Source organism: Glutamicibacter nicotianae, from assembly GCF_002797775.1.
Taxonomy (GTDB): Bacteria; Actinomycetota; Actinomycetes; order Actinomycetales; family Micrococcaceae; genus Glutamicibacter; species Glutamicibacter nicotianae.
The window spans coordinates 575666-1498411 of record NZ_PGEY01000001.1 but is presented as its reverse complement, the minus strand read 5'-3'; the positions used below and the strand labels follow the sequence as shown (position 1 = coordinate 1498411).

828 protein-coding genes, 27 tRNA genes, 3 rRNA genes, 2 other RNA genes, 7 pseudogenes and 1 riboswitch (2 of these 868 only partly in view) are annotated in these 922746 nt (G+C 61.6%); of the genes and pseudogenes, 398 read left to right on the top strand and 469 right to left on the bottom strand.

Annotated features, from left to right (window positions below; translation table 11 throughout):
- Positions 1–839 carry the 5' portion of an argininosuccinate synthase gene (argG, locus tag ATK23_RS06900; RefSeq protein WP_038991851.1) on the bottom strand. It extends 589 nt beyond the left edge of the window, so the window shows 839 of its 1428 coding nt (coding positions 1–839); it begins with the start codon at positions 837–839; the stop codon falls past the left edge of the window.
- A gap of 135 nt (positions 840–974) precedes the next feature.
- Between argG and ATK23_RS06895 the strand changes: the two genes are divergently transcribed.
- A complete protein-coding gene (locus tag ATK23_RS06895) occupies positions 975–1949 on the top strand; it encodes an aldo/keto reductase (RefSeq protein ID WP_066144457.1) in 975 nt (324 codons plus the stop codon).
- A 73-nt stretch (positions 1950–2022) separates the two neighbouring features.
- Here the strand turns inward: ATK23_RS06895 and ATK23_RS06890 are convergent, their stop codons facing one another.
- On the bottom strand, positions 2023–2496 hold the full coding sequence (locus ATK23_RS06890) for a Rieske (2Fe-2S) protein (RefSeq protein ID WP_038991849.1): 474 nt from the start codon (positions 2494–2496) through the stop codon (positions 2023–2025).
- Positions 2497–3494: 998 nt separating this feature from the next.
- Here ATK23_RS06890 and ATK23_RS06885 point away from each other — a divergent pair.
- Both ATK23_RS06885 and ATK23_RS16525 read left to right on the top strand, forming a co-directional pair.
- A complete protein-coding gene (locus ATK23_RS06885) occupies positions 3495–5186 on the top strand; it encodes a sodium:solute symporter family protein (protein ID WP_066144462.1) in 1692 nt (563 codons plus the stop codon).
- The gene (locus tag ATK23_RS16525; RefSeq protein WP_038991847.1) at positions 5186–5317 is read left to right on the top strand and encodes a putative transporter small subunit; all 132 of its coding nucleotides are present in this window, start codon (positions 5186–5188) and stop codon (positions 5315–5317) included. Before ATK23_RS06885 ends, ATK23_RS16525 begins: the two co-directional genes overlap by 1 nt.
- Positions 5318–5502: 185 nt before the next feature.
- Here the strand turns inward: ATK23_RS16525 and ATK23_RS06880 are convergent, their stop codons facing one another.
- The 8 genes from ATK23_RS06880 to msrB form a co-directional block, all read right to left on the bottom strand.
- Positions 5503–7626 carry a 3-hydroxyacyl-CoA dehydrogenase NAD-binding domain-containing protein gene (locus ATK23_RS06880; protein WP_066144467.1) on the bottom strand — a complete coding sequence of 708 codons (2124 nt, stop codon included), beginning with the start codon at positions 7624–7626 and terminating at the stop codon, positions 5503–5505.
- A gap of 10 nt (positions 7627–7636) precedes the next feature.
- Positions 7637–8887: a thiolase family protein gene (locus tag ATK23_RS06875; protein ID WP_174520625.1), complete on the bottom strand. Its 1251-nt coding sequence runs from the start codon at positions 8885–8887 to the stop codon at positions 7637–7639.
- A 159-nt stretch (positions 8888–9046) separates the two neighbouring features.
- Positions 9047–10297: a ribonuclease D gene (locus tag ATK23_RS06870; RefSeq protein ID WP_066144470.1), complete on the bottom strand. Its 1251-nt coding sequence runs from the start codon at positions 10295–10297 to the stop codon at positions 9047–9049.
- Between the two features lie 46 nt (positions 10298–10343).
- Positions 10344–10982 carry a DUF3000 domain-containing protein gene (locus ATK23_RS06865; protein WP_066144472.1) on the bottom strand — a complete coding sequence of 213 codons (639 nt, stop codon included), beginning with the start codon at positions 10980–10982 and terminating at the stop codon, positions 10344–10346.
- A 61-nt stretch (positions 10983–11043) separates the two neighbouring features.
- On the bottom strand, positions 11044–12105 hold the full coding sequence (locus ATK23_RS06860; protein ID WP_066144475.1) for a threonine aldolase family protein: 1062 nt from the start codon (positions 12103–12105) through the stop codon (positions 11044–11046).
- 81 nt (positions 12106–12186) lie between these two features.
- Positions 12187–12891 (bottom strand): SDR family NAD(P)-dependent oxidoreductase, encoded by a 705-nt coding sequence (locus ATK23_RS06855; protein WP_233125264.1) that lies wholly within the window; start codon positions 12889–12891, stop codon positions 12187–12189.
- Between the two features lie 22 nt (positions 12892–12913).
- Positions 12914–14299 carry a DUF6421 family protein gene (locus tag ATK23_RS06850; protein ID WP_066144527.1) on the bottom strand — a complete coding sequence of 462 codons (1386 nt, stop codon included), beginning with the start codon at positions 14297–14299 and terminating at the stop codon, positions 12914–12916.
- 150 nt (positions 14300–14449) lie between these two features.
- Positions 14450–14893: a peptide-methionine (R)-S-oxide reductase MsrB gene (msrB, locus tag ATK23_RS06845; RefSeq protein ID WP_066144478.1), complete on the bottom strand. Its 444-nt coding sequence runs from the start codon at positions 14891–14893 to the stop codon at positions 14450–14452.
- A 62-nt stretch (positions 14894–14955) separates the two neighbouring features.
- On the opposite strand from msrB, the gene ATK23_RS06840 reads away from it, so the two are divergent.
- On the top strand, positions 14956–16179 hold the full coding sequence (locus ATK23_RS06840) for an alpha/beta hydrolase family protein (protein ID WP_066144481.1): 1224 nt from the start codon (positions 14956–14958) through the stop codon (positions 16177–16179).
- Positions 16180–16270: 91 nt separating this feature from the next.
- Here ATK23_RS06840 and ybaK read toward each other — a convergent pair whose 3' ends face one another.
- From ybaK to ATK23_RS06825, 3 genes are read right to left on the bottom strand one after another with little or no spacing between them, the layout of a single operon-like run.
- Complete coding sequence (gene ybaK / locus ATK23_RS06835; protein WP_066144484.1) at positions 16271–16774, bottom strand: Cys-tRNA(Pro) deacylase; 504 nt, start codon at positions 16772–16774, stop codon at positions 16271–16273.
- A 58-nt stretch (positions 16775–16832) separates the two neighbouring features.
- Positions 16833–17273 carry a SufE family protein gene (locus ATK23_RS06830; RefSeq protein ID WP_066144487.1) on the bottom strand — a complete coding sequence of 147 codons (441 nt, stop codon included), beginning with the start codon at positions 17271–17273 and terminating at the stop codon, positions 16833–16835.
- The gene (locus ATK23_RS06825; protein ID WP_038991828.1) at positions 17270–18184 is read right to left on the bottom strand and encodes a sulfurtransferase; all 915 of its coding nucleotides are present in this window, start codon (positions 18182–18184) and stop codon (positions 17270–17272) included. Before ATK23_RS06825 ends, ATK23_RS06830 begins: the two co-directional genes overlap by 4 nt.
- A gap of 215 nt (positions 18185–18399) precedes the next feature.
- On the opposite strand from ATK23_RS06825, the gene zapE (ATK23_RS06820) reads away from it, so the two are divergent.
- Entirely contained in the window at positions 18400–19440 is a 1041-nt protein-coding gene (gene zapE, locus ATK23_RS06820; protein ID WP_038991827.1) for a cell division protein ZapE, read from the top strand.
- Positions 19441–19464: 24 nt separating this feature from the next.
- On the opposite strand, the gene ATK23_RS06815 is transcribed toward zapE (ATK23_RS06820), so the two are convergent.
- From ATK23_RS06815 to ATK23_RS06775, 9 genes are all read right to left on the bottom strand, one after another.
- Complete coding sequence (locus ATK23_RS06815; protein WP_066144490.1) at positions 19465–20652, bottom strand: benzoate/H(+) symporter BenE family transporter; 1188 nt, start codon at positions 20650–20652, stop codon at positions 19465–19467.
- Between the two features lie 157 nt (positions 20653–20809).
- On the bottom strand, positions 20810–21019 hold the full coding sequence (locus ATK23_RS06810) for an antitoxin (protein WP_066144493.1): 210 nt from the start codon (positions 21017–21019) through the stop codon (positions 20810–20812).
- 241 nt (positions 21020–21260) lie between these two features.
- Positions 21261–21333, bottom strand: a tRNA-Gly gene (locus tag ATK23_RS06805).
- A 14-nt stretch (positions 21334–21347) separates the two neighbouring features.
- Positions 21348–21423 (bottom strand) — tRNA-Gly (locus ATK23_RS06800).
- Between the two features lie 45 nt (positions 21424–21468).
- Positions 21469–21540 (bottom strand) — tRNA-Val (locus ATK23_RS06795).
- 54 nt (positions 21541–21594) lie between these two features.
- Positions 21595–21667 (bottom strand) — tRNA-Gly (locus tag ATK23_RS06790).
- 45 nt (positions 21668–21712) lie between these two features.
- Positions 21713–21784, bottom strand: a tRNA-Val gene (locus ATK23_RS06785).
- Between the two features lie 26 nt (positions 21785–21810).
- Positions 21811–21881, bottom strand: a tRNA-Cys gene (locus ATK23_RS06780).
- A 54-nt stretch (positions 21882–21935) separates the two neighbouring features.
- Positions 21936–22008 (bottom strand) — tRNA-Gly (locus ATK23_RS06775).
- Between the two features lie 192 nt (positions 22009–22200).
- On the opposite strand from ATK23_RS06775, the gene ATK23_RS06770 reads away from it, so the two are divergent.
- The 13 genes from ATK23_RS06770 (at position 22201) to hisF (ending at position 33448) form a co-directional block, all read left to right on the top strand.
- The gene (locus ATK23_RS06770; protein ID WP_066138888.1) at positions 22201–23043 is read left to right on the top strand and encodes a PD-(D/E)XK nuclease family protein; all 843 of its coding nucleotides are present in this window, start codon (positions 22201–22203) and stop codon (positions 23041–23043) included.
- Between the two features lie 93 nt (positions 23044–23136).
- Positions 23137–23700 carry a peptide deformylase gene (gene def / locus ATK23_RS06765; RefSeq protein ID WP_066138885.1) on the top strand — a complete coding sequence of 188 codons (564 nt, stop codon included), beginning with the start codon at positions 23137–23139 and terminating at the stop codon, positions 23698–23700.
- Between the two features lie 3 nt (positions 23701–23703).
- Positions 23704–24636 carry a methionyl-tRNA formyltransferase gene (gene fmt / locus ATK23_RS06760; protein WP_066138882.1) on the top strand — a complete coding sequence of 311 codons (933 nt, stop codon included), beginning with the start codon at positions 23704–23706 and terminating at the stop codon, positions 24634–24636.
- Positions 24633–26156: an RsmB/NOP family class I SAM-dependent RNA methyltransferase gene (locus tag ATK23_RS06755; RefSeq protein WP_066138879.1), complete on the top strand. Its 1524-nt coding sequence runs from the start codon at positions 24633–24635 to the stop codon at positions 26154–26156. Before fmt ends, ATK23_RS06755 begins: the two co-directional genes overlap by 4 nt.
- A gap of 28 nt (positions 26157–26184) precedes the next feature.
- Entirely contained in the window at positions 26185–26847 is a 663-nt protein-coding gene (gene rpe, locus ATK23_RS06750) for a ribulose-phosphate 3-epimerase (protein WP_066138876.1), read from the top strand.
- A 41-nt stretch (positions 26848–26888) separates the two neighbouring features.
- Positions 26889–27026: riboswitch (FMN riboswitch) on the top strand.
- 115 nt (positions 27027–27141) lie between these two features.
- Positions 27142–27843, top strand: coding sequence for a nicotinamide riboside transporter PnuC (gene pnuC, locus ATK23_RS06745; protein ID WP_038991902.1), 702 nt, complete (start codon positions 27142–27144; stop codon positions 27841–27843).
- Positions 27844–27856: 13 nt separating this feature from the next.
- Positions 27857–28897 (top strand): bifunctional diaminohydroxyphosphoribosylaminopyrimidine deaminase/5-amino-6-(5-phosphoribosylamino)uracil reductase RibD, encoded by a 1041-nt coding sequence (gene ribD / locus ATK23_RS06740; protein WP_066138873.1) that lies wholly within the window; start codon positions 27857–27859, stop codon positions 28895–28897.
- A 34-nt stretch (positions 28898–28931) separates the two neighbouring features.
- Positions 28932–29555 (top strand): riboflavin synthase, encoded by a 624-nt coding sequence (locus ATK23_RS06735; protein WP_038991814.1) that lies wholly within the window; start codon positions 28932–28934, stop codon positions 29553–29555.
- Positions 29555–30802, top strand: a complete 1248-nt coding sequence (locus ATK23_RS06730) for a bifunctional 3,4-dihydroxy-2-butanone-4-phosphate synthase/GTP cyclohydrolase II (RefSeq protein WP_066138870.1) — start codon at positions 29555–29557, stop codon at positions 30800–30802. Before ATK23_RS06735 ends, ATK23_RS06730 begins: the two co-directional genes overlap by 1 nt.
- 35 nt (positions 30803–30837) lie before the next feature.
- Positions 30838–31329 carry a 6,7-dimethyl-8-ribityllumazine synthase gene (ribH, locus tag ATK23_RS06725; RefSeq protein ID WP_066138867.1) on the top strand — a complete coding sequence of 164 codons (492 nt, stop codon included), beginning with the start codon at positions 30838–30840 and terminating at the stop codon, positions 31327–31329.
- Positions 31330–31401: 72 nt separating this feature from the next.
- Positions 31402–31665, top strand: a complete 264-nt coding sequence (locus tag ATK23_RS06720; protein ID WP_038991810.1) for a phosphoribosyl-ATP diphosphatase — start codon at positions 31402–31404, stop codon at positions 31663–31665.
- Between the two features lie 142 nt (positions 31666–31807).
- The gene (hisG, locus tag ATK23_RS06715; protein ID WP_038991809.1) at positions 31808–32656 is read left to right on the top strand and encodes an ATP phosphoribosyltransferase; all 849 of its coding nucleotides are present in this window, start codon (positions 31808–31810) and stop codon (positions 32654–32656) included.
- 21 nt (positions 32657–32677) lie between these two features.
- Positions 32678–33448, top strand: a complete 771-nt coding sequence (gene hisF, locus ATK23_RS06710; RefSeq protein WP_066138864.1) for an imidazole glycerol phosphate synthase subunit HisF — start codon at positions 32678–32680, stop codon at positions 33446–33448.
- A 53-nt stretch (positions 33449–33501) separates the two neighbouring features.
- Here hisF and ATK23_RS16285 read toward each other — a convergent pair whose 3' ends face one another.
- The 4 genes from ATK23_RS16285 to ATK23_RS06700 form a co-directional block, all read right to left on the bottom strand.
- Positions 33502–34371, bottom strand: coding sequence for a hypothetical protein (locus tag ATK23_RS16285; RefSeq protein ID WP_157801639.1), 870 nt, complete (start codon positions 34369–34371; stop codon positions 33502–33504).
- Positions 34372–34400: 29 nt separating this feature from the next.
- Complete coding sequence (locus ATK23_RS16280; RefSeq protein WP_157066331.1) at positions 34401–35036, bottom strand: DUF6318 family protein; 636 nt, start codon at positions 35034–35036, stop codon at positions 34401–34403.
- 243 nt (positions 35037–35279) lie between these two features.
- Positions 35280–35915, bottom strand: coding sequence for a hypothetical protein (locus tag ATK23_RS16275; protein ID WP_157066330.1), 636 nt, complete (start codon positions 35913–35915; stop codon positions 35280–35282).
- Positions 35916–36018: 103 nt separating this feature from the next.
- Positions 36019–36660, bottom strand: coding sequence for a TIGR03085 family metal-binding protein (locus tag ATK23_RS06700; protein WP_038991805.1), 642 nt, complete (start codon positions 36658–36660; stop codon positions 36019–36021).
- Positions 36661–36794: 134 nt separating this feature from the next.
- On the opposite strand from ATK23_RS06700, the gene hisI reads away from it, so the two are divergent.
- From hisI to pyk, 12 genes are all read left to right on the top strand, one after another.
- A complete protein-coding gene (hisI, locus tag ATK23_RS06695; protein ID WP_038991804.1) occupies positions 36795–37196 on the top strand; it encodes a phosphoribosyl-AMP cyclohydrolase in 402 nt (133 codons plus the stop codon).
- A 103-nt stretch (positions 37197–37299) separates the two neighbouring features.
- Entirely contained in the window at positions 37300–38871 is a 1572-nt protein-coding gene (locus ATK23_RS06690) for an anthranilate synthase component I (RefSeq protein ID WP_066138856.1), read from the top strand.
- Complete coding sequence (locus tag ATK23_RS06685; RefSeq protein ID WP_066138853.1) at positions 38868–39458, top strand: Trp biosynthesis-associated membrane protein; 591 nt, start codon at positions 38868–38870, stop codon at positions 39456–39458. Before ATK23_RS06690 ends, ATK23_RS06685 begins: the two co-directional genes overlap by 4 nt.
- A 157-nt stretch (positions 39459–39615) precedes the next feature.
- Positions 39616–39864 (top strand): HGxxPAAW family protein, encoded by a 249-nt coding sequence (locus tag ATK23_RS06680; protein WP_066138850.1) that lies wholly within the window; start codon positions 39616–39618, stop codon positions 39862–39864.
- Between the two features lies 1 nt (position 39865).
- Entirely contained in the window at positions 39866–40690 is an 825-nt protein-coding gene (gene trpC / locus ATK23_RS06675; protein WP_066138847.1) for an indole-3-glycerol phosphate synthase TrpC, read from the top strand.
- A gap of 110 nt (positions 40691–40800) precedes the next feature.
- Positions 40801–42132, top strand: a complete 1332-nt coding sequence (gene trpB / locus ATK23_RS06670) for a tryptophan synthase subunit beta (protein WP_066138844.1) — start codon at positions 40801–40803, stop codon at positions 42130–42132.
- Complete coding sequence (gene trpA / locus ATK23_RS06665; RefSeq protein WP_066138840.1) at positions 42133–42915, top strand: tryptophan synthase subunit alpha; 783 nt, start codon at positions 42133–42135, stop codon at positions 42913–42915. It abuts the gene before it with no gap.
- The gene (gene lgt, locus ATK23_RS06660) at positions 42915–43949 is read left to right on the top strand and encodes a prolipoprotein diacylglyceryl transferase (protein ID WP_066138837.1); all 1035 of its coding nucleotides are present in this window, start codon (positions 42915–42917) and stop codon (positions 43947–43949) included. Before trpA ends, lgt begins: the two co-directional genes overlap by 1 nt.
- Positions 43950–44070: 121 nt before the next feature.
- Positions 44071–44283, top strand: coding sequence for a hypothetical protein (locus ATK23_RS16270; protein WP_157066329.1), 213 nt, complete (start codon positions 44071–44073; stop codon positions 44281–44283).
- A gap of 236 nt (positions 44284–44519) precedes the next feature.
- The gene (gltB, locus tag ATK23_RS06655) at positions 44520–49139 is read left to right on the top strand and encodes a glutamate synthase large subunit (protein WP_407645294.1); all 4620 of its coding nucleotides are present in this window, start codon (positions 44520–44522) and stop codon (positions 49137–49139) included.
- Positions 49132–50601 (top strand): glutamate synthase subunit beta, encoded by a 1470-nt coding sequence (locus ATK23_RS06650; RefSeq protein WP_038991797.1) that lies wholly within the window; start codon positions 49132–49134, stop codon positions 50599–50601. Before gltB ends, ATK23_RS06650 begins: the two co-directional genes overlap by 8 nt.
- Positions 50602–50687: 86 nt before the next feature.
- A complete protein-coding gene (pyk, locus tag ATK23_RS06645; protein ID WP_066138834.1) occupies positions 50688–52199 on the top strand; it encodes a pyruvate kinase in 1512 nt (503 codons plus the stop codon).
- Between the two features lie 186 nt (positions 52200–52385).
- Here the strand turns inward: pyk and ATK23_RS06640 are convergent.
- Positions 52386–52470 (bottom strand) — tRNA-Leu (locus ATK23_RS06640).
- A gap of 189 nt (positions 52471–52659) precedes the next feature.
- Between ATK23_RS06640 and ATK23_RS06635 the strand changes: the two genes are divergently transcribed.
- The 4 genes from ATK23_RS06635 to ATK23_RS06620 all read left to right on the top strand — a co-directional run bounded on the left by ATK23_RS06635 (position 52660) and on the right by ATK23_RS06620 (position 55685).
- Positions 52660–53277, top strand: a complete 618-nt coding sequence (locus ATK23_RS06635; RefSeq protein ID WP_066138831.1) for an ANTAR domain-containing response regulator — start codon at positions 52660–52662, stop codon at positions 53275–53277.
- Between the two features lie 290 nt (positions 53278–53567).
- Entirely contained in the window at positions 53568–54800 is a 1233-nt protein-coding gene (locus tag ATK23_RS06630; RefSeq protein ID WP_066138827.1) for an inorganic phosphate transporter, read from the top strand.
- Positions 54797–55045: a hypothetical protein gene (locus ATK23_RS06625; RefSeq protein ID WP_066138824.1), complete on the top strand. Its 249-nt coding sequence runs from the start codon at positions 54797–54799 to the stop codon at positions 55043–55045. Before ATK23_RS06630 ends, ATK23_RS06625 begins: the two co-directional genes overlap by 4 nt.
- A 94-nt stretch (positions 55046–55139) precedes the next feature.
- The gene (locus tag ATK23_RS06620) at positions 55140–55685 is read left to right on the top strand and encodes a dihydrofolate reductase family protein (protein WP_066138821.1); all 546 of its coding nucleotides are present in this window, start codon (positions 55140–55142) and stop codon (positions 55683–55685) included.
- Positions 55686–55764: 79 nt separating this feature from the next.
- On the opposite strand, the gene ATK23_RS06615 is transcribed toward ATK23_RS06620, so the two are convergent.
- On the bottom strand, positions 55765–56247 hold the full coding sequence (locus tag ATK23_RS06615) for a hotdog fold thioesterase (RefSeq protein ID WP_038991894.1): 483 nt from the start codon (positions 56245–56247) through the stop codon (positions 55765–55767).
- A gap of 85 nt (positions 56248–56332) precedes the next feature.
- Here ATK23_RS06615 and polA point away from each other — a divergent pair, with 85 nt between their 5' ends.
- From polA to ATK23_RS06590, 5 genes are all read left to right on the top strand, one after another.
- Positions 56333–58945 (top strand): DNA polymerase I, encoded by a 2613-nt coding sequence (gene polA / locus ATK23_RS06610; RefSeq protein ID WP_066138818.1) that lies wholly within the window; start codon positions 56333–56335, stop codon positions 58943–58945.
- A 68-nt stretch (positions 58946–59013) separates the two neighbouring features.
- Positions 59014–59922 carry a polysaccharide deacetylase family protein gene (locus ATK23_RS06605; RefSeq protein WP_245858321.1) on the top strand — a complete coding sequence of 303 codons (909 nt, stop codon included), beginning with the start codon at positions 59014–59016 and terminating at the stop codon, positions 59920–59922.
- A gap of 70 nt (positions 59923–59992) precedes the next feature.
- Positions 59993–61306 (top strand): GNAT family N-acetyltransferase, encoded by a 1314-nt coding sequence (locus tag ATK23_RS06600; RefSeq protein WP_066138815.1) that lies wholly within the window; start codon positions 59993–59995, stop codon positions 61304–61306.
- 216 nt (positions 61307–61522) lie between these two features.
- Positions 61523–62998 carry a 30S ribosomal protein S1 gene (gene rpsA, locus ATK23_RS06595; protein ID WP_038990737.1) on the top strand — a complete coding sequence of 492 codons (1476 nt, stop codon included), beginning with the start codon at positions 61523–61525 and terminating at the stop codon, positions 62996–62998.
- A gap of 257 nt (positions 62999–63255) precedes the next feature.
- Positions 63256–64566 (top strand): hypothetical protein, encoded by a 1311-nt coding sequence (locus tag ATK23_RS06590; protein WP_066138812.1) that lies wholly within the window; start codon positions 63256–63258, stop codon positions 64564–64566.
- A 28-nt stretch (positions 64567–64594) separates the two neighbouring features.
- On the opposite strand, the gene ATK23_RS06585 is transcribed toward ATK23_RS06590, so the two are convergent.
- From ATK23_RS06585 to ATK23_RS06570, 4 genes are all read right to left on the bottom strand, one after another.
- A complete protein-coding gene (locus ATK23_RS06585) occupies positions 64595–65146 on the bottom strand; it encodes an HNH endonuclease signature motif containing protein (protein WP_157066327.1) in 552 nt (183 codons plus the stop codon).
- Positions 65147–65292: 146 nt separating this feature from the next.
- Complete coding sequence (locus tag ATK23_RS06580; RefSeq protein WP_066138806.1) at positions 65293–66294, bottom strand: hypothetical protein; 1002 nt, start codon at positions 66292–66294, stop codon at positions 65293–65295.
- A 61-nt stretch (positions 66295–66355) separates the two neighbouring features.
- On the bottom strand, positions 66356–67537 hold the full coding sequence (locus tag ATK23_RS06575; RefSeq protein ID WP_245858319.1) for a class I SAM-dependent methyltransferase: 1182 nt from the start codon (positions 67535–67537) through the stop codon (positions 66356–66358).
- The gene (locus ATK23_RS06570) at positions 67534–68208 is read right to left on the bottom strand and encodes an IMPACT family protein (RefSeq protein ID WP_066138804.1); all 675 of its coding nucleotides are present in this window, start codon (positions 68206–68208) and stop codon (positions 67534–67536) included. Before ATK23_RS06570 ends, ATK23_RS06575 begins: the two co-directional genes overlap by 4 nt.
- 25 nt (positions 68209–68233) lie before the next feature.
- Between ATK23_RS06570 and coaE the strand changes: the two genes are divergently transcribed.
- The 5 genes from coaE (at position 68234) to ATK23_RS06545 (ending at position 73097) form a co-directional block, all read left to right on the top strand.
- A complete protein-coding gene (coaE, locus tag ATK23_RS06565; protein ID WP_083515455.1) occupies positions 68234–68830 on the top strand; it encodes a dephospho-CoA kinase in 597 nt (198 codons plus the stop codon).
- A 2-nt stretch (positions 68831–68832) separates the two neighbouring features.
- Positions 68833–69081 (top strand): hypothetical protein, encoded by a 249-nt coding sequence (locus ATK23_RS06560; RefSeq protein WP_066138801.1) that lies wholly within the window; start codon positions 68833–68835, stop codon positions 69079–69081.
- Positions 69082–69153: 72 nt separating this feature from the next.
- Positions 69154–71241, top strand: coding sequence for an excinuclease ABC subunit UvrB (gene uvrB / locus ATK23_RS06555; protein ID WP_038990744.1), 2088 nt, complete (start codon positions 69154–69156; stop codon positions 71239–71241).
- A gap of 246 nt (positions 71242–71487) precedes the next feature.
- Positions 71488–72519: a TerC/Alx family metal homeostasis membrane protein gene (locus tag ATK23_RS06550; RefSeq protein WP_245858317.1), complete on the top strand. Its 1032-nt coding sequence runs from the start codon at positions 71488–71490 to the stop codon at positions 72517–72519.
- A gap of 110 nt (positions 72520–72629) precedes the next feature.
- Positions 72630–73097 carry a MarR family winged helix-turn-helix transcriptional regulator gene (locus ATK23_RS06545; RefSeq protein WP_066138799.1) on the top strand — a complete coding sequence of 156 codons (468 nt, stop codon included), beginning with the start codon at positions 72630–72632 and terminating at the stop codon, positions 73095–73097.
- A gap of 80 nt (positions 73098–73177) precedes the next feature.
- Here the strand turns inward: ATK23_RS06545 and ATK23_RS06540 are convergent, their stop codons facing one another.
- Positions 73178–74464 (bottom strand): alpha/beta fold hydrolase, encoded by a 1287-nt coding sequence (locus tag ATK23_RS06540; protein ID WP_066138796.1) that lies wholly within the window; start codon positions 74462–74464, stop codon positions 73178–73180.
- The gene (locus tag ATK23_RS06535) at positions 74464–74952 is read right to left on the bottom strand and encodes a GNAT family N-acetyltransferase (RefSeq protein WP_066138793.1); all 489 of its coding nucleotides are present in this window, start codon (positions 74950–74952) and stop codon (positions 74464–74466) included. The genes ATK23_RS06540 and ATK23_RS06535 overlap by 1 nt, the downstream gene beginning before the upstream one ends.
- Positions 74953–75014: 62 nt before the next feature.
- Here ATK23_RS06535 and ATK23_RS06530 point away from each other — a divergent pair, with 62 nt between their 5' ends.
- Positions 75015–75767: a metal-dependent hydrolase gene (locus ATK23_RS06530; protein WP_066138789.1), complete on the top strand. Its 753-nt coding sequence runs from the start codon at positions 75015–75017 to the stop codon at positions 75765–75767.
- A 51-nt stretch (positions 75768–75818) separates the two neighbouring features.
- Positions 75819–76769 (top strand): phosphotransferase, encoded by a 951-nt coding sequence (locus ATK23_RS06525; protein ID WP_083515454.1) that lies wholly within the window; start codon positions 75819–75821, stop codon positions 76767–76769.
- A gap of 15 nt (positions 76770–76784) precedes the next feature.
- Here the strand turns inward: ATK23_RS06525 and ATK23_RS06520 are convergent, their stop codons facing one another.
- The 3 genes from ATK23_RS06520 to ATK23_RS06510 all read right to left on the bottom strand — a co-directional run bounded on the left by ATK23_RS06520 (position 76785) and on the right by ATK23_RS06510 (position 80032).
- Positions 76785–76970, bottom strand: a complete 186-nt coding sequence (locus ATK23_RS06520; RefSeq protein WP_157066326.1) for a hypothetical protein — start codon at positions 76968–76970, stop codon at positions 76785–76787.
- Positions 76971–77042: 72 nt separating this feature from the next.
- Positions 77043–77498: an NUDIX domain-containing protein gene (locus ATK23_RS06515; RefSeq protein WP_066138780.1), complete on the bottom strand. Its 456-nt coding sequence runs from the start codon at positions 77496–77498 to the stop codon at positions 77043–77045.
- On the bottom strand, positions 77498–80032 hold the full coding sequence (locus ATK23_RS06510) for a DEAD/DEAH box helicase (protein WP_066138777.1): 2535 nt from the start codon (positions 80030–80032) through the stop codon (positions 77498–77500). Before ATK23_RS06510 ends, ATK23_RS06515 begins: the two co-directional genes overlap by 1 nt.
- Before the next feature lie 77 nt (positions 80033–80109).
- Between ATK23_RS06510 and ATK23_RS06505 the strand changes: the two genes are divergently transcribed.
- Positions 80110–80901, top strand: coding sequence for a methyltransferase domain-containing protein (locus ATK23_RS06505; protein ID WP_066138775.1), 792 nt, complete (start codon positions 80110–80112; stop codon positions 80899–80901).
- Positions 80902–80973: 72 nt separating this feature from the next.
- A pseudogene (locus ATK23_RS06500) lies at positions 80974–81438 on the top strand (GNAT family N-acetyltransferase); the annotation flags it as partial.
- A 38-nt stretch (positions 81439–81476) separates the two neighbouring features.
- Here ATK23_RS06500 and ATK23_RS06495 read toward each other — a convergent pair.
- Entirely contained in the window at positions 81477–82136 is a 660-nt protein-coding gene (locus ATK23_RS06495) for an MBL fold metallo-hydrolase (protein ID WP_066138769.1), read from the bottom strand.
- 79 nt (positions 82137–82215) lie between these two features.
- Between ATK23_RS06495 and ATK23_RS06490 the strand changes: the two genes are divergently transcribed.
- From ATK23_RS06490 to secG, 13 genes are all read left to right on the top strand, one after another.
- Positions 82216–82593 carry a GntR family transcriptional regulator gene (locus ATK23_RS06490; protein ID WP_038990756.1) on the top strand — a complete coding sequence of 126 codons (378 nt, stop codon included), beginning with the start codon at positions 82216–82218 and terminating at the stop codon, positions 82591–82593.
- A 145-nt stretch (positions 82594–82738) separates the two neighbouring features.
- On the top strand, positions 82739–85609 hold the full coding sequence (gene uvrA / locus ATK23_RS06485; protein WP_066138766.1) for an excinuclease ABC subunit UvrA: 2871 nt from the start codon (positions 82739–82741) through the stop codon (positions 85607–85609).
- 86 nt (positions 85610–85695) lie between these two features.
- Entirely contained in the window at positions 85696–86400 is a 705-nt protein-coding gene (locus ATK23_RS06480; RefSeq protein WP_245858315.1) for an HAD hydrolase-like protein, read from the top strand.
- Entirely contained in the window at positions 86401–87072 is a 672-nt protein-coding gene (locus ATK23_RS06475) for a lysophospholipid acyltransferase family protein (RefSeq protein ID WP_038990762.1), read from the top strand. It begins immediately after the preceding gene.
- 3 nt (positions 87073–87075) lie between these two features.
- The gene (uvrC, locus tag ATK23_RS06470; RefSeq protein ID WP_066138759.1) at positions 87076–89019 is read left to right on the top strand and encodes an excinuclease ABC subunit UvrC; all 1944 of its coding nucleotides are present in this window, start codon (positions 87076–87078) and stop codon (positions 89017–89019) included.
- A gap of 9 nt (positions 89020–89028) precedes the next feature.
- On the top strand, positions 89029–89922 hold the full coding sequence (gene rapZ, locus ATK23_RS06465) for an RNase adapter RapZ (protein ID WP_038990765.1): 894 nt from the start codon (positions 89029–89031) through the stop codon (positions 89920–89922).
- A gap of 5 nt (positions 89923–89927) precedes the next feature.
- Positions 89928–90953 (top strand): gluconeogenesis factor YvcK family protein, encoded by a 1026-nt coding sequence (locus tag ATK23_RS06460; RefSeq protein WP_066138755.1) that lies wholly within the window; start codon positions 89928–89930, stop codon positions 90951–90953.
- Positions 90954–90980: 27 nt separating this feature from the next.
- A complete protein-coding gene (gene whiA, locus ATK23_RS06455; RefSeq protein ID WP_038990767.1) occupies positions 90981–91961 on the top strand; it encodes a DNA-binding protein WhiA in 981 nt (326 codons plus the stop codon).
- Between the two features lie 61 nt (positions 91962–92022).
- Positions 92023–92652 carry a superoxide dismutase gene (locus ATK23_RS06450; protein WP_038990769.1) on the top strand — a complete coding sequence of 210 codons (630 nt, stop codon included), beginning with the start codon at positions 92023–92025 and terminating at the stop codon, positions 92650–92652.
- A gap of 183 nt (positions 92653–92835) precedes the next feature.
- A complete protein-coding gene (gene gap / locus ATK23_RS06445; RefSeq protein ID WP_038990771.1) occupies positions 92836–93843 on the top strand; it encodes a type I glyceraldehyde-3-phosphate dehydrogenase in 1008 nt (335 codons plus the stop codon).
- A gap of 16 nt (positions 93844–93859) precedes the next feature.
- Complete coding sequence (locus tag ATK23_RS06440) at positions 93860–95089, top strand: phosphoglycerate kinase (RefSeq protein ID WP_066138753.1); 1230 nt, start codon at positions 93860–93862, stop codon at positions 95087–95089.
- 2 nt (positions 95090–95091) lie between these two features.
- Complete coding sequence (tpiA, locus tag ATK23_RS06435) at positions 95092–95907, top strand: triose-phosphate isomerase (protein WP_066138750.1); 816 nt, start codon at positions 95092–95094, stop codon at positions 95905–95907.
- Between the two features lie 22 nt (positions 95908–95929).
- The gene (secG, locus tag ATK23_RS06430) at positions 95930–96181 is read left to right on the top strand and encodes a preprotein translocase subunit SecG (RefSeq protein WP_038990774.1); all 252 of its coding nucleotides are present in this window, start codon (positions 95930–95932) and stop codon (positions 96179–96181) included.
- 67 nt (positions 96182–96248) lie between these two features.
- On the opposite strand, the gene ATK23_RS06425 is transcribed toward secG, so the two are convergent.
- From ATK23_RS06425 to tkt, 9 genes are all read right to left on the bottom strand, one after another.
- The gene (locus tag ATK23_RS06425; RefSeq protein ID WP_052253671.1) at positions 96249–96944 is read right to left on the bottom strand and encodes a potassium channel family protein; all 696 of its coding nucleotides are present in this window, start codon (positions 96942–96944) and stop codon (positions 96249–96251) included.
- Positions 96937–98298 carry a TrkH family potassium uptake protein gene (locus ATK23_RS06420; protein WP_066138747.1) on the bottom strand — a complete coding sequence of 454 codons (1362 nt, stop codon included), beginning with the start codon at positions 98296–98298 and terminating at the stop codon, positions 96937–96939. Before ATK23_RS06420 ends, ATK23_RS06425 begins: the two co-directional genes overlap by 8 nt.
- A 193-nt stretch (positions 98299–98491) precedes the next feature.
- A complete protein-coding gene (locus ATK23_RS06415) occupies positions 98492–99472 on the bottom strand; it encodes an NAD(P)/FAD-dependent oxidoreductase (protein ID WP_066138744.1) in 981 nt (326 codons plus the stop codon).
- A gap of 93 nt (positions 99473–99565) precedes the next feature.
- A complete protein-coding gene (pgl, locus tag ATK23_RS06410; protein WP_066138741.1) occupies positions 99566–100306 on the bottom strand; it encodes a 6-phosphogluconolactonase in 741 nt (246 codons plus the stop codon).
- Positions 100296–101237 (bottom strand): glucose-6-phosphate dehydrogenase assembly protein OpcA, encoded by a 942-nt coding sequence (locus ATK23_RS06405; RefSeq protein ID WP_038990778.1) that lies wholly within the window; start codon positions 101235–101237, stop codon positions 100296–100298. Before ATK23_RS06405 ends, pgl begins: the two co-directional genes overlap by 11 nt.
- Positions 101234–102754 (bottom strand): glucose-6-phosphate dehydrogenase, encoded by a 1521-nt coding sequence (gene zwf / locus ATK23_RS06400; RefSeq protein WP_038990780.1) that lies wholly within the window; start codon positions 102752–102754, stop codon positions 101234–101236. Before zwf ends, ATK23_RS06405 begins: the two co-directional genes overlap by 4 nt.
- Positions 102755–102761: 7 nt before the next feature.
- Entirely contained in the window at positions 102762–104336 is a 1575-nt protein-coding gene (locus ATK23_RS06395; RefSeq protein WP_066138738.1) for a phosphoglucose isomerase-related protein, read from the bottom strand.
- On the bottom strand, positions 104337–105440 hold the full coding sequence (gene tal / locus ATK23_RS06390) for a transaldolase (protein WP_066138735.1): 1104 nt from the start codon (positions 105438–105440) through the stop codon (positions 104337–104339). It abuts the gene before it with no gap.
- 18 nt (positions 105441–105458) lie between these two features.
- Positions 105459–107573, bottom strand: a complete 2115-nt coding sequence (tkt, locus tag ATK23_RS06385) for a transketolase (RefSeq protein WP_038990783.1) — start codon at positions 107571–107573, stop codon at positions 105459–105461.
- 803 nt (positions 107574–108376) lie between these two features.
- Between tkt and ATK23_RS06380 the strand changes: the two genes are divergently transcribed.
- Positions 108377–109324 carry a heme o synthase gene (locus ATK23_RS06380; RefSeq protein ID WP_052253674.1) on the top strand — a complete coding sequence of 316 codons (948 nt, stop codon included), beginning with the start codon at positions 108377–108379 and terminating at the stop codon, positions 109322–109324.
- Positions 109325–110134: 810 nt separating this feature from the next.
- Here the strand turns inward: ATK23_RS06380 and ATK23_RS06375 are convergent.
- The 3 genes from ATK23_RS06375 to ATK23_RS06365 all read right to left on the bottom strand — a co-directional run bounded on the left by ATK23_RS06375 (position 110135) and on the right by ATK23_RS06365 (position 112818).
- Complete coding sequence (locus ATK23_RS06375) at positions 110135–111010, bottom strand: COX15/CtaA family protein (protein WP_245858313.1); 876 nt, start codon at positions 111008–111010, stop codon at positions 110135–110137.
- Positions 111011–111103: 93 nt separating this feature from the next.
- A complete protein-coding gene (locus ATK23_RS06370; protein WP_066138729.1) occupies positions 111104–111868 on the bottom strand; it encodes an ABC transporter permease in 765 nt (254 codons plus the stop codon).
- The gene (locus ATK23_RS06365) at positions 111865–112818 is read right to left on the bottom strand and encodes an ABC transporter ATP-binding protein (protein ID WP_038990785.1); all 954 of its coding nucleotides are present in this window, start codon (positions 112816–112818) and stop codon (positions 111865–111867) included. Before ATK23_RS06365 ends, ATK23_RS06370 begins: the two co-directional genes overlap by 4 nt.
- Positions 112819–113008: 190 nt before the next feature.
- Between ATK23_RS06365 and ATK23_RS06360 the strand changes: the two genes are divergently transcribed.
- The 6 genes from ATK23_RS06360 to ATK23_RS06335 all read left to right on the top strand — a co-directional run bounded on the left by ATK23_RS06360 (position 113009) and on the right by ATK23_RS06335 (position 118237).
- Positions 113009–113794 carry a helix-turn-helix transcriptional regulator gene (locus tag ATK23_RS06360; protein ID WP_038990786.1) on the top strand — a complete coding sequence of 262 codons (786 nt, stop codon included), beginning with the start codon at positions 113009–113011 and terminating at the stop codon, positions 113792–113794.
- The gene (gene sufB, locus ATK23_RS06355) at positions 113791–115251 is read left to right on the top strand and encodes a Fe-S cluster assembly protein SufB (protein WP_038990787.1); all 1461 of its coding nucleotides are present in this window, start codon (positions 113791–113793) and stop codon (positions 115249–115251) included. Before ATK23_RS06360 ends, sufB begins: the two co-directional genes overlap by 4 nt.
- 2 nt (positions 115252–115253) lie before the next feature.
- Positions 115254–116534, top strand: a complete 1281-nt coding sequence (sufD, locus tag ATK23_RS06350; RefSeq protein ID WP_083515452.1) for a Fe-S cluster assembly protein SufD — start codon at positions 115254–115256, stop codon at positions 116532–116534.
- 61 nt (positions 116535–116595) lie between these two features.
- Positions 116596–117354 (top strand): Fe-S cluster assembly ATPase SufC, encoded by a 759-nt coding sequence (gene sufC, locus ATK23_RS06345; protein ID WP_038990788.1) that lies wholly within the window; start codon positions 116596–116598, stop codon positions 117352–117354.
- 10 nt (positions 117355–117364) lie between these two features.
- Positions 117365–117709, top strand: coding sequence for a metal-sulfur cluster assembly factor (locus ATK23_RS06340; RefSeq protein WP_038990789.1), 345 nt, complete (start codon positions 117365–117367; stop codon positions 117707–117709).
- Positions 117710–117892: 183 nt separating this feature from the next.
- Positions 117893–118237 (top strand): metal-sulfur cluster assembly factor, encoded by a 345-nt coding sequence (locus tag ATK23_RS06335; RefSeq protein ID WP_066138726.1) that lies wholly within the window; start codon positions 117893–117895, stop codon positions 118235–118237.
- A gap of 1 nt (position 118238) precedes the next feature.
- Here ATK23_RS06335 and ATK23_RS06330 read toward each other — a convergent pair whose 3' ends face one another.
- The 7 genes and pseudogenes from ATK23_RS06330 to ATK23_RS06295 all read right to left on the bottom strand — a co-directional run bounded on the left by ATK23_RS06330 (position 118239) and on the right by ATK23_RS06295 (position 123646).
- Positions 118239–118544, bottom strand: coding sequence for a beta-ketoacyl-[acyl-carrier-protein] synthase family protein (locus tag ATK23_RS06330; protein WP_066138723.1), 306 nt, complete (start codon positions 118542–118544; stop codon positions 118239–118241).
- 18 nt (positions 118545–118562) lie between these two features.
- Positions 118563–119420, bottom strand: a pseudogene (locus ATK23_RS06325) (thiolase family protein).
- A 182-nt stretch (positions 119421–119602) separates the two neighbouring features.
- On the bottom strand, positions 119603–120859 hold the full coding sequence (locus ATK23_RS06315) for a class I adenylate-forming enzyme family protein (protein WP_083515449.1): 1257 nt from the start codon (positions 120857–120859) through the stop codon (positions 119603–119605).
- 4 nt (positions 120860–120863) lie between these two features.
- Positions 120864–121445, bottom strand: a complete 582-nt coding sequence (locus ATK23_RS06310) for a biotin transporter BioY (protein ID WP_066138715.1) — start codon at positions 121443–121445, stop codon at positions 120864–120866.
- Positions 121446–121488: 43 nt separating this feature from the next.
- Positions 121489–122094, bottom strand: a complete 606-nt coding sequence (locus ATK23_RS06305; RefSeq protein ID WP_038990793.1) for an energy-coupling factor transporter transmembrane component T family protein — start codon at positions 122092–122094, stop codon at positions 121489–121491.
- Complete coding sequence (locus ATK23_RS06300) at positions 122091–122780, bottom strand: energy-coupling factor ABC transporter ATP-binding protein (protein WP_066138712.1); 690 nt, start codon at positions 122778–122780, stop codon at positions 122091–122093. The genes ATK23_RS06305 and ATK23_RS06300 overlap by 4 nt, the downstream gene beginning before the upstream one ends.
- Positions 122781–122929: 149 nt before the next feature.
- Entirely contained in the window at positions 122930–123646 is a 717-nt protein-coding gene (locus ATK23_RS06295) for a LysE family translocator (protein WP_066138709.1), read from the bottom strand.
- 156 nt (positions 123647–123802) lie between these two features.
- Between ATK23_RS06295 and ATK23_RS06290 the strand changes: the two genes are divergently transcribed.
- Complete coding sequence (locus ATK23_RS06290; protein ID WP_066138706.1) at positions 123803–124249, top strand: Lrp/AsnC family transcriptional regulator; 447 nt, start codon at positions 123803–123805, stop codon at positions 124247–124249.
- On the opposite strand, the gene ATK23_RS06285 is transcribed toward ATK23_RS06290, so the two are convergent.
- A complete protein-coding gene (locus tag ATK23_RS06285) occupies positions 124246–125463 on the bottom strand; it encodes an MFS transporter (protein WP_066138702.1) in 1218 nt (405 codons plus the stop codon). The two genes, ATK23_RS06290 and ATK23_RS06285, sit on opposite strands and share 4 nt — an antisense overlap.
- Positions 125464–125751: 288 nt before the next feature.
- Between ATK23_RS06285 and ATK23_RS06280 the strand changes: the two genes are divergently transcribed.
- On the top strand, positions 125752–127434 hold the full coding sequence (locus ATK23_RS06280; RefSeq protein WP_066138699.1) for an FAD-binding dehydrogenase: 1683 nt from the start codon (positions 125752–125754) through the stop codon (positions 127432–127434).
- 105 nt (positions 127435–127539) lie between these two features.
- Here ATK23_RS06280 and ATK23_RS06275 read toward each other — a convergent pair.
- Positions 127540–127613: transfer RNA gene (locus tag ATK23_RS06275), tRNA-Arg, on the bottom strand.
- Between the two features lie 102 nt (positions 127614–127715).
- Here ATK23_RS06275 and ATK23_RS06270 point away from each other — a divergent pair.
- From ATK23_RS06270 to ettA, 3 genes are all read left to right on the top strand, one after another.
- The gene (locus ATK23_RS06270) at positions 127716–128615 is read left to right on the top strand and encodes a CPBP family intramembrane glutamic endopeptidase (protein WP_157066325.1); all 900 of its coding nucleotides are present in this window, start codon (positions 127716–127718) and stop codon (positions 128613–128615) included.
- Between the two features lie 90 nt (positions 128616–128705).
- A complete protein-coding gene (locus ATK23_RS06265) occupies positions 128706–129155 on the top strand; it encodes a single-stranded DNA-binding protein (protein WP_066138692.1) in 450 nt (149 codons plus the stop codon).
- Positions 129156–129268: 113 nt separating this feature from the next.
- The gene (gene ettA / locus ATK23_RS06260; RefSeq protein WP_038990800.1) at positions 129269–130951 is read left to right on the top strand and encodes an energy-dependent translational throttle protein EttA; all 1683 of its coding nucleotides are present in this window, start codon (positions 129269–129271) and stop codon (positions 130949–130951) included.
- A 68-nt stretch (positions 130952–131019) separates the two neighbouring features.
- Here ettA and ATK23_RS06255 read toward each other — a convergent pair whose 3' ends face one another.
- Positions 131020–131526: a flavin reductase family protein gene (locus ATK23_RS06255; RefSeq protein WP_157801638.1), complete on the bottom strand. Its 507-nt coding sequence runs from the start codon at positions 131524–131526 to the stop codon at positions 131020–131022.
- A 133-nt stretch (positions 131527–131659) separates the two neighbouring features.
- On the opposite strand from ATK23_RS06255, the gene soxR (ATK23_RS06250) reads away from it, so the two are divergent.
- Both soxR (ATK23_RS06250) and ATK23_RS06245 read left to right on the top strand, forming a co-directional pair.
- Entirely contained in the window at positions 131660–132166 is a 507-nt protein-coding gene (gene soxR, locus ATK23_RS06250; RefSeq protein WP_083515446.1) for a redox-sensitive transcriptional activator SoxR, read from the top strand.
- 111 nt (positions 132167–132277) lie between these two features.
- Entirely contained in the window at positions 132278–134014 is a 1737-nt protein-coding gene (locus ATK23_RS06245) for an MOSC domain-containing protein (protein ID WP_066138687.1), read from the top strand.
- 31 nt (positions 134015–134045) lie between these two features.
- Here ATK23_RS06245 and ATK23_RS06240 read toward each other — a convergent pair whose 3' ends face one another.
- Positions 134046–134939: an acyl-CoA thioesterase gene (locus ATK23_RS06240; RefSeq protein ID WP_038990804.1), complete on the bottom strand. Its 894-nt coding sequence runs from the start codon at positions 134937–134939 to the stop codon at positions 134046–134048.
- Between the two features lie 174 nt (positions 134940–135113).
- Between ATK23_RS06240 and ATK23_RS06235 the strand changes: the two genes are divergently transcribed.
- Positions 135114–135773 carry a DUF8185 domain-containing protein gene (locus ATK23_RS06235; RefSeq protein WP_066138684.1) on the top strand — a complete coding sequence of 220 codons (660 nt, stop codon included), beginning with the start codon at positions 135114–135116 and terminating at the stop codon, positions 135771–135773.
- A 56-nt stretch (positions 135774–135829) separates the two neighbouring features.
- On the opposite strand, the gene ATK23_RS06230 is transcribed toward ATK23_RS06235, so the two are convergent.
- From ATK23_RS06230 to pepN (ATK23_RS06220), 3 genes are all read right to left on the bottom strand, one after another.
- Positions 135830–136348, bottom strand: a complete 519-nt coding sequence (locus ATK23_RS06230) for a globin (RefSeq protein WP_052253678.1) — start codon at positions 136346–136348, stop codon at positions 135830–135832.
- Between the two features lie 12 nt (positions 136349–136360).
- Positions 136361–136837 (bottom strand): OsmC family protein, encoded by a 477-nt coding sequence (locus ATK23_RS06225; RefSeq protein ID WP_066138682.1) that lies wholly within the window; start codon positions 136835–136837, stop codon positions 136361–136363.
- Positions 136838–136915: 78 nt separating this feature from the next.
- A complete protein-coding gene (gene pepN, locus ATK23_RS06220) occupies positions 136916–139471 on the bottom strand; it encodes an aminopeptidase N (RefSeq protein ID WP_066138680.1) in 2556 nt (851 codons plus the stop codon).
- A gap of 289 nt (positions 139472–139760) precedes the next feature.
- Between pepN (ATK23_RS06220) and ATK23_RS06215 the strand changes: the two genes are divergently transcribed.
- From ATK23_RS06215 to ATK23_RS06155, 12 genes are all read left to right on the top strand, one after another.
- Complete coding sequence (locus ATK23_RS06215; RefSeq protein WP_038990807.1) at positions 139761–140234, top strand: ribose-5-phosphate isomerase; 474 nt, start codon at positions 139761–139763, stop codon at positions 140232–140234.
- Positions 140235–140236: 2 nt separating this feature from the next.
- Positions 140237–141205 (top strand): Fpg/Nei family DNA glycosylase, encoded by a 969-nt coding sequence (locus tag ATK23_RS06210; RefSeq protein WP_066138677.1) that lies wholly within the window; start codon positions 140237–140239, stop codon positions 141203–141205.
- Positions 141206–141391: 186 nt separating this feature from the next.
- Positions 141392–141462: transfer RNA gene (locus ATK23_RS06205), tRNA-Gly, on the top strand.
- A 661-nt stretch (positions 141463–142123) separates the two neighbouring features.
- Positions 142124–142198, top strand: a tRNA-Pro gene (locus tag ATK23_RS06195).
- 142 nt (positions 142199–142340) lie between these two features.
- A tRNA-Pro gene (locus ATK23_RS06190) sits at positions 142341–142415 on the top strand.
- Between the two features lie 156 nt (positions 142416–142571).
- Positions 142572–142646, top strand: a tRNA-Pro gene (locus tag ATK23_RS06185).
- A gap of 87 nt (positions 142647–142733) precedes the next feature.
- The gene (gene tig, locus ATK23_RS06180) at positions 142734–144065 is read left to right on the top strand and encodes a trigger factor (protein ID WP_038990810.1); all 1332 of its coding nucleotides are present in this window, start codon (positions 142734–142736) and stop codon (positions 144063–144065) included.
- 223 nt (positions 144066–144288) lie between these two features.
- Entirely contained in the window at positions 144289–144912 is a 624-nt protein-coding gene (locus ATK23_RS06175) for an ATP-dependent Clp protease proteolytic subunit (protein WP_255209556.1), read from the top strand.
- A 47-nt stretch (positions 144913–144959) separates the two neighbouring features.
- Positions 144960–145619 (top strand): ATP-dependent Clp protease proteolytic subunit, encoded by a 660-nt coding sequence (locus ATK23_RS06170; protein ID WP_038990812.1) that lies wholly within the window; start codon positions 144960–144962, stop codon positions 145617–145619.
- Between the two features lie 169 nt (positions 145620–145788).
- Positions 145789–147081 (top strand): ATP-dependent Clp protease ATP-binding subunit ClpX, encoded by a 1293-nt coding sequence (clpX, locus tag ATK23_RS06165; protein ID WP_066138672.1) that lies wholly within the window; start codon positions 145789–145791, stop codon positions 147079–147081.
- A 42-nt stretch (positions 147082–147123) separates the two neighbouring features.
- Positions 147124–147732 (top strand): mycothiol-dependent nitroreductase Rv2466c family protein, encoded by a 609-nt coding sequence (locus ATK23_RS06160; protein WP_066138669.1) that lies wholly within the window; start codon positions 147124–147126, stop codon positions 147730–147732.
- Positions 147733–148658: 926 nt separating this feature from the next.
- Positions 148659–149666: a trypsin-like serine peptidase gene (locus tag ATK23_RS06155; RefSeq protein ID WP_066138667.1), complete on the top strand. Its 1008-nt coding sequence runs from the start codon at positions 148659–148661 to the stop codon at positions 149664–149666.
- Between the two features lie 318 nt (positions 149667–149984).
- Here the strand turns inward: ATK23_RS06155 and valS are convergent, their stop codons facing one another.
- Positions 149985–152603: a valine--tRNA ligase gene (valS, locus tag ATK23_RS06150; protein WP_066138650.1), complete on the bottom strand. Its 2619-nt coding sequence runs from the start codon at positions 152601–152603 to the stop codon at positions 149985–149987.
- Positions 152604–152717: 114 nt separating this feature from the next.
- On the opposite strand from valS, the gene ATK23_RS06145 reads away from it, so the two are divergent.
- The 12 genes and pseudogenes from ATK23_RS06145 (at position 152718) to ATK23_RS06090 (ending at position 164392) form a co-directional block, all read left to right on the top strand.
- Positions 152718–153179, top strand: a complete 462-nt coding sequence (locus ATK23_RS06145) for a methyltransferase family protein (protein WP_066138647.1) — start codon at positions 152718–152720, stop codon at positions 153177–153179.
- A 58-nt stretch (positions 153180–153237) separates the two neighbouring features.
- Positions 153238–154002: an SDR family oxidoreductase gene (locus ATK23_RS06140; RefSeq protein WP_066138645.1), complete on the top strand. Its 765-nt coding sequence runs from the start codon at positions 153238–153240 to the stop codon at positions 154000–154002.
- A gap of 30 nt (positions 154003–154032) precedes the next feature.
- Entirely contained in the window at positions 154033–154773 is a 741-nt protein-coding gene (locus ATK23_RS06135; protein WP_066138642.1) for a sirohydrochlorin chelatase, read from the top strand.
- Positions 154774–154840: 67 nt separating this feature from the next.
- Positions 154841–156541, top strand: a complete 1701-nt coding sequence (locus ATK23_RS06130) for a nitrite/sulfite reductase (RefSeq protein ID WP_066139017.1) — start codon at positions 154841–154843, stop codon at positions 156539–156541.
- Positions 156538–157260, top strand: a complete 723-nt coding sequence (locus ATK23_RS06125) for a phosphoadenylyl-sulfate reductase (protein ID WP_066138639.1) — start codon at positions 156538–156540, stop codon at positions 157258–157260. The genes ATK23_RS06130 and ATK23_RS06125 overlap by 4 nt, the downstream gene beginning before the upstream one ends.
- Positions 157261–157271: 11 nt before the next feature.
- Positions 157272–158195, top strand: a complete 924-nt coding sequence (gene cysD / locus ATK23_RS06120; RefSeq protein ID WP_066138637.1) for a sulfate adenylyltransferase subunit CysD — start codon at positions 157272–157274, stop codon at positions 158193–158195.
- 1 nt (position 158196) lies between these two features.
- Positions 158197–159492 (top strand): sulfate adenylyltransferase subunit CysN, encoded by a 1296-nt coding sequence (locus tag ATK23_RS06115; protein ID WP_066138635.1) that lies wholly within the window; start codon positions 158197–158199, stop codon positions 159490–159492.
- The gene (locus ATK23_RS06110; protein ID WP_066138634.1) at positions 159479–160576 is read left to right on the top strand and encodes an ABC transporter substrate-binding protein; all 1098 of its coding nucleotides are present in this window, start codon (positions 159479–159481) and stop codon (positions 160574–160576) included. The genes ATK23_RS06115 and ATK23_RS06110 overlap by 14 nt, the downstream gene beginning before the upstream one ends.
- A complete protein-coding gene (locus tag ATK23_RS06105; protein ID WP_038990827.1) occupies positions 160576–161319 on the top strand; it encodes an ABC transporter ATP-binding protein in 744 nt (247 codons plus the stop codon). The genes ATK23_RS06110 and ATK23_RS06105 overlap by 1 nt, the downstream gene beginning before the upstream one ends.
- On the top strand, positions 161291–162148 hold the full coding sequence (locus ATK23_RS06100; protein ID WP_066138630.1) for an ABC transporter permease: 858 nt from the start codon (positions 161291–161293) through the stop codon (positions 162146–162148). Before ATK23_RS06105 ends, ATK23_RS06100 begins: the two co-directional genes overlap by 29 nt.
- A 1-nt stretch (position 162149) precedes the next feature.
- Positions 162150–162920, top strand: a pseudogene (gene cobA, locus ATK23_RS06095) (uroporphyrinogen-III C-methyltransferase); the annotation flags it as partial.
- Between the two features lie 17 nt (positions 162921–162937).
- On the top strand, positions 162938–164392 hold the full coding sequence (locus ATK23_RS06090) for an FAD-dependent oxidoreductase (RefSeq protein ID WP_066138624.1): 1455 nt from the start codon (positions 162938–162940) through the stop codon (positions 164390–164392).
- A 231-nt stretch (positions 164393–164623) separates the two neighbouring features.
- Here ATK23_RS06090 and ATK23_RS06085 read toward each other — a convergent pair whose 3' ends face one another.
- The 5 genes from ATK23_RS06085 to helR all read right to left on the bottom strand — a co-directional run bounded on the left by ATK23_RS06085 (position 164624) and on the right by helR (position 171335).
- Positions 164624–165076 carry a DUF2871 domain-containing protein gene (locus tag ATK23_RS06085; protein WP_066138621.1) on the bottom strand — a complete coding sequence of 151 codons (453 nt, stop codon included), beginning with the start codon at positions 165074–165076 and terminating at the stop codon, positions 164624–164626.
- Complete coding sequence (locus tag ATK23_RS06080; protein WP_066138618.1) at positions 165069–167171, bottom strand: MMPL family transporter; 2103 nt, start codon at positions 167169–167171, stop codon at positions 165069–165071. Before ATK23_RS06080 ends, ATK23_RS06085 begins: the two co-directional genes overlap by 8 nt.
- Before the next feature lie 111 nt (positions 167172–167282).
- Complete coding sequence (locus ATK23_RS06075; protein WP_208644161.1) at positions 167283–167903, bottom strand: response regulator; 621 nt, start codon at positions 167901–167903, stop codon at positions 167283–167285.
- Positions 167897–169144, bottom strand: a complete 1248-nt coding sequence (locus ATK23_RS06070) for a sensor histidine kinase (RefSeq protein WP_066138613.1) — start codon at positions 169142–169144, stop codon at positions 167897–167899. Before ATK23_RS06070 ends, ATK23_RS06075 begins: the two co-directional genes overlap by 7 nt.
- A gap of 31 nt (positions 169145–169175) precedes the next feature.
- Positions 169176–171335: an RNA polymerase recycling motor ATPase HelR gene (gene helR / locus ATK23_RS06065; protein WP_066138610.1), complete on the bottom strand. Its 2160-nt coding sequence runs from the start codon at positions 171333–171335 to the stop codon at positions 169176–169178.
- A 449-nt stretch (positions 171336–171784) separates the two neighbouring features.
- Between helR and ileS the strand changes: the two genes are divergently transcribed.
- The 4 genes from ileS to ndk are packed head-to-tail and all read left to right on the top strand — an operon-like array spanning position 171785 to position 177285.
- Positions 171785–175045, top strand: a complete 3261-nt coding sequence (gene ileS, locus ATK23_RS06060; RefSeq protein WP_066138608.1) for an isoleucine--tRNA ligase — start codon at positions 171785–171787, stop codon at positions 175043–175045.
- 56 nt (positions 175046–175101) lie between these two features.
- On the top strand, positions 175102–176397 hold the full coding sequence (locus tag ATK23_RS06055; protein ID WP_407645322.1) for a bifunctional folylpolyglutamate synthase/dihydrofolate synthase: 1296 nt from the start codon (positions 175102–175104) through the stop codon (positions 176395–176397).
- Positions 176397–176828 carry a DUF4233 domain-containing protein gene (locus tag ATK23_RS06050; RefSeq protein WP_038990837.1) on the top strand — a complete coding sequence of 144 codons (432 nt, stop codon included), beginning with the start codon at positions 176397–176399 and terminating at the stop codon, positions 176826–176828. The genes ATK23_RS06055 and ATK23_RS06050 overlap by 1 nt, the downstream gene beginning before the upstream one ends.
- 40 nt (positions 176829–176868) lie before the next feature.
- The gene (gene ndk, locus ATK23_RS06045) at positions 176869–177285 is read left to right on the top strand and encodes a nucleoside-diphosphate kinase (protein WP_038990838.1); all 417 of its coding nucleotides are present in this window, start codon (positions 176869–176871) and stop codon (positions 177283–177285) included.
- 63 nt (positions 177286–177348) lie between these two features.
- Here the strand turns inward: ndk and ATK23_RS06040 are convergent, their stop codons facing one another.
- The 4 genes from ATK23_RS06040 to ATK23_RS06025 all read right to left on the bottom strand — a co-directional run bounded on the left by ATK23_RS06040 (position 177349) and on the right by ATK23_RS06025 (position 180935).
- Entirely contained in the window at positions 177349–177540 is a 192-nt protein-coding gene (locus ATK23_RS06040; RefSeq protein ID WP_066138602.1) for a hypothetical protein, read from the bottom strand.
- Positions 177541–177894: 354 nt separating this feature from the next.
- On the bottom strand, positions 177895–179196 hold the full coding sequence (locus ATK23_RS06035) for an AI-2E family transporter (RefSeq protein ID WP_038990842.1): 1302 nt from the start codon (positions 179194–179196) through the stop codon (positions 177895–177897).
- Between the two features lie 254 nt (positions 179197–179450).
- On the bottom strand, positions 179451–180038 hold the full coding sequence (locus ATK23_RS06030; protein WP_083515443.1) for a GNAT family N-acetyltransferase: 588 nt from the start codon (positions 180036–180038) through the stop codon (positions 179451–179453).
- A gap of 273 nt (positions 180039–180311) precedes the next feature.
- A complete protein-coding gene (locus ATK23_RS06025; protein ID WP_066138596.1) occupies positions 180312–180935 on the bottom strand; it encodes a vitamin K epoxide reductase family protein in 624 nt (207 codons plus the stop codon).
- A gap of 606 nt (positions 180936–181541) precedes the next feature.
- Here ATK23_RS06025 and ATK23_RS06020 point away from each other — a divergent pair.
- The 16 genes from ATK23_RS06020 to ATK23_RS05945 all read left to right on the top strand — a co-directional run bounded on the left by ATK23_RS06020 (position 181542) and on the right by ATK23_RS05945 (position 197833).
- The gene (locus ATK23_RS06020; RefSeq protein ID WP_066138593.1) at positions 181542–184358 is read left to right on the top strand and encodes an Rne/Rng family ribonuclease; all 2817 of its coding nucleotides are present in this window, start codon (positions 181542–181544) and stop codon (positions 184356–184358) included.
- 227 nt (positions 184359–184585) lie between these two features.
- Positions 184586–184894 carry a 50S ribosomal protein L21 gene (gene rplU / locus ATK23_RS06015; protein ID WP_022875304.1) on the top strand — a complete coding sequence of 103 codons (309 nt, stop codon included), beginning with the start codon at positions 184586–184588 and terminating at the stop codon, positions 184892–184894.
- Between the two features lie 49 nt (positions 184895–184943).
- Positions 184944–185198, top strand: coding sequence for a 50S ribosomal protein L27 (gene rpmA, locus ATK23_RS06010; RefSeq protein ID WP_013349162.1), 255 nt, complete (start codon positions 184944–184946; stop codon positions 185196–185198).
- Between the two features lie 124 nt (positions 185199–185322).
- Positions 185323–186912, top strand: coding sequence for a GTPase ObgE (obgE, locus tag ATK23_RS06005; RefSeq protein ID WP_066138591.1), 1590 nt, complete (start codon positions 185323–185325; stop codon positions 186910–186912).
- Positions 186913–186915: 3 nt separating this feature from the next.
- Complete coding sequence (gene proB, locus ATK23_RS06000) at positions 186916–188073, top strand: glutamate 5-kinase (protein ID WP_066138588.1); 1158 nt, start codon at positions 186916–186918, stop codon at positions 188071–188073.
- A gap of 16 nt (positions 188074–188089) precedes the next feature.
- Positions 188090–189376, top strand: a complete 1287-nt coding sequence (locus ATK23_RS05995; RefSeq protein WP_100339247.1) for a glutamate-5-semialdehyde dehydrogenase — start codon at positions 188090–188092, stop codon at positions 189374–189376.
- A gap of 118 nt (positions 189377–189494) precedes the next feature.
- Positions 189495–189707: a hypothetical protein gene (locus ATK23_RS05990; protein WP_038990848.1), complete on the top strand. Its 213-nt coding sequence runs from the start codon at positions 189495–189497 to the stop codon at positions 189705–189707.
- Positions 189708–189709: 2 nt separating this feature from the next.
- Complete coding sequence (gene nadD, locus ATK23_RS05985) at positions 189710–190315, top strand: nicotinate-nucleotide adenylyltransferase (protein ID WP_083515442.1); 606 nt, start codon at positions 189710–189712, stop codon at positions 190313–190315.
- An 82-nt stretch (positions 190316–190397) separates the two neighbouring features.
- Entirely contained in the window at positions 190398–191804 is a 1407-nt protein-coding gene (locus tag ATK23_RS16265) for an RING finger protein (protein WP_157066324.1), read from the top strand.
- Between the two features lie 57 nt (positions 191805–191861).
- Positions 191862–192239: a ribosome silencing factor gene (gene rsfS / locus ATK23_RS05975; RefSeq protein ID WP_066138576.1), complete on the top strand. Its 378-nt coding sequence runs from the start codon at positions 191862–191864 to the stop codon at positions 192237–192239.
- Between the two features lie 75 nt (positions 192240–192314).
- Positions 192315–192387 (top strand) — tRNA-Ala (locus ATK23_RS05970).
- Positions 192388–192496: 109 nt separating this feature from the next.
- Positions 192497–194227 (top strand): HNH endonuclease signature motif containing protein, encoded by a 1731-nt coding sequence (locus tag ATK23_RS05965; RefSeq protein ID WP_066138573.1) that lies wholly within the window; start codon positions 192497–192499, stop codon positions 194225–194227.
- A gap of 109 nt (positions 194228–194336) precedes the next feature.
- The gene (locus ATK23_RS05960; protein ID WP_066138570.1) at positions 194337–195296 is read left to right on the top strand and encodes an IS481 family transposase; all 960 of its coding nucleotides are present in this window, start codon (positions 194337–194339) and stop codon (positions 195294–195296) included.
- A 116-nt stretch (positions 195297–195412) separates the two neighbouring features.
- Positions 195413–196504 (top strand): magnesium and cobalt transport protein CorA, encoded by a 1092-nt coding sequence (locus tag ATK23_RS05955; RefSeq protein WP_066138567.1) that lies wholly within the window; start codon positions 195413–195415, stop codon positions 196502–196504.
- A gap of 22 nt (positions 196505–196526) precedes the next feature.
- Complete coding sequence (locus tag ATK23_RS05950) at positions 196527–197168, top strand: GyrI-like domain-containing protein (RefSeq protein ID WP_066138564.1); 642 nt, start codon at positions 196527–196529, stop codon at positions 197166–197168.
- On the top strand, positions 197159–197833 hold the full coding sequence (locus ATK23_RS05945) for a DNA alkylation repair protein (RefSeq protein WP_066138561.1): 675 nt from the start codon (positions 197159–197161) through the stop codon (positions 197831–197833). Before ATK23_RS05950 ends, ATK23_RS05945 begins: the two co-directional genes overlap by 10 nt.
- Before the next feature lie 37 nt (positions 197834–197870).
- Here the strand turns inward: ATK23_RS05945 and ATK23_RS05940 are convergent, their stop codons facing one another.
- From ATK23_RS05940 to ATK23_RS05930, 3 genes are all read right to left on the bottom strand, one after another.
- Positions 197871–199247 (bottom strand): amino acid permease, encoded by a 1377-nt coding sequence (locus ATK23_RS05940; RefSeq protein ID WP_066138557.1) that lies wholly within the window; start codon positions 199245–199247, stop codon positions 197871–197873.
- A complete protein-coding gene (gene hisC, locus ATK23_RS05935) occupies positions 199244–200308 on the bottom strand; it encodes a histidinol-phosphate transaminase (RefSeq protein WP_066138554.1) in 1065 nt (354 codons plus the stop codon). Before hisC ends, ATK23_RS05940 begins: the two co-directional genes overlap by 4 nt.
- Positions 200309–200514: 206 nt before the next feature.
- Positions 200515–201051 carry an Lrp/AsnC family transcriptional regulator gene (locus ATK23_RS05930; RefSeq protein WP_245858309.1) on the bottom strand — a complete coding sequence of 179 codons (537 nt, stop codon included), beginning with the start codon at positions 201049–201051 and terminating at the stop codon, positions 200515–200517.
- A gap of 108 nt (positions 201052–201159) precedes the next feature.
- Between ATK23_RS05930 and ATK23_RS05925 the strand changes: the two genes are divergently transcribed.
- From ATK23_RS05925 to ATK23_RS05910, 4 genes are all read left to right on the top strand, one after another.
- Positions 201160–202008, top strand: coding sequence for an SDR family NAD(P)-dependent oxidoreductase (locus tag ATK23_RS05925; protein ID WP_066138548.1), 849 nt, complete (start codon positions 201160–201162; stop codon positions 202006–202008).
- Positions 202009–202083: 75 nt separating this feature from the next.
- Complete coding sequence (locus ATK23_RS05920; protein WP_066138546.1) at positions 202084–202959, top strand: VOC family protein; 876 nt, start codon at positions 202084–202086, stop codon at positions 202957–202959.
- Between the two features lie 9 nt (positions 202960–202968).
- A complete protein-coding gene (locus ATK23_RS05915; RefSeq protein WP_066138544.1) occupies positions 202969–203967 on the top strand; it encodes an epimerase in 999 nt (332 codons plus the stop codon).
- A gap of 9 nt (positions 203968–203976) precedes the next feature.
- Entirely contained in the window at positions 203977–204603 is a 627-nt protein-coding gene (locus ATK23_RS05910) for a pentapeptide repeat-containing protein (RefSeq protein WP_066138541.1), read from the top strand.
- Here ATK23_RS05910 and ATK23_RS05905 read toward each other — a convergent pair.
- Positions 204587–205507: a LysR family transcriptional regulator gene (locus ATK23_RS05905; RefSeq protein WP_066138537.1), complete on the bottom strand. Its 921-nt coding sequence runs from the start codon at positions 205505–205507 to the stop codon at positions 204587–204589. The two genes, ATK23_RS05910 and ATK23_RS05905, sit on opposite strands and share 17 nt — an antisense overlap.
- Positions 205508–205585: 78 nt before the next feature.
- Here ATK23_RS05905 and ATK23_RS05900 point away from each other — a divergent pair, with 78 nt between their 5' ends.
- Positions 205586–207313 carry an L-aspartate oxidase gene (locus ATK23_RS05900; RefSeq protein ID WP_066138536.1) on the top strand — a complete coding sequence of 576 codons (1728 nt, stop codon included), beginning with the start codon at positions 205586–205588 and terminating at the stop codon, positions 207311–207313.
- Positions 207314–207430: 117 nt separating this feature from the next.
- Complete coding sequence (locus tag ATK23_RS05895; RefSeq protein ID WP_066138535.1) at positions 207431–208063, top strand: AmiS/UreI family transporter; 633 nt, start codon at positions 207431–207433, stop codon at positions 208061–208063.
- Here the strand turns inward: ATK23_RS05895 and ATK23_RS05890 are convergent.
- The gene (locus tag ATK23_RS05890) at positions 208060–209742 is read right to left on the bottom strand and encodes an ABC-F family ATP-binding cassette domain-containing protein (protein ID WP_066138534.1); all 1683 of its coding nucleotides are present in this window, start codon (positions 209740–209742) and stop codon (positions 208060–208062) included. The two genes, ATK23_RS05895 and ATK23_RS05890, sit on opposite strands and share 4 nt — an antisense overlap.
- 70 nt (positions 209743–209812) lie before the next feature.
- On the opposite strand from ATK23_RS05890, the gene ATK23_RS05885 reads away from it, so the two are divergent.
- Together ATK23_RS05885 and ATK23_RS05880 are read left to right on the top strand one after the other, a co-directional pair.
- Positions 209813–210715 carry a hypothetical protein gene (locus tag ATK23_RS05885; protein ID WP_066138533.1) on the top strand — a complete coding sequence of 301 codons (903 nt, stop codon included), beginning with the start codon at positions 209813–209815 and terminating at the stop codon, positions 210713–210715.
- A 151-nt stretch (positions 210716–210866) separates the two neighbouring features.
- Positions 210867–213419, top strand: a complete 2553-nt coding sequence (locus ATK23_RS05880; RefSeq protein ID WP_066138532.1) for an esterase-like activity of phytase family protein — start codon at positions 210867–210869, stop codon at positions 213417–213419.
- A gap of 67 nt (positions 213420–213486) precedes the next feature.
- Here ATK23_RS05880 and ATK23_RS05875 read toward each other — a convergent pair whose 3' ends face one another.
- A complete protein-coding gene (locus ATK23_RS05875) occupies positions 213487–213834 on the bottom strand; it encodes a hypothetical protein (RefSeq protein WP_066138531.1) in 348 nt (115 codons plus the stop codon).
- 116 nt (positions 213835–213950) lie between these two features.
- Positions 213951–214733: a TspO-related membrane protein gene (locus ATK23_RS05870; protein WP_157066323.1), complete on the bottom strand. Its 783-nt coding sequence runs from the start codon at positions 214731–214733 to the stop codon at positions 213951–213953.
- Between the two features lie 59 nt (positions 214734–214792).
- On the opposite strand from ATK23_RS05870, the gene ATK23_RS05865 reads away from it, so the two are divergent.
- Positions 214793–215854: a PLP-dependent cysteine synthase family protein gene (locus ATK23_RS05865; RefSeq protein ID WP_066138529.1), complete on the top strand. Its 1062-nt coding sequence runs from the start codon at positions 214793–214795 to the stop codon at positions 215852–215854.
- Here the strand turns inward: ATK23_RS05865 and ATK23_RS05860 are convergent.
- Positions 215851–216207, bottom strand: a complete 357-nt coding sequence (locus ATK23_RS05860) for a cupin domain-containing protein (RefSeq protein ID WP_038991241.1) — start codon at positions 216205–216207, stop codon at positions 215851–215853. The two genes, ATK23_RS05865 and ATK23_RS05860, sit on opposite strands and share 4 nt — an antisense overlap.
- 119 nt (positions 216208–216326) lie before the next feature.
- Here ATK23_RS05860 and ATK23_RS05855 point away from each other — a divergent pair, with 119 nt between their 5' ends.
- The 9 genes from ATK23_RS05855 to ATK23_RS05815 all read left to right on the top strand — a co-directional run bounded on the left by ATK23_RS05855 (position 216327) and on the right by ATK23_RS05815 (position 227051).
- Positions 216327–217088: a YggS family pyridoxal phosphate-dependent enzyme gene (locus tag ATK23_RS05855; protein WP_066138528.1), complete on the top strand. Its 762-nt coding sequence runs from the start codon at positions 216327–216329 to the stop codon at positions 217086–217088.
- 160 nt (positions 217089–217248) lie between these two features.
- Positions 217249–218973, top strand: coding sequence for a ubiquinone-dependent pyruvate dehydrogenase (gene poxB, locus ATK23_RS05850; RefSeq protein WP_066138527.1), 1725 nt, complete (start codon positions 217249–217251; stop codon positions 218971–218973).
- Positions 218974–219047: 74 nt separating this feature from the next.
- Positions 219048–219785: a YggS family pyridoxal phosphate-dependent enzyme gene (locus tag ATK23_RS05845; RefSeq protein WP_066138526.1), complete on the top strand. Its 738-nt coding sequence runs from the start codon at positions 219048–219050 to the stop codon at positions 219783–219785.
- A 512-nt stretch (positions 219786–220297) separates the two neighbouring features.
- Positions 220298–220528 (top strand): glutaredoxin-like protein NrdH, encoded by a 231-nt coding sequence (gene nrdH / locus ATK23_RS05840; RefSeq protein WP_013349130.1) that lies wholly within the window; start codon positions 220298–220300, stop codon positions 220526–220528.
- Between the two features lie 43 nt (positions 220529–220571).
- Positions 220572–221057 (top strand): class Ib ribonucleoside-diphosphate reductase assembly flavoprotein NrdI, encoded by a 486-nt coding sequence (gene nrdI, locus ATK23_RS05835; RefSeq protein ID WP_038991233.1) that lies wholly within the window; start codon positions 220572–220574, stop codon positions 221055–221057.
- The gene (nrdE, locus tag ATK23_RS05830; RefSeq protein WP_038991232.1) at positions 221054–223192 is read left to right on the top strand and encodes a class 1b ribonucleoside-diphosphate reductase subunit alpha; all 2139 of its coding nucleotides are present in this window, start codon (positions 221054–221056) and stop codon (positions 223190–223192) included. Before nrdI ends, nrdE begins: the two co-directional genes overlap by 4 nt.
- 214 nt (positions 223193–223406) lie before the next feature.
- Positions 223407–224381 carry a class 1b ribonucleoside-diphosphate reductase subunit beta gene (nrdF, locus tag ATK23_RS05825; protein WP_038991231.1) on the top strand — a complete coding sequence of 325 codons (975 nt, stop codon included), beginning with the start codon at positions 223407–223409 and terminating at the stop codon, positions 224379–224381.
- Positions 224382–224513: 132 nt separating this feature from the next.
- The gene (locus ATK23_RS05820) at positions 224514–225785 is read left to right on the top strand and encodes an MFS transporter (protein ID WP_066138525.1); all 1272 of its coding nucleotides are present in this window, start codon (positions 224514–224516) and stop codon (positions 225783–225785) included.
- Between the two features lie 51 nt (positions 225786–225836).
- Positions 225837–227051 carry an FAD-dependent oxidoreductase gene (locus ATK23_RS05815; RefSeq protein ID WP_066138524.1) on the top strand — a complete coding sequence of 405 codons (1215 nt, stop codon included), beginning with the start codon at positions 225837–225839 and terminating at the stop codon, positions 227049–227051.
- A 68-nt stretch (positions 227052–227119) separates the two neighbouring features.
- On the opposite strand, the gene ATK23_RS05810 is transcribed toward ATK23_RS05815, so the two are convergent.
- The gene (locus ATK23_RS05810) at positions 227120–227323 is read right to left on the bottom strand and encodes a cold-shock protein (RefSeq protein WP_013349123.1); all 204 of its coding nucleotides are present in this window, start codon (positions 227321–227323) and stop codon (positions 227120–227122) included.
- Positions 227324–228001: 678 nt separating this feature from the next.
- A complete protein-coding gene (locus ATK23_RS05805; protein WP_066138523.1) occupies positions 228002–228937 on the bottom strand; it encodes an NAD(P)/FAD-dependent oxidoreductase in 936 nt (311 codons plus the stop codon).
- Between the two features lie 75 nt (positions 228938–229012).
- On the opposite strand from ATK23_RS05805, the gene ATK23_RS05800 reads away from it, so the two are divergent.
- Positions 229013–229588, top strand: coding sequence for a helix-turn-helix domain-containing protein (locus ATK23_RS05800; RefSeq protein WP_066138522.1), 576 nt, complete (start codon positions 229013–229015; stop codon positions 229586–229588).
- A 72-nt stretch (positions 229589–229660) separates the two neighbouring features.
- Entirely contained in the window at positions 229661–230479 is an 819-nt protein-coding gene (locus tag ATK23_RS05795; RefSeq protein WP_038991223.1) for a thioesterase family protein, read from the top strand.
- On the opposite strand, the gene ATK23_RS05790 is transcribed toward ATK23_RS05795, so the two are convergent.
- On the bottom strand, positions 230476–231090 hold the full coding sequence (locus tag ATK23_RS05790; protein WP_066139013.1) for a uridine kinase family protein: 615 nt from the start codon (positions 231088–231090) through the stop codon (positions 230476–230478). The genes ATK23_RS05795 and ATK23_RS05790 overlap by 4 nt on opposite strands.
- 95 nt (positions 231091–231185) lie before the next feature.
- Here ATK23_RS05790 and ATK23_RS05785 point away from each other — a divergent pair, with 95 nt between their 5' ends.
- Positions 231186–231923, top strand: a complete 738-nt coding sequence (locus ATK23_RS05785) for a lipoate--protein ligase family protein (RefSeq protein WP_066138521.1) — start codon at positions 231186–231188, stop codon at positions 231921–231923.
- 62 nt (positions 231924–231985) lie between these two features.
- On the opposite strand, the gene ATK23_RS05780 is transcribed toward ATK23_RS05785, so the two are convergent.
- Positions 231986–232264, bottom strand: coding sequence for a mycoredoxin (locus ATK23_RS05780; RefSeq protein ID WP_038991221.1), 279 nt, complete (start codon positions 232262–232264; stop codon positions 231986–231988).
- Positions 232265–232390: 126 nt separating this feature from the next.
- Here ATK23_RS05780 and ATK23_RS05775 point away from each other — a divergent pair, with 126 nt between their 5' ends.
- Complete coding sequence (locus tag ATK23_RS05775; RefSeq protein WP_066138520.1) at positions 232391–233119, top strand: SOS response-associated peptidase; 729 nt, start codon at positions 232391–232393, stop codon at positions 233117–233119.
- Here ATK23_RS05775 and ATK23_RS05770 read toward each other — a convergent pair.
- The 3 genes from ATK23_RS05770 to ATK23_RS05760 form a co-directional block, all read right to left on the bottom strand.
- Positions 233116–233640, bottom strand: a complete 525-nt coding sequence (locus ATK23_RS05770) for a hypothetical protein (protein ID WP_066138519.1) — start codon at positions 233638–233640, stop codon at positions 233116–233118. The genes ATK23_RS05775 and ATK23_RS05770 overlap by 4 nt on opposite strands.
- A 100-nt stretch (positions 233641–233740) precedes the next feature.
- Entirely contained in the window at positions 233741–234370 is a 630-nt protein-coding gene (locus tag ATK23_RS05765) for an MBL fold metallo-hydrolase (RefSeq protein ID WP_038991218.1), read from the bottom strand.
- The gene (locus ATK23_RS05760) at positions 234370–235455 is read right to left on the bottom strand and encodes an S-(hydroxymethyl)mycothiol dehydrogenase (protein WP_038991217.1); all 1086 of its coding nucleotides are present in this window, start codon (positions 235453–235455) and stop codon (positions 234370–234372) included. Before ATK23_RS05760 ends, ATK23_RS05765 begins: the two co-directional genes overlap by 1 nt.
- Before the next feature lie 588 nt (positions 235456–236043).
- Here ATK23_RS05760 and ATK23_RS05755 point away from each other — a divergent pair.
- The 3 genes from ATK23_RS05755 (at position 236044) to ATK23_RS05745 (ending at position 240536) form a co-directional block, all read left to right on the top strand.
- The gene (locus tag ATK23_RS05755; RefSeq protein WP_245858489.1) at positions 236044–236352 is read left to right on the top strand and encodes a DUF6504 family protein; all 309 of its coding nucleotides are present in this window, start codon (positions 236044–236046) and stop codon (positions 236350–236352) included.
- A 36-nt stretch (positions 236353–236388) separates the two neighbouring features.
- On the top strand, positions 236389–239844 hold the full coding sequence (locus ATK23_RS05750) for a DNA polymerase III subunit alpha (RefSeq protein ID WP_066138517.1): 3456 nt from the start codon (positions 236389–236391) through the stop codon (positions 239842–239844).
- 83 nt (positions 239845–239927) lie between these two features.
- Positions 239928–240536 (top strand): nucleotidyltransferase family protein, encoded by a 609-nt coding sequence (locus tag ATK23_RS05745; RefSeq protein WP_066138516.1) that lies wholly within the window; start codon positions 239928–239930, stop codon positions 240534–240536.
- Positions 240537–240541: 5 nt separating this feature from the next.
- Here ATK23_RS05745 and ATK23_RS05740 read toward each other — a convergent pair whose 3' ends face one another.
- Together ATK23_RS05740 and ATK23_RS05735 are read right to left on the bottom strand one after the other, a co-directional pair.
- Positions 240542–240982: a VOC family protein gene (locus ATK23_RS05740; RefSeq protein ID WP_066138515.1), complete on the bottom strand. Its 441-nt coding sequence runs from the start codon at positions 240980–240982 to the stop codon at positions 240542–240544.
- A gap of 125 nt (positions 240983–241107) precedes the next feature.
- Complete coding sequence (locus tag ATK23_RS05735; protein WP_066138514.1) at positions 241108–242685, bottom strand: MFS transporter; 1578 nt, start codon at positions 242683–242685, stop codon at positions 241108–241110.
- A gap of 79 nt (positions 242686–242764) precedes the next feature.
- Here ATK23_RS05735 and ATK23_RS05730 point away from each other — a divergent pair, with 79 nt between their 5' ends.
- The 7 genes from ATK23_RS05730 (at position 242765) to ATK23_RS05700 (ending at position 249451) form a co-directional block, all read left to right on the top strand.
- Positions 242765–243400 (top strand): winged helix-turn-helix domain-containing protein, encoded by a 636-nt coding sequence (locus tag ATK23_RS05730; protein ID WP_066138513.1) that lies wholly within the window; start codon positions 242765–242767, stop codon positions 243398–243400.
- A 120-nt stretch (positions 243401–243520) separates the two neighbouring features.
- Positions 243521–245536 (top strand): threonine--tRNA ligase, encoded by a 2016-nt coding sequence (thrS, locus tag ATK23_RS05725; protein WP_066138512.1) that lies wholly within the window; start codon positions 243521–243523, stop codon positions 245534–245536.
- Positions 245537–245559: 23 nt separating this feature from the next.
- Positions 245560–246126: an HIT family protein gene (locus tag ATK23_RS05720; RefSeq protein ID WP_066138511.1), complete on the top strand. Its 567-nt coding sequence runs from the start codon at positions 245560–245562 to the stop codon at positions 246124–246126.
- Between the two features lie 190 nt (positions 246127–246316).
- Positions 246317–246616: an efflux permease Rv1217c-related protein gene (locus tag ATK23_RS05715; RefSeq protein ID WP_157066322.1), complete on the top strand. Its 300-nt coding sequence runs from the start codon at positions 246317–246319 to the stop codon at positions 246614–246616.
- Positions 246617–246947: 331 nt separating this feature from the next.
- Positions 246948–247850 carry a pyridoxal 5'-phosphate synthase lyase subunit PdxS gene (pdxS, locus tag ATK23_RS05710; RefSeq protein ID WP_066138509.1) on the top strand — a complete coding sequence of 301 codons (903 nt, stop codon included), beginning with the start codon at positions 246948–246950 and terminating at the stop codon, positions 247848–247850.
- A gap of 182 nt (positions 247851–248032) precedes the next feature.
- Positions 248033–248863 carry a class II glutamine amidotransferase gene (locus ATK23_RS05705; RefSeq protein ID WP_066138508.1) on the top strand — a complete coding sequence of 277 codons (831 nt, stop codon included), beginning with the start codon at positions 248033–248035 and terminating at the stop codon, positions 248861–248863.
- 27 nt (positions 248864–248890) lie between these two features.
- Positions 248891–249451: a dihydrofolate reductase family protein gene (locus tag ATK23_RS05700; RefSeq protein ID WP_066138507.1), complete on the top strand. Its 561-nt coding sequence runs from the start codon at positions 248891–248893 to the stop codon at positions 249449–249451.
- A gap of 73 nt (positions 249452–249524) precedes the next feature.
- On the opposite strand, the gene ATK23_RS05695 is transcribed toward ATK23_RS05700, so the two are convergent.
- Complete coding sequence (locus ATK23_RS05695; protein WP_038991188.1) at positions 249525–250292, bottom strand: GNAT family N-acetyltransferase; 768 nt, start codon at positions 250290–250292, stop codon at positions 249525–249527.
- Positions 250292–252304 carry a M3 family metallopeptidase gene (locus ATK23_RS05690; protein WP_066138506.1) on the bottom strand — a complete coding sequence of 671 codons (2013 nt, stop codon included), beginning with the start codon at positions 252302–252304 and terminating at the stop codon, positions 250292–250294. The genes ATK23_RS05695 and ATK23_RS05690 overlap by 1 nt, the downstream gene beginning before the upstream one ends.
- A 124-nt stretch (positions 252305–252428) precedes the next feature.
- Here ATK23_RS05690 and ATK23_RS05685 point away from each other — a divergent pair, with 124 nt between their 5' ends.
- Positions 252429–253586: a CapA family protein gene (locus ATK23_RS05685; protein WP_245858306.1), complete on the top strand. Its 1158-nt coding sequence runs from the start codon at positions 252429–252431 to the stop codon at positions 253584–253586.
- Positions 253587–253591: 5 nt separating this feature from the next.
- On the opposite strand, the gene ATK23_RS05680 is transcribed toward ATK23_RS05685, so the two are convergent.
- The 3 genes and pseudogenes from ATK23_RS05680 to ATK23_RS16710 all read right to left on the bottom strand — a co-directional run.
- The gene (locus ATK23_RS05680; protein WP_157066321.1) at positions 253592–254227 is read right to left on the bottom strand and encodes a DUF6226 family protein; all 636 of its coding nucleotides are present in this window, start codon (positions 254225–254227) and stop codon (positions 253592–253594) included.
- Positions 254228–254269: 42 nt separating this feature from the next.
- Positions 254270–254746, bottom strand: coding sequence for an aldo/keto reductase (locus ATK23_RS16715; protein WP_322787519.1), 477 nt, complete (start codon positions 254744–254746; stop codon positions 254270–254272).
- A 95-nt stretch (positions 254747–254841) separates the two neighbouring features.
- Positions 254842–255057, bottom strand: a pseudogene (locus ATK23_RS16710) (aldo/keto reductase); the annotation flags it as partial.
- A 203-nt stretch (positions 255058–255260) separates the two neighbouring features.
- On the opposite strand from ATK23_RS16710, the gene pdxT reads away from it, so the two are divergent.
- The 9 genes from pdxT to ATK23_RS05630 all read left to right on the top strand — a co-directional run bounded on the left by pdxT (position 255261) and on the right by ATK23_RS05630 (position 264906).
- Entirely contained in the window at positions 255261–255872 is a 612-nt protein-coding gene (pdxT, locus tag ATK23_RS05670) for a pyridoxal 5'-phosphate synthase glutaminase subunit PdxT (RefSeq protein WP_083515440.1), read from the top strand.
- A 3-nt stretch (positions 255873–255875) separates the two neighbouring features.
- Complete coding sequence (locus ATK23_RS05665) at positions 255876–256634, top strand: YebC/PmpR family DNA-binding transcriptional regulator (RefSeq protein WP_066138502.1); 759 nt, start codon at positions 255876–255878, stop codon at positions 256632–256634.
- Between the two features lie 3 nt (positions 256635–256637).
- On the top strand, positions 256638–257237 hold the full coding sequence (ruvC, locus tag ATK23_RS05660) for a crossover junction endodeoxyribonuclease RuvC (RefSeq protein ID WP_066138501.1): 600 nt from the start codon (positions 256638–256640) through the stop codon (positions 257235–257237).
- A gap of 107 nt (positions 257238–257344) precedes the next feature.
- A complete protein-coding gene (gene ruvA / locus ATK23_RS05655; protein WP_066138500.1) occupies positions 257345–257962 on the top strand; it encodes a Holliday junction branch migration protein RuvA in 618 nt (205 codons plus the stop codon).
- A gap of 26 nt (positions 257963–257988) precedes the next feature.
- On the top strand, positions 257989–259038 hold the full coding sequence (gene ruvB, locus ATK23_RS05650; protein ID WP_066138499.1) for a Holliday junction branch migration DNA helicase RuvB: 1050 nt from the start codon (positions 257989–257991) through the stop codon (positions 259036–259038).
- A gap of 187 nt (positions 259039–259225) precedes the next feature.
- On the top strand, positions 259226–259636 hold the full coding sequence (gene yajC, locus ATK23_RS05645) for a preprotein translocase subunit YajC (RefSeq protein ID WP_066138498.1): 411 nt from the start codon (positions 259226–259228) through the stop codon (positions 259634–259636).
- A 60-nt stretch (positions 259637–259696) separates the two neighbouring features.
- Entirely contained in the window at positions 259697–261439 is a 1743-nt protein-coding gene (gene secD, locus ATK23_RS05640) for a protein translocase subunit SecD (protein ID WP_066138497.1), read from the top strand.
- A complete protein-coding gene (secF, locus tag ATK23_RS05635) occupies positions 261432–262400 on the top strand; it encodes a protein translocase subunit SecF (RefSeq protein WP_066138496.1) in 969 nt (322 codons plus the stop codon). The genes secD and secF overlap by 8 nt, the downstream gene beginning before the upstream one ends.
- Before the next feature lie 238 nt (positions 262401–262638).
- A complete protein-coding gene (locus ATK23_RS05630; RefSeq protein ID WP_066138495.1) occupies positions 262639–264906 on the top strand; it encodes a RelA/SpoT family protein in 2268 nt (755 codons plus the stop codon).
- Positions 264907–264928: 22 nt separating this feature from the next.
- Here the strand turns inward: ATK23_RS05630 and ATK23_RS05625 are convergent, their stop codons facing one another.
- Positions 264929–265552, bottom strand: a complete 624-nt coding sequence (locus tag ATK23_RS05625; RefSeq protein WP_157066320.1) for a hypothetical protein — start codon at positions 265550–265552, stop codon at positions 264929–264931.
- Positions 265553–265612: 60 nt separating this feature from the next.
- Entirely contained in the window at positions 265613–266971 is a 1359-nt protein-coding gene (locus ATK23_RS05620) for a DUF349 domain-containing protein (protein ID WP_066138493.1), read from the bottom strand.
- 143 nt (positions 266972–267114) lie between these two features.
- Here ATK23_RS05620 and hisS point away from each other — a divergent pair, with 143 nt between their 5' ends.
- The 5 genes from hisS (at position 267115) to ATK23_RS05595 (ending at position 272777) form a co-directional block, all read left to right on the top strand.
- Positions 267115–268437: a histidine--tRNA ligase gene (gene hisS / locus ATK23_RS05615; RefSeq protein ID WP_038991164.1), complete on the top strand. Its 1323-nt coding sequence runs from the start codon at positions 267115–267117 to the stop codon at positions 268435–268437.
- Between the two features lie 89 nt (positions 268438–268526).
- Entirely contained in the window at positions 268527–270329 is a 1803-nt protein-coding gene (aspS, locus tag ATK23_RS05610) for an aspartate--tRNA ligase (RefSeq protein ID WP_066138492.1), read from the top strand.
- A 115-nt stretch (positions 270330–270444) separates the two neighbouring features.
- Positions 270445–270960, top strand: a complete 516-nt coding sequence (locus tag ATK23_RS05605) for a hypothetical protein (RefSeq protein WP_066138491.1) — start codon at positions 270445–270447, stop codon at positions 270958–270960.
- A gap of 301 nt (positions 270961–271261) precedes the next feature.
- Positions 271262–272401, top strand: a complete 1140-nt coding sequence (locus ATK23_RS05600; protein WP_066138490.1) for a hypothetical protein — start codon at positions 271262–271264, stop codon at positions 272399–272401.
- Positions 272402–272495: 94 nt separating this feature from the next.
- The gene (locus tag ATK23_RS05595; protein ID WP_245858305.1) at positions 272496–272777 is read left to right on the top strand and encodes a PadR family transcriptional regulator; all 282 of its coding nucleotides are present in this window, start codon (positions 272496–272498) and stop codon (positions 272775–272777) included.
- 18 nt (positions 272778–272795) lie between these two features.
- On the opposite strand, the gene dtd is transcribed toward ATK23_RS05595, so the two are convergent.
- Positions 272796–273233, bottom strand: coding sequence for a D-aminoacyl-tRNA deacylase (gene dtd, locus ATK23_RS05590; RefSeq protein ID WP_066138488.1), 438 nt, complete (start codon positions 273231–273233; stop codon positions 272796–272798).
- Between the two features lie 89 nt (positions 273234–273322).
- Here dtd and ATK23_RS05585 point away from each other — a divergent pair, with 89 nt between their 5' ends.
- The 28 genes from ATK23_RS05585 (at position 273323) to ATK23_RS05450 (ending at position 301859) form a co-directional block, all read left to right on the top strand.
- Entirely contained in the window at positions 273323–274729 is a 1407-nt protein-coding gene (locus ATK23_RS05585; protein ID WP_083515439.1) for a replication-associated recombination protein A, read from the top strand.
- 187 nt (positions 274730–274916) lie between these two features.
- Positions 274917–275540 (top strand): 30S ribosomal protein S4, encoded by a 624-nt coding sequence (gene rpsD, locus ATK23_RS05580; RefSeq protein WP_038991153.1) that lies wholly within the window; start codon positions 274917–274919, stop codon positions 275538–275540.
- Between the two features lie 125 nt (positions 275541–275665).
- Positions 275666–276037, top strand: coding sequence for a DUF948 domain-containing protein (locus ATK23_RS05575; RefSeq protein ID WP_038991152.1), 372 nt, complete (start codon positions 275666–275668; stop codon positions 276035–276037).
- Between the two features lie 80 nt (positions 276038–276117).
- Positions 276118–276327, top strand: coding sequence for a hypothetical protein (locus tag ATK23_RS05570; protein WP_066138487.1), 210 nt, complete (start codon positions 276118–276120; stop codon positions 276325–276327).
- A gap of 19 nt (positions 276328–276346) precedes the next feature.
- Entirely contained in the window at positions 276347–279037 is a 2691-nt protein-coding gene (gene alaS / locus ATK23_RS05565) for an alanine--tRNA ligase (RefSeq protein ID WP_066138486.1), read from the top strand.
- Positions 279030–279503 carry a Holliday junction resolvase RuvX gene (gene ruvX, locus ATK23_RS05560; RefSeq protein WP_066138484.1) on the top strand — a complete coding sequence of 158 codons (474 nt, stop codon included), beginning with the start codon at positions 279030–279032 and terminating at the stop codon, positions 279501–279503. The genes alaS and ruvX overlap by 8 nt, the downstream gene beginning before the upstream one ends.
- Before the next feature lie 45 nt (positions 279504–279548).
- The gene (gene mltG, locus ATK23_RS05555) at positions 279549–280970 is read left to right on the top strand and encodes an endolytic transglycosylase MltG (RefSeq protein WP_066138483.1); all 1422 of its coding nucleotides are present in this window, start codon (positions 279549–279551) and stop codon (positions 280968–280970) included.
- A gap of 74 nt (positions 280971–281044) precedes the next feature.
- Complete coding sequence (locus tag ATK23_RS05550; protein ID WP_066138481.1) at positions 281045–281884, top strand: shikimate dehydrogenase family protein; 840 nt, start codon at positions 281045–281047, stop codon at positions 281882–281884.
- A 29-nt stretch (positions 281885–281913) separates the two neighbouring features.
- Entirely contained in the window at positions 281914–283113 is a 1200-nt protein-coding gene (aroC, locus tag ATK23_RS05545) for a chorismate synthase (protein ID WP_038991142.1), read from the top strand.
- Positions 283114–283126: 13 nt separating this feature from the next.
- Entirely contained in the window at positions 283127–283615 is a 489-nt protein-coding gene (locus tag ATK23_RS05540; protein WP_066138479.1) for a shikimate kinase, read from the top strand.
- A gap of 80 nt (positions 283616–283695) precedes the next feature.
- Complete coding sequence (gene aroB, locus ATK23_RS05535) at positions 283696–284787, top strand: 3-dehydroquinate synthase (RefSeq protein WP_066138477.1); 1092 nt, start codon at positions 283696–283698, stop codon at positions 284785–284787.
- Positions 284788–284791: 4 nt separating this feature from the next.
- A complete protein-coding gene (locus ATK23_RS05530) occupies positions 284792–285322 on the top strand; it encodes a tetratricopeptide repeat protein (protein WP_038991136.1) in 531 nt (176 codons plus the stop codon).
- Between the two features lie 110 nt (positions 285323–285432).
- On the top strand, positions 285433–285993 hold the full coding sequence (gene efp, locus ATK23_RS05525) for an elongation factor P (RefSeq protein ID WP_038991131.1): 561 nt from the start codon (positions 285433–285435) through the stop codon (positions 285991–285993).
- Entirely contained in the window at positions 285993–286403 is a 411-nt protein-coding gene (gene nusB, locus ATK23_RS05520) for a transcription antitermination factor NusB (protein WP_038991129.1), read from the top strand. Before efp ends, nusB begins: the two co-directional genes overlap by 1 nt.
- A gap of 110 nt (positions 286404–286513) precedes the next feature.
- Positions 286514–287071, top strand: coding sequence for a mycothiol transferase (locus tag ATK23_RS05515; RefSeq protein ID WP_066138476.1), 558 nt, complete (start codon positions 286514–286516; stop codon positions 287069–287071).
- A gap of 267 nt (positions 287072–287338) precedes the next feature.
- Entirely contained in the window at positions 287339–287908 is a 570-nt protein-coding gene (gene pyrR, locus ATK23_RS05510) for a bifunctional pyr operon transcriptional regulator/uracil phosphoribosyltransferase PyrR (protein ID WP_100339317.1), read from the top strand.
- Complete coding sequence (locus ATK23_RS05505) at positions 287905–288867, top strand: aspartate carbamoyltransferase catalytic subunit (RefSeq protein WP_066138474.1); 963 nt, start codon at positions 287905–287907, stop codon at positions 288865–288867. The genes pyrR and ATK23_RS05505 overlap by 4 nt, the downstream gene beginning before the upstream one ends.
- Positions 288868–288878: 11 nt before the next feature.
- Positions 288879–290183 (top strand): dihydroorotase, encoded by a 1305-nt coding sequence (locus tag ATK23_RS05500; protein ID WP_100339246.1) that lies wholly within the window; start codon positions 288879–288881, stop codon positions 290181–290183.
- A complete protein-coding gene (locus ATK23_RS05495) occupies positions 290176–290682 on the top strand; it encodes a PH-like domain-containing protein (RefSeq protein ID WP_066138472.1) in 507 nt (168 codons plus the stop codon). Before ATK23_RS05500 ends, ATK23_RS05495 begins: the two co-directional genes overlap by 8 nt.
- Positions 290683–291852 (top strand): glutamine-hydrolyzing carbamoyl-phosphate synthase small subunit, encoded by a 1170-nt coding sequence (carA, locus tag ATK23_RS05490; protein ID WP_066138470.1) that lies wholly within the window; start codon positions 290683–290685, stop codon positions 291850–291852.
- Complete coding sequence (gene carB, locus ATK23_RS05485; RefSeq protein ID WP_066138466.1) at positions 291852–295130, top strand: carbamoyl-phosphate synthase large subunit; 3279 nt, start codon at positions 291852–291854, stop codon at positions 295128–295130. The genes carA and carB overlap by 1 nt, the downstream gene beginning before the upstream one ends.
- Positions 295123–295965, top strand: a complete 843-nt coding sequence (gene pyrF, locus ATK23_RS05480; protein WP_066138464.1) for an orotidine-5'-phosphate decarboxylase — start codon at positions 295123–295125, stop codon at positions 295963–295965. Before carB ends, pyrF begins: the two co-directional genes overlap by 8 nt.
- Before the next feature lie 147 nt (positions 295966–296112).
- A complete protein-coding gene (mihF, locus tag ATK23_RS05475) occupies positions 296113–296448 on the top strand; it encodes an integration host factor, actinobacterial type (RefSeq protein ID WP_013349055.1) in 336 nt (111 codons plus the stop codon).
- Positions 296449–296451: 3 nt separating this feature from the next.
- On the top strand, positions 296452–297018 hold the full coding sequence (gene gmk / locus ATK23_RS05470; RefSeq protein WP_066138462.1) for a guanylate kinase: 567 nt from the start codon (positions 296452–296454) through the stop codon (positions 297016–297018).
- An 8-nt stretch (positions 297019–297026) separates the two neighbouring features.
- Positions 297027–297287 carry a DNA-directed RNA polymerase subunit omega gene (rpoZ, locus tag ATK23_RS05465; protein WP_038991115.1) on the top strand — a complete coding sequence of 87 codons (261 nt, stop codon included), beginning with the start codon at positions 297027–297029 and terminating at the stop codon, positions 297285–297287.
- 96 nt (positions 297288–297383) lie between these two features.
- Positions 297384–298610 (top strand): bifunctional phosphopantothenoylcysteine decarboxylase/phosphopantothenate--cysteine ligase CoaBC, encoded by a 1227-nt coding sequence (gene coaBC, locus ATK23_RS05460; RefSeq protein ID WP_066138456.1) that lies wholly within the window; start codon positions 297384–297386, stop codon positions 298608–298610.
- Between the two features lie 76 nt (positions 298611–298686).
- Positions 298687–299892: a methionine adenosyltransferase gene (metK, locus tag ATK23_RS05455; protein ID WP_066138451.1), complete on the top strand. Its 1206-nt coding sequence runs from the start codon at positions 298687–298689 to the stop codon at positions 299890–299892.
- Between the two features lie 5 nt (positions 299893–299897).
- On the top strand, positions 299898–301859 hold the full coding sequence (locus tag ATK23_RS05450; protein WP_066138449.1) for a primosomal protein N' family DNA-binding protein: 1962 nt from the start codon (positions 299898–299900) through the stop codon (positions 301857–301859).
- Positions 301860–301874: 15 nt separating this feature from the next.
- On the opposite strand, the gene ATK23_RS05445 is transcribed toward ATK23_RS05450, so the two are convergent.
- Together ATK23_RS05445 and ATK23_RS05440 are read right to left on the bottom strand one after the other, a co-directional pair.
- Positions 301875–302750: an alpha/beta fold hydrolase gene (locus tag ATK23_RS05445; RefSeq protein WP_066138446.1), complete on the bottom strand. Its 876-nt coding sequence runs from the start codon at positions 302748–302750 to the stop codon at positions 301875–301877.
- Positions 302751–302760: 10 nt separating this feature from the next.
- Positions 302761–303768 carry a sugar-binding transcriptional regulator gene (locus ATK23_RS05440; RefSeq protein WP_066138442.1) on the bottom strand — a complete coding sequence of 336 codons (1008 nt, stop codon included), beginning with the start codon at positions 303766–303768 and terminating at the stop codon, positions 302761–302763.
- A gap of 106 nt (positions 303769–303874) precedes the next feature.
- On the opposite strand from ATK23_RS05440, the gene ATK23_RS05435 reads away from it, so the two are divergent.
- From ATK23_RS05435 to glpK, 3 genes are read left to right on the top strand one after another with little or no spacing between them, the layout of a single operon-like run.
- Positions 303875–305554: a glycerol-3-phosphate dehydrogenase/oxidase gene (locus ATK23_RS05435; RefSeq protein WP_083515438.1), complete on the top strand. Its 1680-nt coding sequence runs from the start codon at positions 303875–303877 to the stop codon at positions 305552–305554.
- Between the two features lie 59 nt (positions 305555–305613).
- Positions 305614–306342: an MIP/aquaporin family protein gene (locus tag ATK23_RS05430; protein WP_066138437.1), complete on the top strand. Its 729-nt coding sequence runs from the start codon at positions 305614–305616 to the stop codon at positions 306340–306342.
- 17 nt (positions 306343–306359) lie between these two features.
- The gene (gene glpK / locus ATK23_RS05425) at positions 306360–307880 is read left to right on the top strand and encodes a glycerol kinase GlpK (RefSeq protein ID WP_066138434.1); all 1521 of its coding nucleotides are present in this window, start codon (positions 306360–306362) and stop codon (positions 307878–307880) included.
- Between the two features lie 113 nt (positions 307881–307993).
- Here glpK and ATK23_RS05420 read toward each other — a convergent pair whose 3' ends face one another.
- Positions 307994–309868, bottom strand: a complete 1875-nt coding sequence (locus ATK23_RS05420; RefSeq protein WP_066138432.1) for an HNH endonuclease — start codon at positions 309866–309868, stop codon at positions 307994–307996.
- Positions 309869–310155: 287 nt separating this feature from the next.
- Here ATK23_RS05420 and leuS point away from each other — a divergent pair, with 287 nt between their 5' ends.
- The 5 genes from leuS to holA are packed head-to-tail and all read left to right on the top strand — an operon-like array spanning position 310156 to position 317547.
- Complete coding sequence (gene leuS / locus ATK23_RS05415; protein ID WP_066138429.1) at positions 310156–312645, top strand: leucine--tRNA ligase; 2490 nt, start codon at positions 310156–310158, stop codon at positions 312643–312645.
- Between the two features lie 9 nt (positions 312646–312654).
- Complete coding sequence (locus tag ATK23_RS05410; protein WP_066138426.1) at positions 312655–313593, top strand: DegV family protein; 939 nt, start codon at positions 312655–312657, stop codon at positions 313591–313593.
- Between the two features lie 15 nt (positions 313594–313608).
- Positions 313609–314256, top strand: a complete 648-nt coding sequence (locus ATK23_RS05405; protein ID WP_083515437.1) for a ComEA family DNA-binding protein — start codon at positions 313609–313611, stop codon at positions 314254–314256.
- A complete protein-coding gene (locus tag ATK23_RS05400; protein ID WP_066138423.1) occupies positions 314253–316520 on the top strand; it encodes a ComEC/Rec2 family competence protein in 2268 nt (755 codons plus the stop codon). Before ATK23_RS05405 ends, ATK23_RS05400 begins: the two co-directional genes overlap by 4 nt.
- A gap of 34 nt (positions 316521–316554) precedes the next feature.
- Complete coding sequence (holA, locus tag ATK23_RS05395; RefSeq protein WP_066138420.1) at positions 316555–317547, top strand: DNA polymerase III subunit delta; 993 nt, start codon at positions 316555–316557, stop codon at positions 317545–317547.
- Positions 317548–317724: 177 nt separating this feature from the next.
- Here holA and rpsT read toward each other — a convergent pair whose 3' ends face one another.
- The 4 genes from rpsT to ATK23_RS05375 form a co-directional block, all read right to left on the bottom strand.
- The gene (gene rpsT / locus ATK23_RS05390) at positions 317725–317985 is read right to left on the bottom strand and encodes a 30S ribosomal protein S20 (RefSeq protein WP_038991103.1); all 261 of its coding nucleotides are present in this window, start codon (positions 317983–317985) and stop codon (positions 317725–317727) included.
- A gap of 263 nt (positions 317986–318248) precedes the next feature.
- A complete protein-coding gene (locus ATK23_RS05385) occupies positions 318249–319484 on the bottom strand; it encodes an acyl-CoA dehydrogenase family protein (RefSeq protein WP_066138417.1) in 1236 nt (411 codons plus the stop codon).
- A gap of 105 nt (positions 319485–319589) precedes the next feature.
- Positions 319590–320540 (bottom strand): AraC-like ligand-binding domain-containing protein, encoded by a 951-nt coding sequence (locus ATK23_RS05380; RefSeq protein ID WP_066138412.1) that lies wholly within the window; start codon positions 320538–320540, stop codon positions 319590–319592.
- Positions 320541–320727: 187 nt separating this feature from the next.
- A complete protein-coding gene (locus ATK23_RS05375; protein ID WP_038991101.1) occupies positions 320728–321261 on the bottom strand; it encodes a type II toxin-antitoxin system PemK/MazF family toxin in 534 nt (177 codons plus the stop codon).
- A 112-nt stretch (positions 321262–321373) separates the two neighbouring features.
- Here ATK23_RS05375 and lepA point away from each other — a divergent pair, with 112 nt between their 5' ends.
- Both lepA and hemW read left to right on the top strand, forming a co-directional pair.
- Positions 321374–323221: a translation elongation factor 4 gene (gene lepA / locus ATK23_RS05370; RefSeq protein ID WP_038991100.1), complete on the top strand. Its 1848-nt coding sequence runs from the start codon at positions 321374–321376 to the stop codon at positions 323219–323221.
- Positions 323222–324451, top strand: a complete 1230-nt coding sequence (gene hemW, locus ATK23_RS05365) for a radical SAM family heme chaperone HemW (RefSeq protein ID WP_066138409.1) — start codon at positions 323222–323224, stop codon at positions 324449–324451.
- A gap of 16 nt (positions 324452–324467) precedes the next feature.
- On the opposite strand, the gene ATK23_RS05360 is transcribed toward hemW, so the two are convergent.
- The gene (locus ATK23_RS05360; RefSeq protein ID WP_066138406.1) at positions 324468–324869 is read right to left on the bottom strand and encodes a DUF4870 domain-containing protein; all 402 of its coding nucleotides are present in this window, start codon (positions 324867–324869) and stop codon (positions 324468–324470) included.
- A gap of 91 nt (positions 324870–324960) precedes the next feature.
- On the bottom strand, positions 324961–325830 hold the full coding sequence (locus ATK23_RS05355) for a DUF3097 domain-containing protein (RefSeq protein WP_066138403.1): 870 nt from the start codon (positions 325828–325830) through the stop codon (positions 324961–324963).
- Positions 325831–325957: 127 nt separating this feature from the next.
- On the opposite strand from ATK23_RS05355, the gene hrcA reads away from it, so the two are divergent.
- The 3 genes from hrcA to ATK23_RS05340 all read left to right on the top strand — a co-directional run bounded on the left by hrcA (position 325958) and on the right by ATK23_RS05340 (position 328939).
- Positions 325958–326971 carry a heat-inducible transcriptional repressor HrcA gene (gene hrcA / locus ATK23_RS05350; RefSeq protein WP_038991095.1) on the top strand — a complete coding sequence of 338 codons (1014 nt, stop codon included), beginning with the start codon at positions 325958–325960 and terminating at the stop codon, positions 326969–326971.
- 66 nt (positions 326972–327037) lie between these two features.
- The gene (gene dnaJ, locus ATK23_RS05345; RefSeq protein WP_066138400.1) at positions 327038–328162 is read left to right on the top strand and encodes a molecular chaperone DnaJ; all 1125 of its coding nucleotides are present in this window, start codon (positions 327038–327040) and stop codon (positions 328160–328162) included.
- A gap of 3 nt (positions 328163–328165) precedes the next feature.
- A complete protein-coding gene (locus tag ATK23_RS05340) occupies positions 328166–328939 on the top strand; it encodes a 16S rRNA (uracil(1498)-N(3))-methyltransferase (protein WP_066138397.1) in 774 nt (257 codons plus the stop codon).
- 353 nt (positions 328940–329292) lie between these two features.
- Here the strand turns inward: ATK23_RS05340 and ATK23_RS05335 are convergent, their stop codons facing one another.
- Positions 329293–330204, bottom strand: coding sequence for a GerMN domain-containing protein (locus ATK23_RS05335; RefSeq protein WP_157066318.1), 912 nt, complete (start codon positions 330202–330204; stop codon positions 329293–329295).
- A 310-nt stretch (positions 330205–330514) separates the two neighbouring features.
- On the opposite strand from ATK23_RS05335, the gene ATK23_RS05330 reads away from it, so the two are divergent.
- The 4 genes from ATK23_RS05330 to era are packed head-to-tail and all read left to right on the top strand — an operon-like array spanning position 330515 to position 334259.
- A complete protein-coding gene (locus ATK23_RS05330) occupies positions 330515–331543 on the top strand; it encodes a PhoH family protein (RefSeq protein ID WP_066138391.1) in 1029 nt (342 codons plus the stop codon).
- Positions 331540–332013, top strand: a complete 474-nt coding sequence (gene ybeY / locus ATK23_RS05325; RefSeq protein WP_066138388.1) for an rRNA maturation RNase YbeY — start codon at positions 331540–331542, stop codon at positions 332011–332013. Before ATK23_RS05330 ends, ybeY begins: the two co-directional genes overlap by 4 nt.
- Positions 332014–332017: 4 nt before the next feature.
- Positions 332018–333304 carry a hemolysin family protein gene (locus ATK23_RS05320; RefSeq protein WP_174520596.1) on the top strand — a complete coding sequence of 429 codons (1287 nt, stop codon included), beginning with the start codon at positions 332018–332020 and terminating at the stop codon, positions 333302–333304.
- Positions 333297–334259, top strand: coding sequence for a GTPase Era (era, locus tag ATK23_RS05315; protein ID WP_066138385.1), 963 nt, complete (start codon positions 333297–333299; stop codon positions 334257–334259). The genes ATK23_RS05320 and era overlap by 8 nt, the downstream gene beginning before the upstream one ends.
- Before the next feature lie 84 nt (positions 334260–334343).
- Here the strand turns inward: era and ATK23_RS05310 are convergent, their stop codons facing one another.
- The gene (locus ATK23_RS05310) at positions 334344–335516 is read right to left on the bottom strand and encodes an FAD-dependent monooxygenase (RefSeq protein WP_066138382.1); all 1173 of its coding nucleotides are present in this window, start codon (positions 335514–335516) and stop codon (positions 334344–334346) included.
- 298 nt (positions 335517–335814) lie between these two features.
- Here ATK23_RS05310 and leuA point away from each other — a divergent pair, with 298 nt between their 5' ends.
- The 3 genes from leuA to ATK23_RS05295 all read left to right on the top strand — a co-directional run bounded on the left by leuA (position 335815) and on the right by ATK23_RS05295 (position 339357).
- Positions 335815–337557, top strand: coding sequence for a 2-isopropylmalate synthase (gene leuA, locus ATK23_RS05305; RefSeq protein ID WP_066138379.1), 1743 nt, complete (start codon positions 335815–335817; stop codon positions 337555–337557).
- 247 nt (positions 337558–337804) lie between these two features.
- Complete coding sequence (recO, locus tag ATK23_RS05300; protein ID WP_066138376.1) at positions 337805–338554, top strand: DNA repair protein RecO; 750 nt, start codon at positions 337805–337807, stop codon at positions 338552–338554.
- Positions 338551–339357 (top strand): isoprenyl transferase, encoded by an 807-nt coding sequence (locus ATK23_RS05295; RefSeq protein ID WP_066138373.1) that lies wholly within the window; start codon positions 338551–338553, stop codon positions 339355–339357. Before recO ends, ATK23_RS05295 begins: the two co-directional genes overlap by 4 nt.
- 5 nt (positions 339358–339362) lie before the next feature.
- Here ATK23_RS05295 and ATK23_RS05290 read toward each other — a convergent pair whose 3' ends face one another.
- Entirely contained in the window at positions 339363–340355 is a 993-nt protein-coding gene (locus tag ATK23_RS05290) for an alpha/beta hydrolase (RefSeq protein WP_245858485.1), read from the bottom strand.
- A 105-nt stretch (positions 340356–340460) separates the two neighbouring features.
- On the opposite strand from ATK23_RS05290, the gene ATK23_RS05285 reads away from it, so the two are divergent.
- Entirely contained in the window at positions 340461–341525 is a 1065-nt protein-coding gene (locus tag ATK23_RS05285; protein WP_066138367.1) for a quinone-dependent dihydroorotate dehydrogenase, read from the top strand.
- Positions 341526–341918: 393 nt separating this feature from the next.
- Here the strand turns inward: ATK23_RS05285 and ATK23_RS05280 are convergent, their stop codons facing one another.
- Entirely contained in the window at positions 341919–342512 is a 594-nt protein-coding gene (locus tag ATK23_RS05280; protein WP_038991084.1) for a DUF3043 domain-containing protein, read from the bottom strand.
- 69 nt (positions 342513–342581) lie between these two features.
- Here ATK23_RS05280 and ATK23_RS05275 point away from each other — a divergent pair, with 69 nt between their 5' ends.
- From ATK23_RS05275 to ATK23_RS05250, 6 genes are all read left to right on the top strand, one after another.
- Positions 342582–343991, top strand: a complete 1410-nt coding sequence (locus tag ATK23_RS05275) for a M20/M25/M40 family metallo-hydrolase (RefSeq protein ID WP_066138364.1) — start codon at positions 342582–342584, stop codon at positions 343989–343991.
- A gap of 133 nt (positions 343992–344124) precedes the next feature.
- Positions 344125–344499, top strand: coding sequence for a HesB/IscA family protein (locus tag ATK23_RS05270; protein WP_038991082.1), 375 nt, complete (start codon positions 344125–344127; stop codon positions 344497–344499).
- 214 nt (positions 344500–344713) lie between these two features.
- On the top strand, positions 344714–345595 hold the full coding sequence (gene ctaC, locus ATK23_RS05265) for an aa3-type cytochrome oxidase subunit II (RefSeq protein ID WP_066138361.1): 882 nt from the start codon (positions 344714–344716) through the stop codon (positions 345593–345595).
- A 2-nt stretch (positions 345596–345597) separates the two neighbouring features.
- Positions 345598–347316: an aa3-type cytochrome oxidase subunit I gene (ctaD, locus tag ATK23_RS05260; protein ID WP_066138358.1), complete on the top strand. Its 1719-nt coding sequence runs from the start codon at positions 345598–345600 to the stop codon at positions 347314–347316.
- Positions 347317–347318: 2 nt separating this feature from the next.
- Positions 347319–347720 (top strand): cytochrome c oxidase subunit 4, encoded by a 402-nt coding sequence (locus ATK23_RS05255; RefSeq protein ID WP_038991079.1) that lies wholly within the window; start codon positions 347319–347321, stop codon positions 347718–347720.
- A gap of 113 nt (positions 347721–347833) precedes the next feature.
- Complete coding sequence (locus tag ATK23_RS05250) at positions 347834–348616, top strand: GntR family transcriptional regulator (RefSeq protein ID WP_066138354.1); 783 nt, start codon at positions 347834–347836, stop codon at positions 348614–348616.
- A 744-nt stretch (positions 348617–349360) separates the two neighbouring features.
- On the opposite strand, the gene qcrB is transcribed toward ATK23_RS05250, so the two are convergent.
- The 4 genes from qcrB to ctaE all read right to left on the bottom strand — a co-directional run bounded on the left by qcrB (position 349361) and on the right by ctaE (position 353660).
- The gene (gene qcrB, locus ATK23_RS05245; RefSeq protein WP_066138351.1) at positions 349361–351028 is read right to left on the bottom strand and encodes a cytochrome bc1 complex cytochrome b subunit; all 1668 of its coding nucleotides are present in this window, start codon (positions 351026–351028) and stop codon (positions 349361–349363) included.
- 2 nt (positions 351029–351030) lie between these two features.
- Entirely contained in the window at positions 351031–352080 is a 1050-nt protein-coding gene (gene qcrA / locus ATK23_RS05240; protein WP_066138349.1) for a cytochrome bc1 complex Rieske iron-sulfur subunit, read from the bottom strand.
- Positions 352081–352150: 70 nt separating this feature from the next.
- Positions 352151–352945, bottom strand: coding sequence for a cytochrome bc1 complex diheme cytochrome c subunit (qcrC, locus tag ATK23_RS05235; protein ID WP_066138346.1), 795 nt, complete (start codon positions 352943–352945; stop codon positions 352151–352153).
- A gap of 76 nt (positions 352946–353021) precedes the next feature.
- Entirely contained in the window at positions 353022–353660 is a 639-nt protein-coding gene (ctaE, locus tag ATK23_RS05230; RefSeq protein WP_038991074.1) for an aa3-type cytochrome oxidase subunit III, read from the bottom strand.
- A gap of 287 nt (positions 353661–353947) precedes the next feature.
- Between ctaE and trpD the strand changes: the two genes are divergently transcribed.
- The gene (gene trpD, locus ATK23_RS05225; protein ID WP_066138343.1) at positions 353948–355015 is read left to right on the top strand and encodes an anthranilate phosphoribosyltransferase; all 1068 of its coding nucleotides are present in this window, start codon (positions 353948–353950) and stop codon (positions 355013–355015) included.
- 84 nt (positions 355016–355099) lie between these two features.
- Here the strand turns inward: trpD and ATK23_RS05220 are convergent, their stop codons facing one another.
- The gene (locus ATK23_RS05220; RefSeq protein WP_066138340.1) at positions 355100–355381 is read right to left on the bottom strand and encodes an Lrp/AsnC family transcriptional regulator; all 282 of its coding nucleotides are present in this window, start codon (positions 355379–355381) and stop codon (positions 355100–355102) included.
- A gap of 164 nt (positions 355382–355545) precedes the next feature.
- Between ATK23_RS05220 and ATK23_RS05215 the strand changes: the two genes are divergently transcribed.
- Together ATK23_RS05215 and ATK23_RS16520 are read left to right on the top strand one after the other, a co-directional pair.
- On the top strand, positions 355546–356142 hold the full coding sequence (locus ATK23_RS05215) for a sigma factor-like helix-turn-helix DNA-binding protein (RefSeq protein WP_066138338.1): 597 nt from the start codon (positions 355546–355548) through the stop codon (positions 356140–356142).
- Complete coding sequence (locus ATK23_RS16520; RefSeq protein ID WP_066138335.1) at positions 356143–356685, top strand: hypothetical protein; 543 nt, start codon at positions 356143–356145, stop codon at positions 356683–356685.
- Here the strand turns inward: ATK23_RS16520 and ATK23_RS05205 are convergent.
- Entirely contained in the window at positions 356674–357048 is a 375-nt protein-coding gene (locus ATK23_RS05205) for a DUF3054 domain-containing protein (RefSeq protein ID WP_066138332.1), read from the bottom strand. The genes ATK23_RS16520 and ATK23_RS05205 overlap by 12 nt on opposite strands.
- A gap of 149 nt (positions 357049–357197) precedes the next feature.
- On the opposite strand from ATK23_RS05205, the gene ATK23_RS05200 reads away from it, so the two are divergent.
- On the top strand, positions 357198–358178 hold the full coding sequence (locus ATK23_RS05200; protein WP_066138329.1) for an arsenic resistance protein: 981 nt from the start codon (positions 357198–357200) through the stop codon (positions 358176–358178).
- Between the two features lie 334 nt (positions 358179–358512).
- Here the strand turns inward: ATK23_RS05200 and ATK23_RS16775 are convergent, their stop codons facing one another.
- Positions 358513–359007 (bottom strand): SRPBCC domain-containing protein, encoded by a 495-nt coding sequence (locus tag ATK23_RS16775; RefSeq protein ID WP_083515435.1) that lies wholly within the window; start codon positions 359005–359007, stop codon positions 358513–358515.
- A gap of 171 nt (positions 359008–359178) precedes the next feature.
- Positions 359179–359541, bottom strand: coding sequence for an ArsR/SmtB family transcription factor (locus tag ATK23_RS05190; RefSeq protein WP_157801637.1), 363 nt, complete (start codon positions 359539–359541; stop codon positions 359179–359181).
- Between the two features lie 319 nt (positions 359542–359860).
- On the opposite strand from ATK23_RS05190, the gene zapE (ATK23_RS05185) reads away from it, so the two are divergent.
- The 7 genes from zapE (ATK23_RS05185) to ATK23_RS05155 all read left to right on the top strand — a co-directional run bounded on the left by zapE (ATK23_RS05185) (position 359861) and on the right by ATK23_RS05155 (position 364505).
- Positions 359861–360727 carry an AFG1/ZapE family ATPase gene (zapE, locus tag ATK23_RS05185; protein ID WP_157801636.1) on the top strand — a complete coding sequence of 289 codons (867 nt, stop codon included), beginning with the start codon at positions 359861–359863 and terminating at the stop codon, positions 360725–360727.
- Positions 360720–360911 (top strand): AFG1/ZapE family ATPase, encoded by a 192-nt coding sequence (zapE, locus tag ATK23_RS05180; protein WP_066138315.1) that lies wholly within the window; start codon positions 360720–360722, stop codon positions 360909–360911. The genes zapE (ATK23_RS05185) and zapE (ATK23_RS05180) overlap by 8 nt, the downstream gene beginning before the upstream one ends.
- Positions 360908–361549, top strand: coding sequence for a peptide deformylase (gene def, locus ATK23_RS05175; protein ID WP_066138312.1), 642 nt, complete (start codon positions 360908–360910; stop codon positions 361547–361549). The genes zapE (ATK23_RS05180) and def (ATK23_RS05175) overlap by 4 nt, the downstream gene beginning before the upstream one ends.
- The gene (locus ATK23_RS05170) at positions 361549–362400 is read left to right on the top strand and encodes a putative RNA methyltransferase (protein ID WP_066138309.1); all 852 of its coding nucleotides are present in this window, start codon (positions 361549–361551) and stop codon (positions 362398–362400) included. Before def (ATK23_RS05175) ends, ATK23_RS05170 begins: the two co-directional genes overlap by 1 nt.
- Before the next feature lie 104 nt (positions 362401–362504).
- Entirely contained in the window at positions 362505–362981 is a 477-nt protein-coding gene (locus tag ATK23_RS05165) for an NfeD family protein (RefSeq protein WP_066138999.1), read from the top strand.
- Positions 362982–363034: 53 nt separating this feature from the next.
- Positions 363035–363973, top strand: coding sequence for an SPFH domain-containing protein (locus ATK23_RS05160; protein WP_066138307.1), 939 nt, complete (start codon positions 363035–363037; stop codon positions 363971–363973).
- Positions 363974–364157: 184 nt separating this feature from the next.
- Positions 364158–364505: an RNA polymerase-binding protein RbpA gene (locus ATK23_RS05155; RefSeq protein WP_038991059.1), complete on the top strand. Its 348-nt coding sequence runs from the start codon at positions 364158–364160 to the stop codon at positions 364503–364505.
- A 255-nt stretch (positions 364506–364760) separates the two neighbouring features.
- On the opposite strand, the gene ATK23_RS05150 is transcribed toward ATK23_RS05155, so the two are convergent.
- From ATK23_RS05150 to ATK23_RS05075, 16 genes are all read right to left on the bottom strand, one after another.
- A complete protein-coding gene (locus ATK23_RS05150) occupies positions 364761–365489 on the bottom strand; it encodes a polyprenol monophosphomannose synthase (RefSeq protein WP_038991057.1) in 729 nt (242 codons plus the stop codon).
- 410 nt (positions 365490–365899) lie between these two features.
- Positions 365900–367504: an amidohydrolase gene (locus ATK23_RS05145; RefSeq protein ID WP_066138305.1), complete on the bottom strand. Its 1605-nt coding sequence runs from the start codon at positions 367502–367504 to the stop codon at positions 365900–365902.
- 55 nt (positions 367505–367559) lie between these two features.
- The gene (locus ATK23_RS05140; RefSeq protein WP_066138302.1) at positions 367560–370358 is read right to left on the bottom strand and encodes a DEAD/DEAH box helicase; all 2799 of its coding nucleotides are present in this window, start codon (positions 370356–370358) and stop codon (positions 367560–367562) included.
- Positions 370359–370386: 28 nt separating this feature from the next.
- On the bottom strand, positions 370387–371253 hold the full coding sequence (gene tatC, locus ATK23_RS05135; RefSeq protein WP_038991052.1) for a twin-arginine translocase subunit TatC: 867 nt from the start codon (positions 371251–371253) through the stop codon (positions 370387–370389).
- A 9-nt stretch (positions 371254–371262) separates the two neighbouring features.
- Positions 371263–371478: a Sec-independent protein translocase subunit TatA gene (gene tatA, locus ATK23_RS05130; RefSeq protein WP_022875116.1), complete on the bottom strand. Its 216-nt coding sequence runs from the start codon at positions 371476–371478 to the stop codon at positions 371263–371265.
- A gap of 31 nt (positions 371479–371509) precedes the next feature.
- Positions 371510–371824 carry a hypothetical protein gene (locus ATK23_RS16260; RefSeq protein WP_143181014.1) on the bottom strand — a complete coding sequence of 105 codons (315 nt, stop codon included), beginning with the start codon at positions 371822–371824 and terminating at the stop codon, positions 371510–371512.
- Positions 371825–371869: 45 nt separating this feature from the next.
- Positions 371870–373876 carry a helix-turn-helix transcriptional regulator gene (locus ATK23_RS05120; protein ID WP_066138297.1) on the bottom strand — a complete coding sequence of 669 codons (2007 nt, stop codon included), beginning with the start codon at positions 373874–373876 and terminating at the stop codon, positions 371870–371872.
- Between the two features lie 93 nt (positions 373877–373969).
- Positions 373970–374365: an FKBP-type peptidyl-prolyl cis-trans isomerase gene (locus tag ATK23_RS05115; RefSeq protein WP_066138294.1), complete on the bottom strand. Its 396-nt coding sequence runs from the start codon at positions 374363–374365 to the stop codon at positions 373970–373972.
- Between the two features lie 16 nt (positions 374366–374381).
- Positions 374382–375317: an FKBP-type peptidyl-prolyl cis-trans isomerase gene (locus ATK23_RS05110; protein ID WP_157801635.1), complete on the bottom strand. Its 936-nt coding sequence runs from the start codon at positions 375315–375317 to the stop codon at positions 374382–374384.
- Positions 375318–375438: 121 nt separating this feature from the next.
- Positions 375439–376812, bottom strand: a complete 1374-nt coding sequence (gene pafA / locus ATK23_RS05105) for a Pup--protein ligase (RefSeq protein WP_066138288.1) — start codon at positions 376810–376812, stop codon at positions 375439–375441.
- Positions 376813–376890: 78 nt separating this feature from the next.
- On the bottom strand, positions 376891–377076 hold the full coding sequence (locus ATK23_RS05100) for a ubiquitin-like protein Pup (protein WP_066138284.1): 186 nt from the start codon (positions 377074–377076) through the stop codon (positions 376891–376893).
- A 67-nt stretch (positions 377077–377143) separates the two neighbouring features.
- On the bottom strand, positions 377144–378760 hold the full coding sequence (gene dop / locus ATK23_RS05095) for a depupylase/deamidase Dop (RefSeq protein WP_066138278.1): 1617 nt from the start codon (positions 378758–378760) through the stop codon (positions 377144–377146).
- On the bottom strand, positions 378757–380466 hold the full coding sequence (gene arc / locus ATK23_RS05090; protein WP_407645321.1) for a proteasome ATPase: 1710 nt from the start codon (positions 380464–380466) through the stop codon (positions 378757–378759). Before arc ends, dop begins: the two co-directional genes overlap by 4 nt.
- A gap of 148 nt (positions 380467–380614) precedes the next feature.
- Positions 380615–381676 carry a tRNA (adenine-N1)-methyltransferase gene (locus tag ATK23_RS05085; RefSeq protein WP_100339245.1) on the bottom strand — a complete coding sequence of 354 codons (1062 nt, stop codon included), beginning with the start codon at positions 381674–381676 and terminating at the stop codon, positions 380615–380617.
- A 42-nt stretch (positions 381677–381718) separates the two neighbouring features.
- On the bottom strand, positions 381719–382846 hold the full coding sequence (locus ATK23_RS05080) for a site-2 protease family protein (RefSeq protein WP_083515432.1): 1128 nt from the start codon (positions 382844–382846) through the stop codon (positions 381719–381721).
- On the bottom strand, positions 382843–383556 hold the full coding sequence (locus ATK23_RS05075) for an HAD family hydrolase (protein ID WP_066138272.1): 714 nt from the start codon (positions 383554–383556) through the stop codon (positions 382843–382845). The genes ATK23_RS05080 and ATK23_RS05075 overlap by 4 nt, the downstream gene beginning before the upstream one ends.
- Positions 383557–383639: 83 nt before the next feature.
- Here ATK23_RS05075 and ATK23_RS05070 point away from each other — a divergent pair, with 83 nt between their 5' ends.
- Positions 383640–384548 carry a proteasome assembly chaperone family protein gene (locus ATK23_RS05070; protein WP_066138269.1) on the top strand — a complete coding sequence of 303 codons (909 nt, stop codon included), beginning with the start codon at positions 383640–383642 and terminating at the stop codon, positions 384546–384548.
- A gap of 32 nt (positions 384549–384580) precedes the next feature.
- Here the strand turns inward: ATK23_RS05070 and mshC are convergent, their stop codons facing one another.
- From mshC to ATK23_RS05055, 3 genes are all read right to left on the bottom strand, one after another.
- Positions 384581–385843, bottom strand: coding sequence for a cysteine--1-D-myo-inosityl 2-amino-2-deoxy-alpha-D-glucopyranoside ligase (gene mshC / locus ATK23_RS05065; RefSeq protein WP_066138266.1), 1263 nt, complete (start codon positions 385841–385843; stop codon positions 384581–384583).
- A gap of 127 nt (positions 385844–385970) precedes the next feature.
- Positions 385971–386795 (bottom strand): undecaprenyl-diphosphate phosphatase, encoded by an 825-nt coding sequence (locus tag ATK23_RS05060; RefSeq protein ID WP_066138263.1) that lies wholly within the window; start codon positions 386793–386795, stop codon positions 385971–385973.
- A 78-nt stretch (positions 386796–386873) separates the two neighbouring features.
- Positions 386874–387083 carry a hypothetical protein gene (locus tag ATK23_RS05055; RefSeq protein ID WP_038991037.1) on the bottom strand — a complete coding sequence of 70 codons (210 nt, stop codon included), beginning with the start codon at positions 387081–387083 and terminating at the stop codon, positions 386874–386876.
- A 44-nt stretch (positions 387084–387127) separates the two neighbouring features.
- Here ATK23_RS05055 and ATK23_RS05050 point away from each other — a divergent pair, with 44 nt between their 5' ends.
- Positions 387128–387361 carry a DUF5703 family protein gene (locus ATK23_RS05050; RefSeq protein ID WP_066138260.1) on the top strand — a complete coding sequence of 78 codons (234 nt, stop codon included), beginning with the start codon at positions 387128–387130 and terminating at the stop codon, positions 387359–387361.
- Positions 387362–387394: 33 nt separating this feature from the next.
- Here the strand turns inward: ATK23_RS05050 and ATK23_RS05045 are convergent, their stop codons facing one another.
- From ATK23_RS05045 to ATK23_RS05025, 5 genes are all read right to left on the bottom strand, one after another.
- The gene (locus ATK23_RS05045) at positions 387395–388534 is read right to left on the bottom strand and encodes an acyl-CoA dehydrogenase family protein (protein WP_066138257.1); all 1140 of its coding nucleotides are present in this window, start codon (positions 388532–388534) and stop codon (positions 387395–387397) included.
- A gap of 47 nt (positions 388535–388581) precedes the next feature.
- Positions 388582–389898, bottom strand: coding sequence for a M20/M25/M40 family metallo-hydrolase (locus ATK23_RS05040; protein WP_066138254.1), 1317 nt, complete (start codon positions 389896–389898; stop codon positions 388582–388584).
- Positions 389899–389982: 84 nt separating this feature from the next.
- Positions 389983–390957, bottom strand: a complete 975-nt coding sequence (locus tag ATK23_RS05035) for a TAXI family TRAP transporter solute-binding subunit (RefSeq protein WP_066138251.1) — start codon at positions 390955–390957, stop codon at positions 389983–389985.
- Positions 390947–392383, bottom strand: a complete 1437-nt coding sequence (locus ATK23_RS05030) for a sensor histidine kinase (RefSeq protein ID WP_066138247.1) — start codon at positions 392381–392383, stop codon at positions 390947–390949. Before ATK23_RS05030 ends, ATK23_RS05035 begins: the two co-directional genes overlap by 11 nt.
- Entirely contained in the window at positions 392380–393048 is a 669-nt protein-coding gene (locus ATK23_RS05025; protein WP_066138990.1) for a response regulator transcription factor, read from the bottom strand. Before ATK23_RS05025 ends, ATK23_RS05030 begins: the two co-directional genes overlap by 4 nt.
- A gap of 242 nt (positions 393049–393290) precedes the next feature.
- Here ATK23_RS05025 and ATK23_RS05020 point away from each other — a divergent pair, with 242 nt between their 5' ends.
- The 3 genes from ATK23_RS05020 to ATK23_RS05010 all read left to right on the top strand — a co-directional run bounded on the left by ATK23_RS05020 (position 393291) and on the right by ATK23_RS05010 (position 396918).
- On the top strand, positions 393291–394571 hold the full coding sequence (locus tag ATK23_RS05020; RefSeq protein ID WP_066138986.1) for an Nramp family divalent metal transporter: 1281 nt from the start codon (positions 393291–393293) through the stop codon (positions 394569–394571).
- Positions 394572–394651: 80 nt separating this feature from the next.
- The gene (locus tag ATK23_RS05015; protein WP_066138244.1) at positions 394652–395293 is read left to right on the top strand and encodes an NADPH-dependent F420 reductase; all 642 of its coding nucleotides are present in this window, start codon (positions 394652–394654) and stop codon (positions 395291–395293) included.
- Positions 395294–395403: 110 nt separating this feature from the next.
- Positions 395404–396918, top strand: coding sequence for an FAD-dependent oxidoreductase (locus tag ATK23_RS05010; RefSeq protein ID WP_066138241.1), 1515 nt, complete (start codon positions 395404–395406; stop codon positions 396916–396918).
- Positions 396919–396996: 78 nt separating this feature from the next.
- Here the strand turns inward: ATK23_RS05010 and ATK23_RS05005 are convergent.
- Positions 396997–397081, bottom strand: a tRNA-Leu gene (locus tag ATK23_RS05005).
- Positions 397082–397591: 510 nt separating this feature from the next.
- Between ATK23_RS05005 and ATK23_RS05000 the strand changes: the two genes are divergently transcribed.
- From ATK23_RS05000 to ATK23_RS04990, 3 genes are all read left to right on the top strand, one after another.
- A complete protein-coding gene (locus ATK23_RS05000) occupies positions 397592–398113 on the top strand; it encodes a DUF2127 domain-containing protein (RefSeq protein ID WP_083515431.1) in 522 nt (173 codons plus the stop codon).
- Between the two features lie 114 nt (positions 398114–398227).
- A complete protein-coding gene (locus ATK23_RS04995) occupies positions 398228–399208 on the top strand; it encodes an alpha/beta fold hydrolase (RefSeq protein ID WP_066138235.1) in 981 nt (326 codons plus the stop codon).
- Between the two features lie 64 nt (positions 399209–399272).
- Entirely contained in the window at positions 399273–400466 is a 1194-nt protein-coding gene (locus ATK23_RS04990) for a glycosyltransferase (protein WP_100339244.1), read from the top strand.
- A gap of 74 nt (positions 400467–400540) precedes the next feature.
- Here the strand turns inward: ATK23_RS04990 and ATK23_RS04985 are convergent, their stop codons facing one another.
- The 3 genes from ATK23_RS04985 to ATK23_RS04975 are packed head-to-tail and all read right to left on the bottom strand — an operon-like array spanning position 400541 to position 404029.
- Entirely contained in the window at positions 400541–401395 is an 855-nt protein-coding gene (locus tag ATK23_RS04985) for a MaoC family dehydratase (RefSeq protein WP_066138229.1), read from the bottom strand.
- A gap of 1 nt (position 401396) precedes the next feature.
- The gene (locus ATK23_RS04980; protein WP_066138226.1) at positions 401397–402734 is read right to left on the bottom strand and encodes a 3-oxoacyl-ACP reductase; all 1338 of its coding nucleotides are present in this window, start codon (positions 402732–402734) and stop codon (positions 401397–401399) included.
- Positions 402734–404029: an acetyl-CoA C-acetyltransferase gene (locus ATK23_RS04975; RefSeq protein ID WP_066138223.1), complete on the bottom strand. Its 1296-nt coding sequence runs from the start codon at positions 404027–404029 to the stop codon at positions 402734–402736. The genes ATK23_RS04980 and ATK23_RS04975 overlap by 1 nt, the downstream gene beginning before the upstream one ends.
- 75 nt (positions 404030–404104) lie before the next feature.
- Between ATK23_RS04975 and ATK23_RS04970 the strand changes: the two genes are divergently transcribed.
- A complete protein-coding gene (locus ATK23_RS04970; protein WP_066138220.1) occupies positions 404105–404764 on the top strand; it encodes a TetR/AcrR family transcriptional regulator in 660 nt (219 codons plus the stop codon).
- A 50-nt stretch (positions 404765–404814) separates the two neighbouring features.
- Positions 404815–406830, top strand: a complete 2016-nt coding sequence (locus ATK23_RS04965) for an acyl-CoA dehydrogenase family protein (protein WP_066138217.1) — start codon at positions 404815–404817, stop codon at positions 406828–406830.
- 93 nt (positions 406831–406923) lie between these two features.
- Here the strand turns inward: ATK23_RS04965 and ATK23_RS04960 are convergent, their stop codons facing one another.
- Positions 406924–407412: a VOC family protein gene (locus ATK23_RS04960; RefSeq protein ID WP_321171482.1), complete on the bottom strand. Its 489-nt coding sequence runs from the start codon at positions 407410–407412 to the stop codon at positions 406924–406926.
- 47 nt (positions 407413–407459) lie between these two features.
- Between ATK23_RS04960 and ATK23_RS04955 the strand changes: the two genes are divergently transcribed.
- On the top strand, positions 407460–408029 hold the full coding sequence (locus ATK23_RS04955) for a GNAT family N-acetyltransferase (protein ID WP_066138214.1): 570 nt from the start codon (positions 407460–407462) through the stop codon (positions 408027–408029).
- On the opposite strand, the gene ATK23_RS04950 is transcribed toward ATK23_RS04955, so the two are convergent.
- Both ATK23_RS04950 and ATK23_RS04945 read right to left on the bottom strand, forming a co-directional pair.
- Positions 408026–408961, bottom strand: coding sequence for a dihydrodipicolinate synthase family protein (locus ATK23_RS04950; protein WP_066138984.1), 936 nt, complete (start codon positions 408959–408961; stop codon positions 408026–408028). The two genes, ATK23_RS04955 and ATK23_RS04950, sit on opposite strands and share 4 nt — an antisense overlap.
- Positions 408962–409625: 664 nt before the next feature.
- Positions 409626–410186, bottom strand: a complete 561-nt coding sequence (locus tag ATK23_RS04945; protein ID WP_066138212.1) for a hypothetical protein — start codon at positions 410184–410186, stop codon at positions 409626–409628.
- 130 nt (positions 410187–410316) lie between these two features.
- Here ATK23_RS04945 and pepN (ATK23_RS04940) point away from each other — a divergent pair, with 130 nt between their 5' ends.
- Positions 410317–412962, top strand: a complete 2646-nt coding sequence (gene pepN / locus ATK23_RS04940) for an aminopeptidase N (RefSeq protein ID WP_083515464.1) — start codon at positions 410317–410319, stop codon at positions 412960–412962.
- 137 nt (positions 412963–413099) lie between these two features.
- On the opposite strand, the gene ATK23_RS04935 is transcribed toward pepN (ATK23_RS04940), so the two are convergent.
- Positions 413100–414155: a lipoate-protein ligase LplAB gene (locus ATK23_RS04935; RefSeq protein ID WP_066138206.1), complete on the bottom strand. Its 1056-nt coding sequence runs from the start codon at positions 414153–414155 to the stop codon at positions 413100–413102.
- Positions 414156–414325: 170 nt separating this feature from the next.
- Here ATK23_RS04935 and ATK23_RS04930 point away from each other — a divergent pair, with 170 nt between their 5' ends.
- Positions 414326–415924, top strand: a complete 1599-nt coding sequence (locus tag ATK23_RS04930; protein WP_066138203.1) for an HNH endonuclease — start codon at positions 414326–414328, stop codon at positions 415922–415924.
- 431 nt (positions 415925–416355) lie between these two features.
- Here the strand turns inward: ATK23_RS04930 and ATK23_RS04925 are convergent, their stop codons facing one another.
- The 4 genes from ATK23_RS04925 to ATK23_RS04910 form a co-directional block, all read right to left on the bottom strand.
- Positions 416356–416613, bottom strand: a complete 258-nt coding sequence (locus tag ATK23_RS04925; protein WP_038991006.1) for a type B 50S ribosomal protein L31 — start codon at positions 416611–416613, stop codon at positions 416356–416358.
- Between the two features lie 146 nt (positions 416614–416759).
- The gene (locus ATK23_RS04920) at positions 416760–417593 is read right to left on the bottom strand and encodes a TrmH family RNA methyltransferase (RefSeq protein ID WP_083515429.1); all 834 of its coding nucleotides are present in this window, start codon (positions 417591–417593) and stop codon (positions 416760–416762) included.
- A 4-nt stretch (positions 417594–417597) separates the two neighbouring features.
- Complete coding sequence (locus ATK23_RS04915; protein WP_066138978.1) at positions 417598–418392, bottom strand: sulfite exporter TauE/SafE family protein; 795 nt, start codon at positions 418390–418392, stop codon at positions 417598–417600.
- 31 nt (positions 418393–418423) lie between these two features.
- Positions 418424–419209, bottom strand: a complete 786-nt coding sequence (locus ATK23_RS04910) for an ABC transporter ATP-binding protein (RefSeq protein ID WP_066138200.1) — start codon at positions 419207–419209, stop codon at positions 418424–418426.
- A 189-nt stretch (positions 419210–419398) separates the two neighbouring features.
- Between ATK23_RS04910 and serB the strand changes: the two genes are divergently transcribed.
- Entirely contained in the window at positions 419399–420319 is a 921-nt protein-coding gene (gene serB, locus ATK23_RS04905; protein ID WP_066138197.1) for a phosphoserine phosphatase SerB, read from the top strand.
- 224 nt (positions 420320–420543) lie between these two features.
- A complete protein-coding gene (locus ATK23_RS04900) occupies positions 420544–422229 on the top strand; it encodes a VanW family protein (protein ID WP_245858303.1) in 1686 nt (561 codons plus the stop codon).
- 158 nt (positions 422230–422387) lie between these two features.
- On the opposite strand, the gene ATK23_RS04895 is transcribed toward ATK23_RS04900, so the two are convergent.
- Positions 422388–423137 (bottom strand): SDR family oxidoreductase, encoded by a 750-nt coding sequence (locus ATK23_RS04895; protein ID WP_066138191.1) that lies wholly within the window; start codon positions 423135–423137, stop codon positions 422388–422390.
- A gap of 34 nt (positions 423138–423171) precedes the next feature.
- On the bottom strand, positions 423172–423930 hold the full coding sequence (gene fabG, locus ATK23_RS04890; RefSeq protein WP_174520595.1) for a beta-ketoacyl-ACP reductase: 759 nt from the start codon (positions 423928–423930) through the stop codon (positions 423172–423174).
- A 179-nt stretch (positions 423931–424109) separates the two neighbouring features.
- Here fabG and ATK23_RS04885 point away from each other — a divergent pair, with 179 nt between their 5' ends.
- The 3 genes from ATK23_RS04885 to ATK23_RS04875 are packed head-to-tail and all read left to right on the top strand — an operon-like array spanning position 424110 to position 425680.
- Positions 424110–424526: a DUF3099 domain-containing protein gene (locus ATK23_RS04885; protein ID WP_157801634.1), complete on the top strand. Its 417-nt coding sequence runs from the start codon at positions 424110–424112 to the stop codon at positions 424524–424526.
- Positions 424526–424771 (top strand): hypothetical protein, encoded by a 246-nt coding sequence (locus tag ATK23_RS04880; RefSeq protein WP_038990998.1) that lies wholly within the window; start codon positions 424526–424528, stop codon positions 424769–424771. Before ATK23_RS04885 ends, ATK23_RS04880 begins: the two co-directional genes overlap by 1 nt.
- Positions 424772–425680 (top strand): SURF1 family cytochrome oxidase biogenesis protein, encoded by a 909-nt coding sequence (locus ATK23_RS04875; RefSeq protein WP_066138189.1) that lies wholly within the window; start codon positions 424772–424774, stop codon positions 425678–425680.
- A 75-nt stretch (positions 425681–425755) separates the two neighbouring features.
- On the opposite strand, the gene ATK23_RS04870 is transcribed toward ATK23_RS04875, so the two are convergent.
- The 7 genes from ATK23_RS04870 to mptB (ATK23_RS04840) form a co-directional block, all read right to left on the bottom strand.
- Entirely contained in the window at positions 425756–426202 is a 447-nt protein-coding gene (locus ATK23_RS04870; protein ID WP_157066315.1) for a hypothetical protein, read from the bottom strand.
- A gap of 69 nt (positions 426203–426271) precedes the next feature.
- Positions 426272–427873, bottom strand: a complete 1602-nt coding sequence (locus ATK23_RS04865; protein WP_038990995.1) for an ABC-F family ATP-binding cassette domain-containing protein — start codon at positions 427871–427873, stop codon at positions 426272–426274.
- 150 nt (positions 427874–428023) lie between these two features.
- Positions 428024–429127, bottom strand: coding sequence for a GTP pyrophosphokinase (locus tag ATK23_RS04860; protein WP_066138183.1), 1104 nt, complete (start codon positions 429125–429127; stop codon positions 428024–428026).
- Between the two features lie 82 nt (positions 429128–429209).
- Positions 429210–429980: a DUF2637 domain-containing protein gene (locus ATK23_RS04855; RefSeq protein ID WP_052253742.1), complete on the bottom strand. Its 771-nt coding sequence runs from the start codon at positions 429978–429980 to the stop codon at positions 429210–429212.
- A 131-nt stretch (positions 429981–430111) separates the two neighbouring features.
- The gene (locus ATK23_RS04850; protein WP_066138180.1) at positions 430112–431206 is read right to left on the bottom strand and encodes a VanZ family protein; all 1095 of its coding nucleotides are present in this window, start codon (positions 431204–431206) and stop codon (positions 430112–430114) included.
- A 66-nt stretch (positions 431207–431272) separates the two neighbouring features.
- Positions 431273–432748, bottom strand: coding sequence for a polyprenol phosphomannose-dependent alpha 1,6 mannosyltransferase MptB (mptB, locus tag ATK23_RS04845; RefSeq protein WP_157066314.1), 1476 nt, complete (start codon positions 432746–432748; stop codon positions 431273–431275).
- A 5-nt stretch (positions 432749–432753) separates the two neighbouring features.
- Positions 432754–434205: a polyprenol phosphomannose-dependent alpha 1,6 mannosyltransferase MptB gene (mptB, locus tag ATK23_RS04840; RefSeq protein WP_245858302.1), complete on the bottom strand. Its 1452-nt coding sequence runs from the start codon at positions 434203–434205 to the stop codon at positions 432754–432756.
- Between the two features lie 287 nt (positions 434206–434492).
- On the opposite strand from mptB (ATK23_RS04840), the gene orn reads away from it, so the two are divergent.
- Together orn and ATK23_RS04830 are read left to right on the top strand one after the other, a co-directional pair.
- Positions 434493–435104 (top strand): oligoribonuclease, encoded by a 612-nt coding sequence (gene orn / locus ATK23_RS04835; RefSeq protein ID WP_083515425.1) that lies wholly within the window; start codon positions 434493–434495, stop codon positions 435102–435104.
- Positions 435105–435263: 159 nt separating this feature from the next.
- Positions 435264–435339 (top strand) — tRNA-His (locus tag ATK23_RS04830).
- Between the two features lie 83 nt (positions 435340–435422).
- Here the strand turns inward: ATK23_RS04830 and ATK23_RS04825 are convergent.
- On the bottom strand, positions 435423–435986 hold the full coding sequence (locus tag ATK23_RS04825; protein ID WP_066138174.1) for a DapH/DapD/GlmU-related protein: 564 nt from the start codon (positions 435984–435986) through the stop codon (positions 435423–435425).
- Positions 435987–436317: 331 nt separating this feature from the next.
- Between ATK23_RS04825 and ATK23_RS04820 the strand changes: the two genes are divergently transcribed.
- From ATK23_RS04820 to def (ATK23_RS04810), 3 genes are all read left to right on the top strand, one after another.
- Positions 436318–436393, top strand: a tRNA-His gene (locus ATK23_RS04820).
- A 683-nt stretch (positions 436394–437076) separates the two neighbouring features.
- Positions 437077–438225, top strand: coding sequence for an acyl-CoA dehydrogenase family protein (locus ATK23_RS04815; protein WP_066138171.1), 1149 nt, complete (start codon positions 437077–437079; stop codon positions 438223–438225).
- 24 nt (positions 438226–438249) lie between these two features.
- Positions 438250–438822, top strand: a complete 573-nt coding sequence (gene def / locus ATK23_RS04810; protein ID WP_066138168.1) for a peptide deformylase — start codon at positions 438250–438252, stop codon at positions 438820–438822.
- 26 nt (positions 438823–438848) lie between these two features.
- Here the strand turns inward: def (ATK23_RS04810) and ATK23_RS04805 are convergent, their stop codons facing one another.
- The 4 genes from ATK23_RS04805 to rnpB all read right to left on the bottom strand — a co-directional run bounded on the left by ATK23_RS04805 (position 438849) and on the right by rnpB (position 442856).
- On the bottom strand, positions 438849–439895 hold the full coding sequence (locus tag ATK23_RS04805) for a winged helix DNA-binding domain-containing protein (RefSeq protein WP_083515424.1): 1047 nt from the start codon (positions 439893–439895) through the stop codon (positions 438849–438851).
- A gap of 143 nt (positions 439896–440038) precedes the next feature.
- Entirely contained in the window at positions 440039–440431 is a 393-nt protein-coding gene (locus ATK23_RS04800; protein WP_157066313.1) for a hypothetical protein, read from the bottom strand.
- A gap of 377 nt (positions 440432–440808) precedes the next feature.
- The gene (locus ATK23_RS04795; protein WP_066138157.1) at positions 440809–442266 is read right to left on the bottom strand and encodes a glyceraldehyde-3-phosphate dehydrogenase; all 1458 of its coding nucleotides are present in this window, start codon (positions 442264–442266) and stop codon (positions 440809–440811) included.
- Positions 442267–442500: 234 nt separating this feature from the next.
- Positions 442501–442856, bottom strand: an RNA gene (gene rnpB, locus ATK23_RS04790) — RNase P RNA component class A.
- Between the two features lie 133 nt (positions 442857–442989).
- Between rnpB and ATK23_RS04785 the strand changes: the two genes are divergently transcribed.
- The gene (locus tag ATK23_RS04785) at positions 442990–443778 is read left to right on the top strand and encodes a YaaA family protein (RefSeq protein WP_066138972.1); all 789 of its coding nucleotides are present in this window, start codon (positions 442990–442992) and stop codon (positions 443776–443778) included.
- A 64-nt stretch (positions 443779–443842) separates the two neighbouring features.
- Here the strand turns inward: ATK23_RS04785 and ATK23_RS04780 are convergent, their stop codons facing one another.
- Positions 443843–444226, bottom strand: a complete 384-nt coding sequence (locus tag ATK23_RS04780; RefSeq protein ID WP_066138153.1) for a VOC family protein — start codon at positions 444224–444226, stop codon at positions 443843–443845.
- Between the two features lie 12 nt (positions 444227–444238).
- Entirely contained in the window at positions 444239–445192 is a 954-nt protein-coding gene (locus ATK23_RS04775) for a Nif3-like dinuclear metal center hexameric protein (RefSeq protein WP_066138150.1), read from the bottom strand.
- 132 nt (positions 445193–445324) lie between these two features.
- Between ATK23_RS04775 and msrA the strand changes: the two genes are divergently transcribed.
- The 3 genes from msrA (at position 445325) to epsC (ending at position 447643) form a co-directional block, all read left to right on the top strand.
- Positions 445325–445852, top strand: coding sequence for a peptide-methionine (S)-S-oxide reductase MsrA (gene msrA / locus ATK23_RS04770; RefSeq protein ID WP_066138147.1), 528 nt, complete (start codon positions 445325–445327; stop codon positions 445850–445852).
- Positions 445853–445980: 128 nt separating this feature from the next.
- Positions 445981–446916 (top strand): cysteine synthase A, encoded by a 936-nt coding sequence (gene cysK, locus ATK23_RS04765; RefSeq protein WP_038990964.1) that lies wholly within the window; start codon positions 445981–445983, stop codon positions 446914–446916.
- Positions 446917–447058: 142 nt separating this feature from the next.
- A complete protein-coding gene (epsC, locus tag ATK23_RS04760; protein WP_038990962.1) occupies positions 447059–447643 on the top strand; it encodes a serine O-acetyltransferase EpsC in 585 nt (194 codons plus the stop codon).
- Positions 447644–447820: 177 nt separating this feature from the next.
- Here epsC and ATK23_RS04755 read toward each other — a convergent pair whose 3' ends face one another.
- Positions 447821–449101, bottom strand: a complete 1281-nt coding sequence (locus tag ATK23_RS04755; RefSeq protein WP_066138144.1) for a dicarboxylate/amino acid:cation symporter — start codon at positions 449099–449101, stop codon at positions 447821–447823.
- 296 nt (positions 449102–449397) lie between these two features.
- A complete protein-coding gene (locus ATK23_RS04750) occupies positions 449398–449952 on the bottom strand; it encodes a hypothetical protein (RefSeq protein ID WP_066138141.1) in 555 nt (184 codons plus the stop codon).
- Between the two features lie 130 nt (positions 449953–450082).
- Between ATK23_RS04750 and ATK23_RS04745 the strand changes: the two genes are divergently transcribed.
- Together ATK23_RS04745 and ATK23_RS04740 are read left to right on the top strand one after the other, a co-directional pair.
- Positions 450083–452344 (top strand): ATP-binding cassette domain-containing protein, encoded by a 2262-nt coding sequence (locus ATK23_RS04745; protein ID WP_066138138.1) that lies wholly within the window; start codon positions 450083–450085, stop codon positions 452342–452344.
- Positions 452345–452349: 5 nt separating this feature from the next.
- On the top strand, positions 452350–452847 hold the full coding sequence (locus ATK23_RS04740) for a GNAT family N-acetyltransferase (protein WP_066138135.1): 498 nt from the start codon (positions 452350–452352) through the stop codon (positions 452845–452847).
- Here the strand turns inward: ATK23_RS04740 and ATK23_RS04735 are convergent, their stop codons facing one another.
- Genes ATK23_RS04735 through ATK23_RS04725 form a run of 3 tightly spaced genes read right to left on the bottom strand, consistent with a single transcriptional unit; the run spans position 452848 to position 454888 of the window.
- On the bottom strand, positions 452848–453381 hold the full coding sequence (locus ATK23_RS04735; protein WP_066138133.1) for a hypothetical protein: 534 nt from the start codon (positions 453379–453381) through the stop codon (positions 452848–452850). It lies immediately after the preceding gene.
- A gap of 52 nt (positions 453382–453433) precedes the next feature.
- Complete coding sequence (locus tag ATK23_RS04730; RefSeq protein ID WP_066138130.1) at positions 453434–454444, bottom strand: NADP-dependent oxidoreductase; 1011 nt, start codon at positions 454442–454444, stop codon at positions 453434–453436.
- Between the two features lie 51 nt (positions 454445–454495).
- Complete coding sequence (locus ATK23_RS04725) at positions 454496–454888, bottom strand: DUF1304 domain-containing protein (RefSeq protein WP_066138969.1); 393 nt, start codon at positions 454886–454888, stop codon at positions 454496–454498.
- 92 nt (positions 454889–454980) lie between these two features.
- On the opposite strand from ATK23_RS04725, the gene ATK23_RS04720 reads away from it, so the two are divergent.
- The gene (locus ATK23_RS04720; protein WP_066138966.1) at positions 454981–455559 is read left to right on the top strand and encodes a TetR/AcrR family transcriptional regulator; all 579 of its coding nucleotides are present in this window, start codon (positions 454981–454983) and stop codon (positions 455557–455559) included.
- 96 nt (positions 455560–455655) lie between these two features.
- A complete protein-coding gene (locus tag ATK23_RS04715) occupies positions 455656–456174 on the top strand; it encodes a maleylpyruvate isomerase (RefSeq protein ID WP_066138127.1) in 519 nt (172 codons plus the stop codon).
- A gap of 153 nt (positions 456175–456327) precedes the next feature.
- Here the strand turns inward: ATK23_RS04715 and gndA are convergent, their stop codons facing one another.
- Positions 456328–457767, bottom strand: a complete 1440-nt coding sequence (gene gndA / locus ATK23_RS04710) for an NADP-dependent phosphogluconate dehydrogenase (protein ID WP_066138124.1) — start codon at positions 457765–457767, stop codon at positions 456328–456330.
- Between the two features lie 209 nt (positions 457768–457976).
- Between gndA and ATK23_RS04705 the strand changes: the two genes are divergently transcribed.
- Positions 457977–458711, top strand: coding sequence for a FadR/GntR family transcriptional regulator (locus ATK23_RS04705; RefSeq protein WP_038990947.1), 735 nt, complete (start codon positions 457977–457979; stop codon positions 458709–458711).
- Between the two features lie 90 nt (positions 458712–458801).
- Here ATK23_RS04705 and ATK23_RS04700 read toward each other — a convergent pair whose 3' ends face one another.
- Both ATK23_RS04700 and ATK23_RS04695 read right to left on the bottom strand, forming a co-directional pair.
- Positions 458802–460217, bottom strand: coding sequence for a GntP family permease (locus tag ATK23_RS04700; protein WP_066138121.1), 1416 nt, complete (start codon positions 460215–460217; stop codon positions 458802–458804).
- A 52-nt stretch (positions 460218–460269) separates the two neighbouring features.
- The gene (locus tag ATK23_RS04695; protein ID WP_066138118.1) at positions 460270–460803 is read right to left on the bottom strand and encodes a gluconokinase; all 534 of its coding nucleotides are present in this window, start codon (positions 460801–460803) and stop codon (positions 460270–460272) included.
- Positions 460804–461123: 320 nt separating this feature from the next.
- Between ATK23_RS04695 and ATK23_RS04690 the strand changes: the two genes are divergently transcribed.
- Entirely contained in the window at positions 461124–461384 is a 261-nt protein-coding gene (locus ATK23_RS04690) for a GlsB/YeaQ/YmgE family stress response membrane protein (protein WP_066138115.1), read from the top strand.
- A 92-nt stretch (positions 461385–461476) separates the two neighbouring features.
- Here the strand turns inward: ATK23_RS04690 and ATK23_RS04685 are convergent, their stop codons facing one another.
- Positions 461477–462409, bottom strand: a complete 933-nt coding sequence (locus ATK23_RS04685; protein ID WP_066138112.1) for a zeta toxin family protein — start codon at positions 462407–462409, stop codon at positions 461477–461479.
- A 111-nt stretch (positions 462410–462520) separates the two neighbouring features.
- Here ATK23_RS04685 and trhA point away from each other — a divergent pair, with 111 nt between their 5' ends.
- Positions 462521–463210, top strand: coding sequence for a PAQR family membrane homeostasis protein TrhA (trhA, locus tag ATK23_RS04680; RefSeq protein WP_174520593.1), 690 nt, complete (start codon positions 462521–462523; stop codon positions 463208–463210).
- 85 nt (positions 463211–463295) lie between these two features.
- Here trhA and ATK23_RS04675 read toward each other — a convergent pair whose 3' ends face one another.
- From ATK23_RS04675 to ATK23_RS04660, 4 genes are all read right to left on the bottom strand, one after another.
- Complete coding sequence (locus ATK23_RS04675) at positions 463296–464570, bottom strand: MFS transporter (protein ID WP_038991536.1); 1275 nt, start codon at positions 464568–464570, stop codon at positions 463296–463298.
- Positions 464567–465736 (bottom strand): acetylornithine deacetylase, encoded by a 1170-nt coding sequence (gene argE, locus ATK23_RS04670; protein ID WP_066138109.1) that lies wholly within the window; start codon positions 465734–465736, stop codon positions 464567–464569. Before argE ends, ATK23_RS04675 begins: the two co-directional genes overlap by 4 nt.
- 406 nt (positions 465737–466142) lie before the next feature.
- On the bottom strand, positions 466143–466751 hold the full coding sequence (locus ATK23_RS04665) for a class I SAM-dependent methyltransferase (protein ID WP_066138106.1): 609 nt from the start codon (positions 466749–466751) through the stop codon (positions 466143–466145).
- A 110-nt stretch (positions 466752–466861) separates the two neighbouring features.
- Positions 466862–466937 (bottom strand) — tRNA-Val (locus ATK23_RS04660).
- Positions 466938–467001: 64 nt separating this feature from the next.
- On the opposite strand from ATK23_RS04660, the gene ATK23_RS16255 reads away from it, so the two are divergent.
- The 3 genes from ATK23_RS16255 to ATK23_RS16245 all read left to right on the top strand — a co-directional run bounded on the left by ATK23_RS16255 (position 467002) and on the right by ATK23_RS16245 (position 468906).
- Positions 467002–467436: a hypothetical protein gene (locus ATK23_RS16255; RefSeq protein WP_157066312.1), complete on the top strand. Its 435-nt coding sequence runs from the start codon at positions 467002–467004 to the stop codon at positions 467434–467436.
- A gap of 602 nt (positions 467437–468038) precedes the next feature.
- Positions 468039–468557, top strand: a complete 519-nt coding sequence (locus ATK23_RS16250; protein ID WP_157066311.1) for a hypothetical protein — start codon at positions 468039–468041, stop codon at positions 468555–468557.
- Between the two features lie 193 nt (positions 468558–468750).
- The gene (locus tag ATK23_RS16245) at positions 468751–468906 is read left to right on the top strand and encodes a hypothetical protein (RefSeq protein WP_157066310.1); all 156 of its coding nucleotides are present in this window, start codon (positions 468751–468753) and stop codon (positions 468904–468906) included.
- A gap of 480 nt (positions 468907–469386) precedes the next feature.
- On the opposite strand, the gene ATK23_RS04645 is transcribed toward ATK23_RS16245, so the two are convergent.
- The 3 genes from ATK23_RS04645 to ATK23_RS04635 all read right to left on the bottom strand — a co-directional run bounded on the left by ATK23_RS04645 (position 469387) and on the right by ATK23_RS04635 (position 470446).
- Positions 469387–469462 (bottom strand) — tRNA-Val (locus tag ATK23_RS04645).
- A 115-nt stretch (positions 469463–469577) separates the two neighbouring features.
- Complete coding sequence (locus ATK23_RS04640; protein WP_066138097.1) at positions 469578–470030, bottom strand: redoxin domain-containing protein; 453 nt, start codon at positions 470028–470030, stop codon at positions 469578–469580.
- On the bottom strand, positions 470030–470446 hold the full coding sequence (locus ATK23_RS04635) for a DUF3052 domain-containing protein (protein ID WP_038991524.1): 417 nt from the start codon (positions 470444–470446) through the stop codon (positions 470030–470032). Before ATK23_RS04635 ends, ATK23_RS04640 begins: the two co-directional genes overlap by 1 nt.
- Positions 470447–470808: 362 nt before the next feature.
- On the opposite strand from ATK23_RS04635, the gene aceE reads away from it, so the two are divergent.
- From aceE to ATK23_RS04605, 6 genes are all read left to right on the top strand, one after another.
- Positions 470809–473553 carry a pyruvate dehydrogenase (acetyl-transferring), homodimeric type gene (gene aceE, locus ATK23_RS04630; RefSeq protein WP_066138094.1) on the top strand — a complete coding sequence of 915 codons (2745 nt, stop codon included), beginning with the start codon at positions 470809–470811 and terminating at the stop codon, positions 473551–473553.
- 154 nt (positions 473554–473707) lie between these two features.
- Positions 473708–474919 carry a PucR family transcriptional regulator gene (locus tag ATK23_RS04625; RefSeq protein ID WP_083515423.1) on the top strand — a complete coding sequence of 404 codons (1212 nt, stop codon included), beginning with the start codon at positions 473708–473710 and terminating at the stop codon, positions 474917–474919.
- A gap of 176 nt (positions 474920–475095) precedes the next feature.
- Positions 475096–476019 (top strand): ACP S-malonyltransferase, encoded by a 924-nt coding sequence (locus tag ATK23_RS04620; protein ID WP_038991518.1) that lies wholly within the window; start codon positions 475096–475098, stop codon positions 476017–476019.
- A gap of 219 nt (positions 476020–476238) precedes the next feature.
- Positions 476239–476484, top strand: a complete 246-nt coding sequence (locus ATK23_RS04615) for an acyl carrier protein (RefSeq protein WP_038991515.1) — start codon at positions 476239–476241, stop codon at positions 476482–476484.
- A 120-nt stretch (positions 476485–476604) separates the two neighbouring features.
- Positions 476605–477852: a beta-ketoacyl-ACP synthase II gene (gene fabF, locus ATK23_RS04610; protein ID WP_066138960.1), complete on the top strand. Its 1248-nt coding sequence runs from the start codon at positions 476605–476607 to the stop codon at positions 477850–477852.
- Positions 477853–478046: 194 nt separating this feature from the next.
- Positions 478047–478622, top strand: coding sequence for a dihydrofolate reductase family protein (locus ATK23_RS04605; RefSeq protein WP_066138087.1), 576 nt, complete (start codon positions 478047–478049; stop codon positions 478620–478622).
- A 6-nt stretch (positions 478623–478628) separates the two neighbouring features.
- On the opposite strand, the gene ATK23_RS04600 is transcribed toward ATK23_RS04605, so the two are convergent.
- From ATK23_RS04600 to rpsP, 17 genes are all read right to left on the bottom strand, one after another.
- Entirely contained in the window at positions 478629–479015 is a 387-nt protein-coding gene (locus ATK23_RS04600) for a VOC family protein (RefSeq protein WP_066138084.1), read from the bottom strand.
- A gap of 299 nt (positions 479016–479314) precedes the next feature.
- Positions 479315–479818 (bottom strand): DUF3145 domain-containing protein, encoded by a 504-nt coding sequence (locus tag ATK23_RS04595; protein ID WP_066138082.1) that lies wholly within the window; start codon positions 479816–479818, stop codon positions 479315–479317.
- 141 nt (positions 479819–479959) lie between these two features.
- The gene (locus ATK23_RS04590) at positions 479960–480955 is read right to left on the bottom strand and encodes a tyrosine recombinase XerC (protein WP_066138080.1); all 996 of its coding nucleotides are present in this window, start codon (positions 480953–480955) and stop codon (positions 479960–479962) included.
- A gap of 33 nt (positions 480956–480988) precedes the next feature.
- Positions 480989–482233, bottom strand: a complete 1245-nt coding sequence (gene dprA / locus ATK23_RS04585) for a DNA-processing protein DprA (protein WP_083515421.1) — start codon at positions 482231–482233, stop codon at positions 480989–480991.
- An 8-nt stretch (positions 482234–482241) separates the two neighbouring features.
- Positions 482242–483798 carry a YifB family Mg chelatase-like AAA ATPase gene (locus ATK23_RS04580; protein ID WP_038991503.1) on the bottom strand — a complete coding sequence of 519 codons (1557 nt, stop codon included), beginning with the start codon at positions 483796–483798 and terminating at the stop codon, positions 482242–482244.
- The gene (locus ATK23_RS04575) at positions 483795–484157 is read right to left on the bottom strand and encodes a YraN family protein (RefSeq protein WP_073706324.1); all 363 of its coding nucleotides are present in this window, start codon (positions 484155–484157) and stop codon (positions 483795–483797) included. The genes ATK23_RS04580 and ATK23_RS04575 overlap by 4 nt, the downstream gene beginning before the upstream one ends.
- 161 nt (positions 484158–484318) lie before the next feature.
- The gene (locus ATK23_RS04570) at positions 484319–484639 is read right to left on the bottom strand and encodes a DUF2469 domain-containing protein (protein WP_038991500.1); all 321 of its coding nucleotides are present in this window, start codon (positions 484637–484639) and stop codon (positions 484319–484321) included.
- The gene (locus tag ATK23_RS04565) at positions 484639–485364 is read right to left on the bottom strand and encodes a ribonuclease HII (protein ID WP_066138071.1); all 726 of its coding nucleotides are present in this window, start codon (positions 485362–485364) and stop codon (positions 484639–484641) included. The genes ATK23_RS04570 and ATK23_RS04565 overlap by 1 nt, the downstream gene beginning before the upstream one ends.
- 11 nt (positions 485365–485375) lie before the next feature.
- Positions 485376–486080: a signal peptidase I gene (gene lepB / locus ATK23_RS04560; RefSeq protein WP_245858301.1), complete on the bottom strand. Its 705-nt coding sequence runs from the start codon at positions 486078–486080 to the stop codon at positions 485376–485378.
- A 164-nt stretch (positions 486081–486244) separates the two neighbouring features.
- The gene (locus ATK23_RS04555; protein WP_157066309.1) at positions 486245–486658 is read right to left on the bottom strand and encodes a hypothetical protein; all 414 of its coding nucleotides are present in this window, start codon (positions 486656–486658) and stop codon (positions 486245–486247) included.
- 347 nt (positions 486659–487005) lie between these two features.
- A complete protein-coding gene (locus tag ATK23_RS04550; RefSeq protein WP_066138066.1) occupies positions 487006–489165 on the bottom strand; it encodes an LPXTG cell wall anchor domain-containing protein in 2160 nt (719 codons plus the stop codon).
- 424 nt (positions 489166–489589) lie between these two features.
- Positions 489590–490237: a signal peptidase I gene (lepB, locus tag ATK23_RS04545; RefSeq protein ID WP_066138063.1), complete on the bottom strand. Its 648-nt coding sequence runs from the start codon at positions 490235–490237 to the stop codon at positions 489590–489592.
- 13 nt (positions 490238–490250) lie between these two features.
- A complete protein-coding gene (rplS, locus tag ATK23_RS04540) occupies positions 490251–490610 on the bottom strand; it encodes a 50S ribosomal protein L19 (RefSeq protein ID WP_066138060.1) in 360 nt (119 codons plus the stop codon).
- Positions 490611–490859: 249 nt separating this feature from the next.
- A complete protein-coding gene (gene trmD, locus ATK23_RS04535; RefSeq protein ID WP_066138058.1) occupies positions 490860–491684 on the bottom strand; it encodes a tRNA (guanosine(37)-N1)-methyltransferase TrmD in 825 nt (274 codons plus the stop codon).
- Positions 491685–491687: 3 nt separating this feature from the next.
- On the bottom strand, positions 491688–492230 hold the full coding sequence (rimM, locus tag ATK23_RS04530; protein ID WP_083515420.1) for a ribosome maturation factor RimM: 543 nt from the start codon (positions 492228–492230) through the stop codon (positions 491688–491690).
- A gap of 154 nt (positions 492231–492384) precedes the next feature.
- Entirely contained in the window at positions 492385–492627 is a 243-nt protein-coding gene (locus tag ATK23_RS04525; protein WP_038991490.1) for an RNA-binding protein, read from the bottom strand.
- A gap of 2 nt (positions 492628–492629) precedes the next feature.
- Positions 492630–493040, bottom strand: coding sequence for a 30S ribosomal protein S16 (rpsP, locus tag ATK23_RS04520; RefSeq protein WP_038991489.1), 411 nt, complete (start codon positions 493038–493040; stop codon positions 492630–492632).
- Between the two features lie 250 nt (positions 493041–493290).
- Here rpsP and ATK23_RS04515 point away from each other — a divergent pair, with 250 nt between their 5' ends.
- Positions 493291–493920 (top strand): LysE family translocator, encoded by a 630-nt coding sequence (locus tag ATK23_RS04515; protein WP_066138052.1) that lies wholly within the window; start codon positions 493291–493293, stop codon positions 493918–493920.
- 47 nt (positions 493921–493967) lie between these two features.
- On the opposite strand, the gene ATK23_RS04510 is transcribed toward ATK23_RS04515, so the two are convergent.
- The 3 genes from ATK23_RS04510 to ATK23_RS04500 form a co-directional block, all read right to left on the bottom strand.
- On the bottom strand, positions 493968–495704 hold the full coding sequence (locus ATK23_RS04510) for an HNH endonuclease signature motif containing protein (RefSeq protein WP_066138049.1): 1737 nt from the start codon (positions 495702–495704) through the stop codon (positions 493968–493970).
- 64 nt (positions 495705–495768) lie between these two features.
- Positions 495769–496824 carry a FecCD family ABC transporter permease gene (locus tag ATK23_RS04505; RefSeq protein ID WP_083515419.1) on the bottom strand — a complete coding sequence of 352 codons (1056 nt, stop codon included), beginning with the start codon at positions 496822–496824 and terminating at the stop codon, positions 495769–495771.
- Positions 496821–497939 (bottom strand): FecCD family ABC transporter permease, encoded by a 1119-nt coding sequence (locus ATK23_RS04500; RefSeq protein WP_245858300.1) that lies wholly within the window; start codon positions 497937–497939, stop codon positions 496821–496823. The genes ATK23_RS04505 and ATK23_RS04500 overlap by 4 nt, the downstream gene beginning before the upstream one ends.
- Positions 497940–498020: 81 nt before the next feature.
- Between ATK23_RS04500 and ATK23_RS04495 the strand changes: the two genes are divergently transcribed.
- Positions 498021–499028: an ABC transporter substrate-binding protein gene (locus tag ATK23_RS04495; RefSeq protein WP_066138046.1), complete on the top strand. Its 1008-nt coding sequence runs from the start codon at positions 498021–498023 to the stop codon at positions 499026–499028.
- Positions 499029–499138: 110 nt separating this feature from the next.
- Here ATK23_RS04495 and ATK23_RS16670 read toward each other — a convergent pair whose 3' ends face one another.
- Complete coding sequence (locus tag ATK23_RS16670; RefSeq protein ID WP_255209554.1) at positions 499139–499267, bottom strand: hypothetical protein; 129 nt, start codon at positions 499265–499267, stop codon at positions 499139–499141.
- A gap of 363 nt (positions 499268–499630) precedes the next feature.
- Between ATK23_RS16670 and ATK23_RS04490 the strand changes: the two genes are divergently transcribed.
- Both ATK23_RS04490 and ATK23_RS04485 read left to right on the top strand, forming a co-directional pair.
- Positions 499631–501436, top strand: coding sequence for a glycosyltransferase (locus ATK23_RS04490; RefSeq protein WP_066138042.1), 1806 nt, complete (start codon positions 499631–499633; stop codon positions 501434–501436).
- 67 nt (positions 501437–501503) lie between these two features.
- Positions 501504–502295, top strand: a complete 792-nt coding sequence (locus ATK23_RS04485) for a CatB-related O-acetyltransferase (protein WP_066138039.1) — start codon at positions 501504–501506, stop codon at positions 502293–502295.
- Between the two features lie 74 nt (positions 502296–502369).
- Here the strand turns inward: ATK23_RS04485 and ATK23_RS04480 are convergent, their stop codons facing one another.
- Positions 502370–503239, bottom strand: a complete 870-nt coding sequence (locus ATK23_RS04480; protein ID WP_066138036.1) for a VOC family protein — start codon at positions 503237–503239, stop codon at positions 502370–502372.
- Positions 503240–503366: 127 nt separating this feature from the next.
- Positions 503367–504227 (bottom strand): carbohydrate kinase family protein, encoded by an 861-nt coding sequence (locus ATK23_RS04475; protein ID WP_066138033.1) that lies wholly within the window; start codon positions 504225–504227, stop codon positions 503367–503369.
- A gap of 148 nt (positions 504228–504375) precedes the next feature.
- On the opposite strand from ATK23_RS04475, the gene ATK23_RS04470 reads away from it, so the two are divergent.
- The 4 genes from ATK23_RS04470 (at position 504376) to ATK23_RS04455 (ending at position 510013) form a co-directional block, all read left to right on the top strand.
- Positions 504376–506082, top strand: a complete 1707-nt coding sequence (locus tag ATK23_RS04470) for an AMP-binding protein (protein WP_066138028.1) — start codon at positions 504376–504378, stop codon at positions 506080–506082.
- Between the two features lie 283 nt (positions 506083–506365).
- On the top strand, positions 506366–507787 hold the full coding sequence (locus tag ATK23_RS04465) for a GntP family permease (RefSeq protein ID WP_066138025.1): 1422 nt from the start codon (positions 506366–506368) through the stop codon (positions 507785–507787).
- 25 nt (positions 507788–507812) lie between these two features.
- Positions 507813–509054, top strand: coding sequence for a CaiB/BaiF CoA transferase family protein (locus ATK23_RS04460; protein WP_066138022.1), 1242 nt, complete (start codon positions 507813–507815; stop codon positions 509052–509054).
- Entirely contained in the window at positions 509051–510013 is a 963-nt protein-coding gene (locus ATK23_RS04455; protein WP_066138019.1) for a hydroxymethylglutaryl-CoA lyase-like TIM-barrel protein, read from the top strand. The genes ATK23_RS04460 and ATK23_RS04455 overlap by 4 nt, the downstream gene beginning before the upstream one ends.
- Positions 510014–510056: 43 nt before the next feature.
- On the opposite strand, the gene ATK23_RS04450 is transcribed toward ATK23_RS04455, so the two are convergent.
- From ATK23_RS04450 to ATK23_RS16240, 3 genes are all read right to left on the bottom strand, one after another.
- Positions 510057–510860: an IclR family transcriptional regulator gene (locus tag ATK23_RS04450; RefSeq protein WP_038991476.1), complete on the bottom strand. Its 804-nt coding sequence runs from the start codon at positions 510858–510860 to the stop codon at positions 510057–510059.
- Between the two features lie 150 nt (positions 510861–511010).
- A complete protein-coding gene (locus tag ATK23_RS04445) occupies positions 511011–511523 on the bottom strand; it encodes a hypothetical protein (protein ID WP_066138016.1) in 513 nt (170 codons plus the stop codon).
- A gap of 84 nt (positions 511524–511607) precedes the next feature.
- Entirely contained in the window at positions 511608–511784 is a 177-nt protein-coding gene (locus ATK23_RS16240) for a hypothetical protein (protein WP_157066308.1), read from the bottom strand.
- A gap of 854 nt (positions 511785–512638) precedes the next feature.
- On the opposite strand from ATK23_RS16240, the gene ATK23_RS04435 reads away from it, so the two are divergent.
- Positions 512639–514351 (top strand): AMP-binding protein, encoded by a 1713-nt coding sequence (locus tag ATK23_RS04435; RefSeq protein ID WP_066138013.1) that lies wholly within the window; start codon positions 512639–512641, stop codon positions 514349–514351.
- Positions 514352–514428: 77 nt separating this feature from the next.
- On the opposite strand, the gene ATK23_RS04430 is transcribed toward ATK23_RS04435, so the two are convergent.
- The 3 genes from ATK23_RS04430 to ATK23_RS04420 form a co-directional block, all read right to left on the bottom strand.
- A complete protein-coding gene (locus ATK23_RS04430) occupies positions 514429–515622 on the bottom strand; it encodes a hypothetical protein (protein ID WP_066138011.1) in 1194 nt (397 codons plus the stop codon).
- Positions 515623–515763: 141 nt separating this feature from the next.
- On the bottom strand, positions 515764–517326 hold the full coding sequence (ffh, locus tag ATK23_RS04425; RefSeq protein ID WP_066138008.1) for a signal recognition particle protein: 1563 nt from the start codon (positions 517324–517326) through the stop codon (positions 515764–515766).
- 193 nt (positions 517327–517519) lie between these two features.
- Positions 517520–519364 (bottom strand): M23 family metallopeptidase, encoded by a 1845-nt coding sequence (locus ATK23_RS04420; RefSeq protein ID WP_211286063.1) that lies wholly within the window; start codon positions 519362–519364, stop codon positions 517520–517522.
- A 576-nt stretch (positions 519365–519940) separates the two neighbouring features.
- Between ATK23_RS04420 and ATK23_RS04415 the strand changes: the two genes are divergently transcribed.
- The 7 genes from ATK23_RS04415 (at position 519941) to ATK23_RS04385 (ending at position 525144) form a co-directional block, all read left to right on the top strand.
- Complete coding sequence (locus ATK23_RS04415) at positions 519941–520666, top strand: esterase/lipase family protein (RefSeq protein WP_245858299.1); 726 nt, start codon at positions 519941–519943, stop codon at positions 520664–520666.
- A 141-nt stretch (positions 520667–520807) separates the two neighbouring features.
- Entirely contained in the window at positions 520808–521023 is a 216-nt protein-coding gene (locus ATK23_RS04410; RefSeq protein ID WP_066138004.1) for a DUF6480 family protein, read from the top strand.
- A complete protein-coding gene (locus ATK23_RS04405) occupies positions 521013–521648 on the top strand; it encodes a cyclodeaminase/cyclohydrolase family protein (RefSeq protein WP_083515417.1) in 636 nt (211 codons plus the stop codon). The genes ATK23_RS04410 and ATK23_RS04405 overlap by 11 nt, the downstream gene beginning before the upstream one ends.
- Before the next feature lie 54 nt (positions 521649–521702).
- A complete protein-coding gene (locus ATK23_RS04400) occupies positions 521703–522317 on the top strand; it encodes a flavodoxin family protein (RefSeq protein WP_100339315.1) in 615 nt (204 codons plus the stop codon).
- A 121-nt stretch (positions 522318–522438) separates the two neighbouring features.
- Positions 522439–522969 carry a hypothetical protein gene (locus tag ATK23_RS04395; RefSeq protein WP_066137993.1) on the top strand — a complete coding sequence of 177 codons (531 nt, stop codon included), beginning with the start codon at positions 522439–522441 and terminating at the stop codon, positions 522967–522969.
- Entirely contained in the window at positions 522966–524504 is a 1539-nt protein-coding gene (locus tag ATK23_RS04390) for a phytoene desaturase family protein (RefSeq protein ID WP_083515416.1), read from the top strand. The genes ATK23_RS04395 and ATK23_RS04390 overlap by 4 nt, the downstream gene beginning before the upstream one ends.
- A 313-nt stretch (positions 524505–524817) precedes the next feature.
- Complete coding sequence (locus ATK23_RS04385; RefSeq protein ID WP_245858298.1) at positions 524818–525144, top strand: hypothetical protein; 327 nt, start codon at positions 524818–524820, stop codon at positions 525142–525144.
- 100 nt (positions 525145–525244) lie between these two features.
- On the opposite strand, the gene ATK23_RS04380 is transcribed toward ATK23_RS04385, so the two are convergent.
- From ATK23_RS04380 to ATK23_RS04370, 3 genes are read right to left on the bottom strand one after another with little or no spacing between them, the layout of a single operon-like run.
- A complete protein-coding gene (locus tag ATK23_RS04380) occupies positions 525245–525979 on the bottom strand; it encodes a glycosyltransferase family 2 protein (protein WP_066137980.1) in 735 nt (244 codons plus the stop codon).
- Entirely contained in the window at positions 525972–527342 is a 1371-nt protein-coding gene (locus tag ATK23_RS04375) for a PIG-L family deacetylase (protein ID WP_066137977.1), read from the bottom strand. The genes ATK23_RS04380 and ATK23_RS04375 overlap by 8 nt, the downstream gene beginning before the upstream one ends.
- Complete coding sequence (locus ATK23_RS04370) at positions 527336–528397, bottom strand: acyl-CoA dehydrogenase family protein (RefSeq protein WP_066137974.1); 1062 nt, start codon at positions 528395–528397, stop codon at positions 527336–527338. The genes ATK23_RS04375 and ATK23_RS04370 overlap by 7 nt, the downstream gene beginning before the upstream one ends.
- A gap of 381 nt (positions 528398–528778) precedes the next feature.
- Here ATK23_RS04370 and ATK23_RS04365 point away from each other — a divergent pair, with 381 nt between their 5' ends.
- Positions 528779–528970, top strand: coding sequence for a CsbD family protein (locus ATK23_RS04365; protein WP_038991459.1), 192 nt, complete (start codon positions 528779–528781; stop codon positions 528968–528970).
- Between the two features lie 128 nt (positions 528971–529098).
- Here the strand turns inward: ATK23_RS04365 and ATK23_RS04360 are convergent, their stop codons facing one another.
- The 5 genes from ATK23_RS04360 to ATK23_RS04340 all read right to left on the bottom strand — a co-directional run bounded on the left by ATK23_RS04360 (position 529099) and on the right by ATK23_RS04340 (position 535386).
- A complete protein-coding gene (locus ATK23_RS04360; RefSeq protein ID WP_066137972.1) occupies positions 529099–529575 on the bottom strand; it encodes a pyridoxamine 5'-phosphate oxidase family protein in 477 nt (158 codons plus the stop codon).
- A gap of 102 nt (positions 529576–529677) precedes the next feature.
- A complete protein-coding gene (locus ATK23_RS04355; protein WP_066137969.1) occupies positions 529678–530808 on the bottom strand; it encodes a YihY/virulence factor BrkB family protein in 1131 nt (376 codons plus the stop codon).
- A 101-nt stretch (positions 530809–530909) separates the two neighbouring features.
- Positions 530910–533012, bottom strand: a complete 2103-nt coding sequence (locus ATK23_RS04350) for a catalase (RefSeq protein WP_066137966.1) — start codon at positions 533010–533012, stop codon at positions 530910–530912.
- Between the two features lie 232 nt (positions 533013–533244).
- The gene (locus ATK23_RS04345; protein ID WP_038991574.1) at positions 533245–534465 is read right to left on the bottom strand and encodes an ammonium transporter; all 1221 of its coding nucleotides are present in this window, start codon (positions 534463–534465) and stop codon (positions 533245–533247) included.
- Between the two features lie 261 nt (positions 534466–534726).
- Entirely contained in the window at positions 534727–535386 is a 660-nt protein-coding gene (locus ATK23_RS04340; RefSeq protein ID WP_066137961.1) for a hypothetical protein, read from the bottom strand.
- 109 nt (positions 535387–535495) lie between these two features.
- Between ATK23_RS04340 and ATK23_RS04335 the strand changes: the two genes are divergently transcribed.
- Positions 535496–536164, top strand: coding sequence for a DNA-3-methyladenine glycosylase (locus tag ATK23_RS04335; RefSeq protein WP_066137958.1), 669 nt, complete (start codon positions 535496–535498; stop codon positions 536162–536164).
- A gap of 71 nt (positions 536165–536235) precedes the next feature.
- On the opposite strand, the gene ATK23_RS04330 is transcribed toward ATK23_RS04335, so the two are convergent.
- Together ATK23_RS04330 and ftsY are read right to left on the bottom strand one after the other, a co-directional pair.
- Positions 536236–538422, bottom strand: a complete 2187-nt coding sequence (locus ATK23_RS04330; RefSeq protein ID WP_157801631.1) for an acyltransferase family protein — start codon at positions 538420–538422, stop codon at positions 536236–536238.
- A 672-nt stretch (positions 538423–539094) separates the two neighbouring features.
- Complete coding sequence (gene ftsY, locus ATK23_RS04325; RefSeq protein ID WP_066137952.1) at positions 539095–540276, bottom strand: signal recognition particle-docking protein FtsY; 1182 nt, start codon at positions 540274–540276, stop codon at positions 539095–539097.
- 175 nt (positions 540277–540451) lie between these two features.
- Between ftsY and ATK23_RS04320 the strand changes: the two genes are divergently transcribed.
- Both ATK23_RS04320 and ATK23_RS04315 read left to right on the top strand, forming a co-directional pair.
- Positions 540452–541687 carry an MFS transporter gene (locus ATK23_RS04320; RefSeq protein ID WP_066137950.1) on the top strand — a complete coding sequence of 412 codons (1236 nt, stop codon included), beginning with the start codon at positions 540452–540454 and terminating at the stop codon, positions 541685–541687.
- A gap of 383 nt (positions 541688–542070) precedes the next feature.
- Complete coding sequence (locus ATK23_RS04315; protein ID WP_066137945.1) at positions 542071–544032, top strand: cell wall-binding repeat-containing protein; 1962 nt, start codon at positions 542071–542073, stop codon at positions 544030–544032.
- Between the two features lie 270 nt (positions 544033–544302).
- Here ATK23_RS04315 and smc read toward each other — a convergent pair whose 3' ends face one another.
- A complete protein-coding gene (smc, locus tag ATK23_RS04310; protein WP_066137943.1) occupies positions 544303–547875 on the bottom strand; it encodes a chromosome segregation protein SMC in 3573 nt (1190 codons plus the stop codon).
- Positions 547876–548024: 149 nt separating this feature from the next.
- On the opposite strand from smc, the gene ATK23_RS04305 reads away from it, so the two are divergent.
- Positions 548025–548840, top strand: coding sequence for a serine hydrolase domain-containing protein (locus ATK23_RS04305; protein WP_066137939.1), 816 nt, complete (start codon positions 548025–548027; stop codon positions 548838–548840).
- A gap of 26 nt (positions 548841–548866) precedes the next feature.
- On the opposite strand, the gene mutM is transcribed toward ATK23_RS04305, so the two are convergent.
- The 4 genes from mutM to ATK23_RS04285 are packed head-to-tail and all read right to left on the bottom strand — an operon-like array spanning position 548867 to position 551278.
- On the bottom strand, positions 548867–549796 hold the full coding sequence (gene mutM, locus ATK23_RS04300; RefSeq protein ID WP_066137935.1) for a bifunctional DNA-formamidopyrimidine glycosylase/DNA-(apurinic or apyrimidinic site) lyase: 930 nt from the start codon (positions 549794–549796) through the stop codon (positions 548867–548869).
- Between the two features lie 10 nt (positions 549797–549806).
- The gene (gene rnc, locus ATK23_RS04295; RefSeq protein WP_083515411.1) at positions 549807–550505 is read right to left on the bottom strand and encodes a ribonuclease III; all 699 of its coding nucleotides are present in this window, start codon (positions 550503–550505) and stop codon (positions 549807–549809) included.
- A 3-nt stretch (positions 550506–550508) separates the two neighbouring features.
- The gene (gene rpmF, locus ATK23_RS04290) at positions 550509–550712 is read right to left on the bottom strand and encodes a 50S ribosomal protein L32 (protein ID WP_013348816.1); all 204 of its coding nucleotides are present in this window, start codon (positions 550710–550712) and stop codon (positions 550509–550511) included.
- Positions 550713–550714: 2 nt separating this feature from the next.
- Positions 550715–551278, bottom strand: coding sequence for a YceD family protein (locus tag ATK23_RS04285; RefSeq protein ID WP_066138948.1), 564 nt, complete (start codon positions 551276–551278; stop codon positions 550715–550717).
- Positions 551279–551661: 383 nt separating this feature from the next.
- On the opposite strand from ATK23_RS04285, the gene ATK23_RS04280 reads away from it, so the two are divergent.
- The gene (locus ATK23_RS04280; protein WP_052253775.1) at positions 551662–552897 is read left to right on the top strand and encodes a CDP-glycerol glycerophosphotransferase family protein; all 1236 of its coding nucleotides are present in this window, start codon (positions 551662–551664) and stop codon (positions 552895–552897) included.
- 82 nt (positions 552898–552979) lie between these two features.
- Here ATK23_RS04280 and ATK23_RS04275 read toward each other — a convergent pair whose 3' ends face one another.
- From ATK23_RS04275 to coaD, 12 genes are all read right to left on the bottom strand, one after another.
- Positions 552980–556615 carry a CDP-glycerol glycerophosphotransferase family protein gene (locus ATK23_RS04275; RefSeq protein ID WP_157066307.1) on the bottom strand — a complete coding sequence of 1212 codons (3636 nt, stop codon included), beginning with the start codon at positions 556613–556615 and terminating at the stop codon, positions 552980–552982.
- 376 nt (positions 556616–556991) lie between these two features.
- Positions 556992–558167, bottom strand: coding sequence for a CDP-glycerol glycerophosphotransferase family protein (locus ATK23_RS04270; protein WP_407645320.1), 1176 nt, complete (start codon positions 558165–558167; stop codon positions 556992–556994).
- Between the two features lie 144 nt (positions 558168–558311).
- A complete protein-coding gene (locus ATK23_RS04265) occupies positions 558312–558773 on the bottom strand; it encodes an FAD synthase family protein (RefSeq protein ID WP_066137925.1) in 462 nt (153 codons plus the stop codon).
- A 156-nt stretch (positions 558774–558929) separates the two neighbouring features.
- Entirely contained in the window at positions 558930–560300 is a 1371-nt protein-coding gene (locus ATK23_RS04260; RefSeq protein WP_157066306.1) for a stealth family protein, read from the bottom strand.
- A 217-nt stretch (positions 560301–560517) separates the two neighbouring features.
- Positions 560518–561408, bottom strand: a complete 891-nt coding sequence (locus ATK23_RS04255; protein WP_083515407.1) for a glycosyltransferase family 2 protein — start codon at positions 561406–561408, stop codon at positions 560518–560520.
- Positions 561409–561446: 38 nt separating this feature from the next.
- Positions 561447–562268 carry a CDP-alcohol phosphatidyltransferase family protein gene (locus tag ATK23_RS04250; RefSeq protein ID WP_066137920.1) on the bottom strand — a complete coding sequence of 274 codons (822 nt, stop codon included), beginning with the start codon at positions 562266–562268 and terminating at the stop codon, positions 561447–561449.
- Positions 562265–563302 (bottom strand): glycosyltransferase family 2 protein, encoded by a 1038-nt coding sequence (locus ATK23_RS04245; RefSeq protein WP_066137917.1) that lies wholly within the window; start codon positions 563300–563302, stop codon positions 562265–562267. Before ATK23_RS04245 ends, ATK23_RS04250 begins: the two co-directional genes overlap by 4 nt.
- A gap of 7 nt (positions 563303–563309) precedes the next feature.
- On the bottom strand, positions 563310–564167 hold the full coding sequence (locus ATK23_RS04240) for an ABC transporter ATP-binding protein (protein ID WP_083515462.1): 858 nt from the start codon (positions 564165–564167) through the stop codon (positions 563310–563312).
- Positions 564168–564177: 10 nt separating this feature from the next.
- Positions 564178–565026 (bottom strand): ABC transporter permease, encoded by an 849-nt coding sequence (locus ATK23_RS04235; RefSeq protein ID WP_066137914.1) that lies wholly within the window; start codon positions 565024–565026, stop codon positions 564178–564180.
- A 136-nt stretch (positions 565027–565162) separates the two neighbouring features.
- On the bottom strand, positions 565163–566128 hold the full coding sequence (locus tag ATK23_RS04230) for an LCP family protein (RefSeq protein WP_245858297.1): 966 nt from the start codon (positions 566126–566128) through the stop codon (positions 565163–565165).
- A gap of 218 nt (positions 566129–566346) precedes the next feature.
- On the bottom strand, positions 566347–567249 hold the full coding sequence (gene galU / locus ATK23_RS04225) for a UTP--glucose-1-phosphate uridylyltransferase GalU (RefSeq protein WP_038991437.1): 903 nt from the start codon (positions 567247–567249) through the stop codon (positions 566347–566349).
- Positions 567250–567305: 56 nt separating this feature from the next.
- Complete coding sequence (gene coaD / locus ATK23_RS04220; protein ID WP_038991436.1) at positions 567306–567776, bottom strand: pantetheine-phosphate adenylyltransferase; 471 nt, start codon at positions 567774–567776, stop codon at positions 567306–567308.
- Positions 567777–567888: 112 nt separating this feature from the next.
- On the opposite strand from coaD, the gene ATK23_RS04215 reads away from it, so the two are divergent.
- Together ATK23_RS04215 and ATK23_RS04210 are read left to right on the top strand one after the other, a co-directional pair.
- Positions 567889–569100: an aminotransferase class I/II-fold pyridoxal phosphate-dependent enzyme gene (locus ATK23_RS04215; RefSeq protein WP_066137908.1), complete on the top strand. Its 1212-nt coding sequence runs from the start codon at positions 567889–567891 to the stop codon at positions 569098–569100.
- On the top strand, positions 569097–569879 hold the full coding sequence (locus tag ATK23_RS04210) for a spermidine synthase (RefSeq protein ID WP_066137904.1): 783 nt from the start codon (positions 569097–569099) through the stop codon (positions 569877–569879). Before ATK23_RS04215 ends, ATK23_RS04210 begins: the two co-directional genes overlap by 4 nt.
- On the opposite strand, the gene rsmD is transcribed toward ATK23_RS04210, so the two are convergent.
- From rsmD to ATK23_RS04190, 4 genes are read right to left on the bottom strand one after another with little or no spacing between them, the layout of a single operon-like run.
- Positions 569856–570440 carry a 16S rRNA (guanine(966)-N(2))-methyltransferase RsmD gene (gene rsmD / locus ATK23_RS04205; protein WP_066137901.1) on the bottom strand — a complete coding sequence of 195 codons (585 nt, stop codon included), beginning with the start codon at positions 570438–570440 and terminating at the stop codon, positions 569856–569858. The two genes, ATK23_RS04210 and rsmD, sit on opposite strands and share 24 nt — an antisense overlap.
- Positions 570441–570459: 19 nt before the next feature.
- On the bottom strand, positions 570460–572646 hold the full coding sequence (locus tag ATK23_RS04200) for an ATP-dependent DNA helicase RecG (RefSeq protein WP_066137900.1): 2187 nt from the start codon (positions 572644–572646) through the stop codon (positions 570460–570462).
- Entirely contained in the window at positions 572639–573607 is a 969-nt protein-coding gene (locus ATK23_RS04195; protein ID WP_052253772.1) for a DAK2 domain-containing protein, read from the bottom strand. Before ATK23_RS04195 ends, ATK23_RS04200 begins: the two co-directional genes overlap by 8 nt.
- A 23-nt stretch (positions 573608–573630) precedes the next feature.
- The gene (locus ATK23_RS04190) at positions 573631–574686 is read right to left on the bottom strand and encodes an LCP family protein (protein ID WP_066137896.1); all 1056 of its coding nucleotides are present in this window, start codon (positions 574684–574686) and stop codon (positions 573631–573633) included.
- 114 nt (positions 574687–574800) lie between these two features.
- Here ATK23_RS04190 and ATK23_RS04185 point away from each other — a divergent pair, with 114 nt between their 5' ends.
- Entirely contained in the window at positions 574801–575277 is a 477-nt protein-coding gene (locus tag ATK23_RS04185; RefSeq protein WP_066137894.1) for a DUF3515 domain-containing protein, read from the top strand.
- 74 nt (positions 575278–575351) lie between these two features.
- On the opposite strand, the gene ATK23_RS04180 is transcribed toward ATK23_RS04185, so the two are convergent.
- From ATK23_RS04180 to leuC, 6 genes are all read right to left on the bottom strand, one after another.
- Positions 575352–576464 (bottom strand): D-alanine--D-alanine ligase family protein, encoded by a 1113-nt coding sequence (locus ATK23_RS04180; protein ID WP_066137893.1) that lies wholly within the window; start codon positions 576462–576464, stop codon positions 575352–575354.
- A complete protein-coding gene (locus ATK23_RS04175) occupies positions 576464–577465 on the bottom strand; it encodes an NAD(P)H-dependent glycerol-3-phosphate dehydrogenase (RefSeq protein ID WP_066137890.1) in 1002 nt (333 codons plus the stop codon). Before ATK23_RS04175 ends, ATK23_RS04180 begins: the two co-directional genes overlap by 1 nt.
- 66 nt (positions 577466–577531) lie before the next feature.
- Complete coding sequence (locus ATK23_RS04170; RefSeq protein ID WP_233125279.1) at positions 577532–578215, bottom strand: lysophospholipid acyltransferase family protein; 684 nt, start codon at positions 578213–578215, stop codon at positions 577532–577534.
- A 95-nt stretch (positions 578216–578310) separates the two neighbouring features.
- Complete coding sequence (gene murA, locus ATK23_RS04165; RefSeq protein WP_066137888.1) at positions 578311–579630, bottom strand: UDP-N-acetylglucosamine 1-carboxyvinyltransferase; 1320 nt, start codon at positions 579628–579630, stop codon at positions 578311–578313.
- Between the two features lie 255 nt (positions 579631–579885).
- Positions 579886–580491, bottom strand: coding sequence for a 3-isopropylmalate dehydratase small subunit (gene leuD, locus ATK23_RS04160; RefSeq protein WP_066137887.1), 606 nt, complete (start codon positions 580489–580491; stop codon positions 579886–579888).
- Between the two features lie 14 nt (positions 580492–580505).
- Positions 580506–581945, bottom strand: coding sequence for a 3-isopropylmalate dehydratase large subunit (gene leuC / locus ATK23_RS04155; protein WP_066138945.1), 1440 nt, complete (start codon positions 581943–581945; stop codon positions 580506–580508).
- A gap of 122 nt (positions 581946–582067) precedes the next feature.
- On the opposite strand from leuC, the gene ATK23_RS04150 reads away from it, so the two are divergent.
- Positions 582068–582793: an IclR family transcriptional regulator gene (locus ATK23_RS04150; RefSeq protein ID WP_038991426.1), complete on the top strand. Its 726-nt coding sequence runs from the start codon at positions 582068–582070 to the stop codon at positions 582791–582793.
- A gap of 27 nt (positions 582794–582820) precedes the next feature.
- On the opposite strand, the gene thiL is transcribed toward ATK23_RS04150, so the two are convergent.
- The 10 genes from thiL to ATK23_RS04100 form a co-directional block, all read right to left on the bottom strand.
- Entirely contained in the window at positions 582821–583837 is a 1017-nt protein-coding gene (gene thiL, locus ATK23_RS04145; RefSeq protein WP_066137884.1) for a thiamine-phosphate kinase, read from the bottom strand.
- Between the two features lie 6 nt (positions 583838–583843).
- Positions 583844–585418 carry a GTPase gene (locus ATK23_RS04140; RefSeq protein WP_255209558.1) on the bottom strand — a complete coding sequence of 525 codons (1575 nt, stop codon included), beginning with the start codon at positions 585416–585418 and terminating at the stop codon, positions 583844–583846.
- Positions 585419–585486: 68 nt separating this feature from the next.
- Complete coding sequence (locus tag ATK23_RS04135) at positions 585487–587253, bottom strand: GTPase family protein (RefSeq protein ID WP_066137879.1); 1767 nt, start codon at positions 587251–587253, stop codon at positions 585487–585489.
- Between the two features lie 99 nt (positions 587254–587352).
- Positions 587353–587428, bottom strand: a tRNA-Glu gene (locus ATK23_RS04130).
- Between the two features lie 48 nt (positions 587429–587476).
- Positions 587477–587548 (bottom strand) — tRNA-Gln (locus ATK23_RS04125).
- Between the two features lie 138 nt (positions 587549–587686).
- A complete protein-coding gene (locus tag ATK23_RS04120; protein ID WP_066137876.1) occupies positions 587687–588415 on the bottom strand; it encodes an HAD family hydrolase in 729 nt (242 codons plus the stop codon).
- 30 nt (positions 588416–588445) lie between these two features.
- Positions 588446–589951, bottom strand: a complete 1506-nt coding sequence (gene gltX, locus ATK23_RS04115) for a glutamate--tRNA ligase (protein WP_066137874.1) — start codon at positions 589949–589951, stop codon at positions 588446–588448.
- A gap of 160 nt (positions 589952–590111) precedes the next feature.
- Complete coding sequence (locus ATK23_RS04110) at positions 590112–590876, bottom strand: fumarylacetoacetate hydrolase family protein (RefSeq protein WP_066137873.1); 765 nt, start codon at positions 590874–590876, stop codon at positions 590112–590114.
- Between the two features lie 94 nt (positions 590877–590970).
- Positions 590971–592065, bottom strand: a complete 1095-nt coding sequence (locus ATK23_RS04105) for a branched-chain amino acid aminotransferase (protein WP_066137871.1) — start codon at positions 592063–592065, stop codon at positions 590971–590973.
- A gap of 114 nt (positions 592066–592179) precedes the next feature.
- Entirely contained in the window at positions 592180–593238 is a 1059-nt protein-coding gene (locus tag ATK23_RS04100) for a 3-isopropylmalate dehydrogenase (protein ID WP_066137870.1), read from the bottom strand.
- A 126-nt stretch (positions 593239–593364) separates the two neighbouring features.
- Here ATK23_RS04100 and ATK23_RS04095 point away from each other — a divergent pair, with 126 nt between their 5' ends.
- The gene (locus ATK23_RS04095) at positions 593365–594657 is read left to right on the top strand and encodes a sensor histidine kinase (RefSeq protein ID WP_456071321.1); all 1293 of its coding nucleotides are present in this window, start codon (positions 593365–593367) and stop codon (positions 594655–594657) included.
- Positions 594658–594664: 7 nt separating this feature from the next.
- Entirely contained in the window at positions 594665–595357 is a 693-nt protein-coding gene (locus tag ATK23_RS04090) for a response regulator (RefSeq protein WP_066137866.1), read from the top strand.
- A 75-nt stretch (positions 595358–595432) separates the two neighbouring features.
- On the opposite strand, the gene metG is transcribed toward ATK23_RS04090, so the two are convergent.
- The 3 genes from metG to ATK23_RS04075 all read right to left on the bottom strand — a co-directional run bounded on the left by metG (position 595433) and on the right by ATK23_RS04075 (position 599411).
- On the bottom strand, positions 595433–596983 hold the full coding sequence (gene metG / locus ATK23_RS04085) for a methionine--tRNA ligase (RefSeq protein ID WP_066137864.1): 1551 nt from the start codon (positions 596981–596983) through the stop codon (positions 595433–595435).
- Positions 596984–597040: 57 nt separating this feature from the next.
- Entirely contained in the window at positions 597041–598048 is a 1008-nt protein-coding gene (locus ATK23_RS04080; RefSeq protein ID WP_066137862.1) for an NYN domain-containing protein, read from the bottom strand.
- 292 nt (positions 598049–598340) lie between these two features.
- Complete coding sequence (locus tag ATK23_RS04075) at positions 598341–599411, bottom strand: IS110 family RNA-guided transposase (RefSeq protein ID WP_066137860.1); 1071 nt, start codon at positions 599409–599411, stop codon at positions 598341–598343.
- Positions 599412–599785: 374 nt separating this feature from the next.
- On the opposite strand from ATK23_RS04075, the gene ATK23_RS04070 reads away from it, so the two are divergent.
- From ATK23_RS04070 to ATK23_RS04065, 3 genes are all read left to right on the top strand, one after another.
- Positions 599786–601257, top strand: a protein-coding gene (locus tag ATK23_RS04070) for an IS3 family transposase (RefSeq protein ID WP_100339242.1) whose coding sequence is annotated in 2 segments (ribosomal slippage) — positions 599786–600173 and positions 600173–601257 — 1473 coding nt in all. Because the reading frame shifts where the segments join, the coding sequence is not laid out codon by codon here.
- Positions 601258–601461: 204 nt separating this feature from the next.
- Positions 601462–603096 (top strand): hypothetical protein, encoded by a 1635-nt coding sequence (locus tag ATK23_RS16235; protein WP_157066305.1) that lies wholly within the window; start codon positions 601462–601464, stop codon positions 603094–603096.
- A gap of 4 nt (positions 603097–603100) precedes the next feature.
- Positions 603101–605779: a bifunctional glycosyltransferase/CDP-glycerol:glycerophosphate glycerophosphotransferase gene (locus ATK23_RS04065; RefSeq protein ID WP_066137852.1), complete on the top strand. Its 2679-nt coding sequence runs from the start codon at positions 603101–603103 to the stop codon at positions 605777–605779.
- A 223-nt stretch (positions 605780–606002) separates the two neighbouring features.
- Here the strand turns inward: ATK23_RS04065 and ATK23_RS04060 are convergent, their stop codons facing one another.
- From ATK23_RS04060 to ATK23_RS04000, 13 genes are all read right to left on the bottom strand, one after another.
- The gene (locus ATK23_RS04060) at positions 606003–606245 is read right to left on the bottom strand and encodes an ATP-binding protein (RefSeq protein ID WP_066137850.1); all 243 of its coding nucleotides are present in this window, start codon (positions 606243–606245) and stop codon (positions 606003–606005) included.
- 35 nt (positions 606246–606280) lie between these two features.
- Entirely contained in the window at positions 606281–607558 is a 1278-nt protein-coding gene (locus ATK23_RS04055) for an ISL3 family transposase (RefSeq protein ID WP_066137847.1), read from the bottom strand.
- A 71-nt stretch (positions 607559–607629) separates the two neighbouring features.
- On the bottom strand, positions 607630–608289 hold the full coding sequence (locus tag ATK23_RS04050; protein ID WP_066137844.1) for a transposase: 660 nt from the start codon (positions 608287–608289) through the stop codon (positions 607630–607632).
- A gap of 328 nt (positions 608290–608617) precedes the next feature.
- Positions 608618–611008 (bottom strand): accessory Sec system protein Asp2, encoded by a 2391-nt coding sequence (locus ATK23_RS04045; protein ID WP_083515405.1) that lies wholly within the window; start codon positions 611006–611008, stop codon positions 608618–608620.
- 186 nt (positions 611009–611194) lie between these two features.
- Positions 611195–612790 carry a phosphoglycerate dehydrogenase gene (serA, locus tag ATK23_RS04040; protein WP_066137838.1) on the bottom strand — a complete coding sequence of 532 codons (1596 nt, stop codon included), beginning with the start codon at positions 612788–612790 and terminating at the stop codon, positions 611195–611197.
- Between the two features lie 460 nt (positions 612791–613250).
- Complete coding sequence (gene wecB / locus ATK23_RS04035) at positions 613251–614450, bottom strand: non-hydrolyzing UDP-N-acetylglucosamine 2-epimerase (RefSeq protein ID WP_066137834.1); 1200 nt, start codon at positions 614448–614450, stop codon at positions 613251–613253.
- On the bottom strand, positions 614443–615726 hold the full coding sequence (gene wecC, locus ATK23_RS04030) for a UDP-N-acetyl-D-mannosamine dehydrogenase (protein WP_066137832.1): 1284 nt from the start codon (positions 615724–615726) through the stop codon (positions 614443–614445). The genes wecB and wecC overlap by 8 nt, the downstream gene beginning before the upstream one ends.
- 151 nt (positions 615727–615877) lie before the next feature.
- Positions 615878–617629, bottom strand: a complete 1752-nt coding sequence (locus tag ATK23_RS04025) for a glycosyltransferase family 4 protein (protein WP_083515404.1) — start codon at positions 617627–617629, stop codon at positions 615878–615880.
- On the bottom strand, positions 617626–618807 hold the full coding sequence (locus tag ATK23_RS04020) for a glycosyltransferase family 4 protein (RefSeq protein WP_066137828.1): 1182 nt from the start codon (positions 618805–618807) through the stop codon (positions 617626–617628). The genes ATK23_RS04025 and ATK23_RS04020 overlap by 4 nt, the downstream gene beginning before the upstream one ends.
- Positions 618794–620701, bottom strand: coding sequence for a glycosyltransferase family protein (locus ATK23_RS04015; RefSeq protein WP_066137826.1), 1908 nt, complete (start codon positions 620699–620701; stop codon positions 618794–618796). Before ATK23_RS04015 ends, ATK23_RS04020 begins: the two co-directional genes overlap by 14 nt.
- A gap of 6 nt (positions 620702–620707) precedes the next feature.
- Complete coding sequence (locus ATK23_RS04010; RefSeq protein ID WP_066137823.1) at positions 620708–623392, bottom strand: glycosyltransferase; 2685 nt, start codon at positions 623390–623392, stop codon at positions 620708–620710.
- A gap of 3 nt (positions 623393–623395) precedes the next feature.
- Positions 623396–623752 carry a hypothetical protein gene (locus ATK23_RS04005; protein ID WP_066137820.1) on the bottom strand — a complete coding sequence of 119 codons (357 nt, stop codon included), beginning with the start codon at positions 623750–623752 and terminating at the stop codon, positions 623396–623398.
- A 55-nt stretch (positions 623753–623807) separates the two neighbouring features.
- Entirely contained in the window at positions 623808–626696 is a 2889-nt protein-coding gene (locus ATK23_RS04000) for a heparinase II/III domain-containing protein (protein ID WP_083515402.1), read from the bottom strand.
- Between the two features lie 804 nt (positions 626697–627500).
- On the opposite strand from ATK23_RS04000, the pseudogene ATK23_RS03995 reads away from it, so the two are divergent.
- Positions 627501–627677 (top strand): annotated as a pseudogene (locus ATK23_RS03995) (FAD-dependent oxidoreductase); the annotation flags it as partial.
- Here ATK23_RS03995 and ATK23_RS03990 read toward each other — a convergent pair.
- Both ATK23_RS03990 and ATK23_RS16230 read right to left on the bottom strand, forming a co-directional pair.
- Positions 627665–628414 (bottom strand): class I SAM-dependent methyltransferase, encoded by a 750-nt coding sequence (locus ATK23_RS03990; RefSeq protein WP_322787522.1) that lies wholly within the window; start codon positions 628412–628414, stop codon positions 627665–627667. The pseudogene ATK23_RS03995 and the gene ATK23_RS03990 sit on opposite strands and share 13 nt — an antisense overlap.
- Before the next feature lie 370 nt (positions 628415–628784).
- A complete protein-coding gene (locus ATK23_RS16230; RefSeq protein WP_157066304.1) occupies positions 628785–629528 on the bottom strand; it encodes a hypothetical protein in 744 nt (247 codons plus the stop codon).
- Here ATK23_RS16230 and ATK23_RS03985 point away from each other — a divergent pair.
- The 3 genes from ATK23_RS03985 to ATK23_RS03975 all read left to right on the top strand — a co-directional run bounded on the left by ATK23_RS03985 (position 629521) and on the right by ATK23_RS03975 (position 634411).
- Entirely contained in the window at positions 629521–631896 is a 2376-nt protein-coding gene (locus tag ATK23_RS03985; protein WP_211286061.1) for a SpaA isopeptide-forming pilin-related protein, read from the top strand. The two genes, ATK23_RS16230 and ATK23_RS03985, sit on opposite strands and share 8 nt — an antisense overlap.
- A gap of 68 nt (positions 631897–631964) precedes the next feature.
- A complete protein-coding gene (locus tag ATK23_RS03980) occupies positions 631965–633374 on the top strand; it encodes a SpaH/EbpB family LPXTG-anchored major pilin (protein WP_066137811.1) in 1410 nt (469 codons plus the stop codon).
- A 125-nt stretch (positions 633375–633499) separates the two neighbouring features.
- Positions 633500–634411, top strand: a complete 912-nt coding sequence (locus ATK23_RS03975) for a class C sortase (protein ID WP_083515401.1) — start codon at positions 633500–633502, stop codon at positions 634409–634411.
- 30 nt (positions 634412–634441) lie between these two features.
- On the opposite strand, the gene ATK23_RS03970 is transcribed toward ATK23_RS03975, so the two are convergent.
- Complete coding sequence (locus tag ATK23_RS03970) at positions 634442–635146, bottom strand: class I SAM-dependent methyltransferase (protein ID WP_083515400.1); 705 nt, start codon at positions 635144–635146, stop codon at positions 634442–634444.
- Between the two features lie 259 nt (positions 635147–635405).
- Between ATK23_RS03970 and ATK23_RS03965 the strand changes: the two genes are divergently transcribed.
- Positions 635406–636014, top strand: coding sequence for a sunset domain-containing protein (locus tag ATK23_RS03965; RefSeq protein ID WP_066137806.1), 609 nt, complete (start codon positions 635406–635408; stop codon positions 636012–636014).
- Between the two features lie 252 nt (positions 636015–636266).
- Here the strand turns inward: ATK23_RS03965 and ilvC are convergent, their stop codons facing one another.
- The 3 genes from ilvC to ATK23_RS03950 form a co-directional block, all read right to left on the bottom strand.
- On the bottom strand, positions 636267–637298 hold the full coding sequence (gene ilvC, locus ATK23_RS03960) for a ketol-acid reductoisomerase (RefSeq protein ID WP_038991389.1): 1032 nt from the start codon (positions 637296–637298) through the stop codon (positions 636267–636269).
- Positions 637299–637418: 120 nt separating this feature from the next.
- Entirely contained in the window at positions 637419–637937 is a 519-nt protein-coding gene (gene ilvN, locus ATK23_RS03955) for an acetolactate synthase small subunit (protein ID WP_038991387.1), read from the bottom strand.
- A 3-nt stretch (positions 637938–637940) separates the two neighbouring features.
- Positions 637941–639824 (bottom strand): acetolactate synthase large subunit, encoded by a 1884-nt coding sequence (locus ATK23_RS03950; protein ID WP_066137803.1) that lies wholly within the window; start codon positions 639822–639824, stop codon positions 637941–637943.
- Positions 639825–640440: 616 nt separating this feature from the next.
- On the opposite strand from ATK23_RS03950, the gene ATK23_RS03945 reads away from it, so the two are divergent.
- Positions 640441–640902 carry a hypothetical protein gene (locus ATK23_RS03945; RefSeq protein ID WP_066137800.1) on the top strand — a complete coding sequence of 154 codons (462 nt, stop codon included), beginning with the start codon at positions 640441–640443 and terminating at the stop codon, positions 640900–640902.
- A gap of 79 nt (positions 640903–640981) precedes the next feature.
- Here the strand turns inward: ATK23_RS03945 and ATK23_RS03940 are convergent, their stop codons facing one another.
- From ATK23_RS03940 to ATK23_RS03900, 9 genes are all read right to left on the bottom strand, one after another.
- Positions 640982–641506 (bottom strand): hypothetical protein, encoded by a 525-nt coding sequence (locus ATK23_RS03940; protein ID WP_066137797.1) that lies wholly within the window; start codon positions 641504–641506, stop codon positions 640982–640984.
- Positions 641507–641586: 80 nt separating this feature from the next.
- Positions 641587–642111: an isopentenyl-diphosphate Delta-isomerase gene (idi, locus tag ATK23_RS03935; protein WP_066137795.1), complete on the bottom strand. Its 525-nt coding sequence runs from the start codon at positions 642109–642111 to the stop codon at positions 641587–641589.
- A 30-nt stretch (positions 642112–642141) separates the two neighbouring features.
- A complete protein-coding gene (locus ATK23_RS03930) occupies positions 642142–643002 on the bottom strand; it encodes a prenyltransferase (RefSeq protein ID WP_066137789.1) in 861 nt (286 codons plus the stop codon).
- Positions 642999–643313 (bottom strand): lycopene cyclase domain-containing protein, encoded by a 315-nt coding sequence (locus ATK23_RS03925; RefSeq protein WP_066137783.1) that lies wholly within the window; start codon positions 643311–643313, stop codon positions 642999–643001. Before ATK23_RS03925 ends, ATK23_RS03930 begins: the two co-directional genes overlap by 4 nt.
- On the bottom strand, positions 643303–643632 hold the full coding sequence (locus ATK23_RS03920; RefSeq protein WP_066137780.1) for a lycopene cyclase domain-containing protein: 330 nt from the start codon (positions 643630–643632) through the stop codon (positions 643303–643305). Before ATK23_RS03920 ends, ATK23_RS03925 begins: the two co-directional genes overlap by 11 nt.
- A complete protein-coding gene (gene crtI / locus ATK23_RS03915) occupies positions 643629–645221 on the bottom strand; it encodes a phytoene desaturase family protein (RefSeq protein ID WP_066137777.1) in 1593 nt (530 codons plus the stop codon). Before crtI ends, ATK23_RS03920 begins: the two co-directional genes overlap by 4 nt.
- On the bottom strand, positions 645218–646162 hold the full coding sequence (locus ATK23_RS03910) for a phytoene/squalene synthase family protein (protein ID WP_066138937.1): 945 nt from the start codon (positions 646160–646162) through the stop codon (positions 645218–645220). Before ATK23_RS03910 ends, crtI begins: the two co-directional genes overlap by 4 nt.
- A 5-nt stretch (positions 646163–646167) precedes the next feature.
- On the bottom strand, positions 646168–647301 hold the full coding sequence (locus ATK23_RS03905) for a polyprenyl synthetase family protein (protein WP_083515398.1): 1134 nt from the start codon (positions 647299–647301) through the stop codon (positions 646168–646170).
- The gene (locus tag ATK23_RS03900; protein ID WP_083515397.1) at positions 647298–647843 is read right to left on the bottom strand and encodes a MarR family winged helix-turn-helix transcriptional regulator; all 546 of its coding nucleotides are present in this window, start codon (positions 647841–647843) and stop codon (positions 647298–647300) included. Before ATK23_RS03900 ends, ATK23_RS03905 begins: the two co-directional genes overlap by 4 nt.
- Before the next feature lie 68 nt (positions 647844–647911).
- Between ATK23_RS03900 and ATK23_RS03895 the strand changes: the two genes are divergently transcribed.
- Together ATK23_RS03895 and ATK23_RS03890 are read left to right on the top strand one after the other, a co-directional pair.
- Complete coding sequence (locus ATK23_RS03895) at positions 647912–648742, top strand: TspO-related membrane protein (RefSeq protein ID WP_066137770.1); 831 nt, start codon at positions 647912–647914, stop codon at positions 648740–648742.
- The gene (locus ATK23_RS03890) at positions 648739–650202 is read left to right on the top strand and encodes an SDR family oxidoreductase (protein ID WP_066137765.1); all 1464 of its coding nucleotides are present in this window, start codon (positions 648739–648741) and stop codon (positions 650200–650202) included. The genes ATK23_RS03895 and ATK23_RS03890 overlap by 4 nt, the downstream gene beginning before the upstream one ends.
- A 21-nt stretch (positions 650203–650223) precedes the next feature.
- Here the strand turns inward: ATK23_RS03890 and ATK23_RS03885 are convergent, their stop codons facing one another.
- The 6 genes from ATK23_RS03885 to ATK23_RS03860 all read right to left on the bottom strand — a co-directional run bounded on the left by ATK23_RS03885 (position 650224) and on the right by ATK23_RS03860 (position 652331).
- Entirely contained in the window at positions 650224–650784 is a 561-nt protein-coding gene (locus tag ATK23_RS03885; RefSeq protein WP_066137761.1) for a MarR family winged helix-turn-helix transcriptional regulator, read from the bottom strand.
- A 112-nt stretch (positions 650785–650896) separates the two neighbouring features.
- Positions 650897–650981, bottom strand: a tRNA-Leu gene (locus ATK23_RS03880).
- 92 nt (positions 650982–651073) lie between these two features.
- Positions 651074–651565 (bottom strand): thioredoxin-dependent thiol peroxidase, encoded by a 492-nt coding sequence (gene bcp, locus ATK23_RS03875; RefSeq protein WP_038991372.1) that lies wholly within the window; start codon positions 651563–651565, stop codon positions 651074–651076.
- A gap of 66 nt (positions 651566–651631) precedes the next feature.
- Positions 651632–651704 (bottom strand) — tRNA-Lys (locus ATK23_RS03870).
- A gap of 432 nt (positions 651705–652136) precedes the next feature.
- Positions 652137–652209: transfer RNA gene (locus ATK23_RS03865), tRNA-Lys, on the bottom strand.
- Positions 652210–652258: 49 nt separating this feature from the next.
- Positions 652259–652331, bottom strand: a tRNA-Lys gene (locus ATK23_RS03860).
- Between the two features lie 173 nt (positions 652332–652504).
- On the opposite strand from ATK23_RS03860, the gene ATK23_RS03855 reads away from it, so the two are divergent.
- From ATK23_RS03855 to ATK23_RS03845, 3 genes are all read left to right on the top strand, one after another.
- Complete coding sequence (locus tag ATK23_RS03855; RefSeq protein WP_066137759.1) at positions 652505–653437, top strand: 2-hydroxyacid dehydrogenase; 933 nt, start codon at positions 652505–652507, stop codon at positions 653435–653437.
- A 150-nt stretch (positions 653438–653587) separates the two neighbouring features.
- Entirely contained in the window at positions 653588–655432 is a 1845-nt protein-coding gene (locus ATK23_RS03850; RefSeq protein ID WP_157801628.1) for an ABC transporter substrate-binding protein, read from the top strand.
- A 77-nt stretch (positions 655433–655509) separates the two neighbouring features.
- Positions 655510–656997 (top strand): malate:quinone oxidoreductase, encoded by a 1488-nt coding sequence (locus tag ATK23_RS03845; RefSeq protein WP_084083742.1) that lies wholly within the window; start codon positions 655510–655512, stop codon positions 656995–656997.
- 77 nt (positions 656998–657074) lie between these two features.
- Here ATK23_RS03845 and ATK23_RS03840 read toward each other — a convergent pair whose 3' ends face one another.
- The gene (locus ATK23_RS03840; RefSeq protein WP_211286060.1) at positions 657075–657557 is read right to left on the bottom strand and encodes an OsmC family protein; all 483 of its coding nucleotides are present in this window, start codon (positions 657555–657557) and stop codon (positions 657075–657077) included.
- A gap of 408 nt (positions 657558–657965) precedes the next feature.
- Between ATK23_RS03840 and ATK23_RS03835 the strand changes: the two genes are divergently transcribed.
- Positions 657966–661328 carry an efflux RND transporter permease subunit gene (locus ATK23_RS03835; RefSeq protein WP_066137753.1) on the top strand — a complete coding sequence of 1121 codons (3363 nt, stop codon included), beginning with the start codon at positions 657966–657968 and terminating at the stop codon, positions 661326–661328.
- Positions 661329–661415: 87 nt separating this feature from the next.
- On the opposite strand, the gene ATK23_RS03830 is transcribed toward ATK23_RS03835, so the two are convergent.
- The 3 genes from ATK23_RS03830 to ATK23_RS03820 all read right to left on the bottom strand — a co-directional run bounded on the left by ATK23_RS03830 (position 661416) and on the right by ATK23_RS03820 (position 663215).
- Positions 661416–661982 carry a CueP family metal-binding protein gene (locus tag ATK23_RS03830; RefSeq protein WP_066137751.1) on the bottom strand — a complete coding sequence of 189 codons (567 nt, stop codon included), beginning with the start codon at positions 661980–661982 and terminating at the stop codon, positions 661416–661418.
- A 102-nt stretch (positions 661983–662084) separates the two neighbouring features.
- Positions 662085–662687, bottom strand: coding sequence for a DUF305 domain-containing protein (locus ATK23_RS03825; protein WP_066137750.1), 603 nt, complete (start codon positions 662685–662687; stop codon positions 662085–662087).
- Between the two features lie 93 nt (positions 662688–662780).
- Positions 662781–663215, bottom strand: coding sequence for a DUF6153 family protein (locus ATK23_RS03820; RefSeq protein ID WP_066137749.1), 435 nt, complete (start codon positions 663213–663215; stop codon positions 662781–662783).
- A 144-nt stretch (positions 663216–663359) separates the two neighbouring features.
- On the opposite strand from ATK23_RS03820, the gene ATK23_RS03815 reads away from it, so the two are divergent.
- Together ATK23_RS03815 and ATK23_RS03810 are read left to right on the top strand one after the other, a co-directional pair.
- Positions 663360–663812, top strand: a complete 453-nt coding sequence (locus ATK23_RS03815) for a MarR family winged helix-turn-helix transcriptional regulator (RefSeq protein WP_245858293.1) — start codon at positions 663360–663362, stop codon at positions 663810–663812.
- A 34-nt stretch (positions 663813–663846) separates the two neighbouring features.
- On the top strand, positions 663847–664269 hold the full coding sequence (locus ATK23_RS03810; RefSeq protein WP_066137747.1) for an organic hydroperoxide resistance protein: 423 nt from the start codon (positions 663847–663849) through the stop codon (positions 664267–664269).
- A 538-nt stretch (positions 664270–664807) separates the two neighbouring features.
- Here ATK23_RS03810 and ATK23_RS03800 read toward each other — a convergent pair.
- Positions 664808–665548 (bottom strand): ABC transporter permease, encoded by a 741-nt coding sequence (locus ATK23_RS03800; RefSeq protein WP_066137744.1) that lies wholly within the window; start codon positions 665546–665548, stop codon positions 664808–664810.
- A 50-nt stretch (positions 665549–665598) separates the two neighbouring features.
- Positions 665599–666492: an ABC transporter ATP-binding protein gene (locus ATK23_RS03795; RefSeq protein WP_066137742.1), complete on the bottom strand. Its 894-nt coding sequence runs from the start codon at positions 666490–666492 to the stop codon at positions 665599–665601.
- 138 nt (positions 666493–666630) lie between these two features.
- On the opposite strand from ATK23_RS03795, the gene ATK23_RS03790 reads away from it, so the two are divergent.
- Both ATK23_RS03790 and ATK23_RS03785 read left to right on the top strand, forming a co-directional pair.
- Entirely contained in the window at positions 666631–667980 is a 1350-nt protein-coding gene (locus ATK23_RS03790) for a sensor histidine kinase (RefSeq protein ID WP_066137740.1), read from the top strand.
- A gap of 13 nt (positions 667981–667993) precedes the next feature.
- Positions 667994–668671: a response regulator gene (locus ATK23_RS03785; protein WP_066137738.1), complete on the top strand. Its 678-nt coding sequence runs from the start codon at positions 667994–667996 to the stop codon at positions 668669–668671.
- Here the strand turns inward: ATK23_RS03785 and soxR (ATK23_RS03780) are convergent.
- Positions 668652–669158: a redox-sensitive transcriptional activator SoxR gene (gene soxR, locus ATK23_RS03780; RefSeq protein WP_217994568.1), complete on the bottom strand. Its 507-nt coding sequence runs from the start codon at positions 669156–669158 to the stop codon at positions 668652–668654. The two genes, ATK23_RS03785 and soxR (ATK23_RS03780), sit on opposite strands and share 20 nt — an antisense overlap.
- An 87-nt stretch (positions 669159–669245) precedes the next feature.
- On the opposite strand from soxR (ATK23_RS03780), the gene ATK23_RS03775 reads away from it, so the two are divergent.
- From ATK23_RS03775 to ATK23_RS03755, 5 genes are all read left to right on the top strand, one after another.
- Entirely contained in the window at positions 669246–669479 is a 234-nt protein-coding gene (locus ATK23_RS03775; protein WP_038991358.1) for a hypothetical protein, read from the top strand.
- A gap of 166 nt (positions 669480–669645) precedes the next feature.
- A complete protein-coding gene (locus ATK23_RS03770; RefSeq protein WP_066137735.1) occupies positions 669646–670779 on the top strand; it encodes an LLM class flavin-dependent oxidoreductase in 1134 nt (377 codons plus the stop codon).
- A complete protein-coding gene (locus ATK23_RS03765; RefSeq protein WP_066137733.1) occupies positions 670763–671221 on the top strand; it encodes a MarR family winged helix-turn-helix transcriptional regulator in 459 nt (152 codons plus the stop codon). The genes ATK23_RS03770 and ATK23_RS03765 overlap by 17 nt, the downstream gene beginning before the upstream one ends.
- A gap of 124 nt (positions 671222–671345) precedes the next feature.
- The gene (locus ATK23_RS16515) at positions 671346–672029 is read left to right on the top strand and encodes a hypothetical protein (RefSeq protein WP_211286059.1); all 684 of its coding nucleotides are present in this window, start codon (positions 671346–671348) and stop codon (positions 672027–672029) included.
- 109 nt (positions 672030–672138) lie between these two features.
- On the top strand, positions 672139–672732 hold the full coding sequence (locus ATK23_RS03755; RefSeq protein ID WP_066137731.1) for a dihydrofolate reductase family protein: 594 nt from the start codon (positions 672139–672141) through the stop codon (positions 672730–672732).
- A 12-nt stretch (positions 672733–672744) separates the two neighbouring features.
- On the opposite strand, the gene ATK23_RS03750 is transcribed toward ATK23_RS03755, so the two are convergent.
- Together ATK23_RS03750 and ATK23_RS16225 are read right to left on the bottom strand one after the other, a co-directional pair.
- Positions 672745–673221 carry an SRPBCC domain-containing protein gene (locus tag ATK23_RS03750; RefSeq protein ID WP_066137729.1) on the bottom strand — a complete coding sequence of 159 codons (477 nt, stop codon included), beginning with the start codon at positions 673219–673221 and terminating at the stop codon, positions 672745–672747.
- Positions 673222–673290: 69 nt separating this feature from the next.
- Positions 673291–673800 carry a GNAT family N-acetyltransferase gene (locus tag ATK23_RS16225; RefSeq protein WP_066137727.1) on the bottom strand — a complete coding sequence of 170 codons (510 nt, stop codon included), beginning with the start codon at positions 673798–673800 and terminating at the stop codon, positions 673291–673293.
- Between the two features lie 452 nt (positions 673801–674252).
- Here ATK23_RS16225 and ATK23_RS03740 point away from each other — a divergent pair, with 452 nt between their 5' ends.
- Complete coding sequence (locus tag ATK23_RS03740) at positions 674253–675680, top strand: D-alanyl-D-alanine carboxypeptidase family protein (RefSeq protein ID WP_157066301.1); 1428 nt, start codon at positions 674253–674255, stop codon at positions 675678–675680.
- Positions 675681–675762: 82 nt separating this feature from the next.
- Here ATK23_RS03740 and ATK23_RS03735 read toward each other — a convergent pair whose 3' ends face one another.
- The 5 genes from ATK23_RS03735 to ATK23_RS03715 are packed head-to-tail and all read right to left on the bottom strand — an operon-like array spanning position 675763 to position 681466.
- The gene (locus ATK23_RS03735; protein WP_066137726.1) at positions 675763–676905 is read right to left on the bottom strand and encodes a cysteine desulfurase family protein; all 1143 of its coding nucleotides are present in this window, start codon (positions 676903–676905) and stop codon (positions 675763–675765) included.
- Positions 676902–677768, bottom strand: a complete 867-nt coding sequence (gene nadC, locus ATK23_RS03730) for a carboxylating nicotinate-nucleotide diphosphorylase (protein ID WP_066137724.1) — start codon at positions 677766–677768, stop codon at positions 676902–676904. Before nadC ends, ATK23_RS03735 begins: the two co-directional genes overlap by 4 nt.
- Positions 677765–679408, bottom strand: coding sequence for an L-aspartate oxidase (gene nadB / locus ATK23_RS03725; RefSeq protein WP_066137722.1), 1644 nt, complete (start codon positions 679406–679408; stop codon positions 677765–677767). Before nadB ends, nadC begins: the two co-directional genes overlap by 4 nt.
- Positions 679405–680688, bottom strand: a complete 1284-nt coding sequence (gene nadA / locus ATK23_RS03720) for a quinolinate synthase NadA (protein ID WP_066137720.1) — start codon at positions 680686–680688, stop codon at positions 679405–679407. Before nadA ends, nadB begins: the two co-directional genes overlap by 4 nt.
- A 52-nt stretch (positions 680689–680740) precedes the next feature.
- Positions 680741–681466, bottom strand: a complete 726-nt coding sequence (locus ATK23_RS03715) for an NUDIX hydrolase (protein WP_038991344.1) — start codon at positions 681464–681466, stop codon at positions 680741–680743.
- Between the two features lie 176 nt (positions 681467–681642).
- On the opposite strand from ATK23_RS03715, the gene ATK23_RS03710 reads away from it, so the two are divergent.
- A complete protein-coding gene (locus ATK23_RS03710; protein ID WP_245858291.1) occupies positions 681643–682332 on the top strand; it encodes an alpha/beta fold hydrolase in 690 nt (229 codons plus the stop codon).
- 101 nt (positions 682333–682433) lie between these two features.
- Here ATK23_RS03710 and ATK23_RS03705 read toward each other — a convergent pair whose 3' ends face one another.
- The gene (locus ATK23_RS03705; RefSeq protein WP_066138919.1) at positions 682434–683213 is read right to left on the bottom strand and encodes a helix-turn-helix transcriptional regulator; all 780 of its coding nucleotides are present in this window, start codon (positions 683211–683213) and stop codon (positions 682434–682436) included.
- A gap of 85 nt (positions 683214–683298) precedes the next feature.
- On the opposite strand from ATK23_RS03705, the gene ilvD reads away from it, so the two are divergent.
- A complete protein-coding gene (gene ilvD, locus ATK23_RS03700) occupies positions 683299–685218 on the top strand; it encodes a dihydroxy-acid dehydratase (RefSeq protein ID WP_066137718.1) in 1920 nt (639 codons plus the stop codon).
- 141 nt (positions 685219–685359) lie between these two features.
- Here the strand turns inward: ilvD and ATK23_RS16220 are convergent, their stop codons facing one another.
- Positions 685360–692880: a prealbumin-like fold domain-containing protein gene (locus ATK23_RS16220; protein ID WP_157066300.1), complete on the bottom strand. Its 7521-nt coding sequence runs from the start codon at positions 692878–692880 to the stop codon at positions 685360–685362.
- Here ATK23_RS16220 and ATK23_RS16215 point away from each other — a divergent pair.
- The 8 genes from ATK23_RS16215 (at position 692870) to hpaD (ending at position 702397) form a co-directional block, all read left to right on the top strand.
- The gene (locus ATK23_RS16215; protein ID WP_157066299.1) at positions 692870–693325 is read left to right on the top strand and encodes a hypothetical protein; all 456 of its coding nucleotides are present in this window, start codon (positions 692870–692872) and stop codon (positions 693323–693325) included. The two genes, ATK23_RS16220 and ATK23_RS16215, sit on opposite strands and share 11 nt — an antisense overlap.
- Positions 693326–694101: 776 nt before the next feature.
- The gene (locus ATK23_RS03685) at positions 694102–695181 is read left to right on the top strand and encodes an efflux RND transporter periplasmic adaptor subunit (RefSeq protein ID WP_066137714.1); all 1080 of its coding nucleotides are present in this window, start codon (positions 694102–694104) and stop codon (positions 695179–695181) included.
- Positions 695171–695878 carry an ABC transporter ATP-binding protein gene (locus ATK23_RS03680; protein ID WP_066137712.1) on the top strand — a complete coding sequence of 236 codons (708 nt, stop codon included), beginning with the start codon at positions 695171–695173 and terminating at the stop codon, positions 695876–695878. Before ATK23_RS03685 ends, ATK23_RS03680 begins: the two co-directional genes overlap by 11 nt.
- Positions 695875–697110, top strand: coding sequence for an ABC transporter permease (locus ATK23_RS03675; RefSeq protein ID WP_066137710.1), 1236 nt, complete (start codon positions 695875–695877; stop codon positions 697108–697110). Before ATK23_RS03680 ends, ATK23_RS03675 begins: the two co-directional genes overlap by 4 nt.
- Before the next feature lie 387 nt (positions 697111–697497).
- Positions 697498–699000 carry a fumarylacetoacetate hydrolase family protein gene (locus ATK23_RS03670; protein ID WP_066137708.1) on the top strand — a complete coding sequence of 501 codons (1503 nt, stop codon included), beginning with the start codon at positions 697498–697500 and terminating at the stop codon, positions 698998–699000.
- Complete coding sequence (locus ATK23_RS03665; protein WP_066137706.1) at positions 699000–699659, top strand: GntR family transcriptional regulator; 660 nt, start codon at positions 699000–699002, stop codon at positions 699657–699659. Before ATK23_RS03670 ends, ATK23_RS03665 begins: the two co-directional genes overlap by 1 nt.
- A gap of 80 nt (positions 699660–699739) precedes the next feature.
- Entirely contained in the window at positions 699740–701236 is a 1497-nt protein-coding gene (gene hpaE, locus ATK23_RS03660; RefSeq protein ID WP_038991335.1) for a 5-carboxymethyl-2-hydroxymuconate semialdehyde dehydrogenase, read from the top strand.
- A gap of 63 nt (positions 701237–701299) precedes the next feature.
- Positions 701300–702397, top strand: coding sequence for a 3,4-dihydroxyphenylacetate 2,3-dioxygenase (hpaD, locus tag ATK23_RS03655; RefSeq protein WP_066138916.1), 1098 nt, complete (start codon positions 701300–701302; stop codon positions 702395–702397).
- A 133-nt stretch (positions 702398–702530) separates the two neighbouring features.
- Here hpaD and ATK23_RS03650 read toward each other — a convergent pair whose 3' ends face one another.
- Both ATK23_RS03650 and ATK23_RS03645 read right to left on the bottom strand, forming a co-directional pair.
- A complete protein-coding gene (locus ATK23_RS03650; RefSeq protein WP_066137704.1) occupies positions 702531–703526 on the bottom strand; it encodes a permease prefix domain 1-containing protein in 996 nt (331 codons plus the stop codon).
- 1 nt (position 703527) lies between these two features.
- The gene (locus ATK23_RS03645) at positions 703528–703857 is read right to left on the bottom strand and encodes a PadR family transcriptional regulator (RefSeq protein WP_066137702.1); all 330 of its coding nucleotides are present in this window, start codon (positions 703855–703857) and stop codon (positions 703528–703530) included.
- 163 nt (positions 703858–704020) lie between these two features.
- On the opposite strand from ATK23_RS03645, the gene ATK23_RS03640 reads away from it, so the two are divergent.
- A complete protein-coding gene (locus ATK23_RS03640) occupies positions 704021–704485 on the top strand; it encodes an HD domain-containing protein (RefSeq protein WP_066137700.1) in 465 nt (154 codons plus the stop codon).
- A gap of 169 nt (positions 704486–704654) precedes the next feature.
- Positions 704655–705317, top strand: a complete 663-nt coding sequence (locus tag ATK23_RS03635; protein WP_083515391.1) for a phosphoribosyltransferase — start codon at positions 704655–704657, stop codon at positions 705315–705317.
- 139 nt (positions 705318–705456) lie between these two features.
- On the opposite strand, the gene ATK23_RS03630 is transcribed toward ATK23_RS03635, so the two are convergent.
- Positions 705457–706680: an MFS transporter gene (locus tag ATK23_RS03630; RefSeq protein WP_066137696.1), complete on the bottom strand. Its 1224-nt coding sequence runs from the start codon at positions 706678–706680 to the stop codon at positions 705457–705459.
- Between the two features lie 26 nt (positions 706681–706706).
- Complete coding sequence (locus ATK23_RS03625; RefSeq protein WP_066137694.1) at positions 706707–707072, bottom strand: ArsR/SmtB family transcription factor; 366 nt, start codon at positions 707070–707072, stop codon at positions 706707–706709.
- Positions 707073–707155: 83 nt separating this feature from the next.
- Here ATK23_RS03625 and ATK23_RS03620 point away from each other — a divergent pair, with 83 nt between their 5' ends.
- Both ATK23_RS03620 and ATK23_RS03615 read left to right on the top strand, forming a co-directional pair.
- Complete coding sequence (locus ATK23_RS03620) at positions 707156–708796, top strand: ABC-F family ATP-binding cassette domain-containing protein (protein ID WP_066137692.1); 1641 nt, start codon at positions 707156–707158, stop codon at positions 708794–708796.
- Positions 708797–708923: 127 nt separating this feature from the next.
- Positions 708924–710024 carry a fatty acid desaturase family protein gene (locus ATK23_RS03615; protein WP_066137690.1) on the top strand — a complete coding sequence of 367 codons (1101 nt, stop codon included), beginning with the start codon at positions 708924–708926 and terminating at the stop codon, positions 710022–710024.
- 21 nt (positions 710025–710045) lie between these two features.
- On the opposite strand, the gene ATK23_RS03610 is transcribed toward ATK23_RS03615, so the two are convergent.
- The 7 genes from ATK23_RS03610 to ATK23_RS03580 all read right to left on the bottom strand — a co-directional run bounded on the left by ATK23_RS03610 (position 710046) and on the right by ATK23_RS03580 (position 717962).
- Positions 710046–710462 carry an META domain-containing protein gene (locus ATK23_RS03610; protein WP_083515390.1) on the bottom strand — a complete coding sequence of 139 codons (417 nt, stop codon included), beginning with the start codon at positions 710460–710462 and terminating at the stop codon, positions 710046–710048.
- A 43-nt stretch (positions 710463–710505) separates the two neighbouring features.
- Entirely contained in the window at positions 710506–712062 is a 1557-nt protein-coding gene (locus ATK23_RS03605) for an MFS transporter (RefSeq protein WP_066137687.1), read from the bottom strand.
- A 97-nt stretch (positions 712063–712159) separates the two neighbouring features.
- A complete protein-coding gene (locus ATK23_RS03600; RefSeq protein ID WP_083515389.1) occupies positions 712160–712915 on the bottom strand; it encodes a TetR/AcrR family transcriptional regulator in 756 nt (251 codons plus the stop codon).
- Positions 712916–712977: 62 nt separating this feature from the next.
- Entirely contained in the window at positions 712978–713967 is a 990-nt protein-coding gene (locus tag ATK23_RS03595) for a DUF1700 domain-containing protein (RefSeq protein ID WP_066137681.1), read from the bottom strand.
- A gap of 101 nt (positions 713968–714068) precedes the next feature.
- Positions 714069–714983, bottom strand: coding sequence for a sugar ABC transporter permease (locus ATK23_RS03590; RefSeq protein ID WP_066137679.1), 915 nt, complete (start codon positions 714981–714983; stop codon positions 714069–714071).
- Positions 714983–716578, bottom strand: a complete 1596-nt coding sequence (locus tag ATK23_RS03585) for an ABC transporter permease subunit (protein ID WP_100339239.1) — start codon at positions 716576–716578, stop codon at positions 714983–714985. The genes ATK23_RS03590 and ATK23_RS03585 overlap by 1 nt, the downstream gene beginning before the upstream one ends.
- 115 nt (positions 716579–716693) lie before the next feature.
- Positions 716694–717962 carry a sugar ABC transporter substrate-binding protein gene (locus tag ATK23_RS03580; RefSeq protein ID WP_066137677.1) on the bottom strand — a complete coding sequence of 423 codons (1269 nt, stop codon included), beginning with the start codon at positions 717960–717962 and terminating at the stop codon, positions 716694–716696.
- A 266-nt stretch (positions 717963–718228) separates the two neighbouring features.
- Here ATK23_RS03580 and ATK23_RS03575 point away from each other — a divergent pair, with 266 nt between their 5' ends.
- Positions 718229–719917: a glycoside hydrolase family 13 protein gene (locus ATK23_RS03575; protein WP_066137675.1), complete on the top strand. Its 1689-nt coding sequence runs from the start codon at positions 718229–718231 to the stop codon at positions 719915–719917.
- Positions 719918–720031: 114 nt separating this feature from the next.
- Positions 720032–721036 carry a LacI family DNA-binding transcriptional regulator gene (locus tag ATK23_RS03570; protein ID WP_038992119.1) on the top strand — a complete coding sequence of 335 codons (1005 nt, stop codon included), beginning with the start codon at positions 720032–720034 and terminating at the stop codon, positions 721034–721036.
- A gap of 137 nt (positions 721037–721173) precedes the next feature.
- Here ATK23_RS03570 and ATK23_RS03565 read toward each other — a convergent pair whose 3' ends face one another.
- Complete coding sequence (locus tag ATK23_RS03565; RefSeq protein WP_066137673.1) at positions 721174–722514, bottom strand: MFS transporter; 1341 nt, start codon at positions 722512–722514, stop codon at positions 721174–721176.
- 268 nt (positions 722515–722782) lie between these two features.
- On the opposite strand from ATK23_RS03565, the gene ATK23_RS03560 reads away from it, so the two are divergent.
- The gene (locus tag ATK23_RS03560) at positions 722783–723478 is read left to right on the top strand and encodes an IclR family transcriptional regulator (RefSeq protein WP_066137671.1); all 696 of its coding nucleotides are present in this window, start codon (positions 722783–722785) and stop codon (positions 723476–723478) included.
- Positions 723479–723592: 114 nt separating this feature from the next.
- On the opposite strand, the gene ATK23_RS03555 is transcribed toward ATK23_RS03560, so the two are convergent.
- The 3 genes from ATK23_RS03555 to ATK23_RS03545 all read right to left on the bottom strand — a co-directional run bounded on the left by ATK23_RS03555 (position 723593) and on the right by ATK23_RS03545 (position 729229).
- Positions 723593–724819: an MFS transporter gene (locus ATK23_RS03555; protein ID WP_255209557.1), complete on the bottom strand. Its 1227-nt coding sequence runs from the start codon at positions 724817–724819 to the stop codon at positions 723593–723595.
- A 160-nt stretch (positions 724820–724979) separates the two neighbouring features.
- Positions 724980–728066 (bottom strand): AAA family ATPase, encoded by a 3087-nt coding sequence (locus ATK23_RS03550; RefSeq protein WP_066137669.1) that lies wholly within the window; start codon positions 728064–728066, stop codon positions 724980–724982.
- The gene (locus tag ATK23_RS03545) at positions 728063–729229 is read right to left on the bottom strand and encodes an exonuclease SbcCD subunit D (protein ID WP_066137667.1); all 1167 of its coding nucleotides are present in this window, start codon (positions 729227–729229) and stop codon (positions 728063–728065) included. Before ATK23_RS03545 ends, ATK23_RS03550 begins: the two co-directional genes overlap by 4 nt.
- A 52-nt stretch (positions 729230–729281) precedes the next feature.
- On the opposite strand from ATK23_RS03545, the gene ATK23_RS03540 reads away from it, so the two are divergent.
- Complete coding sequence (locus ATK23_RS03540; RefSeq protein ID WP_157066298.1) at positions 729282–730220, top strand: hypothetical protein; 939 nt, start codon at positions 729282–729284, stop codon at positions 730218–730220.
- 86 nt (positions 730221–730306) lie between these two features.
- Here the strand turns inward: ATK23_RS03540 and ATK23_RS03535 are convergent, their stop codons facing one another.
- From ATK23_RS03535 to ATK23_RS16210, 6 genes are all read right to left on the bottom strand, one after another.
- Complete coding sequence (locus ATK23_RS03535; RefSeq protein ID WP_066138907.1) at positions 730307–731308, bottom strand: 3'-5' exonuclease; 1002 nt, start codon at positions 731306–731308, stop codon at positions 730307–730309.
- A 218-nt stretch (positions 731309–731526) separates the two neighbouring features.
- The gene (locus ATK23_RS03530) at positions 731527–732024 is read right to left on the bottom strand and encodes an SRPBCC domain-containing protein (protein ID WP_066137663.1); all 498 of its coding nucleotides are present in this window, start codon (positions 732022–732024) and stop codon (positions 731527–731529) included.
- Positions 732025–732182: 158 nt separating this feature from the next.
- Entirely contained in the window at positions 732183–732851 is a 669-nt protein-coding gene (locus ATK23_RS03525) for a hypothetical protein (RefSeq protein ID WP_066138904.1), read from the bottom strand.
- Between the two features lie 23 nt (positions 732852–732874).
- Positions 732875–733792, bottom strand: coding sequence for an ABC transporter ATP-binding protein (locus tag ATK23_RS03520; RefSeq protein WP_066137661.1), 918 nt, complete (start codon positions 733790–733792; stop codon positions 732875–732877).
- 29 nt (positions 733793–733821) lie between these two features.
- Entirely contained in the window at positions 733822–734181 is a 360-nt protein-coding gene (locus ATK23_RS03515; RefSeq protein ID WP_038992147.1) for a GntR family transcriptional regulator, read from the bottom strand.
- Between the two features lie 149 nt (positions 734182–734330).
- Positions 734331–734771 (bottom strand): hypothetical protein, encoded by a 441-nt coding sequence (locus tag ATK23_RS16210; RefSeq protein WP_157066297.1) that lies wholly within the window; start codon positions 734769–734771, stop codon positions 734331–734333.
- Between the two features lie 27 nt (positions 734772–734798).
- Here ATK23_RS16210 and ATK23_RS03510 point away from each other — a divergent pair, with 27 nt between their 5' ends.
- A complete protein-coding gene (locus ATK23_RS03510; protein ID WP_157066296.1) occupies positions 734799–735692 on the top strand; it encodes a hypothetical protein in 894 nt (297 codons plus the stop codon).
- A 63-nt stretch (positions 735693–735755) separates the two neighbouring features.
- Here the strand turns inward: ATK23_RS03510 and rdgB are convergent, their stop codons facing one another.
- The 3 genes from rdgB to ATK23_RS03495 all read right to left on the bottom strand — a co-directional run bounded on the left by rdgB (position 735756) and on the right by ATK23_RS03495 (position 737865).
- Positions 735756–736388, bottom strand: coding sequence for an RdgB/HAM1 family non-canonical purine NTP pyrophosphatase (rdgB, locus tag ATK23_RS03505; RefSeq protein ID WP_066137657.1), 633 nt, complete (start codon positions 736386–736388; stop codon positions 735756–735758).
- On the bottom strand, positions 736385–737119 hold the full coding sequence (rph, locus tag ATK23_RS03500; protein WP_038992098.1) for a ribonuclease PH: 735 nt from the start codon (positions 737117–737119) through the stop codon (positions 736385–736387). Before rph ends, rdgB begins: the two co-directional genes overlap by 4 nt.
- Positions 737120–737208: 89 nt before the next feature.
- Complete coding sequence (locus ATK23_RS03495; protein ID WP_066137655.1) at positions 737209–737865, bottom strand: helix-turn-helix transcriptional regulator; 657 nt, start codon at positions 737863–737865, stop codon at positions 737209–737211.
- An 88-nt stretch (positions 737866–737953) separates the two neighbouring features.
- Here ATK23_RS03495 and ATK23_RS03490 point away from each other — a divergent pair, with 88 nt between their 5' ends.
- Positions 737954–738418, top strand: a complete 465-nt coding sequence (locus ATK23_RS03490) for a hypothetical protein (RefSeq protein WP_066137653.1) — start codon at positions 737954–737956, stop codon at positions 738416–738418.
- Between the two features lie 235 nt (positions 738419–738653).
- Here the strand turns inward: ATK23_RS03490 and ATK23_RS03485 are convergent.
- The 4 genes and pseudogenes from ATK23_RS03485 to clpS form a co-directional block, all read right to left on the bottom strand.
- A pseudogene (locus ATK23_RS03485) lies at positions 738654–739448 on the bottom strand (MBL fold metallo-hydrolase); the annotation flags it as partial.
- Positions 739445–740368, bottom strand: coding sequence for a glutamate racemase (murI, locus tag ATK23_RS03480; protein ID WP_038992079.1), 924 nt, complete (start codon positions 740366–740368; stop codon positions 739445–739447). The gene murI and the pseudogene ATK23_RS03485, both read right to left, overlap by 4 nt.
- A 4-nt stretch (positions 740369–740372) precedes the next feature.
- A complete protein-coding gene (locus ATK23_RS03475; protein WP_066137650.1) occupies positions 740373–740951 on the bottom strand; it encodes a DUF2017 domain-containing protein in 579 nt (192 codons plus the stop codon).
- 2 nt (positions 740952–740953) lie between these two features.
- Positions 740954–741238 carry an ATP-dependent Clp protease adapter ClpS gene (gene clpS / locus ATK23_RS03470; RefSeq protein ID WP_038992076.1) on the bottom strand — a complete coding sequence of 95 codons (285 nt, stop codon included), beginning with the start codon at positions 741236–741238 and terminating at the stop codon, positions 740954–740956.
- A 142-nt stretch (positions 741239–741380) separates the two neighbouring features.
- Here clpS and ATK23_RS03465 point away from each other — a divergent pair, with 142 nt between their 5' ends.
- Both ATK23_RS03465 and ATK23_RS03460 read left to right on the top strand, forming a co-directional pair.
- Positions 741381–742679, top strand: coding sequence for a nicotinate phosphoribosyltransferase (locus tag ATK23_RS03465; RefSeq protein ID WP_038992074.1), 1299 nt, complete (start codon positions 741381–741383; stop codon positions 742677–742679).
- Positions 742680–742782: 103 nt separating this feature from the next.
- A complete protein-coding gene (locus ATK23_RS03460; protein WP_066137648.1) occupies positions 742783–743376 on the top strand; it encodes an isochorismatase family protein in 594 nt (197 codons plus the stop codon).
- A 77-nt stretch (positions 743377–743453) separates the two neighbouring features.
- Here ATK23_RS03460 and ATK23_RS03455 read toward each other — a convergent pair whose 3' ends face one another.
- The 6 genes from ATK23_RS03455 to ATK23_RS03430 form a co-directional block, all read right to left on the bottom strand.
- Entirely contained in the window at positions 743454–745220 is a 1767-nt protein-coding gene (locus ATK23_RS03455) for a DEAD/DEAH box helicase (RefSeq protein WP_066137646.1), read from the bottom strand.
- Positions 745221–745275: 55 nt separating this feature from the next.
- Positions 745276–745527, bottom strand: a complete 252-nt coding sequence (locus ATK23_RS03450; RefSeq protein WP_038990501.1) for a DUF3039 domain-containing protein — start codon at positions 745525–745527, stop codon at positions 745276–745278.
- A gap of 296 nt (positions 745528–745823) precedes the next feature.
- Positions 745824–747389, bottom strand: coding sequence for a hypothetical protein (locus ATK23_RS03445; RefSeq protein WP_066137643.1), 1566 nt, complete (start codon positions 747387–747389; stop codon positions 745824–745826).
- Positions 747371–748129 carry an ABC transporter ATP-binding protein gene (locus tag ATK23_RS03440; protein ID WP_038990503.1) on the bottom strand — a complete coding sequence of 253 codons (759 nt, stop codon included), beginning with the start codon at positions 748127–748129 and terminating at the stop codon, positions 747371–747373. The genes ATK23_RS03445 and ATK23_RS03440 overlap by 19 nt, the downstream gene beginning before the upstream one ends.
- A gap of 137 nt (positions 748130–748266) precedes the next feature.
- Positions 748267–749178 carry a co-chaperone YbbN gene (locus tag ATK23_RS03435; RefSeq protein WP_066137640.1) on the bottom strand — a complete coding sequence of 304 codons (912 nt, stop codon included), beginning with the start codon at positions 749176–749178 and terminating at the stop codon, positions 748267–748269.
- Between the two features lie 5 nt (positions 749179–749183).
- The gene (locus ATK23_RS03430; RefSeq protein ID WP_066137639.1) at positions 749184–750890 is read right to left on the bottom strand and encodes a hypothetical protein; all 1707 of its coding nucleotides are present in this window, start codon (positions 750888–750890) and stop codon (positions 749184–749186) included.
- 161 nt (positions 750891–751051) lie between these two features.
- On the opposite strand from ATK23_RS03430, the gene ATK23_RS03425 reads away from it, so the two are divergent.
- Positions 751052–752422, top strand: coding sequence for an AI-2E family transporter (locus ATK23_RS03425; protein ID WP_066137637.1), 1371 nt, complete (start codon positions 751052–751054; stop codon positions 752420–752422).
- Positions 752423–752445: 23 nt separating this feature from the next.
- On the opposite strand, the gene ATK23_RS03420 is transcribed toward ATK23_RS03425, so the two are convergent.
- Positions 752446–752817 carry an Rv1322 family protein gene (locus ATK23_RS03420; RefSeq protein ID WP_066137635.1) on the bottom strand — a complete coding sequence of 124 codons (372 nt, stop codon included), beginning with the start codon at positions 752815–752817 and terminating at the stop codon, positions 752446–752448.
- A gap of 59 nt (positions 752818–752876) precedes the next feature.
- On the opposite strand from ATK23_RS03420, the gene nucS reads away from it, so the two are divergent.
- The 3 genes from nucS (at position 752877) to nagA (ending at position 755733) form a co-directional block, all read left to right on the top strand.
- On the top strand, positions 752877–753572 hold the full coding sequence (gene nucS / locus ATK23_RS03415; RefSeq protein ID WP_038990509.1) for an endonuclease NucS: 696 nt from the start codon (positions 752877–752879) through the stop codon (positions 753570–753572).
- Positions 753573–753715: 143 nt separating this feature from the next.
- A complete protein-coding gene (locus ATK23_RS03410) occupies positions 753716–754438 on the top strand; it encodes a DUF4126 domain-containing protein (RefSeq protein WP_066137633.1) in 723 nt (240 codons plus the stop codon).
- A gap of 86 nt (positions 754439–754524) precedes the next feature.
- A complete protein-coding gene (gene nagA / locus ATK23_RS03405) occupies positions 754525–755733 on the top strand; it encodes an N-acetylglucosamine-6-phosphate deacetylase (RefSeq protein WP_066137631.1) in 1209 nt (402 codons plus the stop codon).
- A 58-nt stretch (positions 755734–755791) separates the two neighbouring features.
- Here nagA and ATK23_RS03400 read toward each other — a convergent pair whose 3' ends face one another.
- The 20 genes from ATK23_RS03400 to argS form a co-directional block, all read right to left on the bottom strand.
- Entirely contained in the window at positions 755792–756220 is a 429-nt protein-coding gene (locus ATK23_RS03400) for a DUF2550 domain-containing protein (protein ID WP_066137627.1), read from the bottom strand.
- Between the two features lie 8 nt (positions 756221–756228).
- Positions 756229–756498 carry a F0F1 ATP synthase subunit epsilon gene (locus tag ATK23_RS03395; protein WP_038990466.1) on the bottom strand — a complete coding sequence of 90 codons (270 nt, stop codon included), beginning with the start codon at positions 756496–756498 and terminating at the stop codon, positions 756229–756231.
- 2 nt (positions 756499–756500) lie between these two features.
- Positions 756501–757946 (bottom strand): F0F1 ATP synthase subunit beta, encoded by a 1446-nt coding sequence (gene atpD / locus ATK23_RS03390; protein WP_066137625.1) that lies wholly within the window; start codon positions 757944–757946, stop codon positions 756501–756503.
- A gap of 35 nt (positions 757947–757981) precedes the next feature.
- The gene (locus ATK23_RS03385) at positions 757982–758875 is read right to left on the bottom strand and encodes a F0F1 ATP synthase subunit gamma (protein ID WP_066137623.1); all 894 of its coding nucleotides are present in this window, start codon (positions 758873–758875) and stop codon (positions 757982–757984) included.
- A 76-nt stretch (positions 758876–758951) separates the two neighbouring features.
- On the bottom strand, positions 758952–760589 hold the full coding sequence (atpA, locus tag ATK23_RS03380; RefSeq protein ID WP_038990460.1) for a F0F1 ATP synthase subunit alpha: 1638 nt from the start codon (positions 760587–760589) through the stop codon (positions 758952–758954).
- A 126-nt stretch (positions 760590–760715) separates the two neighbouring features.
- Entirely contained in the window at positions 760716–761528 is an 813-nt protein-coding gene (locus ATK23_RS03375; RefSeq protein WP_066137621.1) for a F0F1 ATP synthase subunit delta, read from the bottom strand.
- A complete protein-coding gene (locus ATK23_RS03370) occupies positions 761528–762082 on the bottom strand; it encodes a F0F1 ATP synthase subunit B (RefSeq protein ID WP_038990457.1) in 555 nt (184 codons plus the stop codon). The genes ATK23_RS03375 and ATK23_RS03370 overlap by 1 nt, the downstream gene beginning before the upstream one ends.
- 80 nt (positions 762083–762162) lie before the next feature.
- Positions 762163–762375, bottom strand: coding sequence for an ATP synthase subunit C-like protein (locus tag ATK23_RS03365; RefSeq protein WP_038990456.1), 213 nt, complete (start codon positions 762373–762375; stop codon positions 762163–762165).
- 106 nt (positions 762376–762481) lie between these two features.
- Positions 762482–763273: a F0F1 ATP synthase subunit A gene (gene atpB / locus ATK23_RS03360; protein WP_083515384.1), complete on the bottom strand. Its 792-nt coding sequence runs from the start codon at positions 763271–763273 to the stop codon at positions 762482–762484.
- 284 nt (positions 763274–763557) lie between these two features.
- Positions 763558–763992, bottom strand: coding sequence for a hypothetical protein (locus ATK23_RS03355; RefSeq protein WP_052253623.1), 435 nt, complete (start codon positions 763990–763992; stop codon positions 763558–763560).
- 170 nt (positions 763993–764162) lie between these two features.
- The gene (locus ATK23_RS03350) at positions 764163–765284 is read right to left on the bottom strand and encodes an MraY family glycosyltransferase (RefSeq protein WP_066137620.1); all 1122 of its coding nucleotides are present in this window, start codon (positions 765282–765284) and stop codon (positions 764163–764165) included.
- Positions 765281–765964, bottom strand: coding sequence for an L-threonylcarbamoyladenylate synthase (locus tag ATK23_RS03345; protein WP_038990453.1), 684 nt, complete (start codon positions 765962–765964; stop codon positions 765281–765283). The genes ATK23_RS03350 and ATK23_RS03345 overlap by 4 nt, the downstream gene beginning before the upstream one ends.
- A 35-nt stretch (positions 765965–765999) precedes the next feature.
- Entirely contained in the window at positions 766000–766857 is an 858-nt protein-coding gene (prmC, locus tag ATK23_RS03340) for a peptide chain release factor N(5)-glutamine methyltransferase (RefSeq protein ID WP_066137619.1), read from the bottom strand.
- A 7-nt stretch (positions 766858–766864) separates the two neighbouring features.
- Complete coding sequence (prfA, locus tag ATK23_RS03335) at positions 766865–767938, bottom strand: peptide chain release factor 1 (RefSeq protein ID WP_038990452.1); 1074 nt, start codon at positions 767936–767938, stop codon at positions 766865–766867.
- Between the two features lie 187 nt (positions 767939–768125).
- Positions 768126–770324, bottom strand: coding sequence for a transcription termination factor Rho (gene rho, locus ATK23_RS03330; protein ID WP_066137617.1), 2199 nt, complete (start codon positions 770322–770324; stop codon positions 768126–768128).
- Positions 770325–770658: 334 nt separating this feature from the next.
- The gene (gene thrB, locus ATK23_RS03325) at positions 770659–771591 is read right to left on the bottom strand and encodes a homoserine kinase (RefSeq protein ID WP_066137616.1); all 933 of its coding nucleotides are present in this window, start codon (positions 771589–771591) and stop codon (positions 770659–770661) included.
- A 130-nt stretch (positions 771592–771721) separates the two neighbouring features.
- Positions 771722–772822, bottom strand: a complete 1101-nt coding sequence (gene thrC, locus ATK23_RS03320) for a threonine synthase (RefSeq protein WP_038990449.1) — start codon at positions 772820–772822, stop codon at positions 771722–771724.
- 1 nt (position 772823) lies between these two features.
- Positions 772824–774110 carry a homoserine dehydrogenase gene (locus ATK23_RS03315; RefSeq protein WP_066137615.1) on the bottom strand — a complete coding sequence of 429 codons (1287 nt, stop codon included), beginning with the start codon at positions 774108–774110 and terminating at the stop codon, positions 772824–772826.
- On the bottom strand, positions 774111–775532 hold the full coding sequence (lysA, locus tag ATK23_RS03310) for a diaminopimelate decarboxylase (RefSeq protein WP_066137614.1): 1422 nt from the start codon (positions 775530–775532) through the stop codon (positions 774111–774113).
- 6 nt (positions 775533–775538) lie between these two features.
- Positions 775539–777182, bottom strand: a complete 1644-nt coding sequence (gene argS, locus ATK23_RS03305; RefSeq protein ID WP_066137612.1) for an arginine--tRNA ligase — start codon at positions 777180–777182, stop codon at positions 775539–775541.
- A 166-nt stretch (positions 777183–777348) separates the two neighbouring features.
- On the opposite strand from argS, the gene ATK23_RS03300 reads away from it, so the two are divergent.
- Together ATK23_RS03300 and ATK23_RS03295 are read left to right on the top strand one after the other, a co-directional pair.
- Positions 777349–777424: transfer RNA gene (locus ATK23_RS03300), tRNA-Arg, on the top strand.
- Between the two features lie 429 nt (positions 777425–777853).
- Positions 777854–778333, top strand: coding sequence for a hypothetical protein (locus tag ATK23_RS03295; RefSeq protein ID WP_066137610.1), 480 nt, complete (start codon positions 777854–777856; stop codon positions 778331–778333).
- A gap of 243 nt (positions 778334–778576) precedes the next feature.
- On the opposite strand, the gene ATK23_RS03290 is transcribed toward ATK23_RS03295, so the two are convergent.
- From ATK23_RS03290 to ATK23_RS03280, 3 genes are all read right to left on the bottom strand, one after another.
- Positions 778577–779368 (bottom strand): ABC transporter ATP-binding protein, encoded by a 792-nt coding sequence (locus ATK23_RS03290; protein WP_066137609.1) that lies wholly within the window; start codon positions 779366–779368, stop codon positions 778577–778579.
- Positions 779361–780281 carry an ABC transporter permease gene (locus tag ATK23_RS03285; RefSeq protein ID WP_038990442.1) on the bottom strand — a complete coding sequence of 307 codons (921 nt, stop codon included), beginning with the start codon at positions 780279–780281 and terminating at the stop codon, positions 779361–779363. Before ATK23_RS03285 ends, ATK23_RS03290 begins: the two co-directional genes overlap by 8 nt.
- 101 nt (positions 780282–780382) lie before the next feature.
- Positions 780383–781378 carry an ABC transporter substrate-binding protein gene (locus ATK23_RS03280; RefSeq protein ID WP_066137608.1) on the bottom strand — a complete coding sequence of 332 codons (996 nt, stop codon included), beginning with the start codon at positions 781376–781378 and terminating at the stop codon, positions 780383–780385.
- 409 nt (positions 781379–781787) lie between these two features.
- On the opposite strand from ATK23_RS03280, the gene hrpA reads away from it, so the two are divergent.
- The gene (gene hrpA, locus ATK23_RS03275; RefSeq protein ID WP_066137606.1) at positions 781788–785768 is read left to right on the top strand and encodes an ATP-dependent RNA helicase HrpA; all 3981 of its coding nucleotides are present in this window, start codon (positions 781788–781790) and stop codon (positions 785766–785768) included.
- Here hrpA and ATK23_RS03270 read toward each other — a convergent pair.
- Together ATK23_RS03270 and ATK23_RS03265 are read right to left on the bottom strand one after the other, a co-directional pair.
- On the bottom strand, positions 785763–786086 hold the full coding sequence (locus tag ATK23_RS03270; RefSeq protein ID WP_066137605.1) for a branched-chain amino acid transport AzlD family protein: 324 nt from the start codon (positions 786084–786086) through the stop codon (positions 785763–785765). The two genes, hrpA and ATK23_RS03270, sit on opposite strands and share 6 nt — an antisense overlap.
- Entirely contained in the window at positions 786076–786870 is a 795-nt protein-coding gene (locus tag ATK23_RS03265; protein ID WP_217994567.1) for an AzlC family ABC transporter permease, read from the bottom strand. The genes ATK23_RS03270 and ATK23_RS03265 overlap by 11 nt, the downstream gene beginning before the upstream one ends.
- 81 nt (positions 786871–786951) lie before the next feature.
- Here ATK23_RS03265 and ATK23_RS03260 point away from each other — a divergent pair, with 81 nt between their 5' ends.
- The gene (locus tag ATK23_RS03260) at positions 786952–787386 is read left to right on the top strand and encodes an Lrp/AsnC family transcriptional regulator (RefSeq protein ID WP_066137602.1); all 435 of its coding nucleotides are present in this window, start codon (positions 786952–786954) and stop codon (positions 787384–787386) included.
- A 24-nt stretch (positions 787387–787410) separates the two neighbouring features.
- Here ATK23_RS03260 and ATK23_RS03255 read toward each other — a convergent pair whose 3' ends face one another.
- Genes ATK23_RS03255 through ATK23_RS03245 form a run of 3 tightly spaced genes read right to left on the bottom strand, consistent with a single transcriptional unit; the run spans position 787411 to position 789406 of the window.
- Positions 787411–787839, bottom strand: a complete 429-nt coding sequence (locus tag ATK23_RS03255; protein WP_066137601.1) for an HIT family protein — start codon at positions 787837–787839, stop codon at positions 787411–787413.
- A 29-nt stretch (positions 787840–787868) separates the two neighbouring features.
- A complete protein-coding gene (locus ATK23_RS03250; protein ID WP_066137599.1) occupies positions 787869–788705 on the bottom strand; it encodes a sulfurtransferase in 837 nt (278 codons plus the stop codon).
- Positions 788702–789406, bottom strand: coding sequence for an MBL fold metallo-hydrolase (locus ATK23_RS03245; protein WP_083515383.1), 705 nt, complete (start codon positions 789404–789406; stop codon positions 788702–788704). Before ATK23_RS03245 ends, ATK23_RS03250 begins: the two co-directional genes overlap by 4 nt.
- Positions 789407–789558: 152 nt before the next feature.
- On the opposite strand from ATK23_RS03245, the gene ATK23_RS03240 reads away from it, so the two are divergent.
- Both ATK23_RS03240 and ATK23_RS03235 read left to right on the top strand, forming a co-directional pair.
- Entirely contained in the window at positions 789559–789984 is a 426-nt protein-coding gene (locus ATK23_RS03240; RefSeq protein WP_066137597.1) for a Fur family transcriptional regulator, read from the top strand.
- An 80-nt stretch (positions 789985–790064) separates the two neighbouring features.
- Complete coding sequence (locus tag ATK23_RS03235; protein ID WP_066137595.1) at positions 790065–791525, top strand: HNH endonuclease; 1461 nt, start codon at positions 790065–790067, stop codon at positions 791523–791525.
- 27 nt (positions 791526–791552) lie between these two features.
- Here ATK23_RS03235 and ATK23_RS03230 read toward each other — a convergent pair whose 3' ends face one another.
- The 5 genes from ATK23_RS03230 to ATK23_RS03210 all read right to left on the bottom strand — a co-directional run bounded on the left by ATK23_RS03230 (position 791553) and on the right by ATK23_RS03210 (position 796476).
- On the bottom strand, positions 791553–792182 hold the full coding sequence (locus tag ATK23_RS03230; RefSeq protein WP_066137592.1) for a maleylpyruvate isomerase family mycothiol-dependent enzyme: 630 nt from the start codon (positions 792180–792182) through the stop codon (positions 791553–791555).
- A 75-nt stretch (positions 792183–792257) separates the two neighbouring features.
- On the bottom strand, positions 792258–793115 hold the full coding sequence (locus tag ATK23_RS03225; protein ID WP_038990428.1) for a metal ABC transporter permease: 858 nt from the start codon (positions 793113–793115) through the stop codon (positions 792258–792260).
- 9 nt (positions 793116–793124) lie between these two features.
- The gene (locus ATK23_RS03220; protein ID WP_066137590.1) at positions 793125–793958 is read right to left on the bottom strand and encodes a metal ABC transporter ATP-binding protein; all 834 of its coding nucleotides are present in this window, start codon (positions 793956–793958) and stop codon (positions 793125–793127) included.
- 129 nt (positions 793959–794087) lie between these two features.
- Positions 794088–795161 carry a hemolysin family protein gene (locus ATK23_RS03215; RefSeq protein WP_066137588.1) on the bottom strand — a complete coding sequence of 358 codons (1074 nt, stop codon included), beginning with the start codon at positions 795159–795161 and terminating at the stop codon, positions 794088–794090.
- Entirely contained in the window at positions 795154–796476 is a 1323-nt protein-coding gene (locus tag ATK23_RS03210; protein WP_066137586.1) for a hemolysin family protein, read from the bottom strand. The genes ATK23_RS03215 and ATK23_RS03210 overlap by 8 nt, the downstream gene beginning before the upstream one ends.
- 429 nt (positions 796477–796905) lie before the next feature.
- Here ATK23_RS03210 and ATK23_RS03205 point away from each other — a divergent pair, with 429 nt between their 5' ends.
- From ATK23_RS03205 to ATK23_RS16770, 3 genes are all read left to right on the top strand, one after another.
- Positions 796906–800661 (top strand): multifunctional oxoglutarate decarboxylase/oxoglutarate dehydrogenase thiamine pyrophosphate-binding subunit/dihydrolipoyllysine-residue succinyltransferase subunit, encoded by a 3756-nt coding sequence (locus ATK23_RS03205; protein ID WP_066137584.1) that lies wholly within the window; start codon positions 796906–796908, stop codon positions 800659–800661.
- A 211-nt stretch (positions 800662–800872) separates the two neighbouring features.
- Positions 800873–801478 (top strand): GDSL-type esterase/lipase family protein, encoded by a 606-nt coding sequence (locus ATK23_RS03200; RefSeq protein ID WP_038990422.1) that lies wholly within the window; start codon positions 800873–800875, stop codon positions 801476–801478.
- 98 nt (positions 801479–801576) lie between these two features.
- Positions 801577–801651: a 50S ribosomal protein bL37 gene (locus tag ATK23_RS16770; RefSeq protein WP_369299107.1), complete on the top strand. Its 75-nt coding sequence runs from the start codon at positions 801577–801579 to the stop codon at positions 801649–801651.
- Between the two features lie 86 nt (positions 801652–801737).
- On the opposite strand, the gene rsrA is transcribed toward ATK23_RS16770, so the two are convergent.
- Positions 801738–801998, bottom strand: a complete 261-nt coding sequence (gene rsrA / locus ATK23_RS03195; protein WP_038990421.1) for a mycothiol system anti-sigma-R factor — start codon at positions 801996–801998, stop codon at positions 801738–801740.
- 1 nt (position 801999) lies between these two features.
- On the bottom strand, positions 802000–802788 hold the full coding sequence (locus ATK23_RS03190) for a sigma-70 family RNA polymerase sigma factor (protein ID WP_066137582.1): 789 nt from the start codon (positions 802786–802788) through the stop codon (positions 802000–802002).
- A gap of 224 nt (positions 802789–803012) precedes the next feature.
- Between ATK23_RS03190 and aroA the strand changes: the two genes are divergently transcribed.
- From aroA to crcB, 7 genes are read left to right on the top strand one after another with little or no spacing between them, the layout of a single operon-like run.
- Positions 803013–804266 carry a 3-phosphoshikimate 1-carboxyvinyltransferase gene (gene aroA / locus ATK23_RS03185; RefSeq protein ID WP_066137580.1) on the top strand — a complete coding sequence of 418 codons (1254 nt, stop codon included), beginning with the start codon at positions 803013–803015 and terminating at the stop codon, positions 804264–804266.
- Positions 804266–805357 carry a ribosome small subunit-dependent GTPase A gene (gene rsgA / locus ATK23_RS03180; protein ID WP_407645290.1) on the top strand — a complete coding sequence of 364 codons (1092 nt, stop codon included), beginning with the start codon at positions 804266–804268 and terminating at the stop codon, positions 805355–805357. Before aroA ends, rsgA begins: the two co-directional genes overlap by 1 nt.
- 7 nt (positions 805358–805364) lie before the next feature.
- Positions 805365–806177: an inositol monophosphatase family protein gene (locus tag ATK23_RS03175; RefSeq protein ID WP_407645319.1), complete on the top strand. Its 813-nt coding sequence runs from the start codon at positions 805365–805367 to the stop codon at positions 806175–806177.
- Between the two features lie 14 nt (positions 806178–806191).
- Entirely contained in the window at positions 806192–806821 is a 630-nt protein-coding gene (locus ATK23_RS03170) for a metal-dependent transcriptional regulator (protein WP_066137577.1), read from the top strand.
- A 50-nt stretch (positions 806822–806871) separates the two neighbouring features.
- Positions 806872–807366 (top strand): universal stress protein, encoded by a 495-nt coding sequence (locus ATK23_RS03165; RefSeq protein WP_066137575.1) that lies wholly within the window; start codon positions 806872–806874, stop codon positions 807364–807366.
- Positions 807363–807824 carry a fluoride efflux transporter FluC gene (locus ATK23_RS03160; protein ID WP_066137573.1) on the top strand — a complete coding sequence of 154 codons (462 nt, stop codon included), beginning with the start codon at positions 807363–807365 and terminating at the stop codon, positions 807822–807824. Before ATK23_RS03165 ends, ATK23_RS03160 begins: the two co-directional genes overlap by 4 nt.
- On the top strand, positions 807824–808204 hold the full coding sequence (crcB, locus tag ATK23_RS03155; RefSeq protein ID WP_066137570.1) for a fluoride efflux transporter CrcB: 381 nt from the start codon (positions 807824–807826) through the stop codon (positions 808202–808204). The genes ATK23_RS03160 and crcB overlap by 1 nt, the downstream gene beginning before the upstream one ends.
- Positions 808205–808251: 47 nt before the next feature.
- Here the strand turns inward: crcB and ATK23_RS03150 are convergent, their stop codons facing one another.
- The 14 genes from ATK23_RS03150 to ATK23_RS03085 all read right to left on the bottom strand — a co-directional run bounded on the left by ATK23_RS03150 (position 808252) and on the right by ATK23_RS03085 (position 819219).
- Complete coding sequence (locus tag ATK23_RS03150; RefSeq protein WP_066137568.1) at positions 808252–808725, bottom strand: DUF2568 domain-containing protein; 474 nt, start codon at positions 808723–808725, stop codon at positions 808252–808254.
- Between the two features lie 173 nt (positions 808726–808898).
- Positions 808899–809267: a transfer-messenger RNA gene (ssrA, locus tag ATK23_RS03145) on the bottom strand.
- A 113-nt stretch (positions 809268–809380) separates the two neighbouring features.
- Positions 809381–809860 carry an SsrA-binding protein SmpB gene (gene smpB / locus ATK23_RS03140; protein WP_066137566.1) on the bottom strand — a complete coding sequence of 160 codons (480 nt, stop codon included), beginning with the start codon at positions 809858–809860 and terminating at the stop codon, positions 809381–809383.
- A gap of 54 nt (positions 809861–809914) precedes the next feature.
- Entirely contained in the window at positions 809915–811324 is a 1410-nt protein-coding gene (locus ATK23_RS03135; RefSeq protein ID WP_245858289.1) for a M23 family metallopeptidase, read from the bottom strand.
- A 107-nt stretch (positions 811325–811431) separates the two neighbouring features.
- Entirely contained in the window at positions 811432–812346 is a 915-nt protein-coding gene (gene ftsX, locus ATK23_RS03130; protein WP_066137562.1) for a permease-like cell division protein FtsX, read from the bottom strand.
- Positions 812343–813140, bottom strand: coding sequence for a cell division ATP-binding protein FtsE (gene ftsE / locus ATK23_RS03125; protein ID WP_038990409.1), 798 nt, complete (start codon positions 813138–813140; stop codon positions 812343–812345). Before ftsE ends, ftsX begins: the two co-directional genes overlap by 4 nt.
- 280 nt (positions 813141–813420) lie before the next feature.
- A complete protein-coding gene (gene prfB / locus ATK23_RS03120; RefSeq protein WP_038990407.1) occupies positions 813421–814536 on the bottom strand; it encodes a peptide chain release factor 2 in 1116 nt (371 codons plus the stop codon).
- 60 nt (positions 814537–814596) lie between these two features.
- Positions 814597–814998: a hypothetical protein gene (locus ATK23_RS03115; protein ID WP_157066295.1), complete on the bottom strand. Its 402-nt coding sequence runs from the start codon at positions 814996–814998 to the stop codon at positions 814597–814599.
- A gap of 46 nt (positions 814999–815044) precedes the next feature.
- Positions 815045–815491 (bottom strand): hypothetical protein, encoded by a 447-nt coding sequence (locus ATK23_RS03110; RefSeq protein WP_083515380.1) that lies wholly within the window; start codon positions 815489–815491, stop codon positions 815045–815047.
- Positions 815484–815903 (bottom strand): TadE family protein, encoded by a 420-nt coding sequence (locus ATK23_RS03105; protein WP_066137557.1) that lies wholly within the window; start codon positions 815901–815903, stop codon positions 815484–815486. The genes ATK23_RS03110 and ATK23_RS03105 overlap by 8 nt, the downstream gene beginning before the upstream one ends.
- Before the next feature lie 6 nt (positions 815904–815909).
- Positions 815910–816143, bottom strand: a complete 234-nt coding sequence (locus ATK23_RS03100; RefSeq protein WP_371858970.1) for a hypothetical protein — start codon at positions 816141–816143, stop codon at positions 815910–815912.
- A gap of 63 nt (positions 816144–816206) precedes the next feature.
- Entirely contained in the window at positions 816207–817148 is a 942-nt protein-coding gene (locus ATK23_RS03095; RefSeq protein WP_066137554.1) for a type II secretion system F family protein, read from the bottom strand.
- Positions 817145–817996, bottom strand: a complete 852-nt coding sequence (locus ATK23_RS03090) for a type II secretion system F family protein (RefSeq protein ID WP_100339237.1) — start codon at positions 817994–817996, stop codon at positions 817145–817147. The genes ATK23_RS03095 and ATK23_RS03090 overlap by 4 nt, the downstream gene beginning before the upstream one ends.
- A 2-nt stretch (positions 817997–817998) precedes the next feature.
- Positions 817999–819219, bottom strand: coding sequence for a TadA family conjugal transfer-associated ATPase (locus ATK23_RS03085; protein WP_038990359.1), 1221 nt, complete (start codon positions 819217–819219; stop codon positions 817999–818001).
- 96 nt (positions 819220–819315) lie between these two features.
- Here ATK23_RS03085 and ATK23_RS03080 point away from each other — a divergent pair, with 96 nt between their 5' ends.
- The 3 genes from ATK23_RS03080 (at position 819316) to ATK23_RS03070 (ending at position 826584) form a co-directional block, all read left to right on the top strand.
- Positions 819316–823302: an FHA domain-containing protein gene (locus tag ATK23_RS03080; RefSeq protein ID WP_083515379.1), complete on the top strand. Its 3987-nt coding sequence runs from the start codon at positions 819316–819318 to the stop codon at positions 823300–823302.
- Between the two features lie 614 nt (positions 823303–823916).
- The gene (locus ATK23_RS03075; protein WP_013348560.1) at positions 823917–824165 is read left to right on the top strand and encodes a WhiB family transcriptional regulator; all 249 of its coding nucleotides are present in this window, start codon (positions 823917–823919) and stop codon (positions 824163–824165) included.
- A 202-nt stretch (positions 824166–824367) separates the two neighbouring features.
- Positions 824368–826584, top strand: coding sequence for a Stk1 family PASTA domain-containing Ser/Thr kinase (locus ATK23_RS03070; RefSeq protein ID WP_066137550.1), 2217 nt, complete (start codon positions 824368–824370; stop codon positions 826582–826584).
- Between the two features lie 72 nt (positions 826585–826656).
- Here the strand turns inward: ATK23_RS03070 and ATK23_RS03065 are convergent, their stop codons facing one another.
- Both ATK23_RS03065 and ATK23_RS03060 read right to left on the bottom strand, forming a co-directional pair.
- The gene (locus tag ATK23_RS03065; protein WP_038990356.1) at positions 826657–828060 is read right to left on the bottom strand and encodes a class II 3-deoxy-7-phosphoheptulonate synthase; all 1404 of its coding nucleotides are present in this window, start codon (positions 828058–828060) and stop codon (positions 826657–826659) included.
- A gap of 71 nt (positions 828061–828131) precedes the next feature.
- The gene (locus ATK23_RS03060) at positions 828132–828803 is read right to left on the bottom strand and encodes a lysophospholipid acyltransferase family protein (protein ID WP_066137548.1); all 672 of its coding nucleotides are present in this window, start codon (positions 828801–828803) and stop codon (positions 828132–828134) included.
- A gap of 133 nt (positions 828804–828936) precedes the next feature.
- Between ATK23_RS03060 and ATK23_RS03055 the strand changes: the two genes are divergently transcribed.
- From ATK23_RS03055 to ATK23_RS03045, 3 genes are all read left to right on the top strand, one after another.
- Positions 828937–829713, top strand: a complete 777-nt coding sequence (locus ATK23_RS03055; RefSeq protein ID WP_066137546.1) for an alpha/beta hydrolase — start codon at positions 828937–828939, stop codon at positions 829711–829713.
- The gene (locus tag ATK23_RS03050) at positions 829710–830144 is read left to right on the top strand and encodes a hypothetical protein (RefSeq protein WP_052253602.1); all 435 of its coding nucleotides are present in this window, start codon (positions 829710–829712) and stop codon (positions 830142–830144) included. The genes ATK23_RS03055 and ATK23_RS03050 overlap by 4 nt, the downstream gene beginning before the upstream one ends.
- Positions 830145–830257: 113 nt before the next feature.
- Complete coding sequence (locus ATK23_RS03045) at positions 830258–832069, top strand: AMP-dependent synthetase/ligase (RefSeq protein ID WP_066137544.1); 1812 nt, start codon at positions 830258–830260, stop codon at positions 832067–832069.
- On the opposite strand, the gene ATK23_RS03040 is transcribed toward ATK23_RS03045, so the two are convergent.
- Together ATK23_RS03040 and ATK23_RS03035 are read right to left on the bottom strand one after the other, a co-directional pair.
- On the bottom strand, positions 832042–832584 hold the full coding sequence (locus ATK23_RS03040) for a hypothetical protein (protein ID WP_066137542.1): 543 nt from the start codon (positions 832582–832584) through the stop codon (positions 832042–832044). The genes ATK23_RS03045 and ATK23_RS03040 overlap by 28 nt on opposite strands.
- 100 nt (positions 832585–832684) lie before the next feature.
- Positions 832685–836137, bottom strand: coding sequence for a pyruvate carboxylase (locus ATK23_RS03035; RefSeq protein WP_066137540.1), 3453 nt, complete (start codon positions 836135–836137; stop codon positions 832685–832687).
- Positions 836138–836488: 351 nt separating this feature from the next.
- On the opposite strand from ATK23_RS03035, the gene ATK23_RS03030 reads away from it, so the two are divergent.
- Positions 836489–837304, top strand: a complete 816-nt coding sequence (locus ATK23_RS03030) for a ParA family protein (protein ID WP_066138895.1) — start codon at positions 836489–836491, stop codon at positions 837302–837304.
- A 105-nt stretch (positions 837305–837409) separates the two neighbouring features.
- Here the strand turns inward: ATK23_RS03030 and ATK23_RS03025 are convergent, their stop codons facing one another.
- The 4 genes from ATK23_RS03025 to ATK23_RS03010 all read right to left on the bottom strand — a co-directional run bounded on the left by ATK23_RS03025 (position 837410) and on the right by ATK23_RS03010 (position 840051).
- A complete protein-coding gene (locus ATK23_RS03025; RefSeq protein WP_066137538.1) occupies positions 837410–838003 on the bottom strand; it encodes a MerR family transcriptional regulator in 594 nt (197 codons plus the stop codon).
- Between the two features lie 242 nt (positions 838004–838245).
- Positions 838246–838728 (bottom strand): bifunctional nuclease family protein, encoded by a 483-nt coding sequence (locus ATK23_RS03020; protein WP_038990348.1) that lies wholly within the window; start codon positions 838726–838728, stop codon positions 838246–838248.
- Positions 838729–838768: 40 nt separating this feature from the next.
- Positions 838769–839524 carry a transcriptional regulator FtsR gene (gene ftsR, locus ATK23_RS03015; protein WP_236641107.1) on the bottom strand — a complete coding sequence of 252 codons (756 nt, stop codon included), beginning with the start codon at positions 839522–839524 and terminating at the stop codon, positions 838769–838771.
- 74 nt (positions 839525–839598) lie between these two features.
- Positions 839599–840051, bottom strand: coding sequence for an FHA domain-containing protein (locus ATK23_RS03010; RefSeq protein WP_038990347.1), 453 nt, complete (start codon positions 840049–840051; stop codon positions 839599–839601).
- A 266-nt stretch (positions 840052–840317) separates the two neighbouring features.
- Between ATK23_RS03010 and ATK23_RS03005 the strand changes: the two genes are divergently transcribed.
- The gene (locus ATK23_RS03005; RefSeq protein WP_066137536.1) at positions 840318–840680 is read left to right on the top strand and encodes a DUF488 domain-containing protein; all 363 of its coding nucleotides are present in this window, start codon (positions 840318–840320) and stop codon (positions 840678–840680) included.
- A 245-nt stretch (positions 840681–840925) separates the two neighbouring features.
- Here ATK23_RS03005 and ATK23_RS03000 read toward each other — a convergent pair whose 3' ends face one another.
- The 11 genes from ATK23_RS03000 to ATK23_RS02950 form a co-directional block, all read right to left on the bottom strand.
- Positions 840926–842815, bottom strand: a complete 1890-nt coding sequence (locus ATK23_RS03000) for an FAD-binding monooxygenase (protein ID WP_066137534.1) — start codon at positions 842813–842815, stop codon at positions 840926–840928.
- A gap of 425 nt (positions 842816–843240) precedes the next feature.
- Positions 843241–844947: a ribosomal protection-like ABC-F family protein gene (abc-f, locus tag ATK23_RS02995; protein ID WP_083515377.1), complete on the bottom strand. Its 1707-nt coding sequence runs from the start codon at positions 844945–844947 to the stop codon at positions 843241–843243.
- Positions 844948–845152: 205 nt separating this feature from the next.
- Positions 845153–845995: a PhzF family protein gene (locus ATK23_RS02990; protein WP_066137532.1), complete on the bottom strand. Its 843-nt coding sequence runs from the start codon at positions 845993–845995 to the stop codon at positions 845153–845155.
- 99 nt (positions 845996–846094) lie between these two features.
- Positions 846095–846171: transfer RNA gene (locus ATK23_RS02985), tRNA-Pro, on the bottom strand.
- Positions 846172–846272: 101 nt separating this feature from the next.
- Positions 846273–847805: a ribosome biogenesis GTPase Der gene (der, locus tag ATK23_RS02980; RefSeq protein ID WP_066137531.1), complete on the bottom strand. Its 1533-nt coding sequence runs from the start codon at positions 847803–847805 to the stop codon at positions 846273–846275.
- A gap of 65 nt (positions 847806–847870) precedes the next feature.
- Positions 847871–848581, bottom strand: a complete 711-nt coding sequence (cmk, locus tag ATK23_RS02975; RefSeq protein ID WP_407645318.1) for a (d)CMP kinase — start codon at positions 848579–848581, stop codon at positions 847871–847873.
- On the bottom strand, positions 848548–849648 hold the full coding sequence (locus tag ATK23_RS02970; RefSeq protein WP_066137527.1) for a prephenate dehydrogenase: 1101 nt from the start codon (positions 849646–849648) through the stop codon (positions 848548–848550). Before ATK23_RS02970 ends, cmk begins: the two co-directional genes overlap by 34 nt.
- 3 nt (positions 849649–849651) lie before the next feature.
- Positions 849652–850758, bottom strand: coding sequence for a pseudouridine synthase (locus ATK23_RS02965; protein WP_066137525.1), 1107 nt, complete (start codon positions 850756–850758; stop codon positions 849652–849654).
- 102 nt (positions 850759–850860) lie between these two features.
- Complete coding sequence (gene scpB, locus ATK23_RS02960; RefSeq protein ID WP_038990339.1) at positions 850861–851451, bottom strand: SMC-Scp complex subunit ScpB; 591 nt, start codon at positions 851449–851451, stop codon at positions 850861–850863.
- Positions 851444–852346 (bottom strand): segregation and condensation protein A, encoded by a 903-nt coding sequence (locus ATK23_RS02955; protein WP_066137523.1) that lies wholly within the window; start codon positions 852344–852346, stop codon positions 851444–851446. Before ATK23_RS02955 ends, scpB begins: the two co-directional genes overlap by 8 nt.
- Positions 852346–853242 carry a ParA family protein gene (locus ATK23_RS02950; protein WP_038990337.1) on the bottom strand — a complete coding sequence of 299 codons (897 nt, stop codon included), beginning with the start codon at positions 853240–853242 and terminating at the stop codon, positions 852346–852348. Before ATK23_RS02950 ends, ATK23_RS02955 begins: the two co-directional genes overlap by 1 nt.
- A gap of 186 nt (positions 853243–853428) precedes the next feature.
- Here ATK23_RS02950 and ATK23_RS02945 point away from each other — a divergent pair, with 186 nt between their 5' ends.
- Both ATK23_RS02945 and ATK23_RS02940 read left to right on the top strand, forming a co-directional pair.
- Complete coding sequence (locus ATK23_RS02945; RefSeq protein ID WP_066137521.1) at positions 853429–853809, top strand: hypothetical protein; 381 nt, start codon at positions 853429–853431, stop codon at positions 853807–853809.
- A gap of 118 nt (positions 853810–853927) precedes the next feature.
- The gene (locus tag ATK23_RS02940) at positions 853928–854278 is read left to right on the top strand and encodes a VOC family protein (RefSeq protein WP_066137520.1); all 351 of its coding nucleotides are present in this window, start codon (positions 853928–853930) and stop codon (positions 854276–854278) included.
- On the opposite strand, the gene ATK23_RS02935 is transcribed toward ATK23_RS02940, so the two are convergent.
- On the bottom strand, positions 854218–854739 hold the full coding sequence (locus tag ATK23_RS02935; protein WP_174520592.1) for a cytidine/deoxycytidylate deaminase family protein: 522 nt from the start codon (positions 854737–854739) through the stop codon (positions 854218–854220). The genes ATK23_RS02940 and ATK23_RS02935 overlap by 61 nt on opposite strands.
- Positions 854740–854867: 128 nt before the next feature.
- On the bottom strand, positions 854868–856166 hold the full coding sequence (locus ATK23_RS02930) for a cation:dicarboxylate symporter family transporter (RefSeq protein WP_066137518.1): 1299 nt from the start codon (positions 856164–856166) through the stop codon (positions 854868–854870).
- A 177-nt stretch (positions 856167–856343) separates the two neighbouring features.
- On the opposite strand from ATK23_RS02930, the gene ATK23_RS02925 reads away from it, so the two are divergent.
- Positions 856344–858041, top strand: a complete 1698-nt coding sequence (locus ATK23_RS02925) for a sensor histidine kinase (RefSeq protein ID WP_066137516.1) — start codon at positions 856344–856346, stop codon at positions 858039–858041.
- A 15-nt stretch (positions 858042–858056) separates the two neighbouring features.
- On the top strand, positions 858057–858806 hold the full coding sequence (locus ATK23_RS02920) for a response regulator (RefSeq protein ID WP_066137515.1): 750 nt from the start codon (positions 858057–858059) through the stop codon (positions 858804–858806).
- Positions 858807–858818: 12 nt separating this feature from the next.
- Here the strand turns inward: ATK23_RS02920 and ATK23_RS02915 are convergent, their stop codons facing one another.
- Entirely contained in the window at positions 858819–860735 is a 1917-nt protein-coding gene (locus ATK23_RS02915) for an AMP-binding protein (RefSeq protein WP_066137513.1), read from the bottom strand.
- 187 nt (positions 860736–860922) lie between these two features.
- Between ATK23_RS02915 and ATK23_RS02910 the strand changes: the two genes are divergently transcribed.
- The 6 genes from ATK23_RS02910 to ATK23_RS02885 all read left to right on the top strand — a co-directional run bounded on the left by ATK23_RS02910 (position 860923) and on the right by ATK23_RS02885 (position 866136).
- Entirely contained in the window at positions 860923–861576 is a 654-nt protein-coding gene (locus ATK23_RS02910; protein WP_066137511.1) for a GntR family transcriptional regulator, read from the top strand.
- Positions 861573–863090, top strand: coding sequence for an MmgE/PrpD family protein (locus ATK23_RS02905; protein ID WP_066137509.1), 1518 nt, complete (start codon positions 861573–861575; stop codon positions 863088–863090). The genes ATK23_RS02910 and ATK23_RS02905 overlap by 4 nt, the downstream gene beginning before the upstream one ends.
- A gap of 1 nt (position 863091) precedes the next feature.
- Entirely contained in the window at positions 863092–864021 is a 930-nt protein-coding gene (gene prpB / locus ATK23_RS02900) for a methylisocitrate lyase (RefSeq protein ID WP_038990328.1), read from the top strand.
- A gap of 95 nt (positions 864022–864116) precedes the next feature.
- A complete protein-coding gene (locus ATK23_RS02895) occupies positions 864117–865256 on the top strand; it encodes a bifunctional 2-methylcitrate synthase/citrate synthase (RefSeq protein WP_066137507.1) in 1140 nt (379 codons plus the stop codon).
- A 152-nt stretch (positions 865257–865408) separates the two neighbouring features.
- Entirely contained in the window at positions 865409–865906 is a 498-nt protein-coding gene (locus ATK23_RS02890; protein WP_066137506.1) for a DUF2975 domain-containing protein, read from the top strand.
- Positions 865906–866136 carry a helix-turn-helix domain-containing protein gene (locus tag ATK23_RS02885; protein WP_066137503.1) on the top strand — a complete coding sequence of 77 codons (231 nt, stop codon included), beginning with the start codon at positions 865906–865908 and terminating at the stop codon, positions 866134–866136. Before ATK23_RS02890 ends, ATK23_RS02885 begins: the two co-directional genes overlap by 1 nt.
- Here ATK23_RS02885 and ATK23_RS02880 read toward each other — a convergent pair.
- The 19 genes and pseudogenes from ATK23_RS02880 to argH form a co-directional block, all read right to left on the bottom strand.
- Entirely contained in the window at positions 866133–866636 is a 504-nt protein-coding gene (locus ATK23_RS02880) for an 8-oxo-dGTP diphosphatase (RefSeq protein WP_100339236.1), read from the bottom strand. The two genes, ATK23_RS02885 and ATK23_RS02880, sit on opposite strands and share 4 nt — an antisense overlap.
- Positions 866636–867559 carry a site-specific tyrosine recombinase XerD gene (xerD, locus tag ATK23_RS02875; RefSeq protein WP_066137497.1) on the bottom strand — a complete coding sequence of 308 codons (924 nt, stop codon included), beginning with the start codon at positions 867557–867559 and terminating at the stop codon, positions 866636–866638. Before xerD ends, ATK23_RS02880 begins: the two co-directional genes overlap by 1 nt.
- Entirely contained in the window at positions 867556–868200 is a 645-nt protein-coding gene (locus ATK23_RS02870) for an NUDIX domain-containing protein (protein WP_083515376.1), read from the bottom strand. The genes xerD and ATK23_RS02870 overlap by 4 nt, the downstream gene beginning before the upstream one ends.
- Before the next feature lie 116 nt (positions 868201–868316).
- The gene (locus ATK23_RS02865) at positions 868317–869996 is read right to left on the bottom strand and encodes a CTP synthase (RefSeq protein WP_038990321.1); all 1680 of its coding nucleotides are present in this window, start codon (positions 869994–869996) and stop codon (positions 868317–868319) included.
- Between the two features lie 107 nt (positions 869997–870103).
- Positions 870104–871858 (bottom strand): DNA repair protein RecN, encoded by a 1755-nt coding sequence (gene recN, locus ATK23_RS02860; RefSeq protein ID WP_038990320.1) that lies wholly within the window; start codon positions 871856–871858, stop codon positions 870104–870106.
- A gap of 117 nt (positions 871859–871975) precedes the next feature.
- Positions 871976–873001, bottom strand: coding sequence for an NAD kinase (locus tag ATK23_RS02855; RefSeq protein ID WP_052253599.1), 1026 nt, complete (start codon positions 872999–873001; stop codon positions 871976–871978).
- Between the two features lie 74 nt (positions 873002–873075).
- The gene (locus tag ATK23_RS02850; RefSeq protein ID WP_066137492.1) at positions 873076–873864 is read right to left on the bottom strand and encodes a TlyA family RNA methyltransferase; all 789 of its coding nucleotides are present in this window, start codon (positions 873862–873864) and stop codon (positions 873076–873078) included.
- Entirely contained in the window at positions 873861–874034 is a 174-nt protein-coding gene (locus tag ATK23_RS16205; RefSeq protein ID WP_157066294.1) for a hypothetical protein, read from the bottom strand. Before ATK23_RS16205 ends, ATK23_RS02850 begins: the two co-directional genes overlap by 4 nt.
- 2 nt (positions 874035–874036) lie before the next feature.
- On the bottom strand, positions 874037–875044 hold the full coding sequence (locus tag ATK23_RS02845; protein ID WP_038990318.1) for an HAD-IIA family hydrolase: 1008 nt from the start codon (positions 875042–875044) through the stop codon (positions 874037–874039).
- A gap of 48 nt (positions 875045–875092) precedes the next feature.
- Entirely contained in the window at positions 875093–875857 is a 765-nt protein-coding gene (locus ATK23_RS02840; RefSeq protein ID WP_100339235.1) for a tetratricopeptide repeat protein, read from the bottom strand.
- Positions 875858–876022: 165 nt separating this feature from the next.
- Positions 876023–877030: pseudogene (locus tag ATK23_RS16830) on the bottom strand (hypothetical protein); the annotation flags it as partial.
- A 370-nt stretch (positions 877031–877400) separates the two neighbouring features.
- Positions 877401–877517: ribosomal RNA gene (rrf, locus tag ATK23_RS02830) — 5S ribosomal RNA — on the bottom strand.
- Positions 877518–877680: 163 nt separating this feature from the next.
- Positions 877681–880814, bottom strand: a 23S ribosomal RNA gene (locus tag ATK23_RS02825).
- 596 nt (positions 880815–881410) lie between these two features.
- Positions 881411–882936, bottom strand: a 16S ribosomal RNA gene (locus tag ATK23_RS02820).
- The 16S, 23S and 5S rRNA genes sit together here, the layout of an rRNA operon.
- Before the next feature lie 522 nt (positions 882937–883458).
- Complete coding sequence (gene tyrS / locus ATK23_RS02815) at positions 883459–884778, bottom strand: tyrosine--tRNA ligase (protein WP_066140254.1); 1320 nt, start codon at positions 884776–884778, stop codon at positions 883459–883461.
- A gap of 185 nt (positions 884779–884963) precedes the next feature.
- A complete protein-coding gene (locus tag ATK23_RS02810) occupies positions 884964–887246 on the bottom strand; it encodes a HelD family protein (protein ID WP_083515467.1) in 2283 nt (760 codons plus the stop codon).
- A 217-nt stretch (positions 887247–887463) separates the two neighbouring features.
- Positions 887464–888012 (bottom strand): adenine phosphoribosyltransferase, encoded by a 549-nt coding sequence (locus ATK23_RS02805; protein WP_100339233.1) that lies wholly within the window; start codon positions 888010–888012, stop codon positions 887464–887466.
- Between the two features lie 107 nt (positions 888013–888119).
- The gene (locus ATK23_RS02800) at positions 888120–888860 is read right to left on the bottom strand and encodes a maleylpyruvate isomerase family mycothiol-dependent enzyme (protein WP_066139037.1); all 741 of its coding nucleotides are present in this window, start codon (positions 888858–888860) and stop codon (positions 888120–888122) included.
- 119 nt (positions 888861–888979) lie between these two features.
- Positions 888980–890395: an argininosuccinate lyase gene (gene argH / locus ATK23_RS02795; protein ID WP_066139039.1), complete on the bottom strand. Its 1416-nt coding sequence runs from the start codon at positions 890393–890395 to the stop codon at positions 888980–888982.
- Between the two features lie 251 nt (positions 890396–890646).
- On the opposite strand from argH, the gene ATK23_RS02790 reads away from it, so the two are divergent.
- Positions 890647–891198: a macro domain-containing protein gene (locus ATK23_RS02790; protein ID WP_066139043.1), complete on the top strand. Its 552-nt coding sequence runs from the start codon at positions 890647–890649 to the stop codon at positions 891196–891198.
- Between the two features lie 80 nt (positions 891199–891278).
- Here ATK23_RS02790 and ATK23_RS02785 read toward each other — a convergent pair whose 3' ends face one another.
- The 7 genes from ATK23_RS02785 to argC all read right to left on the bottom strand — a co-directional run bounded on the left by ATK23_RS02785 (position 891279) and on the right by argC (position 899321).
- Positions 891279–893228 carry an HNH endonuclease signature motif containing protein gene (locus ATK23_RS02785; RefSeq protein WP_066139046.1) on the bottom strand — a complete coding sequence of 650 codons (1950 nt, stop codon included), beginning with the start codon at positions 893226–893228 and terminating at the stop codon, positions 891279–891281.
- A gap of 86 nt (positions 893229–893314) precedes the next feature.
- Positions 893315–893818: an arginine repressor gene (locus tag ATK23_RS02775; protein WP_038993670.1), complete on the bottom strand. Its 504-nt coding sequence runs from the start codon at positions 893816–893818 to the stop codon at positions 893315–893317.
- Position 893819: 1 nt separating this feature from the next.
- Positions 893820–894779 carry an ornithine carbamoyltransferase gene (argF, locus tag ATK23_RS02770; protein ID WP_066139048.1) on the bottom strand — a complete coding sequence of 320 codons (960 nt, stop codon included), beginning with the start codon at positions 894777–894779 and terminating at the stop codon, positions 893820–893822.
- Between the two features lie 52 nt (positions 894780–894831).
- Entirely contained in the window at positions 894832–896097 is a 1266-nt protein-coding gene (locus tag ATK23_RS02765; protein ID WP_066139051.1) for an acetylornithine transaminase, read from the bottom strand.
- Positions 896094–897056, bottom strand: a complete 963-nt coding sequence (argB, locus tag ATK23_RS02760) for an acetylglutamate kinase (protein ID WP_066139054.1) — start codon at positions 897054–897056, stop codon at positions 896094–896096. The genes ATK23_RS02765 and argB overlap by 4 nt, the downstream gene beginning before the upstream one ends.
- 22 nt (positions 897057–897078) lie before the next feature.
- Positions 897079–898293: a bifunctional glutamate N-acetyltransferase/amino-acid acetyltransferase ArgJ gene (gene argJ / locus ATK23_RS02755; protein WP_066139057.1), complete on the bottom strand. Its 1215-nt coding sequence runs from the start codon at positions 898291–898293 to the stop codon at positions 897079–897081.
- Positions 898290–899321 carry an N-acetyl-gamma-glutamyl-phosphate reductase gene (gene argC / locus ATK23_RS02750; protein ID WP_066139060.1) on the bottom strand — a complete coding sequence of 344 codons (1032 nt, stop codon included), beginning with the start codon at positions 899319–899321 and terminating at the stop codon, positions 898290–898292. The genes argJ and argC overlap by 4 nt, the downstream gene beginning before the upstream one ends.
- Positions 899322–899528: 207 nt before the next feature.
- Here argC and ATK23_RS02745 point away from each other — a divergent pair, with 207 nt between their 5' ends.
- Together ATK23_RS02745 and ATK23_RS02740 are read left to right on the top strand one after the other, a co-directional pair.
- A complete protein-coding gene (locus ATK23_RS02745; protein WP_066139063.1) occupies positions 899529–900497 on the top strand; it encodes a quinone oxidoreductase family protein in 969 nt (322 codons plus the stop codon).
- Positions 900498–900513: 16 nt separating this feature from the next.
- Entirely contained in the window at positions 900514–901437 is a 924-nt protein-coding gene (locus tag ATK23_RS02740) for an amidohydrolase family protein (protein ID WP_066139066.1), read from the top strand.
- Between the two features lie 15 nt (positions 901438–901452).
- On the opposite strand, the gene ATK23_RS02735 is transcribed toward ATK23_RS02740, so the two are convergent.
- Positions 901453–902394, bottom strand: a complete 942-nt coding sequence (locus ATK23_RS02735) for a 4'-phosphopantetheinyl transferase family protein (protein ID WP_066139068.1) — start codon at positions 902392–902394, stop codon at positions 901453–901455.
- Positions 902394–903908 (bottom strand): DUF5129 domain-containing protein, encoded by a 1515-nt coding sequence (locus ATK23_RS02730; RefSeq protein WP_066139071.1) that lies wholly within the window; start codon positions 903906–903908, stop codon positions 902394–902396. The genes ATK23_RS02735 and ATK23_RS02730 overlap by 1 nt, the downstream gene beginning before the upstream one ends.
- Positions 903909–904202: 294 nt before the next feature.
- On the opposite strand from ATK23_RS02730, the gene ATK23_RS02725 reads away from it, so the two are divergent.
- Positions 904203–904724, top strand: coding sequence for a phosphoribosyltransferase (locus ATK23_RS02725; protein ID WP_066139074.1), 522 nt, complete (start codon positions 904203–904205; stop codon positions 904722–904724).
- A gap of 60 nt (positions 904725–904784) precedes the next feature.
- On the opposite strand, the gene ATK23_RS02720 is transcribed toward ATK23_RS02725, so the two are convergent.
- Positions 904785–905258 carry a GNAT family N-acetyltransferase gene (locus tag ATK23_RS02720; protein ID WP_066139078.1) on the bottom strand — a complete coding sequence of 158 codons (474 nt, stop codon included), beginning with the start codon at positions 905256–905258 and terminating at the stop codon, positions 904785–904787.
- Positions 905259–905376: 118 nt separating this feature from the next.
- On the opposite strand from ATK23_RS02720, the gene ATK23_RS16200 reads away from it, so the two are divergent.
- Positions 905377–905616 (top strand): hypothetical protein, encoded by a 240-nt coding sequence (locus ATK23_RS16200; RefSeq protein WP_157066334.1) that lies wholly within the window; start codon positions 905377–905379, stop codon positions 905614–905616.
- A 676-nt stretch (positions 905617–906292) separates the two neighbouring features.
- Here ATK23_RS16200 and ATK23_RS02710 read toward each other — a convergent pair.
- On the bottom strand, positions 906293–906994 hold the full coding sequence (locus ATK23_RS02710; RefSeq protein WP_066139083.1) for a hypothetical protein: 702 nt from the start codon (positions 906992–906994) through the stop codon (positions 906293–906295).
- A gap of 451 nt (positions 906995–907445) precedes the next feature.
- Here ATK23_RS02710 and ATK23_RS16195 point away from each other — a divergent pair, with 451 nt between their 5' ends.
- Both ATK23_RS16195 and ATK23_RS02695 read left to right on the top strand, forming a co-directional pair.
- On the top strand, positions 907446–908039 hold the full coding sequence (locus ATK23_RS16195; RefSeq protein WP_157066335.1) for a tetratricopeptide repeat protein: 594 nt from the start codon (positions 907446–907448) through the stop codon (positions 908037–908039).
- A 74-nt stretch (positions 908040–908113) separates the two neighbouring features.
- Complete coding sequence (locus tag ATK23_RS02695; protein ID WP_083515470.1) at positions 908114–908596, top strand: GNAT family N-acetyltransferase; 483 nt, start codon at positions 908114–908116, stop codon at positions 908594–908596.
- Here the strand turns inward: ATK23_RS02695 and ATK23_RS02690 are convergent.
- From ATK23_RS02690 to infC, 9 genes are all read right to left on the bottom strand, one after another.
- A complete protein-coding gene (locus ATK23_RS02690; protein WP_038993684.1) occupies positions 908593–908802 on the bottom strand; it encodes a hypothetical protein in 210 nt (69 codons plus the stop codon). The two genes, ATK23_RS02695 and ATK23_RS02690, sit on opposite strands and share 4 nt — an antisense overlap.
- A gap of 155 nt (positions 908803–908957) precedes the next feature.
- Positions 908958–911501: a phenylalanine--tRNA ligase subunit beta gene (gene pheT, locus ATK23_RS02685; RefSeq protein WP_066139101.1), complete on the bottom strand. Its 2544-nt coding sequence runs from the start codon at positions 911499–911501 to the stop codon at positions 908958–908960.
- A 3-nt stretch (positions 911502–911504) separates the two neighbouring features.
- Positions 911505–912584 (bottom strand): phenylalanine--tRNA ligase subunit alpha, encoded by a 1080-nt coding sequence (gene pheS, locus ATK23_RS02680; RefSeq protein WP_066139104.1) that lies wholly within the window; start codon positions 912582–912584, stop codon positions 911505–911507.
- Between the two features lie 142 nt (positions 912585–912726).
- The gene (locus ATK23_RS02675) at positions 912727–913368 is read right to left on the bottom strand and encodes an LppM family (lipo)protein (RefSeq protein ID WP_157066336.1); all 642 of its coding nucleotides are present in this window, start codon (positions 913366–913368) and stop codon (positions 912727–912729) included.
- A gap of 74 nt (positions 913369–913442) precedes the next feature.
- On the bottom strand, positions 913443–913883 hold the full coding sequence (locus ATK23_RS02670) for a (deoxy)nucleoside triphosphate pyrophosphohydrolase (RefSeq protein ID WP_066139108.1): 441 nt from the start codon (positions 913881–913883) through the stop codon (positions 913443–913445).
- A 25-nt stretch (positions 913884–913908) separates the two neighbouring features.
- Positions 913909–914787, bottom strand: a complete 879-nt coding sequence (locus ATK23_RS02665; RefSeq protein ID WP_066139111.1) for a TrmH family RNA methyltransferase — start codon at positions 914785–914787, stop codon at positions 913909–913911.
- A 111-nt stretch (positions 914788–914898) separates the two neighbouring features.
- A complete protein-coding gene (gene rplT / locus ATK23_RS02660; protein WP_066139113.1) occupies positions 914899–915546 on the bottom strand; it encodes a 50S ribosomal protein L20, sunset domain variant in 648 nt (215 codons plus the stop codon).
- Between the two features lie 104 nt (positions 915547–915650).
- Positions 915651–915845, bottom strand: a complete 195-nt coding sequence (gene rpmI / locus ATK23_RS02655) for a 50S ribosomal protein L35 (RefSeq protein ID WP_013348480.1) — start codon at positions 915843–915845, stop codon at positions 915651–915653.
- 165 nt (positions 915846–916010) lie between these two features.
- Complete coding sequence (gene infC / locus ATK23_RS02650) at positions 916011–916661, bottom strand: translation initiation factor IF-3 (RefSeq protein WP_038993694.1); 651 nt, start codon at positions 916659–916661, stop codon at positions 916011–916013.
- Positions 916662–916990: 329 nt separating this feature from the next.
- Between infC and ATK23_RS02645 the strand changes: the two genes are divergently transcribed.
- Together ATK23_RS02645 and ATK23_RS02640 are read left to right on the top strand one after the other, a co-directional pair.
- Entirely contained in the window at positions 916991–917356 is a 366-nt protein-coding gene (locus ATK23_RS02645) for a DUF1844 domain-containing protein (protein WP_038993696.1), read from the top strand.
- Between the two features lie 96 nt (positions 917357–917452).
- Positions 917453–918004 carry a GNAT family N-acetyltransferase gene (locus ATK23_RS02640; protein ID WP_066139116.1) on the top strand — a complete coding sequence of 184 codons (552 nt, stop codon included), beginning with the start codon at positions 917453–917455 and terminating at the stop codon, positions 918002–918004.
- On the opposite strand, the gene ATK23_RS02635 is transcribed toward ATK23_RS02640, so the two are convergent.
- The 7 genes from ATK23_RS02635 to ATK23_RS02610 form a co-directional block, all read right to left on the bottom strand.
- The gene (locus ATK23_RS02635; RefSeq protein WP_066139119.1) at positions 918001–919338 is read right to left on the bottom strand and encodes an MFS transporter; all 1338 of its coding nucleotides are present in this window, start codon (positions 919336–919338) and stop codon (positions 918001–918003) included. The two genes, ATK23_RS02640 and ATK23_RS02635, sit on opposite strands and share 4 nt — an antisense overlap.
- Positions 919339–919379: 41 nt before the next feature.
- A complete protein-coding gene (locus ATK23_RS02630; RefSeq protein WP_066139121.1) occupies positions 919380–920261 on the bottom strand; it encodes an SseB family protein in 882 nt (293 codons plus the stop codon).
- 220 nt (positions 920262–920481) lie between these two features.
- On the bottom strand, positions 920482–921219 hold the full coding sequence (priA, locus tag ATK23_RS02625; protein WP_038993701.1) for a bifunctional 1-(5-phosphoribosyl)-5-((5-phosphoribosylamino)methylideneamino)imidazole-4-carboxamide isomerase/phosphoribosylanthranilate isomerase PriA: 738 nt from the start codon (positions 921217–921219) through the stop codon (positions 920482–920484).
- A gap of 29 nt (positions 921220–921248) precedes the next feature.
- Positions 921249–921398 (bottom strand): CG2302 family histidine operon protein, encoded by a 150-nt coding sequence (locus ATK23_RS16450; protein ID WP_162989234.1) that lies wholly within the window; start codon positions 921396–921398, stop codon positions 921249–921251.
- 2 nt (positions 921399–921400) lie between these two features.
- The gene (hisH, locus tag ATK23_RS02620; protein WP_038993703.1) at positions 921401–922036 is read right to left on the bottom strand and encodes an imidazole glycerol phosphate synthase subunit HisH; all 636 of its coding nucleotides are present in this window, start codon (positions 922034–922036) and stop codon (positions 921401–921403) included.
- Positions 922037–922657, bottom strand: coding sequence for an imidazoleglycerol-phosphate dehydratase HisB (gene hisB, locus ATK23_RS02615; RefSeq protein WP_066139125.1), 621 nt, complete (start codon positions 922655–922657; stop codon positions 922037–922039). It lies immediately after the preceding gene.
- A 22-nt stretch (positions 922658–922679) separates the two neighbouring features.
- A protein-coding gene (locus ATK23_RS02610; protein ID WP_038992594.1) for a histidinol-phosphate transaminase crosses the window boundary here: on the bottom strand, positions 922680–922746 show its 3' end. Its footprint extends 1040 nt past the window's final position; the window shows 67 of its 1107 coding nt (coding positions 1041–1107); the start codon falls outside the window, past its right edge; the stop codon is at positions 922680–922682.

The following is a 922746-nucleotide window of genomic DNA, read 5'->3' as shown; positions in this document are numbered from 1 at the left end:
TCGATCTGGTCGCTCATGCCCAAGCCATGGCGCCCACCGATGATGTTTGCCTCGTTGACCAGGGCCACCGGATCGGTGAATTCCTTGCCATTGATGGCCACCGGGCGGCCGGCGACGAAGGAAATCGAAACGTCTTCGGTCTTGATCTCGACGTTTTCGTCCCAGTACTTCACGCCCATGATCGGCTCAACGGATTCGATGGAGCTGTCGAGCAGTTCCAGGGTCTTCGCCTCATGTGTCGCGCCCCAGATATTGGCGTCGGTCGAGTAGGCCTTTTCAGCCGAGTCGCGGTATGGGAAACCGTGTTCCTGCAGCCATTCGGACATTTCCTGGCGGCCGCCGAGTTCTGCAACGAAGTTCGGATCCAGCCATGGCTTGTAGATGCGCAGCTTCGGGTTGGCCATCAAACCGTAGCGGTAGAAGCGCTCGATGTCGTTGCCCTTGTAGGTCGAACCGTCGCCCCAGACGTCCACGCCATCTTCGCGCATGGCGCGAACCAGCAGGGTGCCGGTGACGGCGCGGCCCAGCGGGGTGGTGTTGAAGTACGTCTTGCCGCCGGTGCGGATGTGGAAAGCGCCGCAGGCGAGTGCTGCGAAGCCTTCTTCAACCAAGGCAGGCTTGCAATCAACCAGGCGGGAGTTCTCTGCACCGTACTCCAGCGCACGGCCGGGTACTGCATCGATATCTGGCTCGTCGTACTGGCCGAGGTCGCCAGTGTAGGTGTAAGGAATGGCGCCCTTGTCGCGCATCCAGGCTACTGCGACCGAGGTGTCGAGGCCACCGGAGAACGCGATACCGACGCGCTCGCCTACAGGGAGATTGGTAAGAACTTTAGACATGTCTCCATCCTAATGGATAAATATGCAATGCAGTGAATTGTGCCGTGAAATGTTGAGCACATGTACCTACCAGATAGCCTAGGGGTATAACGTCGCTCAGTGAAGCGGATGAGCAAACCAACAGATGAGGTGTCCATGGAATTCCGTCAGCTAGGCCGCAGCGGCCTGAGCGTTTCCGTCGTCGGGCTAGGCTGCAACAACCTTGGCCGCGCAGGTACTGCAACGGAATCCCAGGAAGGAACCGACGCAGTGATCAAGGCGGCCCTCGATGCGGGCATCACGCTCTTCGACGTCGCGGACATCTATGGCAAGGAACCGGGGCTTTCCGAAATCCGCCTCGGCAGGGCGCTGGGTCCTGCACGCAAGGACATCGTGCTGGCCACCAAGTTCGGCATGGATATGCAGGGCGTGAACGGACCAGACTTCAACGCACGAGGCTCGCGCCGCTATATTGTCAGAGCGGTCGAAGCGTCGCTCAAGCGACTGGGAACTGACTACATCGACCTGTACCAATTCCATACGCCGGATGCGAAGACCCCTATTGAGGAAACTTTGCGGGCCCTGGATGATCTGGTGTCTAGTGGCAAGGTTCGCTATATCGGCCATTCGAATCGCTCCGGCTGGCAAATTGCCCAGGCGGAGTACGTCGCCCGTGAGTTGGGAACCGAACGCTTCATTTCGGCGCAGAACCACTACAACCTGATTGACCGCCGCGCGGAACTCGAAGTGCTGCCGGCTGCTCGTGAATTCGACCTGGGTGTTTTGCCTTATTTCCCGCTCGCGAACGGGCTGCTGACCGGCAAGTACTCCAAGGGGCACGCCCCGGAGGGCACCCGCCTGACGCATGCGCGCCAGCACCTGGTGGAAACCAGCGACTTCGAGCAGCTGGACCGGTTCAATGCCTTCGCTGCCGAACGGGATCTGACGCCGGTCGAATTGGCGTTCTCGTGGCTGGCCGGGCAGTCGCCTGTGGCCTCGGTGATTGCGGGCGCTACTCGTCCCGGGCAGATACGCGCCAACGCCGCTGCCGTGCGCTGGGTTCCGACGGAGACCGAGCGGGCCCAGATGGACGAGCTCTTCCCGGCTCCGGAAAAGGTTGCCTTGTTCTAGCGGCATCTGGGCCAAGCGCGAAGGGCTGAACCCTGTGGGGTTCAGCCCTTCGCGCTTGATTAGAGCTGGGAAACTACTCTGCGGCGGTGACGTAGGCGATGATGTCGTCGCCTTGAATTGCCGCAGCGTATCGTGGCAAGGCAGCGATAGCTGGACCATCGGTTACGGTTCCGTCAGCGGGTGCAAATCGTGAGCCGTGGCAGGCGCAGTAGAAATCTTCTTTGCTGGATTTAGGGGTTACCGCGCAACCCTGATGGGTGCAAACGTTCGAGTACGCCAATACGGTCTTCTCATCCTTGCGGAAAAGCAGAATGCCGACATCCTTTCCGGACGGATCCTTGGCCGGTGCCAAGGCGCGTGATCCAACGGGCAGATCCTTCGTCTTCATGAGCGCCTGTCCTTCGCCGGTTGGTTCCGGGATCGGCAATGCCTCGGGGGTGTCTGCTTCAGAATGTCCATCACCGCAGGCGGTCAGAAGAGCGGCGGAGCCAAGTGCTGCCGAAGCGCACATGAACGTGCGGCGGGCTGGTCGGGCAATGTCAGTCATGATCCCATTCTGGCAGAGATCTCTGTGCTGGCGCTAAGTGCCGAACGCCCGTGCTTGGTGATCGCCGCGTTCGTGGAATGCAACCGGCAAAGGCGCTGTTCATTTGCCGTTCACCAACCCGGCTATCGAACCTTATGCATATTTATGCATCGGCGTCGAATTCACAGCGTGGGCCGTTGGGGGCCGGTCTCGTTGGATGCGGCTTGAGCCCTGGGTTCTGCCCATGGTTAGTAATCTAGGTGGGGTTTTACCTGCGCGTGGAGCTTCGTCGCAATGCCGACTTGCAGTTGGGCTGGAAGTGGCCAAATCTAGATATTTTCCTGCTGAGATTTTCCTGTTTTCGTGCGCGCCGTTACGCGCGAATGAACGCCGTCTGGTAATTGATGCAGGAGATGGATTGATTTGAATGGCTTGGTTCGCGCTTGGCGGGCTGGTCGGCTGGCTCACTGCCTGGCGGCTGATAGTTCGGATATCTTTGCATTCATGCTAATATTTGGATAGCTAGTTGAAGCTAACATTTTCGGAGAGTGCTTTAACTGTTCACCTGTCAGGCATATTGACGCCGACCGAGATACTCCGCGCGGTGATCGCGTGTTGAGTTCCAGGTAGCAGTCCTCCGATGGAAAACAGGCGGTATTCGCCAATGCGAATGCCACGCCTGTTACTGACCCGAAGCGCCGTTACGCGCAAGGCTGGATAGCCGCAAGCGAGATGCAGGCGAGCCAGGGGTCTGGATTCACGTTGTGAAGCCAAAACACCAGGTTCTGGAGTGAATCCAGAAGGTGGTGTTCCCCGTTACCAGGGATGAACGATACGAATGAGAAACGAACGAAACTTGAGTGTAGGGAAGTGATTCATGGGCCCAGGGGCTTGTGCGCGTCAGCTGAAATTTACCCCTTGCGATGACATCTCGCGGGAAGACGTGCAGGACAAGTCGCCGGTTGAGCAAATAGCTCCCGGCGCGGATCTCATCACTGTCTAAAAGAGGGAGGTGGCGCGTGGATAACGAAATCGTGCAATTCAGCGCCCTAACTGTTGTCTTGCTTTTGGTGCTCTTCTACGGAGGAACCTTTTTAATTTCCACCCGGATCGGGAAAAAGAAGGAAAACGCCGACGATTACATGACGGCGGGAAATAAAATCGGATTCGGCATTTCTGCTGCGAGTATGACCGCGACGTGGATTTGGGCTTCGTCGATGTATGCCTCGGCCACGTCCGGCTACACCTACGGAATCTCCGGCCCCATCCACTACGGTCTCTGGGGTGCGTTGATGATTCTGTTCATCTACCCATTCGGCAAGCGGATCCGCAAGGTCGCGCCACGCGCGCACACCCTCGCCGAGGTCATGCACGCACGCCACGGCCGCTCCAGCCAGCTGATGCTAGCCGGATCCAATATTGTCGGTTCGGTCATCTCCCTGATGTCCAACTTCATTGCCGGCGGCGTATTGATCTCGATGCTCTCGCCCTTCAACTTCATCCAGGGCGTGCTGGCCGTCGCCGGTGGCGTTCTGCTCTACACCCTGTGGTCCGGGTTCCGTGCTTCGGTGCTGACCGACTTTCTCCAGGTCGTTGCGATGCTCGGCGCCGTGGCGATTATCGTGCCAGTCATCTTCTTTGCCGCAGGCTTTCCGGCCGCGTTCGAAACCGGCGCAAGCAACCTGACCCCGCAGCAGTCCAACTTCTTCTCTTCCGAAGCATTCCTGGGCCAGGGCGCACCGTATATTGCCGCGGTACTGGCCTACGCAATCGGCAACCAGACCATTGCCCAGCGTCTGTTCGCAGTGCGCGAGGACCTGATCAAGCCGACGTTCATCACCGCAACCGTCGGATACGGCGCGATGGTCATCGGCGTGGGCATGCTCGGTGTGCTGGCACTGTACCTCGGATTCGAGCCATCCGGTGGCGACATGAACAACCTCATTCCTGAGATGGCAGCCAGCTACCTGCCCGGTGTTCTGCTGGCGCTGTTCTTCATCATGATTATTGGTGCGCTGTCGTCCACAGCCGACTCTGACTTGGCGGCGCTGTCTTCGATCATGATGGCTGACGTATACGGGCAGAACGTCGCCGGCAAGGACAAGGCTGATCCGAAGAAGATGCTGCTCATTGGGCGTGCGACCATGGTCGTCGCCACGGCCCTGGCAGTCGCTTTCGCGAGCATGCAGCTGAATATTCTGGACCTGCTGGTCTTCGTTGGTGCCCTTTGGGGCGCACTGGTATTCCCGGTTTTGGCCAGCTTCTACTGGAAGAAGGTCACGAACAAGGCCTTCACCGTCTCGGTACTGGTTGCCCTGGCGATCTTCATCCCGGTTCGCTTCGAACTGATCCCAATCAACGGCATCACCGGATTCCTGATCGAGTTGCTCGCGGTGATTGGCATCGGCGTGGTCCTGGCATTGATGAGTTTCGGCTTCTTCGGCCTGCGCGTCGCCAAGATTGTCGGAGTCGTGGCAATCCTGGTCAGCGCTCCGTTCGCCTTCGGTTTCCTCCGCGATTACACCACCTTGAGCGCGTCGCTGGTGGCCTATTCGGTCAGTACCATCGTCTGCTACCTCATGTCCTTCAGATCCAAGATGGAATTCGACTTCGATGTGATCGCGATACGCACCGGCGACTTCGACGTAGTTGAGGCGCAAGCCGAAACCGCAGAAGCCGGACGCGACGCACAGAGCCTGGGAGGCAAATAATGACGGCGTTTTTCTTGAGCCTGTATGTGCTGGTATGGCCAGCGATCGTAGCAGGAGTGCTGTTCTTCATCAGCAGGGGTTTCATCCAGGAATGGCTGGAAGCCCGTCGCAACGGCGAGGACATCATCTAGCTGCTAGCAGGCGCAGCTCCTCAGAACGCGCGAACCCCGTACAGCGGATCCAGCTGTACGGGGTTCGCCCATGTTCAAGGCAGCAAGGAGCCGAGACCAGCTTCCCGATGGGGAAGAGTCTCAGCTCCTTGCCTGGTTCCAGCGCCCAGGGAAAAGCGATGCAACCAAAAACGGCCGGTTGGGTACTAGCCGTTGAACTTCTTGCCGTTGACGCGTTCGGAGGCGCCAACCTGGTCAAGATACGGGGTTATGCCGCCCAGGTGCATCGGCCAGCCGGCACCGGTGATCATGCACAGGTCAACGTCGGCGGCTTCGGCAACGACGCCTTCATCCAGCAGAAGTCCGATTTCTTCGGCCAGCGCGTCCTGGACACGGGCCAGGATCTGTTCTCCGGTCGAGGGATGATCGCCGAAGGACATCAGCTTTTCAGCTTCAGGGTTGAGCACCTGGTTGCCTGCCTCGTCCTTGACCCAGAGGGTTGTGATCTTTGCATCTATCAGCTTCTGCAGATTCTCCGAGATGGTGAAGCGATCGCCGAAAGCGGCGTTCAGCGACTCGTTGACGTGCTGCGCGACCGGCAGGCCCACCATTGCCAACAGGGTCAGCGGGGTCATCGGCAGGCCCATTGGGGCCAGTGCCGAGTCAGCTGTCTTCGCGTCGGTGCCCTCATCGAAAGCTGCCTGGACTTCGCTCATCAGGCGAAGCAGTACGCGGTTGACCACGAACGCGGCGGAATCCTTGGTTTTCACCGCGGTCTTCTTCAGCTTCTTGCCCAGCACGAACGCGGTGGACAGCGCGGAATCGCTGGTCCATTCGGTAGCGGCGATTTCCAGCAGCGGCATCACCGCGACCGGGTTGAAGAAGTGGAAGCCGACCAGGCGTTCTGGGTGCTCAAGGTCGCGGCCCATCTCGGCGACCGAGAGCGAGGAAGTGTTGGTGGCCAGGATGCACTCGGGGGAGACCACGGCTTCAACCTCTGCGAAAACCTGCTTCTTCACGCTCAGTTCTTCGAAGACTGCCTCGATGACGAAATCGGCATCGGCGAATGCCTCCTTGGTGACCGAGCCGGTAACCAGGGCCTTGGTGCGGTTCACCGCATCCTGGCTCATCCGGCCCTTGGCGTGCAGCTTGTCGATCTCGCCGTGGATGTAGGCCAGTCCCTTGTCCACCCGCGATTGATCCAGATCGGTGATCACCACCGGCACGTTCAGCCGGCGGACGAACAGCAGGGCCAGCTGGCTGGCCATCAGGCCGGCGCCGACGACGCCCACCTTGGTGACCGGGCGGGCGAGCTTGGGATCCGGTGCGCCAGCCGGACGCTTTCCGCGCTTCTGGACCAGGTCCAGGAAGGCGTACACGGTGTTCTGGAACTGCGGGGTGCGCATCAGCCCGGTCAATGCCTCGACCTCAAGGGCGGCCGACTCCTGCTGCGAGATGGCCAGGCCCCGGCGGAAGACCTCCAGCACCTTGTACGGCGCGGGGGCCGCGCCGGAAAGCTTTGCGTCGACGAACTTCTCGGCGGCATCGGCCGCCTCAAGCCAGCGGCGGGCAACTTCGGGATCGCTGGGGTCAACGGCGTTGGGGCGCTTGACCTCGGTGGTTCCGGAGATGACGCCGTCAGCGAAGGCAATTGAATGCTCGATGAAGTCGGCCGATTCGAATAGGGCATCGGCAACGCCCATCTTCGCGGCGGCCGGACCGGAGAGCGTACGGTTGTTGTTCAGCGGGTTCTCGATCATGACCTTCAGCGCGTTCTCCGGACCGACCAGGCGTGGCAGGCGGTAGACGCCGGCCCAACCCGGGATCAGGCCGAGGAAGCCTTCCGGCAAGCCCAGTGCGCCGGCGGTGGTGCTGACCGTGCGGTAGTTACAGGCCAGTGCGATTTCCAGGCCGCCGCCGAGCGCCAGGCCGTTGATGAAGGCGAAGGTGGGGACGCCCAAATCGGCAAGCAGCTCATAGGTGTAATGGCCCAGCGAAGCCATGGCCGTGGCCTGGCTTGGTTCGCTCAGGCGGGTGACGGCCGACAGGTCGGCGCCGGCGATCAGGAAGAATGGCTTGCCGGTGATCGCCAGTGCGTGGATCTCGCCGTTCTTCGCGCGTTCTGCCTGGACTTCAAGCGCAGCGCGCAATTCCAGCAGGCCGTTGGGCCCGAGCGTAGTCGGCTTCTTGTGGTCCAGCCCGTTGTCCAGGGTCAGCAGCGCCATGGTCTTGCCGCTGGGCAGTGCCACATCCTTCACGTAGGAGTGGGTGACGGTCTCGTCGTGCATCAGCTGCGCGACAGCCTGGAAATCTTTGCTCAATGCAGTCATTGTCTCTTCCTTATGCCTTGCTGCCGAAGTCCGAGTGGTTTGGATTTTCCCAGATCACTGTGCCGCCCATGCCCAGGCCGATGCACATCGTGGTGATGCCGTAGCGCACCGAGTGGTCCTCGGAGAACTGGCGGGCCAGCTGGGACATCAGGCGCACGCCGGAGGAGGCCAGCGGGTGGCCCACCGCGATGGCCCCGCCGTAGCGGTTCACCCGCTCATCGTCTTGGTCGATTCCGTAGTAGTCGAGGAAGGAGAGCACCTGGACGGCGAAGGCCTCGTTGATTTCGAACAGGCCGATGTCGTTGATGTCCAGGCCGGCCTTGGCCAGGGCTTTTTCGGTGGACGGAACCGGTCCGTAGCCCATCACATCCGGTTCCACGCCGGAGAAGGCGAAGGAGACCATGCGCATCTTCGGTTCCAAGCCCAGTTCGCGCACTGCGGCGCCACTGGCCAGCAGGGCGGCGGTGGCGCCGTCGTTCAGGCCGGCTGCGTTGCCTGCGGTCACGCGTCCGTGGGCGCGGAATGGGGTGCGCAATTCGGCCAGCGATTCCATGGTGGTTCCCGGCCGCGGAGGTTCGTCAACCGTGTTCACGGCCCAGCCTTCGCCCGGGCGCTTGGCGGCCACGGGGATCAGGTCTGCCTGGATCTGCTGGTTCTCGTAGGCCTTGGCCAGCTTTGCCTGGGATGCGACGGCGTAGCGGTCGGCGCGTTCCTTGGTGATCGCCGGGAAGCGGTCGTGCAGGTTCTCTGCGGTATTGCCCATGTTCAATGCCTGAGGGTCGACGATGCGCTCGGAGAGAAAACGCGGGTTCGGGTCGGCTCCGGCGCCCATGGGGTGGTTGCCCATGTGCTCCACGCCGCCGGCGACGACAACGTCGTAGGCGCCGAAGGCGATGCCGCCTGCGGTCGCGGTCACCGCTGTCATGGCCCCGGCACACATGCGGTCGATGGCGAAGCCGGGCACGGACTGGGGGATGCCGGAGAGCAGGCCGACGGTGCGGCCCAAGGTCAGGCCCTGGTCGCCGGTCTGCGTGGTTGCGGCGATGGAGATTTCGTCGATTTTCTCGGCGGGTACTTCAGGGTTGCGTTCCAGCAGGCCGCGTACCGCCTTGACGGCAAGGTCATCGGCGCGGGTACCGTGGTAGATTCCCTTGTCGCCGGCTTTGCCGAACGGGGTGCGTACCCCGTCGATGAAGACGACATCGCGGTCGTCGAGCGATGGGTGCGCGCTGTTGCGCACGGTCGAAGCGTTGGCAGTCACCGTCGGGCTCCTTGCGTTGGTTCATGCTGCCCGTGGAGTACAGGGCAGTGGCCAGCATCACTGTGACCTGAACCATACGTTACTCAGGAGTAACTTGAAGTGCAAGTTGCCGATCCCCGCGAATCGGTGAACCTTCGGCGAATTACTCTGCGGATCCGCTCAGGCCTGCTTCAATGCCGCGGCCAGCTTGTCCGAAAGCAGTTCACGCTGCCATTGGCGGGCACCGAGGTTTTCCAGCATGTCCGCCACACTGGCTTCGCTGATCCGCGCCGGTGCATTCCAGCACACCTCGCGCAGGTACTTGGGAGTCACCAGATTCTCGCCGGGAATGTTCCACTGCTCGCTCACGTCATTGACCACTTGCTTGGCAGCTTCCAAGCGGTTCGCGGCATCAGGGTTCTTCTCGGCCCAGGAGCGGGGGTGCGGCAGACCGTTTTTGGGTGCCCGCAGATCGGGCAGGTCGCGGGTGCTGTTGCCGCGCTGGATGGCATCGACCCAGCGCGCGGCATCGCGCTTGGCATTGCGTGTGTGGAACCCCGGAATCTGCAAGAGCGCCGGAACGCTGGTGGCGCGCTGCTCCACAGCTGCCATGATGGCGCGATCCGGGATCAGCCGGCCTGGGGCCACGTCGCGGCTCTGGGCCAGGGATTCGCGCGAGATCCACAGTTCGCGGGCTACCGCGAGGTTGCGGCGGCTCTTGAGCTTATGGATGCCGGATAATTTCCGCCACGGCGTTTCTGCCGGGACAGGGTCGGGCAACGTGCGCTCATGCTCGAATTCCTGTCGGGCGAACTCCAGCTTGCCCTGCTCTTCGAGCACCTGGGCGATGGCCTGGCGCAGCTCTTCGAGGACTTCCACATCCAGCGCGGCGTAATTAAGCCACGATTCGGGTAGCGGGCGGGTGGACCAGTCGACGGCCGAATGCTCCTTGGCCAACTGCAGCCCGAGCAATTCGCCGACCATCGTGCCCAGGGAAACTCTGGGGAATCCTGCGAGGCGGCCAGCCATCTCGGTGTCGAACAGCGAGGTCGGTGACATGCCCAATTCATGCAGGCAGGGCAAATCCTGGGTGGCGGCATGCAGGATCCAGGGCTGCTGGTTGACGAACTCGCGCAGCGGCGCCAAGTCATCCAAGGTCTCCGGATCGATCAGCCATGTTCCTGAGCCGTCTCGGCGGATCTGCAGCAGGAAGGCGCGCTGGCCATAGCGGAACCCGCTGGCTCTTTCGGTATCCACGGCCAAGTCGCCGGTGCCCGCTTCCAAGGCACGTACTGCACGGCGCAACGCTGGTGCGGTGTCGATGACTTCGGGGATCCCGTCGCGCGGTGCGGCCAGCGGTGTCAGAACCGGCGCGGCAGCCTCTGCGGCGGGAGTGGATGATGCGGGAGCGGAAGAGTCAGAATTCGGCATGATGCTTCCATTCTAGGACTAATCGGCGCCACCGCAGCGATGATCGCTAGCTCAGGCGGCGGTGGGGCAGTTGCTGCACACCTTCGGGCAAGGGCGGCAGTCCGGCAAAAGTGCAGACCATATCTGCCCACGCGCTCAGGTGCGCGCCTAGATGATCCGAGTCCGGCGACCATGAAGCGCGCAGCTCGATATCGATGTGGTCTTGTTCCCCGGCTAGGTTGCCGAAGGACTCGGAAATCACGCGGGTCGCGGTGCCGCCTGCTGAATGGTAGGCGGCGTCGCGCTCGCGCAGAGCTTCTTCGAGCCACGACCACGCGACCGAAGCCAGCATGGAATCCTGGCCCATTTCATGATCCAGCCGGGCGCGAATATAGGTGACGATGCGGAACTGGCCATTCCATAGCTCTTGGCCCGCCGGGTCGAAAAGGAGAATGAAGCGACCGGTGGCAAGCTGCTCGGCTGGTTGCAGGAACGGGGTGCGGCCGATTTCCTGGCTCTGGGGTCCGTGTCCGGGGGCAACCACATCCATCACATCGCCGCTGAGCGCCAGCGCGAAAGGAGCCAGCCTGCCGGGGGCCGGGATTTCGGTGAATTTCAGTTCCTTGCGCACCTTGGCATGCGACAACTCGTCAAGGGCCTTGGCAAAGGCCTTCGGAATGGCGGAAGCAGGGCGATCATTGGTCACAATTTGAGTCTAAGCGTGCCGTACCCGCGCATGGGTACGGCACGCCGACCGGGACTGCATGCTATGCGGCGGCGTAGGCGCCCATCAGCTCGCGCAGCTTCGCGATGAACGCGGCAACATCTACCTCGGTGGTGTCGAAAGAGCACATCCAGCGCACCTGGCCGGCCGCGCGGTCCCAGTCGTAGAAGCGGAAGTGCTCGCGCAGCTGATCGCTGACTTCGGTAGGCAGCTGGGCGAAGACGCCGTTGGCCTGGGTGGGGTAGACCAGCTGGACGCCATCAATTTCCTCGACTGCCTGCGAGAGCTTGGCGGCCATGGCATTGGAATGGCTCGCCAATTCGCGCCACAGATCGGTGCCGTAGAGCTCGATCAGCTGGGCGGAGATGAAACGCATTTTGGAACCCAGCTGCATGTTCATCTTGCGCAGGTACTTCAGATCCTTGGCCAGCTCGCTGCGCAGGGTCAGGATGCCCTCGCCGAGCAGGATGCCGTTCTTGGTGCCTCCGAGCGAGACGATATCCACGCCGGCATCCGTGGTCAGCGCGCGCAGCGGAACGCCCAGGGATGCCGCGGCGTTGGACAGGCGCGAGCCATCCAGATGCACCTTCATGCCCAGCTTGTGCGCGTGGTCGGTGATGGCCTTGATCTCCTCGGGCGTGTACAGCGTGCCCAGCTCGGTGGCCTGGGTGATCGACACGGCCAGCGGCTGCGCGCGGTGCTCGTCGCCCCAGCCCCATGCTTCTTGGTCGATCAGCTCCGGGGTGAGCTTGCCGTCCGGGGTATCCACCTGCAGCAGCTTGAAGCCGCCGATGCGCTCGGGCGCACCGTTCTCGTCCACATTGATATGCGCCGACGATGCGCAAATGACCGCGCCCCAGCGCGGCAGCAATGACTGCAGCGCGATGACGTTGGCACCGGTGCCATTGAACACCGGGAAGATCTGGGCTTCGGGGCCAAAAGTATTGCGGGCGACGTTGCCCAGTTCCTCGGTGTACTGGTCTTCGCCGTAGGAAATCTGGTGGCCGCCATTGGCGCGGGCAATGGCATCCATGATCCGCGGGTGCACGCCCGAGTAGTTATCCGAAGCGAATCCGCGAACCGAAGCGTCGTGGGTAAAAGTCATGCTGAGGTGGTCCTTAGTGGTTCAAGGGGTGAAGTGGTGTGCGATGCCAGGTCGCGCCTGGGTGCGTGTCCTGGCCAATCATCAGGCCTTGGGCAAGGCGATGCGGGCGCCATTGAACTCGCCGGCATCCTGCTCCAGCAGGTCCACGGCTGCCTGGGCGAGGAATTGCACCGGGGTATGCCCGGAAGGGGCTTCCTCAGGTGACTTGTCGCTCAATGCCTTGACGACCCAACTCACTGCGGCGGCGTTTTCGGCCTGCTTGGCGAACAGGCGGGCGATCGCATTGACCCAATGCTCCGCGGCGGCCTTGATGGCTCCGTAGTTGGCATTGGACGGGGTCGGGTTCAGCACCGCTTCGGCGCTCACGATGGCCAAGCGTCCTGCGGGGGAAGAGACCAGATCATCGACGAACGCGCGGGAAGTGTTGCGCAGGGTGGTCAGCACGCTGTGGTGCAGGAACTCCCAGTCCTCGTCACTTTGCCCGGTGATGGATTTGCCGCCGCGCCAGCCGCCAACCAGATGGATCAGCGCATCGATGCTGCCGTGCTCTTCATGGACCTGCAGCGCCAGTTGCTTGACGGCGGCGAAGTCGCCCAGATCGCATTCATAGCGTGCATGGACGAACGGCAGGCGCTCATCGAGCCGGTCTTGGTTGCTTCCTACCGCAAGCACCCGCGCTCCGGCATCAACCAGCGCGGTGGCGCTGGCAATGCCGGAGGCGGAAGTAGCGCCGGCAAGGAGCACTAATTTGGATGTCTCGTTCAAGGAGATGCTTTCTCTGCTCACATTTTCCAGCCTAGAGGAAAGGCTAGATTTTCGTTGCCCCGGTCATGCCCTTGGTCGATTCGATGACGGAGGCCATCTTCTTGTTCAGTGCTTCATAGAACATCGACAGCGGGAATTCGTCGTCCATGACCTGGTCCGTGATTTCGCGCAGCGGTGCGGTCAGCGGCAGGGCCTCGGGGCCCTTGGCCCAGACCGAAGCGGGGTTCGGGGTGACGGTGGCGGAAACCAGTTCGTAGGCTGCAAGCCAGTGAGCCAGCTTCGGGCGGTCGATGGACTTCCAGTACAGTTCGTCGATCGCATCCCCCAAGGCTGCAACCACTTCGGGCACCTGATCCCAGTCAATGCTCAGCTTGGTGTCGGTCCAGTGCAGCACATGGTGCTGGTGCATCCAGGCGAACAGCAGCTGGCCGCCGAGGCCGTCGTAGTTGCGCACGCGCGAGCCGGTGATGGCGAAGCGGAAGATGCGGTCGAAGATCACCGCGTACTGCACGAGCTTGGCCATCTTGGCGCTTTTCTCATCCGAATCCGGATTCGCGGCGATCTTCATGCATTCGCGGAACGCGGTCAAATCGCAACGCAATTCCTCCAGAGAGTACAGGAAGAAGGGCATGCGCTGCTTGATCATGAACGGATCGAACGGCAGGTCGCCACGCATGTGGGTGCGGTCGTGGATCAGGTCCCACATGATGAAGGTTTCTTCGGTCAGGTGCTGGTCCTTGAGCAGCTCTGCTGCGTCCGCAGGCAACTCGAGGTTGGTGATGCGGCTGGCTTCCTGAAGGACCTTGCGGAAGCGCACTGCTTCACGATCCTGGAAGATTGCGCCCCAGGTGAATGACGGGGTCTCGCGGATCGCTACGGACTCCGGGAAGAGCACGGCGGAATTGGTGTTGTAGCCTTCGGTGAAGTCGATGAAGCGCAGCGGCACGAACAGCGCGTTGGTGTAGTCCTTGGCTTCCAGGTCGGCGATGAACTCGGGCCACATCACCTGCACCAGTACAGCTTCGAGGTGGCGGTTGGTCGAGCCGTTCTGCGTGTACATCGGGAAAAGCACCAGGTGCAGCAGCCCATCGATGCGCTGGGTCTGCGGCTGGAACTGCATCAGCGAATCGAGGAAGTCGGGCACGCCGAAGCCGGCATCGGCCCACTGGCGCAGATCCGCGACCAGCTGCTCGAGGTATTCGGCATCGTGCTCGAAGTGCGGGCGCAGGGACTGCACCGACTCGATGATGGAATCAACGAGTTCGACGGCCTTCGGTGCGAAAGCGCTATCGGCCAAGGAACCGTCCTGAGCCTGCAGTCCCTGGAACTCGGTGGCGGCAGACTTCAGCTTCAGCCAAGCTTGCGAGTTTGCGATCTGCAGTACTTCTGCGTCGGTGGCCGGTACTGGCTTGGAGGAAATCTGAGTCATTTCATACACCTTCTTTTTCATGTTTGGGGAAGCGTTCAAGTGCTTACCTTGAACGCTACGCCCAAACAACAGAAAAGGTGATGCTAAGACCTTAGTGAATAAGCAACTCTTGCTCTAAATGTGATCCACGCCTTGCCACCGTCAAGGGCATTAGCCCTGGGCCGGGCGCAGGGTCAGGCTCAAGGAGTTCATGCAGTAACGCAAATCAGTCGGGGTCTTGAATCCTTCGCCCTCGAAAACGTGGCCCATGTGCGAATCGCAATTGGCGCAGCGCACCTCAACTCGCTTCATGCCCAGGGACTCATCGCTGATGTAGCGCACCCGGTCCTCGGCCAAAGGCGCGAAGAAGGAGGGCCAGCCGCAGCCGGCATCGAATTTCGTGGTGCTCGCGAACAGTTCCGAACCGCAGGCCCGGCAGGAATACACGCCCTCGGTCGTGGTATCCCAGTACTCGCCGGTGAAGGGGCGCTCGGTCCCGGCTTGGCGCAGTACATGGAATTCCTCGGGAGAGAGGATCTTCTGCCACTGCACATCGCTGCGCGCGGCCGCCTCGTCTGGTGACGTTGCTGATTGGTTTACCGATTCATCGCTCATGCAATATAAAACGCTTGAGCAGGCTGGATGATTCCCGGGCCTGCTCATGGAAAGATGAAAACATGGCTCGGAACATCGTAGATACCTTGCAACCCCGCAGCGCAGTGCCTGCAACCCTGATTGGGGTGGGACTGGGACTGGGCGCCGGTTCCTTGGTCGCCGCCAGCGTCTCAGCGCTCGCCGGATACTTCGCCCGACGCGTAGTGACCCCGGAAGAACGCCGCACCGGCAACAGCATCATTCGTGAAGTCGTTACCGATGCCGAGGGCAAGCTCTGGCTCCATTTCACCAAGGACTCCGATACCAGCGAACCCGGGCCCTGCAGTTTCCTGACAGAATTCGATTCCTGCGCCCTGCGGCTTTCCGCGCCGGAACCGGTACCGGGCAAGCCCCGGCTGGTGGCGCGCAAGATCGAGAAAGTCTACCACGGCACCCTCCAAGGGGTGCGCCGCGGCAACCTGTCCGGTGCCATCCACGAGCATCCCTCCGATCTGGGCTTCGATGCCGAAGATGTCGTGGTGCCGTTGGAAGGGGGAGACGGGCCGGCCTGGCTGGTGCGCGGCTCCGCCAACGAGGACATCTGGGTAATTGGCGTGCACGGCCGCGGTGCCCGGCGCAATGAGACCATCCGTGCGCTGCCTGCCTTGGGCGAACTCGGGGTCACCACGTTGCTGATGAGCTACCGCAATGACGGCTTGGCTCCCGGCGCGCCGGATGGACGCTATGGTCTGGGTGATACCGAATGGCATGACGTGGAAGCGGGCATCCAATTCGCACTGGATAACGGAGCGAAGCGGATCATCCTGATGGGCTGGTCCATGGGCGGCGCCATCAGCCTGCAAACCGCCGATCGAAGCGAGCTCGCCCGCCATATCGATTCACTCATTCTGGTTGGCCCGGTCATCAATTGGGTCGATGTGCTTTCGCATCAGGCTCGGGCCAACAAGATCCCGCAATCCGTGGGCCTGTTCGGCCAGTGGCTGCTGTCCAACAAGGCGGGACGCTGGGTGACCGGACAAGCGGCGCCAGTCAATTTGCGCCGGCTGAATTGGGTGGAGCGTGCGGATGAATTGAAGCTGCCAACGCTGATCATGCACAGCCGTGATGACGAATTCGTGCCCAACGGCCCGAGCCTGAAGCTGGCGGCGCTGCGACCGGACCTGGTCACGCTCAAGACATTTTCCAAAGCCGGGCACACCCGGGAACCGAATGTGGATCCGCAGGGTTTCGCGCAAGCGATTACCGGTTTCCTGGGCAAGCGCATGGCATTGCTCGAAATCATTTAGCCGCAGATAGCCAAGGGCCCTGTCCGCGAGATGCGGACGATCAAAGGATCGCCGGCTCGCAGGCAGGGCCCTTGGCTTGGCTAGCAAAACATCAGCTGGTGGCGATCGGCGCCCAAATGGCACCGGTCGCCTTCGCTGCATCCTGCGGAGCGATCTCCAGGCTGAAACCGCGACGACCTCCGGAAATGAAGATCGTCTCGAACTGCTGGGCGCTGGAATCAATGACGGTATCGGTTTTCTGGCGCTGCCCGAACGGGGAAATCCCGCCCAGGACATAGCCGCTGCGCCGCTGCGCGGCAGCCTTGTCGGCCATCTGGGCTTTCTTTGTGCCCAACGCGATGCCGATCGCCTTCAGATCCAGCTTCGAATCCACGGGAACCACCGCCACGGCCAGGTCCTGGGTGGCGTTGGCTCCGGTGGAAACCATCAGGGTCTTGAAGACCCGGTCGCCGCTGGCTCCCAATTGCTCGGCCGCTTCGGCGCCGTAGCTTTCGGCCGAGTCGCTATGCGTGTAGCTGTGCGCCACATAGCTGATACCTGCGGCGTCCAGCGCGGCGGTCGCCGGGGTGGACGCGGCCTGCTTCTTCTTGCCCACGTGCCTGGGGATCCTTCTCTGTTGCTATTTGGTGCTGCGCGGCGCTTGGGATTCGCCCCTAGGCAGCCAGCTGCTCTGAAATCTGGCGCTTGATGCGGCCGAGCATGGCCGTCATGCCGCGCATGCGCAACGGCGACAGCGCACGGGTCAGACCCAGCTGCTGGGGCATGTCATCCGGGACTGCGAGAATCTCTGCTGCTTTGGCGCCATCCAAGCCCGCAGCCAGCACCGAAGCGAAGCCGCGGGTGGTGGGAGCTTCCGGTGGAGCGGAGAAGAACAGGCCTACCGGGTTATCGGTTTCGGCCGAGACCTCCACGACGAGGAACAGCGGGGACTGGCACTCGACGACCTGCTCGAAAAGCTCGGGATGATCAGCAAGGCGTGCCGGCAGCTCGGGCAGCTCGCGCGAATACTCCAGCAGCAGCTCCAAGCGGTCCGCCTCGGGAACCTCGGAGAATTCCTCGACGATCTCGTTCAATGCCTCGGGCAGCTGGCTCATGCGCGGGCTCCACGCTGTGCAGGCACTTCGCCGGCAGCTTCGCCGCGGACGATTGGCACACCCACCGCGTTGCCCCACTCCGTCCAGGAGCCGTCGTAGTTGCGCACGGTTTCGAAGCCGAGCAGGTGCTTGAGCACGAACCAGGTGTGGCTGGAGCGTTCGCCGATGCGGCAGTAGGCCACAACGTCATCGCCCGGCTTCAGGCCGGCGCCATCAAGGTAGATGGCTTCCAATTCCTCGCGCGAGCGGAAGGTGCCGTCCTCGGCCGCCGCCTTGGCCCAGGGCACCGATGCGGCGGTGGGGATATGCCCGCCGCGCAGGGCGCCCTCTTCCGGGTAATTCGGCATGTGGGTGCGTTCGCCGGTGTATTCCTCGGGCGAACGCACGTCGATCAGCGGGTTGCCCAGGTGGTTCAGGACCTCCGGGAGGAACGCACGGATTTCCGAGTCGACACGCTCGATCACCGGGTATTCGGTGGCGGTGACGGCGGGCTTCTCGGTGCTCAGCTCGCGGCCTTCAGCGATCCACTTGTCGCGGCCGCCATCCATCAGGCGCACGTCTTCGTGGCCGAACAGGGTGAAGACCCACAGCGCGTAGGCTGCCCACCAGTTCGACTTGTCGCCGTAGATGACCACGGTCGAATCGCGGGTGATGCCCTTGGCGGCCATCAGCTTCGCGAATCCCTCGCCGTCGACGTAGTCGCGGGTGACCTCGTCGTTCAGCTCGGTGTGCCAGTCGATCTTCAGCGCACCTGGCACGTGGCCGGTGGAATACAGCAAGATGTCTTCATCCGATTCCAGTACTACGAGATTCTCGGCTCCGAGGTTGTCAGCCACCCATTGGGTGGAAACCAGGCGTTCAGGGTGAGCGTACGCTGCATACTTCTCGTTGGACTCGACGGGCAACGACATTCCTAATCACGATCCTTGCGGGTGTCAGTTTTTGCCACGCTGGACATAGCGGGCAACGGGCGTTGCTTCTAGCCTAGTCCCCATCTATGGCGAACACAGTGTGGGCTACGACATTTTCGGCAATGTATCGCCGCGTTCAAGGTAAACTGGCCGATGGGCAAGCCACGGCTTCCCGACCATTTCCTGAGCAATCAACTGAAGGACTCCCACAGCCAATGGCGACGATCACCCACCTGAGCGAGACCAAGCCGAATCTTTCAATCGAAGAACTGCTGGCCGGTTTCCACCCGTCCTACCGCTTTGGTGAAGTATCCTTCAATACCTATCGCCCGGATCCCAACCAGCCGTCGCAGGCCGAAGCGGTCACCAAGCTGAAGGCCTTCGCCGAGTCCGTGGGCAAGAACAACTCCGGTTCGTTCCTCTCCAAGCTGTTCGGGAAGAAGAAGGAAACCAAGAACGGCATCTACCTCGATGGCGGCTTCGGCGTGGGCAAGACCCACCTGCTCGCTTCGCTGTGGCATGCGGCTCCCGGCCGCAAGGCCTTCGGCACCTTCGTCGAGTACACCAACCTGGTCGGTGCGCTGTCCTTCCGCCAGACCGTTGAAGTGCTGAGCCAATACTCGCTGGTCTGCATCGATGAGTTCGAGCTGGACGATCCCGGAGACACCGTGCTGATGTCCCGCCTCATGCGCGAGCTGTCCGACGCCGGCGTGAAGCTGGCTGCCACCTCCAACACCCTGCCCGGCGCACTGGGCGAGGGCCGCTTCGCGGCAGTGGACTTCCAGCGCGAGATCAAGACCCTGTCCGAGCAGTTCGACGTGCACCGCGTCGAAGGCGAGGACTTCCGCCACCGAGGCCTGCCCGATGCCCCCGAGCCGCTGGAAGATGCGGAGATCGAAGCCTTCGCCCAGGACCGCTACCCGGACAAGACCCTGGCCGTTGACAACTTCGATGATCTGGTGGCCCACCTCTCGAAGGTGCACCCGTCGCGCTACCGCCAGCTGGTGGCCGAAACCGATGTGCTGGTCCTGCACAACGTGGATACCATCACCGACCAGGCCATCGCCCTGCGCTTCGTGGTTCTTGCCGACCGCCTGTACGACAAGGACGTGCCGATCGTGGCCTCGGGCAAGCCGTTCAGCGAGCTGTTCACCCCGGAAATGATGTCCGGCGGCTACCAGAAGAAGTACTTCCGTGCCGTTTCCCGGCTGACTGCCTTGGCCCGCGAGGGCCAGGTCGGGGAACCAGCCATCTAGGCTGGAAAAGCTGCTTTTGCCACTTCATCGTCGAGCGTTGCGCTCGACGATGAAGTGCGTTAAAAGCCCTGCGACCAAGGCCCAGAAAGCTCCGCCGATCCCGAAGAGCGTGAGATTTCCGGCGGCGACCAGCACGGTGGCCAGTGCACTTAGCCGCCACGCGCTCTCGGCCATCGCCCCGAGCAGGGCATTGGCGAGCGTGGCCAGCAAAGCCAAGCCGGCCGCCGCCTGGAACAGTCCCTCGGGCGAGGCGCTGGCCACAGAGACGATCAGTGCGCTCAAGGCCCCGAAGACCAGGTAGAACACGCCTGAACTCGCCGCGGCCCGCCAACGCAGCCGGGGATCTGCCCCGGCTTGCTCCCCGGCAGCCAGAGCCGCGGTGATGGCCGCCAGGTTGATTGCATGTCCGCCGAAGACCGCCCCGCCTGCCGAGCCCACGCCGGTCACCAGCATGGTGGATCGCCAAGGGGCCGTATACCCGAAGGAGCTGAGCACAGCCACTCCCGGGATGTTCTGCGACGCCATGGTCACCACGAACAGCGGAACGCTGATGCTGGCAATCGCCTGCCAGGAGAATTCGGGGCTGACCCACTGCAGCTGCGGCAACACCTCGATCGAATCCCACGCCTCGGTGCGGCCAATGTGCCAAAGGCCGAAACCCACTGCGGCCAGCATGCTCAGCGCGACGGCAAATTTTGGAAGAATCCGAAGCCCGATGAAGAACACCAGCAAAATTCCCAGCGCGGGAAACGGGATGCTGGCCACTGCAGTAAAGGGCTTCAGGCATAGCGGGATCAGGACTCCTGCAAGCATGCCTTGGGCAATCGGCACCGGAATCCGGGTGAGCAGCCGGTGCAAAGACGGCACCAACCCGGCCGACATGATGAGTATTCCGCCAACGATGAATGCCCCCACCGCCTGGTTGAACCCGAACTCCCCGGGCGCCAGTGCGGCGAGCATGGCTGCCCCGGGAGTGGACCAGGCGATGCTGATCGGCAGGCGATGGCGCCAGGACAGAGCAATGGTGCTCAATCCTACGGTGAGGGATAGGACGAGCAAACCCGAGGCAGCTTGTTCGCGCGAGGCGCCGACCTGGAACAAACCGGCCAGAACGACTGCGAAGGATGCGACGAACCCCACCATCGTGGTAATCAATCCTGCAAGGACCGATTGGGAAAGGGCATTTCCAGTCGTGGGAGTTTGACGAGCCATACTCTTTTTCTACAGGGTGGCACCGGCCGGTCGAAAACCAGAGTGCATTAATTCCACGATATGACACTAAAGCGAAGGATAAAGCAAAGAAGGTACCGACCTCAGTCGGTACCTTCCATGGATGCTCGGGCAAGCCGAGGGGAGTACTGCGAGGAGATTAGCCCTCGTTGTTCTCGCTTTCGCCTCCACCAAGGCCGTTCAGGTAGTCGTTAGCGCCGTCCTGGACGCCGTCTACCTGCTCTGCGAACTTGCCGCCGGTCTTATCATCGATAAAATCGCCAGCCTGCTCGATACCCTGGGATACCTGCTCTGGGTTCTCTTTAGCGAATTCCTCTGCCTTGCCACGCAGATCATCAAATCCTGCCATGCTGCACCTCCATTCGTCTATGGGAACCCCTTCAGCTCCACAACTACTAACCACCCTAGATGCTCTTGCCAATGCGTGGAAGCATAAAACGAAAATTTCCCCCAGCTATCTAGATGTTTTGCTGGTGTCTGTCAGGCAGTGCACAGGTTTGCCGCTCACGCGGCATGCTGATGGTGGTGGCTGGAAAGGATGGGTAAAGCAAAGATGGGAATCACGAAAAGTGATTCCCATCTTTATCTTGAGCGGTCAACGAGGTTCGAACTCGCGACCTCAACCTTGGCAAGGTTGCGCTCTACCAGCTGAGCTATGACCGCATGTATTCAATTATTGGAGCGGTCAACGAGGTTCGAACTCGCGACCTCAACCTTGGCAAGGTTGCGCTCTACCAGCTGAGCTATGACCGCATATATTCAATTATTAGATCCATGGTCTGGTGAACCATGAGTCCGTGCGCGATACTGGGATCGAACCAGTGACCTCTTCCGTGTCAGGGAAGCGCGCTACCGCTGCGCCAATCGCGCCGAAGATCCACAATGAATCTCGACAGAATCCAAATTCAGAATTTGAATTCACAGAGCGGTCAACGAGGTTCGAACTCGCGACCTCAACCTTGGCAAGGTTGCGCTCTACCAGCTGAGCTATGACCGCATATATTCAATTATTAGATCCATGGTCTGGTGAACCATGAGTCCGTGCGCGATACTGGGATCGAACCAGTGACCTCTTCCGTGTCAGGGAAGCGCGCTACCGCTGCGCCAATCGCGCTAAAAAGATCAGCAATCTTCATTGCGAGGTGGGGACGGGATTCGAACCCGCGTATACGGCTTTGCAGGCCGCTGCCTCGCCTCTCGGCCACCCCACCATACTGACCGGAGTCAGAATGACTAGTTTTACCTAGTCGGTGAATCTTTTTGCGAGCGGACAACGAGGTTCGAACTCGCGACCTCAACCTTGGCAAGGTTGCGCTCTACCAGCTGAGCTATGTCCGCAAAATGTGTTGTTTACTGAACGTTTCCGTTCGCTCCAACGAGTAAAAACTCTATACGAGTTTTCGCATCCCCACAAATCGAAACGCTGAGATCTGGTTCACACGCCCGAAAATCCGCGGAACTACGCGGAAAATTCATTTTTCCGGTACGACTAGGAGCGAAGCAGGTCGAGCGCGTGCCATGATCGTGTGCATGACGTCACCAAAACTGGCTATTCAAACAGACCTGGGCCGCATGTACTGCCGACAAGTCGGAGGCGAAGCGATTGTCCCATCCATAACCACAGTCATCTCCATGGACAAGCTGGACCTGTCAGGTTGGGCCGGGTACATGGCGGCCAAGGCACTCTCGGACGATCATCGACTGGTGCACGCAGTGGGTGACCGTGGCCAGTTGCGTTCCCTGATACGCGATGCCGCCGGTGCTGCCGAGGCCTATCGGGACTCCGCCGCGGCCCGCGGTGATCGAGTGCATAACTACGCTGAGCAGCGAGCACTGCGGGCGCTGGATCTGGAACATGATTTGGAAGCAGCCCAAGCCGCGCTCGAAGCGAACAACGAGTTGGGGTTCGCGCGCCACTTTGACCAATGGTGGGATGACTACAATGTCCAGCCCATTGCCGCAGAGGTGACGGTATGGAATCACAGTGTCGGCTACGCGGGCACCATTGACCTGGTCGCAAAGATCGGCGGCCGAACCTCCCTCGTGGACTACAAGACCAAAAACACCGATCGGGACGGCTTCGTCAAGCGCCCCGATGACAAAGTCATCATGCAGCTGGCGGCCGCTTGCAAGGCAGAAGAGCAAGTCGTGGATGCCGAGCGCGGCGCATGGAAAGAGTGGGGATACGGCACCGACACGATGCTGCTCGCTGTGGCCCTTGGCGAGACCGGTTCGCGGACCTTCATGGCACCGCCGCCGGCATTGCCCGACTACTGGTCGAAGTTCTATGCTTTGCGGCGGAACTGGGAAGCTGCATTCAAGATTGCCCAGTCGCGTGCTTCACTGGTCGAAATCACGCCGCCAGCTCAGTAAAGCCCTCCCTTCACCGCGTAGACTGGAACGGTTAGCTTTCGGCATTGCGAAACCTAATACCAATATCCACGGCAGGGAAGGTACCAGCGGATTATGGCGATTTTGGGAATTCGGATCATCGGAGACCCCGTTCTACGCACACCAGCGCAGGAGGTGACCGACTTTGGCCCGGAGCTCCAGAAGCTCGTCGAAGACATGGACCAGACGATGGAAAACGTCACAGGTGCAGGCCTCGCCGCGCCTCAAGTTGGCGTGTCCCTGCGCGTCTTCACCTACCAAATTGGCGAAGAACGCGGACATATCGTGAACCCGGTGCTGGAGCTCAGCGACGATTACCAGGACGACCAGGTAGAAGGCTGCCTGTCCATCCCGGGCATTGCAGCGCCAGTTCGACGCCGGCGCCACGTCAAGGCGACCGGCTTCGACAAGTTCGGCAATCCGGTGGAAATCGAAGGTTCCGACATGCTCGCCCGCTGCTTCCAGCACGAAACTGATCACCTGGACGGCATTCTGTTCCTGGACCGGCTGGAACCAGAAGAAAAGAAAGCGGCGTGGCGCACCTTGCGGGCCAACAACTACTCGCAGACCGCCAACGCCACGGTGAAAAAACGATCAGGGGCCCTCGGCTCCAGCTTTGGCGCAGGATTGGGGTTCTAGCTCATGCGTATTTTGTTCGCCGGCACGCCACAGGTCGCTGTCACCTCCCTGGACTACCTGCACGAAGCCGGCTTTGAAATTGCCGCAGTGCTCACCCGTCCCGATGCTCCGTTGGGTCGAAAACGCATATTGACCCCCTCGCCGGTCGCTGCCCGAGCCGAAGAACTTGGCTTGCCGATCATCAAGGCCGCCAAGATCACCGAAGAAACAACGGCTGAACTTGCAGCGTTGGACCTTGAAGCCGCGGCCATCGTCGCCTACGGGGGACTAGTGCCAGAAGCGGCCTTGGCCGTCCCAACCCATGGTTGGATCAACCTGCACTTCTCGCTGTTGCCGCACTGGCGGGGCGCAGCTCCGGTGCAGCATTCCATTATCAACGGCGACGACATCACCGGCGCAGTCACCTTCCAGCTGGAAACCGGCCTTGATACCGGACCAGTCTTCGGGCAAGTCACCGAGAGCATCGGTGAGCTGGACACCGCAGGCATCATGCTCGAACGTCTCAGCCGTTCCGGGTCGACGCTGCTGGTGCAGACCCTGCAGGCATTGGCTTCAGGCCAGGCCGTTGCCGTTCCCCAGGCCGGATCGCACACCTACGCACCGAAGATTACCGACGTGGATGCGGAACTGGACTTCACCCGGACCGCCACCGAAATCCGCCGGCGCGCCCACGGAACCACTCCTGCCCCTGGTGCCTGGGTCAAGGTCGAGGACAAGCGTTTCAAGTTCGGCCCGCTGCGTGAGCACCGTGAGATCACCGACCTTGCACCGGGCGAAGTGCGCATCGAACCGGGAAAGCAGCCGAAGGTTTACATCGGCACCGCCACCTGGGCCCTGCAACCCACCGAAATCCAGCCTCCGGGCAAGAAAATGATGAACGCCAGCGACTGGGCACGAGGAGTGCTCACCCAGGGAACGGAAGTGAGCTTCGCATGAGCGGGCAGGAACCTCGCGGTGGACACCGCGATAACGTACGCCGCAACGAGCAGGGACGTACCCGCAACCGCGGCCAGTCCGGCCCGCGCAAGTATTCAGCAGCCGCACCCGGGCAGCGCAAGCGCGCGGCCGATCCGGCACGCCTGGTAGCTTTCAAGACCCTGCGCGAAGTATCCAGTGCGGATGCCTACGCCAACCTGGTGCTGCCGAAGATGATCCGCGAATACCAGCTCGACCGCCGCGACGCGGGCTTCGCCACCGAACTGGCCTACGGGGCCCTGCGCGGCCAGGGCTTCTACGACGCGATCCTGGCCACCTTGGTCGACCGCCCGCTGGCCGAGCTGGATCCGGCGATCCTCGATGCGCTGCGCCTGGGCGCCCACCAGCTGCTGGCCATGCGCGTGCCCAAGCACGCAGCGTTGGATGAAACCGTGTCGCTGGCTCGTGCGCAAATTGGCGCCGGCCCATCCGGCCTGATCAACGCGGTGCTGCGCCGCGTGTCCGCCCAGGAAGCCGCTGCATGGACTGAACAGCTGGGCAACTCCGCCGCATCGGATTCCGAGCGCCTGGCCATCGAGCACTCGCACCCGGACTGGATTGTCCGCGCCCTGCGTGGCGCACTGATCGCCCATGGCCGCGACGCGAGTGAACTTGAAGCCCTGCTGGAAGCGGACAACCTGGCCCCGGTGGTGAACCTCGTAGCCTTGCCCGGCCTGGGCGATCTGTCCGGAGCGCTGGAATCCGGCGCAGAGCGAGGCACTCTGCTCGCGGATTCTGCCACCTACAAGCACGGCGACGTCTCACGTGTGCCTGGTGTCAAGGAAGGCACCGTGCGCGTCCAAGACGCCGGCAGCCAGGTCATGGCCCGCGCCTTGGCGGCTATCGAATTGCCCGCAGCCGGCGAAGACCGCTACTGGCTGGATCTGTGCGCAGGTCCAGGCGGCAAGGCGGCACTGCTCGCGGCGATCGCCGTGCAGCGCGACGCCCGCTTGACCGCCAATGAGCCGGCCCCGCACCGTGCCCGGCTGGTCGAGAACTCCTTGGATGCTGTGCCGCATGACTACTGGATGGTCACCGGCGAAGACGGACGCATCTTTGGCGGCGAGGATTATGCGGGGGACTACGACCGCGTCATGGTCGACGCGCCATGTTCCGGACTGGGTGCACTGCGCCGCCGCCCGGAATCACGCTGGCGAAAGGCACCACGGGACATCCCTGAGCTGACCAAATTGCAAGGCGAGCTGCTCGACGCCGCCTTCAACGCGGTACGCGTCGGAGGAGTCATCGGCTTCGTCACCTGTTCGCCGCACCAGGCGGAAACCCGCCTGGTTGTGGAAGACTTCTTGAAGCGCCACGAAAATGCTGCTCTGCTTGATACCAGCGCCGCCGTTTCCGCGGTGATGCATCAGGACGCCCCACCGGCAGGACACGCGCTGGCCGAGGGGAGCACCGTGCAATTGTGGCCCCATGTGCATGGCACCGATGCCATGTTCATGGCTATCCTGACCAAAAAAGCCTAGCCAAGCCCGAGTATTCCGAGGAGCATCCATGCCTAACGCGCGGATCAACCCGTCGATCCTGTCCGCAGATTTCGCGAACCTTGCCAGCGAGCTGGAACGCATCCACACCGCAGACGCGGTTCACGTGGATGTCATGGACAACCATTTCGTGCCCAACCTGACCCTCGGATTGCCGGTGGTTGATGCGCTGCGCAAGGTCAGCAAGCTGCCCATCGACGTGCACCTGATGATCGAGAACGCGGATCGCTGGGCCCCGGAATACGCGCAGCTCGGCGTGGACTCGGTAACTTTCCATGCCGAGGCATCGGCAGCCCCGATCCGCTTGGCCCGCGAACTGAGGTCGGCCGGCGCCAAGGCTTCCATGGCCCTGCGCCCGGCAACGCCGATCGAACCCTACCTGGATATGCTCGGCGAGCTGGACATGGTTCTGCTGATGACCGTGGAACCAGGTTTCGGCGGGCAGAAGTTCCTGGATCTGGTCCTTCCGAAGATCAAGCGCGCCCGCGCAGCCATTGACGGCAGCGGCAAGCCCATTGCCCTGCAGGTCGACGGCGGCATTTCGCGCGACACGATCTTGCGTGCCGCCGAAGCCGGAGCGGATGTCTTCGTTGCCGGTTCCGCGGTGTACTCGGCAGAAGAGCCATCGGTGGAAATCGACGTATTACGCAATCTTGCGCTGGGTGGTCACTAGGACCACGCAAAGTGTGCCAGAATGTTTTCAGTAAACACGAATACGTGCTCCGGGGTCGGTGAAAGTCCGAACCGGCGGTCATAGTCCGCGACCCGCAACCAAAGCCACAAGCTGAGGGAACGGTTGAACTGGTGGAATTCCAGTACCGACAGTTAAAGTCTGGATGGGAGAAGCACGAATTTGATATGCCTTTTGGTACTGCCGGTAGCCCTCACAGGGGCTATCTTCTAAAGCAGAGCCACAGGCCCATCAAATGCACACCCCCGGAGCCGCCGCTTCGAGAAGGGTGGAATGATGGATTTCCTGCGGTGGCTCATTGAAGCTTTCAACTCACAAATTGCGATCGGCTCGTCGGCACTGCTGGTGCGCGAAGTCGTAGGCAATATTTTCGGCCTGGCCAGCGCCGTGGGCGGCATGCGCCGCAAAGTCTGGGCCTGGCCCATTGGCATAGTCGGCAACCTCCTGCTGCTGACGGTCTTCCTGGGCAGCATTTTCGATACCGGCTACACAGCCAATCTCTGGGGCCAAGCAGGCCGCCAAATCATGTTCATTGCCGTATCGGTCTTCGGCTGGTACCGCTGGAAGCAGGCCAAGGACGGCACCGGCAGCGCGGTGACCCCGCAATGGGCGTCCGGCAAGACCCGACTGGGCCTGATTGCCGTGCTGATCCTCGGCACCGTCGCACTGACCCCGATCTTCCGCATGCTCGGATCCTATGAGCCGGTCTGGGCGGATGCCTGGACCTTCGTAGGCTCGTTGCTCGCAACCTACGGCATGGCCAAGGGCTGGGTGGAATTCTGGCTGATCTGGGTTGCCGTCGACGCAGTGGGCGTGCCCCTGCTGTTCTCCGCCGGATACTACGCCAGCGCCTTCATGTACCTGTTCTACGGCGCATTCACCCTGGTCGGCTTCTTCGTCTGGGCCAATTCCAAGCGCGGTGCCAAACCCCAGATCGAAACCGAAATGCTCGATCCGACTATTTCGCGCAAACGCTGAAAGGAATAGCACCATGATCACGACCCAGCAGCTCGACGCGGCATTGCGCACTGCGCTGGAAACCGCCGGTCGGGGCCACCGCGGAGCCAACCCGCTGGTCGGCGCCTGCGTTTTGGATGCAGAGGGAAATATCATTGCCACCGGTTTCCATATCGGTGCCGGGCACCCGCACGCCGAGATCGACGCACTGCGCCGACTGGGCAAGATGCCTGCGGCCAAGGCCCGCGAGCTGACGATGGTAGTAACCCTCGAACCATGCAACCACACCGGCCGAACCGGTCCCTGCGCCCAGGCCATTGTGGAAGCCGGCATTGGCCACGTGTACTACGCTGTCCCCGACAACACCGCCGCCAGCGGAGGCGCCGACTACCTGCGCAGCCACGGAACCCAGGCCACCCAGCTGGCTGATTCCTCCGCCGCGAAGCAGCTGAACCACCGCTGGTTCATCGCCAAGGATGAGGGCCGGCCGTTCATCACTGTCAAGATCGCGCAGTCGCTCGACGGCCGGATCAACGCACCGGACGGGACGAGCCAGTGGATCACGTCCACGGCGTCGCGCAATCACGCGCACGCCCTGCGCTCGCGAGTCGATGGCATCCTCGTCGGCACCAGCACCGCGATCATCGACAACCCGCGGTTGACCGCCCGAACCCCCGATGGCCAGTTGCATGAGCACCAGCCCTTCCGGCTGGTCATGGGCGAGCGGGATCTGCCGGCTGATCTGGCGCTCGCCCAGGGTGATGACTGGGCGCAGGTCCGCAGCCACGACGTGCACGAGGTTATCGCCCGGGCCAATGAGCTGGGCCTGGCCCATTTGCTGGTTGAAGGCGGCGCCACGGTCGCCTCGGCCTTCATCGCAGCCGATCTGGCCGACGAGATCTACTGCTACCAGGCGCCGCTGCTGATCGGCGCAGGCAGCTCATCGGTCAGCATGCCGAACACCGCCACGCTTGCCGATGCGCGGCGCTTCCGGCTGGATTCGGCCAGCAACGAGTCTTTGGCCAGGCTGGGCGATGACATTGCCCTGCATCTGGAACCGCTGCCCCGCGACTGATCGCCGGCAACCCCAAAATTTTCAAGGAGTAAACATGTTCACCGGAATTGTCACCGGCCAAGGCGTCATCGAAGGCATCGAGACCTTCACCGGCAAGGACCTGGCAGTATTGACCCTGCGCGCCCCGGGCCACACCGACAACCTGGGCCTGGGCGGCTCACTGGCCGTCAACGGGGTCTGCCTGACCGCCACCGAGATGGACGGGGAAAAGCTCAGCGTCGACGTCATGGGCGAAACCCTGCGCCGCACCACCATCGGCGCCCTGAAAACCGGCGACCAGGTCAACCTGGAACGCTGCACCCCAGCCGGCGGCCGGCTCGACGGACACGTGGTGCAGGGCCACGTGGACACCGTCGGCACGGTGCTGGCCCGCGAAGACCACGGCCAGTGGACCACCTTCCGCATCGGCATCGACGACGCGTACGCGCCGCTGACCGCTGAAAAGGGCTCCATTGCGCTGGACGGCATCTCGCTGACCATCACCGCGGTCTCCCCGGCGGCCGATGCAGGCAACCACTGGGTCGAGGTCGGCATCATCCCGATCACCCTCGCCGAAACCACCATGGGCACCCGACAAGTCGGCGACAAGATCAATATCGAGGTCGACGTGCTCGCTAAGTACGTGGCACGCCTGAATGAATTCGGAGGCCAGCAGTAATGGCTACGTCAACGCTTGATTCCATCCCAACCGCGCTGGCGGCCCTTGCCGCGGGTCGTGCAGTTGTCGTTGTCGACGACGAAGACCGCGAGAACGAAGGCGACATCATCTTCGCCGCCCAGCACGCCACGGCCGAACTGATGGCCTTCACCATCCGCTACACCTCGGGGGTGATCTGCGTGCCGCTCGGCGCCCAACGTGCCGACGCGCTGCGCCTGGCACCGATGGTCGGCATCAACCAGGACGCCAAGGGAACCGCCTTCACCGTCACCTGCGATGCCGCCGAAGGCATCACCACCGGAATTTCAGCCGCCGATCGTGCGCTGACCAGCCGCCTGCTGGCCGACCCGGACACCCAGCCGTCCCAGCTCTCCCGACCGGGCCACATCTTCCCGCTGCGCGCCGCAGCCGGGGGAGTGCTCGAACGCCGGGGCCACACCGAAGCAGCAGTGGATCTGTGCCAGGCCGCCGGGCTGGAACCGGTGGGCGTGATCGGCGAGATCACCAAGGACGACGGCGAAATGATGCGCCTGGATGACCTGCGGGTCTTCGCCGCCGAACACGACCTGCCACTGATCTCCATTGACGACCTGGCCCGCTGGCGCCGGGTCAATGACGAGATCGAGCTGACCGACCCGATCAAGCTGCCTACCGCCTTCGGGGACTTCACCGCCAGAGCAGCCACCGCAGAGAACCACGAGCACATCGTGCTCAGCCATGAAGGTCCCAATGGCGGCGCGCCGGGCAACCTGGTGCGCATCCATTCGGAATGCCTCACCGGGGACATCTTCGGCTCCTACCGCTGCGACTGCGGCGAACAGCTTCATGCATCGCTGGAAGCCATCGCCCGCGAAGGCGGCCACATCATCTACATCCGCGGGCATGAAGGCCGCGGCATCGGGCTGGCCAACAAGCTGCGCGCCTACGCGTTGCAGGAAGACGGCATGGACACCCTGGACGCCAACTTGCATCTGGGATTCCCGGCCGACGCCCGCGAATACTTCGCCGTCGCCGCAATTCTCAAGGCCATGGGCCTGGACGAGATCCGCTTGCTGAGCAACAATCCGGACAAGCAGCAACAACTGAACGACGCGGGAATCAAGGTGGCCGAGCTGGTCGGCCTGCAGATCGCGCCGCGCGAGCAGAACTCCGCCTACCTGCGGACCAAGCAGATTCGCTTCGGCCACCATCTGGACCTGCCCGATACCGACGATGACCAGCAATCCGACGCCTACCACGGCGCCTGAACACGACGAATCCAGAAGAACCAAGGAGCATCAAGATGAGCAAGCATGGCGCACCAACCGACGTCAGCGAACAGCTGGCCGCCCTGGCCAGTGACGAGAAGTTCTCCCAGCTCAAGGTGGCCATCGTCGCCGCCAGCTGGCACGAAGTGATCATGAACGGACTGATTGACGGTGCCCAGCGCGCCGCCAAGGACGCCGGCCTGGAATCCAGCACCACCCTGATTCGGGTACCGGGCACTTTCGAGCTGCCGGTCGCGGCTTCCACCCTCGCCGGAGACTACGACGCAGTCATCGCACTGGGTGTGGTCATCCGCGGCGGAACCCCGCACTTCGACTATGTCTGCATGGCAGCGACCAACGGCTTAACCAATGTGAGTGTGGACACCAAAACCCCTATCGGTTTCGGCGTGCTCACCTGCGATAACGAAGAGCAGGCCCTAGACCGCGCTGGCTTGGAAAACTCCAGCGAAGACAAGGGGTATGAAGCCTACTCGGCTGCCGTGATGACGGTCGCCGCACTGCCTTAGCCGCGGGGTAGCCCTGTCACAAAGGGGCACCAGAATACGGCCCCGGTCAAGAAAACAGCTAGGATTAGTTCCGTGAAAACTTTTGACGAGCTCTTCAGCGAACTATCGCTCAAGGCACAATCCCGCCCGGAAGGCTCACGTACCGTCACCGAACTCGACTCTGGTGTCCACGGCATCGGCAAGAAGATCGTCGAGGAAGCCGCCGAAGTTTGGATGGCTGCGGAGTACGAAACCGATGAGGCCGCGGCGGAGGAAATCTCCCAGTTGCTGTACCACCTGCAGGTTCTCATGATCGCCAAGGGCATGACCTTGGCCGACGTTTACAAGCATCTATAGCCGTCGCGCGACTGCGGCCTGATCCATTGCCGATCAGGCCGCAGTCAACGCACGGCGGCAGAAACAACGGCCAACGAATTAATCCTTGGCGCTTGTTTATGGCTAATCGCCGCAGCGCCATTCATGACGAAACGAGTCAAAAATGCTCCGCGTAGCCCTACCCAACAAGGGTGCCTTGTCCGAAATCGCTTCCACCATGTTCAAGGAAGCCGGCTACCTCCAGCGCCGCGATTCCCGCGAACTGGTCCTGGTCGACGAGGACAACCAAGTCGAATTCTTCTATCTGCGTCCCCGCGATATCGCTGTCTATGTCGGCCGCGGAATCCTGGACGTAGGCATCACCGGTCGCGACCTGTACCTCGATGCAGATGTGGACGACGCTGTCGAAGAGCAGCTCTCGCTGGGCATCGGAAAGTCGACCTTCCGCTTCGCTGCCCCGGTTGGCGCGTTCAACGATGCCCAGCAGCTCAATGGCAAGCGCATTGCCACCAGCTACGACGTGCTGCTGCGCCACTACCTCGAGAAGTCGGGCATCGAAGCTTCGATCGTCCGTCTTGATGGCGCCATCGAGTCCTCTGTCCGACTTGGCGTAGCCGATGCAATTGCCGACGTCGTGGAAACTGGCAACACCATCAAGGCCGCCGGCATGGAGATCTTCGGCGATCCGCTGCTGAACTCCGAAGCGGTCATGATTGGCCGTGTCGGGCACAAGCCATCCGGCCTGGATGTGCTGATCCGCCGCCTCAACGGGGTGCTTGTCGCCCGCCAGTACGTCATGCTCGACTACGACGTACGCCGCGAACTGGCTGACAAGGCCTGTGCACTGACACCAGGCCTGGAATCGCCAACTGTGTCGGACCTTGCCAACTCCGAGTGGGTCGCCGTGCGCGCCATGGTCAAGAAATCGCAGACCAATAACATCATGGACGAGCTGTATGACGTTGGCGCACGCGCCATCTTGGTCAGCCAGATTCACGCCTGCCGGATCTAAGTAGACAAGGAAATTCCGCTGATGAGCGTTGCAATTCGTGTTATTCCTTGCCTCGATGTCGATGCCGGCCGTGTCGTCAAGGGCGTCAACTTCGCGGGTCTTCGCGATGCTGGCGATCCAGTTGAACTTGCCCGCCGCTACAATGACGCAGGTGCCGACGAACTGACTTTCCTGGATGTCACCGCATCCAGTTCGGACCGTGAAACCACCTACGAAGTGGTCCGTCACACCGCAGAAGAAGTCTTCATCCCGCTGACCGTGGGCGGTGGCGTCCGCACTGCTGAAGACGTGGATCGCCTACTGCGCAACGGTGCCGACAAAGCCTCGATCAATACCGCGGCGGTGAACCGTCCCGAGGTCATCAACGAGATCACCCAGCGCTTCGGCTCCCAGGTGCTCGTGCTGTCCCTGGACGCGCGCCGCACCGATGATCCGTCGATCGCATCGGGCTACGAGGTCACTACCCATGGCGGTCGTACGGGCACCGGCATGTGCGCCGTAGCCTGGGCGAAGGAAGCTGCCGAACGAGGCGTGGGGGAGATCCTGCTGAACTCGATCGACGCTGACGGCACCAAGGACGGCTTCGACCTGGAAATGATCCGTGCGGTTCGCGCCGAGGTCTCGGTTCCGCTGATCGCATCGGGTGGCGCGGGAAAGCCTGAGGACTTCCCTCCAGCGATTGAAGCGGGTGCCGACGCAGTCTTGGCAGCCTCGATTTTCCACTTCGGTCCAAAGGACATGATCGCCAAGGTCAAACAGTCCATCCGCGAAGCTGGCTACCCAGTTCGCTAGGATCCAAGCCTGAGGCCCAGCACCACAAGGTGCTGGGCCTCAGCTGTACTCGGCTACTCGTTGGCGATGAGCTCCTTCTCGGTGCGCCAAACGTCGATTTCAATCGGTGTGCTTGCGACGGCGGCTTGACCGGGTATGGCCTGCCATGGGCCCCCATCAACGCTGAATTCTCCCCGGTAGAGGGTGGTAACCTCGACTTTGAACTTGCCAGTCTCGCTATAAGAATGACTCGTAGGGGTTTCATCTCTCAAAGTATGGTTCGGTGCAGGTTCGCCAGGAAAATTAAGATTTCGAGTGGTCTCGTCACCATAGTTCCAATTCCATTGAATCGGAATCGCCTTTATTCGTATTTTTGATCCTGAGAGGCTAGAGGAGAAAGATTGAAATTCCTCGGTAGCCATGAAATGCGTATTGCCGTTCTTCAAGGAAAATTTAGTTGGATTGCTAATAATCTTCGAAGGAATTATGGGATATTCTTTGAATTTGTTTATATCAATTATGATTTCCTGGGTGATTGTTTCTTTAGGTAATGCAATTTTCGGTGGTTCACCAGGGCAGTAACGATACTGACGAACTACACGTCCTTGAGCGTCGAGAACCTGCCGGTAAATCGGTGCCGATCCGTCTGGGCAGGTTCCTTCTTCAGGTATACTCCTACAGAATCGAGCGTTTGAGGTGTTTGGGTCACAACTCTCGTAATCTCGGATAGAGAACTTCTCTTTGGGTGAAGCGTCCCGGGGTCGTTGTTTTTTGGGTTGTGGATTCTGCGGCTTCACCTTGTAGTTGAAGTTTTCCTTGTTGTCATGATCTTCGTGAATTGATTCCGGAAGCATTCGAATGCCGTGATCTTCCTTGTTGGCAGGGTCGATAGGAGCCTGCATGCCCAAAACAGCCGGAATGCTGACGCAGAATGCAATGAGCATTGTCAGTTTATTTGAAGATTGCAGCTTCATTATTCGGCACCGATTATTCTGTATACTTTCCAGCCATGGTCAAATTCCAGGCCCACGGCTACAGTAGTTGGCTCTAACTTGTCCATTTTGGAATCTGGTTCGTTTGGGACGAGATAAATTTCGGCTTTGTCAGCGGTATATTCAACTGTTACCACCGCTAGGTTCTCCCCGGATATATAGGAATCGAGAATTTGTGGGTGGTGTTTTCCGCCAACATGCCATTTCCCTAGTTTCTTAGCTTCTGTAGCTTCATCGATAATTGAAACACCGCACACTATGCATTCTTTTGTGGTGACCTTTTTTATAGGACCTGCATTATTAGTCTCAATGGCATAGTTCACGAGATCAAAATAGAATTTGGAGAACGAAGCCGCACCGTCTTCGCTGTATTCTTTTGCCAGTGCTGGCAGTTTTGGGACGGGAACATTTTCTGCGGGCCCCTCGGGCGACGCAGGCCTGTACGTATTGTTTTTCGAGGGTGATGGATTCTTTGTCGTCGAATCCGGAGCTGGTGACATCTTGCTTACTGCGGACGGCGAGTTTCCCTGTCCTTCGGCACTCCCTGTACTGCAGCCTGACAGTGCGAGTGCAACTGCTGCAACCGACGCGACAACTGCAATTTTCCGCGTGTCCATTCGAACTCTCCATGATCATCGGGAATGCGAGGTTTTGCGCCATCCTATGCCCGTGTTTCAAGAAAGTGGAGAGTTTTCGACGAATCTGTGGAAAACTTCCCACAGCCTATTTCAGATTCTCTGTGAACATCCACCGCTATTGATACTGCTGATACGTGCAGAGATGAACATCCTGGCCATCCGCTGCCGGCATTGGCGTCAGCGTAGAACTGAGCAGTGTAACTGGTTCGAATGAATCCAGGCTCAAGTGTCGCGCTGCGTCGCCGAAGGTGGATCATCAAGCGAGACATCAGCGACCTTCCACCCGGTGTCGGTATACTCAAGTCCTATGGTGATCTCACCCAGATTCTTTTCCTCGAACGAATTGACTTCCTGATCTGGAAGCAGCAGATAGCCTTCGGACAAGGTGAGTTCTCCCATCAGGTAGGCCTTGTCGCTGTCGACCCGGACAATGTAGTTCACGTGCAGGAAATGGTAGCCCCCGATCTGGATGTCTTCTGGCCCCGTTCTCAAGTCATCTTGCTCTTGGAACCTCTTCCAGCATCGCTCTGCTTCGCATGTGCCGGTAACAATTGGCGCGAAGTCGGCGGGGGTGCGATAAATGATTTCTTCATCGAGCAATTGGAAGAAGCGCCTTGCGGCTTCTCGCGCCCCATAATCCGTTTTTTCATGCAAGATGCTTGCCGAATCTGAAGGGTTCGGTTCGCTGGGTGGCGTCGTCTCCACTGTATTGGGATTAGCCGGCGATGCAGCCGAAGATGCGGGTTCGTCCGGTGCAATGGACATGAACAACGCCGATATCAAGGCGATCAGGACGAAAGCGGGGACTGCAGAGATAGCAGCACTAGAGTAACGGCGAACAATTTTCTGGGTATTCATGTTCAAGCTCCGAAGCCGTTGGGTATCGATTGCTCGAAATCCTAGGCTGGTGCGAAGCGAACATGGACGGCCCACCCACGAATGTGGAAAACCGGGGGGAGTGCTACAGCCCCGGCTTGAATCCCTTGACGATTTCCAATGCGGTTTCGCCGCCCTCGAACAAGACGAGGCTCTGATCGATGCGGCCGAACGAATACATCATCAGCTCGGTGACCGGTCCGGTAATGGACACAGCGTTCGGCGCCTTCTTGGCAACATGGCGCTGGCCATCGGGACGCGTGAGAATAATGCCGATGGGCGCGTGGCGGAACAGCAGCCGGGACATGCGGGTCAGCGACTGCCAAAGCAGTTCTGTGTACTCCTTGTCCAGCACCCGCGGAGCCCATTGGCCGCGGGCCCGGCGAACATCCTCGGTATGGATGAAGAATTCCGAGAGGTTCGCCGACTGGTTGACCTTGTCGATGGCGAACGGCGAGAACGCGGGCGGGCCCGAGCGGAAGCTGCGGACCAATTTCGCGTAGCCTTCCGGGGTCTGCGCCGCGACCACCATCTGGTTCAGTTTCGCTTCAAGCTTCTTGGAAAGCGGCTTGAAGAACGTGCCGGCGGAAAGCAGCGAGCTTTCGCGCAACACGAGGTGCGCGGCGAGATGGCGGGTTTGCCAACCGTCGCAAAGGGTGTCGGCGGTAGGTCCTGCCGCAAGCAGGGTCTCGGCCAACGCAAGTCTGGAAGCCTGAACTAAGTGCATCACTTCTGAAACTAGCACGCTCCAACTGACTAATTGTGCAAGGCGAGAGAGGTGTCGCCCAGTCGGCATGGCGCGTCGACGAGCGGTACGTCACAGGTCTCAGGATTCCGCGGAAAACCAGTATGCTAATGGGGATGCCTACTTCTAACGACGGCTCGATTCCGAGCCCTGAATCCCACAGCCTCGACCCGGAGATCGCCTCTCGCCTCAAGCGCGATGCCAATGGCCTGTTTGCCGCCATCGCGCAGCAGTACGATTCCGGGAAGGTCTTGATGCTCGGCTGGATGGACGATGAAGCGCTGCACCGCACGCTGACCACCGGCCGGGTCACCTTCTATTCGCGTTCCCGCCAGGAGTACTGGCGCAAGGGCGACACCTCCGGCCACTACCAGTTCGTGAAGTCCGTGGCCCTGGACTGCGACGGCGACGCGCTGCTCGTCCAGGTCGACCAGGTGGGCGCCGCTTGCCACACCGGCACCGAATCCTGCTTCACCGATCGCGAATTGCCGGCCGTGGTGGGCCACCGTCCCGAGTAGGACTGCCGACGCACCGGCACCAGCAGCAGGCGGGCGCCGCGAATTCCGCACCCAGCTGAGCGTTGCAGCACCGGCTCGAAGAACACGTAGAAGAAGAACATTGATGAAAACCCTTGGCAAGATTTCCCCGTCCCGCGAGTCCTTCCGCGCCATGGCCGCGAACCGCCGCGTCATCCCGGTCACCATCACCGTGCTGGCCGACTCGCTCACGCCGATCGGCCTGTATCGCACGCTGGCACAGGGGCGGCCCGGCACCTTCCTGATGGAGTCGGCGGCCCCGGGCGGCGTCTGGAGCCGCTACTCGTTCATCGGGGTGAACTCGCCGGCCACGCTGAGCACCCGCGGGGGAGAAGCCTACTGGCAGGGCAACGCTCCAGCGGGCCTGTCCACCGGCGGGGCCGGCGTGGAGGTGCTGCGCGATACCGTGCGTGCGCTGAAAACCGAACCGGTTCCCGGCATGCCTCCGCTGACCGGCGGCATGGTCGGCTTCATCGGCTGGGAATGCGTGCGCCATTGGGAGAAGCTGCCGAACCCTCCGGCGGACGACCTGAACCTGCCCGAGCTGAGCATGAACCTGGTCGCCGACATGGCGGCCCATGATGCGGCCGAAGGCACGGTCACGCTGATCGCCAACGCCATCAACTTCAATGGCAGCGACGAGAACGTCGATGCGGCCTACGACGGCGCCGTCGCCCGCCTGCAGGCGATGCTCGACCAGCTCGCGGTGCCGGTGGATTCGGCCGCGGCGGTGCTCACCGGCACCGATGTGCCGCGCGAAACCCTGATGGACGCAGTCACCCATTCCTGGGACGAGAACGAATACCTGGCGGCGCTGGCCAAGTCCAAGACCGCGATCGTGGACGGAGAGGTCTTCCAGATCGTCGTTTCGCGCCGCTTCGAGCTGGAAACCCAGGCCGAAGCGCTGGATGTCTACCGGGTGCTGCGCGCAACCAATCCGAGCCCGTACATGTACCTGTTCAACTTCGTCAACGAGGACGGCGAACGCTTCGAGATCGTCGGCTCCTCGCCAGAAGCGCTGGTCACGGTGAACGACTCGCACGTGGTCACGCACCCGATCGCTGGCTCCCGGCCGCGCGGGGCCAACTACGAGGACGACCAGCTGCATGAGAAGTCGCTGGTCAACGACGAGAAGGAACGCGCCGAGCACCTGATGCTCGTGGACCTCTCGCGCAACGACCTCTCGCGGGTGTGCAAGGCCGGCACCGTGGAAGTCACCCAGTTCATGGAGGTTGAGCGCTTCAGCCACATCATGCACCTGGTCTCCAATGTGGTCGGCAAGACCCGCGACGACGTGGACGCCTACGACGTGCTCGCCGCGACCTTCCCGGCCGGCACGCTCTCCGGAGCGCCGAAGCCCCGCGCCCTGCAGCTGCTCGACGAGTACGAGCCGTACCGCCGCGGCATCTATGGCGGCGTGGTCGGCTACCTGGACTTCGCCGGCGACATGGACATGGCCATCGCCATCCGCTCCGCCCTGCTCAAGGGGGATCGCGCCTACGTCCAGGCCGGCGGCGGCATCGTGAACGACTCGAAGTTCGCCGACGAGGCACTGGAAACCGTGAACAAGGCGGCCGCCCCGCTGCGCGCCGTCTGGGCCGCGCAGTCCATGCGTGCCGCCCACACCATCAACACCGAATCAGGTGAAGCGAAGTGAAGAAATTGACCAGCGCCCGCAGCCTTGCACTTTTCGGCCTGGCCGGCGCACTGATCGGCCTCTGGTCGGCCACCCGGACCTGGATCACCGTTGATGTGGCCTCCAGCTCCGTGCAGATCCCGCAGATTGTCGTTGACGGGGCGACCGCGGCCGCCTCGGTCACCGCGGTCTGCGTGGTGGTGCTGGCCGGTTCGCTGGCGCTGCTGATCGCCGGGAAGATCGCCCGCTACATCATCGCGGCGATCTGCCTGCTCGCCGGCGCCACGGTGATCACCGCCGGCATTGGCGCGCTGCGCGACCCGCAGGCCGTGGCCTCCACCGCCGTGGCCGAAGCCACCGGCCTGGCCCAGAACGCCGGCGAGTACGCGCTCACCGCGTGGCCGGCGGTAGCGGTGATTGCCGGCGTGCTGATCGTGCTGCAGGCGGTGCTGGTGCTGGTCTTTGCCGGACGCTGGCCCGCGAAGGCCAGCAAGTACGACCGGCAAGCGGCCAAGGCCAGCGTGGAGCCCAAGGACCAGTCCTCGCGCAATATCGCCAGCTGGGAGCAGCTCTCGCAGGGCGAAGACCCGACCGCTGGCGGGAAATAGCCCAGGGCCGAGCGTGATTCGCACCACCGGCGCGCAACGAAGGCCCCTGGAATAGGAGGTTCTCGCGCGCAGGTGGCAGAATGGAACCTGAAGACCAACGTCCTTCGGCAGCAACGCCCTGCCGGGGCGCAGCATACAACATGAGGAGACATCGAACATGTCGCAGAACACCGAGATCGATCCGGTTTACACCGAAGAGATTGGCCACGGCAACTCCATCGCAGCGTGGGCCTGCGTGCTGACCATGATTGTAGGTGCAATCGTGGCAGGCATCGCCTTCGCCTACCTCGCCTGGTCCATCGTCTGGGTCGGTTGCGGCATCGTCGTAGTCGGCCTGTTGCTGGGCTGGATCCTGAAGGCAGCCGGATTCGGCGTCGGTGGCGCTCGCAGTGGAGCATCGCACTAAATTGACTGTTCTTGATGACATCATCGCGGGCGTCCGGGAAGACCTGGGCGCCCGTCGCGCAATCACCAGCCTGGAAGCGATCAAGCAGGCAGCGGCGGCAGCCGCCCCTGCACGTGATGCGTTCGCCGCGCTGGGCGGCCACACCGATCAGGCCGCCCGCGACACCACGCTGCGTGTAATCTCCGAGGTAAAGCGCAAGTCCCCGTCCAAGGGCGCGCTGGCCGACATCCCGGAGCCCGCCGTCCTGGCCGCCGAGTACGAAGCCGGTGGCGCCTCGGTGATTTCCGTGCTGACCGAAGCGCGACGCTTCGGCGGTTCGCTCCAGGATCTCGATGCGGTGCGCGCCGCCGTGCAGATCCCGGTGCTGCGCAAGGATTTCACGGTCGACGAGTACCAGATCTATGAAGCCCGCGCGCACGGCGCTGACCTCGTGTTGCTCATTGTTGCGGCGCTGAATGATGAATTGCTGGCATCTTTCCTAGAATTGACTCACCAGCTGGGAATGAACGCCCTGGTGGAAACCCACACCGAGGAAGAGATCGCCCGCGCCATCAAGGCCGGGGCGAAGATCATCGGCGTGAATGTGCGCAACCTGAAGACGCTGGACGTCGATCCGGCCACCTTCGGCAAGCTCGCACCGCTGCTGCCGTCCGAGGCGGTGATCGTCGCCGAATCCGGTGTGGAATCCACCGAGCAGGTTGCCCAGTACGGTGCGGCCGGCGCCGACGCGATCCTCGTGGGCGAGGCGCTGGTGAAGCACGCCGATCCGCGCGCTTCGGTCGCCGCGTTCATCCAGGCCGGCACCGACGCCAAGCCGCAGCGCTAGCCGCGCACGGCAGCGTCGGACCCAGAATTGCATTTCGTGCCCCGCAGGAGCTTCCGGCGGGGCACGAGACTTACCACGAATCAAGCTTCGTACGAGAAAAGAGGGAATCGATGAGCACTCCGGAGAACTCCGAGCACAGCCAGTCGATCGATGCACAGTCGCTGAGGCACGCAAGCGGCCCGTACTTCGGAGCGTATGGCGGACGATGGATGCCCGAGTCCCTCATGGCCGCCATGGACGAGCTGAACGAGACCTTCGAGGCGGCCAAGAACGACCCCGAGTTCATCGCGCAGGTCAAGGACCTGAACAAGAACTACTCCGGACGCCCCTCGCTGCTTACCGAAGCCAAGCGCTTCTCCGAGCAGTACTGCGGAGGGGTGCGGATCTTCCTCAAGCGCGAGGACCTGAACCACACCGGCAGCCACAAGATCAACAACGTGCTCGGCCAGGCGCTGCTGGCCAAGCGCATGGGCAAGACCCGCATCATCGCGGAGACCGGCGCCGGCCAGCACGGCGTCGCCTCGGCCACCGCCGCGGCCCTGATGGGCCTGGAGTGCGTGGTCTACATGGGCGCCGAGGACACCCGCCGCCAGGCGCTGAACGTGGCGCGCATGCGCCTGCTCGGCGCCACCGTGATCCCGGTGACCGTCGGCTCCCAGACGCTGAAGGACGCGATCAACGAGGCGCTGCGCGACTGGGTCGCCAACGTCGAGACCACCCACTACCTGCTGGGCACCGCCGCCGGCGGGGCGCCGTTCCCGGCGATGGTCCGCTACTTCCACGAGGTCATCGGCGACGAGGCGCGCGAGCAGATCCTGGCCCAGACCGGGCGCCTGCCCGACGCCGTGACCGCATGCATCGGCGGCGGCTCCAATGCGATCGGCATCTTCCACGGTTTCCTCGACGACCCGTCGGTCGAGATCTACGGCTTCGAAGCCGGCGGCGACGGCGTGGACACCGACCGCCACGCCGCGACCATCACCCTGGGCCGCCCGGGCGTGCTGCACGGCGCGAAGAGCTACCTGATGCAGGACGAGGACGGGCAGACCGTCGAGTCGCACTCGATCTCCGCCGGCCTGGACTACCCGGGTGTCGGCCCGGAGCACGCCTACCTGGCCGACATCGGCCGCGTCACCTACGAGCCGGTCACCGACACCGAGGCGATGGACGCGTTCAAGGCGCTGTGCCGCACCGAGGGCATCCTGCCGGCGATCGAGTCCGCGCACGCGCTGGCCGGCACCATCCGGTTGGCCGCCCGCAAGATCGCCGAGGGCGCTGTGCCGCAGGAGACGATCATCATCGCGAACCTCTCCGGCCGCGGGGACAAGGACGTGGGCACCGCCGCCGCCTGGTTCAACATGATCGACGAAAAGGACGCCGAGGCCGAAATCAGCGCGGCCAACGCGCAGAACTCCGGCTCGCAGAACTCCGAGGAGAAGTAGATGACCCGCGTGACCAGCGCCCAGAAGATCGCCGCAGCCCGCGCCAAGGGCCGTCCGGCCCTCATCGGCTACCTGCCTGCCGGCTACCCGGACGTCGCCACCAGCATCGAGGCCGCCGTGGCGCTGGCCGAGAACGGCGTGGATGTCATCGAGATCGGCATCCCGTACTCCGACCCGGTCATGGACGGCCAGGTCATCCAGGAAGCCACCGTGCAGGCGCTGGCGAACGGCTTCAAGGTCCCGCAGATCTTCGAGATCGTGCGCGGGATCACCGAACGCACCGACGCGGCCGTGATGGTCATGACCTACTGGAACCCGGTGCTGCGCCTGGGCGTGGACGAATTCGCCCGGCGCTTCGCCGAGGCCGGCGGGGCCGGGCTGATCACCCCTGACCTGGTGCCCGATGAGGCCGCCGAGTGGATGGAAGCCAGCGAGAAGCACGGCCTGGAGCGCGTGTTCCTCATCGCGCCGTCCTCGACCGAAGCCCGCGTGCAGCGCACGGTCGACGCCTCTTCCGGGTTCGTCTACTGCGTGTCGCTGATGGGCGTCACCGGCGCCCGTTCCGAGGTGTCCTCCGCCGCGCAGGCAGTGGTCGACGCCGCCCACAACGCCGGCGCCGAGAACGCCTGCGTGGGCCTGGGCGTCTCGCGCCGAGAGCATGTGGAAGAAATCGGCGCCTACGCGGACGGCGTGATCGTCGGCACCGCGCTGGTCGCCGCTTTGCGCGACGGGGGAGTGCCGGCAGTCGGCGCTCTGGCCGCCGAGCTGAGCGGACGCGCCTGATGGCTTTCGCCACGCAGCTGGCCCTGGCCCTGCCGGCTTCGATCCCGTCTCCGCCGCCGGAGTTCTCGAAGATCTCGCTGGGCCCGCTGACCATCCACGCCTACGCGCTGTGCATCCTCGCGGGCATCCTGATCGCGCTGTGGCTGACCAACAAGCGGCTTTCCGCCCGCGGCGGCAACTCGGACATGCTCTGGGACATCGCGATCTGGACGATCCCCTTCGGCATCGTCGGCGGACGCCTTTACCATGTGCTGATCACCGACCCGATGTACTACTTCGGGCTCGGCGGGCAGAGTGCGCATCTGGCTGAGATCCCGCAGATCTGGCTCGGCGGGCTGGGCATCATGGGCGCGGTGTCGCTCGGCGCGCTGGGAGCCTGGATCGGCTGCCGGAGGGCCGGCATCCGGCTTTCTGCATTCGTCGACGCCGCCGTGCCCGGCCTGCTGCTGGCGCAGGCGGCCGGACGCTGGGGCAACTGGTTCAACCAGGAGCTCTTCGGTGCGCCGACCGACCTGCCGTGGGGCCTGGAGATCGACCCGGACAGCTACAACTTCCCAGCCGGGCTGCCCGCGGACACGCTTTTCCACCCGACCTTCCTGTACGAGTCGCTGTGGAACGTGCTCGGCGCCTTCGTGCTGATCGCGCTGGATCGAAAGTTCAAGCTGCGCCGTGGTGCGCTGTTCTGCTGCTACATGATCTGGTACGGGGTCGGCCGCACCTTCACCGAATCGCTGCGCCTGGATGCGGCCGAGGTCATCGCCATCGGGCCGCTGGCCCTGCGCGTGCACCAGTGGCTGGCGATCGGCATGGTCATCGCCGGCATCCTCGCGCTGATCCTGGTCCTCGGCAAGCTGCGCGGCCAGCAGGCCGATGCGTTCTACCTGCCAGGAACGGCGCCCGCGCCGGCCCCAGCAGAAGGCGACAAGCCAGCTGAAGGCACCGGTGCCCAGGACACGTCCGAATCGGGAACCATGTCCGAATCGGAAACCGCGTCCGAAAAGGGAACCGGCGCTGATCCGCAGAACGAGAAGTAGCGGCAGCGAATCCATAGCCCAATTGCGGTGGCCGGCAAGCATTCATGCTAGCCGGCCACCGCTGGTTTAACCCGTCCCGCGGCCTCCGGGATTGGCTTCCATGACGAGCCAGGGACCCAATATGGCGAAGAAGCACGAAAAATTTGGCGGGATGCCGACGCGTGTGCGCAACATGCTTGAAACATTGGGCGGCTTTCAAAATCGGCTGGCGAAAACGGTTTTCCAGCGTTTTCCACCAAAAAACCTGCTTTTTCCGCGGGAACTGGGACAAAAGTTTTTAACATTGCGGAAACAGAAGCACGCGCATGGGAGAAACAAAACCTGCGTAACGTGAGATCCACGCACCGAACTGGTTGATCGACCCCTGGAACGGCCTGCCGGTGCAGCACCACAACGAGGTGGGAAATGTTCGTCCCCGAAACCTCGATGCGCAAGCAGACCCCGCTTAGCACTGTCGAAAAGTTTCAGCTAGATGAAACATCCAGGCGGCCGGAAGCCCTTGCGAAGAATTAGCCCTTTACCGGGGGCTGCCGCGCGCCTATCCTGCATGAACCACAGAAAGGCACGCTCATGAGCATGACCGGAGTCCAGATGAACGCCTCGCCAGGTTTTGGCGAGGAAGTCCCCTCGCCCTACACCCGTTTCTCCGCGCTGCCCGGCGCGCAGGGGCTGTACGATCCGGCGGCCGAGAAGGACGCCTGCGGCCTGGCGATGATTGCGTCCCTGAAGAACGAAGCCAGCCATGGCATTGTCGCCCATGCGCTGACCGCCCTGCGCCGTCTGGAGCACCGAGGCGCCATCGGCGCCGACGAGGGCACCGGCGACGGCGCCGGCATCCTGCTGCACCTGCCCGACGCGTTCCTGCGCAGCGTCACCGCATTCGATCTTCCCGCTGCCGGCTCCTACGCCGTGGGCATGGGCTTCCTCCCGGCCGACTCCGGCGAACGTGCCTTCGCCCAAGAAGAGCTGGAAACCATGGCCGCCGAGGAGAACCTCGCGGTGCTCGGCTGGCGCGAGGTGCCGGTCAGCGCCGACGTGCTCGGCGCCTCTGCCCGCAAGGTGATGCCCTGGATCACCCAATTCTTCATCGCCGCGCCTGCCGGCGCCCCGGCCGCCACCAGCCGCGAGCTGGACGCCGCCGCCTGGCGCATCCGCCGCCGCGCGCACAACAAGATGGGCGTGTACTTCGCCTCGTTCTCATCGCAGTCCATCGTCTACAAGGGCATGGTCTCCACCGCGCAGCTTGAGCCCTTCTACCCGGACCTGTCCGATAGCCGCTTCGCCAGCCGCTGCGCGATCGTGCACTCGCGTTTCTCCACCAACACCTTCCCGTCCTGGCCGCTGGCCCAGCCGTTCCGCACCATCGCGCACAACGGCGAGATCAACACGGTCAAGGGCAACCGCAACTGGATGCGCGCCCGCCAGTCCACCCTCGCCTCGCCGCTGCTCGGCGAGGTGCCCGAGGAACTGTTCCCGATCTGCACCGCCGGCGCCTCGGACTCGGCCTCCTTCGACGAGGTTGCCGAAATGCTCATGCTCTCGGGGCGCAACGTCGCCGAGACGATCATGATGATGATCCCGCAGCCGTGGGAAAACGACGACCAGATGGACGCGGATTTGCGCGCCTTCTACCAGTACCAGTCCATGCTCATCGAGCCGTGGGACGGCCCGGCAGCTGTCTGCTTCACCGACGGCCAGATGGCCGGCGCCGTGCTTGACCGCAACGGCCTGCGCCCGGCCCGCTGGTGGGTCACCGACGACGGCCTGGTGGTGCTTGCCAGCGAGGTCGGCGTGATCGACACCGACGAAGAGCACATTGTGGCCAAGGGCCGTGTCGCCCCGGGCAAGATGTTCGCGGTGGACCTGGCCGGCCAGCGCATCGTCGAAGATGCCGAGATCAAGGCTGAAGTGGCCGCCTCCAAGCCATGGCGCGACTGGGTGGCGCAGAACCTGAAGACCCTGGACGACTTCCCGGACCTGGAGCATGTGCGCCACAATTCGGCTTCCGTGGCCCTGCGCCAGCTGACCTTCGGCTACACCACCGAGGAGCTGCGCGTGCTGCTGGCCCCGATGGCCGCCGCCGGCGCCGAGCCGCTGGCCGCCATGGGCACCGACACCCCGATCGCCGCCCTCTCGCAGCGCCCGCGGCTGCTGTTCGACTACTTCACCCAGTCCTTCGCCCAGGTCACCAACCCGCCGCTGGATGCGATCCGCGAAGAGCTGGTCACCTCCATGGGCACCGCGATCGGCCCGGACGGGAACCTGCTGTCCCTGGACCGCGTTGAGCAGACCCAGATCGCGCTGGACTACCCGGTGCTGACCAACGACCAGCTGGCCAAGATCGCGAACCTGCGCGACGAATCCGGCGCCAAGTACACGCTGAAGGTGCGCGGGCTGTACCGCCCGGCCGGCGGCGAATCCGAGCTGCGCGCCCGGCTGCAGGAAATCTGCGAGAAGGTCTCCGCCGCGGTGAACCGCGGGGTGCGCTACATCGTGCTCTCGGACCGCGACTCCTCGGCCGCCTGGGCGCCGATCCCGTCCCTGCTGCTGACTTCCGCGGTGCACCACCATCTGCTCAAGAGCTCGAACCGCACCCGCGTCTCGCTGATCATCGAGTCCGGCGACGCCCGCGAAGTGCACCACATCGCGCTGCTCATCGGCTACGGCGCCAGCGCGATCAACCCCTACCTCGCCCTGGAATCGGTCGAGCAGATGGCCGAGAACGGCGAGCTGCCCGGCGTCGACGGAAGCCAAGCCAGCGCCAACCTGATCAAGGCGCTGGGCAAGGGCGTGCTGAAGATCATGTCCAAGATGGGCATCTCCACGGTCTCCAGCTACTGCGGCGCGCAGACTTTCGAAGCCGTCGGCCTGTCCCAGCGCGTGGTCGACCAGTACTTCACCGGCACCGCCACGAAGCTCTCGGGCATCGAGCTGGACGTGGTGGCCGCCGAAGCCGCCGCCCGCCATGCGCGCGCCTACCCGGAGATCGACGGCGGCGCCCAGCCGCTGGAATTGGAGACCGGGGGAGAGTACCAGTGGCGCCGCGAAGGCCCGCCGCACCTGTTCAACCCGGAAACCGTCTTCCGCCTGCAGCATTCCACCCGAACCCGCCGCTACGACGTGTTCAAGGAGTACACGAAGGCGGTGGACGACCAGGCCGCGCAGCTGAAGACCCTGCGCGGGCTGCTGAAGTTCAAGACCGAGGGCATCACCCCGATCAGCATCGACGAGGTCGAGCCGGTCTCCTCGATCGTCAAGCGGTTCTCCACCGGCGCGATGAGCTACGGCTCGATCTCCGCCGAGGCGCATGAGACCCTGGCCATCGCGATGAACCGGCTGGGCGCCAAGTCCAACACCGGCGAGGGCGGCGAGGACCCCGAGCGCCTGCTCGACCCCGAGCGGCGCAGTGCCATCAAGCAGATCGCTTCGGGGCGCTTCGGCGTGACCAGCCTGTACCTGACCAATGCGGATGACATCCAGATCAAGATGGCGCAGGGCGCCAAGCCCGGCGAGGGCGGCCAGCTGATGAGCCAGAAGCTCTACCCGTGGATCGCCAAGACCCGGCACTCCACCCCGGGCGTCGGGCTGATCTCCCCGCCGCCGCACCACGACATCTACTCGATCGAGGACCTGGCCCAGCTGATCCACGACGCGAAGTGCGCCAACCCGTCGGCCCGCGTGCACGTGAAGCTGGTCTCCGAGTCCGGCATCGGCACCGTCGCGGCCGGCGTGGCCAAGGCCAAGGCGGACGTGGTGCTGGTCTCCGGGCACGATGGCGGCACCGGCGCCTCGCCGATGAACTCGCTGAAGCATGCCGGCACCCCGTGGGAGATCGGCCTGGCCGAAGCGCAGCAGACGCTGATCCTCAACGGGCTGCGCGACCGCGTCACCGTGCAGGTCGACGGCCAGCTGAAGACCGGCCGCGACGTGCTGATCGGTGCGCTGCTCGGGGCCGAGGAGTTCGGCTTCGCCACCGCCCCGCTGGTGGTTTCCGGCTGCATCATGATGCGCGTGTGCCACCTGGACACCTGCCCGGTGGGGGTGGCCACGCAGAACCCCACGCTGCGCGAACGCTTCACCGGAAAGGCCGAATTCGTGGTGAACTTCTTCGAGTTCATCGCCCAGGAGGTGCGCGAACTGCTCGCCGCGCTGGGGGCCCGCACCCTGGACGAGGTGATCGGCAAGGTCGAGCTCCTGGACACCGATGCCGACCAGATCACCGCCCACGACAAGGTGGCAGGGCTGGCCCTGGATGCGATCACACATGTCCCTGACGTCGAGCTGGCCGCGCGCCGCCGGCGCATCGGCCAGGACCACGGGCTGGACACGCACCTGGACCAGCAGCTGCTCGCCGCCGCCGCGCCGGCGCTGGCAGACCGCCTGCCGGTGAGCATCGACGCGAAGATCGTGAATACCGACCGCTCCACGGGCACGCTGCTGGGCCACCACGTGACCAAGACCTTCGGGGTGCAGACCCTGGAGCAGGACACCATCAAGGTGAACCTTTCCGGCCGCGCCGGCCAGTCCCTGGGCGCGTTCCTTCCCGAAGGGATCACGCTGAAGCTCTCCGGCGACGCGAACGACTACGTGGGCAAGGGCCTGTCCGGCGGCCGGATCGCGATCCACCCGCCGCACACCACCCTGTCCAAGCCCGAAGAGCAGGTCATCGCCGGCAACGTGGTCGGCTACGGCGCCACCAGCGGCCAGCTGTTCATCAACGGCATGGTCGGCGAACGCTTCGCGGTGCGCAACTCCGGGGCGAGCATCGTCACCGAGGGCATCGGCGAGCACGGCTGCGAGTACATGACCGGGGGACAGGTGCTGATCCTGGGAGCCACCGGCCGGAACTTCGGCGCCGGATTCTCCGGCGGCACCGCCTGGGTGCTGGACTTCGATCCGGCCAAGCTGAACCCGCTGGCCGCCGAGCATGGCGACCTGCTGGTCGCCCCGGTCAGCGACGCGGAAGCCGAACGCATCCGCGAGCTGCTCACCGAGCACATCGCGTTGACCGCGTCCCCGCTGGCCTCCCGCCTGCTGCTGGACTGGGAGAACACCCGCGGCCGGCTGACCAGCATCACCCCGCGCGACTTCGCCGCCGTGCAGCGGTTGCGCAGCGATGCGGTGGCCAGCGGGCAGAACCCGGACTCGCCGCAGGTATGGAACAAGATTTTGGAGGTGACCCGTGGCTGATCCACGCGGATTCCTGAAGGTGGCCGAACGCGTCACCCAGCCCAAGCGCCCGGTCCCGGTGCGGCTGATGGACTACAAGGAGGTGCTGGAGCGCCAAAAAGCCGGCACCCTGAAGGAGCAGGCCGGCCGTTGCATGGACTGCGGCGTGCCGTTCTGCCACAACGGCTGCCCGCTGGGCAACCTGATCCCGGAGTTCAACGACCTGACCTACAAGGGCCGGATGGACGACGCGGCAGCACGGCTGCTTTCCACCAACAACTTCCCTGAGCTGACCGGCAAGCTGTGCCCGGCCCCCTGCGAGGCCTCCTGCGTGCTGGGGATCAACCAGCCCGCGGTGACCATCAAGCAGGTCGAGGCGGAGCTCGCCGGGCACCTGATGGATGCCGGCGGCTTCGAGCCGCAGCCGCCAGCCAGGCACACCGAGCACCGCGTGGCGATCGTCGGCTCGGGGCCGGCCGGCCTGGCCGCCGCCCAGCAACTCACCCGCGCAGGGCACACCGTGGCGGTGTACGAGCGCGACGAGGCCATCGGCGGCCTGCTGCGCTTCGGCATCCCGGATTTCAAGCTGGAAAAGCAGGTCATCGACCGCCGCCTGGAGCAGATGGAAGCGGAAGGCACGATCTTCCGCACCGGCATCGAGATCGGCAAGGACATCAGTTGGAAGCAGCTGCGCCGCGACTACGACGCGGTCATCGTGGCCACCGGCGCGACCGTGCCGCGCGAGCTGCCGGTGCCGGGCAACCAGCTCGATGGCGTGCACCACGCCATGGAGTTCCTCACCGATAACAACCGCGTGGTGGCGGGGCTGAAGCAGGAGCGCTCGATCGATGCCAAGGGCAAGCACGTGATCGTCCTCGGTGGCGGCGACACCGGTTCGGACTGCATCGGCACTGCCCTGCGCCAAGGCGCCGCCAGCGTCACCACGCTGGCCATCGGCAAGCAGCCGGGCACCGAACGCCGCGAGGACCAGCCGTGGCCGATGATGCCGGTGCTGTTCGAGGTGCAGACCTCCCATGAGGAAGGAGGCGAGCGGACCTACCTGGCCTCGACCGTCAACTTCATCTCCGGCGAGGGAACTGAGCAAAACAAGGTGATCGGTGTTACAGTTGCAGAGACAGAATTTGTTGCTGGCAAGCGCCTCCCGAAGCCTGGAACCGAACGCGTAATCAAAGCGGATCTGGTCCTGCTTGCCCTCGGGTTCACCGGTCCGGAAGTTTCCGGATTGGACGAACAGGTCAGTATCGAATTCGACAACCGGGGCAACGTCGCCCGAGATGGCTACTACATGACGAACACCGAGTCAGTATTCGTCGCCGGAGACGCCGGTCGGGGACAGTCGCTGATCGTGTGGGCTATCGCCGAAGGACGCGCTTGCGCGGCCGCGGTCGACAAGTTCCTCACGGGTTCGACTACCCTCCCTGCACCGGTTGCTCCAACCGATAGGGCCATCAGCATCATTTGAGTGACATAGGCTTGAATGCGGCGCACCCGGAAACCGGGTGGGCCGCATTTTGCCTATGTGAACATGAAAGGCATTTGGCTGACGGAATGAGACGCGCAAAGATTGTGGCAACCTGGGGCCCGGCCCTGGCAAGTTATGAAAACACTGTAGCGGTACTGAAGGCGGGCGTGGACGTCGCCCGCTTGAACATGAGCCATGGAGACCACTCCATGCACGCGCAATCCCTGGCGAATGTGCGCAATGCGGCCGCAGAGGTAGGCCGTGCTGTCGGCATCTTCGCCGACCTGCAGGGTCCGAAGATCCGCCTCGGCCGCTTCAAGGACAACGCCAAGTACATCCTCGAGGCCGGTGAGGAATTCACCATCACCATCGAGGACATCGAAGGCACCAGGAACCTGTGCTCGACCACCTTCAAGGGACTTCCCAGCGATGTGCAGCCAGGGGACTTCCTGCTGATCAACGACGGCAAGGTCAAACTCAAGGCGCTGGCTGTTGACGAGACCTCGGTGCGTTCGGAGGTCGTCGTCGGCGGCGAAGTGTCCAACAACAAGGGTATCAACCTGCCTGGCGTGGCCGTGAATGTGCCTGCGCTGAGCGAAAAGGATGAGGACGACCTGCGCTGGGCCATCCGTGCCGGCATCGACATGGTCGCGCTGTCCTTCGTGCGCAACGCCGAGGACATCGAGCGTGTGCACGAGATCATGGACGAAGAAGGCCGCCGTGTGCCGGTCATCGCCAAGATCGAGAAGCCGCAGGCCGTGGCGGCACTGGAAGAAATCGTCAACGCCTTCGACGCGATCATGGTCGCCCGAGGCGACTTGGGCGTCGAGTTGCCATTGGAGGAAGTTCCACTGGTGCAGAAGCGTGCGGTCGAGCTGGCTCGCCGCTGGGCGAAGCCGGTCATCGTCGCCACCCAGGTGCTTGAATCGATGATCGAATCGCCAACCCCGACCCGTGCCGAGGCTTCGGACTGCGCCAACGCGGTGCTCGACGGTGCCGACGCGGTCATGCTCTCGGGAGAGACCTCCGTAGGCGAGTACCCGGTGGAAACGGTAGAGACCATGTCGCGGATCATCTCTTCGACCGAAGAGCACGGACTGGATCGCATTCCACGCCTGGGCTCCAAGCCGAAGACCCGCGGCGGTGCGATCACCCGCGCCGCAGTGGAAATCGCCGATCAGCTCGATGCGAAGTACATCGTGGCCTTCACCCAGTCCGGCGACTCGGCGCGGCGCCTGTCGCGGCTGCGCCCGAAGAAGCCGGTGCTGGCCTTCACCCCGCTGCAGCAGACCTACAACATCATGACCCTGATGTGGGGTGTGCAGGCACGCCTGGTCGCCTATGCGGACCATACCGACAAGATGACCGCCCAGGTAGACGAGGCGCTGCTCTCCGAAGGACTGGCCGAGGTCAACGACCTGGTCTGCATCGCAGCTGGTTCCCCTCCGGGGCAGGCCGGCTCGACCAACTCGCTGCGCGTGCACAAGATCGGCGACCTGGCAGATGCCGGCCAGCTGGTCGATGGCAAGCCGATGCCTGCACGCGAGAAGGTTGGTCCGTGGGCTCCGGAGAACGTATCGGTTCCGAAGAACCTGTAGCCGCGGCTTCCCGCTAGACGAAGCATTTCGATCCGTCCTGTCCCAGAAGCTGGGGCAGGGCGGACTCTGCTTGGGTCGGCGAATGCGGGTTGTGAACTCGAGCACAGCCAATCGACAACCCATCGGCCGGGGGGCGCGAAAAAGGCCGTTGGACCGGAAATATTTCCGGGCCAACGGCCTTGAAGCTGGTGCCCAAGGTGGGACTCGAACCCACACATCTTTCGATACCGCATTTTGAGTGCGGCGCGTCTACCGATTCCGCCACTTGGGCTGGCACTTTGACTACTTTACTAGAGGTTTTCCAGATTTCCTAATCAGGATCCTCGCGTCTTCGCCTGAACAAGAGTACATGCCAGTAGTCTTAGAAGTGAAACCGAGGCAACGTGGCTTCGCTGAACCTAAACCACCTAGATGCCGCCCGCGCAGCGGGCAGGAATTCTGACCATGGAGGAAGGCGCCAATGAGCGAACTACCTGAAATCACCCGCATCCCATCCGAGGTGCAAACCACTCCGCGTCGCGTGGTCGTTGCCGAGGACGAGACCCTGATCCGCCTGGACATCGTCGAAATCCTCCGCTCCGAGGGCTACGACGTCGTCGCCGAAGCCGACAACGGCCAGGCGGCTCTGGAAAAGGCCCGCGAGCTGAAGCCCGACCTGGTGCTCATGGACGTGAAGATGCCGGTCATGGACGGCATTACCGCCGCCGAAGCCATCGTCAAGGAACGCATCGCCCCGGTGGTCCTGCTGACCGCCTTCAGCCAGAAGGAACTGGTGGAGCGCGCCCGCGAAGCCGGGGCCATGGCCTACGTGGTCAAGCCGTTCACCCCTGCAGACCTCACCCCGGCAATCGAAATCGCGATTTCCCGCAATGACGAACTGCGCGCGCTGGAAGAAGAAGTCAGCAACCTGGCCGAGCAGTTCGAAACCCGCAAGCTGGTGGACCGCGCCAAGTCGCTGCTCATCACCAAGATGGGCCTGACCGAGCCGGAAGCGTTCCGCTGGATCCAGAAAACCTCCATGGATCGCCGCTTGAGCATGCGCCAGGTCGCCGAGACGGTCGTCGACCAGGTCAAGTAGGCACCGCCAGCCACCAGAGTGTGCGCCAAGCCACGTATGGTTTGGCGCACATTTTTTATGCCCTCGACCGGCTGGAACGGCGCTCGACTGGGCGTTCACCGTTCCGCAACCTTTTGTTTACCCTTTTTTCCGCTGAATGGGGTTGCAATCCTGGATTGACGTACTGCGTGGTAGGCCTAAGATGGAAATTGCGCCGAGAACGAAGACCCGCACGCCATTACCCTCCGCAGGACCCTTCTTCATGGCCCGTTCACTTTTCCTTGCCGTTCGACCCCTCAGGCTGGTATTCAATGGATTTGACGCTTATCGTCGTCCTGGTCATTGCCTTGGCGTTGTTTTTCGACTTCACCAATGGTTTCCATGACACGGCCAATGCGATGGCCACTCCAATCGCAACCGGAGCAATTTCCCCTAAGAAGGCTGTTGCCCTCGCCGCAATTCTGAACCTCGTCGGCGCTTTCCTCTCCACCGAGGTAGCGAAGACCATTTCAGGCGGCATCATCAACGAAGACCCGACCACGGGCGTAGCGATCGGCCCGGCGATGATCTTCGCGGGCCTGATGGGTGCCGTGATCTGGAACCTGTTCACCTGGCTGCTGGGCCTGCCATCGAGCTCTTCCCACGCACTGTTCGGCGGCCTCGTTGGCGCCGCGATCGTCGGTGCGGGGTTCGCATCGGTGAACTACAGCGTGCTGCTGTCCAAGGTGCTGCTCCCGGCCATCTGCGCGCCGCTGATCGCGGGCATCTCCGCATACCTGTGCACCAAGCTGGCGTACGCCATCACCAAGCGTGAAAACGGAGCCTCGCCGAAGCGTGGTGGTTTCCGCTACGGCCAGATCTTCTCCTCCTCGCTGGTCGCGCTGTCGCACGGCACCAACGATGCGCAGAAGACCATGGGCATCATAACCCTGACCCTGGTGGCTTCGGGCCTGCAGGATTCCGACTCCGGAGTGCAGTTCTGGGTGGTCGCCACTTGTGCGTTCGCCATCGCACTGGGCACCTACACCGGCGGCTGGCGCATCATCGCCACCATGGGATCCGGCCTGACCGACGTGAAGCCTGCGCAGGGCTTCGCCGCCGAGATGTCCACCGCTTCGGCGATCCTGACCTCCTCGCACCTGGGCTTCGCGCTGTCGACCACCCAGGTGGCTTCCGGCTCGGTGATCGGTTCGGGCATGGGCCGCAAGGGCGGCGAAGTCCGCTGGGGCACAGCCGGCCGTATTGCCTTGGGCTGGCTGTTCACCCTGCCTGCTGCTGGTATCGTCGGCGGCATCGCAGCCGCCATCACCCACTTGGGCAACGTCGGCATCGTGATCGTCGCTGTCGCTGGTACCGGTGCGATGCTCGCCATCTGGTTCATCTCTCGCAAGCAGCCGCACGACCACGAGTCGAACATCTCCGACATCGACAACTCGGGCGCAGCGGTGAACATCCTGTCCAAGAAGGAACGCCGCGCCAAGGCGAAGGCGGAGGCGAAGCAGGCCAAGGCCGCCGCCGTGCAGAAGGAAGCTGATAAATCATGATCGACTGGACAGCATTCCTGGTCGTTGCCGTTGTCACGTGGATCGCCGCGTTGGCGATTGTGGCCGCGTACTCCTTCGGTGTCCGCCTGCTTGCCGTTGCCAAGGATGGCGGCCGTGGCCAGAGCGTGAGCAAGGCCGGCGCCTACGCCTGCTTCGTGGTGTGCGGACTGATCGTCGCCTTGGGCGTCGTGCTGATCGTGCCGCAGCTGAGCGAGGCCATCCTGGGCATCTCCTCGAGCCACTAGGAGCCGCGCTGGGTGCCGGGCGGACCCGACACGAATCCGCGGTCCACTGCCAACTTGATATCGCCTTCGATGGAGGCACCCCTAGACTGGAGCCATGACTAGCTTCAAGTACTACGTGGGTGCCTCCATCGATGGTTTTATTGCCGATCGCAACGGCAGCGTCCAATGGTTCGTTCCCTATGCCTCGCAGCCGGGAGTGAAAAAGCATTTCGACGAGTTCTTCGAGACCGTCGGCGCCGTAGTGATCGGCGGCAAGACCTACGAGAACATCGTCCGCGACGCCACAGAGGGATCAGTGCCGTGGGTGTTCGGCGACAAGCCGGTATGGGTCTTCACCCACCATGAACTGCCGACACTGCCCGGAGCGGACCTGACCTTCATCCGCGGCGAGGTGGGCTTCTGGAGCCAGGACATCGCCCAAAGCGCTGGGGCTGGCGACGTGTGGGTGGTCGGCGGAGCCGACCTGGCCGGTGCCTTCGTCGAGGCCGATGCGCTCGATGAGCTGCTGCTGGTCACCGTTCCGGAAGTGCTCGGCGGCGGGGCGAATCTCTTCGGCCGCGCGATCAGCACGCAGCTCTCCTCCCTGGAGGTCACCGACCTGGGAGCGGACATCGTCCTCTCGCGCTACGCGATCGGCTAGGCGGCGCCGGAGCCCGGCCGAAAACGCGGCGGAGCTCCAGGAATGCACGGCTTGCCCGGAGCGCCGCTTGCACGGATTGCTAGTCGACGGGCAGCAGCATGTTGGTGATGCGGGCGGTGGCTACCCGCTGGCCCTGCTCATCGCTGATCACGATCTCATGGCAGGTGCTGCTGCGGCCCAAATGCACCGGCGTGCATACCCCGGTGACAACCCCCGAACGGCCGGCCTTGTGGTGGGTGATGTTCAAATCAACGCCGACCGGGTTAGCACGGCCCGCACCATGCAGCGCGGCCGCCATCGAACCGAGGGTTTCGGCCAGCGCTGCAGACGCGCCGCCATGCAGTATCCCATAGACCTGGGTATTGCCCGCCACCGGCATCGTGGCCGCCACGCGCTGGGTTTCGAACTCGGTGAAGACGATGTCCAATTTCTCCACCAGCTCGCCCACGCCATTTTGCCGCAGGTGGGGCCACATGGTTTCGGGGATGCCATGGCGCGATAGCTGCGCGGCAAACGGATGTGCCGAAGATTGCGTGGTTTGAGAAGTGAAATTGTCGCTCATGGCAACTAGGCTTTCAGGTGTGAGCGAAACAACCAAACCGACTGCTTCGTCGGACAAGAGACTGCTGATCATCGACGGACACTCCATGGCATTCCGCGCGTTCTATGCGCTGCCTGCAGAGAACTTCGCAACAAGCACCGGCCAGCACACCAATGCAGTGCACGGGTTCGTGTCGATGCTGCTGACGATGATCCGCCAGCAAAAGCCCAGCCACGTTGCGGTGGCCTTCGACTTGGACACCCCGACGTTCCGCTCGCTGGAGTACACCGAGTACAAGGGCGGACGCAATAAGACCCCCGAAGAGTTCTACGGGCAGATCGACCTGATCAAAGAGGTCATGAAGGCGATGAACATCCCTTCGATCACCTTGGAAAGCTTCGAGGCCGACGACATCCTGGCCACGCTGGCCACCCAGGGCGAAGAAGCCGGGTTCAACGTGCTGGTGGTTTCCGGCGACCGCGACGCGTTCCAGCTGATCACCGACAAGACTCTGGTGCTGTACCCGAAAAAGGGCATCAGCGATATCCCGCCGATGGATGCCGCCGCGGTGGAAGCCAAGTACTTCGTGCGCCCTGAGCGCTACTCGGATTTGGCCGCGCTAGTGGGCGAAACCGCCGACAACCTGCCAGGCGTGCCGGGCGTGGGACCGAAGACCGCCGCGAAATGGATCAACCTCTACGGGGACCTCGCCGGGATCCTGGAGAACATCGAGAACATCAAGGGCAAGGTCGGCGACTCCCTGCGCGAGCATGTGGACAATGTGACCCGCAACCGCCGGTTGAACCAGCTCAAGCACGACCTGGAACTGCCGGTCACGCTCGATGAGATGGAACTCGAAGCCCCGAACCGCGAAGAGATCGAGAACCTGTTCGACGCGCTGGAATTCAACACCCTGCGCAAGCGGCTGTTCGACCTGTTCGCGGCCCAGGAAGAGGAAGCGGCGCCAGAGGTTGCCGAATTCTCCCGGGTGCTCGACGCCGATGCCGACGCGCTGCGCGGATTCATCGAGGCCGGGAAGGGCGCGGCCATCGCGATCCAGCCCGCCGTGGCTGGCGGCGAAGCCGTGGGCCTGGCCCTGTTCCGCGGCGCCGAAGCGCTCTGGCTGGAACTGGCGAACCTCGATCAGGCCACCGAGGCCGTGCTGGCGCAGTTCCTCGCCGATGAGAACGCCCCGAAGCTCTTCCACGACGCCAAGGCCGCCATGCACCTGCTCATCGAAAGAGGGCTGGAGATCGCCGGCATCAGGGACGACACCCTGATCAGCGCCTACCTGATCCAGCCCGATCGCCGCAGCCATGACCTGGTTGACGTGGTGCAATACCACCTGAAGTACACGGTGCCGGTACACCAGGCCAAGAAGGGTGAACTGGATCTGGGCCTGGCCTCCGAGCTGGCCGAACCGGCCCTGGCCCAGGCGCAGGCCATCCACGACCTCTCCGCCTACCTGGCCTCCAAGCTGGCGGAGAAGCACGCAGACAAGCTGGCCGCCGAGATGGAGCTGCCGCTGATTCCGGTGCTCTTCGAGATGGAACGCGCCGGCGTCGCGGTGGACGTGGACAGGCTCAACGAGCTGCGCGCCCACTTCACCGAACAGGTGGACCAGGCGACCAATGACGCGTTTACCGCGATCGGCCACGAGGTCAACCTCTCCAGCCCGAAGCAGCTGCAGGTGGTCCTGTTCGAGGAACTGGATTTGCCGCGCACCAAGAAAATCAAGACCGGTTTCACCACAGATGCCGAGTCGCTGCAGGATCTGCTGGTCAGGACCGGGCACCCGTTCCTGGTCGCGCTGATGGCCTACCGCGATGCGATCAAGCTGCGCCAGACCGTCGACGGCCTGCTCAAGGCCACCCACGACGATGGCCGGATCCACACCACCTATGCGCAGACCGTGGCCGCGACCGGGCGCCTGTCCAGCCTGAACCCGAACCTGCAGAACATTCCCGTGCGTTCGGAAGAAGGCCGGCGCATCCGCGACGTGTTCGTGGTCGGCGGGGGCTACCAGAGCCTGCTGACCGTGGACTACTCGCAGATCGAAATGCGCATCATGGCCCACCTCTCCGAGGATGCAGGGCTGATCGAGGCCTACCAGAACGGCGAAGACCTGCACCGCTACGTCGGTTCGCGCGTGTTCAACGTCGAGCCGGAAGACGTCACCAGCGAGATGCGCTCCAAGGTGAAGGCGATGAGCTACGGCCTGGCCTACGGGCTGAGCAGCTTCGGGCTCTCAAAGCAGCTGAAAATCGGCGTGGACGAGGCCCGCAAGCTCATGAAGGACTACTTCGACCGCTTTGGCGCCGTGCGCACCTACCTGCGCTCGGTGGTCGACCAGGCCCGCAAGGACGGCTACACCGAAACCATCTTCGGCCGCCGGCGCTACCTGCCGGAGCTGAACAGCTCCGATCGCCGGCTGCGCGATATTGCCGAGCGTGCCGCGCTGAACGCCCCGATCCAGGGATCGGCCGCCGACCTGGTCAAGGTGGCCATGCTGCGCATCGCCGAAGGCCTGGAAGACGGCGGGTACCAGTCCCGGATGCTTTTGCAGGTGCATGACGAACTCATCCTGGAGATCGCCGAGGGCGAGCTGGAACCGGTGCAGGAGCTGGTGACCCGCGAAATGGGACAGGCAGCAGACCTGCTGGTGCCGCTGGATGTCCAGCCGGGCATCGGCCGGACCTGGCACGACGCCGCGCACTAGCGCGCTGCAACCAGCAGGGCAGGGGCACCGCGTCGTGCTCCTGCCCTTTGGCATGACCCAAAGGCTTGATGAAAGAGGCGGACGTGGAGCAGTACTCGCGGCGTTGGGCGCTGAAAACCGGCAGCCTGGGGCTCGGCGCGTTGGCCGCCGGGCTGATCTCCGGTTGCAGCGCAGTTGCCCCCGAACAGCGGTCCGCGGCCCCGGCAGCCTCGGCAACCCCACCGCCTTCCGCCGCGGCTTCGTCCCAGCCAGCGTCCGTCTTTTCTGCGGCATACCCGAGCCGGAACCAGGTGATCGAAAAGTTCAAGGAGGTTCCGGCCGGGCAGTTCGGGCTGGATATCCCGGGCATCGAGCTGGGCTTGCCTAAGGGCAGCGAATTCGCGGCGTTGACCTTCGATGCCTGCGGGGGACCAAACGGCTCCGGCGCGGACGAAACCCTGCTGGATGCCTTGCGCGAGTTGCAGGTGCCGGCAACCTTGTTCGTGAACCGGCGCTGGGCTCGGGCCAATGCGCGGCTGCTGGCCGAACTGGCCAGCGACGAGCTGTTCGAGATCGCCAACCACGGTACCAGCCATGCCCCGCTGGCCACCGGGGGCCAGAGCGCCTACGGCATCATGGGTACTGGATCGATCGCCCAGGCCTACGACGAAGTGATGGGCAACCAGCTGTACCTGACGAAGCGGTTCGGCATCACCGCGCAATTCTTCCGCTCCGGCACCGCCCACATGGACGAAGCCGGCGCGGCGCTCTGCCGCGAACTGGGCGTGCTGCCGATGAACTTCACAGTCAACCTGGACGCCGGGGCGAGCTTCGACGCGACGACCGTCGCCGCGCAGGTTAGCCAGCTGCGCGCCGGGGATGTCGGCATCGGGCACTTCAACCAGCCAGCTTCGGGCACGGCTAAGGGCCTGGCGCTTGGGCTGGTCCAGGCGCTGGATTCAGGCCTGCGATTCGCCAAGCTCTCCGATGCCTGGTGAGGCCTTCCCCTTGCAACAGGCCAGCAGGGGCATAGACTGTGACCAGCCGACTTCCACGCCAAGGAGCACGATGAGACCAGAGCCCCAGCCGCAGCTGGAAACCCGGACCTTCCAGGCCGATGCGCGAAGCGGGGAACTCGACGAAGCGATCAAGCTGTTCCATCGGGCCACGGGGATCGGCTTCTACGAGCAGCTGCCGGAAGAGCCCAACTGGAAGAACTACCTGGACCTGACCTACGCGCAGAAAATGCGCTTCTGCCTCGTGTTCGACCCGCACGCCGAACCGCACTCGCGCCATGCAACCGAACCGGTGCACACCTACGGGGCATTTCCCGGGCTGCTCAATGCCGGAGGCGGCGAACCGGTACCGGCGCACAAGATCACTTCGGTCACCGTGGCCCCGAGCTATCGGCGGCGCGGCGTGCTGGGCAGGCAGATTACTGCCGATCTGGCCTATGCCCAGCAGGAAGGATTCCCGCTGGCCGCGTTGACCGCATCGGAAGCGACGATCTATGGGCGGTACGGTTTCGAACCGGCCACCTTCCAATGCCGTTTCACGCTCAAATGCGCCGGCGGGTTGAAGCTGCGAGTCCAGCTGCCGGGCAAGGTGGTGGACGCCGATCCTGCCCGCCTCGAAGCTGACTACTCCGCGCTGGCCGTCCGCGCGTTCGAGCGGACCTTCGGCTCCGTGGACAGCACCGAGTACGACAATGGCTACGCCCTGGGCCGCTGGGACAACTGGGAGACCTTGGACAAGCCGAAGAACCTGCGCTTTGCCGCCTACTACGACGATGCCGGCCAGCTCGGCGGGTTCGCCACCTACAAGTTCGGCGGCTGGGACGAACCAAAGGCGAAGCTCGTGGTGCACAAGCTGATCGCCACCAGCGATGCCGCCCGGATCAAGCTCTTCGAATATCTGGGCAACCATGATCTGGTGGAGGAAGTGCATGGCCAAGGTCCGGTGGCCGATCCGCTGCGCCAGGTGCTGGACAACGTGCGGGACTACCACGTGCGTTCCATCGACGATTCGCTATGGCTGCGCGTGCTGGATGTTGCCGCCGCTTTCCAGGTTCGCGGTTACCAGCATGATGCCCGGTTGCTGTTGCGCGTGAACGACCGGATGGATTTGATTTCCGGGACCTACCTCTTCGACGTGGCCGATGCCCGCGCCACGGTGACCCGAATCGACGAAGGGCAGTCCGATCCCGACCTGCCGCTGGTCGCGCTCTCTGAAAGGGAGGTGGCTGGCCTCTATCTCGGGACAGTGCAACTTGATCAATTGCTGGATTCCGGCCGTGCAGAACTGGTCGGCGGGGCAGGCGCAGGGAACTGGCGGCGCGCGTTCAGCGTGGCGCGCGAGGGATTCACGCCACACGGTTTTTAGCGGGATGGGGGCGAAAACCGGATATTATGACGAAGTTCACAAAATGCTGACGTGGATGTTAGCGGTTACGCTTTGACCCGCGGTGTGGTAGGCGCGTAGACTTGAACAGCGTGCCATGGCTTTGCCGTGTCCGCAATCAAGTTTTACCCCCTTCGAAATTCCGGGACTTCCGGGGTTTCGACTGATCAAATCTATCCACATCGGAGTCCCTACTACATGACCATCACCTCGAACGAGAACAACAGCGCACCAGTCGTCGCAATCAACGACATTGGATCTGCTGAGGACTTCTTGGCCGCAGTCGACGCCACCATCAAGTACTTCAACGATGGTGACCTCGTCGAAGGCACCGTCGTCAAGGTTGACCACGACGAAGTTCTGCTCGACATCGGTTACAAGACCGAAGGTGTCATCCCTTCCCGCGAGCTTTCCATCAAGCACGACGTCGACCCAGGTGAAGTTGTCACCGTTGGCGACAGCGTCGAAGCCTTGGTCCTGACCAAGGAAGACAAGGAAGGCCGCCTGATCCTGTCCAAGAAGCGTGCACAGTACGAGCGCGCTTGGGGCGACATTGAAAAGATCAAGGAAGAGGACGGCGTCGTTACCGGTACCGTTATCGAGGTTGTCAAGGGTGGCCTCATCCTGGACATCGGCCTGCGTGGCTTCCTGCCAGCATCGCTCGTCGAGATGCGCCGTGTGCGCGACCTGGCTCCATACATCGGCCAGGAAATCGAAGCCAAGATCATCGAGCTGGACAAGAACCGCAACAACGTTGTGCTCTCCCGCCGTGCATGGCTCGAGCAGACCCAGTCCGAGGTCCGCTCGACCTTCCTCAACAAGCTGGAAAAGGGCCAGGTTCGTCCGGGCGTTGTTTCCTCCATCGTCAACTTCGGTGCCTTCGTGGACCTGGGCGGCGTAGACGGCCTGGTACACGTTTCCGAGCTGTCCTGGAAGCACATCGACCACCCATCCGAGGTTGTCGAGGTTGGCCAGGAAGTCACCGTCGAGGTTCTGGAAGTCGATCTGGACCGCGAGCGCGTTTCCCTGTCGCTGAAGGCTACCCAGGAAGATCCATGGCAGACCTTCGCCCGCACCCACGCACTGGGTCAGGTTGTACCGGGCAAGGTTACCAAGCTGGTTCCATTCGGTGCGTTCGTACGCGTCGAAGACGGCATCGAAGGCCTGGTTCACATCTCCGAGCTGGCAGTTCGCCACGTTGAACTGGCCGAGCAGGTTGTCTCCGTGGGCGACGAGCTGTTCGTCAAGGTCATCGACATCGACCTGGAGCGCCGCCGCATCTCGCTGTCGCTCAAGCAGGCTAACGAAGGTGTTGACCCAGAGGGCACCGAGTTCGACCCAGCACTCTACGGCATGGCTGCAGAGTACGACGAGGCCGGCAACTACAAGTACCCAGAGGGCTTCGACCCAGAGTCGAACGAATGGCTCGAGGGCTTCGACGCTCAGCGCGCTGCATGGGAAGCACAGTACGCTGCTGCCCAGGAGCGTTGGGAAGCACACAAGAAGCAGGTTGCTGCCGCAATCGCCGCCGATGCAGAAGCAGAGCCTGCTGCTGCCGGTGGTTCCGAGCCAGCTCCAGCTTCGTACTCCTCGGAGGCACCAGCCACCGATGCAGGCACCCTGGCTTCGGACGAAGCACTGGCTGCACTGCGCGAGAAGCTGACCGGCAACTAATTCCGGCTTCTGCCACGTGCAGAAATCGTGGTTAGCTTTAGCTGATCTACGAAGGTCCAACCCTGCAAGGGTTGGACCTTCGTTCGTTAACCCGTGGATATGTGCGGTTTATCGCTGCGGCAAGTCTTCTTCGTAATTATTTATGCTGACGGTGGCCGGCCAGAAATAGCTCCCGAGGAGCACTGAAATTAATACCTGCTGACGCTAGACTAAAAGTGTACCGATCAAGTGGATTCGCAAACGACAGGTATAAGCACATGGCAACGGCAAGGAATTCGCAGGCAGGCTACGCGGCAGGTACCGTTGCCGGGCGTCAGATCCCGATGCGCCAGGTCAGCCCCGAAGAATGGGCGTCCGTTCCACGCACCATTCCCAATTTCTGGGTGGCGGCAGCCACCTGGCTTCCACTGGTTGCTTTAGTGATCCTCGTCCGTCAAGATCTTCTGCATTCGCCGTACCTCGACCAGGGTTTCTGGCATATCGCGTCCTTTTCGATGATCGCTACCGTCCTCGCCATGATCTTCGGCGGCGGCCGGCAAGCACCGTGGATGGGATTGGGTGTAGCAGCTGGAGTTTATTTGCTGCTGGCCCCTGCCGGGGATCTGCAACGGATGCTGATGCTGTCGATGGCCTATTTCCTTCTGCTCTCCCTGACCGTAGGCATCCTCGATGCCCGGCTCAGACGCCAGCTGAAATCCTGGAAACGTGAAGCAACAGGCGGCATCGAACTGGCCGCGGGTCAGGAACGCGATTTCGGAATCACCAAGCAAATGTCGCCCACGGTCTGGAAACTGGCGTTGGGCGCCCTGGCTTATCCGATTCTCCGGCTGGGCTGGGAACTGATCAGCACAGAAGTGCATTCGTTGCATGACTTGGATGAAGGATACCGGCTTGACGTGTTGGCCGCGGGAATCCTGTTGGGCATCAGCTTGCTGATCAGCGTATTGCGCTGGATGCACCTGCAAGCAATGGGCCTTTTCGCACTCGAAGTGCCAGCGGATCACCGGATCGGCCCAACCTCTTTACGGGCCTGCGGAAACGCGATCCTCATCGACACGGATGAAACCGCGAACTGCCTGTGCCGGAACGACGACAAGAACGGATCCAAGAAGAAATTCGAAGATCCGCGATTCATTTTCTGTTCCGAGGTTTGCCCCGAGCACGGGGTGCATGCGGTCAATCAGCTCTCCCACGAGGAGTTCCTGGGCATTGCGGCCCAGCCCTGGGTCTACGGGGAGAACCTGAATGGGAAACTGCTTGAAGGAACCGGCCAGCGTTTGGTCATCGCGGGATTAAGCGGATGGGGTTCGCGCCCGATTGCCGTGCGGGCATCCTGGCTCTATGGGGGAGGGAAACAGGCGAGCGCCTACTACTCTCCGGAATCCGCACGCGAACCGCTGAACCGCAGCAAACGAAGCCTGGCGGTTAGGACGCCGAATGGCGACTCAGTTCTTGGCGATGACTTCGACAATAACAAGCGGGCCGAGATCGACCGGATCGACCTGCATCCCATAGGTATCAACGCCCATGCAGTGCGCGTGCACGGTGGGCGCCCATTCTTGATCTAACCTGGTATGGATGCCGTAGGGCCGCGAGCTAGACGGCCGCTGCCATGTGGTAGTTGTTGCGTACCGGTTGCTGGGCAGGATCGATGAAGCTGGGCAGGATGACCTTGGGCACCCCGCCATCGGGAATGACCTTGATCAGTCCGGCATGCACGTCATGATGATGCGTGTCGCAGAGCATCGCGCTCCAATAGACCGCGGTGACACCGCCCTCGGACCAGAACCAGATGTGGTGGATGTTGCAGCGCTCGGGATCCATGGTGCACCCGGGCACAATGCAGCCGCGATCGCGCACGGCGATACCCAGCCGCATGTATCCCGGATGCTTGCGTTGGCTGCGGCCGATATCCAGCAGCTCGCCCTTGCCGCCGAGCACCATCGGGATGATGCGTGCCCTGGCGAGGGTCTGGCCCAGGTCGGTAGCGTTGAGCTTGAATCCATGCTGAGTGATGCCGTGGCTTCGTGCCCGGCCTTCCAGCTCATCCAAGGTCAGCATTACCACGATTTTCGGCGTGATGGCGGGGACCTTGACGGAGCCGTCAGCAAGATCTTCGGTGCCCTGCCCGGATTCTCCGTTCTGCACTGCGTGGAGCAGCTCCTGCAAGCGTTTCGAATTGATCTCCAGCAAATTCATCAGGCCGTTGAGGCGGTGTGCCGCGGGAGAAAGTGGCTCAGGGCCAGGTTCTTCGCTGGCCGCGGCTTCTTCATCGGTGACGAAGTCCGGATGGGTTACACTGCCTGGCTGGTAGAAAGTGCCGTCTCCAGTGTCTTGCCTGGATCGTCTTTCAGCGGATCGGTGAAAGCTTGGCGCGCGGCCTGGCCCGGTGCAGAGCGTGGATTGTCGATTTGCGAGATGCCCGACTCGAAGAGCTCCGCACGGGTGGGGCGCAGGGCGAGATCGTAATGAACCAGCCCGTCGCGTTCACCTCGCCGGAACACCCCTTCCAGCGCTTCGGGTCGCTTCTTGCCGAGTCGTTCCTTCTGGGCCTTGAGGAAGTTGCCGACCAAGCGGCGGCGGGTGCCCGGATCAGGCTCATCCAAGTGCTCATCGACGACGGATTCAAGCAGCTCGCCGTCTTCGCTGAGCGCCGAGGCAGTGGCCGGTGCGGCGAATTCGTCCAAAGTGGGTTCCAGCGCGGCCAGGCGCCGGGCCGCGCTGAGCACTTCGGCTCGCGGCTGGTGCGGGTCATTGAAACGCTCGGCCAACAGCGGGAACTGTGCAGGGTGCCTCTGGTGCTGGTAGTCGTATTGCGCGTAGATGTGATGCGCGGCATGGACGCGGCGTTTCGCTTCGAAATGCTCGGTACGCAGCCAGGAAGCCAACAGCGTCGCGGGGCCGGGGGAGCCGGGCCGCGCTCCGGTGCGCGTGGCGGGAATGCTGAAATCGCTGCGGTTCTCGCGGGCAGCGGCCGGCTCTTCCGGGGTGAGGGTGTGGGCGGCGGTGTCCTCGATGAGGTGGGCCGCGTAGATCTGCAGGCGCTGTCCCTGGTGGGTTGCTGCCTCGGCGGCGGTGGCCAAGGCCAGGGCATAGCGCGGGTCGTGCAGGTAGTGCGGCACGGAGCCGGCGGACGGAACATCGGAGGGCTGGGTGGACGAAGTGTCCGGGAGCAGGGTCTGCTGCAGGCGGGGGAGGAACGCGGCCAAGGCCAGTGCGTCGTCGACGCTGAGGGCCGGCGTGTCCTCGATTGCTTGTGCCAGCCCGGCGAGGGCTTGGCTGATTGTTCCGCTCATGGACCCAGCATGCGGCTGGTCGCGCGCGGCGTGCCGGGGCGGGACGCGGGCTGTGGAAAAGCTAGTGCGCGCGGGTGGATGCGGTGACGGTGAAGGTCTTGTCGCGGGCCAGCTGCCTGGTGGGGCCGACCCGGCGAACCAGTTCGCTGCGGTAGCGCAGGTGCGAGTTGAACACGCACAGCAAGGTGCCGCCGGGGGCGAGCACGCGGGCGGCGTCGTCGATCAGCTTGAACGCGATGTCGGCAGTGACGGTGTTGCCGATGTGGAAGGGCGGGTTCAGCGTGATGAGTGTGGCGCTGGCATCGGGCAGGCGGCTCAGGGCATCATCCTGCACGGCGGTGATGCGGCCGGCCAGCTGGTTGCGCTGCGCGGCGGCCAGCGTGGAGGCGACGGCGGAAGCCGAATGGTCCGAGGCGTCCACGCGCAGCTGCGGATTGCGCAGGGCGGCGAAGATGCCGATCGAGCCGTTGCCGCAGGCCAAATCGACGAGCGTGCTGTGTTCGGACAGATCCGGCAGGTTTTCCAACAGCAGCCGGGTGCCCGGGTCCAGCCGCGCGTTGCCGAAGGTCCCGGCACCGGCATGCAGGGTGAAGCTGGTGCCGCGCACCTGGTGGGTGGCGGTGGCCGGGAAGCTGCTGGCGGGCTGCTCGGCGCGCGGGCTGCTGGCGGTGAGCACCCGGGACTTCTGCCGGGCGTGCGAGACGTCCACGCGCTCGAAATGCGCCGCGAGCACCTCGTTCATGGAACGGCTCATGTGCTTGATCCGGCCGCCGGCGAACAGCCGTGCACCGGGGGCGGCCACGGCGGCCACCGCGGCGGCCTGCTCGCCAAGCACGTCCAATCCGCGGGGCAGGGCCAGCAGGACGACGCTGGCCTGTGCAGCGACCTGCTGGAGCGGGAAGAAGTCGAGGCGCTCGGCCGTTTCGGGCATCAGCCGGGCCAGGTTGGCCTCGATGGCGCGACGGGCGGTGAGCGAATCGGTGTGCACGCGCACGCTCGTGCTGCCAAGCGCCAGCGAGCCCAGTGCCAGCGCGCCGTAGTGGTCGCCGATCACCGTGATGGATGCCGGCCAGGAGCCGGTTCCGGACGCGGCGGCGCAGGAGTCAAGGATGAGCCGGTCCGAGGCATCGGCGGCGAAGAGGTTCGGCGCTTCGACATCGGGCCAGCGGCGCAGCGCGGGAAGCAGGACCTGCAGCGCGCTGGCGCCCTCGTCGGCGTCGTGGGAATCAGCGGCAGTGTTCAAATCAGGTCAACCCATTGCGTGTTGGCGGCGGCCAGTTCTCCGGCGCCGGAAGTGAGCGTGGCGATATGGGTGCGCAGCTGGTCGGCGGCTTCCGGGGTGTCCGGGATGCCGACCTGCACGATCGCGGCATCGGCATGCCAGGCGGTCGGCTCGATTTGGTAGCCGGCGGCGCGCAGTTCGTTCTCGTAGCGGGCCGCGTCGGCGTGGGAGGCGGCGAAGGTGTGGATCCGCATGCGCTGGCGCAGGTGCAGCTGCGCCTGGTCCAGTGCGGAGGACACCGCCTCGGAGTAGGCGCGGACCAGCCCGCCGGCGCCGAGCTTGATCCCGCCGAAGTAGCGGACCACCACGGCCAGCACGTCCGAGAGCACGCTGCCGTCGGCGATTTCGCGCTTGGCCAGGGCGTCGAGCATCGGAATGCCGGCGGTTCCCGAGGGCTCGCCGTCGTCGTTGGAGCGCTGCGCCATCCGATCGGGGCCCAGGATGAACGCGCTGCAGTGGTGGCGGGCATCGAAGTGGCTCTTGCGCAGTGCGGCAATATGCTCGCGGGCGGCCGCCTCGGTCTCGACCCGGTAGAGGTAGGTGATGAAGCGCGAACGCTTGATTTCCAGCTCGTGCACGCAATCGCTGGTCAAAGTCGTGTACCGGGTCGCGGCCGAGTCGTTGGTGTTCATCCCCCTTAGTTTATAGGGTGGAAGCATGAAGCATGTGGGACTGACCGGGGGAGTGGCCTCCGGAAAATCGGCGGTCGCGGCCAAACTGGCATCATTGGGCGCCGTCGTCATCGATGCCGACGCATTAGCCCGCCAGGTCGTGGAACCCGGCACGCCCGGGCTGGCTGCGATCAAGGACACCTTCGGCGAGGGGATTCTGCTGCCCGATGGGTCGTTGGACCGGCCCGCCTTAGGCGCGATCGTATTCTCCGATGCGGCGCAGCGGGCCAAGCTCAACGAGATCGTGCACCCGCTGGTGCGCGAGCAGGCAGAGGCCCTGCGCGAGGCCGCGGCACCCGGTGCGCTGGTGGTGGAGGACATCCCGCTGCTGGTCGAGTCCGGGCAGGCGGACCGCTTCGATGCCGTGATCGTCGTCCAGGCCCCGCATGATGAACGCATCCGCCGCATGGTCCAGGACCGCGGCTGGAGCCGCGACGACGCCGAAGCCCGGATGGCCGCCCAGGCCACGGACGAGCAGCGGGCGGCAGTGGCCGACTACCTGCTGGATAATTCCGGCAGCCTGGAAGAACTCGAGGCCCAGGTCGCCTCCCTCTACCGCCAATTGGCCCCAGCACAGGAGTAGCAATGTACAAGATCTGCAAGTGGACCACCCTGCTCGCCTTTGCCGCAGCACTGGTGCTGTGGCTGGGATTCGGCGGCCGCGAGGAATTCGTCGCCAGCGAATCCGGACCGTATTCGCCGGTGGTCTACATTTCCGGCTGGCTGGGCCTGATCGGCCTGGCCGCCGCGACCGTCATGACCGTCGGCTTCTTCGGCAGCAGCATCCAGCGCACCGTCAAGCGCAATGCGATCCGTTACGGGATGCGCAAGTAGCACCCGGGCATTAAGCTGAAAGCTGGCTCGGGCGAGCGGCCATCGGCAGGTGCAAGTGGATATGCTGGAAGCATGAGTCTTGCACAGCCCATCAAGCGCGTGGTCGCCCCCTTCGAAGTCATCAGCGAGTACGAGCCTGCCGGCGACCAGCCGCAGGCCATCAAGGAGCTGACCGAGCGGATCAACGCCGGCGAGAAGGACATCGTGCTGCTCGGCGCCACCGGCACCGGCAAGTCCGCGACCACCGCCTGGCTGGTCGAGCAGGTGCAGCGCCCCACCCTGGTGCTGGTGCAGAACAAGACCCTGGCCGCCCAGTTGGCCAACGAATTCCGCGAGCTGCTGCCGAACAATGCGGTGGAGTACTTCGTCTCCTACTACGACTACTACCAGCCCGAGGCCTACGTCCCGCAAACCGATACCTTCATCGAGAAGGACTCCTCGATCAACGAGGAGGTCGAACGGCTGCGCCACTCGGCCACCAACTCGCTGCTCACCCGCCGTGACACGATCGTCGTCGCCACCGTCTCCTGCATCTATGGCCTGGGCACCCCCGAGGAATACGTGGCCGGAATGGTCACCGTGCGCCAGGGCGAGGAACTGGACCGCGACGCGATGCTGCGCCAGTTCGTCGCCATGCAGTACACCCGCAACGACATGGACTTCCACCGCGGCACCTTCCGGGTGCGCGGCGACACCGTGGAGATCATCCCGATGTACGAGGAGCAGGCGGTGCGCATCGAGTTCTTCGGCGACGAGGTGGAGGCCATCTACACGCTGCACCCGGTCACCGGCGAGGTAATCCGCGAGGAAACCGAGATGTACATCTTCCCAGCCAGCCACTACGTGGCCGGCGCCGAGCGGATGGGCAAGGCCATCAAGTCCATCGAGGACGAGCTGGCGGTGCGGCTGAAGGAGCTGGAGTCGCAGAACAAGCTGGTCGAGGCCCAGCGGCTGCGCATGCGCACCACCTATGACCTGGAAATGATGGAGCAGATGGGATTCTGCAACGGCATCGAGAACTACTCGCGGCATATTGACGGCCGAGAGGCAGGTTCCGCACCGCACTGCCTGCTGGACTACTTCCCGGACGACTTCCTGCTGGTCATCGACGAGTCGCATGTGACCGTACCGCAGATCGGCGCCATGTACGAGGGCGACATGTCGCGCAAACGCACCCTGGTGGAGCACGGCTTCCGCCTGCCATCTGCGATGGACAACCGCCCGCTGAAGTGGGACGAGTTCCTGGAGCGCATCGGGCAGACGGTGTACCTCTCGGCCACCCCGGGCAAGTACGAGCTGGGCAAGTCCGACGGCTTTGTCGAGCAGATCATCCGCCCGACCGGCCTAGTCGACCCGGAGATCATCGTCAAGCCGACCAAGGGGCAGATCGACGACCTGCTCGACGAGATCCGCACCCGGGTGGACCGCGACGAGCGCGTGCTGGTCACCACACTGACCAAGCGCATGGCCGAGGATCTGACCGATTACCTGACCGAGCACCAGGTCCGGGTGCAGTACTTGCACTCGGACGTGGACACCATCCGTCGCGTGGAGCTGCTGCGCGAGCTGCGCATGGGCTCCTTCGACGTGCTGGTCGGCATCAACCTGCTGCGCGAGGGCCTGGACTTGCCCGAGGTGTCGCTGGTGGCGATCCTGGATGCCGACAAGCAGGGCTTCTTGCGCTCGGCCACTTCGCTGATCCAGACCATCGGCCGTGCCGCGCGCAACGTGTCCGGCCAGGTCATCATGTATGCGGACAAGATCACCGATGCGATGGACCAGGCAATCGAGGAGACCAACCGCCGCCGGGCGATCCAGGAAGCGCACAACAAGGAGCACGGGATCGACCCGATGCCGCTGCGCAAGAAGATCGCCGACATCACCGACCAGCTGGCGCGCGAAGATGCCGATACCCAGGAGCTGCTGAACAACAACCGCTTGGCGAAGAATGCCAAGCGCAGCAAGGCCTCCCCGGCGGTGCGCAAGGATGGACTGGCCGCGGCTCCGGCCGAGGACCTGCTGGGCCAGATCGAGGAAATGACCGAGCAGATGCACGCAGCGGCCGCCGAACTGCAGTTCGAGCTCGCTGCCCGCATTCGCGACGAAGTGTCCGAGCTGAAGAAGGAACTGCGCCAGATGCAGGCCGCCGGCCACGCGTAACCAGGGTGCTGTTCAGCGCAGTGTGGCGACATCCACTGACCCTGTGCGGTTCCTGTGCGCTACACTTGATCACTGGACGTAGGGGAGTATCCCAATGCTGTGAACGTCAACACGCGGACCAATGATGTTCCGCCGGGCGCAGCAGCCGACCAGCACTACGGGTGCCACGAGATTTCGGGCACCGTGCAGGCGGCGGAGAGACTTGCGGCGATTTTGACATACCCTCCAACGAAAGGTCGCTCGTCCGTGGGCACTTCTGGAATTAGCCTTCAATTCGAGATCATCGCACTGGTAGTCCTGTGCGTGATCTTGGCCGCTGACTTACTGTACGTAACGAAGCGTCCGCACATTCCTTCCATGAAGGAAGCTGGCATCTTCGTCAGCATCTACATCGGCTTGGCTATCGCCTTCGGCGGCTTGATCTGGTGGCAGGCCGGCCCGCAGCTCGGCCAGGAATTCTACGCCGGCTGGATCACCGAGTACGCGTTGTCGGTGGACAACCTGTTCGTCTTCATCATCATCATGGCCCGCTTCTCGGTACCGCGAAAGTACCAGCAGGAAGTGCTGATGTTCGGCATCATCATCGCGCTGATCCTGCGCGCGATCTTCATCGTGCTCGGTGCCGCAATCATCGAGCAGTGGTCGTGGGTCTTCTACATCTTCGGCGCCTTCCTGCTGTGGACCGCATGGAACCAGCTCAAGGACGAGGACGAGGACGAGGAAAGCGGCCTGGTCAGCAAGCTGACCAGCAAGCTGCCGATCTCCAAGGACTTCGATGGCGCCAAGCTGCGCACCGTGGTCGACGGCAAGAAGCTGTTCACCCCGATGGTGCTGGTCTTCGTGACCATCGGCATGACCGACCTGCTGTTCGCCTTCGACTCGATTCCGGCGATCTTCGGCCTGACCAAGTCCGCGTTCATCGTCTTCACCGCGAACATCTTCGCGCTGATGGGCCTGCGCCAGCTGTACTTCCTGCTCGGCGGGCTGATGAACCGCCTGGTCTTCCTGAAGCACGCACTGAGCTTCATCCTGGCCTTCATCGGCGTGAAGCTGGTCTTCCACGCCCTGCACGAGAACCAGGTTCCGTTCATCAACGGCGGCGAACCGCTTCACTACGCGTGGCTGGACATCTCAGTTGGCCTCTCGCTGCTGGTGATCCTCGGCGCGATCGTCATCGCCACCGTGCTCTCGCTGTGGAGCCCGTGGGGCAAGCGCGCAGCCGCGAACGCCGAGGCCACCGCAGTGGCCGACGCCGCTGAGCACGCGAAGCACGACTAACCCCGTGTAGCGCGAATAACAGCCCGCCGGGACCGGTTCATTTGAACTGGTCCCGGCGGGTTTTGCGTACCCGGATAGTGTGCCTATGCAGTTCTGCTAAGGTGATTCCCATGAGCGATCCATCAACAGAAGCCAGCGATATTGCCACCGGCGTGGCACTCGCCTCGGGCACCATGTCGCGGCTGCTTGGACGCGCGGCAGGGCAGGGCCGATCGGTCACCGCGTGGCGGGTGCTTTCCACCTTGGACCGCTTGGGTCCGCAACGCGTGGGAGACCTTGCTGTTGAGCAGCGTGTTGCGCAGCCGACCATGACCGGCCTGGTCATCCGCATGGAGAATGACGGGTTGGTGCAGCGCCAGCCGGACCCGAAGGACGGCCGTGCCAGCCTGGTCAGCCTGACTGGCGAGGGCAAGGAAGCGATCGTAGCCTACCGGCAGCGCGCGATCGCTTCGCTGGCAGGCGGCATCGATTCCTTCAGCGCCGAGGAGCGGCAGGTTATGGCGCAGGCGGTGCCGCTGCTGCAACGGCTCAATGGCCAGGTCGCCGCGCAGCTGGACACCCACGGACAGCAGGCTTAATCGGCAACGCGCTTGAATCCTCGGCGGGATTCAAGCGCGTTGCCTGATTGCCATCTCAGCTGACGGATCGGCTCCCTTGTCTAGTCTTCGTTGGACGCGGCCTGGGGATCCTCGCCGTTGGCCATGGCCAGCAGGCGGCGGAAGATCGCCGGGCCGTCATCGCCGATGCCGTCATGGTGGTAGTCCTCGGTCACCCACACCTGCAATCCTGCCACCTGCGAGGCCGTGCGCAGCGATAGCTCACGGTCCACATAGACATCGTCGTGGTAGACCGCCGCGGCCACCGGCACCTTGTTTTTGGCCAGCACGTCCAGGTCGTATAACGGGCCGAAGCCCTCGTGCTCGGCCAGGATGCGGGCCACATCCTCCAAGGGGCGCAAGGCCGGATCCTCGGAGAAATGCCAGCCGTAGATCATCTCGCCGGTCAGCAACGGGGTCGCCGCGTGGTGTGTGAAATCCGGGAACTCCGGCAAGACCTGTTCCGCGGCGAAATTGGTCGCCTCGCCTTGCGCGTAGATGGTTTCGTGCATCAGCGCATAGAGCGGGTTCGATGCGAACGAGGACTGCGCGTTCAGCGCTTCGAGGAAGGCGTCCGAGAGGCGTTCGCCGCCCGGGGTATCGCTGAAGGCCTCCTCGAAGATGTGGTGCAGCAGGTGCACCCGGGTGTTGCCGCCCAGGTACATGCCCAGCATCTGCACCAGCGGGACGGTGACGCGCTGGCCGTTGGGCAGGCGCTCATCGTCATTGGCGCGCACATGCTCGTAGATCCTGTGCAGCGTCTCATAGTCCTCGGGATACCAGGAGAAGTACTCGCGGTTGCGTTCGGCCATGCGCTGGTAGGTGGCACGGTAGACGGTCTTCGCATCGGCATCCAGCGGGGCCAGCCCGCCGGTGACCAGGCAGCGGGTGAGCGACTGCGGGAAGAGCGAGAGATAGGTCAGGGTGCAGAACCCGCCGTAGCTTTGGCCCAGGGTGCTCCATTGCGCGATGCCCAGGTGCTCGCGCAGCGCCTCGGCATCGCGCACGATCGAATCGGCCCGGAAATGCGTCAGGTAGCGTGCCTGGGCCGCCGAGTCCCCGCGCAACGGAAGGGTCTTGCGGTTGGCCGGGGTGGACAGCCCGGTGCCGCGCTGGTCCAGCAGCAGCACGCGGAAGTGCTTGGTGGCTTCGGCCAGCCACCCGGAGAGGGAACCGGGGCGCGGGGACTTGCCGCCTGGCCCGCCCTGCAGGAACAGCAGCCAGGGCTTTGATGAGTCGGTGCTGATCTCGCGGGCGAAGATCGAGATCTTCTCGCCCTGCGGGTCTGCATGGTCCAGCGGGACCACGATGCGATGGTCGGTGACGTCCATGCCGCGGTAATGCCGCATTAGTTTGCTCCTCGGGTGCCAAGTGCGTGCAGTGCTTCGCCGTCCAGGCGGCGTGTGGTCCAGCCGTCCATGGAACCGGCGCCGATCGCGTCGTAGAACTTGATCGCCGGTTCATTCCAATCCAGCACCGACCATTCCAGGCGCTTGTAGCCGCGCTGGACGCAGATCTGCGCCAGGGTGCGCAGCAACGCGGTTCCGGTGCCCGAACCGCGTCGCGCTTCGCGCACGTAGAGGTCTTCCAGGTGGATGCCGTGCTGGCCTTCCCAGGTGGAGTAGGTCAGGAACCACAGGGCCATGCCCTTCAGCTCGCCGGATTCATCCTCGGCCACGTGGGCGAAAACCTGGGGATTGGGGCCGAAGAGGTGCTCTTGCAGATCAGCTACGGTGTTGTGCACCGCATCTGGTTCCTTTTCGTAGTCGGCCAATTCCTGGATCATCTCCAAGATCTGCGGGCAGTCGCCCGGAACAGCTTCACGCACAATACTCATGTGTTCCAGCTTACCTCCGTCGCACCGCTAAATCGTCGGTGACCAGACCTAAGGTTGAATGCATGATGGGTGGACACCACGCGGTGAGCGGCGCAGCCGCATGGTTGGCAATAACGACTCCGGTCACCGTGGGATCGGTGAACCTGGGGCTGGGCACCTTCCAAATGGACCGCTGGGAAACCCTGGCCGGAGCGATCGTGTGCGCAGGTGCCGCCCTGCTGCCCGACGCCGATCACCATTCGGCCACGATCGCCCGTTCACTGCCGCCAATTTCCAGCATCTTCACCCGGATTATCGGTTCTGCTTCCGGCGGGCACCGCAATGGCACCCATTCGCTGATCGGTATCGCCTTCTTCATCTTCCTGGCCTGGCTGGCCAACGGCTGGGATGTGCGAACCGCGGCCCTGGGGACGGTTTATCCGGCGGCGGCGCTGTTCGCGATCCTGCTGATCTCCTTCGCGGTGAAGACCATGAAGTTCATGCCGCCGCTCTTGTGCTGGATTATCGCCCTGGCCGCCGGCACCTTCGTGGGGATGAACACTCCGGCGGAGAACCAGTGGTTCCTGCTGGCGGTGGCCATCGGCGTGATCGCGCACGTGGTGGGGGACATGCTGACCATCGGAGGCTGCAATCTGCTGTGGCCGATCAAGATCGGCTCCCCGCGCTGGTTCCGCCGGATGCCGGTCATCGGCGGTTGCTGGAAGTCCAACGGCCGGGTGGCGCTGCCGATCCTGGCCGAGACCGGCTCCACCTCCGAATGGCTGCTGGCCACGGGACTGACCACCTATGTGGGCATCGCGCTGATCGTCGCCTAGCTGCCCGCAGGCACGCCAGAACATTTTTGGGAGATGGCCTAAGGCCATGGCATGATCCAAACCATGGTGATCCACTACACCCAGCGCATCAGCTGGCCAGATCTTCCTGCCGAACTGCGCGAACTGATTGAATCGCACCTGGGATCGCAAGTCATCACGGCGCATAGCCAATACGGCGGGTTCTCTGCGGGCAGCGCCGACCGGCTGCTCACCGCCGCAGGGCAGAAGGTGTTCGCCAAAGCTGTCAGCCACGGGCTGAATGGCCCGGGCGCCGCCCTGCATGCGCGAGAGGCGGAGATCGCAGCGATGCTCCCGGCTTCGATGCCGGTTCCGAAATTCCTGGGACGGATTCGCTGGGATGACTGGGAGGCGTTGATTTTCGACCAAGCGCCAGGGGTTAACCCGCAGCTTCCCTGGGGTGCCGACGAGCGTATCCGGGTGCTGGACACGCTCGCGCAGCTGGCGGATCAGCAGCCAGCTGGAATCACCAACTTGCTTCCTGCCCTCGAAGTAGATCTGCGCGAGGACGCCAGCGGTTTTGCTCGGATCATGGCTGATGAATGGATTCCTGCAGACCCTTGGTTGGCGCAAAACCTGGAAGCACTCCATGAACTGGCCATCGAAGGAATTGGGGCGCTGGCCGGAAACCAGCTGGTGCACACTGATCTGCGCTCGGACAACATCTTGCTGGGCGAAGATGGGGGCGTGCTTCTGGTCGACTGGCCGTGGGCTTCGCGTGGAGCCGCGTGGTATGACGCGTTGACGGTGCTGGTTGAGGCCAGGATTTTCGATCCGGCACTGGATGCGGACGCCATTGCATCATCCCACCGGATTTTCGCCTCGGCGAGCTCCAATGCTCTGACTGGAGTGCTGGCTGGTTTGGCTGCCTACTATGTTGATGCCGCGCGCAGGCCAGAAGTTCCGGGGCTGCCCACCCTGCGCAGCTATCACGCCAAGCAGGCAACGGCCTGCGTAGCCTGGCTCAAAGCCCGATTGGGGTAATGCTAAGACCTGTTGCTAGCCGGGCATCTCGGCGTTCTCCCCGCGGTAGATCAGGGCAAGGCCGAGGAATATCAGGCCGAATTGGAGAACGGTCGCGACCCATGCGCCGGAAGCAAAGAGTTCCGACCATCCGCTGAGCAGCCCTATCAGGACCAGCAGCAATATGCCTGCTCCAAGCAGGCGCAGCTTGAATCCATTCATGGCCACACCCTACGACAATGCCCGCAACATTGCTACCGGTTTCCGGCAGGATGTTGCGGGCATTGTGTGCGACTAGTCCAGACGTTGGGGCTGGGGCGTTTCCGTGCCGAATCCCATGGAAAGGATCGGCGGCAGGTCGGAATCCAGCCTGGAAAGTACCAGATCTTCCTGTTCAACGAGGTTATCCGGAAGGGCATCCAGCGGGAACCAACGCAGCTGCGCGGCTCGCTCCGGCTCCATAAGTCTCGGTACACCATCCCACTGGCTGGTGCGGAAGAAGAAATCCACGTAGCTGCCAGCTTGCTGGTTACGATGCACCGTGCACAACGGCTGAAGCTGTGCCGGATCGATGTGGATTCCCAGCTCTTCGCCGGCTTCACGCACGGCGGCGGCATGGGCAGCTTCGCCGGGCTCAACATGCCCGGCGGCCGCAGTGCTCCAGTACCCGTCCATGTAGCCGGTTCCTTGGCGCAGCTGCAGCAAAACCTCATCGCGGTGTTGCAAGATGACGTAGCTGATCGCCCGCATCAGTTGTCCAGACGGCCCACGGAGGTCACCTGGACCACCGGTTCGCCTACCTCGTCCGAGTCATCCAGCGAGATGGTGGCGGTGATGCCCCAGTCGTGGTGCTCAGATGGGTCAGCGAAGATCTGGCGCACCTCCCAGGTGCGGTTAGGCAGTTCCTTGACGATGAACAGCTTGGAGCTGCGCCCGGCGGGGCCGTCGTCGATGTCGTCGTGCTCATCGAAGTAGCCATCCATCGCATCGGCCCAGGCATCCGCGTCGAATCCGTTGTGCTCATCGAGTTCGCCCAGCGCCTTGTCTTGCTCGTCAGCGAAGAGCTTCACGCGGCGGAACATCTCGTTGCGGACCATCACGCGGAAGGCCCGGACATTGCTGGTCAGCTTTTCCGGTGCCGGAGGCGGTGCGGTTTCGGTTTCCTCGTGCAGCTCGCCGCGGGAGAGCTCTTCCCACTCGTCGAGCAGCGAGGAGTCGATCTGGCGGATCATCTCGCCCAGCCACTCGATCAGGTCTTCGAGATCCTCGCGCAGAGCATCCTGCGGGACGGTCTGGCGCAGGGCCTTGTACGCGTCGGTGAGGTAGCGCAGCAGCACGCCCTCCGAGCGGGCCAGCTGGTAGTACTGGACGAAATCGGAGAAGCCCATGGCGCGTTCGTACATGTCGCGGACGATCGACTTGGGTGCCAGCTCGAAATCGGCCAGCCACGGCGCGCCGGAGCGGTACTGCTCGAACGCGTTCTCCAGCTTCTCGGCCAGCGGCATCGGGTAGGTGACCTCATCCAGCGCGTTCATGCGGTCGTTGTAGTCCATTCCTTCGGCCTTCATCGCGGCAATGGCCTCGCCGCGGGCCTTCTTCTCCTGGCCGGAGAGCACCTGGCGCGGCTTTTCCAAGGTCGCCTCGATCACCGAAACGACATCCAGCGCGTAGCTGGCGGAATCCGGGTCCAGCAGGTCCAGGGCGGCTAGCGCGAAGGGCGAGAGCGGCTGGTTCAGCGCGAAGTTCTGCTGCAGGTGCACGGTCAGCTCATACCAGTTCCCGTATTCGTCGGGCTGCTCCCGGCGCACCACCACCTCGGTGGCGATCAGTTCTCGCAGGATGCCGATGGCGCGCTTCTTGAGCTTGCGCTGCGCGGCCGGGGTCTCGTGGTTTTCGCTGAGCAGGCGCACAGCGGCCTCGAACGCGTTGTCTTCGCGTTCGAGCAAGTTCAGCAGCATCGAGTGCGAGACCTGGAAGGAGGACTTCAGCGTTTCGGGGGCGGCCTCGACGATCTTCTCGAAAGTCTTCTCGCCCCAGGTCACGAAGTTCTGCGGCGGCTTCTTCTTCGGGATCTGCTTGAGCTTGGACGAGCCCTCGCCATGCTTCTTCAGGGCCTTTTCCATGGCCTTGTGGTTCTCGATCGCATGCTCCGGGGCCTGCACCAGCACGGTGCCTGCAGTATCGAACCCGGCGCGTCCGGCGCGGCCGGCAATCTGGTGGAATTCGCGGGCATTGACGATGCGGGTGCGGGTGCCGTCGAATTTGGACAGGGCGGTGATCACCACGGTGCGGATCGGCACGTTGATGCCCACGCCCAGGGTATCGGTGCCGCAGATGACCTTGAGCAGGCCTGCCTGGGCCAGTTGTTCGACCAGACGGCGGTACTTGGGCAGCATGCCGGCGTGGTGGATGCCAATGCCGTGGCGGACCAGGCGGTTCAGCGTCTTGCCGAATCCTGCGGCGAAGCGGAAGCCGCCGATCATCTCGGAGATCTTTTCCTTCTCCTCGCGCGTGGCCACATTCACGCTCATCAGCCCGGTCGCGCGGTCGATGGCATCGAGCTGGGAAAAGTGCACGATGTAGATCGGGACCTGCTTGGTCTTGATCAGTTCCTCCACGGCTTCCTGCACCGGGTCCATGGAGTAGTAGAAGTGCAATGGGATCGGACGCTCGGTGTGCGCGACCGTGACCGTGGTCTTGCCGGTGCGTTCTTCGAGTTCCTTCTCGAAACGGGTGACGTCGCCCAGGGTTGCGCTCATCAGCAGGAACTGCGCCTGCGGCAGCTCGATCAGCGGAACCTGCCAGGCCCAGCCACGCTGCGGATCGGCGTAGAAGTGGAATTCGTCCATGATCACGCAGCCCACGTCGGCCTTGGAGCCTTCGCGCAGGGCGATGTTGGCCAGGATCTCGGCGGTGCAGCAGATGATCGGGGCGTCGGCGTTCACCGAGGAGTCGCCGGTGACCATGCCGACGTTCTCCGCGCCGAAGATCTTGCACAAGTCGAAGAACTTCTCGGAGACCAGGGCCTTGATCGGCGCAGTGTAGAAGCTGATCTGGTCTCGGGCCATGGCATAGAAGTGCGCAGCGATGGCAACCATGGACTTCCCCGACCCGGTGGGGGTGGCCAGGATGACATTGTTGCCGCCGGCCAGCGCCATCGACGCTTCGTCCTGTGCGGGGTAGAGGCTGATGCCGCGCGTCGCCACCCACTGGCCGAAAGCCTCGTAGATTTCGTCGTCGGATACGTTCTTGGTGTCTGCTGGCAGATAATCGGTGAGCAACATGATGTACCTAGCCTATCGGTTGAGAACTACGACTGGGGGCTGTATGTTGCCTGCGCCTCGGGTTTAGGCTCAGGAACATGAAATGGGATCCGACGAAATACACTGAATTCTCCGACTACCGCGGCCGCCCATACAAGGATTTGCTGGGACAGCTGGCAGGGGTCGAGGCGTCGAAGATCATCGATCTGGGCTGCGGCCCGGGAAATATGACCCGGCTGCTGGCCCGGCGCTGGCCGCAGGCGCAGGTCACCGGCCTGGATTCCTCGCCCGAGATGATCGCGCGGGCTTCGCAAAGCGAGCACGAGGAGAATCTGGGCTTCGCACTGGCCGACGCCACGCAGTGGATCCCTGACGCCGATACGGACCTGCTGTTCTCCAACGCCATGCTGCAGTGGCTTCCTGGGCATCGCGAGTTGCTGGCAGGATGGCTGGTCAACCTAAGGCCCGGTGCGAACGTGGCTATCCAGGTCCCGGGCAATTTCGGTTCACCTTCGCATGCGGTAATGCGCGCAGTGGCCGACAGCCCGAAGTGGTCCGGAAAGCTGGCAGGGGTGCTGCGCCACGACGACGTGGTCGGCGAGCCGGATGAATACCAGCGGATCTTCCTGGACGCGGGGTTCCAGGCTAATGTCTGGGAGACCACGTACCACCAGCTGCTCGCAGGCGAGGACCCGATCCTGAACTGGGTTCGCGGTACCGCGTTGCTGCCCGTTCGGCACGCGCTGGGACAGGAAGACTACCTGGAGTTCGAGAACGACTACCGTGCCGAAGTCTCCGTGCACTACCCGTCGTTCGCTTCGCAGGATGGAACCATCTTGACGAACTTCCCGTTCCGCCGGATCTTCATGGTCGGCCACAAGCTCGGCTGACACCGCTCATCCGGGACGCTGCGGGGCTGCAGGCTCTGGCGTCCGCGGAGCCAAACGCAGCATACTTTCTGTATGCACGCGTACGATGCCTTGCTTGCGGGACCGGAGCACAGCCTGAACCTGGCCCGCTTGCAAGCGGACTTCAATCGGGAATTCTATTCGCGATGCCCACCGGTTGCGGTGGTTGCACGGCGCTTGGAGGCCATGCTGGCAGGAGACCAGTGTTTCGCCATCGTCGCGGGGAACGGACACGGCTAGGTCGGGCATGCGCTGGTCACGCTGCGACCCACAATCTATTTCGACGGGCCGCTGGCCGTGCTCGACGAACTCTACGTCCAACCCGCATTGCGTGGCCGGGGCATCGGCTCGGCCCTCATCGACCGCCTGCTGCAGGAACTGGCGCTGCGCGGAAGCCTGGAACTGCATATCAACGTGGACGAGGACGACACCGCAACTCGGCGCTTCTACGAACGCCACGGGTTCGCCAACAACTTTCCGGGAAGCGACTGGCGGATGCTGTTGTACTACCAGGAGCTGCCGCCGACTAGATATCCGGCGGCAGCTGCTGCAGGCTCCTACCAGCCGCGCTCCAGCCACTCGGGCAGCGAGGGGCGTTCGGCGCCCAGCGTGGTGCCATCACCATGGCCCGGAAGGATCACCGTCTCATCCGGGAACCGGTCGAAGATGCGGGAGGTGACATCGGCATAGAGCGACGCGAAACGCTCTGGATCCTTCCATGTGTTCCCTATGCCTCCGGGGAAAAGACTGTCCCCAGTGAGGATGATGTGCTGTCCGGAAGAATCCGCGAGCGCGAATGCAATGGAGCCAGGGGTGTGGCCACGCAGGTGGATTGCTTCGAGCGTGACCTCGCCCAACTGGATTTGATCGCCATGGGAGAGCGGGTGCGCTACCTGCACTCCGGATTCCTCCAGGATGCCGGCGACATCATCGGCCCCCGCATAGGTTGGGACCGGGTAGGCGGCCACTGCGTCGGACAGGGCGCGCACGTGGTCCCAGTGCTGATGGGTCGTGGCGATCGTGGTGACCTGCACTTCGCCCTTCGGCGTGTCGGCCGCAGCCGCTGCCAGCAAGTCCTGGATGGCCTGGAAGTCATCCGCGGCGTCGATCAATATTTGCTGTCCGCTGGCCTTGTCGGTCACGACGTAAACGTTGTTGGACATGTCCGAAACCGAAATCCAGCGAACACTGAAGTCATCTAGCTGTAGTTCATTCATTCCTCCAGACTACGGTGAAACCGGTCCGTCACACGATAGGCTCGAGAGACATGAAGCACACGACGAAACGGAACATCGCATGACTGAGTTGCCTTTCCTGCGCGTGGACACGGAGTCTACGGTGGCCCCGTACCAGCAAGTCCGCGAGCAAATCCTGACGGCAGTGGCCGAGGGCAAGCTTGCTCCGGGCACCAAGCTTCCCTCGGTGCGCGCGCTCGCCGGCACCCTCGGTTTGGCGGTCAATACCGTGGCCAAGGTGTACAAGGAGCTCGAACTCCAGGGTGCGGTCGTCACCCGCGGACGCCACGGCACGGTCATCCAGGCCGCCGAGGACCGGGCCGAGCAGGAAGTCAGCGATGCCGCCGCAGACCTGGCGCGGATCGCGCAGCAATGGTCCGTGGACGAGGAAACCGCGGTGAAGTACCTCAGGGCAGCTTTCAGCTCGCTGCCCCAATAACGCGACGGCGTCGACCAGTTCGGGCGGCGTGCGCGACACCGGGCAGCCGCGCTCGCCGAGCGCAGGAACAGCAGTACGGAAAATTAACTGTGAGTTGCATCCATTCGCACATGTATTCGAAGCAGTTTTCGATTAGTATTGCGTCGTGGCTATTACTGCAGAGAGCAAGAGAACAGATCTGACTCGCCTGGTCGTCAAGGGGGCCCGCGAGCACAACCTGAAGAACGTGGACATTGATCTGCCGCGTGACGCGATGATCGTCTTCACCGGCCTGTCCGGTTCGGGCAAGTCCTCCTTGGCCTTCGACACCATCTTCGCCGAAGGCCAGCGCCGCTACGTCGAATCGCTCTCAGCCTACGCCCGCATGTTCCTCGGCCAGGTGGACAAGCCGGATGTGGATTTCATCGAGGGCCTGTCGCCAGCGGTGTCCATCGACCAGAAGTCGACCAGCCGCAACCCGCGCTCCACCGTGGGCACGATTACCGAAGTGTACGACTACATGCGCCTGCTCTGGGCGCGTGTGGGCCGTCCGCATTGCCCGATCTGCCACGAACCGATCTCCAAGCAGACTCCGCAGCAGATCGTCGACCAGCTGATGGAGCTTCCGGAGAAGACCCGTTTCCAGATCCTCGCACCGGTCGTGCGCTCGCGCAAGGGCGAATTCGTCGACCTGTTCGCCGAGCTTTCCTCCAAGGGCTTCGCCCGTGCCCGGGTGGACGGTGAAACCATCCAGCTGAACGATCCGCCAAAGCTGGCCAAGCAGGTCAAGCACACCATCGAGGTGGTGGTGGACCGCCTGGCCATCAAGGAAGACGCCCGCCAGCGCCTGACCGACTCCATCGAAACCGCCCTGGGCATTGCCGAAGGCCGCGTGCTGGCCGACTTCGTCGACCTGGACGCGGATGACCCGAAGCGCATGCGCGCGTTCTCGGAGAACTTGGCCTGCCCCAATGAGCACCCGCTGGCCATCGACGAGATCGAACCTCGCACCTTCTCCTTCAATAACCCGTTCGGTGCCTGCTCGGCCTGCTCCGGCATCGGAACCAAGCTGGAAGTCGACGAGCACCTGATCGTACCGGACACCGAGGTCACCCTGGCCGAGGGCGCGATCGCCCCATGGTCGCTGGGCAAGGCCACCACCGAATACTGGAACCGGCTGATCGAGGGCCTGGGCAATGAGCTCGGCTTCACCATGGACACCCGCTGGCAGGACCTGCCGGCCGCCGCCCGCGAAGCGATCCTCAACGGCAAGGACCACAAGGTGGTCGTGCAGTACAAGAACCGCTTCGGCCGCGAACGCAAGTACTCCACCGGCTTCGAGGGCGTCATCTCCTATGTGCACCGCAAGCACCAGGAGACCGAATCCGACCACGCCCGCGACCGCTACGAGCAGTACATGCGCCAGATCCCGTGCCCTACCTGCGGCGGCGCGCGCCTGAACCCGGCATCGCTCTCGGTCTTGGTGGGCGGACGTTCCATTGCCGAGGTCTCCGCCATGGACCTGCGCAGCGCCGCGGAATTCCTCTCGTCGATCGAGCTCAGCGAACGCGAGGCGCAAATCGCCGCGCAGGTGCTCAAGGAAATCGACGCACGCATGAAGTTCCTGCTGGACGTCGGGCTGGAATACCTGACCCTGGAACGCGCCGCCGGCACCCTATCAGGCGGCGAGGCGCAGCGCATCCGCCTGGCCACCCAGATCGGCTCCGGCCTGGTGGGCGTGCTCTACGTGCTCGACGAGCCGTCCATCGGCCTGCACCAGCGCGACAACCGCCGGCTGATCGACACCCTGCTGCACCTGCGCTCGCTGGGCAACACCCTGATCGTGGTGGAGCATGACGAGGACACCATCGCCGAAGCCGACTGGATCGTGGATATCGGCCCGGGCGCCGGCGAGCACGGCGGCGAAGTGGTGCATTCCGGTTCCCTGGAAGACCTGAAGCAGAACACGAAGTCGCTGACCGGCGACTACCTTTCGGGCCGCAAGCAGATCGACATCCCAGCCAAGCGCCGCAAGGTCGACAAGGACCGCAAGCTCAAGGTGGTCGGAGCCAGCGAGAACAACCTGCAGAACATCTCGGTCGAATTCCCCCTGGGCGTGCTGACCGCGGTGACCGGCGTGTCCGGATCGGGCAAGTCCACCCTGGTCAACGACATCCTCTACAAGGTGCTGGCCAATAAGCTCAATGGTGCCAAGCAGGTGCCGGGGCGGCACACCCGCGTACAGGGCCTGGAGCACCTGGACAAGGTGGTCCACGTGGACCAGTCGCCGATCGGCCGCACCCCGCGATCGAATCCTGCCACCTACACGGGCGTTTTCGACCACATCCGCAAGCTGTTCGCGGAGACCAATGAGGCGAAGCTGCGCGGATACCAGCCGGGCCGCTTCTCCTTCAACGTCAAGGGCGGGCGCTGCGAGTCCTGCTCGGGCGATGGCACGCTGAAGATCGAGATGAACTTCCTGCCCGACGTGTACGTGCCGTGCGAGGTTTGCCATGGCGCCCGCTACAACCGCGAGACCCTGCAGGTGCTGTACAAGGGCAAGAACATTGCCGACGTGCTGGAAATGCCGATTGCCGAAGGCGCCGAATTCTTCAGCGCGTTCACCCCGATCGCCCGCCACCTGCGCACGCTCGTAGACGTGGGCCTGGGCTATGTGCGCCTCGGGCAGCCGGCCACCACGCTCTCGGGCGGCGAAGCCCAGCGCGTGAAGCTCGCTGCCGAGCTGCAAAAGCGGTCCAATGGCCGCTCGATCTACGTCCTGGATGAGCCGACCACCGGCCTGCACTTCGAAGATATCCGCAAGCTGCTCAAGGTGCTGCAGGGGCTGGTCGACAAGGGCAATACCGTGCTGACCATCGAGCACAACCTGGATGTGATCAAGTCGGCGGACTGGGTGATCGACTTGGGTCCGGAAGGCGGTTCGGGCGGTGGCACGATTTTGGCCACTGGCACCCCGGAGAAGGTGGCCAAGGTGGCCGATTCGCACACCGGAAAGTTCCTCGCCGAGATCCTGTAATGCCTCGCGGAGAATGTTCGACATATGCAATTTCAGTTATGGATTGCTAACCCGCGTCCGCTTCATGGGAAGATGGCTAGGTGAATATGTCGGTAACAAGTGTGCTCTTTGATCTGGATGGGACCCTCGTGGACCCTGCCGGTGCCATAACTTCGGGTATCCGTCACGCGGTGACCTCCCATGGTTTGGCCGATCCGGGCGAAGCCCGGGTCGAGGCGCTGGTGGGCCCGCCCCTGCAAATCGGCTTGCGTACGCTCGACGGGGTGACCGACGAGAACATCGGCTCCATCATTGCCGCCTACCGCGCCCGGTATGCGGATACGGGCATGGCCGAATCGGTGATCTACCCGGGCATCGTGGCGCTCCTGGACGCGTTGCGATCGGCCGGGATCCACGTCGCGGTGACCACTGCCAAGCCGATCAACATCGCGCGCCAGCTCATCGCCCGAAAAGGGCTGGATGCGCATCTCGACGCGATTCACGGCAATGCGGACGAACACGGGAGCATGGGTTCGAGCAAGACGCACATCGTCGCCGAGGCTTTGGAAAACGGCCAGCTGGACCCGGAGCGCAGCGTCGTGGTGGGGGACCGGCACTACGATTGGGATGCCGCCCGCGAGAATTCGGTGGCATCCATCGGTGTCGCCTGGGGCTTTGCCCAGGGCGATGAACTGCAGCAGGCGGACGCCATAGCCGTGACCGCCCGGGATCTGGCCGTGCTGCTGCTCGGCGCGGAACGGGCAAACACCATTAACTTCGACGAAGACTTCATGCAGGAAGGTGCAAAGTAGATGAGCATCTACACCATGACCCGTTCGTCGATTCGGGGCATCATCCACGGCGTCTGCCGTGCGGAAGTGACCGGGCTGGAGAACGTCCCGAAGGAAGGTGGCTTCATTGTCGCCTCCAACCACCTGTCTTTTTTCGACTCCCTGATCATCCAGGCGCTGACCCCGCGCGACGTGGCGTTTTTCGCGAAGGCTGAATACTTCACCACTCCTGGCCTGAAGGGCAAGATGATGAAGACCTTCTTCGAATCCGTGGGATCCATCCCGGTGCAGCGTGGCGAGCAGGCGGCCTCCGTTGCGGCGCTCGACTCGCTGGTGGAAATCATCGAGGGCGGCTCCGGCATCGGAATCTACCCGGAAGGCACCCGTTCGCGCGACGGCAAGCTTTACCGGGGACGCACCGGCGTGGGCTGGCTGGCGCTGACCACCGGTGTGCCAGTGGTCCCGGTCGGGCTGATCGGCACGGAGAAGCTGCAGCCTGCTGGCTCCAAGGGCTTCAAGCCCGCCAAATTCCAGATCCACTATGGCGAGCCGCTGTACTTCGACCAGCTGGGACGCAAGCACCCGTTGCCGCAGCGCCGCCAGGCCACAGACCGGATCGTGGATGCGATCGCCGAACTGTCCGGCCAGGAACGCGTCGATTCCTACAACCAGCTGCCGCCGGACGCGAAATAGGCCATGGCTGATCCGGCAAGCTACCGTCCGAAGACCTCGGACATACCCACGAAACCGGGCGTGTACCGTTTCCGCGACGAACACGGCCGGGTCATCTACGTCGGCAAAGCCAAGGTCCTGCGCAACCGCTTGACCTCCTACTTCGCCAACCCAGATCGGCTCACGCCCAAAACCCGGGCGATGGTCTTCACTGCCGGGTCCGTGGAATGGACTGTGGTGGGGTCCGAGCTGGAAGCGCTGCAGCTGGAGTATTCCTGGATCAAGGAATACAACCCCCGGTTCAATATCGTTTTCCGCGACGACAAGACCTACCCGTACTTGGCAGTCACGCTCAATGAGAAGTACCCGCGCGCCCTGGTGATGCGCGGTGACAAACGCAAGGGCGTGAAGTATTTCGGCCCGTTCTATCCGGCGAAGGCCATCCGCGAAACCCTCGATACGCTGCTGCGGGTCTTTCCCGTGCGCAGCTGCGCACCCGGCGTGTTCAAGCGTGCCGAAGCCTCGGGCCGTCCGTGCCTCTTGGGCTACATCGACAAGTGCTCAGCCCCCTGCGTCGGACGGATCAGCGAGGAAGACCATCGCCAACTGGCCGATGACCTCTGCACCTTCATGGGCGGCGAGGCGACCAAGTTCACCAAGGCGCTGACCGTGAAGATGCAGGAAGCCGTCGCGGAGCTCGAATACGAGAAGGCCGCCCGCTATCGCGATGACATCGCTGCCTTGAACCGGGTCTTCGAACGCAACGCAGTGGTCCTTGACGACCGGACCGAAGCCGATATCTTCGGCATCCATGGCGATGAGCTGGAGGCCGCCGTGCAGGTCTTCCATGTCCGCGACGGCCGCATCCGCTCGCAGCGCGGCTGGGTCGTTGAAAAGGTCGCAGATACCACCGACGCAGAATTCGTCGAGCAGCTGCTCACCCAGATTTACGCCGATCACGCAGACCGGATTCCCAAGGAAATCCTGGTTCCGGCACTGCCCGAAGACATCGAGGATGTCACCACCTGGCTTACCGAGCTGCGCGGATCCAAGGTCTCCCTGCGCGTCGCCCAGCGCGGCGACAAGGCGGCTTTGGCAGCCACCGTTGTGGAGAACGCGGAACAAGCGCTGCGTCTGCACAAATCGAAGCGCGCAGGCGATATCACCACGCGATCGCTGGCCATGCAGGAACTGCAGGATGCCCTGGGAGCAGAGCAGGCGCTGCTGCGCATCGAATGCTATGATGCGTCGCATACCCAGGGAACCAACGTGGTCGCTTCCATGGTGGTCTTCGAGGACGGTCTTCCGAAGAAGAGCGAGTACCGCAAGTTCTCCATCACCGGCGAGGCCGCACGCGACGATACCGCCAGCATGTACGACGTGATCTACCGCCGCTTCAGCCGCTACCTGAAGGAGAAGGTCGACCCGACGAGTTTCGCCACCGGGGAAGTGGATGAAGCCACCGGCGAGCAGGAAAAGAAGAAATTCTCCTACCCGCCTTCCCTGGTGATCGTCGATGGCGGCCCGCCGCAGGTGGCCGCCGCGCAAAAGGCCATGGACGATCTGGGAATCGATGATATTCCCGTCGTCGGTCTGGCCAAGCGCCTGGAGGAACTGTGGCTGCCGGATGATCCGTTCCCGGTGATCCTGCCGCGAGCTTCCGCCTCGCTGTATCTGGTCCAGCGGCTTCGTGACGAGGCCCACCGTTTCGCGATCACCTTCCATCGGGCCAAGCGGGCCAAATCGATGATCGCTTCCGATCTGGATGCGATCCCGGGCCTGGGCAAGGCCAAGCAGGCCGCCCTGCGCAAGCACTTCGGATCGATGAAGAAGATCCGGGCCGCAAGCGTCGCCGAACTGATGGAAGTGCCCGGCGTCGGTGAAAAACTTGCTACTTCCATCAAAGAGTCCCTAGAAGACGCTTCATTAACCGGTGTGAATATGACTACCGGCGAAATTGTCGACTAGCCTTGTGATATGACCGCTGAGTATGAAGCTGTAAAACCCCCTGAGTCCGAACTCGTGATCGTGACAGGCATGTCAGGTGCCGGTCGCACCACCGTCGCGCATGCTCTGGAAGACCAGGGCTGGTACGTGGTGGAGAACCTTCCACCGGCCATGCTCGGACCCCTGACCGAGATGATGAGCCGCTCGCAGGGTTCTATCCCGAAGATGGCTGTCGTGATGGACGTGCGCTCCAAGGAAATGTTCCCGGAGATCCGCGACGCGTTGGCGAACCTGACGGCCAGCGGAGTGAAATTCCGGCTGGTCTACCTGGACGCCAGCGACGAGGTGCTGATTCGCCGCTTCGAGCAGGGACGCCGGCCGCACCCGCTGCAGGACGACGGCCGCATCGTCGACGGCATCAAGCGCGAACGCGGAATCACCGACCAATTGCGCGAAGCCGCCGAAATCATCCTGGACTCCACGACCATGTCGGTGCACGACCTGGCGCGTGCAGTCAATGAGCTGTTCAGCGAATCCGGGCCGATCATCCTGCGCATCAACGTCATGAGCTTCGGCTTCAAGTACGGCTTGCCGGCAGACGCCAACTACGTGGCAGACGTCCGCTTCATTCCCAACCCCCACTGGGTTCCTGAACTGCGCCCGCAGACGGGCAAGGACAAGGAAGTCTCGGACTATGTCCTCAGCCAAGAAGGCACCAGCGAGTTCATCACGAACTACCTGAAGGCGCTTGAACCAGTCTTCGAGGGCTACCGCCGCGAGAATAAGCATTACGCGACCATCGCCGTGGGCTGCACCGGCGGCAAGCACCGCTCGGTGGCAACCACCATCGAGCTGGGCCGGCGGCTAGCACAGTTCCCGAACGTACGGGTGAACATCAGCCACCGAGATCTGGGGCGTGAGTAGGAGCAATGGCCTTTGCCACAGGTCCGATCCCGATCCAGGGACTGACGCGAAGCGATGATTACCGCAACCCATCGGTGGTTGCCTTGGGCGGGGGACATGGCTTGTCCTCCTCGCTTTCTGCCCTGCGTCGCCTGACTACCGACCTCACCGCCATCGTTACGGTGGCCGATGACGGCGGCAGCTCCGGGCGCCTTCGGGGCTCGTTCGATGTGCTGCCCCCGGGCGACTTGCGCATGGCCTTGGCTGCGCTGTGTGATGACAACGACTGGGGTCGGACCTGGCGCGATGTCATGCAGTACCGCTTCGAATCGACCGAAAACATCGAAGAGCCCTTGAACGGCCATGCCGTTGGCAACCTGCTGATCCTTGCCCTCTGGGAGTTGCTCGACAACCCGGTAGCTGGGCTGCGCTGGGCCGGAGCGCTGCTCGGTGCCCGCGGCCAGGTCCTGCCGATGAGCACCGTTCCGCTGTCCATCCATGGCGAGGTACTCGAATCGGACCCGGTGAACGACACCTTGGTGCGCCGCCGCATCGATGGGCAGGCCAAGCTGGCCCGCGCCGGATCTGGCGGTCTGGTCACCAATGTCTATCTGGAGCCATCCGATGCGCCGGCCTGCTCCGAAGCGCTGGAATCCATCGATCTGGCGGACTGGGTGATTCTTGGTCCCGGATCCTGGTACACCTCGGTGCTGCCGCATCTGCTGCTGCCAGATATGCGCCAGGCGCTGACATCGACAACAGCCAAGAAGCTGCTGACCATGAATCTGGCCTTCGACACCGCCGAGACCGCCGGGATGGATGCCGCCGCGCACTTGGAGGTGCTGGTCCGCTACGCACCCGAGATCAAGTTCGATGCGATTATTGCCGACGAATCCAAGATTCGTAACAAAGAGCGATTTGAGCTGGCAGCGCAAAAACTCGGCGCGCGGGTCTTTTTTAGTACAGTAGGAGTATCTGACGGTCGTGCCGTGCACGACCCGTTGCGACTAGCGGCGGCCTATCATGAGGTGTTTACCGCGATCGGATCTTAGGAAGATCCAAGTAAGGGAGTTTGATTCATGGCATTGACGGCTTCCGTCAAAGACGAGCTGTCGCGGGTAGAGATTCGCAAGCCGTCGGTTCGCAAGGCCGAGGTTTCGACCATGCTGCGCTTCAGCGGCGGACTGCATATTGTCTCCGGGCGAATTGTCATCGAAGCAGAAGTGGATCTGGCAGCGACCGCCCGGCGGTTGAAGATCGCTATTGGCGAGCTGTACGGGCACGATGCCGAGATCGTAATGGTTTCCGGTTCTGGCATCCGCAAGGGGAGCCGCTACATCGTGCGCGTGTCCAAGGATGGAGAAGTGCTGGCCCGCCAGACTGGCCTGCTTGATCAGCGCGGCCGGCCGGTACGCGGCCTGCCCTCGGTCATCGTCAACGGTTCCACCGCCGACGCCGAAGCGGTATGGCGAGGCGCATTCCTGTCCCATGGTTCGCTGACCGAACCAGGACGCAGTTCCGCATTGGAAATTACCTGCCCTGGACCGGAAGCAGCATTGGCCCTGGTCGGTGCGGCTCGCCGCCTGGGTCTAACGGTCAAGGCCCGCGAGGTGCGCGGCGTTGACCGTGTAGTGATCCGTGATGGCGATGCCATCGCCCAGCTGCTCACCCGCATGGGCGCCCACGATGCGCTGATGGTTTGGGAAGAACGCCGCATGCGCAAGGAAGTGCGCGCCACCGCCAACCGCTTGGCGAACTTCGACGACGCCAACCTGCGGCGCAGTGCCCAGGCGGCGGTCGCTGCCGGGGCGCGCGTCGAGCGTGCGTTGGGAATCTTGGGCGACGAGGTTCCAGAGCACCTGCGCTATGCGGGGCTGCTGCGCCTGGAGCACAAGCAAGCCTCCTTGGATGAGCTCGGCCGGATGGCCGAACCGCCAATGACCAAGGACGCCATCGCTGGCCGAATTCGCCGCCTCTTGGCTATGGCGGATAAAAAGGCGAGCGATCTGGGAATACCCGGTACGGAGTCCAGCGTTCCAGGAGAAGAACTGGAACACTAAAAATGTCCCCGCGGGAGCCCTCCCGTGGAGATTCAACCAATTGAGAAGATTGAGGAGAATCATGGCTGTTTATTCACTGCCAGAACTGCAGTACGACTACGCTGCACTGGAGCCGAACATCTCGGCTCGCATCATGGAACTGCACCACTCCAAGCACCACGCAACCTACGTTGCAGGCGCAAACTCGGCACTGGAGCAGTTGGCTGAAGCTCGCGAAAAGGGCGAATTCGGCAACATCCCGAAGCTGTCCAAGGACTTGGCTTTCCACCTGGGCGGCCACACCAACCACTCGATCTTCTGGAACAACCTGTCCCCAGAAGGCGGCGACAAGCCTGAGGGCGAGCTGGCAGCTGCCATTGATGACTTCTTCGGTTCGTTCGACGCATTCCGCGGCCACTTCACTGCTGCTGCCATGAGCCTGCAGGGCTCGGGCTGGGCAGTCCTGGCCTACGACGCACTAGGCGGCCAGCTGGTCATCGAGCAGCTGTACGATCAGCAGGGCAACATCCCAGTGGCAACCACCCCGCTGCTGATGCTGGACATGTGGGAGCACGCATTCTACCTGGACTACGTCAACGTCAAGGCAGACTACGTCAAGGCCTTCTGGAACATCGTGAACTGGGCAGATGTCCAGGCGCGTTTCGAAGCCGCACGCAACGGTGCAGCATCGCTGATCGTACCGGGCAAGTAATACTTATCTGGTAAGTTAGCTCACATTCTCCGCTGATATAGCGTAGTATGTTTCTAGTGTGTTGCGGATCCCAGCTCCGGCTGGGATCCGCAAGCACGGCACAACGGAGTGTCCTCTTAAAGAAGGCCACCTCCGCTAGTGCGCGGTCGTGGCATCGTCATCCCATTTAGAGGAGATAGTCACGTGACAACTCGTGTTGGAATCAATGGTTTCGGTCGCATCGGACGCAACTTCCTGCGTGCAGTACTGGCCCATAAGGCAGACATTGAAATCGTCGCCGTCAATGACCTTGGTTCAATCGATTCGCTTGCTCACCTGGTGAAGTTCGATTCCGTGCTCGGCCCAGTGGGCGAGCCGGTATCCGTAGACGGCGATACCATCGTCGTGGGAGAACGCCGCATCAAGGTTCTGTCCGAGCGCGAGCCAGCCAACCTGCCCTGGGGCGAATTGAAGGTTGATGTCGTAATTGAGTCGACCGGATTCTTCACCAACGCAGAAGACGCCAAGAAGCACGTAGCTGCTGGCGCGAAGAAGGTCATCATCTCGGCTCCAGCCAAGAATGAAGACATCACCATCGTGATGGGCGTCAACCAGGACAAGTACGATCCTGCAAACCACGCCATCATCTCGAACGCATCCTGCACCACCAACTGCCTGGCTCCAGTGGCCAAGGTGCTGAACGACGAATTCGGCATTGTTGACGGCCTGATGACCACCATCCACGCCTACACCGCCGATCAGCGCCTGCAGGACGCGCCGCACAGCGATCCGCGCCGTGCCCGCGCCGCAGCGCTGAACGTCATCCCTACCTCCACCGGTGCCGCCAAGGCCATCGGCGTGGTGCTCCCAGAACTGAAGGGCAAGCTGCACGGTTACGCTATGCGCGTACCAGTTCCCACCGGCTCGGCCACCGACCTGACCGTGAACCTGGCCCGCACCGCAACTGTGGAAGAAATCAACGCGGCCTTCGAGAAGGCTGCCGCCGAAGGCGCATTGAGCGAATACCTTGAGTACTCAACCGATCCGCTGGTTTCCTCGGACATCGTGACCAATTCCCACTCGGCAATTTTCGACTCCGGCCTGACCACCGTAATGGGCAACAGTGTCAAGGTCGTCGCGTGGTACGACAACGAGTGGGGTTACTCATCTCGGCTCGTCGATCTCGTTGAATTCGTGGGATCCAGCCTCTAGTCGATAACCTAGAGACATGTCTTCTCACACCATTGACGAATTGATCGCTGACAACGGCGTCCGCGGACGGTACGTTCTGGTCCGCAGTGACCTGAACGTGCCGCTCGACGGTGCAACTGTGACCGATGATGGCCGCGTCCGCGCGTCGCTGCCAGTCATCAGCAAGCTGGCCGAGGCCGGCGCAAAGGTCATCGTGATGGCCCACCTGGGACGCCCCAAGGGCCAGGTCGATGCCAAGTACTCCATCGCTCCAGCAGCGAACCGCCTGAACGAACTGGCTGACTTCGACGTAATTGTCGCCGAAGACGTGGTGGGCGACTCTGCCCGCCAGGCTGCGGCAAACCTCGAAGAAGGCTCGGTTCTGGTTCTGGAGAACGTCCGCTTCGATGCCCGTGAAACGTCCAAGGACGATGCGCAACGCGCAGAGTTCGCCAAGGAGCTGGCTGCGCTGACCGGCGAGAACGGCGCCTACGTGAACGACGCTTTCGGCGCCGTGCACCGCAAGCACGCTTCGGTCTACGACATTGCCAGCCTGCTGCCGAGCTACCAGGGCGACCTGGTGGCTACCGAGGTCAAGGTCCTCAAGACCCTGACCGAGGCGCCGAAGCGCCCCTACGTGGTGGTGCTTGGCGGGTCCAAGGTCTCGGACAAGCTCGCTGTCATCGACAACCTGCTGGGCAAGGCTGATCAGCTGCTGATCGGCGGTGGCATGGCGTTCACCTTCCTCAAGGCGCAGGGCCACGCCATTGGCGGCTCGCTGCTTGAAGAAGACCAGATCGCCACCTGCCAGGAGTACCTGAAGCGGGCCGAGAAGCTCGGCTGCGACATCATCGTGCCTAGCGATGTCGTTGTGGCAAGCAAGTTCGGTGCCGATGCTGAGCATGAGGTGCTGGCGGCAGACAAGATCGAGGAAGCCAGCTTCGGCTCCAACGGCCTTGGTCTGGACATCGGTCCGAAGTCCGCTGAACTGTTCGCAAGCTACATCACCAGCGCCAACACCGTGTTCTGGAACGGCCCAATGGGCGTCTTCGAGATTCCTGCTTTCGCTGAAGGTACCCGTACCGTCGCGCAGGCTCTGGCGGACTCGGAAGCGTTCAGCGTAGTAGGCGGTGGCGATTCGGCCGCGGCTGTCCGCGCGCTGGGTTTCTCGGAGGATGACTTCGGCCATATCTCCACCGGTGGCGGTGCTTCGCTGGAGTACCTCGAAGGCAAGACCCTGCCGGGTGTTGCCGCATTGGAAGGCTAAGAATGACCATTTCGCAGAACGGCGCTTTTGTACGCCAGCCGCTGATTGCCGGCAACTGGAAGATGAACATGGACCACGTACAGGGGATCACCCTGGTGCAGAAGCTGGCGTGGACCCTGAAGGACCACGAACACGATTACGATCGTGCCGAGGTCGCTGTGTTCCCTCCGTTCACCGACATCCGCGGCGTGCAGACACTGACCCTGGGCGACAAGCTGGACATCGTCTACGGTGCCCAGGATCTGTCGGCGCAGGATTCAGGCGCGTACACCGGTGAAATCTCGGGCCAGTTCCTCAAGAAGCTCGGTTGCACCTACGTTTTGGTAGGCCACTCCGAGCGTCGCGAGTACCACAACGAGACCAACCAAGTGATCGCCGCCAAGCTGGCTGCCGCGTACCGCCACGAGCTGACCCCGATGCTCTGCGTCGGCGAAGGCCTGGAAGTGCGCAAGGCCGGCGAGCACGTGGCTTTCACCTTGGAACAGTTGGCGCAGTCGCTGGAAGGCGTTACCGCTGAGCAGGCCGCAAACCTGGTCATCGCCTACGAGCCGGTGTGGGCCATCGGTACCGGTGAAGTTGCGGGACCGGCCGACGCGCAGGAAATGTGCGCCGCGATTCGCGGTGCGCTGGCCGAGCGCTTCGGAGCGGAGATTGCCGAGAAGACGCAACTGCTCTATGGCGGTAGTGTTAAGGCAGCAAATGCCGCATCGATCATGCGCGAACGCGATGTCGATGGCGTGTTGGTTGGCGGTGCCAGCCTGGATGCCGAGGAATTTGCTAATATTGTCAGGTTCGAGCATCATCTCGTCACCGACTGAATCTAGCTAAGGAACCGTCGACTTGGATATTATCAAGATCATTCTGCAGGTATTGCTGGGCATCACAAGCGTCCTGCTCACCCTTTTGATCCTTTTGCACAAGGGGCGTGGTGGCGGTATGTCCGACATGTTCGGCGGCGGCATGACCAGCTCCATGGGATCTTCAGGTGTTGCCGAGCGCAACCTGAACCGGATCACCATCGTTCTCGGTCTGATCTGGGGTGCCGTGATCATCGGCCTTGCCCTGGTGCTTCGATTCAGCGTCGAAGCCTAGGCGGCACCCTTCCGCAGCAGCCAAGAGGCGCCTTCCACATCACGTGGAGGGCGCCTCTTGCGCGTCATCAGGCCAGTTGCCCGAATTTCTCCGTATCGGCAATCGAGCCGAGCACGAGAATCTTGTCTCCGGTGCTAAGGACGGTGTTGCCGTCCGTGTTCTGCCATTCCCCGGCAGCATTGGTCGTGGCCGCGATGGTCACCCGGTACTTGTTGCGCACCGCCGCATCGCTGAGCTTCACCCCATGCAACGTGGCTGGCGCGCTCATTTTGACCATGGCATAGCCTGGATCGACCTCCAGGTAGTCCATCATGGATCCGCGCACCAGGTGGGCAACACGCTTGCCCATGTCCTTCTCCGGGTAGACGATGTGATGGACCCCCAGCTGCTCCAGGATCAGTCCATGCCGATCATCTTGCGCCTTGGCCCAGATCTGCGGGATCCCCATGCTGACCAAGAGCGAGCAGCACAGGATGGATGACTGCAGGTGGCTGCCCACGGCCACCACCACACGATCGAATTCGTGGATCGATAGCTGTTCCAGGACTTCGCGGCTTGATGCGTCGGCACGGACCACCTGGGTCAATTCGCCATTCAGCGACTGGACGTTGTTCTCGTGCACGTCGATGCCCAGAACTTGGGTGCCCGACTTCATCAGTTCCAGGGCAAGGGATTCTCCGAAGCGCCCGAGCCCGATCACCGCCACGGAGTGAGCTTTGGGCAGTCCCTTGGCATCATTGCGAAAATTCAGTAGCTTAGCCAATTGAAGGCCTTTCCTTGGGGAGTTCATAGAGCGCTTTTCGATCGCGCAGGGCAAGCGCGGAACCCAGCGAGAGGACACCGACGCGGCCGAGGTACATCAACGCGATGAGAATGCCTTTGGCGGGATCCGGCAAGTCCGGGGTAATGCCCGTGGACAGCCCGACGGTGCCGAAGGCCGAGGTGGCTTCGAAGAGACAGCGGTCCAGGGAATAGTTGGTGAGCAGCAGCAGGCCCATCGTGCCGGCGAACACCGCCGCGACGCCCAGCAGCGCCACCGTGATGGCTTGGCGGTGCACCGAGCGGGAGAGCCGCTTGCCCAGGACGTTGACTGCGGTCTCGCCGCGCAGCTCGGTCAAGATGATGAACAGCAGGATCGCGGCCGTGGTGATCTTGATGCCGCCGGCGGTGCCGGCCGGTCCGCCGCCGATGAACATCAGCACATCCATGCCCAGCCATGAGGCTGGATGCATCGCGCCGATGTCGATGGAGTTGAAGCCTGCGGTGCGCGTTTGCACAGATTGGAAGAATCCGGCCAGGATCCGCTGCGCAGGTTCGAGCTCGCCGAGAGTCTTCGGATTGGTCCATTCCATAGCGGTGATGAAGATGGTGCCGCCAACCAGCAGCAATGCGGTCATCAGAAGAACCAGACGGGTGTTCATGCTCCATTTCAGCGTGTTCCGCCAGTGCTGCCTCAGCTGGACCAGGACCGGGAAGCCCAGGCCGCCAAGGATGATGGCGAGGCTGATAGGGATGCAGAGCCACGGGTCAGCGACGAAGTCCATCAGGTTATTCGAATACAGGGCGAAGCCCGCGTTATTAAAGGCCGAGACTGCATGGAATGCGCCATGCCAGATCGCACCGGCTGGATCGTCGCCGTAGGCCAGCCCGAAGCGGATGGCTAAGATGGCCGCCACGACGGATTCGATGGCCAGCGACAGCTTGATGATCATCAATGCGGCGGTGCGCACATCTTCGCCCGATACCGCGGAGCTTTCGCGTTGGGTGGATAGCCGGGTGAGGTAGCCAATGCGGCCGATGACCAGCATGCTCAGCAGCGAGGCAATCAGCATCAGGCCCAGGCCGCCGGCCTGGATCAGGATGAGGATGACGAGCTTGCCGAAGAGGGTGTAGTGGGTTGCGGTGTCCAAGACAGTCAGGCCGGTCACGCACACCGCTGACGTGGCAGTGAAGATCCCGTCGACCAAGGATGTGAAGACGCCTTGGGTATTGGCTGCCGGGGAGGACAGGAGCAATCCGCCAACGAGAATCGCACCGGCGAAGGCAAATGCTACTGCGCGTGCCGGTTTGGCCAGCACGCTGTGCTGCGCGGCCGGCCGGGGCGCGGGAAAATTCATGGAGATCGCAATCGTAGGAATAACGTCTCGCGAAACCGTGGGACGAGGAGTACGAAGGAAATACTACCCCCGGAAAAACGGGTGTCAATGGTGATTCCCGTCACCGATGGCGGTGCCGGCCAGGCCGCCACGGGAGAGCTTGAACCGGCGGCCGCGCAGTATCTGCGCGGCTGCCGGCAAGCCGAGGGCATCGCTAGCTGCCGAGCAGTTCCACGACGCGCTGCGCGGTGCCCCAGGACAGGGTCACGCCGGCGCCTCCATGGCCGTAGGCGGCAATGACGGGCACCGCATGCCCCTCGATGCGCTCCAGGCGGATCGTCTCGCGTGCCGGGCGCAGCCCCACCTTGTGCTCCAGGATCTCGCAGCCTTCCAGTTCCGGGACGAGGCCGATCGCACGGCTGAGCATCTCGGTGGCGGTCTGCGGGTCGGCTTCGAGGTTGAAATCGTGGTCCACGTCGGTACCGCCAACGATGATGTCATCGCGGCGCGGAATGATGTAGCTGACGCCTTGCGGATGCTCGTCATAGCAGAGCCAGTCGGACAGTCCTGCGGTGTTGGCCAGGCGGATCACCTGGCCGCGGATGGGGTAGACGCTCTGGTCGTCCCCGGTGAGCTCGCCGCCGCGCAGGCCGGCTGCCAGCACGACGGTGTCGGCATCGTCCTTCAGCTCGTCGAAGGAGCGGACCGTGCGCCAGATGAACTGCACGCCCAAGGCCGCGGTCTGTGCTTGCAGCCAGGACAGGTAGGTGGGCATGGTGATCACCGGCACCGTGGCATGCATTCCGGCGGCCGCAATCGGCGGGATGGCTTCTGCCGGGGCTTCGGCGGCGTTGGTGACGATCTTCGCCCAGGAGCGGTCTTCGTCCGCCGAGCCCTCCAAGTTCAGCCCGTAACGCAGATCGATGCCGGTTTCCGCGATGCCCGACAGCTGCTCGAAGCGTGCCAGGGAACGGGCGAGCAGCAGGTCGGCAGCTTCGGAGTTCTCCGAGTGGTAGGGGAACCAGATGGCGGCGGCCACCGCGGACACCGTCTGCTGCGGCTGCTGGTCGGCGATCGCGGTGACCTGGTGGCCGGCGGCGGCCAGCTCGTGGGCGGTGGACAGGCCGATGACCCCGGCACCGATCACGGTGACCTTGCGGGGCTGCGCTGCTTCGGGCAACGGTGCGGAAAGCATGGAATCCTCTCGGGCAGGTGGTGCTGGAAAAGCGAAGTCCGGTGCCGCGAGCCCGCCATTGGCAGGATCGCGGCACCGGCGATGAGGTGTTGGCTAGAGCAAGGTGGCCGCGGCGCGGTCGATGATCCAGCGGGTAGCTTCAGTGCCGTGCACGGCCGAAGCAGGGACGGCAACCTCGTTGACCTCGTGCTGCGCGGCGGCCAGTGCCGGGGCCTTCTCGGCGCCGGCCACGAGCAGCCATACCTCCTTGGCGGTGTTGATCGTGCCCATGGTGAGCGTGACGCGGTCCGCCGGCGGCTTGGGGGAGTCGTGGACTGCGATGACTCCTGGCTCATCCGACCGGGTGTGGTTGGGGAAGAGCGAGGCGACATGCGAGTCCGGGCCCATGCCGAGCATCAGCACATCGAAGGCCGGATTCAGCGCGCCTTCTTCGGCTTCCTCGGCCAGCTGGCGGGCGTAGGCTGCGGCGGCCTGCTCTGCTGTCCCGTACTGGTCGCTGGCGCCCATCGCGTGCACGGTGGCGCGGTCCAGCCCCAGGTCGTCGAGCGCGTCGAACAGGGCGGCCGCTTGGCGCACATTGCGGTCAGCCGAATCGGAGGCGACGAAACGCTCGTCGCCCCACCAGAAGTGCACCTGCGACCAATTGACCGAGGTCTTGGCGGGGTTGGCCGCGACGGCTTCCAAGGCGGCGATGCCCAGCGAACCGCCGGTGACCACCACATGGGCGACACCGCGGGCCGCCAGCGCATCGGCGATCGTGGTGATCAGCCGGGCGGCGATGGCGTGGGCGGTAGCCTGTGCATCCTCGTGGATGAGAATCTGCCTAGCGATCACTGGATCTGATGCTCCTCAGGTTGGTCAGGGCCAGGCCCTTCGTGATGACCTCGCCGAAGACGTCGTCGGCGTCCAGGCGGCGCATCTCCTCGGCCAGGCATTCTGCCACCGAACGCCGCGGCAGCGAGATGCGCTGCGGCGCGCTGCCGGGCAGGTACAGGTGGGCAACCGCGCCGGAGGGGCGCGAGAGCTCCACGTCGCCGGCTTCGCGGGCGAGCCGGACGCTGGAGAGCCCGCCGTTGGACTTGTCCGCGGCGATGGTCACCGGGACGTCCAGGCACAGGGTCAGCCAGGCCGCCAGCAGGGTGGTGGACGGCGAATTGTCCGAGCCCTTCACGGTGATGGCGGTCAGCCCGTCGGTGCCGATCAAGTCGATGATGCTCGCCAGCTGGGCACGCCACAGGGTCAGCCGGGTCCAAGCCAGGTCGGTGTCTCCGGCCCGGTAGGTGGCAATGCGGCTGAACAGCGCGGCGGTCGGGTCTTCGGTCTCCGCCGAATCCGTGATGCGGCGGTGCGCCAGCCTGCCTAGCGCGGTGCCGGCTGGATCCTGCGGCACCCCATGCGGCCACCAGGCCACGATTGGTGCATCGGGCAGCAGCAGCGCGGAGATCAGCGCCTCGTCGGCCACGACATCCGGGCCGTAGGTGCGCATCACGATCACTTCGGAGGCGCCGGCGTCCCCGCCCACGCGGATCTGCACGTCCAGGCGGTTGGCCTCGGACTTGTTGCCGCGCACCACCACGATGATCCGGCAGGGGTGCTCGCGGCTGGCCAGGTTGGCCGCCTCGATCGCGTTCTCGGCGAAGCCCTCGCGGGTGATGACCACCAGGGTCAGCACGCGGGACAGCGCCACCACGCCGTGGGTGCGGCGCGAGGAGATCAGCTTCTTGGCCACCTTGGAGGTGGTGGTGTTGGGAAGATCGATCATCATGGTCGTCGCCACGTCCTTCCATCCTTGGCCATCAGCTCGTCGCTGCTTTCAGGTCCCCAGGAGCCCGGAGCGTAGGGATCCGGCTGGGTGGGCAGCGAGGCCCAGTACTCCTCGAAAGGATCCAGGATGCGCCAGGACTGCTCGACTTCCTCGTGACGCGGGAACAACGGCGGTTCGCCGAGCAGCACGTCGAGGATCAGCCGTTCATAGGCTTCGGGGGAGGACTCGGTGAAGGCGTTGCCGTAGCCGAAGTCCATGGTCACGTCGCGGATCTCCATCTGGGTGCCGGGCACCTTGGAGGAGAAGCGGATGGTCGCGCCCTCATCGGGCTGCACGCGGATCACGAAGGCGTTCTGGCCGAACTCGTCGTCCTCATGGTCGGTGAACAACAGGTTCGGGGCCTTCTTGAACACCACCGCGATCTCGGTGACGCGCCGGCCCAGGCGCTTGCCGGCACGCAGGTAGAACGGTACGCCGGACCAGCGGCGGGTGTTGATCTCCAGCTTGACCGCGGCATAGGTCTCGGTCTTGGACTTCGGGTTGAAGCCCTCCTCGTCGAGGAAGCCGACGACCTCTTCGGCGCCCTGCCAGCCGGAGGTGTACTGGCCGCGGGCGCTGGCCGCCCCCAGGTCCTCGGGCAGCTTCACCGCGGTGAGCACCTTTTCCTTCTCGCTGCGCAGGTGGTCGGCGTCGAAGGAGATGGGCTCCTCCATGGCAGTCAGCGCCAGCAGCTGGAGCAGGTGGTTCTGGATGACGTCGCGGGCGGCGCCCACACCGTCGTAGTAGCTGGCCCGGCCGCCGATGCCGATGTCCTCGGCCATGGTGATCTGCACGTGGTCCACGTACTTGTTGTTCCACAGCGGCTCGAACATCTGGTTGCCGAAGCGCAGCGCCAGCAGGTTCTGCACCGTTTCCTTGCCCAGGTAGTGGTCGATGCGGAACACCGCATCCGGCGGGAACACCGACTCGACGATGGAGTTCAGCTCGCGCGCGCTGGCCAGGTCGTGGCCGAAGGGCTTCTCGATGACCACGCGTTCCCAGCCGGGGTTCTTGTCCTGGGCCAGCTTGTGCTCCGAGAGCTTCTGGCAGACGACCTCGAACCAGCTTGGCGGGATCGAGAGGTAGAAGGCGTGGTTGCGGCCGGTGGAGCGCGATTCGGCCAGCTCGTCCAGGGTGGCGGCAAGCTGCTCGTACGCGCCGTCATCGTCGAAGGCGCCGGAGATGAATCGCATGCCGGCCGCCAGCTGGGCGAAGACAGTTTCGTTGAAGGGGGTGCGGGCGCTGGCCAGGATCCATTCGCGGGCCTGGTCGGCGAAGTCCTGCGCCGTCCAGTCGCGGCGGCCGAAGCCGACGATCGCGAAGTTCGGGGGCAGCAGGCCGCGGTTGGCCAGGTCGTAGACCGCTGGCATGAGCTTCTTGCGGGCAAGGTCGCCGGTGATTCCGAAGAACACCAGCGCGCCCGGACCGGCAATGCGGTTAAGCCGCCGGTCGCGGGCGTCGCGTAGTGGATTGCTCATTCGTGCCTTACTTCGCTGCCTCTAGCAGGGCGGCGATTCCCGCCGCGCGGTCCGTGAGGTTCACGCGCAGCACCGGACGGTTGTGCTCGGCGTCGGCCAGCACCGCGCCGTCGCCGATCGCCTGGGCGGTGATCAGCCCGCCGAAGGTGTACGGACGGCCAGGGATCTCAAGGTCTTCCTGGTGATCCGCGGTGACCTGCAGGAACACGCCCTGTGCCGGGCCGCCCTTGTGGTACTGGCCGGTGGAGTGCAAGAAGCGCGGGCCCCATCCGAAGGTGACCGGACGGCCGGTCTTCTCAGCCAGAGCATCGCGCAGCGCTTCGAGCTGCTGGTCGGCGGTGCGATCCAGGTAGGCCTGGATGGCGAGGTAGCCATTGTCCGGCAGCTGCGCGGTGAGCGCATCCAGGGCTGCTTCCAGGTTCGCGGCCTCGGTGCCGTAGAGCTCGACCGGGCCGTCCACGGCATCCGGTGCGCTCTGCGCCGGCGCTTCGAGCATGGAACGCGCGGCCACCTTCGCGGCCTCGACATCCGGCTGGTCGAACGGGCTGATGCCCAGCAGGTAGCCGGCCACGGCGGTGGCGTACTCGAAGATCATGAACGCGGTGCCCAGCGGCGCGCTGAAGTGCACCGCGGTGGAGTCCTCGTCGATTTCCTCCGGCAGCTGCTCGTAGATGAACAGCGGCAGCACATCCTGCGCAGGGTTCTGCAGCTCGGGCGCATCCACATGCGCGGCAACCGGCAGCACGCCCTTGCCGTCCTTGCCGGTGGATTCGGCGATCAGCTGCTCGGCCCAGTCGCCGAAGCCCGGCAGGGCATCGCCCACGCAGGCGATGAGCAGCTTGTCGCGGCCGGCGGTGGCCATGGCCGCCCCCAGATGCAGCGCGAGGTTGTCCTCGTCGTCCATCGCCAGCACGTCGTTGATCAGTCCTGATTCTTCCACCAGCGCTTCGATGTCGGCGCCGGCCAGGCCCGAGGGCACCAGGCCGAAGGCGGTCAGCGCCGAGTAGCGGCCGCCCACATTCGGGTCGGCGTTGAAGACCGCGCGCACCCCTTCCGGGTTGTCCATCGGCGAACCCGGGTCGGTCACCAGCACCAGGCGGGTGGCCGGGTCGATGCCGGCCGCCTCGAAGGCTGCGGTGAACGCACGGCGCTGCGAATCGGTCTCCACCGTGGAGCCGGACTTGGAGGCGACCACCACGACGGTGTGCTCCAGATCGGTTTCCACGATGCCCTTGACCATCGACGGATCGGTGGTGTCGCAGATGACCAGGTCCACCTCGTCGTGCGCGGTGATGACCTCAGGGGCCAGCGAGGATCCGCCCATGCCGCACAGCACGATGCGGGTCAGTCCCTCCTCCTGCAGCTCGTCGCGCAGATCCAGGATCTGCGGGATCAGCTTGCCGGCCGCCTCGAAGGGGTTGACCCAGCCCAGGCGGATGGAGGATTCGGCCTCGGCCGCCGGACCCCAGATGGTGGGATCCTGCGCGGCAATGCGGCTGCCGATTTTCGCGTCGATCAGCTGCGGCAGCAGCGCATCGACGGAGGCCAGAGCCTGTCCGGAAGTTACCAGGCCAAGTTCCATCTATTTGGCTCCCTTCAGGGCGACAGCCATGTCTTCGAGCAGCTCGTTCCAAGCGACGTCGAACTTCTGCACGCCCTCGACCTCAAGCAGGTTCACGACCTCGTTGTAGTCGATGCCCAGGGTGGCGAGCTTGTCCAGCACGCGGTTGGCGGCATCGTAGCCGCCGGCGATTGCGTTGCCGCGGATCTCGGCTTCGGCCGCGGTGGCGTCCAGGGTCTTCTCCGGCATGGTGTTCACCGTCTGCGGGGCGACCAGTTCGGTCACGTACAGGGTCGATGGGTAGGCAGGATCCTTCACGCCGGTCGAAGCCCACAGCGGACGCTGGACGTTGGCGCCGGCGGCGCTAAGCACCTCGTAGCGGGCCGAAGCGAAGGACTCCTCGAAGACCTGGTAGGCCAGGCGGGCGTTGGCCACGCCGGCCTGCCCGCGCACTGCCGCTGCCGCGTCGGTGCCGATGGCATCCAGGCGCTTGTCGATCTCGGTATCCACGCGGGAGACGAAGAAGGACGCGACCGAGTGGATCTTGGACAGGTCCAGACCGGCGGCATGGGCCTTCTCCAGACCCAGCAGGTAGGCGTTGATGACCTCGCGGTAGCGTTCCAGCGAGAAGATCAGGGTCACGTTCACCGAAATGCCGGCGGCAATGGTTTCGGTGATGGCTTCCAGGCCTTCGATGGTGGCAGGGATCTTGATCAGCACGTTTTCGCGGTTCACGCGCTCGTACAAGGCCTTCGCCTGGGCGATGGTCGGTGCGGTCTCGTGCGCCAGGCGGGGGTCCACCTCGATGGACACGCGGCCGTCGAAGCCGTTGGAGGACTCGTAGATGCCCTTGAACAGGTCGCAGGCCGCTGCCACGTCGTCGCTGGTGATTTCCGTGATCGCGTCCTCGACGGAGCGGTGCTTCTGCTCGGCGATCGCCTCGCCGTACACCTCTGCCTTGGACAGCGACGCGGCGAAGATTGCCGGGTTGGTGGTGACGCCGACGACGTTCTTCTCTTCGATCAGCTTGGCCAGGGAGCCGCTGGTCAGGCGCTCGCGCGAAAGGTCGTCCAGCCAGATGGAGACGCCGGCGTCGGACAGGGCCTGAGTATTCGGGTTGTTCATGATATGTACTTCAGTTCCTTAATTGGCAGCGTTGTTGATGGAGGTTTCAGCGGCAGCAATCACTGCCTCGGTGGTGATGCCGAATTCCGAGTACAGCTTCTTGTAGTCGGCGGACGCGCCGAAGTGGTCCAGCGAGATGATTTCGCCGTGCGCGCCAACCAGTTCGCGCCAGCCCTGGGCCACCCCGGCCTCCACCGAAACGCGGGCGGTGATTGCTGCCGGAAGGACCTCTTCGCGGTAGGCGGCATCCTGCTTGGCGAACCATTCCAGCGACGGCAGCGAGACGACGCGCGCCGCGATGTCCTTGGCCGCCAGCGCTTCGCGGGCCTCGACGGCGAGCTCGACCTCGGAGCCGGTGGCCAGCAGGATGACATCCGGCGTGGTCTCGGCGCCGTCGCGCACGGCCTCGGCCAGGATGTAGCCGCCCTTCAGCGTGCCTTCGGCGCCGCGGAAGCCGGTGGCCGAACGGTCGTAGATCGGCAGGTTCTGGCGCGAGAGCACGATGCCCGATGGGGTGGTGGACAGTTCCAGCATTCCGCGCCAGGCGTAGGCGACCTCGTTGGCATCCGCCGGGCGGACAACGTCGAAGTTCGGGATGATGCGCAGCGAGGCGAGCTGCTCCACCGGCTGGTGGGTCGGGCCGTCTTCGCCCAGGCCGATGGAGTCGTGGGTCCAGACGAAGATCGACGGGACGCCCATCAGCGCGGCCAGGCGGATGGCCGGACGCTGGTAGTCGGAGAAGATCAGGAAGGTGCCGGAGAACGCGCGGGTCGGGCTGGAGAGCACGATGCCGTTGACGATCGACGCGGCGGCGTGCTCGCGGATGCCGAAGTGCAGCACACGGCCGTACGGGCTGGCCGACCAGGAATCGGTGGAGCGGCGCTCGGGAGCGAAGGACTTCGCGGTCTCGATGGTGGTGTTGTTCGAACCGGCCAGGTCGGCGGAGCCGCCCCAGAGTTCTGGCAGCTCATCGGCGATCGCGTTGATGACCTTGCCCGACGCTGCGCGGGTGGCCATGGTGGAACCAGGCTCGAAGGTAGGAAGCTTCTCGGTCCAGCCTTCTGGCAGCTCGCCAGCCTGCAGGCGTTCCAGCAGGGCGGCCTCTTCCGGGTTTGCAGATTTCCAGGCGTTGAAGGTCTCGTTCCACGAGGCGTGCAGCTGTGCTCCGCGGGTTGCGACTTCGCGGGCGTGGGCCAGCACGTCATCCTCGATCTGGAAGTTCTTCTCCGGGTCGAAGCCCAGCACCTTCTTCAGACCGGCAACTTCCTCGGCACCCAGCTTCGAGCCGTGGATGCCGCCGGTGTTCTGCTTGGTTGGCGATGGCCAGCCGATGATGGTGCGCAGCGAGATGATTGACGGGCGCGAGGTCTCGGCCTTGGCGGCGCGGATGGCGGCGTCCAGTGCGGCCATGTCCTCGACGTATTCGCCGGTGGCGGTCCAGTCAACGCGCTGGGTGTGCCAGCCGTAGGACTCGTAGCGGCCCAGCACGTCCTCGGTAAAGGCGATGTCGGTGTCGTTCTCGATGGAGATCTTGTTGTCATCGTAGATCACCACAAGGTTGCCCAGTTCCTGGTGGCCGGCCAGCGAGGAAGCTTCGGAGGTGACGCCTTCCTGCAGGTCGCCATCGGAAGCGATGACGTAGACAGTATGGTCGAAGGGGCTGGTTCCGGCTTCGGCGGCTGGATCCAGCAGGCCGCGCATGCGGCGCTGGGCGTAGGCGAAGCCAACGGCGGAGGCCAGGCCCTGGCCCAGTGGGCCGGTGGTGATCTCGACGCCGGCGGTGTGGCCGTACTCAGGGTGGCCAGGGGTCTTCGCGCCCCAGGTACGCAGCGCTTCGATGTCTTGCATTTCCAAGCCGTAGCCGGAGAGGAACAGCTGCAGGTACAGGGTCAGCGAGGTGTGGCCTGGGGAAAGCACGAAACGGTCGCGGCCGATCCAGTTCGGATCCTTCGGATCGTGGCGCAGGTGCTTCTGGAAAATCAAGTAGGCGGCAGGAGCCAAGCTCATTGCGGTACCGGGGTGGCCATTGCCAACCTTTTCGACGGCGTCGGCTGCCAGGACACGGGTGGTGTCGATGGCCTTACGGTCCAACTCGGTCAGTGAGAATTCTTCAACTAAGGATTCAGTCGCCACAGCGGCGTTCCTTCCATTCAGGCTTGGACGGGAGATGCCTCCCGCTGACACGCAATACGCCGTCGCCTCCCCATGCCTCCGATATTGCTTAAGTTAGAGGAATGCAGGTCGCGACGGCGCAATCTGAGTCAACTCTATCGCGAAACGGCGCCTTCGGGCGCTGGATTTAGCAAGATGACACATAATTATTCGGTGTGCGCAGGGGTGCGACGCGATGTGACCTTTCATGCCTTGGCCTGAGCCAAGCGTTCAGTCATTCTGCGCAATGGTGCACAGGTCGTTGCAGGTGTGTCCCGGATGGCTGTGTACCAGGAGTTGCTGACGCGTTGCCCTGGGGAGGTGTACAAAAAATGAATCTTGTTTCCAGGTTGCTTACCGCTTGTGGAATTTGTCCTGGCGCTGCGGGTGCCAAGAATATCTGACGTCTACTAAAGGCCGAGGTCCTGTGGCCGCTGCCTCGGAGGGCTGCCGCCTGTGCAAGTGGCCGGTGCGTGAACGGGCGGGGCTCTTGGCCCCCGCCTGCTGAACTGGAGGTAATCGCAGTTTTGAGTGAAGGACCGGCCCGGATAGCCGATTAGAACGCCGGAGATCGATCTGAGCACCCATCGGGTGCGGCGCTTGGTACGTAGCCGGTTTGGGCATTGCAACTATTTAAATTGAGCCACATCACCCTTTTTGAATGTGATCCTCTCCGTGGGGAGTTTCAATCAATTTCTATCCAGCGTAGAATGAATGTGTCTGTCTTGTACCCGTGAAGAACTGAGTGCGTTTAATTGAAGACTCAAAGTGTCGCCGCGGCATCAGTGCCACGCGCATCGCGTCAGCCTGATGAAACTGCCGGCGACTTTCTGAAGCGCAAGGCCAATGCGTATGTGGCGTTGACGAAGCCTCGCGTTATCGAGTTGCTGCTAGTGAGCACCCTTCCGACCATGATCTTTGCCGAGCGGGGCTTTCCTTCCGTCTGGCTGATGATTTCCACCCTCGTTGGTGGAGCTATGGCCGCAGGCGCATCCGGAGCATTCAACTGCTATATCGATCGCGATATGGACAAGTTGATGAAGCGTACCAAGGGGCGCCCTTTGGTGACTGGTGACCTGACCCCGAAGGAAGCCTTGGTCTTCTCTTGGGCCCTGGCAATCGCTTCCTTGGTGATTCTCTGGGTTGGCACGAATCCGCTGACGACCGCGTTGGGCCTGGCGGCCATTCTGCTCTACGTGGTGTTCTACACTTTGATCCTCAAGCGCCGGACGGCTCAGAATATTGTGTGGGGTGGCATCGCCGGCTGCATGCCTGTACTGATTGCTTGGGCTGCAGTGACCAACACAATTGAGTGGCCAGCGATCATCCTGTTCCTGGTGATCTTCCTCTGGACACCGCCGCATTACTGGCCGCTGTCCATGAAGTACGCGGATGACTACAACGCGGCTTCGGTGCCAATGCTTGGCGCGATCGCCAACGCCCGCCGCGTTTCGGTGCAGGTCGTGCTTTATGCCTGGGCCACCGTCGTTTGCTCGATGCTGTTGGTTCCATTGGGTGGCGCCGGCATCGTGTATACCGCAATCGCGGGCGGCGCAGGTTTGTGGTTCGTCTACGAGTCTCACGTGCTTTACCGCGAGGCGCAGAACGACCACAAGCCGGCTGAGATCAACCGCAAGGCCATGAAGGTCTTCCACATCTCCATCACCTACTTGTCGATCGTGTTCTTGGCATTGGCCATTGATCCGTTCGTGGGCAGCCCGCTGTTCGGCTGAGTTCAACTCCGCAACGAAGCTTCACAAGCGCCTTGCTTGGAACCCAAATTCGTTTGGATTCCAAGCAAGGCGCTTTTCTTTAGCTTATGCACGCCGGTCTCTAGAGCATTGGATGCATCTGGGCCATTCATTCAACCGGAGCAGAAACTGGGTCCTTTGATAATTCTGGCTTAGGCAACGCAACTCCCGGTTGTGCCTGTCCAGCACCAAAGAAGTCATTACCCTCCATTCACTGGCGGGCTGCCGACCTCCATGCGCTCGGTTCCAAAACGGACAGTGATGAATGCGGCACGGAACTTGCTGCAACCTTTGATCTCCTGGAAGGTAACTCCGTTGCGGGAGCTCGTATTCTCTGTTTGCGGCGATGATCAACAGCGGATTGCTGGATACCCGTCGCTCGATGAACTCACCGCCAGAGGCACGTGATTTCTCTGAAGTCCATCAAGCTATCAGGCGAGAAATGTGGCAACGTCATGGTAGCGGCATAGGTTATCGAAGACGGCGAGGCTTTGGCAGCAGAGCGCTGTTAAAAGAAGGACGGGAGCGGCAAGTCGAGGATGGCGTGCCGTTGCCGGTTTGATGAAGCGAGAATGCAGTTGCAAGCTGATTCGAATTGCCAGGGGCACTAGCTTGCTTTCGATGGCGGAGATCTTGGGTGCGGGTCGTTTGCTGAGCGGCGCTGCCTACCTATAAGACTCACTGGATTGCTGCGGTCGTAGACCTCGGAACAACAAGAAGATAGTTAAAGCGATTCGGGGGTTGCCGTGCACTTTGAGTGCAGGGCAACCCCCGAAACGTTTACGCAGAATGCTATGAAGCGATGACCCTGTATCCCGGAAGGATAGCGGCCCAGTCCCAGACGTTTGCAGAAGCTGAGAGCAACAAGCTGGCGCCGAGCATGTGAGAGAGAACCAGGGCAACCGGCAGGCCATTGAAGTGCTGGATGTATCCGATCGCTGCCTGAATCGCGATAGCGGCCACGAGCCACCAAATGGCGTTGCGAAGCTGGCTGTTTCCACCCTGCTTGTAAGCCAGGATGAGAACAACAACGGTGGCGGCGACCAGCAAGTACACCGGAGCCGTGTGCAGCCGGGTCACGAACAGTGGATCGAACAGGTGACGAGGAGCATCGGCATCACCAGCGTGCGGTCCGGTGCCTGTTACGACAGTTCCGAACGCGACAGCGAGCAGCGAGAAGACCCATGCGGCAAATGAAATCTGGCCGATGGACTTGGTGCTCCGCGGAATCTCCCGGCTTTTCAGTTCCTTGGTCGTACGGTTGACCTGGAACGTGGCCATGATGACCAGAGCCCCGGAAATCAGGAAATGCACCGACACAACCCAGGCATTCAGGCCAGTCCATACGGTGATGGCGCCGACAAGGGCCTGAAGTGCGATGCCGGCGAGCAAGCCGACGGCCAGTTTGTACAAGGTACGGTGTGTCGGGCGCATCTTCCAGATGGAGACCAGGAAAGCAACGGCGATAACCAGCAGGACGAAGGTCAGCAGGCGGTTGCCGAACTCGATGATGCCGTGGATGCCCATTTCCGGAACAGGAGTCATCGAGCCGGGGACGCAGTTGGGCCAATGTGAGCAACCGAGTCCCGACTCGGTAAGCCTTACGGCCCCTCCGGTGACGATAATGCCAATCTGCGAGATCAAGGATGCGATCGCCAGACCATGCACGAGGCGGTTTACCTTCGTGGGCAACTTATCGGCCCAGCTCTGTTTGGCTTGGACTGAAGTCAAGGAAATCTCCCTCTTGGAATTGAGTGGTGGTTAGCTCCATTTGAACAGCTTGATGGCTGCAAAGGAGCCGGCTGCTGCCCAGAGGATCAAGAAGATCAGTCCAGCGATGCTGAACTGGCCATGGATGAGGGCATCGCGCATGGCATCGCCCAGCGCTGCCGAAGGCAGTGCATTCAGCGTCGGCTGTGCCCAATTTGGGGCCATACTCAAGGGATACAGGACACCGCCGGCGCCGGCCAGCAGGATCCAGGCAAGGTTGGTGATGGCCAACGTCGCTTCAGGGCGAACGGTGCCAGCAATGAGCAGGCCCAGCGCGGTAAACGCCGCTGCACCCAAGAGCAGGAAGAGGATACCCGGGAGGATTCCCCAGGGGTTCGGATGCCAATCCAGGAACAGCAGCGCGACTGAGCAGATCAAGACGACCTGGATCAACAAGACGGACAGCACTGCAATGACTTTGCCGAAAATCAGTCCGGTTTTCCCCAATGGGGTCGTTGAGAACATGGTCAGCACGCCGTAGCGGCGGTCAAAACCTGTCCCGATTCCCTGTCCGGTGAAAGCCGTTGAAATGACGCACAGGGCGAGCACGCCGGGTACAGCTGCATCAATGCTTCGGTCGGCCACGTCATTGACGAGATCGGTGAGGGTAAGCACGAACAGCGCAATGAGCGGCATGACAACAGCGAGAATGAGTTGCTCGCCATTGCTGAGCATCTGGATGGATTCGTATCTGCCTTGGTTCAGGATTCTGCGCAGTGGCGAGGCAGCATTGGAGCGCGTGAGTGCTTGGCTCATGCTTTTTCCTCCTTGATCGCGATTTCGAGGAAAACATCTTCGAGGCTTCGAGACTGGAGATTAAGCTCGATTGGCAAGATGCTTTCCTTCAGCCACCACTGCGTGAGCCAGTTCAAGTGTTCGGGGGAGTTGACCCCGTCGAGTCGGTACTGGCCGGAGGCGGTTTCTTCCAGACGCAATCCTGCCGGCGGTTCAGGCAGCCGCAGGCCAGCTGGGGCCGAGAAAGAGACCGGGCGGGTGTCCTGGTCTTCGGCAGCGCGGGCAGTCAGCTCGGCAACGGTGCCCTGCGCCACGGTGCAGCCCTTGTCGATAATGTAGACATAGTCGCTGAGGCGTTGTGCGTCGTCCATGAGATGGGTCGTCAAGATGATGGCCTTGCCAGCATCGCGAAGTTCGGCAATGAGGTCGAAAACCACCTGGCGCGACTGCGGGTCCAATCCGGCGCTTGGCTCATCGAGGAAAAGCACTTCCGGATCTCCGGCCAACGCGACTGCCAATGCGACGCGCTGTTTTTGGCCGCCGGATAGACGCCGGATCGTGCGGGTGCCGAATGACTCGAGATCAAGGCGTGTGATTAACGCATCAATGTCAATGGGCTTCTGATAGAGGGATGCGACATGCCGCAAGAGCGGAATCGGGCGCATTGACGGAGGCAAACCGCCATCCTGGAGCATGACTCCGACGCGGGAGCGCAATTCGGGGTTGTCGCCAAAGGGATTCTGGCCCAGGAGTTCGACTGTGCCGCCTTCGGGCTGAAGCAGCCCCTGGGCACAGGCCAGAGTCGTGGACTTGCCGGCTCCGTTAGCTCCTAAAAGCGTGGTGACCTGACCGGGAAAAGCTTTTAGGGACACCGACTCCAGGACTCGCAGCATGCGATTGTCCAAGGCGGGGACTGGACCTAAATCTTTGGCCAGCTCGTTGATGACGAGGCTGGGGGATACAGAAGACACTAGAACATTCTACGACATGTCGAACTGGCTGAGTTGAGTGGTTGGTCACCAAGCCTCGAGTTCCGCTTAAGGGGGCGAGACAATGGAAGTGCAAGAGGTTTGAGGCAGGCAACGCCCTAGTCGGGCTAGCTTGCCCTTAGTAAGTCCTTCCTTACTAGACCTAGAGTAAAAATTTACGCATGATTGTGTTGTGTATTCATCAAATTCAGAATCAGCTAGTGGCTCCGCTGCCGCGACGGTTGGCGCAGTTGGGGATACCGAGGAGCGCACGCGTGACCGCGTCCTATACGCAGTATTAGAGGACGGACCGGTCAGTGCCGCCGAGCTTGGAAACAAGCTGGGCTTCACGCCAGCTGCGGTCCGCCGCCACCTGGACGCGCTCTCGAAATCGGGACTCGTCGAGGTAAAACTGGTAGCCAACCAGAAGACCGGTGCTGGACGCCCGTCTCGCCGCTACGTGCTTTCGCACCGCGGCCAGACGAAGCTGGGCAACGACTACTTGGAGATCGCTTCCGATGCATTGAAGATGCTCGGGGATGCGGCTGGCGAGGACGCGATTCGCAAGTTTGCGCGTAATCGATTCGCATCCATGGAGGAGCGGTACGCCAAAGCACTGGTCGGCGTCGAAGGTTTGGAAGCACGAGCCGAAGTGCTGGGCAACCTGCTCAGTGCCGATGGATTCGTCGGATACACCCGAAAAGTGGATACCAAAGTGGCATCTGCTCTGATGCATAGCGTGCAGCTATGCCAGGGGCACTGCCCGATACAAGACTTGGCACGAGAGTTTCCGGTGTTTTGCGACATGGAAACTGAAATGTTCGCCCGCTTGCTGGGCGTCGACGTTCGACGACTGTCGACACTGGCCGGCGGAGGACACGTGTGCACGACCCACATCCCTGTGGGGCGTGAAAAGGCGCCAATGCGCGCCGAGAAGAGAACTCGAATTCAGTTCACGAAGCAGGAGAGGCCGCGATGACGGATCAGATTGCACAGGAGTCTGCCGACCCGGGTGTAATTTCCGAGATTCTGGAGAAGAACCCCGAACTCCACGGAATCGGCAATTACGAGTACGGCTGGTCAGATAAGAACGACGCGGGTGCAAATGCGCGCCGTGGCGTTGACAAGGACGTAGTGGCGAATATTTCTGCCCTGAAGTCCGAGCCAGAATGGATGCTGGAGCGTCGCCAGAAGGCGCTGAAGTACTTCGATCGCAAGCCAATGCCTACCTGGGGTCCAGACCTCTCGGGTATTGATTTCGACAACATCAAGTACTTCGTGCGTTCCACCGAGAAGCAGGCAACCTCGTGGGAAGATCTTCCAGAAGACATCAAGAACACCTACGACAAACTCGGCATCCCCGAGGCTGAAAAGCAGCGCCTGGTTTCCGGTGTTGCCGCCCAGTACGAGTCCGAGGTCGTCTACCACCAGCTGCGTGAGGACCTTGAAGCACAGGGCGTCATCTTCCTTGACACCGATACCGGTCTGAAGGAACACCCGGAGATCTTCCAGGAGTACTTCGGCTCGGTCATTCCAGCAGGCGACAACAAGTTCGCTTCGCTGAACACCGCCGTATGGTCCGGCGGCTCTTTCGTGTACGTCCCGAAGGGCGTCCACGTGGAAATCCCGCTGCAGGCTTACTTCCGTATCAACACGGAAAACATGGGCCAGTTCGAACGTACCCTGATCATCGCTGATGAGGGGTCGTACGTGCACTACATCGAGGGTTGCACCGCGCCGATCTACCAGTCGGACTCGCTGCACTCGGCTGTTGTGGAAATCATCGTGAAGAAGAACGCCCGCGTTCGCTACACGACGATCCAGAACTGGTCCAACAACGTGTACAACCTGGTGACCAAGCGTGCTATCTGTGAAGAAGGCGCCACCATGGAATGGGTCGATGGCAACATCGGCTCAAAGGTCACCATGAAGTACCCGGCTGTCTACCTGGTGGGCGAGCACGCCAAGGGCGAGACCCTGTCCATCGCCTTCGCCGGCGAAGGCCAGCACCAGGACACCGGATCCAAGATGGTCCACATTGCACCGAACACCTCCTCGGCAATTGTTGCCAAGTCGGTAGCCCGCAATGGCGGCCGTTCGGCCTACCGCGGCCTGGTACAGGTCCAGGAAGGCGCCAAGGGCACCAAGAACTCGGTGGTCTGCGACGCATTGCTGGTTGACCAGATCTCGCGTTCGGATACCTACCCATACATCGACGTCCGCGAGGACGACGTGACCATGGGCCACGAGGCAACGGTTTCCCGCGTGTCCGAGGAACAGCTGTTCTACCTGCAGTCCCGCGGCCTGGCCGAGGACGAGGCCATGGCAATGATCGTGCGCGGCTTCGTCGAGCCAATTGCACGCGAGCTGCCGATGGAGTACGCGCTGGAACTGAACCGCCTTATTGAACTTCAGATGGAAGGATCGGTCGGCTAAGAATGTCGGAGACCACCACCCATATCCCAGAAGAGAAGGCGCGCATCGGCGCACCATCGATTCCTGGTTTCACCGAAGAGGGCGAAGACCTTTCGCCGATCAACGACAACGGCGGCTCGCCGCTGGCTGGCGCCTCCACCAAGGCGCACAGCCATGGCGGCGGCGTTGGCGTTCCGGATTCGTCGCGTGCTGGTCGACTGACCAGCACCAACGTTGATGATTTCGCCAAGCTGACCGGCCGTGAAGAGGACTGGCGCTTCACCCCGCTCAAGCGCCTCAAGGGCCTGCATACCGATGAGCTCACCGGCGCAGCTCCGAAGATCGAGCTGACCGGCAACGACATCGCCAAGCTGTCGGTTGTTGCGGCTGACGATGCCCTGAACGGCGTTGCGCACACCCCGGATGACCGCGTATCGGCGAACGCCTGGAAGTACGCTTCCGAGACCCACGTGGTTACCATCCCGAAAAATGCCGAGGGTGCCAAGGCAACTCTGCGCATCACAGGCGAGTCGCTGGCAGCGGCAGCCCAGCACGTGATCGTTGTCGCCGAGGAGAACTCCGAAGCTACCGTCGTGCTGGATCACGTAGGTTCGGCAGTGCTGGCCCAGAATGTCGAGTTCGACGTCCAGGCCAACGCGCGCCTGACCGTGATCTCGCTGCAGGCTTGGGAAGATGACGCAGTCCACGCGTCCTCGCAGCAGGCACTGGTTGCAGCTGGCGCTTCCTTCAAGCACATCGCCGTGTCCTTCGGTGGCGACCTGGTTCGTGTGAACCCATCGGCCCGCTTCACCGGCGAACGCGCCGAGATCGAGCTGTACGGCCTGTACTTCGCTGATGCCGGCCAGCACCTGGAGCACCGCCTGTTCGTTGACCACGCTGTGGCCAACTGCAAGTCGAACGTGTTGTACAAGGGTGCATTGCAGGGCAAGGACGCGCACACCGTCTGGGTTGGCGATGTGCTGATCCAGAAGGCTGCTGTGGGCACCGACTCCTACGAAGCAAACCGCAACCTGGTTCTGACCGATGGCGCCCGCGCCGACTCGGTTCCAAACCTGGAAATCGAAACCGGCTTGATCGATGGCGCTGGCCACGCATCGACCACCGGCCGCTTCGACGACGAGCACCTCTTCTACCTGATGGCTCGCGGTATCGATGAAAAGACCGCTCGCCGCCTGGTAGTGCGCGGATTCCTGAACGAAATTGTTCAGCAGATTGGCGATGAGGCTCTGCAGGAGCGTCTGACCGAAACCATCGAAGAAGAATTGGCTGCAACTAGCAACTAGCTAGTGCCTGCTTCACCAGCTTTTTAGCCTTAGCGCTTTTTAGAAAGAAACGGAACGACGTATGTCTACTCTGGAAATCAAGGACCTGCACGTCTCGATTGACACCGAGCAGGGCGAGAAGGAAATTCTCAAGGGTGTAACCCTGACCATCAAGACCGGCGAAACCCACGCAATCATGGGCCCCAACGGCTCGGGCAAGTCGACCCTGGCATCGACCATCGCTGGCCACCCGCGCTACAACGTCACCTCCGGCTCCATCACCCTCGACGGTGAAGATGTCCTGGAGATGAGCGTTGACGAGCGTGCAAAGGCTGGACTGTTCCTGGCTATGCAGTACCCGGTAGAGGTGCCAGGCGTAACCATGACCAACTTCCTGCGTACCGCAAAAACCGCAATCGACGGCGAAGCTCCTAAGCTGCGTACCTGGACCAAGGACGTCAAGGAAGCGATGACCAAGCTGAAGATCGATGCCGACTTCGCGCAGCGCAACGTGAACGAAGGCTTCTCCGGTGGTGAGAAGAAGCGTGTCGAAATCCTGCAGCTGGAACTGTTCAAGCCTAAGTTCGCAGTGCTGGACGAGACCGACTCAGGCCTGGATGTCGACGCTCTGAAGGTTGTCTCCGAGGGCGTCAACCGCGCGCAGGCCGAGAACGAGATGGGCACCCTGCTGATCACGCACTACACCCGCATTCTGCGCTACATCAAGCCAGAGTTCGTGCACGTGTTCGTTGACGGCAAGGTAGCCGAAGAGGGCGGCCCAGAGCTGGCTGACCGTCTGGAAGAAGAAGGCTACGACCGTTACCTGAACGTCAAGGCCTAAGGGTACAGTCATGAGCGAATCGACCGAACAGAGCACGGGAGCCGCTACGACTCCTCTGGAAGACGTTGAGGAAGCGCTCAAGGACGTCATTGACCCGGAATTGGGTGTCAACATTGTCGACCTGGGCTTGCTATATGGCCTGAAGTACGCTGATGACGGTGTGCTTTTGCTGGACCTCACGTTGACCACTGCCGCCTGCCCGCTCACCGATATCATCGAAGAGCAGGTTGCCAAGGCGCTGGAGAGCGTTGTAGACGACCATCGTCTGAACTGGGTCTGGATGCCGCCTTGGGGTCCAGAACGAATCACCGATGACGGTCGCGATCAGATGCGAGCCCTGGGCTTCAACATCTAATCACGCCTGAAGAGAACAGAACCGCGTATCACCGAAAGGGTCCGCGGTTTTGTTCGTTAATGCTGAGCCTCTGCTGTATTCGCCCTGAGCATCCTGCTGAAAGGGTCGAAAAATCAGAAAAACGTGCGTAAAGTTGCGTTTCATTAAATTAGGCATACCTCTAGGAGGATTGAGATGTCCAGCATGACTGGAACAGCACCAGATGCGAGTGCCCACGCAGCTCGTCCGCTAGGAGAAATCGAAGAGGCGCTCAAAGACGTAATTGACCCCGAGCTGGGAGTCAATATCGTTGATTTGGGCCTGCTCTACGGGTTGCGTTTTAGCGACGACTCCGTTCTGGACATTGACCTGACATTGACAACTCCTGCGTGCCCGCTGACCGAGATTCTTGAAGCGCAGATCGATGAAGCACTGAAAGATCTCGTCGAGAATCACATTATTACTTGGGTTTGGACGCCGCCGTGGGGTCCGGAGCGCATCACCGATGATGGTCGGGATCAAATGAGAGCGCTAGGGTTCAATATCTAACTTAACAGTCATTCAAATCCAGATGAAGGGTTGACTCGAATGCAAGGGCGCTTCCGGTACCACCGGCAGCAGCCATGAGGGCTATGGCTTGCTGGCCATCCACTTGGGCCTGCTGCGACTGCCAAAACAAGCGTGTAGTCAGAATTGCACCGCTGGCACCGTATGGATGGCCCAATGCCAAGGCTCCGCCATTGAGATTCACGTTTTGCTCTGGAATTCCTAATTCATCGAGGCATGCGAGCGCCTGAACGGCAAAAGCTTCATTGAACTCAATGAGGGGAGTGCCGGATGCGGTGGCAGACGGCAAGAGACTGATCAGCTTTCGTTAAGCCGGCACTGCCGCCATTCCAAGAATCTCGGGATCGCAGGCACCGTGCGCTAAGGCCAGATATCGCAGTGCAAAGTTCGCTTTCAGCGCCCGGCGCATTTGTCCGCTGACCAAGATCACCGCGGCCGCCCCGTCATTGATCGGGCAGGAGTTTCCCGCCGTGACCGTGCCACCGGGTACGAAGGCGGGCTTGAGTGCTGCGAGCTTTCGGAGTGTCAGCCCGGACCTGGGGCAGGCGTCAGACGCGATTCGTCCGCTACTCGTGCCGATGGAAACGAGCTCATCCGCGAAGAGTCCGGCAGATTGAGCGCGCAGGGCACGTCGATGGCTGCGCAAAGCGAACTCGTCTTGACGTTCCTGGGTAATCGCCTTGGACTGGGCAATGGCTTCCGCGGCAACGCCCATGTCGGGATCTGGATCGGGAGCCGGGGTGAATCGCGCACGCGAGTATAGCCTTGGCGGATCGACAACGGATGATTGCTTTTCGACGCGCCACGGAGCCGTGCTCACGGACTCCACTCCGCCTGCCACAACAACATGGGCTTCACCGCAGCGGATCATTCGGGCACCGGCTGCAATGGCGTCCAATCCACTAGCTCATTGGGCGTCAATGCTCGTCGCGCCGACAGTGTTCGGCAGTACCGATGCCAACGCAGACACGCGGGCAATATTTCCTCCCGGACCAGCCGCGTTTCCTGCAAACACATGGTCGACTTGAGCAGGAGAAATTCCGGTTCGTTCCAATAGCGTATTGATCACCTGCGCAAGCAGATGATCAGCACCAACCCGGGAGAATTCTTTGCCTGCCCTGACGATCGGGGTACGTGCCGCGTCAATGATGTATGCCTTGTTCATCTGAGCCAGTCGCTCCGTTCGATGTCCAAGCCCTGGTCATTCAACGCCGCGGTATTCAATTTGCCGCTGAAGGTTTCCGGCCACGATCTCAGGTACGTAATCCGGTGAGGGATCTTGTATCGCGACAAATGTTGCCCGAGGCCGGAGACAAGCGTGGACCGACTGCGTGGTGGCGAAACGGTTTACGCCACCATTTGGGGTTCAGGACCCGATTCATCTAGTCGTACGATGGCGTTGGGCAGTCCGACGGATTCCAGTGCTGCGCTGACTTCACCGGGGTGGATATTGTTGCCGTTGAGATTCATCATCTCGTCGTTGCGGCGAGCGAGCACGACGCGGGCTGAACCCGACGCCAGCATCGCACGATCTCCGATGCCGATCGACTTGCCGCATCGGGAAACGGACGCTTCCGAGCTGGCATCGTAGCCTTTGGCATTGAACGGGCTATCGATATAGAGCAGGCCGAAACCGGTAGCAGAATCTTTGCCATGGATGTGTGCCCGAACTCCTGGAAACAACTGGCCTTCGAAATATGGTGATGCGGGCTGGTCGGGTTTGCGTTCGCGATAGGCGATGAGGCTGTGTTCGCTGCTTCCGAAGTATTCAACGCAACGTGCCATAGGGGCGATCTCATGAAGCAATTGCACTGTTTCCTGGTGCAGCGCCTCGCCGCCACTGACAACTACTAGCAGGTTGGACAGCGTGGTCGGTTCGGCCAGCTCAAGCACCATCCTGAGAATTGTCGGGACACTGACGATGCGGGTGCAACTGGACTGAGAGAGCAACGACCTCACGCCGTTCAGATCCCATTTTCCGGTAGCCAAGAATGTGCCGCCAGAATGAACGGATTCGACCATCGCGTACAGTCCCAGGCCATGGGATATTGGACTCGGGCAGAGCGTGGCCTGATCGAGCGAAGCGCCCAGGATTCGGGAACCAGCACTCAAGGATTCTTCCCAGGAGCCAACCGTCCGGACTACCGGTTTGGGCCGCGATGAGCTTCCCGAAGTGCATATGACTAGCAAGTCTCGGGAACCGGATAAGTTTGCCGCGGACGCGACGTAGTCGTCGTCCGCCGGCGACTCTGGAAATGCCGTGAGCCTTGATACCCCGGGCAATGTCGTCAAATTGGGAGATTCAATCATGTACTTGCAGTGAAGGCTCGCTGCCATCGTGCTTGCCAAATTCTCGGGCCAAGCGGGGTCAATGACAACCAACGTTTTGCCACTGGCCGCAATGGCGTAGAAGGCGAAGGCCATTTCTATTGGGTCGCTGGTACGCGCACCAATGCGAGTGCTCTGCAATGAATCCAGCTGCCGGGCGATAGCGCTGCTTCTCCTCTTTAGCTGCCCGTAGGTCGGCTGTCTTCCAGGAGTCAGCACGGCAAGGCGGTCCGGTTGTTGGTCGGCCCACCTCGCCAGCGACTGCCACAGTTCCACGGAACTAGCCCATCAACCCGCGGTAGCTGCGATGCACGGTCAATGCCACCAATGTCGTCACGACAGCCTTGAAGACGTCCCCTGGCAGGAAGCCGAGCGAGCCCAGCATCGAAGTTCCCAGACCAAGCCCGGTAGTAGCCGCGGTCCACGGAACTCCGAACAAGTAGATGACAAGGACGCCCCCGAGGAGCACCGAGATCAGTCCGGACACGAATCGGACACCCTTATTTTCATTGCGCAGGACCCAGTATTTGAAGAGTGCTCCGATAACGAGGGAGCCGAAAATCCAGCCAACGAGGTAACCTCCGGTCGGCCCGAAGAGGACGCCGAGCCCTCCGCGTCCACCAGATAACAGGGGCAATCCTGCCAATGACAGGACAACCACCACAAGTGAGGCCAATGCTCCGCGCCACGGCCCAAGCAACGCACCGGCCAGCATGACACCGAGAGTTTGCAGGGTAATCGGCACAGGGATGATTCCCAGCGTTATGGGCGGGAGGAGCCCCATAGCGGCGATCATTGCGGCAAAGACCGCTACATAGACAGTGTTGCGCGTCTGCGATGTTGAGTCGGTTTTCGTTGGCATAAGAATTCCTTGTCAGTGCGAGTGAGGTTGAAGGACAAATGGACTAGCGTCGGTATGGAGCTGAATCGTAGCCGCGGGCGTCGAGCGCCTCAGCTGTTTCGTCTGCGATTTTTAGTGACCTGATCACTAGCGGAACGCTCACGGCCAACGGGTTGTTGCCCAGGCCACGAGCATGCTGTGCCTCGCGAACTTCCAGATATACCTTTTTCAGTTCCGGAATGAAGCGAATAGTCATGGATAAACCCAAGGCGATTTGCGCAGGATTCGCCCCGATGAAACGTAGGGGAGATGCAACCTGCTGGAACAGTTCCAGCATGGCGTCGAAGCTTGTGGTCAGGCTGACAGAATACGCAAACAAGCACATGGTCAGGAGCCGCAGAACCGAAACTATGGCATTGCCCCAATCGGTTTGCAATCCCAGGAGAACAAACACCACGCTGAGGATCATGGCCAACGACATCAATGGCATGCGCAGTTGCTTGAACCCAACCTTTGCCGACAACAGCAGGACAATGCTCAGTATGAATGACAGCAACAAGAGTTGCCACGAGTCAATCAAATAAAGGCTGATGCTCAGTACCAATAGGGCTCCGAATTTCCATCCGGGTTTTATGCGAGCTAGGTACGAAGAATTTTTGGAAGCGATCATGCGTGGCTCCATTGGCGGTAATTCGCGATCGCTTCATCAGGTCGACCATCGAATGCGATTCGGCCATCGGTGACAACGAGGACTCTGTCGAAATCCTCGAGGATTTCCAAATCGTGCGTCACCACTATCGCGCGTTGCTCCAATTTCGCGATCTCACGTTGGAAGGCAAGGCGGTTGCGCAGATCCAGCATCGTGGTGGGTTCATCGAACACAATGGTTCGAGGCTGCATGGCCAAGACGGAAGCGAGCGCAACCATTTGCTGCTCACCGCCCGAAAGCGTGTGGCTTTCACGGTCCGCAAGATGAGAGATGTTCAGCTCTGCCAGAGTCTCGTGTACACGCTTCTGCCTTTCGGCTTTTGAAAGCTGTAGATTCTTCAGGCCGAATGCGATGTCCTCTGAAACCAGAGGCATGATGATTTGATTTGCCGGATTCTGAAAGACGAAACCCACATCGCGACGTATTTGCTTTGCATGCTTTTGCGTATCCCGGTCGCCAACGTACACGGCTCCTTGCGTGGGCAGTACAAGTCCATTGATGAGCCGCGACAGCGTACTCTTTCCAGCGCCGTTTGCCCCGATAATTCCGATGCGTTGCTCGTTGAGCGTAAGGCTGACATCTTTGAGCACGTCGCGCTCTTCAAAGCTGACCGTGACGTTTTCGAATCGTATTGGCGGTAGTTCCACGAATGCTCCAGCGCGAGGATCATAGCTTGAACATCTGATTCGTTGAATGGGCAGTAGTTCATGCTTGCGTTATCGATGACCGGAGTGCCATCGATAACGAGCATACTTGATCACCGTTCAATTGTCTTGATCAGTGTTCAATATATTTCCTATGCGACGAAGAATTGCTCGTAGATCAGGCCTGCGGAAAGGAGGATCATGATGATTCCGGAACACAGTGTTACCACGCGGGCCGCCATCGGCCGTGAGCGGAGCAGTGCGCTCGCGGCCAATGCGACGAGGAAGTAGACGGGGATTGAAACCGAGAAATGCGTCAGTCCAAGCAGGCCTGTTTGCAAGGACAGCGGAAGCGGCTGGGACGAATCCAAGTACTGGGGTATGAGGGCCACATACAGTAATAGGGCCTTGGGATTGGTGCCACTGGTGAGCAGGCCTTTAATGAATTGGCTGCGAGGTGACCGTTGTTCAACTTTATCGAGCAGGCCCACAGACCCCTTGGGCGGTTGAGGCAAGGATTGAGAAGAATTTCCGGTCAGCGCTTCAGGTTCTGGGAGTGAAGCCGCATCAGGATTAAAGAATCTCGCGGTCTTGCAGGAACGCAGAGTCGCGACTCCCAGCCACAGCAAATAGAGCGATCCGGCCGCGGTCAGCCACAAGAGAATGGATGGGGAACTCGCTACCAAGGCAGCAATTCCACACACCAAGAGGGCTGTATGAACCAAGTAACCTGCGAGTAATCCCCATACGGCTGGGCGAAAGCCCGCTTTACCAAGTGCCGAGGAAATGATGTATGCCCAGTCTGCGCCGGGCGTGCAGGCCAAGGTAACTGATACCAGGAGGAATCCGGCGAACTGTGCGAGGTCCAATGCTTCTCCAAAAATCCATATTTCAGTGATGTGGCAACCTTAGGCAAAAATTTGTGAAATGTGCTTGCTGAATTTCTGGGGATATCCGTCCGGAAAGCAAGAAAAATAGTACCTGAATGAGTTCTGCGCAAATTATTTGTGCTGTAATCTGAATTCATGGATGATTTAGATCGAGCGATTTTGGCCGAACTGCAGAACGACGGGCGCATGAGCGCGACTGCCGTAGCGGCGAAAGTCGGACTATCTGTGGCTCCCTGCCATCGACGGATCAGAGAACTTGAACGCAAGGGAGTGATCAGCGGATACCAGGCGGTAATTGACCCCGAGCTCATAGGTCTGGGGTTCGAAGCTCTGGTTTTCGTCACCTTGAAAGACCGAGCGCAGCTGAAGCACTTTGAATCAGCCGTAGAGCGTGAGGAGCTAATAGTTGATGCTCAACGCCTTTTCGGCGAACCAGATTTCTTGTTGCGTGTCTTCGCCACTGACCTGCCGCATTACCAGCGGGTATACGACGAGGTGCTTGTGGAGTTGCCTGGGGTGGAAAAGCTGACAAGCACCATCGTCATGCGGAATATCAAGGAGCGAGCCATGCTGCCGGTTTAGGAGTTCTTGTCCGCCGGCTTGCCAATGCGAGTTACCGCAGGCGTCAACAGCAGAGAAGTAATGAGCACAATCGCGCAGATCCATAGTGCCTGAGGCAGCTTCAGCGTATCGACGACGAAGCCGATAAAAGGCGGCCCACCTAGCATCGCGCCATAGCCAAAGGCGCTCACGATGCTCACAGCCTTGGGTCCAAGCCGTTCACCGCGGGAAGCGGCAATGCTCATTCCAAGGGGGAATCCCAGTGAACTGCCCAAGCCCCACATCATTGAGCCGAGGCCCACGAGGTACGGGTTTGTTCCGGTGATGAACAGGGCAACACCGAGCAGGCCGATAAGTCCCAAGATCAGGAGAGTGTTCTTCGTACCGAGCCGGTCCACTAGTCGACCACCGACAAAGCGTCCCAGCGTCATTGCGGCGACGAATAGGGTGAACATGAGCGCACCGATTCCATGTTCGAAGCCGTGTCCGTCAACTGAAGTTACGGCGATCCAATCATTGGCCGCACCTTCTGTGAAGCTCAATCCGGCAACCATTACACCCAGTAATAGCAATAGCCAGTTCTTCCTGGTGGCCTGCGCCGGACCTTGGCGGGCATCTTGGTTGCTAGGAACGAAGTTCTCGTTTTCCCAGCAGGTGACGCCCCTATGGGCAATGTAGGCGAGAATGGCAATGAGTACTGAAACTAGGGAAAAGTGCCAGACGCTAGGAATGTGCATCGAGATGGTCGCAGTTGCCAGACCGGCACCTAGTAGTGTTCCCAAGCTGAAGAAGCCGTGAAGGGAAGGCATGATGCTACGCCCCACTCGTCGCTCTACCTGCGCTCCGCTGACATTCATCATGATGTCCAGGCAGCCAAAGGTGATCCCGTATAAGAAGAGTGCAATGTAGGCAAGCGAGGCATTCGCCGTTATGGAGATAGCTATGCCGAGCATGACTAGGCATGCTGCGAGTCCAATGGGTAGGCAGCACAATAATCGTCGCGTCGGCACAAATTTGCTGATAGTTGGAATGAGAGAGATGCCGAGCAGCGTGCCGACGGTGCTGCAGATCAAGAACGACCCAAGGCTTAGGCCAGAGAAGTCGAAAACGGTATCGATGATCGATAGGCGGCCCGCCCAAGTCGCAAAAGATAATCCTGCAAGAAGGAATATTAGGTTGATGCTGGTACGTTCCGTGATTCGCTGTCGCGCGAGGTGGGCGACCAGTTGGACCATCAGAGACTATCCCTTTCGATATCTACAATTACTAGAGTTTATCTCAAAATAGCGGGATAAGTTACTGTTCAGTCCGGATTCCGTTTGATTATGCGCCGTTGCACCGCTGGTGGTCATGAGATTCACAGAATCGAGGGCCAGCACAGGGCAAAGGAATTGGTTCTCGGGAAGCAATCTGCGCCAGGTGCATGGGGACGGAGCGTATAGCCATGGTGACTTTGCTCATCAGCAAGTAGGCTCTAGGTAAATAATCGTTCACTACATACCATCCGAGGTGGCAATAATCCGATGGGGTCAGAATTTGGCAGTGTACTGATAATCGGTGCGGGGCTGGCTGGATTGGTGGTTGCAGCCGAAGCACTTGATGCCGGTCTAAAAGTCCGGATCCTAGATCAGGAAAACTCGGCGAATCTTGGCGGCCAGGCCTACTGGTCTTTCGGTGGATTGTTTTTGGTTGACACCCCGGAACAACGTCGTTTAGGTGTCCGCGATTCATTTGATCTTGCGTGGTCGGATTGGCAACATAGCGCTCAATTCGACCGCCTGGGAAATGAGGATGTGTGGGCGCATCGGTGGGCGAAAGCTTATGTCGAGTTCGCGGCCACTGAAAAGCGATCTTGGATCAAGCGAAAAGGTATTGATCTGACACCAGTAGTGGGCTGGGCTGAGCGCGGCGGCGGTCGTGCCGAGGGCCATGGGAATTCGGTACCGCGATTTCACATCGCATGGGGAACCGGGACTGGCGTATCAGAACCATTCGCCGACAGGATCCGCGAAGGACTGCGCATGGGGCAAGTTCAATTGCTCAATCGCCATCGAGTCACCGAGCTGGTGACTACTGGCCGCTCGGTCACCGGTGTTCGTGGCGAGGTCCTGTCGCCAGATGACGCTCCGCGGGGACAGGGTGCCACTAGAACCGTCCTGGGCCAATTCGAATTTTCGGCTGAGGCAGTGGTCGTTGCGACTGGTGGAATTGGTGGGAACCACGACCTGGTGCGAAAATTCTGGCCGACTAGGCTTGGCGATGCACCAGAACACATGATCACCGGGGTTCCGGAATACGTTGATGGAAGCGGCATCGAGCTAGCGCAGGCATCTGGTGCACGTTGGGTCAATCGGGATCGAATGTGGCATTACACCGAGGGAATTCAGAATTGGAACTCGATTTGGCCGTCACACGGAATACGAATCCTGCCTGGTCCCAGTTCCATGTGGTTCGACGCAGAGGGAAACCGGCTCAAAGCGCCATGTCTTCCGGGGCATGACACCCTGGGCACGCTGAAGTATCTTCGAACGGATCCAATTGCGCGAAAGTACGACTACTCATGGTTCGTGCTGAACCAGCGAATAGTTGAGAAAGAATTCGCTCTGTCCGGCTCGGAACAGAATCCGGACCTGACTAATCGGGACAAGGCCGGGGTTGTGAAAGACCGGATCTTCGGCAAAGGGGCGCCGGCGCCGGTTCGAGACTTCTTGGACAAAGGCGCTGACTTCGTTTCGGCTACTACCGTGGAAGAACTTGGTACGAAGATGAATTCCATAGCGCCAGAAGCATTTGTTGAGCCGGAGCGTCTCCGCCAGCATTTGCTTGTCCGGGATTCACAAATTGAGAACCCATTCAGCAAGGATCAGCAAATTCAGTCGATCCGCAATGCGCGCAAGTACATTGGCGACCGTCTCACCCGGGCGGTAGCTCCTCACAGGATTCTTGATCCTGCTGCCGGGCCGTTAATTGCAGTGAAGTTGCATATTCTGACTCGAAAATCCCTAGGGGGATTGCAGACGGACCTTTCCGGAAGGGTTCTCAAGGAAGATGGAAGCATTTTTGACGGACTCTATGCAGCCGGTGAAGCCTCTGGGTTCGGTGGGGGTGGGATGCATGGATATAACGCGCTCGAGGGCACTTTTTTGGGAGGGTGTTTGTTCAGTGGACGTCAAGTAGGTCGAGCACTGGTAGGAGCGCTGCAATAAGGAATGGAAACTGTGGTCAAACTATGGTCAAAAACCTGTTTCCGAGTAAACAAAAAGAAACCGCAGTTCACTTGTTTGACCAAATGAACGGCGGTTTCTTGTCCGTGCCCCCGGCGCGACTCGAACGCGCGACCTAGAGATTAGAAGGCTCTTGCTCTATCCAGCTGAGCTACGGAGGCAGAACCGAAAATAGTTTAGCTCATTGTTCCCCAAAAATACGACTTGAGGCCGTTGGGCTGGTGAGATGTACGCGCATCATCATCTGATCTGGGGTAGTTAAGTTGCCGAAATTGAGAATCGGTGGCATTTTGAGCATCGTTTGCTTCTGTGTACTCAGCATGGCGCTGGCCTGGGCGGTTGCACTTCCACTTTGGCGAGGAGATGGCATTAACGATGCCAGGTTGCCGGGCATCGCCACGGCCATGATGTTTACCCCGACAGTAGCTGCTCTAATGATCGCAATTGCAGAGCGACGGGTGAAGAGCTTCCCCGCGGATGTCGGGCTGTGGCCTATCAAGCGACCTGGAAAGTTCCTAATTGCTCTGGTGCTGTCTTACATGATTCCGCTAGCTCTCATTCTCCAGGCGCCGCTCGTCGGAACGTGGCTAGGCGTATTCCCCGGGGATCTGGAGAGCTTTACAGTTCTGCACTTCGTTTCCGGCGAGGGCGGACCAGCCAAGTACCTCCTAGGGCAAGCCGGGGTGATAGTTATCGCCAGTCTCTTCAACACGCTGTTCACCTTAGGCGAGGAGATCGGGTGGCGTGGTTGGCTTTGGGTTCGGTTGCAATCGTACGGACAGCTCCCTGCCATCTTGATATCCGGCGCTATCTGGGGCGCTTGGCATGCGCCACTGGTTCTGTTGGGGTACAACTATCCGATGGCGACGGGGCCATGGGGTGTCCTGGCCATGTGCGGCATGTGCATCGTATTTGGTGCATTCCTTGGTTGGTTGCGAACTTACAGCGATTCCGTGTGGCCAACGGCCTTAGCACACGGCGCATTGAATGCGAGCGCCGGACTCGTCTCGCTATTCATGGTGCTGGGAGTACCACTGGATGCAACAAAGGGCTCTATTTTAGGGTGGTCCGGCTGGATACTCCCAGGTCTGGTCATAGCAGTAATGATTCCGTTCGGGGCTTTCAAGCAGCAAAGAACAAAGAACTTATCCCCACTCCGCTGATTCCAATACCATCGTCACTTTTAGTGGGCCACCATCAGATTCAATGGCAGAAAAAGTTTCTGGCATTCGGGTCAAGAAGGAGACAGGTTCATGAGTGACCTTGTGACAATCCGAGGCATTGTTGGAACGGAGCCTCAACTCAGCATTACGCCGAAGGGCGTTTCAATCCTGAAATTCCGCGTAGCTACACATGAGCGTAAACGCGACCTTGAAACCGGGCAGTGGGCTGATGGGCCGACCAATTGGTATGCCGTCTCGGCCTTCCGCACGCTGGGGGAGAACTCCATGGAATCGTTGGCGCAAGGCGACCACGTTATGATTTTTGGAAAACTGCAGATCCGGGACTTTGAACGCGCCGATGGAACTCGCGGAATCAGCGCAGACATCGAAGCGTATTCAATTGGTCACGATCTTCGTTTCGGGACCAGTTCATTCAGCCGAGTGCGGGCAGACACTGGCGAAATCGATCGAGTTCAGCATCCATCACGCTCGGCGGACACCGAAGGAAGCTGGCAAAACGATGATGGGGAAGCGGCCTAAACAAGCACGCTTTGGTGGTGTTCGATGGTTTCGTGTGAATCCGGGCACCACCAACTCAAAATAGTGGTGTGTGGATTCGGAAATGACCACGCTAACCGACTAGCCTTAAAGGTATGGCGGAATTCATTTACACGATGACCAAGGCCCGCAAGGCCGTTGGTGACAAAGTCATCCTTGACAATGTCAGCATGTCGTTCTTCCCCGGTGCCAAAATTGGTGTCGTGGGCCCAAACGGCGCTGGTAAGTCAACGATCCTGAAGATCATGGCGGGACTCGATACCCCGTCGAACGGTGAAGCACGTCTTTCACCCGGCTACTCGGTAGGCATCCTCCTGCAGGAACCACCACTAAATGAAGAAAAGACCGTTCTGGGCAACGTCCAGGAAGGCGTCGGAGAAATCTACGAAAAGATCACCCGATTCAACGAGATCTCTGAAGAGATGGCTCAGGAAGGCGCCGATTTCGACGCGCTCCTGGAAGAGATGGGGAAGCTGCAGGAAGCGATCGACGCAGCCGACGCATGGGACATCGACAACCAGCTAGAGCAGGCAATGGACGCCCTGCGCTGCCCACCGGGCGACGAGAAAGTCACCCATCTCTCCGGTGGTGAACGTCGACGCGTAGCATTGTGCAAGCTTCTGCTGCAGAAGCCGGATCTGCTGCTGCTCGATGAGCCCACTAACCACTTGGATGCCGAGTCCGTCCTGTGGCTGGAACAGCACCTGGCATCGTACCCAGGTGCCGTATTGGCCGTAACCCACGACCGCTACTTCCTGGACCATGTCGCCGAATGGATCTGTGAAGTTGATCGTGGTCGCCTGCACCCGTACGAGGGCAACTACTCCACTTACCTGGAGAAGAAGCGCGAACGCATGGAAGTACAGGGAAAGAAGGACCAGAAGCTTGCTAAGCGCCTGGCAGAAGAGCTTGAATGGGTTCGTTCGAATGCCAAGGGCCGTCAGACCAAGTCCAAGGCCCGTTTGGCACGATACGAAGAAATGGCAGCGGAGGCCGAGCGCACCCGCAAGCTGGACTTCGAGGAAATTCAGATCCCACCAGGCCCGCGTCTTGGCCAGGTAGTCATCGAGGCCGAGAACTTGAAGAAGGGCTTCGGCGATCGTGTGCTGATCGATGGCCTGTCGTTCTCTCTTCCTCGTAACGGCATCGTTGGTGTCATCGGTCCTAACGGTGTTGGCAAGTCGACTCTCTTCAAGACCATTGTTGGACTTGAAGAGCTTGACGGCGGAACGCTCAAGATCGGCGACACCGTCAAGATCTCCTACGTCGACCAGAACCGCGAGAATATTGACCCTGAGAAGTCGTTGTGGGAAGTAGTCTCGGATGGTCTTGACTACATCAACGTCGGACAGGTTGAGATGCCGTCGCGTGCCTACGTTTCGGCCTTCGGCTTTAAGGGTCCAGACCAGCAGAAGAAGGCAGGTGTGCTCTCCGGCGGTGAGCGCAACCGACTCAACCTGGCCTTGACCCTTAAGCAGGGCGGCAATCTGTTGCTGCTCGATGAGCCTACTAACGACTTGGATGTCGAAACTCTTTCGTCGTTGGAAAACGCATTGCTCGAGTTCCCGGGCTGCGCTGTCGTGGTCTCGCACGATCGTTGGTTCCTGGACCGAGTCGCGACCCACATCCTGGCCTACGAGGGCACTGAGGAAGATCCGGCGAACTGGTACTGGTTCGAGGGCAACTTTGACTCCTACGAGAGCAACAAGGTTGAACGACTGGGCGCCGATGCGGCCAAGCCGCACCGCGTCACCCATCGCCGCCTGACCCGTGATTAATAGCAGGTCATAAAATTAGCCGCCACGAATGTGGCGGCTAATTTTATGCCCTGTGTGGCCCGCATCTGTTAATTCGATGCGGAAGCAGCACGCAATTCGGAGAGCTTCAGATACTCTCGATCCTGGTAAACCAAGTGTTGCTGCAGCCGTTGACCGTGGAGGACTTCGTGGACTTCAGCCGCGATCAGTCGGGAACCTCCAATGCTGATCGAAGAATGAATGCTGGCCCGAAAGGCAACCGGTGCTTCAATAAAATGCGGTTCACCGGTCGGGAGGATCCGGAAGTTTTGATCACGCGTGAATCGCGGGGCACCGGGCTGGGCAAAGTTGCCAGCCAACTCTTGCTGGTCTTCTCCAAGTAAGTGGATGACGAAGCTTTGTGCAGCAAGTACGGCGCCGGCGGCTCCTGATTCTTTGGCCAGCGAAAACGAAACGGCAACTGGATCGATTGACAGCGACGCCAGAGAAGAGATCGTTAAGCCGTAATTTGCCTGGTCGATGGTTGCTGTTATTAGTGCTACTCCAGCCGGGTGGTGACGGAAGGCTGTGCGGAAGTCACTAGATAATTCGCTCACTGAGTACCTCCTTTGCCTGAAGTTAGAGTGCCAACCCCAGTAACTGATGCAAAAGCCCGAGCCTTTGCCAACAACTTTGAATACCTCTACCCTAAGACCTCAAGTAAACCTGAGGTCAAGAAAGGGGCAGGTGATGCTTCACACAGCGGAACATGGCGATTGTGCAAATGAATATCCCGGGCAAGAGCTGCTCAGTATCGGTCAAGTCAGTGACCGCACTGGCGTGGCCAGGTCCGCTCTGCACTACTACGAAGAAATTGGCCTGATCGCGGCTACACGAACGGCTGGAAATCAGCGACGCTTTCCTCGCCACCTGTTGCGGCGGATCTCTTTGATCACTGTGGGCAGCAAATTAGGTATTCCACTCGGCGACATAAAACGTGCCTTGGCGCCAGTGCCTATGGGGAAAATCCCTACAGAAAACGATTGGTTGCGGGCAACTGAAGAGTGGAAGAAAGTTCTCGAAGCGCGGCGACGTGCTATTGAGGAACTAGAAGATCGGCTTATGGGGTGCATCGGATGCGGCTGCCTATCGATGCAGGCCTGCAGCCTGCTGAATCCGGCAGACCAATTAGCGCATGAGGGCGCGGGAGCGCGGCGATTGGAAACTCCTGGAGCTGTTGCGAACGAATCGGAATAGCAGCAGGCCAGGCCCTGAAGCTGGCTCGAAATTTCCATGAATGCGGGGTTGACTTCGATGCGACCCGTTCCGAATTCTCGCAATGAACCCAGATCTAGCTAGAATTCCACCATGAGGATTGCTCAAATATTCCGTTTCCCTATTAAGGGGTTGCCGGGCGAAAAAATTGACTCGGCGGCCGTGAGAAAAGGAAGCGGTCTGGAAGGCGACCGTCGCGTTGCCTTTGGCAATGGCACCATCATGCATCGCGAAGACCAGTGGGAGAGCTGCCTTAGCTTCACGATCCTAAAGAACAACAAGAGCTTGCAAAAGTGGCGGGTTCATTCTCGGCCTCCGCTGATCACCATGACAGCCCCTGCTTCGACCGGTGCGGTGCCTCTCAGCTTTGACGTGAATAACCAAGCTGACATGGATGCCGCTCGTGCGTACCTGTCGAAATACTTGCCACCGCAGGGACCTATTCCGCGGAAATTAGTGTCGGCCCCGCAAGGAATGTTCGATTCCCGTCTGTCTGGCATTTCGATCATTAACCCGAATACGGTTGCGGAACTTTCGAGAGTATCAGGTGTGCACATGGATCCGCGCCGGTACCGGGGGAACCTGTTGATTGAGGGGGTGCCGGCCTATGCCGAGTACGGGCTAATTGGAAAAGTGCTGCGCATAGGTGATGTCCGTATTGCTATCACCAAGTCGATCGCTCGTTGCTCAGCGACATCTGTAAATCCGGTGTCGACCGAAGTGGATACGAATGGACCACGTTTGCTGGCGACTTACTTTGGCCATATCCACTGTGGCATTTATGGAACTGTCTTGGAACCAGGCGTCTTGGAGGCTGGCGCTGAGATTCAAATAGAAGACGATCCATCCGGAGCTGAAGAACTCGTGCCATCCAAGGTTTCGCCACGGTTCATGACCGTATTGCGGAATCAGGAGTTGGGTGCCGGAGTGGTCGAACTCCTGCTTGAGGATCCCTTCGGATGGATTGACAGGCACTATGAAGCCGGGATGCACTTGAGGGTTCACCTGCCGGACCCTCTGTGGAGAAATTACACCATTACATCCGTGGTTGGCTCGAGGATTGGTATCGATGTACGTGTCCAGGGCGAAGCCTCAAGCAAAATCGCACAATTGAATGAGGGCGAGCAAGTTCTTGTTTCGGGGCCCTACGGGGTCTTGACCTCGGCCAAGGTCCTGGGAGCCTGCACCGCGATTGTCAGCGCAGGTATTGGCATTACCCCTGCCTTGGGGTTGCTCGGCGATGAGGCCGCGGCCAATGACAGCCGCAAGTTGCGGATCATTCATGTTGAACGTGGAAGAGCCAGCGCTCTGTACTCCCGTTTGGAGCAGATGGCTTCTGAACTGAAATCGTCAATCTGCCTGAACCGAATCGACACAACTGAGGGCAGGCCCGGGCCTGCTGAGATAGCGCAGTATCTACAGGGTTGTGACAGCGTAGTGGTGTGCGGACCGGAAAAATTCACCAGTATGGTTTTTGAGGCATGCGAACGAGCGGGAATTCCGGCTTTGCAGATTCACCGTGAAGTCTTCGCCTCGCCCACTACTGATCTGGACAGGCTATTCGAGGACTATCCATCCGCGGAGGTCACTTGTCGTGACAGCCGAAGGTCATTTACTTGGAGTGCCAAAGACGGCGTATTGCTCGAAGCACTCGAAGATCAAGGCGTTGAACCTGCAAGCCTTTGCCGTTCGGGTTCTTGCGGCGAGTGCGCTGTGAAGCTTCTGAGGGGCAGAGTCTCGTACCCGTTAGAGCCAAGCGCCCGCGTGGAACAGGACCAGATCCTCACCTGCATGGCTGTGCCAGCGGGCGACATTGAATTAGGAGCATGAACTGCACGGGCGCTGCGCTTCAGATAAGTAACTAGTGTCCGTCCGAGAACTCGGGCAGGCGAATCATGCCTTCTTGGGCGACGGTAGCGACCAGCTCGCCGGCTTTGTTGTAGAACTTTCCAGTTCCAAGCCCACGGGCTGAAGACGCCGATGGAGAATGAAGTACGTAGAGCAGCCATTCATCAACACGGAAATCTCGATGCCACCACATCGCGTGGTCGAGGCTAGCGATGCTCAACCCGCGATGAACCCACGGCACACCATGGGCTCTCAGGGCGGGCTCAAGCAACATGTAGTCGCTGGCATACGCCAAAGCTGCGCGGTGAAGCGACAAGTCATCTGGCATTGCCGACGTAGTGCGGAGCCAGACCGCGCTATCGGCGATCTTGCTCGAATTGCCAGGTAGATAAATCGGTTCGGAAACATGACGTACGTCGAAGGGCCGTTCGAATGCCCATTCCTTGGCTACCGGATGGTCAAAGTGGCCCACGAGATCCGCTGTCGTCGGAAGCGACTCCGGCTCTGGGACATCGATGGGCATCGGATCATGATGCTCCAAGCCGATGGCAGGCTCTTGGAACGAGGTGATCATCGACAAGATCGGTTCGCCGTTTTGGTAAGCGTGCACTCTGCGAGCGGAGAATGAGCGGCCATCGCGCAAGCGCTGTACGCCGAAGGTAATGGTCTGGTTCGGGTCTCCCGGGCGCAAGAAGTATCCGTGCAGGGAATGGATGGCACGTGTCGGCTCGATGGTGCGCGTGGCAGCGATTATGGACTGGGCTAGAACCTGTCCTCCGAAAACGCGGGGTCGATTCTGAGCAGGGGTATGACCGATGAAGATATCCTCATCTGTGCGCGCCTGGTCTTCTCCATCCAGGTTCAATAGATCCAGCAGGATCTGGGTGGTGCCTAAGTCTTCGGTCACTGTGCGGGCTCCTCGTCATGCGCTAATGGAACTGAACCAGGGTCAATGTTACTTGAAAGTAACATTTTCTCATGGAAATTCGGTCTCATAGGAAAACTATACGTATCCTCGGTCGATATCACGCCATGAGCAAACTCGCCGCACATCGCTGTGGCTACGTGAGATTATGAATGTATGGCGAGTGATGCAGTGAATTTCGACGACAGCAATTCAGTAAGCGACTTAGCGAACTTTATTAGCCGCGCGAAAACGATTGAGGATGGCGCGGCCCAATTCGTCGCCCGAAAGACGGCTTTAGCAGTCTATGTACCGATTCTTGTCCCTGCTGATCTAGGGCAGGGTGGTTACACCATTCTCGGGATGCGCGTGCATCGCCTGGCCCAGCCTGCGGAAGTCAATGCCAGTTACTCTCTGGCTTCCATTCAAGATCGCCTTGCCCGCATGGGGGAGACGTCCGTTGAATTCTCCCTCCCGCCGGTTGAAGAGAATCCAAAATGGGCCGGGATCTCAGTTCCCGTTTCCGGTTGGGAAGACGCTGGGGCCGTAGCGAACGACACATTGTCGTCCTCAGCTCAAAGCGGCATCGACGCCGTGGCCCAGGCGTTGCCCGAAAACCCTGGGTTGCCGGTGCTAGTGCAGGTGCGCCAGCGAATCTGGTCGACACAGGTGCCAGACGTGGGAATGGAAATTCCGATGGGCGCTGCATTTGCCATGCATGCGCTGGGATTCTTGATTCCTGGCGGACAGTGCCGAGTACTTCGCAACGGCAGCTGGACTCGACTGAGCAACGAACGAGGGCACGTCCTGGCGCGCAAGGCTTCACTGCTCGTCTAAGCCGAATTAGAGAAATGGGCTAGAATTCGCCGTTTGGCGGTTCTAGTCCATATTTTCTAGAGCAGGCTCTGGTGTCCGTCCGGAGTGTTCAGCAGCGAGTGGGCTGCGCGCTCAAAATAATCGCGCAAAGTATCTGCTTGCAGCATCGGCAGCTCGAGTTGGTCGATAGCCTTATTCATGTGGCCCAGCCACACGTCACGATAGTGGCTGTTCACTGGGTAGTTGGCATGGCGCATGCGCAGTCGCGGGTGACCACGATGCTCGGAGAAAGTCGTTGGACCGCCCCAGTATTGTTCCAGGAACAGCTGGAGTCGAACCTGTGCAGCATGAAGTTCCTTTTCCGGATACATCCGCCGGAAGTCTGCATCTTCGGCAACTGAACTATAGAAATTCTTCGTTAACTGCGCGAATACCTCACGGCCGCCGACTTCTGCATAAAAGGTTCCCGGGAAGTCGGCAACATCAATCGGTGCCTCTGCGGCATCCAAGAACTCTTGGCTGGAGCGGCCTAGAACCAACGGATTGCTGAAGGGATCCTTCTTGCGGTCGGAGGCCGTGGGCTGGTTTTCAGTCATTCGTAAATTTCCTCAGGAGGCGCTAGGGGCAACCGGCTCGTGGAGAACCGGGAAGTTGACAGAGCGGGCGATGAAGCAAACCTTGTTTGCTTGGGCGTGGAGCGAATCTGCAAGCTCGCGCTGGGATTCATCGGCAAGATGGACTGTGGGCCGCAGCATGACCTGGGTGAACTCACCGCTGTTATCTCGGTTAAGGCGCAAAGATCCATAGGCATCATCCGTGTAAGCGGTCACATTCACGCCATGGGTGACTGCTACATGGAGGTACGAGAGCATGTGGCATTGGCTCAGGGCAGCTAGCAAAAGCTGTTCTGGATTCCAGCGATCGCGATCCCCGTGGAAGGTTGGATCCGCGGTGCCTGGCAATTCTGGCAACCCCGATGCACGCAATACATGGTCGCGACCGTAGCTTCGGTAGCTTTCGGTTCCGGTTCCACGATTGCCGGTCCATTCGAGGCCCACCCGGTATTCATGTTGCGAGAGGTCCATGAATCCATTCTCCCACTTTTAACCACAAGGTGGTGGCGACTTCCGCATTGAGCGGAAGAAGCCACCACCTGAACGACCCTAGATTCCTGGAACCAACGCATCGGCCTTGCGTGCGGCTAGCGCGCGGACGACGTCGGCACGCGACTCCACCAGCAATCGGCGCATCGCGGCGTGCTTGGAGCCCAAGGACCCCAGGAATTCATCCGTCTGCTTCAAGGTTTCCTCCGAAACGTTGGAGCTAGGGTAGAAGCCCAGCAGGATCTGCTTGGCCATCTCGTGGGAGTAGGATTCCCAGGCATTGACGAGCAACCCGAAGTACTCCTCTGCGTAGCCGGCGATCAGCGTGTTGTCGTGCACGTTGTTGAAACCGGTAATAATTGCGCTTTGCTGATCGTTGGACAGGGTGGCTGCGGTTGCAGCCGCGAATGCCTCTGCTTTCGATTCAGCAGTGGGTCGGGAAGCCCGCGCTGTGTACCACGACGCCTTGCCCTTGGCGGTATCGTCGTTGGCCAGAACGGCGTCGAGATCGGCATCGCTCATGTAGCCGCCAGCACTCAGCGCTATGGCCAAGGACCAACGCAAATCGGTGTCCACTACGAGGCCTGCCAAGCTTGCCGAGCCGTCGAACAGGCTTTTGACCTCGTCCAGCTGCGCGGTGGTGCGCGAGCGGTGGGCAAAGGCCTTTACGAACTGCAGCTGTGCGTCCGAACCGGCTTCAGCCTCGGAGGCCAGTTGCCACAGACGGTCTGCAGCCTGAACCGAAAGCTCTTCGCTGTGTTCGGGCGCGACGTAGAGGTCCAGTGAGGTGTTCAGCTGGCGCAGCAGCACCATGATCACGGTGGAATCTACTTCGTGGCCAATGTTGTTTAGCAGCAATTGGACGTATGTGCTCGCAGGTGCTTCGGCATCTCGCACAGAATCCCAGGCCGCAGACCAGACCAAGGTCCGGGGTAGCGACTCTTCGAAGTCCTTCAGATGCTCGGTGGCAGTAGCCAAGGAAACTTCATCCAAGCGAATCTTGGCATACGTCAGGTCATCGTCGTTGAGCAGGACCAAATCTGGACGTTGCCGGCCTACAAGCGCTGGAACTTCGGTGAGTTCGCCATCGATATCAAGTTCCTCGCGGTGCACTCGCTGCAGCACCCCAGCCTCGTCCAGCGAGTAGAAGCCTACGGCTAGACGATGCTGGCGCAGGGTCGGATGCTCCGCCACTGCGGACTGGCGGATGGCGAAGGAAGTGATGACGCCGTCTTCATCGATAGCCATCTCCGCCTTGAGCGTGTTCACTCCAGCAGTTTCCAGCCATTGAGCGCCCCAACCGCTCAGATCGCGGCCGCTGGCTGCTTCCAATTCCTTGAGCAAGTCTGGCAGCTCGGTGTTTGACCAGGCGTGCTTGGAGAAGTACTCGCGCACGCCTGACATGAATTCTTCCTGGCCCACGAAAGCTACCAGCTGTCGCAGAACGCTAGCGCCCTTGGCGTAGGTGATGCCGTCGAAGTTGACCTCGACGTCTTCCAGATCATTGATCGGGGCGACGATTGGGTGGGTGGATGGCAGCTGGTCCTGGCGGTAGGCCCAGTTCTTCTCCAAGGTGTTGAAGGTGGTCCAGGCACTGGTGAACTCGGTGTTCTGCGCTGCGGCCAGCGTGGACATGAATTCGGCGAATGATTCGTTCAGCCACAGATCGTTCCACCACTTCATGGTGACCAGGTCGCCGAACCACATGTGGGCCAGTTCGTGCAGGATGGTGATGGCGCGGCGTTCCACCATGGCGCCGGTGGGCCGGGACCGGAAAACGTATTCTTCGAGGAAGGTCACTGCTCCCGCGTTCTCCATGGCGCCGGCGTTGAACTCCGGCACGAAAAGCTGGTCGTACTTCTCAAACGGGTACGGAGTGCCGAAGTTCTTCTCATAGAATTCGAAGCCCTGTCGGGTGATGGCCACGATGTTCTCGACGTCCAGGTATTGCATCATTGATGCGCGGGCGAAGACGCCGAGCTCAATGGTGCGTCCGCTGGAGGAAACCAGGGAATCGCGGGCCACTTGGTAGGGGCCAGCAATCAGGGCGGTGATGTAGCAGGAGATGCGCTGGGTCGGCGCAAAGTCCCAGGTAGCGGAATCGCCGTTTTCGATTGGCTCGGGAGTAGGTGCGTTGGAGACTACCTTCCAGTATTTTGGGGCGGTTACCGAGAACTGGAAAGTGGCTTTCAAATCGGGTTGTTCGAAGACGGCGAACATGCGCCGGCAGTCCGCAACCTCGAACTGGGTATACAGGTATACTTCCTGGTCCACTGGGTCAACGAATCGATGCAGGCCCTCGCCGGTGTTCATGTACAGCGCGTCTGCGTCAATCACCAGCAGGTTTTCTGCGGCGAGATTCGGCAATTGAATGCGGATGCCATCGGAATGCTCGACAGGGTCCAGCTCTACTCCGTTGAGATTGATCGAGCGTACCGAATCGGTGACTGCATCAATGAAAGTCGACGCGCCGGCAGTAGCGGTGAAGCGAACAATAGTTTTTGAAGAAAAGACGCGCTCACCCTGAGTGAGATCCAGGCTTACCTCGTAGCTGTCAACGTTGAGCAGATTCGCGCGTTCGCTGGCCTCCGCGCGAGTGAGGTTCATTCCTGGCATGGGTTCTCCAATTCTTGGTGATGGTTATCCATCAGCGGAAGTTGTGAAACGAATATTGAATATCTGTCCATTGTGTCACCTGCGACGGGGCATTGCGCAAGTCATTGGGCCGAACAATTTACTCAATTTTCCAATAACTCCCATAAATTGCGTGCTTTGGGACGAGCGCAAGACTTATTGGGTTAATACTCCAGGGTGTGAGGCTGCGAAGTAGCGAGAGTGTGTGCTGCGGTCGCTATCCTAGATAGGACAGTAAAAGACCCCTCCCAAGTAAATGAGGCAATAGATTATGCGCGTGCATATCGCCACTGACCATGCAGGACTCGAGCTCAGCGATTACCTGGTGAAGCACCTGACGGCCAAGGGCTACGAAATGGTCAACCATGGGCCGAAGTCTTACGACCCAGAGGATGACTACCCGGCGTTCTGCATCAACGCTGCCTTAGCGGTCGTCGAAGATCAGCGTGCCGGCGTGGACGCGCTGGGCATCGTTTTGGGTGGATCGGGAAATGGCGAACAGATTGCGGCTAACAAGGTCGAGGGTATCCGTGCTGCACTGGCATGGAACTTGGACACCGCCAAGCTCGCCCGTGAACACAACAATGCAAATGTCATCGCTGTAGGCGGGCGCCAGCACTCGGTGGAAGAAGCAGCAGAACTTATCGAGGCCTTCCTTGCGGAGCCATTCAGCGAAGCTGAACGCCATGTACGCCGCATCAGCAAGATCGCTGCATACGAGACTACCGGCGAGGTCATCGAGTAGTCGTGCCGGAAGGACATTCCCTTCACCGCCTTGCCCGCCAATTCGACGATGTCTTTGGCGGGCAAACGGTTCTCGTCTCGTCCCCGCAAGGCCGTTTCAGTTCTGATGCGGAACGAATCGATGGCCACCAGCTAGAGCACGCCTTTGCCAAAGGCAAGCAACTATTCTGCCGTTTTTCCAACGATTTGTATCTTCGCGTGCATTTGGGACTCTATGGCGCCTTCAGTTTCGGCGGCGATCAGCACTTTACTGGTGCCTCGTCGATCGGTGCGCCACGGAAGATTGGCGAAAGCGAAACAGGCACCACTTCCGACGCTGAATCGTACAACGGGCCGCCTGCGCCGGTTGGCGCAGTACGGGTACGAATCGTTTCCGAGCATGGTTGGGCGGATTTGCGTGGGCCGACGGCGTGCGAGGTGTTGGATCATGACCGGGTTCAAGCGCACCTGAATAAGCTGGGGCCGGATCCATTGATTGGTTCTGCGGTTCGGTTTAGAGCTGCCAAGGGCCAAGCGGACATCGCGGACTCCGAAACATTGCTTGAAGCAGGGCACAAAGAATTTCGTGCCAATCTGTTGAAGACGAAGACTCCCATCGGCGTCGCGCTAATGAATCAGTCCGTCATCTCCGGCGTTGGGAACATTTACCGTGCCGAAGCATTATTCCGGAATCGTATTTCTCCGGCGCTGCCAGCGAATGAGCTAAGTGCTCAGAAAACCAGGAAACTTTGGTGGGACATCGTCTCCGTCATGGAAGACGGTGTTCGCGATGGCAAGATCATTACTACCTTGCCCGAGGACCGGGACCCTCAGGGCGTGATTTGGCCGGACAACGCGTATTACGTTTACCAACGGCAAGGCATGCAGTGCCGTAAATGCTCGGCCCGGATTTCCCTGGCTGAAGTCGCGGCTCGGAAGTTGTATTGGTGCCCACGCTGTCAGAAGAGGCCTCGTCAACGACACTCGACTTAGTCGGTAAGTGCCACGATGAGACGGATGGAATTCTTTTCGTTCCGACTTATCGGCGTGTTTTGCCGGCCAGTCCTTCGTACGGGTGCTAGGGGAGAGGGCCCAAGTGAGACGTGGAATCCTCGATTTGCAAAGCAAGAGTTTTATGGTCTAGACTGAATCTTGTTCGAAGCGCAGGTGCTTCGAAATGGGGATGTAGCTTAATGGTAAAGCCTTAGTCTTCCAAACTAATGACGCGGGTTCGATTCCCGTCATCCCCTCCGTTTGAAAAGGTTCCGCTGTGCGGGACCTTTTCGTATACCCGGCAGAAAATCAGTTCTTCCAAACTTTTTATTCTGAGGTACTGGCCGCTTCAAACGGGCTGCCCTTATCCGAGCGACATCTCCAAATGATCGGCCCTGGATGTTGCTTCGCGGTTTTCTGGCGAGCTCATCCATCGAGTGCTTGAAATACGCTTTCGATTGCTTGAACATTTTGCCGGATTTCCAGATTGTGAACCGGGAATCACCAACGTGCCTCGGTGCACGGCAGTTGCCCATGGTTACTGCCGGCTTTTTTGAAGGCGCAGCGTTCGTACACAAATCCTTGGAATATCGATTTAGCTATGCTTACGGCTCTGGCGGTGGGTTCCTTGGAAGGATCTCGGCGTCCGTTAACCCAGGAACGAGGATTCCGAAGGTTGAGAATACACTTGTAATTCAACTCACGAATATGCGATTTCTGGAACGAATCAGGCAGGTGAAACGAGAAAAACCGCGGAATTACGCGGATGTCATTGTGCTACTTGCAAAATCCTCGATTTTGCTTTTGGTTCGAACCCGTGTAACTTAGTTTCTTGTGATCAGCACGGGAAACAAAAAATTCCCGAACCGATTACAAAGCGGTTTGTCCAGATGAAACAAGCTTTCTTCTGAACTTCACCGGGGTGTAGCTCAGCTTGGCTAGAGCGCGCGCTTTGGGAGCGTGAGGTCGCAGGTTCGAATCCTGTCACCCCGACTTTATGACTGGAGAAGTCTGGTCATGGAATTGAGATTTGAGAAATCAAGTCTCGTGAGTAATGGCGATTGAGAAATCTTCACTATTCAAGCAACACGGTTAGTTGGAAGCAGTCATCCTAGGATGCGGCTTCCTGGCTAATCGGGGTGTAGCTCAGCTTGGCTAGAGCGCGCGCTTTGGGAGCGTGAGGTCGCAGGTTCGAATCCTGTCACCCCGACTTTGCGAGTGGATATCTTCGGATGGAGCCCGTGAAAATTGAGAGCTAAATATAATTTAGATCTTGTGATCACTAAGAACCGTAAAAGGTAACTAGTAAGCATCACAAACGATTAGTGGATACAGGATGACTCGGGTTAGACTGTTCACTGCTAATCGGGGTGTAGCTCAGCTTGGCTAGAGCGCGCGCTTTGGGAGCGTGAGGTCGCAGGTTCGAATCCTGTCACCCCGACTCTGTCGAACAACCCCGCAACGCCACCATGTTGCGGGGTTTTTTGCAGATTAGACCTAATATTAGACAACTCAGGAGTACAACGCTGTGAAGAGCGCCGTCGAAAACGTCAACCCGACCCGGGTTAAGCTGACCGTTGAAGTTCCTTACGAGGAACTGAAGCCCCGCGTCGATGAGGCGTACAAGACCATCGCTCAGCAGATCCAGATCCCCGGCTTCCGCAAGGGTAAAGTTCCTGCAAAGCTGATCGACCAGCGCGTCGGCCGTGGCCACGTCATCGAGACCGCTGTTAACGAAGGTCTGAACGAGTACTACCAGAAGGCAATGGTTGAGAACGAACTCACCCCATTGTCCCGCCCAGAGGTAGACATCACCGAACTGCCATCCCTGGAAAAGGAAGGCGAAGGCCAGCTGGTCTTCACCCTAGAGGTAGACGTACGTCCGAAGGTTGAACTTCCGGACTACAAGGGCATCGAGGTTTCTGTTGAGGCCAAGGAAGTTGCTGACGAGGACATCGAGAAGGCTCTCGACGACCTGCGCGGCCGTTTCGGCACCCTGAAGGAAGTTGAAGCTCCAGCAGCTGCAGACTCCTTCGTAACCATCGACCTGACCGCTTCCGTTGAAGGCGAAGAAGTCGACTCCGCACAGGGCCTGTCCTACCAGATCGGTTCCGGCAACATGCTTGAGGGCATGGACGAAGCCGTTACCGGCCTGTCCGCTGGCGAAGACGCAACCTTCGAAACCACCCTGGCTGGCGGCGAGCACGCTGGCAAGTCCGCAACCGTCAAGGTCGTAGTCAACGCTGTGAAGCAGCGTGAACTGCCAGAAGCTAACGACGACTTCGCTCAGCTGGCTTCGGAATTCGACACCATCGCCGAACTGCGCGAGAACCTGGCAAAGGACGCCGCAGAGGGCAAGGTCGTCGAGCAGGGCGTAGAGGCTCGTGAGCTGGTTCTGGACAAGCTGGTTGAGCTGGTTGAGGTCCCTGTTCCTGCTTCGGTTATCGACGAGCAGATCGAGCAGCACTTCAACGCTCCGAACTCCGAAGAGGGCCACGACACCGAGGAGCACCGTGCAGAGGTTCGCGAGAACACCGAGCGTGCCTTCAAGAACGAAATCATCCTGGACGCAGTTGCAGATGCTGAAGAAGTTGGCGTCGAGCAGTCCGAGCTGATCGACTACATCGTCCAGACCGCAGGCCAGTACGGCATGGAACCAAACCAGTTCGCACAGATGCTGGACGGCGCAGGCCAGGTTCCGATGCTCATGGGCGAAGTTCGCCGCCGCAAGGCACTGGCAAAGGTTCTCGAGTTCGCTACGGTCACCGATTCCAACGGTGCCGCAGTTGACCTGACCTCCTTCGTCAAGCCAGCCGGTGAAGAAGAGGCAGCTGAGGTTGAAACCGAAGAAGCCAAGTAGTCTTCACTAAACTCTGATGGCCGTCGGCCGCTTGTTCAACGCAAGCCGCCGATGGCCATTTTTGTTCGCTTCAGGCGTGCATCATGCGCCGTGAGCGAAACAGGGGCATGAAACGGCCCAAGATTGCCTTGAAGTAAGTAATCTCAAAGTAACCAGTTGCAGCTATGGGATTAGAAACAGAGATTCCAGAAACTGATCTACACGTTTGGAAGAGGTAGAGAACATGTCAAATGATTCGCGCACTCCCACTATGGCAGCCGCAGAGCCGGCCGGCCGTGATGACTACATCTACAACCGCCTGCTCAAGGAGCGCATCATCTGGCTGGGCTCCGACGTCCGCGACGACAATGCGAATGCCATTTGCTCGCAGTTGCTGCTGCTCTCGGCAGAGGATCCTGAGAAGGACATCTACCTGTACATCAACTCGCCAGGCGGCTCGATCACCGCTGGCATGGCCATCTACGACACCATGAACTTCATCCCGAACGACGTGGTGACCGTAGCTACCGGCCTGGCAGCATCGATGGGACAGTTTCTGCTGTCCTCGGGCACCCCGGGCAAGCGTTTCGCCACTCCGAACGCACGCATTCTGATGCACCAGCCATCGGGCGGCATCGGCGGTACCGCCTCGGACATCAAGATCCAGGCTGAACTGATCATGCACATGAAGAAGGTCATGAGCGAGCTGACTGCAGAACAGACCGGTCAGACCGTGGAGCAGATCCTCATCGACAACCAGCGTGATAAGTGGTTCACCGCAGAAGAAGGCCTGAAGTACGGCTTCTTCGATCAGATCGCAACCCACGCAGGCTCGGTCACCGGTGTTGTAGGCGACGACGACAAGTAGTCGTACCGCACCGCTTGATACCCAAAGATTTGTCCAAGGAGAAAACCATGAACTTCAATCCGGAAGCCGTTAGCGGTCAGATGCCGTCGGCCCGCTACATCCTGCCACAGTTCGAAGAGCGCACCCCATACGGTTTCAAGCGCCAGGACCCTTACGCAAAGCTGTTCGAGGATCGCATCATTTTCCTCGGCGCCCAGGTCGATGACGCATCGGCTGATGATGTCATGGCCCAACTGCTGGTCCTGGAATCCATGGACCCAGAGCGCGACGTCACCCTTTACATCAACTCGCCAGGTGGTTCCTTCACCGCGATGACTGCAATCTATGACACGATTCAGTTCATCCGCCCGGAGGTGCAGACCGTCTGCCTCGGCCAGGCTGCATCAGCAGCAGCAGTACTGCTCGCAGCCGGCACCCCGGGCAAGCGTTTAGCACTGCCTAACGCCCGCGTGCTGATCCACCAGCCAGCAATGGGTGGCGGCGAACGCGGTACCGCGACCGACCTGCAGATCCAGGCCGAAGAAGTCATGCGCATGCGCAGCTGGCTGGAAGAGACCATTGCGTCCCACTCCGGCCAGAAAGTTGAGAAGGTCCGCGACGACGTGGAGCGCGACCTGTTCATGACGGCGAGCGAAGCGAAGGCCTACGGCATCGTCGACGAGGTATTGACTCCTCGCAAGCTGAACCGCGCCCAGCTGGGAAGCTAGCGCATACTTGGAATAATCCAGGATGAATGGCGGTTTGCCTAGTTGCTGGTCTGTCCAAAGGCAGATAGGGCGCAACACAGGTAAACCGCCATATTCATCTAATTTGGGGGACAACTAGCCTAGAATTGGGTAAGTCCACAGCTACTCAAGTAAACGGGAGAATGGTGCGATGGGACGCATGGGTGAAGGCTCGGATCTGTTGAAATGCTCTTTCTGCGGAAAGAGCCAGAAGCAGGTTAAGAAGCTAATAGCAGGCCATGGTGTCTACATTTGTACTGAATGCATCGAACTCTGCAACGAAATCATCGCCGAAGAGTTTGCTGAAGAGCAGGTGCATGAGGAGTTCTCCCTGGCCAAGCCACGCGAGATCTTTGATTCGCTGCAGGAATACGTCATCGGCCAAGAGAACGCCAAGCGGGCACTCTCGGTTGCTGTCTACAACCATTACAAGCGCATCCACGGCAACCAGGACCACGGTCCCGTTGCTGCGCTGACTAACGAAGACCCACTGGATGACGTGGAAGTCTCGAAGTCGAACATCATGCTTATCGGTCCTACTGGATGCGGCAAAACCTATCTGGCTCAGTCGTTGGCGAAGAAGCTGAATGTTCCATTCGCAGTCGCAGACGCGACAAGCCTTACCGAAGCAGGCTACGTGGGAGAAGACGTGGAGAACATTCTCCTCAAGCTCCTCCAGGCCGCCGACTATGACGTCAAGAAGGCTGAAACCGGCATCATCTACATTGACGAGATCGACAAGATTTCCCGCAAGAGCGAGAACCCTTCGATCACGCGAGATGTCTCAGGCGAAGGTGTCCAGCAGGCACTGCTGAAGATTCTTGAAGGTACAGTTGCAGCCGTGCCACCTCAGGGTGGCCGCAAGCACCCGCATCAGGATTTCATTCAGCTCGATACCACCAACATTCTTTTCATTGTTGCCGGCGCCTTTGCAGGCTTGGAAGAGATCATTTCTTCTCGCGCAGGACAGAAAGGCATTGGCTTCGGGGCCCCGCTGACCGCGCTGAAGTCCGAAACTGCTTCCTATTCGGATGTTCGGCCTGAGGACCTGCTCAAGTTCGGACTGATTCCAGAATTCATTGGACGCCTCCCGGTGATCACTACGGTGGAGCACCTGGACAAGGATGCGTTGGTTCGAGTGCTGACCGAGCCGAAGAATGCACTGCTCAAGCAGTACCAGAAGATGTTCCAGATGGACGGCGTAGCATTGAGTTTCGACCAATCCGCTCTCGACGCCATCGCGGAACTGGCTATTGCACGTGAGACGGGCGCACGTGGCCTGCGTTCAATTCTTGAAGAAACTCTTGGCGGAGTGATGTTCGATTTGCCAAGCCGCGACGATGTAGCTGAAGTGGTAATCTCTCGCGCCACCGTCATCGACCGCGAAGAGCCCACGCTGCTCTCGCACGCGATGGTCGCCAAGCGCGACAAGAAGTCTGCATAGACCACGTCCATAAAATTCTTTTCGGAAGAAAGTTGGTAGTTCATGGCTGAACGTCAGCAAGTCGATTTCTGGTTCGATCCAATCTGCCCATTCGCATGGGCGACGAGCCGCTGGATCAAGGAGGTAGAAAAGGTTCGCAGCATCGATGTGACCTGGCATGTCATGAGCCTTTCGATGCTTAACGAAGGACGGGATCTTCCCGCTGACTACCGCGCTAAGATGGACGATTCGTGGGGACCGGTACGTGTGATCACCCGTGCCGCCCAGGAGCACGGCGATGACGTTAAAGACAGCCTGTACACGGCAATGGGCGAGTTGTTCCATTACGAAAAGATCGAAGACCGTGGGGAAGTGATTTCCAAGGCCCTGGCGAAGGTCGGACTCCCAGCAGAACTCGCTGAGGCGGCGGATACTGACGGCAATGACGAGGCCTTGCGTGCCAGCCACGAGGTTGGAATTGGCAAAGTGGGTCAGGATGTCGGAACACCAATCCTCGCCGTTGACGGCGTTGCCTTCTTCGGGCCGGTAATCACTCGCATTCCAACCGGAGAAGATGCAGGCAAGATGTTTGATGCCGCGGCGCAACTCGCATCGTTCCCATACTTCTTCGAAATGAAGCGTACCCGCACCGAAAGCCCAATTTTCGACTAAGCGAAAATTCATTGTCCAAAGGACGTTGTCTCATGGAGAGACAACGTCCTTTGTGCTTAGCAGGGAACTCAGCGGCAGCGTCAGCGTGGATCTACCGACCTTCCGCGCTTCGATTGATGCAGTTATCCATCCGATGTGCTCCTTGTGCGGCGGAGAATTGGCCACACTGTCCTGAGGGGTTGCGTCGATCATTTCACCGGATCTTCGTGGAGCGCGGAAACTGGCTCACACATTGCCGGCGAAAATGATTCCCGGCAGCCACTCTCATTGGCCGGCGCCCGCTAACGGATGTTTCAGGTAATCGGCGCGCGAGGTTCGACGGATTGCTTGGGATGATCTCGCCAAAAGTAGCGGACGGCCGATGACTTAGGCCATGCGCCCATCGTCTTGGTGGTGAGCCCGAGATGCCCCTGCAGGGACCTGCGAACGCAGAACCCGGTGTCGCAGGAAGGACACTGGTGATCCAGGCGTTGGTTCCGTGTTGTGCTCAGACGCGTGAATAAGTCCATTTTCGACATCTAATTAACTCATATTTTTTCCTTCTGCCCAGCCATCGTACTGCCGAAAAGTACCTGTTACCGAAGTTTCCGTTTCATATATTCGCGGTTGCTGGCCCGCCGTTGAAAGATGAATCCTGGAGATCCAATAGTGATTTGATTCACAAGTAATTGTGGGGTCGAGCCGAAACCGGCTGATCTGGCTGGGCTATCAGCGGGGGAGCGGGCAACGTGCGCGGACGAATTAAAGTATCTGTTCCAGGCTAATTTCGCTTCACAAATTGAGCGCCGCAGGCGAATCACGACACAGTCGACGGAGGGAAAGATTCCTGTAGAAAATGCTTGAAGTGTGTGTTTGACTATTTCCCACGAGTGCAACCGCACCCCCATCGATAGTGGCAAAGAAGCCACTGGACAAGGAGTTAAATCGTGCAGATTCGTTCTCTAATTACGGATTCATCCAAGGGCAGAGGGCGCCGCAAGCTGGCAGGCGCCGCAGTCCTTGCGAGCGCACTGATGCTTAGCGCGGCCCCAATGGCCTCGGCAACGCCGACGACAACGGGCGGAGAGATCGAGTCGATCACGATCTCTCAGCAGAAGGCTGAAGCTGCGGTGGACTACTGGACCGCAGACCGGATGAAGGCCGCAAAGAACGCAGATTCACTCGTTGCTGGAAAGTCGGGCTCGGCCGCCAAGGTCGAAATCGGCAAGCCTGCCAAGGTGTCTGGCCATGGAGCTGACGTTGCAGCGGGCAAGCAGACGCAGAAGAAGGGTAGCAAGACCCGCGCAACCCAGGAAACTCCGGTCTCGCACATCGGCAAGGTCTTCTTCACCCTTGGTGGATCAGACTATGTCTGCTCCGGCAATGCTGTGGTCTCCGCCAATGAGTCGACCGTCTCCACTGCAGGGCACTGCTTGAACGAAGGACCGGGCGCATTCGCCACCCGTTGGGTATTCGTCCCGGCCTATGAGAATGGCAACGCACCGTACGGCTCCTTCGCAGCGACCGAGCTGGTGGCGCCAACCGAATGGTCCAACGGCGGTGACATCTCCTATGACACCGGCTTCGCAGTCGTCAGCACGAGCGGTGGTTCGACCCTGACAGATGCCGTCGGCGCATCCGGCGTTGCATTCAACCAGGCACGCGGCGAGCAGTACACCGCGTACGGCTACCCAGCTGCCTCGCCATTCAACGGCGAGACCCTGCAGTCATGCACCGGCTACGCGAGCGACGATCCCTTTGGCCAGTCGCAGTCCCAGGGCATTCCATGCAACATGACCGGCGGCTCCTCGGGCGGACCATGGTTCCTGGGCAGCGGTTCGGACGGCTACCAGAACTCGGTGAACAGCTTCGGATACAGCTCCGTGCGCGACACCATGTTCGGGCCATACTGGGGTTCGGTGATCCAGCAGGCTTACCAGAACGCGCAGAACTAAACGCTCACTCGCCGGCGGCTGGACATTGATGGGGATCCAGCCGTTGGCATGGAGCAGAAGGGAAAGATGGTGGCCAATGGAGATTCGCCAGCTGACCGGTCCAAGACTCCGGTCCAGAGGCATCGTCTTGAGAACAGCGCCGAAGACCAGCTGAAATACTTCACCGACCAACGTCGACGCGCAGCTCGTCCCATAGAAAAACCCTTGAATCTCCACTGCAGAAGGATCGTCCAGATCCGCGGGAGAAAGAGGAATAGAAACGGAAAAACCGGTTGCCATCCCGTTGAGGGGATGGCAACCGGTCCTGTTTATTGGCGCTTATGCCTCTTCGGCCGGAGCCAATTCGACGTTGGCGACAGTCAGTTCGCCTTCGGCTTCAACCAAGGACAACTCGCGGGCATTGGCTGCGGACTTCAAGTCCTCGAAGCCTGCCTTGAGCTGGGCAACCTGGGCTGCAGGCGCGTGGATCTCGCCCGAGAGCACCTCGGTGCGCTGCTTGACCTTTGCATCGGACTTGGCCTTGCGGATTCCCGAAAGGGCTACGCCAACCAGCGGCAGTACTGCAGGGTCGGCGCCCTCGACTGCTGCCGATAGGTGCTCGGTGCTTGGCCACTGGGTCAGGTGCACCGACCCGTTGCGCCACCAGCCCCACACTTCTTCGGTGGCGAACGGGAGGAACGGAGCGAACAAACGCAGCACCGAATCCAAGGTGGTGGCCAAGGCAGCCAGAACAGAAGCCTGCTCGGCTTCTCCATGGCCACCGTATGCGCGGTCCTTGACCAGTTCCACGTAGTCGTCGGTGAACGACCAGAAGAACGACTCGGTGATATCCAGAGCTCGAGCATAGTCGTAGTTGTCGAAAGCGCGTTTGGCATCTTCGATAACGGTCGACAGGCGGGCGAGCAGCGAGCGGTCAAGGCCGTTGGTGACTACCGAAGCATCATCGGTCAGCACATTGGCCTCGGTGGCACCCAAGTTCAGCACGAACTTCGAAGCGTTCAGGATCTTGATGGCCAAGCGTCGGCCGATCTTCATCTGGTTCACTTCATAGGCGGTGTCGGCACCGAGCTTGGCACTAGCGGCCCAGTAGCGGACGGCGTCCGCGCCGAACTTGTCCAGGACTTCGTTCGGAACCACCACGTTGCCCTTTGACTTGGACATCTTCTTGCGGTCCGGGTCCAGGATCCAGCCCGAAATGGCGGCGTGCTTCCACGGAGCGTTGCCATGCAGGGAATCTGCACGCACCGCGGTGGAGAACAACCAGGTGCGGATGATGTCGTGGCCCTGGGGGCGCAGGTCGAACGGGTAGACCTTCGCGAAGAACTCGTCGTCGCGGCCCCAACGGCCCACGATCTGCGGGGTCAGCGAGCTGGTTGCCCAGGTGTCCAGCACGTCGGCATCGCCAATGAAGCCGTTGGCTGCCCCACGCTGGTCCTCGGTGTAGCCGGTAGGCGCGTCGGCCGCCGGATCAACCGGAAGCTGGTCGATGGTCGGCAGCAGCGGTGCATCGTAGTTCGGTTCGCCGTGCTCATCGACTTGGTACCACACCGGTACCGGTACGCCGAAGAACCGCTGGCGGGATACCAGCCAGTCCCCATTCAGGCCCGACACCCAATTCTCGTAGCGCGAACGCATGAACGACGGGTGGAAATCAATTTCCTGGCCGCGGGCGATCATCTGGTTGCGGCGCTCTTCGTCGCGGCCGCCGTTGCGGATGTACCACTGGCGCGAGGTCACGATCTCCAGCGGCTTGTCGCCCTTTTCGAAGAAGTTCACCGGACGGGAGATCTTCTTCGGCTCGCCATCGAGCAGGCCGGCTTCGGAAAGCATCTCAACGACGGTTTCCTTGGCGGAGAACACGGTCTTTGCCGAAATCTGGGCGTAGGCTTCCTTGCCGGCCTCGGTGGTGATCCACTCCGGGGTCTCGGCCAGGATGCGGCCGTCGCGTCCGATGATCGGACGGGTTGGCAGCTGCAGTTCGCGCCACCAGGTCACGTCGGTCAGGTCGCCGAAGGTGCAGACCATGGCAATGCCCGAACCCTTGTCGGCCTGGGCCAACGGGTGCGGGTGCACGGTGACTGGAACGCCGAAGAGCGGCGAGGTCACGGTCTTGCCGAACAGGTGCTGGTAGCGTTCGTCATCCGGGTGCGCCACAAGGGCGGCGCATGCTGCCAGCAGTTCCGGGCGGGTCGTCTCGATGAAGACCTGCTCGCCGTTGTCCGCAGAGAATGCGTAGCGGTAGTAGGCGCCCGGCATTTCACGGTCTTCGAGTTCGGCCTGGGCCACGGCGGTACGGAAGGTCACGTCCCACAGGGTAGGGGCCTCGGCCATGTAGGCGTCGCCCTTGGCCAGATTCTCCAGGAACGCACGCTGCGAGGCCGCACGCGAGTTGTCGTCGATGGTGCGGTAGGTCATGCGCCAGTCAACCGAAAGGCCCAGGGTGGTGAACAGCTGCTCGAAGACCTTCTCGTCCTCGACCGCGAGCTCTTCGCAGATCTCGATGAAGTTCTTGCGGCTGATGACGTCCCAGTCGCGCTGGTTCTTCGCCGGCTTTTCTGGTGGACGGTAGCCCTCGATGTAAGGCTTGGTCGGGTCGCAACGGACACCGAAGTAGTTCTGCACGCGGCGCTCGGTCGGCAGCCCGTTATCATCCCAACCCAGTGGGTAGAAAACGTTCTTGCCGTTCATGCGCTGGTAGCGGGCCAGTACGTCGGTCTGCGTGTAGGAGAACATGTGTCCTACGTGCAGCGAACCCGAAGCAGTTGGCGGGGGAGTGTCGATGGAGTACACGGCTTCGCGAGTCGTGTCCTCATTGAAGTGATAGGTGCCCTCGGTGCGCCACCGGGACGAAAGACGTTCCTCCAAGCCTTCCAATGCTGGCTTGTCAGGAACGGAAACCGTTGCGGGCGTGTCTGTGCCCAAGTTTTCTTCTGCCATGCCTCTATTCTTTCATGTTTTGCCCGGTGCCAAGACATTGTTGCCCATGGCTTGCACCACGCGGCGCCCGTGGCGAGTACCATCTTGTGTATGGAGCGACGAAGAGCACCTCGAATGCCGCCACCGGCCATTGCAGCAGCCGCGATGGCTGCACAACGGCTGCTGGTTCCCGCGGTGCGTTCATCAACCGGGTTAAAACTCATGGCCGGGCTCTTGGCCATTGGCGGTGCTGGCCTTGCCCTAGGCGCAGGACTCTCTTTCCATGCCGCCAAGACCACCGCGAACCCGCGGCGTCCGGAGAACAGCACGGCTTTGGTCACGACGGGACTCTTTGCCCGCACCCGCAATCCGATGTACCTGGGAATGGTTGCCGTATCCACCAGTTATGCCATGTGGCGGGGCTCGCTACTGGGGCTTGTTCCCAGCGTCGCGCTCGCCTGCTGGCTCGACCAGTTCCAGATACCCGCTGAAGAAGACGCCCTGGCGCAGAAATACGGACAGGCGTATTGGCAGTACCAGCGGGCGGTGCCGCGCTGGATTCCTTCCACTGAGCGCGGCAAAACCCATGCCAGATGAAACGTAAGAGAAATTCATGCCTTACCAACTGGTAGTCATCTAGTTCTACAGTTGTTGCATGACTACTACTAATAGCACTTCATCCCGTTCGGCCGTCGTGACCGGAGCTTCCAGCGGAATCGGGCAGGCAACCGTACGCGCTCTGCGCGCTCAAGGGTGGACCGTCTTCGCGGTGGCCCGCCGTGCAGAACGCTTGGAAAGCCTCGCTGCCGAATGCGGTGCGATCGCCGTTCGAGCAGATGTCAGCGTGCAGGCTGATGTCGACTCGTTGGCGGAAACCGTGCTCGCCCAGGGCGGCGTCGACACGCTGGTCAACTGCGCTGGCGGTGCCCGGGGAACGGAGACCTGGGCGGATGCGATTGACGAGAACTGGGAATTCATGTGGCAGGCCAATGTCATGGGAACCATGCGCCTGACCCGTGCCCTGCTGCCGCAGCTGCGCGAGGCGCGCGGCACCGTCCTGAACGTCACGTCCACGGCGGCACTGGCCAGCTACGAAGGCGGCAGCGGCTACAACGCGGCGAAAGCTGCAGAACGGGCCATGACCCAGGCTCTGCGCCTGGAAGAAGTCGAGAAAGGGTTGCGCGTTATCGAGATCCTGCCTGGCCTCGTGCAGACAGAAGAGTTCTCCCTGCGCCGGTTGGGCAGCCAGAGCGCTGCCGATAACGTCTATGCTGGCGTGGATCATCCACTGACCGCCGAAGACGTTGCCGAGGTGATCCGCTATGCGGTGAGCGCCCCTGCACATGTGAATCTCGATGAGATTGTCATCCGCCCGCAGGCGCAAGCCGCGAACCACAAGCTCATCCGCAACGCCAAATAGGCGCCCAACTTCATCCATGAGGACCAATTCATGAGCCAAAAGACCCCGCAGACGATCCATGTCGTGGCCACATCGCATGGCACGGAAAACCTCCACGGGCAGCAGCTGATCCACGATCTGCGTGCCGATCTTGAACGCATGAGCGCACAGCAATTCCCGGGGCAGCTTCTCTGGCACGAAGCCTATGTGGATGTCCAGGAACCCCGGCTCGTATCGGTCATCGCGGCACTGCCCGAAGGCGAGCCGGCAGTGGTCCTGCCATTGCTGGTCTCAGACGGGGTGCATACGGCCGACGATATTGCGCAGGCTGTCGCTTCACGCCCCGGCACCTTAGCCGCACCGCCGTTGGGCCCGCTGCCAGAACTGGCCCAAGTTCTGGCGCAGCGTGCCGCTGGGCACCTGGAGAAAGGCCCGCTGGTCATCGTGGCCGCCGCGGGCACACGATTGGAAGTCGGCCAAAACCAGGTCGAGAACCTGGCCGAGCAGGTCGCGGGCCTGCTGGAACGCGAAGTGCTGGTGGGATATTGCGCTGGCGCGCAGCCGCGGATCGCTGAGCTCGTGGGCGGCGCGGCCGGTCGTCCGGTGCTGGTGCTCAGCGCGTTGCTCGCCGACGGATACTTCCAGCAGAAGCTGGCTAGCACAGGGGCCGACGTGGTGACAAGCCCACTGCTGCCTGACGTCATGATCACTCAATGTTTCCTTGTGCGACTGCAAAAGGCCCTTCAAGAAGGGCTTTTCATGTCTCCAGATGACGAACTCCTAACCCGTTAGTCAACGCGTAGCCATGTGACATCAGCAGGTTGCTGACCCCCTGGGGGCAGTTTCTAGGCTGATGGGCATGACACAGACAACCACACCAGTTCGCCCCAAAAGAGCGGCCAAGCCCAACGGCCAATGGAAGGTCGATGGCACTACGCCGCTGAACGCCAACGAGGAAATGAAGGCCGCCGACAACGGCCTGAACGTGCGCCAGCGGATCGAAGATATCTACTCCGTGCAGGGCTTCGACTCCATCGACCCGGATGACCTGCACGGGCGTTTTCGCTGGTGGGGCCTGTACACCCAGCGTGCCCAGGGCATTCCCGGCGGCAAGACCGCCACGCTGAGCCCTGAAGAGCTCGAGGACCGCTACTTCATGCTTCGCGTGCGCATCGACGGCGGGGCGCTGACCACCGAGCAGCTGCGCGTCATCGGCCAGATCTCGAAGGACTTCGCCCGCGACACGGCAGACCTCACTGACCGCCAGAACGTGCAGCTGCACTGGGTGGACGTCGTCGATGTTCCAGAAATCTGGCGCCGCCTCGAAAGCGTGGGCCTGCACACCACCGAAGCCTGCGGCGATGTCCCGCGCGTCATCCTCGGTTCCCCGGTAGCTGGGATCGCCAAGGACGAGATCATCGATCCCACCCCGGTGATTGCCGAGATTTCCCGCCGCTACATTGGCAATCCGGAGTTCTCCAATCTTCCGCGCAAGTACAAGACCGCGATCACCGGCCACCCCAGCCAGGACGTAGTCCACGAGATCAACGACTTCGCCCTGATCGCGGCCATCCACCCGCAACTCGGCCCCGGCTACGACCTGTGGGTCGGCGGGGGACTGTCGGCCAACCCGCGGCTCGGCGAGCGCCTTGGCGCCTTCGTCTCCCAGGAACAGGCCGCCGACGTATGGGAGGGCGTCACCTCGATCTTCCGCGATTACGGGTACCGCCGGCTGCGCAACCGCGCCCGCCTGAAGTTCCTGCTGGCCGACTGGGGCACCGAGAAGTTCCGCCAGGTGCTGCAGGACGAGTACCTGGGCTACGCGCTGCCAGATTGCGAGCTGCCGGCCCAGCCCACCTCGGCAGGGGACCACAGCGGCGTGCACGAGCAGAAGGACGGCCGTTTCTACATCGGCCTGACCGCCCCGGCAGGGCGCGTCTCGGGCAGCACGCTCGTGGCCCTCGCCGACCTGGTCGAGGCGCACGGCTCCACCAGGCTGCGGACCACGCCGCACCAGAAGATCCTTGCGCTGGATATCGCCGAGAACCAGGTCAAGGAATTTGTCGGCGCAGCGCGCGCCCTCGGACTGGAAGCTTACCCCGGACTGCTCAAGCGGTCGGCTATTGCCTGCACCGGCATCGAATTCTGCAAGCTGGCCATCGTGGATACCAAGGACACCATGATCGACGCGGTAGCGAAGATCGAGGAACGCCTGGCCGATCACCAGGGCAAGCTGCCCCGGGCGTTGGCGCTGCACGTCAACGGCTGCCCGAATTCCTGCGCCCGCATCCAGACCGCAGACCTCGGGTTCAAGGGCCAGCTGATCACCAATGAGGCCGGCGAGCAGGTGCCAGGTTTCCAGGTTCACCTGGGCGGCACCCTGGCCGGCCGGGAAAACGGCGAAGCGACCATGGGCCGTACCGTGCGCGGCTTGAAGGTGGCTGCCGATGAATTGCCCGACTACGTTGAGCGGGTTGTGAAGAACTATTCGGCCTCCGCGGACGACGGCGAATCCTTCGCGGCCTGGGCCCACCGAGCTGAAGAGGACGAACTGAAATGAGCGAGCAGAACCCCGTGCGAACCCGCAGCGAAGCCGAACTGCGGCGGATCGCCAAGCTCGGCGCCGATGAGCTGGGCTGGGAGGCCACGGCCGAGCAGGTCGTCGCCTTCGCCGCCGAGCACCTGGGCGCCGATGAGGTGGCGGTGGCCTGCTCGATGGCCGACGCAGTGCTGCCGCACCTGGTCGCCGCGCAGCTGCCGAAGGTCGACGTGCTGTTCCTGGAGACCGGATACCACTTTGCCGAAACCCGTGTCACGCGCGACGAGGTCGCCCGCACCCTAGACGTGAACGTCGTGGATGTGCTGCCTCAGCTAAGCGTTGCCGAACAGGACGAGAAGTTCGGCAAGGACCTGTTTTCCCGGGATCCGGCCGCCTGCTGCCAGCTGCGCAAGATGGACCCGCTGACTCGTTCGCTGTCCGGATACAGCGCATGGTTCACCGGGGTGCGCCGCGACGAGGCGCCGACCCGCAGCAACACCCCGCTGGTCGTTTTCGATGAGAAGCACGGACTGGTCAAGTTCAATCCGGTCGCCCCCTGGAATTTCGACCAGCTGATCGGCTACGCCACCGAGCACCAGGTGCCGGTGAACCTGCTGCTGTCCAACGGCTACCCATCCATCGGCTGCCAGCCGTGCACCCGCCCGGTGGCCGAGGGCGAAGACCCCCGGGCCGGTCGCTGGGCCGGCTTGAGCAAGACCGAATGCGGAATCCACGTCTAAAGGAGCGAATCATGACCATTACCGCTAACGCCCCCGCCGGCACCCAGCGCAGCGTCCTGGACGCCCTGGAAGCCGAATCCATCCACATCATCCGCGAAGTGCTCGCAGAGTTCGACAAGCCCGGGCTGCTGTTCTCCGGCGGCAAGGACTCCGTCGTGGTGCTGCACCTGCTGGCCAAGGCCGTCTACCCCAGCCGCGTCCCCATCCCCGTGGTGCACATTGACACCGGCCACAACTTCGCCGAAGTCCTGGACTTCCGCGACGCAGTGGTGGAAAAGTACGGCCTGAACCTGGTGGTCGGCTCCGTGCAGGACTACATCGACCGCGGGGAACTGGCCGAGCTGCCCGATGGCACCCGCAACCGGCTGCAGACCCGGGTGCTGCTGGACACCATCGAAGCCAACGGCTTCGATGCGGTGTTCGGCGGAGCCCGCCGCGATGAGGACAAGGCCCGCGCCAAGGAGCGCATCCTGTCCCTGCGCGACGAGTTCGGCGTCTGGGATCCGCGCAACCAGCGCCCGGAAATCTGGAACCTGTACAACGGGCGCCACGAGCCGGGCTGGCACGTGCGCACCTTCCCGATCTCCAACTGGACCGAACGGGACATCTGGGCCTACATCCAGCGCGAGAACATCGACCTGCCGCCGATCTACTTCGCGCACTGCCGCCAGGTGTTCGAGCGCGACGGCATGTGGCGGGCGCTGACCCCCGTCAGCCAGCCCACCGCTGATGAGCCGGTGGTGATCAAGCAGGTGCGCTACCGCACCGTGGGCGATGCCAGCTGCACCGGCGCGGTGCTCTCCGCCGCCGACACCGTGGCGAAGGTGCTGGACGAGCTGGCCGTCGCCACCATCACCGAACGCGGTGCAACCCGCGCCGATGACCGAATTTCCGCCGCGGGCATGGAAGACCGCAAAACCGAAGGGTACTTCTAAGATGACCACCACACTTTTGCGCATCGCCACCGCCGGCTCGGTGGATGACGGGAAATCCACCCTTGTCGGCCGCCTGCTCCACGACGCCAAGGCCATCCTCGCCGACTCGCTGGACGACCTGGCGCGCACCAGCGCCGAACGCGGCTTCGGCGGGGCGGCCGGAACTCTGGACCTGGCGCTGGTCACCGACGGGCTGCGCGCCGAACGCGAGCAGGGCATCACCATCGACGTGGCCTACCGCTACTTCTCCACCGGCAAGCGCTCCTTCATCCTGGCCGATTGCCCCGGGCACGTGCAGTACACCCGCAACACTGTCACCGGCGCCTCCACCGCCGATGCGGCCATCGTGCTGGTCGACGCGCGGCACGGGGTGCTGGAGCAGACCCGCCGCCACCTGGGCGTGCTGGCGCTGCTGCGGGTGCCCCAGCTGGTTATTGCGGTGAACAAGATGGACCTGATCGACTGGGACGAGGAGGCCTTCAGCAAGATCGAGGCAGAAGTGCTGGCGCTCGCCGAGCAGCTGGGTGTGCAAGCCACCACCGTCATCCCGGTCTCCGCCCTGCAGGGGGACAATGTCGTCGAGCCTTCGGCCAGCGCCGACTGGTACGCCGGCCCGACCTTGCTCGGACTGCTCGAAGACCTGGAGCCGGCGTTGCCGAAGGGCACCGCCCGCCTGGATGTGCAGTACGTGCTGCGCCCGCAGGGAGCGCTGGCACCGGGGCTGGACCCGGAAGCGTTCCGCGACTACCGCGGCTACGCGGGAACCCTGGTGGACGGGACCCTGAACGTGGGAGACCAGGTGCAGGTGCTGTCCAACGGGCAACCGCTGGTCACCCGCATCAAGTCCATCAGCACGCCAGCCGGCAGCACCGCCCGGGCGCAGCCCGGAGGCGCGATTGCCGTGGAACTGGAGGACGAGTTGGACATTGCGCGCGGCGACACGCTGGTCGCCGGCGAGCTGCCCGAAGCCCAACGGGAGTTCCAGGCAAATATCTGCGTGCTGGATCCAGTGCGGCTGGGCAAGGGCCAGCGGGTGCTGGTCAAGCACGGCACCAAGATCGCCGCCGCGAAGCTCGCCGACATCAACTACGTCATTGATATTGCCGACTACTCGCAGCTGCCAGCCGACAGCCTCGGGCTCAACGATCTGGGGCGGATCACCTTGCGCAGCTCGGCCGCGGTAGCCATCGAGCAGTACAGCACCTCGCGCACCGGCGGCAGCTTCCTGCTGATCGACCCCGCCACCGGCCGGACGCTTGCGGCCGGGATCATCGAGGCCGAGCATGCAGCGGCCTGATGCCGGCACCCGGATCAGCCACGGGGCACGAATCCGCCTGTCCGCGGCCAGCCCGGCGACCGGGTTCCGCGGGAGGATCGCTGGCCTGGCGGGGGTCGTTGCGCTTGCCGCGCTGGCGGTGCTCACCACCGTGGTGCCCGGACCAGGCCAGCCCTCGGCGCAGGCGGCGGACCTCGGCCCGGCGGCAGAGCTCAAGCTGGGCTATTTCGCCAACCTGACCCACGCCCCGGCCCTGATTGCCACCAGCCAGGACTTGCTGGCGGACCAGCTTGAGGCTGATGGCACGAGCCTGGAAACCCAGCTGTTCAATGCCGGCCCGGCAGCGATCGAGGCCCTGAACTCCGGCGCCATCGATGCGGCCTACCTGGGCCCCAGCCCGGCGCTGAACAGCTACCTGGCCAGCGGGGGAACGTCCCTGAAAATCGTCGCCGGCGTATCATCCGGCGGTGCAAGCCTGGTCGTATCCCCGGATATTTCCGATCCCGGCGAATTGGCTGGCACCGAGCTGGCCACCCCGCAGTTCGGCGGAACCCAAGACGTGGCGCTGCGCCATTATCTGGCCGAGCACGGGCTGGATCAGCAAGCCACGGTGACGCCCAGCTCCAATGCCACCCTCACCCAGCTGTTCGGGCGGGGCGCCATTGACGGGGCGTGGGTTCCCGAGCCCTACGCCTCATTGCTGGTGGAGAACTACGGGGGACATCGATTAGTCGATGAATCGTCCTTGTGGGAGAACGGGAAGTTCCCGACGACCGTTCTGGTGGTCTCCCAGGACTACCTCACCGAGCATCCGCGAACCGTGGAAGAACTCGTGGCCGCGAATTCCGAAGCCATCGGATGGCTGAATGCTGCAGATCAGCAGCACAAGGCCGCGGCAGTCCAGGAGGCCCTGGCCGCAGCGAACGGCAGCTCCTTCGATGAGACGGTCATTGCCGCTGCACTGGAAGAGGTTTCCTTCGACGAGGACCCGCTGGCCGATACCTACCAGACGCTGATCGACCATGCGGCGCAGGTTGGCATCGGCCAGACCGGTTCGGTTGACGGCTTGGTGGACACCCGTTTCCTTGCAACGCAGGAGCACTGATGGGCGTATTGATCAATGAAGTCTCGCTGAGCTATCCGGGCACCGGGCTGGTGATCGACCGGCTGAGTACTGAGATCGACGACGGCGAATTCATCGCGGTGCTGGGTGCCTCGGGATGCGGGAAGTCATCGCTGCTGAACATGATCGCCGGGCTGCTGGCCCCAAGCTCCGGCTGGTTGGAAGTCCCGCACGACGGGGCGGCATTCATGTTCCAGGATTCCAATCTGCTTCCGTGGCTGACCGCCGGGCAGAACGTGGATTTGGCGCTCAAGCTCGCCGGCTATCCGGCGGCCCAGCGGACCGCGCGCACCACCGAACTGCTGCAGCTGGTTCAGCTGGGGCACGCCATCGGGAAGAAGCCTCATGAGCTCTCCGGCGGCATGCGGCAGCGAGTCGCCTTGGCCAGGGCTCTGGCGCAGGACCGCCAAGTCTTGCTGATGGATGAGCCTTTTGCCGCGTTGGACGCGATCACCCGGGACATGCTCCATGAGCAGCTGCGCGCCCTGTGGGAGCAAACCGGCAAGACGATCATCTTCGTCACCCACAACGTCCGCGAGGCGATCCGGCTTGCCGGCAGGATCCTGGTGCTTTCCTCGCACCCCGGCAGGATCCTGGAAACCCGTCAGATCACCGATCACCTGCGCAACGATCCGGCGCAATCAGCCGCACTGGCCAACGAACTGACCGCGATACTGCGAAAGGAGCAGCGAAAGCATGAGCTCACTGACCCAAGCGCCGGCTAAGGCCGCAACGCCGGCACAGGCGAAGAAGCGCACCCGCAGCAAGCTTGATGCCGTCGTCGCTCCGATTCTTACCGTTCTGGTGCTGCTCAGCCTGTGGCAAATTGCCTCGTGGGCCAGCCCCTTGCGCGAAGACCTGTTCCCCGGACCGGTCGCCGTGGCCGGCAGGCTGCCTCAGCTGCTGGCCGAGGGTTCACTGGTCCAGGCCGTAGGCACCTCGCTGTTCCGCGCCGTGAGCGGATTCGGGATCGCGGTGCTGATTGCGACTCCGCTGGCGCTCTTGCTGGCCCACCAGCCGCTCTTGCGCCAAGGGGTTGGACCGCTGGTGTCGGCCATGCAGGTCCTGCCGTCCATTGCCTGGGTGCCAGCGGCGATCATCCTCTTCGGGCTCTCCGACGCGACGATTTATACCGTCCTGCTCCTGGGCGCGATCCCGTCGATCATCAACGGCCTGCTCTCGGGAATCGACATGATCCCGACACAGTACAAGGCGCTGTCCAAGGTGCTCGGCGCCTCCCGGCGCGAGCACATCCTGTACATCGAACTGCCCGCGGCTTTGCCCGGTTACGTGGCAGGCCTGCGCCAAGGCTGGGCTTTCGCCTGGCGCTCCTTGATGGCGGCCGAACTGATTGCGGTCGGCGGCTCGCTGGCCTTGGGCGTAGGCTCGCTGCTCCAGCGCGGCCGGGACCTCGCCGATCTGCCGCTGGTGATGTTGGTCATATTGACCATCTTGCTGGTTGGCGTACTTATCGAACTTCTATTCTTCGCCCCGATCGAACGCAAGCTGATGGCCGATCGAGGAATGACCCGGACTGGAGAGAACAATGGCTGACGGCCGCATCACACTGATTGGCGGTGGGCCGGGGGATCCCGAGCTGATCACCGTCGCCGGATACAAGGCCTTGATGGCCGCAGACGTCGTCCTGGCCGACAAGCTGGGCCCCACCGCGCTGCTGGCCGAGCTGCCTGAGGACGTGCTGGTTATCGATGTGGGCAAGTCGCCTGGATGCCACGTCAAAACCCAGGATGAAACCAATGAATTACTGGTCAAATACGCTTTGAAAGGCAAGCGGGTGGTCCGCCTGAAGGGCGGCGATCCGTTCGTGCTGGGCCGCGGCGGCGAGGAAATGCTCTACGCCGCGGAATATGGCATTCCTGTACGCGTGATTCCAGGCGTTACCAGTGCCGTCTCGGTGCCCATGGCTGCCGGCATTCCCGTCACCCATCGGGGCATTGCTGCCGGGTTCACCGTGGTCAGCGGGCACGGGGAACTTGCTGATGTGCCGATCCGGTCCGATCACACTTTGGCGGTGCTGATGGGAGTATCGAATTTGCCGCAAATTGTTGAGACATTGCTTACCCGTGGTTTACCGTCAAGTACCCCAATTGCGATAGTTGAGCGAGGTTACTCACAGACGCAGCGCACAACTATCGGTACGCTAGAAGGGATTGTAAAGCGCGCCCGCAAGGCCGCAGTGGCGAATCCGGCCGTTATCGTTATAGGTGACGTCGTTCGGCTAGCCCCGGAAGCCTCCGACCAACTGGTAGACCTCCTGCCGCTAGTGAATGCCGAAGCCACCGCGCCGGCCTCATTCGTTGACTAAGAAAGAGAAGTTGTTTGATGAGTGAAATTACCGTCCCTGAGCACCTCACTTCCCGGGCGCTGCGTGTTGCCATCGTTGGTGCCGGTCCAGCTGGCATCTACGCCGCCGACCTGCTGAACAAGAGCCAGCCAGTCGCCTCCGGCGAACTGAAGCTGCACGTTGACCTCTTCGACGAGCTGCCGACTCCCTTCGGATTGATCCGCTACGGCGTTTCGCCTGACCACCCACGCATCAAGGGCATCATCAATGCCCTGCACAAGGTGCTCGACAACGACTGGATTGACTTCTACGGCAACGTCGGCCTGGGTCGGGACATCTCGCTGGAGGACCTGCGCACCCGCTACGATGCAGTGATCATCTCCACCGGCGCCCAGAAGGACGCCGACCTGAATATTCCGGGCATCGATCTTGACGGCTCCTTCGGCGGCGCCGACTTCGTTTCCTGGTACGACGCGCACCCGGATGTCGACAAGAACTGGGACCTGTCAGCCAAGGAAGTTGCCGTCATCGGCAACGGCAACGTCGCCTTGGACGTCGCCCGCATTCTGTCCAAGCACGCTGACCAGCTGCTGGAAACCGAAATCCCGGAGCACATCTACGAACAGCTGAACGACTCGGCCGTCACCGACGTGCACGTCTTCGGACGCCGCGGCCCGGCACAGGTCAAGTTCACCCCGCTGGAACTGCGCGAACTCTCGCACTCCAAGGACGTGGACATCGTGCTGTACCCGGAGGACTTCGAATTCGACAAGGCCTCGGACGAAGCCATGAAGACCAACAACCAGACCAAGACCATGGTCTCCACGCTGACCAACTGGCTGATCGAGCAGGAAGAGCGCGAAGAAGCTCCAAGCGCCTCGCGCCGCCTGCACCTGCACTTCCTGCAGTCCCCGGTCGAGGTTCTGGGCGAGGATGGCAAGGTTACCGGCTTGAAGGTCGAGCGCAACGAGCTTGACGGCAATGGTGGCGCACGCGGTACCGGTGAATTCATCGAGTACCCGCTGCAGGCCATCTACCGTGCAGTCGGCTACTTCGGCTCGGCAGTCAATGACATTGAATACGACGGTGCCAAGGGCGTGCTGCCAAACGCCGAAGGCCGCGTGCTGGATGCTTCGGGCAATCACGTTCCTGGCCTGTACGCCACCGGCTGGATCAAGCGCGGTCCTATCGGCCTGATTGGCCACACCAAGGGCGACGCCTTGGAGACCATCACCCACCTGCTTGAAGACCTCACCAAGTTGGCACAGCCGGATTCTTCCCAGAAGATCTCCGAACTGCTGGAAAGCCGCGGAGTGAACTTCTCCAACTGGGAGGGCTGGAAGAACCTGGATGCCCACGAAAAGGACCTGGGCGCTGCAGCCGGCACCGTTTCGACCCGTTTCGGCGAGATCACCCGCGACCGCATCAAGGTTGTTGAGCGCGAAGCAATGATGGAATTCTCTTCGGCAAAAAAATTGGTTGAGAGCCTGTAAGTTTCACCCCGGGCTCTAGCACGCAATGGGCAGGGTCCCTCGGCAAATCTGCTGAGGGACCCTGCCCATTGGTGTTTTCAGCCCGCAACTTCTTCGGCTTGCTACCGGCCGAATAAGTATCAGCTGCCATGAGCAGCGCTGCTGCCAGGGCTACGGCGCGATGCTCAGCCCCGCCCAGCCAGCCAGTTCACCGGCCAGCCGGGAACGGCAAATCGACGACGGGCCGATTGCCTAGCCCTCGACTGCCCGCTTCCGTGCGGCGTTCTGTTGATCACCGGCGCCGACACTGCGGCGGAGCATGATGAACAGCAGGATCATGCCTGCAGTGTTCGACATGTGTCCAAGGCCCGCGATGCCGGAGACCATCTTGGAGGACTCGATGCCCAGCACGGTCATGATGCCGTGGGTGAGCTGCATGCCCGCAGTGAGGAGCACACCCGCGTTGTAGGTTCCCATGAACCATGCGAAGAGCTTGCGATGCTGGCTCAGGACGAAGGCCTTCTCCAGCAGGAGCACCAGCAGCAGGATGATGAAGCCGAGGACGAGCAGATGGGTATGGACTACCGATAGCTGGGTCCACGCTCCCTCCGGGAAACCGTTCATCTTGGTGAATTCCCGGTAGAAGAGACCAGAGGCGACTCCGAGGATCATGTAGGTGAAGGAGAAATTGACGAGCTTACGCATTGATGTTGTTTTCTTTCTGAGTGGTTGGTTCTGCAGATGCTTCCGCAGGGGAGGAAACGTGGCCGAAGACCGGGCGCTTGGCCGAACCCAGGACCGCGAACAGCGCGGGCAGCAGCAAGGTCCGAACAACGAATGTGTCCAGCAGGACGCCGAGTCCGACGATCAGGCCGAGCTGGCCCAGGACGGTCAGAGGCAAGGTCGCCAGGGCGGCGAATACTCCGGCGAGCACGAGCCCGGCACTGGTGATGACTGATCCGGTGCGGCTTGCTGCCAAGGCAACTGCTTCATGCAGTTCCAGCGCCTGTGCATCCTGGCGCACGCGCTGGGTCAGGAAGATCGTGTAGTCCACGCCGAGCGCTACCAGGAAGACGAAGGCCAACAGCGGCACTTGGACATCCAGCGCGTCAGCCTCGAAGACGACTGAGGAAACCAGCGAACCCAATCCGACAGCAGCTGCAGCACTGAGCAGGTTCACCACTCCCAGAGCCAGAGCAGTGCGCCATGAACGGGTGAGCCAGCCGAGCATCACGAAGCAGATCATCATGATCAGCGGCGCAATCACGTAGAGGTCTCGCAGGTGCATTTGATGTGAATCCAGTTGTTCTGCGCTCTGTCCGCCAATCAGCACCTGGCCGTCGCCTCCACGGGCTGCGGCATCACGCAGCTGCTGCACAAGATCCTGGGCCTTCGCCGAGTTGGGATCAACGTCGGGAAACACCGAGAACTCCTGCCACGCGGTAGTGCCGAGCTGGCTTGCCTCGCCGACGCGTTTCACGTTCTCAAGGCGAGCGAATTCATCTCGCAATGGGCCAGTCCCTGCACCCTGCGCCAAGACGGTGACCGGCTGGGTTTCCCCGGCGGGGAAATGCTCTGCCAGCAGGTCCATGGCGCTGGAGGATTCGGTTGCCGTGCGGAATTGCTGGGTTTGATCCAGGCCAATACGCGTACCGGTGAGTGCTCCGGCAAGCACCAGAAGCAATAGTGCCATCGCGGTGAGGTTCAGTCCCGGACGGTTCATCACGGAGCGAGCTGCACGGCCGAAGAAATTCTCCGTCTTGGCTTCCTGTCCGGGACGGGGAATCAATGGCCAGAAGGCGTTGCGGCCGCACATGGCCAGGATCGGGGGTAAGAGGAACAGCGCGAAGATCGCCGCGATCAGCAAGCCAACGGCGCAAACGATACCCAATCCGCGCGTATCGTCCATGACTGCCAGGCCCAGGGTGAGCAGAGCCAAAACCACGGTCAGGTTTGAAGTGAGAATGGCCTCGAAGCGGGATGCCCAGGCTTTGGCCAGCGCTTGACGGTGATCGGCATGCTTATGCAACTCATCGCGGTACCTGGAGATCAGCAGCAGGGCGTAGTTGGTGCCTGCGCCGAAGACCAGGACGCTGAGCACGCCGGAATCGAAGTGCAGGTCGAAGGCATTGCCCAGCAGGTTGGCCACCAGAGAGGCGCTGCGGTCGGCGATGGCAACGACCGCCAACGGGATCAGCCAGAGCACCGGCGATCGGTAGGTCAAGATCAGCAAGACAGCCACGATTGCCACCGTGACTGCCAAGAGGGTGAAGTCGGCACCAGCAAATGCATTGGTGACATCAACTGCAAATGCGGTAGGACCGGTGACCTGAAGCTGCAAATCTGCTGATGGATGATCCTGGATCCAGCTTCGAATCGACTTGAGCGTTTCCCGGTCGGCCGCATCGGACACGGTATTCCACGAGAGCGGAACCATGGCTGCCTGCTGATCCTCGCTGGCCATGGTGCGGCCAGCGGTGACGTTCGCTGCGTGACCCAAGGCGTCTGCCTGGCGATCAATCATTGCGCGGTCGTTGTCGCTGAGCGCGTTGCCGTCGCCACGGCTGGCCACCAGCAGGGCCGTGGTTTCGGACTCGTTGGAGTTCGCATCGATGAGCTGGGCGACCTTGGCCGAATCCGAATCGCCAACCAGCGAGCTCGCAGACCGGGCCGGAGCCTGGACGCTGCTCAGCGCGCCAAAGAGGACGAGAATTGCTGCGACGATGCCGCCGGCCCACAGGCGAGCGCCGCGCCGGCTGGTCAGCGAATCGCCGACCCGGGAAATAACTGGAACTTTCATAGTTCCAGTTAATGATTTTTTGCAGGTCAATCCATCGTGGAAAAGGGCGAATAAAAGTTCAACCGAAAGGTTGAGGCGGTTACCGGCGTGTCTTCCGAATGCCGGAAGTACTTAGAGCAAACCGTGCTCTGTCGCCTTGTTGATGGCATCTGTGCGGCTGGATGCTTGAAGCTTGTCGAAGATATGCACCAGATGGGTCTTCACCGTTGCTTCGGAAACGAACAATGCCTTGGCGATCTGCTTGTTTCCGGCACCGGTAGCCAGTTGGGCCAGCACGTCTTTCTCGCGTGCCGTCAGCTCGATCTTCGGCCGCCGCATGCCCTCGACAACCCGCTGGGCCATCTCCGGGGCCAGCACCATGTGGCCGGCTGCGGCTTGGCGAATGGAATCCACGATGGTTTGCGCACTGACGTCCTTGAGCAGATAGCCGGCGGCTCCGGCTTCGATGCAGGCCAAGATTTCCGAATCCTTGTCGAACGTGGTCAGGATCAACACGTGGGGAGGCTTGGATAGCTTGCGGATGGCTACCGTGGTCTGCGCGCCGTTCATCCCGGCACCGAGGCGCAGATCGCACAGCACGACATCAACCGGGTTGTCCTTGACGAACGCTAGCGCTTCCTCGCCGCTGGAGGCCTCGCCGATCACTGCGATGTCTCCGAAGTTCTCAAAAAGCGCCCGCAACCCGGTGCGAACGATGGGATGGTCATCGACTAAGAGGATGCGGATCACGATTTGTCCTTTGCGACGTTGATCGGAAGATGCGCGCACAGTGCTGTGCCTTCGCCTGGGGAGCTTTCGATCTCCAGTCCGCCGCCGAGCTCCCGCAGCCGCTGGTTCATGGCTTTCAGGCCGAACCCGCCAGCCTCGGTGCTGGTTTGCGCGGGACCGGAATTCGGCGTGAACCCAACACCGTCATCCACGATATCCAGGCGGACTTCGTCGCCACTGCTGCTCAAGCTGATAGCAACGATTGAAGCGTGGGCATGGCGAAGGGCGTTAGAGAGCGCCGACTGGGCGGTGCGCAGCAAGGCAATCTGCACGCTGGGCTCCAGGGCGGGCAAACCCGGCTCGATGTCCAGCCGGGTGCCGACGTTCGAATCAGCTTCGAAATTCTCCAGTATCCGGTTCAATGCGCCGGCCAGTGCCTGCGAATCCAGTTCAGCGGGTGCGAGCGCGGCGATAATGCGGCGCAAATCGGTCAGCGCCTGTCCGGAAAGCTCATCAATGCGAACCAGTGCTTTCTCGGCTGCGTCCGGTTCCTTGGAGGCCTCTGCCGCCTTGGCATGCAGGCCGATGGAGGACAGCTGCTGTGCGACGGTGTCATGGATTTCGCGGGCCAGGCGCGTGCGTTCCGTGGCGATGCCCGCCTCGTGCTGCGACCTCGCAAGTTCCTCTTGGAGGTCGGCCATTTCATGCTGTGCGCGGACCAGGGAATTCACGAGCGAGGTGCGCACTTGGGCATCGCGTTCCATCTGCAGGTAACCGCGGGAAATGCCCCAAGCGAACAAGCCGCCGACTAATGGACCGGCTATGGCCGCAATGCTCAGTCGCCCATGGTGCAGATACGGAGCAAGCAGCGTAAAGGCGTAGACGACCGCCGACCACAAGATTGAGGGTAGGAACGGCAGCTGGTGGCCCAAGAGCAGCCACAGACTGAAGGCGAGCCACATGAATTCGGCCGAAACGAAAAGGCTTGCTACCCAAATCCCGAGCAGGAGCGCCAGCCACCATGCGCGCACCGCGAAGGCGCCAGCCTTGGAATGGGCAATGAAGCCTGCGCTGTACCAGCCAGCGAAAAGCACTGAGACGAGGATGGCAGGCAACGCGGCATCCTGAGTTGCTAGCTGTCGAAGCAGCGCAATGGCAAGGAGAATCGCCGTGACCAGATGCTGGCCCCAACGCAGCACGCTTGGTGAGGCGAAGGCGTGCTGTTGATTCCGGGTTTCCAACCGTTGCGGTTCGGCAGTGCTCATGGAAGCCAGCCTACTAAAGGCTGCCCGATGGTCATTGCTCGGCCAGTATGACCAATTGAGCTGTCGCTCGGGTCATGGCCACGTACCGGCGTACTGCGCCGCGCCGGGTCTGGCCGAAGTTCTCAGGTTGGCAGACGAGCACCAGATCGAATTCCAGTCCCTTGGCGTGTTCAGGAGTCAGCACGCTGACTCGTTCGGAGGCGGGGAAACCCGGAAGCCCAATCACCGCAGCGGTGCCTTCATTATTTTCGGCCAGCCATTGGTCGAGAATCTTCTTGAGGTGTGAAGGATGGGCGTAGCGTACCGGTGCACCGTTTGCTCGCAGCGATTGCGGCACGTTGGCCTCCGGCATCTCCGGCAGGATCTGCGCTGCTGCGGCTTCCATGATCTGTGCGGTGCTGCGGTAGTTTACCCGCAACCGGGAGATGGAGATGTCGTGAATGCCAATGCTTGCTAGCCGCTGTTCCCATGACGTGCTGAAACCGTCAACGGCCTGGGCCCTGTCGCCGACAATCGTCAGGCTGCCCGACGGGCAACGGCGTTGGATCATTGCCCATTGGGCATCGGTCAGGTCTTGGGCTTCATCGACGACGACATGCGAGAAGGGCCCGTCGAAACTTTCCTTCGCCAACGGGGTCTCCAAGCTATGGCTGAGCAGATGCTCCTGGAGATCGTGGTGCATGAGCTGAGATGCCAGGTCTTCCTTGTCATCAGCCGAGGCCATCAGATCGTCTATGACGTTCGTCCATCGGTTTCGCTCTGCATGGATTCGAGACTGCTCGTCACGATGGCTGGTCTCGCTGTCCTGGTCTCCGATCAGATAGCGGGAATAATCAATCAACGGAATATCTGATGTCGTCCATGCGACTGGACGTGGGGCGGACAGCAACTTCTCGATCTGGTCGTCAGTGAGTTCCGAGCCGCTGTACCGAAGCAATGCGGGCGTCGAATACAAAGCCTTCAGGAGATTCAGCGGATCCAGGATGGGCCAGTATTCATTGAGCAGCGCTCCGAGTGCAGAACTTCGTGCCGCATCGGCGCGAAGTTGCGGTTCAGGGGCATTGCTGCCTGCTAGCTGGGGGAGCAGCAGGTCAACCAGAGCTTCGCGCAATTGGATGCGCGCTTCGTTGTGCGGAGTCTCGGAGTCGATCATGCCCACCGCGTCGCGCCATAGTTGCGCAGTGACCGTGGCTTGGAATTCACCGATATCGAGCACCACCTCGGTGGCGGGCGGCTCTTCAAAGACCTCGACTGCTTTCTTCAGCGCACTCAGCATGGCGGCACTGGATTTAATGCGCTGGACTTCGGGATCTTGTTCGGCAGGGAGATCTTGCCCTATCGAAACTATGTTCGAAAGAGTGGCAATGAGAACATCATCCTCTCCCAAATTCGGCAGGATATCAGAGACATAGGAGGAGTAGGCTTCATGCGGACTCACGACCAGCACCTTGCCTCCTTGGCTGCGCAGGCGCTGATCCGCGTAGAGCAAGTACGCGGCGCGGTGCAGGGCGACGACCGTCTTGCCGGTGCCTGGCCCGCCGTCAAGCACCAGTGCGCCGCGCGAGCTGCTGCGGATGATCGCGTCCTGATCGGACTGGACCGTCGAGAGCACGTCCTGCATTTTCGGTGAGCGCTTGCTGCCAAGCGACGCGAGAAACGATGAGTGGTCATCCAGGCGGGTATGGGATTGCAGCTGGGAGGAATCGAATACTTCGTCCCAGTAGTCGGAAATGCGCTGGCGGCGCCAGCGGTAGCGGCGACGCATCGACAGCCCGTAGCTCTCTTCATGCGTGGCAGCGAAGAATGGTTCGGCCACCGGGGTGCGCCAGTCCACCATCAGCTGCTTGCCTTGGGCATCGCTCAAACCGGCTCGTCCGATGTAGAGGCGCTCGCCGGTCTGGGCGAATTGCATGTACCCCAAGCAGGCGTATGGTCCCACGAGGTCCAGCTGGCGCAACCGCTGAGCCAGTTCGTTCAGCTCGACATCGCGCTGCAGGGATTGCTGGAGGGTGCCGGCCCGGTCCTTGCCGCGTGCAGCGATGCGCTCAACCGCTTCGGAGCGGAGTTGCTTGATGCGCGCGGCGATCTCTTCCAGCCGTTGCTGGTCCTGCGCGATGTCTTTCGCGAGTTCGGGTGTGGCATGTTCGTGGATGGAATCGAAGTAGCTGGTGTTAGAAGTTGCAGCAGGCACGCAGGCTCCCTGATCTGGATGGTTCTCGTGGGGAAGGTATCGATTATGGGCCATGGGTGGGGCCTTGCGGCAAGGCCCCCTCAACGCGCTATCCTGAAAATGCAGGCAACGGAGATTTCCTTGCATCAGCCCCTTTCCTCGGTGCTTGGGCCACAAGGCTGTGAGCCTGAACTCATTGCCATCTTGGGTGATCTGGGAATTTTCACCACGCGCATCACGCGGTACGATATAAGGACTGCGACTTCGATCCGGCTATCACCGGTGAGTCTTCGGAAGAACAGCGAACCTCGGGTTTGCCCAGTAGAACCGAACGGGACCAGCCCGTCACAGCTGATGATAAGTGGTTCTCCGCGATTTAGGCGGGGGATAAGCGGGGTGGTACCGCGGCATTATCGCCGTCCTCGTAGGCAAGGATTTATCGACCCTACGCTTGAAGGACGGCCCATTCGATGAGCTTCTACCCGAAGGTCACTACAGACCCAACCGGTTCGACCCCGGCTTCACCGCGATTCCCAGAACTTGAGAAGCGCGTCCTCGAATACTGGAAGAACGACAACACGTTCCAGGCCTCCATCGACCAGCGCGAAGGCGAAGAATTCGTCTTCTACGACGGCCCTCCCTTTGCCAACGGCCTGCCGCACTACGGCCACCTGCTCACCGGCTACGTCAAGGACCTCGTCGCCCGCTACCAGACCCAGCGCGGCAAGCGCGTCGAGCGCCGCTTCGGGTGGGACACCCACGGGCTGCCCGCCGAGCTGGAAGCCATGAAGCAGCTGGGCATGACCGACAAGAAGCAGATCGAAGCCATGGGCATCGACAAGTTCAACGACGCCTGCCGCACCTCGGTGATGAAGTACGCCGACGAGTGGAAAGAGTACGTGAACCGCCAGGCTCGCTGGGTCGACTTCGAAAACGACTACAAGACCCTGAACGTCGAGTTCATGGAATCGGTCATCTGGGCCTTCAAGCAGCTGTCCGACAAGGGCCTGACCTACCAGGGCTTCCGAGTGCTCCCGTATTGCTGGAAGGACGAGACGCCGCTGTCCAACCACGAGCTGCGCATGGACGACGACGTCTACAAGAACCGCCAGGACCAGACCGTTACCGTCGGCTTCACCATCCTTGCCGGCGAAACCGAGGCCTCCAAGGCCCTGGCCGGCGTGCAGGCCCTGGCCTGGACCACCACCCCGTGGACCCTGCCGACCAACGAGGCGCTGGCAGTGCACCCGGACATCGAGTACGTCGTTCTCCCAGCCGGCGAAGCTGGCGTGAAGGCCTCTGCCGCCGCCGGCCCATTCCTGCTGGCCCGCGACCTGCTCGGCTCCTATGCCAAGGACCTGGGCTACAAGGACGCCAAGGAAGCCGCCGCCGCGGTCACCGCCAGCTACACCGGCGCCGACCTGGCCGGCGTGCGCTACGCCCCGCTGTGGGACACCTACACCGACACCGAGAAGTACGGCACCGAAAACGCCTGGCAGATTCTCACCGCCGACTATGTCACCGTGGCCGACGGCACCGGCATCGTGCACCAGGCTCCGGCCTACGGCGAGGATGACCAGAAGGTCTGCGAAGAGCACGGCATCCCGGTGATCCTCTCGGTGGACGAGGGCGCCAAGTTCCTGCCGGTCTTCGCCGGCGGGCCGCTGGCCGACATCGTCGGCGTGCAGGTCTTCGATGCGAACAAGACCATCACCAATGTGCTCAAGGACGAGGCCAAGCTGGTCAAGCAGGCTTCCTACGAGCACTCCTACCCGCATTGCTGGCGCTGCCGCACTCCGCTGATCTACCGCGCGATCTCCTCGTGGTACGTCGAGGTCTCCAAGTTCAAGGACCGCATGGTCGAGCTGAACGAGCAGATCAACTGGATCCCGGGCAACGTGAAGCACGGCCAGTTCGGCAAGTGGCTGGAAAACGCCCGCGACTGGTCGATCTCGCGCAACCGCTACTGGGGTTCGCCGATCCCGGTCTGGGAATGCACGGGAGCAGAATGCACCCACCGCGAGGTCTTCGGCTCGCTGGATGAACTGAAGAACTTCTTCGGCCGCCTGCCACTGAACCACGAAGGCCAGCCAGATCTGCACCGCCCATTCATCGACGAGCTGACCCGCGCCCACGACGGCTGCGCCGAAGGCGGAACCCTGGTGCGCGTGGAAGACGTGCTGGATGTCTGGTTCGACTCCGGTTCGATGCCATACGCCCAGGTGCACTACCCGTTCGACAACCAGGAATGGTTCGATTCCGGCCACCACCCGGCGGACTTCATCGTCGAGTACATCGGCCAGACCCGTGGCTGGTTCTACACCATGCACGTGCTGTCCACCGCGCTGTTCGACCGCCCGGCCTACACCAACGTGATCTCCCACGGCATCGTGCTCGGCTCGGATGGGCAGAAGATGTCCAAGTCTCTGCGCAACTACCCGGATGTCACCGAGGTCCTGGACCGCGACGGCTCGGATGCGATGCGCTGGTTCCTGATGGCATCGCCGATCCTGCGCGGCGGCAACCTGGTGGTCACCGAGCAGGGCATCCGCGATGGCGTGCGCCAGGTACTGCTGCCGCTGTGGAACGTCTGGCACTTCTTCAACCTGTACACCAACTCCGCCAACAACGGGGCAGGCTACGAGGCCAAGTTCACCACCGCTTCCACCGACCCGCTGGATGCGTACATGCTGGCCGCCACCGGACAGCTGGTGCGAGAGGTCACCGAGGCGCTGGATTCCTACGAGGTATCCGATGCCACCGAGGCGGTGCGCCACTACATGGACACGCTGACCAACTGGTACGTGCGCCGCTCCCGCCAGCGCTTCTTCGACGAGGACACCCAGGCCTTCGACACCCTGTACACCGCTCTGGAAACCCTGGTGAAGGTCACCGCTTCGCTGCTGCCGCTGGCCAGCGAGGAGATCTTCCGCGGGCTGACCGGGCAGCGCTCGGTGCACCTGGCCGACTGGCCGGATGCCGAGCAGTTCCCGGCCGACGCCGCGTTGCTGGAAACCATGGAAACCACCCGCAAGATCTGCTCGGTGGGCTCCTCGCTGCGCAAGGCAAAGAACCTGCGCGTGCGTCTGCCGCTTGCCGAGCTGAAGGTCGTGCTCACCGATGCCGCCCGCCTTGAGGGCACCTACGCATCGATCATCGCCGACGAGCTGAACCTGAAGGCAGTGACCCTGATCGACGCCGAGGGAGTGGACGCTGCCAGCTACGGCATCAGCCAGCAGCTGGTGGTCAACGCCCGTGCCGCCGGCCCGCGCCTGGGCAAGAACGTGCAGCAGGCGATCAAGGGCGCCAAGTCCGGTGACTGGTCCGTCGCCAACGGTGTTGTCACCGCCGGCGGCCTGGAACTGGCCGAGGGCGAATACACCCTGGACACCGTGGTGGATTCGGCCGGCGAGATCGCCGCGGCGGTCATCGATGGCGGCTTCCTGGTGCTGGATACCGAGGTCACCGAGGCGCTGGCCGCCGAGGGCACCGCCCGCGACATGATCCGCTCCATCCAGTCCGCCCGCAAGGACGCGGACCTGCAGGTTTCGGACCGCATCCGCACCGTGATCACCGCCAGCGCGGCCACCATCGCGGCGCTGGAAGCCAACCGCGAGCTGGTGGCCGGCGAAACCCTGAGCGCGCAGCTGGAGCTCGTCGCCGACGATTCGGCCCAGGGCGAGCAGGTTGCCGTGGCCAAGCTGGATTCCGGCAAAGTCGAGGCCAACTAGTGAGCGAACTGGACCGCGTCTACGCGCAATTGCTGTCCCGGGCCCCGGAGAACAAGATGGAGCCGCGCATGGCTCCAATGTTCCGGGCCATGGAGATCCTCGGCGAGCCCAACAAGGCCTGCCCGGTCATCCACATCACCGGCACCAACGGCAAGACCTCGACCGCACGCATGATCGAATCGCTGCTGATGGCGCACGATCTGCGCACCGGCCGCTACTCCTCGCCGCACCTGATTTCGGTCACCGAGCGCATCGCCATTGACGGTGCGCCGGTGGAGGACGAGACCTTCGTGCGCGTATGGGATGAGATCAGCCCGTTCCTTGAGATCGTGGACGCCGAGCTCGTCGAGCGCGGGGAAAACAAGCTGACCTACTTCGAGGCTGTCACCATCCTCGCCTTCGCGGTCTTCGCCGAGGTCCCGGTGGATGTTGTGGTGCTCGAAGTGGGCCTGGGCGGCATCACCGATGCCACCAACGTGGCCGATGCCGATGTTTCGGTGATCACCCCGATCTCGCTGGACCACACCGACCTGCTCGGGGATACCCCGGGGGAGATCGCCGAGGAAAAGGTCGGCATCCTCAAGCCCGGAGGCTATCTGGTCTCCTCGGTGCAGCCGGTGGACGCGGCCGACGTGCTGCTGGCCCGTGCCCGGGAGCTCGACGTGCCGGCGGCCTTCGACACCCTGGACTTCAGGCTGCTGGATCGCCAGCATGGCGTGGGCGGGCAGCTGCTGTCCATCCAGGGCCAGGCTGCCCGCTACGACGAGATCTTCCTGCCGCTGTTCGGCGCCCACCAGGCGCAGAACGCCACCGTGGCCTTGGCCGCGGTGGAGGCATTCCTCGGCGGCGGACAGCGCGAGCTGAACGCCGACCTGGTCCGCGACGGCTTCGCCGCGGCGACGAGCCCGGGCCGGCTGGAACTGCTGCGCGCGGCCCCGAGCATCCTGGTGGATGCCGGGCACAACCCGGACGGCATCCGCGTCACCGCGGAAGCGATCAAGGAATCCTTCGGCTTCACGCGTCTGGTCCTGATGGTCGGCATCCTGCAGGAGAAGGACGCCGAGGCGATGCTCTACACCCTGCGCGAGGAATACGGGGACATGGTCGAGGACATCTGCATCACCCAGTCCTCCTCGCCGCGAGCCATTCCCGCCGGCGAGCTGTCCACCCTGGCCATCGATGTCGGCTGGCCGGAAGCTGACATCCACGTCACCGAAAACCTGGAAGACGCCATCGAGTGGTCCGTTGGCCGCGCGGAGGCAGGCAACGACCTGTCCGGCGGAGTGCTGGTCACCGGTTCGATTACACTGGTGGGCGAGATTTCACTATTGCTCAAGGGAGGCAAGCCCTAATGGCCAAACTCACCCGTGCCCAGCGCGAGTGGCGACCTGGGATGAAGAAGAAGCAGCGTTCCACGAAGATGATGTTCGCGTCAACCGTGCTGGTCTGCGAGGCACTGCTGGCGGTGTTCGTCACCCTCGCGGCCTTCGGGCTCAAGCGCGGCGAACCCGCAGTGGTGCTCAGCCTCGGCGCTGCCGTGGCGCTGCTGTGCATCTTCAACTGCGCCCTGCTGGGCAAGAAGATCGGCTACATCATCGGCTGGATCCTGCAGGTAGTGTTCTTCCTGAGCGGCTTCATCCTGGTGGACATGTTCTACCTGGCCGCGGCGTTCGCCCTGTGCTGGTGGTTTGCGCTGTCCAAGGGCGAGGAAATCGACGTGGAAAACAAGCGCCGTGCCGCCGCCCAGGAAGCCTGGGAAAAAGCCAACCCCGAGCAAGCCTAAGATTCCAAGAAGTACATCAACGATACGAAGAGGTAGTCACATGACTGAACGTACCCTGATCCTGGTCAAGCCAGATGGCGTCAAGCGCGGCCTAACCGGACAGATCCTTGCCCGCATTGAAGCCAAGGGCTACACCATTGCCAAGCTGCAGCAGCTTGAAGCTACTCGAGAGCTGCTCGCCGAGCACTATGCAGAGCACGAAGGCAAGCCGTTCTACGAGCCGCTGGTGGAGTTCATGCTCTCAGGTCCAGTGGTGGCGATCGTGGCTGAAGGTCAGAGCGTCATTGCAGGCTTCCGTTCGCTGGCCGGCACCACCGACCCGACCACCGCAGCCCCAGGCACCATTCGTGGCGACTTCGGCCGCGACTGGGGCCTGAAGGTCCAGCAGAACCTGGTCCACGGCTCGGACTCCGTTGAGTCCGCAGAGCGCGAGATCGGCATCTGGTTCGGCAAGTAAGCTGATACGCAAAAATCCCGGCAGCCATGGGCTGCCGGGATTTTTGATACCTGAAAGCGGAACCTAGAACCAGTCATCCAAACTGTCCTGGGCGAGCGCGGACGGTTGCTGTACCGAACTTCCGGACGCCTGCGCGGCCGAGTCCAGTGGCAGCTGCTCCGCGGCACCGATCCTGACCACCTGATGGCGGTCGGCGATCGGGCCGACGGTCAGCGAAAAATACTTATCTGCTTCGTCATTGCTGGATTCCAGCACGTGGATACCTCCCAGTCTTCAGTACGCGTTAGCGCATTGATTGCGGGCGAAGCATGGCGCGGGATTCTCCCTGTTGGGGAAAACGAAGACATGCAGCAAAACTTCTCAAGGTGCTTGCGCATCCCGCGTCGCTCCACTTCCATCACTTCAGTCACATTAAACACAGAAACAACACGCACGGCAACGCGGGATTAGCCATCCACGCTCTGCTCCCAGCGTGAAAACCCTGGAAATTCAGGGCTGGGAGGGCGCATGAACTCCTTGAGAATTATTAGGAAATAATTCGAACGACAGCATTAAGTGGCGTAAGAAAGGGGCGCCCCTGCAATGCAGGAGCGCCCCCACTGGCGACAATTACGCAGAATCCTGAGGGGATTCCATGTGCTGTTCCCTGTGCTTCTCCTTGGCTTCGAGCTTTTCGATAGCCGCGTCCTCTTCGCTGATTTCAACTTCGGATTTGATGTCTTCACTGGCTTCAGCCACCGCATCGGACTTGTCGCGTCCGGTCCACACCTTGATCACCGCCCACGCTGCCGCAACCAGCGGCACCGCCAGGACGGCGCCAACGATGCCAGCCAGGACGGTGCCAGCGGTCAGCGCCATCAAGACGACCAGCGCATGCAGGCTCAGGGCATTGGCCATGACGACCGGCTGGAGGAAGTTGCCCTCCAGCTGATTCACCAAGATCACCGCGGCAAGCACGATTAGCGCAATCACTGGACCGTTGGTCACCAAGGCGATCAGCGTGGCCAGGATTCCGGCAACCGTAGCACCGACCATCGGGACGAAGGATCCGAGGAAGACGATGACACCCAGCGGGATGGCCAAGGGCACCTGCACGATCAGCAATGTTGCGGTGATGCCCAAGGCATCTACCGCGGCCACGGTGGCAGTACCGCGGATGTAGCCGCCGAAGGTGCGCAGGGCCCGATCGCCGGAGAGAATCCACTTGTTGCGGTAGTGGCGTGGAGTCCACGACACGGCAAAGGCCCAGATCTTGTCTCCGTCCTTCAGGAAGAAGAACAGGATCACCAGAAGCAGGATCAAGCCAGTGACGAAGCTGCCGGCGGCGCTCAGCGTGTTCAATGCACCGGTGCCAAACTGGGAACTGGTCAAGAATCCGGTGATTGTTTCAACGACGCTATCGATCTGGCTCTGGTCGATGTTGAACGGCATCGTGCCGATGAAGCCCTGGACCATCTCATTGAGCTGGTTGAAACCCTCGACAGCTTGGTCAACGAGCTTTGGCCATTCCCTGATGACCGAGAAGACCAGGCCGGTGCCGATGCCTCCTAGGATCAAGAGCGAACCGAGGAATACGATCCATGCTGCCAGCATCGGTGAAACGATTTTGCGCAGTTTGACGACAAGTGGCCATAGCGCGCAGGAAATGATGACGGCCAGCAGTGTCGGGATCACGATCATGGTCAAGCGGAGCATGCCGATGATGAGGAATGTTGCCAGAGCGCCAACGATCAATAGCTGCGCGCTGCGGATGCCCAGTCGGCCTAGCAAGTCGGTCCACAAGCTGGTGACAGTGAATTCTGGTTTGGCGTCCTTGGCCGGAACGCGGTGGTGCTCGGCAGGTGTCGGCTTGTCATCTTGAGACTGGTTCTTCGACAACGCGGCGAGCCTGACCTTACGGAAAAAAGCCATAGTCACTCCTTGTAGCTGGTACTGATAGCTCTAACAATAGGTTAACGACTTGACAAGGTTCCGGGGCAACACCGCAAGACTGATTATTTAGTGTTGGCTAGGCCAATAGAACCTGCTTCTGCACCATTAAGCCGAAGATTCCTGCAACTATTGGCTGATTTTACAAGCGCTCTGGAGGCAAGCTCATGCAAAGCAACGGGGCCGCGCGCCGCGCGGCCCCGTTGCTTTCAAATCTTGTTCGCTGCCTCTCCGGGCTATTTGGTGCTGAAGTATTCCTTGGCCAGCAGCCCCATGATGATCTTGTCGTGGAACGAGCCGTCGTGGAATCCGGCTTGGCGCACCCTGCCCTCTTCACGGAATCCTGCGCGGTTGAAGGTGCGTAGCGCGCGCTCGTTGTATGCCCAGACGTTCAGGCCGATGCGGTTCAACCCCATTTCGCGGAAGCCGTAATCGATGATCATCTTGATGGCCATTGTGCCGTAGCCCTGGCCAACATTGGATCCGCCGATCATGATCATCAGCTCGGCAGAACGCGCTGGAGCGTTGTATTCGTACAATGCTGTGTGCCCAATCAGCGTATCGTCGGGAAGCGTGATCGACAGTCCAACGCCGTCGGTGGTGCCCCGGTTGATGCTCCGGGACTTGAAGAGTTCTGCGGCCTCGGTGACCGGGTGGGGAAGTACCAGGTTGCCTTGCAGGGCCATGAACTCCGGACTGTTCCACCATTGGGTGAGGAATGCAAGATCTTCCTCTTGCAGTTCACGCAGCCGTATGTGTTCGGAAATTAGCAGATTAATTCCGTAGTCTTGGGCATTTTCTGTGTTCCATATGTCACTTGCCATGCATCCAATCTACCGGGTCTAGCTGAGCGGTGCCCGGAAAATCGTTCTTGGCGAACCCGTGCAGGTGCCGCCATGTGTCCTATAAGCGCTAGTCGCAGCGGGAATTGGGATTCCTTCGCGCATTGGCGCGCCGAGGGGGGGCAACAAATAGTGGTACAAGGTCTGGACATGACCTATTTGGCCGGCGGGGTGGGGCGGAGTGCCGGGAACAGCACTGCGGGGCCGTCACCGAAGGGGCGGCCCCGCAGGTACGTGAGGAGATCTGGAGTTGTTCTAGCCGAAGAAGGCGTGCGGGAAACGCAGGACGACCGATGCGGCGAGGAGCACCCAGATGATAGCGGTGATGATCCAGCTCCACTCGCTGAAGAACTTCTTCACGCCGGGGCCTGCGGAAATCACGCCGGTGAGCACATTGCGTGCGGTAGTGAAGACGAACAATGGAATCGTCATGACCCAGACGACCATGCAGTATGGGCACAGTGCATTGATTTCGTAGAGGGCCTGGGACCAGAACCAGACCACCAACCCCATGGCCGCCGTCACGCCCAGCTGGAAGCACAGCCAGAACCAGCGCTTCAGGTTGCTTGCGCCGGCAAGCAGGGCGAAGCCGATCGTGATTACCACTGCGAAACAGACAATCCCGAAAAAGGGGTTGGGGAAACCGAAAATGCCTGCTTGCTCGGATTTCATCACGGTGCCACAAGAGATCCAGGGATTAACATCGCAACTGGTGATGTAGTCGGGGTTCTTGTAGAGCTCCAAGCGTTCCAGAACCAGGATTCCGGCGGCGAGCCAAGAGACCAACCCGGTAACGATGATGAACAGACCGAAGCCGCGTTCCTTAGCCCACCAGGGCAACACGCCCGAGCCGCGGCTATTTTCTAGTGATGAAACCATGTTTTGACTATTCCATAAGTTCATAGGAAAGCGGGTAATTCCGCCGTGGGCATTTTCATCCTAGGAAGCGTTTCTGTGCAACAGGTGAGAAGCAATGAACAAGGCGTGAACGAAATATGAGAGAATGTAAATGGTTGTTCGCGGATCCACAGTCTGCTTTCAACCCGACGACAGACTTTTGAAACGACAGATCGACAGGCGATGCATCGCTTCGGTTGAGTGCCCAATATGTGCGCCTCCCGAGGGAATACCGCGGATCGTAGGGCTGCAAAGGAAAGCAGCCGGTTTTCTTAGGCCACGTTGATCCGCAGGATTTGCGCATGGTTCAGAATTTTGGACCTGCGTTGAACCCGCGGAAAATAGCGAGCTTTTGTGTCCGGCCTTCTGGAAGTCAGGTAGGCCAAGCGACACGTGATGATTGTAGTTTCAGCGACGGCGCCGTCTGTGGAGGATGCCGAAGCGGGACATAGTAGGAGTACGCGAATTTAAATGAGCGCAGCAAATCAACGAAAGGGTGGAGCGCAAGGTAATAAGCGGGGCAACCGTTCAACTCGAGCCCGCCGTACCAGTGTTTCAACCACGCCTGCGCGGCCACTGCGTCGCGCCATGACCTTGGCCGAACTCAATGCCGCTGCCGGTGTCGAGGAAAGCCCATACCGCTGGCGGGCCACCCGCCGCACCCAGGTTTCCACGCCTGATTCCACCAAGCGGGCCAGCCGCCAAGCAGAACGCCGTGCCCAGGCGGCACGCGATACCGCCAATGACGCGGCCGTCGAGCTTGCCGCAGCCAAGCATGAGGACGCACAGGCGCAGAACGCCGAAGCAGCTGAAGCCGCCGAGCAGGAAGCTGCCCCGGTGGAAGAGGCGAACGACGTTGACCAGACCGGCATGCTGCTGGCCGAACACGGCAGCAGCATGATCCTCAATCCGTTTGCCGTGCCGGAAACCGCCCAGGCTGTGCTGGCCGCAGCCGTCGCGAAGAAGCAGGAACCTGCCCGCCGTGCCGCTGCCTCGAATTCCGCTGAAGACGCCGATTCAGACGACGTGACCTCGCGTCGCCGTCGCCGCCGTCGCCGTGGCGACGTGGATCTGGAGCTCGAAGGCGGCTCGCAGGATGATCCGCCGAACACCGTCACCCGAGTACGTGCTCCGCGTGGAAGCATCGAGAGCCACAGCTCGGTCAACAACAAGGTCGCCTCGGTGCGCGGTTCCACCCGCCTGGAAGCCAAGCGCCAGCGCCGCCGCGAATCGCGCGAAACCGGACGCCGCCGCCAGGTGATTACCGAGGCCGAGTTCCTGGCCCGCCGCGAGTCCGTCGAGCGCAAGATGATCGTGCGCCAGCGCGAAGACCGCATCCAGATCGGCGTGCTCGAAGACGGCGTGCTCGCAGAGCACTTCGTCTCCAAGACCCAGCAGGATTCGCTGATCGGCAACGTGTACGTCGGCAAGGTGCAGAATGTGCTGCCCTCCATGGAAGCCGCTTTCGTGGATATCGGACGCGGCCGCAACGCCGTGCTGTACGCAGGCGAAGTCAACTGGGATGTGGCAGCGCTCGAAGGCGCGCCACGCCGCATCGAGAACGCATTGAAGGCCGGCGACTCGGTCCTTGTCCAGGTCACCAAGGACCCGGTAGGCCACAAGGGTGCCCGCCTGACCAGCCAGATCTCGCTGCCGGGCCGCTACCTGGTCTACGTGCCGGGCGGTTCGATGACCGGCATCTCGCGCAAGCTGCCCGATGTTGAGCGCCAGCGCCTGAAGAAAATCCTCAAGGACCACCTGCCGGAAAACGCTGGCGTCATCGTGCGCACCGCCGCCGAAGGCGCCTCCGAGGAGGAGCTGACCAACGATATCAACCGGCTGCGCGCGCAGTGGGAAGGCATCGAGGAACAAGCGAACTCCACCAAGACCCTGGCTCCGGAACTGCTGTACTCGGAACCGGACCTGACCATCAAGGTAGTCCGCGACGTCTTCAACGAGGACTTCACCAAGCTGATCGTCTCGGGCGAGCACGCCTGGGACACCATCGAGGCATATGTCATGTACGTGGCCCCGGACCTGATGGGACGCCTGGAGAAGTGGGAAGCCGAAGAGGACATCTTCGCCAACTTCCGCGTGGACGAGCAGATCGCCAAGGCACTGGACCGCAAGGTCTTCCTGCCTTCGGGCGGCTCCCTGGTCATCGATCGCACCGAGGCGATGACTGTCATCGACGTCAACACCGGCAAGTTCACCGGTTCGGGCGGCAACCTCGAAGAGACCGTGACCAAGAACAACTTGGAAGCGGCCGAGGAAGTCGTGCGCCAGCTGCGCCTGCGCGACATCGGCGGCATCATCGTCATCGACTTCATCGACATGGTGCTTGAGTCGAACCGCGACTTGGTGCTGCGCCGCCTGGTCGAGTGCCTGGGCCGCGACCGGACCAAGCACCAAGTGGCCGAAGTGACCTCGCTGGGCCTGGTGCAGATGACTCGCAAGCGCATGGGCACCGGACTGCTCGAAGTCTTCGGCGAAGAGTGCGAGCACTGCGCTGGTGCTGGCGTCATCACCCACGACGAGCCGGTCGAATCGCGCAAGTCCTTCAACTCGCATGGCGAAGCGCATGGCAAGAAGTTCAACGACAAGCCAAGCCGCAATTCCCGCCGCCGTCGCGGCGGCGAGAAGGACGAGCAGAAGCCGGTTGAGAAGCAGGACCAGGCAGCAGGGGAGAAGGACGAAGCCACGCGCAACGCCCTGGCCAGCATCGCCGCCGCCTCGCACCTTGACGGCCCTGCTGAAAACGCAGTGAGCATCGAGGGCGAGCAGATTCCCGTGACCAAATCCGCGGCCCCTGCGCAGGCCGCCGAGGCTTCGGTGACCCTGGAGGCCCTGGAAGCCGCTTTGCCCGGCAAGGAAGAGTCCAGCGAAGAGCACGATGGCAGCCGCAAGCCGCGCCGCCGTTCGCGCTCCCGCGGACGCAATCGCAACCAGGCCGAGGAAAGCGCTTCGACCAACGAGGACGCACAGGCCAGCCAGGAACTGCAAGCTGCTCCTGAACCTGTTGCTGCCCCGAAGTCCGAAGAGCAGCCTCGCACGAGTTCGCGCCGTGCATCGCGTCCGCAGGAGTCGGCGCAGCAGGACCAGCCGGTGCTTACCGGCCTGGCCATGCCAGCTGCCAGTGCTCCTGCCGCTGCAACTGCACCTGCTTCCGCTCCGGCTGCCGCCACGGCAACCCCGCAGATTTCCACGAAGCCAAAGCGCCGCAGTCGTCGGGCCACCTCGGTCCAGGGCGATGCGACGGCAGAGGTCCTCGTGGCAGAGGTATCCGCCGCTACCGGTTCGGTAGTCCAGATGGATGCCTCCGGTTCGAAGAAGGAAAAACCAGCTGAGCCTGCCGGGCAACCGGTCATGCTCGGTGTGGGTGTTCCGGTACGCGAACTGAAATAGATGAACTTGATCACGCTTCCCACGCTGGGGCAGTTTGTATTTGCTCCAGTGGCGGGGACTAGCGTAATCTAGTTGATCGGTGCTAAACGCCAAGATCACGGACTTTTGGTCCGCTCGGCGTCAAGGCACAAGCGCATGAGATCCCCGGATCGCATCCACTATGTGGGTGTTCGGGTCGATATCTGCGCCGGTAAGACAATAAACGTCGAGTAGAAGTGAGTACCCACGTGGTGTACGCAATTGTCCGCGCAGGCGGCCACCAGGAGAAGGTTTCCGTAGGAGACCTCATCACCGTTGACCGTCTTCAGGCTGCCCCAGGCAGCTCCATCGAGCTTCCAGCTTTGCTGTTGGTAGATGGCGAGAAGGTAACTTCCGCAGCTGCCGATCTGGCTAAGGTCAAGGTCACCGCTGAGGTTGTAGAAAACCTTCGCGGCGAGAAGATCGTTATCCAGAAGTACAAGAACAAGACCGGTTACAAGAAGCGCCAGGGCTTCCGTGCCGCTCTGACCAAGGTCAAGGTCACCTCGATCGCCTAATTCAGGCAATCGTAGAATCCATTTTTTGTAGCGAAAGAGGCTAAAAGGCATGGCACATAAGAAAGGTGCGAGTTCCACTCGCAACGGTCGCGATTCCAACGCACAGTACCTAGGCGTAAAGCGCTACGGTGGTCAGGAAGTCAAGGCAGGCGAAATCATCGTTCGCCAGCGTGGCACCCACTTCCACCCAGGCGCCGGCGTAGGCCGTGGCAAGGATGACACCCTGTTCGCATTGGCTGCTGGCGCAGTCGAGTTCGGCACCCGTCGTGGTCGCCGCGTGGTGAACATTGTGGCTGCTGCCTGATTCAGGCATCAGGCAAATTTTTTAGTACACAAGGGGTGGGCCGATTTCGGTCCGCCCCTTGCGTGCATAGTTAGACTTTTAAGCGAGTATCCCTCGCACCCCCGTACTAGGAGTAGATGGCCCCGTGGCTGCATTCGTTGATCGCGTAACCCTTCATGTCACCGCAGGTAATGGTGGCCACGGTTGTGTGTCCATCAAGCGTGAGAAGTTCAAGCCGCTTGGCGGTCCCGACGGCGGCAACGGAGGCAAGGGCGGAGACATCATCCTGCGCGTCGACCCCCAGGTCACCACGCTGCTGGACTTCCACCACCTGCCGCACCGCAAGGCCGGCAACGGAGAACCGGGCAAGGGCAGCCTGCACCCGGGCAAGAGCGGCGAGGACCTGGTCCTCGGCGTACCTGCCGGCACCGTCATCAAGACTAAGGACGGCGACATCCTCGGCGACCTGGTCAATCCGGGCGACGAATACATCGCAGCCATCGGCGGCATGGGCGGCCTGGGCAACGCAGCCATCGCCTCGGATAAGCGCAAGGCCCCGGGCTTCGCATTGCTGGGCATCCCTGGCACCAGCCAGGACATCGTCCTGGAACTGAAGTCCATGGCCGATATCGCCCTCGTGGGCTACCCTTCGGCCGGCAAGTCCTCGCTGATCGCCGCCCTGTCCGCGGCGCGCCCCAAGATCGCCGACTACCCCTTCACCACGCTGGTGCCCAACCTGGGAGTGGTCGAAGCCGGCGAAACCCGCTTCACCGTCGCCGACGTGCCCGGCCTGATCCCGGGCGCTTCCGAAGGCAAGGGGTTGGGCCACGAGTTCCTGCGCCACGTCGAGCGCTGTGCGGCGATTGTGCACGTGCTGGATTGCGCCTCGTTGGAATCGGACCGCGACCCGATCAGCGACCTGGAGATCATCGAGTCGGAGCTGGCCAATTACGAGGCCGATTCCACCTTCGCCGGTACCGATGGCACCATCGTGCCGCTGATCGACCGCCCGAAACTGATCGCGCTGAACAAGGTCGACATGCCGGACGGCGCTGACATGGCCGAATTCGTTCGCCCGGAATTGGAGAAGCGCGGCTACCGCGTCTTCGAGATCTCCGCGCTCTCGCGTAATGGATTACGCGATCTGTCCTTCGCTATGGCTGAATTGGTAGAGCAGGCCCGTGCCGAACAGGTGGTTGAAGCCCCTGTCGTCGAGGTGCCTGTGATCCGTCCGCGCGCAGCCAAGCGCGTCGAATTCACCATCCGCCGCGAGGAGCAGAACCTTGAGCCGATGTGGCGGGTGATTGGCGAGAAGCCGGAACGCTGGATCATGCAGACCGACTTCCGCAACGATGAAGCCGTAGGCTACCTGGCCGACCGCCTGGCCAAGCTGGGCGTCGAGACCCAGCTGTTCAAGTCCGGCGCCAAGCCGGGCGACGCGGTGATCATCGGCGCGGAGGACGACGCAGTGGTCTTCGACTGGGAGCCGACCATGGCTGCCGGTGCCGAACTGCTCGGCGGCAGCCGGCGCGGCGAGGATATCCGCCTCGAGGACCGCGGCGATCGCAAGACTCGCGAAGAGAAGCGTGCAGAGCACGAGGAGCGCAAGGCCGCCAAGGCGGCCGCCCGCGCCGAGCTGGAAGCCGAACGCAAGGCCGGCATCTGGACCGAATCCGTGGACGCCAAGTACGGACGCAAAACTGCTGAACCAAAGGCAAACCAGGAGGAAAATTAAAGTATGAGTGAAAGCGCCACCAAGACAATTTCAGCCATTACCTCGCCCCACCAGCTGCCGCATGCCAAGCGGCTGGTCATCAAAGTGGGATCCAGCTCGTTGACCACGGTCAGCGGCGGGATATCGCACGAGCGGCTGAAGTTCCTGGTGGACACGCTCGCTGAAACCTTGCGCAACGGTACCGAGGTCATCCTCGTTTCCTCCGGCGCCATCGCCGCCGGCCTGGCCCCGCTCGGGTTGGCCAAGCGTCCCAAGGACCTTGCCACCCAGCAGGCCGCCGCGGCCGTCGGCCAGGGCCTGCTGCTGGCGCAGTACACCCAGCTGTTCGACGAGTACGACCAGCGCGTGGGCCAGGTGCTGCTGACCGCCGATGACCTGATGCGCCGCTCGTCCTACACCAACGCGCTGCGTTCCCTGGTCCGCCTGCTGAACCTGGGCGTGCTGCCCATCGTGAACGAAAATGACGCGGTAGCCACCCGCGAAATCCGCTTCGGCGACAACGACCGGCTCGCCTCGCTGGTAGCCCACCTGGTCAAGGCCGACGCACTGCTGCTCTTCTCCGACGTGGACTCCGTCTACGACGCGCACCCGGACGACGGTGGCAGCCGCATCACCACCATCGAGCACCCCGACGAGCTCGAATCCGTGGACCTGGGCACACCGGGTGCGGCCGGGGTGGGCACCGGCGGCATGATCACCAAGGTCGACGCCGCGACCCTCAGCTCCTCGGCAGGCATCCCCACGCTGGTGACCAGCACCGACAATGCGGCCAAGGCGCTGCGCGGAGAGGATGTGGGCACCTGGTTCGCCGCCCGCAACTCCCGGCGCTCGGCCCGCGACGTCTGGCTCGCCTACCTGGCCAACATCGAAGGCAAGCTGATCCTGGATGCCGGCGCGGTCAAGGCCATCGCCAGCGGCACCAACTCGCTGCTGGCCGCCGGCATCACCGCGGTGCGCGGGGAATTCGAAGCCGGCGACGCCGTCGAAATCTGCGATGCCAAGGGGACTCCTTTCGCCCGCGGGCTGGTGAATTTCGGCTCCCACGAACTGCCCGACATGCTGGGTCACAGCACCACGGAACTGGTGGAAGAACTCGGCGCAGGTTACGACAGGTCGGTAGTGCATGTCGATGATCTGGCTTTGATCGAACCCATTTTCTAGAATGAGGAGCATGAGTATGGACGCCGTAAACCCCGAAGCAACGACCACCGACGTCACCACCTCGGTCCATCAGCTGGCCGATCGCGCACGCCGCGCCTCGCGGATCCTCAAGCGCGCCAACCGCGACTGGAAAGACCGCGCCCTGGCCGCCATGGCGGCGCGCATCGACGAGAACCGCTCGATGATCCTGCGCGCCAACGAGCAGGACTTGGCCTCGGGCCGCGCCAATGGCACCTCCGAAGCACTGCTTGACCGGCTGAAGCTCGATGGCCCGCGCATCGACGGCCTGATCGCCGCGCTGCATGAGCTCGCCGGGCTGCCCGACCCGGTAGGCCGCGTGGTGCGCGGCGAAACCCTGCCCAACGGCCTGCGCATGCGCCAGGTCAACGTGCCGCTGGGCGTCATCGGCACCATCTACGAAGCCCGTCCCAACGTCACCGTGGACATTGCCGGCCTGGCGCTGAAGAGCGGCAACGCCGTGCTGCTGCGCGGCGGCTCGGCCGCGCTGAACTCCAACCAGGCGCTGGTCGCGGTGATCCGCGACGCGCTGGAGTCCGTCTCCCTGCCGCGAGACATCGTGATCTCGGTCGACGAGTTCGGCCGTGCCGGCGCCGACGCCATGATGGGCGCGCGCGGAAAGATCGACGTGCTCATCCCGCGCGGCGGCCGCGAGCTCATCCAGCGCGTGGTCACCACCGCCAAGGTCCCGGTCATCGAAACCGGCGAAGGCAATGTGCACATCTTCCTCGACGCGAGCGCTGACGAGGAAATGGCGGTGGACATCCTGCTCAACGCGAAGACCCACCGTCCCAGCGTCTGCAACACCGTGGAAACCCTGCTGGTCCACAAGGATGCCGCCGCCGCCCCGGCAGTGCTGCAGGCCCTGTCCGCTGCCGGCGTGAGATTGCACACGGACGATCGTGCCGCCGCACTGGTTCCGCAGCTGCAGACCATCCCCGCGGGGGAGGAGGACTGGGGCAACGAGTACCTGGACCTGGACATCGCGGTGAAGGTCGTCGACGGCATGGACCAGGCCCTGGAGCACATCCGCGCCTACTCCACCGGCCACACCGAGGCGATTGTCACCTCTTCGCTGGCCGCCTCCGAGCAGTTCGTCGCGGAGATCGACTCGGCCGCCGTGATCGTCAACGCCTCCACCCGGTTCACCGACGGCGGGCAACTGGGCCTGGGCGCCGAAGTGGGCATCTCGACCCAGAAGATGCACGCCCGCGGCCCGATGGGCCTGGCCGAACTGACCACGACCAAGTGGATCGTCCAAGGCGACGGACATATCCGGAAATAGTTTCTGACCGCCCTTTTCGGTACGATGTAGAAGAAACGTACCGTTACTTTTCGAGCCGCCGCTCCAGCCGCCCCGGCTGGTGGCACAGCGGGCTCGTGAAAACGACTGGAGAATTATCTTGAACGCGCTGATTTTGGCTTCCGAAGCCGCTTCGACCGGCATGGACCCTCACACTTTCGCTGTGATCATCGGTGGTGGCATCTTCGCAGCACTGATGATCCTGCTGCTGATCACCGTGTCCTACACCAACGTGGGCAACCGCCACGACGCCAAGCCTGAGCCAGAGGACACCCACCGCCAGTTCAAGACTCACGTACCGCATAGCCACTAGTCTTGGCAGAGCAAAAGCCTCAAGACCGCCCATTGCGCCTCGGCGTGATGGGCGGTACTTTTGACCCCATCCACAATGGCCACTTGGTCGCCGCCAGCGAGGTAGCTGCCGAATACGACCTGGATGAGGTGGTTTTCGTACCCACCGGCCAACCATGGCAGAAGGCCGATCGCCAAGTCACCAGTGCCGAGCACCGCTACCTGATGACGGTGATCGCCACCGCGTCGAACCCGCGCTTCACCGTAAGCCGCGTCGACATCGACCGCGGAGGCGCCACCTACACGCGGGACACCTTGCTCGATCTGCGTGCCCTGCGCCCGGACGCTGAGCTGTTCTTCATTACCGGTGCCGACGCGATGAGCCAGATCATGAGCTGGCGCGACATCGACCAGGTCTTCGACCTTGCCCACTTCGTTGGCGTGAGCCGTCCTGGTTACGTCATCGCGGATCTGGGCCGCGACAACGTCTCGCAATTGGAGATTCCCGCTCTGGCAATTTCCTCCACCGATTGCCGGGAACGTGTCGCCGCAGATAAGCCGGTTTGGTATCTGGTGCCGGACGGTGTGGTGCAGTACATTGCAAAATATGGGCTGTATACCGAGTCGTAACCTCACATAGGGTGGGGTAACACGGCATAATCTCTAGGTAAGGGTGACGGTATTTGTCTATGCGGTCGGGAGAAGTATCAGGATGAGCGATAACTCGCAGCCGGTTTCAAGCAGGCGAGCTCTGCGCGAAAAACGACGTGCTGAGATGGAAGCATTGCTGGCCAGCAGCAAGGCCGAACAGGAAGCCAAGAAACTCGCGTCGAAGGACGAGGACAAGGCCGAGGATTCGGCGAAGCCAGCGAAAAGCGATGCGGCCCCGCAAGCCAAGCCGGCACCCAAGGCAGAGCCTGCAAAATCGGCGCTGGCCAAGGAGCAGGAACCCAAGCCTGCCGCCAAGGAGTCCGGCGCCAAGCCGGAAGTGGCCAAGCCTGCCCCGCAGGCACCTGCCGCCAACGCCGCTCAGGCCAAGCCGCAAGCGGCGAAGCCTGCTCCGGCCAAGGTTCCCAGCGCCAAGCCCGCAGCCAAGCCGGCTGGTGCACCGCAGGCCGAAGAACCTCTGGGTGAGCGCGCATCGCTGCGCCGTGCCCGCGACCGTGAGGCATTGCGCGAGCGTCGCCGTCTTGAAGAAGAAGTCGGCGCGCTGACCACCAACATTCCAACCGTTGCCCCGGCCGAGGAGCCGAAGCCGCTGACCCGCCGCCAGCTGCGCCTGCAGGCGTTGGCTGATCAGGGCAAGGCCGAGCAGGAACCCGCCGCCGCGAAGAAGCCTGCGCCAAAGGACGATGCCCCGGAGACTACCGTCATGAGCGTCGAGCAGGCGTTGGCCGCACGCCGCGCCCATGCGCCCAAGGCTCCGGTTGATCCCAACCTGCTGGGGGAGGACGACTCCGAGATCGATCTCGAGGTTCTCGCCCACCAGCGTGAAATGGCAGCCCGCGCAGCCATCATTTCCCGCCGTGCCGCGGAGCGCGAACGGCTGCGCGTGCAGAACGCCAACCAGGGCAAGGACGACCAGGCTTCCGACCCGTTCACCGGAGCCATGGGCAACATCCGCGAGGTCGAGGACCGCATCGCCAAGACCGGCGTGCAGGGCCCGAAGACGCAAAGCGTCTCGCTGGACTTCACCGCAGGATCCAAGAAGGACGAAGCGGCACCAGCGGCTAAGAAGCCGATGGCCAAGCCGGCACCCAAGCCGGCGGCGAAGGCTCCAGCGAAGCCTGCGGCCAAGGCCCCGGCTAAGCCGGCTCCCAAGCCAGCGGCGAAGGCTCCGGCCAAGCCTGCGCCCAAGGCCCCAGCCAAGCCCGTTGCAAAACCGGCAGCCAAGCCAGCGCCGGAGGCCCCGGCCAAGCCCAAGACCCAGGCCGAGCAACCAGCTGCTGACGTCGACATGCCACGCATCGACGCGGTCAACGCGCAGGGTCTGCAGCCGCTTGACGTGCAGGCCCACGGTCTTCGCCGAGCCAACAACATGCTGATCGCGATGATCGTCGCCCTCAGTGTGGGCGGTGCCGCGTTGGTCGCTGGCCTGATCATGTTGCTTGGCAACTAGTTTTCGTAGGACAATTAGGTTCTCGATCTACACCTCTATAAGGAGACACTCCACTCAATGGGAGCACACGCAGAATCAATCGCCCTCGTGAAGGTCGCCGCGCATGCGGCTTCTGAAAAGCTGGCAGAAAACATGGTCGCGCTGGATGTTGCCGACCGCCTGGGCGTCACCGACGCTTTCTTGATTGTTTCTGGTGGGTCAGAACCTCAGGTGAACGCGATCGTCGACGAAATCGTTGCCGAGGTGCTCGACAAGTACAGCATGCGCCCAATCCGCCGCGAAGGCTTCGGCCTGGGCCGCTGGGTACTGCTGGACTACGGCGACGTCGTCGTCCACGTCCAGCACCAGGAAGACCGCATCTTCTACGCGCTTGAACGCCTTTGGGCCGACTGCCCAGTCATCGAGCTGCCTGCCGAAAACCCTGAAAACCAGTAGTAGCCCTCAATTTGCATCCTGATCAGGTAGTCATCTATGATTATGGAGTTGCCTGATCAGGGCAGCAATCCTTTTGGGGGTATGGCGCAGTTGGTAGCGCGTCTGCATGGCATGCAGAAGGTCAGGGGTTCGAATCCCCTTACCTCCACAAATTAAAATCCTGCGAGTCGGCTCGGGCCGAATCGCAGGATTTTTACTTTTCCACAGTCTGGCCGAGCCCGCCTTTGTATGCCCTGGATTCCGCGCAAGCTATATCCATGACCACCGAGACCGCCAAAGCACTGCAACAGCTCGCTGAAGCCTTCGAGCTCATCGGCGCAGCCACCGCTGTGCTTGGTGCGGGCAATTTTCCCGCCGGTCATGCTGCCTGCTACGCCAAATTAATCGAGCGTATCGCCCAGCAAACGTCCCGAGCCCAGATTCGCGCGGCGCACGCGTTGCGCCGCACCGGGGCCCACAAGCTCGACCAGTCTTCCTTCCAGGCTATCGAAGAAGCCACCGAGCACCCGACGATGCAGAACATCGAAGATGCAGCCGGTTGCACCATTACCGGCCGGACCCACTTCAGGAACACGCGTGGAATGATGCGCGACTGGCTGGATATCCCGCTGGGCACCGCCAGTGAACGGCTCATCCTTGCTGACTGCTTGCTTGGCGGCGTCGATGAGGCAGGACTGCCGACGCCCCCGTGGCTGCCCCAGCTTGCGACCGAGTTCAATGATCCTGCGTCAGACCCACGTCTGGTCCTTGCTGCCAGCAAGAAACTGCATTCGGCACGCAAGGACTTGGGCGAGGGGGAGGCCGGTCAGGCCAAGAAGGCGCAGCTTGAACGAGATTCCTTGACATTCATGCATGCAGAGCCCAAATCGGCCCGAAAGCATATCAGCGACTTGGTGGCGCAGGTGAAGGCCGGTAAGCGTTCGATCAAGGCGCTGCTGGAAAGCATCGGAATCTTCAAAAAGGGACTTCGCCATGGCCTCATCGAATATGTGTTGAAGGCGTTGCCTTCCCAAGCAGCGTATATCGAGGCGTTCTTCGCTTCGCTGGACAACCCGGCGACCGTGGCGGGCAACCGCGAGGGCTTGAAGGATGCCGAAGCGCAATTCACGGGAGAAGAAGCCCGCGATTGGGACGATAAGCAGTCCATGCCCGATTGGGCTCAAGATCATGCCGAAGGCACCGAATCCGATGACGACGATGCGCAAGCGGACACCGAGGCACCCGAAGCCACGGACCCAATCGATGCAACATGTGCCGAAACCGCAAATGAGCATGAAACTACGGAACACCAGCAGGAACCAGGCACCGAATCGGCCCCTTGGGAAGATCTGAAACCTGAACGCCGGAGGCTTATCGGGTTCATGGCACTGCTGATGAGCGATCGAACGGCAAGCCCGCCGGACAAGCAACCGGGGCTAGCTACTCCGCAGGTGAGCATCATCCTGAATTACGAGCGGATGCTGGCACAGTCATCTGATTTCGCGGTCACTTCTTCGGGAATTCAGCTATCGCCGGGCGAAGCCGGGGCAGCGTTGTGCCATGCGGGGATCTATCCTGTGGTGTTGAACGGCAAGAGCCTGCCTCTCGACTTGGGCCGGACGCAACGGTTGTACTCCAAGGCCCAACGCCGGGCGATACGGGCAGCCTACCGCGGCTGTTCCTATCCGGGGTGCGGCATGCCTGCCGAACGGTGCGAACTCGATCATCTGGACGCCTGGGAACAGGGCGGACGCACGGATATCAAGAATGCGGCCTTGAGTTGCGTAATCCATCACACGGCCCGTCATTGCGGACTGTTCCATGCGGTGAAGATCCTGCAAAGCAGACCCATGGTGCTGCTTTCACCCGAATTGGATCCCGAGCAGAAATTGCGAATCAATACCTATTTCATGACACCGGCAGAGGCGTTGGAAGCTGAAGCGTTGGCCGATGAGACCACGGCCCAGTGGCGTGCCGGAAAGCTGGATGCAGAAATCGTCGCCCCCTAGGTGTATTAACCACGGACGTTAGGAACATGCGGCGTGGCTGAGTGACAAAAAGAAGACCTCCGAGTGAAGTGGTGTTTGCGACAACATCTACGACATCCCGGAGGCCTTCATGTCCCATTCTAATGCCATCCTTGCGCCCAAAGGCAGGTTGCTGCTGGCACGGTGCATCGTGGAAGACCGCTGGCCACTGCGCCGCGCCGCCGAGCGGTTCCAAGTCTCCGTGTCCGCCGCCTCCCGCTGGGCTTCCCGCTACCGGGAGCAAGGCGAGGCAGGGATGCAGGACCGCTCCAGCCGGCCACACCATTCACCGCGCCGCACCAGCGTGCGCACCGAACGGCGGATCATCGCAGTGCGCGTAAACCGCAGATGGGGACCGGCCCGGATCGCTTTCCTGCTGGGACTGCACCCCTCAACCGTGCACAAGGTCCTCTCCCGGGTAGGGCTCTCCAGGCTGGCATGGCAGGGCCGTGCCACCGGGCAGGTCATCCGCCGTTACGAGCACGAGGCACCCGGGGACCTGATCCACGTGGACATCAAGAAACTCGGACGAATCCCTGACGGTGGCGGGCACCGGGTCATGGACCGGGCCGCGGGGCGGCGCAACAAGACCAAGACACCCCAGAACCGCCGTCCGGGCTACGCGTACCTGCACAACGCCGTGGATGACTACTCGCGGCTGGCCTACACCGAAATCCTCTCAGATGAGAAGAAGGAAACCGCCGCAGGATTCTGGGAACGGGCCAACGCCTACTTCCAAGGTGCAGGGATCACTGTGAAACGCGTACTCACGGATAACGGATCCTGCTACCGCTCGCATGCCTTCGCCGACGCGCTGGGTCCGGAGGTCAAGCATAAGCGCACCCGGCCCTACCGGCCGCAAACCAATGGCAAAGTCGAGCGGTTCAATCGCACCATGATCGAGGAGTGGGCTTATGCCCGGCCTTACCGTTCTGAGGCCGAGAGGGTGGCAGCATTCCCGCAGTGGTTAGACTATTACAACCACCGTCGTGGACATACTTCGCTGAAGGGTCTGGCGCCAGCGGACCGTGTTCCTAACCTCCGTGGGTAATACACCTAGGCTTCGGCCGCCAAGAATCGGCAGTCGAAAAGCCGGAGAACTGATCAACGCCGAAATGCGTTCGCGACTTGCCATACTTGAATGAACGAAGATCATTCAGGAGCAAAATGTCACGAGTTCAACGCCGGGCAGCGAACGCCAGAGCAGCCTATGGAATCCATCAGCCATCACATGCCTCGATGGCAGTGCGTTATATTGACGACGGCACCGTGGAATCCGCACCGGAAGGCACCGGCGCAGCCGACGCGCTGGCTTTCGGCCAATCCGGACCCCAGCGGATCGCGCTGTCGCTCTATCCGACCCCGGATAAGGCTGACATCCAAGAACTCACCGAGGCGTGGGACCTGCACCCGGTGCTCGTCGAAGACCTCGTCCACGCCCGCCAGCGGCCGAAGCTCGAACGCTACGGCGAGGTGCTTCTGCTCGTTGTGCGTTCGGCTCTGTACCTGGACGAAACCGAAGAAGTGGAGCTGTCCGAGTTCCACATCCTGGTCCGCAAAGGCGCTGTAGCTGTCCTCTGCCAGGACCGCCGATGGATCGATGGCACCGACGGCGAAGGGTTCGTCGAGTCCATCAGGAACGGGCGCCTGCGCGAGGACCAGTTGCTGCTCAAGGACCCGGAACTGCTCCGTCTGGGCGCTGAGGCAGTCCTGTACCGGATTCTGGATGTGATCGTCGATGGGTACGTCCCGGTGCTCCACGGGCTGGGTATCGACAAGGAGCAGATCGAACGCCAAGTCTTCAGCGGGGACGCTGCGGTCACCGAACGCATCTACCGATTGAGCCAAGAAGTCATCGACATGCAGCACGCGACAGCCTCGTTGCTGGAAGTGGTGCAATCGCTCGATGACGGATTCAAGAAGTACCCGGTGCCCGAAGAACTGGAAACCTACCTCCAGGATGTCACCGACCACCTCACCCGTGCGCACACCCAAGCCGTGGAATACAGGGATGCGCTCTCGCAGATCTTGAACGTGAACTCTACCCTCGTGGCACAGCGGCAGAACGAAGACATGAAGAAGATCTCGGGTTGGGCAGCCATCCTGTTCGCACCGACGCTGATCGCAGCCATCTACGGGATGAACTTCGATAACATGCCTGAACTTCACTGGTCATTCGGCTACCCGGTGGCTGTCTGCCTCATGCTCGGCTTTGCCGCAGCCCTGTATGGTGTATTCAAATGGCGTAAATGGTTCTAGGCGGAAGGCTTCAGGCAAATCCTTGCCGGACAAAATTGACTTCAAGAAATCACTGGACGGATACCGGTCGAAAGCCGGGGAATTCCGTGTCCTGCAGGTGCCAGCAGCACAGTACCTGATGATCGACGGGGCCGGGGATCCAAACACCAGCGACGCGTACCAGCAAGCCCTGCAAACTCTGTATCCCGTCGCCTACAAGCTCAAATTCGCGAGCAAGGCCCAGGGACGGGACTACGTCGTCCCGCCATTGGAAGGACTCTGGTGGGCCGAGGACATGGCAGTGTTCACCGAGCGGCGGGACAAATCGAAATGGAGCTGGACGATGATGCTCATGGCCCCTGCATGGCTCACTGGGGCCGACGTCACGCAAGCCCTGGAAGCCGCACAGGAAAAGAAGCAGCTGCCATGCCCCGAACGCATCCGCTTCGAGACGCTCCTTGAAGGCCAATGCGTGCAGACACTGCACATCGGCCCCTACGATCACGAAGCCGGAATTCTGGCCACGATGCACCACGAATTCATTCCGGCGCAGGGTTTGCGCATGACCGGCAAGCACCACGAAATCTACCTCGGCGACCCGCGCAAGGTGGCACCGGAAAAGCTTCGCACCATCCTGCGTCAGCCCGTTGAACCGGTTCAGCAGAAGGAAGACATATGGAACTGACACCGCAGAGCACCGTTGCCGACGTGCAGCAGGCCTTGGCCGAACTTGAAGACCCCAAGCACCGGGCAGTCAATGAGAAGCATGGCGACGATTTTGGCGTGAACCTGGGCAAGCTCAGAGCACTGGCCAAGGCGTTGAAAAGCAACCAGGAACTTGCCAACGAGCTCTGGGCGACGGGGGACACCGCAACCCGGCTGGTCGCGCTGCTGATCGCCAAGCCACGCAGTTTTTCACTCGACCAGCTGCAGGCCTGGAGCAAGGACGCCACCACTCCCAAGGTCCAAGCCTGGTTCCTGAGCTACATCGTCAAGAAATCCAAGCTGCTCGAAGAACTCCGCGTGCTGCTCATGGACGAGTCCGACCCGGTGCAACAGGCTGCCGCGTGGGAATTGACCGCGCACCAGGTCGTGAAGGCCCCGGAACAGCTGAATCTGGAGCAACTGCTGGACACCATTGAATCCGAGATGCGTACCGCACCGGACCGCTTGCAATGGGCGATGAATACGACGCTGGCACAGATCGGCATCGAGCATGAGCGGCTGCGCCCGCGCGCGCTGGCGATCGGCGAGTCGCTGCAGGTGCTGGCCGACTATCCGACCTCTGCCGGGTGCATTTCCCCCTTCGCGCCAATTTGGATCACCGAAATGGCAAAGAGAAAAGCCTAGGCCCGGCAATTGCGGGACCTAGGCTTCACGGAGATTTTCAGGCGTCCGCCGAATCCCCGCTCTTATCGCGCAGCGCGATCTTGGAGATCACCCAGATCGCGGCGGTCAGCCCGCCGGTGAGCAGCAGCTGGGTGCGTGCGGCTGGATCGGTCATCGCAATGGCGACAATCGCTGCCAAGAGGACGATCGTCGCGATCGACAAGCCCGGGAAACCCCACAGGCGCAACGGCAGGTGCGCACCGTCGCGGTCCGCACGACGACGCAGGATCAGCTGCGTGACGGCAATGAACGCCCAGATGACGATGATGGTCGAACCGACCACGTTCAGCAGGATCGGCATGACCGCATCCGGCCAGATCCAGTTCAGGCCCACGGCCAGGAACGAGAAAGACACCGAGCTGATGACGGACTTCGCCGGCACGCCCTTGCCGGTCACATGGGTGACGGCGCGCGGGGCGAGCTTGCGCTGGCCCAGCGAGTAAAGCATGCGCGAGGAACCATAGATGTTCGCGTTCATCGCCGAAAGCAGCGCGACCACGACCACGGCGTTCATCATGAAGCCCACGCCCGGAATGTGCATGACATCCAGCGCGGCGGCAAATGGCCCTTCGGCGACGGCCGGGTCATTCCATGGCACCAGGGCGACAATCACCAAGATCGAACCGAGGTAGAAGAACAGGATGCGCAGCATCACCGACTTGACCACGCGCTTGATGTTGCCCGCCGGGTCCTTGGACTCGGCGGCCGCGATCGAGACGACTTCGGTGCCGCCGAAGGAGAAGATGACGATCAGCACGGCCGCGGCAATCCCTGCCATGCCGCCGGGGGCGAAGCCTCCGTGGGCGGCCAAGTTGGCAAAGCCCACCGGTTCAGGGGTGGGAATCACGCCCGCCAGTACCAGTGCGCCGAAGGCCAGGAAGGCGATGATCGCCGCCACCTTGATCACGGCGAACCAGTATTCGAAACGGCCGTAGTTGCGCACGCCGAGCAGATTCGCCCCGGTGAGGATCACCACGAAGCTGAGCACCCAAGCCCACTGCGGGAATGCGGGCACCCAACCGGCGGTAATGGCGGCGGCCCCGGTGGCTTCTGCGGCGATCACCACGACCAGCTGGACCCAGTACAGCCAGCCCAGCGTGGAGCCGGCGCTGCGGCCCATGGCCTGGCCGGCGAAGGTCGAGAACGCACCCGAGGAGGGGTTCGCGGCAACCATTTCGGCAAGCATCGCCATGATCACGATGATCACGGTGCCGGCGATCAGGTAGGAGACCAGCACCGCCGGTCCGGCAATGGAGATCGCCTGGCCGGACCCGACGAACAGGCCAGCGCCGATCGCGCCACCCAGGCCCATCATGGAGATCTGGCGCTGGGTCAGCCCGGCATGCAGCTGCTCGGGGGCTTTGACTGCGCTCACGCGGTGGCCTCCTGCACGGCTGGCAGGGCGGCGAGCACGCGGTCGACATCTTCCGCGGTACCCGAAGAGATCCGCAACCCGTCACCGGGGAAGGCGCGGACCACCACGCCGCCGGCTGCCAGCTTGGCTTCAAGCCCAACGGTCGCCTCGCCGGCGTCCACCCAGACGAAATTCGCCTGCGACTTCACGACCGGGTATCCGGCGGCGGCCAGGGCATCGTGCATGCGTTCGCGCTGGGCGACGACTTCCTCGATGCGCACCGACAGTTCGTCGATGGCGGCCAGCGAGGCCACCGCCGCGCGCTGGGCCAGGTCGGTGACGCCGAACGGCACGGCGACCTTGCGCAGGTTCGCAGCGACGTCCAGCGGGCTGATCGCGTATCCCACGCGCAAGCCGGCCAGCCCATAGGCCTTGGAGAAGGTGTGCAGCACCGCCACATGCGGGTACTTGCGGAACAGCTCGATCCCGTCGGCCCGCACGGCCGAACGGTCGAAATGCACGTAGGCTTCGTCGACGACGACCAGCACATTGCGCGGCACAGCGTTGATGAAGGCGTCCAGGGCCTCGGCCTGCACCACGGTGCCGGTCGGGTTGTTCGGATTGCAGATGAAGATCAGCCGGGTCTTCTCGGTGATGGCGTCCAGCATGGCTGGAAGATCGTGTCGGCATTCGGCATCCAGCGGCACCTCGACGGGGGTGGCCCCGGCGATGCGCACCAGCGAGGGGTAGGCCTCGAAGGAGCGCCACGCGTACATGACCTCGTCGCCTTCGGCGGCCACTGCATGGATGATCTGGGCCGCGACCTCGACCGATCCGGCACCCAGGGTGATGTGCTCGGCCGGGATGCCGAACTGCGCGCTGAGCGCGCCGGTCAGTTCGGGTGCCGCAATGCTCGGATAGCGGTGGATGGTGGCCAGGCCGTCCTGGATGCTGTCCAGCACCGATGGCAACGGCGCATGCGGCGACTCGTTGGATGAAAGTTTCGAGGCTCCAGCGGCTGCGGGCTTTCCTTGCTTGTAAGCGGGCACATCCTGCAAGGAGGGGCGCTGGTGAAGGGTCATGAGGTTCCTCTCTGACTGCCAGAGCTACACGGGGCCGGCAATCGTTCGTATGGCAAAGCCGTGGTGCGTGGTCAGCGGTGGCCCTGCTCATATCCTCGCGTGTCGCGATTCACAAGCATCGACTGTAGGTTGATTGAATCTGCCGGCGCAATCGCCACCCCTGTTCCTATGCAGGCTGCATAGCGTTCTCCGCCAAATAACCCATTTTACTGGTCAATCTGCCCACTCTTTTCCACATCGGCCTCGCTCCTAGCGCACGCTGCGACCAGTGGCAGGGTTCTCCCCTGGAAATGCTCGTGCAGGGCGAAAGACGATGAGGTCCTTGCCACACCTGGCACCTTGTTGATCCGGTTGAAGATTTCCTGCAGGTCCTCGGGGGTCCGGGCCACCACGCGCAACTGCAAATCCGAGCTGCCGGTCACGGTGTACATGTCGACGATCTCCGGGATGGATTCCTCCAGCGCGGTCGCCACCGGGTCATGCCCATAGCGCTGGATGATCTCCACCTGGCAGAACGCGACCAGCGTGTAGCCGAACCCGGCAGGCTTGATCCGCGGGATGATGCCCTGGATGACGCCGGCCTCGTGGAGCCGGGCCAGCCGGCTACTGATCGTGCCGCGGGCAACACCCAGGCGCCGGGCGCACTCCATCACCGGCAGCATCGGCGATTCGGTGAGCAGTTCGATCAAATCCGCGTCCAAGCGGTCAATGCGCACGGTAGTCCTTTCGACAAGTCGGTCCAATGCTCCAAGGCTAGCGGTGAATGCTGGGCGCACTCGATGAAAATAGCCCAATTGTTAGCCGCGACACAGGCTAGGCTGATGCCATACGGATCCTGAAGGAGTACAGATATGGGCAAGACGCCTCTTGAATCGGTAGCCGGTTTGCATGTCCTGATCACCGGGGCGGCGCAGGGGATGGGCTTGCTCTTCGCCAAGCAGGCCTGCCGCGAAGGCGCGGCGCGCGTGGTCATCTGGGATATCGACACGGCAAGGCTCGACGCGGCCGCAGAAGAATTGCGCCGGCTCGGCGGCACTGTCGAGGCGTACGTGGTGGACCTTGCCGATCCGGCCCAGATCCACCACTACGCAGCCGAAGCGGTTGAGCGCGGGGGAATCGACGTGCTGGTCAACAACGCCGGTGTGGTAACCGGCACGTCCTTCGCGAAACACCGCACCGCGCAGATCACCGCGACCATGCAGGTCAACGCACTGGCCCCGATGTACTTGACCCACGCCCTGCTTCCGCAGCTGGGGCGGCGAGGCAAGGGCGGGGTGCTGACCCTGGCGTCGGCGGCCGCATTGGTGTCCAACCCGAACATGAGCGTCTACGCCGCTTCCAAGGCCGCGGCTCTGTCCTTCAGCGATTCGCTGCGCCTCGAGCTGGAGGACAACGACCAGATCGCCGTGAGCACGATTTGCCCGACCTATATCAGCACCGGCATGTTCGCCGGCGCCAAATCGATGCTGCTGACCCCGATCCTCGAACCGGAAGCGGTGGTGGACCGTGCCTGGCGGTCGATGCTTGCGGGCACCCCGCTGGTGCTGATGCCCTGGACCAGCAAGCTGGGCCAGCTGCTGCGCGGCGTGCTGCCCCGAGCGGCGTGGGATTTCGTGGCCAGCAAGGTCATCGGCGTGTACCACTCGATGGACGAGTTCACCGGGAGAACACCGCGGGACGCCCAGGTGAATCGGGGCTGAAAATTAGCTGGCTCATCTGTTGCCAGCGAGTCTGAAAGGGTAGTTTGGGAGCATCGCCCAGCTAGGAGGACCGTCATGCAAAAGCTCACCGTCAATCTATGGATGCAAGGCAATGCCGATGAGGCGGGGGAGTTCTACGCCCGTGCCTTGCCCGAGGCAACGACCGAAATCGAATCGCGCTACCCGAGCGAGGGACTGCTGGAATTCCAGCAGCCACTTGCCGGCAAGCCGCTGACAGTGTCCCTGTGGGTGCGCGGAACGAAAATCACGCTGATCAACGCGGGCCAGGAATTCAAGCCCAATCCCTCCATCTCGATCATCCTGGTCTTCAACACCGGCCAGCGCGAGTCGCTCGACGCCACCTGGTCCGCGCTGATGGAAGGCGGCGCCGCGCTGATGCCGCTGGATGCCTACCCCTTCAGCACACGCTACGGCTGGGTGAACGACAAATACGGCGTTTCCTGGCAGCTGATGGAAACCAGCGAACTGGTCGAGCCCCGCGCGTCGGTGATTCCCTCGCTGATGTTCGGCGGCGCCGCGCAGAACCGGGCGGCCGAGGCCATTGAGTTCTACGGGCAGGTGCTCGGCGCGAAGCTGGATAGCGCCGTCCCCTACGGTGAGCCGACCGAATCCGCGACCGCCGAAGCGCTGATGTACGCCCAATTCACCCTCGGCGCGGATTGCGTGGCGGCCATGGACTCGGGTGTGCCGCAGGACTTCAGCTTCACCCCCGGCGTCTCGCTGGAGTGGCCATGCGACGGCCAGGCGGAGATCGACCGCGTCTGGGATGCGCTGTCCGCGGTGCCCGAAGCCGAGGCCTGCGGCTGGCTCACCGACAAATTCGGGGTGAGCTGGCAGATCGTGCCGTCGAACATGGGCGAGTTGATGGAGCGCCCCGGCGCATTCGAGAATATGCTGAAAATGAAGAAACTGGTGATCAACGACTTCTAGCGGGGAACAATGGGCGGCGCTGCACGGCGGGCGGTAGTGGCAGGAGCCAGCGGGTTCATCGGCGTGCGGCTGATCGCGCAGCTGCGCGAGGACGGATACGAGGTGGCGGTGATCGGCCGCGGCGAGAAGTCCGATGCGCAGTGGAGCGATGGACCGGCGCTGGCGGCACTGGTCGACGGCGCGGATCTGCTGGTGAACCTGGCCGGGAAGAATGTCGGCTGCCGCTATCATGATGCGGCCCGCAACGAGATCCTCGCCTCGCGGGTGGACACGACCCGTGCGCTGCATGAAGCGGTTAGCCGGGCCGCGGATCCGCCGCAGCTGTGGCTGAATGCGTCAACCGCGACCATCTACCGGCACAGCATGGATGCGCCGAACACCGAAGCCGACGGCCGGATCGGCGAAGGCTTCTCGGTGGATGTGGCACGCAATTGGGAACGCGAGTTCTTCCGCGGCCAGCTGCCCACGCGCCGGGTGGCCCTGCGCATGGCGATCGTGCTCGGCGATGGCCCAGCCACGCGCAAGCTGCTGGCCATTGCACGGCTGGGACTCGGCGGCGCGCAGCACGATGGCTGGTGGCCTGCGCATCGTCGGTACCGCGGCATCGGAGAAGACCCGAGCGGATCCGAACGCAGCGGCTGGCATCGCACGCGCGGCAACCAGCGCTTCAGCTGGATCCACGTGGATGATGCGCTTGGCGCGATCAGACATATCATCGAGCACCCCGAAATCTCCGGGCCGGTCAATCTCAGCTCGCCGTACCCGGTAGCCAATCGGGAACTGATGGCCTCGCTGCGCCGCGCCGCAGGCAGGAAATTCGGCTTGCCCGCGTATCGATGGATGCTGGAACCGGCCATGTTCGTGCTGCGCGTGGAACCCGAAATGCTATTGAAGTCCCGATGGGCGCTGCCTGGCGTCCTGCAGGACAGCGGCTACGAATTCCGCTGGCCGCACCTGGACGCGGCACTGGAAAACGTCGCCGGGAATCTGGCCGGAAAAGAACTTTAAGGACGCGTATTGGCACCGAGGATCCGCCGCTTCACCCTGCCCGAGCTGGCTGCTGGCTACCGCGGCGATCTGGCGGAGGACTATGTTGAACTGCTGCACTTCAAGGATTTCGATGCACCGCTGGCGGCCGATGGCGCGCGGCTGGAGGAATGCCGGTTCAGCCGCGTGCAGGTCGAGGCTCTGCGCAACGCCCGGCTGATCCAGTGCGAACTCGAGCACGCCGGTGCGCCCGCCCTGCAGGCCGCCGGGGCGTTCATCAACGACGTGCGGGTCACTCACAGCCGCTTCGGTTCCGCGGATTTCGCCGAGGCGCAGCTCGATGGCGTGGTCTTCGAGAACTGCAAGTTCGGCTGGCTGAACCTGCGCGGCGCCACGGTGCGCGATGTGCTCTTCCGCAATTGCCAGTTCGACGAAATCGATCTGGGCGGGCAGATCCAGCGCCTGGGCTTCGCCGATTCGCGGGCCGGGCAGATCAACTGCCACGGCGCGCAACTGCGCGAGGTCGACCTGCAGGGGCTGGATTTCATCGACGTGGACGGCGTCGACGGGTTGCGCGGCGCGCAGGTCAGCACGTTGCAGCTGGGCCTGCTGGGCGAGGCGATGGCCAGCCACCTGGGGATCAAGCTAGGTAGTTGATTTGCTCGTGGCCGGCTGCCAGCTGCGCGGCGGTTTCGGACAGCAGGTGCTGCATGGCCACGGCCGCGCGGGTCAAAGAGACATCGCGCCGGTGCGCCAGTCCGATGGTACGGGCCAGAGGTTCGCGCAGGGCAATGGAGCGCACGCCTGGGGCGTCCAGCGCCACCGTCGCCGGGACCATGGCAACACCGAGTCCGCGGTGGACGAAGCGCAGCACCGCGTCCATTTCCCCGCCCTCAACGACGATGTTCGGCATCAGGCCGGCAGACTTGTACGCGGCAGCGGTGCTGGCTCGCAGGTCGTAGCTGTGCGCGAAGACCAGTTGCGGCACTGGCGCCAGCGCAGGCAGGTCGACTTCGCTGCCGGCAAGATGCGGGTGCTCCAGCGAATCGATGACCACCAATTGTTCTTCCAGCAACGGTAGGTTTTCCAGATGGCTGCCGTTCACCGCGTGCTCCGAGGTCACGATAAGCGCCAGATCCAATGCGCCGCCATCGAGCTGCTCCAGCAGCTTGTGCGATCCCGCTTCGAACATTTGCAGCTGCACCCCGGGGTAGCGGGTGCGGAAGATCGACAGCGCTTCGGCCACCAGCGATACGCACAGTGACGGAGGCGCACCGAGGCGAACCCGGCCACGGCGCAGCCCTGCCAGATCAGCCATTTCGGTGCGGATGGATTCCTCGTCGGCCAGCATCCGGCGTGCACGGGGCAGCAAGGCCTGTCCGGCGGCGGTGAGCGTGATGTTGCCGCGGGCGCGGTGGAACAGCTCGGAGCCCAGCTCCTGCTCCAGCGTGGCGATCTGCCGGCTCAGTGAGGGCTGGGTCAGATGCAGCTGCTCAGCGGCACGGGTGAAGTGCCCCACATCGGCGATGGCGGTGAAGCCGCGCAATTGCTCTAGGTTCATGATGCATAGCCTACTGCTATGGACATCATGTGAATAATTCATTGGACGTATTCTTGGCGTGGGTCGATGCTGGAAAACATGAGAAATGAACAGCAGATATCCACTTCCGTACTGGTCATCGGCACCGGCGGTTCCGGCTTGCGCGCGGCCATCGAGCTGGCCGAGGCGGGCACCGATGTGCTGGCCGTGGGCAAGCGCCCGCGCTACGATGCGCACACCGCGCTGGCAGCCGGCGGCATCAACGCGGCGCTGGGCACGATGGACGCCGAGGACAGCTGGCAGCAGCATGCGGCGGACACCATCAAGGAGAGCTACTTCCTGGCCGATCCGCGCACCGTGCAGGTGGTCGCCGAGGGCGCGGCCCGCGGCATCGAGGACCTGGAACGCTACGGCATGAACTTCGCCCGCGAAACCGACGGCCGCATCTCGCAGCGCTTCTTCGGCGCCCACAAGTTCCGGCGCACCGCCTTCGCCGGGGACTACACGGGGCTGGAAATCCAGCGCACCCTCATCAAACGGGCCGAGCAGCTACAGGTCCCGATCCTCGACACCGTCTACATCACTGAACTGCTCACCGCCAAAGGCCGGATTTTCGGCGCCTACGGCTTCGACGTCAACGATGGCACCGGCTACCTCATCCACGCCGACGCGGTCATCCTGGCCGCCGGCGGGCACAACCGCATCTGGCGCCGCAGCAGCTCGCGCCGCGACGAGAACACCGGCGACTCGTTCCGCCTGGCCGTCCAGGCCGGCGCCCGGCTGCGCGACCCGGAACTGGTGCAGTTCCACCCCTCGGGCATCATCGAACCGGAAAGCGACGCCGGAACCCTGGTCTCCGAGGCCGCGCGCGGCGAAGGTGGCATCCTCACCAATGCGCTGGGCGAACGCTTCATGGCCCGCTATGATGCGAAGCGCATGGAGCTGTCCACCCGCGACCGCGTCGCATTGGCCGCCTACACCGAAATCCGCGAGGGCCGCGGCACCGAAAACGGCGGAGTATGGCTGGACGTGTCGCACCTGGACCGCGAGGTCATCATGAAGCGGCTGCCGCGGGTCTATCAGACCATGATGGAACTGCAGATGCTGGACATCACCGAACAGAAGATGGAGATCGCCCCGACTGCGCACTACTCCATGGGCGGGGTGTGGGTGGATCCGCTGACGCATGCCACCGAGGTTCCCGGGCTCTACGCCATCGGCGAGGCTTCCTCCGGGCTGCACGGGGCCAACCGGCTGGGCGGCAACTCGCTGATCGAACTGCTGGTCTTCGGGCGCATCGTGGGGCAACACGCGGCGCAGTACTCCGCGTCGCTGGCCGCCCAGCCACGCTCGGCCCAGGCCGTCACCGCGGCCCGCACCCACATCGCCGAGCTGCTCGGATCCCGGGGCCAGGAAAACGTGCGCAGCCTGCAGCGCGCCATTCGGGACCTGATGACTGAGCATGCCGGGGTGGTGCGTGATGAAGCGGGATTGCTGGCAGGCCTGGCGAAGCTGGAGAGAATCGAGCAGCGCATGGAGAACGTAGGAATCCACCCGGACATCGCCGGCTACCAGGACCTGGCGCACGCCTTCGACTTGCAGTCCGCGGCGTTGGCCGCCCGCGCCACGCTGGAAGCGGCGCTCGAACGCCGCGAAACCCGCGGCTGCCACAACCGCAGCGACTACCCGGCCATGGACCCGGCCCTGCAGGTGAACCTGGTCTGGTCGCCGAGCACCGGGATCACCCGCGAAGCGATTCCCGAGGTCCCGGAGCAGATCGCGGAACAGATCACCGAAGTCTCCCAGGAGGGCAAGCTGGTCGAGTAACGATTTCACCCGAATTTGCCAGCCGGGCATCGGTACCTGAAACTGTCGTTAGCGGCAGGAGACGGGTCCGGTTCCCGGATCCGCATCCGGGGGTGAGCCGCGCGAGTGGAGGAATCAATGGCCCACGTCGGGCTGGTCTTCGTAGGCCTGATCTTGTTCATCAACGGGCTGGTGTCCCTGGGCCGAATTCCGGCCCGTTCGGCCGCAGTGCTCAACCTCATGGTGGGCGGCGTGCAAATCCTGCTGCCTACGCTGATCATGGTCCAGGCCGGCAGCGATACCCTGATGGTCAATGGCGCCTGGCCGAGCTACCTGTTCGGAATGACCTATCTGCTGGTGGGCCTGAATACTCTCTGCGGCTTCGATACCGGCGCCTTCGGCTGGTTCAGCGCCTTCGTGGCGGTGATCGCCGTGTACAAGGCGGTGATGTCCCTGAGCACGGATCCCATCTTCGCGGTGATTTGGCTGTCGTGGGCGCTGATGTGGCTGTGCCTGTTCCTGCAGCATGCGCTGGGGGTGCAACGGCTAGGTGGCATCGAGCTGCAGCGCTTCGCCGGCTGGCTGCTGGTCAGCGCCGGAATCCCGTCCAGCACGGTGCCGGCGCTGTTCGCCCAGAACGGGATCTGGACATCCGCCCCGGCCGCCGGCCTTGCGGCGTTGGCGGCTCTGGCGGTGTCACTGGGCTTCAGCGCCTGGCAGGGGCTTCGCTCGGACAGAACGCTGGAGGCGCGCCAGAACTTCGCGGCCTAGCGGTCGCGCTGCACCCGGGCCTCATCCCACACCGGCTCATCGGACTCGTAGACCACCCCGTCGGAGCCGAAGACCAGGAAACGGTCGAAGCCGCGGGCGAACCAGCGGTCGTGGGTGACTGCCAGGACGGTGCCCTCGAACGCGTCGATGGCGCGTTCCAGCGCCTCGCCCGAATGCAGGTCCAGGTTGTCGGTGGGCTCATCGAGCAACAGCAGCGTCGCCCCGGAGAGCTGCAGCAGCAGGATCTGGAAGCGCGCCTGCTGGCCGCCGGAGAGCGAGTCGAACTTCTGCTCCGACTGGCCGGCCAGGCCGTAGCCATCCAGCGCGCCGGCGGCCGCCTCGCGCGGCAGGCCCGAGCGGTGCTCGTCGCCGCGGTGCAGGATTTCCAGCAGCGTGCGGCCGAACAGGTCCGGGCGCGAATGGGTCTGCGCGAAGTAGCCGGGTCGGATGCGCGCCCCGAGCTTCACGGTGCCGGCGTGTTCCACCGGCTCGATGACCACGTCGGAGACCGGCAGGTGCTCGCGCTCCGGGTCGGTGCCGCCGGAGGCCAGCAGGCGCAGGAAGTGCGATTTGCCCGAGCCGTTGGATCCCAGGATGCCGACGCGGTCGCCGAACCAGATCTCGGTGTTGAAGGGCTTCATGAGGTTGGTTAGCTCAAGCTTCTCGGCGACGATCGCGCGCTTGGCGGTGCGACCGCCCTTCAGCCGCATCTGCACGTTCTGCTCCAGCGGGATGGCCTGCGGCGGGCCGGCTTCCAGGAACTTCTCCAGCCGGGTGGTGGCCGCCTGGTAGCGGTTGGCCATGTCGGAGCGGAACGCGGCCTTGGTCTTGTACATGTTCACCAGCTCCTTGAGCTTGGCATGCTCCTCGTCCCAGCGCTTGCGCAGCTCCTCGAAGCGCTCGTTGCGCTCCTTGCGGGCGTCCACATAGGAACCGAACGCCCCGCCGTGCACCCAGGCGGTCGCCCCGCCATGGCCCGGCTCCAGGGTGACGATGCGGGTAGCGGCGTTGTTCAGCAGCTCGCGATCGTGGCTGATGAACAGCACGGTCTTGTTGGAGCGGGACATCGTCTCCTCCAGCCAGCGCTTGCCCGGCACGTCCAGGTAGTTGTCCGGCTCGTCCAGCAGCAGCAGCTCGTCGTTGCCCTCGAACAGCGCTTCGAGCACCAGGCGCTTTTGCTCGCCGCCGGACAGGGTGCGCGCCAGCCGGTCCCCGGCCTTGTCGAAGCCGACACCCAAGGCGGCCATGCAGACCTTGTCCCAGGTGGTTTCCAGCTCGTAGCCGCCGGCGTCGCCCCATTCGATGATCGCCTCGGCGTAGCGCATGTGGACTTTCTCGTCCTCGCTGGTGAGCATCTTCGCCTCGTACTCGGCGACCTTGGCGGCGGCCTGGGCCAGCGCCGGGGCGGCGGTGGACAGCAGCAGGTCCTTCACCGTCGACTCGTCGCGCACCTGCCCGACGAACTGGCGCATGATGCCCAGGGTGCCGGTGCGGTTGATGGAGCCTTCGTCCGCCGTCAGATCTCCTGCGATGATCTTGAACAGGGTGGTCTTGCCGGTGCCGTTGGGTCCGATCAGCGCGGTCTTGGAACCGGCGGTGACCTTGAAGGCCACCCCGCCCAGCAGCGCGGTGCCGTCGGAAAGGAAATACTGGATGTCTGTTACGTCGATATGGGCCACCTGGCAATCCTATCGGGCTTTGGCCGGTTCGTTCCCGCCGCGGCAACCCGCGCTGGGCTAGCGTAGTGCCATGCAGATCGAATTGGACATCTCCGGCGCGCTTCATGCCTGCTGCCATCCGGGCTTCGCAGTGGGCGAGAAGATCCGCTGGGCGGTCGCTCGGCTGCGCTACCCCGATGGCACCGTGGTCTACGAGCTGAATGACCACGACACGTTCAGCGAATCCGGGGTGCCGGTGAGTCCGGTTCACGGCATAGAGGCGGACATCCATTACATCGACCACCACTACGAGCCGGCCATCGGCGATCCCGGAGTGCTGCAGCCCTCCGGGGAACCGGCCAGGATCACCCCGACCACCAGCGTCCCTGCGGGCACGGACTTCAATCACGATCTCATCCACGTCACCCTGGAACTTCTCGACCCAAACCAGCTGCCTCAGATCTGCGACTGGGATCCGCAATTGGACTGCCCGTCGGATCCCTCAGCGCGCGAAGACGCCGCTCGCGCGCAGTTCGAGCTCAGCAGCGCAAGCGTCCACTTGCGTGAACTCGCTGAGGAACTGGCGAAGCGCTACGGCCACTTGGCCCAGGTGCGCTCCGATAGCCTAGGCCAGATCTCGATGCTGCCGCGGGCCGCCGGCGCCGCCGAAGTGCACTGGCGGCTGGATTTCAGCGATGTCCCCACGCAGCTGGTGCTCACCGTGGCCGGCGCGGAGTGGACCTGGCCAGCTGATGCGGCATCGATCGGGCAGCTGGCGCAGATCGTGGAAGCGGTCGCCGCCGGGCGCCTTGAAGAACAGCGGCAGGCAACCGGCGCCAGCATGGTCCTTGCGATGAGCATCGAGCTGGCCGATGGCACCACACTGATCCAGCGCGACACGGTCCACGGATTCGGTGGGCAGGATGCTTTTGCGGTTATCGGTCCCTTGGGCGACCGGTTGGCCCGAACTGGCGAGTTCACGCCCTGGGCCTAGCGGCCGCCTGCCTGCTGGATCAGTTGCGTCGAAAGCGACGTCCATCGTACACCCGGGCGTCACCTGGTGTTCGCCTGCCGGCCTCAAAGGCTTGCGAATCTTGGGAGGTCATCTCTAGCAAACGCCAAGCAATTTTCGGGGGACTACCGACGTGAATCGAACCGCACAGAGGTCAGCGGGCATCCTTGCCGCGCTGGCATTGGGGGCCGGGGGCCTCGCACCGCTGGCACTGGCCGCAGGGGCCAACGCGGAGAGCGGAAGCTATTTCGAGCGCACCGCCACCTACCCGGTGCACCAGAACCATCCCGAGGGCGCCGCGGCGCAGACCGCCGCGGAAATCTCCACCGTCTCGGCCGATGGGCAGACGCTGATCTACACCGACGCGCTCTCGCGCCAGATCGGCTTCGTCGACATTTCCGACGCCGCGAAGCCGGTGGGCCTGGGCACCCTGCCGCTGCACCAGCTGGGCAGCGCCCAGGACGAGCCGACCAGCGTCGCCGCCTTCGGCGAGTACGTGATGGTGGTCGTCAACACCTCCACCAGCTACAGCGATCCCTCGGGCCGCGTGGACGTGGTGCGCATTGCCGACCGCACGCTGGTGCACAGCATCGCGTTGCCGGGCCAGCCCGATTCCATTGCGCTGTCCGCCGACGGCGCCTATGCGGCGATCGCCATCGAGAACGAACGCGACGAGGATGCCGGCGACGGAGGGCTGCCGCAGGCCCCTGCCGGTTCGGTGGCGATCCTCGACACGATCGGCGAGCCCCCGGCGGACTGGTCTCTGCGCGAGGTGCCGCTGGCCGGCGGAACGCGCGAGAACCCCGAAGCGCTGGATGAGCTGGCGCAGGCAGGGCTGGACACCCCGCAGGATCCGGAACCCGAATACGTGAGCATCAACGCGCGCAACCAGGCGGCGGTCTCCCTCCAGGAAAACAACGGCATCGTGCTGATCGACCTGCCGAGCGGCACCATCACCAAGGCCTTCAGCGCCGGCACCGTGGACCTGGAAGGCATCGATACCGACGAGGACGGAAAACTCGACCCCGCAGGCTCGCTGCTGGGGGTGCCACGCGAACCGGATGCCATTGGCTGGATCCAGGACCGCTACCTGGCCACCGCGAACGAGGGCGACTGGAAGGGCGGCAGCCGCGGTTTCACCGTCTTCGATTCGAGCACCGGCGAACCGGTGTGGGATGCCGGCAGCAGCTTCGAGCATCTCGCGCTGTCCCAGGGGCTCTTCCCCGAAAGCCGGGCAGGGAAGAAGGGCACCGAACCGGAGGGCCTGGCCATCGGCGAATACCAGGGCACCGACTACGCCTTCGTCGCCTCCGAACGCGGGAACTTCGTCGCGGTCTACGACATGAGCGATCCGCGCGCGCCGAAGTACGTGCAGACACTGCCCACCACCAACGGGCCGGAAGGCATCCTGCCGATCCCGGGCCGCGAGCTGCTCGCCGTCTCCTCGGAAACCGACGAGGCCGAGAACGGGGTGCGTTCGGCGCTGAACCTGTTCAGCTTCGGTGCCGCCGCGCCGCAATTCCCGCAGCTGTCCTCGGACCCGGCCGATCCGGTGCCGTTCGGCGCGCTCAGCGGGCTGTCGGCCAACCCGGCCGATGCCTCGCAGCTCTTCGCGGTCAGCGACAACGCGTACCAGCCGCGCATCTACACCCTGGAAGCCGGAACCCCGGCCACCGTCGAATCCTCGATGGAGGTCACCGAGGCCAGTGTCGAACTGGACCTGGAAGGCCTTGCCGCCCGCGCCGACGGCGGATTCTGGGCAGCCCATGAAGGGGAAAGCGGGGCGGAGAACCTGCTGGTGCGCATCGACGCGGAAGGCGTGGTGCAGGAGGAGATCGCGCTGCCTGAATTGGCGGTGCTGGGCAAGCACGGGCTGGAAGGCATCGCCGCCACCGGCTCAGGCGAAAAGGAAGAAGTGGTGTTCGCGGTGCAGCGCGAGCTGCCCGGAGAGGATTACGTCCGCCTGGGCAAGTACCTGCCGGCCACCGGCGAGTTCAGCTGGTACGGCTACCAGCTGGAAGCGGCCGCGGACGGCGCCTGGAACGGCTTGTCGGAAATCACCGCCCTGCCCGATGGCTCCTACGCGGTGATCGAGCGCGACAACCAGGCGGGGCCTGACGCCGCGCACAAGAAGATCTACCAGGTGCGGCTTCCGGACGCGGCGGCCGGGGAGATGCCGCTGGTGCAGAAGACCCTGGCGGCCGATGTGCTGCCGGCGCTGCAGGAAACCAGCGGATGGACCCAGGAGAAGCTCGAGGGCCTGGCCGTTGCCGATGGCGAGGTCTACGTGGTGACCGACAACGATGCGGTGGACGACGCCACCGGCGAGACCGTGTTCGCGCACCTGGGTGCGGCCGATGAGGTGTTCGACCTGGCCGGCCCGGAACCGAGCACGGAACCGAGCGACGAGCCAAGCCAGCAGCCGGGTGAGCAGCCAAGCGAGGAACAGAGCGAAGCTCCGGTCGCGGAACCAACGGCGAGCCCATCGCAGTCCCCGCAGCGGGAATCCGGACAGCCCCAGGCGCCTACGGATGCGCCGCAGCAGTCGCGGCCAGCCGAGCCTGAAGCCGGAGAAAACCTCGCCGACACCGGCGCCAACAGCTTCTGGCTGATCCCGGTGGGCGCGGTGATGGCGCTGCTCGGCGCGGCGGCGGCGATCAAGAGCTCACGGGCCCGCGCCAAGTAGCCGGAGGGTCCCCGGGCACAGCGAAGGCGTGGCACCTGCACGGGTGCCACGCCTTCGCGGATTAAAGCTAGTTCTTCTTCTGCGAGATCACGACCGCTGCCACGGCGGCGATGACCAGCGAGATGAGCAGGAACTTGCCGCCCTTGCCGGACTTCTTCTCCGGGGCGGAGAGGCTCTTCTGGGCCGCCTGCACGGCGTTCTCCACGGAGGCGCGAGCCCGCTTGGCGGCCTTGGAGTTCCCGCCGACACTCTCGATCAGGTTTGCGCCGGCCTTGCTGATGGCATCGGTGTTGACGCCGGCGACGGCCTCGTTCCAGCTGCCGCGGATTTCCTTGGGCAGCTCTTCCTTGGCGGTCTTGGCGAGTTTCGCCAGCGACTTCTCAACTTGCTTCAAGCTCTTGGCAGTTTTCGACATGTTGTTCCTCTCTGGTGGACCTGGAGTCGGGTAGACCTTGAGGTCTCAGTTCCAGCCTAGCCAGCCGGAGGTTGGCGCTCAAGGACGCGCCGTTGCGCTCACTGCGAACTGGGAACTTACTGGGAGGGCCGGCGCAGCGCGCGAATCCGGGTGCGCAGTGCGCTGAACAGGCACAGCAGCATCAGGATCGCGGCGACCGAGAGCACCGTCGCGAACCCCGGCGAGGTGGACTGCCCGGTATAGCGGTCGGCGATGATCCAGCCGATCACCCACAGCGCACCGGCGTTCAGGTAGATCCCCATCGGGTTCTTGAAGCTGACCGCGCTGAGGAACAGCGCCAGCAGCAGCACCGCTAGGGCGCAGGCGCCCTTGAACATCAGCGAGCCGGCGTCTGCGCCGGAGTACGCGGTGACGGCGACGGTTTCGGCCAGCACGATCACCGAGAGCCACCCGGCGAACAAACCGAAGCTGGCGCGGGTGATCCACCGGTCCACCTGCCGCAGCGCCGCGGTCCTGCCGATCATTACCACAATGCGGATCAGCAGAGCCAGCAGGAGCAGGCCGAAGGCCAGCGAGACGCCGATGCGGTCGCGCTCCAGGAATGCCACCCACAGCGCATTGCACAGCACGGCGCCGAGCACCCAGGGCCGCAGCCGGTGGTGCAGCCCGGTGCGTTCTTGTGGCAGGCACTGCCAGATCGCGTAGAACGCCACGGCGGCCATCAGCCCGAACCAGGGCAGCTGCCCGATGCGCGGAACGGAGGCGACGGTGGCATCCTGGCCCAGCCAGCCGCCGGCGAGATCTTCCAGCCCGGCGGCCGAAAGCACCGCCCATGCCGCCCAGCCCAAGCCGAGCAGGATGGCGGCCGCATAGCCCACGGTAACCAGCCTTGTCTTCACGATTCCGAACGTACCACGGCCCGGGGACCAAAACGGTTCGCCACGGCTAGAGTGGAAGCATGACTGAGCCTTGGGTACGACGTGCCATTTCCCTGCTCGACGCTGACGCGAACCGCAGCGCCGACACCCACCTGCATCGCTTCGAGCTCCCCGGCCGCTGGGGGATCGAGCTCTACCTGAAGGACGAGTCGGTGCACCCCACCGGCTCGCTCAAGCACCGGCTGGCCCGCTCGCTGATCCTCTACGGGCTGGTCAACGGGAAGATCTCCGAAGGCACCACGCTGGTGGAAGCCTCCAGCGGGTCCACCGCGGTCTCCGAAGCCTACTTCGCGCGGATGCTGGGGCTGGAGTTCATTGCGGTGGTGCCCAGGTCCACCAGCGCGGAGAAGATCGAGCTCATCGAGTTCTACGGCGGCCGCTGCCACCTGGTGGACGCGGCCGGAGAGGTCGACGCGGCGGCCCGCGAGCTGGCCGCCGGCACCGGCGGCTACTACCTGGACCAGTTCACCTATGCCGAGCGGGCCACCGACTGGCGTGGGAACAACAACATCGCCGAGTCGGTGTACGCGCAGATGGCTGCCGAAGCGCATCCGATTCCCAGCTGGATCGTCGTCGGCGCCGGGACCGGCGGCACCAGCGCCACGTTCGGGCGCTATGCGCGCTACAAGCGGCATGAGACCCGGATCTGCGTGGGCGACCCGGAAGGCTCGTCGTTCTATGAGGGCTGGCGCACCGGGGACCTGGGCTACGCCACGGGCCGCGGATCGCGCATCGAGGGGATCGGCCGGCCCAGCGTGGAGCCGAGCTTCGTCCCCGGGGTGATCGACCGCATGGTGCAGGTGCCCGACGCCGCCTCGCTGGCCGCCATGCACTTCCTGCGCGCCAAGACCCGCTATTTCGCCGGCGGTTCCACCGGAACCAACCTCTATGCGGCCTTTACGATCATCGCGCAGATGCTGCAGCGCGGCGAGCAGGGCTCGGTGGTGACGCTGATCTGCGACTCCGGCGAGCGCTACGCGAAGACCTACTACAACCCCGACTGGGTGGCCGGGCAGGGCCTGGACCTGGCGCCCTATCAAGCGCAGCTCGAGCGCTTCCTCGAAACGGGAGCCTGGGACTAGCTGCGCAGGCTGGGCATCAGCCCGGCCTTGTGCTTGCGCTGGTGCACCGAGAAGTAGCCCAAGCCGGCGTCGCCTGCCACGAACTGCCGCTGGGAGCGGGCGGGCAGGTAGATGATGTCGCCGATGGCCAGCTCGATGGATCCGCTGGCGGTGCGCAGCACCCCGGAACCTGCAAAGACGTGCAGCAGCACGTCGAGCTCCGGGCCCTGGTGCTGCCCGATCTCCTCGCCCGGGGCCAGGGAGATGACGTTGGCGTCCAGGTCGCGCTGCTCGGGTTCCAGCTTCCAGATCGCTCCGTTGGATTTTCCGGCGGCCAGTTCGGTGGTGTTGGCCATGCGGCGCGGTTCGGGCATTGTCTCTCCTTGAAGTGCTGTGCTGCTGCTTCCAGCCTAGCCAATCCCGCAGGGCGCCGGAGTGGCGGCAGGTGCGGACGCAGGCGAAATGTGCCTAGGATGAGAGCTAAGGAGGGAAGATGACTGAAAGTCCAGCGGCTCGTCACGCGAGCACCCAAGCGGATTTCGCAGCGAACCTGGCCTCCATCCGCGCGCGGATTGCCGCGGCGGAGGCCAAGGCCGGTCGGGCGGCGGGCAGCGTGCGGCTGCTGCCGGTTACCAAGACGGTCCCGGCTGAACGGCTGCGCCTGGCGATCGCGGCCGGGGTCCACTGGCTGGGGGAGAACAAGGTGCAGGAAGCGTGGGAGAAATCCCAGGCGCTGGCGGACCTGCCGCAGCTGAAGTACTCGGTGATCGGGCACCTGCAAACCAACAAGGCCAAGTACGTGGCCCGGTTCGCCGACGAGTTCCAGGCCCTGGATAATCTGCGCCAGGCACAGGCGTTGGAGCGCCGGCTGGAGATCGAGGACCGCACCCTTGAAGTGTTCATCCAGGTGAACACGTCGTCAGAAGAATCCAAGTTCGGGCTGGAACCTGGCCAGGCTCCGGAATTCCTCAGGCAGTTGCAGGGCTTCGAGCGGCTGCAGGTTAAGGGATTGATGACCTTGGCGGTGTTCTCGCCACAGCAGGAACTGGTCCGCGCCTGCTTCCGGAAGCTGGTTGCCGTGCGCGAAGAGCTTCGCCAATTGAATCTGGGCAGCGTGGAAGAGCTGTCCATGGGGATGAGCGGGGACTTCGAGCTGGCCATTGCCGAAGGAGCCACGGTGGTGCGCGTGGGCCAGGGCCTATTCGGTGCACGGGCCTTGCCTGATTCGCACTATTGGCCAGGGTTCGCCGGCTAGTTTCCGGCGGCGTGGGAGGCCGGTCTGCGCTTGTTCGTCCTGTCACAGGCCGGTGTGCTGGGAAGAACTTGAAATTGCGGCGTATGCCCATGACAGCAGCCGGTCGGCGCAGTAGGGTGAAGAGCAGACCCACTGGAACATTGTGTGCAGGAGGAATGTTTTGCCTACCGTAGCCGACCACCTGATTGAACAGCTCGATACACAGGGAGTGCGCCGCATCTACGGCATCCCGGGCGATTCCCTGAACGGCTTGACCGATTCCCTGCGGGAGAACGGGCGGATCGAATGGGTCCACCACCGCCATGAGGAAGCCGCCGCCTTCGCGGCAGCGGCGGAGGCGGAAATCACCGGCGAGCTGACCGTCTGCGTCGGCTCGTGCGGACCGGGCAACCTGCACTTGATCAACGGGCTGTACGACGCGAACCGCTCGCGCGTCCCGGTACTGGCGATCGCCGCGCACATCCCTACCGGGGAGATCGGCTCCAACTATTTCCAGGAGACCCACCCGGTCGAAGTCTTCCGCGAATGCTCCGTCTATGCCGAACAGGTTTCCGATCCGAAGCAGATGCCCCGGATGCTGCGCATTGCGATGCGCGAGGCTATCGAGAAGCGCGGTGTGGCGGTGCTGGTGATTTCCGGCGATGTGGCGCTGGCGGAGATGGAACGCACGCCCACGCAGAAAATCATCAAGACCAATCCGCGGGTGCTGCCCAATGAAGAGGAGCTCGAGCGCGCCGCAGAGGTCCTCGAAAGCTCGCGCAAGGTCACCATTCTCGCCGGCGCAGGTGTGGCCGGCGCCCATGGAGAAGTGATCGAGCTGGCAGGAAAGCTCGCTGCGCCGATCGTGCATGCCATGCGCGGCAAGGAGCATATCGAATACGACAACCCGTACGATGTGGGCATGACCGGCCTGCTGGGCTTCGCTTCGGGTGCCAAGGCGATCGCCGAATGCGATGTGCTGCTGATGCTGGGCACAGATTTCCCCTACCAGCAGTTCTACCCGCAGGATGCGACCATCATCCAGGTGGATATCCGCGGCGAGCAGATCGGCAAGCGCACCCGGGTGGACATCCCGCTGGTCGGCACGGTGAAGGACACGGCCGCGGCACTGGCCGCCGTGCTCCCGGTGCAGACCCACCGCAAGCACCTGGAGGCCGCGGTGGAGCACTACCGCAAGACCCGTACGAAGCTCGACGAGCTGGCGACGCCCTCCAAGCCCGGCGCCGCAATCCACCCGCAGTATTTGGCCCGGCTGATTGACCAGCACGCAGATGAAGATGCGATTTTCACCGCCGACGTGGGTTCCCCGGTGATCTGGGCGGCCCGCTACCTGTCGATGACCGGCAAGCGCCGGGTGCTCGGCTCCTTCAACCACGGTTCCATGGCCAACGCGCTGTGCCACGCACTGGGCGCCCAGGCAATAGACCGGCAGCGCCAGGTGATCGCCTTCGCCGGGGATGGCGGATTGGCCATGATGCTCGGCGAGCTGCTCACTGCCACGCAGAACAAGCTGCCGGTCAAGATCGTGGTGTTCAACAACTCCTCGCTGAATTTCGTGGAACTGGAGATGAAGGCCGCCGGGTTCGTCACCTACGCCACCGATCTGCACAATCCCGACTTCGGGGCCGTGGCCACCGCCTCCGGGCTCAAGGGCTACCGGGTGGATGATTCGGCGCAGCTCGAAGCCACGGTGGAAGAATTCCTGGCTCATGACGGTCCGGCGCTGCTGGATGTGGCGACCGACCGCCAGGAGATGTCGATGCCGCCGGAAATCAAGCTCGAGCAGGCCAAGGGCTTTGCCTTGTATGCCCTGAGGACCGTGCTCTCCGGACGCGGCGACGAGCTGCTGGATCTGGCGAAAACCAACTGGCGCCAACTGTTCTAGCGGATTTGTGCCTATGCTTGTTGCTGGTGCCCTTGGCACCAGCAACACGTTTGTGACATCAGAAAGTTGGCGCTTTGGCTTCGCAACCTGCCGCTCTGCATGCGGCCACCATCGAGGATTTCACCCGCAACCTGGCAACTGTCAACCAGAAGATCGCCGCGGCGGCAACGGCTGCGGGCCGGGACGCCGGCTCGGTCCGGCTGCTTCCGGTGACCAAGACCATCGATACCGACCGCTTGGCCTTGGCGATCGCCGCCGGTGTGGACACGCTGGGGGAGAACAAGGTCCAAGAGGCGCAGGGCAAGTACGAGCATTTCTGCGAGAAGTTCCCGCACCTGCGCTATGCGATCATTGGTCCGCTGCAGACGAACAAGGCGAAGTTCGTGGCGAAGTTCGCTGATGAATTCCATGCGCTGGACTCGCTGAAACTCGCCGAGACCTTGCAACGCCGACTGGAGCTCGAAGATCGGACGCTGGAGGTCTTCATCCAGGTCAATACCTCCGGGGAGGAAAGCAAATCCGGTATCCAGGCTGGTGAGGCAGCCGGGTTGCTTGCCGGTTTGGCGCCGCTGGACCGATTGAAGCCGGTGGGCCTGATGACCATGGCGGCGAATACCACCGATGAAGCATCCATCCGCGGCAGCTTCTCGCTGCTGCGCGAGACCCGTGACCAATTGCAGCAGGTTGCTCCTGACAGCTTCCAGCACCTGTCCATGGGCATGAGCGGCGACTACGAGCTGGCCATCGCCGAAGGAGCCACCGTTGTGCGCGTGGGCCAGGGAATCTTCGGTGCCCGGACCTACCCGGCCTAAAGAACCCCTGAATCGTTTCCGGGCTTCGCGACCAGGGGCAGCTGATATTCCTCAGCTGCCCCTGTTTCGCGTTCTCCACATTCGGTCGTGCGACGCCCAAACTGTCGGTTCAGAGGCGGACACTACATCTTGTGGTGCACGTTGTGCACCAGGAACTAGATAGGGGAAGCGAAACACGCCGACGAACATCTCACAGAAGAATTTTTAACCCACAATCGAGTTCTGCCAACCTGTGGACAAAGGACCCGGGTCCGCAAGAAATCGCGGTTTAAACCGGGGTTAATATCCACAGATCCTGTGGACGTCCTCGTGGATGAATGACATACTTGTAATACATCATGTTGTGGCCGCTTGACCGGCCAAACACAAGATGTAGTATTGAACCCGTTGGTGCGGCTCGCACCAGAAGCACCTCGAAGCAGTGGTTTCGAGGCATCCGAGAGGATGGCTAGGTACTTTCCGAAAATCCGGGAACCTAGCCGAAAATAGACTTTCCAAAGGGGATCAGGGACATGGCCATCACGGTTTACACGAAGCCTTCCTGCGTTCAGTGCAACGCTACTTACCGCGCGCTGGATAAGAAGGGTGTCGAGTACAACAAGGTAGACATCTCTCAGGATGCGGCAGCCTTGGAGCACGTTCGTGGCTTGGGCTACATGCAGGCACCTGTCGTAATCACCGATGACGATCACTGGTCGGGTTTCCGCCCAGACAAGATCGAGTTGCTGGCACCAGCCAACTAATTCAGAACTCCATCCGCTAACTTCTAGTGGAGGCGAAAAAATAATGGCACCTGCAGCACTTGCCGACAGGCAAAATGCTGAGGACCAGGAACCGCTGGAATTCACCGCTTCGAACCTGATTTACTTCTCATCAGTTTCGGAGAACACGAAGCGTTTCGTGGAGAAACTCGAGATGGATGCCGCGAGGATTCCGGTCTACGCGACCGAACCGCAGCTGATCTCGACAGCCCCCTACGTGCTGCTCATACCCACTTATGGCGGAGAGCGTGGCAAGCGTTCGATCATGCCGCAGATCATGAAGTTCCTGCGGCATGAAGTGAACCGGGCGAATCTTCGCGGCGTGATCGGTGCGGGGAATACAAACTTCGGCGAGTACTACTGTATTGCGGCCAAGCGCATTGCCGAGAAATGCAACGTACCCGTGCTTTATACATTCGAAATTATGGGAACCTCAGAAGACGTTCTCAACGTCAAAGAAGGGCTTGAAACCTTTTGGACACCAGCGTCGCAGAACCGGCAGCAACGATGAAGAGCTCAAAGGAGCTCCCAGCCCAGTTCCAGGGCTTGAGCTACAACGACTTGAACGCCATGCTGAACCTCTACGGTCCAGATGGAAAGATCCAGTTCGAGGTAGACCGCTATGCGGCTCGCCAGTATTTCTTGGATCACGTGAACAACAACACCGTGTTCTTCCACGATCTGGACGAGAAGCTTGAATACCTCGTCAAGCACGAGTACTACGAACGCGAAACCCTCGACCAGTACTCGATGAACTTCATCCGGGATCTGTTCAAGCACGCCTTCGGCAAGAAGTTCCGCTTCGAAACCTTCTTGGGCGCCTTCAAGTTCTACACTTCGTACACTTTGAAGACCTTCGACGGAAAGCGCTACCTGGAACGCTATGAAGACCGCGTCTGCATGGTGGCCCTGCACCTGGCACGCGGCGACGAGAAGCTGGCCCGGCATCTGGTCGACGAGATCATCGAAGGCCGCTTCCAGCCCGCTACCCCAACCTTCCTGAATGCCGGCAAGGCGCAGCGCGGCGAACTGGTCTCCTGCTTCCTGCTTCGCATCGAAGACAACATGGAGTCCATCGCCCGCGCGGTGAACTCGTCGCTGCAGCTGTCCAAGCGCGGCGGTGGTGTTGCCCTGTCGCTGACCAACCTGCGTGAGCATGGTGCCCCGATCAAGCAGATCGAGAACCAGTCTTCCGGTGTCATCCCGGTCATGAAGCTTCTTGAAGATTCCTTCTCCTACGCGAACCAGCTCGGTGCACGCCAGGGCGCCGGTGCCGTCTACTTGAACGCGCACCACCCGGATATCTACCGCTTCTTGGATACCAAGCGCGAAAACGCTGATGAGAAGATCCGCATCAAGACCCTGTCCCTGGGTGTTGTCATTCCGGATGTCACCTTCGAACTGGCGCGCAAGAACGAAGACATGTACCTGTTCAGCCCGTACGACGTAGAGCGCGTCTACGGCCAGCCGTTCAGCGAAATCTCCGTCACCGAGAAGTACTACGACATGGTCGACGATGCGCGCATCAAGAAGACCAAGATCAACGCCCGCGAGTTCTTCCAGACTCTGGCCGAGATCCAGTTCGAGTCCGGTTACCCGTACATCATGTTCGAGGACACCGTGAACAAGGCAAATCCAATTGCCGGCCGCATCACCATGTCCAACCTGTGCTCGGAAATCCTCCAGGTTTCTTCCGCTTCGGAATTCGCTGACGACTTGAGCTACAAGACCGTCGGCAAGGACATTTCCTGCAACCTCGGTTCGATGAACATCGCCAAGGCCATGGACGGCAAGGATCTGGCTACCTCGGTAGAGATCGCCATCCGTGCGCTGAGCGCCGTTTCGGACATGTCGGACATCGCTTCGGTTCCTTCGATTGCCGATGGCAACCGCAAGTCGCACGCCATTGGCCTGGGCCAGATGAACCTGCATGGCTTCCTCGCTCGCGAGCACATCTACTATGGCTCCGAAGAAGGCATCGACTTCACGAACATCTACTTCTACACGATCCTGTTCCACGCGCTGACTGCTTCGAACAAGATCGCGATGGAGCGCGGCGAGACCTTCGACAACTTCGAGAACTCGAAGTATGCCTCCGGCGAGTTCTTCGACAAGTACACCGAGCAGGAATGGGCACCAGCTACTGAGCGTGTCCGCGAACTGTTCGAGGGCATGCACATTCCTACCCAGGAAGACTGGAAGGCCCTGAAGGCTTCGGTTATGGAGCACGGCATCTACAACCAGAACCTCCAGGCAGTTCCTCCAACCGGTTCGATCTCGTACATCAACAACTCGACCTCCTCGATCCACCCGGTCGCAGCGAAGATCGAAATCCGCAAGGAAGGTAAGATCGGCCGCGTTTACTACCCGGCTCCTTACATGAACAACGAGAACATCGACTTCTACGAAGACGCTTACGAAATCGGCTACGAGAAGATCATTGACACCTACGCCGCTGCAACCCAGCACGTCGACCAGGGCTTGTCGCTGACCTTGTTCTTCAAGGACACCGTCACTACTCGTGACATCAACAAGGCCCAGATCTACGCATGGCGCAAGGGTATCAAAAGCCTGTACTACATCCGCCTGCGCCAGCTCGCGCTGGAAGGCACCGAGGTTGAAGGTTGCGTCTCCTGCGCACTGTAAAACCTTGAGCCATTGACCGGTTGGCCGGTCCATGGCATCACGCAACAGCTGCCGCAGGGCTCCGTCCAGCGGCAGCTGTTGCACATCAAAACCACTTCAGATCGTGTCAACGATCCGATATGAACTCTGGACCTTGCTGCACCGGCACCGTTCGAAAGAACTGTAGAGTTGTAGGCAAAGTTCTTAACACGATTTAGCTTTTCGATGAGGGGCAATGACCGAGAAGATTCAGCTCACCAACAAGGTTGAAGCAATCAACTGGAACCGTATCCAGGACGATAAGGACGTGGAGGTCTGGAACCGACTCGTCAATAACTTCTGGCTTCCGGAGAAGGTGCCGCTGTCCAACGACATCCAGTCGTGGGCCACCCTGACCGAAGACGAAAAGCTGCTGACCATGCGTGTCTTCACCGGCCTGACCCTACTGGACACCTTGCAGGGTACCGTAGGCGCCGTCTCGCTGATCCCGGATGCACTGACCCCGCACGAAGAAGCCGTGTACACCAACATTGCCTTCATGGAATCGGTGCACGCCAAGAGCTACTCCTCGATCTTCTCGACCCTGGCCTCCACCAAGGAAATCGATGAAGCCTTCCGCTGGTCCACCGAGAACGTGAACTTGCAGAAGAAGGCCCAGATCATCGAGAGCTACTACCACGGCGAAGATCCGCTCAAGCGCAAGATCGCTTCGACCCTGCTCGAATCGTTCCTGTTCTACTCGGGCTTCTACCTGCCAATGCACTGGTCCTCGCACGCGAAGCTGACCAACACTGCTGACTTGATCCGCTTGATCATCCGTGACGAAGCGGTCCACGGCTACTACATCGGCTACAAGTTCCAGAAGGGTCTGGAAGGTGCCAGCGAAGAACGCAAGCAGGAGCTGAAGGACTACACCTTCGAGCTGATGTACGAACTGTACGAAAATGAAGTCCAGTACACCCATGACCTCTACGATCCGGTAGGCCTGTCCGAGGACGTCAAGAAGTTCTTGCACTACAACGCCAACAAGGCTCTGATGAACTTGGGCTACGAGGCCATGTTCCCATCCACCGTGACCGACGTATCCCCAGCGATCTTGGCTGCGTTGAGCCCGAACGCTGATGAGAACCATGACTTCTTCTCCGGTTCCGGTTCCTCCTATGTCATCGGCAAGGCAGTAAATACCGAAGACGAGGACTGGGACTTCTAGTACCTGGCTTCTCCGACACTGGCCCCACCAATCTGGTGGGGCCGTTGTCATGAGCGGCGCTAAACGCAACGCACAGCGACAATTGTTAGATACTTGGAAAGTACGAGTTGCTATCAATGCGCGGGAGTCAATGTGCAGATCGAATCCACTTCGGATGAACAAAGTTCGTTGGACGACCAGCAAATTCAGCGGATTCGACGCAAATCCATTTCTGTCCTCGCCGCGGGGCAGATTCTTGGTGGCTTGGGCAGTGGCGCAACCCTGACCTTGGGGTCGCTGCTGATTGTGAATGTCTCCGGGCTCGATGAACTGGCCGGCATGGCGGCAACCATGAATACGCTGGGTGCCGCCGTCATGGCACTGCCGTTGGCGATGCTTGCTCAGAAATTCGGCCGGCGTGTTTCGCTGTCAACAGGTGCCTTGCTGGCGGCCAGCGGTGTCACCATCATCGTTGCCTCAGCATCCCTGAGATATTGGCCGCTGCTGCTGCTCGGCATGCTGGTTCTAGGAACCGGCTCGGCAATGAATCTCCAATCCCGATTCGCTGCCACGGATTTGTCCAGCAAATCCACTCGCGGCCGTGATCTCTCCGTCGTCGTATGGTCGACAACCATCGGCGCAGTCATTGGCCCCAACTTGTTCGAGCCTGGCGAAGAACTCGCTCAGTTCATAAGTCTCCCGCCGTTTACCGGAGGCTTTCTCATTGCCATGTGCGCGCAACTGATCGGCGTGCTCGTTTACTGGGCGGGCTTGCGTCCCGACCCTTTGCAGATCGCACAGCAACGAGCTGCTGTCCACACGCAAAAGGCTCAGCTTCGCCGCCGAGGCTGGAACATCCTGAAAAACACTCCGGCAGCTCGACGTGCGGTGCTCACCGTGGCTTTGACCCACCTCTATATGGTGTCCATGATGTCAATGACGCCAATCCACATGCAGCATCAAGGGGCAAATCTGACGCTCATCGGCATCACGATTTCTATTCATATTGCCGGGATGTACGCGTTGTCGCCGGTATTCGGCTGGCTCACGGACAAGGCAGGGGCGCGGACGATCATCTTCGCAGGGCAAGCATTGCTGATCACGGCAAGCATACTCGTGTGGATCGATTCAGAGAGCCACACCGTGACAACGTTGGCTTTGCTGAGCCTGGGACTCGGCTGGTCTGCGGCCACAGTGGCCGGGGCAACGATGATTTCCGGGGCGGTTGGTATTTCAGAACGTCCACAACTGCAGGGCACCTCGGATCTCTGCATGAATCTTGCCGGTGTGCTTGGAGGGCTTAGCGCTGGCCCGGTCCTGGGAGCCGTCGGGTTCCAAGGGCTGGCCGTTGTGCTGTTGATCTTCGCGATGCTCATGATTGTTGTGAATTTGAAGGCAAACAGCTCGGATGCTGTCTACGATTAGCGGATAGTGCCAAGCTGGAAGCTGGTTACTTCACACGGAAGGTACGGGCTCATGGCAGAAGGTACACGGTGCGTCATTGTTGGGGGAGGGCCGGCCGGAATGGTGGCCGGTTTGCTGCTTGCCCGCAGTGGTGTGCCAGTAACGGTTCTGGAGAAGCACGCAGATTTCCTCAGGGATTTTCGTGGCGACACCATCCACCCCTCAACGCTGCAGTTGCTTGATGAAATCGGGCTGATAAGCGAGTTCGAAAAGATCAATTTCAGCAAGGTTGCTCAAGCGAGCATCCCCGCCAGGGACGGCTCGCCAGCTACAGTTCTCGACCTGTCGCGGTTGAAGCATCCATTTCCGTTCATCGCCATGGCGCCGCAGTGGGATTTCCTCAACTTGTTGGCTCGTGCAGGTGAAGCCGAACCGAATTTCGAGCTGAGGATGAGTACCTCGGTAACTGACGTTGTCACCGAAGGAGGCCGCATAATTGGCGTCAAATATGAAGACTCGGCCGGCGACGGTGAAATGCGTGCATTGCTCACTATTGCGGCAGACGGCAGGTGGTCCCGTGTCAGAGAAGCAGCCGCACTGCCGATGAGGGAATTCTCCGTACCGATTGATGTGTGGTGGTTCAAGATTCCAAGCACAGTGGATCGAAAGAACGAACTGACTCCAGCATTTGCCAAGGATCGCTCTTTTGTCCTGATTCCGCGCGAGGGATACGTGCAGGCAGCCATGCTTTTGCCGAAGGGGCACGATGCCCGTCTACGCGCAGAAGGTGTCCAGTCATGGAGGAAGTCAATCATCCAGGCCGCTCCCGAGTTGGCAGACGGCGTACAAAGTTTGGCCCTTGATGATGCGAAGCTTCTGGACGTCAAGCTAAATCGCGCGAAACAGTGGTGGCGGAGGGGTCTGCTGTGCATTGGGGATTCTGCCCATGCCATGAGTCCAGTTGGGGGAATCGGCATCAACTTGGCCGTACAGGATGCTGTAGCAGCGGCACGGATCTTGGCGCGGCCTCTTCGGGAAGGGACGATTTCTGATCATGATGTGGCAGCTGTACAGCGCCGCCGAACCGTCCCGACAGTTGCTACACAGATGGTTCAACGAGTTATGCATCGTGGGCTAACCCGCGTCATGCAGGCCAGCGGCGAATTCCGGGTGCCGTTGCCGATAGCTTCCGCTTTTCGCTTGTTCCCGAAGCTCACGACATTGCCAGCTCGTCTGCTTGGTGTAGGTGTTCTTCGCGAACGCCCTCCGGTCGAAGCCTGCCGGTAGAAAAAGGTTAAAAGCAGCAAAGGTGCAGTTCCATCCTTGCGGGGAACTGCACCTTTGAAGAAAGTCTCTTAGCGAGCCTGGATGTTGGTAGCCTGTGGGCCCTTTGGACCAGCTTCCAGGGTGTACTCAACGGTCTGGCCCTCTTCGAGGCTACGGAAACCGAAGCTCTGGATTGCGCTGTAGTGTGCGAAGACGTCAGCCGATCCATCCGAAGGAGCGATGAAGCCGAAGCCCTTTTCAGCGTTGAACCATTTTACGGTGCCAGTGGCCATAGTGTTATTTCCTTATTTATTGATGGCCACGATGTGGCCTGGTTGCCGATCCGAAGTTTCGAATCGGAAAATTTAGGGGTTACCTCGCGCAGAGCTGCCGAGAACGATTCGCCTGCCGTCGATACAGAGCATCGAATACTGATTTTGCCGGTATCGGCCAAAAACGGGGGTCGCTGCACGTGCTTAGAACATCATCGGTTTCCAGGCTGCTAACGGGTAATGACCCCACGCTAACGGAGTAGAACAAGGAAGCCACAGAAAAGTGACGCACGGAGACGTCGAGATGTTTTATCTGCAGTGAAGAAGAGAAGATGAAGAATTCGTTTCGATAGGAGTTCATTCGATCTGAGGATCGATGAACCGATTTGCAAAGCACAGACGATTTGTTGGCTGTGCTACAAATCCTACTGCTAACAATTGCTGGCGGGGACTCACACCTGCAACCGTTGAGGTAACGAATAAAGCCTACCATTGATCGCCGGCCGGTGGGGCGTGACGTGTGATACGTGGGTAATCTGCCGAGGAAAATCACGCCATCGGAGTTCACGACTTGTCGATTGACTAGTACGTTAGCAAGATGTAATTCTCTGCAGAATTGATGAGCATTATTCTCGCGCCCATCGGGTGGCCGCAGCATGGCCCCCTGGAAATTAGTGCGCCAGGGGGCAGGGGCAGCAGCTACGGTTTCGCTGGCGCTGGGGCCTTAGCTAACCGACTGCCCAGCAGATCAGCATTGATGGCAGCTCCTGCGACCGTTCCAGATGCTGCCGCGGCCATGACCATCGCTCCCAGGTTACTGGCGTTTCCCGCGGCGTATACTCCGGGCAGAGCGGTAGCGCCCATTTCATTGACTTGGATGAAGGTGCCAAGCGGATTTTCGGCAAGCTGCCCGCCGAGCGACAGGTAAAGCGAGGCTTGCGCGTTCATCTGGCCTGCCACTACCAGTGCCTGCGCGTTGACCTTTCGGCCGTCTGCAAGGGTCACTGAATCCAGATTTCCCTGAGCATCGAAATCGATCGCTTGCACTGCTTGCTCGATGACCGGTATTTCCAAGGCGGCAAGTGTTGCGCGATTCTCGTCGTTCAATGCGGCCGGGGTGTGGTTGATGAAGGTGATGCTAGGGCTTAGCTGGCTGAACATCATCGCTTGATGGGTGCTCATGGGCCCGATACCGAGAACCAGGATTTCTTGGTCGCGGACTTCCCAGCCATGGCAGTAAGCGCAGTGGACCGCGGTATCGCCCCATGCGCGGGCCAGGCCTGGAATCGGAGGCAAGTCATCGACCAGACCCGTCGCCAGCACGATGCGGTCTGCGCTGAATGCTTGGCCGGACATCGTGACGCTGAAACCGGTCTCCATCGAACCGCCGAGCTGGTCGACTGCGCCTTCGATAATTTGCACTCCGTAGTTCATGGCCTCCTGCCGTCCGCGGGACAAGAAGTCAAGGGGATTGATGCCTTCGTTTCCCAGGATGTTATGCGCATGCTGCGCTGCAGCGTTTCGCGGCTTTCCTTCATCGATAACCAGCACAGTGCGCCGCGAACGGCCTAGCGCGATGGCGGCCGCGAGTCCCGCACTGCCGCCGCCGATGACGATTGCTTCGTAATGTTCCATGTCCCTCTCCTTGCTGCGTTCGGTGTACTGTCCACGGTATCGACGAATTGCGCGAAAGGGTGTACCGTTTTGCGCATGACGCAAGAAATCGATGTGGATCAGATTATCCGGCAACGCATCAGGACGCTTCGGCAGAATCTCGGATGGTCATTGGAATCATTGGCGAGCAAGGCATCCCTCAGCGTTTCCACGCTCAGCAGGATCGAAACAGGAAGCCGTCGTATTGCCCTTGACCAGCTGATACCCATAGCCAAGGCGCTGAACACCAGTTTGGACGAGCTCGCGTCAACCTCTGAGGCCGAGATCATTATCCGCCCGCAGCCGATTTCGATGCCGGGGGTCACCATGTGGAAGCTGTCCACCGATGACGCGGTGAACGGTGTCAATGTTTCGAAAATGCGCTTCGATCCTTCGCAGGCGCCCGCTCCCACCGAGCTGCGCATCCATCCGGGCAAGGAATGGTTCACAGTGCTCCTCGGCGAGATCCAGCTGAAGCTGGGGGATCGAACCTACCATGTGAAGGCAGGTCAATCCGCCCAGTTCGACACCATGACTCCTCATGCGATGTGGGCGGTCAATGGTGTTGCCGAGGTGCTCGGAATCATGGATCATGCCGGCCAGCGAGCCCATGAGCACGACACAGCCGGCTAGTTTAGTGAATTCAATTACTCTTGGATAGCCTGAGGGCAGAGTATTGAACACCGCGATGCCAGGAGGGCAACGATGACGCACCAGCTCAACGAAGAGCTAGAACAGACCCTAGCTGATGGCGATTTCTATTTTGAAGCTCTTGGCGATGGGCGCTATCGCTCGTCATGGCATTCCCAGGGTGCGTGGAATCCGCATGAGCAGCATATGGCTCCCGCCTCGGGAATCTTGGCTTATGCCTTGGAAAATTTCCAGCCACGCGCAGACATGCGCATCGCACGGATCAGCTACGAAATCCACGGTCTGATCCATGCCGGGGAATTCGAGATCTCAACGCGAATGGTCCGTCCCGGCCGGACGATCGAATTGATTGAGGCCGAGATGACTGCCAAGGGCCGCACCAGCATCGTTGCGCGCGCGTGGCGAGTCATCCAGAGCGACACCAGTGCTGTAGCAGGGATCGAAGACAAGGAAATCCCGGGTCCAGATGCCTGCTCGGTCCGGGACATCAGCGAGAAATGGCCTGGTGGCTACATCAAATCCATCGAGATGCGTGCCAATGATGAACTGCGCCCAGGTCGGGGCTTCGCATGGCTGCGTACTCCTTATGCGCTGGTCGACACGGGAGACGCTACTGCGTTATCCAGCCTGGTGGGAATGATCGACACGGCAAACGGCGTGGTGCCACGTGTGGATCCGGGTGAAGGGACCTGGATCTACCCGAACGTGGATCTCCAGATCCACATGTACCGCATGCCGGTAGGCGAGTGGCTGGGGCTGGATGTCCAGCAGAGCTTCGGCACCGACGGCATCGGACTGACCTCAACGGTTTTGCACGATGAAACTGGCCCTTTCGGCCGGGCCGAGCAGATCCTGACGGTCCGTTCGCGCTAGTTCGATGCGCCGGCTGAAAGCTTGGCCAGCAGCTTCTTGAGCTCTGGCTTGGACTTCAGCGTGAACTGCCGCTGGCGGTACTTTTCCCGGTCTGCGCTGTGGGCCTGGAAAAGTGCATAGCCGCGCTTGACCAGGAATAAGATCGGCTTCCGGCGCTGTGCCACGTCGCGAACGAATCTCCGAAGAGCGGTGACCAAGGCCGGTTCGTCGACATAGTACGCCTGGACATTGATGCCCTTGGCACGCAGCGGCTCAAGGATTTCGTAGAGGAAGATGCCTTCGGCGACGATCGGTCCTCCGGCGCACGTGATTTCGCGATGCCCGTTGTAGCTCGAGGTTGCGATTGAGTAGTTGGGGACCATGGTGGTACCGCGCTGGAGCAAATCATCGATTGCCTGCAGCGCGGCTTCTTGATTCCAGGTAGCCGAATCGTCCCAGTCGATTTCGCCGTAGCCGGTGCGGGGGAACTCAACAGGATTCCCGTCTTCACTGATCTGGCGGTAGAACTCGTCCAGCGGCAGATGAGGTTGGCCGAATTTCGACGCGAGATAGGACTTGCCGGATCCGGACGGCCCGGCAATCAGGATGACAGGGGTTGAAGAATTTGGCACGCCTTTTATTATGGCCCAGAAATGCCGGCCTTCGGCAACCAGCTGCTGTGACATCTACTCCACCTGAAGCGATTTGCTGAATTAGACTCAGTTCCATGAGTTTGTGGAATGCCCAGTCAGATGCGCCGTTATCCGTGGAAATCGAAGTTCCAAGCGGAGACCCGGCAGCTGACCTAGAACGCGGAGTGCAGTTGCTGCGCGATGTCCAGTCGGGCGAGAGGGGTTCTTTGCTACGGCTCTATCGTCCAGACCCGACTCTGGCCTTTGGCCAGCGTGATGTGCGTCTGGACGGGTATGAGGAGGCGCGGGAGGTGGCGCAGCAGCTCGGCTTTGCGCCATTGGTGCGCAAAGCCGGTGGCCGAGCCGCGGCATATCACCGGGGCACATTAATCGTTGACCACATTGAACCCGAAGCTGAGGCAGTGATGCGCCAGCAAAGCCGCTTCGAGGTATTTGCCCGCGTCTATGCCAACGCCTTCCAGCGCCTTGGCGTGAATGCGCAGGTCGGGCCAATCCCGGGGGAGTACTGCCCCGGCGATCATTCGGTACATGGTCTCCCTGACGGGAACTCGCCGCGCAACTATCCAGTGAAGCTGGTAGGAACGGCTCAGCGTGTGGTTTCCGGCGCATGGCTGTTCTCTTCAGTCTTTGTTGTCGAGGATTCTTCGTCCTTGCGCCAGGTCCTTGATGGGGTCTACCAGGCAATGGGTGTTCCGATGGATCCGACAACGGTAGGCGCAGCGAACGATTTGCTCGCCGGTCTCACCACTGAAGCATTTGTTTCCGCGTTGCTCGAGGAATACCGCGAGCACGCAACGCTGCACGGTGCATAGCGCAGCTTAAAAAAGCATCGGCACCTGCTAGGGGGTGCCGATGCCTGGTCTTGCGAGTGGAACTATGCGCCGACGCGCTCAACAACCTCGTCGATGCGCGGGTTGGTGGCTGCGGTTCCATCCGGGAAAATCAGAGTTGGGACGGTCTGGTTGCCGTTGTTGAACGACTCGACGATCTCCGCGGTGCCTTCAACTTCTTCGATATTCACCTCGGTGTAGGCGACACCCTTCTGGTCCATCAGGCGCTTGAGGTTGCGGCAGTAGCCGCACCAGCTGGTGGTGAACATGGTGACTCCGCCGGCAGCGGGAACGTACTGGTCAAGGTTCAATTCATTGCTCATAGTTGGTGTAACGGCACGCATGTTGCCTTTGTTCCCGGCTGGCCGGAAAAAGTTCGCTGAATTCTCGGACGCTGCTCGCTAGACTGGGGAGCAGATTTTCCTTGAGGCCGGACTAGGGGGCAAGCGATGTGCGGACGATATGTGATGGCCAAAGCTATCGGCGATCTGGTGGCGGAGGCCGAGGCCGAAGCTGACGACAACCTGGAATTGCGCCAGTCATGGAACGTTGCGCCAACCACCGATGTGCCGATTGTGCTCGAGCGGCTGATCGGCGATGATCTGCACCGCCAGGTCCATGTCGGCCGGTGGGGGCTGGTGCCAGGCTGGGCGAAGGAGCTTTCGGTCGGGGTGCGTGCCTTCAACGCGCGCAGCGAGACGGCCAGCACCAAGCCGACCTTCCGCTCAGCAGTGAAGAAGCGCCGAGCCGTCGTCCCGGTGGAAGGCTACTACGAGTGGAAGAAGGAGGGCAGCAAGAAACGCCCCTTCTACGTGCACCGCGAGGATGGAAAGCTGATCTTCTTCGCTGGCCTCTATGAATGGTGGAAGGACGAGGACGGATCCTGGATTCTTTCCACCTCGATCATGACCATGGACTCGCCTTCGGCTGAAGAACCAGGGGTGCTCGGCGAACTTGCCGGCCTGCACGACCGCTTGCCCATTCCGCTGGGCAAGGAGATGATGGGCCGTTGGATGAACCCTGCCGAGGAAGATGGCGAAGGGCTGATCGAGCAGATTCGTGCAGAAGCGTTCGATGTGGCCTCAGAATGGACCATGCATGAGGTCGACACCGCTGTCGGCAATGTGCGCAACAACTCTCCGGAGCTGATCGAGGCGCACAGCAACTCGCTGTTCTAGCGCTGGTGCCGGGCGGCGTGCTGCACCATCCAGGCGCCGTTGGCCATGGCGAATACTGCCAGCCCCAGTCCCATCAGCCGCCGCGCGGCAACGCCCGCCGGGGACGTGGCCAGCGAGGACAGCTGTGCGTGCGTCAGCGGCTCATAGGCGAACCAGTCCAAAGGCACCGGTTGCAGCGTATCCCAGATCTTCAACCCGGTCCCTGCCAGGAACAAGGCCAAGGCGAGCGCGGCCAGGATCCAGGGCACGACTCTGAGAGGGCGCACCGCCAGAATGCGGCGCATCAGGAAGATCCCTGCTGCCAAGCAGAGAGTGACGACGCCGAAGAACAGCAGCGCTCCTCCGGCAAGAAGCACAGGGCTCGGCGACTGCGAGATCGTTCCTGCGGCCGAATGGAAACTATCTGCGGCAGCGGCCACCGGTTGGCGGCCGTCGTGCCAGATCAAAACGAGGCCGCAGAGCAGGGCGGCAAGGCCGCCATAGCCTGCCGTTCTCTGGATCCGCAAATGCGTTTCAGGCATGGATTCATTATTCCATCGATGGTGCGGGAAGCAAGGATGGCGGCAGCAGCCGGCCCGCAGGCCGGCTGCTGCCGCCATTTGGTGGAATCGCTGTCGCGGGTCAGTGCCCGCGCTTGATCCATTCATCCAGGTTCGGCGCTTCGGCACCGATGGAAGTGGCATCGCCGTGACCGGTATTGACCACCGTTTCGGCTGGCAGCACCAGCAGCTTGGTGCGGATCGATTCAATGATCGTCTCGAAGCTGGAGTAGCTGCGCCCGGTAGCACCCGGTCCGCCGTTGAACAGGGTGTCGCCGCTGAACAGCACGCCGAGGTCTTCCGCATAGAAGCAGGTTGAACCTGGCGAGTGCCCCGGGGTGTGCAGCGCGGTCAGCGAGGTGCCGGCGATGGTGAATGAATCGCCTTCGCTGATTTCCGCGTCCACGTCGCGCTCCGGGTAGACAGCTTCCCAGAGCATGCGGTCTTCCGGGTTCAAGAACAACGGTGCATCAACGGCGTCGGCGAATTCGCCGGCAGCGCGGATGTGGTCGTCGTGCCCGTGGGTCAGCAGCACGGCCATGACTTCGCGCTCGCCCACGGCTTCGCGGATCTTGGCAACATCGTGTGCCGGGTCGATCACCATGACCTCGGAATCATCGCCGATGATCCAGACGTTGTTATCGACATCCCAGGTGCCGCCATCCAGCGAGAAAGTGCCGGAGGTGACGACGTTCTCGATGCGGGCAGCCATTAGAGCTCCACCACCGAACGCAGCACGGTGCCTTCATGCATCTTCTTGAACGCCTCTTCGATTTCATCGATCTTGATGCGTTCCGTGACGAAGGAGTCCAGATCCAGCCGGCCGAGCTTGTACTGCTCGACAAGCATCGGGAAGTCGTGGCTTGGCAGGCAGTCGCCGTACCACGAGCTCTTCAGCGAGCCGCCTCGGCCGAAGACGTCCAGCAGCGGCAGCTCGAGCTTCATCTCCGGGGTCGGGACGCCCACCAGCACCACGCGGCCTGCAAGATCGCGGGCGTAGAAGGCCTGCTTGTAGGTTTCCGGACGGCCTACAGCATCGATCACCACATCGGCGCCGAAGCCGCCGGTCAGTTCCTGGATGGCTTCCACGGCGTCGACCTTGGCGGAATCCACGGTGTGGGTGGCGCCGAAGGTCTTCGCGGTTTCCAGCTTGTCAGGGTTGACGTCCACCGCGATGATGGTGGTCGCGCCGGCCAGCTGCGCGCCGGCGATGGCGGCGGCGCCGACGCCGCCGCAACCGATCACGGCAACCGACTCGCCGCGCTTGATTTCGCCGGTGTTGATCGCCGCGCCGATGCCGGCCATGATGCCGCAGCCCAGCAGGCCCACGGCGGCCGGATCCGCTTCTTCATCCACGATGGTGCACTGGCCGGAGTGGACCAGGGTCTTCTCGGCGAAGGAGCCGATACCCAGGGCAGCCGACAGCTCGGTGCCGTCCTCGAGGGTCATCTTCTGGGTGGCATTGAACGTGTTGAAGCAGTACTTCGGCTCGCCCTTGGCACAAGCGCGGCACTGGCCGCAGACTGCGCGCCAGTTCAGGATCACGCGGTCGCCGACCTTCACGTTAGTGACGTTCTCGCCGATCTGGCTGACGACTGCGGTCGATTCGTGGCCCAGCAGGTAGGGGTACTCGTCGCCGATGCCGCCGAGCTTGTAGTGCAGGTCGGTATGGCAGACACCGGTGGTGAGCACGTCGACGACTACTTCTCCGGGACCCGGGTCCGGAACGATGATGTCGACGACCTCTACCGGCGCATCCTTGGCGCGGGAAACAACGGCTTTTACCTTATGAGGCATGGGATTTAGCTCCTGGAACGATTGACTGTTGCTGTCTCGATGCTATCGGTGTCCCCGGCGCTTATGGAACATTCGTGACACAATGACGGAGGCTGTTTCGCCCAGAGCCAATTTGCCCAGGTGCACCACGGGTTTCCCGGAACGTATGTGACGGTGCAAGGGCTGCGCCTCGGGCTCAGGCTCCGCTGAGCAGGAGGACGGCACCGAGGGCGGAAACCAGTGCCCGCGCCGAATTGGCCTTGATCCACTGTGGTGCATAGCGCTCCCAAGCCAGCGACCTGCTGCTCCAGCCGCCGATTGAGTGGAACGTTGGCTCCGAGGGTGAGCGGGGCACCGTTCCCATCGGGCTACCTCGCCAAATTGCGCCTGGCCTTGGCCCATGATGCGCTGCTTGCCTGCGATGTCGGATGTTCCTCGCCCTTTGCGTTTATCGCGGCCTTTCGCAGGGCCTATTCAGCCAGCTCGTCGGCGCTGCGAGCCGCTGCGCTCGGCTAACCCAAACTGTCGGTCGCGCTGACTAGTGTAACTGTCATTCGAACACGTGTTCGAATAGAATGGTTCTACTAGGTAAGGAGTGCGCACGTGGGGATGTTCACCGAGTCGATCGAGGTGGCTCGCGCAGCGAATGGGATGCCGTTGCGCGTGAGCTGGCAGGGGCAGGACTACCGCTTGGTGGCTGAACCGCAGCGCTGGTTCGAGCGCCGCAAATGGTGGGATGAGAACCTGCGGATTCCCCGCGGAGCCGGTGCGGGGATTGCCGACTATGAGATGTGGCGCCTGCAGCTGGTCGCCGTGCGCGGATCCAGCCAAGTGCACAGCGTCGATGTGAGTTTTGATGCGCAAACTGAGCGGTGGCGCCTGGTGCGCGTGCATGACTCGCTGGCCCGCAGCGCCTGATGTCCCGGCAGGGGAACATATTTTCGAAGGACCTCCATGAGCTTCACCCATCTGAACGTCAGTTCTTCATACAGCGCCCATTACGGCGTCTCGCACCCAAAGCAGCTGGCCCAGGCGGCCAAGGCGCAGGGGGCGCAGATGCTTGCGTTGACTGACCGGGACGGGCTGTACGGGACGGTCAAGCATGTGGCAGCCTGCATGGCAGAAGGCCTGCATCCGATTCTCGGGGTGAACCTTGCGGTGCTTGATAGCCACGGGGAAGCCCAAGGGCGGATTGTCCTGCTGGCCCGTGGGCGCTGCAATGGCGCCGGGTATGCGGCGCTGTGCCGGGCCATTACCCTCGCGCATGGCACTTCGCATGGTGTTCCGGGCCTGGAAGCCGGGCAGTTGGCGCATCTGGGCGCCGACGGAAATCTGATGATCCTGCTCGGCGGGGAATCGGATGTGGCCCGCGCAATCCTCAAGGGAAACTATGCCCACGCCCGGGCGCTGCTTGCCAGCTGGAAGAAGCGGCTGGGAAAGATGCTGCGCGTGGAGATCACCACGCACCTTTCCAGTCCCGGATCGCGCTACAGCCTCGGCGAAGCAGGCCGCTTGCTGCGCTACGCCCACGAGCGGGAGATCAAGGCAGTCCTCAGCAACGCTGTACGCTACGTGGATCCCGACGGCGCGGTCACCGCAGACATCCTGGACTCGGCGCGCGCCCTGCACAGCCTGAAGAACCTGGACTACTGCCAGCCCAACGGCCAAGGGTGGCTGAAAACCCCGCAAGAGATGCGCCAGCTGGCCAAGGAAATCGGTTATGCCACCGAAAGAAGCTGGGCGCACCAGCTGCTGCGGGAAACCGAAGCGCTTGCCGAATGGGCTGCGGCCGACCCGGTGGCCGATCTCGGATGGAAGAAACCGGTCATCCCCGAGGCCAAGGTCCTCGGCTTGGATCGCCCGGCCATGCAAGAGCTCACCAGCCGCGTCTACGGTGCGGTGCCAGGGCTCTTGGGCGATGCGGACCCGAACCTGGTTGAAGAGTGCCTGGCCCGGGAACTCGGGGTGATCGACCGGCTGGACTTCGCCGGGTATTTCCTGACCGTCGCCGAAACCGTCAAGCTGATCACCGGCATGGGAATCCGCGTTGCGGCCCGCGGCTCCGGTGCCTCCTCGCTGGTGAACTACCTGCTGGGCATCAGCCAGGTGAACCCGCTAACCCACGACCTGGTGTTCGAACGCTTCCTCTCCGATACCCGCACCACCTTGCCGGACATCGACATCGATGTGGAATCCGCACGCCGCCACGAGATCTACCGCAAGATCTTCGCCAACTTCGGCGAAGAGCGCGTGAGCCTGATGAGCATGCAGAACGCCTACCGTGCCCGCGGCGCGGTCCGCGATGCAGGAGCCGCCCTCGGGGTGGAGCAGGAGCAGGTAGACGAGATCGCCAAGCAGCTCTGGCGCTTCTCCGCGTCCTCTTTCCGCGAAGCGCTCACCGAGAAGCCGGAACTGGCGGCATTGGCCGAACGCATTACCGATGACACCCAGCTCGATATCCTCATCGACGCCACCGAACGCCTGGACCGGCTGCCGCGCCATATCTCCATGCACCCCTGCGGAGTGATCCTCTCCGACGCGAGCCTGCTGGACCGCACCCCGGTCCAGCCGTCGGGCATCGGGCTGCAGATGAGCCAGTTCGACAAGCACGACATGGACCTGATGGGGTTGATCAAGCTCGACGTGCTCGGGGTGCGCATGCAATCAGCCATCGCCTACACCCTGGAAGAGATCGCCCGCATGCACCCGGACAAGCAGTCGGTCGCGCGCGCCGGAGGACATGTGGATGACAGCTATATCTCCGCTGCCGGAGCGATCGACCTGTCCCGGGTACCGCTGGATGACGAACCCACATTCGAATTGATCCGCTCAACCCATACCCTGGGCTGCTTCCAGATCGAATCCCCGGGCCAGCGCGAGCTGATCGGCAAGCTCGCCCCGCGCGAATTCAACGACCTGATCATCGACATCTCGCTGTTCCGCCCTGGCCCCATGCAATCGAATATGGTCAAGCCCTACCTGGAGCACCGCCACGGCTTCGCCCCGGCCCAATACCTGCACCCGGACCTGATTCCAGCGCTCGCCGAAACCCATGGGGTCACCGTCTTCCATGAACAGGTGCTGCGCATCCTGGATGTGATGACCGGTTGCGGGCTGGGCATGGCCGATGTCTACCGCCGGCTGCTGGGGAATCCGGACAAGGAACCAGCCGTAGAACGCTATGTGCGCACCGAAGCAACCAAGCGCGGCTACAGCCAGGAGACGATCGACAAGGTCTGGGAAGTCCTCTCCGGCTTCGGGTCCTTCGGCTTCTGCAAAGCCCACGGGGCGGCCTTCGCCGTGCCCACCTACCACTCGGCCTGGCTCAAGGCCCACCACCCCGAAGCCTTCCTTGCCGGCATCTGGGAACATGACCCGGGCATGTACCCCAAGCGGCTGCTGGTCTCCGAAGCCCGGCGCATGGGCATCCCCATCCTGCCGCTGGACATCAACCGCTCCACCGGGCACTACCGGGTCGAACGGGTGTTCGAATCCGCTCCAGCGAAGCTCCCGGTGGTGCCACGCGCGCCCAGCTCGCTGCGCCCTGGACGCTACGGGGTCCGCCTGGCCTTCCGCGACATCCACCAGATGAGCGAACGCGAAGTCGAACGCCTGGTCGCCGGCCAACCCTATGAGCACCTTGCAGATGTCCGCGCCCGCGCGGGGCTCTCGCGCCGCACCTACCAGAACCTTGCGGCCCTCGGCGTCTTCGACTCCCTGCTCGCCGGGACCTCGCGTGCCGACACCATCGCCCACACGCAATCCATGGCCCACAGCTCCCTTCCGGCCAAATACCGGCCCGGCCCCGGACAGCTGGCGCTTGACCTTGGGAAAATCGAACACATCAAGGCCACCGGAACCGAGCTGGAACCTGCCGAAGTGGTGCGTACCGAACTGGACCTGATGCACCTGGATGCCAGCGAGCACCTGATCTCTTCCTACCGGCAACGCCTGGCGCACCTGCCTATTACCCAAGCGGCCGAGCTGCTGCAGTTGCGCAACGGAACCGAGGTCCTCGTCGCCGGAGTGCGCGTGGCCACCCAGACCCCGCCCATGCGCGGAGGCAAGCGCGTGGTCTTCATTTCCGTGGACGACGGGACAGGCTGCATCGATGCGACCTTCTTCGACGACACCCAGCAACGCACCGGGCCGTTGCTTTTCTCTACCCGCATGCTGCTCATCCATGGCGTCACCCGGCGCACCGGACCACGTGGCATCTCGCTGCAGGCGCTGAACGCCTGGGACTTGCATCAGTCCGAAACCTTGCCCGCTGCGGGGTACCTTGAAGAGCAGGGCCGCCCGCAAATCAGTTACCGGCCAAAGCTCGGCGAAGGTGCTCGCAGCATCGAAAGCGTCGGCGAGCTGGCCAAGCGGATGGAAGCCGAAGGGCTGGACCAGAGAGGGGCATGATGCGCTGGTTCGCTGACAGGGTTTTGCCCAGCATGTACATTGGCTCCAAAGGAACAAGTACTTGACGCGAGGGGCAAAGGAACGTGAAGGCACAGGATGAACAATTCTTTCTCAAGTGCGTTCAGGCAAACCCCGTCAACCAGCAAATCCTCCACCTCGCCCCGCAGCTACGTGTTTCGGACTGGTGGCTCACTGCAGGCGCACTATTCCAAACGGTATGGAACGTGCTTGAGGGCAAGGAGCCGCAAAACGGAATTCGCGACTACGACCTCTTCTACTTCGATGAAGACACGTCCTATGAGGCAGAAGACGCAGTCATACGCCGGGCCAAGGAACTCTTCAAAGGCATCGACGCAGAAATCGAAGTCCGCAATGAAGCACGCGTCCACATGTGGTACGAAGAGCACTTCGGGGTGCCAGCCATTCCCTTCACCAGCTCCACGGATGCCATCGATCATTTTGCGGCGAAGACCTGCTGCTTTGCGGTCACCCGTGATGCGCACGGGCAAATAGCCATCTACGCCCCGCATGGATTTGCAGATCTATTCGCCCGGAAGATCGTTCCGAACCCAGTGCTTGCCCCGCGGGAAGTCTACGAAGCCAAGATCAAAAGGTGGTTATCCCAGTGGCCCTCGCTGAGCGCTGACCCCTGGCCCGAGTCGAAAGCATCGACGAACATCACCGAAGGCTGAAAACCTCACACCGAAGACACGTGCCCGTCCGCGTCGATCACGAAGGACGGATTGTGCACGAAATCCCAGCGGAACCCGTCCGGGTCGGCCACGCAGGCACTCTTGCCGCCCCAAGGCTGAACCGTCGGTTCGGTGACCGACGTTGCTCCAGCATCAAGCGCTCGCCGGTAGAACCGTTCGACTTCCTCATCGGTGTGCACGTTATGTCCAAGGGAAACAGGGGGAGCCTTCTCGCCGTGCCCGATATCGCCATACTCGCTGGGCATCTGCGCAATATCCCACAAGGCCAGCATCAAAGAATGCCCGGCACGTACAAAGGCAATCTCCGGGTGGGCTGGCTGCACCAGCTCGAAACCCAGTCCCTCGGTATAGAACCTGGTTGAAGCGCCGACATCACGCACGCCGAGGGTGATCGCGCTGATGGTCGGCGGGGCCGACTTGTTCATGTAACCAGCCTAGGGTGCCCTGATCTCGAATGATAGGCCTGGGAGCAGTCGGAGAATGATTCTCAAGCCGTAAGGCTCTGTATGCTGGCAATTGCCGAACCGCCCGGGCCGCAAGCCGACACTGGCTACAGATGGATCCACTGCTCATTGCGCGGTGATGACAGGTCGCGCTCACGCTGGGCGCGGAGTTCCAGGTCGACGCGGCTCGGCAGGTGATGGTTGCGCTGTACGCTGCTGGGAGTGCGGCGCAAGCCAAGCCGCCGGGACGAAACGGATGAGCTTGATGCTGGATAGTTTTTCATGCTCGGTTCTCCTTGAACCTGCGTCGGCTCGTCTTCTGCAGAAACCAAACCTGCAGATTCCTTCGCCTCCACTTCGATCTGAGAATTTGCGCTCGCCGGTTCGCTGGACCACTGATCCGGGTGCGGGATGCCGCGCACGTGCCGTGAGCACCAGGCGGCGATAGCTGCAACAATCACCAGTGAGCCGAAGAACAGCAATGTCGGTCCCATGCCCAGCCATTGCAGGCCGAGCCCGGTGAGGAACGGCGCCAGCGGCAGAGCCGACAGGGCCATGAACAAGATCAGGGAATTGGCTCGTCCTGCCATTTCCCGCGGGACTACTGCCATGAAGTAGCCTCCGACCGACGCGTTCAACGCAGGAACGCTCAGGTAGGCCACCAGCAGCATGGCACCCAGCCAGAGCAGATTCGTGTTGAAGCCCATTAGCAGCATCGCTCCGCCCAGAACGCTCAAGCAGCTGCAGGCCAGCACGCCCGTCCGGAATTTCTCGATCAAGCGTCCGGCGAACAGCGAACCGGCGAACATGCCCAGGCCCATGAATGTGGATACCAGGCCGATTACCCATGGGGTTTCGCTGCGTTGCTGCAACCCATAGATCAACGTCGTGTTCAGTCCGTTGGTTCCGATATTGACGACGGTGATCAGGATGAGCAGGCTGCGCAGCTGCGGCCTGGCGAAGCACCATCGCATGCCCGCCGCGATGCCGGGCGAGACCGGACGGCTGCCGGCCGGGGAGTGCTCCATGGGCTTTGACATGGCTTCGGCTGCGCGCAATGGTCCGCGCAGCGCGAACCCCGAAGCGGCGGCGAGCAGCTGCAGGAAACTGACAGCCAACAGGGCAAACCCTGCTCCGAATCCGAGCAAGAGCCCGCCCAGCGGAGCCGCGCCCAGCATGAGCACCGAATCGCGTCCCTGATTTGCCGCCATGGCTCGTCCCAACTGCTTGGGATGGACCACGTCCTTGAGTACGGCATTCGTGACGGCACCGAAATAGCCTGAACGCAGTTCCATGAGCACGTGGGCCACACAGAGCGCTGTGACGCTCAGCGAACCGCTCATGCTGGCCACCGCCAACGCCAAGCTGAGCGTCGCACCGCAAATCCCTCCGGTGAGCATCATGCGTGCCCTGTCGGAACGGTCAGCCACGGAGCCGCCAAGCAGCGTCAAGCTGGCCCGCGCGGCCAGTCCCAGGGCGGCCAGCGTACCGGCCTGCACCGTCGAACCGGCCAGTCCCAGCAGGATCAGCGGCAGCACGAAAGAGTAGATGCCGCCAGCCAGCAAGGCCGTGGTGTCGGCGACCCACCAGATGCGGTAGCTGCGCTGGTAATGCAATGCCGGCAGCAGATGTGCGCCGGCAGCGGTCGCCTGCGGCTGAATCAGGGGAGTCTGGTCCGTGGTCATGCATCAACCATAGACTCGCAAATAAACTTGCGCAATAGAATTTGCGCAACTTAATTTGGGCAATTGCTATGCTGATCCCATGACCCAAGCACAGTCGAATGTCACGTTCACCACGCCAATGCTCAAGGCCATGGCCAACCCGTTGCGTAGGCAGATCTTCGATGCATTGGCCGCGATGGGCACCGGGCGTGCCTCGGATATCGGCGAACTGCTGGGTCTGGCTCCGAACAAGGTCAGCTTCCACCTGCGCGAGCTGGCCAAGGCCGAGATGATCGAGGAGGCTCCCGAGCTGGCGCGCGACAAGCGCGACCGCGTCTGGCGTCCGGCGGCTACCGGCTACACCACGGGCCAGCCCGCGGACCGCACCGGGGATGGTTCTGCCACCGCCATGAACGCCTACCTCGGGCAGGTCATGCACGACGAGCAGCGGCGTTTGGAAGCCGCCTTGGCCCACGCCCAGCGCTGGTACGGCGCCAGCGGTTCCAGGCCGGACCTGGCGCAGCTGAGCACCAGCAACCTGATGCTCACCGAAGATGAACGCCAGGAGCTGCAACGCCGTTTGGATGCGGTGATCCCCGCCTTCCGCAAGGACCAGCAGAGCGGGAAGATCGCCAGTTCGCAACCTGCCTCTCAGCGCAAGCTATGGCACTACTCCGGGCTGCTATCAGCCGACGAGCTGTTGAACGGGTCACACTCAGGCGAACAATCGGCATAAAACCCGAAGTGAACCGGTTGCGCGAGGCAATGCTGAACTAAACTGGATTCTGGCTGGCTGTGGCCAAGGTATGCCACAAGCTATGAAGCCATCACAGATTGAAAGGTAGAACCCGATCTCATGAGCGAGCAGCTGACTCTCACCATTGACGGCGAGCAGGTACAGGTGGACGCGGGAACGACCGGTCTGCAGCATTTCGCCAATGACAAGGACGTGGTTGTCATGCACGTCGATGGCGTACTGCGCGACCTGGCCCGCGAACTGGAAGCCGGAACCACTGTCACCCGCGTAACCATCAACGATCCAGAAGGATTGGAGGTGCTGCGCCACTCGACCGCCCACGTGATGGCCCAGGCCGTGCAGCAGCTGCGCCCGGATTCCAAGCTGGGCATCGGCCCGTACATCACCGATGGTTTCTACTTCGACTTCGATGTCGAAGAACCGTTCACCCCGGAAGACCTCAAGCAGCTGGAAAAGATGATGCAGAAGATCATCAACCAGAACCAGCTCTTCGTCCGCCGCGAAGTATCCCCGGCGGAAGCCAAGGCCGAAATGGCCAACGAGCCCTACAAGTGCGAGCTGCTGGCCAAGGCCGACTCCGCAGACACCTCCGGCGAAGGCGTGACCGTCGAGGTCGCCGCCGGCGAGACCACCATCTACGACAACGTCGACCGCAAGTCCGGCGACACCGTCTGGAAGGACCTGTGCCGCGGCCCGCACCTGCCGAACACCAAGCTGATCAAGAACGCGTTCGCACTGACCCGCTCGGCCGCCGCCTACTGGCTGGGCAGCGAGAAGAACAAGCAGCTGCAGCGCATCTACGGCACCGCCTGGCCAACCAAGGAAGACCTGAAGGCCTACCAGGAGCGACTGGCCGAGGCCGAGCGCCGCGACCACCGCAAGCTCGGCGCCGAGCTGGACTTGTTCTCCTTCCCGGACGAGCTGGGCTCGGGCCTGCCGGTGTTCCACCCCAAGGGCGGCATCATCAAGCGCGAGATGGAAGACTACGTGCGCGACCGCCACGTCGAGGAGGGCTTCCAGTACGTGGGCACCCCGCACATCTCCAAGGACGGGCTGTTCCACACCTCGGGCCACCTGCCGTACTACGCGGACACCATGTTCCCGGCACTGCACATCGACGAGGAGCGCGACGAGGACGGCAACATCACCAGGCAGGGCCAGGAATACCGGCTGAAGGCGATGAACTGCCCGATGCACAACCTGATCTTCCGCGGCCGCGGACGCAGCTACCGCGAACTGCCGCTGCGCCTGTTCGAGTTCGGCCACGTCTACCGCTACGAGAAGTCCGGCGTGGTGCACGGCCTGACCCGTGTGCGCGGTTTCGCACAAGATGACTCGCACTCCTACGTCACCAAGGAGCAGGCCCCAGCCGAGGTCGAGCACCTGCTGAACTTCATGCTCTCGCTGCTCAAGGACTTCGGCATGGACGACTTCTACCTGGAGCTGTCCACCCGCGATCCGGAGTCGGACAAGTTCATCGGCACCGACGAGCAGTGGGCGGAAGCCACCGCGGTGCTTGAGCGCGTGGCCACCGAATCCGGCGTCGAGCTGGTGGCCGACCCAGGTGGTGCAGCATTCTACGGGCCGAAGATCTCGGTCCAGGCCAAGGACGCCATCGGCCGCACCTGGCAGATGGGCACCGTGCAGTACGACTTCAACCAGCCGGCACGCTTCGGCCTGGAGTACCAGGCAGCCGACGGAACCCGCCAGGAACCGGTGATGATCCACGCCGCGAAGTTCGGCTCCATCGAGCGTTTCCTTGGCGTGCTCACCGAGCACTACGCCGGCGCCTTCCCGGCATGGCTCTCGCCGGTGCAGGTGCGCGCGATCCCGGTGGCCGAGGCCTTCAACGGCTACCTCGAAGAGGTTGTCGCCAAGCTCAAGGCCCAGGGCGTCCGCGTGGAACTGGATGACTCGTCGGACCGCTTCCCGAAGAAGATCCGCAACGCGTCCAAGGACAAGATTCCATTCGTGCTCATCGCCGGCGGCGAAGATGCTGATGCGAACGCCGTGTCCTTCCGCTTCCGCGACGGCAGCCAGGACAACCAGGTGCCTGTCGATGACGCGGTAGCCCGCATCGTTGAAGCCATCAAGAGCCGCGACAACAACAACTAGTTCGGACAGGGAGTCCATTGAGCATGCAGGAACACGCAGACCAGTCCGTCACCGACGACTTCGAACTCGCCGGAGTGCCGGATTCGTTCCAGCGCCTGTGGACTCCCTACCGGATGGCCTATATCAAGGGCGGGCAGGACCAGGTCAAGGATGAGGCCAGCTGCCCATTCTGCGCAGGTCCCGGCCGTACCGACGAGGAGGCGTTGATTGTCCACCGTGGCAAAACCTGCTATGTGATCCTGAACCTGTTCCCGTACAACCCGGGCCACCTGCTGGTCTGCCCGTATCGCCACGTGCCGAACTACACCGACATCACGGTCGAGGAGACGGCGGAAATGGCGGCGCTGGCGCAGCAGTCCATGCGTGTGCTGCGCAAGGTGTCCAATCCTGCCGGCTTCAACCTGGGCATGAACCAGGGTGAAGCCGGGGGAGCAGGTATCGCCGCCCACCTTCACCAGCACATCGTGCCCCGGTGGAACGGCGACGGGAACTTCTTCCCGATCATCGCGCAGACCAAGGCGATCCCGCAGACCCTCTCCGAGGTTCGCAGCGCCATTGCCGAGGCATGGGACAGCGAAACACCGAGCTAGGCATTAGCGGGCACGTACAACGCGCTGCGCATCAAAGGAGAAATCCTGCGGTGCGCAGCGCGTTTTTCGTTGCGCACAACCGCTGGTTGTCCTGCCCCGTCATTGACCGGCCGCAACCTCTTGCCCGCGGCGAGGTACCGGTGCCAGCTCCCAATGCGCCGCAGATCCATGCGTGCTGGCTGCGGGGAGCTTGGGTTTCTGGCCAGCAGTGCTCATCCTGCTCGGGATCCAACTGCTGCTGAACGGGTGCCTGCCGCGCTGGGGCCCTGCGATTACCTGGGCAGTGTACGGATTGTCGATGCTGGCCGCCATGTTCGGTGCCCTGTTCTCGCTGCCACCTGAAGCCATCAAGGCCACGCCTTTCGGCGCAATTGCCAGAGTCCCGGCGGAGGACTTCACCTGGGGCGCGCCAGTCGTGCTACTGGTGGCCGCACCCGCCACAGGGTTGCTGGGGATGCTGCGCTTCACTCAGCGCGATATCGCCGTTTAGTAGTCCGCGCATATCAACGGCTGCATGGAACGCGAGGCCGAATCCGGGTACTGGATGCCATTGAGTAGACATGTCATCCCGCGACGACGGGCCGCGTAACATTGCCGCCAAAAGCGGTTCTGGCTACTAGAAACGCGCAAAGGGAATTGTTACGCTACAACCAGCATCGAGCTGACTTGTCTCCTAGTCTCTGAATGTGACGCAACACAGGGGGTAATAAACTAGGTCGATCCTACGATAAGTGGGTACTAACTAGTCACCGCCGCCTTGGAAGACGCATTCGCTCCAGGCCGGAGGGGCATCTCGCAGTGTCGAAAGGAACCATTCCTCCATGTCTACGAACAATCAGAACTCCGTCGTCGGTTCGGACCGCGTCAAGCGCGGCATGGCCGAAATGCTCAAGGGCGGCGTCATCATGGACGTGGTCACCCCGGAGCAGGCACGTATCGCAGAAGACGCCGGAGCCGTGGCAGTCATGGCCCTCGAACGCGTCCCGGCAGATATCCGTGCCCAGGGCGGCGTCTCGCGCATGAGCGACCCTGACATGATCGACGGGATCATCAACGAAGTCTCGATTCCCGTGATGGCCAAGGCCCGCATCGGCCACTTCGTCGAGGCGCAGATCCTGCAGTCCCTGGGTGTCGACTACATCGACGAGTCCGAGGTGCTTTCGCCAGCGGACTACGAGAACCACATCGACAAGCAGCCGTTCACCGTGCCGTTCGTCTGCGGTGCCACCAACCTGGGCGAGGCACTGCGCCGCATCAACGAAGGCGCTGCGATGATCCGCTCCAAGGGCGAGGCGGGCACCGGCGACGTCTCCAACGCCACCGGACACATGCGCAAGATCCGTGCAGAGATCGCGAAGCTCTCCGCCCTGCCAGAGGATGAGCTGTACGTCGCCGCCAAGGAACTACAGGCTCCATACGAACTGGTCAAGGAAGTTGCAGCCAACGGCAAGCTTCCGGTCGTGCTGTTCACCGCGGGCGGCATCGCCACCCCGGCCGACGCCGCGATGATGATGCAGCTGGGCGCCGACGGCGTGTTCGTCGGCTCGGGTATCTTCAAGTCCGGCAACCCGGTGCAGCGCGCCGAAGCCATCGTGAAGGCCACCACCTTCTTCGACAACCCGGATGAGCTGGCCAAGATCTCCCGCGGCTTGGGCGAGGCCATGGTCGGCATCAACGTAGCCGATGTCCCAGTGCCTCACCGCCTGGCTGAGCGCGGCTGGTAATCACTCACGCATTAGCATTGAGGCCCACGCCACCGAGATTCTGGTGGCGTGGGTCTCTGTCTTTAGTGGCCGAATGATGGCTATTGCCGTGATTCAAAGTCTGCCTGCGAAGCCTTGCCGTTGGATGCCGCCGGGCGTAGGTTGGTGGAACCCGGAATTCGCGCTGACCCCAAGAAGATGACATGTGCCGCTGGCTTGCCTATCTCGGCTCCCCGATCGACATCGCCGATATCCTGGTGCGCCCCACGCATTCGCTGATAGACCAGAGCCTGCACGCCCGGCAGCTCTACCTGCCCCAGGAAGAGCTGGCCTCCGGCTTCGCGGACCATGCCTTCCCGACCAACGGCGACGGGTTCGGCATGGCCTGGGACAGCCAGAATCTGCGGCACTTGGCGGCGCAGATCGCGTCAGGATGCATCCTGGCGCATGTGCGCGCGGCGCCGGGCGGGACCATCGCCGAGCAGAACTGCCACCCTTTCGTCGATGAGAGATGGATGTTCCAGCACAACGGGACAGTCCCGGAATTCGCAATACTCAAGCGCGAACTGACCTTCGAAGTGGATCCGGCGCGCTACCCGATGATTCTGGGCAACGCCGATACCGAGGTCTGCTTCTACCTCGCCCTGTCCTACGGCCTGGACCGGGACCCGGTGGCGGACCTGTCGCGGATGGTGGCCCGGGTGGAGCGGGCCCGCGCCGAGCACGGTATCGAAGCCCCATTCCGCGCTACGATGTGCGCCTCGGACGGGCAGCAGCTCGTGGTGCTGCGCTGGGCCAGCCCAGAGGTGTCGGGCGCGATGGCGCCCTCGCTCTACTATGCGGCAGGACCTGCCATGCTGCTCACCCGAGACGGCCGCGAGGACCAACTGCCGCAGGACGCGCAACTGGTCGTTTCCGAGCCGCTGGAACTGCATTGGAGCAGCCAGACCTGGCACGAGGTTCCTTCGGGTACCATCGGGGTGCTGCGTACCGGCCAGACGCCGGCCTTTGCGCCTGTGGATCTGCACCTGTAGCGCTCCGGACATGGCACACTAGGGAGCATGGGCAAGATAATTTTCGACGCAGCAGTCACTCTCAACGGCTATCTGGCAGATGAGGACCACAGCCTGCAGTGGCTCTTCGATGTGCCAGGGGCCCACAAACCCGACCCGGACCTGCTACCCAAAAATGTCGGCGTGCATGTCGAAGGCGCGAATACCTACATGTGGCTGATTGAGAACGAAGGGTTCATCGAGAACCCGCAGAAATGGCAAGAATACTATCGGGGGATCACCACGTATGTTTTCACCTCGCGGGACCTGCCAATTCCCGAGGGCGCTGATGTCCGCCTAGTCAATGGCTCGGTCGAAGAATATTTGCCTGAAATCCGGGGGACGGCGGGGGAGAAGAACATTTGGGTCCTCGGCGGAGGCGAGCTGCTGGGACAGTTCCTGGACATCGACGCACTTGATTCCTTGGCGTTGACTGTTGCTCCAGCAGCGCTGCCTGCAGGCGCCGCCTTGCTACCGCGCAATATCGGCAGTGATCGGCTGGAACTGGCCGAAGCACGGAAAGCCGGGCCGTTTGCCCGCCTCGTCTACCGAGTCCTCCCAACCACGTGAACAAGTTCTAGAGGACTCGACCGGCCACCGGAATCCCCGGGGCCGGTCGAGTTCCTGCCGTCCTAGCTGTTCGTTATTGGTTCCACGAGCGCAAGACCATGTGGCGTCCACGCCCAAGAAGCTTGAGCCCGTTCGCGCTGAAGAAGTCGGCACTGGACGGCGTGGCCGCGGCAAGCAGCTCCTGCGGCACTTCGTCGTCTGGTGGCGACAACGGATTGATCATGGAACGCGACAGGCCGTGCAGCAAGGCGGTGCCAATGCCATGGCGGCGATGTTCCTTGCCTACCGCCAAGGCATGCACCATCAGCTGCCCGTTCAGGCCCTGCTGCGCAAAGCCCCGGCCGACAATCTCTCCTTCGTCGGTGCGGGCCAAGGCATGCTCGACGCGACGCAGAGCAGGGTGACCGCTGGAAAGCTGGGTGCTGGTTTCGCGCCACAGGTTCGTCACGTTCAGTTCGGCGGCATCAGCACCCGTGGCCTCAGGGACGTTATTGCCCAAGCGGATCTTGCCGTTCCAGCGATCCATTGGAATGGCCAACGGGCCTGCATGCCAGGACACTTGGGCGTTGTCGGAGAATCCTGCTGCTTTCAACTCATCTGCGTGGGCTCCTGAGTTGACCCAGGCTTCCACGCGCCGGGCGCCGAGCCGGTGGCCTTCGGCCAGCGCAGGTCGCAGGCCCGCCTGCTCCGGATGCTCAGGGAACAACAGGATCAGGCGCTTGCGGACCGGCTGCCAAGCCCAGGAGCATCCGTGGGTGGTAAAGATCTTGCCGCCGGTGGCTACTGCAAGTGCCTGATGCCAGTGGCTTAGCGCTTCCTGTGCGGAGGCAATAGTGGTCATTATTCTGCGTTCACCAATCCTCGACGGCGCAGCAACGGTTCAACCACTGCGGTGCGGCCGCGGAATAATTCGTAGGACTCAAGGGGATCGCGCGTATTGCCGCGCGACAGCAGTTCCTCGCGGAACCGATTACCATTTTCGCGCATTAAGCCCCCTTTTTCCTCGAACCACTGCACAGTGTCGGCATCGAGCACCTCACTCCAGATGTAGGAGTAGTAGCCAGCGGAGTACCCATTGGCGAAAATGTGCTGGAAATAACCGGTGCGGTAACGGGGCGGAATCATTTCGGTATCGAAGCCGGCTTGCTGAAGCACGTCTTGTTCAAACTGCAGAGGATCGGCGATAACTGTCCCGGCGTTGATGGTATGCCAGGCCCAGTCGAGCACGCTGGCGGCCAGGTACTCGGTGGTTGCGAAGCCCTGGCCCCACAGTGAAGCGGCACGGATCTTCTCGATCAGCGCATCACCCAGTGCTTTGCCGCTCTGGTGGTGGACGGCATAACCGGTGACAACATCCTCGTGGAGCATCCACATCTCGTTGACCTGCGATGGGAACTCCACGAAGTCGCGGGGGACCGAGGTGCCGGCAAGCGACGCGTACTTTCCGCTGGAGAACATGCCGTGCAGCGCATGGCCGAACTCGTGGAATAGCGTATTCGCCTCATCCATGGACAGCAGGATTGGATCACCTGGCGCAGGCGGGGTGATGTTCAAGGTGTTGGTGACGATCGGTCGTTCTTCCAGGAATGAAGCGGCATCGCGCAGGCTGGTCATCCACGCGCCGCCCTTCTTCGTGTCCCGGGCCAGATAGTCTCCGGTGTAGAGCGCCAAAGGCTTGCCATCGGCGTCGAAGACTTCGAAGACCCGGACGTCCGGGTGGTAGGCAGGCAGGTCGAACCGTTCCTGGAAGGTGATGCCGAACAGCTTGGTAGCCGTCGCGAAGACCCCATCGATGAGCACCCGGTCCAGCTCGAAGTAGTTGCGCAGTGCCTCGGAATCCACCGAATACTGATCACGCAAGACCTGGTTGGAGAAATACTTCCAATCCCACGCGTTGATTTCAGCACCGGCAATCTTGCCCAGTACTTCAGCTTCTTTGCGCGCGTTTGCGGTGGCCACTTGGGTCAGTTCTGCCAGGCGCTCTTCCACCGCCGCGGTAGAGGGAGCGGTGGCTTGGGCAAGCACGGTTTCAGCATGATTGGCGAATCCGAGCAGCGCGGAGCGTTCGGCGCGAAGCTGAGCCATTTCGGCGGCAACGTGAATTGTCGCATTCTCCCCGGTGCCACGACTAATTGATGCGTTGAACACCTTGCGGCGGGATTCACTTGAGGCCAGCGACTCCAAAACCGGTTGCTGAGTTGGCGAAACCAACGTCAGAAGGTAGCCCGACGCGTGGCCTACTTGCTTCGCCGCCTGTGCTGCTGACTCGATGGCTGGACCAGACAGGCCGTCGAGTTCTGCAGCATTCTCGAAGTGCACCGCATGGGCGTTCTGATTCTTCAGCACGAGGTCAGCGAACTGCGTTGAAAGTTCGGCCAGCTTCGCGTTCAGTACCTTCAGGCGATCCTTTTCGGCTTCGCCCAAACCTGCACCGGCCAACTGGAAATTCTTCAACGTTTGATTCGCTAAGCGGGCGTCTTCACCCCGGAGTTCCGCGCAATCCAAGGTTTGTAAACGGGAATACAAGGTTTGGCTTAGGTAGATCTCATCTTCTTGTTCGGACCAGATCGATGAAATCTCAGACTGGATCGCCCGCAGATCTTCCGTGCCATGGGCAGAAATCACCGAGAAGTAGGTCATGAGCGCACGGCGCAGGGTCTGCCCGCTGGCTTCCAAAGCGAGGAAGGTGTTCTCGAAAGTCGGCTCCTGCGTATCGTCAATAATGCGCTGCAGCTCTTCGCGTTGCTCGGCTGCCCCGAGACGAACTGCCTCCACGTAATGCTCTGCAGTGAGCTGGTCGAAGGCTGGCCACTGATAGGGCCTGGTACTGGGAGTCAGAAGAGGGTTTTGCATAGGCCTAGGTTTTCATGGAAAAAGTGATTCAGCTTGCATTTACACCCCGCATATCAAGCTGGGCTAGGCTCGATGCATGCCCCTTCGTGCTCCGTCCGTAATACTTCCGCTTGGAGCAACGCTCATGGCCGCGTTGCTGATTGGCGGCTGCTCTGCAATCCCGAGCAGCAATCAAGAACCAGCAACCCCGCAGTCTTCCGTTCAGTCCTCATCGGATCCGGCTTCAAGTCCAACCGCGGAGGATAGCTCTGCCGCACCGTCGGGTCCCGAAGAACTCTCGCTGATGGTCACCGGAGACGTCTTGCTGCATCCTCAGCTATTGGATGAAGCCGAGAAGGCAGCTGGCGCACAATCGGGCAATGGCGAGGACTACGATTTCAGCCCATTGCTGGCGGGCCTGGCCCCCTATGTCCAGGACGCGGATGTGGCGCTTTGCAATCTGGAGACACCAATTGGTATCCCTCCGTATTCCGGGTATCCGCGGTTCACCGTCCCGGAACAAATCCTCACCGATCTCGAAGCCATTGGCTACGACGGATGCACCACTGCCACCAATCACACGGTCGATGCCGGTACGGCCGGAGTCGAACGAACACTCGATGCGCTGGAGTCCAATGGGCTGTTTGCGACAGGCTCCTACCGCAATGAAAAGGACTCCGAAAAACCGTCCATCCTGGAAACAAACGGGGTGAAGCTCGGGGTAGTAACCAGCACCTATTCGCTTAACGGACTGCCGAAAGCAGCTCACTGGCAGGTCGATACCGGAGTGGATGCGCAGGAGCTGATTACCCGGGGCAAGGAAACGCGCAAGTCCGGAGCGGACATCGTGGTGGCAGCCGTGCACGATGGAGCTGAATACACCACCGAGCCGACCGCCTCGCAAAGAAAACTCGGCCAGGCCCTGGCAGAATCTGGCGTCTTCGATTTCATCTACATGCACCACACCCACTCGGTCCTGCCCATTGAGAAGCACGACGGAACCTGGATCGTCTACGGTTTGGGAAACTCTGTGGCCAAGCATGCAACGCCGACCATTCTCAACCGCGAAGGCATCAGCGTGAAGGCAACATTCACCCAGGACGAACCTGGCGAATGGGAGGTCAGCAACTTGCGGTGGGTTCCGCACCAGTTGTCGAACGGGCCGGTAGCGTGGTGCCAAGTCTTCAACGCTGATGGATGCGTTCCGGAAGCTGATGGGCAAGCGTCCCTGAAGCGCAGTGAAGCCACCGTAAATGCCTATGGCGCCCTTGAGGATGGACTGCAGGCGTGGACGCTGGACTGAGCTAGCTAGCGTCTGGGCCACGCTTCCCATGCACCGTTTGGAGGCAGAATCGCTTGCGCCTTGGCCAGCTGGGCCGGCGATATGTCATCGAGGCCGCCGGATTGCTCACTGAATCCCGTCTCCTTGGCAACGAAAAGATGCACGAGGCGGCCAGCGCCGATATTCAAGGACTCGCCAAATGTTCTGGACACGGCTGCCCCCACCTGGGCTTCCAGTTCCTCGATCATCTCGGGAACGTGTTCATCGCAGGCGTCGCAACCGCAGGTCGGGAAAACCGCGTGGTAAAGCGCACCGAGCTCCAGATGCACCCCGGGAAAGGTCGTAAGGATCATGCCCAATGGAGCGCAGCGCGAATTCACCGGAAGGTTCCGGACAGAACTCACCACGGTGTCCGGCGGAATCCGCAGTTCGGCGGCCAACCCGGGATCTTCGAAGCAGCGCACCTCGAATTGCTCCTGCATCCAGCTCAGCAACGCCCGGGCAACTTGCTGCACTGGGGCAAAACGCTGGGGGTGGGCGGTTACCGAGTAGCTGTCGTCAGCTGCCTGCCCATCCCATCGTTGGCCGTAGGCGATCGGGGTCCCAAGCTCGTCGAAGTACTCCCCGGGGACGTTGTCCGGCCGCTGGTAGCCAAGGAGCATGCCCAGTTCCTCCTTCCGCATCAAAGACCGGCGATCAGTGGATTAATGCCCGAATTCATCTGAATCCGTGAAGGGGCCGACTCCGGTATCCATGGCATCGATGGTGGCCATGTCCTCCGGGCTGAGCTGGAAGCCGAAAATGTCCAGGTTCTCACTTTGCCGGCGCGGATCGGCCGATTTCGGTGCCGCGGCTCGTCCGGACTGGACATGCCAGCGCAGGGTCACCTGGGCGGTGCTCTTCCCATGCGCTCGGGCAATCCGTGCCAGGGCGGGATCCGAAAGGAACCCGGACTTCTTGCGTCCCAAGGGGGAATAGGCCTCGGTGCGCACCCCATGTTCGGTATTGAATGCTTGCCAATCGGCGCTTTGCCGCTCAGGGTCCACCTGGATCTGGTTCAGTGCCGGCACGAGCCCGGCATCGAGGACCTTCTGCAACTGGTAGGGCTTGAAATTCGAGACGCCGGCGGCCCGGATCTTGCCCTCGGCAACGAGCTTGTCCAGCTCAATGAAGGCTTCCACGTAGGTGTTCTGCTGCGGGTTTGGCCAATGGGATGGAACAGGTCCACATAGTCGAGGCCAAGGCGGGACAGGGAGTTGTCCAACGCCTGGCGTACGCCCTGGGCCGAATGCCACATCTTGTTGAACTTGGTAGTGACGAACAATGCATCGCGGTCAAGCCCGCTTAGCGCCAAGGCCTGGCCTACGGCATCCTCGTTCTCATAGTTCTCCGCCGTGTCCACGCGGCGGTAACCCGTATCCAGGGCCGAACGGACCGCGGCAACCGCCTCCTGGCCGCGCAGGGGCCACGTGCCCAAGCCAATGGAAGGCATGCTCACGCCACCGGCAAGTTCGAGGGAAGAAATATCAGCAGTCATGTTCCCGAACCTACCAAGCTTCACAGGCTGCCGGGAGATTGCACCGAAGAATCCGCGACACACCGGGAAACAAAACCGGCGCACGGGGTCCATGGGTTTAACGTTGTTTCGGCGCATTTCCGTGTTGCCAGCCACCGAACACCATGAAGGTTACAACCATGCCGAAAATAGGCGTCCTCGCTCTCCAAGGGGACTTCCGTGAACATCTTGCTTCTCTGGAGCGGCTTGGGCAACCTGCTCAGATGGTGCGCACTGTCGAGGATTTGGCGCAGGTTGACGCGCTGGTGCTTCCCGGCGGCGAGTCCTCGGTGATCGACCGGCTCTCCCGCAACTACGGGCTGGCCGATCCCATCAAGGAACGCATCGCCGAAGGGATGCCGGTCTACGGCTCCTGCGCTGGAATGATCATGCTGGCCGATCGCATCGAGAACCCCGCCATCGCGCGGGATGGCGCGGTCCAGCAAAGCTTCGGCGGCATCGACATGACGGTGAAGCGCAATGCCTTCGGGCGCCAGGTCGACTCGTTCGAGCACCAGCTGGACTTCAACGGGCACACTCTCGAAGCGGTGTTCATCCGCGCCCCGGAAGCCGTGCAACTCGGCCCGGACGTCGAGGTGATCAGCACCGTTCAAGCCGGGCCGAATGACGGACAGGGTAGAATTGTTGCAGTACGCCAGGGAAAATTGTTGGCAACCAGCTTTCACCCGGAAGTCACCGGCAGCACAGCTATCCATCAATTTTTCATCAATCTCACGCGAGGAGACGCTTAAAGCATGTCAGGCCACTCCAAATGGGCAACTACCAAGCACAAGAAGGCTGCGATCGACGCCAAGCGCGCCAAGGCCTTCGCGAAATTCATCAAGGGCATTGAAGTTGCCGCCCGCGCCGGCGGAGCCGACATGGCCGGCAACCCGGCACTGGAACTTGCTGTCAGCAAGGCCAAGAAGAACTCCGTGCCGATCAACAACATCGACCGCGCAATCAAGCGTGGCGCCGGCCTGACCGGTGAGGTCGTCGACTACACCGAGATCATCTACGAAGCACGCGGCCCGCAGGGCTCGGCGCTGCTGATCGAGTGCCTGACCGACAACAAGAACCGCGCTGCCTCCGAGGTTCGCGTGGGCATCACCCGCAATGGCGGCACCGTCGCCGACCCGGGATCGGTGGCCTACCTGTTCAACCGCCAGGGCGTAGTCCGCCTGCCCAAGGGCGAGCTGACCGAAGATGACCTGCTGATGATCGTGCTGGATGCCGGTGCCGACGAGATCCTGGACGAGGACGAGAACTTCGCCATCGTGTGCGATCCTTCGGACCTGCGCGCGGTCGCAGCGGCGCTGGACGAGAACGAGATCGCCTACGAATCCGACGAAATGGAATTCCTGCCGTCGATGAAGGTGGAACTGGATGTCGACGGAGCACGCAAGTTCCTGAAGCTCTACGACGCGCTGGAAGAACTGGACGATGTCCAGGGCATCTACACCAACGCCGACCTGTCCGATGAGGTTCGCGCCGCATTGGACGAAGAGCAGTAGGGCTTGGCCTTACGTGTTGTCGGCGTCGACCCCGGCCTGACCCGTTGCGGTCTTGCCGTGGTCGACGTCGCTGCAAACAGGCAGGTTTCGCTGGTGGACGTCACCGTCGCCGGCACCCCGCCGGGCACCCCGCTCGACGCCCGGCTCTTGACGATCTCCAACGCGATCGAGGCGTGGCTGGACCAGCACCAGCCCGACGTGCTAGCCCTGGAACGCGTGTTCGCTTCGGCGAACGTCTCCACGGTCATCGGCACAGCCCAGGTCACCGGCGTGGTGATCACCGCTGCTGCACGACGGGGCATTCCTGTTGCGCTGCATACGCCGACCGAGGTCAAGGCAGCGGTGACCGGTTCTGGTCAGGCGACCAAGGCGGCGATCGGCAAGATGATTGCCAAGATCTGCCGGCTTGATGAACCGCCCAAGCCTGCCGACGCCGCTGACGCGGTGGCCCTGGCGATCACCCACGGCTGGCGCGGAGCGGCCACCGGCTCGAACGCCTCGGCCTCTGCGGTGCATGCCGGCGGGTCCTCGCAGCTGACAGGTGCTCAGCAGGCATGGATCGCCGCCGAAGCTTCAGCCAAGCGCCGAGCGGTGCGCCGCTAGCCGGCGGCCGGGAAATAACCTCGACCCACCGGGAGACACGGAGGATCGATATTCGTAGGTATCTTCGATAAACTGGGTTCGATCGAACATACATCCCAAGGAGTGGCATGATCAGCTCATTGACCGGCACCGTGCAGGCGGTTGCACTGAACACCGCGGTAATCGACGTTAACGGCTTCGGAATGCTGGTCAACGCCACCCCCGGAACGCTGTCCGGCCTGCATCAAGGGCGCGAGGCGACGGTCTTCACCTCCATGGTGGTGCGCGAGGACTCCATGACCCTCTTCGGCTTCGCCACCGCGGAGGAGCGGGATGTCTTCGAGGTCCTGATCTCCGTGTCGGGCATCGGGCCGCGCACCGGCCTGGCCATCCTGGCCGTGCATTCTCCCGAAGAAGTGCGCATCGCGGCGAACACGAAGGACACCGCCGCATTCACCAAGGTGTCCGGCATCGGCCCCAAGGGCGCCAGCCGCATCGTGCTGGAACTGAACGGCAAGCTGGTCCCGACCGGCGCGCCAGTGGCGCCGGTGTCCGGCGGAGGTACCGCCAGTGTCTGGGAACCGCAGGTGATCGAGGCGCTGACCGGGCTGGGCTGGAGCGAAAAGGATGCAACCAGCACCCTGAAATCGCTGTCCAAGGCCGACCCGGATGTCGTGGCCACCGGCAACGTCGCTGAAATCCTGCGTGCCGCGCTGCGCAGCATGTCCAGCGGAACCCGCGTCTAAGCGGTCTGCGAGAGGATCGACTTTTCATGAATGACTCCACCGGGCTCACGAACGCCGGCAGCGAACCCGAAGAACGGGTTATCGAAGCTGCCCTGCGCCCGCGGAACCTCGACGACTTCGTCGGCCAATCCCGGGTGCGCCAGCAGCTTTCGCTGGTACTCGAAGCAGCCAAGATCCGCGAACGCACCGCGGACCACGTACTGCTCTCGGGTCCGCCCGGGCTGGGCAAGACCACTTTGTCGATGATTATCGCCGCCGAGATGAACGCGCCATTGCGCATCTCATCCGGCCCGGCAATCCAGCACGCCGGCGACCTGGCCGCGATCCTCTCTTCGCTGACCGAGGGCGAGGTGCTGTTCTTGGATGAAATCCACCGCATGTCGCGGCCTGCCGAAGAAATGCTCTACATGGCGATGGAAGACTTCCGCGTAGACATCGTCGTCGGCAAGGGGGCTGGCGCTACCGCGATTCCCCTGGAGCTGCCGCCGTTCACGCTCGTTGGGGCCACCACGCGCGCGGGCCTGCTGCCCGGGCCGCTGCGCGACCGCTTCGGCTTCACCGGGCACCTGGAGTTCTACGCGGTCAAGGAACTCGAGCTGGTACTGCGCCGTTCGGCAATGATGCTGGATCTGAGCGTGACCTCAGCTGCCTTCACCGAGATCGCCGGTCGATCCCGCGGAACCCCGCGCATCGCCAACCGCCTGCTGCGCCGCGTGCGCGACTGGGCCCTGGTGCACAAGCTCGAAGAGATCGATGCCAAGGCAGCAGCTGCCGCCCTGGACATGTACGAGGTCGATGCGCGCGGACTGGATCGCCTGGACCGCGGAGTGCTGGAAGCACTGTGCACGAAATTCGGCGGGGGACCGGTGGGGCTGTCGACCCTGGCTATTGCCGTGGGTGAAGAAACTGAGACCGTCGAAACCGTCGCCGAGCCATACCTGGTGCGCGAAGGATTGATGGGCCGCACTCCGCGAGGGCGTATCGCCATGCCCGGAGCCTGGGAGCATCTGGGATTGGCCATGCCCAAGGATGCCATCTTCACCAGTGCGCAAAGCTATGAAAACGATGAGGATTAGGCAAGCATTACTTCACTGCCCGCGTAAATGGCCTGCCGGTTCACCGTGACCCATTAGACTAAAGACGCCCGACCTGTGCCCATTTCAGGGCACGGTGGGGCGTCTTTGCTGTTTCGCGCCAGAAAATGGCGCAACGGCATCCCAGAATTCCAGATCAAATCGCAACGAATCGTTAGCAGGTAAATACGTGAATCCTCTCGTAATCGCACAGGCCGCTGGTGGCAGCTTCAACCCTTCGCTGATCCTGATGGTGGCCCTGTTTGCAGTGCTGATCTTCATGATGTTCCGTGGCCGCAAGAAGCAGGCCGCCCAGCAGGAGAAGCTGAAGACCAACACCGTTCCAGGCGCCAAGGTGATGACCAACTCGGGAATCTTCGGCACCGTCGTCGGTGTAGACGCAGAGGATCGCGTACAGGTTGAGGTTTCGCCAGGCGTGGTGCTGACCCTGCACCGCCAGGCCATCGCCACCTTCCTGGACAAGGATGCGGCAGCCCCGGCCGCTACCGACGAACCAGCAGCACCCTCCAGCACCACCGAAACCCCGGAAGAGTCCCTGCGTCGCTTGAACGACGAGGGCAAGGACGAGCGCAACGCCTAAGTCCCGGGCAGTATAGCGGTGGCCTGAAGGCTAAGCCACCCGAACCAGAAAGCACATTAGATGTCATCAATCAGACCTGTTAAGCAGGCGCGCAAAGCGTTGCTGTGGTTGCTGGTCGTCTTCATCATCGCAACCGGCGTGTTGGTGGGTGGTGCGGTGAACGGCAAAACCGGATGGGGGCCGAAGCTGGCCCTCGACCTCGAAGGCGGCACCGAGATGATCCTGGCCCCTCGGGTCCAGGGCGACGAGGCGATCAACCAAGAGCAGCTGGACCAAGCGGTGGAGATCATCCGCCAGCGCGTGGACGGTTCCGGTGTCACCGAATCGGAAATCACCACCCAGTCCGGACGCAACGTCGTGGTCTCGATGCCCGGTACCCCGGACCAGACCACCCGCGATTTGATTCAGGCCTCGGCCAACATGGAATTCCGCCCGGTGCTGATCACCGGTGGCTTCGCGGCCACTCCGAAGGAAGACCGCACCCCCAAGGAAGACCTGCCAAAGCCTAGCGGCAAGCCGGAGAATCCATCGGATACCAACTGGATCACCCCAGAGCTGTTCCAGGAGTTCGAAGGCTACGACTGCGAGGTAGAGCTCAAGGATCGCGGTGGCGAAGCCGCCGACCCAGACAAGCCAATGATCTCCTGCGACCGCGAGATGGGCGTGAAGTACATCCTCGGCCCGCAGGAAATCTCCGGTGACATGATCAAGGACGCCTACGCCCAGTTGGCCCGCGGCGTCAATGGATCGGTGACCGGCGAATGGGTCGTCGTTATCGAGTTCAACGCCGAAGGCACCAAGCTCTTCGCAGATACCACCCAGCGTCTGATTGCCCTGCAGGGGTCGCAGAACCAGTTTGCTATCGTGCTTGATGGCGAAACCATTTCGGCGCCAACCACCAATGCAGTGATTTCCGATGGCCGTCCGCAGATTTCCGGCGGTTTCACCCAGGAAAGCTCGCAGGCGTTGGCCGAGCAGCTGAAGTACGGCGCGCTGCCAATCAGCTTCGACATCCAGTCCGAGCGCCAGGTTTCCGCAACCCTGGGGGCTGACCAGCTGACCGCTGGCCTCATCGCCGGCATCATTGGCCTGGTTCTGGTCTTCATCTACTCGCTGTTCCAGTACCGGGCCTTGGGCCTGGTGACCATCGCGTCGCTGCTGGTTTCCGGCGTGCTGACCTACCTCAGCCTGGTCCTGCTCGGCTGGGGCATGAACTACCGCCTGTCGCTGGCAGGCGTCGCCGGCCTGATCGTTGCCATCGGCCTCATCGCCGACTCGTTCATCGTATACTTCGAGCGCGTGCGCGATGAGCTGCGCGAAGGCAGGCCGCTGGCAAGTGCCGTGGATATCGGCTGGAAGCGCGCCAAGCGCACCATTCTGGCATCCAAGGCAGTGAACGTGCTGGCCGCAATCGTGCTCTACATCGTTGCCGTGGGCAACGTGCGAGGCTTCGCCTTCACCCTGGGCCTGACCGCCATCATCGACCTCATCGTCGTGTACGGCCTGACCCACCCGACCTTGGTGCTGCTGGCACGCACCAAGTTCTTCGCCAACGGCCACCCGATGTCGGGCATGGATCCATCGTTGCTTGGCGTCAAGCCGCTGTACCAGGGCGCGGGCAAGGTTCGCCGCTTCGATGAGAATGTTGCGGCAAATCGCGGCAAGAAGAATGCGAAGGCATCGGCTGAGGCAGCGAAGCGCATGACCATTGCCGAACGCCGCCGTGCACAGGCCGAGCAGTCCGCTGGCTCGAACGCGTCTGGCAGCACGCAGGCCAAGGCCCAGGAGGAGAACAATGAATAAGCTAGTCACTTGGGGCAACGAGCTCTACACCGGCAAGCGTTCCTACCCGTTCACTTCCAAGCACCGCTTGTGGTTCCTGATCGCCGGCATCCTGGTGATCCTGTCCATCCTGATCCCGGTGGTCAAGGGCGGATTCAATCTGGGTATCGACTTCCGCGGCGGTTCCGAATTCACCGTTTCGGATGTGCAGAACACGGATATCTCGATTGGCGAAGAGACGGTCAGCTCGGTGGCTTCGGGATCTGAGGCAACGGTGACCAATATTGCTCCGGGCACCATGCGCGTGCAGACCGAGCGTTTGAGCGATGACCAGACCCTGGCCATTGCCGATCAGCTCGCGAAGAACTACGGCGTCAGCAGCGACGAAGTGACCAGCAACTTCATCGGCCCGACCTGGGGCGAAGACGTTTCACGCCAGGCATTGTTTGGCCTGGTCGTCTTCGTGGTCCTGGTGGGCTTGCTGATGGCAGCCTACTTCCGCACCTGGAAGATGTCGCTGGCAGCGATCGTCGGCCTGATGGCAGTGGTGATCGTGACTGGGGGCGTCTACTCGCTGACCGGTTTCGAAATCACGCCGAGCGCGATCATCGGCTTCCTGACCATCCTGAGCTACTCGCTGTATGACACCGTGGTGGTTTTCGACAAGGTCCGCGAAAACACCAAGGACTACACCCAGCAGACCAAGCGCACCTTCGAGCAGCTGGTCAACCTCGCGGTGAACCAGACCCTGGTCCGCTCGATCAACACCTCGGTTGTTGCCGTGCTGCCGGTGGCCGCGATCCTGTTCATCGGCTCCTACCTGCTGGGAGCCGGTACGCTCAAGGACCTGTCCTTGGCGCTGTTCGTCGGCATCATCGTCTCGGCCCTGTCGACCCTGTTCGTCCAGGCACCGATGTTCCACTGGCTGCGCCACAAGGACGAGGACGTGGTTGCGCACGACAAGAAGATGGCAGCGCTCTAACGCAATCTGAAGTCTGGAAAATGGTGCCCCCGGCAGATGCCGGGGGCACCATTTCGCTTAAGCTGGAAGATGCGTAATTAGTTGTCACCGCGCGAACGTGCTATAACGTTTGAACTAAAGAAGGTGTTTTTCAAGTGCACGGCCACCGGTGATCTGGCGGCCCGAAACTACCGATGGATTTGACCGGGCTCCATTCAGGCTTCGGGACAATTCCAACGGCAACGGGAAGGAGCGGGGCATGGCGAATACGCCTAACCTGAACAATTCGAAACGACGCTCTATCTCTCGTTTGGTGCGCTTTGCAGGCCGGGGGAGCACCCCGAGCACATCGCCGACTCTCGAACCGCTGCTGCGCACGGTCAAGTCGAAGCATCCGAAGGCGGATCTGGATTTGCTGGTCCGTGCCTACGAGGTCGCAGAAAAATATCATGAGGGCCAAAAGCGCAAGAGCGGCGACCCCTACATCACGCACCCTGTCGCGGTCGCCACGATCTTGGCAGAGATGGGCATGACCGGTTCGATTCTCGCCGCCGCCTTGCTGCATGACACGGTCGAAGACACCGAGTACTCCCTGGAGTCGGTCAAGAAGGAATTCTCCGAAGAAATCGCCATGCTGGTGGACGGCGTGACCAAGCTGGACAAGGTCACCTACGGCGATGCGGCCCCCGCCGAAACCGTGCGCAAAATGGTCGTCGCAATGTCCCGCGACATCCGCGTGCTGCTGATCAAGCTGGCCGACCGCCTGCACAATGCCCGCACCTGGCGCTACGTCTCGCCGGAATCCTCCTCCCGCAAGGCAAAGGAAACCCTGGAAATCTTCGCTCCGCTGGCACACCGCCTGGGCATGAACACGGTCAAATGGGAGCTGGAGGACCTGTCCTTCGCCGCTTTGCATCCCAAGGTCTACCAGGAGATCGTCCGCATGGTCGGCGACCGCACCCCTGAACGCGAAAAGTACCTTTCATCAATCCGCCAGACCCTTTCGCGCGATCTGGGAGATGTGGCCATCCACGCCTCGGTATCCGGCCGGCCCAAGCACTACTATTCGATCTACCAGAAGATGATCGTGCGCGGCAAGGACTTCGACGACATCCACGACCTGATGGGCGTGCGGATCCTGGTCGACACCGTCAAGGACTGCTACGGCGCGCTGGGCGTCGTGCACGCGGAGTGGAATCCGCTACCCAACCGCTTCAAGGACTACATCGCCATTCCGAAGCTGAATCTCTACCAGTCGCTGCACACCACGGTGATGGGTCCCGAGGGCAAGCCCGTGGAAATCCAGATCCGCACCCATGACATGCATGTGCGCGCTGAATACGGCGTCGCCGCGCATTTCCAGTACAAGCATGGCCAGACCGACAACTCCATGCTCTCTCCGGAGCAGAACATGGATTGGCTGCGGTCTTTGATGGAATGGCAGGCTGATACCGCCGACTCCGAAGAATTCCTGGACGGGCTGCGCTACACCATCAGCTCCGCCGAGGTCTACGTGTTCACCCCGAAGGGCGACATCATGTCCCTTCCAGTTGGGGCAACACCGGTGGACTTCGCCTACTCGATCCACACCGACGTAGGGCACCGCACCATCGGTTCGCGCGTCAATGGCAAGCTCGTGCCCCTGCATACCGAACTCAAGCAGGGCGATGTGGTGGAGGTCTTCACCTCCAAGGCCGAAGGCGCCGGCCCATCCCAGGACTGGCAGAACTTCGTCAAGTCGCCGCGGGCCAAGGCGAAGATCCGCGGCTACTTCTCCAAGGAGCGCCGCGAAGAGGCCATCGAAAAGGGCAAGGAGCTGCTGACCAAGGAACTGCGTCGCAACCAGCTGCCGTTGCAGAAGCTGATGACGCACGATTTGCTCACCGCGGTAGCCAACGAGCTGCACCACACTGACATTTCTGCCCTGTACCAATCGGTGGGCGACGGCCATACCAGTGCGCAAAACGTCATCGAGCATCTAACGGCTCTGATCGGCCCGCCAGAAGCCGAACAGGTCGATGAGGAAGCGGTAATCCACCCGGTCGCTCCTAGCCCGTCTACGGGCAATGAGGCCGGCGTGATCGTCGAAGGCCTGGGCGACGTGCTGGTCAAGCTGGCGCGTTGCTGCACCCCCGTGCCGCCAGACGAGATCCAAGGGTTCGTCACCCGAGGCGCCGGCGTCTCGGTGCACCGCACGGATTGCCTGAACCTGACGCAGCTCGCCCAGCAGCCCGATCGGCTCGTCAACGTCACATGGGCCACCAAGCACCACGGCGTGTTCCTGGTCGAGATCCAGGTCGAGGCGCTGGACCGCAAATCGCTGCTTTCCGACGTGACCCGGATCCTTTCCGAAAGCCACCTGAACATCCTCTCCGCCAGTGTGCAGACCAGCAAGGACCGTGTTGCCATTTCGCGCTTCGCCTTCGAAATGGGCGACCCGAAGTTCCTGAGCCACGTGCTGAACCAGGTGCGGCGGATTGATGGCGTCTACGATGTCTACCGCACCACTGCGGGATCGCGCCGGTAACTTGCCTGGCCGGCCCCGCGGCCTATGCGGCCTGTGCTGTGCCGGAGAAGGACTGCACCAGGCGCAGCGCCCTGGATCGTTCAGGTGACGGATCCTCGCTATCCAGCGCCTGCCGGATCAAATCCAAGTTCAGGTAGGGGTCTGCCAGGGATATGACGGTGCCCAGCACCCGGCTGGCAATGGGCAATGGATCATATTTGGCGCAATCGCAGGCGCTGCGCAATGCCGTGGTGACCTTGAGTCGGCTGCGGAACACCATCTGCGTATCCGGCACCTGCATCTGGGCGAATTCGGCCTTCAGGCCGTGCCCGGGATAAAAGGGCCGATGGTAGTTCTTGGTGTAGACGCACAAGGTGAAGACCGAGGGCAAGAGCCCGTGGATCCAGGCCGCGGTCTGCCGCGCCAGCACGGCATCGCGGTCCAATTCCCGGCCGCAGGCGAAGCCCGCAATGCGGGCACGCACCGAGGCGTTGACTTGGATGCTGCTGGGCAGGAAGTAGTCACCAAGCACCTCGCGCAATAAGCCGTTGGAAGCCATGGCGTCCAACTCATTGCGGGTGAACATCTCGCCGGCGATCCAGAGATCCCCGGGAATGCGCAACGCGGCGGCGCGGGGTCCGGTAGCTGCGGAATTTCTCGTTTCCATAGAGCTACTGAACCAGTCCGCACCGCCGCGTTGGCGGGTTGCAAGCGATCTGTGGATTACTTACTGGAAGTCGGCTGCCGACTTTTCCAAGGTGCTCAGCCACATGCGGCGTGCATCCAGGGCTTCCTGGGCTGCCGCGATCTGCTTGGCATTGCCCTTGGCCTGCGCTGCTGCCAGATCATCTTCCAGAGCGGCGATGGTGTCCTGCAGCTGCGAGAGCATGGAGTTGGAACGGGCCTTGGTCTCCGGGTTGGAACGGCGCCACTGCTCGTCTTCGGCACCCTTGACCGCGTCCTCGACCTGGCGCAGTGCCGACTCGATGCGCTGCAGGTCGTTGCGCGGCACCTTGCCGGCTTCTTCCCAGCGGGTGCGGATCGAATCCAGCTCCTTCTTGGCGGCGGCCAGGTCCTTGATCGGAAGCAGCGCGCGGGCTTCTTCCAGCAGGGCTTCCTTCACCACGAGGTTCTGGGCGTACTCTTCATCGATCTTGGCGTTGGCCGCGGCGCGAGCTTGGAAGAAAACGTCCTGGGCGGCGCGGAAACGGCTCCACAGCTGGTCATCGTCCTTGCGCGAGGCGCGGCGCGACTTCTTCCACTCATCCATGAGCTTGCGGTACTCGGCGGCCGTGGCAGCCCAGTCGGTCGAACCCTGCAGCGCCTCGGCGCGGGCGATCAGTTCTTCCTTCACTTCCTTGGCTGCCGCGTTGGTCGAATCCAGTTGCGAGAAGTACGCGCGGCGGTGGCGGTCGAAGGTGGTGCGAGCCGAACGGAACCGCTTCCACAGCGCATCCTCGGTGGCGCGTGGCAGGCGGACCGAGGAACGCTGCGCGCCCTTCCAGGCATCGAACAGCTCATTCATCGTGGCCGAAGCGGTCTTCCACTGGATCTGCTCCGGGCGCTTGGCGGCCAGCGCTTCGGCCTGCTCGACAATGGCTTCGCGGGCAGCGAGCTGCTCGGCACGCGCCTCGTCGTTGGCCTTGCGCTGTTCGCTGGCCAATGCCTCGACGGCGACGCGGACATCTTCCAGGCGGGATTCCAGTGCCGGGATGTCGCCGACCATATGGCGTTCGGCGACGGTGGCCGAGAGCGCCTGCACAGCCTTGCTGAGCTCGCCGGCCGGGGCCTTGGCGACAACACGCTGCTCCAGCAGCATCAGCTGCGAGAGCGCGTCATCGTATTTGCGCACGAAGTAGCCAAGGGCTTCTTCCTGGGTTGCGTCCGGGTACTGGCCCACGGGCGACTCGGTGCCGTCTATGATAACGAAGACGTGGCCGTCCTCGGTCACGCGGGCGAACTTGGCCGCTTCATCGAGGGGAGTGGTGTGTGCGACGCTTGGCGCTACAACCGGCTTTGCGGCAGGCTTCTGCGCCTGTGGCAAGGGGGTCTTCTGGCTGTCGTCGGATTGCTGACTGGTGGTCACCGCTGAAACTCTTTCACTTTACGAGCACTTGCTTTAGCCAACTCTACCTGTGACCTCCGCTTCTTAGTAAGCCGACGTGCACAGGTTTCTCGGGTTTCGGGCTATAAGATGGGTAGGTAGCCCAATTTGCACTAAGGAGTTTCATGGCACGCAAGGCCTCACTATCAGGTTTCCCGGAATGGCTTCCAGCCGAACGGGCTGTCGAACAGCACGTGCTGGACACCTTGCGCCATGTCTTCGAACTGCATGGATTCGCCAATATCGAGACCCGTGCCGTGGAAACCCGCGCGCAGCTGCTGCGCAAGGGCGAAATCGACAAGGAAGTCTACGGACTGTCTCGCCTGGCCGCCGAGGATGACAAGAACGATCCGAACGCCCTGGCCCTGCACTTCGACCTCACCGTGCCTTTCGCCCGCTACGTGGTGGAGAACGCCGGACACCTGGCTTTCCCGTTCCGCCGCTACCAGATGCAGAAGGTGTGGCGCGGCGAACGCCCGCAGGATGGCCGTTTCCGCGAATTCACCCAGGCAGATATCGACGTCGTGGGCGATGGCGCCCTGCCCTTCAGCTACGACGTGGAACTGGCGCTGACCATCGCAGATGCGCTTTCCGCCCTGCCGATCGGAGATTTCCGCCTGCGCGTGAACAACCGCAAGCTGGCCGAGGGCTTCTACCGCGGCCTGGGCCTGGAGGATCCGGACGCGGTGCTGCGCGCCATCGACAAGCTGGAGAAGATCGGCGACGACGCAGTCGCCAAGATCCTCATCGAAGAAGTCGGCGCCACCGCCGAGCAGGCCGCCGCCGCCCTGGCCCTGGCCAAGATCCGCACCCTGGACACCTCCTTCATTGAGCAGGTCCGCGCCCTGGGCGTGACGCACGAGCTGCTGGACACCGGCCTGGATGAGCTCTCGCAGGTCATCGACGCCGCGTCCAAGCGCGCACCGGGCAAGGTCATGGCCGATCTGTCCATCGCCCGCGGCCTGGACTACTACACCGGCACCGTGTACGAGACCGTGCTGGTGGGCCATGAGTCGCTGGGTTCGATCTGCTCGGGAGGCCGCTACGAATCATTGGCTTCCAAGGGGAAGAAGAACTACCCTGGCGTGGGCCTGTCCATCGGCGTCACCCGCCTGGTCTCGCGCATCCTGGCCGAAGAGGTGGTAACCGCGAGCCGTTCGGTGCCGTCGGTGGTATATGTCACCTTGGCCAACGAGGACTCCTGGCACGAAGCTCAGGATGTCGCTGCGCAGTTGCGCGAGCGCGGTATTGCCTGCGAGGTCGCGGCCAGCGCCGAGAAGTTCGGCAAGCAGATCAAATACGCTGATCGCCGCGGGATTCCGTTCGTGTGGTTCACCCACGCCGACGGCACCCACGAGGCCAAGGACATTCGCTCCGGCGAGCAGGTGACCGCCGATCCGGCCACCTGGATGCCGGCCGAAGCAGATCTGAAGATCGCCATCAGCTAGTTTCAGGGCTTTGCCGCCCGCCCGCGTACCAGCAATGGTGCACTAAACTTCATGGGAAGAAACTTTCCACACAAACCGAAAGGATCGTAGTGCTACGCACTCATCAGCTGGGCGTCTTGAACGCCGAGCACATTGGACAGCAAGTCACCCTCACCGGCTGGGTCGCACGCCGCCGTGACCACGGCGGAGTCGCCTTCCTGGATTTGCGCGACGCCTCGGGCGTGGCCCAGGTCGTCGTGCGCGATGAAGAGGACTTCCACCCGCTGCGCAATGAGTTCGTCCTGCAGATCACCGGCAACGTCGAGCGCCGCCCGGAAGGCAACGAGAACCCGAACCTGCCAACCGGCGAGATCGAGGTCATCGCGGACACCGTGACCGTGCTGAACACCGCCGCTCCGCTGCCTTTCCAGGTTGATGAGCACGTCGAGGTCGGCGAAGAGGCGCGCCTGCGCCACCGCTACCTTGATCTGCGCCGCCCGACCCCGGCACGCAACATCCGCCTGCGCTCCGAAGCCAATCGCGTCGCCCGCAACCTCCTGCACGATGAGGGCTTCATCGAAATCGAGACCCCGACGCTGACCCGCTCCACCCCGGAAGGCGCCCGCGACTTCGTCGTGCCTGCACGCCTGACCCCGGGCTCCTGGTACGCGCTGCCGCAGTCCCCGCAGCTGTTCAAGCAGCTGCTGCAGGTTGGCGGCTTCGAGAAGTACTACCAGATCGCCCGCTGCTACCGCGACGAGGACTTCCGCGCGGACCGCCAGCCGGAGTTCACCCAGCTGGACATCGAGGCATCGTTCGTCGAGGAAGACGACATCATCGCGCTCGGCGAGAAGCTGGTTACCGAACTGTGGAGCCTGATCGACGTCCAGGTGCCGACCCCGATCCGCCGCATGGCCTACTCCGAGGCGATGGCCAAGTACGGTTCGGACAAGCCGGACCTGCGCTTCGGCCTGGAACTGACGGAGATGACCGAGTACTTCGCGAACACCTCCTTCAAGGTGTTCCAGTCCGAGTACGTCGGCGCCGTAGTCATGCCTGGCGGCGCATCCCAGCCACGCCGCACCCTGGACGCCTGGCAGGAATTCGCCAAGCAGCGCGGTGCCAAGGGCCTGGCCTACGTGCTGATCAAGGAAGATGGCGAGCTGGCAGGCCCAGTGGCCAAGAACCTGTCCGACGAGGAGAAGGCCGGCCTGGCCGCGGCCACCGGCGCCTCTGCTGGCGACTGCATCTTCTTCTCCGCCGGCAAGAAGAACGAATCCCGCGCGCTGCTTGGCTCGGTCCGTGTCGAGATCGGCCACCGCACCGGCCTGATCAAGGACGGCGACTGGGCCTTCGTCTGGATCGTTGATGCACCGATGTTCGAAGCCGCTTCCGACGCTGTCGCTTCCGGCGACGTGGCAGTGGGTGCCGGTGCCTGGACCGCTGTGCACCACGCGTTCACCAGCCCGAAGCCTGAGTTCATGGATACCTTTGACACCGATCCTGGCTCGGCCCTGTCCTATGCCTACGACATTGTCTGCAACGGCAATGAAATCGGCGGCGGCTCGATACGTATTCATCAGCGCGACGTGCAGGAGCGTGTCTTCAAGGTCATGGGCGTGACCCAGGAGCAGGCCGACACCCAGTTCGGCTTCCTGCTCGAGGGCTTCAAGTACGGCGCCCCACCGCATGGCGGCATTGCCCTGGGCTGGGACCGCGTGCTGCAGCTGCTGACCAACTCGGAGTCCATCCGCGACGTCATCGCGTTCCCGAAGACCGGTGGCGGCTTCGATCCGCTGACCCAGGCTCCTGCGCCAATTACCCCGCAGCAGCGCAAGGAAGCCGGCATCGACTTCAAGCCGGAGAAGAAGAAGGCTGAAGAGGGCGATAAGGCTGAAGCAGATGCCAAGTAGCACCTGCTGAAATCTTTTCTAGAGGGCTGGGAACACTCCATCAAAGAGTTTTCCTGGCCCTCTTCGTTTGCTCTAGGGTCTCGCGGTATATCGCAGTGATGCTTATATTGGCCACATGAGAGATTTTGATGTCTTTCCTGACACCTCCGGTGGTTTCGATTTCCTCCTCGACGGTGTTTTCCTAGGAGATATGGTCGCCGATGCTTGTGGGGAGCGGCCGCCTTACATTTCGTTGCTGCGTCGAAGCTTGTCTGGCGCTGGGCTAGGCGAACAGTTCGCCAGACTCCTCGGGCTGCAGCCGGGGCCCTACTATCCAACAAGAATTTGGCTATATTTTTGCTCTGAGTGCTTCGACGAAGGATGTGGCGGTATCAGCGCTAATATAACGTTTTCCGATTCGCTAGTAGTCTGGTCCAAATTTTCGTTTGACTCCGAAGCTGAAGACGGGGAGAGAGAACAAGAGCTCCTGGACGAAGAGGACCAGCTTTCTGCAATTCCGGACCTCGTGTTTGATCGTCAACAATACGAGAAAGTGTTGAACAACCTAAAAGTAGAACTTTCGAAACCGCTTTTGCCGCTAGCTCGATTCATTGACAGTAGGGGACTTCGACCACGATTGCGCAAGAGGTAGTAAGAAGCTGCCGAAGTTGAGTGGAATTTTTGTTGCTCCACCTATCGAACGACATCTGGGATTAGGCCTGCCTCCAGCAAATTTCAGGTGCGGCGCATAGGATGGACATGCCGGGCTTCCGGCGTGTTCGTGCCCTGCCAGTATGCAACAACTAGCTTGAACCACCTTTAGAGTTCGCTAAGCGGTACCATCCAGCTGCGCATCCACGATTCCACGCCGGAGCCCGGCACTTTGTTGCATTGAGTCAAAAACTAAACTAGGTTGAAAACTGACCTAGTAACGCAACGCGAGGAAACGTCTGATGAGCGCACACCAGGAAACGAGTGCATCCGCACTGATCATTGATGCCTATGCACCCGAAGATCGGGAATGGGCAGAGCAATTCCATGCGGCTCTCATACTTGCCGATGCCAGCGAAGAGCAGTGCACGCAGGAATTATCTGCGCAGCTCGAATCCATTCAATCCAGTGGACACGGCGCCGAAGAACTGCTCGGAAACGGTTGGCTCTTTGGCAAAGAGCGCGCCCGCGAAATCAAGAGTCCGGAGCAACTTGCCCTTGATGATCTGCCGGTAGACAGCTTCCGCACCTTGAATCAGGGATTCGGTTTTCTCATGGGCGCCATGGCGATCGGATTCGGGACCTGGATTGCAATCAGGGATGGATGGCTTCATCAAAGTTGGTTGTACTGGCAGCTAGCCGCTTTCATCGCTGGTGGTTCCATCGCACTGATTGGCACAGGCTTCGCCTACCTGAGAATGGCCGCGCGTTTCAGGAGCGCATGGCGCTTATTAGTGATCGGCATTCCTGCCACAGCGCTAGTCGTAGCTCCGATTCTCATGGTGGCGGGGGACCATGACGTGATCCCCATGTGGAATTTTGTGGTCCCGGCACTGGGCCTTCTCCTTGCAGCCGGCGTGTTCTTCCTTCCCGAAACTGGAAAGGTGACAGCATCTGATACAGAAATCGCCAGCGAGTACCGCGATCCAGAGGCGTGGTTCGCGCAGGCGCAGAGAATTCTGCGTGGCCGGTACGGGTTCAGCAAATGCGAGGTAGGCAGTGCGCTGGCCGATGCCAAGCAAGATTGGCTGGTTGCCAAAGAGGCAGGTCGACCAGTTGACGTCCTCGTGGATTTAGGCACCCCCAATGAATTTTCCATCATGGTAGCCCCGAGCAACACTGCGGCAATACGCAGGCGTTGGTATTTGAAGAACTGTGCCTTCTTGGCGTTATTCGCTTTCTATCTGATCGGACGCATCGAGCTGCTACTGACCGAAGGATTCGCTTGGTGGGATGCCAGCCTAGGCATTTTGTGCCTCCTGCTAATCGCCTTCTATCTGACCAGATTGCTGCCGTCGAAGCGCGATGCGCACGTCCGCGAAAAGCATCTGGCGCTGCAGCAATCCGCTGAAGCAGTTGCGGAACGACGGGACAATATCTAGTGCATGCAAAAGGTCTTGCTAGTTCTCCGCACGCTGCAAAGAAGGGTTGAGGATGGGCACAGGTTCACGATTTCCGGCTAGTTGGCAACGTGCCATGCTGCCCATGCTCCTGCTTGACCAGCTCGCAGCTGGCCCTGCTCACGGCTATGCCATTTCCAAGGCACTTGAGGGCAGGGGACTCGACCCGCTCAAGGGTGCGACTCTGTATCCCGCCCTGGGCAAGCTCGAGGCATCAGGATGGGTAAGTACCATGTGGGAAGAAGGCCAGAGCGGTCCCGGGCGCAAGGTCTACGAACTGACCAGTTCGGGGAAGGCAGAACTTGACGAGCAGAAACGGCTATTCAGCCAATTCGCGCAACTGGCTGTGGGCGGCTGAAACCTACGGGCGATGCAATTAGGCCAGATCGGCCGAATCCACGATCACCGTGAAAGGCCCGGAATTCACCAGCGACACATTCATCATCGCCCCGAACTTCCCGGTCTCCACGTGGGCCCCCAGCTCCCGCAGGTAGGACACGAAGTACTCGTAGAGCGGTTCGCTCACCGGGCCCGGCGCGGCATTGGACCAGGACGGGCGCCGGCCCTTGCGCACCGAGCCGTAGAGCGTGAACTGGCTGATCACCAGCAGCGGAGCGGCAGAGGACTCTGCACTGGATTCGTCCTTCAAGATCCGCAGCCGCCAGATCTTCTCCGCAACCTTGCGCGCCGTTGCTTCATCATCGTCATGGGTGACCCCCAGCAGGATCACCAGCCCGGGGGAAGCGAGACGGCCTACGATCTCCCCTTCGATTTCGACGTGGGCGGTGCTGGCGACCTGGACGACGGCGCGCATGGAGCAAGTCCTTTCAAGAGGCGGTGTGTGAGTGCGACGACGTGTTGGCTTGCGCCGCGCGACTACCAGAGTATCGGTAGGCTTAGGGGGTGAGCGATTTGTTCGATTCCTTGTCCGATGATCAGCACGATGGGAGCACCTCCCAAGTCAACCGGCCGCGTCCGCCGCTGGCGGTTCGCATGCGCCCTCGATCCCTGGACGAGCTGGTTGGCCAGCAGCACCTCTTGGGTCCCGGCTCTCCGCTGCGCCAGCTCGCCGAGCATCCGGAAACCGGCCTGGCAGGCCCGGCCAGCGTGATCCTCTACGGCCCTCCGGGGATCGGCAAAACCACCATCGCCCACGTGATCGCCCGCGCCACCGACCGCAAGTTCGTCGAGCTCTCCGCGATCACCGCAGGCGTCAAGGACGTGCGCCGGGTCATCGAACAGGCGAAGGACGACCGAGATCTGCGCGGGATCACCACCGTCTTGTTCCTCGATGAGATCCACCGCTTCAACAAGGCCCAGCAGGATGCCCTGCTGCCCGGCGTGGAGAACCGTGTTGTCGTCCTAGTAGCCGCGACGACCGAAAACCCTTCCTTCTCGGTGATTTCTCCGTTGCTCTCGCGCTCCTTGCTGCTGACCTTGCGCCCGCTGACCGACGGCGACCTGTCCACCTTGCTCGAGCGTGCTGTAGCCGACGAGCGCGGCTTCGATGGACAAGTGATCCTGGACGACGAGCAGCGCGAGGCGATTGTCCGCCTGGCCCAGGGCGATGCGCGCCGCTCGCTCACCGTGCTGGAGGCCGCCGGCGCGGTCGCCTGGAACGCCGCCGGGAAGGATGTCGCACCGCCGGTGCACATCACCGCAGGCCATGTGCAGCTGGCCATGGACCAGGCGGTACAGCGCTACGACAAGGATGGCGACCAGCATTACGACATCATCTCCGCGTTCATCAAGTCCATCCGCGGCTCGGATGTGGACGCTGCCCTGCACTATCTGGCCCGCATGCTCTCCGCAGGGGAGGACCCCCGCTTCATCGCCCGCCGGCTGATGATCTCGGCCTCGGAAGACATCGGCATGGCCGATCCCACCGCGCTCCCGCTCGCGGTCGCCGCCGCCCAGTCGGTTCAGCTCACCGGCATGCCCGAAGCGCGGATCATGCTTGGCCAGGCGACAGTGCATCTGGCCACCGCTCCGAAGTCCAACGCCTCCTACAACGCGATCAACGCCGCCCTGGCCGATGTGTCCGAAGGCAAGGGCTCGCTGGTACCCGACCACCTGCGCGACGCGCATTATCCAGGTGCCAAATCGCTGGGCCACGGGGTGGGCTACATCTACTCGCACGATGCGCTGCATTCCATCGCTACCCAGCAGTACCTGCCCGATGACCTGGTGGGCACCAACTATTACACGCCCACCAATAACGGCGCCGAAAAGACCCTTGGGTCCCGCCTGGCCCGCTTGCGCGAGATAATCCGCGGCAAGGATCCGCTGCGCTCCAAGGGCAAGCGCTAAGTGTGCGCTAGGACTCAGCGAAAGCAACGGCGTTTTCGTGTAAACTTGATCTTTGGCTGGCAAGCCTCGCCTGTGCATTCGAGTGATCGGCTGCACAGCGAGGTTGAAGTGAAGCAGGGACGCGACGCCCACACACTCTCCCTCCTGGAGGCCAGTAGATACCGTCGCTAATCGAAAGGGACACACCATGGCTAACGCCCGTGCCCGCCGTACCGTACGCCTCTCGCGTGCGCTCGGCCTTGCATTGACTCCAAAAGCTGAAAAGTACATGGAGCGCCGTCCATACGGTCCAGGCCAGCACGGCCGCGCCCGTAAGAAGCAGGACAGCGACTACGCAGTACGTCTGCGCGAAAAGCAGCGTCTGCGTGCCCAGTACGGCATCCGCGAAGCTCAGATGCTGAGCGCCTTCAAGGAAGCTAAGCGCCTCGGCGGCGAGACCGGCGGCAACCTGCTGGCTCTGCTCGAGTCCCGTCTGGATGCCCTGGTTCTGCGTGCAGGCTTCGCCCGCACCATCCAGCAGGCTCGCCAGATGGTTGTACACCGCCACATCCTGGTCAACGGCCAGCGTGTAGATCGTCCGTCCTTCAAGGTGCAGCCGGGTCAGCTGATCCACGTGCACGAGAAGAGCGAGAAGATGGTTCCATTCCAGATGGCTGCAGCCGGCGAGCACGCAAAGGTGCTGCCAGCTGTTCCTGCTTACCTGGACGTGAAGCTGGAAGCCCTCCAGGCGACCTTCGTGCGCACCCCAGAGCGCGCCGAAATCCCAGTGACCTGCGAAGAGAACCTCGTGGTCGAGTACTACGCACGCTAAATCCGTGCGCTAGTTCCAAGCCCGCAGCCGGAAACGGTTGCGGGCTTGTCGCTTAACTACCTATCTCGGCTCTGACTTCGATAAGGTGGACTGGCACCAAAAACCCAAAGCAGAAGAGGAAGCACATGTCGGGTTCGGATATTGCAGGGCTCATCGCCGCCGGCGCGTTTGTCGTACTAGTTGTGCTGCTGGCAGTGCCGATCATCAAGTTGGGCAAGGTGTTCGACGAGCTGCGCAAATCGATCAAGGACCTGGCTGACGGAACCACTCCGTTGATCGGCGAAGTCGCGACCACCGTTGCGACCACCAATGACCAGCTCAAGAAGGTCGACGTCATCACCAGCAACGTTTCTGACACCACCGCCAACGTTTCCGCGCTGTCCTCGCTGATAGCAGCCACCGTTGGCAAGCCGCTGATCAAGGTTGCAGCATTCACCGAAGGCGTTAAGGCTGCCATGAACACCAAGCCAAGCGGCAAGGCACGCCGCAGCCGCTAAGCAGGCAACGCTGTTTGATCGAACACGTATCGGCGTGCTGAATAGGATACGGCCATCTGGTGGCCGCCAAGGAGACTAGAATGAAAAAGCTCTTGTGGGTTTCGATTGGAGTGGGCGTTGGCGTGCTCGCGTCCAAGAAATACGCTGAAGTTTCGTCCGGGGCGGCGCTGAACCGCCAGGTCGGCAAGTACGCCGACCGCGCCTCGGAATATTGGGAAGCCTTCCGCCAGGGAATGAGCTCCCGCGAAGAAGAATTGCGTTCCGCCTTGAGCGTGGACGCCGCTAAGTGAAGGGATCATCCGTAACACGATGAAAACGCAGGAAATTGCCCGTCGTTGGGTCGACTTTTTCGTCTCGAAGGGCCATGCCGCGGTGCCGAGCGCCTCGCTGGTCTCGGCCGACCCTTCGCTGTTGTTCACGGTGGCCGGCATGGTTCCGTTCATCCCTTACCTCACCGCGCGCGAAGAGCCTCCATATTCCCGTGCCACCTCGGTGCAGAAGTGCATCCGCACCGGTGACATCGAAGAGGTCGGCAAGACCGCCCGTCATGGCACCTTCTTCCAGATGTGCGGCAACTTCTCCTTCGGCGACTACTTCAAGAAGGAAGCCATCCACTTCGCCTGGGAGCTGCTGACCAGTTCCGTCGAGGACGGCGGCTACGGCCTGGACAAGGACCGCCTGTGGGTCACCGTCTACGAAGACGGCGACGAGAAGGACCTCGAGGCCCGCCGCATCTGGGAAGAAGAGATCGGCATGCCTACCGAGCGCGTTGTCGGCACCGGCAAGGAAGACAATTACTGGAACACCGGCCAGCCCGGCCCCGGCGGACCATGCTCGGAGATCTACTACGACCGCGGCCCGGCCTACGGCGTCGAAGGCGGCCCCGCCGTCGACGAGACCCGCTACGTGGAAATCTGGAACCTGGTGTTCATGCAGTACCGCCTCTCGGCAGTACGCTCCAAGACCGACTTCGACGTTGCCGGCGAACTGCCCAAGCGCAACATCGATACCGGCCTGGGCCTGGAGCGCCTGGCGATGATTCTGCAGGGCGTCGAGAACATGTACGAGACTGACCAGGTCCGTCCGGTCCTCGACAAGGCAGCCGAACTGGCCGGCGTCACCTACACCTCCACCGAGGATCCTGCCGACCCGAACCACGCCACCGACGTGCGCCTGCGCATGATCGCCGACCACATCCGCTCCTCGCTGATGCTGATCTCCGACCAGGTCACCCCGGGCAACGAAGGCCGCGGCTACGTGCTGCGCCGGCTGATCCGCCGCGCCGTGCGCGCCATGCGCCTGATGGGCGTGGACACCGAGGTGCTCCCTGAGCTGCTTCCGGTCTCGCGCGACGCCATGAAGGGCGTCTACCCGGAGGTCGAGGCCGATTTCGAGCGCATCGCCCGCATCGCCTACGCCGAGGAACGCGCCTTCCGACGCACCATCGCTTCGGGCACCACCCGCCTGGACGAGGCGCTGAACCACGCCAAGGAGGAAGGCAAGAACCTCTCCGGCGACGACGCCTTCACCCTGCACGACACCTACGGCTTCCCCATCGACCTGACCCTGGAGATCGCCGCCGAGGCTGGCCTGTCCGTCGACGAGTCGCGCTTCCGCGAACTGATGAACGAGCAGCGCACCCGCGCCCAGAAGGACGCCAAGGCCAAGAAGGCCGGCCACGCCGACCTGTCGGTGTACAACAAGCTGGCCGAGGCCGGCAACGTGCACTTCACCGGCTACGACACCCTCGAAGGCGAATCCTCCATCCGCGGCATCATCCGCGATGGCCAGGTCGTGCCGTTCGCCGAGCAGGGCCAGGAAATCGACCTGGTGCTCAACGAAACCCCGTTCTACGCCGAATCCGGCGGCCAGGCAGGCGACAGCGGCCTGATCACCGGCGACGGATTCGTGCTGGAAGTCACCGACGTGCAGGCCCCGGTCAAGGGCCTGAGCGTCCACAAGGTCATCGTGCGCGAAGGCGAACTGCCTGCCGAGGCACTGGTGCGCACCCAGGTCGACGCCGTGCGCCGCCGCTCCGGCGAGCAGGCGCACTCGGCTACCCACCTGGTGCATGCCGCCCTGCGCGAGCTGCTTGGCCCGACCGCCACGCAGGCCGGCTCCTTCAACAAGGCAGGCTACCTGCGCTTCGACTTCTCCTGGGCCGAGGCGCTGTCCGCTGCCGCGCGCAGCGAGGTCGAAGAGGTCGTCAACCTTGCCATCGCCGCCAACCACCAGGTCATCACCAACGAGATGGCGCTGTCCGAGGCGAAGAAGCTGGGCGCGATGAGCCTGTTCGGCGAGAAGTACGCCAACGACGTGCGCGTGGTGGAGATGAACGGCGCCTGGTCGCGCGAGCTGTGCGGCGGCACCCACGTGGACACCACCGCCCGCATCGGCCAGCTGACCCTGCTCTCCGAGGCTTCGGTGGGTTCAGGCAACCGCCGAGTCGAGGCGCTGGTGGGCATGGAAGCCTTCCGCCACGGTGCCGCCGAGCGCGCTCTGGTCTCCGAGCTTTCCGGCCTGTTCCGCGTGCCATCCAGCCAGGTCTCCGAGCGCGTCAACGACACCGTTGCCAAGCTCAAGGCCGCTGAGAAGCAGATTGCCGAACTCAAGAACCAGGCAATGCTGGCCCAGTCCGCGGCGCTGCTGCAGAAGGTAGTCACCATCGGCGGCACCCGCCTGCTGGCCCACAACGCCGGAGAGGTCGACTCCGCCGATGCGCTGCGCACCATGGCGCTGGACCTGCGCGGCAAACTAGGCTCCGAAGCCGCAGTCATCGTGCTGATCGGCGTGTCCAACGGCCGTCCGCTGGTGCTGGCGGTCACCAACGAGGAGGCCCGCGCAAACGGCTTCAAGGCCGGCGCCCTGGTCCGCACCGCAACCGGCGTGCTCGGCGGCGGTGGCGGCGGCAAGGACGACATGGCCCAGGGCGGCGGCCAGGACGCGTCGAAGATCGACGACGCGCTGGCTGCCATCCAGGCGGCACTGGCCAATGGCTAATGCCGCTCTCGGCGTCGACGTGGGCCTGGCCCGCGTCGGCGTCGCCGCATCCGATCCCTCGGGAATCCTCGCCACTCCGGTGATGACCCTGCGCCGGGATGCCAAGAAGAATTCGGATCTGCGGATGCTCTTGCGCATCATTGCCGATCGCGGCGTCACCGAGGTCTTCGTCGGGGAGCCGAAATCGCTGGCCGGCAACTCGACCGAATCCACCAAAATGGCACGTGACTACGCGATTGCCTTGGCGGAAGAAGCCGCAAGCGCTAATATCGAGCTTGAGGTTTTCCTGGTCGACGAACGCCTGAGCACCGTCAACGCGCATCGGTCGTTGCACGCCTCGGGCAAGAAGATGGCAGAGCACCGCAAGGTCGTCGACCAGGTCGCAGCCACCGAGATCCTGCAGCAAGTGCTGGAAATGCGTCGCAACAACGTCCGCGTGCAAGCCAGCCGGATTGTGCTGCGCTAGCCCACCACCGCTAGTGCTCCACAACGACCCGAGAGATGAGAGTTGATGCGAGAAGAAGCCCGCCACGAACGGCAACGCGAAACGCATCGCGCGCTATATGAACGCTTTGCCGCCGGAACTGGCGTGCCGATCGCACAACCCTCTGAACCGGAACTGGCCGGCGCCGAGCACTACCGCGAATCGCTAGCGGCCACCGCGGAACCCGGCGCTTCGGGCGGGGAAGACACCCACACCAGGTTCGTCCCCGCCCAAGCGGCCGCTGACCCCGAAATGCAGGAATCCGACGATCCTGCAGACGCCAAGGATGAGGACTACACCGGGGAAACGCACGCCGTACAGCCGGCAGTTGTCTTCGGCGACGAGCCGCAGGACGAGCAAGCCGCGGCCCACAAGGCCCAGCGGCGCAAGCGCACCAAGCGCAAGCGCAACCTGGTGATGCTGGCCACCGTCCTGATCTTCGCGCTGGTGGTCTCCGGCTCGGTCTTCTTCGTCAAGTCCGTGCTCAAGCAGTTCAACCCCGACGATTACCCGGGCCCGGGCGGGGCCACAGTGGAATTCACCGTGGAAGATGGCTGGGGCGTGAACATCATTTCGCGCAAGCTCGAAGAGCTCGACGTCGTCTCCGACGATGGCCTGTTCTCCGACGCCGTCGCCAACTCCGATGCGCAGAACAAGCTGATCCACCCCGGCACCTACCTGCTCAAGAAGCAGATGCCGGCGGCCGACGCTGCGGAGCTGCTCATCAACCAGCGTCCGGACAAGGTCTTCTATTTCGCGCTGAACGCCAATATGCGCATGGATGCCGCGATCAAGGAGATCGCCAAGGGCTCGGGCCTGAAGGAGAAGGACCTGCAGGCGCTGGCCAGCAAGCCGCAGGAGTTCGGCCTGCCCGACTCGGTGACGAACCTCGAAGGCTGGCTGCACCCGGGGGAGTACCGCTTCCCGCTGGAAACCAGCGCCAAGGAAGTGCTGGCCGAGCTGGTCAAGGCCACCAAGGTTTCCCTCGAGCAGGCGGGCATTACCGACCTCGACGAGGGCTACCGCATCCTGAAGATCGCCTCGATCCTGCAGGCGGAAGCGCGCACCCCGGACTACGCCACGGTCGCCGGAGCGATCGAGAACCGGCTGGATCCGGGCAACCGCGAGACGCACGGGCTGCTGCAGGTCGACTCCGCGGTGATCTACGGGCTGGGCCGCTACTCGCTGCAGTTCAGCGCGCAGGAGAAGCAGGACGCGTCGAACAAATACAACACCTACGTGCACAAGGGCCTGACGCCAACTCCGATCGGCTCGCCAGCGAATCCCGCGATCGAGGCCGCCGCCAATCCGGAAGACAACGGCTACTACTACTGGGTGACCGTCAACATCGAAACCGGCGAGACCAAGTTCGCCTCGACCTACGAAGAGCACCAGCGGTACAAGGCCGAATTCGACGCCTGGTGCGACGAGCATCCAGACGTCTGCTAGCGCAAGCCCGCGAACGAAAGACGCGTTGCCGCCCCCAGGGCCGGGCAATTACCAGCAGGAAGTCCATCAAGAAAATGAAGCAGGCAGCCGTCCTCGGCCACCCCATCAGCCACTCCAAATCGCCGGTGCTGCACCGCGCCGCCTACCAGCTGCTCGGCGCGCCGATCAGCTACAGCGCGATCGACATGGAACCGGGCCAGGCTGCCGGGCATGCAGCCGCGCTGCGCGCAGGCAACTGGGCCGGCTGCTCGGTGACCATGCCGCTGAAGGACGCATTCGTGCCATTGATGGACGACCTGTCCGCACGCGTGCAGCGCCTCGGCGCGCTGAACACCATCGTGGTCCGCGACGACGGCACCCTCTACGGGGAAAACACCGACGTCGACGGCCTGGTCCAGGCCCTCGCCGATTTCGGGCTCGACCAGTGCGCGCAGGCGATGATCCTGGGCTCGGGCAACACCGCGCTGGCAGCCATCGAGGCCGCCGCTGAAGTCGGCGTGCGCCAGCTGGAGCTTGTCGTGCGCAGCGCCGCGCGGGCCTCCCGGGCCACCGGATTGGCCGACCAGCTGGGAATGGAAACGACCGTCCACGAGATTTCGGGAATCGACCAGGCAGTGGCCGCGACACTGAACGATATCCCGCTCGTGTTCTCCACGCTGCCGCCGCGTGCGGCCGACGACTGGGTGCCGGTGATCGGCGCAGGCAGCGGCATCCTGCTGGATGTGGCCTACGACCCGTGGCCCTCTGCCTTGGCACAAGCATGGCAAGGCACCGTAATCTCCGGTATCCACATGCTCGTGCACCAAGCCGTGGAACAAGTGCGATTCTTCAGTGCCGGAGCCTGGCAGGAATCGCGCCGAGTGGACGTCACAAATGCGATGTATGACTCTTTGGGTCTGGCCCGACACCAGTAATCGGTTCGTGTCATGGCAAAATAGATGACATGTTGCGTTGGTTGACCGCGGGCGAATCGCATGGCCCGGCACTCGTTGGAATTCTTGAAGGCCTACCCGCCGGAGTATCGGTGGATAGCGAAGCAGTGCGGGAGGCACTGGCACGCCGCCGTCTCGGCTATGGCCGCGGCGCGCGCATGAAATTTGAAAAGGACCAGGTCACCTTCCTCGGTGGCGTCCGCCATGGCAAGACACAGGGCGGCCCGGTAGCCATCGAAATCGGCAACACCGAATGGCCCAAGTGGGAACGCGTGATGAACGCCGATCCGGTTGATCTGGATGAGCTGGCCTCGCTGGCGCGCAACGCGCCGCTGACCCGCCCGCGTCCGGGCCACGCCGATTTCACCGGCATGCAGAAGTACGGCTTCGAGGACGCCCGCCCGATCCTCGAGCGCGCCAGCGCCCGCGAAACAGCGGCCCGCGTCGCACTGGGCACGGTGGCCTCGCGTTTCCTCAATGATTTGGGCATCCAGCTCGTCTCGCACACCACGGCCGTTGGCGCCGTGGCCGCACCGGCCGATGCACCGCTGCCCACCGCAGCCGATGTCGCCGCCCTGGACGCCGACCCGCTGCGCTGCTTCCACCCCGAGACCAGCGTAGCCATGGTCGCCGAGGTCGACGACGCCCACAAGGCAGGGGAGACCCTGGGCGGCGTCGTCGAGGTCCTCGCCTACAACCTGCCTCCAGGCATCGGCTCCTACGTGCACTGGGACCGCCGCCTGGACGCGCGCCTGGCCGCCGCCCTGATGGGCATCCAGGCCATCAAGGGCGTCGAGGTCGGCGACGGCTTTGCCACCGCCGCGCGCCGCGGTTCGGCCGCGCACGATGAGATCGTGCACGCGGAAGACGGCAGCATCAAGCGCAACTCGAACCGCGCCGGCGGCATCGAGGGCGGCATGAGCATCGGCGAGGTGCTGCGCGTGCGCGCCGCCATGAAGCCGATCGCCACCGTGCCCCGCGCCCTGCGCACCGTGGACACCGCCACCGGCGAGGACACCACCGCGCACCATCAGCGCTCGGATGTCTGCGCCGTGCCGGCTGCCGGCGTGGTCGCCGAGGCCATGGTCGCTCTGGTGCTGGCCCAGTCCCTGCTGGAGAAGTTCGGCGGCGATTCGGTGGCCGAGACCAAGCGCAATATCGAGTCCTACCTGGCCAGCATCCCGGGCAATCTGGGTTCGACCGGCGTCTAGGAAGCACGCTTCAATGATCTACCTCATTGGTCCGATGGCCAGTGGCAAGTCCACCGTGGGCAAGTCACTGGCCACGGCCCTTTCTACCAGCTTCGCGGATTCCGACGCGGCCATCGTCGCCCACCACGGAACCATCGCGCAGATCTTCGCCGAACATGGCGAAGCGCATTTCCGCGACCTGGAAGTCCAGGCGCTGTGCCGGCTGCGCACCGGTGTGGTCGCCACCGGCGGAGGCGCGGTGCTGCGCGAGGAGAACCAGCAGCTGCTCTCGCGCGGCACGGTAATCTACCTGGAACTCGGCGAACAGGCTGCCGCCGAGCGCATCAAGGGCGACGGGCACCGCCCGCTGCTGGCTGGTGACGAAGCCCTCAAGAGCTGGATCGCCGTCTACGAAAAGCGCCGCCCGATTTATGAAATGCTCGCTGACGTGCATGTTCTCGTGGATGGAAAGTCCGTTTCGCAAATTCTCGACGAGGTATTGCCGCAGCTGGAACGGCTGTGATTAGCCTCACGAGATGCAACTTCTGGCCGGGCTCACGCGTACGCTAGAAAAATCACCACCATCAGGAGGAAGCTAGACTGATGCCTATCGCACCGACCACCATGAAGGTCACCGGAAGCACCCCTGCGGAGTCGTACCCCGTCATGGTCGGCAACGGCCTCTTGGGCCAACTGCCCGACCTGCTTGGTCCCGCGGTCAAGAAGGTCCTGGTCATCCACCCGCGAGCACTGCGCGCCACCGGCGACGTGGTTCGCGACGAACTGGCGAAGTTCGGCCTGGAGGCATTGACCGCGGAAATTCCGGATGCCGAAGAAGGCAAGCACATCCAGGTTGCCTCCTTCTGTTGGGAAGTGCTGGGCAAGAACGACTTCACCCGCTCCGATGCAGTCATTTCCGTGGGCGGCGGGGCCGTCACCGACGTGGCAGGATTCGTTGCTGCCACCTGGCTGCGCGGCGTGAAGGTCATCCATATTCCCACCTCGCTGCTGGCCATGGTCGACGCTGCCGTGGGCGGCAAGACCGGAATCAACACCGCCGAGGGCAAGAACCTCGTCGGCGCCTTCCACCCGCCGGCCGCTGTGCTCGCCGACCTCGACGCGCTGGCCACCTTGCCGAAGAACGAGCTGGTCACCGGCATGGCGGAAATCGTCAAATGCGGCTTCATCGCCGACGAGCGCATCCTGGAACTGATCGAAGAGGATCCGGCCGATGCCGTCGATCCCGCCAGCGACCGCCTGCGCGAGCTGGTCGAGCGCACCATCGCCGTGAAGATCGACGTGGTCTCGCGCGACTTGAAGGAATCCGGCGACCGCGAATTCCTGAACTACGGCCACACCCTGGCCCACGCCATCGAGCTGGCCGAGCGCTACCAGATGCGCCATGGCGCAGCCGTGTCCATCGGCCTGGCCTTCGCCGCCGAACTGGGCCGCTCGGTGGGCTACACCTCCGACGCCGTGGCCGACCGCCACGTCGCGATCCTGAAGTCCCTCGGGTTGCCGACCACCTACCGCAACGACCGCTGGGCGGCGCTGCTCGACGGCATGAAGCGCGACAAGAAGGCCCGCGGCAGCCAGCTGCGCTTCGTCGTGCTGGAAGAAATCGGCAAGCCGCGCATCTACGAAGTGCCCGATAACTCGCTGCTCTTCGCCGCCTACCAGGAAATCGGGGAGTAAGCACATGGTCGACTACACCGCATACGCCATTGACGTCGCATCGGTAAACCGCGAAGGTGTCGGCACAGCTGTTGAAGGCGTGCTGATCGATCCCGAGACGCTGAAGCCCTACATCGCCGACGAGGCGGCCGCCGAGCAGCAGCTGCTGGTGGGTTCGCCCACCGACCAGGTAATGGTGCTGCTCGCCCGGGGCGAGCTGGCCAAGGCCGGCGAGCTGATCGCGGAATCGCGTTTCGTTGATCCGACCAACGCCCATCTGCGCGTCCTGGACACTGAGCTGACCCGCATGCAGGGCGACTTCGATCGCGCGATCAACCGCCTGCGCAAGCTGGCCGAGGAATTCGCCGGCACCGCGTACGAGCCGCTGATGCACTACCATGCAGGCCTGTCCTTCTTCGCGAAGGGCGACTACAAGGCGGCGGCCACCCGATTCCGCAAGGCCCTGGAGCTGCGCATCGAGTTGGACGACGACGCATACCTGGTCAACGCGGCCAGCACCTGCATGCATATTGCCGAAGAGCGCGCCGCGCAGTAATGCGCGCCACCGCGCCCAACCCTTTGTGCCCCATGGCGCGTAGGGTAAACTTGAACATGGATTTTTGATAATGCCGGCTGCAGCTGGCGAAAATAGAGGATTGAGGAAACGTGGCGGATACAACTGACATCAAGAATGGACAGGTCATCAAGATCGATGGCCAGCTCTGGACCATCATCGACTTCCAGCACGTCAAGCCAGGCAAGGGCGGCGCATTCGTGCGCACCAAGATGCGCAACGTCATCTCCGGCAAGGTCCTGGACAAGACCTACAACGCAGGCACCAAGATCGAACTGGCCACCGTTGACCGCCGCGATTACCAGTACCTCTACCAGGATGGCGAAGACTACGTCTTCATGAACCTGGAAGACTACGACCAGCTCACCGTTCCCGGCGCCACCGTTGGCGACGCCGCCGGCTTCCTGCTGGAGAACCAGAACCTGACCATCGCCATGTACGACGGCAGCCCGCTGTACCTGGAACTGCCGGCATCGGTCGTTCTGGAAATCACCTACACCGAGCCGGGCCTGCAGGGCGACCGCTCCTCGGCTGGCACCAAGCCGGCAACCCTGGAAACCGGCAAGGAAATCCAGGTGCCGCTGTTCGTCGAGCAGAACACCAAGGTGAAGGTTGACACCCGCACCGGCGATTACCTGGGTCGTGTCAACTAGTGAGAGCCCGCGCCAAAGCCCGCCGCCGAGCCCTTGAGTTCCTGTTCGAAGCCGAGGCCCGCGATGCAGATCCGCTGGCCGTAGCCATCGCACGACGGGAAAACTCGGACATCGTACTCAACGAGTACTCGCTGGCGATCATCGAAGGCGTGACCGCCCATCTGGCCCGCATTGACGAAGTTCTCGAAAGCTACGTCAAGGACTGGACCATCGAGCGCATGCCAGCTGTTGACCGTAGCGCACTGCGCATCGGCGTGTGGGAGCTGCTGTACAACGATGACGTTCCCGACGCTGTCGCCGTGGCCGAAGCCGTGGTGAACGTGCGGGAATTGTCCACCGATGAATCGCCGGAGTTCGTCAATGGCGTTTTGGGCCGCATCCAGAGCGTCAAGGACACCCTGGTCGACTAATTCGATCCTCACGTTTCCGAACCCGGGCCGGAACCCTTTTGCGGGGTTCCGGCCCGGGCTTTTTTGCGCAGCCATTGCCCGCGGGGCCTGCGACGGCGAGGATAGGGTGCATGAACCAGAAGCCCGAACGCTGGAGCAAATCGGTGATCGTGCCGGACATGTGGCTTGATCCCGACCGGGATCCGCGGGAAGCAGGGGACGACCCGGCAGGGGAGCGGGCCACCTGCGAACGCTACCTGCGCGACTACCGGCTCACCATCGAGCTCAAATGCCAGGGCCTGGACGCGGCCCAGATGGCCTCGCGCCCGGTCCCGCCCTCCACACTCAGCCTGCTGGGCCTGCTGCGCCACCTCGGCGAAGTCGAGCGGGACTGGCGCAACTGGATCACCGCGGGCGAGCCTGCAGGCAGGATCTACTGGCCGGCGGGATCCGATTTCGAGGCGGTGCGCCCGGATCCCGCCCAGGCATCCCAGGCGCTGCGCATCCTGCATGAAGACCACGATGCCACCGACCGCCTGCTGGCTGGCTTCGAGGACCTCGGCCAGCGCGCAGGACGCGAGCAGGTGATCATCCGCGACCTGATGGTCCACCGCTTCGAGGAGTACGCCAGGCACAGCGGGCATGCAGACCTGCTGCGCGAATGCTTCGACGGGAGGGTGGGCCAATAGCGCAGCACACTTCCAACGGTCCTGGCCGCTTAGTGCGTGTGTCGATCGCAACACCTGCCGTGCCTGCGGCAGGGTCGGTTCACGGGATCTGCGTGATTCTGCCCCTCGGCGAGAACCGCCAGCTGCATCCTTGTGACCGATCCCACGCCCTATTCAGTGTCATGCATAGGTTTCCGCTAGGGAATCGCCTCGCGCTCGTGATAATTTGAGTTAGCAATATTCCTTTAAATCCCGTCCCGTGAGGCGGAGAAGGGAGAGATGCACAGCATGGATGAGAATTCAGTGCCAGATGCCGCGCGCACGGTATTAACCGGCGACGACATCGAACGTGTACTCACTCGCGTAGCCTACGAAATCATCGAGGCCAACAAGGGCACCGACGACCTGGTCCTCCTTGGCATTCCCAGCCGCGGATTCCCGCTGGCCCAGCGCCTGGCAACCCGCATCGCAGCCACCGCCGACGGAAATCTCGACCCGGCATCGCTGGTCGGCCAGCTCGACATCACCATGTACCGCGACGATCTGCGCCACTCCACCACCCGCACCCCGGCGCCGACGCGCCTTCCAGCAGGCGGCATCGAGGGCAAGGTTGTCGTCCTGGTCGACGACGTGCTCTATTCCGGTCGCACCATCCGCGCCGCCCTGGACGCCCTGGCCGACTGGGGACGCCCGCGCATCGTGCGCCTGGCGGTGCTGGTTGACCGCGGGCATCGCGAACTGCCGATCCGCGCTGATCATGTGGGCAAGAACCTGCCGACCGCGAAGAGCGAAAAGGTGCGCGTGCACCTGGCAGAAATCGATGGCACCAACGAAGTAGTGATCGAGGGCGCCGCATGAAGCACCTGCTCTCCACCGCGGATCTGACCCGCGACGAAGCCATCGCCCTCCTGGATATCGCCGAAGAGATGCGTGAATCGGGAACCCGCCAGATCAAGAAGCTGCCGGCCCTGCGCGGACGCACCGTGGTGAATCTGTTCTTCGAGGACTCCACCCGCACCCGGATTTCCTTCGAGGCCGCCGCCAAGCGCCTGAGCGCCGACGTCATCAACTTCTCGGCCAAGGGATCGAGCGTATCCAAGGGCGAGTCGCTGAAGGACACCGCGCAGACCCTGCTGGCCATCGGCGCCGACGCGGTGGTCATCCGCCACCCGGATTCCGGTGCCCCGGCCCGGCTGGCGGCCACCGACTGGATCGGGCTGCCGATCGTCAACGCCGGCGACGGCACGCATGAGCACCCCACCCAGGCGCTGCTCGACGCCTTCACCCTGCGCCGCCAGGTGGCGCTGCGCGAGGGCACCAGCCCGGCAGGCCGCGGCCTGGACGGGCTGAAAGTCGCGATCGTCGGGGACATCCTGCACAGCCGTGTCGCCCGCTCCAACCTGTGGCTGCTGAACACCCTCGGTGCCGAAGTCACGATGGTCGCCCCTCCGACCCTGCTGCCGGTCGGCGCCGGATCCTGGCCGTGCACCATCAGCTACGACCTGGACGAGGTGATCGCCAAGGGCGTCGACGCGCTGATGATGCTGCGCGTGCAGGGCGAGCGGATGAATGCCGCCTACTTCCCGAACCCCCGCGAATACTCGCGCTACTGGGGACTGGACGATGCGCGTCTGGCGGAATTGGATGCTTCGGGCGCCGAGACCCTGATCATGCACCCTGGTCCGATGAACCGCGGCCTGGAGATCTCCTCGGCCGCCGCGGACTCGCCGCGCTCCACCGTGCTCGACCAGGTCACCAATGGCGTGGCCGTGCGCATGGCCAGCCTCTACATGCTCCTCTCCGGCGACCTGATCTGAAGGAAGAAACCATGAACTACTTGATCAAGCAGGCCTCCATCCTCGGCGGCGAACCTGCCGACGTGCTGATCGCCGACGGCAAGATCGCCCAGCTGGGCACCATCGCCGACGCCGGCGACGCGCAGGTGATCGATGCGACGGACCTGGTGCTGCTGCCGGGCCTGGTCGACACCCACACCCACCTGCGCGAACCGGGCCGCGAAGACGCCGAAACCGTGGAAACCGGTTCGCAGGCAGCCGCCCGCGGCGGCTACACCGCCGTGCACGCGATGGCCAACTCCACCCCGGTGGCCGACACCGCCGGCGTCGTCGAGCAGGTCTACGAATTGGGCCGCAAGGCCGGCTGGGTGGATGTCCGCCCGGTCGGTGCGGTCACCGTCGGCCTGGGCGGCAAGCAGCTGAGCGAAATCGGCGCGATGGCCGATTCCCGTGCCGCGGTGAAGATGTTCTCCGACGACGGCATCTGCGTCTTCGACCCGCTGCTGATGCGCCGCGCCCTGGAATACGTGAAGGCCTTCGACGGGGTCATCGCCCAGCACGCCCAAGAACCCCGGCTGACCGAAGGCGCCCAGATGAACGAGGGCGAAGTCTCCTCGATCCTGGGCATGCCCGGCTGGCCTGCGGTCGCCGAGGAATCGATCATCGCCCGCGATGTGCTGCTGGCCGAGCATGTCGGCGCGCGGCTGCACATCTGCCATGTGTCCACCGCCGGCTCGGTGGAGATCATCCGCTGGGCCAAGGCCCGCGGCATCCAGGTCACCGCGGAGGTCACCCCGCACCACCTGCTGCTCACCGACGAGAAAGTCCGCACCTACGACCCGGTGTTCAAGGTCAACCCTCCGCTGCGCCGCGAGGAAGACGTGATGGCGCTGCGCGCCGGCGTCGCCGACGGCACCATCGACGTGATCGGCACCGACCACGCCCCTCACCCGTCCGAAGCCAAGGACTGCGAGTGGGGCGCGGCGGCCATGGGCATGACCGGGCTGGAGACCGCGCTGTCGATCGTGCAGCACACGCTGGTCGACACCGGCTTGATGAGCTGGGCTGACGTCGCGCGCATCACCTCCGAGGTGCCCGCGCAGATCGGCCGCGTCGCCGACCAGGGCCGCCCGATCGCCGTGGGCGAGCCGGCCAACCTCACCCTCGTGGATCCGGCAGCCCGCTGGATCGTCGACCCGGCAGCCATGGCCACCAAGGGCCGCAACTCGCCGTTCGCCGGCATGGAGCTGCCCGGATTGGTGCGCGCCACCTTCTTCCACGGGCACGCCACCGTGCTCGATGGCCAGCTGGCAACCCCGAGGTCGATCAATGCCTGAGGGAGCACTTCAGCCGCTCATCTGGACGATCGTCGCGGTCGTCGCTGCCGTGACGCTGATCCTGCTGGGCTGGCGCAACCTCAAGGCCCGGCAATCGGCGATTCCCGAGCCGTTCGAGGAGTTCGCCGACCAGGTGGAGCACAGCTTCGAGGGCATGTACGTGGTCACCACGAAATTCGACGATTGGCTGGACCGCATTGCCGTGCATGAGCTCGGCGTGCGCACCAACGCCACCTTGGAACTGGGCAGCGAAGGCGTGCACCTGATCCGTTCCGGAGCGCGCGACGTGCACATCCCGTGGGAGCACTACGAAGAGGTCAAGCGCAGCAGCGGGATGATCGGCAAGGTCGTGGAGAAGAACGGCCTGATCGTCATCACCTGGAACAAGGACGGCTTCACCTTCGACACCGGATTCCGTCCCCGCTACCACGAGGACACCCCCAAGATTTATCAGTTGCTGGCGTCGCACGACGACGTAAGCCGAGCAGGAGACAAATAAGTGAATTCCCTGAGCAACCTACCAGCCGTGTTGGTACTCGAAGATGGCCGCATCTTCCGCGGACGCAGCTATGGCGCCGTGGGCACCACCCTGGGTGAAGCAGTCTTCACCACCGGCATGACCGGCTACCAGGAAACCCTGACTGACCCGTCCTACGCGCACCAGATCATCGTGCAGACCTTCCCGCACATCGGCAACACCGGCGTGAACTCCGAGGATCCGGAATCCACCCGCATGTGGGCCGCCGGCTACGTGGTGCGCGACGCCGCCCGCCGTCCAAGCAACTGGCGCAGCGAGCGCACCCTGGACGAGGACCTGGTCGAGTACGGCATCGTCGGCATCCAGGGCGTGGACACCCGCGCGCTGACCCGCCATCTGCGCGACGCCGGCGCCATGAAGTCCGGCATTTTCTCCGGCGATGACGCCGCGAAGTCCGACGCCGAACTGGTGGAACTGGTCAAGGCGCAGCCGTCGATGGCCGGGCGCAACATCTCCGCCGAGGTGTCGGTTGACACCGCCTACATCGTCGAGCCGGCTGACCACGGCTACACCGGCGAGCCCAAGCGCACCGTCGCCGCCATCGACCTGGGCATGAAGTCGATGACCCCGCACCGCCTGGCCGAGCGCGGCCTGCGCGTGCACGTGCTGCCGTACAACGCCACCCTTGAGGACATCAAGGCCACCGGCGCCGAAGGCGTCTTCTTCTCGAACGGCCCGGGCGACCCCGCCACCGCCACCGCGCAGGTGGAACTGGTGCGCTCGGTGCTCGATGCCGGCATGCCGTACTTCGGCATCTGCTTCGGCAACCAGATCCTGGGCCGCGCGCTGGGCTTCGACACCTACAAGCTGCGCTTCGGCCACCGCGGCATCAACCAGCCGGTGATGGACAAGGCCACCGGCCGCGTGGAAATCACCAGCCAGAACCACGGCTTCGCCGTCGACGCGCCGATCGAAGGCACCGTCACCGCGCCGGTCGAGCGCTTCGGCAAGGTCGAGGTCTCGCACTACTCGCTGAACGACCACGTGGTCGAGGGCCTGTCCTGCCTTGACATCCCGGCCTTCTCCGTGCAGTACCACCCAGAGGCTGCATCCGGCCCCCACGATGCCGCCTACCTCTTTGACCGCTTCATGACCGCGTTGGATTCCGCCGCAGAAAAGGACAGCAAGTAATGCCTAAGCGCACCGATCTGAAATCAGTTCTCGTCATCGGTTCGGGTCCGATCGTCATCGGCCAGGCCGCCGAGTTCGACTATTCCGGCACCCAGGCCCTGCGCGTGCTGAAGGAGGAGGGCCTGCGGGTCATCCTGGTCAACTCCAACCCGGCCACCATCATGACCGACCCGGAATTCGCCGACGCCACCTACGTCGAGCCGATCACCCCCGAGGTTGTCGAGAAGATCATTGCCAAGGAACGCCCTGATGCGATCCTGCCGACCCTGGGCGGGCAGACCGCGCTGAACACCGCGATCGCGCTGGACAAGTCCGGCGCCCTCCAGAAGTACGACGTCGAGCTGATCGGCGCGAACATCGAAGCCATCGAGCTGGGCGAGGACCGCGAGAAGTTCAAGGGCGTCGTCGAGCGCTGCGGCGCCGAATCGGCCCGCTCGGTCATCGTGCACACCCTGGACGAGGCCTTCGCCGCCGTCGAGGAGCTGAACTACCCGGTGGTCGTGCGCCCGTCGTTCACCATGGGCGGCCTGGGTTCGGGCATGGCCTACAACCCGGAGGACCTGCGCCGCATCGCCGGCGCCGGCCTGCAGTACTCGCCAACCACCGAGGTGCTCCTGGAGGAGTCGATCCTGGGCTGGAAGGAGTACGAGCTGGAGATGATGCGCGACAAGAACGACAACGTCGTGGTCGTGTGCTCCATCGAGAACTTCGATCCGGTCGGCGTGCACACCGGCGACTCGATCACCGTCGCCCCGGCGATGACCCTGACCGACCGCGAATACCAGAAGCTGCGCGACATCTCCATCGCGGTCATCCGCGAAGTCGGCGTGGACACCGGCGGCTGCAACATCCAGTTCGCCATCGACCCGGCCACCGGCCGCGTCGTGGTCATCGAGATGAACCCGCGCGTTTCGCGTTCCTCCGCGCTGGCTTCCAAGGCCACCGGCTTCGCGATCGCGAAGATCGCCACCAAGCTGGCCGTGGGCTACACCCTGGATGAGATCCCGAACGACATCACCCAGAAGACCCCGGCTTCCTTCGAGCCGGCCCTGGACTACGTGGTCGTGAAGGTCCCGCGCTTCGCCTTCGAGAAGTTCCCGGCCGCGGACAAGACCCTGACCACCACCATGAAGTCGGTCGGCGAAGCGATGGCCCTGGGCCGCAATTTCACCGAAGCCCTGCAGAAGGCGCTGCGCTCCCTGGAGCAGAAGGGCTCCGAGCTGTCCTTCGAGCCGATCCCGGAAGCCGAGCACGAAGCAGTGCTGGCCTCGATCGTGAAGGGCTCGACCGAACGCCTCTCGCTGGTCCAGCGCCTGCTGTTCTCCGGCGTGTCCATCGAGAAGCTGTTCGAGACCACCGCGATCGACCCGTGGTACCTGGACCAGCTGCAGCTGATCAACGAGGTCGCGCAGCTGGTGGCCGCGAACAAGCACCTGCCCGAGCACGTGCTGCGCGAAGCCAAGCGCCACGGCTTCTCCGATGCGCAGCTGGCCCAGCTCACCGGCAAGTCCGAGTCGGTGATCCGCGGCATCCGCCACGCGCTGGGCGTGCGCCCGGTCTACAAGACCGTTGACACCTGCGCCGCCGAGTTCGAGGCCTTCACCCCGTACATGTACTCCTCGTACGACGAGGAGACCGAGGTGGCGGCCCACGAGAAGAAGTCGGTCATCATCCTCGGCTCGGGTCCGAACCGCATCGGCCAGGGCATCGAGTTCGACTACTCCTGCGTGCACGCGGTGATGGCGCTGCGCGCCGAGGGCTACGAGACCGTGATGGTCAACTGCAACCCGGAGACCGTCTCCACCGACTACGACATCTCCGACCGCCTCTACTTCGAGCCGCTGACCCTGGAAGACGTGCTCGAAGTCATCCACGCCGAAGAGGAAACCGGCGGCGTGCTGGGCGTATTCGTCCAGCTCGGCGGCCAGACCCCGCTGAAGCTCGCCGCCGAGCTGAAGGCCGCCGGCGTGCCGATCCTGGGCACCTCGCCGGAAGCCATCGACCTGGCCGAGCACCGCGGCGCCTTCCAGCAGGTGCTGGACAACGCCGGGCTCGTCGCGCCGAAGAACGGCACCGCCGTGTCCTTCGCCGAGGCCAAGGCCATCGCCGACTCCATCGGCTACCCGGTGCTGGTCCGGCCGTCCTACGTGCTGGGCGGCCGCGGCATGGAGATCGTGTACGACGAGGCCAACCTCGAGCGTTACATCACCAACGCCACCGAGATCACCGTGGACCACCCGGTCCTGGTCGACCGCTTCCTGGAAGACGCGATCGAGATCGACGTCGACGCCCTGTTCGACGGCACCGACCTGTACGTCGGCGGCATCATGGAGCACATCGAGGAAGCCGGCATCCACTCGGGCGACTCGGCCTGCACCCTGCCTCCGATCACCCTGGGCCCTGACGTGCGCGAGCGCGTGAAGCAGGCCACCCGGGCGATCGCCGAAGGCGTGGGCGTGCGCGGCCTGATCAACATCCAGTTCGCGCTGGCCAGTGACATCCTGTACGTGATCGAGGCGAACCCGCGTGCTTCGCGCACCGTGCCGTTCACCTCGAAGGCCACCGGCGTGCAGCTGTCCAAGGTCGCCGCGCTGATCGGCGTCGGCAAGACCCTGGGCGAGCTGCGCGGCAGCTACCTGCCGGCCACCGGCGACGGCGCGCACCTGCCGGAAGCCGCGGCCATCGCCGTGAAGGAAGCGGTCATGCCGTTCGCCCGCTTCCGCACCCCGGAAGGCAAGGTCGTCGACTCGCTGCTCGGCCCTGAAATGCGCTCCACCGGCGAGGTCATGGGCTTCGACAAGTACTTCGACACCGCCTTCGCCAAGTCGCAGGCCGCGGCGAACAACCCGCTGCCCACCGCCGGCAAGGTCTTCGTCTCGGTCACCAACCGCGACAAGCGCTCGATCGTGATGCCGGTCAAGCACCTGTCCGACAACGGCTTCGAGATCATCTCCACCGGCGGCACCGCCGAGGTGCTGCGCCGCAACGGCATCCCGACCCAGGTGGTGGGCAAGCTGCACGAAGGCGGGGAGTCCATCGTCGACCTGATCGTGGCCGGCCAGATCGGCCTGATCCTGAACACCCCGTCGGGTTCGGATGCGCGTGGCGACGGCTACGAGATCCGCGCCGCCGCGACCTCGGTCGGCACCCCGGTGATCACCACCGTTGCGGAATTCAACGCCTCCGTCCAGGCAATCGATGCCCTGCGCGAGTACGAGTGGGATGTCACCAGCTTGCAGGTGCACGACGCCAACCTGAACGCGGCACGCAATGCCTGAGCCGATTCCATTCGGCCAGCGCCTTCGTTCGGCCATGCAGGCTTCCGGCCCGCTGTGCGTGGGGATTGATCCGCACCCGGCGCTGCTGGAAGCCTGGGGGCTGGAGAATACCGCCGATGGCGTGCGATCTTTCTCACTGGCAGTCGTGGAAGCGATGGCCGGTGCGGCGGCAATACTCAAGCCCCAGGTGGCCCTGTACGAGCGCTTCGGGTCCAAGGGATTTGGCGCGCTGGAGGACACCTTGAGCGCCGCGAAGGCCGCCGGGCTGCTCACGCTGGCCGACGCCAAGCGCGGGGATATCGGTTCGACCATGGCCGCGTACGCGACCGCATGGCTCGATGACGCTTCCCCGCTGGCCTCAGACGCGGTGACCTTGAGCCCATACCTGGGCTACGAGTCGCTGCGACCGGCACTGGATTTGGCTGCTGCCACCGGCAGGGGAGTGTTCGTTCTCGGGCTGACTTCCAACCCGGAGGGGCCGTCTGTGCAGCATGTCGGCGGAGAAAACTCTGTTGCTAAAACGATTATTGACCAAGTCACTGCCGAAAATTCAGGTGCAGAAGATTTAGGTCATATCGGTTTGGTCGTCGGCGCCACCATCGGCGATGCGCCGGCCAAGCTCGGAATTGATCTGGCGGCCTCCAAGGCTCCGCTGCTCACACCGGGACTTGGCGCGCAAGGCGCCACGGCAGCTGATATTGCCAAGTCATTCGTCTCCAGCTACGGCCAAGTGCTGGGCACGAGCAGCCGGGACATCCTCAAAGCGGGGCCGGACAAGACCGCGCTCCGCGACAAGGCCCTGAGGGTCCGGGACGAATTGCTGGCAGCTAGCTAGCAAAAAATTCGAATAAGTGGCATAGGCGCGTTGTGGCTATTAGAGTTTCTAGTAGCCACAACGCGTTTAGTCTTGCAAAAGCAGCGTTACCTCGCTATGTTTCTCAACATAAGCCTTAGTCCACTACAACTGAAGGATGGCTGAACGATGGTACTGCGAGAACTCTCTGACGAAGATCGTATCCGGGCCCGCGCCAAGGCACTCGCCGCACGCACTCGTCGTGCAGAAATCAAGGCGGAGTTCAGTGCCGGAAAAATTTCCATCACCGAGGTACTAGACTTGGTATACGAAGATGAAGCCGTGGGACGCATGCGTGTCATGGACCTTCTGGAATCGGTACCGGGCGTAGGTGAAGTACGCGCGGCAAACTTGCTGGAGCGACTTGGCATTTCCCCATCCCGCCGTCTGCGCGGACTGGGACGCAAGCAGCGCACCGCAATCACCGAGCACTTCAAGCAAAGCCCGCCAAAAACGAAAGTGTAGTCAATGACCGCAGCGTCGGTAACTGTTCTAGCCGGCCCCACGGCAGTAGGCAAGGGCACCGTCTCTACCTACATCCGCGATAACTATCCAGATGTCTGGCTCTCGGTGTCGGCAACGACCCGCAACGCCCGGCCGGGGGAGCAGGATGGAGTCCACTACTTCTTCGTGGGCCCCGAGCGCTTCCAAACCCTGGTTGAGGAAGGCCAGATGCTGGAATGGGCTGTCGTCCATGGCCAGAACAGCTACGGCACGATTCGCTCCACGGTTGAAAATGCAGTGGCACAGGGCAAGAAGGTCCTGCTGGAAATCGATCTGCAGGGTGCGCGCCAGGTCAAGGAGTCGATGCCCGAGGCAAAATTCGTCTTTCTCGCCCCGCCATCGTGGGACGAATTGGTGCGCCGGCTTGTGGGACGCGGCACTGAATCGGCCGAGGAACAGCAGCGCCGCCTGGAAACCGCTAAACTAGAACTTGCAGCGGAATCAGAATTCGACGTGACCATCGTTAACGACGATGTCGCACGTGCCGCCGAAGAGCTTGTAGCCCTCATGGGGCTAAAGAACGACAAATAGGGAGTCCTGTGTCCAACCCAGAGGGAATCATCAACCCATCGATCGACTCGTTGCTTGAGACCAACGACTCGAAGTACGCCATTGTGCTGAACTCGGCCAAGCGCGCACGCCAGATCAACGCCTACTACGCGCAGCTCAACGAAGGCCTGTTCGAGTACGTCGGCCCGCTGGTGGAAACCAAGCTGAACGAGAAGCCCCTGACCATCGCCTTGCGCGAGCTGGATGACAGCCTGCTGAAGGTCACTCCGGCCGAGGCCATCGAGGACTAATCGAAAAGTCGGCGCCCCGCAGCGGGCGCCTTCTTTTTCGTTAAGCCCCTTTTCCGCCCACCTCATCACCGCACCGAATCCTCGAGGAAGTACTTCATGAAGCGAATTGTCCTAGGCGTCTCAGCTGGCATCGCCGCCTACAAGTCCGTGCTCCTGCTGCGCTTGCTGCGCGAGGCCGGCCACCATGTCGATGTGATCCCCACCCAGAACGTCGCAAACTTCGTGGGCAATGCCACCTGGGAGGCCCTGTCCGGAAATCCGGTGACCTCGAATGTGTTCGAAGCGGTCGATACCGTCAACCACGTGCGCCTCGGCCAGCAGGCCGATCTGGTATTGATTGTTCCGGCTACCGCCGATGTGCTGGCCAAGGCCGCCGCAGGGCTGGCCGACGACCTGCTCACCGGCACCTTGCTGGCCACCCGGGCTCCGGTTGTGGTGGCCCCGGCCATGCACACCGAAATGTGGCAGCACCCGGCCACCGTCGCGAACGTGCAGACCCTGCGCGATCGCGGCGTGCGGGTGATCGAACCTGCTTCGGGGCGGCTTACCGGAAAGGATTCGGGACCGGGCCGGCTTCCGGAACCAGATGAGATCTTCGCCGCAGTACAGGACCTGCTCTCCGAGCCGGTGCTCGCTGGTTCCAAGGTCCTGATCACCGCCGGGGGCACCCGTGAACCGCTGGACCCGGTACGCTTCTTGGGCAACCGCTCCTCGGGCCGCCAGGGTGTCGCGTTGGCGCAGGCCGCCCGTGATGCCGGGGCCGACGTCACGCTGATCGCCACCCATCTGGAAGTTCCCGCGCCGCATGGCGTGAAGCTGGTGCATGCTTCAAGCGCGCTGGAGCTGCGCGAGGCGGTCTTCGAGAACGCTCCGGGCCAGGACGTGCTGATCATGAACGCGGCGGTCGCCGATTTCCGTCCGGCACGCATCGAGAACTCGAAGATCAAGAAGCGCGACGAGCATTCGGCACCGGTCATCGAGCTGGTGCGCAACCCGGATATCCTCGCCGAACTGGTTTCCGCCCGCAGCCAGAACCCGGACCTGCCGGAGTTCATCGTCGGCTTTGCCGCCGAGACCGGCGACGAGCAGGGCAGCGTGCTCGAGTACGGGCAGGCCAAGCTGAAGCGCAAGGGCTGCGAAATGCTCGTGGTAAATGAGGTGGGCGCGACGCTGACTTTCGGGCAGGAAACCAACAGCATCCACGTCCTCTTCGCCGATCACGCCGAAGCGGTGCAAGCCTCGGGCAGCAAGCTGGAGGTGGCCCGCGTGGTCATCGAGCAGATTTCGAATGCAGCAAAAAGTCATGCAGCTGTAACAAAGTGAGCCGCGCCATATGGTGCTTGTTCACGAAATGTCCTAGTTCTGCTTACCGGTCCCAGAGACCAGATAGAGTTATACGGTGACTTCAACAACCCCTGAACTTCGTCTTTTCACCTCGGAATCCGTGACCGAGGGCCACCCCGACAAGATCTGCGACCAGATCTCGGACGCGATCCTCGACGCCATGCTGGCCCAGGATCCGGACTCGAAGGTCGCCGTCGAGACGCTGACCACCACCGGCCTGGTGCACGTGGCCGGCGAGGTGACCACCAACGGCTATGTGGAGATCCCTGAGATCGTCCGCAAGACCATTTTGGACATCGGCTACGATTCCTCGGCCAACGGCTTCGACGGGGCGCGCTGCGGCGTGTCCGTGTCCATCGGCCAGCAGTCCCAGGAAATCCACGACGGCGTCTTCAACTCGCTGGAGTCCCGCGAAGGCACCGCCAAGGACCCGCGCGACATGCAGGGCGCCGGCGACCAAGGCCTGATGTTCGGCTACGCCTCGGATGAAACCGATTCGCTGATGCCTACCTCGATCTTCCTGGCGCACCGCCTGTCCGAACGGCTGACCCAGGTCCGCAAGAACGGCCGCATGCCGCTGCTGCGCCCGGACGGCAAGACCCAGGTCACCATCGGCTACGACGGCGACAAGCCAGTCTCGGTGGACACCGTGGTCGTTTCCAGCCAGCACGCCGCCGAATACGAGCTGGCAACGCTGAAGACCGACCTGCACGAAGAGGTCGTCACCCCGATCCTGGAGCGTTCGGGCCTGGATACCTCGAACACGAAGATCATCCTGAATCCTTCGGGCCCGTTCATCATCGGCGGCCCCGTCGGCGATGCCGGGTTGACCGGACGCAAGATCATCGTCGATACCTACGGCGGCTTCGCCCGCCACGGCGGCGGCGCGTTCTCCGGCAAGGATCCATCGAAGGTCGACCGCTCCGCAGCCTACGCCATGCGCTGGGTGGCCAAGAATGTGGTCGCCGCCGGCCTGGCCCGCCGCGCCGAGGTCCAGGTGGCTTACGCGATCGGCGTGGCCCGTCCGGTGGGCCTGTACGTGGAGACCTTCGGCACCGAGACCGTTGATCCGGCGAAGATCACCAAGGCCATCAACGAGGTGTTCGACCTGCGTCCGCTGGGCATCATCGAGGACCTGGACCTCAAGCGCCCGATCTACCGCAAGACCGCTGCCCACGGCCATTTCGGCCGCGAGGACAACGACTTCACCTGGGAGAAGCTGGACCGCGTCGACGCCCTGCGTAGCTGGTTCAACGCCTAGCCACCGTGCAGCAAGACGCCCTGATCTCAGCACCCGAGCCGGCCCGCATCAAGCGGGTTGCCCGGGTGCTGATTGATTCTTCGGTCCCGCATCTGGACCGCTTCTTCGACTACGAGATCCCGCCCTCGATGGCGGAGGATGCAGTAGCCGGAGTCCGCGTGAAGGTGCACTTCGGCCCGCAGCTGCTCTCCGGGTTCATCGTTGCCGTGCTTGAGGACTACGCCCCGGAAATGAAGCTGAGGCCGCTGGCCAAGCTGGTCAGCACCCAAGTGGCGCTGTACCCGCAGATCGTGGACGCCGCGCAGGAGGTCGCCACCCGCTACGCCGGCACCCTGTGGGATGTGGTGCGCCTGGCTGTGCCCGCCCGCGCCGCCAAGGTCGAAAAAGAGGACCTGGCCACCGTCGCCCCAAAGCTGCCCGAGGCGCCGAACCAGCTGCTCCACTACGAGCACGGGGAGCGGGCACTGGCCGCCTGGGGCAGCGGCGAAACCCTGCGGGCAGTGGCCACCTGGGTACCGAATTTCAACGGTGCCTGGCCCGGCTTCCTGATGGATGCCGCCCGTCCGGTGATCGAGCGCGGCCAGCGGGTGCTGCTGATCGTGCCCGATGCCCGCGACCTGCGCCTGCTGGGCGGCTACCTCGACGAGCACTTCGGGGCCGAATCCTATGCCCGGCTGCAGGCCGACGACGGGCCGACACCGCGCTACCGCAACTTCCTGCGCGCCATCGGCGGGCACGTGCAGATCGTCATCGGCACCCGCTCGGCGGCGCTGTGCCACGTTCCCGGGCTGGAGCTGATGATCGTGTGGCAAGACGCGGACCACTCGCACCGCGAACAGCGCGCGCCCTACCAGCACAGCCGCGAAGTGGCCTTGCTGCGCAGCGCCCAGGCAGGCATCTCCCTGCTGATCGCCGCGCCATCGCGCTCGGTCGAAGCCCAGCGCCTGGTGGACACCGGCTGGGCCATCGAGCTGAAGGTGCCGCGCGAACTGCTGCGTGCGCACACCGCCCGCGTCGTGGCCACCACCAATGATTTCGAGCTGGAGCGCGACCCGGTGCTGGCCAGGGCCCGCATCCCGTCGCTGGCTTGGCGCGAAGCCACCAAAGCGCTGAAAACCGGTCCGGTGCTGGTGCAGGTGGCGCGCACCGGGTTCATGCCGGCTCTGGCCTGCCAGGATTGCCGGACCCCTGCGCGCTGCCCCGCCTGCCAGGGCCCGCTGCACATTGCCGGCAAGGGCTCGCATGTGGCCTGCCGCTGGTGCGGGGAGCAGTACCACGACTACCGCTGCGCGCACTGCGCCTCGCCGCGGATCCGGGCCGCCAGCATCGGCGCCGACCGCACCGCCGAAGAACTCGGCCTGGCCTTTCCCAAGGTCAGCGTTATTTCTTCCACCGGAGCAAAGCCGGTGGACAGGATCGGCGACAAGCCGGCGCTGGTCGTCGCAACCCCTGGGGTCGAACCGTTTGCCGAATCCGGGTACGCCGCGGTGCTGCTGCTCGATGCCGACAGGATGATGGCCCACGATTCGCTGCGCAACGCCGAGGAAGTCATCGCCCGATGGTTCACCGCCGCTTCCATGGCGCGGGCTGACGGAGTCGTGGTGCTGACCGGCAATCCGAGCCCTGCCGGGGCCGCGCTGGTGCGCTACGACCCGGCGAGCTTTGCCGAACGCGAATTGGCCGAGCGCCGCGAGGTGGGGCTGCCTCCGGCGGTGCGCAGCGCGGTCATTTCGGGCCTGGGAGCCGAACGGCTGGTCGCCAACCTGGATCCCGAGACCCGTGCGCGTGTGCAAATCCATGGTCCGACGGTGATTGACGGGCCGCCGGCCCAGCACCGCTACGTGCTCTTCTTCTCCTACGCCGACGGAACTGCGGTGACCACGGCGCTGCGCCACCTGCGCGCAACCATGTCCGCGGCCAAGGACCCGGTCGTGGCGATCGCCATCGACCCGGACGACGCGCTCTAGGAACGTGCCGCGGCGCTAGTGTCGGCCAGCTGCCAGCTGCTGCAAGAAGCGGTCGATGGCCTTCGCGGTTTCCGGGGCCTTTTCATAGTGGATCAGGTGCCCGACGTTCTCGAGCATCACCAGCTGCGCGTCGGCGAAGCTGGCCCGCAGCGTTTCCTGCGTCTGCGGGGTGCCCAATTCGTCTTCCCTCCCGGCGACCATTAGCGTGGGCAGTCCCAGGGCAGGGGAGTAGTCCCCGACGGTCGAGCTGATCGACGCCCGGTAGGACTGGGCCAGGGTCGCGCGCGAATGGAAGCCGCCGAAATAGGCGCGGTGCTGCTCGCGCACGTAGGCCCGGATGTCCGGGTCCTTGCTCTTGGTCATTACCAGGCTCATCGCATCGCTGAACAGCCTGGATCGCAGCAGCGCTTCGCCGATGCCCGCCGGAATCCTGGCGCATGCCTCGTAGTAGCCGCTGGCCAGCTTGGACAGCAGCGCCTGGTCGGATTCCAAGGCAAGCTCCGAGATCGGATTCAGCAAGATCAACGAGGCGAAGCTGCGCACGGTGGCCAGCTTGGCGGCCACGATCGATCCGAAGGAATGCCCCAGCAGGTGCACCGAAGGACCCAGCTGCAGTTCTTCGGCCAGCTGGTTGAGCACCTCCGCATACCCGTCGACATCGTGGTCCAGATCCAGCATCGACGTCGAGGAGCCGAAACCCGGCAGGTCGGGGACGACCACCGTGTAGTGCGGCAGATGCGAGACGATGCGCGCCAGCCCGTGGTGGTCTCCGCGGAATCCGTGCACCGCGTAGATCACGCCGCGCGAGGGCTTCTGGGCCGGGTGGGTGTAGACGCGGATTTCGGCGCCGTTGAAATGGTGGGTGGTCGCTAGCTGCTGTCGGGGGGCCATGGCTTTAACCCTACCCGTCCAGCAGCGCCAGGGCCGTGCCCTCGTCGATCACCAGATCGGTGATCAACCCGCCTTTAAGCGCACCGCGCACCGCCTGCAGCTTGCCGCGCCCTGCCACCACGCAGAACCGGGTCGGCACCTTGCGCAGTGCATCGAGGGCTGGCCCAGTGGAACGGGCATTGAGCGAAATATTCGAGCTGGTGCCGTTCTTGTCGAAGAACACCGTGGCCACGTCGCCGACCACACCGATCTCGTTCAGTTCCTGGGCTTCGTCTTTGGTCAAGTAGCCGCCGCGGTACACCTGCGAGACGACAGCGGAACCGGCCGAGCCCAGCGAGAACACCGCGAGGTTCATCTCCTTCTGCACCTGCAGCACCCGTTGGATCGACGTCTCCTGCCACATGGCTTCGCGGGTGGATGCCCGGTCGAAGAAGGCCGGGACCGGGAACTGCTCGGTGCGTGCGGTGAAGGCCTGGCCGAAACGCGTGAGGATGTCGCTGGCGTAGCGCACTCCGCTGGTCACCGGGTTTGCCGCCCCGTTGAGCTGCACGATTTTCGTGTCATGGGTGGGGTGCGAGCCCAGGGCCATGGACACCGCCTGCATCGTCGACCCCCATGCGACGCCCACGGTCATCGAGGAGGAGACCATGCCGCCGAGCAGATAGGCGGCGTGCGCAGCGACGCGGGAAAGCAATTCGGAGTCGTCCATGTTGCCGTCGGTGGGCACGACGTTGAAGCTTATCCCGTAGTGCTCGGAGAGCTGGTTGCCCAGCAGCGCCGACATGTTGGCGCTGGGCGAGATGCTGATCGAGACCATGCCGGTGCGCTTAGCGTGGGAGAGCAAGCGGGAGACCGTCGAACGCGAGGTTCCCAGCTCTTTGGCGATCGCTTCCATCTTCATGTCCTGCAGGTAGTACAGCTGGGCGGCGCGCAGCGCGTCCTTGGTCTTGGGAGTGCTGTGCACGGATGTGCCATTCGTTGCCCGCTTGTAGGTGCCCCGGGGGGAGGATTTCATCATGATTTAGACCACTTCTGCACGTTTGTGCATTTTGTTTGACCGCTTTGCCGTTCTGTAACAAGACTAGCTTCAGACTCATCCATTTATTACACAAGGGGCACAAATCGTGATTCGGGAACAGCTAGCCAAACTGCGTGAACGTCCGCAGGCGCAGGTTCTGGTTGTTGGCGGCGGCATCAACGGCGTCGCCACTTTCCGCTACCTAGCCATGCAGGGGATCGATGTCGCCCTGGTCGAGCGCGGCGATTACTGCCAGGGCGCCTCCGGTGCCAGCTCCCACATGATCCACGGCGGAATCCGCTACCTGGAGAACGGCGAGTTCCGCCTGGTCCACGAATCCGTGCAGGAACGCAACTCGCTGCTCCAGATCGCGCCGCACTACGTCAAGCCGCTGCAGACCACCATCCCCATTTTCTCCACGTTCTCCGGCATGCTCAGCGCGCCAATGCGCTTCTTGACCCACAAGTCCGGCAAGCCCACAGAGCGCGGCGCCGCGCTGATCAAAGCCGGCTTGATCATGTACGACGTCTTCGCCGGCATCGGCGGACGCAACACCCCATGGCACAATTTCAAGGCAGGCAAGGCTGCCCGCAAGGACCTGCCCGCGCTGCGCGATGACGTCAAGTACACCGCCACCTACTTCGACGCTTCGGTGCACAACCCGGAGCGCCTGACCCTGGACGTGCTTCAGGAAGGCCTGAGCGCCAACAGCGCTGCCCGCGCCAGCAACTACGTCGAGCTGGCCGGCGTCGACGGCGGCACCGCGAAGCTGCGCGATGTGCTCACCGGCGAAAGCTTCGACTTCGAGGCCGAGGTCATCATAAACGCCACCGGCGCGTGGGTGGATATGACCAATAAAGATCTGGGCCGCGAAACCAAGTGGACCGGCGGCACCAAGGGCTCGCACATCGTGCTCGACCACCCAGAGCTGCTGGCCGCCACCGGCGGGCGTGAAATCTTCTTCGAGCACGAAGACGGCCGCATCGTATTGATCTACCCTATGCTCGGCCGGGTGCTGGTGGGCACCACCGACCTTGAGCACGACATGAATGAGCCTGCGATCTGCACCGATGAAGAGGTCGACTACTTCTTCGAGCTGGTGCATCATGTCTTCCCGGGCATCCGCGTGAGCGAAGAGCAGATCGTCTACAAGTTCTCCGGCGTCCGCCCGCTGCCGAATCACGATGACACCGCACCGGGCTTCGTCTCCCGCGACTACCAGGTCAAGGAAACCCGCCTGACCGACAAGACCACGATGCTCTCGCTGATCGGCGGCAAATGGACCACCTTCCGGGCGCTGAGCGAGAACTTGGGCGGCAAAGCGCTTGAATTCCTGGGTGAGCGCGAGACCGCGAGCACCGTGGGCGTAGCCATCGGCGGAGGCAAGAACTTCCCGAAGAATGAGGGCGAGCTGGCCGCCTGGTTTGCGGCCCGCGAGCACCTGGCCGGACGCGAACGCCTGCGTGTGCTCCTGGAGCGCTACGGCACCGGCGCAGATGCAGTGCTCGAAGCGCTCGGCAGCAACGAAACCATGCTCGAGCACACCAACGAGCTGTCCTGCCAGGAGCTGGCCTACATGGCCAAGCATGAGCAGGTGGGCCGCCTGATCGACGTCTTCATCCGACGCACCAACCTGGCCTTCCGCGGCCTGGTCACGAAGAATTTGGTGATCGAGGCAGCTAATTGCCTCGCTAACCCGATGGAATGGGATAAGTCCCAGATCCAAGCTGAGATCGACCATTCGCTCTCGGTCCTTGCAGAATCCCACGGTGTCACCCTGGTCTAAGCTGCATCTTGGCCGGCGGCAAGTCGCCGCCGGCAATCGAAACCACTAAGAGGTCAACGTTGTCCACTCACGTGTTTCTCGCCGAATTAGCCGGCACTTTCATACTCCTGCTCATGGGCGGCGGCGTCTGCGCCAACGTCGCCCTGAAAGGCACCCTCGGCAGCGCAGCGGGCTGGGTAGCCATCAGCTTAGGCTGGGGCTTTGCCGTCTACTGCGGCGTCTGGATCGCCGGAATTTCCGGAGCCCACCTGAACCCGGCAGTCACCCTCGGCCTGCTGGTCAACCCGGATGCCGCCGAATACGCCCCAGGTGTCGCCAAGACCTTCGCCAACACGATGCTGTATTTCCTGGCGCAGTTCATTGGCGCCTTCCTCGGTGCCGTGGGAACCTGGCTTGCCTACAAGAAGCATCTGGACGATCCGCAGAACGCGGGCCAGCAGCTGGGTGTCTTCTCCACCGGACCGGCCATCCGCTCCTACGGCTGGAACCTGGTCACGGAGATCTTCGGCACCTTTGTCCTGGTGTTCGTGATCGCCGGGTTGGGCCACACCCCGCATGAGCTCGGCCCGCTGGCCGTGGCCCTGCTGGTTGTCGCCATCGGCCTGTCCCTGGGCGGTGCCACCGGCTACGCCATCAACCCGTTCCGCGACCTGGGTCCACGCGTCGCCCACACTATCCTGCCGATCAAGGGCAAGGGCTCTTCCGACTGGTCCTATTCGTGGGTTCCGTTGGTCGGTCCGGCTATCGGCGGTATCCTTGGCGGACTTGCCGCCGCGCCAATGTTCTAGAAAGAGAGCAGTGAATCATGAGTGAAAAATTCGTCATCGCCATTGACCAAGGCACCACCAGTTCCCGTGCAATCGTCTTCAACCATGCCGGCGAGGTGCACTCGGTAGGCCAGAAGGAGCACGAGCAGATCTTCCCGGCCGCCGGATGGGTCGAACATGATCCAGCCGAAATCTGGACCAATGTGCGCGAAGTGATCGGCCAGGCCTTGTCCAAGGCCAACCTGACCCGTCACGACATCGAGGTCGTCGGCATTACCAACCAGCGCGAAACCACGGTGGTGTGGGACAAGAACACCGGCGAAGCCGTTTACAACGCGATTGTCTGGCAGGACACCCGTACCCAGGACATCGTCGACGAGCTGGCGGGTGATGGCGGCCTGGAACGCTACAAGCAGACTGTCGGCTTGCCGCTGGCAACCTACTTCTCGGGCACCAAGATCAAGTGGATCCTGGACAATGTCGAAGGCGCGAGGGAACGCGCAGAAGCAGGAGACCTGCTGTTCGGCACCACCGACAGCTGGGTGCTGTGGAACCTGACCGGCGGCGTGGACGGCGGTGTGCACGTTACCGACGTGACCAACGCGTCGCGCACGCTGTTCATGGACCTGAAGACCCTCCAATGGGACGAGAAGATCCTGGCCGATTTCGGCGTGCCGCTGTCCATGATGCCGGAGATCCGTTCGTCTTCGGAGGTGTACGGCACGGTGCACACGAACCAGTTGCTGCGCGAGGTGCCGGTTGCCGGTATCCTGGGCGACCAGCAGGCCGCAACCTTCGGCCAGGCCGCATTCACCGCGGGCACCGCGAAGAATACCTATGGCACCGGCTGCTTCCTGATCTTCAACACCGGCACGGAGATCGTGAATTCGACCAACGGCCTGCTGACCACCATGGCGTACAAGCTGGGCGAGAGCGCACCGGTGTATGCCCTGGAAGGTTCCATCGCCGTTGCCGGTTCCCTGATCCAGTGGCTGCGCGACAACATCGGCATGATCGCCACCGCCCCGGAGGTCGAACAGCTGGCGGCCCAGGTTGAGGATAACGGCGGCGTATATATCGTTCCGGCTTTCTCCGGCTTGTTCGCTCCCTATTGGCGTTCGGATGCCCGCGGCGCGATCGTCGGCCTGACCCGCTATGCTAACAAGAACCACATTGCCCGTGCGGCGCTCGAGTCCACCGCATTCCAGACGCGAGAAGTACTGGACGCGGTCAACGCCGACGCTGAGGTTCCGTTGACCGAACTGAAGGTCGACGGCGGAATGGTGGCCAACGAAGCCCTGATGCAGTTCCAGGCCGACATCCTCGGCGTGCCAGTGGTTCGCCCGCAGGTCACCGAGACCACCGCGCTGGGTGCGGCTTACGCCGCTGGCCTCGCCGTTGGCTTCTGGAAGGACCTTGGCGAGCTGGAGCAGAACTGGGCCGAGGACAAGCGTTGGGAGCCGACCATGGATGAGGAGTCGCGCGAGCGCAGCCTGCGCCTGTGGAAGAAGGCTGTCACCCGCACCTTCGACTGGGTCGACGAAGATACCAAGGCCTGAGCCCGACTGCGGCTTGGCCGGAACCTTTCCGGACACCGGCAGCGCCCGAACCGCCCATTGGCGTGGTTCGAGCGCTGCCCGTTTAAGACGGCCTTGTCAACACCTTGGGCCGCTCAGGTTTCCCGCCCTGCATCAGGGGTTTCTTCCTTGCCCGGCGGCTCGGTGTCCGGTGCGGCAGGTGCGTGGCGGGTGGGGGATTCGCCTGCCTGCCGGGCACCCCAATAGGTATTGCGGCGCGGTATTCGTTCCGGATCGACATGCTCCGGCATGAGCACGTGCGGCAGCCCGTCGACATCGATCACCGTGATCTGCCCGGCGTGGCGCTTGTGGTGATCGCCCGTGCACAGTCCGGCCCCTGACCAGACGCTGGTTTCCCCGCCGTCAGACCAGGGTTTCAGGTAGTGGTCGGTTTCGACCTTGTCCGGGGGCGCGGTGCAGTCAGGCACGATGCAGCCTCGGTCCCGGGCCATGATGGCTTCGCGGATCGCACCCTTGTGATAGCGCATCTTGCGCCCCATATCCAGCACTTGGCTGTTGCCTCCGAGCACGATCGGGATGATGTTCGCCCGGGCCAGTTGCTGCCGCAGCTCGCCGGGCGGGATATCGACGCCGTTGGCGGTCATGCCATGCGCATCGGCCAGGTTTTGCAAGTCTGCGAGCCACAGGTAGACCACGAATTTCGGGGTGACGACCTTCCTTTTTCCGCCGGTGAAGGGGGCTCGCAGCAACGCCATGAATGCATTGAGCCGGCGGCGGTGCAGATCCGGCTGTTCGGTGGCCTCGTCGCTTCGCAGCTCGTCGTGTACCGCATCGCCATCTGCATGCGCTTCGGTGTTTCCGGGCTCCGGAGCACACCCGTTGCCGGGTTCTGCTTCGTCTTCGGCCCACGGGGGCATGGGGTGTTCGCTGCGCAGCCAGAAAGGCGCCTGCGGTGCCGTTTCTGGTTCAGTTGATGGCTGCGGCTCGGCACCCGAGTCCTGGCTGGCCGTGGAATCGTGGCCGGCCGGGGGTTCCTGATCCTGGTCATCGGGGTTTCCGGTGCCGGAGCCCGATTCCGGCGTGCGCTGCTGTTCGGCTTCGCGGTCGGCGCGGCCTGACTTGGTCCGCGGATTTCCGGCCTGGGCGGCCATCGAATTCAGCAGCTGCGCGTCGCTGGCATCGGTGCGCAGCGAGAAGAAATGCACGCCGTCCTTCACAGGGCCGATGAAGAAGCCCAGTCGCGACGGCAGTTTTTTGCCATGCAGTTCCTTGTAGGTCCTGATCTCGGCGCTGATCCGCTTCTGCGCTGCCCGTGGGCCCAGGTCGCCCAGCGCTTCGGCCGCGGATTCATCCAGGGTGCGGCCATCGGTGCCGTAGGCTTGCAATTTCAGGGGCACGCCGTCAAAGGTGGTGTCCTGCGGTTCGAGCCGGTCTAGGCGCCGTGCGGCCGAGGCGATGGCCCGGCGGTCGCCAGTGCCCTTGGCATAGAGCCCTGCCAGTTGGGGGAAGCGCGGCGCGCAGATGCCGCCATCGGGGGCGCGGCGCCCGATGAGCAGGTGCGCGTCGGCCAGGCGCTGCCGGGCTTCGAAGTAGCCCAGCCCCAGCCAGGCGGCCAGCAGCTCAGCGGTGTCCTTGTAGCAGCAGCGCCCCGGCACGATGCCCGGCTCCCCGGCAAACAGGTCATCGCTGATGGCTTCGGGATCATCGGCGGGCACCCGCAGCGCGGCATAGCCCTCCAGGGACAACGCGTGGGCGCCGGTGGCTTCGGCCTGCAGCGCGCCGGATAACTGGTCGCCATGGACCTGCTGGGCGAAGCGTTCGGCCAGCTGCAGATGCGCCAGGACCAGGCGCGGGTCGCCCGAGCCGTGCACCAGCTTGCCCAGCGCCGTGTACAGGGCCAGGCAGAGGTAGCCCAGGCGCAGCAGCATGGCGCCGGATAATGCAGGTCCGAGGTGCAGCGGGACCTGGCATGCGGTGCGCAGAGCGGCGATCAGGGCAGGGGCGTTCATGGCTCCATGATCGAGCGCTGGATCGGCCTGCGCGTCGGCGTTGCCGCCAATTGTGGATAAGCGCGGGCGGCCCGTTGGCGGTTGTGAACAATCTTGCGCTTCACCGATGCGCGCGTGGGCAGGACAGATGCGATAGAATCGCGATATGAATCCTAAGCGCAACCTAGTGTAAGCGCGGCCCGATGGCCGTGCCCCCGAGTGGAAATTTGGGGGCTTTTGTTGTGTCTGGAACCAAGAGCAAATTTTCCTATCGGAAATTTTTCCGCAAAGCGTGTGAGAAGAGCAGCGTGACATCATCGACGAACGAACCCAGGACCTACGACTTCAAGGACATCGAGTCCAAGTGGCTTCCGGTGTGGGACGAGCTACAGGTGTTCAAGCCCGCCGATGACGGCAGCCGCGAACGCCGCTACGTGCTGGACATGTTCCCCTACCCCTCGGGCGATTTGCACATGGGCCACGCCGAGGCTTTCGCCATGGGCGACGTCGTCGCACGCTACTGGCGCCTGCGCGGCTATGACGTGATGCACCCGATCGGCTGGGACTCGTTCGGCCTTCCGGCGGAGAACGCCGCGATCAAGCGCAATGCGCACCCTGCGGAGTGGACCTACAAGAACATCGACACCCAGGCCGCCAGCTTCAAGCGCTACGCGATTTCCGCGGACTGGTCGCGCCGCCTGCACACCTCCGATCCGGAGTACTACCGCTGGACCCAGTGGCTGTTCAACAAGTTCTACGAGAAGGGCCTGGCCTACCGCAAGGACCACCCGGTGAACTGGTGCCCGAAGGACCAGACTGTGCTGGCCAACGAGCAGGTCGTCAACGGCGCGTGCGAACGCTGCGGCACCGCAGTGACCAAGAAGTCGCTGAACCAGTGGTACTTCAAGATCACCGACTACGCCGACCGCCTGCTTGAGGACATGGACCAGCTCAAGGGCCACTGGCCCGAGCGCGTGCTGCTGATGCAGAAGAACTGGATCGGCCGCTCCGAAGGCGCCGAGGTCACCTTCGAGATCGAGGCGCACGAGGATCAGCCGGCGGTGAAGATCCCGGTCTTCACCACCCGCCCGGACACCCTGTACGGCGCGACCTTCATGGTCGTCGCCGCCGATGCCGACCTGGCCGGCGAACTGGTCACCGCTGAGCACCGCGAAGCGCTGGAAGCCTACCAGGAGCAGGTCAAGGCGCTGAGCGAAATCGAGCGCCAGTCCACCGAGCGCGAGAAGACCGGCGTGTTCACCGGGCGCTACGGGATCAACCCGCTGTCGGGGGAGAAGCTGCCGATCTGGGCCGCCGACTACGTGCTGGCCGACTACGGCACCGGCGCGATCATGGCCGTGCCCGCGCACGACCAGCGCGACCTCGACTTCGCGCGCACCTTCGATTTGCCGGTGCGCGTGGTCGTCGACACCGGGGAAGAGGACCCGAACGCCACCGGCATCGCCACCGCCGGCGAGGGCCAGCTGGTGAACTCCGGGCAGCTGGACGGGCTGGGCAAGGCCGAAGCGATCGCCCGCGCCATCGAAATCGTGGAAGCTGCCGGCACCGGCAAGCACACCGTGAACTTCCGCCTGCGCGACTGGCTGCTGAGCCGCCAGCGCTTCTGGGGCACCCCGATCCCGATCATCCACTGCGCGGACTGCGGCGAGGTGCCGGTTCCCGAGGACCAGCTGCCGGTGCGCCTGCCGGATAATCTGCGCGGCGAGCAGCTCGCCCCAAAGGGCACCAGCCCGCTGGCCGCCGCCGATCAATGGGTCAACGTTCGCTGCCCGAAGTGCGGGGGAGCGGCCAAGCGCGACACCGACACCATGGACACCTTCGTGGATTCGTCCTGGTACTTCCTGCGCTTCGTCTCCCCGAACTACGCCGAAGGGCCGTTCGACCCGAAGGCGGTGCGCGACTGGATGCCGGTCGGACAGTACGTCGGCGGCGTCGAGCATGCGATCCTGCACCTGCTCTATTCGCGCTTCTTCACAAAGGTCATCCACGATTTGGGCCTGATCGACGCGACCGAGCCGTTCAGCGCGCTGCTGAACCAGGGCCAGGTGCTCAACGGCGGCAAGGCGATGAGCAAGTCGCTGGGCAACGGCGTGGATCTGGGCGAGCAGCTGGACAAGTTCGGCGTCGACGCGGTGCGCCTGACCATGGTGTTCGCCTCCCCTCCGGAGGACGACGTGGACTGGGCCGACGTCTCGCCATCGGGCTCGCAGAAGTTCCTGGCCCGCGCCTGGCGCATTGCCCAGGACGTGGCCAGCGAACCAGGCGTGGACTACGCGACAGGGGACAAGGCGCTGCGCCAGGTCACCCACCGCACCGTCAACGAGGCCGCGCAGCTGCTGGACTCGGGCAAGTTCAACGTGGTGATCGCCAAGGCCATGGAGCTGGTCAACGCCACCCGCAAGACCATCGACTCCGGTGCCGGCGCGGCCGACCCGGCAGTGCGCGAGGCCGCTACGGTTCTCGCCCAGCTGCTGAGCATGTTCGCCCCGTACACCGCCGAGGACATGTGGGAAGCGCTGGGCTACGCCCCGAGCGTGGTCACCAGCGCGTGGCCGCAGGTCGATGAGTCCCTGCTGGTCGATGACACCATCACCGCGGTCGTGCAGATCAAGGGCAAGGTGCGCGCGCGCCTGGAAGTGCCCGTGGACATTACCGAGGACGAGCTGCGCGAGCAGGCGCTGGCCCACGAGTCGGTGATCCGGATGCTCGATGGCAAGGACCCGCTGAAGGTCATCGTGCGTGCGCCGAAGCTGGTGAACGTGGTTCCCGCCCCGTAAGCTCGGCTCATGACCGAACGCCAGAAAAGCTCGCGCGCGGGCTGGCTGCCCAAGTGGCTGGCTCCGCGCGGGCCTTCGCGTACCCGCATCGGGGTGGTCTCCGATTCGGCCTCCTGCCTGCCCGAGGCCTTCGCGCGGCATGCGGATTTCATCCAGGTGCCGATCCCGATCATCGTGGACAACCATGTGCAGGGCGAAGACCTGCAGGCGCTGATGATGGGCCTGGCCATGGGCAAGGCGGTGAAGACCTCCCGCCCGGCACCAGGCGAGTTCGAACGCGCCTACCGGCAGCTGCTGGAGGCCGGGTGCGAATCGGTCATCTCGATCCACATGTCCGGGGCGCTGTCGGGCACCGTGGATGCCGCCCGCCTGGCCGCGCGCGGCTTCGACGCGCCGATCGCCGTGGTCGACACGCGTACCGTCTGCCTGCCCCAGGGCTTCGCCGTGGCCGATGTGCTGGCTGCGCGCGACGCCGGCGCCCCGCTGGAAATGCTCGAGCAGATCGCCGGCACCGCCACCGCCAATTCCGTGTACTTCGCGGTGCCCAGCCTGGAGCAGCTGCGCCGCGGCGGCCGGATCAGCGCACTGTCCTCGGTTCTCGGCAGCCTACTGAACTTCAAGCCGATCCTCGGTATCGCCGATGGCGCGATCGCCGCCCTGGAAAAGCCGCGCTCCTTCGCGCGCGCCACCGCGCGGCTGGTCTCGCTGGCCTTGCGCGATACCCGTGGCGCGAAGGGCGAGGCGCGCCTGGGGGTGATGCATTTCGGCGCCGAGGAACTGGCCGAGGAGATCGCCACCGAACTGGCCCCGTTCAGCGCGGCGCCGGTCGTGGTCGAGTCGCTGCCCGCGGTGCTGGCCGCGCATACCGGCATGGGCGTGATCGCGGTGTGCGTCGCGCCGCTGAATCCACAGCCGGAATCGATCCTGGACAACCCGCCGGCGCCATAGCCCAGACTGAGGCCCATGGGCCGCCACGACTTCTTCAGCAAGTACGCGCCACGTCCCGGTCGCCTGAGGTTTGCGATCTCGCGCGTGGCCGTGCTGGTGCTGGTCATCGTGGTGCTCGCCTGGATCGCGATCTCCATCCTGCTGGCGCCACCGCCGGTAGCCCAGGAGCTTGAAACGGTTCCGCTGGTGTCCGATCCCTCCGCGACGGCTCCGGGGGACCAGCTGTCCACGAGCCCGTCCGGTCCCGAGGTCACGGTCCATGTGGTCGGCGCGGTGAAGAAGCCCGGCGTCTACACGCTGCCCGCGGATTCGCGGATCACCGATGCGGTCGAGGCCGCCGGCGGGCTGGCCAAGGGCGCCCAGGCGCAGCTGGTGAACCTGGCAGCCAAGCTGGTCGACGGCCAGCAGGTCATCCTTCCCGGCACCGAGACCGGCAGGGACCTCCCAGCGGCACCGAGCGCCACGGCCGGAGGGAAGATCTCGCTGAACAGCGCCGATGCGCAGACCCTGCAGGAGCTTCCGGGGATCGGCCCGGCCCTGGCCGGCAGGATCATCGACTTCCGCACCGAGAACGGCCCCTTCACCTCCGTAGAGGAGCTGGATGCGGTCTCCGGCATCGGCCCGGCGCTGCTGGGGCAGCTGAGCGAGCTGGTGGTCCCGTGAACACCGATTTCCGGGGCCTGTGGCTGCTGGCCGGGGCCTGGACCGCCGCCTACTTCAGCCTCCCGGCCTGGCTGCTGTGGCTGCTGTCGGCGCTGCTCGCCTTTCTGCTGTTCCTGCTCATGCGTCCCCGGCACGACCGCGCCTACGCCGCACCGTGGTTCACCGGTCCGATCATCCTGCTGCTGGGAATGGTCGCGGTCAGCAGCCTGTCGTTCACCGACCCCCAATGCCAGCTGCCCGGCGCTCCCGAGCAGCAGCGGCGCGCGGTCGTGCGTTTCGAGGACCGGGCCAGCGCGCAGGGCCAGGAAAGCACCGCGGGCCGGGCGGAAATCCAGCGCTACTGGGACGATGGCCAATGGGTGGCATGCCAGGTGCCGGTCTACCTGAGCGTGGATTTCGGGCTGCCTGCCAACGCCGGGCAGTTCGAGGCCATCCTCGATCTGGACGCCGCGGATGCCGGATCCTTCGACTGGTGGGCGCAGGCCGCCAGCGAGCCGCAGGTCAGTTCTTGGGCGGAACCGACTGCCGCCGACCTGCTCAAGGAACGCTTCACCCTCAGCCTGAGCGACCTGCCCGGCAATGCGCAGGCGCTGCTGCCCGGCATGCTCTACGGCGACCGCTCCGGGCAGGATGAAGCGCTGGGCCAGGCGATGAGATCCAGCGGGCTGAGTCATCTCACCGCCGTGAGCGGCTCGAATATCGCCCTGATCGGGGCCATCGTGCTGGTGCTGTTCCGGCTGTTCTCGGTTCCGCGCGCCCCCAGCGCGATCCTGATGATTGGCGTGGTCGGGCTTTTCGCCTGGTTCGCCGGGCCGGATCCCAGCGTGCTGCGCGCCAGCCTGATGGGCAGCATTGCGGCGGTTTCGGTACTGCTCGGCCGCGGCCAGGGCTCATTGGGGATCCTGTGCCTGAGCGGCACAGCCTTGCTGGCCATCGATCGAAGCCTGGGCGCCGAACCGGCCTTTGCCCTGTCGGTGCTGGCAACCTTGGGCATCATCATGCTCTCGCCGGCGCTGACCGAAATCCTGCTCCACATCATGCCGGCCTGGCTGGCGCAGCTGACCGCCATCTGCTGCGCCGCGCAATTCACCTGCCTGCCAGTGGTGATCGCATTGAATTCGGATTTCAGCCTGTACTCGCTGCCCGCGAATCTCCTGGTGGCGCCGTTGCTGCCGTTGATTACCGCGCTAGGCATGATCTGCCTGCTGCTGTGCACCCCATGGCCGGGATTCGAATCGGTGCTGCTCTGGGTGCCCGGGCTCCCAGCCGAAGCCATCGGCAAGGTTGCCCATGCAGTCGCCGGGCTGCCGGGTGCTGCCCGTCCATGGCCCGAAGGCCTGCCGGGAATCCTGCTGGCGGTCATGCTGTCGCTTGCGCTGTGCTCGCTACTCGTGCTGGGCCGCGAAACCGAGCGGCTGCGCGTGCGCCAGGTCTCGATCGGCGTGCTGAGCGCGATCATGGTCTTCGCCGTGGCGCTCATTGTGCCTGCAACCCTGTTCTATCGGGAAGATGTTGCCACGGATTGGAGCATCGCCATGTGCGATGTGGGGCAGGGCGATGCGTTCGTCATCAACCTGGGGGATGCGGAAGGCTGGCTGATCGATACCGGGCCCCCCGATAGCGGTTTGCTGCTGTGTCTGGAGCGGCTGGGCATCACCACGCTGGGCAAGGTCTTCATCACGCATACGCACAGCGACCATTTCGGGGCCATCCGGGAACTGGAGGAGTCGAAGGTGCGGATCGGGGACCGCCTGGTCTCGACCGGATTCGATCTGGAACTCTGGCCCGGGGCTCGAGTGCTGGAGCCTGGTACGCGGCAGACTGCGGGGGAGGTGAGCTTCGAAGTCGTGGGTCCCGAGGCGCGGTACGCGCAATACGCCGAACCCAACGACACGTCCCTGGTCATCCGGTTCAGCTTTTCCACCCAGAGTGGTGCCGTCGATTTCTTTGCCGCCGGGGATATGGAGACCGAAGCCATGGATCGCCTGCTGCGGCTGCATCCGCAAGGCCAGGCAGCGATCTTGAAGGCTTCGCACCATGGAGCACGCAACGGAGGCACGGATATCATTGAGCAGATCCATCCGCAGATCCTGCTGGTCTCGGCCGGGAAGGATAATTCCTATGGCCATCCGCACCCGGAAACATTGGACATGGCGAAGCGGATCGGCTCGACGGTGTTGCGCACCGACCAATCAGGTACGGTACTGCTCACATTTACCGGCCAGGGCGTCCGTGGTACCTCCCTTGGTACTCCGGTTCGGTAGGATCAATATATCGACCGATGCACTTAGGAGTTCGATGGCACGCGCCCAAGCAAATCCGGGTATCTCATGGCGGGAACTGCGCCCGCAACCGCTGATCCTGTTGACCGGTTCAGAAGATTACCTCGCTTCGCGCGCCTTCGAGCTGCTGCGCTCCCAAGCCGGCCAGCGGGACGATATCCAGCACACGCGTCTTGATGCGGCCAAGTACGAGCCGGGAGAGCTGCTCATGGCCACCAGCTCTTCGCTGTTCTCCACCGCCAATCTGGTCGAGGTCCACGAAGTGGCGCACATGAATGAGTACTTCCTCAAGGACGCGATGGCCTATCTGAAGGACCAGGCGCCCGAGAATGTGCTGATCATGCACTATTCGGGCGGTACCCGCGGCAAGAAGCTGATCGACGCGATCAAGGCCGCCGGAGCGGTGGTCGTCAACTGCCAGCCGGTGAAGAAGGACTCCGAGAAGATCGACTTCGTCCAGTCCGAATTCAAGGCCGCCAAGCGCCGGATCACCAATGACGCCGTCAAGGCCCTCGTTGCCGCAGTCGGCAATTCGCTGGCAGAGCTCGGTTCGAGCTGCTCCCAGCTGATCGCCGACACCACGGGAACGATTGACCAGGATACCGTTGACAAGTACTACGGCGGACGGGTCGAAGCGACCGCGTTCAAGGTGGCCGATGCGGCGATTTCGGGCAATGCCCAGCTGGCGCTGCGCACCTTGCGCCATGCGCTGGGTACCGGAACCGATCCGATTCCCATTGTTGCCACCTTGGCGATGAAGGTCCGCCAGATCGCCAAGGTCGCGGGCGTGAATGAACCTGCTGCTGCCCTGGCCTCCGAATTGGGGATGGCTCCGTGGCAGGTGCAGCAGGCGCAGCAGCAGGCTCGCGGCTGGAAGCGCGGCGATCTGGCCCTGTGCGTCGAGGAAATCGCGAATACCGACCGCATGGTCAAGGGCGGCAGCCGTTCACCCGGATATGCCCTGGAACACGCCATCATGTTCATAGCCGGCAAGGCACCTGGACGCTGAGCCCGTTCAGATCCAGTGGGTGCGCGCACGATGCATTCGTGCGCGCCTCCACTGCGGCCGCTTCCGCGAAGCCTGCCACGCGTCCCTGATCCGGGAAAGCCGCGAAAAGCAGTTTTGGGCAAAACAAAACCCCCGCACTCGATGAGCGCGGGGGAGTTGATGAAGTCTAAGCTCGGCTTAGAGGGCGTTAACCTTCTTGGCGATGGCCGACTTGCGGTTAGCAGCGTTGTTCTTGTGCAGAACACCCTTGCTTACAGCCTTGTCGAGCTTCTTGCCAGCCAGGCGCAGCGCCTCGGTTGCCTTGTCCTTGTCGCCGGCCGCGATTGCCTCGTTGACGTTGCGGATCACGGTCTTGACCTCGGAACGGACAGCTACGTTACGCAGACGTGCCTTCTCGTTGGTCAGGTTACGCTTCTTCTGGGACTTGATGTTAGCCACTTTAATAAACTCTCTCGTTTATCGTTTTATACGGTCGGTAGAGGGTTCATCCTCCAGGCCATCGACTGAGCGGTGTGGGGCACCTATGGCGACCCGAAGGGGGCGTGCCGCCCAACCTGCGCGGCACACAAGAATCAATCCTACCAGATTCCAGCCCCCGCAAATAGCTGGCAGCCGCTGTGGAATGCGTCATGCAATGCACACTGATGGAGCTCCGTTGCTGCCGCAGCGGAATCGGGCCCATGCCTTGCTGCAAGGTTCGGCTAGGAGAGTCCGGACGCTGCCAATGGATCATAGGCGGGAACGCTCATCATTGCCTGGAGCTGGCGGCGGCGCACGCCAACGTTGCCGCCTTCGATGATCGGGTAGGCCAACACGTCCATCAGATGCCGGAGCATCGGGAAATTCGTGTCGTAGGCGGTAACGCCGACCGCCTTGATGAGGTCGTTGATCACGTCGAGCCCCGTCTCGGAGCCGAAGATCTTCGCATGCAGCGCCAATTCGCTGGCCCCTGGCCGGCCGGAGATCACGGCATCCAGCGCAGACCAGGACAGGAGGCGTACCGCTTCGAGCTTCCCCTTGGCATCGGCGAGAATGTCCGCGACCGCCTGGTGCTCGATGATCGGGAGCAGGCCGCCGCGCTTCTCCGCTTGGGCGAAGCGCAAGGCAATGCCAAAGGCTTGCCGCATGGCCGCCACCGAGAAGGTCCCGATGGAAGCGCCGCTGGCTTGGAAGGCATTACGCGTCAGGCGCACTCCATCGCCTTCGGTTCCCAGCAGGTTGCCCTGGGGAACCCGCAGATCGCGCAACGTGACCCGCGTGGTGAGGCAGCCGCGCAGCCCGGGAAGGTCGTAGTACTCGTCGACGTCAATATGCCCCCGCAGGTGTTCTCGTTCGGCAACGATCAGTGATACGCCCTTGTCCGTCCGGCAGACAATGGTCATCAAATCCGGCCCGTCGCCGTCCCAACCGCCCAGGTGCGAGGCCCAGGCCTTGGAACCGTTGATCACCCATTCATCGCCATCCAGCACGGCGCGGGTCCGCACGCCTTCGGCCGGCGCTTCGGCATCGAAGTTCGCGCTGCCGCCGGGTTCGCTGTAGGCCATGGCCGCCAGCGGCGCACCCTTGTCGGCCAGGAAGGGAGCCACGAAACGGGTGATCTGCTCGGGGGTGCCCACTTCATAGACAGGGGCCAAGGCGATCAGCGGACCGGCCATCGAGATCATGAAGTCCGGGCTCTCGGAGGCCAGCTCCTCGATGAAAATCGCGGCATCCACCCCGCTGCTGGCCGTGCCGCCGAAAGGAGCGGGGATCAGGGATTTGAGGAACCCTGCCTGGACCGCTTTTTCCATCACTGGGCGAAGCAGCAGTGCACGCTGCAGCGGGTCAGTTTCCTGGCTGACAGCCGCCATCAGTGGCCGCAGGTGTTCGCGTGCGAAGCTGCGCGCGACCTGCTTCAGCTGTTCTTGTTCATTGGTGAGCGTAAACGAAATAGCCATGATGCTCTCTCAAGTTCCTTGGGCGATGGTAGCCCGATTGAATTGGTACTGAGATCCATATCACTAGGTTTCGCTGGCAAGCGCTATGCAATTTGCGCAGCGGGACTATGCAGTTTGCGCACCATGCGAACGCCGAAGCTCCATCGGGCTGACGTCGAAGTGCTGCCGGAAGGCCCTGGAGAATGAGCTGGGGTCGTAGAACCCCGAGAGCCGCGCCAGCTCAGTCACCGAAATCGATGATGCAGGATCAGAAAGCACATCGAAGGCATGCTGGAGCCGAAGTTGCCGAACCGTCCTTGCGAATGAGCTGCCCGTGCCTTCGAAAAGGGCATGAAGGGTGCGCGGGGAAATCGCGAACACGCGGCTGACCCGGTCAGCGTTCAGTTCCGGATCCCCGTAGTTCCGCTTCACGAACTCCAGCACGGCGGCTTGCAGGGGATTGGAACGGTTGCAGTCATCTGCTGGGGCCGGAGTCGCGGCCAGCGTTCCGACGACTGCGGATTCGAAGGCTTGGACCAAGGCGTCCGCGGCAGCCGGCGGGACGTCGTCAGCGAGGGAACTCAAGCTGGTCATCAGGGCGGTGACAGCCGAGCCGGCGCCCTCCGAGCCGATTGAAGTGCCCAACCGGTTGCGGAAGGCCGAGAGCCTATGGGTGATGCGATCATGCTGCAGCCGAAATGAAAGCATCCGCCAGTCGCCCTTGAATTCGAATTCATAGGGCTCGGTTGTGTCGACAACCATGAAATCACCGGGCTCGACCACCGAGGACTTCCCGCTCACGGTGGCCAGGCATCTGCCCGCAAGCTGCAGGTTCACGAAGAAGTACGCCTCGTCCGATACCGCGATTTCCCGGCGGCTGCGCCTGGTGATCTGGGCCTTGGAATTGATGGATGCGCGGTTCATCGAACCAAGCGCAGATGTTTCAACCGTTGAAGCGAAACCGGGCTCGGCACCCGTATTGACAGCAGCCAAGGGCACGAATTCGCGGCAGATGACATCCTGCCAGTAGTCGAATTGCTCTCGAATTGGAACGCCAGTTCCATCCCAAAGCCCCATGTTGCCCCCAACGTCCAGAAGCGGTGTCCGTGGTGCCGAACCGCATTGCCCCACGGCAAGTGATCGCCGCCACACTTAAATATAGTGCACCAGGCGCCAGCCGTCATGGCTTGGGGATCAGGGTTATCCGGCTCGGCCGGACAGCCGATTCCGGCTTGCAGTGACGGCTGGAGGCCTGGGCGGGTAGCTAGTTGCGGCGGGAGAGTGCGTCGATAACTGCCGAGAAGCGGTCCTGATCCAGGATCGCTCCTTCGCGGCGCACGGAACCCGGTGCGATACGGATGATGCGGTCCAGCTTCACCTCGCTCGGACGGCGTTGGCGGTCCCAGTCGCCCGTGCCGATATCGAGGTAATCGGCGTTGCGGTGGCTGGAATTGTTCTTGTCCTTGCTGGTGAGCATCACACCCAGCAGCCACCGCTGGTCACGGCCGACGATGAGCACCGGGCGGTCCTTGCCCTGGGAATGGTCCTCCTCGTAGGGCACCCATCCCCAGACGATCTCGCCGGGATCAGCATCCCCGTCCAGCGACGGGCGGTACTCGTAGTTGATCGCTCCGCGGTAATCGCCGGGATAGCCGGCACCTGTGCGTTGCGCCGCAGCGCCTGCGCGTCGAGTCGGCTTGGACGTGGGGCGAGGTTGCTGCCCGGTCGTCCGCGCGCGGCTGATTTCCTTGACTACGCGCATGACGATGCTAAATATCTTCTGCGGATTCAGTGCCATGCACGACAAACTACCAGTTCGAGGCTGTCGAAATATGTGATGACGCGGAAATCATGACAGAATGGAAGCTAATCCAACTATGTCTTTTAGTCAGCTAGTGAGGTCTGTTTAGGTGTCTCCATTGGCCCGCACCGCTCAGGTGCCTGCCGCGACCGATCCGTCGCTCATCCGTAATTTCTGCATTATTGCCCATATCGACCACGGCAAGTCGACCCTGGCCGACCGGATGCTGCAGCTGACCGGCGTTGTTGCTGCCCGCGACATGAAGGCCCAGTACCTCGACCGCATGGACATCGAGCGCGAACGCGGCATCACCATCAAGTCCCAGGCCGTGCGCATGCCCTGGGCCGCCGAGGACGGCACGACGTACGCGCTGAACATGATCGATACCCCGGGGCACGTCGACTTCACCTATGAAGTCTCGCGTTCGCTGGCCGCCTGCGAAGGCGCGATCCTGCTGGTCGACGCCGCCCAGGGCATCGAAGCCCAGACCCTGGCGAATCTGTATCTGGCGATTGAGGGCGATCTGACGATCATCCCGGTGCTGAACAAGATCGACCTGCCTAACGCGCAGCCGGAGAAGTACGCCGCCGAGATCGCCAACCTGATCGGTTGCGAGCCCGAAGACGTGCTGAAGGTTTCGGGCAAGACCGGCGAAGGCGTCGAGGCGCTGCTCGACGAAGTCATCAAGCAGCTGCCGCCGCCGGTCGGCGAAGCCGACGCACCGGCCCGTGCGATGATCTTCGACTCCGTCTATGACACATACCGCGGCGTGGTCACCTACGTCCGAGTGGTCGACGGCAAGCTCACTCCTCGCGAGAAGATCCAGATGATGTCCACCGGCACCACCCACGAACTGCTGGAAATCGGCGTATCCTCGCCGAACCCCGAGCCCACCAAGGGCCTGGGCGTCGGCGAGGTAGGCTACCTGATCACCGGCGTGAAGGACGTGCGCCAGTCCAAGGTCGGCGATACCGTCACCAACTCGCTCAAGCCTGCCAGCGAATCCCTGGGCGGCTACGAAGAAGCCAAGCCGATGGTCTTCTCCGGCCTGTACCCGATGGACGGGACCGACTACCCGGCACTGCGTGATGCGCTGGACAAGCTGCAGCTCAACGATGCCGCACTGACCTACGAGCCGGAAACGTCCGTCGCACTGGGCTTCGGCTTCCGCGTGGGCTTCCTGGGCCTGCTGCACCTGGAAATCACCCGCCAGCGCCTGGAATCCGAATTCAACCTGGACCTGATCTCCACCGCGCCGAACGTGGTGTACGAGGTCATGGGCGAAGACAAGCAGATGATGACGGTGACCAACCCTTCGGAATTCCCCGATGGGAAGATCCTCGAGGTGCATGAGCCGATGGTCGCCGCCACCATCCTGGCGCCGAGCGAATTCATTGGTGCGGTCATGGAGCTGTGCCAGTCCCGCCGCGGCACCATGCGCGGGATGGACTACCTCTCCGAGGACCGCGTGGAAATGCGCTACCACCTGCCGCTGGCCGAGATCGTGTTCGACTTCTTCGACCAGCTCAAGTCCAAGACCCGCGGCTACGCTTCGCTGGACTGGAAGGCCGACGGCGAGCAGGTGGCAGACCTGGTCAAGGTCGACATCCTGCTCCAGGGCGACCAGGTGGACGCATTCTCCGCGATCACCCACCGCGACAAGGCCTACGCCTACGGCACCATGATGACCACGAAGCTGCGCGAGCTGATCCCGCGCCAGCAGTTCGAAGTGCCGATCCAGGCCGCGATCGGTTCGCGCATCATTGCCCGCGAGAACATCCGCGCCATCCGCAAGGACGTGCTCGCCAAGTGCTACGGCGGCGACATCAGCCGCAAGCGCAAGCTGCTGGAAAAGCAGAAGGAAGGCAAGAAGCGCATGAAGATGGTCGGCCGCGTGGAGGTCCCGCAAGAGGCCTTCATTGCAGCGCTGTCCACCGACGAGCCGAAAAAGAAGTAAATGCCATCAGTTCTGCCTGATGGCGATCCGGCTCCGGCCGATGGTCTGCTCCCTGCCTCATGCGCGCATGAGGCACAGGAGCGGACCATGTCCTTTTATGTGCATATCCCGTTTTGCACCGTCCGTTGCGGCTACTGCGATTTCAACACCTACACCGCCACGGAGCTGGGCTCCGGCTCCAGCCAAGCGACCTACGCTGCCACCGTCAGCAAGGAAATCAGCTTCGCCCGCGAGGTGATGGACCGTTCGGGCCAGCCGGATCGCGAAATCGAGACCGTTTTCTTCGGAGGAGGCACTCCCACATTGCTGCCCGCCGGCGACCTGGTTTCGGTGCTCGGCAGGATCCGCAACGAATTCGGCCTGAAGCCAGGTGCAGAAATCACCACCGAGGCCAACCCTGATTCGGTAACCCGCGAGAGCCTGCAGGAGCTGGCCGATGGCGGTTTCACCCGGGTGTCCTTCGGCATGCAGTCGGCGGTGCCGCATGTGCTCAAGGTGCTGGAGCGCACCCATGATCCGAAGCGGGTTCCGCAAGCGGTTGCCTGGGCGCGCGAGGCCGGCCTGGATGTCAGTGTCGATCTGATTTATGGCACCCCGGGGGAAAGCCTTGAGGATTGGCGCACCAGCATCGAAGCCGCGCTGAGCTACGAGCCTGATCATATTTCGGCCTACGCGCTGATCATCGAGGAGGGCACCAAGCTCGCGGCCCAGATCCGCCGCGGCCAGGTGCCGAACATCGACGATGACGAACACGCCGAAAAGTACCAGATGGCCGATGAGATGCTTGCCGCGGCCGGATTCTCCTGGTACGAGGTCAGCAATTGGGCCAAGACCCCGGCCAATGCGTGCCAGCACAACATCGCCTACTGGAAGGGCGGCGACTGGTGGGGTGCAGGCCCCGGCGCGCATTCGCACGTTGGCGGACTGCGCTGGTGGAATGTGAAGCATCCAGCCGCCTATCAGCAGCGGATCGACGCCGGAATTTCACCGGGACATGGCCGCGAGTACCCGGATGCCCAAGCCGTGCAGCTGGAACGCACCATGCTGCTCACCCGCTTGAGCTCTGGAATGCAGATCAGCGAGCTCGATGAGACCGGGCGCAAGAAGATTGCCGGATTGATCGCAGACGAGCTGATTGATGCCAAGGCAGCATTCTCCGGGACCTTGGTGTTAACGCAGCGAGGCCGGCTCCTGGCCGACCTCGTGGTGCGTGAACTGCTTGATTTCTGAGACTGGGTAGCTGGCGCTACTTCATCAGCCTCAGATTGAATCGATAGCGGTAGGGGCGTCCCTTGTTGGCCTGGATGGCGGCAAGGGCGCCGGAGACCGTCATGTAGACCCACAGGGCCACGGCCAGAACGGCAAAAAGCCAGCCGATCACCGGCAAGATCATCAGCACGTTGAACACGATGGCCAGAATGGTCAGCGGGAACGTGAAATTGAACGCTTCCTTGGATTCCTGTGCCGTGAATGGGCCGCGGTCACGGAATACGGCGAAGACGATTGCCGATGGAACACAACCCAAGATGGCGCCGAAGTGGGCCATCGTGGCCCACTGGCGGTCTTCTGAAGGAGTCAGCGGCAGCGCAGAGGTCCGGGAACCTTCGAAGCGGGAATTCTCCGATGGCTTCGTCAGGCGTGATGTCACTATTAATCCTTGTCTTGCTTAAGTGTGGTTCCTCTTATCATAGCGACCGCGGCTGAGCGGACGGGGAGATTCGCCGACTAATCTCCAACTATTAGTCAATCGTTAGGAAACCGTAATCTTCGGTCGTGAGAAAATCGATCAATTCTTCTATTCGGCCCAGCAGCTGCGGTTCAAGCTGCCCGTAATGATGCACCGTGGACAGCAGCCGTTGCCATCCGATGCCGATATCCTCTGCCGTAGCGTGCGGCCAGCCAAAGGCCTTGAGCACTCCGGTTTTCCAGTCGACCCCCTTGGGGATGACCGGCCACGCCTTGATGCCCAGGGTCGCAGGCTTTATCGCCTGCCACACGTCAACGTAGGGGTGGCCGAGGATCAGCACGTTATCGGCGGCACCGGGAACCTGCATCGCCTCGGCGACAATACGCGATTCCTTGCTGCCAGCGACCAGGTGGTCGACCAGGATTCCCAGACGACGCTGCGGCGACGGGGCGAAGTCGCGGATGGCTCCGGCCAGATCGTCAACGCCATGCAGCGGTTCGACGACAATGCCTTCGACACGCAAGTCGTGTCCCCAGACTTTTTCAACCAGCTCGGCATCGTGCTTGCCTTCAACCCAGATGCGGCTGGCCCTGGCCTCCCGGGCCTTCAGCCCCGCTACGGCACGCGAACCCGAAGCGGAAACCAGGTTCTTCGGCGCCGCGGCCTTGGCGACGGGCTCGACGATTTCCACCGGTTCGCCTTCGAGGAGGAACCCGAAGCCGGCTTGGAAGGAACGGCTCTTGCCGTGGCGGTCTTCGAGCATGATCACGCGCATGCCGCCGGACTTTTCGGTACGGATGACTTCTCCCACCCAACCTGAGGTGGCATCTTCCAGGATCATGCCACGTTCCACGGGGACCTGGCGGAGTTTTCGAGGTGCCGGTGCACTGAGATCTCGTGGTCCCCAGGAGTAATTAGCCACGTACTGCCTTTCGCTGTGATCGAATACGCTCGAAATCCAATGCTAGCAACAGCTGAACGTATTAGACTTGGCACTTGACAGGTTAGAGTGCCAAGGCTGGGCACAGGGAATCCAAGGAGGTGCTGTCATGTCGGAGCCACGACGCTTGGACGTTCTGCGTGCCATCGTGGAGGACTACGTCCAATCCCGTGAGCCGGTGGGTTCCAAAGCGCTCCTCGACCGCCACAACCTCGGCGTCAGCGCCGCGACGATCCGCAATGACATGGCTTTGCTGGAAGAGGAGGGGCTGATTGCCGCTCCGCATACTTCCTCCGGACGCATCCCGACCGAAAAGGGCTACCGCCGCTTCGTGGACGAGATCGGCGAACTGAAGCCGCTGTCGCGGGCCGAACGCGACGCCATCAACAAGATCCTGGATAACTCCACGGACCTCGACGAGATGCTCAAGAGCACCGTGCGCCTGCTGTCACGATTGACCAACCAGGTGGCGATGATCCAGGTGCCGCACTATGACACCGCGTCATTGAAGAACCTCGAACTGGTGGGCTTGGGCCCAACCCAGGTGCTGATGGTGATGATCGCCTCCAACGGCACGGTGGACCAGCGGATGATGCCGGTCAAGCGTTCCTACAGCGATGACGAGCTGGGCGAGCTGAAGTCGTGGCTGCTGAATAATTTCGGGGGAGTGCAGCTGGCGGAGCTGGCCGGCCGGCTCGGCCGCATGGAGCTCAGCCCGGCACAGCAGGCCGACCCGTTGGTGGAGCATGTGATCGGCGCGCTGGAAGAAATGGCCCAAGCAGCCAATGCCCAGCGCATCATCATGGCCGGCACCGCCAACCTCGCCCGCGTGGAGGGGGACTTCCCGCTGAGCATCACCCCGGTGCTCGAGGCGCTCGAAGAGCAGGTGGTGCTGCTCAAGCTCTTCTCCGAGCTGGAAGCCGATTCCCGCGGGGTGGCCGTGGCGATCGGCACCGAGCACCACTATGGCCAGCTCTCGGATGCAGCAGTGGTCGCGACGACCTATGGCGCCGATGTGCGCAACAAGCTCGGGGTCCTGGGCCCCACCCGGATGAACTATCCGACTTCCATGGCCTCGGTTCGTGCGGTGGCACGGTACCTGTCGAAGATTTTGGCTAGCTAGCCTCGCTGGGCGCCAGCCCGGCACGAATGAAGTTTAAGAGTCTTAGGAAAGGACACGGCGAATAAAGTGAGCTCGCATTACGAGACCCTGGGTGTAGCCAAGGACGCGACCCCGCAGGAAATCAAGAGTGCCTACCGGAAGCTGGCACGTAAGCTGCACCCGGATGTGAACCCGAGCGATGAAGCTGCAGAGCAGTTCAAGCTGGTCACCCGCGCCTACGAAGTCCTTTCCGACCAGACCAAGCGCGCCAACTACGACGCCACCGGCGATGAGAACGGCAACGGCCACCCGGGCTTCGGCGGCGGCGGCCAGGGCTTTGGCGGCTTCGGCGACATCTTCGAGCAGTTCTTCGGGGGCGGCCAGGCCCAGGGCCCGGCATCGCGCACCCAGCCGGGCCGCGACGCGCTGATCACCATCACCATCGACCTGGAGGACGCGGTCAAGGGCACCGTGTACCCGCTGGAGATGGAAACCGCCGTCACCTGCAAGACCTGCAACGGCTCGTGCACCCGCGAGGGCACCAGCCCGGTCACCTGCGACATCTGCCATGGCGCAGGCCAGGTGCAGCGTCCGGTGCGTTCCTTCCTGGGCCAGATGATGACCGTGGAAACCTGCGCCGCCTGCCGCGGTTTCGGCACCACCATCCCGGACCCTTGCCTGGAGTGCAACGGCGAAGGCCGGGTGCGCGAGCATGTCTCCAAGTCGTTGAACGTTCCTGCAGGCGTCGATTCCGGCACCCGCATCCAGCTGCGCGGCCAAGGCGAGGCCGGTCCGGGCGGCGGCCCGAACGGCAACCTGTTCGTCGAGGTCGACGTGCGCCGCCACAAGGTGTTCGAACGCTCCGGCACCGACCTGCACGCCAAGATGAGCCTGCCGATGACCGCCGCGGCCTTGGGCTGCGAGCTGAAGCTGGAAACCTTCGACGGTGAGCAGGCCATCAATGTCGAGCCGGGCGCCCAGGATGGCGACACCGTGACCCTGCTGGGCCTCGGCGTGCCGCGCCTGCGCGGAGGCAAGCGCGGGGACATCATCGTCCACCTGCAGGTGGAGACCCCGACAAAGCTGGACTCTGCGCAACGCGAGCTGCTCGAGCAGCTGGCCAAGCTGCGTGGCGAGGAAATGACGGCCGGCCGTGTCGAGCATTCCGGCGGCATGTTCTCCCGCCTGCGCGACAAGCTGAACCAGCGCTAGGTCATGAGCAACCACAGCTTCGTCATCGACGCCCAGCAGAGCCAGGATGCCTCGGTCGGGGACTTCCTTGAATTGGACGGTCCTGAGGCGCACCACGCGGTCACCGTCAAGCGGGCCGCCGCCGGCGAGCACCTGGACCTGCTCGATGGCAAGGGGCTGCGCCTGACCGTGGAGGTCGTCGCCACCGCCAAGGATCTGCTGCGCGTCAAGGTCCTGCGGCGCACCGAGGAAGCCGTCAGCGATCACCCGGTGACCCTGGTCCAAGCCCTGTCCAAGGGGGACCGCGACCTGCAGGCTGTTGAGGCCGCCGTCGAGCTCGGAGTCCTGGCGGTGCGCCCCTGGCAGGCCGACCGGTCGATCGTGCGCTGGAACGTGGCGAAGGTCGACAAGGCCATGGCTAAGTGGCGTGCGCAGGTGCGTTCTGCGCAGAAGCAGTCGCGCCGCGCCTATGAGCCAGAGGTATTGGAACCGATGGGTTCCAAGGAGCTGGCCAAGTCCATTGCCGCTGATGCCGATCGCGGCGCTCTGGTGCTGGTCCTGCATGAGCAGGCTGTGGATTCGGTCGCGCGGCACGTGCAGTCGTGGCTCGCCGAGGCGCAGGCCGGCCAGGAGGTCATCATGATTGTCGGTCCGGAAGGCGGCATCTCGGACACGGAACTGCAGTCCTTCGTGGAAGCAGGTGCGCATGCAGCCCTGCTCGGCCAGCACGTGCTGCGCGCTTCGACCGCCGGTCCGGCGGCGCTGGTCTTGATCCGCCATCTGATCGGCGAGATCTAGCTTCATGCAATCTTGCGAGCATCGAAAGTGCTCCGTGCAAGCCTAGGGCGCGCGCCTGCGCTCGGCTTGTACGGAGCAATTCTGCTTTTGGCGGGCGCACAAGTTTCTTGCACCTCGAACTGGCATGGCCCAGGCGACCGCCATCCGGCTCGACGTGCAGAATCTTCGTTCGCCGCAGTGCATACCATGGTTGTGAAGGCAGTTTCGCAGGCAACCTTAAGCGGGAAAATTCGGCGCTCTCGCGCCATTAATTGCTGTTCGCGGGACAGGGATCGTGGCCTTTCGAGGTCTTTTGCAACCACGTCAGGGCCGCTGCAGGAAACCGGGAACCGGCCGGCAACAGTGGCGGTACGCTACTCGACGCGGAAGTCGCTGATGACCTTGCCGGCCAGATGCTCTGATCCGGTTTCAAGTCCCCAGAAAGTCAGCCGGTAGGATCCGGCACGCAGATCGGTGGTCAGGGTGAAGGAACCGTCGTCCTTGATCTGTCCGGGATTGACCTGCTTCTGGGCGGTGATCACCGTGAGCTTGCCGTCGGCGTCCTTGCGCTGCAGGGAGTAGAAGGTGCCGATATCGAACTGCGTGGTTCGGCCATTGATCTTGATCGAGCCGCTTTTCAAGGTTGCGCCGAATTGCGGATCAATAATCCAGATCGGTGCAATGAACTCGGCATCGCGTGCGTAGACATCCTTGAGCCGGAAGCCGTCGAAGACCGTTGCGTTGGCTTGTCCGTCCACCAGGATGCGGACCGTTGGGGCGGTGTCGCCGACAACCAGGCCAGAGTTGGCGGCGGCTGCCGTGGCGGTGAACACGAGCTGCTGGATGGCCCGTTCGGAAAGTCCCTGATCCAGGCGGGCGCTGAACACCTTGGCCGGAAGATCCAACGTGATGACATTCGCGTTGCTGATGGAAACGCCGATTTCATCGGTTGGCTTCAGGTGAGTATAGCGCTTCGGCTTCATCGGGTCTGCCGTGAGCAGCGTCCAGATCGCATCGCCAATGGGTTCCTGATGGCGGGTGTCCTGGAAGTATTCGCGGTACAGGTACACGCCGGTGTCCGTGTTTTCCAGCCAGTAGACCGGCAGGCTGGCGGCCATGCCGACATCCTCGCCAGCGTCGGTGGCGCTCGGCAGGTTCAACGATGCGGCCGCGGGGGTCGAAGGCATCTCATAGGAGCTCTCGCGATTCGTCAAACCGCAGCCTGCGGCGACGACGAGAGCGGCAGTGACTCCCAAAACGCCGAATCGACGTGGAATCTTCCGCAAGATCCTTGATTGCACTGCGAACCAATCCGTGGTGATTTATTGCTGTTTCGGTCCGCGGCAGTTGCGGAACCGCTCTCAAGCTTGCCATATTCGAGGCGGCTAACTGGCTAAGAATGGCCCAACTTACTAATCCGTAATCAAATCTATATGTTCACCACTTGCTCTTATTAGCATCATTCAAGAGTACTTTCAGGTATTCCCGCTTACGCTGAGACCTGAATTTTCTCCGGATTGGCCTGCGACTCGATAGAATGGCAAGCACAACAATTCTCGAACACTACGAAGCTCGCAAAGGGGCGCCGCGCACTGCATGCAGGTTGAACAGAATAATGCGACAACGGAGAACGGATCCGCGTCGCTCACCATCAGTTTTGATACGGCTGAGCTCATGATTGCCACGCTGGGCCCCAATGACGAGCTATTGCGGATCCTCTCCGGGGCCTACCCGCAGGTCAGCTTCCGCCCCAACGGCCAAGCCCTGGCCCTGGTCGGCGACCCGCAGCAAGTCCGCAAGGCCCAGCGCGTCACCGAGGAAGCGCGTGCGCTGGCTACCCGCGGCTCGCGCATGAGCGCCGAAACCATCGAGCAGATCATCAAGATGCTCAGCGCCGGCAACCCGGATGCGCCCACCGACGTCCTGGGGTTGAAGATCCTCTCGGGACGCGGACGCTCCATCCGGCCCAAGACTGTGAACCAGAAGAGCTATGTCGACGCCATCGAGGATTCGACCATCACCTTCGGCGTCGGCCCGGCCGGCACCGGCAAGACCTTCCTGGCCATGGCCATGGCCGTCGCCGCCCTGCAGGACAAGCAGGTCAACCGCATCATCCTGACCCGTCCTGCGGTCGAGGCGGGGGAGAAGCTGGGCTTCTTGCCCGGCTCGTTGACCGAGAAGATCGACCCGTACCTGCGCCCGCTCTACGACGCCTTGCACGACATGGTCAATCCGGAAACCATTCCGCAGCTGCTGGAAGCCGGAACCATTGAGGTTGCACCGCTGGCCTATATGCGCGGCCGCACGCTCAATGACGCCTTCGTGATCCTGGACGAAGCGCAGAACACCACCACCGAGCAGATGAAGATGTTCCTCACCCGCCTGGGGTTCGGCTCGAAGATGGTAGTGACCGGCGATGTCACCCAGGTGGATCTGCCGAACAATGCCACCTCCGGGTTGCGCATGGCCAGCGATGTCCTCGACGGCATCGACGACATCAGCATCTGCCGGCTCGACTCTTCGGATGTGGTGCGCCACCGCCTGATTGCCGACATCGTCACAGCCTACGACCGTTGGGATGACACCCGACGCAAAGAACACAACCGGGGACGCCGCAGCAAATGAGCATCGAAGTAAATAACGAAACCGAGTACGACGTCGACCTCAAGGACGTCAACGCCTTGGCCGAATCGGTGATGCGGGCCATGTTCCTGCACCCGGAAACCGAAGTGTCCCTCGTTTTCATCGACGAGGACGCCATGAGCGCCCTGCATGTCGAGTGGATGGATCTCGAAGGCCCTACCGACGTAATGAGCTTCCCGATGGATGAGCTGCGTCCCGGCACCGCCGGCGCGCCAGGGGAGAACGGCATCCTTGGCGACATCGTGATCTGCCCTTCGGTCGCCGAAGCGCAGGCCAAGGCCGGCGGGCACAGCACGCACGACGAGATCCTGCTGCTGACCACCCACGGCCTGCTGCACCTGATGGGCTTCGACCACATGGAACCAGCAGAAAAGGAAGAGATGTTCGCGCTGCAGCGCAAGCTGCTGGAGTCCTACACCGGCCGCCCAGCACCGAAGGAAACGGTGGAATAGCCCGGTGGAAATCGTCTTGCTGGTCCTGGCCCTGGTTTTCATGGCCTTCTCGGCCGTGCTGACCGCGGTCGACTCGGCCTTCTATGCGTTATCCCGGCACGCGGCCGAACGCCTGCGCGCCGAATCGAACTCCAAGGCGCTTTCCGCGATCCTGGATGAGGCGGAAAGCCATGCCCAGGCGGTGAAGTTCTGGCGCATCTGGTTCGAGACCGCTTCGGCGGTCGCCGTGGCCCTGCTCGTTTCGCAGTGGATCGCGAATGTGTGGCTGATCGGCATGATCTCGACGATTGCCATGGCTGCCCTGGGCTTCGTCCTGGTCAGCGTGTCCCCGCGGCGCTATGGGCGCTCCAACGCGCAGACCGTCGTTCAGTCCACGGCCACCCTGGTTCGCTTCCTGCGCTTGGTCCTGGGTCCGGTCACCAACTGGCTGGCATCCATCGCCAAGGCGCTGAGCCCCGGCGGCGCGGACGGCGAAGGCTACCTGGGCAAGGAACGCCTGCGCGATCTGGTGGATCGCGCCTCCGAAGGCGAGGATCTGGACGAGGAATCGGCCGAACTGATCTCCTCGGTGATTGACCTGGAGGAGACCAGCGTCCGCTCGGTGATGGTGCCGCGCACCGACATGGTGGTGCTGGATGCTGATCATTCGTTCCACAGCGCCATGGACCTGTTCATCGCCTCCGGCTTCTCCCGCATCCCGCTGATCGGCGAGGATACCGATGACATTCAGGGCATCATCTACCTCAAGGACCTGATCCGCGAGATCCACGGCCTGCAGCAGGCGCAGTCCCTGGCCGACCTGGCGCGCAAGGTCCGCTTCGTTCCCGAATCGAAGTCCGCGGCAGAGCTGATGCAGGAACTGCAGCAGGAGTCCATCCACCTGGCAGTCGTCATCGACGAATACGGCGGCACCGCGGGCCTGGTGACCCTCGAAGACCTGCTCGAGGAAATCGTGGGCGAGATCGACGACGAGTATGATCGTTCCCGGGCCGAACTGATCGAGAACCCCGACGGTTCGATCTTCGCCGTGGCCGCCGCATCCATTGACGATGTGGCCGACCACTTCGGCATGCACATCGAGGAAGAGGACGTCGATACCGTCGCCGGCCTGCTCTCCAAGGCCCTGGAATCGGTGCCGGTACTCGGTTCCACCGCTGATGTGCACGGCCTGCGCCTGACCGTGGTGGCCCTCGCCGGCCGCCGCAACCGTATCGGCAAAATCCATGTAGAGCGCCTGGAAACAGACGCATCCGACCATATTGAGAACGACGAGGATTCCTCAGATGAGTGAAAACCAGAACCTGCTCGCCTCCAGCGGATGGCCCGAGGGCTTCCGCTCCGGCTTCACCTCCTTCGTGGGCCGCCCGAACGCCGGCAAGTCCACGCTGACCAACGCGCTGGTGGGCCAGAAGGTGGCCATCACCTCCGCCAAGCCGCAGACGACCCGCCACACCATCCGCGGCATCGTGCACCGCGAGGACGCGCAGCTGATCCTGGTCGATACCCCGGGCCTGCACCGTCCGCGCACCCTGCTCGGCCAGCGCCTGAATGACCTGGTCGCCGAGACCCTCTCCGAGGTGGACGCGATCGGCTTCTGCATCCCGGCCAACGAGAAGATCGGCCCGGGCGACCGCTACATCGCCACGCAGCTGGCGCAGCTACAGCGCAAGCCGATCATCGCGCTGGTCACCAAGGCCGACCTGGTGGACCGCGAGCAGCTCGCGCAGCAGCTGATCGCCGTCGCCGAAATGGGCACGCAGAACTTCGGCGAACAGGGGTTCGCCGCGATCGTGCCAGTCTCCGCGGTCAAGGAGTTCCAGGTCGAAGAGGTGGCCAATGTGCTGGTCGAGCACCTGCCGGCAGGCCCTCCGCTGTACCCGGATGGCGAGCTGACTGACGAGCCGGAAGCCAAGATGGTTTCCGAGCTGATCCGCGAAGCCGCGCTGGAAGGCGTGCGCGACGAATTGCCGCACTCGCTGGCAGTGGTCGTCGAGGAAATGGTGCCGCGCGAAGGACGCAGCGAAAACAACCCGCTGATCGACATCCACGTCTCGCTGTTCGTCGAGCGCTCCAGCCAGAAGGCCATCATCATCGGCCGTGGTGGTTCGCGGCTGCGCGAGGTCGGAACCAATGCCCGCCGCGGCATCGAGAAGTTGCTGGGCACCAAGGTCTACCTTGACCTGCATGTGAAGGTCGCCAAGGACTGGCAGCGCGACCCGAAGCAGCTCGGGCGCCTGGGCTTCTAGGCCGCGCGCCGCCGCACCGGGCCAACGCCCAACTTCGTCCCCAGGACCGCGCCGGTCTTGGGGACGCGCTGGATAGGCAGCCTCCTACTTGGCCAGGCGGTTGACGATCTGGCGGGCCACCAGCCGATCCACGCCGGGCAGACGCGTGGAGTTGATAATGAATCTCCGCATCCGCAGGGCCAGCTGGTTGCGCGGCAGGAAGCTGTTGGCCGCACGCCGCCCCGAAGCCTGGGCCGTGTCGATCTTCGGCCGCATCGCCTTCTCGTACCGTGCGAGGGCGGGCGGCAACTGCCCCGGTTCGGTGGCACTGCCCACCGCATCGCCCAGGGCGGCCGCGGCGCACACGGCCATCGCCCCGCCCTGGCCGGCCAGCAGCGAGACCGAGGCCGCCGCATCCCCGATCAGCACCACCGGGCCGGCATGCCAGGAATCCATCACCACCTGCGCGACGGCATCGTCATAGGGGTCATCCGGGCATTGCATCAGCAGCCGGTCCACCTGCGCGCCGCAACCGGCGAAAATGCTGCGCAGCCGATCGCGGGCCGGCCCGACGGGCGCCCCGTATTCATGGCGATAGACCAGGAAAGATGCCACCTCGTCGCTGCGCAGCCCATAGATTCCCGCGGTGCGGTCAACCGTATCGGTGAGCACGAAGCGGTTCTTGAAGCGCCGGTTCAGCTCGGGATCCCGGATGATGAAGGCTGCCGCCCGCATTCCCAAGGGGCGCAGGAACGCCCCTTCCGGACCGAAGAACCTTGCCCGGACCGTTGAATGGATGCCATCGGCCCCGACCAGCAGATCCGCAAGCTCCGGCTGGTTCTGCCCCTTGATGCGGATCTGGGCCCGCTGGCCATGGATGTCCAGCTGGTCGATATGAACCCCGTAGCGCAGCTGGACCCGCGACGGATCGGCATCCTGGAGCGCGGCTCGCGCGGCCGCTTCCATGTCCGGGCGCAGCAAGGTGAGCACCCTGCCGCCGGCGAGATCGGAGAACTTCGAATAATCCAGCGACGCTGTCGGCTTGCCCCGAGGATCCACATATTGCGCAGCCTGCACACGGTAGGCGGCCTCGGCGAGATAGGGCAGCAGTCCGATGCGCTCGGACGCTTCAATGCCCGGACCGAAGAAGTCCATCATGTAGCCGTCCGGGCGAGGGGCATCCGATCGCTCAAGCACCAGCACCTCCCAGCCGGCCAAGCCCAATTGCCTGGCCGCGACCAGTCCGGCGATTCCAGCGCCAACGATAATCGCCCTCATCAACCAACCTCCTTTGGCGTGTGGTGTGGTGGAACCCATTCTTCGCCGGCGCCATCATCCTGTCCACCGCAGCGCACCAGCGGCCTGTCCAATATGTGACACGGAGGTGACACAAGTTTCACCTGCCTGCACAGCGTGGTGCTATGCTCATCTCGTGCATTTCGAGCTTCTACTACTACTCAGCCGCTGCGAGGATCCAAAGGACCGCTAGTGGTCTACAGGCCGACCCCTCGTCGCGGAGTAGCTCTTGTCTGGCCCCACAAAGTAAGCACTATTTTTGTCTAGGGGACCCAAAGAAATGCAGAACATGCAGAAATCTTCGAACATGCCAATCCACAAGTATGTTCCATTCCAGGACCAGATCGAGGTCAATCTGCCCGATCGCACCTGGCCTGACAAGTACATCACCAAGGCCCCGCGCTGGTGCGCGGTCGACCTGCGCGACGGCAACCAGGCGCTGATCGACCCGATGAGCCCCGAACGCAAGCACAAGATGTTCGACCTGCTGGTGCAGATGGGCTTCAAGGAGATCGAGGTCGGCTTCCCGTCCGCCTCGCAGACCGACTTCGACTTCGTGCGCCAGCTCATCGAGCAGAACCGCATCCCCGAGGACGTCACCATCCAGGTGCTCACCCAGTCGCGCGAACACCTGATCGAGCGCACCTACCAGGCGCTGGAAGGCGCCAAGCAGGCCATCGTGCACCTGTACAACTCCACCTCGATCCTGCAGCGCGAGGTCGTCTTCCGCCAGGACGAGGACGGCATCGTGGACATCGCCGTCAATGGCGCGCGGCTGTGCAAGAAGTACGAGGAACAGCTGACCGGCACCAAGATCACCTACGAATACTCGCCGGAGTCCTACACCGGTACCGAGCTGGAATTCGCCAAGCGCATTTCCGAGGCGGTCGCCGAAGTGCTGGAGGCCAGCCCGGAGAACAAGATGATCCTGAACCTGCCGGCCACTGTGGAAATGGCCACCCCGAACGTGTACGCGGACTCCATCGAGTGGATGCACCGCAACCTGGCCAACCGCGACTCGATCATCCTCTCGCTGCACCCGCACAACGACCGCGGCACCGGCGTGGCCGCCGCGGAGCTGGGCTACCTGGCCGGCGCGGACCGCATCGAAGGCTGCCTGTTCGGCAACGGCGAACGCACCGGCAACGTGGACCTGGTGACCCTGGGCATGAACATGTTCGGCCAGGGCGTGGACCCGCAGATCGACTTCTCCGACATGGACCACATCCGCCGCACCGTCGAGTACTGCAACCAGCTGCCGGTGCCCGAGCGCAGCCCGTACGGCGGCGACCTGGTGTTCACCGCCTTCTCCGGCTCGCACCAGGATGCGATCAAGAAGGGCCTGGAAGCGATGGAAGCCAAGGCTTCGGCTGAAGGCAAGGACATCAATGACCTGGTCTGGGCTGTTCCGTACCTGCCGGTCGATCCGAAGGATATCGGCCGCTCCTACGAAGCAGTGATCCGGGTCAATTCGCAATCCGGCAAGGGCGGCGTGGCCTACTTGCTGAAGAACGACTACAACCTGGATCTGCCACGCCGCGCGCAGATCGAGTTCTCCGGCGTCATCCAGCGAAAGACGGATACCGAGGGCGGCGAGATCTCCTCGCAGCATATCTGGGATGTCTTCCAGGACGAGTACCTGCCGGTCAGCGAGGATTCGGGAATGAACTCGTGGGGCTACTACCAGATCGCTTCGGCCACCGCGGCTTCGGCAGAGGATGGCAGCTTCCGCCTGGATACCAAGCTGATCATCGACGGCGTGGCCCATGAGCGCAGCGCCCAGGGCAACGGTCCGGTCTCCGCACTGGTCAAGCTGCTCAACGACGATGGCGTGGATCTGCGCGTGCTGGACTACTCCGAGCATGCCATGAGCGAAGGCGGCAACGCCCGCGCCGCGGCCTTCGTCGAATGCGCCGTGGGCGATCGCATCCTCTGGGGAATCGGCCTGGACACCAATACCAACATCGCGGCGCTGAAGGCCGTGGTCTCTGCGGTCAACCGCGCAATCCGCGACAGCAAGTAGGCAGCCGGCAGAACCTGCCGCCAGCAAAACGCCACGGCCAGCCCACTCAGCTGGCCGTGGCGTTTAGTCCTGCACGGTATTCTCGGCCTTTCTGCCCGGTTCAAGTCGCGGAGTGCCTCGAACCCTTTGGATTCGGCCCCGGTAGATGCCGGTTTGCTCGTGCAACTGCCATGTCCGCCGGCGAATCGGAACTCCTGGTATTCAAGCGATTCAGAACTTTGGCAGTTGAAGTGGGAGAATACTGTCTGTGTCCAGATCAGGTTTCGCTTCCAAGAGCTACCACACCCGTGGTCTGGTCTTGCGCACCCATAAGCTGGGTGAAGCCGACCGGATCATCACGCTGCTGACCCCCAACGGAATTGTCCGTGCCGTGGCCAAGGGCGTACGCCGGACCTCGTCGAGGATGGGCGCAACGCTGGAACCTTTCATGGAAGTCAATGCCCTGCTGGTGATGGGCCGGAACCTCGATATCGTCTCGCAAGCCCAGCTGCGCAACCCCTACGGCCAGCTGCTGGTCATGGATTACCCGAGCTATACGGTGGCCAACGCCATGTCGGAGATCGCCGAAAGGCTGCTCGAGACGGACAGCGATTCAACGCTCCAGCAATATCAGCTCTTCCACGGTGCGATCGCGCTGCTCTCCAAGCAGAGGGTCGATTCCGGGGCCGTGCTCGATTCCTATATTCTGCGGGCGCTGTCGGTCGCTGGTTGGGCACCGTCATTCACCAATTGCGTGCGCTGCGGCAAGCCTGGCCCGCATCAAGCACTGCACGTCCAGCTTGGCGGCGTGGTTTGCCCCGAATGCCGCCCTTCCGGGTCATTATCCCCGCACCCCATCACCATCGAATATCTGCAGGCCCTATTGGAGGGGGACTGGTCCACCGTGGCACAGGCAGGACCCCGTGCGCGCAAGCAGGCAGCAGATATCGTGGCCAATTACTTGCAATGGCACCTAGAGCGTGCAGTGAATTCCCTACGTCTTGTGGAGAGAAATTGAAGAAGCTTCCAAAGATCACCGGCCGCCGAGGCCCCGTTGCTCCCTTTGCGCACCCGGAGAATCCACAGGTGCCGACCATTCCCCAGGAGCTCATCCCTGAGCACGTGGCGATTGTCATGGACGGCAATGGGCGGTGGGCCAACCAGCGCGGACTGCCGCGTACCGAGGGGCATCGTGCAGGCGAAGCCGCGCTGCTCGATGTGATGGCAGGCGCCGTGGAGTTGGGTGTCAAATATGTTTCGGTCTATGCGTTCTCCACGGAAAACTGGAAGCGCAGCCCAGAGGAAGTCCGCTTCCTGATGGGCTTTTCGCGTGATGTCCTGCGCCGCCAACGCGATACGTTGAATTCTTGGGGCGTGCGCATTCGCTGGTCGGGCCGGGAGCCCAAGCTCTGGAAGTCAGTGATCAACGAGCTCAAAGAAGCCGAAGAGCTAACCAAGGACAACTTGGGATGCCAGCTGACCATGTGCGTGAACTATGGCGGTCGGGCAGAACTTGGCGACGCAGTCAGCCAAATTGCCCAAGATGTCGCTGCCGGCAAGCTTCGCGCCAGTTCCGTTGGCGAAAAGACCATTGCCAAGTACCTACATGCGCCAGAACTCCCAGATGTAGATCTCTTCCTGCGGACCAGTGGCGAGCAGCGCACCAGCAACTTCCTGCTGTGGCAGTCGGCCTACGCGGAGATGGTCTTCCTGGACCAGTTGTGGCCGGATGTCGACCGGCGGACGCTGTATGCCGCGGTGGAAGAATACGCAAAGCGCGATCGCCGCTACGGCGGAGCCGTCGACAAGCCCCAGGGGTAGGACGTTCAGCGCGCTGTGCCCACCATCCGCAGCCAAAGGCTCAAGTCGCGATACGCCGCGGCTCTGGCCGGTTCAGCGGAGGTGAACACATCGTGCATTGCTCCGGGAATTTCGGACAGGGTAACGAAACTGCCCAGCTTCATCGCCCGCAGGCGAGTCTGCTGAACGTCCAGTACCGAATCGCAATGCTGCATATCCGGGGAGTAGGTCGTGCCGATGTGGGTCCGGTCCGAGGTGAGCACGAAGATCGGCTGCTGGAGTTTCAGCCCTTTGGCTACTAGTGCATGGCCATCGAAGATCGTTTTCAGCCATCCCGCGGTATTCGGAAAAGCGACTCTTGGCCGCCACAGTCGATGAACATCCCACTGGCCGTGGCTGTCGGTACTCAGTGATTGCCAGTAATGGTCGAATTCCGGCCCGCTGAGCTTCCGGCGCGGATTCGTGCGGGTGATCGCTTCCATCAGGCCATGAATGGGAATGCGCAAGAAGGCTGTTCCCTGAAATTCGAGCCATGGAGCATTCAGCACCAGAGCCTTGATCTCTGGTTGCCGGCGGGCAATCCACAAGCTAAGAATCAGTCCGCCGGTCGAGTGCCCTTGGGCCACTACTGGCAGGACCGGATGCTCCTTGCGCAGCAGTTCCAAAGTCGCTTCAAGCTCTTCGTCGAAGTCCGCCAAGTCGTCAACGTATCCGGGCAAGGCATGTTCTGCTCTCAAGCTGCGACCATGCCTGCGCAGATCCAGTGCGTAGAAGTGGTATCCGTGGTGATGCCAGAAAGCAGCCAGTTCACGGTTGTAGAAATAGTCGCTCCAGCCGTGCACGCTCAGCACGATTCCCTGCGCCTTGCGCCCGAGACGTTGCCGGAATCCTGCCGGGCGGTACCGAATCAGCGTTGCCACCGCCGGGCCTTCGGCATCGGTTCCGAAATCCAGGGTTAGGTGCTCGAAATCGGGTCCCAGCGGATCTTCAACCCATTGCCCCGGGCGGGTGGAAGACATGAAGTCGGGCCAGTTGCTGCTTTCTGGGACGACGAAGTGCTTCATATCTTGAATACTACCCACCTCAAGTTGTCTGTTTCGGCCTCTTCGCGGGAAAATGGGTCTATGCGCATATACCCACTGGTCTTCAAGCACGTCTTCACCAAGATGGATCCTGAACAGGCTCACCATTTTGCCTTCAACGCGATCAAGATTGCGCAACGTGCAGGGCTCACCAAAGTAGCACGCAAATTCTTCGCCCCGGCACCCAAACTGAATCGCACCGTCATGGGTATCGACTTCCCATCGCCATTTGGATTGGCTGCCGGTTTCGACAAGGGAGCCACCGGCATCTTGGCGTTGAGCGACATAGGTTTCGGCCATGTTGAAATCGGGACGGTTACCGGACAGGCCCAGCCCGGCAATCCGCAACCAAGGCTTTTCCGTCTGGTTGACGACCGCGCGGTTATCAACCGCATGGGCTTCAACAATGAAGGTGCCGAGCGCGTGGCTGCCCGCGTCGCCGGTGCCCGCCAGGAGCTCAAGTCTGATTACGCTGGAACCCGTCCGGTGATTGGCGTGAATATCGGCAAGACCAAGGTCGTGGAGTTGGAGGATGCGGTCGCGGATTACCTGTCGTCCACTCGCCAGCTGGCGATCCACGCGGATTACCTGGTGGTGAACGTTTCAAGCCCGAACACCCCAGGACTTCGCCTGCTGCAGAGCGTCGATTCTCTTCGCCCGCTGCTTTCGGAAGTTGGCCAGCTGGCTGACAAGGTTGCAGGCCGGCACATCCCGCTGCTGGTTAAGATCGCTCCCGACTTGAGCGATGAGGACGTTGCCGATGTCGCGCGCTTGGCCATCGAACTTGAACTCGATGGCATCATTGCCACCAACACGACTATCGGTCGTGAGAACTTGAATAGCGATGCCGCCAAAGTTGAAGAAATTGGTGCCGGCGGACTATCAGGGGCTCCGCTCAAGCAGCGATCGCTTGAGGTTCTTCGCCAGCTGCGTTCATTGGTTCCTGCCGAAATGGCGTTGATTTCCGTCGGCGGCGTGGAAAATGCCACGGATGTGAAGGAACGCCTGGACGCGGGCGCGGACTTGGTGCAGGGCTACACTGCATTCCTCTACGAGGGTCCGTTCTGGGCACGTTCCATCAACAAGGATCTGGAGCGCATGCTCTAGAGCGTTGGGCGGGCAAGCCCCTCATCACTCTGGTACGGCCTCGATTTTCACAATCGGGGCCGTACGTTCAGCTACTGCGAAGCTGGCCCGATAATGGCCTCGTGTGCTATCTCGCGCACGTGATGAAGCCAGAGCCAGGGAGACAGGGGAGAAGCTGGCAATTTAGAGCGACAGGCTCCAGGAATCCTTGTATCCGCGTCCACAAGCACGAGACTCACCTCCAGATACAAGGCTGTATGGAAAATTTCCAGCTGGAACTGCCCGGTAGATGAAGATCTCCATTCTTCTTGTATTCGCGTTCACAACGTTATAACCCTGTACCACATGGAAGAATTGGATTAGAAAAGGGGCAAGCTCATGCGAGCTTGCCCCTCAGTAGTCTAGCTGGATCGACTAGTCGATAATTTCGCCGCGCTTGACCTGCGGCTTCGGCAGGCGCAATTTGCGGAACTGCATGCCGCGCATCGCAGCGTACATGCGTACGCCCTTCTCCATGTGGCCGAACTTGGCAGTCAAGCGCTTCTTCAAGATTATGGAAGTCACGATGGCCTCGACGATGATCAATGCGATCACGACCCACAGGGCCAGCTGCACGAACATCTGAACCTGCAGATTGCTCTGGAATACCAGCGAGATGACCAAGAAGGCCAGGATGATGAACATCATGAACTCGCCGAACATCCAGCGGGAGTCAATGAAATTCCGGGTGTAGCGCTTCTGCTCGCCCTTATCGCGCGGCATCAGGTAGCGTTCATCGCCAGTTTCGTTCGCCAAGCGTAAACGGTTCTGGGCTTCGATGCGTCGTTGACGTTCAGCCTCTTTCGCGGCCTTGCGATCAGTAGGAACCAACGGGCGTTGCCGGTTCGCCTGCTGCGCACTGCGCTTGGGCGTTGGACCGGTCTTGCGGCCGTCGGTGGATTCCGGGGCCTGCTGAGCAGGCTCCACATTTACGGGGGATTGAGGTTCATCCTTCTTACGTCCAAACACCCCTCCATCTTAGCCGGGATTCGACAACGGCGTGACACTCGATGCCCGTGGAATTGCTAGGCTGAAGACATGACCGAGAATACTACCTTCGACGCCGCTGCTAACGGTGTCGATATTGCCGCGCTCAAGAGCCACATCGAAACAAACTTCGAGAAGATCCTCGAAGAGCTCACCTCCCTGGTCGCGATCCCAAGCATCGCATGGGAATCCTTCGACCCGCAGAACCTGGAAAAATCAGCTGCTGCCGCTGCCGAATTGGCGAAGTCGGCTGGCATGGAGACCGTGGAAATCCTGCGCGAACCAGCGCAGAATGGCGCTATGGGCGCACCTGCCGTTGTCGCGCAGCGCAAGGCGGCCCCCGGGAAGCCGACCGTGCTGCTCTACGCGCACCACGACGTCCAGCCCCCAGGCAACGAGGCAGACTGGAATACCCCGGTCTTCGAAGCCACGAGGGTAGGGGACCGGCTGTTCGGACGCGGCGCCGCCGACGACAAGGCGGGCATCATGGTGCACATCGCTGCGATGCGCGCCGTGCTGGATCTCGTCAGCGACTTCGGCGTTGGCGTAACCTACTTCTTCGAAGGCGAAGAAGAAGCAGGCTCCCCTTCCTTCCGCAACTTCTTGGAAGCCCATCAGGAAAAGCTGGCGGCAGACGTTATCGTCGTTGCCGACTCGTCCAACTGGTCAGTTGGAACTCCGGCGCTGACCAGTTCATTGCGCGGCATGTGCGCGGCAGAGATCACCGTCCGCTCGCTGAACCATGCGGTCCATTCTGGCATGTTCGGCGGCCCAGTTCTCGATGGCCCCATCCTGGCTGCCAAGCTGATTTCCAGTTTCCACAATGACGATGGCTCCGTGGCCGTTGCGGGATTGGTCGCCAACGACGCTGCCGAAGTCGATTTCGATGAAGCCGAGTTCCGCAAGGATTCCGGCGTACTGGATTCCTTCCAGCTCGCTGGATCCGGGAAAATCACCGACCGCTTATGGAATAAACCAGCACTGAGCGTAATTGGAATGGATATCCCAAGCGTTGACCACTCATCGAATACCTTGCTGCCGGCAACTCGCTTCAAGGTATCGATGCGGCTGGCGCCAGGGCAGGACCCAGCCGATGCGCTCAAGGCCCTTGAATCACATGTCAAGAGCATTGACCTGCGTGGCGCCGAAGTTGGATTTGTGGCTACGGAAGCGGGCAACGCCTACAAGGCCGATTTGGATGCTTCAGCTAATGACACTGCACGCTGGGCCCTGGAACAAGCTTGGGGTGTTGTACCAGTGAATATGGGGCTGGGTGGATCAATTCCATTCATTGCAGATTTGCTGGAAGTCTTCCCGCAGGCCCAGATTCTCGTCACTGGCGTCGAGGATCCTGATTCGCGCGCGCATTCAGCCAACGAGTCGCTACATCTGGGCGACTTCCAGCATGCCATTGAGGCTGAAGCGCTGATGCTGGCAAGGATCAACGCCGAGGGACTATGAAGCGTGTCATACGGAGAGACGCAAGAGGAGAAATCTTCAGCGTAGCGACGTAGGATAGAAGCAAGAACAGAGGTGCCAGCTCCAGAACAAATCTGGGGCTTGGTACCGCATCGAGCAGTATGGGAGGAAAATCATGACTGCATCTGTTGACCAGACCAAGGGCGACCCAACCGAGGTTCCAACCCACGAGGTAGAAATTTCCGACGTGGCAGCGGCCAAGGTTCGCTCGCTTCTGGAGCAGGAAGGTCGGGATGATCTTCGTCTCCGCATCGCAGTGCAGCCAGGAGGCTGCTCGGGCCTGATCTACCAGCTTTATTTCGATGAGCGCATGCTCGAAGGCGACGCTGTGCGCGACTTCGACGGCGTTGAAGTCATCGTCGACAAGATGAGCGTGCCTTATCTTGCTGGCGCATCCATTGATTTCGAGGACACCATCTCGAAGCAGGGCTTCACCATCGACAACCCCGCCGCATCCGGCTCCTGCGCGTGCGGAGATTCCTTCCACTAGGCCGTAGGGAACTAACGCCGCTGTTCAAACGTTGAAGAAATTTCTCGTTAGTACAGCGGCGTTTTTCGGCATTCTGACCCCAAAGAGGGTAAGCTCTACATTAAGTAGTAAAACTATGTTTCCCTTCGTGAGCCACCTCACCGTGCAACTCGTTTAAACCACGAGGTGACTTATGAAGACCACATTCTGCACCAACAAAGAGGAAGGGCCGTCTGTGAGTTCGCAAGACCGAACCGGCAGTCGCGGGTCCGCTAAAGCCAAAGTACTGGCTTTAGTCGGCACTGGCGCATTGCTGTTGACGGGATGTACAGCGGAGGCAAAACGCGGTTGGCTCCCAAACGTGGAGCGCGATACCACCAACCACACCGGGGCAATCCAGGATTTCTGGGTTAACTCGTGGATCGCTGTTATTGTCATCGGCGTATTGACCTGGGGATTGATGCTCTGGTGCGTCATTGCCTACCGTCGCCGCAAGAACGATACGGGTTACCCGCGTCAGCTGAGCTACAACCTGCCATTGGAGATCTTCTACACGGCCATTCCTTTGGTCCTTGTTCTAGTCTTCTTTAGCTTCAACAACAACCTGGAAAAGCAGATCAACGCTCCTGTTGATTCTGAGGTTGTAGTGGACGTCCGAGCCAAGCAATGGGCCTGGGACTTCAACTACAGCTACCAGGGCACCGAGAAGTACTTTGCCGGCGAACAGGCTCACTTGAACACCGATGGCTCGGAAGGCGTTCGCGAAGAACTGCCAACCTTGTACCTGCCAGCAGGCAAGTCGGTAACCCTTGAGCTCAATAGCCGCGATGTCATCCACTCCTTCTGGGTCCCAGCCTTCTTGCAGAAGCTGGACATGATCCCAGGCAAGACCAACTACATCTACCTGACTCCGCAGGTTGAAGGCAGCTACGACGGCAAGTGCGCCGAGCTTTGCGGCGAGTACCACTCGGAGATGCTCTTCAACGTCGAGGTTGTCAGCGAGTCCGAGTTCAAGGCTCAGCTGGCGAAGATGGAAGATGGTCACATTGGTGAAGAATACGACCGTCAGCCAAATGCTGTAAACGGCGTAGTAGTAGAGCACGGGGAAGGAGAGTAATCATGACAACGTTTGAATATGCGACTGACGACGTAAAGTCGATTGCCCCAGCCGTAGTGCCGAAGTCTAAGGGTCGTCTGTTCGTCGACTACATCACTTCGACCGACCACAAGAAGATCGGGTACATGTACCTGATCAGCTCGTTCATCCTGTTCTGCATCGGCGGCCTGATGGCGCTGCTGATTCGTGCAGAGCTGTTCGAACCAGGCATGCAGATCCTGCAGACCAAGGAACAGTACAACCAGCTGTTCACCATGCACGGCACCGTCATGCTCCTGATGTTCGCAACCCCGCTGTTCGCTGGTTTCGCCAACGTCATGATGCCTCTGCAGATCGGCTCGCCGGATGTGGCCTTCCCACGTCTGAACGCCTTGGCATTCTGGTTCTTCTCGCTGGGCTCGATTATCGCCCTGGCCGGCTACCTCACTCCTCAGGGTGCAGCTAGCTTCGGTTGGTTCGCGTACGCACCGCTGTCGAACACCACCTTCTCGCCAGGCATCGGCGGCGACCTCTGGGTCTTCGGCCTTGCACTGTCGGGCTTCGGTACCATCCTTGGCGCCGTCAACTTCATCACCACCATCATCTGCCTGCGCGCGCCTGGCATGACCATGTGGCGCATGTCGATCTTCTCGTGGAACACCCTGATCACCTCGTTGCTGGTCCTGATGGCCTTCCCGCCGCTGGCAGCTGCCCTGTTCGCACTGGGTGCAGACCGCCGCTTCGGCGCTCACATCTTCGATCCGGACAATGGCGGTGCCGTACTCTGGCAGCACCTGTTCTGGTTCTTCGGCCACCCTGAGGTATACATCATTGCCTTGCCGTTCTTCGGCATCGTCTCTGAGATCTTCCCAGTGTTCTCCCGCAAGCCGATCTTCGGCTACAAGGGCCTGGTCTTCGCGACCATCGCAATTGCCGCCCTGTCGGTTTCCGTGTGGGCACACCACATGTACGTCACCGGCTCGGTCATGCTGCCATTCTTCGGCTTCATGACCATGCTGATCGCGGTTCCAACCGGTGTGAAGTTCTTCAACTGGATCGGTACCCTGTGGCGCGGCTCGATCACCTTCGAAACCCCCATGCTCTGGAGCATGGGCTTCATGATCACCTTCCTGTTCGGCGGCCTCACCGGCATCATCCTGTCGGCTCCGTCCCTGGACTTCCACGTATCGGATACCTACTTCGTTGTGGCCCACTTCCACTACGTGGTCTTCGGTACCGTCGTGTTCGCGATGTTCGCTGGCTTCTACTTCTGGTGGCCAAAGTGGACCGGCAAGATGCTCAACGAGCGCCTTGGGAAGATCCACTTCTGGTTGCTGTTCATCGGCTTCCACGGCACTTTCTTGATCCAGCACTGGCTGGGCGTCATGGGCATGCCACGTCGCTACGCCGACTACATGCCTGAAGATGGCTTCACCACCATGAACCAGGTATCGACCGTCTTCGCATTCATCCTGGGTGCATCGATGATTCCATTCTTCTGGAACGTGTGGGTAACCCACCGAAACGCCAAGAAGGTTGAAGTTGACGATCCATGGGGCTTCGGCGCATCGCTGGAGTGGGCAACCTCTTGCCCTCCACCACGTCACAACTTCCACTCCATCCCTCGCATCCGTTCGGAGCGTCCAGCACTGGATCTGCACCACCCGGAACTGAGCGGACGGGTTACCCCCGAAACTCCGGTTGCGAAGATCTTCGGCTCGGCTGACCAGAAGGACGTATAACGATGAAAGTTGAATCCTGGATTTTCCTGGGTGGCGTCTTCTTCTTCACCCCGGTAGCAATTGTCTACGGTTACATGACCAACTGGGAAGAATGGGTCGGATTGCTGGCCTTGATCATGCTGGTTGGACTCTCGGCAATGGTAGGCGGCTACTTGCTGTTCACCGCTAAGCGCGTTGGCAACCGCCCGGAGGACCGTGTGGATGGCGAAATCCACGAGAACGCCGGCGATATCGGAATGTTCTCCCCATGGAGCTGGTGGCCATTGGTCCTGGCATCCGCGGCAGCTGTTGGCTTCCTTGGCCTGGCTGTCGGCTGGTGGGTCTTCTTCATCGGCGCCGGCTTGGCCGTCGTTGGTGTGACCGGCTGGGTTTACGAATACAGCCGTGGCGATCACGCTCACTAAGCAGTAACCCTGACGGGGTGGCAAGCACTTTTGCTTGCCACCCCGTTAGTCTTTTAATAACAGTTCTTCGAAGGCAATTGGCCCTCGGGATATCCAGTTCGAGGAGATGCAGCATGCGCCACGCACCGCAGCCACACGTTCAGGCGCACCTTGATCCGCAGAGCAAGCAAAGCAAGTACCGGCAGATCCGCGAGATTCTCAAGACCCATGCGCGCGAAGCCTGCAAACCCGGCTACAAGCTGCCACCCGAACGCGTGCTGGCTGAGCACTTCGGCGTGGCCCGCAAAACCATCCGGCAGGCCATCGACGCGCTGGTCGATGAACAGGTGCTCAAGCGGGTAGTCGGAATTGGGACCTTCGTCGTGCCCGAGAAACTGGATCTCCGTGTCCGCCTGCACTCCTACTCCGAGGACATGATGCGCCGCGGCATGGTTCCCGATGCCCACGTACTCGAATTCGCGGAGATCAAGGCCAACGCCAGCCTTGCGGCGCAGCTGATGGTGGAGGAGGGCACAGCAGTCGTCCAGTTCAAGCGCCTGCTGCTCGCCGATGGCATTCCCATGAGCCTGGACGAGAACTATATGCCCGCTGATCTCGTGCCGGGTTTCGTGGACGGCGAGCCGCCGTCCAAGCTATATCAAGCCTTGCACGAGCGCTACGGCATCTTGCTTGAATGGGGCGAGGATCAAGTGGAAAGCACTGCAGCCAGCAAGAAGCAAGCGGTGCTCTTGGGCGTAGACCCCGGCTTCCCGCTCCTGCAGATCACGCGCTACGCCTACATCGGCGATCGGTTGGCCGACTATTCTGTCTCGCTCTACCGGTCGGACCGCTACAAGCTGTTCGTTCCATTGCAGCGAGTCGGTACTCGCACGCCACGCTACACGGACACCTTCTGAGCCTAGACTTGCGACTTGGGTGTCAAGGAAATTGGGTTCTGCCCAACAGCGGCCATGAATAATGCCCACTGATGGCCAACAGAACTGCACGTTGACGGTCAGCAGCACCACTGCACACTGGCCTATCCGCGCAAGCATGGCGGCGACCGTCATCCATCGCAACAACCCAACCTTCAAAACGCCATCTCCAGGTCCTCATCAACTATTCCAACGACGGTGCCGGCCTTGATCTCTTGAAAGTGTGTCAGGGGAGAGACGCAGCAAGTTGGCTGCTGCAGGGAATAGGCCTAGATCTCTTCCTGGAGCTGGACTCTTGTCTGGGGGGCAGCAACCAGCTTGAGCAGCCACAGTCGTGAGCGGCTCCGATCCGGAATTGCGGCTGGCTGGTGGCCTCCCAGATTCATCTGCAGACGGCATTCCGCTTCCTCGCGGGTGAAGAGCAATGGAGCCTACGCGCACAGGTTGAATCAACCATCGCAGCAGGTTCTTGGCTTCACCCGGTAACCCTCAACGTCTTTTGCGAACCTGGCGGGGGAGCAAGGCCTTGCTGGCCCCGGCATCGCATGCTGGCACAGCGCCAGAAGCCCTTCTAATCGACTGGGAGATCCGTGGATGGCCCCAACCTCATGTTCGCGACATTGGCTGGCGCTCTGGTGCACACAAGGCCGCAGGAAAGATGGGTTAACGAAGGGAGGGACACACCTTGCGGTGTGTCCCTCCCTTTGTGACTAACTCGAGTCGCTATTACTTAGTGATCGAGCCCTGCTTGTCGCCTTCGACCTCATGGTGGCCGTGGGCTGCATGAGCAGCTTCCAGCTCCGATGGGGTTACCGGGGCGACGCGGTCTTCGAAGAAGAACTTCGACAGTGCCGCACGACGCTTCTCCGAACCGGAGACGTGTCCTGCTGCATCAGGCTGAGCCGGGATGTACTGGCGATCAACGTAGTTGGTCAGCAGGTAACGCTTGTAGACATCAATTTCCTCGTGCTTCTCCGAGAAGCCACCCTCAGGCGACATCTGGATGATGCCGGCTTCGCGGCCGTGCAGGACGATCTCGCGATCCTTGCGCTGCAGCGACAGGCAGATACGGCGAGTCAGCCAGAAGGCCAGGATTGGGCCCAGGAAGAACAGCGTACGCAGCCAGTAGGTGACATCGTTCAGCGACACATGGAAGTGGGTCGCGATCAAGTCGGATGAGGCAGCAGCCCACATGACGCAGTAGAACACTACGCCTGCCGCGCCCATTGCCGTACGGAATGGAGCGTTGCGTGGACGGTCGAGCAGGTGGTGCTCGCGGTCATCCTTGGTGACCCAGCGTTCGATCCATGGCCAGGCGAACATCACTGCGAACAGTGCGCCGGCAGGAACCAATGCTGGCAGCAGGACGGACAGCACCAGGGTGTTGTCGCCCCATGGGAATGGAATGATCCATTCGAAGCTGAAGTTGCCAAGCACACCAGGCATCAGGCGCAGAGCGCCATCAACGAAGCCGATGTACCAGTCCGGCTGGGTACCAGCCGAAACAGGGGATGGGTCGTAAGGCCCGTAGTTCCATACCGGGTTGATCTGGAACAGGCCAGCAATCAATGCCACGATGCCGAAGACGATGAAGAAGAATCCACCGGCCTTCGCTGCGTAGACCGGGCCAACAGGGAAGCCAACAACGTTGTCGTTGGTGCGGCCTGGGCCTGGGTACTGGGTGTGCTTGTGGGTCACAACCATGAACAGATGGATCACAATCAGCAGGATGATGATCGCAGGAACGATCATGATGTGCAGCGAGTACAGACGCGGGATCACCGTATCGCCTGGGAACTCTCCGCCGAAGAAGAACATCGACAGGTAGGTGCCCACGATTGGCAGAGCCTTCATGACGCCATCGATAATGCGCAGGCCGTTACCGGACAGCAGGTCATCCGGCAGGGAGTAGCCGGTGAAACCGGCAGCCAGACCCATGATCAGCAGCACGCCGCCAACAACCCAGTTCAGTTCACGTGGGCGACGGAATGCGCCGGTGAAGAATACGCGCAGCATGTGCACGGAGAGGGAAGCAACAAACAGCAGTGCCGACCAGTGGTGCACCTGGCGCATGAACAGGCCGCCGCGCACGTCGAAGGAGATCTCCATGGTCGAGGCCATAGCCGTCGACATGCCGATGCCCTTCATCGGTACATACGAACCGTTGTAGGTGACGTGCGCCATCGACGGATCGAAGAAGAAGGTCAGGAAGGTGCCCGAGAGCAGCAGCAGCACGAAGGTGTACATCGCCACTTCACCGAACATGAACGACCAGTGGTCAGGGAAGATCTTGCGACCGAATTCCTTGACGATGCCCGACGCGCCAACGCGGGAGTCCACGAAGTTCGCGATGCGACCGGTAGCGGTCGATGCTTGGTACTCGTTAGTAGCCATGATTAACCACGCTCCCAGTACGATGGGCCAACTGGCTCGTGGAAGTCACTCTGGGCGACCAGGTAGCCCTCGGAGTCCACGGTGATTGGCAGCTGCGGCAGTGCGTGGCCAGCCGGGCCGAAGATGACCTTGCATTCCTGCGTCAGGTCAAAGGTCGACTGGTGGCATGGACACAGCAAGTGGTGGGTGTGCTGCTCGTACAGAGCAATCGGGCAACCAACGTGGGTGCAAATCTTGGAGTACGCGACGATGCCGTCGACGTTCCAGGTTTCACGCCCCTCGGAGATCTGCATTTCCGCTGGATCCATGCGCATCAGCAGAACGACGGCCTTGGCCTTTTCGTTCAGCGGGTGCTCGGCCTCGTTCAGGCCTTCTGGGATCACGTGGAAAGCAGAACCGATCTGCACGTCCGAAGCCTTGATCGGGGTACCGGATGGGTCGCGGGTCAAACGGACGCCCTTGTCCCACATGGTGTGGCGCAGGGAATCGATCATCTGGCTCGCGGTGTTGCCGGTGCGATCCAGGTCGCGGAACATGAAGATTGCCGGGATTGGAGCCAAGGCAATGGCGCCGATCAGGGTATTGCGGATCAGCGGACGACGCTTGATGCCGGATTCCTCGATAACGGTATCGATGATCTCGACGGCATCCTGGCGATCTTCTTCCGAGCGGATCTCGTGGCGCATTTCCATGAGCTCGTGATCCGGCATCAGGGTCTTGGCCCAGTGAACAATACCCACACCGATACCAAGCATCGCGAAGGCGGTGCCCAGTCCCAGTGCAGCGTTCTGCACACGCAGTTCAGCGAAGGTCATCTCGCCTAGGCGGCCCAGGACGAAGTAGGCCACGAAGAAGAAGAGCGTGCCGATGATGGAGATGGTAAATAGGAGCGCTACTTGACGCTCATGTCGCTTGGCTGCGCGCGGATCGCGGTCTGCGAGACGCGGACGATGCGGTGGTAGGCCCGGATCTGGGAAACGATCCTGAGCTACATCGTCAGCCTTAGCAACGGTGCCCGAGTTTTCGGGACTGCCGTGACTATGGTCGCCCATGTTTCTCTCTCATCCTTCTGTTAGGAATTTATGTACGTAGTGATGGTTACGGCCGTGGCCGTGGTTTGCCTTAGGAAGGACGCGAGGTCAACCAAATGGTGAAGGCAATGATGATACCCAGACCTGCGGTCCAGGTGAACAGGCCTTCAGCAACTGGACCCAGGGAGCCCAGGGCTGCACCGCCAGCGGAACCATTGGCTTCAATGGTCTTCAGGAAGGTGATGACATCACGCTTCTCTTCTGGGGTGATGTTCGAGTCGTTGAACACTGGCATGTTCTGTGGGCCGGTAGCCATCGCTTCGTAGATGTGCTTTTCGGATACACCGGTCAGGGTTGGTGCGAACTTGCCGCGGGTCAGCGCACCACCGGCAGCAGCCGCGTTGTGGCACATCGCGCAGTTCACACGGAAGACGGTGCCACCGTGGGCGGCGTCGCCCTGGGTGGTATCCAAGTATTCCTCATCAGGGATCGCTGGGCCTGCACCCAGGCTTGCAACGTATGCTGCCAGCTGGGAGATCTGCTTGTCGTCGAACTGCACCGGCTTGACCTGGGCCTGTGGTCCCTGCATCTGCATCGGCATGCGGCCGGTGCCGACCTGGAAGTCCACGGATGCCGCGCCAACGCCAATCAGCGATGGACCGGAATCGGAGCCTTCGGCATTCATGCCGTGGCAAGTAGCGCAGTTGGCGACGAAAAGCTTCTGACCTTCTTCTACATCGGCCTGCGATGCAGTAGTGGTCTCAGCTGCCTTCGCTTCGCTGATGTTACCGGCTGCAGTGTAGAGACTGCCGGTAATCAGCAATCCGAACAGAAGCAGGGCCACAGCGGCGAGCGGGTGGCGGCGCTTTTTCGAAAGAGCCTTCACTTGCTGGTTCCTCACTTAGTTTCTTTGGTGTGGTGTTGCCGTACTTCTTGTTGAGGCAACTAATGAATTTAAGCTGCTACTTCAAGAAGTAGATGATCGCGAACAGGGCGATCCAAACAACGTCAACGAAGTGCCAGTAGTAGGACACCACGATGGAGCCGGTTGCTTCGAAGTGACCAAACTTCTTAGCCAGCATCGCACGACCAATGATCAGCAAGAATGCGATCAGACCACCAGCGACGTGGATGCCGTGGAAGCCGGTCGTAATGTAGAAGGCCGAAGCGTAGGAGTTCGAGTTGATGGCCACGCCCTCGCTAACGAGGACAGCGTATTCGTAGGCCTGGACCGAAACGAAGATCGCACCAAGGATGAAGGTGAGAATGAACCATTCAATCATTCCCCATTCCTTGAAGTTGAACAGCCCGCCAGAGCGGCGAGGCTTGAATTCTTCGGCACGGAACACGCCTAGCTGGCAGGAGAACGAGCTGGACACCAGGATGATGGTGTTAGCCAGCGCGAACGGCACGTTGAGCTTGGCAGTTTCAGTCGCCCATAGTTCGGGCGCGGCAGCCCGGAGGCTGAAGTACATGGCGAAGAGGGCGGCGAAGAACATGAGCTCGCTGGAGAGCCACACCATCGTTCCCACCGACACCATGTTTGGGCGGTTCGGCGCATGTGGCGCCGTCGTATTTGGGGCATGAGTCGCAGTTGTCACACTGACATTATGTCTCTAAATGGCCCTCAGATACCAATGCAAAAGCGGGTTCACGGAGGTTTGTTGCGCCACATCACGGCAACATCCGCGGAAACATGCGGAAGTACGGAGAAAACTCTTTCTACAATTCGTAGAGCTTCATTCGGCGCGTCTCACGAAACAATCATTTATGCAACGAAAGTGTTGCGTATTTAACCTTGGAAACTAGGCGATTTTAGCGACTTGAGCCACATCATTTAGCGACATGAATTGGGTGGCGCGGCCAGTGTCTCGATAGGCTTTCTCATGTGTCAACGAGCCTTGTAAACGAAAAGTTCCCGACGTGGCCAGATCTATTGGCCACCCTGATCGACGGTGGCGATCTCAGCCGCGAACAGGCCGCTTGGGCCATGAATGAGATCATGTCCGGCGAGGCGAGCGACGTGCAGATCGCCGGCTTCCTGGTTGCACTGCGCTCCAAAGGCGAAACCGTGGCCGAATTGACCGGCCTAGTGGACTCCATGGTGGCCAACGCGCGCCCATTGACCATTGACGCACAAACCTTGGACATTGTCGGCACGGGCGGCGATCGCCAGAACACGGTCAACATCTCCACGATGTCCACATTGGTCTGCGCTGGTGCCGGCGTGAGCATAGTTAAGCACGGTAACCGCGCGTCCTCTTCATCCTCAGGATCGGCCGACGTGCTCGAAGCACTAGGGGTCCGCCTGGAGGTACCAATCGAGCGCCTTGTAGAAGTGTACGACAAGGTTGGGATAGCGTTCTGCTTCGCCAATGTCTTCCACCCCTCAATGCGCCACGTTGCCGGAGCACGACGTCAATTGCGGATACCTACCGCCTTCAACTTCATGGGCCCGTTGACCAATCCCGCCTTGCCAACCGCATCCGCCATCGGATGCTCCGACCTGGTCATGGCACCAATCATGGCTGGCGTGCTTGCAAGCCGTGGCGTGCGCGGCCTGGTCTTCCGCGGAGACGACGGACTGGATGAACTAACGACCACGGCTGCCAACCGAGTCTGGGAAGTGCGCAATGGCCAAGTCACCGAGTTCACGTTCGACGCTCAAGATGTTGGACTCGCCCGGGCGACGCTCGATGATCTCCGCGGTGGGGATGCGCAACACAACGCAGGGGTTGTACTCGATGTCATCTCGGGAGCGACCGGCCCTGTTCGGGACGCAGTTCTCCTCAACGCGGCCGCAGGAATGGTTGCGTACAGCGATACTGCTGAGGGCAGTTTCGAAGATCGCATGCGGGCCGCCATTGAAAAGGCAGCACATTCGATCGATTCCGGTGCGGCGAAGTCCGCCCTGGACGCTTGGTCGTCAACGACCCAGACGATCGTAGGGGAGTAGCTCCTGCAGGCAGCGACAAAGCCGGTCTTTGGTTCACGACTTTACAATCAGTGAACCAAAGACCGGCTTTGTTTTCGATACCGCTTAGTCGTCTAGACCGAGGGAAAAAGCTGCTTCGAGGTCATGCTCGGAATAAGCGCGGAAAGCGATGTGGGTCTGGGTGCCGCGGATGCCTGGAATCTTGGAAAGCTTATTAGCGATGACTTCGGCGAGATCCTCGTGCTTGTTGACCCGTGCAATGGCAATCAAGTCCCAGTCGCCTGCGACGGAGTAGACTTCACTGATGCCCGAGATTGCCGAGATCTGCTGTGCGCACTCGGGGATACTGTCAGTTGCAGTCTGGATCATGACGAATGCGGTGACCATCACTATGCCTTTCGGTTCTAACTTGCCGCCTGGCAAGAGGCGGTTGATCTGGAATCAACTGTAGTCGAAAAGCCGAGAATGGCAGGCATGGCTGCATCACCAGGCTTAGCAAAGTACAAGAATTTTAATTTGTAGATATGAATACAAAGTTTTATGATTGTTCCATGATTGTCTTGACTATTGACCAGCGACGTTCCCGATCCACCGAAGACAAGGTGGAAGCACTAGTCAAGCAAGCTAATGCTACCGTCCCTGTGGTCCGCCCGTTCCAGCGAACCGCCGGCGATGAGGTTCAGGCTGTCTTGGATGATGCCAGTGAAGCAATTCGCTTGGCAGTGATGATGGCGGCGTCAGGGGACTGGAGCGTTGGCCTTGGTTTCGGACAGGTCGAAACGCCGTTGCCGGAAGAGACCCGGGCTGGCCGAGGACCGGCCTTTGAATATGCCCGTGTTGCCGTGGAACGCGCGAAGAACACCAACGCACATATCGCTGTTCACGGGCCATCGCATGAAGCCACCCGTCTGGAAGCTGAGCTCCAGTTAACTGCCTGCATCGTTTCCAAGCGAAGGGCCACAGCTTGGGAAGCCGGCACATTGGCTGACGAGGGCATGACCCAGCAACAGATTGCCAAGAAACTTGGAATCACTCAGCAAGCCGTCTCTTCTCGGCTGTCGGCCGCACTATGGTTTGAAGCGAATCGGATGATGGATGAAGCTGCGAAATCGCTAACCCGTCAGCTCAAGATGTTAAAGGAGCAGTAAATGCTTTGGATCGCGTGGGGGAGTCTTTGCCTAGCGGCATTCGTCTCGTGCATATCCGCCTACTTCGGTCATGCCATGGGCAAACGAGCTCGCGTTCGTGACTGGCTCGTAGTTGGTTCTGGCTTGTTCGCACTGCTTTCGGCACTGCTGGCTGCAGTCTCCCAAACATCGATGCAGACGCAAGGGATTCCAACGGTTTACGCTATCGTCCTGAGTTCCATCTTTGCCATTAGTTTCGGCGGCCCTTTTACGGAGCTGATTTTCCGGCTTGCTGCCAAGAATGACGTCGAGCTCCAAAAGGAAGAGTCCGACCCTTCACCGCTTCGTGGCGGACTTTGGATCGGACTTCTGGAACGGACGGCAATTGTCGGAAGCCTCTGGGCTGGTTGGCCAGAAGGCATTGCGGTCGTTCTGGCGGTTAAGGGTCTCGGGCGGTTCTCGGAACTGAAAGATCATCGCGCCGCTGAACAGTTCATCCTGGGGACTTTCGCCAGCGGCCTTGTTGCCGCAGGTTCCTACGGGCTTGGACTGCTATTTATCTAAGCGCTTGGCCACCAACGAAGTTAACAGCCTACGCCCCATCAAGAACAGGCCCAGGACCAGCGAAGCAACGATAATGAATGGGACAGCTGCGGTGGAACCAAAAGCGATGCGCAGCGCTAGCCCAGCTGCTACGGTCCCTACCCAGACCAGTACGCCTGCAGGGAAGAGCTTATTGATCGTGAGCCATGGCCTGGACAGCAAAGTCATCACCACATAGGCGATCAAGAACGGCAGGGCTGTCATCAAGATGCCACTAAAGCTCAAGGCATGTTCATGTTCACGCCTGCCGAGCAGGGCGAAGAGAACAATCAGAACAACGTCGACAGCCATCCACAATGGCCACATACGAATAGATTCCTTCATGTACTCATCATAGGTTTACCCTGCGGACCATGAATAATCTGGTGCTATTTCGAGCGATCTCGGTTCAGACACACGCGTGCCTGATGAAGGCTCGCCACGAATGCCCTGGCATTCCTTCCTGATGCAAGGTCTGCTCTAGCATTAGTCCCATGAAGACGTGGCCTGGCAATGCATGGATGCAAGCTCACCAGATCGCTCTCTATCTCACCGCGATCGCGGCCGGATGCGTCTTCGGCCTGGTTTTGCCTTCAGCCAGTAAGGCGCTTGAATTCACGGTCAATCCAATCTTGGGCCTGCTGCTCTACGCTACTTTCCTGAGCATGCCGCTAACACGGTTGCCCCAGGCCTTCCGGGACATCCGGTTCATGGGTGCACTGTGCACCATCAACTTTGTCGTAGTGCCGATCGTGGCGTTCGGCTTATCGCGTCTCGTGGCGGGGGAACAGCCTCTGCTCTTCGGGGTTCTACTGGTCCTGCTGGCACCCTGCATCGACTACGTCATCGTGTTTACCGGCTTAGCTGGGGGAGACAGCCAAAGGCTGCTGGCCGCCACACCCCTTTTGCTGATTTTACAGATGGTGCTTGTGCCGGCATACCTCTACTTGTTTGCTGGCCCTTCTGCAATCAGCATGATCGTTCCAGGGCCTTTCCTGATGGCGTTGCTGGGGCTCATTACGCTTCCCTTGCTCGCAGCAGCACTCACCCAAGCACTGTCAACGCGCTTTGCACGGATGGAGTGCATCGGCGATTGGGCCGACTACCTCATGGTTCCCTTAATGATGGGAACGCTGTTTTGCGTGGTCGGTTCGCAGATCTACACGGTGCAGTCCAGCTTTGCCCAATTGGCGCTGGGCATCCTTGTTTTTGTCCTTTTTATAGGCCTGATGAACATCCTTGGATACTCTGCAGGAAAACTCTTCCAGCTACCCATGGCCTCACTGCGGGCCGCGACATTCAGCGGCGTCACCCGAAATTCACTGGTAGTGCTTCCACTGGCCCTGGCCCTGCCGGCGGAGCTGGAATTAGCCTCTGCCGTAGTCGTGAGCCAGACCTTGGTAGAGCTGCTTGGCATGTTGGTGATGGTTCGGTTCACGCCGAAACAAAGCACCACATTGCAATCCAAACTATAAGCAATACATCTCGAATATGATGATGCACCGTCGTTGGGGTCCTTGAAATGAGCGGATGGGCGATGTCCATCCGGCACGACCAGAGCGGCAATTGCGCCACCAGACACAATATTATTCGATCGTTGAATCAATCCGATGAGCACTGGCCTCGTCGCCTTTCCCTCCAGGAAGAAAGCGCCGAGATGGCCGAGAGTAAAACCAGCAGACCACCAATCGCGGCCCTGCACAGCGAAGGCGAGGTGAGCATCAGTTTCGTCCCAGGTGGTGTTTCTGCACGGTCATGCAAACCGTCCGCAAAGTCTAGAGAAATCGGAACCACCTGTCAGCAAAAAGATTAGGGGAGAGGTGCAGGCGAATCGCCCAAACTCTCGTATATCTCCCGATATAGATCCCAAAATTGATCCATCGACCGCGGCGCTCCCAGCAAGACGGACTCCAGATAGGTTAGATGCGTTTCCCACCCAGCCAAATAAGTTGCGACGTCAACGCTGATATTTGAGTGGGTGAGCACGAGTTCAGCTCCGATCGGGACGGACCGCAGAATCCAACTAACCTTCGATTTCGATTCTTCTGGAAACTTCCAGGACATCTCAAGGGCCGTCGCTGGATCAATCCGCTCAATCAGGCTTTCGCAGATATAGCCTTCCGCATATTCGATTTTCACAGTCGAACCCACGACAAGGTTGCCAGCGCGGTGGGTACCCAGCCAGAGTGGCAAGGTCTGGCAGCCAGTCAGCACATTCCAGAGTCGGTCAGCCGATACGTTGAAACACCATCGAAGAACTACCGAACCCGACGAATCGTCCGCGAATTTTCGGATGAGTGGCATATGAAGGCACTACGTCGATACTTTGACGTCGCCAAGGGAAATAGCGCACTGAAACCCGAATCGGGGAGGCCTAGATTTCCATTACTTTACATAATGTAGATTATCGGCTTATCAGACATACGGCTGGAAGTGGCTGCACTCGTCCCATTGGCCATGCATTTCCACAGTTGCTTATTGGTCTTCCTCTAGGCGCGCATCCTGAAGATCAAGTCGATGCTTCGCGAAGTCCAAGGTCTGCCGGATGAACTCCCGCGATCGCTCGTCGTGCATCGAGTAAATTACGTGACGTCCGGACTTCCTTGTTTGAAGCACACCCGCGGCCCGCAACCTGGACAGCAACTGGCTGGCGACCGTTGGGCTGACGCCAATCAACTGGGCCAGATCAGACAGAGATAGGTCCTCCATGGACAACGCCCAGAGCATCTGAAGTCTTGCCGGATCAGACAAGGTCTTGAGCACGGTTACCGACATGTCCAAGAGATCACTGGAGACGATCCCGTCTTCAGTCGTTGGGGCAATGAATTCGCTGGTCATCTCACGCACTCCCTCTCCGCCATTCGCCCGCCCTGGCATGATCCAACCATTGCGGTCCAGCCCTATGGGTGTGTCCATTATGGCCACGTATTGCGTTAAAGCGATAGATAGGCAAAAAATTCACATGGTTTGAGCGGGTTCATGGTCAAAACTGTAAGCACTCCCCTGCTTAAATCATCCATTTAGTTATACACGACATAACCGGTGACTAGTAGTTTTGACCACAATTTCCTAGCACAAAGCTTTCATGCCGTCTCCAAAGGTGGCGATTGCATCACAGAAGATTGGTCGTATCAGTGCCCGGTGGCAAAATTTAGATATGGCTAAACCGCTGCTAGGCATTCCCCACAGGAATACGTACGCTCGTCGGATCCGTGAATCGCTCAAGCTGCAACATATCGAAGCTGATACGGTCCAGAGTGAACTGATCGACCTTCTTGAACGCACTCTGCGCGCGCAGTCGCCCGCCGAACACCCCGGTGTCTATATTTACGGCCCTCCAGGCCGCGGCAAGACACTCATCATGAACACCCTGGTCTCCGTCTTGCCAATCGCCACCACGGCGCGCTTCCATTTCCACGAGTTCTTCCAGCGTTTGAATTCGCCGGTCAACCGCGTCCCTGGACAGCCACTGGGGGCGATCTTCGCGCAAGGGCTTGAGCGCGAACTTGCTGGAATCGAAGTCCTGGTTTTCGATGAATTCCATTGCACCGAACCCGGAGATGCGATGTTCATGGCAAAACTCATCCGGCATTGCACGGAGCATGGAATCCAACTGTTCACCACGTCGAACTACGGTCCGGAGAACCTGTTGGATGATGACACGTTCCATCACCTGGTGCAGCCAACCATTGACCGGATTCAACGGGACTTCATCGTCTTTTCCCTGGATCATTCAGTTGATTATCGCCAGCTCACATCCGATCCAGGGCTCGCTCCTGACGGGTATCGGAAAGGCTCACTGAATCTTTTCGAGACGCCAGACGACATGCCACTTCACGATTCGATGATCGAGATCGGCTACGACGAAATCGGTCCTGCGCACTTGAGGGCGGATGAAATCTGGATCAGCTTCGATCAAATCTGCCGAACCCGCCGCAATACTTCCGACTATCTGGAGCTGGCAAGCCGGTATTCGTGCTGGCATATAACTTCCATCCCAGCGAGCTCCACCTTGCATGGATGAGGAACGTCGACTAGCGAATCTCATCGATATCTTCTATGACAAGAACGTGGAAGTGCACCTGTACGCCGCGGACAATCTCGGCGATCTTGGCCATATGCTGCATGACACCGAAAGGGCTCGACTCACTTCGCGCCTGGCCCAACTGCAGCTCAACGAGTACGAACGGACTTGCGTTTCCCGATGAACACCCCATACACCGCCCAGGACATCGAGATTTTGGTTCGAGAAGTCCTGGACACGGCCAACGATGATCTCGTTTTGCCAATCGTCCAGCTAGGTCATCCAGTTCTCCGCCAGCAGGCCGAAGCCTACGACCACCAGCTGCCACAGGAATTGCTCGAAGAACTGCTCGATGCGATGCGCCAGACCATGTATGATGCTCCTGGCGTAGGCCTCGCAGCGCCTCAGGTGGGTATCCCCCTGCAGATCGCGGTACTCGAAGATCTCTATCCAGTTCCAGAGGAAATTGCTGCGCAACGAGAGCGTGAACCGTTGGATTACTTCGAGATCTTCAACCCTGCTTATGCTGCCGCCACGGACCGTAAAGCAGTGTTCTATGAAGGCTGCCTGTCCTTTGAGGGGTTCCAAGGCGTAGTCACCCGCCCCGCCGATATCACCGCAAATTACCAAGACCGCGACGGCCAGAAAATCACGCGCAACTTCTCCGGCTGGCAGGCCCGCATTTTCCAGCACGAAACCGATCACCTGTCGGGCACCGTCTACATCGACAAGGCCGTAACCCGCTCCTTGATCAACGAGTCCGAACTGTGGCGCCATGAAAGCATGGACGTCGCAACTGCACAAAAGGTACTGAAATTCTAATGTCCTCCGGCGCTACCAGCGTTACCTGTCCGGTATGCGAGCAACCCCTAGGCTACACAGGAACCCCGGGCAGAACCCTGAGCTGCGATGCAGGGCACCGCTTCGATGCCGCAAAACAGGGCTACTTCAATTTCTTGACTGGCAAGGGAACCAATTTCCTCGAAGACACCTCGGCCATGGTTCAGGCCCGTGATGCGTTCCAAGCCAAGGGGCATTACGAGCCTCTGGCGCTCGCGCTGTCCCAGCTGATCAATAGTCATCACCACGGAAGTTCTCTCGACGTGCTGGATGCGGGCGCAGGTACTGGCTACTACCTAGCAAGTATCCTGGAACACTCCCCTGCTGACGAACGTGATGCGTTGGCCTTGGACATCTCGCGCTTTGCAATGCGTCGAGCCGCGAAAGTTCCCAGCACGCTCGCCGTGGTCTGGGATGTCTGGCGAAAATTGCCCACGGCTGATCGATCACGCGATGTGGTGCTCAACTGCTTCGCTCCGCATAACCCCGCCGAGTTCCAGCGCGTGCTCCGTCCCGGTGGGATATGCATTGTCGTGACCGGTGAACCAGAGCATCTGAACGAAGTCATCGAGCCGCTGGGCATGCTCTCCGTCGCCCCAGGCAAGCAAGCAGCCCTGATTGAAAAATTTGATGCCGAAGGATTCCGCCATCTCGAATCCACGAAGCTGTCCTATCGAATGAATTTGAATACGGATGATCTCTTTCAACTTGCATTCATGGGTCCATCCGGTCACCACCTCTCCCCCGAATTGCTGCATCAGCAAGCTATCGAACTGGGTGACCAGGCGGTAACCGCCTCCTTCGGAGTACACGCATTCGTCACGCAGGGCTAGAAAATACCCCAAAATGACTACACTCTTTACCCGACATCTACGGCAGAATGTAGGAAAGACCAGTTACGGCTGGTCAGGGTCCTAACAGAATTTAGGTGAATGCCATGACAACCGCCGAATGGATCATCAGCAACGCTTGGGTGATCTGGCTGGCACTGTTCTTGCTGCTGGCGATCATCGAGATGCTATCTCTTGATCTCTACTTCATCATGCTCGGCGTCGGGGCCCTAGGTGGCGTAGCGGTCGCACTGCTCAGTGGACCCATATGGCTGCAGGTCCTCGTATTCTGCGTTATTTCATTGTTGATGATCTTCTTGGTTCGACCAATCGCAGTCAAGCATCTACGGAAATCACCCGAGGGATTCCGCACGAACATCGAGCGGCTCATTGGTGCGGATGCACTAATTCTTGAACCGACCTCGCGCATGTCGGGTTCGGCCAAGATCCATGGAGAGATTTGGACTGCCCGCGCTGATTCGAGCGTTCCGACCATGAATCCCGGTACCTATGCCGTGGTTTCCCGTATCGACGGGGCAACTGCGTACCTGACCGCGAAGTCCCCGGTCCCCGCAAACGGCTAAATAGCCTGACGCCCCAAATTCATCACTACTGCACAAAGAAAGAGAGTACGACCATGAATTCAGATGGTTTTGGCTTGACTATTGTGCTTGTCGTTCTGGCAATCTTCGTGATTGTCGTCCTGCTGCGCAGCGTGCGTATCGTGCCACAGGCACGTGCTGGCATCGTTGAGCGGCTCGGCAAGTACAACCGAACCCTAAACCCCGGCCTGACGATCTTGATACCCTTTGTGGATCGCTTGCTGCCCCTGCTGGACCTCCGTGAACAGGTTGTTTCCTTCCCGCCACAGCCAGTCATCACCGAAGACAACCTAGTCGTTTCGATTGACACCGTGGTCTACTTCCAGATCACCGAGCCACGCGCGGCCACCTATGAAATCGCCAACTACATCCAAGCTGTCGAACAGCTGACCACCACGACGCTTCGTAACGTCGTAGGTGGCCTGAATCTGGAAGAGGCCTTGACCAGCCGCGACCAGATCAATGGCCAGCTGCGCGGCGTGCTCGACGAGGCCACCGGCAAATGGGGCATCCGTGTTTCCCGTGTCGAGCTGAAGGCCATTGATCCACCGCTGTCGATCCAGGACTCGATGGAGAAGCAGATGCGTGCCGAGCGTGACCGCCGTGCGGCCATCTTGACCGCTGAGGGCACCAAGCAGTCCGATATCCTCACCGCCGAGGGTGAGCGCCAGGCAGCGATTCTCAAAGCCGAAGGTGACGCACAGGCAGCCATCCTGCGCGCGGATGGCGAGTCCCAAGCTATCCAGAAGGTCTTCGACGCAATTCACGCAGGACGCCCGGACCACGAGTTGCTGGCCTACCAGTACCTGCAGACCCTCCCGAAGCTTGCCGAAGGCACTTCGAACACCTTATGGGTCATTCCGAGTGAACTGACCGAAGCGCTCAAGGGCATCGGCGGAGCACTGGGCGGCAACGGTCCAAGCAGCAAACCTGCGGCTCCGGAATCGCCATCAGCTCCCGACAGCAACCTCTAGCGACAACCGGTTGAGAACCGAATACGCGTCTGCGGCGAGGTGCATACGATGCACCTCGCCGCAGACGCGTATAATGGATGTTTTGGCACCAAGAATTATCTTCACCTCTAGTCGGAGGGAATGATTTCCGAATGCCAAACGTTGGTACGTGTAGCGAATTCTTCAAACATCGCGGAGGGAAAACATGAGCGATCGCAGCCTACGAGGCATGCGCCTGGGTGCACAGAGCATGGAATCTGAGGCAGGTGTGGAGCCGGCTGCCCGTCAGCGCGTGGAATACCGTACCGAAGAGGGCGAGACCGTCTTCGTCGTCTTTGCTGCAGAGGCTGAAATTCCAGCGACCTGGCACACCAAGACCGGTAAGGAAGCCAAGCTCGTCCATGGCGAAGCCAAGGCCGAAGAACCAGGCAATGAGAAGCCTGTCCGTACCCACTGGGACATGCTTCTGGAGCGCCGTTCCGAGGAAGAACTGGAAAAGACTCTGGCTGACCGCCTCCAGCAGCTGCGTGCTGCGCGTGGAGAAGCCGTCTAATCTCCCCCACTGCCGGTTGGATGCCGTTTTGGCAAGTCCGCAAGGGTTTTAGTCGAGGGCCCGGTTTGACAGCATTATTGCTGTCAAACCGGGCCCTCGAACTTGTACCCGAATGGCTTGAGCCCAAACGCCGATGGTGATGCGTAATTTGCGGACGCTGTAAGGCGGATGCTTGAAGCTTTCCGATACTTCTGGGTTAAAGGGAACTGGCGTGCAACGATTCTTCGTTGCACGCCAGTTCCCTATGCCAAGTATTTACTTCTTGGAAGTCAGCTTCTTCCACCGGGCACCCAAGCCCCAGCGGGTGACATTCCACATTGCTTCGAATACGATGTTGCCACTCATCTTCGAGGCGCCCAGTTCGCGCTCTACGAACGTGACCGGAACTTCAACGATCTTCTTGCGCAGCATGGCCACGCGGAAGGTCATATCGACCTGGAAGCCGTAGCCCCGCGACTCAACTGCATCGAAGTCGATGGCTTCCAAGGTTTCGCGCTTGAAGGCACGGTAGCCTGCGGTGATGTCACGCAGCGGCAAGCCCAGCATGGTACGCGAGTAGAAGCTGCCGCCGCGGGAAATGATCTTGCGCAGCAACGGCCAGTTAACTACTTCGCCGCCTTTGACCCAGCGCGAACCGATCACGAGATCCGCACCTGCAGCGCTTGCCTCCAGAAGGCGTGGAAGCTGCTCTGGCATGTGCGAGCCGTCAGCGTCCATCTCAACCAGCACGTCGTAGTCGCGTGCCAGGGCCCATTCGAAACCTGCGATGTATGCGGCGCCTAGGCCATCCTTGCCGGTACGGTGCAACACATGGATATTGGAGTCCTCAGCAGCCATCTTGTCTGCCAGTTCTCCGGTGCCGTCGGGCGAGTTATCATCGACGATCAATACATCCGAGTCAGGAACTGCGGTACGCAAGCGTCCTACGGTCAGCGGAAGCGACTCCAGTTCGTTGTAAGTCGGAATGATTGTAATGACGCGCACGCGGCGGCACCTTTCTTGGTATTCGACACAAAGCTTGTTGCCTGCTCGGCTTCGGCCCATGGCTTCAGCAGGAATCTAGGCCAACAAGAGTTAATCCAAACTCAAATTATAGTCATCAATTGCAAGCCAGCGATCTTCGGACACCGTGTTAACGAACGATCCTCAGTGACTTCGGCCCTATTCTCTACGCCGAAAAGCACAGAGAATGTTATCTAAGGTCACTGAGGATCGTTGTATAAATTGCGTCGTTTCCAACGCAATGAATGTGCATCTCGAAGAGGCGCTTAGTCCAGCCTAGTGCGTACCCCACCTAGCCTGTCAACCATCAAATGACTTCACTCTTTATCTAGACAGCACTAGTCAGGATAAAATTCGTGAAATTATTCCACTTACTGAGCGACTGTTTCGCTTCAGGCTAATTCCGCTGGTTCGAGCGCATTGAAAAGCGTGACTCCAGCGCGTACTGTACGCAGGCACTGTGGAATCTCCTCATCAACCACCGGGAGCATCGGAGTCCCAGCACGGGCGTCAGTGCTCCAAGAACTAATTCGGACATCCGGGGTTTGCACAGCAAGTTCAGAGGCAGTCCACACCGCAAAGGTCGCCGGTGCACCGATCACGAGCTGCCCGGCAAATGGGTTCATCTCGCCCATGGCTCGATAGGTGGATCGAGTCTGCGCCAGGAAGGCCGCACGTGCAGAGATTCGCGCGTCGGCATTCGCCATGTTCATGCCGGCGCGCACAACCTGCCAGCCGTCGACCTCGGTGACCGGGGCATCAGAACCAAGCACCAGTGGGACACCGGCGGAGAGCATGGCCGAGAGGTTGTTCATTGAGCTTGCGCGCTCCCCCAGGCGCTGCGCATACATGCCGTTCGAACCGCCCCACGCCTGGTCGAAGACCGGCTGCATGGAAACCATGATGGCGTACTTCAGCAAACGGGCCCGCGAAGCGTCATCAACCATCTCGACGTGTTCCAGACGGTGGCGGCACATCTGCAGCTTGGCTACGCCAATCTGCTCGGCGGCCAGATCGAAACCTGCCAAGACCTCGTCCAGGGCGCCATCGCCGATGACATGGAATGCTGCCTGGATTCCCCGGGAACTGCACGCAACCAGATGGGCTGCGATCTCCTCGCGCTTCAGGTACAGGCAGCCACGTTCACCTGCCAGATCGCTATACTCCTCGCGCAGGTATGCCGTGTGGCTGCCCAGCGAACCATCCACGCGAAGGTCGCCTCCCAAGCCCAGCAGCTTGCCTTGCGGGAACGACGCGACTATTTCCTGGGCGATGTCCGGATCGCTGACCAGTTCACCCCAGTAGGCATGCACCTGCGGCAGCTCAGGGTTGTCGATGGACAGCAGCTGTTCCAGTGCCTCGCGGCCTTCGATATGCGGGGCCGCCATCTCCACAACGCTGGCGAATCCACGCGAGGCATAGTGCTCCAGTGCCAGGCGCTGGTATTCCTGTTCGGCCTTCTGCGCGCCGGCCAGTGCTTCACGCACCGCGTCGTGATCCGCACCGGTAACGATGCCGGAGACCAGGTGCCCCAGATCCAGCAAATCCAGCAGTTCCCGATTCACCAATGCGCTATGCACATCCCGGCGGGCCAGATAGTAGCCACGGCCTCCAGCGGCACTGGTCAGGTCGGTTTCCGCAGGCAGTTCCTGGTTGGCCCAAGCGGAGTTGTCCCAGCCCTGGGCCAGTACCAGCTTGGTAGACTTCTGCGCCTGCTCGGCGACGAGGGACAGCAGCGACGAACCCGAGGTAGCTGCCCCCAGGTCGGCGCCCGACAGGGTCCGGCCCAGTGCGGCAAGGTGGGTATGGGATTCGACGAAGGCGGGGGTGACCAGGCCGCCCTTCAGGTCGATCACTTCGTCGACGGCCGCCACGTGGCGTTCAGCCGCGTCCTCGCCGCCCAACCAAGAAATGGTGTCGCCGTCCACCACCATGGCGGTCGCGAATGGATCGGCCGCCGAATAGATGGACCCGTTTCGGTAAAGTGATTTTGCCATCAGCGTCTCCCTTTTCTCCTGCACTGGCTAATAAGTATTCGACTGGACGACCTGGCTAGTCCAGCACATTCGAGTAGGCCACGACGCCGCGCTTGATCTGGTCCACTGCCTTGTAGGCGTTGCGCACCAGCAAGGGCGGAAGGTCGGAATTCTTGGCGAACTGGTCCAGCGTATCGATGACCTGCTTGGCCCAGCGCACGAAGTCGCCCGGTGCCAGATCGGTACCGCGCAACGCGCTGTTCAGGCTTGATCCCCGGGCCCACTTGTACATCGGCCAGATCAAGCCGGATTCCGGCGGAGCGGTCGGGTCGAGGTTCAACGCCTCTTCAGCATCCGAGAGTTCGCCCCAGATCTTGATGGTGGTGTTCCAGATGTCATCGATTTTGCCCGTGGGCATTTTCGGATCGGCACGATCCATGTCCCGGCGCGCCTGGTAGACCAGGCTGGCCACCACTGCGCAAAGTTCTTCGGTCTTGAGCTGGGTCAACTTTCCGGTCTCCAGGATCTGGCTGGTGAGCAGGTCGCGGTCGCCATAAATCCGGCGCAACCGGCGGCCCGAGTCTGTCAGCACGAAATCTTCGCCGCCGTCGGATGGAACAAGGTATTCGAACTGCTCCAGCACCTTGCAGACCTTGTCGAACTGCGTGGCAATGGTATTGGTCCGTCCGCGGATGGCGCGACGGGCCTTGTCCGTATCCTTCTTCAGCTTCCAGTACCTGTCGGCCCAGCGCATGTGCTGGTCCTTCTCCGAGCAGGCGTGGCAAGGATGGTCCTTGAGCTCAAGGCGCAGCGCATTGATTTCACGTTCGAAAGAATCCGATCCTTCGAAATCGAAGCTCTGGGCATCCTGGCGCGGAGGACGCGACTCGTAGATCGCGTTGCGCAGGGACGAGGCGAGGTCCCGGCGCTCCTTCGGCGTACGCCCGCTGAAGCCCTTGGGAATCTTGATCCTCGAGATGATCTGGACTGGCCCGTTGAGGTCTTCTACCGAGAGCCGGCGAAGCTGCGCTTCTTCGGTCAGGACCGTATGGCGGGGGTTGTACATTGCCTTATCAAGCTCGACGACCACGGCACGGCCAAAGCGGCGTCCGCCGGGCAAGTCAACCACATCTCCGCGGATCACTGCCTGCAAGGACTGCTCTGCTGCTGAACGGCGCTGGTGGCGGCGGTCCTTGGCAGCATTCTTCTCTACTTGCGCCAGATTCCGCTGCAGTTTCAGGTACTCCGTGAAATCACCGAGATGGCATTCCATCGACTTCGCGTAGCCAGCCAGGGATTCCTCCTTGGAACGAACCTGGCGGGCCATCCCCACCACGGAACGGTCCGCCTGGTACTGGGCAAAGGACGACTCGAGAATCTGCCGGGTCTGCTCACGGCCAAACTGCGCCAGCAAATTGGTCGACATGTTGTAGGTCGGGCGGAACGAGGAATTCAGCGGATAGGTGCGCTTCGAAGCGAGGCCTGCCAAGGACTCCGGCTCCAGATCAGGGTTCCAGAGGACAATTGAATGGCCCTCAACGTCAATGCCACGTCGCCCCGCACGCCCGGTGAGCTGGGTGTACTCCCCCGAGGAGATCTGCACATGGGATTCGCCGTTGAATTTCACCAGCTTCTCCAGCACAACCGAACGAGCCGGCATGTTCACGCCCAGCGCGAGGGTTTCTGTCGCGAACACCACCTTGATCAGGTTCCGCGCAAAGAGGTCCTCGACGATTTCCTTGAAGATCGGCAGCAGGCCTGCGTGGTGCGAGGCAAATCCGCGAACCAGTCCATCGCGCCAAGACCAGAATTCGAGAACGTCCAGGTCTTCGCTGGGGATCCGATAGGCAACTTCATCCAGAGCCTGGGCAATCTCGGCCGCTTCTTCATTGGTCGTCAGGCGCAGGTCCGCCATGGCGCACTGCTGGACCGCCATATCGCAGCCCTTGCGCGAAAAAATGAAGAAAATCGCTGGCAGCAAAGCGGCACGGTCGAGCTTGCCGATCACCGCAGGGCGGCTGATGCGATGCCCCATCCCGGATCCACGCTGGGGTCCGCGGCCGCCACGGCCTCGGCCGCCGTTTCCGCGGCCGCGCTGCACGCGTCCTCCAGGACTGTGCGAGCGGACGAGCTTGCGCAATTCGGGGTTGACCGAGGCTTTTGAATCGTCTTCGGCGACCTTGTCGAAGGCCACATCCTCGGCAAACAAGTCCACCACATTGGGGCCGACCATGACATGCTGGAACAGCGGCACCGGACGATGCTCGGAAACGATGATGTCGGTCTGGCCACGGACGGTATCCAGCCAGCCGCCGAATTCTTCGGCGTTGGATACGGTAGCCGAGAGCGAAATGATCTGCACGTTGGACGGCAGATGGATGATGACTTCTTCCCAGACGGCGCCGCGGAATTTATCCGCAAGGTAGTGGACCTCATCCATGATCACGTAACCCAAGCCGTCGAGGGTCTGGGAATCCGCATAGAGCATGTTGCGCAGCACTTCGGTAGTCATCACGACGATCTGCGCCTCGGAGTTGATCGACGTGTCGCCGGTCAGCAATCCGACCTTCTGGGCACCGTAGCGGTTGACCAGTTCCGAATACTTCTGGTTGCTCAACGCCTTGATCGGCGTGGTATAGAAAGCCTTGCGCTTCTCACCCAGCGCCTGGTAGATGGCGTATTCGCCAACTACGGTCTTGCCGGCGCCGGTGGGTGCGGCGACCAGGACGCTGTGCCCTTCTGCGACCTTCTGGCAGGCTTCGGCCTGGAACGGATCCAGGTCGAAGGAGATGCTGGCTCGGAATTCCGGAAGTGCAGTGCCGTTTTCGACCTGCCGTGCCTTGGAAATCGCGTATCGTTCCGCGGGTGAAGTCACTTGTGGTCGTTCACTTTCTCGCCCTGGATCAGAGCTGGGATTTCGGTTCGTCAATCGGGCTTGGGGTATCAATGCCAGAAGTTTCGCCACTGGCCAAGCGCTCATTCTCGGCTTCCTGCGCCGCCAGCTTCTTCGCGCGCTTCTTGTCATTGAAGTGGCAGATCAAGGTAGCCACCGCGAAGGTGATGAACAATGGCCCAGCCAACGCGAACATCGTGATCGCATCGCCACCCGGTGCAGCCATGGCGGCCACCAGCGCAATAAGGAAGACGGTGATGCGCCAGTGCTTCAAGATGAGCTTGGCTGGCAGGATGCCCACCATGTTCAGGCCGACCATCAGCACGGGCACCAGCATGGCAAGGCCGAACGCCAGCAGCAGGCGGAAGATGAAGGGCAGGTACTCTGAAATGTTCAGCAGGTTATCGGAGTTCTCCGGCGACAGGCTGATGAAGAATTCCAGTGCGAAAGGCAGAACGAAGTACGCCATCGCGACGCCGCCAAGGAACAGCGGCACCGCAGCGGCGACGAAACTGTAGCTCAACCGGCGCTCGTTCTTCTTCAGCCCCGGGACGATAAATGCCCACAACTGGTAGAGCCATACCGGGGAGGAAACGATGAGGCCAACGAAGAGCGCTACCTTGATCATGATGTCGAAGGGCGACATCACTGCGGTGAATACTACCGAGCCGCCTGCATCTTTCACAGGTGCAATCAGCAAGGCAAGCAGCCAGTCGTAAACGAAGAAGCCGGCAACCGTACCCAAGGTCAGCGCAATGAGCGACTTGAATAACCGGTTGCGCGCTTCAATCAGATGCTCTTTGAGAGCCATCCGACCTTCGTCGTTCTTGACCCGCTTCTTCTTGCCGCGCGGGTTCTTGTCTTTATTTGTTGCCACTGAAGAGGTCTACGAGTTGTTCTTTTCGTTGGGGTTCGGTTCATTGACGGTGCCATCAACGGTTTCCGATTTAGGATCGTCGTCCTTCATCTGGCGAACCTCGGACTTGAAAATGCGCAACGACTGACCCATCGAGCGAGCCAAGCCTGGAAGCTTTGGAGCGCCGAACAGCAGAAGCGCCAGCACGATAATGATGACCAGATGCCATCCCTGCAAGCCACCCATGTGGATTCCCTTCTCTTTCTTTAAGTCTACGTCAGAACAGGCGCAGATCACGCATGTTCTGAGCTTGGCCGCGCTGTGCGCGACGTGCGACACGTCGTACTCGACGCGCCTCGATTCTTTCGGCTCTCCCCTGATCGCGAAGCGCTTTGATCATCTCCGGATCCCCATGCGTCGCATCGGTTCCGTGCGGGTAGCGACGCGGGTTCGCAGCGTATTCGACGACGCTGCCTTCCTGGCTTAAACCGGCACTGATGTGATCAGCCGCGTCGCCAAGGCCCTCAACGACCGCCATGCCTCGTTTGAATAAACGGAAGCCGGCAATCACTGCTGCAAGTACTGTTGCCAAAACGAGTACAGTCCACAAAAGGACCCAGAACCACCAAGGAAGCATCTACTTATCCTCATACATTGCGATAGCCTCGTCCAACCAACCCACTACATGTTCGCGCGTAGCGTCAGGAGAGACCACAGTCAGTTTACCGCTATGGCGAGCCACCAGGGGCGCAGCTACTTGGTGATCCGAGAACTGGACCTTGGCCAAATATCCCGCACCGATCCTTCCCGTAGACCAGGATGACGGATGGAATGCTTCGATAACCGGCAAGATTTCCGCGTCAACATGGACAATGACCTGTAGATCCTCGTCGCTGGACTCGTAGCGGATCTGGACATCCTGCTGGTCTTCATGCCGGGATTCCAGCTCGAAGTGTTCACCGATAGTTTCCACGCTTAACATCCGATCCACCCTGAAAGTTAATACGCTGTGTCGTTTTCGGCACCATGCGCGCAGATACTGCACTGCGCCATCTTCAATGAGCCGGATCGGTTCCACATCGCGAAGCTGGTGCGTGCGCGAACTGGCCGAGTAGTAGTCGATGCGCACGACGTCCTGGGACCGTATTGCCTGGACCAGCTGCTGCGGAATGTCGTTCTCCCGCGCCTTGGAGAGCGCGAAGCCCAGCGCCCCGCTCCAGCCGTCAAAGCGGGCCACGGCAGAGTTGACCTTGGCCAGCGCGGCATCGAGCACCTGCTGGTGCTCGAACTCGGGAATGCTCGCCAGGGCATTGAGCCCGCCGAGCACGGCCACTGCCTCCAGCGGTGCCAGCTTCTGCGGCTCGGCGAGCAGTGCCGCATTGGAGATCGTCACTGTATCGGACTCGACGTCTCCGTCGTTGACGTTGATCAGCTCATCGTGCTGGCCGTTTGGCACGCCGCACATCATGATCATGGCCAATTCTTCGCGCACCTTGGCAACGCTCATGGCGTAGCGTTCGGCCAGCTCCCCGATTTCCACGACACCGTGGGCGTGCACATATTGGATCATGTCGATATTCCGCATGACCTGGGTCGTGGTGGTGCCACGGCCGGTGGCGCGATGCGGACGGAATTTCACGTCTGCAAAGTCGCCCTCGGTGCCCTGGCTGCTCTGGGCGGTGCGTGCGTCGCGCAGAATCTGCTGCACCTGCGTTACGAGTTCGGCCGGCGCCAGGACTTTGGCTGCCGGACCGTAGGCGGCCAGCTGCCGGGCAAATGAATGCGGATCCGCATAGCCGATCTGCAGCTCATCCTGGTCGCTGCGTCCATTCACTGCTTGGGCACGCAGCGGAATGGCGTCATCGCCCAGGAGCAGCACCGTTGCCATCAGCCCCGGATGCTGCAGGTCGAAGTCCTGCAGCACCCGGGTCATGTCGAAATCTGCCGGACGGGCACGATACTGCCCGTTGGACCCAGCACCGCCATGCCGGAAGTTGGCGAACTTGCCCTGCACCCGCGAAAGGCGGAAGACGCGGGTGTCGTCCCGCGTATGGTCGTAGCCGGTGAAGTACCAGTTGCCGTAGCGCTGGCCGATCCCCCACACATCGACGATGCGGTCGCTGCGCGTTCCGTTGGAGGACGTGTAAGCGAACTTCAACGTGTTCCGGTTGAAGACGGCCAGGGCGCATTCCCGGAAGTTCGGTTCATCCATGGACAGGCGCGGAACCAGTGAGCCGGCCAACGGGGCGACCGGAGCGGCATCGCCTTCAAGCCCGGTGACCCGGGCGGCTGCGTTGAGCCCGAGCGTCTGCAGCTTGGTGTCTTTCCAGAGGCTCGCGGCCAAGGCGACGAGGCCGGCTTCCGCGGGGCTGAATTCCACCGGCGGCAGGAACCAATCGGTCGTATCGATGCTGTAGTACGTGACGTCGTCGATCACTTCCTTGTCCAGCTGCAGCCCGAAGTCATTTCGGATGTCATCCTTGAGGCGATCCAGTGCCTTCTCGCGGGTTTCCTTGCTGCCTTCCGGCACCAGGTATGATCCAATGCGCTCGGCGTTGAACTTCCGTGATTTGGTAGCCAGCGCATAGATGAGGCTGGTCAGGCGTTCAGCCTTGCTGGGTCCAGGAGTTTGCTTTGTGCTCACGTGCCTACAGTAACCAATTTTCACTTGCAACGATGACTTTTAAGACAGCAACGGCCCCGATTCGTGAATCGGGGCCGTTGCCAGCACATGTAATTACTTCGTGCCCATCAAATCGACAACGAAGATCAGTGCTTCATTAGGACCGATGGCACCCGGGGCGCCACGCTCGCCGTAGGCCAGGTGCGATGGGATGTCCAGGCGGCGGCGGCCGCCGACCTTCATGCCCAGCAGGCCCTGGTCCCAGCCCTGGATGACCATTCCGACGCCCACTGGGAAGTCGAGGGTCTGCCCGCGGCCCCAGGAGGAGTCGAATTCCTCGCCGGTTGACCAGGCGACGCCTACGTAGTGCGCCTGGACGGTGGTGCCTGGAGTGACCTCAGCGCCGGTTCCCTCGATGAGGTCTGTGATGACCAGTTCTTCAGGAGCGTCGGTGCCCGGGAAATCGATCTCCGGCTTGGTGCGGTCGTAGTTGCGTTCTCCGAACGACATGCTCACGGCCTTTCTGTTACTTGCTTTCGCTTACCTTGTCTAATTCTACGTAGAAGACCAGTGGGCCTGCAGGCCGGCCCTGGGCTTCAGCGTTTTCGCCGTAGGCCAAGTCGGTCGGGATGGTCAGCAAGACCTTGCTGCCTTCCTTCAGGCCCTGGAAGCCCTGCAGCCAGCCCTCGATCACGCCTCCGGCCATATCGGCCTCGAAGCCTTCTTCGCTGTCGAAGTTGCCGTCGAACTTCTTGCCGTCTTCCCAGCGCACGCCGTGGTAGTGGGCGGTAACCTTCGAGGTTTCGCCAACGGCTGGCCCGTCTCCTTCTTCAAGGACGTCCACGACCAGCCCTTCAGGAGCCTCGGTGTCCTTCGGGATGGTGATCTGCGGATCGCCCTTGCCGGTCTTCACGGTGGGGAGCTTGCCCGCGTCCTTGAGCTTCTTGACCTCGTCCTGGCCCAGGGTCTGGCTAGGGCTCTTGGAATCGGCGATCTTGATCACGATCAGCCGTTCGGCACGCGAGCCCTCGGCCGGTTCGGCCACGGAACCATCTGCCTGCTGCACGCCTTCAATCGCCGCATAGGCGATCCAGTCGCCAATCTGGGACTTCAACAGGGTGTCGTACAGCTCGGGCATCTGCTCCTTGAGCGTCTCGTCAACCTTCATCGGCGACGGATCGGCGGTGAAGTTCTCATTGGTCAGCAGGCCGTCAATGGTCTTGTAGAGGCCCGACTGGATCTGGATGGTGTCGCCTTCCTTGACGTCCGCTCCCTCGCCCTCCACCACGGTGACAGCTTCTGCCTTCTCGGTCAGCAACGGGGCATCGAACTTGACCTCCGGTGCGGTCTTGTCATCTGCTGCTGGCTTGACGTCGATGTCGCTCAGGGCTGACGAACCCGAACCGCAGGACGCCAGGGCAAGGATGGACGCGGTGGCGCATACTGCCAAAACTTTTCGCACGAATCTTCTTTCCGGTTGGATTAGCTGGTCTTGCATTGCGGGCTTGCCTGAAGGGCATGGCTCGAAATGGCCTGCGTCCAGCATAGATGTTTTTGCTGTGTAAATACTTGTTTCCAGCTTGCTATTGCTGCTGGCCCATCAGCTCGATGAGCTCGTCGATCTGCGGATTGCTGGTAGCGAACGGGTCCTTGCACAGCACGATGCCGCCCGGACCGTCCTCGTACTTCATGTGCACCCAGTCCGCGCTGTAGCGCCGTCCGTTGGCCCGTGCGGCACGAATGAATTTGCTGCGCAGCGCCGCGCGTGTCGTGGCCGGCGGGTTGTTCACCGCCTGCAGGATTTCGGCATCGGAGACCACCGAGCTGGCCAGGCCGCGGCGCTTGAGCAGGTGGAACAGCCCGCGCTGCGGATCGATGTCGTGATAGGTCAGGTTCAGCTGCGCGAGACGCGGGGCCGAGAGCTCGAGGGAATTCTTCCGCGCATATCCCATCAGCAGCTTGTGCTTGATGGCCCAGTCGATGTCCTTGTCGATCAGCGAGAAGTCCTGGCTTTCCACGGCGTTCAGGGTGCGTTCCCATAATTCCAGGACGGTGTCGACCTGGTCGTGGTGCGCGCCGTGGCGGGCGATGAATTCCTTGACCGATTCGAAGAGGATCCATTGGATCTGCAGTGCGGTGGGCTCGTCGCCTCCCATCAGCCGCACCACGGTCTGGCCGGTGAAGTCATGGGAGATCTGGCGGATCGAGCGGATCGGGTTTTCCAGCCGCAAATCGTGGTAGATCTCCCCCGATTCGATCAGCCGCAGCACCAGGTCGGTGGCGCCGATCTTGAGCAGCTGGGTGGTTTCGCTCATTGTCGAATCGCCCACGATGACATGCAGCCGGCGGTGGTACTCGGCATCCGCATGCGGCTCGTCGCGGGTGTTGATGATCGGCCTCGAGCGCGTCGTGGCCGAGGAGACCCCTTCCCACATGTGGTCGGCGCGCTGGGAGAAGACGTACTTGGTTTCCCCCTCATCGGTGATCAAATGCCCTGCACCGCACAAGAGTTGGCGGGTGACGAGGAAGGGGATGAGCATGTCGGCCAGGCGCTTGAACTCGATCTTGCGCGGGATGAGGTAATTCTCGTGGCATCCGTAGGAGTTGCCGGCGGAGTCCACATTGTTCTTGAACATGTAGATCCGGCCTTCGTGGCCTTCTTCGGCCAGCTGGTCTTCGGCCTGGTCGACGAGGTCGAGCATGAAGACTTCGCCTGCGCGGTCATGGGCGATCAACTGCTTGAGCTGGTCGCATTCGGCGGTGGCGTACTCGGGGTGCGAGCCGACATCCAGGTAGAGGCGCGAGCCGTTCTCCAGGAAGACATTCGAGCTGCGCCCCCAGCTGACCACCGGCTTGAACAGGTGCCGTGCGGCATCTTCCGGGGTGAGCCGCCGCCCATCGGACGGGACATAATTCAGTCCGAACTCGGTTTCCAGACCAAAAATTCTGCGATCCACGCGAAGCTACTTCCCCTCAACTGCGGTTCTGCGCCGGGTGGCAGAACACGATGTCCAAAGCCGAAAGCCCGCGGGGGCTTACTGGCCGCCCTTTTGCACGAATCCGCGAACGAACTCCTCGGCGTTGGATTCCAGCACCGAGTCGATCTCGTCCAGCAGGTCCTCCACGCCGGCGGACTGGCCGGTGGTGTTCACCTGGACCTGCTCGGCTTCGGCCTGCTGGTCATGGGTGTTGCGGCGGGACGAGAAGCTTTCCTGGGTCATCGTTTTCTCCTGACGTAGTCGCCAATCCCGGAATTACGCACCGGGACTCATACCTATTCTGCGCCGATTAGCGGTGCCGCGCCAATTCGTCGATAAATTCCGCAATCTCCAACTCGGCCTCGAACAGCTCGCCCACCTGCGCCCGGGTTCCGGCCAGCGGCTCGGGCATGTGGAAGCGGCTGATCTTGCGCGCCCCGGGCACGGCGAAGGACAGCGCATCCCAGTTCGCCGCGACCACATACGGCGCATAGCGCTGCAGGGTCATGCCGCGCAGGTAGGCGCGGGTATTCTCGGGCGGCGCGCTGACCGCCTGGTTGATCTCCTGCTGGCTGAACAGCGTCCGGATGGCTCCGCGTTCGGCCAGCCGGTAGTACAGCCCCTTGTTTGTGCGCAGATCCGCCCATTGCAGATCGAGCATCGCCACGCGCGGATCCGACAGCTCCACTCCGTGGCGCTGGGCGAACCCGTTGACCAGCTGGTATTTGGCGATCCAGTCGATCTGATCGGCAGCGTCCATCGGGTCGCGGTCGAGCAGATCCAGCATCTGCGCCCAACGGGTGAGGATCTCGGTGGTATCCGGATCCGCAATCCCCCGTGCCGCGCAGTAGCTTTCCGCCGCGTGCAGGTAATGGCGCTGGATCTCGATGGCGGTCAGCTGCACCCCGCCGCGCAATCCCACCTTGGCCTTCAGCGTCGGATCGTGGCTGATCTGCTGCAAGGCCAGGACCGGCTCGGCCAGTTCCAGCTGCGGGGCCATGCCCGCTTCGATCAGCGAGAGCACCAGGTTGGTGGTGCCCACGCGCAGCAGGGTGGCGATCTGTCCGAGGTTCGCATCCCCGATGATCACGTGCAGCCGCCGGTACTTGTCCCAGTTCGCGTGCGGTTCATCGCGGGTGTTGATGATCGGGCGGTTGATCGTGGTTTCCAGCCCCACTTCGGCTTCGAAGAAGTCGGCGCGCTGGGAGATCTGGAAGGCGGCCCGTTCGTTGAGCATGCCCTGGCCTACCCGCCCGGCACCGCAGAAGATCTGGCGGCTGGCGAAGAACGGGGTGAGCCCGCTGGCAATGGCGGAGAACTCGATGCCGCGCGGCATCAGGTAGTTCTCATGAGAACCGTAGGAGACCGACTTGTTGTCGGTGTTGTTCTTGTAGAGCAGCAGTTCCCCGCTGCCCAGGCGCGCGGCGGCCTGGGCGGCGCGGCGCATCACCTCATCGCCGGCCTGGTCCCAGAGCACCGCGTCGCGCGGCGTCATCGTTTCCGGGCTGGAGTATTCCGGGTGGGCGTGGTCCACATACAGGCGTGCGCCGTTGCCCAGCACCATATTCATCACTACATCCGTGGAGTCCTTCTCCTGGTAGAGCGTGGATCCCACATGCGCGTCATTGCCGTCGAGCGCAATGGACTCGGCGGTCCAGATGCCCTCGTCCTCCAGCCCCGGTTCCATGTCGGTCAGCTGGCTCGGGTGCGCCTGCGCGCGGTCCATGGCGAAGCCGCGCGCATCCTGCAGCGGGGATTCGTCGGAATAGTCCCAGCGCGCGGCCTTGGCCGCCGGGTCCTGCTCGGCCACCAGTTGCGCGTAGGCGTCGACGATCTGCGCCGAGAGCACCGTCGCGTTGGCCCTGGGCATGTTCGGGCGGATGATCCCGTATTCGGTTTCCAGGCCGACCAGCCGACGGGCGCTCATTTGCCGGCCTGCTGGTCGACCAGGGAACGGATGTTGCTGATCCGCTCGCCCTTGCGCCCGGAAATCCGCGCCCAGTCATCGGGGTTGGTGGTGTTGGGCATGTCTTCGTGCTCGGCGAATTCCTCGCGGACCGCGCGCAGCAGGTACTCGGTTTTCAAGCCGCGTTCGTTGTCCGTGATCAGCGCCTTGATGGCGTGCTTCTTGGCGCGGTCCACGATGTTGTGGATGACCGCGCCGGAGGCGAAGTCCTTGAAATACAGCACCTCGGTATCGCCGGTGACATAGGTGACTTCGAGGAATTCGTTGATCCGTTCGGTGGAGTACATGGCCTTCACCGCCTCGCGGATCATCCGGGCGATGGTGGCGGAGGCATCGCCGGCATCGACCGCGAGCTCATCGGCGTGCAGCGGCAGCTGCGTGGTCAGGTACTTGCTGAAGATTTCCGCGGCGCCCTCGGCGTCGGGACGGCGGATCTTGATCTTGACATCCAGGCGTCCGGGCCGCAGGATCGCCGGGTCGATCATGTCCTCGCGGTTCGAGGCACCGATGACGATCACGTTGTCCAGCCGCTCCACGCCATCGATTTCGGCCAGCAGCTGCGGCACGATGGTGGTTTCGACATCCGAGGAGACGCCGGTGCCGCGGGTGCGGAACAGCGCTTCCATCTCGTCGAAGAACACCACGACCGGATCGCCGTGCAGCGCCTTTTCGCGGGCGCGGGCGAAGATCAGCCGGATGTGGCGTTCGGTTTCGCCCACGTACTTGTCCAGCAGCTCCGGGCCCTTGATGTTCAGGAAATAGCTGCGGTTGCTGGTGCCTTCCTTGCGCTCGGCGACCCGCTGGGCCAGCGAGTGGGCCACGGCCTTGGCGATCAGCGTCTTGCCGCAGCCCGGAGGGCCGTAGAGCAGGATCCCCTTGGGCGCGCTCAGCCCGTGCTCGCGGTACAGTTCCGGATGGGTGAAGGGCAGTTCCACCGAATCCTTGATGGCTTCGATCTGCGAGTTCAGCCCGCCGATATCCGAGTAGGCGATGTCCGGCACTTCTTCGAGCACCAGGGATTGCATGTCGGTGAGCTGGACGCGGGAGACCGCCATGCCCGAGCGGGAATCAATGGACAGCTGGTCGCCGACGCGCAGGTGCATCTCGCGCAGCGGTCCGGCCAGCTCGATCACGCGCTGGTCATCGGCCCGGGCCATGACCACTGCGTGGTGGTTTTCCAGCAGTTCCTTGACTGTGACCAGTTCCCCGGTTTCCTCGAAGCCCAGGGCGGCAACGATCACCAGTGCTTCGTTGAGCAGCACCTGCTGGCCGATGACCAGCTTCTCGAAGTCCAGCAGCGGGCTGACCGCCACGCGCATCTTGCGCCCGGAGTAGATCACGTCGGCCGCCTGCGCGCCGGTGGATGCGATGCCCAGGCCCGGTTCGGGATGCTTGCGCGGGTGCTTGGCCACGATGGTGCCGTGGCTGAAGGGGGTGTCGCCGTCCTTTTCCAGCGCGGCCTTCAGGTTGATGATCTGCTCGCGCGTGGTTTCCAGCAGGGCGACCAGCCGCTTGTTGTTCCCGCTGATTCCTGCCAGCTGCTTGTCGAGGTTGCGGTTCTTGTCGCGCAGCACGTTGACCTGGCGTTCAGTCATCTGCAGCCGCTCGGCCAATTGTTCTGCTTCGCGATTATCGTTCACGTTCCAACCTCCAACATCCAACGCCATCCGGGCCCGTTCTGGGAGCCTGATGAAGTTTTTCCAGTGCATGGCGCACCGGCTTGCTTCCATCCTAGGAACTGAAGGCCCCGAGTGCAGAACACCCGGGGCCTAATGTCACATTATGAGACGTAGCGTCTCAATATATGGTTGCTGCTCAGGCGTCGCCGCCAGCGCCGTCGGCATTTTCCTCAGCTGCGCGCACGCGCACCGACTGGTTGGCGTCGCGCGCGGCACGGCGCAGCTTCTTGTCCGACAGGCCGCGCTCGCCCAGGGCTTCTGCCGTCCATTCGTCCTCAGCGTGATCGCGGGTCCAGGCGCTGAGGTCCTCGTCCGAGTAGGAGTGCTCCTTGATCCGCTTGGCCTTCGGGATGCCGTCAGCCGAGTCGGCCAGCCGGCGGCAGGTGATCAGGAAGGCGGTATGCGCGACCATGCGGTGGTCCGGGCGCACCGCGAGGCCGTCGACGTGCCAGCCGCGGACCAGGGTTTCGAAGCATTCGGGCTCGGTGAACTGGCCGGAGGCGCGGATCGCCTCGACCACGCGGGACATCTGGGTCACTGAGGAAACGTAGTTGGTCCACACCCCGCCCGGTGCCAGCACGGTGGCTACCGCGTCCAGGCATTCCCAGGGACTGAGCATGTCCAGCACCACGCGGTCGATGCTGCCTGGCTCTTCGAGCTCTACAACCTTGTCCTGGAAGTCGCCGATGGAGATCTGCCAGGACGGGTGTTCTCCGCCGAAGACGGTGGAGACGTTGCCGCGGGCGATGTCGGCGAATTCCTCGCGGCGCTCGAAGGAGTGCAGGAAACCCTCGTCGCCTACTGCGCGCAGCAGGGAGATGGACAGCGCGCCGGAGCCGACGCCTGCCTCGACCACGCGGGCACCGGGGAAGATGTCGCCGAACTGCACGATCTGCGCCGCGTCCTTCGGGTAGACCACGGTAGCTCCGCGCGGCATGGAGAGCACGAAGTCCTTGGCCAGCGGGCGCAGGGCCTGGTAGCGGAAGCCGTCGGCATTCTCGATGACCGAGCCCTCGGGCAACCCGATGATGTCCTCGTGCGGCAGCACGCCCTTGTGCGTATGGAATTCCCCGCCGCGCTGCAGGGTGATGGTGTTGATCCGGCGCTTCTCGTCGGTCAGCTGCACGCGGTCCCCGACCCGGAAGGGGCCGCGGCGGGCTGCCGCTCCGTGGGGGGCCTGGCTGATGGCTTCGCTCACTGATGTGATCCTTTTCTTGGTGCTTTCAGTCTGTATAGAAGTCTACTTGCGGCGTCCGGTGACGGCGTTGACGATTTGCCGCTGGTGCAGCAGGCCCACCACGTTCCCGGTGGAGCTGATCACCGCGTATTCGGCGCTCTCCACGCTGGCCAGGTAGTCGATCAGCGCGCGCCCGTCCGAATCCTCGGCGACGATCGCGCCTCGGCCCAGGGCGCGGGACACCGCCAGCGCCGGAACCTGCGCCGCCTGGCTTCGATCCACCCGGGACAGTGCCTGCGCGTCGATGACCCCGACCGGCATTCCCTTCGGGTCGACCAGGATGATCTCTCCCCCGCGTGCCGCCTGGCGCGCCAGCACATCGGCAACGCTGGCGTGCGAGACCATGGCCGAGGCCGGGCGCATCAGGTCGGTGGCGATTACCGTGGGCAGGTTCAGCATCATCTTGGAGTGCGCGATCAGCTGCGTGGTCGCCTGCCACATGAACATCGCCACCATGATGCCGACCACCACGGTGATGATCTGCGGCTGCTCGCCGCGAATGAGCGGATAGATGACGAAGTAGCCGATGAGGCCCACGGCGATCGCCCGGCCCACCCAGGACGAGGCGATGGTGCCCTTGAACTGGGACCCGGTGGCCTTCCAGACGATGGACTCGACCAGCCGCCCGCCATCGAGCGGAAGCCCGGGCAGGGCGTTGAACGCGCCGAGCAGCAGGTTGGCATAGACGAAGAAGTCAAGCAGCAGGTTCGGGTACACGCCCAGGGTGGCGTTCTGGATCACCAGCCAGCCCAATCCGGCCAGCACGAAGTTGGACAGCGGCCCGGAAAGCGCCACCCAGAGCGACGCGCCGGGCTTGGCCTTGAAGGAGCCGAACTGGGTGTGCCCGCCCATCAGGGTCAGCACAATGTGCGCATCGGGCCATTTGAAGGCGCGCGCGGTCATCGCGTGGGCCACCTCGTGGACCAGCACCGCCACGGCGATGGCCACGGCGCAGGCCAGGCCCATCAGGTAGGCGCTCAGCGGCGGGATAATCCCGCCGCGCGCCAGCTGGATGCCCACGCTGAAGGTGATCACCGCGGTGATGATGAACCACGAGCTGGAGAGGTAGACCGGGACGCCGCCGATGCGGCCCAGCTTGATTCCGGGGGACTTTTCCTGGGTACCGCTCACGCGCTGACCTGCACCAGCCAGCGGGACATTGCGGCCACATCCACTAAGGCCAAGGAGTCGATCCGGCGCCACTTGCCCTCGCCGGGGTCGGTGGCGTTGGGAACCAGCACCGCATGCAGCCCGGCCTCGGACGCCGAGGCGATGCCCGGCACCGAATCCTCGAAGCCGATGCACTGGGAGGCGGACAGCTGCTGGCCGGTGGCTTCGCCCAGCAGCCGCAGTCCGCGCAGGTAGGGCTCGGGGTGCGGCTTGCCCTGGGCCACCTCTTCGCCGGTCACGCTGGCCTGGAAGGTGCCTTCGGGGATGGCGAGCATCAGCTCGTCGACGATGCTGCGCTCGGACATGGTCACCAAGGCCTGCGGGATCCCTGCCTGCTTGCAGGCGGCCAGCAGCTCGCGCGCTCCAGGGCGCCAGGGGATTTCGCGGCGGATGCCGGCAACCACCCGGGCCGAGAGCCAGTCGATGATCTCGCGGATTTCCAGCTGCACCCCGGCCAGCTGCAGGGCGCGGGCGCCATCGGGCAACGCGTTGCCGACCAGGCCCAGGCCCTGCTCATGGCTCCAGGTTCCGCCATGCGAGACCACCAGCTCGGCTTCGGCAGCCAGCCAATAGGGCTCGGTGTCGATCAGCGTGCCGTCCATATCCCACAACACGGCTTGCGGGGTTGCGGGCTTGGTTCCGGCGGCAAAGTCAAAACTGGTGCTTGGCATGAGTCCATTCTAGATGGAAGAGTGGGGCTAAGCCGCCTCGGCGAGCCACGCCGGGTACATCGAGTGCTGCCAAGGAGTCGTCAATGAACGAGGAATACCACGCCCCGACGCTGGACAGCTATATCGCCAAGACCCAGCATGAGATTCGCCCCACCATTGTCCTGGCCGCCTTCGAGGGGTGGAACGACGCCGGCTCGGCGGCGACGGATGCCGTGCGCCTGCTGCTCGAATCCCACGAGTACGAGCATCTGGCCACGGTGGGCGAGGACGACTTCTACGACTACCAGTTCACCAGGCCCAAGACCCGGCGCACCGAGAGTGGGCGCGTGGTGGAATGGCCGCGCACCGAGCTGTTCAAGATCGCGCTGCCGCAGGCGGCCGCCGACCTGCTGGTGGTACTCGGTGTCGAGCCGACGTTCAAGTGGCAGGCGTTCTGCTCCCGGATCATCAAGGTGGCGCAGGAGCACAACGTCCACGCGGTGCTGAGCGTGGGTGCGTTGCTGGCCGACGTGCCGCATACCCGCCCGGTGCCGACCTCGCTGGCCAGCGACGATGCGCGCTTGCAGGAGCATCTGAAGATCAGCGCCTCCAGCTACGAGGGGCCCACCGGAATCCCCTCGGTGCTCGGTGTGGAGTTCGAACGCTACGGGATCCCGAGCCTCTCGCTCTGGGCGCAGCTTTCCCACTATGTCGCCCAGTCCCCCAGCCCGCGGGTCCAGCTGGCCATCATCGAGCTGCTGGAGGAGATCCTCCCGGTCTCCGTGCACGACCAGAAGCTGCGCGAGGATGCGCTGGCCTGGAAGCATGGGGTGGACGAGCTGGCCGCGGCGGATCCGGATGTCGCCAAGTATGTCGAGCAGCTGGAGCAGGCCACCGACACCAGCGAACTGCCCGAGGCCAGCGGCGAATCCATTGCCCGGGAGTTCGAGCGCTACCTGCGCCGCCGCGGAAAATACCGCACGGACGGCCCGGGGTCCGACTACGATATCTGAGGCGAACCCCGGGTTGCGTGCGAAGCAGCGTGCTAGAGCTTGAGCCCGAGCAGCGCGTCGATGCCGTCGCGCAAGGCGTTGGCGCCCTCGCCATTCGAGCTGGCAGGCTGTGCGGCCCACCGGTCGATGGCATCCAGCGCGGAGGGCGCATCAAGGTCATTGGCCAGGTGCTTGCGGATCTGGGCCATCACGCTGGCCGCATCCTCGAGGCTGGCGCTGGCCAGCGCCTCACGCCAGGCCGCCACGCGCTGCTGCGCGGTGGCCAGCAGTTCATCGGTCCAGAACCAGTCGCTGCGGTAGTGCTGGGAGAGCAGCACGGCGCGGATCGCCACCGGCTCGACGCCGGCGGCGCGCAGCTTGGAGACCAGCACCAGGTTGCCCAGGGACTTGCTCATCTTCTCGCCGTCCAGGCCCACCATGCCGGTGTGCACGTAGGCCTGCGCGAGTTCGGCATGGTCGCCGGCGGCGGCGTGGGCCGCGGAGAATTCGTGGTGCGGGAAGATCAGGTCCGAGCCGCCGCCCTGGACGGTGAACGGAGCCGGCAGGGTCTTGCGGGCAATCACCGAGCATTCGATATGCCAGCCGGGGCGGCCTTCGCCCAGCGTGCCGCCATTCCACCGGGGCTCGCCCTCGCGGGCGGCACGCCACAACAGCGGATCCAGCGCGTCGCGCTTGCCTGCGCGGTCCGGGTCGCCGCCGCGTTCGGCGAAGAAGCCGAGCATGGTCTCGCGGTCGTAGTTGGAGACCGATCCCAGCGTCCAGGCATCGTTCTGCGCGGCCATGGTGTCGAAGTACACGTCGCCTTCGACCCCGTCGGCACCGGCCGGCACGCGGTAGGCCAGGTCCGCGTCGAGCAGCTGCTCGACCACGGGGACCAGCCAGCCGATGGATTCCACGGCGCCGATGTAGTTCTGCGGCGGGATGACATTCAGCGCTTCCATGTCGTCGCGGAAGAGCTGGATCTGCGACTCGGCCAGTTCCCGCCAGTCGACGCCCGTGGCCGTTGCACGCTCCAGCAGCGGATCGTCCACGTCGGTGATGTTCTGGGTGTAGGCCACGGTTCGCCCGGCGTCGAGCCAGGTGCGCTGCACCAGGTCGAAGGTGACATATGTGGCGGCGTGGCCCATATGGGTGGCGTCATACGGGGTGATTCCGCAAACGTACATGCTTGCCGGCGCAAGAGCCTCATCCGCTGGCGCAGTCGCCTGCTGGGTACCGGTGGCGGTGTTGAAAAGTTCCAGTGTCGGTGCTGAACCAGCCACCTGAGGTACCTCAGGGTTTTTCCACGCGTGCACTTATGAACATCCTTTCGCAGATGCGACGTATTTCTTCCTTTAAGTCCAAGTGAAGCAGGACAAGGTTTATTCCCGTTAACTGCAAGATGTCCGTGAAGCAGTCCACGGACATCTTTCATGGGATGAATCAGGCGGCTATCCAGCCCAATCCGAGAGCGACGAACAGCGCCAGCCCCAGCAGGATGCGGTACCAGACGAAGAAGCGGTAGGAGTGGGTGGAAACGAACTTCAGGAACCAGCCCACGATCAGGAAGCCGACGATGAAGGCGACGACGGTGGCGACACCAGTCTGCGCCAGGGTGTAGACCCCCGGCTCATCGAAGGACTTGGCCAGTTTGTAGAGTCCCGAGGCGAACACCGCAGGGATGGCCAGCAGGAACGAGTAGCGGGCCGCCGCCTCGCGGGTGTAGCCCATGAGCAGGCCCGCGGTGATGGTGCCGCCGGAGCGCGAGACGCCCGGAATCAGGGCCATGGCCTGCGCGAAGCCGTAGAAGATGCCGTGCTTGACGGTCAGCTTCTCCAAGGTGCGCTGCTGCTTGCCGTAGTGGTCGGCGATGGCCAGGATCAGGCCGAAGACCACCAGGGTTGTCGCCACGATCCACAGCGAACGGAAGTTCGTATCGATGTAGTCTTCCAGCAGCAGGCCCAGGATCGCGATGGGCAGGGAGCCGACGATGATCAGCCAGCCCATCTTGGCATCCGGATCCGAATGCGGGATCTTGCCGGCCAAGGCCTTGCACCACGCACCGATGATGCGTACGATGTCACGCCAGAAGAAGACGATCACCGCGGTTTCGGTACCCAGCTGGGTAATGGCGGTAAAAGCCGCCCCGGGGTCCTGGGCGTTAGGCAAAAGTTCGCCAACGATGCGCAAGTGGGCGGAGGACGAGATCGGGAGGAACTCGGTCAGGCCCTGGATCAATCCTAGGAAAGCTGCTTCAAACCAATTCACCCCTCGACATTACTTCACGGATTGCGAGTATCCGGACTCAGAAACACGTAATGCGAAAAATTCACCCCGTGGTCGTACTCACGCATCATCCGAGGGTATGGTGAAGGGCAAAAGCTCGGAATACTGTTCATAGAGGGCGTCCTCATAGTCTTCGAAGGCATCGGCCAACGCGCCAAAGGCGGCGTCGACGGAAGCCTCGGCGGCACCGCGGCTCTGCGACACAATTGCCAGATGCTGCTCCAGGCGGGCAATAAATGCTTGCAGTGCAAAACTCGGATCAGTACTCATAGCATGAGGCTACAACGCATGGCGTTCTTTAGATAGGGGGCAGGATGCTCGAAGAAAGAATTAAGCCGCCGCTGCATCATCCCGATGACCAGCGCTTCGAATACCTGGTCATCACCTCTTTCCCCGGCGAGCCGAAGAATGTAGCCCGGGCAGCCCTGCGCGAGCATGCGGAAAACGGCAAATGGGAGCTGATGCGCACCTGCCGCTACGAGGGCGGCGCCTACAAGTATTGGCTGCGCCGCCGCGTGATGCGCATTCGCAGCACGCTGGCTCCCTGAACCGCCGCTAGGCAGGCTGCGCCGGGCCTCGTCCTAGCTGTCGAGCGGGCCGACCAGCCAGGAGGCCACCGTGTTGGCAGCCGACGCTGCATTGGACGGGTGGTACCAGCTGGCCTGCACGTCGCGGTAGAGCCGTTCGAATTCCGAGCCGCGGAAATACCCGCCGCCGCCCAGCAGCTGGCCGGCAACCTGGACGTTTTCCCGTGCGGTGTCCCCTGCAATGGTCCGCAGCGTCACCAGCTTCGGGAACCAGGCGCCCTGGTGGTCCGCCTGGGCTTCCAGGTCGCCGGCCACCGAGCGCTGGAGGGCATCCAGGGACAGCAGGCGCATGGCCGCCTCCGCCAGCAGGCCGCGGGCGCGGACATCCTGCGAATATTTGGTCCCGTCCTGGTGCACTCGATCATTCAGCGCCTCCTGCGCCAGGGTCACCGCACGATCGGCGATGCCCACGTAGACGCTCGCGGTCAGGGTGAGGAAGGACGCGAAGATGCCGAAGATCAGCGGGTCCGCGTTCGGGCCGACCGGCAGCCGGCTATGCACCCAATCGCTGGGAGCCACCGCATCCTCCAGCTTCGTGGTGTGCGACTGGCTGGCCCGCATGCCCAAGGTGTTCCAGTCGTCCATCGACTGCACGCCTTCGCCGCGGGCGACGAAGCCGTGGACGAGCTCCCCGGAGTCCTGGTCCTTGCCGAACACCCCCAGACGGGTGAACGCCGGGGAAAGCGAGGTGAAGATCTTCACGCCGGTGAATGCCACCGAACCATCGGCAGCGGTGGCCGCACTGGTCTTGGAGTCGAAGAGCACCGCATCGTTGCCTGGTTCCGAAATCCCGAAGGCCATCACCTCGCCCTCGGCAATCCAATCGGCAACCATGTCCAAGCGCCGGTCCCCGCGGGCCTTCAGCAGATAGGCGACTCCTGCCCAGACCTGGTGCATGTTGATCGCCAGCGCCGTACCCGGCGCGGCAGTGGCAAGGCGGCGCTGCGCCAGCGCCAGGGTGTCGAAACTCCACCCCAGTCCCCCGCGATCCGCCGGCACCAGCGCCTTGAGGTAGCCGAGTTCCACCAGCTCGTTGAAGTCCTCGATGGCGAACGCGTTCGCCTCGTCATAGCCGGCGGCCCGGCCGCGGAAGCGTTCAAGCAGCTCGTTGGTCAGTACTGATTCGATGGACAAGGATTCTGCTCCTGGTTTCTCTTGTGCTCGCTGGGAGGAGGATGTTTCTAGTAGTCCTGCAAGAGCTTCTGCAGGACGCGGACGCCGAATTTGACGGAGTCCACCGGCACTCGTTCATCGACGCCGTGGAACATCCCGGTGAAGTCCAGTTCGGCGGGAAGCTGCAGCGGCGCGAATCCGTAGCCGGTGATCCCCAGCTTGGCCAGCCATTTGTTATCGGTGCCGCCGGAGAGCATGTAGGGCAGGACCACCGCATCCGGGTCCTCGGACAGCAGCGATTCGATCATCGAATCCACCAGCGCCCCGGCGAACGGCACCTCAAGGGAATCCTGCTCATGCACCATGGACAGCTCGACATGTTCCCCGGCCAATTCGCGCAGGGTCTGCACGGTGGCTTCGTGCTGCTCGGGCAAGGTACGGCAGTCCATCAGCGCTTCGGCATGGCCGGGAATGACGTTGTGCTTGTAGCCGGCGTCCAATGCGGAAGGGTTCGCGGTATTCTGCAGGGTCGCGCCGACGAACCTCGAGACGTTGCCCATGGCCGAGAGCAGCGGGGCGGGATCTGCTTCATTGAAGTCCAGCCCGGACAGCTCGGCTACCTGTTCCAGCAGGGCGCGCGTGGTCTTGGTATAGGACAGCGGCCATTGATGCTCGCCGATGCGGTGCACGGCTCCTGCCAGATGGGTGACCGCATTGTCGCCGTTCAGCTGCGAACCGTGCCCGGCCATGCCCTTGGCGGTCAGCTTCAGCCAGGCGATGCCCTTTTCCGCGGTCTGCAGCATGTAGGCACGGCGGCCGTTGATCTCGACCGAGAACCCTCCGACTTCGCTGATCGCCTCGGTGGCGCCGGCAAAGAGCTCGGGATGGTTCTGCACCATCCAGCCTGCGCCATAGTCCCCGCCGGCTTCCTCATCGGCAAAGAAGGCGATGACCAGGTCGCGCCGTGGGGTGATCTTTTCGCGCTGCAGATGGCGGATGGCGGCGATGATCATCGCATCCATGTTCTTCATGTCTACCGCGCCGCGTCCCCAGATCATCGAGTCGATGATCTCCGCCCCGAAGGGATCCACGCTCCAGTCTTCGGCGATGGCCGGCACGACATCCAAATGGCCGTGCACCACCAGGGCCGGCAGCGCCGGGTCGGCACCCGGAATACGGGTGAGCACATTGGCCCGCCCGGGAGCAGACTCGTAGATCTTGGCATCCAGGCCAACTTCCTGGAGCAAATCGGCAACATATTCGGCGGCCTCCAGCTCACCTGCACCCTTGTTGCCGCCGTAGTTCGTCGTGTCGATCTGGATCAGTTTCCGGCAAATCTCGACGGCTTCATTTTCCATGCGTGCAATGGCGTCGGCAGTGGGCATCGCAATTGATCCTCTCGTAGCAGTGCTCTGCCATACACACTAGTCGGCCAAGCCCCCGGCCGTCTTGTACCGGCGTGCGCGAGCTTATCCGTGCAGTTCCCGGTAGGCGGTGCGCGCACCCGGGTGCAACGGCAGGCCACCGGTGCTGATCAAGGTTTCAGTGGTCAGGAATTGGATGCCGGCACTGGACTCGGGCACCAGCTGGCCAGCATGGTCGACCAGGAGCTTGACGATGGCTCCGGCCAGGTCATCAGCCATGTCCGCGCGCGCCATCAACAAGTTGCCCACCCCGATGGTCTGGACGGACTTGACGCCGCGGTAGGTTCCCTCCGGGATGGCAACCGCGTCGTACAGGTCCGGGTACTGGGCACGCAGTTGCGGCAGGACTCCCGACACGTCGAGCAGTTCCAAATCCATGCTGGACGCGAGTTCGCTCAGCGGCATCACCGGCAGGCCGCCGAAGAGGAAGAGCGCGTCAATGCTTCCGCGGCTCAGCGCGTCCAGCCCTGCCGCGTACCCGTACTGCAGCTCCTTGGGCGCGTTCGCACTGTCCTTGAGCTTCGCCGCTTCTAGGATCCGCTGGCCAGTGACCCAGGTGCCGGATTCGGGTGCGCCGGTCCCGATGGTGCGTCCTGCCAGATCCTGCAGCGAATCGATGCCAGCTTCAGGACGGATTATGCAATGGAAATAGTTCTGGTAGACGCGGCCCAGGGCCAGCGGCTGGGTCTGCGAGCCATGATCCTTCCGATACTGGTCCGCCGTATCGGCCAGCGCCAGGGCCAGCTCGGCCTCATTGCCTGCGAGCATCGCCAGGTTCTGGGCGCTAGCTTGGGTATTCAAGGCGTGCGACTGCTCGGCGACGCCGTTGGCCACCAGCGCTTTGGAGAGCAAGGAGGCAAATTGGAAGTACATTCCCCCATCTTCACCTGACGCGATATCCAATCGGCCTGCACTGGCCCGCGAAGTGCAAGAACCCAAGGCCGGGATCGTGGCAGCCACCGGGAGCGCAAGCAGGTATTTGAGCAGTTTCCGCCGCGATGGCAATGGCTCAGGATTCATCGTGGATCTCTGATTCCTTGGTGTGCCGGGGGAGGCTTATTGTGGCTTTCAGCCCTTGGCCCGGAGAAGATTCCAGCGTGAGTCCACCGGCATTGACGCGTGCCAGGCGATCGACGATCGCCAGTCCCAACCCTGTTCCCTGGCGGTGCCGCACCTGTTCTGCACGCCAGAACCGATCTGCGGCGTTCTCCAGTTCAGCTGCGCTCATGCCGGGACCATGGTCTTGGATATGAATCCCTATTGTTCGCTGGTGGAGCTCGAGGCCCATCACGATGCTGCTGCCGGGTGCGTATTTGAAGGCGTTCTCAACCAGTTCTGCGAGCATCTGCTGCAAATCGAAGCCGTTGCACCACGCGATGGCTTCCGGTTCCGAGGTGGCACTGGCATCGAGCACCAGCTGGTTGCCTAGCAGCCGGGCAGCTTCGGATTGCCGTTCGACTTCTTCGGCAAGCATCTGCCCGACGTCGATTTGCTGGCCGCGCACAGCTGCGTCGGGCAGCGCGTCCCCGGCCCTTTGCTCGGTCAGCCGATGCTCGGCGCTGGCCAAGCGCATGACGCCATCCAGCAGGGTCTCGACCCGTTCCAGTTCGCTTTCCACGGCGTGCACTCCGGCGGGGTCCGCCTGCTCGCCCAGGCGCATCTTCAGCAGATCCACGCGAAGCCTCAATGCTGCTACCGGGTTGCGCAGCTGATGGGATGTCTCTGCGATGAGCCGTTGCTGCTGCTCCAGGCTCTCGGCCATGGTTTGGGCCATGCGGCTCAGTGACCGGGACAGCTGGCGCAGCTCGGGAGGGCCTTGCTCTTCCAGATGCACCGGTGCCTGGTGCTGCGCAATGTCGTTGACCGCGTCGTTGAGCCGGTGCACCGGGCGAAGCACCCAAGAGGTGAGGCGGTCGGCCAGGAGCAGCAGTGCGGCACCAAGGGAGATGACCATGAGCCAGAGCACGCTGGACTTTTCCAGCACCTTTGTGCGTGCAGTTTCCAGTTTCACTTGCATCGTGACCGAGCCGAGCACCTGGGCGGAATTGCCGAAAGGCTGCGAAAGCAATGCAGTGGCATCGGAGAAGGGATCGATGGGCGGAAGCTGGAGGAGCCCGAGGTTCAGTTCGGCATTGCGCACGGCCTGCGCAACCTCGGGATCCTGCGGGTCGATGCTCCCCGAGACCAACTGCCGCTGGCCGAGATTGATCAGCAGTCCCTCGCCATACAGATCGCTATAGGTATCCATCTCCAGCTGGAGCAGCGACATGTCGCTGTTCAGGTCGGCATGGGTGGCAAGCTGGACAAAGCGGTTCAATGCCGAAATCCGGTTCAGCTGCAGGTCCGCGGTGGCATCGCGGCTCACGCTCTGCAACAGCATCGCGCTGGCGATGGCGACGATCGCCAGCAGCAGAGTGCCCAGGATTCCCAGTACGCGCAGCCTCACGGGTTTGGCGTTTCCAGCCGGTAGCCGACCCCGCGAACGTTCACGATCATCCCCGGCGCCGCGAGCTTGGAACGCAATCCGGTGAGGTGGACATCCAAGGAACGCGAAACCGCAATGAATGCGTCGCCCCAGAGGCGGTCAAGGATCTGCTCCCGGGTGACTACCGATCCGGCGTGCTGGGCCAGGAACGCCAGCAAGTCGAATTCCTTGGCGGTCAAATGCAGAGCCCGCCCATCGAGTACCGCTTCGTGCTTGCCGGTATCCACGCGCAGCCCGCCGGCGATGAGCACGCCGTCGTTGTCGTCAGCAAGCACCTTTGCCCGGCGCGCCACCGCGTCAATACGGGCAAGGAGAACTGCCAGGCCGATGGGCTTGACCAGGAAATCGTCTGCGCCCTGGCGCAGCCCCCGGACCACGCTGCGCTCGTCATTGCGAGCCGAGAGGATGACGACGGGAACGTCGCTGATTTGGCGCAGCTTGCGCAGGACCTCAAGTCCGTCCATGTCCGGCAGGCCCAGGTCCAGCAGGATCATTTGTGCGTTGCGATGCTTCAACAGCGCGTCGGCACCGCGGCTGACATGCTCTGCCAGGTGGCCGGCCGCGCTCACCGCATCAATCAGGGCGCGGGCGACGGCCTCGTCGTCTTCGACGATCAACAGCTGCACGGCATCATCCTCGGTGATCAGATCCGGGCGCGAAGCCCGCAGGTAACTGGTCAATTCTAGCAATTCGGGTACGCAGTGTTTCTCACGTCACCCTCAAACTTAAGAAAGTGTTAGTAGTTGACTGTGAGTTTGCCAGTAAGAAAGATCACTACGAAGATTGAATACGATCTCACACCCCCGTGGTCCGCATCACCGTAGATGCGCTGCCGCGGCGGCATCGCATTGCGGCAAAGGAAAATCAAATGAGTGAAAACATCGAGGCGCAACGCGCCGATCTGGACGGTGGCGGCCCACCGCGCTGGAAGGTCATTGGCCCGGGCTTGGTCGTTGCGGCGACCGGCGTTGGCGCAGCCGACATGGTAGCCACCCTGGTAGCAGGCAGCCAGTATGGCTATGCCCTGCTGTGGGCAGTGATTGTCGGCGTGATCCTGAAAATTGTTCTGGTTGAAGGCGCCGGCCGCTACACCCTGGCCACCGGAAAGACCATTTTCGAAGGCTGGAGCACCCTGGGCAAGTGGACCACCTGGTATTTCGGTCCCTACATCATCATCTGGGGCTTCGTCTACGGCGCTACCGCGATGAGCTCTGCCGCGTTGCCGCTGGCAGCCTTGATGCCGGCAGTGGACCTGAAGATCTGGGCAGTGCTCATGGGCCTGCTGGGCTTCGTGATGGTCTGGTTCGGCAAGTACAACTTCTTCGAGAAGATCACCGCCGTGCTGGTAGGCATCATGTTCGTGACCGTGGTGGGCTTGGCCTTCATCGCTGTGCCGAACATTCCGGAGATGCTCAAGGGCCTGATCCCGATGATTCCACAGGGCGGCGTGGTCTACACCCTGGCCTTGGCCGGCGGCGTCGGCGGCACCATCACCTTGGCCGCCTACGGCTACTGGCTGCGCGAAAAGGGCTGGTACACCCCTAAGTGGATGCGCGTCATGCGCATCGACAACACCATGGCCTACGTCATGACCGGCATTTTCGTGCTCGCGATGCTGATCGTCGGCGCAGAAGTTGTTCGCGCCGCTGGCGTCACCATTTCCGGTGGCGACAAGGGACTGCTGGAACTGGGCGATGTGCTGAAGGCCGAGTACGGCGATGTTGTCGGCAACGGCTTCCTGGTAGGCTTCTGGGCCGCGTCCTTCTCGTCGATCATCGGCGTGTGGAACGGCGTTTCGCTGATGTTCGCTGACTTCTGGGGCCACATGCGCAAGAAGCCTGCAAACCACCCGGACACCATGACCGGCGGCAAGTACTTCAAGTTCTACGTCCTGTGGCTGACCTTCCCGCCAATGGTGCTGTTCCTGCTGGACAAGCCGATCGCCCTGATCCTGGCCTACGGCGTCCTCGGCGCACTGTTCATGCCGTTCCTGGCAGTAACCCTCTTGGGCTTGCTCAACGGCAAGCGCATCCCGAAGGAATGGGCGAACCGCTGGCACACCAATACGGCGCTGGCGATTACCGCGGTGCTGTTCATCATCCTGGGCGTGCAGCAGCTGATCAAGTCCCTGGCTCCGCTTTGGAGCTGACAAGCTTCCGCTAAGTTGAAGGCCGTGGTGGCATGCAATGAATTGCATGCCACCACGGCCTTCGCGTCTAGGCTGGAGCTATGAGCATCAAGCGGATTGGAATCCTGGGCGCAGGACGAGCTGGCACGGCATTGGCCCGGGCAGCGGCAGCTGCCGGCATCGAGGTACGCATCGCGGGCTCGCGGCCCCCGCGGATGATGAAATACCACTTGGCGCAGTATGCATCCCGGGCCACCGGCGTGCTGGCCGAGGAGATCGCCGAGGATGTCGACTTGGTGGTGCTCATGGTGCCGCAGGAAGAACTCGGCGACATCGATGTCTCCTCTTTGGCTGGCATCCTGCTGGTGGATGCGACCAACCGCTGGGAAGATGAGCCGCTTCCCGATTGGCTGGAAGCCTCTCTGAATGCCGGTCTGTCCAGTTCCGAGGGCATCGCGGCCCGCTTCAAGAGCTCGCGCGTAGTCAAGGCACTGAATCACATCAGCCATTGGGATATGGATGCGGATCGGGCAACTAAGCAACCTGCGCAGCGCGCCCTGGGCGTCGCCGCGGATAACGCGCAGGATGCCCAGATGGTTTCGGAACTCACCAAGGCATTGGGTTTCTCCCCGGTGCAGCTGCCCAGCTTGGCCGCCGGCCGGGTGCTGGAACCGCAGGGACCGGTCTTCAACCAGGTGCTGGATGCCGAGAGCCTGCGCCGGCTCAGCGGAACCCAAGGGTAGCTGGGCTCAAGGCACGACGGTTCCATCCAGTGGGACTGCTTCGCAGTGAATCGGCAGTGGACAGCTAATCTTCTGGATACTTTTAGCCTATTTCGAGAGGATGCCCGCACATGTCCGAAAGCAGCTCGTTCAACATTTCAGCCAGGAGCATCAGCAACTGGGATTACGAGGCCGATGTGGTGGTTGCCGGCTACGGCATCGCCGGGGTGAGCGCCGCCATCGAGGCTGCACGCGCCGGAGCCGAGGTGCTAGTGCTCGAACGTTCCGGAGGCTGGGGCGGCGCCGCCTCCATGGCCGGCGGCTTCGTCTATCTCGGCGGCGGCACTCCGCTGCAGCGGGCCCTGGGCTTCGAAGACACCGTCGAGAACATGAAGTCCTTCATGAAGGCCGCCCTCGGCCCGGGGACCGACGATGCGAAGATCGATGCCTACTGCGAAGGCAGCGTGGATCACTACAACTGGCTGGTGGACGCGGGTGTCGTCTTCAAGGAATCGTTCTGGGGCCAGCCAGGCTGGGAACCTCCCCATGATGACGGGCTGATGTACTCCGGCGGCGAGAACGCAGCCCCGTTCAGCACCTCGATTTCCCCGGCTCCGCGCGGGCACGTTCCGCAGATGTCCGGCAAGAATACCGGCGAGCAGGGCGGCGGCTACATGCTCATGAAACCGCTGGTCGAGACCGCGCAAGCCCTGGGCGTGCGCGCCGAATACGACCTGCGGGTGCAATCGTTGGTCGTCGAGTCCGATGGACGCGTGGTGGGCATCGGGGCCACGCGCTATGGCGAGGATGTCTACGTAAAGGCACGTCGTGGCGTGGTCCTGGCCATGGGCAGCTTCGCTTTCAACGAAGAAATGGTCCGTGCCAATGCGCCGCGCATCCTGGGCCGCCCGGCGGCATCCATTGAGGTGCACGACGGGCGCGCCGTCCAAATGGGCCAGTCGATTGGCGCAGCGACAGCCCACATGGACGCCACCGAGGTCGCATTCTTCTGCGATCCGCAGTTGCTGGTGCGCGGCATCCTGGTCAACGGCCGCGGCCAGCGCTACATTAATGAAGACACCTACCCGGGCCGGCTCGGCCAGGCGACGTTGTTCCACCAGGAGAACCAGGCATTCCTGGTCATCGACGAGGCTGCATTCGAAGAAGGCTCGGCCAGCGAAACCTCCACTCCGGAACTGTTGATGCAGCCTACCTGGGTTGCCGACAACGCCGCCGAGCTGGAAACCGAGATGGGACTGTCTGCAGGCAGCCTCCAGGCCACCATCGAGCAGTACAACCGCTTCGCGGCAGAGGGCACCGATCCCCTGCTGGGCAAGAACCCCAAGTGGGTCAAGCCACTGCGCGGTGCGCTGGCGGCGATCGACCTGCGTGGCCGCACCGGAGGATTCACCCTGGGCGGGCTGAAGACCGATGCCGACTCACGGGTACTGCATGTTTCGGGCGCACCGATCCCGGGCTTGTTCGCGGCGGGACGCTGCACTTCGGGGGTCTGCGCCGGCGGCTACGCCAGCGGTACCAGCCTGGGCGATGGAAGCTTCTTTGGCCGCCGCGCCGGAATCAGCGCGGCACAGCAAGCAAAGTCCCCGGATGGCATCGCGATGGCGCAGGGAGCCGCGGCTCATTGATTCCGTCCCCAGCGGGCCAAGATTTCTGGCAGATGTGAAAAATCCCCGGTTGACCGAAGTCAACCGGGGATTTACCTGTGCGCGAAAGGGGACTTGAACCCCTACCCTCTATTCGAGGACCAGCACCTCAAGCTGGCGCGTCTACCTATTCCGCCACCCGCGCAGGTTGTTCGTTGTTCGCGTTGTTATCGCTGGCAACGAAGTAAAACTCTACCACCGCTTTCGCGTGAATTCCAATCGGCCACCAACTGCCCCGAAGTCGTCGAAACGCCCGTAAATTCGCGGAATATTCGGCCTTGAGTAGGAGGTTTCAGCATTTTCACTGCAATTTCGTGTCAAGGGTCACAAGATTTTCGGCAGAATTGCAAGTTTTCGGCGACCGTGATGCCAGTTGCCAGCGATTCGAGCAATCAACTGTACTCGCGCAGGCGTGCGAATGACGCGGGTGCCCACTGTCCTTCGTTGATCAATTAGGCGAAGCGACGGCTCACTGTCCTCGTGGCTTCGATCAGCGCCTGATCTCCCTACGACATTCCGGAACGAAAACTGATTGAAAATGAACATCGCTCGCCACGTGGAATCGAATTGGCAGCATGCCAGCTCTCAGATACTCCATAGCGATTCGTCGTGCTTTGAGAAGTAAGCTCAGATCATCGTTAATGCTTGTCAAGCAATGAAGAAGGCACAGCGGGCCATGAACCATCCGGAATCAGCACCAGGACAAGGCAAGCGCCGCAGATTGCTAGACCGAACTTTTTACGTGGGCCTGATCCTCAAGGGCATCACGGGCGTTTCGGAACTCGTGGCCGGCACCATATTTCTCTTTGCCGGGCCATCTCAGATCATGGTGTTCGTAAGTGCAGTGACTCACCACGAACTTTCCGAAGATCCGCAGGATTTCATCGCCCGCTTTCTGGTCAGTTTGGCTGAACGCCTAGATGTTTCTGCAACACTCTTTGCAGCGGCTTACCTGCTATTCCATGGGATAGTAAAGGTGGTGCTGGTGTGGGCAGTGCTGAGAAACCAATTGTGGGCTTATCCGTGGCTCATTGGATTCCTAATTGCATTCATCGTGTACCAGATCTACGAGCTGTTTATCAGCTTCAGCTGGGGACTCATCGGGCTCACAGTTTTCGACGCATTCATCGTTGTACTGACATGGCGCGAGTATCAACTTCATCGACGGACAGCTTGAACTCTCCAGCCGAGCTCCCCGCATTTTCAATGATGGCCGGCCAAGGAGATCCAGAAGAGCGGAAGCAACTTTCGATGAAGCCCTCGTTGGCCCGATTTCCCGTAAAGTGCGTACATGACTGATTTTTCCCTCGGCAGCAATCCCATCCATCACGGGCTGATGCCGACCGACGATGGCCACCAGCTGTACTGGGAAGAGTTCGGACGCCGCGACGGAATCCCGGCACTGCATCTGCACGGCGGCCCGGGAGGAACGCTCGGCGCCAGCGGCTATCGAAACCGCTGGGACCTGTCCCGTACGCGCCTCGTCGGTTTCGAGCAGCGCGGTTGCGGCCGTTCCCTCCCCTCGGCTGCAGATGCAAACGTGGAGATGGAATCATTCACTACCCCGCGGCTCATTGCCGACATCGAAACGTTGCGCATCGGGCTGGGAATCGAGAAATGGATCCTCAATGGCGTGTCCTGGGGCTCGACCTTGGCGCTCGCCTATGCGCAGGCGCATCCCGAACGTGTTATCGGCATCGTGCTGTTCGCGGTGACGACAACCAGCCGTGAAGAAGTCCAATGGATCACCGAAACCGTCGGAGCGCTCTTTCCCGAGGCATGGGACCGGCTCGCTGTATTCGCCAGCAGGCATGTTCCTGCCTATGCGTCCGGAGAGTTGCGGCTGGTCGAGGCCTACGCGCAACTGCTCAGCTCCAGCGATCTTGAACTTCGCGACGCGGCCTCCCGCGAATGGGCCCTGTGGGAGGACACCCACATTTCCCTCGGCTCCGAGCAGGTGGTTCGGGATCCGCGCTGGGAAGAGCGCAGTTTTCGGCATTCGATGACCCGGATGACGACGCACTTCTGGGCCCACGACGGCTTCTGCCAGCCACCGATCCTCGAGAACATGGCCAAGATCCAGCATCTTCCGGCCGTCCTGATCCACGGACGCGCCGATGTTTCCGGCCCTGCAAGAACCGCATGGAAGCTGCACCAGCTCTGGCCGGCTTCCTCGCTGGTCATCTGCGAAAAAGACGGCCACGGAGGAGCGGACATGGTGGATCACTGGACATCCGCAAACGCGAAGATGCTCGACTTGGCTTCTTGGTAGCATCAAAGGCGGAGTTTCGAACGAAAAATTCCGTCACCAGCACAGCACCTTGGGAGTACCGATCATGCGCATAGCCATGCTTTCCCTGCATACCTCGCCAATGCAGCAACCCGGCTCCGGCGATGCAGGCGGCATGAACGTGTACATCCAGAACCTTTCCTATGCGCTGGGCGCGCTGGGCCACGAAGTGCATATGCTCACGCGCACCGCCGGGGAATCAGAGTCGCTGCAAGTCAGTGAGGGCGTATGGATGCACCAGGTGCAGGTAGCCGCGAACCGGACCCTGGCCAAGGAGCAGCTGCCCAAAATCACCGACGAAGCCGCGGAAGAAATAGCCACCCACCTGCACGGCGTGAAGCTCGATGTAATCCATGGCCACTATTGGCTCTCGGGAATGGTGGGGCTGCAGCTGGCCGCACGGTGGGACGCTCCCCTGCTGGTGTCGATGCACACCTCGGCCGCGGCCAAGGAGCACGAATCGGGCATCCCCGAGCCCGGGTACCGCAAGGATGCCGAGCAGCAGCTGCTTGCCGAATGCGCGCGCATCATCGCCAACACCCCGGTGGAAGCGAAGCAGCTCGGGCACTTCTACGCCGTGGAATCGAAAAAGCTCGACATCGTGCTGCCCGGCGTCAACCACCGAATCTTCCATCCGGACCAGGACAAGGTGCGCCGCCCGCTGGGCGAGGATGACCTGCATCTGGTCTATGCCGGACGGATGCAACCGCTGAAGGGAGCGCATCTGCTGCTCGAAGCCATGGGCATCGCGCGCCGCGAGGACCCCAGCCTGCGCATCACCGCATCACTCTTCGGCGCCCTGTCCGGGCAAACCAACTACGACCTGCCATCGCTCGTGCAACGCCACGGCCTTCAGGACGTCGTCCGCTTCTTCGATCCACTCTCCCCCGAGAAATTGGCACTCGTCTTCGCCAACGCCGACGTCGTTGCAGTCCCTTCGCTCTCCGAGACCTTCGGCCTGGTAGCTGCCGAAGCGCAGGCCTGCGGCACTCCGGTTCTGGCCAATGCCGTGGGCGGTTTGGCGTACGCCGTGAACGACGGCGAATCAGGGTGGCTCATGGACGAGCCCGATGCCCAGCTGTGGGCCGAAAAATTGCTTGAGCTTGCCCGGGATCCTGAACAGATTACCGCCGCCGGCCATGGCGCACTGGAGCATTCGGGACTATTCACCTGGGAACGCGCCGCTGTCGCTACATTGGCCAGCTATCGCATGGCCCAGTCCGAGCGCCACCGAGCCTAGTCAAGGTCGGTGGCGCCACAGTGCCCTGGCCGTCAACGCGACTGCGTCGATGACCAGGGCACTGGTGACTTCACCTAGCCGCGCACCAGCTCCATTTCGAAGTGGGGCTTGGATTTGCGCGCATTCCACGCCTGGATGGTGTAACCGTCGGAGTTCGGCTGGAAGGCCAGATCTACCGAAGCCGGAAGCACCACCGGAGTCTTGAACTCGATGCTCCAGCGGTAGCTTCCGCCAGCAGGCTCGATCCCCGCCAGCGCACGGGCCGCCAGGTAGATGCCGTGGGCGATGGCCGCCGGCATGCCCAATGCCTTGGCGCTGAGCGCAGCCAGGTGGATCGGGTTGTAGTCCCCGGCGACCGCGGCCCAGCGGCGTCCGGTTCCAGCATCCAGTTTCCAGCTTGCGGTGCGCTGCGGTGCGGCAAAGTCAGGGCGCGCGCTTTTCTCCGGCGTGGTCCCATCGAGCCGCACGCCTTTGGCCAAGAACGTGCTGCGCAGCAGCATCCGGTCCTGCCCATCCACCACAATGCGCATCACCAGGTCGGCGGTCACCCCGTGCGGATGGGCCGCGAGGTTCTCGCTGTGCACCTCGATGTCGAATGCCTCGTCCTCCCCCAGGGGCTGCTGGACCTCCACCTGATTGACCAGGTGGATCATTCCCAGAAGCGGCAACGGGAAATCGTCGCGCACCATCAAGGACATCGCCAGCGGGAACGCCAAGGAGTGCACGTAGAGACTCGGCAGCACGCCGTTCATCGGTGCGTCCACGGCCTTGCGGAACTCGGCAAGCTTCGCCGGATCGGCCTTCGCGCCCTGGAACACCAGCACGGTTTCGGGCAGCACCGGGTTCTTCGGCTTGCGCTTCAGGGTCTTGACGGACTGGGCATAACCCGAGGCCATCGACGGAATTCCGGTAACGATCTGCGCACCCATCTCAGGCACCTACCAGCGATTGGCCGCAGACGCGCAGCACCTGGCCGTTCAGCCCGGCCGCGGCATCCGAGCCGAGGAAGCTGATGGCTTCGGCAACATCCACCGGCAGGCCGCCCTGCATCAGCGAGGGCAGGACCATGCGGGCCACGGTGCGGGTGCCCAGCGGGATCTTTGCGGTCATCTCGGTCTCGATGAATCCCGGGGCCACTGCGGCAATGGAGCCGCCATTCTCGGCGAACAGCTTGGCGCTGGCGTGCACCATGCCTATCACCCCGCCCTTGGAAGCCGCATAATTGGTCTGCCCGCGGTTCCCGGCGATCCCGGAGGTGGACGCCAGCGACACGATGCGCAGGCCCGGCAGCTTGGCCGCCAGGAAGGCCTCGTTCATGCGCAGCTGCGAGGCGATGTTCACGGCAATCACCGAATCCCAGCGGCCGGCATCCATGTTGGCCAGCAGCTTGTCGCGGGTGATTCCGGCATTGTGGATCACCAGATCCAGCGAGCCATGCCGGCCGATCGCGTGATCCATGATCTGCTGCGCTGCATCTTCCGCGGTGACATCCAGCTGCAAGGTGGTGGCGCCGATGGAATTGGCCACCTTGGCCAGCGCTTCGCCGGCGGCCGGCATGTCCACCACGACCACCTGCGCCCCATCGCGCGACAGCGTTTTGGCGATGGCCGCGCCGATGCCGCGGGCGGCCCCGGTCACCACTGCCACCTTGCCGGCCAGCGGCTTGGCGAAGTCAGCCGGAAGCACGCCATCGTTGGTGCGCACGGTCAGGAATTGGCCGTCCACATAGGCGCTGCGCCCGGAGAAGAAGAAGCGCAAGGCGGCCAGCGCACTCGGGCTGGCCACGGTAGTGCCAGCTTCGAGCACGATGCCATTGGCGGTCGCGCCGCCGCGCATTTCGCGGCCCATCGAGCGCACCACGCCATCGATGCCCTGACGCACGGCTGACAGCTGGGGCGCATCATCATCCCCGGCCGGCCGGGAGAAAGCGACCACGCGGCCGCCGGGAAGCAGCTTGCGCAGCGCCTGGCCGGCCGCCAGCATCAGCGGCGAAAGGTCGGTGGGGCGCTCGAGCTCGTCAAGCAGCAGGACCAGAGCGCCAAGTTTGGCTTCCCCTGCGTCGTGGCGGCGCACATCCAGGCCCCAGGAGACCAAGGTGTCGCTCAATTCCTGCGCCTTGGCCGAAGCGCCGAGGATCAATACCGGGCCGGGCAGCAGCGCGGCATCCGGGCTGTAGCGGCGCAGCCGCGGCGGACGCGGCAGGCCCAGCATGGTGGCCAGCTTCTTGGTGAGTCCGGTATTGACCAGTTCCATGTACTTGTCCGCCATTAGCTGCGAGCCTCCAGGATTGCGACGACGCCCTGGCCGCCTGCTGCGCAGACCGAAATCAGCGCACGGCCCGAGCCCTTTTCATGCAGCATCTTCGCGGTGCTGGCGATGATGCGTCCGCCGGTGGCGGCAAATGGGTGTCCCGCTGCGAGCGAGGAGCCGTTCACGTTAAGCTTCGACCGGTCGATGGCGCCCAGCGGCGCATCCAGGCCAAGCTTCTCGCGGCAGAATTCCTCGTCTTCCCACGCCTTGAGCGTGGACAGCACGGTGCCGGCGAAGGCTTCGTGGATCTCGTAGAAATCAAAGTCCTGCAGGGTGAGGTTGTTGCGCTTGAGCATGCGGGCGGTGGCGTAGGCCGGGGCCATCAGCAGGCCTTCACCGCCGTGCACGAAGTCCACCGCGGCGGCTTCGAAGTCGACGAAGTTCGCCAGCATCGGCAGGTCGTTGGCTTGGGCGTACTCTTCGCTGCCCAGCAGCACCGTCGAGGCGCCGTCGGTCAGCGGGGTGGAGTTGCCAGCGGTCATGGTCGCTTCCTCGCCCAGGTTCTTGCCGAAGGCCGGCTTGAGCTTGGCGAGCTTTTCCATGCTGGAGTCGGCGCGCAGGTTGTTGTCCTTGGCCAGGCCGTTGAATGGGGTAATCAGGTCGTTGAAGAAACCGCGGTCATAGGCTGCAGCCAGGTTCTTGTGGCTGGCCAAGGCCAGTTCATCCTGTGCTTCGCGGGTGATGCCCCACTTCTTGGCGGTGATCGCCTGGTGGTCGCCCATGGACAGTCCGGTGCGTGGTTCGCCGGTACCTGGAGCCGCTGGGGCCAGGTGGCCTGGGCGCAGCTTGGACAACGCGGCCAACTTGGCTTTGGTGGAGCGGGCCCGGGAGAGTTCCATCAGGATCGCGCGCAGCGAATCGGATACGGCGATGGGCGCGTCGGAGGTGGTGTCCACGCCGCCGCCGATGGCCGAGTCGAGCTGGCCGAGCTTGATCTTGTTGGCCAGCGAGCCGATGGCTTCCATGCCGGTGGCGCACGCCATCTGCACGTCATAGGCGGGCGTCGCGTGATCCAGCGAGGAGCCGAGCACCGATTCGCGGATCAGGTTGAAGTTCTTGGAGTGCTTGAGCACTGCACCGCCGGAGACTGCGCCGATGCGCTGGCCCTGCAGGCCGAAACGGGCGACCAGGCCCTCCAGCGCGGCGGTGAACATGTCCTGGTTGGACGCATTCACATAGGCGGTGTTGGAACGGGCGAAGGGAATGCGGTTGCCACCGATGATCACGGCATTGCGCACAGAGGGCTGGCTCATGTTCGTTGAACTCCTGTAAATATTCTGGTGTGACAAGTATTACTGTAACCAAGAGTACATGATACTGTGAGTTACGTGAACAAGATCACCGAAGAATTCGACCGCGAGACCGACGGCCGGGCAGCCCGCTGGGAAGCGCATCGCACCGCCCGCCACGAGGAACTGCTCAAGCTGGCACGCAAGGCAGTGCACAAGCTCGGCCCGCAGGTCTCGATGGAAGACATCGCCGGGCACGCACGCACCTCCAAGCCCGTCTACTACCGGTACTTCGGAGACAAGGAAGGACTGCGCCAGGCGCTGAGCGCCATGGTGATCAACGACTTCCGCGAACGCGTCATCGCCGCGGGCCTGGCCAAGGAAGACGAAATCAGCGCGCTCCACGCGATGGTCTCCGCCTACCTGGAGCTGGCCGACAACAGCCCCAACCTGTACTTCTTCGTGACCTCGGCCCCGCGCTCGGCAGATGACGAGTCGGCCGGGGCGCTGAACACCTTCTTCGAGGAGGCCTCCAGCTTGATGAGCGAACGCCTGCTCAAGCTCTACGACCAGCGCGCCACCACCGCCACCCTCGATTTGTGGCCGCGTGCGGCCCTGGGCATGGTCCGCGCCGCCGGCGAGCAATGGCTGAGCCAGCCGCCCGGCGCCAACAAGCCGTCGCTGCAGTCGCTGGCCACCGAACTGACCAACTGGCTGGCCTACGGCATCGCCTCCACCCGGACACCGACAACCCGCTGAAGCACCCCTTGGTGCACCCCAACCCGAGCCACCGAAATGAAAGGCACGCCATGAGCGAGAACCGCATCAACGTCACCGCCCTCTCCGAGCAGCTGCTCGGCCCCTACGCCCAAATCCGCAAGGCCTCGCGCGCCCGCGCCGCCAATCCGCAGCTGCAACGCGACCCGCTGCTGGGCATGGACGAGCACCGCGAACGGGTGCTCGGCCAGCTGGGCATCCTCGTCGAGCAGGAGGCCGTGCAGCGCGCCTTCCCCAAGGAATTCGGCGGCTTCGATGACCACGGCGGCTCGCTGGCCGCCTTCGAGGAACTGGTGGCAGCCGACCCATCGCTGCAGATCAAGGCAGGGGTGCAGTGGGGCCTGTTCGCCGGAGCGATCCTGCACCTGGGCAGCGAAGAGCACCACGCCAAGTGGCTGCCGGATGCCATGAGCCTGAAGACCCCGGGCGCCTTCGCCATGACCGAGATCGGCCACGGCTCGGACGTGGCGTCGGTCGCCACCACTGCCACCTACGACGAAGCCACGGAGGAATTCGTCATCCACACCCCGTTCAAGGCCGCCTGGAAGGACTATCTGGGCAACGCCGCGCTGCACGGCAAGGCAGCCACCGTCTTCGCCCAGCTGGTCACCAAGGGCGTGAACCATGGCGTGCACTGCTTCTACGTGCCGATCCGCGACGAGGACGGCAACTTCCTGGACGGCGTCGGCGGCGAGGACGACGGGCTCAAGGGCGGGCTGAACGGCATCGACAACGGCCGGCTGCACTTCACCAACGTGCGTGTTCCGCGCACCAACCTGCTCAACCGCTACGGCAACGTGGACGCCGACGGCACCTACTCCTCGCCGATCCCCTCGCCGGGCCGCCGCTTCTTCACCATGCTCGGCACCCTGGTCCAGGGCCGCGTCTCGCTGGATGGCGCCGCCACCAACGCCTCGAAGATCGCCCTGCAGATCGCCGTGACCTACGGCAACCAGCGCCGCCAGTTCAACTCCACCTCGGACACCGAGGAAACCACCCTGCTGGACTACCAGCGCCACCAGCGCCGGCTGATCACCCGGCTGGCCCGCACCTATGCCTCCTCCTTCGCCCACGACGGCCTGCTGGACAAGTTCGATGCGGTGTTCTCAGGCCGCGCCGACAGCGACGACGACCGCCAGGACCTGGAAACCCTCGCCGCCGCGCTGAAGCCGCTGAGCACCTGGGACGCGCTGGACACCATCCAGGAATGCCGCGAAGCCTGTGGCGGCGCCGGCTTCATCGCCAAGAACCGCTTCACCCAGCTCTACGCGGACCTGGATGTCTACGTGACCTTCGAGGGCGACAACAATGTGCTGCTGCAGCTGGTGGGCAAGCGCCTGCTCACCGGCTATGCGGCCGAGTTCCGCAAGCTCGACACCGGCGCGATGGCGCTGTACGCGGCCAAGCAGGCAGGCACCACCGCACTGCACCGCTCCGGGCTGCGCAGCGTGGGCCAGGCCTTCGCGGACATCTCCGATGAGCGCAAGAGCGCCAACTTCTTCAAGGACCCGGAGAACCAGCGAACTTTGCTTGCCGACCGCATCAATGCCAAGGTCGCCTCGGTGGCCAACGCCCTGCGCGCCGCCGGGAAGGACAAGTCCAAGGGCGCCGCCGCGTTCAACGAGAACCAGGACCTGCTGATCTCCGCGGCCCGCGATCACGGCCAGCTGCTGCGCTGGGAGGCATTCACCGCGGCCATCGAGAAGACCGGCGATCCGGCCACCACCGAGGTGCTGACCTGGCTGCGCGATGTCTTCGCGCTGTCGTTGATCGAGGACGACCTGGGCTGGTACCTGGCCAACGGCCTGCTCTCGATGCAGCGTGCCCGCACCCTGCCCGGCTACATCAACCGTCTGCTCGCCCGCCTGCGCCCGCATGCCCAGGACCTGGTGGACGCCTTCGGCTACACCCAGGACCACTTGCGTGCGGACATCTCCGCGGGCGGCGAAGCAGAACGCCAGGACGAGGCCATGGAGTATTTCCGCAAGCTGCGCGCCAGCGACAATGCGCCGATCAGCGAGAAGTCCTTGCAGAAGGCCAAGCGCTAGTACCTGCCTGAGGCCAGGTCACCGGTGCCCGGCCCCGGGGAAATTCCGCGGGGCCGAGCTCCGGCCGTTTAACAGTAGTCGCGGCTGCTGGGATTAATTGTCCAGCCGCTGCGCCAGCGCCACGGTCAGCCCTTCGGGACCGCGCACGTAGGCCATCTTCCACATGCCCTCGTATTCGCCGACCCCGCCGATCAGCCCATAGCCCTGGGTTTCAAGGCCGGTGAGCATCTCCTGGAGATCGTCGACCTCGAACGCGATCGAGCGCAGCCCGAGTTCATTGGCCATGGCGTGCGGGTTGCCCGGTTCGTGCGCGGGCTTCTCGAAGCTGGACAGCTCGATGCCGACGGAGGAATCCTCGGATTTGAGCATCACGATGTTCGTGCGCGAGTCCTTGACCCCGCACACGGTTTCCAGGAACTCGCCTTCCATCCCGTCGACTCTCCCCTCGACATGCAGGCCCAGGCCAATGAAGAAGGCGGTCACCAGATCGAGGTCTGCAACGGTGATGCCGATATGGTCAAAACGGATTATTCGTGGCATGGTGGTGGGCACGCTTTCCTTGATCGACATCCAGTTAGCCACAGGGTACGCCCCACAGGCGCCCGGAACCAGTCCCCGAAGAAGACTTGATGGAACTAGAAATCTGGCCTGCAGATGCCTCGCGCTGGGATGGCCTAGCACTCATCTTCGGTGTGCGGGGCGATCCCTCGTGGTGCAAATGCCAGTACTTCATCGATGAGCAATGGAACCGCGGCGCGGCCAGCAATGATACTGCCCTGCGCGAACAGGTCAGCGGCCCCGGCATTCCCGCCGGCCTGCTCGCCTATGCCGATGGCCAGCCGGCAGGCTGGGTGCAGGTCGGGCCCAGCTGGCGGTACCCGCGCTTCCGCCCCCGCGGGCACCAGGCCGGCGAATCCATCTGGGTGCTGGCTTGTTTCGTTATCCGCCCCGAATTCCGCCGCCAAGGCATTTCGGCCCAGCTGCTGGCCGGCGCAATCGAGCATGCCCGCGCGAACGGCGCCAGAGTGCTGCGCGCCCGCCCCACCAATACCAGCATCAATGCCAAGGACAGTGCCGGACTGTTTACCGGTGTCCTGGCAACTTTCGAAGCTGCCGGCTTCACTGCCGTCAACCGCAACAGGAGCCTGGCCCTGGTGGAATTGGATCTGGCGGAACTGGATCTGGCTCCGACTCGCTAGAGACTTGCCAGCCCCAACCGGACGAGCATCAGCGCTAGCTGGGCGCGCTGATCCGGTTTCAGCCCCTGGACCGGCAACGGCAGGCAATCGGGCGCAGCCAATCCCTGACGCTCGGCGATGGCGGCGCTGACGCGCAGGCTGCCGCACTGACCGATCAGCTCCCACAGAGGTTGCAGGTCTTCACTGAGAGCCAGCGCCTTCGCGGGCTCACCCGCCTGCACCGCACGCGTGATCCCAAGCATCGGTACCGGGATCGTCCCGCCCACCGCGGTAAACCATGTATCGCACCCGGCGATCAGCCCGGCTGCCCCGAACGCATCGCCGGAGACGCCAATGCCGACGTGCTCGGGAAGCACCGCCCGGATCGCGGCAACATACGCCCGCCCTTGATCCGGATCTTCCGGCACCCCGGGAATCTTGATGGAAATGATCCCAGGCAACTGCCCGATCCGCCCGTAGAGCTGGTTGCTGAAGGTGAAATGGGTGGTTGACGGATTGTCGTAGACGACCACTGGCAGCTCGCTGCGCCCGGTGGCTGCCCGGAACAGCTCGAAGACCTCGTCATCATCCAGCCGCTGGTAGCCCACCGGGGCGAGCAGCACTCCGGCCGCGCCGGCGGCCCGGGCATCATCAATATGCGCCAGCACGTGCTCTGTGCGCATGGCGCCGACGCCGGCCAGCACCGGTATCCCGGCAGCGTGCTGCACTGCCAATCGGATGACGCGCTCGCGCTCTGCACGATCAAGGTACATGTACGAACCGGTCGAGCCCAGTACGGTGATCGAATCCACCCCGGCGGCAACCAGGCGCTGCACCAGTCCGATGAAGGCGGTCTGATCGAGCTGGCCGTCTTTCAACGGGGTGAGCGGAAAGGCGCTGAGCCCGGTCAATGCAGTCACGGGCACCGTTCCGGTGCTATCTGGCGATGTCATCATGGAAGTCCTGTCCACTATGCTGGTTCCTTGATCTTACGTCCAGCACTGCGCAGGCGATGACCACGCACCCGTCGAGTATGGTGGGCATGCCGACGTGAGTGCAGCAGCATCCCGGCCCATGGCTAGGTCCTCCGCTCCGGGAGCGCAGACTGGTCGCGCATCCATATGCGTCTGGGTCCGTGATTTCAAAAACTGCTGGCGAAAGCTGCCTCCAGTAGGTTGTGCTCGACTTGCCTCGAATTGAACCTGCCGGTTGCGCCCGGCACGTTCAGCACAGTGATCGATAGCGTGCAGGATCTCATCGCTGCGCCAGATTGGGCCGAGCTTGTGTTCCTTCTTGGACTGCAAGATGCCGCAGTTCGTGAGCGCTTGAAGAGGCGGGTAGATGCTTGGCAGTTTCACGCCCGGACTCTGGCCGCGGAGGCTGCTGCAATCACTGGTTTTTGCATCAGCAGATCCAGGGTCCTCCAGGCGTTGCTGCTCACTCGCGAAGAGGAGCGGGTATTCCATGATTCGCGAATGGCGCTGATCTCTTGGACCATTTGCCGGGTATTGGCCACAACCAGACGCGAAAACCGCCACCATCACCACGCCATAAAAGAAGACTGGGGTGAATGGCGGATCAGCTCATTCACCCCAGTCCCCCGGGAATCTTCGCGGATTAAAGCCCGTCGACCTCGACCAGGCCGCGTCGGGTAGGCACCGGCGCCACATGCGTGCCGTTGGCCGCCACCCGCTGCACCGAGCGCAGCCGCGTGGCAGGTCCCTGCGCGGTCTGCAGGATCCACGGGCCGACCATCAGGTAGCCGCGGTCCTTCTCGGCTTCGGTCACCACCCCGGTCACCACGAAATCGCCGTATGGTTCCTGGCTGAAGGACGCCACCACCAGATCGCCATGCGACAGCTCGGAAACCTCGATGCCTTCCGGAGCGAAATCGCCTTCGAAGACGGCAGGGAAGGCGCGCACGTCCTTGTCAGGCTGGCGCTGCATGATCACGCCGCCCTCGGCGTCCTTGGCCTTCTTCTTCGCCGCGGCCGCGTTCAACCCGCCGACCATCACGTCATCGAGCACGGTCGCGTGAGCTGCCCCGGTGATCAGGAAGTTGCCGAAGCGTTCGGTCTTGTAGAGCACCGAGAGGACATCGCCGCCCTGGACCTCGCCGAAGGCCGCTTTCATGCCAGCTACGTCGCGCTTGGAAGGGCCTTTGATAAAGACGTCCACTGTTTTCTCCATCCTCACAGGTGTTTGCACAGACCCATCAAGCCTAGCGCAGGAAGGCGTGGCGCCGGAGAACCGTGGAAATCCAGCAGGAAAAACCCTAAAGCATTCGTTTCACAGCTAAGCTGGGATGGTGGACACACTTCAACGCTATGCACCCAATGAAAACCTCAGGCGCGACGAAGCGGCCTGGCGCGCACGGAATATCGAATGGCACTTCGCCGAAGTCCAGCTCGACCTGGCCAATGCCGCCGACCGCAACGCCACCAGCTTCACCTCGATCACCACGCTGAACTTCAGCTCCAGGGAACCGGCGACCTTCATCGACTTCATCCACGAATCGGTGGCCGAGGTGCTGGTCAACGGCACCGCGATCGACCTGGACACAGCCGTGCTCGATGCGCGCATCTACCTCGATAACCTGCGCACCGATGCGCCGAACACCGTGAAGATCACCGGCCAGGCCATCTACTCGCGCTCCGGCGAGGGCCTGCACCGCTTCGTGGACCCGCAGGACGGCGAAACCTACCTCTACACCCAGTTCGAGCCTTCCGAGGCGCGCCGCGTCTTCGCTTGCTTCGAGCAGCCGGATCTGAAGACCAGCTACCGCTTCGCGCTCACCGGTCCGGCCGATTGGCACCTGGCCAGCAACCAGCCGATCGTCGATGAGGTCGTGAACGAGGACGGCACCAAGACCGTCGTCTGCTCCCCCACACCTAAGATCTCCTCCTACATCACCGCGGTGCTGGCCGGCCCGTACCACGTGGTGCGCGGCGAGCACGTGCAGAAGCTGGCCGACGGCGAAGAGCTGTCCATTCAGATGGCCGCCACCTGCCGCGCGTCACTGGCCGAGCACTTCGACGGCGAGGAAATCATCAAGCTGACCAGCCAGGGCCTTGACTACTACCACGAGCTGTTCGACTACCCCTACCCGTGGGGCAAGTACGACTCGGCGTTCGTCCCCGAGTACAACCTCGGCGCCATGGAGAACCCGGGCCTGGTCACCTTCACCGAACGCTACGTGTTCACCTCGCACGCCACCGAAGGCCAGTACGAGCAGCGCGGCAACACCCTGATGCACGAGATGGCGCACATGTGGTTCGGCGACCTGGTCACCATGAAGTGGTGGGACGACCTGTGGCTCAAGGAATCCTTCGCCGACTACATCGGCACCCTGGCCAACGACGAGGCCACCGACTTCACCACCGCCTGGACCACCTTCGCCGCGCGCCGCAAGGCCTGGGCCTACGTCGCGGACCAGATGCCCACCACTCACCCGATCGTCGCCGACATCCCCGATTTGCTGGCAGCGGACCAGAATTTCGACGGCATCACCTACGCCAAGGGCGCGTCCGTGCTCAAGCAGCTGGCTGCCTTCGTTGGCGCCGATGCCTTCCGCGACGCCGCCCGCGCCTACTTCCGCAAGCACGCTTACGGCAACACCTCGCTGGACGACTTCCTCGAAGCGCTGGAAGCCGCCAGCGGCCGCGACATGGGCCAGTGGGCCGACGCCTGGCTGAAGACCAGCGGCGTGCCGAAACTGCACGTCCAGTACGAAACCGACGAGTCGGGCACCATCACCTCGGCCTCGCTGATCCAGTCGGGCACCGACCCGGTTACCGCAGCGCCGATCGCCCGTCCTCATGTGCTCTCCGTGGGCGCCTATGAGCTGGACTCGGGCAAGCTGCGGCGCACCGATTCGGTGCAGGTGGAGCTGGCAGGCGAACAGGTGGCCTTGGACTTCCTCATCGGACGCACGGTCCCGGACCTGCTGCTGCCCAATGACGGGGACGAGACCTACGCGCTGATCGAATTCGACCCGGTCTCGCGCGCCACCTTGCTTGGCCACCTTTCGGGGCTGACCGACTCGCTGCCGCGCGCCACCTGCTGGGCCTCGCTGTGGGACGCGGTGCGTTCGGCCACGCTCGACGCGCAGAGCTATGTGCAAGCCATCCTGGATCACGCGCACGCCGTCACCGATGCCGGCGTCTTCGGGGTGCTCACCGACCAGCTGGCCACCGCGATCGCCAAGTACGTGGCTCCCGAGCTGCGCGCCGGGCTGCGCCAGCAGGCAGCCGCAACGCTCACCGGATGGCTGACCGAATTCGAGGCCGGTAGCGACCAGCAGACCACCACCGCGCGCACCCTGGTCCGCCTGGCCCGCTCCGGCGTGGCCCCCGAGGTGCTCGATGCGTTCCTCGGCGAGCAGCCCAACGCCTACCAGGTCACCGTCGACGAGCAGCTGCTCTGGGGTTCCTACATCGCGCTGGCCGCCGCCGGCCGGCTCGATGAAGCCGCCGAAGCACGCATGCACGAGGCCGCTAAGGCCAACCCCACCAGCGTGGCGCAGAACTCGGTACGCACCGCGCTGGCAGCCCGCCCGGATCCGCAGGCCAAGGAAACTGCCTTCGATACCGTGCTGATGGCCCGCGATGAGCAGGGCGAACTGTCCAACGACGCCCTCTCGGCCACCGCATTGGGCTTCACCCTGGGTTCAGCCGCTTTGCTGGCCCCGTTCGAGGAGCGCTACTGGGCGGCAATCCTGCCGGTCTTCGAGACCATGGGCATGGAATTCGCCACCCGCGTGATCGAAGGGCTGTACCCAGGCCACCAGGACCTTCAGGGCTCCGTCGAGCAGAACGAGGCGCTAGCAGCCGCCACCTCCTGGCTCGAACGCCACGAGGGCGCACCGGCCGCACTCAAGCGCATCCTGCTGGAGGAACGCGCCGAGCTGCAGCGCTCGCTGCAGGCCCAGGCCTACAGCCGCGCCAGCCGCTAGCCGATAGCCGATAGCCGCTGGCGCTCCAAGCCGGCCCGCTGCTTCATCAAGCAGAGGGCCGGTTTTTTGCCGCCTGAAACGAAGCAAGGGCCCGTTCTCGATGCGGAATCGAGAACGGGCCCTTGGATCCTGCCGTCTTATGGAACGCGTTCGGTCCACTGCTCGGTGGCGAATTTGGCGGCCGCCAGCTCCTGCGCCGCCTGGCGGGATTCGGCATCCAGCTGTGCCGGCTTGGCACCGGTGCGCTTGGCGAAGGTGTCCATCATGACCTTGATGATCTCCATGCGTTCCAGCTGGGTCTGCGATTTCAGCGGATCAACGCGCTTGACCGCCGAGGCGATGCCCTTGTCGGAAATCTTCTCGCGGCCGATCCGCAGCACCTGGGTCATCTTCTGCGCATCGATGTCGTAGCTCATCGTGACATGATGCAGCATCGCGCCATTGGCCAGGCGCTTCTGCGCGGCCCCGCCGATCTTTCCGGCCGGGGTGGCGATGTCGTTCAGCGGCTTGTAGTGCGCCTTCAGTCCAATGCTTTCCAGCGCTTCCATGACCCACTCATCCAGGAACGGGTAGGAATCGGCAAAGCTCATGCCGTCCACCAGTGATTCGGGGGCGTACAGCGAGTACGTGATGCAGTTGCCGGCTTCCATGAACATCGCCCCGCCTCCTGAAATACGGCGCACCACCTTGATGCCGTGCTTTTCGGCCTGCTCGATGTCGACTTCGTTCTTCAGTGACTGGAAGGAACCAATGACCACGGCGCCTTCGCTCCAATCCCAGAAGCGGATCGTCGGCTTGCGCGTGCCCTTGGCGATTTGCCGAGTCAGCACCTCATCCAGCGCCACCTGCTCGGTGATGGGGATGATCTCCGGGCCCAGGATTTCCCACTCGTGGTCGTCCCATTTGGTGGCGTGGCCCAGCGCACGACGTACTACGCGCGCAACGGCGTCCTCGTCGAATCCGAACATCACTGCGCCTTCACGCAGGTTCTCGATCACCGCCGTGCGAATGGTGCTGTGGCTGGCATCGGTTGGCAGGCCGCGGATCGCATCGTTCAGGTCGTCGAGCGCGTCGTCCGGCTCCAGGAAGAAGTCGCCATTCAAGGACACTTCGGTGATCACTCCGTCGGCGGTATCCAGATCTACAACGACTAATTTGCCACCGACTACCTTGTATTCACCATGATGCATCATGGTTTCATTCTATCCCCGGCCACCCGCGAGTCGAATCCGGGCAGCGGTGGACTCGACGGTTCCCGGTCGACGAACACCCCAACGATAACAATCAAATAAATTTTCGAAAAGGCGTCCACAATCCGCGGATTTCCGCGCCAAAATGTCCGACCCCAGCCAGAGAATTATCTATGGCTATACCCGACTTCATCCAAGACGACGATGATGAGCATCGTCTGCCGCTGCTCCCGGCCGGCACCCGCACAGAATCCCACAAGGATTCTTTCTTCAGCGATCGCATCGAACATCAATTGTTCTATGGTCCTGTGAAACGCATGGCCGATGGGCTTTACGACGCGGGGCCGCTCAATGGCCCTCGCGACGCCCTCGAACGGCTGACAATGATCCAGCGCCTGCAGAGCAGCCTTGATGCGCTGACCTCAGTGCTGCTGGCCGACTCAGCCGAACAAGTCAGTGAATCATTGGCCGATACCATTGCCACGCAGGACTCGAACACCGAGGAGGAGGAACGCGAAGCGCGACGAAGCGCAGAATACTACGGCATCGACCGTGGCAGCGATCAGGTGATCAACTCCAACCTCATCGCGGAAGCGTCCGTCGCCCTGCGCGAGAGCCCGCGCAAGGTAGCTAAACGCATGTTCCATGCCAAGGGACTCCGCTACGTTTGCAGGGACACTCTCATGGCCCTGGCCGCAGGCGAGATCACCGTTAAGGCTGCTCACGACATTGTGAAGTACGCACAAGACTTGCTCCCAGAGCAGATCAGCCAGATGCAACACCTCTTATTGCCCATGGCCAAGACAGCGTCGGATGACGCTATATACCAACGCGCGCGCCGATTCCATGACCGGATGCGCCCCGAGTCTGCCGAGCAAAGGGGCAAGAAGTCCGAGGAGCATCGCAGGCTTACGTTGCAGGATGACGAGAACGGAATGTCCACGCTCAAGTACTGCAACAGCGCCGCTGTGGTTCATTCAATCAAGAACTCCGTGAAATGGGTGGCTGACCAGCACAACGATCCGGAGGATCCCCGTACCCGGGAGCAAATAGAAGCCGATGCCTTTGCCGACATCATCCTCAATGGGTGGCCAGGCCATGAAGGCACACCCCTGAAACCTCGCGTATCCATTACTATTCCCGCGGTCGAGATGCTGGCAGATCCTTCCAGGACCGTGGCCGATCTGGAAGGCTACGGTCCCATTCCGCTGGGCGCCGGGCTGCAGTTGGCCAAGGATGCGCCTTCGTTCCAGCGAGTATTGACCGACCCGTGGACTGGCGCCGCAATAGATGTCGAGCGCAGGAGCTACCGCCCGTCCCAGGGCCTCAAGGATCTGCTGAGGAATCGAGATGAGCATTGCTGCTTCCCTGCCTGCCGCCGTCCAGCAGATCGCTCCGAGATTGACCATATTGACGACTGGGCCCATGGAGGGCACACGATCAGGGAGAATACCCAACTCCTGTGCAAGCAGCATCAAATGTTCAAACACGCATTGGGCTGGAAAGTTGTTGCTCGGCCCGATGGGTCAAAAATGTGGGTGACACCGCATGGCCTGAATTCCATTGTGGTTCCGGGCAGCGTAAATCGCGTAGATCAGTTCGATCATGTGAGCGATCATTGCCCGGAGCGTCCCAGGGTCATCCCCTTGCCTCATGTCCGATTGACGCCCGAAGTGCGCAGGGTACTCGGGCTCAAGCCGCACATCGACATTCCGGAAAAGAGTCCAGGAACCGAACCCCCGCACATGGGCGGACAACGGGAAACAGGCTGAGTGCCCTAGCCCGGATGATCGACCTTGGGTGACAAACTTTTTCAGTCACCAGCAGCACCACACCACCCATGAACACCCTTCAGGCAACCGCAATGGAGCCGGTTGCCCAGCTCGATGCGGCCAAAATCGATTCTTCGAGAGGCCAGCGCACACTTTTGCTGTCGCAACCAGTAGACCTCTACGGCCTTCGCCTCATGAAGCGCCCTGCCTTCGCCACTGACAGAATTTTTCAGTCAGTCACGTCTTCACCTGGCGATCAAGACACCTGGCGCGTCGCACGTTGCGTTCAACGGAGTCCCGCCGATTTTTCAGTGAGAACTTTTTTCAGTCATTGCAGGTCCGGCATCCGGTGATGGCCAGTCCGTTAAAGCAGCGACGGCGTGTTTCCAGAAACTGGAAACACGCCGCGAAAGCTTGCTAGGGGCGAAGTATTACTTCTTGCCGCCGAAGCCCTTGAAGCGGGCGTTGAAGCGCTCGACACGACCAGCGGTGTCCATGATGCGCTGCTTGCCGGTGTAGAACGGGTGCGAAGCTGCCGAGATTTCGACGTCGATTACTGGGTAGGTGTTGCCATCTTCCCATTCGATGGTCTTATCCGACTTAGCGGTCGAACGGGTCAGGAACTTTTCGCCGGATGCCAGGTCGTTGAAGACAACTGGGCCGTACTGTGGATGGATATCAGCCTTCATAGCTATACACCTTTTTGTTTATGGCCACTGGATTTTGCCAGCAGCTACTTACTCGGAAATTGTGTCCCGCATTCAGGGCTCCACGTAGAAACCTCAAAGCACAGACAGTCCATCCTATCGCAAAATCGATGACTGCAGAAACGTTCTCAGCGTGGCGCGGAGCACAAATGCCAGAACGCAATTGCGCTTGCGGCACCAACATTCAGTGAATCCACATCACGGTGCATCGGGATGATGACGGTCCGGTCAACGGCGGCGAGAGCTTCATCGGTGACTCCCCTGCCTTCATTGCCCAATATCATCGCGACCTTCTGCCTAGCCTTGATCTCCACTTCGTTCAACGGGATCGCGTCATCGGTCAGTTCCATGGCGAGCATCTCATAGCCATGGTTCTTCAGCGTCTGGAGATCTTCTGGCCAGGACTGCATTCGTACCCAAGGAAGGTCGAAGACCGTACCCATCGAGACACGCGCGCTGCGCCGGTACCAAGGGTCAACGCATTTAGGGGTGAGCAGCACTGCATCTACCCCGAGGCCCGAGGCCGAGCGGATAATTGCGCCGAGATTCGTATGGTCTGCGATGTCTTCCAAGATGGCAATCCGGGAACTGGCCTCAAGCACTTCGTCCAGATCCAGCGGTTCGGGACGATTCATCGCGGCCATGGCGCCGCGGTGCAGATGGAAGCCGACCAAGTCCTGAAGCTGCCGGTCGTCCCCGATGAATATCGGCGCGTCCGGGAAGCGGTTGAATTCCTCGGCCAGCTGATCCAGATGCTTTTCAGCGAGCAGGAAGCTGCGTGGCACATGGCCTGCATTGATCGCACGCTGGACAACTTTGGTGCTCTCGGCGATGTAGAGGCCATTTTCCACATCGGTGCGCATGCGCAGATGCGCCTCCGAGAGCCTGAGGTACTCATCGAGACGGGGATCCTCCAGATCCGCCACCTGCAAGATGCGTGCAGGATTAAGAATTTCTGCCACGAAGCTACACCAGCTTGTAGAGCATGTTGCCCAAGGCAATCAGCCCCAGAATGACGATGACGGCGCGCAGCCATCCCGGCGAGAGCTTGCGTCCCACCTTGGCACCGATGAAACCGCCGATCAGCGAGCCGACAGCAATCAGCAGCACGATGAGCCAGTGGATGCGCTCGGGCGCGATGATCAGGTACATGATCGCGGCGACAAGGTTCACGATCAAGGACAGTATCACCTTGATGGCATTGGACTGCTGCAGGGAGGCCTGCAGGAAGATGCCGAAGACAGCCATCAGCAAGATGCCCTGCGCCGCGGTGAAGTAGCCGCCGTAGACACCGATCAGGAACACGAGGATATACAGTACCAGTGGAATCCGCGCACGGTCGGCATCGTCCGGATCGGTGCCGCCGGACGCAGCCTGGCGCGTCTTGGCCCACTTGGAAAGGCGCGGCTGGAAGATCACCAATACCAGCGCGCAAACCAGCAGCACCGGCGCTACGATGCCGAAGACCGACTCCGGCAAATTCAATAGCAGCAGTGAACCGATCAACCCGCCGGCCAAGGAGACTGGCACGAGCTTGAGCAGCGTCTTCTTGACGCTGGCGGCTTCCCGCCGGTAGCCCCAGGCGCCGGAGAAGCCTCCAGCAACCAGACCCATGGCGTTGGAGACCACGGCATTCACCGGTGCCGTGCCCAACGCCACGAGAATGGGGAAAGTGACCAAGGTGCCCGACCCGACGACGGTGTTGATAGTTCCGGCCCAGAGCCCTCCAAGGAAGATCAGGGCTTCACGCCAAAATTCGATCACGTGGAGCTTTCCCCTTTAGTTATTGTTGTTAGCTGCGTGCGAAAGCCGAATAGCGTCCACCTTCACGGCGCAGGCTCAGCGGCACGCCGTAGGTTGCTTCCAGGTTTTCTTCGTTGAGCGTGGAGTCGATCTCGCCGGCGGCGACGACTTCGCCGTCACGCATCATCAAGATGTGGGTGAATCCCGCTGGCACCTCTTCAAGGTGGTGGGTCACCAGAACCAGTGCTGGAGCATCATCGTCGGCTGCCAGTTCAGCCAGCTTGCCAACCAGGTCTTCGCGACCGGCAAGGTCCAGGCCAGCTGCCGGCTCATCGAGAATCAGCAGCTCGGGATCGGTCATCAAGGCACGGGCGATCAGCACGCGCTTGCGTTCGCCTTCGGAAAGCTTGCCGAAAGGCTGGTTCATGAAGGTCGACATGCCCCAGTTGTGCAGCAGGTGGAAAGCACGGCGCTCATCGAGCTTCTCGTACTTCTCGCGCCAGCGGCCGGTTATGCCGTAGGCGGCAGTGAGCACCACATTCAGCGCGGTCTCGTTGGCTGGAATGGAGTTGGCAACCAGGGCCGAGCTCAGGCCGATCAGCGGACGCAGATCGAAGACCGAAACCTTGCCCAAGCATTCACCAAGAATATCCGCGGTACCGCGGGTGGGATGCAACCGAGTAGCTGCGATGTTCATCAAGGTCGACTTGCCGGCGCCATTGGGACCGATAACAATCCACCGCTGTCCTTCTTTGACTTCCCAGGACACGTCCTTGAGCAGTTCTTTTCGCCCGCGTACAACGCTGACATCTTTGAAAGTTAGCACTTCGCTCATGGTATTCAAGATTAGACTTTCCACCCCTGTTTCACTAATCGGAAATGCCGTGCAAGTCCCAAAAATCGCCGGATTGACCTGCATCGCCTCCTGTTGCAATGCCAGTTCGCGCCCATCGGACCGGTGCCTGCACCCGGGGCCAGCACGTCATGTTTGGTCGTAATCACCGGGGCAATGAAAAATGGTTGCATGGCTTCATCATTGGTTTTCGCATCCCGCCCATCCCTTTCCCGCACCGACTTCGCCGCTGTCCTGCAGCGGGCAACGGAAGCCGGACTGATTCCGGATGCCGACGAAAGCCGGATCAAAACCAAGGAAGCGCGATTGGTTGCCAAATTCCGCATCGAGCAGGCCGATCACGCGCAGCTGCAGCAGGCTGCCAAGCAATTCGTCGATGCCCTGGTCGCCGACGGGGCACTGGGTTACGCGGACTTGTGCGTAGCTGCAGTTCCTGCCGAGCTTACCGAGGCACCACAGCTCCTGCTGCTGATGGATGTCGATTCCACCTTGATCAAGCAGGAAGTCATCGAATTGCTCGCCGCCCACGCTGGACGGGAAGAAGAAGTGGCTGCGGTGACCGAGGCCGCGATGCGCGGCGAATTGGACTTCGCCCAATCGTTGATCCAGCGCGTAGCTACATTGAAGGATCTGCCAGTTGATGTCCTCGCCGAGGTAGGCCAGCGCATTATCTTCTCCGACGGCGCCGAATCCCTGGTCAAGCGGTTCCATGCGGCCGGGCACAAGGTCGGCGTAGTTTCCGGCGGGTTCCAGCAGATTCTGGATCCGCTGGCCGCCCACCTCGGACTGGACCATGCGCTGGCCAACACCTTGGGGATCACCGGAGGAATTCTTGACGGTACCGTTCACGGCCAGATTGTCGACCGTGAAATGAAGGAAACAATGCTGCGCGCTTGGGCGCAGGAGCACCAGATCCCGATGGCTGCAACGATCGCCGCCGGAGATGGCGCCAACGACCTCGCCATGGTTGCCGCCGCAGGGTTGGGGGTTGCTTTCAACGCGAAGCCTGCCCTGCGCGACGAAGCGGACGTGCGTCTGGACTTCTCGCGCTTGGATGCCATCGCCGACCTGGTTCTCGATGATTTGGCTTAGTGGAATCCAACAACTGCATAACGATTATGCGCTCACGGGCTTTTGATATCTGGATCGGTTGTTCCAGCAGTTAGTATTTCTATTGATGCGTGCAACGGCTTGAGGCATTAGCCCTGGCCGCGCGCCGAGCCCCCATCGCTTTCGAAAGAGCTACTAGACCAGTGCAGACCCCCTCCCCGGACAGTTCCTCATCTACGCCTACTCACTCTCAGCAAGACAAGAAAATGCAGAAGGGCAAGGCCAAGCCTTGGATCATTGCCGGTTCTTGCGTGGCAGCCGTAGCCGCAGCATATTTCGGCGGAGCAGCCTTTGTCAGCTCCCAGGTCCCGGCCAACGCCTCCATTGCGGGTGTGAACATCGGTTCCATGAACAAGGACCAGGCTCGCGCCGAGCTGGAACGCGAGGTTCTCCCCCTGGCTCAGAAGCCAGTGGATGTCACTGTCAACGGTGAAAAGTACACACTGGATCCCGCCAAAGCCGGTCTGGAACTGAACGTTGAAGACACCGTCAATGAACTGACGTCCTACGAAATCAACCCGGTCAAGCTCTACGAACGCCTCACCGGCGAGTTCCACGTCACCCCTGCTGTAGACGTTGACGAGGATAAGCTGGCCGCGCAGCTCGATGCACTGGCCAAGAAGGCCAACGCCGAGGTTGCCGAAGGAACCATCGAATTCGAGGACGGCACCTCCAAGCTGACCAAGCCCGTTGACGGCGTCGCGCTGAAGACCGAGGAAGCCGCCGATTTGATCAGCGATGACTGGGAAATTGCCGGCCCTGCGATCGCCCTGCCAGCCGATGTCATCAAGCCGCAGATTTCTGCCGACACCCTGCAGGCGTTCTACGACAAGGACGTCAAGGCGCTGATGAAGGACGAAGTCACCCTGGCCTCGGGCAAGAAGAAAGCAACCATCTCGGTCGCATCCATTGCCGCGGCAGCCAGCTACGCGCCCAAGGACGGCGCTCCGGCGATCGCCTTGGATGACAAGAAGCTCTACAAGGCGGCAACGAAGAACTCCGATCTTTCCAGCACTGCCAAGGATGCGCAGATCGTCTTGAAGGACGGCAAGCCTTCGATCATCAAGTCTTCCAAGGGCATCTCGCTGGAGACCAATGGCCTCGGTGCCAAGGTCTTGGCAGCGACGGCCGCCAAGAATCGTACTGCCGAAGTCGAGATGACCGAGAAGGAAGCGGACTTCACCACCGCAGATGCGAAGAAGCTTGGCATCAAGGAACCGATCGTCACCTTCTCCACCCCGTACCCTGCCTCAGATACCGTGCGCACCAAGAACCTGCGTGCCGGTTCGGCTCGCGTCAACGGGGACATCATCAAGCCGGGCGAACGCTTCTCGCTGCTCGAAGCCCTGGGCCCGATCACCGTGGCCAACGGCTACTACAGCTCCGGGGTTGTGGAAAGCGGCTTCAGTACCGAAGCCGTTGGCGGCGGGCTCTCGCAGATCTCCACCCAGATGTACAACGTCGGCTTCCTGGCCGGCTACGACGACATCACCCACAAGCCGCATTCGCGCTGGTTCGAACGCTACCCTGCAGGACGCGAAGCTACCCTGTGGGAAGGCCAGATCGACATGATCTGGGAGAACAACACCCCCTACGGCGTGATGATCCAGGCATGGGTTTCGGGCGACAAGGTCAATACCCGCCTGTGGTCCACCAAGTACTGGGATGTCTCGCAGAAGAGCTCGGGGAAGTACAACCTGACCAACCCGGAAACCAAGTACAACCCGGCCGAGAAGTGCGTCTCGGAATCCGGCGGCAAGAAGGGCTTCAGCATCGATATCACCCGTTACCGGGAGACCATCGACGGCTCCAAGAAGCTGCCGGCCGAAACCAAGAGCTGGACCTACAGCCCATGGCATAAGATCGTCTGCGGCGAAAAGCCGAAGGACTAGATCACCGATTAGATCCAGCCGAATCGCCGGGCACCTCCTTTATGAGAGGTACCCGGCGATTTTTCATGCCGGCTGTTGCGGCCACGGCACGAAAAAGCTGGCGGCCGGAACCCTGAAACAGGGTCCCGGCCGCCAGCTGCTGCAGGTTGCTGCGGGGCCTACTTGCCCGACTGCGTCAGGAAGTCGCCCGCGCCGCCAACCAGCTCGGTGTGGCCGGTCTCGACGTCGGCGAAGACCATCTTGGCTACCTCGGCACCGAACTCCTCAACGGAGTACAGCTTGCCGGCAGCTTCGCGGCGGGCGTCGATGGCACCTGGCTCCAGGCGGTTGAGCAGGGTTGCGGTGATCGTGCCTTCGATCATGTCGCCGGAAACCACCACGAAGGTGATGTTCTTCTCGGCGAGCTCCGGGATCATTTCACGCAATGCATCTTCGCCGGCACGCTTCGACTTCGCTACGGCGTCGTAGGCGTCCATGGTGCTGACTTCGTTGATGAAGTGCGCCTGGTGGCTGGTCACGAAGACCACGCGGCCGCCCTCGCTGAGCTTGGGCAGCGCAGCCTGGAGCATCGCGACCTGCGCATCGCGGTTCAGGCGCAGCGCGTAGTTCTCGCCCATGGAGGTTTCCATGCCGCCCGAAGCGTTCAGCACGACGACGTCCAGCGAACCGAAATTCTCCACGGCGGCGTCGACCAGAGCCTGCGGACCTTCGGCCGAGGTCAGGTCTGCGCCGACGGCCACTGCCTTGCCGCCCTTTTCCTCAATGGCGGCGACAATCTTGTTGGCGCGTGGGGCCTTGGCGCGGTAGTTGACCACGACGCCAATGCCCTGCTCGGCCAGCAGCTGAGCGGTGACTGCACCGATGCCGCGGGAGGAACCGGTAACAACGGCACCCTTGAATTCACTCATGGTGATACTCCTTTAGATCTCTTGCTTAAAACTTCTAGTGGCCCATGCCCAGGCCGCCGTCAACCGGGATTACGGCACCGGAGATGTACGCTGCTTCATCGCTGGCGATCCAGCGGACGACGTTGGCAACTTCCTCTGGTTCAGCAAAGCGGTTGGCCGGAATGCTTTCGAGGTATCCCTTCTGGGTTTCCTCTGGCAAGACGGCGGTCATCTCGGTGTTGATGAAACCCGGAGCCACGACGTTGGCGGTGATTCCGCGCGAACCCAGTTCGCGGGTCAGCGAGCGGGCGATGCCGACCAGACCGGACTTCGAGGCCGCGTAGTTTATCTGGCCTGGCGAACCGTAGAGGCCCACGACCGAGGAAATCAGCACGACGCGGCCGCGCTTGAGCCGGATCATGCCCTTGGATGCGCGCTTGATAACGCGGAAGGCGCCGGTGAGGTTGGTGTCGATGACCGAGGTGAAGTCGTCTTCGCTCATGCGCAGCAGCAAGGTGTCCTTGGTGACTCCTGCATTGGCGACAAGAACTTCCACTGGACCGTGCGCAGCTTCAACTTCCTTGAAGGCTGCGTCGATGGACTCGCTGTCGGTGACATCTGCCTTGACACCCAGCAGTCCGGCGGGAACCTCGCCGCTGCGGTAGGTGATGGCCACCTTGTCGCCGTTGGCTTCGAATGCGCGTGCAATAGCAAGTCCGATTCCGCGGTTGCCGCCGGTCACGAGGACGCTGCGGCCAGTGGTTGGTTCCGTAGTCAATGTATTTCTCCGTTCATGCGCTTGCGTTCCTGGCATGGAAAACCCTCCATGGGCCAGTCGAAAGCGCACTTTGCCTAGTTAAGTAGCTACTCCGTGAACAATCCTATTAGTTACTCACCAGTTTTACCGCTTCGACAGCGCGTAGAAATTACCCTCTGGGTGATACAAGTGAGACAATGGGAGCAGATCCCGTATTGCAAAGCGAAGTCTTTTACATGTCCTCACAGCCAATGAACCACGGTTCCGGCCAACCCGAAGTTCACCGCATTACCGAAGCGCGCCAGTCGCATACCGCCGAGCGCGATACCCGTGTGCGCAAATACACGATTTCAATGACCGTGCGCCTGGTCTGCTTCGTTCTCGCCTTCTTTTTCGACGGCTGGCTTCGCTGGGTCCTGCTGGTCGGCGCAGTGGTCCTGCCCTACATCGCTGTGGTGATCGCCAATGGAGGTGCGGATCTGACCAAGCGTGAACCGCCAGCCGAGTTCTACAGGGCGCCCGATGCCCATCAACTCGACGCGCCGAAGGACACCGCACAGCAGCAGGAGCGGGAACCAGAGGTGATTGACGGCAACTTTGCCGATGACGAGGAACCAGTGCAACACCCGACAACTTCCCCCAAGGAGGACTAGTGGATCTGCTAGGTTCGCTAGGCGGCCTCCCCGCTGCCGCCGAAATCCAGTGCTCGCGAAAGGGCTGCCGGCAAGGCGCCGACTACCAGCTGCTGTGGAACAATCCGAAAATCCATACCCCGGACCGGCGCAAAATCTGGCTGGCCTGCGAAGAACATCGCGACTGGCTCGAAAATTACCTCAAGGAACGGCTGCTCTACAAGGAAACGCTGCCAATGCAGGGCAACGAAGGAGAAGGCAAGTAGATGTATCGTTTTCTGGCGAGCTCCCGCTGGGTCGGGTGGCTGATACTGGTCGCCATCTTCGCCTCCGCGTGCATTGCCTTGGGCAATTGGCAGAATGACCGCCGCGACGCCGTCCTGGAAGGCATCGAACGGGTCAACCGCAACTACTTCGCTGAGCCGGCGACCGGCAAGCAGGCTCTGGAGAACTTCCACAATCTCGACGAAGACAAGACCTGGATGACCGCCGAGCTGACCGGCGAATACGTCGCCGAGGACACCATGATCGTGCGCAACCGGATCAAGGCAGGCCGGCCCGGCTACGAGGTACTGGTGCCGTTCAAGACCAGCGAGGACGAAACTGTCATCGTCGACCGCGGCTACCTGCCGATCGGCAACGAGGAAAGCGGCCACCCGGATTCGGTTCCGGCACCGCCAAAGGGCAAGGTAACCGTGGATGTGCGCTTGAAGCCATCGGAAATCCGCTTGGACCGCGGCGCCCCGGACGGCCAGTTGGCCTCCATCCAGCTCGAAGACTATGCCAAGCAGCTGGATTATGAGATCGCACAGGGCGCCTACGGCCTGATGTATGGAGAGGACCCGGCCCCGGCCGAGGCGCCTCAGCAGCTCGATCCACCGGACATGGACGAAGGCCCTCACCTCTCCTACGAGATCCAGTGGTACATCTTCGGCGTGCTGGCCTTCGTCGGCTTCTGGTATGCGGCCCGGCAGCAGAAGAAGCTGAACGCCGAGGAAGCCGCAGAGCGGGCCGAAGCCGAGGCATTGGGTTTGGAAGAGCCGATGCACAAGGTGCGCAAGATCCGGGCGAAGCCGGAGAAGAAGTTCCGCCGCGACGGCACGCTGACCGACGAGGCCATCGAGGATGCAATGCTCGATGAGGCGGAGAATACGCCAGGGGGCACCGCGAAGTAGCAGTGCGCAGCAAACGCAGACCGCGCGGCACGTGGGCATAGTCCAGGTGCCGCGCGGTTTCGCGTTCCATGGCGTTTAGCTTGGCGTGGCCGGCGGGCTCCAGCGGATTCCGCCGTCGCTGCAGTTGGGGGCCTGCTGTTCTGCCCGGTCGTGGCAGGAGGCATCAATCAGGACGCGGTCCCCCACCGGCTCGCCAAGCTCAAGCGTGTACGGCACCGTCTCGTTGCCCTGGCAGTCCTGCGCCTCGCCTTCCAGCGGTTCAACTGCAATGCCGATAGCGATCTGGCCATCGGCAAACTCCACATGTGTGGCGATGATATCCCCGGTCTTGCCTGAAGCGCAGGCAAGGCCCATCACGCCGAGTTCCAGGCTGGTGCTCGACGCATTCACTCCAGCCGGGTTGATCAGCGCCCATTGGGCGTTGACTTCGTCGGGCACCTGGACTGCGCAACCGGCCAGCGTACTGGCAAGCAGCGCTGCGGCGCCTGCGAGCACCGGCAATTTGCGTCTTAAAACACTCATGGCTTGGCACATCCCCTTCACGGTGGTGATCTGCCAAGCCTACGAGAGTTCTTTCGTGTTGGTAAGGATCTAGGTCAGCGAGACCAATTCCAGGTAGTCCTCGCTGAACAGGTCCTCGTCGCCATCGGGCAGGATGACCACGCGCTCGGGCTTCAGCGCCATGACCGCGCCTTCATCGTGGGACACCATGACCACGGCACCCGGGAAGGTGGACAGCGCGCCGAGCACCTCGGCGCGCGAGGCAGGGTCCAGGTTGTTGGTCGGCTCATCGAGCAGCAGCACGTTGGCGCTGGAGGCCACGATGGTGGCCAGGGCCAGACGGGTCTTCTCGCCGCCGGAGAGCACACCGGCCGGCTTGGTGACGTCGTCGCCGACGAACAGGAAGGAGCCGAGGATGGAACGCACGTCAGCATCGTTCAGGTGCTCCGGCGCGTTGCGGCGCATGTTCTCCAGCACGCTGGCATTCGGATCCAGGGTGTCATGCTCCTGGGCGAAGTAGCCGATCTTCAGGCCGTGGCCCGGGACAATCTTTCCGGTATCCGGTTCGGAGACGCCGGCGAGCATGCGCAGCAGGGTGGTCTTGCCGGCACCGTTCAGGCCCAGGATGACCACCTTCGAGCCGCGGTCGATGGCCAGCGAGACGTCGTTGAAGATTTCCAGCGAGCCATAGGCCTTGGACAGGCCTTCGGCCATGAGCGGGGTCTTGCCGCAGGGGGCAGGATCCGGGAAGCGCAGGGCCGCGACCTTGTCGGAGGCGCGCTCTTCCTGCAATCCCGCGAGCATGCGGTCCACGCGCTTGAGCATGGATTGCGCGGCCGAGGCGCCGGAGGCGCGGGCCTTCATCCTGTTCGCCTGGGTCAAGAGGACCGAGGCCTTCTTCTCGATGTTGGCGCGCTCGCGCTTGCGGGCGCGCTCATCGGTTTCGCGCTGGACCTTGTAGCGCTTCCAGTTCATGTTGTAGACATCGACCACGCCGCGGTTCGCGTCGAGGTTCAGCACCTTGTTCACGGTGGCTTCCATCAGCCCGGTGTCGTGGCTGATCATGAGCACGCCGCCGGGGTAGTTCTTGATGAAGTCGCGCAGCCACATGATCGAGTCGACGTCCAGGTGGTTGGTGGGCTCGTCGAGCAGCAGCGTCTCGGCATCCGAGTAGAGGATGCGGGCCAATTCCACGCGGCGGCGCTGGCCGCCAGAGAGGGTGCGCAGCGGCTGGTCCAGGATCCGGTCGGGCAGATCCAGGTTGGCGCAGATGGCCGCGGCCTCGGATTCGGCGGCGTAGCCGCCTGCGGCGATGAATTCAGCTTCCAGGCGGTCGTACTGGCGCAAGGCCTTGGCGGAGACCGCAGGATCCTCGCTGGCCATGTCCTCGCGGTTCTGGGCCAGCTTGGTGACCACCACATCCAGGCCACGGGCGCCGAGGATGCGGTTGCGCGCGAGCTGCTCCATGTCAGGGGTCTTGGGATCCTGCGGCAGGTAGCCGATGGATCCCTTGTGCGTGACTTCGCCAGCGGTTGGCTGGGTCTCTCCAGCGAGGACCTTGGTCATCGTGGTCTTTCCGGCACCGTTACGACCCACCAGTCCGATCTTGTCGCCCTTGTCGATGCGGAAGTTCACTTCGTCCATCAGCAGGCGGGCGCCGACGCGTAGCTCAAGGTTGGCTACGGAAATCATATGGTGTGGCCCTTTCACGCGGGTAATAAAGCTGTGCGGCCCAGAAATTGGGCAACTTAACTAGTCTACCGGCCAACGGCTCCGCGGCTGGCCGAACGTGCACAAACTAACAGTTCCGGGGTTGAGCTGGTTAAAGAGTTCGATGCCCGGTCAGTTCCTGGCGCCCAGCTGCGAGCGGTAGTCCATCATCTGGATCAGGCGGCGGCGCAACGAGGCTTCGCGGCGCAGGTCTCCCCCGCTGGTCTTCTCAATGTGGTCCTTGCCGAAGCGCCAGAGCAGCACGTCGTCCAGCAGCCGGTCCGGGCCCGGCGAATAGCGGTGGTCCAGCGCGGCACGCACGTCGGTGACCACATTCGCGTCCAGCAGCTGCGCCAGCTGCCAGGTTTGGCCGATGCCGTGGGCGCCGAGCAGCTCCGCGGCCCAGGACCAGTCGTCATCGCGCTTGCGGTCAACATGCGGCAGCAGCGTCTGCCAGATTTCGCCGATCTTCTCCCCGGTCAGCGGCTCCGATCCGGCGCCCTGCTGATCGTGGTAGCCGTTGAGCCGGTGGTACAGCTCGTCGATGTCGGTGAAGTAGTCCTCGACCGTCTCCAGCATCGCCGCGGTCGCGGTGAAGTGGCGGTCGATCTGCGGATTCCAGGCGGCTTCGCCGGGATGCTTGAAGCGGATGTCATGTTCCATTTCGGACCAGGCATGCTGCAGCACCGTGCGGATCTGCACCTCGAAGACGAAGTTGCCGCTGGCCACCACCGGCTTGCCGAGGGCTTCCTGGAATTTGCGCACGACCGGCTCGCTGCGGGTCTTGAGCAGCAGGTGGCGCGAGGAGTAGCCGTAGGTTCCGGACTCCACCGAGCCGATGTCCTTCTCGCGGTCGCTGCGGCAGTCGAAGGAGTCGCGGTGCGACTTGATCAGGCTGGCTACCTGCTGGATCTCATGGGGCAGCATCACGATGATGCGGATGCCGACCATGTCGTGGATTTCGCGCAGCGGGTTGGGGAATTCGAGCACCGGGGCGGTCTCGGAATTCTCCTGCAGGCGGCGCGATGCCTTGGCCGCAAAGGATTGCGGCGATTTCACCCGGCCGGTGATGAACAGCGGCTGCACCTCGGAATTGGCGAAGAGCCGGCGGATCTTCGCCTTCATGGCAGACATGACGGTATTCAGTTCGCCGGTCACCGACTTGTACTGCTCAACGGCGGCCGCAATCTGCTCGGAGAACTCGTCGTGCCCCTGGCCCTGCGCCGGATCCATCATTGATGCCTCCTGGATGCTTCAGCTTCTGTTGAAATGCTGTCCTTCAGTTCGTGTTCACGCGCCAACCGGGTGCGGCTGGGTCCTATGGACGGGACAGGCGCTTGGCCATGTCGTCGAACAATGGAGCCTTGTCCTCGCCGTTCTTCTGCGCGGCGGCCTTGGTCTCCTTGGCTGGCTGCGCATTCTGCTTGATCGGGGTGACCTTCGAGTCCGATCGGCCTGCGGCGATGCCTTCAGCGCGGGCCCGGGCCAGCGCGTCCTGGTGCTCCTGCTCCAGGGCGGCCAGGCGTTCTTCCTCGGCGGTCTTGGTGTCGGCCAAGGCCGCGTTGTAGCCATCGTCATAGGCCACGCCGTACTTCTCGGCGTTTTCCTTTTCCTCGTCGTACTCCAGTTCGGCACGCAGCTTCGCGGCTTCGGACTTCTTCTGGTACATGTGCACGGTCAGGTGGGTGATGGCCAGCAGGACGATTGGCGGCATCGCGGCGACCAGCGCGGACACCAGCGGCGGCACGCCGTTCTCGATGGAGTCCACGGTCAGGATTGCATGGGTGGAGTTCGCCGCGGTGGAAACAATCGCGCCGAAGAACAGCAGCGACCACGGGTAAATCATGGCCTTGCGGTTGAAGCCATTCAGGGCCACGATGGCCACGGTGGCGGCAACGATCATGCCGTCGATGATGATTGGCCAGATCCATGCCAGGCGCGGGCTGATTCCCGAGCGTTCTGCCAGGTCGGTCAACGCCGCGAATGAGAGCACGAATGCACCGACGGCAATGAGGACCGTCGCGCCTACGGCCGTGCCTAGGACAGCGCGGTGCGGTTCGGCCGGGACCTCTGGTTTGTTATCTTCCATGCTGCTGAGCAGACCTATCTCTTGAGATTAACGGTATGTCTTCAAACGCGAGTTGTGCTGGACCGCGCCGAAAGGCGCAGACCACCGCGTTCCATTTTAGCTTGCACCCGGCATTGCCGGGGTGCCATGGGTCAAAGTGCGCGGCGGTCGATGAATCCGGTTCCGCTGATTTTTCCGGCCAGTCCCCGGTGATCTGCGTCGAAGATGAAGTAGAAGGCGCTGATCGCGATATAGATCACAGCAAGCGTGTTCAGCAGCGGGTAGACGCTGATCTCGTCCATGCTGGTGGAAATCTGGAAAAGGAAGTTGATCCCGCCAAACCCGAGCAGGCTGCGCAGCAACGCCCTGCCTGCCGGGGACGGCCCGCCCTGCTTGCTGGCGACCATCAGCCAGGCGCAGCGCTGGCCGAGGGTGGCCCGCCCCGGGGCCAGGCTCGGCAGCCAGAAGACGAAGAAGACCACGATCAGCGGCAGCCAGAAGTTCATCCACTGTTTGCCGAATTCCATGCCGCCCAGTCGCTGAAAGAGTTCCAGCGCGGCGCTGATGACGAACAGCGCACCGGAGGTGAAGCCCGCATCGAAGACGTTGGCCACTGCCCGGCGGGCCCGGGTGACCGGCCGCGCCGGCGCCTGGGCGGCGTCGGCTTCCACGGGGCCCGAGAGGAAGCGGAACATCGGCAGGTAGGCGATGACCGCGCCGAGCAGCGCGCCGGCGGTGTTGGTGATCAGGTCATCGACATCGGCCACGCGGTAGGCGCAGGTGTACAGCCCCCAGATGCCGGTGTATTGGGTCAGCTCGATGGCCAGCGAGGCGGCGAAGCCCAGCAGCACGCCGGTAATGATGTTGCCGCGCAGCCAGCGCACCGCCAGGATCCCCAGTGGCGTGAACAGGATGATGTTGAACAGCACCTGCCACAGCGTGAAGCTGGTTGCGAATCCGCTGAGCCCGCGCTCGACGATAACCAGTTTGAAGTCGTCGAGGAACCTGCCGGGCACCAGCTGAGGGATGGCCACGCCCGGCCGGCAGAATTCATCGCGCGAGGAGGGCAGCGGGAGCATGGTGTAGCTGAAGAGCCCGAAGCCATAGATCGCCGCGGTGGCTGTCGTTATGGTGCGGCGCCAGGACAGCCGTCCGTGGCGTCGGTATTGCACGGCCAGCAGGAAGATGCCGGCGGAGGCCAGGAAGAAGGCGCCTCCGAGGATCGCGATAGTCGCTGGCCAGAACATCGTTTGCATATTTCTATCTAAGCGGAATAATCCGTGAGGAAGCTGAGCTGCGGACTGTGAGCTTGGCTATGCTTCCGGCCCGCGCAACACCCGCTTGGTGGGGGCATCGGCGGTGAAGAGCGCGGCGAACAGGCCCAGGACCACCACGCCGGCCAGCGACTTCAACAGCCAGGCCGAATGCCACTGCTCGATGGAAAGCTGGTCGACGAAGACCGCCACCAGGATGATGCTCGATGCGTGTATCATCAGCTTTTCCGATCCCCAGGCAACCCTGTGCGAAATGGCGAACAGCGCAATCAGCCACAGGATGTACCAGGGCTGGATGATCGGAGCGAGCAGCACCACCGCGGAAAGCGCCCAGGCCGCCAGGCGCACCGGACTGGAGGCGTCCTTGGCCAGCGCCAAGCGCGCGACGATCACCAGGGACAGCAACTGGAAGATGGCCACCACGATGGTATTCACCAGCGAAATATCGGCACCGGACAGGCCTGCGAGGTTGCTCACCGACCAGCCAATCAGTCCGACCGGAGCATACGGGAACGCCGCGTCGCCGGCGGTGAACATGGCAGGCAGCCAGCCGAACCAGAGGTTGGTGACGGCGCCGATCAGCAGCAGCCAGGTCAGCGACATGGCCGCGACCTTGACCCAGATCTTCCAGCGTGCGCGCATCGTGCGGGTGCGGCCCAGCAGCACCAGTCCGATGAATGGCAGCACCAGCAGCACGATGGGCTTGACCGATACGGCGATGGCCAGGGCCATGGTGGCCGCCATCGGGCGGCGGTCATAGGCGTAGGCGAAGGCGCTGAAGACGCCGGCAATCATCAGCGCGTCGTTGTGGACTCCGCCGATCATGGTCAGCAGGAACAGCGGATTGCCCACGATCGCCCAGTTGGCCCAGTTGGGGCTCTGCCCCATTTTCGCTGCCAGCTTCGCGGTGTAGTGGTAGCAGCCCCAGACGCCGAGCACGGCGATGATGCGCAGCAGGCCCACGCCGACTTCGGGGATGCCGTTGGAGACGAAGTAGATGATGCGCGAGAGCACCAGGAAGAACGGCCCGTAGGGCGAGGGCGACTGCGCCCAGAGGCCGTCGGATCCCCCGTCGAACCAGCCGGGCAGCGCGGAGATGCCTTCGGCATACGGGGATTTGTCGGCGTGCAGCATGCGGCCCTGCGCCAGATAGGAGTAGACATCTCGGCTGAGGATCGGGAAGCTGAGCATCAGCGGGGCGGACCACATGGCCAGCAGGCGGCTCAATTCTTTCCGGGTGATCTCGCCTGCGCTCTGCACCCATGGCCGGGCCAGGATCCAGGTCCGGGTCAGCCAGACGATGCCCACGGCCATCAGCACGATGCAGATGATGACCCCCGGCGCATCGGTGCGGAACTCGATGAAGAAGCCGCTGCGGGCCAGCGGGGAAAGCTGGTTGCGCGGGAACCAGCCGATTCCCCAGGAGGCAACGGTGATCAGCGCCGAGGCGATGAACCCTTGCCAGGACAATGACCGCAGGCTTGCGCGTTGCGGTTCCAGCTTTCGCTCCTGCACTGCCACTAGGCTTTCTTGCGTTTCTTGAGCCAGTTCGTCGAGCTGAGCAGGTCGGCGCAGATGTTCTTGGTCTTCGGATCGAAGAAGACCAGGTACACGGCGCAGGCAATCGAGATGCCCCAGGAAATCAGCTGGACGCGCGGAACCAGCGACTCCTGCAGGAACTGCCAGACGAAGATCTGGTCAGCGGCCTGGTAGGCGAGGAAGAAGATGGTGGTCAGGTGCAGCCACAGCATCTGCCAGTCGTCGCGCAGCCCGGTGACGGCGAAGAACGGCAGCAGCCACAGCAGGTACCACGGCTGGATCACCGGGGAGAGCACGACAATCGCAGTGAACGCGATGGCCATGCGCTGCACCAGGTGCGAATACTTGCCGCGGAACATCAGCACGAAGGCGATCACCACGCCGATCAGGCGTCCAGCGGTCTTGACCACGTCCAGCACGCCGCCCGAATCCAAGCCGAAGGAATGGGAGATGTTCTGGATGCCCACGGTCGCCAGGCCCAGCGGAGCGTAGATCGAGAATCCTGCGCCGGTGTAGTTGAGCATGACCGAGAGCCAGCCGAACCAGTAGCCGTTGAGCCAGCCCACCAGGGTCATCAGCGCGAGGAACAGCATGCCGGTGTAGAACCAGTACAGGATGCGGCGCGGCCACTTGGCGTCCGGGCCTGCCCAGAGCAGGCCGATGAACGGCAGCAGCACCAGGGTGATCGGCTTGACGCCGACCGAGGCGGCGAGCACGACCACCGCCCAGAATCCGTGGCGCTTGCAGGCCAGGTAGACAGCCCATACGGCCAGGCCGGTCATCAGCGAGTCGTTATGCGCGCTGGCTACGAAGTTGACGAGGAACAGCGGGTTGGCCACGGTCATCCAGGTGGCCTTGGCTCCGGACACCGCGTGCAGTTCGGCCAGCTTCGGAACGAAGTGCAGGCACAGCAGCACGCCGATGAACGCAATGGCTCGGAAAGCCAGGATGGCCACGTCGGTGGAGCCGCCGACAATGTTGACCACAAGCCATTCGATGCTCAGGTACAGCGGGCCATAGGGGGTGCCATCCTGGGCCCACATCGTGTCGGTTCCCAGCTGGAACCAGTTGTTCAGCGAGGAAATGCCGTCAACGTAGGGATCCTGCCCGGCATCGACCAAGCGGCCCTGACCGATGTAGGCGAACACGTCCCGGCTCATGATCGGCAGGGTGACTAGCATCGGGATGCTCCACAGCCAGACGGCGCGGCGGACCACCTTCAGCGACCCTTCGCCCCAGCCCTTGAGCTTCTGTCCCAGCCGCCACCACGAGCGGAAGAGCAGCCAGCAGCCCAGGGCCAGCAGGATCACGCACGCAGTCACGCCGGCCGGTTCGGTGCGCAGCATGATGAAGAACGGGTCGCGGTTCAGCGGGGAGACGCTGGCCAGCCAGCCGGTGCCGAAGGATCCGAAGAGGATCAGGGAGGAACCCATGACGCCACTGAGAAGGGTCCTGTTCACTCCAGCGTGGGGCGGGGAGCTCACTGCGGCTGGGTTGCTGGCTGACACGTTGGCACCTCGGGCTGTAACGGACATGAGTTCGAGAGTAATTAGGCCAGCGTCGCCTGCGCTTTGCCCTTGCGGGCGTGGCACGTCAACAGCCGGAAATCTCAGACGATTTTAGCATTCACCATGCCTTCGGTCCGGTTGGGACACTGTTCTTCCGCGCCGTTAAGAGGGTGCGCTCCCCCACAGCGTTCGCTGAAGTGTAGATTGGTTGCGTGGCTAGTAATTCAGAAAAAATTGTATGGATCGATTGCGAGATGACCGGATTGGATCTGGTTAAAGACGCATTGATCGAAGTAGCGGTGCTCATTACCGACTCGGATCTGGAGATCGTCGATGAGGGCATCCAGGTTGTCATCAAGCCCGAGCCGGCGGCTCTGGCGCAAATGGATGACTTCGTGCGCAATATGCATGTGGCCAGCGGCCTGCTGCCCGAGCTGGAGAACGGCATTTCCATGGCCGAAGCCCAGCGCCTGGTGGTCGACTACATCAAGAAGCACGTTCCGGAGCCGAAGAAGGCGCTGCTCGGCGGCAACTCGGTGGGAACCGACAAGAACTTCTTGGCCCGCGATATGCCCGAGGTCATCGAGCACCTGCACTACCGCATTATCGATGTGTCGACCCTGAAGGAATTGAGCCGCCGCTGGTTCCCGAAGGCCCACTATGGCGCTCCGGCCAAGACCGGCAACCACCGGGCGCTGGGCGACATCCAGGATTCGATCAATGAGCTTCGCTACTACCGCCAAGCCATCATGGTTCCGGCTCCAGGCCCAACCTCCGACGAGGCCCGGAAGATCGCCACGGGGATCAGCCAGAGCGCCGTCTAGCTGCCAGGGATGAGCCCCTGGGGCATGGGTGATGCACTGCACAGTGGCCCAGGGGCTTTCCGATTGGCATCGAAACGGAAAATGCGTGTATAGTATTTCTCGTTGCCCGATACGGAATCGATTCGCAAAAGAGTTCTGACTAGTATCGAAGTGAACATGGTGGGTATAGCTCAGTCGGTAGAGCGTCTGGTTGTGGTCCAGAAGGTCGCGGGTTCAAACCCCGTTACTCACCCCAGCAGTAAAGGCTCGATTCGGAATGGAAATTCCGAATCGAGTCTTTTGCTTTCCACGCACGCCAGATTGCGCCGCCGCGCAGAATCAGACCGTACGCACCACCCTGGCTGGCGATCCGACCACCACTGCACCAACAGGAACATCCTTGGTTACCACCGCGGCAGCAGCAACCACAGCATTGTCGCCGATCGTCACGCCGGAAAGTATCGTCGCATTCGCGCCAACCCAGACATTGCGCCCAATGCTCACCGGGGCCGGAAGCATGGCAGTTCGACGGGCAGGATCGAGATCATGGTTGAGCGTAGCCACAACGACGTTATGGCCGATCAAGCACTCGTCCCCGATGCTGATGCCGCCCTGGTCCTGGAACTTGCACCCGGCATTAATGAAGACGCGCTTGCCCAGTTTGATATTGCGTCCAAAGTCCGAGTTGAACGGCGGGAACAACACCACCGACTCGTCAACATGCCTGCCGGTCAATTGCCGGAGGAGCTCGCGCACTTCATGTGGACTGCGGTAGCCGCTATTCAATTCCGCGCAGATGCGCAACGCGTCCTGGCTCGCGCTATGCATGAGAGCATGCAGCTCAGAACCGGCGGCAATTCGCTGGCCGGAATCCAGCACTTCCAAAAGATCATCAACGTCCACGACTCCCCCATCAGCTATTCGTGCCATTAGGTCGAACTATGGCGGCTTTCGCGCATCCGCATGGAGCCAGGTTGTCCGCCTCACTTGCCATAGCCCTGTTGCACCAGGCGCCGCAGGCAAGGGCAACAGCATGGCACTGAACATCACCCGTTATGCCAGATCAGCAGCGCACGACAGGTTCCCAATCACGATTCATGAGCATCGCGTCACAATCCCATTGGCAGCACTGGGCGAATTGGTATTTCTAGCTCGAATGCGTGTATAGTAATTTTCGTTGCCCGGTACGAAATCTTGAGCCCTATAGCTTCTGACTAGTATCGAAGTAGACATGGTGGGTATAGCTCAGTCGGTAGAGCGTCTGGTTGTGGTCCAGAAGGTCGCGGGTTCAAACCCCGTTACTCACCCCAGTTCGAAAGATCTGGTTTGGAATGGAAATTCTGAGCCAGATCTTTTTTGCTTCCAGCGCTGTGGAGCTCCATGACGACGGCGGCACATTTCCTGGCTTAGTGTTCGACTTCATACCGCCAACGGCCATCGCATGAACCCGTGAAATGCAAGGTCATGCCCAAGACGGGCAAAACGGTTTCACTGAACAGACGAGCTCCTCGTCACGCTGCCTCGCTGCTCCCCGCCCAGAGCGACCAGCAATCCGCCTATCAACCGTCCAAATGGAGCGTCAACCACACGGGGCGCGCAGACGCATCGGGCTGCGCGCCACGCAAAGTCACGAGTCCAGGCACGGGCAAGACCGGCAAGCCCAGTCCATTACCGAGGCCAGCTGCAAGCACGATACGGAAGCGCCTAGATGAACAGGAAACTCGGCCCTACCGGCGAGCGCAACGCAGCCCAAATGAGGCATTAAGTCATATTTCGGCAGGTTGAAACACTGATTCGAAAGTATGTTCGAATACTCGGCGTTTAGAGGTCTAACCCCGTGCTTTTCGAGACTTTTTGCGTTATTTGGTGACTTGAATCGTTGTTTGCCCTGGCGAATAGGCATGAATTGGCCTGAGCAACCATAATGGATCATGTACTTCGGCAAGCCAGTGAGCTACATGCCTTCGTTCTACCCACCGAAAGGTACTCCCCTGTGAAACGCGCGCTCTTTGAAGAGGACCACGAGCAGTTCCGTGAACTGGCTACGGAGTTCAATGCCCGGGAGATTTCCGGCAAATACGCCCAGTGGGAGAAGGAGCACCAGATCCCTCGCGAGGTGTGGCAGGCCGCCGGCGAAAACGGCCTGCTGGGTCTTGCCGTGCCCGAGGAGTTCGGTGGCATGGGGATCGATGACTACCGCTTCCGTGTAGTGCTTGACGAGGAGTTCGTGCGTGCCGGGCATCTGGCCGTGGCATTGGCATTCCACCTGCATGACGATCTGGTTCTGCCTTATCTGCTGTCCTACGGTTCTGCCGAGCTCAAGGACAAGTGGCTGCCGCGCATGGTCGATGGCTCCACCATTACCTCCTGCGCGTTTACCGAGCCTGGCGCGGGGTCCGACCTGCGTGCCGTACGCACCAAGGCGGTCCGAGATGGAGATGACTGGCTGATCAGCGGGCAGAAGACTTTCATCGGCAATGCGGCCTTCGGCGATGCCGCGCTGGTGCTGGCGCGTACCGATGGCGAGAGCGGACGGGCCACCGAGCAGTCCTTCTCGTTGTTCATGGTCGAGCGTTCCGAGGGGTACACCAATGGCAGCCCCTTCGACAAGATCGGGTTGCGCGCTTCTGACACCGCGGAGCTGTTCTTCGACGATGTCCATGTTACGGCTGCCGATCTGGTTGGCGAAGTCGGCCAGGGCCTGTCCTATGTCAAGGCGCACCTCCCCCAGGCCCGCTTGGCCATTGCCGTAGCAGCGTCGGCGATCTGCACCGCGTCCTTCGAGCAGGCGCTGGAGCATGCGCAGAACCGCTCCACTTTCGGCCAGGCGCTGACCGAGTACCAGAACACCCGTTTCGAGCTGGCCAACCTGAAGACTGAGGCGCATGTCACCCAGAGCTTCGTGGATCGGGCTGTGCTGGCGTTCAACGATGGCGAGCTGGATCCTGCAGAGGCCGCAGAGGTCAAGCTTTGGGCTAGTGAGAGCGCCAAGAAGCTTTCCGACAAGGCGTTGCAGATCCATGGCGGCTACGGCTACATCATGGAGTACCCGATCGCCCAGTCGTTCACCGCCTCGCGCTTGCTGACCATTTTCGGTGGCACAAGTGAGATCATGCGTGAAACTATTGGACGAGCACTCTAAGCACTTTTGAAAGGAACTGATCACGTGCCTATTCGGCAGATCACTGTTTACGGAGAACCTGTACTTCACCAGCGTGCGGTGGAGGTCACCGAGTTCGACGACGCCTTGCGCGAGCTCGTTGCCGATATGCACGTCACCATGGATGAGGCGCACGGTGTCGGCTTGGCCGCTCCGCAGATCGGTTTGGGCCTGCGCATGTTCACCTACGTCTTCGCGGACCAGGACGATGCTCCCGAGCGCGGTGTGGTGATCAATCCCAAGCTGACCCTTTCGAAGGTTTCGCAGGCTCCTGCCCATCCCGATGACCATTCGGAGGGCTGCTTGTCCGTACCTGGCTTGAACTACCCGTTGCAGCGCGCTGACTATGCGAAGGTGGAGGGTTTCGATGAGTTCGGCAAGCCGATCTCCTTCGAGGCCCATGGCTGGTTCGCCCGCATCATGCAGCACGAGTACGACCATCTGGATGGCCTGCTGTACGTGGACAAGCTGCAGCCGCGCTGGGAGAAGAAGTGGAAGAAGGCTAAGAAGGCTCTTGGCTGGGGCGTACCGGGCAATACCTGGTTGCCGGGTACCGATGAGGACCCCTTCGGCCACTAGGCCAGTGTCGGTTGCCACGCAGCCGCCTACCGGGCGGTCTTGAAGTCCAGATACCGTTGATGCAGCGCCGCACCGAGTTGATCGGTCGGCGCTGCTTCTGCATTCCAGAGCCTTGCCGCCCTGCCTTGTTCAAGCCAGAAGGGCAGGAACATGCCATTCTTTCCCGGCAGGATCTGCTGGGCCATCTGCTCATCGGCTGCCAGCGCCCGATCAGCATAGCCCAGGTAGTACTCGTCAAAGGGGCCCAGCAGACGCAGCGGCAACCGGGTGAGCTGCGGCGTTTCAAGCTCGCGGTGGGCCAGACTTCCGGCAATGACCCAATAGTCTTCTCCTCGCTCATCGTTGCCTGCGCTGACCAGCACGTCGCCGAGGGCTTGGGCAGCGGTTCTCATGGCAGTAAGCGTCTGCCCCGCATACCAGGCTGCGTCGCGGATGGTGGCTGGCCCATGGGAGCTGAGATAGCGGCGCAATATTTCCGCCAGCGGATCCGCCGGTTCCCGGTGCCGTGCGATCCATTGATCGACGAGCACGAAGTCCTGGGCGGTGAGCTTTGCACCATCAGGGGTGGGCCCCAGGCAGATCAAACCGTCCAGGGCAAGGACCTGCAGCAGGTGCAAGCCGCGTTGCTTGTCCGTCTCGACTCCGTGCCGGTTCAGCACGTTGAAGAGCTCGGTTCGGCTGGCCTGTCCGGACTCCTGCAAATGCGAGCTGATGACGCCGGCGGTCAGGTCAATGACCTGCGCGTCGATCTGCAGTCCGCGCAGGCGTGCGGCTGCTGAGCGCAGGGTGCGTTCACGGCTTGAGCGTACCAGCCACCGGAGATCCTCGGCGACGCAGATGTGCAGCGTGCCTCGCATGGTCCATGACCGGACCAGTTGGCGTTCGGCGAACAGCGCGTCGACCCGCTGGCGCGATTCTTGGGCTGTCGAGCGCTGGGCCAGCCCGTAGCGTCCTGCAGCGAAGTCCTGGGACTGGAAGGCGAGCATGTGCTCTGAGGCTTGCAGCGTGGCTTCTGCCGGTTCCAGCAGAAGCTGGCTGGCCATGCGTGCTGCCAGCACCCTGGTCCTGTCCATCGGTCCACCTCGATCCCATCCCCGATGGCGTAGAGCCTAGCAGTTCGACGCAGCGGATGCGCCTCCGGATCCGTGGATTCCATGCCTCGCCTTGATGTGCAGATGGTCGTTGACGTAAGACTGCCACAGCAATTGGCGACGCCTCACGTCAGCGGCGCGCGAATCCACTCTGCGAGCGCCTGCCTGAGCAGGGACCAGTTGGCGGCGGTTTCGAAGGAGGTTGCCAGGTGCGAATCGCCTAGCCGGTGCATGCAGTACCCAGCCCACAGCACCACGATGAGATCCGTCAACCCGCGCTCCCAGGCGGCCACCAGTACCGGCTGGACCTCCGTGCTGCGCAGCACCGGTTCTGGATTCATTCCCAACAACGGCTCGAACATTCGTTCCCATTGCTCGAACGCGATGAGGTCGATTCCCTCGTCGCCGTACTGCTGGGTCCAGAAATCATTGCCGGTGGCTGGACCGGTTGCCGCGGTAGTTGCCGCCAGCCCGGGGATGCGGTGGGCACCCTGCGCCTTTCCCCCCACGCGTTCCACCAGGTCTGGATCGATCGTTGCTCCGACAGGTCCCGGTCAACTTCATCCGGCATGGCCGAGGATCCCGTCTCGGGAAACGGGCTGAGCTGGGGCAGGGCGAGATCTTCGTCTAGACCCCAAGCATGCCAGATGAACTGCAGCATCGTAATGGGCTGCGCGTGATCATCCACGAACAGCGACATGCCCGCAGGCCACCCGCGGTGGCGCAGGGCCGGATTCGTTGATCGCATCATGCCCCGAGCTTTGCACAGGGCGCTTACCCTGGCAACAGGTTCTGCCCCCTGGGACAGGTTCGGCCTCAATCCTGGCATGCAAGAAGGGACCATCCCAACGCTTGATGCGCTGGGATGGTCCCTTCAGCGGAGACCCTTGAGGTCCTAGGCGGTGACGGCTTCTGCCTTCACTGCAGGCACTGCAGCTGGGTGGGTGCCGGCCATGGTTTCGATGACGCGGACTACCTGGCAGGAGTAGCCGAATTCGTTGTCGTACCAAACGTAGACGACAGCGTTCTTGCCGGACACGATGGTGGCCAGGCCGTCAACGATGCCAGCGCGGCGCGAGCCGACGAAGTCGGTGGAAACAACCTCAGGCGAATCGATGTAGTCGATCTGCTTGTGCAGGTTCGAGGTCAGCGAGGTTTCGCGCAGGTAGGCGTTCAGCTCTTCCTTGGTGGTCTCGTTCTCAAGGTTGAGGTTCAAGATCGCCATGGAGACATCCGGGGTTGGAACGCGGATGGCGTTGCCGGTCAGCTTGCCTTCGAACTCCGGCAGGGCCTTGGCAACAGCCTTGGCGGCACCGGTTTCGGTGATCACCATGTTCAGCGCTGCCGAGCGGCCACGGCGCTCGCCCTTGTGGAAGTTGTCGATCAGGTTCTGGTCGTTGGTGAACGAGTGAACGGTCTCGACGTGCCCGTGGGTAACGCCGAACTTCTCGTTCAGTGCCTTCAACACAGGGGTGATGGCGTTGGTGGTGCACGATGCAGCGGTGACAATCTTGTCTTCTGCGGTGATCCACGAATCGTTGATGCCGTGGACGATGTTCTTCAGGTCGCCCTTGCCCGGTGCGGTCAGCAGGACACGGGAAACGCCCTTGGCCTGCAGGTGCTGGGACAGGCCGGCCTCGTCGCGCCAGCGGCCGGTGTTGTCGACGACGATGGCGTTGTCGATGCCGTGCTCGGTGTAGTCAACGGTGGTCGGGTCATTCGAGTAGATGACCTTGATCAGGGTGCCGTTGGCGAGGATGGTGCTGTTTTCCTCGTCAACGGTGATCGAGCCGTCGAAGCGGCCGTGCACCGAGTCGCGGCGCAGCAGCGAGGCGCGCTTGACCAAGTCGTTCTCCGCGCCCTTGCGGACTACGATGGCACGCAGACGCAGGCCGTAGCCGCCGCGCTCGATGAGGATGCGGGCCAGAAGGCGGCCGATGCGGCCGAAGCCGTACAGCACGACATCCTGAGGTTCTGCGTCGGTTGCGCCAGCCTGGCCAACCTTCTCGCCCAATTCATCAGCCAGGAAGGCGTTCAGATCCGCGGAACCGGAATCCTTGAACTTCTTGTTCAAACGGCCGAGATCAACGGAGACCGAGCCGACATTCAGGGACTCGATGGCATCGAGGATCGCCTTGGTGTCGTTCAGGTCGAGCTCTTCGCCATCGATGCGGCGCACGACGCGGTGGGCCTTGATGATGTCGATGGCGGACTGGTTGATCAGCTTGCGGCCGTAGACGGAGGTCACCACATTGTTCTTGCGGTACAGACGTCCGATCAGTGGAATCATGGCCTCGGCGAGCTCTTCGCGCCCGCTCCATTCTTGCTGGGCAACGACAGACTGCTGGGTCACAGAAAATCCTTCCAATTCAGCCGACTCGCAGATCCATGAAGTCGGTTGGCACCGTGGGAAGCACCATTGCTTTTGCGGTGGCACGAGGTAACAGGATCATCCTCGTAAGTACATGATCCATTCTAGACCGTGCGCTGGAAAAGCGCGGATCGGGAACTGTGAATCATCTCACGAGCGGGCAAGGGCCGGGCGATGCGATCAGGAATGAAGGGCTGGATACAGCGAAGGAATTAATGAATGGGATGGCCGATACGCCGGGTTTTGTCACGCCGAAGCGGGACGGTCATCTATCTACGACTGCCGTTGCCGGAAGCCTCTAGCGGTCCACCCGACTGCATGGGGCGAACAGCCCTCATAACGCAGTCTGTCTGACCTTGCTCCGAGTGGGGTTTACCTAGCCACCCCAATCACTTGGGGTGCTGGTGGTCTCTTACACCACCGTTTCACCCTTACCAGGAAAACCTGGCGGTCTATTTTCTGTGGCACTAGCCTGCGGGTTACCCCGAGTGGGCGTTACCCACCACCCTGTTCTGTGGAGCCCGGACGTTCCTCGGGACAATTGCTTGCCACGCGACCGTCTGGCCATCCCATTCACTACCAGTCTAATCGGTTCAGGACAGCCTTCGGACCACTTTCGAACACTGGATCGCTCACAGCCGGAGTCGCCACGGCGGGGACATGGCCGGCGCAGAGCAGCAGGTGGACTCCGATAAGCTGGAGAGCGTGCTTATTTTGTTGCCGCCTTCCGAAGGCAAGACCGCCCACGCCGAAGGAGCTCCCTTCGAAATCGAAGATCTCTCTTTTCCGGAGCTCTCTGCCGAACGCCGCCTCGTGCTCGACGCCCTGGCAGAAGTCTCGGCAAGGGAAGATGCCATGGACCTGCTGGGTGTCGGAGCTTCGCTGGCCAATGAGGTAGCTCGGAATATCAACCTGCACACCGAGCCAGCCGCCCAGGCTCACGACATCTACTCGGGGGTGCTCTTCGAAGCCCTGGACTACGCGAGCCTGGATGAAGCCGCGCGGCGGCGCGCCGACGAATCCGTCATCGTGATCTCCGCGCTGTGGGGGGCCGTGCGATTTGGCGATCGCATTCCGCCCTACCGCTTGTCCATGTCGGTCAAGCTCGAGCCGCTGGGCAAGCTGGCCACCTGGTGGAAGAAGCGGCTGGCCCCGGTACTCGATGAGGCGGCCGGCAGCCAGCTGATCGTTGACGCCCGGTCGAGCACCTACGCAGCCGCCTACAAGCCAGCCAATGGCAACACCGTTGCGGTCAATGTGTTCCAGATGCGCAACGGAACGCCGAAAGTGGTCTCGCATTTCGCCAAGCACACCCGGGGCGAGGTCGCGCGCTTCCTGGTCGAGCAGCCGGTCGACCCGAAGAATCCTGGGGAATTGCTCGACCTTGTCCAGACCAAGTGGGAAGCTTCCCTAGTTGAAGACAAGAAGGGCCTGGCCCTGAACATCCTGCTGCCAGAAGACCACCAGTTCACCACCGTGAAGCACGCCGCCTGAGCTCGTTGCGACAGCGAATGATGCCGTGCCGGCCGGGCAATCCCGCCAGGCCTGCACGGCATCATCACTTTGCTGCAACCAGTTCGACTTCGAACCCGGCCGCATCCTCCAAATAGGCCGCGTAGTGCTGCGCTCCCCCTGCATACGGGTGCAGTTGTGCGAACATGAGGGCGAAACCGTGATCCAGCGCTTCGGCCGCCAACCTGTCGAGGTCCTGCCTGGTGCCGGCTTGGAAGGCCAAATGATTCAGCCCGGGAGCACGCCGGTCATGCCGTTGCTTCTTCGCATCCGGTCCTGATTCCAGAACGATATAGAACTCTCCGCAGGAATAGCTGATGCCGTTGGCCCATTGCGAATTGACCGTGTAGCCAAGACGGGTCAGCAGCCAGCCCAGGGATGCCGTGCTGGCTGCCAAGTCCTCCACCCAAATCTCTACGTGGTGCAGCATGCCAGGCTCCGGCTAGGGTGTGAGGACAAAGTCCCAAGGATCGGAATTCACCTGGGATACCTCGATTTCCACCGCATGCCCCAGATCGTTCAGCACATTGCCCAAGGCGCGGGCACCGGCCGAGAGCCAGACCCATTCCGAAGCGAAGTGGGAAACGTCGATCAGGTAAGGGAAGCCGCCATTGGCAGCTTCGCGCGCTTCGCTTGCCGGGTGATGGCGCAGGTCGGCGGTTACGTACACATCGGCCTGGTGCGAGCGCACCGCATCGAACAGGGAATCGCCGGCGCCGCCGCACAGGGCAACCTTCCGGATGATTCCGCTGCGGTCTCCGGCGACGCGCACTCCGCCGGCGACGGCCGGCAGCACGGTGTAGACGCGTTCCGCGAAATCGTCGAGCTTCATCGGCTTCTCCAAGAAGCCCACCCGGCCCAGGCCTTCCTCGGGCAGCCCGTCCTTGGACTCCACCAACGGCACGCAGTCCTTCAGCCCGAAGGCATCGGCCAGCGCGTCGTTGACGCCCCCGATGGCACTGTCGGCATTGGTGTGCGCGGTCAGCAATGCGGTACCGGATTCAATCAGGCGGTGGATGGCCTCACCCTTGAATGTTGTGCCGGCCACCTGGGTGACTCCCCGCAACAGCAGCGGGTGGTGAGTGATCAGCAGATCGGCCCCACGCTCGATTGCGTCCTCGATCACCTCCAGCGTTGGATCAACAGCCATCACGATCTTGGAAATCTGCTGGCCGGTTCGCCCGGTGACCAGCCCAACGGCATCCCAATCTTCGGCCAATGACTTTGGCCAAAGTTCCTCGGCGGCTTCAAGGACGTTACCCAGGGTGGTCTGCGCAGCCGAGCTGTCTTCCACCGGCTGCTCTGGCTCTTCTTTGGTAACGGGCTTGAGCGTCGAGGCCTCCGGGGAAACGTTGCTCTTCCCCAGGTCTTGCGAGTTATTTGCCTTGCTCTGCATACCAACCAGACTACGCCGTGCCAATGAGGATGGAACAGAATGCAACGCCGCAACGTTATGAACTGTGTGAGTATTCTCAGCCTTCAGTCACCTCATCAATTCACCCCGACCCTGGATGTCCAGGACACCAAGTTGAGCACCTTCGTGCTCGCTGGCGGTTGCTTCTGGTGCTTGGATGCCGTGTACCAGCGAACGCGTGGCGTCTACGCGGTAATTTCCGGATATATCGGCGGCCACACCAAGGATCCGAACTACCGCGAAGTCTGCAGCGGCACCACCGGGCATGCCGAAGGTGTCGCGGTGATCTTCGATCCGCAAGTGGTTCCGGCCGACGTCATCCTGGACATGTTCTTCACCGTGCACGACCCGACCACGCTGAACCGCCAGGGCTACGATGTTGGAACCCAGTACCGCTCGGCGATGTTCCCGCTCGACGATGCACAGCGCGAACTTTTCGAGGCCGCCATCGACAAGTTCTCGCATGTATACCCCAATCCGATCGTCACCACGCTGGAAGAGTCGAAAGATTTCTATCCTGCCGAGCAAATTCACCAGGATTATTACTCCGAAAACCAAGAAGTCGGATATTGCCGGGTGATTATCGATCCAAAGCTCGCAAAAGTCAGGAAATATTACGCTCAATGGCTAAACGAAGCCTAGTCGCGCTTTAGGCCTATTAGGGTTAGTTGTGAACCCGATGGGTGTCCGGCGGTTACGCCAGATTCCAGCAGTTATTTCGCCGCAACTATCTGCGGCTGCATAAAGTACACGTAAGGATTGCATACAAGATGGGCAAGATCTACAACAACGTCACCGAAGTCGTCGGCAACACTCCGCTGGTGAACCTGAATCGCGTCGGCGAGGGCCTGCCAGGCAACATTGCCGTGAAGCTGGAATTCTACAACCCGGCCAACTCCGTCAAGGACCGCATCGGCGTGGCCATCGTTGATGCAGCCGAGGCATCGGGCGCGTTGAAGCCAGGTGGCACCATTGTCGAGGGCACGTCCGGCAACACCGGCATCGCGCTGGCCATGGTTGGCGCGGCTCGCGGCTACAAGGTCGTGTTGACCATGCCTGAGACCATGTCCACCGAGCGCCGCGTCATGCTGCGCGCTTTCGGTGCCGAGATCGTGCTGACTCCGGGCGCCGATGGCATGCGCGGCGCCGTGGAGAAGGCCAAGGAGATCGTTGCGACCTCCGATAACGCCATCTGGGCGCAGCAGTTCGCCAACACCGCGAACCCGCAGGTGCACGCAGACACTACCGGTCCGGAAATCTGGGCCGATACCGAAGGCAAGGTCGATATCCTGGTTGCCGGCATCGGTACCGGTGGAACGATCACCGGCGCAGGCCGCTACCTGAAGGAAAAGAATCCGAACCTGAAGATCGTGGCAGTGGAGCCGAAGGATTCCCCAATCCTCAATGGCGGAAAGCCGGGCCCGCACAAGATCCAGGGCTTGGGCGCGAACTTCATCCCAGAGGTGCTCGATACCGAACTGTACGACGAAGTCCTGGATGCCAGCATCGAGGATTCGGTGTCGACCGCTCGCGCGCTGGGCGTCAAGGAAGGCATCCTCGGCGGCATCTCCGCTGGTGCAGCCGTATGGGGCGCCGTGCAGGTCGCCGCACGCGAGGAAAATGCAGGCAAGCAGATCGTTGCGATCATCCCCGACTTCGGTGAGCGCTACATTTCCACGCTGCTCTTCGATGACATCCGCGGCTAAGCAGATTTGCAGAAGCAGAATAAATCGGCGTGAGCCACCGTTGGGTCTATTGAGAGACCTTTATCGGTGCAGCTCGCGCCGATTTGCTGTGTGACATCTGCGGATTGTCCCGCAGCGAACCGCAACCACTAAGGTAGTATCCATGAGTTTTATCTCCCGCCTGCGTGAGGATTTGGCTAACGCACGCCAGCACGATCCGGCAGCGCGAAGCGATCCCGAAAACTTCTTCGTGTATTCCGGGCTGCACGCCATCTGGATGCACCGGCTGGCCCACAAGATGTGGCAGAACCCGGCACTGAAATGGCCAGCCCGTTTGCTATCCCAGGCGAACCGCGCACTGACCGGTATCGAGATCCATCCTGGCGCGACCATCGGCCGCCGCTTCTTCATCGACCACGGCATGGGCATCGTCATTGGCGAGACGGCCGAAATCGGCGACGACGTGATGCTGTACCACGGGGTGACCCTCGGCGGCCGGTCGCTGGCCAAGGTCAAGCGCCACCCGACCATCGGGGACCGCGTGGTCATCGGCGCAGGGGCCAAGGTCCTGGGGCCGATCGTGATCGGTGCCGACTCGGCAATCGGCGCGAACGCCGTTGTCGTCAAGGATGCCCCGGCAGGATCGATCGTCACCGGAATCCCGGCGCAGAACCGTCCGCGCCGGCCCGAGGAGCACAAGCCGGCGGTGGACCCGGCCGAGTACATCGACCCGGCCATGTGGATCTAGCGTTCTTCTTCCGCCAGCAGGCAGAGCAAACCCGCCCAGCGTCCGAGCCGTTCAGGTTCGGCCGCTGGGCGGGTTTCTTCGTGGTCCGGTTTGCTTGCCGGCAGAACAAAGCATCGATGCCCGGTACCTGCGAGTCTGGTACCGGGCATCGATGCTCATGCTTGCGTGGCAAGCGGGTTAGGCCAGCTTGTGGTCACCCGATTCGGTGCCATCTGCAAGTTCGACGATTTCGTCCTCGGGATCCTGCGGCTGGGTGCCGAGCTTGCCTCGGGTCAGCTTGTGCATGATCATGGCCAGCGCGCCGTCACCGGTCACGTTGGTTGCGGTGCCGAAGCTATCCAGTGCAATGTAGGCCGCGAACATCAGGCCGACCTCGACCTCGCCGAAGCCGAGCATCTGGGAGAGCAGGCCAGCAGCGGCCGCAATAGCGCCGCCGGGCACGCCTGGGGCGGCGATCATCATGACGCCCAGCATCAGGATGAACGGGAAGTACGCGCCGAAGGACACGTCGCCGCCGGTCAGCAAGAGCACGGCGATGGAGAAGCAGGTGATCTTGACCATCGAGCCGGACAGGTGGATCGTGGCGCACAGCGGGATCACGAAGCCTGCCACGGCGTCGGCCACGCCATTCTTCTTCGCCGATTCCAAGGTCACCGGAATGGTTGCGGCCGACGACGAGGTGCCCAATGCGGTGAAGTAGGCATTGCGCATGCCCCACAGGGCGGCCAGCGGGTTGCGCTTGTTCATCGCGCCAGCGATCGTGTACTGCACCAGCAGGACCACCAGGGTGAGCACGAAGGAAATCACTGCAACGAAGAGGAACTTCTGCACCACGATAACGGCGTCACCGGCAGCGGACAGGTCCAGGAAGATGCCGAAGATGAACAGCGGCAGCGCCGGAACGATCACGCGGCGGATGACCATTTCGATGATGCTGCGGAATTCCACCGCACCACGGAAGAGCACGGTGGAGCGGAAGGCAGTCAGCCCCAGGCCCAGCATGAACGCCAGCACCAGTGCGGTCATGACGCCCATCAGCGGAGCCAGCACGATTTCAGTTGCGGAATCCCCTGCCTCGCCGACCAGGGAGACGTACGGTTCGAAACCGGATCCTTCGCCCGCGCCAACTTCTTCGACACCGCCGCCGGACAGCGACTTGGTGAACAGCCAGCGGCTGACGAAGTAGGCAAGCAGGCCGGCCGCCAAGGTCGAGGCGTACGCGATGACCGCGGTGATGCCCAACCACTTGCCGGCACCCTTGCCAAGCTCAGCGATAGCCGGTGCGACCAAGCCGAAGATGATCAAAGGCACGATGAAGCCAAGGAATCCTGAGAAGATCGAGTTGTAGGTCAGGAATACGCTTCCCAACCAGACCGGCATGACCGGGCCAAGCAGGATGCCCAGCACGATGGCAACGAGCACCCAGCCAAGCAGTGGGATAGATTTCAGCAGCTTCATGAAAGTCCTTATAAACGGTTAGGGATCGGAGCGCCCTGAGCGACGGCCACAGGTGTGTCGTGGCGCACGCCTCAATCATGATAGACGTAATTTCCATTACACCGAAATCCTGTGATTGGCTTAAGTGTTACGGGAATTCGCGCTTCTGCCGAATAATTCCCGCCTGAAATCGCAAGGACTCCCATTGAATTCGATTGCTGGGGTATCGACCGTTCCCCAGATGAATATTCAGCGATTCAGCGGCTGAGGGCGTCTGGCCACAATTAAGCGGCATGGTGCTGGTGTGACGCCGTGGACTACTCGAAGCTTGCTTCAACCACGCCTTGTTCATGGCCCTGCCCGACAACCTGGTTTTGCACCCGCAGGTTCAGCACGGTCCCGTCTTCGGCATTTTCATAGCTCACGAACACCGACCCTGCCCCGGCATCGCTGCCGGTTTGCGACCAATTCGGTCCGCCTGCCGCCGAATGCCCGGTCAGGGACGCGACCACTTGGGCGGTGGCCAGCTGTTTCATTTGGGCTTCGTTCCCATTGCCCCAGGCAACCACCAGCGCGTCGGCATACTCGCTGGCGTTAGACGGCAGTTTGCCGAGTTCCTGTCCCCCGATCGTTTCGGTTTGCTCCGATTCCTCGTCGGCCGGCGTGCTTGAAGCTGCAGGCTCTGTCGGCTCAGACGAGGATTCGGTTGAGGATGCGGTTGCGGAGGCGGATTGCGTCGGGCTGGCTCCAGGATCCGTGGACGCTTCGCTTGGTGCGCCGCCGGAGATGCTGCCGCATCCGGCGAGCGCGAGGCAACCGGCCAGTGCTGCCGCCGAGCTGAGCTTGAGTAGTTTCCGAGGTGCATCCGGCATGGCATTCTCCGCTCTCGACGAGGAATCGACGATTCCCTGGTAATTCGATCCTCCACCGGAGGGGCAGCAATTGCAAGCAGGCAAGCCCGGGCGAGGTGGTGGCGGCTCCAATAGTCAGTAGGCTTGGGTCATGAGCCAGCACCCTGCCGATAGCCATGACACGATCCGAGTACGCCAAGCACGGGAAAACAACCTGCGGGGCGTCGACGTCGATATTCCCAAACGCCGCATCACCGCCTTTACCGGCGTATCGGGATCAGGCAAGTCCTCGCTGGTGTTCGGCACGATTGCCGCCGAGTCCCAGCGGCTGATCAACGAAACGTACACGACCTTCATCCAGAGCTTCATGCCATCGATGCCCCGGCCTGATGTAGAGGTGCTGGAGAATCTCTCCACGGCCATCGTGGTCGACCAGGAACGCATGGGCGCGAATTCGCGTTCTACCGTGGGCACGGCTACCGATGCCTATTCGCTTTTGCGCGTCCTGTATTCGCGGTACTCCACCCCGAGCGCCGGCGGCGCGGGCGCATATTCGTTTAATCTCGGCCAGGGCGCATGCCCGGTATGCGAGGGTTTCGGCACCGAGGCGAGCATCGACCTTGATGAACTGCTGGATTGGGACAAGACCCTGAACGAGGGAGCCATCAAGGCGCCCAACTTCGCCCCGGGCGCCTGGCTGTGGCAGACGCTGACCGCCGGCACGCAGCCGGACCTGGACGTGAAGCTCAGGGACATGCCCAAGGCCATGCTGGACCGCATGCTCTACGAGGAAGTGGGCAAGGTCAAGCTCAACGGCGCGAACATGAGCTACTCCGGCTTGATCACGCGCATCAAGTCCAATTACATCCATTCGGGCAGGGAAATCAAGCAAGCCCATATCCGCGAGTGGATCGAGCGGATCTCCACGACCGCCCCCTGCTCCGCCTGCGACGGCTCGCGGCTGGGACCGGCGGCCCGCGAGTCGAAGATCAATTCCCTGGAGATCGCAGACATGACCGCAATGCAGGTGTCCGAGCTGCTCGACGCGCTGGATCAGATCCAGATCGCGGATGCGGCACCGCTGATCACCAATTTGAAGGCCGTGCTCGAATCCATGGTGGATCTGGGGTTGGGCTACCTTTCGCTGGACCGCCCGGCTGGCACGCTCTCCGGCGGCGAAGCCCAGCGCGTGAAGATGATCCGGCATCTTGGATCAGCGCTCAGCGATGTCACCTACGTCTTCGACGAGCCCACCGTGGGGTTGCATCCCCATGACATCCAGCGGATGAACGGGTTGCTGGCCGGCCTGCGCGACAAGGGCAATACCGTGCTGGTAGTGGAGCACAAGCCGGAGGTCATCGGCATCGCCGACCACGTCATCGATCTGGGCCCCGGTGCCGGCACCCATGGCGGCACCATTTGCTACAGCGGGGCCGTCGATGGCCTGCTCGCCAGCGATACGCTCACCGGGAAGCACTTCACGACGCGTGCCGCCCTCAATACCACCCCGCGCAAGGCCACTGGCGCGATGGAAGTGCGTGGCGCCTCCCTGCACAACCTGAAGAACCTCTCCGTGGATATTCCCACCGGCGTGATGTGCGCGATCACCGGCGTCGCCGGTTCGGGCAAGTCCACGCTGATCCACTCGACGATCGCCAAGCGCGAGGATGTTGCCGTGGTGGACCAAACGGCGATCCGCGGTTCGCGGCGTTCGAACCCGGCCACCTATACCGGGATCATGGATCCGATCCGTGCCGCATTTGCGAAGGCCAACGGCGTGAAGCCTGCCCTGTTCAGCGCCAATTCGGCTGGCGCCTGCCCTGCTTGCAGCGGCGTCGGGTTCACTTACACGGATTTGGCGTCCATGGCCGGAGTCGCCCTGCCGTGCGAACAGTGCCGCGGCAAGCGGTATACAGCTGAAGTGCTGGACTACACCTTGGACGGCTTGAACATCGCCGAAGTCCTGGACTTGAGCATGGAAGGAGCCTTGGAACAGCTCAAGGTGCCCAAGGCCAAGGCCATGCTGGAACGGCTGAACCAGGTAGGCCTGGGCTACCTGAAACTGGGCCAGCGGCTGAATACGCTCTCCGGCGGCGAACGGCAGCGCATCAAGCTGGCCATCAATCTGGGTCAGGGCGCCGGCACCTACATCCTGGATGAGCCAACCACCGGGTTGCATATTGCCGATGTGCAGAACCTGCTGCGGCTGCTCGATGAGATGGTCGACGAGGGCAATACCGTCATCGTCATCGAGCATCACCTGGCAGTCGTAGCCCACAGCGACTGGGTCATCGATCTGGGCCCCGGGGCAGGCCACGAAGGCGGAAGCATCGTCTTCGCAGGGACCCCGGAGGATCTTGCCGCCTCGGGCACGCTGACCGGCGAACACCTCGCCGCCTACGCCAAGGGCTAGGCGTGATGCAGAGACTCAGGAAACCTCTGCCGGCCGACGCGCAGGAGCTGGCCCGGTTGCATGTCGAGTGCTGGAAGGAAACCTACACGCATCTGCTGCCCGAAGGCTTCTTCGACTCCGCGCACGATGAACAGCGCCTGGGCATGTGGACCAGGGCGCTGGATGACCCGAATCCACTGTTCCGGATCTGCGTTGCGGAGAACGAGGACGGGAAGCTTGTCGGCTTCGCACTTTCGGCTCCGCCCACGGGAAATACCGAAGGCCTGCGCGAAGACGTGGCTCGGCAGCTGTACAACCTGTATGTGCTGCAGGCCTTCCATTCGGATGGCACGGGGCAGGCGCTGCTGGATGCAGTGCTGGGCGATGAACCGGCGGTGCTCTGGGTGGCTGCCCAGAATCCGCGGGCCATCAGGTTCTATGAACGCAACGGCTTCGCCTTCGACGGCACCACCGAGGATGACCCGTCCGCCCCGGAAATCACCGACGCGAGGATGCTGCGGTAGCTAGCCGTCGGCAAGAATCCTCAGGATGTCCGGGTCCGTTGGGGTGCCCAGTTTCGCATCGATCTTCGAGACCAACTGCGCTTGGCGACGCAGCGAGTCGAATTCGGCATGCGAATCGGCGTCCTTCCGAATTCCTGTGGAGTCTCGCGCACGGAATTTATCCAGTGCCAGCTGCTTTACCGCATCACGGATCAGGGCCAAGTCCTCGGGCTGCACCGTCCAGCTATCCTTGTGCTCGCGCATCCAGGATCTGCGCTGCGCGTCGTCCAGGCCTTCGGGCGGCTGGCCTGCGCCCTGCAGATGCTCGAGCATCGACGTGCCGACGTTCTGCTCGGCGATGTCCTGGGACAAGCACCGGTCAATGGCGTATTGGACGCGAAGCCACCATTGACCGGCGGTATCCACTTTCGAGCGCAGCCGCAGCGTTCGCATGGCCAGGACTACGCCTGCGCCCGCGATGAGTACAGTTAGCAGCGGGACGAGCGCGAGCACAATTCCCAGCCCAGTGCCCCAGCCGCCACCATATCCGTTCATGCTCCGATCCTAGATTGGGCTTCGGACCGGAGCAATCGTCAGGTGGCCGAGGCTAGATGCGCACGAGCATCTTGCCGGTGTTCGCGCCGCGCATCATGCCCAGGAAGGCGTCCACGGTATTCTCGATGCCGTCAACAATTGTCTCGTCATAGGCGATCTTGCCTTCGGAGAACCACTGGCCCATGCGCTCGCCGAATTCCGGGGCGAGATCAAGGTAGCTGGAGAGGGTGAATCCCTGCAGCTTCAGTCCGCGGGTGATCAGGTTGGACATGTTCTGCGGTCCCGGTGCCGGCTCGGTGGTGTTGTAGCTGGCGATGGCGCCGCACAGGGCTGCGCGTCCGCCATCGTTGAAAGCTGCCAGGGCGGCTTCGAGGTGATCCCCGCCCACGTTGTCGAAGAAGACATCGATGCCCTCGGGAGCCGCGGCGGCTAGCTGCTCGCGCACGTCGCCATCCTTGTAGTTGAAGGCTGCATCGTAGCCGTACTTGCTGGTCAGCAGTTCAACCTTCTCGGCGCTGCCGGCCGAACCGATGACGCGCTTGGCTCCCATGAGCTTGGCGATCTGCCCGGCAGCAGTGCCCACTGCACCTGCGGCGCCGGAGACGAAGACGGTTTCCCCCTCGGCAAGATTCGCGATCGCGCTCAGCCCCACATAGGCGGTCAGACCCGTCATGCCCAGGATGTGCAGGCGCAGCGATGACGACACCCCGGGCAGATCAGGCGCCGGCTTGAAGTTGGACGAACCGGCTTGCACGGTATCCGACCAGCCCAGCTGGTGCTGGACCAGGGTGCCTGCCGGGAAGGCCGCGTCAGCGGTCTCGATGACCCGGCCGATCGCTCCGCCGAGGATCTGCTCGCCGATCTGGAATGGAGGGATGTAGGAGCGGGTGTCGTTCATGCGTCCGCGCATGTACGGGTCCACGGAAATGAACTCGTTGCGCACCCGGATTTCCCCGGTTTCCAGCTCCGGCAGCTCAACGGTCTGCACGCTGAAGTTCTCCTGGGTCGGCCAGCCGGAGGGGCGGGAGGCGAGCAGGATCTGCGTGCTGGTTGCTTTGGTCATGGTTACCAGTTCTTTCAAGTCTCGGTTGCGTGTGGAATTCTTCGTGTCTTGCTAGTTGCCCAGCACGAGGCCAAGGATCAGCAGCGCGATGGCCAGAAATGGCAATACCCCCTGCTTGATGGCGAGCTTCGCTTTGCCAGGGCTGCCCAGTGCCAGCACCAGCGCGGCGGCCAGCATCGAGCCGGTTCCGGCGAAGACCAAGGTAGCACCCACTGCCATGTGTCCCAAGCCCAAGGCGATCACGCCTGCAATTGACGCTATGGCCAGGAAGAGGTTGTAGAACCCCTGGTTGAAGGCCATCTCCCGCGTCGCTTCCGCTTCAGCCTCGCTGGTCTTGAACACCGACCGGGTCTTGGCGGTGGTCCATGTCAGGGACTCCATCGAGAAGATGTAGATGTGCAGCAGGGCAGCTGCTGTTGCGAAGATCTGCGCGGCGATGATCACGATGCGTCCTTGGTGTGCAGGGAACAACTATTCTGTAACGACCATTTCAATATATACTGGAATGGTCGTTACGAAAAGAGGAGATGGGTGTGATGGCGCGAACATCCGCATTCGATAAGGAAAAAGTCGTCCAGAGTGCCCGATCGGTCTTCTGGTCACGGGGCTTCGAGGCCACGTCCATTCCAGAGCTTGAAAGCGCTACCGGCCTGAGCCGCTCCAGCATCTACAACTCGTTCGGCTCCAAGCGCGGCCTCTTCGACGCAGCGGTGGACAGCTATCTCAACGAGATCGTCCGCCCGCGATTGCGTCCACTGCTCCAGGATCCCGTACCGGCCCACGCGCTGGAAGACTACCTGCGCGGACTTGCCGCCGTCTTCGCGAAACCCGAATCCCTGCCGGCGGCCCATGGCTGCCTGCTGATCAATACCGCCAGCGCACCAATTGCCGCCGAAAACGACATCGCTGCCGTCATTTCCGCCTACCGGGAAGAACTCGGTGGAGCCGTGGGCCGCGGATTGAAGGCAGTTCGTCCTGAACTCTCACCCGAACGCCATGCCCTGCTCAGCGATACCATCACCGGGCTGGTGGTGGCGGCCTTCGCCCTGGTGCGCATCTCCCCCGGCGAAGCAGTCCGCTTGCTGCAGTGCGCGGAGAACCTGCTGGAGGGCTAGCAGCTCATCTTCCTAGACGGTGCCACTGCGCGAAGACGGGTTTACCATGGAATCCCGGCAACGGGCTCGGGACTTCCTTGCGCGGAGCGATGACCGATGGACCAGGTTCGAGAACAAATTGCCGCCAGCTACCGGCGTGATGCCGCTGCCTTGGCTGGCTTCTTGTCTGGCGCCGATCGCAGCTCGTTGGCCAAGCACAGCGAAGGCACCCGTTGGAGCAACGAGCAGCTGCTCTTCCATATGGTCTTCGGCTACATGGTGGTCCGCGCGCTCATCCCGCTGGTGCACCTGCTGATCAAATGCCCGCCGTGGACCCGTTCGGCCTTCTGCGCGGTGCTCAATTCCGGCACGCGGCTCTTCCACCCGGTGAATTACCTCGGATCCTGCGCGGCGGCTACGGTCTACAACCATCGCCGCATGCGCACACGGCTGGGGCGGACCCAAGCAGCGATCCTGGCCAAGCTGGCAACAGAAGACATCGCGGACCTGCAGCGCTGCGTCGACTTCCCGCGCCGGTGGGATCCGTTTTTCCATGAGCGCATGAGCTTGGCCGACGTCTATGCCTACCCCAGCTTGCACTTCGCTTTCCATGCCAGACAGCTGTCGCTGCCCTGAAGCCGAACCGGTACGCGACGGACAAGTGCCCGCACTACGTCGCGACCAGCGCCTGTGCGGAATACATTCCGGTGATCCATGACCATTCGAGCGCAAAAATGGCCTGCCCGAACTCCAGCGAGTTCGGGCAGGCCACTGAAGGGCATCCCGGTTTTAGTGGGTATCCTCAGCTGCGATTTCGGTACGGTCACCGCTCCACTGCGTATGGAAGGTGCCTTCCTTATCGGTGCGGCGGTAGGTGTGCGCACCGAAGTAGTCGCGCAGGCCCTGGGTCAGGGCTGCTGGCAGGCGGTCGCGGCGCAAGCCATCGTAGTAGGCCAGCGACGAGGAGAACACCGGCGCAGGGATGCCCAGCTGGACAGCAACGGAAACCACGCGGCGCCATGCTGGAACTGCCTTGTTGATGGCTTCGGCGAATGCCGGAGCGAACAGCAGGTTCGAAGGCTTCTCGCCGGCCGAGTAGGCGGCGGTGATGTCCTTGAGCAGGGCGGCACGGATGATGCAGCCCTCGCGCCACAGGCCGGCGATCTCATCGAGCTTCAGCTCCCAGTTGTATTCGCCGGCAGCCGAGGTGAGCATGTCGATGCCCTGGGCATAGGAAACCAGCTTCGAGGCGAACAGCGCCTGGCGCACATCCTCGACGAAGTTCTCCGGAAGTGCGACCTCGGCGGTTTCGCCGGTCAGCGCCTGCTGGCCCACAGCGCGGATATCGCGCTGCGAGGACAGCGAGCGGGCGAAGACCGATTCGGCAATGGCCGAAACTGGCGAGCCCATGTCCAGGCCAGACTGCACGGTCCAGCGGCCGGTGCCCTTCTGCCCTGCGGAGTCCTGGATGACATCGACCAGCGGCTTGCCGGTGGAAGCATCGACGTGGCCCAATACTTCGGCGGTGATCTCGATCAGGAAGCTGGACAGCTCGCCCTGGTTCCACTCGTTGAAGATCTCTGCCTGCTTGGCCGGCTCGATGTCTGCGGCGTTGCGCATCAGGTCGTAGGCTTCGCCGATGACCTGCATGTCGGCGTATTCGATGCCGTTGTGGACCATCTTCACGAAGTGGCCGGCACCGTCGGTGGAGATCCAGGCGCAGCACGGTGCGCCGTCGTCAGCCTTCGCGGAGATCTTCTCCAGCATCGGACCCAGCGACTTGTAGGATTCGGCGGAACCGCCTGGCATGATCGATGGGCCCAGCAGCGCGCCCTCCTCGCCGCCGGAAACGCCGATGCCCACGAAGTGCAGGCCTTTCTCGGCCAGGGAGGCTTCGCGGCGGCGGGTGTCGGTATAGTGCGAGTTGCCGGCGTCGATGACCACGTCGCCCTCTTCAAGCAGCGGCACCAGCTGGTCGATAACCGAGTCCACCGGAGAGCCGGCCTTGACCATGATCAGCACGCGGCGCGGGGTTTCGAGGTTTGCGACCAGTTCTTCCAGGCTTTCGGTGCGAATGAAATCGCCTTCATCGCCATGCGCTTCGAGCAGCGCGTCGGTTTTGCCGACCGAGCGGTTGTGCAGGGCGACGGTGTATCCGTTGCGAGCGAAGTTGCGGGCCAGGTTTGCGCCCATGACGGCCAGACCTGTGACACCAATCTGTGCAGGCATAAAAATAAGTCTCCATCGATTACGGGGAGTTGAACCGCCAAGCAGAGACCGGATGAGTCACGATCCCTGTTCACGGCCACGTGACCATTCCATCCTACAAGGGCGAGGGCCGTGATTTACAGCGGATCGCAAAAGTTAAAGCATATTTATTTCGGCGGTCGACTCGCCTTAGTCTGATTTGACGCAGGCCATTGGCTAAACTGAACCCCATGGCAACAAGTCTGCACGCTCATGTGGTTGAGCACCTCGGCTCCCGCATTATCAGCGGGCAAATTCCGCGCGGCTCCATTATCCTCGCCGCCGACCTGGAGCAGAAGCTGCAGGTCTCGCGCTCGGTGATCCGTGAAGCCATCCGGGTCCTGGCTCAATGCGGCCTAGTCAACAGCACCAAGCGGGTAGGCATTCGAGTGCTCGGCGCCGAGAGCTGGAACCCCTACGACGATCATGTCATCCGCTGGCGGCTGGCCAGCGACCAGAAGGGCGCGCAGCTGCGCTCGCTGACCGAACTGCGCATTTCTGTCGAGCCGATGGCCGCGGAACTGGCGGCCGAGTTCGCCCCCGAAGCGATGCGCAAGGAGCTGATGATGCTCTCCGCGCAGATGAACCATTACGGACGCCAAGGTGATTTGCGGCGATTCCTGGAGCTGGATATCCGATTCCATGCGGTCGTGCTGGCCGCCTCGGGCAACGAGATGTTCGCGAACCTCTCCACCCCGATCGGCGCGATCCTGCGTGGCCGCACCGAACTGGGCCTGATGCCCGAGCGCCCCCACGAAGAAGCACTGCTCTGGCACCAGTCAGTCGCCGATGCGATCTCCAATTCGGATGCCGCCAGCGCGCGGAAGAACATGGAAAGCATCATGCGCCGGACGCACAACGAAATCTGCAGCCTCTGGGACGGAGCACCGCGTTTGTTCGTGGATCCGGCCAAGAGCTCCCAGTAGCCGACCTCCCCCCGCATCGCACGAAGAATCTGCCGGGGCAGCGATCTGCATCGCTGCCCCGGCGGATTCTTGGCGTAGCCCGAGCTCGCTTTAGGCCAGTGCGGTCGCCAGGCAGTAGAGCACCATGACGCAGGCGAAGCCGACCACCGAAACCAGCGCCTGGCCAACAGTCCACACCTTCAAGGTCGTGGGCACATCGAGATCCAGGAAGCGCGAGATCAGCCAGAAGCCCGAATCGTTGACGTGACCGGCGAAGACCGAGCCCGCGGCCAGCGCCAGCACCATGGCAGCGATCTGGAAGGCGCTCAGCGAGGAATCGGCCAGTACCGCAGGCTGGACGATGGCGGCCGCCGTAGTCAGCGCCACCGTGGCCGAACCCTGGGCCAGGCGGACGATGGCAGCAATCAGGAAGCCGGCGACGATCAGCGGCATGCCCACCGATTCAAGCGAGCTGGCGATGGCATTGCCGATGCCGCTGGCCCGCAGCACGCCGCCGAACATGCCGCCTGCACCGGTGATCAGGATAATCGAGCAGACCGGGCCCAGCGCCGAGTCCACCACGGTCTCGGTTAGCGTCTTGTCCTTGCCCTTGCGGAAACCGAGCAGGAAGATACCCAGCAGCACGGTGATGAGCAGGGCCACCGGGGTCTCGCCGAGCAAGCGCAACCAGCGCACCCAGGCGGATTCCGCATCCACGACGCCGGCGGAGCCGAGCATGTTCAGCCCGGTGTTCATGAAGATCAGCAGCAACGGAAGCAGCAACAGGCTGAATACCGTGCCCACCGACGGCGAGGACTTGAATTCGTCCTTCGATGCCCCATTCCCCAGGGCCGCATCCAGGATATTCGGGACCGGGATGTCGAACTTCTTGCCGACAAACTTTCCGAACAGATGCCCGGCAACGAACCAGGTCGGGATCGCGACGACCAGGCCGAGCACCAGCACGAGCCCGACGTTGGCTTCCAGCAGGCCGGACGCGGCCACTGGCCCCGGGTGGGGCGGCACGAATACGTGCATCACCGAGAATGCGGTGGCCGAGGGGATTGCGTAGAGCAGCAGCGAACCGCCCAGGCGGCGGGCCACAGTGAAGATGATCGGCAGCATGACTACCAGTCCGGCATCGAAGAAGATCGGGAAGCCGAAGAGCAGCGAGGCCACCGACAAGGCCAGTGGCGCGCGCTTCTCGCCGAACTTGGAGATCAGCCAGCTGGTCATCACATCAGCACCACCGCTGGTTTCCAGCATGCGTCCGAGCATTGCACCCAGGCCGACCAGCAGTGCCACGCTGGCCAAAGTGGATCCGAAGCCGCCGGTCAGTGTCGTGATGACCGATTCAGCGGGGATGCCCGACGCTACGGCGGTCAGCAAGCTGGTGAGTACCAGTGCGAGGAACGCATGGACACGGAAGCGGATGATCAGCAGCAGCAGCAGCGCTACCGCGGCGACCGCCAGTAGCAGCAGGCCGGGCGTGCCCAGCGTCCAGTTCAGTTCAAGTTCGCTTGTCATTGTCTTCCTTGATCAATGGGAGGCCTTTGCCTTGGGGGTTTGCGGATTGATGTCAGTGCGCGGCACGAGGAGCGTTCGGCGAAGTGAGCTTTGTGGCCAATTGGCTGACGATCTCCTCTGGGCTGTCGGCAATATCGGCACTGAGCACCGGTTCGTCCGGGTCCGGTACTTCGAGTGTGGCCAGCTGGCTGTCGAGCAGGCTGGCCGGCATGTACTCGTGCGAACGCGCAGTCATTCGATCCCGAATCAAGTTCGGGCCACCGGCAAGGTGGATGAAAACCGTCGCCGGTGCCAGGCGCCTGATGAGATCCCGGTAGCTTCGCTTGAGCGCGGAGCAGGCGATCACCGGCGGCGCCTGGCGCTGATTGCTTTCGGCCAGCTTCGTTCCAATCAGTTCCAGCCATGGCTCGCGATCTGCGTCATCCAGCGCTTGGCCGGCAGCCATTTTTTCCTTGTTGGCCTTGGGATGCAAGCTGTCGCCATCGATGAATTCATGCTCCAGCCGGTCGGCGAGCAGTTGGCCGATGGTGGTTTTGCCGCTGCCCGAAACACCCATCACCACAATGGGCGGGACTTGCTGATTCATGCATTTACTCCGTTGCGTGCAAACTAATATATGACTTATGGATCCTCGTGTTCCATAAAATATGATTTAACCAGATTAAGAGTGAGCTGGGCTACTGTCAACAAATGTCGCGGAGAATTTGCTTGGTCCACGCAAACGCACTGGTCAGCAAGTATATTTGCAGGAAATCATGCCAATCCTTCAATCGATGCTTGAACCAAGTCTATGAAAACCCTGAATTTCGATGCGATTTTCGTAGATCACCTGCTCAAACCCATGTATTGTCTCGTTTTAAGTGGATCGAACCCGACCACTACACAGTCTGACCATTGGAGCGAATCATGGGATTCATTGGATGGATCGTATTGGGCTTGATTGCCGGAGCGATCGCAAAGGCCATTCTGCCCGGCAAGCAAGGTGGCGGCTGGATCGCTACCCTCATTCTCGGCGTCGTAGGCGCTCTGCTAGGCGGATGGATCGGAAGCGCAGTCTTCGGCGAGGGCGTGGATGAGTTCTTCTCCATCTCAAGCTGGCTTCTTGCCATTGGTGGCGCCCTCATCGTGCTAGTCATTTGGGGCTTCATCACCAAGCGACGGGCTTAACGCACTGTCCGCGGGGCATATGTCCTGCCGATATAGATTTCCCGCCGGGTAACAGTTCTCGCTATTACCCGGCGGGATTTCTTTTGTCTTCGCTATTTCACCCGCAATAACAGAGCCCCAACGGATTCTCTGCGCAATTCGAGACGCAGGATACACCCATCCGAGTCCATTGCCGCTTCAGGTGCCGTATGGAACACCTTATAGCTGAGTACCGATGGGCAGTTCCGCGCGAATATCTGGGCAACGACGGCTGGCCGGGATCGATGGCCCGGAGCGTCGAAAACCATCTCGGTGAATTCTTCGGGGACCCAGCGCGCACCAAGGTAGTCGTCTCCGTCCAGGGAAGTTTCCTGTTGCTTCTGCCAACGTTCAACAATCCGTTCTTCTGAGACATCCTGCGGCGCGTAAGCCTCTACGACTTGAATTTCGTATCCGGCTTCCTGCAGTTGGGCAGCCAGCTTCTGCGCTGACTCTTCAGATGCGAGGACCTTGTCAATGACGACGTTCAGTCCTCGCGCTAGGCATGCAGCACGTAGTTTTTCACTAAGCATGGATGATTCCTCATGCACCAGGCTCGCCATGTCCATAGGGAAGAACTGCTCACCGAGTTCTTCTCGCTTCCGCACTTCAGGAGGCGTGAAAAAGCTATCGTAGGTGCCATCTTCTAGCGCTTCCCGCATCAACTTCTTCTTGAACTTGTCCGCATCGATTACTACATAGTCGTTTTCATGCCCTCCGAGCAGGTCTCGCAACAGACTGCTCTTGCCGGCTCCCGGAGCCCCTGCAAGTACGATGGCTTGACGCTCGGCTTTGGCGTTGTCCGATACTCGCAGTTCTTCGTCGACCAGCCGCCGATGCAACAGATCACGCTCCCCGATGGCCTTCCACGTGTCCGGAGCCACTTCTTCGAACCAGTCAGTATTGCGCACGGAGATGAACGGTGAATCGTTAGCCAGCACTTCGCCGGGCTCATTGAGCTGAGCGATCGTCTTCAGGTGCTCGCTGATTTCTAACTTATCTGCCATATTCGAATCCTAATCGGGAATAAGCGCGACGCCCGTCCAGCGCGCGGGCAGCCAAGTACCGTATAGTTCGATGACGGGCCCAGCGTCCCGCGCATAATACAAAGGAGACTCATGGCTACCGCACCACTCCCCGCTCCAAGCACAGTCCGGGCAGCCCGCACTTTCGCGCACATCGGCACCGAACGCACGCGCTGGCGCGGACTCATCCACGCCTGGTCCACCCCAGGAATCATCATCATGAACCTGGTGCTGATCGTGCTGGCCGACGGGCGCTTGGCCGAATGGACCACCGCCGTCTTCGCGCTCTGCTCGATCCTGCTCTTTGGCACCTCTGCGCTATATCACCGCGGGAACTGGACGGACAAGGTTATGGGCCTCTTCCGCCGAGCCGACCATGCGAACATTTTCCTGCTGATCGCCGGCACCTATACCCCGGTCGCAGCGCTGACCTTGCCGGGCCGGCAGGCGATCATCGTCCTGTCGATCATCTGGGCCGGAGCATTGGCCGGGATCGCCATCAAGTCCTTCTGGCCAGCTGCACCGCGCTGGGTAGGGGTCAGCCTCTACATCCTGCTCGGTTGGGGCGCCTTGATGCAGCTGCCAGCATTCTGGGCAGCGAACCCCGCGGTGATGATCCTGATTCTTGCTGGAGGCGTGGCATATACGGTTGGTGCGGTGTTCTACGCCACCAAGCGGCCTAATCCCCTGCCCAAGGTCTTCGGTTTCCATGAGCTCTTCCACGCCTGCACCGTCATGGCCTTCCTCTGCCATTGGACGGCAGTGCTTCTCGTAGCCCTGTAGCCGTACCGGCCAGTTATTAAAAGCGATCGCCGCAAGCTTCAAGAAGCTTGCGGTGATCGCTTTTATGCATCCGCTACTGTGCTGGCTACCGCTGGCCGTAGCGCTTGCGCACGACAACCAATCCGAGCAGCGAGATCACGGCAATCGCCATGTAGTACAGGCTAGGCGCATCCAGCGACCCGGTCACATCCAGCAGCCAGGTCAGCACCAGCGGGGCGATGCCGCCCAAGAGGGTAACGCCCACGTTGTACGCCACGGACAGGCCCGAACCGCGGATCGCGGCCGGGAAGAGGTTTGAGAGCAATGCCGGCAGCGGGCCGAAGTAGAAGGACATGATCACACCAAGCACCGCAATCACGATCACCATCACGATGACGCTCGGCTTCGAAGTCATCAGCTTGAACAACGGGTAGGCCAGCACGAACGCTGCCACTGCCGCATAGGTCATCACCCTTGCCGGGCCGATCCGGTCGGCCAGATGGCCCACCAGCGGAACACCGCACAGCGTGATGATGCCCGCCGAGATTCCACCCAGGAAGGCTGCATCGGCGGGGATCTTCAGGTTCGTGACGGCGAAGGTCGGCATGTACAGGATCATGTACACCGAAATCGTGGCCACGCCAATGGTTGCCACCGCGGCGAGCACGCGTCCGTAGTGCTGGGCAAACAGCGTGCCCAGCGGCGATTTCTCCTTGGCCGTGGAAATGAACTCCTCGGTTTCCTCCAGCTTTGCGCGAATGTACAGGCCGACCGGACCGATCAGCAGGCCAACGAAGAACGGCACGCGCCAGCCCCAGCTCTCCAGGGCTTCCTGGCTCAAGCCCGTGGTCAGGAAATAGCCGAAGGCCGAGGCCAGCAGCATGGACGCACCCTGGCTGGCGACTTGCCACGAAGAGTAGAACGCTTTCTTATGAGGTGCCGTTTCAATCAGGAACGCCGTGGCCGTGCCGAACTCGCCACCGGCGGAGAATCCCTGGATCAACCGCGAGAGCAGGATGATCAAGGCACCCGCCACGCCCGCCACTTCATAGGGCGGCGCCACGGCCATGATCAGCGTTCCGAGCATCATCAACCCCAGCGTCAAGGTCAGTGCGCTCTTGCGCCCCTTGCGGTCGGCATAGCTGCCCAGCACCATGCCGCCCAAGGGCCTGATCACGTAGGAAATCGCGAAGGTGGCGAAGGTGAGAATCAGCGCGAACGTGCCGTCGGATTCCGGATAGAACACCTTGGCGATCGTGGTTGCAAAGGTGGCATAGACAATGATGTCGAACCATTCAAGGGCCGCGCCGATGGAACTGGAGATGACGGCCTTGCGGGCCTTGGCGATCTGTTCTGGCGTAGCCACTGCTCCGGTGCTCATGAGCTGGCCCTTGCAATCAGCGAATCAATGAAGTTCTCGCAGGCTACGATCTGCTCCAGCTCGATGTACTCGTCCGGAGCGTGTGCCTGGGCGATATCGCCGGGACCGCACACCACGGTGGGAATGCCTGCCGCCGCGAACAGCCCGGCTTCGGTGCCATAGGTGACCTTTTCATCGGTGGCAATGGCTCCGCAGGAGGCGGCGAAGGACACGATTTCTTCATCGGGTGCGGTATCCAGGCCCGGGGCTCCTGCCTGCTGGGCGAACTTCACTGAGCAGGCGGGGTTCTGCTCGAGCATTTCGGCCTCCAGCTTGGCCGCTTCGTCGCGGAAGCGTCCGGTGAGTGCCTCGCGGTCCACTACCGCCAGCGAGCGGTATTCGAAGTGGACCACTGCCTGCGAGGGAATGGTGTTCACGGCGATGCCGCCGTCGAACTTGTTCACGTTCATGGTAGTGGTCGGTTCGATGAAGGATTGATCGCGCGGACCATCGCTGCGCAGCTCGGCTGATACTTCTTCGACGAATTTCGCGAAGCGCAGCGCGTAGGAAATGGCGTTGACGCCTTCGGATGGCAGCGAGGAGTGGGCGGCGACACCGTTGAACTCGGCACGGAAAACATTCATCGACTTGTGCCCCCGGATGGCCCGCATGCTCGACGGCTCCCCCACGAAGCATCCGCGCGGTGCCAGGTTTTCATCAACGATCTTCTGCACCAGAGACACCGCGCCGACGCAGCCGACTTCTTCGTCGTAGGACAGAGCCAGGTGGATTGGCTCGGCAAGTTTTGCGCTGGTGAGCTGGTCCAGCTTGGCCAGGATCACCCCGAGGTAGCCCTTCATGTCGCAGGTGCCGCGGCCATAGAGCTTGCCGTCGCGCACCTGTGCATCGAACGGATCGCTGCTCCAGTCCTGCCCGTCCACCGGCACCACGTCGGTGTGCCCGGAGAGCACGATGCCGCCGGTGCGCGTCCCATCGGCCGCGGGGATGGTGGCTAGCAGGTTGGCTTTGGTGCCTTCGTCGTTGTGGATCAGCTGGGAGCTGATGCCGTAGGCGTCCAGCTTCTTCACCACATTCTCGATCAGTGGGAGGTTGCTGTCGCGACTCGTGGTGTCCACGGCTATGAGCTCGTGGATTTCCTTGATGCTTGCTTCGCTGGGCGCGGTCATCTCGGCTCCTAGTTCTAGTCAATAACGCTATGGACTCATAGTTCCACAGTGGCCCTGCTCCGCCTAGAAAAATTTCGCAGAATGGCTTTCTGGCTAGTTGCGAATAATGCCGGCTCCACGCAGATAGTTCATGATCGCGGCCATGAATGAGCGAAGCTTGACGCGGCAGCCTCCGAAGACGGCCCGCCCAGCACAGGTCAGCGCAATTCAGGTGACCGGACTCAGCCTCTCCAGGGCCTTGTCCATTTTCACATATTCAGTAACAGGCCTATTTTGTTCTCTGCGCAGAATGGTGCCCGGATATTCCGGAGAAGGCTGAGCCCTCTGGCCAAGGCTTCGGCACGGGCCCGTGAACGCCATATGGGCGCATAGCGCTCTATCCTGCAGGACTGTTACCTGCTTACCGCTATTTGCGTCCGAGCACGGCCACTAGGAAATCGTCGGCCGGCAAATGGAAGTTCCAAGTCGAATAGCTTTGCTGAATTGCCAACCCCGCCTCTATGGCATCGGATTCGAAGTCATCGAACTCATACCCGCGCCCGGAACCGAAGCCGATGATCATGCGCCCGTCCAACGCCAAGTGCTCACGCAGCTGCTGCAATGCTGGAAGGCGTTCGGACTTGGAAAGGAAAGTGACAACATTGCCTGCGCAGACAATCAGATCGAATTCCTGCTTCTGCCCCGCTTCAACATCGACTGTGAAGTCAGCCAGGTTCCCGACCTGCCATTGGGCCTTGGGGTAGTCTATTCGCGCAACATCGATGAGGTGCGGGTCGAGGTCGACGCCCACGACGTGGTGTCCTTGCTCGGAAAGCCAGCCGCCGATGCGCCCGGTTCCGCATCCGGCATCCAGGATCCTGCTGCCGCGGGCAACCATTGCGTCAACGGCGCGTGCTTCTCCGAAAATATCCTGGCCCTCGGCAGCAAGCGTGCGCCAGCGCTGGGCGAAGTTCTGCGAGTGGTCCGGATTCTTGCGCACGGTGGCAAGCCACAGGTTTTCTTCAGGTGCAGTCATGAATCCAGTTTCGCACCTTCACCGGATTTAAACGATTTGCGGCCGCGTCCGGATAACGAAAAGAGACCGTTTCCATCACTGTGAAAAGTGATTGAAACGGTCTTCATCTTTGGTGGGCCCTACCGGGATCGAACCGATGACATTCACGGTGTAAACGTGACGCTCTACCAGCTGAGCTAAAGGCCCTCCTGCAATGGTGAATTTGGAATTATCTTTCCTTCATCCCTCCGTTGCAACAAGTAATAATCTAATGCATCTCGAACTGACTTGGCAAATTGATATGGGGGTTTTCGCGAAAGAGTGCCGAGCGTCACCCGCGAGGCAGTTTCCGTACCAACATTCCCATTCTGTTTCAGGGACACGAGCGGATGAGTGCGTGAACAGGAAACTCGCAACTGCCGGCCCTGCCCTATGCCTGATCCTTTCAGGCTGCGCCTCCGGGAATATCTACACCGATGCACCACCACGGCCGTCAGCAATTGACGATATGGCAGCTGAACCTGTAGACCTGACCGGCCTTGGGAAGCAAAGCAACTCCAGGGGTGATGATTTCTACCAGAAAGCGGTGACCGAAGACTGCGTCATAACCATTAATTGGGTCACGAATAATGGCGACACCAAGTCGGTGTACCGGGTTGGCCGATTCCAAGCACCCAAAGATGCGGCGCAACCATCCATCAGATAACCCATAGCGTTTTTGCCAGTTATGCCACCAGAGTCACTTATTGGCCAAGCCTGGCCATGAATGCTATTATCCAAAAGAAACCGGCTGGATGATTGTATGGTCCGAACCATCAAGCGCAACATCTTTCCGGTAGAGGTGATCATCTTCCGGAGGAGTTCCAGGAGAGACTCGGTTATCTTAGCCGGATGATCTGAATTTCGACTCGATTCACCGGGCTGCGCCTGTTTCCGCTCCCTGCAATTGGGGCGAATAGGGCTCTAACCACGAAACTCGTTATCAAACTGTAGTCTTAAATAATAGTTGGTCACCTGACAGTCAGTAAATCCCACTGCTAGGTTTTATCTACACTCGCAACCGACTGAAATCAAAGAAAAGGACGCACGGATGCGGAATTTCCGAAAGTTTGTGGCGGTCGCCTCAACAGGTGCTCTAACGCTGAGTCTGCTCGTGGCTGGCGCACTGCCGAGCTCGGCTGCAAGCAGAACAACCGAGCAGGAGTTGGCAAACGCCGCGACGCTCGAAATGAGCGTGCCGGAATATAAGTCAATGCGAGAGCTGGCCGAAAAGGGCTAGGTTGAGCTTTGGGCTAATGGGAAAAAGTTTTGCCTAACAGTGAGGACAGCTGGCCGCAATCAATCCGCAACCTGCCAATCGGCAAGACATCTTTATACCAGGCGGATCGCGGTGTGGGCGCCTGCGGTGTCAAAACCGCCAATAATAAGCATGTTCGAACCTGGTATGTAAACAAAACGCCGTATGCGCGACTCGCTGCGGTTTTGAATTGTGGAACCTGGACTCCGAAGAACCCCAATGGAGGCTGGGGCTACCGTCATATCGCCGGGAAACATGGCGGGGAGTGGAAGCAACTGGCCGCGCAAGTGGCATTTAACACGAACTGGCGGGATATTGCAGACTTCGCGATCAATGACGGTTTGACTAACATCTATTCGGGTGCAAAAAATCCTGCCAACAACACCTTCCGCTACAAAGGTAAAATCGAACTAAAACGGTATGACGGACGAACTATAAAGACGTACTACACCACCGTCGCTGTCGACCAAAGAGATCGCCGCATCATTACCGCCTACTACCGGAGCAAAAATAGGGGTCTAACTGCGTGACTTTTCAGGCAAAGCGGAGCAATTCAAGTACCAACTTTCGGGGCTTGGTGAGGTCTCAATAGTTCCTCTGGTTCCAGAGGGATACGTATTTTCGCGATATAAGGACTCCCAAGAGCTATACGCATTCGACTGCCCTTTTGAAGAAGTCCTGAAACACGCAGTTCAATCCGGTGGAGAAGATCTCTGGCCTGATATGGATCCGCTTGAAGCGCAATTGGCTCTTTTCTCAGTGCATGTCATGGAAACGATCGATACAGCTCCGGATGAGGCGCACATTTTGAGCTTTGGCGACCGGGGGCTTGAAGCCGTTAAGGGCAAGTTACCGGCGGCAGCAATTGGTGAAGATTAGAAAATTGAGTGACCATGATGCAGATCTCTGTGTAGTCCCCAGAAGCATGTGTCGTCGTTACCAGGCCTGAAATGCCCGGTTCCCGCACGGGAGCCGGGCTTTCCCGCATCCTGCGGATATGGCTGAGACCTAATTACTAAACGGAAACAGTCTCACCTAGATCTTGCAAATCCTCACCAGACTCGCCTTCCGATCCGTCAGGATACCCTGACCCAAGGGCCTTCAGGGTTGTTCGATCCGGATTTGAATGACCTGGATTTGGCTGTGGAATTGATGATCCGACCTGCGCCGATTGCTGATGCGGCGTGGCCCTACGTGTTTCTTACGTTTGGCTTACGTTTCGCTTACGTGCTTAGAACGGAGAAAGAGCGCGCAAGAGATTCAAATACGCCTAAGTGTGTGATCCTAGAAACAGCGTGTAAACGCAAGAAAACCCGCCCTAGCCAGCCTTTTTAGGCTAGTTCGGAGCGGGTCTTATTTTGGTGGGCCCTACCGGGATCGAACCGATGACATTCACGGTGTAAACGTGACGCTCTACCAGCTGAGCTAAAGGCCCTTACCATGTTCGCTTTTGCAAGCCAACGAGGAATAACTCTACACAGGTATCTGCACACAGGCAAATCGAGGAGCCTGTTTTTCCAGTGAACCAGAACACAGTTACCATCGGCAGGCTAAGCGCTGCGCTCCACCGCCGCCTTATAGTCTTCGACACTTCTTGGCTGAGTCATCTCGCTGCGGAAAATATCGCGCACCTCACCGTCGACCAGGTACAGCGACAGCCTCGTTGCGACCCCGCGTTCGTGATCGAAGGCGTCGACCTGTTGGGCCACTGCCCCGTGTGGCCAGAAGTCGGCCAGCAGCTCGAATTGAAGGTCGAGGGACTGCGCGTAATTGCGCAGGGTGAACTTATGGTCCACTGAAATGGCAACGATGCGCACCTGATGCCGCTCGAAGAATTCGTAGTGCTCTTGGAGTGTCGCCAGTTCCGACCCGCATACCCGTGAAAACGCCCATGGATAAAAGACAACCAGCACCCGGCCTTTGGACAGCCCGGTACTGGTTATCGTTTCGCCGTACTGATTTTCCAGCGAGAAGTCGAACAGGCGTAAACCTGCTTGGATCATTAGTTCTTCTTACGCGGGGCGAGGCGGATTGCGGACCAATCCTCCGAGACACCTTCACTAGTAGTTACGTGCAGTCCTGCAGATGGGGCCTCCTGCTGGATCAGGGATGGCGATACATGTCCCTCGCGGCCCTGCTTCGGGGTGAGCAGCCAAACGACACCCTTCTCATCCAAGCAGTTCAGTGCGTCCATCAATGCGTCAACAAGATCTCCATCGCCGTCACGCCACCAGTAGATGACTGCGTCGACAACGTCATGGTCCTCTTCGGTGAGCAGCTCTGAACCAATCAGGTCCTCAATCGAATCGCGCAGATCGTAGTCCACGTCATCGTCATAACCCAGTTCCTGAATAAGGTCTTCATTAGCGAAGCCCAATTTTTTGGCGGGCTCCAAGTTTGCCGATACGGCGTCGCTCACTTCATTCCTCCTGCTGGTGCAAAGCGTTACTACCAACGAAACACGGTTTTGCTGTTCCATTCAAGCGCTGCAGCGATAACACGCCGAACAAATATAACCCAGATTCCAGTGACCCACACCATAATGACATGAGCATAAAGAAGATAGCCACCATACACAGTTGCGTAAGTCACTTTAAATGTCTGCTTTAAACCGGTTTTTGCTCGAAATCTCGACTCCAAAGATGATCTTTTGACACTAGAGTTGCATATGAACCGGCAGTGCACATCATTCCAGTGTTACTGCACCCGTTGTCCCAATACCGGTGCACCGCAGCGCAAAACTGCACAGCGTCGGAGCCGCAATTCAATCAAGGAGCTTCAGTGGCTGTAGAGGAACACATCTCCCAGATCCGTAGCGGGTTGACTTACCAGCTGTCCGATCGGGATCCTGAGGAAACTCAGGAATGGATGGACTCGTTTGACTCCCTCGTAGAAACCCAGGGCACCGAGCGTGCCCAGTTCATTATCCGTTCGCTGCTGCAGCGCGCAGGTGCCAAGTCCGTGGGCGTGCCGCACGTGACCACCACCGACTACGTGAACACCATTCCTGTAGACCAGGAACCAGAATTCCCAGGCGATGAGGCCATCGAGCGCCGCTACCGCGCCTTCATGCGCTGGAATGCCGCCATCATGGTGCACCGCGCGCAGAACCCTAATATCGGCGTTGGCGGACACATCTCCACCTACGCTGGTGCGGCGACCCTGTATGAAGTAGGTTTCAACCACTTCTTCCGCGGCAAGGACCACCCAGGCGGCGGCGACCAGGTCTTCTTCCAGGGCCACGCTTCGCCGGGCATGTACGCCCGCGCCTTCCTCGAAGGCCGCCTGTCCGAGGAGGACATGGACGGGTTCCGCCAGGAGAAGTCGAAGGAAGGCCACGCGCTTCCTTCCTATCCGCACCCGCGCTCCCTGCCTGACTTCTGGGAATTCCCGACCGTGTCGATGGGCATCGGCCCGGCCAACGCCATCTACCAGGCGCAGCTGAACCGCTACCTGCACAACCGCGGCATCAAGGACACCTCGGACCAGCAGGTCTGGGCCTTCCTGGGCGATGGCGAAATGGACGAGCCGGAGTCGCGCGGCTTCCTGCAGCTGGCCGCTAACGAGAAGCTGGACAACCTGAACTTCGTCATCAACTGCAACCTGCAGCGCCTCGATGGCCCGGTTCGCGGCAACGGCAAGATCATGCAGGAACTGGAAGCCTTCTTCCGCGGTGCCGGCTGGAACGTCATCAAGGTCGCTTGGGGCCGCGAGTGGGATGCCCTGCTCGAAGCAGACAAGACCAACGCCCTGGTTGACATCATGAACCAGACCCCGGATGGCGACTACCAGACCTACAAGGCCGAGTCCGGCGCGTTCGTCCGCGAGCACTTCTTCGGCCAGCGTCCGGAAACCAAGGAATTGGTTGCCGACATGACCGACGACGAGATCTGGAACCTGAAGCGCGGCGGCCACGACTACCACAAGGTCTACGCCGCCTACAAGGCTGCCGTGGAGTTCAAGGGCAAGCCGACCGTCATCCTGGCGAAGACCGTCAAGGGCTACGGCCTGGGTTCGCACTTCGAGGCTCGCAACGCGACCCACCAGATGAAGAAGCTGACCATGGAAGACTTGAAGAAGTTCCGTGATCACCTGCGCATCCCGATCACCGACGAGCAGCTCGAAGCCGACCTGTACGCTCCTCCGTACTACCGCCCAGCCGAGGATTCGGCCGAGTACAAGTACATGATGGAGCGCCGCGCTGCCCTGGGCGGTTCGGTGCCTACCCGCCGCCAGGAAACCTCGAAGAAGCTGGCCCTGCCAGACGAAAAGACCTACGCGATCGCGAAGCGCGGTTCGGGCAAGCAGCAGGCGGCCACCACCATGGCCTTCGTTCGCCTGCTCAAGGACCTGATGCGCGACAAGGAATTCGGCCACCGCATCGTGCCGATCGTTCCGGATGAGTCCCGCACCTTCGGCATGGACTCGTTCTTCCCGACCGCGAAGATCTACAACCCAGGTGGCCAGAACTACCTGTCCGTGGACCGCGACCTGGTGCTGGCCTACAAGGAATCCCCTCAGGGCCAGCTGATCCACCCGGGCATCAACGAGGCCGGCGCCGTCGCCGCGTTCACCGCTGCCGGCACCAGCTACTCGACCCACGACGAGCCGCTGATCCCGATCTACGTGTTCTACTCGATGTTCGGCTTCCAGCGCACCGGCGACCAGTTCTGGGCCGCCGGGGACCAGATGACCCGTGGCTTTATCATCGGCGCTACCGCCGGCCGCACCACCCTGACCGGCGAGGGCCTGCAGCACGCCGACGGCCACTCGCCGATCCTGGCCTCGACCAACCCATCGGTGATAACCTACGATCCTGCCTACGGCTACGAAATCGGCCACATCATGCGTTCCGGCCTGGAGCGCATGTACGGCGGAACCCACGCCGATCCGAACGTGATGTACTACCTGACCGTCTACAACGAACCGATCAGCCAGCCAGCTGAGCCGGAGAACGTCGACGTCGAAGGCATCATCAAGGGCATCCACCTGCTCAAGGAAGCTACCACCGACGGCCCGCGCGCACAGCTGCTGGCCTCGGGCGTAGCCGTGCCATGGGCACTGGAAGCGCAGTCCATCCTGGCCGAGGAGTGGGGCGTTTCGGCCGATGTCTGGTCGGTCACCTCGTGGAACGAACTGGCTCGCGACGGCCAGCGCGCCGACGCCGAGGTGCTCGTGGATCCGTCGAAGCCGCGCCGCACCCCGTACGTGACCTCGAAGCTGGAGTCCACCCCGGGCCCGGTCATCGCGACCACCGACTACATGCGCGCCGTTCCTGAGCAGCTGCGCCCATACGTGCCAGGCGAGTTCCACACCCTGGGCGCTGACGGCTTCGGCTTCTCGGACACCCGTGCGGCAGCCCGCCGCTTCTTCAAGATCGATGCGCACTCGCTGGTCGTGCAGACCTTGCAGTCGCTGGTTGAGCGTGGCGAAATCCCTGCGGACACCGCAGTGAAGGCGCACGCAAAGTACGATCTGAACAACCCGAATGCCGGCAAGTCCGGCAACGCTGGCGGCGACGCCTAGCATCCGGGTTCCCGGCGCTGGACTAGCATCTGGCACCGGCCCGGCCGGCCGCCCGGCAACGAGGATTCTTCGTTGCCGGGCGGCCGGTTCATTTAACCCCGGCTTCACTTGCAGTGCCGGGCACGGGAGCGGAAAAGAAACTAAGCTGGAAACCATGAGTCCTGACATGGATGCCGCCGCAGCTCCGAAGAACCGTCCCAGCCGATCCCAGGCACCCAGCAGTGAAACGCTCAAGCGACTCAAGAGCCATATCGGCGTGCTGTCCACCGCAGCACTGAAATACCTGGACCAGCAGCTGCCCTGGTACCGCTCGCTGGCGCCCAACGAGCGCGCCGCCCTGGGACTCATCGCCCAGAAGGGCATCTCCACGTTCGTGACCTGGTACGAAGACCCTTCCTCCACCCCTTCCTGGGTGGTCACCGATGTCTTTGGCGCCGCCCCCACGGAGCTGACCAGGTCCATCTCCCTGCAGAAGGCCCTGGGCCTGCTGCGCACCATTGTGGAAGTGGTCGAATCCCAGGTGCCGGACATCGCCGCCGAACACGAGCAGGCAGCCCTCCGCGAAGCCGTGCTGCGCTATTCTCGCGAGGTCGCCTTTGCCGCCGCCGATGTCTACGCCCGCGCCGCGGAAACCCGCGGGGCATGGGACTCGCGCTTGGAGGCGCATGTGGTCGACGCGGTGCTGCACGGCGAAGCCCACGACTCGCTCTCCTCGCGCATTGCCGCCATCGGCTGGAAGTCGCAGAAGAACATCCGCATCCTGGTCGGAACCACCCCTTCGTCCAACCCGGCAACCTTCGTCTCGGCGCTGCGCCGCATGGCCATCCGCTACTCGCGCGACTCCCTGGTGGGCGTGCTTGGCGACCGCTCGGTGCTGATGCTCTCGGACACCAAATTCGAGGAAGCCGACCTGAGCCGGCTGACCCGGTTCTTCGGTCCCGGCCCGCTGGTCTACTCCCCTCTGGCCCCGACGGTCAAGGAAATGCACCACGCCGCGGCCACGGCCGTGGCCGGATTCAGTGCCGCCAGGGCTTGGCCGCAGGCACCGAATCCAGTCAGTGCCGATGACTTGTGGCCAGAACGCGCCTGCAACGGCGACGAGCTGGCCCGCACGGCACTGGTGGAGCAGGTCTATCTGCCGCTGCAGCAGGCATCCAACGGCCTGGCTGAAACGCTCTCCAGCTACTTGGCCCTCGGCCACTCGCTGGAAGGCACCGCCCGCGAGCTGTTCGTCCATGCGAACACGGTGCGCTACCGGCTCAAGCGGGTCAGCGAAGTCACCGGCTGGGATCCGCTGGTTCCCCGCGATGCCTTCGTGCTGCAAACCGCATTGCTTTTCGGCCGGCTCCACGAATCGAACTTGTAGGCTTCAGCCAAAGAACGCCGGGCAGCCATGACGGATATTTCCGTGTTGATCGCGCATTACCGCGGAATTCAGCTTCTGGATACGCTAGGCTTTTGTGGAGATCCTACAAACAGTCACCTCGAGCTTGGTACTCAAAAGAAGCGCCAAAAGCTCCCAACATTTGGAAAGCTGTAAGAGTGTTAGCAATCGTTTGCCCCGGACAGGGCTCCCAGACCCCAGGTTTCCTTACCGAATGGCTCGACGTCGATGGCGTTGCCGAGCATCTGCAGGCGCTCAGCTCGATCACCGAGCGCGACCTCACCGCCCACGGCACCACCTCCGATGAAGAGACCATCAAGGACACTGCCGTCGCCCAGCCGCTGATCGTCGCCGCTGGCCTGGTCACCGCGCGTGCGCTCTTCGGCGAATCGCTTCCAGCCGGTGCCATCGTTGCCGGTCACTCCGTTGGCGAGATCACCGCTTCGGCATTGGCCGGCGCGCTCGACGAGGCTGACGCCATGAATTTCGTGAAGGTGCGCGCCAACGCCATGGCCGAGGCCGCAGCCGCCACCCCGACCGGCATGGCCGCCGTGCTCGGCGGAGATCCCGAGGAAGTCCTGGCCAAGCTCGACGAGCTGGGACTGACCCCTGCCAATGCCAACGGCGGCGGCCAGACCGTGGCCGCAGGCACCCTGGAGCAGCTCGCTGCCCTGGGCGAGAACCCGCCAGCCAAGGCGCGCGTGATCCCGTTGAAGGTTGCCGGCGCATTCCACACCGCGCACATGCAGCCAGCAGTCGGCACCCTGCAGGAACTGGCCGATACCATCACCCCGAAGAACCCTTCGGCATCGCTGCTCTCGAACTTCGATGGCCAGGCCGTAGCCGATGGCCAGGCAAATCTCGATTCTCTGGTCGCCCAGGTCTCCCGCCCGGTCCGTTGGGACCTGTGCATGCAGACCCTGGCCGAGGCTGGCGTCACCGGCGTGCTGGAACTGGCACCGGCCGGAACCCTGGTTGGCTTGGCCCGCCGCGGCCTGAAGGGCGTGAAGACCCTGGCAGTGAAGAGCCCCGCGGATCTGGAAGCAGCCAAGGCGTTTATCGCCGAGCACACCGCCAACTAGGCTGGTGCGCGATTCGAAGATTGTGCTCGCCGGTAACGTCATGTTGCCTGCCCCGAGCCCATCTCTGGCCTAAGCTTTAAACCGACGAAACCTGCCACGCATCGCTGATGCACCAGCAAAGTTTCATTAAGCCGGCTGGAACCGGCTTCTGGAAACAGGATCCGGACCCAGCCACAAAAATGACCGGAGTCCTCCGGCTAAGAAGAAAAGGAGCCATCCATGGCTAGCAACGAAGAAATCCTGGCGGGCCTCGCCGAAATCGTCAACTCCGAGACCGGCCTGGACGAAGCAGACGTGCAGCTGGACAAGTCCTTCACCGAGGACCTGGACATCGACTCGATCTCGATGATGACCATCGTCGTTGAGGCCGAGGAAAAGTTCGAGGTCAAGATCCCTGACGAAGAGGTCAAGAACCTGAAGACCGTCGGCGACGCCGTCAACTTCATCGCTGCGGCACAGGCCTAAGCTTCCTGGCGTTCATCGCCACACCGTTGCGCGGGCAAGCCGCGCACGCGGGCCGGTACGTCAAGCCGGCCCCCTGAATTTCCAAGCACAGTTCTTATTCGCACAGTAGAGAGTTTGATGATGGCGCGCAAAGTAGTGATCACCGGTCTCGGAGCCACCACCCCAATCGGCGGCGATGTCCCCACCCTATGGGAAAACGCCCTGAAGGGCGTCTCCGGTGCCGCACCCCTGGAAGACGACTGGGTCAAGGAATACGACCTGCCGGTCACCTTCGCCGCCCGCGCTGCTGTGCAGCCGACCGAGGTGCTGACCCGCCCGGAGACCAAGCGCATGGACCCATCAACCCAGTTCGCTGTAGTAGCGGCCCGCGAAGCCTGGGCCGATTCCGGTCTGGTCAAGGAAGAGATGGACCAGAACAAGCTGGCCGTAGCCTTCGCTACGGGCATCGGCGGTGTCTGGACCCTACTCAACGCCTGGGACACCCTGCGTGAAAAGGGCCCGCGCCGCGTGCTGCCGATGACCGTGCCAATGCTGATGCCCAATGGCCCTGCCGCTGCCGTCTCGCTGGATCTCGGTGCTGCCGGTGGCGCGCACACCCCGGTGTCGGCGTGCGCTTCGGGTACCGAGGCGATGCACGTAGGCCTGGATCTGATCCGATCGGGCAAGGCCGATGTCGTCATGGTCGGTGGCGCGGAAGCCGCGATCCATCCGATGCCGCTGGCCGCCTTTTCGTCCATGCACGCGCTCTCCCGCCGCAACGACGATCCAGCCAAGGCTTCGCGCCCCTATGATGTCGACCGCGATGGCTTCGTCATGGGCGAAGGCGCCGGTGCACTGGTGCTGGAGGCCGAAGAGCATGCCATCGCCCGCGGCGCCCGCATCTACGCCGAACTGGCAGGTTCCTCGGTGACCTCCGATGCGCACCACATCACCGCTCCGGATCCGGATGGCCTGGGCGCGACCCGTGCGCTGAAGGCCGCCATGTTCGACGGCCGCATCCAGCCAGAGGACGTCGTTCACGTCAACGCCCACGCAACCTCCACTCCGGTCGGTGACAAGCCGGAATACACTGCGCTGAAGAGCGCCCTGGGTGATCAGCTCGACAACGTCTGGGTTTCGGCGACCAAGTCGCAGATGGGCCACCTGCTGGGTGCCTCGGGCGCTGTGGAGTCCGTGCTGTGCGCACTGGCCGTCTACAACCGCAAGGCCCCGGTGACCATCAACCTGGACAATCAGGATCCGGAGATCCCCTTGAAGGTCGTTACCGGCGAGCCAGCGCAGCTGCCAGCCGAAGGCACCATCGTTGCTCTGAACAACTCGTTCGGCTTCGGCGGCCACAACGCTGTCGTAGCCATCCGCAGCGTCTAATCGCTTCGGCAGCAACACGAACGCACACCACTGGGTTGGCTGGAGGAAATCCTTCCGCCAACCCAGTGGCTTTTAACCTGGGAGGAATTGGCGGGCAGCCATTGCTTCGATCCTTACGTGTTGGTTAGGCTCAAGTACCGCTTCGAATCGGAGGCACCTGACGGTACTTGGCCTAGAGCAAAGGATCCTTTCCCATGCGCACCCTGATTGCCACTTCTTTCGTATCCCTGGATGGCGTCGTCGAGGCGCCGGGCGGTGAACCGGGCTACCGCAATTCAGGCTGGACGGTGGATTCGGTCGACTTCGACCCGGCCGCCTATGAGCTGAAGGGCACCGAGCAAGCCGAGGCCAGCGCGATGCTCTTGGGCCGGCACAGTTACGAGTCGTTCTCTGCGGTATGGCCGTCAATGACCGAGGAATTTCCGCAGTACAACGCGATGCCCAAGTTCGTGCTGTCCACGACCTTGCGGGAGAAGGACCTGGCCACGAACTGGGGCGAGACCACCATCTTGCGTTCGGTAGCCGATGTAGCGCGGCTTCGAGCCGGCGACGGCGGACCAATCAGCATCCATGGTTCCGCGACGATGGTCCACTCCCTGCAGGAGCATCAGCTCATCGACCAATACAACCTGCTGGTCTTCCCGGTCTTGCTCGGTGCCGGCAAGCGCCTGTTCAGCGACACAAGCCTGGATGCGCAGAAGCTGAAGCTCGTCGATTCCCAGGTGTACTCCAACGGGATCCAGAAGAACATATTCAAGGTCCATCGCTAGAGGATCCTAGCCAGCCACTGGCAGATAGGACCGGGTAATTAATTCCAGGTAGTGCCCGGAAGGGTCAAGCAGATAGATGCCCCTGCCACCATGGTCCCGATTGATCCGCCCTGCCAGCTGCCGTTGCGGGTCTGCCCAGTGCTCGATTTCCCGCTTGCAGACCGTGGCGTACGCACGATCGAAATGCTCATCATCAAGCAGGTAGGCGTAATGCTGCGGCGGGAAGTCGATCGGCGGTGAGGCGAACTGCAGCAGGACGCCATGGGCCAGGCTGATGTTGGCAAATGGTCCCCAGCCCGGTTCCTCGCGTGCTTCGAGCAGATCCAGGTAGAACTTCGCCATGCGCTGCGGGTCCAGTGAAGCGATGATGGTGTGGTTGAACTGTGCGGTCATTCTCTCCCTTTCGTGTATCAGAGTGCTGTTCATTGGTTGAATGCAACTGGCACGGGAGGTCCGCGAATCAGGGAACGACCAGATAGCCGTTCCGGGAGTGGCCTGCAACGGCCTGGCTGGTCTTCATCGCCACCGAGCATAGCACTGGCAAGCGACGCGACGCCACAATCGCAGTTCTAATGGCAAGAAGTGGGATCCCCGGCATGGGATCCCACTTCTTTGTTGGTAACAACCCCGCACCAACGGGGTTATTTCTGAGTCAACTATGAAAAGTCACCCAGAGACTAATTAACCAGTCGTTATACCACCTGGTTGAGCCACCGTACAGGCGCATCTTCGCCCGCGTGACGGAAGGGTTCAAGTTCTTCATCCCAGGGCTCGCCAAGGGCGATGGACATTTCCTGGTAGAACACCGATGGGTTGCCGTCGCCTTTTTCATAGGCCCAGCGGATGCGTTCTTCACTGACCATGACATTGCCAGCGCAATCGACAGTGGCGTGGAAGATACCGAGGTCAGGGGTCACGGACCAGCGGCTTCCGTCAGCCCCCGGGCTCGGGTCTTCGGTGATTTCGAATCGAAGGTGCTGCCAGCCGTGCATTTCGCTGGTCAGCAAGGCGCCGGTACCTTGGGTACCAACCCACTCGATTTCGGCGCGACAAAATCCGGGTGCGACGTGCTGTTCGGTCCACTCCATCTTTACTGGAGTGCCGAGCACGGACCCGATTGCCCATTCCAGATGTGGGCATAGCGCTGCAGGGGCGGAATGAATATAAATCACGCCTCTGGTCATCGATGCAGACATGCCATCCTCCGTTGCGGTGTTGATCGTCTTCCCCTACGTCAACATCGTTCCGGTGCCATCGCCGCCGATACTTCCATTTTGCCTGATGATGAGGGCTTTCGCCACCCAGAAAGGCCATTTTCGCGGATTCATGCCAAATAGTCAGGCTCGCGGATGGGCTTGGCGATAGCTTTGCCTCAGCCGATCGACCGAAACATGCGTATAGAGCTGGGTCGTTGCCAGTGAAGCGTGTCCGAGGAACTCCTGGACAGCACGCAAATCAGCCCCGCCATCAAGCAGATGGGTGGCCACGGTGTGGCGTAACGCGTGCGGACCGCTAGCAGCGGTATCCCCCAGCGATTCCAGCGCCTTGGAAATGACTTCTCGCGCTTGGCGCACGTTCAAGCGCGCACCGCGCACGCCGACAAGCAATGCCCCCTTGGCCTCCTGCCGGGCCAAGACCTTGCGATGCGAGCGGATCCACGCGATGATCACGCGCTCTGCAGGCTTGCCGAAAGGAACAACCCGTTCCTTATTTCCCTTGCCAAGAACCTTCAGGGTACGTCGTTCGAAGTCGATGTCGCCCACGTCCAGGGCCACGAGCTCGCTGATGCGCAATCCGGACGCGTATAGCAGCTCCGCGATGACCTTGTCGCGTGCCGCTACCGCCTGGCTCCTGGCATCCGGGCCTGATTCCGCTGCGCTTTCGCTATCGCCTGCGCCGGCAGTCACCTCAGTTTTTTCGGAGAGCAGGCGATCGATCTGGCTTGGCTGCAAAACGTGCGGAAGCCGCCGCTCCTTCTTGGGCGCGGCCAGCCGCAAAGCGGGGTCGGTGTCGATCAATTGGTGCTTCAGCGCCCATGCGAAGAAATTCTTCACCGCAGAGATCCGCCGGGCCAAGGTAGTTCGGGAAACCTGCGCTTCGTGAAGCTGGGCCAACCAGTCGCGGAGCATCTCGACCGTAATCTGCTTGAGGCTCGGATCCTGGGACTGGTGCTGCAGGAACTGGCCAAGGTTGCGCAAGTCCACGTCGTAGGCTCGCAGAGTATTAGCGCTTCGGCCGCGTTCGCGTTGCAGGTACTCCAGGTAATCCGCAACCGGCTCGGCGAACTTTGCCGACAGCGCAGTGCTGGTGTGCGTCGTTGGTTCTTGCTTCATCACTATTGAGAATACCCCCAGCTGCTTCTCCGGCTAGTTCTGGCGCACCAGCTTCCAGGTCAAGCCATCGGTAGCGGCCATGTCCAGCGACTCCAACCGGTTGATGGCCCGGAGCGTCTTGATCAGTGGCACGCCACTGCGCGCCGAGATTTCATCGACCAGCATCCCTTTGGCGAAGGACATCGTATCGTACACCATGCCTTCATCTTTGCTCAGGTTGTCAGTAAGGCGCGGCTGGGCTTTGGAACTGGGCGACTCTGTTTGGCGATGCTGGCCCAGCAGGCCCAGTGCGTCTTGCGGACTGGCAAGCAACGCCGCACTGCCCTCCGCAATCAAGCGATGGCATCCTGCCGAGTTGGGAGCGAAAACACTGCCTGGAACAGCTGCAACATCGCGTCCGAGCTCGACCGCATGGCTGGCGGTGTTCAGCGCACCGGAACGGTGGCGCGCTTCGCTGATGATGACAAGCCTGCTCAATGCGGCGATCAGCCGGTTGCGGTTCAGGAAGCGGAAGCGAGCGGATGTGGTCCCGGGCGGCACCTCGGATATCAGTACGCCGCGGGCAATAATCTGGTTCAACAGATGGCTGTTGCCCGAAGGGTAAAGCCGATCGATGCCACCAGCCATAACGGTGATCGTTGGCGGACCCGGGTACTGCCAATCCTCCACGCTCAGCGCTGCACGGTGCGCGCTGGCATCAATGCCGTAGGCGCCGCCCGAGACGACGGTATACCCACTCAATGCCAATGTCCGGCCAAGATCAAAGGTGACTTGATCACCGTAGTCGCTGGCGTCGCGTGAGCCGACGATGGAAACGTTGCTGGCCAGTTCTTGGCCTTCAAGCAGCTGGGGGTTTGCCGATCGCCACCATAGGCACAGCGGACGACCGAGATTCAGGTCGGCTAGCTGACGTGGCCAGGCGGCATCGGTGGGGATCAGCAATCCCCCACCAACCCGAGCGGCGGCATCCAGGGCGCCCACCGGGTTGCTCAGCGGCAGGCGTTTCCGCCATCGGGTCAGCGCCACTTTCAGGTCTTGCGCGGAATCCCCGGAAGGGTGGAATCCCAGGATTCCGTCCACTGGAAGCTTGAGCGCAGACGGATAGAAATCCTCTCGCTGGATCAAGCGCAGCAACTCCTGTGTGCTCATGAGTTCCAGCAAGGCCGTGGCCACGTAGTCGTTGGGCTCTATGAGCTGGTTCAAGTGAGCATAGACCCGACGCTCCTGGGAGCTTGGGGTCACCGATCCCCCGGCAGTGTTCGTATTACTGGAAGTCATGACCTTACCTAGCTGCTTTCCAAGTTCTGGCGGAGATGACCGGCGATGGCCAAATCGTCCGCGGTCGGTGCTGTGTGTTCCTGCTGATCTGCCACAGTCCACGCGACCCTCAAGAGGCGGTGGATTGCCCGGGCAGAGAGCCCGCGCCGCGTGGCAAGCTGCTCAAGCGCCGCCCGCGTCCTGGCCGGGTAGTCCAGCTCATTCTTGAGGATTTGCGTTGGAATCTGCGCGTTGCAGGCAATTGAGAACTTTCCCAGCCGAGCCTGGCTGCGTGCTCGGGTGGCCACGACTCGTTCACGAACCTGAGCACTGGATTCGTTCGGTGCCGAGTTCAGCAGCTGGGCTTGCGGAACCGGGTTGACCCTGACCTGCAGATCGACACGGTCGAGAATCGGTCCCGAGAGCCGGGCGAAGTAGCGCCGGCGAGCCATGGGAGTGCAGGTGCATCCGGTACCGGTTCCGAAATTCTTTCCGCAGGGACACGGGTTGGAGGCCATGATGAGTTGGAAACGGGCCGGAAGACGCTGGTGCCCTCGGATCCGCGCAAGGTTGATATACCCTTCTTCGATCGGTTGGCGCAGCGCATCGAGTACGCCTGTATGGAATTGCGCTGCTTCATCGAGGAACAGGATTCCGTGGTGGGCGCGCGTAATGGCGCCGGGAATCAGTTGTGCTGTTCCACCGCCAATCAGCGCTGATCGGGATGCGGTGTGGTGCGGTGCGACAAAAGGCGGCGTGCGTTGCAACTGGTCCAGTTCACCGGCACCTCCCCGGGTAATGGAATGCACCGCTGTGGCTTCGAGAGCCTGGAGATCATCCAAGGGCGGCATAATTGTCGGCAGGCATTTGGCCAGCATGGTTTTTCCGGCGCCGGCCGGCCCAACCATGATCAGGTGGTGTCCCCCGGCCGCTGCCAATTCCAGTGCGAGCCGTGCTTCCTGTTGCCCGTTGACCAGACCCAGATCCACCTCGTCGGCAGCGGCTCCGACGGCATGCCCACCAGTTTGGTTAGCTGATTGCGGTGGCCGGTGGCGCAGGTAGGTAGTAATTTGATCCTTTGCCGCTCCACAGAACGCCATGACCTGCCCGAGGTGGCGCAGCGCAATGACCTCTACGCCACCCACCAGTCGGGCTTCTGCTCCGTTCTCTTCGGCCACGATCACCTGGTCAAGTCCATGGGCGCGAGCCAATTGCACGGCTGGCAGCACCCCAGGTACCGGCCTCAAGGTGCCATCCAGGCCGAGTTCTGCCATGTACAGGGTGCTTGCTGAAGCGAACAGTTGCTGATCAGCGGCCAAGGCGGCAATGACGATGGCAAGGTCAAAAGCTGACCCGTATTTCGGCAGCGTGGCCGGGGATAAATTGACCGTCAGCTTTCGGTTGGCTAGTGGGATTCCTGAATTCCGTGCCGCTGCCTTGATCCGTTCGCGGGCCTCGCTCAAGGATGCGTCGGGCAGACCCAGCAGGACGAATCCCGGGATGCCGTTGCCCAGGTCGGCTTCGACTTCCACCAAGGAAGCGCTGACCCCGTGCAGGGCCACGGCACTGGTTCGAGCGGTACTCATGAGTGCACATTTTCATGCAGGTTGCAGTCGAATCCGGTCGCCGTCGCGTAGACCTCGACGACATCCACGCGAAGTTCGGGCAGAAACAGGCGATGGGATCGGGCCCAGAAGAGAAGCAGCTTGTTGAGCCGGCGAAACTTGGCCGGGGTGATCGCGTCGAAGCCGGAACCGAAGCGTTGCGACGACCGCGTTTTAACCTCGACAGCCACGATCTGGCCATTTCCAGCCCGCGCTACCAGGTCCAGCTCCCCTGCCGGGCATCGCCAATTGCGATCGAGGATTTCGTAGTGCTGTCCTGCGAGAAATGCGGCGGCGGCTCGTTCCCCGTCGGCACCTAGCCGTTGTTTCTCGGTCTGCATGCTTGCTCCTCGATGTCTATGATCCGTTATGGAAACATCGTCGGAGATTCATAAGCCACGGCAGCAGCACGCGCCGCGGAATGTGGATATCTCGTTGCCAACGAGAAAGCCAGCCCTGTTCTGGAAACAGAGCCGGCTCTCGGATACCTATGCAGCTTGAGCTAGTTGCCCAGTCCGTCCTTCGGAATCTGGAATTCGTCGGGGTTGAGTTCTTCGACGTTGACATCCTTGAACGTCAGCACCTTGACGGACTTCACGAAGCGGCCTTGGCGGTAGATGTCCCAAACCCACGCGTCGGTGAGGTTCAGCTCGAAGTACACTTCCCCGGCATTGGACAGGGTCTTCACGTCCACCTGGTTGGCGAGGTAGAAGCGGCGTTCGGTCTCGACCACGTAATTGAACAGCCCCACCACGGTCTTATACTCGCGGTACAGCTGCAGTTCCATGTCGGACTCGTAGTTTTCCAGGTCGTCGGCAGCCATCACTTTGCTTTCTTTGTCGTGGCTTCACCTTGGGCCTGATCAGCGCCCGAAGTCAAGTTCCAGCTCTTTCGGTGGTAGTTGCAGGGACCCTGTACGACAATCGCGGCACGATGCGCTGCGGTGGCATAGCCCTTGTTGATCTCCCAACCGAAGTACGGATGCTCCGTGGCCAGGCCTACCATGATGCCGTCGCGTTCGACCTTGGCCAGTATGGATGCACCGGCGATAGCCTGGCAGGTCATGTCCCCCTTCACGATGGTAGCCACGGGGATATGCAGGCCGACGGGCTCGCGGTCATCGGCCAGGATATCGAACAGGTCCGGTTCGGGCGCGGTCAGCCAGTCGTAGCTGCCATCCAGAAGCGCCGCTTCAGGCTGGACGGCGCACTGCGCCATGGCCCGTGATCCGGCCAGGCGCAGTGCACCGGTGACACCGAGCGCGTCGATTTCAGCTGCCGAGGCATGCCCCACGCCATAGCCGACGGCCCATTGGCGCACTGGGTCAACCAGTGCCATCCGGGTGTCCGGGCTCAGGAGCTTGGAATCGCGCAGTTCAGGGAATTCGGTGACTTGCTGGATATCGATCACTGTCATTCCGACGGTAATCGGACCAGCCAGCGCGCCGCGTCCCACCTCATCGACTGCGGCGATGTAGCGGACGCCATGTCTGGCGGCCAGGGCGCGCTCGTGTTCGAGTGTGGTTGCCTTGCTCTTGGAATCAGCCATGTGCAGGTACCCTACTCAGCCACTGGGTGCGGGACATCGGAGAAGACTTCTTCATGGGAGTCGATGGTGCCCCAGCGCGAAGTAGGCCACGAGATCACCGAAGCTCGGCCCTGGACGGATTCGATGTCGACGAAGCCGCCTTGGCGGTCGGCGTGGAAGCGGGAATCCGCGCTGGCTGCACGGTGATCGCCCATCACCCAGAGCTTTCCTTCTGGGACGGTCACCTTGAATTCCATATCTGATGGGCTGTCTCCGTCGTAGATGTACGGCTCGTCGATGGGCTCGCCATTGATTGTGATGGCACCTTCTGCGGTGCAGCATTCCACGGTGTCACCGGGCATGCCGATGATGCGCTTGACCAGGTACTGCTCGTCGGCCGCGGGAAGCACGCCGACAAAGGAAAGCACGTTCTGGAATGCGGTGGGGTACTCGGTCAGCGGCGGCAGCCACTCCTGGTCATCTCGGAATACGACGACATCTCCGCGTTCCAGGTCGAAAGGACCGGGAACCATGAGGTTGGCGAAAATCCTGTCGTCGACCTCGAGAGTATGCTCCATGGAGCCGGATGGAATGTAGTAGGCACGGAAAAAGAAGGTCTTGATCACGAATGAGAGCAGTAGCGCGATCGCGATAATGATGACAATCTCGCGAACGAAGCGCCATAGTTTGTAAAGTGGTCCCCGGCTTCGAGGAGTCTCTGCTGATGCTGCACTCACGATTCGATTAGTGCCTTCCATTGTCGCGTGTTATCCCCATCTTACGTGCCGTATCAGGCGCAACGTATCATTGCACGGCTACGGCCAGTTGCTCCGGAACGCGCCAACGGCCAGTCCCGGCGAAGGGACTGGCCGTTGGCGCGACCGTGAAAGCGGAGTCTGGGCTACTGGGTGGCTGCTGGCGTCATGATGCCGCCGCTCTCCTTGAAGTCCACAGGGATTTCGCCGATGGGCTTCTCATCGTCGATCAGCTTTTCGACAGCTTCGAGCTGGCTCTTGTCCACCGATAAGGTGATTCCCCCGGTCTCAGGATTCAGCGTGTAGGCATGGATGGCGTTGCGCACCGGGTTTTCCTGCTTGCTTTGCCACTTCATGATTTCGGAGATGGCCGAGCGGAGTTCTTCGCTGCTGAACTGGACCAGGTGCCCGACGGCCCCGGCTTCTTCAATGGTGGAAAGCTGTTCTTCGCTGGTCGTTGAAACGTTCAGCTTCCCATCCTTGATCCAGCCTTGGACGTAGTCATCACCCAATGCTTCGGAAAGCTGGTCATTGGTTTGGAGCAGTGCGTCTTGATCCACGGCATTCTCACTTGAATTGTCTGTTTGCTGCGAGGATTCCGATGCCGTAGCGCTTGCCGAAGGCTGCGTGCCTGGATCGGTTCCCTGTCCGCAGCCGGTAAGCAAAAGTGCAGCCATGGCGGCGGTAGATGCCAGCATGATTGGCGTGCGTGAAGTTCTAGCGTTCGAATTCATAATTTACACCTCGGTGGTATTCACGTTGCCGCAACGATCTTAGCTTTCAGGCTAGTGCCAGATTCGTAGAGCAACCAAGGAGCTACATGTGTGCCAAGTAAAAATGCCCCGCTACTTGTTCCAAAGTAGCGGGGCACTTTCAGCAGGATCTATTCCCGTGGGTCAAGAATCCCTTAGCCGTGACGGCGTGCGCTGCGGCGGAACAGCAGGAATGCTGCACCGGCCAGAGCCATTGCACCACCAGCGGCGATCAGCGGAACGCTGCTCGAACCGGTGTCTGCCAATGGATCTTCCTTCCTAGGAGTTGCAGACTTGCTTGGCTCGTCGTCCTTAGGAGCTTCCGACTGCTCCTCATCTTCCGAAGCGGAAGGCGAGGTCGATGGCTCGTCGGATTCATCCTCGGAAGGCGATGGCGAGGTGCTCTCGGAAGGCTCTTCGGTTGGCTCATCAGTCGGGTCCTCGGAAGGCGAGGTCGATGGCGTCTCCGAAGGTTCTTCGGTTGGCTCGTCAGTCGGAGTCTCAGTTGGCTCGTCAGTCGGAGTCTCAGTTGGAGTCGGCGTTGGGGTTGGGGTCGGAGTCGGCGTCGGAGTTGGGGTCGGCGCAGCAACGATCACGACGTTGGCGTTGACCCGCTCAGAGGTGTTGAATCCGTTCTTGGCCTGCAGGGTGAACGAGTACTCGCCCAGCTTCTCCGGTGCGGTGAAGCTGAAGTTGCCTTCGGCATCCACAGTCACGGTATCGACAACCTTGCCGTCAACGATGATGTTGACCTTGGTGCCGCTGGCGGCGTTCTTGACGGTGCCGGTGATGGTATCGCCAGCCTCAACCTCGGTGCCGTTCTCCACGGACAGTGCAGGTGCGTTCACGAAGAACTTCACCTGGTAGCCGTCAATGTAGCCCTTCTTGAAGACATCGTCCAGTGAGGTGTACATCGCAACGTCGTCCGCGTTGTTCTCGATTCCGTCCTCGCCGCCGGAGTTGGCCGAGTTGATGCCCACGGCCTTGCTGCCGACGAGCACTGGTCCACCGGAGTCGCCCTGGTCCAGCACGGTCTGGCCCGGGTTGTATGCGGAGTATCCCCAGACCGAACGCACGGTGTCGTTCTGGCCGTAGACGAAGAAGACGCCTTCGCCGTAAATTTCCGAGCAGCTCCAGCCGGTGGTGCGGCCAGCCGAGCAGGCCTCGGACCCGATGACTGCCTTGGACACGCCGGTCACGTTAATGACCTTGTCACGCTCGTCCTGGCCTTCTGGCCACTGCGAGACCGCAGCGTGCAGGTTCAGCTCAGGGTTGATGTCGTCGATCACCGAGATGTCGGTGCCCGGCTCCAGGTTCTCGAACTCTTCTTCAGTCATCGAGTTCAGTTCTTCGATGGTTAAGCCCGAGTTGTCCGGGCCACCGAACTGGTTGAAGCCAAAGGTGCCCAGTTTCGCGCCGATGCCTTCGATCACATTGGGTGCCGACTGCTCGACCAGACCAAGAATCTTGGTGGTGCCATCCTCGGTGCAGTGGCCTGCGGAAATGACTGCATCTTCGCCAGCTGGGTTCCAGGCGTTGAAGCCCAGCGAGCAAACGGTGGTTGCGTCGGAAGGCTGGCCGGACTGGTCCATGGCGTATCCCATTGCACCGTAGACGTCTTCCAGAGCGGTAGTCTCGGCGACGCCGGAGCCTTCTTCACCCTCGACGTACTTGGCCTGGCTGACGAATTCTTCGATGGTCAGGTCCTCGGCTGAGAGCTCGGCAGCCTGGGATTCGAGGGCCTTGGCTTCCTTCTTCTCGAAGCCTTCAGCGTAGATCTTCAGGCCTTCGGCGGTGTTCAGAATCGCGGTAATGCGCTTCATTTCCTTCGGCGCAACGGTCTTCGCAAGTTCCTTGTAGACCTGTCCTGGAGTCTTGACCTCGGCGTCGAGGATCTTCATTTCCAACTTGGTGGGTGCTGGAGTTGCGGTCTCGGCGATGATCTTCTTCGCTTTGTCTGCGTCGTCCTTGCCAACGGTGATTTCGGCCTTGCCGTCCTTCACCGAGGCAGTGGCTTCCACGCCCTTTTCGTTCAGTTCGTCGCGAACCTTGGAAACAGCGTCGCTGGTCTCCCCGTCCTTGACGTACTCTTCAACCGACTTGTCGAGGTCTCGCTCGATAGCCTTGTCGAGACCTTCGGTATCGACAGCGCTTGCGCTCGGCGATGGCTTCTCGCTAGCCGGAGTGGAAGCAGTCGGCGATTCGGAAACCGTCGGCGCTGCCGCGGCCGGCATGAAGCTGGAACCGACCACCAAAGCGGTCGCGGCTGCTGCAACGATGCCGCGTTGCGCAGTCTTCTTTTTTGGATGTGGCATTAACGCTTCTCCCAGATTTATGGTGCGAGTGCTTGCGTTTCCCCTTACCTAAGGGCGCACGCGTAAGCACAGGTGTTGTTACCAAAATGAAATAATACTTCGTTCCCGCACAGCTTTTCAAGCATCGAATCCAACAGAAATATAAACTCCGAACTTTGTTTCACCTAGTCAAATAGGCCTACCCGAATTGACTCAGGTCACAAATTACGAGCCAGTAGCGTTGGTTTAAGATTGGACTACTCTTTCTCATCCCAAGTCAGCTTGGTAGATCCTGAGCGTTATCGCAATATTTGCACACCAACTACACAGCAACACGGGCCCCGTGAAAATCCATCCAAATTAAGTACATGAAGATAGAAAAAATGGTGCCGATGGGTAGTTCTACCCATCCGGCACCAGCAAATTCGTTGCTTGTGACGGCGTGTCACCTGATATCTGAGCGCTGATCGAGAGGCCAAATTACCTCTGCGGCCTTACCGGTAACCCGTTCAACACTGATCATCCCGCCGCCGCTGGCACCCAACAACGATCGCGAATCCTTGGAAGTGGACCGGTGATCGCCCATGACCCACAAACGGCCTTCCGGCACTTCTACGGAGAATTCCTGTTCGCTCGGAGCATCCCCGGCGAAGATGTACGGCTCGTCTACGGGTTCGCCGTTAACGAGCAGCCGCCCATCAGCGCTGCAGCATTCCACGGTGTCTCCCCCAACGCCGATAACGCGCTTGACGTACTTGTTGTTGCTTCCTGCGAGGCTGAACGCCGAAAGCAGGTCATCAGCAAAACTGGCTTTGGCGTAGGGCAGGAACGAGCCGCGGCCATCGAAAACGATGACGTCTCCGCGCTGCGGTTCGGCATCCGAGTAGGCGCGGCGGTCCACGGAGATGCTTTGGCCAGGGTTGAGCGTGGGCTCCATCGAGTTGGACTCGATACGGAAGACATCGATCACCGTGGCTCGAAGAAGAATGGTGGCCAGCAGGCCGAGAATAACAGCGAGTACAGCGAAGCGCCAGACCCATGAATAGGCCTGGCGCTTCGTTGTTGCCCGCTCGGTGCGTGCAATCCGGTTCATCGAAGAACGCAGATTACTTCTTTGCGCCGAAGTCGCGCTTCTCGCGGATGCGAGCAGCCTTGCCGTGGCGATCGCGCATGTAGTACAGCTTTGCACGACGCACGTCGCCCTTGGTCACAACCTCAATCTTTTCGATGATTGGGGAGTGGACTGGGAAGGTACGCTCAACACCGACACCGAAGGAAACCTTGCGAACGGTGAAGGTTTCGCCGATGCCGCGGCCCTGGCGGCCAAGGACATAGCCCTGGAAGACCTGAACACGGGAGTTCTTGCCTTCGATGATGTTGACGTGCACCTTCAAGGTGTCGCCTGGGGCGAAGGCTGGAACGTCGGAGCGCAGCGAAGCTGCGTCAACAGAGTCAAGAATATGCATGGTGCATCTCCTAGGATCAATGCCGCAGGTCACCGAATCCTCGTAGCGGGGCCCGACACCGGTCGAAACCAGTGAAATCCCCGGAACGTTGTACCATCGATTGCCCCTAGCAATCGATGCGGCGGTCTTCTATGGCTCGAACTTCCCCCTGCGGCAGGAGTCGAACAAAAACACACCAAGAAACAATTATGCCGTATCAGCGAAGCCGACGCGAGTCTGCCCGAAATGGCTTCGAGTGATTTTGCCCTCTTAGCCCGCCTCGGCGCCGGCACCGGTGGCCCAGTCCAGTTCGGACTTGGGGGTAATGGCACCGTCAACGATCGCGAATCCGCTGTGCCACAGGGCATCGCGGTCTTTGCGGTTCAGGCTCTCGGGATCCAACTGCATGATCAGGTCAGGGCGGCGCGCAGCGGTGCGCTTGATCTGCTCATCGCGGCGGAACCGTCCCACCCGCTGGTGGTTGCCGCCGAGCAGCACCTCCGGGACATCGCGGCCTCGCCAAGAGGCCGGCTTGGTGTACACCGGGTATTCCAGCAGGACATCCGAGTGGGATTCTTCCACCAGGGATTCAGGGTTGCCGATCACCCCGGGGATCAGCCGGGCGATGGCTTCGACCATCACCATCACAGCGACTTCTCCCCCGTTGAGAACGTAGTCGCCGATGGATACCGGGATGACGTTGAAGTTCTCGTGCGCGTACTCGATGACGCGTTCGTCGATGCCCTCGTAGCGGCCGCAGGCGAAGACCAGGTGCTCTTCTTCGGCAAGGTCGTAGGCCATTTGCTGGTTGAAGACAGTGCCTGCAGGCGACGGGACGATCAACGTCGGCTTGGGACCGGCAGCGTCGGCTGGGCGCACCGAGTCAAGTGCCTGACCCCACGGCTCGGGCATCATCACCATGCCGGCTCCACCACCGTAGGGGGTATCGTCGACCTTACGGTGCTTGTCGGCGGTGAAGTCGCGCAGGTTGGTGACATTCAGATCCAGGATGCCGTCTTGCGCGGCGCGTCCGATCAGCGACAGCGAGAGCGGCTGCAGGTACTCAGGGAAAATCGAGATGACGTCCAGACGCATGGCTTACTTTGTTTCCTCTTCTTCGCTGCCTTCTTCATCGCTGTTCAAGGTCAGCAGTCCTGCCGGCGGGGTGATGACCACGATGCCGGCTTCCGGATCGATCTCCGGCACGAACTCGTCGACGAACGGCAGGTAGATTTCCTCGCCGTCAGCGTCTTCGAAGACCAGCAGATCCTGGGCTGGATTGGTGCGCAGCGCGGTGATGACGCCGACCTGCTCGCCATCGAGCATGACCTTCAGATCCAGCAATTCGTGCTCGTACCATTCGTCCGAGTCGTCTTCCGGCTCGTCCGAGACCTCGATTTCCAGGCGTGCGCCACGCAGGGTTTCCGCCTGGTTGCGGTCGGCAATTTCCTTGAAGGCGAGCAGCAGGATGGTCTTGTTCCAGCGGGCGTTCTTGATGGTCAGGGTTTTGACCGGGCCGTCGACGACGATGAATTCTTCGCCAGCGGTGAAGCGCTCTTCCGGGTTGTCGGTCATGACCTGGACGGTGACTTCACCACGGATGCCGTGGGGCTTGCCGATGCGGGCAACCTGCAATCGCATAGTCTGCTGCTCTTTCTGCACTAAGTTCCGTGGCGTGCGCCGGGAGACTGGTTTGGAAATTCTAGGGTAAACACGAAAAGGAGTTCCCGTCACTTCTCAGGACGGAAACTCCTTTCGTTTCGAAGCCAACTTACAAGTCAGACTTCTAAGTTGTTCAGCCTCGGCGACGGTCGGTGTCGATTACATCGACACGTACCGGCTCCTTGGCCAACGCTGCCATCACGGTGCGCAGTGCTCGCGCGGTGCGTCCTTGGCGTCCGATCACACGACCGAGATCCTCAGGATTCACACGAACTTCGAGCAGGTCGCCGCGCCGGGTTGACTTCAAGGCAACCTTGACGTCTTCCGGTTCCTCGACAACCCCGCGTACCAGATGGTCTAGCGCGTCAACGAGCACTGTTACTCAGCCTCGGTAGCTTCGGCCTCTGCCTCTTCAGCAGCTGGCTTCTCAGCCTTCTTGGTGATTGCCTCTGGGAGGATCACGGAACCCTTTTCAGGAGCAACGAATGCTGGCTTAGGCTCGGCAACCTTGTAGGTGCCTTCCTGGCCATCGATGCCCTTGAACTTCTGCCAGTCACCGGTGACCTTCAGCAGTGCGTGTACCTGCTCGGTTGGCTGTGCGCCAACGGACAGCCAGTACTGTGCACGATCCGAATCGATCTCGATAACCGATGGGTTCTCGGTTGGGTGGTACTTGCCGATCTCCTCGATGGCACGGCCATCGCGCTTGGCGCGCGAGTCCATGACGACAACGCGGTAGAAAGGTGCGCGCATCTTGCCGAAGCGCTTCAGACGAATCTTTACGGCCACTTTTGTGGTCTCCTGTTTCTCAACATGGTCGAATCCAATTTTTGGCACCTGTGGGGCAGGCCTTACTGGTTGGACTCTAAAAGGACAGGATTCGTAGCGGAGAGAGGGGCCACTGCGAATCGAGTACCCTGCAATTATGCCAGAGAGCAGGCTGGCTGGCCAACTCCATCTGGCGCAACGTGTCGGGCAATGATCATGAGCTTGCTCACCCCGGAGGCCATGCTGATTTGCAGTTCGTAGTATTTATTCTATGACCGTCACTTCCGCTTTGCTGGCCTTCAGCGCCGTTGCCGCCTTGATGACCCTGATTCCGGGTGTCGATACTGCGTTGATCCTTCGTTCGGCGATCACCCGTGGGCGCAGCGGGGCCATGCTGGCCGGGCTGGGAATTTGCACCGGTGTCTTCGTCTGGGGCGTGGCCGCGGCCGCCGGAGCATCGGCAATTCTGGCCGCGTCGGCGTCGGCGTACCAGATCCTCACTTACGCCGGCGCTGCCTACCTGGTCTTCCTGGGCGGGCAGATGCTCTACCGGAGCCTGCGCAAGAAGCAGCTGCCGAGCACCGAAATCCCGGTGCCGCAAAGCGGCATTCGAACCTACCTGACCGGCCTGGTCACCAACGTGCTGAACCCGAAGATCGGCGTTTTCTATATCGCGGCCATCCCGCAATTCACCCCTGCCGGCAGCAATGCCCTGCTCATGGGCGTCGGCCTGTCCTCCGTGCATGTTGCCCTCACCCTGATGTGGGCCGCCATTCTGGTATTCGGAGTACGGATTGCTGGACGCTGGCTGGGCTCAGCCAAGGCGGTGTCCTGGATGGATCGGATCACCGGGACGGTACTGATCGGTTTCGGGCTGAAGGTCGCGCTCTCGCGGCCGTAACCTCGTGCACCAGCCGCCGTGGCGGCGCAGCTGGGCATTCGGCGTGCTCAGGCAGCTACCGGGACACAGTTTCTTCGCGGCATTTGCAGCGGATCCAGGTGCTTGGGCAGCAGGATGTGCGCCAGTCCCCCGACCGTGACCACGGAGAGCAACCCGGCATGGACGGCATGGTGGTGCCGCCGGCACAGGCAGCTGCCGTTGCGCGTCGAGGTGCACCCGCCTCGCTCCCACCAATTGTTGTGGTGGTATTCGATCATTTCCGGTGGTGCGCTGCATCCCGGGACAATGCATCCACGGTCTCGGGCGAAGATCGCCCGTTTCATCGCTTCCGTGAAGAAGCGTTCCTTGCGCCCCACATCCAGCGGCTGGCCATCGGGCCCGAACACCACCCGGTAGATTTCACCCTGGCAGATCAGCTGGGCGGTATCCACGGAATCGAGTTTCAACCCATGATCTGTGGTGGCTCCCAGCTTGGCTGGATCACCCAGATCCTGCAGGTCGTTCAATTGGATGTGGATGCCGATCCTTGGCGTGATGCCCTTGGCTGGCGACCCTGTCGAACGCTGCTTCAGCGCGGCCAATAGTGCATTGAGCCGACGCTGAGGCACGGGCACGTCCCCATCGCCAAGCAAGGCGGAATCCTTAGAGCCTTTAGTGCCTTGAGCATCTTGGGTGCCTGGCTGCCACTCGGAGGACCTGGACTCTGCGTCCTCCTGGTCCTCAGACTCGCAGTGCTCTTCGTGTTCTTCGTGTTCTTCGTGTTCTTCGTGTTCTTCTTGTTCTGCTTGGGCCCACGGTGGCGGAGGTTCGCTGCTGCTGAACAAGTCGTCGCTGGCTGGCTCGTCCGCGACGTTAGCCTGTTGGCGTGGCGCCGCGTCTGGGGCGGCTCCGGCCGCACGGGCGGCCTTGCCTGCGGTGGTGCGCGGATTGTCCGCCTGGGCCAGGGTGGAGCGGAATTCCTCGCGCTGGGTTCCGCCGATCAGCAGCTCGTACTTGTCGCAGTCCCCGACGGTGCCCCGCGGATAGATGCCCGGTTGCGGAGTCCGTGTCTGCGTGCGGGCCTTGCGTTCAGCGCTCAGCATGGCCGACAGCTTGGTTTCGCGGGTGGCGCGATCGGGTTCCTGCAGCAGCTCGGCGGCTTGTTCTTCGAGCAGCTGGCCCTGGGCATTGCAGGCGGTGTGCTGCAGCGGCTGGCCCTGGAAGCTGGTGTCGGCCGGCTCGAACTTGTCCAGGGCGCGGGCAGCGCGGGCCACCATCCGCGGATCCAATGCAGGAGCCTCGGCGTAGAGCTTGGCCAGCTGGGCGAAGCGCGGCGCGGCGGTGCTGCCATCCATCAGCCGGCGGGCGATGAGCAGGTGGGCGTCGCTGACCCGATGCTGCCCTTCGTGGGCGTTGATTCCCAGCCACCCGGCCAGGAAGTCGCCGGTGTTCTGGTAGTGGGCGCGTCCCGAATGCTGGCGGGCTGGCCGGGCCGAATTGACTGCTGAATCCGCGACGGCCGCCAGCTCATCGTCTTCCAGCAGGTGGGCACCGGTTGATTCGAGGTGGATGACGCTGCGCAGCTGCTCGCGCAGGGTGTAGCGGTAGAGCAGTTCAACCAGCCGGGCATGGGCGGCCGCCACCCGCGGGTCACCGCTCTCGCGCAGGGCTTCAGAAAGCTTGGCCAGCAGCGCGAGGCAGGAAGCCATCAGCTCCAGGAGCGCGCCGGCCGCTTGGCGCGGCAGGGTCCCGGTGATGGCTTCGCGCAGGATCTGCGTCGCTGCGGCTAGCTGGTGAATTCCCATGCACCGATCATCGCCTCGGCCCATTGCGCTGGCCGGGCCGATGCCGCGAAATGTGGATAAGCGGTTATCCGCGCTGGCGGACCTTGGACTGGCGGATCACCAGGAAGATCAGGTACGGGGCGCCAATCACCGCGGTGGCCACCCCGGCCGGCAGGATCACCGGGAAGGCGCGGGCCGCGAGCAGGTCGGCCAGCAGCACGAAGATCGCCCCGATCAGTGCCGCATGCGGCACCGGCGGGATGGTGCCGCGGGCTACCAGCCGGGCAGCGTGCCCGCTGGCCAGCGCGACGAAGGCCAGCGGCCCGGCGATCACGGTCGCGGCGATGGCCAGCAGCGAGGCGATGCCCAGCATCAGCACCCGGTCGCGGCCCAGGTGCATGCCCAGGGCGCGGGAGGTGTCCGAATCCAGGGCCAGCACCTCGCGCTGGTTGCGCAGCAGCGACGCGGCCACCAGTCCCAGAACGATCACCGCCGGGGCGATGGCGAGGTCGGCCCAGGAGATCGCGTTGATCGTCCCGGCCAGCCAGGTCAGCGCCTGCTGCGCGTTGTAGATCTCGCCCAGGGTGAGCATCCAGGAGGTCAGCGCCGCGCACAGCCCGGAGAACCCCAGGCCGACCAGCACCAGCCGGTTGCTTTCCAGCGAACTGCGCCAGACCAGCGCGAAAACCAATGCGGAGACCAGCAGTCCGCCGACGGTGGCGGCGATCGGCAGCCCGTAGAGCACCAGCAGTTCGGATCGGCCGGCGGTGTGCGCGCTGATCGCCAGCACACAGACCGCGCCCAGGGCCGCGCCGTTGGTCACCCCGAGGATGTCGGGGCTGGCCAGCGGGTTGCGCGCCACGTTTTGGGTCAGCGCCCCGGCCACGCCGAACCCGGCTCCGGCCAGCACCGCGGCCACGCTGCGCGGCAGGCGGAATTCGGTGATCGCCAGTTCGGTGCGCGCATCCGGGGCCGCGCCGAAGAGCGTGGCCAGCACATCGCCGATGGCGATCGGGGTGCCGCCGATGGCCAGGTGCAGGCAGAAGGCGGCGAAGGCCACGGCCAGCAGCAGCAGCCCGGTAGCCGCCGCGCGCCGGGCGCGCAGCACCTGGGCTGGCTTGGGAATCGCCCGGGTGCTCATACGGACACCGCCTTGCGCCGGCGGGCCACGTAGATGAAGAAGGGTGCGCCGAGCAGCGCGATGACCACGCCCACCGGCAGTTCCCCGGGCCGCGCGAGCATCCGGCCGAGCACATCGGCCACGCACAGCAGCAGCGCCCCGCACAGCGCGGAGCCGGGGATCACCCAGCGGTAGTCGGCGCCGAAGATGCGCCGGGCAATGTGCGGCACCAGCAGGCCGAGGAAGGCGATCGGCCCGGCCAGGGTGACCGCCAGCCCGGACAGCGCCACGATCGCGGCCAATCCCAGGCCGCGGGCGTGCAGGGCGGTGATCCCGAGGCTGCGTGCCGAATCCTCGCCCAGGGTCAGCGCGTTCAGCCCGCGGGCATTGGCCAGCGCCAGCACGGTGCCGGCGATCAGCAGCGGCCACAGCGACAGGAAGGACTCGTAGCCCTGGACCACGGAGCCGACCTGCCAGAAGCGCAGGGTTTCCAGCGCGGCCTCGCTGAGCAGCACGATCGCCGAGACCACCCCGGCGCACAGCGCGGTGACCGCGGCACCGACCAGCAGCAGGGTGATCGGCGATCCGCCGCGCCCGTCGATGCGCCCGATGCCGAAGACCACCAGGGCCGCGAGCAGCGCCCCGCCCAGCGCCAGCAGCGCCTGGGTCCACGCCGGCTGCGGGCCAGTGAAGGCGGCCACCGAGACGATGGCCAGGGCCGCACCCTGATTGATGCCCAGCAGGCCGGGTTCGGCGATCGGGTTCCGGGTGTGCCCCTGGATCAGCGTGCCGGCCATGCCCAAAGCGGCGCCGGCGGCCAGTGCGGTGACGGTGCGCGGCCAGCGGATCTCCCGGATGGCAATGTCGCTGACCTGCCCGTCGGGTGCCAGCAGTGCGTGGCGCAGCTCGGCGAAGCTGGAGGTGGTGCTGCCGATCCACAGGCTGAGCCCGATGGCGGCGCCCACCGCGGCGGCCAGGACCAGCAGTGAGCTGATGCGCGGTGTGGTGCGGTTGATGGTCGGTGGCCTTTCTCGGGCCGCGAGGTGCGCGGCGGGTGCGAACGGGGATTGCGATCGATTATGTCGCAGGATGTTGACCGGTGCGGCCGGAATCGTGCTACTGTTCATCTCGCGCATTGAGCTTACCCTTACCTAAGCAGGGCAAGCAAAAATACATCATGCGCTATTTAGTAAATCGTCTTCACGGAAAGCACTCGCATGCATACTCCCCGCATCCTCGCACTGGCCGCAGCCTTGGCGGCGGCCTCGCTGGCCCTCTCCTCCTGCGCAAGCTCGACGCCGAGCACCGAACCGGCCGAAACCGCCGCCACCGCGCAGGCCGATGCCAGCTTCCCGGCGAGCATCAAGCATTTCCGCGGCACCACCGAATTGGCGCAGCGCCCGCTGCGCGTGGCCGCGCTGGATCCTTCCTACGTGGATGCAACCATGCTGCTGGGCGCCGAGCTGGTGGCCTACACCGAGTACCGCCAGGGCGACAATCCCTTCCCGGAGTACCTCGGCGACATCTCGGATTTGACCGATGAGGCAGTGAACGTCGGCACCATCGCCGAACCGGATTTGGAGAAGCTGCTGGCCACCGCGCCGGATGTGATCATCTCCGCCGACGTGCGCCAGGGCGCCATGTACGACCAGCTGAACAAGATCGCCCCGACCATCTTCTCCGAGTCCACCGGTCCGACCTGGAAGGAGAATGTGGTGCTGCTGGGCGAGGCCCTGGGCAAGAAGGAGCAGGCCGAGCAGGCCGTCGCCGACTACGAGGCCCGTGCCGCCGCGGTGGGCAAGGAAATCCTGGCGAAGAAGCCGGAAACCACCTATTCGCTGGTGCGCTTCGCCGGCGAGGACACCGCGCGCCTGTACGCCACCGATTCGTTCATCGGCGAGATCATGGTCGACATGGGCATCCCGCGCCCGAAGGACGCGCCGGACACCACCGAATCGATCTTCGTTCCGCTCTCGCCGGAAGAAATCCTGAAGGCCGACGCCGAAGTGATCTTCCAGTCCACCTGGGCGCCGGAAGGTGCCGAGGGTGACGCATCGCGCGCCCAGGAGAAGAAGTTCACCTCCAACCCGCTGTGGAAGAAGCTGGAGGGCGAGGTCATGCCGGTTGACGACTCGATCTTCCTCTCCTCGGTTTCGCTGCAGGGCGCCGGTGAGGTCATCACCCAGGTGGCCGAGCACTTCGAGGTCGACCCGCAGCTGCCATAGCGGCCGCGAGCAGCTCCAAGAATCGAGTCCCTGCCCGGCGTCATTCGCCGTAGGCAGGGACTCGATGCTGTTAACTAGCGGCCCCGAAAGGTGCCGCGCTCAATCAGTGGTTATCTGGCGGCCTTGCGCACCGGATCGACAGCGCTCTCCGCGTGCTTCAGCCGCTTCTCAGCGCGCTTCTCCTTGATGCTCTTGCCTGGTTTTTTCGCTTCGCCCTTGCGCGGGGATTTGCTCGACATGACGTGCCGTCCTTTACCGGAGGCGCAATGCGCCTCCAACAAATGCGGGGAGAATACCCCATATCCACGACCATAGGAAGTTTCGCCCAGAAGGGCAAGGAATGCCTCCAGCTGGGCGATTCTTCCGACGATTCCGGCGAATCCGGCGAGCGCCCTGGCGGATGGTGCAATCGATCCACATCACCACTGCCATCCGCGCTCCCTTTTCTCCGGTCCGATGCGCAGATGATGTGATGCGACCGGCACAACGGCGCATTCCCAGCGCCTGCCTAGCTTCACCCCGTAGGCTGAAACCTGGCGCGAGGTACAGCCTATCCTCGTGTGAAATTAACTTTCCTGTGATCAACCTAAGGATCCTTCACCGTGGTATTCAAGGAACAGCATGTGGACGCCTATATGGTGACGTGGAAGCTGGAGCGCGAATTCGGCGGGATGACCACCGTCTGCACCCAGCGCGCGGCGGCTTTCGCCGAGCGCCATGGCTCGGCCGCTGTGATCACCTTCGCCCCGAATGCGCAGATTCCGCAGATCGCCGAAGAACTCGTGGAACGCGGCAAGCTCTCACCCAAGGTCAAGGTGCTCAACCCCTATCTCTACCTGGCGGAGCACGACCTGCAGCCGCAGGAGCGCATCCCGGGCAGGAAAGCGGAACCCGCGCATCAGGATTTCACCCTCACTGAATCGGTCCGCCATCCTGGCGGCGCCGGCGTGTTCTGCGAGCACAGCGTGGCCGGCCCGGAGGGCGAAGCCACGCAGACCGCCTACTTCCGCAACGACGGCACCGTCTTCCTGACGGATCTGAAGTTCAATGACGGCAAGCACCGCCGCGTCGTCGAGGCATTCGACCGCACCGGAATGCTGGTGGCGCGCTTCAACAGCGCTGCATCGTTCTACCGCTATTGGCTTTCGCAGATCGTCGACCACCCGGATTCCCTGGTGGTCATCGACAGCAAATTCACCGCGGCCATGCTCGCCTCCTGGAAAACCGTGCATGTGCCCAAGGTGTTCGCCTTCCACAGCATCCATGTGGCCAAGGGGCAGGATTTGGCCACCGGCAAGCTTTCCAAGGGCCACGGCCCGATCATCGAGGAACGCGCCAACTGGGATGCGTTCGTCTTCCTGACCCGCGCGCAGCGCGAGGCCTATGTTCAGCGCTTCGGGAATCCGGACTCGGCATTCGTGATTCCCAATCCGCTGAGGCCTTCGGTTCTTCAGCCGCCAGAACCCGAACGCGGCGCCACGGATTTGATCGTCGCCGGCTCGCTGACCCCCAATAAGAATGTGGCCGCCGCACTGGATGCCATCCACGAGCTGTCGCGCCGAGGCAAGCATCCCACCTTGCACATCGTGGGCGAGGGCAGCGAGCGCGATGCGCTGGAAGTGCGGGCCGCCGAGCTGGGCTTGGGCGAGCAGGTGGTCTTCCACGGCTTCTCCGACCAGCTCCCCCGCCACTTCGCCTCCTGCCTGGCGCAGCTGTTCACCTCGACCAACGAGGGCCAGGCCCTGGTCATCCTCGAAGCCCAGGCGCAGGGATGCATTCCGGTGTCCTTCGACATCAACTTCGGCCCCGCCGACAGCATCACCGATGGGAGCAACGGCTTCCTGGTCCCCCATGGCGATATCACCTCGATGGCGGATCGCGTGGAGCAGCTCATGGACGATCCCGCGCTCGCCGCCCGGATGTCGCAGCAAGCCCGAACCTTTGCCAGCGAGTACCAGTCTCGCGATCTCGTCTCGCTCTGGGAGGAAACCGTGTCCATCGCCAAGCTGTTCAAGAAGAAGGCCGCAACCAGCGACGTCCCGCATTTCGACGCGCGGCTGCGCGGCGTGGAATTCCCCGAGGGCCAGGGACTGCAGGTGAAGGTGGAGCATCACGCGGACCTCGACGCCCTGTCCGCTGATGCCGTTTTCGAGCTGGTCTTCGTCAACCGCGGCAGCAAGGAAGAGCTCGCCGCGGTGCCCAGCACCGGCGTGGAGGGAGAACTGGCCTTCTTCGACGTGGATCCCCAGCTGCTGGGCGAAATCCCGGAGCAGGACACGGCAGTGGACGTGTACCTGCGCCTGCGGGTCGGCAAGGATGCTGAAGACAAGCGCCTGGGCCTGCCCGAATCGATGATCCTGCCCTACTTCACCACGCAGAAGAACCTCTCCTTCCGCCCCGAGCAGTAGCCGGCATCCAGCGCGTGCTCCGCGCCCGTGGACAATTCTCCAAGCCCGCGTCGATAAGCTCGATCGCATGCGAATCAAGATGTCCCGGTTGCGGCCGCTGCTCAAGAGCCACCGGATCCTCATGACGGTTCCTGGCATGAAGGATTTCGAGGACACCGGAAGCACCTACAACCCCGATGCCTGGGTCAGCTACGAGGAAGACCTCGCCTTGGATCCCTACACCACCTTCTGGGGCACCAGCGGAACAGCACTGCCGCGCATGGGAGCGTTCTCCTATACGCATTCGAAGCTCAACAAGGCCATCAGCGTCGGACGCTTCACCTCGATCGCCAAGGGCCTGTCGGTCATGGGTGCCAAGCACCCTTTGGAGTGGGCTTCGACCAGCCCGGTGTTCTACAACCAGCGGCTGCTGATGCAGACCTACTGCGCCGATCGCGGCGTGGAACTGGGCACGACGAAGTACAGCTACACGCCGGGGAAGATCGCCATCGGCAACGATGTGTGGATCGGCGAGAAGGTCACCCTGGGCCATGGGGTATCGATTGGCGATGGAGCGGTCATCGCCTCGAATTCGGTGATCACCAAGGACGTGGCGCCATTCACCGTGGTGGGCGGGCTGCCGGCGAAGAAGATCCGCGACCGCTTCGATGCCCAGACCACCGAAGCGCTGAAGGCCTCCCAATGGTGGCGGTACGCCCCGGAGGATCTCACGCCGCTGCAGGTGTCGGACCCTGCGGCCTTCGCCGAGCAGGTGCTTGAACGGGCAGCGGCCGGCACGCTGCAGCCCTTAGAAACCCAGCCGCTGACCGCCAGGCATATCGCCGAGCACCTGGATTCGGTGCAGTCCGCAAGCAACTGAACATGGGAATGCCCCGGGCGCTCGCCGAATTGGCGGGCGCCCGGGGCAATTAAGCTGTCGGGCCAGAGTCTGGATCAGCCCACTGCCACGCGCAGCGCGTTGTTCCATGGGTCCTTGAAACGCAGCTCGGCGCCGGTGTGGTGGTTCTCCACCTTGGCGAAGGCCAGCCGTTCGGCCAGCTTGCCCACCTCGTCTTCGGTCGGGACGTTGATCAGCACCTCGCCCAGGCCCAGGGTGTCCTTGCGCGGTCCGGCGCCGCGCGAGTTCCATACATTCATGGCCATGTGGTGGTGGTATCCGCCGGCGGAGACGAACAGCGCCTGGTTGCCCAGTGCGGTGGTCTCGTCGAAGCCCAGGGTGTTGACGTAGAACTGGCGGGCGGTGGCGACGTCGCCAACTTGCAGGTGCACGTGCCCGATATCGGCGGCGGCCTGGCGCTGTCCGGTGATGGCCTGCTCGTTCAGGTGCTCATTGAGGAACTTGTTCGGATCCAGGTAGATGGTATCCATGGCTACCTCGCCGCCGCTCCAGCTCCAGGTATCGCGCGGACGGTCCCAGTACAGCTCGATGCCGTTGCCTTCCGGGTCGGTGAAGTAGAAGGCTTCGGAGACCAGGTGGTCCGAGCTGCCCACGAAGCGGCTCTGGTCGAACTGTGCTGCCGAGAGCACGGTGGCTGCCAGATCGGCCTTGGTGTCGAAGAGCAGCGCGGTGTGGAAGAGCCCCGCTTCGTTGCGCGATGGCAGCTGCAGGCCTGGCGCGTTCTGCAGGTTGACCAGTTCCTGGGTGCCGCGGCCCAGGCGGGTGCCTTCCGCGGTTTCATCCAGAACAGCCAGTCCCAATGCCTGCTGGTAGTACTCGCTCATGGTCTTCATGTCGCCGACCTTCAGTTGCACGGCGTTCATGTGGGTGGTTGCGGCGAGCTTGTCTTCTTTGAGCATGGTCATCTCCAGCGCCTTCTTTCCGATCAGGACTTCCTGTTGGCTATCACCCTACTCCAATTTACTTGATGCTTCAAGTACATTCTGGTGTTCCGGTGATCACGCCATTGCACGCATCGGGTGCACCGCTCCGCTAGGCTGGCAACTGGGCGAGCTTCGAGTGCAGATGCCTGCTCGATAGCGCTGCCGCCGCACTGCTGGCAGCCGCCTCCATCGACGCCTGCACTGACACGCCGCGCAGCCGGGCCGCCAAGAATCCCGCCATGAAGGCATCTCCGGCACCATTGGTATCGACCACCTCGACCTTTGGCGCGGGCACTTCCCAACGCCGGCCGTGGCGATCCATGGCCACCGCGCCCCGCTCCCCCAGCGTGCAAATACCCAGACCGGGGCCGCGGCGCAGGCAACCGGCCAGCAGCTCCCACGGGTCACTGGTGGCATCATCGTTCATGAAAACCACAGAAGCCGCGCCCAGGAATGGCTGATGGAACGAGGTAAAGCCATCAAAGTCATGCAGGTCGACCCACAGCGGCACGGCCGGCCCACGCAATCGCTCAATGACCCGCAACCCCAACTCGCTCAGATCAATCACCGCCAGATCGGCTTCGCGCACCGCGGCGCAAACGGCTTCGACATCCGCATCCGCGGGAGTGGACGGCGTGGCAAGATAGACCGAGACCCGCTGGCCGCCAGCCATGAGGTTAACATGCTGCTCGGTGCTCGCGCTGGGCACCACCTGCAGGTTGATGCCAGCGCCCAAGAGCGCACGCCGCAGCGCACGCCCGGATTCATCGTCGCCCACCTGGGTAAAGAGCTCGGTGGCGACACCCAGCGAACTCAAGTGCAGTGCCTTGCCCGCAGAAGTGCCACCGACGGTACGCCATGCGCTGTTCGCGAGGAGTTGCTGGGGACGGGGTTCGGGCAGGTGATCAAGCTCAACCAGCTGATTCCAGCTGGATGGACCACAGACAAGCACCTTGGGCTGCTGGCTCATGCACTAATTAAATACCCCCAGCCTCAGGTGATTCAAGACTTCGGTCGGCAACAACGCTTTCAAACCCTTGGGCTTCCAAGTATATTGGCCAGTGATCCGCCTCACTCTATCGACGGGGCGCCATTGTCCACGCGAGGGAAGGTTAGTTGTGAGCGTTACCGATGAATTCAGAGCTGCCCGAGATCGGCTCCTGGAATTGCGCAACGATTACCAGCAGGCACGGGCCGAGTTCAGCTGGCCTCAGTTCAGTGAGTTCAATTTCGGCTTTGACTGGTTTGACCAGGTTGCCAAGGATCCGCAGCGGGCGGATCAGCCGGCGCTGATCATCACCGAACGAGACGGCAGCTCCATCAGGCGCACCTGGGCCGAGCTCTCCGAGCGCTCCACCCAAGTGGCCCGCTGGCTCGCCGACCAGGGCGTGAACCGCTCGGACTCCATTGCCATCATGCTCGGCAACCAGGTTGAGCTCTGGGAGTCGATGCTCGCCGGAATCAAGCTCGGCGCCATCCTGATCCCGTGCACCACGCAGCTGACACCCACGGACCTGGCCGACCGGATCGATCGCGGCCGCATCCAATGGGTGATCACCAACGAGGCCGAGATCCAGAAGTTCGACACCGTGCCCGGGGACTACACGCTGATCCAGATCGGCGGCAGCGTGCCAGAAGAAAATCTCGACTACGCGAAGTCCTACCAGGCCGAGGCCAGTTTCCAGCTCGATTCCCCCACGCGCGCCGATGAAACGCTCTTGCGCTACTTCACCTCTGGCACCACATCCAAGGCCAAGCTGGTTGAGCACACCCATACGTCCTACCCGGTAGGCCACTTGAGCACCATGTTCTGGATCGGCCTGGAACCTGGTGATGTGCACCTGAATGTCGCTTCGCCGGGCTGGGCAAAACATGCGTGGTCCAACCTGTTTGCGCCGTGGATCGCCGAGGCGACTGTTTTCCTCTATAACTATGACCGCTTTGACCCGATCGCGCTGATGAACCAGATGGACTCCGAAAAGGTGACCAGCTTCTGCGCGCCGCCCACCGTATGGCGCCTGCTGATGCAGGCGGATCTGGGCGCGCTGGCCAATCCCCCGCAGAAACTGGTCTCTGCTGGCGAGCCGCTCAATGCCGAAGTCATCGACCAGGTCAACAAGGCCTGGGGCCAGGTGATCCGCGACGGGTTCGGGCAGACCGAGACCACGGTGCAGATCGCGAATCCGCCAGGCGAGCCGATCACCATCGGCGCGATGGGCCGGCCGATGCCCGGCTACGAGGTGGTGCTGCGCGATCCGGCCACCGGCGAGGAAGGCGAAGTGGGAGAAATCTGCCTGGTCACCACCCCGCGTCCGCTGGGCCTGATGAAGGGCTACTTCGAGAACGAGGAGAAGACCAATGAGGTCTTCCGGGACGGCGTGTACCATACCGGGGATATCGCCGAGCGGGACGAGCGCGGCGTGCTGACCTACGTCGGGCGTGCCGATGATGTGTTCAAGTCCAGCGACTACAAGATCAGCCCCTTCGAGCTGGAATCGGTGCTGATCGAGCACCCCGGCGTGGCCGAAGCGGCGGTGGTGCCGGCACCCGATGAGCTGCGGCTGACCGTGCCCAAGGCCTACATCGTCGCCTCCGGCGGGCATGAGCCGGGCCCGGAATTGGCCGAATCGATCCTCGCCTACTGCCGCGAGCACCTCTCGGCCTTCAAGCGCATCCGCCGGCTGGAATTCGCTGATCTGCCCAAGACGATCTCGGGCAAGATCCGCCGCGTGGAACTGCGCCAGGCAGAAGAACGGCGGCACACCGGCGATACCCCAGCTGGCACCGAATACCGGGATACCGACTTCCCGAAGCTCAAGGGGTAAACACTTCTGGCACCAGGGCGCTTTCCGGAGATGGGTTCGGCAGGCGCTCTGGTTTTTTCTTTGCCGCCCATCCTGAGTCGCTCCGGGCGCATCTCGCCGCGGATGAAGCTCGCGGGGAAGCGCTACGTACCTGTTTCACGATGCGCACGTCCAGGGTTTATTTCCAGAGGTTTCTAGCTTAAGAAGCTACCGGTTTACATTGTGAGCCAAGACTCATACTATGGGTTTTTATGCCGTGGCTTCGGTCACGCCCCTCCCCTGATTCCTCATGAACGGATCCAAGATGTCCGATATCGCGATTCTGATAAATACCGCGGTCGCAGTGCTTGCCGCCGTGCTGCTTATCGTCAGATTCAAGGTCAACCCCGTCATTGCCCTGATCATCGGCTCGCTGTATCTGGGTCTTTCCACCGGCCTGGGGGCCACCAAGACCATCGAGACCATCACCCAGGGTTTCGGCGACATCATGGTCGAAGTCGGTCTCCTGGTAGCTTTCGGCGTGCTGATGGGCTCCATCCTCAATGAGACCGGCGCCATCCGCCGCCTGGTGGAACACCTGCTCAATACCTTTGGCCCCAAGCGGCTGCCGTATTCCATGGCCTTGGCCGTCAGCACCGCGCTGCAGACCATCTTCCTTGACGTGCTGCTGGTCATCGCGGCCCCCTTGGCCCGGCGCATGGCGCCGAAGATCGGCAAGCACGGTACCGCTCGCATCGCCACCGCTATGGCCATCGCCGGCGAGGTCGGCATCGTGCTCATGGTCCCCGGCGTGGGCGCTGTCGCCCTGGCGGGCATGCTCGAAGTTCCGCTCGGCAAGATGCTGATTTTCGGCCTGCTGGTCGTCGTGCCGACGGTGCTGATTTCCGTGGCCATCATGACCTTCTTCTTCGACCGCGGTTTCTGGAAAGCGCAGAGCGACGAGCAGCTGCTCGCCGCGGATGAGCCGCACCAGGGAGCAGGCACGACGAACAACGCCGGAGGATCCGGCGAGGTGCAGGCAGGGACCGGCGCAGCCGGAACTGCTTCCGCTGCCACCACAGTGCAGACCGCGCAACGGCGCGAAACCCACCTGTTCCTGCTCTTCCTGCCGCTGCTCGCTTCCCTGCTGCTCATTGCCGGCGGCGCGCTGGCCGAAATCCTCGGCTACGAAGCCAGCTGGATTCAGCTGGTCGGCAATCCGGTCGTCGCGCTGCTCATCGGCCTGGTCGGCACGATCACCGTCGCGCGCTTCACCGTCGGCCAGAAGGCTATTGACCGCGGCGTGTCCAAAGGCTTCAAGGAAAGCGGGCAGATCCTGCTGCTCACCGGTGTCGGCGGCTCCTTGGCGGCCACTGTTTCCACGGCCGGGCTGGGAGACATCATGGGCCAGTTCTTCTCCGCCAGCACCGTCGCCCCGCTGGTGGTCGTGTGGGGCATCGCCGCCCTGCTGCACATCGCGGTAGGCTCGGTGACCTTGTCCGGAATCACGGCTGCCAGCCTGCTGGTCCCGATCGCCCCGAGCCTGGGCATCGACCCGGTGCTCATCGCGTTGGCGGCAGGTTCCGGAGCGTTGTTCATGGTCCATGTCACCTCGAACACATTCTGGCTGCTGCAGTCATTGTTCGGGCAGACCGTCCGCGGCGCCCTGAAGACCGTCAGCGTGGGCGTATCGGTAGCCTCTATCGTGGCCCTTGGCATGGTCATGATCCTCAACATCTTCATATAGCGCCACAGCACAGGAAGGACAGCGCATGCCAGAGCACATCGCCCCATTGGAGGGTGTCCGCGTTCTCGAATTGGGCAACTACATTGCCGCACCCACTGCGGGCCGGCTCCTTGCCGACTTCGGCGCGGAGGTGATCAAGGTGGAGCGTCCCGGCACCGGAGACGAGCTGCGCAACTGGCGGCTGAAAAAGGGCAGTGTCTCGATGCTCTACAGGACTATCAACCGCAACAAGAAGTCCATCGTCCTGGACCTGCGCAGCGACGCCGGCCGGGCCGCCGTCCTGGATTTGGTCAAGCACTGCGATGTGCTGCTGGAGAACTTCCGCCCGGGCACGCTGGAAAAATGGGGACTGGGTCCCGAAGAGCTCAGCGCTGCGAATCCCGATCTGGTGATCACCCGCATCTCGGCCTTCGGCCAAACCGGCCCGCTAGCAGAACGCCCCGGCTTCGCCGCCGTGGCCGAAGCCTTCAGCGGCTTCCGCAACCTGGTGGGCGATCCTGACCGCGCACCGGTGCGCGTTGGCGTATCAATTGGCGATTCCATTGCCGGACTGTATGCCGCCTTCGGTGCGGTGATGGCGCTGTTCCAGCGGGAACAAGCGCGCGGCGGCAAAACAAGTCTCGGGCTGGATCATCGGGTGATCGACGTGGCGCTGCACGAGGCCATGTTCTCCATGATGGAATCGCTGATCCCTGACCACGGCGCCTACGGCGAAACCCGGAGCCGCACCGGCGGGCGCATGGAAGGCATTGCCCCTTCCAATGCGTACATCTGCGCCGACGGGGCGAGCATTGTCGTGGCCGGCAATGGCGACGGGATCTTCCGCCGCTACATGGAAGCGATCGGCAGGCCGGAACTCGGCACCGATCCGCACCTGCAGAGCAATGCCCAGCGCTGGGAAGCCCGGGAGATGCTGGATGCCGCCATCGGCCAATGGGCGGCAAGCCTCGACTCGCGCACGGCCCTGGCCATCCTCGATGCGGCCGAAGTTCCCGCAGGCCCGATCTACACCGCACAGGACATTGCCAGCGAGCCGCAGTACAGCGCCCGGAAGATGATCCAGCACCTCGATGTCTCCACCGGGGAAGAGACCTTGCATAATGTCGGCTTCCCCGGCATCGTCCCGGTCATGGGCGGCGCCTCGCTGCCCATCAGGAACCTGGGACCGGATCTTGGAGAGCACACCGCCCAAGTACTCGCAGGACTATTGGGAATGACCGATGCGCAAATCGCGCAGGCCTCGGCCGGAGAAAGGAATATGGCGTGAGCTACGCATTCACCCCTGCCGCCGCGTTGCGGGATGTCACGCTGCGAGACGGACTGCAACTGACCGGCAAGCTGCTGAGCACCGAAGAGAAGATCCGCACCGTGCGCGAGCTGATCCGGCTCGGCGTCGAGGAAATCGAGCTGGGATCGATGGCCCGCGCCGACCTGGTGCCGCCCATGGCCAACACCCTCGACGTCGCTGAAGGCCTGCGCCCCGAGGAACTGGAACGCTGCTGGATCTGGGTGGCCACCCCCGGCCATGTAGCCAAGGCGGCCAAGGCAGGCATCCGCAACTTCCAGTACTGCCTTTCCGTATCCGATGCGCACAACCAGGCGAATATCGGGCGCAGCACCGAGGCGAGTCTCGATGCCCTGCCAGAAGCCGTGCACTACGCCCGTGAAGCCAGCGGTCGGATCCAGCTGTGCCTGGCCACCTCATTCACCTGCCCCTTCGAAGGGCAGGTCCCGCCCGAACGGGTGCTGGAGATCGCCAATGATCCCCGGGCCGAGGGCACCTGCGATATCGTCATCTGCGACACCCTGGGCCAGGCAGTGCCCGCACAGGTTGCGGCGCTGATTTCCAAGGTCCGCGACGAATCCCCGCAGCGGCGCATCGTCTTCCACGGGCACGACACCTGGGGGCTGGGTGTTGCCAATACTCTGGCTGCGATCTCGGCAGGAGCCAGCCTGGTTGATGGCGCGCTAGGCGGATTGGGCGGATGCCCCTTCGCTCCCGGAGCCAGCGGGAATACCTCCAGCGAAGACATCCTGTTTGCCACGCGGCCGCCATGGCTCACCCCCCAGAGCTTTGCCGGCCTCGTCGAACTCTCCGAATCCCTGCTGCAGGAATTGGGCGAGCCGAATCGTTCAAAGTCGGCCCAGGGAGCGCGTTCCAAGGCGGCTGCCTTCGACTGGGTGATCCCCTCGGATCAAGCACCAGATTGCTCCAACAGCCTCTAGTTCCAGACTGCCCACCAGGCTGCGTGCCGCTAAACGTGCGGCGCTACACGGCGGGCCGGTGGGTTTCGCCGGGGAAGCGCCCGCCGATCAGCCGTGTCATCCGCTCAGCGGTATCCAGCAGCGGCTCGATCCAGCTCTCGCACTGCTCGCGCGGCATGCGCATGGTGGGTCCGCTGATGGTCACTGCCGCCACCAGGCCGGCCGCGGAATCGAACACCGGCGCGGACAGCCCCGATGCCCCGTTTTCGCGTTCGCCGGTGGTGATAGCGAAACCATCGGCACGAGTCTGCGCAACCGCTTGCTCCAGGCTGGCCATGCCGGTAATCGTCGCATCGGTCAGCGGTTCCAATCGCGTATCCTGCAGCCGCTGCATCAGCTCGGGCTTCCAGGCCAGCAGCACGCGTCCGGCAGATCCGGCATGCAACGGCGCGAGCTCGCCCAGGTGCATTTCCCGGCGCAGCGCATGGCGTGTTTCGGCGATGCCGACACACACTCGGTAGTGCTGCTCTGCACGGAACAGGCAGGCTGTTTCCCCGGTGAAGTCGCGCAGCTCGCGCAAGGACGGGATGATGACATCCAGCACTTCACGGCCGCGGGTGGCTGGCGCGGCCCAGTAGGCCATCTTCATTCCTATGCGGTACCCGTCATCCTCGCGGTCCAAAAAGCCTTGCCCCACCAGATTCGCGACCAGCCGCTGCACCGTCGAGGCCGGCAGATTCGTTGCCTCGCGGATATCAGCCAAGGACATCACCGGCTGGCGCAGTGAAAAGGAATCGAGGATGGCGCTGATTTTCCCCAGGACCAATAGGGGGTTCTGTTGCTTGGCTGGTGTCTCGTCCTTTGGCATAGTCCAGACGCTAGACCATCGGCATCGGCGAGTCCAGTTCCACGGTTCCCAGAGGTAGTGGCACAACGCAACAAGAAACCAAAGATTCGGCAAGGGCCGATCTTGCACAGACTGGCTTAGGCAGTAAAGCGGAGGCACCTGTCACAACAATTAGCCAACGCGGATATTGAACCGTTGAGAGACGTTTAGCAGATCTGGATCATCCGCAAGTATCTGCTGGCCTTCAGTGGCGACGACCAGATCGCTGTCGAGCCCGTCGTCGGTACGTCGCATCGACAAGGCCCAACACATGCCGACGCCATGCCGGGATGTGAAGCGGATTCCGTCAGCGAAACTGACATCGTGGAGCCTCAGGTTGCGTAGGCTCGTGGAAATCAAAGTGGTCAGCTTGCGATTTGCCCCGAACAGGTGGAATAGGTCAACGGCGTTCACATCACAGGATTTGGAGATTTCGGGGCCAAAGTTCCGGTCGATATATTCCAGCGAATGCGCTGAGCTTAGGTCAAACCAGACGAGGTCTTCTTTGCTGGCCAGTTCGTAGAGTCGACGTCCTTCGCACCAGTTTCTAGGGAACGTTCCGAGTTCATCGTGTCCAGGCCGTTGCTGTTCCTCGATGTAGAGGGCGTGGGCTTCCTCCTGGCTGATGCCGAACTGTTCTGCCATGAAGTCGATAGCGGTCCGCGCTTTATGGTCTAGCCGATATCCGTAGAGGCATTCAGTAAAAGCGCCTTGGCGCGTAGATGCCGCCTAGAGATTGCGCCCAGTGGTGTCAAACCTGTTCCACACGCCGACTTCTTCGGGGAAGAAGTAACCCCGTTCCGGGGGATTATGAGCACCGTAGCTTTCAGCTGCGATGCGAAAGCCAGCCAACGGTTCACGCGCTATGCTTGGCTGGCCATACGCTTCTTCCAATGTACCGTTCATTAGCCGTTGCATCCCCCTGAGGACATCGCCTCGGCTGCATCAATCACGGCCTTGAACCGATCTTGGCGGATTGCTTCGACAGGTGAAATTTCGTCAAGCCAGGGATTAGCTCCAAGGAACCATTGGCGAGCCACCTGTTCTCCATCAACATCCGAGACCATCTTCCAAGCACGGTGAGCCAGCATAATACGAGTCTGAGACGCATTCGAAGGGACCGTTCCGTTCTCCCTTTGCCAGCGGTAGCTTGCCTTAGGATCCTTTGCTCCCGCCATCGCGGAAACCATTGCACCCCCAAGGATGCATTCAGCCTCCGCACAATCTCGCGGAAGTCCATGCGAGAAGTTTCCGCATGGACCGCTCCAGTCGTCGGTACGATTCCCATCTTCAGGCCTTTTCCTTATACCTATGTCATCCTGAGTGCAGGCTTCTAGCCTTTCTCGCCGAGATTTCCTCGATGACGCAACTTTGCCACTGATGTACCACTAAAATAAGTATCGTCCTTACACTTCAAAGCGCCTACGACGGAATATGAGTTCGAGTTCTGGTTGATTGGCAGCCGGCACCCCGCCGGCCCGAGTTCTGCTCCAGAAAGCACCTGGCCAAAACGACATGGCGGCAGGCGGACCTCGACCGTGACGGACAAGGCACCAGATGGTCGAGCATTTCTCCGGCATCCAGCATTCAGGCACTATGTATGCCTGCAGTGGAATTCGTTGGGCAAAATTTGCGAACTTCAACACTCTTACCGCGCATGATGTCGCAACAATTCGTCAGAACTGGGCACTGAAGTATATTGATTCCAGAAGACCGAAGAATTCTCTTGGGCGCTGGCGCCCATCATGCAAAGGACTCTGATGAGCAATACCGGCAAGTTCCGGGCAGCACGCGATCTGCTGCTGGCAGCACGCGCTGACTACGACCGGGCCCGGGCCGAGTTCTCCTGGCCGGAATTCAACGATTTCAACTTCGCCTACGACTGGTTCGACCAGGTGGCCAAGGACCCGGCGCGGGCCAATGAACCGGCACTGATCCTCACCGAACCCGATGGCAGCTCCGCACGCTACAGCTGGGCCGAGCTCTCGCGCCGCTCCACCCAGGTGGCCCGCTGGCTCTCGGATGAGGGCCTGCAACGCGGCGACACCATCATCGTCATGCTGGGCAACGAGGTGGCCCTGTGGGAGGTGATGCTGGCGGGCATGAAGCTCGGCGCGGTGATCATCCCGTCGACCACGCAGCTGGTCAGCGCGGATCTGGCCGACCGCATCGAGCGCGGAAACGCGAACTGGGTGATCACCAGCCATGACCAGGTCTCCAAATTCGACACGGTCCCCGGGGACTACCGGATCGTCCAGGTGCGCGGCGAAGCCAGCGAGGGCACCTTGCACTACGGCAAGTCCCACGAGGCGCCGGCCGAATTCAGCCTGGACTCCCCGACGCTGGCCGATGAGAACATGCTGCTCTACTTCACCTCGGGAACCACCTCGCTGGCCAAGCTGGTGCAGCACACCCACACCTCGTACACCGTGGGCCACCTGGCAACGATGTTCTGGATCGGCCTGGAACCAGGCGACGTGCACCTGAATGTGGCATCCCCCGGGTGGGGCAAGCACGCCTGGTCAAACTTCTTCGGCCCGTGGATCGCCGAGGCGACAGTGTTCGTCTACAACTACGAGCGCTTTGATCCGCTGGCGCTGATGAACCAGATGGCGGTGGAGAAGGTCACCAGCTTCTGCGCGCCGCCCACCGTCTGGCGCTATTTGATCCAGGCGGACCTTGGCACCCTGAAGACTCCCCCGCGCAAACTGGTCTCCGCCGGCGAGCCGTTGAATGCAGAGGTCATCGACCAGGTGCGCAAGGCCTGGGGCCAGGTGATCCGCGATGGCTACGGGCAGACCGAAACCACGGTGCAGATCGCCAATTCGCCGGGCACCGAGGTGAAGGTCGGCGCAATGGGCCGCCCGATGCCGGGCTACGCGGTGGAACTGCGCAACCCGACCACCGGGCAGCTGGCCGAAATCGGGGAAATCTGCCTGCGCCTCGATCCGGCCCCGGCCGGCTTGATGAAGGGCTACTTCGCCGATGAGGAGAAAACCGCCGAAGCGATGCAGGGCGGCGTCTACCACACCGGCGATATCGCCGAACGCGATGAGGAAGGCATGCTGACCTATGTGGGCCGCGCCGATGACATCTTCAAGTCCAGCGACTACAAGCTCAGCCCGTTCGAGCTGGAGTCGGTGCTGCTGGAGCATCCTGCGGTGGCCGAGGCAGCCGTGGTGCCCTCTCCTGATCCGCTGAAGCTCTCGGTGCCCAAGGCCTTCGTGGTGCTGGCCGGCAACCTGGAGCCATCCGCCGAGGTGGCCAAGGACATCCTCGGCTTCTGCCGCGAGCAGCTGGCCCCCTACAAGCGGATCCGCCGGCTGGAATTCACCACCCTGCCCAAGACCATCTCGGGCAAGATCCGCCGCGTGGAGCTGCGCCTGGCCGAGGAGGAACGGCATGCGGCCGGCACCACCGTCAGCGGAGAGTACCGGGATACCGATTTCCCTGAACTGAAGGACCGCGGCTAGGACTTTGCGGCAAAGGCCAGCCCGGCAAGAAGCATTCTCGTTTCCTGCCGGGTTGGCCTTTGGTTTGCTGCGATTGGCTAGCGGCTGCGCTTGGCTTTCAGCGCGTCGACAATGCCCTTTCCCAGGTAGAAAGCGCCATCGGCATACCAGGCCAGCATCAGCAGCTGGCGCGCCGGCTTGGGCAGCCACCCGAAGCGTTCGCTCTTGGCCAGCACCAGGTGCACTGCCGCACCGGATGCCAGCACCGCTGCGCCTGAACCGATCAGTGCCTTGGGGTTCCAGTTGTGCCGGTAGAGCAGCCGTTCCAGGCCCTTGGCTTCGCGCTCCTGCTCGGCCAGGGCCGACTTGATGGTCTTGTACGGGCCGCCGGTGGTGATCACCCGGCGTTCCTCGGGCAGCGGACGGCCGGTGAGGTAGTCGACGCTGCGCGCATCGAAGCCCAGCAGCGCCAGCAAACGCTTGAGATCCTTCAAATCCCTGCTGCCGCGAGCCAGCTGCTGCGCCTCCGCGCGGTGGGCAGGATCCTCGACCAGCTGCTCGACGAGCTCCAGTTCCGTCTCATCCCAGCCATGGAGCAGGTGATCCAGCTCTTCGAGGCGCACCGCTGCCGGGCTGCCCGCTTCCGGCTCCAGGATGACGGTGCGTTCCAGGTCCACCGTCATGGACATCGAGGAGCCGAACAGCTCCAGCCGCGGCCCCTTGGCTTCGATGGTTGCGGTGATGACATTGCCGGTACGGTCCAGGGACAGGTACGGGCGGCTTGAACGCCCGATGCTCGGGGCATAGACCGGTTCCTTGGGCATGGCCATCAGCCCGGCGCCGTGCTCCCACACGGTGATCTCGTTCGTCTCGAAGCCTGCCGCGAGCACCAGCTCGGAGCCCTTGAGCTTCGGACCGTGCAGCAGCTCGCTGGAAGTGCCGTAGTCGCCCAGCAGCTCCTCATCCGGGTTCGGCCCATCGATCTCGTCCCCGTCCACCAGCACGTAGTCGGCACCGGTGGAGTTCTTCAGCTCGTGGACCAGCTTGGTCACGCGCGAGCCTTCGCGCAGCTTGCCCTTGGCATCGATGCGGTAGAGCACCGCATCGCGTGCTTCGCTCACCGTGGCCACCTCGGCCATCACTTCGGTGGAATGCTCGCGTTCAACAGCCCCGCCGATGAATCCCAGCAGGCGCCGGTCGGCCAGCGCGGTGCGGATCAGCGCCGCCGCATCAGGCTTGTCGCCCATGAAGATGAAGTCCAGGTTGAGGTAGTTGAACTCGGTTGAATCCACGGAGGCGGACCCCTTTCGCGGGTGGAATTGTCGTTATCTATCAATCATAGGTGGCGCTGTGCTGCGCAAAGGAAAACCGCGCCATGGGAACTGGTTCCAGTTCCCATGGCGCGGTCGCTTCCCGGTGCAGGGAATCAGGGCCTACTTCTTGCCCAGGTACTTCTCGAAGCCCGCTGGCAGGTTCAGGCTCGACGGATCGAAGTCCTGGTTGGCGCCTGCGCCGAAGGCGGCGCCGTTCGGGGCAGCGGCCTTCTTGTTCTTGGCTTCCAGCTCGGCCTGCGCGGCCTTGGCCGGGTTGCCGTACTTCTGCTTCTTGCCCTTGCCCTTGGCCTTCGCCTTGCGGGCTGCGCCCTTGCCGGCACCCGGCATGCCCGGGATGCCGCCGCCGGCAGCCATCTTCTTCATCATCTTCTGCGCTTCGCCGAAGCGCTCCAGCATCTGGTTCACCTCGGAGACCGAGACGCCCGAGCCCTTGGCGATGCGTGCGCGGCGAGAGCCGTTGATGATCTTCGGGGCCACGCGCTCATGCGGGGTCATCGAACGGACGATGGCCTCGACGCGGTCGATCTGGCGTTCGTCGAACTGCTCAAGCTGCTGGCGGGAGATCTGCGCGCCGGGCATCATGCCCAGCAGCTTCTTCATCGAGCCCATCTTCTTGATCTGGGCCATCTGGGCGAGGAAGTCGTCCAGGGTGAAGTCTTCCTGGTCGGCGAACTTCTTCGCCATCCGCTCGGCTTCGCCCTTGTCCCAGTTCTTCTCGGCCTGCTCGATCAGGGTGAGCACATCACCCATGTCCAGGATGCGCGAAGCCATGCGGTCCGGGTGGAAGATCTCGAAGTCGTCCAGGTTCTCGCCGGTGGAGGCGAACATGACCGGCTTGCCGGTCACCGAGGCCACCGACAGGGCAGCACCGCCGCGGGCGTCGCCGTCCAGCTTGGAGAGGACCACGCCGGTGAAGTCCACGCCCTCGTGGAAGGCCTGGGCGGTGTTGACCGCGTCCTGGCCGATCATCGCGTCGATGACGAAGAGCACTTCATCCGGGTTGATGGCGGCGCGGATGTTCGCGGCCTGGGCCATCATCTCGGTGTCCACGCCCAAGCGGCCGGCGGTATCGACAATCACGATGTCGTGCAGCTTGGCCTTGGCCTCGGCCACGCCGTCGCGGGCCACTGCTACCGGATCGCCGGTCGGGGTGTCGAATTCGGAGGAGACGCCCGGGTGCGGTGCGTAGACCGGCACTCCGGCGCGTTCGCCATTGATCTGCAGCTGCTTGACCGCGTTGGGGCGCTGCAGGTCGCAGGCCACCAGCATCGGGGTGTGGCCTTCGGCCTTCAGGTGCTTGGCCAGCTTGCCGGCCAGGGTGGTCTTGCCGGCACCCTGCAGGCCGGCGAGCATGATCACCGTCGGAGGGTTCTTGGCCAGGTTCAGCCGGCGGGTTTCCCCGCCGAGGATGCCCACGAGCTCCTCGTTGACGATCTTGACGACCTGCTGGCCCGGGTTCAGCGACTCGGAGACCTCGGCACCCAGGGCACGTTCCTTCACCTGGGCCACGAAGCCGCGAACCACCGGCACGGCGACGTCGGCGTCAAGCAGGGCGCGGCGGATCTCGCGTACGGTACCGTCGATATCCGCTTCGCTCAGGCGGCCCTTGCCGCGCAGGTTCTTGAAGGTTTCTGTCAGGCGATCGGAAAGTGAATTAAACACGTGCCGGGCACTTCTTTCGATAGGTCTTGTGGTGCGCATTGGAAAATCGCACAGGACTCAACTCCCAAGAATATCAATAATCGGGCGCCGAACTAACCAGCTGTGCAGCGTTTCACCAGCAGCCTATGGCGCAACGCCGAAGCTGCTCCCCTCCAAAAGGACGGGAGCAGCTTCGGGTGCCGGCAGCCAAGGGCTACGGCTTGGCCTCGCTGGCAGCAGGCGCGGTGCCTGCCGGCGGCTTCGGCACCTTGGCCGGGGCGGCAGCTTCAGCCGGTGCAGGAACCGCGGCCTTCGGCTTCGGCTTGGCCGCTGCCGGGGCGGCTTTCTGCACGGCCGGCGCCGCAACTGGCGGCTTTGGTTTCGGCTGCAGCTTTGGCTTCGGCTTCGGCTGAGGTTGCGGAACCGTTGCGGCCGGCGCCTTCGCGACCTTCTTCGCTGCAGGCGCAGCCGCCGCGGCCGGAGCTGGCTTGAGTTTGGCCACTGGCGCCTTGGGTTTAGCCGGGACTGCCGGCTTTGGCTTAGCCGGTGCTGGCGCCTTCTTCTTCGCCGGAACAGCCGCCTTCGGCTTGTCCGCGACTGCCGGCTTGGGCTTGTCAGCCGCTGACTTCTTTGCGCCCTTCTTCTCTGGAGCAGCAGGCTTGGCCGGCGCCAGCTCCTTGGCTTTGGATGGAGCCTTCTGGTCCTTCTCTGCCTGCATGTCCACGATCTTCGGCTGGGCTACACCGATGATCTTTTCTGTCCCGGCCGTGGGCTCGGTTTGCTCCTCATGGTCCGAGGTGTCCGGGTTTCCCGTTTCTTTCTCCTGCTGCGGTTCGATACCCGAGTCCGGGCTCGGTTCAGGAGCTAGGGTCGGCTCTGCCGTCGGAGGTGCCTGGGAGGATTCCGTTTCCTTTGTTGGATTCTCCGGGGCTGGAGTCTCCACGGCGGTAGGTGATGCGGAAGCGCTGGGTTGCTCCACTGGCCCAGTGCTTGGCGTTGGCGCTGCAGTCGGCGCACTTGGCTCAGCTGGAACAGGAGTTAGCGTTGGCGAAGGCGTTGGCTGGGCCTTCGGGCGTTCGGTTTCCAGCTTCTTCGGCGGCTTAGGCGCCTTGCTCGGCTGCGGTGCCGGCTGCGTGGTTCGTGGAGACGGGCTGGTTTTCGAGTGATCCTTTTTCGGCTGGGTCTTGGGCTTGGCCGCCTTGGCCTCTTTCTGGTTGCCGTCGGCAGATGGCTGCACCGGGTCAGCCTGGTAATGCTTCGCACGGGTTGGGCGTTCTTCGCCTGCTGAGCCGCGGTTGCTTGAGGTTCCGGAAGAATGCCCAAATGCTCCAGCAACCGATTGCTGGCGCAGGGCACTGCCGGCGTCCACCGCGAATGGCCCGGCTGCAAGTACCGCTCGCCGTTGCCCGCCGGCCATCGGCAGGTAGTTGCTCGGATTCTGCCACTGTCCATTGACGATGACTTCGAAATGCACATGGCACCCAGTGGAATTGCCTGTTGTCCCGGACAACGCAATGACTTGGCCTTGGAGCACGAATTCGCCAACGCTTACCAGTAGGAGCGAATTGTGGCTGTATCCGGTCTGCACCCGATTCCCGTGGTCAATGGTGACCCGTTGGCCGGAATGGCCCGCCCAGCCGGCGACAATCACCCTGCCGGTCTCGCTGGCACGAACGGGCGAGCCGCAGGCAATGGGATAATCCTGGCCGATGTGGATTTGGTGCCCGGCACCTGTCGGGTTGGCTCTCCAGCCGAACGCACTGGAGATTTGCCGGGTGGCCACTGGGTGCTCCAGCAGCAGGCCGGTGCGCAGCATGGCCGGCCGGATCTCCTGGGACGCGGCAATCGGTGCGGGCGGCACTGTTATCCCCGTACTCGACGTTGCCGTCATGGCCGCTCGATGCTCGGCCACCTGTGCCACCGGGCCAGGCTCGGACCCGCCGAGCCTCTCAGTGCCAGATTTCAGGCCGGTGATTCCTATGCCGGCCACTTCGGGCATATCCGGTACGTTGACGACGTCGCGCCCGAGCAGCGGCCGGGATTCCGCGCTGAAGGCCACGGTGCTTGATTCGACTCTGGCAGGCATTGCACCGGCCGCACCGGGCCACGCCAATGCACTGCTCAGGCCAAATGCCGCAGCGATAGCCAGTGCCCCATACGGCAGCCGGCGGCTGGTCCCCAAGACTCCGCGCGGCATAGAACTGCTAAAACCATGATGTTGTCGTTTCATAACTTGCCAGTCCCCCAAAACTGCAATTACTCAACAGAACCTCAGAATAGCCCTAGCGCGATGAATAATCCATGGCTAGTTGAAGGCTTTTGCAACGGCCGGGATGATTCTGCGGAACACCGTTCTCCCGCGGCACCGTCCCAGCCGTGCCGCCATCACGGGGATCCGGCATCAAATCGTTGCAATTCCGATGCCTGCCCGTCTTCCGGCGAGCGCCGATTCCACCCGGGATTCCCGCCTCGATTCGGCGCGTTGCCGACAACTGGCCGGCTGACGGAAACCCGGAATTCCCTGGGCGGGCAATGTCGCTTCCTGCCTGAACCGTGCTGATGTGCTGATAATGCTGTGAGGAGGGACCCCGGGGCAACCGGTCCCCGCAGCGCGGTGAAAAACGGAGGATCCACGGTGGAGACCAGCACCCTGGCCGGCAGGCTTTTCCGGTGGGCAGTGCTGTCCTGCGCATGGCTGCAAGATTATCTCTATGCTGGCGCCTGGCAGCTGCGTTCGCTGCTGCCGGGCACGCCGGCCGACCAGCTGCGCACGGGCAGCGACCAGGCGGCCGAACCGGTGGTCCTGATTCCGGGAATCTGGGAATCCTGGAAATTCATGCTCCCGCTGGCCAAGGCGCTGCACCAGGCCGGCCACCCGGTGCATGTGATCCCTCAGCTCGGCTTCAACCGCGGCACCGTGCCGGAGATGTCCGAGGCAGTTTCCCGCTACCTGGCCACGGAGCAGCTCGACGGTGCGGTGCTGGTGGCGCACAGCAAGGGCGGCCTGATCGGCAAGTATCTCATGGCCGCCTCGCTGCAGGGTTACCGGTTCAATCGGATGATCGCCATCGGCACTCCTTTCTCCGGTTCGCGCTATGCACGCTATGCTCCGATCCGCTCCCTGCGGGCCCTGTCCCCCAATGACCAGGGGCTGCTCAAGCTCTCGGCCAACTTGAGCGTGAATTCGCGGATCATCTCCATCTACAGCAGCTTCGACCCGCACATCCCCGGCGGCTGCGACTTGGCCGGAGCCACCAATATCAAGCTGCCCACGCTGGGGCATTTCCGGTTGCTGTCCGATGCGCGCCTGCATGCAGCAGTGCTCAAGCACCTGGGGCATGAATCGCCTTCGGCCGGCTGATCCCCGGCAGGCAGAGCACCGCAATCCGAGCGTTCGGTGTGAATTGCTCCTTGCTGTTGAACCCGCCGCTGAGCGCTGTCTAGCGTGAGCGGACAAGGGCTGGACTCTCACCTCCAGCAATCATGCAGACAGGAGCACCCGATGAACCCGCAGGAATTCTCCGCGCCGCAGGACGATGGCGAACGCGACGATGCACACGACGATGCGCAATCAGCCAACCGCGAGGCCGCGGCCACATCAAACCCCGATTCAGAAGAACAACTGATTACCGGGCTGGAACCGGGCGGTTCGGTGCCACCGGGTCAAACCCCGCCCGGTGAAGGTTCGATGAGCCAAGACCAGGGCCATGGCGAATAGCGTGGCGCAGCGTCCAATCAGCGATGCCCGCATTGGACGCTGGCTGGAGGAGCTGGCTGAATCGGACGGGAACCCGGGCGGCGGAGCCGCGGCGGCGCTGATGCTCGCAGCCGCCGCCGCGCTGATGTCAATGTCCGGCGGCTACGTATCGGCTTCGGGGACCGCACAGTCCGAACTCACCGGCCTGCTGGCGCGGGCCAAGCAGCTGCGGCTCGACGCGCTGGCCATGGCAGACCGTGATGCGCGGGCTTCCGCGGACTTCGGGGTAGCCTACGCGCAACCGGCCTCGGAGCAGCGCGACCGCCGCCTTGCACAGGCCTGCTTGCAGGCCGCGAAATCCTCTGCCGCACTCGGTGCGCTGGCCACGACCGCTCTGGATGACCTGCGCTGGCTCTCTCAGCAAGCCAAGCCGCAACTGGTGGCCGATGTCGCCACGGCCCTGGGCATGCTGAGCGCAGTGCTGCAGGCTGCCAGCAGCAATCTGCGCTATGACCTTTCCCAGTTGGCTTCCGGCCCGGCGCAGGTCAAGCACGCCGGGTTATGGGATACCGCAGCATCGCTGGACCGGGCGATGCAATATGCAGGAGAGCTGGCCGCGCGCATCGATGCGGGCATCAAGCGCTGATCCGGCTGCACGCACTGCCGAAGGCAAAGGCATCGATGACAAGGAATGATGACCATGACCGAGACGCCTATTAATGCATTGATCCTGGTATGCACCCTTTCCCCCTCGCCCAAGGCCTCCAGCAGCGATTTGCTGGCCCGGCAGGTGGCGGCCGAATTCAAGGAGCACCAGGTGTCCTCCGAGATCCTGCGCATTGCCGATTTCAATGTGAAGCTCGGGGTGCTCAAGGACATGGGAGACGGCGACCAGTGGCCGGCGATTCGGCAGAAGCTGCTGTCCGCGGACATCCTGGTGCTGGCCACCCCGATCTGGGTGGGCCACCCATCCAGCCTGGCCCAGCAGGTGCTGGAGCGGCTGGATGCCGAGCTGTCGGAAACCGACGAGCAGGGCCGCCCGATCCTCTTCGGCAAGGTCGGCCTGGTAGCAGTGGTGGGCAATGAGGACGGCGCGCACCACGTGATTGCGGATCTGGGCCAGGGTTTGTCCGATGCCGGGTTCACCTTGGCGGCCCAGGGCTCGACCTACTGGGTGGGGCAGGCCATGCACACCACCGACTACCAGGACCTGCAGCAGACCCCGGAGGTCACGGCCAATGCCACGGGCATTGCCACCCGCAACTCAGCCCATCTGGCGCGGCTGCTCAAGGCCAGCCCCTACCCTGCCGGATAGCTGCCGAAGGCTGGGTGCAGCCTGCAGATCAGCGGTGAGCCATTGGCCTGCGGCGGCCGGTGCCCTAGCGTTCGAGCCAGCAGAAGACTGCAACCGCTTTCGAGAACTAAGGACGGGCACGATGCCGAACAACACCATCGACCAGATGACCCTGCACAGGTACTTGGGCGAGCACCTGCTGGGTTCCGAATCGGGGCTGAACCATTTCAAGGCGGCGCACCACACCTGGGCGGGCACGGCGTACGCCGACCGCTTCGAGTCGCTGCACCAGCAGGTGAAGGACGACCAAGCGGATCTGAAGCGGATCATGGACCGGCTGGGATGCCGGCAGCGTCCGCTGGCCCGCCTCCTGGTACCGGTGGCCAAGCTCGCCGGTCATGTCAACCCATTCAATCCGCTGCGGATGCGCAAGCTAGCCGCCGCGCAGGTGCAGCTCGATGTGCTCACCGGACTGCTCAATGCCAAGTTGCGCATGTGGCAGACGCTGCTGCTGATGCTGCCCCACGATCCGCGCCTGGACCAGGCGCTGCTGCAGGACCTGTCGCATCGTGCCGAGTCGCAGATCAGCCAGCTCAAGGCGCTCAGCGATGAGACCTGGCCCGAGCGCTTCGCCCCGCAAGAACACGAGAACCAGGAGGAACGCCGCCGATGAGCAATGGGAAGGCGAATGTCGTCGGGGCCGGCCCCAATGGGCTGGTCGCCGCGGCGGTGCTTGCGCAGAACGGTTTCGATGTCCAGGTCTTCGAGCGCAATGCCCATCCGGGCGGCGCCGCGGCCTCCGGCAGCACGCTGGGCGAGGGCACCATTGTGGATTTGGGAGCTGCCGCCCACCCCTTCGCCTACGGCAGCCCGGCATTCGCGCATTTCGACCTGGCCGGCCACGGCCTGCAATGGGATTTCCACGATTACCCGCTGGCCCACCCGCTGGAAGGCGCCGAGTCGGTCTTCCTGCACCAGAGCCTGGACGCCACCAGCAGGCAATTCCCCGCCGACCGGAAGATCTGGCGGCTGCTGCATGGGCCGCTGGTGCGCAATCCGCAGGAGATCCTGGAGAACGCCACCAGCCCGCTGCTGGGCATCCCGCCGCATCCGGTGCTGATGGCGCGCTTGGGGCTGCGCTCGCTGCCGCCGGCGAAGCTCCTGGCCGCCGCGGCCTTCCGCACCCGGCAGGCCGCGGCGCTCTTCGCCGGTTCCAGCGCGCATTCCATGCTGCCGCTCGCCCACCCGTTCACCTCGGGATTCGGCGTGCTTTTCGGGTCCCTGGGCCAGTCCTGGGGGTGGCCGGTGGCGCACGGCGGCACCGGCAGCATTATCGACGCGCTGCTGCGGGTGCTCGATGGGCTCAGGGTGCAGATCCACACCGGGCACCAGATCACCAGCCTCGCCCAGCTTCCCGATGCCGAACTCACTTTCCTGGATGCCACGCCCCGCCAGGTGGTGCAGATGGCCGGCGGCCAGCTTCCGCCACGCCTGCGCCGCCGGTTCGAACGCTGGCGCTACGGCACCGCTGCCTTCAAGGTGGACTACCTGCTCGATGGCCCGATCCCCTGGCAGGATGCGCGCACCGCGCGGGCTGGCACCGTGCATGTGATCGGCGATGCCGCCGAGCTGGCCGCCGCCGAGCACCAGGTCGCCTCCGGGAAAATGCCCGACCGCCCCTTCGTTATGGTGGTCCAGCCTTCGAGCGCCGATGCCTCGCGCGCCCCGGCCGGCCGCCACGTCATCTGGTCCTACGCCCACGTGCCCCAGGGCTATGCCGGGGATGCCGGTGCGCTCATCGATGCGCAGATCGAGCGGTTCGCGCCGGGTTTCAGAGACCGGATCGTGCAGCGGGTGGACACCTCCCCAGCGCAGCTGCAGGCCTGGGATCCCAACCTGGTCGGCGGCGATATCGGCGGTGGATCGCTGTCCGGCACCCAGCAATTCTTCCGTCCCTCCGCTTCGCTCAATCCCTATTCCCTCGGCGTTCCGGGGTTGTACCTGTGCTCTTCTTCCACGCCGCCGGGCGGCGGGGTGCATGGCATGGCTGGCTGGCATGCGGCGCATCGGGCCCTGCGCGAGCTTGGGCGCACCTGGGCCGATAATCAGCTTCCTTGGTTGCCGGCGATGGATCAGCGGTACGCAACTACATGGGCGAACCGAGCCCGCGCAGCCCAAGCCAATTCCTGCAATAAGGCTTTTGACTAGTAAAAAATAAAGTCTGGGAATTTCCTCAGAATCGGGACGGGTGCACAAGAACTTGGTGGGCCGATGATAATTTCATACCAAGTCCCCACCGCTTGGCGTATGGTCGACAGCGTCACTGAAGGCCATGCCGCCGCAGGGGCCGGAAAACTGCATAGTTGAAGTGAGAAGTATCGTCTAGAAGTGGAGGGTAGTTCACATGCCAGGAAGGCTAGTCAGATCCCAGACCGCGGTGCGCGTTGCTGAGTTGCTGGGATCACGCGAGGGCAGAAGACATTTGGGCAATTATGGCTGGACCCAGGGAATGCCAGTGGTCATGACACAGCCTGAGGAATCGCTCGACGATGTCATGGGTCTGGTTTCGGTGCATAAGCGGCCGGTGCTGGTCGCGATGCTTGAAAAGCAGACCGAGGAGCTGAAATTCTTGCACATTTCCGAGCCTTCTCCAGTCTTGGAAGTGGTTCCGGCCAGTGCGCCGCGCAGCACGATCAAGGATTTGTTCGCGCAGGCCGAGCACAGCGGCATGGCCGCATTCCGCGTAAAGTACTGGCAGTACAGTGCGGTCGCCCACGCGGTGCCCCATTTCGACGCGAATGCGCCAGGACACAGGTACGCCGCACAGGAGTCCGGCAGCAGCCTATAACAGCTGGCAACGCTGCCACCACAGCCCCCTGTAATCTGCGCACCGCGCAGTTCACCAGGGGGCTGTTTCCATGCCCGGGACCAGGTCTGCTTGCTGGATGCTAGCCGGTGTTGAGCATCCGGCGATCCAGCGCCGCCAGATAGTCCGCGAAGCCTTCGCCCAGCCGGCCGCGCAGGCGCCCAGAGGTGGTTGCTTGCAGCCGGGCCGTGGCCTGGACCCGGTAGCCGGCATGGCGCAAGGCTTCCACCAGTGACACATCCTCCCGGGCCGCCAGCGGCTCGAAGCCTCCGACAGCCAGATAGGCGGCAGCGCACACGCCGAAGTTCGCGCCGTGGATATGGCCATGCCCCTCCACCGGCTGGTATTCCTGCTGCCAAAGGGCGAAGAGGTGCTCATCGAGTTCGCTGCGGTCCGGTTCCACGGTTCCCGCTACCGCATCTGCTCCGCGGCTATGCAGGCGGGCAAAGCCCTGAAGCCAATGCTCGGGGACGCAGGTATCCGCGTCGGTGCTGGCCAGCCAGATGGCGCCTGGGTCGCCGGCCGCTGCGAGGAGGCCAAGGGCATGGTGTGCTCCGGCGGCACGGCTCGCACCGACATTGCCGAAGCCGACCTGCTGCACGCTGATCCGCCAATCCTCGCTGGCATGCCTCCCGGCGATCTGCGCCGTGCCGTCCGTGCAGCTGTCGGCAACCACGATGGCCCTGGCCTGGATCTGCGGGCGGGCATGGGCAAGACGGTCCATGGCCGCGCGCACCGAATCCAGGCAACGGCCCAGGCGTTCTTCCTCGTCGCGGGCCGGGATGATCACCGCCATGGCCGCCAGCTGCCTACCCATGGGCACCAGCTGGCTTGCGCAGTATTTCAAGCAGGAAATCGGCTTCGCGATGCTCCACGATGCGCTCCCACCGCAGCTGGCCCGCCATGCGGTGCACTTCTTCCCCGTCCAGCGGCCAGCCGTCGATGGGATGCAGCCAATGGCAGAGCACCAGCTCTCCGCCGGCTTGGAGTGCGGCAGCGCTGGCGGCGAGCACCTGCTCCAGTTCGTCGGCTGCCAGGAAGTAACCCATCTCGCTGAGCACCACCAGCTGCAAGCTGCCCGGCTCCAGCTGCGGAAATTCCCGGGGCACCGTGGCCTGCAGCAATTCGACGTGGTCCATTCCGGCCACGGCCCGCCTCGCCTGGGCCAATGCGGTGGCGCTGGCGTCGACCGCCAGCAGACGCGTGCTGCGGCGGGCCAGTTCGGCGCTCTGCACCCCGATGGAGCAGCCCAGCTCCAGCACCGCCGCATACTGCTCCCGGGACAGGGAGGCGAGCAAGATCTGCTGCTTGCGCTGCTCGTAGCGGCTGCTGCGGTATTCCCACGGATCCTCGCGCTCCCCGTAGAGCTCGTCGAATACTGCCGGAGCCGACGCGGCATCCTTGTGGCCAGGCCAGGTGGCGCGGAAGATCTCGGCACCGCGGGAAAAATGCTGCAGGAAGCCTTCGCTAAGGAGGACTTCGTCTCCTGGCAGGGCGGACAGCGGCGTGGTTTGGGAACGGTGGGCCTCCAGGGCGCGGGCCTTGGCATCCGTGCTGGAAGCATCCAGGGCCAGCCGGAACCAATGCCTGAAGCTGGGCTGCCGGTCCGGTTGCGCCCAGTGCCAGAACCAGATGGGGAATTCCAGGTGGCAGGCATTGTGCGCCAGGGCGCAGTCCGCGGCGAGCAGACCCAGGATTTCGTGGTCCGGGTGCCCGTCGCCGCGGTAGGTGCTGGCGATCAGGCAGCGCTCGCCGGCGTGCTGCTCAAGGGCTGCGCGGATCGGCTCCTGCTGCACTGCGAGTTTCCCGTCGTCCAGGCCCAAGCAGTGCAGATGCAGCGTTCCGCTGCGCGGTCCCTGTGCGCGCAGCATGTCCATGGCCTCGGCCAGTTCGGCCTGGCGCAGCGCGGCCAACTGGGCCGCGGAGTGTGTGGTGGAGTCCGGATGCGATGCTTCCCCGAAGCTGCAGACGATCACGTGGACATCGATCCCCTGGCCAAGCGCCATGCGGATCAGTCCTCCGGCTCCCAGCGTCTCGTCATCCGGGTGGGCGGCCAGAACAATCACCGATGCCATTGCGTGGAAGAGCTTCTCCGGATCCAGTGCGGCGATCTGCTCAAGCCCAGCTTGCTGCCAGCAGCTTGCAGAGGTTCCCTGGTCCTGATGCGTGAAGTTCACCATGCGCTGCCACCTTCCTTGCCGGCACGGTCCGCAATCAGCTGGCCCAGCGCCGCGTCATCGCGGGCCGCGTGGTGCTGGCGCAGATAGATGCCCAGGTCTGCTGCGCGCCGCGCATGCTCCTCATCGGCGGTCAGCGGGCCCGGGCCGGTGGCTTGGCCGCTGAGCTGCAGCACCCGCTCGCAGGCCCCGGCCACCTGGCCGCGGACCCGATGGGCTGAAATGGCATCCAGTGCTCCGGCATCGGCCAGCCCGGCGGCCTGTTCCAGCAGTGCGGCGCAGCCGGCCAGCAAGCGGTCCGCTTCGCCGAGCCAAGCAAGGGCCAGCTGATCCGGGGTGCGCGCTTGGGCGCTGCGCAGCAGATGGCGGTAGATTCCCACCGCTCCCCCAAACCAGCAGGCGGCAACACCGACGCCGCCAACGGCGAACCCCTGGCGGGACAGGTACCAGCCAGCGTCTTGCACCGGTTGGGCCGGCACTCCGGTGAAGTCCACGGAACCGCTGGGCAGCTGGGCCATGCCTCGGCTGATCCAGCCACCTGTTGCCGGTTCAACGCCGGGGTGGCGCAGGGAAACCATGAACAGCCGGTTCCCCTCCGGTGTTCGGGCGGTGACCAATGCATGCGTCAGCGCGGCGGCCAACGAGCACCAGTGCTTGGTGCCGTTCAGTTCCCACTCTCCGCCGGATTGGCGGGTCGCTTCCAGAGTGGTGGTGGGCGACTGCGCGGCGAAAACGCCCCAGGAGGTACCTGCTTGCCACGGCATGCCCGCCTGGCTCAGGATTCCGGCTGCATCCAGATGCGGTTCCAGCGTCCTGGCCGCAACCAGGTCGGTGGCGGCCACGGACGCCAGCAGCTCCCAGAGCCGCTGCGTCTGGCCAGCGGCTGGAACCGGAGGATCTTCCCCCGAGTCTTCCAGCACGCGCAGCATCGCGTCCGGGTTGCCCTCGCAGCACACGGCGGCATCACGCACCGCTTGCTCGGCACCCCACCACGGCTCTCCATTGCGGGTTGCAAATCGTGGTTCGCCTGTACTGAATGACACCGGCTTCTGGTCCATCAGCCCTCTTTCCTTGGTAGGAACTTTTGACCAGTCTAGGTTCCGGGCAATTCGTGCCTCGCCCACCTGAATGGCACCTGAAAGCCGCAAATAACCACAGACCCACCCCTGAAGTGTCCCGCGGGAAGAATCCGGGGATGCTGCGGATCAGCCGGCCAACCTGGCAACGCAACGCGCATGGTTCAGGGACGCACCGCCAATCGCACCGAGGGCCCGAGGCACAACATCGAGAGAGCTTGCGGAATTCGCCGCGCTGAAGGCGGCTCTGTGATGATCTGCAAAGTATGCCACAAGGAAATTCCCAGCTTCAGGTCCCCGATTTGCAATCTGCCCTAGAGTTCAAATTGTCAGTACACCAGATCCACACAGGAGGTAAGAATCATGGGAATTGGAGACAAGATCCAGAACAAGGCCCAGGAAGCATCTGGCAAGGCCAAGGAAGCCATCGGCGATGCCACTAACAATGAGCAGCTGCAGGCCGAAGGCGTGAAGGACCAGGCCGCTGCCAAGGCCAAGCAGGCAGGCGAACACGTCAAGGACGCCGCCAAGGATGTCAAGGACGACCTGTCCTAAGCAGCGCAACCAGCTGTGCCCCATGAATGCCAATTCATGGGGCACAGCTCTGCGCCAGGCAATGTGCACAGCGATACGGCCGCTGCTCCGGGAATTCGGAGCAGCGGCCGTTTGCGGTTTTTGGCGCCCTAGAGTTCGACGCTATTCGAGTCCCCGGGCTCGGCGGGTTTTCCGGTGAGTTTCTGCTTCACCCAGCCGGCCATCAGGCTCGCTGCCCCACCGGGGTTCTCCCAGTATTCAGCGGAGTCGGCATCGATGCGCAGCAGCACAGACTGCGCAGATTCCGGGCCTTCGCTGGCGAAGGTCTCCACCGCGGCGTTCCACAGCTCCTTCTTCTTGGCGACATCGAGCACCACCTCGGCGTGGCCGCTGACCGACACCCACGCCTTGGATCCGCTGAACGCGGCATTGACCAGTCCCTGGGCCCGGATTTCCTTGACAATCCCGGCGTCGGCGGCAGAGAAGAACCAGAGCTCTCCTTCGTCGGTGGCTTCAATCAGCGTCAGGGGGCGGCTGGCCAGCCGTCCAGCGCTGTGGGTTGTGACCATGGCGATCCGCATGTCCTTGATGATGCTGATGACTTTGCTTGCTTCGTCGTTGGCCATGATGAGCTCCTTTGTCTTGGAATAATCTGGTCGTTTCACACGCTACCGAGGTGCCGGCCCGCGCCAAGGGGCGCCCAGGCGATTGCCAGCTTCAGCTCCTGCTCAGCTTTCCGGGTTCCGCCTGGAATCCGGATCCGCTTGCTCTTCGGCGTCCAGCTCGCTGGCAAAGCGCAGCTGCCGCCCGTCGCTGATGTCCTGCTCTTCTTTTTCCTCCTGCTTCATGCTGGCCTTGGTATCCCGCGGCGGAAGCTGGACCGAGCGCTCGGCGGCAATCCCCGCCTGCAGCTGGCGCCCGCGCTCGGCTTCCGCGTCGAAGACCGCGCCGAACAGCAGCGACAGGTTGGCGATCCACAGCCACAGCAGCAGCACGATGACCCCGCCGATGGCACCGTAGGTCTTGTTGTAGTTGCCGAAGTTCGAAACGTAGAAGAAGAAGCCGACGGTCGCCACCGCCAGCACGAGCAGCGCGATGGCCGAGCCCAGGCTGATCCAGCGGAACTTCGGTTGCTTCACATTGGGAGCCCCGTAGTAGAGCACGGCCACCAGCACAATCGCGCACAGCACGATCACCGGCCATTTGGCGATATTCCAGATCGCCACCGCGCCCTCGCCCAGCCCCATGGCGTTGCCCAGCGCCTGGGCCAGAGGACCGGAGACGATCAGCAGCATCCCCAGCACGGACACGGCCACAAGAAGTACCAGTGTCAGCAGCAGCATCAGCGGGCGCAGCTTGTAGAACGGGCGGCCTTCGTCCACCTCATAGATCTGGTTCATGGCCCGTCCGAACGCCCCGACATACCCCGAGGCGCTCCATAGCGCACCGAGCAGACCGGCAATCAGCGCAAAGCCTGCCGACGGGGCCGACGCCAGCTGCTCGATGGGCTGGCGCAGGGTTTCGACCACTTCCTTGCTGGCCAGTTCCTGGATCAGCGAAAGGATGTTGCGGGTCATGTTCTCCGCCTGGCCGGCAACTCCGAGCAGGGAGACTACCGCCAGCAGGGCCGGGAAAATGGAGAGCATCGCGAAATAGGTCAGCGAGGCCGCCATATCCGTGCATTTCTTCCGGGAGAATTCCCTGATGGAGCGCTTGGCCGCGTACTTCCATGACCGCGGGTGCATGTCCGGTGGGGAATCGGGCTTGGTTCGGGCATCGGGTGCCGGAGCACGCCTGGCTTTCGCAGCCGTTGCGCCCGCGCTGCCTTTTCCATCATGGCTCTCGGATTCTGAAGTCATGTGCAAATCTCCTCAACAATTACTTGTGCCAGCGGGCAGCGCTGGCGCAGGCGCAGGCGCACCAGCTGATGCACCTGCCGCGCCGCACCCGCCTGGCTGCGCTAGTCCTTGACCGGGAAGCGTTCCCAGGCGCGGTGGGCGGACAGCAGCTGTTGCGCGCTGTCGGCAACCCCGTCTACCTCGACAAGTTCAATGCCTGGGGCATCGTCTTCCAGGCCGACTGCCTGGAGCAGGCCATCGGAGAGCCCGTCAAGGGTGATGATGGCCTTGTTGTGCCGGTAGGCCTCCGCGACCAGCAACGCCACGCGCGGGTCGATGGGAACCCCGCCTGCCCCCAGGGCGCCGGCCTTGGCATCCAGCGCAACCGCGGCGTCCGGGGCCGGCGGCAACGGGCCGATGAGCACCAGCGCATCGAATTCGATGGAGCGCGCCGTCAGGTAGGTGCGGTCAATGGGCAGGTCCGGGGCCACTTCGCCGCCGGAGGCCGAAACGAGCAGCGGGGACATGCCCCGTTCGGCCAGCGCCTGGGCTATTGCCGGCACGTGCTGGTGGTTTCCGCTGTTGAACACCACCCCGACCTTGCGCCCGTCCACCGGCCAGGCTTTTCCGATCTGAGACAGCGCGGGGCTGGCCACCGGGTCATCCAGCTGCACTGCGGCCGGTGCCGGCAGGCCCAGTGCCTGGGCCACCCCGGAGGCCAGCTGGGTATCGATCTTCGCCAGGCATTCCACCTGCCGCTGGCGGATCGCGGTATCGGTGCACTTGCCCAGTTCAAAGGAGTAGGCCTGCTGCACGTGGGCGCGCTCCACGGCCGAGAGGCTGATGTAGAACAGGCGCGCCTGGCTGTAGTGGTCCGAGAAGCTGGCCGGCTCGGAACGCACCTTCTTCCCGGAGGCCACAGGCTGCGGGAAGTCCAGTGGAGGCTGCTGGCCAGAGAGAACCTGCGACATGTAGGGGCAGCCGCCATCCAGCGAGTTCGGCTTGTACGGCGCGATGCCCTTGGGCACCCGGTGCTGGTGGAAGCCGTCGCGGAACATGTCATTGACCGGCGAGTCCGGCGAGTTGATCGGGATCTGCGCGAAGTTCGGCCCGCCCAAGCGGGTCAGCTGGGTGTCCAGGTAGGAGAAGAGCCGCGCCTGCAGCAACGGGTCGTCGCTGATATCGATGCCCGGAACCAGATGCCCGGGGTGGAAGGCCACCTGTTCGGTCTGCGCAAAGTAGTTCTCCGGGTTGCGGTCCAGCACCATCTTGCCCAGCGGCTGGACCGGAGCCAGCTCTTCTGGGACAAATTTCGTCGGATCCAGCAGGTCGATGCCTTCGAAGACCGCTGTGCCGTCATCGGGGAAAATCTGCACGCCCAGTTCCCATTCGGGGTAGGCGCCGGCATCAATGGCTTCGGCCAGATCGCGGCGGTGGAAGTCCGGATCCGCGCCGGCGGCCAGCTGGGACTCTTCCCAGGCCAGCGAGTGCACGCCGAGCTTGGGCTTCCAATGGAACTTCACCAGGGAGGAAGCGCCTTCCTCGTTGACCATGCGGAAGGTGTGCACGCCGAAGCCTTCCATCATGCGCAGCGAACGGGGTATCGCCCGGTCGCTCATCTGCCACATCACGTGGGCTTGGGCAGGGGTGTGCAGGGAGACGAAATCCCAGAAGGTGTCGTGGGCGGATTGTGCCTGCGGGATCTCGGTATCCGGGTGCGGCTTCGCGGCGTGGACGAGGTCCGGGAACTTGATCCCGTCCTGGATGAAGAACACCGGGATGTTGTTGCCCACCAGATCGAAGATGCCTTCGTTGGTGTAGAACTTCGTCGCGAAGCCGCGGGTATCGCGGGCCGTGTCCATGGAACCGCGGGATCCGACCACGGTGGAGAAGCGGACGAAGACCCTGGTCTGCCGTCCGGGCTTGAGGAAGTCGGCACGGCACAGCTTGCCGGCATTGCCGTAGCTGGTGAATGTGCCGTGGGCGCCGGCGCCGCGCGCATGGACAACGCGCTCGGGAATCCGCTCGTGATCGAAATGCATGATCTTCTCGCGCAGGTGGTGGTCCTGCAGCAGGGTGGGCCCCCGCTCGCCGGCTTTCAGCGAGTGATCGGTGTCGTTGACTTCAGCGCCCTGGGTCGTGGTCAGGAACTCGCTGTCCTGTCCGGGGCCGGACAGTACCGGCTTCTGTCCGTGAGTTGATGGCTGTTGTGGTTCGCTGGTCATGGCACTCTCCTTATTCGCAGGAATGATCGGCTGGTAAGTGCCACGCTAGGGGCCTTCGCGGTGCCGATGCCACCGGGCAAGCTGATTCCCATGGTTTGCACATGTGCCAGCTGGCGCATCGGCAAATGCCAGGACCGCCGGTGGCTGCATGGCCCACCGGCGGTCTTGTCGGACGTTTCAGAAACGTCCTGCCCCTCGTGCTTGTACTGCGTTATTTTCCAGATTCCGCTCCTTACTTGGAAACCAGCTGGTATCCATTTTCGTTGTGTTCGGCCTCGTCGATCCCGGCAATCTCGATGTCTGCCGTGACACGCCATGGGCTGAACTTTCCAATAACCGTTGCGATGACCCAGGTCATCACCGCGGAGAAGGCCATGACCACGATCAGGGTGGCCGTCTGGGCGATCAGCTGGGCTACGCCGCCGCCGTAGAACAGGCCGCCGGCGCTTTCCTCGGTCGGCAGTGCGAAGAAGCCGAGGAACAGGGTGCCGATCAGGCCGGCGACCAGGTGCACGCCGACAACATCCAGCGAGTCGTCGTAGCCGAGCTTCCACTTCAGGTTCACGGCCCAGGCGGCACCGGCTCCGGCCAGCACGCCCAGCAGCATGGCGGCCCATGGGGCAACGTCGGCGCAGGATGGGGTGATGGCTACCAGGCCGGCCACCAGGCCGGAGGCAACGCCCACCGAGCTGGGGCGGGAGCCGCGCAGCTTCTCGACCAGGATCCAGCCGAGGACTGCGGCACCCGGAGCTGCCAGGGTGTTGACCCAGATGAGTCCTGCCTGCTCGACGGTGGTTGCCGCCCCGGCGTTGAAGCCGAACCAGCCGAACCACAGCAGGCCTGCACCGAGCATCACCAGCGGGGTGTTGTGCGGCTGCGGACGGTCGTGGAAGTTGTGGCGCTGGCCGAGCTTCAGGGCCAGGACCAGGGCTGCGATACCTGCGTTGGTGTGGACCACTGCGCCGCCGGCGAAGTCGATGGCTTCGCCGAAGATGCTGCCCAGGAAGCCGTCGGCGGAGAGCAGTCCGCCGCCCCAGACCCAGAAGGCGACCGGTGCGTAGACCAGGGTGACCCACAGCGGCACGAAGAACAGCCATGGTGCGAAGCGCGCACGGTCGGCGATGGCTCCGGAGATGATGGCCACCGAGATCATGGCGAAGGTTCCGGCGAATCCGGCGGCGAGCAGCTCAGACTGCTCGGTGTTGTGCATGGCGAAGTCGCTGATCGGGTTGCCGACAATTCCGGCGATGGCTGGTTCTCCGGCGGAGAACGAGTAGCCCCACAGCACCCAGACGACGGCGGTGATTGCCGCGGCGGAGAAGCTCATCAGCATCATGTTCACTACGCCGGTGGCGCGAGTCATGCCGCCGTAGAAAAGTCCCAGTGCCGGTGTCATCAGCAGCACGAGCGCGGCAGCTATCAGGATCCACAAGCTGGCAACATCCAACTCCATCTGGATCACGTCCCCTCAAGTTATTCGGTGTATCGGTGGTGATATGACTATTGAACTAACCCGATGTTTCCGAACACTCGCTGCTTCGTTTCCGCTGTGTATCAAGTTCTTGCCGGGGGTAACGGTTGCTTCTCGGCAATGTTTCCATGCCGTTTCGAACAGTTCACGGTTCTGCTGGCAGCCGGTGAAAACGGGCAGCCCGGCATCGGCAGAAAGTATTTTCTGCCGATGCCGGGCTGATCGCGCTGACGCCGCGTGCGGCTACAGGCGCTTGATTTTCACGACCTGGAACTGCGGCACCGTGGTTGAGCCGCCGATGGTGGTGTCGTAGCTCAGCGAACCGGTGACCGTCGCGGTGATTTGCACGATGTCCTCGGCCACGATGTCATCAAGCACCTTGCAATCCACCAGGCCGTCGCCGGCTGTGAACATCGAATTGTGCTCGTAGTCGTATTTGCCGACGTGCGCATGGCTCAGATCAGCTCGGAAGGTGCAGGGACCGGTCGCGGAGTCGAACTGCGTGACCCGCCCATAGACGATCACGTTCTCGTCGATGTGCGCGTCCGGCTTCTTCACGATCTGCGCCAGTTCACGCTTGGTGATTTTCCGTGCCTTGTTGGCCTTGGCTTTCTCCGCCTTGGCCGCGGCTTCCTTCTCCTTCTTCTCCTTCGCCTTGCGGGCTTTCTCGGCTTCTTCGGCAGCGACGCGTTCTTCTTCGGCCGCGCGAAGCTCTGCAGCTTCGTCCTGGGCCAGGGCCAATTGCGATTCCGTTTCGGTCAGCTGAGCTTGAAGCGTTTCTACTTCAGCGGCCATGGCCGAGCTTGAAGCCTGCGCGGCCTCGAAATCTTCCGTGGAGACGCCGCAGGCGGCCAGCGAGAGAATTCCGGCAAGTACAAATGCCGTCAGAATGGACTTTTTCATGGTCCACCTCCATTTCACGAGTGCGAGTTACTTGAACCCCCAAGTTTCAAGTAAAAAGAATCGTGGCACGCGCCAGGGACAATTTGGCTTCAGCAGGCACACTGGAGACATGGACCGCACTTTCTTCTTGCCCGATGCGCTGAGCGTTGCACCGCAATTGCTCGGGGCAGTGCTCACGGTGGATTCCGCCGAAGGACCGGTCAGCGTGCGCATCACGGAAACCGAAGCATACATGGGGTTAGGCACCGGTGGCCCCTACGATCCGGGCAGCCACTCGAAAGACCGGAAAACCGAACGCAACGCATCCATGTTCCTGGACCCCGGACATGCATATGTCTATTTCAGCTACGGCATGCACTATGCCCTGAATTTCGTTTGCTCGCCGCCGGGCATTGCGTCCGGGGTGCTGATACGCTCAGGCGCAATCACGTCGGGGACGGAACTGGCAATGGCCCGCCGGCTGGAGAAACGCCCAGCCCGCTACTCGCGCAATCCCATCCCGGAGGTCCAGTTGGCCCGCGGACCGGGGAACTTGGCAGCTGCGCTGGGACTCACCAGATTGACGCACGATGGATTGGACCTGTTCTCTCCCCCATTTGCCATCCACGCCGAGCCCAGTGCTCCGGCAGCGATCCGCACCGGGCCGCGCGTTGGGGTTGCCGGGATAGCAGGAGGTCCGCAGTTCCCGTGGAGGTTCTGGTTGCCCGGAGAACCCAGCGTTTCCGCTTATCGCCCAGGCCGAGATGTTCCTGCATCAGGAAGAAGCACCGCAGAATGACAATGGGCCCCGGCCGCGACGCATTGAATGCGCCACGGCCAGAGCCCATGAACAGAAACCCGTCCGATGCCTTATGCGGCTCGGAACAGTTCCTCGGAATCCAGAGCCTTCTTCAGACGTGATTCCAGGGTCGGAGACAAGGATCCCGCAAAAGTTTCGCTCAGGTGCGAGTGGTCCCAGTACGCCACGATGCCGCCCACCACCGAATAGCAGCGGTCTTCCTCGCACAGCTGGTCATTCATGTCGATCTGCACTACCGACGGATCTTCAAGGGCCTTTACGGCATCCACTTGCGGATCCATCGGGATCCAATCGTCCGCATCACCGGTGCACTCATCAGGGTCATTCGGGTTCGATGCCACGCAGTCTGGAACATTGTCCAAGGTCTCCCCGGGCCACGAGGTATCACGGATCACCGCGACGTCCGCCCCAGTATCCGACCACTTCTCCAAGATTTCCTCGTAGGCCTTCTGTGCCGGCTCTTCAGTATCCTTCATGCTGTAGCCGCTGACCGGCACCGATTGGCGATTCGAGCTGATCACCAGGTCGTAGTCTTCTTTCTCAATCTGCTCGCTCACCCAGGTACCCAGTTCAGCACACCCCGCTGTCTTCGACTCCGAATCAAATTTCTGTGGTTCAGCCATGATGGCACAGCGATTGGCAACGTAAGTGTCCAAAGTCCAGTCGTGCTCCTCGACCAGCGGTTCCAAAGCGGGGAACCATTGGGCGGCATGCGAGTTGCCGACCAGCGCGACCTTAATGTCTCCGTCGCCGTAGCTGCATACGGGACGTTCTTTGAAGTCGGTGCTCTGGCTTGCAAAGCAATCGTCCTTGTAGACAATTGGCTTGTCCGTTTTAGCCGCGATCGGCGCAGGGGCAACTACGTCGTAATTGCCTATCGCTTCTTGTTGCTGATCGCAATCTTCGGCCAGGGCGGCTGCTCCGAAGCACTCTGGACCCACGGATTTCTCCACTTGGGCCAGCGCCTTATCCACGTCCCGCGCATCGTTCATGACCCGGGCCGTATTCATATAGAAAGCGCCGGAAAGCAAGGCCAGAATCAGGCTTCCGGAGACCAGGAAGCGCGGTGCCGAAAGCACAACAGAAGAATCAATGAATTTGCGGAACCGAACTTCGACAAGCTTCTGGGTCAGCACTGCCAAAGACAAGGTCAGGACGAGAGCCAGGATCTTCTGCGGCCATTTGAAATCATCAACCGTGAACGGCATCAAGACCAGCAGCGGCCAGTGCCACAGGTAAATGGCATAGGAATTATCCCCAAAGAACTGGAACAGCTTGGAGTTCAGCAGGACGTTGGGAGAATACCTGTGGGTGGAGTGGGACAGCAGAAGCAAGGCTGTGCCGAATACCGGGATGACGGCAATGTAGCCAGGGAATGGCATGTCTCCAGTGAAAGCCAACGCACTGAAAGCAATGGCTAGTAGACCGCCCCAAGCGCCAATCAGACTGACAAGGTCGCGCTTTGCCGCATGCAAACGTGGCCCCAATGCTGCGACGAGTGCGCCAGCAGCGAATTCCCATACGCGAGTGAACGTGGAAAAGTAGGCACTTCCCGGCTCGACTGCCGTCGCGTAGATCGAGTAGCCAAAGGACAGAACAAACACGGCACTGATTCCTGCCAGCGCCACGGTCGCTGGCTTAAGCCCAAACTTGACTGCGGCAAATATCAGCAAACCAATCAGCACCGGCCAAACGAAGTAGAACTGCTCTTCAGCAGACAATGACCAGAAATGCTGGAAAGGACTTGGCGCATCGCTTTCGGCTAGGTAATCGACTTTAGTCAAAGCCAAGAACCAGTTTTGGAAGTAGAACGTTGCAGCCACTGCCTGCAACCCCCAGTCCTGCCAGACCGTGGTCGGCGCAAACATCCAGATAGCCAGAACGCTGGCGAAGATCACCAAGAAGGATGCAGGGATCAGGCGTTTCACTCGCCGCATCCAGAAATGCGCAACGTCCGCGAGATTCTTAGGTGGTTTGGAGATCAGGTGCGAGGTAATCAAGAAACCAGAAATCACGAAGAATACATCGACGCCGACAAAGCCCCCAGGGAGATAGTGTCCCCAGAAGTGATACAGCACCACGATGCCAACGGCTATGGCACGAAGCCCCTGAATATCGGCGCGGAATGCCTTGGTTCGCGAATCCCGGTTCACGGGAATCGGCAGGTCTTGATTCGACGACACGTCGGTGTGAGTCCTTTGCCAGATCGATCTTTCTTGCAAGATTTCTGGATCCATTGAGCAGAACCCCGAATGCCTCGCATGGCAGTGGAGATGCTCAATGCCCCAGAACATCTTTATCGAAGTTACCTGACCGCTTTCTGCAAATTATTGTTCGATTCCCGGACAAAGCAACACGAGATCACTTGTATCAAATGAAACTTCTCCTCGCTGACAAGTAGTTTTAGCTACATGCACGAAACCCGCGCATACGAGTTCGGCTCCTCGGCCGCATGAAAAGCATCACGGCGTGTCGCGATGCAGTGTCTCTGCTGAATTCAGCACTAATGATCTATCAACGTGCACCAGCAGGCAGCTTGCACCATCGCGACCTTGTCGCGGCAGGTTTTCGGAGCCCACGCTCCCGGGCGAATGTTGGCACCGCGTCTCATGATGCTTGCATTATTCGAAACGCACGCGCTGGCTCGGATCTCAATCCACGCGAATGGATCCATATTGAGTGCCAACCGCGTTCCGAATACTTCGACATTGAACGGCACACCAGCGCCCCTGCAGAAAGCGAATACGCAGGAGCCGGCAGCACCACGCACAGAGGCCTCAATGCCCAGTGGGTCGCACGTAGTACCGACGGTAGATCAGACCACCACCGGAAGTCCTTTTAATCAAAGGTCTCCCCGCTATTTCAAGTAGCGGGGAGACCTGGAAGTTATGGAATATTCGATTAGGCGATTAGCCTTCGAGCAGTGCGTCCACGAAATCTTCCGGGTTGAATGGAGCAAGATCGTCCGGGCCTTCGCCCAAGCCGACGAGCTTCACCGGAACGCCGAGCTGGCGCTGGATAGCCACGACGATGCCGCCCTTTGCGGTGCCATCGAGTTTGGTCAGCACGATGCCCGAAACGTTGACGACCTCGGAGAAGACCTTGGCCTGCTGCAGGCCGTTCTGGCCGGTGGTCGCGTCGAGGACCAGCAGGACTTCGTCAATGGTGGCCTTCTTCTCGACCACGCGCTTGATCTTGCCCAGCTCGTCCATCAGGCCGACCTTGTTCTGCAAGCGGCCGGCGGTGTCGATCATGACAATGTCGACTTCCTGGTCAATGCCGGCGGAAACAGCTTCAAAGGCAACCGATGCCGGGTCGGCACCGTCAATCTCCGAGCGAACGGTCGGCACGCCCACACGGTCGCCCCAGGTGGCAAGCTGCTCTGCAGCTGCAGCACGGAAGGTGTCTGCGGCGCCCAGCAGGACATCCTTGTCTTCAGCGACGAGAACTCGGGCCATCTTGCCGATGGTGGTGGTCTTGCCGACGCCGTTGACACCGACAACCATGATGATGCTCGGGCGGTCCGGGTGCGGTTCAGGCAGGTAGCTGCGGTCCAGACTCGGGTCGACCAGCTTGAGCAGTTCCTCGCGGAGCATGGCCTTGACGCGGGCCGGGTCCTTGCTGCCTTCAATCTTCACTCGTTCGCGCAGCGCGTCGACAAGCTCAAGGGCAGGTTCGGTACCCAGGTCTGCCATCAGCAGGTTCTCTTCAATCTCTTCCCAGACATCCTCGTCAATCGAGTCTTGGCTGAGCAGGGCCAGCAGGCCCTTGGAGAACATGTTATTGGACTTGGTCAGTCGCGCACGCAGGCGGGCCAGACGGCCCTGCACTGGTTCAGGAACATCGAGCTGTGGCGCAGCCGGTGCGGCAGGTTCCTGGACTGCGACGGGCGCATCGCTTGCTCCGGCAGTGTCCGCTGCGGCATCAGTATCACCCTCAGCGCTCTGGCCGGTTGGCAAGTCGTCTGCATCGCGCTCTGACGTATACGGAGTCTTGGGCTTGCGGCCCTTGGTGACGAAGGCAATGACGCCAATGGCCACCACGGCAACAACCGCGACAATGATGATGGTTAATATAAGCGAATCAGACACGCTTTAAATCGTCTCATATCTCCAACGATTTAGGGATCATGTGGCACTCAGCACCAGCGAAAGCGTATTTGGCATCCGGGGCTAGACTGGCAGGTGGGCTGATTTGCCCTACACGTCGTTCCAGAAAGGCTGACGGTTGCTGCCCATTGCCGGCAGAACCATCTCTCCAATAGACATGGCATTGAAAACCACCCGTACCACCAGGCCGCCGATCCCCCAGGAGATTGGCGTGCTGCTGGTAGCGGCCTTCATCATCGCCCTGGGTTTCGGGCTCATCGCCCCGATCCTGCCCCAGTATGCGGTGAGCTTTGATGTCGGCAATGCGGCCGCCACAATCATCGTCAGCATCTTTGCCTTCACCCGCTTGATTTTCGCGCCGATAGCCGGAGTGCTGGTAGGCAAGCTGGGCGAGCCAAGGATCTACGTCACCGGCGTGCTGCTGGTCGCAGTATCCACATTGCTTTGCGCGGTGGTGCAGGACTACACGCAGCTGTTGATTGCCCGCGGCCTGGGCGGGTTCGGTTCGACCATGTTCACCATTTCGGCCATGGCGTTGATTGCACGTCTGGCTCCGGAGAAGTCCCGTGGCCGCATCTCGGGTTTGTACGCCGGCTCGTTCCTCCTGGGCAACGTCTTTGGCCCGGTTCTCGGGACCCTCCTCGCCCCGCTGGGCATGCGGGTTCCCTTCCTGATCTACGGAACCGCCCTGGTGATTGCCGCGGGTGTGGTCTACATGGCGTTGGGCCGCCGCCGTGAACTGGATGCGGATGCCGCCAACCCGCGCTCGCGGAAAACGGATATCGAGGTCGTGACCACGCGCGAGGCGCTGGGCTCCCCCGCCTACCGTGCGGCATTGTTCTCCGGGTTCAGCTACGGCTGGCTGGCGTTCGGCGTGCGCAACAGCATGATCCCCCTCTTCGCCTTGGCCGTCTTCGGACAAGGCATGGGCGCCACCGCCGCCGGGATTTCCATGACGGTGTTTGCCATCGGCAATGGTTGCGCGCTGATGTACTCCGGCCGCCTGACCGATAGCATTGGCCGCAAGATTCCTATTGTCCTCGGGATGAGCATCCTGCTCTTGTCCATTGGCGCCATGGGCTACTCGACATCCCTGGTTGGCTTCATCGTCTTCTCAGTGCTGGCTGGTCTTGGCGGTGGGCTGCTTGGCCCAGCGCAGCAGGCATCCGTGGCTGACGTGATTGGTTCCGGACGCAACGGCGGAAAGGCCCTGGCCGGTTTCCAGATGTGCACCGATCTCGGCTCAATTATCGGTCCACTGCTGGCCGGTGCCATGGCGGATATGATCAGTTTCCAATTGGCATTCAATATTTCGGCAGTGGTTGGCTTGGTCGGGGTGATTGCGTGGCTTCTGGTTCCGAAAACCATAAAGCCGGTGAAATTGGCTGAATAGGCAACTTCGTTTCCACTGTTTTTCACCCTGATATTAATTCCCGGAATCTTGCCGGAAAACATCGGGTAGATATACTGGCAAAGGCTTTTGCCATGTCACTTGCACTCAATTTTTCAGGGGAATCCATGCCGGCACTCCGGACACGACGATCCAAAGCCCTATCCATTGCGGTCGTAGCCGCACTTTCCATCCCGCTTTCTGCTGGTCCGGGTTTCGCTGCGCCAGCGGAAGAACCCTCCGCTCAAGCAAGCCAGTCTCCCGCTGCCACGGCTACCGCGACAGACGCGCCGGAACCGTCTTCTGCGCCATCTAAAGCGCCGGAGCTGACCGGGACCGGCGACAAGGTTGCTGAGTCCACGGCGCCAACGCAGAGCACATCTGCAGTGGCGGCCACGCCAGCTGCTGAGGAAATCTCCACCGCACTGTCCAAGGGTGAAGATCTTTCCAACAAAGAGCGTGTGAAACTGGCCGACAAGGCGCTGGACGAACTGGAGATGGAGCACCTCGATGCCCAACTGGGGCAAGGTGCCAAGCGAATCGCGGAAACCGGAGACGCCACCGTCCCCACCGTGGCCGAGCTGGCGGATCTCGCGCAGCTGGCCTCGGATGATGCTGCCGCTTCCATTCCCTTCGAGGTCGGTGCGCCCGCTTCCCTGGATGAGCTGCGCACTTGGCGTCCGCCGGGCACCCTCGGAATCGATGTTTCCCGCCATCAAGGCACCGTGAACTGGTCCACCGCCAAGGCCAACGGAGCACGCTTCGCCTACATCAAGGCCACCCAGTCATGGCCTTCTTCCTTGTACAAGGACCCGAAGTTCAGCCAGAACTACACCAACTCGCGCAATGCCGGCCTGATCCGTGGTGCGTACCATTTCGCAATGCCGGCCCATTCGTCCGGCGCTGCACAGGCCAAGGAATTCATGGCCAACGGCGGCGGTTGGACCAACGACGGGTACACGATGCCTCCACTGCTGGATATCGAGTGGAACCCGTATAGCAAGACCGCTTACCCTCAGGGCAAGGGCGATAAGTGCTACGGAATGTCCCCATCGGCAATGGTCGCGTGGATCAAGGACTTCGGCAACACCGTCAAGGCCAAGACCGGCCGCCTGCCGATGATCTACACTGCCCAGTCTTGGTGGGATGAGTGCACGGGTGATTCCGAAGCGTTCAAGTCCTGGCCGCTGCATGTGTCCATTTTCCCGACCGCTGACGTCGCGAAGAACCCCCGAGAGCTTCCCGAAGGCTGGACCACGTTCAACGTCTGGCAGTATTCTTCCAATTCCAACATGCTGGGCTCGACCAATAACGTGGATGCCAACGTGTGGAATGGCGACCTGACTTCATTGCGCGACTTCGCGAAGAACCGCCGCAGTACCGCCTACAAGTTGACCACCAGCTACTTCGGCAACATGGATGTGTGGCCAACCCGTTTGGGCCCGTCGCGCATGTCTGGTGCCAACCGCTACGGAACTCCTGTTGCGATCTCCAAGCGCACCTTCCCCTATGGAGCGAAGACCGTTGTTGTCGCTTCCGGCGAGCACTTCGCCGATGCGCTGTCGGTCACCTCGCTGGCCAACCGCCACAACGCTCCTTTGCTGTTGACCAAGCAGGCGTACCTGCCCAGCGAGGTAGCTGCGGAAATCAAACGCCTGAATCCTTCGCGCATCATTATTGCAGGTGGCCCGACCGCAGTCAGCAGCAAGACGTTCACTCAATTGAAGAAGTACGCACCGGTATCGCGTGAAGCGGGAAGCACCCGTTACGGAACCAGCGCCAAGATCGCTACGAATTGGTCCTCTGCGAAAAACGTGTTTGTTGCCTCGGGACGTTCGTTCCCTGATGCCCTGTCCATGGCGGCAGTCGCGGCGAACCGCGAGGCTCCGTTGCTGTTGAGCAGCAAGAAATATGTGCCGAGCGCGATCTTGAAGCAGCTGAAGCGCTTGAATCCTTCCACCGTGTATTTGGCTGGTGGACCACTGGCGGTTTCCAAGACTGCGGAAAACCAGATCCGCAAGGCGGTTCCGAATGCCCGCATCGCCCGCTATGGCGGAGCAACGCGATATGACACCAGTGCTGTCATCGCCAAGGCCTTCTGGCCGAATGGTTCACAGCGCCAGTTCATTGCCAACGGCAAGAACTTCCCTGACGGTCTCAGCGGTGCTGTTGCGGCAGGCTATAACGGGGCACCAATGCTGCTGGCCAAGAAGACCTGCCTGCCTAAATCCATCGGCTCGGCACTGACCAGCATGGAAGGCTGGACCAACGTCCTCATTGGCGGACCGCTGGCTCTGGATTCAACAGTTGCTTACCGGAATGACGGAAAGCTCAATACGTGCTCGTAAACATGGCGAATTAGCCTTCGCACAGTAAAGAAGCTCGTAGTTGCCGCAAATGGCAACTACGAGCTTTTTTAGCTTCTGTAAGATGTCTCCGAGTGAATTGAAGCCAGCCGGGCGGTTCCGTGAGCCGACGGGCTGCCTCGCTTGGCGAGTATCTATGCTCAAATATCCGTTAGCCGTTGCATAATCCAGCAATCCCGAAAATTCGTACTTCGCAACACCGTCATCCATTTTGATCCGTTTGCCTGGCGCATCCCCGCCCTGCCGCACGAGCTACGAAGTCACAACACGATCCATCTTCTGGCTGATCACCGTGGAAACTCCGTCTCCGCGCATGGTGACGCCGTACAGCGCATCAGCCACTTCCATGGTCTTTTTCTGGTGGGTAATCACGATCAGTTGGGAGGACTCGCGCAGCTCCTCAAAGATCGTGATCAGGCGACCCAAGTTCATATCGTCCAAGGCAGCCTCGACCTCGTCCATTACATAGAACGGCGATGGCCTGGCCTTGAAGATGGCGACCAGCAAGGCGACGGCAGTCAGCGAACGCTCGCCACCGGAGAGCAGCGAGAGCCGTTTGATCTTCTTGCCGGCTGGACGCGCTTCCACCTCAATTCCCGTGGTGAGCATATTCTCCGGATCAGTGAGCACGAGCTGGCCCTCGCCGCCCGGGAACAGGCGATCGAAGATCCGCTTGAACTGCACGGCTGTGTCATTGTAGGCCTCGGTGAACACTCGTTCAACGTGGGAATCAACGTCAGCAATGATCTGCTGCAAATCCCCACGGGACTTCTTCAAATCCTCTAGCTGGCCGGACAGGAATTTATGGCGCTCTTCCAAGGCGGCGAATTCTTCAAGTGCCAACGGATTGACCTTGCCCAAGGCCGCCAGGTCGCGTTCCGCTTTCTTCAGCCGCTTTTCCTGCTCCACGCGATCATAAGCTCGGGTGCCGACAGGGTTCCCGTCTTCGTCAACGCTCTGCCGCAGCGCACCCCACCTGTCATCTTCATCTACAGCTTCCGGAATCAGCTGGTCTGGACCATAGTTGGCAATCAGATGATCGGGGGTGAATCCCAGTTCTTCCAGTGCCTTGGTCTCAAGGTTCTCAATACGCATCCGCAGTTCTGCACGGGCCATCTCGTCGCGATGCACGGCATCTGCAAGCCGGGCGAGCTCTGCGGAGAGCTGTTCCGCTTCCCTGCGCTGGCTACCCAGCATGGTTTCGAGTTCAGTTTTCTTGCCGTCGAGTTCTTCGCGTTCTTGGCCAGCCATGGATACCGATACTTCAATGAAACGCAGGACGCGTTCAGCTGCTTGCTCAATGCGGTTCGCATTGGCGGCCTGGGCCTTGCGCTGTTCAGCGCGTCGGGTGGCGACTTCACGGTGATTTCGCTCGGCGGCCGCAGTGCGGCGCAACCCCTCGATGCGTGAGCGCAACGCAGAAACGCGCTCTTCGCTGCTGCGCAAGGCCAAACGCGCCTCCAATTCCTGCTGGCGTGCGGCGGCCGCGGCATCGGCCAGTGCTGCCCGGGCCGCGTCATCCACGGTTTCTTCGTCTTGATCAGTCGAAGCAAGTTCCATGCGCTCGGTAATCTCCTCCAGAGATTCCTGCTCAATTTCCAACTTCTCAAGCGTTGCCTCAAGCTTTTCTTCCAACGCGGCTTTATCCGAATGCGCGCTGCGCAGCTTCTGCCCGAGACGTGCCAGATACGACGACAGTTCATCAATTGTTGCGTCTGATTCCGTTAAAACGGACAGGGCGTCCTCTCGCTGTTGCTGGGCGACAGAGAGCTCTGGACCTCGTTGGGCCAGTCTTCGTTCAACTGATGAAAGTTCTTCTTGGCACTGGGATAGTTCGGTTTCCGTTTGTTCTACCAATGCCTGTTGAGCGATCAGGGAAGCGCCCGCTGAATCTCCCACAGAGCTGCGCAACGCGGAAACAGTTATGCCGTCCAAGGTGGTGAGCAAAGCCGACGGGTGCTGCGCCAATACTGCCGGCGCTTGGCTTATCTCCTCAATGATGTAGTGACCAGCAAAAAGCTGATCAAGCAAACTGTCCAAAGCGCTATCGGCAGCGACAACTTCACGAGCACTGACGGCGTTAGCCACGCCATCCGCAGTAGCAACCCGTGAAGACAGCTCTGCGTGCAGGAAAACCTGGCTGGCCTCTTGCTGTTGCAGGTCTTCGATGAGCTCCAGCGCGTTGCCAAGGTTCTTGGCTACCAAGGCTTCGGCGTTCTCACGCAATATCGCGGCGATGGCCTGTTCGTATCCGGGGTTGACCGTAATCAGCTCGCCCAAACGCCCCAGGACCTTGCCAGCAGCTGAACGAAGAAGCTGAGCGGACTGATCATCTGGTTTTGAGTTCAGCTTCAGGGCATCAAGGCGTGCGCGCAGTCCGGAAACACGCACAGATAGTTCACGTTCCCGCTGGCTATCGGCGTTGTGTGCTTCCGACAAAGCTGAATGTTCTTGATCCGCACTCTCGAAATCCAGATTCAGCTGCGCTTCTCCAGCTAGCTGTTTTTCAAGATCGGTGGCGACTTCGGCGTGAGAGCGCGAATCCAATTCAAGATCCGAGTCGAAGGAACGGACACTTTCCTGGAGGCGAGATATCTCAGCCCGAGTTACGTCGACACGGCTCCGTGCGGAAGCCACCTGGGAGGCTAGCCGGGACATCCCCTCGCGGCGATCCGCTGCGGCACGAAGCATGGCAGCCATTCGCTGTTGTTCAGCCCGCGAAGCTTCCTCGGCCTGCTCCTTGGCTTCGACGGCTTCAGCCAGGATCTCATGGCGGTCTTCAAGAGCTTCTTCCAGTTCCTCAAGTTCTGAGCTCATTCGCTCAGCTTGGGCTTCCAACCGCTCAGGATCTCGGCTGGAATCGAAATGAGTTTCGTTGCTCTCCAGCAATTTCGCTCGTTCACGAGCCAACGCGGCAAGCGAACGGTACCTTTCTGCTTGGGTACTCAGCGCAACCCATGTTTCCTGAATCTGCCCAAGACGCGGGGTGATGGTTTCCATCTGGGAAGCGAGTTCTTCGATGTGCTTCTTGATGCGTTCCAGGCGTGCAGCAGCCTCTTCTTGCTGGGCTTGGATCTTCGATTCGTCATCAATATCTTGTGCCAGCTTGTTATTCAGCGTGACCAAATCATCAGCAAGCAGGCGGGACTTTGCATCCCGAACGTCGAGCTGAACCGTCTGCGCGCGGCGAGCAATTTTCGCCTGCCGTCCCAACGGGGCCAATTGGCGCCGCACCTCAGCGCTCAAATCTTCAAGGCGATCCAGGTTTCCCTGCATTGCCTGCAGCTTGCGCAGAGTTTTCTCCTTGCGCCGACGGTGCTTGAGCACGCCAGCTGCTTCTTCAATGAAGCCACGACGGTCTTCGGCTGTCGCGTGCAGAATGCGATCCAGCTGTCCCTGCCCGACAATCACATGCATTTCCCGGCCCAGGCCAGAGTCCGAGAGCAGCTCTTGAATGTCCAGGAGACGGCACGAGCTTCCATTAATTGCGTATTCGGATCCGCCGGTACGGAATAAGGTGCGGGAGATAGTGACTTCTGCATAGTCGATGGGCAGCTGGCCATCTGCGTTATCAATGGTCAAGGAAACGTGGGCACGTCCAAGCGGTGGGCGACCCGACGTGCCGGCAAAGATCACGTCTTCCATCTTGCCGCCGCGAAGTGTTTTGGCACCTTGCTCCCCCATGACCCAAGACAGCGCATCCACCACATTGGATTTGCCCGAGCCGTTAGGCCCGACAACAGCAGTGACGCCGGGTTCGAATTCAAAGGTGGTCGCCGACGCAAAAGACTTGAATCCGCGAACGGTGAGAGTCTTAAGATGCACGGCGTGAAGTTCCTAAGTTTGGGTCGAATGGCTAAAGTTGGGTTGGGCATCCAAACCCAATCCTTGTGGCAATTCTAGCGAAGCGCAGTAGGGATTTTCTGGTTGTGCTCGCAAAATCCAAGGACGAAAATCGAGGGATAGATCATTCTATGAGCATTCTGACGCAGATTGACCAGTGGCCAAGTGACAATGCGGTTTCCGTGGTAGTCAACGGCAACGGGGCAATCATTGACCAGCACGGTGATACTGCACGCGTTTATCCCTTGGCCTCAGTGACGAAATTGCTCAGTGCCTATACGTTCTTGGTAGCGCTGGAAGAAGAAGCCATCACCCTCGAAGATCCTGCAGGGCCAGAGGGTTCCACGGTGCACCACCTCCTGGCGCATACAGCCGGCTATGACTTCGATTCCGAAGCGATCCGCTTTGCCGTAGAGACCAAACGCGGCTACTCGAATTTCGGATTCGAGAAGCTCGCAGAGCATTTGGAGCAACAGACTGGAATCAGCATGTCCCAGTACGCACAAGAGGCTGTCTTCGCTCCCCTGGCCATGGCTAGCACTGAGATTGCCGGCAGCTGCGCGAAGGATGGGCGTTCCACGGCCGCGGACTTGGCAAAATTCGCAGCTGAGCTGTTGAACCCAACTATCGTGGCGCAAGAAACATTGCGTGACGCAACGCGTGTTCATTTTGAGAACCTTGCTGGAATTCTGCCTGGCTATGGGCGTCAGAACCCTAACGATTGGGGCCTCGGGTTTGAAATCCGTTCGTCCAAATCGCCACACTGGACAGGAGCAAACCATCCGCCGTCGACTTTCGGACATTTTGGGCAGTCCGGCACATTCCTCTGGGTGGATCCCGAGCATCGTCTGGCCTGTGTGACGCTTACTGATAAGAACTTTGGACAGTGGGCCGTTGACGCTTGGGCACCTTTCAATGAACAGGTGCTCAATTCTCGCATTGCATAGCCTGCGACAAGTTCTCGATGTGCCAGCTAGCGTCGTGTGCGACGTGGACGTGGCTGGCACACGGGACAGCTGTATGAGGAACGGCCCATAAACGGATCGCGCCGAATCAACGATTCTCGTCCGTTCTCCTCGCACCGCAAACAGACCTTGCCTTCACGCCCATAGGCGTTTAATGATCTGGCGAAATAACCGCTGGCACCGTTCACATTTACATAGAGGGAATCAAAGCTGGTACCGCCAGCTGCAAGGGCGCGCGTCATCACGTCAACCAGGGCATCGTTAAGGCGTTGAACCTCAGGACGCCTAATTGTTGCGGTACTGCGCAATCCGGACAGGCCTGCTTGCCACAGTGCCTCATCCGCATAGATGTTGCCGACGCCTGAAATGATCCTCTGGTCCAGAATGGCCCGCTTCAATTCTGTATTCTTCTTGCGAAGCGCGACGTACAGGTCATCGGGATTGCGGTGAGGATCCATGACATCCCTGGCGATGTGTGCCGCCGCTAATGGGATCGATGCCTGTAGCGACCCTGCGCCCGCAGGCAACCCATCTGTTGTTGCCATGACAGGCGACAGGAACATTCCGCCGAAGATTCGCTGGTCAACGAAGCGCAGTTCGCTTGGGAAGCCGGATCTATTGCTCAGTGACAGGCGTACTTTTAGATGCTTCTCATCGGGAGCGTCAGGTTCTTCAACAAGGAGTTGCCCGCTCATCCCCAGGTGCGCTACCAAGGCCACCGGGGCAGGCAAGCCGTCCAAGTCCATCCAGAGGAACTTGCCCCTGCGAACTACAGAAGCAATTGAACAGCCGCTCAGGGTCTGTTCGAAATCTTCAACACCGTCGGTATGGCGGCGGACAGAACGAGGATCCAGCACCTGAACGGCACGCACCGTTCGAGTGCGAACCCACTTGTCCAGGCCTTCACGGACGACTTCAACTTCTGGCAATTCTGGCATGCGCTAAAAGCTATCCCTTGGGTAGCTGCTCACCAGGATGCAGCATGAGCCAAGTCTTGTGTGCCGCTTCCTGCTCGGCTTCTTTCTTGGACGGCCCATGCCCCTCGCCATATACCTTGTCACCGATGAGGAGTTCAGCGAGGTAGGTACGTGCATGGTCGGGACCGGAACCGGTGACCTGGTAGTGCATCTCGCCTAGCTTTTGGGAGGCTACTTCCTCCTGGATTACAGTTTTCCAGTCAGTGGTTGCGCCCAGCAGTCGAGGATCCTCCAGCAGCGGAGTGACGAAACGAAGCACAAATGAGCGTGCCGCTTCCATGCCTTCAACCAGGTATGTTGCTCCAAGGATGGCTTCCATGGTGTCTGCCAGAATGGATGACTTGTTTGAACCGTTGGACTGCGCTTCACCACGCCCAAGGAGCAAATGCTCCCCCACTTCCAGATCACGGGCAATCATTGCCAAGGCGCGGGTGCTGACGATAGCCGCGCGCCTTTTCGCGAGATCGCCTTCCGGCAGAAGCGGGAAAGTTGCGTAAAGGTATTCTGCAACGCAGAAGCCAAGAATTGAATCACCCAGGAATTCAAGACGTTCATTAGTTGGAATGCCACCGTTCTCATATGAATATGAGCGGTGGGTAAATGCAAGACGAAACGTCTCGGAATCAATGTTGATTCCGAGACGCTTCATAAGTTCTTCTTTAGAAGACATGTCTTAGACGTCTGCGACCTTGCGACCCTTGTACTCAAGGAACAATTCGGTACCAGCCGAGTCGGTGACAACCTTAGCCTGGTGAGGCAGGCTGTAGGTTACGCGACCGTTTTCAACGGTCTTCACCAGGTTCGGTGCGGTAGCCTTCCACTGAGAACGGCGGGCACGAGTATTCGCACGGGACATCTTCCGCTTTGGAACAGCCACGACTACTTCTCTTCTCTCTTGTCTGACGTTTTATCGATTGCCGCATCCTCTGCGACAATGTCGGACAGCTGCGCTAGCGCTGCCCAACGTGGATCCAGGATCTCATGATCATGCTGGGGGTCATCGTTGAGGCTGATTCCGCATTCACTGCAGAGCCCCAAGCAATCTTCCCGGCAAACCGGCTGGAACGGCAGGGCGGTAACCACTGCGCTCCGTAGTACCGGATCGATGTCAATCAAGTCACCGACCACCCAATACTGATCCACATCATCATCGTCTTCGAATTCTTCGCTCTCTTCATAGTAGAAGAGCTCTTGAATATCAGCCTCGAAGTCGTACTCGATGGGCTCCAGGCATCGTCCACATTCCCCAGCAATCTGCGCTGTAGCGGTACCCGATACCAGAATTCCCTCATGCACGGCTTCAAAGCGAAGATCTAAGTCAAGCTCAGATCCTCCACGAACACCGATGAGTGCATTTCCCACATCCGTGGGCGCCGGAACCTGCTCTTTGAGAGTTTTCATCGAGCCAGGCGAACGGCCGAGCTCCCTGGTTGAAAAAACCAGAGGCGAGTTGCGATCGAGTTCGCCGTGTGGCGATCGATCAGAACGCTTTTCGCTAATGATGACTCCTATAGAAACATAGTCCGACATTTCATCTTAGCTTGCTGTAGGCCAAGTTCCCAAACTCAAACCAGTTCTGGGCCGCGATTTGGAAGTTGCACTCATCACATCTTATCTCAACTTCTATCTTGGCCCGCATTGGCAACACGGCCCACTATGACGGCAAGCTTTACGGTCGTAGATGCGTACCCTACCTGAACATATTTTGATCATTAACTAAAAGTTTCCTAGGTTCAAAGGCTTCGTTAAGCATGTCGACAGCCTCCTACGGAGTCCACGCCATATGCTTGTTCTTAGATCCAAAAATCAGTGGCAAAGGAACTTCCATGAAGGTACTCAAGACCTTGAACAATGCGGCGACGTACGCCGGTCGACGCCTTGTTGCACGTCAGCACCGCAAGTTCATCAACCGTCATGCCACCGAGCTCTTTTATGCGCCTAGCGGCGACGACCGTTACCAAGTTGCCCTCTACTTTGCGGATCCCATGGTTAACGCTTATCAAATCCGCCAGTGGTACGAACCCATGAAGCAATTGGCCAAATACGTACCAGTGGTCATCATTGCACGCCTTCCTGAGTCGGCTTTGGCGTTGCGTGAGGAATGCGCCCTTCCAGTCCATTACGCACCGACAATCGAAGACGTTGAAAAACTCGTTAATTCCCAAGCTTTGCGTGTTGTGTTTTACGTCAACCAGAATATTCGCAATTTCCAGATGATGCGCTTCAACGCACCGGATCACGTCTTCATCAGTCATGGTGAGAGCGAAAAGGCCTACATGTGGTCAAACCAACTCAAAGCCTACGACTACGTTTTTTCCGCTGGACAGGCTGCGCGTGATCGCTTAGGCATTCATCTGCACAACTTCGATTCAGAGCATCGCACCCGATTGATCGGTCGACCGCAGATCGACGTAGATTATTTGGCGCCGTACTCGATCAACCACTCATTGCCCACCGTACTTTACGCTCCAACGTGGGAAGGCGATCGGCCTTCTATGAATTACGGTTCCCTCTTATCGCACGGGGAAGGGCTCATTGACGCGCTGATCAAAGACGGCGGATTCAACATAATCTTCCGCCCACATCCGCGTTCTGGCATCAATTCTGCGCAATATGGACAAGCTGTGGAACGAGTTCGAGATAAGCTCAATTCAGCAAATTCGACAGCAACTGGTCGACTCCTGTTTGACGACACCACCCATTGGGGCTGGCAGTGGGCACAATCTGATATTTGCATTACGGATATTTCTGCAGTTGCCTACGATTTCCTTGCAACCGGTAAACCGATGTTCGTTACCACTCCGGTTTCTGAGGAGGCGACTATCTCTGATTCCCCAGCTCTGAGCAAGGTGCCGTCCCTAGCAGCTGCACAGTCCGCTGATAGTCCTGCGTTGATTCGTTCAGCACTATTGGAAGAAAATGCTGGGTTCAAAGAAGTTGTCGAGTACTATTTCGGTGACGTTGCCAAGGGCGCCAGCATGCAGCGCTTTATTGATGAATCTCTGAACTTGGTCAACGGCCACGCGGAGGTTTCGCACTTCCCGGGCCGGCGCGCAGCCTAGGTGTTCGAATCCAACGAAGAGGTGTGTTGAAGAGTCAATGATTCTTCAACACACCTCTTTCCAGTTTGGCAGTCTTTGACGACTAGGAATTCACCAAGCTAAGCAGCTCCTCAAATTGTGCAAGCGCGTTGTCCTGGTACAACTGCGCGTCAAAAACCTTCTCGGCTTGGTAGCCGTCCAAAAAGGCCTGCATGCCCTTGACCAATCCTTCGGCCGAATTTTCGACAAGTTGCCCGAAACCGCCGATGAGCACGCTATGCGATCCAACAACATCGGTTGAGATTGCAGGTAGGCCAAGCATCATCGCTTCTATCATTGCCAGTCCCTGACCTTCATAGTCAGAAGAGAAGACAAAACAGTCAGCGGTTTTCAGTGTTGGGAAGGGGTTGGCCAACAAACCGGTTATGACCACGCGCCCGGTCAGTCCGCGTACCTTGATCTCCGTTTCCAGGTCACTGCGAAGCGGGCCATCACCAATCATCAACAACCGAGTTCCTGGATGATCCGCGTTAATCTTCGCGAACGCTTCAAGCAACTTCATTTGTCCCTTTTCAGGAGACAACCGCGCCATGTTGGCAAAAACGGTTAGCCCATCGCCCTCGAAACGATGCACCGGATCCGATGCCTCAGACCATTCCAAAGGCTTGCGCAGATCCAGCAAGTTCTCCGACACGGTGAACTTGCCAGGATCAAGCCCAAATAGCTCGCTCAGTTGCTGCTCGTTCTGCTGACCAACACTTTCAGTTACAGAAACCAACCGGTCATAGTGACGGTAGGTGGCGAATAGTCCCGGCATCGTGCCGAAGCGCAGTTTCCACTCCCCTACCATGTCGTTGTGCAGGTAAATGTAGTTGCGCTTCGCATGGGTATGAGACGCGGCAAATAACATAGCCCAAAATCGCGAGTATCCTTCGAAATCGATAGCAACGTCAAAGCGCGCATCACCGAAGGAACGCTGCATTTCGCGTTCCATCGTGTTCAGGTGGATCTGTTCAGCTAAAGGCGAGTCGAAACCACGATGTGCGTGATAACCATCGGAAACCCAACGTTCTTCGGCGGACATGATCGTTGCGCCGGCGCGTGGAAGAATCTTGACATGTTCAGGAAGCCCGTTAAGAATCTCCAATGAATCCGTATTGCTTCCAACGGCGCCCATGTCAACAGCAACAGACACCAAGTACTTCTCTGGATCCAGCGAGCCGATCAAATTGGTGAATGCTGTGGCGATGCCATTGGGCTTAAAAGGACCTTGGTAGAACAGCAGCTTGATCCGCTCGTCTTGCGGTGCCTCAAGCAGGCAGCTTTCGTCATCCAGGAAAAAGAAATCGATGACTCGCTGAGTGGCGTTCCCATCTTCCATCGACGCGAACTCAGCCACGTTCTTCTCGAGGTTCTCGTGTACACCGAGATCCCCATCGCTAAGTTGGCGATGAAGCTCCAAGCATACTTCTTCGATTGAGTCCAAGACGTTGCCAGGCCATGTAGAGCGTTCGAAGTACAGACCACGTTCAGCCTCATAAGCGTCGAAGTCCGGCGTGTAGAAAATGATTGGCTTCTTAGTTGGCAAGAAGTCGTAGAAGATTGAAGAGTAGTCGGTGATTAACACATCGACAACTGCCAAAAGCTCGTTAGTGTCGATGGATGCAGGCACGACGGTTGCATCCAGGGCTGCATCACCAATTAGTTGTTCAGCGAAACGGTGTGCACGGAACAGCATGTGATGCTCGCCTTGCGACATTGCAGCCAGGTCCTCGACTAGGCCATTGACATCATAAGACCGATCTTTGAGCTGGCCTCGCCAAGTCGGCGCAAACAACACGATTTTCTTGTCGTTGTTTGGATCAATACCAAGAATTTCTAGGATTTCGATCCGACGTGCTTCGCTCATATTGATCATCTGGTCTATTCGAGGGCTGCCGGTCAGGGCAACCTTCGCCGGGAACAGGCCATCAAGGTCATGGTCAGTACTTAGGGTTTTCAGCGTGTGCGCATTGGGGACCATCATGTGAGTTGTTTGAAGGAAGTTGCGCTGAACGTTTCGGTGCTCGGCAACACCGTCTTTGACGAGCTTACCCATGAACTTCAAGGGCGTACCGTGCCATGTGTTTAATACTCGTTGACCCTCGCGACGGGCAAAATAGGTTGGGAAGGTCGCGTTATTCACCAGGTACTTGGCGGTTCCCAGCAAACGAATGTATTTGTCGGAATGCTGCTTTATGATCGCAACATCCGGTTCTTCACTCAGCTGGGCCGGGACCTCTGAATAATCGTTATAGACCCACGCGAAACGGAAGTTGTCAAAACGTGGATCCTTACGCATCTGACGGAAGATTGCCAGAGGATGGCAATGGACATTCTTGCCATGTGACGACTCGAATAGGACTAGATTCTCGTCTAGCGGCTCTACTTCTCGCGCATGAATGGACAGAGCCCCGCGCCGACGACCCACGCCCTTCAGGGCGTTGCCCAGTCCGGCCACCGATATCTCAGTGAAAAGCAACATGCCGGCATAGTATTCACACGCTGATTCGAACCTTCCTAGATGGGCGAAGGCCTGCCCAGCTTTCGCTTGCCACTGACGTTCAGTAGAGGACGAATGCCACAAAGCTGACGCATATGCAGAAGCGGCAGTTTCCCAATCGCCTCCAGCAGCTGCGATCGCACCTCGCTGGCGATGGTAATTGGCACGGGCGCCAGCGGACTTGGATCCTTTGAAGCTGCTGCCAAGGTACCCCCAGGCTTCAGCCGCCTCGCTGAATCGGTTACTGGCTTCCTCAAATTGGCCAAGTTGCATCAGTCCGTGGGCATAACGGAACAACGCAACGGCTGGTTCAATTCTTTTCTGCTCTGGCAATAGGTCAACAAATTCAGAGAAACAGGCTACCGATTCTGCGTGTTCTCCCGCGCGAGCGAGTAGTCGACCGCGGGCATAACCAGCCAATACACGCTCTTCAACTGTGTCCGCGAAGTTCTCGGCTCGTTGGAAGTATTCGTTGGCTTGACGGAATTCGAAGAGTCTCGCCGCCGTTTCGCCGGCACGGTAATTCAGCAGATATAAATTCGTAGTGCTGGAAGTATTTTGCAGTTCCAGCTCGTAGGCGTCTAGTGCACGATTCCAGTCTTCTTCATTTTCATGAATTTTGCCTACGCCAACGTTCAGTACGGTCTGTTCGGTTGAACGCAACACAGCGTTAGAGTAAGCGTTCTGGGCTTCCGTGGATTGCCCCAATTCTTCTAAACAACGACCAAGCCCGTACCAGTACTTGGGTTGCTGGTCATCGAGGTCCAACGCCTTTCGGAAGTACTCTTCAGCCAACTCAAAACGGGACATGAAGGAGGCTGCCTGGCCGGTCAGGAACATCCAATTTGCGTCGTCGACATGCTGGCTTTCATATTGCAGCCGAACATCCAATTCACGCCAGCGTTGCCCGGTCTCCAGCAGGAACTTAGCGATAGCTGCCGAAGCTGCTGGATCGCTCGGGAAATCTGCCACCAAACCGTCCAGGATGGCAGAGGCGAGATCTGATTTTCGGGCCAAACGAGCGCAACGTGCCCAACGAATCCGCCAAGTGATTTTGCTTGGGTCGCCTTCGCAAGCAGCTGCAAAAAGTTCTAGCGAGCGCTCGTACTTTTTCATTCGCTGCATGTTCAATGCGAGCGTTTGGATCCACCCGTAACGATGCGGCTGACGAGCAATGGCAGATTCAAGCTCATTCATGGCAGCCTGGTACTGCTTGCACTTGTACAAGCTGAATCCGTAGCGGAATTGCACTTCAGCAGACTTAGTGAGGCCTGTGTTAAGTGCCTGACCGTAGTAGATAGCCGCGATACGGTATCTACCTAGTCGTTCGATTCGACGGCCTACGCCGAGAGCTACACGCGTACGAAAAATATCCACCGGGGTCCTTCAGAAGGGGGTCTAACCAATAGGCGCCAATAATACGGAGCCTATCTATCATCCGATTCTCTCTCACAGCATGTCAGAATTGCCTAATTAAGGACCGAGTGTTGTTAGTGTGAAAACACATCTGCAATAAAGACGACCCCAAATCCACAGGTATTGTGATTTGGGGTCGTACCAATGGCAACAGTGATTAACTGTGCCAACCACGGAAGTTTTGCAGTTTGCTCTGGCGTTCGTCGATGAGCCTCTCGATTACTTGCTGGAAGCGCTTGGTTGAATCGCCTCGGCTTAATTCACCAAAGTAGAACTTGCGCATTTCTAGGCGCTGTTCTTTATGCCGGTCGTGGACCAGCGCATCATTAAGAACTTCACGCACGTTGAGCACGGAGTCACGATCAATAACGTGACAAGCCTTAGCAATCGGGGCGTCCCTATGCAGAATTTCACGATTCGTACGACGATCTGAAATCACCAGTGGGTTGGCAGGATGCAGGTACAAATAGTCCAGCCCGACACTTGAAACGTCTGTTATCAGTGCATCGGTGGATTCGAACATCGCCAAAATATTGCCCTGTTCGGAAATGACATGATCGGCCCCCGATTCATTGGCGATCGCGATGAGTTCCATGATACGCGAGTGCGCTTGTGCAACACCATGATTCTTGCTTGTCTGGATCCGCGGATGGGGCTTGTAGATAACCCGCCAATTGGGATTCGCCAGCAATGCTTCGACGATGGAAACACCGTACTTATCCAACGAGGTGTAGTTGTTATCCTCGTTTTCGCCTTCCCACGTTGGCGCGTACATGACATCCAGCTTGTCACTGGGATCCAGTTCAGGCTTAAAATCAATGTCCAGTTGCGGACGACCGGTGACCTCAAGCTTGTTGTGGTCAAAGTCGATCAGCATGGCCTCGTGGCGTTTGATAGCTGCTGGACCCGCAACAAAGACTTTGTCGTAGGCCTTTGCCTTGTTTGAAACCATCGACAGCTTGTCGCTTTCGCCGTGATTCACGTGGACATGCACCAAACGAGGGTGGTCAAGGGACTGGAAGTTGGTACGCGAGTTATTCGTATAGATGACCAACTTCAACTCGTTGTCGTCATACAAATCCATGAGATCTGAAAAACGGCGGATGTAGATCTTCGGAAGATCCGTGAATTTCTCAGCAGCTTTGAAAGCGCTCAGGGTACGGAAGACCAGCAGAACTTCTTGCTTTGCATGAAGCTCTTCGAGCACTGGTAACCACTGAGTTACTTGGTATATCTTATCCGCACCATCACCGAAGTACACCGCAACGATTCCAGGTACAGGAATACCGGAAACACCAACGTTGAGACCGCCAGGGCGGGCGCTCAAGCCCATAACCCTTGATAGTCGTCTTGCCTCTGGTCGGCGCCCCACTTTCCGAAGCGCGTTCTTGACGCTGGACTTAATGGTGGCTGAAATATGGTCGCTAGACATGGGAACTTTCAAAAATCTAGAAAAGCAGGAATGCAAACGGACTAACTAGCTCAGTTCTTTTACGATCTGGCTCAGGGTGTCTAGCGTGTCCTTCAAGGAATCCACGTGGCGTTCATCAAATTGGCTCAGGACACGTTTCATCTCGGTAGTTGAGATTCCCGAGGTACGAGGAAGGTAAACAACCTCGACTTCATCACCAAGGTCGTCGAACTTTCCCTTCCAGTCCTCACCAATGCCAAACACCTTGGCATCATACTTCTTGATATCCAGGCGCTTCTGTTCCCAATTTTCTTCTGGGATCGCAAGATCAACGTACTTGATGGCCTGCACGATTTCACGGCGCTGTTCGAACGGTACAACGGGCTTCTTACCCTTGATTGCATTGAACTCGTCCGTGGATACGCCAACTACCAAACGGTCGCCCTTGTCTTTCAGACGCTTCAAGATGTTGAGATGACCAATATGGAAAAGGTCGAATGTTCCATAAGTCAGTACCGTCTTGGTCATTGGTTGCCTCCTGCTGTTATTACCGGTAGCACTAATTCTCTAGGACTACCTCACCCGTCGCTGCACCGCAGCACCTGGCACTTTTGTTACTTGAACGATAAATAATGCTTCACAAGTCTGTCACGCACAACTTGATGAAACCTGAGTGCTTCCGGACTACTTCTCGAAAGAAGACTTGTACGGGAACAGCGTGTCGAGAACGCTCTTTGCCATCCGTCCGCGTTTTTCGGTTCCGCTGACGCTCGACACTTCATTGAAGCAGAACATCTGTTTGCCACGCCCGCGCACCAGCCGAAAGAGATTCATTGGCAAATGTTCGCCGCCGAGATCAACGTAGGAATAATCGATATCCACAGGAACGCCAATGCCTTCAGCTGCCGCCACGTAATGTGCAAGTGAGGACGGTAATGAAATATCGTCTACGTGCCTAAATTTATGCTTTGCGGTGGCATCAACTTTTTCGGTAAACGAACGACGGATTATTTCGTGGACGCTCTTCCGCTGGGGGTGCGCAACATGGCGAAACTTCAGGGCAGTCGTCTTCCCATACTTATCCTGAATCAGATCGGCATTAAGCTGGGCTGCTAGGTTTACTGCAAGCCTCGGGTTCGATGCTTCGGCATAATGCGCCTTGGCCAACGAATACTTGACGGAGCCGCTGCCGGTATAGAACACGTTCGGTGACATCGGACGCCCAAAAAAGATGTCGTCATTCACATATATGAAATACTCCGACAGGCCCTCGATATTGGAAATTTGCGTTTCAATCGCATGCGAGTTGAAAGTCGGTAAGCATTCAAGCGGGGAATCAAATATCTCGCTGTGGCTCACCAGCTTGATCTTGGAATTCTCCGTATTGAGCCAATCAGGAGCTTGCCCTGCCGTCACTAAATAGATATTGCGAATCCATGGCATATTCATTTCCAAGGAACGCAACGAGTATTTCAATTCGTCGCGAGACGTGTATCGTGCCAAATCGCGGCTACTCGGATGAGATGCGCCGGCTGGGATTGACTGCTTAAATTCCCGATATGCTTCTTGCCAAACCGGATCTGCCGAATCAACCCACGTGTATACAACATCGACCGGCTCAGTGAAATCCTGGATATCTGGCATTGGTGACTTGCCATCGGAATAAACCGCCCATATCGCCCCTAGACCCGAATGGCGTCCTACTGGCGTACGTTGCCCAGGCATCTGACCGTGAACTGCCCATACGCTTAATGCACCATAGCTAGCTGCGTCCAAACTTACTCTAGTCAGCTTGTAGCCGGCGCCCTGGAGTGCTGTGGAAAGCTTTTGCCAGCCCGACTTCGCAACCGTCGAAACCCCGCGTAGCGTGTCATCCAGATACGCGACCCCTAACGAGGTCGCCATCGCGCGGGAAGCATCCACATTGGTCGAACGGATTTGTTCGATATCAAGATCTACTGAACTTTGGTCTCTGGTAGACCATGCAAGAACTTTCTCCCAGAAGGCATCGGGTAGCTTACGACCAAGCTGGCCCCTCCATCCACGGAAACTCAAATCTCACACCATCCAGCACTTGTTGTTAGATCACGATTAGCCAATTCGCTTCGCTACATTCATGAACATTTTACAGGTTGTTCACTTTGGACTTGAACGACCAAATAACCATATTAGTCCAATTCGGTTAACTCGTTACAAGATGCAACGACAGGCGTCAGCATAACTAGCTAAGACAATTCAGAACAGTCTCCACGTGAACAAGGTTCGAATATGCCTAAATAATAGGTGGACGACCAGAAAGCGTCATGCGCAACAAGGTACTCCACCGAAGCTTGGCACGCGGTTCGCGGTACCACGGGCTGCCCTTCCAGCCGGCTTTCCAGCCTGCTAGATACTGTCTTACAGCAGATCGATTTTTCCGTAATCGCAGACACTCGATCAGCGCCCATGAAGTTGGATAGATCCACGCAAATGGGACTGGCAGATTACGACGAGCAAGCCAAACACGATTGCGTGCATTCAACCTATAGAACTCATCGTGACGCCGTGGATCAACCACGGGATGGCCGATTCGCATATCACCTGCGTACCAGACGTAGGTGCCGGTATCCCAGATCCGCCAGGCAAGTTCAATACCTTCATGTGCATACCAGAAGCCGCCAGCCCAGCCACCCGTGGCATCGAAAAGCGCTCGAGTAGTAACTAGGCAAGTCTCCCCAACATGGAAAACCTTGCTTGGCTCGGCGGCAGTTCGCTTCTTCAGGCGAGGGATCCAACGAGTGGGATCCAGATCGCTATGTTCAGGATCCGTGATTCGCGGCTGCAATAAACCTAGCTTTGGGTAATGCCTAAAGCGCTCTATTGCGGAAATCAGGAAATCATCGTCAAGGAACCAAGAATCATCATCCAGGAAACAAAGATACTTACCCGATACTAGGGAAACTCCTGCATTTCGCCCCGCGGGGATCCCAAGGTTCTCAGGCAAGTAGTGTGTTTTGATGCTTTCGGGAATCTCCGTGGGGTCCCACCCGTTGCCGACAACCACTGCATCGATTTCTACGCCGCGTTGGGACAGCAATGAGTCCAAAGCTCGGCGAAGCTCCACAGGACGGTTACCCATCGTTAGAACGACCACGCCGATCTGCGGTGCGAGTTGTTGACTCATGCGCTACCCTTTCGAATCAAATTCAATGGCGTTGTTCCTTAGGCCTTCAACCGCGCAGAAACCATGTTCGACAGAAAATGACCAACATTAACTAGAACGCACGCTGGAACGAGAATCCAGATCAGCCACTTCTCCGCCAGTCCAGGTGAACCGATAACGGCAGAAATGATTGAGCAAGCCAAAATGATCAAACTCAGTTCGACCGCATGCAACAACTTGTGAAACGGGAGGAACTTCGCGAGGGAACGCAACCGACCGATGATCGTCGTAGTGGGCACTGCGCGGGCAGCTGCAGTGTCCGGCAGCCTTGGCAGCCCAGCCATGCCGCGGGCAGCATGTACCATCAGTGATTGCGAACGATTCAGCACTAGAACCACAGCCAAACAGGCACCCATGAATAGTGTCGGCCAAGCCTGCGCTGCAGTCGCACCATCAGTTGAGAGCTCCTTGAACACTCGATAGCCGAGGGCAATCGGAATCAAAGCCTCAGTCGTGTGGTGCCCAACCATATCAATGAAAATGCCACGAGGAGATTGGGACGCACGCCAACGTGCCACTTCCCCATCCGAGCAATCGAAATACAACTGCACCTGGGACAACACCACGGCCAAGACCGGCCCCCAAATGCCGGGGATAAGCAGTGCCAACGACATGCACCAACCGGCCAAGATCATCAATCCCGTAACCCCGTTGGCACTGATCCTTGTACGAACCAATACTGCGGTCAGATAAATCGAGATATGACGCAGGTAAAGTTCAGCTGTCCAGTGTTCAGCATTCTTCCGCGCTTTGACTTCCGGGGGCTGGCATACCTCGCGCAGTTGATTCAGCGTAGGATTTTTCGGTCGTTCTACGCTCATTTAACGCGTCCTTTATCCACTGTGCCAGCGGCACCGAACAATCGACCCTTAATGTAACCGGCTGCCCAGGGCAGGTGAATCGCCTGGAACGCGCCGGCGGTTAGCACCTTTTCTTTGACACCCTGCGCGTTGGATTTGAGGCCTGCAGCAAGAGTGGCGGCTGAATACACCACGGGTGCTAGACGAGCTGTGTCGACCACGAACTGCACTGGTCGTGATACGTGTCCCCTGATCAGAGGGGATACGGCCATTGCGATTAATCCCGCTCCTACCCCGACAAGCAGAACGGGAGGCATGTCGTGGCGGATCGATTTTCCTTCTGGGAATCGCCGTGCAATCTCGCCCCGCCACGTTCCCGAAGCGTAGGACTGGCGCGCCAATGACTTGAAATTATCACGCGGGTAATAGCCCACCTTTAATTCTGGATCGAACCATACCTTGTGGCCGGCCTGACGAATTCGCAGGCAAAGCTCCCAATCTTGCGCGCGCCACATGTCTTCATCGTAAAAACCGACTTCGTCGAAGACCTCGCGTCGGAAAATCCCAAGATAAGCGGACTCAGCTTCGCCTTCTGGAGCGCCCGAATGATAAGCCGGGCCGCCGAAACCGAATTTTGAGTGGTATGCAGCAGCGATAGCACGTTGTTTCGGCGTACGTCCTCGTGCATCCATGAGCCCGCCCACGTCATGGGCGCCAACTCGGAATAGCGTTTCCACGCCACGGCGAGTGTAGTTTGCTGGTAGCTCACTATGAGCATCTACCCGCATGACAATGGGGTGGGATGACTTTTTGACAGCTAGATTCAGAGCAATTGGAGTACGACCTTTAGGATTGTCCACGAGGACAATACGCGGATCTGACTCAGCCAAGCGGGCAGCAACTGAATTCGTACCATCGTCACTCGGCCCTAAGGCTATAACTAACTCTTTTTCGCCATCATAGTCTTGAGACAAAATCGAACGAACGGCCTCTTCGAGATAATCAGCTTCATTCAACACAGGCATGACGTAGGATACGCCAGGGTTTTCAGTCATTCGTCACTTACTTTTTATGCTGTTGATAGGCCTTAATGACCGTGTCAGGATCGCCGTCCATTTTCTGGACGCCCTTTTCTATCCAAATACAACGGTTACAGGTTTCCTTGATTGAATTCATAGAATGAGAAACAAGAAAAACAGTGCCGGCGTTCTCACGGATTTCGCGAATCTTCGCTTCACTTCGCTTACGGAACTTCGCATCACCAACGGCCAAGGCTTCATCGACAATCAAAATGTCATGCTGCTTTGACGCAGCGATGGCGAATTTCAGACGTGCTGCCATGCCAGAAGAATAAGTTCTCATCGGGAGATCAATGAATTCTTCCAATTCAGCAAACTTTGTGATTTCCTCTCTCATCTTTTCAACCTGATCACGGTTGTAGCCAAGAGCCAATCCGCCCAAGGTAATGTTCTTATCCCCAGATAGGTCCGGGATCAAAGCAGCGCCGACGCCCAAAAGACTGGGGCGGGAGCGCGCGTAGACGGAACCCGAGGCCGGCGGAGTAAGCCCAGTGATGGCACGTAACAGTGTCGACTTTCCGGAACCGTTTGAACCAATGATTCCGATGGATTCGTTTTCGTAGGCGACAAACGAGATGCCTTGAAGCGCATGAACGGTTCTCACTCCACGCATCTTAGGTTGTAAGAGCCTGCGAGCACCAGCGTTGCCGACAGCTTTACCGCTAGAAAACACTTGGTACTTCACGTGCAAATTATCAACCATAACAACAGGCTGACGACTATCGTCGATCTCTAAAGAGGATTGTTTGACTTGATCTGGCTGAACAACATCTATAAATGATGTGTCATCGGAAAAAATAGGGGCTGGCTCATACTCAGGATGCAGTCCTGGGTTGATCAGGTCATCAAAACTAATTGGCACGACCGTAACGCTCCTCAGCCTTCCAGAAGAAAATAAGTCCAAAGACAAGCGCGGCGATCGCCCACGCTCCGATTACCAACCATCCAAACGGATTATATTCAGCGTTATCCATAATCATGGCGCGAGCCAACTGAAGGGTTTGATAAAGCGGATGGTAGTCAAAGACTGTTACGAGCCAAGGCCAACTAGCGAGGATACGGTCAACGCTAAACAATACGCCAGAAGTATAGAAAAGCATTCGAGTCACCAACGGCAAAATTTGGGTGAAGTCCCGTACATGGACCGTTATTCTTGCACAAATGAGCGCTACGCCCATATTGAATACAGTGAAGATGGCGATGATCGGAATAATGCCAAACCAAGTCCATTTAGGGACAGTGCCGAGTATGACTGAGTAGAGGAACATGACGATAAGCATCGGCATCAGAGTTAAAAAATTCTGAGTTATCTGTGCGACAGGAAGGCTTAATCGTGGGAATGATAAAGATTGCACTAGCGCCTGGTTACCGGTAATCGATTTCGCGCCGCCATTCATTGAACTAGTGAAAAACTCGAATAAAAAGACACCAATCACCACGAAGACAGGGAAATCAGCGGTTTTCTTATCGCCCTGCAGGATACCGAAAATCACGCCGTACATGACGGCGTTGAGCGTCGGCTTAAGAATTACCCAAATCATTCCCAGCCGATTCTGCTGGTTCTGTTTTTGCACCCGAGCCTTAGCTAGCTCATATATGAATTCACGGCGTTCCCAGGTCTGCCTCAGATAGTTAGCCAACGATGGCCGCGCACCAACACGGTGCAAGCCATACTTGTCGGCCTCCTCTGCAACTGTCATGCCCAAAAGTCCTCATTTTCTTATGCAAACTACTGCTCGGTTCGTGAGCAAAGATGTTCAAAGTCTAGTAGATAGCTCGCGTGAACCCCGCACTTTAGGATACGCAACACACGAATTGTCATGTCAGTCACGTTGATCAGTTCGATTCTGGTGGGTTTTCAGCCAAGTACTCCCGCATGGAATCGGTACGAAGTGCTTCGCCAATTTGTTCGATGGCGGTAACACTGGCTAACTCAATCGACTGGCCATCGACGCTAGTTGCCGAGCCCGCAGTCGGCATCGTAAACATGGCCATGTTCTTTGTATCGACATTTTTCAACTGCAGACCAAGCCCAACAAGTGTGGCAGCATCAAAATTCTCGTCCAAAGTCAGGTATGGAGAAACCTTATCGACGATTTCGTATAACTTTGCAGGATTCGTGAGTGTTCCAGAAGACAACAATTGGTTAGCGGCTGCAGCAATGAATATTCGTTGATTCGCCACTCGTTGATAATCGCCGTTCGAGAAGGACTTTCGTTCTCTCACGAATCGAAGTGCGCGGTCGCCTTCCAACGTGATTTCACCAGTTGGGTAAAAATAGTCAGTGTCGTTCGCAGTAAATTCTATTTCGTTGTTGACCGTCACTCCCCCAAGAGCTGTTGACAGCTCCTTGAAACCTTCAAAGTCGATCATGGCAACATGATCAATCTTGGTTCCGAAGAGCCCCTCAACGGTTCTCAAAAGCAGTGGAACCCCGCCAAACGAAATGGCCGCGTTCAGTTTGTTTTGGCCGTACCCGGGGATGTCAACGTACATATCTCGAACCATTGACATCACGTAAATCTGGGAACGATCTTCGGGGATATGCACCAACATCATTGAATCGCTTCGCTGCGAAACCGGGCCCTGTAAGGCTGCCGAATTCTCCGTGTCATCATCAGCATGATCGACACCCAGCGTCAAAACGTTCATGGACTTATCATCTGGATCTTTGACGGGTCGCGCTAGCTGTTCGGCTTTAGAGAATTCCAAAGCCACCGTATTACTTTTCGTATTGAACTGGCGTTGCAGGTCAAACAAGATGTATCCAAGAGCCAGCATGGCGACGAGCACGATGGACATCACTAGGACTATGATGCCCTGTGTTCGTTTTTTCTTCTGTCGGATTGCTCGGTTCTTCGCACTACGTGTTAGGAGTAGCGAGTTCCCATGTTCTTGTGTTTTCAATCAATCTCCACCGGACCGTGATCCCCCAATGTCAACGCAGTATGGGGCGACTTTGCGCAATCAAAAAGACTACCCAAGAAAATTGTGATTATCCTGAGTAGTCTTAGTCAGGTTCAAACGTCGAGATCCTGCACGAAGGATTTCAGCCACGTCTTCAATCCCGGTCCAAGATCCTCATTTTCAACAGCTAGGCTGATATTCGCTTGGAGATAGCTCAGTTTGTCCCCAGTGTCGTAGCGACGGCCTCTAAAGACAACAGCATGCACTCCTGAACCTTCGCCTTCGGAAGTTGCAAGCTCTTCTAGGGCATCGGTTAATTGGATCTCGTTTCCGCGTCCAGGAGCAGTGTGCTCCAGAATCTGGAATACCCGAGGATGCAACAAATACCGTCCAATTACTGCGAGGTTACTGGGGGCTTCTTCAACACTTGGTTTTTCTACAAGTCCTCGTACGCAAACGAAATCTTCGTCTTCGACAGGAGCTACATCAGCACAGCCATAGGAACTTATTTGATCCGGTTCGACTTCCATCAGAGCGATGACTGACCCGCCGGTCTTTTCTTGTACCGCGATCATCGTGCTCAGTAGGTCATCGTTCTCATGGATTAAGTCATCGCCGAGCAGCACGGCGAAGGGCTCATCGCCTACGTGCTGCTTCGCGCACAATACTGCGTGCCCCAATCCTCGCGGATCGCGCTGGCGGATGTAATGAATATCGCCTAGGGCGGTGGCTTCCTCCACCAACGAGAGCTTTTTCTGGTCATCTTTAGCCGCCAGAGAAGCTTCTAGAGAAGGAACCCGATCAAAGTGGTCTTCTAGAGCACGTTTATTTCGCCCTGTGATCATCAATACGTCGCTGAGACCAGCACGAGCCGCTTCTGCAACAACGTATTGGATCGCCGGCTTGTCAACGACAGGGAGCATTTCTTTGGGCATTGCTTTCGTCGCCGGCAAAAAACGAGTACCGAGCCCTGCGGCGGGAACTACGGCTTTGGTTATCGGACGCGATATAGACATGATTTTAGTTTTCCTACCTATTGTTCGGCTGATGCCCAACGTTGCTTCGAATGTGCTCAGTGCGTTGCTAGTCGTTTGATAACAGCCCGCGGGAAGTACTCATCAACGTCTCCACCAAGTGCCTGTACTTCCTTGAGCAACGAAGATGACAAATGAGTGTAGCGCGTATCGGCCTGAAGGAAAACAGTTTCAACACCAGTCAGATGCCGATTCATTGTGGCCATGGGAATCTCGTATGCGTAGTCAACCGTGCTGCGTAGTCCCTTGACAATTGCCTCGGCGCCCTGCTCCTTGCAGAAATCGGCCAGCAGGCCTTGGCCCATGGGCACAGCGGAAACCCCACGCAGTCCCCCGACAGTCTCCTCAACCATCGCTACGCGCTCATCTTCGCTGAAGCGGTACTTCTTGGAGTAATTAGTGGACACAGCGACGATCACCTCATCAAACAGGCTCGCTGCGCGCGCAATGATCTCGACGTGTCCGTTGTGAATTGGGTCAAATGAACCCGGGCATACCGCTCTTCGCATGATCTGAATCTATCAAGAACTCTCGCCAATTCAGCGAACTGGTATGAATGTCTCGTAAAGATTCAATGACTTAATGCCCAACTTCCCCTATACACGGGACGATAATGGAAACATGAGCATTGAATTCACTCCATGGCAGCGGACCGCCCACGGTGCCAACCTACTAGATTCCACTGGCCGCCCGGGAGTGACCATCTTCGAAGAAATCACGGGACTGGCGAACCTTCATCAGGCAATTAACCTTGGGCAAGGATTCCCGGATTCCGAAGGGCCGGAAGAAATCAAGAAAATTGCTATTGATGCGATCGAGAATGGCGCTAACCAGTATGCGCCCGGTTTAGGAACTCCTTCGCTCCGCGAAGCCATAGCTGCCCACCAGGAGCGCTTCTATTCATTGAAGCTCGACCCCGAATCCGAGGTAGTTGTTTCGACCGGGGCTACCGAAGCTATCGCTGCTTCCTTGCTTGCTTTCCTGGAACCTGGCGATGAAGTAGTGACCTTTGAACCGTATTACGATTCCTATGCGGCCATGATCGGGTTGACCAACGCAGTGCATAAGGTCATTCAGCTCAAGGCTCCGAAATTCGAGCCGGATATGGATGACCTTCGACGTGCAGTCACAGACAAGACCCGTGTAATCGTTCTGAACAATCCCCACAATCCAACGGGCACAGTTCTAGATGTTTCGGTGCTTCAGGAAATCATTGCCCTGGCACATCAGCACGACTGCATCATCATCTCCGACGAGGTCTATGAACACCTCTCTTTCGGTATTCGGCATGTTCCGATCGCGAGCTTGCCAGGTGGATTCGAACGAACCATCACCATTTCTTCGGCAGGCAAGTCTTTCTCCTTTACCGGCTGGAAAGTTGGATGGGCAACCGGCCCCCGCGAGCTGATCACTGCCGTCCGTACCGTAAAACAGTTCCTTACCTATTCCTCGGGCCCTGCGTTCCAACCTGCTGTCGCACAAGCCTTGAATCTTCCTGATGCCTTTTTCGAACGCTTCGCTGCCGATTTAGGACAGCAGGGAGAAATTCTCGCATCAGGCCTGGAACAAGTTGGGATCCCAGTTATACGTCCAAAGGGCACCTACTTCTTGGTTGCTGACGTACGCAGCTTTGATCTGAACGACGCTGCTGAAGTAGCACGCATGATGCCCGAGCGCGTAGGCGTTGCGGCGATTCCAATGTCTGCGTTTGTCCATCCCGAGAATCAGCAAGACTACCAAGGACTGTTGCGTTTCGCTTTCTGCAAGAAGCGTGAAGTCATTTCCGATGCCGTCGAGCGCTTACAGCTGCTGCCAAAGGTGCTCTCCCGATGACGCGCAAGCCTGCCAAACGGTGGCTCGGATTCATCCAGGAACACGCCACTATTTACGACGATGATCTGATCCCCGGGTCGAAAATACTAGCGATCGGCGATGCGCCTCAATCCCATGTGAATCTTTCCCATCCGGAAGAAGTGTTTTACGAGTATCTCGCACGCATAGCTAACCATCTGAAGGTCTTGCGCCCAGAAAAGCACCCATTGAAGATGCTTCATCTAGGTGCAGGTGCATTGACCTTGGCCCGTTGGGCGAGTGTGGTTTACCCATCGAGTATCCACGTGGCTGTAGACATTGAGCGCGAACTTCTTGATTTCGTTCTCACGCATCTTCCGTTGCCGGATGACTGCCACTTGTCACCGATCGTCGCCGATGCGAGGAGTGTACTTGCCGAACAACTTGCTGGTGAGAAGTTTGACGTCATCGTCTTGGATATTTTCTCTGGCCCGGAAGCACCAGAACACCTGACTATGGCGGACTATTACGCCGAACTCAAGAACACTTTGGCCAATGACGGATTGCTCTTCGTGAATATCGGCGATGATCCGCCCTTGAATTTCACTTGCACCCAAGTCGAGGCGGCAAACTCCAGCTTTGAGTTCGTGATGTTGAGTTCAAGTCCGGAAATGTTTACCAAGCGCTTCCCAGGGAACTTGATTCTCACAGCGTCGCGCCAACACTTTAGCGAAGACCAAATACTCCAGTGCCAGGCAGCGGGACCGTACCCGTCAGAAGTTCTCCATTCGATGGATCTAGATGGGTTCTGCAAACCATAGGTGCGTTTCGCCGTATTTCTTGTCGGCGAACTTCTGCATGGTGCTTGGCCATGTAGGTTCCGGTGAGCGCCCGGAACGCTCCACAATCACTGTCGCATCCTCAGCCAGGATTTTGGATATTTTCTCGAGGGTGAGAGCCAGTTCTTCTTCAGTCAGCGGGTAGGGAGGATCCAGCAAGACAATGTCAAAGGTCTTGCTGGGCACTCCCGAAATTGCGTTGTAATAGCCGTCCAGGACACTATCAACAGTTCCACGCTGTACCGTCACCGTATTAGCCTTCAACACCTTGTTCACCAGTGACGCGTTTTGCTGGCAAACAGAAACCGCCTTCGGGGCTTTTTCTACCAGAACAACCTGTCGCGCACCGCGACTGGCCGTCTCGATTCCCAGCGACCCCGAACCGGCGAAGAGATCCAGCACTCGGGCGCCGGCAAGAATATCCCAGCTATCCAAGCGGGAGAAGAGGGCCTCTTTGACACGATCCGTTGTCGGGCGCGTTGCATCACCCGGTACGGACTTCAGTGGATGCCCGCCGGCAGCTCCAGCGATAATACGGCTCATTGCCTAGCAATACCTTCAATCAGTTCTTATTCAAAAATTCTTTAGTGGACTCATCAAGCCAGTTCCCGGCTGCGCTCAGGAGCCCCGGATAGTTGCTTCCCCAGTTGGCATCGGCAAGAAGCCTGCCCACATCGGTTTTCGCCTGCTCAATGAGCGAGCGATCCTTGATGATGCTAAGTTCCCGCAGCGTCGACCGGCTGCCTGATTGCTGAACACCCAAGATATTTCCTTCTTTGCGTTCAGCCAAGTCTGCCTCGGCTAGCTCAAAACCGTCGATAGTTGACTCGATGGTCTTCAAGCGTCCAACCGACGGATGGTCCGCGTCCAGCCATGTGGTCATGAGGCACGTACCAGGCAGTCCGCCACGGCCTACTCGACCGCGCAGCTGATGGAGCTGCGAAATGCCGAAGCGCTCAGCATCCATGATCACCATCAATGTCGCATTTTGGACGTCAACGCCAACCTCAATGACTGTCGTGGAAATCAGCACGTCAATTTCACCACGGGCAAAGGAATCCATGGTTGCCTGCTTGTCTGCCGCATCTAGTTGCGAGTGCAACGCCTCGGTGCGTATCCCAGCGAATTCAGGCATCCCAGCGAGCATCTCATGCATGGCTTCTACACTCATGGGCTGACCGGACGATTCTTCATAGGACGCCAGAAGAATGCCTTGTTCCGCTGCTGAGTCCGAAATTCTTGGGCACACCACATATGCTTGGTGCCCCTTCTCCACTTCTTCAACGATTCTGGTGAATAGCCTGTCGCGGAAACCGGTTAACTGCATGGGCACGATATGCGTGTGGATCGGGGCGCGGCCGGCGGGCAGGCGTTTAATCGTCGAGGTGTCCAAATCACCAAAGACGGTCATGGCTACGGTTCTCGGTATCGGAGTAGCAGTCATGACCAGGGTGTGAGGAACCGAGTCGACTGCTTTAGACTTCAAGGCGTCGCGCTGCTCAACGCCAAATCGATGTTGTTCGTCCACGACGACGAGGCCGAGATCTGCAAACTGCACATGGTCGCTCAGGAGGGCATGCGTGCCAATAATCAATCCAGTCTCACCGCTGGCAATACCTAGCAATGCTTCACGGCGTTGGGCAGTTTTTGCCGACCCGGTTAGGAGCGCGACGTCTGTTCCTTCGCCTTCGCCGAAAAGCCCAGGTTCAGCGAGCTTGCCAAGCATCTTCTTGATCGAGGCGTAGTGCTGTGCGGCCAGGACTTCTGTTGGCGCTAGGAGTGCAGCTTGTCCTCCGGCATCAATCACCTGCAAGATGGCTCGTAGCGCGACAACGGTCTTGCCGGAGCCGACTTCGCCCTGCAGCAAGCGATGCATTGGATGCGACTGGTCCAGGTCCTTGGAAATTTGTTCACCGACGACAAGCTGGTCTTCGGTCAAGCTGAACGGCAGCTGGGCATCGAATTTGTCAGCTAAGCGGCCCGGCACCGGTGGGCGTGCAATTGCTTTCTGCGCGCCCAACTGGCGCCCGCGTTCGCCTAACGCCAACTGCAGCATAAATGCTTCTTCAAAGGCAAAGCGCTGTCGAGCGGCGTAGGCGTGCTTAATTTCCTTGGGGAAATGGCGATCCAAGAACGCTTGATGGCGTTGTGGATAATGATGCGTGCGAAGAAGTTCCCCTGGAAGAAACTCAGGAAGCTTCTGATCTGTGAAGTGCTCCAGCAACAGCCCCATCAGATCACGGATGCGCTTATTGGGCATCTTTGCCGAAGCAGGATAGATCGGAATTGGACGCGGATCTGCTTGGGATGCCTCATCCAGGATTGCGTATTCAGGCTGGCTCAACTGCAGGTGGTCCTGGTACCAACCGACCTTGCCACTGAACATCGCGATAGTTCCAATGTGCAGATCTGTCCGTGCTTGATAGCCATTGAAGAAGGTCATCTTCAGCTCTTGGCCGCCTGCGCTAAGCTCGTCGCTGACGGTCACTTCGAAAATGAAACCTCGCCGCGAGTGCATCTGCCGCTGGCTGACGTTGACAACCTGGGCGACAACAGTAACGTGCTCATCGAAGGGTAGCTCCGAAATCGGGGTGAGCTCGCCTACTTCAACATACCGACGCGGAAAATGCCATAAGAACTCCCCCACCGTCGTATAGCCGAAAGCCTTTTCCAGGGCGGCTGAGTTCTTCTTTCCTAGGAATGCTGAGAGCTCTGCACTCTCAAACGAAGTAAGCGTTGTTTCAGCCATCGTGGGTGCACAGATCAGTGACGCTGATATTCACCGGGTCACCGTGTTTTCTTATGAGTTCCAGTGCCGGTTCGGCATCAGGAACGTGGACGTGAACGCGCCATCTGTAGGTGTCTTCCTCCAGCTGATTCACGGGCGACATGATCACTGAATTGCCCATTGAGTCCAGTTGCCCGCGCAGTGTAGCGGCACCCAACGCGTCCAAGGAAACAGTGCACATTACCTCAACACCTGACTCTGTTTCTTCAGTCAGGTGAATGTGCGGGTCTTGTGAACGGTAACCGTGGAAGTCGTCGTAGGAATCGAATTCGGTGGATTCGCTCCGAATCGCGGCGCATAGCTCGTCAATTATGATCAGCATCCCGACCGCTCCTGCGTCAACAACACCAGCCTTAACGAGACTCGGAAGTTCAGCTTCGGTGCCCCTGACTGCGAGTTGAGCTGCTTGACTCATTTGCGTGAGAACGGCATCAAGTGCTGCACGACTATCCGGATCCGTCTTCAAGTGCGCAAGTGTTGAGCCTGCGGCCAAAGATATTGCATTGATCACGGACAGCATGGTGCCTTCGACCGGTTCGCTCAGCGCTGACCAAGACCGCACTTTGGCTCGCTCGAGACCGAGCGCAAGCAACGGCGCAGTTAGGCGTTCATGGCCACTCCAAGGCTCGCTCAGGCCGCTCAAGAAGACCGCTAGCAATGTACCCGAGTTGCCGCGCGCAGATTCCAACGAAGCCCGCGCGGCAACTTCAAGAAACCCACCAATATCGTCGCTTTCCAGTTTGCTGATCGCGTCGTGTCCCGCTCTCGCGGTCAGATACAGGTTGCTACCGGTATCGCCGTCTGCCACTGGGAACACATTGATTGCATTCAACCTGTCAGAATGGTTCCCGAGACTCTTGACGCTTCGAGCGAGCCATTCTCGGATGGCACGCACGGAGGTATCGAGTTTGTGGGGCGTCATGGAAAGTCGTTCCTTAGGTGGTCTTACTGCGACAAGTCAGTTGATGCTACGAATTCATCAACCGTGTCATTCTGCAATGCTTCGCCAAACTTGGCAATCGTATCCATGTCAGGAACGACAATTGATTGCCCGTCTGCTGAACGCCCAGGTCCATTGTTTGGCAGGGTGAAGAACTCCATATCACTGGAACGGATGCTAATCATCGAAGACGCCAACGATGCGATTTTTCCTGCGTCCAGGGATTCGTCGACTGCTACGTATGGTGCGATTTCCTCAACGACAGACTGGATCTTTGTGGGGCTGGTCAGAGTTTCCTTGGACAGAATCTGGCCAATCAAAGCCTTGACGAAGAGCTGCTGATTCTTGACACGGCGGTAATCGCTACCACCTGGACCCGTAAACGCCTTGCGCTCACGAACAAAAGCAAGCGCTTCGTCTCCATCGAGCGTCTGCACCCCCTCTGGGAAGAAGTAGCCCTTGACATGTACCGGGCTGAAAGCGATCGGGTTGTCGACGGTTACGCCGCCGACGGCATTGGTCAGGCCCTTGAAGCCTTCGAAGTCAATCGATGCCACATGGTTGATCCGGATGCCGAAGAGTCCTTCGAGAGTTTCGACTGCTTTGGGAACACCGCCGCTGGCGAATGCGCGGTTAATCTTCGCGGTGCCGACGCCAGGAATGTCCAGCCAAGTATCACGCATGATCGACGTGACGAAGACGTTCTTCCTGTCCGAAGGAATGTGCACCAGCATCATGGTGTCGGATCGTCCGCCACCCGGTAGCGTGGCGAACTCATCATCCTGTGCATCGTCACTACGCACGGCCCGGGTATCAGTACCCAGCAGGAGTACGTTAACTGCGTCCTTAGACTCCTCTTTCACCTCCGGTCGCGTCTCTTCCGCAGGGAAAGCGTTGGTGATTTTGGTGCTGTTGTCATTGAACGTTCTGCCGAGGTTCCATGCGTAACCACCAGCGACAAGTCCAGCGATAACCACCAGGGCAAGGACACTCAGGATAATAGCTCGACCCGTGCGTTTCTTTTTCTGGCGTGGTCTCACCGAATGCTCTTCAAAGGACATATGCTACCTTTCACAGTTTCAACTGACTACATCTTATCTTTCAGATTGCCGATGTAGGCTTATAACGTGTTTAAAATCAGTGTCTCCGCACGACTGTCACCAAAACTTAACCGAATGTTGGGTCGTGGTTCAGTAGTCGCCGGAATCGGGCTCATTTCCATAACTGGCCTCGCCGGTTGCGCATCAGTAGCTTCCGTGGATGCTGCCCCAGACGCGGCCAACCCGCTGTGCGCAGAAATGATGGTTGTCCTGCCCGAAGCCATCGATGATGCTGAACGTCGTAGCACGACGTCCCAATCAACGGCAGCCTGGGGCGATCCGTCCAAAGTTGTCCTGCGTTGCGGAGTAGAAGTCCCCGGGCCGACCACAGATCCTTGCGTATCAGTGAATGATGTTGATTGGGTGGCCCACGAGGACGAAGCAACAAGCATCTGGACCCTGACCACATATGGCCGGACCCCGGCAACCGAAGTTATCCTCGATCCGAACGTCATTCCATCGAGCACAGTCTTGGCGACAATTTCAGATGCTGCGCAGAAGATCCCAGCTTCCAAGAAGTGCGTCAGCGTTGACAAGTCAGTGAGCTTGTAAGCAACCCTTCGACAAAAGCTTTGGGGTGTGTTGAATATTCAACACACCCCAAAGTTTCACCATTGTTCCTTGGCCTAGCGCAAACCGATGTTCCGCTCGGTCGCCAAGGCAATCAGCTCATCAATGAGTTCACGGTATTCAATTCCGGTCTTGGCCCACATTTGCGGATACATGCTGGACGGCGTAAAGCCGGGCATGGTGTTGATTTCATTGATGATCCACTCGCCTTCGGGAGTGTAGAAGAAATCAACCCGGGATAGGCCTTCTGCGTCGATGGCGTCAAATGCCTGGACTGCCAGCTCGCGAATTTCGCGCGTGGCTTCATCGCTCAAGTTTGCCGGGCAGCTGAGCTCAGCTGCGGCTCCATCAACGTACTTGGCTTCGAAATCATAGAAGGTGTGCTGATTGTCTGCCACCGCAATTTCGCCTGGCAATGAAGCACGCGAGGGTCCGCTGCCGCGGCCTTCAAGAACTCCGCATTCAATTTCCCGCCCAACGATCCCCTGCTCGATGATCACCTTGGGATCTTCAGCCCGTGCGATCTCAATCGCAGCACGCAACCCGGACGGATCATCAACCTTCGTGATGCCTACTGAAGACCCTGCGCGGGCCGGCTTGACGAACAACGGGTACTGCAAGTTTTCGCAACGCTTCATGGCAGCTTCGCTATCACGCAGCCACTGCTTGTTGGTGATGACTTCGTAAGGGCCTACCTTAAAGCCGGCCCCTTCGAAAACCACCTTCATGTAGTGCTTGTCCATGCCCATCGCACTGGCCGCGATACCCGAGCCCACATAGGACACGCCTGCCATTTCAAGCATGCCCTGGATTGACCCGTCTTCACCGAATGGACCATGAAGCAACGGGAAAACCACGTCGATCTCGCCAAGGTCCGCCACAGCGGAATCCGAGTAGGACAGCAATGATGTTTTCTGCGCGTCGGTGGACAAATGCACCGGATGATCCACCGAGGAAATCTCCGGCAGCTTGCCGGTGTTCAGAGCCCAGCCTTCCGGATCTTCATCCAGCAGGGTCCAGCCGCCGTCTCTGGTGATCCCCACCGGAACGATTTCAAAGCGTTCACGGTCGATAGCGTGCATGACTCCGGCAGCAGTCACGCAGGAAACGGAGTGCTCCGAGGAACGGCCGCCGAAGAGCAAGAGGACGCGTATCTTGCGGTCAGTCATTAGTGGCGTTCTCCTTCGGATTTCAGTTCACGCGACAACAGGCGTGCGGCCATGTTCTCAACGCTCAAGGTGCCTTCCAGGACCATCACCACTGCTTCGGTAATCGGCATTTCCACGTTATGGGCACGGGAAAGGTCGAATACGGCACGTGCTGATTTGATGCCTTCCGCGGTCTGCGACATGCGGTCATTGACCTCTTCCAAGAAGAGCCCCTGGCCAAGCAGACGTCCGGCGGTGTTGTTGCGAGAGAGCGAGGAAGAACAGGTAGCGACAAGGTCGCCCAAACCAGAGAGGCCGGCCAAGGTATCCAAACGGCCACCAAGGGCGAGGACCAAGCGAGTGGTCTCGGCCAAACCGCGAGTGATCACGGTGGACTTGGTATTGTCGCCCATCCCCATGCCGTCGCACATGCCCACGGCAAGCGCGATGATGTTCTTGACGATACCGCCAAGCTCCACGCCCAGTACATCATCATTCGTGTAGGGACGGAAGTACGGAGCTGAGCACAGTTCAGCGATCCACTGCGCGATATCGGAATCTGTACAGGCAACAACAGAGGCGGTGGGCTGCTCGCGCGCAATCTCCATGGCCAGGTTCGGCCCGGACAGCACGGCAATCTGCTCAGCTGGCAGCCCGGTCACTTCAGCGATCACCTGGCTCATGCGCAGGTCGGTTCCGCGTTCAAGGCCCTTCATCAGGGAAAGCAGCACGGCGCCTGGTTCAAAGAATTCCTTGAATTTCGCCAGTTCCTGGCGCAAGGACTGCGACGGAATTGCCAAGACCACAAGGTCGGCACCGGTTAGCACGGTCTGCGGATCCGAAGACGCCGCCACGTTGGCCGGAAGCTTGGTTTCGCGCAGGTAGCGTGAATTGGTATGGCGTTCGTTGATTTCATTGGCTGCGTCTTCGCGACGTGCCCAAATCTGAACCGCGATTCCCTTGTCTGCAACTGAATCGGCAAGCACCTTGGCGAAGGTGGTCCCCCAGCTGCCAGCGCCCATGACGGCGATTTTGCGTGGTAGCGGCTTAGTCAAAGTCAGTCCTCTGGAAGGTGATGATGAAAGTAATTAATTTTCAGGGGTATCGAAATTGCGTCCAGTCTTCGACTGGCCGTGCTTGCTGGGATCCCAACGCACAGCCGGCGCTTCTTCTTGGCGCAGTTCTGCGGTCAGTGCAGTGATTCCGTCCATGATGCGATCTGTGGCTTCCTGCAGCACTGCACGAGTGCGCGGGCCTCCGCGCAGATCGTCGAGATCCACTGGCTGGCCGACGGACACGGTGACGTGCTTCCGCGGGAACAGGTACATCTTCTTGGAATAGCGAGGCAGCAGTTCCTGGTCGCCCCAGTGAGCCATCGGCACCACTGGTGCACCGGTTTGCAAGGCCAACCGTGCGGCGCCAGTCCGTCCAACCATTGGCCACAAATTGGGGTCGCGGGTCAGTGTGCCCTCCGGGTAAATGACGATGACACCGCCGGCATCCAGCACTTTCTTGGCCGCGGACAGCGATTCGCCGGCGTTGGATGCGCTGCGTGATACCGGGACCTGGCCGGTCTCGCGCAGCAGCCAGCCAAGCACTGGAATCTTGAACAAGGACTCTTTGGCCAGCCAGCGTGGCAGCCGGCCGTTGCTGTAAATAGCGTGGCCTACAACCAGCGGATCAATTTCCGTGAGGTGATTGGGGCAGAGGATGTACCCGCCCTGCGGAAGCGTCTCGAAACCCTTCCACGTCTTGCCAATCAAAGCGTTCATGGAAGTACGGACAACGCCCGCCAATACTGAGAAAACCCGCTTGGTCCTCGCAGATTCACCAGGGGCCAGAATCTTTACCACGAATCTGATCCCCTTTAGTTGCTCAGCTCGACGTTTGCGCCCAGGGCCTGCAGCTTCTCCATGAAGTGCTCGTAGCCGCGGTTGATGATCTCGATTCCGGTGACCTTGCTGGTGCCTTCGGCAGCCAGTGCGGCAATCAGGTGGGAGAAACCACCACGAAGATCCGGAACATCGATGTCGGCACCGGTGAGCTTGGCGGGGCCCACCACAACAGCTGAATGCTTGAAGTTGCGCTGCCCGAAACGGCAAGGGGTGGATCCGAGGCAGTCGGTGTGCACCTGGACAGTGGAGCCCATTCGGACCAGTGCATCGGTGAATCCGAAGCGATTCTCATACACGGTTTCGTGAATGACCGAGACGCCCTTGGCCTGGGTCAAGGCAACCACCAGCGGCTGCTGCCAGTCGGTCATGAAGCCCGGGTGCACATCGGTTTCGAGGATCAGCGGATTAAGATCTCCACCTGGGTGGTAGAAGCGGATGCCATCGCTCTTGACTTCGAATTCGCCGCCAACCTGGCGGTAGACATGCAGGAAAGCGGTCAGATCACGCTGGGTGGCGTCCTGGACGAAGATATCGCCCTTGGTGACCAGAGCGGCAGAGGCCCAAGACGCGGCTTCATTGCGGTCTGGCAGTGCCGAGTGGTCGAAGCCCGAAAGCTTCTCAACACCCTGGATACGGATCACGCGGTCGCGGTGCACCGAGATGATGGCGCCCATCTTCTGCAGCAGCGAGATGAGGTCCAGGATTTCCGGCTCAATGGCCGCATTGCTGACTTCGGTGACACCCTTGGCGCGGACGGCCGAGAGCAGCACCTGCTCGGTGGTGCCGACGCTTGGGTACTGCAGTTCGAGTTTGGCTCCGGTCAGCCCGTTGGGGGCAGAAATGCGGATGCCATCGGCTGCCTTGTCCACGATGGCGCCAAAGTCGCGCAATACTTCCAGGTGGAAATCGATCGGGCGGTCGCCGATGCGGCAGCCACCCAGGTCCGGGATGAAGGCTTCGCCCAGGGAGTGGATCAGCGGTCCGCAGAAAAGAATGGGGATACGCGAGTCGCCGGCGTGGGCATCGATGGCCTGGTTCGAGGCGGTCTTGACCTGGGTAGGATCCATGGTGAGATCGCCGGTCTCGGGATCCTGGTCCACCTTGACGCCGTGGATTTCAAGCAGGCTGCGGACAACAGCTACGTCCTTGATCTCCGGTACGTTGCGCAATACCGAAGGGCTGTCGCCCAGCAGAGCCGCGACCATGGCTTTTGGCACTAGGTTCTTCGCTCCGCCGACTCGTACGGTGCCCTTTAGCGGAACACCACCATGGATCGTCAGGATCTTACCCATGTATGAATTACCTCATCGCGTAGTCGTTATCGCCCGCCGAAGCATCAAGGCTTTCGAACTGGCAGGACTAAGTAAGCATACCGCCTCTATACCTGCCAGTATGCCCAGATCATCTCGTGGCGCACACATTGTGAGCATGCTTTCAGACAGAGCCATGATGCCCTGCAGAAAACATTGCGTTGGGAACGCAATGATCCGCTCACCCCTAACAATGCCAGGGATGAGCGGACCATTCCATTTACCTTGAACTCGGTGCTAGCCCGCAGTACGTGCGGGCAAAGTCCTCGGCTTGTGCGCCGGGCGCTTGGCCTCGTATGCGGTGATATCTTCTTCGTGCTGCAGGGTCAGGCCGATGTCATCCAGGCCTTCCATCAAGCGCCAGCGGGTGTAGTCGTCAATCTGGAACGGGGCCGAGATGGAACCGCAGTGAACCGTACGCGATTCCAAATCCACGGTCACCGTGGTGCCTGGATTGTTTTCCAGTTCCTTCCAGATCAGTTCGATGTCGCTCTGGGCTACTTCGGCGGCGACCAGTCCCTGCTTGCCCGAATTGCCGCGGAAGATATCGGCAAAACGGGAGGAGATCACGGCCTTGAATCCGTAATCCTTCAATGCCCAGACAGCGTGCTCGCGCGAGGAACCGGTGCCGAAGTCGGGGCCCGCCACCAGTACGGAGCCGGTGTTGAACGGTTCCTGGTTCAGGATGAAGTTCTCATCCCGTCGCCACCCTGCAAACAACGCGTCCTCAAAACCGGTGCGGGTGATGCGCTTGAGGTATACGGCAGGAATGATCTGGTCCGTATCCACATTGCTCTGCCGCAGTGGAACACCAATGCCGGTGTGGCTGACAATCTTTTCCATGACGGTGATCCTTCCTAGACCGAAACCGGTGCGTTGACGAGGTCGCTAGGCGACGAGAGGGTTCCACGGATTGCGGTAGCCGCGGCAACCAGTGGCGAGACCAGGTGGGTGCGTCCGCCCTTGCCCTGGCGTCCTTCGAAGTTGCGGTTCGAGGTGGACGCGCAGCGCTCCCCCTCGGCCAGCTGGTCCGGGTTCATGCCCAGGCACATGGAACAGCCCGCGAAGCGCCATTCAGCACCGAAATCCTTGAAAATCTGGTCCAGTCCTTCTGCTTCAGCTTCCAAGCGAACTCGCGCCGAGCCCGGGACCACGATCATGCGGACATTCGGGTCTTTTTCTTTGCCCTTGATGACCTGGGCAGCCGCACGCAGGTCTTCCATACGGGAGTTGGTGCAGGATCCCAGGAACACGGTATCCACCCGGATATCCTTCATTGGGGTACCGCCCTCAAGTCCCATGTAAGTCAATGCTCGCTCGCAGGCCTTGCGGTCATTTTCGTCTTCGAAGTCTTCTGGCGATGGCACATTCTCGGACAGCGAAACGCCCTGGCCAGGGTTGGTGCCCCAGGTGACGAAAGGTTCGAGTTCATCAGCGTTCAAGAAGACTTCAGCGTCGAAGCGTGCACCCTCATCGGTGTGCAGCTGCTTCCAGTCTGCAACGGCGGCATCCCAGTCTTCACCCTCCGGAGCATGGGGGCGACCCTTGACATATTCGAACGTCGTTTCGTCCGGTGCAATCATGCCGGCGCGGGCACCGGCCTCGATGGACATGTTGCAGATGGTCATGCGGGCATCCATGGACAGCGAACGAATCGCTGAGCCGCGGTATTCCAGCACGTAACCTTGGCCGCCACCGGTACCGATCTTGGCAATCACGGCCAGGATGATGTCCTTGGAGGTAACGCCCGGCTTCAAGGTGCCCTCGACGTTGATAGCCATCGTCTTGAACGGCTTCAGGCTCAGCGACTGGGTGGCCATGACATGCTCGACTTCCGAGGTGCCAATGCCAAAGGCCAGGGCACCGAAGGCGCCATGGGTCGAAGTGTGCGAGTCGCCGCAAACAACGGTCATGCCCGGCTGGGTCAATCCCAGCTGCGGACCCACGACGTGGACAATGCCCTGTTCCTTGTCGCCGAGGGAGTGCAAGCGGACGCCGAATTCCTTGCAGTTGTCGCGCAGGGTGTGGATCTGGGTGCGGCTGGTCAAGTCGGCAATTGGCTTGTCGATGTCCAGCGTCGGAGTGTTGTGGTCCTCTGTCGCAATGGTCAGATCTGGACGACGCAGCGGACGGCCAGCGAGACGCAGGCCTTCGAAGGCCTGCGGAGAGGTCACCTCATGCAGCAGGTGGAGATCAATATAAATCAAGTCCGGCTGGCGGGCTTCGCCTTCACCTTCTCCTCGACGCACAACATGTGCATTCCAGACTTTTTCTGCCAACGTCTGGGGCGACTGCATGGCGGACATGCGACACACTCCTCAAGCTACGAACAATTGATACTCCAACTTTGACACTTCATAGAGAGGCTTTTCCAGTATGCGGACTTGAATCTCAAATACTGAGACGTGATACTTGAAGTATGACAACAGGCAGCGGCGTAGGCGTACTGGATAAGGCAGCAGCCATTCTCAATGCATTGGAGAATGGCCCCACTTCCCTTTCCCAGTTGGTGGAACTCACTGAAATTTCCCGCCCCACGGTGCACCGCATTGCCCAGTCTTTGGTCCATCATGGATTAGTTGGGCGCGACATGCATGGCCGCTTTGAGCTGGGAAACCGTCTGGTGGAACTCGCCAGCGCGGCCGGTGAAGACCGGCTGGTCAGCGCAGCCGGGCCGGTGCTTATCAAGCTTCGCGACCTCACCGGTGAAAGCACACAGATTTTCCGCAAGCAAGGCGATTACCGCGTGTGCATCGCCAGCGCCGAGCGCCCAATCGGCCTGCGCGACACCATTCCGGTGGGAACCCAGCTGTCAATGAAGGCCGGTTCGGCAGCCCAGATCCTTCTCGCGTGGGAAGATAATGAGCGCATGGTGGAAGGGTTGCACCACGCACGCTTCACGCCGACAATCCTGGCCGGAGTCCGCCGGCGCGGTTGGGCCCAGTCGCTGGGAGAACGCGAGCCTGGCGTCGCTTCGGTTTCCGCACCAGTTCGCGGGCAGTCCGGACGAGTCATCGCTGCACTGTCCTTATCGGGCCCGATTGAACGGCTTACCCGCCAACCTGGCAAGATTCATCACGAAGCCGTGACGAGCGCCGCCCACGAACTTTCTGAACTCCTGCGCGTTCAAAATGACCGTGCATAGCCAGCACACGAATCTGGTGCCAAGAAGCTAAGCGAAGTGGTCAAAGCCCGTCTCAGGCTTTGCGACCTTGCCATCGACTTTCACCACTGCTCGACGCCCATTGGCCGGCTTGGCAACACCGATAACATTAAATTCTCCGGGGATTTCAAGTCCCTGAGGGAAGGCGGCAAGGAGTCCGAAATCCTCACCGCCATAAAGTACCCATGACATCGGATCGGTGCCCGTCAGTTCTGAGGCAGCCTCCAGTCGAAGCGCGAAGTCCTGGAGAGCAGAAGATTCCAACTCGAGATTCACATGGCTGGCTTTGGCCATGCGCCCGGCGTCGCGGATCAGCCCATCGGATAGATCCATCATGGCTGTCGCGCCCGCTTCGGCAGCGCGTGGCCCAGATTCCAGCGGCGGCACGGGACGGCACTGTGCCTGGACCAGACGGCGCACCGCTCTGCTCCAACTTTCATTGTCATGCTCGTGTTCAAGCACAGAGAGTCCTGCCCCGGCGGCGCCAACACGTCCGGCCACCGCTATGCGGTCTCCGGCTCGGACTCCGCTCCTCAGCACTTTCCCATGCTCGCATTCGCCAAGAACGGTCGTGGTAACGGAAATTTCTTGCGACTTCCCGAGGTCTCCCCCGAGAATCGTCAGTTCCCTGGCGCCAAGCTCCGCAATAGCCTCGGCAACGCCACGGCTGAAGTCCCTCACCCATTCCAGAGACGTGGACTTCGGCAGGGACAGCGAAATCACAGCGCCAGTGGCGCGACCACCCATCGCATTAATGTCTGAAACATTTTGGGCAATGGACTTCCATCCGATGTCATAAGCATTGTGTTCCAAACCGCTGGGCCAGAGGAGTCGAAAATCCTGGTTTTCAACCAGGGTATCTACCGAGACGAGAACTTCGTTCCCGCTCACCCTCAACGCACCTGCGTCGTCGCCCGGCCCGAGACTTGCCTGCGCTGAATCAAGCAGCGGCAAGATCGCTTCCAGGATGCCTTGCTCGCCTAGGTCACCCACTGTTGCATCGACTTTTGGTTGGTTTGTAGTCACAGAGTTCTAATCGGCTTTCTTGGCTGCGGAGGTGATCAATGCTGAGTAGCTGTTGTAGGTGTCCAGATGCTGGTCAACGGGCTCAATGACTGCCTGCCTCACCAGCTGGGATACCGAGCGTTCAATATTCTTCAACGCTTTCCTCCGCTTAACTTTAGCGACTATTCGGTTGACAAACGAGCACGCCAATCCCAGGACAATGCCCAGCAGTATTCCAATGAAAACCAGCAGCGTTGGTACAGCGATACCTTCGACTCGCGGAGCCTCCGGTAGCTCGAATTGGAAGTATCCGGCAACCAGATAGCCGGCGAGCCACAAAGCACCACCTAATGCCGCAACAAGTGCAACCCATTGAATGACCTTGACTACGGGCCACCACCATGAAGACCGTTCAACACCCAACGGAGTGCCGGCAATCGCCGCATCAATACCGTCATCCAGCACCGCCGTATTTGCGTGCACTTTCTCCCGCAGCGGCTCTTTCCAGCTTTCCGGAAGATCTGCAGAAGCTTCGGAGACATACTGATTGATGCCATGTTCTATAGCCGCAGTTTCTGCGATGGACAGCTCTGGACGAGAAGTCAATGACAATTCTGGGTCTTCATGCTGCCGTCCAAGATTCATCCTCTTGAGCGGATCGTTGCGCAGCTTGACCAGCCAGGTGGTCAACGGCCATCCCGTGCGCGAAGCGCCACGAAGCAAGTAAGAGGTTTCCACTGCATCAGCAATGTAATGGGCACCGTGCGCTTTGGCGATCACGCGCTCCAGCTCGGCTTGGTGCAGCTGGCTGGGCAAGCGTACTTTCTCTACTTGGAGTTCCTCGCTCAAGTGAAGGATGACCTGATCAACATCTGCGCGGAGTCGACGCGTGGAAAGTGCCTTGTTCTTGGCCGCGGCCGCGATCTTGGCCTGCACCTCCGCGACTCCTTCACCCGTAGCGGCAGAGGCACAGACGATGGGCAGATTCTCCAACCCAGAGGTGGCCAAGATGCCACGCAAGGAATCGACTACTTGCTTGCGTTCTTGCACGGCGATCTTGTCAATCTGGTTCAAGACGATCAGCAGGTTGCCTTGCTGGCTGCGCAAGGAATTGAGATATCCGTGGTGGATGGACGCGTCTGCGTATTTCTGGGGATCAAGCACCCACACCAGATAATCCACCTGGCCCACCAATCGGGAAGCGATCTTGTGGTGATCAACTGCTGTCGAGTCCATGTCGGGCAGGTCCAACAGCAGGAGCCCGGAATCGAAGGTTCTTTTCTTTGCAGAGTCCGCTTGGCCGTCTCGATCCTCGATGACGTGGCGAGTAGTCACTTCCAGCCAGTCCAGCAGTTCGCCAGCGCCTTCCGGTTCCCAAATGGCAGCGACAGTGTCGGTAGTCGTCGGGCGGATGACACCTGTGGTGGCAAGTTCCTGGCCCACCAGCGCGTTGAACATCGTTGACTTTCCGCTGCCGGTGGCACCGAAAAGTCCCACCACGACATGCTCCGCGGAAAGCTGGCGTCGAGATTCAGCGCGGGCGATAACGTCTGCGGCCAAATCGATGGTTTCTGGTTGCAGGTATGGCTCTGCAAGCTGCATCGCTTCCACGATGCTGTTGATTTGCGAGTTGAGGCCGCTGACGGCCCGCAGGATCTTGCGTTCAGACATCAGCGGGCCCCCTTTCCATTCAAGCCTGCGGTAATCTTGCCCAGCCGTTCAGCAAGCTCCGGTTGCGAAGTGGCAGAGAGCTCATCCAGATAGATTGAGGAGCTCTTCGCCAAGAGATCGCGTGCTCTGGAATCAAGCATCTTTCGTGCCTTGGTGGCCATGCGGCGTACCGCGTCCTCTCCGAATATTGCTTCCAGCAGTTTCTGCCCCACCAATGCCGAGCCCCCGGCAATACCGATTTCCAATCCAGTGAGACCTGCCGTTGATGCAAAGACCACAACCATCAAGATCACGGCCACCCCGTTGACGCCGAATGCGGCCATCCGGGCGGTCTTGCGCTTTCCAGCGCCTTCCTGGCGGATCATGTCCAGGACGTCTTTTTGCCAGAGCCGGATGCTTTCGGATGCTTGCTCGTTGAGATCCTGCGGCGGACGCGGCATGGGCAGATTAGCCCGTAGAGCCTGGCCGAAAGGCGTGTTCTGCCACGACCTGTCGATGTCATGGCAGGCCTTGGTGACTTCTGCAATGAAGACTGTATGCAAACCTGATTCAATGGCTTGTTCAACCCTGTGGGTCGCTGGAGGCTTCCCCGTGAGGAACGCGCCCACACGATCTCTCACCCGTCCGATGGCACCTTCGATTCCGCGCAGCAGCTCGCCGGCTCCGACGAAGTCCTGCCAACGTGCCAGGATTTCGCCACGCAGCAGCGAGCCGTCATTAAGAGAATCGTTGATCCTGGCCAAGGCTTGTGCGAAGCGTTCTTCGGTCAACGTGCATAGTTCACCGAGCTGGTTTTCCTGCTCTTGCAGTTCAGCGATTAGTTCACTGACATCGGCGGCGGTGCGGCGCAACGCTCCATCGAGGGTTTGGGCCGCGATTCGCTGACGTTGAGCGGAATCCGCTGCCAGTGAGTTCAGCCACGCAAGCAACGGCTCCACATGCTCACTGGGAATCAGTTTTTCTTCACCGAGTTGCGTCTCGTTGAGAACATGCAGCAGTGTGGGGTCCAGGTCCTTGTCACTTAATAGGCGCTTCAGGTCCGGAACGATGTCGTTTTCGGCTCCAGGAGGAACCCTGTTCAACACGACGCAGACGGTTATTTTGCGTGCACCAGCCTCGGTGAGCAGATCCCAGGGAAGAGCGTCAGCGTACCTATTGGCCGTCGTGACGAAAATCCAGAGGTCCGCTGCATTTAGAAGCTGGCCAGCTAATTCCCTGTTCTCATCGGAAACCGAGTCGATATCCGGGGCATCAAGTATTGCCAACCCTTGCGGTACTTGTTGGCGGGGTGTCATCAATAGTGCTTGGTTGGTGGATGCTCCGCCCTGCGCATTGAATCCACCACCAGCTACACGTTTAAGTTCGGGAAGAATCCGGTCAGATTCAAAGAAGAGTTGGTCAACCGGGTTGAACGCCAAAACCGGAGTTCGCGTCGTCGGGCGTACCGCACCGGAAAGGCTTACCTGTTCCCCCAGCAGCGAATTTACAAGAGTCGATTTTCCTGAGCCCGTGGATCCTCCGACAACCACCAATAGCGGTGCGCCTAGATTCGACATTCGAGGTATCAGGTAGTCCGAAATTTGGTGCAACACCTTGTTGCGCAGCACTTCGAATCCGGATGCATCTCGTGGCTGAGGGTTAACAAAGGAAAGCTCACTGAGCAGATCCTGAAGCTCGTTCAAATGCTTCACGGCTTCGCTGCCGGTTCCGGCTGGCGAAGCGGTTTCCTGCCCTGAGCTCTTATCCAGATCTGAATTCGACTCCATGAGAACTATCTTGCCTCATGCCAACAGGTAATTTCGCTAGCCCAGTACTGATTTTGTCCGGGAAAACACGAAAACCGCGGATTTCTCCGCGGTTTCCATTGGTGACCCCAACGGGATTCGAACCCGTGTTGCTGCCGTGAGAGGGCAGAGTACTAGGCCGCTATACGATGGGGCCGTATGTTGAAGAGCTACCTTCAACTCATCAAATTTCTTTGATGTAGCGCTGGGATACCAGGACTCGAACCTAGAATGACGGAACCAGAAACCGTTGTGTTGCCAATTACACCATATCCCATTGTGACTTGGCGTTTCAGGAATTCAGTTAATTATCATTCCGGCCACTGCCGTAGCACGAGATAAAACTATACCGGCCAAATGACCAGCGCACAAATCGAGCACCGCGGCCAGTTTTCCACCAGCGATCCGCGGAAATTCAGGACAGAACAGTCGTGAGCGACCCCATATCCTTGACTCGCCATCCATGAAAATCCTTGTGAAATGAAGCACGGTCCAGGAGCACTGATTGGAGTCCAGCGTCAATGGCCCCTTGATAGTCATTAATTGGGTTATCCCCTATGTACAGCGTGTGGGCGGGGAGGCACTGCAATTCAGCGCATCCGGCAAGGAACGGGGCCGAATGCGGTTTCGGTGCACCGGCCGTATCGGAGCCAACGACGCATTGGAAACCTTTTAGCCCGGCGACTTCCAGCTTGTCGTGCTGATAGGACTCGACGTTGTTGCTCACCGCACCATAGGGGATGCCCAGATCTTCAAGCTTGTCCAAGAATGCCTGGACGTCCCCGAAGGGCTTGCACGACTCGCGAACTTTCGTCTCATATTCATGAGCCCAACGTGCATATGCTTGGCCGCTGGGGGCGGTGGCCCCAGCCAACCTGTATGCGCGCTGCAGCCGCACTTCTCGCTGGCCAAGGAAAGTCAGCTCGCCTGCCATGTACCTGTCGTAGGCCTGCGCGCCGTCGTCTGCGAAATCAGCTGCGATCGCAGCTACTTGTTCGGGATTCAGATGTGCCAGCGCCGGAGCAGACAAGGATGAGAAGCCTTGGATAGCTGCGGAGCGCAAATCCACGAGGGTCTCATCGATATCGAAGAGAACGCCCCGGATAGGAACAGTTGCAGGACTGCTTCCATCCGAGGCGTTCACAGTGCTTCTCATCGATTTATCGAAGAATCTCTAGCGGGACTCGCCAAATGCACGCAGTCGTTTCAGGCTAGACTCGCGTCCAAGAATTTCCATGGATTCGAAGAGCGGTGGCGAAACGCGCTTTCCGGAGATTGCAACGCGGGCTGGACCGAATGCTTGGCGAGGCTTCAGTTCCAGTTCGTCTACAAGTTTCGTGCGCAGGGCTGCCTGTATGGTTTCAGCGTTCCATTCGGCAAGGCTTTCAAGACCCTGGATGCTAGCGTCGATCACTTCTACCAGGTTTGCAGGCATTCCCTTGAGTGCTTTTTCTTCGATGGCAATTTCGTCATCAGCTTTGAATAGGAACTCGAGCATGTCGGTTGCTTCGCCCAACAGTGCAATGCGTTCCTGGACCAATGGCGCCGCCTGATCCAAGATCTCGTTTTCGCGTTCTGTAAGCACTTCGCCCACTAGGCCAGCGGCCTGCAGGTATGGGACCAAACGATCGCGGAAGTCCTGTGGCTCCAGCATGCGCACGTGAGTGCCGTTGATTGCTTCTGCCTTCTTCACATCGAAGCGGGCAGGGTTGGACAGCACGTCCTTTACGTCGAAGGCTTCAACCAGCTGTTCACGCGAGAAGATATCTTCATCAGCGCTCAGCGACCAACCCAGCAGCGCCAGATAGTTCAGCAGGCCTTCCGGGATGAAACCATTGTCGCGGTGGAGGAACAGGCTGGATTCCGGATCACGCTTGGAAAGCTTCTTGTTGCCCTGGCCCATGACGTACGGCAGGTGGCCGAAGCGTGGCATGTACTGGGCAACTCCGATGTCATGCAGCAGTGCGTACAAGACGACCTGGCGCGGAGTTGAGGACAGCAGGTCCTCGCCACGAAGCACATGGGTAATTCCCATCAGAGCATCGTCGATTGGGTTGACCAAGGTGTACAGCGGTTTGCCGTTGGCGCGCACGACAACGTAGTCGGGAACAGATCCGGCCTTGAAGGTGATCTCGCCACGCACCAAGTCATTGAAGGTGATGTCGTGATCCGGCATGCGAACACGCAGGACAGGTTCGCGGCCTTCGGCCTTGAACGCGGCTTTCTGCTCATCGGTCAGCTCGCGGTCGAAGTTGTCGTAGCCAAGCTTCGGATCGCGTCCAGCTGCCTTATGGCGTGCCTCGACTTCGTCTGGCGTCGAGTAGGACTCGTAGAGATGGCCAGCAGCACGAAGCTTTGAAATAACGTCCTGGTAGATGTCACCACGCTGCGACTGGCGGTAAGGCTCATGAGGACCGCCCGCGTTGACACCCTCGTCCCAATCGATGCCCAGCCATGCCAGGGCGTCCAGAAGCTGGTTGTAGCTTTCCTCGGAGTCGCGCTTGGCATCGGTGTCTTCAATGCGGAAGATCATCTTGCCGCCGGTGTGACGCGCGTAGGCCCAGTTGAACAGGGCAGTACGGATCAAGCCTACGTGAGGGGTTCCGGTTGGGGATGGGCAAAAGCGAACGCGTACCGGGGTATCTTCGGTAACAAGGGGAATCAACGATAGATCAGTCATGATGCTTTCATTCTATGCCTTCAAGACGGAAACCGGCACTTTAAAGCGCAAGGCTCCCGATCACACTAATGATCGAGAGCCAGTGCGGTTTCACCAAATTGATGATGGCAAGTTGGTGACAACATCAACTCTACCTATGAACCGAGTTCACGTACTGCATCTAGCGACGGAAAACTGTTCGCAGCGTTCCAATACCTTCTACTTCCACTTCAACAACGTCGCCGGCATTGACCAGGCCGACACCCGCTGGCGTGCCGGTCATGATGACGTCGCCTGGCAGCAAGGTAAAAGCTTCGGAAGCTCGAGCAACCAGTTCATTCACCGGCCAGATCATGTCATTGGTAGTTCCGTCTTGGCGAACCTCGCCATTGACGCGGCTGACGATACTCAGGTCATCAGCGTCTTCGATTTCCGTTTCGATCCAAGGTCCAAGCGGGCAAGAACCATCGAAGCCCTTGGCGCGAGCCCACTGCGGATCAGTGCGCTGGGCATCGCGTGCAGTCAGGTCGTTTGCTACCGTGTAGCCGAAGATAACGTCCTGGGCCTTGTCAGCCGGAACGTCCTTACAAATACGGCCAATGACCACGGCTAGTTCGGCTTCGAAGGAAACTTCCTTTGAGAACTCCGGCAAGGTGACGGGGTCTCCGTGGCCCACTACCGAAGTGTTCGGCTTCAAGAACATCAATGGTTCGGCTGGAACTTCATTGCCCAGTTCTTTGGCGTGCTCGCGGTAGGTGCGGCCGAATCCAACGACCTTCGATCGAGGGATGATCGGGGCTAACAGCCGAACATCATCCAACGAGTGGGTAGCACCGGTCGTCTTAATCCCTTGGAAAAATGGGTCTCCGGCCAGAACATGAATATCATTACCGTCTACGACTCCATAAAGAGGGTCGCTATCTACTACAAATCGTGCAATGCGCATATGGATAGCCTATTGCATATCAGGTGCCCTCGAAGATGATAAAAACGGGGAGCTGTCGTGATCCACGACAGCTCCCCGAAAACGCTCGTGTAAATTACGCCAAACGCTCCAGCCAACCATGACGGTCTTCCACGGTGCCCAGCTGGATTCCCAGCAGTTCTTCGCGGATGGACATGGTCACCTCGCCGGCGGCAGCGTTCTCATCGCCGATAAGCTCTTCGCCGTTCTTCAGCACACCAATTGGGGTGATCACAGCTGCAGTACCGCACGCGAAAACCTCTGCGATATCGCCCGAGGCGATCCCTCCACGCCATTCATCCAGGGTGATCTTGCGTTCTTCAACTTCCATGCCGCGGTCCTTCGCGAGCTGGATGACCGATGAACGGGTCACTCCTTCCAGAATGGTTCCGGTCAACGCCGGAGTCACCAACTTGTTGTCCCTGGTGACGAAGAAGACATTCATCCCGCCGAGTTCTTCAACGGCATTGTCATTGAATGAGTCGAGGAACAGGACCTGCTTGCAGCCATTTTCCTCAGCTTCCAGCTGGGCGACGAGCGAAGCGGCATAGTTGCCACCGCACTTGGCCGAACCGGTACCGCCTCTGCCTGCACGCGCATAGTTCTTCGAGACCCAGATGGCAACCGGCTTGAGCTCACCGCCAAAGTAATTGCCTGCAGGCGATGCGATGACGCGGTAGGAAACCTCACGGGCTGCGCGCACCCCGAGGAATGCTTCGGTAGCAATCATGAACGGACGCAGATAAAGGGCTTCCCCGTCACCGGTCGGAACCCAATCGATATCAGTCGCCACCAGCTTGCGCAGCGACTCGACGAAAACTTCTTCATCCAGCTGCGGGAGCGCAAGGCGCTGTGCGGACTTGTTCAAGCGAGCAGCATTGGCGTGCGGACGGAATGTCCACACCGAACCGTCTACATGGCGGTAGGCCTTGAGTCCTTCAAAGATTTCCTGGCCGTAATGCAGTACTGAAGCCGCTGGATCCATGGCGATTGGGCCATATGGCTCTATTCGAGCGTCATGCCATTCACCGTTGCGTCCGCTATCGTCTGCCGACCAGTCAATGACCGCGGTGTGATCAGTGAAGAAGTCTCCGAACCCAGGATTAGCCAAGACGTCAGCTCGCTCCTGCTCGCTCTTGCGATTCGTTGAGAGATTTTCGGTGAATTCCATCTACCCTGGACTTCCTAGTTCAATAAACAAAGAACGGATGCTCCACGCCTGTGCGGAACATCCGTTCGTGGATTTGCTACTGGTTAGTGGCTAACCAGAAACGTCACTTTCAGCTTATGCCAGTAACGCGACAATTGCATCGCCAATTTCACTGGTGGTGCGGTTATCGGTCAATTCTTGACGTGAAGTGATCTCTTTTTCAACAGCTTGCTCAACTGTCCGCGCCTCTTCGACCAAACCGAGGTGGTCAAGCATCAGTGCCACCGACAGGATCGCCGCAGTTGGGTCCGCCTTCTGCTGACCGGCAATATCTGGAGCGGAACCATGAACCGGTTCGAACATCGAAGGGTAGGTGCGGTCCATGTTGATATTGCCGCTTGCGGCCAAGCCGATACCACCGGTAATGGCGCCGGCCTGGTCGGTGAGGATGTCGCCGAAGAGGTTATCCGTGACAATCACATCAAAACGCGATGGATCCGTCGTCAGGAAGATGGTGGCCGCATCCACGTGCAGGTAGTCGTGGGTAACCTCAGGGAATTCCTGCGCGACCATTTCAACGGTGCGCTTCCACAGGTGTCCAGCGTGCACCAGCACGTTGTGCTTATGAACCAGGGTGACATGCTTGCGTTCACGCTCTGCAGCGCGGCGGAATGCGTCGCGGACAACACGTTCTACGCCATATGCCGTATTCACAGATACTTCGGTAGCGATTTCATGCGTGGTGCCCGTGCGAACCGACCCGCCATTGCCAACATAAGGGCCTTCGGTACCTTCCCTAACTACCACGAAGTCGACTTCACCCGGGTTAGCCAGAGGGCTTTCAATTCCTGGATACAGTTTCGCTGGACGCAGGTTCACGAAGTGGTCCAGCGAGAAGCGGAGCTTCAATAGCATCTCGCGTTCGATGATGCCGGACGGAATTCTGGTATCCCCAGGAGCTGCGCCAACAGCACCGAAGAGAATTGCATCATGCTTCTTGATAGCTTCCAAGGTCTCTTCCGGAAGGGTTTCCCCGGTCTCCAACCAATGCTCCGCGCCAAGCTTGTAATCAGTCAGCTTGAGCTCTGCCTTGCCGCCATTAGTGACAAATTTCAGAACCTTGACAGCTTCGGCAACTACTTCTGGGCCAATACCGTCACCCGGAATGACCGCAATATCAATTACATTTCCCATGGCAGAGATTCTATCGATAAGAGTCCGCTATTTGAGAGTTCGTCTCAAATAATGAGATCAGTTTAGCTTCGTGGGGCATAGTTCCTCCCTAGGCATGAGGCCTCGCGGCCCTTGCCTCCGATAACCTTGGATGGATGGGTCCTTGGCTTCGCCACAAGGATCGACAGTTGCTCACACGTTGAATTGCAGGAACACTTGATCTTTGCCAACCCCCACCGTCGTATCGACGGTTGGATCCGCGCGAATCCCGGACGAGTCGATTTCATCACTGGCCTGCTATACACGCTTCTTTGCATGCCAGCAGCCCTCGGCTTGGCTTCTTCAACGTCGTCGCCTGTGTCCTTTGCAGCCGTACTGATGCTCTCGGTCATCCAATCTGCACCACTGATGTTGCGGCGTCGATATCCATGGGCCGTCACCCTTGTCGTGGCCGCTGGGCATCTACTGCAACTCGCTTTTGATGGGCTCATACTGTTCTCACAAGTCTCTGTCCCGATCCTGGTCTACACCATGGCCGTATACGGGAAACGCTGGCAGTCCTTCAGCACCCTGGGGCTGGGTCTGTTAGGCGCGTTACTAGCAACGTTCAGCATGTTCGGCGCGTCAAGGTATTCACCTGATCCAACGCCAGCTTTTACTTTCGACATGATGATTTCTTTCGTGGGCCTTGCGTTGGTTGTCACCCTGTCTTGGACCTTCGGTGACCTGGCCCGCACTAGACGGCTGGCAATGAAGTCGCTAAGAGAGCATGCCGATCGGCTGGAGAAAGAACGCCTCATCGAGCGCGCTCTAGCGGCTGCAGACGAGAGGAACCATATTGCCCGCGAGATGCATGACATCGTCGCGCATTCGCTCTCCGTCATCATCACCCAGGCAAACGGGGCGCGATATGCGGCAGCGAAAGACCCGGAGATCGCCATCGAGACCCTTAAGACAGTTTCAGATACTGGCCGCGCGTCGCTGAAAGAGATGCGCAGGCTCCTGGGCGTCCTGCGAAAAGATGAGGAATTGGAGAACCGCCCTCTTCCGTCGCTGGCAAACGTGCCTGTCCTTGTAGAAAGCGTTGCCGTGTCCGGGCTGGATGTCCATCTGGAAACTTCGGGAAGCCCAAGGAAGGAGTTGCCTGCAGGTGCGGAACTCACTATTTATCGATGCATTCAGGAATCACTTACGAACGTCATCAAGCATGCTGGCCCGGACACTCAAACCCAAGTCCATATCGAATGGACTTCCCGGGGCTTGAATCTGACCGTCAGCGACGACGGTCGAGGTGCCGGCTCCATCGTCCTTGAAGGCACGGGCCACGGCCTCCAGGGCATGAAAGAACGCGTAGCCTTATATGAAGGTACCTGTACTGCGCTCCCCCGGGCTGGGGGCGGTTTCGCCGTTAATGTTTCCATCCCATACACCGAGGACTAATTACCAAATGCCTAAACCAGAAACCATCAAGGTTGCATTGGTCGATGATCAACTGCTGGTTCGCAGTGGTTTCAGAATGCTGATCAATTCCCAAGATGATATGGAAGTCATTGTCGAAGCCGGCAATGGGCGCGAAGCACTCGCTGCACCATTGATGTCCCAGGCGGATGTCATCTTAATGGATGTCAGGATGCCGGAAATGGACGGCATCGAAGCCACCGAACGACTGCTGGATCCTGACCCGAAAGCAGCAGATGGTCCAAAGATCATCGTGCTGACGACGTTCGACATGGATGAGTATGCGCTGAGCGCGATTCAAGCCGGCGCCAGTGGGTTCCTTCTCAAGGACGCTCCCCCAGAAGAACTCTTGGAGTCTGTTCGCACTGTCAATCGTGGCGATGCCGTAATAGCCCCGTCGACCACTCGACGCTTGTTGGACCACATGGCGCCGATGCTGAAGAAGAATTCGTCACAGCACAATGCTCACCTTGTTGCCGCTGTCGAATCGCTGACGCCCCGGGAGCGGGAGGTCTTCGGTCTGATTGCAGTTGGCCTTTCCAACCCTGAGATCGCCGACAAACTATTCCTGTCCGAAGCGACAGTCAAAACCCATGTAGGCCACATCCTGGCAAAATTGGAAGCTCGAGACCGGGTCCAGGCTGTTGTTATCGCCTATCAGACAGGTGTTGTCACCCCCTGATACGAACCAAAAATTGAGGTGCTCTGCCCAAGTACTGTCTTGAGCAGAACACCTCAATGCTGATTCCGGTACTTCTTACTTCTCTTCTTCGTAGCGTGGGAACACCGGCGAAGGAGCTGGCAGTTCAGTTCCAGGAATCAAAGCACTGTCGAAGGACTCGAAGGTTCGCGCCGAACCTTCGCCAACTGCCAACGCGTTGAGCATCGAGGTCATTGCCTGGGGCAAGACTGGCTGGAGCAGCAACGCCACCTTGCGGACAATTTCAATGGTCACGTACAAGACAGTAGCCATGCGTTCAGGATCGGTCTTCTTCAGCTTCCAAGGTTCCTGCTCGGCAAAGTAGGCATTGGTGTCGCCCAGAACGTGCCAGACGGCTTCAAGCGCCTTGCTGAACTCCTGACGGGAGTACGCGTCGCGGTTGATTTCCAGCAGCTTGCCGGCAGCGTCCAATATTTGCTGATCGGCTTCCAGCAATTCCCCGGGCGTCGGGACAACTCCCCCGCAGTTCTTTGCAACCATAGACAGTGAACGCTGTGCAAGGTTGCCGAAGTTATTTGCCAAGTCACCATTTATACGGGCAACGATGGTCTCATGGTTGTAACTTCCGTCGGCGCCGAAAGGAACCTCGCGCAGGAAGAAGTAGCGTACCTGATCCAGACCGTAACGGTTCACAAAATCGTCAGGGGAAACGGTGTTGCCCAGCGACTTGGACATCTTCACACCGTTGTTGTGCAGGAAGCCGTGGATCATGACACGCTTAGGCAACGGCAATTTAGCGGACATGAGGAATGCTGGCCAGTAGATCGCGTGGAATCGCGAGATGTCCTTGCCGATGACGTGGACATCTGCAGGCCAGTATTTGCGGAAGGAAGCTGATTCAACGTCAGGGAATCCAACGCCGGTCAGATAGTTGGTGAGCGCGTCCACCCACACGTACATGACATGCTTCTCATTGCCCGGTACTGGGATGCCCCAGTCAAAGGTTGTACGGGAAATGGAAAGGTCGGTCAGGCCGCCCTCGACGAACCGTACAACTTCGTTGAAGCGGGAACGTGGCGCACCGAACTCCGGGTTGCTTTGGTAGTAGTTCAGCAGCTTGTCCTGGTACTTGGACAGGCGGAAGAAGTATGACTCTTCTTCCGTCCAGGTAACTTCGGTGTCAGTTTCAATGGCATAGCGGATGCCATCTTCACGAACTTCCGTCTGTTCCTCGGTGTAGAAGGCTTCATCGCGTACCGAGTACCAACCAGCATACTTACCCAAGTAAATGTCATCATTGACTTCCATGCGGCGCCACAGTTCCTGTGCAGCCGCATGATGGTCCGCATCAGTAGTACGGATGAAGCGATCGTAGCTCGTGCCCAGCTCATCATTCATGGCTTGGAATGCATCCGAGTTTCGCTGCGCCAGCTGAGCCGGCGTGATACCAAGATTCTCTGCGGTTTGCATCATCTTCTGGCCATGTTCGTCGGTCCCGGTCATGAAGAAAACGTCAAAACCGTCAAGTCGCTTGAAACGAGCCATAACGTCGGTAGCGACTACCTCATAGGCATGCCCAATGTGCGGGGTGCCGTTCGGGTACGAAATAGCCGTGGTGATGTAAAAAGGTTTTTGCTGAGAAGTCACGATATAAATTTACCTTAGCTTGCGTCTGAAAGCGGATTTCCGGATAGTGCTGACTCGTCACATGATCTTGTCTAGATACTCCCAGAAGGCGCCTCGCAGTGTGCGCCGGATGGTCTGCTGATCGGTTTTCCATTCTCCTAGCACCTGGGCGCAATCCTTGAGCAAAGTCCTGTCAATTTCGGGTGGCAACTGAGGCTTGTCGGCAATCAGTTCTACTACATCGTGCTGTGTAGTGAAGGCCAGCCATGATTCAGCAACCTTTGCGCCGATCTCTTCTGCAACTTTCAATTCCCTTTGCTCGTAAGCTGCAGAGCCCTGATAACCGGAACTCTGGCCACCACTGGAGTAGACCACCTCCGGCTCGGCTTCCCGTTCCGATGCTGCCCTGACAACAAGCTTCTGGGCCATGACTGCAGGTGTGGGGACCGCAGGCTTTGCGGCCGGCTTTGGTTCTGTTTCTGTAGATGCACGAGCAATCAAAGACGTTTTTTCAGAATGATTCTTGTCCCATCCAAGAACCTTGGTGAACGCGCTATCCAATAATTGATTCGAAACGGTTTCAATGTAGTCAGCAGTCAACGCCAGATGTTCAGCGACGGAAGCTACGCCGAGCCTGCTGTCTGATTTCGCCACGCCTAGTAACACGACTTTCATCCCCAAGTCTTGGGCTTCCTCAACCGCTTCAGCCAAATCGTCATCGCCGGAAACCAAATACGCAATAGAAGCCGAGCCGTTGCGAGCCACTCCTACCAAGTCCAGTGCCAGCCTCAGGTCCACGCCTTTTTGCTCACCGTTATAGGAGATGCGGCCCAGACGGACCTTGACGCCTGGTATGAGTCCAATCCGCTTATGCTGTTCAGTAAATAAACCGTCCTTGGACGCGTCATACCAATAGACGCGGAGGTTATTCAATCCTGTGTTCTTCTTGACGGTTTGCACGATCCCTCGTATCAGCGCTTCATAATGTGTTGTGAAGGCTGAACGTAAGGTCGTTCCGGCGGCACGATGGCCGCCTAGTGAGAGTAGAAATCCAGCATCAATAAATATGGCAGTTTGGTTCATCATGTTTCGATCGTACTCAGACAATAAGGAAACGGTCCAAGTTACCTAACTAAGATTCACTGACCCTCTTCTGATTAACCCTAACCTCGCATTGGAATTAGCCTGAATTAGTGGACTGTGAGTCTTGATGTGGCTGGTCTGCGATCAGCTGGCAAGGTAGGAACCGGCCCGCCCACGGCCGAGAGTATGACTCATAGTGGACATGACCCACAACGGTGTCATTCGGGTGAATCGGCTGCTTTCAGTGGTGGGCGACCGGCACCTGCCCCCCCCCTGTCTGACCCTTCTATGTTTGTCAAGTACTCGAAGGGGCCGGAACTGTAGCATTGAGGATACGGTAGATCCTGCGTGCCAGGTCGCGCTTGATGCACCGACGAACCTCCTTGACCGTTTTACCTTCTGCCTTGCGCTTTTCCGCGTAGATTCGTGTTTCTTTGTCATGAACCATTCGCGTCACAGCAACCATGTGTAGGGCTTTGTTCAGCCGCCGATCCCCGCCTCGGTTGAGTCTATGACGCACCGTATTCCCCGAGGACGCAGGGATGGGGTTCACCCCGGCCAACGACGCGAATGCCACTTCAGAGCGTACTCGGTTTCTATGCGACCAGGTCGTCAGAGCTACTGCCGCAGTCACGGGGCCGCAACCGGTCATGTCTAGCAATGGGGCTGCTTCGCTGACCGTGACCAGTTCGGTGAGCTGCAGCATGTTGTCTTGCAACTGCTCATCAAGGGCAACGATGTTTTGCGCCAGCCTGATGGCTTCAGCACGTGCGACGGACAAGGCTAGGTCCTCGTTTCGTTCACGCCACTTGGCGGCCTCGGTGATCTTCGCAGTCGTCAGTGCCTTCCGGGCGTCCATTCCCAGTTCATAGGTATGTAGCAGTGCGGTGAGCGCGTTCACCGAGCTGGTGCGTTCGGTTGTCATCGAGTCCCGGGCGGCCAGAAGGACGCGAAGTGCGGCACGAACTCCGTCGTTCAGACGCGGGGTTCGTAATTGGTTACTCTGCAACGGCAACACAGCCGCGGCGATGCGCAGGGCATCCAACGAATCGGATTTGCCCACTCCGTGACGTGCCTTGGCGCCCATGCGTGGCGCTTCGGCGACTTGGTAGCCGGCACTACTGACGGTGCCAGCGAGTATTGCACCATAGGACGCGCACCCTTCGATCACCCACAGGACACCGGCATCACCGAGCGTACGCTTTCCAACCCAGTTCAGGGCTCTCGTGATGCCCGCACTGCTGGTGGGAAAATCTCGGGTGTCTATGTGTTCGCCGGTCGTGGCGGCGATAATGGCATAAACATGCTTCTTTGCGTGCGTGTCGACACCCACGACGTACTGGTGAGTTTGCGAAACGATAGTCATGACGGTTCCAAGATCTCCTTTGATGCGGACAAGGGGGTGCCGCTATGGTTGAAGCCAGTCCGGGGAAATCACTTCGGAACAATACTGTGACGAGTCACGCTCCCTCTGAGGGCGGACAACCTTCTGATCAAGTTACCGAGGTGGGCCGGGATAGGCTCCAGCCATCCAATCCACGCGCGGACAAGTCAGGCAAAAGGCATTCGTGAAGCCAGTCAGGCTTAGGGTCACAGGCGAGGACTGGTCGGCTGGCTCCTACTCTGCCAGTTGGTCCCAGACCAACTAATTCAAGACTCACAGTCAGGGTTGAGTGAGACCACCGATTCATAGCAAGTTACCCTCTCCAGACAAGGGCGAGAACAGGACTAACCTCCACCATGAGCATCGCCTCCGTCCACCCATCGGCCAGCACCATGCCGGAGAATGGGACCATGGACTCCACCCAGCCCCGACCGGACCAGCCACGACGCCGTACCATCGCCCCGGCCCAGAAACTCGCTTACCTGCAAGGCTATGAAAACGCGATCCAAAGCGGCGAGGGACGCGGCTACCTGCGCGCCAACGCCCTGTACTCCTCGCAGATCGTCGAGTGGCGCAGGCTGCGCGATGCGGGAATCCTCGACGGGAACACCCCCTCCAACAGCACGAAGAGTGGCGGGAAGCTGAGCAAGGAGCAAACGGAAATCGCCCGGCTGAAGAAGCAGCTCGCGGCCAGTGAGCAGAAGCTCGCCACCACGCAGACCGCCCTGGACATCATGGGAAAAGCACACGCGCTCTTGGAACAAATCTCGAAGAGCGCGGATTCCAAATAGCAGCACAAGACATCCTTGCTGATGCCTACCAGCAGCTGATCGGCGGCGGCGTTGCCACCCGGGCGGCCAGCGCACTGTCCGGGGTCAGCCGGGCCACGATGCACCGCCGTCAGCAAGCGGCACTGGCCCCGAAGCCAGCGCCCACGGCATCCCGGCAGGTGCCTGCCAACAAGCTCACCACGAGCGAGGAAGCCCTGATCCTGGAAACCTTGAACAGCGAGCGGTTCATCGACCAGGCGCCCGAGCAGATCTACGCGGTCCTCTTGTCTGAGGGCATGTATTTGTGCTCGGTCTCCACCATGTATCGGGTGCTGCGCCGTGAGAAGCAGGTGGCCGAACGCCGCCGGCAGGCCCGCCACCCGGCCCGGAAAGTCCCGGAACTGGTCGCGTACCACCCTGGTGAGGTGTTCACATGGGACATCACGAAACTCGCTGGGCCGGCCAAGGGCACCTATTTTGATGCGTATGTGATGATCGATATTTACTCGCGCTATATTGTCGGCTGCCAGGTGCACGCGAGGGAGTCTGGTGAGCTGGCGAAGGAGTTCATCGCTCAGGTGTTCGCCACCGACCAGATCCCCAAGGTCGTGCACGCTGATCGTGGGACCTCGATGACCTCGAAGCCGGTCGCCGCATTGCTGGCGGACCTGGATGTGTTGCGTTCGCATTCGCGGCCGAAGGTCAGCAATGATAATCCCTACTCAGAAGCTTGGTTCAAGACCTTGAAGTATCTTCCGGTGTTCCCTGAGCAGGTCGGTTCGCTGGCTGATGCCCGAGATTTCATGGACAGGTTTGTCCAGGCGTACAACGGGCATCACCGGCATTCGGGGATCGGATTCCATACGCCGGCGGACGTGCATTTCGGGATGACCGGGCATGTTGAGGACCAACGGCTGGCCGCGTTGCAGGCTGCGTGGGATGCGCATCCTGAACGGTTTGGGCAGCGTCGCCTGCCGAAGAAGCTGCAGCTGCCTGCTGCGGCGTGGATCAACGAGCCAATGAAGCTGGAGGAGCGTGAAGAAATGACGGCTGCTTAGCACCCGTTGGTCTCACTTGACTTGAAAATTTCCGTGTGTCCCGTTGGCTCAAAACCAACGGCATGACACAAGAGACGATTGATCAAGATCTGAAATTCTTGTGGTTGAGAACGGTCAGCAAGGTTAACCGCAAATGAACTTATATCTACCAACATGATAAGTTAGAGGGCGCGCCGTTCAAGAACTTTACACATAGGAGCAAGCGTGGCACCAGTATTTTCGGAGTTTGAGTACGAAGATCGAACTGTAGAGTATATATATCGCCCTCCCAAGCGCGATCGGCGCCACCTTTTAGTAATTTTTTCTGGCGGTTTCGTCGGTGGAATAGATTTCGCTGGACAAAGTACGCGCCTAATCGAATCCGCGATTCTCTGGATACGGGATCCGCACAACTCGTACTACATCCAAAAAGGCGCTGACCAATGGTACGCCCATTCGACAGGTGCACTCATTGCCAAACACGTGTCCTTACTGGACATAACTGAGGATGATGTCGTATTACTCGGAGCTTCCAAAGGTGGCACAGCTGCTCTCTACCATGGCTTGTCCGGAGGATACAAGAATATAGTCGCTTCTGCTCCACGAATTCACCCCGCCAAAGGCAACAAGCAACAACGACCACAAGTCGTAGAAGAATTAGTAGGCTCTAATTCGTTTAAAGCAGAAAATGCATTTGACCAACTGATTCCTCAACTATTAATTGATAGCACCAAAGAGAAAAACATCTATATTTTCACTTCTCCCGCCGATAATCAATATTTAACTGATATTGAACCCAACATTGCACTTTTTGAGCAGTTCACTAATTTTAACTTAATTTGCACTGATTCCCCGTCCGTTAACCAGCATGAAGACGTCACGCTATACAATATTCAGCCGATAATAAGCATCATCGGATTGTTAACAGATGGATTCGCACCCAAGCTCGACCGCTCCCACAACGGCCTCAAGTCAACCGGTAACATGCCCGGAAGTGTTGAGAAATCACCATTCTTCGCAACGTTAGTCAACGATGTGGACAAGTTGGAAGTTCGCCAAGACGGCCTTTGGATCGCCGGTCGTTCTTTCATCCGAGGCTACGATACCTCCGAATATGGTTCTGCACGCAGGTACTTGCAATTACAAAGGGGCCGGAAGATTCATCGGGCCTACTTGGGAGGGTTGAAGGACCGAAGGAACAATCGAGACTATTTTGACCACGAATCGATAAGTTATACAGCTGGCGGATATGCGCCACAAGGAAACAAGCCTATTAATCTAGATGGTCTGGATGCAGGTACTTATGAAGCACGTATGCAGGTTACGACAGAAAATACAACGTTGGTCTCTAGCGAATTCAATGTCCGCCCAACATACTCCTTCCATAGTATAAAGGATTTTATAGTTTCTATTGACACTAATGGATCTTCTATAAAGGTAACCAAAATACCAATCCATCTCAAAACCACTTTAGATGGTCAGTACACCCTCGAAGATTACTGGCTAAGAGACGGAAGAATCCATTTGTCAGGACGTTTCAGCCTAAACAACATTGATATCTCAGCTTGGTCAGACGTTGAATACCGGCTACTTTTCCTTGATGAAAGCACCCGTCACTCCACCAGCGAAGTAGCGTTAGCCAAGTATAATAGAGATTTGAACCCAATCCCTTGGAGAGACAATTCGAAATCCAATTACTCAACGCCAAGGCATCGCGGCATAACATTGCCTCAATTGTCACCTGGGAACTATAGACTAGCCCTTATTGGTTCGTTCAAGAAATTTATTCAGACCGTCGATACGAATCTAACCCTGGCAGTCGGCGATAATCCAAATGAATTCCAAATAGTAAAGCATTGAGCCGTTGACAACATTCAAAAATCCCCTGATCTCAGTTCTCGTAGCAGCGTATAACGTTGAGCAATTTATTGATGCTACTCTCCAATCATTCGATAATCAAAAATCTGGTCTCGATCAGATTGAAATCATTATCGTAAATGATGGATCCACCGATTCTACATTACGACTAGCTGAGAGTTGGGCTTCGGGTAAGGCCAACGTCAAAGTAGTCGATAAGTCTAATGGCGGCGCTGCGAGCGCCAGAAAAGTCGCGATGGAGAATGCAACCGGAAAGTGGATAACATCGGTTGATCCAGACGATATCCTGGACGACAAGTATTTCGACGAGATCATCAAGTTCCTTGAACTCGATGGAGCGCACAATGCCCATATGCTTGTTACCCGTATCTTGACGCTAAACGATACAAACGGGCGGCTGTCGAATAATCATCCTCTTGAGTATCGATTTCGTCATGGAACCCGCATCGTTTCACTCATTGATGAACCAGATATAATTCAGTTGGGTGCCACAGCTCTTATATTACGTGAAGTATTAGAAAATAATTCTCTGACATACGACACACGCATCGAACCTACATTTGAAGATGCCCACTTACTCGGTCGATACTTGTCAAAGTTCGAAGAGCCCTTGGTAGGCCTTGTACCTCGTGCTAAGTATTATTATCGCAAACGCGCCGATGCATCTTCGTTGGTTCAAAGTAGTTGGTCAAAGCACGAACGGTTCAGCACCGTATTGCGCTTCGGTTACTTAGATCTCCTGAAGCAGGTTCATTGGACCTATGGATACGTGCCAACATGGGCTCAGAACATGGTTCTCTACGACATATTCTGGTACTTCAAAGAAGATGCTGGACAGTACTCTCGTGCTGCTTGGATTGACGACGAACTTCGCGACGAATTCTTGGAACTTCTGCGCGAGATTTTCGGATATATTAGCGTCGCGACCATTAATCGATTCTGGATTAACCCCATATGGTGGACTCTACGGCAAGTGGTGATAACTTATTTCAAATGCGACCCGAATGAGCTCCGAATAGTTCAATGGTCCTCTTCAGATGCCAAGCAAGAAACGAATTTTTCTATTCTTCAGCATCCCGATTACGAAACTGATATTGACATCTGGTGCGATGGGGAGTTGATTGAACCAACATCTGAAAATTTCGTCGTGCACAAGTTCTTCGACGTCCCTATGCTTCGCGAACGAGCAATTGTTGTACCTCGCGGTCACAGTAAATATACATTCATCGCCGACGAGGTACGCTACTACGCGACGAAAGCTAAAACGAAAGTCCCGGCGACGAACATCAACCATTCAAGAATCGCGCTTAACTGGAAAGATAATAGAAAATCACAAAGCAGGATTCGAAACAAAAGAGTTCGCAAATTATTATCCCTGAAAAGAACCATTTACCTGAGGATGCTTTCTACAAACCAAAGTTTTATCAGAGTAATTTTTCAGGGAGGTAATTCTCTCATTAGAAGCCGTATAGAAAAGTTTAGGCGCGCGAAAGCGAGCAAGAAGTCAGAGGCGCTCTTGGAAATGGCAAAATCAGAGCATGCTTTGAACAAATACCGTGACGTGTGGATTCTAATGGACCGCCCGGATAAAGCTGATGACAATGCCGAGCATCTCTACCGTTTTCTCCAACAAAACAATCCAGAAATCAATATTATTTTTGTTTTGCAGAAAGCATCTTCGGATTGGGATCGCCTTTCCCGAGAAGGCTTCCGTTTGCTGGAGCCTGGTTCCGACGAACTAGTTTTGGCTGTGCTCAACGCGAAATTCCGTATTTCTTCTGATGCAGTTGCTGCTTGTATGTACCCAGTTCCTCGCCACCTGGTGAATAAAGGTACTAGCAAGTTTATATTCTTGCAGCATGGTGTACTCATGAACGATCTCTCGAGATGGCTTAATCCAAAGGACATCGCTGCAATCACGGTCTCTTCTGTAGATGAGGAAAAGGACTTGGTTGGTGAAGATTCTCCATACGTTTACAAAAGGAGCCAAGTCCTTCCAGTCGGTCTTGCACGATTCGATCAGCTGCGTAATCTAAGTAATCAAACGGATCCGGTTAAAAAGAACCGGATTGTGGTCATGCCTACTTGGCGTCAGCATCTTCGCGACACAGCAACACGGATTGAATCAACCGAAGAACGTCAAAAGTATTTGGAGAGCACACAATTCTTTACAGAATGGATGAAAGTTCTTCATTCCTCACGCTTACGGCACCTGTGCGAGCAACAAGGAGTCAGGATCACGTTCATCCCCCACCCAGCGCTTCGTGAAATTATCCGTTCGGTATCCTTCCCGAAACATGTGGAAGTAGCTGACCTGTCAAAGAGCTCGATGCAACTGATTCTTTCAGAAGCAGCGTTATTCGTAACGGACTATTCCTCCGTGGCATTTGATGCATCATTTATTGGTTGCCCCACGATCTACTACCAATTCGATAGAGATGAAGTATTTTCTGGTACGCACAATTTCCGTGTCGGATATTTCGATTATAAAACTCATGGACTTGGACCTGTTGTAGAGAATTCAGACGACACAATAGACACGATCTATGCATATGTAAATAATACTTACGATGACAGTAAGTATAAGGAACGTCGCATGAACACTTTCATAAACAACGATTCCAATAATTGTTCACGAATTGTTAAGGCTATCCGAAATGTCTAATTGAAAACTATTCAGTTTGACGAGCTGCCAAATAGCGTCACTTGGTAGTTGTATTCCGACGACCTGGTAGGACGGACTCCGGCTACCTGATAGTGCGATTCCGGGCAGTTGGTAGCGCCGGAAGTAGCGCTCCGTAACGGCTCAGAACCCCCTCAGAGGTTCTGAGCCACTACGCTATGAGGGAGAAGGCTCGGGACGGGCCCTCAGGGAACGGACGGCAAACCTATTCCCAGAAGTCAGCCGACTCCCGCGCCTTCTCATGCTTCAACTTGCGCATGTCAGCATCTCCCAACAGCAGCCATCTCGTGTTGTTCGCCAACCGGTTCACGATGGAATCCCCGGCCACCCGGTCTGGCATCACTTGCACCCAATACGACGGGTCGGTCTGGCTGGCGATCACCGTTGGCAGCCGGTGCTCCCGATCCGCCAGCACGCCGTAAACATCACTGGCGATGTTCTGGTCCAAACCGGCTCTTAAAAGTTAAGCGTGGCGCAGGATGCTCAGCAGGGCCGTAGCCCCGCCGTATACAACAATATCCGAACCCGGTAATGACTATGATTCCGATAACCCCGGCCAATGCGTTTCAAGTTCTTCGCCGTCAGATTCGCTGCCTCGCTCCGGGCGTTCGTCAGCCGGGTGCGCACGAACACCAGCAGCTCTCTGCGCCACGCGCTCAACGTCCTGAACAGTGATTTCGCCTCCACCATTGTCGTTGCTCTCACCGACTTCTCCAGCACCGCCCACCGCGCCTGGAATTCATGGACATCCGTGGCTTTCAACAGATCCCGTACGTGCTCCTTGATCCCGTAAATCACACCGAGTTCGGGATCCGCTTCAAGGATCAGCTTCAACCGTTCGACCTGCTTGATCGACAGGTTCTCCAGATTGCAGGTCAATAATTTGCGGTACTTGTACGCTGGATCCGTGCTCCTGCCTCGGCGCTCGTGCACCTCATGCGAACGCCGCCGGCGCACTTGGGTGATCATCAGATTCGCCCGGGCAATCACATGGAAATGATCTACGCTGATCTTCGCCTTGTGCAAGGTGGCCCGCACCGCCTTGCGGAACTCTGAAGACATGTCGATCGCCACGACCTGCACCCGCTGACGCCAATACCTGGGCCGGGCCTTCAACCATTTCTTCACCGCCGCACCGCGGCGCCCATCCACGATATCCAGGATCTTCCCCGTATCCAGGTCCGTGAACACGATGGACCACGGCTCGATCCGCACCACTTTCCCGGTCCGGCCTCGCGCGTAGCGGACCTTGCGGAAGCGGTGCTCGTCGATGCCCAGGCGCCGGATGAACATCCGATCCACGTTCCCAACCAGCTCACCGACGATGTTCAGCCGGGCCATGACCGTTGGCCATGAAACTGAGTGCGCAGCAGCGACCCGGGAGACCGCGCGCAGCTCGCAGCTCATCTCGTCCACCAGTTGCTGGGAGAGCCTGGCGGTGATCCTGGCCCGGAAAGGCAGCTGCTCGGTGGTTTGCACGAAGGAACGCCGTTCGCAAGCCTGCTCTTGGCAGGCCATGCGCCGCTTGCGGACCAGGACTTGCAGGTCGTGACCGCCGGCTGGCAGGTCCTTGACGCGGTGCACCGGTCTGGCCTGGATCCGGGTGGTTAGCACCCCGCAGGAAGGGCAGGCAGCTTCGGTCGCTATGGGTTCGACAAGTACTTGTCGCCCGGACGATTCCCGGGTCACGGTGATGACGCGGTAGTCGGTGAGGTTCAACAGAATCGACGCAGCGTCGATTGGCCCGGTATCCTTGAACACGGCTCGTAGTTCTTTGCAGATGAATTTGTTTTAGTCGACATCCATCTTCGCAGAGGAGCTGCGAGCCTTACTTATTTTGGGGTCACCACGCTAAAAATCGAAGAGCCCCTATGCGTAGCTGTGCGCGCGTTATCTGGAACGATCAGCTGGGGAACCCCGCCGATGAAAGCCAGCGCATTCACGTGGGCTTGGTTCCACGAGTCCTGCTTCATAGTGTCAAACGCTTGGCAGAACACCAGCCCGGAATACGGCAAGGACGCCACGAAGAAGTACGCTTTCCGAGTCTCCCCGGTGGCCGGATCAATCAACAGCAGCGTTGGTCCTGCCCAGTCCACGAACATCGCCTTGCCAGGTTCGTGCTGCAAGGTCGCTACGACATCGGTGGCCTCAGCGAACTGGTTGAAGCGTTCGCAGTACTGCGAGTAGCTGTATTTCTTCCCCGAGCTGGTTCCTGCCAAATAGTTGACCCAGCCCTGTTGCAGGCTGAAGAAGCGGTTGTGTTTCATCTGCTCAATCACCTGAACGAAGTGCGGATCCGCATACTGCCCGGAAACCGCTTTGCGCTGGTCAGGGAACAGATCCTGAAGGTCGGCGGCGCTGAGGGACGCCAGCCTCTGCTCGGTGATGCCGGCTGCGGTCATGGCGCGCTTGGCCGCAGCGACGTTGCGATGCGAGCACCCCACCGACGCGGTGATCTCGCTATAAGTTCGGCCCTTGGCAAGCAAGGACATGATGGCGTGTAATCCACCAAGGTATTTCTCCTTTGAACTGATCGCTGCATCGAATTATGCGGCGATCAGGTCAGCCCATCACGAAATAGTCCTGGACACTACCGTGTATCCGGAACGGTACTACCAAGTCGTCGGAACAGCACTACCCACCGACGCTATTCAGCAGACGATCCCTCTATGTACTCAGAAATGTAAATTGGCGTTCAAAAATTTAGTAATAAATGTGAAGGTCAAGCACAATGTGCTTGACCTTCACATCTATCTATCTATCTATTTATCTATCTATATGCAAGATCTACGGAGAGCACTTCGGTTAGCACCTGTGCACTTACGGGATACCACCTCGGGAGGTTTCTTTCTCATTGGTCCGAACTAGCAGCTCTTGGTACAGCAACTGATAGAATTCCGACTCGTAGTGTACTGGGCCAGGCCCCCAAAGGTGCTTCGAATCTCCAAGGATGTCCTTAAAATCAATCTTAACTATCTCAGACGGAACAATCGACACGAAAACCGCTTCAAGTTTATTCCAATATTCATTTTGCTTATCAACGAACTTTTTACTGAATGCCTTCGTTACGCCATCCGCACGGTGGTGAGTCACGCACCGCGCACTATTGACTAAAACCTTCGTTTCGGGTGCTTGACCCACGATTAAGTCGCGGAATCGCTCGGACGCACGCGTAAAAAGCTCAAGGTAAGCTGATTCATCGGTCCACATAGAGATTTTAGATGCTTGGTCGAAATGCTCGTAGCACCGTGCCTTCCCGATCTTCCAGTCGTTGTCCGTTATCCAAGTATCGTCATAGCCGATCACTCCGAATCGTGAATCAGTGAAGAAATCAACAAGAATTACTCTAGGCGGGTGTTTTACAAACGATGCCACATACTCCTTCGAGAAATCTTGTATTACTACCTGGCGATCATGCTCACCCAAATCCAATATCTCTTGATCTGCGATATAGCTAGGACGGGCCATGAGCGAAATCAATGAAGACTGGAATGCTTGTCCACCTATTGAGAAATTATTCCTCCAATTAGGAGTAATTTTCGAGTTAAAAACATCTCTCGAAACGCACGCACCAATAATGTCAATTTTTGTCTGATGATTTCTCTGAACATCGACAACGATGTCCAGTTTCGGCGAAGCAAAAATACTTGTAGCGGCGAACCCTACCACCCTGACTTCATACTTCCCCTTTGGCAAGGACGATAGTTCGATACCCTTGTAGCCTCTGGTGGCGTAAAACGCCTTGGACTGATCATTAAAGAAGTTGCCTGTCCGTTCTGCAATATCCACCTTGTGATCACATGCAGCAGGGCGATAGATTCTCTCGTCACGTGAACTCTCGTTGAACTCCACGAAATAGCGGACTGATTTCCAATCTTCAATATCTACGCCGGGAGGTACAAGGTAGCCTTTTATGAAAAACTTGCCATCCACAACCTCATTCTGGACAGGCTCAAAGAAGCAGTCTGATTCTGGTAAATTTTTGAACGAAACCACAGATAGACTAAATTGTCTGTCAGTCTTTCTTAAACGGTATACACGGCCATCGTGATATGAGGTTAAGTCTGCTGTTGCACCGAGAATGAGAGAAGAGGTTTCCCGGTTACCGTCCACTTCCACAGACAAACTAAGTTCATATTTCCCGTCCGGCAATCCAGTAACGTTGATTCCTTTGTGTCCAATGGTGGCAAATGAAGCATGCGAGTGATTGACGAATGGTTCGCTGTAGTATTTACCGTTAACATTCTCATCGGAGATTTGTCCCAAAGGGGAAGATAAGTTCAGATTCTTGCCGTTGAATACTAGCCAATTCTTCTGACTGCCCCATGTATCCGAAACATGATTTTCGTAAAGTGCATATCCGGTCAAAAAGAGTCTTCCATTACGCATGAAAGAACTTTCAACGGACGCGTGCATATCACCGAGACTAGTATTAGGAATCTGCGACTCAATTTGTTTAGGATTTCCTACACCGTTATCAATTTCCCCTATAATAGGTGGCATATCCTCAGAGAGCAGAGAAAGGATAGCTATAATACCCGGTACATTATACTTGGTGACTTGATTATGGCGAGTTATTAGCGGGGTCTCAGAGGTGATTAGGTTGAAATTATCAAACCTCCTCAGCAAAGGGAGATTAGGCAAAATTTCTGATTCATATTGATAATCAGCAGGAGAAGTAAATAAATAGATGTTTTTTTCTTTATCTGAATTTTGCAGTTCTCTGATAAGAATGTTGTCAAGTTCAAGTAATTGCTCAGGTGAACCTGACGGAGTCATGGATGTTATGCATTCATTCCACGCGCTGGTAATATATCGACCAATAAAGAATTGGGGAACCGTAATAACAACGTTTCTGTAACCAAACCGGGCCGCATAATATAGCGCAGCAGATCCGCCCTTCGAAAAACCCGATAGTGTGCACTGCTGTTTGCTGAGTCCAAGTTCCTCAAGCTTAGACTCGATGAACTCATCTATTTTCTGGGCCAGGTCCTCTCCCCGTCGATGCTTCATATAATATGTATATTTTCCATCGAAGCAATCATCAATCCATAAAATGTTAGCTGTAAGCTTAGATAATGCACTTCCTCCGAAATCGAATGTTCCCTTTTTCCTAAACCCTGAAAATATTACAATTAGATGCTTTCTGTCATATTTCGCTTTTTGGAACTTATACCCAATTTGTGTATCTCTGATTATGAATGACTGCATTTATACCTCATTAATTAAAGTGTTGTTCCTACGTAGCTTTACTCGCTCGTTCTGACGAATCTGGTAACTGTTGAAGCTTGCTCATTACATTCCACGATACCAACTCAAAAGGCTGCTGATGATCTGCGCAATGCAGATCGTCAGCAGCCTTTTTTAGGTTTCAGTCGAACGCCCACCCACCTTGGTTCAGTCCGCTAGGTTAATTTCTCGTGCTACGCTTGCACCGATCGCTGCACCAACAACGTCTAACACACCCTGCGGCAGCGCAGAATCAATGTTGATGACAGCCAATGCTTCAGCCTTTTTCTCATCGCGCGATACCTGCATACCTGCGATGTTGATGCCTTGCTCCCCCAGTACGTTGCCCAGAGAACCAACGATACCCGGGCGATCCGCGTAGCGCACGACGATCATGTGGTCCGAAATCGGGATTTCGATCTCGTGGCCGTTGATGCCCACCAGCTTTTCTATCTGCTTAGGACCGGTCAGCGTGCCAGCCACAGCAAGCTGGTTTCCTTCGTTGGTGGATCCCTTGATGGTCAGCTGGTTGCGGTACTCAGGCGAGTCTGGGGTAGTGATAAGACGGGTAGCAACCCCACGCTGCTCGGCCAGTACAGGAGCGTTCACGTAGGACACTTGGTCAGAAACGACGTCCATGAAGACACCCTTGAGCGCCGATAGTTCCAGGGCCTTGACGTCCAGCACAGCGATTTCGCCGGCAACCTCAACATCAATGCTGGTCAGCGAGCCGGAAGCCAACGCATTGAAGATGCGGCCCAGCTTCTCGATCAGCGGGATGCCAGGGCGGACATTCTCATCGATCACGCCGCCTGCAACGTTCACAGCATCTGGAACCAATTCGCCGGCTAGTGCCAGGCGGACCGACTTGGCAACCGAAACGCCAGCCTTCTCCTGTGCTTCGTCGGTCGAAGCGCCAAGGTGCGGGGTCACGGTGACATTGTCGAATTCAAAGAATGGAAGGTCGGTGCTTGGCTCCTTGACGAAGACGTCAATGCCAGCACCGGCAATTTCTTCATTCTTCAATGCTTCATACAGTGCGTCTTCGTCCACCAGGCCGCCGCGGGCCACGTTGACTACGTAGGCGGACTTCTTCATCTTGGTGAAGGCTTCCTTGCCCAGCATGCCCAGGGTTTCCGGGGTCTTCGGCATGTGGATGGTGATGAAGTCGGCTTCAGCCAGCAGTTCGTCCAGAGTCAGCAAGGTGACACCCAGCTGTGCGGCACGAGCCGGGGTGACGTATGGGTCATAGGCAACGATCTCCATGCCGAAGCCCTGCAGGCGCGCGGCCACGAGTGCACCGATGCGGCCCAGACCGATGATGCCGGCCTTCTTCTCGAAGAGCTCAACGCCGGTGAAGGAACTGCGCTTCCATGCGCCGCTCTTCAGCGATGCATTGGCTGCAGGAATGCGGCGTGCCAGGGACACAATGTGGCCCACGGTCAGTTCAGCAGCGGAGATGATGTTGGAGGTTGGGGCGTTGACTACCATGACTCCAGCCTGGGTGGCAGCCTTGATGTCCACGTTGTCCAGGCCCACGCCGGCGCGGGCGATGACCTTCAAGTTCTTTGCGGCGGCAATTGCCTCTGCATCTACCTGCGTGGCGGAGCGCACGAGAATTGCATCTACGTCGGCAATGGCTTCGAGCAGCTGGGAGCGGTCGGCTCCGTCGGTCTGACGAATTTCAAAGTCGGGGCCGAGGGCAGCAACGGTTGCTGGGGAGAGTTGTTCGGCCAGAAGTACGATTGGCTTGTTGTCAGACACGGGTGTGGCACCTTTGCGATTTCTTGGGCTGATGCTTGCATGAAAGCAGCTGTTACTCGCTGCTTCCATTTCCAGAGTAGCGCTATGTATCCCCCGTTTTCCCTTGAATTCACGCATGTTACGCAGGGAAAATCCGACTTTGTGAAAACTTTCACTTATTAGATAGACTGTGACGAGCACACAGATGCCTGCGTCAATTATTGCACCCGTTGGGCATTTCGTTAGCACATTCTTCACGCTTGTTGAGCCTATGCGGAGGCCTGGTTTAAATCCTGTGCCGCTATTGATCGTTCTTCACTTTTAGGCCCAGGACGCCATCGCCTCGATTGCCGGGATTGTTGAATTGCCGCTAAGATCTTGCTAGCCAGTCTCGTTGCTTAATAGGCAAAACACCGGCTGCCCCATTTGATGGGGTTTGCCGGTGTTCTGTGGAGCTTCAAGCTAAGTGCTATTGCAAGATCTAAGCTACCAAACGTCGCTTGGTTGCCCCTTTAGCTTCGGCCTCATCGTAATCGACGCTTCCGAATTCACCTATACGTGCACCAATTCCAAGAAGTTCTGCAATCGCGGCAACAGTACGCTCTGCGGCCAGCCCATCGCCATATGGGTTGACTGCGTTGGCCATTTCTGCGTAAACACTCGGGTCATTGAGCAGCTGGCTTACTGAATCCACGATGCGTTGTTCGTCCGTGCCGATGAGTCGCACGGTTCCCGCAGACACGGCTTCTGGTCGTTCCGTGTTTTCTCGCATGACCAGAACCGGCTTGCCCAGGCTTGGAGCTTCTTCTTGGACACCGCCGGAGTCCGTGAGCACGACATTAGCGGCATCCAGCATTCGAGTGAATTCACCGTAGCTCAGTGGTTCAGTCAACGTAATGTTCTGAATGCCATCGATGCTTGGAAGCAACGCCTCGCGGACTACCGGGTTCCGGTGTAGTGGCAAAACAAACTCCACGGTCGGCTCGGCCTGGGCGAGACTAGCCAACGCCCGGGCTATACGCCGCATTGGCTCGCCCTGATTTTCGCGACGGTGCGTGGTCACCAGCACGATACGCTTGCCGCTGGCCACCAGCTCCTCTAGTTTCTGATCTTCAAAAGCTACACGCTTCGCCACTACAGTCAGCAACGCGTCAATCACAGTGTTACCGGTGATCACGATGTCTTCCGGATTCAGATTTTCGCGAACCAAATTGTTGCGACTGACACGTGTGGGCGCCAGATGCAATGCGGCCAGCTGACTCGTAAGTTTGCGGTTGGCCTCTTCCGGGAACGGCGAGTACAGGTCATGGCTTCGCAAACCTGCTTCAGCATGAATGACAGGGATGCCCCGGTAGAACGCGGCCAACGCTCCGGCTGTTGACGTCGTAGTGTCCCCCTGCACGATCACCGCATCCGGTTTTTCGCGTTCAAGAACATCGTCCAGGCCCTTGATGGTCTTGGTCAGTACGCCGTTCAGGGTCTGGCGAGGTTCAATGATGTCCAGGTCGTAATCAGGGGTGATATCGAACAAGGCATTCACCTGATCCAACATTTCCCGGTGTTGTCCGGTTACCGTTACTACGCAGTCAAACTGGTCGCTATTCTTCAAGGCGCTGACAATCGGCGCAACTTTGATTGCTTCTGGGCGAGTACCATAAATCGGCATGATCTTCTTAGGCATGGATGTTCTCCATTACTTCATGCTCTTCGATGGTTCCCTGGTCGCAGAAACGCCACTGCCCTCGTGTATCGATAACCTGCTTGCCTTCAAGTTGCCCCGGCTGGATGTCGGCGTACTCGTCATGGTCTACCAGCAGTACTACAGTTCCGGCCTGCTCGATAGCATCAGCAGGATCTGCCAATTCGACGTTCTCCATGGCCGCGAATGTTGTCGGCAGTACCTCAACATTAGGTTCAGAGATAACAAAACGCGTTGAAGGATTCTTCTTCGCCAAGGCCAGTGCAATCTGAAGTGCCGGAGACTCCCGAAGGTCGTCAATATTCTTCTTGAATGCAAGTCCCAGGAGCGCAACGACTGGATTGTCAGCCTTGGACATCAGCAACTCAGTCTTCGTGATCACCCAGTGCGGCTTTGCATCATTAGTAACACGCGCCTGGCGGATCAGTTGCGCCTCGTCCGGGGCTGCGGCAACGATGAACCACGGGTCGACCGCGATGCAGTGTCCACCAACCCCTGGGCCAGGCTGCAAGATATTGACTCGTGGGTGGTGGTTAGCCAACTCGATGAGTTCCCATACATTGATACCCAGCTTGTCAGAGATGGTTGACAGTTCATTTGCAAAGGCGATGTTGACGTCGCGGTAGGAGTTCTCGACGAGCTTCGACATCTCAGCGGTGATGGCATCTGTAGTAAGAATCTCTGCCTTGCAGAACGTCTCATAGAGTTTCTTGGCTAGCTCCGCGGCCCTTGGAGTCATGCCACCAACAATTCGGTCGTTGGTCACTAATTCCTTCATGACATACCCCGGCAAGACACGCTCAGGACAGTGGGCGACCAGAAGCTGATCCATGTCCAAATCTGGACGTGCGGCCGCTAGGTGGCGGGTCAGATGCTCGGTGGTACCCGGAGGTGACGTCGATTCGAGAATAACCAGTTCATCACCGGTCAGCAGTGGAGCGATGCCATCCGCTGCAGCTTCGATGTAGCTGAGATCAGCCGAGTAGTCATCATTGAAGGGAGTTGGCACGGCCAGAATGTATGCATCGGCAGCCTTGTTCTCCAAACTTGCGGACAGCATGCCAGCCTGCACGCCACGTGCCACGAAGTCACCGAGCTCCGGTTCTACAAACGGCACTTCACCATTGTTAACGGCGACAACGTTGCGTTCATTGACATCAACGCCATGAACCCGAATTCCATTAGCGGCGAGTATTGCGGCGGTCGGCAGTCCGATGTAGCCCAAGCCGATAACGGATACTTCTTTAATGCCGGTCACGTCGATGACTTCCTACTCATTAGAGGGAGCTAGTTGCAGATCGCCTACCGCTCCAGTTTGATTTTCCTGTAAATAGGAACAATCCCGTTGTTCCGTTTCACATCTTTAAACTTATGGAGCGATAGTTAATGGCAAGTAAACATGTGATTGACTATCGGGAATAAATTCTCTTAAGTTTGTGTGAACAAACTGCCCACGTTCGATCAGATAGAACTTTTTTCCTTCCTGACTGGCCTAGTTGTTGTCTGAACGTTGGATCAACGAGCAGTTTTTCCAGGGTTTCACTCCACGCAATGACATCTCCGGGCGGGAGGAGAACCCCATCAACGCCATCTCGGATCAGCTCTTCGAGTGCTGGTAATTTGGAGGCCATGACAGGAATGGCACTGGCCATTGCCTCTACTGGTTTCAACGGTGTGACATCACGTGTTACTGAAAGATCCCTGCGTGGAACTGCAAATACATCAAGAGCAGCATGGTATTTTGCCGCTTGTTGTCGCGACACGCGTCCTGTGAAAATACAACGTTCTCCCACACCTAGTTCGCGGGCCAAACGCATTAGCACTTCACGCTCCACGCCGTCGCCCACAATCACTAAATACAGATCTGGCCGACTGTTCGCCAGCATCGCCATCACCCTGACGAGCGTATCCAAGCCTTCGTAGGCAACGAGCGAACTGACTGTTCCGAAATACACTGCATGCGGGTCCAGCCCCAACGCCGTTCTGGCATCCACCGCGGATAATGGTTCATCAACAAATGGATGCCCGACACCGTTGGGAATAACCGTTATCTTCTCCGGGCTGACACCAGAGTGCTCAAGGTTATCCCGCATTGCTTGGCCCAAAGTTAGTACTTCGTTCGCACTCGCGGCCAGTTCCGCTTCGCGCGCTTGGAAGAGTCGGTATCGCTGTGAACCGCTTGCAGAAGCTGGCCGAGTCGATGCCCAGGTATCGGCCAGTTGCCCACGTACCTCGTAGACCCAAGGCAAATTATAGGATCTCGCAACAGCACGGACGGCAAGGGCATTAGTGAAGTCAGTAGTCGTATGCAAAACGGTTGGCTTCAGTTGCTCTACCAAGGCTGACAGCATCTGCGTCTGCTGTTGGATTCTTCCCGCAGCGTCGAATTGCATATGTGCCGGAAGTAGGCGGTGATAGGAAATTCCGTCCACGATTGAAGTGCTTTCTGCCAAGGCGTGCCCAATCGATATGGGATATCCAACTCGCGTTACTGCTTGGACTTCGATATCTTCGTCCCGTAGTGCCAGCAGCAGAGAATGGGTTCGCTGGGTATAACCGCTTGCAGTAAATGGGAGAGAGTTGGTCGCTATATATAGAACGCGCGTCGATCCGTTTAATTCCCACTCGCGTTTCTTTGAATTAGCGACTGGATTCCAGGACTCAAGTACCCGGAGCTCACTGCGGTAGTGTTTCAGTTGCCGCGATTTGGAGTTGCCCATGCTAGAGAGTAGATTGATCGCTTCATCCAAGTTGCCCAGGGAGAATTCCAGACGCGCCTTCGATTTGGCAGTCGTTTTCGTTACCGGTGAGCTATCGAGAATCTCCGCAGCCAAGTCCCATAGTTGCGCTGCGATAGCGGTGTCCGCCAACCGTGCCGCCTTAGACGGCCGATTCCATTGCTTTTTCTGTGACGCTAAGTATTGCGCCACTGCTGTTCGATCTTCACTCAAGAGCGCAACCAGTCCGTCAAATTTACCTGAAACTAGAGGTGCACTTCTAAGTTTTTCCAAACGCTTCAACTGCGGTCTTTTCGCGAATTTCCGCACTGCTTGAAGACAGAAATACTGCGGATCATCTATAAGGTTCTCACCCATGAGCCGGAATACGTTTCGCATATTCTGTGCTTTGCTTCCAGGGAAATACCCCATCTTCGGATTCATCTCTTGCCTTCCGCTAGGGCGGTCAGCTCGCTCAAGTATCTGGCCCCAAGTTGATCCAGCGAAGCGTTTTCAAGTACCCATTGCGGCCCAATGCCTTTTCGAGTTCGTGACGCCGTGGATGCTCCCAAGGCATTCAAATGATCGACCAAGCTTTGCACGTTTTGCGGCACAATGTCTCCCGCATCCGATTCCTGGATAATTCTCGCTGCTTCGCCCCGGACCAAACCAGTAATATGCCGATTGAAGTAAAGAAGTTCATAGAGTTTCGAAGGAATCGTATGTTCAAAGCTCGGCCAGTCCGAACGGAGGCTGACAAGGCAAGTATCGGCCCATGCGTACTGTTCCAGAACCTTCTCGCCCCGTACGGGGTGCAGGAATTCAACAGGCGCGTCGAGGTAGGCTGCCAGCTGTTGCAGTCTCTCCCGTTCCGTTCCATCTCCAACGAAACGGACTCGCACAGCAGATCGTAGCTTAGCCGCAGCCTGAATCACCAGATCCAAGCCTTGGCTCAGTCCCAGGTTCCCCAAATAGAGAACGTGCAGGCGGGAGTCGTCATGACTGACTCGTGGAAGAGGCGACGTGTAATTAGACAGGTCAACTCCATTTGAAACGACGGAAACTCGTTGAGCACCCTGCATTCGCGCGACTTCGCCCAAACCGGGGGTTACAGTCACGACCAAATCAGCGCGGCTCAAGACGCCAAGGATCAGCTTGGTGGCGATAGGTTCCAATGCGGTTGACCGCAAGATATTGGACTCGCTGAGAAGGTTAGGCCAGGAATCTCGGAGATCCACGACGAGCTTGGAGCGAAATAGCCGGCTAACGATATATCCGCTAAGCAAGGTGCTCAGCGCCGGGACGGTTGCAATCACGACGTCGGGCCGGCCTGCGAATAAGCAGGCAGGGAGCGATGCCAGCGCCTGAAGTGCGCTGCGCAGGGCCTTGAACACCAGTCGCTTTGGCTTGCCAAATGTTGGATACCGGACAATCCGGATGCCGGCATCTGTGATTTGAAAAAACTTTCCCCCCGTGTTGGGTGCAACGACACTGACTGAATTCCCATGATTAACAAAGACCTCGGTGAAGGCCTTCCAGCGCCGTTGTGGGGGCGTAAATTCCGGGGAAAAAGAATGGGTAATGAGCAGAACTTTTAAGCTCTTTGAATCAGAAGAAGACATGATGATCATTTCTGCCAAACCATTGGACGGTGCCACTTGCAGCGAGCTCGAGATCATTCGCCTTCCAAGTGTGGCCGGCCCCTGCAGAGCGCATCTGAACGAAATTGAACCGATCCGCCGAATAGATCCGCGCACCCGCTTGGCCTACACGGTTCAGGAAATCGGTGTCTTCCCCTCGACTACGATTTGCAAAGCGATTCTCCTCGAACAAAGTACGGGTACCTAATAAAGTGGGCCCCATGACAATATCTGTAAAGCGATGTTCCCGGTCTGCCATACGAAGAAGCGTCCGGTTGCTTCCTTCGAGGTACATATAGTGTGCTTGTTTGCCCACAAGGTCTGCACCGCTATACCGCAAAGCATTGATTTGATCAGCCAGGTAATGGCAACCATAAAGGTCATCATCATCCATTTTGGCAACGAAGTCGCCACTGCTGCGATCAATACCTAAATTCAGGCACTCGCCAAGGCTTAAATTGCTATCTGCGCTAACCGTTACGATATCTCCAAAGATTCCATTTTCCAGCGCTTCACTAATCGTTTTCCGAGACGGCTCGAATCCGTGGGACACAAGTATTAATTGCAGTTCCACGCCGACCTGTCCACCAATCGCTGAGAGCATATGGGCAAGCTGTTCGGGTCGTCGTGAAGCTGCAATGACGCTCACATTTCGTTTCGCTGCCATAGAGAATTTGTTTGCCGATGCATTCGAGGACGAGGCATCTAAGCCTGCAAGCTTTAAAACGCTCTGGCTACGGTGGGCGTACGTATGGTTTGTCCAAATTCGACGTTGGGCCAAGTGTACGCTTCTGTCACGTTGTTCTCCGCTCCTCGCAAGCATCTTCAGGGTTTGAGAAGCCTGTTCCACGCTGGCTACCTCAAAGACTTCGTCAGCTGAAAAATATGAGGACAACGCTTCACTTGGAGCAGAAACCACTGGCGTGCCGCACGCCGAGATCTCGAAAATTCTCCGGGCACACATGCTTGGCGAATCAATGACCGAGTTGGCATTCAGGAAAGCAACGAAATCCTGGTAGGCGGGAACCATCTGATCATAGGATAAGGAGCCAATAACGAGCTGCTTGTACGGCTCCGGGAACTGGTAGTTCGGGTCCTTGCCCAGCTGGCGGGAGAAAATGGCTACTGGCTCTCCCCCGCGTCGAGCAGCATCGCGTGCACCATCAAGCAGAAGGTGCAATTGCTCACGACGTTCTGGATACTTGTGGGCGAAGTACATCCCGGCGAAGGCAATGCCCTTAGGGTCTACAGACCGTGCCCGAACAGGGTTGTGGATCTCAGGCTGGGCGGCAAAGGGCAGTACTGCGACACGGTCATGTCCAAGATCGTCACGGTAATTCTCAATCTTCTGCGAATCAGAAGTCAGAACCGAGTCGAATAGCTTCGCAGTCTCCAAGAAGTCGGCATAGTGCGGGGGGTCTTCCTTATTCCAAAATACTGTTGGGATTCCCATGTCCTTGAATGACTGGATCATCTGCGCCAAGGCTTCTCGTGGTGCTGACGGTCCAGTGAGATGGTATTGCCATGCTCCGTTGTTTCCATTCCAGGCCGACTCCACGAACAACAATTCGAAATTCTCAGTTCGAATTTTTAGTTGCCAGTCCTCGGGAGTAACCAGGGAAAGGTTCCATTCAGCTCCCCACGCGGCCTGGCTGAAATCATCGAGAATTGCAGCTACACGTATAGGCGTCCGGGAACGCCCCTTGTTTGCAGCCTGACCGGCACGTCCGCTGCCGACATAGCTCTGGCCCCTTTTGCTCTTCGGAAGTGCAGGCGAATTGAGCCCCAATGCTTGGCGGCGCTGCCACTTCCTGAATTGCGGCAGCCCGCCCCTGCGCAGATGCCATATGCCTCTGCGCAGTGAATCGATGTCCATCTATTCCTAAACTCTCTCTTGCCCGACTCGTTCGTCTGCATTCTGCGAAATATCGCCTGCTGGCGCCTTGTTTGCCGCGAAGAACTCCTTGAGTTCTGGATCTTCCCATTGGTGGGCACCATAGAACTCAGCCAATTGGACAACCAATTGCTTGGATTCTTCCAGTTCTTCAGGTGCCACACGGTTCAATTTGTCGATATACCAGCCCTTGGTGAACTTCTCCATGCGGCGCTTGCGATATTCGCTAAGCAATCCGATGCTGTCCAGCCATTCAGCACGCGCGCTTTCCAACGGAATGTATTTTCGGTAGAACTTCGGACCGAGGCTGTTCACCGTGGAGTTGGATACTGCCGCGAAGTACATATGAATCGGTTCATTCAGCAGTGAAATCTGCTTAGCGTAATAGAGCATTTGCTGGAAGAAGTAGGAATCCTGGCCTACCGCGCCGACCGGCTGTTCAATTCCCAAGGATCGCAACCACTGCGTGTTGGCGACAAGAGCCTGAATGCTCATCGGCGTGAAATTAATCTTCCGCAGAACCGATCCATCCACCTTGTAGGTGTCTCCTGCTACTTCATCTTGGATGATCTGCTTGCGCAGGATACGAACATAGTTAACCAGCTTGCGGCCAACGGCGTTACGTGCCATGTTGCCAATTGCAAAGTCTGATCCATTATCCCGAGCGAGCTTCAGCAGCTTGGCGTAACCATCGTTGAGGGCTTCATTGTCTGGATCAAGGTAGGTAATCCAGTCCGCCGTCGCCATAGCCAGGCCATGATTGCGCGGACGAGAAGCACTGCCGGAACCACCAGTTTCGAAGAAGTAAGTCCTTACGTTCGAGAAGCGTTCAGCAAGGTTCTTGACTGTTCGAATGGTGTTCGGATCAGTCGATCCGTCATCAATTAGCAAGATTTCCATTTGGGCGAATAACGAGCTCCTTCGCAAGGACTCGAAGCACTTGAATTCCAGGTGTTCGCCATTGTTGTAGATCGGAATCACGACGCTGATCATTGCCGGCTCGTGGAAAACGTGAAGAGTTTCCCGGCCGCGCTCCGCAACTTCGAAACCATCTAGACGGTAACTTTGCCCGTAAGTCGAAACGGCTGCACTGCTTGGGGTAAGCCAACGCAACGCCCCATGGTTGGGTTCAGCATCCTCGGTGAACGCGTGGTGCGACTTGTAGTCGTCGGTTTCTCCCGCTTTGAACACGACGTCGCTGGCAACGTACTTCGTCGCATTCAACAAGTCCTGCAGATAGTGCTGACCATAATCGAATCCACCTGCGACCGTGCAAGCCAAATCGAAGCCAGCTTCTCGTGCTGCTTCTACCGAGTTAAAAACTGGTAGATCATCTTGGTACGACTGGCCGTCCACGAATTCTTGAGCTGTCGAGAGCGCTCCAACCACCGCCAGTTTTGGTTGCGGCGAGACTGCTTCTGCCAGACCGCATACGCTTAGAAGCTGACGAATTCGATCAAAGTTCACATGATTGGTGAACACGTTGCGCAGGCCAGCCATCTGGTTACGGTACTGATGTTCGGGAGTCAGCGATTCGATGATGCTCCGGGTTTCCTGTGCGCTGTCTGGCATGAAAACGTTCGGGAATTGATCGTTGACACCGGCACTGTAGTTGGAAAGTACGGTACAGCCCATTGCCTGAAGCTCAACGACGCGATTCGCATACATGGTGGGGCTACCTACAACTGAGTTGAGGTTAATTACCAGATCGCTCGTGCGATGAATCTGCAACAGTTCATCATGCTTGATCGCTGGCTCTACGTACGGAAGGTAGCGCTCCGGGAACAGATACTTTTCGTTATCCAGAGACCAGTTCCGGTCAATAATGCGGAGATTCCGTCCTGAATCAATGACCCCGTCGAAGATCTGCAAAGCCGAGCGTCGACGCTCGTGATATTTGTGGTTGTGCCACGAACCGGCGAATACAACATCATCAATTCGATTCTTTCGGCTTCCGATGGGGTTGTGGTGTCGGTAGTCAACGCTGAAAGACAATACATCAATTGCTTGGGCGCGTGGACATGCCTTTTCATAATCCGGGATCTTTTCCACCGCGCTGGTAAATACGAAATCGCACTTCTTAGCTGTCGAAAGGAATACTTCGAAGTTTGGTGGGTCTTCTTTCGAGTAAAAGGCCACTGGAGTGCCTGCATCCTGATACAACGGTATCAGTTCATTTTCAATAAGTTTCCGAATTCGGCTTCGCTGCTGCGACGCGCCAACCCATTCGCCGGAAAGTCCTCGCCAGCTCGTGGTAACCAAGACCAGATCCAAATGGCCGACATAGTCGCGGAAGTTTTTTGGGGTCAGCGGGACGAAATTGGCAGTCGATACGAAAGATTTGTAGAGGAACTCATCGGCAATAATTCCAATTCTGGTGTTGAAGGGCACGTACCAGCGCTGGCCATTGGATTCTTCTCGATTGATGATTCCCTTGTACTGCTCAGCGAGTCCAGCGCGCAGAGAGTCAAAGTAGGCTCGGCGTTCAAAATAGTCTTCAGCGTTTCTTGCGGGTTCCAAAAATGGGTGATCCCCCAGCAGAGAATTACGGAAATAGGCTGATTCCAGGTGCTTCGCAATATGGAAACCCATAGGATACCCAAGGGGCGCTTCGAGCGTCTCTATGCGTCCTTCAATGGTATTGAGCCTCTTTTTCAGACTTGCTGCATCCATGGTTTAGTTTCCTGCTTTCTTGCGCCAGTACCAAAGTTGAAGCCTTCCGAGTTTGGAATTTTTCAAGGCCTCATAACGTTTTTGTAGGTATTCCAGGTCAGAATTGAGCCTGGCAATTTCCTTGCGATCCGCTGGACGCGACACCTGTTTCTTCTTGATGGGCAACTTGATTGACCTGCCGGAAGCTACCTGTGCAAGCTGCTCGTCGCGTTTATCAATGATCTTGAGGAGCTTCATTTCTCGCTTATAGACATCAACGAGCTCCTGCTTGAGCTGTTCGTTCTCGGCTTGATACTTCAAAGGGAGAAAACTTGCGCGTTCGCCCAGCGCTTTCAGATCTTCCGCATCCTGATGGATCATTTAGTTAGTTTCCCTTCAAGTTCTTCACTTCGCATGGCCAGTGTTGATGGAGTGCTCAATGCTCAGCGCCATCTTGGGCTAGTTCCTTTTCAACCGGATGCAGGCCCGCTTCGCCCAATAGGCGCAGATACACTTCGGCATTCGGGCTTCGATGTCCGCTTCCCCATGATTCGGTGATCGTCCGTGCCGAAATGCCTGCAAGATCCTCAACCTTCTCCAAGAAAGGCTGGCGATGCTGGCTCGAATGATGTGAATCTCCGTCATTACAGATGAAGAGCACGTCAACTTTTGGTTTAAGTTCCTTGTATCGTTCTGCAACGTCCAGCCGCTGGCGAATCCCGTGGTCGTTGACAACACGGTCCGGGAAAACCACATCCGTAGCCTTTTGAGCCAATCGGGCATGGTAGGCGGTAACGCAGGTCTGAGGATTAAACGCAATAACCTTGCTTTCTGGAAGGAAAGCAGCAACTTGGAGTGCAGCGAAACCACCGCCAGAGCTTCCAGAGAGCACCACTCGTTCTATTCCAAGAGCCCTCATTCGTTCTTCGATCAGCAAAGCCATCTCGCTATGCAGGTCCTGCGTTTCAGTGCCGAGGAACCATGCCAAGCTGACGCTGGGGTCAAGATCCAGAGTTGGGTCGGCAAATACCATCTGGTTGATTCCTAGTCCCGATAAGCTTTGACCCCGTTCAAAGCGAGGGAGAGAGTATTTGCCGCGATCCAACGCACCGTGGAATGAAACGTGCAAAGTTTCCCCTTGGCCTGGGATGGTGGCTATGGGCAAGGTCAGCCGGCCATAACGGTAGCTTTGGATGCCCCGATAGTCTGAATCTTGAGCAACTGCGCTCCTCGACGCATAGCTCCGGATCTTCCCGTTTCTGTTCGAAATCGGCTTCTTCTGGTTCCAGGAAATCAGCGGGGCACGCAACTTGGCCGCATCATTAAGTTCTTCAGGCAGCGCCAAGTCCGTACCGGCCAGATCAATGATTCCCGTGACCAGCCCTGATCGGTAGCCAGCTTTGATGCCGACACGTTTGATTTCTTCATAGGCAGAGTTCAGCGCCGTTTGGCGTTCGGCCACTGTGCTGATGCCTGGAATCAGAGAGTCGAAAAGGTCTTCGGCGAAAAGCGTGGATTTGGCCACTGTTTCAGCAGCAGTCGAAAAGTAGTCATTTATCCTTTCTTCACGAAAAGGATGATCAGAAATAACGGCGCCTTTTTTCCCGACAAGTACGTACTCAGTGCCGACTCGCCCATGAACGGTAAATTCTTGATATCCCGGAGCTATACGGCGCATGGTACTCAACGAACCGTCCGTTGCGGCGCTCGCGCCAACTACTGTGCGGAAAGTTAATTGAGTACCCTTTTGCACAGCGCTGATAACCGTAGTTTCTTTGTTCTTACGCCATCCAGTGCTGGTCCACCCGTTATATGGCTTTGTTTCACCCCTGGCAGTGGTAAGCCTCCCGTTACGTCCTACCCACTGCAATAGGCACTCGGCATTACCGTTGCTGAGAACGGCGGACGCTTTCTTCAAGGTCGCAGTCGCGGATTCATGAGCGTGCCACCGTTGCTCAATTTCTACTTCTTCCTTCGCTGATACCGCATCGATGATCAGCAAGTACTCGCCACGCTTTGAGAAGATGACACGGCGGGTCATCAAAATGTCCTCGTAGCCAGCATCCCGAGTCACGGCTTCGAAGTGTCGAGTCGTTTCGTCTGTGCGGAAAAGGGTTACGTTTGTCGCGCGGTCGTACTTTCGGCCATTAGCAACAAGCAGATTATGTCCGGGACGGTTGACCACGTAAGTTCGCATCGGATGGCGTCCATACAAGTACTTTCCCGTATCAATGAGCCAGGGGTATCCGTTGGAGAAGAAGGTAATGGAGCCGCCGTCAGCCTGCCCGTGAATTTTGCGCTGTGGGCCGAAGCAAAGCGAAAAGAACGTTTCCTGCGCAAAGTCCCGTTCAGTTTCTCCCCAGCCGCTTCTCCCATACACATAACCAGCCTCGTAGACCTTGATCAGATCTCGTGGCGCGCTCCCCTTTGATCCGCCCGTGCTAACGTACTGCGTATATGGCGATTTGATCTTCGAAGGTCCACCGCTGTCCATGTCGCCGATGCGGACGTAGTTGCCGTTGGGCTGCGTGGCATGAGCAAGCGATTCAGGTGCCGCATCGAGAACTGCCGCCCAGGATGGCCTAGCAATCCCTTCGAGGTCCAGACGGCGAAGCGCTTCATGCCACCAACGGTAGTTTGCTTCTTGGTAAGAGATGCTGCCTTCTTCGTTCACACCTTGGGCGTCGTAGGATCCTGAAACAAGTTCTCCCATGCGTTGAATAGCAAGGTCTACCAAAGTTGGTTCTTCAAGAATGCTCGCAGCAACGAAAAGTGCCTGGTGCTGGTGCAATGCATGGTTGCCGTGCCCGAGATTCTCCTCGGCCGCCAGCCAGTGCATGTGCTGCTCCAGCGAGTCAGTGAGCCATTGCGGAGGGGCGACGTACATGTTCAAACCAAAAGACAAGACGTAGGTACGCAATGCATCGCCCATGTCGATCCACGCCCATTTGGTCCGGCTGGTCCCTGGAGGATTTGCGGCAATCCAAGATTGAACGTAACGCTCCCAAACTTTGCGTGACTTGTCATCTCCAGACTCGGCTTCGCGGCGCAATGGATCGAGCCAACGCAAGGAGTGGTACTGGAACTGCCAGTTATCATCCTTCAAGGGATTTTCGAGCCACGATGGATCTACAGGCAACGTCCACTCTGGGTGCGGCGACATCGCTAGCCGGCCGTCCAGTACTCGCTTGGCAAGGATTTTATCCTTAGTAGTCCGCTCGTAACGAGCACCGAAGCTTTGGCGCTTTGCGCACTCAAGATTCATGGATTTTCCTCCAGTTATTGCTGAACGAACATCGCTCGCATCGCACTTTTCTGGATCCATGCTATTTGCTTTAATTAGCCAAAATGCCCATAAACAGGCTAGTCAACCGGATGTTCTCACGTTGTTCACCCGCGGTTCACTCTTGGCTATATCGGCTTGGCTGACAGAAAGTTATGTGACCCCAATTGGAGACGTGATCACTCCCATTCCGGAAGGCAGAACTAAAGTCAGTCAGCTGCAAAGTTGCAATTTTTGGCTTGGCCGAAGTCAGCACGCATCTGGAGTCGGCAGGTACGGATCCACGCATCGAATAGCAAGTGGCATCGCTTGCCCGCGGTCATCACGTTAACCGACAAAAAGCGCTAGCCATCATCTTCCATATGAAACAAACGAAAGTAAAAGGCAGCCAAATTCCCAAATCGCTAGGGGTTCGCGGCCGGCTTTCATTGCCGATATTTTGTCGATAGCCCCGTCGAATCCGCTAAAGTGTTCCTCTCGTACCAAGACGACTGCTCAGGAATCCCCACCTCGTGCAATGCGTGTTGCGTTAGAGTACTCCAGAAACGTGGACAGGTGCTAACAGCTAAGCTCACCGTTTCAGATTTTTGGAATTTCACTGACTGCTTTGTTCGTGAAATTCCGAAAATTTCCTTGTACTCAAAACTTGTAGTTGCGCAATAGGGTTTGCAGGTAAATATTCGCGGGTCGCGCCATCGCTCGTGCTGTCCCAGATTCACCGATCTGCCGTTACCTGAAGTATCGAATATGCACACCCGTGGACGTGTTCATACAGTCCGGATACCATCAGTGAGCATCTGAATCCTCCGCTGCGCCAAGCGTCGCGGACTTTCACCGTGGGGAGCCATGGAAACACGTATCGGGATCATTGGCGGCGGGATCCTCGGGATTGCCTTGGCCCGCACCCTGTCCGCCACCGCGGGGCATCACGTCACGGTACTGGAAAAGGAAGCACCCCTGGCCAGCCACCAGACCGGACGCAACTCCGGCGTCGTCCATGCCGGATTGTACTACCAGCCTGGCTCGCTCAAGGCGCAGCGCCCTAAGCTTCCCAGCAGTTCCCTCATCCGCCAATCCATCAAGCGTCTGCCTGGCGTCCAGTCCGGCAGATGTCCACCTCCTGGCACGGAATCTGCCGGCGCCGAGAGGAGCAAACCCCACTTGCCCGACAGCAACTCGAAGAAGATGAAGCTCAAGAACGCATCCCGCTCGCGTATCCTCTCGGGCACGATCTGCTCGGGAGCGTCCTTGGAATATGGCGGCTCCCAGACTTTCTCGATGCTGAAACCGGCTTCCAGGAAGGCGGTCATGGTCTCGAGCAGCGGCCGATGCCAATAGGTCAGCGACGCGGGCTGGCCGGCGAATGACAGTTCATCGGTGTACTGGACCCGCTGGATGTAGTCTTCACCCGGGTGATTCCACGGGTACAAGATCGGATGGTTCAGCGAAAGCAAGAGCCTGCCACCAGGCTTGAGCACACGCCTGATTTCTGCCAGCGGCCGCGTCCAGTCCTCCAGGTAGTGCAGGACCAACGAGGCGATGGCATCATCAAAAGTATCCGCCGCGTAGAGCAGCTGCTCCCCCAGGTCGGCAACCTGCAGATCTGCTTGCTCCCCGAGCCGTGAACGCGCCAAGTCGATCATCGCCTGGCTCGCATCGAACCCGCTCACGAATGCGCCGCGCGTCATGAGCTCGTGCGCGAGCGGTCCCGACCCGCACCCGATATCGAGGATCCTGCGCCCGGCGACCTCGCCGGCCATCTGCAACATGGCCGGACGCTCGTAGAAGGCATTGAGCAAGCTCGACTCGTTCCCATCCGCATAGGCCTGGGCGAAGTCATCGTAGTTGGTTCCAGCAGCCACAGCTCAGCTCCACTCAAGTTCATTTTTGTTACTTTTGAGATTTTTTGAGACCGCACAATATCCGTTTTTCAAGAAAAATCGCGTTTTCTCGGCTTTTCCAGCCAATAAATTTAGCGCCTGCATCGTTTTATTAATCTTCGATGTTGACGAAAAGGAAAATCATCCGATACGCTGTCGCCATATCACTCGCTCGGATGTTGGGGGTCCGGCAAAACTTGGGGAAAGCCAGTTGATCGTGGAGATCAAGTGGCTGAAATTTTGGCACTCGTTATGGGAAACGAGCGCCAAATTCTACGCACCAGTCTGCGTTCTTCAGGTCTAGCATCCCCAATGTCCTCGGATATTGGGGAATTCTTGTGTTTTGCAAACCTGTTGGGGACAGAGTTGCACGACGGAACAACGGTCGTTCCGGTAAATGCTCCTTGCTCTGGGGAGCAAGAAAACATGGCACGTCGCAAAGTGCCATTTCCAGCGTCGCAATCAGCGCTGGAATCGTCTTCGCCCTGGCGTTCGCCGGAACATTCGTTCCAGCTTCCGCCACTTCGTCGGGCGAATCGCCAGTGGATGAAAAGCTGGCCCCGTCGGCTGCCGAATTCGATTCGAAAATCCTACTTGCTTCTGAGTCTCCAACTAGCCCGGCACCATCATCGGCTGAATCTTCAACGGCTGCGTCTTCTCTCGAACCCGCTGTTCCAAAGGCGAAATCTTCAAAGCCACCCGTTGAAAAGCAACTGGAGGTGACGCAGTCGCCAACTTCCGTGCCGAAAAAGGAATCGGAAGCACCGGTTGCTCGAACGCTGCCAACCGAGGAGCCGACCGTCGATGAAGAAGCCACTACCGAGGAAGCTTCCAGCGCGCCGTCCTCGAAGAGCGCACCGGCAACCCTGAAAGCATCTGCCTCAGCCGAATCCTCTCCTACCGAGGCTGCAAGGAAGTCATCGGAATCGCCCTCTCCGACACCGACCTCGTCGCCCAGCAATACGGAAAACAAACTGCTCGCACCGATGGCCATAGGGGGCGTTTGCAACGTCGTCCAGGCATCAACTCAGGTTCTTGGGGGATTTGAGCTTGATGGCAACCTATGTGCCAATAACGCGAATCTCGCCGATTGGACGACCGTCCTGTCGGCGCCTTCGGGCAATGATGGTTTCGACGACAGCACACAATTCACCCGCGGTGCCAGCGAAAGGAACTGGCCATGGGCCGCGAACCAAATCAATGGCACGGGACAAGCTTCGGGCCAGGCAGATATTGGCCGCAACTACGCCTACTCGACCACGAGCAATGGCCACGTCTACGCTTTCTTGGGGTTTGAGCGAGGGACAAGCACCGGCACCATCCGCTATATCGTTGAGCTCAATGCCAAGAAAAACGACCCCGCGGTCATCCCCACGCCGGTTCGCACCAATGGCGACCTTCGTTTGAGCATCGAACAGGATGGCAACAACAATCTCATCCTTGCCGGCGCCTACATGTGGAATGCCTCGACGGGACTCTGGGTGCAGCAGCAAACCCTCAGCGGTTTTGTCGGGGCAACGAATACCCAGCCCATCACCGGCTTCGATGGAACCAGCACCATCCCGGTGCGTGGCTTTGCCGAAATCGGCGTAGACCTGACCTCGCTCTTTGGACAAGCTACTTGCACCGGCAATTATGGTACGCTGAATCTGCGTTCTTCGTCTTCTATTCAGGAAACTTCCAACTTGGGTGATTGGATCGCGCCGATCTCCCTTTCCGTTCCGAGCACCTGCTCCAGCGTGATCGTCGAGAAGAACTGGGTCATTGACGGCGAAGAATTCGAGAACGGCCAGCAGCCCGATGACTACACTGCCACGCTGGAACTGACCGGCCAGGACTCCCCGCAATTCGGCACCGCCTACGCAAAGCGCAGCAATGGATCCGATTACCAAGCCAATGATCAAATCACCATCGGCGAATCGGTCCCCGCGCTCCCCGCAGGTTGTTCCAATGTCCCCTCTGGGGATCTCGGAGCGCAGGTATTGCAACCTGGGCTGAACACCTACACGGTGACCAACACCGTCACCTGCACCACATTGACCTTGGAAAAGGAAGTCATTGGTGCTGCGGCGGCCACCGAATGGACGCTGGCAGCTGACGGCAGCTCAACGGACCTGTCCGGCGTGAGCGGCAGCGAAGCCGTGACCAATGCACCGGTAGCTCCCGGCCAATACGCCATCTCCGAATCCGGGCCGGAAAACTACCAGCTGACGGACTTGGCGTGCGAGGGTGCGGTAGTTGGGGAAGATCACATCATCACCATCACTGCCGGAAGCAAGGCCACTTGCGTGCTCACCAATACCCAGGAAATCGACCTGACAGTCACCAAGACCTGGGTGGTCAATGGCACCGAGTATGCCCACGGCGAGCAGCCGGTCGGCGACGCGGAACTGAGCATTGACGGGCAACCAGCGGAATTCGGTGCTACCAGCAGCGGACATCTGATCGGCGAGGAAGTAGCCATCGAGGAAACCCTCACCGGCACTCTTCCGGAACTATGCACGGTGACCAGTTCAACCATCGACGGCGTCGAAGGCAAATCTGCCACGCACACCATGACGGGAACGCCTTCGCCCAATGCGGTGGCGATCGTGAACGCAGTGGACTGCGAGCAGCATTTGACCCTGGTCAAGGTCGTGGACAACGAGGACTTCAACGGAACGTCGACCACCGGCGACTGGACGCTGAAGGCTTCCGGCACCGCTGGGAGCATCGAAGGAAAGACCGGGGATGCTGCCATCACTAATGCCGCGGTCGGCGTGGGAACCTATCAACTGGCCGAGGAAGGCACCGCTGCAGGTTATGAACCAGGCACCTGGAACTGCGTCGGCACCGGAAACGGCGAAGGTGCGAGCATCACGCTGGAGCTAGGCCAGGAAGCCACCTGCACCATCGTGAACACGGCCCTTCCCGGGTCAGTCAGCTGGACAAAGACCACCGTTGACGGCGTCCTGCTTGCAGGCACCGAATGGACCCTGACTGGTCCGCTGGGAGATGCATCGGAAACCATCGTGGTCACCGACTGCATGGCCGAGGGTTGCACCGGTCCGGACATTGATCCGGCCAAGGGGAAGTTCGCCTTGGCAAATCTGGAATGGGGGAACTATACGCTCCAAGAAACTACGGCTCCTCCGGGCTATATCAAGGACGAGACGAGCCACGAATTTGACGTCACCGGGGACGCGCTGGATATCGAGCTGGCTGCTATCACCAATGAGCAGCAGGACGGTCCCGCGCTTCCGCTCACCGGCGGCATCGGCCGAGATCAGATATATCTGATTGGCGGCGGAATCCTGGTACTGGGGCTGGGCATTTGGGGTGCACAGGCCTTCCGTATCCGTCGTAGCCGGAATCTCGGCTAAATCCAACAATTCCACCAACCACGCTGACCTTGGGTAGGCGTAGAAATCACTCGCAAAAAGGAGTAATCGTGTTCACGCAACGCAGACTCGGCAAGCTAATTGCCGGAGCAAGCGCCTTGGCTCTTGCTGGGATGGGGCTATTTGGGGTAGCTGCCGCATCCGCTGATGAAGTTTCGGATATTACGCCGGGAACCATCGGCAGCATCACTGTCCACAAGTCCTCGGCGGACCCTGTTGAAGGGCTGAATGACGGCACCCTGCTGGATCCGGATCCCGGCGCCGGCAAGGGCCTGGATGGTGTCGAATTCACCTTGCAGCCGGTGCTGTTCGACGGCGTTCCCATTGACTTGAGCACGGCCGAAGGTTGGGAACTGGCAGAAGCGTTGCCATCTGAAACTGCCGGCGAAGCATTGCCGGCAGGCTACAGCCTGGGAACCGGTGTCTCGCAGGCGACCGTCGGAGGGTTCACTACCTTCTCCGGTTTGGAATTGGGACTGTACCTGATCACCGAAACCGATTCGGGCAACAACCTGATCAATGCAGCAGCCGCTCCGTTCTACGTGAGCATTCCTTACCCGAATGCCGACGACACGTGGAACTACAACGTCCATGTGTACCCGAAGAACACGCTGAACACGATTGATCAGCACAAGAGCGTGGATGACACTGCCAAGCTGCTGGGTGATGTGGTCACTTGGACGCTGGTCACCGATGTTCCTGCATCGGACCTTCCATACAAGTCCTACACCCTGACCGATAATCTGTCGGCAAACCTGGAATTCATCTCTTGGGAGTCGGTTTCGATCGGTTCCGAGGTACTGGTCCTGGATACCGACTACACGATTTCGCCGGACAATGCGGTGATCACGCTGACCTCACAGGGCCTCACCAAGCTTGATGACGCCGGCGCCACCACGGTGACGGCGGTCCTGAAGACCAAGGTCATCTCGATTCCTGAAGGCGGGGTCATCGAGAACACCGCGACGGTCAACATCAACGGCACGGAAGATGAAGGCACGACCAACACCAACCTGGGCACCCTGCAGCTGGAAAAGAAGGCTGAAGGAGAGAATGGCGCCCTGCTGGATGGTGCGGTCTTCGAGCTCTACGGAACTGCACCTGATGCCGACGGCAATGCCACCAGTGCACCTCTGGCTACCGGAACCACCGAAAACGGGGTCGTCAAGTGGGAACTGCATCTGGGCATCGAGGACGACATGCAATCGAGCTACTGGGTCAAGGAAACCAGGGCACCAGCCGGATACGTGCTTCCAGCTGACCCATGGTCCGATGAATTGGTTGTCACCAACGGCCAGATCCTGATCGAAACGATCACCAACCACAAGCCGACCGGTCCAGATCTGCCGCTCACCGGCGCTTCGGGCACCGTGCTGTTCACCATTGCAGGTGTTGGCCTGATGGCCGCCGCCGGTGGTGCGGTACTGGTGAAGCGCCGCCGCGCACGCACCCAGGGCTAAGCCCGCGTACTGGTTGCCGCAGCGCAAGGCCAACCAGTAGATGGCGGGAGAACTGAGCATTGCTTGGGTCTCCCGCCATTTTCTTTTTTGAACTACCTGATTCCCACGACTCATAGGCAGAAATCATGAGCTCCACATCCAGTTCCACGCTGGCTCCTGAGCCAAGACGCAGGGACCGCTGGCGCGCCCCGGTCTCCACCTTGGTGATCGCGGCCGTCTTCCTGGCGGGCACGCTCATGCTGCTGTACCCGCCAACGGCGAGCTGGTTCTCCCAGTACAACCAATCCAAGATCATCAAGGAGATCTCCAGCGACGTCTCGCATGAGGGCAGCTCAAGGATTTCCCAGGAGCTGCTGCGGGCACAGGAGTACAACGAGGACCTGGTTGGCGGTGGCTTGCTGGCTCCGGGCAACAACGTCCCCACCAGCGACGGCTCGGTGCGCGAAGATACCGAATACGGCTCGCTGCTGAATGTCAACAGCGAGGGACTGATCGGACGGCTGCGAGTGCCGTCGGTGGACATCGACCTGCCGATCTACCACGGCACCGATGCCGAAACCTTGCTTAAAGGAGTAGGGCACCTGCAGGGTACTGCCTTGCCAGTGGGCGGGCAGTCCAGGCATACGGTGCTGACCGCTCACCGCGGGCTTCCGGAAGCCAACCTGTTCAACGATCTGCCGCAAGTCAGGATCGGGGAGACCTTCAGCATAGAAGTCTTCAACGAGGTGCTGACCTACCGGGTCGTCGAAACGCAGACGGTGGAGCCGGATGAGACCAAGGCGCTGGCCCCGCGATTCGGCAAGGATCTGGCCACCTTGGTCACCTGCACTCCCCTGGGCATCAACACCCATCGCATGCTGGTCACCGGCGAACGCGTGCACCCCACCCCGCAGGCCGATCTGGATGCGCTCGGTTCCGCTCCCGAGATCCCGGGCTTCCCCTGGTGGAGCGTCTGGCTCGGGTCGGTACTGGTGCTCCTGGGGATCTGGGTGTACCTTGCAGGTCGCCCTCGGAATAGCGGGAACACCGGGTCCTAAGCCCGCGGCGGCAAGTTTGACCCTCGCCTGCTAGCGCGTCGAGCGCAGCGAGAAGAACAGGAAACTCAAGAACGCATCGCGTTCGCGCAAAGCCTCTGGAATCACGTCCTCGGGCGCATCCTTCGCATAGGGCGGCTCCCAGACGCGCTCGATGGCAAACCCTGCAGAAATCAGCGCTTCAATGGTTTCATGCAGCGGACGATGCCAGTAGGTCAGCTCGGCAGGCTTCCCGTTGAAGGACACTTCATCGGCGTACTGGGTGAGCTGGAAATAGTCCTTGCCGCGGTGGTTGAACGGGTAGAGAATCGGGTGGTTCACCGACATGATGAGCCGCCCTCCGGGCTTGAGCACCCGGCGGACTTCTTCCAGTGCATAGCTCCAGTCCGGCAAGTAGTGGAAGACCAGGGAAGCAATGGCGTCGTCGAAACTGCTATCGCCATATGGGAGCTGCTCCCCCAGCGTGGCCACTTGGAGATCAGCATCGTCTCCCAGCCGCTGGCGTGCCAGATCCACCATTGCCTGGCTGGCGTCGAAGCCTGAGACAGTGGCTCCGCGACGGATCAGCTGTTCGGCCAGGGGGCCAGCACCGCACCCGATATCCAGGATTTTCCGTCCTGCCACCTCGCCTGCCAACTCCAGGGTGGCCGGGCGCTCGTAGTAGGCGTTCAGCAGGCTGAATTCGTTCTCATCCGCGTAGTCCGTGGCGAAGTCGTCATAGTTGCTTTCCTGCAGCACCGGTGCGCTCCCTTGCTCGTTTCCAGCGAGTCTAGCAATTCGCTAGCGAGAATCGCACGGAAAACACGGCCTTCCGGATGGTTGTTTCCGGTGAGCCGGCAACAGGTGCTCCCACGGCGCCTGACTCGCGGAACCAGCCGAAACATTCGGTTGAACAGGACATAATTCCGCGATCTGCTTCCTATTTCGGCAATGCCATTTACAATCAAGGCACGGGACAAACCGGTTCCATATCCACTCGCATCTACCTGGGGATAAATTGAATAAATTGGTTCAGCGCGCACTGGCAGTGGTTGCCACCGGTGCGCTTGCTTTCTCTGGCGTTACCGTTTCAGCGGCTGCCCCTCTGCCATCCGCCGCGCCTTCAATCACTGTTGCTGCCGCGAAGAAGGTACCGGCAGTATCGATCAAGAAGATCGGTACGAAAACCGTCAGCGGAGCCGCCAAGGCCACCATCAAACCAAGCTACTCCAAAGCCAAGAACGTCAAGATCAAGTCGGCGTTGTTGAAGGTGGTCAAGGGCAAGAAGACCATCGCCAACAAAAAGAAATCGGTCAAGCTTGCGGCCGGCACGTACAAGGTCACCACCACGGTCAAGTACCAGATCAAGGGCAAAACCTCGACGGTGAAGAAGACGCAGACCCTGCTGGTGAAGAAGAAAGCGGCCACCAAACGCTCCGTGAAGATGAACGGCAAGGCCAAGAACTGCCCGGCAGGCTACCCGGTGAAGGGAAACCGCACGGGCAGCGAGAAGGAGTGGAAGTACCACGTCAAGGGCCAGCGGTTCTACGACATCACGAAACCCGAGGAATGCTTCAAGACTGCAGCTGATGCGCGCAAGGCCGGTTACAGGGCTTCGAAGATCTGAGCCGGCTTGGGCCATCGCCAATTATCAATAACTGAATAGGAATTGACCTCGACCACTTTGCCAGCAAAGTAGTCGGGGTCAATTTTCGTGTTGGACCCACTAATCCAGTTCGGCTGTGGAAGTTTCCGCGTTGTCCGCGGATCGGTTCTTCCGAATGACGATTCCAAGCAGCAAAAGGCCGCTGGCCCGGACGATTGATTCAATCGTCCGGGCCAGCGGCTTTAGGCTATGTGATCAGCTCATTGCCTGGAATTAGCGGGCTACCGAACCGTCTACGTAGTCATCCGAGGATGCATCCGAGATCCAGGAGAACAGCGAGCGCAGTTCGCGGCCGGTGGTCTCGATTGGGTGTGCTTCGCCCTTGGCACGCAGTTCCTTGAACTCAGGAGCGCCGGCCTTCTGGTCTTCCATGAAGCGGTTTGCGAAAGCGCCGGACTGGATGTCAGCCAGGACAGCCTTCATGTTTTCCTTCACCTCTGGGGTGATCACGCGTGGGCCGGAGACGTAGTCGCCGTACTCAGCGGTGTCGGAGATCGACCAGCGCTGCTTGGCGATGCCGCCTTCCCACATCAGGTCGACGATCAACTTCAGCTCGTGGAGCACCTCGAAGTAGGCGATCTCCGGCTTGTAGCCAGCCTCGGTCAGGACCTCGAAGCCGTACTGCACCAGCTGGGAGGTGCCGCCGCAGAGCACAGCCTGCTCGCCGAACAGGTCGGTTTCGGTCTCTTCGGTGAAGGTGGTCTCGATGACGCCGGCGCGGGTGCCGCCGATGCCTGCTGCGTAGGACAGTGCCAGTTCCTTGGCACCGCCGGTGAAGTTCTGCTCCACGGCGATCAGGTCAGGGATGCCGCGGCCGGCTTCGAATTCGCGGCGCACGGTGTGGCCTGGCGCCTTAGGGGCAACCAGGGCAACGTCAACGTTGGCTGGTGGCTGGATGAAGCCGAAGCGGATGTTGAAGCCGTGGCCGAAGAACAGGGCGTTGCCCTCTTCGAGGTGCTCGGCGATCGACTCGGTGTAGACCTGGGCCTGGACCTGGTCCGGGGTCAGGATCATGATGACATCTGCCCAGGCTGCTGCCTCGGCAACGGTGGCGACCTTCAGGCCTTCGGCCTCAGCCTTGGCGCGGGACTTCGAGCCCTCGGCCAGGCCAACGGTGATTTCGACACCCGAGTCGCGCAGGCTCAGTGCGTGGGCGTGGCCCTGGGAGCCGTAGCCGATGATGGCTACCTTCTTGCCCTGGATGATCGAGAGGTCTGCGTCGTCTTCGTAATACAGATCAGCCACTGTAATTCTCCTTATATGTGCTTCTGGTGAAGAAGTCTTTGCTGAGGCACTGTTGCTTACTTCCAAGCTAGGTGCCAAGTATCTAAATTTTGTAGTTCGTGTCTCTTGAAGTCGTTGCGCCTAGGCGGAAATCGTCTTCAAAGCGCGGTCGCTCATTGACTTGGATCCGCGGCCTACGGCCAGGGTTCCTGCCTGGACGATCTCGCGGATGCCGAAGGGCTCAAGCACTGCCAGCAGCGCATCGATCTTCGCGGCGTTGCCAGTGGCCTCCACGACCAGCGAGTCGGTGGACACGTCGATCACCGAAGCACGGAACAGTTCCGCGGCCTGGGTGACCTGCAGACGGGTCGTTGCATCGGCGCGCACCTTGATCATGATGTGGTCGCGCTGCACCGAGGTTTCGGGCAGCAGTTCCACGATCTTGATGACGTTGACCAGCTTGTTCAGCTGCTTGGTGACCTGCTCCAGGGAATCCCCCTCGGCGTCGACCACCACGGTCATGCGGCTGATGCCGGCAATTTCCGTCGGGCCCACGGCCAGCGAGTGGATGTTGAAGGCGCGGCGGGCGAAGAGGCTGGCGACGCGCGTCAGCACGCCGGGAACGTCTTCAACCAGTACCGAAAGCGTATGCTTTGCCATGTTCTAGTCCTCCTCTTCCCATTCAGGGGTCATGCCGCGGGCAATCTGGATCTGGTCGTTGCTGACTCCCGATGGGACCATTGGCCACACCATGGAATCGGCTGAGACCACGAAGTCAATGACTACCGGGCGGTCATTGATTTCCAATGCCTTCTGGATGGTCGCATCGATATCCTCATCGCGTTCGCAGCGCAGGCCCACGCAGCCGTAGGCGTCTGCCAGCTTCACGAAATCGGGAATCCGGGCGGTTCCATGTCCGGTGTTCAAATCGGTGTTGGAGTAGCGGCCATCGTAGAACAGGGTCTGCCACTGGCGGACCATGCCCAGCGACGAGTTGTTGATCACCGCAACCTTGATCGGGATCTGGTTGATCACGCAGGTGGCCAGTTCCTGGTTGGTCATCTGGAAGCAGCCGTCGCCGTCAATGGCCCAGACCACGCGGTCCGGCTGCGCCACCTTGGCGCCCATCGCGGCAGGCACCGAGTAGCCCATGGTGCCCAGGCCTGCGGAGTTCAGCCACGAGCGCGGACGCTCGTACTTCACGAACTGCGCAGCCCACATCTGGTGCTGGCCCACGCCTGCCACGTATACGCCTTCCGGACCGGTCAGCTCGCCGATCCGCTGGATGACATTCTGCGGAGCCGAGAGGCCATCATGGGTTTCGGTGTAGCCGATCGGGTAGGTTTCGCGCAGGCGGTTGAGCAGTCCCCACCAGCCGGTCAGATCCTGCTGGGCTTCGTTCTCGAAGCGTGCGGCGCAGGCTTCGTGCAGCTGCGGGATGATCTCATCCAGCGAACCCACGATCGGCACATCGGCCACGCGGTTCTTGGAGATTTCCGCGGGATCGATATCGGCGTGGATCACCTTCGCGTTCGGCGCGAAGGTGGAGAGCACGCCGGTGACGCGGTCATCGAAGCGGGCCCCGAGGGTGATCAGCAGATCCGCCTGCTGCAGCGCGGTCACTGCGGACACGGCGCCGTGCATGCCCGGCATGCCCACATGCTGTTCATGCGAGTCCGGGAAAGCGCCGCGGGCGGTCAGGGTGGTGACCACCGGTGCGTTGATGAATTCCGCGAATTCCTTCAGCTGCTCGTGCGCATTGGCCTTGATTACGCCGCCACCGACGTACAGCACCGGGCGGGTTGCCGAAGCGATGAGCTTGGCGGCTTCGCGCAGCTGCTTGTTGTGGCCACGGGTGACCACGCGGTAGCCGGGTAGGTCCACCTTGGGCGGCCAGGAGAAGGTCATCTCGGATGTCTGCGCATCCTTGGTGATATCCACCAGCACCGGACCGGGACGGCCGGTCTGCGCCAGGTAGAACGCGCTGGCCAGCGTGCGAGGAATGTCCTCTGCGTTGGTGACCAGGAAAGCGTGCTTGGTGATCGGCATCGTGATGCCGACAATGTCTGCTTCCTGGAATGCGTCAGAGCCAATGAAAGCGCTATTGACCTGACCGGTGATGGCCACCATTGGGACCGAGTCCATATTGGCATCGGCCAGTGCGGTGACGAGGTTGGTTGCGCCTGGACCGGAAGTGGCGATGCAGACGCCCACTTCCCCGCTCACCATGGCGTAACCCTGTGCGGCATGGCCTGCACCCTGTTCGTGGCGGACCAAGACGTGGTTAATCTTGGTCGAATCCATCAGTGGATCATAAGTGGGAAGGATGGCCCCACCTGGTAATCCGAAGACGTCTTTGACGCCCATTTCTTCCAGCGAGCGGACGATGGCTTGTGAGCCCGTCATCTGTGTGGGAGCAACGATATTATTCGGACCCTGGACCGGGTTCGAAGCTTCCACGACGGAAGAGACAGCGGCGGCGGCATCCTTGGTTCGATTGACTGACTTCGCAACCGACGCCGGATTGGCGGGTGTTGAGTTGCTCATCGGGATCCTTTCCATTTCTATCTCTTCGTTTACGCATAAAAAACGCCCCGCGGCCGTCACTGATGACGAAAGGGGGCTTGCGCGTTACCGGTGTACCGTCCGTGGTGTTGGACAGCGCCTCAGGCTCCGCGCCTGATAACTAGTAGTACATCGGTGTTTATTTGCATACCTCTAGTTTTCTCCACCTCACGGCAAAGAGCAACTAGACACCCTGTTTATCTCATTATATGAGATGAATGTCCAAAGATTGGACGCGTCCCACGTTCAGACTTTGGTCATTTCACTTCCCGGGCACTGAAAGCGCCTGTCGAAGCGGGGTTAGCTGGAGACAAGCACCAACTGCCAGGGATGCGATTAATCCAGCCCGCAGCCCTTGCCCCAAGGAAAACGCCTGCCTTGCAGATGGTTTCGCTTGCAGCTTTAAGCCAAGAAGGGCATGAATTGGGCCAGTGGCCACACGTGCGCAGGGCGTCTTGACTCAATTAGCATCTTGGCTCATTAATCCCATTCTAGAAGTCAATATGACCAATCAGATAACCCATGACGTGTCGATGACATATTTCGATAAGTGTTGCGTCTGATCAAATTGTCCAAACTTATCGGTAGAGTAAGGGGTATGGACAAGCGCCCAGACGAAAATCCGACCCAGCAGGTCAAGGACCGCCTCCACGAGGCTTTTGACTCGCAGATCCCCAATTTCGCCAGCTACAATCTCGTGGCGGGCACCGGCATCGCCGGCTCCGGGGGGCTCAAGGTAATCGGATATCGACGCCAGCCGGCGGAGCTGATTATTGCGCCAGTTAATGCAAGCAGCTTGGAAGCCTCCGAAGATGCCATCAACATCAACAACACGAACGTGAACCAGCTGGCCGAGCTGAGCGATGGCGGCTACGAGATTGCGATCTCTACCGGTCGGGTGTTCCGCTTCAGTGTTCCTGAAGCACCGAGCATCGACTTGCATGTGGATGATGCGGTCAGCATTGGTGCCACGCTCGACCAGAAATCGGATGCTGAAGACTTCGCCGATTTCATGGATCACTTCATGAACACCATCGAAGGCACCGAGAACTTCGTATAAGCAGCAACAGCATCCAAAACGAGAAGGCCATCTCGCCTGCCAGCTCCATCGCGAGCCCTGCGGCGAGGTGGCCTTTCGTTCACAGCGCCCCGGGGTGATTCCCGCGGTAGTCGGAAGCGAGCAACTCACCTTCTACGGTGATAATCTCGACCCGGTCCAATTCGCTGGATTCGTAGCCGACGGATGTGATGACCAGTTCGGCATAGCGGACGGCACTGCCATCGGCGATCCAGTCGCTGCCCTCCACGACGATGGCGAGCACGCCCTGGACCGGAGAAAGCCAGCCGACGGTGGCGTATTGGATGGAATCCTTTGCGAATGAATGGAATCCCGCAGCGCCCTGGCCGTTGAGGTACTGGAAGATTTTCTGATCAGCCCATTCCTGCCGGCCCTCGACTTCCTCCAGGTTATCGGCGTACTTCGGCAGCGCCGCGATCGTCGCGTTTGCGCCCGGGATGCGGTCGGATGCTTCGAACTGCAGCGGCGTGCAGCCGGTCAGGCACGTTGCCAGCGCCAGTCCGGCAGCTACGACGCCGGTTTTGCCCAAGGCATGCCTGGCCTTTGAGCGCCGCTTGATACCGGCAGCAATTACTTGAAGCACCATGCAATTGAGCCTAGCCCATGGCCAGGACATCTCCACAGGCCATTACCGAACCGGCGTTCATGCCGGCGCCGCGCTCGGGGTCAGCCTTGCGCGGCCTGGTACAGGGAAAGCTGTTCGGCCTGCATCACCAGCCACGGGCTGAAGGCCCACGGCGTTGCGCGCAGGGCAACGCCCAGCTGCGCCGGATCCGCCCAGCAGTAGTCCATGACTTCATCCGGGTTGGCGGTGATCTCGCTGTCAATCACGGCGGTGAAGACCGGGCAGATTTCATTCTCCACAATGCCCGAGGCATCCACGGCGCGATAGCGGAAATCCGGCAGCGCCGATTCGATGCCGCTGACCTTGAAGCCGAGCTCATGGGCCGCATGGCGGGCAATCGCTTCCTGGAAGCTTTCACCGGGCTGCGGATGCCCGCAGAAGGAATTGGTCCATACCCCTGGCCAGGTCACCTTGGACAGTGCGCGGCGGGTCACCAGCACCTGGCCGGCGGCATTGCGCACATGGCACGAGAATGCCTGGTGCAGCACGGTATCCGTGGTGTGGACCAGTTCTTTCGGTCGCACGCCGATTGGCTGGCCATCCTCCGAAAGCAAAATGACATCCATTGAAATCCTTGATTCCCCATCCGGGTCTAGTTAGGTGAATAGTGCCGAAAAGATCAGGAGCATGGTCAGCAGGAAACCGCACAGGTAGTTGATCCACAAGAATCTCTTCCATCCTCGATTAACCGTACCCGAGCTCGCGTCGCTGACCCCAAGATGCGGTAGGACGTTGAGCACATAGGGCAGGGCCAGCAGCGACGACCAGCGGCCGATCCCCTGCACCCCGGCGACCACCAGCACTCCGGCCAGCACATAGCCGGCAAGGACCAGCCAGATGGTAGTGCGGGCGGACAAGGCGGTGGCAATCGATGACAGGCCGCCCTGGCGATCGGGAATGATGTCCTGGATTGCGCCGAGGGCATGGCTGGCCATCCCCCACAGCAGGAATGCGCCAAAGACCAGCCACTGCCCGGGCTGCACGCTGGCACCAGCGAGCACCCAGCCGTAGACCGCCGGCGAAACGAAATGCACCGCGCTGGTCAGCGAGTCCAACCCGGGCCGTTCCTTGAAGCGCAGCCGCGGTGCCGAATAGGCAAGCACAGCGAAGATGGACACGGCCAGCACGAGGTTGGCCACCAGGCTTCCCGCCGCTGCGAGCACCACGAGGAACGGAACGGCGCACGCAACGCAGGCGATGAGCAGCGCCTTGTGGCTCTGCCGGGACAGCAGCGCCCCCTCGATTCCGCCCTTGCGCGGATTGCGCAGATCCGATTCGTAGTCGAAGACGTCGTTGATGCCGTACATCAGCAGATTGTAGGGAAACAGGAAGAACACCGTGCCCAGGACAAAGCGCCAATCAACTCCCCCGCCGGCCAGCAGATAGGCGGCGGCGAACGGGTAGGCGGTATTCACCCAGGAAATGGGCCGTGAGCTGGCAACGATTCCGCGGATCATGAAGCATCCTTTCTGCCTGCGCCGAGCAGCCACCACAGTCCGGGGAGAAGGAAGACCGCGCAAGCGGCATAGAAGAAGTCCTCGATCGGGGCCAGGCCGATATGCACCCCGGACAGCGTGCCGCTGCCGTAGCCGAACAGCCCGGCGTAGATCATCAGGTTGTCGAAAATCGCGGTGAGCACCAGCATCACGGCCAATGCGGAGCCCAGCGGCTTGATCACCGTGCGCAGGCGCTGCTTGCTGGCGGCCAGCCCGGCGGCGAAGATGGCCATGGCCGCGGCAAGGAAGCAGAAGCTCAATTCAAGGAACATGCCGCTCACCTCGCAGCCCGCGGACCAGCATCGGGAGGCCGGCGAAGGCGATTATCGCGCAGTAGCACAGGAAGATAAGGAAGAAGACTTCTTCCAGCGGGAACTGCTCGCCCACCATGATCCCGGTCATGAGCTGCGATTCCTTGTGCAGGAAGATGCCCTGCCTGATGGCCAGCACATCCCAGAGCACGAAGAAACCGGTGCCCAGGGCAAGGGCCAGGATCCCGCGCACGGGGTGGCGGAAGAGAAACAGCTTCCCTTTGGCATCCAGCAGCACCATGCAGGCAAGCAGAAACAACAGGATGCCCAAATAGATCATGCTCCGGCCTCCTGCGCCAGCGTTGCAGCACCGCTTTCGGCCATCGGCCCGGCACCGGAGACACCGAGCACTGCCTTGGCTGCCAGCTCCCCGCTGATCAGGCACATCGGCACCCCGATTCCGGGGCGCACGGTGCTGCCGGCATAGTGCAGCCCGCGCACGGTGGCGCTGCGGTTGCCCGGACGCAGCATGGCGCTTTGCCCCAGGGTATGGGCCAAGCCCAGCGCACCGCCCTTGAAAGCGCCGTACTGGGCGGCGAAGTCCCCCGGGCCGATGCTCTGGCGCACCACGATCCGCGACCGCAAATCCTCGATGCCGGCCCAGGAAGCCAGCTGGTCGATGGCAGCGTCGGCCACCGCCTCGACCATGGCGGCTCCTGCGCCATCGGCGGCGCCCATCCCCCATCCGGGAACGGCTGGGGCTGGGACCAGGATGAACAGGTTCTCGCAGCCCGCCGGTGCCACGTCCGGGTCGGTGGCGCTGGGCTTGCAGACATAGATGCTGGTTTCTTCCTGCAGCGCCTGCCCATTGCGGATGCGCGAGAAGTTCTCGTCCCAGTCGGTGGTGAACAGCAGGTTGTGGTGTTCCAGCTGGGGCAGCTTGCCTTTGACCCCCAGGCAGAGCAGCACCGCGCTGGGGCCGGGGTCCTTGCGCTGGAAGCTCTTGGCGGTATGGGTCTGCAGTTCTTCGGGCAGCAGCTCGCCGTCCAGGTGGCGCACGTCCGCGGCTCCGATGACATGCGCGGCCTCGGTGCGCTGCGCCTTGCCGTGCTCATCGATCCAGCGCACCGCGGCGACCCGCGGGTTCTTTCCCGGGCTGGTTTCAATGGCCGTTGCGGTGGCCGAGAGGTGGATGGATGCGCCGTGCTTGCGGGCCAGCGCGGCCATGGCATCGGCCACGGCGGCGAAGCCTCCCATCGGGTATTTGACCCCGTCGGCCAAATCCAGGTGGCTCATCAGCTGGTAGAGCGCTGGGGTGCGCTTCGGGCTGGAGCCCAGGAACACCGCCGGGTAGCCGAGCAGCTGGCGGATCTCGGTGCTGGCAAAACGCCGGGCGGCATGGCCTGCCAGGCTGGTGGCCAGCAGCTTGGCCAGTTGCGGGGCACGGCGCAGGATCTTCGGGGGCAGCAGCCCGGTCAGCGAGCTGAAATCATCGTAGAGGAAATGCTCCAGGGCCAGTTCGTAGCCTTCCTTCGCGGTGCGCAGGTAGCGTGCCAGGGCTGGAGCGCTGCCCGGTTCCAGGGCTTCGAACATGGCGCTGGCCGCGGCACCGGTGCCCACGTCCACGGGTGCGTCGCGGTGCTGGAAGAAGACGCGGTAGCCGGGATCCAGCTCGCGCAGCTGAAGCTGTTCGCTGGTGCTGGTGCCCATGAGCCGGAACCAGTGCTCGAAGACCTCGGGCATCAGGTACCAGGAGGGCCCGGTGTCGAAGCGGAACCCTTCGCGTTCCAGGCGCCCTGAGCGTCCGCCGGGATGCGGCTGCTGCTCGATGACGGTGACCTTGCAGCCCCGGGAGGCCAGCAGCCCGGCACTGGCCAGGCCGGAGAAGCCTGCCCCGATGACGACGACGTCCGGGTTTTCGTTCTTCATCTGCGTGCTCTTTCCATGAGTTGCTTGCGGTGCGCGCTGCGGCTTGTTCCCAGCAGCACGCGGGCGGCGATCAGCGCCTTGCGCGGGGTGGAGACCGAGATGCGGGTGCGCAGCAGGTCGGCGGCGTCGGCCTTGCCCAGCTGGGAATTCAGTTCGCGGAACAGGTCGTGGGCCAGGCGCACCGCCCGGGCCGCTGCTGGGGCCAGATAAGGCATCCCGGCGCGGGCTTGGGCCAGGTCCTGCTCGATCTGCTCCACCAGCAGCGCCTTGCCCTGCTCGTCGAAGCGGGCCGGGTTGATCCCGGGAAAGTAGCTGCGTCCCAAGTCCTGGCTGTCTTCGGCCAGATCGCGCAGGAAGTTGACCTTCTGGAAGGCCGCGCCCAGGCTGCGGGCAGCCTGGCGGGCCTGCTGCTCCTCGGCCCGGTCCAGTTCAGGTGCGCCGGGCATCGCCTGGAAGACCTGCAGGCACATCAGCCCGATGACTTCGGCCGAGCCGTAGATGTAGTCCTCTAGGCTGCGCGCGTCGTGCTGCCCGGTGGAAAGGTCCGCGCGCATGGATGCGAAGAACGGGCCGGTGAGCGCGGCGTTGATGCCGGTGGCCCGGGCGGAGATAGCGAAGGCATGGACCACCATGTTGGTGCTGTAGCCGCGGGCCATGGCGCGCAGGGTTTCGGCTTCCAGCTCATCGAGGCAGCCTCCGATGGCCTGGTTATCCAGACCGGCCTGGCAGGCCACCCCGTCCACGATCTCATCGGCCAGGCGCACCAGCGCATAGATATTGGCAATGTGCCGGGCACTGCCGGCATCCAGCATCCTGCAGGCCAGCGAGAACGAGGTGGAGTATTCGCCCAGCACCACCCGTGCGCTGCGCTGGGCGGCGCGCGAGTAGTGCTCCAGGGCGGCGGTGCCGGCAGCGGGCTTCAGGGAAGTATCGCGTTTCATGGTGTTCAGCTGCTTCGATCCAGGACCAGGCTGGTGCATTCGAGCAGCAGCGTGCGGGCTTCTTCGGGCAAGTCCAGGAAGGCGGCGGAGCCGGTGGCCCGCGAGCACAGCTGCGCAGCCAGCTGGCGGGCGAAGCGCTCTGCTCCCTGCGCCGCCAGCTCCTGGCGGATCCTGACGGCATCCACCGTTCCCTCGCGGAATCCGTTGAGCAGTGCGGAGAATTCTGGTTGCTCGCTGGCCAGGGCCAGCAGGATGGTGCTCTTGAATTCGCGCAGATCAGATTCCACCGGCTTGCCGGTGCGCGCCGGATCCCCGAAGGTGCCCAGCACGTCATCGATGATCTGGTAGGCCACGCCGAGCTGGCAGCCCACCGTGCCGAGGGCTTCGGCCTGCGCGGGGTGCGCTCCGGCCAGCAGGGCTCCTGCCTGCAGCGGCAGCTGGAAGGAGTAGGCGGCGGTTTTCATCTGCTCCATGCGCAGCACCTGGCTGGTGGTGGCAGGAGCCGGGCCCAGCGAGTAGAGCAGGTCTTCGAGTTCTCCGGCTCCTGCCTGCTCGATGGCTTGGAAGAAGGCTTGTTCCACGCCGGCTTCGGCATCGCTGCCGGCCGCGGCGCGGGCGGCGAGCTTGATCGCCTCGCTGATCAGCAGGTCCCCGGCGATGATGCCCACCGAATTGCCCGCATGCTCGGCATCGGCAGGATTCCGGCCGTTGGCCAGCGCGTGGTCGCGGTAGACCGCCGAGATGGTCGGCTCGCCGCGGCGCACGAAATCGCGGTCCACCACGTCGTCATGGATCAAGAGGGCCGCATGCAGCAGCTCGAAGGCGCAGCCCAAGTCGATGGCACGGGCTTCGTTGCGTCCGCCGAACGCCCGGTAGCCGAGCATCACCAGCCCCGGCCGCATGAGCTTGCCGGTTCCCAGGCGTGCGCCGATTCGGGACCAGAGCAGCGCGGTCTGCTCCGAGTAGGCGGCGCTGCGCCGCTGGGCCTGGATGGCCAGAAGTTCCAGCCGGCCGCTGATGGCCTGCCGGGTGGCGGCATCGATGAGCCCGCGCCCGGCTGGCGGGATTTGCGATGGCGGAGTGTGCGCTGGCGCTGCTGGACCCGGCAGGGACTGGTGCGTGGTGGTGTGCGTTCTCATGATTCCCTGCTCCCAGGTTGTGGTGTGGTTGCTTGGTGTTCTTCACTGCTCCCGGTCTCCCGCTGGTCAAGTTCACGCCGGGAAGCTTCCAGCTCGGCGCGCAGCCGGACGCGATCCGGCTCGTCGAGTTGCGCACTGAAGGTGTGCAGATGCCGAAGCAGTACCTGTCCCGGTCCGGTGGACACAGGGAAATTGGGTCCCGGGACCACCAAGGTGCGCCGGCGGTCCGAGGCGTGATGCCGTCTTTCCACCACTCCGCGGGCCTCCAGCCGATCCAGGACCGAGGTGATTCCTGCCGATGAGACCCCGAGTTCGCGGGCCAGTTGCCCGGAGCTGGGTGTTTGCATGGAGCGCAGCAGGTTCACCGCGCGCAGGTCTGTATCGTTCAGGCCAAGCCGATGCCGCAAGCGTGCCTCGCACAGGGCGTAGGAGCGCGTCAGCCGCAACAGCTCCCGGAAGAGTTCCGAGGTCGTCAGCACTGCTGGACATTCCATGATCAGTTCTCTCGCCTTGTTGATATTTAGCTTGCCTAGATACATCATGGTTTAACTATCTCGTTTTGTCGACTCGAAACGGGAAAAACTTTCCATCGACCTTTCAGGAGCGCACGATGAGCAGTTCAACCAATTCCCCCGATTTCCCCCTGCCGGCTCGAACGGCCACGGCATCGTGGACGCTGCCGGTGATCACGGCGCTGGCACTGGTTCTGGCCATCGCCGCCTCGTTCATCGGCAGCGGCGCCCTGGGCGGGACCCCGATCCAGCAGGCAGCCGGCGGCTATCTCAGCGCCGATGCGACTTTGCTGGCACCGGCCGGCCCCGCGTTCTCCATCTGGAGCGTGATCTATGCAGGACTGGCCGTCTACGGAATTTTCCAGCTCACGCCCGCCGGGCGCCGCTCGGCCTGGGCAGCTAGGTTGCGGATGCCCGCGCTGCTTTCGGCTCTGCTGAACGCCGCCTGGATTACCGTCGTGCAGCTCGGCTGGCTGGGAGTAAGCGTCGCGATGATCTTCGCCCTGGTTGCCTGCCTGGCCTGGATGCTGTCCCTCATGATGGCCGGCACCCCTGGCTCGCGCACCGAATACTGGATCATGTGGCTGACCTTCGGCATCTACCTGGGCTGGGTCTGCGTGGCCAGCATTGCCAACACCGCAGCGTGGCTGCTCTCACTGGGCGTCGGCGAAGGCGCTTCCTGGACGCCGGGATTGGCTGTGGTGCTACTGGTGGCGGCAGCGGGCATCGGTCTGGGCATCACCGCCTACTCGGGCAGGATCTTCACCGCGGTGGCCATCGCCTGGGGCCTTGCCTGGATCGGCGCGAGCCGGCTGGCCGGCAGCAACCAGTCCGAGCTGGTGGGCTACGCCGGCTTGGGCTGCGCTGCATTGCTGCTTCTCGGCTCGCTGGCCATCGCCTGGCGCCAGCGCGGGGTAACGGCGCCATGAGCTTGATCGCGGTAACCGGAGCCAGCGGATATATTGGCGGACGGCTGGTGCCGCTGCTGTTAAGCAATGGGCAGCAGGTCAGGGTGTTCACCCGTGATGCTCATCGCCTGCGCGATATACCCTGGCGCAGCCAGGTGGAAGTCGTCGAGGGCGACCTGCAGGACCGGGACGCCGTGGCCAGGCTCTGCAAGGACGTGGACCTGCTCTACTACCTGGTGCACTCGATGTCGGGAACCCGAGATTTCGCGGCCCAGGAGAAAGCCTGCGCACAGGTTGTGGCGCAGGCCGCGCGGGAGCAATCGGTCGGCCAGCTGGTCTATCTCTCGGGCCTGCATCCCGCCGGCGAACTCAGCGAGCATCTGGCATCACGGGTGGCCGTGGGAGAAATCCTGTCGGAGGCCGCCAGCACGCTGGTGCTCCAGGCAGGCCTGGTGATCGGCTCGGGCTCGGCCAGTTTCGAAATGGTCAGGCACCTGAGCGATGTGCTGCCGGTAATGCCGGCACCGCGATGGGTGCTGAACCAGGTACAGCCCATCGCCATCCGCGACACCCTGCACTACCTTGCGGCCTGCGCCGAGCTGGCGGAACCCGCGCAGGGCACCTATGACATCGGCGGGCCAAGCACCTACAGCTACGCCCAGCTGATGAAGATCTATGCCCGGGTGGCCGGCCTGCGCGAGCCGAGCATCTGGCCGCTGCCGCTGCTGACCCCGCGGCTGGCCTCGCACTGGGTGAATCTGGTGACGCCGTTGCCGCACACCCTGGCATCGGCGCTGGTGCAGTCGCTGCAGCATGATTGCGTGATGGGCTCGCGGGAGATCGATGCGCTGATTGCCCCGCCAGCCGAAGGGCCGTGCGACTATCCGCGCGCGGTGCAGCTGGCGCTGGAGAAGATGGATGCTGACGCGGTGCAAACCAGCTGGGCCACCGCCCAGCCGATCGCCGCCCCGGCCGAACCGCTGCCTTCAGACCCGGACTGGGCAGGGCGCAAGGCCTACACGGACATCCGCCGGATCAGCACCAGCGCCACCGCGGCGCAGCTGTTCAGCGTGCTGCAACGGCTTGGCGGGGATTCGCACTATTTCGCCTTCCCCGCCCTGTGGAAGCTGCGCGGCCTGATGGACAAGCTGGCGGGAGGCGTAGGCTCACGGCGCGGCAGGCGCTCGCATAGTACCTTGGCGCTGGGAGATGTGCTGGATTGGTGGCGGGTGGAAGCCCTGGAAGAGAACAGCCTGCTGCGCTTGCGCGCTGAGATGCGCGCCCCGGGGCGGGCCTGGCTGGATTACCGCATCGGGAAGGACAGCGAGGGGCGAACGGAACTGATCCAGCGTGCGGTGTTCTTCCCGCGCGGCCTGGCAGGACGCTGCTATTGGTGGGCGGTATTCCCGTTCCATGGCGCCATTTTCCCGGCCACCATCAAGAACATCGTGCGCGATGCGGAAAAGGAAGAGGAGGGCTGAGCAGCTCCTGCTGCTCCGGGGCTATTCGGTTTCGCCGGGGCCCGCTTCGTCGAGGCTGCTTTCCATGGCATCAGAGGTGCTGGCAAGGAACCGGATCACCACTTCCCGTTCTTCGGGGCTCAGCGATTTGGCGACTTCGAATCGCTTGGCATGATGCCGGCCGACCTGCTCGCCGGCGGCCAGATGGGTTTCCTCGGTCACTTCCACGCACTGCGAGCGACGGTCGGTTGGATGCTTGGTGCGCCGCACATGGCCACGGGCCTCCAACCGGTCAATCATCTTGGTGACCGACGCACTGGAAATTCCCAAATACTGGCTCAGGGCGCCAGGGGTGACCGATTGCCCGGCATGCTTGGCGGAGATCATCTTGCGGATGGCGCGCATGTCAGTTTCGTTCAGTTTCATGTACTGCTGCGAGCTGCGCATGATCCTGCGCTCGATCTGGCGCATCCGGCCCATTTCAGCCATGATCCGGTCGATTTGCTGCAGATCCGCATCCACGACGCCAGCCCGCTTGATCAGCTTCTGGCCAGGATCGGATTCAGCTAGCCCGTACATGGTGGGCAGGTCTTTGGCGGACATGGTGCCTCTCCTGATCGGATCTCGGTCGCGTGCCTAATTGGAACTTACGCCGTGCGTGATGGATGCATGCAGAAAACCCTGCGGCCGATGGAATCAGACCGCAGGGTTTTGTTGGTGCGAGTAGAGAGACTTGAACTCTCACGTCCGAAGACACTGGAACCTAAATCCAGCGCGTCTACCAATTCCGCCATACTCGCTAGCGCTACACCGGAAACACCGTTTCCCTGAAGGCGACCTCATTTAGTGTAGCGGAACTCGGGCCTGATATGAAATCAGTCAAGGGCAGCGGTTACTTCGGATCAATCCCCAAGTCACGGCGCAGCTTTGCCACATGTCCGGTGGCACGCACGTTGTACTGCGCGAGCGCAACCTTGCCCTCTTCATCGACCACGATCGTGGAGCGGATCAGGCCTTCGTAGACCTTGCCGTAATTCTTCTTTTCTCCCCAAGCACCATAGGCTTCAGCCACCGCGTGATCTTCATCGGAAAGCAGCGGGAAATTCAGTTCTTCGTTGGCAACGAACTTTTCAAGCTTTGCGGTCTTGTCCGGGGAGATGCCCAGAACTGCATAGCCCAGGCCCTTCAATGATTCGAGCGAATCACGGAAGTCGCACGCCTGCTTGGTGCAGCCAGGGGTGGATGCCGCTGGATAGAAGTACACAATGGTCTTCTTGCCACGGTAATCGGACAAGGAGACGGAATTGCCGGCAGCGTCCTGCAAGGTGAAATCAGGGGCCTGGTCGCCGACGGACAGGCGGTTAGCCGTTGCGGGAGTACTCATGAGCTGATCCTCTTTTCTTTGCGGTATACAAAAAATCCGACCTGATGAATCAGATCGGATCTACTGTGCGCCCTCCGGGACTCGAACCCGGAACCTAATGATTAAGAGTCATTTGCTCTACCAATTGAGCTAAAGGCGCTTCCTCGCTCTGACTAGTTCTTTTTCAGAACCCGTCATTGCGACGTAGACAATCATAGGCAGAAATGGCGCAAAAGCAAAAATCGCCCAGCATCCAGTCCGCAAAGATAAACATCCAAGTCAGGTTCATGTTATCACGACTACTCCGATGGCGAAGTAATCTAAAACACACAAGTTTTCACTTCGGCAATGCCCATTGCCATCGCGCACCGTAGTTGCATATTCCATAACGCCGACCATCCGCTAGAAGTTCGCCATCGCGGTCGCTGCGCCGCGAGCCGCAAACGGGCACGAGTCGAAACGCTGATCTGCCCCGGCATTGCCAGCGGACAAGCCCCGTGGCCGGTAAATTTCGGCCTGGCGCCATGACCGGAATCGCAGAATCGCGCATTGTCAACAAAAAAGGCCAGACCGAAGCCTGACCTTTGTTTTGTGCGCCCTCCGGGACTCGAACCCGGAACCTAATGATTAAGAGTCATTTGCTCTACCAATTGAGCTAAAGGCGCGTATTGATTTATATAAACAAGCTGTCTGGTGAACCGAACAAATTGTTCGTGCGCCCCCCGGGACTTGAACCCGGAACCTAATGATTAAGAGTCATTTGCTCTGCCAATTGAGCTAGAGGCGCCCGCTGCGATGTTCTAGAAGCTTTTTGGGCTTCGCGCTTTCGCAACGAGATAAAACTTTACCAGCAATTTCCCTCAGCGCAAATTCGATTGCCAGTATTCCGCGGTGACCTTCATTACAGGAGATGACTAGGGGTTACTACCAAAGAGCGGAAGGGGTTTGTACAGTGATTCCATGAGCACCCAACGAACGATTTCATTCCCCTCCCAAGAACTGATTGATGCGGTCGGACCGATCCCGGAAAATCTCAAGGCAGTGCTCTGGGACTTGGAGAACGACCCCGAGACCCCGCTGGAAGACATCGACATTGCCGTCCTTCCCTACATGGCGAATCCCCGGACGCTGGAGAACCTCCGCAAGGCGCCCAATGTCACGGTGGTCCAGACGCAGACAACCGGTTTTGATGGAATGATCGACCTGATCGGCGACCGCGCCGATATCAATACAGCGTCCGGCGTCCACGCGGCGGCTACCGCCGAGATGGCACTGGGACTGGCCATCGCCTCCTTGCGGGGCTTTCCGCAATCGGTGCGCGATCAGCAGCAGGGCCGATGGAATCCCCAGCAATGGCCCGGGTTAGCTGACCGTACCGTGGGCTTGGTTGGCGTGGGCGGCATCGGCGAGGAAATCCGCAAGCGCCTGGAGCCTTTCGAAGTCAATCTCTTGCGCTTCGGATCGACCGCCCGCACCGATGAGCACGGCGAGGTCTTCGCAACCTCCGAGCTGGCGGCTCGTGCGCCGGAAATCGAGGTGCTGATCCTGATCGTGCCACTGAATGATTCCACCCGCCACCTGGTGGATGCGCAATTGCTGGCCAAGCTTCCTGACGGCGCGACGGTCATCAACGTGGCCCGCGGTCCGGTGGTGGACACCGACGCCATCGTGGCGGAAGTCGCCTCGGGCCGCTTGAACATGGCATCAGATGTCTTCGACCCGGAACCGCTGCCTGCCGGCCATCCCTTGTGGCAGCACCCCAATGCGTTGGTCATTCCGCACAATGGCGGGAACACCAAGGCGTTCTTCCCGCGCATGGTGAAGCTGCTCAAGAAGCAGGTGCAGGCCTGGGCGGCGGCCAACGACGGCGAGAACCTCGTGCACCGCAGCTAACAATTTAGTGACAGTTGACGGCTCCGGGAGTTTTGGCTCCCGGAGCTGTGGACGTGGTGCGCTATCTTTGATAAATACCTTTGCGCATTGCTCCCTGCTTGTTCCCTGCGCAAAGCAGTACCGCCTGCCGAAGGAAGATGAGCCATCCCCGTGCCCGAATTGCCACCGAAACCCGTATCACGACGCGCATTGCTGACCGGTACATTGGCGACAACCGCACTGGCGCTGACCGCCTGCACCGGCAATTCCGAACCCGCCACCTCCGCTTCGCCCTCGGCCTCCGCCAGCGCGACGCCTGTTCCGCGGACCTTGCGCTTGGCGGCAGCCGCTCCCCCGGTCAAGCTTGATCCTGCCATCGTCGGCGATAACGAATCCTTCCGGATCACCCGCCAGGTTTACGAAACACTGGTCGACATCGATCCGGATACCGGCAGCACCGTAGCCGGCCTGGCCGAATCCTGGACCGAAAGCCCCGACGGCCTGCGCTACACCTTCACCCTGCGCCAGGGCGTGCTCTTCCATGACGGCACCGAATTGACCGCAAAGGCAGTGGTCGCCAACTTCAACCGCTGGGAGAACTTGTCGCCGCAGCTGCGCACCGCCTCCAGCCAGGGTTTCGCGAACATCTTCCACATCGACAGCGACATCCCCAAGCTGCCCACCGCCAAGGAACTTGAGAAGACCTTCAAGAGCATTGGCGAGGCTACCGAAGAAGAGCTGGCCACCCAGCAGTCGCGCACCGAACAGCTCGAAGAGTTGTCCAAGCAGTTCGAGACGAAGCTCTTTGAAGGCAAATCCTCCGCGGGTTCGGCAAGCTATTTCGCGTCCGTCGAGGCCACCGGCGAGTACGTGGTCACCTTGAACTTGCGCCGCAGGCTGCCAGGGCTGGTCGACGCGCTGACCTTGCCGGGCATGGCCATCGCCGCACCGAGCGCGTTGACCGGCGGACCAAAGCAGAATCCTGCCCAGTCGCTGTCCACCCACCCGGTAGGTACCGGGCCCTACACCTTCGTCTCCAATGGCAACGGCGTGGTGCGCCTGGAGATCTTCAAGGACTACTGGAACCAGGCGCGCCTGGACAATAACACCGGGCATCCTGAAGTCGCGCTGATCTCCGCAGTTCCTTCGCCCTACAACCGCGAAGGCGCGCTGCTGGCCGATGAAATCGACGGCTTCGACATGGTGTCGGTGGACATCATGCGCACCCTGGTGCGCAATGCCAAGGTGGTCGTCCAGCGCGACCCCTTCTCGGTGCTCTACATCGGCATGGACCAGCGCAACAAGTGGCTGGCCAAGCCGGATTTCCGCCTGGCCATCGCCCATGCAATCAACCGCAGCTCACTGGCCGAGAAGCTGTTCCTGCAAGGATCCAAGCATGCTTCCACCCTGCTGCCGCCTGCCTTGAGCATCCCGGCTCCGGAAGAAACCCCCAACCACGACGCCACGAAGGCCAAGGCGTTGCTGGACCAGCTGGGCTACGACGGTGAAGAAATCGAATTCGCCTATCCGCTGCGGGTTTCGCGGAATTACCTGCCGTTGCCCGAGCGCACCTTCGCGCAGATCGCCGACGACCTGGCCGCGGTGGGGATCCGCATCAAGCCCAAGCCGATCGCCTGGACCGATGGCTACGTGCAGACCGTGCAGTCCAAGGACTTCAATGGGCTGCACCTGCTGGGCTTCTCCGGCGGCTACCGTTCCGCCGACGACTTCCTTTCGGGCATCCTGGCTTCCAAGGAGAATGAGTTCGGCTACACCTCGGCGTTACTTGACTCACAGGTCCTACTGGCCCGTTCCGTCCCATTTGGCGAGGAGCGGACCGCCGCCTATGCCGATATCCTCAAGACCCTGAACACCGATCTGCCCGCGCTCCCCTTGGTCTTTCCGATCTCTGCGCTGGCGTTTAACGGAAACGTCACCTTCTATCCGCCATCGCCAATGCTCAATGAGTGCTACGCGGATGTGCAGATGACGAATTCACCGTCCATCTCAAGTTAGCGACCGTTAACCCAGTTAACGATTTCTGGCCCCGGGGATATGGGTCTACTCTGGGATAGAGCAAAGTATCACTGTCGATGGAGATCCTCGTGCCTTCTGAAACGTCAACCGAATCTTTTGACGTAGTACTAATCGGTGCCGGCATCATGAGTGCCACCCTTGGCACCATGATCAACCAGCTGGAGCCAACCTGGTCCATTGGTCTTTTCGAGAACCTGGACAAGGCCGGGCAGGAATCCTCCTCCCCTTGGAACAATGCAGGCACCGGCCACTCGGCACTGTGCGAGCTGAACTACACCGCTGCCAAGGCTGACGGCTCGGTCGATCCGGCCAAGGCCATCGGCATCAACGAGCAGTTCCAGGTGTCCCGCCAGTTCTACTCGTGGGCCGTGGAGAACAAGCGCGTAGCTGACAACAGCTTCATCAACGCCCTGCCGCACATGTCCTTCGTCATCGGCGAGGACCACTCCAAGTACCTGCAGACCCGCTACGAGGCGCTGAAGCCGAACGCCCTGTTCGACGAACTGGAAATCACCAACGACCTGGACACCATCAACGAGTGGACCCCGCTGGTTGCCAAGGGCCGCGACGCCTCGCAGAAGGTCGCCGCATCCCGCGTCGTCTCCGGCACCGACGTCGACTTCGGCCGGCTGACCCGCGAGTTGACCGACTCGCTGAGCGCCGCCGGCGCCTCGGTGAACTACGGCCACAAGGTCAAGGGCCTCAAGCGTTCGGGCGCCGGCTGGGAGCTGACCGTCAAGGACAACGCTTCGGGCGCAGTGAAGAACGTCAAGGCCAAGTTCGTGTTCGTCGGCGCAGGCGGCGGAGCACTGCCGCTGCTGCAGAAGGCAGGCATCGACGAGATCAAGGGCTTCGGCGGATTCCCGGTCTCCGGCCAGTTCCTGCGTTGCACCGACGAGACCGTCATCGACCAGCACCATGCCAAGGTCTACGGCCAGGCTTCCGTGGGCGCACCTCCAATGTCGGTGCCGCACCTGGACACCCGCTTTGTCGACGGCAAGCGCTCGCTGATGTTCGGCCCGTACGCCGGCTTCTCGATGAACTTCCTGAAGTCCACCGGCCAGCTGGATCTTCCACTGTCCCTGCGTCCGCACAACATCATCCCGATGCTGGCCGTGGGCAAGGACAACCTGGATCTGACTACCTACCTGATCAAGGAAGTTCTCAAGTCGCGGGCCAAGAAGGACGAGTCGCTGGCAGAGTACTTCCCTCAGGCGGATGGCTCCAAGTGGGAACTGATCACCGCTGGCCAGCGCGTCCAGGTCATCAAGAAGGATGCCAAGAAGGGCGGCGTGCTGCAGTTCGGCACCGAGGTCATCACCTCCTCGGACGGCTCGATCTCCGGCCTGCTCGGCGCTTCGCCAGGCGCTTCGACCGCTACCCCGATCATGATCGGCCTGCTCTCGCGCTGCTTCCCGAAGCAGTTCGCCGGCTGGGAGTCGAAGCTGAAGGACATGATTCCTTCCTACGGCCAGAAGCTGAACGAGAACCCGGCACTCTACGCCGAGGTCAAGGCAGCTACCGACAAGTCCCTGGGTCTGTAGCCACCTGGCACCACGAGAACCGTCCACCAGCATTGGTGGGCGGTTCTTCGCATATCCGGGCTAAGAAGTACCGCGGGTTATTGCACCGATGCGGCGACCTCGATATCCAGCGGGGATTTTAGGGTCTGGAGCACCACGCAATACTTTTCGGTGGCCTCGATCAGCTGCGCCACTTCCTGCTCGCTGGCCTCGGTCTGCAGCTCGAAGGACAGCTTGATCGAGCTGAACCCCACCGCGGCGTCGGGATCCAATCCCAAGGTGCCGCGCACATCCAGCACGCCGCTCGCGTGGACGCTGCCGCTCACGCTCAGCGAGCGGTTGATCGCCACCGCGGCCAAGGTGACACCGGCACAGGCCACCAGCGCCTGCAGGAGCATATCCCCCGAGCAGGGCAATGTCCCGTCCCCGCCGGTGGACGGGTGCAGGCCGGCGCCCACCAGGGCTTGGCCGGTGTGCACCGAGCAGGACAGCCCTTCTTCTCCGAGCGTTCCGCTGGCCTCCAGCACGATGCTTCCAGCCTCCGGCTGCTCGCGGTACAGCTGCTTCAATGGCCGCTGCACGCTGCGTAGAGTATCCCGATCCATGGCTGCCCTGCCCTTCTGCGAAGTTGCGCGGGACTATCCCGTAGATCGAGTATGCGCGCGATTCGGGCCAAAAGAACCGCGCAATCGGCAGATTCTTCAACTGATCAACGGCAACGGCAATTCACAACGCCGGGATCGCTTTCCAATGTTTCCCGCCCAAGGAAGCACCCGCGGCATCCAATTACGCATGGGTCAGGCCGGCAGAATGGCGCAAGCCCGAAAAATCAAAAAGCAGCATCCAATTCCGGCCCCGTGTGGCTGCCGGGTAGTCCATTCGGATGATTTTTGCGTGCTTAAGATCTCTCGGTGACCGTTGTGCAATGGCAACCAACTAAAGTTGGATATAAGCCCTTCCCACTGCGACACAACGAGGACCGCACCCGCATGCAGCGCTTGGCCATCTTGTCATTGAAGAACCGGGCGCTCATTGCGCTTATCACGGTTTTCGCCGCCGTTTTCGGCGTGATTTCCATGGGATCGCTCAAGCAGGAGCTGATCCCGGAACTGGAATTCCCGCAGATCTCGGTCATGGCAACCCAAATGGGTTCCAGCCCCGAGGTGATCGACGAACAGGTCGCCGAACCGCTGGAAACCGCATTGCAGGCTGTCGAGGGCCTGGAATCCTCCACGGCCACCTCGCAGACCGGCTTCACCCGCATCGGCTTGACCTTCGAATACGGCACGGACATGGACCGGGCACGCACCCAGGTGGAACGGGCCATTGCCAACTCCAAGTCCCAGCTGCCCGAGGATGTGGAGCCGACCGCCTTCGCCGGTTCCATCGCCGATTTCCCGGTGCTGGCCTTGGCGGTCTCCTCGGACCAGTCGCTGGAAGCGCTCAACGACGACGTGGAGCGCATCACCCTGCCCAAGCTGCAGAAGATCGACGGCGTCCGCGAGGCCTCGGTCTCCGGCGGCTCCTCCCAGCACATTGCGGTGATCCCGAAGGACAGCCAGATGCGCGAGGCCGGGCTGTCCGTCGCGGATCTGAAGGACGGCATCGAGAACGCCGGCTCCCCCATGCCGATCGGCAACATGGACGTCGACGGACTGGAGCTTCCGGTGATCGCAGGTTCCACCCCGGATACCCTGGACACCATCAAGGACATCCCGCTGGTCACCGACAACGGCCCGGTGCTGCTCAAGGACGTCGCCGAGGTCTCGGTGCAGGCCGACGAGGCCACCAGCATCACCCGCACCAACGGCGAGGAGACCCTGTCCATCCAGGTCACCAAGACCCCGGATGGCGACACCGTAGCCATCTCGCATGCCATCACCGCGATGCTCGCCGAGCTGGAAGCGGAGCTGGGCCACAAGGCCACGATGACCACGATCTTCGACCAGGCGCCGTTCATCGAGGACTCGATCAAGCACCTGGCACTGGAAGGCGCGCTGGGCCTGGGCTTCGCCGTGATCATCATCCTGGTGTTCCTCTTCTCGGTACGCTCCACCCTGGTCACCGCAATCTCCATCCCGCTGTCGCTGATGGCGACGTTCATCGGGATGAACGTCTTCGGGTACACGCTGAACATGCTGACCTTGGGCGCTTTGACCATTTCCATTGGCCGCGTGGTGGATGACTCGATTGTGGTCATCGAGAACATCAAGCGCCATCTGGCCCACGGCGAATCCAAGGCGCAGGCCATCTTGCTGGCGGTCAAGGAAGTTGCCGGCGCCATTACCGCGGCGACCCTGACCACCGTGGCGGTGTTCCTGCCGATCGCCCTGGTGGGCGGCATGGCCGGCGAGCTGTTCAGCCCGTTCGCGCTGACCATGACCATCGCGCTGCTGGCCTCGCTGCTGGTCTCGCTGACCATCGTCCCGGTGCTGGCGTACTGGTTCCTGCCGCACCGCCCGGGCAGCGGCGAAACCCACACCGTGCACGTAGCCGAAGACAAGTCCTGGCTGCAGCGCGCCTATATCCCGGTGCTGCAGAAGACCCAGAAGCACCCGGTCATCACGCTGCTCGCCTCCGTGCTGGTGCTTGCCGGCACCGTGGCGATGACCCCGCTGCTGAACACCAACCTGCTGGGTTCCACAGGCGAGAACTCGATCTCCATCACCGCCGAAATGCCGTCGGGCACGGCCATGGAAACCACCGAGAAGGAAGCGGCGAAGATCGAATCCAAGCTCGCGGACATCGACGGCATCGAAGATGTCCAGCTGACCGTGGGCACCGCCAGCGGCATGGCGGCCATGTTCTCCTCCGGCTCTGACACCGCCAGCTTCACCGTGATCACCGATCCCGATGCGGACCAGGAAGCGCTGAAGAACACGGTGCGCGAGCAGGTCGAGGCACTCGACCTGCCCAAGGACCTGGATCTGAGCTTCGGCTCGAACTCCTCGGCCATGATGTCCAGCGATGTCACCGTCGAGATCAAGGCCCCGGATGAGGGCATCCTGCGCGAGGCGACCACCGCGACCCGCGAGGCGCTGGAAGGCACCGCGCACGTCACCGAAATCTCCGATAACCTCTCGGCCGAACGCGAGCAGGTCTCCATCGATATCGATGCCACCAAGGCCGCCGAGGCCGGGTTGACCGAAACCCAGCTGGCGGGAATGGTCGCCTCCCAGGTCTCCCCTGTTCCTGCCGGTACGCTGCGCCTGGACTACACCGACATGACGGTGCAGATCGGCGAGGGCATGGACCTGGACAGCCTTGACAAGCTGCGCGAGCTGGAGATCCCGACCGCCGCCGGCGTCAAGGAACTGCAGGACCTGGCCACCGTGGAACGCGCCAAGGTGGTCCAGCAGGTCACCACCTCCAACGGCGAGCGGATCGCCACCGTCACCCTGACCCCTGCGGAGAACATGCTCGGGGATGTGTCCAAGAACGTCACCGAGCGCCTGGAGTCGGTGCAGCTGCCCGAGGGCGCCACAGCCGAAATCGGCGGCGCAGCCACCGAGCAGGCCGAGTCCTTCAACCAGCTGTACCTGGCGTTGCTGGCGGCCATCGCCATCGTTTACGTGATCATGGTGGCCACCTTCAAGTCCCTGATCCAGCCACTGATCCTGCTGGTCTCGATTCCCTTCGCCGCCACCGGCGCGATCGGCCTGCTGCTGGTCTCCGGCATCCCGCTGGGCCTGCCCTCGCTGATCGGCATGCTGATGCTGGTGGGCATCGTGGTAACCAACGCGATTGTGCTGATCGACCTGATCAACCAGTACCGTCAGGACACCCCGGAGCGCCCGGCCATGGCCCTGGAGGATGCCATCATGCACGGCGCCCGCCAGCGCCTGCGCCCGATCCTGATGACCGCGCTGGCGACCATCTTCGCGCTGGTGCCGATGGGCCTGGGACTGACCGGCCAGTCGGGCTTCATCTCCCAGCCGCTGGCTGTGGTGGTCATCGGCGGCCTGGTGTCCTCCACCTTGCTCACGCTGATCCTGGTGCCGGTGCTCTACCGCCTGGTCGAGTCCCGCAAGGAGAAGAACGCCAAGGCCCGCTCCGCGCGCAAGCATTCTGCGCAGCAGCACACCGCGGCCCAGGACCTGACCCGTGCCATGGACAGCGCCAGCGCCAAGATCGCGCCGGAGGCTGCACCGGCAGCCGATGCCAAGACTAAGGCCAAGTCGGAAGACAAGGCCTTAGTCAAGGACAAGGGCAAGGCTGGCCAGAATGAAAAGCCGGCGGCACCGGCCGATCAGGTCGTCAACCCGTTGACCGGACAGATTCCGGTCTCGCGCAAGGAACGCCGGGCGTTCGAAGAGATGATGAAGCAGACGCCGCCCAAGACTGACGGCTAACTTTCAGCATCGATAGAACTCGGGCCTGCAACCACCGCGGTGGTTGCAGGCCCGAGTTCGTTGGTGCTCTGCCGGCGGCAATTGGTGCTACACCAGCTGCAGCTCCGTCAGGCAGGTCGCGTTCTCATCCCCGGCGGTGGACACCGTGGTCTGCGCGGTCTTTCCCTGATACGTGAACTCCAGGTCCACAGTAATTCCCCGCGGAACCCACAGGCCGATAAATCCGTTGTCGAAGGATTCCATTCCCTTGTCCACCAGAACTTCACCGGTATCCGAGTTGACTGCCTTGACCTTCATTTCCACGCCTTGCAGCTGCCCCACGCAGGTGGTGAGGCTATGGAAATGGCAGCTGTGCGTCTGGTCCACGTAGGGTGCGGCTGAGAGGTAGTACTGGTCTTCGGGCAGCGGCAGGTTCGCGGTGCGTCCCGATTCATCGGCCAGCACCAGCTGCGTTGGCTTCACCTGGGCGGTGAAGTTCTGAGGCCGTTGGTCCTGCGGCAAGCGATCGAGCTGGTCGATGACCTGCTTGGCGTCCAACCCCTCCAGTCCCAGCTCGGCAAGGAACTGCCCTGCGTGCTCGGCGTCGATCGCCGTCGTGGCAGACTGGCTTGCTGGCTGCCCGGCACTGCACCCTGCGAGGAGGGCCAGTGCCATGACGGTTCCAGCGCCAGTTGCCGCCGCCTTCCAGCGTGCAGTGCAAGGGGGCGAAATTCGTTGAGTCAAGCGATATCCCATCTTCCTGGTTCGCAGCACCGTTTACAGGCCGGCCAGCAGCTGCTTCATCTCGTCGATTTCAGTGGTTTGCGAGTCGATGATCTGCCCAGCCAATTCCTTGGCCTCGGCATCCTGGCCGTCCTCCAGCTCCGACTCGGCCATGTCCACCGCACCTTCGTGATGCATGATCATCTGCTCGAGGAACAGCTGCGCCGCTTCCTTTCCGGAAGCTTCCTGCAGTGCCTTGATCCCGTCTTCCGGAACCATGCCATCGTGCTCCATGCTGCCGTGGTCCATGCCTTCTGGCATGTCCCACTCGTCCAGCCATCCATCCATTCGCTCGATCTCCGGCGCCTGGGCTGCCTTGATGCGCTCGGCCAAGGCTGTGACCTCCTGCGGGATGTCTTTCTTGCCCAAGATCATCTCGGACATCTCGATCGCCTGTTCATGGTGCACCTTCATGCCCGAAGCGAAAGCCATATCGGCATCGTTGGCTGACGCTGACTGGTCCATGGAATGGCCGGCATGCGAATCGGACGCTGAGGCGCTCGGCGCCGGGGTACTTGATGATTCCCCCGCGCATCCGGCGAGGGCGAGCGTTGCGCCCAGCACGAGGGCGCTGCAAATGAGGATCTGCTTGTTCATGGTAATTCTCCTGGTGGATATCGAACGTAAACGGCGCCCGCCTGCGGCGGCGCCGGAACCAGCCGGAGGCCGGTGCGTGGACCGGCCAAGCCCTCACGTTCGGCAGATCCCCAAGGCAACCAGATCAGGTTTTTCCGGCCCGATACCAGGCAGCGCCGATGCCGCGCACAACGTCTGCGGGAACGCCGTCGGGAGCACGGCTACGGTATGCGGCGGCCGCAAGAACAGCAGCATGGCCAGCAGCGCCAACACGCAACCCGCGGCGGCCATGCCATGGTCTATCGGACAGTCGGCGCAGCCCTGCTCCGAGCCACCCGCGTCGGCAGGCGGCGCATGTGGCGTGGGCTCGGCGTCTGCCGGATGTGCATGGGCCACCTGGGCCAAGGACTGCGCCTGGGCTCCATGGTTCATCACATGCATCGAGAACAAGCCGAGAAGCACCGCGCTGATCAGGAACAGCGAGCGGACGACCGCCAGGCGGGGGCAGTTGCGCCCGCCGGCCTTCGCCGGGTGTTTTCCGATGCTCATGGATCCCAGCTTAGCGACGGCAGCTCACGGACGCGAAGCGCGTCCACGTCCAAATCCCCGTTCTGCGTTGATTGCAGCTCCAAGCTCGGATAAACCATTAATATTTAAGTTGTGCACAATTGAATTGCGTGCAATCATTATTCCATGGCAATAGTTGACGATATGGTGTGCTTCTCCCTCTACTCGGCAAGCCGGGCAACCACCCGCGCATATACCGAACTGCTCGCCCCGTGGCAGCTGACCTACACCCAGTACTTGGTGCTCGTTTCACTGTGGACCGAAGGCGATAAGCCGGTGCGCGAGATCGGCGAAATGCTCCAGCTGGACTCCGGGACCCTGTCTCCGCTACTCCGCCGGCTGGAGCAGAAGGGCTTCATTGAACGCCGCCGCAATGGCCAGGACAGCCGCGTCGTCAACGTCAGCTTGACTCCCGCTGGCACATCCTTGCGCAAAGACTTGGCGCACATACCGGCGCAGATTGCTTGCGGCACCGGGCTGCCGGACATGCAAAGCGCCAAAGCGCTGCTGGCAACGCTGCACCGCATCACCACTTCCATGCAGGAAATCCCTGCTGCGGAGCAACCCTCCCGAAAATAGCTGCAAGCTTTCACCATCAACGAAAGGCAATTCCATGGAAACCCTGTACACCGCAGAGTCCCTGTCCACCGGCCAAGGCCGCGAAGGCCGAGTCCAGACCGCCGACGGCAAGCTCGACCTGGTCCTGGCCTCCCCGGCAGAACTAGGCGGCTCGGGAGCCGGGACCAACCCGGAACAGCTGTTCGCCGCTGGCTACGCCGCTTGCTTCCACTCCGCATTAAATCTGGTCGCGCGCGGCCGCAAGGTAAAAATTGACGACTCCAGCGTCGGCGGCCGTGTCCACCTGAACCGCGACGGGGAGAACGGATTCAAGTTGTCGGTAGAGCTGGAAGTCATCATTCCCGGCCTGGAACCCGCACTGGCCCAGGAACTGGCCGATGCGGCTCACCAAGTCTGCCCCTACTCCAATGCCACCCGCGGCAACATCAATGTCCTAGTGAGCGTCAGCGATGACTAGCTCCCGGGAGGGGAAGCCACTGGGCTTCGCCCGGCACGGAGCACGGATGGCGCTCGGCTCATTTCTCGGCTTCGCCGGGGTCAGCCACCTGACCTTTGCCCGCGAGGAATTTCGCTCCCAGGTCCCGGACTTCGTCCCGCTGGATCCGGATCTGACGGTCATCCTTTCCGGTGTCGTCGAAATCGGCCTGGGACTTACCCTGCTCGCGCTGCTCAAGAAGCGGGTAGCCGTGGGCTGGATCGCCGCGCTCTTCTTCGTCGCGGTGTTCCCCGGCAATTTAGCCCAGTGGCAGGAGGGACGCGATGCGTTCGGCTTGGACACCGACGCGAAACGACTGGCCCGGCTCTTCTTCCAGACCGGCGCTGATAGCGCTCGCACTGTGGAGCACCGCAGCATGGCGCGACCGGGCCCAGCTGCGGTCCAAGGCCTAGAAAAGCGGCGGCATGCGCACGGCGGGAGTTTCGGGCATCACGCCGGATGCCCCGCCGTGCACTGCCTGCGCAATTTCGCTGGCCGGCGGCCTGGCGCCCGCCCATGGCTAGGCATCCCGACGTTTCAAGCTGATGCATCCGGCGCCGAGCAAAGCAACGCTCCACGCAATCAGGACCATCAAGGCCACCGATGGCCCATAGGGTTCGCTGGATCCTGTCGCCATGAACGTCGCGGCATTGGTTGGCAGATACTGGATCACCTCTTGGATCCAATCAATTGGGATCAATTGCAGGATCTGCGGCAACCCGATGACCAGCATGATGGCGCAGACGATGGTTCCTGCAGGATTGCGGCAGAGCAAACCCAATCCAAGAACCATCAAGCTCAGCAACGCCAGGTAGGTTCCGGCTCCTAGTGCCGCGGACACCATGTCAGGGAAACTGAATGTGCCGTACTCCCCTGCGCTCAGCGCTGTGGGAATGGTGGCCAGCAAGATCATCACAGCACCGGCCAGGAAATTCACGATGAACAGCAGTAGTGCTTTGGCCCCGAGGAATATGCCGCGTCGCGGGACAGCCTGCAGGGAGCTGGCGATGGTTCCACTGGAGTACTCGTTGGTGATGTGCAGCGCTGAGGCGGCCGCGAAGAACAGCTGGCCGAATTGCAAGGTTGCAAAGGCCAGCAAAGGGGCTGGCATCGCGGTGTCGAAGCCGTTGTCGCCGCTGGCTTTCGCGCTGATGCCCAGAACCCAGCTCGACGCGATGGTTGCCACGAACCCGGCAAGGAACAACCCGGTCAGGGATCTCAAGCCGAAGAACCTGGTGGTTTCCGCTCGGGTTGCGGCCATCAGCGCTGGGGCTTACAAACCGGACGTTGCTTGGTTGATTGCTGGCGAGCTCATTTGCCCATCGTGTCTCGTGTCAATTGGTTATAGGCCGATTCAAGTGATCCGCATGCCTGGCTCAACTCGTGCAGCTCGAAACCGTTGCTGAACGCGATGGCGCCGACTTCCGCCAGGGAAAGCCCGGAAATTTCCAGACGGTTTCCGCCACCCTCAGTGACTTCAGCACCGTGGCCGGCCAAGGCTCCGGCGAGCGCCGAAGCTTGCGGCGCGCGGACTGCAATCACTTGCCGGGCGAAACCCCTGATGAGCTCGTCGGTAGGTGCCTGGGTGATCAGTTCTCCGCGTCCGATGAGGATCAGCTGGTCTGCAACCTGCTGCACTTCGCTCATGAGGTGGCTGGAGACGAAAACTGTCCCTCCCTGGGCGGCCCGGTTCTTCATGAGCTGGCGGATCCAAGCGATGCCTTCGGCATCCAGTCCGTTCATTGGCTCGTCCAGGATGAGGATCTGCGGGTCGCCGAGCAGAGCGGCGGCGATGCCCAGGCGTTGGCGCATGCCCAGCGAGAAACCGCCGATGCGTTGTGCTGCCACCGATTCGAGTCCGGCATGGGCCAGGACTTCGTCGATGCGGCTGGCCGGGATCTGGTTGGATTGCGCGAGTGCTTTCAGGTGCGTACGAGGCGTATGTCCGGGGTGGCCGGCGGTTCCTGTGATGTGCGCTCCCACGGTGCGCATGGGATGGCGCCGTTGTTCGTAGCCCACCCCGTTGATCAGCGACTTCCCGCTGGTGGGCGCATCAAGTCCGAGGATCATGCGCATGGTGGTGGATTTTCCGGCGCCGTTGGGTCCGAGGAACCCGGTGACGGTTCCAGGCTCTATCGTGAAGCTCAGTTCGTTGACGGCTCGGTTGTTCCCGTAGTCCTTGGTCAGCGAGTCTAGGGTGATCATGGTGTGCTCCTTGGGTTGTGCTTCAACCCTAGGAATTCTGCTGTGCCGGCACGTCGGAGGTTGGTCGGCTCTTCTCATGGCGAAGTCCACGACTTTCGTCGGTGTTCGCTGCAGCGCATCATGCGTAGCATGAGTTCCATGACTACTCCGTGGAAGCAGCTCGGGCTTCTGATTGCCCTGGCATTGTACGCGTACTTGGTGCCGGTTTCCACGAATGCCGCATGGATTCTCCTGGCGCCTTGTGCGGCTTGGATCAGCTATCTGGCCGGGCGGCATGTGGCCTCATTGCTCCATGGCGTGCTGGCCTTCGCCGCCGGCACGCTTGCCGCTGCGCTGACGCTGGTTTTCTCCTCGCATGTCAGCTTGCTGACCATTGCGTTGAATATCCTGACCGGTCTGGTGCTGTTCACGCTGCTGCCTTGGTGGATTGGCCGGTCACGGCGCAATACGGTGCTGTTCCGGGCCCAGGAACGCGAGCATGCGGTGGTGCAAGCCGAGCTTCGCGAGAGGGCCCGCATCGCCGAAGCAATGCATGACCAGCTGGGGCATGATTTGGCGCTGCTGGCCCTGTCGGCCAGCGGGCTGCAGGTCACCGTGGAGAAAGGCAGCGAAGCCTATGCGCAGGCTGCACGGGTCCGCGAGCAGGCCGATGCTTCCATCGACCATCTGCACCAGATTATCGGCGTGCTGCATGATCCGGATCAGCAAGCTCCGTTGGATCCAGCAGTTGAGAGCATCGACCGCTTGCTCGAACGGGCACGTGCCAACGGCATGGGCATCAGCTATGAGCATCACGGCGGCAAGTCTTCGTCGCTTTCTTCCGATGGCGCGTCGGTGATATTGAATCAGGTGGTGCAGGAAGCACTGACCAACGCCGCCAAGTATGCCCCCAAACAGCCGGTCAGCATCAAGCTGGATACGCGCACGAGTCCCGCTGTGCTCCGCATTGCGAACTCGCTGGCCGGGGACTCCCCGGAGCCGCGGCCCGGGGCCACGGGACTGGCCTCCTTGCGCCGGGCCTTGGACGCCGCCGGCGGTTCGCTGCAGATCACCCAGGCAGCCGGCCGTTTCGAACTGCTGGCCCGCGTTCCCCTGGGCAAGCAACACCGTCCGTCACCGGTATCCCATGCGCCTGTTTTGAGAACCAGCAGGCGCCTGATGATTGCCGTGCCGATTCTTGCCGTCGCAGCCATCGCCGCCGGACTCTACTTGCTGCAGGACGCCACCTACAGGGCCACGGCCTTGAGCCCTGCAGACTTCCAGCAGCTGCAGCCTGGGATGAGCCGCGAGGAAGTTTCCCGCTTCGTGACCGCCAAGGGCCTGGACGAGCCTTTGCCGGTAATCAAGGAATCATCCCCGGCCGCCAACGCCGAATGCCGGTACTACGCCGCGAAAACCGGTGTACTCGACCTGGGCAGCGAGATGTTCAGGCTGTGCTTCACCGACGATATCCTCGTCTCTGCCGACCACCTGTACCCAGCTCCCTAGGATCGCTCCCGCCATGGACATTGACTACCCCGTAACCGTTTTGCTCGTTGACGACGAACCGCTGATTCGTGCAGGCCTTGGCACCATCTTGGGCAGCGACCAGCGCATCACCATCATCGGCGAGGCTGAGAACGGCCACCGTGCCATCGAGCTGTCCCAGCGTCTGGAACCGCACGTCATCCTGATGGATATCCGCATGCCGCAGCTGGACGGCCTGAGCGCAATGGAGGCCATCCTGGAGCAGGATCCGGAGGCCCGGGTACTGATCCTGACGACCTTTGGCGAAGAAGACTACATCGACCGCGCCATGTCCGGCGGCGCGGCTGGATTCCTGCTCAAGAGTTCCGGACCGGAGGAACTGGTCGGAGGCGTGCTGGCGGTCGCCGCGGGAGCCGCTGCCCTTCCGCCGCGCATCGCGAAGCGCGTCATCGACAAGTTGCGTGGCATTGATACCTCCGCTGCCTCCCGCGCGCAGTCGCGAATCAGCTCCCTGAGCAGTCGTGAACATGATGTCATGGCGCTGGTTGGCGCGGGCATGTCCAACGCGGAAATTGCCGGCAGGCTGTTCTTGACCGAAGCAACCGTCAAGGGGCACATGACGAGCATCATGCTCAAGGTCGGGGCGCGCAATCGCGTGGAGACCGCGCTCATTGCCTATCAGGGCGGGATCGTCAGTCCGCAGAGTCCGTAGCCGCATCGTTGAATTTCGCGTCGAGTTTGCGGATCCAGCGCGACCCTTCGCCTTCCTTCGCGGCTTCGTCGCCGGGATTGACCAGCGAGCAGGTCTTGAATGACAGGCACCCGCAACCGACGCATCCATCCAGCGAATCCCGCAGCGATTCGAGCTGCAGCATACGGCGATCGATGATCCGCTTCCAGTGCGTGCTCAGCTGTTCCCATTCGATCTGCCGAGGGGCCCGGTCCTCCGGCAGCTCGCTCAACGCGTCGGCAATTTCGGCCAGGGTCAGCCCCACACGCTGGCCCGCGGCAATAATGGCCAACCGGCGCAGCGTGTGCTTTGGAAAAAGGCGCATGTTCCCGCTGGTCCGGGTGGAGAAAATCAGGTTCCGCGATTCATAGAACCGGATCGTGGCGACTGATACCCCGGCACGGCGCGCAAGATCCCCGACGCCTAGCTGGCTTTTCCTGGTTGGCATTGCGGATTCGCTGGCGGTCATAAATCGAATTATTCAGCCCTTTTCCCTTGACCTCAAGTTAGCTAGAGCCTGTTGGCTGTCGTATGAACCACGACGAAAGGCCACGACATGAGCGCCACCCAGATCTACCCATGCAACACCCCGTTCTCGCCCCTGCCGGAACTGCAACTTGATGCAGGGAACACGTCCCCGCTGAACGCGCGCCAGCTGCGCCGCCATCTGCGGCAGCTGCGCAAGCACCGGCGCCATTGCCAGTGCACGCCGCAGGGAACATCAATGGAATTGGCCCATGAGCACAGTTCCCTCTTCTGGGGTGGCGGCTTCATCCCCACGCATCGCTGATCCGCGTCAGGCAGCCGTAAGCCTGGTGCGAACGAGCAGAAGCAAGTGTAAGCAAGCGCACCACGCAGGGAACGGGAATATTTGACGCATCAACTTGTTATTACATGCATACGCATATAAATTGGTGGCACGGCAAAACGCTTGCACCGTAGTTACAGGAGTGGACATGCAATTCGGAGTATTCTCAGTCAGCGACATCACCCGCGACCCGACGACCGGCCGCATCCCTACCGAGAAAGAGCGCATCGACGCATCGGTGGCCATCGCCAAGAAGGTCGAAGAGATCGGCATGGATGTCTACGCCATCGGCGAGCACCACAACCGCCCGTTCTTCTCCTCCTCCCCCACCACCACGCTGGCCTACATTGCCGCCCAGACCGAGCGCATCATCCTTTCCACCACGACCACGCTGATCACCACCAATGACCCGGTGAAGATCGCCGAAGACTTCGCGATGCTCCAGCATCTAGCCGATGGCCGAGTGGACCTGGTCCTGGGCAGAGGCAACACCGGACCGGTCTACCCATGGTTCGGCAAGAACATGCAGGACTCGGTCAACTTGACCGTGGAGAACTACCACCTGCTGCGCCGCCTATGGGATGAGGATGTGGTGAACTGGGAAGGCAAGTTCCGCACCCCGCTGCAGAACTTCACCTCGACGCCGCGCCCGCTCGATGACGTGGCACCGTTCGTCTGGCATGGATCGATCCGCACCCCGCAGGTAGCTGAAATCGCCGCCTACTACGGCGACGGCTTCTTCGCCAACAACATCTTCTGGCCGAAGGAGCACTACCAGCAGCTGATCGGCCTGTACCGCGAGCGCTACGAGCACTACGGCCACGGGCGCGCAGACCAGGCTGTGGTGGGACTGGGCGGCCAGTTCTACATGGCCAAGGATTCCCAGCAGGCGGTCAAGGAATTCCGCCCGTACTTCGATAACGCCCCGGTCTACGGCCACGGCCCATCGCTGGAAGACTTCACCGCGCAGACCCCGTTGACCGTCGGCTCACCGCAGCAGGTGCTGGAGAAGACCCTGTCCTTCCAGGAATACTTCGGCAGCTACCAGCGCCAGCTGTTCCTGATCGACCACGCGGGCCTTCCGCTGAAGACCGTGCTGAACCAGCTGGACATGTTCGGCGAGTACGTGCTTCCTGAACTGCGCAAGGAAATGGAGTCCCGCGCACCGAAGGACCTCACCCCGGCGCCGACCCATGAAGGCCTGGTGGCCGCTCGCAACGCTAAACTGGTCGCTGAGCAAGCAACCACCGAGGAGCCAGCAGCAAGTGACCGGGACCAGTAATCCAGCAGCCTCATTGAAGGTCACCACCGATGCCTGGGAAGCGCTTTTCCGCGCACAGGTGGCGGTCATGCGCCAGATCACCGCAATGCCGGAATTCGGCAAGCTCTCCATGCGCGAGTACGACGTGCTGTTCAACTTGCGCACCTGCCCCGGAGGCAAGAGCCGGCTGGTTGACCTGAATAAGCAGCTGCTGATCTCGCAACCCAGCCTGAGCCGCATGGTCACCCGATTGGAAGACCAGGGGCTGGTAGTTCGCGAGCCCGACCCGGATGACCATCGCGCCATGCAGCTCTCGCTGACCGAGAAGGGACGCAAGCTGCAGCAGGAAATCGGGCGCGAGCACGTCAAGCACCTGCACAACCTGCTGGGCAGCGCGCTGAGCGAAGACGAATTCCATGAACTGCAGCGCCTGAGCACCAAGCTGCGAGATGCGGTGCAGTAGCGGATCAGCCGAGCCCGGAAGGACATGCCATGAGGCAGCTCCTTCCGGGCTCTTTGGCATTGCATGGGATTAAATTGATTCATCATCACCTGTTCATTCACGGCACCCAGAAGGCAGATCACTTTTGAAGGACGAGAAGCTATTCAGCTTGGAAGAAGCCGCCGGCACCCTTGGGGTAGACACCAAGCAGCTGCGCAGCTATCTGCGCCAGCATCGTCCCAAGGGCGCAATCCAGAAGCCGCCCCAGCCAGGAGGCACGTGGCATGTGTCCGCCACCTTGCTGGCCCAGCTGCAGTTCGCCGGCGCACCGGGAATGGACATTGCCCTCAAGCCCGTCGATGACCAGGTCATTGATTCGCTGGAATGGTCGCCGTGGGAATCCTTCGAAAACACAGCCGACTCGGCACCCGTGGCTCCGGGAGTCTACATGTTCCGCCGGGCCGGCGTCGGGGACCACGAGCCCATCTACGTGGGGCAGGCCGGCGAGCGCAGCGGCAAGGGCCTGCGCGGACGGCTGAAGATCTATTCCAGCGGCAAGGGTGCGACCTCCGGCCTGGGCAAGTACGCCTTCGACGAAGCGTTGGCTGACCCGCAGTGGCTTCGGGAACTGGCAGCCGAGGCCGATCGCGGCGAGTCCCGGACCGTCCAGCAAGTCGCGCGCTTGGCCATTGACCGCTTGCATCTCGAAGGCCGGTGGGTGACCTGCATCCACCGCAAGGCTGCCCTGCTGCTGGAAGCCGCGTTGATCCGGAAATACCACGCTACGCTGTGGAATGTTGCCGGTGCGCCGAAGGATGCCGGGAACTGAGTCCCCTGCTGGATTTTCCCGAGCTTGGGGTTGATTCTGCTTGCGTGCAGGTTCATTGTTGGAGTAGCCACCCTCCCGCCAGTACGTAGGTTGAATCGAGGCATTTGCCATGGGCCCGGTAGTTTGCGATGTCACCGTCTCCTTGGACGGATTCTGTGCTGGTCCCAATCAGAGCATGGCGCAGCCGCTGGGCGAAGGAGCCGAAACGCTGCACCGTTGGCAGTTCGAGAATCTTGAGGAAAACCAGGCCGAAATTTCTGCCATTACCCAGGCGTCGGCTTTCATCATGGGCAGCAAGATGTTCGGCCCTCCAGCCGGAGAAGACGACGCGGGCTGGATCGGGTGGTGGGGCGAGAGTCCTCCGTATCATGCCCCGGTCTTCGTGCTGAGCCATCATCCGAAGCCGATGATCTGCCTGCAGGGCGGGAACAGCTTCCAATTCATCTCGGAGGGGATCGAGGAAGCCCTTGCCGAGGCACGGGAAGCCGCTGGCGAGAATCCTGTGGCCATTGCCGGCGGTGCAAGTACCATCGTGCAATTCCTGCGAGCCGGCCTCATTGACGAGTTGCGCCTGCATATCGCACCGATCCGCCTGGGACGCGGCGAGCCGATCACGATTGAAGATATAGAAACGCATATGGATCGCGTTTCCCGCCGTGAAACTTCACTCGTGACGCACGTGTACTACCATCGGCGCCGCTAGCTCAGGCACCAACTATTTGTAGAAGCCTTCGCGCAGGTTGATCCCGTATTCCAGCCACGCTTTCATGGCGGCCAGCATTCCGGTCCATCCTTCGCAATTGCCGAAGGCGGCCTTGGCCCCTTCATCGGTGGCAATCCAGCTCGCTTCGCTGATGGTCACCTTGGTTCGGGTGCTGTCCTCCAGGGATTCGAAGTCGAATCTCACGGTATTCATGCCATCTTCAGCCGTGGATTGCTGGCCTCCCCATTGGAAGACAATGCGTTTTGGTTCTTCGACCTCCAAGACCTTGACCGGGAAAGCTCCGGGGAAATCATGGAAGTCCCAGCTAACGGTGGCACCGTTTTCCAAGTATCCTTCAGCTCCCCCGGTAGTGAAGTAATGGGAAAGCTGTTCCGGATCAGCCACAGCTTCGAATACTTGCCTGATCGACTTGGAAATGATGCCTGAGACGGAGAAGGACAGTTCGCGAAGCTCTTGATGTGTTTCCATACGTCAGGTTTACGCCCGAGGGGAACAGGAGACAATAGGAGCGAGAAAATTCCCAGCGAAAATTAGCGGCTAAACGCCGAACGGCTTGGCATAACGGTAGTCGCCGCTCGGCAGGCAGCTGTCATCGAAGACGCGCACCATGAAGTGCTCGCCCCACGACGGAACCGAAGGGTGGATACCTCGGGGCTGGGCAGCTTCGTAGCCGAAGCGGCTGTAATAGCCTGGGGCACCGAGCAGGACAATGCCGCTGATGCTCTCTTGCTCAGCCCTGTCATGAATTTCTTGCATCAGGATCGATCCGACACCCCGGTGCTGGTATTCCGGAGCGACAGCCAGCGGACCTAGCCCCAATAAGGGTTCCCCATTGACTGCGCCCCATGTCGCGATGACATGGCCGATAACCGTTGTGTCGTCCAGGGCAACGATTGAGAAGCGGTTGTCATATTGGTCGCACTCGAAGAGCTGCTGCAGCAGTCCGACTTCCTCAGGCTCAACCATCGGATCGATTCCGGCGAACGCAGCGTGCGTAATTGCATACACCGCAGCTCGGTCATCGAAGACTTCTGGACGGATACGCATGCACGCAAACCTACCAAATCTCGCCCAACTAGAAAAATTGACTCGTCGCAGTGTTCCATTTGCCAGAACGCCTGCCCAAGGCACCTCCGCGCCTGCTGGAGAAAAGATTGCAGCAACTTGCGGGCAAGTCTGGGACCGCGATTTCCCGCGCAACCGGCCTCGTAGAACTACGAGGCTGAATGGAATTCCCGCTTGCTGCTGGGCAGGGGCCACAGCACCTGGAAATTTTCCGATTCCCCCACGTGGGAAGATGCTTCTCCTGGTGCAGGCAAGGCATCGCTGATGATGGCACGTGCCTTCTTCATCGGGATAAAACGGTCCGCTTGCTTCCGCAGAAGTTCGGTCGCAATAGGCCCGTTTCATCTCCAACGTTTGCAGTAACACCTTGAATGGCTCATGGATAAGTGATGGAATGATGGTCGCATCGCTTGTCACCTCTACCGGAGAATTCCATGAAACAGCCTCGGGCGTTCAAGATTTCCATGGCTGCCGCGCTATCGGCTGCGCTGTTCGCAACAGTGCTGCCGGCAAATCCGGCACTAGCCACAGCTCCTGCCTCCGCCGTGTCAGTGCCCCAGGCACAAGTGCTCGCAGTTGACAGCGGACTGCAGATTGCTGCCAAGAAAATCCAGCGCAATCCAAGCAAGGATGATGTCTTCGTCAATAAGAAGTACCCGCTGAGTCCCGTGAAGTACGCTCCGAAGACGGTAGCCGTCAAAGGCACCAACGTCAGACTGAGGTCCTTGGCCGCCAAGGCCTACACCAAGATGGTGAAGGCAGCGGCCAAGGATGGCGTCAAGATTCGCGCCGTCAGCGGATACCGTTCATACAACCGCCAGGCGGAGCTGTTCAACTACTACTCGCGCATCTACGGCAAGAGCTACGCTTCGCGCATTTCTGCTGTACCAGGCACCAGCGAGCACCAAACCGGTCTGGCCATTGACGTTGGAAATGCCAACGGCGCTTGCGGATTGCAAGCCTGCTTCGCCAACACTCCAGTGGGCAAGTGGGTTGGCAAGAATGCGCACAAGTACGGCTTCATCATGCGCTACCAGAAGGGCCAGGAATCCGTTACCGGCTACGCCTACGAACCATGGCACTTCCGCTACTTGGGCACCTCGCTGGCCAAGAGCGTCAAGAATTCAGGGGCCAAGAGCCTCGAAGCCTACTACGGTGTTTCCGGCAAGAAGTCTGACAGCGCTCCGAAGAAATCCAAGGGCACTGCCCAGACCACCGCGAATCTGAATATGCGCACCGGGGCGGGCACCGGCAATCGCGTGCTGCTGACCATTCCGAGGGGCAAGACCGTCCAGCTGACCGGTTCCAAGAAGTCCGGTTGGTACCAGGTTCGCTACAGCTCGAAGACCGGCTGGGTTTCAGGCAAGTATCTGAAGAACGTCTCGATGCCATCTGCGCCAAAGAAGGATACGAAAAAGAGCACACCGCAGAAGAACACCAGCAACGCCAAGTCGGCCAAGACCACGGCCAACTTGAACATGCGTACCGGGGCAGGCACTAGTAATCGCATCGTGCTGACCATCCCGCAGGGCAAGAAGGTAGCCATTCGCGGCGCCAAGAAGTCAGGCTGGTACCCAGTGAAGTACGCGGGAAAGAACGGCTGGGTCTCGGGTACCTACCTGAGCAGTTTCTCCTCGTCCGGTACCGCTCCGAAGACGACGAAGCCCAAGACTTCGAAATCTTCGTCAAAGAAGACCATCGCTAATTTGAACATGCGCACCGGTGTTGGGACGAGCAAGCGAGTCATCCTCACCATTCCAAAGGGCAAGACGGTGACGGTCCGCGGTGCCAAGAAGTCAGGCTGGTACCCAGTGAAGTACGCAGGGAAGAACGGCTGGGTCTCCGGCAAGTACCTGCGCTAGATTCTTGGACTAGAGAACCAGTTTCCGCTGGACATGCATGATCCTGCTTTCCGGAACACTTAAGTTCCGGAAAGCAGGATTTTCAGCTTAAGAGCCCGGAGACGCAAGAAACGACGGCCGACGCTACCTGGCTGATCTCGTTCTCTTTCACCGTACGTGTGAACGACAGCCTGACAGCCGTATGGGCCAATTCTTCTTCATAGCCCATTGCGGTGAGCACCACTGAAGGATCGGTCGAGCCTGCCGCGCACGCAGAACCCGAAGAGCAGAGGACTCCCCTGCGGGCCAACTCAATCAACACCGTTTCGCCAGCAGTCTTTGGGAAGACGAAAGAGGCGATGCCGCCAACGCGATGCTCCGGATCCCCCGTGAGCCTCACGCTTCCCGGATGCTTGGCATTGAGCACATTGAGAATCCGCTCAATCAGGTACGGGCCAAAGTTGTCGCCGAGTCCGGCTTCGCGCTGCGCAGTCGCCGCTTGCAATGCCACAGCTATGCCAACGGCGGCAGCCGGGTTCTCGGTGCCCGAACGCAGTCCGCCCTGCTGCCCGCCACCGTGCATCAGCGGCACAAAGCGATGCTTGGCCGACAGGTACATTGCTCCGCTGCCCTTGAGGCTGCCGATCTTATGCCCGGAGATGCTCAATGCGTCCACGGCGACGCACAATGGCTTGAGATCAATCCAGCCGGCGGCCTGCACGGCATCCGTATGCATGATCGCCCCGGCAGCGTGTGCCAGTTGGGCCAACTGCTCTACCGGCTGGATGGTGCCGACTTCATTGTTCACCGCCATCACCGAAACCACGGCAACATCCGCATCAATCAGCTGGCCGGCCGCTTCCAGATCCACGAGCCCCGTGGCCGAGACAGGGATGATGCGGTGTTCGAATCCGTGGAATTCAACCAGATACTTGCAGGCTTCAAGCACTGCTGGATGCTCAATAGCGCTGGAGACCACCACACGTCCGCGGGGCTTTGCCAAGGCCGCGCCGATGACGGCAGCGTTGGCTCCCTCGGTGCCACCGGAAGTGAAATACACTTCTTCTGCCGTCACACCCAGCTGGCCGGCTACCTGCATTCTTGCCCAGTCATTGGCGCGCTTGGCTTGCTGGCCGGCTTCATGCAAGGAAGCTGGATTGCCGAAATCCTTGGTCAGCAATGGGTTGAGCATGTCGAGAACGTCCTGGCGAGGTGGCGCAGTGGATGCGGCATCCATGTAGATCATGCAATAACCATATCCAGACCAAGGTCAATTGCTTTCACCGAGTGCGTGATGGCACCCGAAGAAATGACATCGACACCGGCCTCGGCGACTGCCGCTACGGTGGCCGCGTTGATGTTCCCGCTGGCTTCGACCACTGCTTGCCCGTTGATCAGTTCAATCGCTGCGGGAATGTCAGCCGGATCAAAGTTATCCAGCATGATGATGTCCACTCCAGCGGCGAGCACCGGTGGAATCTGCTCAATGGAATCCACTTCAACTTCCATCGATGTGGTGTGCCCCAGTCGGGCGCGCACGGATTTCAGGGCTGCGGTCAGCTGCTCGCCGTTATCCAGCAAGGCCAGGTGGTTGTCCTTGGCCATGAAAGCATCGGACAGGTTGTCGCGGTGGTTGATTCCTCCACCGCAACGGACAGCATATCGTTCGAGGACGCGAAGTCCTGGCGTTGTCTTCCGGGTATCGGCAATGCGGGCTTTGGTGTGCGCAACCAGTCCTACCAGTTCGGCGGTTGCGGTGGCGATGGCACTCATTCGCTGCAAGAGGTTGAGCCCCACGCGTTCAGCGGTCAGCAAGCTCGCCGCCGGCCCGGTGACCTTCAGCAAGTTATCCCCGGCGGCAAACGCCATTCCCTCGGCAACCAGCTGCTCGACCTCCAGCTGCGCATCGACCAGCTGCATGGTCCGGGCGAATACAGCACCTCCGGAGAGCACCCCAGGCTGGCGGGCCTGCACCACGGCAGTGGCTCTCGCCCCCTCGGGCACGATGGTCAGGGCGGTGAGGTCGCCACGCGGATTGTCCTCGGCAAGCGCCATTTCAATGATGCGGTCCATTGCTGCGGGGGGTACCGGATGGATCAAAGTGCTCACGCGTTCAATTCCTTGCTCAAGAAGTTCTCGTTATTCTGCTCGCTTGGGTGCAATGTCCAGCCATAGCGCACGCTCTGGCCCGGCCCGTTGCTGGTGCTTTCGGTTGAATCAAGGCGATGGTGTGCACCCAGGCTTCCGGTGCGTGCCATGGCACCTGCGGCAATGATCCGCGCGGCGATCCACAGATTGCGCAGTTCTGCTTGCTCTCGCGCTGTGGCGGCTACCGGGGCACTCGTCGCCAGCAAGTGGGCCATGTCCTCCAGCTGCCGTCCGGTGCGGTACACGCCAAGGGAGTTACTGGCAGCGTCTTGCAGTTGTTCAAGATCCAGCGGCGCTTCAGGGGTGGACTCGGAGATCTGCCGGATGGCCAGTTCCTCGATAGTGCAGCGGCCATCCGCCGGGTCGCTGCTCACTGCCACGATGGCATCCCTGGCGAAGACCATGGCTTCCAGCAAGGAGTTGCTGGCCAAACGGTTGGCACCGTGAACTGTCGTGTTGGCGCATTCACCGGCGGCATAGAGTCCGGGGACACTGGTTCGACCTGAGGTGTCGGTGTAGATCCCGCCCATGAAGTAATGCTGGGCAGCCACCACCGGAATCAGGTCATGAGCCATGTCCAATCCGGAACCGTCCTCGGTGCACGAGGCGAGCTTGGCCGTGATGGAAGGGAAACGGGTTGCGAGGAATCCCGCGCCACGGGCTGCTTCCACTGCCCGCGCATCAAGGAAAACCTGGTGCCCGGATTGGATTTGCCCATGGATGCCTCGGGCCAAGACATCACGGGGTGCCAGTTCTGCATCCGGGTGGAGTTCAGGCATGAAACGATGCCCGGCCTCGTTGACCAGGATGGCCCCTTCCCCACGCACGGCTTCGGACACCATGCCGGCCTTCGGATATTTGGCAGGGTCAACCAGTGTTGGATGGAATTGGATGAATTCGGCATCAGCGATCACAGCACCAGCCCGGGCGGCCAGGCCAAGGCCGTCGGCGGTTGCGCCGTGGGGATTGGTGGTCGCCGAGTACAACTGCCCAATCCCGCCGGTAGCCAAAAGCACGGACTCGGCTTCAAGCAGCTGCTCCGCGTCGTGGCGCAGATAGTGCACCCCGGAGACTCTGCCATCTTGCAGCAGCAGGTCGGTGGCAAGCGCGTCCTCGATGATGCTGAGCTTGTTTTCTGCCTCCAGCTGGCGCACGGCTCGAACCAGCGTTTTCACCAATGATGCACCGGTGGCATCCCCGTTGATATGCAGAATTCGGTGGGCGCTGTGCGCGGCCTCAAGGCCGAGCTGGTAGGAGCCGTCTGAATTTCGGTCAAACTCCACCGCGTAGGTTTCCAAGGCCTGCACCAGCTTGTCCCCCGAGGAGCACAGGTGTTCCACCGGTTCCAGACCGCAGTGTCCCGCGCCCGCCTTCAGCGTATCGGCAACATGCTTGGACACCGAGTCGCCGTGGGCTACGGATGCTTCGGTGACAGCCGACAGGCCACCCTGCGCGTGCTCGGAATTCGAGTCGCCGAGTTTGCCTTTGGTCAGCAGTACCGGCCGGATGCCCAGCTGCACGGCTTGCAAGGCAGCGCATAGGCCCGCCACGCCCGAGCCGATGATCACCAGCTTCTCTGGTGTTCGCTGCTCCTGGCTCATGGCTTGGCAGCCAGCATGCGCTCCAGGGCGATCTTTGCATCTGCCTGCTGTTCCTTCGGCACCGAGATCTGGTTGACCACACGTCCGGCAACCAGCTCTTCGAGCACCCAGGCAAGGTAGCCGGGGTGGATCCGGTACATGGTGGAACATGGGCAGATCACTGGATCAAGGCAGAAGATGTTGTGCTGCGGGTACTGGGCAGCCAAGCGGTTGACCATATTGATTTCGGTACCGATGGCAAAATCCGTCGGTTCGGTTGCGGCCGCAATGGCCTTTTGGATGTAGTCGGTGGAACCGGCTTCATCCGCGGCGTCGACAACTTCCATCGGGCACTCAGGATGCACGATAACGCGCACGCCCGGGAAGTCCTGGCGCGCCTTGGCGATCTGCGCCGGGTTGAAGCGCTTGTGCACGGAGCAGAAGCCGTGCCACAAGATGACCTTGGCATCGAGGAGCGTAGCAGCTTCGTTGCCACCCAGTTCCTTGCGCGGAGTCCACATTGGCATTTGCTCCAATGGAATGCCCATGGCCTTGGCGGTGTTGCGTCCGAGGTGCTGGTCCGGGAAGAACAGGACACGGCGTCCGCGCTCGAAAGCCCACTCCAAAACGGTTGCCGCGTTGGAAGAGGTGCAAACCAGTCCGCCGTTGCGACCGACAAATGCCTTGAGCTCGGCAGAGCAGTTCATGTAGGTCACGGGAATCACCGGCATCCGCCCGTCATCGGCTTCATCCGCGTAGAGCGCGGTGAGCTCTTCCCAGCACTGCTGCACGCTCGGGCCGTCGGCCATATCCGCCATCGAGCAGCCTGCCGCAAGATTCGGCAGGATTACCGCCTGGTCCTCGCGGCTGAGGATATCCGCGGTTTCGGCCATGAAGTGCACGCCGCAGAACACGATGGCTTCTGCCTTGTCGCGGGTCAGGGCCGCATTGGCCAGCTGGAAGGAGTCGCCTACGAAGTCCGCGTACTTCACCACTTCGTCGCGCTGGTAGAAGTGCCCGAGGATCACTGCCTTGTCCCCCAGGGTTTCCTTGGCAGCAATGATGCGAGCATCAAGCTCGGCGTCGCTGGCCTTGAGATATTCTTCCGGGATGGAACCCTGTACCGGGTAGCCTGCTGGCACCGAATCGCCTTGGGAGGCGCCGGGACCGTAGCCTGCCGGCGTGTCCCACGGGTTGGACGCCAGGTCGGTGGAGCAGGTGGAGTCCGGTGCCAGCAGATTGAGCCGAGCGATGTTCTGGGCTACCGAGGCATTGGCGTTGTCAGTGATTTGGGTGCTCATGGGTTCGTCCGTTTCTTACAGGATGACGGTAAATAAGTGTGGATGATGCTTGCTAGCCGTGCAGCGGGTCGACTTCCAATGGGTCCGGCCCATGGCCCACGTAGCGATAGAGCCGAGGAGGCCGGTGCTGTCCGCCAGCCAGATACTCATCGGTTTCCTCGATGGAAGCCGTGCTCTTGAGCGTGCGGCGGAAGTTCGCGGGATCCAGGCGCCGTCCGAGGATGGCCTCGTAGACTCCGCGCAGAGCCGCCAAGGTGAAGCGCTCTCCCAGCAGCCGATGCGCTATCTGCCCGTATTCGGTCTTGTTTCGCAGCCGCCACATGGCGTAGTCCAGGATCTTCCGGTGGTCAAAAGCCATCTGGGCAATCTGCGGATCATCGATATCGAACCAAGCCACGTTGTCGTCTTGGACCGTGGCGCCGACTTGGTCAGCGTTCAGCAGCGCAAAGTAGGCGATGGTGACCAGCCGGTGGGTTGGCGAGCGGTCGATGTCGCCGAAAGTGTAGAGCTGCTCCAGGTAGGAGGGGCGTAGACCTGTGGTCTCGGCCAAGTTGCGCCCGGCCGCTTGGCCGAGGGATTCGCGCGGATCAACTGGACCGCCCGGCAGCGCCCACATTCCGGCGTGGGGTTGGCGAACTCGACGGACCACGGGCAAGCAGAGTTTGTCAGGGCCGCCGTCCTTGCCTTCGCGGATTCCCAGGATCACCGTGGAAACCGCAAGAGCGGGTGGCAGGTTGCGGCGTTCTTCGACGTTCGCCCAGCCAGGTACGGATGACATTTTTTTCTTGCCTCGTTTTCAAAGCATTCGATTTCGTTAGAGTCATTGTGACATTAACACTCTTGGCACGCTAGCCCGGATCTTATTTCGCCGGTGGATAGCCTATGATCAATGGCATGACTTTGGATCTGAATCTTCGAGTGGTTCGCGCAAACGCTGAGGTGAAAAGCCCATCCGTGCTTTTCATCCATGGCTTCGCCTCATCCGGCGAATTTAATTGGGACCGCTCGCGTTGGCTGAAATATTTCACCGATGCGGGACGCGACGTCCTTCTGATTGACTTGCCCGGCCATGGAGAAGACCCTCGACGCAACGACGGCAGCTGGGCACCAAGCCAGATTCGCCAGGCGCTGGCGGCCATTGTGATGGATCTGGATGAAGGTCCAGTCGATGTCATCGGCTACTCGTTGGGTTCACGCCTCGCCTGGGAATTCGCCGCATTCAATCCAGACCTGGTGAATCACCTGGTCATCGGAGGTCCAGGGGCCGGCGATCCGCTGGCTGCCTTCGAATTGGATCAGGCCCGCGCCCATGTCGAGACGGGCGAAAAGATCCATGATGACTACACTGCCACCATCATGCAGATTGCCAAGGCCGAGCCGTCCAATGATCTCTCGGCGCTCTTTGAGCTGATCGAAGCCATCAAGTCCGAGCCGTATGACCCTGCCGCAAAGGTACCGTCAGTCCCGACCTTGCTGGTGGCTGGAGACCAAGATGATCTCGCCACGACCCTGCCTCACCTGCGTCGGTTGCTGAAGAATGCGGGGACACGCAATGAAGTGCTGTGGCTAGCAGGACGCAATCACGCCAACGCGGTTACCAGCCGCGAGTTCAAGGAAAAGGCGCTGGGGTTCTTGAATTCCTAGGCGTAATCCCACAACCAGTTGGCTGCCCTACGGATCTTTCCGTAGGGCAGTTTAGCTTTATATACTCCCGAATCAGATCGGACCAGCGCCGTAGTCCGAGACTACAGCGGCGTGTACATCAACAGGGTCAAGTCTGTGGCTTCGGTAGGAGTCAGGTTGTGCTGCTCGTAGCGGGTCAGCCCCAATTCAGGGTGCCGGAACACCCGTTCCCCCGTGCGGAACCCAGCAACGTCCCGTTCGTTCCAAATAGCGGCGAATTCCGGGGAAGCCGCCGAGACCCGGGCAACGATTCCGGTCTCTCCCGAAGGGCTGAGCCACCCACGCGTTTCAGCACGGAAGCTTCCGACGAAACCTCGGCTTTGCACTTCCCAGTCCGGCAGCATTTCGCGCAGCTGCGCGTCGGTGAACACCAGCCACAAGAGATTCCGGTCCTCGCTCTCCAGCGACTCCACCCGCGGATACAGCTCCGCGTAGGCCCGGTTCCATCCCAGGATGGTCCAGTCAGCCGAAAGCAGGAAGGCAGGGAACTGCAACGCATCCAGCAATCGCTGCAGGGCCGGGGTCATGCCGCCGTTGCCAATCGGTTCCAGCTCGCCGTGCCCAGCCAGCGAAAACAAGTACGAGGATTCCACCGGGGTCAGCCGGTACAAGCGTGCCAATGACTGCAAGACCTGGCGGGAGGGATTAATATCCCGGGCCTGCTCCAGCCAGGTGTACCAGGTAACAGAAACACCGGCCAAGGTGGCGACTTCCTCACGGCGCAAACCTCGCACCCGGCTGCGCCCGATCTCCGGCAGTCCGTGCGATGCCCTGTCAGCCCGGGCTCTGCGGTCCTTGAGGAAGGCCGCGAGCTCTTCTCTGCGTCTCTGGCTTGGATCCACTGGGCCCACCCCTCTGCATGGTAGTAGTACTACTAGTATCGTCACCGTCTGGGTTTGACGGCAAATATATGGTGAGATTCTAGGTATGACCACACTTCGTTCACACACTGTCACCCATGGCCGCAATATGGCCGGCGCTCGCGCACTGTTCCGCGCAGCCGGCGTGAACGGCGCCGACCTCGGGCGCAAGCCGATCATCGCGGTCTCCAACAGCTTCACCGAATTCGTTCCCGGACACACCCACCTGCAGCCGGTTGGCCGCATCGTGTCCGAGGCCATCGAGGCAGCCGGCGGCATTCCCCGCGAATTCAACACCATCGCGGTGGATGACGGCATCGCCATGGGCCACGGCGGCATGCTCTACTCCCTGCCGTCCCGCGACCTGATCGCGGACTCCGTGGAGTACATGGTCAACGCCCACTGCGCCGACGCGCTGATCTGCATCTCCAACTGCGACAAGATCACCCCCGGCATGCTCATGGCCGCACTGCGCCTGAACATCCCGACCGTCTTCGTCTCCGGCGGACCCATGGAATCGGGCCGTGCCACCCTGGTTGACGGCACCGTGCGCACCCTGGACCTGGTGGACGCCATCTCCGAGGCAGTGAACGAGAACGTCTCCGATGCCGACCTGCTGCGCATCGAAGAATCCGCCTGCCCTACCTGCGGCTCCTGCTCCGGCATGTTCACTGCCAACTCGATGAACTGCCTGACCGAGGCCATGGGCCTCTCGCTGCCAGGCAACGGCTCCACCTTGGCCACCCACACCGCGCGCAAGGACCTGTACCAGAACGCCGGCAAGCTGGTAGTCGATATCGCTAACCGCTACTACGGCGAAGACGACGAAACCGTGCTGCCCCGCAGCATCGCCACCAAGAAGGCCTTCGGCAACGCCATGGCACTGGATATCGCCATGGGCGGTTCCACCAACACCATCCTGCACCTGCTGGCCGCCGCCCGCGAGGCCGGCGTAGACTTCGGCCTGGACGAGATTGATGAAGTCTCCCGCCGCGTGCCATGCCTGGCCAAGGTGGCACCGAACGCTGCCGGCAACGGCACCATCTACTACATGGAAGATGTCCACCGCGCCGGCGGCATCCCTGCCATCCTAGGCGAATTGCGCCGTGGCGGCCTGCTGGATGAAACCGTGCACACCGTCCACTCGGCAACCCTGGGCGAATGGCTCGATAACTGGGATATCCGTGGCGGCAAGGCGACGCAGGAATCCTTCGACCTGTGGCACGCGGCCCCGGGCGGCAAGCGTTCCTCCACCGCATTCTCGCAGTCCGAGAAGTGGGCGGCACTGGACACCGATGACGCCGAAGGCTGCATCCACTCAGTAGAGAACGCCTACTCCAAGGACGGCGGCCTGGCCGTGCTGCGCGGCAACATCGCCGTGGACGGCGCAGTGGTTAAGACCGCTGGCGTCGACCCATCGATCTGGACCTTCTCCGGCCCGGCTGTGGTCTGCGAATCCCAGGACGAGGCAGTGGAGAAAATCCTGAACAAGCAGGTGAAAGAAGGCGACGTAGTGGTCATCCGCTACGAAGGACCGAGGGGCGGTCCCGGCATGCAGGAAATGCTCTACCCGACCTCGTTCCTCAAGGGCCGCGGCCTGGGCAAGTCCTGCGCGCTGATCACCGATGGCCGCTTCTCCGGCGGCACCTCGGGCCTGTCCATCGGCCACGTCTCCCCGGAGGCGGCCTCCGGCGGCCTGATCGCGCTGGTTGAAGATGGCGATACCATCTCCATCGACATCCCGACCCGCGAACTGACCCTGGACGTCTCCGACGAGGTCCTGGCCCAGCGCCGCGAGCGCCTGATCGCCACCACCGGCTACCACCCGAAGAACCGCGACCGCGTGGTCTCCCCCGCACTGCGCGCCTACGCCGCCATGGCGTTGTCCGCAGACAAGGGTGCGGTCCGCGACGTCGACAGCGTGGAACGCGCCATGCGCGAAGCCCATGAGCGCGAAGCTGCAGCCCAGAGCGCATCGCAGATCTAGCCTGAAGGCTTGAGCGCGGCAACAGGCCCGGACCTCCTATGAAGAAGGTCCGGGCCTGCTCTGTTAATTCTGCATTTGCCCGGCACGCCGAATGCCGGCCCTGCCCCGAAAGGCAGGACCGGCATCCAGCTGGCGCACGGACTATGGGTTCCGGCGACGGTACCGAAGCAGGATCAATGCTCCGGCGATAATCACCATCCCTGCAGCCCCTGCCAGCCACAACGTGCCCTGGTCAAGGCCGGTTGCTGCGAGCGGTGCTGGCGGGGCAGGTGGTGCTGCCGGCGCTGGCGGTGCCAGAGGAGCTGGCGGTGCCGGTGGCGCTGCCTGCGGAGCCTCGGAGCAAACTTCCACGTCCGCCGAATCCGAATTGTTCGAGTCCTCGCCGGATGCCTCCGGGATTATCGCGGTATTCGCCATCGTCCGGCACTTGCCGGCAATGCCGTCCAAGACCAGTTCGTATGTGAACTTCTTGCTCTGCTCTTCGGCCTTGACCTTGCCCAGTTCCCGTGGATTCTCGGGATTCGTGTAGTCATCGAAGACCGTCACCATCTCATCGGTGGCCGATGCCGCTTCGAACTCCAGCGGAGCATTGGCACTGACCGTCTGCGTGGTTCCTTCCACGTCGGTCCAGCTGGCGTTCACCGTGTTCTCTTGGCCGGTGTAGTCGGCCTCGGCAACCGGGGATTCGAAGGAGCAGCTGTACTTCACGGTCCGGGCCTCCCCGGCCAGGAGCATCAGCTTCCCATCCGCCAATCCTTCGATGGAGCAGGTGGCCCCTTCGATGGACAGCTTGTCTTCGAGGAGCACTTGCGTGTCCTTGAAGTCATGCGGGTTGGCCACGGTGATCTCACCGGTGACGGTGAAGTCCTGGTCTTCGTAGCCCTCCAGGTTTGCCTCGACCGTGTATTCGGCCGTGGCTTGCCCATCCGGTTCAACTTCGAACTTCGTTTCCCTCGCATCCTTGCGGATCGACCAGTCGTAGTCCCTGGCGTACTGGGCGTCGGCGCTCTTGGCGATCATCAGTCCGTGCTCGATGCACAGTTGCAGGTCCACCGAGGATTCGTCCTTGCCGTTGCCGTCCGTTTCCTCGTGCACTGCCGCGGTATTGATGTATACCGTGCAGGTACCCGCTTCGGCCTCCAATACCTGTTCGTATTCGAACTGCATTGGCGCTTGCGGGACATGGACTACCCCGAGCACCTTCGGTTCGGCCTCAGGATCCATCATGTCATCGGTGACCGTCACCGATTCGTCCGTGACTGCATCGATCGTGAAGTCGGTCGGTGCTTCGGCACGCACCTCGCGGTCATCGAAGGTGGCAATCACGGTGTTGACCGCTCCCTCGAAGGCATCCGTGGTGAGCCAGCTGGCCAGTTCGCATTCATACCGGGCCCCCAAGTTCTCCCCGGCATCGAGCACGACCTGCAATCCAGCTGCCGCTTCATCAGCGTCTTCCGCATCGATCCGGCAGCTGGTGCCAGCGGTATCGATCCGGTCTTCCAAGGTGGCGGTGATGGAACCGAACTCATTCGGGTTCTGCACCATCACTTCACCGGCCAGCCGCAAATTCTGCTCGGCGACTGCGGTGTTGCGAGCTTCCACCCAGTAGTGCGCGGTGAACGTGCCATCCTCATTCTGCGTGAGCTTGCTCTGGTCGATCCGCTTCTCTACCTCCCATTCGTAATCCAGGTCCACCAGCCCCTGTGCGGTCTTCTGCAGGCCCAGGGCCTTCTGGCCGCAGAGGGTCACGGTGGTCGAGTCCTCGGCCCCGGTCTGCTTGATCACCGCGGTGTTGGTGAACTCCGTGCAGGTGCCGGCCTTGGCCTGGTGGCGCAGGGTGTAGTCGAAGTCGATCGGGGTGTCTTCGGCATTCCAGATCGCTTCGCCCAGCACTACCGGCGACTCGGGGTTGGTCTTGTCATCGATGACGGTGACCTGCTTGTCGGTTTCGGCATCCAGCAGGTAGTCCACCGGCGCGGTGGCCGTGGCCATCGAGTCCTCGCCCCAGGTTGCCGTGACGGTGTTGCTGCCGCTGAGCTCATCCGGGGTGCCCGAGCAGCTGTAGGGCAGCTGCACCGTGGCGCCGACTCCGTCGCCGCCCACCGGGACCGCGACTTGCAGGCCCTCGGTTTGCGGATCGGCATCCTCGGCTTCGATGGTGCACGTCACCCCTTCGATGCTGATCTCGTCGGTGATGGTGGCCACCGTCGAGGCCGATGCGAAGCGGTTCGGATTCACCAGCACGATCATGCCGTGCACTTCATGCCCGGAATCCTCCGAGCCATCCGGAATGGCCGATACCGTGTAGGAGAAGTCGGCGGTGCCGTCTTCGGCAACGGTGACCTCGGTGCGGTCGGCCTTCTTCTCAAGATCCCAGAAGTAGGTCCGGTCGAAGCTGGCTTCGGCGTCCTTAGTGAGCATCAGGTCGAGCAGGCCGCACAGCTGCACGGTCGCGTCATCCCGCGGATCCTCACCCGCATCGATATCAACCCAGGCGGTGTTCGTGTAGCTCATGCATTCGCCGGCGGGAGCATCATGCTCCAGCTGGTATTCGATGAGCACCGGCGAATCGTCGATGTCCACGGTGCCAAGCAGCACCGGTTCCTCGGGATTCGTCTGGTCATCCCAGATCTCGACCTCGCGGTCGATTTCCGTGTCAAGGGCGAACTCGATCGGCACCTGCGTGCTCGATGCCCGGTCATCGCCCCAGCTGGCCGTCGCGGTGTTGGTGCCGCCGCTGTAGGAGCCGGGGTCGACTCCTGCCGAGACATCGCAGCTGTAGCCGACGGCGATCGTGCCGTTGGCCGGGATGCTCACCAGCGATTCCGAGGTGGTGCAGGTGATGCCCTCCAGATCGACCACGTCCTGGATGGTGGCATCAATACCCGTGTACTGGTTCGGGTTGGTGATGGTGATCTTCCCTTCCAGCACCCATCCCGAATCCTCGTGCCCGGTGTTCTCCACCTTCACCACGTAGTCCACCGGCTCGCTGGCCGCCGGGTCGGTGGTGATCTTCTCGTCCTGGCCTTCGGCCAGCGACTTCTCGATCTGCCACTGGTAGGTGCGGTCATACTGGGCGTCAACGGTCTTGCTGATTTCCAGGGCCGCCTCGCGGCAGGCCTCGGCGAGCGCATTGTCCGTCGCGGTGAAGCCGTCATCTCCGGTGAGCGTGGCAACGTTCTCGAAGACCTGGCAGGTGCCTGCCTCGTCCACGGTCCACGTCACAGAGTAGTCCCGGCTTTGCGGCCCATCGGAGACGTCCACGATCCATGGCGGATCGAACTCGTGGGCGCTGTCGGTGATGGTTGCCGTGTCATTCAGCGGCGTCTGGGTCCAGTCGGGTTCCGAGATCTCCACGGTATCCGAGTCCTGGCTGTTGACCGTGCTCAGCGCCGGGGCATCCCAATCCACGGTGGCGGTATTGCTGCCGTCGTAGTCAGGCTGGGATTCGAAGGTGCACGAGTAGGTCATCACCCATTCGGCCCCTGCCGGGATCACCGTCTGGAAGCCGGCTTGGTCGGCGGACATGTCCGCCACCGCATCGCCGCGCACCCCGGTGATCGTGCAGGCCACATCCCCGCCGACATCGGCGAAGTCCTGCACCGTAACCGGCGCGTCCTGCCAGTCGTTCGGGTTGCTGAGCGTGATTTCTCCGCTCATCGCCCAGTTGCCGTCCTCGTGGCCCTCGGGGGTCACGGTGATCCGGTAGTTCGCCGTGACCTCGCCGGTACTCGGGTTGGCTGCCAGCGGCTGGCCGGAGAGCAGTTCCTTGTCCAGCGACCAGAGGTAGGAGCGGTCGAAGGAGGTCACGACGTTCTTCGCGATATCAAGATCCGCGCCGGCGCACACCGTGGTGCTGGCCGAGTCCGTGTTCTCTTCACCCTCGCCGGTGGCCTCGTCGAGCACCGCGGTGTTGGTGTACTCGGTGCAGGTTCCGGCAACGCCCTGCAGTTCCAGGTCGTATTCGAAGGCCTTCGGCGATTCCTCGGCGGTGGCGGTGCCGAGCACCACTTCTTGGCCCTCGACGGTCTGGTCATCGGTGATGGCGACTTCGCCGTCGGTCAGCTTCGATTGCTCGAAGCCGAAGCCGACCTCCGTTTCGGCCTGGCGTTCCTGGCCCCAGCTCACCGTTGCGGTATTCGTGTACTGCGCGGTGATGTCGGTGTCCGTGGGCACCTGGCAGTCGTAGTCGAGCGTGATGCTTTCCCCGTCTGCCAGCACGACCTGGAAGCCGTCGGCATTCTCATCCGCGTCGGTGCCGCCGATGGTGCAGGTGGCTGACGGGATGGAGAGCACGTCGGCGACCGTGGCCGTCAGTTCCCCGACTTGCGTATTCGGGTTGCTGATGGTGATGGTTCCGGACACCTGCTTCGCGCTGTCCTGGGCTGCGCCGGCGGTGGCCACGACCGTGTAGTGCGCGGTGACCGTGCCGTCGCCGGCGACAGTGAACTCGGTCTGGTCCACCTGCTTCTCCAGCGACCAGTCGTAGTCGCGTTCGTAGCTGGCGTCCACGTCCTTCGTGATGACCAGATTCTTCTGGTCGCAGATGGACACGTCCTGCGAGTCCTCGATGTCCTCGCCGGTCAGATCCACCCAGGCGGTGTTCGTGAAGACCAGGCATTCATCGCGTGGCACTTCATAGGTGATCTGGTAGCTGAAGCTCTTTGGAGCGTCGGTGTAGTTCACCGTGCCCAGCAGTACCGGGTCGCCGGATGGATCAGCCTGGTCATCCCAGACGTCAACGGTTGCATCGGTGGTCTCATCGAGGGTGAATTCGATGGGCACCGGCTGGCTTTCAGCCTGCAGCCCATCGCCCCAGGTGACAATCGCCGTATTGGTGTGGCCGGTGTAGTCGGCCTCGGCAACGGCCGATGCATCGCAGGTGTAGTCCACGGTGATGGAGTCGCCGCGCGGCACCACTTGCTGCATGCCCGCCATGCCCGGATTCGAGTCCTCGGCCACGATGGTGCAGGCGGCCGAAAGGGTGTTCTCGTCGCTGATCGTCACTTCGAGATCTTCGAAGTCGTTGGGATTATTCACGGTAATGGAACCGGAAAGCTGCTGCCCGGAATCCTCATAGCCGGTGTTGTCCACCAGCAACGTGTAATCGACGGTAGCTGTTCCGTCTTCCTCGACCACGGCATCTGGCCGCTGGCCTTCGGCCAGCTGCTTGTCGATGCTCCACAGGTAGGTGCGGTCATAACTGGCCGTCACGTCCTTGGTAACGGTCAGGCCTGCCTGGCGGCATGCCTCGACCTCGGCGTCATCGCTCTTGACCAGCTGGTTGCTGCCGGTGATCGTGGCGGTGTTCATGAAGCTCTGGCACGTGCCTGCTTCGTCCACGGTCCAGGTGTATGAATAGGTCCTGGTCTGCGGGCCATCGGAGTAGCTGATGGTCCAGGCCGGATCGAATTCATGCAGCGGATCAGTGACGGTCACGGTCTCGTTCAGCGGTGTCTGCGTCCAGTCGTCCGCATCGACGTCAACCACCTTGGTGGCGCTGGATGATGCGGTGGACGCTTCGCTGGCTGACCAGGTGACCTCGGCGGTATTGCTGCCTTCATAGTTCGGCTGCGATTCAAAGGTGCAGCTGTAGGTGAAGGTCAGCGTTTCGGAGGCATCCAGAGTCGCCTGGAAGCCCGGAGCGGCCGGATCGGCATCCATCGTGTCCGGGTCGTCGACAATGCCGACGACCTGGCAGGTGGCTCCCCCGCCCACATCGACCTGGTCGGTGACGGTCACGTCAACCGATTGCCAGTCGTTGGGGTTGGTTACGGTGATGGTTCCGCTCATGGCCCAGTCGCTGTCCGTGTAGCTTTCGGGAGTGACAGTGACCGAGTACTCCGCGGTGATTTCGCCGGTTTCAGGATCCGCGGTGAACGGCTGCTCGCCTAGGGCATTCTTGACGATGCTCCATTCGTAGCTGCGGTTGAAGCTGGAGACGACCAGCTTCTCGATGCTCAGGTCCTGGCCGATGCAGATTTCCACCGTGGCATCATCGGTCAGTGTTTCCCCGTCATCCGTGGCGAGGCTGGCGATGTTCTTGTAGTCGGTGCATTGGCCGAGCACGCCATCCCATTCGATGGTGTAGGCGAAGGTCTTCGGACTGTCAGCTACCGTGACCGTGTTGCCGCCCTCGATGCCCGACAGGTCGAATTCGCTATCGGTGACAGTTACTTCGTCATCCCTCACCGTTGGCGAAACGTCCGCGAAGTCGTAGCCGGCCGAGGCGCTGGCCTGGCCATCGGTGCCGTAGTAGTCCTCCGCGTCCCAGGCTGCCGTGACCGTATTGGTGCCGGCGCTGCTGGCGCTGGTTCCCTCGGGCAGGTCGCATTCGTAAGTGAAGGACGTCTCGCCTGGCTGTATGGTCAGCGGGTTGGTGATCGGCGATCCGCCAGCGGAAATGACGCAGTTGGCGCCGTCGAGCTGGTCGACCAGGGAAACCCCTGTCATCGCCGTATCATTCGGGTTGTTCACGGTGATGGTGCCGGACAACTCGAAGTTGCTGTCCTGGGCCTCGCTGGCGGTGGCGACCACGTTGTAGTCGACCTCCACTCCGGTGGCCGTCGCCTCTACCGTGGCTTCCTGGCCTTCGGCCAGGGACTTGACCAGATCCCAGTCGTAGTCGCGGTCATAGGAAGCCTGGACATCCTTTTGGAGCGTGAGCTCCTCATAGGTGGTCTTCGTATTGGTGAAAGTACAAGTGACTTCATCATTGTCGACCAACTCGAAGGTGATGGACGTCCCGCTGCGAATTGCGGCGGCACCGGTGCAGGTGATATCAGACAGAGTCCATCCCGCTGGCAGGCTGTTCTCTGTAACGGTTACCGTGGATGGAGCTACGGTGTAGGTGACGCTGCTTGGCAGGTCCGCACCTGTATCTGAATCCGCGCTGTCATCGAGGTTGAATGACGTCGAGTCGCCGAAGCGGTCCTCAGCGAGCGTGAACGCGAAGTCCGTGCCGTCGGCAGGTACTGCGTCCTTGATGATGGTCACGAAGCCCGCTTGGACCGCACCTGCCTGAATCTGGTTGTCGCGTTGGCCAACGGACTTGCAATTCAGCGATGAAATCACGACGTGATACGGCGACCCGTTGATCGACGAAGCGCCAGTGCCCGGCCCGTGATCCAGTTCGGAGGCGATATGCGCATCGAAGAGCAGAGTGACGTCTGATTCTTCGCCTTCGGTTCCGTCGACCCACAGCGTGATATAGACGGTGTCGACGCGGTCATCCCCGCTCCCCTCGACAACGGTCCAGCCCGTGATCTCGGCCCCCATAGCGGATTGGTTGAGCAGATAGTCGTAGGCCCACTTGCCGGCCTGCTTGACCTGGTACTTGATGACCAGCTCATTCTCGCCTGCTGGCAGGGTCATCTCCACGCGCTGGTGCACGACGCCGCCTTCATAGAGGCCGTCGTGCACGTTGCCGTTGGCATAGTCCGGCATCTCGTCTGACTTCTGCATGAAGGTGTCGACCGAACCCTCGCCTGCGTTGTACTCGCAGGTTACCGGTTCGCCTGGCTCTAGGGCCGCGGCAGCAAGCGGCTCGCGGGCCGCTGCCGAAGACTCGGCAGACTCTTCCGATTCCGAAACTTCGGCCTTCGGCTGCGCAAGTTTCGGCGAAGCCGTGTCCTTCAGCTTCTTTTCCTGCTTGGGCGCCACCGATTCCACACGTTCGGATTTAGGTGCTGGTTTCGGGGTTTCCGCTGATTTTGGCTGGTCTGGCTTCTCAGATTCTGGTGCAGGTGCCGGGTCTGGCTCGGGTTCGGCTACTGCATCTTTGTCAAGAGCCGATGCCTTGGTACGATTTTCTGCTTCAGCAGCTGGCGATTCCTCCGCCGTGGTTGCCTCTGAAGATTCCTCAGCTTCGACCGCTGTTTCCTCTGTGGACTTCGTGTCCACGGCGGCTGCGGAGTCCTCCGCTTCAGTTGCCGACTGTGTGGCCGCGGTTTCTTCCCCAACAGAAGTTTCGGCGGCAACTGCCATGCCCGGAATGGTCATGACAAAACACAAGGAAATTGACGAAATTATCGCCAAAAATGGCTTTAAAGATCCTTTTAAAATAGTTTTGCGGCGCGAATTTGGCACAAAAGTGCCACGCCTTTGATGCCTAGACATTTCTCCCCCATACAAGAATGTCCAGAGTGGATCGCGCGGCGTGTAAGTGCGATCCACCCGAAAAAGAGCGAGCGGTAGTAAGGCTCTGACCTCAGATAATAAAAGCCTGGCCTAAGATGCAGCCACCCCATGTGGCTCAACTGCTCAGGATAAGTTCCCCAATGCATCTAAAGATGCGAAATGAATGCGAGTGTTTCAATTCGTCTTTAAATCCCCCAATTCAAGACAACGATATGCCGACATCCTACGCCGGGATCCAGATTTTTACCAGCAGTTAGAGGGAAATAATTTTGACACAGAATGAAGCAAATGATGCACTTCTTCCTCTGTGGAATAAACCGTCTTGTCATCCCCGCTATTCTCGATCCTGGCACTGTCCGAACACCGGAATCGCGCGGTCGGGACATCCAGATCGACCCCATTTAACGGTGCACGCCATACCGCGGGGCCACGTCTGGTTCCGCTGCGCGCAGGGCTCCCAGCGTCACCTGTTCCGTGATCCCTGCTGCGCCCGGAGGAAGGCTGGGAGTTCAGCGTGCCAATCGCCTTTGGAGGCCCCATGGCAATCGACGCCACGGCGCTCCGCACAGGGCGCCTCGCGCGCAACGAACTCAAATACACCCTTCGATCAGTAACTTGACTAGCGGGTCTGACTAGCAAAGTAAAAATACATCTCAATCTGATAAAGGTTACGCGTTTCTCTTGATTAGGCTTGGAGGTTGCAGTTGGCTCGGGTAATTTTTGTATGGTGAAAAGAGCAACTCTATGAGCCAACGCCGCGCGTTCCGCCGCGTTTTCCTTCCCGCTGCCTGGCTGGTCATCGGCGCCTTGATCGCCGTCAGCCTCGTGAGGCTCGCGTTTGCCGGCGGTACTTCCGCTGCCGACGACGACCTGTTCCCCACCGGAGAAATCCCGGCCGAGACCGTTTTTGCCGAAAAAGCAACGGTCGAGAACAAGCTGACCATCCCCGGAACCATCAGGCTCACCGAATCCAAAGAGCTGAACGCTCCCGTGGACGGCGTCGTCAACTGGGCCTTCGTCAAACCGGGTGACAATGTCTCCCTTGGCGACCGCATCTTCCAAGTCCGCACAGAGTCCCAGCCTGAAGTCGCTGAAGCCAGTGTCTCGGATACCGAGGGTTCCGAAGGCGAACAATTGACGGTGGAAGCTGCTCCCGTCCTGAAGTACCACGATGTCTACGCATCGGCCACCGGCAAGGTAGGCGCTTTCCAGATCGAGATTGGCGATGATGTCACCAAGGGCACGGGCCTCGGCTCCATCCAGCCGCAGGAATTCCTGGCGGCCGGTTCGATCGATCCGCTGGATCGCTACCGCCTGATGGACGAATCCCTCGAAGCAATGATCACTATTGACGGCGGGCCGGAGCCCTTCACGTGCAAGGATCTGTCTGTCGGGGACAGCGCGTCGAAGAAATCCAACGCCAGCACGCAGGACCAGGATATGGAATCGTCCATGGATCCAATGGCCACCGGCGAATCCCCGGAGAGCTCTTCAAGCAGCGAGATTTCTTGTGCTGTTCCAGCTGACGTCGTGGTCTTTGATGGGCTGAGCATGAACATGGAAATCGATGCTGGCACCGTTGAGGATGCAGTGACTGTACCGGTATCGGCAGTTCGCGGCATGGTTGGCCAGGGCGCGGTGTGGAAGCTGGATGAGAACGGCAAGGAAATCCGCACCGAAGTAGAGCTGGGCGTGACCGATGGAAAGATCATCGAGGTGGTTTCCGGGCTGAAGGACGAGACCGAAATCCTTCGGTTCGTCCCGGGATCCACCCCGGCGCCAGGTGAAATGATGCAGATGGAGCCCTACCCAGATGAGTGGTGAGCCATTGCTGAAGCTCGAGGACGTCACGCGCAGCGTCCGGCTGCCCGATGACAGCGAGCTGCATATCCTCAACGGGATTGATCTCACCGTATCCGAGGGAGACCACATAGCAATCGTCGGACGTTCGGGCACCGGGAAGTCCACGTTGCTGAACATTCTGGGCCTGCTTGATCGTCCGACCAGCGGCAGCCTGCTGTGGCGCGGCAAGGATGCCGCCCGGCTGAGCGCCAAGCAGGCTGCGCATGCCCGCGGCCGCGACCTCGGGTTCGTCTTCCAGCAGTTCAACCTCCTGCCCGGACGCACTGTGCTGGAGAATGTGATGGCTCCGCTGATGTACGCCAGCGGCCGCGATTTCTGGAATCGGCGCAAGCTGGCCACCGAGGCACTGGAACGCGTAGGACTGGGCGGACGCCTGGATTCCATGCCGCAGACCCTCTCGGGTGGCGAGCAGCAGCGCGTGGCGATTGCCCGCGCGCTGGTGCGGCGTCCTCGCGTGGTGCTCGCCGATGAGCCCACCGGCGCATTGGACGTCAGCACTGGACGTGCCGTCATGGACTTGCTGGATTCCGCCACGGTTGATTCGGGCGCGGCCCTGATCACCATCACGCACGACAGCAACGTGGCAGCCCTGGCGCGCGAGCAGTTCCGCCTCGATTCAGGGCGGCTGCATCCGCTCAGTGAGGTGGTGGTGCCTTGAACGCCCTTGCACGCCTGGCCACCGGATTTGCCGCAGCATTGCTGGAGGCATGGCAGGAACTGCGCATCCACAAATTGCGGGTGCTGCTCTCCTTGATCGGCGTGACCGTTGCCGTGGCATCGCTGACCACCGCCCTGGCCGGCGCCGGCATGGCCCGGCAGATGATGACCGAAACCCTTGAACGCGACGGCCGTCCCGCAATGATCACCACCTATGCCTTCGATGCACGCTCGGATGGGGGTCCGCAGGGCGATGATTCGGTGGCGCAGGCTTTCGAGAAGACCAGCGCGCGCTTCAAAATCGACTACACCACGATGATCGGCCGCAGCTACGACCAGCGGGTTGTATCCCAGGGCGTTGCCCTGGACGCGGAAACCCTGGTGGTCGAACCGGATTACGCCCCGATGCATCGGCTTGTCATGACCAAAGGGCGCTGGCTGGAATCCGAGGATGCGCAGAACCTCTCGCCAGCAGTGGTGGTTGACCAGAACATCATCAGGGAATTGGGGCTGGAAGGCCAGCAGCTGCCATTCACCGTCGACTTGGTGAGCAACGGCAACGCCGTCTCCGTCACGGTCATCGGCACGTCCAGCTCCCGATCCTTCGGGATGTCCGGCCAGCTGTGGATGCTGCCGGCCACCTATGAGCACTGGTTTTCGGAGCGCGCCCCGCTGAATGAGGTGTCCTACAAGATGTGGGTGCCTATCGAGGGATCCGAGGAGCTGGCCATGCACTTTGGCCAGCAGATGCAGGCCGAGCTTCCGGGCTTCACCGTCGATTCCCATCGCGAGGATTACCTGATGTGGGGTGCTGATGAAAGCCTGAAGCAGTTGGCATTGGTGGTTTCCGGCATTGCTATGATCATCTTGCTGCTTGGTTCGCTGAGCCTGCTGAATGTTTCCATGGTGACCATGAAGCAACGCATCCGCGAAGTTGGCATCCGTCGCAGCTTCGGCGCCACCACCGGCCGGGTTTTCTTCTCGGTCATGATGGAGAGCGTGGTAGCCACCGCGGTGGCCGGCGGCCTGGGCGTGCTGATCTCGGTAGCCCTGGTTTCCAATGAGAGCCTGCTGAACATGGTGCTCGCTACCGAGCTGGACCAGATGCCGCCCTTCCCGCTCGATGCCGCACTGCTGGGCATGGGAGTCTCCGTAGCGGTGGGTGCCCTCACCGGCGTGCTCCCAGCGCTGGTGGCAGCACGTGTGAAGATCGTGGATGCCATTCGCGTCTAGGCCACGGTCTGCACTGCCAGTTGAGTAACTGAATAGCACGAAGCGTTGGCCGGGGAATTCTCTCCGGCCAACGCCGTTTTTAACGCGGCTTTCAACCTTTAAGGGTCCCTATCGGAATACCGGATCCGCCGGTCCCCGGCCTCCGAAAGGCATTCCTGTCGGCAATTGTGCGCTATCGTACATTCAATCTGATTCCCAGATTTCGGCAATTCTGGAAAACTTTCGACTGCGCCAAATTTCCTGTAATTCCGCGGATTTTCCGCCCTGCCTCGCGGGCGTTTCGAAAGATTCCCGCTTTCCGCTTGACACCGTCTGAGATTGGGAGCACACTGATCGTATACGATTTGATGTACGAGATGATGTTCGACGAAAGCAGGCCGATCAACGGTGAGCAATATTGTCCCAGTAACCGAAGAGACCTTCGCGCAGGCAGGCAAGATCCTGGCCGTACACCTGAGCTACTCCTCGCGTGCGGCGCAGCGTGGACGCACCCCGAAGTTCCCCAGCTACTTCATGAAGGCCACCAGCTCGCTGGCCGCCAGCGGTTCCACCGTGGAACGCCCTGCCGGCACCGAGCTGCTCGCCTTCGAGGGCGAAATCGCACTGATCATCGGCAAGGCCGCCCGCCGCGTCTCGGTTGAGGACGCCTGGAGCTACGTCGGACAGGTCACCGCGTCGAACGACCTGGGCGTGCACGACATGAAGTACGCGGACAAGGGCTCGAACATCCGCTCGAAGTCCGGCGACGGCTACACCCCGGTCGGCCCCAACGCGCTGGATGCTTCCACCCTGGATCCTGCCAAGCTCCGCGTGCAGACCTGGGTCAACGGCCAGCTCGCCCAGGATGCCGACACCTCCGAACTGCTCTTCTCCCTCGCCACCATCGTGGCCGACCTGTCCCAGCAGATGACCCTGCAGCCAGGCGATATCATCCTCACCGGCACCCCTGCCGGCTCCACCGTCTTCTTCCCGGGCGATGTCGTCGAGGTCGAGGTCACCGATCTGGTTTCCGGCGCATCCACCGGCAAGCTGAAGACCACCGCCATCGAGGGCACCGAAGCCTTCGCCGCGTTCGGCAACCAGCCAATGGTCACCGACAAGGACAAGGAAGACGCCTACGGCGATCGCGAGAGCGCCGGCATGGAACCCCTGATTACCGGCAAGTCGGTGCTGACCGACAAGGTCCGCGAGCAGCTGGCCTCGGTCGCCACCGCCACCCTGTCCGCCACCCTGCGCAAGCGCGGGTTGAACAACGTGAACATCGAGGTTCCCGGTGCCACCAAGGGCATGCAGCGCGTGATCGGCACCGCCCGCACCCTGCGCTACATCCCAAACCGCGAGGACCTGTTCAAGGCCCACGGCGGCGGCTACAACATGCAGAAGCAGTCCATCGACTCGCTCAAGGACGGCGAAATCCTGGTCATGGAAGCCCGCGGCGAGACGGGTTCGGCCACCCTGGGCGACATCCTGGCACTGCGTTCCCAGCAGCTCGGTGCCGCTGGCATCATCTCCGATGGCGGCGTGCGCGACCTGGACGCGGTATCCAACCTGGATATACCGGTCTTTTACAACGGCGCCCACCCGGCAGTGCTCGGCCGCAAGCACGTGGCCTGGGACAAGGACATCACCGTGGCCTGCGGCGGCGTGTCCGTGCAGCCGGGCGACGTGATCGTGGCAGACTCCGATGGCATCGTGGTCATCCCGCCAGCCATGGTGGCCGAAGTGGCCGCCGAGGCAGCGGTGACCGAGTCCAATGACGAATTTATCTTCGCCATGGTCAAGCGAGGCCACGGCATCGAGGGCCTGTTCCCGATGAACGCCGAGTGGAAGGCCAAGTACAACGCCTGGAAGGACGCAGGCAGCCCGGATCTGGACTCATGGTCGCTGTAATGACCGCATCCAAGTCCGAGGCAGCCTACCAGCTGGTTTCCGAGCGCATCGTCAACGGGGCATACTCCCCCGGCTACCGGCTGGTGCTGGGCACCATCGCCGATGAGCTGGGCTGCTCCGTGGTCCCGGTGCGCGAGGCGATCCGCCGGCTGGAGGCCGAAGGGCTGGTCCACTTCACCCGAAACGTCGGGGCGACGGTGGCCCACGTGGATTCCACGCTCTACCTGCACACCATGCAAACGCTGATGATCATCGAGCCGGCCGCCACCGCGCTGGCCGCCGATGCCATGGACGCCAAGTGGCTGGCCAAGGCGCGGGCGCTGAACGAGAGTATGCGCCAATGCCTGGAGGATTTCGACCCGGTGTCCTTCACGCGAATGAACACCGAATTCCACCAGCTGCTCTACGGCCAGTGCCCCAACCCGCACATCCTGGACCTGGTCCAGCGCGGATGGCGGCGGCTGGCGGCGATGCGTGCGAGCTCCTTCACGCACATCCCGAACCGGGCCCGCGCCTCGGTTGAGGAACACGAGAAGCTGCTGGATCTGATTGCCGATCACGCCACCCCGGCGCAGATCGAGGCCGCGGCGCGCGTGCACCGCGCCCGCACCCTGAACGCCTACCTCAAGGCCGCCGGCATGGCACCGAGCGCCATCTAGCCGGCAGCCCCTGCCCTACCCATAGTTTTGCCCAAATCCATCCGGTGAAAACACCGGGACAATGCACGAAAGGAACTGCCATGAGCAAGCACTTCGTACCGGAAAATCTCCCAACCCACCTGCAGCACTACATCAACGGCGAATTCGTTGACTCCATCGGCGGAGCAACCTTCGACGTGCAGGAACCGGTCACCAACACCAACTACGCCACCGTCGCCTCGGCACAGCCAGAGGACGTGGACCTGGCCGTCGCCGCCGCAAGCAAGGCATTCAAGGAAGGCCCATGGTCCAAGATGCTGCCGCGCGAGCGTTCCCGCGTGCTGCACAAGATCGCCGACATCGTCGAGTCCCGCGATGAGGAGCTCTCGTTGCTGGAGTCCTACGACTCAGGCCTGCCGATCACCCAGGCCAAGGGCCAGGCACGCCGCGCCGCCGAGAACTTCCGCTTCTTCGCCGACCTGATCGTCGCCCAGGTGGACAACACCTTCCGCGTCCCGGGCCGCCAGATGAACTACGTGAACCGCAAGCCGATCGGCGTCGCCGCACTGATCACCCCATGGAACGTCCCGTTCATGCAGGAATCCTGGAAGCTGGCCCCGGCCATCGCCACCGGCAACTCCGTGGTCCTGAAGCCTGCCAGCTACACCCCGCTGTCCGCCACCCTGTGGCCAGAGATCTTCCGCGAAGCCGGCCTGCCAGAGGGCGTCTTCAACCTGATCTTCGGCTCCGGCGGCGTGGCCGGCGACTACCTGGTCAAGCACCCGGACGTCCCGCTGGTCTCCTTCACGGGCGACTCCTCCACCGGCGCCACCATCTCCACCGCGGCCGCACCGTTCTTCAAGGGCCTGTCCCTGGAGCTGGGCGGCAAGTCCCCGGCCGTCGTCTTCGCCGACGCCGACCTGGAAGCCGCATTGGACGCCACCGTCTTCGGCGTGTTCTCGCTGAACGGCGAGCGTTGCACCGCCGGTTCCCGCGTCCTGGTCCAGCGCGACATCTACGATGATTTCGTTGCCAAGTTTGCCGAGCGCGCCAAGAACATCCGCGTCGGCCTGCCGAGCGACCCGAAGACCGAGGTCGGCTCGCTGGTCCACCCGAACCACTTCGACAAGGTCATGAGCTACATCGAGATCGGCAAGAACGAAGGCCGGCTGCTGGCCGGCGGCGGCCGCGCCGAAGGCTTCGAGAATGAGGGCAACTACGTCGCCCCGACCGTGTTCGCCGATGTCGCACCGGATGCGCAGATCTTCCAGGACGAGATCTTCGGCCCGGTGGTTGCCATCACCCCGTTCGACACCGACGAGGAAGCCCTGGAGCTGGCCAACAACACCAAGTACGGCCTGGCCGCCTACGTGTGGACCTCGAACCTGAAGCGCGCGCACAACTTCGCGCACCAGATCGACTCGGGCATGGTGTGGCTGAACTCGAACAACGTCCGCGACCTGCGCACCCCATTCGGCGGCGTGAAGGCGTCGGGCCTGGGCCGCGAGGGCGGCTACCGCTCGGTGGACTTCTACACCACCCAGCAGTCCATCCAGATCACCCTGAACGAAGCGCACTCCCCGAAGTTCGGCGTCTAGGAAGCACCAGCTTCCCACCACTAAATTTTTTTGCTTGCAAAGGAGCACATCATGAGCAAAGAGATCGCAAACCCGATCCCAACCCCTTCGGTGCCAGCGCCGGATATCCTGCGCTGCGCCTACGCCGAACTGGTCGTCACCGACCTTGAGCGCTCGCGCAACTTCTACGTCGACGTGCTGGGCCTGCACGTGTCCTACGAGGACGAGAACCAGATCTACCTGCGTTCCTTCGAGGAATTCATCCACCACAACCTGGTGCTGACCAAGGGCCCAGTGGCCGCGCTGAAGGTGATGGCCTTCCGCGTGCGTTCCACCGAAGACGTGGACAAGGCCGAGGCCTACTACAAGGAACTGGGCTGCCGCACCGAGCGCCGCAAGGAAGGCTTCGTCAAGGGCATCGGCGATGCAGTGCGCGTCGAGGATCCACTGGGCTTCCCCTACGAGTTCTTCTTCGAGACCACCCACGTCGAGCGCCTGCACATGCGCTACGACCTGTACTCGGCCGGCGAGCTGGTCCGCCTGGACCACTTCAACCAGGTGACCCCGGACGTGCCACGCGGCCGCAAGTACCTGGAGGACCTGGGCTTCCGCGTCACCGAGGACATCCAGGACGACGAAGGCACCACCTACGCAGCCTGGATGCACCGCAAGGGCACCGTGCACGACACCGCCCTGACCGGCGGCAACGGCCCGCGCCTGCACCACGTAGCCTTCTCCACCCACGAGAAGCACAACATCATCCAGATCTGCGACAAGATGGGCGCACTGCGCATCTCGGACCGCATCGAGCGCGGCCCAGGCCGCCACGGCGTGTCCAACGCGTTCTACCTGTACATCCTGGACCCGGATGACCACCGCATCGAGATCTACACCCAGGACTACTACACCGGCGATCCGGACAACCCGACCATCACCTGGAACGTGCACGACAACCAGCGCCGCGACTGGTGGGGCAACCCGGTTGTGCCTTCGTGGTACACCGAAGCCTCCAAAGTCCTGGACCTGGATGGCAACGTGCAGGAAATCGTCGAGCGCACCGACGACTCCGAACTGGAAGTCACGATCGGCGCCGACGGCTTCTCCTACACCCGTGCCGGTGACGAGGACGGCTCGTACCACGGCCAGGCATCCAAGGGCTTCAAGCTGGGCAACCAGCTCTAAGCCAGGCAAGCTCCCCTAGACCTGGAGCTTGGCAGCTTCCCTGAGCTGCAGCACAAGAATCCCGGGGCATCAGCGACTTTCTTCGCCGATGCCCCGGGATTCTTCTTTTTCTGGTTTCGTTCTTCCAAGGAATTCAGACCCGGGCAACGCGCCGTTCGTGCACCGCCTTGCGCCAGCCATCGGCGATGTCCCAACCGACCCCGATGGCGATCCCGAACCCGAGCAGCACCGCCAGGATCCGGAAGACTCCCCCGTTGCCTGCGGCATCCGCGTTCCCGGAAGCGAATTCCTTGCCTCCGGCCTGGGCGATGAACGAGAGGAACTCGGGGTTCACCAGCTCGCCGCCCAGCAGCAGGGCCAGCACCCAGGCCGCGAAGAGCAGGGCAAGCACGGTGTTCAGCGCTGCCAGCGCGGTAGTCCAGCGGCGCTGGGCATAAAGCGCGAAAGCGAAGACTGCTTCAAGCACCATCAGGCCGAACAGCGCGCCGATCCACCACGGCCACAGTCCCGGATTGAGGATCGCGATCGGCTCGCCTTCGGTCGGGAAGAATCCGCGCACCGCATCCCACACCACCGCCACGGCTGCGATGGCCAGGAACACCAGCGAGGCGATCAGCTCGCTGCGTCCGGCGCCATCCTCCTGGACCTCAGGCAGCTGGTCGACATCCCACTTCATGCCGGTGTCCGCGCCGGTGCGCTCGAGCACGACGAAGACCAGCGTGGTCCAGAAGACCAGATGCACGGCCACCTGCAGCCCGATGGCCAGCGCCTGGACGAGGCTCTCGCCGACCTCAGCTCCGGAGAGCAGCTGGCCCAGCAGCACCACGCCGACCACGCAGACCGGTACGATCCACAACAGCAGCTTCAGCAGCCGCCACCAGGTCAGGTAGTACTTCGGGCCGATCAGGTGCAGCGGCCGGTCCGCGTAGCCCGCGGCAAGCAGGCCGGGATCGCCCAGCTCGGACAGAACTTCGCGTTCAGCCTCGTCCGCGGCCTCACCCTGGTCCGTGCGCGCCTCGATCGCGTCGGCAATCAAGGCTTCGAGCTCGGCGCGGACGTCGTCCTGCAGTTCGGGTTTCAGGCTCCGGATGGTGGCCGAGATGTAGCGTTCGGTCAAGGTGGCAGTCATGTCAGTGCTCCTCTTTGGTGAGCGAGGCGATCGCCGTGGTCAGGGATCGCCATTCGGTAGTCAACGCGTCAGCGAGACGGATGCCGTCGAGCGAGGTCCGGTAGAACTTGCGTGGCCGCGCCTCCTCGGTGTTCCACTCGCTGGTGAGGTACCCCTGCTTCTCCAAACGACGCAGCAGCGGATACAGGGTGTTGGCGTCAGTGGAGAAACCATGATCGCCAAGCTGCTCCAGCAGGTTGTAGCCATACCCGGCGCCGCGCAGCAGCTGCAGGCAGGCCAGTACTACGGTGCCGCGTCGCAGCTCTTGCAGCTGGGTGTCGAACTCTTCCATGTCGACTACATTACTGTGCGCCACACACTACAGTCAATAACACATTAGTGGATTCTGTGGAACGACGTGTTCAGTGTCGTAGCCTGGCAGGCCAAATCCTGCCAACCCGCCTCCCGCCACGCATAAGCTGTAAATCAGCAACAGCCGATCAGTGAGGCGGAACATGGACGAGCAAAAATCGCTAGTTGAATTGGCCAAGGCGACTGCTGTCCGCGCCCACGAAGGCCAGGTCGATAAGCTTGGCGCTGCGCAAATCGGGCATCCGGCACGAGTGGCCGGCCATGCCCGCGCTCTTGGCGGTTCACCGGAGGCCATCGCGACCGCGTGGCTGCATGACGTGATCGAGGATTGCGAGGTGAGCGCGGAGGATCTGCGCAGCTCAGGCATTCCCGAAACAGTCATCGAGGCGGTCCAGTTGCTGAGCAAGCGCCCAGGGCAGAGCCTGGAAGAATACTGTGTCGATGTGCGTGGAAACGCACTGGCCTTGCTGGTCAAGCAAGCGGATCTGGCCGACAACACCGACCCTGAACGCACCAGCCAACTGGACCCGGTTACCCGGCAGCGGCTGGCCGAGAAATACCGGCGCACCAGGACACTTCTCGGCCTCCAGCAGCAGCCGGGGCCCTAAGGATCGCGTGGAACCCCAAATACTGCAGCTCCAGTGTCGGCCCGCGATGCCCCTTGCGTCGACTTTGCAGACTGTCGACTCAAGCACCTGATCACCGCACGGGACATTAAATGCTGGATGTTTCCACCGATGCCCTTGCAATCGAGCGCCATTGGGCAAGACTGGAACCATGGCTCCAGGTAGAAGCACAGTGTTCGAAAACCGCAGCCATGCCGGCGCCGCGCTGGGCATGAAGCTGTCCACTCTGCTGCCCGCCGGAGAATACACGGTGCTGGGCCTGCTGCGCGGCGGGGTGCCCATTGCCTACGAAGTCGCCACGGCGCTCGGCGCCGACCTGGGCCCCGTGGCGGTGCGCAAGCTCGGGGTGCCCAGCAATCCAGAGCTGGCATTCGGCGCCATTGCCCGGTATGGGTCCAGCAGCTCCCACCATATCAACGAGGCCATTTATCGCCGGGCGCTGCAGTATTTCGGAAAGGACGAACTCGAATCCCTGGAACGCGGAACCGGCGCCGACCTGCTGGCCCTCACCGACAGGTTCAAGGACTACTGCCCGGACCTCTCCGGGCGCGACTTGCTGCTCTGCGATGACGGAATGGCCACGGGCGCGACGATGAAGGCCGCGCTGGATATCGTACAGGAGTTCTCCCCTGCGTCCGTCATGCTGGCAGTACCGGTGGCTTCCCCCGAAACAGTTGCTGAATTGGCGCCCCACGTCAATGGCATCTGCGAACTTCTCACCCCGGATAATTTCACTGCCGTCGGAGCGTTCTACGAGGATTTCGGCCAAGTCAGCCAGGACCAAGTACTGGAGTTGCTTCGCTCGAAGCCGTGAAGATCGAGTACCGCGCAGTCAAGGGCCGGCGTTGAGGATTCCAGCATGAGTCCCCACTCCGCGCCGCGACTGCCGATCGCCGAGCAGGAGGTTGGCCAGCCACCGGCTTTCGACTAGGCCAGCGACCGTTCTGCCGAGCTCACCCAAGCTGGCTACGGCGATCCAAGACCGGGCACCATGAAGCAAGGGCCAGCACCGTGCCGATCGCGCTGATCCCGACCAGAACCACGGCGACGCCCCACAAGCCAATTGACGCGCCGAGGACACCGGCCACCGGGTAGGTCAGCAAGAAGCAGGCATGGGACAAGGAAAATTGCGCGGCGAAAACCCCCGGGCGCGTCTGCTCTGTACTATTGCGGCGCAATAGCCTGGACGAGGGCGTGAGGATGCTTGCAGTCGCCGCACCCAAAGCCACCCATAAGCCAAGAAGCCCGGCCCATTGCCCGGCTCCCTGTGCCCAGCCGATGACCGTAGCACCAATGAGCAGCAGCAGCGGCATCATTACGGCGCCGGCGAGCATCACAGTGCTGTCCTCGAATCGCTCCAGCAACCCGGGCATGCCCAGTGCCACCGCCATCGAACCTGCACCATAGGCTCCGAGCAGCAAGGCAACATCCACCTGCGAACGGCCCAGCTCCCCCTTCACCAGCACCACCGTGTTGACGATGACCATGGCGGAGACCGCGGCAACGACCAGATTCAGTGCCATCAGGCTGCGCAGTTCGCGTGCCGTCCAGAACGCCCGGGTTCCGCCGGTGAGGCGATGGAAGAACTGCATCCTCTGCGGCGGCGGGATTAGCGGGAACCGGGTCGCGGCAACAAGCAGAGCCGATGCGGCAAAGCCGATCACGGTCCCGGCAAAGAGATTGTGGTAGCTGGTGACGGTCAGCAGCGCGGCCGCCAGCATCGGGCTGGCCAAGGACTCCATGTCGTAAGCCAGCCGCGCGAGCGACAAGGCCCTGGTGTAGTCGCGCTCATCGGGCAGGATGGAGGGAATGACCGCCTGGAAAACGGGGGTAAAGGTCGCCGAGGCCGATTGCAGCACGAAGATCAGCACATAGATCTGCCACGCTTCATTGGCGAATGGAAGGCAGAGCGCCACCAGTCCACGAATGACATTGGACCCGACAAGCACCGGTTTGCGCGGAATATGGGACACCAGGGCGTTGACCAATGGTGCAACCGCCACATAGGCGACCATCTTGACGGTCAAGGCCAATCCGAGCACTAGTCCCGCATCGCTGCCGGCAATATCGAAAGCCAGCAGGCCCAGCGCTACGGTAAGCAGGCCCGTGCCGAGCAGCGCGATCATCTGCGCGCCGAAGAGCTTGGCATACGCCTGGTCCCTGAGAACTGAAAGCATCTTGGCCGCCCCCGTCTTCTTTAGTCCTAGGTGTTCGGGGCTTCGTGATGCAACGGCAACTGGCCGTTGGAGACAGAATGCTCCGCCTGCTTGATCGCTTCGCTGACCAGGCGCGCCGGATGGTCATCGGCAAGGCTGTAGAGAACCTTGGTTCCGTCCTGGCGCGTGGTCACCATGCGCGCCATGCGCAAGCGAGCCAGGTGCTGGGAAACCCCCGAAGGGCTCTTCTCGACGAGCTCTGCGAGCGCATTGACCGAAAGCTCTCCGGCACGGCGCAGATGCAGCACAATCCGGATCCGCGTGGCTTCGGAAAGCAGTCCGAAGACTTCCGCGGCCAGCTCCACGAAATCCGAGGAGGGATCCGGAGCATAAATCTTATTATCTGCATGCATGCTAATAGACTAATGCTTTTCCCTGTCACTGCCTAGAGCACACCGGAAGTATTCAGCCTTCGACTCGAACTAGAATTGGAACCATGACTGCAACGCTCGTGGCCAAGGACCTTGCCGGTGGCCACGCCCACCGAACCCTCTTCTCGAATCTGAACTTTACCGCCTCGCCCGGTGATGTCTATGGCGTGGTGGGCGCCAACGGCGCCGGCAAATCCACGTTGCTGTCGCTACTAGCCGGGGCCGCAACCCCGCAGGCCGGAACCGTGAGCACTGCCCCGGATTCCGCGTTCGTCGGCTGGATGCCGCAGGAGCACGAGCGCATTCCAGGTGAAACCATTGCCGCGTACTTGGCCCGCCGGACCGGTTGCGCCGCGGCCACCACCGCCATGGAGACGACCGCCGAAGAACTGGGCAGCGGCAAGCCAGGCGCAGATGATGCCTACAGCGCCGCCTTCGATCACTGGATGGCCTCTGGCGCCATGGATCTTGAAGACCGCATCCCCGAGGTGCTGGCCAAGCTCGGCTTCACCCTCCCGGTTGATACCGAGATGACTGCCCTGTCCGGCGGCCAAGTTGCCCGCGTTGCCCTGGCGGCCTTGCTGCTCTCCCGCTTCGATGCGGTATTGCTCGATGAGCCGACCAACGATCTTGATCTTGAAGGCCTGGAGCATCTGGAGGACTTCATCAAGTCCCTGCGCGCACCGGTGATCCTAGTGTCGCATGACCGCGAGTTCCTCGCCCGTTGCACCACCGGCATCATCGAACTGGACTTGGCCCAGAATCAGGTAGCCACTTATGAAGGCGGCTACGACGCGTATCTCGCCGAACGGGCCGTCAAGCGGACGCACGCGCGTGAAGCCTACGAGCAGTTCGAAAGCCAGAAGGCGAATCTCGTCTCCCGTGCTCGCACCCAGCGCGAGTGGTCCTCGCAAGGGGTGCGCAATGCCATGCGCAAGGCGCCGGACAACGACAAGATCCGCCGACGTGCCAACACCGAATCCTCGGAGAAACAGGCAGCCAAGGTGCGCCAAATGGAATCGCGCATCGCCCGTCTTGAGGAAGTGGCCGAACCGCGCAAGGAATGGGTTCTGCAGTTCTCCATCGCGTCGGCCCCGCGCGGATCCTCGGTGATGTGCACGCTCAACGAAGCCTCGGTGTCCCACGGCGATTACACGTTCGGGCCGGTGTCGGTTCAGGTCAATGCCGGGGACCGGATTGGCATCACGGGCCCAAATGGAGCAGGCAAGTCGACCTTGCTGAACCTGCTGCTGGGCAAGCTGGCTCCGCACTGCGGCACCGCTTCCCTGGGCAGCTCGGTGAGCATCGGCGAAATCGACCAGGCGCGCACCCAGCTTCCCGATGATCTGCCGTTGGGCGAAGCCTTCGAAAAGGAAGTTCCCGAGTACTCCGCTGCCGAGGTCCGCACCCTGCTGGCCAAGTTCGGCTTGAAGGCAGACCAGTCCTCTGCATTGGTCGATTCGCTGTCTCCCGGCGAGCGCACCCGCGCATCGATGGCATTGCTCCAGGCCCGTGGGGTGAACCTGCTGGTGCTCGACGAGCCGACCAATCACCTCGACGTGCCGGCCATCGAACAGCTCGAAGAAGCACTGGAAGCATACACTGGAGCGTTGCTGCTGGTCACCCATGATCGCCGGCTGCTGAAAAATGTCCGCCTGTCCGCCCACTGGGAAGTTGCAGAAGGGCAACTAACTGCCCATTTCTAGGGTCTGGCTTGGGCACGTCTTACATAGGCAATTTCACAGCAATCCAACGTAGGATTGCCATCATGGGAGCCGAGTTTTTCAGTTCTTTCGACTGCGAGGTCGACGCCTAGTACCCAAGGATGTTTTCTTGAGAAGCACTGCAACACTCCATTCCCAAGGGCCTACACTCAAGCCGGGCGACCCCAAGAGCTTCTTCCACGTCAAGAAGCTGGTCACCGAAGCCGGATTGATTGGCCGCCGACGCGGGCACTATCTCGGCCTAGGCATCGTGCTGACGGTGCTGCTGGCTGGCACCATTGCCGGATTCATCCTCCTTGGCGACAGCTGGTTCCAGTTGCTGATGGCAGGGGCCTTGGGCCTGCTGCTCACCCAGTTCGCTTTCCTGGCGCATGAGGCGGCACACCGCCAGATCCTCGCCTCGCACAAGCGCAATGACAAGCTGGGCCAGTTCCTGGCCAATATCGTCGTGGGCATCAGCTACCAGTGGTGGATGAACAAGCACAACAAGCATCATGCGACGCCCAATACCGTGGGCAAGGATCCTGATATCGAGTGGGACACCATTTCCTTTCAGACCGAGGATGCCAAGCGCCAGCGCGGGTTGCTCAAGTGGATCACCAACCGCCAGGGCTACCTGTTCTTCCCGCTGCTCACCCTTGAGGGCTTGAATTTGCACATGCACTCGATCAAGTACCTGTTCAAGGCCGAGCGGGTCAAGAACCGCAAGCGCGAAATGACCGGCGTTTCACTGCGCATCGGAATCTACCTGGCCATCGTCTTCTACTTCCTGCCAGTAGGCATGGCTTTCGCCTTCCTGGGCGTGCAGCTGGCAGTTTTCGGCATCTACATGGGTGCATCCTTTGCCCCGAACCACAAGGGCATGCCGATGATTCCCCAGGACGCCCGCATCGACTTCTTCTCCCGGCAAGTACTGACCGGACGCAACGTCATGGCCAAGTCCAGCTGGGGAAACCGCGTGCTATCCCACGTTTACGGCGGATTGAACTACCAGGTGGAGCACCACCTGTTCCCATCCATGCCGCGCGCCAACCTGGCCGGCGTCTCGCGCATCGTGCGCCAGTACTGCGAAGAGCATCAGGTGCCCTACACCGTGGCCAGTGTTCGCGAATCCTACGCACAGGTGATCACCTACCTGAACAAGGTAGGGCTATCGGCCCGGGATCCTTTCGAGTGCCCGATGATCTCCGGTTACCGCGTTAGCGCATAGCGTCTGCGCCAGGCGCATGAGCTAGGAATTGCTGCCACCATAGGCAAGGGTTCCCAGCTCTTCGCCGTTGGCGTCAAGAACAAGCATCTTGTTGCCCTCCTCCAGCTTGGCGGTGGCGGCACGCGAAAGCCAGTCATCCACGCCTTCGCAGTACATCTTGGTCGAAGCCAACGCGCCGAATTCCAGCTCTTCGGATCCGCTCCATGTGCCGTTAATGCGGTTGCAGCCATCACTGCCGGCGACCTTGCCGTCCGCTGAAAGTTCCAGCCACGGCTGGCCTTGTTCCTTGCTGCCCCACAAACCTGCCGGATCCTGCAGTATCACGCTGGTCTCGCTTTCAGTAGGCTGGCTGGCGCCAGACCCGCTCCCGGTAGATGCGCAGGCGGCAACGCCACAGGCCAGAGCTACTGCTGCGCTGCTCAGGAAGAATCGCTTCATGTTCCCAGCCTAGGTCCAGAATCCTCCGCTGACCAGCACCGAATTATGGCTGGGAGTCTACTGGCTGGGTTGGTTCCTTCGGCCCGGCGATCTCGATAGCCCCGGTCACCGTACGCTGCGCGCCGGTGCTGGCCGGAACTACTTCCTCAGCTTCAGGCTTGGCGTGCGCGGCATGGCCATGGCGCAGGTCGATGACGCCGACCACGAGGGTGGCCAAGACCAGCAACGAAATGGCAACAAAGGAGAGCGACATTGCCAGCGAATAGCCGGCAATATGATTCATGCCGTAGAAGACAGCGGTGATCACCGCAATGCCCACGGCCGTGCCCACGCGCTGGGAAGTCTGCATCAAGCCTCCGGCGCTGCCGGAGTTGGCCACGGGAACTTCCATCAGAGTCAGCGCCTGGTTAGGCGAAATAATGAAGCCCTGCGCCACTCCGATGAAGGCCAGCGAAAGCAGCATCCACCAGATGTCCAGCACCCCGCGCTCTTCCAAGAGCACCACGGCAATGGTGGCCAGCAGGCCGAACAGTGCGCTGAGGATGCCGCCAATAACCAATTTCCGCCCCAAGGTCATCACGTAGCGTCCGGCAATATCGGAGCTGAAGGCCGACAGCAGTGCGGCCGGAAGGCAGATCAAACCTGCTTCCAGTGCGCTGAAGCCCTGGGATTGCTGGACATAGATGGCCACCAGCACCCAGACGCTGGAAACCCCCATGAAGTAAAGGCCGGCGATCAGCGTGCCATTGGTGAAGCTGCGGATCTTGAACAAAGCCAGTTCCACCATGGGTTCACGACCGCGCTTCTTGTACTTCTTCTCCCACTGGACCCAGAGCACCAGGAGCAGGACTGCCAATGCCAGAAGCGACCAGAGCCACGGGGTTTCGCGTCCCTGCACGAAGGGCAGCAGCAGGGCGAAAATGCCTACTGCCAGCAGCAAACCGCCAACTGGATCCAAATCCACCTTGCCCGTTTGCTTGCTGAACAGCGGCTTGGGCAGCCACAGCAACGCCAGGACGATGGCCAGCACTCCTACCGGTACGTTGATCAGGAAGGTGGAACGCCAGCCGGCGTCTTCGCCAAACCAGTTGATCAGCAGTCCGCCCAGCACCGGTCCGATGGCGACCGAAAAACCAACAGCTGTGCCCAGCAGGCCGTAGGCCCGGCCGCGGGCAGCGCCACGGAAATGCTGCTGGATCATGCCCATCACCTGTGGGTTGAGCAAGCCGGAGCCAATGCCCATGATGAACCGGGCAATATTCAATACCAGCGGGTCAGCTGCCAATCCGGCCAGGACGCTGGCCGCCGTGAAGATCGCGACGCCTGCCACGAATATCACGCCGCGGCCCAGCAGGTCGCCGGCGCGTCCGGCGGCTACCAGCACCACGCCGAAGGTCAACGCATATCCGGCCAGCACCCACTGCAGGTCGGCCTCGGTGGCGTGCAGCGTGGAACCGATGGCTGGGAGAACCACGTTGACGATGCTGACCGACACCAGGGACATGAACATCGCGGCGAGCAGCACACCCAGCAATCGCCACCGGGCTCCGGCCGAGAGTTCTTCAGCAACTGGTGCCGCATGCGGCTTGCTCTGGGACATGGGCCAACTTTCACACGAATTCCAGGCCGCAGATTCCTGCGGCCCTGCAACCTACAGCGCCAGCCGGTTGGCTATTATTCCCTGTCGACGTGCTTTTTCACTGTTCGGGATTCTCGGCGGTGCGATTGAGCTCAAGCATCTGCGCAATGGCCAGCAACCTCAACTCGATAACTTCCTCGAAGAGGTCGTCGCTGTCTTGCTGAGGCAACTCGAGGGATTGGCGTGCCAGCGGCGTGGGAACTTCCGGGTAGGCGTCAAGCAATTGGAGCGGCACCAGCGAGCTCACGTAGTCCGGGCTGTCTTTTGAGCGGCGGTCGTAGTAGTAATCCACATGCATCACGAAACCCAGGACGTCCCGTTCCAGCGCGCGGACCAGCGCTACAGCCTGCTTGAGCGTCAATCCGATATCCACGTAGAACGCTAGGATCCGTTCCATCAATTCGTTGCGGAATGGGCCGGGCTCGACCTTGAGCTTTTCGTCGAGCGCCATCTGCGATGCCCGGGGGTAGGCGCGGTAGGCCTTGCGCGTCGCATTGTAGGCTTCGGTCACACCACGCTTCCAGTCGTTGCAGTCGAATTCAATCAGCGGATTAATCGATATGAATCGCGATACAGCGAGGTTGATGACTTCCTGGCGGTCAGCCACGTAGTTGTACAACGCCCGCGGGGTGACATTGAATTCGGTCGCAAGACGATGCATGGTCAGCGCGTCATAGCCCTCGGCACCGGCTATTTCCAATGCCTTCTGGGCAATCTGATCCTTGCTCAGGGTCTGGAACTCGGAGTCCTTGCGCGGGCGCCCGCGACCTCGTTTTATAGGTTCAGGAGAGGATTTTTCCTTATTTTCGGCCATGCCAAGAGGATATACGCATTCCCTATGGAAAATCCCATAAAGCACCACAAGACCTGAAAACGCTAAAACAGGGCCAGCAACTTCCTGGCCCGCTCATGCCACATGCCCGCGGCTACCGCGAGATGGCCTACGGCGAAGCCCATCCCGCCAGCCAGCCATGGCCACGCTAGAACTGCGCCGTAGGTTCCGGGCAGCGCGGCGACGAATCCAGCAGCCATCACCAGCAGGCCGGCTGCCACCAGGGCAATATGGGCCAGCTTCCAGCGGAACGGCAGCAGCATCGCCAGCACAGCCAGCAGCGCGGCCGGAGCCGCAATCAGCCACGGTGCACCGCTGAATCCAGCCAGCCCCTGGTAGCTGGCATACCCGACAACAAGGATCAGCAGCACGGCAGCGCAGATGAGCCAGGCTGGCCCCGGCCTGGCCATGGAACCACGCATCATCAGCAGCGGGGTGAAGACCTGTGCCCAGAGCAGCACGGTGACCGGGACGAAGTAGAGAGCGAGCGTTCCGCCACCGGCCACGCAGATGGCGGTCATGATCACCGCCCCTAGGATCTGGATGATGGTGCCGGCAATATTCGGAAGCCACAACGGCACGAGGCTGAGGATGGCCGGAATGAAGGCCAGCCAAAGCAGCTGCGAGCCGATCAGCAATTCAAGTTCCCCCAGGAAGCCGCTTGCGCCCCCGGCAACAAATCCGAAGCCTTGCCCCTCGACCAAGGCGGTCTCGGGCGGGGCGAAGAGCACCACCATCAGGGTGAGCAAGGCAAACGCGAAGATTGGCCATGCCAGGATGCGCGTCAGGAAGTGCTTGCCGCTGCTGACTTCCAGGGCTTCGGGCTCATGGCGTTCGAATTTGCGCGCACGCGATGCAGGCTCGCCAAGCAGGCGGACCAGATCGCGTTTGCGGCGTCCGCCGCCCGGCAGGCGGAGAATCTCCTGCTTGGTCGTTTCAATGACCTCGTTGCGTTCTTCCAGCGACAATAAATCCAAGGCCCGGCGAAGTTGCTCCAAATAGTTGCGGGCGGCGCGCGGCAGGTAGGGCTTCATGCCATTTACTCTACGTGCTCCGAGCGCTTGGCCAGCACAGGAAAAGGGGGCAACGCCAGTGGCGTTGCCCCCTCTTCGAGCAGCGTAGAGGTGCTCGAGCGCTACTTGCCTGCGCCGGCGGTGAGCCCGCCGACAATGTACTTCTGCAGGAACAGGAACAGCGCCATCACCGGGATTGCTGCCAGCACCGCGCCGGCGGCGAAGACCGACCAGTTGGAAGTGAACTCCTCCGAGACGTAGGAGTACAGGCCCACGGCCAGCGTCTGGTTCTCCGGGGAGACCAGGATGACGGAGGCGATGACGAAGTCCGAGGTGCTGGAGATGAAGGACAGCAGGCCGACAACTGCCAGGATCGGCGCCACCAGGCGCAGGATCATGGTGAAGAAGATGCGGGCGTGGCCGGCACCATCGATCTTCGCCGCTTCATCGATTTCCACTGGAACGGTGTTGAAGAAGCCGTACATCAGGTAGGTGTTCACTCCCAGTGCGCCGCCCAGGTACACCATGATCAAGGCGATCTGGCTGTCGATGCCCAACACCGGGAAGACATCTCCCAGCGAGGTGAGCAGGATGAAGATCGCCACCACTGCCAGCAGCTGCGGGAAGATCTGCACGATCAGCAGGCTGACCAGGCCCACGCGGCGCCCGGTGAAGCGCATCCGCGAGAAGCTGTAGGCGGCCAGCGCCCCGAGGAACACGGAGGCGGCGGCCGTGGTCAGGCCGATGAACAAGGTGTTCACGAACCAAGCAGCGAAGGGACGCTGCTCGTTCTGGAACAGCTCCACATAGCTGTTGAAGCCGACGGTGGTGAAGAAGCCGTTGGAGGACAGCAGGGTGCCGTTGGGGTTCAGCGATGCCGAAAGCACATAGAGCAACGGGAACGCCGCATAGATGCACAGGGCTACGCCGATCAGGTGGCGCCAGCCGGTGGTGGCGAACCATTTGCCAAAGCCTCGCCGCGGTGCCCGCTCCCTGGGCGCGCGTGCCGCGGGACGGCCGGTGATTTGGGTGCTCATTAGTTCAGCTCCTCCAGTGCCTTTGTCTGCTTGAAACTGATAATCGAGATGATCGCGACGATCACGAAGATGATGATGGAGAAGGCGCTGGCCAGGCCGTAGTCGCGTTGCGAGCCGACGAAGGCCACCTTGTAGACCATGGAGATCAGGATGTCGGTGGATCCCACGTTCAATCCTGCATCCTGCAGGCGCGGCCCGCCTTCGGTGAGCATGTAGATCACGTTGAAGTTGTTGAAGTTGAACGCGAAGGAGCTAATCAGCAGCGGAGCTACCGAGACCAGCAGCAGCGGAAGCTTGATCAAGCGGAAGATCTGAAATGGCTTCGCCCCATCGAGTGTGGCCGCTTCGGAGAGCTCATCCGGAATGGACTGCAGCGCGCCGGTGCAGACCAGGAACATGTACGGGAAGCCGAGCCACAGGTTCACCCAGAGCACCGAGAACTTCGCCAGCCACGGGTCGGTCAGCCACGGGATCTGCGCCCCGCCCAGCAGCACCTGGTTGATGAAACCGAAGTCGCGGTTGAGCATGCCGGCCCAGACCAGGCCGCCCAAGAACGCCGGGAAGGCGTACGGGAGGATCGAGATGACACGGTAGATCTTCCGCCCCTTCATGCGCATGTCGTTGAAGACGATTGCGAGGAACAGGCCCAGGAAGAAGGTGGTTGCCACCGACAAGAAGGCGAAGGCGAATGTCCACACGGTGACGGAGAACAGGGCGTTGCGGATCGAGGAGTCGGTGACCGCGCGGGTGAAGTTGTCGAAGCCCACGTTGATGGACCAGCCGGGCATCAGCTGCGTGCCATCTTCGGCGGTGTACGCGCCGACGCCGGTGTCCTGGTACACCACGCCGGTCTTCTGATCGGTCATGGTGTCGGCGGCTTCGTCGTACTTCAGGGACGAGGTGTACTGGTATGCGGTGCGCCCGTCGCTGGTGCGCAGGGTGCCATCGGCAGGGTTCTCGCTGACCGGAACGGTCAGCGAGGTGACCTCCTGCTGGCGACCCAGCAGATCGCCGAAGGCCAATTCGGAGTAGTCCCCCAGGGCTGCAGGATCGACCGGGGCGAACGGCTGATCCGCGTCGCCGAGCATTTGCTGGCCATCGCGCTCGATGAGCATCGCCAGCCCGTCCTGCCCGTCGAGGATGGACACCGGGTAGCCAGCGCTTCCCTCGACGCGGTTCTGGTTGGACTGCAGCAGCGCGGTGATCGCATCGTCCTTATCCGAGTTGTGTCCCGACCCGTAGTTGGTGAAGGCGATGTACCCCGTGTAGCCGATCACGAAGACCTGGAAGATCAGCAGGAAGATGGTGCCCGGCAGCAGGTACTTGGCCGGCAGCCAGCCGCGCTTGAAGTAGATCACGTTGATCAGCACGGTGATCACGGCGATCGCCGAGGCGATCACCCAGGCTTCGCGCCCCAGCGCGGTGAAAACCGCGAAGATGGCCGTCGCATCGACGATTGCCACCAGGATGATCTTGGCGAGCATGGCGCCAACGGAGGTGCTGGTGGCGTTGGCGAAGCGCCTGGCCGCCGGTGACAGCTCGGGCTTCGTCTCCTCGGTGCTTGATTGCGGCCCCTGGTGGGCAGTCTTTGTCATCTTCCAGATGTCCCTGTCGATCAAGTGCAGCTAATGCTGCTGGATTGCAGGCGCTGGGGCCAGAAGGATCGCCTTCCGTCCCCAGCGCCATCGGTGTGCCTGGTGGCAGGCGGTACTACTTGGAGATGGCCTTCTCGATGTCCGAGGTCATCTGCTTCCAGCGCTTGGCGGGATCAGCCTTGCCGGAGATGATCTCGGCCTCGGCCACACCCCAGAACTCCCATACGGCCGCCATTTCAGGGATGTTCGGCATCGGAACGCCGTTAGCGCCGACCTCGCCGAAGGAGGCGATGGTCTCATCGGACTTGGCAGCTTCGAAGGCCGCCTTGTTGGCTGGCGGTCGGTTGCCTACCTCGTACAGCTCGGTCTGAACTTCCTCGGTGCCGATGTAGTTGGTCAGGAATTCGGTTGCTGCCAGCAGGTTCTCGGTCTTCGAGGAAACGAAGAAGCCCTGGACTGCGACGAAAGGCTGGGCTGGCTCGCCACCAGCCGATGGAATCGGATCGATTTCCAGATTGATGCCAGCGTCTTCGACAGCGTCCACGTTCCATGGACCGGTCAGGAAGAATGGCGAGTCGCCGGAGACGAACTTCTCCTTGGCAATGTCCCCGTCGATGCTGGTCTTCAGGTTGCCTTCTTCGCCCTCTTCAGCCAGCCACTTGGCGAATTCGATGCCGCCTTCGCTGCCGATCTGCAGGTCGGCCGGATCGTAGGCGCCCTTTTCATCGGTGCCGAACACCGGTGCGCCGAAGGAGGTCTGGAATGGGTAGGCGTGGAATGGATCGCCAACATCAGAGACCTGCACCAGGAATGGGAATTCGGTGTCGGCCTTCTCGCCGGCGGCGATCATCTCATCGAACGTCGCAGGGGCTTCGTCGACCAGATCCGCGTTGCGCAGCAGGGCCAGGTTCTCGGTGGCGTACGGAACGCCGTAGGTGTTGCCCTCGTAGCTCATCGCGGTCACTGCCACATCCTGGAACTCGCCGGCCTTGCCGCCCAGTTCAACCGGCTGGACCACGCCGTTGTTGACCAGGTTGCCCAGCCAGTCGTGGGCACCGATGGTGATGTCCGGCCCCTTGCCGGTTGGCACCTGGCGCAGGAAGTCTTCCTGGATCTTGGAGAAGTCCTTGATCACCAGGTCCACCTTGACACCGGACTGCTTCTCGAAGTCTGCGGCGGCTTCCTTCAGCACTGGTTCGCGGTTGGCATCGACCCAGACGGTCAGCTTGCCGCCGGAAGCGGCTGCCGGGGAGGATTCCGCGGCGGCCGGGCTCGAAGATGCTGCTGGTTCGCTGGTGGCGGACCCGCCGCAAGCGGTGAGCGAGAGTGCGGCAATCGCCGTCAACGCTCCGCCAAGAAGCCAAGGGTGTTTGTTCACCTTCATGGGATGTCCTTTCGTGACAACTGTGTCATCAGGGACCGGGCTGGCCGCGATATCAGCTATGGCTACCGGTCGGGTCGTGAGTGGTGCGAGTAACACCATATTTGTAAGCGTTTACAGAGTCGCATAGATCATCAGCTTTGACAAGAGTAGCCATAAAATCAGTTTTAATCACCCTTACGTGGAATCACGGCAACTCAGGAGGCGTAATCCGTCGATCATAATTGCAAGCGTTTACATTCTGCGTCCGATCATTTATCGTTACCGTCATGACTTCAATTCGTTCAGCAGCTGATTTCCCTGTGCAGGCCGAAAACGCGCAGTGGTGGCGTTCCTCGGTGATCTACCAGATCTACCCGCGCTCCTTCGCCGATTCCAATGGCGATGGCATGGGCGATCTGCGCGGAATTACCCAACGCCTGGAAAGCATCGCGCAGCTTTCGGTCGACGCGATCTGGCTTTCGCCATTCTTCACTTCCCCGCAGAAGGACGCCGGATACGACGTCTCGAATTACTGCGACGTGGATCCGCTGTTCGGAACCCTGGAAGACTACGACGCGATGGTGGCCAGGGCCCATGAATTGGGTCTGAAGGTCATCATCGATCTGGTCCCGAACCACTGCTCGGACCAGCACCCATGGTTCCAGGAGGCGCTCCAGGCAGCTCCCGGCTCCCCTGAACGCGACCGCTTCATCTTCAAGGACACCCCGGAAACCGGACACCCGAACAACTGGGGTTCGGTCTTCGGCGGCCCGATGTGGACCGCAACCAGGAACCCGGATGGCAGCACCGGCCAGTCCTACCTGCACATCTTCGATTCCTCGCAGCCTGACTTCAACTGGCACAACGAGGAAGTCCGCGCGATGTTCCGCGACGTCCTGCGCTTCTGGCTGGATCGGGGCACCGACGGCTTCCGCGTCGACGTGGCCCACGGCTTGATCAAGGCCGAAGGCCTGCCCGACTTCACGCCGGACCCCATGGCAGCTTCGATGGGCGGCACCGAAGAACTGGCTCCGTGGTGGGGCCAGGACGGCGTGCATGAAATCTACCGCGACTGGCGCAAGGTCATGGACGAGTACGAGGGCGACCGCGTGCTCTGCGCCGAGGCATGGGTCAATCCCCTGTCGCTGATGGCGAAGTGGGTGCGCAACGACGAGATGCACCAGGCATTCAACTTCCCGTACCTCTCCTGCGATTTCGATGCCAAGCAGATCCGCAAGACCATCGACGAGTCCCTTCAGGAGTTCGGCAAGGTCGGCGCACCGAGCACATGGGTGCTCTCCAACCACGACGTGGTGCGCCATGCGACCCGCCTGGCGCTGACCGATGAGAACCCGCAGGGCGAGGGCATTGGCCCGAACACCCCGAACCTGCCAGAGCCTGCCGTCGGTTTGCGCCGCGCACGCGCTTCCAGCACGCTGATGCTGGCCCTGCCGGGCGGCGCCTACCTCTACCAGGGCGAGGAACTGGGCCTGCCGGAAGCAATCGACCTGCCCGATGATGCGCGCCAGGATCCGACCTGGTTCCGCACCAATGGCGAACGCTATGGCCGCGATGGCTGCCGCGTCCCCTTGCCATGGGAGAGCGGCAAGCCGGCCTTCGGCTTCAGCTCGACCGGCGAAAGCTGGCTGCCGCAGCCAGCCGGCTGGGATTCCTACGCCCGCGATGCGCAGCTCGAAGACCAGTCCTCCACGCTGAACCTGTACCGCCGCCTGCTGCAGCTGCGCCAGGACCACGCGCTGGGCACCGGCACCCTTCAATGGATCAACGGCACCGAGGACGACGTCCTGGCCTTCGCCAACGGCAACGTGCTGGTCGTGGCCAACTACGCCGCAACCCCCCTGCCATTGCCGGTGCAGGCGCACAGCGCCACCGAGCTGGTGCGCAGCCAAGTGGAGCAGTCCGCGGAACCGGGAATGATCCCGGGCGAAACCGCCATCTGGTTCCAGCTGGCATAGGGAGCAATCAAGTTTCCGGCAGCAGCCGCACCGGGTAACGTTAGGCAGTAGCCGTGGCCATGGGAATGAGATTTCCCCCCAGCCGCGGCTACTGGCATGAAGGAAGGACATGAAGTGGCCGGAATCAAGGACGTCGCGCAAGCCGCTGGCGTATCCATTGCCACCGTCTCCCGCGCGCTATCTGGGCGGGGTTCGGTCTCTGCGGCCGCGCAGGAGGCGGTGCAGCGTGCCGCCGCGGAACTGGGCTACGTGGTCTCTTCCTCCGCGTCCGGGCTGGCATCGGGCCGCACTCGCAATATCGGCGTGCTCGTTCCGGTGATCAACCACTGGTTCTATGCCTGCGTGCTGGAAGGCATCTCCAGCCGCCTGATGGACGAGGGCTATGACACCACCCTCTACCAGCTGACCAAGGACCGCACCCAGCGCGAGAAGATCTTCTCCGATTTCCTGCTGCGCCAGCGGGTAGATGCGGTCATCGCGGTCAATGTCGAGTTGGCCGAGGACGAGGTCCAGGCGCTGCTGGCGGTGGACAAGCCCTTGGTTGGCGTGGGCGGCCCGTTGCCCGGCGTGCCCACGCTGCATGTCAACGACGAAGCGATCTCGGCCCTCGCGACCGGGCACCTGGTTTCCCTGGGCCATGAACGCATCGGCTTCATCGGCGGCAACGCGGAAACCGATGTGGACTTCCTCGTACCCACGCACCGCCGCACCGGCTATGAGCGGGCCCTGGCCGAGGCTGGGCTTGAAGTGGATGAGTCGCTGATTGTGAGCGCCGACTTCACCCTGCCCCAGGGCTACGCAGTGGCCAAGCAGCTGCTGGGCAACCCGGCGTCCCGGCCCACCGCAATCTTCGCGGCCAGTGACGAAATGGCCATCGGCGCCATCCTGGCCGCGCGCGATCTCGGATTGCAGCTTCCGCAGGATCTCTCGGTGGTCGGCGTGGACAACCATGACCTTGCCGAACTTTTCGGCTTGACCACCGTCGAGCAGCGACCGCATGAGCAGGGTCAGCTGGCGGTCGCGATGCTGCTGCGGGCAATCCGCGGAGAGGAACCGGCACAGGCCCACGAATTGGAGCATCGGCTGGTCGTGCGCTCATCTACCACCCGACCCGCCTAGCAGCCTGGACAGGGATTCACCAGCCCGCTGATTCCACTGGCTGCCATCGATATCGCCGATCGCCGAACACGCAAATGCCCGCGCGGGCACCGGATCGCTTGATCCGGTGCCCGCGCGGGCATCGCGCTGCTGTGGAATTAGTGCGCCACAGTCGAGTCGGCCTGTTCGCCCTCGACTTCTTCCAGATGCAGGTTGCGTCCGCGAGTCTCGCCCACCCAGAGCACGGCCGCCACGGAGATGACGGTCAGCACCATGATGTAGACGGCAATCGAGACCGAAGCACCGGTGGTCTCCAGCAGGATCTGCGCCACGGTGGCAGCGAAGGCACCACCGAGGATAGCACCGAGCGCATAGCCGATGGAGATGCCCGAGTAGCGGATCTGTGCAGGGAACATTTCCGCGTACATTGCCGACTGCGGGCCATAGGACAGGCCCAGGCCAACGGTCAGCACGAAGATGGCCAGGGTGTAGAGGTAGATGTTTCCGGTGTCGACCAGCATGAACATCGGGATCATCCAGACGAAGACCAGCGCGTAGCCGATCACGAAGGTCGCGCGGCGCCCGATCTTATCCGAGAGCCAGCCGCCGACCAGGGTGAAGATCAGCCAGCCCACCGAACCAATGGTGGTGGCCAAGAGGATTGGCGCAACCGGCATTTCCAGCACCTTGGTGGTGTAGGAGATGAAGAACGCGATGACCAGGTAGCCGGCGGCGTTGTTCGAGATGAAGATCAGCGCAGCCTGCAGGACCTGCTTGGTGTGGCCGGTCATCAGTTCGCGCAACGGCGTGTGCTCGGCGGCCTTGCGCTGGGAGAGCTGCTTGAAGACCGGGGATTCCTCGACCGCACGGCGGATCATGTAGCCCACGAAGATCAGCGCAATGGAGAGCAGGAACGGGATGCGCCAACCCCAGGCGATAAAGTCTTCCGGGCTCATGGCGACACGCAGGATGTACAGCAGGCCGGTAGCCAGGATCATGCCGATAGGCACACCGATCTGCGGGTAGGCGCCGAAGTAGCCGCGGCGGTGGTTCGGTGCATGCTCTACCGCCATCAAGGCGGCGCCGCCCCATTCGCCGCCGGCCGAGAAGCCTTGGATCACGCGCAGCAGCACGAGCAGGATTGGCGCGGCCACCCCGATGGATGCGTAGGTTGGCAGCAGGCCGATGGCAGCGGTGGCAATGCCCATGAGGATCAGGGTGAGCACCAGGATGCGCTTGCGTCCGTAGCGGTCACCCAGGTGCCCGGCAACTACTGCGCCGAGCGGACGGAAGAAGAAGGAGATGCCGATCATTGCGAAGGAAAGGATCTGCGCGATGCCCGGGTTCGACTCGCCCAGGGGCTCGAGGAACAGAGGGGTCAGCAGCGTCGCGGTGAGCTGGGCGAAGATGAAGAAGTCGTACCACTCAATGGTGGTGCCCACGAGGGTGCCGGCAAGTACCCGGCGCTCCTCCTGGGTGCGAGAGACAGTCGATGACATGTGAAGACCTTTTGCGAGTTGTATACCGACCGTTCGGACGGTTATATGTCGCACACCATCATAAGCGAAGAGTGAAGCGGATCACAAGATCTGCCCCAAACGTGACCCCATGCAGGCAGGCATTTTGCGACCTGCCCCGCCAGCGAATTCGGCGTTCTAATAGAGAACGACTAAAATCGAAGATAGATCACGGACCTTCCTGGTCCCCAGGCTCACTACGCAGGCCTCGACGACGTTCCCGCAACGCCGCAGGCCAGATTGAAGATCAATGCCTACTTCCCAGACGCTTTCGCGTGGAATCCGCGTCCTTGAAATCGTCGCCAATTCCCCGGTGAACCTATCCATCGCGGAAATCGCCGCGAAGCTGGAAGTTCACCGATCCATCGCCTACCGGATCATCCGCACCCTGGAACAGCATCACCTGCTCAACCGCGATGAGGCCGGCCATATCCGCTCGGCCTCCGGCCTGGCCGTGCTCGCCCGCTCGGTCCAGCGCGATCTGCAGGCGGCCGCCGCTCCCGAGCTCAACGCACTGGCCAACGAGCTGTCCATGACCACCTTCGTGGCCGTCTGGGAACATGACCTGTGCACCACCTTGCAGTCGGTCTCCCCGCTGAACTCTCAGCGCGCGATTGTCCACCGCCCGGGTTCGGTGCACGGCATGGACGTGGGAGCCGCCGGCATCGCAATCCAGTCTCGCTACACCAAGGCCGAGTGGGATGCGCTGGACACGGGCATCGAGTACCGTGACGCTGCCACCCAGGCACGGGTTGACGGCTATGCCACCAGCGAGAATGAAGTCATCCAGGGCGTGAAGTCCATTGCCGTTCCGATCCAGCATTCGGGGCAAACCCCGGCGGCGCTGGCCGTGGTCTTCGCGACCAGCACGGCCGGCAATTACGAGCGCATGATCGAGGAGCTCAAGCACGCGGCGGCACGCATCAGCGACAAGCTCGCGCACTAGGAATTCCCGGCACAGAACGAAATCCCGTGGCACTGCACCTTGATGGCTGCAGTGCCACGGGATTCTGCTCATCCGGCCATGGCTGCCGGATGCACGGTTCTTGGCGTTGGCTCCCTAGCGGACGCGGGCCAGCGACGGAGACTTCGCGACGATGAGCTTCATTGCCACAGCGGCCAGGAAGATCACCAGCGCGCCACCGGTGGAGACCCAGAAGGCGCCGAGATAGCCCAGGGTTTCGGCAAAAACGCCGGCCAGTCCGTTGCCGATCGCGGTTCCCACCACGATGCCGGCAGAGAGCATGGTCATCACGGTGGACAGGCGCTGCGGTGGAGCGACTTCACCGCCCAGGGTCATGACCGTGACAATCACCGGCCCCACGGCAAAGCCTGCGATGAACAGGGCCAGCAGCATCAGCGGCACATTGCCGGCCACGTGCATCCCGAAGCTGAGCACCGTCAGTGCCGCGCCGCACAGGATCCAGCGGTTGATCTGCTTGAAGGATTGCGGCCACGCTGCCACGGAGACTGCAGCAATCGCACTGGAGAAGCCCATGGCGCCATAAAGCAGGCCACCGGAGTTGGAGTCGCCCTGCGCGCCGGCGAAGGCCAGGGTACCGGCTGCCGAGGACCCGAAGACCGTGCCCAGCGCCACCATGCCCAGGATCAGGGCTCCGATCGAGGCAACCTGCGCGCCGCTGATCGAGACCTTCGGCGCGTGTTCGGTATTCTTCACCGGCTTCACGGCATGGCCTGTACGATGCGAGGCGAAGACCGGCACCAGCACGAGGGTCAACAGCGCGGCGAGGTAGAGCGGCAGCACCGGATCCACCAAGGAGGCCAGCAGGCCGACGGCCACCGGGCCGAAGACGAAGCCCAGTTCATCGAACATCGATTCGAGGCTCAGGGCCGCCGACAGCACCTTGTGATTCTTTTTCTGCTGGCGGGTGATGGAGATCCAGCGGACACGGGACATCGGACCGACCTGCGGGCCGGTGGCACCGGTGGCAAGGCACAGGATTGCGAGCAGCGCCGCGGACATGTCGGGGCCGGAATTGCCGAAGAGGGTCAGGGCCACCAGGAGGATCGTGTGGATGACGGCGACAGTGGTCAGGACCGGGCGCTGGCCGACGCGGTCGGCCAGATAGCCGATACTGGGGCCGCCCACGGCGGATCCCAGGCCAACCATGGCCGCGGCCAGGCCGCCCATGGCATAGGAGCCGGTGGTTGCGGTCACCAGGGTCATGGACCCGATGGTGAGCATCGCGAGCGGGAGACGTGCAAGGAAAGTGAGTGGCAGGAACGGTGCTCCCACCAAAGGAACTAACGCGGAGTATCCGGACATTTTCTCGGATTCCTCACTGTTCTCCTTCGACAAAGTATGCTGAGTCAACAAAACTCCATGACGAAGCGTGCGTCGTCCCACACCCCCCGACGCACAAATTTCCCAAACATGCCTGATGGCACTACTTTCAAGATAGCTACTGCCCCAAGGCAAGTCCAATCTATCCAGCCAAGATCACAGCGCCTTCGCATTCAATGGTGGAACCATGCTGGGTCTTGACCACCGATATCCGGTTGGTGATCCGCTGCTTCATCTCTGCAACGTGCGAGACCAGGCCGATGGTCCGGCCCCCTGCACGCAGGTTTTCCAAGGCCAGCATGACTTCTTCCAGCGTCTCGGCATCCAGCGAACCGAAGCCTTCGTCCACGAAGAGCGTCTGCATGTCCACGGCGCCGGAGTGGTGGGAAATGACGTCCGCCAAGCCCAGGGCCAACGCCAGCGAGGCCATGAAGGTCTCGCCCCCGGAAAGCGTCTGGGTCTCGCGGCGCTTGCCTGTCCATGAATCGAGCACCTGCAGCCCCAGCCCGGATTTGGCGTTGCCCTGCTTGGAATCATCATGGTGCAGCGAGTAGCGTCCGCCGGACATCACTTCCAGGCGCTGCGTCGCGGCGATGGCCACTTCCTCAAGGCGAGCTGCCAGCACATAGGTGCTCAGCGTCATCTTGTAGAGGTTCTCTCCCCCGCCGCGCACCACTTCAGCCAGGGAGCGCAGCCGTCGATAGGCTTCGATGACCGGACCTGCCTCGGACCGCTGGCATGCAAGGTCGCTGGTGGCCTGCTCATGGCGAGCCAGCTGGGTCTGGGCCAGTACTTCCTGTTCCCGTGCCCCCTCGAAGCGTTCTTCGGCCTGGGCTGCCAGCACCTGCGATTGGGCAAGATCTTCCTCGCTGGGTGCGGCGATGCCTTGCCCTGCAAGTTCCTGGGCCTTGCGGCAGTCCTGGGACGCTTGGAGCGTGGCAATGGCGCTGGCCAAATCCGCATCCGCGTGCTGCAATTGGCGCAGGCGATCGCGTTCGGCGCCTTCCAGCAGGGCCGCCTCGAAGGCAGCCAGGTTCTCGAAACCGGCGGCGGTGCACTGGCTGTTCCAGGTGGCTTCCGCTTTCCGCACGGCCTCGGCGGCGTCGATCAGGCGGCGCAGGTGCTGCACTGCGCTGGCCAGCCCGTTGGACTTCTTTGCCAGTTCCTCCACCAGCTCGGCCAGGTTCTTCCGGCCTTGGCGCAGCTGCGCCAGCTTGGCATCCAGTTCAGCCAGCTGGGAATCCAAGGACTGCGCCTGCTGCTTCGCCGTCGCATGTTCCAGTGCGGCTTGGTTGGCCCGCGCAGCGTGCTTTTCAGTACGCTGGCGCACCGCATCCAGCTTGGCCACGCGGGCGGCGATCTCTGCCTGCTGCCTGCGCAGCTGTTCCAGTAGTCCCTGGGCCGTGGCGAGTTCTGCCCGCAGGTCAGCGACCGAGGCCTCGCCGGCCGCTTCCTGGGCGGTCTGGAACTTGGCCACCAGCATGTCGCGCGCTTGCGCGGCCTGCTGCCCGGCGGTGCGTGCCGCAGCCTCCGCGGCCTCCAGTTCCTGGATCTGCGCATCGTCGATCAGCAGGGCGTCGGCATCGGCCTGGGCCGGCGCCGGATGCTCCTGCGCACCGCAGACGAGGCAGGGTTGCCCGTCTTCCAGCGCGGCGGCCAAGCGCAGGGCGCTTTGGGCCAGCTGTTCGGTGCGCAAGTCGAGCAGGGACTTGGCGGCACCGGCAATGACCAGTTCCTGCGCGCTGGCCTTCTCACGGGCGGCCAGCGCCTTGCGTTCCAGCGCGTCGCGCTCGGTGGCGTGCTTGATCCTGGTCTCCAGCTCCAGGACGCGTGCCTTGGCCTGCTGGAGCTTTTCATTGGCGGCCACCAGGTCCAGGTCCCCGGCTTCCAGCGTCTCGCGTTCTGCCTTGAGCAGGCCCACCTCGGTTTCGGCCTGGGCCCGGGTCTTCTCATGCTCGGCAGCCAATTCGGCGGCCTTGCGCGCCTGGCCGGCGAGCAGATCGCGACGCTGCTCATCTTCCAGGGCGGCCTTGGCTACCGCCAGTTCCTCGGCGGCCTGCTGGGCGGGCAGGCGCAGCTGTTCCAGGCCGTCGGCATCGGCACCGGGCTCCAGCCCCGTCTCGGTTTCGAGCCACTGCTGGCTGCGCAGCCAGGACTCATTGGCCTGCTCCTGCGCCGCGGTCGCTTCATGGAGCTGGTTCAAATAGGCGCGCACCGCCCCGGCCTTGGCATCGGCCTCCAACCGGGTGCCAGCGGCCACGGCAGCCTCATGCTTTTCAGCGTAGCCTGCCTGCATCCCCTGCAGCTCGGCCAGGCGAGCGAAAATCCGTCGCCGCTCTTCCAGTGCCTGCGACTGCTCGCGGGCGCGGGTCTTCTCGGTGCGCAGGGCGGCCGCTTCGTCGGCCGAGCGCCGGAGGATCACCGCGATCCGGCGGCGATAACCGGCGAACTGCTCGGCCTGCGCCGCATCCTCGCCCGCCTCTGCCTGGCCAGCGCCCTCGGCGCCGTCCAACTCGGTGCCGTCCAGCTCGTCGGCGGTTTCGCGGCCGGCCAGGAATGACCGGGCAGCTGAGTGGATGGCTTCCTCGCTGGCACTCAGGCGCGCTTCCACGCTTTCGGTGTGCTTGCGCGCTTCAGCAAGGCGGGCAGCAAATTCATCTTCGATCCGCGCATAGCCGCTGGTGTCGAAGAGATTCGCCAGCAGCTCTTCGCGGTCCTTGGCCTTGGCCCGCAGGAAGTCGGCGAAGCCGCCCTGCGGCAGCATGACCACCTTGGTGAACTGCTCGCGGTCCAGGCCCAGCAGGCTGCCCAGGATGTGGCCCACCTCGTCATTGCGGGTGGACAATTCCTGCCAGCCGGCATCGGTGAATTCGCGCAGGAAGCTGGCGGCCTTCTGCTCGGTGGTCTTGTTCTTGCCGCGCTTGGAGGGGCGCATCCACGCCGGGGAACGGGTGGCCTCGAACCGCCGGTCGCCGATGGTCAGCTCGCAGACCACCTCCGGGGCCAGTCCCGCCGGGGCATGGTCGGAACGGATCTGCCGGCTGCCCGCCCGGCTTCCGGGCAGCGCGCCGTACAGGGCATAGCAGATCGCGTCCAGGATGCTGGACTTGCCGGCTCCGGTGGGGCCATCGAGCAGGAACAGCCCGCCGTCGGCCAGTTCATCGAAATTGATTTCTTCGGTGCCGGCGAAGGGACCGAAAGCCTGGATTCGGAGTCGGTGGATTCTCACTGGCTGGCCTGTGCCTCTCGGGTGGCTTGGATGACTGAGTCGATGACTTCGCATTCGGGGCCATCGGCGGCGCGTTCGCGGACGTGCTCCACGAAATCCCGCACCACCTGCTCGGTGCTGGTTGCCTTGGCCATGCGCTCGGCATAGCTGGCCGGCTGCTCCTTTTCCCCGGTTCCTTCGGGAGCGAAGTTCAGCACCACGGTGTCGGGGAAACGGGTTCGGATCGTTGCCATCGCGTCGGCGGGGCGCTCGCTGTCGGTCAGCGTGACCTGGCACCAGGCCCCCACGGCGGACTCCAGGTCCGGGTCGGCCAGCAGCTCGGCGAGCTTGCCCTTGAGGATGGCCAATTTCTTCGGCACCGGCAGCAGGATTTCTTCGATGGACTCGATGCCAGAGGCGCTGGTCTCGATCAGCCATACGCCCTTTCGCTGGGTGGCCTCGGAGAAGGAGTAGGCCAGCGGCGAGCCCGAATAGCGCACATGCTCCTTGACCTTCTGCCGTCCGTGCAGGTGGCCCAGGGCCGAGTAGTCGAAGTGCTCGAACAGCTCGGCCGGCACCACGTCGAGGTTGCCGGTGCTCAATTCGCGTTCCGAGTCGCTGCCGATGCCGCCGGCGGCGAACAGGTGCGCCATAGCGATGGAAACGACCGGCTTCTGACCCGCCCGCAGCTGCTCCAGATGCTCGTCGATCTGCGCGATGGCCGCCTGCACCACCGCTTCATGGCTGGCCTTGGCGACGCCCAGGCGTTCCATCACCATGCGCGGTTCCAGGTACGGGATGCCATAGATGGCCACCTGGTGGTCGCCAGCATCGCGCAGCACCGGCTGCAGCATGCGCTGGGTATCGGCGATAATATGCACCCCGGCGGAATCCAGCAGATCGGCGCCGAAGCCCAGGCGGGAGGCCGAGTCGTGGTTGCCGCTGGTGATGACGATACTGGCCCCGGTGGCGCGCAGCTCGCGCAGCACCCAGTTGCACAGCTGGACGGCATCCACATGCGGCAGCGCCCGGTCATAGATGTCCCCGGAGATCAGCACGACGTCAACCTGCTGGTTGATGGTGATGTCGATGATTTCCTGCAGCACTGCCCGCTGCGCTTCGATCAGGGAGGCTCCGTGGAAGGTGCGGCCCAAATGCCAGTCCGAGGTATGAAGCAATCGCATGTGTCCAACCTTATGCAATGCCGCGGACAACTTGGACATTAGAATGGGGGTTGTGAATGAAACCGGTGAAATTGCACTCCTGCCAGAGAACTACTCAGACAAGGTGTTTGCGATCCTCCTCGGCCTGGCCGATGGCGCAACCCACGCCCGTGACGACATTGATCCCGGAGCCACCGAAATCCTCCCGCTCTACCTGGCCGACGGCCTGCTCGAAGCGCTGGAATGGGCCCATGACGGTGTAGCCAGCGACGAAGCGGCCTGCATGTGGCTTGCCGCCCTGCGCGGCTACCGCAAGATCACCGGTTCCTTCCCGGGCCGTACCCCGGAACCGCTGGGCCGCTGGATCGACAAGGAATTTTCCAACGTCGAGATCTTCGAGAAGATCCACGCCGGAGATCCGCAGAACCTGGCCGGCCTGGACAGCCCCGACATGGGGCAGCCCGGGCGTCCAACCGGTGCCGGCACCGACTCCACCGGCGTGCTGCCGCGCGCCGCGGTGACCGCGCTGCTCGCCCGGGTCCCGCTGGGCACCACCGAGACGCTGGCCCGTTCGGCGGCCTTCCTCACCCACGACGCCCAGGCGGCCAAGACCGCCGTGGCCGCGGCGAAGATCATCCGCTCGGCCATGGAACGCTCCGAGGCGTCTGCCGGAGAATGGGCCGCGCTGCTCGATGGCCTCGAAGGCCCATCGGCCGATGCGCTGCGCGAGGTCGCCACCAAGATCGGCGAGAACATCTCGCTGTCCGGACAGGAAGCCTATGACGCCTACTTCGGCGAGCAGGCGGCCGAAGCGGAGAGCGCATCGGACGTGGAAGCAGCCCCGGCGGCTGCCGCCGATGAAGCAGCCGTGAGGGATCCCGAGGTGGATGCCTACGCTGTTGCGCTGCTGGCCGCCGTCTACGGCACCGAAGCTGTCGGCGAGCGCCCCGCTAGCGCGCTGGATGACATCATCTCCGAGCTGCATGACCGCTGGATGGCGCTGCTCGTCTAGGCGCCCGAAGGGGAGCATGACAAACCTCCGGCCGGCACAGAGCGATCTGTGCTGGCCGGAGGTTTCTTTTCTGCTTTTCATGGCTGCTAGGCAGTCAGCCCGAAGCCGCCCACCATCTGCATGAATTCTCCTTCGGAGATGATGCTGACCCGCTGGCCCTTTTCGCGCAGCCGCAGCACGTGCTTGGCCTTGTTGGTCAGCCGCCCGGTGGCCAGGTCCTCCGGGACAAAGCCGTCGCCGACTACCAGAGCGGTGGTGGCGCGGGTGACCCGCGAGGCGGTCTGCGCTCCGTGCTCGGCCGCCAGTTCCTTGGCCTTGGGGCGCGGCATGGACAGGTTGCCGGTGAAGACCATGATCTGGCCGAACAGCGGGTGGCTTGGATCCGCGTTCTCGCTCGGCTTGGGGTTCGGGCCTTCTTGCGGCCAGTTGCTGAAGGCATCCTGCGGCGGCAGCGGGTTGCCTGCGGCCAGCCAGCCCTGCGCGTCGCGGGTGGCGCGGGACAGTTCGTCGCCTGGCTGCCAGGCCTGGGTCAGGCTCAGCCGGACGCCATAGTGGTCTGCCGTTTCCAGCACCGAGGGCTGTGCGCTGCGCAGGGACATGTCGATCATCGCCCACGCGCAGGCCTCGGCGTCGGCCAGCGCTTCGTGGTGGTTCTCGATCGGGTGCCCGGCTTCTTCGGCAACGAAGGGCAGCGAGTAGCTGGGCAGGTCGTAGGCCTTGCGGGAGAGCTTGACGGTGCACAGGTGCGCGATTTCCGGCACGGCGACTTCGCCGGCCTCGCTGGCCGCGCGGATCACGCCCGAATCGAAAGATGAATTGTGAGCCACCAGCACATCGGATCCGATGAATTCCAGCAGCTGCGGAATCTTGTCGGTAACCCGTGGCGCCGCACTCACCATGTCGGGGGTGATGTGGTGGATCGAGACATTGCGCGGGTCGAAGTGGTCGAATCCGGCCGGCGGTTGCATGAGCCACTGCTCGGTTTCGACGATTTTCCCGGAGCGCACCTTGACCAGGCCCACCGAGCAGGCGGAGCCGATAAAACCGTTTGCTGTCTCAAAATCTACTGCTGTGAAGTCCAATGCCACGCCCAATAGCTTACTCGCTTTATCGCGGGCACCGGCATGGGTGCGACGCGCGCGCCGTGCCCGGCAGGGTTTTCGCAGGGCGATACCGTGGTGGCAATTCACTGCAGTCCCGGAATTGACCTGTGGATATCAAGTGATCGCCGACCCGCGCGGCGCAGGCCAGAGGCAGGGCATCTCACATGCGAAACCGGCAACCTCGCTCTTGGCATGCCCGGAAGTCAGCTGCGGAACAATTTCTCGTAGTACTCGCTGAGCGCCGGATAGTAATCGGGCTCGAAGACTACGCTCGCCACGTCGGTTCCGTCCACCGCCGCGGCCAGCCGATCAAGGTAGAACTCCCAGCCCGGCCCGATGGACCCGGCCTGCTGCGGGTCAAGCCCCGGCATCTGGAAGACCAGGCAGCTGCCCTGGCCAGATGCCTCTACCTTCAGCTCCAGCTGCCAAGCCGAATCGCCGGTTCCAGTGCGCACCTGCAGCTGTCGCGTGCGCGGATCGCACTGCAAGATCTCAACGCGTTCGGTGGGCGTTTCCTCTTCGGCCAGCAGCACTACCTCGACGGCGCCGCTTTTTGGATCCCCGTGCCAGGATCCGAACCAGAGCGCCAAGTACTCGGAATCGGCCAGATAGCGCCAGATCCTGCCCGGGGATTCAGTGAACACGCGGCGCAATTCCAGCGCGCCGTGCGCGGTGCGGTTTCCGGTGGGCGTAGCGCTCATGGCTGTACTCCTGGGTTGCTCCACTGCCACCGCGGCACTGGCTATTCCAACGCCTTCGCCGGCAGTGATTGAAGAATAGCAAAAAGCGCTGGCTTCCCTCCCGAATGGAAAAGAAGCCAGCGCTCATTTCATGATCTTGGACCCGGCCAGCAGACGGGCTACGCGGTAGCCTTGCGCAAGGTGAGATAGGAGCCGCCAGCCATCAGCAGGGCGACAATACCGCCCCACAAGGTCACCCCAGCGGCGGTCCAGGTCAGTGCCCAGCTCCAGAACTCGCCCCAGGCGTTGGTGAAGGTGAACAGGGCGATGATCCCCAGCACCAGCACACCCAAGCAGATGAAGAATGCCACCATGCCAGTGGTGCGCCACCTCATGTAGATGGTCGCTGCCAGGAATCCGATCATGAACAGCAGCACCATCAGCACAAAGTAGAACAGGATCTGGACCAGCCAGTTGTTTTCCGCAATCCATTGCAGCGCAAAGAACTGTCCGCCCATGCCCCAACCATCGGTAGCAACTTCCAGCAGTCCCATCAGGTAGTAGAACACCGAGAGCGCCAGCGCGCATACGGAAAACAGTGCCACGGTGCCCAGATAGAAGGTACGCCGCGAAATGCTCATGGCCATGGAGAACGGGAAGGTCAACGTCAGCGACTGGATTCCCAGGGCCAGGAAGTACCACATGGGCGCTTGGGCGCCGCCGCCGTACATTGCCCCGTCTCCGCCGTTGCGCCGGACCAGCCACCAGATGGCCAGGGTGAAGAGGAATGATGCACCCAGGATGATCAGCGGAATTCCGATGAAGGTGCCCTTGTTGATCAGTTGCATGCGGGCAACTTTGATGACGCGGTTCATTTTCTTGCCTCCGTCCGTTCTTCTGTCCTTTGTGCCGTGGTGCCGCTCAATGCGCTGCGCACCACCAGTTGCTGCAGCGACACGGGGCTCAGGTCCAGGCCCATGAGTTTCGCCTGCTCGCGCTGGTCCGCATCCAGCTTGGCCTTGATCGTGACGCTGGCCAGGGCGCCGAGCGCATCGCGATGCAATACCTGCGCGGCGCCGATGAATTCCTGGACCTTGGCGGCGTCACCAGTGACAGTGACCGCCGTGCCGCGCAGCTCTTCGGCATCCGAGTCGATGACGATTTGCCCCTTGTCGATCACGATGACGTGTTCGAGAAGGTTGGCGACTTCGTCGATCAGGTGGCTGGAGAGCACGATGGTGCGTGGGTATTCAGCGAAGTCTTCGACAAGGCGGTCGTAGAAGATCTGCCGGGCTACCGCGTCCAGGCCGAGGTAGGGCTCATCGAAGAAGGTGATGTCGGCCCGCGAGGCCATGCCGATGATGACGCCAACGGCGGACAGCTGCCCGCGGGAGAGCTTCTTGATCCTCCGCTTGATCGGCATCGCGAATGCTTCGACGAGCTCCTGGGCCAGATCCTCGTCCCAGTTCTCGAAGAACAGGGCTGCGGATTCGAATGCCTGGTGGACCTTGAAATCATCGGGATATTTCTGTGATTCGCGGATGAAGCAGATGCGCGAAAGCGTCGGATCATGCTCGAACGGGGCGTGGCCGAAGATTTCGGCGGTGCCGTGGTCTGCATAGTTCTGCCCGGTCAGGATGGACATCAGCGTGGTCTTGCCGGCTCCGTTGCGTCCAAGCAGCCCGTAGATCCGATCCGGCTCCAGATCCAGGGTGACGTTGTCGAGCGCTTTCACGTCCTTGTAGGTCTTGCTCAGTTCGCGTGTGGCGATTGCTGTCGTGCGTGGCATGTCGTTCCTCCCTGTGCTGTAGAGATGTTTCAAGATTCCGAGCCGGTCTTGATCATGGCGACCAGCTCATCCACGCCAATGCCCAGCTTGGAAGCTTCTGCGGTCAATGGCGCGATGAATTGCTGCTGGAATTTCTCGCGGCGTTGCGCTCGCAGCCGCTGCGGTGCTCCTTCGGTGACGAACATGCCGATTCCCCGTTTCTTGTAGAGCAGCCCATCTTCCACGAGCCGGTTGATTCCCTTGGCTGCGGTGGCCGGATTGATCCGGTAGAACGCTGCGAATTCATTGGTTGATGGAACTTGCGCTTCTTCCGCCAGAACACCAGAGATGATGTCGTTCTCAATCAGCTCAGCAATTTGCATGAAGATCGGTTTTGAATCATCAATCATGCTGGCTCCCTCCGTGCTCATCCCCACCAGGTTAGTTAGTGGGTTAGTTACTCATGTAACCAACCATAGAACCTCGGGAAGTTCTGCGCAAGTACGGAGCGGCAGAATTCCCGTGGAAATTAGGGGCTCCATACTGTCCGCCACGGCATCTAAGCTGGGACTTGCCAAGAAAGGTAGCCCTGCACGCGCACCATCGATGCTGCGTTCACAGTGGTGAAGCCCTGATTGGAAACGCCCGACCGGGAGAGTTGTACGCCCAGCCCGAAACCGTGGAACACGAGCGCGGGCAGCGAAAAATTGGCCAGGTCTGGTTCGGAAAATTGCGATCGCGCACTTGGAGGCCAACAGCCCTCCTCGTGTTGCAGGCATTTATGGGAGGGACCATGCAAGAAGATTTCAACCGACTTGGGATACCAGATCAGCTTCTTGGAGCGCTGGACCGCCAAGTTCTGCTCGAGCTGTTCAAGGCCTGCTTCCCCGATTGCAGCGGTGAAGACATTGCGCGTATCAGCCGACGTGAACTGATCACCAGGATCCAGACCGAACGCGCTTATGCCGGGCACCGTCCCAGCCGCATCATCGACGACCATCCCCTGCGCCGTCCGAACCTTGGGGCAGTGAAACCCGGATTGCTGGTCCGCGAACCAGGCCAGTCGGTCTACTGGTGCCGACAGGCCAAGCCCCTGGAATCAGCTGCAGCTCTGGGGCAGGTGGACCAGTATTACCTCTGGAATTTGCCGGAAACCATGCAAGCGGGAGATCTGATCCTGACGGCATTGGAGAGCACTCCAGCCTTGGTTGCCACCTTGGAAATCGCCAGTTCGGAGGAACCCGGAAAGCTCACTTTCACCACATTGGCGACCTTCACTGATCCCATTTCGGTGGCCGACATCGAGTCCATGATCGGCGAGAAGCTGCCGCGGCGTTCGCAATATCTGGACGATCCGCTGGCCGATAATATTCTGGACGGCATCCGGGAGCTGCTCCAACGCCCGCGCCCGATCTTCGTCACCGCGGGCGCATGTTCGCCGTCGAAGCCGGCCAAGGCCAACCGGGTGCTGGGCGTTGCTGCCATTCTCCAGCGCACCGCGCCGGGCCAGCCGCTGGCCTGCGAAATCTGCGAGCGGGACATCTCTGCCCGGCCAAGGATCCACCTGCCACAGGCCCACCAGGATGGCTTGCGTTGGGAGATCCAGGACCATGTGGATGAGGTGGTGCTGTTGTGCGGCGACTGCCACCAGATGGCCCACCAGCCGACCCTGCAGCAGCTGCGCAATTATGCGAAGCCTGCCTGCCCCGCCTGCGGGGAACGCAATCCTAGGAAGGTCGTCTGGGGCATGCCCACCTTTGGGCCCGATGACGAAGAATACGTGACCGCTGGCTGCATGATGCCTTTCGGGCCTCCATCGCAGTGGGAGTGCCGCGCCTGCGAAACCCAGTACCTGGTGGCCGAATTCGATGACCGGCCGTACCAGGCCTGGGCAATATACGGGCAGAACCTCCAGCGCTGAGCACAAGAACGCCAGCACATCGAATTCAGGATGTGCTGGCGTTCTGCTGTCTTGGCCTTGGTGCTACTTGGCCAGGGCCTTGGTCACCTCGTCGATGATGCTAGGCAGCAAGGCGGCGAAGGCGCGAGCGCGATGCGAGATCGCGTTCTTTTCCTCCGGAGTGTGCTCGGCCATGGACTTGCCGGCCCCCGCAGGTTCGAAGATCGGATCATAGCCGAAGCCATGCTCTCCGGCCCGCTCGGTGCGCAGCACGCCCTCGACCGTACCGAGTTCCACGTGCTCGGCTCCCCCGGGGGCAGCCAGCGCCGCGGCGCAGACGAACTGCGCTCCGCGATGCTCGGCGGCAATATCGCCAAGCTGGCCGAGCAGCAGATCGATATTCGCCTCGTCGTTGCCGTGCACTCCGGACCAGCGGGCCGAGAAGATGCCCGGCGCTCCCCCGAGCACATCAACACTCAGGCCGGAATCATCGGCGAGCGCCACCAGTCCGGTGGATGCCGAGATCTCGCGGGCCTTCTTCAGCGCGTTGCCGGCGAAGCTGACCTGGTCCTCGACCGGGTCGGGAGCTCCCGCGGTGGCGGCGTCGATAACCTGGGTGTCGACGTCCAGGCCCGGCACCTTTCCGCGCAGCAGTTCGCGCAACTCGCGCAGCTTGCCCTGGTTGCGCGAGGCGAGGACAAGTACCGGCTCGCTCATTTGGTGCTGTTCAGGGTCTCGCGCTGGATTTCGGCCAGCTCGTTGGTGCCGCCCAGAGCCAGATCCAGCAGGGCGTCCAGTTCTTCGCGCTTGAAGGGCACGCCCTCGGCGGTGCCCTGGACCTCGACGAAGTCGCCGGATCCGGTGACCACGACGTTCATGTCGGTTTCGGCGCGGACGTCTTCCTCGTAGGGCAGATCCAGCATCGGGGTGCCGTCGATGATGCCCACCGAGATCGCTGCCACCGAGTCGGTCAGCACCTTGGCGCCGGGCTTCACGATGCCCTGCGAACGGGCCCAGGAGATTGCTTCCGCCAGCGCCACGTAGGCGCCGGTGATCGCTGCGGTGCGGGTGCCGCCGTCGGCCTGCAGGACATCGCAGTCCAGCACGATGGTGTTTTCGCCCAGCGCCTTGGTATCCACCACGGCACGCAGGGAGCGGCCGATCAGGCGGGAGATCTCATGGGTGCGGCCGGAGAGCTTGCCCTTGACCGACTCGCGGGAGTTGCGGGTGTTGGTGGCGCGCGGGAGCATCGCGTATTCAGCGGTGACCCAGCCGGTGCCTTCGCCCTTGAGCCAGCGCGGCACGCCCTCGGTGAAGGAAGCGGTGCACAGCACGCGGGTGTTGCCGAATTCGATCAGGGCCGAGCCTTCGGCCTGAGCGGACCAGCCGCGGGTGATGGTGATGTCTCGAAGTTGCGCGGCTCCTCGGCCGTCAGCGCGTAAAGTCATGGTTCCATCCTAACCACGTGCGCCCCGCGATCCGCACGGGCGGCGCCGCGCGTTACGGTGAAATGCACCTCGTGAGCCGTTCCCGGCCGCTAGTGCGGATGCACCACGATGCAGCACCGGCCAGATTGCGGGCTCAGCTCGGCCCTGCCGCAGTCCAGCTGGCAACCTTCCAGGGCGCCGGAAACCAGTTCGTAGTTCATCGAGCAGACCATTTCGGTTTGCTGCTGGGCGACCTGGTGGAATGGGCAGTTCCGCATGGATATTTCCCCGTGCTCATCCACTTCGGGCTCATAGCCCAGCTCATCGAGCAGCGGCACGAGCCCGTCGCCGCCCTGGCCGAGTTTCCTGCCTTCGCCGCGTGCTGCCTGATGCAGCGCAGCGAGCACGGCCCCCGAGGTGTCGGCGCTGGCCGCCTGGGCCAGCAAGCTGCCCAGCAGCCGGTAGTTGCGCGCTGGCAGGCTCACCGACACTTCGGATTGGGCGAGCGCGTAGAGCTTGGCCGTGCGCCCGGCGCCGGGCCCGGTTCTTCCTTCAGGCCGGGCGAAGGTCACGGCCAGCAATCCGGCGGTGGCCAGCCGGTCCAGGTGGTAGGCCGCCAGGGTCCGGCTGATTCCCGCGGCCTTGGCTGCCGCCTCGCGTCCTACCGGTTGCGTGCTTTGCGAAATGAACTCGAACAGCTGGCGCCGCACCGGATCATTCAGCGATTTGATGACCGCATCTTGGTGCAAGTTCAGTTTTCTCGACATGGCCAAATTCTATCAACAATAGATCTTGACAAATAGGTCCGGGAGGCGAATTCTGGGTATACGTTCAAATCTTTGGAGGGTGATCGCCATGAGCGCCTCATGGAGCGAGAAGCATCAGCTCTCGCACATCCGGGCAACAACCGCTGAACGGGTCAGCACCGACCCGTCGTTGAGCGCATTCTGGATCCTGCGCATTGGATTTGTCGTCCTGCCCCTGCTCATGGGACTGGACAAGTTCGCGAACGTGATGACCTACTGGCCGGACTACCTGGCCCCGTGGGTCGTTGCCATCCTGCCGTTCTCCGCGCAAACCGCCATGCACGTGGTTGGCGTGGTGGAACTGGTAGCCGCCGCATCGATGATCATCAAGCCGCGCTACGCGAGCTATGTGCTCGCCCTGTGGCTGCTGGGCATCATCATCAACCTGGTCTCGATGGGCATCTTCCTCGATGTCGCCCTGCGCGACGTCGGCCTGCTCGTTGCCGCACTGGCGCTGACCCGGCTGGCCAGCAAGTACGACAAACCGTGGGGCGCCAAGCACGGCACCCGCTGATCCGCTGCAGAACAGGGCAAAGCACCGGCGAGAAGGATTCCTCCTTCTCGCCGGTGCTTTCGTTCCGCGTCTATGCTGTTCCGCGCTCCTACTTCTTGCGCTTGAGCAGCGGGAACTTGCGGATCTTCTCGTACTTGATGGTCGGCATGGAGCCGGTACGGGTCTTCAGGTAATCGGTACCGCGATCCCCCTTGAACAGGGCCGGGTCCTTGTCTTCCTTCAGGCTGCCGGAGTACACGCCGTAGGTTACGCCGGATACGGCAACGGCAATGCCGCCGCTGTAGGTTTCCTTGGCCTCTTCAACCACCTTGTTGATGTCGGTCCATACCGGAATGTGGGTGAGCAGCATGCGCTCGGCGCCGGCGGCGGCAGCCATTTCGCCGGCACGCTTTCCGGTCAGGTGCACGCCGTCGATATGGTCGTCGCGGCCTTCCTCGAAGGCCGCTTCGCACAGGAACATGTCGGCGCCGCGTGCGGCTTCCACGAGGCCATCGCAGCTGTCGGTATCCCCGGAATAGGTCAGCACGCTGGTCAGCAGCTCCCCGTCGGGGCCCGGTTCATGCGCTTCCACGCGCAGGGCATAGGCTTCCTTGATCGGGTGGCGCACCGGGTACGGGGTGATGGTGAACGGTCCGATATTCACCGGCTTCAGCGATTTCCAGACCTGGAAGTCGTAGTCCTTGGCCATGGTGTCGCCGTCAGGCAGCGAGTAGGCAGTCTCGATGCGCTCGGCGGTGTCTTCCGGGCCGTGCACGAGCATCCTCTCGCGGCCCCAGCCGTCAGGATCCCAGCGGATCGCCACATGCAAACCGCACAAATCCATGCAGTGGTCGGGATGCAGATGGGAAATCATGATCCCGTCGATGTCTTTCAAATCGGTGTAGCGCTGCAGCACGCCCAAAGCCCCGGACCCCAGATCCAGCAGGATCTTCCAGTCGCGGGTGCCATCAAAGGCCGTCACCAGGTAGCAGGACGCGGGCGATCCCGGCCCTGGGAATGACCCGGTGCATCCGATGATGGTCAGCTTCATTCGTTACTCGCTTTCGACGCGGCAATCATTTGCGGAGTAATCCGCGAGATGGCTCCGGTCGGATAGTGGGCGGCTACATGGTCCACGTGGCGCACCTGCAGCACCTCGGGTCCGAGGAAACGGCGAGCCAGTACACCAAAACTATCAGCGTTGCCTGTGGCGAGGAACTCATGACGCGCCGCGGCGCCGTCGTTGCGCACCAGCGAATGCCGGGTCAACGCCCGGAAAACGTCCTTCGCCGTTTCCTCTGCAGATGACACCAGGGTGACCGAATCCCCCATCACGTAGGAGAGGACGCCGGTGAGCAGCGGGTAGTGCGTGCATCCCAGCACCAGGGTGTCCACCTCGGCGGCCTGCAGCGGCGCCAGATACTCCTGCGCGATCTCCAGCAGCTCGGCTCCGGCGGTGATGCCGGATTCCACGAACTCCACGAAACGCGGGCAGGCCACGGTCGATACCTGCAGGTTCGGGGCAGCGGCAAAAGCATCCTCATAGGCGCGCGAGCCCACGGTCGCCTGGGTGCCGATGATGCCGATCCTGCCATTCTTGGTGCCGGCCACGGCACGGCGGACCGCCGGCTGGATGACTTCGACTACCGGGATGCCATAGCGCGCGGTGTAGCGTTCGCGGGCATCGCGCAGCACCGCGGCGGAGGCCGAATTGCAGGCAATGACCAGCAGCTTCACGCCGGAATCGACCAGTTCGTCCATGACGCCCAGGGCGTTGGCCCGCACCTGGGCGATGGGCAGCGGACCGTAGGGAGAGTTGGCGGTATCCCCTACGTAGATCAGCGATTCGCCGGGCAGCTGGTCGATGATGGCGCGGGCCACGGTCAGCCCGCCAACTCCGGAGTCGAAGATCCCAATGGGGGTATTGGCGTCCGGGGCAGAGACCTGCCCGGTGGCAAAGTAGGAATTCATGGGTTCAGGACTCCGCATCCATCAGCGCGCCCATCAAGGTATCGAGCACCCACGAGATCAGGTTGTACACCAGGGACATGTATTCCTCGGGGGTTTCCACCTCGGAAGCATCAAGCACCTCGGCGACCCGGGCCGAATCCTCTTCGCTGCGGATCTGAAGGCGTTCGGCGAGCACCAGGCGCACGTCGTTCAGCGCCTGGGCGAAACGCGCCGCGGCGTCCTTGTCCAGCACGAGCTTGTCGGTTTCCAGCAGCAGCTGGGCTTCGCGCAGGCGGCCGACCTTCTGCGCGATCGAATCGGCTTCGGTCAGCCGGCGATGCTCGGCAGCCACCACGGCGTCGTCGCTGGCATCGGGCAGCAGCCTGGCCAGTGCCGGATCGGCAATCGGAGGCAAATCCATGGACTCGGGCCGAATGCCGGTCAAGGCGTAGAGCGGGTCGATGTCCTCGGGCAGCTGGTGCAGCCGGGCCCGTTCTTCGAGCATTTCGATGACATCGGAGAAGAGTTCGCGGATCAGCTTGCGTTCGGGCGAATGCAGCGTGCCGGTAATGCCCTTGGAACCGTTCTTGAAGGCCTTGGCCACGTTCAGGCTCCCTGGGTCATGGTTGCGTTCAGTCCGAACCCGTGCATGGCCTGCACATCGGATTCGATGGCTTCGCGGCTGCCGCTGCGCACGGTGCAGAAGCCGTCATGGTGCACCTGCAGCATGAGCTTCTCAGCTTTTTCCGGGCTGAAACCAAAGTAGGAACGGAACACGTAGGATACGTAGCTCATCAAGTTCACTGGATCATTCCACACAACCAAGCGCCATGGCTTGTCTTGGGATACCAGGGTTTCAAATTCGGAAAGTACATCGGGCATTGCGGTCATGGCTACCATTTTACGCGCGGAAGCTGAACGCAACACCGGACACGGCAAATATCACCTTGGGCGTGAGCCGTTATACAGTAAAACGGGTCTGCTTTCCCAAGCAGCACCGCACAAGGCCTTTTCCGATCATCAGGAGCGTCACATGCGCACCAGTCTCTTCACCGACCACTATGAGCTGACCATGCTCCAGGCAGCGCTTGAATCCGGTGCAGCTCACCGCCCATCCGTCTTCGAGGCATTCGCACGCCGCTTGCCCGAAGGCCGGCGCTACGGTGTGGTCGCAGGCACTGGCCGCGTGCTCGAAGGCCTGGCAGATTTCCGCTTCGATGACGAGCAGCTGCGTTTCCTCAGCGACAACAAGGTGGTCAACGCCGAGACCATCAAGTACCTGGAGAACTTCCGCTTCACCGGCAACATCTCCGGCTATGCCGAGGGCGAGCTGTACTTCCCGAACTCGCCGCTGCTGACCGTGGAGTCGACCTTCGCCGAAGCCTGCGTCATCGAGACGTTCGTGCTCTCGGCGATGAACCATGATTCGGCCATTGCCTCGGCCGCCTCGCGCATGATCGCTTCGGCCGGCGAGCGCCCCTGCATCGAGATGGGCTCGCGCCGCACCCATGAGGAATCAGCGGTGGCCGCCGCGCGCGCCGCCATGATTGCCGGATTCTCCTCGACCTCAAACCTGGAAGCCGGTGCACGCTACGGCCTGAAAACCGTTGGCACCTCGGCCCACTCCTTCACCCTGCTGCACGACACCGAGCGCGCCGCCTTCGAAGCGCAGGTCGCCTCGCTGGGCAAGGACACCATCTTGCTGGTCGACACCTACGACGTAGAGAACGGCGTACGCACCGCGGTCGAGGTGGCCGGTCCCGAGCTGGGCGGCGTCCGCCTCGACTCGGGCGACCTGGTGCAGCAGGCAGGCTGGGTCCGCGAGCTGCTCGATGATTTGGGCAACTGGAACACCAAGATCACCGTCACCTCGGACCTGGACGAGTACGCGATCGCTGCCTTGGCCAGCGCCCCGGTGGACTCCTACGGCGTGGGCACGGCCCTGGTCACCGGCTCCGGGCACCCGACCGCGTCCATGGTCTACAAGCTGGTGGCCCGCCAGGACGATGCGGGCGAATGGATTCCCGTGGCCAAGGCCGCGGCGAACAAGGCCAGCGTGGGCGGCCGCAAGTATGCGGTGCGCCAGCTCAACGAGCGCAACCGCGCCGTCGCCGAAATCGTCTCCACCTCCGAGTACACCACCGGCGGCCCCGAGCGCGACTTGGTTGTCCCGCTGGTGCGCAACGGCGAGATCGACCAGGCCCATGTCGGCGCTGCCGGCGTCAAGCGCGCCACCGAGCGCCACCACGCCTCGGTCCAGGAGCTGCCGGGCGTGGCCCGCAAGATGCAGCGCGGCGAACCGGTCATCCCGACCGTCATGATCCAGGACTAGCCAAACACACGAAAAACTCAGCTGCGGAACGTAGGATCCAGATTCAAGGATCCTGCGGTCCGCAGTTGTCCAAGGTCTACATCCACTAGCCAGGGAGGCAGCGATGAGCAGAGCCCTAGTGATCATTGATGTCCAGCCGGACTTCTGCGAAGGCGGTGCCCTCGCGGTAACCGGCGGCAATGCTGTAGCTACGGCCATTGCCGCGGACATTGCCGAACGCCGCGATTCCTACTCGGCCATCGTGACCACCCAGGATTGGCACATCGAGCCGGGCGATCATTTCTCTCAGAACCCGGACTTCATTGATTCGTGGCCGGTGCACTGCGTTGCCGGCACGCCTGGCGCAGCGCTGCATCCGCAGCTTGCGCAGGTGCCAGTCGACGCGCATTTCGCCAAGGGGCGTTTCGCCGCCGCCTACTCCGGCTTCGAAGCCCGGGAGCTGGATCCCTCGGCGGACAAGGCGGATGAAAGCGGGGAACTGCTCGGCGACTGGCTCAAGGCCAAGGGCATCACTTCGGTGGATGTCGTGGGACTTGCCGCTGACCACTGCGTGAAGGCCACCGCGTTCGATGCGGTGGAAGCCGGGTTCACCACCACCATCATTTCCCCGCTGACCGCAGCGGTCTCGCCGGAGAATCTGCCAGCGATCCGCGAGGAACTGCGCACAGCCGGCGTCACGGTGCTGTCGCTGGGCTGATCCTTGCCTTGAAAACCACAACGGCTTGGCGCTGACCGAATTCTCCGGTCAGCGCCAAACCGTTTTTTTCGCGGAAACTACTTGCGTCCGACGAACCAGTCCTGCAGCTTGTCGATGCGCGCCTGCAGCTGGTCAGCTGTTGCTTGCGGCACCGCAGGCCCGCCGCAGATGCTGCGCAGCTTGTTGTGGATCTGCCCATGCGGCGTGCCGGTCCGGGCAGCCCATGCCGAGACGTTCTTGGACAGCTTCGTGCGCAGCTCCATCATGCGGCGGTGGTCGGACACCGGCTCGGGCTTCGTGGCGCCCTTGGAAATCTGCCTGTTCTGCTGCTTGCGCAGCAATTCGGACACCTGCTCGGTATCCAGCAGGCCCGGGATTCCCAGGAAGCCCAGTTCCTCTTCGCTGCCGATGTCGGCACCGGTGCCGAATTCGCCACCGTCGAAGAGCACGCGGTCAAAGGAAGCCTGCGAGTTCAGCGCTTCGAACTTGTTGCGTGCCAGCTCGTCGCTGGCCTTCTCTTCCTTGTTCGCCGCTTCCAGCAGCGAATCGTCCAGGCCGTCCTCGTCCTTGGAGCCTTCGCGGTCCAAGGCGTGGTCGCGTTCGACTTCCATCTCGTTGGCCAAGGCCATCAGGATCGGCACCGAGGGCAGGAACACCGAGGCCACTTCTCCGCGCTTGCGGCTGCGCACGAAGCGCCCCACCGCCTGGGCGAAGAACAGCGGCGTGGAGGTGGATGTCGCATAGACGCCGACGCACAAGCGCGGCACGTCCACTCCTTCGGATACCATGCGCACCGCGACCATCCAGCGCGCATCGGATTCGGAGAATTCGTCGATCTTCTGCGATGCCTTGGGGTCATCGGACAGGATGGTGGTGACCTTCTCGCCGCAGATGGCTTCGAGCTGGGCGGCATAGCCACGCGCGTCCTCGTGGTCGGTGGCAATGACCAGGCCGCCGGCGTCCTTCACGGTGCGGCGCACCTCGGACAGGCGCCGGTCAGCGGCTTGCAGCACCGAGGGAATCCAGTCCCCGTGCGGGTCCAGCGCGGTGCGCCAGGCATGGGCGGTGACATCCTTGGTGAAGCCCTCGCCGAGGTTTGCTTCCATCTCCTCGCCGCCGGCGGTTCGCCATCGCATATTGCCCGAATAGGCCATGAACAGCACCGGACGGACCACATGGTCTGCCAGGGCGTTGCCGTAGCCGTAGGTGTAGTCGGCCTTGGACCGGCGGATGCCGTCTCCCTCATCGACATACTGCACGAAGGGAATCGGTGCAGCATCGGAACGGAACGGGGTACCGGTCAGGGCCAGTCGGCGGGTGGCAGGTTCGAATGCCTCGCGGATGCCGTCGCCCCAACTCAGCGCATCGCCGGCGTGGTGGACCTCGTCCATGATCACCAGGGTGCGGGCATCCTCGGTCTTCGCGCGGTGCACGGCAGGCTTCAGCGCGACCTGGGCATAGGTCACCACGACGCCCATGTAATGCGAGCCGTGCCGGCCGTCGGAGTTCTTGTAGTTCGGGTCCAGGGCAATGCCCACACGCGCTGCCGAATCCGCCCACTGCTTTTTCAGGTGGTCGGTCGGCGCGACAACGATCATGCGGTTGATCTTGCCCGAGTCGATCAGCACCTTTGCCAGGCGCAGCGCAAAGGTGGTCTTGCCGGCGCCAGGGGTCGCCACTGCCATGAAGTCCCTGGGCTCCTTGTCGAAGTACAAGGCCAGGGCTTCGGCCTGCCAGGCACGCAGCTTCGGCCCGGTTCCCCATGCCGCGCGTTCCGGGTACGCTACCGGAAGCTTGTCTTCTAGTGGAAGCTTGTCGCCAAAATCAAAGAGTGTCTCGGTCATTTACCTTTTCCCGGCCGCGTGCATCGTGTGAAGTAGTGCTAGTTCATTCGCAGCACTACCCCATCAAGGAATCGTAGATTTCCTTGCACTCGGGGCACACCGGGAATTTCTGCGGATCTCGGCCTGGGGTCCAGACCTTGCCGCACAGGGCGATCACTGGCTCGCCGGTCATTGCCGACTCCATGATCTTTTCCTTCTGCACATAGTGGGCAAAGCGCTCGTGATCTCCGGCCTCGACACTCTGGGTTGTCTCGGTACGTTCAATCGTGGCAGTGCCGCCGCGGGTTTCTTCAGACTGTTCCACCATGCTTTCAAGTCTAGTACGGATTGCTCCTGCTGTCCGCGTAGCAGGCATGGGAGCTTGTCCACATTGACTTTGCCGCTGTTGCCTACGAAGCTCCATGTTCCGCTTCATATCTTCAGGTCAGTGATCGTTTTCCTGCATCTGCTCGAATGGCTGCCATCCAGTTTGATTTGGATTTCTCCCGGCTTGGTCACCACCGACCAATATCCTGTGAAACTTGTTGCACCAGGGCAGGCAAAAGGCCGCCCGGCGGGAAATTGCTTCCCGCCGGACGGCCCAGAGCGGCTCAGCCGTTGCGGCTACTTGTTGAGCATGACCGACTGCATCAACTCGGGAGTGCGCTTCTCATACCATTTGGCGCCGAGGGCAATGCCGCCGAGCATCAGCCCGATGCCCAGAACCAGGCCCGCACCCAGGGTGATGAAGCCCAAGGCCTGCGAGTGCTGGAACCAGCCGATGGCGTACGGAATGAGCACAGGGATCAGCAAGAGCCCCATGGTGAGCATGATGCCCAGCTGCGTGAGCGCCATGCGCATGCCGCTGCCAGGAGGGGTCTTCATCGGGTTGTCGCCCGGAAGCGGCACCGCATAGGTGTAGCGTGCCGAGGATACCGAGGAAACGCCCAACGCGACGAACAGCGCGGCCAGCGACAGGCCCAGATCACCCGGGATGCGCCACAGCTCGCCAGCGATCAGGCCCGGCAGGATCGCGGCGGCCAGGACCGGAATGATGGCAATCAGGAAGCAGGACAGCGCCCGTCCTGCGCGATCGGCCCGGCCGGATATGCCGGTCAGCGCGTGCAGTGCGAAGGCCGTGTTGTCATAGGAAATGTCTGCGGAGATGGAGAAGCCCAGCAGGATGCCGATCAATGGCCCCATCAGATACATCATCGTGTAGTTGCCGGACTGGCTGCCGGTGAACCAGAAGAGCAATGGGAGCACCGGCACCATCAGCACACCCACGGCGTAGCGCGGATCCTTGAACCAATAGGTTAGTGCTCGGGCGGCGACGGCGCCGGTCGGCGTTGCCGGCAGCAGCTTGAAGAAGCCCAGGCCCTTGGCCGTGGCAGCGCGCTGCTGCGGCGGCGGGGTAATTGCGGCTTTTGCGGTAGCGCGAGCCAGCAGGACATATAGCCCGCCAAGGTAGGCCGCACCGAGGGCCAGGTGGATGGCCATGTGCCCGTAGAGCGCCGAGGCATAGGCACCGGGAACAGCAGCAAAGGCGCCGAGCGGGGTGTAGCCGAGCACCGTGGACAGCGGATGGATCCAGTCGCCCATGGACTCCGCCGCGGAGAACACCGAGGCCATGATCGGACCCAGCCCGACGAGCAGCAGGAACAGCAGCGCGAACGTCAATTCGCGGAAGCGGCGCTTGGCCCGCAGCGCGGTTGCCATGATCACCAGGTACTGGCACAGCAGGATCGCCATCACCGCGGTCGCCACCGCAGCGAGCAGACCCAGCATCAACGCACCTGCATCGCTTCGCCACATCAGCGAGGCGCCCAGCAGGCCGAGAACGGTCAGCACCGCGGGAATCGAGACAAATCCAGCCAGCACCAGGGCAGGGCCCAGGGTCTTTTCCGGGATCCCGAAATGGACGAAGCGCGACGGTTCCAGGGTGAGGTCGACGCCGGTCAGCAGAGGCGGGATGATGGCCCAGCCCAGCACCGCGGCCGAACCGATCAGGGTAAAGATTTCGCCTTGGAAAGGAATCTCGTCAGCGGCGAACCACACGGCCAAGGTCAGCATGGTGATCATGCCCAGCGCGTACAGGCCGCCGATGATGACGCCGATCAGCTGGCCGACGGAGCGCTTGAAGCCATTGGCCAGCAAGCGCAGTTTCAGGCTTAGGACGTGCGCAACCATGACAGCCCCTCGTTGTTGGCGCGGCCGCCCACCAGATCGACGAAGCGGTCTTCCAGGCTCATGCCGCCGCGGACCTCGTCCACGGTGCCCTGCGCCTTGAGCACGCCATCGGAAATGACCGCCACATGCGTGCACATGCGCTGGACCAGGTCCATCACATGCGAGGAAACGATCACGGTGCCGCCGAACTCCACGTAGTTGTTCAGGATGTCGCGGATATTCGCCGCCGAGACCGGGTCCACTGCCTCGAATGGCTCATCAAGCACCAGCAGCTTTGGCGAATGGATCATCGCGGTAGCCAAGGTGATCTTCTTGGTCATGCCGGCGGAGTAGTCCACCACCAGCTTGTCCCCGTCATCCAGCAGGTCCATCACGCGCAGCAGGTCCTCGGTGCGCTGGGCAACTTCGGCACGGTCCATGCCGCGCAGCAGCCCGGAATAGGTCACCAGCTGCCGGCCGGTGAGCCGATCGAATTGGCGCACGCCATCGGCCAGGACGCCCAGGGTGGACTTGGCGGCGTGCGGGTCGGCCCAGATGTCCACGCCGTTGACCACCGCCTGGCCCGCATCCGGGCGCAGCAAACCGGTAGCCATCGAGAGCATGGTGGTCTTTCCGGCGCCATTGGGCCCGACCAGCCCATAGAATGAACCGGCGGGAACTTGCAGGCTGACGTTGTTCACGGCAATCTTGGCGCCAAATTGCTTGGCGAGAGACCGGATGTCCAGTGCGATCTGATTCATAGTTTAAGGCTAGCAATGCCCCAAGTCAGAACACATCATCCTTTGGAGTTAAACCTGAAGGCAAGACAAAGCCGCGGCCCGGGAAATATTCCGGACCGCGGCTTGCTGGCTGTGCGCTTCAGCGCTTCGGCATCAACCTAGAAGAGTACGCGGGCCAGCTTCTGGCGCGAGACGGCGACGCGTGGGTCGGCATTGCCGATGACCGCATAGAGCTCGATCAGGCGGCGGCGCACCCGCTCGCGGTCCTCATCCGCCAGCTTGGAGATCAGCGAGACCAGCCGGGCGAAGGCGTCCTCGACATGCCCGCCGACCACATCCAGGTCGGCGACATCGAGCTGCGCCGCGATGTCCTCGGGATTCTGCGCGGCCTGCTCGCGGGCCTTGTTCAGATCTAGGTTGTGCGTGCGCGAGAGCAAGCGGACCTGGTACACGCCAACCTGCGCGTCCTTGTCGTTCGGCTTTTCGTTCAGCGCTTCCAAGTAGGCTGCCTCGGCGGCGGCGTAGTCCCCCGCATCGATGGCGTCGACTGCCTTCTGGTGCAGCGGCGGCAGTTCCGGCTCGGCCTGGCCGGCCTGCCCGGAGAATGCCGGGGCGGTGCCGCTCATGCCCTGCTGCACGGCGAGCTGTTCAAGCTGCGCGAAAACCTGGGCAATTTGCGCTTCTTCGGCAGGACCCTGGAACAGCGGCACCGGCTGGCCCTTGATCAGCGCAACCACCATCGGGATCTGCTGCGCCTGGAAAGCCTGGGCGATCTGCGGGTAGCTTTCGGCATCCACGAGGCCGAGGACGAACTTGCCACCCTTGGCATCCACCAGCTTGCGCAGGGTCGCATCCAGGTCTGCAGAGACCTGCACGCGCGGCGAGCCGAGGGAAACGATAGCAGGCACCTGCTGGGACAGGCCGACGAACTGCTGGAACGCGGCCTCGTCCAGGGTGGTGGTCCAGCTGGCGGCACCGGCTGGGGTGCTGTCGGTGGCTTCCGGGCCGTGGTTGGCCAGCGCCGAGAGATCCACCGCACCGCGGGTCGAGGGGATGTTGTGATCAGTCATGGGGATTAGTCAACTTCCTTCACATCGAGCAGGACCTGGCTTGCCGAGATCAGCTGGATCTTGTCCTTGGAACCATCAGCCGGCAGGTAGAACATCACTGGTTCGGCGTAGGTGCTCTCGACGTCGCCGTTCGACGAGCTGGAGCCCAGCAGCTGTTCGGTCAGCTTGTCGGTGCTCTTGAGCGGGTCGGCGTCTTCGGTGCGGACGAACAGCGCCTTGTTGTTCAGCTTGCCGGTGACAATCGCGCCGCCATCCGGGGTGGAGACCACCTTGGTGTCGCCCTCGGCGACCGAGCGCTTGTACTTCACGTTCGCCTCGTTGGCTTCCTTGGACTCGTCCTTCTGGGCCGCGTGCACCGCCTTGATGAAGTCCGACTCGGCGAACTTGTCCTTCTCCTTGGCCTTGGGATCGGTCAGCACCTTGCCCAGCGCTTCCAGCGCCTTCTTCGGGGTCATCTGCAGGCCTTCGGCGTCGGCGCTCAGCTGCTTGGTCGACGGATCGCCCACCGCGATGCCCGGGAAGGTGGAGTTCGGCAGCATCTGTCCGGCGAAGACCACCTTGAAGTTCTCGCGGGCATTGGCCTGCACCAGGGTGAGCGCCTGCGGAAGGGTGTCTGCGTCATTGTTCTTCGCGGTCACCACGGAGATCACGCGCGGGAACTTGGCTTCATTCGCATTCGGCACCGCGGCCGAGCGGATCACCTGGGTCGTGAGCGCCATCGGCTTGTCGACCTTGAACTCTTCCTTGAGCATGTCATAGCGCTTGTTGCGCAAGTACTTGAAAGCACCGGCGCTGCGCTGTTCCAGGGCCTTGGAATCGTTCTTTTCATCTGCCTTGGCGATCTGCTTCTGGGCATCGGCCAGCACCCGCTTGAGCTGCTCTTCGGTGATCACCGGGAAGCTGGCCGCTTCCTCCTCCGAGGAAGCGGCGGATTCGGAGCCCTTGGCCTCGTCGGACTTGGCTTCTTCGGACTTCGCTTCATCGGACTTCTGCGCCGATTCCGAGGCTTTGGCACTGTCCTCGTCGCTTGGAGCCATCGGCAGCGAGACGCCGGAGATGGCCAGGGCGACGACTGCCACGGCGGCGACCGAGTGCTGGGTGTTCGAGCCGGTCTTCGCCTTGCCGGGGCGCATGGCAAGCAGGGCCACGCCGAAGACCAGCAGCAGCGCGCCGGCAATGATCAGCGGCAGGGCAAATGGCATGGCGTCGTCATTTGCGTAGCTCACCGAGATGTCCACTGGAGCGGCGTCCTTTCCGCCGGCGGCCAGCAACAGCGACCAGTCGCCGGAATCCGGAGCGGTCCAGCGGTAGGTCATGGTCTGGTCTGCGGTCTGCGAGTCGAAGAAGATGTCATCGCCGGCGGGGTTCGGCACTTCGGCTTCGCCCTTCGCGTATTCGGCAATCATCTTGTGGTTATTGGTATCGATTCCGGTGACCGAAACATGCGCGGCATCGCCGACCCACGACTCGACGTCATAGTCGCGTCCCAGGGACGCGGTGAATTCACCCTTCGACTTGATCACCAGTTCCACCGGATCAAGCTTGGGGTCGTTGACCGAGGATTCAATCACGGTCAGCGGGGCCTCATCGGATAGTTGCGGCATGGTCGCGGTCACCGTTTCGGGCGGCGCCCAAAAGGTCTTCTGTCCGATGCCGACCACCAGGGCCACGGCCCCCAGCAGCATCGCGATCACGGAGATTACTTTTCGCACAAGTTCACCTATTCGCCTACGTCTCACAGCTGTTCTTCGACAAGTCTAACGAGTTGCGGCGGATCATGGTTCCGATCAGTGCCTGTGAACTGCCTCAACACCGCAAGTGCGTGGTGTCTTGAACCACTTAATAGACGCCAATGCGCGATATGCTCTGACCCATGGAGCCAGATCAGCCGCGCCCGCATCGCGCTCAGCACGCGCACGACGAGCAATCGCACGCACCTGAGCGCTCCGTGGAACCAGAGGCCCCAGGCCCGGAATCCACAGCGCATTCCCAGCCTCATCAGGCGAATTCCCAGCCGGCGCCGCCATCATCAGAGGGCACGCCGGTCCCCCGCTATCCCGCTTCTGCGCCATCAGGCGGCACTGCGGCTCGCGAGGGCTGGACCAGGAAGCTCGCCGACCGGGTGGGCAAGCTGCTCAACGCCCCGCAGCGGGGCGCGGCCCTCGGCGAGGAACCCGAGCAGCCGCTGGAGGGATCCCCCGAACCCATTCCTGCGCTGCACCCGATTTCCATGGGTTTCCTGGGCACCATCGGGGTGGGCATCGCCCTGGGCGGCTTCTACCTGCTGACCAATGTCGGCTCGCTGATGACCTGGATTGCCATCGCGCTGTTCATTGCCCTGGGCCTTGACCCGATTGTGCGCTTCATGATGCGCAAGGGGCTCTCCCGTCCGCTGGCCGTGACCGCGACCATGGTCAGCATGCTGGCAATCTTCGGCGGCTTCATGGCCCTGATCATCCCTACACTGGTCAATCAGATCACGGCCTTCATCACGCGCGCGCCTGAAATCGTCGATGATTTCCTCAATAGCGAATGGGTCAGGGAAATCGACCGCCAATATGCAATCTCCCAGCGCATCACAACCGAGGTGGACCGTTTCTTTGGAGACTCGGGCGCCGTAACGAATGTCTTCGGCGGTGTCCTGGGCGTCTCGCAAACAGTTGCGCAGTCGATGTTCGGCGTGCTGATCGTGCTGGTGCTGGCCATCTACTTCCTGGCGTCCCTGCCAGGCATGATGGGCTTCTCATTGCGCCTGGCCCCGCGCTCCAAGCGCGAGCGCGTCTCGGAATTGACCGTGCGCATCACCCGCTCGGTGGGCAACTATGTCATGGGCCAAGCCACCGTGGCGATATTGAACTGCCTGGTGGCGCTGCTCCTGATGAGCATCTTGGGCGTTCCGTTCACCGCGCTGCTCACCTTGCTGGTGGCCTTGCTGGCCTTCATCCCACTGGTCGGTGGCGTGATCGCCGGTGTGCTGGTCACTTTGGTGACCCTGTCCCTGGGGTGGCAAACCGCGCTGATCTATGCCATCTGCTACTTCGGCTACCTGCAAATCGAAGCCTACTTCGTCTCGCCGCGCATTATGCGCCGTGCGGTGGCAGTGCCCGGCGCTGTAGCGGTGATCTCGGTGATTGCCGGTGGCAGCCTGGCCGGGGTCACCGGTGCGCTGATGGCCATTCCGGTAGCTGCCAGCGCCATGATCCTGTTGCGCGAGGTATTCATCGCACGCCAGGACCGCCGCTAGCGGACTGACTCCGCAGGCTCGTCCTAGTAGCGGTAGGAGCGGGTTTCCCAGCAGTGCGGATGCCAGTGGCGCCGCGCGTTGGCCGCGGCCTCATCCCCCGACCAGTGATCCGCCCGCCAGGCGACCACATGGGCCACGCCCACGCCGATGGAGCGATGGCACCCAGGGCAGGTGTAGGTCTTGTTGGCGTTCAGCGGCGCGATCTTGCGGACATGCCACTGCCCATCCGGGGCATCCTGGCGGAGCACCACGCCGAAGCGGGCCCGTTGCATCCACTCTTCCTGGTCCGCTCCGTACTCCTGCTCGTCATCCCCGTAGCCGTGGCCGGATCCGGAGTTCCGGCCCTTGGCAGGTCGTGAATTCTTCGAGCGGCGCGGGCGGTTGGAACGAGGCATGTCATTAATCATGCCGTATCCGAGGGCACAAGTCGCAACCAGCTAGTAAAGTGTGTGGGGTGCGTTTAGTGGTAGCAAAGTGTTCAGTTGATTACGAGGGCCGTCTGAGAGCCCACCTTCCGTTGGCGACCCGCCTGATCATGGTCAAGGCCGATGGATCGGTTCTCATCCACTCGGATGGCGGCAGCTACAAGCCGCTGAACTGGATGAATCCTCCATTGACCCTGCGCGAGGCGGATCCCGACGAGGAAGCCGCAGCTTTGGGAGCCACCGCCACATGGATTGTGGCCAGCGCGAAGACCGATGACAAGCTGACCATCCACTTCCACAGCTTCGAGCACGACTCGGCCCACATCCTGGGCAATGATCCGGGGCTGGTCAAGGACGGCGTCGAGGCCGACCTGCAGCGCCTGCTGGCCGAGCAGATCGAGTTGCTCGGCGACGGCCACCAGCTGATCCGCCGCGAGTACATGACCGCCATCGGCCCGGTGGATATCCTGGCCCGTGATGCCAAGGGCGCCACGGTAGCGGTAGAGCTCAAGCGCCGCGGCGACATTGACGGCGTGGAACAGCTGACCCGCTATCTGGACCTGCTCAACCGCGATCCGCTGCTCAAGCCGGTCACCGGAATCTTCGCAGCCCAGCAGATCAAGCCGCAGGCCCGCACCCTGGCCGAGGACCGCGGCATCCGCTGCCTCACCCTGGACTACGATGCCATGCGCGGTGTCGACGACTCCGCAGGACGTCTCTTCTAGCGCAGAGTCCTGCCCGACGCGCTGCGAGTCCCGGAGCTGCCTGCCGACTGCTAATCTGATCTCCTCAACCAAATGCGCTGGGCGCCGCACGGCACCAGCCAGCTTTGCCGGGAGGACCATTGGATCCGCTGACAGCTTCGCTCATGGCCATTGGCAGCGGTTCCGCCGCCGGACTTCGGCCCTACTTCACCGTGTTGGCGCTCGGCATTGCGAGACTCGCAATTCCCGACACCGCACCAGAGATGATCGCCTCCGCCGCCCGGCAGATCCCCGAGAGCATCAGCAATCCTTGGGTTCTGGCGATTTGCGCGGTGCTGGCCATTGGCGAGGCGGGCCTGGACAAGATCCCTTTCCTGAACTTGTCCATGGAAACGGTCTCCGTATGGCTGCGCCCGGTCTTCGGAGCGCTGGTAGGCATTGGGCTTGGGGCCAACTCGGGAGTGGAAGTTGCCGTGGTGACCGGGTTGCTCGGTGCGGGATCCGCGCTGTCGGTGAGCCTGGGCAAATCATCGCTGACCGCGGCTACCAACGTCGTGCCCGAACCGGTGACCCAATGGGTGCGCAGCCTGATCGAGGATTTCGGTGCGCTGGTGCTCGTCCTCGCTGCTGTGCTGCTTCCGGTGCTGGCCGCGCTGCTTGGCCTGGCAGCGGTGGCCATCGGGTTCCTCCTCTACCGGATGTTCCGCAAGGCCTACCGCTCGCTGAAGAGCAAATTCGGCAACGCGAAGGACAAGCAGGCCGCCGCACGGGCCGCGCGCGAAGCGCAGAGCGACACCGGCGGGAATGCCAGCGCCTGGCAATCGCTGAAGCTCATCGCTTCCGGCACCGATCCGGAAAACCCGGATCCTGCCGCTACACGCGGCTGAGCGCATGGCGCCCTCCTTCCACGTCCGCTTCGAGAATAATCCGCCAAGTCGGTGACTGGATGCCTTCTCTCTTCTAAGCTGGGAACATGACTACGACGCGCTACGCTTTGTTCGCCACCCTGATTTCCGATGGTCTCAAGGTCACCGATGGCGTGCTCGCCGTCGAGGGAGACCGCATCCGCTTTGCCGGCAACCGCGATGACTTCACCGCCCTGCCCGACGCCGCCGACTACCCGGTGCGCGAAGTGGCCCCGGGATCCATCATCATCCCGGGCCTCATTGACCTGCACTGCCACGGCGCCCTCGGCGCTGATTTCTCGTCGCCGGATCACGAGAGCGTCACCGAAGCCATCGAGTACCTGCACCGTTCGGGCACCACAACGCTGCTCGCCTCGCTGGTCACCGCTGAGCCGTCGTCGATGACCGAGGCCGCCGAGCTGCTCGCCGAATTGGCCGAGGCCGGGAAGATTGCCGGCATCCATGCCGAGGGCCCGTTCCTCTCCGAAGCCCGCTGCGGCGCCCAGGATCCGCGCTTCCTGCAGGAACCTGATCCCGGCTTCGTCAGCGAACTGGTGGCCGCCAGCCGCGGCCAGCTGCGCACCATGACCTATGCCCCCGAGCTGGAGGGCACCGAGGAAATCATCGAGCAGCTGGTCTCCCACGGCGTGGTTCCCTCGCTGGGGCATACCGATGCCAGCGCGCAGGTCGCCTCCGATTCGCTGCGCTTTGCCCGCGAGCAGCTGCGCAGCGCCGGGGTGGACGGATTCACCGAACGCCCGACGGTCACCCACCTGTTCAACGGCATGCCCTCGCTGCACCACCGCGAACCGGGACCGGTGGCCGCCTGCCTGGAAGAAGCGGTGAACCGCAATGCGTTCGTGGAGCTGATCGCCGACGGGGTGCACCTGTCCCCCGATACCGTGCGGCTGGTCTACCGGCTGGTGGGCGGAGGCAACATCCTGCTGGTCAGCGATTCCATGGCAGCCACTGGCCTGGACGATGGCCAGTACACCCTCGGCCCGCAGGAAGTGACCGTGTCCAACGGCCAGGCACGGCTGTCGAGCGATAATTCGCTGGCCGGCGGCACCTGCACGCTGCTCCAGATCGTCCAGCATGCGGTGCAGGCAGGGGTCTCGCTGGTCGAGGCGGTCAACTCGGCCACGTCCATCCCTGCCTCGCTGATCGGATTGGCCGATGAAGTCGGCTCCCTGCACTATGGCTTCGCGGCCGACGCGCTGGTCCTCGATGCCGAACTGCAGCTGGTCCAGACGATCCGCAACGGGGAATACCTCTAGCCCTTAAGATGCGAAGACCGCCGCTGCAAGTGCAGCGGCGGTCTTCACATATCAAATGCTAGATCTGCCAGCTTCCGGCGATCGGACCGGCTTCGAGCCAGGCCGAGAAGCCGGTGTAGTCACGGTAGTCCATGGCCAGCAGCAGTTCCTCACCGCTGCGCACCAGCATCACGATGATGAATCCCGGCGGGATCCGCGAGGTTTCCTCATCGGTGGGCTGGCGCGTTCCGGTGATGTCCAGTCCGCGGCGCTCGATCACGAAGCTCGGCACCGGGGAGACAGAGAAAAACCGCAACAGGTCCACATGCGCTCCGCCGTAGCGGCCGATGACCATGATCCATTTGCCCGAGGGCGCAAGGATTGATGCATCGAAGGTGCCCAGCGTGCGCCGCAATTGGATGCGGCGCACGGCCATGGCCCCGAAGAACATGGCGATGCCGATGAGGATCAGCAACGCGATCAGAACTGGTGCGGTTATCTCGAACAATTCATCGCCTACGCTGCGGTACCAAGCACAGCGTTGTCAGCAACGATCACTACGCGATCCGAATCAACGGAGAAGAAGCCCCCATCGATCTGGACTGAGAAGCGGGACTCGGAAACCGGTTCGATTTCCAGGTCCCCAGCGGCAAGCACGGACAGCATCGGAACGTGACCGGGCAGAACACCGATCTCGCCGTCCACCGAACGAGCCTTGACCAGCTTCGCTGCGCCCGACCACACGAAGTGGTCGGCCGCGACGATTTCGACCTGAAGCTCAGCCATGATTAGCTGGCCTTCTGGATTTCGGCCCACTGGCGCTCGACGTCGTCCAGACCGCCGATGTTGAAGAACGCCTGTTCTGCAATGTGGTCCAGGTCGCCATCGCAAATGGCCTTGAAGCCTTCGATGGTGTCCTTGATCGACACGGTCGAGCCCTCGACACCGGTGAACTGCTTTGCGGTGTAGGTGTTCTGCGACAGGAACTGCTGGATGCGGCGTGCACGTGCAACGACGATCTTGTCCTCTTCGCCCAGTTCGTCGATACCGAGGATCGCGATGATGTCCTGCAGTTCCTTGTTCTTCTGCAGGATAGCCTTCACGCGGATGGCTACATCGTAGTGATCCTGACCGATGTACTGCGGATCCAGGATTCGCGAGGTCGAGGTCAGCGGATCGATTGCCGGGTACAGGCCGCGCGACGCGATTTCACGCGACAGCTCGGTGGTTGCATCCAGGTGGGCGAAGGTTGCTGCTGGAGCCGGGTCGGTGTAGTCATCGGCCGGGACGTAGACAGCCTGCATCGAGGTAATCGAGCGGCCCTTCGTCGAGGTGATGCGTTCCTGCAGCAGGCCCATTTCATCGGCCAAGTTCGGCTGGTAGCCCACGGCGGAAGGCATGCGGCCCAGCAGGGTCGACACCTCGGAACCGGCCTGGGTGAAGCGGAAGATGTTGTCGATGAAGAGCAGCACGTCCTGGTTCTGCACATCGCGGAAGTATTCCGCCATGGTCAGAGCCGACAGTGCCACGCGCAGACGGGTGCCTGGTGGCTCATCCATCTGGCCGAACACCAGTGCGGTGTCCTTGAGCACGTTGGCTTCGTCCATTTCGACCCAGAGGTCGTTGCCTTCACGGGTGCGCTCGCCCACGCCGGCGAATACCGAGGTACCACCGAAGTTGCGTGCCACACGGGTGATCATTTCCTGGATCAGCACGGTCTTGCCCACGCCAGCGCCGCCGAACAGGCCGATCTTGCCGCCCTTGATGTAAGGGGTCAGCAGGTCGATCGACTTGATGCCGGTTTCCAGCATCTCGGTCGAGCCCTCGAGCTCCGAGAACTTCGGTGCTTCGCGGTGGATTGGCCAGCGCTCGGAAACCTGGATCTCCGAGTTGTCAACGTCCAGGGCATCGCCCAGCACGTTGAAGATGTGGCCCTTGACGCCGTCGCCGACTGGGACGGAGATGGCAGCGCCGGTATCGATAACCTGAGCGCCGCGGACCAGGCCGTCGGTGCCCTGCAGCGATACTGCGCGGACCAGGCCCTCACCGAGGTGCTGGCTGGTCTCGAAGGTGATCTTCTTGGTTTCGCCGTTGAGGGTCAGCTCAGCGGTCAGTGCGTTGTAGATAGCAGGCAGTGCGTCGGCTGGGAACTCGACGTCCACGACCGGGCCAGTCACGCGCGCGACGCGACCAATGGCCCCTGCGGTAACCTGCTCGTTGAGTTGGGCAGTCATCTTTCTCACTTCTTGTCTGGTCGGAATCTCGGAAATCAGCTGTTCAGCGCGTCGGCGCCGGCAATAATTTCCGAAAGCTCCTGGGTGATTTCAGCCTGACGGGCATTGTTGAGCAATCGGGTGTACTTCTTGATCAGTTCACCAGCGTTATCGCCTGCGGCCTTCATGGCGCGCTGGCGGGCAGCGAGCTCGGAGGCAGCGGACTGCAGCTGGCAGTTGAACAGTCGAGAATCGATGTAGCGCGGCAGCAGTGCGTCAAGCACTTCCTCCGGCGATGGCTCAAACTCGTACAGTGGCAACAGCTCGTCGGCCGGGGTCTCGGACTCGTCCTCGACAACCTCCAACGGCAACAGACGGATGACCGTCGGTTCCTGCGTGACCATCGACTTGAACTGGGTGTAGACGACGTGGATCTCGTCCACGCCTCCCTGCTCGAAGTCGGTGTCGAAGTCCTCCAGGAGGACATCGCGCAGCTCGCGTGCGGTTTCGAAACGCGGGGAATCGGTTTCCCCGGTCCACACTCGTGCGTACTCGCGTGAGCGGAAATCAAAGTAAGCCTGGGCCTTGCGGCCGACCAAGTAGGTCTTGACTTCCTTGCCTTCTTCACGCAGGAGTTCCACGAGGTGCTCTGCCTGCTTCAGAACGCTGGCGGAGTAGGACCCGGCAAGTCCTCGGTCCGAAGTCATCACCAGGACCGCGGCACGGCGTACCTGCGCCGGCTCGGTGGTCAGTGGATGATCGACATCGGCCTGGGACGCGACGGCGGTTACTGCACGGGTAATCGCATTGGCATACGGCAGCGAGGCCGAGACACGCGTACGTGCCTTACCAATGCGGGATGCAGCGATCAGTTCCATCGCCTTGAAGATCTTGCGCATCGACTTGGTCGATCCGATCTTCTGGCGGTAGACCCGAATCTGGGCTCCCATGTGTGTCCTTTCCTTATCCCCTGCCTTGGGAGGGCGGCGCCGTTACCGGCGCCGCTCCCCCTTGGCAAGGAAAATGTCAGCGCTTCTGCTTGACGATCTGTTCCTGGTCAACGGACTCGGAATCGAGAGCGTCATGCTCTTCGTGTCCGGCTGCGACAAGCTTGTCGTCGCCCTCGCCGAAGAAGCCTGCCTTGAAGTCCGCAACAGCGGTCTTCATGGCTTCCAGAGTCTCGTTCTCCAGCTTGCCGGTCTGGCCAATCACGGTCAGCACATCGGTGCGGTGGCGCAGGTACTCGATGAACTCGCCCTCGAAGCGGCGTACATCCTCAACCGGGACGTCGTCCAGGTAGCCGTTGGTGCCGGCCCAGATCGAAACGACCTGGTCCTCAACCGGGTACGGGGTGTACTGGCCCTGCTTGAGCAGTTCCATCAGGCGTGCGCCACGGGTCAGCTGCTGCTTGGAAGCGGCATCCAGGTCCGAAGCGAACATTGCGAATGCCTGCATGTCGCGGTACTGAGCCAGTTCCAGCTTCAAGGTACCGGAAACCTTCTTCATGGCCTTGACCTGTGCCGAACCGCCAACGCGGGATACCGAGATACCCACGTCGACAGCTGGACGCTGGTTGGCGTTGAAGAGGTCCGACTGCAAGAAGATCTGACCGTCGGTGATCGAGATGACGTTGGTCGGAATGAACGCGCCCACGTCGTTGGCCTTGGTTTCGATGATTGGCAAGCCAGTCATCGAGCCTGCACCCAACTCGTCCGACAGCTTGGCGCAACGCTCAAGCAGGCGGGAGTGCAGGTAGAAGACGTCGCCTGGGTAGGCTTCGCGTCCTGGCGGACGGCGCAGCAGCAGGGACACGGCACGGTAGGCTTCAGCCTGCTTCGACAGATCATCAAAGACGATCAGAACGTGCTTGCCGCCGTACATCCAGTGCTGGCCGATGGCCGAGCCTGCGTATGGAGCCAAGTACTTGAAGCCGGCTGGGTCCGATGCCGGGGAGGCCACGATGGTGGTGTACTCCAGGGCGCCCTGCTCTTCGAGGGTCTGGCGGACGGCAGCGATGGTCGATGCCTTCTGGCCGATTGCCACGTAGATGCAGCGGACCTGCTTGGTCTGATCGCCGGACTCCCAGTTGGCACGCTGGTTCAGGATGGTGTCGACCGCGATGGCGGTCTTGCCGGTCTGGCGGTCGCCAATGATCAGCTGGCGCTGGCCACGGCCGATCGGGATCATGGCGTCGATAGCCTTCAGACCGGTCTGCATTGGCTCGTGCACGCTCTTGCGCTGGGTCACGCCTGGGGCCTGGAGCTCCAGGGCGCGGCGGCCTTCGGAAGCGATTGGGCCCAGGTTGTCCAGTGGCTCGCCCAATGGGTCGACCACGCGGCCCAGGTAGCCGTCGCCGACTGGAACCGAAAGGATCTCGCCGGTGCGCTCTACCTTCTGGCCAGCTTCGATGCCGGTGAAGTCACCAAGCACAACGACACCGATTTCGCGGGTATCGAGGTTCTGGGCCAAGCCCAGGGTGCCATCTTCGAACTTCAGCAACTCGTTGGCCATGACGGAAGGAAGGCCTTCCACTCTGGCGATGCCGTCGCTCGCGGCGACGACGCGTCCCACCTCGGTGCGCTCTGCCTTACCCGGTTCGAAGGAAGATGCGAACTCGTTTAGGGCATCGCGGACGTCGTTGGCATTGATGGTCAAATCGGCCATCTGCAGTCCCTGCTCTCCTAAATTGTGATCCGGCCCGGCGGGCCGAATCGAATGTGAATGAAGTCTGTTGTGGTCCTGGCAGCCAGGAACACCGGGCGAAGGATCGCTCCTCGCGCCCAATGAGTCCTAGCTGGCCAAGGCGCGGCGCAACTCGGCCACGCGTGATGCCACGGAAGCGTCGACAACTTCGTCGCCAACCTTGACTACCAAGCCACCAACCAGCGATGGGTCGGTAGTGGTGTTGAGCTTGAGCTGACGACCGTATAGCTTGTTCAGGCTGCTCTCCAGGCGCGAAAGCTGGGCTTCGGAGAGTTCGATGGAGCTGGTCACCGAAGCGATCCAGCGCTGCTGGCGCTTGGCCACGAGCTCTACGAAACGTCCAACCAAGGCTGCCGGCTTCAAACCGCGAGGGTTCGAAACTGCCTGGGAGATCAAAACCTGCGAGGTCTGCGACGCGTTAGGCACGAGCTTCAGCGCGAGTGCGCGCTTAGCCTCGACTGGGGCCTGTGCATCATCCAACGCACGCTGCAGCTCGTGATTGCCACGAACTACCTCGATGAAGGAGAACAGATCCTGCTCCAGCTTGTTCAGCCCCGAAGCGCCGTCCTGCTGTTCCGCCACCGCGCTAACCGCGGTGACAGCCAGCGTTTCGAGCGCATCGCTAATGTCGCGTTCCGAGCTCCAGCGGGTAGAAGCCAGCTGCGCAACGGTATCCTCGGCGTCAGCCGAGACCTTTCCGCGCAGCAGCTGAGCCAAAAGGCCTGCCTTGTCGGCATTCCCACGGGCTGGGTCAGTCAATGCGCGGCGGAGACCGGCATTTGCATCCAGTACTTCCAGGACCGCGAACAGTTCCTTAGGCAGCTCAATAGATGCCAGTGCCAGCTTGGGTTCCAGGAACTCCAAAGCCTTTGCCAGTGACTCGCTCGATACACTTGCCATTAGTTCGATGCACCTGCGTTCTGCTGAGCTTCCAAATCGGTCAGGAACTTGTCAACCACGCGCTGGGCACGGGCATCGTCCTGCAGAGCTTCGTCAACAACCTTGCTTGCAAGCTCGGTAGCCAATGCGCCCACGTCGGTGCGGAGCGAAGCCAGTGCGGATACGCGCTCAGCCTCGATCTGGCGGTGCGACTGCTCGGTGATGCGAGCTGCCTCATCGGTTGCCTTGGTCTTCAGATCGGCGAGGATCTGAGCACCTTCGCTACGAGCTTCCTCACGGATGCGGTTTGCTTCGGTGCGTGCTTCCAGAAGCTGGGCCTTGTACAGTGCCAAGGTCTCCTCTGCTTCCTTCTGCGCTGCTTCAGCCTTCTCAAGGCCACCTTCGATCGCGGTGACGCGATCTTCATAGGACTGCTCGAACTTCGGAGCAATCACCTTGATGACGATGAACAGAAGGACCGCGAAACCAACACCCGTAACGAGAATTTCCCACGGGTTCGGCAACAGCGGGTTGACCGATTCGCTCGCAGCGAGGATGAAATCAGTGCTGTTCATTCTCACTATTCCTTATCTACTAGTTTCCGCTTTTGTGTACGCCTCGCGATAGTGGCGAGGCCACTACAGTTGCGAAAAGACTAGGCGCCTACGACGAAGGCGAAGACCAGGCCCAGGATGGCCAGTGCTTCAGCAAGTGCGAAGCCAAGCATGGCGATTGGCTGCAGGATGCGCTGAGCTTCTGGCTGACGAGCAACACCGTTGATGTAGGCAGCGAAGATCAAGCCAACGCCGATAGCCGAACCGATAGCAGCCAGGCCGTAGCCGATCATATTCAGGGAGCCGTGCAACATGTGATTATGTTCCTTTCAAGATACCGGGCTTTTGCCGGTAGGTTGTGAGGTATTCCTTGAGCGACTCAAGGAAGATCTTTATGGGTTGGAAGAAAGAAGTGTTGGCCTAGTGGGCGTCGGCTTCAATTGCACCTTGGAGGTAGATCGCGGTCAGCAGGGCGAAAACGAACGCCTGCAGGCACATGATCAGAAGTTCCAGGAAGTACATTGCGACCGATCCGATGATGACCAGCACGCCGAGGCCGTTCATGGCCAGGGAGTCCTGGACAACGATCAGGTGACGTGCACCGGACGCTGCCAGCATCACGATCATGTGACCGGCCAGCATCGTTGCCATCAAACGCAGCGAGTGCGTCAGCGGGCGAACGATGAAGTTAGAAATGATTTCCAACGGAACCATCAGCGGCATGATCCAGCCCGGAACACCGGACGGGACGACAGCCAGCTTGAAGTAGCGGATACCATGGTTCTTCAGGCCTACGGCAATCCAGGTGCCGTAGATGATGATAGCCATCGCGTAGGCAGAACCAGCGTGTGAGAACGATGGAAGCTGCAGGAACGGAATCGCGCCGAAGAGGTTGTTCAGCAGTACGAAGAAGAAGGTCGCGAACAGCAGAGGAATCCAAGGACGGAAGTTCTTCTCGCCGATGATGTCGCGGCCAATTCCGTTACGTACGAATGCGTAACCGGTTTCAGCGATGTACTGCATCTTGCCTGGAACCAATTTAGGGTTCTTGATGGCCGCGGTGAAGAACCAAGTGATGAGCACGATCGACAAAACGATCATGAGCATCTGCTTGCCGAAACCCGTGCCGTACTCCGCCATCCAAGGGAAGATATCTGGAAGGTGGGTATCGGAAACGGATGGCGGTACGAAGCCGCCTTCTTCTGAGGCCATTGGGAGCGCAAACGCGAACAACGCGCTGTCCTCTCTGCAGTAACGGTCACGGGCAAAAGGCGGTGACTGGCGGTAACTGCCTCTCACCGTGTGAAGAAAAGATCAAACGGGGATCCCATCACGGCCCATGCCAAAGCATCAACCCTGATGAAGGTCCATCTGCGGGTCTCCCCGCGGATGCATCTTGCATAAACCGCCCGCAGTTCAGCGGACGGCCAAAAATGACCCGAAGTAAGCTTATCAAACTCACAGCACCCCACCGACACAAAGTCGGGCGGAATTCTCTATTCCTCGTTGTAGATAGCCAGGCGTGCCTTCATGAAGGCACGCACCTCGCCAACCTGCCAGGCAACAAGGGAGATAGCTGCTGCAAGAACGAATCCCTGGCGGTTGACCCATTCGGGCAACCCCAGGTTCAACAGCACGAAGGCGATGCCGAAAACCTTGATGACAAAGACGCCCAGGAATGCGGGCATGGCCCACGATCGGCGGATTCGCCCGGCAGCTTCGGCGATGAGGATGCCAATTGCGAAAAAGCCGATCACGATCCCGGCAGCCAGCGCGCCAGAAAGCGCGTAGGTGAGATCAGCTACCAGCCATGAAATCAGGAAAAATATGGCGGTAGCGATCGCCGAATACACCAGTGACAAGCCAAGAATCGGCAGCCAGATGGATTTCGGGGCTGACGAAGCACTGACGCGGGCAGAACCAGAATTCACGTCCGCAACCTTTCTTCGTCAACACCGAGGGACCATCGCGCACCCATCGATGCTGATGAAACTTGAAACTCCCGCCCGTTCCCGAAAAGAACAGGAGGAAGAAGATCCACATTGAATTCTACACGAGATAGAAACAGATTGCGCATGCATTACTTGGCTAATTAACCGGGCTAGGCCTTGCCCATGCGCTTGCGCAGGGCATCGACCCGCTTGATCACCAGCGGACGCCAGGTCGCCACCGCTGCCACTAGGAACAACAGCAATGCCATCGGCACCACCAGGATGACCGGGATGAAGGCGATGGACACCACTGAGACAGCAATCACGGCAGCCCAGAGGTACAGCAGGATCACCGACTGGCGCACCGAATGGCCCTGGGCCAGCATCCTGTGGTGGATGTGCTTGGCGTCCGGTGAAAAGGGTGAGCGTTTGTTGGCAAGCCGGCGGAAGACCGAGAGCACAAGGTCCAGGACTGGTAGGAACACGATGACCATCGGCAGCAGCATCGGCATGTAGGCAGGGATGTTGCGGAAGCGCCGCGCCTCCAGCCCCTGTACATCCCCGGTCACCGCGATCGCGGCCACCGAGAGGACCATGCCGATGGCCAGCACCCCGGTCTCCCCCATGAAGATATTCGCCGGGTTGAAGTTGTGCGGCAGGAAGCCCAGGCAGGCGCCGAGCAGCAGCGCGCAGAGCAGCGCCCCGATATTAGCGTAGTCATCAGCGCTCACATGCGTGGCCAGCACATAGGAATACACGAAGAAGGTCGCCGCGCCAATGGCGGCCAGGCCCGCGGCCAGGCCATCGAGCCCATCGGAGAAGTTGATCGCGTTCATGGTCAGCACGATCAGGAACACCGTCACCGCAATCTGCATCCACGGCTCATCGATCTGCCACGAACCGACCGGCAGCGACTGGATGACGATTCCGTGGGTGGCGATCAGCCAGCCGATCAGGATTTGCCCGGCGAGCTTCAGCCACCACTTCAAGTCGAACATGTCATCGGCCAGGCCCATGAGCACGATGACTCCCAGCGCATAGGCGATGCCGCGGATGGCTTCGTCATTGCCGAAGACCCCGCGGAAGAAATGGAAGTTGCTCGCGAGCCACAATCCGGCGGCGAAGGCGGCGATGATTGCCAGCCCGCCGAACTTCACGATCGGCTTTTCATGCTGGTCGCGCTCGCGCACCAGCTGGTTCCCGGTAAAGCGCTGGCCGAGCGTGCGCACGATCGGCGTGAGCAGGAACGAGACCGTAAAGCTGAACGCTATGAGCAGGACATAAGTTCTCATGCGCCGGTTTCCGGTGCGTCCTGTCCCAAATCGAGAATTCCAGGGACAACCACGCGCAATTCCTCAATGGAAATTGCGCCCGAGCGGACTACCTGCAGGTGCGCACCGGTGCAATCGATGATGGTTGATGGCAGGACTTCTTCGCCGGCCGCACCGCGCGGACCACCGTCAAGGTACACGTCCACCGACTCGCCCAGCTGGGCGATGGCCTGCTCGACATCCAGCGCCGCCGCGTTGCCGGTGCGGTTGGCCGAGGACACTGCCAGCGGGCCGGTCTGGCCCAGCAGTTCCAGGGCGGTGTCGTCGTTGGGCACGCGCAGCGCTACGGTGCCGCGGGTCTCCCCCAGATCCCAGGTCAGCGAAGGCTGGGCGTGCAGGATCAGGGTCAGGCCGCCTGGCCAGAAGGCTTCGGCCAGCTTCCGGGCCTCATCGGGGATGTCCCGGGCCAGCCCGTCCATGGTGGCGGTCTGGGCAATCAGCACCGGTGGCGGCATGGTGCGGCTGCGGCCCTTGGCCGCCAGCAGCATCGCTACGCCCTGGGCGCTGAAGGCATCGGCGCCAATCCCGTATACGGTATCTGTGGGCAAGACGATGCAGCGCTTGTCCGCCAATGCGGCCTTGGCTGCGGCGATGCCGTCAGCGTGTTCCTGCTCGTTGCTTACCGAAAATGTTGTGCTCACGGGATCATTCTTTCATGCACTGGTGTGTCGTTTGGTTATTGGGGCGCGTAGCCGGATGTGGCGCGGGCGCGCCCGGTGAGGTCCTGGTGGCCCGCAACCTGCGTGAACCCTGCTTCGCGCAGCATCGCCGCCGCGCTCTCGCGCTGCACTTCGGCGTGTTCCATCACGTACCAGCCGCCGGGACGCAGCAGCTTCAAGGCCTGGGCAGTGACGGCACGCGGAACCTGCAGCCCGTCCTCCCCCAGCCCGTACAACGCCATCTCCGGGTCGTGCTCGCGCACCTCGACCTCGCGCGGCACCGCATTCGGCGGGATGTACGGCGGATTGGAGATCACCAGGTCCATGGTGGCGTCGAGCTGGGCGGGCACCTGCGTGGCATCCTGGTGGAGCACGGTGACCCCGTGGGGTTCGCAGTTGGCCCGGGTGTAGCCGATGGCATCATCCGAGAGCTCCACGGCCCAGACGCTGGCCGCCGGCACCTCGCTGGCCAGGGCCGCGGCAATGGCGCCGGAACCCGAGCACAAGTCGATGCACCGCGGGCTGCCGATCCCGTGGGCCGCCAGGAAATCAAGGCCCAGCTGCACCATGGTTTCCGTTTCCGGCCGCGGGGTGAAGACCCCCGGCCCGACCTTCAGTTCCAGGTAGCGGAAGTAGGCGACGCCGGTCAGGTGCTGCAGCGGGATGCGGGTGCGCCGGGCTGCCACCAGCTCGGTGAACTGCTCCCGGTGCGCCGGCTGAAGGCCGTCGCCGCGCAGCTCGCGCAGCTTCAGCTGCGCGCGGTCGATGCCCAGCACATGGCAGAGCAGCAGATCGGCGTCGACGCCGGGGCTTGGCACCCCGGCGTCGGCCAGCGCCGCAATCGCCTGGCGGCGTACGGCAGATAGTTCTTCCAAGGCGCAGTTACTCTCCCAGCGCAGCCAGGCGCTCTTCCTCGTCCATCTGGATGCAGGAGTCGACCACCGGCTGCAGGTCGCCGTCCATCACGGCGTCCAGGTTGTAGGCCTTGTACCCGGTGCGGTGATCCGCAATGCGGTTCTCCGGGTAGTTGTAGGTGCGGATGCGCTCGGAGCGGTCCATGGTGCGGATCTGGCTGGCGCGCTGCGCAGAGTTCTCGGCGTCGATCTGTTCCTGCTGGTGGGCCAGCAGGCGCGAGCGCAGCACGCGCATCGCGGCTTCGCGGTTCTGGATCTGCGACTTCTCGTTCTGCATGGCCACTACGATGCCGGTGGGCAGGTGGGTGATGCGCACCGCGGAGTCGGTGGTGTTCACAGACTGGCCGCCTGGGCCCGAGGAACGGTAGACGTCGATCTTCAAGTCGTTCTGGTGGATATCGACTTCTTCGGGCTCGTCCACTTCGGGCAGCACCAGCACGCCGGCGGCCGAGGTGTGGATGCGGCCCTGGGATTCGGTGACCGGCACGCGCTGCACGCGGTGCACGCCGCCCTCGAACTTCAGCTGGGCGTAGACGCCTTCTGCCGGGTCGTTGGAGTTGCCCTTGATGGCCACCTGCGCGTCCTTGTAGCCGCCGAGGTCGGACTCGTTGTAGGAGATCATCTCGACCTTCCAGCCCTTGTGCTCGGCAAAGCGGGTGTACATGCGCAGCAGGTCGGCCGCGAACAGCGCCGCTTCGTCGCCGCCTTCGCCGCCCTTGACTTCGAGGATCACGTTGCGGCCGTCGTTCTCATCGCGCGGGATCAGCAGGCGGCGCAGCTTCTCCTCCAGCGCCGGCAGCTCGGCGGTCAGGGTTTCGACCTCTTCGGCGAAGTCCGGATCCTCGTCGGCCATTTCCTTGGCGGCTTCCAGGTCCTCGGTGGCGGTGTTCCACTTGTTGTAGGCTTCGACGATGCCGTTCAGCTGGGCCGAGCGGCGGCCGAGCTTGCGGGCCAGCGCCTGGTCGGCGTACACCGCTGGATCCGAGAGCTGCGCCTGGATGGCTGCATGCTCTTCTAGTAGCGATTTGACGGACTCGAACATGGTGGTGTGCTTCCTTGTTGGCGTTTTCCGCGCAGTGCCGGCGCTTGGCGCTGCCCGGGCACTGCTGGAATTCAATTCTAGACGCTGCGCCGGCGGTCACCGGCGTGCGAGGTGTCACTACGCGCCCATGGCGTCCAGCCAGCTGCCGAGGTGGCAAGCTGGCTGGACGCCATGGCGGTGGATGGTGCTAATCCTTGTTTGGAGTGGTCTTGTTGACCAGCATCAGGAATTCCGCGTTGGACTGGGTCTCGCGGATCTTCCCGGTGAGCACCTCCAGTGCCTGCTGCGGATCGATGCCCGAGAGCATGCGGCGCAGGCGCCACATGATGCGCACCTCTTCGGCACTCATCAGCTGCTCTTCGCGGCGGGTCGAGGATGCGTTGACATCCACCGCAGGGAAGATGCGCTTCTCGGCCAGCTGGCGCGAGAGGCGAAGCTCCATGTTGCCGGTGCCCTTGAATTCCTCGAAGATGACCTCGTCCATCTTGGATCCGGTCTCCACCAGGGCGGTGGCCAGGATGGTCAGCGAGCCGCCGTTCTCGATGTTGCGGGCGGCACCGAAGAAGCGCTTCGGCGGGTACAGCGCCGCCGAGTCCACGCCGCCGGAGAGGATGCGTCCGGAGGCCGGTGCTGCCAGGTTGTAGGCGCGGCCCAGGCGGGTCATCGAGTCCAGCAGGACCACGACGTCCATGCCCATTTCCACCAGGCGCTTGGCGCGCTCGATGGCCAGCTCGGCCACGGTGGTGTGGTCATCTGCCGGGCGGTCGAAGGTCGAGGCGATGACCTCGCCCTTGACCGTGCGCTGCATGTCGGTGACTTCTTCGGGACGCTCGTCGACCAGCACCATCATCAGGTGCACTTCCGGGTTGTTGGTCGTGATGGCGTTCGCGATGGACTGCAGGATCAAGGTCTTGCCGGCCTTCGGCGGCGAGACGATCAGGCCGCGCTGGCCCTTGCCGATCGGTGCGACCAGGTCGATGACGCGTGGGCCGACCAGCTTCGGGTCGGTTTCCAGGCGCAGGCGCTCGGTCGGGTACAGCGGCACGAGCTTGTTGAACTCGACGCGTTCCTTGTTGTCTTCCGGCTTCTTGCCGTTCACGGAAGTCAGCTGCACCAGGGCGTTGAACTTCTGGCGCGGATTCGGGGTCTCGCCCTCGCGTGGCTGGCGGATGGCGCCGACGATGGCGTCGCCCTTGCGCAGGTTGTACTTCTTGACCTGTCCCAGGGTGACGTAGACGTCGTTCGGACCGGGCAGGTAGCCGGAGGTGCGGACGAACGCGTAGTTCTCCAGCACGTCCAGGATGCCGGCGATCGGCAGCACGACATCGTCTTCGCTCAGCTGCGGCTCGTCGTCATCACGGCGGTTGCGGCGGTTGCGGTTGTTCCGGTCGTTGCGGTCGTTGTTGCGCTCACGGCGGTTGTTCCGGTCATTGCGGTCATTGTTGCGCTCGCGGCGTTCACGGCGGTCATTGCGCTCGCTGCGTTCCGAACGCTCCTCGGTGTTCTCCGAGTCGTTCGAGTCGTTGTTGCGATCATTGCGATCGTTGTTGCGCTCACGGCGGTTGTTCCGGTCATTGCGATCGTTGTTGCGCTCGCGGCGCTCTTCGCGGCGGTCGGTGCGCTCTTCGGCGTTCTCCGGCTCGGCGGCGTCATTGCGCTCGTTGTTGCGCTCGCGGCGGTTGCCACGCTCACGGCGGTTGCCGCGCTCGCGGCGCTCTTCGCGTGCTTCGCCGTTCTCTGCCGGTGCCTCGGCTGGCTCGGTGCCCTGCTCTGCAGGCTGCTCAGCTGGCTTGCTGCTGCGCGCGTTGCGGCGCTGGCGCGGAGCCTTGGCTTCCTCGGCTGGAGCCTGCTTCTCGGCTGGGACCTGCTTCTCGGCAGGTGCTTCGGCGGCTGCTTCCTTGGTTTCGGCAGCAGCGGCAACCTTGCCCGAGTCGGTCACGCGGCGCGAGGTGCGGCGTGCGCGAGCAGGCTTTTCTGCCGGTGCTTCGGCAGCTGCCGCGGTTTCCGGTGCGGCGGTGGTATCGGCCTCGGCCTGCTCCTTGGCTGCGGCCTTCGGCGCGCGGCGTGCGCGGGCCTTGGTTTCCTTGGCCGGCTCGGCGGCGGCTTCGCCCTTGGCTGCAGGTGCTTCGGCCTTAGCCGACTTCGCTTCCTGCGCGGCCTTGGCTTCCTGCGCTGCCTTGGCGTCCTTGGCGGCAACGGAGCCGCCGCGCTGGTGGTCGCCGATGGCCTTGACCAGATCGGCCTTGCGCATCCGCGAACCGCCGGTGATGCCCAGCTGCGAAGCCAACTGCTGGAGCTGGGTCATCTTCAAGGAGGCCAGACCGGCGCTCTTGTTTTCGGAAGTCTTGGTGTCCACGCCTTCGTTGAGGCTCGTGGTTTCGGTCACGAAAGTTCCTTCTGACTCGTAGGATGGGCCGCTTCAGGCAGGCCCAATATGCCGTAAATGATGTTCCGTAGCCGAAGATTCCGTGGCTACTTCACTTTCTCCCCGCAAGATAGCCCAGAATTCGGAGCAAAACTGCGGTGGATTAAAGAAACTGATATCCCCTGGGCACGAAGACGTACCTGGATGCGGGTTATCAAAGGTGCTGCGAACTGCAGGGAAATCCGGAGCGGCTGGAGGGATGAAATGGGGTTCAAGAACCGAATTTATCCGCATCAACACTGGCCACAAATGATTCGGACCGGGCTACTGCCCAGCGATCCGGCCTGCCATGGTGTTACAGCACTTCTACTGTAACACCGTTATTGGCAAGCTTGGGAACTTCAGCACGCCAAGACACTGAAGAACTCGCAGAAAATTCGTTGATCACCGCTTGCACGGCAGCTACCTGGTCCTCGCTGGATACCAGGGTCATCACCGTTGGGCCGGCACCGGAAACCACTGCGGCCAATCCGGCATCGCGCAGCTTGGCAATCAGTGCGGCGCTTTGCGGCATGGCCGCAGCCCGATAATCCTGGTGCAGGTAGTCTTTGGTGCCGCCCAGCAGCTGGCTTGGGTCATTGCTCAAAGCGTGGATCAGCAAGGCGGCACTAGCGCTGTTCGCCGCGGCCACCGCATGCTCGATATGCGAGGGCAGTGCACCCCGGGCCACTTCGGTGGACAGCCCGTTGGAAGGGATGGCCAGCACCGCACGCAGATCCGGGTGCAATGGCACCTGCACGGAGCTGAAGCTGCCATCGGGATTCGTGGCAGAAATGCTCAAACCGCCAAAGACCGCAGGGGCCACATTATCCGGGTGGCCTTCCCACGCGGCCGCGGCCTGGAAGATTGATTCGGTTCCACGACGTGCCTCTGCTGGCAGCAGCGCGTCGGCCGCAGCATAGGCGGCAACGATCGCCGCTGCGGACGAGCCCATACCCCGAGCATGCGGAATGCGGTTATGCGCCACCAGTTCCACGCCTACCGGGGCGAAGCCGGCGTCTTTCCAGTAGCGGTGCATTTCCTTGATGATCAGGTGGGATTCATCGCGTGGCAGCTCATCGGCCCCGTCACCGAAAATCTCGACGCGGCTGGAGTGCGCGGTGCCCACCTCAAGGCGGTCGCGGTAATCCAGGGCCAGGCCCAGCGAGTCGAAGCCGGGGCCGAGGTTGGCGGAGGTAGCCGGCGGGGAAACGATCAACTTCTGGCCCAGGGCGATCTGCTGCGTCATGGTTCCTTCAAGATTTCGGTGCGATAGATGATGGATGCACAACGGCCCGCCACGGCCGGCTCCCCGTTTCCGGGAGAGCCATTGGCGCGGCGGGCCGTTGGCTGGCCAGAAGAATTCTGGCCGAAGGCGTTTAGGCCAGGCCCAGGGCGCCGGCGACCTCGACTACGTCGAAGGCCACCTTCTTTGGTGCGACGTCCGAGCCGTCGGCCTGCTTCAGGGCCCAGTCAGGATCCTTCAAGCCGTGGCCGGTTACGGTGATCACGATCTTCTTGCCGGTCGGGACGTTGCCGGCGGCGTGGTGCTTGAGCAGTCCGGCGACGCCGGCTGCCGAGGCGGGTTCCACGAAAACGCCTTCGCGCGAGGAGAGCCAGCGGTGCGCGGCGAGAATTTCCTCATCGGTGACCGAGTCGATCTGGCCGCCGGACTCGTCGCGGGCTGCTTCGGCCTGTTCCCAGGAAGCCGGATTGCCGATGCGGATCGCGGTGGCGATGGTGTCCGGTTCGGTGATCGGGTGCCCGGCAACAATCGGAGCGGCGCCAGCTGCCTGGAAGCCCCACATGATCGGGTTCTTGGTGGATACCGGTTCGAGGACCTTGCCGGCCTCGTTGGTCCACTGCGTGGAGTACTCCTTGTAGCCCTTCCAGTACGCGGTGATGTTGCCCGCGTTGCCTACCGGCAGCAGGTGGTAGTCAGGTGCATCGCCCAGGAAGTCCACGACCTCGAAGGCTCCGGTCTTCTGGCCCTGGATACGCGCAGGGTTCACCGAGTTGACCAGGAATACCGGGTAGTTCTCGCTGAGCTTGCGGGCGACCTCAAGGCAGTTATCGAAGTTGCCGTCGATCTGGATGATGTCTGCGCCGTGGGCGATCGCCTGGGACATCTTGCCCATGGAGATCTTGCCGTCCGGCACCAGCACGGCGCACTTCAGCCCGGCCTGGGTGGCGTAGGCCGCGGCCGAAGCCGAGGTGTTGCCGGTGGAGGCGCACACCACTGCCTTGGCGCCGGCGGCGACCGCAGCGGTCATCGCCATGGTCATGCCGCGGTCCTTGAAGGAACCGGTCGGGTTCATGCCCTCGACCTTCAGGTACACCTCGTTGCCGGTTTCCGCCGACAGCGCCGGGGCGTAGACCAGCGGGGTGCCGCCCTCGCCGAGCGTGATGACCTTGGTGTTTTCGTCGACTGGCAGGCGATCGGCGTATTCGCGGATCACTCCGCGCCACTGGTGAGCCACGTTAGTTTCCTTCAACTCGCATAACGGATAGTACACAGTGCACCGCGTCCAGCGCGGTGAGCGCCTCGACGGTGCTGGCCAGGGCCGCTTCGGTGCCCTGGTGGGTCAGGATGCGCAGCTGCGCGCCGGCCTCGGCGTCGACCTGCTGGCTCATCGACTCGATGGAGACCCCGTGCTCGCCGAAGACGGTGGCGATGGCCGCCAGCACGCCCGGCTGGTCCTTGACCGACAGGCCGATCCAGTAGCGGGTGTCGATGGCTTCGAAGTCCAGCAGCCGCGGGGCCTGGCTGACCGAGCCGTTGGGCAGCGGGGCCCCGGCGGCGATCTGCCGGGCCACGGCGACGACATCGCCCATGACCGCCGAGGCGGTCGGGTTGCCGCCCGCGCCGGCGCCGTAGAACATCAGGTCCCCGGCGTTCTCGGCCTCGACGAACACCGCGTTGAACGCGCCGTGCACGGTGGCCAGCGGGTGGCTGCGGCGCACCAGCGCCGGGTAGACGCGCACCGAGATCCCGGCTTCTGCGCGTTCGGCGATGGCCAGCAGCTTGATCACGTAGCCGGCGGCGGACGCGGCGGCGACATCGGCGGCGGTGACCTCGGTGATGCCCTGGGTCCAGACCTGCTCCGAGGACACGGTGGTGTGGAAGGCCAGCGAGGCCAGGATGGCCGCCTTCGCGGCGGCGTCGTGCCCGCCCACGTCGGCGGTCGGATCGGCTTCGGCGTAGCCCAGCGCCTGGGCTTCGGCCAGCACATCGTCGAACGCGGCACCAGTGGTGTCCATCGCGTCGAGGATGAAGTTGGTGGTGCCGTTGACGATGCCCATCACCTTGGTGATGTGGTCGCCCGCCAGCGAGTCGGCGATCGGGCGCAGGATCGGGATGGCCCCGGCCACCGCCGCCTCGTAGCGCAGCTGCGCGCCGTTGGCGGCGGCCAGCGCGTTCAGTTCGGCGCCCTTGAGCGCGATCAGCGCCTTGTTGCCGGTGATGACGCTGGCGCCCTTGGACAGCGCGGCGGCGATGTATTCGCCGGCCGGCTCCATGCCGCCGAGCAGCTCGATGACCACATCGGCCTGGGCGATCAGCCCGGGAGCGTCGGTGGTGAAAAGCTCCTGGGGCAGCGCCGCATCGCGTTTGGCATCCAGGTTGCGCACGGCAATGCCGATCAGCTGCAGGCCGGCGCCCGAGCGGGCCGCCAGTTCATTCGCATCTTCCAGCAGGATCCGGGCCACCTGGGCCCCGACCGTGCCGCAACCCAGCAGGGCTACCTTCAGGTTCTTTTCGCCGCTCAATTAAACTCCCATGTCGCGGGCCAACAAGTCTGTTTCCGTTTCCCTGCGCACGATCAGGCGGGCTTGGCCATCGCGTACAGCTGCCACCGCGGGACGGGTGAGGTAGTTGTAGTTGCTCGACAGCGCCCAGCAGTAGGCGCCGGTGGCCGGTACGGCGAGCAAATCGCCGGCCGCCACGTCCTCGGGCAGGTAAACGTCCTTCACGACTATGTCACCTGACTCGCAATGTTTCCCAACTACACGAGAAATAATTGCGTCGCTTTGCGTCATACGGCTGGCCAGCACGGCGGTGTATTGCGCGTCGTAGAGCACCGGACGCGGGTTGTCGCTCATCCCGCCGTCCACCGAAATGTAGCGGCGCGGATGCAGTGCTCCAGTTTCGTCTTCCACCTGGACGTCCTTGCGCACTCCGGCCTCGTAGAGGGTGAAGGTGGACGGGCCGGCGATGGCGCGGCCCGGCTCGATCGAGATGCGCGGGCAGTCCAGTTCCAATTCGGCACAGGTGGCAGAGACCACCTCGGCCATCTGGCCGGCCAGCTTCGCTGGGGTGGAGGGGTGGTCTTCGGAGGTGTAGGCGATGCCGTAGCCGCCGCCCAGATCCAGCTCGGGCAGGGAGACGCCGTGGATCTCGCGGATCCGGGCCAGCAGCCCGAGCATGGTGCGCGCGACCATGGCGAAGCCTTCGGCCTCGAAGATCTGCGAGCCGATGTGGGCGTGCAGGCCCAGCAGGTTGATGTTTTTCGCCTCGATCGCCTGGGCGACCGCGCGCAGCGCAGGCGAGCTGCCGGAGGCGTCGTCCAGGATGGACAGGCCGAACTTCTGGTCCTCATGCGCGGTGGCGATGGCCTCGTGCGTGGAGGCGTGCACGCCGGGGGTGATGCGCAGCATGACCTGAGCGGTCTTGTCCATGGCGTCGGCGATGGAGATCACCCGGTCCAGCTCGTCCAGCGAGTCGATGACCAGGCGTCCCACGCCCATCTCGATGGCGCGGGTGATCTCGGCTGCCGACTTGTTGTTCCCATGCAGCGAGAGGTTGGCGGCCGGCACCTTGGCGGCGCCGGCCACTGCCAGCTCGCCGCCGGAGCAGGTGTCCAGGCGCAGGCCCTCGTCGGTCACCCAGCGGGCCACCTCGGTGCACAAGAACGCCTTGCCGGCGTAGTAGACGTCGACTCCCCCGCACAGGTCCTTGAACGCCTCATCGAAGGCGGTCTTGAATCCGCGCGCGCGGGCACGGAAGTCGTTCTCGTCGAGCACGAACAGCGGGGTGCCGAATTCGGCTGCCAGCGCGGAGACGGGAAGGCCCTGGATGGACAGTTCGCCGCCAGCCTCGCGGGAAACCCCCGAAGCCCACTCGATCTGACGAAGCGCGTTGATGTTTTCCGGGAAGTGCAGCCATTGCGGGGCTAGCGGCGATACGGCCATAGGGTCTTACATCCTCTCTGGGGCTGAAACGCCCAGCAGTTCCAATCCATTTGCCAAGACGGTGGTGGCGGCGTCGTTCAGCCACAGGCGGGTGCCGTGCACCGGTGCGACTGCTTCGTCTTCGCCCATCGGGGTGATGCGGGTGGCGGCGTACCACGAGTGGTAGGCGCCGGCGACCTGCTCCAGGTAGCGGGCGATGCGGTGCGGTTCGCGGAATTCAGCGGCGCCGGCAACCACCGACGGGAACTGGCCGAGCACTGCCAGCAGCTCGTTCTCGGTGGCGTCGGTCAGCAGCGCGGCGTCGAACTCATCGCGGGTCACGCCCTTGGCGGCGGCATTGCGGGCCGCGGCGCAGGAGCGGGCGTGGGCGTACTGCACGTAGAACACCGGGTTGTCGTTGGTGTTCTTCTTCAGCTGCTCCGGGTCCAGTGCGATCGGCGAATCGGCCGGGAAGCGGGCCAGCGAGTAGCGCAGCGCATCGGCGCCGATCCAGTTGATCAGATCCCGCAGCTCGATGATGTTGCCAGCGCGCTTGGACAGCTTGGCTCCGTTGACCGAAATCAGCTGGCCGATCAGCACCTCTATGTTCTTTTCCTTGTCATCGCCGGCGCAGGCGGCAATGGCCTTCAGGCGGTTGACGTAGCCGTGGTGGTCGGCACCCAGCAGGTAGATCTTCTCTTCGAAGCCGCGGTCCTTCTTGGACAGGTAGTAGGCGGCGTCCGCGGCGAAGTAGGTAGGCTCTCCGTTGGCGCGGATCAGCACGCGGTCCTTGTCATCGCCGAAGTCGGTGGTGCGCAGCCAGACTGCGCCTTCCAAATCGAAGATGTGGCCCTGTTCGCGCAGGCGTGCCACGGCGTCGGCGACCGCGCCGCCTTCATGCAGGGAGGTCTCGGAGAAGAACACGTCGAAGCTGACGCCGAAGTCGGCCAGGGTCTGCTTGATGTCTTCGAGCTGCGCCTTGTAGGCGGCCTCGCGCAAGGCCGGGATGGCTTGTTCCTCATCCAGCGTGCCCAGCTCGGGGTTCTCGGCCAGGACGATATCGCCCAGTTCCTTGATGTATTCGCCGGGGTAGCCGCCCTCGGGCACCGGCAGGCCGTGGATGCGGTTGTAGACCGAGCGGGCGAACACGTTCATCTGGTTGCCGGCGTCGTTGATGTAGTACTCGGAAGTGACCTCGGCGCCCGAGGCGCGCAGCACGCGGGCGATGGCGTCGCCCAGCGCGGCCCAGCGGGTGTGGCCGATGTGCAGCGGGCCGGTAGGGTTCGCGGAGACGAATTCCATGTTGACCACGTGTCCGGCCAGGGCCTCGTTGTTGCCGTAGGCGGAACCTGCCTCGACGATGGCGCGGGCCAGCGAACCGGCAGCGGCTGCGTCCAGGGTGATGTTCAGGAAGCCGGGACCTGCGATGTCCACGGCGCCGACTCCCGGGACCGAAGCAAGCCGGGCAGCCAGGATCTGCGCGAAGTCGCGCGGGGCCATGCCGGCCTTCTTGCCCAGCTGCAACGCGATGTTGGTTGCCCAGTCGCCGTGCTCACGGCTCTTCGGGCGGTCCACGCGGACGGTCTCTGGCACCTCGACCGAGATTTCACCGGCTGCTACGGCTTCGGTGAGGCATGCGGATATTGCTGCGGAGAGTTCTTCAGGAGTCACCGTTCAAGAATACCGGTAATTGCGGTGCTTCTTCAGCATTCATGACTCCCAGCGCCTGTGAGACTGGCCCAAGCCGGTGACTTTTGCAACACATCAGCACCGGGGTGTTTGAATTGCGCAGATCAACTCACGACCTGATAGTATTTTTCCTGTTGCCCGGCAACACGCCTCTGTAGCTCAGTGGATAGAGCGTCTGCCTCCGGAGCAGAAGGCCGAAGGTTCGATTCCTTTCAGGGGCACCACTTCAAATTGCAGGTCCTGTTTGATCCAGGGCCTGCAATTTTTTGTGCCGAGCCCTGCGGCTAGCGCCCAAGCTCGTTTCAAGATCCCTCCCTTAGGAGCCGCATGGTTCATGAACAGCCGGGTGCCATCGTGATTGAGGCCGCGATGTGTAAATGAATTCCAGGTACACTCTTGCGCCTATTGGCGGAGATCACCCTGGAACCTAACTCAGGCCGAGGCTTGCCGGGGCCTGCCCCTATCGAGCTGGATGCCGGAGTACTGCGCAAAATCCGCCTTCAACCTTGCAAGGCAAACCGTTTTCATCGCCATTTCTTCCGGCGGTTCGCAGGACTAACTGCGTATTCCGTTCCAATCAGAAATGCCCAGCTCTTCGCACCGCGTTCTCCGGTGTGTAGCCTGAAGCCATGCCACAGATAGTTTCAGCGCCAATGGACCTGATCGTCGCTATTCATCAAGTGGTTGCGATTCGTTTTGCCGGGCTCAGCCTGACCTCGGATCTGCCTCCATCCCGGTATGCCGCTGAAGGCGGAACAGGTTTCGAGTTCCACCTATGCGGCGTCATCAATGACGTGACGCGGCGGTTGGATTCGCAGTTCCATGATGCGATGGAGTCTTGGGCACTTGTTGGGCAAGAGCAGGGAGAGGAGCTAGCCGGTCCGGCACCGCAAATGCCGGGGAACGCAGTTCCTGAACCGGTGAAGGCAAATATCACCGATGACCTTGGAACCAGGTACACCCGTCTTGGAGGACGAATCGCCGGCACGGGAACAGAATGGGACGCCACCTGGATCTATCACCCCAAGCCGCCGCGTGCAGCCCAGCGATTGGTTCTGGCGTTCACCATCAATGGCATCTCGACAGGCCACACCTGCGTCATCGACCCGCAAGCACCGGAAGACGGGCAATGATCAAGTTCGGGGAACACAACAGGTCGTATTCGATGCCATTGAGTCATTCCTCAATGCTTTCCGGACCGGCCCGGTCACGTGTGCGCAGCGCAGCGGCTACCGCGCTCTCCCCTGCTTTCAATTCTTGAAGTTGAAGATCGCTGCCACTGGAGAACGCCACGCCGATTTGGTGAGCGTCCGCCCAATAACCACCGCAGGCCCCGCACCCACTGAAGGGTACGGGGCCTGCGCGGCACGCATCAGCTACTGCAGCATGGTCTTGTCATCGAGCTGCGCGCCCTTGATCTTGCTGAACTCGTCCAGCAAGTCCTGGACGGTCATCCTGGACTTCTCTTCCTGGTCCAGATCCAGGATGATCTGCCCGTCGTGCATCATGATCAGCCGGGTGCCCAGCTGCAATGCCTGCTCCATGTTGTGCGTGACCATCAACGTGGTCAGCTGGTGGCGTTCGACAATTTCCTTGGTCAAGCGCGAGACCAGCGCCGCACGCTGCGGATCCAGGGCCGCGGTGTGCTCATCGAGCAGCAGGATCTTCGGCTTGGAGAAGGTGGCCATCAGCAGGCTCAGCGCCTGGCGCTGGCCGCCGGAGAGCAGGCCCACCTTCGTCTTCAGTCGCCCTTCCAGGCCGAGCTCCAGGGACTTCAGCTCCTCGACGAACAGCTCGCGGCGCTTGGAGCCCACGCCCAGGCCCAGTCCGCGGAAACGGCCGCGGGCGTAGGCCAGCGCCATGTTCTCCTCGATGGACATGGTCGGCGCGGTGCCGGCCATCGGATCCTGGAACACCCGGCCGATGTACTTGGCGCGGGAGTAGTCGGCCATCTTGGTGACATTCTTGCCCGCAATGGACACCGAGCCGGTATCCGGCTGCAGCTTGCCGGCGACCATGTTCAGCACGGTGGACTTGCCGGCGCCGTTGGAGCCGATGACCGTGACGAATTCGCCGTCCGAGAGGTTCAGGTTGATGTTGCGCAGCGCCTTGCGCTCGTTGACGGTTCCCGGGAAGAAGGTGCGGGACAGGTTCTTGATCTCAAGCATTGGTGCGAACCTCTTCCTTGGATTCGGTGACGGGCGCCGGGGTGCGCTTGAAGGACTTCACGATCTTCTGGAAGCCCTTCCACTTCGGCAGCAGCAGGGCAACGACCACGAGGACCGCGGAGATCAGCTTCATGTCGTTGACCTCCAGGCCGGCCGACAGGGCCAGCTGGATGACCAGGCGGTAGATCACGGCGCCGAAGACCACCGCAATGGCGGCCAGCCAGATGTAGCGCTGGGTGAAAATCGCCTGGCCGACGATGACCGAGGCCAGGCCGATCAGGATCAGGCCGATGCCCATGCCGATGTCGGCGAAGCCCTGGTACTGGGCGATGACCGCGCCGGAGAGCGCCACCAGGCCGTTGGACAGCGCCAGGCCCAGGATCTTCTGGTTATCGGTGCTTACGCCGAAGGAGCGGATCATTTCCTGGTTGTCGCCGGTGGCGCGCATGGCCATGCCCAGTTCGGTGTGCAGGAACCAGACGATTGCCGCGACGAAGACCAAGCAGACGCCGAAGAGGATCGCCACCGAAGCGGCCGAGCCGAGGATGCCTGCGGCCCGCATCGGGCTGATCAGCGTTTCCTCGCCGAGCAAGGGGGTATTGGCCTTGCCCATGATGCGCAGGTTGACCGAGTACAGCGCGATCATGGTCAGAATGCCGGCGAGCAGGCCGTCAATCTTGCCCTTGGTATGCAGCAGGCCGGTAATGACACCGGCAACCATGCCGGCGAAGAAGGCCAGCACGGTGGCCAGCCAGGGATTCATCCCGTTCACGATGCCGACCGAGGCGACGGCTGCACCGGTGGTGAAGCTGCCGTCGACGGTCAGGTCGGGAAAGTCCAGGATGCGAAAGGTCAGGTACACCCCGAGCGCCATGATGGCGTAGATCAGGCCGAGTTCAACCGCTGTGATCATGTGTGGATCCTTGAGTTGTAAGTTTTTTGCGAGTTATCACGACGAAAGGCGAGGCATCAGGTTATGCGCCTCGCCTTTCGTCGATAAGTTGTTGCCGGGGTTTAGTAGACCTCGACGGCTTCCGATTTCATCTCATCGGTGAATTCGATGCCTGCTTTCTTGGCGGCATCTTCGTTCAGGTACAGGTCGACCTCGGAGATAGTCTCCACCGGCATGGTTGCCGGCTCGGCCTCGCCCTTGAGCAGCTTCACGGCCATGGCAGCGGTCTGCTCGCCGAGCTTCTCGTAGTTGATGCCGTAGGTTGCGGTCGCGCCGCGCTTGACGGACTCGCCGTCAGCCGAAATAACCGGAACCTTGTTCTTCTCGGCTACCTGCAGCAGGCCTTCCAGTGCGGAGACCACGGCGTTGTCGGTCGGGACGTAGTACGCGTCGACATCCAGCGAGCTGGCGGCCTGCTGGACTTCGCTGGAGGCCGAGACGGCGGCCTCCTCAATGGTCAGGCCCAGGCCCTTGGCGGCTTCCTTGGCCATCTTCACCTGGACGGCGGAGTTCGCTTCGCCCGAGGAGTAGACGATGCCGACCTTCTTGGCATCCGGCACCAGGTCCTTGAGCAGCTGCAGCTGCTCATCGACCGGGTTCATGTCCGAGGTGCCGGTGACGTTTGCGCCCGGGGCTTCGTTGGAAGCAACCAGCTTGGCATCCACCGGGTCGGTCACAGCCGAGAAGAGCACCGGAACATTGGTGATCGCCTGGGCGGCTGCCTGTGCCGATGGGGTGGCTACTGCCAGCACTAGGTCGATATCCGAATCGGCGGCCAGCTTGCCGGCGATCGAGGTGTTCGTGGCCTGGTCGGTTTCGGCGTTGTTCTCGTCGTAGCTGATCTTCTCGCCCGTGTAGCCGGCTTCTTCCATGCCTGCCTTGAAGCCGGTGACCACTGCATCCAGCGACGGGTGCGAGACGAACTGGGAGATGCCGATCTTGACTGGTTCGTCGCCGCCGCCGGCGGCACCCTGTTCGCCGCTGCCGCCGCAGGCGGTCAGGGCCAATGCGCCAGCTGCTGCGATCGCAGCGAATTTCATGGCGGTGAAGCTCTTCATTGAAGTTCCTTTCAAAGTTCCCTTGCGAGTGATTCCCACCGATAGCGCGGATGCCAGGTTATGAAGCGCAGCAGGTGCGCAGCATGCGGGAACCGTCCAGGCATCGCGACGATGATTACCCACGATCTTACATGTGAACGACCTCACCTTGCCTACAATCAAGGTCGTTTCCTGGACGATTGCCTCTTGATACCGATTCTGATGGACACAAACGATCCACTTCTGGCCGGAATCTGGAAGTTTTGTATTTGGCGGCCCGAAGTTGTCGACAATTGCTTGGACAATCTGAAAATTTGACTCCTGGACCCCTGCTTGCCGACTGCCTGGGTTATTGCATTTCTGCTGCCCGGCCAGGCTCCGGCCCGGCGGCCACCACGAAAATGCGGGGCGTGAATAGAATGGGAACATCATGGCGCTCAGCATTACGTATCCCGAAGCACTTCCCGTCTCAGCCCGCCGCGAGGACATCCTCGACGCGGTGCGCGAAAACCAGGTAGTGGTCATCGCCGGCGAAACCGGTTCGGGCAAGACCACCCAGCTTCCCAAGATGCTCATCGAACTCGGCCTGGCCGAGCAGGGCATGATCGGGCACACCCAGCCGCGCCGCCTGGCCGCGCGCACCGTGGCCGAGCGCATCGCCGAGGAGATGGGCACGACCATCGGCGAAGAGGTCGGCTTCCACGTGCGCTTCACCGGCGAGGTCTCGCGCAAGACCAAGCTCAAGGTGATGACCGACGGCATCCTGCTGGCCGAGATCCAGCGCGACAAGCTGCTGAAGAAATACTCGGCGATCATCATCGACGAAGCCCACGAGCGCAGCCTGAACATCGACTTCCTGCTCGGCTATCTCAAGCAGATCATGCCGCAGCGCCCGGATTTGAAGATCATCATCACCTCCGCGACCATCGACCCGCAGCGCTTCGCCGCGCACTTCGGGAAGAAGGATGCCGACGGCGAACTGGTCCCCGCCCCGATCCTGGAAGTTTCCGGGCGCACCTTCCCGGTGGAACTGCGCTACCGGCCGCTGCAGGCCGAAGATCCGATGGACGCCGACGAGGCGGCCGAGAACACCCTGGAAGAAGAGCGCGACCCGCTGGATGCGGTCACCGACGCGGTCAAGGAGCTGAGCGGCGAAGCGCCGGGCGACATCCTGATCTTCTTCTCCGGCGAGCGCGAAATCCGCGATGCCGCCGATGCGCTGCGCGCGATGGTCACCGCCAACAAGCGCCTGCCGCGCTATGAGGTGCTGCCGTTGTTCGCCCGGCTGTCGCTGGCCGAGCAGCACCGGGTCTTCCACCCCGGCGGCGCCCCGCGCATCATCCTGGCCACCAACGTAGCGGAGACCTCGTTGACCGTGCCGGGCATCAAGTACGTGATCGATACCGGCACCGCCCGCATTTCGCGCTACTCGCATCGCACCAAGGTGCAGCGCCTGCCGATCGAGCGCGTCTCGCAGGCCAGCGCCAACCAGCGCTCGGGCCGCTGCGGCCGCGTCTCCGAGGGCATCGCCATCCGCCTGTACTCCCAGGAGGACTACAACTCCCGACCTGAGTTCACCGACCCGGAAATCCTGCGCACCAACCTGGCCAGCGTGATCCTGCAGATGATCTCCATGGGCGTGGTGGCCTCGGCCGCCGAGGTCGCCAGCTTCCCGTTCGTCCAGCCGCCCGAAGCCAAGGCGATCACCGATGGCGTGAACCTGCTGCGCGAGCTCGGGGCGCTGGGCCAGGACAAGTCGGCCAAGCTCACCGAGGTCGGCCGGAAGCTGGCCCAGCTGCCGCTGGATGTGCGCCTGGGCCGGATGATCGTCGAATCCGCGCAGCGCTCGGTCGCCAAGGAAGTGATGGTGCTCGCCGCCGGGCTGAGCATCCAGGACCCGCGCGAGCGGCCCAGCGAGGAGACCGGGCAGCGCGAGCGCGCCACCGAGCTGCACAAGCGCTTCGCCGACGGCAAGTCCGACTTCATCGCGCTGCTGAATCTGTGGGCCTATCTGCAGGAGCAGCAGAAGGAACTGTCCTCCTCGGCCTTCCGCCGGCTGTGCAAGGCCGAGTTCATCAACTACCTGCGCGTGCGCGAGTGGCAGGATTTGTTCACCCAGCTGCGCCAGCTGGCCAAGCCGTTGGGCATCACCGTCGCGGCCGCCCCGATCGAGCCGGCAGCCAACGAGGACGAGGTGCACAAGTCGCTGCTCTCCGGACTGCTCGGGCACATCGGGCTCTACGACGAGCGCAAGCGCGACTACCAGGGCGCGCGCGGCACCCGGTTCGCGATCTTCCCCGGCTCGGGCCTGTTCAAGAAGTCCCCGACCTGGGTGATGTCCGCCGAGCTGGTGGAGACCTCGCGGCTGTGGGCGCGCACCAACGCGGCCATCGACCCCGCCTGGGTCGAGGAGCTGGCACCGCACCTGCTCAAGCGCACCCACTCGGAGCCGCACTGGTCCAAGCGCAACGGCTCGGTGATGGGCTACGAGAAGGTCACGCTCTTCGGGCTGCCGATCGTCCCCCGCCGGCAGTTCCACTACTGGCGGGTGGACAAGGACCTGGCCCGCGAGCTGTTCATCCGCCATGCGCTGGTTGAGGGCGATTGGCGCACGCACCACAAGTTCTTCGCGAAGAACCGGGCGCTGCTCGAGGAGGTCGAAGAGCTGGAAACCCGCATGCGCCGCCACGACCTGCGCATCTCGGACGAGGACCTGTTCGCGTTCTACGATGCCCGGGTGGGTGCCGAGGTGTACTCCGAGCGGCACTTCGACCGCTGGTGGAAGAAGGCCCGCGCCGCCGACCCGGCGCTGCTGGACTTCGACCCCGAGGCGCTGCTGGCCGAAACGGACGCGGTGGACGAGACCGCGTTCCCGACCACCTGGAAGCTCGGCGGCATCCACCTGCCGCTGTCCTACGAGTACAACCCGGCAGCATCCGCCGGCGAGGGCGATGGCGTGTCGATCACCGTGCCGGTGGTGTTCCTCAACCAGCTCGATCCTGCCCGCTTCGCCTGGCTGATCCCGGGGCTGCGCCACGAGCTGCTCACCGCGCTGATCCGCTCGATGCCCAAGGGGATCCGCAAGAACTTCGTGCCCGCCCCGGATGTGGCGTCCAAGGCGCTGGAGATGCTGGAGGCGGACTTCGATCCGGACACCGACGAGCTGGCCGAATCCCTGGCCCTGGTGCTGCGCCGGCTGCGCGGCATCGTCGTCGATCCGGCCTCCTTCGATTTCGCCGCGCTGCCCGCGCATCTGCGCTTCGGCTTCACGATTACCGACGGCTCGGGCAAGGTGCTCGGGCGCGGGGACGATCTGGCTGCGCTGCAGTACAAGTTCGCCGCCGCCAACCGCGCCGCGCTGGCCAGCGGGGTCAACTCCCCCGGGACGGCCGCGCCGGGCGCAGCCGGCAAGCCCGGGACCCCGGGGGCGATGGCTGCCTCGTCGAAGCGGCAGAAGAAGGGAGCCAAGGCCGCCGGCTCCGCGGCCGCTGGCTCCGCTGCCACCGGGGCCTGGGACCAGCGCGGGCTGGATCACTGGCCGCAGCTGGAATCCGCTGGCGAGACCCTGGGCGATACGCTGCCGCAGAAGGTGAGCACCACCGTGATGGGCCAGCAGATTACCGCCTACCCGGGGTTGCTGGATACCGGGAACAAGGTGGACCTGACGGTCTTCCGCACCCAGGCCGAACGCGATGCGGCGCACCGCACCGGCGTGATCCGGCTGCTGATGCTGCGCCTGCCGCCAGCAGCGAAGTTCGTGATCTCGCACCTGAAGAACGCCGAGAAGCTGGTGTTCACGCAGAACCCGCACGGCTCCATCGAGAAGCTGATCGCCGACTGCACCATGGCAGCGGTGGACCAGCTGGTGCCCGAGCGGCTGCCGATGAACCGCGCCGAGTTCGAGGCGCTGTTCGAAACCGTGCGCGCCGAGCAGATCGATACGGTCTTCACCATCACCGCGATCGTGGCGAAGGTGTTCGGCTCCTCCACCCGCATCGCCAAGGATGTGAAGAACACCAAGTCGCTGGCGATGTTCGCGGCGGTGAGCGATATCCGCTCGCAATTGGAGCAGCTGATCTACCCGGGCTTCATCGCCGCTACCGGCGCGCCGCACCTGATGCGCCTGCCACGCTACCTGCAGGGCATCGAACTGCGCCTGGACAAGCTGCGCGGCGGTGCGGTCACCCGCGACGGGCAGGCTTTGGCGATCATCCAGAAGCTGGAGGACGAATACGATGCCGCGCTGGACAAGGTGCCCGAGGGCGCCCGGGTGCCGGCCGGCTTGGCCCAGGTGAAGTGGATGCTGGAGGAAATGCGCATTTCGCTGTTCGCCCAGGAGCTGGGCACCGCCTACACGGTCAGCGAGAAGCGCATCCGCAAGGCGATCAAGGATTCGCTGGCGCAGCTATAGCGTCCAGGAAAGGATCGCGACATACACGGCGGTACCGCCGAGCACGCTGAGCACCGCGTTGGACTTCAGCAGGTGCAGCCCCACGGTGGCCGCCAGCGCGGCGGCCACCGGCCAGGCCACTGCCGAATCCATGATGCCGGCGGGCAGCGTGGCAGCAACCAGCACCACCATGATGCCCAGCGGCATGCGCAGGGCGAGGTAGTTGATGAACCCGTTGCTGCGCAATTTGGCGATGAAGGCGAACGGCAGTGCGCGCAGCCCGAAGGTCACGGCGGTGCTCACCGCGATGGCCGAAAAGAGGTACAGGTTATCGGGCATTGCTTCCTTCTTCCTGAAGTGGCGCAGCGGCAGGCTCGCCGTCGCCAGCACCGGTGCGCCGGCGCAGCAGGTAGGCCACCGCCAGTCCGGCCAGGAACATCGCCATGGCCACCACCATCATGCTCTGCGGCGCGATCCAGCTGGCCACCACTGCGCTGATCAGCGCCAGGCCGGACAGCGGAATACTGCGGTACGCCTTGAACGCTTCGATCGCCAGCACCGCAAACAATGCGGTCACCGCGAATTCCAGGCCCTTGATGGATTCGGGGATCAGTGAGCCCAGCAGCGCCCCAGCCAGCACGCTGGTGGTCCAGCTTGCATGGAGCAGGCCCTGGATGGCCAGGATCCGCGTCGAGGAATAATTGTTCCGCTCCGCCTGCAGGGTCAGCGCGTAGGCTTCATCGGTCAGTGCGAACATGCTGTAGATCTTTGCGCCCTTGCCCCTGACCCGGTGCAGCGGGAAGGAGATCGCATAGAACACATGGCGGAAGTTGACCAGCAGCGAGGTCAGGGCGATATGCGACAGCGGAGCGACGGCGGCCAGCAGGCCGATCAAGAGGAACTCCAGGGAGCCGGCCAGCACCAGCCCGGCCAGCAGCGGCGCGGACCACCAGGGCAATCCCGAACGCACCAGCAGCACCCCGAGCGCCAAGCCCAGGGGCATCACTGCAACACTGGCGGGAAGCACATTTTTCGCACCCAGCCGGATCTGCTGCCACTTCGACGCCGCTGTCGACGGCTGCACCGGCGTGGCAGCGCCGATCATTGCTTGATTTCGGATCATATGGCAATTTTAGGAAGTTTGCCGCCAAATATGGTTGCCAATCATTGGCCTTGGCGGGCCGCGATACGCAATAATAGCTGCATGGATGAACTTGACCGTGCAATTATTGCCGAACTGGTGGAAGACGGGCGCATCAGCAATCTGGAGCTCTCGCGCCGGGTCGGGCTGACACCGGCCCCCTGCCTGCGCCGCGTCCAGCGCCTCGAGGCCGAGGGGATCATCCGCGGGTTCAGCGCGATCATCGACCCCAAGGCCTACGGGCGGGGGTTCGAGGTCACCGTGGCCGTCGACGTGACCATGAACAACGAGCAGAGCCTGGAGGAATTCGAGGCCGCCGTGATCAACGTCGACGGCGTCACCGAAATCCGGCGGCTCTACGGGCAGCCCGACTATTTCCTGCGCATCCAGGTGGCCGACTCCGAGCAGTACGACAGCCAGACCATCCCGAAGCTCACCGCGCTGCCGGCGGTGAGCCGGGTGACCTCCCATATGACCATGCGCAAGGTCCGCGGCTAAGCCTTCACAGGGCTGAAGGCCGGCTCAGGCCTCGGGCACGAACTGGCCGTGGCCGTCCTGGCGCAACCCCTCGCGCAGCGCCTGCGCGTTGTTCTCCATGGCCTGCGGATCCGGGTTGTCGGCCGCCCGGGACAAATCGAAGTCGGCCAGCGAATTGGTCGGCCAGACATGCACATGCAGGTGCGGTACCTCGAAGCCGGCGATCATCAGCCCGGCGCGCTGCGCGGAGAAAACGCGCTTCTGGGTGCGCCCGATCTTGGTGGCGACCAGCGTCAGGTGCGCCATCAGCTCGTCGGGGGCGTCGGTGAACTCGTCGATTTCCTCGCGCGGAACCACCAGGGTGTGCCCGTCGGACAGCGGCCCGATGGACAGGAACGCCACGCATTGCTCGTCCTTCCAGACGAAGCGGCCGGGAATTTCCCCGTTGATGATCTTGGTGAACAGCGTGCTCATTGCTGCCTTTCTGCGTTGATTGCTGAATTCTAGTGGCGGTGCTGCTCGTCGCTCGTGGCGATCGGCGCATCCGGGTAGGAGCAGTATTCGGACCAGCTGCCGGGGAACAGCGCCAGCTCGATCCCGGCGGTGGCCGCGGCCAGCACCTGGTGCGAAGCGGTGATCCCGGAACCGCAGTAGGCGGCCGAACCCGGCCGGTCGGCGCCCAGCTTCGCGAAGCTGGCCTGCAGCGCTTCGGGCGCGTGGAACCGCATCTGCGCGTCCAGGTTGTCGGTGGTGGGGCGATTGCGCGCGCCGGGGATATGCCCGGCCACCGGGTCCACCGGTTCCTCGATGCCCAGATAGCGTGCGGTGGCCCGCGAATCAATCAGCGTCCCGGCCACCTGTCCCAGCTCCTCGTACTCCACCACCGGCATCCGGCCCCAGGACAGCGACACGCTGCCCGGCTCGGCCTGCTCGTAGCCCAGCGCCAGCTGCCCGCCGGCGTCGGCCCAGGCACCCAGTCCCCCATCGAGCACCTGCACGCGCTCGAACCCGGCATGGCGCAAGAGCCACCAGGCGCGGGCGGCGGCCAGCGCGCCGGCGTCGTCGTACACCACGACCTCGCTGCCGCCATCGATCCCCCAGCGGCGCGCGGCCGCTTCGAAATCCGCCGGCAGCGGCAGCGGATGGCGGCCGGTGTGCTCGCCCGGGGTCCCGGAGAGCTCCTTTTCCAGGTCGACGAACACGGCGCCGGGAATATGCCCGGCGGCGTAGTTCTGCGCGCCGTCATCGCGCCCGAGCGCCCAGCGCACGTCAAGCAGCACCGGGTTCTGGCCTGCGTCCAGGATTTCGCGCAGCTGCGCGGCGCTGATCAAGGGGTTCATTGGCTGTGTCCTCCCAGCAGCTCGTCGAGTTCGTGTTCGATTCCGGGTTCCGGGCGCAGATAGCTGCATCCCGCGCGCTGGGCGATCGCGCCGAGCTGGCGGTCGAAAAGGCCCAGCCCGTTGCCGTTGAGCAGCCCATCGTGGATCGGGATCCAGCACGCCGCATCCACCGCCACGGCGAAATCGGCCGCCTCGGCCATCTTGCCCCACGGGGCCATCACCGGCAGCAGCAGCACATCGGGCTTGGCCCCGATGGGAACCTGGTAGCTGTCGCCCGGGTGGAAGATTTCCCGCTGGCCGACCGCGCGGTCCCCCAGCAGGTAGCCCACGTTGGCCACCAGCGGGATCGAATGGTGGATCGTGGCGTGGGTGCCGCCGAAGGTGCGGATGCGGATGCCGCCGACGATGAAGTCGGCCCCAGCCCGCACCGCCACCACCTGGGATCCGCTGGCCGGCGGCAGCTGCTCGCGCATTGCGTGCGCCAGCGCTTCGGGCGCGTAGAGCTCCAGGATGGGGTTCGCTTCCAGCGCGGCGGCGATGGCCGACTGGTCTGCATGATCGGCATGCTCATGGGTGATCAGCACGGCATTGATGCCGTTGAATGCGTCGTCGAGCTGCGAGGACCCGCCCGGATCCAGCAGGACCTTGCCGTCGATCGTGCCCACTTCCACGCAGGAATGGCCCCTAAGTTTGATGCGCATATCCTTAGCGTAGGCTCAGCGCCCCGCCCATGCCAGAGCCAGACACGCATTGCGCCGCAAAGTTGGCTAAAATTGAGGGAAACCACAGGTGATTGGCCCAGTTTGCTGGCTGGTCGCCGGACCGCAACAACGTCAAGGAATGGTGCACGTCGATGTCCCAGCCAGAAACCCGGGTCACCAAGCAGCGCCTGGCCGTCACCGAGGCGCTGAGCGAGGTCGATGATTTCGCCACCGCACAGCAGCTGCACCGCTGGCTGCAGGATTCCGAGAAGAAGGTTTCGCTGGCCACCGTGTACCGCCTGCTGCAGTCCATGGCCGACGACGGCCTGGTCGACGTGCTGCGCAGCGGAGATGGCGAAGCCCGTTTCCGCCAGTGCGTTACCGAGGTCCACCACCATCACTTGGTCTGCCGCTCCTGTTCCAAGACCGTCGAGGTGCTCGCCCCGGCCGTCGAACGCTGGGCCGCCCGCGTCGCGGCGGAGCACGACTTCTCCGATCCCGAGCACACCGTGGAGATCTACGGCCTCTGCGCCGACTGCCGAGCCAAGGCCGAGACCGGCACCAGCTCCGCCAAGTAGCCGTTTCAAGACCCGGGATCGGTTATCCCCACAAGAAAATATTCGAAGACATTTTCGAATAACGGGCGTATACTTATAGCATGTCCGAAGCAAAGGCGCACGGAAATGGCCTCGCACTCACCGCGGATCAGCCGGATTTGGAATCCCACCTGATCCAGCTGCAGAACGATCTGTCATGGCTCCAAGACCATGGCAGCCAAGCCGAATGCGCCCAAGCCATCGAATCCATCGAGGGCGTCATCTCTTCCCTGCGCTATGGCCAAGCTGGCCTGGCTCATCAGCTGGAGAAAGAAGTGCTGCGCGAGAATGAAGAGCGCGGCACCAATATCGATGACCAGGTCCGCGGAGCAGCCAGCCGGGTCGCCATCGCCCGCAAGCGGCCCCAAAACGGTTCCAGGAACTACTTGGTCAACCGCCGGATCCTCTTCGAAGACACGCCAAATATTGCCGCCGCGTTTTCCCGCGGTGAATTCACCGAGGCGCAGATCCAGGCAATGCTCACTCCGCTGCAGGATGTCCGGCCGCTGCGCCGCACCGAATTCGATGGGATTTTCAGGCAGAATCCAGACATGTTCGAATCCATGGGGCCTAAGCGCATCAAGGAGACGGTCACCAACTTCACCGTCAAATACACCTCGGATCGCGAAGACAAGAAGCTCAAGGACTCCAACGCCCAGCGTTATGTCCGCTTCCGCAAGGACCGCGAAGAAGGATGCGTTTTCCTGCAAGCCCGTCTGCCCATTGTGGGCGGCACCGGTTTGCAGAAGACCCTGCGGGACCAATCGTTCAGGATCAAGTGCAAGGGCGACCCGCGCACGCGCACGCAGATCGAGGCCGACCTGCTGGCCCGCTACATGTTCTTCGATGAAAACAACGAACAGACGATCAACGTCCAGCTGGGGCTGATCATGACGGACAAGGCATTGTTCATGGGCGATCGGGAACCGGCCTATTTGGAAGGCTACGGCTTCATCCCTGCCCAGACAGCCCGGGAACTAATTGGCGGTCACCAGATCCCCAATGAGCTGACCTTCGAGGAAATGGAAGCCAAGCTCACCCCGGAAAATATTGAGCGGATCGAGGTAATGACCGAGATTACCCGCCTGTACACAGCACCTGGGGATCAGGAACTGATCACGATGGATTCCAAAGCCCGGATCTTCCCGCAAAAGCTCAAGAAGTTCATCAGGATCCGCGACCGGCACTGCCGAACCCCATTCTGCGATGGGCTGGTCGAGGAAACAGACCATGTCACCCAATTTGCCCGTGGCGGAGCGACCAGCGTTTCGAACTCATCGGGCCGTTGCGCCATCTGCAATAAGGCAAAGGAAGCCACCGGCTGGTACGAATACACCGCATTCAATGATCATCATTCGATGCTGATCTGCCCGGGCTCGGCAATGTCCTATCGCTCTACCGCGCCACCGGCAACTGGGTACGTTCATAAGCCATTCCCGCAATTGATGTGCGATTCACAGTGGTTCACGCAATTCAAGGAACGGCTCGACCATCCCGATGGGCCACATTGCAGGCAATCATAGATAGCAGCGCGTGCTCCGTTGCGCTATTCATCGCACGAAGGCCATCCCCGGGCCTGACAACCCTCTAGCATGCTTGCCGCGGCCGGAGAGCAGCATCAGCAATTCAAGACGAGTGCCGGCGATCTGCGGACCAATGCCCCAACGAAAAGTTTCGTCCTGGCTGCATAACTGCACCTTGCGTGCCAGTTCCTTGGCACCGCCAACGCCTTGAGGGGTGGCGGCCTGGTACTTGATCGCCAATTCCAGCGACATTTCGGGATAGTCCCGTTTTAAGCCCACGGCACGGCGGATATCCTCGCCGTGCGCGATTTCTTCGACCAATCGGCTGGCTACCGGCCCCGGCGGAGCATCGCGCAAACCAGCTACCTTCGCAAGCTTCTGCAATGTCCCATCGGGAGTTGCGGATTTCTCTGCCGCCACTCCCTGATCGTTCCGGCGGTCAAAGTTGAATCCAGCCTTGGCCATCGCGATCAGCAGCCGGAAAATCGTTGCCCGCGCGTTATCGACTAAATGGGCGGCCACGTCATGGATGCTCCACCCGCTGCAGAGCGAAGGAGCCTCCCACTGATCCGCCGTCAATGTTCCCAGATCATCGATCAGGGCAAGGCGCTCGGCGTGGACCAATGGCCAGATTTCACTGGCAGGGATTTTGCTCATGTTCCACCTTGGGAGCATGGACTCCAGTTAGTCAAGCAAGCCCATGCCAGCCGACGCGCTCCAGGGACAGCAGCGCTATACCTGGTGCCGGCGCGGGGAACGCACCGCTTCGATTCCACGGCAGATCACATAGATAAGGAATGAAATCGTCGTGACATACGGGCTGATCGGCAAGGAACCTGCCAATGCCAGCAGGATGCCGCCTACGACAGCCAGTTCTGCGAACACGATGGAGAGCACGACGGTAGTAACCGGGTTGGAGGTCACGCGCATGGCGGCGGCGGCCGGGGTGATCAGCAACGCAAGCACCAGCAAGGCGCCAACCACTTGGATCGTCACGGCCACGGCCAACGCCAGAATCATCATGAAGACAATGGACAGGCCCGAGGTGCGCACGCCGCGGGCGTTGGCAACCACCGGATCCACCGAAGCGAAGGTCAAGGGGCGCCAGACAAGCAGCAGCGCGATGACCACTACTGCCGAAAGGAGCAGCATTCCGTTCAGTTGCACATCATCCACGGCCACGATCTGGCCGGTCAGCAAGCCGAACTTGTTCGCGCTTCGCCCCTCATACAGCGACAGGAAAAGGATGCCCAAGCCAAGTCCGAAAGGCATGAGCACTCCGGTGATGGAGTTACGATCCCGGGCCCGGGTTCCGAGGATGCCGAGGATCAGGGCCGCGATCATGGAACCGAAGACTGAACCGGTCACCACATCAGCGCCGATGAGCAAGGCGAACGCCGCACCCGCGAAGGACAGCTCGGCGATGCCGTGCACGGCGAAAGCCATGTCGCGCATCATGATGAAAATCCCGATCAGGCCGCCGACGATGCCCAGGGCAGCGCCGGCGATCAAGGAATTGGTCACCAGCGGAAGCAGCAGCCCATAGTCCTGGAAATTGAATGCCTTCTCCAGAAGATCCGAAAAGTTCATATCCTGCTCCTACTTTCCGGTCTCGAGTTCGATGTCTTCAATGTGGTCATGCCCGTCGGCGGGCAAGGCCCGGGTTTCGTCACCGGAGACCACCACGATGCGTCCGTTGACCCGAAGCACCGCGACCGGAGCGCCGTAAAGTTCGGTGAGCACGGAGGACTGCATGACTTCATCCACGCTGCCCAGGTGGAAGCGCCCTTCGGCCAGGTACAGGACACGGTCGACGTACGGCAGGATCGGGTTGATCTCGTGCGTCACGAAGACCACGGCGCTGCCGCGCTCCACGGCCTGGCGGTGAATCACTTCGCTGATCGCCTGCTGGTGGTTCAAGTCAAGCGACAGCAACGGCTCATCGCACAGCAGGACCCGAGGGTCGCTGGCCAATGCCTGGGCGGCGCGCAAGCGCTGCTGCTCGCCTCCGGAGAGGTCGGACACCGCGCGGTTGGCGTAACCGCTGGCGCCAACGAGCTCCAGCAGTTCGTCGACTTTGTTACGCACAGCCCGGCGGGCCATGCGGATCCCGGGCTTGGCGCCATCCACCCCCAGCGCCACCAAATCGCGGGCGCGCAACGGAACGTTGTCCCCAAAGGGTCGTTGCTGCGGAATCAGTCCGACGGCAGCTGATCCCCTGCGCACCGGCTCACCGGCGATCGAGACGCGGCCGTGATTCAGCGCGGTGGTGCCGAGCATCGTGTTGATGAAGCTGGTCTTGCCCGATCCGTTGGGCCCCAGAACTGCAAGGAACTCCCCGGCCGCGATGGACAGGTCGAGTTGTTCCCAGAGCACGCGCGAGCCGAAGGCAAGGCGCGCGTCTTCGAATTTGACGATGGGGGTCTGAGTCATTGACTGCTTTCTAGATTGCGCTGGCTGCGGGTGGGCCGGCGACGAAAAACTGCGGCACCGCAATGGGTGCCGCAGCCAATCCTACCAGTTGCGAGTCATTCGCAATATGCGCTTAGGCGTGAGTTTCCGCTATTTTGCCTGCTTTTCGCTGCGAGGCGGGATAACGCGCTTTCGGGTGGTATCGGTGATCTCGCCAACCAGCACCTCGATGATGTCCTCCAGGAAGACGACGCCGAGGGTTGCGCCGGACTCGTCGACGACTGCAGAAAGGTGGTTTCCTTCCTGCCGCATCGCTTCGAGTGCCGCCTCGATTTCGGTGTCCTGCTCCAACCGGCCCAGCGGATGCAATGGCAAGTCGAGCAGCGGCTGCGTGGAGTGCGCATCATCGATGAGCATCACGTCCTTGACATGCCAGTAGCCCACCGGAACATCGTTCTTGGTGATCACCATGCGCGAGAACCCGGTCTTGCCGACCTTCTTCTCGAACTCGCGTGCGGTGGTCTGCCCGTATTCCAGGGTGAACAGGTCATCCAGCGGAACCATGCAGCTGCGTGCGGTCACCGAGGAGAATTCCAGCGCCTTGGTCAACCGTGCGGCGTCGTCCTCATCCAGCGCGCCTTCCTCGGAGGAAGTATTGATGATCGAGCGGACTTCGGCGGCAGTGTAGGAACTGGCCACCTCGTCCTTCGGCTCGATGCCGAAGGCATGCAGCACGAGGTTCGCCATGCCGTTGAGCGACGCGGTGATCGGCTTGAGCAGCTTGGACAGGCTAACCAGCGGCATGGCCAGCAGCAGCACGGCCTTGTCGGCGATGGACACCGAAATGTTCTTCGGCACCATTTCGCCGAAGGTCACGTGCAGGAAGGTCACCAGGATCAAGGCGATCAGGAACGCGACGGAGTCCGCGGCGGATTCGGCCATGCCGATCTTCATCAGCGGCTCGGCGAGCAGGTGGTGGATTGCCGGCTCGGAGATATTCAGGATCAGCAGCGAGCAGACGGTAATGCCCAGCTGGCATACCGCGAGCATGATCGACACATGCTCCATGGCGTACAGCGCGACCTTCGCCCGCTTGTTGCCTTCGTCGGCCAGCGGTTCGATCTGCGAACGACGTGCGCTCATCACCGCGAATTCACCGGCGACGAAGAACGCGTTGCCGGCCAGCAGCACAACCAGCCAGATCAGGCCCATGAAGTCATTCATTGCCTTCCTCCTTCGCTGGGGTTGCTGGTTCGAAGCGGACCTGCGAGATGCGTCGGCCGTCGAGTTCGGTCACCGTGAAGGTGCCATGCTCGGTGACGACCTGGTCGTTGAGCTCGGCCAAGCGGCCCAGTTCGGCGAGCATGAAGCCGCCGATCGTCTCGTACGCCGATTCCTCCGGGATCACGTCGCCATCGAAGTGCTCGTTGATTTGGTCCGGACGGTACATGCCTGGGAACAGCCAGTTGCCATCGGGCTGGGTGACTGCTTCTTCCTCGTCCTCGTCGTGCTCATCGGACACTTCGCCGACGATTTCCTCGACCAGGTCTTCAAGGGTGACCAGCCCGGCAGTTCCGCCGTACTCGTCCATCACGATTGCAACCTGGTATTCGGCGGCGCGCAGCTGCTCGAGCAGCACGTCCAAGTGGATTGTTTCCGGCACGTACAGCGCATCGCGGGCGAACTCGCCGACCTGCAGCGCAGCGCGGCGTTCACGGGGCACCGAGACAATCGCCTTGACATGGCAGATGCCCTGGATTTCATCGGTGGATCCGGTGGTGACCGGGAAACGCGAGAAGCCGGTGTCGGCGCTGACTTCGATCAGCTCGGACAGGGCCGCCTCGGAATCGATGGTGGACATCGAGGTGCGCGGAGTCATCACGTCGGCAGCGGTGCGCTCGGAGAATTCAATGGTGGATTCCACAAAGCGCGCGGTCTGCACATCCAGAGTGCCCAGCTGGGCCGAACGGCGCACCAGCGACGCGAGCTCCTGCGAGGAACGGGCCGCGGAGATTTCCTCCTTGGCTTCCAGCCCGAAGAACTTGCGCAGGACCATGTTGGAGAAGCCGTTGAGCACGATGATCGCCGGCTTGAAGATGGCGGTGAAGACCAGCTGCGGGCGGGCCAGCAGCTTGCCGACCGCCATGGCCTTGGCGATCGCCATGTTCTTCGGGACCAGCTCGCCGATGAGCATCGACAGCAAGGTGGCAACGACCATCGAGACGACAACCGCGATGGCCAGCGAGCTTGCGGCGGGAATGCCCAATTTTTCCATCAACGGCTCGAGCAGCGCGCTCATCGCCGGTTCAAGCACATAGCCGGTCAGCAAAGTGGTCAGCGTGATGCCCAGCTGGCAGCTGGAGAGCTGGGTGGAGAGGGAGGTCAAGCACTGCAGCAGCGGCTTGGAGCCGCGCTCGCCATTGTTGACGGCGTTCTGGACGGTGCTTTTATCCAGTGCGACCAAGGAGAATTCCACGGCCACGAAGAAGCCGGTGCCGAGAATCAGCAGCAGGCCGAAGAGTATTGAGAGCCATTCCATAGGCGCTTACCGCCGCCTATGCGCTGGCGTGCAAAGTTCAGTTTCAGTGCCGCTCTGGCGGCAACTAGAAGGCTCCAAACGGGAGGCGGAACTTCCTGAACATGGACTGTTGTGGCCGGCACTGCGCCCGTAGGCGGCACACCGGCTTGGAGAGTGAGATTCCATAGTGCGCATCAGTCTATCGAACGAAGTGCCGTTGCGCACGACTTCGACACATGCTCGTTCAGCGGTGCCGCGGATACGCTGAACGGCATGTTATACGCGCCACTTTGGTGAGATTAGATACGTGCCGTGGCCAAGTGGGATAAAAAGTCACTAGACTGGTGCGCAGGTCTAGAAATCTTGTGGGCCGCAGTGGTCGTATCACGTCCTCGAAAGACCACCGGCTCAAGCTAGAACAACGTAGAAATCAGGGAAGAGGCGTTGCACGTGCCAGAGCAAGCACACCACCGGCTGACTGAAGAGTTTGGTGGAAACGAGTGGCTAGTAGACGAGCTGTTCGAACAGTATCTCGTCGACAAGAACTCGGTAGATAAGAAATGGTGGGATATTTTCGAATCTCTCGCCGCCGAAAAGAAGGAACCCGCAGCACCGGCAGCGCAGCCGGCACCAGCAGCGGCAGCCGCGGCAGCACCAGCTGCCAACGGGCAGGGCACACCACGCGCCGCCGCCCAGGCCCGTGCCACCGAACCAGCGCCGGCTGCCACGGCAGCACCAGCTCCGGCCGCTGAAGCCAAGAAGGCTGAGCCAGCTCCGAAGACTGCCCCGATCCCGGCACAGGCCCCGAAGGCCACGCCGTCCACCGAACTTTACGGCGAGGAGAAGCGCACCCCGCTGCGCGGGCCGATGAAGGCCATCGCAACCAACATGGATGCCTCGCTCACCGTTCCTACCGCCACCACCGTGCGTGCCGTGCCGGCCAAGGTGATGATCGACAACCGCATTGTCATCAACAACCATCTCAAGCGCGCCCGCGGCGGCAAGATCTCCTTCACCCACCTGATCGGCTTCGCCGTGATCCGTGCGCTGAAGCAGATCCCGTCGATGAACGTCACCTACGACGTGATCGACAAGAAGCCGACCGCGATCCAGCCGGCCCACGTGAACTTCGGCATCGCCATCGACATGCCGAAGCCCGATGGCACCCGCATGCTGGCCGTGCCGAACATCAAGGCCGCCGAGACCCTGAGCTTCAACGAATTCTGGGCCACCTACGAAGATTTGATCAAGCGCGCCCGCGGCAACAAGCTGACCGCTGACGACTACGCAGGCACCACCGTCTCGCTGACCAACCCCGGCGGCATCGGCACCGTGCACTCGGTGCCCCGCCTGTCCAAGGGCCAGGCCGCGATCATCGGCGTCGGCGCACTGGAATACCCGGCCGAATACCGCGGCTCCTCGGAGAAGACCGTGGCCCGCCTGGGCATCGGCAAGCACATCACCCTGACCTCCACCTACGACCACCGCGTCATCCAGGGTGCAGGTTCGGGCGAGTTCCTGAAGCTGGTCGAGTCGCTGCTGCTGGGCGAGCAGGGCTTCTACGACGAGATCTTCGAGCAGCTGCGCATCCCTTACGAGCCGGTCCGCTGGGCCGTCGACAACCAGGTCGACATCGACCTGCAGGTCAACAAGGTCGCCCGCATCCAGCACCTGATCAACTCCTACCGCGTGCGCGGCCACCTGATGGCCGACACCAACCCGCTGGAATACGTCCAGCGCAAGCACCCGGACCTGGACATCAAGTCCTACGGCCTGACCCTGTGGGATCTGGATCGCGAATGGCTGGCCGGCGGCCTAGGCGGCAAGGACCGCGCGCTGCTGCGCGACATCCTCGGCGTGCTGCGCGATGCCTACTGCCGCACCATCGGCACCGAGTACATGCACCTGCAGAACCCGGAAGAGCGCGAATGGTTCCAGGCGAAGCTGGAATCCGGCTACGCCAAGCCAAGCCGCGAAGAGCAGCTGCGCATCCTGAGCAAGCTGAACTCCGCCGAGGCCTTCGAGACCTTCCTGCAGACCAAGTTCGTCGGCCAGAAGCGCTTCTCGCTGGAAGGCGGCGAATCGCTGATTCCGCTGCTGGATGCGATCATCTCCGACGCCGCCGACGAGCAGCTGAACGAGGTTGCGATCGGCATGGCCCACCGCGGCCGCCTGAACGTGCTGACCAACATCGCCGGCAAGACCTACGCACAGGTCTTCCGCGAATTCGAAGGCACCGCCACCCCGGGCTCGGTCCAGGGCTCAGGCGATGTGAAGTACCACCTGGGCACCGAGGGCTCGTACACCTCGGACGCAGGCAACCAGACCAAGATCTACCTGGCTGCCAACCCATCGCACCTGGAAGCGGTCGATCCGGTGCTCGAGGGCATTACCCGCGCCAAGCTGGACCGGCTGGAGCAGAAGAACACCGTGCTTCCGATCCTGGTCCACGGCGACGCCGCCTTCGCAGGCCAGGGCGTGGTTTCCGAGGTGCTGGCAATGAGCCAGCTGCCGGGCTACAAGACCGGCGGCACCGTGCACGTGATCGTGAACAACCAGATCGGCTTCACCACCGCGCCGAGCTCCTCGCGCTCCTCGGTCTACGCCACCGATGTGGCCCGCACCGTGCAGGCCCCGATCTTCCACGTCAACGGGGATGACCCGGAGGCAGTGGTGCACGTGGGCCAGCTCGCCTTCGAGTACCGCCAGAAGTTCGGCAAGGACGTCGTCATCGACCTGGTGTGCTACCGCCGCCGCGGCCACAACGAGGGCGACGACCCGTCGATGACCCAGCCGATCATGTACAACCTGATCGAAGCCAAGCGCTCCACCCGCAAGCTGTACACCGAGGCCCTGGTCGGCCGCGGCGACATCACGCAGGAAGAAGCCGAGAACGTGCTGGCCGAGTACAAGGAGAACCTGGAGCGCATCTTCGCCGAGACGCATGCCGCCCAGACCTCCCCGATCCCGATCATCACCCCGGGCTCGACCATCAACGACCTGGAGAAGCCATTCGCGCAGGCCGCCGACGAAAACACCGTCGACGGCGCCCGCGGCTCGGCCATCTCCGAGCAGACCCTGGCCAAGATCGGTGCCGCCCACCTGGACATCCCAGAAGGCTTCACCATGCACACCAAGCTGAAGTCGCTGCTGGAACGCCGCGAGAAGATGTCCCGCGAAGGCGGCATCGACTGGGGCTTCGCCGAGCTGGCAGCCCTGGGCAGCCTGACCATGGAAGGCGTGCCGGTCCGCCTGGCAGGCCAGGACTCGCGCCGCGGCACCTTCGTGCAGCGCCACGCAGTCTTCCACGACCGCGAGAACGACAACGAGTGGTACCCGCTGAAGGGCCTGTCCGAGGACCAGGCTCCGCTGTGGATCTACGACTCGCTGCTCTCCGAATACGCCGCCCTCGGCTTCGAGTACGGCTACTCGGTAGAGCGCCCGGATGCGCTGGTCATGTGGGAAGCGCAGTTCGGCGACTTCGTCAACGGCGCGCAGACCGTGATCGACGAGTTCATCTCCTCCGCCGAGCAGAAGTGGTCGCAGTCCTCCTCGCTGGTCATGCTGCTGCCGCACGGCTACGAAGGCCAGGGCCCGGACCACTCCTCGGCCCGCATCGAGCGCTTCCTGCAGCTGTGCGCGGAGAACAACATGGTCGTGGCCCAGCCGTCCACCGGTGCCAACCACTTCCACCTGCTGCGCCGCCAGGCCTACGCCCGTCCGCGCAAGCCGCTGATCGTCTTCACCCCGAAGCAGCTGCTTCGCCTGAAGGCAGCCGCCAGCGCCGTGGAGGACTTCACCACCGGCGGCTTCCGCGAGGTCATCGGCGATGCGTCGATCACCGATGCGAACGCCGTGGACAAGGTGCTGCTGTGCTCGGGCCGCGTGTACTACGACCTGCTGGCAGCCCGCACCAAGGCGAACGACACCAAGACCGCACTGGTGCGCGTCGAGCAGCTCTACCCGGCTCCGGCCGAGCAGATCGCCGCCGAACTGGCCAAGTACCCGAACGCCGAGGTTTCGTGGGTCCAGGACGAGCCTGCGAACCAGGGCCCATGGCCGTTCTTCGGCCTCTACGTGGTGCCGCAGCTCGATCGCAAGATCAAGCTCGTTTCGCGCCCGGCATCGGCTGCCACCTCGGCCGGTACCGCCAAGCGCCACGAAGCAGAGAACGCAGTGCTGATCCAGCAGGCTTTCGCCCGCTAACCAGCATCGCCTGAACGCTGCTGGCCAGCTGTGCCGGCGAACCGACCGGGGGTTGACCTCGGAGGTTCGCCGGCACAGCGCTTTAACCCCGGCACCGGATTCTCGCAGGGAATTGTGGGGTTCAACCACTGGCTGCCTCCCCCGATGCCGGCGATCCGACTGCTAAGGTGGGGATCGATTCATCATTTTGAGCCAACGAAAGGTCGCCCAGTTGGAGTTACGCACAATCCGCATTACCGCAATCGGAGATGAGCTGCTGGCCGGGCATGGCGACCCGCGAGGCCTGGGCTGGTTCGGCCGGGTCATGGCCCGCACCCAGGATCCGGCGCTGCGCCTGCAGTCCTTCGTCCTGGCCGCACCGGCCGAGGGATCCGAGTCGCTGGCCGAGCGCTGGTTGGGCGAAGCCTCCCGCCGCTTCAGCGACCAGTACGAGAACCGCCTGGTCATCGCACTGTCCGACCGCGACGTCGACCTGGACGTCACCACCGCGCGCAGCCGGCTGAACCTGGCCAACATCCTGGATTCGGCCTCGCAGATGAACATCAAGGCGCTGCTGGTCGGCCCGGCCCCCGGCTTGGACGATGCGCGCAACCAGCGCGTGGCGGAGCTGAACCGGGTGTACTCGGATGTGGCGCTGCGCCGCAATCACCACTACGTCGATACCTTCACCCCGCTGCGTGCCCATGCCCAGTGGCGTGCGGACCTGAACGCCTCCGGCGGCGTGCCCGGCCAGGCCGGGTACGGCCTGATGGCCTGGCTGGTGCTGCATCGCGGCTGGTATTCCTGGCTGGACTTGCCCGAGCCGGGCGATAGCTGAGCCGGTCCGGTCCGTTAGGAAAATGGGCCGGAAGTGTGAAAGACTATGAGCCGGCCCGAATTTTCGGGAAGTACTATTGATCCCTCTAAGGAGTCACCATGTCGAAGCGCGCTCGTAAGCGTCGCGATCGCAAGCGTGGCGGTGCCAACCACGGCAAGCGCCCAAACAGCTAAGCGAAGTGAACATAAAAGAACCCCGTACCCTTCGAGATCTTCTCGAAAGATGCGGGGTTTCTCATTGCCTTGCTAGCGGTGCCGGGCTAGTGCCCCGACTCCACGCGGATCTGTGAAATCCGCGCAATGATGCTGGCCTTCAGGGTCTGCGGGGCATGCTCCTGGCAGCTGCGGCGCACCACCGAGCGGATGATGCACTCCAGATCGTACTGCTCGGTGCATTCCGGGCAGCCTTCCAGATGAGACTTGACCTCCTTGAGGTCATCGAGCGTCAGCGCGCCGTCAAGGTACTCGTAGATGCGGACGATGCGGTCATCGGCGCAATCACCCAATGAATTGCAATCCATCCTATTTCGCTCCTCGTTCGGCCTTGGCGGCGCTCTTGCTCTGGGTGCCGGTGGCGATCCCGCGATCCGCGGCGTAATCCGCCAGCAATTCCCTCAAATTCTTTCGTCCACGATGCAACCTGGACATCACGGTGCCGATCGGCACGCCCAGGATCTCGCTGGCTTCCTTGTAGCTGAAGCCCTCGACATCCACGAAGTACACGGCCATGCGGAAATCCTCGCCGATCGACTGCAGCGCGGCTTTCACATCCGAATCCGGAAGGTGGTCCAGCGCTTCGGCCTCGGCCGAACGCAAGCCGGTCGGCGAATGCTCCATGGCCTGGGCCATCTGCCAATCCTCGACCGTGTCGGTGGAGGTGCGCAGCGGTTCGCGCTGGCGCTTGCGGTACAGGTTGATGTACGTGTTGGTCAGGATCCGGTACAGCCACGCCTTGAGGTTGGTGCCAGGCTTGTACTGGTGGAACGCGGAATAGGCCTTGGTGTAGGCCTCCTGCACCAGATCCTCGGCATCCGACGGGTTGCGCGCCATGCGCAGGGCAGCCGAATAGAGCTGGTCCACGTACTGCATCGCGTCACGCTCGAAGCGTTCGCGGCGCTGCTGTTCGGACTCAGAGGCCACATCGGGCAAATTCTCGTCCACGCTCTCGTTGTTCATCACTGCCGAGTCTACGCGTTCAACCGGCTTTATGCGCGCGCCAGCACGGGCGAAGGCCGGGCGCGGGGCCTCGGCCAGCGCGCAGGCGGTGCCGCCGGCACTTGAAGTGTCCTGTCGTATCGTCACACTAGGCATAACCAACCGGACGCAAACCTTATTCCCGCACCGATCTCGGCTAGGATTAAGCAGTGGGCGCACAGTGCTTCAAGCGCTGCTCGCGGCCCCCGAAGTGAAGCATCGAGCCGAAGGATCTACCAATCAGCACCGCAAGCGCCCCCGGCAACCGACTCAACCAGCTGCACGAGGCAGAAGAGAACTGGTGGGCAGCGCCTTTCGCTGCCACCGGCCTGGATGCCACCGTGCAGGTGCCCGCGTCGAAGTCGCTGACCAACCGGTATCTGATCCTTGCGGCCTTGGCCTCCTCGCCCTCCACCATCCACAATACGCTGATCAGCCGCGATACCGAGCTGATGCTGCGCGCCCTGGCCGAGTTCGGGGTGGGCGTGCAGCGCGTCGCGCAGGACGATGGCTCCACCACCGTGGTCATCACCCCGGGCCAGCTGGCCGCCGGTCCGCTGTCCATCGCCTGCGGCCTGGCCGGCACGGTAATGCGCTTCGTGCCCCCGCTGGCCGCAGTGGCCGGCGCCACGGTGGCCTTCGACGGCGACGAAGCGGCCCGCGTGCGCCCGATGGCCCCGGTGCTGGATGCCCTGGCGGACCTCGGCGCCCGCATCGACTATGCCGGCGCCGCCGGCATGCTGCCCTTCACCATCGATGCCAGCGCCATGAAGCAGGACGCCGAGGTGGTCATCGACGCCTCGGGCAGCTCGCAGTTCATCTCGGCGCTGCTGCTGGTCGGCCAGGCCCTGCCCGGCGGGCTGGCGTTGCGCGCCGCGCCGGGGCCGATCGCCTCCCCGGACCACATCGCGATGACGGTGCAGACCCTGCGCGAGCTCGGCGTGGACGTGCAGGTCGATGCCGATGCGCGCGGCTGGCGCATCGCACCGGGGCAGCTGAAGGGCTTCACCGTCACCGTCGAGCCCGACCTGTCCAATGCCGGCCCGTTCCTGGCCGCCGCGCTGGCCACCGCCGGCACCGTGCGCGTGCCCTTCTGGCCCGCGAAGACCACCCAGGTGGGCGGCAAGTGGGTTGAGATCCTGACCGCGATGGGCGCGCAGGCAGAGCTGGGCAAGGACGGCGTGCTTTGCGTGCGCGGCACTGGAACAATCCGCGGGATCGACTACGCCGACGCCTCCGAGCTGGCCCCGACCCTGGCCGCCCTGTGCGTGCTGGCCGATGCGCCGAGCACGCTTAGCGGCATCGGGCACCTGCGCGGGCATGAAACCGATCGGCTGGCCGCGCTGGAAGCCGAATTGCCGAAGGTCGGCGCACGCGTCACCGCGACCGCCGACGCGCTGCACATCGTCCCGGGCCCGCTGCGGGCCGCGGATATCGAGTCCTACGAGGATCACCGCATGGCCACCGCCGGCGCCCTGCTGGGCCTGGCCATCGACGGGGTGCGCGTGCAGAACATCGCCACCACCGCGAAGACCATGCCCGATTTCCCGCAGCTGTGGAGCGCCATGGCCGCTACCGCAGGGGGCCAGGGCTGATGCGCTACTCCGACTACGACGAGTCCTCGGTGCGCGTGCGCCCGAACAAGAAGGGCAGCCGTCCGCGCACCAAGGACCGCCCGGCCCACGAGCAGGCGGTGATCGGCCGCATCATCACTGTGGACCGCGGCCGCTACACTGCGATCCTCGACGAGGACACCGCCACCGAGCGCATCGTCATCGCCGCCCGCGCCCGCGAGCTGCGCCGCCAGGCGACCGTGCCCGGGGACCTGGTGGGACTGGTCGGCGACACCTCCGGCAAGCCCGACACCCTGGCCCGGCTGGTGCGCATCGAACAGCGCAGCACCCTGCTGCGCCGCAGCGCCGATGACACCGACGCCACCGAGCGCGTGGTCGTGGCCAATGTCGACAAGCTGGTCATCGTCGTCGCCGCCGCGAACCCCGAGCCGCGCACCGGCTTCGTGGACCGCGCGCTGGTCGCCGCCTACGACGCCGGCATCCAACCGGTGCTCTGCGTGACCAAGGCCGATGTGAAGGACCCGGCCGAATTCCTCACCCACTACGAGGGGCTGGACTTCCCCGTGGTCATCTCCCGCACCACCGCGGCCGAGGCCTCGGGCATCGACGCCCGCAGCGCCGACGGCTCCAGCGCCCGGCTGGATGCCGGTGCCCTGGCCGAACTGGAGCAGCTGCTCTCCGGCTGCGTCTCGGTGGTGCTCGGCCACTCCGGGGTGGGCAAGTCCACCCTGGTCAACGCCCTGACCGGGTCGACCCGCGCCACCGGGCACGTCAACGCGGTCACCGGCCGCGGACGGCACACCTCCTCGAACGCGCTGGCCCTGCGCCTGGGCGGCACCCCCGGCTCCTGGCTAATCGACACCCCGGGCATCCGCTCCTTCGGGCTGGGGCTGGTGGATCCGGACAATATCCTGGCCGCCTTCGAGGACCTGGCCGAGATCGCCACCGGCTGCCCGCGCGGCTGCTCCCATGCGGCCGGCGAGGCCGGCTGCGCGCTGGAAGCCTGGGCCGCCGAGTCCGAAGGCAGCCAGGCGGCCAACCGCCTGGCCTCCTACCGCCGGCTGGTCACCACCGAGGAAACCACGTACGAAAAGGAGCTCGGCGCGCAGTAGCCGCCGCATAACCATGGCTGAATACACCCTGCAGCAAGATCTCGACTTCGCCCTGGCATTGGCCGACAAGGTCGACGCCTTCACCCTGGCCCGCTACGGCGCCAACGACCTGGTGGTCGAATCCAAGCCGGACATGACCCCGGTCTCCGATGCCGATCGCGGCGCCGAGCAGCTGATCCTGGCCGAACTGGCAGCCCACCGCCCCGGCGACTCGGTGCTCGGCGAGGAGTTCGGCGTGCACGGGGACTCGGCCCGGCGCTGGGTCATCGACCCGATCGACGGGACGAAGAACTTCGTGCGCCGCGTGCCGGTGTGGGCCACGCTGATCGCGCTGCTCATCGACGACGAGCCGGTGCTCGGCGTCATCTCCGCCCCGGCGATGACCCGCCGCTGGCATGCGGCCACCGGCCTGGGCGCCTACGTCAGCGAACCGGGCGCGGTCCCCGGGACCACCGCCACCCGCCGCCTCGCCGTCTCCTCGGTCAGCGCGCTGGAAGACTCCTCGCTGTCCTACGCCTCGCTGAACGGCTGGAAGGACGCCGGCAAGCTCGACGGCCTGCTGGAGCTGCTGGGCACCGCCTGGCGCACCCGCGGCTACGGGGATTTCCTCTCCTACGCGCTGGTGGCCGAAGGCGCGGTCGACGCGGCCTTCGAACCAGAGCTGGAGCTCTACGACATGGCAGCGCTGGTGCCGGTGGTCCGCGAGGCCGGTGGCCGCTTCACCTCGGTGGCCGGGGCTGAAGGCTGCCATGGCGGCAACGCGCTGGCCAGCAACGGCAAGCTGCACGAGGCAATCCTGCCCTACCTGAACCGCAGCTAGGCGCCGGCACGATCATGGCACCTGCACGCCGCGGACCGGCCGGGCTGACCACCAGCGAAGAGGACTACCTCAAGGCGCTGTACGCGCTCACCGAATGGGAAGACGCCGAAGTCGGCACCGGTGCGCTGGCCGACCAGCTGGGCCTGTCCCCCGCCTCGGCCACCGCCATGGTGCAAAAGCTCGCCGCCAAGGAGCTGGTGAACCACGTGCCGCGCGGGGCGATCACGCTCAGCGAGAGCGGGAGGCGCGAGGCGCTGCGCATGGTGCGCCGCCACCGGCTGCTGGAGACCTTCCTGCGCGACGAGCTGGGCTACGGCTGGGACGAGGTCCACGACGAGGCCGAGGCCCTGGAGCACACCGTCACCGACCGGTTCATCAACGCCCTGGATGCCCGGCTGGGCCACCCGCGCCATGACCCGCACGGAGATGCGATCCCCAGCGCCGACGGGACCTTGCCGGTGTCGGCCGCGATCCGGCTGGACCGCTTCACCGGAAGCAGAGCGGTCATCGACCGGATCAGCGACGAAGATCCGCAGTTCCTGCGCCGTGCCGCCGCCCAGGGCCTGGTGCCCGGGGCGGGGATCGAGCTGCCGCATCAGCTGGATTTCATCGAGGCCTCGCTGATCTGGGTGCGCAAGGCCTAGCTGCGGGCTGTGCGAGAATGAAGAACAGCCCAAGACCCCAGGGAGGCCGGATGGAGCAGCGACCGATCATTCTCGGCGTGCCCGACCGGTTCGATCCCCACGTGCTGGCCACTGCCGCGCAATTGGCTGGCGCACTGGGCACCGGGCTGCTGTGCGTGCATGTCGATGCCACCGGCTACCCTCTCGAAGAACTGCCCGACGGCACCGTACGCAGCGCACCGCTGGATCCCGAATCCGGTGAGGAAGCCATCGTCCGCTTCCCGCAGGAGCTGCTGCTCCAGCTCGAGGCCCAGCTTGCGGGCACGGAAGTCCACTGGCAGGCGCACGCCACCGCTGGCGGGCCAGGGCAGCAGCTGGCGCGGCTTGCCGTGCGGCATGATGCGGCGCTGATCGTGCTCGGAGTCCGCCAGCGATCCATGGCCAACGTCATCCGCGAGCTGCTCAACGGCTCCGTGGCGTTGCATCTGACGCACCGCCAGCGCCATCCGGTGCTTCTGGTCCCGCCACTCCCCGCCCGCCAAGCAGAACAGATCCAGAGTTCATGACCCCTCCGCCATCGCGCAGCGCGCAGAACACCGTGCCGCCTTCTTCCCTGGCCCCGGGTTCCCTGCTGCTGGTGTTCCTTGGCGGCGCCGCCGGGACAGCCGCCCGGCAAGGACTGGGCCTGCTGCTGCCTTCCGCTGGCGGTTTCCCGATCGCGATTTTCGCCGCCAACATGCTGGGAGCCTTCCTTCTCGGCCTGCTGCTGGAGGCGCTGTCGCACGGCGGCGGCAGCGAGGGACGGCGCCGCCGGCAGCGCTTGCTGCTGGGCACCGGTGTCATGGGCGGCTTCACCACCTACAGTGCGCTGGCCACCGACAGCATGCTGCTGTTCTCATCCAGTGCGGTGCTCCCGGCGCTGGCCTATGCTCTGCCCACGGTGATCTGCGGCGCTTTGGCTACCTGGTGCGGCATTGCCCTCGCGGCGAGGCGTGCGGCCCGAACAGCGGGAGGAGCCCGGTAGTGCTCTCCCCCGGCTTGTTTTTCACGGTTGCGCTCTGCGGCGGCCTTGGCGCCTGCCTGCGTTTCGTGATTGATGTCCTGATCAGGCGGTGGCTTCCCGCCCCTCTGCCTTGGGGGACGATCCTGGTCAACCTTTCAGGCTCCTTCGCCCTCGGCGTGCTGACCGGGCTGCTGGCCCAGCAGCTGCTGTCTGCGCAATGGCTGGCGGCCATCGGTACGGGACTGCTCGGCGGCTACACGACGTTTTCCACGGCCAGCTTCGAAACGGTCCGGCTGCTGCAGTCAGGCCGCATCGCGGCCAGCCTGGCCAACGCCCTGGGCACGCTGGTTGGAGCCGTGCTTGCCGCGTGGCTCGGCTTCCAGCTGGCTGGGCTCTTCTAGCCGGAAATAGCACATGCCAAGCCGGAAGGCTTGGCATGTGCCGTTCGCTAGCGTGCTGCGCGGCGTCCCTTGGGTGCGCCCGTCCGGGCCCGGTTGGGAAGGTCCTTCGGCGGCCGCTTGGTGCGATCGTGCGGAACTACGTACCCTCCGGTGGCGATGACCAATATGGCGCTGATACCGGTCAACGAGAGCATCGCAATCGCCCAGATCTGGGACTGGTCATAGAAGGAATGATCGACGCTCAGCCAAAGCACGTAGGCGCCGATGAGGTAGATGATATGGATCAAGAGCAGGCGCGTCCGCAGCCGCAACTTGATGACTGCCTTCGGTGAGAAGAAGATCGACCACAGGATCAGCAGCGGAATGACCACGACGAGTATTGCTGGAATGGTCGGCCAGGGGATGAAGGCGATAGCTGCGAGTGCCGCCGCGAACAGCAGCCCGACTTCCAAGAGGAAAGCCACTGCGGCATAGGTTGCTGAGAGGAAAGGCGATACCCGCTGGGAACTTTTTTTACCCATCGACTTCAATCTCACTCCGTTTCTGCACGCGGCATTTCAAAGCCTTCGACTTTCATCTCAAGTCTATGTGCAAATTCTCCATCCCGCGAACAGGCTCGCGATGCGGCGGCTGACTTCAAGGCAAACAAAAAGCTCCGGATCCAAGCTTGCGGGCTTGGATCCGGAGCCGGAAATTGTGGAGATGGGGAGAATTGAACTCCCGTCCGATGTGGTGTTGCCAGGTCTTCTCCGGGCGCAGTTTGCTGTGGATTTTCTCTGCCCCAACCATCACGCAAACAAGTGGTTGATCCGGGCACAGTTGCCTGAATGTGTACCCAGCAGCGGCAACAACTGCTGAATACATTGGCTATCTAAATGACGTTAGGAACAGGGGCGATAGCGTCCCCTGGCTAACGGACCGTCTGGCTGCTTAGGCAGCGAGAGCGAAGTCAGTGCGCTTTGATTCGGCACTTATTGGTTTGCAAAGAGCGTTTACGAGATAACTTTGCGTCCTCGGCCCGCTTCATCTGTCGCGACTCACACCGTCGAAACCGATCATCCCCGTATTTTGTTGTCAGTCCCGGTTTCCCGGATGCAACCACACCCTAGGGCGTGTTCATCAATCATAGCGCATCACGCCGGGTTGCCCCAATGCGAAATGCGCCACAACCTCTGCTTACGCGTTGCCGCGGTTGCGTTCGCGCATGGCACGCAGTGCTTCGCGGTTATCCTGCTTTTCGCGCAGGGCCTGCCGCTTGTCGTACTCGCGCTTACCGCGGGCGACACCGATTTCCAGCTTCGCCCGACCCGATTTGAAGTACAAGCTCAGCGGTACGACAGTCAGGCCGGCTTCGCCGATCTTGCGCTCGATCTTGAGCAGTTCCTGGCGGTGCAGCAAGAGCTTTCGCCGACGACGAGCCGCATGATTGGTCCACGATCCGTTGAGGTACTCGGGAATGTAGACATTCTCAATGTACAGCTCATCGCGGTAGAACTGGCCGAAACCGTCAACGAGCGAAGCTTTGCCTTCGCGCAGCGACTTCACTTCGGTACCGGTGAGCACCATGCCAGCTTCGAAGGTGTCGAGGATTTCAAAATCGTGGCGCGCCTTGCGGTTGCTCGCGATGACTCGATCTTCTTGGTTCTTCTTAGCCACGTTACTCCTTGCATGTCGCGGGCGGATTCCCGCGCACAGACTACAAGTCTAGCGCTAGAGAAGTCCCAATGGGTTCACATGTGATCCATTGATGATCGTTTCGAAGTGCAGATGGCAGCCGGTCGAATTGCCGGTGGTGCCAACGTAGCCGATGACCTGGCCCTGCTTCACATGCTGGCCGACACTGACCGCGATGCGGGACATATGGTGGTAGTTCGTGGCCAGGGCCTTGCCCTTGATGACCCCATGCGAAATGGTGACCTTGTTGCCCGAGGATCCACCCCATCCGGCCATCCAGACTTCGCCGGATGCTGCCGCCATGATGGGCGAGCCGCACTGGCCTCCGAAGCCCCAGTCGATACCCGCGTGCACATAGCCGCCGCGGCCACCGTAATCGATGGTTCCGGCTGGCGTTGGGCGCCATCCGAAGGTCGAGGTCAAACGGTCGCTGGTGGTCGGCTTAATCAATCCCCAGCTGCTTGGCTCGGCGTAGTCCGAAGACTTCGGCTGGGATTTCGGTGCAACGTAGGGCTTCTTCTTGTAGGTTCTTTTCTCCGCTCGGGCTTCGGCAGCCTTGCGCTCCTGCTCAGCCTCGTAGGCGGCCTTTTCCTCAGCGATGCGCTTTCGCTCGGCCGCTGCTTCGCGACGCGCCTTTTCTTCTGCCTTGCGTTTGCGCTCGGCGGCTTCCCGGATCAGGCGCTCCTGGCGTTCCTTGATCTGCTGATTGACCGCAGCGTATTCCTTCTGCTGCGATTCCAGCTTCGCCTGGATGCGCGGCTTCTGCGCTTCGAGTTCGGCGCTGAGCGCTTCGGTGCTGGCTACCAGTGCATCCAGCTCGTTCTTGGCGTTCTGCGCAGCATCTCGCGCTGCCTGCTCCTGCGCCAAAGCTTCCTCTGCCTGGGCTTTCAGCGAGGAGATTTCCTTCTCCACGGCAACCAGGCGAAGCTTGTTGCTTTCGTTATTGGCCTGTTCCTGGGCCAAATCGTTGTATGCGGCATTCTGGGATTCCATTGCACGATTGGCCATGTCCAGGCCGTCGGCCATCTTGGTTGCCGAATCCATGTTGAGGATCATGTCCAGCCCGCCCGAGACACCGCCGCGCTTATAGGCTTCCGCGGCGATCTGCGCCATCGCGTCCTCCGCTTCGGACAGCTTCGCAGCGTTTTCTTCGATCTGCTGGGCCACTTCATCACGAGTCGCCTGCGCGCTGATCAAGCGGTTGTTCAGATCGGAGAGGGTGGCCTGGGCATTGGCTACGCGGCTTTGCGCGTCAGCCAATGCCTGCTGGGCAATGGGTACCTGCGCCTGCTGGTCACGCAATTTCTTGTCGGTTTCCTGGATGTCGGCATCCAGGAATTCCATGTCGGTCTCGAGGTTTTCGATGTTCTTCTCGACCTGAGCTTTCTTGTCGTCCAGCTCGTCAGCGACCACAAGGCCTGCTGGCAGAGTGAGCGCAAGAGCCATAGCTCCACCGATAGAGGCGCGTAAGAATTTACGTCGCACGGCGTTCGACAGCATAAAGCTCCTTTAAGAAATTGCGTACTTCAGTTCAAGCCTAGATAACGTTTCGGCTAAACCTTCAGGTAACGCTTCAACGTTACCACTGATGAAATTGTGGCCAAAACGATACCAATAATCAAGAGTATCGGAGCAACTAGCCATATTTCGGTGGTAGAGATGAACGCTACACCGACGTTTTCGTTGGCCAACTTGTCCTCAACGAGGAACTTCAGCAGCAACCACAGGGTGCCCGACGCCAGCAGGCCGCCAATCAGCGACGCGATCACGCCTTCGATGATGAATGGCAATTGAATCGTTGCTTTCGAAGCGCCGACCAGCCGCATGATGGTTGTTTCGAGCCGCCGGTGCATGGCCGAGAGCTGAATGGTCGTCCCGGTGAGCAGCACCGCGCAAACAATCATCACGATTGCCACGACGGCGGCGGCAGCGGAAGCCACGCGCACCAACTGGAATACCTTTTCAAGCAGTTCGCGTTGGTCGATTACCGAGTCAACTCCGTCAACGGTGGAGAACGCTTCGTTGATCACCGGATACTTTTCCGGATCAACGAGTGCGACGCGGAAGGATTCGGGAAGTTGTTCTGCAGTGACCTGGTCGACCAACGCGGAGTTCTCGTATTGGTCAAGGAAGTTCTCGTACGCCTGTTCCTTGGATTCGTAGGCGAATTCCTTGATGTATGGGGCGAGCTGCTCGGACTTGAGCATCTCCTCGATGTCCTGCCGCTGTTCCTCGGTGACCGCACTGCCGGCACAGTTCGGTGAGGTGCTCGTGTCATCGCAGAGGTACACCGCGACTTCCATGCGGTCGTACCAGTAGCCCTTCATCTGGTTGATCTGGAGCTGAAGCAATACCGAAGCGCCGACGAAGGTCAACGATACGAAGGTCACCAGCACCACAGAAACAACCATGACGACGTTTTGCCGCAGGCCCTTCGCCGCTTCGCGGAGAATAAATCCTAGTCTCACTGGTCCTCGTCTTTCTTATCCTCGGCAACCTGCGATTCTTCGTCGTATTCCACGGCCGAATCGCCGACGAGCAGTTCACGCGAGCCGTCCTGGTTCACCACAGTGGTCATCGGCGTGTACTGGCCATCAATTTCATCGCGGATGACTCGTCCGCGTTTCAGTTCAATAACGCGGTGGCGGTATTCGCTCACCAGCTCGTGCGCGTGCGTAGCCATCAGGACGGTCGTGCCGTTCTGGTTGATGCGATTGAGCACGTTCATCACTTCGATGCTGTTCTTGCGGTCAAGGTTGCCAGTAGGCTCATCGGCCAGCAGGATCGACGGCCTGTTCACAATGGCGCGGGCAATGCCAACGCGTTGCTGCTCGCCACCGGAAAGCTCGGTTGGCTTGCGGCGTGCTTTGTCTTCGAGGCCGACCATTTTCAATGCGTCCGGCACTCGCTCGCGGATTTGGGCACGGGAGGCACCGATGACTTCCATGGCGAACGCGACGTTGTCGAAGACCGTACGCTCACGCAAGAGGCGGAAGTCCTGGAAAACGAATCCAATGTCGCGGCGCAGCTTGGGCACACGACGGCTCGGTATGCGGTTGAGGTTCTGTCCGGCCACGTAGACGGATCCGTCGGTGGAGCGCTTTTCGCGCAGCACCAAGCTGAGGAAGGTCGACTTACCCGAACCGGATTCACCAACCAGGAAGGCGAATTCGCCACGGTCTATCTCGATGCTTACCTCGTCCAAAGCCGCATTCTGCTGCTTCGGCTCGTAAACCATCGAGACGTTTTCGAATTTAATCATGTCTTCAATCGCTAGTCTTCGTCGGGGCGCGACCCACGAACACCAATCTCGAGATCAAACGTCTATTGATGCGCCAGTCTTCCAAACACTATCGGTGCAAGGTTGCGAACCAGCCGAAATATAAGGCGTGTTGCAAGATTCATGCCGTACGTCCAGCTAACGCGAAGTGCGCTGCTTCGGCATGACTAGCTGTAATTGGCGCAGCAGGATCCGCAACGGTGATGATGCTTACACCCTGCATGACAGAAGCGTCCACCGCGGTCAGTGTCAGCGAGACCGCCTACTTGCTTGGTCGGCGTTGTCCTGCACGCCAGCGGATGCCTGCATCGATGAAGTCGTCGATTTCACCGTCAAGCACCGCCTGGGTGTTGCCCACTTCATGTTCGGTTCGCAGGTCCTTGACCATTTGATACGGGTTGAGCACGTAGGAGCGCATTTGGTCACCCCAAGATGCCTTCACATCGCCGGCGAGTTCCTTCTTCTGCGCGTCCTCCTGCTCCTTCTTCAAGAGCAGCAAGCGCGACTGCAGAACTCGAAGCGCGGCAGCACGGTTCTGGATCTGCGATTTCTCGTTCTGCATCGAGACGACGACGCCGGTAGGAATATGCGTCATGCGTACCGCGGAGTCGGTGGTGTTAACGCTCTGGCCACCAGGCCCCGAAGAGCGGAACACGTCCACGCGGATTTCAGATTCCGGGATTTCGATAGTGTCGGTCTGCTCAATCAGCGGCACAACTTCCACGGCCGCAAACGATGTCTGGCGACGACCCTGATTATCGAATGGCGAGATGCGCACCAGGCGGTGGGTACCGGCTTCTACGGAGAGCGTGCCGAAGGCATACGGGGCATCAATTTCAAAGGTTGCCGATTTGAGGCCGGCTTCTTCGGCGTACGAAGTGTCCATGACAGTGGCCTTGTATCCACGGCGTTCAGCCCAACGCAGGTACATGCGCAGGAGCATTTCCGCGAAGTCCGCGGCATCAACACCGCCGGCACCGGAGCGAATCGTGACAACCGCACCTCGGGCATCGAATTCGCCGTTGAGGAGGGTGACTATCTCGAGTTCAGCGAGGGCCTTCTGGATGCTGGTGAGCTCCTTGTCCGCTTCATCCAGCGTATCGTCGTCTTCCTCGAGCTCGGCAAGCTCAACCAGGACTTCCAAATCATCGATTCGCGTCTGCAGCCGAGTCAGCCGTTCCAGCTCGGATTGGCGATGGGATAGCTTGCTGGTGACGATTTGAGCAGCGGCCGGATCATCCCAGAGGTTGGGAGCGCCCGCTTCTTCCGAGAGGACTGCGATGTCAGCTTTGATCTGCTCGACATCGCTCACGTCTTCAATTGCGGAGAATGTAGAACGCAGTGAGCGGATTTCAGCGGAGAAGTCAGTTTTTGCCATGGTCTTCTAAGACTACGTCATTTGGCTTCTGATCATTGAGTCCGGCGGCCAACGTGGTGATTACCTGCTCAATACGGTTCGAGCGGATGATTCGACTGATATCGGCACTCCACCGGGAACTAGCCACCCTACTATCGGCGGTTGCACCGAACCACTCAACTGGAGATTCGCGCCTTGGCCATCGGGCATGATCTGGACCCGGCCGATTCGCAGATTCTCGACCCGGCCGGCCGCACCAACGTCTGACAGGTACTGCTGCACTGCTTGCTGCACGCGTTGCTGGTCGAGCTGGATCCTTGGGTTGCCGTTGTCCGCAACGAACTCGAATTCGTCTACGGCAGCCACGACCGCTCCGTCGGCAATTGACAACAGCTGACGCGCTTTGAGATTGACGGCGCTGGCTGCCAGCACCACGGAAATGGTCAGCAATGTGATGGCGCACAGGCCGATTGCCAGCACCAAGGATTGCCCATCCTCATTCCGCAGATTCAGGACGGCACGCTGCGGCCTAGCCAAATCGATCAGTCCTTTGCGACGCGGAGGAATCCACGGTGAATGCGGACGCCTCGACCCATTCGGATACGAAAGGCAGCGGGACATCCAAGGCTACAGTCACGGTGACGACACTGCCCGGGCTCAAGCATTCCATTTCGCAACGAATTGAAGTGCGGGCGTTGCGATACCCAAAATTGTGCATGGTTCTTCGCACGACAGCGTGTGCATCGTTCCTCGCCTGCACAGGGTCTTCGGCGGCGGCAAAGACCTTGGCGGCATGATCGGCAGCACCAACCACGGCATAGCTGCCTCCTTGAAGCTGGCCGGCGGCCAGTATCAAGTACACCAGGGGAATCAGCAAGACGGTTGAAGCAAAAACGAATTCCACTACCGCACTTCCACGATCTCCATCCCGAATTCTGCGATGTATGGCGGTAGCCAGATTTTTGGCCCTACCCATAACGCACTGCTTCTCCTTCCACGTGCAAGTCCCACCCATTGGGCAAGAGCCCGATCAATGGCACTCGGGTGCTGACCGATACGGTAACCATCTGGCTGTCCCCTACAGGAGTGGTGCTCACGGCAATGTCACGGGCGAATCCACCATGCAAGCTTTCGGTGATCAATGTCCGGGTTCTGCCTTGGGCATCGGCCGCTGAACGATTGGCCAATGCACCGTAGTGGGCGCCGTTGGAAGCCGCGTCAATCAGCGTATTTCGCACATGCAGAACCAGCGCGAGTTGGACAAGCGTCATTGCGATCACCACAAGCAACGTTGTCACCATGACAAATTCCGCTACAGCAGACCCGCGCTCGCTGCGCGTGGGCTCCACGGAGCGCAGAATTCCGGATGACCGCGCACCAAAGCTCATGCGCGGTTATCCCAATCCGGAAACTCGATCGATTGCCTGGTTGAACAGGTCCTGCAGCCTAGGTCCTGCGATGGCCAGCAACGCGGCGACCAGCAAAGCAGACATGAGCGTGATCATGACCCACCCCGGAACGTCGCCTCTGCTATCCCTGAGTTTCGGAGAAAGCTTATGAATGAGTAGTTCACCGGCCGCGATGATCTGCATTGCCAGTTTGAGCATCATTTGTTGTACGTGGTTCATGACAGCCCTTCCAACGTGCTAAAAAAATTCAAAGTGAGAGGTTCAAGATTTTCTATGCACCGTTCAGTAGCTCATCTCCAATAACGCTAGGCCGGGAAATACGGCAAAAACGATCGTGAGCGGCAGAATGCCGAATACCACCGGGATGAGCATGGAAATTTCACGTTTTCCGGCAACTTCCATCAGTTCGCGTTTCGACGCATCGCGAACATCCTGCGCCTGGTCTCTGAGCACCTGTGCCAAGGGCGTGCCCCGCTCTGTGGCAACAACGATCGCATCGACAAAGCGCGTCATCGCCCCGACTTGCATCCGGTCAGACATATTCTGCATAGCTTGGACCATCGGCGTACCTGCGTGAATGTCGTTCAAGGTCTTCGTGAATTCCTCGCCGATCACTCCATGGCAGATTCGCGAAATTCTCTCGATTGCTCCCGTTGTGGATTCGCCCGCGCCGACAGTTAGCGCCAGCACCTCGGCCACGGTGGGGAATTGAGTCAGTATTTTTCTAGACCGCCGGTGGATCTGTTCGCCAAGCCACCAACCACGCAAGGCGTAGCCCGAAATTCCGAAACCAATGACAACCAGCACTGACAAGAACAAAGAAACGTGATACTGGACGGCAGCAAGAGCCATGAATGCAGAACCTGCTACCAAACCAGCCAAAGCATAAACGATTTCCTGGGACCGATAGTCAACGAGGCTCATGTCCAATCCTGCAGCGTTCAGGCGCTTCCGGAGCGTACCGGCAGAAGGACTGTGCAAGCTAGCCAGCTTCTTGATTTGTTGCAGCATGGGGGCAGCTAGCTGGCCCAAAGCCGAGTGCCCGGAGTCCGAGTGCCAGGAGTCTTCAAGCATGCGCGAGCTTCGAACGCCAACACGGACGTGCGGCGCAATACGATCAGCGAAGGCCATTCTGCGCCAGCCCGGCAGGTTCACGAAGACCAGCCATAGACCCAGACCAAGTCCCAAACCGCAAAGCGCCGCCCATGACGTATAGCTGCTCATGCCAGCACTCGTTCTTCTACCGGCAAGGTACCGAGCCGGAGCATAATTCGATAGCAGACGAACGAAACCACCACGCCGAGGCCGAGCACGATCACTCCCCCGAATGTCATATACGCATCTTTCGCAGCTTCCTGGGTGCCCAGGACCAGCAGCAAGATCCACGGCGCCGCAACGGCCAGACGTGCTGCTGAAACAATCCATGATTGCCTGGCCGCGAGTTCTCCTCGTGTTCTCACGTCATCTCGCAGGAACGCCGACAACGTTGTGAGCGTATGGCCCAAGTCGGTGCCTCCGACCTCACGGGTGATGCGCAATGTCGTAAGAATTTTGTCAGCTACCGGGTCTGCCAATCGTTCGCCCAGCTGGTCCAGTGCCACAGAGAAGTTCGCGGTGGCTCGATAATCCAAGGCGAAGTCCCGGAATAGAGGCCGCAATACGTCCGGTCCCACAACTGCCAACTGGCTCAAGGCTTCAGGAAGCGAGAGACCTGCCCGGATGGCGCTTCGCAAGTGGTCAACCACGTCGGGCCATTGCTCTTGCAACGCCGCGTGGCGTTTAGCTGCCTGATGGCGCAGATAAACCCATGGTGCAAATGACCCAAAGAGGCAAAACACGACGGCGAAGAGCCACGAAGCGGTGAGTCCCAAGGTCACCAACGCGAAAGTCAGCCCGCAGACCGCGCAAATTGCGATGAATTTTGCCGGCGCCAGATTGCCCATGCCCGCATGGAGCAATGCGTTCTTGATCGCCGAGCTGCGTTTAGGCGATTTCTCCCACGGGGCAAACAGCAACCAGTCAACCATGAGGGCAATGCCCAGCCCGCCAAGGAGAGCAAAGAAAGCAACCACCGCTACACCGCCATCAGTTCGGCAATGTTGATGCCAGCTACATCGAACTTTTCATGGGACCAATCAGCACCCCTGGCCGGTTGCAGGCGATCGGCCTGCCGTTCGAAAAGCGTCGAGGACTCAATTTGCCCCTCCTCCACGCGATTGCGCACACTGAGAATTTCGTTGACGTAGCGATGGCCCTGGGGGCTTCGTACGCAATGGACAACTAGGTCAATGCATGCGGCTACCGTCTTGATGGTGAAGTCGCTGGTGATGTTCGGTCCGGCAAGCAGAGGCAAGGTGCAAATTTTCGTGATCGCGTCACGGGCAGAATTCGCATGCAAGGTGCACAGCCCCGCGATTCCCGAGTTCAACGCAATCAGCATATCCAAGGACTCTGCTTCGCGAACCTCGCCGACAATGATGCGTTCAGGGCGCATGCGCAGAGCTTCCTTGACCAATCGGCGCATGGTGATTTCGCCAGTTCCTTCAAGATTGGCGAGACGAGTTTGCATCGCAACGACATCCCGTAGCGAGAGATTGAGCTCGAAAATTTCCTCGATGGTGATGATTCGTTCCCTGGGGCCGATCGCTGATGCCAGGCAGTTGAGCATTGTGGTTTTTCCGGCCTGGGTAGGTCCAGTCACGATGACATTAAGACCTGCGCCGATGGCGGTGGAAAGGAACCTCGCCGCTTGCTCGCTCAATGATCCGAGCTCGACCAGGTCTTCGAGCTTTCCTGCGCGTGCTATGAACTTGCGAATGTTTATGGCCCAATGCTCATGGGTGATATCCGGAATCACGACGTGCAGACGAGACCCATCGGGCAACTGGCAGTCGACGAATGGTTGGGAAAGATCCAGGCGTCTGCCAGAGGACTTGAGCATCCGTTCTACCAGGGCTGCAATTTCGGCCGATTCCATGCGGATGTGGGTCAGTTCGCTTTGGCCGCCTCTGGCGCAAAAAATTTGATGCGGTGAATTGACCCAAATTTCCTCGACAGAAGGATCATCCAGCAGGGGTTGCAATGGTCCAAAACCGGACACGTTGTCGAAAACTGAACGTTGGGCGGCCTCTAGCGATCCAAGTGAAGGCACAGCTCCAAGCAATGCGCGTTCGTCGTAGTCTCGGATGACTTCATCGATTAAGGCCCGGATCATCGCTGGCTGCTTGGCTGGGTCCAATCCGCGACGCCGGACCAGCTCACGTACTTCGTCTTCGACAATGGACAGCGCATCCACCACTGGCTCCTTTGGCTTTCCTGTTGGAGGATCCCGAAGTCGGGGACCATCGGCGAGCGCGTCGTCGGTGCAGCATACCTATTCGTATGACAAGGGATGCTATCTGCAGCGGAGACCGCTTTCAAGAGGTTGCTGCAGTTGTGGATAGTTCTTAATTCTTTCTCCACAATGGGATTTATATTTCCCGATGCCGACCAAATTGCTGGTTTTGATGGCAAAGGCTACTTTCCATCACCTTCAGGAGGGCTCATGGTCCGCTATGAATTGCTTCTGGTTTCCCGAAAATTCCAGCATCCGAGACAATTCGAACTTGTCATGTCCGGGCGAATCTCGGGCGAGCAGCTCGCCGCGCTCCTGCAGCGGAACTTCCCGGACCATCGATGGTTTGCGGGAGCAACGCGTATAGAAGAATTGGAGACTCTGTCAGCTGCCGATCGCCTCGTGCTCCATGAACTGCCCCAGCCCGCTCTCGTCTCAGGCACCGCTGCTTCGCGCCTCAAGCTGCTAGTGCTTCGCGGCCCCGACGCTGGTGCCTGGATTCCGCTCACGAAGGGAGAGCATGCCATCGGCCGAACTGCTCCGCTCTGGTTGGAAGATCCGCTGGTTTCCAGGAATCATGCGAAGGTCATCGTGACAGCACAGGGCTTGCACCTGCACGCGTGTGCCGAGCAAGAAATTGCCATGCCAGATGGAAGCCACCGCCAGTCCGTCGAGCTGGAGCAAGGATCACGCTTCCGGCTAGGCAACACCGAATTCGCCGTAGGCGATCCATTAGCTGCCGACTCCGGTCATCTGGTCTCCTCCGAACAGTTGGAAATCCAGTCACCTTCAAAGCCCGAACTGTCCCGATTGATTGCAATGGCCTTAGCCGCATTTGTTCCGATCATTTCCGGCGTCTTGCTTGCCGTGGTTACCGGTTCAATGCTCTTCCTGGTCTTGAGCGGCGTTTCTGCCCTGATGGGGCTGGTACCTGCGGGTCAGCTGGTGGTGGAACGGCGTCGGTGGAAAAGCGAAATGCAAGAGCAGCGGACGTCCGCGATCGCCGCAAGAACGAGATACTCCCCGGACCTTGGCGAAGCGTTCGTAGCTGGACTGGATGCTTCGTCTTTGGGCCTGTCCTGTAATCGGATACCACCCTTGGTTTGGGGCGAGGGCCTGTGGTCTCCCCAAGAATTCTCTCGTCCTTCTCCCACGGGCGTGCGCAAGATATTTCGAGGCCTCAGAAAGACGAAGACGGATGCGCCCTGGTTTGGTCCGGTGTTCTTCCCAAGCACCCCGGGCGTCTGGCAATTGAAGACTGTGCAAGGGCAAAGTGCGGGATCGATCCTCGCCGCAGTTCTTGCGCGTTACCTCCCGGCTATACATGCCGGCCAGCTACGGCTGGTGATCGATCCCAGTATTCGCTGTCTTCCTGCGTCATTGCTCTTGATGAACAACGTCTGCATGTCCCATCTGTCCGATTCCGATGAATCGAGCTTCCTCAGGAAAGAAGAAGCCGGTCTGGCGACGCTGTACGTCACTGCCCAATCACCGCAGCCCATATGCGGCACACTGGTGCTGGGCATTTCGCCGGTACTGTCCGAGTCTGTGGAGAATTGGATTGTTCCAAGCCCCGTCTGTGCGCATTTGCCCGACGAACGGCTAGTTCTTCAGAGCCTGGGCACGCTGAGCCTCGCTCGGTTCGACAAGATGGTGCAGCAATATGTGCAGCTGCCTAAGAAAGCAGCAACAGAGAATCCAGACTCAAGTCCATCTGGCTCCTGGTGCCTACGCGCGCTTCTGGGTCTGGATGACCAGCAAGAGGACGTGTTCCTCGACCTTCACGAGGACGGTCCGCACGTACTGGTATGCGGCACGACCGGCTCGGGCAAGTCAGAAGCGCTCCGGCGTATCATCGCAGATTTTTCCTGCAACTATTCGCCGGCTCAGCTCGCTCTCGTGCTCATTGATTTCAAGGGTGGAGCTGGGCTCGGTGTTTATGCAGGCTTGCCCCACGTCCAGCTCTTCGCAAGCGACCTTGATGAAGCCGCGGCTCAGCGTACTTTAGAGCAATTGGAGCATGAAGTGCATCGGCGCGAAGAGCTTTTGGCGGATCACGGTTGCAGCGACATTGCCGAATATCAAGATCTCGCTGAACCAGGCCCAGTCCTGCCTCGCTTGGTAGTCGTCATTGACGAATTCCGCGTCTTCATCGAAACCCTGCCTCAAGCCAGCGCCAGAATTGATCGCTTGGCTGCGGTAGGCCGGGCTCTCGGTATCCACCTGATTCTCAGTACGCAACGACCGGCTGGCGCCTTGACCGGGCAAACCAAGGCGAACTTGAACACGACAATCGCCTTGAGGGTCAACGACCCAGGCGAATCGATCGAACTGGTTGGCTCCGTCCAAGCATCCAAATTCCTCTTCCCTGGCCAGGCGATCATCAAGAGTGCTTCCAAGCCAACTCGGTGCCTGCAATTCCATCTGGCCATCGAGCCACCTCTGCACGGCGAATTATTCGAGCGGAATCGCCAAGATCTCACCTTGCTTCCCCTGTGCCAATTCGAGAAGAGCGTTGCATCAGCAACCGGAGATCCATTGCGCGACCATGCCTCCGAGCTTTCTTCACGATGGTCAGGTACGGAGCTGCCGGCATCCGGTTTTGCCCCGGCGTTGCCATTGCCATCAGAACCATGGCCTTCGCCGCAGTCTTGGGAGGGGAAGGAGCGCGGGGCTATCTGCTGCGGTATTGCAGATAACCTGCATCTGGCCCGGCTCGAGCCGTTGGTCCTCGACCCTGCCCGTTCACGATCAACGTTGATCTGCGGCCTGCCTGAAGCCGGTGCACGCACGCTATTTGCTTCTCTTGCCGATTCGACAAGAAAAATATTGTGCTTCGGTCCATCACCAGTTCCTGATGCCGCCAAGAACCTCAAAGTTGTCACCGGTGAAGATCCCTACGACTTCTTCGAAGCTGTCGACTTCGTGGAATCCATGCCGAAGGATCCGGCATTGATCATTCTTGTACATTCACTCACCCAGTTGCAGTCCAACATCCACCCCCAGCATTTTCAACGCTTGGATGAAGCACTCGGTACGCTATTGCGCTTCGGCGGGCCTGAATCGCCAATGGTTCTTTGTTCAGTCGACCGGGACCAGAATGCCTTGAAGTCCACTGGTCTTTGCACCGAGCAATGGTTTTTCCCATTCAACGCCACCGAGTCGTTGAAGATGATCTGGCCCAAGATTCCGGACTGTTCTCCGCTGCCTGGCCGCGGAGTCAAACTAAGTTCCGGGCAACCGCCGCAAGTCTTCCAACTCACCCACGCACATTCGGCTGGCGTCGCCGATAGCGCCTGGCCGGTCCGGCCAACGGCCAGAGAGATCTTTGCAGGATCTGCGCTGCGCCCGGAAACTTTTCTGGGATTCTCGCCCTTTGATGGTGAAGCCGTGCCTCGACCAGCAGGGCAACTAGCCATTGTGCTCTGTCCCGATACGCTACAGCGCGGGCAGTTGAGCGATGTGCTCTCTGGGCGCTGGAACGCCATGCATATTTGCGGCTTGTCGGACTTGGATCGGTTCGTCCGGGCTCTCGATGACGCCTCATCCGGGGACCGGCAGGAATTGCTCTGCGTGTACTTGGAAACCACTAGCGATTCGCGCCTGCCGCCGATCATTGAGGCACTGAAGTCCAGTGGGATCGGTGTCGTGCTATTCGTTCCACCGTCCAACAGGATCGCCTACGACTTGGGAATGAGCGTCAACGGGCTAGATGATCGCCAGGTGATTGTTGTCGAAGCCCATCATCCGCAGGATCTTCAACCGATGAACTGGCCGCCGATCCACCCGGAGATTGACCAAGGGTTCAAGGATTATTGGGCCGCCATCATCTCTAAACGAGGCAACCCTCGTGTGATTCACATTCCGTACGAATTATCTGGCGGGCTTTCAGCGATTCGGCCGGTCTCCGAGGAAAGCGGTCGTCTTCGGGGCGAAGAGCATCACCACAGTAGTTCCCGCGATCACAATGGACAGGACCGCCGCGGCCGTCACCATCGGGATGTCGGAGCTCAGGAACGAAACGGAGAGGATGAGCTGGAATAGTTGCCAAACGATAATCGGAGCACGAGTAAAAGCTTTTCCCTTAAAGAAGTTAATGGCAACCGAGCCGTGCCAAACAGCAAGCAGCAAGCAAAGAGCCAGCATGAATAGCTGCCCGCCCATGTTGACTGTTCCATTGGCATCCAGGTTCAGCATGTAGCTGATGGCGTACGCCAGAGTGGCCAGTGCTTCAATCAGGACCAGCGCGGCAACCACGAAAACACTGGTTGGGCGGGACGAGGTTGTATTTTCGTTGCTCACATCAACAATTTTCGTTGACCTTCTACAGGAACTCAAACCGCAACAACTGACTTTCGCTGTTGTTCGCGCCACACCACCGATAACTAGCGGATCCAGGTGCCAAATGCCATGTGAGAAAGCCCTCAGGCATTCAGCAACTTTTCACTTCCGTGACTCTTGTTTACTTCCGCGTTACATGAAAACCTTATGTGGTTGGTTAAACGAAGTGCCCGAATGGACTTCACCGACCTTTCGAAACGCCAGAAGTTAACCACTAGGCAACCAGGAATTCATTTCACTCCTAGGTCGTTGTTGCCTGTGTGTTGATTGCCGTTGGCGTTTCAGACCCTCTCAGATTTCAAGGAGCATCAATAAGCATGGATTGGCGTAGCCGCGCGGCGTGTCTGGAAAAGGACCCGGAACTGTTTTTCCCAGTGGGAAACACCGGTCCGGCCCTGTTGCAGATCGAAGAGGCCAAGAGCGTCTGCCGTCGATGTGAAGTAACTGAAACCTGCCTGCAGTGGGCCATTGAGTCCGGCCAGGACGCAGGGGTATGGGGCGGCATGAGCGAAGATGAGCGCCGTGCCTTGAAGCGTCGCGCAGCACGAGCTCGCCGCGCTTCCTAATTGAGCTGCGCTCGAGGTAATTCTCGCAACCCGAGACGCTATACGAAATCCGCCAGCGGTCAACACCACTGGCGGATTTCGAGTTTAAACGGCAAATTGTCAGCTCACCTAGGTACATTAAAAGTAGTATTCATGTTCGAAAGGATCCGTTAGTGACTCTGGCCCGCTTCGCGCGCACCGTTCAGGCAGGTGCGTCCGCAAAATGAGCCCGGCCCCGACCGACCCGAACCTGGGCAAGACGCTGGATGGCCGCTACCGGCTCGACCATCTGCTCGCTCTGGGTGGCATGTCACGGATCTACCGCAGCATGGACAAGCGGTTGCACCGAGCCGTTGTCGTGAAGATCTTGAATGACAACTTTGCCAGCGAGTCCACGGTTCGTGAACGATTCGAATCTGAAGCTGTCATCGCCGCGAATATCACCCATCCGAATGTGGTTTCAATCCGAGATCACAACGTGAGCGACAATCTGGTGTACCTCGTGATGGAATATGTTCGCGGGCGCAATCTCGAACAGGTCATAGAGGAACGCGGGCGTTTTACACCGCGCCAGGCCCTCAGCGTCCTTGAGCAGATTTGCCGCGGTCTCAGCGCCGCGCACAGCGAGGGCATCATCCACCGGGACATGAAACCGGCCAACGTGCTGCTCTCCGATACCGGTGAAGTCAAAGTCACCGACTTCGGCTTGGCCCGTGCCGCGAGCGCCCATACCCAGTCGGCGACGCTCGTGGCAACGCTATCCCATGTTTCTCCTGAACTGGTTTCAGGCTCGCCAGCCGATTCGCGCAGCGACATCTATGCCCTGGGCATCATGATCTATCAGATGCTGACGGGGCAATTGCCGTATACCGAAACCAATGCAGCCGCATTGATGAAACATCATCTGGACTCCCCCATGCCCCTGCCCTCGGACCTGGTTCCCGATTTGGCCGAAGATCTCGATGAACTCGTTCGATGGTGCACCGAGAAGGATCCGGAAAAGCGTCCGCAGGATGCATCATTGCTGCTGGAGGAGATCATCCAGATCCGCTCCACGCTCAGCGATGCGCAATTGGATGTCGGTGCCGAGGATCTCGGCGGGATCGAAGATCTCGCACCGCAAGCATTCGCGCAGATGCCTACGACGCTGCAGCAGCGCCTTGATGCGATGCAGCGCGAGCGCGAGGAAGAACGTGAACAGCTGTGGCTGGAGCGGAACGCTGCACAGCAAGAGGCCGGCTACGAACTAGATGATGCTCCAGCCGATCCTGATCGTACGACGGTCATTGCCGCCGCCGATGCCACCGAGGTCCTGGACCTTCGCGACGCGCAAGCCACTTTGGCCCCGCCTCGTGCGGCTGATCCCGGCTCGGATCCTGGAATTGCCGCGACGTCGGTGTACTCCCGTGGCGATGAGTTGGAATCAACCGAAGAACATTGCGAAGCCGATGAAGCTCCGCTGTCGGTCCGTGGCCAGAAGCGTGCGCAGAAGCAAGCCGCAAGGAAGTGGCGCAAGGAAGCCCAGGTGCCCACCCACAGTTTGCGCCAGCCGCGCACCGGAACGCAGAGGTTCGTCATCACGCTGATGTGGATCCTCGTCGTCGCTCTGGTGGCCGGCGCAGGATGGTTCTTCGGCCGCGGCCCCGGAACAATTATCCGCATCCCGTCATTGACCGGAATGCTCCAGTCCCAGGCAGTCGCGCAGATGGACGGCCAAGGCGTTCCCGTTCGCATAGGCACCACCTACGACGATGAGATTGCCATCGGCCGGGTGGTGGATTCGCAACCTGGAACCGGCGAAAACATCATGAAGTTCCAGGGAATCGACCTGATCGTTTCACAAGGGCCGCAGCTTTTTGCGGTTCCGGATGTTGCCGGGAAAACCCTTGAGCAGGCCACCACGGCCCTGGCCGAGGTCGGCTTCGAGGACATTAAGACCACCGAAGCCTACTCGGAATCGGTCAAGGAGGGCGAAGTCATCAGTTCCACCCCGGCCGCCGACGAGAAATTGCCGAGGAAGAACATCATCACCCTTGCCATTTCAAAGGGACATGCTCCGGTCAGCGTTCCCTCGGTCATCGGCCTTGGCAAGGAGGCGGCCAAGGAGAAGCTTGAGGCGGTTGGCCTGGAGCTTGAGGCAGATGAAGCCGTCCATTCCTCGACGGTCGAAAAAGACCTCATCGCACTCCAGGATCCAGCTCAGGGCACCGTCCCATATGGCAGCACCGTGACGGTAAATCTTTCGCAAGGACCGGAGTACGTCCAGATCCCGTCCGTGATTGGCATGGACGTGGAAGAAGCCGTTACGACGCTGGAATCCGCCGGTTTCACCGTCAAGACCCATGATGTCTTTGGCGGTTTCGGCCAAACCGTGCGCATGCAATCTCCGCTGCACCAGCAAGCCGTGCGCGGCAGCGAGATCAGCATCTACGCTTTCTAGGGCCGTTGGCGCTTCCAGTTCACAAAAAATAATCCGGTTCCCGCTTGGGGAACCGGATTACTTTTCTAGCTGCTAGCGATTGCGGCTGCGGCTCTGCAGTGCCGAGGAGACCAGGAAGGCCATTTCCAGGGACTGGCGGTGGTTCAGCCGCGGGTCGCACAGCGACTCATACAGCGAATCGAAGTCTTCCTCGCGGATCGGATCCGCGCCGCCGAGGCACTCAGCAACATCGTCGCCGGTCATCTCCACATGCAGACCGCCCGGGAAGGTGCCCAGCGAGTCGTGCACCTCGAAGAAGCCGCGGACTTCGTCCATGACGTCTTCGAAGTTGCGGGTCTTGTAGCCGTTCTGGCTGGTGACCGTGTTGCCGTGCATTGGGTCGGTAACCCACAGAACCTGTGCTCCTGATGCAGTGACCTTCTCCACCAGGTTCGGCAGCTTCTCGCGGATGTTCTTCGCACCCATGCGGGTGATGAAGGTCAGTCGGCCCGGCTCGCGGTTCGGATCGAGCTTGTCGATCAGCGCCAAGACATCTTCTGGATCCGTGGTTGGGCCCAGCTTCACGCCGATTGGGTTGCGCACGCGCGAAAGGAAATCAACGTGGGCGTGGTCCAGCTGGCGGGTGCGTTCGCCGATCCACAGGAAGTGGCCCGAGGTCGCGTACGGCAGGCCGGTGCGGGAGTCGGTACGGGTCAACGCACGCTCGTAGTCCAGCAGCAAGGCTTCGTGGGAGGCGAAGAACTCGGTGCGCTTGAGCGCCTCGAAGTCTGCTCCGCAGGCATCCATGAAGCGGATGGCCGAATCGATTTCTCCGGCCAGCTGCTCGTAGGCGGAGTGCGCCGGATTGGCCATGAAGCCGCTGTTCCAAGAGTGCACGCTGCGCAGGTCGGCGAATCCGCCCTGAGTGAAGGCGCGGATCAGGTTCAACGTCGCAGATGAGGTGTTGTAGGCCTGCACCATGCGCTTTGGATCGTGGGCACGCGACTCCGGCGTGAAATCGAAGCCGTTGACGATGTCGCCGCGGAATGCCGGCAAAGTTACACCATCTCGGGTTTCGTCATTCGAGGAGCGCGGCTTGGCGAACTGGCCAGCCATGCGCCCCATCTTGATGACCGGCATCGAGGCGCCATAGGTCAGCACGACGGCCATCTGCAAGATGGTGCGCACACGCGAGGAGATCTTGTCTGCGGTCGCGTCGGCAAAGGTTTCGGCGCAGTCGCCGCCCTGCAGCAAGAAGGCCTTGCCTTGGGCCGCCGCGGCCAGTCGTTCGCGCAATACGTCGACTTCGCCGGCAAATACCAGTGGCGGACGCGAACCCAATTCCTTGATGGAGGACTGATAGTCCTTGTGCTCACGCCAGGTCGGCTGCTGGGCAATTGGCAGTTCACGCCACAAATCTAGTTGCGGATCGGTGGCGGGGCCGGCTACAGAGGAGCCAGGCAATGGGGTTCGGTTTTCTTCGCTCACCTTGCCCATTCTACGTGGCGTCGGCTCAAAGCACCGCGACGAATGTAACAACGAGCCGTAACACTGCCGCTGGTGCGCTGCTACTTCTTCGCTTTGCGCGGTGCGTAGATATCCACGTAGCTCTGGCCTGAGAGGACATTGATCGCCTTGCGGATTTCGTCGGCGCAGGCACGGAGCGTTTCGGGGTTCGATGGCTGGCCGCCCAGGTGCTCGAAGGTCAGCGGCTTGCCGATCTTGATGCCGACCTTTCCCGGATGCGGCAGGCTCTGGCCGATGGGCTGCACCTTGTCGGTACCGATCATCGCAATCGGTATCACCGGTGCGCCGGTCTCCAAGGCGAGCTTGGCGACACCGAGCTTGGCTCGGTACAACCGGCCATCCGGAGAACGCGTCCCTTCGGGATAGATGCCCAGCACCTGTCCCTGCTCCAGCGCCTTCTTGGCGCTGGCCAGCGAGGCCGCCGATTTCTGCCCGCCCGACCGGTCCATGGGCAGCTGGTTGATGTTGCGGAAGAACCACGCGGTGATCCTGCCTTTGATACCGGTGCCATTGAAGTACTCGTCCTTGGCCAGGAAGATGACGGTGCGGTCCAACGCAGCCGGGAGGAACACCGAGTCGCACACCGACAAGTGATTCGAAGCCAGGATTGCCGCGCCGGTTTCCGGCACATTGCCGATGCCCTGGATCTTGACGCGGAAGAAAATTCGGATAATTGGCCGGACAGCGAAACGCTTGAGGAAGTCGTACAGCACGGCGGGAAAAGTCCTTCTTCTAGTTGACCAGCTACGCGGGAAGAGAAACCGCGACCTTGCTGGTCGAAGCGCACTCCGCACCATTCAATTGTGCACTACGCTCGGAGGTGTAGGCAGAATTCGGGAGGGTACCATGATGAAAATCGATGAAGGCAATACTCCGCTCAATGAGCCCGTGCGCTCCAACGCAGTGCTCTTGATCCATGGTTTTACCGGCTCCCCCGTCGCCATGCGGCCTTGGGCGGATTCCCTGGAGCTGGCCGGGTTCGACACTGACGTCCCGCTTTTGCCAGGCCACGGCACACAGTGGCAGGACATGGTCGGCCGAGGGTACGACCAGTGGATCCATGCCACCGAAGAAGCGTTCGACGAGCTCGCCAGGACCCACCAGCAGGTATTCGTCGCCGGACTTTCCATGGGTGGCGCGCTGGCTCTGCATCTGGCGACCCGGCGCAACGTGGCTGGTGTGTCGCTGGTCAACCCGGGACTGGTCGTGGATTCCCGCTTGGCGTCCTATACCCGTTGGCTCAAGCATGCCGTGCGCACTGTCGCCCCGATCAGCAATGACATTGCCAAGCGCGGCGTCGATGAAGGGGCCTACCCGCGGACCCCGGTAGCGGCAGTAGCCGAACTCCACGCGCTCTTTGCCCAGACCCGCCGCCGCCTGGAATTGGTCAGCGCCCCGGTGCAGCTCTTCCGGTCCACCGTCGACAACGTGGTCTCGGAGCAATCTGTGCGCGAACTAGTCGGGGGCTTGAACCCGGGCACCTTGGCCGAGCACCATATGCTCCTGCACTCCAAGCATGTGGCCACGCTGGATTACGATGCCGAGCAGATCTTCCATGAATCGGCCCGCTTCTTCGCGCAGCTGGCCTCCAAGGAGCAGAAGCGCAAGGAGGAACGCGCATGAATCCAGATGATGCCCATCCTTCGAACCAGCAAGACCCGCAATGGGATGAGCTGGTCGAGAATTTCCGCCAGCTCGATGCCGCGGCACCACGCGAACCCAGCGCCGAAGAGCGCAAGGCGCAGCTGGAGAAGCTGTTCAACACCGGACCTGCCGCGGTTCGCGGTCCACGCGACTACGAAGTCGACGACACCGGCGAGGAGTTCGTTCCAGAAGCACCCGCCGCACTGGGTTCTGGCGATCCGATGCTGAATCTCGCCTGGGCTGGCGCGGCTGGCGGCCCGCTGGGGTTGCTGCTGTGCGTGCTGTTTTTCCGCTCGGCTCCGGCGTTCATTTATTTCGGTTTGGGAATCATCGCCCTGCTCGGAGTCGCATACTTACTTAAACGTCTTCCCACTGAACGCGATCCGGGAGATGATGGGGCGCAAGTCTAGAAAACGGCTTTGAGCACGAACCACCGTAGGTTACTCTATAGTAATAAACATGTGATGCGGATTACCCGCAATTGCTAATGGGGTCACACGAAGTTTCAGGAGTTGAAGACCAGATGCGCGAATACAGCTCGCCAATTCGCATTCATTCGCCAGAGCAGTCGAACATTACCGATCTGCTGCTGCGCCACGCGAATTCAGCGGCGAACCCGGCCTTGTTCTCCAAGCCGGGAGCCGACGGAACATGGAATGATGTCACTGCCTCGCAGTTCGCTGCCGATGCCCGGGCCATCGCGAAGGGCTTCATCGCCAACGGCATCGAGGCCGGCGACAGGATCGCCCTGATGGCCAAGACCCGATACGAGTGGACACTGGTGGACTTCGCCATCTGGTTCGCCGGTTGCATCACCGTTCCCATCTACGAAACTTCCTCCCCCAGCCAGGTTGCCTGGATCGTTTCGGATTCCGGCGCCAAGGCCGTGGTTGTCGAGGCCGCCGCCCAAGAAGCGGTCGTGCGCCGCGCCGCCCATCAGGAGCAGCTCGATTCCCTGGATCATGTCTGGCAGTTCGACGGCGGGCTGGACCAGCTCTCCGAAGATGGCAAGAACGTCGATGACCAGCTGCTCGAAACCCGCCGGGCAGGCGCATCCCTGGAAGATGTCGCCACAATCATCTACACCTCTGGCACAACCGGCCGCCCCAAGGGCTGCGAGCTGACCCACGGCAACTTCGTGGAACTGGCCGAGAATGCGGTGGCTGCCTTGCCCGGTGCCGTCTACCCGGGCGCATCGACCATCATGTTCCTGCCGCTGGCCCACGTATTCGCCCGTTTCATCTCGGTGGTCAACGTGGCCGCCGGCTGCCGCACCGGGCATACCCCGGATGTCAAGCACCTGCTCGAGGACCTGCAGTCCTTCAAGCCGAATTTCATCCTCGCCGTGCCACGCGTCTTCGAGAAGGTCTACAACTCGGCCATGCTCAAGGCCGAGGACGGCGGCAAGGGCAAGATCTTCCACGCCGGCGTCAGCGTCGCGGTGGCGTATTCCAAGGCCACGCAGCAGGGCAAGGTTCCGCTGGCGCTGAATCTGAAGCACAAGCTCTTCGACGCCCTGCTCTACAAGAAGCTGCGCACGGCCATGGGCGGCAACATCCGCCATGCCGTCTCCGGAGGCGGCCCGCTGGGCGAACGCCTGGGCCATTTCTTCAACGGGATGGGCGTGACCATTCTGGAAGGCTACGGACTGACCGAAACCACCGCGCCGATTTCGGTCAATACGCTTGACCGCATCAAGATCGGCACCGTCGGTAAGCCGCTGCCGGGCAACGCCGTGCGCATTGCCGCTGACGGCGAGATCCTCGCCAAGGGCATCTGCGTGATGCGCGGCTACCGCAACCGCCCGGAACTCCAGGACGAGACCTTCACCGACGGCTGGTTCCACACCGGGGATATCGGCGAGCTCGACGCCGATGGATTCTTGAAGATCACCGGCCGCAAGAAGGAAATCATCGTGACCGCTGGCGGCAAGAACGTGGTTCCTGCCCTGCTCGAGGACCAGATCCGCGCCGACGCGCTGGTATCCCAATGCGTGGTCATCGGCGAGGGCCGGTCGTTCATTGCGGCCCTGGTGACCCTGGACCAGGAAGCCCTGCCGGGCTGGCTGGCCCGCCACCAGATGGACAAGGACCTGTCGCTAGAGGAGCTGTCGACCCACCCGAAGGTGCTCGAAACCGTGCAAGCGGTAATCGACAAGGCCAATGCCTCGGTCTCCAAGGCAGAGGCAATCAAGTCCTTCCGCATCGTGCCCGCTGACTTCACCGAGGAAACCGGCCATCTGACTCCCTCGATGAAGATCAAGCGTGCGGTGGTGCTCAAGGACTACGAAGCAGTGATCGATCAGATCTACTCGGCTCCCAAGCCCACTGCATAATCCAGGACAGCATGAGCCAGCTCCCACGATTCGCGAGCTGAAGCGGCCCAAGGCAACTTGAGGCCGCTTTGCTGTGTCCGGGCATAGTAGCTGCGCGGCAGGACCACGCGGCTGAACGCCGGGGCAGGGTGGTTCTGGTGCTCGTGGCCGAGCACCGCGTAGATCAGGTTCGCGGCAAGCTCCTTGCGGCCATTGGCCAGCAGCCATTCCACCAGTTCCATCAACCGGTCTTCGGATTCGGCGCTGGTATCCCCCACCGCCACCAGCACGTTCACACCGGTGAATTTGCCTTCCCTCACCGATTGCACGCGCTGCGGCCCGGCCGTGGCTACCGTGGCCTGGCACTCCAGCTCGCCGAATTGCTCGGCCAAGTGCTCGGCAATTTCGCAAAATGGCAGATGCGTGTCGAGGGTGAAGACCAGTACCGAGATGGGCAGGATCCTAGATCCCAGCTCGGCAACTTGTTGCTTCAGCTCCTCGGACACAGCCCCGGGCTTCGTCTTGTGTGCGCGCATCCCTGCTCCTTCAGCTAGTTGGTTCGCACGATCATTTGCGGCAGAGCGCAGGGGCCCGCAACCGTGGTCGCGAGCCCCTGCGCTCCGGGTACGGCGGGTGCTACTTCGGTTCGATGACCAGCAGCAGATCACCGCCCTGCACCTGGCTGGTGCCGTTCAGGGTTACCTGGCTGACCACGCCGCCGGTGTTGGCGGTGATGCCTGCCTCCATCTTCATGGCTTCGATGGTGGCTACCGACTGGCCGGCCTCGACCAAGTCGCCGACCTTGACGTTGACCGTCACGGCTCCGGCGAATGGTGCGGCGACATGGCCCTTGTCGTTAGGGTCGGCCTTCGGCGCGGACTTCACGGTGGATTCCACCGATTCATCGCGGACCCTGACCTGGCGGGACTGGCCGTTGAGGCTGACCACGACGGTGCGCAGGCCCTTCTCGTCAGCTTCCGACACCGATACCAGCCGGACGAGCAGTCGGACACCGGTGCCCAGCGAGATGACATGCTCGATGCCTGGAACCAGGCCGTAGAGGTAGTCGCGGGTGTGCAGCACGGACAAATCGCCGTAGTTCTCCACCGACTTCTCGAAGTCACGGGTTGGGCCTGCGAAGAGCAGCCGGTTCAGGGTGCCGCGGATCGTCTCCGAATCCGACTTCAGCGCCGCCGCGTCTTCCGCCGAGAGGTCCTCGATACGGGCCTTGACGTTGCGTCCCTGCAGCGCCTTCGTGCGGAATGGCTCTGGCCATCCGCCTGGAGGGTTGCCCAGCTCGCCCGAGAGGAACTGGATGACCGAATCCGGGATGTCGTAGTTCTGCGGGTTCGCTTCGAAGTCCGCGGCAGGCACGCCGGAGCCGACCAGCTGCAGGGCCAGGTCGCCGACGACCTTGGATGACGGGGTAACCTTCACCACGTTGCCGAGCATGTCGTTGACCGAAGCGTACATCGACTCGATGGCTTCGAAACGCTCGCCCAGGCCCAGCGCGATGGCTTGCTGGCGCAGGTTCGAAAGCTGGCCGCCAGGAATCTCATGCTGGTAGACACGGCCGGTCGGCGCCGGCAGTCCGGATTCGAATGGCCTGTACATCGCGCGCACTGCTTCCCAGTACGGTTCCAGCGACGCCACGGCATCCAGCGACAGGCCTGGATCGCGTTCGGTGAATTCCAGCGCCGCAACCAGTGCGGACGCCGAAGGCTGCGAGGTGGTGCCCGCCATGGCCGCGCTGGCCACGTCCACGGCGTCGACGCCGGCATCGATGGCAGCCATCAGGGTTGCCATCTGTCCGCCGGAGGTGTCGTGGGTGTGCAGGTGCACCGGCAGGTCGAAGCGTTCGCGCAGCGCGGTCACCAGCTTGGTGGCAGCGGCCGGGCGCAGCAGGCCTGCCATGTCCTTGATCGCGATGATGTGCGCACCGGCATCGACGATCTGCTGGGCCAGGTCCAGGTAGTAGTCCAGGGTGTACAGCTTCTCGTTGGCATCCAGCAGGTTGCCGGTGTAGCACAGAGCCACTTCGGCGACCGCGGTGCCGGTTTCACGCACTGCCTTGATGGCCGGGGCCATCTGCGACACATCGTTCAGCGCGTCGAAGATGCGGAAGATGTCGATGCCAGCGGAGGCTGCTTCCTTCACGAACGCGTCGGTTACCTCGGTCGGGTAAGGGGTGTAGCCCACGGTGTTGCGTCCGCGCAGCAGCATCTGCAGCGGGATGTTCGGCAGCTCGGCGCGCAGCAGCTCCAGGCGCTTCCATGGATCCTCGCCCAGGAATCGCAGGGACACATCGTAAGTGGCACCGCCCCAGACCTCCATGGAGAACAGCTGCGGCACGTTGTGCGCGTAGGCCGGAGCGGCGGCGAGCAGGTCGCGGGTACGCACGCGGGTGGCCAGCAGCGACTGGTGCGCGTCGCGGAAGGTGGTATCGGTGATGCCCACCGCCTTCGAGTCGCGCAGCGCCTTGGCAAAGCCCTCGGGGCCCAGCTCCAGCAGCTTCTGGCGCCAGCCGTCAACCGGTGCGGCAGACTTCGATGGGCCGTCGAATGGCGAACGCTCCGGCTCGTCGGACTTGTCGCCCGGGAACGCGGGAAGCTTCTTGCGCGGGTCGATGCCCTCGACACGGCTGCCATTGGGCTGGTTCACCGTGACATGGGCCAGGTAGTTCAGCGCCTTGGTGCCGCGGTCCTGGGACTCGTTGCCGGTAAGCAGATCCGGACGGGAATCGATGAAGTCGGTAGCGACATCACCGGCCAGGAACTGCGGGTCGCTGAGCACATTCTGGATGAACGGGATGTTGGTGGCCACGCCGCGCACGCGGAACTCGGCCAGCGCACGGCGGGCGCGGGCCACGGCGGTGGCGTAGTCACGGCCGCGGCAGGTGAGCTTGACCAGCATCGAGTCGAAGTGCGGCGAGACCTCCGCACCGGTGTAGATCGTGCCGCCATCTAGGCGTACGCCCGAGCCGCCGGCCGAACGGTACACCGTAATGGTTCCGACATCCGGACGGAAGCCGTTGGCCGGATCTTCGGTGGTGATGCGGGACTGCAGTGCCCAGCCACGCACCTGGACTGCATCCTGGCTGATGCCCAGGTCCTTCAGCGATTCGCCGGAGGCGATGCGCATCTGCGCCTGGACCAGATCGATGTCGGTGACTTCTTCGGTCACCGTGTGCTCCACCTGGATGCGCGGGTTCATCTCGATGAAGACGTGCTGACCGGCGCGCTCGCCCACGGTATCGACGAGGAATTCGACGGTACCGGCGTTCTGGTAGCCCAGGGTTTGGGCAAACTTCACGGCGTCGCGGAACAACGCCTGGCGGATCGACTCGTCCAGGTTCGGTGCCGGAGCGATTTCGACAACCTTCTGGTGGCGGCGCTGCAGCGAGCAGTCGCGCTCATGCAGGTGGACGATGTTGCCTTGCTCGTCGGCGAGGATCTGCACCTCGATGTGGCGCGGACGCAGCACTGCCTGCTCCAGGAAGACGGTTGGGTCGCCGAAGGCGGTGCCGGCTTCGCGCATGGCCGCGCCCATCAGTTCCGGCAGGTCTTCGCGCTTGTCGACGCGGCGCATGCCGCGCCCGCCGCCGCCGGCTACTGCCTTGACGAAGATCGGGAAGCCGATGCGATCGGCCTCGGCGATCAGGTAGTCGACGTCGTCGCTTGGCTCGGAGGATTCCAGTACCGGAATGCCTGCTTCGCGGGCTGCTTTCAGTGCCGCGACCTTGTTGCCGGCCAGTTCAAGCACGTCGGCCTTTGGACCGATGAACTTGATGCCTTCTGCTTCGGCAGCGCGGGCGAGATCGGGGTTCTCCGAGAGGAATCCGTAGCCCGGGTAAATTGCGTCCGCGCCGGCTTCTTTGGCAACGCGGATAATCTCGTCTATATCCAGGTAGGCTCGGACCGGATGGCCCTCTTCGCCGATCTGGTAGGCCTCTGCGGCCTTCTGGCGGTGGATCGAATTGCGATCTTCATGTGGGTAGACAGCAACGGTCTTTGCGCCCAGCTCGTAGCCGGCACGGAAGGCACGAATTGCAATCTCACCGCGGTTGGCGACCAAGATCTTTTCAAACATAGTGTCCCTACATCGAATCATTACACGCTGGCACAACGGCACCCTCGGGACTGTTTCCGCCAGGTGCTTGCCCGCCACACCAGCGTGTCGGGTCTCGAAAAGCGGCAAGCATTTGCCACTTCTGTGAAATACCCTACACGGGGAATCTCCAGAACGTCCAAACATTTCATCTTGTGGTCAGACCACATGAAATAATTGGAGCTGTGAAGTTTTAATCACTAACTTGTGCCTAATGGCAAAAACTCACGTTGCAAAGTCGGAGAAACGCCGGTCGGCACACTATGATGATGAGAGACTAAAAATTCGGTGGGACGTTTAAACTAACGAACAGTGAAAGGCGTGGTCTGGTCCGTGCACGTAGTGAGCATCAGCAGCCTCAAGGGTGGCGTAGGAAAAACCTCCGTGACACTCGGATTGGCTTCAGCAGCACTTGCCGCCGGCATTCCGACTCTCGTCATTGACCTGGATCCCCATGCGGATGCCAGCACTGGCCTCGGAGTCCGGGCTAACGGAAAGCAGCCAATTGGGCAGATGCTCAAGAACGCTCGCCGTGCCCGCCTGCAGGATCAGGTTGTCGCCAGCGCCTGGCAGTCAAAGGCAGCAGAGAAGAAGTCCCGCACCCGCATTCCAGTGCTCGACGTTGCTGTTGGCGATGCCTTCACCGGAATCTACGATCGCCCTGATCTGCGCACCCGCGACCTGCGCCGCCTCTCCCAGCTCCTGACCCGCACCAGCGGTTACCAGTTGGTGCTCATCGACTGCCCGCCATCGCTCAACGGCCTGACCCGCATGGCATGGAGCGCATCGGATCAGCTCCTGCTGGTCGCAGAACCCAGCCTGTTCTCCGTCGCCGGCACCGAGCGCACCCAGCGCGCATTGGAACTGTTCCGCCGCGAGTTCGCTCCGTCCTTGGGACCGGTACACGTCGTCGCCAACCGGGTCCGCAAGGATTCTGCAGAGCACACCTTCCGCTTGGGCGAAATGCGCCAGATGTTCGGCGATTCCATGGTCAAGCCCGAAATTCCCGAGCACCCGGAGTGGCAGCAGATCCAGGGCGCCGCGTATTCGGTGCACCAGTGGCCTTCGAAAGCCACCGCCCCGATGCTGGCCCAGTTCGATGCCTTGCTCAAGGAAGTCATGTCTGCCGCAGGCCCGAACAACACCTAGGATCTCCGGACGATATCTGGAGAAATTGGAACATAAACTACTGGCCGGATCTTCCTTCGTGGAAGATCCGGCCAGTAGTTTAAGTATTGGTTTCCAGTCCCAGGCTTAACCGACGTTGCGAGCGGCCTTGGCGGCACGACGGGCAGCCAGCTCGTCTTCAGGCAGGGCCTGCTGCGCAGAGCTCTCAGATGGCAGCTGGGCCAGCGATCCTTCGACCTCGCGCCAGACGCGGCCCACGGCGATGCCGAACACGCCTTGACCCTTCTGGACGAGATCGATGACCTCATCGGCGCTCGTGCATTCGTAGACCGAAGCGCCATCGCTCATCAGAGTGATCTGGGCAAGATCCTCGACACCGCGTTCACGCAGATGCAAAACAGCCGAACGGATCTGCTGCAGTGATACTCCGGTGTCCAGCAACCTCTTGACGACCTTGAGCACAAGGATGTCCCGGAAGGAGTAGAGCCGGTGGCTGCCAGAGCCCTTGGCTCCGCGCACTGCTGGCTCCACCAAGCCGGTACGTGCCCAGTAGTCGAGCTGCCGGTAGGTGATGCCTGCCGCCTTGCACACAATCGGACCACGGTAGCCTGCATGCTCGTCCAGCTCAGGCAGGTCATCGGTGAAGAGCAACCCTTGGGTACTGGATTGCTTGGTGCCACCATCGACCCCATAGTGAGGCCCAGTCTGGCGAGACTCCATCCAATTGCTCCTTGCGTGTCAGCACGTTCCTAAACGAGTATCCAGGGACCGAATAAGAACCGCGCAGATGCGAGTGATGACCATCAAAATACAGCTCTATTTAAATGTCCCTATGCAAAGACGGTACGGCGATAATGCCTAATGGTCAAAGACCTTCAAGCTTAACTTTAAGGCGTGTCGCGCGAGCATCGGGAATTACCCAATTCAAGGCCTGTATTCCGCTGAAACCAAACGTCCGATTTCTATGAGGAGAAATCTTCTGGATCAATGTTGTCCAAGAATTCCCGGAATTCCCGCATTTGCTCTTCGGGCGCTTCTTCGCCGTCTGACTCGTTTTCGATCGCCACTCCTGCTTCCTCCAGGACATCCTCGGCGCACATGATGGGGCACTGCGCGCGCACGGCCAGCGCCACCGCATCAGAGGAACGCGAATCCACGCGTTTGCCGTTGGAGAGGACGAGTTCGGCGACGAATACGGCGTTGTGCACCGAGACGATTTCGATCCGTTCAAGTTTCACGCCCATGCTTTCAATGACGCTGATCAACAGGTCGTGAGTCATCGGACGCGGCGGTGTGAGCCCTTGCTCGGACATGGCAATGGCCGAAGCCTCGGGCGCGCCAATCCACAGCGGCAGGTAGAGATTCCGCTCTGGATACTTGAGCAGCAGCAGCGGCTGATTCGCCGGCAGTTGAATACGGATCCCGGCAAACTCCAGTTCCAGCATGCTAGCCCCTTAGAGTTGTGGTTTCCTGATGGAATTCAGCCTAGCGATCTAGTTGGGAAATAGCACGTTGCACTAGGGCTTCGTGAATTTCCAGGCACTGGCGGGAGATTTCCTGGGCCTCTTCCGCGGCACGGGCGCGGGCGGAAACTTCCGGCTTTTTCAGTTCGTTGCCGACAATCGATTCGATCAGCGAGAACTCGCGATCGGCCGCTGTGCGGAACTGCCGCAGATGGCGGGGCTCGACGCCATGACCGGCCAGCTGTACCGCCGACTTGGTGACCTTGATGCTGCTGGCGTCGAACAGGCCAGCCAACGGTTCGATCAAGCCGAACTTGATCAATTCGCCGATGAGATCCTCACTGGCGCCGGTCAGCCCCTGCAGCTCAGCCATGGAGACCGAACGGGCCTTTCGCTCCACGGCCTCGGCCATGTCGTTGTTGACTGCCTTGGGAGCCACCGGGGCTCCGCCAGGCAATGCCGCCGGTGCTTCACCGCGGTCCACCGAGTCAAGGTGGTCCTTGATGACCTTCAAAGGCAGGTACTGGTCGCGTTGCACGGACAGGATGAAACGCAAGCGGCTCACGTCCGACGCGGAGTACTTCCGGTATCCGGCTGAGGTGCGCTGCGGGATGATCAAACCCTTGTCTTCCAGGAAACGGATCTTGGAAGCGGTGACGCGCGGGAATTCATCCTTGAGTTCCGAGAGCACTTCGCCGATATTCAGCGCGGCCTGCCGGACGGTCTCGTGGCGTGGTGCCTCGAGTCGTGGGCTGCGGGCTGCGTCAAAGATCGGCAAAGGGTCTACACCTCGGATGTATGGATATGTCGGCGTGCTAGACGCCGGCGAACAAAACCTCGAACTCTACCAGTTTAAAGGTTGGGAACGCTTTGGTAGAAATTCAGGCGGAATTTGCCAATCTGAACTTGCACGCCGGTGCTCAATGGGATTTCGTCGATGCGGTCCCCGTTGATGTAGGTGCCGTTGAGCGATCCGATGTCGCTGAGGGTGAAGCGCTCGCCAGTACGGGAGAACTTGGCGTGACGACGCGAAACGGTTACGTCATCCAGGAAGATATCGGCGTTCGGATGCCGGCCTGCGATGCTCTCGTCGGTGTCCAGCAGGAAACGTGCGCCCTTATTCGGTCCTGAATGGGCGATAAGCAACGCAGAACCAGCTGGAAGGGCGTTAACTGCGTTTTTCTCATCTTCACTAAGGGTGTAGATGACCGAAGGTTCAGCACCCTTGTGCGCCCCAGGAAGAGCGATATTGGTCGTCTCAGAGGCAGACTCGTTGTGCGGGTCAACCGGCCGATGTTCCGACATTGTGGGGTCCTCCAGAAAATTCTGCTTACAGTTCGTGCGTGACGACCTTGTGTTCTACGTTGGCACAGTCAGTATTACCAAACTATTTACAGATTAGCCTACTCACTGCCCAAGTGATAACAGAAAGTACATATTTTCCGATGCGCCGGATGGCCAGTGTGGCATGATGCCATTAGAGAAGAAGATGCACTGGGATCGCCAACACTTCGATCTTTTCGCACAGATGAAATCGATGCAAGGCCATATCAGGAACTTTCAGGTGAATCATGACGAAAATACTGCTCAAGCGGGCATACGCAGCGCCCAGCGCCGAGGATGGCTACAGGATTCTGGTTGACAGGCTCTGGCCGCGCGGGCAAAGCAAGGCGGTGCTCCAGCTCGATCACTGGGCCAAGGGCATTGCGCCGAGCACCGAGCTGCGCAAGGGCTGGGATCATGACCCCGCCCGCTTTGATGAATTCGCCCAGCACTATCGCACCGAACTGAACCAGAATCCCGCAGTCGATGATTTCCTGGAATTACTCTCCCAGCATCCAGTGGTCACCTTCGTCTACGGAGCGAAGGATGAGCAGGCTAATCACGCGGTGGTGTTGCGTGACTATCTGCTGGATCAGCTGTCTGCTCCGTAGGAGGCACAAAGCATACGCCGTCGGCGCACACCATGTCCGAAGCGACAACCTGCTGAAGATCGAAGCTGAATTCCCCGCCCACCGTGGCACCTTTCGTCGAATAGCCCTGTCCTAGTGGTACAACCGCGCCAGGCCAGCAAATATTCCGGACTTGAAGCTGCGACCGACTCCAGCAAGATGCCGATGGCACCGCGAGATATTCGCGGTGCCATCGGCATCTTGGATGCCGTCAGTCAGCGCACTGCTTAGCGCTGATCGAGCAGGGTCGGTTCGAAGAAGCCGGCCAGCTCTTCGGTAGCGTCCAGCGGCAGGATGTTGGCTATGTACATGTCCGGACGGACAATCACGATCGCGCCATCGCGGGAGATCTGGCGCTCCTCGAAGATATCTGAGCCTTCCAGCGTGGTGTAGACCTTCTCGTAATCCATGAGTCCGAAGTCCCCGATGTTCGGACGGAACACCTTGGGCGCGTCGTTGACGTTCATCGTGGTGTAGTCCTGCTGGTAGACGACCTTGATGTCGAACAGCGCATCGGTGTCGGCGCCCTTCGGGGTGAAGCGCACCAGCGGCGACCGCTCGTCCTCCAGCAGCCAGCTCGACAGGTCGGCAATCTTCTGCGACTGCCCGATTGGCAGCTGGTCTGCGAAGACGTAGATGCGGTAGCGGCCATCGGCCCGGTGGTGGTGGCCCAGGTGCTTCGGATTGGCATCGGCCAGGCGCATGACCTGCGAGGAGCGGAAGCGCTTGCCCATAGGGAAGCCGGCAGCCAGTTCCTGGTAGTCCTTGCCGGCGGTCAGCGACGACTGCGGGTACTCGGTCATGAAGCCCGCAGGGAATTCGGCTGTGCGCACGTAGAACTCGGCAACGCCTTCCTGGCCTTCGAGCTCCTCGGGCGAGGCGGCCATGATGGAGGACCACTTCTTGTCGAAGTCGATCAGGTCCTTGGCGATCACCTTGCGTTCCTCCGAGTAGGTGCGCAGCAGGCTTTCCGGAGCCCGGCCGGAGAGCACGTAGCCGATCTTCCAGGCCAGGTTGAAGCCGTCCTGCATGGACACGTTCATGCCCTGGCCCGCCTTGGCCGAGTGCGTGTGGCAGGCATCGCCGGTGATGAACACGCGCGGTTCGCGGGTGCCGATTTCCTCGACCGCTACATCGTCGAAGCGGTCGGCCAGTCGGTGGCCCACTTCGTACACGCTGTGCCACGCAACGTCCTTGACCTCCAGGGTGTAGGGATTCAAGATCGCCTTGGCGCGCTCGATGATTTCTTCCAGCGGGGTCTCGCGGACCTTGCCGTTGTCATCCTCCGGGACTTCGCCGAGGTCGACGTAGAGGCGGAAGAGCTGGCCGCCTTCGCGCGGGATCAGCAGAATCGAGCCGGCTTTGGAATGGATGGCGCATTTGGTGCGCACGTCCGGGAAGTTGGTCAGCGCCAGGGTATCCATGACACCCCAGGCGTGGTTGGCCTTATCTCCCGAGAGCTTCGCGCCAATTGAGCGGCGGACATTGCTACGGGCCCCGTCGGAACCGACCGCATACTTGGCCCGCACTACGCGCTCGATGCCCTCGTTGCCCTCCGTGCAACCGATCAGGGTGACCTTGACGGGGTACTCCTCGCCGTCTTCGACGACCAGTTCCTTGAAATCCCAGCCGTAGTCCGGGACGGTGCGGGCTGGCGAGTTCGAGGCGAATTCAGCGAAGTAGTCGATGACTCGAGCCTGGTTGACGACGAGGTGCGGGAATTCGCTGACACCCGTTGGGTCATCGGGGGTGCGGTCGGTGCGGATGATCCGCTCCGGGTTTGCCGGGTCGGGATTCCAGAAGGTGGTTTCCTTGATGATATAGGCCTCGGCGGTGATGCGCTCGGCAAAGCCGAACGCCTGGAAGGTCTCGACGGTGCGCGACTGGATTCCGTCGGCCTGGCCGATTTCCAGCCGGCCCGGGCGCCGGTCGATGATGCGGGTGTGCACATCAGGGAATTGGGCCAGCTGAGCGGCGGTGATGATCCCGGCAGGACCGGCGCCGACGATCAGCACATCCATTTCATCCGGCAGCTCGGCGGGACGATTTACGCCCGCACCAGCAGCTGGCTGCACTCGTGGATCTGCCGAAATGTATCCGTTGTGGTGAAACTGCACCGTTTCATCCCCCAATTCCCTCTGATGACCTCAGTCAATACGCTACTTGTTCGATATTAGAACTCCATGATCTTTTATCGCACATTAATCATATACGATCTGTGAGCTCACACACAAGCGGACGTAGGCGGCACCCCACGCGCTCGGGTCGCTTGATGCCCTTTGCCGCAGAGGCTCCCACTGCGCGCCAGCAGACTCCAGTACTTGTTGTTCATGGAGGTTCGAGCTGCACTTGAGCGCTCGGTGCACTGCTGGCCTTTGCGCAGACCACCCGGGAGCCGGGACCGTGCAGCTGGCAGCAAGCAGCGGATGAATTGGATTGCAGCTGAGCCGTGCCCACCCCGCGGCACGTTCGTCGGCGGTTCGGGCCGCGAACCGGAGAATCGAAACGGCGGCTTGAGTGGCAGATGCTGGCTGGCAGAGGGCTACTTAACCAGCTCGACGCGTCCGGCTGAGACTGAGAGCCGATGCACTACCGCGTGCTCGCGCATTTTCTGCTGCCATCGCCGGTCATGACTCACCGTGATCACGGTGCCCGGGTAATCCACCAGTGCGGCTTCCAGCTGCTCGACCAGAGCCGGGGAAAGATGGTTTGTCGGCTCGTCGAGAAGCAGCACCTGCGCCTTGGTGCTGACCGCAACGGCCAGTTCCAAGCGGCGGCGCTGGCCCACCGACAGCGCCATGGGATGCCGCAGGAAATCCTGCGGCGCAAACAAGCCAAGCTTGGCCAAGGACGCACCAGCATCCTGGACGTACTGGCTGGTGGCCGAGGCGAAAGCTTCGATCAGGCTGTCGCCGGGAAGGACCCCGATGTCCTGGCGCAGCCAAGCGCAGTGCAGGTGAGCAGCGCGCTCGATCCGCCCCGCGGTGCATTCCAGTTCGCCGGCAAGCATCTTCAGCAACGTAGATTTGCCAGCGCCGTTGGAGCCGGTGACCAGCCAACGCTCACCGAGCTTGATTTCGAAGCTGCCGGTGGACAGTTTCGGCGCGATGCTGCGCTGCGCGTTCATCACCTTCAGCAGGGTTTCACCGCTGTGCTGGCCTTCGCCGCCGCTAGGCATGGCGAATGCCAATTCGGCGGCAGGCTCAGGGGCACGGTGGGTTTCGAGTTCCTCGATACGCGACTTGGCTTGGCGAATCTTCGAAGTCGAGCCGTGGCTGGAATCGCGGGCACGGAAATTGCCGTGCCCGAAACCTGCCTTGTCCTGCTTGCGCGGGATGGCGGCAACGCGCGAAGCGTACTTGTCGACCAGATTCTGCGAACGCTCATACTCCTGGACCCAGTTCCCATAGGCCACGCGGATTGCGGTTCTCTCCTGCTCCTTGGCATGCAGGTAACCGTCATAGCCGTTGCCGTAGTGCGCGAGCTGGCCATCGCTGACCTCGATGATGGACCGGGCGAAGCGCTTGAGGAACATCCGGTCGTGGCTGATCAGCACCAGGGCGCCGCGGTGCTTGTCGATGGTCCGCTCCAGCCAGTTCATGGCTGTCTCGTCAAGGTCGTTCGTCGGTTCATCCAGCAGAAGCAATTGCGCACCGGAGCACAGCACGCAGGCCAGGGCGAGTCGTGAGGATTGCCCGCCGGATAGCTGCGCAACGGGTCGTTGCCGGTCCATCTGCCCCAGCCCCAGCTGCTCCAGCGCGCTGTCCAGGCGTGGCGCCAGCGAATAGCCGTCGGCGGCTTCGTACAGATCGGTAACTTTCTGCAGCTGCTGCAGGAGCCGTTGGGCCTGATCCTCCGGGGCATCGTCGAGCCTATTGGATATGACGCGCATCAAGGTTTCCAGTTCGCGGAAGCGCTGGTGGTAGGAGTCGATCACCTGCTGCACGCTCATCGCTTGCGCGAAGCGCGGGTTCTGCGCGGCATAGGCAACGGCGCCGGGCGCGTTCATCGTGCGCTGCCCGCGGTCGGGTGCCAGATTTCCGGCGATGACACGCATCAGCGTAGATTTGCCCGAACCATTATCGCCAAGCACGGCGATGCGATCGGTAGCGGAAATGGACAGTTCGATGCCGGCGAGGACATCTCGTTCGCCGAAGCTGACCGCGATGTCCTGCAACAAGCAGACGTCATCCGGTTCGGTGTCTTGTTCGCGCCGATCGGAGGGGCGCACATTCCGGGAGTGGGTCATGGGTCATTCCTGCCTCGCACCGGTTCCGCCCGCCGGAGCAGGCTTCGGTGCTGGTGGTTGGAGGCACTCGCAGGTGCCGAGGACTTGGCGGCAGCGAAGCAAAGCTCAACGCTGGCTGGCGCCTAGAGGAAATGGATCCCAAGAATTATCGTGCCCATCGTCCAAGGCTAATGCTCTGGGTTCGGTGCTGGCAAGGCTCGTGCGGCTAGAGGTCGATACTGCCTTCAATGAGCACATTCGTGGCGCCGCCCACCCAGAGCTGCCCGTCGGCCATCTCCAAATGCACTTCTCCATCGCGTCCCGCCTTGGCGCCCTGCCGGTTGACCAGCGGCGCGGCGGCATGCCCGGCGTCGATCAGCCATTGGGCGGCCGCGCCATTCAGGCTCCCGGTGACCGGATCCTCGCGCACTGCGCCGTTTTCGATGGTCAGCGCCCTCACTTCGAAGCCCCCGCCTGGCGTACTGGGTGGCAACGCGCCAAGGACCCCGATCTTCCAGCGGCCGGACCGCTGCGGAGCCTGCGCCGAGATCTCCAGGACCTGCTGCGCATCCTGCAGCAGGATAGCGGCCCAGCCTGGGCCGTTGTCCACCCATTGCGCGTCCACCACCTGCTCCGTGCCGATGCCCAGGATCTGCAGCATTTCCGCCAGTTCCCGCCGCCCGATCGCGCCGGTGCGCGTCGCCGGCGGCGAGGCGAAGGACAGCAGCTCGCCGTCGATCCTGATCGGCACCAGCCCGGCACCACATTCGGCGATCAGCTGCTTCGGGTCGCGCGGCACTCCCCCGGCCTGCAGCCAGGCGCGTGCAGTGCCCAGGGCCGGGTGGCCGGCAAACGGGTATTCGCGGTCGCGGGCGAAGATCCGGAACCGGTAGTCGGCCTGCACGTGGCGTGCCGGCAGGATGAAGGTGGCCTCCGAGAGGTTGGACCACAGCGAATAGTTGCGCATCGCTTCGTCCTCCAGCCCGTCGCCATCGAGCACCACACCCAAGGGGTTGCCCTTGTACGGGACGGTGCTGAAGACATCGACCTGCTGGAATCTGCGTTGCATTGGACCATCCTCCGGATGCTCGGGCGCGGGATGCGCAATTGCGGGCGGGTACGGCAAAACCCCGCCGAGAAGTCATCTCGACGGGGTTTTCCGATCGGTTGGTCGGGCTAGCGGGATTTGAACCCACGGCCTCCTCACCCCCAGTGAGGCGCGCTACCAAGCTGCGCCATAGCCCGATGCCCTCGCAGCCGTTATCCCCAAGTCGTGAGAACCAAGGGTGCCGTCTGCGAAAAGCTCCTCCATTAGCCTACACCAAGTGAAGGGCTAAATTCGAAATTTAGCGATTGCGCCCGCGGCGTTCGCGGATTCGCATCGAAACTTCGATCGGGCTGCCCTCGAAACCGAAGGTTTCGCGCAGCCGGCGGGTGATGAAGCGGCGGTAGCCCGGATCCAGGAAGCCGGTGGTGAACAGCACGAAGCGCGGCGGGCGGGCCGAGGCCTGGGTGCCGAACAGGATGCGTGGCTGCTTGCCGCCGCGCACCGGGTGCGGGTGGGCCGCGACAAGCTCGCCCAGGAAGGCATTCAGCTTGCCGGTCGGGATGCGCTTGTCCCAGGATTCCAGCGCGGTATTCAGCGCGGGAACGAGCTTGTCCTTGTGCCAGCCGGTCTTCGCCGAGATGTTCACGCGCGGGGCCCATTCGATGTGCGCGAGGTCGCGTTCGATCTCCTGCTCAAGGTAGTAGCGGCGGTCCTCGTCCACCTCATCCCACTTGTTGTAGACGATGACCATCGCGCGGCCCGCCTCGATGGCCAGCTGGATGATGCGCACGTCCTGCTCGGAAATGGTCTCGTTGGCGGCCAGCAGGATCACTGCGACCTCGGCCTTTTCCAGCGCGGTCTGGGTGCGCAGCGACGCGTAGTAGTCCGAGCCGACGGCCATGTGCTGGCGGCGGCGGATGCCTGCGGTATCAACGAAGCGCCAGACTTCGCCGCCCAGCTCGACCAGTTCGTCCACCGGGTCGCGGGTGGTGCCGGCGTAGTCGTCGACCACCACGCGCTCGGAGCCGGCCACCTTGTTCAGCAGCGAGGACTTGCCCACGTTCGGGCGGCCGATCAGCGCGATGCGGCGCGGACCGCCCGAGGGGATCATGCCGCCGAACGCCGAATGCTCCGGCAGCTTCTCCATGACCGCGTCCAGCAGGTCGGCGGTGCCGCGGCCGTGCAGGGCCGAGACCGGCCAGGGCTGGCCGAAGCCCAGGCCCCAGAGCACGGCGGCTTCGGCTTCCTGGTTGAAGTCGTCGACCTTGTTGGCCACCAGGAAGACCGGCTTGCCCTTCTTGCGCAGCATCTTCACCACGGCCTCGTCGGTGGCGGTGGCCCCCACATGGGAGTCGACCACGAAGAGGATGGCGTCGGCGACGTCGGCGGCGATTTCCGCCTGGTCGGCCACCGAGGCGTGGATGCCCTTGGCATCGTGCTCCCAGCCGCCGGTGTCCACGATGGTGAATGGGCGTCCCATCCACTCGGCGGAGTAGGACACGCGGTCGCGGGTGACGCCCGGGGTGTCCTCCACGACCGCTTCGCGGCGGCCGAGGATGCGGTTGACCAGGGTGGACTTGCCCACGTTGGGGCGTCCGATGACAGCCAGGACCGGTGGAATGACGACGTCTTCATCGTCGTCGTCGAAGTGGTCCAGGCCTGCCAGCAGGGCCGAGTCCTCGTCGTCCAGATCGTAGTCTTCCAGTCCGCTGAGCAGGGCCTTGGCGCGGACGTCGGCCTCTTCCTCGCTCAGTTCGGCCAGGCGCTCGGCGATATCGTCGTCTCCAACGGGGATGTATTCCTCGTCGTGGGTGGAGTTGTTCTCGCTCATGATTTTCCCTTCACAGCGATCGTAATCTTCATCGGCTCTCGCCGAGGATGGGCACCAGCTTGAGGCTAGTTTTTCGTTGCGGTGCTGATGGCGTCAAGCACCGCGTCGATGGTCTGCTCGAAATCCAGCTCCGAGGAGTCAACGGTCATGACCCCGTCGGCGGCCTGGGTGAAGTTCACCACGGTGGAGTCCTTCGCATCGCGTGCCAGCACCTGGGTGGCCAGCTGCGCGTCGTTCTGGGTTCCGCCCAGCTGCAGGCCGCGGCGGCGCAGGCGGGCTTCCTCCGAAGCAGTCAGCAGGATGCGCGCATCCGCGTCCGGGGCGACCACGGTGGTGATGTCGCGGCCTTCGGCCACGATCCGGGCGTTGGCGGCGATGATCTCCTGCTGGCGGCGGACCAGTTCGGCACGCGCCGCCAGATTGGTGGCCACGGTGGAGACCTGCTCGGAGATGCGCGGTTCGCGGATCGCCGCGGTCACATCCACCCCGCCGATTTCGACCAGTTCGGCATCCGGATCAACCGAGATGGACAGCTTCGCATCGCGCACTGCCTGGGCCACGGCGTCTGCGTTGGCCAGGTCGGTGCCGTCGGCGAGCACCGAGTAGGTGATCGCGCGGTACATGGCACCGGTATCCAGGTAGGCCGCGCCCAGCTTGCGGGCGACGGCCTTGGAGACCGAGGACTTGCCGGAGCCACTGGGGCCGTCGATGGCAATAACAAGCTTGTCGTTGTTCAAGGTGCTCACTGGGCTACTTTCCATCCGTTCTTGGTCAATACGTCGATCAGTTCATCGCGCCGGCCGGGCACGACCGAAACATCCACCATGCCGACCTGGTGACCGGCGGAGTGCTCCATGCGCAAATCCTCGATATTGATCTGCGCATCGCCGATTTCGGTCAGCAGCTGGGCGATCTGCCCCGGTCGGTCGTCGATCACGACGGTCACCAGGGCGAAGGCCTGCGGAGGTGCGCCGTGCTTGCCCGGGATCCGGGCACGCCCGGCGTTGCCTTCGGTCATCAGCTGCGAGAGGTCCAGCAGCGCGCCGGCCCCTTGCGGGTTGCGCAGCGTGTTGATCAGTCGGTCCAGGTCTTCCTTCATCCCGGTCAGGATCGGCACCAGCGCGTCGGCGTTGTGCGAGAAGATCTGGATCCAGAGCTTCTCGTCGCTGGCCGCGATGCGCGTGGTGTCGCGCAGCCCGTTGCCGGCCAGGGCCAGCTGGTGGCTTTCGGCGTTCAGCAGGCGCGAGGCGATCATCGAGCTGGCCGCCTGCGGGAAGTGGCTGATCAGCGCGACGGATTCGTCATGCTCGGTGACGCTCATCCGGTGCATGGTCGCGCCCAGGTCGATGGCCAGGGATTCGGCGGCCTTCACGCGCGAGGCCTGCGCCCCGTCGTGGGTGCAGATGACCCACGGCATGGAGGTGAACAGCTCGCCGCGGGCGGCCGCCGGACCGGATTTCTCGCGGCCGGCCATCGGGTGCGTCCCCACATAGCGGGAAGTCTCGGCCTCGCCCAGCCGGGTATCGGCCAGCACGCCGGCCAGGATCGAGCCCTTGACGCTGGCGATGTCCACCACCGTGGCGTTCGGGTAGGCCAGCAGCGCATCGCCGACCAGCGCGGCGGTGACATCCGGCGGGGCGCCGATCACTACCAGTTCGGGTGCGATCTGCTGGTTTTCCAGCAGCACGCCGGCGCCGATGTCCTGGGCAACCCCGGCCGCGGTCGGCGAAATATCCGACAGGTAGACGTGCACGCCCTTGGCGCGCAGTCCCAGTCCCACAGAGGTGCCCAGCAGGCCGGTGCCGATGACCAGCACCGGGCCTGCGAGGTGCGAGGCGGCCATCGGCTACATCCCCACCATGGCCATGAGGTGCCCGACTTCCTGGTTGCCCAGGGAGCGGATGGTGCCCTGCTTCTGGTCGCCCAGCTGCACCGGGCCCACGGCGACGCGCACCAGGCGCTGGACCGGGTGGCCCACGGCGTCGAACATGCGGCGCACGATGCGGTTGCGGCCCGAGTGCAGGGTCACCTCGACCATCACGTGCTTCGGGGTGGTGGCGATGATCTTCAGGTCATCGACCTTGATCCAGCCGTCTTCGAGCTTGATGCCCTCGCGCAGCTGGTTGCTCACCGCGCGCGGCAGCGGGCCGGGGATCTGCACCAGGTAGGTCTTCGGGACCTCGTACTTCGGGTGCTGCAGGCGGTTGGCCAGCTCGCCGTCGTTGGTCAGGATCAGCACGCCTTCGGTCTTGTAGTCCAGGCGGCCGACGTGGAACAGGCGCAGCGACTTGTGCTCGTTCTTGAAGTAGTCGGCGATGGTGCGCCGGCCTTCCGGGTCGTCCATCGTGCACATCACGTGCTTCGGCTTGTTGAAGACGAAGTAGCGGTTGGCCTGGTTCGTCTGGATGCGCATGCCGTCGACGTGGATGCGGTCCTTGTCCGGGTCCACGCGGGTGCCCAGCTCGACGACGAGGTTGCCGTTGACCTCGACGCGGCCTTCGAGGATCATCTCCTCGCAGACGCGGCGCGATGCCACCCCGGCGTTGGCCATAGCCTTCTGCAGGCGGATGCCATCCTGCTGCTCCCCGTTGATCTCGCGGGCCGCCTGGTTCTCGGCACGGGCCTGGGCGCGGGCGCGCTGGGTCGGGCGTGCGTAGTTGTTCGGCACGGAGTTGCCGAAGCGTTCCTTGCCGAAAGCCCGCTCGGAGTTCTTGCGCGCTGCCGAAGTGTTGCGCTTGGCCGGGTTCGACTTCTCGCCCGGCTTGCCGAAGGACGACTTGCCGTGCGGCTTCTCGCCGAAGGACTTGCCGCCGGTGCGGCCAGCGCCACCTGGCTTGCCGTAGGACTTGCCCCCGGATTTGCCGCCGTTGCTGTTGCGGCCGCCTGCTGGCTTGCCGCCGAAGTTCGAATTGCCGCCGCGTTCGCCGCGGCCGGAGGAGGATCCCCTGCTCATGCTTGCCTGTGTCCCTTGCTGTTACGTGTTCGCTGCGCGAGCCCGCCAGTGGCATCGGCTTCACGCGTGGTTGGTCCGGTGTAGCTGCCGGCTGGCAGCTACCTAGTCGTCGTAGGTTGCCGAATCGAGCGATTCGAGATCGGCCACCCCGGGAAGATACGGGGACAGTGCAGGCAACTCATCAAGCGAGCCCAGTCCCAGTCGTTCCAGGAAGTATTCGGTGGTTTGGTACAGCGTCGCTCCGCCATCCCCGACTTCCGGATACTCCGTGATCAAGCCGCGGGTGAGCAGCGTGCGCACCACTGAATCGACGTTGACACCTCGAATCGCCGAAATACGTCCACGCGAGACCGGCTGTCGGTAAGCGATGACAGCCAGGGTTTCTAGGGCGGCCTGCGACAGGCGTGCTGTCTGCCCGTCGAGCACATAACTGGAGACGAAATCGGCGTAATCGGCCCGCGAATAGAAGCGCCACCCGGAGGCGACGCGACGCAGTTCAAATCCGCGCGGGCGATCCTTACCATCATACTCGGAAGCAAGATTCTCCAAAGCGGCGGCAACCCTGGCCGTGGGCACCTCGAAGATTTCGGCCAAACGCGCCGAGGATACGGGGATATCGGCGACCATCAGCACCGCTTCAAGACCCGATTCCAGGCCCCCCGGCAGCCGGTCAATGGGTGCAATCTCACTCATGATTCACCTCACCATCACTCCCCTCGTAGTCGTCTTGCACCGCCTGCGCATCGAAACTCGATTCCTGGATCAGCGAGATCAGCAGCGGCCCGAGCGGATCTTGTTGCGCAAAGCTGATGGCTTTCTGCCTGAACATCTCCAACAATGCCAGAAAACGCACGACCACCACCAGCTGCGCCGGCGCGTCCGCGACCAGTTCGGTGAAGGCCAGCGTGCCGCGGGCTTCGAGCAGGGCGGTGATCGACTCGGCTTCCTCGGCGATCGTGACATTCGCCCCGTGCAGGTGCCCGATCCCGACCTCCGTGGCAGGTTCGGGCTTCGGCGCCAGCGCCTTGGCAGCCATCGCCGCCAGCGCGTCGGGCCCGATGGTGAACACCAGTTCCGGCAGCAGGGCGGCGAACTGCGGTTCCAGCGAGACCTCGCGGGGATGCCGGGCGCCCTCGGCGGTGTAGCGTTCGCCCAGGAATTCGGCGGCCTGTTTGAAAGCCTTGTACTGCAGCAGGCGGGCGAACAGCAGGTCGCGGGCTTCGAGCAGCTCGAAGTCCTCCTCGTCGGCCATTTCGCCGCGCGGCAGCAGCCGGGCAGCCTTCAGATCCAGCAGCGTGGAGGCGACCACGAGGAATTCGGTGGTCTCGTCGAGCACCTTCATCCCGTCGCTGCCGCTTTCTGCGCTGGCAGCCTGCAGTTCGCGCAGGTAGGCGATGAATTCGTCGGTGACCTCGGCCAGTGCGACCTCGGTGATATCCAGCTCGCGCTTGGTGATCAGGTGCAGCAGCACATCGAAGGGCCCGTTGAAGTTCTGCAGGGCAAGGCGAAAACCGCCAGCCGATTCCTGCCCAGCTTCAGCTGGTGTCGTGGATTCGGTGGCGGTTTCCTCGCTGAGCGTGGCGCTCATTACGGGGCACCACCACGCCAAATCAGTTCGCGGGCGAGGTTGCGGTACGCCTCGGCACCCGGGTGGTTGGCCGCGTAGGAAGTTATCGGTTCGGCGGCCACGTTCGCGTCGGCGAACTTGATGGTGCGCTTGATCACGGTTTCGAAGAGCTTGTCGCCGAAGGCCTCATCCAGCCGGGTGATGACCTCGCGGCTGTGCAGGGTGCGCGCGTCGTACATGGTGGCCACCACGCCGTCCAGCTCCAGCACCTGGTTCAGCCGGTCCTTGACCTTGTCGATGGTTTCCATCAGCAGGGCCACCGCACGCAGCGCGAAGAACTCTGCGGTCAGCGGGATGATCACGCCGTGGGCGGCGGTCAGCGCGTTGATGGTCAGCAGGCCCAAAGATGGCTGGCAGTCGATGAGCACCACATCGTAGTCGTCGATGACGTGGCGCAGCGCGCGTTCGAGCACCTGCTCGCGGGCGACCTCGTTGACCAGCTGCACCTCGGCGGCGGACAAATCGATGTTGGCCGGCAGCAGATCGATGTTCTCGACGTCGGTCTTCACAATCGCGTCGGTGATCTTGACCTTGCGGTCCATCAGCACGTTGTAGACGGTGATGTCCATTTCGTGCGGGTTGGTTCCGAAGCCCGCGGACAGCGCGCCCTGCGGGTCGAAATCCACCAGCAGCACCTTGCGGCCGTACTCGGCGAGCGCGGCAGCGAGGTTGATGGTGGAGGTGGTCTTGCCGACGCCGCCCTTCTGGTTCACCATGGCGATCACGCGTGCCGGGCCGTGCGAAGGCAGCGGTGCTGGCACGGGGAAATCTGTCAATGGCTTGCCAGTTGGACCCACCGGACGAGGCTCCTTGAGCATCCCCGCTCCGCGGTGCTTATTTCCCTGTTCCTCGCTCACGATGGGTAAACCACACTTCCCGTTCGATAAACCTGATTCCTCGAGCTGTAAGCTCATTCCAAGGTTATCGGCCGAAGCAAAAGATCTTGGTTTTTTGGGCTCTTTCACGGCGAGCCTTTACCTTGAACCTTAGCTCTAATGTTGTATGCGAGCTGAATGCCAACTGGCATTCACTGAAAGGGAACAATGAAGCTGATTGCCAAGTTCGCCAGCCTGGCCGAAGCCGAGCCGGGCAGTACCCAGGTCAGCGTCGGCGTGCTCTTCCAGGCCCAGCTGGAAGACGGGAAATGCATCGTGCTGCTCGATGACCGTGGCTTCTCCACGAGCGCGCAGTGGCAGCAGGCGAGCCCGGAGGAAATCCGCGACACCGCACTGGCTGTGGTGGGCCCGGATGAGCCGGCGCCGGGGCGGACGCAGGCCGAGGCGCTGCACGATTACTGGGAGTACATCGCCTCCCTGCTTGCCGCCGAGCAGATCCAGGTGCCCGCCAAGGAGCTGGTGAAGCTGGAGCACGAGGTCCGTTTCGGCCCGCGCCTGCAGCCGCTGCTCGCCTCGGGCGGCCGCTGATCCGGCGCCCAGTCCGGTCATTCGCTGGCCATCGCCCAAGGGTTCTTGAACCTGGTACCCGGCAGTGGTCGAATGGATGAACACGCGCTGGTAACTGGCGGCCAAAGGGGCGAGGGCGATGTTCACGGGAATGCTCGGCAATTGCACGGTGTCCGATGCGGCTCGGGCGGAGAACTGGTATGCCCGGGTCTTTGGCAGGGCGCCGGATGCACGGCCCATGGACGGGCTGATCGAATGGCATCTGGCCCCGGGCTTCGGCCTTCAGGTCTTCACGGACCCCGAACGCGCAGGGCACAGCACAGTGGTCCTGGAAGTCGCCGACCTGGATGCCCAGGCCGAACGCCTGCTCGCCTCAGGCATTGAGCACCAGGGCCCGCAGCCCGGCGGCGGGGCACGGATCCTGCAGCTTCAGGACCCCGACGGCAACCGGGTGGTGCTCGCCTCTCCGCTGGTGGGACTTTCGCGCTGAGCCTGGCCCCCGGGTGCCCAGGCCTGCTCCGCCACCCAATCGAAGGACCATGGCAGCAGTTCACCGATCGCGATACTGCGCGCCCCGGCCGGGGTCTGGACAATGACCCGAAGCCGCGGATAGCTGTCGGCCATCACCTGCCGGCACCGACCGCACGGGTTCTTGATTCCGCGACCCTGATTGCCCACCGCGACCACCACCTGCGGATCCACCGCCCCGGCTGCGCGAGCGGCTCCCAGGGCCACCAGCTCCGCGCACGGGCCTCCGGTGAAATGGTAGAAATTCACTCCTGCGTGCATCGTGCCATCGGCAGCAAGCACACCGGCCCCCATGGTGTGCATCCCGTCGCCGCCATCGGGCGCGTCGGTCACCGCCTCGATGGTTCGCCGGGCCAGCTCAACCAGTTGTACTTCGGCTTCTGCCAGTTCACGGCAGTGCAGCTCGCGCGGTGTTGATTTCATGGCTCCAGCCTAGCCGCATGCGTCTCGCAGCCGCGACGCTTGGGCCTGTCTGCCGAAAGCGCCACAACGCAGAAAATCCGCTACCCGAACGTGTCGGATAGCGGATTCCTGGCTAAGGGCCTCGCGGACTAGTGTCCTTCGACGCTGTTCTCGTCGAATGGACGGTTGCCGGCCAGCACTGCCTGGGCCTGGTCCATGTCGATTTCCTTGGTCCACTTGCCGATCAGCAGCGTTGCCACGGCATTGCCGGTGAAGTTGGTCAGCGCGCGGGCCTCGGACATGAACTTGTCGATGCCCACGATCACGCCCATGCCGTCCAGCAGCTCCGGACGGTGCGACTGCAGGCCTGCAGCCAGGGTTGCCAGGCCGGCGCCGGTCACGCCGGCGGCGCCCTTGGAAGCGATGATCATGAAGACCAGCAGGCCGACCTGTTCGCCCAGGCTCATCGGCATGCCCATGGCGGTGGAAACGAACAGGGCAGCCATGGTCAGGTAGATGGCGGTGCCATCGAGGTTGAAGGAGTAGCCGGTCGGCACGGTGATGCCGACAACCGGCTTGGACACGCCAGCGTGCTCCATCTTGGCGATCAGGCGCGGCAGCGCCGACTCGGAGGAAGAGGTGGAGAAGATCAGCAGGTACTCGCGAGCCAGGTACTTCAGCAGCAGGAAGATATTCAGGCCGGTGACCAGGCGCAGCAGGCTGCCCAGGACGACGACGATGAACAATGCGCAGGTGACGTAGAAGGCACCCATGAGGATCGCCATCGAGCCGATGGCGGCCCAGCCGGTGGCACCGACGACTGCGGCGATGGCACCGAACGCGCCGATCGGGGCAGCCCACATGATCATCATCATCAAGCGGAAGACCACGGCCTGGATGTGCTTGATGCCGTTGAGCACCGGTTCGCCACTCTTGCCCATGGACTGCAGCGCGAAGCCGACCAGCAGCGCCAGCACCAGGGTAGGCAGCACGGGGATGTCGCCCGGAATCATGTCCAGCAGGAAGGCCACGGTGGAGTTCTCTTCGCCCTTGGCACCAGACTCATACGGTTCGAGCTGCAGGCCCGAACCCGGGTGGATGATGTTGCCCACGACCAGGCCGATGGCCAGCGCGAAGGTGGACATGGTGATGAAGTACAGCAGCGCCAGGCCGCCGACCTTGCCGACGGTCGCGGCCTTGGCGATGGAACCGACACCCAGCACGATGGTGCAGAAGATGACCGGAGCGATCAGCATCTTGATCAGCGCGACGAATCCGGTGCCCAGCGGCTTGAGCGCCTTGCCGAGATCCGGGGCCAACAGGCCGACCGCTGCGCCGAGCACCACGGCGGCAATCACCATGATGTACAGCCAGTGGGTCTTGTCCTTTTTCTTCGTTCCGGCCTGCGGCGAATTGCCGGCCGGTGTCATCTGGTCTGTGACAGCCATTGCGTGGTCCTACCCTCGTGTGCGTGTGGAACCGGACGGCGCACCCTTGCGCGGCCGGCATTACGTAGAATCGTTCTGTATCCATGGTGCGGCGCAAAGTGATCCGCATCTCCATTGCGTTCATATTGGTCACGCGGTGGCCCTTGCCAGGATCAACCAGCACGAGGAGATGAGGCAGTGACCGATCATTTCACCGACTCGTCGCTGGCCCGGCCCACCGGCAGTGGCACTTCCCCCGCCCCGCTGAGCCGCGATGGCTGGTCCCTGGCGGTAGTCATCTTCGCGGCGCAGATGCTGGTGGTCATCCTCGTCGTCGTGGGCTTGGCCGTCGCCACCTACCAGCACCAGGCGCAGGTGATCCAGGATGACAAGCAGGCCACGGTGGCCACGATATCCATTACCTTGGCCAACGACCCCTTCGTGGCCGATGCGCTGGCCGGCGAGAACCCCACCGAGCTGCTGCAGCCCTACACCAACAAGATCCTGGACCGCGGGCAGGGCGTGGATTTCATCACGATCATGACCCCCGAAGCCGTGCGCGTCACCCACCCCAATCCCGCGCAGCTGGGCAAGCCGTATTCCGGAAGCATCCGCCAGGCGCAGGCTGGCCAGACCTACAACGAGGTGGCGCTGGGAACCCTGGGGCTTTCGGTGCGCACCATCGCCCCGGTGTACCACGATGGCAAGCTGGTGGGCATGGTCGCCACGGGCATCACGCTGGAGAGCTTGGAGTCGATCTACCGCAGCGAGCTGCCGCAGATCCTTGCAGTATCGGCGCTGGCCCTGCTACTGGCCGGCTTCAGCTCATGGTCCTTCTCCCGCTACGTCAACCAGGCCACGCTGGGCTTCGGCCCGCACGGGTTGCGCCGGCTCTACGCCTTCTATTTCTCCGCCCTGCATTCGGTGCGCGAAGGCCTGGTGCTGCTGGACCGGCGGCACCGCATCGTGCTCTATAACCAGGAAGCCTCCCGGTTGCTCGGCTTCCCCGAGGAGGTTCCACCCGGCGGATTGGATCTCGACCAGGTGCAGATCCCCGAAACCCTGCGCACCCTGATGGCTACCGGACGCAGCTGCAAGGACGAGATCCATTTGGGCGCCCGCACGGTGCTGTCCATCTCCCAGGGCCCGGCCCGCCTGGCCAACGCACGCCTGCCCCGGCGCGAAGGGCTGCCCGTGCGCTGGTTCCGCTCCCAGCCCTTGACCGGCCAGGTCATGACGCTGCGCGATCTTACCGAGGTACAGGAGCTGGCCGGCGAGGTGCAATCGCTGAAGACCTTCTCCACCGCCCTGCGAGCGCAGACCCATGAGCACGCCAACCGCCTGCATACCATTGCCACGCTCATCGAGAATGGCCAAAGTGATAAGGCGCTGGCCTTCGCGGTCGATGACCGCCAGCATTCGCAGAAGCTCACCGATGCGATCGTGCATTCCATCGACGACGTCTACCTCTCCAGCCTGCTGGTGGCCAAAGCCGCCCAAGCGAACGAACGCGGCGTGCAGCTGGATATCAACGCGCAGGGGGTGATTCCCAGCGACGCGTTTGCCGCCACCGATATCGTCACGATTGTCGGCAACCTGCTGGATAACGCGCTGGATGCCTCGGCCGGCACCGCGGACGCGACCGTGTGGGTGGAAGTGGCAGCGGCCGATGACGAGCTGATCATCTCCGTCGCCGATTCAGGTCCCGGCATCGAGCCTGAATTCCTCGACCAGCTGCTGCGCTTCGGGGTCAGCACGAAGGCTGGTGGCCAACCGCGCGGCCTTGGCCTGGCGCTCGTGCAGCAGGCTGTGCTCCGGCTAGGTGGCACAATGAATGTTGACAACGACGCCGGTGCAATCTTCACCGTCAGCCTGCCCCTTGAAAACAACGACTAGACCGGGAGGTTTCGAGTGCACGACTCCAATGCAGGAACGCCCGCGCCGGGATCCCCCGCGCACACCTTCAAGGTTCTCGTTGTCGACGACGAACCGGAAACCGCCGCCTCCCACGCGAAATATGTCAACCGCGTGCCCGGATTCGCTACCGGAGCCATTGCCGCAAATGGCCAGCAGGCACTCACGCTGCTGGCCGAGGCCCGCGCCGCGCAGGAACCTTTCGACTTGGTCCTGCTGGATATGACCTTGCCAGACCTGCATGGCATCGACGTCGCCAAGCGCATGCGCGGCCACGGGTTGACCACCGACATCATCGCCATCACCGCGGTACGCGACCTGGCGGTGGTGCGTTCGGCCGTGGCCACCGGGATCACCCAGTACCTGATCAAGCCCTTCACCTTCGCGGCGTTCACCGAGAAATTGGAGAACCACCGGCGTTTCATATCCGAGATCAGCTCCACCGGTCCGGATACCAGCCAGGCAGCACTGGATAATGCGTTCTCCGCACTGCGCACCACCAGTGCCTCGGCGTCATTGCCCAAGGGCCTGATCCCTGAAACACTGGCGCAGATCACCAGCCATCTGCGCAGCAAGCCCGAAACCTGCTTGTCCGCCACCGAGCTCGGCGAAGAGCTAGGCATCTCCCGGGTCACCGCCCGGCGCTACCTGGAGCATCTGGCCGAGACCAAGGCCGTGGTCAAGCAGCCCCGGCACGGCACGAGAGGCCGCCCGGAATATGAATACCGGGCAGCCTCCCATGGCTAGCACTGCCGAGATCTACCCCTCTGGACGAAGCAGCGGCACCAGCTCATCGAGCACGGCCGAGTCCTCGATGGTCGAAGGGACCGAATATTCCTTGCCGTCGGCAATCTGCCTCATGGTCTTGCGCAGGATCTTGCCCGAACGGGTCTTGGGCAGCGCGGCGACGACGGTGACCTCGCGGAAGTCGGCTACCGCACCGATGTGCTGGCGCACCAGTGCGACGATTTCCTTCTTCAGCGCCTCCTCCTCGACGTCCACCCCGGACTTGAGCACCACATAGCCGCTGGCCCGCTGGCCCTTGAGTGCATCGGCCAGCCCGATCACGGCGCATTCGGCCACTGCGGGATGGCTGGCCAGCACCTGTTCCATGGCGCCGGTGGACAGCCGGTGCCCTGACACGTTGATCACGTCATCGGTGCGCCCCATGACGAACAGGTAGCCGTCGTCGTCCAGGTAGCCGGAATCGCCGGTCAGGTAGAACCCGTCGATCTGCGACAGGTAGGTGTCGATGAACCGCTGGTCGTTGCCCCACAGTGTGGTTAGCGCGCCGGGCGGCAAGGGCAGCCGGACCACGATGTTGCCCTCCTGGTTCGCATCGAGCCGCTCGCCCAGCGCGTCGCGGATCTGCACGTCGAAGCCAGGCACCGGGGTGGTGGGCGAACCGGCCTTGGCAGGCAGCTCCTCCAGGCCCAGCGGATTCGAGGCGATCGGCCAGCCGGTTTCGGTCTGCCACCAGTTGTCCACCACCGGAATGCCCAGCAGCTTCGAGGCGAAGTGGTAGGTGTCCGGGTCCAGCCGCTCGCCGGCGACGAACAGCGCGCGCAGGCTGGACAGGTCGTGGCTGGCGATCAGCGCACCTTCCGGATCGGCCTTGCGCACCGCGCGCAAGGCCGTCGGCGCGGTGAACATCGTGGTGACCTTGTGGTCGGCGATGATGCGGCCGAAGACCCCGGCGTCCGGGGTGCCGATGGGCTTGCCCTCGTAGAGCACCGTGGTGGCGCCGGCGATCAGCGGCGCGTAGACGATGTAGGAGTGGCCGACCACCCAGCCCACATCGGAGGCGGTGAACATGGTATCGCCCGGATGCACGTCGTAGATCGCGTTCATGGAGAACTGCAGCGCGGTGGCGTAGCCGCCGGTATCGCGCACCACGCCCTTCGGCGCGCCGGTGGTGCCCGAGGTGTAGAGCACGTAGAGCGGGTGGGTGGATGGCACGGATACCGGCCCGGCCGGCGAAGCGGTCTTCGCCTGCTCCTCCCAGTCCAGCCAATTGATCTGCTGCCCGTTGACCGGTTTGCCCTGGTATTCATCCAGCGAGTGCTCGAAGCCATCGCGGCGGGCGACGATCACGTCCCTGACCGCAGGCTCCGCCAGGCTCAGCGCCTCGGCCACCGCCGGCAGGTATTCGATGCGGCGGCTCGGCTCGATGCCGCCCGAGGCGGTGACGATCGCCACCGGGGCGCAGTCGGTGATGCGTGCCGCCAGTTCCTTGGGCGCGAACCCGCCGAAGACCACCGAATGGATCGCGCCCAGGCGTGCGCAGGCGAGCATCGCGATAGCCGCCTGCGGGATCATCGGCAGGTAGATCAGCACCCGGTCCCCGGTCTTCACGCCCCGTGCGGCCAGCACGCCGGCAAAGATTTCCACTTCGCGCAGCAGTTCGGAGTAGCTGTACTTGGTGACGCTGCCCAGCATGGCCGAATCGTAGATCAGCGCGGTACTGTCCCCGCGACCGGATTCTACGTGGCGGTCCAGCGCATTGACCGAAAGGTTCAGCGTGCCATCCGGGAACCAGCCGTACAGCGGCTTGCGCGAATCGTCCAGCGCCGTCTGCGGTGCCTTGTCCCATCGGATATCCCTGGCGGCTTGCAGCCAGAATGCTGCTGGGTCATTGGTGGCTTGCTCAAAGGCCTGGCGGTATTCCTGCACCATGGTTCTCTCCTCCTGGCCCCGGGCGTCATTACCCGGCACCTGCGTGGTGGTTGAGGTCGTCCTCTTGGCATTAACTGTATGAGTGCGATCACATGATCGCAACTAATTTGTATACAGATTTCGAAAAAATTCCAAATAAATTGGATCCCTCTCCCATATTTTCGCGTTTCATGTATACACTGGAGCCATGAGAGCAAGCGATAAGGTCTACGAGAGTCTCCGCGCCGACATCGTCGAATGGCGGCTGGCTCCAGGTACAGTCCTTGCCGAAGTAGAGCAGTCCGAACGCCTGGGCGTTTCCCGCACTCCGGTGCGCGAGGCCCTGGGGCGATTGGTTGCCGACGGCTTGGCGGTGCAGCAACGCGGACGCGGCGCTGTCGTGTCCGAGGTCAGCGAAGACCACGTAGAAGACCTGTTCGTTCTGCGCGTGGCGCTGGAATGCGCCAGCGCACGCGAAGCTGCCAAGTCGACGCGGCGATCTGCCTTCAACGAGCTGGCTAGCCGCTTTGAAGCAGCCGTCAAGGAAGTTGAACTTCCCGGATCCCGTGAGTCCTACTACCAGCTGGTGCAGCTGCTGGACGAGTCCATCGACGAAGCAGCCGCCAATAAGTACCTGTCCAACGCGCTGCGCACCTTGCGGGTGAACCTGCAACGGGTGCGGCGCTTGGCCAAGGACAATCCCGAAAGGCTCAAGGCTTCCGCTTCCGAGCATGCGGCCATCGCACGAGCGATCGCCAGCGGAAACCCGGAGGTCGCAGCCGCGGCCACCACAGTCCACCTGCACGAATCCTTCACCCACATCATGACCCACGCGGTCGGATCAGAAAGGCAGTTAGCATGATCAACCACCCAGTACGCGTATACCGCTCCGAGGAAAACCTGGCTCGCGAAGACCAGCTGGCGCATAAGATCGCCACCGTTGCCGCCGATCCGGTAGAGGTCACCAGCGAAGTGACCGAAATGATCATCAACCGCATCATCGACAACGCTTCGGTGGCCATCGCGTCGCTGAACCGCGGCCCGATCGTCGCGGCCCGCGCCCAGGCGCTGGCCCACGCCCCATCCACCGGCGGGGCGGGCGCCTCGGTGTTCGGCATTTCCGAGAAGGTCTCCCCCGAGTGGGCCGCCTGGGCCAACGGCGTGGCCGTGCGCGAACTCGACTACCACGACACCTTCCTGGCCGCCGAGTACTCCCACCCTGGCGATAACATTCCGCCGATCCTGGCCGTTGCCCAGCACACCGGCGCATCGGGCAAGGACCTGATCCGCGGCATCGCCACCGGCTACGAAATCCAGGTGGACCTGGTCAAGGCCATCTGCCTGCACAAGCACAAGATCGACCACGTAGCGCACCTGGGCCCATCGGCCGCCGCCGGCATCGGCACCCTGCTCGGACTCGATGTCGAGACCATCTTCCAGGCCGTGGGCCAGGGCCTGCACACCACCACAGCCACCCGCCAGTCGCGCAAGGGCGAAATCTCCACCTGGAAGGCCCACGCCCCGGCCTTCGCCGGCAAGATGGCCGTCGAGGCTGCCGACCGCGCCATGCGCGGCCAGACCTCCCCGGTGCCGATCTACGAAGGCGAAGACGGCGTCATCGCCTGGATGCTCGATGGCAAGGATGCCGCCTACGAGGTGCCGTTGCCAGAGGCCGGCGAAGCCAAGCGCGCCATCCTGGACACCTACACCAAGGAGCACTCGGCCGAGTACCAGGCGCAGGCCTGGATCGACCTGGCCCGCAAGCTGCACGGCGAGCACCCGGAAGCCACCGACCCGAAGAACGTGAAGTCGGTGCTGATCAAGACCAGCCACCACACCCACTACGTCATCGGCTCCGGCGCCAACGACCCGCAGAAGTACGATCCGACCGCTTCGCGCGAGACCTTGGACCACTCGATCCCGTACATCTTCACCGTCGCCCTGCAGGACGGCGCCTGGCACCACGTGGATTCCTACTCGCCGGAGCGCGCCGGCCGTGCCGATACCGTTGAGCTGTGGAACAAGGTCACCACCGAGGAAGACGCCGAGTGGACCCGCCGCTACCACTCGCTGGACATCTCGGAGAAGGCCTTCGGCGGTTCGGTGGAAATCACCCTGAACGACGGCACCGTGATCACCGATCAGATCGCCGTGGCCGACGCGCACCCGCTGGGCGCACGTCCATTCGCCCGCGAGCAGTACATCAACAAGTTCCGCACCCTGGCTAAGGGCCTGGTCGATGAGGCAGAGATCAACCGCTTCATCGCGGCCGCCGAGAACCTGGAAAACCTGGCCGCCGGCGAACTGGACCAGCTGAACATCCAGGCCGCAGCAGGCGTCATCGACACCGCGGCCGCACCGAAGGGCCTGTTCTAAGATGCTGTATTCAACCAAAACTCCAGATGCAAAGCGCGCCGCGCTGCGCGAGATGCTCACCCCGGGTGCTGCCCGCCAGTTCCCCGGAGCCTTCAACCCGCTCTCGGCCAAGCTGATCAGCGAGAAGAACTTCGACGGCGTCTACATCTCCGGTGCGGTGCTGGCCAACGACCTGGGCCTGCCGGATATCGGCCTGACCTCGCTGACCGAGGTCGCCACCCGCGCCGGGCAGATCGCCCGCATGACCGACCTGCCGTCGATCGTGGATGCCGATACAGGTTTCGGCGAGCCGATGAACGTGGCCCGCACCATCCAGGAACTGGAATACGCCGGCCTGGCGGGCTGCCACATCGAGGACCAGTTCAACCCGAAGCGCTGCGGCCACCTGGATGGCAAGAACGTGGTGGATACCGAAACCATGCTCAAGCGCATCGCGGCCGCCGCCGACGCGCGCATCGATGCGAACTTCCTGATCATGGCCCGCACCGACATCCGCGCGGTCGAGGGCCTGGATTCGGCAGTCGATCGCGCCAAGGCGATGGTCGATGCCGGAGCGGACGCGATCTTCCCGGAGGCGATGAAGAACGTCGCCGAGTTCGAGGCGATCTGCAACGCGGTGGACGTGCCGGTGCTGGCCAACATGACCGAGTTCGGCAAGTCGGAATTGTTCAAGCGCCAGGAACTGGCAGATGCCGGCGTCGCGCTGATCATCTACCCGGTCACCCTGCTGCGCAGCGCCATGGGCGCCGCTGAACGCGTACTGGATGCCATCAGCGAAGATGGCACCCAGCAGCGCGAAGTGGATAACATGTTGACTAGGTCACGTTTGTACGAGCTCGTGGACTACGAGGCCTACAACCGCTTCGATACCGGAATCTTCAATTTCCAGGTCCCGACCCTGGACATTGATTCCAACAGCGCGAACCTCTAGGCTCGCAAGCATTTAGCACCATCTGCGCCGGCCGGCACCCGCTGGCCGGCGCAATCCAAAGCATTACTATTCTCCGGCAATGAAGAGGAGCAAGAATGACTGCCACCGAGGAAATCAAGAAGGGCCTGGCAGGCGTCGTCGTTGACTACACCGCCGTCTCCAAGGTCAATCCAGAAACCAACTCGCTGCTCTACCGCGGCTACCCCGTCCAGGACCTGGCCGCGAACAAGTCGTTCGAAGAGGTGGCACTGCTGCTCTGGACCGGCGAGCTGCCAACCCAAAGCGAACTGACCGAGTTCTGCGCTTTCGAGCGGGCCAACCGCGCTCTGGACCCACGCGTCAAGGCAGCCATCGACCTGCTGCCAACCGATTGCCACCCGATGGACGTGGGCCGCACCGCGGTCTCGGTGATCGGCGCCAACCACCCCGAGGCCGAGAACTCCTCCCCCGAGGCTGAGCTGCTCAAGGCCAAGGAACTGTTCGCCGCCTTCCCTGCAGTGGTTGCCTACGACCAGCGCCGCCGCCGCGGCCAGGATGCCGTGGCTCCACGCGAGGATCTGGACTACTCCTCGAACTTCCTGTGGATGGCCTTCGGCGAAGAAGCGGCCCCAGAGGTTGTCGACGCCTTCCGCGTGTCCATGGTGCTCTACGCGGAGCACTCCTTCAACGCTTCGACCTTCACCGCCCGCGTGATCACCTCGACCCTCTCCGACCTGCACTCGGCAGTCACCGGGGCGATCGGTGCACTGAAGGGCCCGCTGCACGGCGGCGCAAACGAAGCAGTCATGCACACCTTCAACGAGATCGGCATCGACAAGGAGGAATCCCGCGAGGATGCCGCCAAGCGTGCCAAGGCCTGGATGGAAGAAGCACTGGCCGCCAAGAAGAAGGTCATGGGCTTCGGCCACCGCGTCTACAAGCACGGCGACTCCCGCGTGCCTACCATGAAGGCCGCACTGGATCGCATGATCGATCACTATGGCCGCCATGAAATGCTGGGCCTGTACGACGGCCTGGAGGCCGCCATGGACGAGGCGAAGGCCATCAAGCCGAACCTCGACTACCCTGCCGGTCCCACGTATCACCTGATGGGCTTCGACACCGAGATGTTCACCCCGATATTCATCGCGGCGCGCATCACCGGTTGGACCAGCCACATCTTCGAGCAGCGCGCAGCCAACGCGCTGATCCGCCCGCTTTCGGCCTACAACGGCGTGGAGCAGCGTTCGCTGTAAGAATTTCGCTTCCTGGCAATGGCCACGGGAATGGCGCAAGCGCGTCAGCCCGTGGCCATTCGCATGCCCAAGATATCCGGAGTTGCCGTCGCAGACCTCTTACCCTATCGTTTAACGATAGAAACATTTCGAAGAACGATAAGGTCCTCGCCATGGGAAAATACATCATTATCGGCCTGAAGGTAGTTCTCGCCGTCATCCTGGCCGGAACGCTCTTTGTGCAGCTGTTCATGATACCGATGATCCTTATCCATGAATCGCCAAGCAACGGCACCGACAAGTTCTTCCAAGCCGCTTTCCTCGGCTATCTGATTCTCGCCGGACTGGTCATTGAAACTTGTGTCTACAGCGTGTGGAAACTGGCTACGAGAGTCAAGCGCGGCACCGTCTTCGATCCCGCGTCGCTGGGCTATGTCACCCCCATCATCGTCGCCTTCGCGGTTGGTGCGCTTGCCACTTTCGCACTCGGCACCATCTTTGCCGCGAGCACCGACATCGCCCCTGGGGTCGTCCTCCTCGTTGGCGGAGCCGGGCTGCTGATGATCGGGATCAGCATCATCGTGCTCGTGCTGCGCCAGCTGCTCGCGCAAGCCGCGATGACCGAGGCACAGGCAGCTGAGCTGCGGACCGAGCTGGGCGGCGTCATCTGATGGGAATCCGCGTAGATATCGACGTGATGCTGGCCCGCCGTAAAATGGCCGTCGGCGAGTTGGCCGAACGCATCGGCATTACCCCGGCCAACCTCGCTGTGCTCAAGAATGGGCGTGCCAAGGCGGTACGCTTCAGCACCCTTGAAGCGCTGTGCCGAGAGCTGGATTGCCAGCCAGGCGACCTGCTGGTCTTTGAACCCGGCGAAGACGGGCAACTGGCCGATAGCTAGTCCCAGTTCTCGAAGCTGATCTCCTGCACCGAAATGTTGTCCCGCGCCAGCACGATTTCAACGGTGAAATTCCCACCGGCTACGAGCTTGGGCAGCCACAACGGGGAATCCTGCCACATCTGCTCGACCGGCAGGGCATCCGGATCTGCCCACAGCGGCTCCAGTTCCTCGGTGGCTTCCGGCTGGCCCGTTGCTTGCCTAGCAATGAAGGTTGCGCATTCCATGTCGGCTGCCGGCTGAGCTGGGAATCGGAAATTGATTTGTGCCGCAAGCTCCAGTTCCTGCGGTGCGAGCACCAGGCCAGTTTCCTCGCGGAATTCCCGGATGGCCGCTTGCACAGCACGCTCTCCGGGCTCGATCTTCCCGCCGGGCAAGACGATATTTCCCTTGCCGAACCCGCGGCGCTTGCGCCCGAGCAGCGCGTGCAGGCGACCGGCGCGTTCCTGCAACAGGGCAACGAGGGCTACCTGCTTGGCACCGGGCATCCGGCGGCCCGCCACTAGTTCACCCTCGGGTGGGCCAACTGGTAGGCCTCGCGCAGCGAATCAACGGTGACCTTGGTGTAGATCTGCGTGGTGGTGACCGATGCATGCCCCAGCAGTTCCTGGACCACCCTGACATCTGCTCCGCCCTCCAGCAAATGCGTGGCGAAGGAATGGCGCAGCGTATGCGGAGAGACCTCGGTAGTTATCCCGGCCCGTTCGGCCGCCTTGGCCAGCAGCAGCCATACCGATTGGCGCGAGAGCCGTCCCCCGCGCTGGTTCAGGAACAATGCCGGGGTGCCCTTTCCCTTGGCGGCCAGCCCGGGACGAGCACGTACCAGATAATCGCTGACCGCACGCTGGGCGTACCTGCCGACCGGAACCACCCGCTCCTTGGATCCCTTGCCGAACAAGCGCACCACGGCATCGTCGGCAAAGTGCAGATCATCGACATCCAAGTCCACGACTTCGGATATGCGTGCGCCGGTGGAGTACAAGAATTCCAGGATCGCCCGGTCCCGCAGTCCGGCAGGGGTTTCGATGCTCACCGATTCGAGGATCCGGGTGACCTGGTCGATGGATATTGCCTTGGGCAGGGATTGGCCGATGGCCGGGGGCTGGATCTCGCGGGCAGGATTCGGCGCGCAGATCCCTTCGAGCTCCCAGTACTTGTGCAGCTGGCGGATGGCTACCGAGTGGCGTGCGACGGAGCGGGTACTCAACGGCTGATGCTCTCCGTCTCCGCGCGAGAGCTCCTGCAAGTAGCCGCTGATGGCTGCCTCGGTAATCTGCTGCGGCTGCGCGATGCCTGCCGCTTGCATCGCATCCGTGTATCGGGTCAGGTCCCTGCGGTAGGACGCCAAGGTGTTCTCGGCCAGCCCGCGCTCGATCGCCAGATGCTGCAGGTAGCGCTTGAGCGGGGTTTCGAACCGGTTGCTCATCGTTCGCGCAGGTACGGGTGCACGTCGAATGGCTCGTTCGCATCGCGCAGGTCGAGGTACTTGTTGGCGCGGGCGGCATGGGCGGCCAGGATGGCGATGGTCGCGGTGGGGTTATGGATCTTTCCTGCCAGCACCGCGGCAACGGCTTCTTCCAGGGGAACCCAGGTGCTGACCATTTCGGCTTCCTCTTCGGTCCGCTGATGGCGATGGTCTGCTGCGACCAGCTTCGCATCGCGTGCCAGGTAGATCCGCACGGCCTCGGCCGACGAGCCCGGGCTCAAGAAGACATCGGTGAGGATCGACCAGTGATCGGCGGTGTGGTCCGCTTCTTCCCACAATTCGCGCTTGGCGGCTTCCAACGGCGGTTCGCCAGCTACGTCGAGCAGGCCGGCCGGGATTTCCCACAGGCGCATGCCGACCGGGTGGCGGTACTGGTTGACCATCAAGATGCGTTCCTCGGCGTCCATGACCAGCACGCTGACCGCACCGGGGTGGTTGATGTAGTCGCGTTCGATCGTCGCCCCTGATTCAGAGAGCTTCACGGTGTCATGGATGACGTCCCAGATGCGGCCCTCGTACACGGTTTCGCGGTTCAGCAATTCACGCGGTGAGAATTCATCGGCTATCGGATGCAGCGGCACGAGGATCGTCCTTCGGTAGAAAAAGCTGGTCGTTACTTTCCAGCTTAAACAGCAACGCGCCGGTCAGTACTGACCGGCGCGCATTGCCTTCAGAGTTTCACCCCTGGCAAGCTGTATTACTTGCGCAGCTCCAGGGCTGCCTCGACCAGACCTGCGAACAGCGGGTGCGGGCGAGTTGGGCGGCTGGAGAGCTCTGGGTGCGCCTGCGTGGAGACGTAGTACGGGTGCACGTCCTTCGGCAGTTCAACGAACTCGACCAGGCTGCCGTCTGGCGAGGTGCCAGCGAAGACCAGACCAGCTTCTTCAAGCTGGGCACGGTATGCGTTGTTGACCTCGTAGCGGTGGCGGTGGCGCTCTGCGACCTCGGTCTTGCCATAGGTTTCAGCAAGAACCGAACCTTCAAGCAGCTTCGCGTCGTACAGGCCCAGTCGCATGGTGCCGCCCAGATCGCCCTTGCCGTCGACGATCTCCAGCTGCTCTTCCATGGTAGCGATGACCGGGGTCGAGGTTTCTGGATCGAATTCGGTGGACGAGGCATCGGTGAGGCCAGCCATGTTGCGGGCGTATTCGATGACCATCGACTGCAGCCCCAGGCACAGGCCCAGGGTTGGCAGCTTGTTTTCGCGAGCGAAGCGCAGTGCGCCCAGCTTGCCTTCCAGGCCGCGGATGCCGAAGCCGCCGGGGACGCAGATTGCTTCTGCGCCTTCAAGCGCCTTGGCAGCCCCTGCCTCGGTAGCGCAGTCGTCAGCCGGCACCCAGCGGATGTTGACCTTCGCGTTGTTGGCGAAACCGCCGGCACGCAGTGCTTCGGTGACCGACAGGTAGGCATCCGGCAGATCGATGTACTTGCCCACCAAAGCGACGGTCAGTTCGGTTGCCGGGTTGTGCACGACTTCGAGCAGTCGATCCCACGACTCCCAGTCCACATCGCGGAACTTCATCTCCAAGGTCTGGACGATGTAAGCGTCCAGGCCCTGGGAGTGGATGACCTTGGGGATGTCGTAGATGCTTGGAGCGTCGGCGCAGTTGATGACTGCTTCGGTGTCCACATCGCAGGTGCGGCCGAGCTTGGCGCGCATCTCCGCAGGGATTGGCCGGTCCGAGCGGATCACCAGTGCGTCTGGCTGGATGCCGATCGAGCGCAAAGCCGCAACGGAGTGCTGGGTAGGCTTGGTCTTCAGTTCATGGCTCGGGCCGATGAACGGAACCAGGGAAACGTGCACGAAGAATGCGTTCTTTCGGCCGATGTCCTGGCGGACCTGGCGCGCCGCCTCGAGGAATGGCTGGGATTCGATATCGCCAACGGTGCCACCGATTTCCGTGATGATCACGTCGGGAGCCGACTTGCCGGCGCCCGGGTCGGTAGCCGCCAAGCGCATGCGGCGCTTGATCTCATCGGTGATGTGCGGGATGACCTGCACGGTATCGCCGAGGTATTCACCGCGGCGTTCGCGTTCCAGGACGGTCGAGTAGACCTGTCCGGTGGTCACGTTGGCGGTACCTGGCAGGTTTTCGTCCAGGAAACGCTCGTAGTGGCCGATGTCCAGGTCGGTTTCGGCGCCATCGTCGGTAACGAAGACTTCACCGTGCTGGAAAGGGTTCATGGTACCTGGATCGACGTTCAGGTACGGGTCGAGCTTCTGCATGGTCACTGAGAGACCACGAGCTCGAAGTAGATGTCCGAGGCTGGATGCCGTCAAACCCTTACCCAGGGAAGAGGCCACACCGCCGGTGACGAAGATATGCTTTGTCGTTTCAGACGACCGAGAATCACGAGTTGAATTACGCTGCACCACGGGATTTCATCCTATCACCATTCCAATATTTCGCATCCTCATAAGACTCTAGTGCACCACCGGCTAATGCCATAGCATCCGCGTAATTCAGGGGTTCACCAAGACTTTTAGGCCTTCGCCAATTTCTTTGAGGTGAGCGATGACACTAGCTTCTGGGCATCCTCGAGCAGCTCCTCGGCATGCGCCTGCGCGGTGCCGGATTCCTCTTGGCCGGCGAGCATGCGCGCAAGCTCCTTGACGCGGGCTTCCTGATCCAGGCTGATGACGTCGCTGGCAGTGTAGCCAGCTCCGGCCTTCAACTTGGCATCTGAATTCTTGATCACACGGATATGCCGATCCGCATAGGCGGCCACCTGGGGCAGGTGGGTCACCACGATGACCTGTACATGCTTGGCCAGCATGGCCAGGCGCTCGCCAATGGCCACCGCTGCCTTGCCGCCCACGCCCTGGTCCACTTCATCGAAGACGAAGGTCGGTACCGGATCGACGGCTGCCAGGACGACTTCTATGGCTAGCATGACGCGGGAGAGCTCGCCGCCGCTGGCCCCCTTGCCCAGCGGCCGCGGCGAAGCGCCAGCATGCGGGGCCAACAGCATGGAGATTGCGTCTTGCCCGAAACCGCCGGGTTCTTCCAATTCGCTCACCTCGATGACGAGCTTGGCATCGGGCATCGCCAGGGCCTTCAGCTCGGCCGAAACCTGCGCGGAGAGCTTCTTGGCTGCCTTGCGGCGCGCATCGGAGAGATCCGAGGCCAGCGAGGAAACCTTGTGCTCCAGGTCGACGACTTCTACTTCCAGTTCCTCGATGCGCGAGTCGTCCCCGCCAAGTTCTTCGAGCCGGGAGCGGGATTCGGCCGCCCAGGCCAGCACCTCATCGATGCTCGGCGCGTACTTGCGCATGAGCTTGTTCAGGTCGGCACGGCGGGCTTCAATCTGCGCCAAGCGCTCCGGGCCTTCTTCATCGAGGTCGGCTACGTAGGAGGAAAGATCGCTGGAGAGCTCAGATGCAAGAATGCCCAATTCAGCTGCCCGCTCTGCGAAAGCCGCCAGCACGGTGTCATCGCCACTGGCCTGGCCCAGCACGCCGCGGGCGGTCTCGGCCAAGGTCGTCACGCCCGGGTTTTCGAAATCTTCGGAGTCGATGATGGCCTGGGCCTGCTGGCAGGCGGTACGCAGGGATTCGATATTGCCCAGCTTCATGGATTGCTCGCGCAGCGACTCGTCCTCGCCGGGCTGCGGATCCAGCGAATCGATCTCGTCCAACGCCAGGCGCAAGTTCTCTGCTTCGCGTACGCGGTTGCGCGAATCGGTTTTCAGGCCAGCCAGCTCCTTGGAAGCCGAACGCCACTGGCGATAGGCGCGCTGGTAGCTGCTGAGCGTGCGCGACAGCGAGCTACCGGCAAAGCGGTCCAACGCGTCACGTTGGGCAACAGGTTCTTTCAGGCGGATCTGGTCCGACTGGCCGTGGACGGCAACCAGATCATGGCCCAGCTCGGCCAGCAACCCGACCGGGGCGCTTCGTCCGCCAATGGTGGCCCGCGAACGACCTTGGGCCGAGAGCGAGCGGGACAGCAGCAGCTCGCTGTTCTCCCCCGCCGGCTCGATGAACGCACCGGCCTGGCCTGCGGCATCGAGCACGTGGTGATCCGGGGGCAGGTGCACTACGGCTTCGGCCAGGGCATGCTTGGCACCGTTGCGCACCGCACCGGCATCGGCCCGGCGTCCAAGCAGCAGGGACAGGGCGGTGATCACCATGGTCTTGCCAGCGCCCGTTTCACCGGTGACTACCGTGAGCCCAGGGCCAAGCGGCAGCGTGGCCTCGGTAATCACTCCGAGGTTGGAGATCTGGATTTCCTGAATCATTGCCTGCTCCCGAATGTCGAGTTCAAGTCGTACCGTGCGTTTTTAGTATATGTGTTCTAATCCTATTTTTCGCAACTATGTTCGAGCGGGTGGAGAATTTTTCGCTGATGCGGGCGGTTAGCCCTGGTCCTCAGGCCGTCCCACCATGGGGATCCCCGGTTCATCGCGGTAGTGCGGATCGACGCTTTGCAGTCCCGGCCCGATCACCGGCAATGCCGTGGTTGCCGGACGGCGGGCCTCTTCCGTTGCCGGACCGCGCCAGCCGGTAATCGGCAGTTCGAATTTGTTGACCAGTCGCTCGGAGAATGGGGTCGTGTTCAGCCGGGCCATGTAGACCGGCCGATCGCTGCGCGTCACTTCCACGCGGGCTCCCGGCGGCAACTCGATGGTGCGCCGGCCATCACACCAGAGCACCGCGCCGGCATCGGTGCGGGTGAGCATTTCCACGGCCATGATCGAATCCGGGGAAATGACCAGGGGCTTGGCGAACAGGGCGTGCGCGGAGATCGGCACCATGATCAGCGCCGCGACATCCGGCCACACCACCGGTCCGCCGGCGGAGAAGGAATAGGCTGTGGAGCCGGTCGGCGTGGCCATTACGACGCCATCGCAGCCGAAGGTGGAGATCGGGCGCCCATCGACCTCGATCACAACCTCGACCATGCGCTCGCGGTTGGCCTTTTCCACGGCCGCTTCGTTCAAGGCCCAGGTCTCGGCAAGGCAGACGTTATCCAGCCACACCTTGACCTCGATGGTCATGCGCTCTTCCACTGTATAGGTCTCATTGACCAGCGCCTGGACTGTGGAGGCCAGTTCGCTGCGTTCAGCTTCGGCGAGGAAACCCACATGCCCGAGGTTCACGCCCACCAGCGGCATCGGGGATTCGCGGACCAGTTCCGCGGCGCGCAGCACCGAGCCGTCGCCGCCGAGCACCACGCCCAAGTCGACGTCTTCGATCTGGCAATCCTCGTCGAGCACCTGCACCGAGGGCACAGCCGCGCCGATCGCTTCGGTCATCGCCAGCTGGTCCTTGCGGCGCATCACCGGGATGGCGCCTGCTTCATTGAGCAGGGCGCAGGTTTCGATGGCCGCGGTGATCGCTTCTTGGCGGCCGGTATGGGTGAAAATCAGGATTCGGCGCAAGGCGGTCGGCCCCTCTCAGCTTCGCGAGGTGCAAAATGACCGTGGTTATCGACCACGGCTAAAACACGTCACTACTAAGAATAGTCAACGTCCTGCCCGAAGAGCGGCACATCGGCAGGCTGTGGATTCCCGCCGGCGGCCAGCCAGAGGAAGAATTCGACGTTGCCGTCCTGTCCCGGCAGGGGGCTGCGGGCCAAGCCGCGCAGTTGCAGGCCCGCAGCGTGCGCGCTGGCCACGACCGCTTCCACGGCGCTGCGGCGCAGCTGCGGATCGGTGACCACGCCGGTACGGTTCAGATGCTCGCGCCCGACCTCGAACTGCGGCTTGACCATCAGCAGCAGCCCGCCGCCGTCCTTGGTGGCCGAGGCCAAAGCGTCGATCACCAGGCGCAGCGAGATAAAGGACAAGTCGGCTACTACGAGGTCGACTGGTCCACCAATATCTTCGGGGAGCAGATAGCGCACGTTCAGCCCTTCGCGGACCGTGACGCGCGGGTTTTCGCGGATCTCATCGACCAGCTGGCCATGGCCTACATCGGCTGCGACCACGGACTTTGCCCCGCGGCGCAGCAGCACGTCGGTGAAACCGCCGGTGGAGGCGCCGGCATCCAGGCAGCGCAGGCCCGCAGGATCGATAGTCGCAAAGACATCTAGTGCGCCGGCGAGCTTGTGCCCGGCACGAGAGACGTACTCCTCGCCTTCGCTGGGCACCAGGGCCAGCTCGTCGGCCGCGGACACCTTCTTGGAGGCCTTGGCGGTTGCCTGCCCGTTCAGCAGCACCCTCCCGGCATCGATCAGCTTGGCAGCTTCGGTGCGCGAGCGCGCCAGCGCTCTGGTGACAAGTTCTTGATCCAGGCGATTCACGCGCCGTGCTCCGTACGGTTCAGTTCGTGCTGCAAGCGGGCAAGCAGCTGCTCATAGATTCCGGCATGCTCGGTAATGTCGTGGTCGGCCAGCGAGGACAGCGCCTGCTCGACTGCCGCCTCATCCAGCCCTCGGGGGCCGGGGCCTGGGACAGGTTCCTGTGGCTGCATGGCTAGCCCCGCACCTTCCGCAGGGCATCCAGCCCGCGTTCGGTGAACCGGATTTCCGGTTCTTCGTGCCGCGACTGGCGCGGGTGGGCCAGCCACCAGGCATGGCAGGCGGCGCGCCAGGCGTTCAGGTCCTGGTCGCTGCCCGTCACTTCGATCGCGCCGTGATCGACCTTGGCGACCGCGTCGCCGACCTGCACGCCGTAGCCGAGCACCTTGATGGTCGGGTAGGGACGGTACAGGTCGGCCAGGGAGTTGATGAGGTAGTTGGGTCGCTGCTCGACCGGAGCGCCCAGCGCTGTGCGCGGGGTGTCGACGCCGGTGAGCACCAGCGCGGTGGAGAATCCTGCACGGAAGCCACCGAGGATGTCGGTGTCCAGGCGGTCGCCGACGACCAGCGGGCGCTGGGAATCCAGCCGGTCGGCGGCCCGTGCGAACAGGTAGGATTCGGGCTTTCCGGCCACCCGCGGTTCCACGCTGGTAGCCAGCTTCACCGCGTTGACCAGCGACCCGTTGCCCGGGGCCAGGCCCTCGGCGCGCGGGATCGTCAGGTCGGTGTTGGTGGCAACCCATGCGGCGCCGTTATTGATCGCATAGCTGGCCTCGGCCAGGTTCGTCCACGAGATGTCCGGGTCGAACCCCTGGATCACCGCTACGGGTTCTTCCTTATGGGTTTCGACGACTTCCAGCCCGCGCACGGCAATGCATTCGCGCAGGTAGGGGGAACCGACCACCAGGACCTTGGATCCCGGATTCAGTTCGCGGGCCAGCATCTCCGCGCCGGCGTCGGCCGAGCCGAAGACCTGCTCGGCGCTGGTCTTCACACCCAGCTGGCGCAGGTGCGCCGCGACCGACATCGGCGAACGCCCGGCATTGTTGGTAATGAACGCCAGTGTGACATTCACTTCCGCGAGGGTGTTCAGCGACTCGACGGCGTCGTCAATGGCGTTCGGGCCAGCATAGACGACGCCATCCAAATCGGAGAGGACAGAATCAAATCCGGAGATCAGCATTCGGTGGTGGTTCCTACTACTTTAGGTATTTGGCTGCTACGCCAAAGCTTACTTCGTCGATTCGTCTTCCACGTCGGCTTCGGCGGCGTCCGTGTCGGATTCGACGACCACGTTCAGGTCATCGTCCTCGTCGATGCCGGTCTGCTCGTCTTCAGCCTCTTCAGCTTCTTCTGCGGTTGCGTCGGCAGCCGCTTCCGAGGACTCGGAAGGTTCGATCAGATCCTTGGCACGCGGGGTTTCCTCTTCCTCGTCCAGCTCCGGAGCCAGGTCCATGATGAAGGATTCGGTTTCGCGTTCGATGCCCAGGGCGTTTTCGGCAACCTCCACCTGTGCATTCCAGCGCTTCGCGTCTTCTGCACGGCCGGCAGCCGAGAGCAGGTCAGCGTAGGCGGTGAACAAGCGCGGGCTGAAGGAGAAGGCACGGTTGAAGTTCAGCTGCTCCAGCGACTCCAGCTCAGCCAGTGCCTTGTCCAGCTTACCCAGGTCGGCGTAGGAGCCAGCAGCAACCATCTGCATTTCGACCTTGACGGCAGTTTCCAGGTTGGCGCATTCCTCGGAGTGCGCCAGCTCGATAGCTTTCTCCGCACGGCCCAGGCCGCGCAGCGAGTCGGCGATCAACGGCAGGTTGTAGTCCGAGCCGGAAATGCGGCGGTGGGTGCGCAGCTCACGCAGCGCGTCGGCGTACTTGCCGGCATGGTAGGCGGCAATGCCAACGGCTTCGCGCACGACGGCGACGCGGCCGCCACGGCGCGATGCCGCCAGGGTGTGCTGGTAAGCCAGTTCCGGGTCCTCTTCCAGCAGGCGGCCAGCCATCACCAGGTGCTTGGCGACCCAGCTTGCCGAACGCTCTTCGAGGTAGCGCAGCTGTGCGCGTGCTACACGGTCCAGCTCCTTGCCAGTAACGTCCTCATCGATGTCCGGGGACTGTTCGCGATCGGAGCGGTTCGAGATGCGCAGATCGCCCGGGTTGTGCGCGCGTGGTGCATTCTCGCGCTTGTCGGCAAAGCGGTCCTCGCGTGCTGGACGATCCCCCTTGGAACGACGGTCATCGGCGCGCTTGAAGTCGCCACCGCGGTTGTCATCACGACGCTCGCCACGGAAACCGCCACGGTCATCGTTGCGCTTGAAATCGCCACGGTTGTCATCACGACGCTCGCCACGGAAACCGCCACGGTCATCGTTGCGCTTGAACCCGCCGCGGTTGTCATCACGCTTGAACCCGCCACCGCGGTTGTCATCACGACGCTCACCACGGAAACCGCCACGGTCATCGTTGCGCTTGAAATCGCCGCGGTTGTCATCACGCTTGAACCCGCCATCGCGGTTGTCATTGCGCTTGAAGCCACCACCGCGGTTGTCATCACGGCGCTCACCACGGAAACCGCCACGGTCATCGTTGCGCTTGAACCCGCCACCGCGGTTGTCATCACGGCGCTCACCACGGAAACCACCACGGTCGTCATTACGCTTGAACCCGCCACCGCGGTTGTCATCACGGCGCTCACCACGGAAACCACCACGATCATCATTACGCTTGAACCCGCCACCGCGGTTGTCATCACGGCGCTCACCACGGAAACCACCACGATCATCATTACGCTTGAACCCGCCACCACGGTTGTCATCACGGCGCTCACCACGGAAACCACCACGATCATCATTACGCTTGAACCCGCCACCACGGTTGTCATCACGGCGCTCACCACGGAAACCACCACGATCATCATTACGCTTGAACCCGCCACCACGGTTGTCATCACGGCGCTCACCACGGAAACCACCACGATCATCATTACGCTTGAACCCGCCACCACGGTTGTCATCACGGCGCTCACCGCGGAATCCACCACGGTTATCGTCGGTGCGCTTGAAATCGCTGCGGTCATCGCGACGCTTGAAACCATCGCGGGAGTTGTTGCGGCTTGAGTTTGAGTTCCGGAAGTCGCCTCGTCCGTTGTCGGAGTTACGGCGGAATTCGTTAGACATCTAATGTCCCCTTCAGCGGCTATCTCAATACCGCAACCTTCGTGATTGCCTTAGCAAATCACTTCACTATTAACTATTCTGCACGCCATAAAGGCATGTACATCTAACTTCAAGTCTACGGGAGCCACGAGACATACCATAGGGAAACAGGTGCAATGTGGCAAGACACTCAGTCACTCCACTTAGGTTTTCTCTTCGGCTCAATGCCGGCCTGATCCGTTGCGGGCGGGCCGCGGCAGCGGCCAGCGGCCGAACCCCTTTAAACACGAACAGGCCAGACGTTGCGCTTGGCCACCCGCACCACCAGCACGGGTTAAACAGGTGAGGCTCCAACCATCACTGGTTAGAGCCTCAAACCCACTTAGGTTAAGTCCGGCGGTGACCTACTCTCCCACACCCTCACGAGTGCAGTACCATCGGCGCAATGGGCCTTAGCTTCCGGGTTCGGTATGGGACCGGGCGTTTCCCCCACGCTATGACCGCCGTAACAATCACGAAGCACACAAACCAAATATTTCCTGGTCAGTGTTTTCCGGTGCTACAAAGTCTTGTAACTCATCCGTATTTATTGGTTAGAGGTTGTTGTCTCGTAACCGCATAGTGAACGCGAACAGCATTGAAAAATATCAGTTCAATCATTGTTTTATTGTGTGTTGTAAGCCATCGGCCTATTAGTACAGGTCAGCTGCACAAGTCTTCAGTCCTTGCTTCCACATCCTGCCTATCAACCCAGTGGTCTAGCTGGGGGCCTCTCACACACAAAGGTGCATGGAAATCTCATCTCGAAGCAGGCTTCCCGCTTAGATGCTTTCAGCGGTTATCCCTTCCAAACGTAGCTAATCAGCGATGCACTTGGCAGTACAACTGACACACCAGAGGTTCGTCCGTCCCGGTCCTCTCGTACTAAGGACAGCCCTTCTCAAATTTCCAACGCGCGCAGCGGATAGGGACCGAACTGTCTCACGACGTTCTAAACCCAGCTCGCGTACCGCTTTAATGGGCGAACAGCCCAACCCTTGGGACCTACTCCAGCCCCAGGATGCGACGAGCCGACATCGAGGTGCCAAACCATGCCGTCGATATGGACTCTTGGGCAAGATCAGCCTGTTATCCCCGAGGTACCTTTTATCCGTTGAGCGACGGCCCTTCCACGAGGTGCCGCCGGATCACTAGTCCCGACTTTCGTCCCTGCTCGAGCTGTCACTCTCACAGTCAAGCTCCCTTGTGCACTTACACTCGACACCTGATTGCCAACCAGGCTGAGGGAACCTTTGGGCGCCTCCGTTACATTTTAGGAGGCAACCGCCCCAGTTAAACTACCCATCAGGCACTGTCCCTGAACCAGATCATGGTCCGAAGTTAGGTGACCGGTACAGCCAGAGTGGTATTTCAACGATGACTCCACCTGAACTAGCGTCCAAGCTTCACAGTCTCCCACCTATCCTACACAAGCTGCACCGAACACCAATACCAAACTATAGTAAAGGTCTCGGGGTCTTTCCGTCCTGCTGCGCGTAACGAGCATCTTTACTCGTACTGCAATTTCGCCGAGTTCATGGTTGAGACAGCGGGGAAGTCGTTACTCCATTCGTGCAGGTCGGAACTTACCCGACAAGGAATTTCGCTACCTTAGGATGGTTATAGTTACCACCGCCGTTTACTGGGGCTTAAATTCTCAGCTTCGCCACAAGGGCTAACCAGTCCTCTTAACCTTCCAGCACCGGGCAGGAGTCAGTCCGTATACATCGTCTTGCGACTTCGCACGGACCTGTGTTTTTAGTAAACAGTCGCTTCCCCCTGGTCTCTGCGGCCCACACCCGCATCAGAGAAGCAAGTTCTCATCACGGGGCAGGCCCCCCTTCTTCCGAAGTTACGGGGGCATTTTGCCGAGTTCCTTAACCATGATTCTCTCGATCGCCTTAGTATTCTCTACCTGATCACCTGTGTCGGTTTGGGGTACGGGCGGACTGGGACCTCGCGCCGATGCTTTTCTAGGCAGCATAGGATCACCGAATCACCCCGAAAACGGGGCGCCTATCAGGTCTCAGAAACATGAGCGGCGGATTTGCCAACCGCTCTTCCTACACCCTTGGACCAGGTCAATTCCATTGCCTGGCTCGGCTACCTTCCTGCGTCACACCTGTTAATACGCTGACCTCACTGCATCGGTTCCCACCACATCAACCAACAAGACACCTAAAAGGCATCAACACTGGAATCCGTCATGGTTAGCATCCACAGCTCAGTATGGGCGGTCCTTCGCCGGTACGGGAATATCAACCCGTTGTCCATCGACTACGCCTGTCGGCCTCGCCTTAGGTCCCGACTAACCCAGGGCAGATTAGCTTAACCCTGGAACCCTTGATCATTCGGCGGACGGGTTTCTCACCCGTCATTCGCTACTCATGCCTGCATTCTCACTCGTGTGGCCTCCACCGCTGGTTTCCACCGCGACTTCACCGTCCACACGACGCTCCCCTACCCATCCAAACACCCAATCGAAACCAGGTTAATATTTGAATGACGCAACTTCGGCGGTGTGCTTGAGCCCCGCTACATTATCGGCGCGGAATCACTTGACCAGTGAGCTATTACGCACTCTTTCAAGGGTGGCTGCTTCTAAGCCAACCTCCTGGTTGTCACAGCAACTCCACATCCTTTTCCACTTAGCACACGCTTAGGGGCCTTAGTTGGCGTTCTGGGCTGTTTCCCTCTCGACTATGAAGCTTATCCCCCACAGTCTCACTGCTGCGCTCTCACTTGCCGGCATTCGGAGTTTGGCTAAGGTCAGTAACCTTGTAGGGCCCATCGCCTATCCAGTAGCTCTACCTCCAGCAAGAAACACGCAACGCTGCACCTAAATGCATTTCGGGGAGAACCAGCTATCACGAAGTTTGATTGGCCTTTCACCCCTACCCACAGCTCATCCCCTCCATTTTCAACTGAAGTGGGTTCGGTCCTCCACACGCTCTTACACGCGCTTCAACCTGGCCATGGGTAGATCACTTCGCTTCGGGTCTAGATCACGCCACTCAAACGCCCTATTCAGACTCGCTTTCGCTACGGCTTCCCCACACGGGTTAACCTCGCGACGTAACACTAACTCGCAGGCTCATTCTTCAAAAGGCACGCCATCACCAGGGAACAAGTCCCCAGCTCTAACGGATTGTAAGCGCACGGTTTCAGGTACTATTTCACTCCCCTCCCGGGGTACTTTTCACCATTCCCTCACGGTACTGATTCACTATCGGTCATCAAGTAGTATTCAGGCTTACCAGGTGGTCCTGGCAGATTCACACAAGGTTTCACGGGCCCCGTGCTACTCGGGTATCAACACTAGAACGGCAGACACGCATTACACCTACGGGACTATCACCCTCTCTGGTCCGGCATTCCAACCGATTCACCTATACGCCTGCACCTCATCCCACCAGCAAGATAGCACTGGTACATGTCAACCCCACAACCCCGGTGATGCAACGCCTATCCGCTATCACACACCAACCGGTTTAGCCCCATCCGCGTTCGCTCGCCACTACTAACGGAATCACTGTTGTTTTCTCTTCCTGCGGGTACTGAGATGTTTCACTTCCCCGCGTTCCCTCCACACAGCCTATACATTCAGCTGCAGGTCACACCACATAACATGGTGCGGGGTTCCCCCATTCGGAAATCCTGGTCTCAACGTCCGGTTATCGACTCCACCAGGCTTATCGCAGATTCCCACGTCCTTCATCGGCTCTTGATGCCAAGGCATCCACCGTGCGCCCTTAAAAACTTCAACACAAATCAAAGTCTCAGAATTGAGCAATAAAACAATCTAACAAAATCACGCAGACAAGACTCCAACACCAACCAATCCCAGGAAAAGGACCAGCCAGCTCATCTCATCTGCAAGATGCTCGCGTTCACTATACAGTTCCCAAACAACAACCCCGCACCCCCGCAACAACACCCCAAAACCAACACCAACCAAAGGCCAGCATCAATCCAACAGGACATCCTTGCAGCAAACACAGGACAAACACCGAAACACCAAGAACCCCTCACCCAAGCGAACACCACCAGGACCCTCCCCACAGGAAGAACCCCGGCAACCATTCACCAGGAAAGGAGGCTTGTTGCCTCAAAACCCAACAGCATGCCAAACCATACAAACCACACAACACCCACACACCGCATTCCAGCACCGCAAGAAGAAAACCCCCTGCAATGCGTACTAGCAGATGCCCAAGCACCACGCGGCCACAGCCAATACCCCGCACCAGCATCAGCCAGCACGTTTTCCGGTATTGAGTCCATTGATATTCCACCCATGAGCAACCCACCCGGACAACACTCGTGTCCAGCATGGGCAACCAATAATGGTTAGCTCCTTAGAAAGGAGGTGATCCAGCCGCACCTTCCGGTACGGCTACCTTGTTACGACTTAGTCCCAATCGCCAGTCCCACCTTCGACGACTCCCCCCACACAAGGTGGTTAGGCCATCGGCTTCGGGTGTTACCAACTTTCGTGACTTGACGGGCGGTGTGTACAAGGCCCGGGAACGTATTCACCGCAGCGTTGCTGATCTGCGATTACTAGCGACTCCGACTTCATGGGGTCGAGTTGCAGACCCCAATCCGAACTGAGACCGGCTTTTAGGGATTAGCTCCACCTCACAGTATCGCAACCCATTGTACCGGCCATTGTAGCATGCGTGAAGCCCAAGACATAAGGGGCATGATGATTTGACGTCATCCCCACCTTCCTCCGAGTTGACCCCGGCAGTCTCCCATGAGTCCCCACCACTACGTGCTGGCAACATGGAACGAGGGTTGCGCTCGTTGCGGGACTTAACCCAACATCTCACGACACGAGCTGACGACAACCATGCACCACCTGTGAACCAGCCCCGAAGGGAAACCCCATCTCTGGAGCGGTCTGGCACATGTCAAGCCTTGGTAAGGTTCTTCGCGTTGCATCGAATTAATCCGCATGCTCCGCCGCTTGTGCGGGCCCCCGTCAATTCCTTTGAGTTTTAGCCTTGCGGCCGTACTCCCCAGGCGGGGCACTTAATGCGTTAGCTACGGCGCGGAAAACGTGGAATGTCCCCCACACCTAGTGCCCAACGTTTACGGCATGGACTACCAGGGTATCTAATCCTGTTCGCTCCCCATGCTTTCGCTCCTCAGCGTCAGTAAATGCCCAGAGACCTGCCTTCGCCATCGGTGTTCCTCCTGATATCTGCGCATTTCACCGCTACACCAGGAATTCCAGTCTCCCCTACATCACTCTAGTCTGCCCGTACCCACCGCAGATCCGAGGTTGAGCCTCGGACTTTCACGGCAGACGCGACAAACCGCCTACGAGCTCTTTACGCCCAATAAATCCGGATAACGCTTGCGCCCTACGTATTACCGCGGCTGCTGGCACGTAGTTAGCCGGCGCTTCTTCTGCAGGTACCGTCACTTTCGCTTCTTCCCTACTGAAAGAGGTTTACAACCCGAAGGCCGTCATCCCTCACGCGGCGTCGCTGCATCAGGCTTGCGCCCATTGTGCAATATTCCCCACTGCTGCCTCCCGTAGGAGTCTGGGCCGTGTCTCAGTCCCAGTGTGGCCGGTCACCCTCTCAGGCCGGCTACCCGTCGTCGCCTTGGTGAGCCATTACCTCACCAACAAGCTGATAGGCCGCGAGTCCATCCCCCACCGATAAATCTTTCCACCCCGCACCATGCGGTACGAGGTCATATCCGGTATTAGACCCAGTTTCCCGGGCTTATCCCAGAGTCGGGGGCAGGTTACTCACGTGTTACTCACCCGTTCGCCACTAATCCACCCAGCAAGCTGGGCTTCATCGTTCGACTTGCATGTGTTAAGCACGCCGCCAGCGTTCATCCTGAGCCAGGATCAAACTCTCCATAAAAAATAAAAAGCCACCAGCAACCCCTTGGAAAATAAGGGCGAAGCCGATGAAGTCCTGGCGAATAATAAAACACTCAAGAACACTGCACGGGGGTGCAATGCCTCAAGCAAATGTTATGTATTCACCAAATAAAAATATTCGGTATCAACAAACTTGGCACACTATTGAGTTCTCAAACAACAAACACTCTCGACACCACACCAGCCATCCTCTGATGGCCACTGCTTCGCTCCGGAGCAACTTTTCCAGCTTACCACCGCGATGACCATTGTCAACTCGGTATTTCAGACTGGTTCACCCCGCTGTTTCCGATTCGCCTTTTCAGGCCGTCCTGATCAGCGGCGCGAGATAAAACTTTACACGCATCCGGCCACGACGCAAAATCGGCCGGCAGGCTTTTTTTCCCTTAGTATTTCGAGCTTGACTAGGAATTTTGTTAATTTGGTACAACAAAACCGCCAGAAAAGTGTCTTGGTTCACAAGTTTTCTGGCGGTTTCGTGTAGTGCAGCTGTTCGCGGGCCTTACTTGACCAGTTCAGCCACTGCCATGTTCTTCTTGCCGCGGCGCACGATCGCGTACCGGCCATGCAGGAAGTCCGACTCGGCCAGTTCGGTTTCGATGCCGTCGACCTTGGCGTTGTTCACGTAGGCGCCGCCTTCGGCTACCGTGCGGCGCGCTTCGGACAATGACTTGCTCAGGCCCGATGCCACCAGGACATTCAGGATGCCCAGATCGTCCGCGGCGACCTTTGCCGAAGGCAGCTCGGCGATGACCGATTCCAGGGTAGGAAGATCGATTGCGCCAAGATCGCCATTGCCGAAGACCGCAGCCGAAGCGGCGATCACCTGTTCGGTGGCCTGCACTCCGTGAACCAGGGAAGTGACTTCCCAGGCCAAGGTGCGCTGGGCGACGCGCTTGAACGGGCGCTCGGCAACCTCGGTTTCCAATTCCGCGATCTGTTCGCGGGACAGGAAGGTGAAGACCTTCAGGCGGTCGATCACGTCGGCGTCGGCGGTGTTCAGCCAGAACTGGTAGAAGGTGTACGGGCTGCACATCTCGGCATCCAGCCAGATGGCGTTGCCCTCGGACTTGCCGAACTTCGTGCCGTCGGAATTGGTGATCAGCGGCGTGCCGTAGGCGTGCACCGAGTTGCCCTGGACCTTGCGGATCAGGTCGGTGCCGCTGGTCAGGTTGCCCCACTGGTCCGAGCCGCCGGTCTGCAGGGTGCAGCCGTACTGGCGGTTCAGCTCCAGGAAGTCGTAGCCCTGCAGCACCTGGTAGGAGAACTCGGTGTAGCTGATGCCCTCGTCGGAGTTCAGGCGCGCGGCCACGATCTCCTTCTTGACCATGGTGCCTACGCGGAAGTACTTGCCCACATCGCGCAGGAAGTCCAGGGCCGAGAGCTGCTGGGTCCAGTCCAGGTTGTTGACCAGGCGCACCGCATTCTCGCCTTCGGCGGAGAGGAAGCGGGAAACCTGGGCCTGGAGCTTGGCGACCCATTCGGTCACGGTTTCCTTGGTGTTCAAGGTGCGCTCGGCGGTCTGCCGCGGGTCGCCGATCAGGCCGGTGGAACCGCCCACCAGGGCCAGCGGCTTGTGGCCGGCCAGCTGCAGGCGTCGCATGTTCAGCAGCTGCACCAGGTTGCCCAGGTGCAGGGACGGCGCGGTGGGATCGAATCCGCAATAGTAGGTCACAGATTCTTCGGACAGGGCTCGTTCCAGCTCGGCTTCGTCGGTGGACACGTGCACCAGGCCGCGCCACTTCAATTCCTGCCAGACGTTCTCGAAAGATGCGTCGTTGCTCTGTCCCGCAATCACGGGATTCTGCTTCGTATCAGACATGCTCACTGTGACCATTTTCTGTCTTCGTTCTGCCCCGAGTGCACGCATTTGCCTGCGTGCACCTGTGATCGCGCCGGGAGTCGGGGTTGCGTTCCCGGCACACAGGTTCAAGGTTATCGCCTGCCGGCGGGCTCGTGCCACTTGCCCGGCCCACCCCTTGGTCACATCTGCAACCGCGCGGGCCGCTAGGCTTCCATGCCCTCGGGCAACTCGCGGGCGTGGACCACGTGCAGCCGCTGGGTGGTGCGGGTCATCGCCACGTACAAATCGCCGACGCCGCCGTCGACCTCGTCCACCAGCTCGGCAGGTTCAAGGATCAGCACGCCGTCGAATTCCAGGCCCTTGGACTCGCGCGCGGTGATCACCACGATGTCCTGGCTCAACCCGCCCGAGCCGCTGCCGACGCGGTCGCCGTAGACCTGCTCGACCGCCGCGCGGATGCGGGCCAGATCCTGCTGCGGCACGATGATCGCCTGCAGTCCCCCGGCCGAATATTCCAGTTCTTCGCGCAGCGCGGCCAGCACCGCCTCCTGCACTCCGTCGGCCGTGGTGCGGGTCAGCACCGGCGGCCAGTCGCCCTCGCGGACCGCCTGCGGGGTGGTGATGCGCAGGCCGGCGGCCTGGGCAACGCGCACCGCCGCGTCGGCGATCTGCGCGGGGGTGCGGTAGTTCACGGTCAGTTCTTCGAGTTCGAAGCGGTCGCCGAAGAACGGCTCCAGGGCCTGGGACCAGCTGCTGGCGCCCGAGGCGGCCGAGGTCTGCGCAATATCCCCGACGATGGTGAAGGACTTCATCGGGCAGCGGCGAATCAGCAGGCGCCACTGCATCGGCGAGAGCTCCTGCGCCTCGTCGACGACGATATGCCCGTAGGCCCAGGTGCGGTCGGCCACCGCGCGTTCGGCGGCGGTGAGCCGCACGGCAGTTTCCTGGTTCACCCCGGCTACCTGCTCCGCGGTGACCACGCCGTCGATGCCGGCGTTTTCCAGCATCGTGTGCATATTGCGCAGGGCGGCCTTGGCGTTCTCCACATCGGCCTCGTACTGGGCGGTGCGGGCGCCTTCCAGCGGGTCGGCGAAGTCGCCGAGCAGCCCGGCGGCCTCGTCCAGCAGCGGCACATCGGCCTCGGTGAACGGCGAGCCGGCCCTGCGGTACAGGGCGTCACGTTCGTGCTCGGAAAGGTGCGGCGCCGCGGCGGCCAGCAGGTGCGGGGTGGCGAAAAGCTCGGCCACCAGCTGCTGCGGGGTCATCGGCATCCAGCACAGGTTCAGCGCCACGCGCACATCGTGCGATTCGCGCACTTCCTGCGGCAGGTAGGAGCGATCGGTGGTCGAGGACTGCCCGGCCGATTCCTCCAGCTTGCGGCGCAGCTGCTCGGCCAGGTCGCCCACCAGCACCTTGACGAAGGTTTCGCGGGCCTCGTTGTAGGGCTTGCGGGTGTGGCGGGCGCGTTCGCGTGCGTTCTTGACCATCTTCGGGGTCAGCGTCAGGCGCGTGCCCTCCACCACCAGGGTCCGGTTTTCCGGGATCAGCCGCTGGCGGTTGCGCACCGCGTTGGCGATGACCTTGGCCATGGACAGCTGGCCCTTGAGCCGGGCGACGGTGCGGTTGGTTTCCGGCACGGCGTGGATGCCGTGGTAGAGATCGCCCACCGAGGACATGACCACGCCGGTCTCCCCCAGCGAGGGCAGCACGCGCTCGATGTAGCGCATGAAGGAGTTGGAGGGGCCGACGATCAGCACGCCGGCGTTCTTCAGCCGTTCGCGGTATTCGTAGAGCAGGAAGGCCGCGCGGTGCAGGGCGACGGCGGTCTTGCCGGTGCCCGGGCCGCCCTGGACCACCACTGCCCCGGGCAGCTGGGCGCGGATGATCGCATCCTGCTCGGCCTGGATGGTGCCGACGATGTCGCCCATGCGGCCGGTGCGCTTTTCGCGCAGCGCCGCCATCAGCGCGCCTTCGCCGTGGTGCGTGTGGCCTTCGTCCAGCCAGGTCTCGTCGAGCACGTCGTCCTCGATGCCTGCCACGGAGCGGCCCTTGAGCATCAGGTGGCGGCGGCGGCGCACTCCGCGCGGATTCAGCGCGGTGGCCTGGTAGAACGGGGCGGCTTCGCTGGCCCGCCAGTCGATCATCAGCCGGTTCAGGTCCTCGTCGGACAGGCCGATGCGGCCGATGTAGCGCGGCGTGGCCGCGGAATCGGCGTCGCCGGCCTGCTGGCTCTGGCCGTTGGCCGCCATATCCAGGCGGCCGAAGACCAGGCGGTCCTCGACAGCGTCGAGCTGGGCGATCCGGTCCTCGTAGAGGGTGGCGAAGGAGTCGCGTTCGGACATGTTCTGGAAGGTGCCTACGGCCCCCTGGGCCCGAGTGCGTTCAAGCTGCTCCAGCTTTTCGGCGCGCAACTCGTCCAGCCGCGCATACAGGCGGCCCACATACTCGGATTCAGCTAGCAGATCGGCCTCGATGGTGTCGGTCAACCCAGTTTCCCCTCGCGCTCAAGATGTGCCCGTGTGCAGGGCGCAGGGCCCCGCGTGCAACGGTTCCCGCGTAAAAACGCAGGACAGATAATGATACGCGCCTTTTCGCCGGCGCAGGTAATCCCGTGCGCCATTGCCCGCGCGCGGTCCGGGCCCGCCGGAGGGTTGTTCGCCAGCGGCGTGGAACCGTGGCGGATTGTTACCCGCCCACACAGGTTCAGGAATGCACGACCTGCAAGGACACGACCTGCTGCCCCGGCAGCTTGGCGCGGCCGCCCAGGCCGTCGAGTTCCAGCACGACGCCGACGCCGGCGATCCTCGCGCCGGTCTGCTGGAGCAGGCGGACCGCCGACCCGACGGTGCCGCCGGTGGCGAGCACGTCGTCGAGGATCAGCACGCGGGTGCCCGGGGCGATCTCGTCCTTGTGCACCTCCAGGCAGCTGGTGCCGTACTCCAAGGTGTACTCGTCGCGGTAGACCTCGCGCGGCAGCTTGCCTGCCTTGCGGATGGTCAGCATGCCCTTGCCCGAGGCGTAGGCGGCCGCCGCGGCCAGCACGAAACCGCGCGCTTCGAGGCCCGCGACGATGTCGAACTGCCCTTCGAAGGGTGCGATCAGTTCGTCGACCATGCGGCGCAGGCCGACCGGGTCGGCGAAGACCGGGGTGAGGTCCTTGAAGGAGATCCCCGGCTGCGGGTAGTCGGGCACGATCTCGCACAGTCGGTCCAGCAGGTCGCTAATGCTCTCAGAAGTAGTCACGTCTGCCAATTTTAGTCCCTTTGCGTGCAGCTTTTCCCACGCTCGTGCATAATCATGAGCACATTCCGGGTGGCGCCTGCGCCGCGTCGGGGCATTCCGGAAGCTCCCGGCGTGGCCTAGCGGGCCATCAGCCGATCGCTGGGCCAGGGCAGCAGCTGCGGGTCGGCGGCCGAATCGGCGGCCGCGGTCACCTGCACCGGCCCGGCTGCCGGGCGTCCAGCCATCCAGGCGGCCAAATCGAAATCCGTGCCCGAGAGGACCCAGGACTTCGCGCCACCCCCGAGCACGATCGGGGTTTTCCCATGCGGCTGCAGTACCAGGCGCGTTCCTTCCGGGACGCGGGCTTCGAGCGCACGGAACAGGTGCGCGCTGAAGGCCGCCGGCCAGCTGGCGGCCGGGCGGACGAATTCGTCCAGGTCGGTGGCGTGAATCAGCATCTCGCGCCAGGTCGCGTACATCAGGTCCGCGGCCGTGGCGCCCGGGCGGTACCCCACCGGCTGCTCCCAGACGTCTTCGACGCCGGGCAGGACGGCGCGCAACTGGGCCAACCCGTCGGTGGCCAGGGCACGCAGGGATTCGGGACGCATCAGCGCGGTCATGTTGATCGCCTCGATCCGGCCCTCGGCGCCGCCGTCGTACATCGAGGGCAGCTGGTCCGCTCCGGCGTGCTCGAATTGGCGCACGGCGGCCTTCGCGAAGGAGGCCAGGTGCGCGATCAGCTGGGCGGTGCTCCACCCCGGCAGCGAGCTCGGCTTGGTGTACTGCGTGGCCGGAACCTCGCGCAGCTGCACGGTCAGCTCATCCAATGCGGTGGTGACCTGTGCGATCAGTTCGGCCGGAGCCAGGAGTTGTGTCATGAAGCACACTCTAGCGCGAACCTGGGACAAATGCGCAAGGGCAGGAGGCTGTGGTTGAAACGGCAGCGGCCGCCGGGCGGGATGCTTCCCGATCGACGGCCGCTGCCACGTGGACAGTGCTACTTGGCCCAGGCCTTGATCTCGGCCAGCTGGCGTTCGAACTCTTCCAGCTGCGCCGCGACGGCGCTCGGGGCGGTGCCGCCCTGGCCGTTGCGGGCGTTCAGCGAGCCCTCGGTGGAGAGCACCTCGCGCACCGCAGGGGTCAGATACTCGGAGATCCCGGCGTAGTCCTCGTCGGTCAGGTCCCACAGTTCCACGCCGCGCGATTCGGCCAGCTGCACGGCCGCGCCGGACAGCTCGTGGGCGTCGCGGAACGGCACGCCCTGGCGGACCAGCCATTCGGCGATGTCGGTGGCCAGCGCGAAGCCCTGCGGGGCCAGCTCGGCCATGCGCTCGGTATTGAAAGTCAGCGTGCCCATCATGCCGGCCACCGCAGGCAGCAGGATTTCCAGGGTATCCGCGGCGTCGAACACCGGCTCCTTGTCTTCCTGCAGGTCGCGGTTGTACGCCAGCGGCAGCGCCTTGAGCGTGGCCAGCAGGCCGGTCAGATCGCCGATCAGGCGGCCTGCCTTGCCGCGGGCCAGCTCGGCAATGTCCGGGTTCTTCTTCTGCGGCATGATCGAGGAGCCGGTGGAGAAGGAGTCATGCAGCTTCACGAAGCTGAATTCCTTGGTGGCCCAGAGGATGACTTCTTCGCTCACGCGGGACAGGTCCACGCCGATCATGGCCGCGATCCAGGAGAATTCGGCGAACACGTCGCGGGCGGCGGTGCCGTCGATCGAGTTGTGCACGGCGGAGTCGAAACCCAGCTCGGCGGCGACGAAGTTCGGATCCAGGCCCAGGGTCTGGCCGGCCAGCGCACCGGAACCATAGGGCGAAACAGCGGCGCGCTTGTCCCAGTCGATCAGGCGCTGCACGTCGCGCAGCAGCGGCCAGGAGTAGGCCAGCAGCAGGTGCGAGAGCAGGATCGGCTGGGCATGCTGCAGGTGGGTGCGCCCTGGCATCGGCGCATACGGGTGGGCCTTGGCCTGCTGGACCATGGCGTCCAGGGTGTCGATCACGCCGCGGGCGATGATCCGCGCGTGGTCGCGCAGGAACATGCGGCCCAGGGTGGCGATCTGGTCATTGCGCGAACGGCCGGCGCGCAGCTTGCCGCCCAGGGTGGTTCCTGCGCGCTCCAGCAGGCCGCGTTCCAGCGAGCCATGGACGTCCTCGTCGGTGGGCGCGGCAACATAGGCCTCGGAGAGCACGTCTGCTTCCAGCTGGTCCAGCGCGGTGATCATGTCTGCCAGCTCGGCATCGGTGAGCAGGCCAGCGCGATTGAGCACCTTGGCATGGGCACGGGATCCGGCAATGTCGTAGCTGGCCAGGCGCCAGTCGAAGTGGGTGGACTTGCTCAGCGCTGCCATTGCATCCGCTGGGCCGCCGGAGAAGCGACCGCCCCAGAGCGATCCTTCATTTGTTGACGAGGCCATGGCCCGTTCCTTTCTGCCGGTAAAAATTGCACTGCACCCTACTCTAGCAAAGCTTTATGCAATGCAACTCATATTTATGCAACGTTGTGCCAATTCATGCATCGCATGATTTCCGCCGTGGCCTGCGTGGCGATGATCGATGGAGCTCTGGAACACGCAGGAAACCTTAAGTTTTGCCTCTTCCAGTCCTCAGCGCCCGGGCGTATGGTGTGATCATAGAGCCGATACGGAACGATCTTCGGAGGTACCAAATGGAAATCCAGCTGTACCGGGGCGACATCACCACCCTGAAAGTTGATGCCATCGTCAATGCGGCTAATCCTTCACTGCTCGGTGGTGGCGGCGTCGACGGCGCCATCCATGCAGCCGCCGGCCCCAGCCTGCTGGCCGCCTGCCGGGAGATTCGCGCCAACCGCTACCCCGACGGAATCCCCTCGGGCATTGCCGTCATCACCAAGGCCGGGAATCTGCAGGCCAAGTGGGTCGTGCACACCGCAGCTCCGAATCTGGCGCTGATCAAGCCGAACCCGAAGATCCTCGATGACTGCTTCGTGAATTCCCTCTACGTCGCCGCCCGCCATGAGGCCCACTCGATCGCGTTCCCGGCGATTGGCGCAGGAGCCTTCGGATGGGATCCCGAACAGGTTGCCGACATCGCCCATGCAGCCATCAGCCGGTGGGTCGAGACCAACAAGCACATTTCACCGATCCACAAGATCATTCTGGTGGCCCATACCGACGAGGTCCAGGCAGCTTTCGAGCGCGCATTCTCGCTTCACGCCGTGGAGGAGCTTGCCGCCTGATCCGGCCCGATCGGCATCAACGCACGAAAACTGCCGCGCACTTGGTACCGAGTGCGCGGCAGTTTTGCGATCTCGAGCAGCTAGGTCCGGGCGAAATAGGCGTTGCGTTGCGGCAGCTGCAGCGGATCGAGGTGCTTGGGCAGGATGATGTGGGGCAGTCCCCTGACCTTGACCACTTTCAGGTAGCCGCTGTGGACCATGGTGTGGTGCGCTGCGCACAGCGGGCAGCAGTCCTGGAGCCGGGTCCGGCCTCCCTTGGCCCAAGGCTTGAAGTGGTGGAATTCGAGCAGGGCCGGGTCCTGCGTGCAGCCAGGGACCAGGCAACCGCCGTCCCGGTCGCGGGCGGCAAGCTTCATCCAGCGCGGGAAGTACCTGGCGTCGCGGCCGATGTCCATGACCATCCCGTCAGCGTCGTAGATCGGGCTGAGCACTTTCGCTTCGCACAGCATGGTGCGCAGCTGCGGCGCGGAGATTTTCACGCCGTGGGCGCTGATGCCGGTGAGCGATGCGAGATCCTGGAGATCCTCCAGGTGCGCGTGCACCACGATTTCAGGGATGATGCGTTGGCCGTTGCTTTCCCTGCCGGTATTGCGCAGGATGGCGTTCAGCGCGTTGAGCCGGCGCTCGGGCACCGAGCAGGTTTCCGGCAGGCCCGGTAGCGGCTCCTGCGGGTTCGGCCTATCCGGCGGGTCCGGATCCGGATGGGCATCATCTGGCGGGGTTCCATCGGGTGGATCGTCGAGCCCAACTCCCGCCCAGTCCGGGGCCGGCTGGCCGCTGTGCCAGAGCCCGTCACCCGCGGGGTCTTGGCCGGTCGCGCCATTCTGCGTCGGCTGGTCGCCGGGTTCGGGCGCGTCGGGGGCTTCTGCTCCGTTGCGGGCGGTGGGCTGCCCGCCGGCCGCAGGATTGCCGGTGTCACCAGTTTGCTGGTCTGAGCTGCTGTTGCCGGAGGGTTGGCCGTCTGCCGGGTCATCGCTGGCGGCATCTGCTGCGTCCGCAGCTTGGCGGGCAGCGGCGCCGGCCTTGGTGCGCTTGTTGTCGGCCTGCGTGATCAGCGATTCCCAGAGTTCCGCGTCGATCTCCCGCACGCGCACGATGAATTCATGCACGCCGTTGACTACCTTGCCGCGGAAAAGGCCCAGTTTCGGGGTCTTGCCCTGGGCGTGCGCGTCCTTGTAGTCCTTGATCAAGCCGTTGATGCGCTTTTGGCGGATGCGGATCCGGTCTTCCTTCAGGTGCGCGGCGGCGTGCTCCTCCAGCAAGTTGCCGTCGGCGGCCTTGGCGGTCGCCGCGGTGGGCAGGCCGTCGAAGGTGGTGTCTTGGGGTTCGAACTTGTCCAGCGCACGGGCGGTTTTCAGCACTTCGCGCGGGTCCGGGGCGTTGCGCAGCGCAGGCAGGGCCCAGCCGGCGGACGCGGACGATGCCGCGGTGCTCGTGCCGGCGGTGGCCGAGGCGGCAGCCGGCAGGCCGGGGGCGGGGGCTGCGAAGTGCTCGGCAAGCAGGGTGAAGCGCGGGGCGCAGGCGGCGCCGGAGATGTCCTTGCGGGCGTGGATCAGGTGGGCGTCCTTGACGCGGCGGTCGGCCTCGAAATAGTTCAGGTCCAGCAGCTGCGAGAGCACGGTGGCGGCATCCAGGCAGACGGTGCGGCCGGGCGCGGATTGGGGCGGGGCGCTGAAGTCGGTGGTGCCCGCGCGCAGGTGGTCGAACTCATCGAGGTCCAGGGCGTGGGCTGCGGTGGTTTCCACCAGGCTTGCGGCGATGATGAGGGCGCGGGTGGCGTGCTGGCCGAAGGCTTCGGCGAAGTGGGCGTGGGCCAGGGCAAGGCGCGGATCGGTGCTGCGCGAGGCCTGGGCGCCGAGGTGCTGGAACAGGTTCAGGCACGCGGCCTCTGCACGCAGCAGGCTGGCCGCATCCAGCGGGGTTCCGCTGGCCAGCTGCTCTGCGGTGCTGGCCAATACGGCGGCCAGGCCGGTGGCCGGATCGGCAGGCCCTGCGGTGCCTTGGGTGCCGGCGTGTTCGTGTGGTTCCATGCACCGATCATCCGGCGCTACGGGGGCGGGCATGGCGAAGCCGCCGCGAACTGTGGAGAAGTTCGCGGCGGCTAGGGTGCTGGTGCCTAGCGGGGCTCGGCCAGCTGCAGGAAGCGGGCGGCGACTTCGGCGCCGCCGTCGACCGCGCGGGTGGTGAGCATGATGGTGTCATCCCCCGCGATGCAGCCCAGGATCGAGGGCATCTGCGAGTGGTCGATGGCCAGGGCCAGCAGGTTCGCGGCGCCTGGCGGGGTGCGCAGCACCACGATGTTGCCGCTGGCTTCGGCGGTGACCAGCTGCTCGGCGCAGATCTTCGCCAGGCGCGCGTCGAGCACTTCCTGGGTGATCGCGGTCTGCGGGGAACGGTCCCCGCCCTCCTGGCGCACCGCGTAGATCAGCTGGCCGGAGTTGTCGCGGATGCGCACCGCGCCGATTTCCACCAGGTCGCGCGAGAGCGTGGCCTGGGTGACTTCGAGCCCGTCCTCCTTGAGCAGGCCCAGCAGCTCGGCCTGGGACTTGACGGAGTTGTTTCCCAAGAAGGCGCGGATGCGGGCCTGGCGGGCGGTCTTGGTGCTGGGCTGGGCGGACATCCTAGAGCTCCACCCGGTCGTCGTCGGCCAGGCCGGAAGCGACCATCAGCCAGGTCATGACCGCCTTCTGCGCGTGCACGCGGTTCTCGGCCTCGTCGAACACCACCGACTGCGGGCCGTCGATCACCTCCGCGTCGATCTCGTAGCCGCGGTAGGCCGGCAGGCAGTGCAGCACGATCGCGTCGTCCTTGGCCAGCTTCATCGCCTGCGCGGTCACCGAGTAGCCGGTGAACAGCTTCAGCCGTGCTTCCTTCTCGTCCTCCTGGCCCATGGAGACCCAGGTGTCGGTGACGACCACGTCGGCGTCGGCGAGCGCGGCGGCGGCATCGGTGGTGATCATGACCGATCCCCCGGTGAGTGCCGCGCGTTCTTCAGCCGCGGCGATGATCGATGCGGAGGGCAGGTAGCCTTCGGGACCGGCGATGCGCACGTGCATGCCGGCGGTCACCCCGGCCAGCAGGTAGGAGTTGGCCATGTTGTTCGCCGCGTCGCCCAGGTAGCTCATGGTCAGCCCCTTGGTCTTGCCCTTGTGCTCGCGCACGGTGAGCAGGTCGGCGATCAGCTGGCAGGGGTGGTAGTCGTCGGACAGCGCGTTGATCACCGGCACCGAGGAATTCGCGGCCATTTCCTCCAGGCCCGACTGGGCGAAGGTGCGCCACACGATGGTGGAGACCATGCGCTCGAGCACCTTGGCGGAGTCGGCGATGGACTCCTTGTGGCCCAGCTGCGAATCGGTGGAGTTGATGACCAGCGGGGAGCCGCCCAGTTCGGCGATGCCGGCGTGAAAGGAGACCCGGGTGCGGGTGGAGGTCTTGTCGAAGAAGACCGCGACGGTCTGCGGGCCGGCGTACGGGGCGTAGCCGTACTTGTCGGCCTTCATCGCCGCGGCCAGATCCAGCACCTTGGACTGCTCGTCGGGGGTGAAGTCCAGGTCGGTCAAGAAGTGGCGGGTTGCGCTCATGGGGTGATTCCTTTGCTCGTCTCAGGGGTGGTGGCGAGGTTCATTCCGGCCGCTAGCTGGCCGCGCTGATCAGCTGCGGCAGGGCGGCAATCAGGGTGCCCAGCTGCTCGGTGGTGATCACCAGCGGCGGGGCCAGGCGGATGGTCTGCTCGTCGGTGGCGTTCACGATGAAGCCTGCATCCAGCGCCGCGGCCACCAGCTTCGGCGCGTTCGCGGAAACAAGTTCGAAGGCGGTGAGCAGCCCGGCGCCGCGCACCGCACAAATGCCCTCGATGCCCGCCAGCTGCTCGCGCAGCCACTGGCCGGTGGCGCGCACATGGGCCAGCAGGTTCTGCGCTTCGATGGTGTGGATGACCGCCAGGCCCGCGGCGCAGGCCACCGGGTTCCCGCCAAAGGTGGTGCCGTGGTCGCCCGGGGCCAGCCACTTGGTGTTCTCCTCGCCGAAGACGATCATTGCGCCGATCGGGAATCCGCCGCCCAGGCCCTTGGCCAGCGTCATCACATCCGGGATCACCGGTGCGGAGGCGAAGAACGACCCGGTGCGGCCCATGCCGGTCTGCACCTCGTCGAAGACCAGCAGCGCGCCGGCCTCGCGGGTGATCTGCCGGGCGGCGGCCAGGTACTCGGCAGAAAGCAGCCGTACCCCGGCCTCGCCCTGGATCGGCTCGATGAACACCGCCGAGACGGTCTCGTCCACCGCGGCGCGCAGCGCCTCGATGTTCCCGGCCTCAATCCACTGCACGTTGCCCGGCAACGGGGCGAAGGGGGCGCGGTACTTCTCCTTGTAGGTCAGCGACAGCGCGCCGAGGGTGCGGCCGTGGAAGGCGTGTTCCAGGGCGATCACCTTGGTGCGCGGTGCGTCGGCGGTGCCGGCATTGCGCCGGGTCAGCTTCAGCGCCGCCTCATTGGCTTCGGTGCCGGAGTTGGCGAAGAACACCTTGGAGCCGGCCGGGGCGGCGGAGATCTCCAGCAGCTTCTCGGCCAGCGCGATCTGGCTGGGGCTGGTGAAGAAGTTCGAGACATGGCCCAGGGTGGCCAGCTGGCTGGAGATCACCGAGGCGAGCAGCGGGTGCCCGTGGCCGAGGGTGTTCACCGCGATGCCGCCGAGCAGATCCAGGTACTGGTTGCCGTCGGCATCCCAGACGTGGCAGCCCGATCCGCGCACCAGCACCCGCTGCGGGGTGCCGAAGACGCCCAGCAGGGAGTTGGAGTAGCGGTCGGCCAGGGCGGCCGAAGAGAGCTGGCTCAGCCCGGCCACCTCGGCGGCTGCGCTGCCGGCCAGCGCGGAATCGGTGGTTGGGTCGGCGTGCTCGCTCACTTGGCGTCCTTCTGTGCGGTGTTCGTAGCGGTATTGCTTGCGCTGTTGGCGGCGGGGAGCACCTGGGTGCCCACGCCGGCGGTGGTGAAGATTTCCAGCAGCATCGAGTGCGGCTGGCGGCCATCGACGATGTGGGCCTGGCCCACGCCCTCGTCGACGGCCTTGAGGCAGGCGCCCATTTTCGGGATCATGCCCGATTCCAGGCCGGGCAGCATGGTGCGCAGCTCGTCGTTGGTGATAGAGCTGATCAGCGAGGACTTGTCCGGCCAGGCCGCGTACAGCCCCTCCACGTCGGTGAGGATCACCAGCTTGGCCGCGCCCAGCGCGGTGGCCAGCGCCGCGGCGGCGGTATCCGCGTTGACGTTCAGCACCGCGCCGGTGGGCTCGCCGTCGGCGTCGAACTCCGGGGCGACGGTGGAGATCACCGGGATCATCCCGGCGTCCACCAGCGAGTCGACCTGGTCGGTGCGCACGCGGGTGACCTCGCCGACCAGCCCCAGATCCACCGGCAGACCGTCGACGATGGTGCCGGTGCGCACCGCCTGCAAGGTGGCGCCGTCCTCGCCGGACATGCCCACCGAGTAGGGTCCGTGCGAGTTGATCAGGCCGACCAGGTCGCGCTGCACCTGGCCGGTGAGCACCATGCGCACCACGTCCATGGCTTCGGGGGTGGTCACCCGCAGCCCGCCACGGAATTCCGATTCGATGCCGAGGGTGTCGAGCATCTTGTTGATCTGCGGGCCGCCGCCGTGCACCACGACCGGGTTGATCCCGGCGTGGCGCAGGAACACGATGTCCTCGGCGAAGGCGCGGCGCAGCTCGTCGTTGACCATCGCGTTGCCGCCGTACTTGATGACCATGGTGGTCCCGGCGAAGCGCTGGATCCAGGGCAGCGCCTCGATCAGCGCTTCGGCCTTGGACTGGGCGGTATCCAGGTTGGTGCGGGCGGTGTGGGCCATGTCGGATTTCCCTTGCTTCTGCCTAGCTGGAGTAGGCGGAGTTCTCGTGGACGTAGTCGTGGGTCAGGTCGTTGGTCAGCACGGTCGCTTCCTCGGTGCCGGCGTTCAGGTCGATCTCGATGCGCACATTGCGCTCCTCGAGGCTGACTAGGTTGCGGTCCTCGCCGACGCCGCCGTTCTTGCAGACCATCACGCCGTTAATCGAGACGTTCAGCTCGTCGGGTTCGAAGGCCGCCTTGGTGGTGCCGACCTCGGAGAGCACGCGGCCCCAATTCGGGTCCTTGCCGAAGACGGCGGTCTTGACCAGGTTGGAGCGCGAGACGGCCTTGGAGACTTCCAGCGCGTCGGCCTCGGTGGCGGCGTTGAAGGTGCGGATCGCGATGGTGTGATCGGCCCCTTCGGCATCCTCGATCAGCTTCGCCGCCAGCTCGCAGCAGGCGTCGGTCAGCGCGGCGGTGAAGTCGGCCAGGTCCGGGGTGGTGCCCGAGGCGCCGGAGGCCAGCAGCAGCACGGTGTCGTTGGTGGACATGCAGCCATCGGAATCCGCGCGGTCGAAGCTCATCGCGGTGGCGGCGCGCAGGGCCGCATCGGCCTGCTCGACGGTCAGCTGCGCGTCGGTGGTGAGCACCACGAGCATGGTGGCCAGCGCCGGGGCGAGCATGCCCGCGCCCTTGGCCATGCCGCCGATGACCACCTGGCCGGAGCCCGGGGCCCCGACGATGCGGGAGACCAGCTTCGGCACGGTGTCGGTGGTCATGATGCCCGCGGCCGCCTGATCGGCGGCATTCTGGTCGGTGGCCAAGGCGCTGGCGGCGGCCTGGACACCGGGCAGCAGCTTGTCCATGGGCAGCTGCATGCCGATCAGCCCGGTGGAGGCCACGGCCACGTCGCCGGCGGAGACCGAGAGCAACTGCGCGGCATATTCGGCGGTCCGGTGGGTGTTCGCGAAGCCTTCGGCGCCGGTGCAGGCGTTGGCCCCGCCGGAGTTGAGCACCACCGCGTCGATGCGGCCATCGGCCAGCACCTGCTTGGACCAGTGCACCGGGGCGGCGGCCACGCGGTTGGAGGTGAACACGCCGGCGGCGGTGAACTGCGGGCCGAGGTTTTGCACCACGACCACGTCGTTCTTGCCGGTGGACTTCAGCCCCGCCGGGACGCCGGCGGCCGCGAAGCCTGCCGGGGCGGTGACGCCGGTGCCGGATGCCGAGGGGCGGGTGGGGGTGTAGGCGAGGCTCACGGTGCGACTCCTTGCATGAGCAGTCCGGTGTTTTCTTCGAGTCCCAGCGCGATGTTCATCGACTGGACGGCGGCACCTGCGGTGCCCTTGGTCAGGTTATCCAGCGCTGCGGTGGCGATCACGCGGTTCGCGTGCGTATCGAAGGCCAGCTGCAGCTGGACGTGGTTGGATCCGAGCACCGCGCCGGTGGTCGGCCACTGGCCCTCGGGCAGCAGATGCACGAACAGCTCGTGAGCGTAGGCCTCGGTCCAGGCCTCGCGCAGCTGCGCTGCGGATACGCCCGGCTTCACCTTGGCGGTGGCGGTGGTCAGGATGCCGCGCGGCATCGGGGCCAGGGTCGGGGTGAAGGAGACGGTGACTTCTTCGCCAGCCAGCTTGGAGAAGCCCTGCTCCATTTCCGGGATGTGGCGGTGCGAGCCGCCCACCCCGTAGGTGCTCATCGAGCCCATCGCCTCGCTGCCCAGCAGGTGGGGCTTGAGCGACTTGCCGGCGCCCGAGGTGCCCGAGGCCGAGATGATGACCACGTCGTCGGCTTCCAGCAGCCCGGCGGCGAAGCCGGGGGCCAGGGCCAGCTGCGCGCCGGTCGGATAGCAGCCGGGAACCGCGACGCGCTTGGTGCCGGCGAGCTTTTCGCGCTGCCCGGGCAGCTCGGGCAGCCCGTAGGGCCAGAATCCTGCGTGCTCGGAGCCGTAGAACTTCTCCCAGGCGGCGGCCGATTCCAGCCGGTGGTCGGCGCCGGCGTCGATGACCAGGGTGTTCTCGGGCAGGGCGGCGGCCACGGCGGCCGAGGCGCCATGCGGCAGGGCCAGGAACACCACGTCGTGCCCGGCAAGGTTTTCCACGGTGGTGTCCACCAGGACCCGGTCGGCGAGCGCATGCAGGTGCGGGGCGATCGAGCCGAGGCGTTGCCCGGCCTGCGAATGCGCGGTGATCGCGCCGATCTCTACCTCTGGGTGGGCCGCGAGGATGCGCAGGACCTCGCCGCCGGCGTATCCGCTGGCGCCGGAAACAGCTACTGAAATCGTCATGACCAGATTCTACCGCGAAATATTCACGCACGCTAATAAATATTCATAAAATTCTTCGTCACGCAACCGACATCCACCCGTGCGGCGCCCGCACGGCCGCCCGAAGTCCTACACTGGCCGTAGAGACCGCCCGGCATCGAGCGCATCGAACGCCGGGATCCAAATACGCAGAGTTTCGAGATCTGCAGAGCCAAGGAGCGCCATTCCATGCAGCAGCAAGCCATCGTGGTCAACGAACCATCCGACGCCAGCGGACTGGTGCCGGCAGAAATCCCGGTCCCTGCCCCGGGACCGGGCCAGCTGCTGGTGAAGATCGCCGCCACCGGGGTGAACTTCATCGAAACCTACCAGCGCAGCGGCGTGTACGCGGTGGACTACCCCTTCACCCCGGGCACCGAGTTCTCCGGCGTGGTGGAGCAGATCGGCGACGGCGTGCAGAACTACAAGGTCGGCGACCGGGTGGCCACCGCCTCCGGTTCCCGGGGCTACGCCCAGTACGCGCTGGTGGACGCCAAGCGGGCGGGCAAGGTGCCCGACGCGGTGAACCTGAATATCGCCGCCGCGCTGCCGCTGCAGGGCATGACGGCGCACTACCTGGTGCATTCGAGCTACATGGTGCGCTCCGGCGACGTGGTGCTGACCTATGCCGGCGCCGGCGGCGTGGGCCTGATCCTCACCCAGCTGCTCAAGCTCAAGGGGGCGACGGTGATCACCACCGCCTCCACCCAGGAGAAGAAGGACCTGGCCCGGGCCGCCGGTGCCGACTACGTGGTGGACTACGACCAGGTGGCGGCCACCGTCGAGCAGGTCACCGGCGGGGCGGGAGTGCATGCGGTCTACGACGGCATCGGCAAGGACACCTTCGAGACCTCGCTGGCGGCGCTGCGCCGGCGCGGCACGCTGGTGCTCTTCGGCGGCGCCTCCGGCCAGGTGCCCGACTTCAACCTGCAGCGGCTGAACGCCGGCGGCTCGCTGAGCGTGACCCGGCCGAAGCTCGACGACTTCCTGGCCACCGAGCAGGAGCTGCACTGGCGCTTCGGCGACATCTTCGGCTGGGTCGCCGCCGGCCAGATCGATGTGCGCATCGGTGCCGAGTACCCGCTCACCGAGGCCGCCGCGGCGCACGCCGCGCTGGAATCGCGGGCCACCACCGGCAAGATCATCCTGGTTCCCTAGCGCAGGATCCCCAGCCATGAACGAGCAGCGACCCGGCGGGCACGCCGGCATCGGCCCCGCCACCGACGAGGAGGTGCCGGCGTACCTGCAGGCCCTGGGCATCCCGGGGCTGATTGACCTGCACGTGCACTTCATGCCGGATAACGTGCTGGCCAAGGTCTGGTCCTACTTCGACGGCGAAGCGCAGCGCACCGGGCACCCGTGGCCGATCAGCTACCGGATGCCCGAAGCGCAGCGCGTCACGGCGCTGGAGGAACTGGGCGTGATCGCCTGCGGCACCTTGAATTATGCCCACCGCCCGGACATGGCCGCCTGGCTCAACGAGTACTCGCGGCAGTTCGCGCAGCGCCATCCCAAGGCGATCCGTTCGGGCACCTTCTACCCGGAGCCCGGGGCCACCGAACTGGTGCGCGCCGCGCTGGCCGAGGGGGTGCAGCTGTTCAAGGTGCATGTGCAGGTGGGCGGCTTCACCCCGCTCGATCCGCTGCTCGAAGGAGCCTGGGAGCTGGTCGCCGAGGCCCGGACGCCGGTGGTGATCCATTGCGGGCATGGGCCGCATGCCGGCCGGTTCACCGGGATCGAGCCGATCCGCGAACTGGTGGCACGGCATCCGCAGCTGGTGCTGGTCATCGCCCATGCCGGCTTGCCCGACTACGTGCAGTTCGCGCAGCTGGCCGCAAAGAATCCCAACGTCTACCTGGATACCACCATGGTGGGCACCGGGTTCATGAACCGCATCGCCCCGCTGCCGGCGGAATATCCGGAGCTCGTGGCCGGGCTCTCGCACAAGATCGTGTTCGGCTCCGACTTCCCGAATATCCCCTATTCCTACAGCCACCAGATCCAGGCGCTGGAATCCTGGTCGCTGGGCGCGGGATGGATGCGCGACGTGCTGCACCACACCCCGCGCAGGCTGCTGCAGGCGGTGCGCAACAGTTGAGAGATGCATGACAGTTCAACCATATTCTTGCGGCGGTCCGCCCGCGGCACGCTTTAATGGTTGATGGAACCCCGCGTTCCGCCTCTCCAGGATCCGCTTCGCTTCCGGACCGCTCTCCCCCAGCGGACCGACACGCTCTTTGGTGAAGGGACGGATCCGATCAGCATGGACAACGGACAAACTCCAGCGCCGGATGCACCAATCCACCCACCCCAGTTCCCCTCCGGAGCCCTGGCGCCGCCTGCGTGCACCCTCATGGACATCCTGCAGGCCACTGCAAAGGCCCACCCCGGCGCTCCGGCCAGCGACGACGGGCAGCGCGTGGAAAGCTACGCGGAACTGCTGGACGAGGTCAAGGACAAGGCCCGGCGGCTGCACGAGCAGGTCCTGGGCGCGGTCTTGGAATCGGCGTGCTGGCGCATCGATGAGAATTCGGCATTCCAGGAAATCCAGCCACTGCCTGGTCAGCGGAAACCAGGCCTTGAAGACGCTTTCCTTGGCGCTGAAGATCAGCCGCTCCCAGAAGATATCCGGATAGCGTGCCGATAGGTCTTCGACCATCGGCCGCTCTTCGGGAAGCGAGATGATGTCGAGGATTTCTTCTGGCAACGGGACGTGCAGCTCGGCGTCGATGCCCACGCCACGGATATCATTCGTGGAAGCTACAGCGGCTGCCCGGAAGCCCGCGCAGTGGGTCATGCTCCCGGCAACGCCAGCTGGCCAGATTGGTGCCCGCTTCTCATCCGGGACCAGGGCAGGACCTTCATGGCCCAGTTCTCGAAAGGCTCGGCGAGCGCACACCCGGACGGTGCGGAATTCACGCTGCCTTTCGGGCACCGCATCGGCGATGTACCGTTCTTCTTCGGGATAGTACGGGCCTTCCTCCAGCTCGGTGCGGGTCTCAACGACCCGCACCGGCGGCGGAAACAGGTCCGCGAAGATCTTGCTGGATTTCATCAGAAGCGGGAGGATCCGCCAGCGCCCGAGAAGCTTCCGCCACCGGAGTAGCCGCTGGACACTCCCCCGGAGGAGCTCGCCGCTTCACGCGAGGCAGTTACTGCGCTGACGCCTGAAGAATATCCGTGGTGGTAGCCGCTCACCCGCCAATACATCGAGGCGGGATTCAGGACATCCAGGATGGTGCCGGAACGGCCGTCATAGGCACGGGTTTCGTACCGGGATTTCTTGAGCTCCGACTGCATATCGGCCTTCTCTTCCGCATTCTCCGCGTACACCTCGATTTGCGCTTGGGCGAAGACGTCCAGCTTTTCGGTCAGCTCTGCACGCAATGCGGATAATCCATCGAGTGCCTGGTCCACGGTGATCGATTCTTCGGTCAGCTGCGCCGTCAGCTTGTTGAGCTCTGTGGTTGCTGTTTCCCGGTAGGAAGCCAGAGCGGCAGCGCTGCCCATCAGCTCCGGCTCGACGTCATTGAGCAATTCCCTGATATCGTCCAGGTCTTCTTCCAGCGGCTTGGTCTGCGCATGCCAGGCATCTTGCCATGTGGCCGAACGGGTATAGAGCGCGGCCGCGGCGATGATGGCGTCATCCGTCAGGTCCAAGGACTGGGTTGACTCGCGGAATTCCTTGGCCTGGCGCACGCCGTTGGTGCCCGAACGCTCTTTCTTGCTCTGTTGCTCCAGCGACTGCTGCGCTTCGAAGCAGTCTCGGTATTTGGCCATGAACTTGCTGAAGCGCTGTTCCAGCTCGGCGGCATGCCCTGAAGCGGACGGCAATGTACGGGCCGCCAGTTCGGTTTCTTCCAGATCCATCGTGACGTTGGTCAGGTGCAGGGTGCCTTGGTGCAGTTCTTCGGCGAAGGTTTTCCGCCGTGCCGACCGGGTATGCAGCACGGCTCCGCCGACGCTGGCGGCAACGAGTCCACCGATGCCGGTAGAGATCCACAATGCAGGGTGCTGGTACCAGGGGCGATTCATGATCACGGATGCCTTGTCGGCTACGGCGATGACGCCATCGGTCCAGCGGGACAGGTTGAAATCGTCGTAGCCGGCTTCATGGATGCTCTCCATGGAGCTCTCGGAAACTTTGCGGTCTTCACCGAAGTACGTGCCGATCTGCCCGTCTCCCTCTCCTTCGATGGACAAGGTGATGATGAACAGGCCGTCGGCCCAGTAGTCGCCGTAGTCTTCGGGCTTGCCGGATATCCATTCGGGATGCGTTGACTTGGCGTAGTCGAGAGTTTTGGTGTTGATGTCGTCGGAGTATTCCCCGTTACGGGCGTAGATCGCCACATCGGTCGGCTCATTGAAATCGAGTTCTTCCAAGGCATCACGCAGCCGCTGCTCATTGAGCTTGCCCGTGGAGTCATCGATGGTGACCGATTCCAGGTTCTGCCCTGCAGCGACCTGAACTCCGGTGGCCGCTTGCACAGCAGGCAACGCCCCGGCCAGTCCCAGGGAGAGTATGGCTGCGGCACCGGCTATCCGGATGTTCCAGGTTCGTGGGCTCACGTTGCGTCTCCTTCATGGGGATTCCGGATTATCTCCGGCTGATGGCCTTTCTCCCATCCTAGCGATCTTGGATGCGGCACGGGTCATCACTAAGAAGGCTTTTGGCGCATCGAGCCCGCAATGCGCCGGCACCTGGCACGGCTTCCCCAGAAGTGATGGATTCCTCAATCTGGTACATTGCATGCCTATTCATGCCTAATCAGTAGATGGAACTCTTCCGGGTGCGGGAGGAAAACGTGAACGATTGGTTTCAACCGTGCAACGCTGCCTCGAATTCGGGGATAAAATTGCAGAATGACTAGCATTGACGATTCAGGGGCATCTGTCCTTTCAGAACCAGAGCGCGAGATTCTCACTTGGGACACCTTCGGGGCAGCTTCCCGCGAGCTGGCACAGACCATTGTCGACGATGGCTTCGAGCCAGATATCGTTCTGGCAGTTGCCCGAGGCGGCCTGCTGCTTGCCGGATCCATTTCCTACGCACTGGGTGTCAAGGCCTGCGGTGCACTGAACGTGGAGTTCTACACCGGCATCGGCACCGTCCTGCCGGAACCAGTGGTTCTTCCCCCAATGCTGGATGACGGTCATCTGCGCGACAAGAAGATCCTGATCGTTGACGATGTCTCCGACTCCGGCCGCACTCTTGAGAAGGTTGTCGATCTGGTGTCCGCCTGGGGCGCAGATGTCAAGACCGTCTGCTTGTACACCAAGCCGCGCACCATCATGGTCCCGTCCTACGAATGGCGCCGCACCGACAAGTGGATCACCTTCCCATGGTCGGACTTGCCACCGGTTACCGCTGGCGGAGCCAAGTAAAGTTCTTCAACTTCAGCAGGGAACGACGAGTATTCGTCGTTCCCTGCTGTTATTTTGCCGCTACTGTATTGGGCGCAAGTCAAGGCTGAATCCGGGGCATTCGGGAAAGTCTCCGATGAAGTCGGCTTCCATCCCGAACGACTCGTAAAAGGCGATGGATTCGGGGGTGGCCTGCCAATCCAGAATCATCGGAAACGGACGTCTCCTAGCCCAGTGGAAAACTTCTTCAACGAGCTCCTTGCCGATCCCCGTCCGCCTGCCCGCAGGTTCCACAAATAAATCGTGCATTCGGCCGACGGTGAACGTGGTGCGTAACCCCCGTCCGTAATCCTGCGCCGCCGCATACCCAGTTAGCCCGTAACTGGATCCTGCGACGCAGATGAACCAGTTCGGATCTTTAATCAGCGACTGAAAATTCTCGTCAAAGTCTGCTGCTGCCAGCCCTAGGCCGGGCGTAAACAAACGCGCCAGCCGGTAGATCTCGGCGGCATCTGCATATCGGGCGCGACGTATGCTCCTCGAAGTAGTACTCATGCATTGATCCTAGAAGCATTTTCGGTGCGTCGCGTGCGCACCCATGAATTATCGCGTTTGTTTTCATCTGCTAACAGTGCCTGGCGGAATTCAGCGATTTGGGCCGTGGGATGTTGGCATGCGAATTGGCAGCCTGAGCGTTTTCGATGACTACGCGCGTCGCGTTGCGCGACGAATCGAGGCTACCGCGCTTGAAAAGGAACGTCCCGGCTGGCAAGGAAGCGGAGCCGAGGCTCGCATGCGCCAGCGGCGTGCCACTGACCGGTGGAGCAAGAACCTTCACGGTGATTGGGGAGGCTCGTCCTTGCTCGGCCTCTCGGCATCGATGACTCACGAAGCCGATCCCGACACGTTGTGAATCTATGTTTGGGTCCATCCCATCCACCAGTGGCATTCCATCGGCAGCGCGCAAGTTTCTGCGGCTGAAGAGATCAGTCCTTCGTTGGTGAGACGATTCGTTTCGAGCCTCTACCGCGGAACTGGCGCTGAACTTGGTGCCTTCGAACGGGAATTCGTTGCCCCGCTCGGCTAGCTCGTAGCGACAACTGAAACCGTACTGGAAGTGGGCCATGATTCCTGGACTCCATCGCTCCGAGGAGTCATCGATGGCGATGAGGTTCATCAACGGCGTTCCGGAGCAACTGCGAAAACAAGTGGGACCCATCTAGGGGCTCTACGATGCGCAGGCTCCAAACGGCAATGCAGGTTGGAGCGACTCTGCGGCTTCCACGGAAGAATACGCTCGGGAATTCATGCAGCGGAACTCCCAAGGCTCAGCCGCCATTGCACCCATTGCGCTGGACAAGGGCGGTGCTGTGGCGGCATGGACCTGCCTTGGGGTTGTGCCGGGACCGAGGACATCCGCTCAGGACAGGGGTGAAGCCAGCTAGCCTGGACGCTGCCAAACGGATGGGAACACTTCACCGGGTAAGGACAAACAGCGGCGGCCAGAAGGCATGGATAACTGCGATCAATGAAGAACTCGGCTTTGCCCCGGTCGAGCTCGAAGCTGTCTCCAGAAGAACTTCTCGCCTCTAGACCGCTGGAACACTGCCCTGCGGGCGAGCCGCGAATCGCAGCTCCAGCTGATCCAAGTACATGCGAGGCAGGACCGCGGTCATAAGTGCGCCGCTCGGCAATTCCGCCCCGATCGCATAGATGTACGGGTCGGTGTCGATCTCAGCACCAGCGGTTCTACTATCCTCAATCTGGACCTCTGCCTGGCCGTTGACCGTCTTCTCGGTCAAAATCAGCGGCGGTATCACCGACGATTCTTCAGGCAATCCGAGCTCCTTGCGGAATTGGTTGATGAGTACGTAGTTAGCGTGATCGACTAACGCTGCGGCCAAAGTCAAACCTGCTTCCGAGTCGCGCGTCCAAGTAGTTCTCACCGCTTCGAATAATTGCGGATAGTTCGTGCGACGAACGTATTCTGCCAGCCACCGTGGCAGCTTGCCTTGGTGAACGGAACCAGGCACTGCCTCTTCGACTGCACATTGCTCCAGGCCACCCAGGAATTTCGATCGATCAACCTCTGCCTTCCTAAGGGTGTAGCTGACAGACACGCTCATATCGCACAGGCCATGGTCATCGTAGTTGTCTTGAACATTCAGGTATCCCGCATCGCCAACCAGTGGCTGTGCGCTCAGTCCCATCACCGGAACAGGCATGAGCTTGAGTTGTTCCGCACGCGCTATGCCTGGATCCGGCGTGGCCGCGTCAACACGTCCATCCATTCTCATGTCCTAAGCATGATCCACTTTCTAGTTCTTGTACATGGCCGGGACTGCCCGTAGCTCGTTCGGTGCAAGACTAAATTACCCGAATTGTCATTCTCATAGTTTCCAAAGGATCTGGCATGATTGGGTCAAGGCCACAACAGCGAATTCTCCCACCGAAGAAACCATTGAAATATTGAAAATGGCACTAGAACGCCGTGATGAAGTTTTGCCTTTGTGGATCAGGCTGCCAATAGGGAATCTGCCGAAGCTGATCTGCCAAGATTTTTCGGCGTTATTCAATCCCTCTGTGCATCCGTGGTGGATCGGCCGGTCAGACGCTGGTTGCCCGCGTGGCGTGCTCGCCTTGATGAAGAACTGGAAAAAACATAGGGCCACACGCATACAGGGCTCGACCCAATAATTGGAAGAGTTTGCAAGATGTGGAACGCAAGCAAAGGAATTGAATATGCCTCCCAGCCCGACAAATCAAGAATCCGTAGCAGCCGAATATTCGATTGATCCACAGTCCCTGCGCGAAATAGTTACCAATCGGTCAGGTGCGGAAGCAAGAATTAGCCAGCTTGAAGAGCTAGGGACATCAGGCGAAGCAGAACGTGTCGGGTGGCTGAGAATGATTGGGCGACTGGAAGAAGCCGAAGAGCTCGCGTGGACCTGCCTGCATCGAAGCGGCTTTGACAGCCACGATCTCGAAGGCGGCAATCCTCTGCCCTATTCTGGCGTTTCTGCGGCGCTTCGACTGGCGCACGTTCTGCATTGGCAAGGTCGTTTTGACCGAGCGCATGCGCTCTTTGAGTCAGCGCTCGTGTCCATTCAGAATACTGATTGCCCCTCAAATGCCGAGAAACGCGTCGCCTCCACCCTTGAAGCTTTCGCCCTGCAACATCAGGGCAAGCTCTATTTTGATGAGGGCCAGTTTGGACAGGCCTTGGATTGTTTCCGCAGATCCTTGTCCATCAGGCAGTCGATCAACGCCTCTGATGACCAACTCGCGTCATCGCGTCTAGCTATCACCGCAGCTGAATCCCGTCTCCAGGGCTAAACTTGGTTCTCGCGGAACCCTCGGCCTTCTGAAACGAAGCTTGCCCTCCTGCCGAACCGGCATAGGCTGAAGCCATGGGTTCTTCACTGGTGCTAACGCCGATGGCCACGACAGATACGGATTTCGTTGCACGCCTTGCGGCAGATGAGCGCGTCACAGGTTTCATCGGAGACGGCAGCACCTGGAGCCGTGAATACACCGTGCAACGCGTGGAGCACGCCCTGAGCGATCCGGCGATCTCCTGGTTCATCGCGCGCCGCCAGAATTCACCGGTTGGCCTCTTCACCGCTACCGAACGCGGACAGGCCACCGAAATCGGCTATTGGATCGACCCGGAATACTGGGGCCAAGGCTTGGCGAAGGCAGTCGTCGGCGAAGGGCTCTCACAATTGCAGGAATCCGGCCGCAGCGCTTTTATCGCACGGGTGGACGACGCGAATATCGCGTCGCTGAAAGTGCTTGTCCGCTACGGGTTCATCGCCCAGGCGAAGGAAGGACCCGGGCTCATTACGCTGACACTGGCTATGCGCACCGTTCAGATGCCGCCTGCCAGCTAAGGCGTGAACGTTTCCGACGGGCGAAGCGGATCGGGTGCTTCTTCCTCCACCGAAACGCTCGGCGTGGGCGGCTCATCGAGGTGGGTTCCTGCACCGCGCTGGATAAACAGCACCGCCGCCCATCCGGCCGCGATGAGCACGGCAACGGCCAAGATGCCGAGGAAGAACACCAGCAGCACAGCACCGCAAGAACGCAAACCCTTCACTTCCAGCCTCCTGCTGCATCTCGACGCCGTGTCGGTTCATCCCAGTTCAAGTGTAGACCTCAAACATGCCGTCCCTGTGCACGGCCAGAACGCGAAATGCCCTGCTGCTATCCCGAGACCCGGGATAGCAGCAGGGCATGCGGCACATTCAGGGCCTAGCGCTGGGTGGCACCGAACTTCTCGGTAGCCACGGCCACCGCGGCGGCGCGGGCCTCGGACGCCTCATCGGCGGTCAAGGTGCGGTCGGCGGCACGGAAACGCAGGCCGAAGGCCAGAGACTTCTTGCCGTCTTCGATGCCCTGGCCCTGGTACACGTCGAACAGCGCGATGTCTTCGAGCAGTTCACCGGCACCTTCACGCAGCGCGTCGCGCACATCGCCGGCCACGACGTCCTGGTCGACAACCAGTGCCACGTCCTGGGTAGCCAGCGGCTGGGTGGACAGGTGCTGCTGGGCGACCACCACGGCAGGTGCTGCGGCCATCATGGCGGCGGCGTCCAGTTCCATGGCCACGGTCCGTGCCGGCAGGTCCGCATCCTTCAGCAGCGCCGGGTGCAGTTCGCCGGCGTAGCCAACGACCTGACCGGCGACCTTCAGTTCCGCGACGCGGCCCGGGTGGAAGGCCTGGTGGCTGCCCTGGCCAACCTCCAGCTCAACGCCAAGGATATCCGCCGCGCAGTAGGCGGCATCCAGTGCGTCGGCCCAGTCCCAAGCACGCGGGGCGAATCCGGCGGCAGGCGTTGCCTCGCGGCCGGTGAGCACTGCGGCCAGGTGCCATGGCTGGTTCGGGACGCCGTTGAACAGCTCGGCCAGGACCTCATCGCTTGGCTTGGCGCCCAGCGGAGGCAGCACCGAGGAGCCCAGCTGCTCACCTGGCAGGAAGACGAGTCCGCCCTCGTACAACGCCAGATCGCGGAAGCCGCGGCCGATGTTGCGGCGTGCGGTGTCCAGCAGGCCTGGCAGCAGCGAGGTGCGCAGGAAGCGGAATTCCTTGGAGATCGGGTTGGCCAGCGCAATGGACTTCACCTCGGTCCCCGCCTGCGCGGCACCGAAGGTGCTGTTCTGCGCTTCAGAAACGAACGGGTAGTTCAAGACCTCGGTCAGCCCTGCATCCGCCAATCCCTGCAGCAGGCGGCGGCGCTGGGACTGGGTGCGGGTCAGGCCGCGGCCCGGAGGTGCCACCGGCAGGGTTGCCGGGATCTTGTCGTAGCCGACGACTCGGGCTACCTCCTCGACCAGGTCTTCCTTGATGGCCAAATCCGGGCGCCAGCTTGGCGCGGTGACGGCGAAGCCCTCGGCGTTCTGCTCGACGCTTGCGCCGATGCCTTCCAACGCGGTAATGGTCTGCTCGTCGGTGTAGTCCACGCCGACCAGTGCGCCAGCGAAACCGGCCGGCAGCTGGATCGTGGTGTCGGCAGGAATCTGGCCCGCATCGGTGACCTTGGCGGTCTCGGTGCCGCCGGCCAGCTCCACCAGCAGGTCCACTGCGCGCTGCGCGGCGATCTGCATGACGCGCGGGTCCACGCCGCGCTCGAAGCGCTTGGAAGCTTCGGACGGCAGCTTGTGGCGGCGGCGCGAACGGCCGATGGACACGGCATCGAAGTGGGCGGCTTCGATCAGCACGCGGCTGGTCGAATCCGAGACCTCGGTGGCCGCGCCGCCCATGACGCCGGCAATGCCAATGGCGCCGGACTCGTCGGTGATCAGCAGATCCTCGACGGACAGCTCGCGTTCCTTGTCGTCCAGGGTGGTGAGCTTCTCCCCTGCGGCGGCACGGCGCACGGTGATGGCACCGGTCAGCTTGTCAGCGTCGTAGAAGTGCAGCGGCGCGCCGAGTTCCAGCATCACGTAGTTGGAAATGTCGACCACCAGCGAGATCGAGCGCATGCCGGCCAGCTGCAGGCGCGATGCCATCCAGCGCGGGCTCGGACGGCTCGGGTCGATGCCGGTGACCTCGCGGGTCACGAAGCGGGTGCAGCCAGGCACGCCGTAGATCGGCGCCTCATCGGCCAGCACGACCTCATGGCCGGCTTCTGCCGCGTCGGAGACGACCACCTTCGAAGCCGGATCGGTGAAGGAGGTGCCGGTGGCCAGCGCGTACTCGCGGGCTACGCCGCGGATCGAGAAGCAGTAGCCGCGGTCCGGGGTCACGTTGATCTCCGCCGCCTGGTCATCCAGGCCGAACAGCTCCATGACGTCGGTGCCCAGCTCGGGGTCCAGGCCCAGGCGGGAAAGCACGATGATGCCGTCGTGGTCCTCGCCGATGCCCAGCTCGCGGCTGGAGGCGATCATGCCGGCCGAGGTGTGGCCGTAGGTCTTGCGCGGGGAGATCTTGAAGTCCCCGGGCAGCACGGCACCGGGCAGGGTGACAACAACCTTGTCGCCTTCCACGAAGTTGTGCGCGCCGCACACGATGCCCTGCACGCCGGACGGGTCGATGCCCTTGCCGGCCAGGGTTTGCTCGGCTCCTTCGGGAACCACGCGGACCTGGCACCAGTTGATGGTCTTGCCGTTGGAGGCGACTTCCTTTTCCAGGGACAGCACCTGGCCGACCACGATGGGGCCCGAGAGCTCATCGGAGGGGCGGTGGACTTCTTCTTCCTCCAGGCCGACCTTGACCAGGTCTGCCATGACGTCTTCAGCCGAGGCGTCGGCTGGTACCTGCGCGTACTCGCGCAGCCAAGATAGTGGAATACGCATTGATTAGATCTCCATCCCGAAGTGCTGGCTGAAACGGATGTCGCCCTCGATCATGTCGTGCATGTCGGGGACATCGTTGCGGAACATGAGCGTGCGCTCGATGCCCATGCCGAAGGCGAAGCCGGAATACTCTTCCGGATCAATGCCTGCGGCGCGCAGCACGTTCGGGTTGATCATGCCGCAGCCGCCCCACTCGATCCAGCGCGGACCGCCCTTGGCACCCGGGTGCCAGATGTCCAGCTCGGCCGATGGCTCGGTGAAAGGGAAGTAGGCAGGGCGCAGGCGGATCTGCGCTTCGGCGCCGAACATCTGCCGGGCGAAGTGCTCCAGGGTGCCGCGCAGGTCGGCCATGGTCAGGCCCTTATCCACGGCAAGGCCCTCGAACTGGTGGAAGACCGGGGTGTGGGTGGCGTCCAGCTCATCGGTGCGGAAGGTGCGTCCAGGGCACAGCACGTAGACCGGCACCTCGCGCTCGAGCATCGAGCGGACCTGCACCGGGGAGGTATGGGTGCGCAGCACCAGGTGCGCGTCGGCAGGCTCCACGAAGAAGGTGTCCTGCATTTCGCGGGCCGGGTGATCCGGCTTGAAGTTCAGCGCATCGAAGTTGAACCATTCGGATTCGACTTCCGGGCCCTCGGCGATTTCCCAGCCCATGCCGACGAAGATGTCCGCGACGCGGTCCTGCAGCACCGAGAGCGGGTGGCGGGCGCCGACGCGGCGGCGGCGGGCTGCCGCGGTGACGTCCACGGTTTCCTCGATGAGGATGCGGGCGGCTTCGGCTTCCTCCAGCACCACGGTGCGGGCGGCCAGCGCCTTGTTGACGCGTCCGCGGGCACCGCCCACGAGCTTGCCGGCCACGGCCTTTTCGGACTTGTCCAGCTTGCCGATCTGCCGGTTGGCCAGCGACAGCACCGACTTTTCGCCGGTATGGGCCAAGCGGGCTTCCTTCAGCTCGTTCAGGTCGCCAGCTGCCTCGATGGCTGCCAGGGCGGCGTCGACCGCATGCTGGATGCCTGCTTCATCGGTTGGGTGCGGAACATTGGTCTCCCCGACAGGAGCTTGTTCAGTTGTCTGATCAGACATGGGATCGATCGATCCTTACTCTTATCTTGTACTTACGCGTAGAATTCTCTGCTTCCATTCTATGGCTAAGGGCCCGTGATCGTTTCACCGATGACGGGCCCTTGGCGTGAAGCTTCTTACCTTGGAGCGGGGTTGCCGCTTTCTAGTGAGCTTCCTTGGCGGCCTTGGGTGCGAATGCAGCCACGAAGACCAGGCTCAAGACCAGCAGCGCACCGCCGAACACTGCGGAGTAGAACATGGCGTGGTTGACCTTGCCGGTGGCCTCGTAGGCGGCGGCGCCCTGGATCATGTCGAAGGTGACGGTGTGGTGCTCAACGGTACCCGGGGTGTGCGAGGTGACAGCTCCCGGGAAGGTGACGTGCAGGTTAGCTTCGGTGAAGGAGGAATCCACGGCTGCCTTGTCGCCCGGCATCGAGAAGGTGTATTCCTGCCCGTCGTCACTCAGGTTGATCTCGAAGCCGAAGAGGCTGAATGCGTCGGCCAGCTGGACGTAGGTCATCGGGCTGGTGGTCTCGAAGCGCAGGCCCACGTTCTCGCCATCATCAACGTTGCTGTAGGTCCATTTGTCCCCCAGCTGCTGTTCCATCGCTTCGATGTCGATCTGGCTGTTGAGCACTTCCTCGAAGCTGACGCCGTTGAGCGTCGACTTGTGCAGGGTCAGCTGCATGGCCCCGGCGACCTTGTCCTTGCCCAAGATGTCGACTTCTGCGTTCATGTTGACGCAGCCGGAAAGTGCTATGACGGCGGCGAAGGCCAGAGCGATAACGCTCATAATTCGCTTCACGAAGTGTGCTCCTCAAAAAATATCGGCGATAGGCAATATGCCAGATGTTGGCGTGGTATCAAGCTTACGGGTGTTCAGCGCTGCGCCCCTGCACGTGCCTGGGCCAGGCATGCCGCAACGATCGGCGCATCGGCAGGAATCCATGGGACGATAGCGCCCAGCGAGTCATCGAGCTGGAGCCAGGCCAGCTGGTCATGCCCGTCCAGGGGTGCTGGTTCCCCCTCGGCGATCTGGGCGAACCACATGCGCATGGCGGCCTTCTCGTTCAGCTGCCAGCCTTGCGGATGCGGGCCCGGGATCGGGGCGCCAAGACGCAGCTGCACCCCGAGTTCTTCGCGCAGCTCGCGGTGCACGGCCTCGATTTCGCTCTCCCCCGGTTCGACCTTTCCGCCGGGAAATTCCCAGAGTCCGGCGAGGGCCGCTGGGCGGTTGCGGCGCGCGGCCAATAGCTTGGTGGGCTTCGCTAGGTCATCGACGATGGCCACGGCGACAACTTGCTTGAGTTCAGTGCTCATGGGTATTCAGGATGCTCTTCTGCGCTTAGCGCTGGGCGCGGGCGGAGGCGTACAGGCAGACGGTGGATGCGGTGCCCACGTTCAGGGATTCGGCGACACCGTAGAGCGGCACTGCCACGCGGTAGTCGGCGGCGCCCTTCTCGTGCTCGTCCAGGCCTTGGCCTTCGTTGCCGAACAGCCACAGGGTGGGCGCTTCGAGCACCGGCTGGCCTTCGGGTGTGGCGGTGCCTGGCTGGTGTGCGCGCAGCGCGGCGGCATCCTGCAGGGTATCGAGGTTGTGGGCGGCATAGCCGTCGGCTGCCAGGACCTGGCTTCCGGTGCTCTTCGCGGCGGCGACCAGGTGGTCGAATTCGATGTTGCTCAGCACCGGCAGGTGGAACAGCGAGCCGGCGGTGGAGCGCACGGCCTTCGGGTTGTAGATGTCCACGCTGCCCTTCGTCAGGATCACCGCGTCAGCTCCGGCGGCATCGGCGGCGCGCAGGATGGTGCCGGCGTTGCCCGGATCCTGCACGCGGCAGAGCACGGCGATCAGCTTCGGCTTGGTATCCAGCACCTCGCTCAGCTGCGGCTGGGACATGGCGACGACCGCGAGGATGCCCTGCGGGGTCTGGGTGTCGGCCATGGCGTGCAGCACCTCGCCGGTGACGATGCGGGTTGGCACCTTCGCCTCGTCGAGCAGCTGCGCGAATTCCTCGTGGCTTTCCAGGAACCCGCCGACGGCGTAGACGCCTTGGACCAGGTTGTCGTCCTCCAGATGGGCCTTGAGCGCTTCGCGAACAGCCTGCGGGCCTTCGGCGAGGTATTCGCCGGTGGCTTCGCGGCCCTTGATCTTGGCCAGCCGCGCGATGGCCTTGACCCGTTCAGCGCGTGGATTGGACATCACTTCTGGAGGAAAACTGCTCATGACTCGAGAATACCGGTAGATGCACGCAAAGGACGGGTCCGCGCTATGCGCGGGACCCGCCCTTCGTTGTGATCTGTCCTACCTGAGCCTCAGCTCAAAGGGAGAAGAGATTTACTTCATCTGCTGACGGGATTCTCCGCCAGCTGGTTCGAAGCCTGCAGCCTTGGCAGCTTCGATGGAGTTGAACCAGTACTCTGCTTCAGTCTGCTCGTACCAGGTCGAACCTGGAACGTGGTACTTGTTCGAGCCGGCGTTGCCCTTGATGACGAAGCCCTCAGGAGCGTCTTCGCCTTCAACGGCCTTGATTACGCCTTCACCCTCGACAGCCTTGGCAGCAGCCTTTGGAGCCTTCTCAGCCTTAGGGGCAGCAACCTCAGCAGCAGGCTTTGGTGCGTTGACGTCAGCTGGAAGAGCGTCCTTTGCAACCTTCACCAGGGTGGCGAAAGCGTTCGAGTCCGAAACCGCCAGCTCTGCGAGCATGCGGCGGTCAACCTCGATCTGAGCAGCCTTCAGGCCCTGGATCAGGCGGTTGTAGGTCATGCCGTTGGCGCGGGATGCAGCGTTGATGCGCTGGATCCACAGGCGGCGGAAGTCGCCCTTGCGCTTACGGCGGTCGTTGAAGCTGTAAACGAACGAGTGGAGCAGCTGCTCCTTGGCCTTACGGTACAGGCGCGAACGCTGACCGCGGTAACCCTTTGCGCGTTCCAGAACGACGCGACGCTTCTTGTGGGCGTTTACTGCCCGCTTCACACGTGCCACGTGTGTACTCCTTCAAGTCAGTTCCCCAGTGCCCGCAATGCCGCGGGATGGGTGAAATCTATGGGTGGTGGGGTATTGCTTCCCCGTAGTGCGAAAGGGACAGCTTAGAGGCCCAGCATCCGCTTGATGGTCTTCACATCGGCCTTGGCGACGATCTGGTCAGAAGCCAGGCGACGGGTAACGCGCGAGGACTTGTGCTCCAGGTAGTGGCGACGGTTGGCCTGCTGGCGAGCGAGCTTACCGCTGCCGGTGAGCTTGAAGCGCTTCTTGGCGCCACTGTGAGTCTTGAACTTCGGCATAGCTGCCGTTCTCCTTACGTGCTCCACCCGGTAAGGCACCGGGTGGGGATCATCCGAAGCGGGCCCCGATAAAGGTGACCGCTGTTGTTCTCTTGTAGTTGGATCTTCCCGGAGGAAGTTCCTTCACCGTGAACGGTGACGGGCCCGAAAGCCCAACAGGCTTGGCTAGGCGTCGCCTTCAGCTGCCTGACGTGCCTGCTCCAGCTTGGCGCGGGCGTCATCATCCATGGAAGCTGCGACATTCTGGCCCTCGGTCTCAACCGGAGCGTCGGTGCGGATCTTGCGCTTGGCCGAATTGCGGCCACCCGACTTCTGCTGCTGCTCGCGGCGAGCCTCTGCCTTGTTCTTCAGCGGACCAACAACCATGACCATGTTTCGGCCATCGATGCGCGGGCTGGACTCAATGACCCCAACTTCGGCGACGTCTGCTGCAAACTTTTCAAGCAAGCGGATGCCCATTTCTGGACGCTGCTGCTCACGACCACGGAACTGGATCATGGCCTTGACCTTGTCGCCTGCGCCCAGGAAGCGCAGTGCGTGGCCGACCTTGGTCTCGTAGTCGTGGGTGTCGATCTTCAGGCGGAAGCGGACTTCCTTCAAGACCGTGTTGGTCTGGTTCTTACGAGCTTCGCGAGCCTTGACGGCGGCTTCGTACTTGTACTTGCCGAAATCCATCAATTTGCACACTGGAGGCTTGGCGCTGGGTGCCACCTCGACCAAGTCCAGATCGGACTCGAGAGCAAGACGAAGCGCGTCCTCAATGCGGACGATGCCTACCTGCTCACCATTAGGGCCGACGAGACGTACCTCTGGCACGCGAATGCGCTCGTTAATGCGTGGATCGCTGATGTGTCACTCCTGAAATTCGTAATCCATGACCGCAAACAAAGAAGGCCTCCGTCTGCGATTGCAGGCGAAGGCCAGAAAGAACGACATAGCCGAACACGGGAAAGTTCCCGCGTAAGCGCTAGGGGATCGCATTGCTGCGATCCTGCCGAATTACCCGGAAGCCTGAAACGGCGACAGCGGGTGGGAGTTGGCCTCCACTTGCATGGCTCAATACTAGTACGAATCCCTCGTCCAGGGCTAACTGGAGAACTGCGAGAAGTACCGGCATCGAGTCGGTCTGTGACAAGCTTAGCAGTATGACTAACGAAGACACCAACTCGCACCAGCACTCCGTGGACCAGCAGGTGCGCGATATCGCTGAAGTTGCAGCAGTTGAAATCATCACTACCGCCGCTGTCCACCTGATGAGTGCAGCTGCCGTCAAGTGCGGCCTTGCAGAGGGCGAAGATGCCAATGAGCTGAAGGATCTCGATGAGGCCCGCAAGCTGATCACCGCACTGGCAGGCCTAGTCACCGCCGGTGCGCCGGAGATCGGCTCGCAGCACGCAGCGCCTTTGCGCGACGGCCTGCGCAGCCTCCAGCTCGCCTTCCGCGAAGCTTCGATCATCCCCGATGCACCAGGCAAGGGCCCGGGCGAGAAGTTCACCGGACCGGTCAACTAGGTAATATTGGCTGAATTTTAAGAGATTAACATCATGGACTCGTTTCCTTCGGGAAACGGGTCCATTGTTGTTTGGATCACCGGCTAGGTTGGAAGCATGAAGATGCTCGAACAGCCAGTGCTGGACGCCGGGGCCTACCGCCTGCGTCCCTTCCAGCCCAGCGACATCCCTGCCGTGCGGCAGGCCTCCGCCGACCCGTACATTCCTCGGATCACCACTGTCCCGGCACAAGGGACCGAAGCGGACTACGCGGCATTCATCGAACGCCAGCATCGCCGTGTCGCCGAGGGCAGCGGGTACTCATTTGCCATCGCCGACGCTGCGACAAATGCCGCTGCCGGGCAGATCGGCCTCTGGCTGCGCGATGCCCATCAGGGCCGGGCCAGCATCGGATACTGGATCGCCCCGGGGTTCCGGCGCCGGGGCATTGCCAAGCAGGCATTGACGGCGCTGGCGGCCTGGGGCTTGGAGCATCCGGGCATCGAACGGGTGGAGCTCTACGTGGAGCCCTGGAACGAGGGGTCGTGGCGGACCGCCGAAGCCTGCGGCTTCCAGCGCGAAGGGTTGCTGCGCAGCTGGGAACGGGTGGGCTCCGACCGCAAGGACATGTACATGTACTCGCGGCTCAGGCCAGCGCCTCGCGCCTAGGCGATCGTTTCCAGGCGACGGCGGCGGGCACGGCGCACGCGACGGCGGATCTGCTGGGCGATCAGCGCGATCACTACAACCAGCGCGGCCATCGTGCTGATGCCGATGAAGGCAGGGGCCGGACCGAGGTTGTCGACGAAGATGCCGGTGATTGGAGAGCCCAGCGCGGTACCCGCGGTCATCGCCGAACCGTACCAGCCCATGGCTTCGCCGCGGCGCTTTTCGGCCACCAGGTCGGTGAGCCATTCGGAAGCCGCCGACAGCGTTGGCGCGCAGAGGAAGCCGGGCAGGGCGGAGAACAGCGCCAATGACCAGGTATCCCACGCAAAATACATCGGTATGGTCAGCACTGCCATGCTCAGCAGCAGCACCAGCGGAGAGATGACCCGGGTCATCGACCCGTAGATCAGGCCGCCGATCAGCGAGGCACCGCACCAGAAGAAGAACACCAACCCAAGCTGGTGGCTTTGCGCCGACGCATCCAGTTCGGCCACGATGGCCACCTCGGTGCCGGTGAGCAGCATGCCCGCTCCGGCCGAGGCGATGAAGACCGCCAGGACCGAAGCGCTGACCCAGTTGAAACGGTTCTTGAAGTTGCGTCCGCGCTGCTTGATCCGGGCACGGGCGGATTTCATGCCGGCCGCAATCAGCTCGCCTTCGACTTCGGGCACGCCCATCGGTGCGGCGGCAATAAAGCTGGCTTCCGCGCCCAGGCGTTCTTCGTGCACGTTGGCCCGCGAAGCAATTGCCTTGGGGTCGTCGCTGCGTGTTGGCGGATTCAGGATCATCAGCGCCAAACCGGCCACCGTCGAGGTTACGCCAATTACGCTCAAGCCGATGACGCTGCTGACCTGGGTGGCGACAATGCCGGCACTGGCCGGGCCGACGATGAACACCAGTTCGGTGGCGGTTGCGTCCAGGGCGAAGGCGGTACGGCGCTGCTCACCGGTGGTCATGATGCCCAGGGCGGTACGCACCACGGAGAAGACCGGCAGTGCGAAGAGCCCGCCGATGAAGGCCAAGGGGTAGACCCAAACCAGCGGAACATGGGGCACCGTGCACCAGACGAGGGTTTCGACGATCACCGAGGGGATCATCGCGCGGCGCAGTCCCCAGACATCCACGCGGGCTCCGCGCCAGGGGGCGCCGATGGCGATGCCCAGGGTCATGACTGCCGTGACCAGGCCCGCTGAAACCCAGGATTGGTCGAGGTTGTTCACCAGATGCAGGAGCAGCAGCATGCTCAAGGCAGAGTGCGGCAGGCGGGCAATCATGCCAATCAGCAACAACAGTGAGATCTGCGGCTGGCGCAGGATCTGCCAATAGCTTTTCATGCCCGGAAAGTTCCTTATCTGGTCAAAAGGAGCCCGCCGGTCTAGCTCGGCGCGCTGTGCAAACTGAGTTCGAGGGAATCCACTGCTTCAGCGAATTCGGTGTTCTGGGACAAACGCCCGTGGATTGCGCGAGTTGCCTCGCGTGCGTCGTTCTCGCTCGTTCCAGGAGCAAAGACGAACTGCAGGTTGAGTTCCGGTCCGGAACCTCCGCCAAGGACAACTTGCCCGTCCTTGCTGCGGGAGCCGACTCCCCTGCCCGGGGCAACCTTGACGGTCTGCAACTGGCTGAAGCCTTCGGTTGCATCCTGCACCAGGTTGGCGATCTGCTGATTCTGATAACTCGGAATCCACTCGATCTGCTTAGCCAGGTTCCAGACCCCGGGTCGTCGAAGCACGAAGGTGAAATCGCTTCCGGGATCGAGGACCAGCAGCTGGCATTCCTCGCTGACTGCCGAGAGGGCCGCCCGCGGGGCGTAGACCGCCACCGGCCGAGCTTCCTTGTGCCACGTCTGAAGCCGTTCAACTGTGGTGAAGATCGGCAGGGCCATGCGGCCGTCCGGAGCCTTGATCTTCACCAGCGCCATATCGGCTTCCTTATCAGAGGCGAAGCCGTGTTCAGTCATCGCTTCTTCACCGAGCTCGGCGACCACCGCAACGAAAACGCGCGCCTGTGACAAGGATTGATGCACTTCGCCCTCCCCCGCGGTGCCGGCTCGCAAGGCTGCCAAGGCGGCAACGACATTGGCGTCGGCCTTGCCGTCGTCCTTGTCGAAGTTATGCAGGGGGTTGCCTTCGCCGCTCAGGTCGCGGCCTTCCCAATCCTGGCCGGCAGAGTCGGTTTTTGAACCTGCCTGCGCCAGCGCAGCGACAATATGTCCCGGCAGATGGCGTTTGGGTGCAGATTCAGGTTGCTCGGTGCTCATAGCTCCATGCTATCGGTGGTTTCGAGGTTGTTGGCAGGAAGTTCCAAAACTGCATTCATGAGCTTGGACACCCCGAGCGGGGCATTTCAGATCTCATCCCCTGCCGGCTGTGCGCCATCGCTGCCAGGAGAAGGTATTGCAGGAATCTGGCTTCACAAATGGAAAGGCGATTCAGAAGCAGGGAGCTTCTGAATCGCCTTTCGCGGATGGTGCTTGGTGCCTAGCGGCGGCCTGCCACATCGAGCGCTTCTTGCAAGGTGAACTGGCCTGAGTACAGCGCCTTGCCCATGATGGCGCCTTCGATGCCTTCAGGAACCAGCTCACGCAAGACGCGGAGGTCTTCGAGCGAGGAGATGCCGCCCGAGGCAACAATCGGCTTGCTGGTCTTGGCAGCGATTTCGCGCAGCAGTTCAACGTTTGGACCGCGCAGCGTGCCGTCCTTGGTCACGTCGGTGACAACATAGCGGGCGCATCCGGCGTCTTCCAAGCGAGCTAGGACGTCCCACAGGTCGCCGCCGTCCTTGGTCCAGCCGTGGCCGGACAAGGTGGTTCCGCGCACGTCCATGCCCACGGCGATCTTGTCGCCGTGGCGGGCGATGGCCTGCTTCGTCCATTCCGGGTTTTCCAGTGCGGCGGTACCGAGGTTGACGCGGGTAGCGCCGAATTCCAGTGCACGTTCCAGGGAGGCGTCGTCGCGGATGCCGCCGGAGAGCTCGACCTTGATGTTCAGTTCCTTGGCAATGCGCTGGACGATCTCGACATTGCTTCCGCGGTCGAAGGCTGCGTCCAGGTCGACCAGGTGCAGCCATTCGGCCCCGGCGTTCTGCCAGGAAAGCGCTGCTTCCAGCGGGTCGCCGTATCCGGTCTCGGAACCGGCTTCGCCCTGGACCAGGCGCACTGCCTGGCCGCCGGCGATATCTACCGCAGGCAGGAGTTCGAGGATTGGTTGCTCGCTCATGATGTCCTTAGTGAAGAAGTAAAAAGTGGTTAGTAGGTCAGGGCCCAGGCTGCGATCAGGCTCATGCCTGCAAGCACCCAGAGCGCGATGATCCATGAAATATGGGCCTTCTGGTTCTTCAGCGAAATGGCCCCGCCGATCAGGAAGGCCCCGATAACACCCAAGATGAGGCTCCACATGCCTAGAGTGTCCCCAACCAGTTGCGCAGCAGCTGTGCGCCAGCGTCGCCGGACTTCTCCGGGTGGAACTGGACTGCCGAGAGCGGGCCGTTTTCGACGGCGGCCACGAATGGCGTCCCGTGCGTCGACCAGGTCACCTGCGGCGGGGTCATCGCCGGCTGGGTGACGTCGAATTCCCACTTCTGCACAGCGTAGGAGTGCACGAAGTAGAATCGCTCGTCCTCGATGCCTGCGAAAAGCTTGGATCCTTCCGGCGGGCGCACCGTGTTCCAGCCCATGTGCGGAATGACATCCGACTGGAGGCGTTCAACCTTGCCCGGCCATTCGCCGATGCCTTCGGTTTTCACCCCGTGCTCCACGCCTTCTTCAAAGAAGACCTGGTGGCCCACGCAGATCCCCAAGACGGGCAGGCCACCGGCGATGCGGCGGCCGATCCAGCGCAGGGAACCGGTTGCGGTCAACTGCTCCATGACCGAGGCGTAGGCGCCGACTCCCGGGACTACCAGTCCGTCGGCAGCCACGATCTTCTTCGGGTCTGCGGTCAGTTCCACCTCGGCGCCGGCGGCTTCCAAGGCGCGCACGGCGGAACGGACGTTGCCTGAACCGTAGTCCAGGACAACTACTGTTTTCTTCTCCACTTACAGGGCACCCTTCGTGGATGGGATCTTGTCGCCCATGCGCTCATCGCGCTCTACGGCTGCGCGCAAGGCGCGGGCGAAGGACTTGAATTGCGCTTCGACAATGTGGTGCGGGTCGCGGCCCGAGAGCACCTCGATGTGAGCGCAGATCTGTGCGTGGAAGGTGATGGCTTCGAAGACGTGGCGGGTCATCGAGCCGGTGAAGTGCCCGCCGATCAAGTGGTATTCCTGGCCAGCAGGCTCGCCGGAGTGCACGAGGTATGGCCGGCCCGAGACATCGACGACTGAACGGGACAGCGCCTCGTCCAGCGGAGCGTAGGAGGTGCCGAAGCGGCGGATGCCTGCCTTGTTGCCCAGCGCCACGCGCAGCACTTCGCCGATGGTGATCGCGGTGTCCTCAACGGTGTGGTGGACATCGATGTGGGTATCGCCGGTAGCACGCACGGTGAGGTCGATGAGCGAATGCTTGGAGAGCGCAGTCAGCATGTGGTCATAGAACGGCACCGAGGTGCTGATCTCCGAGACGCCGGTTCCATCGAGATCCAATTCAACGAATACGGACGATTCGCTGGTCACGCGTTCCATGCGGGCGCGACGTGCGCCAATCAATTCGGCAGACATGTCTTCCTTCGCTTGTCTTTGATTACTTCTGCGAGCCGAGCAGTTCGGCAAGTCGTTCCAAGAAGGCTGTGGTTTCTGATTCGGTTCCG

Bases quoted from the DNA above. Each gene is read 5' to 3' on its own strand.
- ATK23_RS06895 (WP_066144457.1), top strand. From the start codon at position 975: ATGGAATTCCGTCAGCTAGGCCGCAGCGGCCTGAGCGTTTCCGTCGTC.
- ATK23_RS06890 (WP_038991849.1), bottom strand. From the start codon at position 2,496: ATGACTGACATTGCCCGACCAGCCCGCCGCACGTTCATGTGCGCTTCG.
- ATK23_RS16525 (WP_038991847.1), top strand. From the start codon at position 5,186: ATGACGGCGTTTTTCTTGAGCCTGTATGTGCTGGTATGGCCAGCGATC.
- ATK23_RS06880 (WP_066144467.1), bottom strand. From the start codon at position 7,626: ATGACTGCATTGAGCAAAGATTTCCAGGCTGTCGCGCAGCTGATGCAC.
- ATK23_RS06870 (WP_066144470.1), bottom strand. From the start codon at position 10,297: ATGCCGAATTCTGACTCTTCCGCTCCCGCATCATCCACTCCCGCCGCA.
- ATK23_RS06860 (WP_066144475.1), bottom strand. From the start codon at position 12,105: ATGACTTTTACCCACGACGCTTCGGTTCGCGGATTCGCTTCGGATAAC.
- ATK23_RS06850 (WP_066144527.1), bottom strand. From the start codon at position 14,299: ATGACTCAGATTTCCTCCAAGCCAGTACCGGCCACCGACGCAGAAGTA.
- msrB (WP_066144478.1), bottom strand. From the start codon at position 14,893: ATGAGCGATGAATCGGTAAACCAATCAGCAACGTCACCAGACGAGGCG.
- ATK23_RS06840 (WP_066144481.1), top strand. From the start codon at position 14,956: ATGGCTCGGAACATCGTAGATACCTTGCAACCCCGCAGCGCAGTGCCT.
- ATK23_RS06830 (WP_066144487.1), bottom strand. From the start codon at position 17,273: ATGAGCCAGCTGCCCGAGGCATTGAACGAGATCGTCGAGGAATTCTCC.
- ATK23_RS06825 (WP_038991828.1), bottom strand. From the start codon at position 18,184: ATGTCGTTGCCCGTCGAGTCCAACGAGAAGTATGCAGCGTACGCTCAC.
- zapE (WP_038991827.1), top strand. From the start codon at position 18,400: ATGGCGACGATCACCCACCTGAGCGAGACCAAGCCGAATCTTTCAATC.
- ATK23_RS06815 (WP_066144490.1), bottom strand. From the start codon at position 20,652: ATGGCTCGTCAAACTCCCACGACTGGAAATGCCCTTTCCCAATCGGTC.
- ATK23_RS06810 (WP_066144493.1), bottom strand. From the start codon at position 21,019: ATGGCAGGATTTGATGATCTGCGTGGCAAGGCAGAGGAATTCGCTAAA.
- ATK23_RS06770 (WP_066138888.1), top strand. From the start codon at position 22,201: ATGACGTCACCAAAACTGGCTATTCAAACAGACCTGGGCCGCATGTAC.
- def (WP_066138885.1), top strand. From the start codon at position 23,137: ATGGCGATTTTGGGAATTCGGATCATCGGAGACCCCGTTCTACGCACA.
- fmt (WP_066138882.1), top strand. From the start codon at position 23,704: ATGCGTATTTTGTTCGCCGGCACGCCACAGGTCGCTGTCACCTCCCTG.
- ATK23_RS06755 (WP_066138879.1), top strand. From the start codon at position 24,633: ATGAGCGGGCAGGAACCTCGCGGTGGACACCGCGATAACGTACGCCGC.
- rpe (WP_066138876.1), top strand. From the start codon at position 26,185: ATGCCTAACGCGCGGATCAACCCGTCGATCCTGTCCGCAGATTTCGCG.
- pnuC (WP_038991902.1), top strand. From the start codon at position 27,142: ATGGATTTCCTGCGGTGGCTCATTGAAGCTTTCAACTCACAAATTGCG.
- ribD (WP_066138873.1), top strand. From the start codon at position 27,857: ATGATCACGACCCAGCAGCTCGACGCGGCATTGCGCACTGCGCTGGAA.
- ATK23_RS06735 (WP_038991814.1), top strand. From the start codon at position 28,932: ATGTTCACCGGAATTGTCACCGGCCAAGGCGTCATCGAAGGCATCGAG.
- ATK23_RS06730 (WP_066138870.1), top strand. From the start codon at position 29,555: ATGGCTACGTCAACGCTTGATTCCATCCCAACCGCGCTGGCGGCCCTT.
- ribH (WP_066138867.1), top strand. From the start codon at position 30,838: ATGAGCAAGCATGGCGCACCAACCGACGTCAGCGAACAGCTGGCCGCC.
- hisG (WP_038991809.1), top strand. From the start codon at position 31,808: ATGCTCCGCGTAGCCCTACCCAACAAGGGTGCCTTGTCCGAAATCGCT.
- hisF (WP_066138864.1), top strand. From the start codon at position 32,678: ATGAGCGTTGCAATTCGTGTTATTCCTTGCCTCGATGTCGATGCCGGC.
- ATK23_RS16285 (WP_157801639.1), bottom strand. From the start codon at position 34,371: ATGCTCATTGCATTCTGCGTCAGCATTCCGGCTGTTTTGGGCATGCAG.
- ATK23_RS16280 (WP_157066331.1), bottom strand. From the start codon at position 35,036: ATGGACACGCGGAAAATTGCAGTTGTCGCGTCGGTTGCAGCAGTTGCA.
- ATK23_RS16275 (WP_157066330.1), bottom strand. From the start codon at position 35,915: ATGAATACCCAGAAAATTGTTCGCCGTTACTCTAGTGCTGCTATCTCT.
- ATK23_RS06700 (WP_038991805.1), bottom strand. From the start codon at position 36,660: ATGCACTTAGTTCAGGCTTCCAGACTTGCGTTGGCCGAGACCCTGCTT.
- hisI (WP_038991804.1), top strand. From the start codon at position 36,795: ATGCCTACTTCTAACGACGGCTCGATTCCGAGCCCTGAATCCCACAGC.
- ATK23_RS06690 (WP_066138856.1), top strand. From the start codon at position 37,300: ATGAAAACCCTTGGCAAGATTTCCCCGTCCCGCGAGTCCTTCCGCGCC.
- ATK23_RS06680 (WP_066138850.1), top strand. From the start codon at position 39,616: ATGTCGCAGAACACCGAGATCGATCCGGTTTACACCGAAGAGATTGGC.
- trpB (WP_066138844.1), top strand. From the start codon at position 40,801: ATGAGCACTCCGGAGAACTCCGAGCACAGCCAGTCGATCGATGCACAG.
- trpA (WP_066138840.1), top strand. From the start codon at position 42,133: ATGACCCGCGTGACCAGCGCCCAGAAGATCGCCGCAGCCCGCGCCAAG.
- lgt (WP_066138837.1), top strand. From the start codon at position 42,915: ATGGCTTTCGCCACGCAGCTGGCCCTGGCCCTGCCGGCTTCGATCCCG.
- ATK23_RS16270 (WP_157066329.1), top strand. From the start codon at position 44,071: ATGGCGAAGAAGCACGAAAAATTTGGCGGGATGCCGACGCGTGTGCGC.
- gltB (WP_407645294.1), top strand. From the start codon at position 44,520: ATGAGCATGACCGGAGTCCAGATGAACGCCTCGCCAGGTTTTGGCGAG.
- pyk (WP_066138834.1), top strand. From the start codon at position 50,688: ATGAGACGCGCAAAGATTGTGGCAACCTGGGGCCCGGCCCTGGCAAGT.
- ATK23_RS06635 (WP_066138831.1), top strand. From the start codon at position 52,660: ATGAGCGAACTACCTGAAATCACCCGCATCCCATCCGAGGTGCAAACC.
- ATK23_RS06630 (WP_066138827.1), top strand. From the start codon at position 53,568: ATGGATTTGACGCTTATCGTCGTCCTGGTCATTGCCTTGGCGTTGTTT.
- ATK23_RS06625 (WP_066138824.1), top strand. From the start codon at position 54,797: ATGATCGACTGGACAGCATTCCTGGTCGTTGCCGTTGTCACGTGGATC.
- ATK23_RS06620 (WP_066138821.1), top strand. From the start codon at position 55,140: ATGACTAGCTTCAAGTACTACGTGGGTGCCTCCATCGATGGTTTTATT.
- ATK23_RS06615 (WP_038991894.1), bottom strand. From the start codon at position 56,247: ATGAGCGACAATTTCACTTCTCAAACCACGCAATCTTCGGCACATCCG.
- polA (WP_066138818.1), top strand. From the start codon at position 56,333: ATGGCATTCCGCGCGTTCTATGCGCTGCCTGCAGAGAACTTCGCAACA.
- ATK23_RS06605 (WP_245858321.1), top strand. From the start codon at position 59,014: ATGAAAGAGGCGGACGTGGAGCAGTACTCGCGGCGTTGGGCGCTGAAA.
- ATK23_RS06600 (WP_066138815.1), top strand. From the start codon at position 59,993: ATGAGACCAGAGCCCCAGCCGCAGCTGGAAACCCGGACCTTCCAGGCC.
- rpsA (WP_038990737.1), top strand. From the start codon at position 61,523: ATGACCATCACCTCGAACGAGAACAACAGCGCACCAGTCGTCGCAATC.
- ATK23_RS06590 (WP_066138812.1), top strand. From the start codon at position 63,256: ATGGCAACGGCAAGGAATTCGCAGGCAGGCTACGCGGCAGGTACCGTT.
- ATK23_RS06580 (WP_066138806.1), bottom strand. From the start codon at position 66,294: ATGAGCGGAACAATCAGCCAAGCCCTCGCCGGGCTGGCACAAGCAATC.
- ATK23_RS06570 (WP_066138804.1), bottom strand. From the start codon at position 68,208: ATGAACACCAACGACTCGGCCGCGACCCGGTACACGACTTTGACCAGC.
- coaE (WP_083515455.1), top strand. From the start codon at position 68,234: ATGAAGCATGTGGGACTGACCGGGGGAGTGGCCTCCGGAAAATCGGCG.
- ATK23_RS06560 (WP_066138801.1), top strand. From the start codon at position 68,833: ATGTACAAGATCTGCAAGTGGACCACCCTGCTCGCCTTTGCCGCAGCA.
- uvrB (WP_038990744.1), top strand. From the start codon at position 69,154: ATGAGTCTTGCACAGCCCATCAAGCGCGTGGTCGCCCCCTTCGAAGTC.
- ATK23_RS06545 (WP_066138799.1), top strand. From the start codon at position 72,630: ATGAGCGATCCATCAACAGAAGCCAGCGATATTGCCACCGGCGTGGCA.
- ATK23_RS06540 (WP_066138796.1), bottom strand. From the start codon at position 74,464: ATGCGGCATTACCGCGGCATGGACGTCACCGACCATCGCATCGTGGTC.
- ATK23_RS06535 (WP_066138793.1), bottom strand. From the start codon at position 74,952: ATGAGTATTGTGCGTGAAGCTGTTCCGGGCGACTGCCCGCAGATCTTG.
- ATK23_RS06530 (WP_066138789.1), top strand. From the start codon at position 75,015: ATGATGGGTGGACACCACGCGGTGAGCGGCGCAGCCGCATGGTTGGCA.
- ATK23_RS06525 (WP_083515454.1), top strand. From the start codon at position 75,819: ATGATCCAAACCATGGTGATCCACTACACCCAGCGCATCAGCTGGCCA.
- ATK23_RS06520 (WP_157066326.1), bottom strand. From the start codon at position 76,970: ATGAATGGATTCAAGCTGCGCCTGCTTGGAGCAGGCATATTGCTGCTG.
- ATK23_RS06515 (WP_066138780.1), bottom strand. From the start codon at position 77,498: ATGCGGGCGATCAGCTACGTCATCTTGCAACACCGCGATGAGGTTTTG.
- ATK23_RS06510 (WP_066138777.1), bottom strand. From the start codon at position 80,032: ATGTTGCTCACCGATTATCTGCCAGCAGACACCAAGAACGTATCCGAC.
- ATK23_RS06505 (WP_066138775.1), top strand. From the start codon at position 80,110: ATGAAATGGGATCCGACGAAATACACTGAATTCTCCGACTACCGCGGC.
- ATK23_RS06495 (WP_066138769.1), bottom strand. From the start codon at position 82,136: ATGAATGAACTACAGCTAGATGACTTCAGTGTTCGCTGGATTTCGGTT.
- ATK23_RS06490 (WP_038990756.1), top strand. From the start codon at position 82,216: ATGACTGAGTTGCCTTTCCTGCGCGTGGACACGGAGTCTACGGTGGCC.
- ATK23_RS06480 (WP_245858315.1), top strand. From the start codon at position 85,696: ATGTCGGTAACAAGTGTGCTCTTTGATCTGGATGGGACCCTCGTGGAC.
- ATK23_RS06475 (WP_038990762.1), top strand. From the start codon at position 86,401: ATGAGCATCTACACCATGACCCGTTCGTCGATTCGGGGCATCATCCAC.
- uvrC (WP_066138759.1), top strand. From the start codon at position 87,076: ATGGCTGATCCGGCAAGCTACCGTCCGAAGACCTCGGACATACCCACG.
- rapZ (WP_038990765.1), top strand. From the start codon at position 89,029: ATGACCGCTGAGTATGAAGCTGTAAAACCCCCTGAGTCCGAACTCGTG.
- ATK23_RS06460 (WP_066138755.1), top strand. From the start codon at position 89,928: ATGGCCTTTGCCACAGGTCCGATCCCGATCCAGGGACTGACGCGAAGC.
- whiA (WP_038990767.1), top strand. From the start codon at position 90,981: ATGGCATTGACGGCTTCCGTCAAAGACGAGCTGTCGCGGGTAGAGATT.
- ATK23_RS06450 (WP_038990769.1), top strand. From the start codon at position 92,023: ATGGCTGTTTATTCACTGCCAGAACTGCAGTACGACTACGCTGCACTG.
- ATK23_RS06440 (WP_066138753.1), top strand. From the start codon at position 93,860: ATGTCTTCTCACACCATTGACGAATTGATCGCTGACAACGGCGTCCGC.
- tpiA (WP_066138750.1), top strand. From the start codon at position 95,092: ATGACCATTTCGCAGAACGGCGCTTTTGTACGCCAGCCGCTGATTGCC.
- ATK23_RS06420 (WP_066138747.1), bottom strand. From the start codon at position 98,298: ATGAATTTTCCCGCGCCCCGGCCGGCCGCGCAGCACAGCGTGCTGGCC.
- ATK23_RS06415 (WP_066138744.1), bottom strand. From the start codon at position 99,472: ATGCTTTCCGCACCGTTGCCCGAAGCAGCGCAGCCCCGCAAGGTCACC.
- ATK23_RS06405 (WP_038990778.1), bottom strand. From the start codon at position 101,237: ATGATGATCGATCTTCCCAACACCACCACCTCCAAGGTGGCCAAGAAG.
- zwf (WP_038990780.1), bottom strand. From the start codon at position 102,754: ATGAGCAATCCACTACGCGACGCCCGCGACCGGCGGCTTAACCGCATT.
- ATK23_RS06395 (WP_066138738.1), bottom strand. From the start codon at position 104,336: ATGGAACTTGGCCTGGTAACTTCCGGACAGGCTCTGGCCTCCGTCGAT.
- tal (WP_066138735.1), bottom strand. From the start codon at position 105,440: ATGAACAACCCGAATACTCAGGCCCTGTCCGACGCCGGCGTCTCCATC.
- ATK23_RS06370 (WP_066138729.1), bottom strand. From the start codon at position 111,868: ATGAGCCAAGCACTCACGCGCTCCAATGCTGCCTCGCCACTGCGCAGA.
- sufB (WP_038990787.1), top strand. From the start codon at position 113,791: ATGACGGATCAGATTGCACAGGAGTCTGCCGACCCGGGTGTAATTTCC.
- sufD (WP_083515452.1), top strand. From the start codon at position 115,254: ATGTCGGAGACCACCACCCATATCCCAGAAGAGAAGGCGCGCATCGGC.
- sufC (WP_038990788.1), top strand. From the start codon at position 116,596: ATGTCTACTCTGGAAATCAAGGACCTGCACGTCTCGATTGACACCGAG.
- ATK23_RS06340 (WP_038990789.1), top strand. From the start codon at position 117,365: ATGAGCGAATCGACCGAACAGAGCACGGGAGCCGCTACGACTCCTCTG.
- ATK23_RS06335 (WP_066138726.1), top strand. From the start codon at position 117,893: ATGACTGGAACAGCACCAGATGCGAGTGCCCACGCAGCTCGTCCGCTA.
- ATK23_RS06310 (WP_066138715.1), bottom strand. From the start codon at position 121,445: ATGCCAACGAAAACCGACTCAACATCGCAGACGCGCAACACTGTCTAT.
- ATK23_RS06305 (WP_038990793.1), bottom strand. From the start codon at position 122,094: ATGATCGCTTCCAAAAATTCTTCGTACCTAGCTCGCATAAAACCCGGA.
- ATK23_RS06290 (WP_066138706.1), top strand. From the start codon at position 123,803: ATGGATGATTTAGATCGAGCGATTTTGGCCGAACTGCAGAACGACGGG.
- ATK23_RS06285 (WP_066138702.1), bottom strand. From the start codon at position 125,463: ATGGTCCAACTGGTCGCCCACCTCGCGCGACAGCGAATCACGGAACGT.
- ATK23_RS06280 (WP_066138699.1), top strand. From the start codon at position 125,752: ATGGGGTCAGAATTTGGCAGTGTACTGATAATCGGTGCGGGGCTGGCT.
- ATK23_RS06265 (WP_066138692.1), top strand. From the start codon at position 128,706: ATGAGTGACCTTGTGACAATCCGAGGCATTGTTGGAACGGAGCCTCAA.
- ettA (WP_038990800.1), top strand. From the start codon at position 129,269: ATGGCGGAATTCATTTACACGATGACCAAGGCCCGCAAGGCCGTTGGT.
- soxR (WP_083515446.1), top strand. From the start codon at position 131,660: ATGCTTCACACAGCGGAACATGGCGATTGTGCAAATGAATATCCCGGG.
- ATK23_RS06245 (WP_066138687.1), top strand. From the start codon at position 132,278: ATGAGGATTGCTCAAATATTCCGTTTCCCTATTAAGGGGTTGCCGGGC.
- ATK23_RS06235 (WP_066138684.1), top strand. From the start codon at position 135,114: ATGGCGAGTGATGCAGTGAATTTCGACGACAGCAATTCAGTAAGCGAC.
- ATK23_RS06230 (WP_052253678.1), bottom strand. From the start codon at position 136,348: ATGACTGAAAACCAGCCCACGGCCTCCGACCGCAAGAAGGATCCCTTC.
- ATK23_RS06225 (WP_066138682.1), bottom strand. From the start codon at position 136,837: ATGGACCTCTCGCAACATGAATACCGGGTGGGCCTCGAATGGACCGGC.
- pepN (WP_066138680.1), bottom strand. From the start codon at position 139,471: ATGCCAGGAATGAACCTCACTCGCGCGGAGGCCAGCGAACGCGCGAAT.
- ATK23_RS06215 (WP_038990807.1), top strand. From the start codon at position 139,761: ATGCGCGTGCATATCGCCACTGACCATGCAGGACTCGAGCTCAGCGAT.
- ATK23_RS06175 (WP_255209556.1), top strand. From the start codon at position 144,289: ATGTCAAATGATTCGCGCACTCCCACTATGGCAGCCGCAGAGCCGGCC.
- ATK23_RS06170 (WP_038990812.1), top strand. From the start codon at position 144,960: ATGAACTTCAATCCGGAAGCCGTTAGCGGTCAGATGCCGTCGGCCCGC.
- clpX (WP_066138672.1), top strand. From the start codon at position 145,789: ATGGGACGCATGGGTGAAGGCTCGGATCTGTTGAAATGCTCTTTCTGC.
- ATK23_RS06160 (WP_066138669.1), top strand. From the start codon at position 147,124: ATGGCTGAACGTCAGCAAGTCGATTTCTGGTTCGATCCAATCTGCCCA.
- valS (WP_066138650.1), bottom strand. From the start codon at position 152,603: ATGGCAGAAGAAAACTTGGGCACAGACACGCCCGCAACGGTTTCCGTT.
- ATK23_RS06145 (WP_066138647.1), top strand. From the start codon at position 152,718: ATGCCGCCACCGGCCATTGCAGCAGCCGCGATGGCTGCACAACGGCTG.
- ATK23_RS06140 (WP_066138645.1), top strand. From the start codon at position 153,238: ATGACTACTACTAATAGCACTTCATCCCGTTCGGCCGTCGTGACCGGA.
- ATK23_RS06135 (WP_066138642.1), top strand. From the start codon at position 154,033: ATGAGCCAAAAGACCCCGCAGACGATCCATGTCGTGGCCACATCGCAT.
- ATK23_RS06130 (WP_066139017.1), top strand. From the start codon at position 154,841: ATGACACAGACAACCACACCAGTTCGCCCCAAAAGAGCGGCCAAGCCC.
- ATK23_RS06125 (WP_066138639.1), top strand. From the start codon at position 156,538: ATGAGCGAGCAGAACCCCGTGCGAACCCGCAGCGAAGCCGAACTGCGG.
- cysD (WP_066138637.1), top strand. From the start codon at position 157,272: ATGACCATTACCGCTAACGCCCCCGCCGGCACCCAGCGCAGCGTCCTG.
- ATK23_RS06115 (WP_066138635.1), top strand. From the start codon at position 158,197: ATGACCACCACACTTTTGCGCATCGCCACCGCCGGCTCGGTGGATGAC.
- ATK23_RS06110 (WP_066138634.1), top strand. From the start codon at position 159,479: ATGCAGCGGCCTGATGCCGGCACCCGGATCAGCCACGGGGCACGAATC.
- ATK23_RS06105 (WP_038990827.1), top strand. From the start codon at position 160,576: ATGGGCGTATTGATCAATGAAGTCTCGCTGAGCTATCCGGGCACCGGG.
- ATK23_RS06100 (WP_066138630.1), top strand. From the start codon at position 161,291: ATGAGCTCACTGACCCAAGCGCCGGCTAAGGCCGCAACGCCGGCACAG.
- ATK23_RS06090 (WP_066138624.1), top strand. From the start codon at position 162,938: ATGAGTGAAATTACCGTCCCTGAGCACCTCACTTCCCGGGCGCTGCGT.
- ATK23_RS06085 (WP_066138621.1), bottom strand. From the start codon at position 165,076: ATGCGTAAGCTCGTCAATTTCTCCTTCACCTACATGATCCTCGGAGTC.
- ATK23_RS06080 (WP_066138618.1), bottom strand. From the start codon at position 167,171: ATGAAAGTTCCAGTTATTTCCCGGGTCGGCGATTCGCTGACCAGCCGG.
- ATK23_RS06070 (WP_066138613.1), bottom strand. From the start codon at position 169,144: ATGAGCACTGCCGAACCGCAACGGTTGGAAACCCGGAATCAACAGCAC.
- ileS (WP_066138608.1), top strand. From the start codon at position 171,785: ATGAGCTTCTACCCGAAGGTCACTACAGACCCAACCGGTTCGACCCCG.
- ATK23_RS06055 (WP_407645322.1), top strand. From the start codon at position 175,102: ATGGAGCCGCGCATGGCTCCAATGTTCCGGGCCATGGAGATCCTCGGC.
- ATK23_RS06050 (WP_038990837.1), top strand. From the start codon at position 176,397: ATGGCCAAACTCACCCGTGCCCAGCGCGAGTGGCGACCTGGGATGAAG.
- ndk (WP_038990838.1), top strand. From the start codon at position 176,869: ATGACTGAACGTACCCTGATCCTGGTCAAGCCAGATGGCGTCAAGCGC.
- ATK23_RS06035 (WP_038990842.1), bottom strand. From the start codon at position 179,196: ATGGCTTTTTTCCGTAAGGTCAGGCTCGCCGCGTTGTCGAAGAACCAG.
- ATK23_RS06030 (WP_083515443.1), bottom strand. From the start codon at position 180,038: ATGGCAAGTGACATATGGAACACAGAAAATGCCCAAGACTACGGAATT.
- ATK23_RS06025 (WP_066138596.1), bottom strand. From the start codon at position 180,935: ATGGTTTCATCACTAGAAAATAGCCGCGGCTCGGGCGTGTTGCCCTGG.
- ATK23_RS06020 (WP_066138593.1), top strand. From the start codon at position 181,542: ATGACCTTGGCCGAACTCAATGCCGCTGCCGGTGTCGAGGAAAGCCCA.
- rpmA (WP_013349162.1), top strand. From the start codon at position 184,944: ATGGCACATAAGAAAGGTGCGAGTTCCACTCGCAACGGTCGCGATTCC.
- proB (WP_066138588.1), top strand. From the start codon at position 186,916: ATGAGTGAAAGCGCCACCAAGACAATTTCAGCCATTACCTCGCCCCAC.
- ATK23_RS05995 (WP_100339247.1), top strand. From the start codon at position 188,090: ATGGACGCCGTAAACCCCGAAGCAACGACCACCGACGTCACCACCTCG.
- ATK23_RS16265 (WP_157066324.1), top strand. From the start codon at position 190,398: ATGAGCGATAACTCGCAGCCGGTTTCAAGCAGGCGAGCTCTGCGCGAA.
- rsfS (WP_066138576.1), top strand. From the start codon at position 191,862: ATGGGAGCACACGCAGAATCAATCGCCCTCGTGAAGGTCGCCGCGCAT.
- ATK23_RS05965 (WP_066138573.1), top strand. From the start codon at position 192,497: ATGACCACCGAGACCGCCAAAGCACTGCAACAGCTCGCTGAAGCCTTC.
- ATK23_RS05960 (WP_066138570.1), top strand. From the start codon at position 194,337: ATGTCCCATTCTAATGCCATCCTTGCGCCCAAAGGCAGGTTGCTGCTG.
- ATK23_RS05955 (WP_066138567.1), top strand. From the start codon at position 195,413: ATGTCACGAGTTCAACGCCGGGCAGCGAACGCCAGAGCAGCCTATGGA.
- ATK23_RS05945 (WP_066138561.1), top strand. From the start codon at position 197,159: ATGGAACTGACACCGCAGAGCACCGTTGCCGACGTGCAGCAGGCCTTG.
- hisC (WP_066138554.1), bottom strand. From the start codon at position 200,308: ATGACCCTTCACCAGCGCCCCTCCTTGCAGGATGTGCCCGCTTACAAG.
- ATK23_RS05925 (WP_066138548.1), top strand. From the start codon at position 201,160: ATGGGCAAGACGCCTCTTGAATCGGTAGCCGGTTTGCATGTCCTGATC.
- ATK23_RS05920 (WP_066138546.1), top strand. From the start codon at position 202,084: ATGCAAAAGCTCACCGTCAATCTATGGATGCAAGGCAATGCCGATGAG.
- ATK23_RS05915 (WP_066138544.1), top strand. From the start codon at position 202,969: ATGGGCGGCGCTGCACGGCGGGCGGTAGTGGCAGGAGCCAGCGGGTTC.
- ATK23_RS05905 (WP_066138537.1), bottom strand. From the start codon at position 205,507: ATGAACCTAGAGCAATTGCGCGGCTTCACCGCCATCGCCGATGTGGGG.
- ATK23_RS05900 (WP_066138536.1), top strand. From the start codon at position 205,586: ATGAGAAATGAACAGCAGATATCCACTTCCGTACTGGTCATCGGCACC.
- ATK23_RS05895 (WP_066138535.1), top strand. From the start codon at position 207,431: ATGGCCCACGTCGGGCTGGTCTTCGTAGGCCTGATCTTGTTCATCAAC.
- ATK23_RS05885 (WP_066138533.1), top strand. From the start codon at position 209,813: ATGCAGATCGAATTGGACATCTCCGGCGCGCTTCATGCCTGCTGCCAT.
- ATK23_RS05875 (WP_066138531.1), bottom strand. From the start codon at position 213,834: ATGTCGAAAACTGCCAAGAGCTTGAAGCAAGTTGAGAAGTCGCTGGCG.
- ATK23_RS05865 (WP_066138529.1), top strand. From the start codon at position 214,793: ATGACTGAGCCTTGGGTACGACGTGCCATTTCCCTGCTCGACGCTGAC.
- ATK23_RS05860 (WP_038991241.1), bottom strand. From the start codon at position 216,207: ATGCCCGAACCGCGCCGCATGGCCAACACCACCGAACTGGCCGCCGGA.
- ATK23_RS05855 (WP_066138528.1), top strand. From the start codon at position 216,327: ATGACTGAAAGTCCAGCGGCTCGTCACGCGAGCACCCAAGCGGATTTC.
- nrdH (WP_013349130.1), top strand. From the start codon at position 220,298: ATGGCCATCACGGTTTACACGAAGCCTTCCTGCGTTCAGTGCAACGCT.
- nrdI (WP_038991233.1), top strand. From the start codon at position 220,572: ATGGCACCTGCAGCACTTGCCGACAGGCAAAATGCTGAGGACCAGGAA.
- nrdE (WP_038991232.1), top strand. From the start codon at position 221,054: ATGAAGAGCTCAAAGGAGCTCCCAGCCCAGTTCCAGGGCTTGAGCTAC.
- nrdF (WP_038991231.1), top strand. From the start codon at position 223,407: ATGACCGAGAAGATTCAGCTCACCAACAAGGTTGAAGCAATCAACTGG.
- ATK23_RS05815 (WP_066138524.1), top strand. From the start codon at position 225,837: ATGGCAGAAGGTACACGGTGCGTCATTGTTGGGGGAGGGCCGGCCGGA.
- ATK23_RS05810 (WP_013349123.1), bottom strand. From the start codon at position 227,323: ATGGCCACTGGCACCGTAAAATGGTTCAACGCTGAAAAGGGCTTCGGC.
- ATK23_RS05805 (WP_066138523.1), bottom strand. From the start codon at position 228,937: ATGGAACATTACGAAGCAATCGTCATCGGCGGCGGCAGTGCGGGACTC.
- ATK23_RS05800 (WP_066138522.1), top strand. From the start codon at position 229,013: ATGACGCAAGAAATCGATGTGGATCAGATTATCCGGCAACGCATCAGG.
- ATK23_RS05795 (WP_038991223.1), top strand. From the start codon at position 229,661: ATGACGCACCAGCTCAACGAAGAGCTAGAACAGACCCTAGCTGATGGC.
- ATK23_RS05785 (WP_066138521.1), top strand. From the start codon at position 231,186: ATGAGTTTGTGGAATGCCCAGTCAGATGCGCCGTTATCCGTGGAAATC.
- ATK23_RS05780 (WP_038991221.1), bottom strand. From the start codon at position 232,264: ATGAGCAATGAATTGAACCTTGACCAGTACGTTCCCGCTGCCGGCGGA.
- ATK23_RS05775 (WP_066138520.1), top strand. From the start codon at position 232,391: ATGTGCGGACGATATGTGATGGCCAAAGCTATCGGCGATCTGGTGGCG.
- ATK23_RS05770 (WP_066138519.1), bottom strand. From the start codon at position 233,640: ATGCCTGAAACGCATTTGCGGATCCAGAGAACGGCAGGCTATGGCGGC.
- ATK23_RS05765 (WP_038991218.1), bottom strand. From the start codon at position 234,370: ATGGCTGCCCGCATCGAGAACGTCGTCACCTCCGGCACTTTCTCGCTG.
- ATK23_RS05760 (WP_038991217.1), bottom strand. From the start codon at position 235,455: ATGCCTCATAAGGTAAAAGCCGTTGTTTCCCGCGCCAAGGATGCGCCG.
- ATK23_RS05755 (WP_245858489.1), top strand. From the start codon at position 236,044: ATGTTCACCGAGTCGATCGAGGTGGCTCGCGCAGCGAATGGGATGCCG.
- ATK23_RS05750 (WP_066138517.1), top strand. From the start codon at position 236,389: ATGAGCTTCACCCATCTGAACGTCAGTTCTTCATACAGCGCCCATTAC.
- ATK23_RS05740 (WP_066138515.1), bottom strand. From the start codon at position 240,982: ATGAACAAGTCGGCCCCGCCGACCATCAGCGCGATCACCCTCGGCGTG.
- ATK23_RS05735 (WP_066138514.1), bottom strand. From the start codon at position 242,685: ATGACCACGGACCAGACTCCCCTGATTCAGCCGCAGGCGACCGCTGCC.
- ATK23_RS05730 (WP_066138513.1), top strand. From the start codon at position 242,765: ATGACCCAAGCACAGTCGAATGTCACGTTCACCACGCCAATGCTCAAG.
- thrS (WP_066138512.1), top strand. From the start codon at position 243,521: ATGAGCGAGCAGCTGACTCTCACCATTGACGGCGAGCAGGTACAGGTG.
- ATK23_RS05720 (WP_066138511.1), top strand. From the start codon at position 245,560: ATGCAGGAACACGCAGACCAGTCCGTCACCGACGACTTCGAACTCGCC.
- pdxS (WP_066138509.1), top strand. From the start codon at position 246,948: ATGTCTACGAACAATCAGAACTCCGTCGTCGGTTCGGACCGCGTCAAG.
- ATK23_RS05705 (WP_066138508.1), top strand. From the start codon at position 248,033: ATGTGCCGCTGGCTTGCCTATCTCGGCTCCCCGATCGACATCGCCGAT.
- ATK23_RS05700 (WP_066138507.1), top strand. From the start codon at position 248,891: ATGGGCAAGATAATTTTCGACGCAGCAGTCACTCTCAACGGCTATCTG.
- ATK23_RS05695 (WP_038991188.1), bottom strand. From the start codon at position 250,292: ATGACCACTATTGCCTCCGCACAGGAAGCGCTAAGCCACTGGCATCAG.
- ATK23_RS05690 (WP_066138506.1), bottom strand. From the start codon at position 252,304: ATGCAAAACCCTCTTCTGACTCCCAGTACCAGGCCCTATCAGTGGCCA.
- ATK23_RS05685 (WP_245858306.1), top strand. From the start codon at position 252,429: ATGGCCGCGTTGCTGATTGGCGGCTGCTCTGCAATCCCGAGCAGCAAT.
- ATK23_RS05680 (WP_157066321.1), bottom strand. From the start codon at position 254,227: ATGCTCCTTGGCTACCAGCGGCCGGACAACGTCCCCGGGGAGTACTTC.
- pdxT (WP_083515440.1), top strand. From the start codon at position 255,261: ATGCCGAAAATAGGCGTCCTCGCTCTCCAAGGGGACTTCCGTGAACAT.
- ATK23_RS05665 (WP_066138502.1), top strand. From the start codon at position 255,876: ATGTCAGGCCACTCCAAATGGGCAACTACCAAGCACAAGAAGGCTGCG.
- ruvA (WP_066138500.1), top strand. From the start codon at position 257,345: ATGATCAGCTCATTGACCGGCACCGTGCAGGCGGTTGCACTGAACACC.
- ruvB (WP_066138499.1), top strand. From the start codon at position 257,989: ATGAATGACTCCACCGGGCTCACGAACGCCGGCAGCGAACCCGAAGAA.
- secD (WP_066138497.1), top strand. From the start codon at position 259,697: ATGTCATCAATCAGACCTGTTAAGCAGGCGCGCAAAGCGTTGCTGTGG.
- secF (WP_066138496.1), top strand. From the start codon at position 261,432: ATGAATAAGCTAGTCACTTGGGGCAACGAGCTCTACACCGGCAAGCGT.
- ATK23_RS05630 (WP_066138495.1), top strand. From the start codon at position 262,639: ATGGCGAATACGCCTAACCTGAACAATTCGAAACGACGCTCTATCTCT.
- ATK23_RS05625 (WP_157066320.1), bottom strand. From the start codon at position 265,552: ATGGAAACGAGAAATTCCGCAGCTACCGGACCCCGCGCCGCCGCGTTG.
- hisS (WP_038991164.1), top strand. From the start codon at position 267,115: ATGGCACGCAAGGCCTCACTATCAGGTTTCCCGGAATGGCTTCCAGCC.
- ATK23_RS05605 (WP_066138491.1), top strand. From the start codon at position 270,445: ATGAGAGATTTTGATGTCTTTCCTGACACCTCCGGTGGTTTCGATTTC.
- ATK23_RS05600 (WP_066138490.1), top strand. From the start codon at position 271,262: ATGAGCGCACACCAGGAAACGAGTGCATCCGCACTGATCATTGATGCC.
- ATK23_RS05595 (WP_245858305.1), top strand. From the start codon at position 272,496: ATGCTGCCCATGCTCCTGCTTGACCAGCTCGCAGCTGGCCCTGCTCAC.
- dtd (WP_066138488.1), bottom strand. From the start codon at position 273,233: ATGCGCGCCGTCGTCCAGGTCGCCAGCACCGCCCACGTCGAAATCGAA.
- rpsD (WP_038991153.1), top strand. From the start codon at position 274,917: ATGGCTAACGCCCGTGCCCGCCGTACCGTACGCCTCTCGCGTGCGCTC.
- ATK23_RS05575 (WP_038991152.1), top strand. From the start codon at position 275,666: ATGTCGGGTTCGGATATTGCAGGGCTCATCGCCGCCGGCGCGTTTGTC.
- ATK23_RS05570 (WP_066138487.1), top strand. From the start codon at position 276,118: ATGAAAAAGCTCTTGTGGGTTTCGATTGGAGTGGGCGTTGGCGTGCTC.
- alaS (WP_066138486.1), top strand. From the start codon at position 276,347: ATGAAAACGCAGGAAATTGCCCGTCGTTGGGTCGACTTTTTCGTCTCG.
- ruvX (WP_066138484.1), top strand. From the start codon at position 279,030: ATGGCTAATGCCGCTCTCGGCGTCGACGTGGGCCTGGCCCGCGTCGGC.
- mltG (WP_066138483.1), top strand. From the start codon at position 279,549: ATGCGAGAAGAAGCCCGCCACGAACGGCAACGCGAAACGCATCGCGCG.
- ATK23_RS05550 (WP_066138481.1), top strand. From the start codon at position 281,045: ATGAAGCAGGCAGCCGTCCTCGGCCACCCCATCAGCCACTCCAAATCG.
- aroC (WP_038991142.1), top strand. From the start codon at position 281,914: ATGTTGCGTTGGTTGACCGCGGGCGAATCGCATGGCCCGGCACTCGTT.
- ATK23_RS05540 (WP_066138479.1), top strand. From the start codon at position 283,127: ATGATCTACCTCATTGGTCCGATGGCCAGTGGCAAGTCCACCGTGGGC.
- aroB (WP_066138477.1), top strand. From the start codon at position 283,696: ATGCCTATCGCACCGACCACCATGAAGGTCACCGGAAGCACCCCTGCG.
- ATK23_RS05530 (WP_038991136.1), top strand. From the start codon at position 284,792: ATGGTCGACTACACCGCATACGCCATTGACGTCGCATCGGTAAACCGC.
- ATK23_RS05515 (WP_066138476.1), top strand. From the start codon at position 286,514: ATGAACCAGAAGCCCGAACGCTGGAGCAAATCGGTGATCGTGCCGGAC.
- pyrR (WP_100339317.1), top strand. From the start codon at position 287,339: ATGGATGAGAATTCAGTGCCAGATGCCGCGCGCACGGTATTAACCGGC.
- ATK23_RS05505 (WP_066138474.1), top strand. From the start codon at position 287,905: ATGAAGCACCTGCTCTCCACCGCGGATCTGACCCGCGACGAAGCCATC.
- ATK23_RS05500 (WP_100339246.1), top strand. From the start codon at position 288,879: ATGAACTACTTGATCAAGCAGGCCTCCATCCTCGGCGGCGAACCTGCC.
- ATK23_RS05495 (WP_066138472.1), top strand. From the start codon at position 290,176: ATGCCTGAGGGAGCACTTCAGCCGCTCATCTGGACGATCGTCGCGGTC.
- carB (WP_066138466.1), top strand. From the start codon at position 291,852: ATGCCTAAGCGCACCGATCTGAAATCAGTTCTCGTCATCGGTTCGGGT.
- pyrF (WP_066138464.1), top strand. From the start codon at position 295,123: ATGCCTGAGCCGATTCCATTCGGCCAGCGCCTTCGTTCGGCCATGCAG.
- mihF (WP_013349055.1), top strand. From the start codon at position 296,113: ATGGTACTGCGAGAACTCTCTGACGAAGATCGTATCCGGGCCCGCGCC.
- gmk (WP_066138462.1), top strand. From the start codon at position 296,452: ATGACCGCAGCGTCGGTAACTGTTCTAGCCGGCCCCACGGCAGTAGGC.
- coaBC (WP_066138456.1), top strand. From the start codon at position 297,384: ATGAAGCGAATTGTCCTAGGCGTCTCAGCTGGCATCGCCGCCTACAAG.
- ATK23_RS05445 (WP_066138446.1), bottom strand. From the start codon at position 302,750: ATGGCCCCCCGACAGCAGCTAGCGACCACCCACCATTTCAACGGCGCC.
- ATK23_RS05440 (WP_066138442.1), bottom strand. From the start codon at position 303,768: ATGATGAAATCCTCCCCCCGGGGCACCTACAAGCGGGCAACGAATGGC.
- glpK (WP_066138434.1), top strand. From the start codon at position 306,360: ATGAGTGAAAAATTCGTCATCGCCATTGACCAAGGCACCACCAGTTCC.
- ATK23_RS05420 (WP_066138432.1), bottom strand. From the start codon at position 309,868: ATGAACGCCCCTGCCCTGATCGCCGCTCTGCGCACCGCATGCCAGGTC.
- ATK23_RS05410 (WP_066138426.1), top strand. From the start codon at position 312,655: ATGACCGAACGCCAGAAAAGCTCGCGCGCGGGCTGGCTGCCCAAGTGG.
- ATK23_RS05405 (WP_083515437.1), top strand. From the start codon at position 313,609: ATGGGCCGCCACGACTTCTTCAGCAAGTACGCGCCACGTCCCGGTCGC.
- holA (WP_066138420.1), top strand. From the start codon at position 316,555: ATGGCACGCGCCCAAGCAAATCCGGGTATCTCATGGCGGGAACTGCGC.
- ATK23_RS05385 (WP_066138417.1), bottom strand. From the start codon at position 319,484: ATGGCTATTTCGTTTACGCTCACCAATGAACAAGAACAGCTGAAGCAG.
- ATK23_RS05380 (WP_066138412.1), bottom strand. From the start codon at position 320,540: ATGGGGCTTTGGGATGGAACTGGCGTTCCAATTCGAGAGCAATTCGAC.
- ATK23_RS05375 (WP_038991101.1), bottom strand. From the start codon at position 321,261: ATGGCACTGAATCCGCAGAAGATATTTAGCATCGTCATGCGCGTAGTC.
- hemW (WP_066138409.1), top strand. From the start codon at position 323,222: ATGCCATCAGTTCTGCCTGATGGCGATCCGGCTCCGGCCGATGGTCTG.
- hrcA (WP_038991095.1), top strand. From the start codon at position 325,958: ATGTCGGAGCCACGACGCTTGGACGTTCTGCGTGCCATCGTGGAGGAC.
- ATK23_RS05340 (WP_066138397.1), top strand. From the start codon at position 328,166: ATGAGCAACCACAGCTTCGTCATCGACGCCCAGCAGAGCCAGGATGCC.
- ATK23_RS05330 (WP_066138391.1), top strand. From the start codon at position 330,515: ATGCAGGTTGAACAGAATAATGCGACAACGGAGAACGGATCCGCGTCG.
- ybeY (WP_066138388.1), top strand. From the start codon at position 331,540: ATGAGCATCGAAGTAAATAACGAAACCGAGTACGACGTCGACCTCAAG.
- era (WP_066138385.1), top strand. From the start codon at position 333,297: ATGAGTGAAAACCAGAACCTGCTCGCCTCCAGCGGATGGCCCGAGGGC.
- ATK23_RS05310 (WP_066138382.1), bottom strand. From the start codon at position 335,516: ATGAGGGCGATTATCGTTGGCGCTGGAATCGCCGGACTGGTCGCGGCC.
- leuA (WP_066138379.1), top strand. From the start codon at position 335,815: ATGCAGAACATGCAGAAATCTTCGAACATGCCAATCCACAAGTATGTT.
- ATK23_RS05290 (WP_245858485.1), bottom strand. From the start codon at position 340,355: ATGTCTTCCACCCGCCCGGGGCAATGGGTTGAAGATCCGCTGGGACCC.
- ATK23_RS05285 (WP_066138367.1), top strand. From the start codon at position 340,461: ATGCGCATATACCCACTGGTCTTCAAGCACGTCTTCACCAAGATGGAT.
- ATK23_RS05275 (WP_066138364.1), top strand. From the start codon at position 342,582: ATGACCGAGAATACTACCTTCGACGCCGCTGCTAACGGTGTCGATATT.
- ATK23_RS05270 (WP_038991082.1), top strand. From the start codon at position 344,125: ATGACTGCATCTGTTGACCAGACCAAGGGCGACCCAACCGAGGTTCCA.
- ctaD (WP_066138358.1), top strand. From the start codon at position 345,598: ATGACAACGTTTGAATATGCGACTGACGACGTAAAGTCGATTGCCCCA.
- ATK23_RS05255 (WP_038991079.1), top strand. From the start codon at position 347,319: ATGAAAGTTGAATCCTGGATTTTCCTGGGTGGCGTCTTCTTCTTCACC.
- ATK23_RS05250 (WP_066138354.1), top strand. From the start codon at position 347,834: ATGCGCCACGCACCGCAGCCACACGTTCAGGCGCACCTTGATCCGCAG.
- qcrB (WP_066138351.1), bottom strand. From the start codon at position 351,028: ATGGCTACTAACGAGTACCAAGCATCGACCGCTACCGGTCGCATCGCG.
- qcrA (WP_066138349.1), bottom strand. From the start codon at position 352,080: ATGGGCGACCATAGTCACGGCAGTCCCGAAAACTCGGGCACCGTTGCT.
- ATK23_RS05220 (WP_066138340.1), bottom strand. From the start codon at position 355,381: ATGGTCACCGCATTCGTCATGATCCAGACTGCAACTGACAGTATCCCC.
- ATK23_RS05215 (WP_066138338.1), top strand. From the start codon at position 355,546: ATGATTGTCTTGACTATTGACCAGCGACGTTCCCGATCCACCGAAGAC.
- ATK23_RS16520 (WP_066138335.1), top strand. From the start codon at position 356,143: ATGCTTTGGATCGCGTGGGGGAGTCTTTGCCTAGCGGCATTCGTCTCG.
- ATK23_RS05205 (WP_066138332.1), bottom strand. From the start codon at position 357,048: ATGAAGGAATCTATTCGTATGTGGCCATTGTGGATGGCTGTCGACGTT.
- ATK23_RS05200 (WP_066138329.1), top strand. From the start codon at position 357,198: ATGAAGACGTGGCCTGGCAATGCATGGATGCAAGCTCACCAGATCGCT.
- ATK23_RS16775 (WP_083515435.1), bottom strand. From the start codon at position 359,007: ATGCCACTCATCCGAAAATTCGCGGACGATTCGTCGGGTTCGGTAGTT.
- ATK23_RS05190 (WP_157801637.1), bottom strand. From the start codon at position 359,541: ATGACCAGCGAATTCATTGCCCCAACGACTGAAGACGGGATCGTCTCC.
- zapE (WP_157801636.1), top strand. From the start codon at position 359,861: ATGGCTAAACCGCTGCTAGGCATTCCCCACAGGAATACGTACGCTCGT.
- zapE (WP_066138315.1), top strand. From the start codon at position 360,720: ATGGATGAGGAACGTCGACTAGCGAATCTCATCGATATCTTCTATGAC.
- def (WP_066138312.1), top strand. From the start codon at position 360,908: ATGAACACCCCATACACCGCCCAGGACATCGAGATTTTGGTTCGAGAA.
- ATK23_RS05170 (WP_066138309.1), top strand. From the start codon at position 361,549: ATGTCCTCCGGCGCTACCAGCGTTACCTGTCCGGTATGCGAGCAACCC.
- ATK23_RS05165 (WP_066138999.1), top strand. From the start codon at position 362,505: ATGACAACCGCCGAATGGATCATCAGCAACGCTTGGGTGATCTGGCTG.
- ATK23_RS05160 (WP_066138307.1), top strand. From the start codon at position 363,035: ATGAATTCAGATGGTTTTGGCTTGACTATTGTGCTTGTCGTTCTGGCA.
- ATK23_RS05155 (WP_038991059.1), top strand. From the start codon at position 364,158: ATGAGCGATCGCAGCCTACGAGGCATGCGCCTGGGTGCACAGAGCATG.
- ATK23_RS05145 (WP_066138305.1), bottom strand. From the start codon at position 367,504: ATGGCAAAATCACTTTACCGAAACGGGTCCATCTATTCGGCGGCCGAT.
- tatA (WP_022875116.1), bottom strand. From the start codon at position 371,478: ATGGGTGGCTTGCAGGGATGGCATCTGGTCATCATTATCGTGCTGGCG.
- ATK23_RS05115 (WP_066138294.1), bottom strand. From the start codon at position 374,365: ATGTCGTTCGGAGAACGCAACTACGACCGCACCAAGCCGGAGATCGAT.
- ATK23_RS05100 (WP_066138284.1), bottom strand. From the start codon at position 377,076: ATGACCCAGGAAAGCTTCTCGTCCCGCCGCAACACCCATGACCAGCAG.
- dop (WP_066138278.1), bottom strand. From the start codon at position 378,760: ATGAGCGCCCGTCGGCTGGTCGGCCTGGAAACCGAATACGGGATCATC.
- arc (WP_407645321.1), bottom strand. From the start codon at position 380,466: ATGGCGTTGGATGTTGGAGGTTGGAACGTGAACGATAATCGCGAAGCA.
- ATK23_RS05075 (WP_066138272.1), bottom strand. From the start codon at position 383,556: ATGCCAAGCACCAGTTTTGACTTTGCCGCCGGAACCAAGCCCGCAACC.
- ATK23_RS05070 (WP_066138269.1), top strand. From the start codon at position 383,640: ATGAACGAGGAATACCACGCCCCGACGCTGGACAGCTATATCGCCAAG.
- ATK23_RS05055 (WP_038991037.1), bottom strand. From the start codon at position 387,083: ATGAGTACTGATCCGAGTTTTGCACTGCAAGCATTTATTGCCCGCCTG.
- ATK23_RS05050 (WP_066138260.1), top strand. From the start codon at position 387,128: ATGCTCGAAGAAAGAATTAAGCCGCCGCTGCATCATCCCGATGACCAG.
- ATK23_RS05040 (WP_066138254.1), bottom strand. From the start codon at position 389,898: ATGCCCACTGCCGACGCCATTGCACGCATGGAAAATGAAGCCGTCGAG.
- ATK23_RS05035 (WP_066138251.1), bottom strand. From the start codon at position 390,957: ATGAATCCTGAGCCATTGCCATCGCGGCGGAAACTGCTCAAATACCTG.
- ATK23_RS05020 (WP_066138986.1), top strand. From the start codon at position 393,291: ATGAGTGAAAACATCGAGGCGCAACGCGCCGATCTGGACGGTGGCGGC.
- ATK23_RS05015 (WP_066138244.1), top strand. From the start codon at position 394,652: ATGAGCATCAAGCGGATTGGAATCCTGGGCGCAGGACGAGCTGGCACG.
- ATK23_RS05010 (WP_066138241.1), top strand. From the start codon at position 395,404: ATGTCCGAAAGCAGCTCGTTCAACATTTCAGCCAGGAGCATCAGCAAC.
- ATK23_RS05000 (WP_083515431.1), top strand. From the start codon at position 397,592: ATGAAGAAGGCACAGCGGGCCATGAACCATCCGGAATCAGCACCAGGA.
- ATK23_RS04995 (WP_066138235.1), top strand. From the start codon at position 398,228: ATGACTGATTTTTCCCTCGGCAGCAATCCCATCCATCACGGGCTGATG.
- ATK23_RS04990 (WP_100339244.1), top strand. From the start codon at position 399,273: ATGCGCATAGCCATGCTTTCCCTGCATACCTCGCCAATGCAGCAACCC.
- ATK23_RS04985 (WP_066138229.1), bottom strand. From the start codon at position 401,395: ATGGGTGCGCAGATCGTTACCGGAATTCCGTCGATGGCCTCGGGTTAT.
- ATK23_RS04980 (WP_066138226.1), bottom strand. From the start codon at position 402,734: ATGGCGGACAAGTACATGGAACTGGTCAATACCGGACTCACCAAGAAG.
- ATK23_RS04975 (WP_066138223.1), bottom strand. From the start codon at position 404,029: ATGAGCCAGCCCTCTGTGCGCAATGCCGTGATCATCGGTGGCAACCGC.
- ATK23_RS04965 (WP_066138217.1), top strand. From the start codon at position 404,815: ATGAGCGAGAACCGCATCAACGTCACCGCCCTCTCCGAGCAGCTGCTC.
- ATK23_RS04955 (WP_066138214.1), top strand. From the start codon at position 407,460: ATGGAACTAGAAATCTGGCCTGCAGATGCCTCGCGCTGGGATGGCCTA.
- ATK23_RS04950 (WP_066138984.1), bottom strand. From the start codon at position 408,961: ATGACATCGCCAGATAGCACCGGAACGGTGCCCGTGACTGCATTGACC.
- ATK23_RS04935 (WP_066138206.1), bottom strand. From the start codon at position 414,155: ATGATGCATCATGGTGAATACAAGGTAGTCGGTGGCAAATTAGTCGTT.
- ATK23_RS04930 (WP_066138203.1), top strand. From the start codon at position 414,326: ATGGCTATACCCGACTTCATCCAAGACGACGATGATGAGCATCGTCTG.
- ATK23_RS04925 (WP_038991006.1), bottom strand. From the start codon at position 416,613: ATGAAGGCTGATATCCATCCACAGTACGGCCCAGTTGTCTTCAACGAC.
- ATK23_RS04910 (WP_066138200.1), bottom strand. From the start codon at position 419,209: ATGAGCGAAGTGCTAACTTTCAAAGATGTCAGCGTTGTACGCGGGCGA.
- serB (WP_066138197.1), top strand. From the start codon at position 419,399: ATGGCTTCATCATTGGTTTTCGCATCCCGCCCATCCCTTTCCCGCACC.
- ATK23_RS04900 (WP_245858303.1), top strand. From the start codon at position 420,544: ATGCAGAAGGGCAAGGCCAAGCCTTGGATCATTGCCGGTTCTTGCGTG.
- ATK23_RS04895 (WP_066138191.1), bottom strand. From the start codon at position 423,137: ATGAGTGAATTCAAGGGTGCCGTTGTTACCGGTTCCTCCCGCGGCATC.
- fabG (WP_174520595.1), bottom strand. From the start codon at position 423,930: ATGCCAGGAACGCAAGCGCATGAACGGAGAAATACATTGACTACGGAA.
- ATK23_RS04885 (WP_157801634.1), top strand. From the start codon at position 424,110: ATGTCCTCACAGCCAATGAACCACGGTTCCGGCCAACCCGAAGTTCAC.
- ATK23_RS04875 (WP_066138189.1), top strand. From the start codon at position 424,772: ATGTATCGTTTTCTGGCGAGCTCCCGCTGGGTCGGGTGGCTGATACTG.
- ATK23_RS04870 (WP_157066315.1), bottom strand. From the start codon at position 426,202: ATGAGTGTTTTAAGACGCAAATTGCCGGTGCTCGCAGGCGCCGCAGCG.
- ATK23_RS04865 (WP_038990995.1), bottom strand. From the start codon at position 427,873: ATGATTTCCGTAGCCAACCTTGAGCTACGCGTCGGCGCCCGCCTGCTG.
- ATK23_RS04860 (WP_066138183.1), bottom strand. From the start codon at position 429,127: ATGATGGATCCGGCGCAGGGCCAGGGGCACGACGAGTTCTCCGAGCAG.
- ATK23_RS04855 (WP_052253742.1), bottom strand. From the start codon at position 429,980: ATGGAAGATAACAAACCAGAGGTCCCGGCCGAACCGCACCGCGCTGTC.
- ATK23_RS04850 (WP_066138180.1), bottom strand. From the start codon at position 431,206: ATGTTCTGGCCAGCGACTATCGCGATCCTCGGAGGCGCCTTCTTCCTG.
- mptB (WP_245858302.1), bottom strand. From the start codon at position 434,205: ATGGGTTCCTCCCTGATCCTCTTCGGATCCTTCGGCACCGGCTGGCTG.
- ATK23_RS04805 (WP_083515424.1), bottom strand. From the start codon at position 439,895: ATGGACAGGACCAGGGTGCTGGCAGCACGCATGGCCAGCCAGCTTCTG.
- ATK23_RS04780 (WP_066138153.1), bottom strand. From the start codon at position 444,226: ATGCTGCACCACGTAGAGATTTGGGTGGAGGACTTGGCAGCCAGCACG.
- ATK23_RS04775 (WP_066138150.1), bottom strand. From the start codon at position 445,192: ATGCAGAGCAAGGCAAATAACTCGCAAGACCTGGGGAAGAGCAACGTT.
- cysK (WP_038990964.1), top strand. From the start codon at position 445,981: ATGGGCAAGATCTACAACAACGTCACCGAAGTCGTCGGCAACACTCCG.
- epsC (WP_038990962.1), top strand. From the start codon at position 447,059: ATGAGTTTTATCTCCCGCCTGCGTGAGGATTTGGCTAACGCACGCCAG.
- ATK23_RS04755 (WP_066138144.1), bottom strand. From the start codon at position 449,101: ATGAAGCTGCTGAAATCTATCCCACTGCTTGGCTGGGTGCTCGTTGCC.
- ATK23_RS04750 (WP_066138141.1), bottom strand. From the start codon at position 449,952: ATGCCGGATGCACCTCGGAAACTACTCAAGCTCAGCTCGGCGGCAGCA.
- ATK23_RS04745 (WP_066138138.1), top strand. From the start codon at position 450,083: ATGAGCCAGCACCCTGCCGATAGCCATGACACGATCCGAGTACGCCAA.
- ATK23_RS04740 (WP_066138135.1), top strand. From the start codon at position 452,350: ATGCAGAGACTCAGGAAACCTCTGCCGGCCGACGCGCAGGAGCTGGCC.
- ATK23_RS04735 (WP_066138133.1), bottom strand. From the start codon at position 453,381: ATGAACGGATATGGTGGCGGCTGGGGCACTGGGCTGGGAATTGTGCTC.
- ATK23_RS04730 (WP_066138130.1), bottom strand. From the start codon at position 454,444: ATGACCAAAGCAACCAGCACGCAGATCCTGCTCGCCTCCCGCCCCTCC.
- ATK23_RS04720 (WP_066138966.1), top strand. From the start codon at position 454,981: ATGGCGCGAACATCCGCATTCGATAAGGAAAAAGTCGTCCAGAGTGCC.
- ATK23_RS04715 (WP_066138127.1), top strand. From the start codon at position 455,656: ATGGACCAGGTTCGAGAACAAATTGCCGCCAGCTACCGGCGTGATGCC.
- gndA (WP_066138124.1), bottom strand. From the start codon at position 457,767: ATGCCTGCACAGATTGGTGTCACAGGTCTGGCCGTCATGGGCGCAAAC.
- ATK23_RS04705 (WP_038990947.1), top strand. From the start codon at position 457,977: ATGGCAACAAGTCTGCACGCTCATGTGGTTGAGCACCTCGGCTCCCGC.
- ATK23_RS04700 (WP_066138121.1), bottom strand. From the start codon at position 460,217: ATGACAAGCGAACTTGAACTGAACTGGACGCTGGGCACGCCCGGCCTG.
- ATK23_RS04695 (WP_066138118.1), bottom strand. From the start codon at position 460,803: ATGAATCAGCAAGTCCCGCCCATTGTGGTGATGGGTGTTTCGGGCAGC.
- ATK23_RS04690 (WP_066138115.1), top strand. From the start codon at position 461,124: ATGGGATTCATTGGATGGATCGTATTGGGCTTGATTGCCGGAGCGATC.
- ATK23_RS04685 (WP_066138112.1), bottom strand. From the start codon at position 462,409: ATGGCAGATAAGTTAGAAATCAGCGAGCACCTGAAGACGATCGCTCAG.
- trhA (WP_174520593.1), top strand. From the start codon at position 462,521: ATGGCTACCGCACCACTCCCCGCTCCAAGCACAGTCCGGGCAGCCCGC.
- ATK23_RS04675 (WP_038991536.1), bottom strand. From the start codon at position 464,570: ATGAGCACCGGAGCAGTGGCTACGCCAGAACAGATCGCCAAGGCCCGC.
- argE (WP_066138109.1), bottom strand. From the start codon at position 465,736: ATGACCGCGCCCAGCGAAGCAAGCATCAAGGAAATCCACGAGCTCATA.
- ATK23_RS04665 (WP_066138106.1), bottom strand. From the start codon at position 466,751: ATGACTGCACCTGAAGAAAACCTGTGGCTTGCCACCGTGCGCAAGAAT.
- ATK23_RS16255 (WP_157066312.1), top strand. From the start codon at position 467,002: ATGCATCTCGAACTGACTTGGCAAATTGATATGGGGGTTTTCGCGAAA.
- ATK23_RS16245 (WP_157066310.1), top strand. From the start codon at position 468,751: ATGGATCCGCTTGAAGCGCAATTGGCTCTTTTCTCAGTGCATGTCATG.
- ATK23_RS04640 (WP_066138097.1), bottom strand. From the start codon at position 470,030: ATGATCCAAGCAGGTTTACGCCTGTTCGACTTCTCGCTGGAAAATCAG.
- ATK23_RS04625 (WP_083515423.1), top strand. From the start codon at position 473,708: ATGAGTCCTGACATGGATGCCGCCGCAGCTCCGAAGAACCGTCCCAGC.
- ATK23_RS04615 (WP_038991515.1), top strand. From the start codon at position 476,239: ATGGCTAGCAACGAAGAAATCCTGGCGGGCCTCGCCGAAATCGTCAAC.
- fabF (WP_066138960.1), top strand. From the start codon at position 476,605: ATGGCGCGCAAAGTAGTGATCACCGGTCTCGGAGCCACCACCCCAATC.
- ATK23_RS04605 (WP_066138087.1), top strand. From the start codon at position 478,047: ATGCGCACCCTGATTGCCACTTCTTTCGTATCCCTGGATGGCGTCGTC.
- ATK23_RS04600 (WP_066138084.1), bottom strand. From the start codon at position 479,015: ATGACCGCACAGTTCAACCACACCATCATCGCTTCACTGGACCCGCAG.
- ATK23_RS04595 (WP_066138082.1), bottom strand. From the start codon at position 479,818: ATGTCTGCATCGATGACCAGAGGCGTGATTTATATTCATTCCGCCCCT.
- ATK23_RS04590 (WP_066138080.1), bottom strand. From the start codon at position 480,955: ATGAAGCAAGAACCAACGACGCACACCAGCACTGCGCTGTCGGCAAAG.
- dprA (WP_083515421.1), bottom strand. From the start codon at position 482,233: ATGACTTCCAGTAATACGAACACTGCCGGGGGATCGGTGACCCCAAGC.
- ATK23_RS04580 (WP_038991503.1), bottom strand. From the start codon at position 483,798: ATGAGTACCGCTCGAACCAGTGCCGTGGCCCTGCACGGGGTCAGCGCT.
- ATK23_RS04575 (WP_073706324.1), bottom strand. From the start codon at position 484,157: ATGCAGACCGAGAAACAACGGCTAGGTGCCGACGGGGAACGAGCCGCC.
- ATK23_RS04570 (WP_038991500.1), bottom strand. From the start codon at position 484,639: ATGGCTGCCGACGACCTGGAAAACTACGAGTCCGACATGGAACTGCAG.
- ATK23_RS04565 (WP_066138071.1), bottom strand. From the start codon at position 485,364: ATGGCTGATTCCAAGAGCAAGGCAACCACACTCGAACACGAGCGCGCC.
- ATK23_RS04550 (WP_066138066.1), bottom strand. From the start codon at position 489,165: ATGCCACATCCAAAAAAGAAGACTGCGCAACGCGGCATCGTTGCAGCA.
- lepB (WP_066138063.1), bottom strand. From the start codon at position 490,237: ATGAACCGGATTGCACGCACCGAGCGGGCAACAACGAAGCGCCAGGCC.
- rplS (WP_066138060.1), bottom strand. From the start codon at position 490,610: ATGCATATTCTTGACTCTGTTGACGCAGCTTCGCTGCGCTCCGACGTT.
- trmD (WP_066138058.1), bottom strand. From the start codon at position 491,684: ATGCGTCTGGACGTCATCTCGATTTTCCCTGAGTACCTGCAGCCGCTC.
- rimM (WP_083515420.1), bottom strand. From the start codon at position 492,230: ATGCGATTGCAGGTTGCCCGCATCGGCAAGCCCCACGGCATCCGTGGT.
- ATK23_RS04515 (WP_066138052.1), top strand. From the start codon at position 493,291: ATGACCGTCACTTCCGCTTTGCTGGCCTTCAGCGCCGTTGCCGCCTTG.
- ATK23_RS04510 (WP_066138049.1), bottom strand. From the start codon at position 495,704: ATGGGAATTCACCAGCTAGCCGCAGCGACGCAGATCCTGCGCGAAGCC.
- ATK23_RS04505 (WP_083515419.1), bottom strand. From the start codon at position 496,824: ATGAGCACCCGGGCGATTCCCAAGCCAGCCCAGGTGCTGCGCGCCCGG.
- ATK23_RS04500 (WP_245858300.1), bottom strand. From the start codon at position 497,939: ATGCGCGAGATGAACAGTAGCACGATTCCGGCCGCACCGGTCAACATC.
- ATK23_RS04495 (WP_066138046.1), top strand. From the start codon at position 498,021: ATGCATACTCCCCGCATCCTCGCACTGGCCGCAGCCTTGGCGGCGGCC.
- ATK23_RS16670 (WP_255209554.1), bottom strand. From the start codon at position 499,267: ATGTCGAGCAAATCCCCGCGCAAGGGCGAAGCGAAAAAACCAGGCAAG.
- ATK23_RS04485 (WP_066138039.1), top strand. From the start codon at position 501,504: ATGCGAATCAAGATGTCCCGGTTGCGGCCGCTGCTCAAGAGCCACCGG.
- ATK23_RS04480 (WP_066138036.1), bottom strand. From the start codon at position 503,239: ATGACCATGCTCAAAGAAGACAAGCTCGCCGCAACCACCCACATGAAC.
- ATK23_RS04475 (WP_066138033.1), bottom strand. From the start codon at position 504,227: ATGAGCCAGCAGCCCAAGGTGCTTGTCTGTGGTCCATCCAGCTGGAAT.
- ATK23_RS04465 (WP_066138025.1), top strand. From the start codon at position 506,366: ATGTCCGATATCGCGATTCTGATAAATACCGCGGTCGCAGTGCTTGCC.
- ATK23_RS04460 (WP_066138022.1), top strand. From the start codon at position 507,813: ATGCCAGAGCACATCGCCCCATTGGAGGGTGTCCGCGTTCTCGAATTG.
- ATK23_RS04450 (WP_038991476.1), bottom strand. From the start codon at position 510,860: ATGCCAAAGGACGAGACACCAGCCAAGCAACAGAACCCCCTATTGGTC.
- ATK23_RS04445 (WP_066138016.1), bottom strand. From the start codon at position 511,523: ATGGCAGAACAGTTCGGCATCAGCCAGGAGGAAGCCCACGCCCTCTAC.
- ATK23_RS16240 (WP_157066308.1), bottom strand. From the start codon at position 511,784: ATGAACGGTACATTGGAAGAAGCGTATGGCCAGCCAAGCATAGCGCGT.
- ATK23_RS04435 (WP_066138013.1), top strand. From the start codon at position 512,639: ATGAGCAATACCGGCAAGTTCCGGGCAGCACGCGATCTGCTGCTGGCA.
- ATK23_RS04410 (WP_066138004.1), top strand. From the start codon at position 520,808: ATGAACCCGCAGGAATTCTCCGCGCCGCAGGACGATGGCGAACGCGAC.
- ATK23_RS04405 (WP_083515417.1), top strand. From the start codon at position 521,013: ATGGCGAATAGCGTGGCGCAGCGTCCAATCAGCGATGCCCGCATTGGA.
- ATK23_RS04400 (WP_100339315.1), top strand. From the start codon at position 521,703: ATGACCGAGACGCCTATTAATGCATTGATCCTGGTATGCACCCTTTCC.
- ATK23_RS04395 (WP_066137993.1), top strand. From the start codon at position 522,439: ATGCCGAACAACACCATCGACCAGATGACCCTGCACAGGTACTTGGGC.
- ATK23_RS04390 (WP_083515416.1), top strand. From the start codon at position 522,966: ATGAGCAATGGGAAGGCGAATGTCGTCGGGGCCGGCCCCAATGGGCTG.
- ATK23_RS04385 (WP_245858298.1), top strand. From the start codon at position 524,818: ATGACACAGCCTGAGGAATCGCTCGACGATGTCATGGGTCTGGTTTCG.
- ATK23_RS04380 (WP_066137980.1), bottom strand. From the start codon at position 525,979: ATGGGTAGGCAGCTGGCGGCCATGGCGGTGATCATCCCGGCCCGCGAC.
- ATK23_RS04375 (WP_066137977.1), bottom strand. From the start codon at position 527,342: ATGGTGAACTTCACGCATCAGGACCAGGGAACCTCTGCAAGCTGCTGG.
- ATK23_RS04370 (WP_066137974.1), bottom strand. From the start codon at position 528,397: ATGGACCAGAAGCCGGTGTCATTCAGTACAGGCGAACCACGATTTGCA.
- ATK23_RS04365 (WP_038991459.1), top strand. From the start codon at position 528,779: ATGGGAATTGGAGACAAGATCCAGAACAAGGCCCAGGAAGCATCTGGC.
- ATK23_RS04360 (WP_066137972.1), bottom strand. From the start codon at position 529,575: ATGGCCAACGACGAAGCAAGCAAAGTCATCAGCATCATCAAGGACATG.
- ATK23_RS04355 (WP_066137969.1), bottom strand. From the start codon at position 530,808: ATGACTTCAGAATCCGAGAGCCATGATGGAAAAGGCAGCGCGGGCGCA.
- ATK23_RS04350 (WP_066137966.1), bottom strand. From the start codon at position 533,012: ATGACCAGCGAACCACAACAGCCATCAACTCACGGACAGAAGCCGGTA.
- ATK23_RS04345 (WP_038991574.1), bottom strand. From the start codon at position 534,465: ATGGAGTTGGATGTTGCCAGCTTGTGGATCCTGATAGCTGCCGCGCTC.
- ATK23_RS04340 (WP_066137961.1), bottom strand. From the start codon at position 535,386: ATGAAAAAGTCCATTCTGACGGCATTTGTACTTGCCGGAATTCTCTCG.
- ATK23_RS04335 (WP_066137958.1), top strand. From the start codon at position 535,496: ATGGACCGCACTTTCTTCTTGCCCGATGCGCTGAGCGTTGCACCGCAA.
- ATK23_RS04330 (WP_157801631.1), bottom strand. From the start codon at position 538,422: ATGGATCCAGAAATCTTGCAAGAAAGATCGATCTGGCAAAGGACTCAC.
- ATK23_RS04320 (WP_066137950.1), top strand. From the start codon at position 540,452: ATGGCATTGAAAACCACCCGTACCACCAGGCCGCCGATCCCCCAGGAG.
- ATK23_RS04305 (WP_066137939.1), top strand. From the start codon at position 548,025: ATGAGCATTCTGACGCAGATTGACCAGTGGCCAAGTGACAATGCGGTT.
- mutM (WP_066137935.1), bottom strand. From the start codon at position 549,796: ATGCCAGAATTGCCAGAAGTTGAAGTCGTCCGTGAAGGCCTGGACAAG.
- rnc (WP_083515411.1), bottom strand. From the start codon at position 550,505: ATGTCTTCTAAAGAAGAACTTATGAAGCGTCTCGGAATCAACATTGAT.
- ATK23_RS04280 (WP_052253775.1), top strand. From the start codon at position 551,662: ATGAAGGTACTCAAGACCTTGAACAATGCGGCGACGTACGCCGGTCGA.
- ATK23_RS04275 (WP_157066307.1), bottom strand. From the start codon at position 556,615: ATGAATGAGCTTGAATCTGCCATTGCTCGTCAGCCGCATCGTTACGGG.
- ATK23_RS04270 (WP_407645320.1), bottom strand. From the start codon at position 558,167: ATGGGCTTGAGCGCCCGCCCTGGCGGTCTCAACGTTGGTGTTTCCGGT.
- ATK23_RS04265 (WP_066137925.1), bottom strand. From the start codon at position 558,773: ATGACCAAGACGGTACTGACTTATGGAACATTCGACCTTTTCCATATT.
- ATK23_RS04255 (WP_083515407.1), bottom strand. From the start codon at position 561,408: ATGAGTCAACAACTCGCACCGCAGATCGGCGTGGTCGTTCTAACGATG.
- ATK23_RS04250 (WP_066137920.1), bottom strand. From the start codon at position 562,268: ATGAGCGTAGAACGACCGAAAAATCCTACGCTGAATCAACTGCGCGAG.
- ATK23_RS04245 (WP_066137917.1), bottom strand. From the start codon at position 563,302: ATGACTGAAAACCCTGGCGTATCCTACGTCATGCCTGTGTTGAATGAA.
- ATK23_RS04235 (WP_066137914.1), bottom strand. From the start codon at position 565,026: ATGACAGTTGCAGAGGAGGCCGACAAGTATGGCTTGCACCGTGTTGGT.
- ATK23_RS04230 (WP_245858297.1), bottom strand. From the start codon at position 566,128: ATGTCCATCGTGCTCGTCGCCATGCTGGCTCTTGGATACATCTTGTTT.
- galU (WP_038991437.1), bottom strand. From the start codon at position 567,249: ATGTCTATATCGCGTCCGATAACCAAAGCCGTAGTTCCCGCCGCAGGG.
- coaD (WP_038991436.1), bottom strand. From the start codon at position 567,776: ATGCGAAGAGCGGTATGCCCGGGTTCATTTGACCCAATTCACAACGGA.
- ATK23_RS04215 (WP_066137908.1), top strand. From the start codon at position 567,889: ATGAGCATTGAATTCACTCCATGGCAGCGGACCGCCCACGGTGCCAAC.
- ATK23_RS04210 (WP_066137904.1), top strand. From the start codon at position 569,097: ATGACGCGCAAGCCTGCCAAACGGTGGCTCGGATTCATCCAGGAACAC.
- rsmD (WP_066137901.1), bottom strand. From the start codon at position 570,440: ATGAGCCGTATTATCGCTGGAGCTGCCGGCGGGCATCCACTGAAGTCC.
- ATK23_RS04200 (WP_066137900.1), bottom strand. From the start codon at position 572,646: ATGGCTGAAACAACGCTTACTTCGTTTGAGAGTGCAGAGCTCTCAGCA.
- ATK23_RS04195 (WP_052253772.1), bottom strand. From the start codon at position 573,607: ATGACGCCCCACAAACTCGATACCTCCGTGCGTGCCATCCGAGAATGG.
- ATK23_RS04190 (WP_066137896.1), bottom strand. From the start codon at position 574,686: ATGTCCTTTGAAGAGCATTCGGTGAGACCACGCCAGAAAAAGAAACGC.
- ATK23_RS04185 (WP_066137894.1), top strand. From the start codon at position 574,801: ATGTTGGGTCGTGGTTCAGTAGTCGCCGGAATCGGGCTCATTTCCATA.
- ATK23_RS04180 (WP_066137893.1), bottom strand. From the start codon at position 576,464: ATGACTGACCGCAAGATACGCGTCCTCTTGCTCTTCGGCGGCCGTTCC.
- ATK23_RS04175 (WP_066137890.1), bottom strand. From the start codon at position 577,465: ATGGGCGCTGGCAGCTGGGGGACCACCTTCGCCAAGGTGCTTGCCGAT.
- ATK23_RS04170 (WP_233125279.1), bottom strand. From the start codon at position 578,215: ATGAACGCTTTGATTGGCAAGACGTGGAAGGGTTTCGAGACGCTTCCG.
- murA (WP_066137888.1), bottom strand. From the start codon at position 579,630: ATGGGTAAGATCCTGACGATCCATGGTGGTGTTCCGCTAAAGGGCACC.
- leuD (WP_066137887.1), bottom strand. From the start codon at position 580,491: ATGGAAAAGATTGTCAGCCACACCGGCATTGGTGTTCCACTGCGGCAG.
- leuC (WP_066138945.1), bottom strand. From the start codon at position 581,945: ATGCAGTCGCCCCAGACGTTGGCAGAAAAAGTCTGGAATGCACATGTT.
- ATK23_RS04150 (WP_038991426.1), top strand. From the start codon at position 582,068: ATGACAACAGGCAGCGGCGTAGGCGTACTGGATAAGGCAGCAGCCATT.
- ATK23_RS04140 (WP_255209558.1), bottom strand. From the start codon at position 585,418: ATGCAGCTTGCAGAGCCATACCTGCAACCAGAAACCATCGATTTGGCC.
- ATK23_RS04135 (WP_066137879.1), bottom strand. From the start codon at position 587,253: ATGGAGTCGAATTCAGATCTGGATAAGAGCTCAGGGCAGGAAACCGCT.
- gltX (WP_066137874.1), bottom strand. From the start codon at position 589,951: ATGACTGATCTATCGTTGATTCCCCTTGTTACCGAAGATACCCCGGTA.
- ATK23_RS04110 (WP_066137873.1), bottom strand. From the start codon at position 590,876: ATGCGCATTGCACGATTTGTAGTAGATAGCGACCCTCTTTATGGAGTC.
- ATK23_RS04105 (WP_066137871.1), bottom strand. From the start codon at position 592,065: ATGGAATTCACCGAAAATCTCTCAACGAATCGCAAGAGCGAGCAGGAG.
- ATK23_RS04100 (WP_066137870.1), bottom strand. From the start codon at position 593,238: ATGGGAAATGTAATTGATATTGCGGTCATTCCGGGTGACGGTATTGGC.
- ATK23_RS04090 (WP_066137866.1), top strand. From the start codon at position 594,665: ATGCCTAAACCAGAAACCATCAAGGTTGCATTGGTCGATGATCAACTG.
- ATK23_RS04080 (WP_066137862.1), bottom strand. From the start codon at position 598,048: ATGATGAACCAAACTGCCATATTTATTGATGCTGGATTTCTACTCTCA.
- ATK23_RS04075 (WP_066137860.1), bottom strand. From the start codon at position 599,411: ATGACTATCGTTTCGCAAACTCACCAGTACGTCGTGGGTGTCGACACG.
- ATK23_RS04050 (WP_066137844.1), bottom strand. From the start codon at position 608,289: ATGTCCTTGCTTGCCAAGGGCCGAACTTATAGCGAGATCACCGCGTCG.
- ATK23_RS04045 (WP_083515405.1), bottom strand. From the start codon at position 611,008: ATGCAGTCATTCATAATCAGAGATACACAAATTGGGTATAAGTTCCAA.
- wecB (WP_066137834.1), bottom strand. From the start codon at position 614,450: ATGCCTAAGAAGATCATGCCGATTTATGGTACTCGCCCAGAAGCAATC.
- ATK23_RS04025 (WP_083515404.1), bottom strand. From the start codon at position 617,629: ATGAATCCGAAGATGGGGTATTTCCCTGGAAGCAAAGCACAGAATATG.
- ATK23_RS04020 (WP_066137828.1), bottom strand. From the start codon at position 618,807: ATGTCTTCTTCTGATTCAAAGAGCTTAAAAGTTCTGCTCATTACCCAT.
- ATK23_RS04015 (WP_066137826.1), bottom strand. From the start codon at position 620,701: ATGGACATCGATTCACTGCGCAGAGGCATATGGCATCTGCGCAGGGGC.
- ATK23_RS04010 (WP_066137823.1), bottom strand. From the start codon at position 623,392: ATGGATGCAGCAAGTCTGAAAAAGAGGCTCAATACCATTGAAGGACGC.
- ATK23_RS04005 (WP_066137820.1), bottom strand. From the start codon at position 623,752: ATGATCCATCAGGATGCGGAAGATCTGAAAGCGCTGGGCGAACGCGCA.
- ATK23_RS04000 (WP_083515402.1), bottom strand. From the start codon at position 626,696: ATGGATCCAGAAAAGTGCGATGCGAGCGATGTTCGTTCAGCAATAACT.
- ATK23_RS03990 (WP_322787522.1), bottom strand. From the start codon at position 628,414: ATGGCCGGCGAGGTCGCCGGGCGCAGGATCCTCGATATCGGGTGCGGG.
- ATK23_RS03985 (WP_211286061.1), top strand. From the start codon at position 629,521: ATGGCCATAGGGGGCGTTTGCAACGTCGTCCAGGCATCAACTCAGGTT.
- ATK23_RS16230 (WP_157066304.1), bottom strand. From the start codon at position 629,528: ATGGCCATCGGTGCGAGCAGTTTGTTTTCCGTATTGCTGGGCGACGAG.
- ATK23_RS03975 (WP_083515401.1), top strand. From the start codon at position 633,500: ATGAGCTCCACATCCAGTTCCACGCTGGCTCCTGAGCCAAGACGCAGG.
- ilvN (WP_038991387.1), bottom strand. From the start codon at position 637,937: ATGGCAAAGCATACGCTTTCGGTACTGGTTGAAGACGTTCCCGGCGTG.
- ATK23_RS03950 (WP_066137803.1), bottom strand. From the start codon at position 639,824: ATGAGCAACTCAACACCCGCCAATCCGGCGTCGGTTGCGAAGTCAGTC.
- ATK23_RS03945 (WP_066137800.1), top strand. From the start codon at position 640,441: ATGGACAAGCGCCCAGACGAAAATCCGACCCAGCAGGTCAAGGACCGC.
- ATK23_RS03940 (WP_066137797.1), bottom strand. From the start codon at position 641,506: ATGGTGCTTCAAGTAATTGCTGCCGGTATCAAGCGGCGCTCAAAGGCC.
- idi (WP_066137795.1), bottom strand. From the start codon at position 642,111: ATGGATGTCATTTTGCTTTCGGAGGATGGCCAGCCAATCGGCGTGCGA.
- ATK23_RS03930 (WP_066137789.1), bottom strand. From the start codon at position 643,002: ATGATCCGCGGAATCGTTGCCAGCTCACGGCCCATTTCCTGGGTGAAT.
- ATK23_RS03925 (WP_066137783.1), bottom strand. From the start codon at position 643,313: ATGTTCCTTGAATTGAGCTTCTGCTTCCTTGCCGCGGCCATGGCCATC.
- ATK23_RS03920 (WP_066137780.1), bottom strand. From the start codon at position 643,632: ATGATCTATTTGGGCATCCTGTTGTTTCTGCTTGCCTGCATGGTGCTG.
- crtI (WP_066137777.1), bottom strand. From the start codon at position 645,221: ATGAAGAACGAAAACCCGGACGTCGTCGTCATCGGGGCAGGCTTCTCC.
- ATK23_RS03910 (WP_066138937.1), bottom strand. From the start codon at position 646,162: ATGAAACGCGATACTTCCCTGAAGCCCGCTGCCGGCACCGCCGCCCTG.
- ATK23_RS03905 (WP_083515398.1), bottom strand. From the start codon at position 647,301: ATGAGAACGCACACCACCACGCACCAGTCCCTGCCGGGTCCAGCAGCG.
- ATK23_RS03900 (WP_083515397.1), bottom strand. From the start codon at position 647,843: ATGATGTATCTAGGCAAGCTAAATATCAACAAGGCGAGAGAACTGATC.
- ATK23_RS03895 (WP_066137770.1), top strand. From the start codon at position 647,912: ATGAGCAGTTCAACCAATTCCCCCGATTTCCCCCTGCCGGCTCGAACG.
- ATK23_RS03890 (WP_066137765.1), top strand. From the start codon at position 648,739: ATGAGCTTGATCGCGGTAACCGGAGCCAGCGGATATATTGGCGGACGG.
- ATK23_RS03885 (WP_066137761.1), bottom strand. From the start codon at position 650,784: ATGTCCGCCAAAGACCTGCCCACCATGTACGGGCTAGCTGAATCCGAT.
- bcp (WP_038991372.1), bottom strand. From the start codon at position 651,565: ATGAGTACTCCCGCAACGGCTAACCGCCTGTCCGTCGGCGACCAGGCC.
- ATK23_RS03855 (WP_066137759.1), top strand. From the start codon at position 652,505: ATGAGCACCCAACGAACGATTTCATTCCCCTCCCAAGAACTGATTGAT.
- ATK23_RS03845 (WP_084083742.1), top strand. From the start codon at position 655,510: ATGGAGATCCTCGTGCCTTCTGAAACGTCAACCGAATCTTTTGACGTA.
- ATK23_RS03835 (WP_066137753.1), top strand. From the start codon at position 657,966: ATGCAGCGCTTGGCCATCTTGTCATTGAAGAACCGGGCGCTCATTGCG.
- ATK23_RS03830 (WP_066137751.1), bottom strand. From the start codon at position 661,982: ATGGCACTGGCCCTCCTCGCAGGGTGCAGTGCCGGGCAGCCAGCAAGC.
- ATK23_RS03825 (WP_066137750.1), bottom strand. From the start codon at position 662,687: ATGAACAAGCAGATCCTCATTTGCAGCGCCCTCGTGCTGGGCGCAACG.
- ATK23_RS03820 (WP_066137749.1), bottom strand. From the start codon at position 663,215: ATGAGCATCGGAAAACACCCGGCGAAGGCCGGCGGGCGCAACTGCCCC.
- ATK23_RS03815 (WP_245858293.1), top strand. From the start codon at position 663,360: ATGGCAATAGTTGACGATATGGTGTGCTTCTCCCTCTACTCGGCAAGC.
- ATK23_RS03810 (WP_066137747.1), top strand. From the start codon at position 663,847: ATGGAAACCCTGTACACCGCAGAGTCCCTGTCCACCGGCCAAGGCCGC.
- ATK23_RS03800 (WP_066137744.1), bottom strand. From the start codon at position 665,548: ATGGCCGCAACCCGAGCGGAAACCACCAGGTTCTTCGGCTTGAGATCC.
- ATK23_RS03795 (WP_066137742.1), bottom strand. From the start codon at position 666,492: ATGATCACCCTAGACTCGCTGACCAAGGACTACGGGAACAACCGAGCC.
- ATK23_RS03790 (WP_066137740.1), top strand. From the start codon at position 666,631: ATGACTACTCCGTGGAAGCAGCTCGGGCTTCTGATTGCCCTGGCATTG.
- ATK23_RS03785 (WP_066137738.1), top strand. From the start codon at position 667,994: ATGGACATTGACTACCCCGTAACCGTTTTGCTCGTTGACGACGAACCG.
- soxR (WP_217994568.1), bottom strand. From the start codon at position 669,158: ATGACCGCCAGCGAATCCGCAATGCCAACCAGGAAAAGCCAGCTAGGC.
- ATK23_RS03775 (WP_038991358.1), top strand. From the start codon at position 669,246: ATGAGCGCCACCCAGATCTACCCATGCAACACCCCGTTCTCGCCCCTG.
- ATK23_RS03770 (WP_066137735.1), top strand. From the start codon at position 669,646: ATGCAATTCGGAGTATTCTCAGTCAGCGACATCACCCGCGACCCGACG.
- ATK23_RS03755 (WP_066137731.1), top strand. From the start codon at position 672,139: ATGGGCCCGGTAGTTTGCGATGTCACCGTCTCCTTGGACGGATTCTGT.
- ATK23_RS03750 (WP_066137729.1), bottom strand. From the start codon at position 673,221: ATGGAAACACATCAAGAGCTTCGCGAACTGTCCTTCTCCGTCTCAGGC.
- ATK23_RS16225 (WP_066137727.1), bottom strand. From the start codon at position 673,800: ATGCGTATCCGTCCAGAAGTCTTCGATGACCGAGCTGCGGTGTATGCA.
- ATK23_RS03740 (WP_157066301.1), top strand. From the start codon at position 674,253: ATGAAACAGCCTCGGGCGTTCAAGATTTCCATGGCTGCCGCGCTATCG.
- ATK23_RS03735 (WP_066137726.1), bottom strand. From the start codon at position 676,905: ATGATCTACATGGATGCCGCATCCACTGCGCCACCTCGCCAGGACGTT.
- nadB (WP_066137722.1), bottom strand. From the start codon at position 679,408: ATGAGCCAGGAGCAGCGAACACCAGAGAAGCTGGTGATCATCGGCTCG.
- nadA (WP_066137720.1), bottom strand. From the start codon at position 680,688: ATGAGCACCCAAATCACTGACAACGCCAATGCCTCGGTAGCCCAGAAC.
- ATK23_RS03715 (WP_038991344.1), bottom strand. From the start codon at position 681,466: ATGTCATCCGTACCTGGCTGGGCGAACGTCGAAGAACGCCGCAACCTG.
- ilvD (WP_066137718.1), top strand. From the start codon at position 683,299: ATGACCACACTTCGTTCACACACTGTCACCCATGGCCGCAATATGGCC.
- ATK23_RS03685 (WP_066137714.1), top strand. From the start codon at position 694,102: ATGAGCCAACGCCGCGCGTTCCGCCGCGTTTTCCTTCCCGCTGCCTGG.
- ATK23_RS03680 (WP_066137712.1), top strand. From the start codon at position 695,171: ATGAGTGGTGAGCCATTGCTGAAGCTCGAGGACGTCACGCGCAGCGTC.
- ATK23_RS03665 (WP_066137706.1), top strand. From the start codon at position 699,000: ATGACCGCATCCAAGTCCGAGGCAGCCTACCAGCTGGTTTCCGAGCGC.
- hpaE (WP_038991335.1), top strand. From the start codon at position 699,740: ATGAGCAAGCACTTCGTACCGGAAAATCTCCCAACCCACCTGCAGCAC.
- ATK23_RS03650 (WP_066137704.1), bottom strand. From the start codon at position 703,526: ATGACTGCCACCTTGACCGAACGCTACATCTCGGCCACCATCCGGAGC.
- ATK23_RS03645 (WP_066137702.1), bottom strand. From the start codon at position 703,857: ATGGAAGAGTTCGACACCCAGCTGCAAGAGCTGCGACGCGGCACCGTA.
- ATK23_RS03640 (WP_066137700.1), top strand. From the start codon at position 704,021: ATGGACGAGCAAAAATCGCTAGTTGAATTGGCCAAGGCGACTGCTGTC.
- ATK23_RS03635 (WP_083515391.1), top strand. From the start codon at position 704,655: ATGGCTCCAGGTAGAAGCACAGTGTTCGAAAACCGCAGCCATGCCGGC.
- ATK23_RS03630 (WP_066137696.1), bottom strand. From the start codon at position 706,680: ATGCTTTCAGTTCTCAGGGACCAGGCGTATGCCAAGCTCTTCGGCGCG.
- ATK23_RS03625 (WP_066137694.1), bottom strand. From the start codon at position 707,072: ATGCATGCAGATAATAAGATTTATGCTCCGGATCCCTCCTCGGATTTC.
- ATK23_RS03620 (WP_066137692.1), top strand. From the start codon at position 707,156: ATGACTGCAACGCTCGTGGCCAAGGACCTTGCCGGTGGCCACGCCCAC.
- ATK23_RS03610 (WP_083515390.1), bottom strand. From the start codon at position 710,462: ATGAAGCGATTCTTCCTGAGCAGCGCAGCAGTAGCTCTGGCCTGTGGC.
- ATK23_RS03605 (WP_066137687.1), bottom strand. From the start codon at position 712,062: ATGTCCCAGAGCAAGCCGCATGCGGCACCAGTTGCTGAAGAACTCTCG.
- ATK23_RS03600 (WP_083515389.1), bottom strand. From the start codon at position 712,915: ATGGCCGAAAATAAGGAAAAATCCTCTCCTGAACCTATAAAACGAGGT.
- ATK23_RS03595 (WP_066137681.1), bottom strand. From the start codon at position 713,967: ATGAAGCCCTACCTGCCGCGCGCCGCCCGCAACTATTTGGAGCAACTT.
- ATK23_RS03590 (WP_066137679.1), bottom strand. From the start codon at position 714,983: ATGAGCACCCAAATCACCGGCCGTCCCGCGGCACGCGCGCCCAGGGAG.
- ATK23_RS03585 (WP_100339239.1), bottom strand. From the start codon at position 716,578: ATGACAAAGACTGCCCACCAGGGGCCGCAATCAAGCACCGAGGAGACG.
- ATK23_RS03580 (WP_066137677.1), bottom strand. From the start codon at position 717,962: ATGAAGGTGAACAAACACCCTTGGCTTCTTGGCGGAGCGTTGACGGCG.
- ATK23_RS03575 (WP_066137675.1), top strand. From the start codon at position 718,229: ATGACTTCAATTCGTTCAGCAGCTGATTTCCCTGTGCAGGCCGAAAAC.
- ATK23_RS03565 (WP_066137673.1), bottom strand. From the start codon at position 722,514: ATGTCATCGACTGTCTCTCGCACCCAGGAGGAGCGCCGGGTACTTGCC.
- ATK23_RS03560 (WP_066137671.1), top strand. From the start codon at position 722,783: ATGCCTACTTCCCAGACGCTTTCGCGTGGAATCCGCGTCCTTGAAATC.
- ATK23_RS03555 (WP_255209557.1), bottom strand. From the start codon at position 724,819: ATGTCCGGATACTCCGCGTTAGTTCCTTTGGTGGGAGCACCGTTCCTG.
- ATK23_RS03545 (WP_066137667.1), bottom strand. From the start codon at position 729,229: ATGCGATTGCTTCATACCTCGGACTGGCATTTGGGCCGCACCTTCCAC.
- ATK23_RS03530 (WP_066137663.1), bottom strand. From the start codon at position 732,024: ATGAGCGCTACGCCCACCGGAAACCGCACCGCGCACGGCGCGCTGGAA.
- ATK23_RS03525 (WP_066138904.1), bottom strand. From the start codon at position 732,851: ATGCAACTGATCAACAAGGGCACCTTCATCGGAATTCCGCTGATCATC.
- ATK23_RS03520 (WP_066137661.1), bottom strand. From the start codon at position 733,792: ATGCCACGCACGACAGCAATCGCCACACGCGAACTGAGCAAGACCTAC.
- ATK23_RS03515 (WP_038992147.1), bottom strand. From the start codon at position 734,181: ATGATTGATGATTCAAAACCGATCTTCATGCAAATTGCTGAGCTGATT.
- ATK23_RS16210 (WP_157066297.1), bottom strand. From the start codon at position 734,771: ATGGTCGTCGATGATGCGGCTGGGACGGTGCCCGGCATAAGCGCGTTC.
- rdgB (WP_066137657.1), bottom strand. From the start codon at position 736,388: ATGAGCGAGCCGGTACTTGTCCTCGCCTCGCGCAACCAGGGCAAGCTG.
- rph (WP_038992098.1), bottom strand. From the start codon at position 737,119: ATGACTTTACGCGCTGACGGCCGAGGAGCCGCGCAACTTCGAGACATC.
- ATK23_RS03495 (WP_066137655.1), bottom strand. From the start codon at position 737,865: ATGTCGAGAAAACTGAACTTGCACCAAGATGCGGTCATCAAATCGCTG.
- ATK23_RS03490 (WP_066137653.1), top strand. From the start codon at position 737,954: ATGAGCGCCTCATGGAGCGAGAAGCATCAGCTCTCGCACATCCGGGCA.
- murI (WP_038992079.1), bottom strand. From the start codon at position 740,368: ATGAATTCCTACTTTGCCACCGGGCAGGTCTCTGCCCCGGACGCCAAT.
- clpS (WP_038992076.1), bottom strand. From the start codon at position 741,238: ATGACCGCAATGCCCGATGTACTTTCCGAATTTGAAACCCTGGTATCC.
- ATK23_RS03465 (WP_038992074.1), top strand. From the start codon at position 741,381: ATGCGCACCAGTCTCTTCACCGACCACTATGAGCTGACCATGCTCCAG.
- ATK23_RS03460 (WP_066137648.1), top strand. From the start codon at position 742,783: ATGAGCAGAGCCCTAGTGATCATTGATGTCCAGCCGGACTTCTGCGAA.
- ATK23_RS03455 (WP_066137646.1), bottom strand. From the start codon at position 745,220: ATGACCGAGACACTCTTTGATTTTGGCGACAAGCTTCCACTAGAAGAC.
- ATK23_RS03450 (WP_038990501.1), bottom strand. From the start codon at position 745,527: ATGGTGGAACAGTCTGAAGAAACCCGCGGCGGCACTGCCACGATTGAA.
- ATK23_RS03445 (WP_066137643.1), bottom strand. From the start codon at position 747,389: ATGGTTGCGCACGTCCTAAGCCTGAAACTGCGCTTGCTGGCCAATGGC.
- ATK23_RS03440 (WP_038990503.1), bottom strand. From the start codon at position 748,129: ATGAATCAGATCGCACTGGACATCCGGTCTCTCGCCAAGCAATTTGGC.
- ATK23_RS03435 (WP_066137640.1), bottom strand. From the start codon at position 749,178: ATGACTGATCACAACATCCCCTCGACCCGCGGTGCGGTGGATCTCTCG.
- ATK23_RS03425 (WP_066137637.1), top strand. From the start codon at position 751,052: ATGGAGCCAGATCAGCCGCGCCCGCATCGCGCTCAGCACGCGCACGAC.
- ATK23_RS03420 (WP_066137635.1), bottom strand. From the start codon at position 752,817: ATGCCTCGTTCCAACCGCCCGCGCCGCTCGAAGAATTCACGACCTGCC.
- ATK23_RS03410 (WP_066137633.1), top strand. From the start codon at position 753,716: ATGGCCATTGGCAGCGGTTCCGCCGCCGGACTTCGGCCCTACTTCACC.
- nagA (WP_066137631.1), top strand. From the start codon at position 754,525: ATGACTACGACGCGCTACGCTTTGTTCGCCACCCTGATTTCCGATGGT.
- ATK23_RS03395 (WP_038990466.1), bottom strand. From the start codon at position 756,498: ATGGCTGAGCTTCAGGTCGAAATCGTCGCGGCCGACCACTTCGTGTGG.
- atpD (WP_066137625.1), bottom strand. From the start codon at position 757,946: ATGACTGCCCAACTCAACGAGCAGGTTACCGCAGGGGCCATTGGTCGC.
- ATK23_RS03385 (WP_066137623.1), bottom strand. From the start codon at position 758,875: ATGGGAGCCCAGATTCGGGTCTACCGCCAGAAGATCGGATCGACCAAG.
- atpA (WP_038990460.1), bottom strand. From the start codon at position 760,589: ATGGCCGATTTGACCATCAATGCCAACGACGTCCGCGATGCCCTAAAC.
- ATK23_RS03375 (WP_066137621.1), bottom strand. From the start codon at position 761,528: ATGGCAAGTGTATCGAGCGAGTCACTGGCAAAGGCTTTGGAGTTCCTG.
- ATK23_RS03370 (WP_038990457.1), bottom strand. From the start codon at position 762,082: ATGAACAGCACTGATTTCATCCTCGCTGCGAGCGAATCGGTCAACCCG.
- ATK23_RS03365 (WP_038990456.1), bottom strand. From the start codon at position 762,375: ATGTTGCACGGCTCCCTGAATATGATCGGCTACGGCCTGGCTGCTATC.
- atpB (WP_083515384.1), bottom strand. From the start codon at position 763,273: ATGGCCTCAGAAGAAGGCGGCTTCGTACCGCCATCCGTTTCCGATACC.
- ATK23_RS03350 (WP_066137620.1), bottom strand. From the start codon at position 765,284: ATGAGAACTTATGTCCTGCTCATAGCGTTCAGCTTTACGGTCTCGTTC.
- prfA (WP_038990452.1), bottom strand. From the start codon at position 767,938: ATGTTCGAGTCCGTCAAATCGCTACTAGAAGAGCATGCAGCCATCCAG.
- thrB (WP_066137616.1), bottom strand. From the start codon at position 771,591: ATGACGCAGCAGATCGCCCTGGGCCAGAAGTTGATCGTTTCCCCGCCG.
- lysA (WP_066137614.1), bottom strand. From the start codon at position 775,532: ATGGCCGTATCGCCGCTAGCCCCGCAATGGCTGCACTTCCCGGAAAAC.
- ATK23_RS03295 (WP_066137610.1), top strand. From the start codon at position 777,854: ATGGACCTGATCGTCGCTATTCATCAAGTGGTTGCGATTCGTTTTGCC.
- ATK23_RS03290 (WP_066137609.1), bottom strand. From the start codon at position 779,368: ATGCTTGAGATCAAGAACCTGTCCCGCACCTTCTTCCCGGGAACCGTC.
- ATK23_RS03285 (WP_038990442.1), bottom strand. From the start codon at position 780,281: ATGATCACAGCGGTTGAACTCGGCCTGATCTACGCCATCATGGCGCTC.
- ATK23_RS03280 (WP_066137608.1), bottom strand. From the start codon at position 781,378: ATGAAGAGCTTCACCGCCATGAAATTCGCTGCGATCGCAGCAGCTGGC.
- hrpA (WP_066137606.1), top strand. From the start codon at position 781,788: ATGGCGCTCAGCATTACGTATCCCGAAGCACTTCCCGTCTCAGCCCGC.
- ATK23_RS03270 (WP_066137605.1), bottom strand. From the start codon at position 786,086: ATGCCCGATAACCTGTACCTCTTTTCGGCCATCGCGGTGAGCACCGCC.
- ATK23_RS03265 (WP_217994567.1), bottom strand. From the start codon at position 786,870: ATGATCCGAAATCAAGCAATGATCGGCGCTGCCACGCCGGTGCAGCCG.
- ATK23_RS03260 (WP_066137602.1), top strand. From the start codon at position 786,952: ATGGATGAACTTGACCGTGCAATTATTGCCGAACTGGTGGAAGACGGG.
- ATK23_RS03255 (WP_066137601.1), bottom strand. From the start codon at position 787,839: ATGAGCACGCTGTTCACCAAGATCATCAACGGGGAAATTCCCGGCCGC.
- ATK23_RS03250 (WP_066137599.1), bottom strand. From the start codon at position 788,705: ATGAACCCCTTGATCAGCGCCGCGCAGCTGCGCGAAATCCTGGACGCA.
- ATK23_RS03245 (WP_083515383.1), bottom strand. From the start codon at position 789,406: ATGCGCATCAAACTTAGGGGCCATTCCTGCGTGGAAGTGGGCACGATC.
- ATK23_RS03240 (WP_066137597.1), top strand. From the start codon at position 789,559: ATGTCCCAGCCAGAAACCCGGGTCACCAAGCAGCGCCTGGCCGTCACC.
- ATK23_RS03235 (WP_066137595.1), top strand. From the start codon at position 790,065: ATGTCCGAAGCAAAGGCGCACGGAAATGGCCTCGCACTCACCGCGGAT.
- ATK23_RS03230 (WP_066137592.1), bottom strand. From the start codon at position 792,182: ATGAGCAAAATCCCTGCCAGTGAAATCTGGCCATTGGTCCACGCCGAG.
- ATK23_RS03225 (WP_038990428.1), bottom strand. From the start codon at position 793,115: ATGAACTTTTCGGATCTTCTGGAGAAGGCATTCAATTTCCAGGACTAT.
- ATK23_RS03220 (WP_066137590.1), bottom strand. From the start codon at position 793,958: ATGACTCAGACCCCCATCGTCAAATTCGAAGACGCGCGCCTTGCCTTC.
- ATK23_RS03215 (WP_066137588.1), bottom strand. From the start codon at position 795,161: ATGAATGACTTCATGGGCCTGATCTGGCTGGTTGTGCTGCTGGCCGGC.
- ATK23_RS03210 (WP_066137586.1), bottom strand. From the start codon at position 796,476: ATGGAATGGCTCTCAATACTCTTCGGCCTGCTGCTGATTCTCGGCACC.
- rsrA (WP_038990421.1), bottom strand. From the start codon at position 801,998: ATGGATTGCAATTCATTGGGTGATTGCGCCGATGACCGCATCGTCCGC.
- ATK23_RS03190 (WP_066137582.1), bottom strand. From the start codon at position 802,788: ATGCCTAGTGTGACGATACGACAGGACACTTCAAGTGCCGGCGGCACC.
- rsgA (WP_407645290.1), top strand. From the start codon at position 804,266: ATGCGCTACTCCGACTACGACGAGTCCTCGGTGCGCGTGCGCCCGAAC.
- ATK23_RS03170 (WP_066137577.1), top strand. From the start codon at position 806,192: ATGGCACCTGCACGCCGCGGACCGGCCGGGCTGACCACCAGCGAAGAG.
- ATK23_RS03165 (WP_066137575.1), top strand. From the start codon at position 806,872: ATGGAGCAGCGACCGATCATTCTCGGCGTGCCCGACCGGTTCGATCCC.
- ATK23_RS03160 (WP_066137573.1), top strand. From the start codon at position 807,363: ATGACCCCTCCGCCATCGCGCAGCGCGCAGAACACCGTGCCGCCTTCT.
- ATK23_RS03150 (WP_066137568.1), bottom strand. From the start codon at position 808,725: ATGGGTAAAAAAAGTTCCCAGCGGGTATCGCCTTTCCTCTCAGCAACC.
- ATK23_RS03135 (WP_245858289.1), bottom strand. From the start codon at position 811,324: ATGGCTCTTGCGCTCACTCTGCCAGCAGGCCTTGTGGTCGCTGACGAG.
- ftsE (WP_038990409.1), bottom strand. From the start codon at position 813,140: ATGATTAAATTCGAAAACGTCTCGATGGTTTACGAGCCGAAGCAGCAG.
- prfB (WP_038990407.1), bottom strand. From the start codon at position 814,536: ATGGCAAAAACTGACTTCTCCGCTGAAATCCGCTCACTGCGTTCTACA.
- ATK23_RS03110 (WP_083515380.1), bottom strand. From the start codon at position 815,491: ATGGGTAGGGCCAAAAATCTGGCTACCGCCATACATCGCAGAATTCGG.
- ATK23_RS03105 (WP_066137557.1), bottom strand. From the start codon at position 815,903: ATGAGCTTTGGTGCGCGGTCATCCGGAATTCTGCGCTCCGTGGAGCCC.
- ATK23_RS03100 (WP_371858970.1), bottom strand. From the start codon at position 816,143: ATGAACCACGTACAACAAATGATGCTCAAACTGGCAATGCAGATCATC.
- ATK23_RS03095 (WP_066137554.1), bottom strand. From the start codon at position 817,148: ATGAGCAGCTATACGTCATGGGCGGCGCTTTGCGGTTTGGGACTTGGT.
- ATK23_RS03080 (WP_083515379.1), top strand. From the start codon at position 819,316: ATGCTATCTGCAGCGGAGACCGCTTTCAAGAGGTTGCTGCAGTTGTGG.
- ATK23_RS03075 (WP_013348560.1), top strand. From the start codon at position 823,917: ATGGATTGGCGTAGCCGCGCGGCGTGTCTGGAAAAGGACCCGGAACTG.
- ATK23_RS03070 (WP_066137550.1), top strand. From the start codon at position 824,368: ATGAGCCCGGCCCCGACCGACCCGAACCTGGGCAAGACGCTGGATGGC.
- ATK23_RS03065 (WP_038990356.1), bottom strand. From the start codon at position 828,060: ATGGGCAAGGTGAGCGAAGAAAACCGAACCCCATTGCCTGGCTCCTCT.
- ATK23_RS03055 (WP_066137546.1), top strand. From the start codon at position 828,937: ATGATGAAAATCGATGAAGGCAATACTCCGCTCAATGAGCCCGTGCGC.
- ATK23_RS03050 (WP_052253602.1), top strand. From the start codon at position 829,710: ATGAATCCAGATGATGCCCATCCTTCGAACCAGCAAGACCCGCAATGG.
- ATK23_RS03045 (WP_066137544.1), top strand. From the start codon at position 830,258: ATGCGCGAATACAGCTCGCCAATTCGCATTCATTCGCCAGAGCAGTCG.
- ATK23_RS03040 (WP_066137542.1), bottom strand. From the start codon at position 832,584: ATGCGCGCACACAAGACGAAGCCCGGGGCTGTGTCCGAGGAGCTGAAG.
- ATK23_RS03035 (WP_066137540.1), bottom strand. From the start codon at position 836,137: ATGTTTGAAAAGATCTTGGTCGCCAACCGCGGTGAGATTGCAATTCGT.
- ATK23_RS03025 (WP_066137538.1), bottom strand. From the start codon at position 838,003: ATGGAGTCTCGCCAGACTGGGCCTCACTATGGGGTCGATGGTGGCACC.
- ATK23_RS03020 (WP_038990348.1), bottom strand. From the start codon at position 838,728: ATGCTGGAACTGGAGTTTGCCGGGATCCGTATTCAACTGCCGGCGAAT.
- ATK23_RS03010 (WP_038990347.1), bottom strand. From the start codon at position 840,051: ATGTCGGAACATCGGCCGGTTGACCCGCACAACGAGTCTGCCTCTGAG.
- ATK23_RS03005 (WP_066137536.1), top strand. From the start codon at position 840,318: ATGACGAAAATACTGCTCAAGCGGGCATACGCAGCGCCCAGCGCCGAG.
- abc-f (WP_083515377.1), bottom strand. From the start codon at position 844,947: ATGACCCACTCCCGGAATGTGCGCCCCTCCGATCGGCGCGAACAAGAC.
- ATK23_RS02990 (WP_066137532.1), bottom strand. From the start codon at position 845,995: ATGCAACGCAGATTCCAGCAGGTCGATGTCTTCAGCACCGTCCCGTAC.
- der (WP_066137531.1), bottom strand. From the start codon at position 847,805: ATGAGCGAGAACAACTCCACCCACGACGAGGAATACATCCCCGTTGGA.
- ATK23_RS02970 (WP_066137527.1), bottom strand. From the start codon at position 849,648: ATGGCCGCCTCGCACCTCGCAGGCCCGGTGCTGGTCATCGGCACCGGC.
- ATK23_RS02965 (WP_066137525.1), bottom strand. From the start codon at position 850,758: ATGAGCAGGGGATCCTCCTCCGGCCGCGGCGAACGCGGCGGCAATTCG.
- scpB (WP_038990339.1), bottom strand. From the start codon at position 851,451: ATGAGTGAGATTGCACCCATTGACCGGCTGCCGGGGGGCCTGGAATCG.
- ATK23_RS02955 (WP_066137523.1), bottom strand. From the start codon at position 852,346: ATGAGCGCCACGCTCAGCGAGGAAACCGCCACCGAATCCACGACACCA.
- ATK23_RS02945 (WP_066137521.1), top strand. From the start codon at position 853,429: ATGAAGCTGATTGCCAAGTTCGCCAGCCTGGCCGAAGCCGAGCCGGGC.
- ATK23_RS02940 (WP_066137520.1), top strand. From the start codon at position 853,928: ATGTTCACGGGAATGCTCGGCAATTGCACGGTGTCCGATGCGGCTCGG.
- ATK23_RS02935 (WP_174520592.1), bottom strand. From the start codon at position 854,739: ATGAAATCAACACCGCGCGAGCTGCACTGCCGTGAACTGGCAGAAGCC.
- ATK23_RS02930 (WP_066137518.1), bottom strand. From the start codon at position 856,166: ATGGCTGTCACAGACCAGATGACACCGGCCGGCAATTCGCCGCAGGCC.
- ATK23_RS02915 (WP_066137513.1), bottom strand. From the start codon at position 860,735: ATGGTGCAGGAATACCGCCAGGCCTTTGAGCAAGCCACCAATGACCCA.
- ATK23_RS02910 (WP_066137511.1), top strand. From the start codon at position 860,923: ATGAGAGCAAGCGATAAGGTCTACGAGAGTCTCCGCGCCGACATCGTC.
- ATK23_RS02905 (WP_066137509.1), top strand. From the start codon at position 861,573: ATGATCAACCACCCAGTACGCGTATACCGCTCCGAGGAAAACCTGGCT.
- prpB (WP_038990328.1), top strand. From the start codon at position 863,092: ATGCTGTATTCAACCAAAACTCCAGATGCAAAGCGCGCCGCGCTGCGC.
- ATK23_RS02895 (WP_066137507.1), top strand. From the start codon at position 864,117: ATGACTGCCACCGAGGAAATCAAGAAGGGCCTGGCAGGCGTCGTCGTT.
- ATK23_RS02890 (WP_066137506.1), top strand. From the start codon at position 865,409: ATGGGAAAATACATCATTATCGGCCTGAAGGTAGTTCTCGCCGTCATC.
- ATK23_RS02885 (WP_066137503.1), top strand. From the start codon at position 865,906: ATGGGAATCCGCGTAGATATCGACGTGATGCTGGCCCGCCGTAAAATG.
- xerD (WP_066137497.1), bottom strand. From the start codon at position 867,559: ATGAGCAACCGGTTCGAAACCCCGCTCAAGCGCTACCTGCAGCATCTG.
- recN (WP_038990320.1), bottom strand. From the start codon at position 871,858: ATGATTCAGGAAATCCAGATCTCCAACCTCGGAGTGATTACCGAGGCC.
- ATK23_RS16205 (WP_157066294.1), bottom strand. From the start codon at position 874,034: ATGCAGCCACAGGAACCTGTCCCAGGCCCCGGCCCCCGAGGGCTGGAT.
- ATK23_RS02845 (WP_038990318.1), bottom strand. From the start codon at position 875,044: ATGCTGATCTCCGGATTTGATTCTGTCCTCTCCGATTTGGATGGCGTC.
- ATK23_RS02840 (WP_100339235.1), bottom strand. From the start codon at position 875,857: ATGGCTGGCCGCCTGCTGGAAGAGGACCCGGAACTGGCTTACCAGCAC.
- tyrS (WP_066140254.1), bottom strand. From the start codon at position 884,778: ATGTCTGATACGAAGCAGAATCCCGTGATTGCGGGACAGAGCAACGAC.
- ATK23_RS02800 (WP_066139037.1), bottom strand. From the start codon at position 888,860: ATGACACAACTCCTGGCTCCGGCCGAACTGATCGCACAGGTCACCACC.
- argH (WP_066139039.1), bottom strand. From the start codon at position 890,395: ATGGCCTCGTCAACAAATGAAGGATCGCTCTGGGGCGGTCGCTTCTCC.
- ATK23_RS02790 (WP_066139043.1), top strand. From the start codon at position 890,647: ATGGAAATCCAGCTGTACCGGGGCGACATCACCACCCTGAAAGTTGAT.
- ATK23_RS02785 (WP_066139046.1), bottom strand. From the start codon at position 893,228: ATGGAACCACACGAACACGCCGGCACCCAAGGCACCGCAGGGCCTGCC.
- ATK23_RS02775 (WP_038993670.1), bottom strand. From the start codon at position 893,818: ATGTCCGCCCAGCCCAGCACCAAGACCGCCCGCCAGGCCCGCATCCGC.
- argF (WP_066139048.1), bottom strand. From the start codon at position 894,779: ATGAGCGCAACCCGCCACTTCTTGACCGACCTGGACTTCACCCCCGAC.
- argB (WP_066139054.1), bottom strand. From the start codon at position 897,056: ATGGCCCACACCGCCCGCACCAACCTGGATACCGCCCAGTCCAAGGCC.
- argC (WP_066139060.1), bottom strand. From the start codon at position 899,321: ATGACGATTTCAGTAGCTGTTTCCGGCGCCAGCGGATACGCCGGCGGC.
- ATK23_RS02745 (WP_066139063.1), top strand. From the start codon at position 899,529: ATGCAGCAGCAAGCCATCGTGGTCAACGAACCATCCGACGCCAGCGGA.
- ATK23_RS02740 (WP_066139066.1), top strand. From the start codon at position 900,514: ATGAACGAGCAGCGACCCGGCGGGCACGCCGGCATCGGCCCCGCCACC.
- ATK23_RS02735 (WP_066139068.1), bottom strand. From the start codon at position 902,394: ATGAAATCCAGCAAGATCTTCGCGGACCTGTTTCCGCCGCCGGTGCGG.
- ATK23_RS02725 (WP_066139074.1), top strand. From the start codon at position 904,203: ATGACTAGCATTGACGATTCAGGGGCATCTGTCCTTTCAGAACCAGAG.
- ATK23_RS02720 (WP_066139078.1), bottom strand. From the start codon at position 905,258: ATGAGTACTACTTCGAGGAGCATACGTCGCGCCCGATATGCAGATGCC.
- ATK23_RS16200 (WP_157066334.1), top strand. From the start codon at position 905,377: ATGCGAATTGGCAGCCTGAGCGTTTTCGATGACTACGCGCGTCGCGTT.
- ATK23_RS02710 (WP_066139083.1), bottom strand. From the start codon at position 906,994: ATGGATGGACGTGTTGACGCGGCCACGCCGGATCCAGGCATAGCGCGT.
- ATK23_RS16195 (WP_157066335.1), top strand. From the start codon at position 907,446: ATGCCTCCCAGCCCGACAAATCAAGAATCCGTAGCAGCCGAATATTCG.
- ATK23_RS02695 (WP_083515470.1), top strand. From the start codon at position 908,114: ATGGGTTCTTCACTGGTGCTAACGCCGATGGCCACGACAGATACGGAT.
- pheT (WP_066139101.1), bottom strand. From the start codon at position 911,501: ATGCGTATTCCACTATCTTGGCTGCGCGAGTACGCGCAGGTACCAGCC.
- pheS (WP_066139104.1), bottom strand. From the start codon at position 912,584: ATGTCTGATCAGACAACTGAACAAGCTCCTGTCGGGGAGACCAATGTT.
- ATK23_RS02670 (WP_066139108.1), bottom strand. From the start codon at position 913,883: ATGAGCACTGAACTCAAGCAAGTTGTCGCCGTGGCCATCGTCGATGAC.
- ATK23_RS02665 (WP_066139111.1), bottom strand. From the start codon at position 914,787: ATGAGCAGTTTTCCTCCAGAAGTGATGTCCAATCCACGCGCTGAACGG.
- rpmI (WP_013348480.1), bottom strand. From the start codon at position 915,845: ATGCCGAAGTTCAAGACTCACAGTGGCGCCAAGAAGCGCTTCAAGCTC.
- ATK23_RS02645 (WP_038993696.1), top strand. From the start codon at position 916,991: ATGACTAACGAAGACACCAACTCGCACCAGCACTCCGTGGACCAGCAG.
- ATK23_RS02640 (WP_066139116.1), top strand. From the start codon at position 917,453: ATGAAGATGCTCGAACAGCCAGTGCTGGACGCCGGGGCCTACCGCCTG.
- ATK23_RS02635 (WP_066139119.1), bottom strand. From the start codon at position 919,338: ATGAAAAGCTATTGGCAGATCCTGCGCCAGCCGCAGATCTCACTGTTG.
- ATK23_RS02630 (WP_066139121.1), bottom strand. From the start codon at position 920,261: ATGAGCACCGAGCAACCTGAATCTGCACCCAAACGCCATCTGCCGGGA.
- priA (WP_038993701.1), bottom strand. From the start codon at position 921,219: ATGAGCGAGCAACCAATCCTCGAACTCCTGCCTGCGGTAGATATCGCC.
- ATK23_RS16450 (WP_162989234.1), bottom strand. From the start codon at position 921,398: ATGTGGAGCCTCATCTTGGGTGTTATCGGGGCCTTCCTGATCGGCGGG.
- hisB (WP_066139125.1), bottom strand. From the start codon at position 922,657: ATGTCTGCCGAATTGATTGGCGCACGTCGCGCCCGCATGGAACGCGTG.